The 912954-nt window shown below is 65.3% G+C and carries 815 protein-coding genes, 15 tRNA genes, 1 other RNA gene and 7 pseudogenes (1 of these 838 cut by a window edge); 386 read left to right on the forward strand and 452 right to left on the reverse strand.

Annotated features, from left to right (window positions below):
- A protein-coding gene (locus tag SD196_RS16525) for a PepSY domain-containing protein (RefSeq protein WP_275611410.1) crosses the window boundary here: on the reverse strand, positions 1 to 289 show its 5' portion. The gene continues 20 nt to the left of window position 1, outside the view; the window shows 289 of its 309 coding nt (coding positions 1–289); it begins with the start codon at positions 287 to 289; its stop codon lies off the left edge, out of view.
- Between the two features lie 150 nt (positions 290 to 439).
- Between SD196_RS16525 and SD196_RS16530 the strand changes: the two genes are divergently transcribed.
- Positions 440 to 1522, forward strand: coding sequence for a patatin-like phospholipase family protein (locus tag SD196_RS16530; RefSeq protein ID WP_416310431.1), 1083 nt, complete (start codon positions 440 to 442; stop codon positions 1520 to 1522).
- 34 nt (positions 1523 to 1556) lie between these two features.
- Positions 1557 to 1922, forward strand: a complete 366-nt coding sequence (locus tag SD196_RS16535; protein ID WP_416310432.1) for a DUF5329 domain-containing protein — start codon at positions 1557 to 1559, stop codon at positions 1920 to 1922.
- Positions 1923 to 1940: 18 nt separating this feature from the next.
- On the opposite strand, the gene SD196_RS16540 is transcribed toward SD196_RS16535, so the two are convergent.
- Genes SD196_RS16540 through hmpA form a run of 3 tightly spaced genes read right to left on the reverse strand, consistent with a single transcriptional unit; the run spans position 1941 to position 4608 of the window.
- The gene (locus tag SD196_RS16540; protein ID WP_343573316.1) at positions 1941 to 3131 is read right to left on the reverse strand and encodes an NnrS family protein; all 1191 of its coding nucleotides are present in this window, start codon (positions 3129 to 3131) and stop codon (positions 1941 to 1943) included.
- Complete coding sequence (locus SD196_RS16545) at positions 3118 to 3375, reverse strand: transmembrane sensor/regulator PpyR (RefSeq protein WP_275611407.1); 258 nt, start codon at positions 3373 to 3375, stop codon at positions 3118 to 3120. Before SD196_RS16545 ends, SD196_RS16540 begins: the two co-directional genes overlap by 14 nt.
- A gap of 51 nt (positions 3376 to 3426) precedes the next feature.
- Entirely contained in the window at positions 3427 to 4608 is a 1182-nt protein-coding gene (hmpA, locus tag SD196_RS16550) for an NO-inducible flavohemoprotein (RefSeq protein WP_275611406.1), read from the reverse strand.
- Between the two features lie 170 nt (positions 4609 to 4778).
- Here hmpA and norR point away from each other — a divergent pair, with 170 nt between their 5' ends.
- A complete protein-coding gene (gene norR / locus SD196_RS16555) occupies positions 4779 to 6335 on the forward strand; it encodes a nitric oxide reductase transcriptional regulator NorR (protein WP_416310433.1) in 1557 nt (518 codons plus the stop codon).
- Positions 6336 to 6442: 107 nt separating this feature from the next.
- Positions 6443 to 6799 (forward strand): 6-carboxytetrahydropterin synthase QueD, encoded by a 357-nt coding sequence (queD, locus tag SD196_RS16560; RefSeq protein WP_275611404.1) that lies wholly within the window; start codon positions 6443 to 6445, stop codon positions 6797 to 6799.
- 109 nt (positions 6800 to 6908) lie between these two features.
- On the opposite strand, the gene SD196_RS16565 is transcribed toward queD, so the two are convergent.
- The 3 genes from SD196_RS16565 to SD196_RS16575 all read right to left on the reverse strand — a co-directional run bounded on the left by SD196_RS16565 (position 6909) and on the right by SD196_RS16575 (position 11035).
- The gene (locus SD196_RS16565) at positions 6909 to 8279 is read right to left on the reverse strand and encodes a DUF1329 domain-containing protein (protein ID WP_343573309.1); all 1371 of its coding nucleotides are present in this window, start codon (positions 8277 to 8279) and stop codon (positions 6909 to 6911) included.
- 13 nt (positions 8280 to 8292) lie between these two features.
- Positions 8293 to 10242, reverse strand: coding sequence for a DUF1302 domain-containing protein (locus SD196_RS16570; RefSeq protein ID WP_343573748.1), 1950 nt, complete (start codon positions 10240 to 10242; stop codon positions 8293 to 8295).
- Between the two features lie 319 nt (positions 10243 to 10561).
- Complete coding sequence (locus SD196_RS16575) at positions 10562 to 11035, reverse strand: DUF3859 domain-containing protein (RefSeq protein WP_275611402.1); 474 nt, start codon at positions 11033 to 11035, stop codon at positions 10562 to 10564.
- A 138-nt stretch (positions 11036 to 11173) separates the two neighbouring features.
- Here SD196_RS16575 and SD196_RS16580 point away from each other — a divergent pair, with 138 nt between their 5' ends.
- Both SD196_RS16580 and SD196_RS16585 read left to right on the forward strand, forming a co-directional pair.
- The gene (locus tag SD196_RS16580; protein WP_343573307.1) at positions 11174 to 12040 is read left to right on the forward strand and encodes a pirin family protein; all 867 of its coding nucleotides are present in this window, start codon (positions 11174 to 11176) and stop codon (positions 12038 to 12040) included.
- Positions 12041 to 12184: 144 nt separating this feature from the next.
- Positions 12185 to 13444 (forward strand): sugar MFS transporter, encoded by a 1260-nt coding sequence (locus tag SD196_RS16585; protein ID WP_275611400.1) that lies wholly within the window; start codon positions 12185 to 12187, stop codon positions 13442 to 13444.
- Between the two features lie 170 nt (positions 13445 to 13614).
- On the opposite strand, the gene SD196_RS16590 is transcribed toward SD196_RS16585, so the two are convergent.
- The 5 genes from SD196_RS16590 to SD196_RS16610 form a co-directional block, all read right to left on the reverse strand.
- Positions 13615 to 14346 (reverse strand): dienelactone hydrolase family protein, encoded by a 732-nt coding sequence (locus SD196_RS16590; RefSeq protein ID WP_331318558.1) that lies wholly within the window; start codon positions 14344 to 14346, stop codon positions 13615 to 13617.
- 91 nt (positions 14347 to 14437) lie between these two features.
- Positions 14438 to 16336, reverse strand: a complete 1899-nt coding sequence (gene htpG / locus SD196_RS16595) for a molecular chaperone HtpG (RefSeq protein WP_275611398.1) — start codon at positions 16334 to 16336, stop codon at positions 14438 to 14440.
- 96 nt (positions 16337 to 16432) lie between these two features.
- Positions 16433 to 17680 (reverse strand): MFS transporter, encoded by a 1248-nt coding sequence (locus SD196_RS16600; RefSeq protein WP_343573305.1) that lies wholly within the window; start codon positions 17678 to 17680, stop codon positions 16433 to 16435.
- Positions 17681 to 18127, reverse strand: a complete 447-nt coding sequence (locus SD196_RS16605; protein WP_275611396.1) for a PaaI family thioesterase — start codon at positions 18125 to 18127, stop codon at positions 17681 to 17683.
- Complete coding sequence (locus SD196_RS16610) at positions 18124 to 18600, reverse strand: PaaI family thioesterase (RefSeq protein ID WP_275611395.1); 477 nt, start codon at positions 18598 to 18600, stop codon at positions 18124 to 18126. Before SD196_RS16610 ends, SD196_RS16605 begins: the two co-directional genes overlap by 4 nt.
- Before the next feature lie 160 nt (positions 18601 to 18760).
- Here SD196_RS16610 and SD196_RS16615 point away from each other — a divergent pair, with 160 nt between their 5' ends.
- A complete protein-coding gene (locus SD196_RS16615; RefSeq protein WP_275611394.1) occupies positions 18761 to 18982 on the forward strand; it encodes a hypothetical protein in 222 nt (73 codons plus the stop codon).
- A gap of 207 nt (positions 18983 to 19189) precedes the next feature.
- Here the strand turns inward: SD196_RS16615 and SD196_RS16620 are convergent, their stop codons facing one another.
- The 11 genes from SD196_RS16620 to sdhC form a co-directional block, all read right to left on the reverse strand.
- On the reverse strand, positions 19190 to 19945 hold the full coding sequence (locus SD196_RS16620) for a DUF599 domain-containing protein (RefSeq protein ID WP_275611393.1): 756 nt from the start codon (positions 19943 to 19945) through the stop codon (positions 19190 to 19192).
- Between the two features lie 148 nt (positions 19946 to 20093).
- On the reverse strand, positions 20094 to 21407 hold the full coding sequence (brnQ, locus tag SD196_RS16625) for a branched-chain amino acid transport system II carrier protein (RefSeq protein ID WP_275611392.1): 1314 nt from the start codon (positions 21405 to 21407) through the stop codon (positions 20094 to 20096).
- 485 nt (positions 21408 to 21892) lie between these two features.
- A complete protein-coding gene (gene sucD / locus SD196_RS16630) occupies positions 21893 to 22774 on the reverse strand; it encodes a succinate--CoA ligase subunit alpha (protein WP_207883052.1) in 882 nt (293 codons plus the stop codon).
- On the reverse strand, positions 22774 to 23940 hold the full coding sequence (gene sucC / locus SD196_RS16635; RefSeq protein WP_017518067.1) for an ADP-forming succinate--CoA ligase subunit beta: 1167 nt from the start codon (positions 23938 to 23940) through the stop codon (positions 22774 to 22776). The genes sucD and sucC overlap by 1 nt, the downstream gene beginning before the upstream one ends.
- Before the next feature lie 159 nt (positions 23941 to 24099).
- Positions 24100 to 25536, reverse strand: coding sequence for a dihydrolipoyl dehydrogenase (lpdA, locus tag SD196_RS16640; RefSeq protein ID WP_275611391.1), 1437 nt, complete (start codon positions 25534 to 25536; stop codon positions 24100 to 24102).
- 81 nt (positions 25537 to 25617) lie between these two features.
- Entirely contained in the window at positions 25618 to 26844 is a 1227-nt protein-coding gene (gene odhB / locus SD196_RS16645; RefSeq protein WP_275611390.1) for a 2-oxoglutarate dehydrogenase complex dihydrolipoyllysine-residue succinyltransferase, read from the reverse strand.
- Between the two features lie 42 nt (positions 26845 to 26886).
- A complete protein-coding gene (locus SD196_RS16650) occupies positions 26887 to 29718 on the reverse strand; it encodes a 2-oxoglutarate dehydrogenase E1 component (RefSeq protein ID WP_275611389.1) in 2832 nt (943 codons plus the stop codon).
- Between the two features lie 246 nt (positions 29719 to 29964).
- The gene (locus SD196_RS16655; protein ID WP_343573293.1) at positions 29965 to 30672 is read right to left on the reverse strand and encodes a succinate dehydrogenase iron-sulfur subunit; all 708 of its coding nucleotides are present in this window, start codon (positions 30670 to 30672) and stop codon (positions 29965 to 29967) included.
- A gap of 11 nt (positions 30673 to 30683) precedes the next feature.
- Positions 30684 to 32456 carry a succinate dehydrogenase flavoprotein subunit gene (gene sdhA / locus SD196_RS16660; protein ID WP_275611387.1) on the reverse strand — a complete coding sequence of 591 codons (1773 nt, stop codon included), beginning with the start codon at positions 32454 to 32456 and terminating at the stop codon, positions 30684 to 30686.
- A 3-nt stretch (positions 32457 to 32459) separates the two neighbouring features.
- Complete coding sequence (sdhD, locus tag SD196_RS16665; RefSeq protein ID WP_331318576.1) at positions 32460 to 32828, reverse strand: succinate dehydrogenase, hydrophobic membrane anchor protein; 369 nt, start codon at positions 32826 to 32828, stop codon at positions 32460 to 32462.
- On the reverse strand, positions 32822 to 33208 hold the full coding sequence (gene sdhC / locus SD196_RS16670) for a succinate dehydrogenase, cytochrome b556 subunit (protein WP_416310434.1): 387 nt from the start codon (positions 33206 to 33208) through the stop codon (positions 32822 to 32824). Before sdhC ends, sdhD begins: the two co-directional genes overlap by 7 nt.
- A 352-nt stretch (positions 33209 to 33560) precedes the next feature.
- Between sdhC and gltA the strand changes: the two genes are divergently transcribed.
- Positions 33561 to 34847, forward strand: a complete 1287-nt coding sequence (gene gltA, locus SD196_RS16675; RefSeq protein WP_207883036.1) for a citrate synthase — start codon at positions 33561 to 33563, stop codon at positions 34845 to 34847.
- A 221-nt stretch (positions 34848 to 35068) separates the two neighbouring features.
- Here the strand turns inward: gltA and SD196_RS16680 are convergent, their stop codons facing one another.
- Together SD196_RS16680 and SD196_RS16685 are read right to left on the reverse strand one after the other, a co-directional pair.
- Positions 35069 to 35677, reverse strand: a complete 609-nt coding sequence (locus tag SD196_RS16680) for an START domain-containing protein (RefSeq protein ID WP_275611384.1) — start codon at positions 35675 to 35677, stop codon at positions 35069 to 35071.
- Positions 35678 to 35788: 111 nt separating this feature from the next.
- The gene (locus tag SD196_RS16685; protein WP_275611383.1) at positions 35789 to 36043 is read right to left on the reverse strand and encodes a YkgJ family cysteine cluster protein; all 255 of its coding nucleotides are present in this window, start codon (positions 36041 to 36043) and stop codon (positions 35789 to 35791) included.
- A gap of 174 nt (positions 36044 to 36217) precedes the next feature.
- Here SD196_RS16685 and SD196_RS16690 point away from each other — a divergent pair, with 174 nt between their 5' ends.
- Complete coding sequence (locus SD196_RS16690) at positions 36218 to 36559, forward strand: DMT family protein (RefSeq protein ID WP_275611382.1); 342 nt, start codon at positions 36218 to 36220, stop codon at positions 36557 to 36559.
- Positions 36560 to 36597: 38 nt separating this feature from the next.
- On the opposite strand, the gene SD196_RS16695 is transcribed toward SD196_RS16690, so the two are convergent.
- Positions 36598 to 37476, reverse strand: coding sequence for an NAD(P)-dependent oxidoreductase (locus SD196_RS16695; protein ID WP_275611381.1), 879 nt, complete (start codon positions 37474 to 37476; stop codon positions 36598 to 36600).
- A 103-nt stretch (positions 37477 to 37579) separates the two neighbouring features.
- Here SD196_RS16695 and SD196_RS16700 point away from each other — a divergent pair, with 103 nt between their 5' ends.
- Positions 37580 to 38131: an exonuclease domain-containing protein gene (locus SD196_RS16700; RefSeq protein ID WP_275611380.1), complete on the forward strand. Its 552-nt coding sequence runs from the start codon at positions 37580 to 37582 to the stop codon at positions 38129 to 38131.
- Between the two features lie 111 nt (positions 38132 to 38242).
- The gene (locus tag SD196_RS16705) at positions 38243 to 38524 is read left to right on the forward strand and encodes a pyrimidine/purine nucleoside phosphorylase (protein ID WP_343573289.1); all 282 of its coding nucleotides are present in this window, start codon (positions 38243 to 38245) and stop codon (positions 38522 to 38524) included.
- Between the two features lie 90 nt (positions 38525 to 38614).
- Here the strand turns inward: SD196_RS16705 and SD196_RS16710 are convergent, their stop codons facing one another.
- Positions 38615 to 39031, reverse strand: a complete 417-nt coding sequence (locus tag SD196_RS16710; RefSeq protein ID WP_275611378.1) for a VOC family protein — start codon at positions 39029 to 39031, stop codon at positions 38615 to 38617.
- 17 nt (positions 39032 to 39048) lie between these two features.
- A complete protein-coding gene (locus SD196_RS16715) occupies positions 39049 to 39474 on the reverse strand; it encodes a YciI family protein (RefSeq protein WP_275611377.1) in 426 nt (141 codons plus the stop codon).
- A 385-nt stretch (positions 39475 to 39859) separates the two neighbouring features.
- Between SD196_RS16715 and SD196_RS16720 the strand changes: the two genes are divergently transcribed.
- Positions 39860 to 40327: a YbaK/EbsC family protein gene (locus tag SD196_RS16720; protein ID WP_207883018.1), complete on the forward strand. Its 468-nt coding sequence runs from the start codon at positions 39860 to 39862 to the stop codon at positions 40325 to 40327.
- A gap of 606 nt (positions 40328 to 40933) precedes the next feature.
- On the opposite strand, the gene SD196_RS16725 is transcribed toward SD196_RS16720, so the two are convergent.
- On the reverse strand, positions 40934 to 41128 hold the full coding sequence (locus tag SD196_RS16725) for a hypothetical protein (protein WP_331318586.1): 195 nt from the start codon (positions 41126 to 41128) through the stop codon (positions 40934 to 40936).
- Positions 41129 to 41173: 45 nt separating this feature from the next.
- On the opposite strand from SD196_RS16725, the gene SD196_RS16730 reads away from it, so the two are divergent.
- The 15 genes from SD196_RS16730 to SD196_RS16800 all read left to right on the forward strand — a co-directional run bounded on the left by SD196_RS16730 (position 41174) and on the right by SD196_RS16800 (position 55479).
- Complete coding sequence (locus SD196_RS16730; protein WP_343573282.1) at positions 41174 to 42397, forward strand: SfnB family sulfur acquisition oxidoreductase; 1224 nt, start codon at positions 41174 to 41176, stop codon at positions 42395 to 42397.
- 9 nt (positions 42398 to 42406) lie between these two features.
- Positions 42407 to 43780: an LLM class flavin-dependent oxidoreductase gene (locus SD196_RS16735; protein ID WP_416310435.1), complete on the forward strand. Its 1374-nt coding sequence runs from the start codon at positions 42407 to 42409 to the stop codon at positions 43778 to 43780.
- Positions 43780 to 44445 (forward strand): methionine ABC transporter permease, encoded by a 666-nt coding sequence (locus tag SD196_RS16740; protein ID WP_151186665.1) that lies wholly within the window; start codon positions 43780 to 43782, stop codon positions 44443 to 44445. Before SD196_RS16735 ends, SD196_RS16740 begins: the two co-directional genes overlap by 1 nt.
- Positions 44446 to 44588: 143 nt before the next feature.
- Complete coding sequence (locus SD196_RS16745; protein WP_331318594.1) at positions 44589 to 45359, forward strand: MetQ/NlpA family ABC transporter substrate-binding protein; 771 nt, start codon at positions 44589 to 44591, stop codon at positions 45357 to 45359.
- A 177-nt stretch (positions 45360 to 45536) separates the two neighbouring features.
- A complete protein-coding gene (locus SD196_RS16750) occupies positions 45537 to 46772 on the forward strand; it encodes an SfnB family sulfur acquisition oxidoreductase (RefSeq protein WP_331318596.1) in 1236 nt (411 codons plus the stop codon).
- 9 nt (positions 46773 to 46781) lie between these two features.
- Entirely contained in the window at positions 46782 to 47999 is a 1218-nt protein-coding gene (locus SD196_RS16755) for an SfnB family sulfur acquisition oxidoreductase (protein WP_343573273.1), read from the forward strand.
- A 151-nt stretch (positions 48000 to 48150) separates the two neighbouring features.
- Positions 48151 to 49548 carry an LLM class flavin-dependent oxidoreductase gene (locus SD196_RS16760; RefSeq protein ID WP_343573271.1) on the forward strand — a complete coding sequence of 466 codons (1398 nt, stop codon included), beginning with the start codon at positions 48151 to 48153 and terminating at the stop codon, positions 49546 to 49548.
- A gap of 24 nt (positions 49549 to 49572) precedes the next feature.
- Positions 49573 to 50370, forward strand: a complete 798-nt coding sequence (locus SD196_RS16765) for a MetQ/NlpA family ABC transporter substrate-binding protein (RefSeq protein WP_275611370.1) — start codon at positions 49573 to 49575, stop codon at positions 50368 to 50370.
- Between the two features lie 124 nt (positions 50371 to 50494).
- Positions 50495 to 51556, forward strand: a complete 1062-nt coding sequence (locus tag SD196_RS16770) for a methionine ABC transporter ATP-binding protein (RefSeq protein ID WP_343573267.1) — start codon at positions 50495 to 50497, stop codon at positions 51554 to 51556.
- Positions 51549 to 52193: a methionine ABC transporter permease gene (locus SD196_RS16775; protein ID WP_416310436.1), complete on the forward strand. Its 645-nt coding sequence runs from the start codon at positions 51549 to 51551 to the stop codon at positions 52191 to 52193. Before SD196_RS16770 ends, SD196_RS16775 begins: the two co-directional genes overlap by 8 nt.
- Positions 52194 to 52328: 135 nt before the next feature.
- Complete coding sequence (locus tag SD196_RS16780) at positions 52329 to 52838, forward strand: hypothetical protein (RefSeq protein ID WP_331318607.1); 510 nt, start codon at positions 52329 to 52331, stop codon at positions 52836 to 52838.
- 38 nt (positions 52839 to 52876) lie between these two features.
- The gene (locus SD196_RS16785) at positions 52877 to 53230 is read left to right on the forward strand and encodes a VOC family protein (RefSeq protein ID WP_331318609.1); all 354 of its coding nucleotides are present in this window, start codon (positions 52877 to 52879) and stop codon (positions 53228 to 53230) included.
- Positions 53231 to 53316: 86 nt separating this feature from the next.
- Positions 53317 to 53979 carry a glutathione S-transferase family protein gene (locus SD196_RS16790; protein ID WP_275611365.1) on the forward strand — a complete coding sequence of 221 codons (663 nt, stop codon included), beginning with the start codon at positions 53317 to 53319 and terminating at the stop codon, positions 53977 to 53979.
- Between the two features lie 72 nt (positions 53980 to 54051).
- Positions 54052 to 54564, forward strand: coding sequence for a thioredoxin family protein (locus tag SD196_RS16795; protein ID WP_275611364.1), 513 nt, complete (start codon positions 54052 to 54054; stop codon positions 54562 to 54564).
- Between the two features lie 246 nt (positions 54565 to 54810).
- Positions 54811 to 55479, forward strand: coding sequence for a TIGR04211 family SH3 domain-containing protein (locus SD196_RS16800; protein ID WP_275611363.1), 669 nt, complete (start codon positions 54811 to 54813; stop codon positions 55477 to 55479).
- Positions 55480 to 55492: 13 nt separating this feature from the next.
- On the opposite strand, the gene SD196_RS16805 is transcribed toward SD196_RS16800, so the two are convergent.
- The 3 genes from SD196_RS16805 to SD196_RS16815 form a co-directional block, all read right to left on the reverse strand.
- Positions 55493 to 55882, reverse strand: coding sequence for a VOC family protein (locus SD196_RS16805; protein ID WP_343573262.1), 390 nt, complete (start codon positions 55880 to 55882; stop codon positions 55493 to 55495).
- A gap of 26 nt (positions 55883 to 55908) precedes the next feature.
- Positions 55909 to 58776, reverse strand: coding sequence for a peptidase C1 (locus SD196_RS16810; protein ID WP_416310437.1), 2868 nt, complete (start codon positions 58774 to 58776; stop codon positions 55909 to 55911).
- Positions 58777 to 59010: 234 nt separating this feature from the next.
- Positions 59011 to 59511: a VOC family protein gene (locus tag SD196_RS16815; protein ID WP_331318621.1), complete on the reverse strand. Its 501-nt coding sequence runs from the start codon at positions 59509 to 59511 to the stop codon at positions 59011 to 59013.
- A 259-nt stretch (positions 59512 to 59770) separates the two neighbouring features.
- Here SD196_RS16815 and SD196_RS16820 point away from each other — a divergent pair, with 259 nt between their 5' ends.
- Positions 59771 to 60412, forward strand: a complete 642-nt coding sequence (locus tag SD196_RS16820; RefSeq protein ID WP_416310438.1) for an HD domain-containing protein — start codon at positions 59771 to 59773, stop codon at positions 60410 to 60412.
- Here the strand turns inward: SD196_RS16820 and SD196_RS16825 are convergent.
- A complete protein-coding gene (locus SD196_RS16825) occupies positions 60409 to 61332 on the reverse strand; it encodes a LysR family transcriptional regulator (protein ID WP_343573256.1) in 924 nt (307 codons plus the stop codon). The two genes, SD196_RS16820 and SD196_RS16825, sit on opposite strands and share 4 nt — an antisense overlap.
- 140 nt (positions 61333 to 61472) lie before the next feature.
- Between SD196_RS16825 and SD196_RS16830 the strand changes: the two genes are divergently transcribed.
- The 3 genes from SD196_RS16830 to SD196_RS16840 all read left to right on the forward strand — a co-directional run bounded on the left by SD196_RS16830 (position 61473) and on the right by SD196_RS16840 (position 63828).
- Complete coding sequence (locus SD196_RS16830) at positions 61473 to 62231, forward strand: SDR family NAD(P)-dependent oxidoreductase (RefSeq protein WP_416310439.1); 759 nt, start codon at positions 61473 to 61475, stop codon at positions 62229 to 62231.
- A 114-nt stretch (positions 62232 to 62345) separates the two neighbouring features.
- Entirely contained in the window at positions 62346 to 62873 is a 528-nt protein-coding gene (locus tag SD196_RS16835; protein ID WP_275611356.1) for a cysteine hydrolase family protein, read from the forward strand.
- A gap of 28 nt (positions 62874 to 62901) precedes the next feature.
- A complete protein-coding gene (locus tag SD196_RS16840) occupies positions 62902 to 63828 on the forward strand; it encodes a LysR family transcriptional regulator (RefSeq protein WP_275611355.1) in 927 nt (308 codons plus the stop codon).
- Between the two features lie 8 nt (positions 63829 to 63836).
- On the opposite strand, the gene SD196_RS16845 is transcribed toward SD196_RS16840, so the two are convergent.
- The 6 genes from SD196_RS16845 to SD196_RS16870 form a co-directional block, all read right to left on the reverse strand.
- On the reverse strand, positions 63837 to 65105 hold the full coding sequence (locus tag SD196_RS16845; RefSeq protein ID WP_275611354.1) for an OprD family porin: 1269 nt from the start codon (positions 65103 to 65105) through the stop codon (positions 63837 to 63839).
- A gap of 68 nt (positions 65106 to 65173) precedes the next feature.
- On the reverse strand, positions 65174 to 67012 hold the full coding sequence (locus tag SD196_RS16850; protein ID WP_343573249.1) for an amidohydrolase: 1839 nt from the start codon (positions 67010 to 67012) through the stop codon (positions 65174 to 65176).
- A 19-nt stretch (positions 67013 to 67031) separates the two neighbouring features.
- Entirely contained in the window at positions 67032 to 67586 is a 555-nt protein-coding gene (locus SD196_RS16855) for an antibiotic biosynthesis monooxygenase (RefSeq protein WP_275611352.1), read from the reverse strand.
- Positions 67587 to 67649: 63 nt separating this feature from the next.
- Positions 67650 to 68306 carry a hydrolase gene (locus SD196_RS16860; protein WP_275611351.1) on the reverse strand — a complete coding sequence of 219 codons (657 nt, stop codon included), beginning with the start codon at positions 68304 to 68306 and terminating at the stop codon, positions 67650 to 67652.
- 226 nt (positions 68307 to 68532) lie between these two features.
- Positions 68533 to 69549, reverse strand: coding sequence for an alpha/beta hydrolase (locus tag SD196_RS16865; RefSeq protein WP_343573246.1), 1017 nt, complete (start codon positions 69547 to 69549; stop codon positions 68533 to 68535).
- Positions 69550 to 69900: 351 nt separating this feature from the next.
- The gene (locus SD196_RS16870) at positions 69901 to 70476 is read right to left on the reverse strand and encodes a CGNR zinc finger domain-containing protein (protein WP_275611349.1); all 576 of its coding nucleotides are present in this window, start codon (positions 70474 to 70476) and stop codon (positions 69901 to 69903) included.
- A 198-nt stretch (positions 70477 to 70674) separates the two neighbouring features.
- Here SD196_RS16870 and SD196_RS16875 point away from each other — a divergent pair, with 198 nt between their 5' ends.
- The 3 genes from SD196_RS16875 (at position 70675) to SD196_RS16885 (ending at position 74222) form a co-directional block, all read left to right on the forward strand.
- Positions 70675 to 71562 carry an alpha/beta hydrolase gene (locus SD196_RS16875; protein WP_343573243.1) on the forward strand — a complete coding sequence of 296 codons (888 nt, stop codon included), beginning with the start codon at positions 70675 to 70677 and terminating at the stop codon, positions 71560 to 71562.
- Between the two features lie 117 nt (positions 71563 to 71679).
- Positions 71680 to 73683: a U32 family peptidase gene (locus SD196_RS16880; protein ID WP_343573241.1), complete on the forward strand. Its 2004-nt coding sequence runs from the start codon at positions 71680 to 71682 to the stop codon at positions 73681 to 73683.
- A 137-nt stretch (positions 73684 to 73820) separates the two neighbouring features.
- Positions 73821 to 74222 carry a hypothetical protein gene (locus tag SD196_RS16885; protein ID WP_275611346.1) on the forward strand — a complete coding sequence of 134 codons (402 nt, stop codon included), beginning with the start codon at positions 73821 to 73823 and terminating at the stop codon, positions 74220 to 74222.
- Positions 74223 to 74682: 460 nt separating this feature from the next.
- Here the strand turns inward: SD196_RS16885 and SD196_RS16890 are convergent, their stop codons facing one another.
- On the reverse strand, positions 74683 to 75303 hold the full coding sequence (locus tag SD196_RS16890; RefSeq protein WP_275611933.1) for an FMN-binding negative transcriptional regulator: 621 nt from the start codon (positions 75301 to 75303) through the stop codon (positions 74683 to 74685).
- A 201-nt stretch (positions 75304 to 75504) separates the two neighbouring features.
- Here SD196_RS16890 and SD196_RS16895 point away from each other — a divergent pair, with 201 nt between their 5' ends.
- The 3 genes from SD196_RS16895 to SD196_RS16905 all read left to right on the forward strand — a co-directional run bounded on the left by SD196_RS16895 (position 75505) and on the right by SD196_RS16905 (position 79089).
- A complete protein-coding gene (locus SD196_RS16895; RefSeq protein WP_416310440.1) occupies positions 75505 to 76698 on the forward strand; it encodes a GGDEF domain-containing protein in 1194 nt (397 codons plus the stop codon).
- A 112-nt stretch (positions 76699 to 76810) separates the two neighbouring features.
- Positions 76811 to 78334 carry a diguanylate cyclase gene (locus SD196_RS16900; protein WP_416310441.1) on the forward strand — a complete coding sequence of 508 codons (1524 nt, stop codon included), beginning with the start codon at positions 76811 to 76813 and terminating at the stop codon, positions 78332 to 78334.
- Entirely contained in the window at positions 78331 to 79089 is a 759-nt protein-coding gene (locus tag SD196_RS16905) for an NAD-dependent deacylase (protein WP_331318646.1), read from the forward strand. Before SD196_RS16900 ends, SD196_RS16905 begins: the two co-directional genes overlap by 4 nt.
- 412 nt (positions 79090 to 79501) lie before the next feature.
- On the opposite strand, the gene SD196_RS16910 is transcribed toward SD196_RS16905, so the two are convergent.
- The 4 genes from SD196_RS16910 to SD196_RS16925 are packed head-to-tail and all read right to left on the reverse strand — an operon-like array spanning position 79502 to position 83669.
- Positions 79502 to 80602, reverse strand: a complete 1101-nt coding sequence (locus tag SD196_RS16910; protein WP_416310442.1) for an agmatine deiminase family protein — start codon at positions 80600 to 80602, stop codon at positions 79502 to 79504.
- A 9-nt stretch (positions 80603 to 80611) separates the two neighbouring features.
- Positions 80612 to 81706 (reverse strand): extracellular solute-binding protein, encoded by a 1095-nt coding sequence (locus SD196_RS16915; RefSeq protein WP_370599639.1) that lies wholly within the window; start codon positions 81704 to 81706, stop codon positions 80612 to 80614.
- 2 nt (positions 81707 to 81708) lie between these two features.
- On the reverse strand, positions 81709 to 82617 hold the full coding sequence (gene aguB / locus SD196_RS16920; protein WP_343573233.1) for an N-carbamoylputrescine amidase: 909 nt from the start codon (positions 82615 to 82617) through the stop codon (positions 81709 to 81711).
- Complete coding sequence (locus tag SD196_RS16925; protein WP_416310443.1) at positions 82617 to 83669, reverse strand: agmatine deiminase family protein; 1053 nt, start codon at positions 83667 to 83669, stop codon at positions 82617 to 82619. Before SD196_RS16925 ends, aguB begins: the two co-directional genes overlap by 1 nt.
- A gap of 133 nt (positions 83670 to 83802) precedes the next feature.
- Here SD196_RS16925 and SD196_RS16930 point away from each other — a divergent pair, with 133 nt between their 5' ends.
- The 5 genes from SD196_RS16930 (at position 83803) to SD196_RS16950 (ending at position 87279) form a co-directional block, all read left to right on the forward strand.
- Entirely contained in the window at positions 83803 to 84663 is an 861-nt protein-coding gene (locus tag SD196_RS16930) for a LysR substrate-binding domain-containing protein (RefSeq protein WP_331318651.1), read from the forward strand.
- Between the two features lie 226 nt (positions 84664 to 84889).
- The gene (locus SD196_RS16935; protein WP_331318653.1) at positions 84890 to 85480 is read left to right on the forward strand and encodes a flavodoxin family protein; all 591 of its coding nucleotides are present in this window, start codon (positions 84890 to 84892) and stop codon (positions 85478 to 85480) included.
- A complete protein-coding gene (locus SD196_RS16940) occupies positions 85477 to 85707 on the forward strand; it encodes a DUF2798 domain-containing protein (RefSeq protein ID WP_275611338.1) in 231 nt (76 codons plus the stop codon). Before SD196_RS16935 ends, SD196_RS16940 begins: the two co-directional genes overlap by 4 nt.
- Before the next feature lie 139 nt (positions 85708 to 85846).
- Positions 85847 to 86887 (forward strand): alpha/beta fold hydrolase, encoded by a 1041-nt coding sequence (locus SD196_RS16945; RefSeq protein WP_275611337.1) that lies wholly within the window; start codon positions 85847 to 85849, stop codon positions 86885 to 86887.
- An 80-nt stretch (positions 86888 to 86967) separates the two neighbouring features.
- Positions 86968 to 87279 (forward strand): cupin domain-containing protein, encoded by a 312-nt coding sequence (locus tag SD196_RS16950; protein ID WP_275611336.1) that lies wholly within the window; start codon positions 86968 to 86970, stop codon positions 87277 to 87279.
- A gap of 75 nt (positions 87280 to 87354) precedes the next feature.
- Here the strand turns inward: SD196_RS16950 and SD196_RS16955 are convergent, their stop codons facing one another.
- From SD196_RS16955 to otsB, 4 genes are all read right to left on the reverse strand, one after another.
- Positions 87355 to 87564 (reverse strand): cold-shock protein, encoded by a 210-nt coding sequence (locus tag SD196_RS16955; protein WP_015477564.1) that lies wholly within the window; start codon positions 87562 to 87564, stop codon positions 87355 to 87357.
- Positions 87565 to 88050: 486 nt separating this feature from the next.
- Complete coding sequence (otsA, locus tag SD196_RS16960) at positions 88051 to 89463, reverse strand: alpha,alpha-trehalose-phosphate synthase (UDP-forming) (protein ID WP_275611335.1); 1413 nt, start codon at positions 89461 to 89463, stop codon at positions 88051 to 88053.
- Complete coding sequence (locus SD196_RS16965; RefSeq protein ID WP_331318659.1) at positions 89445 to 91244, reverse strand: glycoside hydrolase family 15 protein; 1800 nt, start codon at positions 91242 to 91244, stop codon at positions 89445 to 89447. Before SD196_RS16965 ends, otsA begins: the two co-directional genes overlap by 19 nt.
- Positions 91241 to 92017, reverse strand: coding sequence for a trehalose-phosphatase (otsB, locus tag SD196_RS16970; protein ID WP_275611333.1), 777 nt, complete (start codon positions 92015 to 92017; stop codon positions 91241 to 91243). The genes SD196_RS16965 and otsB overlap by 4 nt, the downstream gene beginning before the upstream one ends.
- Before the next feature lie 286 nt (positions 92018 to 92303).
- Between otsB and SD196_RS16975 the strand changes: the two genes are divergently transcribed.
- From SD196_RS16975 to SD196_RS16985, 3 genes and pseudogenes are all read left to right on the forward strand, one after another.
- Positions 92304 to 93314 carry an ABC transporter substrate-binding protein gene (locus SD196_RS16975; RefSeq protein WP_275611332.1) on the forward strand — a complete coding sequence of 337 codons (1011 nt, stop codon included), beginning with the start codon at positions 92304 to 92306 and terminating at the stop codon, positions 93312 to 93314.
- 3 nt (positions 93315 to 93317) lie between these two features.
- Positions 93318 to 93446, forward strand: a pseudogene (locus SD196_RS16980) (proline/glycine betaine ABC transporter permease); the annotation flags it as partial.
- A 460-nt stretch (positions 93447 to 93906) separates the two neighbouring features.
- The gene (locus SD196_RS16985) at positions 93907 to 94767 is read left to right on the forward strand and encodes a hypothetical protein (RefSeq protein WP_331318664.1); all 861 of its coding nucleotides are present in this window, start codon (positions 93907 to 93909) and stop codon (positions 94765 to 94767) included.
- Positions 94768 to 94777: 10 nt separating this feature from the next.
- Here the strand turns inward: SD196_RS16985 and SD196_RS16990 are convergent, their stop codons facing one another.
- Positions 94778 to 95692: a LysR family transcriptional regulator gene (locus tag SD196_RS16990; RefSeq protein WP_343573221.1), complete on the reverse strand. Its 915-nt coding sequence runs from the start codon at positions 95690 to 95692 to the stop codon at positions 94778 to 94780.
- Positions 95693 to 95797: 105 nt separating this feature from the next.
- Between SD196_RS16990 and SD196_RS16995 the strand changes: the two genes are divergently transcribed.
- Positions 95798 to 96799 (forward strand): zinc-dependent alcohol dehydrogenase family protein, encoded by a 1002-nt coding sequence (locus SD196_RS16995; protein WP_275611328.1) that lies wholly within the window; start codon positions 95798 to 95800, stop codon positions 96797 to 96799.
- A 250-nt stretch (positions 96800 to 97049) separates the two neighbouring features.
- Here the strand turns inward: SD196_RS16995 and SD196_RS17000 are convergent, their stop codons facing one another.
- On the reverse strand, positions 97050 to 97289 hold the full coding sequence (locus tag SD196_RS17000) for a cytoplasmic protein (RefSeq protein WP_331318665.1): 240 nt from the start codon (positions 97287 to 97289) through the stop codon (positions 97050 to 97052).
- Positions 97290 to 97413: 124 nt separating this feature from the next.
- Here SD196_RS17000 and SD196_RS17005 point away from each other — a divergent pair, with 124 nt between their 5' ends.
- The gene (locus SD196_RS17005; RefSeq protein ID WP_416310444.1) at positions 97414 to 98112 is read left to right on the forward strand and encodes an MOSC domain-containing protein; all 699 of its coding nucleotides are present in this window, start codon (positions 97414 to 97416) and stop codon (positions 98110 to 98112) included.
- Position 98113: 1 nt separating this feature from the next.
- Here the strand turns inward: SD196_RS17005 and SD196_RS17010 are convergent, their stop codons facing one another.
- The gene (locus SD196_RS17010) at positions 98114 to 99064 is read right to left on the reverse strand and encodes a DMT family transporter (protein WP_416310445.1); all 951 of its coding nucleotides are present in this window, start codon (positions 99062 to 99064) and stop codon (positions 98114 to 98116) included.
- Between the two features lie 124 nt (positions 99065 to 99188).
- Here SD196_RS17010 and SD196_RS17015 point away from each other — a divergent pair, with 124 nt between their 5' ends.
- Positions 99189 to 100097: a LysR substrate-binding domain-containing protein gene (locus SD196_RS17015; protein ID WP_416311751.1), complete on the forward strand. Its 909-nt coding sequence runs from the start codon at positions 99189 to 99191 to the stop codon at positions 100095 to 100097.
- On the opposite strand, the gene SD196_RS17020 is transcribed toward SD196_RS17015, so the two are convergent.
- Positions 100089 to 100511, reverse strand: coding sequence for a hypothetical protein (locus SD196_RS17020; RefSeq protein ID WP_275611323.1), 423 nt, complete (start codon positions 100509 to 100511; stop codon positions 100089 to 100091). The two genes, SD196_RS17015 and SD196_RS17020, sit on opposite strands and share 9 nt — an antisense overlap.
- Positions 100512 to 100559: 48 nt before the next feature.
- Positions 100560 to 100952, reverse strand: a complete 393-nt coding sequence (locus SD196_RS17025; RefSeq protein WP_275611322.1) for a DUF6306 domain-containing protein — start codon at positions 100950 to 100952, stop codon at positions 100560 to 100562.
- Positions 100953 to 101326: 374 nt separating this feature from the next.
- Between SD196_RS17025 and ccoN (SD196_RS17030) the strand changes: the two genes are divergently transcribed.
- The 6 genes from ccoN (SD196_RS17030) (at position 101327) to SD196_RS17055 (ending at position 106290) form a co-directional block, all read left to right on the forward strand.
- Positions 101327 to 102760 (forward strand): cytochrome-c oxidase, cbb3-type subunit I, encoded by a 1434-nt coding sequence (gene ccoN / locus SD196_RS17030; RefSeq protein WP_416310446.1) that lies wholly within the window; start codon positions 101327 to 101329, stop codon positions 102758 to 102760.
- A gap of 11 nt (positions 102761 to 102771) precedes the next feature.
- On the forward strand, positions 102772 to 102987 hold the full coding sequence (locus SD196_RS17035) for a hypothetical protein (protein ID WP_416310447.1): 216 nt from the start codon (positions 102772 to 102774) through the stop codon (positions 102985 to 102987).
- Between the two features lie 94 nt (positions 102988 to 103081).
- Complete coding sequence (locus tag SD196_RS17040; RefSeq protein WP_416310448.1) at positions 103082 to 104221, forward strand: CBS domain-containing protein; 1140 nt, start codon at positions 103082 to 103084, stop codon at positions 104219 to 104221.
- 47 nt (positions 104222 to 104268) lie between these two features.
- The gene (locus SD196_RS17045; RefSeq protein ID WP_275611318.1) at positions 104269 to 105129 is read left to right on the forward strand and encodes a LysR family transcriptional regulator; all 861 of its coding nucleotides are present in this window, start codon (positions 104269 to 104271) and stop codon (positions 105127 to 105129) included.
- A gap of 102 nt (positions 105130 to 105231) precedes the next feature.
- On the forward strand, positions 105232 to 105735 hold the full coding sequence (locus SD196_RS17050; protein WP_416310449.1) for a GNAT family N-acetyltransferase: 504 nt from the start codon (positions 105232 to 105234) through the stop codon (positions 105733 to 105735).
- Positions 105736 to 105852: 117 nt separating this feature from the next.
- Entirely contained in the window at positions 105853 to 106290 is a 438-nt protein-coding gene (locus SD196_RS17055; protein ID WP_275611316.1) for a nuclear transport factor 2 family protein, read from the forward strand.
- 25 nt (positions 106291 to 106315) lie between these two features.
- Here SD196_RS17055 and SD196_RS17060 read toward each other — a convergent pair whose 3' ends face one another.
- The gene (locus tag SD196_RS17060) at positions 106316 to 107230 is read right to left on the reverse strand and encodes a LysR family transcriptional regulator (protein ID WP_416310450.1); all 915 of its coding nucleotides are present in this window, start codon (positions 107228 to 107230) and stop codon (positions 106316 to 106318) included.
- A gap of 132 nt (positions 107231 to 107362) precedes the next feature.
- On the opposite strand from SD196_RS17060, the gene SD196_RS17065 reads away from it, so the two are divergent.
- The 3 genes from SD196_RS17065 (at position 107363) to SD196_RS17075 (ending at position 109628) form a co-directional block, all read left to right on the forward strand.
- Positions 107363 to 108097, forward strand: a complete 735-nt coding sequence (locus tag SD196_RS17065; protein ID WP_275611314.1) for an SDR family NAD(P)-dependent oxidoreductase — start codon at positions 107363 to 107365, stop codon at positions 108095 to 108097.
- An 18-nt stretch (positions 108098 to 108115) separates the two neighbouring features.
- Positions 108116 to 108328, forward strand: coding sequence for a tautomerase family protein (locus SD196_RS17070; protein WP_275611313.1), 213 nt, complete (start codon positions 108116 to 108118; stop codon positions 108326 to 108328).
- 106 nt (positions 108329 to 108434) lie between these two features.
- Positions 108435 to 109628, forward strand: a complete 1194-nt coding sequence (locus tag SD196_RS17075; protein ID WP_343573208.1) for an MFS transporter — start codon at positions 108435 to 108437, stop codon at positions 109626 to 109628.
- Here SD196_RS17075 and SD196_RS17080 read toward each other — a convergent pair.
- A complete protein-coding gene (locus SD196_RS17080; RefSeq protein ID WP_416310451.1) occupies positions 109583 to 110059 on the reverse strand; it encodes a helix-turn-helix domain-containing protein in 477 nt (158 codons plus the stop codon). The genes SD196_RS17075 and SD196_RS17080 overlap by 46 nt on opposite strands.
- Before the next feature lie 74 nt (positions 110060 to 110133).
- On the opposite strand from SD196_RS17080, the gene SD196_RS17085 reads away from it, so the two are divergent.
- Positions 110134 to 110643 (forward strand): DUF2938 domain-containing protein, encoded by a 510-nt coding sequence (locus SD196_RS17085; protein ID WP_416310452.1) that lies wholly within the window; start codon positions 110134 to 110136, stop codon positions 110641 to 110643.
- 316 nt (positions 110644 to 110959) lie between these two features.
- Complete coding sequence (locus tag SD196_RS17090) at positions 110960 to 111193, forward strand: hypothetical protein (RefSeq protein WP_275611310.1); 234 nt, start codon at positions 110960 to 110962, stop codon at positions 111191 to 111193.
- A gap of 19 nt (positions 111194 to 111212) precedes the next feature.
- Here SD196_RS17090 and SD196_RS17095 read toward each other — a convergent pair whose 3' ends face one another.
- The 3 genes from SD196_RS17095 to SD196_RS17105 form a co-directional block, all read right to left on the reverse strand.
- On the reverse strand, positions 111213 to 112658 hold the full coding sequence (locus SD196_RS17095; RefSeq protein WP_275611309.1) for a SulP family inorganic anion transporter: 1446 nt from the start codon (positions 112656 to 112658) through the stop codon (positions 111213 to 111215).
- 126 nt (positions 112659 to 112784) lie between these two features.
- Positions 112785 to 113783, reverse strand: coding sequence for an ATP-grasp domain-containing protein (locus SD196_RS17100; protein WP_416310453.1), 999 nt, complete (start codon positions 113781 to 113783; stop codon positions 112785 to 112787).
- 204 nt (positions 113784 to 113987) lie between these two features.
- Positions 113988 to 114554: a TetR/AcrR family transcriptional regulator gene (locus tag SD196_RS17105; protein ID WP_416310454.1), complete on the reverse strand. Its 567-nt coding sequence runs from the start codon at positions 114552 to 114554 to the stop codon at positions 113988 to 113990.
- A 187-nt stretch (positions 114555 to 114741) separates the two neighbouring features.
- On the opposite strand from SD196_RS17105, the gene SD196_RS17110 reads away from it, so the two are divergent.
- From SD196_RS17110 to SD196_RS17120, 3 genes are read left to right on the forward strand one after another with little or no spacing between them, the layout of a single operon-like run.
- A complete protein-coding gene (locus SD196_RS17110; RefSeq protein WP_275611306.1) occupies positions 114742 to 115890 on the forward strand; it encodes a MexC family multidrug efflux RND transporter periplasmic adaptor subunit in 1149 nt (382 codons plus the stop codon).
- 27 nt (positions 115891 to 115917) lie between these two features.
- Complete coding sequence (locus SD196_RS17115; RefSeq protein WP_416310455.1) at positions 115918 to 119049, forward strand: multidrug efflux RND transporter permease subunit; 3132 nt, start codon at positions 115918 to 115920, stop codon at positions 119047 to 119049.
- Positions 119050 to 119054: 5 nt separating this feature from the next.
- Complete coding sequence (locus SD196_RS17120; RefSeq protein WP_416310456.1) at positions 119055 to 120485, forward strand: efflux transporter outer membrane subunit; 1431 nt, start codon at positions 119055 to 119057, stop codon at positions 120483 to 120485.
- Positions 120486 to 120642: 157 nt separating this feature from the next.
- Here SD196_RS17120 and SD196_RS17125 read toward each other — a convergent pair whose 3' ends face one another.
- The 6 genes and pseudogenes from SD196_RS17125 to SD196_RS17150 all read right to left on the reverse strand — a co-directional run bounded on the left by SD196_RS17125 (position 120643) and on the right by SD196_RS17150 (position 129271).
- Complete coding sequence (locus tag SD196_RS17125; RefSeq protein ID WP_275611303.1) at positions 120643 to 120951, reverse strand: NIPSNAP family protein; 309 nt, start codon at positions 120949 to 120951, stop codon at positions 120643 to 120645.
- A 220-nt stretch (positions 120952 to 121171) separates the two neighbouring features.
- Positions 121172 to 121516 carry a cupin domain-containing protein gene (locus tag SD196_RS17130; RefSeq protein ID WP_275611302.1) on the reverse strand — a complete coding sequence of 115 codons (345 nt, stop codon included), beginning with the start codon at positions 121514 to 121516 and terminating at the stop codon, positions 121172 to 121174.
- A gap of 237 nt (positions 121517 to 121753) precedes the next feature.
- Entirely contained in the window at positions 121754 to 126403 is a 4650-nt protein-coding gene (locus SD196_RS17135; protein ID WP_416311752.1) for a YadA-like family protein, read from the reverse strand.
- Between the two features lie 234 nt (positions 126404 to 126637).
- Positions 126638 to 126757, reverse strand: a pseudogene (locus tag SD196_RS17140) (ESPR-type extended signal peptide-containing protein); the annotation flags it as partial.
- Positions 126758 to 127115: 358 nt separating this feature from the next.
- Positions 127116 to 128063 carry a hypothetical protein gene (locus SD196_RS17145; RefSeq protein ID WP_275611300.1) on the reverse strand — a complete coding sequence of 316 codons (948 nt, stop codon included), beginning with the start codon at positions 128061 to 128063 and terminating at the stop codon, positions 127116 to 127118.
- Between the two features lie 158 nt (positions 128064 to 128221).
- Positions 128222 to 129271, reverse strand: a complete 1050-nt coding sequence (locus SD196_RS17150; RefSeq protein ID WP_275611299.1) for an RNA methyltransferase — start codon at positions 129269 to 129271, stop codon at positions 128222 to 128224.
- Positions 129272 to 129393: 122 nt separating this feature from the next.
- Here SD196_RS17150 and ampC point away from each other — a divergent pair, with 122 nt between their 5' ends.
- Positions 129394 to 130539 (forward strand): class C beta-lactamase, encoded by a 1146-nt coding sequence (gene ampC, locus SD196_RS17155; protein ID WP_275611298.1) that lies wholly within the window; start codon positions 129394 to 129396, stop codon positions 130537 to 130539.
- A 2-nt stretch (positions 130540 to 130541) separates the two neighbouring features.
- Here ampC and SD196_RS17160 read toward each other — a convergent pair whose 3' ends face one another.
- Positions 130542 to 131333, reverse strand: a complete 792-nt coding sequence (locus SD196_RS17160) for a helix-turn-helix transcriptional regulator (protein ID WP_275611297.1) — start codon at positions 131331 to 131333, stop codon at positions 130542 to 130544.
- Positions 131334 to 131463: 130 nt separating this feature from the next.
- Here SD196_RS17160 and SD196_RS17165 point away from each other — a divergent pair, with 130 nt between their 5' ends.
- Both SD196_RS17165 and SD196_RS17170 read left to right on the forward strand, forming a co-directional pair.
- Positions 131464 to 132279: a carbon-nitrogen hydrolase family protein gene (locus SD196_RS17165; protein ID WP_416310457.1), complete on the forward strand. Its 816-nt coding sequence runs from the start codon at positions 131464 to 131466 to the stop codon at positions 132277 to 132279.
- 91 nt (positions 132280 to 132370) lie between these two features.
- Entirely contained in the window at positions 132371 to 133480 is a 1110-nt protein-coding gene (locus SD196_RS17170) for a polyamine ABC transporter substrate-binding protein (protein WP_416310458.1), read from the forward strand.
- Between the two features lie 190 nt (positions 133481 to 133670).
- Here SD196_RS17170 and SD196_RS17175 read toward each other — a convergent pair whose 3' ends face one another.
- On the reverse strand, positions 133671 to 134375 hold the full coding sequence (locus SD196_RS17175) for an MgtC/SapB family protein (protein ID WP_275611294.1): 705 nt from the start codon (positions 134373 to 134375) through the stop codon (positions 133671 to 133673).
- Between the two features lie 491 nt (positions 134376 to 134866).
- Here SD196_RS17175 and SD196_RS17180 point away from each other — a divergent pair, with 491 nt between their 5' ends.
- Entirely contained in the window at positions 134867 to 135661 is a 795-nt protein-coding gene (locus tag SD196_RS17180; RefSeq protein ID WP_370599662.1) for an alpha/beta fold hydrolase, read from the forward strand.
- A gap of 502 nt (positions 135662 to 136163) precedes the next feature.
- Here the strand turns inward: SD196_RS17180 and SD196_RS17185 are convergent.
- Complete coding sequence (locus SD196_RS17185) at positions 136164 to 137549, reverse strand: APC family permease (protein WP_275611292.1); 1386 nt, start codon at positions 137547 to 137549, stop codon at positions 136164 to 136166.
- A gap of 484 nt (positions 137550 to 138033) precedes the next feature.
- On the opposite strand from SD196_RS17185, the gene SD196_RS17190 reads away from it, so the two are divergent.
- From SD196_RS17190 to SD196_RS17215, 6 genes are all read left to right on the forward strand, one after another.
- Positions 138034 to 138777: a class I SAM-dependent DNA methyltransferase gene (locus SD196_RS17190; protein ID WP_275611930.1), complete on the forward strand. Its 744-nt coding sequence runs from the start codon at positions 138034 to 138036 to the stop codon at positions 138775 to 138777.
- 148 nt (positions 138778 to 138925) lie between these two features.
- Positions 138926 to 139273, forward strand: coding sequence for a metalloregulator ArsR/SmtB family transcription factor (locus SD196_RS17195; protein WP_370599664.1), 348 nt, complete (start codon positions 138926 to 138928; stop codon positions 139271 to 139273).
- 21 nt (positions 139274 to 139294) lie between these two features.
- Entirely contained in the window at positions 139295 to 140578 is a 1284-nt protein-coding gene (locus tag SD196_RS17200; RefSeq protein ID WP_416310459.1) for an arsenic transporter, read from the forward strand.
- Between the two features lie 28 nt (positions 140579 to 140606).
- The gene (locus SD196_RS17205; protein ID WP_416310460.1) at positions 140607 to 141077 is read left to right on the forward strand and encodes an arsenate reductase ArsC; all 471 of its coding nucleotides are present in this window, start codon (positions 140607 to 140609) and stop codon (positions 141075 to 141077) included.
- Between the two features lie 13 nt (positions 141078 to 141090).
- A complete protein-coding gene (gene arsH, locus SD196_RS17210) occupies positions 141091 to 141792 on the forward strand; it encodes an arsenical resistance protein ArsH (protein WP_416310461.1) in 702 nt (233 codons plus the stop codon).
- A gap of 7 nt (positions 141793 to 141799) precedes the next feature.
- Complete coding sequence (locus tag SD196_RS17215; RefSeq protein ID WP_416310462.1) at positions 141800 to 142345, forward strand: arsinothricin resistance N-acetyltransferase ArsN1 family B; 546 nt, start codon at positions 141800 to 141802, stop codon at positions 142343 to 142345.
- Positions 142346 to 142512: 167 nt separating this feature from the next.
- On the opposite strand, the gene SD196_RS17220 is transcribed toward SD196_RS17215, so the two are convergent.
- Complete coding sequence (locus SD196_RS17220) at positions 142513 to 144096, reverse strand: GMC family oxidoreductase (RefSeq protein WP_370599667.1); 1584 nt, start codon at positions 144094 to 144096, stop codon at positions 142513 to 142515.
- A 119-nt stretch (positions 144097 to 144215) separates the two neighbouring features.
- Between SD196_RS17220 and SD196_RS17225 the strand changes: the two genes are divergently transcribed.
- Positions 144216 to 145250, forward strand: coding sequence for an AraC family transcriptional regulator (locus tag SD196_RS17225; protein ID WP_416310463.1), 1035 nt, complete (start codon positions 144216 to 144218; stop codon positions 145248 to 145250).
- On the opposite strand, the gene SD196_RS17230 is transcribed toward SD196_RS17225, so the two are convergent.
- The 4 genes from SD196_RS17230 to SD196_RS17245 form a co-directional block, all read right to left on the reverse strand.
- Positions 145247 to 147781: a LuxR C-terminal-related transcriptional regulator gene (locus SD196_RS17230; RefSeq protein ID WP_416310464.1), complete on the reverse strand. Its 2535-nt coding sequence runs from the start codon at positions 147779 to 147781 to the stop codon at positions 145247 to 145249. The genes SD196_RS17225 and SD196_RS17230 overlap by 4 nt on opposite strands.
- A gap of 144 nt (positions 147782 to 147925) precedes the next feature.
- Positions 147926 to 149296, reverse strand: a complete 1371-nt coding sequence (locus tag SD196_RS17235) for a DUF1329 domain-containing protein (protein ID WP_331318713.1) — start codon at positions 149294 to 149296, stop codon at positions 147926 to 147928.
- 16 nt (positions 149297 to 149312) lie between these two features.
- Positions 149313 to 151208 (reverse strand): DUF1302 domain-containing protein, encoded by a 1896-nt coding sequence (locus SD196_RS17240; RefSeq protein WP_331318715.1) that lies wholly within the window; start codon positions 151206 to 151208, stop codon positions 149313 to 149315.
- A 356-nt stretch (positions 151209 to 151564) separates the two neighbouring features.
- Positions 151565 to 152335, reverse strand: coding sequence for a GntR family transcriptional regulator (locus SD196_RS17245; protein ID WP_275611281.1), 771 nt, complete (start codon positions 152333 to 152335; stop codon positions 151565 to 151567).
- Positions 152336 to 152492: 157 nt separating this feature from the next.
- Between SD196_RS17245 and SD196_RS17250 the strand changes: the two genes are divergently transcribed.
- From SD196_RS17250 to SD196_RS17285, 8 genes are all read left to right on the forward strand, one after another.
- Positions 152493 to 153992: a class I adenylate-forming enzyme family protein gene (locus SD196_RS17250; protein ID WP_416310465.1), complete on the forward strand. Its 1500-nt coding sequence runs from the start codon at positions 152493 to 152495 to the stop codon at positions 153990 to 153992.
- Positions 153989 to 154771, forward strand: a complete 783-nt coding sequence (locus tag SD196_RS17255; protein WP_416310466.1) for a citryl-CoA lyase — start codon at positions 153989 to 153991, stop codon at positions 154769 to 154771. The genes SD196_RS17250 and SD196_RS17255 overlap by 4 nt, the downstream gene beginning before the upstream one ends.
- Before the next feature lie 78 nt (positions 154772 to 154849).
- Positions 154850 to 155803 carry a glyoxalase gene (locus SD196_RS17260; RefSeq protein WP_416310467.1) on the forward strand — a complete coding sequence of 318 codons (954 nt, stop codon included), beginning with the start codon at positions 154850 to 154852 and terminating at the stop codon, positions 155801 to 155803.
- A gap of 66 nt (positions 155804 to 155869) precedes the next feature.
- On the forward strand, positions 155870 to 156538 hold the full coding sequence (locus SD196_RS17265; protein WP_343573156.1) for a phospholipase: 669 nt from the start codon (positions 155870 to 155872) through the stop codon (positions 156536 to 156538).
- Entirely contained in the window at positions 156535 to 157599 is a 1065-nt protein-coding gene (locus SD196_RS17270) for a maleylacetate reductase (RefSeq protein WP_416310468.1), read from the forward strand. The genes SD196_RS17265 and SD196_RS17270 overlap by 4 nt, the downstream gene beginning before the upstream one ends.
- 14 nt (positions 157600 to 157613) lie before the next feature.
- On the forward strand, positions 157614 to 158315 hold the full coding sequence (locus tag SD196_RS17275) for an NIPSNAP family protein (RefSeq protein WP_416310469.1): 702 nt from the start codon (positions 157614 to 157616) through the stop codon (positions 158313 to 158315).
- A 110-nt stretch (positions 158316 to 158425) separates the two neighbouring features.
- On the forward strand, positions 158426 to 159322 hold the full coding sequence (locus SD196_RS17280; RefSeq protein ID WP_416310470.1) for a transporter: 897 nt from the start codon (positions 158426 to 158428) through the stop codon (positions 159320 to 159322).
- 10 nt (positions 159323 to 159332) lie between these two features.
- Complete coding sequence (locus SD196_RS17285) at positions 159333 to 159878, forward strand: antibiotic biosynthesis monooxygenase (RefSeq protein ID WP_275611273.1); 546 nt, start codon at positions 159333 to 159335, stop codon at positions 159876 to 159878.
- A 428-nt stretch (positions 159879 to 160306) separates the two neighbouring features.
- Here SD196_RS17285 and tssA read toward each other — a convergent pair whose 3' ends face one another.
- Genes tssA through SD196_RS17310 form a run of 5 tightly spaced genes read right to left on the reverse strand, consistent with a single transcriptional unit; the run spans position 160307 to position 167813 of the window.
- Positions 160307 to 161365, reverse strand: a complete 1059-nt coding sequence (gene tssA, locus SD196_RS17290; protein ID WP_343573148.1) for a type VI secretion system protein TssA — start codon at positions 161363 to 161365, stop codon at positions 160307 to 160309.
- On the reverse strand, positions 161362 to 165186 hold the full coding sequence (locus SD196_RS17295) for a type VI secretion system protein (protein WP_416310471.1): 3825 nt from the start codon (positions 165184 to 165186) through the stop codon (positions 161362 to 161364). The genes tssA and SD196_RS17295 overlap by 4 nt, the downstream gene beginning before the upstream one ends.
- Positions 165183 to 165953 (reverse strand): DotU family type IV/VI secretion system protein, encoded by a 771-nt coding sequence (locus tag SD196_RS17300; RefSeq protein WP_343573144.1) that lies wholly within the window; start codon positions 165951 to 165953, stop codon positions 165183 to 165185. Before SD196_RS17300 ends, SD196_RS17295 begins: the two co-directional genes overlap by 4 nt.
- 14 nt (positions 165954 to 165967) lie before the next feature.
- A complete protein-coding gene (gene tssK / locus SD196_RS17305; RefSeq protein WP_343573142.1) occupies positions 165968 to 167302 on the reverse strand; it encodes a type VI secretion system baseplate subunit TssK in 1335 nt (444 codons plus the stop codon).
- Between the two features lie 55 nt (positions 167303 to 167357).
- Positions 167358 to 167813: a type VI secretion protein gene (locus SD196_RS17310; protein ID WP_275611268.1), complete on the reverse strand. Its 456-nt coding sequence runs from the start codon at positions 167811 to 167813 to the stop codon at positions 167358 to 167360.
- Between the two features lie 226 nt (positions 167814 to 168039).
- Here SD196_RS17310 and tssB point away from each other — a divergent pair, with 226 nt between their 5' ends.
- From tssB to SD196_RS17360, 10 genes are all read left to right on the forward strand, one after another.
- Positions 168040 to 168612 carry a type VI secretion system contractile sheath small subunit gene (gene tssB / locus SD196_RS17315; RefSeq protein ID WP_275611267.1) on the forward strand — a complete coding sequence of 191 codons (573 nt, stop codon included), beginning with the start codon at positions 168040 to 168042 and terminating at the stop codon, positions 168610 to 168612.
- Positions 168613 to 168636: 24 nt separating this feature from the next.
- Positions 168637 to 170124: a type VI secretion system contractile sheath large subunit gene (gene tssC / locus SD196_RS17320; RefSeq protein WP_275611266.1), complete on the forward strand. Its 1488-nt coding sequence runs from the start codon at positions 168637 to 168639 to the stop codon at positions 170122 to 170124.
- Between the two features lie 70 nt (positions 170125 to 170194).
- Positions 170195 to 170692: an Hcp family type VI secretion system effector gene (locus SD196_RS17325; RefSeq protein ID WP_275611265.1), complete on the forward strand. Its 498-nt coding sequence runs from the start codon at positions 170195 to 170197 to the stop codon at positions 170690 to 170692.
- A 12-nt stretch (positions 170693 to 170704) separates the two neighbouring features.
- A complete protein-coding gene (tssE, locus tag SD196_RS17330; protein ID WP_275611264.1) occupies positions 170705 to 171133 on the forward strand; it encodes a type VI secretion system baseplate subunit TssE in 429 nt (142 codons plus the stop codon).
- Positions 171117 to 172943, forward strand: coding sequence for a type VI secretion system baseplate subunit TssF (gene tssF / locus SD196_RS17335; RefSeq protein ID WP_331318740.1), 1827 nt, complete (start codon positions 171117 to 171119; stop codon positions 172941 to 172943). The genes tssE and tssF overlap by 17 nt, the downstream gene beginning before the upstream one ends.
- Positions 172907 to 173920: a type VI secretion system baseplate subunit TssG gene (gene tssG, locus SD196_RS17340; RefSeq protein ID WP_331318742.1), complete on the forward strand. Its 1014-nt coding sequence runs from the start codon at positions 172907 to 172909 to the stop codon at positions 173918 to 173920. The genes tssF and tssG overlap by 37 nt, the downstream gene beginning before the upstream one ends.
- A complete protein-coding gene (tssH, locus tag SD196_RS17345) occupies positions 173920 to 176472 on the forward strand; it encodes a type VI secretion system ATPase TssH (protein ID WP_416310472.1) in 2553 nt (850 codons plus the stop codon). The genes tssG and tssH overlap by 1 nt, the downstream gene beginning before the upstream one ends.
- An 11-nt stretch (positions 176473 to 176483) precedes the next feature.
- Complete coding sequence (locus SD196_RS17350; RefSeq protein WP_416310473.1) at positions 176484 to 176978, forward strand: hypothetical protein; 495 nt, start codon at positions 176484 to 176486, stop codon at positions 176976 to 176978.
- 8 nt (positions 176979 to 176986) lie between these two features.
- Positions 176987 to 178993 (forward strand): type VI secretion system tip protein TssI/VgrG, encoded by a 2007-nt coding sequence (tssI, locus tag SD196_RS17355; RefSeq protein ID WP_416310474.1) that lies wholly within the window; start codon positions 176987 to 176989, stop codon positions 178991 to 178993.
- 10 nt (positions 178994 to 179003) lie between these two features.
- Positions 179004 to 179549, forward strand: coding sequence for a toxin-antitoxin system YwqK family antitoxin (locus tag SD196_RS17360; RefSeq protein WP_331318750.1), 546 nt, complete (start codon positions 179004 to 179006; stop codon positions 179547 to 179549).
- Between the two features lie 6 nt (positions 179550 to 179555).
- Here the strand turns inward: SD196_RS17360 and SD196_RS17365 are convergent, their stop codons facing one another.
- Both SD196_RS17365 and SD196_RS17370 read right to left on the reverse strand, forming a co-directional pair.
- Positions 179556 to 179951, reverse strand: coding sequence for a DUF4280 domain-containing protein (locus SD196_RS17365; protein ID WP_275611256.1), 396 nt, complete (start codon positions 179949 to 179951; stop codon positions 179556 to 179558).
- Positions 179952 to 180077: 126 nt separating this feature from the next.
- On the reverse strand, positions 180078 to 180431 hold the full coding sequence (locus SD196_RS17370) for a hypothetical protein (protein WP_416310475.1): 354 nt from the start codon (positions 180429 to 180431) through the stop codon (positions 180078 to 180080).
- A gap of 226 nt (positions 180432 to 180657) precedes the next feature.
- Between SD196_RS17370 and SD196_RS17375 the strand changes: the two genes are divergently transcribed.
- Positions 180658 to 181347, forward strand: coding sequence for a GNAT family N-acetyltransferase (locus tag SD196_RS17375; RefSeq protein WP_416310476.1), 690 nt, complete (start codon positions 180658 to 180660; stop codon positions 181345 to 181347).
- 100 nt (positions 181348 to 181447) lie between these two features.
- Here SD196_RS17375 and copD read toward each other — a convergent pair whose 3' ends face one another.
- From copD to SD196_RS17430, 11 genes are all read right to left on the reverse strand, one after another.
- Positions 181448 to 182386, reverse strand: coding sequence for a copper homeostasis membrane protein CopD (copD, locus tag SD196_RS17380; RefSeq protein ID WP_275611253.1), 939 nt, complete (start codon positions 182384 to 182386; stop codon positions 181448 to 181450).
- Between the two features lie 3 nt (positions 182387 to 182389).
- On the reverse strand, positions 182390 to 182776 hold the full coding sequence (gene copC / locus SD196_RS17385; protein WP_275611252.1) for a copper homeostasis periplasmic binding protein CopC: 387 nt from the start codon (positions 182774 to 182776) through the stop codon (positions 182390 to 182392).
- A 77-nt stretch (positions 182777 to 182853) separates the two neighbouring features.
- Positions 182854 to 183810 (reverse strand): copper resistance protein B, encoded by a 957-nt coding sequence (locus tag SD196_RS17390; RefSeq protein ID WP_416310477.1) that lies wholly within the window; start codon positions 183808 to 183810, stop codon positions 182854 to 182856.
- Between the two features lie 9 nt (positions 183811 to 183819).
- Entirely contained in the window at positions 183820 to 185604 is a 1785-nt protein-coding gene (locus SD196_RS17395; RefSeq protein ID WP_416311753.1) for a copper resistance system multicopper oxidase, read from the reverse strand.
- A gap of 283 nt (positions 185605 to 185887) precedes the next feature.
- Positions 185888 to 186106 carry a plastocyanin/azurin family copper-binding protein gene (locus SD196_RS17400; protein ID WP_343573121.1) on the reverse strand — a complete coding sequence of 73 codons (219 nt, stop codon included), beginning with the start codon at positions 186104 to 186106 and terminating at the stop codon, positions 185888 to 185890.
- A gap of 521 nt (positions 186107 to 186627) precedes the next feature.
- Positions 186628 to 187071 (reverse strand): DUF411 domain-containing protein, encoded by a 444-nt coding sequence (locus tag SD196_RS17405; protein ID WP_275611249.1) that lies wholly within the window; start codon positions 187069 to 187071, stop codon positions 186628 to 186630.
- A gap of 12 nt (positions 187072 to 187083) precedes the next feature.
- On the reverse strand, positions 187084 to 187353 hold the full coding sequence (locus tag SD196_RS17410; RefSeq protein WP_275611248.1) for a heavy-metal-associated domain-containing protein: 270 nt from the start codon (positions 187351 to 187353) through the stop codon (positions 187084 to 187086).
- Positions 187354 to 187459: 106 nt separating this feature from the next.
- Positions 187460 to 189727, reverse strand: coding sequence for a heavy metal translocating P-type ATPase (locus tag SD196_RS17415; protein WP_416310478.1), 2268 nt, complete (start codon positions 189725 to 189727; stop codon positions 187460 to 187462).
- Between the two features lie 81 nt (positions 189728 to 189808).
- Positions 189809 to 190060, reverse strand: a complete 252-nt coding sequence (locus SD196_RS17420) for a DUF2933 domain-containing protein (protein WP_275611246.1) — start codon at positions 190058 to 190060, stop codon at positions 189809 to 189811.
- Between the two features lie 91 nt (positions 190061 to 190151).
- On the reverse strand, positions 190152 to 190589 hold the full coding sequence (locus SD196_RS17425) for a hypothetical protein (RefSeq protein ID WP_331318765.1): 438 nt from the start codon (positions 190587 to 190589) through the stop codon (positions 190152 to 190154).
- Positions 190590 to 190694: 105 nt separating this feature from the next.
- The gene (locus SD196_RS17430) at positions 190695 to 191048 is read right to left on the reverse strand and encodes a hypothetical protein (protein ID WP_416310479.1); all 354 of its coding nucleotides are present in this window, start codon (positions 191046 to 191048) and stop codon (positions 190695 to 190697) included.
- Between the two features lie 409 nt (positions 191049 to 191457).
- Here SD196_RS17430 and SD196_RS17435 point away from each other — a divergent pair, with 409 nt between their 5' ends.
- Both SD196_RS17435 and SD196_RS17440 read left to right on the forward strand, forming a co-directional pair.
- Positions 191458 to 192120: a dihydrofolate reductase family protein gene (locus tag SD196_RS17435; RefSeq protein WP_370599687.1), complete on the forward strand. Its 663-nt coding sequence runs from the start codon at positions 191458 to 191460 to the stop codon at positions 192118 to 192120.
- Between the two features lie 261 nt (positions 192121 to 192381).
- On the forward strand, positions 192382 to 194502 hold the full coding sequence (locus SD196_RS17440; RefSeq protein ID WP_416310480.1) for a TonB-dependent receptor: 2121 nt from the start codon (positions 192382 to 192384) through the stop codon (positions 194500 to 194502).
- A gap of 143 nt (positions 194503 to 194645) precedes the next feature.
- On the opposite strand, the gene SD196_RS17445 is transcribed toward SD196_RS17440, so the two are convergent.
- Both SD196_RS17445 and SD196_RS17450 read right to left on the reverse strand, forming a co-directional pair.
- Positions 194646 to 195254, reverse strand: coding sequence for a glutathione S-transferase (locus SD196_RS17445; RefSeq protein WP_343573109.1), 609 nt, complete (start codon positions 195252 to 195254; stop codon positions 194646 to 194648).
- 3 nt (positions 195255 to 195257) lie between these two features.
- The gene (locus SD196_RS17450; RefSeq protein WP_275611240.1) at positions 195258 to 195623 is read right to left on the reverse strand and encodes a hypothetical protein; all 366 of its coding nucleotides are present in this window, start codon (positions 195621 to 195623) and stop codon (positions 195258 to 195260) included.
- Between the two features lie 107 nt (positions 195624 to 195730).
- Here SD196_RS17450 and SD196_RS17455 point away from each other — a divergent pair, with 107 nt between their 5' ends.
- Both SD196_RS17455 and SD196_RS17460 read left to right on the forward strand, forming a co-directional pair.
- The gene (locus SD196_RS17455) at positions 195731 to 196648 is read left to right on the forward strand and encodes a LysR substrate-binding domain-containing protein (protein WP_275611239.1); all 918 of its coding nucleotides are present in this window, start codon (positions 195731 to 195733) and stop codon (positions 196646 to 196648) included.
- A 650-nt stretch (positions 196649 to 197298) separates the two neighbouring features.
- Entirely contained in the window at positions 197299 to 197592 is a 294-nt protein-coding gene (locus SD196_RS17460; protein WP_343573106.1) for a hypothetical protein, read from the forward strand.
- Positions 197593 to 197709: 117 nt separating this feature from the next.
- On the opposite strand, the gene ycaC is transcribed toward SD196_RS17460, so the two are convergent.
- From ycaC to SD196_RS17475, 3 genes are all read right to left on the reverse strand, one after another.
- Complete coding sequence (gene ycaC, locus SD196_RS17465; RefSeq protein ID WP_275611237.1) at positions 197710 to 198336, reverse strand: isochorismate family cysteine hydrolase YcaC; 627 nt, start codon at positions 198334 to 198336, stop codon at positions 197710 to 197712.
- A 54-nt stretch (positions 198337 to 198390) separates the two neighbouring features.
- Positions 198391 to 199077, reverse strand: a complete 687-nt coding sequence (locus SD196_RS17470) for a hydrolase (protein WP_275611236.1) — start codon at positions 199075 to 199077, stop codon at positions 198391 to 198393.
- 102 nt (positions 199078 to 199179) lie between these two features.
- Positions 199180 to 200046, reverse strand: coding sequence for a pirin family protein (locus SD196_RS17475; protein WP_275611235.1), 867 nt, complete (start codon positions 200044 to 200046; stop codon positions 199180 to 199182).
- Between the two features lie 100 nt (positions 200047 to 200146).
- Between SD196_RS17475 and SD196_RS17480 the strand changes: the two genes are divergently transcribed.
- From SD196_RS17480 to SD196_RS17530, 11 genes are all read left to right on the forward strand, one after another.
- Positions 200147 to 201052 carry a LysR family transcriptional regulator gene (locus tag SD196_RS17480; RefSeq protein ID WP_275611234.1) on the forward strand — a complete coding sequence of 302 codons (906 nt, stop codon included), beginning with the start codon at positions 200147 to 200149 and terminating at the stop codon, positions 201050 to 201052.
- Between the two features lie 79 nt (positions 201053 to 201131).
- Positions 201132 to 201815, forward strand: a complete 684-nt coding sequence (locus SD196_RS17485; RefSeq protein ID WP_275611233.1) for a thermostable hemolysin — start codon at positions 201132 to 201134, stop codon at positions 201813 to 201815.
- Positions 201805 to 203271 carry an AMP-binding protein gene (locus SD196_RS17490; protein WP_275611232.1) on the forward strand — a complete coding sequence of 489 codons (1467 nt, stop codon included), beginning with the start codon at positions 201805 to 201807 and terminating at the stop codon, positions 203269 to 203271. The genes SD196_RS17485 and SD196_RS17490 overlap by 11 nt, the downstream gene beginning before the upstream one ends.
- An 11-nt stretch (positions 203272 to 203282) precedes the next feature.
- A complete protein-coding gene (locus tag SD196_RS17495) occupies positions 203283 to 203969 on the forward strand; it encodes an iron-containing redox enzyme family protein (RefSeq protein ID WP_343573101.1) in 687 nt (228 codons plus the stop codon).
- The gene (locus tag SD196_RS17500; protein ID WP_275611230.1) at positions 203956 to 204756 is read left to right on the forward strand and encodes an SDR family oxidoreductase; all 801 of its coding nucleotides are present in this window, start codon (positions 203956 to 203958) and stop codon (positions 204754 to 204756) included. Before SD196_RS17495 ends, SD196_RS17500 begins: the two co-directional genes overlap by 14 nt.
- Complete coding sequence (locus SD196_RS17505) at positions 204753 to 205397, forward strand: hypothetical protein (protein WP_275611229.1); 645 nt, start codon at positions 204753 to 204755, stop codon at positions 205395 to 205397. The genes SD196_RS17500 and SD196_RS17505 overlap by 4 nt, the downstream gene beginning before the upstream one ends.
- A 2-nt stretch (positions 205398 to 205399) precedes the next feature.
- A complete protein-coding gene (locus SD196_RS17510) occupies positions 205400 to 206056 on the forward strand; it encodes a response regulator (RefSeq protein WP_275611228.1) in 657 nt (218 codons plus the stop codon).
- Positions 206056 to 207435 carry an ATP-binding protein gene (locus SD196_RS17515; protein ID WP_343573098.1) on the forward strand — a complete coding sequence of 460 codons (1380 nt, stop codon included), beginning with the start codon at positions 206056 to 206058 and terminating at the stop codon, positions 207433 to 207435. Before SD196_RS17510 ends, SD196_RS17515 begins: the two co-directional genes overlap by 1 nt.
- Before the next feature lie 116 nt (positions 207436 to 207551).
- Positions 207552 to 207812 carry a hypothetical protein gene (locus SD196_RS17520; RefSeq protein WP_275611226.1) on the forward strand — a complete coding sequence of 87 codons (261 nt, stop codon included), beginning with the start codon at positions 207552 to 207554 and terminating at the stop codon, positions 207810 to 207812.
- Complete coding sequence (locus SD196_RS17525) at positions 207797 to 208174, forward strand: NUDIX hydrolase (protein WP_275611225.1); 378 nt, start codon at positions 207797 to 207799, stop codon at positions 208172 to 208174. The genes SD196_RS17520 and SD196_RS17525 overlap by 16 nt, the downstream gene beginning before the upstream one ends.
- Positions 208175 to 208265: 91 nt before the next feature.
- Positions 208266 to 208838: a hypothetical protein gene (locus SD196_RS17530; RefSeq protein ID WP_275611224.1), complete on the forward strand. Its 573-nt coding sequence runs from the start codon at positions 208266 to 208268 to the stop codon at positions 208836 to 208838.
- A gap of 147 nt (positions 208839 to 208985) precedes the next feature.
- Here the strand turns inward: SD196_RS17530 and SD196_RS17535 are convergent, their stop codons facing one another.
- Positions 208986 to 209585, reverse strand: a complete 600-nt coding sequence (locus SD196_RS17535) for a histidine phosphatase family protein (RefSeq protein ID WP_275611223.1) — start codon at positions 209583 to 209585, stop codon at positions 208986 to 208988.
- A gap of 409 nt (positions 209586 to 209994) precedes the next feature.
- Between SD196_RS17535 and SD196_RS17540 the strand changes: the two genes are divergently transcribed.
- The 3 genes from SD196_RS17540 (at position 209995) to aceF (ending at position 215759) form a co-directional block, all read left to right on the forward strand.
- Entirely contained in the window at positions 209995 to 210966 is a 972-nt protein-coding gene (locus SD196_RS17540; protein WP_275611222.1) for a sensor domain-containing diguanylate cyclase, read from the forward strand.
- A gap of 201 nt (positions 210967 to 211167) precedes the next feature.
- Complete coding sequence (aceE, locus tag SD196_RS17545) at positions 211168 to 213816, forward strand: pyruvate dehydrogenase (acetyl-transferring), homodimeric type (RefSeq protein ID WP_343573094.1); 2649 nt, start codon at positions 211168 to 211170, stop codon at positions 213814 to 213816.
- Positions 213817 to 213827: 11 nt separating this feature from the next.
- Complete coding sequence (gene aceF, locus SD196_RS17550) at positions 213828 to 215759, forward strand: dihydrolipoyllysine-residue acetyltransferase (protein ID WP_416310481.1); 1932 nt, start codon at positions 213828 to 213830, stop codon at positions 215757 to 215759.
- A gap of 415 nt (positions 215760 to 216174) precedes the next feature.
- Here the strand turns inward: aceF and SD196_RS17555 are convergent, their stop codons facing one another.
- The 5 genes from SD196_RS17555 to SD196_RS17575 form a co-directional block, all read right to left on the reverse strand.
- On the reverse strand, positions 216175 to 217038 hold the full coding sequence (locus SD196_RS17555) for an MBL fold metallo-hydrolase (RefSeq protein WP_370599699.1): 864 nt from the start codon (positions 217036 to 217038) through the stop codon (positions 216175 to 216177).
- Positions 217035 to 217469: a DUF6691 family protein gene (locus tag SD196_RS17560; RefSeq protein WP_275611218.1), complete on the reverse strand. Its 435-nt coding sequence runs from the start codon at positions 217467 to 217469 to the stop codon at positions 217035 to 217037. The genes SD196_RS17555 and SD196_RS17560 overlap by 4 nt, the downstream gene beginning before the upstream one ends.
- 3 nt (positions 217470 to 217472) lie before the next feature.
- On the reverse strand, positions 217473 to 217901 hold the full coding sequence (locus SD196_RS17565; RefSeq protein WP_416310482.1) for a YeeE/YedE family protein: 429 nt from the start codon (positions 217899 to 217901) through the stop codon (positions 217473 to 217475).
- Positions 217898 to 218227 carry an ArsR/SmtB family transcription factor gene (locus SD196_RS17570; protein ID WP_275611216.1) on the reverse strand — a complete coding sequence of 110 codons (330 nt, stop codon included), beginning with the start codon at positions 218225 to 218227 and terminating at the stop codon, positions 217898 to 217900. Before SD196_RS17570 ends, SD196_RS17565 begins: the two co-directional genes overlap by 4 nt.
- 76 nt (positions 218228 to 218303) lie before the next feature.
- On the reverse strand, positions 218304 to 218753 hold the full coding sequence (locus SD196_RS17575; protein ID WP_343573086.1) for a GNAT family N-acetyltransferase: 450 nt from the start codon (positions 218751 to 218753) through the stop codon (positions 218304 to 218306).
- Between the two features lie 93 nt (positions 218754 to 218846).
- Between SD196_RS17575 and SD196_RS17580 the strand changes: the two genes are divergently transcribed.
- Together SD196_RS17580 and SD196_RS17585 are read left to right on the forward strand one after the other, a co-directional pair.
- The gene (locus SD196_RS17580; protein ID WP_416310483.1) at positions 218847 to 220430 is read left to right on the forward strand and encodes a RimK family protein; all 1584 of its coding nucleotides are present in this window, start codon (positions 218847 to 218849) and stop codon (positions 220428 to 220430) included.
- 25 nt (positions 220431 to 220455) lie between these two features.
- A complete protein-coding gene (locus SD196_RS17585; protein WP_343573082.1) occupies positions 220456 to 220599 on the forward strand; it encodes a hypothetical protein in 144 nt (47 codons plus the stop codon).
- Here SD196_RS17585 and SD196_RS17590 read toward each other — a convergent pair.
- Positions 220578 to 221681: a WD40/YVTN/BNR-like repeat-containing protein gene (locus SD196_RS17590; protein WP_275611212.1), complete on the reverse strand. Its 1104-nt coding sequence runs from the start codon at positions 221679 to 221681 to the stop codon at positions 220578 to 220580. The two genes, SD196_RS17585 and SD196_RS17590, sit on opposite strands and share 22 nt — an antisense overlap.
- Before the next feature lie 10 nt (positions 221682 to 221691).
- The gene (locus tag SD196_RS17595) at positions 221692 to 221961 is read right to left on the reverse strand and encodes a MoaD/ThiS family protein (RefSeq protein ID WP_275611211.1); all 270 of its coding nucleotides are present in this window, start codon (positions 221959 to 221961) and stop codon (positions 221692 to 221694) included.
- 232 nt (positions 221962 to 222193) lie between these two features.
- On the opposite strand from SD196_RS17595, the gene SD196_RS17600 reads away from it, so the two are divergent.
- From SD196_RS17600 to SD196_RS17635, 8 genes are all read left to right on the forward strand, one after another.
- Positions 222194 to 222382, forward strand: a complete 189-nt coding sequence (locus SD196_RS17600) for a hypothetical protein (RefSeq protein ID WP_017518608.1) — start codon at positions 222194 to 222196, stop codon at positions 222380 to 222382.
- A gap of 171 nt (positions 222383 to 222553) precedes the next feature.
- Complete coding sequence (locus tag SD196_RS17605; RefSeq protein ID WP_275611209.1) at positions 222554 to 223918, forward strand: glutamine synthetase family protein; 1365 nt, start codon at positions 222554 to 222556, stop codon at positions 223916 to 223918.
- Between the two features lie 207 nt (positions 223919 to 224125).
- Positions 224126 to 225439: an NAD(P)/FAD-dependent oxidoreductase gene (locus SD196_RS17610; protein WP_416310484.1), complete on the forward strand. Its 1314-nt coding sequence runs from the start codon at positions 224126 to 224128 to the stop codon at positions 225437 to 225439.
- Positions 225440 to 226054: 615 nt separating this feature from the next.
- Entirely contained in the window at positions 226055 to 226978 is a 924-nt protein-coding gene (locus tag SD196_RS17615; protein ID WP_275611207.1) for a LysR substrate-binding domain-containing protein, read from the forward strand.
- Between the two features lie 137 nt (positions 226979 to 227115).
- Entirely contained in the window at positions 227116 to 228201 is a 1086-nt protein-coding gene (locus tag SD196_RS17620; RefSeq protein ID WP_343573071.1) for an ABC transporter ATP-binding protein, read from the forward strand.
- A gap of 59 nt (positions 228202 to 228260) precedes the next feature.
- Complete coding sequence (locus tag SD196_RS17625; RefSeq protein WP_275611205.1) at positions 228261 to 229376, forward strand: ABC transporter substrate-binding protein; 1116 nt, start codon at positions 228261 to 228263, stop codon at positions 229374 to 229376.
- A 16-nt stretch (positions 229377 to 229392) separates the two neighbouring features.
- Positions 229393 to 230229, forward strand: coding sequence for an ABC transporter permease (locus SD196_RS17630; protein WP_275611204.1), 837 nt, complete (start codon positions 229393 to 229395; stop codon positions 230227 to 230229).
- A 12-nt stretch (positions 230230 to 230241) separates the two neighbouring features.
- Positions 230242 to 231057, forward strand: coding sequence for an ABC transporter permease (locus SD196_RS17635; RefSeq protein WP_275611203.1), 816 nt, complete (start codon positions 230242 to 230244; stop codon positions 231055 to 231057).
- A 209-nt stretch (positions 231058 to 231266) separates the two neighbouring features.
- Here the strand turns inward: SD196_RS17635 and tusA are convergent, their stop codons facing one another.
- On the reverse strand, positions 231267 to 231506 hold the full coding sequence (tusA, locus tag SD196_RS17640; RefSeq protein WP_015477744.1) for a sulfurtransferase TusA: 240 nt from the start codon (positions 231504 to 231506) through the stop codon (positions 231267 to 231269).
- Between the two features lie 157 nt (positions 231507 to 231663).
- Between tusA and SD196_RS17645 the strand changes: the two genes are divergently transcribed.
- Positions 231664 to 233220 (forward strand): alpha/beta hydrolase, encoded by a 1557-nt coding sequence (locus tag SD196_RS17645; RefSeq protein WP_416310485.1) that lies wholly within the window; start codon positions 231664 to 231666, stop codon positions 233218 to 233220.
- Positions 233221 to 233482: 262 nt separating this feature from the next.
- On the opposite strand, the gene SD196_RS17650 is transcribed toward SD196_RS17645, so the two are convergent.
- On the reverse strand, positions 233483 to 234361 hold the full coding sequence (locus SD196_RS17650) for a MaoC family dehydratase (RefSeq protein WP_416310486.1): 879 nt from the start codon (positions 234359 to 234361) through the stop codon (positions 233483 to 233485).
- A gap of 101 nt (positions 234362 to 234462) precedes the next feature.
- Positions 234463 to 235530 (reverse strand): 23S rRNA (cytidine(2498)-2'-O)-methyltransferase RlmM, encoded by a 1068-nt coding sequence (gene rlmM, locus SD196_RS17655; protein WP_275611200.1) that lies wholly within the window; start codon positions 235528 to 235530, stop codon positions 234463 to 234465.
- Positions 235531 to 235845: 315 nt separating this feature from the next.
- Between rlmM and acnA the strand changes: the two genes are divergently transcribed.
- Positions 235846 to 238578 (forward strand): aconitate hydratase AcnA, encoded by a 2733-nt coding sequence (acnA, locus tag SD196_RS17660; RefSeq protein WP_275611199.1) that lies wholly within the window; start codon positions 235846 to 235848, stop codon positions 238576 to 238578.
- A gap of 179 nt (positions 238579 to 238757) precedes the next feature.
- A complete protein-coding gene (locus SD196_RS17665) occupies positions 238758 to 240323 on the forward strand; it encodes a methyl-accepting chemotaxis protein (RefSeq protein WP_416310487.1) in 1566 nt (521 codons plus the stop codon).
- A 123-nt stretch (positions 240324 to 240446) separates the two neighbouring features.
- Here SD196_RS17665 and cprA read toward each other — a convergent pair whose 3' ends face one another.
- Both cprA and SD196_RS17675 read right to left on the reverse strand, forming a co-directional pair.
- Positions 240447 to 241619 carry a cationic peptide resistance protein CprA gene (cprA, locus tag SD196_RS17670; protein ID WP_416310488.1) on the reverse strand — a complete coding sequence of 391 codons (1173 nt, stop codon included), beginning with the start codon at positions 241617 to 241619 and terminating at the stop codon, positions 240447 to 240449.
- Between the two features lie 89 nt (positions 241620 to 241708).
- Positions 241709 to 242407, reverse strand: a complete 699-nt coding sequence (locus tag SD196_RS17675) for an alpha/beta family hydrolase (protein WP_331318829.1) — start codon at positions 242405 to 242407, stop codon at positions 241709 to 241711.
- A gap of 113 nt (positions 242408 to 242520) precedes the next feature.
- On the opposite strand from SD196_RS17675, the gene ccoN (SD196_RS17680) reads away from it, so the two are divergent.
- The 17 genes from ccoN (SD196_RS17680) to SD196_RS17760 all read left to right on the forward strand — a co-directional run bounded on the left by ccoN (SD196_RS17680) (position 242521) and on the right by SD196_RS17760 (position 259168).
- Positions 242521 to 243945 carry a cytochrome-c oxidase, cbb3-type subunit I gene (ccoN, locus tag SD196_RS17680; protein WP_275611195.1) on the forward strand — a complete coding sequence of 475 codons (1425 nt, stop codon included), beginning with the start codon at positions 242521 to 242523 and terminating at the stop codon, positions 243943 to 243945.
- Positions 243946 to 243955: 10 nt separating this feature from the next.
- On the forward strand, positions 243956 to 244564 hold the full coding sequence (ccoO, locus tag SD196_RS17685; RefSeq protein ID WP_015477751.1) for a cytochrome-c oxidase, cbb3-type subunit II: 609 nt from the start codon (positions 243956 to 243958) through the stop codon (positions 244562 to 244564).
- Positions 244565 to 244568: 4 nt separating this feature from the next.
- Positions 244569 to 244760, forward strand: a complete 192-nt coding sequence (locus SD196_RS17690) for a cbb3-type cytochrome oxidase subunit 3 (protein WP_275611194.1) — start codon at positions 244569 to 244571, stop codon at positions 244758 to 244760.
- A complete protein-coding gene (gene ccoP / locus SD196_RS17695; RefSeq protein WP_275611193.1) occupies positions 244757 to 245680 on the forward strand; it encodes a cytochrome-c oxidase, cbb3-type subunit III in 924 nt (307 codons plus the stop codon). Before SD196_RS17690 ends, ccoP (SD196_RS17695) begins: the two co-directional genes overlap by 4 nt.
- Positions 245681 to 246014: 334 nt before the next feature.
- Entirely contained in the window at positions 246015 to 247457 is a 1443-nt protein-coding gene (ccoN, locus tag SD196_RS17700) for a cytochrome-c oxidase, cbb3-type subunit I (protein WP_275611192.1), read from the forward strand.
- Positions 247457 to 248065, forward strand: a complete 609-nt coding sequence (ccoO, locus tag SD196_RS17705; protein ID WP_275611191.1) for a cytochrome-c oxidase, cbb3-type subunit II — start codon at positions 247457 to 247459, stop codon at positions 248063 to 248065. The genes ccoN (SD196_RS17700) and ccoO (SD196_RS17705) overlap by 1 nt, the downstream gene beginning before the upstream one ends.
- A gap of 5 nt (positions 248066 to 248070) precedes the next feature.
- Entirely contained in the window at positions 248071 to 248262 is a 192-nt protein-coding gene (locus SD196_RS17710; protein WP_275611190.1) for a cbb3-type cytochrome oxidase subunit 3, read from the forward strand.
- A complete protein-coding gene (gene ccoP, locus SD196_RS17715; protein WP_275611189.1) occupies positions 248259 to 249224 on the forward strand; it encodes a cytochrome-c oxidase, cbb3-type subunit III in 966 nt (321 codons plus the stop codon). The genes SD196_RS17710 and ccoP (SD196_RS17715) overlap by 4 nt, the downstream gene beginning before the upstream one ends.
- Before the next feature lie 212 nt (positions 249225 to 249436).
- The gene (gene ccoG, locus SD196_RS17720) at positions 249437 to 250852 is read left to right on the forward strand and encodes a cytochrome c oxidase accessory protein CcoG (protein WP_275611188.1); all 1416 of its coding nucleotides are present in this window, start codon (positions 249437 to 249439) and stop codon (positions 250850 to 250852) included.
- A gap of 131 nt (positions 250853 to 250983) precedes the next feature.
- The gene (locus SD196_RS17725; protein WP_275611187.1) at positions 250984 to 251529 is read left to right on the forward strand and encodes a FixH family protein; all 546 of its coding nucleotides are present in this window, start codon (positions 250984 to 250986) and stop codon (positions 251527 to 251529) included.
- Positions 251526 to 254003: a heavy metal translocating P-type ATPase gene (locus tag SD196_RS17730; RefSeq protein ID WP_343573048.1), complete on the forward strand. Its 2478-nt coding sequence runs from the start codon at positions 251526 to 251528 to the stop codon at positions 254001 to 254003. Before SD196_RS17725 ends, SD196_RS17730 begins: the two co-directional genes overlap by 4 nt.
- Position 254004: 1 nt before the next feature.
- A complete protein-coding gene (gene ccoS / locus SD196_RS17735) occupies positions 254005 to 254226 on the forward strand; it encodes a cbb3-type cytochrome oxidase assembly protein CcoS (RefSeq protein WP_275611185.1) in 222 nt (73 codons plus the stop codon).
- Complete coding sequence (locus SD196_RS17740) at positions 254219 to 254944, forward strand: sulfite exporter TauE/SafE family protein (RefSeq protein ID WP_275611184.1); 726 nt, start codon at positions 254219 to 254221, stop codon at positions 254942 to 254944. Before ccoS ends, SD196_RS17740 begins: the two co-directional genes overlap by 8 nt.
- Before the next feature lie 72 nt (positions 254945 to 255016).
- On the forward strand, positions 255017 to 256399 hold the full coding sequence (gene hemN, locus SD196_RS17745) for an oxygen-independent coproporphyrinogen III oxidase (RefSeq protein WP_275611183.1): 1383 nt from the start codon (positions 255017 to 255019) through the stop codon (positions 256397 to 256399).
- Between the two features lie 253 nt (positions 256400 to 256652).
- Positions 256653 to 257387 carry a transcriptional regulator Anr gene (anr, locus tag SD196_RS17750; RefSeq protein ID WP_015477764.1) on the forward strand — a complete coding sequence of 245 codons (735 nt, stop codon included), beginning with the start codon at positions 256653 to 256655 and terminating at the stop codon, positions 257385 to 257387.
- A 115-nt stretch (positions 257388 to 257502) separates the two neighbouring features.
- Positions 257503 to 258051, forward strand: coding sequence for an adenine phosphoribosyltransferase (locus SD196_RS17755; protein ID WP_207886509.1), 549 nt, complete (start codon positions 257503 to 257505; stop codon positions 258049 to 258051).
- A 286-nt stretch (positions 258052 to 258337) separates the two neighbouring features.
- Positions 258338 to 259168 carry a metal-dependent hydrolase gene (locus SD196_RS17760; protein WP_416310489.1) on the forward strand — a complete coding sequence of 277 codons (831 nt, stop codon included), beginning with the start codon at positions 258338 to 258340 and terminating at the stop codon, positions 259166 to 259168.
- Positions 259169 to 259676: 508 nt separating this feature from the next.
- On the opposite strand, the gene SD196_RS17765 is transcribed toward SD196_RS17760, so the two are convergent.
- Entirely contained in the window at positions 259677 to 260072 is a 396-nt protein-coding gene (locus SD196_RS17765; protein ID WP_331318847.1) for a GFA family protein, read from the reverse strand.
- Between the two features lie 33 nt (positions 260073 to 260105).
- The gene (locus SD196_RS17770) at positions 260106 to 260801 is read right to left on the reverse strand and encodes a TetR family transcriptional regulator (protein ID WP_275611180.1); all 696 of its coding nucleotides are present in this window, start codon (positions 260799 to 260801) and stop codon (positions 260106 to 260108) included.
- Positions 260802 to 260878: 77 nt separating this feature from the next.
- Here SD196_RS17770 and SD196_RS17775 point away from each other — a divergent pair.
- Positions 260879 to 262458 (forward strand): annotated as a pseudogene (locus SD196_RS17775) (flavin-containing monooxygenase).
- Positions 262455 to 263345, forward strand: coding sequence for an SDR family NAD(P)-dependent oxidoreductase (locus tag SD196_RS17780; RefSeq protein WP_416310490.1), 891 nt, complete (start codon positions 262455 to 262457; stop codon positions 263343 to 263345). The pseudogene SD196_RS17775 and the gene SD196_RS17780 overlap by 4 nt, the downstream one beginning before the upstream one ends.
- A 72-nt stretch (positions 263346 to 263417) precedes the next feature.
- On the opposite strand, the gene SD196_RS17785 is transcribed toward SD196_RS17780, so the two are convergent.
- Positions 263418 to 264230, reverse strand: coding sequence for a class I SAM-dependent methyltransferase (locus SD196_RS17785; RefSeq protein ID WP_416310491.1), 813 nt, complete (start codon positions 264228 to 264230; stop codon positions 263418 to 263420).
- A gap of 20 nt (positions 264231 to 264250) precedes the next feature.
- Positions 264251 to 264523, reverse strand: coding sequence for a DUF4242 domain-containing protein (locus SD196_RS17790; protein ID WP_275611176.1), 273 nt, complete (start codon positions 264521 to 264523; stop codon positions 264251 to 264253).
- A 181-nt stretch (positions 264524 to 264704) separates the two neighbouring features.
- Here SD196_RS17790 and SD196_RS17795 point away from each other — a divergent pair, with 181 nt between their 5' ends.
- Entirely contained in the window at positions 264705 to 265238 is a 534-nt protein-coding gene (locus tag SD196_RS17795) for an OsmC family protein (RefSeq protein WP_370599711.1), read from the forward strand.
- Positions 265238 to 266206, forward strand: a complete 969-nt coding sequence (locus tag SD196_RS17800; protein WP_275611174.1) for an AraC family transcriptional regulator — start codon at positions 265238 to 265240, stop codon at positions 266204 to 266206. The genes SD196_RS17795 and SD196_RS17800 overlap by 1 nt, the downstream gene beginning before the upstream one ends.
- Positions 266207 to 266256: 50 nt before the next feature.
- On the opposite strand, the gene SD196_RS17805 is transcribed toward SD196_RS17800, so the two are convergent.
- On the reverse strand, positions 266257 to 267405 hold the full coding sequence (locus SD196_RS17805) for an acyl-CoA dehydrogenase family protein (RefSeq protein ID WP_275611173.1): 1149 nt from the start codon (positions 267403 to 267405) through the stop codon (positions 266257 to 266259).
- Between the two features lie 76 nt (positions 267406 to 267481).
- A complete protein-coding gene (gene ftrA, locus SD196_RS17810; RefSeq protein ID WP_416310492.1) occupies positions 267482 to 268450 on the reverse strand; it encodes a transcriptional regulator FtrA in 969 nt (322 codons plus the stop codon).
- Positions 268451 to 268544: 94 nt separating this feature from the next.
- Here ftrA and SD196_RS17815 point away from each other — a divergent pair, with 94 nt between their 5' ends.
- Together SD196_RS17815 and SD196_RS17820 are read left to right on the forward strand one after the other, a co-directional pair.
- Positions 268545 to 268988 carry a rhodanese-like domain-containing protein gene (locus tag SD196_RS17815; RefSeq protein WP_416310493.1) on the forward strand — a complete coding sequence of 148 codons (444 nt, stop codon included), beginning with the start codon at positions 268545 to 268547 and terminating at the stop codon, positions 268986 to 268988.
- Positions 268982 to 269455, forward strand: coding sequence for a GNAT family N-acetyltransferase (locus SD196_RS17820; protein WP_275611170.1), 474 nt, complete (start codon positions 268982 to 268984; stop codon positions 269453 to 269455). Before SD196_RS17815 ends, SD196_RS17820 begins: the two co-directional genes overlap by 7 nt.
- On the opposite strand, the gene recR is transcribed toward SD196_RS17820, so the two are convergent.
- The 3 genes from recR to dnaX form a co-directional block, all read right to left on the reverse strand.
- A complete protein-coding gene (gene recR, locus SD196_RS17825; RefSeq protein ID WP_275611169.1) occupies positions 269452 to 270051 on the reverse strand; it encodes a recombination mediator RecR in 600 nt (199 codons plus the stop codon). The genes SD196_RS17820 and recR overlap by 4 nt on opposite strands.
- A gap of 128 nt (positions 270052 to 270179) precedes the next feature.
- Positions 270180 to 270506 (reverse strand): YbaB/EbfC family nucleoid-associated protein, encoded by a 327-nt coding sequence (locus SD196_RS17830; protein ID WP_009619439.1) that lies wholly within the window; start codon positions 270504 to 270506, stop codon positions 270180 to 270182.
- Between the two features lie 39 nt (positions 270507 to 270545).
- On the reverse strand, positions 270546 to 272711 hold the full coding sequence (gene dnaX / locus SD196_RS17835; RefSeq protein ID WP_416310494.1) for a DNA polymerase III subunit gamma/tau: 2166 nt from the start codon (positions 272709 to 272711) through the stop codon (positions 270546 to 270548).
- A gap of 153 nt (positions 272712 to 272864) precedes the next feature.
- On the opposite strand from dnaX, the gene SD196_RS17840 reads away from it, so the two are divergent.
- Complete coding sequence (locus SD196_RS17840) at positions 272865 to 273587, forward strand: substrate-binding periplasmic protein (RefSeq protein ID WP_275611167.1); 723 nt, start codon at positions 272865 to 272867, stop codon at positions 273585 to 273587.
- A gap of 80 nt (positions 273588 to 273667) precedes the next feature.
- Here SD196_RS17840 and ffs read toward each other — a convergent pair.
- An RNA gene (ffs, locus tag SD196_RS17845) (signal recognition particle sRNA small type) lies at positions 273668 to 273764 on the reverse strand.
- Positions 273765 to 274004: 240 nt separating this feature from the next.
- Between ffs and SD196_RS17850 the strand changes: the two genes are divergently transcribed.
- Positions 274005 to 274373 (forward strand): hypothetical protein, encoded by a 369-nt coding sequence (locus SD196_RS17850; RefSeq protein ID WP_343572984.1) that lies wholly within the window; start codon positions 274005 to 274007, stop codon positions 274371 to 274373.
- A gap of 6 nt (positions 274374 to 274379) precedes the next feature.
- Here SD196_RS17850 and SD196_RS17855 read toward each other — a convergent pair whose 3' ends face one another.
- From SD196_RS17855 to SD196_RS17880, 6 genes are all read right to left on the reverse strand, one after another.
- On the reverse strand, positions 274380 to 274757 hold the full coding sequence (locus SD196_RS17855; protein ID WP_275611165.1) for a hypothetical protein: 378 nt from the start codon (positions 274755 to 274757) through the stop codon (positions 274380 to 274382).
- Positions 274758 to 274812: 55 nt separating this feature from the next.
- A complete protein-coding gene (locus tag SD196_RS17860; RefSeq protein ID WP_416310495.1) occupies positions 274813 to 275091 on the reverse strand; it encodes an HU family DNA-binding protein in 279 nt (92 codons plus the stop codon).
- 53 nt (positions 275092 to 275144) lie between these two features.
- On the reverse strand, positions 275145 to 277538 hold the full coding sequence (ligA, locus tag SD196_RS17865; protein WP_343572981.1) for an NAD-dependent DNA ligase LigA: 2394 nt from the start codon (positions 277536 to 277538) through the stop codon (positions 275145 to 275147).
- A 100-nt stretch (positions 277539 to 277638) separates the two neighbouring features.
- Positions 277639 to 278532 carry a cell division protein ZipA gene (gene zipA / locus SD196_RS17870; protein ID WP_275611163.1) on the reverse strand — a complete coding sequence of 298 codons (894 nt, stop codon included), beginning with the start codon at positions 278530 to 278532 and terminating at the stop codon, positions 277639 to 277641.
- 296 nt (positions 278533 to 278828) lie between these two features.
- Positions 278829 to 282317 (reverse strand): chromosome segregation protein SMC, encoded by a 3489-nt coding sequence (gene smc / locus SD196_RS17875; RefSeq protein WP_416310496.1) that lies wholly within the window; start codon positions 282315 to 282317, stop codon positions 278829 to 278831.
- Positions 282318 to 282335: 18 nt separating this feature from the next.
- Positions 282336 to 282995 (reverse strand): GntR family transcriptional regulator, encoded by a 660-nt coding sequence (locus tag SD196_RS17880; RefSeq protein WP_331318891.1) that lies wholly within the window; start codon positions 282993 to 282995, stop codon positions 282336 to 282338.
- 182 nt (positions 282996 to 283177) lie between these two features.
- On the opposite strand from SD196_RS17880, the gene SD196_RS17885 reads away from it, so the two are divergent.
- The 5 genes from SD196_RS17885 to guaD all read left to right on the forward strand — a co-directional run bounded on the left by SD196_RS17885 (position 283178) and on the right by guaD (position 290985).
- Positions 283178 to 284311 carry an alkane 1-monooxygenase gene (locus tag SD196_RS17885; protein ID WP_343572975.1) on the forward strand — a complete coding sequence of 378 codons (1134 nt, stop codon included), beginning with the start codon at positions 283178 to 283180 and terminating at the stop codon, positions 284309 to 284311.
- 329 nt (positions 284312 to 284640) lie between these two features.
- Complete coding sequence (xdhA, locus tag SD196_RS17890) at positions 284641 to 286104, forward strand: xanthine dehydrogenase small subunit (protein ID WP_416310497.1); 1464 nt, start codon at positions 284641 to 284643, stop codon at positions 286102 to 286104.
- Positions 286097 to 288487, forward strand: a complete 2391-nt coding sequence (gene xdhB, locus SD196_RS17895) for a xanthine dehydrogenase molybdopterin binding subunit (protein WP_343572971.1) — start codon at positions 286097 to 286099, stop codon at positions 288485 to 288487. The genes xdhA and xdhB overlap by 8 nt, the downstream gene beginning before the upstream one ends.
- A gap of 192 nt (positions 288488 to 288679) precedes the next feature.
- Entirely contained in the window at positions 288680 to 289531 is an 852-nt protein-coding gene (gene xdhC, locus SD196_RS17900) for a xanthine dehydrogenase accessory protein XdhC (protein ID WP_343572969.1), read from the forward strand.
- Positions 289532 to 289680: 149 nt separating this feature from the next.
- Positions 289681 to 290985 (forward strand): guanine deaminase, encoded by a 1305-nt coding sequence (gene guaD / locus SD196_RS17905; RefSeq protein ID WP_343572967.1) that lies wholly within the window; start codon positions 289681 to 289683, stop codon positions 290983 to 290985.
- Positions 290986 to 291243: 258 nt separating this feature from the next.
- Here guaD and SD196_RS17910 read toward each other — a convergent pair whose 3' ends face one another.
- Complete coding sequence (locus SD196_RS17910) at positions 291244 to 291666, reverse strand: universal stress protein (RefSeq protein ID WP_331318903.1); 423 nt, start codon at positions 291664 to 291666, stop codon at positions 291244 to 291246.
- Between the two features lie 164 nt (positions 291667 to 291830).
- On the opposite strand from SD196_RS17910, the gene SD196_RS17915 reads away from it, so the two are divergent.
- From SD196_RS17915 to SD196_RS17930, 4 genes are all read left to right on the forward strand, one after another.
- Positions 291831 to 292754 (forward strand): LysR family transcriptional regulator, encoded by a 924-nt coding sequence (locus tag SD196_RS17915; RefSeq protein WP_275611154.1) that lies wholly within the window; start codon positions 291831 to 291833, stop codon positions 292752 to 292754.
- 163 nt (positions 292755 to 292917) lie between these two features.
- Positions 292918 to 294513 (forward strand): MFS transporter, encoded by a 1596-nt coding sequence (locus SD196_RS17920; RefSeq protein WP_343572964.1) that lies wholly within the window; start codon positions 292918 to 292920, stop codon positions 294511 to 294513.
- Between the two features lie 15 nt (positions 294514 to 294528).
- Positions 294529 to 295596 (forward strand): HlyD family secretion protein, encoded by a 1068-nt coding sequence (locus SD196_RS17925; protein ID WP_275611152.1) that lies wholly within the window; start codon positions 294529 to 294531, stop codon positions 295594 to 295596.
- On the forward strand, positions 295593 to 297035 hold the full coding sequence (locus tag SD196_RS17930) for an efflux transporter outer membrane subunit (RefSeq protein WP_331318910.1): 1443 nt from the start codon (positions 295593 to 295595) through the stop codon (positions 297033 to 297035). The genes SD196_RS17925 and SD196_RS17930 overlap by 4 nt, the downstream gene beginning before the upstream one ends.
- An 86-nt stretch (positions 297036 to 297121) precedes the next feature.
- Here the strand turns inward: SD196_RS17930 and SD196_RS17935 are convergent, their stop codons facing one another.
- Entirely contained in the window at positions 297122 to 297898 is a 777-nt protein-coding gene (locus tag SD196_RS17935) for a GntR family transcriptional regulator (protein WP_275611150.1), read from the reverse strand.
- A 399-nt stretch (positions 297899 to 298297) separates the two neighbouring features.
- On the opposite strand from SD196_RS17935, the gene SD196_RS17940 reads away from it, so the two are divergent.
- Positions 298298 to 299644, forward strand: a complete 1347-nt coding sequence (locus SD196_RS17940; RefSeq protein WP_275611149.1) for an NCS2 family permease — start codon at positions 298298 to 298300, stop codon at positions 299642 to 299644.
- A 67-nt stretch (positions 299645 to 299711) separates the two neighbouring features.
- Here SD196_RS17940 and SD196_RS17945 read toward each other — a convergent pair whose 3' ends face one another.
- Together SD196_RS17945 and uraH are read right to left on the reverse strand one after the other, a co-directional pair.
- Positions 299712 to 301505, reverse strand: a complete 1794-nt coding sequence (locus tag SD196_RS17945) for an ATP-binding protein (protein WP_275611148.1) — start codon at positions 301503 to 301505, stop codon at positions 299712 to 299714.
- A 157-nt stretch (positions 301506 to 301662) separates the two neighbouring features.
- Positions 301663 to 302016 (reverse strand): hydroxyisourate hydrolase, encoded by a 354-nt coding sequence (uraH, locus tag SD196_RS17950; protein WP_152224418.1) that lies wholly within the window; start codon positions 302014 to 302016, stop codon positions 301663 to 301665.
- 410 nt (positions 302017 to 302426) lie between these two features.
- Between uraH and puuE the strand changes: the two genes are divergently transcribed.
- The 5 genes from puuE (at position 302427) to SD196_RS17975 (ending at position 307775) form a co-directional block, all read left to right on the forward strand.
- Positions 302427 to 303362 carry an allantoinase PuuE gene (gene puuE, locus SD196_RS17955; RefSeq protein ID WP_275611147.1) on the forward strand — a complete coding sequence of 312 codons (936 nt, stop codon included), beginning with the start codon at positions 302427 to 302429 and terminating at the stop codon, positions 303360 to 303362.
- Positions 303359 to 303874: a 2-oxo-4-hydroxy-4-carboxy-5-ureidoimidazoline decarboxylase gene (gene uraD, locus SD196_RS17960; RefSeq protein WP_416310498.1), complete on the forward strand. Its 516-nt coding sequence runs from the start codon at positions 303359 to 303361 to the stop codon at positions 303872 to 303874. The genes puuE and uraD overlap by 4 nt, the downstream gene beginning before the upstream one ends.
- A gap of 70 nt (positions 303875 to 303944) precedes the next feature.
- On the forward strand, positions 303945 to 304451 hold the full coding sequence (locus tag SD196_RS17965; RefSeq protein WP_275611146.1) for an ureidoglycolate lyase: 507 nt from the start codon (positions 303945 to 303947) through the stop codon (positions 304449 to 304451).
- 52 nt (positions 304452 to 304503) lie between these two features.
- A complete protein-coding gene (locus SD196_RS17970) occupies positions 304504 to 305841 on the forward strand; it encodes a urate hydroxylase PuuD (protein WP_275611145.1) in 1338 nt (445 codons plus the stop codon).
- A gap of 587 nt (positions 305842 to 306428) precedes the next feature.
- On the forward strand, positions 306429 to 307775 hold the full coding sequence (locus SD196_RS17975) for a nucleobase:cation symporter-2 family protein (protein WP_275611144.1): 1347 nt from the start codon (positions 306429 to 306431) through the stop codon (positions 307773 to 307775).
- Positions 307776 to 308082: 307 nt separating this feature from the next.
- On the opposite strand, the gene SD196_RS17980 is transcribed toward SD196_RS17975, so the two are convergent.
- Positions 308083 to 309642, reverse strand: a complete 1560-nt coding sequence (locus tag SD196_RS17980) for a methyl-accepting chemotaxis protein (RefSeq protein WP_416310499.1) — start codon at positions 309640 to 309642, stop codon at positions 308083 to 308085.
- Between the two features lie 267 nt (positions 309643 to 309909).
- Here SD196_RS17980 and dusA point away from each other — a divergent pair, with 267 nt between their 5' ends.
- Together dusA and tal are read left to right on the forward strand one after the other, a co-directional pair.
- On the forward strand, positions 309910 to 310899 hold the full coding sequence (dusA, locus tag SD196_RS17985; RefSeq protein WP_275611928.1) for a tRNA dihydrouridine(20/20a) synthase DusA: 990 nt from the start codon (positions 309910 to 309912) through the stop codon (positions 310897 to 310899).
- Between the two features lie 62 nt (positions 310900 to 310961).
- Positions 310962 to 311882, forward strand: coding sequence for a transaldolase (gene tal, locus SD196_RS17990; RefSeq protein ID WP_275611142.1), 921 nt, complete (start codon positions 310962 to 310964; stop codon positions 311880 to 311882).
- A gap of 62 nt (positions 311883 to 311944) precedes the next feature.
- Here the strand turns inward: tal and rssC are convergent, their stop codons facing one another.
- The 4 genes from rssC to SD196_RS18010 all read right to left on the reverse strand — a co-directional run bounded on the left by rssC (position 311945) and on the right by SD196_RS18010 (position 315386).
- Positions 311945 to 312427 carry an anti-sigma factor antagonist RssC gene (gene rssC, locus SD196_RS17995; RefSeq protein ID WP_207886472.1) on the reverse strand — a complete coding sequence of 161 codons (483 nt, stop codon included), beginning with the start codon at positions 312425 to 312427 and terminating at the stop codon, positions 311945 to 311947.
- Positions 312424 to 313608, reverse strand: coding sequence for a two-component system response regulator RssB (rssB, locus tag SD196_RS18000; RefSeq protein ID WP_275611140.1), 1185 nt, complete (start codon positions 313606 to 313608; stop codon positions 312424 to 312426). The genes rssC and rssB overlap by 4 nt, the downstream gene beginning before the upstream one ends.
- A 184-nt stretch (positions 313609 to 313792) precedes the next feature.
- Positions 313793 to 314497 (reverse strand): VacJ family lipoprotein, encoded by a 705-nt coding sequence (locus SD196_RS18005; RefSeq protein ID WP_275611139.1) that lies wholly within the window; start codon positions 314495 to 314497, stop codon positions 313793 to 313795.
- Positions 314498 to 314669: 172 nt separating this feature from the next.
- Entirely contained in the window at positions 314670 to 315386 is a 717-nt protein-coding gene (locus tag SD196_RS18010) for a UTRA domain-containing protein (protein WP_416310500.1), read from the reverse strand.
- A gap of 112 nt (positions 315387 to 315498) precedes the next feature.
- Here SD196_RS18010 and SD196_RS18015 point away from each other — a divergent pair, with 112 nt between their 5' ends.
- The 3 genes from SD196_RS18015 (at position 315499) to SD196_RS18025 (ending at position 317160) form a co-directional block, all read left to right on the forward strand.
- Positions 315499 to 316242, forward strand: a complete 744-nt coding sequence (locus tag SD196_RS18015; RefSeq protein ID WP_416310501.1) for an HAD family phosphatase — start codon at positions 315499 to 315501, stop codon at positions 316240 to 316242.
- Positions 316239 to 316820, forward strand: a complete 582-nt coding sequence (locus SD196_RS18020) for a phosphonate degradation HD-domain oxygenase (protein WP_275611136.1) — start codon at positions 316239 to 316241, stop codon at positions 316818 to 316820. The genes SD196_RS18015 and SD196_RS18020 overlap by 4 nt, the downstream gene beginning before the upstream one ends.
- A gap of 76 nt (positions 316821 to 316896) precedes the next feature.
- On the forward strand, positions 316897 to 317160 hold the full coding sequence (locus tag SD196_RS18025; RefSeq protein WP_275611135.1) for a DUF4404 family protein: 264 nt from the start codon (positions 316897 to 316899) through the stop codon (positions 317158 to 317160).
- Positions 317161 to 317242: 82 nt separating this feature from the next.
- On the opposite strand, the gene queF is transcribed toward SD196_RS18025, so the two are convergent.
- The 3 genes from queF to SD196_RS18040 all read right to left on the reverse strand — a co-directional run bounded on the left by queF (position 317243) and on the right by SD196_RS18040 (position 319483).
- Positions 317243 to 318073, reverse strand: coding sequence for an NADPH-dependent 7-cyano-7-deazaguanine reductase QueF (gene queF, locus SD196_RS18030; protein WP_370599725.1), 831 nt, complete (start codon positions 318071 to 318073; stop codon positions 317243 to 317245).
- Between the two features lie 558 nt (positions 318074 to 318631).
- Entirely contained in the window at positions 318632 to 319183 is a 552-nt protein-coding gene (locus SD196_RS18035) for a cupredoxin domain-containing protein (protein WP_275611133.1), read from the reverse strand.
- Between the two features lie 171 nt (positions 319184 to 319354).
- Positions 319355 to 319483 carry a hypothetical protein gene (locus SD196_RS18040; RefSeq protein WP_416310502.1) on the reverse strand — a complete coding sequence of 43 codons (129 nt, stop codon included), beginning with the start codon at positions 319481 to 319483 and terminating at the stop codon, positions 319355 to 319357.
- 117 nt (positions 319484 to 319600) lie between these two features.
- Here SD196_RS18040 and SD196_RS18045 point away from each other — a divergent pair, with 117 nt between their 5' ends.
- Together SD196_RS18045 and SD196_RS18050 are read left to right on the forward strand one after the other, a co-directional pair.
- A complete protein-coding gene (locus tag SD196_RS18045; protein WP_275611131.1) occupies positions 319601 to 320284 on the forward strand; it encodes a heavy metal response regulator transcription factor in 684 nt (227 codons plus the stop codon).
- A complete protein-coding gene (locus SD196_RS18050) occupies positions 320278 to 321594 on the forward strand; it encodes a heavy metal sensor histidine kinase (RefSeq protein ID WP_416310503.1) in 1317 nt (438 codons plus the stop codon). The genes SD196_RS18045 and SD196_RS18050 overlap by 7 nt, the downstream gene beginning before the upstream one ends.
- Positions 321595 to 321758: 164 nt before the next feature.
- Here SD196_RS18050 and SD196_RS18055 read toward each other — a convergent pair whose 3' ends face one another.
- The 4 genes from SD196_RS18055 to SD196_RS18070 form a co-directional block, all read right to left on the reverse strand.
- Complete coding sequence (locus SD196_RS18055) at positions 321759 to 322538, reverse strand: ABC transporter permease (RefSeq protein WP_416310504.1); 780 nt, start codon at positions 322536 to 322538, stop codon at positions 321759 to 321761.
- The gene (locus tag SD196_RS18060; protein ID WP_275611128.1) at positions 322535 to 323467 is read right to left on the reverse strand and encodes an ABC transporter ATP-binding protein; all 933 of its coding nucleotides are present in this window, start codon (positions 323465 to 323467) and stop codon (positions 322535 to 322537) included. Before SD196_RS18060 ends, SD196_RS18055 begins: the two co-directional genes overlap by 4 nt.
- 106 nt (positions 323468 to 323573) lie before the next feature.
- Positions 323574 to 324191, reverse strand: a complete 618-nt coding sequence (locus SD196_RS18065) for a glutathione S-transferase (RefSeq protein WP_275611127.1) — start codon at positions 324189 to 324191, stop codon at positions 323574 to 323576.
- 116 nt (positions 324192 to 324307) lie between these two features.
- Positions 324308 to 324979 carry a transglutaminase-like domain-containing protein gene (locus tag SD196_RS18070; protein ID WP_416310505.1) on the reverse strand — a complete coding sequence of 224 codons (672 nt, stop codon included), beginning with the start codon at positions 324977 to 324979 and terminating at the stop codon, positions 324308 to 324310.
- A 234-nt stretch (positions 324980 to 325213) separates the two neighbouring features.
- Here SD196_RS18070 and SD196_RS18075 point away from each other — a divergent pair, with 234 nt between their 5' ends.
- The 5 genes from SD196_RS18075 to SD196_RS18095 all read left to right on the forward strand — a co-directional run bounded on the left by SD196_RS18075 (position 325214) and on the right by SD196_RS18095 (position 341937).
- The gene (locus SD196_RS18075; protein WP_416310506.1) at positions 325214 to 327649 is read left to right on the forward strand and encodes an acyl-CoA dehydrogenase; all 2436 of its coding nucleotides are present in this window, start codon (positions 325214 to 325216) and stop codon (positions 327647 to 327649) included.
- Positions 327650 to 327776: 127 nt separating this feature from the next.
- A complete protein-coding gene (locus tag SD196_RS18080; protein ID WP_331318946.1) occupies positions 327777 to 328196 on the forward strand; it encodes a PA2816 family glutamine-rich protein in 420 nt (139 codons plus the stop codon).
- 56 nt (positions 328197 to 328252) lie between these two features.
- Positions 328253 to 328663 (forward strand): PA2817 family protein, encoded by a 411-nt coding sequence (locus SD196_RS18085; RefSeq protein ID WP_243805006.1) that lies wholly within the window; start codon positions 328253 to 328255, stop codon positions 328661 to 328663.
- A gap of 279 nt (positions 328664 to 328942) precedes the next feature.
- A complete protein-coding gene (locus SD196_RS18090) occupies positions 328943 to 335341 on the forward strand; it encodes a DUF5801 repeats-in-toxin domain-containing protein (protein ID WP_416310507.1) in 6399 nt (2132 codons plus the stop codon).
- Between the two features lie 263 nt (positions 335342 to 335604).
- Positions 335605 to 341937 (forward strand): beta strand repeat-containing protein, encoded by a 6333-nt coding sequence (locus SD196_RS18095; protein WP_416310508.1) that lies wholly within the window; start codon positions 335605 to 335607, stop codon positions 341935 to 341937.
- 118 nt (positions 341938 to 342055) lie between these two features.
- Here SD196_RS18095 and SD196_RS18100 read toward each other — a convergent pair whose 3' ends face one another.
- From SD196_RS18100 to SD196_RS18130, 7 genes are all read right to left on the reverse strand, one after another.
- Positions 342056 to 342811: a response regulator transcription factor gene (locus SD196_RS18100; protein ID WP_275611121.1), complete on the reverse strand. Its 756-nt coding sequence runs from the start codon at positions 342809 to 342811 to the stop codon at positions 342056 to 342058.
- Between the two features lie 588 nt (positions 342812 to 343399).
- Positions 343400 to 344779 carry a TolC family protein gene (locus tag SD196_RS18105; protein WP_275611120.1) on the reverse strand — a complete coding sequence of 460 codons (1380 nt, stop codon included), beginning with the start codon at positions 344777 to 344779 and terminating at the stop codon, positions 343400 to 343402.
- A gap of 2 nt (positions 344780 to 344781) precedes the next feature.
- Positions 344782 to 346095: an HlyD family type I secretion periplasmic adaptor subunit gene (locus SD196_RS18110; protein WP_416310509.1), complete on the reverse strand. Its 1314-nt coding sequence runs from the start codon at positions 346093 to 346095 to the stop codon at positions 344782 to 344784.
- The gene (locus tag SD196_RS18115; protein WP_416310510.1) at positions 346076 to 347911 is read right to left on the reverse strand and encodes a type I secretion system permease/ATPase; all 1836 of its coding nucleotides are present in this window, start codon (positions 347909 to 347911) and stop codon (positions 346076 to 346078) included. The genes SD196_RS18110 and SD196_RS18115 overlap by 20 nt, the downstream gene beginning before the upstream one ends.
- A 262-nt stretch (positions 347912 to 348173) precedes the next feature.
- Positions 348174 to 348249, reverse strand: a tRNA-Gly gene (locus SD196_RS18120).
- 86 nt (positions 348250 to 348335) lie between these two features.
- Positions 348336 to 348411, reverse strand: a tRNA-Gly gene (locus tag SD196_RS18125).
- A gap of 2 nt (positions 348412 to 348413) precedes the next feature.
- A tRNA-Glu gene (locus tag SD196_RS18130) sits at positions 348414 to 348489 on the reverse strand.
- A 216-nt stretch (positions 348490 to 348705) separates the two neighbouring features.
- Between SD196_RS18130 and SD196_RS18135 the strand changes: the two genes are divergently transcribed.
- Together SD196_RS18135 and SD196_RS18140 are read left to right on the forward strand one after the other, a co-directional pair.
- The gene (locus SD196_RS18135; protein WP_275611117.1) at positions 348706 to 349479 is read left to right on the forward strand and encodes a hypothetical protein; all 774 of its coding nucleotides are present in this window, start codon (positions 348706 to 348708) and stop codon (positions 349477 to 349479) included.
- 46 nt (positions 349480 to 349525) lie between these two features.
- Complete coding sequence (locus SD196_RS18140; RefSeq protein WP_416310511.1) at positions 349526 to 350188, forward strand: glutathione S-transferase family protein; 663 nt, start codon at positions 349526 to 349528, stop codon at positions 350186 to 350188.
- Between the two features lie 158 nt (positions 350189 to 350346).
- Here the strand turns inward: SD196_RS18140 and SD196_RS18145 are convergent, their stop codons facing one another.
- Together SD196_RS18145 and SD196_RS18150 are read right to left on the reverse strand one after the other, a co-directional pair.
- Entirely contained in the window at positions 350347 to 350829 is a 483-nt protein-coding gene (locus SD196_RS18145) for a GAF domain-containing protein (RefSeq protein WP_416310512.1), read from the reverse strand.
- Entirely contained in the window at positions 350826 to 351722 is an 897-nt protein-coding gene (locus SD196_RS18150) for an ATP-binding protein (RefSeq protein ID WP_416310513.1), read from the reverse strand. Before SD196_RS18150 ends, SD196_RS18145 begins: the two co-directional genes overlap by 4 nt.
- A gap of 111 nt (positions 351723 to 351833) precedes the next feature.
- Between SD196_RS18150 and SD196_RS18155 the strand changes: the two genes are divergently transcribed.
- Entirely contained in the window at positions 351834 to 354155 is a 2322-nt protein-coding gene (locus SD196_RS18155; RefSeq protein ID WP_275611113.1) for an ATP-binding protein, read from the forward strand.
- A 2-nt stretch (positions 354156 to 354157) separates the two neighbouring features.
- On the opposite strand, the gene SD196_RS18160 is transcribed toward SD196_RS18155, so the two are convergent.
- From SD196_RS18160 to msrB, 3 genes are all read right to left on the reverse strand, one after another.
- Positions 354158 to 354628 (reverse strand): MarR family winged helix-turn-helix transcriptional regulator, encoded by a 471-nt coding sequence (locus tag SD196_RS18160; RefSeq protein WP_275611112.1) that lies wholly within the window; start codon positions 354626 to 354628, stop codon positions 354158 to 354160.
- The gene (locus SD196_RS18165; protein WP_275611111.1) at positions 354628 to 355110 is read right to left on the reverse strand and encodes a glutathione peroxidase; all 483 of its coding nucleotides are present in this window, start codon (positions 355108 to 355110) and stop codon (positions 354628 to 354630) included. Before SD196_RS18165 ends, SD196_RS18160 begins: the two co-directional genes overlap by 1 nt.
- 248 nt (positions 355111 to 355358) lie before the next feature.
- Positions 355359 to 355754: a peptide-methionine (R)-S-oxide reductase MsrB gene (gene msrB, locus SD196_RS18170; protein ID WP_275611110.1), complete on the reverse strand. Its 396-nt coding sequence runs from the start codon at positions 355752 to 355754 to the stop codon at positions 355359 to 355361.
- Positions 355755 to 356045: 291 nt separating this feature from the next.
- Between msrB and SD196_RS18175 the strand changes: the two genes are divergently transcribed.
- The 3 genes from SD196_RS18175 to htpX all read left to right on the forward strand — a co-directional run bounded on the left by SD196_RS18175 (position 356046) and on the right by htpX (position 358764).
- On the forward strand, positions 356046 to 357257 hold the full coding sequence (locus SD196_RS18175; RefSeq protein ID WP_275611109.1) for a pyridoxal phosphate-dependent aminotransferase: 1212 nt from the start codon (positions 356046 to 356048) through the stop codon (positions 357255 to 357257).
- A 28-nt stretch (positions 357258 to 357285) separates the two neighbouring features.
- Positions 357286 to 357738, forward strand: coding sequence for a hypothetical protein (locus SD196_RS18180; protein WP_343572905.1), 453 nt, complete (start codon positions 357286 to 357288; stop codon positions 357736 to 357738).
- 150 nt (positions 357739 to 357888) lie between these two features.
- Entirely contained in the window at positions 357889 to 358764 is an 876-nt protein-coding gene (gene htpX, locus SD196_RS18185; RefSeq protein ID WP_275611107.1) for a protease HtpX, read from the forward strand.
- A 58-nt stretch (positions 358765 to 358822) separates the two neighbouring features.
- On the opposite strand, the gene SD196_RS18190 is transcribed toward htpX, so the two are convergent.
- A complete protein-coding gene (locus tag SD196_RS18190; RefSeq protein ID WP_331318969.1) occupies positions 358823 to 359479 on the reverse strand; it encodes a thiopurine S-methyltransferase in 657 nt (218 codons plus the stop codon).
- A gap of 369 nt (positions 359480 to 359848) precedes the next feature.
- Here SD196_RS18190 and SD196_RS18195 point away from each other — a divergent pair, with 369 nt between their 5' ends.
- Positions 359849 to 360619: a DODA-type extradiol aromatic ring-opening family dioxygenase gene (locus SD196_RS18195; protein ID WP_343572902.1), complete on the forward strand. Its 771-nt coding sequence runs from the start codon at positions 359849 to 359851 to the stop codon at positions 360617 to 360619.
- A 194-nt stretch (positions 360620 to 360813) separates the two neighbouring features.
- On the opposite strand, the pseudogene SD196_RS18200 reads toward SD196_RS18195, so the two are convergent.
- Positions 360814 to 362546, reverse strand: a pseudogene (locus SD196_RS18200) (DEAD/DEAH box helicase).
- 302 nt (positions 362547 to 362848) lie between these two features.
- On the opposite strand from SD196_RS18200, the gene SD196_RS18205 reads away from it, so the two are divergent.
- From SD196_RS18205 to SD196_RS18215, 3 genes are all read left to right on the forward strand, one after another.
- Positions 362849 to 363640, forward strand: a complete 792-nt coding sequence (locus tag SD196_RS18205) for a crotonase/enoyl-CoA hydratase family protein (RefSeq protein WP_275611104.1) — start codon at positions 362849 to 362851, stop codon at positions 363638 to 363640.
- A 253-nt stretch (positions 363641 to 363893) separates the two neighbouring features.
- Positions 363894 to 365387, forward strand: a complete 1494-nt coding sequence (locus SD196_RS18210) for a collagen-like triple helix repeat-containing protein (RefSeq protein ID WP_416310514.1) — start codon at positions 363894 to 363896, stop codon at positions 365385 to 365387.
- An 84-nt stretch (positions 365388 to 365471) separates the two neighbouring features.
- Positions 365472 to 367139 (forward strand): ShlB/FhaC/HecB family hemolysin secretion/activation protein, encoded by a 1668-nt coding sequence (locus SD196_RS18215; RefSeq protein ID WP_416310515.1) that lies wholly within the window; start codon positions 365472 to 365474, stop codon positions 367137 to 367139.
- Positions 367140 to 367154: 15 nt separating this feature from the next.
- On the opposite strand, the gene SD196_RS18220 is transcribed toward SD196_RS18215, so the two are convergent.
- Positions 367155 to 367916: a spermidine synthase gene (locus SD196_RS18220; protein ID WP_275611102.1), complete on the reverse strand. Its 762-nt coding sequence runs from the start codon at positions 367914 to 367916 to the stop codon at positions 367155 to 367157.
- A 193-nt stretch (positions 367917 to 368109) separates the two neighbouring features.
- Between SD196_RS18220 and SD196_RS18225 the strand changes: the two genes are divergently transcribed.
- The 3 genes from SD196_RS18225 (at position 368110) to SD196_RS18235 (ending at position 371759) form a co-directional block, all read left to right on the forward strand.
- Positions 368110 to 369441: a flavin-containing monooxygenase gene (locus SD196_RS18225; protein ID WP_275611101.1), complete on the forward strand. Its 1332-nt coding sequence runs from the start codon at positions 368110 to 368112 to the stop codon at positions 369439 to 369441.
- A gap of 80 nt (positions 369442 to 369521) precedes the next feature.
- Complete coding sequence (locus SD196_RS18230) at positions 369522 to 370868, forward strand: class II 3-deoxy-7-phosphoheptulonate synthase (RefSeq protein WP_275611100.1); 1347 nt, start codon at positions 369522 to 369524, stop codon at positions 370866 to 370868.
- 132 nt (positions 370869 to 371000) lie between these two features.
- Positions 371001 to 371759: a M48 family metalloprotease gene (locus SD196_RS18235; protein ID WP_331318977.1), complete on the forward strand. Its 759-nt coding sequence runs from the start codon at positions 371001 to 371003 to the stop codon at positions 371757 to 371759.
- A 37-nt stretch (positions 371760 to 371796) separates the two neighbouring features.
- Here the strand turns inward: SD196_RS18235 and SD196_RS18240 are convergent, their stop codons facing one another.
- The 3 genes from SD196_RS18240 to SD196_RS18250 all read right to left on the reverse strand — a co-directional run bounded on the left by SD196_RS18240 (position 371797) and on the right by SD196_RS18250 (position 373853).
- A complete protein-coding gene (locus SD196_RS18240; RefSeq protein WP_275611098.1) occupies positions 371797 to 373017 on the reverse strand; it encodes a winged helix-turn-helix domain-containing protein in 1221 nt (406 codons plus the stop codon).
- 61 nt (positions 373018 to 373078) lie between these two features.
- Entirely contained in the window at positions 373079 to 373549 is a 471-nt protein-coding gene (locus SD196_RS18245; RefSeq protein ID WP_275611097.1) for a DUF3291 domain-containing protein, read from the reverse strand.
- Positions 373550 to 373622: 73 nt separating this feature from the next.
- Complete coding sequence (locus SD196_RS18250; protein WP_416310516.1) at positions 373623 to 373853, reverse strand: DUF1127 domain-containing protein; 231 nt, start codon at positions 373851 to 373853, stop codon at positions 373623 to 373625.
- A 97-nt stretch (positions 373854 to 373950) separates the two neighbouring features.
- Between SD196_RS18250 and SD196_RS18255 the strand changes: the two genes are divergently transcribed.
- From SD196_RS18255 to SD196_RS18265, 3 genes are all read left to right on the forward strand, one after another.
- On the forward strand, positions 373951 to 374802 hold the full coding sequence (locus SD196_RS18255) for a LysR family transcriptional regulator (RefSeq protein WP_331318982.1): 852 nt from the start codon (positions 373951 to 373953) through the stop codon (positions 374800 to 374802).
- Between the two features lie 144 nt (positions 374803 to 374946).
- Entirely contained in the window at positions 374947 to 375396 is a 450-nt protein-coding gene (locus SD196_RS18260) for a MarR family winged helix-turn-helix transcriptional regulator (RefSeq protein WP_371229251.1), read from the forward strand.
- A 146-nt stretch (positions 375397 to 375542) separates the two neighbouring features.
- On the forward strand, positions 375543 to 375971 hold the full coding sequence (locus SD196_RS18265; protein ID WP_416310517.1) for an organic hydroperoxide resistance protein: 429 nt from the start codon (positions 375543 to 375545) through the stop codon (positions 375969 to 375971).
- 66 nt (positions 375972 to 376037) lie between these two features.
- Here SD196_RS18265 and efp read toward each other — a convergent pair whose 3' ends face one another.
- Together efp and earP are read right to left on the reverse strand one after the other, a co-directional pair.
- Positions 376038 to 376604: an elongation factor P gene (gene efp, locus SD196_RS18270; RefSeq protein ID WP_254475989.1), complete on the reverse strand. Its 567-nt coding sequence runs from the start codon at positions 376602 to 376604 to the stop codon at positions 376038 to 376040.
- Between the two features lie 42 nt (positions 376605 to 376646).
- Entirely contained in the window at positions 376647 to 377774 is a 1128-nt protein-coding gene (earP, locus tag SD196_RS18275; protein WP_416310518.1) for an elongation factor P maturation arginine rhamnosyltransferase EarP, read from the reverse strand.
- A gap of 153 nt (positions 377775 to 377927) precedes the next feature.
- Here earP and SD196_RS18280 point away from each other — a divergent pair.
- Together SD196_RS18280 and oprI are read left to right on the forward strand one after the other, a co-directional pair.
- A tRNA-Ser gene (locus SD196_RS18280) sits at positions 377928 to 378017 on the forward strand.
- Between the two features lie 401 nt (positions 378018 to 378418).
- A complete protein-coding gene (gene oprI, locus SD196_RS18285) occupies positions 378419 to 378670 on the forward strand; it encodes an outer membrane lipoprotei OprI (RefSeq protein WP_017517003.1) in 252 nt (83 codons plus the stop codon).
- Between the two features lie 114 nt (positions 378671 to 378784).
- Here the strand turns inward: oprI and SD196_RS18290 are convergent, their stop codons facing one another.
- From SD196_RS18290 to SD196_RS18300, 3 genes are all read right to left on the reverse strand, one after another.
- Positions 378785 to 379762 (reverse strand): L,D-transpeptidase family protein, encoded by a 978-nt coding sequence (locus tag SD196_RS18290; RefSeq protein WP_275611091.1) that lies wholly within the window; start codon positions 379760 to 379762, stop codon positions 378785 to 378787.
- A 73-nt stretch (positions 379763 to 379835) separates the two neighbouring features.
- Positions 379836 to 380114, reverse strand: a complete 279-nt coding sequence (locus tag SD196_RS18295) for a hypothetical protein (protein WP_207886418.1) — start codon at positions 380112 to 380114, stop codon at positions 379836 to 379838.
- A 69-nt stretch (positions 380115 to 380183) separates the two neighbouring features.
- Positions 380184 to 380789, reverse strand: a complete 606-nt coding sequence (locus tag SD196_RS18300) for an arylesterase (protein ID WP_275611090.1) — start codon at positions 380787 to 380789, stop codon at positions 380184 to 380186.
- 10 nt (positions 380790 to 380799) lie between these two features.
- On the opposite strand from SD196_RS18300, the gene SD196_RS18305 reads away from it, so the two are divergent.
- Genes SD196_RS18305 through greB form a run of 3 tightly spaced genes read left to right on the forward strand, consistent with a single transcriptional unit; the run spans position 380800 to position 384537 of the window.
- Complete coding sequence (locus SD196_RS18305) at positions 380800 to 381483, forward strand: ABC transporter ATP-binding protein (protein ID WP_275611089.1); 684 nt, start codon at positions 380800 to 380802, stop codon at positions 381481 to 381483.
- Positions 381484 to 381496: 13 nt separating this feature from the next.
- Entirely contained in the window at positions 381497 to 383998 is a 2502-nt protein-coding gene (locus SD196_RS18310; RefSeq protein ID WP_416310519.1) for an ABC transporter permease, read from the forward strand.
- Positions 383999 to 384039: 41 nt separating this feature from the next.
- Positions 384040 to 384537, forward strand: coding sequence for a transcription elongation factor GreB (gene greB / locus SD196_RS18315; protein ID WP_275611087.1), 498 nt, complete (start codon positions 384040 to 384042; stop codon positions 384535 to 384537).
- Between the two features lie 138 nt (positions 384538 to 384675).
- Here the strand turns inward: greB and SD196_RS18320 are convergent, their stop codons facing one another.
- Complete coding sequence (locus SD196_RS18320; RefSeq protein ID WP_331318999.1) at positions 384676 to 384996, reverse strand: hypothetical protein; 321 nt, start codon at positions 384994 to 384996, stop codon at positions 384676 to 384678.
- 193 nt (positions 384997 to 385189) lie between these two features.
- Between SD196_RS18320 and thpR the strand changes: the two genes are divergently transcribed.
- Positions 385190 to 385708, forward strand: coding sequence for an RNA 2',3'-cyclic phosphodiesterase (thpR, locus tag SD196_RS18325; RefSeq protein WP_416310520.1), 519 nt, complete (start codon positions 385190 to 385192; stop codon positions 385706 to 385708).
- Here thpR and SD196_RS18330 read toward each other — a convergent pair.
- Positions 385694 to 386578 (reverse strand): LysR family transcriptional regulator, encoded by an 885-nt coding sequence (locus tag SD196_RS18330; protein ID WP_275611084.1) that lies wholly within the window; start codon positions 386576 to 386578, stop codon positions 385694 to 385696. The two genes, thpR and SD196_RS18330, sit on opposite strands and share 15 nt — an antisense overlap.
- A gap of 93 nt (positions 386579 to 386671) precedes the next feature.
- Between SD196_RS18330 and SD196_RS18335 the strand changes: the two genes are divergently transcribed.
- Positions 386672 to 387700: a YeiH family protein gene (locus tag SD196_RS18335; protein ID WP_275611083.1), complete on the forward strand. Its 1029-nt coding sequence runs from the start codon at positions 386672 to 386674 to the stop codon at positions 387698 to 387700.
- A 66-nt stretch (positions 387701 to 387766) separates the two neighbouring features.
- Here the strand turns inward: SD196_RS18335 and SD196_RS18340 are convergent, their stop codons facing one another.
- Entirely contained in the window at positions 387767 to 388201 is a 435-nt protein-coding gene (locus tag SD196_RS18340; protein ID WP_275611082.1) for a DoxX family protein, read from the reverse strand.
- Between the two features lie 117 nt (positions 388202 to 388318).
- Entirely contained in the window at positions 388319 to 389743 is a 1425-nt protein-coding gene (locus SD196_RS18345; protein WP_275611081.1) for a transglycosylase SLT domain-containing protein, read from the reverse strand.
- A 226-nt stretch (positions 389744 to 389969) separates the two neighbouring features.
- Here SD196_RS18345 and SD196_RS18350 point away from each other — a divergent pair, with 226 nt between their 5' ends.
- The 5 genes from SD196_RS18350 to SD196_RS18370 all read left to right on the forward strand — a co-directional run bounded on the left by SD196_RS18350 (position 389970) and on the right by SD196_RS18370 (position 395014).
- Positions 389970 to 390770, forward strand: coding sequence for a TatD family hydrolase (locus SD196_RS18350; RefSeq protein ID WP_331319006.1), 801 nt, complete (start codon positions 389970 to 389972; stop codon positions 390768 to 390770).
- A 137-nt stretch (positions 390771 to 390907) separates the two neighbouring features.
- Positions 390908 to 392386, forward strand: coding sequence for a methyl-accepting chemotaxis protein (locus SD196_RS18355; RefSeq protein WP_416310521.1), 1479 nt, complete (start codon positions 390908 to 390910; stop codon positions 392384 to 392386).
- Positions 392387 to 392498: 112 nt separating this feature from the next.
- Entirely contained in the window at positions 392499 to 392858 is a 360-nt protein-coding gene (locus tag SD196_RS18360) for an Mpo1-like protein (protein WP_275611078.1), read from the forward strand.
- A gap of 81 nt (positions 392859 to 392939) precedes the next feature.
- Positions 392940 to 393443, forward strand: coding sequence for a molybdopterin-dependent oxidoreductase (locus tag SD196_RS18365; protein ID WP_331319067.1), 504 nt, complete (start codon positions 392940 to 392942; stop codon positions 393441 to 393443).
- Positions 393443 to 395014, forward strand: coding sequence for a GGDEF domain-containing protein (locus tag SD196_RS18370; protein WP_416311754.1), 1572 nt, complete (start codon positions 393443 to 393445; stop codon positions 395012 to 395014). The genes SD196_RS18365 and SD196_RS18370 overlap by 1 nt, the downstream gene beginning before the upstream one ends.
- Here the strand turns inward: SD196_RS18370 and SD196_RS18375 are convergent.
- The 6 genes from SD196_RS18375 to SD196_RS18400 form a co-directional block, all read right to left on the reverse strand.
- A complete protein-coding gene (locus SD196_RS18375) occupies positions 395011 to 395811 on the reverse strand; it encodes an acyl-CoA thioesterase (RefSeq protein ID WP_275611075.1) in 801 nt (266 codons plus the stop codon). The genes SD196_RS18370 and SD196_RS18375 overlap by 4 nt on opposite strands.
- Before the next feature lie 118 nt (positions 395812 to 395929).
- Positions 395930 to 396691, reverse strand: coding sequence for a CHAD domain-containing protein (locus SD196_RS18380; protein WP_331319013.1), 762 nt, complete (start codon positions 396689 to 396691; stop codon positions 395930 to 395932).
- Positions 396692 to 396766: 75 nt separating this feature from the next.
- Positions 396767 to 398758 (reverse strand): DUF3488 and transglutaminase-like domain-containing protein, encoded by a 1992-nt coding sequence (locus tag SD196_RS18385; protein WP_343572868.1) that lies wholly within the window; start codon positions 398756 to 398758, stop codon positions 396767 to 396769.
- Complete coding sequence (locus SD196_RS18390; RefSeq protein WP_343572866.1) at positions 398755 to 399708, reverse strand: DUF58 domain-containing protein; 954 nt, start codon at positions 399706 to 399708, stop codon at positions 398755 to 398757. The genes SD196_RS18385 and SD196_RS18390 overlap by 4 nt, the downstream gene beginning before the upstream one ends.
- Before the next feature lie 9 nt (positions 399709 to 399717).
- Entirely contained in the window at positions 399718 to 400635 is a 918-nt protein-coding gene (locus tag SD196_RS18395; protein ID WP_275611071.1) for an AAA family ATPase, read from the reverse strand.
- A 144-nt stretch (positions 400636 to 400779) separates the two neighbouring features.
- Positions 400780 to 401640 carry a LysR family transcriptional regulator gene (locus SD196_RS18400; RefSeq protein WP_331319018.1) on the reverse strand — a complete coding sequence of 287 codons (861 nt, stop codon included), beginning with the start codon at positions 401638 to 401640 and terminating at the stop codon, positions 400780 to 400782.
- A gap of 147 nt (positions 401641 to 401787) precedes the next feature.
- Here SD196_RS18400 and SD196_RS18405 point away from each other — a divergent pair, with 147 nt between their 5' ends.
- Positions 401788 to 402234, forward strand: coding sequence for a multidrug/biocide efflux PACE transporter (locus SD196_RS18405; protein WP_275611069.1), 447 nt, complete (start codon positions 401788 to 401790; stop codon positions 402232 to 402234).
- A 152-nt stretch (positions 402235 to 402386) separates the two neighbouring features.
- On the opposite strand, the gene pyrF is transcribed toward SD196_RS18405, so the two are convergent.
- Positions 402387 to 403085 (reverse strand): orotidine-5'-phosphate decarboxylase, encoded by a 699-nt coding sequence (pyrF, locus tag SD196_RS18410; protein WP_331319020.1) that lies wholly within the window; start codon positions 403083 to 403085, stop codon positions 402387 to 402389.
- 91 nt (positions 403086 to 403176) lie between these two features.
- Positions 403177 to 403347 (reverse strand): hypothetical protein, encoded by a 171-nt coding sequence (locus SD196_RS18415; protein ID WP_343572861.1) that lies wholly within the window; start codon positions 403345 to 403347, stop codon positions 403177 to 403179.
- A gap of 87 nt (positions 403348 to 403434) precedes the next feature.
- On the opposite strand from SD196_RS18415, the gene SD196_RS18420 reads away from it, so the two are divergent.
- The 3 genes from SD196_RS18420 to SD196_RS18430 all read left to right on the forward strand — a co-directional run bounded on the left by SD196_RS18420 (position 403435) and on the right by SD196_RS18430 (position 405472).
- A complete protein-coding gene (locus SD196_RS18420) occupies positions 403435 to 404358 on the forward strand; it encodes a YeeE/YedE thiosulfate transporter family protein (protein WP_343572859.1) in 924 nt (307 codons plus the stop codon).
- A 78-nt stretch (positions 404359 to 404436) separates the two neighbouring features.
- Positions 404437 to 404607, forward strand: a complete 171-nt coding sequence (locus SD196_RS18425; RefSeq protein ID WP_275611065.1) for a DUF2897 family protein — start codon at positions 404437 to 404439, stop codon at positions 404605 to 404607.
- 100 nt (positions 404608 to 404707) lie between these two features.
- A complete protein-coding gene (locus SD196_RS18430) occupies positions 404708 to 405472 on the forward strand; it encodes a CPBP family intramembrane glutamic endopeptidase (protein WP_275611064.1) in 765 nt (254 codons plus the stop codon).
- 97 nt (positions 405473 to 405569) lie between these two features.
- On the opposite strand, the gene SD196_RS18435 is transcribed toward SD196_RS18430, so the two are convergent.
- Positions 405570 to 406190: a TetR/AcrR family transcriptional regulator gene (locus SD196_RS18435; RefSeq protein ID WP_275611063.1), complete on the reverse strand. Its 621-nt coding sequence runs from the start codon at positions 406188 to 406190 to the stop codon at positions 405570 to 405572.
- A gap of 224 nt (positions 406191 to 406414) precedes the next feature.
- Between SD196_RS18435 and SD196_RS18440 the strand changes: the two genes are divergently transcribed.
- From SD196_RS18440 to SD196_RS18475, 8 genes are all read left to right on the forward strand, one after another.
- Entirely contained in the window at positions 406415 to 408220 is a 1806-nt protein-coding gene (locus SD196_RS18440) for an acyclic terpene utilization AtuA family protein (RefSeq protein WP_416310522.1), read from the forward strand.
- Between the two features lie 166 nt (positions 408221 to 408386).
- Positions 408387 to 409262, forward strand: coding sequence for an SDR family oxidoreductase (locus tag SD196_RS18445; RefSeq protein WP_416310523.1), 876 nt, complete (start codon positions 408387 to 408389; stop codon positions 409260 to 409262).
- 3 nt (positions 409263 to 409265) lie between these two features.
- Entirely contained in the window at positions 409266 to 410882 is a 1617-nt protein-coding gene (gene atuC / locus SD196_RS18450; protein ID WP_275611060.1) for a geranyl-CoA carboxylase subunit beta, read from the forward strand.
- Positions 410883 to 411071: 189 nt separating this feature from the next.
- The gene (atuD, locus tag SD196_RS18455; protein WP_331319034.1) at positions 411072 to 412232 is read left to right on the forward strand and encodes a citronellyl-CoA dehydrogenase; all 1161 of its coding nucleotides are present in this window, start codon (positions 411072 to 411074) and stop codon (positions 412230 to 412232) included.
- Between the two features lie 111 nt (positions 412233 to 412343).
- Positions 412344 to 413141 carry an isohexenylglutaconyl-CoA hydratase gene (gene atuE, locus SD196_RS18460; protein ID WP_275611058.1) on the forward strand — a complete coding sequence of 266 codons (798 nt, stop codon included), beginning with the start codon at positions 412344 to 412346 and terminating at the stop codon, positions 413139 to 413141.
- Between the two features lie 16 nt (positions 413142 to 413157).
- Positions 413158 to 415149: a geranyl-CoA carboxylase subunit apha gene (atuF, locus tag SD196_RS18465; RefSeq protein ID WP_416310524.1), complete on the forward strand. Its 1992-nt coding sequence runs from the start codon at positions 413158 to 413160 to the stop codon at positions 415147 to 415149.
- Between the two features lie 225 nt (positions 415150 to 415374).
- Entirely contained in the window at positions 415375 to 416196 is an 822-nt protein-coding gene (locus SD196_RS18470) for an SDR family oxidoreductase (protein WP_370599756.1), read from the forward strand.
- A gap of 213 nt (positions 416197 to 416409) precedes the next feature.
- Positions 416410 to 418236, forward strand: a complete 1827-nt coding sequence (locus SD196_RS18475) for a long-chain-acyl-CoA synthetase (RefSeq protein WP_416310525.1) — start codon at positions 416410 to 416412, stop codon at positions 418234 to 418236.
- Positions 418237 to 418667: 431 nt separating this feature from the next.
- Here SD196_RS18475 and SD196_RS18480 read toward each other — a convergent pair whose 3' ends face one another.
- The 9 genes from SD196_RS18480 to SD196_RS18520 all read right to left on the reverse strand — a co-directional run bounded on the left by SD196_RS18480 (position 418668) and on the right by SD196_RS18520 (position 427024).
- The gene (locus SD196_RS18480; RefSeq protein WP_416310526.1) at positions 418668 to 419255 is read right to left on the reverse strand and encodes a hypothetical protein; all 588 of its coding nucleotides are present in this window, start codon (positions 419253 to 419255) and stop codon (positions 418668 to 418670) included.
- A gap of 131 nt (positions 419256 to 419386) precedes the next feature.
- Positions 419387 to 420037, reverse strand: a complete 651-nt coding sequence (locus SD196_RS18485; RefSeq protein ID WP_416310527.1) for a hypothetical protein — start codon at positions 420035 to 420037, stop codon at positions 419387 to 419389.
- The gene (locus SD196_RS18490) at positions 420034 to 420624 is read right to left on the reverse strand and encodes an RNA polymerase sigma factor (RefSeq protein ID WP_275611052.1); all 591 of its coding nucleotides are present in this window, start codon (positions 420622 to 420624) and stop codon (positions 420034 to 420036) included. The genes SD196_RS18485 and SD196_RS18490 overlap by 4 nt, the downstream gene beginning before the upstream one ends.
- A 1-nt stretch (position 420625) precedes the next feature.
- Positions 420626 to 422356: a vWA domain-containing protein gene (locus SD196_RS18495; protein ID WP_416310528.1), complete on the reverse strand. Its 1731-nt coding sequence runs from the start codon at positions 422354 to 422356 to the stop codon at positions 420626 to 420628.
- A gap of 310 nt (positions 422357 to 422666) precedes the next feature.
- Complete coding sequence (locus SD196_RS18500) at positions 422667 to 424106, reverse strand: PLP-dependent aminotransferase family protein (RefSeq protein ID WP_275611050.1); 1440 nt, start codon at positions 424104 to 424106, stop codon at positions 422667 to 422669.
- A 116-nt stretch (positions 424107 to 424222) separates the two neighbouring features.
- Positions 424223 to 424858 (reverse strand): LuxR C-terminal-related transcriptional regulator, encoded by a 636-nt coding sequence (locus SD196_RS18505; RefSeq protein ID WP_371229359.1) that lies wholly within the window; start codon positions 424856 to 424858, stop codon positions 424223 to 424225.
- A gap of 156 nt (positions 424859 to 425014) precedes the next feature.
- Positions 425015 to 425827 (reverse strand): OmpA family protein, encoded by an 813-nt coding sequence (locus tag SD196_RS18510; protein WP_275611048.1) that lies wholly within the window; start codon positions 425825 to 425827, stop codon positions 425015 to 425017.
- On the reverse strand, positions 425824 to 426168 hold the full coding sequence (locus SD196_RS18515) for a DUF4398 domain-containing protein (RefSeq protein WP_370601694.1): 345 nt from the start codon (positions 426166 to 426168) through the stop codon (positions 425824 to 425826). Before SD196_RS18515 ends, SD196_RS18510 begins: the two co-directional genes overlap by 4 nt.
- 28 nt (positions 426169 to 426196) lie before the next feature.
- Positions 426197 to 427024 carry a substrate-binding periplasmic protein gene (locus SD196_RS18520; protein WP_371229363.1) on the reverse strand — a complete coding sequence of 276 codons (828 nt, stop codon included), beginning with the start codon at positions 427022 to 427024 and terminating at the stop codon, positions 426197 to 426199.
- A 97-nt stretch (positions 427025 to 427121) separates the two neighbouring features.
- On the opposite strand from SD196_RS18520, the gene SD196_RS18525 reads away from it, so the two are divergent.
- Positions 427122 to 428072, forward strand: coding sequence for an alpha/beta hydrolase (locus tag SD196_RS18525; protein WP_343572830.1), 951 nt, complete (start codon positions 427122 to 427124; stop codon positions 428070 to 428072).
- A gap of 74 nt (positions 428073 to 428146) precedes the next feature.
- Here the strand turns inward: SD196_RS18525 and fabV are convergent, their stop codons facing one another.
- The 3 genes from fabV to SD196_RS18540 all read right to left on the reverse strand — a co-directional run bounded on the left by fabV (position 428147) and on the right by SD196_RS18540 (position 431237).
- The gene (gene fabV, locus SD196_RS18530) at positions 428147 to 429343 is read right to left on the reverse strand and encodes an enoyl-ACP reductase FabV (RefSeq protein ID WP_275611045.1); all 1197 of its coding nucleotides are present in this window, start codon (positions 429341 to 429343) and stop codon (positions 428147 to 428149) included.
- Between the two features lie 215 nt (positions 429344 to 429558).
- Positions 429559 to 430488, reverse strand: a complete 930-nt coding sequence (locus tag SD196_RS18535) for an electron transfer flavoprotein subunit alpha/FixB family protein (protein ID WP_371229369.1) — start codon at positions 430486 to 430488, stop codon at positions 429559 to 429561.
- Complete coding sequence (locus SD196_RS18540) at positions 430488 to 431237, reverse strand: electron transfer flavoprotein subunit beta/FixA family protein (RefSeq protein WP_275611043.1); 750 nt, start codon at positions 431235 to 431237, stop codon at positions 430488 to 430490. Before SD196_RS18540 ends, SD196_RS18535 begins: the two co-directional genes overlap by 1 nt.
- A 346-nt stretch (positions 431238 to 431583) precedes the next feature.
- Between SD196_RS18540 and SD196_RS18545 the strand changes: the two genes are divergently transcribed.
- A complete protein-coding gene (locus SD196_RS18545; protein ID WP_370599764.1) occupies positions 431584 to 433239 on the forward strand; it encodes an electron transfer flavoprotein-ubiquinone oxidoreductase in 1656 nt (551 codons plus the stop codon).
- A gap of 118 nt (positions 433240 to 433357) precedes the next feature.
- Here SD196_RS18545 and SD196_RS18550 read toward each other — a convergent pair whose 3' ends face one another.
- The 5 genes from SD196_RS18550 to SD196_RS18570 form a co-directional block, all read right to left on the reverse strand.
- A complete protein-coding gene (locus SD196_RS18550) occupies positions 433358 to 433936 on the reverse strand; it encodes a DUF1285 domain-containing protein (RefSeq protein ID WP_371229373.1) in 579 nt (192 codons plus the stop codon).
- Positions 433933 to 434544: a DUF4823 domain-containing protein gene (locus SD196_RS18555; RefSeq protein WP_416310529.1), complete on the reverse strand. Its 612-nt coding sequence runs from the start codon at positions 434542 to 434544 to the stop codon at positions 433933 to 433935. Before SD196_RS18555 ends, SD196_RS18550 begins: the two co-directional genes overlap by 4 nt.
- Positions 434545 to 434650: 106 nt before the next feature.
- Entirely contained in the window at positions 434651 to 436111 is a 1461-nt protein-coding gene (locus SD196_RS18560) for an ArnT family glycosyltransferase (RefSeq protein ID WP_416310530.1), read from the reverse strand.
- A gap of 192 nt (positions 436112 to 436303) precedes the next feature.
- Entirely contained in the window at positions 436304 to 437272 is a 969-nt protein-coding gene (locus SD196_RS18565) for a GTP 3',8-cyclase MoaA (protein WP_416310531.1), read from the reverse strand.
- A gap of 93 nt (positions 437273 to 437365) precedes the next feature.
- Complete coding sequence (locus SD196_RS18570; protein WP_152224531.1) at positions 437366 to 438004, reverse strand: TetR/AcrR family transcriptional regulator; 639 nt, start codon at positions 438002 to 438004, stop codon at positions 437366 to 437368.
- 84 nt (positions 438005 to 438088) lie between these two features.
- Between SD196_RS18570 and SD196_RS18575 the strand changes: the two genes are divergently transcribed.
- A complete protein-coding gene (locus tag SD196_RS18575) occupies positions 438089 to 439222 on the forward strand; it encodes an aminotransferase class V-fold PLP-dependent enzyme (RefSeq protein ID WP_343572814.1) in 1134 nt (377 codons plus the stop codon).
- A 263-nt stretch (positions 439223 to 439485) separates the two neighbouring features.
- Here the strand turns inward: SD196_RS18575 and SD196_RS18580 are convergent, their stop codons facing one another.
- From SD196_RS18580 to SD196_RS18640, 13 genes are all read right to left on the reverse strand, one after another.
- A complete protein-coding gene (locus SD196_RS18580) occupies positions 439486 to 440262 on the reverse strand; it encodes a TatD family hydrolase (RefSeq protein WP_343572811.1) in 777 nt (258 codons plus the stop codon).
- Positions 440263 to 440350: 88 nt separating this feature from the next.
- The gene (locus SD196_RS18585) at positions 440351 to 440707 is read right to left on the reverse strand and encodes a PilZ domain-containing protein (protein WP_009621447.1); all 357 of its coding nucleotides are present in this window, start codon (positions 440705 to 440707) and stop codon (positions 440351 to 440353) included.
- Between the two features lie 36 nt (positions 440708 to 440743).
- Complete coding sequence (locus SD196_RS18590; protein WP_275611036.1) at positions 440744 to 441730, reverse strand: DNA polymerase III subunit delta'; 987 nt, start codon at positions 441728 to 441730, stop codon at positions 440744 to 440746.
- On the reverse strand, positions 441723 to 442355 hold the full coding sequence (tmk, locus tag SD196_RS18595; protein WP_416310532.1) for a dTMP kinase: 633 nt from the start codon (positions 442353 to 442355) through the stop codon (positions 441723 to 441725). Before tmk ends, SD196_RS18590 begins: the two co-directional genes overlap by 8 nt.
- A gap of 26 nt (positions 442356 to 442381) precedes the next feature.
- Positions 442382 to 443458 (reverse strand): endolytic transglycosylase MltG, encoded by a 1077-nt coding sequence (mltG, locus tag SD196_RS18600; protein ID WP_275611924.1) that lies wholly within the window; start codon positions 443456 to 443458, stop codon positions 442382 to 442384.
- A 6-nt stretch (positions 443459 to 443464) separates the two neighbouring features.
- On the reverse strand, positions 443465 to 444280 hold the full coding sequence (gene pabC / locus SD196_RS18605) for an aminodeoxychorismate lyase (RefSeq protein WP_370599770.1): 816 nt from the start codon (positions 444278 to 444280) through the stop codon (positions 443465 to 443467).
- Positions 444280 to 445524, reverse strand: a complete 1245-nt coding sequence (fabF, locus tag SD196_RS18610; protein ID WP_343572798.1) for a beta-ketoacyl-ACP synthase II — start codon at positions 445522 to 445524, stop codon at positions 444280 to 444282. Before fabF ends, pabC begins: the two co-directional genes overlap by 1 nt.
- A gap of 118 nt (positions 445525 to 445642) precedes the next feature.
- A complete protein-coding gene (acpP, locus tag SD196_RS18615; RefSeq protein WP_015477931.1) occupies positions 445643 to 445879 on the reverse strand; it encodes an acyl carrier protein in 237 nt (78 codons plus the stop codon).
- A 192-nt stretch (positions 445880 to 446071) separates the two neighbouring features.
- Positions 446072 to 446815: a 3-oxoacyl-ACP reductase FabG gene (gene fabG / locus SD196_RS18620; protein ID WP_152224538.1), complete on the reverse strand. Its 744-nt coding sequence runs from the start codon at positions 446813 to 446815 to the stop codon at positions 446072 to 446074.
- A gap of 13 nt (positions 446816 to 446828) precedes the next feature.
- Entirely contained in the window at positions 446829 to 447767 is a 939-nt protein-coding gene (gene fabD / locus SD196_RS18625; protein WP_331319871.1) for an ACP S-malonyltransferase, read from the reverse strand.
- Between the two features lie 104 nt (positions 447768 to 447871).
- Positions 447872 to 448879, reverse strand: coding sequence for a phosphate acyltransferase PlsX (gene plsX, locus SD196_RS18630; RefSeq protein WP_370599773.1), 1008 nt, complete (start codon positions 448877 to 448879; stop codon positions 447872 to 447874).
- A 3-nt stretch (positions 448880 to 448882) separates the two neighbouring features.
- On the reverse strand, positions 448883 to 449065 hold the full coding sequence (gene rpmF, locus SD196_RS18635) for a 50S ribosomal protein L32 (protein WP_009621425.1): 183 nt from the start codon (positions 449063 to 449065) through the stop codon (positions 448883 to 448885).
- Positions 449066 to 449078: 13 nt separating this feature from the next.
- Positions 449079 to 449609 carry a YceD family protein gene (locus SD196_RS18640; protein ID WP_275611031.1) on the reverse strand — a complete coding sequence of 177 codons (531 nt, stop codon included), beginning with the start codon at positions 449607 to 449609 and terminating at the stop codon, positions 449079 to 449081.
- A gap of 112 nt (positions 449610 to 449721) precedes the next feature.
- Between SD196_RS18640 and SD196_RS18645 the strand changes: the two genes are divergently transcribed.
- On the forward strand, positions 449722 to 450300 hold the full coding sequence (locus SD196_RS18645; protein WP_275611030.1) for a Maf family protein: 579 nt from the start codon (positions 449722 to 449724) through the stop codon (positions 450298 to 450300).
- A 57-nt stretch (positions 450301 to 450357) separates the two neighbouring features.
- Here the strand turns inward: SD196_RS18645 and sppA are convergent, their stop codons facing one another.
- The 3 genes from sppA to rluC are packed head-to-tail and all read right to left on the reverse strand — an operon-like array spanning position 450358 to position 452987.
- On the reverse strand, positions 450358 to 451353 hold the full coding sequence (sppA, locus tag SD196_RS18650; protein WP_416310533.1) for a signal peptide peptidase SppA: 996 nt from the start codon (positions 451351 to 451353) through the stop codon (positions 450358 to 450360).
- Positions 451343 to 452038, reverse strand: coding sequence for an HAD-IA family hydrolase (locus SD196_RS18655; RefSeq protein ID WP_331319872.1), 696 nt, complete (start codon positions 452036 to 452038; stop codon positions 451343 to 451345). Before SD196_RS18655 ends, sppA begins: the two co-directional genes overlap by 11 nt.
- On the reverse strand, positions 452031 to 452987 hold the full coding sequence (gene rluC / locus SD196_RS18660; RefSeq protein ID WP_207884434.1) for a 23S rRNA pseudouridine(955/2504/2580) synthase RluC: 957 nt from the start codon (positions 452985 to 452987) through the stop codon (positions 452031 to 452033). The genes SD196_RS18655 and rluC overlap by 8 nt, the downstream gene beginning before the upstream one ends.
- 577 nt (positions 452988 to 453564) lie before the next feature.
- Here rluC and rne point away from each other — a divergent pair.
- The gene (rne, locus tag SD196_RS18665) at positions 453565 to 456762 is read left to right on the forward strand and encodes a ribonuclease E (RefSeq protein WP_416310534.1); all 3198 of its coding nucleotides are present in this window, start codon (positions 453565 to 453567) and stop codon (positions 456760 to 456762) included.
- Between the two features lie 456 nt (positions 456763 to 457218).
- On the opposite strand, the gene murB is transcribed toward rne, so the two are convergent.
- The 8 genes from murB to SD196_RS18705 form a co-directional block, all read right to left on the reverse strand.
- The gene (gene murB / locus SD196_RS18670) at positions 457219 to 458238 is read right to left on the reverse strand and encodes a UDP-N-acetylmuramate dehydrogenase (protein WP_416310535.1); all 1020 of its coding nucleotides are present in this window, start codon (positions 458236 to 458238) and stop codon (positions 457219 to 457221) included.
- A complete protein-coding gene (locus SD196_RS18675) occupies positions 458235 to 458699 on the reverse strand; it encodes a low molecular weight protein-tyrosine-phosphatase (protein WP_275611025.1) in 465 nt (154 codons plus the stop codon). Before SD196_RS18675 ends, murB begins: the two co-directional genes overlap by 4 nt.
- Positions 458699 to 459463 (reverse strand): 3-deoxy-manno-octulosonate cytidylyltransferase, encoded by a 765-nt coding sequence (gene kdsB, locus SD196_RS18680; RefSeq protein WP_416310536.1) that lies wholly within the window; start codon positions 459461 to 459463, stop codon positions 458699 to 458701. Before kdsB ends, SD196_RS18675 begins: the two co-directional genes overlap by 1 nt.
- A gap of 4 nt (positions 459464 to 459467) precedes the next feature.
- Positions 459468 to 459653: a Trm112 family protein gene (locus SD196_RS18685; protein WP_009621404.1), complete on the reverse strand. Its 186-nt coding sequence runs from the start codon at positions 459651 to 459653 to the stop codon at positions 459468 to 459470.
- 54 nt (positions 459654 to 459707) lie between these two features.
- Positions 459708 to 460706 (reverse strand): tetraacyldisaccharide 4'-kinase, encoded by a 999-nt coding sequence (lpxK, locus tag SD196_RS18690; protein ID WP_416310537.1) that lies wholly within the window; start codon positions 460704 to 460706, stop codon positions 459708 to 459710.
- The gene (locus SD196_RS18695) at positions 460706 to 461155 is read right to left on the reverse strand and encodes an ExbD/TolR family protein (protein WP_275611022.1); all 450 of its coding nucleotides are present in this window, start codon (positions 461153 to 461155) and stop codon (positions 460706 to 460708) included. The genes lpxK and SD196_RS18695 overlap by 1 nt, the downstream gene beginning before the upstream one ends.
- Complete coding sequence (locus SD196_RS18700; RefSeq protein WP_275611021.1) at positions 461152 to 461787, reverse strand: MotA/TolQ/ExbB proton channel family protein; 636 nt, start codon at positions 461785 to 461787, stop codon at positions 461152 to 461154. Before SD196_RS18700 ends, SD196_RS18695 begins: the two co-directional genes overlap by 4 nt.
- Positions 461788 to 461858: 71 nt before the next feature.
- Positions 461859 to 464069, reverse strand: a complete 2211-nt coding sequence (locus SD196_RS18705; RefSeq protein ID WP_416310538.1) for a DNA internalization-related competence protein ComEC/Rec2 — start codon at positions 464067 to 464069, stop codon at positions 461859 to 461861.
- Positions 464070 to 464233: 164 nt separating this feature from the next.
- Between SD196_RS18705 and SD196_RS18710 the strand changes: the two genes are divergently transcribed.
- Positions 464234 to 464764: a DUF2062 domain-containing protein gene (locus SD196_RS18710; RefSeq protein ID WP_275611019.1), complete on the forward strand. Its 531-nt coding sequence runs from the start codon at positions 464234 to 464236 to the stop codon at positions 464762 to 464764.
- A gap of 147 nt (positions 464765 to 464911) precedes the next feature.
- Here SD196_RS18710 and SD196_RS18715 read toward each other — a convergent pair whose 3' ends face one another.
- From SD196_RS18715 to SD196_RS18725, 3 genes are read right to left on the reverse strand one after another with little or no spacing between them, the layout of a single operon-like run.
- On the reverse strand, positions 464912 to 466159 hold the full coding sequence (locus SD196_RS18715; protein ID WP_331319880.1) for a lipoprotein-releasing ABC transporter permease subunit: 1248 nt from the start codon (positions 466157 to 466159) through the stop codon (positions 464912 to 464914).
- Between the two features lie 11 nt (positions 466160 to 466170).
- Positions 466171 to 466869, reverse strand: coding sequence for a lipoprotein-releasing ABC transporter ATP-binding protein LolD (lolD, locus tag SD196_RS18720; RefSeq protein ID WP_275611017.1), 699 nt, complete (start codon positions 466867 to 466869; stop codon positions 466171 to 466173).
- Positions 466862 to 468115 carry a lipoprotein-releasing ABC transporter permease subunit gene (locus SD196_RS18725; RefSeq protein ID WP_275611016.1) on the reverse strand — a complete coding sequence of 418 codons (1254 nt, stop codon included), beginning with the start codon at positions 468113 to 468115 and terminating at the stop codon, positions 466862 to 466864. Before SD196_RS18725 ends, lolD begins: the two co-directional genes overlap by 8 nt.
- Before the next feature lie 124 nt (positions 468116 to 468239).
- Between SD196_RS18725 and SD196_RS18730 the strand changes: the two genes are divergently transcribed.
- From SD196_RS18730 to SD196_RS18740, 3 genes are read left to right on the forward strand one after another with little or no spacing between them, the layout of a single operon-like run.
- On the forward strand, positions 468240 to 468815 hold the full coding sequence (locus SD196_RS18730; protein ID WP_416310539.1) for a PilZ domain-containing protein: 576 nt from the start codon (positions 468240 to 468242) through the stop codon (positions 468813 to 468815).
- Between the two features lie 14 nt (positions 468816 to 468829).
- On the forward strand, positions 468830 to 469138 hold the full coding sequence (locus SD196_RS18735; protein WP_275611014.1) for a phosphodiesterase: 309 nt from the start codon (positions 468830 to 468832) through the stop codon (positions 469136 to 469138).
- Entirely contained in the window at positions 469135 to 469857 is a 723-nt protein-coding gene (locus tag SD196_RS18740; RefSeq protein ID WP_331319881.1) for a glycerophosphodiester phosphodiesterase, read from the forward strand. Before SD196_RS18735 ends, SD196_RS18740 begins: the two co-directional genes overlap by 4 nt.
- A gap of 42 nt (positions 469858 to 469899) precedes the next feature.
- Here the strand turns inward: SD196_RS18740 and sthA are convergent, their stop codons facing one another.
- The 4 genes and pseudogenes from sthA to SD196_RS18760 form a co-directional block, all read right to left on the reverse strand.
- On the reverse strand, positions 469900 to 471294 hold the full coding sequence (sthA, locus tag SD196_RS18745) for a Si-specific NAD(P)(+) transhydrogenase (protein WP_275611012.1): 1395 nt from the start codon (positions 471292 to 471294) through the stop codon (positions 469900 to 469902).
- A gap of 215 nt (positions 471295 to 471509) precedes the next feature.
- The gene (locus SD196_RS18750; RefSeq protein ID WP_416311755.1) at positions 471510 to 472526 is read right to left on the reverse strand and encodes an FAD:protein FMN transferase; all 1017 of its coding nucleotides are present in this window, start codon (positions 472524 to 472526) and stop codon (positions 471510 to 471512) included.
- A gap of 48 nt (positions 472527 to 472574) precedes the next feature.
- A pseudogene (locus SD196_RS18755) lies at positions 472575 to 474045 on the reverse strand (amino acid permease).
- A gap of 107 nt (positions 474046 to 474152) precedes the next feature.
- Positions 474153 to 475616 carry a glyceraldehyde-3-phosphate dehydrogenase gene (locus SD196_RS18760; protein WP_275611010.1) on the reverse strand — a complete coding sequence of 488 codons (1464 nt, stop codon included), beginning with the start codon at positions 475614 to 475616 and terminating at the stop codon, positions 474153 to 474155.
- A gap of 140 nt (positions 475617 to 475756) precedes the next feature.
- Between SD196_RS18760 and mfd the strand changes: the two genes are divergently transcribed.
- From mfd to SD196_RS18775, 3 genes are read left to right on the forward strand one after another with little or no spacing between them, the layout of a single operon-like run.
- Positions 475757 to 479221 (forward strand): transcription-repair coupling factor, encoded by a 3465-nt coding sequence (gene mfd, locus SD196_RS18765; protein ID WP_331319882.1) that lies wholly within the window; start codon positions 475757 to 475759, stop codon positions 479219 to 479221.
- A 12-nt stretch (positions 479222 to 479233) separates the two neighbouring features.
- On the forward strand, positions 479234 to 479893 hold the full coding sequence (locus SD196_RS18770) for a CsiV family protein (protein WP_416310540.1): 660 nt from the start codon (positions 479234 to 479236) through the stop codon (positions 479891 to 479893).
- 20 nt (positions 479894 to 479913) lie between these two features.
- A complete protein-coding gene (locus SD196_RS18775; protein ID WP_416310541.1) occupies positions 479914 to 483195 on the forward strand; it encodes an SNF2-related protein in 3282 nt (1093 codons plus the stop codon).
- 276 nt (positions 483196 to 483471) lie between these two features.
- Here SD196_RS18775 and SD196_RS18780 read toward each other — a convergent pair whose 3' ends face one another.
- The 4 genes from SD196_RS18780 to SD196_RS18795 are packed head-to-tail and all read right to left on the reverse strand — an operon-like array spanning position 483472 to position 486518.
- Complete coding sequence (locus tag SD196_RS18780) at positions 483472 to 484209, reverse strand: S-methyl-5'-thioinosine phosphorylase (RefSeq protein WP_416310542.1); 738 nt, start codon at positions 484207 to 484209, stop codon at positions 483472 to 483474.
- Positions 484210 to 484218: 9 nt separating this feature from the next.
- The gene (gene nagZ / locus SD196_RS18785; protein ID WP_416310543.1) at positions 484219 to 485217 is read right to left on the reverse strand and encodes a beta-N-acetylhexosaminidase; all 999 of its coding nucleotides are present in this window, start codon (positions 485215 to 485217) and stop codon (positions 484219 to 484221) included.
- A 9-nt stretch (positions 485218 to 485226) separates the two neighbouring features.
- On the reverse strand, positions 485227 to 485751 hold the full coding sequence (locus tag SD196_RS18790) for a L,D-transpeptidase family protein (RefSeq protein ID WP_416310544.1): 525 nt from the start codon (positions 485749 to 485751) through the stop codon (positions 485227 to 485229).
- Positions 485752 to 485807: 56 nt separating this feature from the next.
- A complete protein-coding gene (locus tag SD196_RS18795; RefSeq protein ID WP_275611003.1) occupies positions 485808 to 486518 on the reverse strand; it encodes a TetR/AcrR family transcriptional regulator in 711 nt (236 codons plus the stop codon).
- Positions 486519 to 486770: 252 nt separating this feature from the next.
- On the opposite strand from SD196_RS18795, the gene lexA reads away from it, so the two are divergent.
- Both lexA and sulA read left to right on the forward strand, forming a co-directional pair.
- Positions 486771 to 487385: a transcriptional repressor LexA gene (lexA, locus tag SD196_RS18800; protein WP_331319887.1), complete on the forward strand. Its 615-nt coding sequence runs from the start codon at positions 486771 to 486773 to the stop codon at positions 487383 to 487385.
- Positions 487386 to 487398: 13 nt separating this feature from the next.
- The gene (gene sulA, locus SD196_RS18805; RefSeq protein WP_275611001.1) at positions 487399 to 487872 is read left to right on the forward strand and encodes an SOS-induced cell division inhibitor SulA; all 474 of its coding nucleotides are present in this window, start codon (positions 487399 to 487401) and stop codon (positions 487870 to 487872) included.
- A gap of 42 nt (positions 487873 to 487914) precedes the next feature.
- Here the strand turns inward: sulA and SD196_RS18810 are convergent, their stop codons facing one another.
- From SD196_RS18810 to fadB, 6 genes are all read right to left on the reverse strand, one after another.
- Positions 487915 to 488154 carry a hypothetical protein gene (locus SD196_RS18810; RefSeq protein WP_275611000.1) on the reverse strand — a complete coding sequence of 80 codons (240 nt, stop codon included), beginning with the start codon at positions 488152 to 488154 and terminating at the stop codon, positions 487915 to 487917.
- A 113-nt stretch (positions 488155 to 488267) separates the two neighbouring features.
- Positions 488268 to 488789 carry a DUF6586 family protein gene (locus tag SD196_RS18815; protein ID WP_370599787.1) on the reverse strand — a complete coding sequence of 174 codons (522 nt, stop codon included), beginning with the start codon at positions 488787 to 488789 and terminating at the stop codon, positions 488268 to 488270.
- Positions 488790 to 488857: 68 nt separating this feature from the next.
- Positions 488858 to 491464, reverse strand: coding sequence for a type I DNA topoisomerase (gene topA, locus SD196_RS18820; protein WP_343572742.1), 2607 nt, complete (start codon positions 491462 to 491464; stop codon positions 488858 to 488860).
- Positions 491465 to 491556: 92 nt separating this feature from the next.
- On the reverse strand, positions 491557 to 491820 hold the full coding sequence (locus SD196_RS18825; RefSeq protein ID WP_275610997.1) for a DUF1653 domain-containing protein: 264 nt from the start codon (positions 491818 to 491820) through the stop codon (positions 491557 to 491559).
- Positions 491821 to 491967: 147 nt separating this feature from the next.
- Positions 491968 to 493143, reverse strand: coding sequence for an acetyl-CoA C-acyltransferase FadA (gene fadA, locus SD196_RS18830; protein WP_331319889.1), 1176 nt, complete (start codon positions 493141 to 493143; stop codon positions 491968 to 491970).
- A gap of 30 nt (positions 493144 to 493173) precedes the next feature.
- On the reverse strand, positions 493174 to 495321 hold the full coding sequence (fadB, locus tag SD196_RS18835; protein ID WP_343572737.1) for a fatty acid oxidation complex subunit alpha FadB: 2148 nt from the start codon (positions 495319 to 495321) through the stop codon (positions 493174 to 493176).
- A gap of 509 nt (positions 495322 to 495830) precedes the next feature.
- Here fadB and SD196_RS18840 point away from each other — a divergent pair.
- Positions 495831 to 496637 carry a hypothetical protein gene (locus tag SD196_RS18840; protein ID WP_331319891.1) on the forward strand — a complete coding sequence of 269 codons (807 nt, stop codon included), beginning with the start codon at positions 495831 to 495833 and terminating at the stop codon, positions 496635 to 496637.
- 5 nt (positions 496638 to 496642) lie between these two features.
- Here SD196_RS18840 and SD196_RS18845 read toward each other — a convergent pair whose 3' ends face one another.
- Complete coding sequence (locus tag SD196_RS18845; protein WP_207884399.1) at positions 496643 to 497077, reverse strand: hypothetical protein; 435 nt, start codon at positions 497075 to 497077, stop codon at positions 496643 to 496645.
- A gap of 71 nt (positions 497078 to 497148) precedes the next feature.
- Here SD196_RS18845 and SD196_RS18850 point away from each other — a divergent pair, with 71 nt between their 5' ends.
- Positions 497149 to 497589: a universal stress protein gene (locus tag SD196_RS18850; protein ID WP_275610993.1), complete on the forward strand. Its 441-nt coding sequence runs from the start codon at positions 497149 to 497151 to the stop codon at positions 497587 to 497589.
- A 34-nt stretch (positions 497590 to 497623) separates the two neighbouring features.
- Here SD196_RS18850 and SD196_RS18855 read toward each other — a convergent pair whose 3' ends face one another.
- The gene (locus SD196_RS18855; RefSeq protein ID WP_331319892.1) at positions 497624 to 498310 is read right to left on the reverse strand and encodes a DUF6901 family protein; all 687 of its coding nucleotides are present in this window, start codon (positions 498308 to 498310) and stop codon (positions 497624 to 497626) included.
- Between the two features lie 62 nt (positions 498311 to 498372).
- The gene (locus SD196_RS18860) at positions 498373 to 500289 is read right to left on the reverse strand and encodes an ATP-binding cassette domain-containing protein (protein ID WP_275610991.1); all 1917 of its coding nucleotides are present in this window, start codon (positions 500287 to 500289) and stop codon (positions 498373 to 498375) included.
- A 185-nt stretch (positions 500290 to 500474) separates the two neighbouring features.
- On the opposite strand from SD196_RS18860, the gene SD196_RS18865 reads away from it, so the two are divergent.
- Together SD196_RS18865 and SD196_RS18870 are read left to right on the forward strand one after the other, a co-directional pair.
- Positions 500475 to 502400, forward strand: coding sequence for a transglycosylase SLT domain-containing protein (locus SD196_RS18865; RefSeq protein ID WP_416310545.1), 1926 nt, complete (start codon positions 500475 to 500477; stop codon positions 502398 to 502400).
- A 62-nt stretch (positions 502401 to 502462) separates the two neighbouring features.
- Positions 502463 to 502843 carry a lysozyme inhibitor LprI family protein gene (locus SD196_RS18870; RefSeq protein WP_331319894.1) on the forward strand — a complete coding sequence of 127 codons (381 nt, stop codon included), beginning with the start codon at positions 502463 to 502465 and terminating at the stop codon, positions 502841 to 502843.
- 211 nt (positions 502844 to 503054) lie between these two features.
- Here SD196_RS18870 and SD196_RS18875 read toward each other — a convergent pair whose 3' ends face one another.
- The 6 genes from SD196_RS18875 to SD196_RS18900 all read right to left on the reverse strand — a co-directional run bounded on the left by SD196_RS18875 (position 503055) and on the right by SD196_RS18900 (position 511324).
- On the reverse strand, positions 503055 to 503864 hold the full coding sequence (locus SD196_RS18875; protein WP_331319895.1) for an MOSC domain-containing protein: 810 nt from the start codon (positions 503862 to 503864) through the stop codon (positions 503055 to 503057).
- Between the two features lie 667 nt (positions 503865 to 504531).
- Entirely contained in the window at positions 504532 to 505461 is a 930-nt protein-coding gene (locus SD196_RS18880; RefSeq protein ID WP_275610987.1) for a chemotaxis protein CheV, read from the reverse strand.
- 113 nt (positions 505462 to 505574) lie between these two features.
- On the reverse strand, positions 505575 to 506483 hold the full coding sequence (gene yegS / locus SD196_RS18885) for a lipid kinase YegS (RefSeq protein ID WP_275610986.1): 909 nt from the start codon (positions 506481 to 506483) through the stop codon (positions 505575 to 505577).
- Positions 506484 to 506561: 78 nt separating this feature from the next.
- Complete coding sequence (locus SD196_RS18890; RefSeq protein ID WP_416310546.1) at positions 506562 to 508121, reverse strand: FGGY-family carbohydrate kinase; 1560 nt, start codon at positions 508119 to 508121, stop codon at positions 506562 to 506564.
- Positions 508122 to 508140: 19 nt separating this feature from the next.
- On the reverse strand, positions 508141 to 509724 hold the full coding sequence (locus SD196_RS18895; protein ID WP_416310547.1) for a glycerol-3-phosphate dehydrogenase/oxidase: 1584 nt from the start codon (positions 509722 to 509724) through the stop codon (positions 508141 to 508143).
- A gap of 4 nt (positions 509725 to 509728) precedes the next feature.
- Complete coding sequence (locus tag SD196_RS18900; RefSeq protein WP_416310548.1) at positions 509729 to 511324, reverse strand: FAD-binding oxidoreductase; 1596 nt, start codon at positions 511322 to 511324, stop codon at positions 509729 to 509731.
- Positions 511325 to 511480: 156 nt separating this feature from the next.
- On the opposite strand from SD196_RS18900, the gene SD196_RS18905 reads away from it, so the two are divergent.
- Positions 511481 to 512509 carry an AraC family transcriptional regulator gene (locus tag SD196_RS18905; protein ID WP_416310549.1) on the forward strand — a complete coding sequence of 343 codons (1029 nt, stop codon included), beginning with the start codon at positions 511481 to 511483 and terminating at the stop codon, positions 512507 to 512509.
- 543 nt (positions 512510 to 513052) lie between these two features.
- Positions 513053 to 516655, forward strand: coding sequence for a beta strand repeat-containing protein (locus SD196_RS18910; protein ID WP_416310550.1), 3603 nt, complete (start codon positions 513053 to 513055; stop codon positions 516653 to 516655).
- A 135-nt stretch (positions 516656 to 516790) separates the two neighbouring features.
- Here SD196_RS18910 and glp read toward each other — a convergent pair whose 3' ends face one another.
- Positions 516791 to 518005 carry a gephyrin-like molybdotransferase Glp gene (glp, locus tag SD196_RS18915; protein WP_416310551.1) on the reverse strand — a complete coding sequence of 405 codons (1215 nt, stop codon included), beginning with the start codon at positions 518003 to 518005 and terminating at the stop codon, positions 516791 to 516793.
- Positions 518002 to 518541 (reverse strand): molybdenum cofactor biosynthesis protein B, encoded by a 540-nt coding sequence (gene moaB, locus SD196_RS18920; protein ID WP_152224593.1) that lies wholly within the window; start codon positions 518539 to 518541, stop codon positions 518002 to 518004. Before moaB ends, glp begins: the two co-directional genes overlap by 4 nt.
- A 70-nt stretch (positions 518542 to 518611) precedes the next feature.
- Here moaB and mobA point away from each other — a divergent pair, with 70 nt between their 5' ends.
- The 3 genes from mobA (at position 518612) to SD196_RS18935 (ending at position 519734) form a co-directional block, all read left to right on the forward strand.
- Positions 518612 to 519199, forward strand: a complete 588-nt coding sequence (gene mobA / locus SD196_RS18925; RefSeq protein ID WP_275610979.1) for a molybdenum cofactor guanylyltransferase MobA — start codon at positions 518612 to 518614, stop codon at positions 519197 to 519199.
- A gap of 91 nt (positions 519200 to 519290) precedes the next feature.
- Positions 519291 to 519512 carry a YgdI/YgdR family lipoprotein gene (locus SD196_RS18930; protein ID WP_275610978.1) on the forward strand — a complete coding sequence of 74 codons (222 nt, stop codon included), beginning with the start codon at positions 519291 to 519293 and terminating at the stop codon, positions 519510 to 519512.
- A gap of 145 nt (positions 519513 to 519657) precedes the next feature.
- Positions 519658 to 519734 (forward strand) — tRNA-Pro (locus tag SD196_RS18935).
- A gap of 115 nt (positions 519735 to 519849) precedes the next feature.
- On the opposite strand, the gene SD196_RS18940 is transcribed toward SD196_RS18935, so the two are convergent.
- From SD196_RS18940 to SD196_RS18950, 3 genes are read right to left on the reverse strand one after another with little or no spacing between them, the layout of a single operon-like run.
- The gene (locus SD196_RS18940; RefSeq protein WP_331319902.1) at positions 519850 to 520725 is read right to left on the reverse strand and encodes an NAD(P)-dependent oxidoreductase; all 876 of its coding nucleotides are present in this window, start codon (positions 520723 to 520725) and stop codon (positions 519850 to 519852) included.
- Between the two features lie 47 nt (positions 520726 to 520772).
- Positions 520773 to 521012 carry a glutaredoxin family protein gene (locus SD196_RS18945; RefSeq protein ID WP_275610976.1) on the reverse strand — a complete coding sequence of 80 codons (240 nt, stop codon included), beginning with the start codon at positions 521010 to 521012 and terminating at the stop codon, positions 520773 to 520775.
- Positions 521013 to 521028: 16 nt separating this feature from the next.
- On the reverse strand, positions 521029 to 521586 hold the full coding sequence (locus SD196_RS18950) for a TetR/AcrR family transcriptional regulator (RefSeq protein WP_331319903.1): 558 nt from the start codon (positions 521584 to 521586) through the stop codon (positions 521029 to 521031).
- Between the two features lie 144 nt (positions 521587 to 521730).
- Between SD196_RS18950 and SD196_RS18955 the strand changes: the two genes are divergently transcribed.
- The 4 genes from SD196_RS18955 (at position 521731) to SD196_RS18970 (ending at position 525584) form a co-directional block, all read left to right on the forward strand.
- Positions 521731 to 522327: a glutathione S-transferase family protein gene (locus SD196_RS18955; RefSeq protein WP_275610974.1), complete on the forward strand. Its 597-nt coding sequence runs from the start codon at positions 521731 to 521733 to the stop codon at positions 522325 to 522327.
- 17 nt (positions 522328 to 522344) lie between these two features.
- Positions 522345 to 523259 carry a pyridoxamine 5'-phosphate oxidase family protein gene (locus SD196_RS18960; RefSeq protein WP_416310552.1) on the forward strand — a complete coding sequence of 305 codons (915 nt, stop codon included), beginning with the start codon at positions 522345 to 522347 and terminating at the stop codon, positions 523257 to 523259.
- A gap of 14 nt (positions 523260 to 523273) precedes the next feature.
- On the forward strand, positions 523274 to 524197 hold the full coding sequence (locus SD196_RS18965) for an MBL fold metallo-hydrolase (RefSeq protein WP_416310553.1): 924 nt from the start codon (positions 523274 to 523276) through the stop codon (positions 524195 to 524197).
- Between the two features lie 115 nt (positions 524198 to 524312).
- Positions 524313 to 525584, forward strand: coding sequence for an OprD family porin (locus SD196_RS18970; protein WP_275610971.1), 1272 nt, complete (start codon positions 524313 to 524315; stop codon positions 525582 to 525584).
- A 57-nt stretch (positions 525585 to 525641) separates the two neighbouring features.
- Here the strand turns inward: SD196_RS18970 and SD196_RS18975 are convergent, their stop codons facing one another.
- Entirely contained in the window at positions 525642 to 526850 is a 1209-nt protein-coding gene (locus tag SD196_RS18975) for an ammonium transporter (RefSeq protein ID WP_343572704.1), read from the reverse strand.
- A gap of 405 nt (positions 526851 to 527255) precedes the next feature.
- Between SD196_RS18975 and SD196_RS18980 the strand changes: the two genes are divergently transcribed.
- From SD196_RS18980 to SD196_RS19000, 5 genes are all read left to right on the forward strand, one after another.
- Complete coding sequence (locus SD196_RS18980) at positions 527256 to 527573, forward strand: DUF883 family protein (protein WP_275610969.1); 318 nt, start codon at positions 527256 to 527258, stop codon at positions 527571 to 527573.
- Positions 527574 to 527576: 3 nt separating this feature from the next.
- A complete protein-coding gene (locus tag SD196_RS18985) occupies positions 527577 to 527960 on the forward strand; it encodes a phage holin family protein (RefSeq protein ID WP_275610968.1) in 384 nt (127 codons plus the stop codon).
- Positions 527957 to 528277 (forward strand): hypothetical protein, encoded by a 321-nt coding sequence (locus SD196_RS18990; RefSeq protein WP_343572701.1) that lies wholly within the window; start codon positions 527957 to 527959, stop codon positions 528275 to 528277. Before SD196_RS18985 ends, SD196_RS18990 begins: the two co-directional genes overlap by 4 nt.
- 65 nt (positions 528278 to 528342) lie before the next feature.
- Positions 528343 to 529518, forward strand: coding sequence for an EAL domain-containing protein (locus SD196_RS18995; protein ID WP_370599801.1), 1176 nt, complete (start codon positions 528343 to 528345; stop codon positions 529516 to 529518).
- Between the two features lie 70 nt (positions 529519 to 529588).
- Entirely contained in the window at positions 529589 to 530920 is a 1332-nt protein-coding gene (locus SD196_RS19000) for a deoxyguanosinetriphosphate triphosphohydrolase (RefSeq protein WP_343572698.1), read from the forward strand.
- Between the two features lie 3 nt (positions 530921 to 530923).
- Here the strand turns inward: SD196_RS19000 and SD196_RS19005 are convergent, their stop codons facing one another.
- Together SD196_RS19005 and SD196_RS19010 are read right to left on the reverse strand one after the other, a co-directional pair.
- Positions 530924 to 534472 (reverse strand): transporter substrate-binding domain-containing protein, encoded by a 3549-nt coding sequence (locus tag SD196_RS19005; protein WP_343572696.1) that lies wholly within the window; start codon positions 534470 to 534472, stop codon positions 530924 to 530926.
- Between the two features lie 107 nt (positions 534473 to 534579).
- Entirely contained in the window at positions 534580 to 535206 is a 627-nt protein-coding gene (locus tag SD196_RS19010) for a response regulator transcription factor (protein WP_275610963.1), read from the reverse strand.
- 878 nt (positions 535207 to 536084) lie between these two features.
- On the opposite strand from SD196_RS19010, the gene SD196_RS19015 reads away from it, so the two are divergent.
- Positions 536085 to 536477, forward strand: a complete 393-nt coding sequence (locus tag SD196_RS19015) for a response regulator (RefSeq protein ID WP_275610962.1) — start codon at positions 536085 to 536087, stop codon at positions 536475 to 536477.
- A 52-nt stretch (positions 536478 to 536529) separates the two neighbouring features.
- Here the strand turns inward: SD196_RS19015 and SD196_RS19020 are convergent, their stop codons facing one another.
- Positions 536530 to 536874, reverse strand: coding sequence for a YggL family protein (locus tag SD196_RS19020; RefSeq protein ID WP_275610961.1), 345 nt, complete (start codon positions 536872 to 536874; stop codon positions 536530 to 536532).
- Positions 536875 to 537142: 268 nt separating this feature from the next.
- On the opposite strand from SD196_RS19020, the gene dacB reads away from it, so the two are divergent.
- Complete coding sequence (gene dacB, locus SD196_RS19025; RefSeq protein ID WP_275610960.1) at positions 537143 to 538588, forward strand: D-alanyl-D-alanine carboxypeptidase/D-alanyl-D-alanine-endopeptidase; 1446 nt, start codon at positions 537143 to 537145, stop codon at positions 538586 to 538588.
- Between the two features lie 31 nt (positions 538589 to 538619).
- Here dacB and SD196_RS19030 read toward each other — a convergent pair whose 3' ends face one another.
- The gene (locus tag SD196_RS19030; RefSeq protein WP_416310554.1) at positions 538620 to 541034 is read right to left on the reverse strand and encodes a diguanylate cyclase; all 2415 of its coding nucleotides are present in this window, start codon (positions 541032 to 541034) and stop codon (positions 538620 to 538622) included.
- Positions 541035 to 541148: 114 nt separating this feature from the next.
- Positions 541149 to 543332: a bifunctional 23S rRNA (guanine(2069)-N(7))-methyltransferase RlmK/23S rRNA (guanine(2445)-N(2))-methyltransferase RlmL gene (gene rlmKL / locus SD196_RS19035; RefSeq protein WP_416310555.1), complete on the reverse strand. Its 2184-nt coding sequence runs from the start codon at positions 543330 to 543332 to the stop codon at positions 541149 to 541151.
- A 486-nt stretch (positions 543333 to 543818) separates the two neighbouring features.
- Here rlmKL and rmf point away from each other — a divergent pair, with 486 nt between their 5' ends.
- Positions 543819 to 544037: a ribosome modulation factor gene (gene rmf, locus SD196_RS19040; protein ID WP_015478012.1), complete on the forward strand. Its 219-nt coding sequence runs from the start codon at positions 543819 to 543821 to the stop codon at positions 544035 to 544037.
- Between the two features lie 101 nt (positions 544038 to 544138).
- Here rmf and SD196_RS19045 read toward each other — a convergent pair whose 3' ends face one another.
- Positions 544139 to 545164 (reverse strand): quinone-dependent dihydroorotate dehydrogenase, encoded by a 1026-nt coding sequence (locus SD196_RS19045; protein ID WP_275610957.1) that lies wholly within the window; start codon positions 545162 to 545164, stop codon positions 544139 to 544141.
- A 53-nt stretch (positions 545165 to 545217) separates the two neighbouring features.
- A pseudogene (locus SD196_RS19050) lies at positions 545218 to 545440 on the reverse strand (DUF2835 domain-containing protein).
- Positions 545441 to 545588: 148 nt separating this feature from the next.
- On the opposite strand from SD196_RS19050, the gene SD196_RS19055 reads away from it, so the two are divergent.
- Positions 545589 to 546473, forward strand: a complete 885-nt coding sequence (locus tag SD196_RS19055) for a DUF6685 family protein (RefSeq protein WP_343572685.1) — start codon at positions 545589 to 545591, stop codon at positions 546471 to 546473.
- An 8-nt stretch (positions 546474 to 546481) separates the two neighbouring features.
- Here the strand turns inward: SD196_RS19055 and SD196_RS19060 are convergent, their stop codons facing one another.
- On the reverse strand, positions 546482 to 546895 hold the full coding sequence (locus tag SD196_RS19060; protein ID WP_275610954.1) for a hypothetical protein: 414 nt from the start codon (positions 546893 to 546895) through the stop codon (positions 546482 to 546484).
- Positions 546896 to 547018: 123 nt separating this feature from the next.
- Between SD196_RS19060 and SD196_RS19065 the strand changes: the two genes are divergently transcribed.
- Together SD196_RS19065 and SD196_RS19070 are read left to right on the forward strand one after the other, a co-directional pair.
- Positions 547019 to 547228: a DNA-binding protein gene (locus SD196_RS19065; RefSeq protein WP_275610953.1), complete on the forward strand. Its 210-nt coding sequence runs from the start codon at positions 547019 to 547021 to the stop codon at positions 547226 to 547228.
- Positions 547225 to 547494 carry a hypothetical protein gene (locus SD196_RS19070; protein WP_343572682.1) on the forward strand — a complete coding sequence of 90 codons (270 nt, stop codon included), beginning with the start codon at positions 547225 to 547227 and terminating at the stop codon, positions 547492 to 547494. Before SD196_RS19065 ends, SD196_RS19070 begins: the two co-directional genes overlap by 4 nt.
- Here the strand turns inward: SD196_RS19070 and SD196_RS19075 are convergent.
- Complete coding sequence (locus tag SD196_RS19075; protein WP_275610951.1) at positions 547485 to 548015, reverse strand: hypothetical protein; 531 nt, start codon at positions 548013 to 548015, stop codon at positions 547485 to 547487. The genes SD196_RS19070 and SD196_RS19075 overlap by 10 nt on opposite strands.
- Before the next feature lie 200 nt (positions 548016 to 548215).
- Between SD196_RS19075 and SD196_RS19080 the strand changes: the two genes are divergently transcribed.
- Positions 548216 to 548431 (forward strand): hypothetical protein, encoded by a 216-nt coding sequence (locus SD196_RS19080; protein WP_275610950.1) that lies wholly within the window; start codon positions 548216 to 548218, stop codon positions 548429 to 548431.
- 182 nt (positions 548432 to 548613) lie between these two features.
- On the opposite strand, the gene SD196_RS19085 is transcribed toward SD196_RS19080, so the two are convergent.
- Complete coding sequence (locus tag SD196_RS19085; RefSeq protein WP_343572679.1) at positions 548614 to 550554, reverse strand: amidohydrolase; 1941 nt, start codon at positions 550552 to 550554, stop codon at positions 548614 to 548616.
- Positions 550555 to 550624: 70 nt separating this feature from the next.
- On the opposite strand from SD196_RS19085, the gene SD196_RS19090 reads away from it, so the two are divergent.
- Positions 550625 to 551344 (forward strand): TetR/AcrR family transcriptional regulator, encoded by a 720-nt coding sequence (locus SD196_RS19090; RefSeq protein ID WP_331315895.1) that lies wholly within the window; start codon positions 550625 to 550627, stop codon positions 551342 to 551344.
- 322 nt (positions 551345 to 551666) lie between these two features.
- Here the strand turns inward: SD196_RS19090 and SD196_RS19095 are convergent, their stop codons facing one another.
- Positions 551667 to 556529, reverse strand: coding sequence for an NAD-glutamate dehydrogenase (locus SD196_RS19095; RefSeq protein ID WP_331315897.1), 4863 nt, complete (start codon positions 556527 to 556529; stop codon positions 551667 to 551669).
- Between the two features lie 315 nt (positions 556530 to 556844).
- Here SD196_RS19095 and SD196_RS19100 point away from each other — a divergent pair, with 315 nt between their 5' ends.
- From SD196_RS19100 to SD196_RS19135, 8 genes are read left to right on the forward strand one after another with little or no spacing between them, the layout of a single operon-like run.
- Positions 556845 to 557726 carry a DUF1353 domain-containing protein gene (locus SD196_RS19100; protein WP_275610946.1) on the forward strand — a complete coding sequence of 294 codons (882 nt, stop codon included), beginning with the start codon at positions 556845 to 556847 and terminating at the stop codon, positions 557724 to 557726.
- A 47-nt stretch (positions 557727 to 557773) separates the two neighbouring features.
- A complete protein-coding gene (locus tag SD196_RS19105) occupies positions 557774 to 558733 on the forward strand; it encodes an AAA family ATPase (protein WP_275610945.1) in 960 nt (319 codons plus the stop codon).
- 1 nt (position 558734) lies between these two features.
- Entirely contained in the window at positions 558735 to 559679 is a 945-nt protein-coding gene (locus SD196_RS19110) for a DUF58 domain-containing protein (protein WP_275610944.1), read from the forward strand.
- Complete coding sequence (locus tag SD196_RS19115) at positions 559676 to 560173, forward strand: DUF4381 domain-containing protein (protein WP_275610943.1); 498 nt, start codon at positions 559676 to 559678, stop codon at positions 560171 to 560173. Before SD196_RS19110 ends, SD196_RS19115 begins: the two co-directional genes overlap by 4 nt.
- Positions 560166 to 561209 carry a vWA domain-containing protein gene (locus tag SD196_RS19120; RefSeq protein ID WP_275610942.1) on the forward strand — a complete coding sequence of 348 codons (1044 nt, stop codon included), beginning with the start codon at positions 560166 to 560168 and terminating at the stop codon, positions 561207 to 561209. The genes SD196_RS19115 and SD196_RS19120 overlap by 8 nt, the downstream gene beginning before the upstream one ends.
- A complete protein-coding gene (locus SD196_RS19125; RefSeq protein ID WP_416310556.1) occupies positions 561206 to 562969 on the forward strand; it encodes a VWA domain-containing protein in 1764 nt (587 codons plus the stop codon). Before SD196_RS19120 ends, SD196_RS19125 begins: the two co-directional genes overlap by 4 nt.
- Positions 562966 to 564615 (forward strand): BatD family protein, encoded by a 1650-nt coding sequence (locus SD196_RS19130; RefSeq protein WP_343572669.1) that lies wholly within the window; start codon positions 562966 to 562968, stop codon positions 564613 to 564615. Before SD196_RS19125 ends, SD196_RS19130 begins: the two co-directional genes overlap by 4 nt.
- 50 nt (positions 564616 to 564665) lie before the next feature.
- Positions 564666 to 565757 carry a chlorophyllase/cutinase-like alpha/beta fold protein gene (locus SD196_RS19135; RefSeq protein WP_343572667.1) on the forward strand — a complete coding sequence of 364 codons (1092 nt, stop codon included), beginning with the start codon at positions 564666 to 564668 and terminating at the stop codon, positions 565755 to 565757.
- A gap of 98 nt (positions 565758 to 565855) precedes the next feature.
- Here the strand turns inward: SD196_RS19135 and SD196_RS19140 are convergent, their stop codons facing one another.
- Complete coding sequence (locus SD196_RS19140) at positions 565856 to 566272, reverse strand: carboxymuconolactone decarboxylase family protein (RefSeq protein ID WP_343572665.1); 417 nt, start codon at positions 566270 to 566272, stop codon at positions 565856 to 565858.
- A gap of 129 nt (positions 566273 to 566401) precedes the next feature.
- Between SD196_RS19140 and SD196_RS19145 the strand changes: the two genes are divergently transcribed.
- Positions 566402 to 567211: a cyclase family protein gene (locus SD196_RS19145; RefSeq protein WP_343572663.1), complete on the forward strand. Its 810-nt coding sequence runs from the start codon at positions 566402 to 566404 to the stop codon at positions 567209 to 567211.
- A gap of 135 nt (positions 567212 to 567346) precedes the next feature.
- Here SD196_RS19145 and SD196_RS19150 read toward each other — a convergent pair whose 3' ends face one another.
- The 10 genes from SD196_RS19150 to SD196_RS19195 form a co-directional block, all read right to left on the reverse strand.
- A complete protein-coding gene (locus tag SD196_RS19150; RefSeq protein ID WP_275610936.1) occupies positions 567347 to 569728 on the reverse strand; it encodes an efflux RND transporter permease subunit in 2382 nt (793 codons plus the stop codon).
- A 14-nt stretch (positions 569729 to 569742) separates the two neighbouring features.
- A complete protein-coding gene (locus tag SD196_RS19155) occupies positions 569743 to 570825 on the reverse strand; it encodes a WD40/YVTN/BNR-like repeat-containing protein (protein ID WP_275610935.1) in 1083 nt (360 codons plus the stop codon).
- A 274-nt stretch (positions 570826 to 571099) separates the two neighbouring features.
- On the reverse strand, positions 571100 to 572467 hold the full coding sequence (locus tag SD196_RS19160) for a DUF1329 domain-containing protein (RefSeq protein WP_275610934.1): 1368 nt from the start codon (positions 572465 to 572467) through the stop codon (positions 571100 to 571102).
- Between the two features lie 59 nt (positions 572468 to 572526).
- Positions 572527 to 574494, reverse strand: coding sequence for a DUF1302 domain-containing protein (locus SD196_RS19165; protein ID WP_275610933.1), 1968 nt, complete (start codon positions 574492 to 574494; stop codon positions 572527 to 572529).
- A 472-nt stretch (positions 574495 to 574966) separates the two neighbouring features.
- A complete protein-coding gene (gene pepN, locus SD196_RS19170; RefSeq protein WP_416310557.1) occupies positions 574967 to 577624 on the reverse strand; it encodes an aminopeptidase N in 2658 nt (885 codons plus the stop codon).
- A gap of 350 nt (positions 577625 to 577974) precedes the next feature.
- On the reverse strand, positions 577975 to 578802 hold the full coding sequence (locus SD196_RS19175; RefSeq protein ID WP_416310558.1) for a DUF2797 domain-containing protein: 828 nt from the start codon (positions 578800 to 578802) through the stop codon (positions 577975 to 577977).
- A gap of 13 nt (positions 578803 to 578815) precedes the next feature.
- Positions 578816 to 579076, reverse strand: coding sequence for a YeaC family protein (locus tag SD196_RS19180; protein ID WP_275610930.1), 261 nt, complete (start codon positions 579074 to 579076; stop codon positions 578816 to 578818).
- 201 nt (positions 579077 to 579277) lie between these two features.
- Positions 579278 to 580144, reverse strand: coding sequence for a rhomboid family intramembrane serine protease (locus tag SD196_RS19185; RefSeq protein WP_416310559.1), 867 nt, complete (start codon positions 580142 to 580144; stop codon positions 579278 to 579280).
- Positions 580141 to 581121, reverse strand: coding sequence for a metallophosphoesterase (locus SD196_RS19190; protein WP_343572652.1), 981 nt, complete (start codon positions 581119 to 581121; stop codon positions 580141 to 580143). Before SD196_RS19190 ends, SD196_RS19185 begins: the two co-directional genes overlap by 4 nt.
- Positions 581121 to 582008, reverse strand: a complete 888-nt coding sequence (locus SD196_RS19195) for an NAD(+) kinase (protein WP_152224645.1) — start codon at positions 582006 to 582008, stop codon at positions 581121 to 581123. Before SD196_RS19195 ends, SD196_RS19190 begins: the two co-directional genes overlap by 1 nt.
- A gap of 101 nt (positions 582009 to 582109) precedes the next feature.
- Here SD196_RS19195 and SD196_RS19200 point away from each other — a divergent pair, with 101 nt between their 5' ends.
- On the forward strand, positions 582110 to 583054 hold the full coding sequence (locus SD196_RS19200; RefSeq protein WP_275610927.1) for a DUF1853 family protein: 945 nt from the start codon (positions 582110 to 582112) through the stop codon (positions 583052 to 583054).
- On the opposite strand, the gene SD196_RS19205 is transcribed toward SD196_RS19200, so the two are convergent.
- From SD196_RS19205 to SD196_RS19215, 3 genes are all read right to left on the reverse strand, one after another.
- Positions 583042 to 583953, reverse strand: a complete 912-nt coding sequence (locus tag SD196_RS19205; RefSeq protein WP_416311756.1) for a 1-aminocyclopropane-1-carboxylate deaminase/D-cysteine desulfhydrase — start codon at positions 583951 to 583953, stop codon at positions 583042 to 583044. The genes SD196_RS19200 and SD196_RS19205 overlap by 13 nt on opposite strands.
- A gap of 42 nt (positions 583954 to 583995) precedes the next feature.
- Positions 583996 to 585552 carry a chromosome partitioning protein ParA gene (locus SD196_RS19210; protein WP_275610926.1) on the reverse strand — a complete coding sequence of 519 codons (1557 nt, stop codon included), beginning with the start codon at positions 585550 to 585552 and terminating at the stop codon, positions 583996 to 583998.
- A gap of 261 nt (positions 585553 to 585813) precedes the next feature.
- Positions 585814 to 587847 carry an NADPH-dependent 2,4-dienoyl-CoA reductase gene (locus SD196_RS19215; RefSeq protein WP_275610925.1) on the reverse strand — a complete coding sequence of 678 codons (2034 nt, stop codon included), beginning with the start codon at positions 587845 to 587847 and terminating at the stop codon, positions 585814 to 585816.
- A gap of 213 nt (positions 587848 to 588060) precedes the next feature.
- Here SD196_RS19215 and SD196_RS19220 point away from each other — a divergent pair, with 213 nt between their 5' ends.
- Together SD196_RS19220 and SD196_RS19225 are read left to right on the forward strand one after the other, a co-directional pair.
- A complete protein-coding gene (locus SD196_RS19220; protein WP_416310560.1) occupies positions 588061 to 589179 on the forward strand; it encodes a nitrilase-related carbon-nitrogen hydrolase in 1119 nt (372 codons plus the stop codon).
- Positions 589176 to 590213, forward strand: a complete 1038-nt coding sequence (locus SD196_RS19225) for an AraC family transcriptional regulator (RefSeq protein ID WP_331315941.1) — start codon at positions 589176 to 589178, stop codon at positions 590211 to 590213. The genes SD196_RS19220 and SD196_RS19225 overlap by 4 nt, the downstream gene beginning before the upstream one ends.
- Before the next feature lie 252 nt (positions 590214 to 590465).
- Here the strand turns inward: SD196_RS19225 and SD196_RS19230 are convergent.
- From SD196_RS19230 to leuC, 20 genes are all read right to left on the reverse strand, one after another.
- A tRNA-Asp gene (locus tag SD196_RS19230) sits at positions 590466 to 590542 on the reverse strand.
- 97 nt (positions 590543 to 590639) lie between these two features.
- A tRNA-Asp gene (locus SD196_RS19235) sits at positions 590640 to 590716 on the reverse strand.
- Positions 590717 to 590732: 16 nt separating this feature from the next.
- Positions 590733 to 590808: transfer RNA gene (locus SD196_RS19240), tRNA-Val, on the reverse strand.
- Positions 590809 to 591071: 263 nt separating this feature from the next.
- Complete coding sequence (locus SD196_RS19245) at positions 591072 to 591839, reverse strand: SDR family oxidoreductase (protein WP_275610922.1); 768 nt, start codon at positions 591837 to 591839, stop codon at positions 591072 to 591074.
- Positions 591836 to 593047 carry an O-succinylhomoserine sulfhydrylase gene (locus SD196_RS19250; protein ID WP_275610921.1) on the reverse strand — a complete coding sequence of 404 codons (1212 nt, stop codon included), beginning with the start codon at positions 593045 to 593047 and terminating at the stop codon, positions 591836 to 591838. Before SD196_RS19250 ends, SD196_RS19245 begins: the two co-directional genes overlap by 4 nt.
- Positions 593048 to 593059: 12 nt before the next feature.
- Positions 593060 to 594565: an amidophosphoribosyltransferase gene (gene purF, locus SD196_RS19255; RefSeq protein ID WP_416310561.1), complete on the reverse strand. Its 1506-nt coding sequence runs from the start codon at positions 594563 to 594565 to the stop codon at positions 593060 to 593062.
- Positions 594566 to 594670: 105 nt separating this feature from the next.
- A complete protein-coding gene (locus tag SD196_RS19260; RefSeq protein ID WP_207884323.1) occupies positions 594671 to 595213 on the reverse strand; it encodes a CvpA family protein in 543 nt (180 codons plus the stop codon).
- 104 nt (positions 595214 to 595317) lie between these two features.
- On the reverse strand, positions 595318 to 595983 hold the full coding sequence (locus SD196_RS19265; protein ID WP_370599818.1) for an SPOR domain-containing protein: 666 nt from the start codon (positions 595981 to 595983) through the stop codon (positions 595318 to 595320).
- An 18-nt stretch (positions 595984 to 596001) separates the two neighbouring features.
- Complete coding sequence (gene folC, locus SD196_RS19270) at positions 596002 to 597288, reverse strand: bifunctional tetrahydrofolate synthase/dihydrofolate synthase (RefSeq protein ID WP_416310562.1); 1287 nt, start codon at positions 597286 to 597288, stop codon at positions 596002 to 596004.
- Complete coding sequence (gene accD, locus SD196_RS19275) at positions 597285 to 598160, reverse strand: acetyl-CoA carboxylase, carboxyltransferase subunit beta (protein ID WP_275610917.1); 876 nt, start codon at positions 598158 to 598160, stop codon at positions 597285 to 597287. The genes folC and accD overlap by 4 nt, the downstream gene beginning before the upstream one ends.
- A gap of 246 nt (positions 598161 to 598406) precedes the next feature.
- Positions 598407 to 599030: a phosphoribosylanthranilate isomerase gene (locus tag SD196_RS19280; protein WP_416310563.1), complete on the reverse strand. Its 624-nt coding sequence runs from the start codon at positions 599028 to 599030 to the stop codon at positions 598407 to 598409.
- Between the two features lie 57 nt (positions 599031 to 599087).
- A complete protein-coding gene (gene truA, locus SD196_RS19285; RefSeq protein ID WP_343572628.1) occupies positions 599088 to 599945 on the reverse strand; it encodes a tRNA pseudouridine(38-40) synthase TruA in 858 nt (285 codons plus the stop codon).
- A gap of 19 nt (positions 599946 to 599964) precedes the next feature.
- Positions 599965 to 602862: a FimV/HubP family polar landmark protein gene (locus SD196_RS19290; protein ID WP_416310564.1), complete on the reverse strand. Its 2898-nt coding sequence runs from the start codon at positions 602860 to 602862 to the stop codon at positions 599965 to 599967.
- Positions 602863 to 603031: 169 nt separating this feature from the next.
- Positions 603032 to 604039, reverse strand: coding sequence for an aspartate-semialdehyde dehydrogenase (locus SD196_RS19295; RefSeq protein WP_416310565.1), 1008 nt, complete (start codon positions 604037 to 604039; stop codon positions 603032 to 603034).
- A gap of 101 nt (positions 604040 to 604140) precedes the next feature.
- Entirely contained in the window at positions 604141 to 605340 is a 1200-nt protein-coding gene (locus SD196_RS19300; RefSeq protein ID WP_416310566.1) for a FimV family protein, read from the reverse strand.
- A gap of 238 nt (positions 605341 to 605578) precedes the next feature.
- Entirely contained in the window at positions 605579 to 606691 is a 1113-nt protein-coding gene (gene asd / locus SD196_RS19305) for an aspartate-semialdehyde dehydrogenase (RefSeq protein ID WP_275610911.1), read from the reverse strand.
- 80 nt (positions 606692 to 606771) lie between these two features.
- Positions 606772 to 607854: a 3-isopropylmalate dehydrogenase gene (gene leuB, locus SD196_RS19310; RefSeq protein ID WP_275610910.1), complete on the reverse strand. Its 1083-nt coding sequence runs from the start codon at positions 607852 to 607854 to the stop codon at positions 606772 to 606774.
- An 84-nt stretch (positions 607855 to 607938) separates the two neighbouring features.
- Positions 607939 to 608703 (reverse strand): class I SAM-dependent methyltransferase, encoded by a 765-nt coding sequence (locus SD196_RS19315; RefSeq protein ID WP_416310567.1) that lies wholly within the window; start codon positions 608701 to 608703, stop codon positions 607939 to 607941.
- 31 nt (positions 608704 to 608734) lie between these two features.
- On the reverse strand, positions 608735 to 609379 hold the full coding sequence (gene leuD / locus SD196_RS19320) for a 3-isopropylmalate dehydratase small subunit (protein WP_416310568.1): 645 nt from the start codon (positions 609377 to 609379) through the stop codon (positions 608735 to 608737).
- A 12-nt stretch (positions 609380 to 609391) separates the two neighbouring features.
- On the reverse strand, positions 609392 to 610819 hold the full coding sequence (gene leuC, locus SD196_RS19325; RefSeq protein WP_207884310.1) for a 3-isopropylmalate dehydratase large subunit: 1428 nt from the start codon (positions 610817 to 610819) through the stop codon (positions 609392 to 609394).
- 168 nt (positions 610820 to 610987) lie between these two features.
- Between leuC and SD196_RS19330 the strand changes: the two genes are divergently transcribed.
- Together SD196_RS19330 and SD196_RS19335 are read left to right on the forward strand one after the other, a co-directional pair.
- Positions 610988 to 611881 (forward strand): LysR family transcriptional regulator, encoded by an 894-nt coding sequence (locus SD196_RS19330; RefSeq protein ID WP_275610907.1) that lies wholly within the window; start codon positions 610988 to 610990, stop codon positions 611879 to 611881.
- A gap of 109 nt (positions 611882 to 611990) precedes the next feature.
- Entirely contained in the window at positions 611991 to 614867 is a 2877-nt protein-coding gene (locus SD196_RS19335) for an EAL domain-containing protein (RefSeq protein WP_416310569.1), read from the forward strand.
- A gap of 12 nt (positions 614868 to 614879) precedes the next feature.
- On the opposite strand, the gene SD196_RS19340 is transcribed toward SD196_RS19335, so the two are convergent.
- Entirely contained in the window at positions 614880 to 615503 is a 624-nt protein-coding gene (locus SD196_RS19340; protein WP_275610905.1) for a helix-turn-helix domain-containing protein, read from the reverse strand.
- Positions 615504 to 615613: 110 nt separating this feature from the next.
- Between SD196_RS19340 and SD196_RS19345 the strand changes: the two genes are divergently transcribed.
- The 3 genes from SD196_RS19345 to SD196_RS19355 are packed head-to-tail and all read left to right on the forward strand — an operon-like array spanning position 615614 to position 618249.
- Positions 615614 to 616726 (forward strand): NAD(P)/FAD-dependent oxidoreductase, encoded by a 1113-nt coding sequence (locus SD196_RS19345; protein ID WP_416310570.1) that lies wholly within the window; start codon positions 615614 to 615616, stop codon positions 616724 to 616726.
- Between the two features lie 20 nt (positions 616727 to 616746).
- Positions 616747 to 617121 (forward strand): RidA family protein, encoded by a 375-nt coding sequence (locus SD196_RS19350; RefSeq protein ID WP_343572620.1) that lies wholly within the window; start codon positions 616747 to 616749, stop codon positions 617119 to 617121.
- Positions 617122 to 617181: 60 nt separating this feature from the next.
- A complete protein-coding gene (locus SD196_RS19355; RefSeq protein ID WP_275610902.1) occupies positions 617182 to 618249 on the forward strand; it encodes a hypothetical protein in 1068 nt (355 codons plus the stop codon).
- A gap of 84 nt (positions 618250 to 618333) precedes the next feature.
- Here the strand turns inward: SD196_RS19355 and SD196_RS19360 are convergent, their stop codons facing one another.
- Positions 618334 to 618780, reverse strand: coding sequence for an Hsp20 family protein (locus SD196_RS19360; protein ID WP_275610901.1), 447 nt, complete (start codon positions 618778 to 618780; stop codon positions 618334 to 618336).
- 147 nt (positions 618781 to 618927) lie between these two features.
- Between SD196_RS19360 and SD196_RS19365 the strand changes: the two genes are divergently transcribed.
- On the forward strand, positions 618928 to 619674 hold the full coding sequence (locus SD196_RS19365; protein ID WP_370599829.1) for an SDR family oxidoreductase: 747 nt from the start codon (positions 618928 to 618930) through the stop codon (positions 619672 to 619674).
- Between the two features lie 106 nt (positions 619675 to 619780).
- Here the strand turns inward: SD196_RS19365 and SD196_RS19370 are convergent, their stop codons facing one another.
- The 11 genes from SD196_RS19370 to SD196_RS19420 all read right to left on the reverse strand — a co-directional run bounded on the left by SD196_RS19370 (position 619781) and on the right by SD196_RS19420 (position 626852).
- Positions 619781 to 620740, reverse strand: coding sequence for a tRNA dihydrouridine synthase (locus SD196_RS19370; protein WP_416310571.1), 960 nt, complete (start codon positions 620738 to 620740; stop codon positions 619781 to 619783).
- 78 nt (positions 620741 to 620818) lie between these two features.
- Positions 620819 to 621274, reverse strand: coding sequence for an acyl-CoA thioesterase (locus SD196_RS19375; protein ID WP_275610898.1), 456 nt, complete (start codon positions 621272 to 621274; stop codon positions 620819 to 620821).
- Complete coding sequence (locus SD196_RS19380) at positions 621271 to 621921, reverse strand: bifunctional 4-hydroxy-2-oxoglutarate aldolase/2-dehydro-3-deoxy-phosphogluconate aldolase (RefSeq protein ID WP_275610897.1); 651 nt, start codon at positions 621919 to 621921, stop codon at positions 621271 to 621273. The genes SD196_RS19375 and SD196_RS19380 overlap by 4 nt, the downstream gene beginning before the upstream one ends.
- A 168-nt stretch (positions 621922 to 622089) precedes the next feature.
- The gene (locus tag SD196_RS19385; RefSeq protein WP_331315982.1) at positions 622090 to 622929 is read right to left on the reverse strand and encodes an alpha/beta fold hydrolase; all 840 of its coding nucleotides are present in this window, start codon (positions 622927 to 622929) and stop codon (positions 622090 to 622092) included.
- A gap of 13 nt (positions 622930 to 622942) precedes the next feature.
- Positions 622943 to 623482, reverse strand: a complete 540-nt coding sequence (locus SD196_RS19390; protein ID WP_416310572.1) for a TetR/AcrR family transcriptional regulator — start codon at positions 623480 to 623482, stop codon at positions 622943 to 622945.
- A 163-nt stretch (positions 623483 to 623645) separates the two neighbouring features.
- Positions 623646 to 623721, reverse strand: a tRNA-Glu gene (locus SD196_RS19395).
- A 58-nt stretch (positions 623722 to 623779) separates the two neighbouring features.
- Positions 623780 to 623855: transfer RNA gene (locus tag SD196_RS19400), tRNA-Ala, on the reverse strand.
- Positions 623856 to 623898: 43 nt separating this feature from the next.
- A tRNA-Glu gene (locus SD196_RS19405) sits at positions 623899 to 623974 on the reverse strand.
- 68 nt (positions 623975 to 624042) lie between these two features.
- Positions 624043 to 624118, reverse strand: a tRNA-Ala gene (locus tag SD196_RS19410).
- Between the two features lie 279 nt (positions 624119 to 624397).
- The gene (gene gltX, locus SD196_RS19415) at positions 624398 to 625882 is read right to left on the reverse strand and encodes a glutamate--tRNA ligase (RefSeq protein ID WP_416310573.1); all 1485 of its coding nucleotides are present in this window, start codon (positions 625880 to 625882) and stop codon (positions 624398 to 624400) included.
- Positions 625883 to 625931: 49 nt separating this feature from the next.
- Positions 625932 to 626852 carry a LysR family transcriptional regulator gene (locus SD196_RS19420; RefSeq protein ID WP_275610893.1) on the reverse strand — a complete coding sequence of 307 codons (921 nt, stop codon included), beginning with the start codon at positions 626850 to 626852 and terminating at the stop codon, positions 625932 to 625934.
- A gap of 109 nt (positions 626853 to 626961) precedes the next feature.
- On the opposite strand from SD196_RS19420, the gene SD196_RS19425 reads away from it, so the two are divergent.
- Together SD196_RS19425 and SD196_RS19430 are read left to right on the forward strand one after the other, a co-directional pair.
- Positions 626962 to 627996 carry an HlyD family secretion protein gene (locus SD196_RS19425; RefSeq protein WP_416310574.1) on the forward strand — a complete coding sequence of 345 codons (1035 nt, stop codon included), beginning with the start codon at positions 626962 to 626964 and terminating at the stop codon, positions 627994 to 627996.
- A gap of 49 nt (positions 627997 to 628045) precedes the next feature.
- Entirely contained in the window at positions 628046 to 629545 is a 1500-nt protein-coding gene (locus SD196_RS19430; protein ID WP_416311757.1) for an MDR family MFS transporter, read from the forward strand.
- A gap of 134 nt (positions 629546 to 629679) precedes the next feature.
- On the opposite strand, the gene uvrB is transcribed toward SD196_RS19430, so the two are convergent.
- On the reverse strand, positions 629680 to 631695 hold the full coding sequence (gene uvrB, locus SD196_RS19435; protein ID WP_275610891.1) for an excinuclease ABC subunit UvrB: 2016 nt from the start codon (positions 631693 to 631695) through the stop codon (positions 629680 to 629682).
- Between the two features lie 183 nt (positions 631696 to 631878).
- Between uvrB and SD196_RS19440 the strand changes: the two genes are divergently transcribed.
- Together SD196_RS19440 and SD196_RS19445 are read left to right on the forward strand one after the other, a co-directional pair.
- The gene (locus tag SD196_RS19440) at positions 631879 to 633075 is read left to right on the forward strand and encodes an amino acid aminotransferase (protein ID WP_416310575.1); all 1197 of its coding nucleotides are present in this window, start codon (positions 631879 to 631881) and stop codon (positions 633073 to 633075) included.
- 69 nt (positions 633076 to 633144) lie between these two features.
- Positions 633145 to 633220, forward strand: a tRNA-Asn gene (locus SD196_RS19445).
- Between the two features lie 407 nt (positions 633221 to 633627).
- On the opposite strand, the gene SD196_RS19450 is transcribed toward SD196_RS19445, so the two are convergent.
- From SD196_RS19450 to SD196_RS19490, 9 genes are all read right to left on the reverse strand, one after another.
- Positions 633628 to 633975 carry a ComEA family DNA-binding protein gene (locus SD196_RS19450; RefSeq protein ID WP_275610889.1) on the reverse strand — a complete coding sequence of 116 codons (348 nt, stop codon included), beginning with the start codon at positions 633973 to 633975 and terminating at the stop codon, positions 633628 to 633630.
- A gap of 193 nt (positions 633976 to 634168) precedes the next feature.
- Positions 634169 to 636157, reverse strand: coding sequence for a polysaccharide biosynthesis protein (locus SD196_RS19455; RefSeq protein WP_331315994.1), 1989 nt, complete (start codon positions 636155 to 636157; stop codon positions 634169 to 634171).
- 73 nt (positions 636158 to 636230) lie between these two features.
- Positions 636231 to 637256, reverse strand: a complete 1026-nt coding sequence (locus tag SD196_RS19460; RefSeq protein ID WP_331315995.1) for an MraY family glycosyltransferase — start codon at positions 637254 to 637256, stop codon at positions 636231 to 636233.
- The gene (locus tag SD196_RS19465; protein ID WP_416310576.1) at positions 637253 to 638170 is read right to left on the reverse strand and encodes a UDP-glucose 4-epimerase family protein; all 918 of its coding nucleotides are present in this window, start codon (positions 638168 to 638170) and stop codon (positions 637253 to 637255) included. The genes SD196_RS19460 and SD196_RS19465 overlap by 4 nt, the downstream gene beginning before the upstream one ends.
- Before the next feature lie 105 nt (positions 638171 to 638275).
- Positions 638276 to 639301 (reverse strand): hypothetical protein, encoded by a 1026-nt coding sequence (locus tag SD196_RS19470; RefSeq protein ID WP_343572614.1) that lies wholly within the window; start codon positions 639299 to 639301, stop codon positions 638276 to 638278.
- A gap of 118 nt (positions 639302 to 639419) precedes the next feature.
- Entirely contained in the window at positions 639420 to 639725 is a 306-nt protein-coding gene (locus tag SD196_RS19475; protein WP_275610884.1) for a lipopolysaccharide assembly protein LapA domain-containing protein, read from the reverse strand.
- Positions 639726 to 639755: 30 nt separating this feature from the next.
- Positions 639756 to 640040 (reverse strand): integration host factor subunit beta, encoded by a 285-nt coding sequence (gene ihfB, locus SD196_RS19480; protein WP_015478091.1) that lies wholly within the window; start codon positions 640038 to 640040, stop codon positions 639756 to 639758.
- Positions 640041 to 640242: 202 nt separating this feature from the next.
- Entirely contained in the window at positions 640243 to 640842 is a 600-nt protein-coding gene (locus tag SD196_RS19485) for an FMN-dependent NADH-azoreductase (protein ID WP_275610883.1), read from the reverse strand.
- A gap of 150 nt (positions 640843 to 640992) precedes the next feature.
- Positions 640993 to 641307 carry a 3-phosphoglycerate kinase gene (locus tag SD196_RS19490; RefSeq protein WP_275610882.1) on the reverse strand — a complete coding sequence of 105 codons (315 nt, stop codon included), beginning with the start codon at positions 641305 to 641307 and terminating at the stop codon, positions 640993 to 640995.
- Between the two features lie 55 nt (positions 641308 to 641362).
- Between SD196_RS19490 and SD196_RS19495 the strand changes: the two genes are divergently transcribed.
- The 4 genes from SD196_RS19495 (at position 641363) to SD196_RS19510 (ending at position 645613) form a co-directional block, all read left to right on the forward strand.
- Positions 641363 to 642289, forward strand: a complete 927-nt coding sequence (locus SD196_RS19495) for a LysR family transcriptional regulator (RefSeq protein WP_207884256.1) — start codon at positions 641363 to 641365, stop codon at positions 642287 to 642289.
- A 34-nt stretch (positions 642290 to 642323) separates the two neighbouring features.
- Positions 642324 to 643115, forward strand: coding sequence for an alpha/beta fold hydrolase (locus tag SD196_RS19500; RefSeq protein ID WP_275610881.1), 792 nt, complete (start codon positions 642324 to 642326; stop codon positions 643113 to 643115).
- Positions 643116 to 643144: 29 nt separating this feature from the next.
- On the forward strand, positions 643145 to 643705 hold the full coding sequence (locus SD196_RS19505; RefSeq protein ID WP_275611919.1) for a peptidylprolyl isomerase: 561 nt from the start codon (positions 643145 to 643147) through the stop codon (positions 643703 to 643705).
- 75 nt (positions 643706 to 643780) lie between these two features.
- Positions 643781 to 645613, forward strand: a complete 1833-nt coding sequence (locus tag SD196_RS19510; protein ID WP_416310577.1) for an ABC transporter ATP-binding protein — start codon at positions 643781 to 643783, stop codon at positions 645611 to 645613.
- Between the two features lie 180 nt (positions 645614 to 645793).
- On the opposite strand, the gene SD196_RS19515 is transcribed toward SD196_RS19510, so the two are convergent.
- From SD196_RS19515 to zwf, 3 genes are read right to left on the reverse strand one after another with little or no spacing between them, the layout of a single operon-like run.
- Entirely contained in the window at positions 645794 to 646441 is a 648-nt protein-coding gene (locus tag SD196_RS19515) for a bifunctional 4-hydroxy-2-oxoglutarate aldolase/2-dehydro-3-deoxy-phosphogluconate aldolase (protein WP_416310578.1), read from the reverse strand.
- A gap of 17 nt (positions 646442 to 646458) precedes the next feature.
- Complete coding sequence (gene pgl / locus SD196_RS19520) at positions 646459 to 647175, reverse strand: 6-phosphogluconolactonase (protein WP_416310579.1); 717 nt, start codon at positions 647173 to 647175, stop codon at positions 646459 to 646461.
- Entirely contained in the window at positions 647162 to 648631 is a 1470-nt protein-coding gene (gene zwf, locus SD196_RS19525; protein ID WP_416310580.1) for a glucose-6-phosphate dehydrogenase, read from the reverse strand. The genes pgl and zwf overlap by 14 nt, the downstream gene beginning before the upstream one ends.
- Positions 648632 to 648817: 186 nt before the next feature.
- On the opposite strand from zwf, the gene SD196_RS19530 reads away from it, so the two are divergent.
- Positions 648818 to 649675 (forward strand): MurR/RpiR family transcriptional regulator, encoded by an 858-nt coding sequence (locus SD196_RS19530; protein ID WP_275610876.1) that lies wholly within the window; start codon positions 648818 to 648820, stop codon positions 649673 to 649675.
- A 253-nt stretch (positions 649676 to 649928) separates the two neighbouring features.
- Here the strand turns inward: SD196_RS19530 and SD196_RS19535 are convergent, their stop codons facing one another.
- The 11 genes from SD196_RS19535 to edd all read right to left on the reverse strand — a co-directional run bounded on the left by SD196_RS19535 (position 649929) and on the right by edd (position 662814).
- Positions 649929 to 650765 (reverse strand): D-hexose-6-phosphate mutarotase, encoded by an 837-nt coding sequence (locus tag SD196_RS19535; protein ID WP_343572601.1) that lies wholly within the window; start codon positions 650763 to 650765, stop codon positions 649929 to 649931.
- Between the two features lie 177 nt (positions 650766 to 650942).
- The gene (locus SD196_RS19540) at positions 650943 to 652301 is read right to left on the reverse strand and encodes a carbohydrate porin (RefSeq protein ID WP_416310581.1); all 1359 of its coding nucleotides are present in this window, start codon (positions 652299 to 652301) and stop codon (positions 650943 to 650945) included.
- Positions 652302 to 652353: 52 nt separating this feature from the next.
- Positions 652354 to 653514, reverse strand: coding sequence for an ABC transporter ATP-binding protein (locus tag SD196_RS19545; protein WP_416310582.1), 1161 nt, complete (start codon positions 653512 to 653514; stop codon positions 652354 to 652356).
- Between the two features lie 12 nt (positions 653515 to 653526).
- Positions 653527 to 654372, reverse strand: coding sequence for a carbohydrate ABC transporter permease (locus SD196_RS19550; RefSeq protein ID WP_275610872.1), 846 nt, complete (start codon positions 654370 to 654372; stop codon positions 653527 to 653529).
- The gene (locus SD196_RS19555) at positions 654365 to 655291 is read right to left on the reverse strand and encodes a carbohydrate ABC transporter permease (RefSeq protein ID WP_275610871.1); all 927 of its coding nucleotides are present in this window, start codon (positions 655289 to 655291) and stop codon (positions 654365 to 654367) included. The genes SD196_RS19550 and SD196_RS19555 overlap by 8 nt, the downstream gene beginning before the upstream one ends.
- Positions 655292 to 655392: 101 nt before the next feature.
- Complete coding sequence (locus SD196_RS19560; protein ID WP_416310583.1) at positions 655393 to 656655, reverse strand: ABC transporter substrate-binding protein; 1263 nt, start codon at positions 656653 to 656655, stop codon at positions 655393 to 655395.
- A gap of 364 nt (positions 656656 to 657019) precedes the next feature.
- Positions 657020 to 657385 carry an endonuclease domain-containing protein gene (locus SD196_RS19565; RefSeq protein WP_416310584.1) on the reverse strand — a complete coding sequence of 122 codons (366 nt, stop codon included), beginning with the start codon at positions 657383 to 657385 and terminating at the stop codon, positions 657020 to 657022.
- A 263-nt stretch (positions 657386 to 657648) separates the two neighbouring features.
- On the reverse strand, positions 657649 to 659070 hold the full coding sequence (locus tag SD196_RS19570) for an ATP-binding protein (RefSeq protein ID WP_370601697.1): 1422 nt from the start codon (positions 659068 to 659070) through the stop codon (positions 657649 to 657651).
- Positions 659071 to 659089: 19 nt separating this feature from the next.
- Entirely contained in the window at positions 659090 to 659824 is a 735-nt protein-coding gene (locus tag SD196_RS19575; RefSeq protein ID WP_343572597.1) for a response regulator, read from the reverse strand.
- A gap of 43 nt (positions 659825 to 659867) precedes the next feature.
- Positions 659868 to 660866 carry a glucokinase gene (locus SD196_RS19580; protein ID WP_343572595.1) on the reverse strand — a complete coding sequence of 333 codons (999 nt, stop codon included), beginning with the start codon at positions 660864 to 660866 and terminating at the stop codon, positions 659868 to 659870.
- Positions 660867 to 660987: 121 nt separating this feature from the next.
- Complete coding sequence (gene edd, locus SD196_RS19585; protein ID WP_370599841.1) at positions 660988 to 662814, reverse strand: phosphogluconate dehydratase; 1827 nt, start codon at positions 662812 to 662814, stop codon at positions 660988 to 660990.
- Positions 662815 to 662942: 128 nt separating this feature from the next.
- Here edd and gap point away from each other — a divergent pair, with 128 nt between their 5' ends.
- Together gap and SD196_RS19595 are read left to right on the forward strand one after the other, a co-directional pair.
- Positions 662943 to 663947 (forward strand): type I glyceraldehyde-3-phosphate dehydrogenase, encoded by a 1005-nt coding sequence (gene gap, locus SD196_RS19590; protein WP_416310585.1) that lies wholly within the window; start codon positions 662943 to 662945, stop codon positions 663945 to 663947.
- A 286-nt stretch (positions 663948 to 664233) separates the two neighbouring features.
- Complete coding sequence (locus tag SD196_RS19595) at positions 664234 to 665016, forward strand: hypothetical protein (protein ID WP_416310586.1); 783 nt, start codon at positions 664234 to 664236, stop codon at positions 665014 to 665016.
- Positions 665017 to 665084: 68 nt separating this feature from the next.
- Here the strand turns inward: SD196_RS19595 and bglX are convergent, their stop codons facing one another.
- The 7 genes from bglX to SD196_RS19630 form a co-directional block, all read right to left on the reverse strand.
- On the reverse strand, positions 665085 to 667382 hold the full coding sequence (gene bglX / locus SD196_RS19600; RefSeq protein ID WP_416311758.1) for a beta-glucosidase BglX: 2298 nt from the start codon (positions 667380 to 667382) through the stop codon (positions 665085 to 665087).
- 205 nt (positions 667383 to 667587) lie between these two features.
- The gene (gene scpB / locus SD196_RS19605) at positions 667588 to 668619 is read right to left on the reverse strand and encodes an SMC-Scp complex subunit ScpB (RefSeq protein ID WP_275610863.1); all 1032 of its coding nucleotides are present in this window, start codon (positions 668617 to 668619) and stop codon (positions 667588 to 667590) included.
- A gap of 16 nt (positions 668620 to 668635) precedes the next feature.
- A complete protein-coding gene (locus SD196_RS19610; RefSeq protein ID WP_331316032.1) occupies positions 668636 to 669148 on the reverse strand; it encodes an N-acetyltransferase in 513 nt (170 codons plus the stop codon).
- Positions 669126 to 669938: a segregation and condensation protein A gene (locus SD196_RS19615; RefSeq protein WP_275611916.1), complete on the reverse strand. Its 813-nt coding sequence runs from the start codon at positions 669936 to 669938 to the stop codon at positions 669126 to 669128. Before SD196_RS19615 ends, SD196_RS19610 begins: the two co-directional genes overlap by 23 nt.
- Positions 669939 to 670271: 333 nt before the next feature.
- Positions 670272 to 671447, reverse strand: coding sequence for a tryptophan--tRNA ligase (locus tag SD196_RS19620; RefSeq protein WP_275611915.1), 1176 nt, complete (start codon positions 671445 to 671447; stop codon positions 670272 to 670274).
- A 155-nt stretch (positions 671448 to 671602) separates the two neighbouring features.
- Positions 671603 to 672232 (reverse strand): L-threonylcarbamoyladenylate synthase, encoded by a 630-nt coding sequence (locus SD196_RS19625; RefSeq protein ID WP_275610861.1) that lies wholly within the window; start codon positions 672230 to 672232, stop codon positions 671603 to 671605.
- Positions 672229 to 673104, reverse strand: a complete 876-nt coding sequence (locus SD196_RS19630; protein ID WP_275610860.1) for a PHP domain-containing protein — start codon at positions 673102 to 673104, stop codon at positions 672229 to 672231. The genes SD196_RS19625 and SD196_RS19630 overlap by 4 nt, the downstream gene beginning before the upstream one ends.
- 170 nt (positions 673105 to 673274) lie before the next feature.
- On the opposite strand from SD196_RS19630, the gene SD196_RS19635 reads away from it, so the two are divergent.
- From SD196_RS19635 to SD196_RS19665, 7 genes are all read left to right on the forward strand, one after another.
- Positions 673275 to 673868, forward strand: coding sequence for a septation protein A (locus tag SD196_RS19635; RefSeq protein ID WP_275610859.1), 594 nt, complete (start codon positions 673275 to 673277; stop codon positions 673866 to 673868).
- A 1-nt stretch (position 673869) separates the two neighbouring features.
- A complete protein-coding gene (locus tag SD196_RS19640; protein ID WP_169940672.1) occupies positions 673870 to 674169 on the forward strand; it encodes a YciI family protein in 300 nt (99 codons plus the stop codon).
- A gap of 107 nt (positions 674170 to 674276) precedes the next feature.
- Positions 674277 to 674705, forward strand: coding sequence for a translation initiation factor 2 (IF-2, GTPase) (locus SD196_RS19645; protein WP_331316038.1), 429 nt, complete (start codon positions 674277 to 674279; stop codon positions 674703 to 674705).
- A 13-nt stretch (positions 674706 to 674718) separates the two neighbouring features.
- Entirely contained in the window at positions 674719 to 675396 is a 678-nt protein-coding gene (locus SD196_RS19650; RefSeq protein ID WP_275610857.1) for a response regulator transcription factor, read from the forward strand.
- Between the two features lie 170 nt (positions 675397 to 675566).
- The gene (locus SD196_RS19655) at positions 675567 to 676022 is read left to right on the forward strand and encodes a Spy/CpxP family protein refolding chaperone (RefSeq protein ID WP_331316040.1); all 456 of its coding nucleotides are present in this window, start codon (positions 675567 to 675569) and stop codon (positions 676020 to 676022) included.
- A 90-nt stretch (positions 676023 to 676112) separates the two neighbouring features.
- On the forward strand, positions 676113 to 677447 hold the full coding sequence (locus tag SD196_RS19660; RefSeq protein ID WP_331316723.1) for a HAMP domain-containing sensor histidine kinase: 1335 nt from the start codon (positions 676113 to 676115) through the stop codon (positions 677445 to 677447).
- Positions 677448 to 677475: 28 nt separating this feature from the next.
- Positions 677476 to 677949, forward strand: coding sequence for a hypothetical protein (locus tag SD196_RS19665; RefSeq protein WP_371229975.1), 474 nt, complete (start codon positions 677476 to 677478; stop codon positions 677947 to 677949).
- On the opposite strand, the gene SD196_RS19670 is transcribed toward SD196_RS19665, so the two are convergent.
- Positions 677930 to 678490 carry a nitroreductase family protein gene (locus SD196_RS19670; protein ID WP_275610854.1) on the reverse strand — a complete coding sequence of 187 codons (561 nt, stop codon included), beginning with the start codon at positions 678488 to 678490 and terminating at the stop codon, positions 677930 to 677932. The two genes, SD196_RS19665 and SD196_RS19670, sit on opposite strands and share 20 nt — an antisense overlap.
- 333 nt (positions 678491 to 678823) lie before the next feature.
- Positions 678824 to 679195 (reverse strand): YkgJ family cysteine cluster protein, encoded by a 372-nt coding sequence (locus SD196_RS19675; RefSeq protein WP_331316047.1) that lies wholly within the window; start codon positions 679193 to 679195, stop codon positions 678824 to 678826.
- Between the two features lie 154 nt (positions 679196 to 679349).
- Between SD196_RS19675 and SD196_RS19680 the strand changes: the two genes are divergently transcribed.
- Positions 679350 to 680804 (forward strand): TrkH family potassium uptake protein, encoded by a 1455-nt coding sequence (locus SD196_RS19680; protein WP_275611913.1) that lies wholly within the window; start codon positions 679350 to 679352, stop codon positions 680802 to 680804.
- Between the two features lie 208 nt (positions 680805 to 681012).
- On the opposite strand, the gene SD196_RS19685 is transcribed toward SD196_RS19680, so the two are convergent.
- Positions 681013 to 682011, reverse strand: a complete 999-nt coding sequence (locus tag SD196_RS19685) for an AraC family transcriptional regulator (protein WP_416310587.1) — start codon at positions 682009 to 682011, stop codon at positions 681013 to 681015.
- 136 nt (positions 682012 to 682147) lie between these two features.
- On the opposite strand from SD196_RS19685, the gene SD196_RS19690 reads away from it, so the two are divergent.
- Positions 682148 to 682465 carry an Mpo1-like protein gene (locus SD196_RS19690; RefSeq protein ID WP_275610851.1) on the forward strand — a complete coding sequence of 106 codons (318 nt, stop codon included), beginning with the start codon at positions 682148 to 682150 and terminating at the stop codon, positions 682463 to 682465.
- A 12-nt stretch (positions 682466 to 682477) separates the two neighbouring features.
- Here SD196_RS19690 and SD196_RS19695 read toward each other — a convergent pair whose 3' ends face one another.
- Together SD196_RS19695 and SD196_RS19700 are read right to left on the reverse strand one after the other, a co-directional pair.
- Entirely contained in the window at positions 682478 to 683809 is a 1332-nt protein-coding gene (locus SD196_RS19695; RefSeq protein WP_416311759.1) for a glycosyltransferase family 39 protein, read from the reverse strand.
- Positions 683810 to 684054: 245 nt separating this feature from the next.
- The gene (locus SD196_RS19700) at positions 684055 to 688368 is read right to left on the reverse strand and encodes a DEAD/DEAH box helicase (RefSeq protein WP_416310588.1); all 4314 of its coding nucleotides are present in this window, start codon (positions 688366 to 688368) and stop codon (positions 684055 to 684057) included.
- Positions 688369 to 688478: 110 nt separating this feature from the next.
- Between SD196_RS19700 and SD196_RS19705 the strand changes: the two genes are divergently transcribed.
- Positions 688479 to 688853 (forward strand): hypothetical protein, encoded by a 375-nt coding sequence (locus SD196_RS19705; protein WP_275610848.1) that lies wholly within the window; start codon positions 688479 to 688481, stop codon positions 688851 to 688853.
- 848 nt (positions 688854 to 689701) lie between these two features.
- Here SD196_RS19705 and SD196_RS19710 read toward each other — a convergent pair.
- On the reverse strand, positions 689702 to 691264 hold the full coding sequence (locus tag SD196_RS19710) for a sigma-54-dependent transcriptional regulator (protein ID WP_275610847.1): 1563 nt from the start codon (positions 691262 to 691264) through the stop codon (positions 689702 to 689704).
- Between the two features lie 260 nt (positions 691265 to 691524).
- Between SD196_RS19710 and phhA the strand changes: the two genes are divergently transcribed.
- From phhA to SD196_RS19725, 3 genes are all read left to right on the forward strand, one after another.
- Positions 691525 to 692313, forward strand: a complete 789-nt coding sequence (gene phhA / locus SD196_RS19715) for a phenylalanine 4-monooxygenase (RefSeq protein ID WP_343572584.1) — start codon at positions 691525 to 691527, stop codon at positions 692311 to 692313.
- Between the two features lie 111 nt (positions 692314 to 692424).
- On the forward strand, positions 692425 to 692781 hold the full coding sequence (locus SD196_RS19720; RefSeq protein ID WP_207885288.1) for a 4a-hydroxytetrahydrobiopterin dehydratase: 357 nt from the start codon (positions 692425 to 692427) through the stop codon (positions 692779 to 692781).
- Positions 692778 to 693974, forward strand: coding sequence for an amino acid aminotransferase (locus SD196_RS19725; RefSeq protein WP_343572583.1), 1197 nt, complete (start codon positions 692778 to 692780; stop codon positions 693972 to 693974). The genes SD196_RS19720 and SD196_RS19725 overlap by 4 nt, the downstream gene beginning before the upstream one ends.
- Positions 693975 to 694262: 288 nt before the next feature.
- Here the strand turns inward: SD196_RS19725 and SD196_RS19730 are convergent, their stop codons facing one another.
- The gene (locus tag SD196_RS19730) at positions 694263 to 695297 is read right to left on the reverse strand and encodes an AraC family transcriptional regulator (protein ID WP_343572582.1); all 1035 of its coding nucleotides are present in this window, start codon (positions 695295 to 695297) and stop codon (positions 694263 to 694265) included.
- Positions 695298 to 695432: 135 nt separating this feature from the next.
- Between SD196_RS19730 and SD196_RS19735 the strand changes: the two genes are divergently transcribed.
- Together SD196_RS19735 and SD196_RS19740 are read left to right on the forward strand one after the other, a co-directional pair.
- A complete protein-coding gene (locus SD196_RS19735) occupies positions 695433 to 696326 on the forward strand; it encodes a TauD/TfdA family dioxygenase (protein ID WP_343572581.1) in 894 nt (297 codons plus the stop codon).
- Between the two features lie 11 nt (positions 696327 to 696337).
- Positions 696338 to 697120, forward strand: a complete 783-nt coding sequence (locus tag SD196_RS19740; protein ID WP_343572580.1) for a 2-keto-4-pentenoate hydratase — start codon at positions 696338 to 696340, stop codon at positions 697118 to 697120.
- A gap of 128 nt (positions 697121 to 697248) precedes the next feature.
- Here the strand turns inward: SD196_RS19740 and SD196_RS19745 are convergent, their stop codons facing one another.
- Positions 697249 to 698484 carry an NADH:flavin oxidoreductase/NADH oxidase family protein gene (locus SD196_RS19745; RefSeq protein WP_343572579.1) on the reverse strand — a complete coding sequence of 412 codons (1236 nt, stop codon included), beginning with the start codon at positions 698482 to 698484 and terminating at the stop codon, positions 697249 to 697251.
- A gap of 79 nt (positions 698485 to 698563) precedes the next feature.
- On the opposite strand from SD196_RS19745, the gene SD196_RS19750 reads away from it, so the two are divergent.
- On the forward strand, positions 698564 to 698983 hold the full coding sequence (locus SD196_RS19750) for a MerR family transcriptional regulator (protein ID WP_275610840.1): 420 nt from the start codon (positions 698564 to 698566) through the stop codon (positions 698981 to 698983).
- A gap of 130 nt (positions 698984 to 699113) precedes the next feature.
- Here the strand turns inward: SD196_RS19750 and glcC are convergent, their stop codons facing one another.
- Positions 699114 to 699884 carry a transcriptional regulator GlcC gene (gene glcC / locus SD196_RS19755; RefSeq protein ID WP_275610839.1) on the reverse strand — a complete coding sequence of 257 codons (771 nt, stop codon included), beginning with the start codon at positions 699882 to 699884 and terminating at the stop codon, positions 699114 to 699116.
- Positions 699885 to 700121: 237 nt separating this feature from the next.
- Here glcC and glcD point away from each other — a divergent pair, with 237 nt between their 5' ends.
- The 5 genes from glcD to SD196_RS19780 all read left to right on the forward strand — a co-directional run bounded on the left by glcD (position 700122) and on the right by SD196_RS19780 (position 706260).
- Positions 700122 to 701621, forward strand: coding sequence for a glycolate oxidase subunit GlcD (gene glcD / locus SD196_RS19760; protein ID WP_343572578.1), 1500 nt, complete (start codon positions 700122 to 700124; stop codon positions 701619 to 701621).
- Positions 701621 to 702661, forward strand: a complete 1041-nt coding sequence (gene glcE / locus SD196_RS19765; RefSeq protein WP_343572577.1) for a glycolate oxidase subunit GlcE — start codon at positions 701621 to 701623, stop codon at positions 702659 to 702661. The genes glcD and glcE overlap by 1 nt, the downstream gene beginning before the upstream one ends.
- The gene (glcF, locus tag SD196_RS19770) at positions 702661 to 703935 is read left to right on the forward strand and encodes a glycolate oxidase subunit GlcF (RefSeq protein WP_343572576.1); all 1275 of its coding nucleotides are present in this window, start codon (positions 702661 to 702663) and stop codon (positions 703933 to 703935) included. The genes glcE and glcF overlap by 1 nt, the downstream gene beginning before the upstream one ends.
- Positions 703914 to 704312, forward strand: a complete 399-nt coding sequence (locus SD196_RS19775) for a heme-binding protein (protein WP_275610836.1) — start codon at positions 703914 to 703916, stop codon at positions 704310 to 704312. Before glcF ends, SD196_RS19775 begins: the two co-directional genes overlap by 22 nt.
- Before the next feature lie 256 nt (positions 704313 to 704568).
- Positions 704569 to 706260 (forward strand): lactate permease LctP family transporter, encoded by a 1692-nt coding sequence (locus SD196_RS19780; RefSeq protein ID WP_275610835.1) that lies wholly within the window; start codon positions 704569 to 704571, stop codon positions 706258 to 706260.
- Between the two features lie 60 nt (positions 706261 to 706320).
- Here SD196_RS19780 and arfB read toward each other — a convergent pair whose 3' ends face one another.
- A complete protein-coding gene (gene arfB, locus SD196_RS19785; protein ID WP_275610834.1) occupies positions 706321 to 706734 on the reverse strand; it encodes an alternative ribosome rescue aminoacyl-tRNA hydrolase ArfB in 414 nt (137 codons plus the stop codon).
- A gap of 239 nt (positions 706735 to 706973) precedes the next feature.
- Here arfB and SD196_RS19790 point away from each other — a divergent pair, with 239 nt between their 5' ends.
- Entirely contained in the window at positions 706974 to 707894 is a 921-nt protein-coding gene (locus SD196_RS19790) for a nucleoside-binding protein (protein WP_275610833.1), read from the forward strand.
- A gap of 245 nt (positions 707895 to 708139) precedes the next feature.
- Here SD196_RS19790 and SD196_RS19795 read toward each other — a convergent pair whose 3' ends face one another.
- From SD196_RS19795 to hppD, 4 genes are all read right to left on the reverse strand, one after another.
- Positions 708140 to 708517 carry an MliC family protein gene (locus tag SD196_RS19795; RefSeq protein ID WP_370599854.1) on the reverse strand — a complete coding sequence of 126 codons (378 nt, stop codon included), beginning with the start codon at positions 708515 to 708517 and terminating at the stop codon, positions 708140 to 708142.
- A gap of 102 nt (positions 708518 to 708619) precedes the next feature.
- Positions 708620 to 710035, reverse strand: coding sequence for an amino acid permease (locus SD196_RS19800; RefSeq protein WP_343572571.1), 1416 nt, complete (start codon positions 710033 to 710035; stop codon positions 708620 to 708622).
- 100 nt (positions 710036 to 710135) lie between these two features.
- Positions 710136 to 710777, reverse strand: a complete 642-nt coding sequence (maiA, locus tag SD196_RS19805) for a maleylacetoacetate isomerase (protein ID WP_343572569.1) — start codon at positions 710775 to 710777, stop codon at positions 710136 to 710138.
- 48 nt (positions 710778 to 710825) lie between these two features.
- The gene (gene hppD / locus SD196_RS19810) at positions 710826 to 711911 is read right to left on the reverse strand and encodes a 4-hydroxyphenylpyruvate dioxygenase (RefSeq protein WP_343572568.1); all 1086 of its coding nucleotides are present in this window, start codon (positions 711909 to 711911) and stop codon (positions 710826 to 710828) included.
- A gap of 300 nt (positions 711912 to 712211) precedes the next feature.
- Here hppD and SD196_RS19815 point away from each other — a divergent pair, with 300 nt between their 5' ends.
- From SD196_RS19815 to SD196_RS19825, 3 genes are all read left to right on the forward strand, one after another.
- On the forward strand, positions 712212 to 712979 hold the full coding sequence (locus SD196_RS19815; RefSeq protein WP_416310589.1) for an AraC family transcriptional regulator: 768 nt from the start codon (positions 712212 to 712214) through the stop codon (positions 712977 to 712979).
- A 384-nt stretch (positions 712980 to 713363) separates the two neighbouring features.
- On the forward strand, positions 713364 to 713525 hold the full coding sequence (locus SD196_RS19820) for a DUF1427 family protein (protein WP_015476413.1): 162 nt from the start codon (positions 713364 to 713366) through the stop codon (positions 713523 to 713525).
- Between the two features lie 34 nt (positions 713526 to 713559).
- Positions 713560 to 714516: a quinone oxidoreductase family protein gene (locus SD196_RS19825; protein ID WP_275608101.1), complete on the forward strand. Its 957-nt coding sequence runs from the start codon at positions 713560 to 713562 to the stop codon at positions 714514 to 714516.
- 390 nt (positions 714517 to 714906) lie between these two features.
- On the opposite strand, the gene SD196_RS19830 is transcribed toward SD196_RS19825, so the two are convergent.
- The gene (locus SD196_RS19830; RefSeq protein WP_331317063.1) at positions 714907 to 715695 is read right to left on the reverse strand and encodes a TenA family transcriptional regulator; all 789 of its coding nucleotides are present in this window, start codon (positions 715693 to 715695) and stop codon (positions 714907 to 714909) included.
- A gap of 76 nt (positions 715696 to 715771) precedes the next feature.
- Positions 715772 to 718165 carry an EAL domain-containing protein gene (locus SD196_RS19835; RefSeq protein ID WP_416310590.1) on the reverse strand — a complete coding sequence of 798 codons (2394 nt, stop codon included), beginning with the start codon at positions 718163 to 718165 and terminating at the stop codon, positions 715772 to 715774.
- A gap of 403 nt (positions 718166 to 718568) precedes the next feature.
- On the opposite strand from SD196_RS19835, the gene SD196_RS19840 reads away from it, so the two are divergent.
- Both SD196_RS19840 and SD196_RS19845 read left to right on the forward strand, forming a co-directional pair.
- Complete coding sequence (locus SD196_RS19840) at positions 718569 to 719672, forward strand: helix-turn-helix transcriptional regulator (protein WP_275608104.1); 1104 nt, start codon at positions 718569 to 718571, stop codon at positions 719670 to 719672.
- Positions 719673 to 719791: 119 nt separating this feature from the next.
- Positions 719792 to 720679: a class I SAM-dependent methyltransferase gene (locus SD196_RS19845; RefSeq protein WP_275608105.1), complete on the forward strand. Its 888-nt coding sequence runs from the start codon at positions 719792 to 719794 to the stop codon at positions 720677 to 720679.
- Here the strand turns inward: SD196_RS19845 and SD196_RS19850 are convergent, their stop codons facing one another.
- The 5 genes and pseudogenes from SD196_RS19850 to SD196_RS19870 form a co-directional block, all read right to left on the reverse strand.
- Positions 720680 to 722473 carry an ABC transporter ATP-binding protein gene (locus SD196_RS19850; RefSeq protein WP_275608106.1) on the reverse strand — a complete coding sequence of 598 codons (1794 nt, stop codon included), beginning with the start codon at positions 722471 to 722473 and terminating at the stop codon, positions 720680 to 720682.
- On the reverse strand, positions 722466 to 723101 hold the full coding sequence (locus SD196_RS19855) for a DsbA family protein (RefSeq protein WP_343572554.1): 636 nt from the start codon (positions 723099 to 723101) through the stop codon (positions 722466 to 722468). The genes SD196_RS19850 and SD196_RS19855 overlap by 8 nt, the downstream gene beginning before the upstream one ends.
- A gap of 3 nt (positions 723102 to 723104) precedes the next feature.
- On the reverse strand, positions 723105 to 724040 hold the full coding sequence (locus SD196_RS19860) for a rhodanese-related sulfurtransferase (protein ID WP_343572551.1): 936 nt from the start codon (positions 724038 to 724040) through the stop codon (positions 723105 to 723107).
- Between the two features lie 155 nt (positions 724041 to 724195).
- Positions 724196 to 724504, reverse strand: coding sequence for a BolA family protein (locus SD196_RS19865; RefSeq protein ID WP_343572548.1), 309 nt, complete (start codon positions 724502 to 724504; stop codon positions 724196 to 724198).
- A gap of 45 nt (positions 724505 to 724549) precedes the next feature.
- Positions 724550 to 725108, reverse strand: a pseudogene (locus SD196_RS19870) (DUF2059 domain-containing protein).
- 121 nt (positions 725109 to 725229) lie between these two features.
- Between SD196_RS19870 and SD196_RS19875 the strand changes: the two are divergent.
- From SD196_RS19875 to aqpZ, 4 genes are all read left to right on the forward strand, one after another.
- A complete protein-coding gene (locus SD196_RS19875; protein ID WP_343572545.1) occupies positions 725230 to 726243 on the forward strand; it encodes a DUF2804 domain-containing protein in 1014 nt (337 codons plus the stop codon).
- A gap of 90 nt (positions 726244 to 726333) precedes the next feature.
- The gene (locus tag SD196_RS19880; protein WP_331317052.1) at positions 726334 to 727728 is read left to right on the forward strand and encodes a class II fumarate hydratase; all 1395 of its coding nucleotides are present in this window, start codon (positions 726334 to 726336) and stop codon (positions 727726 to 727728) included.
- Positions 727721 to 728344: an NAD(P)H-dependent oxidoreductase gene (locus SD196_RS19885; RefSeq protein WP_331317050.1), complete on the forward strand. Its 624-nt coding sequence runs from the start codon at positions 727721 to 727723 to the stop codon at positions 728342 to 728344. Before SD196_RS19880 ends, SD196_RS19885 begins: the two co-directional genes overlap by 8 nt.
- A 272-nt stretch (positions 728345 to 728616) precedes the next feature.
- A complete protein-coding gene (gene aqpZ, locus SD196_RS19890) occupies positions 728617 to 729294 on the forward strand; it encodes an aquaporin Z (protein ID WP_343572541.1) in 678 nt (225 codons plus the stop codon).
- 274 nt (positions 729295 to 729568) lie between these two features.
- Here aqpZ and SD196_RS19895 read toward each other — a convergent pair whose 3' ends face one another.
- The 12 genes from SD196_RS19895 to SD196_RS19950 all read right to left on the reverse strand — a co-directional run bounded on the left by SD196_RS19895 (position 729569) and on the right by SD196_RS19950 (position 740110).
- Positions 729569 to 730528 carry a DMT family transporter gene (locus tag SD196_RS19895; protein ID WP_331317048.1) on the reverse strand — a complete coding sequence of 320 codons (960 nt, stop codon included), beginning with the start codon at positions 730526 to 730528 and terminating at the stop codon, positions 729569 to 729571.
- Positions 730529 to 730653: 125 nt separating this feature from the next.
- Entirely contained in the window at positions 730654 to 731073 is a 420-nt protein-coding gene (locus SD196_RS19900; RefSeq protein ID WP_275608114.1) for an MAPEG family protein, read from the reverse strand.
- 255 nt (positions 731074 to 731328) lie between these two features.
- Complete coding sequence (locus SD196_RS19905) at positions 731329 to 731544, reverse strand: TOBE domain-containing protein (protein ID WP_275608115.1); 216 nt, start codon at positions 731542 to 731544, stop codon at positions 731329 to 731331.
- 45 nt (positions 731545 to 731589) lie between these two features.
- The gene (ssuB, locus tag SD196_RS19910; protein WP_275608116.1) at positions 731590 to 732417 is read right to left on the reverse strand and encodes an aliphatic sulfonates ABC transporter ATP-binding protein; all 828 of its coding nucleotides are present in this window, start codon (positions 732415 to 732417) and stop codon (positions 731590 to 731592) included.
- Positions 732414 to 733202 (reverse strand): aliphatic sulfonate ABC transporter permease SsuC, encoded by a 789-nt coding sequence (gene ssuC, locus SD196_RS19915; RefSeq protein WP_343572536.1) that lies wholly within the window; start codon positions 733200 to 733202, stop codon positions 732414 to 732416. Before ssuC ends, ssuB begins: the two co-directional genes overlap by 4 nt.
- A gap of 104 nt (positions 733203 to 733306) precedes the next feature.
- The gene (gene ssuD, locus SD196_RS19920) at positions 733307 to 734455 is read right to left on the reverse strand and encodes an FMNH2-dependent alkanesulfonate monooxygenase (RefSeq protein ID WP_275608118.1); all 1149 of its coding nucleotides are present in this window, start codon (positions 734453 to 734455) and stop codon (positions 733307 to 733309) included.
- Between the two features lie 175 nt (positions 734456 to 734630).
- Positions 734631 to 735593 carry a sulfonate ABC transporter substrate-binding protein gene (locus SD196_RS19925; protein ID WP_275608119.1) on the reverse strand — a complete coding sequence of 321 codons (963 nt, stop codon included), beginning with the start codon at positions 735591 to 735593 and terminating at the stop codon, positions 734631 to 734633.
- A gap of 127 nt (positions 735594 to 735720) precedes the next feature.
- Positions 735721 to 736314, reverse strand: coding sequence for an NADPH-dependent FMN reductase (gene ssuE / locus SD196_RS19930; RefSeq protein ID WP_331317040.1), 594 nt, complete (start codon positions 736312 to 736314; stop codon positions 735721 to 735723).
- Positions 736315 to 736602: 288 nt separating this feature from the next.
- Entirely contained in the window at positions 736603 to 737355 is a 753-nt protein-coding gene (locus SD196_RS19935; protein ID WP_331317038.1) for an ABC transporter ATP-binding protein, read from the reverse strand.
- On the reverse strand, positions 737355 to 738176 hold the full coding sequence (locus SD196_RS19940) for an ABC transporter permease (RefSeq protein WP_343572525.1): 822 nt from the start codon (positions 738174 to 738176) through the stop codon (positions 737355 to 737357). Before SD196_RS19940 ends, SD196_RS19935 begins: the two co-directional genes overlap by 1 nt.
- Before the next feature lie 3 nt (positions 738177 to 738179).
- Positions 738180 to 739193, reverse strand: a complete 1014-nt coding sequence (locus SD196_RS19945) for an aliphatic sulfonate ABC transporter substrate-binding protein (RefSeq protein ID WP_331317034.1) — start codon at positions 739191 to 739193, stop codon at positions 738180 to 738182.
- Positions 739194 to 739471: 278 nt separating this feature from the next.
- Complete coding sequence (locus tag SD196_RS19950) at positions 739472 to 740110, reverse strand: peroxiredoxin (protein WP_275608124.1); 639 nt, start codon at positions 740108 to 740110, stop codon at positions 739472 to 739474.
- Positions 740111 to 740330: 220 nt separating this feature from the next.
- On the opposite strand from SD196_RS19950, the gene SD196_RS19955 reads away from it, so the two are divergent.
- Positions 740331 to 740540 (forward strand): DUF6316 family protein, encoded by a 210-nt coding sequence (locus tag SD196_RS19955; RefSeq protein ID WP_343572520.1) that lies wholly within the window; start codon positions 740331 to 740333, stop codon positions 740538 to 740540.
- Positions 740541 to 740819: 279 nt separating this feature from the next.
- On the opposite strand, the gene SD196_RS19960 is transcribed toward SD196_RS19955, so the two are convergent.
- Both SD196_RS19960 and SD196_RS19965 read right to left on the reverse strand, forming a co-directional pair.
- Positions 740820 to 742004 (reverse strand): thiolase family protein, encoded by a 1185-nt coding sequence (locus SD196_RS19960; protein ID WP_343572517.1) that lies wholly within the window; start codon positions 742002 to 742004, stop codon positions 740820 to 740822.
- Between the two features lie 179 nt (positions 742005 to 742183).
- Positions 742184 to 751453, reverse strand: coding sequence for a retention module-containing protein (locus SD196_RS19965; protein WP_416310591.1), 9270 nt, complete (start codon positions 751451 to 751453; stop codon positions 742184 to 742186).
- 549 nt (positions 751454 to 752002) lie between these two features.
- On the opposite strand from SD196_RS19965, the gene SD196_RS19970 reads away from it, so the two are divergent.
- From SD196_RS19970 to SD196_RS19980, 3 genes are all read left to right on the forward strand, one after another.
- Positions 752003 to 753292 (forward strand): TolC family outer membrane protein, encoded by a 1290-nt coding sequence (locus SD196_RS19970; RefSeq protein WP_370599862.1) that lies wholly within the window; start codon positions 752003 to 752005, stop codon positions 753290 to 753292.
- A 162-nt stretch (positions 753293 to 753454) separates the two neighbouring features.
- A complete protein-coding gene (locus SD196_RS19975) occupies positions 753455 to 755617 on the forward strand; it encodes a type I secretion system permease/ATPase (protein ID WP_343573712.1) in 2163 nt (720 codons plus the stop codon).
- 5 nt (positions 755618 to 755622) lie between these two features.
- Complete coding sequence (locus SD196_RS19980; RefSeq protein WP_275608129.1) at positions 755623 to 756975, forward strand: HlyD family type I secretion periplasmic adaptor subunit; 1353 nt, start codon at positions 755623 to 755625, stop codon at positions 756973 to 756975.
- A gap of 192 nt (positions 756976 to 757167) precedes the next feature.
- Here the strand turns inward: SD196_RS19980 and soxR are convergent, their stop codons facing one another.
- Positions 757168 to 757608 (reverse strand): redox-sensitive transcriptional activator SoxR, encoded by a 441-nt coding sequence (gene soxR / locus SD196_RS19985; protein ID WP_370601700.1) that lies wholly within the window; start codon positions 757606 to 757608, stop codon positions 757168 to 757170.
- A 97-nt stretch (positions 757609 to 757705) separates the two neighbouring features.
- Here soxR and SD196_RS19990 point away from each other — a divergent pair, with 97 nt between their 5' ends.
- On the forward strand, positions 757706 to 758050 hold the full coding sequence (locus SD196_RS19990) for an antibiotic biosynthesis monooxygenase (RefSeq protein ID WP_275608131.1): 345 nt from the start codon (positions 757706 to 757708) through the stop codon (positions 758048 to 758050).
- A gap of 256 nt (positions 758051 to 758306) precedes the next feature.
- Here the strand turns inward: SD196_RS19990 and SD196_RS19995 are convergent, their stop codons facing one another.
- From SD196_RS19995 to SD196_RS20010, 4 genes are all read right to left on the reverse strand, one after another.
- Positions 758307 to 758756 (reverse strand): acetyltransferase, encoded by a 450-nt coding sequence (locus tag SD196_RS19995; RefSeq protein ID WP_370599864.1) that lies wholly within the window; start codon positions 758754 to 758756, stop codon positions 758307 to 758309.
- A 177-nt stretch (positions 758757 to 758933) separates the two neighbouring features.
- Positions 758934 to 760544: an ABC-F family ATP-binding cassette domain-containing protein gene (locus SD196_RS20000; protein ID WP_416310592.1), complete on the reverse strand. Its 1611-nt coding sequence runs from the start codon at positions 760542 to 760544 to the stop codon at positions 758934 to 758936.
- Positions 760545 to 760812: 268 nt separating this feature from the next.
- The gene (locus SD196_RS20005; protein WP_416310593.1) at positions 760813 to 761412 is read right to left on the reverse strand and encodes a tRNA-uridine aminocarboxypropyltransferase; all 600 of its coding nucleotides are present in this window, start codon (positions 761410 to 761412) and stop codon (positions 760813 to 760815) included.
- Complete coding sequence (locus tag SD196_RS20010; protein WP_275608135.1) at positions 761409 to 762305, reverse strand: LysR family transcriptional regulator; 897 nt, start codon at positions 762303 to 762305, stop codon at positions 761409 to 761411. Before SD196_RS20010 ends, SD196_RS20005 begins: the two co-directional genes overlap by 4 nt.
- A 287-nt stretch (positions 762306 to 762592) precedes the next feature.
- On the opposite strand from SD196_RS20010, the gene speB reads away from it, so the two are divergent.
- The 6 genes from speB (at position 762593) to SD196_RS20040 (ending at position 769622) form a co-directional block, all read left to right on the forward strand.
- Positions 762593 to 763552, forward strand: coding sequence for an agmatinase (gene speB, locus SD196_RS20015; RefSeq protein ID WP_275608136.1), 960 nt, complete (start codon positions 762593 to 762595; stop codon positions 763550 to 763552).
- Positions 763553 to 763568: 16 nt separating this feature from the next.
- Positions 763569 to 763979, forward strand: coding sequence for a YybH family protein (locus tag SD196_RS20020; protein ID WP_152224816.1), 411 nt, complete (start codon positions 763569 to 763571; stop codon positions 763977 to 763979).
- A gap of 25 nt (positions 763980 to 764004) precedes the next feature.
- Complete coding sequence (locus SD196_RS20025; RefSeq protein ID WP_331317018.1) at positions 764005 to 765519, forward strand: purine-cytosine permease family protein; 1515 nt, start codon at positions 764005 to 764007, stop codon at positions 765517 to 765519.
- A gap of 126 nt (positions 765520 to 765645) precedes the next feature.
- Complete coding sequence (locus SD196_RS20030; RefSeq protein ID WP_275608138.1) at positions 765646 to 767025, forward strand: sodium:solute symporter; 1380 nt, start codon at positions 765646 to 765648, stop codon at positions 767023 to 767025.
- An 86-nt stretch (positions 767026 to 767111) separates the two neighbouring features.
- Positions 767112 to 768713 (forward strand): 5-guanidino-2-oxopentanoate decarboxylase, encoded by a 1602-nt coding sequence (locus SD196_RS20035; protein ID WP_275608139.1) that lies wholly within the window; start codon positions 767112 to 767114, stop codon positions 768711 to 768713.
- Positions 768714 to 768896: 183 nt separating this feature from the next.
- Positions 768897 to 769622: an MBL fold metallo-hydrolase gene (locus SD196_RS20040; protein WP_416310594.1), complete on the forward strand. Its 726-nt coding sequence runs from the start codon at positions 768897 to 768899 to the stop codon at positions 769620 to 769622.
- Between the two features lie 57 nt (positions 769623 to 769679).
- Here the strand turns inward: SD196_RS20040 and SD196_RS20045 are convergent, their stop codons facing one another.
- The 4 genes from SD196_RS20045 to SD196_RS20060 form a co-directional block, all read right to left on the reverse strand.
- Positions 769680 to 769814: a PA1414 family protein gene (locus SD196_RS20045; protein ID WP_275608141.1), complete on the reverse strand. Its 135-nt coding sequence runs from the start codon at positions 769812 to 769814 to the stop codon at positions 769680 to 769682.
- 177 nt (positions 769815 to 769991) lie between these two features.
- A complete protein-coding gene (locus tag SD196_RS20050; RefSeq protein ID WP_331317012.1) occupies positions 769992 to 770915 on the reverse strand; it encodes a DMT family transporter in 924 nt (307 codons plus the stop codon).
- 171 nt (positions 770916 to 771086) lie between these two features.
- Positions 771087 to 772184 (reverse strand): extracellular solute-binding protein, encoded by a 1098-nt coding sequence (locus SD196_RS20055; RefSeq protein ID WP_416310595.1) that lies wholly within the window; start codon positions 772182 to 772184, stop codon positions 771087 to 771089.
- An 84-nt stretch (positions 772185 to 772268) separates the two neighbouring features.
- Positions 772269 to 773309, reverse strand: a complete 1041-nt coding sequence (locus SD196_RS20060) for a histone deacetylase family protein (RefSeq protein ID WP_275608144.1) — start codon at positions 773307 to 773309, stop codon at positions 772269 to 772271.
- Between the two features lie 254 nt (positions 773310 to 773563).
- On the opposite strand from SD196_RS20060, the gene SD196_RS20065 reads away from it, so the two are divergent.
- The 3 genes from SD196_RS20065 (at position 773564) to SD196_RS20075 (ending at position 777213) form a co-directional block, all read left to right on the forward strand.
- Positions 773564 to 775981, forward strand: coding sequence for a DUF3772 domain-containing protein (locus SD196_RS20065; RefSeq protein WP_416310596.1), 2418 nt, complete (start codon positions 773564 to 773566; stop codon positions 775979 to 775981).
- Between the two features lie 178 nt (positions 775982 to 776159).
- The gene (locus SD196_RS20070) at positions 776160 to 776726 is read left to right on the forward strand and encodes a hypothetical protein (protein ID WP_331317006.1); all 567 of its coding nucleotides are present in this window, start codon (positions 776160 to 776162) and stop codon (positions 776724 to 776726) included.
- 91 nt (positions 776727 to 776817) lie between these two features.
- Positions 776818 to 777213, forward strand: a complete 396-nt coding sequence (locus SD196_RS20075; protein WP_343572490.1) for a VOC family protein — start codon at positions 776818 to 776820, stop codon at positions 777211 to 777213.
- Between the two features lie 4 nt (positions 777214 to 777217).
- Here the strand turns inward: SD196_RS20075 and SD196_RS20080 are convergent, their stop codons facing one another.
- From SD196_RS20080 to SD196_RS20095, 4 genes are all read right to left on the reverse strand, one after another.
- Complete coding sequence (locus SD196_RS20080) at positions 777218 to 777430, reverse strand: DUF3079 domain-containing protein (protein ID WP_343572487.1); 213 nt, start codon at positions 777428 to 777430, stop codon at positions 777218 to 777220.
- 132 nt (positions 777431 to 777562) lie between these two features.
- A complete protein-coding gene (locus SD196_RS20085; protein ID WP_275608149.1) occupies positions 777563 to 778582 on the reverse strand; it encodes an AraC family transcriptional regulator in 1020 nt (339 codons plus the stop codon).
- Between the two features lie 210 nt (positions 778583 to 778792).
- Positions 778793 to 779974, reverse strand: coding sequence for a vWA domain-containing protein (locus SD196_RS20090; RefSeq protein WP_416310597.1), 1182 nt, complete (start codon positions 779972 to 779974; stop codon positions 778793 to 778795).
- A gap of 114 nt (positions 779975 to 780088) precedes the next feature.
- On the reverse strand, positions 780089 to 780934 hold the full coding sequence (locus SD196_RS20095; RefSeq protein WP_015476360.1) for an AAA family ATPase: 846 nt from the start codon (positions 780932 to 780934) through the stop codon (positions 780089 to 780091).
- A gap of 298 nt (positions 780935 to 781232) precedes the next feature.
- Here SD196_RS20095 and cysK point away from each other — a divergent pair, with 298 nt between their 5' ends.
- From cysK to SD196_RS20110, 3 genes are all read left to right on the forward strand, one after another.
- Complete coding sequence (gene cysK / locus SD196_RS20100) at positions 781233 to 782207, forward strand: cysteine synthase A (protein WP_331316997.1); 975 nt, start codon at positions 781233 to 781235, stop codon at positions 782205 to 782207.
- Positions 782208 to 782417: 210 nt separating this feature from the next.
- Entirely contained in the window at positions 782418 to 783512 is a 1095-nt protein-coding gene (locus SD196_RS20105) for a polyamine ABC transporter substrate-binding protein (RefSeq protein WP_275608151.1), read from the forward strand.
- Positions 783513 to 783956: 444 nt separating this feature from the next.
- A complete protein-coding gene (locus tag SD196_RS20110; protein WP_331316993.1) occupies positions 783957 to 784862 on the forward strand; it encodes a DMT family transporter in 906 nt (301 codons plus the stop codon).
- Positions 784863 to 784910: 48 nt separating this feature from the next.
- Here the strand turns inward: SD196_RS20110 and SD196_RS20115 are convergent, their stop codons facing one another.
- Positions 784911 to 785816, reverse strand: coding sequence for a DMT family transporter (locus SD196_RS20115; protein ID WP_275608153.1), 906 nt, complete (start codon positions 785814 to 785816; stop codon positions 784911 to 784913).
- Between the two features lie 85 nt (positions 785817 to 785901).
- A complete protein-coding gene (locus SD196_RS20120; protein ID WP_275608154.1) occupies positions 785902 to 786399 on the reverse strand; it encodes a GNAT family N-acetyltransferase in 498 nt (165 codons plus the stop codon).
- Between the two features lie 166 nt (positions 786400 to 786565).
- Between SD196_RS20120 and aceK the strand changes: the two genes are divergently transcribed.
- On the forward strand, positions 786566 to 788302 hold the full coding sequence (aceK, locus tag SD196_RS20125; RefSeq protein ID WP_275608155.1) for a bifunctional isocitrate dehydrogenase kinase/phosphatase: 1737 nt from the start codon (positions 786566 to 786568) through the stop codon (positions 788300 to 788302).
- A gap of 228 nt (positions 788303 to 788530) precedes the next feature.
- Here aceK and SD196_RS20130 read toward each other — a convergent pair whose 3' ends face one another.
- From SD196_RS20130 to SD196_RS20145, 4 genes are all read right to left on the reverse strand, one after another.
- Positions 788531 to 789055 (reverse strand): DUF2937 family protein, encoded by a 525-nt coding sequence (locus tag SD196_RS20130; protein ID WP_275608157.1) that lies wholly within the window; start codon positions 789053 to 789055, stop codon positions 788531 to 788533.
- Positions 789056 to 789167: 112 nt separating this feature from the next.
- Positions 789168 to 789941, reverse strand: coding sequence for a class II glutamine amidotransferase (locus tag SD196_RS20135; protein WP_275608158.1), 774 nt, complete (start codon positions 789939 to 789941; stop codon positions 789168 to 789170).
- 3 nt (positions 789942 to 789944) lie between these two features.
- Positions 789945 to 790391 (reverse strand): HIT family protein, encoded by a 447-nt coding sequence (locus tag SD196_RS20140; RefSeq protein ID WP_275608159.1) that lies wholly within the window; start codon positions 790389 to 790391, stop codon positions 789945 to 789947.
- A 66-nt stretch (positions 790392 to 790457) separates the two neighbouring features.
- Positions 790458 to 790928, reverse strand: a complete 471-nt coding sequence (locus SD196_RS20145; protein ID WP_275608160.1) for an MFS transporter — start codon at positions 790926 to 790928, stop codon at positions 790458 to 790460.
- Positions 790929 to 791029: 101 nt separating this feature from the next.
- Here SD196_RS20145 and SD196_RS20150 point away from each other — a divergent pair, with 101 nt between their 5' ends.
- Complete coding sequence (locus tag SD196_RS20150) at positions 791030 to 793090, forward strand: S9 family peptidase (protein ID WP_275608161.1); 2061 nt, start codon at positions 791030 to 791032, stop codon at positions 793088 to 793090.
- Positions 793091 to 793197: 107 nt separating this feature from the next.
- Here SD196_RS20150 and SD196_RS20155 read toward each other — a convergent pair whose 3' ends face one another.
- Positions 793198 to 793647 carry a YcgN family cysteine cluster protein gene (locus SD196_RS20155; protein WP_416310598.1) on the reverse strand — a complete coding sequence of 150 codons (450 nt, stop codon included), beginning with the start codon at positions 793645 to 793647 and terminating at the stop codon, positions 793198 to 793200.
- Positions 793648 to 793912: 265 nt separating this feature from the next.
- Here SD196_RS20155 and SD196_RS20160 point away from each other — a divergent pair, with 265 nt between their 5' ends.
- The gene (locus tag SD196_RS20160) at positions 793913 to 794506 is read left to right on the forward strand and encodes a nitroreductase family protein (protein ID WP_331316983.1); all 594 of its coding nucleotides are present in this window, start codon (positions 793913 to 793915) and stop codon (positions 794504 to 794506) included.
- A 130-nt stretch (positions 794507 to 794636) separates the two neighbouring features.
- Here the strand turns inward: SD196_RS20160 and SD196_RS20165 are convergent, their stop codons facing one another.
- The 3 genes from SD196_RS20165 to rnd form a co-directional block, all read right to left on the reverse strand.
- Positions 794637 to 795569, reverse strand: coding sequence for a D-2-hydroxyacid dehydrogenase (locus tag SD196_RS20165; RefSeq protein ID WP_275608164.1), 933 nt, complete (start codon positions 795567 to 795569; stop codon positions 794637 to 794639).
- 248 nt (positions 795570 to 795817) lie between these two features.
- Positions 795818 to 796111 carry a YcgL domain-containing protein gene (locus SD196_RS20170; protein WP_275608165.1) on the reverse strand — a complete coding sequence of 98 codons (294 nt, stop codon included), beginning with the start codon at positions 796109 to 796111 and terminating at the stop codon, positions 795818 to 795820.
- 15 nt (positions 796112 to 796126) lie between these two features.
- The gene (gene rnd, locus SD196_RS20175; protein WP_331316978.1) at positions 796127 to 797260 is read right to left on the reverse strand and encodes a ribonuclease D; all 1134 of its coding nucleotides are present in this window, start codon (positions 797258 to 797260) and stop codon (positions 796127 to 796129) included.
- Between the two features lie 139 nt (positions 797261 to 797399).
- Between rnd and SD196_RS20180 the strand changes: the two genes are divergently transcribed.
- Entirely contained in the window at positions 797400 to 798461 is a 1062-nt protein-coding gene (locus SD196_RS20180) for an SMP-30/gluconolactonase/LRE family protein (RefSeq protein ID WP_416310599.1), read from the forward strand.
- Between the two features lie 10 nt (positions 798462 to 798471).
- On the opposite strand, the gene SD196_RS20185 is transcribed toward SD196_RS20180, so the two are convergent.
- The gene (locus SD196_RS20185) at positions 798472 to 799266 is read right to left on the reverse strand and encodes a lysophospholipid acyltransferase family protein (protein ID WP_275608168.1); all 795 of its coding nucleotides are present in this window, start codon (positions 799264 to 799266) and stop codon (positions 798472 to 798474) included.
- Between the two features lie 87 nt (positions 799267 to 799353).
- On the opposite strand from SD196_RS20185, the gene SD196_RS20190 reads away from it, so the two are divergent.
- From SD196_RS20190 to SD196_RS20205, 4 genes are all read left to right on the forward strand, one after another.
- Complete coding sequence (locus SD196_RS20190; RefSeq protein ID WP_331316972.1) at positions 799354 to 800208, forward strand: sulfurtransferase; 855 nt, start codon at positions 799354 to 799356, stop codon at positions 800206 to 800208.
- Positions 800209 to 800321: 113 nt separating this feature from the next.
- The gene (locus tag SD196_RS20195) at positions 800322 to 800975 is read left to right on the forward strand and encodes a tetratricopeptide repeat protein (protein WP_331316970.1); all 654 of its coding nucleotides are present in this window, start codon (positions 800322 to 800324) and stop codon (positions 800973 to 800975) included.
- A 181-nt stretch (positions 800976 to 801156) separates the two neighbouring features.
- Complete coding sequence (locus tag SD196_RS20200; RefSeq protein ID WP_275608171.1) at positions 801157 to 801636, forward strand: hypothetical protein; 480 nt, start codon at positions 801157 to 801159, stop codon at positions 801634 to 801636.
- A gap of 186 nt (positions 801637 to 801822) precedes the next feature.
- Complete coding sequence (locus SD196_RS20205) at positions 801823 to 803100, forward strand: outer membrane protein transport protein (protein WP_275608172.1); 1278 nt, start codon at positions 801823 to 801825, stop codon at positions 803098 to 803100.
- 184 nt (positions 803101 to 803284) lie between these two features.
- Here the strand turns inward: SD196_RS20205 and SD196_RS20210 are convergent, their stop codons facing one another.
- Positions 803285 to 803854: a MarR family winged helix-turn-helix transcriptional regulator gene (locus SD196_RS20210; RefSeq protein ID WP_331316967.1), complete on the reverse strand. Its 570-nt coding sequence runs from the start codon at positions 803852 to 803854 to the stop codon at positions 803285 to 803287.
- Positions 803855 to 803968: 114 nt separating this feature from the next.
- Here SD196_RS20210 and SD196_RS20215 point away from each other — a divergent pair, with 114 nt between their 5' ends.
- Together SD196_RS20215 and SD196_RS20220 are read left to right on the forward strand one after the other, a co-directional pair.
- Complete coding sequence (locus SD196_RS20215; protein WP_343572453.1) at positions 803969 to 804193, forward strand: glutaredoxin family protein; 225 nt, start codon at positions 803969 to 803971, stop codon at positions 804191 to 804193.
- Between the two features lie 16 nt (positions 804194 to 804209).
- Entirely contained in the window at positions 804210 to 804488 is a 279-nt protein-coding gene (locus tag SD196_RS20220; protein WP_416311760.1) for a Rho-binding antiterminator, read from the forward strand.
- A 17-nt stretch (positions 804489 to 804505) separates the two neighbouring features.
- On the opposite strand, the gene SD196_RS20225 is transcribed toward SD196_RS20220, so the two are convergent.
- The gene (locus SD196_RS20225; protein ID WP_275608175.1) at positions 804506 to 805045 is read right to left on the reverse strand and encodes a DUF2058 domain-containing protein; all 540 of its coding nucleotides are present in this window, start codon (positions 805043 to 805045) and stop codon (positions 804506 to 804508) included.
- A gap of 150 nt (positions 805046 to 805195) precedes the next feature.
- Here SD196_RS20225 and SD196_RS20230 point away from each other — a divergent pair, with 150 nt between their 5' ends.
- Positions 805196 to 806128: an aspartyl/asparaginyl beta-hydroxylase domain-containing protein gene (locus tag SD196_RS20230; RefSeq protein ID WP_331316962.1), complete on the forward strand. Its 933-nt coding sequence runs from the start codon at positions 805196 to 805198 to the stop codon at positions 806126 to 806128.
- 138 nt (positions 806129 to 806266) lie between these two features.
- Here the strand turns inward: SD196_RS20230 and mazG are convergent, their stop codons facing one another.
- The 6 genes from mazG to SD196_RS20260 all read right to left on the reverse strand — a co-directional run bounded on the left by mazG (position 806267) and on the right by SD196_RS20260 (position 813847).
- Positions 806267 to 807100 (reverse strand): nucleoside triphosphate pyrophosphohydrolase, encoded by an 834-nt coding sequence (gene mazG, locus SD196_RS20235; RefSeq protein WP_416310600.1) that lies wholly within the window; start codon positions 807098 to 807100, stop codon positions 806267 to 806269.
- Positions 807093 to 809351, reverse strand: a complete 2259-nt coding sequence (relA, locus tag SD196_RS20240) for a GTP diphosphokinase (protein WP_275608178.1) — start codon at positions 809349 to 809351, stop codon at positions 807093 to 807095. The genes mazG and relA overlap by 8 nt, the downstream gene beginning before the upstream one ends.
- Positions 809352 to 809443: 92 nt before the next feature.
- Positions 809444 to 810796 carry a 23S rRNA (uracil(1939)-C(5))-methyltransferase RlmD gene (gene rlmD / locus SD196_RS20245; protein WP_416310601.1) on the reverse strand — a complete coding sequence of 451 codons (1353 nt, stop codon included), beginning with the start codon at positions 810794 to 810796 and terminating at the stop codon, positions 809444 to 809446.
- A gap of 1 nt (position 810797) precedes the next feature.
- A complete protein-coding gene (gene cysM, locus SD196_RS20250; RefSeq protein WP_275608180.1) occupies positions 810798 to 811697 on the reverse strand; it encodes a cysteine synthase CysM in 900 nt (299 codons plus the stop codon).
- A gap of 91 nt (positions 811698 to 811788) precedes the next feature.
- Complete coding sequence (locus tag SD196_RS20255; RefSeq protein WP_416310602.1) at positions 811789 to 813144, reverse strand: histidine kinase sensor domain-containing protein; 1356 nt, start codon at positions 813142 to 813144, stop codon at positions 811789 to 811791.
- Positions 813137 to 813847, reverse strand: a complete 711-nt coding sequence (locus SD196_RS20260) for a response regulator transcription factor (RefSeq protein ID WP_275608182.1) — start codon at positions 813845 to 813847, stop codon at positions 813137 to 813139. The genes SD196_RS20255 and SD196_RS20260 overlap by 8 nt, the downstream gene beginning before the upstream one ends.
- 126 nt (positions 813848 to 813973) lie before the next feature.
- Here SD196_RS20260 and SD196_RS20265 point away from each other — a divergent pair, with 126 nt between their 5' ends.
- The 4 genes from SD196_RS20265 (at position 813974) to SD196_RS20280 (ending at position 818657) form a co-directional block, all read left to right on the forward strand.
- Positions 813974 to 816757 carry a response regulator gene (locus tag SD196_RS20265; RefSeq protein ID WP_275608183.1) on the forward strand — a complete coding sequence of 928 codons (2784 nt, stop codon included), beginning with the start codon at positions 813974 to 813976 and terminating at the stop codon, positions 816755 to 816757.
- A 12-nt stretch (positions 816758 to 816769) separates the two neighbouring features.
- Positions 816770 to 817759, forward strand: a complete 990-nt coding sequence (locus tag SD196_RS20270; RefSeq protein WP_416310603.1) for a 2-hydroxyacid dehydrogenase — start codon at positions 816770 to 816772, stop codon at positions 817757 to 817759.
- A gap of 62 nt (positions 817760 to 817821) precedes the next feature.
- The gene (locus SD196_RS20275; protein WP_416310604.1) at positions 817822 to 818262 is read left to right on the forward strand and encodes a hypothetical protein; all 441 of its coding nucleotides are present in this window, start codon (positions 817822 to 817824) and stop codon (positions 818260 to 818262) included.
- Entirely contained in the window at positions 818259 to 818657 is a 399-nt protein-coding gene (locus tag SD196_RS20280; protein WP_416310605.1) for an META domain-containing protein, read from the forward strand. The genes SD196_RS20275 and SD196_RS20280 overlap by 4 nt, the downstream gene beginning before the upstream one ends.
- A 67-nt stretch (positions 818658 to 818724) precedes the next feature.
- Here the strand turns inward: SD196_RS20280 and dinB are convergent, their stop codons facing one another.
- Positions 818725 to 819723 carry a DNA polymerase IV gene (dinB, locus tag SD196_RS20285; RefSeq protein WP_370601701.1) on the reverse strand — a complete coding sequence of 333 codons (999 nt, stop codon included), beginning with the start codon at positions 819721 to 819723 and terminating at the stop codon, positions 818725 to 818727.
- A gap of 275 nt (positions 819724 to 819998) precedes the next feature.
- Between dinB and SD196_RS20290 the strand changes: the two genes are divergently transcribed.
- The 6 genes from SD196_RS20290 (at position 819999) to SD196_RS20315 (ending at position 827088) form a co-directional block, all read left to right on the forward strand.
- A complete protein-coding gene (locus SD196_RS20290) occupies positions 819999 to 821921 on the forward strand; it encodes a tyrosine-protein phosphatase (protein WP_343572431.1) in 1923 nt (640 codons plus the stop codon).
- A gap of 131 nt (positions 821922 to 822052) precedes the next feature.
- Positions 822053 to 822129: transfer RNA gene (locus SD196_RS20295), tRNA-Met, on the forward strand.
- Positions 822130 to 822246: 117 nt separating this feature from the next.
- A tRNA-Met gene (locus SD196_RS20300) sits at positions 822247 to 822323 on the forward strand.
- A gap of 145 nt (positions 822324 to 822468) precedes the next feature.
- On the forward strand, positions 822469 to 825114 hold the full coding sequence (gene mprF / locus SD196_RS20305; RefSeq protein WP_343572428.1) for a bifunctional lysylphosphatidylglycerol flippase/synthetase MprF: 2646 nt from the start codon (positions 822469 to 822471) through the stop codon (positions 825112 to 825114).
- Position 825115: 1 nt separating this feature from the next.
- Positions 825116 to 826390 carry a virulence factor family protein gene (locus SD196_RS20310; RefSeq protein ID WP_275608189.1) on the forward strand — a complete coding sequence of 425 codons (1275 nt, stop codon included), beginning with the start codon at positions 825116 to 825118 and terminating at the stop codon, positions 826388 to 826390.
- Between the two features lie 134 nt (positions 826391 to 826524).
- A complete protein-coding gene (locus SD196_RS20315; protein ID WP_275608190.1) occupies positions 826525 to 827088 on the forward strand; it encodes a cytochrome b in 564 nt (187 codons plus the stop codon).
- Between the two features lie 431 nt (positions 827089 to 827519).
- Here SD196_RS20315 and SD196_RS20320 read toward each other — a convergent pair whose 3' ends face one another.
- Positions 827520 to 829424, reverse strand: a complete 1905-nt coding sequence (locus SD196_RS20320) for a potassium transporter Kup (RefSeq protein ID WP_275608191.1) — start codon at positions 829422 to 829424, stop codon at positions 827520 to 827522.
- Between the two features lie 243 nt (positions 829425 to 829667).
- Between SD196_RS20320 and rimO the strand changes: the two genes are divergently transcribed.
- From rimO to SD196_RS20335, 3 genes are read left to right on the forward strand one after another with little or no spacing between them, the layout of a single operon-like run.
- A complete protein-coding gene (gene rimO / locus SD196_RS20325; RefSeq protein ID WP_331316936.1) occupies positions 829668 to 830990 on the forward strand; it encodes a 30S ribosomal protein S12 methylthiotransferase RimO in 1323 nt (440 codons plus the stop codon).
- 53 nt (positions 830991 to 831043) lie between these two features.
- Positions 831044 to 831505: a DUF1456 family protein gene (locus SD196_RS20330; RefSeq protein ID WP_275608193.1), complete on the forward strand. Its 462-nt coding sequence runs from the start codon at positions 831044 to 831046 to the stop codon at positions 831503 to 831505.
- Positions 831506 to 831512: 7 nt separating this feature from the next.
- On the forward strand, positions 831513 to 831881 hold the full coding sequence (locus SD196_RS20335; protein ID WP_275608194.1) for a DUF2784 domain-containing protein: 369 nt from the start codon (positions 831513 to 831515) through the stop codon (positions 831879 to 831881).
- Here SD196_RS20335 and SD196_RS20340 read toward each other — a convergent pair.
- Positions 831829 to 833418, reverse strand: a complete 1590-nt coding sequence (locus tag SD196_RS20340; protein WP_416310606.1) for an ArnT family glycosyltransferase — start codon at positions 833416 to 833418, stop codon at positions 831829 to 831831. The genes SD196_RS20335 and SD196_RS20340 overlap by 53 nt on opposite strands.
- 174 nt (positions 833419 to 833592) lie before the next feature.
- On the opposite strand from SD196_RS20340, the gene SD196_RS20345 reads away from it, so the two are divergent.
- Entirely contained in the window at positions 833593 to 834366 is a 774-nt protein-coding gene (locus tag SD196_RS20345; protein WP_343572415.1) for an SDR family oxidoreductase, read from the forward strand.
- A gap of 47 nt (positions 834367 to 834413) precedes the next feature.
- Entirely contained in the window at positions 834414 to 835112 is a 699-nt protein-coding gene (gene tsaA / locus SD196_RS20350; protein WP_343572412.1) for a tRNA (N6-threonylcarbamoyladenosine(37)-N6)-methyltransferase TrmO, read from the forward strand.
- Positions 835113 to 835118: 6 nt separating this feature from the next.
- Here the strand turns inward: tsaA and SD196_RS20355 are convergent, their stop codons facing one another.
- The gene (locus SD196_RS20355; RefSeq protein ID WP_331316927.1) at positions 835119 to 835421 is read right to left on the reverse strand and encodes a putative quinol monooxygenase; all 303 of its coding nucleotides are present in this window, start codon (positions 835419 to 835421) and stop codon (positions 835119 to 835121) included.
- 60 nt (positions 835422 to 835481) lie between these two features.
- On the opposite strand from SD196_RS20355, the gene SD196_RS20360 reads away from it, so the two are divergent.
- Positions 835482 to 835895 (forward strand): VOC family protein, encoded by a 414-nt coding sequence (locus tag SD196_RS20360; RefSeq protein ID WP_275608199.1) that lies wholly within the window; start codon positions 835482 to 835484, stop codon positions 835893 to 835895.
- A 295-nt stretch (positions 835896 to 836190) separates the two neighbouring features.
- Here the strand turns inward: SD196_RS20360 and fpr are convergent, their stop codons facing one another.
- Positions 836191 to 836967 (reverse strand): ferredoxin-NADP reductase, encoded by a 777-nt coding sequence (gene fpr, locus SD196_RS20365; protein ID WP_275608200.1) that lies wholly within the window; start codon positions 836965 to 836967, stop codon positions 836191 to 836193.
- 222 nt (positions 836968 to 837189) lie between these two features.
- On the opposite strand from fpr, the gene SD196_RS20370 reads away from it, so the two are divergent.
- Positions 837190 to 838116, forward strand: a complete 927-nt coding sequence (locus SD196_RS20370; RefSeq protein ID WP_275608201.1) for a LysR family transcriptional regulator — start codon at positions 837190 to 837192, stop codon at positions 838114 to 838116.
- A gap of 157 nt (positions 838117 to 838273) precedes the next feature.
- Here the strand turns inward: SD196_RS20370 and SD196_RS20375 are convergent, their stop codons facing one another.
- Both SD196_RS20375 and erdR read right to left on the reverse strand, forming a co-directional pair.
- Positions 838274 to 838645, reverse strand: a complete 372-nt coding sequence (locus SD196_RS20375) for a diacylglycerol kinase (protein WP_024765290.1) — start codon at positions 838643 to 838645, stop codon at positions 838274 to 838276.
- 86 nt (positions 838646 to 838731) lie between these two features.
- Positions 838732 to 839382: a response regulator transcription factor ErdR gene (gene erdR, locus SD196_RS20380; protein ID WP_275608202.1), complete on the reverse strand. Its 651-nt coding sequence runs from the start codon at positions 839380 to 839382 to the stop codon at positions 838732 to 838734.
- A 263-nt stretch (positions 839383 to 839645) separates the two neighbouring features.
- Here erdR and SD196_RS20385 point away from each other — a divergent pair, with 263 nt between their 5' ends.
- Entirely contained in the window at positions 839646 to 840530 is an 885-nt protein-coding gene (locus SD196_RS20385) for a DMT family transporter (protein ID WP_275608203.1), read from the forward strand.
- A 402-nt stretch (positions 840531 to 840932) separates the two neighbouring features.
- Here the strand turns inward: SD196_RS20385 and SD196_RS20390 are convergent, their stop codons facing one another.
- The gene (locus tag SD196_RS20390; RefSeq protein WP_343572399.1) at positions 840933 to 841658 is read right to left on the reverse strand and encodes a tRNA-uridine aminocarboxypropyltransferase; all 726 of its coding nucleotides are present in this window, start codon (positions 841656 to 841658) and stop codon (positions 840933 to 840935) included.
- A gap of 265 nt (positions 841659 to 841923) precedes the next feature.
- On the opposite strand from SD196_RS20390, the gene SD196_RS20395 reads away from it, so the two are divergent.
- Positions 841924 to 842331, forward strand: coding sequence for a quorum-sensing-regulated virulence factor family protein (locus SD196_RS20395; protein WP_275608205.1), 408 nt, complete (start codon positions 841924 to 841926; stop codon positions 842329 to 842331).
- Positions 842332 to 842343: 12 nt separating this feature from the next.
- Positions 842344 to 842559: a DUF3820 family protein gene (locus tag SD196_RS20400; protein WP_275608206.1), complete on the forward strand. Its 216-nt coding sequence runs from the start codon at positions 842344 to 842346 to the stop codon at positions 842557 to 842559.
- Positions 842560 to 842616: 57 nt separating this feature from the next.
- On the opposite strand, the gene SD196_RS20405 is transcribed toward SD196_RS20400, so the two are convergent.
- Positions 842617 to 845022 (reverse strand): xylulose 5-phosphate 3-epimerase, encoded by a 2406-nt coding sequence (locus SD196_RS20405; RefSeq protein WP_370599886.1) that lies wholly within the window; start codon positions 845020 to 845022, stop codon positions 842617 to 842619.
- A 122-nt stretch (positions 845023 to 845144) separates the two neighbouring features.
- On the opposite strand from SD196_RS20405, the gene SD196_RS20410 reads away from it, so the two are divergent.
- Both SD196_RS20410 and SD196_RS20415 read left to right on the forward strand, forming a co-directional pair.
- Complete coding sequence (locus SD196_RS20410; RefSeq protein WP_275608208.1) at positions 845145 to 846566, forward strand: MBL fold metallo-hydrolase RNA specificity domain-containing protein; 1422 nt, start codon at positions 845145 to 845147, stop codon at positions 846564 to 846566.
- Between the two features lie 163 nt (positions 846567 to 846729).
- Complete coding sequence (locus tag SD196_RS20415; RefSeq protein WP_275608209.1) at positions 846730 to 847803, forward strand: LOG family protein; 1074 nt, start codon at positions 846730 to 846732, stop codon at positions 847801 to 847803.
- Between the two features lie 69 nt (positions 847804 to 847872).
- Here the strand turns inward: SD196_RS20415 and recX are convergent, their stop codons facing one another.
- From recX to SD196_RS20430, 3 genes are all read right to left on the reverse strand, one after another.
- Positions 847873 to 848337: a recombination regulator RecX gene (recX, locus tag SD196_RS20420; RefSeq protein ID WP_275608210.1), complete on the reverse strand. Its 465-nt coding sequence runs from the start codon at positions 848335 to 848337 to the stop codon at positions 847873 to 847875.
- A gap of 5 nt (positions 848338 to 848342) precedes the next feature.
- Positions 848343 to 849398, reverse strand: coding sequence for a recombinase RecA (recA, locus tag SD196_RS20425; protein ID WP_152224972.1), 1056 nt, complete (start codon positions 849396 to 849398; stop codon positions 848343 to 848345).
- 85 nt (positions 849399 to 849483) lie between these two features.
- Complete coding sequence (locus SD196_RS20430; RefSeq protein ID WP_331316909.1) at positions 849484 to 849996, reverse strand: CinA family protein; 513 nt, start codon at positions 849994 to 849996, stop codon at positions 849484 to 849486.
- A gap of 82 nt (positions 849997 to 850078) precedes the next feature.
- Between SD196_RS20430 and mutS the strand changes: the two genes are divergently transcribed.
- Together mutS and fdxA are read left to right on the forward strand one after the other, a co-directional pair.
- Complete coding sequence (mutS, locus tag SD196_RS20435) at positions 850079 to 852652, forward strand: DNA mismatch repair protein MutS (RefSeq protein ID WP_416310607.1); 2574 nt, start codon at positions 850079 to 850081, stop codon at positions 852650 to 852652.
- 66 nt (positions 852653 to 852718) lie between these two features.
- Complete coding sequence (gene fdxA / locus SD196_RS20440) at positions 852719 to 853042, forward strand: ferredoxin FdxA (RefSeq protein WP_207885413.1); 324 nt, start codon at positions 852719 to 852721, stop codon at positions 853040 to 853042.
- A 444-nt stretch (positions 853043 to 853486) separates the two neighbouring features.
- Here the strand turns inward: fdxA and rpoS are convergent, their stop codons facing one another.
- The 8 genes from rpoS to SD196_RS20480 all read right to left on the reverse strand — a co-directional run bounded on the left by rpoS (position 853487) and on the right by SD196_RS20480 (position 860518).
- Positions 853487 to 854491: an RNA polymerase sigma factor RpoS gene (gene rpoS, locus SD196_RS20445; protein WP_416310608.1), complete on the reverse strand. Its 1005-nt coding sequence runs from the start codon at positions 854489 to 854491 to the stop codon at positions 853487 to 853489.
- Positions 854492 to 854586: 95 nt separating this feature from the next.
- Complete coding sequence (locus tag SD196_RS20450; protein ID WP_416310609.1) at positions 854587 to 855441, reverse strand: peptidoglycan DD-metalloendopeptidase family protein; 855 nt, start codon at positions 855439 to 855441, stop codon at positions 854587 to 854589.
- A gap of 70 nt (positions 855442 to 855511) precedes the next feature.
- Positions 855512 to 856147, reverse strand: a complete 636-nt coding sequence (locus SD196_RS20455; protein WP_152224982.1) for a protein-L-isoaspartate(D-aspartate) O-methyltransferase — start codon at positions 856145 to 856147, stop codon at positions 855512 to 855514.
- A 22-nt stretch (positions 856148 to 856169) separates the two neighbouring features.
- Positions 856170 to 856928: a 5'/3'-nucleotidase SurE gene (gene surE, locus SD196_RS20460; protein ID WP_275608214.1), complete on the reverse strand. Its 759-nt coding sequence runs from the start codon at positions 856926 to 856928 to the stop codon at positions 856170 to 856172.
- On the reverse strand, positions 856916 to 857974 hold the full coding sequence (gene truD, locus SD196_RS20465; protein ID WP_275608215.1) for a tRNA pseudouridine(13) synthase TruD: 1059 nt from the start codon (positions 857972 to 857974) through the stop codon (positions 856916 to 856918). Before truD ends, surE begins: the two co-directional genes overlap by 13 nt.
- On the reverse strand, positions 857971 to 858444 hold the full coding sequence (ispF, locus tag SD196_RS20470; protein WP_017521207.1) for a 2-C-methyl-D-erythritol 2,4-cyclodiphosphate synthase: 474 nt from the start codon (positions 858442 to 858444) through the stop codon (positions 857971 to 857973). The genes truD and ispF overlap by 4 nt, the downstream gene beginning before the upstream one ends.
- A gap of 59 nt (positions 858445 to 858503) precedes the next feature.
- Entirely contained in the window at positions 858504 to 859355 is an 852-nt protein-coding gene (fghA, locus tag SD196_RS20475) for an S-formylglutathione hydrolase (RefSeq protein ID WP_275608216.1), read from the reverse strand.
- A 50-nt stretch (positions 859356 to 859405) separates the two neighbouring features.
- The gene (locus SD196_RS20480; protein WP_275608217.1) at positions 859406 to 860518 is read right to left on the reverse strand and encodes an S-(hydroxymethyl)glutathione dehydrogenase/class III alcohol dehydrogenase; all 1113 of its coding nucleotides are present in this window, start codon (positions 860516 to 860518) and stop codon (positions 859406 to 859408) included.
- Positions 860519 to 860739: 221 nt separating this feature from the next.
- Here SD196_RS20480 and SD196_RS20485 point away from each other — a divergent pair, with 221 nt between their 5' ends.
- The 3 genes from SD196_RS20485 (at position 860740) to yedF (ending at position 863142) form a co-directional block, all read left to right on the forward strand.
- On the forward strand, positions 860740 to 861633 hold the full coding sequence (locus tag SD196_RS20485) for a LysR substrate-binding domain-containing protein (RefSeq protein WP_275608218.1): 894 nt from the start codon (positions 860740 to 860742) through the stop codon (positions 861631 to 861633).
- 68 nt (positions 861634 to 861701) lie between these two features.
- Positions 861702 to 862928, forward strand: coding sequence for a selenium metabolism membrane protein YedE/FdhT (gene yedE, locus SD196_RS20490; protein ID WP_275608219.1), 1227 nt, complete (start codon positions 861702 to 861704; stop codon positions 862926 to 862928).
- Positions 862894 to 863142, forward strand: a complete 249-nt coding sequence (yedF, locus tag SD196_RS20495; protein ID WP_275608220.1) for a sulfurtransferase-like selenium metabolism protein YedF — start codon at positions 862894 to 862896, stop codon at positions 863140 to 863142. The genes yedE and yedF overlap by 35 nt, the downstream gene beginning before the upstream one ends.
- A 73-nt stretch (positions 863143 to 863215) precedes the next feature.
- On the opposite strand, the gene ispD is transcribed toward yedF, so the two are convergent.
- The 8 genes from ispD to dnaE all read right to left on the reverse strand — a co-directional run bounded on the left by ispD (position 863216) and on the right by dnaE (position 874237).
- On the reverse strand, positions 863216 to 863914 hold the full coding sequence (ispD, locus tag SD196_RS20500; protein ID WP_275608221.1) for a 2-C-methyl-D-erythritol 4-phosphate cytidylyltransferase: 699 nt from the start codon (positions 863912 to 863914) through the stop codon (positions 863216 to 863218).
- Positions 863911 to 864195, reverse strand: coding sequence for a cell division protein FtsB (gene ftsB / locus SD196_RS20505; protein ID WP_017521200.1), 285 nt, complete (start codon positions 864193 to 864195; stop codon positions 863911 to 863913). The genes ispD and ftsB overlap by 4 nt, the downstream gene beginning before the upstream one ends.
- A 61-nt stretch (positions 864196 to 864256) precedes the next feature.
- Positions 864257 to 865546, reverse strand: coding sequence for a phosphopyruvate hydratase (eno, locus tag SD196_RS20510; protein WP_275608222.1), 1290 nt, complete (start codon positions 865544 to 865546; stop codon positions 864257 to 864259).
- A gap of 48 nt (positions 865547 to 865594) precedes the next feature.
- A complete protein-coding gene (gene kdsA / locus SD196_RS20515) occupies positions 865595 to 866440 on the reverse strand; it encodes a 3-deoxy-8-phosphooctulonate synthase (protein ID WP_275608223.1) in 846 nt (281 codons plus the stop codon).
- Between the two features lie 2 nt (positions 866441 to 866442).
- Positions 866443 to 868071 carry a CTP synthase gene (locus SD196_RS20520; protein ID WP_275608224.1) on the reverse strand — a complete coding sequence of 543 codons (1629 nt, stop codon included), beginning with the start codon at positions 868069 to 868071 and terminating at the stop codon, positions 866443 to 866445.
- Positions 868072 to 868242: 171 nt separating this feature from the next.
- The gene (gene tilS / locus SD196_RS20525) at positions 868243 to 869571 is read right to left on the reverse strand and encodes a tRNA lysidine(34) synthetase TilS (protein WP_370599895.1); all 1329 of its coding nucleotides are present in this window, start codon (positions 869569 to 869571) and stop codon (positions 868243 to 868245) included.
- 69 nt (positions 869572 to 869640) lie between these two features.
- Positions 869641 to 870591 carry an acetyl-CoA carboxylase carboxyl transferase subunit alpha gene (gene accA / locus SD196_RS20530; RefSeq protein ID WP_275608226.1) on the reverse strand — a complete coding sequence of 317 codons (951 nt, stop codon included), beginning with the start codon at positions 870589 to 870591 and terminating at the stop codon, positions 869641 to 869643.
- 115 nt (positions 870592 to 870706) lie between these two features.
- A complete protein-coding gene (dnaE, locus tag SD196_RS20535) occupies positions 870707 to 874237 on the reverse strand; it encodes a DNA polymerase III subunit alpha (protein WP_331316885.1) in 3531 nt (1176 codons plus the stop codon).
- Positions 874238 to 874458: 221 nt separating this feature from the next.
- Here dnaE and SD196_RS20540 point away from each other — a divergent pair, with 221 nt between their 5' ends.
- Entirely contained in the window at positions 874459 to 876534 is a 2076-nt protein-coding gene (locus SD196_RS20540; protein ID WP_416310610.1) for a hypothetical protein, read from the forward strand.
- Here the strand turns inward: SD196_RS20540 and rnhB are convergent.
- The 15 genes from rnhB to rpsB all read right to left on the reverse strand — a co-directional run bounded on the left by rnhB (position 876455) and on the right by rpsB (position 890882).
- The gene (rnhB, locus tag SD196_RS20545) at positions 876455 to 877060 is read right to left on the reverse strand and encodes a ribonuclease HII (protein ID WP_331316881.1); all 606 of its coding nucleotides are present in this window, start codon (positions 877058 to 877060) and stop codon (positions 876455 to 876457) included. The two genes, SD196_RS20540 and rnhB, sit on opposite strands and share 80 nt — an antisense overlap.
- Positions 877060 to 878202, reverse strand: a complete 1143-nt coding sequence (gene lpxB, locus SD196_RS20550) for a lipid-A-disaccharide synthase (RefSeq protein ID WP_331316878.1) — start codon at positions 878200 to 878202, stop codon at positions 877060 to 877062. The genes rnhB and lpxB overlap by 1 nt, the downstream gene beginning before the upstream one ends.
- A gap of 2 nt (positions 878203 to 878204) precedes the next feature.
- Positions 878205 to 878981 (reverse strand): acyl-ACP--UDP-N-acetylglucosamine O-acyltransferase, encoded by a 777-nt coding sequence (gene lpxA / locus SD196_RS20555; RefSeq protein ID WP_275608231.1) that lies wholly within the window; start codon positions 878979 to 878981, stop codon positions 878205 to 878207.
- Positions 878978 to 879418, reverse strand: a complete 441-nt coding sequence (gene fabZ, locus SD196_RS20560) for a 3-hydroxyacyl-ACP dehydratase FabZ (RefSeq protein WP_152225019.1) — start codon at positions 879416 to 879418, stop codon at positions 878978 to 878980. The genes lpxA and fabZ overlap by 4 nt, the downstream gene beginning before the upstream one ends.
- Before the next feature lie 48 nt (positions 879419 to 879466).
- Positions 879467 to 880528: a UDP-3-O-(3-hydroxymyristoyl)glucosamine N-acyltransferase gene (lpxD, locus tag SD196_RS20565; protein WP_275608232.1), complete on the reverse strand. Its 1062-nt coding sequence runs from the start codon at positions 880526 to 880528 to the stop codon at positions 879467 to 879469.
- Positions 880528 to 881031, reverse strand: coding sequence for an OmpH family outer membrane protein (locus SD196_RS20570; protein ID WP_207885435.1), 504 nt, complete (start codon positions 881029 to 881031; stop codon positions 880528 to 880530). The genes lpxD and SD196_RS20570 overlap by 1 nt, the downstream gene beginning before the upstream one ends.
- A 48-nt stretch (positions 881032 to 881079) precedes the next feature.
- A complete protein-coding gene (gene bamA, locus SD196_RS20575) occupies positions 881080 to 883434 on the reverse strand; it encodes an outer membrane protein assembly factor BamA (RefSeq protein WP_275608233.1) in 2355 nt (784 codons plus the stop codon).
- A gap of 73 nt (positions 883435 to 883507) precedes the next feature.
- Positions 883508 to 884860 (reverse strand): sigma E protease regulator RseP, encoded by a 1353-nt coding sequence (gene rseP / locus SD196_RS20580; RefSeq protein ID WP_275608234.1) that lies wholly within the window; start codon positions 884858 to 884860, stop codon positions 883508 to 883510.
- A gap of 16 nt (positions 884861 to 884876) precedes the next feature.
- Complete coding sequence (ispC, locus tag SD196_RS20585; RefSeq protein WP_275608235.1) at positions 884877 to 886067, reverse strand: 1-deoxy-D-xylulose-5-phosphate reductoisomerase; 1191 nt, start codon at positions 886065 to 886067, stop codon at positions 884877 to 884879.
- Positions 886064 to 886879 (reverse strand): phosphatidate cytidylyltransferase, encoded by an 816-nt coding sequence (locus tag SD196_RS20590; RefSeq protein ID WP_275608236.1) that lies wholly within the window; start codon positions 886877 to 886879, stop codon positions 886064 to 886066. Before SD196_RS20590 ends, ispC begins: the two co-directional genes overlap by 4 nt.
- Positions 886873 to 887628: a polyprenyl diphosphate synthase gene (uppS, locus tag SD196_RS20595; RefSeq protein WP_275608237.1), complete on the reverse strand. Its 756-nt coding sequence runs from the start codon at positions 887626 to 887628 to the stop codon at positions 886873 to 886875. The genes SD196_RS20590 and uppS overlap by 7 nt, the downstream gene beginning before the upstream one ends.
- 16 nt (positions 887629 to 887644) lie before the next feature.
- A complete protein-coding gene (gene frr, locus SD196_RS20600) occupies positions 887645 to 888202 on the reverse strand; it encodes a ribosome recycling factor (protein WP_152225035.1) in 558 nt (185 codons plus the stop codon).
- A gap of 1 nt (position 888203) precedes the next feature.
- Positions 888204 to 888941, reverse strand: coding sequence for a UMP kinase (gene pyrH, locus SD196_RS20605; RefSeq protein ID WP_207885442.1), 738 nt, complete (start codon positions 888939 to 888941; stop codon positions 888204 to 888206).
- A gap of 205 nt (positions 888942 to 889146) precedes the next feature.
- Positions 889147 to 890016 (reverse strand): translation elongation factor Ts, encoded by an 870-nt coding sequence (gene tsf / locus SD196_RS20610; RefSeq protein ID WP_275608238.1) that lies wholly within the window; start codon positions 890014 to 890016, stop codon positions 889147 to 889149.
- 125 nt (positions 890017 to 890141) lie between these two features.
- Positions 890142 to 890882: a 30S ribosomal protein S2 gene (rpsB, locus tag SD196_RS20615; protein WP_275608239.1), complete on the reverse strand. Its 741-nt coding sequence runs from the start codon at positions 890880 to 890882 to the stop codon at positions 890142 to 890144.
- A gap of 285 nt (positions 890883 to 891167) precedes the next feature.
- Here rpsB and map point away from each other — a divergent pair, with 285 nt between their 5' ends.
- The 3 genes from map (at position 891168) to dapC (ending at position 896192) form a co-directional block, all read left to right on the forward strand.
- Positions 891168 to 891950, forward strand: a complete 783-nt coding sequence (map, locus tag SD196_RS20620) for a type I methionyl aminopeptidase (protein WP_275608240.1) — start codon at positions 891168 to 891170, stop codon at positions 891948 to 891950.
- 316 nt (positions 891951 to 892266) lie between these two features.
- Positions 892267 to 894966 carry a [protein-PII] uridylyltransferase gene (locus SD196_RS20625; RefSeq protein ID WP_416310611.1) on the forward strand — a complete coding sequence of 900 codons (2700 nt, stop codon included), beginning with the start codon at positions 892267 to 892269 and terminating at the stop codon, positions 894964 to 894966.
- 29 nt (positions 894967 to 894995) lie between these two features.
- Positions 894996 to 896192: a succinyldiaminopimelate transaminase gene (gene dapC, locus SD196_RS20630; RefSeq protein WP_416310612.1), complete on the forward strand. Its 1197-nt coding sequence runs from the start codon at positions 894996 to 894998 to the stop codon at positions 896190 to 896192.
- A gap of 126 nt (positions 896193 to 896318) precedes the next feature.
- On the opposite strand, the gene SD196_RS20635 is transcribed toward dapC, so the two are convergent.
- Entirely contained in the window at positions 896319 to 897980 is a 1662-nt protein-coding gene (locus SD196_RS20635; RefSeq protein ID WP_331316859.1) for a Na+/H+ antiporter, read from the reverse strand.
- A 162-nt stretch (positions 897981 to 898142) separates the two neighbouring features.
- On the opposite strand from SD196_RS20635, the gene SD196_RS20640 reads away from it, so the two are divergent.
- The 5 genes from SD196_RS20640 to SD196_RS20660 all read left to right on the forward strand — a co-directional run bounded on the left by SD196_RS20640 (position 898143) and on the right by SD196_RS20660 (position 901932).
- On the forward strand, positions 898143 to 898502 hold the full coding sequence (locus tag SD196_RS20640) for an ArsC family reductase (protein WP_275608244.1): 360 nt from the start codon (positions 898143 to 898145) through the stop codon (positions 898500 to 898502).
- A gap of 11 nt (positions 898503 to 898513) precedes the next feature.
- A complete protein-coding gene (locus SD196_RS20645; protein WP_275608245.1) occupies positions 898514 to 899140 on the forward strand; it encodes a LysE family translocator in 627 nt (208 codons plus the stop codon).
- A 44-nt stretch (positions 899141 to 899184) separates the two neighbouring features.
- Positions 899185 to 900219 (forward strand): 2,3,4,5-tetrahydropyridine-2,6-dicarboxylate N-succinyltransferase, encoded by a 1035-nt coding sequence (gene dapD, locus SD196_RS20650; protein ID WP_275608246.1) that lies wholly within the window; start codon positions 899185 to 899187, stop codon positions 900217 to 900219.
- Positions 900220 to 900313: 94 nt separating this feature from the next.
- Positions 900314 to 901519, forward strand: a complete 1206-nt coding sequence (locus SD196_RS20655) for an aminotransferase class V-fold PLP-dependent enzyme (RefSeq protein ID WP_275608247.1) — start codon at positions 900314 to 900316, stop codon at positions 901517 to 901519.
- Entirely contained in the window at positions 901516 to 901932 is a 417-nt protein-coding gene (locus tag SD196_RS20660) for a SufE family protein (protein ID WP_275608248.1), read from the forward strand. Before SD196_RS20655 ends, SD196_RS20660 begins: the two co-directional genes overlap by 4 nt.
- Before the next feature lie 257 nt (positions 901933 to 902189).
- On the opposite strand, the gene tcdA is transcribed toward SD196_RS20660, so the two are convergent.
- Positions 902190 to 902996 (reverse strand): tRNA cyclic N6-threonylcarbamoyladenosine(37) synthase TcdA, encoded by an 807-nt coding sequence (gene tcdA / locus SD196_RS20665; RefSeq protein WP_275608249.1) that lies wholly within the window; start codon positions 902994 to 902996, stop codon positions 902190 to 902192.
- A 270-nt stretch (positions 902997 to 903266) separates the two neighbouring features.
- Here tcdA and SD196_RS20670 point away from each other — a divergent pair, with 270 nt between their 5' ends.
- The 5 genes from SD196_RS20670 to SD196_RS20690 all read left to right on the forward strand — a co-directional run bounded on the left by SD196_RS20670 (position 903267) and on the right by SD196_RS20690 (position 908503).
- Positions 903267 to 905864 carry a glycosyltransferase gene (locus tag SD196_RS20670; RefSeq protein ID WP_343572325.1) on the forward strand — a complete coding sequence of 866 codons (2598 nt, stop codon included), beginning with the start codon at positions 903267 to 903269 and terminating at the stop codon, positions 905862 to 905864.
- Positions 905865 to 905951: 87 nt separating this feature from the next.
- Complete coding sequence (gene dapE, locus SD196_RS20675) at positions 905952 to 907109, forward strand: succinyl-diaminopimelate desuccinylase (RefSeq protein ID WP_416310613.1); 1158 nt, start codon at positions 905952 to 905954, stop codon at positions 907107 to 907109.
- The gene (locus tag SD196_RS20680; RefSeq protein WP_275608252.1) at positions 907106 to 907291 is read left to right on the forward strand and encodes a hypothetical protein; all 186 of its coding nucleotides are present in this window, start codon (positions 907106 to 907108) and stop codon (positions 907289 to 907291) included. The genes dapE and SD196_RS20680 overlap by 4 nt, the downstream gene beginning before the upstream one ends.
- Entirely contained in the window at positions 907291 to 908100 is an 810-nt protein-coding gene (locus tag SD196_RS20685; RefSeq protein ID WP_275608253.1) for a putative RNA methyltransferase, read from the forward strand. Before SD196_RS20680 ends, SD196_RS20685 begins: the two co-directional genes overlap by 1 nt.
- 31 nt (positions 908101 to 908131) lie before the next feature.
- Complete coding sequence (locus SD196_RS20690) at positions 908132 to 908503, forward strand: hypothetical protein (RefSeq protein WP_275608254.1); 372 nt, start codon at positions 908132 to 908134, stop codon at positions 908501 to 908503.
- 66 nt (positions 908504 to 908569) lie between these two features.
- Here SD196_RS20690 and SD196_RS20695 read toward each other — a convergent pair whose 3' ends face one another.
- Together SD196_RS20695 and SD196_RS20700 are read right to left on the reverse strand one after the other, a co-directional pair.
- Positions 908570 to 908779, reverse strand: a complete 210-nt coding sequence (locus SD196_RS20695; RefSeq protein WP_015476243.1) for a cold-shock protein — start codon at positions 908777 to 908779, stop codon at positions 908570 to 908572.
- A gap of 463 nt (positions 908780 to 909242) precedes the next feature.
- A complete protein-coding gene (locus SD196_RS20700; protein ID WP_331316846.1) occupies positions 909243 to 909692 on the reverse strand; it encodes a hypothetical protein in 450 nt (149 codons plus the stop codon).
- Between the two features lie 168 nt (positions 909693 to 909860).
- Here SD196_RS20700 and plsB point away from each other — a divergent pair, with 168 nt between their 5' ends.
- Both plsB and SD196_RS20710 read left to right on the forward strand, forming a co-directional pair.
- Positions 909861 to 912371: a glycerol-3-phosphate 1-O-acyltransferase PlsB gene (gene plsB, locus SD196_RS20705; protein ID WP_343572296.1), complete on the forward strand. Its 2511-nt coding sequence runs from the start codon at positions 909861 to 909863 to the stop codon at positions 912369 to 912371.
- A gap of 99 nt (positions 912372 to 912470) precedes the next feature.
- Positions 912471 to 912917, forward strand: coding sequence for a low molecular weight protein-tyrosine-phosphatase (locus SD196_RS20710; protein ID WP_275608257.1), 447 nt, complete (start codon positions 912471 to 912473; stop codon positions 912915 to 912917).
- Positions 912918 to 912954 lie beyond the last annotated feature (37 nt).

Genomic DNA, 912954 nt, shown 5'->3' on the forward strand with positions numbered 1-912954 from the left:
TGATGATTGCACCGCTCACCGCATCGAGTTCGACATCCCATTTCACGCCCTGTGCGTCCTTGAGATCGACCTTGTAGAGGTAGCGGCCATGTTCCAGCTCAAGCTCGCTATCGTACACTGATCCGCCCGGATGCTTGCTCAGGGCAGTCTGGTTGAGGGCTTCGAAATCGCGAATGGTGCCGGCATCGCGCAGGCGCAGTGCCTCGTCCGGACCGATGTCGTGGGCCATCGCCGCGGCAGCCCCAAGCAGCAGCGCAGTGGCGGCAGTCAGAAGAACCAGCGGTTTCATGGGTAACACCTCGTCTGAATTGGCATGTTCCTCAGACTAAGGTGAAGGACTTAATTCAAGCTGAATCGGCAAGGATCATTCACCTGGTGAAGTCTCCTTGCTCCGCGCCTACAGGCTCTATAATCGCCGCCTGCACCCGCGAGGCTCCGCATGACTGCCATCCAGATCAAGACCCCTGCCCTCATCCTCAAGGCCGGCACCCGTGCCCTCAAGCGCATCCGCGAACAGGGCCTCGCCCCGGCCGACGTCGGCATCCTGCCTGGCGCCGCTGGCGGCCCGAAGGCGCTGGGCATCCAGGGCCTGGACCTGGCGCTGTTCGGCGAATGGCTGCCGCGCGCCCCGCGCGAGCGCTCGCTGATCGGCGCCTCCATCGGCTCCTGGCGCTTCGCCAGCGCCTGCCTGCCGGACCCGGCCGAAGGCATCCGCCGCCTTGGCGAGCTCTATACCCAGCAACGCTTCGCCCGTAACGCGAGCATCAGCGACGTCTCGAAAAGCTGCGCGAAGATGCTCGACGACCTGCTCGACGGCCGCGACGCCAGCGTACTCGACAACCCCTGGTACCGCCTCAACGTGGTAGTGGTGAAAAGCCATGGCCGCCTCGCCCAGGACGGCAAGGCCAGCCTCGGTATGGGGCTGGGCGCGGTGATCCGCGACAACCTGGTGGGCCGCCGTCATCTGCACCGGCACTTCGAGCGGCTGATCATCCACGACTCGCGCCGGGCGCCACCGCTGGAGCCGCTGTCGGACTTTCCCTCGCGCTACCTGCACCTGGACCTGGCCAACCTGCGCCACGCCCTGCTCGCTTCCGGATCGATCCCGATGGTGATGGAAGGCGTGCGCGACATTCCCGGCGCCGGCCCCGGCACCTACCGCGACGGCGGTCTGCTCGACTATCACCTCGACCTGCCCTACCTGCCCGAAGGCGTGGTGCTTTATCCGCATTTCACCGACAAGGTGATCCCCGGCTGGTTCGACAAGGGTCTGCCCTGGCGCCGTGGCGACGCCGGCCGCCTGCAGGACGTGCTGCTGCTGGCGCCGTCGAAGGAGTACCTGGCGCGCCTGCCGCACAACAAGCTGCCGGACCGCAAGGACTTCCACCGCTACCTGGGCGACGACGCCGGCCGCGAGCGCTACTGGCACAAGGCGATGGATGAAAGCCGGCGGATGGGCGACGAGTTCCTTGAGCTGGTAGACAGCGGCCGACTGGGTGAACGCCTGCTGCCGCTGACATAATCGGCAGGACCCACCGACTCGACAGGGACTCACCATGCGCCGTCTACCTTCGTTCTTTCTCGCCGCACTCATGCTGGCCTGCACGGGCGCGCACGCCGCCGTCGATGCCAAGGCACAACGGGAAATCACCCAACTGCTGGATTTCGTCGAGCACAGCGACTGCCGCTTCATCCGCAACGGCAGCGAGTACCCGGGCAGCGAGGCCCGCGCGCATCTGCAGAAGAAGCTCGATTACCTGGAAAACAAGGACCTGGTGAGCAGCGCCGAAGACTTCATCGAACGCGCCGCCAGCAAGAGCAGCATGAGCGGCAAGCCCTACCAGGTCCACTGCCCAGGCGGCACGCAGGACACCGCCACCTGGTTGAACACCGAGCTCAAGCGCCTGCGCCAGGGGCAGTGAGTCCCACGGGGAGCCAGATCAACCCGGCTGCCCATCCACCCGCGGCTGCCAGAACATCGGCCCGTAGTGCCAGGCAAACAGCAGGAAGGCCACCACCCAGCAGGCCGCGGCCAGGCTCAGGCCCTGCATGGGCAGCCACAGCACCAGCACGACCCGGCACAGCACGCCCAGGTTCAGCAGCGCAAACGCCCAGGCCATGACCTTCGGCGGCTGCAGCGGACGCCCCGTGTGACCGAGGCTGACACGGGCGATCATCGCCAGGATCAGGCCGCCAACACCCCCGACCGTCAACGCGTGAATCGGCAGGCTGAGGGCAATCGGCGCACCGAAGTTCCATACCGCCATGCCCGCCGGGGCCAGCAGCATCCACAGATAGGCCAGGTGCAGCGACCACAGCAGCGGCACGCCCCAGATGCCCTTGTCCCGCCAGCGCCACAGGCGAATCAGGTGGCCCACGGCGAGCACCGCGAACAACGCGCCCAACAGCGGATGTGGCGCCAGACCGAAGCCAGCCGCCGTCAGCACGGCCACCAGCATCGTGCCGGCCAGCAGCAGATTGTCCAGCCAGGGCCAGGCCGGCACCTGTGCGGTACGGCCCAGGCCACGCTGGGTGAAGAAAGGAATGACGCGTCCGCCGATCAAGCCCATCAGCGCCGCCACCAGCCAGAGCGCTGCCAGCACCCCGCCGCGCTGCCAGTCATCACGGCCGCCCCAGAGGCCCAGCATCACTTGCGCATCAGCCAGCGTGAGCAGCGTCAGCACCGCGATCACCGGGTAGTTGCGCACCTGCTTCACCTGCCACAGGCTGCGCCCGACGAAAAACGCCAGCGCCGGCAGGAAGGCCAGCTCCAGAGGCGTGACCAGCCATAGCGGCGCACCGCCGAGCCAACCCAGCCGCGCCGCCAGCCAGATGGCGGCGAGGATCATCAGCGGGCGTCCGCTGACACCGGGCCGGCCGGTCCAGGTCTGCACGGCGGTCAGCAGAAAGCCGGCGATGATGGCGCTGGCGAAGCCGAAGAGCATTTCATGGCGGTGCCAGGCCAACCAGCCGCCCAGCGGCTCCCAGTCCGGCAGTAGGCCCAGCAGCACCGCCGCCCAGGCCGCGATGCCGACCAGCGCGAACAACGCGCCGCCGAGGAAGAATGGACGAAAACCCAGGCGCCACAGCGCCGGAATGGCCAACAGGGCCTTTCGATCAACCAGCAACACAGCATGCCTCCCAGCCTTCCTTGCGCATCTGATGCTGGGCGATGAGCCGCAACACATAGCCCAGCTTCAGCAATGTAGGACCGAGGATGGTGAGCGCGTGGGACGCGACTATCGCCAGCAGCGACAGCCCGGCATCGATGACATAGGCACCGGTGATACCCACCAGCAACAGCGCAAACCCGCTGCCGAGCAGCGTCGACGAGATCGCCAGGTTCCGTCTGGGGCAAGCGAAAAGACCGTCCATCACACACCTCCTCGGTTGAACCGACCCGCGAACGGGCCGGGTATTTCAGCTTCAGGCCTCCAGCGCGCTGGCCGGGCCGAAGAACTCGTAGTGGGTCTGCTGCTCGGGCACGCCGAGCTCGCGCAGATGACGCTTCACCTGGGCCATGAAGGGCTTGGGCCCGAGGAAATAGGCATCCAGATCGCGATTGGCCGGCAGCCACTGGCCCAGCAGATCGCGGCTGAGGAAGCCCTCGGCGTGCGCCTCGTCCTGCTCCCGCGGCTCGCTGTAGCAGAAGTAATGCAGCAGGTGCGGATGGGCTTCGGACTGCGCCTCGATCCAGTCGCGGAACGCATGCACGCCGCCATGACGGGCGCAGTGGATGAAATGCACCTCGCGCCCGCTGTCCAGGGCCTGCCTGAGCATCGCCAGCGTCGGCGTAATGCCCACGCCAGCGGTGATCAGCACCAACGGCTTGTCGCCATCACGCAGGAAGAAGTCGCCGGCCGGCGGGAACAGCTCGATCTCATCCCCCACCTTCATCTCGTCGTGCAGGTGGTTGGAGACCTTGCCTTCCGCCTCGCGCTTCACGCTGATGCGGTACTCGCGGCCATTGGGCGCATCGGAGAGCGAATAGGTGCGGCGTACTTCCTCGCCGTCCAGCTCCAGGCGCAGGCCGATGTACTGGCCGGGCTGGAAGTCCAGCAGCGCACCATCGTCCGCCGGCTGGAAGTAGAAGGAAGTGATCTCCTCGCTCTCGACCTCCTTGCGGGCGATACGGAAGCGCCGCGCACCACGCCAACCGCCGGGCTGTTCCGCGTTCTGCTGGTACACCGACTCCTCGGCACCGATCAGGATCTCGGCCAGTTGGCCATAGGCGGCGGCCCAGGCATCGATCACCGCCTGGGTGGCGATTTCCTCGCCCAGCACCTCGCGGATTGCCCGCAGCAGGCAGCTGCCGACGATCGGGTAATGCTCCGGCAGGATCTGCAGCGCGGCATGCTTGTTGACGATCTTCGCCACCAGCGGGCCGAGCTGCTCCAATTCGTCGATGTGGCGGGCGTACATCAGGACACCGTTGGCCAGGGCGCGAGGCTGGTCGCCGGACGCCTGGTGCGCCTGGTTGAACAGCGGGCGTACCTCGGGGTATTCGCTCAGCATCATCTTGTAGAAGTGCTGGGTCAGGGCCTCGCCGCCGGTCTCCAGCAGCGGGACGGTGGCCTTGACCAGGGTACGGTGTTCGTTGGACAGCATCGGTATCTCCTCGGGTTGGCCAGGTAGAGAGTGGTCTGCCTGTGCTTTCTGCCAGAGACGTTTCAGAAAACGTGCCAACCCTGCAGCCCAGTATTTCCGGGACCTTTGAGAATTATTGAGTCATAATGACCCATATCGTCACGAGTCATAATGACTCCAATGAGGTCAAAATGACCCGAAACCCCTTGCTGGCCACCCTGCTTCCGCTGGTCGCCGACCTCTCCCGCGAGCTGCCTGACAGCGAACGCTATCGACGCCTGCTGGAGGCGCTGCGCCAATTGCTACCCTGCGATGCCACCGCCCTGCTGCGCCTGGAAGGCGACCAACTGGTGCCGCTGGCAGTCGACGGGCTCAGCCCCGACACCCTCGGCCGCCGCTTCAAGATCAATGAGCACCCGCGCCTGCGCGCCCTCCTCGAACACCCCGGCCCGACCCGCTTCGCCGCCGACTGCGGCCTGCCGGACCCTTACGACGGCCTGGTGGAAGGCCTGCACGGCCACCTGGAGGTGCACGACTGCCTGGGTTGCCCGCTGTTCCTCGACGAGCAGCCCTGGGGTCTGCTGACCCTCGACGCGCTCGACCCGGAGCGTTTCTCCACGGGCGACCTGGACAACCTGGAAGCCTTCGCCAGCCTCGCCGCCGCCACGGTGAAAGCCAGCCAGCGCATGCTCGACCTCGCCCTGCGCGCTGAGCACGAGCAACAGCGTGCCGATGCCTACCAGCGCGCCTCCGGCGACCAGCCGCGGGAGCTGATCGGCCAGAGCAAGGCGCACCAGGCGCTGATGAACGAAATCCAGCTGGTGGCCGGCAGCGACCTGAGCGTGCTGATCACCGGCGAGACCGGCGTGGGCAAGGAACTGGTGGCGCAGTCGATCCACGCCAACTCCCTGCGCCACGAGCAGCCACTGGTCAGCCTGAACTGCGCGGCGCTGCCGGAAACCCTGGTGGAAAGCGAGCTGTTCGGTCACGTACGCGGCGCCTTCTCCGGCGCGGTGGGCGAGCGGCGCGGCAAGTTCGAGCTGGCCGATGGCGGCACCCTGTTCCTCGACGAGGTGGGCGAGCTGCCATTGGCGATCCAGGCCAAGCTGCTGCGCGTGCTGCAGAGCGGACAACTGCAGCGTGTGGGCTCGGACCGCGAACACCACGTCGACGTGCGCCTGATCGCCGCCACCAACCGCGACCTCGCCGAAGAGGTGCGTGCCGGGCGCTTCCGCGCCGACCTCTATCATCGCCTGAGCGTCTACCCCTTGCGGGTGCCGCCATTGCGCGAGCGCAGCAACGACGTGCTGCTGCTGGCCGGCTACTTCCTCGAAGAAAACCGCCCACGCCTGGGACTGCGCAGCCTGCGCCTGACCCGCGAGGCCCAGGCCGCCCTGCTCGACTATGGCTGGCCGGGCAATGTGCGCGAGCTGGAACACCTGATCGGGCGCGCGTCGCTCAAGGCGCTGGCGAACCATCCGCAGCGCTCGCGCATCCTCAGCCTCGGCCTGAACGACCTCGGGCTGGAACAGCAGAAGCAGTCGCCCCCCGGCGATTCCACCATCTCCGACAGCAACCCGGAGGCCAGTCCGGAGGGCGAACTGCGCCCGGCAGTCGATGCCTTCCAGCGGCGCATGATCAACCACAGCCTGGAACGCCATGACGGCAACTGGGCAGCCGTCGCACGCGAGCTGGGACTGGATCGCGCCAACCTCAATCGCCTGGCGAAACGGCTGGCGATCCGGTGAGCCACTGGCCGGAACGTCCGGCCCTGGTTACAGGTTGGTGATAGACTAGGTGCCCATTTTCCGGCCGGCCCGTCTCCGGGCCGGCGATCGTCATAGAGCGCACCACCGTGGAATTGTTCAAAGAGTTCACCTTCGAAGCCGCCCACCGCCTACCCCACGTCCCCGCCGGGCATCAGTGCGGCCGCCTGCATGGCCACTCCTTCCGGGCCGCCATCTACATCGAGGGTGAGGTCGACCCGTACACCGGCTGGATTCGCGACTTCGCCGAGATCAAGCAGATCTTCAAGCCGATCTACGACCAGCTCGACCACAACTACCTGAACGAGATTCCGGGGCTGGAAAACCCCACCAGCGAAAACCTCTGCCGCTGGATCTGGCAACAGCTCAAGCCGTTGCTGCCGGAGCTGTCCAAGGTGCGGGTGCATGAGACCTGCACCAGCGGTTGCGAGTATCGCGGGGACTGAACTGCTGGCACGACGCCGAATGTGTAGGAGCGAGCGCGTTCCGTGCGAGACGCAAAGTCACCCGGCAAAAAGCCAAAGGCCCCTTTCGGGGCCTTTGTCGTTTCTGCTCTCAGCGCGAAGCTTTGCGGCGCAACGCCGAGGGGCTGAAGTTGGAGTCATCCGGGGCCGGCTGGCTGAAGTCGGCGGTGCCGGGTTCTTCGTTGTCCAGCCACTGGATGCTGTAGCGATGGGCCTGGAGGTCGTGGAAGGTATCCAGCGCAGTCCACACCATCGGCTGCTCGTAGAAGCTCTTCAGGTAGGCCTGGGACACGCGCCACAGCTCGCCACGGCCGTCGTACTGGTCCACCACGGCGGCACCCCAGCTGTCCTCGTCGAGGTAGAGGGTACGCCGCGAGTAGATGTGCCGCGCGCCAGGCTTGAGCTTGCCGTCCACCACCCAGACGCGGTGCAGTTCGTAGCGGGTGTACTTGGGATTGATGTGGCCGGGAGTGAGCAGGTCCTTGTACTTCACCTCGGGGCTGGTCACCTGGTAGTTGTTGTAGGGGATGTAGATTTCCTTCTTGCCCACCAGGGTCCAGTCGTAGCGGTCCGGCGCACCGTTGTACATGTCGGTGTCATCGGCGGTACGCAGGCCATCGGAGTCTTCGATGGGGGTGTCGTAGGCGAGGGTCGGCGCCCGACGCACGCGACGCTGGCCGGGGTTGTAGCCCCAGGCCTGGCGCGGTTCCTTGACCTGGTCGAGGGTCTCCTGCACCAGCGCGCCATTACCGGCCAGGCGCGCCGGGGCGGTAGTGAAGGTCATGTAGTAGAACAGCGTGTTGCCGAGCTTGTCGGCGCTGCCCTTGGGGTCGTAGAAGCGGAACAGCGCCTCGTCCTGGGAGGTCACCAGCGAGTAGGCGCCGTTGCGCTGCACGCCGGCCTGGGAGGAACGCCGCACGATGTAGGTGCCGCGATAGCGGGCGATGTGGTTCCACACCGCCTCCACGCCGCTCTGCGGGATGGGGAACGGCACGCCGCCGTAGGCGTCGGAGAAGCCGTTGCCACCTTCCACCAGCTTGGCGCTGGTGGCGTTCTTGAAGATGTTGTCGTAGATCCATTGCGGCGCCGAACCGGTGCGATGGGTCGGATACACCGGCATCTGGAAGCTGTCCGGGTAGGCGTTGAAAAGTGCGATCTGCCCCGCCGTCAGGTTGGCCTTGTACTGGTCCAGATTGGCCTTGGTGATGACGAACTGCGGCTTCTCCCCGGCGAAGGGATCGACATGGTGCGTGCCCGGCCCCTTGTAGCCGGCCGGCGCGGAGGTCAGGCCGCCGGTCCAGGCGGGAATGGTGCCGGCGGCGTTGCCGGCCTTCTCCGCGCCCATCGGAGTGAGACTGCTCTTGAGCTTGGCCGCCTGGTCCGCCGAAACCGCGGCACGCGCATCGGTCACGGCCAGTGCCGCCAGGGTGGCAAGGACGATCAGGGAACTCTTCTTGTACATGGTTCTCTCCGGATCAGAACGAGTATTTCGCCGTGACCGAGACGTTGTCCCGGTCACGCATGGAGTTGCTGGAGCCGGCCCCGTAGTAGCTGGTGTACTGGGTACCGACCTCGAAGGTGTTCAGGTAGCTGGCGTCGATGCCGAGGGTGTAGGCCTTGCGCCCCTCGATGAAGTTGCCGGTGCGGTCGGAGTTGCCACTGAAATCCTCCTGGTAGACGACGTAGGGCGAGAGCTTCACCCCAGCGTAGACATCGTTCCAGCTGCCGGTGAGCAGCAGGGTGTAGCCGTAGCTGTCACGGTCGATCTGCACGTCGTCGTCGGCACCGCCGACGTAGGCCTTGTCCTGGGCGCCGACGAACTTGCGCTCGCTGCCATCCCAGGCGGTGTACTTCAGGCTGCTGCCACGGATGTGCTCGGAGGCCACTTCGGCCACCCCGGTCATGGAGTCGAAGGACAGGTGCGGGCCGAAGTTGTAGATGGTCGACAGCGAGATGTTGTAGGTCTCGGCCCGCTCGTAGTTCTCGAACAGCTCGCCACGGCACAGCTGCTTGCCGGCCACCGGCGCACAGGCCTGGCCGGCGGGGACGTTGGCGTCGAACAGGTTGGTCTGGCCGAGCACGCCCTGAGTCAGCAGGTCGCCGAGCAGGTCGTCGGTGGCGGAGATGCTGATGGGCATGTTCGGCCGGTAGGCGATCTCGCCGGACACCGATGCATCCCCCAGGGTGGTGTTGAAGCTGAAGCCGTACATGCGGATGTCTTCGACGTAGTCGCGGCGCGCCTCGGCGTTGCTGGCCATGTCCAGCGTCGACAGGCCGGGCACCGCCTCGCCCAGGCCCAGCGGGCCGAGCAGCGAGTTCAGGGCGGCGACATCGACCCCCTGGTAGTTGCGCAGGTCGACGGCGATCTGCGGTTCCTTGGAGTGATAGTTGACGAAATAGAAGCCGAACTCGGTCGAGTTCAGCTCTTCGGCGATGTAGCGGAAGGCCACACCGAACTGGCCGTCGTCACGGGCATCGATGTCCTTGCCGACGTTGGCGACCTTGAAGGTGCCAGTGTTCGGGTCGAGGAAGGCATTGGGGCCGTGGGGACCATTGCCCAGCAGGCCAAGGGACGCCACGGTCGGGTAACCGGCCAGCAGCTCCTTGATCAGCGGGTTGTCCTCGGTGGTGTAAGCGGTGTTGCCGCCGTCGCTGAACAGGTCGGTGTCGGAGAAGTAGGTGCCCACCGAGTCCAGGCGGGTTTCCTTCCACTTCCACTGGTAGAAGGTCTCCATCGACAGGTCGTCGGTCAGGCCGAAGTTGAGGCTCAGGGCCTCCGTCGGCACCAGCACCTCCTTGAGCTCCGAGCCCGGCAGGTGGAAACGCGCGGCGTCCACCGGGTTGATGGTGTTGACCCCACCCCGGTAGAACACGCCCTCGCCCCAGTTCAGCACCTGGCGGCCGACACGGGCGGTGAGCGGGTGCTCGGCGATGTCCCAGCTGCCGGACAGGTAGGCGTCAAGCAATTCGGCCTTGCGGCCGGCGATGTGCCGGGTGTCTTCGGTGAAGTGATCGTCCTGGGGATACGACTGGCTGGGCCGCACCACGCCATCGGTGGTGTCGTAGTAGTCGTTGCGCTTGTCCATGATCTGCGTGTCGTAGTACGCGGTGCCACGCATGAACAGGCCGTAGTTCTGGTATTTGGCCGACAGGTCGGAAGTGAGTTTGAACACCTGGGAGACCAGCCCGGTGTCGAAGTTGCGGTTGCCGTCGTCGGCGTTGATGTCCGAGATGTTGCTCTTGTCGCGGCCCTGCACGCGCCACATCGCGCCGTAGGACAGGGTGCTGTCCAGAGAGCCGGTGACCTCGTTGTCGGCGAGCTTGAACTCCAGGGCCTGCGCCGAACCCGCCACCAGCAGCGGCAAGAGTCCCATCACCGCGCCTGCACGCCGGGGCGCCCAGAAAATGGACGAACGTCCCCCCATCTGACTGCTCATAGACAGCATTACCTCCTTGACGGCCAAGATTTATTGCCCGGTCGTTGCAACCGGTGCTGTTCTTATTCGTTTCTCGGCTGCTGATTGCCCGGCTCCTGCCGGACCATCACGCAGTAACTCGCCTGCTGAAGCGCTTGCGGGCGCTCGGGGTACCCCTGTCGATTCTGTCTGCACGCTCAATTTGGCACTATCGTGCAGGCAAAGTAACAAACTGTGTCCCGCCTGCCAATCCGAAGGATGCAATCCGTCTTTTTTCGTACGCAAAGAAAAGCCCGGCCTATAGCCGGGCTTTTTCTTACAGCGTGACTTACTCGACGGTGAAGGTCTTTTCCGCCAACAGGCGATCGCCCTGGAACACCATGAAGCGCCACTGCCCCTGTACCACCTCGTGGTTCTCGGTGAACTGGTAGGCCATCACGTCGGTCGGCGCGCCGACCACCAGTTTCTGCACCACCTCGAACTTGTCGTGGCGTTGGCCATCCGGCGTGACCACGCCGGGAGTGAAATACAGCAGGGTCAGCGGGGCGTCGCCTTCCTGCTTGCCGCTGAGCTGGTAGCGCAGGCCGAACTTGGTGCCCAGCTTGGCCGGTACGCGGGTGGTGGACTCGAGCTGCTCCTGGCTGCTGGTCAGCACGCGCTCGCCCGGCTGGTAATCCTTGTAGTTGCTGACGAAGACGCCGTACTCGACCGGGCCGGTGACACGGACTTCGGCAAAGGCCGAGGACGCGAAGGCGGAAACCAGGGTGAGGGCCAGGGCCGCTGGCAGGCGGGAAATGGACATGTCGCGCTCCTTGTTGGGGACCGCGCGAGGCTATGACATCGGCGTGACAGGCTGATGACAAGCAGAGTGCTGACGCGAATCGGGTCGGGCCGGCAGCGAGCGTCTATCATGCCCAGATCAGACCTGTTGGAAACCTCCATGAGCGACTCCCTGCTGAGCATCCGCCCACGCGCCGAAGACGTCGAAGGCGTTCCCATCCTCCGCCCGCTGCCGTCCGCGCAATGCCGCAGCGTCGGCCCCTTCGTGTTCTTCGACCACATGCTGGAAGCCACCTTCGCCCCCGACCACGGCATGGACATCCGCCAGCACCCGCATATCGGCCTGTCCACCCTCACCTACCTGTTCGAAGGCCAGGTGCAGCACAAGGACAGCCTCGGCTCCGACCAGCTCGTCCTGCCCGGCGACGTCAGCTGGATGACCGCCGGGCGCGGCGTCGCTCACGTCGAACGCACGCCGGAAACGTTGCGCCACAACGGCTCGCGCCTGCACGGGCTGCAAGTGTGGTTGGCGCTACCCCGCGAGCAGGAAGGCTGCGAGCCCAGCTACAGCCACCACCCCGCCGCCAGCCTGCCGGAAAGCGACGCCCTGGGCGTACGCATCCGCATGATCGCAGGCACGGGCTTCTGCCTCGAATCGCCGGTACCGGTGCTTTCACCGACCCTCTATGCCGAGCTGACGCTCAGCGTCGGCGCGACCCTGGCGATTCCCAACGAGCACCCGCAACGCGCGCTGTACCTGATCGAGGGCGAGGCCCTGCTCGACGATGAACCGCTGCCGCTGCACGAACTGCTGGTGCTGCCCGAAGGCGCCACCTTCACCCTCTCCGCCTGCACCGACTGCCGGGCGGTGATCATCGGCGGCGCGCCGCTGGACGGGCCGAGGCGAATGAACTGGAATTTCGTCGCCAGCGACCCGGCGCTGATCGACAGCGCCCGCGCCCGCTGGTCCGCCCGCGACTGGCCGACGGTGCCAGGCGAACGGGAACGCATCGAACTGCCGCGCTGAGCGCAACGAGAAACGGATCAGGAATCCCTCACCCCGCCGTGAAAACAGAGGACGGATGAGGATTCGCGGCACGCTCTGCGTACAGCATCGAGCCCCAGTCCCTTGCCACGGCAAGGCCCACACTTCCGGCCCAAGGAGTCCGCGATGGACCAACCGCACGCCAACCGCCACACCAGCGCCCTGACCGTGCTGACCCTGCTGTTCTTCATGTGGGGCCTGATCACCTCGCTCAACGACATCCTCGTACCGCACCTCAAGGCAGTGTTCACGCTGTCGTACGTGGAAGCCTCGCTGATCCAGTTCTGCTTCTTCGGCGCCTACTTCATCATGTCCTTCCCCTCCGGACGGCTGGTGGAAAAGGTTGGCTACAAGAGCGGGATCATCGTCGGCCTGGCTACCGCCGGGGTCGGCTGTCTGCTGTTCTACCCGGCGGCCAGCGCGCAATCCTATCCGTACTTCCTAGCCGCGCTGTTCATCCTCGCTTCCGGCATCACCCTGCTGCAGGTCGCGGCCAATCCCTACGTGAACGTGCTCGGCCCGGCGGCCACCGCCGCCAGCCGACTCAACCTGACCCAGGCCTTCAACTCCCTCGGCACCACCGTCGGGCCGCTGGTGGGGTCGGTGACCATTCTCGCCATCGGCGCCGGTGCCGCCTCGCAGCTCGGTAGCTCCGCCGCAACCGAGGCGGACACGGTGAAGACGCCCTACCTGGTGCTGGCCGGCCTGCTGTTCGCCATCGCCGTGCTGATCGCCCTGTTCCGCCTGCCGAAGATTCACCACGGCGAGCCCAGCGACGGCGCCGCGGCGGGCCGGCATTCGCTGTTCGCCCATCGCCACCTGATCTTCGGGGTGATCGCGATCTTCGCCTACGTCGGCGCCGAGGTTTCCATCGGCAGCTACCTGGTCAGCCTGATGGGCCAGCCGGACATCGCCGGGCTGCCCGCCGAACAGGCCGGCAAGTACCTGTCGTTCTACTGGGGCGGCGCCATGGTCGGCCGCTTCATCGGCAGCGTGCTGATGCGCGCGATTCCGGCCAACCGCATGCTGGCCTTCAACGCCCTGGTGATCACCCTGCTGATCGCCGTGGCGCTCAGCGTCGGCGGGCACGTGGCGATGTGGTCGCTGATCCTGATCGGACTGTTCAACTCGATCATGTTCCCGACCATCTTCTCCCTCGCCCTGGAGGGCCTGGGCAACCTCACCAGCAAGGGCTCCGGCCTGCTCTGCATGGCCATCGTCGGCGGCGCCGTGATGCCGCTGGTGCAAGCCTTCTTCGCCGACCGCATCGGCCTGCTGCACTCCTTCGCCGTTCCGCTGCTGTGCTACCTGTACATCGTCTGGTTCGGCGCCAAGGGTTACCGCGCCGACGAACGAGCCGCTCAGCGACCAGCCAACGCGCCCTGATCAGGGACCGCTGCGGGACAACAGGATTGTTATTGTTGTAGGAGCGAGCTTTCTCGCGAACAATCTCCGCTGCGAGGCAGGGTTCGCGAGCAAGCTCGCTCCTACGAAGAGCAAATAAAAACGCCGCGCCTCCAATGGGGGCGCGGCGTTTTCGTTCACCGGGGGGGATTTCAGCCGCCGAAGCGCTCATCCAACAGATCGAACATCGCGGCAAACGCGCGGCGTGCCACCTTGGCGTCGTACTGCATCTTGCCCGGGATCTGCGCATGCGGATCGGTGAAGGAATGCGCGGCGCCGCCGTAGCTGGTCAGTGCCCAGTCGACGTTGGCGTCGATCATTTCCCTGGCGAACTCGGTCAGCTGCTCACGGGGCACGAAGGGGTCGACGGCGCCGTCGAGGACCAGCACCGAGCCCTTGATGTTCTTCGCGTCGGCCGGGTTCGGCGTGTCCAGGGTGCCGTGGAAGGACACGGCAGCCGCCAGCGGCGCACCGTCGCGGGCCAGTTCCAGGGCGCAGCAGCCGCCGAAGCAGAAGCCGAAGGTAGCCAGCCGAGTGATGTCCAGCGGAGCCTTGCCGGCCTGCTCCAGCAGGGTGGCGAGGGAAAGCTGCATGCGCTTGCGCAGCAGCGCGCGGTCGTTCTTCAGCGGCATCATGGCGGCGGCCGCCTGCTCCGTACCGTTGGGACGCACATCCTTGCCATACAGATCGGCCACCAACACCACGTAGCCGCGCTCGGCGACCTTGCGGGCGATATCCACGGCACCCTGGCTGACGCCCATCCAGTTCGGCGCCATCAGCAGGCCGGGGCGCGGTGCGTTGCTGGCGGCATCGAATACCAACTGGCCCTCGAAGGACACGCCGTCCTGGCTGTAGGCGACCGGTTGCACGCTGATCTGGCTCATTGGGTAATCCCCTTTTCGCTTGTCGGTTGGGTGGAGCGGATAAAGAAAGCACAAAGCCCGCCGAAGCGGGCTTTGTTTTTCAGGCGGCGACTCAGGCGGAGAGTTCCACCAGCAGCTTGTTCAGACGGCGCACGTAGGCAGCCGGGTCCTTCAGGCTGTCCCCCGCGGCCAGGGCGGCCTGGTCGAAGAGGATGTGGGTCAGCTCGCCAAAACGGTCTTCGTCGGCTTCCGCGTCGAGCTTCTCGATCAGCGGGTGGGCCGGGTTGAATTCGAAGATCGGCTTGGACTCCGGCACCTTCTGGCCGCTGGCCTCGAGGATCTGGCGCATCTGCAGGCCCAGGTCCTGTTCGCCGATGGCGAGGATCGCCGGCGAGTCGGTCAGGCGGTGGGACACGCGCACCTCGGCGACTTCATCGCCCAGCGCGGCTTTGAGGCGCTCGGCCAGACCTTCTTTGGCCTTGGCGATCTCTTCCTGGGCCTTCTTGTCCTCTTCGGAGTCCAGGCTGCCCAGGTCCAGGTCGCCACGGGCGACGTCGACGAACTGCTTGCCGTCGAACTCCGGCAGGTAGCTCATCAGCCACTCGTCGATACGGTCGGTGAGCAGCAGCACTTCGATGCCTTTCTTGCGGAAGACTTCCAGGTGCGGGCTGTTCTTCACCTGGGCGAAGCTTTCGCCGGTGAGGTAGTAGATCTTGTCCTGGCCTTCCTTCAGGCGGCCGATGTAGTCGGCCAGGGAAACACTCTGCTCGCCACTGTCGTCGCTGGTGGAAGAGAAGCGCAGCAGGCCGGCGATCTTGTCCTTGTTGGCGAAGTCTTCGGCCGGGCCTTCCTTCAGCACCTGGCCGAAGTTCTTCCAGAAGCCCTTGTAGGCTTCGGCGTCGTTGCTGGCGAGCTTTTCCAGCATGTCCAGGGAGCGCTTGGTCAGCGCGGATTTCATCGAATCGACGATGGGGCCGGACTGCAGGATTTCTCGGGAGACGTTCAGCGACAGGTCGTTGGAGTCCACCACACCCTTGATGAAGCGCAGGTACAGCGGCAGAAACTGGTCGGCCTGGTCCATGATGAACACGCGCTGCACGTACAGCTTCAGGCCGCGCGGGGCCTCGCGGTGGTACAGGTCGAACGGCGCGCGGGCCGGGACGTACAGCAGCGAGGTGTACTCGAGCTTGCCCTCGACCTTGTTGTGGCTCCAGGTCAGCGGGTTCTCGAAGTCATGGGCGATGTGCTTGTAGAACTCCTGGTATTCCTCGTCCTTCACCTCGGTGCGCGGACGGGTCCACAGGGCGCTGGCACGGTTGACCACTTCCCACTCGGTTTCGGCCGGTGCCTCTTCACCGTGGTGTTCCTTCGGCAGCTCGATGGGCAGCGCGATGTGGTCGGAGTACTTCTTGACGATATTGCGCAGGCGCCAGCCGTCGGCGAACTCGTCTTCGCCGTCCTTCAGGTGCAGGACGATGCGGGTGCCACGGTCGGCTTTCTCGATGGTCGCGACCTCGAACTCGCCCTCGCCCTTGGAGGACCAGTGCACACCTTCGCTGGCCGACGCACCGGCGCGGCGGGTGAACACATCAACCTTATCGGCGACGATGAAGGCGCTGTAGAAGCCCACGCCGAACTGGCCGATCAGGTGGGAATCCTTCTTCTGGTCGCCCGAGAGGTTCTTCAGGAAGTCAGCGGTGCCGGACTTGGCGATGGTACCCAGGTGCGCGATGACTTCCTCGCGGCTCATGCCGATACCGTTGTCTTCGAGGGTGACGGTCTTGGCGTCCTTGTCGAAGCTCACACGGATTTTCAGCTCGGCGCCGCCTTCGAGCAGCTCAGGCTTGGCCAGGGCCTCGAAACGCAGCTTGTCGGCGGCGTCGGAGGCGTTGGAAATCAGCTCGCGAAGGAAGATTTCCTTGTTCGAATACAGGGAATGAATCATCAGGTGAAGCAGCTGCTTCACTTCGGTCTGGAAGCCCAGCGTTTCTTTTTGAGTCTCCACGCTCATTGTTTCTCGCTCCGAGGATGACAAATACCGCGTCATGCGGCCGATGTCAGCGAGATGGGGGCTTCCTGAACGAATTCAAGGGTTTGCCCCGAAGACTCATTGCGCGAGCAATTCGATGCTGACCACTTCGCTGGGGCGCAGGACGTAACTCGCCTCCCCCGCGCCGCTCAGGCTGTGGCGAATGACCAGGCGACCGTCAGCGTCCAGACCGACGAAAACCCCATCGGCTGTGCGCCCCTGTTCGGTCTGGACGCGCATCCGGCGATTGGCGAAGTGCTCCGGCGCGGCCTGCAGGCGCTGCAGTGCAATCAACCCGACCTCCAGCGCAGCCGGTGACTGGCCGGCCGTCGGTTCGACAGGCTGGGGCTCTGGCTGCGCCGGGGCCGGTGCCGGGCTTTCGACCAGGCGCGGATATTTGTCGCCCTTGACACCCCAACCCCGGCCTTCGGTCCTGGCCAGGGTGAGCGACAGCGTCTGTGGCTCGCCACCGGCACTGAAGCTGACGGGCACCTCCAGCACCGACCGCTGGGTGTCCAGCCGGGGCAATCGGGCCAGCTCGATATCGCGTCGGGCGAAGCGCCGTTGCAGGTAGTCGCGCAGCACATAGGCCAGGGTGTCCTGGGAACCGACGCGGGTATCCACCTGCCCGTCGCGGTAGCGCAGGTGATTGGTGTACAGCTCGACCTTTCCACTCAGGGTGGTCTGCATCTGTGCGGGAAGCACCAGGTGGAAGTCGCCGACCATGCGGTTGGGCGCTTCCGGTTGCAGATCCAGGTGCAGGCTGTAGCCCCGCGCGATACGGACAGCCTCGGGCAGGTCCCGGCCGGGAGCCAGCCAGCTGATTTCGACCTCCGGCAAGGTGCCGGAATCGTTGGGTAGTACATCCAGCCGCAGGGGCCCGTCGACTGCTGCAGGCAAATGAATGCGCACTTCGCGGTGCGCGTAGAAGTCCTGCCCTTCCCGCAGGCTCAGCACTCCGTCGATCAGCTCGGCCTGTTCGGGCGCAAACGGCTTGCCATTCAGCTCACCGCGCAACTGGATGGCCAGTTCCGGCTTGGCGACCTGGTCGGACCGCAGCCAATCGAGACGCAGGATGGCCTCCAGGCGCGCGCTGTCGTGGACCGCCAGCAGCGTCAGGCCGACCACCAGCGGGATGCATCCCAGGCCGCCGAGCGCCACGGAACTCCGCGCCTGCCCCCAGTGACGCAGCATGAACACCAGCGCCAACGGCGGCACCAGGCTGGCGAGCCCCCAGAACAGGCTGCGACCGAAGGCCTGCATGACCAGCCAGACGTAGCCAGCGAGGATCAGCAGCAGCCCGAGCAGGATCAGCAGGGTATCCATTCAGGCGCCATCGACCTTGAAGTGGGCCCGTGCGGTAGCAATGGGTTCGGCGCGGGTGGTCTGCCAGGCGGTGATCGCCACGTTGGCCACCCGCCGCCCCTGTCGCCAGACCTGGCATTGCGCGTAGGTATCGCGGAAATGCCCAGCGCGCAGGTAATCGATGGAGAAGTCGATGATCTTGGGCATGTGCGGAAGGCCCATGAACATCAGCAGGTGCAGCAGCGCGGAATGCTCCATGAAGCCGGCAATGACGCCACCGTGCAATGCCGGCAGGGTCGGATTGCCGATGTTGTCGGGGTTGGCCGGCAGGTGGAAGATCGCGTCGTCGCCCAGGCGCAGGCAGCGAATGCCGATGAGCTTGGCATAGGGAATCGACTCGATCAGCCCGTCGCAATTCTTGCTTTCGTGGGCTTCGCGCACCAGTTGCTCGATGCTCGGTTTGCTCATGCGCTGGCCTCCCCGTCGACACTGCGCTTCACGCTGCCGGCGGAAACCGCCTTGCCCATGCGCATGAAGGTGCCGACCACATGGGCGATCGGCTCGGACGGGTCGTCCTGGTAGGCGATGCCACGGGTGAAGATGATGTTCGGGGTGACCCGGTAGCACTCGGCGAAACCGAACACATCCTTGCCGGGCTCGGCCGGGTGCATGTAGTCGATACGCAGGTCCAGGGTCGGGCAGATCTCGAATTGCGGCAGCACGCAGACGGTGGAGATGCCGCAGGTGGTGTCCATCAGCGTGGTGATCGCCCCGCCATGAATGACGCCGGTTTCCGGATTGCCGACGATGGCAGCGCTGTACGGCAGGCGCAACGTCAGGCCGGAAGTATCGGCGGCATGGGCGCTGATGCCGAGCAACTGGCAATGGCGCAACGCCGAAAGAAAGCGCTGGGCGCGCTCAAGAATGGGGTTTTCACTCATGGCGTGGGCGACCGGATGACTGCACGGGCCCGCATCATACCCCGCCCCCTGCCACACCTACAGTGATGAAAACCTACGCTGTAGGAATATTCGTTGAACTTATTCGATGGTCGCTTGCTCAAAGGGCTATCACCAGGAAAGCCGCACATGGAGGCTCCACATGAAAAAAACCCTTCCCCTCGCTCTGATGCTGATCGCCGGTCTGGGTCTTGCCGCCTGCGGCAAGAAAGAAGAGCCGAAAGCGCCGGCAGCGCCCGCCGCTACTGAGCAGCCGGCCACCCCGGCACCGACGACTCCGCCGGCGCCTGAAGCCGCCCCGGCTGCACCGGCAGCCCCGGCTACCGCGCCGCAGGAGCCCGCAGGCGAAGAGCAGAAGCAGTAAGAGCCTGTTCACGATCTCGCGAGCTAGAGCAGAACAAGGCAAAAACAGGCGAGGAAGCGGAGTTTACGAGTTGTAAATGAGCATTCCGAGCCTGTTTTTAACGCAGTTATGCCGACGCGCAGCAGATCGTGAGCTGGCGATAAGCCGCTTCTCGCGTTGTACAGCACAAGGCCCGCATTCGCGGGCCTTGTCGCATCCGGCGTCAGCTCAGGCCGGAATATCGTCGTCGCGCGGGGCGTCTGCCTGAGGTGTCGGCGTGTAGACCATGACATGCAGCACGCGAGAATGGAACTCGCGCTGATACAGCACTCCTACCACTCCGGCGGTCACCAGCATGAAGATCAGCGGGTTGATGAACCAGGCGAGCATCGCCAGGCCGAAGTAGTAGGTACGCAGGCCCTGGTTGAACTGGTGCGCCGCGAGCGACACCACGCGCGCCGCGCGCTCGGCGTACATCTTGCGCTCCTGCTCACCGACGCTGCGCTCCCCCACCATCGGCGCGGAAGCCACCAGCACCGCCGCGAAATTGTATTGCCGCATGCACCAGCTGAAGGTGAAGAAGGCATACACGAACACCACCGCCAGGCAGAGCAGCTTCAGCTCCGACAGCCCGCGAGTCGGCGGCGCCACGAACGGCAGGTCGGCCAGCACCGAGATGGTGCGCTCGGCTGAGCCCAGCAGGGTCAGGATGCCGGCGAGGATGATCAGGGTGCTGGAAGCGAAGAACGACGCGTTGCGCTCCAGGTTGCCGATCACGCTGGCGTCGGCCACCCGGTTGTCGCGCAGCAGCAGGCGGCGCATCCAGTCCTGGCGGTAGAGGTGCAGCACGCTGGCCAGGCAAGCGGTATCGCGGGCCTTGGCCTTGGCATAGCGGGTGTAGCCGATCCAGCAGACGAGGAACCAGAGGATGGCGAACAGGTTCCACAGGTACTGGATATCGAACAGGTCGACGACGTCGGTCATGCTTGTCCTTGCGTGAGGTTTTGAAGGAATACGCGGCGGATAGACGCCAGATATGCGGAGAAAGACACGGTCTGTAATCTTGTAGAAGACCATGCAGGCATGAAAAAGGCCGCCTTGTGGGCGGCCTTTTTCGTTTGCACGGAGGGCGTCAGGCCATCGCTTCCTGGGGCTTGCCCAGCAGACGATCGAGCACTGCCATCGCGGCCAGCATGACTACCGACGGGATCAGCCACGCGAGGCCCTGCTCGGCCAGCGGCAGATGTTCCATCCAGCCCGGCATCCAGGCGTCGAGCTTGGCGCCCTTGAGCGCGTCGATGAGGCCGAAGATGAAGGAGATGACCATGACCGGGGCGACGATGCGCGTCTGCGAGCGCCACAGGCTGGCGCAGAAGCTCAGCGCCACCAGCACGATGCACGGCGGATAGATGGCGGTCAGTACCGGGATCGAGAACTGGATGAGCTTGGTCAGGCCCAGGTTCGACACCAGCAGCGAGAACGCCGCAAGGATGATCACCAGGCTGCGGTACGACAGCGGCAGGATACGGCAGAAGTACTCGGCGCAGGCGCAGGTCAGGCCCACGGCGGTAACCAGGCAGGCCAGCGCGATCAGCACGGCCAGGAAGGTGCTGCCCAGCGAGCCGAAGGTGTGCTGCACGTAGGCGTGCAGGACGGCGGCGCCGTTGCTGGCGCCAGCGGCGATGTCATGGCTGCCCGCGCCCAGGCGGAACAGGCTGATGTACACCAGCGCCAGGCCTACACCGGCGATCAGGCCGGCGATGATCGCGTAGCGGGTGATCAGGCGCGGCGACTGCACGCCACGGGAGCGGATCGCGTTGACGATGACGATGCCGAAGACCAGCGCGCCGAGGGTGTCCATGGTCAGGTAGCCATTGACGAAGCCCTGGGAGAACGCGGCGGCCTGGTAGGCCGGTTCCGCGGTGCCGATGGGGCCGGCCGGCAGCATGAAGGCGGCGATGCCCAGGGCGGCCAAGGCGATGATCTTCAGCGGCGCGAGGAAGCGGCCGACGGTATCGAGCAGCTTGCCCGGATACAGCGAGATCACCAGCACCACCAGGAAGTACACCAGGCTGTAGAGGAACAGCGGCAGAGCGCCCTCCCCGGTCAGCGGCGCCAGGCCTACCTCGAAGGAGACGGTAGCGGTGCGCGGGGTGGCGAACAGCGGTCCGACCGACAGGTAGCAGACAGCCGCCAGCAGCCCGCCGGCGATGCGGCCGATCGGGTGGCTGAGGGTATCCATCGCCCCGCCGACCTTGGCCAGCGCTACGACGGTGATCACCGGCAGGCCAACCGCGGTGATCAGGAAGCCCAGCGCCGCCATCCAGACATGCGGACCGGACTGCAGGCCCACGATCGGCGGGAAGATGATGTTGCCCGCCCCGACGAACAGGGCGAAGGTCATAAAACCAAGTGCCAGGATGTCCTGGCCTTTCAAAACGTTCATGAAGGGAAATACCACAGTGCTGAAACGGTTTCGTGGTCTCCCAGGGCACAACGACCGTACAGACGTGACAAAGCCGCATCGAACGGGATTGGCTGACTCACTTGGGGCGAGCCTGCGCATCCTGTGATGCTGATGTCATTCCGGTACGGAGGATTGTTCTTGGAAGTCCGATAGCAGAGGTTTTCCATGAGCTCGTGGCCCGGTTGCATCCTGCATGCTGGTGACGCGCCATCCATGACGGTCAGGAATCGCCGCCGCTTCCGGGTAGGAGGTGACGGTGAGCGAGCCTTCCCTTGTGGGGAACGCGACGCTTCAGATAGTTGCTAGCCTAACGATCCATTCCGATGAACTGCACTGACGTACGTCAGATAGTCCGCGGAATGAACGGGAGTGTCGCCTGATCGAAACTTTGTGCGATGCAGGCAAAATGACAGAGGCCACCCGAAGGTGGCCCCTGCACAGCTAACGGTCGGTAAGCGAGACGCTTACTTGACCGCCCAGCCGGTCAGCTCGGCCAGGGCCTTGCCGATGTCAGCCAGGGAACGCACGGTTTTCACGCCAGCGTCCTGCAGGGCAGCGAACTTCTCGTCCGCAGTGCCCTTGCCACCGGAGATGATGGCGCCCGCGTGGCCCATGCGCTTGCCGGGCGGTGCGGTAACACCAGCGATATAGGACACCACCGGCTTGGTCACGTTGGCCTTGATGTAGGCAGCCGCTTCTTCTTCAGCCGAACCGCCGATTTCGCCGATCATGACGATGGCTTCGGTTTTCGGGTCTTCCTGGAACAGCTTCAGGATGTCGATGAAGTTGGAGCCCGGGATCGGGTCACCACCGATGCCCACGCAGGTGGACTGGCCGAAGCCGGCGTCGGTGGTCTGCTTCACGGCTTCGTAGGTCAGGGTGCCGGAACGCGACACGATGCCTACCTTGCCCGGCAGGTGGATGTGACCCGGCATGATGCCGATCTTGCACTCGCCGGGAGTGATCACGCCCGGGCAGTTCGGGCCGATCAGGCGCACGCCCAGCTCGTCGCACTTGACCTTGGCTTCCAGCATGTCGATGGTCGGGATGCCTTCGGTGATGCAGACGATCAGCTTGATGCCGCCGAAGGCCGCTTCCAGGATCGAGTCCTTGCAGAACGGAGCCGGAACGTAGATGACCGAGGCGTCGGCGCCGGTGGCTTCTACAGCTTCCTTGACGGTGTTGAACACCGGCAGGCCCAGGTGGGTGGTACCGCCCTTGCCGGGGGTCACGCCGCCAACCATCTTGGTGCCGTAGGCGATGGCTTGTTCGGAGTGGAAGGTACCCTGCGAGCCGGTGAAGCCCTGGCAGATGACTTTGGTGTCTTTATTGATCAGGACGCTCATTACTTACCCTCCGCGGCCTTGACGACTTGCTGGGCAGCGTCGGTCAGGCTGGTCGCCGCGATGATGTTCAGACCGCTCTCGGCCAGGACCTTGGCGCCGAGGTCGGCGTTGTTGCCTTCCAGACGAACGACAACCGGGATTTTCACGCCGACTTCTTTCACGGCGCCGATGATGCCTTCGGCAATCATGTCGCAGCGAACGATGCCGCCGAAGATGTTCACCAGAACGGCAGCGACGTTGCTGTCGGACAGGATGATCTTGAACGCTTCGGTCACGCGCTCTTTGGTCGCACCGCCGCCAACGTCGAGGAAGTTGGCCGGCTTGCCGCCGTGCAGGTTGACGATGTCCATGGTGCCCATGGCCAGGCCAGCGCCGTTGACCATGCAGCCGATGTTGCCTTCCAGCGCGACGTAGTTCAGTTCCCACTTCTGCGCATGGGCTTCACGAGCGTCGTCCTGGGACGGGTCGTGCATGGCGCGCAGCTTGGGCTGACGGTACATGGCGTTGGAGTCGATGTTGATCTTGGCGTCCAGGCAGTGCAGGTTGCCGTCTTTCTTGATCACCAGCGGGTTCACTTCCAGCAGCGCCAGGTCGTAGTCCTGGAACAGCTTGGCCAGGCCAACGAAGATGTGGGTGAACTGCTTGATCTGGTCGCCCTTCAGGCCCAGCTGGAAGGCCAGCTCGCGGCCCTGGAACGGCTGAGCGCCAACCAGCGGATCGATGGTGGCCTTCAGGATCTTCTCAGGGGTCTCGTGCGCAACTTTCTCGATGTCCACGCCACCTTCGGTGGAGGCCATGAAGACGATGCGACGGCTGGAACGGTCGACAACGGCGCCGAGGTACAGCTCCTTGTCGATGTCGGTGCAGGATTCCACCAGGATCTTGCTGACCGGCTGGCCGTTGGCGTCAGTCTGGTAGGTCACCAGACGCTTGCCCAGCCAGTTGGCGGCGAACGCCTTGGCGTCCTCTTTGCTCTTGACCAGCTTCACACCGCCCGCTTTACCGCGGCCACCAGCGTGTACCTGGGCCTTAACGACCCACTCGGTACCACCGATCTTTTCACAGGCTTCTGCGGCCTCTTCGGGTGTGTCGACGGCGAAGCCCTTGGATACGGGCAGGCCGTACTCAGCGAACAGCTGCTTACCCTGATATTCGTGGAGATTCATGCTTGTCTACCGTTTTCGTCTTGGGTATTGCGCATAAGGCGCGGCGCTCGTGGCACCACGCCACCTGTGACCGAGTCCCCTCAGGGGAGAAACGATCCGGCGGAGTGGACGGCAGCCCCTCGCAAAAGACTGCCGCCCTCCCCGCCGTGGTCCCGTTCCTTAGCGCTTCTTGCGGTTGGCGATGTGGATGGCGTGGCCATTCACTGCCAGGGCCGCTTCGTGCAGCGCTTCGGACAGAGTCGGGTGGGAGAAGACCATCATGCCCAGGTCTTCGGCACTGGTGCCGAATTCCATGCCGATCGCGCCCTGCTGAACCAGCTCGGCGGCGCTCGGGCCGATCACGTGGACGCCCAGTACGCGGTCGGTCTTGGCATCGGCGATGACCTTGACCAGGCCGGTGGTATCGTTGGCAGCCATGGCGCGGCCGCTGGCGGCGAACGGGAAGGTGCCGACGTTAACTTCAACGCCTTCGCCCTTGAGCTGCTGCTCGGTCTTGCCGACCCATGCGATTTCCGGGTGGGTGTAGATCACCGACGGAATCAGGTCATAGTTCATCTGAGCCTTGTGGCCGGCGATGCGCTCGGCAACCATCACGCCCTCTTCCGAGGCCTTGTGCGCCAGCATGGCGCCGCGGACCACGTCACCGATGGCGTAGACGCCCGGAACGCTGGTCTTGCAGTGGTCGTCGACGAAGATGAAGCCGCGCTCATCCATGGTCACGCCGCTGTCGGCGGCCAGCAGGTCGGTGGTCACCGGGCGACGGCCCACGGCCACGATCAGCTTGTCGAAGGTTTCCTTCTGCTCGCCGTTGGCGTCGGTGAAGGTTACGGTGACTTGCTTCTTCTTCACTTCCGAACCGGTGACGCGGGCGCCCAGGCGGATGTTCAGACCTTGCTTGGTCAGGACCTTCAGGGCTTCCTTGGCGACCTGCTCGTCGGCGGCCGGGAGGAACTTGTCCAGGGCTTCCAGAACGGTGACTTCAGCACCCAGGCGAGCCCAGACCGAACCCAGTTCCAGACCGATGACGCCGGCGCCGATCACGCCCAGCTTCTTCGGTACGCTCTGGAATTCCAGGGCGCCGGTGGAGTCGACGATGACGTCGTCGGTCAGCGGGGCCGGCGGGATTTCAACCGGCTTGGAGCCCGAAGCGATGATGATGTTCTCGGCTTCCAGGACCTCGACCTTGCCGTCCAGGCCGGTCACTTCGACCTGCTTGTTGGCCAGGACCTTGCCGTGGCCTTCGAAGGAGGTCACGCCGTTGGCCTTGAACAGGGTGGCGATACCGCCGGTCAGGTTCTTAACGATGTTGGCCTTGCGGGCAACCATCGCCGGAACGTCCATCTTCACGCCGCCAGTGGAGATACCGTGGACCTCAAAGCCCTCTTTGGCTTCCTTGTACTTCCAGGAGCTGTCCAGCAGTGCCTTGGACGGAATGCAGCCTACGTTCAGGCAGGTACCGCCGAGGGCAACCTTGCCCTCTTTACCGATGTACTTCTCGATGCAGGCGGTCTTCAGGCCGAGTTGGGCGGCACGGATGGCGGCTACATAACCGCCGGGGCCGGCGCCAATCACAACCACGTCGAATTTCTGGCTCATATCTCAATCCTTATTCCGGTGAAGCGGACGGCCCCTCTCGGGGCCGTCGTGTAGTACGGGGCCGTCGTGTGAATTGACGAATCAGACGTCCAGCAGCAGGCGAGCCGGATCTTCCAGCAGATCCTTCATGGTGACCAGGAAGCTTACCGCTTCCTTGCCGTCGATCATGCGGTGATCGTAGGACAGCGCCAGGTACATCATCGGCAGGATTACCACCTGGCCGTTAACGGCCATCGGGCGCTCCTGGATCTTGTGCATGCCGAGAATGGCGGTCTGCGGCGGGTTGACGATCGGAGTCGACAGCAGGGAACCGAATACGCCACCGTTGGAAATGGTGAAAGTACCACCGGTCATGTCTTCGATGGACAGCTTGCCGTCTTTGGCTTTCTTGCCGAAGGTGGCGATGCCGTTCTCGATCTCGGCCAGGCTCATGAACTCGGCGTTACGCAGTACCGGAACGACCAGACCGCGGTCGCTGGATACGGCGACACCGATGTCCTGGTAGCCGTGGTAGACGATGTCGTTGCCGTCGATCGAGGCGTTGACGCCCGGGAAGCGCTTCAGGGCTTCGGTGGCGGCCTTGACGAAGAAGGACATGAAGCCCAGGCGAACGCCGTTGTGCTTCTTCTCGAACAGGTCCTTGTACTTGTTGCGCAGGTCCATGATCGGCTTCATGTTGACTTCGTTGAAGGTAGTCAGCATGGCCATGGAGGACTGGGCTTCGACCAGACGCTCGGCAACCTTGGCGCGCAGGCGGGTCATCGGCACGCGCTTCTCAACGCGATCGCCAGCGGCGAACACCGGAGCTTCGGCGGCCGGAGCGGCAGCCTTGGCAACCGGCGCAGCAGCCGGGGCATTCTTCTTGGCTTCAACGGCAGCGACGACGTCTTCCTTGGTGACGCGACCGCCCTTGCCGGTGCCGGCCAGGCTGTTCGGGTCGATGCCGTTTTCTTCGGCGAGCTTGCGAGCGGCCGGCGACAGGATGTTGTCGTCAGCGGCAGCAGCCGGGGCAGCGGCGGCCGGGGCGGCAGCCGGAGCTGCGGCAGCAGCCGGAGCGGCAGCGGCGGCACCGCCTTCGCTCAGCTTGCCCAGTAGTTCGTTGGAGAGAACGGTGTCGCCCTCGCCCTTGACGATCTCAGCCAAGACGCCATCAGCCTCGGCGAGCACTTCGATCACGACCTTGTCGGTTTCGATGTCGACGATCAGTTCGTCACGCTTGACGGCCTCACCGACCTTCTTGTGCCAGGTTGCAACGGTGCCGTCGGCAACCGATTCCGGGAAGGTTGGGGCTTTGATTTCGATAGCCATTATGTGTGTTTCCTTAAATTCGGTATCAACTGCGCGTTGGCGTTAAACGGTGAAGGCGTCCTGCAGCAGTTTTTCCTGCTGCTCGGCGTGCATCGAAGCGTAGCCGCAAGCCGGAGCTGCGGAGCCTTCGCGGCCCGCGTATTCCAGGTTGAGACCTTTCTTGTGCGCGGCGATGACACGACGCATGTGGTGCTGCGAGCAGTACCAGGCGCCCTGGTTCATCGGCTCTTCCTGGCACCAGACGATGTGCTTGAGGTTCTTGTACTGCGACAGCACCTCGGCCAGATCGTCTTCCGGGAACGGATAGAGCTGCTCCAGACGCACGATCGCGACGTCCTCGCGGCCTTCCGCACGGCGCTTCTCCAGCAGGTCGTAGTACACCTTGCCGCTGCACAGCACGATGCGGTCGACCTTCTTCGGATCCAGGTTGTCGATCTCGCCGATCACGGTCTGGAACGAGCCGTTGGCCAGATCTTCCAGGGTCGAGATGGCCAGCTTGTGACGCAGCAGCGACTTCGGAGTCATCACGATCAGCGGCTTGCGCAGCGGACGGATCACCTGACGACGCAGCATGTGGTAGACCTGGGCCGGAGTAGTCGGCACGCAGACCTGGATGTTCTGCTCGGCGCACAGTTGCAGGTAACGCTCCAGGCGCGCGGAGGAGTGCTCCGGACCCTGGCCTTCGTAACCGTGCGGCAGCAGCATGGTCAGACCGCAGAGGCGCTGCCACTTGGTCTCGCCGCTGGTGATGAACTGGTCGATCACGACCTGCGCACCGTTGGCGAAGTCACCGAACTGGGCTTCCCAGATCACCAGCGCGTTCGGCGTGGTGGTGGCGTAGCCGTATTCGAAGGCCAGTACGGCTTCTTCCGAGAGGTAGGAGTCGTACAGGCTGACGCGCGGCTGGCCGTCGAACAGGTGAGCCAGCGGAATGTAGACCGAGTCGTCCTTCTGGTTGTGCAGCGCAGCGTGGCGGTGCGAGAAGGTGCCGCGGCCGACATCCTGACCGGTCATGCGCACCGGGTGACCTTCGAACAGCAGGGTGGCGTAGGCCAGGTTCTCGGCGAAGCCCCAGTTGATGGGCATGCCACCGGCAGCCATCTTCGCGCGGTCTTCGTAGATCTTCTGCACCTGACGCTGCATGACGAAGCCGTCCGGAGTTTCCAGCAGCTTGGCGGACAGATCCTGCAGGGTCTTCAGGTCGAAGCGGGTGTCGTGACGCGCGGTCCAGGCATGGCCCACGTACGGACGCCAGTCGACGAAGAGCTCCTTGTTGGGCTCCTTCACCAGGCTCTTCACCACGTGCTGGCCGTTGTCGAGAGCGTCGCGGTATTCGTCGACCTTCTCCTGGGCCTGCGCGGCAGTCTGCACGCCAGCGGCGATCAGCGCGTCGGCGTAGATGTCGCGAGTGGTGCGCTGCTTGGCGATCTGCTGGTACATCAGCGGCTGGGTGCCGCTCGGCTCGTCGGCCTCGTTGTGGCCGCGACGGCGGTAGCAGACCAGGTCGATGACCACGTCACGCTTGAACTGCATGCGGTAGTCGACGGCCAGCTGGGTCACGAACAGGACCGCTTCCGGATCGTCGCCGTTCACATGGAAGATCGGCGCCTGGATCATCTTGGCCACGTCGGTCGCGTACTCGGTGGAACGAGCATCGTCCTGGCGGCTGGTGGTGAAGCCCACCTGGTTGTTGATCACGATGTGGATGGTGCCGCCCGTCTTGTAAGCACGGGTCTGCGACATCTGGAAGGTCTCCATGACCACGCCCTGCCCCGCGAAAGCGGCATCGCCGTGGATGGAGATCGGCACGACCTTGTCGCCACTGCCGTCCTTACGACGATCCTGACGGGCGCGTACCGAGCCCTCGACCACCGGGGAAACGATTTCCAGGTGCGAGGGGTTGAACGCCAGGGCCAGGTGGACTTCGCCACCGGTGGTCATGACGTTGGAGGAGAAGCCCTGGTGGTACTTCACGTCGCCGGAGCCCAGCTCGACCAGCTTCTTGCCTTCGAACTCGTCGAAGAGGTCGCGCGGGTTCTTGCCCAGGGTGTTGACCAGGACGTTCAGACGGCCACGGTGGGCCATGCCGATGACGATTTCCTTGACGCCGTAGGAGCCGGAGCGCTGGATGATCTCGTCGACCATCGGAATCAGGCTCTCGCCGCCTTCCAGGCCGAAACGCTTGGTGCCCGGGTACTTGGTGCCCAGGTACTTCTCCAGGCCTTCGGCAGCGGTCAGGCGCTCCAGCAGGTGGGAACGGGCGTCGGCGGAGTACGCCGGACGGCCACGCACGCTTTCCAGGCGCTGAGCGAACCAGTGGCGCTGCTCGGAATCGACGATGTGCATGAACTCGGCGCCGATGGTGCTGCAGTAGGTCTGCTTCAGCGCATCGACGATTTCACGCAGGGTGGCTTCTTCCTTGCCGATGTAGAGCTCACCGGTACGGAAGGTGGTGTCGAGGTCTGCAGCAGTAAGCCCGTAGTGCTCCAGCGACAGGTCGGCGGGAGCGGTACGCACCCAGAGGCCCAGCGGATCGAGCTTCGCCGCCTGATGGCCGCGCAAACGGTATGCCAGGATCAGGCGCAGGACTTCGACCTGCTTCTTCTCGTGCTCGGTGCTTACGCTGCCAGCGGAAACAGGCGCAGCGCGGCGCTGGTTCTTGGCCAGGAGTACGAAATGATCACGGATGGAGGAATGCGAGACGTCGGGGGCGGGATTGCCGTCGGCGGGGAGCTTCTGGAAGTACGTGCGCCACTCTTCTGGCACAGCGTTCGGGTCGTGCAGGTAGAGCTCGTAGAGCTCTTCGACGTAGGCAGCGTTACCACCGGATAGATGGGCACTGTTCCACATCCGCTGCATTACGCTTTCGTGCATGCTTGGTCACCCTCGGTAAGGGGACTCCACCTGATGAAATCTCTGGCTTGAAGTCATACACAGCGACTTCTAGCCACCGATTCCCGCAGATAGTCCGGGTACCAGCCCGGATGCCCCTGCTGGTCATATATACGTTTTCAAGTCAGGACCCCCGCTTTGTGGGCTTGGGTCCGCAGTACTGCACCGCCGGATTGTTCCGGCGGCGCAGGTGTTGCTCTTGCAGTGACTCGTGGCTTGGGCCGCGAATCAGGTGCCGCTTTGCAGCAGCATGTTACGTACGTGGCCGATTGCCTTGGTCGGGTTCAGACCCTTCGGGCAGACGTTCACGCAGTTCATGATCCCGCGGCAGCGGAATACGCTGAACGGGTCATCCAGCGAAGCCAGACGCTCTTCGGTCTTGGTGTCGCGGCTATCGGCCAGGAAACGATAGGCCTGCAACAGCGCAGCGGGACCGAGGAACTTGTCGGGGTTCCACCAGAAGGACGGGCAGGAGGTCGAGCAGCAGGCGCACAGGATGCACTCGTACAGACCGTCCAGCTTCTCGCGTTGTTCCGGGGTCTGCAGACGCTCGATGGCCGGGGCCGGAGTATCGTTCTGCAGGAACGGCTTCACCTTCTCGTATTGCTTGTAGAAGATGCTCATATCGACGACGAGGTCACGGATCACTGGCAGACCCGGCAGCGGACGCAGCACCAGCTTGCCGCCTTTCAGGCCAGCGGCCGACAGCGGAGTGATGCAGGCCAGACCGTTCTTGCCGTTGATGTTCATGCCGTCGGAACCGCAGACGCCTTCACGGCAGGAGCGACGGTAGGAGAAACCTTCGTCCTGTTCCTTGATCAGCGCCAGCACGTCCAGGACCATCACGTCCTTGCCGTCGGTATTGACCTGGAAGTCCTGCATGTAGGGCGCAGCGTCCTTCTCAGGGTTGTAGCGGTAAACACTCACTTGCAACATGGCGGGCACCCTTAGTAAGTACGAACCTTGGGTTCGAATGCCGGAACAGTCTTCGGCGCGAAGTTGACGGCACGCTTGGCAACGCGCTTCTCACCCGGGAAGTACAGGGTGTGGCACAGCCAGTTCTCGTCATCGCGCTCCTCGAAGTCTTCGCGAGCATGGGCGCCGCGGGACTCTTTGCGATGCTCGGCGGCAATCGCGGTGGCTTCGGCCACTTCGAGGAGGTTCTGCAGTTCCAGCGCTTCGATACGCGCGGTGTTGAAAGCCTGGCTCTTGTCGTTGATCTTGACGTTCGCGATACGCTCACGCAGATCAGCCAGTTGAGCGATGCCCTTCTGCATGTATTCGCCGGTACGGAATACACCGAAGTAGTTCTGCATGCACGATTGCAGCTCGCGCTTGAGCGGGGCGACTTCTTCGCCGCTGGTGCGCTCGTTCACGCCATTCAGGCGCTTGAACGAAGCTTCCAGGTCGCTCTCGGAGGCGCCACGGTGCTCGATACCCTCTTTGAGGGCCTTTTCCAGGTGCAGACCGGTTGCGCGGCCGAAGACCACCAGGTCGAGCAGCGAGTTGCCGCCCAGGCGGTTGGCGCCGTGTACCGATACGCAAGCCACTTCACCGACCGCGAACAGACCTTCGACGATCTGGTCGTTGCCGTTGGCGTCCATGGTCAGGGCCTGGCCATGGATGTTGGTGGCAACGCCGCCCATCATGTAGTGGCAGGTCGGGATAACCGGGATCGGAGCAACGACCGGGTCGACGTGGGCGAAGGTCTTGGACAGTTCGCAGATGCCGGGCAGGCGGCTGTGCAGAACTTCCTCGCCGAGGTGGTCGAGTTTCAGCAGTACGTGGTCCTTGTTCGGGCCCACGCCGTTGCCGGCGATCACTTCCTTGACCATGGAGCGGGCAACCACGTCGCGGCCGGCCAGGTCCTTGGCGTTCGGAGCGTAACGCTCCATGAAGCGCTCGCCATGGGCGTTGATCAGGTAACCACCTTCACCACGGCAGCCTTCGGTGACCAGCACACCGGCGCCGGCGATGCCGGTCGGGTGGAACTGCCACATTTCGATGTCCTGGACCGGTACGCCAGCGCGCAGGGCCATGCCCACGCCGTCGCCGGTGTTGATCAGGGCGTTGGTGGTGGAGGCGTAGATACGGCCGGCACCGCCAGTGGCCAGTACCACGGCCTTGGAGCGGATGTAGACGGTTTCGCCGGTCTCGATGCAGATGGCAATGATGCCGACAACGTGACCGTCCTGGTTCTTCACCAGGTCGACTGCGTACCACTCATTAAGGAAGGAGGTACCGTTCTTCAGGTTGGCCTGATAGAGGGTGTGCAGCAGCGCGTGACCGGTACGGTCAGCGGCGGCGCAGGTACGGGCAGCCTGACCACCCTTGCCGAAGTCCTTGGACTGGCCACCGAACGGACGCTGGTAGATGCGGCCCTGCTCGGTACGGGAGAACGGCAGACCCATGTGTTCCAGTTCGAACACGGCTTCCGGGCCGACGGAGCACATGTATTCGATGGCGTCCTGGTCACCGATGTAGTCGGAGCCCTTGACGGTGTCGTACATGTGCCAGCGCCAATCGTCGTTCGGGTCGGCCGAAGCGATGGCGCAGGTGATGCCGCCCTGGGCGGATACGGTGTGCGAACGGGTCGGGAAGACCTTGGTCACCACGGCAGTCTTGTGGCCGCCCTGGGCCAGTTGCAGCGCGGCACGCATGCCGGCGCCGCCGCCACCAACGATGATGGCGTCGAAGGAAAGAGTACGGTTGCTAGCCATGGATCAGTTACCCCAGAGAATCTGCACACCCCAGACGAAGAATGCGAACATGGCCATGCCGCATACTGCCTGGACGAGGAAACGCACGACGGTCGCGGCTTTGCCGAGGGCCATCGGAGTCAGGTAGTCGGTAGTGATGGTCCACATGCCGACCCACGCGTGCACGCTCAGGGCAACCAGCGTCAACAGGCTGAAGATCTTCATCAGGCTGTGAGAGAACAGACCATGCCACTCCGCGTACGAGATGTTCGGGTGCGCGACGAGGTAGCCCAGCAGGAACAGAACATAAGCCGCGAGAACGACCGCGGAAACGCGTTGAGCCATCCAGTCATAGAGGCCGGAACGCGAGAAGTTAGTGACGTTAGTTACCATACCCAGCCCCCCGCCAGAACGATCAGTACCACTGCAACAGCGAGTACGATTTTCGAACCACGCTTACCGCCTTCCAGCGTTTCACCGACACCCGCGTCCATGACGAGGTGACGAACACCAGCTACCAGGTGGTACAGCAGCGCAGACAGCAGGCCCCAGATCACCAGTTTGGCCAACGGATTGGCCAGACACGCCTTCACCTGCTCGAAGCTTTCTTCCGATGCGAGGGACTTGTCGAGTGCGAACAGCAGCACGGCAATGCCCACGAACAGGATGACGCCAGAGATGCGGTGGAGAATGGACGTGTAAGCGGTGACAGGGAGTTTGATGGTCCTTAGGTCTAGGTTTACAGGTCGTTTGCTATTCACGGCTTTTTTCACACTGAGAGCCCTTTAGGAGCAGGGCTAGTTGTCGGGAGGTGCACTTGTCAGGTACCCATCACCTTCGGGAGTGACAACCACCAATCAAGCAAGGCCGGACGGCCCTTGGCGGCTGGTCGCCGAGTATAGACAGTTAGGCCCCTAATGACAACGGAAAGACCTTCACCTAAGGACTAATTGCCGCACCCCCCTAAAAGGCGTAAACAGGCAATTTTTTTCGCCAAAACAGAGGCTTGGAGGAGCCGATCTCGTCCGATTGTGCAAATTGACATTCGGATTTATCTCTCTATAGTGGTGCGGGCCCTGCGTGGGGGGTCGTACAGATGATTTCAAGCATAAATAGGAGGCCTACATGGCTGACAAAAAAGCGCAGTTGATCATCGAGGGCGCAGCCCCCGTCGAACTGCCTGTCCTCTCCGGCACGCTGGGTCCCGACGTTGTCGATGTTCGCGGCCTGACCTCCACCGGCCACTTCACTTTCGACCCCGGCTTCATGTCCACCGCCTCCTGCGAGTCGAAGATCACCTTCATCGATGGTGATAAAGGTGTCCTGCTGCACCGTGGCTACCCGATCGAGCAGCTCGCCGAGAACTCCGACTACCTGGAAACCTGCTACCTGCTGCTCAAGGGCGAACTGCCCACCGCCGAGCAGAAGGAGCAATTCGTCGGCACCATCAAGAACCACACCATGGTTCATGAGCAGCTGAAGACCTTCTTCAACGGCTTCCGCCGTGATGCGCACCCGATGGCCGTAATGTGCGGCGTGATCGGTGCCCTCTCCGCCTTCTATCACGACTCCCTGGACATCAATAATCCGAAGCACCGGGAAGTCTCGGCACATCGCCTGATCGCCAAGATGCCGACCATCGCCGCCATGGTGTACAAGTACTCCAAGGGCGAGCCGATGATGTATCCGCGCAACGACCTGAACTATGCAGAAAACTTCCTGCATATGATGTTCAACACTCCTTGCGAGACCAAGCCGATCAGCCCTGTGCTGGCCAAGGCCATGGACCGCATCTTCATCCTGCACGCCGACCACGAGCAGAACGCCTCCACCTCCACCGTACGCCTGGCGGGCTCCTCGGGTGCCAACCCGTTCGCCTGTATCGCCTCGGGCATCGCCGCCCTGTGGGGCCCGGCTCACGGCGGTGCGAACGAAGCCGTTCTGCGCATGCTGGACGAGATCGGTGACGTATCGAACATCGAGAAGTTCGTGGCCAAGGCCAAGGACAAGAACGATCCGTTCAAGCTGATGGGCTTCGGCCACCGCGTGTACAAGAACTTCGACCCGCGCGCCAAGGTCATGAAGCAGACCTGCGACGAGGTTCTCCAGGAGCTGGGCATCAACGACCCGCAGCTGGAACTGGCCATGAAGCTGGAAGAAATCGCCCGCCACGACCCCTACTTCGTGGAGCGCAACCTCTACCCGAACGTGGACTTCTACTCCGGCATCATCCTGAAGGCCATCGGTATTCCGACCAGCATGTTCACCGTGATCTTCGCCCTGGCACGTACCGTGGGCTGGATCTCGCATTGGCAGGAAATGCTCTCCGGTCCGTACAAGATTGGCCGTCCGCGCCAGCTGTACACCGGCAGCGCCCAGCGCGACTTCGTGTCCCTCAAGGACCGCAAGTAAGCGCCACGGCGTAAAGAAAAGGCCGCCTTCGGGCGGCCTTTTTATTGCTTTGGCGGGAAACCCCTCCTGTAGGAGCGAGCTTGCTCGCGAACAGGGCTCCCGGCGACACCAGCATCAAGCGGCTCGCGAGCAAGCTCGCTCCTACGAAGAGCCGACCGACATGCTCCTACCGGGAAAGAAAAAGCCGCCCGAGGGCGGCTTTTCGTCTGGGCAAACAGCGCTTACTTCTTCTCGGCAACGCTGCGCAGGCCCTTCAGGGTGTTCATCGGCGCATCGACCACGAAGCTGTTGGCCAGCCAGGACGGAATGCTGCCGCCCGGTTCGGTCTGCACCTGGTAGGTCACCTCGGTCACGCCGGCAGCCTTGGGCACCAGCTTCCACTCGCCGATCAGTTTCGGCACGCGGATTTCACCCTTCTCTTCCGGAATGTAGGTCGGCTCGGCCTTCAGGTGGCGGATCAGGCCACCGTCGGCGGTCTTCTCGGTGGTCGCGTGGATCACCACGTCACGCCCGGTCACCGGCCACGGCATGTCGATCTTCGAGTAGGTCCAGGTGTCAGCGCCCTCGCTCTTGAGCAGACGCATCTCGCCGCAGGCGTGAATCCACTTGCAGGAGCCTTTGACGTCCTCCTGCAGGGCGCTGATGGTTGCCACGTCAGCCTTGATGTCGACGACGCCACGGTAGGCCTTGTACTTGGAGCCCGGCACGCTGCTCAGATAGACCTTGACGCCATCCTCGTCCTTGGCCAGCTGCCAGTCTTCCGCCATCGCGGTCCCGGCCAGCCCCATCACGGCAGTGGCCAGCAGGGTCATACGCAGTACACCACGCATCGTCATACCTCTCTTTATTCTTGGTTTTTCGGGCACGCTCGCCCTCGGAATCCGCGGTCTTGAGCGGAATGGGGCTCAGTATGGCCCCTAAAATCGTGACCTCCAAGTCACTCAGACCGCGGTGATCCGCTCCCATTCGGTGAGGATGCGCAGGGCCTGCTCGTTGCTCTGGCCGCAGGCTTCGGGGTCGGCATCGAATGCCGAGCAGACGGCCGGCCGGCGCGCATCGCCGAACAGCTTGCAGAGATTGCGCTCGTCCAGTTGCACGCAACGCACACCCGCCGGCTTGCCATCGGGCATACCGGGAATGGGCGAGGAAATCGACGGCGCGATGCAACAGGCGCCACAGCCGATACGGCACTGCATTCGGGGACTCTCGAGTCGGACATCCGCCCAGGCAGGACGGGATGGTGAAAATCGGGCGCCGAGGATATAGCCCGCCGCGCTTGCCGCCAAGCTGACCGGATCAGTGGCCCGGACCTTCCTGTCTCACCAAGCATCCATTAGGCTTCGCACACCTCTCAGATGGAGCTCTTCACCATGCCGGTCTGGCTGCAAACCACCTTTCTCCTGGTGCTTTCCAACCTGTTCATGACTTTCGCCTGGTACGGCCATCTGAAGACCCTCAACACCAAGCCGTGGATAGTCGCAGCGCTGGTCAGCTGGGGGATCGCGCTGTTCGAATACCTGTTGCAGGTACCGGCCAATCGCATCGGCTACACAGCACTATCGGTCGGACAACTGAAGATCATGCAGGAAGTGATCACCCTGGCGGTGTTCGTGCCGTTCAGCGTGTACTTCATGCAACAGCCGTTGAAGCTCGATTACCTGTGGGCCGGCCTCTGCCTGCTCGGCGCGGTGTACTTCATCTTCCGCGCCTGAGACCGAACGGGTGCCGCCGCTGGCGGCACCCTCCCCGCTCAGGACTGCGGGCCGTCCTTGAGACGGGTGATCAGGCTGGAGGTATCCCAGCGGCCGCCGCCAGCGGCCTGCACCTCGGCGTAGAACTGGTCCACCAGTGCAGTGACTGGCAACTGGGCGCCGTTGCGGCGCGCCTCGTCGAGCACCATGCCCAGGTCCTTGCGCATCCAGTCCACCGCGAAGCCGAAGTCGAAGCGCCCCTCCAGCATGCTCTGGTGGCGGTTCTCCAGTTGCCAGGACTGCGCCGCGCCCTTGCTGATCACTTCCATGGCAGCCATGCCATCGAGGCCCGCGCTGCGGGCGAAGTGCAGGGCTTCCGAGAGCCCCTGCAGCAAGCCGCCGACACAGATCTGGTTGACCATCTTGGTCAACTGGCCGCTGCCCACGGGCCCCATCAACCGCACCATCCGTGCGTAGGTGGCGATTATCGACTCGGCACGCTTGAAGATCAGCAGATCGCCACCGACCATCACCGTCAGCGCACCGTTCTCAGCCCCCGCCTGGCCTCCGGACACCGGCGCATCGAGGAAGCCCAGCTCGCGCTCCGCCGCCAGCACCGCGAGCTCGCGAGCGACCTGCGCCGACGCGGTGGTGTGATCGATCAGTACCGCGCCCGGCTGCATGCCCGCCAACGCGCCGTCCTCGCCCAGCACCACGCTGCGCAGATCGTCGTCATTGCCCACGCAGCACATCACGAACTCCGCCCATTGCGCCGCCTCGCAGGGCGTCGCCGCCGAGCTGCCGCCGAATTGTTCGACCCAGCGCGCCGCCCGTGACGCCGTACGGTTGTACACGCACACCTCGTGCCCCTCGCGCTGCAGATGGCCCGCCATGGGGTACCCCATCACACCCAGGCCGATGAAAGCGACTTTAGCCATGCCCTACCCCTCGCCATCGAAAGGCGCTGAGCCTAGCACAGCGGTTTGCCGGTCCTGAAAAGCCCTTCCATACTGCGGAGACCTTCATCCGCGAGCATCCACTATGCCCCACTGGCTGGTGATCGACCTGGAAGCCACCACCGAGGAAGGTGGCTGGCCGGTCGAGGAAATGGAGATCATCGAAATCGGCGCAACGCTCGTCGCCGAAGCCGACGGCCGCGAGCTGGATCACTTCCAGCGTTTCGTCCGGCCACAGCGCCGGCCGCTGCTGACCAGCTTCTGCCGCGAACTCACCCACATCAGCCAGGCCAACGTCGATGCGGCAGCGCCCTTGCGCGAGGTCTGGCCACAGTTCGAACGTTGGCTCGCGCAGCACAGCCCGCGCCTGGCCGGCTGGACCAGTTGGGGCGACTACGACCGCCACCAGCTTGAGATCGAATGGCGCAGGCAGAGCCTGGACAGCCACCTCGCCCGCGTGCCACACATCAACCTCAAGCAACGCTTCGCCGAGGCCCGCCAACTGAAACGCCCGGTCGGCTTGAATGCCGCATTGCACCTGGCCGGCCTGCACTTCCAGGGGCAACAGCACCGCGCCCTGGAGGACGCCCGCAACACCGCCCGCCTGCTGCCGCTCGCCCTGCCGGTCACCAGCTGAATCCACGGTTCGCTGCCGACCGCACGGTCCCCTGCTGCGCCTCTAGTGACGCCGCCTGCGCCCTTGGGCATACTGGCCAGCCCTTTTTCACCCCTCTAGCAGGAGAAGCCCATGTTCAAGGTCAACGAGTACTTCGACGGCACCGTCAAATCCATCGCCTTCGACATGACCGCAGGCCCGGCCACCATCGGCGTGATGGCCCCCGGCGAATACGAATTCGGCACCAGCCAGCTGGAGGTGATGCACGTCGTCGCCGGCGGGCTGACCGTCAAGCTGCCGGGCAGCGACAACTGGGAAACCTTCGCCGCCGGCAGCAAGTTCACCGTGCCGGCCAACAGCAAGTTCCAGCTGAAGGTTGCCCAGGACACCGCCTACCTCTGCGAATACCGCTGAGTTCGGCACGTCATGAAAAAACCGGCCCTGATGGCCGGTTTTTTATTGCCCGTAATATCGAGGGCGAGCATGGCCTTGCAGGTGCCTGGATCAGACATCCTTCTCGCAATTGATCAGCCACGGCACCCCGAAGCGATCCTCCAGCGAGCCGAACAGAACGGCCCAGAAGGTCTGTTCCAGCGGCATTGTCACCTTGCCGCCCTTGCTCAGGGCGTCGAAGATGCGCCGGGCCTCGGCCTTGCTATCGACATTGAGGGTGATCGAGCAGCCCTTCACCCCTTCGTATGTCCCGCATTGCGGCGATGCGTCCGAACCCATCAGCACGTGACCGTCCACCTCCAGGCGCACGTGGATGATGCGATTCTTCATTTCCGCCGGCATGTCTTCGCAGCCCGGCGCGTCGGAGAAGCGCATCAGCGCCGGCAGTTTGCCGTTCAGCACTTCGGCGTAATAACGGAAGGCTTCTTCGCAATTGCCGTTAAAGGTGAGGTAGGCATTCATCAACATGGTGGTTTCCTCCGATTTCAGGATTTGCGAGCGATCTGCTCGCGGATACGGTCTTCCTGCTCACGCAGTTCCGGGGTGAATTCGGCGCCGAAGTCCTCCGCCTCGAAAATCTGCCGGATCTCGATCTCCGACGGGCCGTCGAAGGGATTGGGGCAGCGCCTGACCCAGTCGATGCACTCCTGCAGCGAAGCGGTCTGGAAAATCCAGTAACCGGCGATCAGTTCCTTGGTCTCGGCAAAGGGACCGTCGACGACCGTACGCGAGGCACCGTCGAAGCGAACCCGTGCGCCCTTGGAGCTGGGTTGCAGCCCTTCCCCGGCGAGCATCACGCCGGCCTTGGCCAGCTCCTCGTTGTAGGCCCCCATTGCAGCGAGCAGCTCTTCCTTGGGCATCACACCGGCTTCGGATTCGGCGGTGGCCTTGACTATCACCATGAAACGCATGGCTTTTCTCCTCTTTGTATGGGTCATCGTGCGGCCGGGTATTCCCGGTTCCTGACGAGTAGTCGAAGGGCGCGCAGTGAAATCGACATCGGCCCGAAAAAATTTTCGCGGCGTCTCGCAGGATGCCTGAGCATAGGCGGGAATGACCGGAACGCCCGGCCACCAGGAGGCGCGCGACAAAAGGCGAGAACCACCGCACGCGGCGTGTCGCTCCCCCCATTCGTCGGCCCCATGAATGCCACCGAGACAGACCAACCTGCAGAGCCGTGGGCAGCGCAATTGGCGGAGCGTTCACCGAACCCGATGACAGGTCCGCGCCGACGACTGGACAGGCCCCGGTCCGCTCCCTAGATTGGAATGTTTTCCCAGTACAGGAAGCCTGCCCATGAGCCTGGAATCGGTTCGCGCCTTCTTCGCCGAAAAGGCCCCCGACATCGCCATCATCGAGCTGGAAACCAGCACCGCCACCGTCGCCCTGGCCGCCGAGGCCCATGGCGTCGAGCCGGGGCGGATCGCCAAGACCCTGTCCCTGCGGGTTGGCGAACGCACCGTGCTGGTGGTAGCCCGTGGCGATGCGCGGCTGGACAACCGCAAGCTCAAGGAGGCCTTGGGCGGCAAGGCCAAGATGCTCGGCGCCGAGGAAGTGGTGGAGCTGACCGGGCATCCGGTGGGCGGGGTTTGTCCGTTCGGGCTGGCCACGCCGCTGCCCGTGTACTGCGATGTGTCGCTGCAGGCATTCGACGAAGTGCTGCCGGCGGCCGGGGCGGTGCACAGCGCGGTGCGGATCGAGCCGCAGCGCCTGGCAGAGCTGGTGGCGGCGGATTGGGTGGATGTTTGCCAGGAATTGGCCTGATCGTCTTTGACGCCCATGACGTCTGATCTGTAGGAGCAACTGTCTTCTACCGGGTTAATCCCTGCCTGCGCTTCCCCCTCACCCCAGCCCTCTCCCTCAGGGAGAGGGAGCCGTCCGTGCCGGCTGACACTACGGTTTCATCCTGCACCGAACAGTCCCCTCTCCCGCTTGCGGGAGAGGGTTAGGGTGAGGGACCCTTGATCTTGTAGGAGCGGACTCTGTCCGCGATGCTGGTGTTTCTGCGCCGCTTCGGCGTGCACTGAGAGATTTTGTTTCGCCCCCTCGGGCGACCTCCTTTGGCAAACGCCCCAAAGGAGGCAAAGGTCTTGCCCCGGACATCCGGTTTTTCGCTTGGGGCGAAAAATACCCTCGTTGAAGCAAAGTTTCAGGGGCGCGCCGCGAAGAGCCATCCCTGGCCCATCGCAGCTCTCGCGGCATCCATGCCGCTCAACCCCTGAAACTCCGCTTCAACGAGGCCTCCTGAACGGGGCGGTCGGAGTGCATGGACATTTCTCTGGAAATCTTCAGAGCCAAAGCCCAAGCCGGAGATATGGGCTCTTCGTAGGAGCGAGCTTGCTCGCGAACCGCCCAACGCCGACCATTCCCTTAATGGAGCGGGCCATGCTCGCGATCGCGGGCATGGCCCGCTCCTACACCTGCTCCAGCACTGTTGCCCCAGCAACACCCACCCAACACTTTGCTGTCCATCCAGCGCTCCAACTGTTGGACAAAAACACCAACTAATTGATTTATAAGTAATTTAATTTCCGGCACAGCTTGTGCAATGACCTCATCAGACACACCCGAACACCGGGTCGATTCATCTGCCGAGGTCGCTGTACTGCCATGCCCCAACTCCCCGTATCCGCCCACTACGACATCCGCGAACCCAACGCGCACCGGATCGGCTCCGACGCCGAAGCCCTCTCAGTCGCCCACAAGGTCGCCGCGTTCCTGCTCGAAGGCGCCGCCGAGCGCGACCGCAACCGTGAAGTCCCACCGGAAGTCGTCGAGGTCTATTCCAACAGCGGCCTGTGGGGGATCACCGTGCCGCGTGAATTCGGCGGCGCCGAGGTGTCCTACGCCACCCTGGCCGAAGTCATCGCCATCGTTTCCGCCGCGGACCCGTCGCTGGGGCAGATTCCGCAGAACCACTACTGCCTGCTGGAAGACATCCGCCTGCAGGGTAGCGACGAACAGAAGCGCTTCTTCTTCGACCTCGCGCTCAAGGGCAACCGCTTCGCCAACGCGCTGTCGGAAACCGGCGGCAAGAACGTCCAGGACATCCAGACTCGCCTGCGCCATGAGGGCGACAGCGTGGTGATCGACGGCCGCAAGGGCTACTGCACCGGTTCGCTGTATGCCCACTGGATCGGCGTGCTGGGCCTCGACGAGCAGAACAACGCCCAGCTCGCCTTCGTCCCGCGCGGCACGCCGGGCCTTGTTATCGTCGACGACTGGGCCAGCATCGGCCAGCGCACCACCTCCAGCGGTACCGTGCTGGTGGAAGGCCTGCGCGTGCCGGCGTTCAATGTCTTCCCGACGCACCGCTCCTATGACGTGCCGACCCTGGCCGGCCCGTTCGCCCAGATCACCACCGCCGCCATCGACGCAGGCATCGCCCGCGCGGCACTGCGCGACACCATTACCTTCGTCCGTGAGCAGGCGCGCCCGTGGATCGACGCCGGCGTGGAAAAGGCCAGCGAAGACCCGCTGACCATCATCCAGGTCGGTGAGCTGGGCATCCGCATCGAAGCCGCCGACGCCCTGCTGGAACGCGCCGGCAAGGTGATGGACGCCGCCCGCCCGGCGCCCGACGAAGACAACGTCGCTCGCGCCTCGGTCGCCGTGGCCAAGGCCAAGGTACTGACCACCGAAGTCGCCATCGACGCCACCAACAAGCTGTTCGAGCTGGGCGGCACCCGTTCCACCCTCGCCCGCCACGGTTTCGACCGCCACTGGCGCAACGCCCGCGTGCACACCCTGCACGACCCGGTGCGCTGGAAGTACCACCTGGTCGGCAACTGGCTGCTCAACGACAAGCGCCCACCGCGCCACGACTGGAACTGAGGAGGCGCGATGAGCAAGCAGATCCGCCTCAACGCCTTCGCGATGAACTGCGTCGGCCACCTGTCGCCCGGCCTCTGGCGCCACCCGCGCGACCAGCAGGCCGCGCGCTATACCGACATCCACTACTGGATCGAGCTGGCGAAGACCCTCGAAAGGGGCAAGATCGACGGGCTGTTTCTCGCCGATGTGCTGGGCGTGTATGACGTCTACCATGGCAACGCTGACGCGGCGCTGTCCGCCGGCGCACAGGTGCCGGCCAACGACCCGCTGCAGATCGTCCCGGCCATGGCCGCGGCCACCGAGCACCTGGGTTTTGGCATCACCGCTTCGGTGTCCTTCGAGCACCCGTTCCCCTTCGCCCGGCGCATTTCCACGCTGGACCACCTGACCCGTGGCCGCGCCGGCTGGAACATCGTCACCTCCTACCTCAACAGCGGCGCGCGCAACCTGGGGCTGAAGCAGCAGCTCAACCACCAGCAACGCTACGCCCTGGCCGAGGAATACCTGGAGGTCTGCTACAAGCTGTGGGAAGCCAGCTGGGACGACGACGCGGTGGTCGCCGACCGCGCCAGCGGCGTCTACGCCAACCCGCGCAAGGTGCACCCCATCGAACACAAGGGCGAGCACTTCGAAGTGCCTGGCTTCCACCTCAGCCAGCCGTCGCCGCAACGCACCCCGGTGCTCTACCAGGCCGGCGCGTCGAGCCGAGGCAAGGCCTTCGCCGCCGGCAACGCCGAATGTGTGTTCGTCGCCGCGCCGACCAGGCGCATCCTCCGCGACCAGGTGGCCGACCTGCGCCGCCTCGCCGTGGAAGCCGGCCGCCAGCCGGGCGACGTGCTGGTGCTGAACCAGCTCACCGTGATCGTCGCGCCGACCGACGCCGAGGCCCTGGCCAAGCTGGAAGACTATCGCCAGTACAGCGACCGCGAAGGCGCCCTGGCACTGGTTTCCGGCTGGACCGGCATCGACTTCGGCCAGTACGCGCCGGATCAGGTGTTGCGCCACGTACAGAGCGACGCCATCCAGTCCGCGGTGGACGCCTTCAGCGCCGCCGACCCGGAGCGCCAGTGGACCGCCGCGGAGATCGCCGACTACTGCGCCCTGGGTGGCGACGGCCCATTGCTGGTGGGCTCGCCGCAAACCGTGGCGGACCAGTTGCAGGTCTGGGTCGAGGAAACCGACGTCGACGGCTTCAACCTCTCCAGTCTGGTGGCGCCGGAAACCTTCGTCGACATCGTCGACCTGCTGGTGCCCGAGTTGCAGGCACGCGGGCTGTTCAAGCGCGAGTACGAGCAAGGCACCCTGCGCCACAAGCTGTTCGGCCAGGGCGACCGCCTGCGCGCGCCGCACCGTGCGGCGAAGCTTCGCCGGGGTAAACAGTGATGGACGGCTGGTTCCGCAACCTCGACTGGCACGACCTCGCCCAGGCCTGCCTGGACACCCTCGCCATGCTCGGCGGCGCGCTGGCCTTCACCGTGCTGCTGGGCCTGCCGCTGGGCGTGCTGCTGTACCTCACCGGCAAGCGCCAGCTGCATGCCCGCCCCGGCCTGTACCGCGCGCTGTCGGTGGTGGTGAACATGCTGCGCTCGCTGCCGTTCATCATCCTGCTGATCGTGCTGATCCCGGTCACCACGCTGATCACCGGCACCTCGCTGGGCGTCGCCGGCGCCATCCCGCCGCTGGTGGTGGGCTGCACGCCGTTCTTCGCGCGGCTGGTGGAAACCGCCCTGCGCGAAGTCGACCGTGGCCTGGTGGAAGCCACCCAGGCGATGGGCGCCAGCACCTGGCAGATCATCTGGCACACGCTGCTGCCGGAGGCGCGCACCGGGCTGATCGCTGCCGTGACGGTCACCGCCATCGTGCTGGTGGACTACACCGCGATGTCCGGCGTGATCGGCGGCGGCGGCCTGGGCGACCTGGCCATCCGCTTCGGTTACCAGCGCTTCCAGACCGACGTGATGATCATCACCGTCGCCCTGCTGATCCTGCTGGTGCAGGCGCTGCAGATGAGCGGCGACCGCCTCGTCGCGCGCTACACGCGGCGCTGAATTCCCCGCCCACTCCCCGCCCGGGAGCGGCACTTGCGATCCAGCCGCCGGCAGCCGGCCCCGCTGCCAACAAGGCCCCACGTCCACCCCACGACGGCCCACCCACTACTGCAACTTTCTAAACTAGCCACGGAGCAACACCCATGAAAAAGGCCATCGCCATCCTGGCGGCCGTCGTCGCCTTCTCCGCCCAGGCGGGGGAAAAACTCGTGGTCGGCGCCACCCCGGTGCCCCACGCCGAGATCCTCGAATTCGTCAAACCGGAACTGGCCAAGGAAGGCGTCGACCTGGACATCAAGGTCTTCACCGACTTCATCCAGCCCAACCTGCAACTCGCGCAGAAGAACCTCGACGCCAACTACTACCAGTACCGTCCGTTCCTCGATGACTTCAACAAGACCCGCCACACCGACCTGGTGCCGGTGGTGGGCATCCACATCGAGCCCTTCGGCGCCTACTCCACCAAGTACAAGTCCCTCGCCGAGCTGCCCGATGGCGCCAGCGTGGCCATCCCCAACGACCCGGTGAACACCGGCCGCGCCCTGGTGCTGCTGGCCGAGAGCGGCCTGATCAAGCTCAAGGACCCGAGCAATCCGCAGTCCACCCAGCGCGACATCACCGACAACCCCAGGCACCTGAAGATCCGTGAGCTGGAAGGCGCCCTGCTGGCCCGCGCGGTGAAGCAGGTGGACCTGGCCTTCATCTTCGCCAACTACGCGCTGGAAGCCGGCATCGACACCAAGAGCGCGCTGATCGTGGAGAAAGGCAAGGACCTGTATGCCGAGTTCCTCGTCGCACGCCCCGACAACATCCAGGACCCGGGCATCCAGAAGCTGGCCAAGGTGCTGAATTCGCCGGAGGTCCGCCAGTTCATCCTGACCCGCTACAAGGGCGAGATTGCGCCGGCGTTCTGATGCGAGATCGGGCGCGGGGGCGAAGCACCCTCTCCCCCCGCCCTCTCCCTGAAGGGAGAGGGAGCCAAAAGCCCGCCGGCTGATGCATCTGTTTCAACGCACACGGACAGTCCCCTCTCCCTTCAGGGAGAGGGTTAGGGAGAGGGAGTTCCCTGCTCCACAACCACAGGAAACCGCATGACCAACGAATCCGCACCCAAGGACCTTCGTGACCAGGCGCCCCGGCTACTCCCGGCGCGCCGTATCGAGAACGATGCCCAGGCACTCGACGCCGCCCACGAAGTGGCCCGCCTGGCGAAACCCGGCGCCGCTGCCCGCGACCGCGAGCGCGCGCTGCCCTGGCGCGAGCTGGAGCATTTCACCGCCCTCGGCCTGGGCGGCATCAGCATTCCCCGCGAGTACGGCGGCGCGCAGGTCTCCTACGCCACCGTGGCCGAGGTATTCCGCGTGATCTGCGCCGCCGACCCGGCGCTGGGGCAGATTCCGCAGAACCAGTTCGGCCTGCTCAACGTCATCGACAACGTCGCCAGCGAGGCACAGAAGCGCGTGCTGTTCGGCGGTGTGCTCAGCGGTCGGCGCATCGGCAATGCCGGCCCCGAACGCAACACCCGCAACACCCTCGAACTCAAGGCGCGGCTGGTGCGCGATGGCGAACACTTCCGCGTCAGCGGCGAGAAGTTCTATTCCACAGGCGCCCTGTTCGCCCACTGGGTCGCCGTGAAGGCCATCGACGAGCAAGGCCGTGCGGTGATGGGTTTCGTCGAGCGCGGCGTGGAAGGCCTGCGCATCGTCGACGACTGGTCCGGATTCGGCCAGCGCACCACCGCCAGCGGCACCGTGCTGCTGGACAATGTTCCCATCGCCGGCTCGCTGGTGATCCACAACGGCCGTCTGGCCGACGTGCCCAACATCCAGGGCGCGGTGTCGCAACTGATCCAGGCCGCCATCGACGCCGGCATCGCGGCGAACGCCCTGGAAGATGCCATCGATTTCATCCGCACGCGCACCCGGCCCTTCATCGACGCGAACGTCGAGAACGCCAGCGAAGAACATTTCACCCTCTTCGAAATCGGCCGCCTGCAGGTCGAACTGCATGCCGCCGAAGCCCTGCTGGAGCGCGCCGGCCATGTGCTCGACGAAGTCAGCGCACGCCCCATCGACGACGAGTCCGCCGCCCGCGCGTCCATCGCGGTGGCCGAAGCCAAGGTGCTGACCACCGAGATCAGCCTGGCCGCCAGCGAGAAGCTCTTCGAGCTGGCCGGCAGTCGCGCCACCCTCGCCGAATTCAACCTCGACCGCCACTGGCGCAACGCCCGCGTGCACACCCTGCACGACCCGGTGCGCTGGAAGGTCCAGGCGGTCGGCGCCTACCACCTAAACGGCGCCCGCCCGGCGCGTCATTCCTGGATCTGAGGAGCGCCGATGAACAGCCTCGTTTTCACTAACCCAGAGCTGGCCAACCCCGTCCACATCATCCGCAGCGACGACGAAGCCCTGGAAGTCGCCCGCGCCCTGGCCGCCGACTTCCGCGAAGGCGCCATCGCCCGCGACCGTGAACGGCGCCTGCCGTGGGACGAACTGGAGCGTTTCAGCCGCTCCGGCCTTTGGGGCATCAGCGTGCCGCGCGAACATGGCGGCGCGGGCGTTTCCCGCGTCACGGTGGCCCGCGTGATCGCCATCATCTCCGCCGCTGATGGCTCGCTGGGGCAGATTCCGCAGAACCATTTCTACGCCGTCGAACTGCTGCGGGTGAACGGCAGCGAAGCGCAAAAGGCCCGCCTGTTCGCCGAAGTGCTGGCCGGCGTGCGCTTCGGCAACGCCCTGGCGGAAATCGGCACGCGCACCGCCCACGACCGCACCACCCGGCTCACGCGCGAGGACGGCCGCCTGCGTATACACGGCCGCAAGTTCTATTGCACTGGTGCGCTCTACGCGCAGCGCATTCCGACCCTGGTGATCGATGACGATGGCGTGCAGCAACTCGCCTTCATCGCCCACGATGCCCAGGGCGTGGAAGTGATCGATGACTGGTCCGGTTTCGGCCAACGCACCACCGGCAGCGGCAGCGTGGTGTTCGGCGGCGCGCCGGTCGATGAGGACGATGTCGTGCCGTTCCAGAGCGCCTTTGAGCGCCCCACCACGGTCGGCCCCTTCGCGCAGATTCTCCACGCCGCCATCGACGTCGGTATCGCCCGTGGCGCCTACGAGGACGCGCTGGTGTTCCTGCGCGAGAAGGCGCGACCATGGATCGATTCGGGCGTGGACAAGGCCAGCGACGATCCGCTGGCGATCAACGAAGTCGGCCGCCTGGCGATCCGCCTGCACGCCGCCGAAGCGCTGCTGGATCGCTCGGGCCGCGTGCTCGATGCCGCCACTGCCGAGCCGACGGCCGAAAGCGTTGCCGCTGCGTCCATCGCCGTGGCCGAGGCGCGGGCGATCACCACCGAGGTCTCGCTGCTGGCCGGCAGCAAGCTGATCGAACTGGGCGGCAGCCGCGCCAGCCTCGCCGAGCTGGGCCTGGACCGCCACTGGCGCAATGCCCGCGTGCACACCCTGCACGACCCGGCGCGCTGGAAGTACTTCGCGGTGGGCAACTACTACCTCAACGGTAAGCTGCCGCCGCGTCGGGGGACGATCTGATGCTTCGTACCGAACACGCTTGTCGTAGGAGTGCTCTGCCCCGCACCGTGCCGGCTCTTCGTAGGAGCGAGCTCGCTCGCGAACAGCCCAAGCGCCAATCGGTTCGCGAGCAAGCTCGCTCCTACAGGGCATTTGCCAGCAAGGATTTCCCATGAGCCAGAAGCAGATTCTCCTCAACGCCTTCAGCATGAATTGCGTCGGCCACATCAACCACGGCCTGTGGACCCACCCGCGCGACCGCTCGACGGACTTCAACAAGCTCAGCCACTGGACCGACCTCGCTCGCCTGCTGGAAAAGGGCCTGTTCGACGGCCTGTTCCTGGCCGACATCCTCGGCGTCTACGACGTCTACCAGAACGGCATCGAGCTCACCGCCAAGGAGGCCATCCAACTGCCGGTGAACGATCCGCTGATGCTGGTCTCGGCCATGGCCGGCGCCACCCGGCACCTGGGCTTCGGCGTCACCGCCAACCTCACCTACGAGGCGCCCTACCCGTTCGCCCGCCGGCTCTCCACGCTGGATCACCTGAGCGACGGCCGCGTCGGCTGGAACATCGTCACCGGCTACCTGGAAAGCACCGCCCGCGCCATGGGCCAGGAGCGGCAGATCGACCACGACCGCCGCTACGACCGCGCCGATGAATACCTGGAAGTGCTCTACAAGCTCTGGGAAGGCAGCTGGGAAGACGACGCGGTGCTCGCCGACCGCCAGCGCCGCGTCTACGCGCAGCCAGGCAAGGTGCACAAGGTGCGGCACCACGGCGAGTTCTTCGATGTCGAGGGTTACCACCTCAGCCAGCCATCGCCACAGCGCACGCCGTTGCTGTTCCAGGCCGGTGCATCCAATCGCGGGCTGGCCTTCGCCGCCCGCCACGCCGAGTGCGTCTTCGTCTCGGCGCAGACCCGCGAAGCCACCCGCGTGCTGGTGGATCGCATCCGCCAGGCGGCGGTCGACGCCGGCCGCCGCCCGGACGACATCAAGGTGTTCATGGGCATCAACGTCATCGTCGCGCCGACCGAGGCCGAGGCCCGCGACAAGCTCGCCGAGTACCGCCGCTTCGCCAGCGCCGAGGCGGGTCTTGCGCACTTCGCCAGCACCACCGGCATCGACTTCTCGCGCTATGCGCTGGACGAGCCGATCCGCTACGAGAAGACCAACGCCATCGAGTCCGCCACCAAGGCCCTGACCGTCGCCCGCACCGACGCCACGGTGCGCCAGCTGCTGGAGCAGCTCGCCCTCGGCGGACGCTACACCACGCTGGTGGGCGACCCGGTGCAGGTGGCCGATGAGCTGCTGGGTTGGATCAACGAGGCGGGCCTGGACGGGTTCAACCTGACCCGCACCGTGGAGCCGGAAAGCTACGCCGACTTCATCGACCTCGTGGTGCCCGAACTGCAAAGCCGTGGCGCCTACAAGACCGCCTACGCGGACGGCACCCTGCGGGAAAAACTCTTCGGCGCCGGCCGCGCCCGACTGCCCGCGCGGCATGTCGGCGCGAGCTTCCGCGCGCAATCCGCCACTGGAGCGACTCCGGCCCTCTCTCTTTAAGCAAATCAAAAAGGATTCGTTGCCATGCATGCACGCTTCAAGCTTTCCCTCGGCCTTTCGCTGAGCCTCCTCGCCGCCGGCCTCGCCCAGGCCGCCGACACCCTGCGCCTGGGCACCACCGCCGCCTTCGCTCCGCCCCTGGAAGTGGCAGTGAAGGAAGCCGCCCAGCAAGGGTTGAAAGTCGAACTGGTGGAGTTCACCGACTGGAACGCGCCGAACATCACCCTCGACCACGGCGACATCGACGCCAACTACTTCCAGCACACGCCCTTCCTGGAGAACGCCAACCGCGAGGGCGGCCTGCACCTGAAGGCGTTCGCGCCGGGGATCATCAACAACGTCGGCCTGTATTCCACCAAGTTCAAGGCCATCGCCGACCTGCCCGACGGCGCCAAGGTCGCCATCGCCAACGACCCGATCAATGGCGGCCGCGGCCTTCAGCTGCTGCAGAAGGCCGGGCTGCTCAAGCTCAAGGATGGCGTGGGTTACAAGGCGACGCTGGACGACATCGTGGCTAATCCGAAGCACATCCAGATCATCGAGCTGGAAGCCGTGCAGCTGGTACGCGCGCTGGACGATGTCGACCTCGCCCAGGGCTACCCGCACTACATCCGCCTGGCCGGGACCATCGATCCGAACAGCGCGCTGCTGTTCGACGGCATCGAGAACAAGGAATACGTCATCCAGTTCGTCACCCGTGACGACTTCAAGGACCCGGACGGCCGACTGAAGAAGTTCGTCGACCTCTACCAGCACTCGCCGCAGGTGCGCGCCGCGCTGGACAAGGCCCACGGCTCGCTCTACCAGCCGGGCTGGAATTGACCCTGTAGGAGCGAGCTTGCTCGCGAACCAACCACCCGCTGCGGGGCTGTTCGCGAGCAAGCTCGCTCCTACGAAGAGCACGCGTACCGACAGCACCTTTGCACTTACAGAACAGGCCCCCACCATGGTCAGCTTCAACCGCAATCTCGAACTCGCCACCCAGCACATTGCCCTGCGCGGCCTGGGCAAGACCTACGCCGGCCACCACGGCCCGGTGGAGGCACTGAGCGACATCGAACTCTCCGTCCGCCGCGGCGAAGTGTTCGGAATCATCGGCCGCAGCGGCGCCGGCAAGAGCTCGCTGATCCGCACCCTCAATCGCCTGGAACAGCCCAGCGTCGGCCAGGTGCTGATCGACGGCGAGGACATCGGCGCCTTCGATGCCCAGCAACTGGTCGGCCTGCGCCGCCGCGTGGGCATGATCTTCCAGCACTTCAACCTGATGTCGGCCAAGACGGTCGCGCAGAACATCGCCCTGCCCCTGCGGGTGGCCGGCGTACCCAAGGCACGCATCGCCGAGCGGGTGGACGAACTGCTGCAACTGGTCGGCCTGACCGACAAGCGCCACGCCTACCCGGCGCAACTCTCCGGCGGGCAGAAGCAGCGCGTCGGCATCGCCCGCGCGCTGGTGCACCAGCCGGAAATCCTGCTCTGCGACGAAGCCACCTCGGCACTGGACCCGGAGAGCACCCAGGCCATCCTCGCGCTGCTGCGCGACATCAACCGCCGCCTGGGCCTGACCATCGTGCTGATCACCCACGAGATGGCGGTGATCCGCGAAATCTGCGACCGCGTGGTGGTGCTCGAACGCGGGCGCATCGTCGAGCAAGGCGACGTCTGGGAAGTCTTCGGCAACCCGCAGCACGAAGTCAGCCGCACCCTGCTCGGCTCGCTGCAGCAGCACCTGCCGCCGGACCTGCTGGCACGCCTGGAACATCCGTCCGCCGACGAAGTCATCCTCGACCTGCACTACACCGGGGTACGCGAACAGGAGCCCGACCTGCTGGCCATCGCCCAGGCCCTGGGCAGCCGCATCAGCCTGCTGCACGGTGGTATCGAGCGCATCCAGGGCCGCGCCCTCGGCCGCCTGCTGCTGAGCGTCGCCACCCCAGCCAGCAGCGCCCCGCAACTGCTCGAACGTGCCCGCGACGTTGCCGACCGCTTGGAGGTGCTCACCCATGCCTGAACGCCTGCTGCAAGGCCTGCTCGACACCCTGCTGATGATCGGCGCGTCCTCGGCCATCGTGTTCCTGGTGGGCATCCCGCTGGCCCTGGTGCTGGTCACCACTGGCCCCGGCGGGATCTTCCAGGCGCGCCTGGTCAACCGCAGCCTGGGCAGCGTGGTCAACGTACTGCGCTCGATTCCCTTCCTGATCCTGATGGTCGCGCTGATCCCCTTCACCCGGCTGATCGTTGGCACCAGCTACGGCATGTGGGCGGCGGTGGTACCGCTGACCATCGCCGCCACGCCGTTCTTCGCGCGCATCGCCGAAGTCAGCCTGCGCGAAGTCGACCACGGCCTGATCGAAGCCGCGCAAGCGATGGGCTGCCAGCCCCGGCACATCATCTGGAATGTGCTGCTGCCCGAGGCGCGGCCGGGCATCGTCGCCGGCTTCACCATCACCCTGGTGACCATGATCAACTCCTCGGCCATGGCCGGCGCCATCGGTGCCGGCGGCCTGGGCGACCTGGCCTACCGCTACGGCTACCAGCGCTTCGACACCCAGGTGATGCTCACGGTGATCATTTTGCTGGTAGCCCTGGTGACGCTGATCCAGTTCGGTGGCGACCGTCTGGCGCGCTGGCTCAACAAGCGCCTGTGACGTTCGTCGGCTGAGCCGGGCACAGCCCTTCTACCCGGCGGGTTGCGTCTACCCTGACAACACACCCGCCCCTCCGTGCCCCGGCACAGCTCGTGGATGCGTGGCGTCCCTGTGTCCACTGCGGAGGCGTTCGTCATGGCCAATCCCCTTTCCACCCTGGGTATCGTGCATACCGCCATCAGCCTGGTGCCGCTGGTCGCGGGCATCTGGGCCTTCTACCAGGCGGGGCGCATCGATCCGCGCAGCCCGGCCGGGCGCTGCTATGTGTACGGCATGGTCCTCGGCGTACTGACCGCCTTCGGTCTCTCCAGCACCGGCGGATTCAATGCCGGGCACGCCATCGGCATCCTCTGTCTTATCGCCATCGCGGTGGGCAGCTATGCGCAACGGATCAGCGCGCTGGGCGGCCTGGGCGAATACCTGGAAACGGCGGCGATGAGCTTCAGCTTCTTCCTGATGATGATCCCCACGCTCAACGAATCGCTGTCCCGCCTGCCGCCCTCCAACCCCATCGGCCACGGCCCGGACTCGCCGCCGGTGCAGACAGCCGTGATGATCGCCTTGCTGGTCTTTGTCATCGGCGTGCTCTACCAGTTCTACCGCATCCATCGGCGTCGCATGCCACCGGCACGCCCGGCACACTGAGCGTCTATGCTGGCGGACTCCTGCTACGGAGTTTTGTCATGACCGTCCGCCGCATCGTCGCCAATCTCGGCACCGGCAAGCCCGCCGAGGTGGCGCGTTTCTACCGCGAACTCTTCGACCTGGAAATCGTCATGGACCACGGCTGGCTGCTCACCCTCGCCAGCGGCGGCAGCGCCCTGGCGCAGTTGAGCCTGGCCAGCGAGGGCGGCTCCGGCGCGCCGGTGCCGGACCTGTCCATCGAAGTGGACAATCTCGATGAAGTGCATGGCCGTGCACTGGCGGACCGTCACGAGATCGTCTATCCGCTGACCGTCGAACCCTGGGGCGTACGGCGGTTCTTCCTGCGCGATCCGCTGGGGACACTGGTGAACGTGCTGGAGCACTGCGGCTGAGGACTCCGGCTTGCCGCAAGCCCCTTGGGCAACTAGGGTGAAACCACCCCACGAACAGCGCGCAGAACACCTGCAGGCGGCCCCTCATGTCCCTCGTGCTTTTTGGCCATCCGTTTTCCTCGTACACCCAGAAAGTCCTGATCGCCCTCTACGAGAACGACACGCCCTTCGAATTCCGCTGTCTCGGGCAGGACACCCCCGAACACTCGAAGGAATGGCTGCGCCTGTGGCCGTTGGCCAAGTTCCCGGTACTGCTGGACGGTGAGCGCAGCATCGCCGAGTCGAGCATCATCATCGAGTACCTGCAGCTCACCCAGGGCGGCGCGCAGCGCTGGCTGCCCGATGAGCCGATGACGGCCCTGCAGGTGCGCTTCCTCGACCGCTTCTTCGACCTTCACGTGATGAGCCCGGTGCAGCATGCCGTCTCCGGCGCCCTGACCGGCGATGCGGGCAAGCGCCAGGATGGCCTCACGGTCGCCAGCCAACGGCTCGAACTCGCCTACCGCTGGCTGGAAGACCACCTGACCGCCAGCGAACCCTGGGCCAACGGCGACGACTTCACCCTCGCCGATTGCGCGGCCGCGCCGGCCTTGTTCTACGCCGACTGGACCCACCGCATCAGCGATGCCTACCCGGTGTTGCGGGCATACCGCTCACGCCTGCTGGCGCGCCCTTCGTTCGCCCGCGCCGTCGACGAAGCCCGCCCCTACCGCCCGCTGTTCCCGCTCGGCGCGCCGAATCGGGACTGACGGCCGGTGCGGTTGCCCTCCTCCGGCAATTCTGCTGGGATGCCGGTTCCCCCGTTTGCAAGAGAAACACCCATGGCCTCCTACGAGGAACTCTTCTCCATCGGCGAAGGCTTCGATGCCTTCGTCGCCCACGGACTGCCGGACGAGATCGCCGGGGTGCGCAAGGTGCAGGACAGGCTGGCCGCGCCCGAGGCCATCAGCGCCGCCACCCGCCAGCGCCTGCAGGCCGTCTCGCGTCGCTATCACCTGCTGGTGGCCGGGGAAATGTGGTGCCCGGATTGCCAGATCAACGTCACCGTGATGGACTTCCTGCAGCGTGCCCAGCCGCGCATCGACCTGACGGTGATCACCAAGGGCCGCGCCGAGGACGACCTGCGCGAGCGGCTGGCGCTGGAGCGTATCCCGATCCCGGTGGTGGCCGTGCTGGATGAACGCTTCGAGCTGGTCGGCCGCTTCGTCGAGCGCCCGCAGGTGGTGATCGCCGGCGGCGACGCGCTGAAACCGGACTACCGCGCCGGGCAGTACCTGGAAGACACCCTGACCGATCTGCTGGACATCATCGAAGCAGCGGAAGGCCGCGCCTGATCCCCCGCCATCAACCGCCCGGCTGTCCCGCTCGCGGACAGCCGCCCATCCCCCGCGCTGCCCACCAGTGAACTCCTGCCGCCCATCGGCTGTCTGTCAGCTGTCGGCCCACCTGGGCGGGTTGCATGGCATTTCGCCATTTGATGCTGGATCGCGTCATTTCCCGCCCTGTTCATAACAATTTCCGGGCCGGCGATTTCACTCCCGCTCGCCGGGTCTGTTCCTATCGCCACGTGAAGATCAACCATGTCCCTATCTCGCCCGCTCGCTCCCCGTGTTTCCCCCCTCCAGACCCGTGCCCTGGGCGCCTGCCTGCTCGGTGGCCTGCTGGTGGCCACGCTGCCAGCCCGGGCCGAGGAGGCGCCCGGTAACGCCCGCTGGGTGAACGACAGCCTGACCACCTACGTGCGCAGCGGCCCCACCGATGGCTACCGCATCGTCGGCACCCTCGTCTCCGGACAGAAGGTCGAGCTGTTGAGCACCCAGGGCGACTACAGCCAGGTGCGCAGCGAGAGCGGCAGCACGGTGTGGATTCCCAGCCGTGAGCTGCAGGACAAACCCGGCCAGGCCGAGCGCCTGCCGCAACTGGAACAGAAGGTGGCCGAGCTGAGCAGCCAGCTCGACGGCATCAACGACAGCTGGAAGACCCGCGTGCAGGGCATGCAGGAAACCCTGGATGCGCGCAAGAAACTGATCGACGAACTGCAGGCGGCGCGCACCTCGCTGAACAACGAGCTGAGCCAGGCGCGCTCCGACCTGCGTTCGGTACAGGCGCAGCTGGGCGACGAGAACAAGCGCGTACTGATGCACTATATGGCCTATGGCGGCAGCATCGCCGGCGCCGGTCTGCTGGCCGGGCTGATCCTGCCGACCCTGCTGCGCGTGCGCCGCAAGCGTAACGATCAGTGGATCTGAGGCCAGCGGCGCTTCATTCCGCCAGGTGACAGACGCAACACAGCTTGTTGCCGTCCAGGTCGCGCACGTAGGCGCCGTAGTAGGTCGGCGAGTAGTTCGGCCGTAGCCCCGGCCCGCCTTCGTCGGCGCCACCCAGTTCCAGCGCGCGCCGGTGGAAGACATCCACCTGCACACGGGTGCGCGCCTCGAAGGCCACCAGGCTGCCATTGCCGACGCTGGCCGGGCGGCCGTCGATGGGCACGTAGACGCAGAAGGCGATATCGCTGTCCGGATGGGTGAACACCGCCCGCTCCGGGTTGTGGCGGTGCGCCAGCAGGCCGATGCCCAGGGGTTCGAGGATTCGCTGGTAGAACACGATGGCCCGCTGCAGGTCCGCGGTGCCGACGGTGATGTGGCTGAACATCGTGAGTCCTCGTTCCGGTCGCACTGTCAGAAGCCGCGCAGGTCATCCACCGGCATCGCCAACGCGCCGCCGGTTATGCGCGTCAGGGTGCGGGTCAGGATGTCGACGGCGTTGTCGAAGCAGCCATGGGCGGCGGCAATCTCCACCCGTGGGCTGCGGCAGGTAAGCACCTTCGGCTGGTCCAACAGCTGGATCTGCTTGCCCAGCGTAAGCCCCGCGCCGAGCAGCGCCTGCCGCCAGTCGCTCAGCGCCGCGCCGGTAGCGGAGGAGCCATCCCAGCCGCGATAGTTCTGGTCCAGTACATTGGCCAGGCCGAGGATGGGCGTGCGCAGGTCGCCTTCCAGGGCATTGGACACCAGGTACAGCAGCGACTTGCGATAGAACGGCGTGGTGTGGTCGTCACGCTCGATGCGGTCGGAGAGGATGTCCAGGTACAGGTTCTTCATCAGCCGCGCGTGGGGCGCGTAGTGGCGGTTGGCGAACTGCACCGTGCACGCCGGCGCGTAGAGGTGGATCGTGGCGATCCGGTCGTCCACCCCACGCGCGGCCATCACGTCGACCAGCCAGCCAAGGAAGATCGCTCCGGCGGAGTGGCCGATCAGATGGATTTGAAGCTGCTCGCCCCAGGTGCGTTTGAGGTTCTGCAAGGCGCTCACCAGCAGATCGCCGCCGCGCGTGGGCAGGCTGGCGAACTCGGCATTCTCCTTCATCTCGCTCCAGATGGGCCGCGCCAGCGGGCGGCCGACGGTGGTTTCCAGCACCGCGTCGGTGACGTCGGTCAGCGCCTCGCGCACTCCCCCGACCCGTGCCGGCCCGCCGCCCAGGCGGTCGGTGATGATGTCGCCGATGGACTCCAGCACGCCGGTCTTCCAGACCATGAACAACGGGTAGCAACCGTTGCCGATGAAGAAGCGCCCCATGGCGCGGGCGCGGGTTATGGCGGCCTCCTCGCTGTTGAGACCGCCGTGGCAATAGATCACCAGCCGCTTGGTGGTGCCCGGCTGGGCGCGCAGCCACTGGTCCGGCAAGGCGCAGGCCTGGAACAGCAGCGTGCGGGTCAGCTCGTCCTGGGTCAGGTAGCGGCTCACCCGCCCATCGTTGCCGAGCACCACGCTGTGCTCGTAGGCGGTGGCCTCGTCCCACCAGAGCGCCTTGTTCGCCCCCGCCACCGCCGTACCCACTTGGCTGCCCGCAGCCAGTTGGCCGAGCACCACGCCGGGCACGCCCAGCGCCGCCACCCAGGCATCCATGGCATTGGCCAGCCAGTCGGCGTAGCCGAGGATGGCGAAGCCGCCGCTGCCCCAGTCCGGCCCCCAGGAGTTCTGTACGATGAAGCCGTCGGTATTGAAGCCGACCAGGGCGAAGGCATGGCCATCGGTTTGCGATGGGCGTCCCGCGTAGGGAATCCGCTGCAAGCTTTCATGGCTGGGCGCCGCGGCTTTCTTCTTCGCCGAGGCACCAGGGCCAGGCGTACCGGGCAACTGGTTCCAGCCGTCGTGGGTGTAGGCGGAGACGTAGATCGCGCCGACCTCCTGGATGGCCGCCTGCAGGTCGGTGATGGATTGCACGTCGATGCGGTAGTAGACCCCCAGGGTGTTGCGCGTGGCGCGAGCGGCATAGCCGAAGCGCGGCTGAGTGATGCCCTGGGCGGTGTAGGGCCAGTCCTGCTCCAGGCAGACGCCATGGTGGAACCAGCCCTTGAGCGCGCCTCGGCAGCTGGAGCCTTCGTAATCCTCGCCGGCATACTCGTCGTAGCGCCGGGCGAAGTCATAGAGCATGCGCGGGCTGACGGACTCGACCCCACCCTCCGGGTTGCCCGCCTTGGACCAGCGCAGGTAGTTGATTACGCAGGCCAGCCCGAAGCCGGTACAGGCGCCCTCCTGGCCCTGGTCGAGGATCATCCCGGCCCGTGTGTAGTCGGCCAGGTAGCGCGCCACCTGGGTATCGTTGGGGAATCTGTCCGGCAGGCTGGCCGCCGGCGGCAGATAGATGCGGTCGCGCAGGTCCAGCGGGTCCTTGCTGGCGTTGAGGCGCGGCCTGGCGGCGGCCTTGGCCTTGGCTTTGCCCTTGCCGGTAGGTGGCGGAAGAATCCGGGCGGCGATCTCGAACACACTGGCGAAGCGCTCCAGCCCGCCGCTGGTACCGTTCACCCGCTTGCGCGCGGCGAGGAAGTCCCGGGGTTTGCCGACCAGGCCCGGCGGCAGCTTGGCGCGCAACTGCGTCGCGCCCTTGGCGAGGAACAGCGCCAGCAGGGCCGCTGCGACTTCCGGCGCATTGGCAAGGTCGGGCAGATCGATGAGGTCCACGCCGATCGCCGTGCCGTACTTCCGGTAGTCCGCCCGGCCGGTCAGCTGGACGTAGCCACGGCCGCGGAAGGTCGCGCCATCGCCCGGCTGGTCATTGCCCAGGTCCTTGCGCCCGTCGTAGGCACTGAAGGGCGGTCGCCCGGAAGGTGTATTGAGCTGCGAGGGGAACTCCGAGATCGGCATGAAGCCTTCGGTTTCCGCACGTATGATGCCTAGCGCCGTCAGCAGCAACGGACGGTCGGTGAGACCGGCGGCCTCCAGCGCGGCGGCGACGTAGGGCAGGTAGCGGCGGATGTTGGACGGCTTGGTCGCCGGGAACAGCTGCTGCACCTGCACCAGCTGGATATCCAGGCCCTTGAGCGGCAACAGCCCCAGCAGGTTCAGGCAACAGGCGCCGACCACGCCATCGGCGATCACCCCGACGCCAGCCTGCCAATGGCGCACCGCGGCTTCAGTCTGGGCGTCGAACAGATCGCCCTTGGCGAGCCCGGGAAACTGCGCGGCATCGCCGCCCAGTACCTTGGCCAATTGGCGGCGCAGGTCGCCGACCTCGGTGCCCTGATGTCCCTTTACCAACAGCGTCTTCATGATGCCGTCTCCCGCTATCCGTCGATGGAGTTCGCTGCAACACGGCACGTGCTCACCGAATACCCACCGACCGACAACAACGGCCACACCGTTCCACGAGAGCAGCATGCTCCGGAGCCTCTGCCCCGGTTCCCGCAAGGCCGCGCGCGCCTCCCTGGCTGCCTGGCGCCGCGCAACCCCGCCTTGAACTATAGCCTCGCTCCCAGCGCCTCCGGCGGCGCCCGGACGGACGCGTCAGCTGCCCGCGTGGGCACGCTCCAGCGCGGCCATGTCGAGCTTCTTCATGGTGAACACCGCCTGCATGGTGCGCGTGGCCCGTACCGGGTCGGCATCGGCCACCATCTCACCCAGGTGGCGCGGAACGATCTGCCAGGACAGCCCGAAGCGGTCCTTCAGCCAGCCGCACATCTGCGCTTCCACCGGGCCACCCGCGGACAGCTTGTCCCAGTAGTGGTCGATCTCCGCCTGGCTGTCGCAACAGACCATCAGCGAAACCGCCTCGTTGAAGGTGAACACCGGCCCGCCGTTGAGCGCGAGGAAGCCCTGGCCGTCCAGTTCGAAGGCCACCGTCAGCACCGAGCCGGGCTCCTTGCCGTGGTGCTCACGACCCGCCTCGCTGTAGTAGGCGACCTGGCCGATACGGGAGTTGGGGAAGATACCGGTGTAGAACTTCGCGGCCTCCTCGGCCTGGTTGTCGAACCACAGGCAGGGGTTGATGCGCTGCAAGCTGGGCATGGCGATGCTCCTGGTCTTCGCGCGGCCGACAGGGCCGGCGTGTGTAGTGGTCGCTTGGCGATGAGCGAAGTCGACAAGTCTAGGCGCTGCTTCGCCGGATTCCGGACAACCGGTCGAATGGCAGGCGCTGGCAGCAAACGAACGCAGCTTGTCCTGATTCGCCCCCAGCCACCGATTGCCGCTGGGCCGCCGCGGATTTCCAATGAGCACGACACGGCGAGGGCCCCGCCGTCCCCAGCCACAACCCTGGAGATCCACCATGAGCCTCGACCTCGACGGCGTGAACGTCCCCGACAGCGCCCTCGCCCGCGCCATCACCGAAATGGTCCGCGACAACGCCACGCCCCTGCTCTTCCACCACTCCTCGCGCGTCTACTACTGGGGCGCGCTGACCGGCGCGCGCAACGGCCTCGCCTACGACGCCGAACTGCTCTACGCCGGCGCCATGTTCCACGACATGGGCCTGATGCCGCGCTACTGCAGCCAGTGCGAACGCTTCGAAGTGGACGGCGCCGACTGCGCCGCCGAATTCCTGCGCAGCCACGGCATCGGGCAGGACGACATCGATACCGTCTGGACGGCCATCGCCCTGCACACCACGCCGGGCATTCCGCAGCATATGAAGCCGGAGATCGCCCTGGTCACCGCCGGCGTGGAAATGGACGTGCTGGGCATCGCCCACGACCAGTTCCCCGAGGCGCAGCGCGACGCCGTGGTCGCCGCCCACCCGCGCGGCGGGCAGTTCAAGCAGGACATCCTGCAGGCGTTCTACGACGGCATCAAAGACAAGCCGCAGACCACCTTCGGCAACGTCAAGGCCGACGTGCTGGCGATGAAGGACCCGGACTTCGTGCGCGGCAACTTCTGCGACGTGATCCTCGGCTCGGCCTGGGACAGCTAGGCCCGTGCGGACACGGGCGGGCCCAGCACACCGGGCTCGCCCAGCAGTTGCGTCAGCCAGTGCATGAACACCCGCACCCGCTGCGGCAGGTGGCGGTGGGCGTAGAGCAGCGAGATGTCCATGGGCGGCAGCGGCACATCGCGCAGCACCTGCACCAGCCGGCCCGCCTCCAGGTCATCCAGCACGCCATGGATCGGTACCTGGATGATCCCCAGTCCTCCCATGGCTGCGCTTTCGTAGGCCTCGGCGCTATTCACCGAGAGCGCGCCGCCCATCGGCAGGTAACGCGTCTGGCCGTGCTGCAGGTACTCGAAGCCCGAAGGGCGCGAACCCAGCACATTCACGTAATGGATCAGCCGGTGCCCGGCGAGATCGTCCAGGGTTTCCGGCACGCCATGCGCGGCGAGATAGGCGGGGCTGGCGCAAGTGACCTGGGGAAACCGCCCGAGCGTGCGCGCGACCACCGACGGATCGCTCACCGCACCGACGCGCACCACGCAGTCGAAGCCCTCGCGCACCAGATCGACGCGGCGGTCGGTGCAACTCACCTCCAGCTGCAACGCCGGATGCCGCGCGAGGAACTCACCCAGGCGCGGCATCACCAGCTTGCGCGCCATCACCGTCGGCATGTCCACCCGCAGGCGCCCGACCAGCGCCTCGTCCTGCTGTCGGAACAGACCCTGCAACTCGTCCAGCTGGGCCAGCATGTCCTTGCTGCGCTCGTAGAGCACCAGGCCGTCCTGGGTCGCCGTGACCTTGCGCGTGGTGCGTTGCAGCAGCCGCGCGCCGACCAGGGCTTCGAGGGTCTGGATGTGCTCGGACACCGTGGAGCGCGGCAGGCCGAGCTGCTCGCCGGCCTGGGTGAAGCTGGCCAGTTCGGTGACGCGGACGAAGGTGCGCAGCAGCTCGGGACGGATCATGGCGGCAGGTCACTATTGTTCGGGCTATTGTTCGGGCTATTGTTCGGAAGCTCCGACCAGTATTTCCGAAACCAGCAGATTTATCAGCAACAGAACGAACAATAAGCTCTCTCCATCCCCACCCAAACCGGAGCTTCGCCATGACCCGCAAGATCGCCCTCATCACCGGCGCCAGCCGTGGCCTCGGCCGCAACGCCGCCCTGCACCTCGCCGCTGCCGGCGTGGACATCATCGGCACCTATCGCAGCCAGGCCAACGAAGCCCGGGCGGTGGCCGCCGAGATCGAACAACGTGGCGGCCGCGCCCTGATGCTGTCGCTGGACGTGGCCGACAGCGCCAGCTTCGACGCCTTCGTCCAGCAGGTCCGCGACGGCCTGCGCGACACCTTCGGCCGCGACCGCTTCGACTTCCTGCTGAACAACGCCGGCATCGGCATCCACGCGGCCTTCGCCGAGACCACCGAGGCGCAGTTCGATCAGCTGGTGAACATTCAGTTCAAGGGCCCGTTCTTCCTCACCCAGAAGCTGCTGCCGCTGATCGCCGACGGCGGGCGCATCCTCAACGTCTCCACCGGCCTGACCCGCTTCGCCCTGCCCGGCTACGCCGCCTACGCCGCCATGAAGGGCGCGATGGAAGTGCTGACCAAGTACCAGGCCAAGGAACTGGGCGCACGCGGCATCGGCGTGAACATCATCGCCCCGGGCGCCATCGAGACCGACTTCGGCGGCGGCCTGGTGCGCGACAACGCCGAGATCAACCGGCAGATCGCCAGCAACACCGCCCTGGGCCGCGTCGGCCTGCCGGACGACATCGGCGGCGCCATCGCCACGCTGTTCGCCGACGGCAGCCGCTGGATCAACGGCCAGCGCGTCGAAGCCTCGGGCGGCATGTTCCTCTGAACCCATGCGTCGCTCCCGCCTGGCGCGGGAGCGAAGCATTCGCCAGCATTGGCCAGCCCGGCGCAGGCAGCTACCATCCAGCGGTCGTCCCGTTGCCCCTCAAGGATTCCCGCAATGAGCACCGCCCTGCTGATCATCGACGTCCAGTCCGACCTCTGCTCCGGCAGCAACCCCTGCTTCGATATCGACAACGTGCTGCAACGCATCAACGGCATGAGCCGCGCCGCTCGCGACGCCGGGGTGCCGGTGGTATTGATCCAGCACGAAGACAGCGACATGCCCTACCAGAGCGAGGCCTGGCAACTGGAGCCGCGCCTGCTGACCGGCGCCGATGACCTCAGGGTACGCAAGACCACCCCGGACTCCTTCCTGCGCACCGAACTCGCCGACCTGCTGCAAGCGCGCGGCATCGAACACCTGGTGATCTGCGGCTTGCAGAGCGACTACTGCGTCGACACCACCACCCGCCGCGCCCTCGCCCAGGGCTACGCGGTGACCCTGGTGCGCGACGCCCACTCCACGGTGGACAACGCCGTGCTCAGCGCCGCGCAGATCAGCGCCCACCACAATGCCGTGCTGGGCAGCATCAGCAGCTTCGGCCAGCGCGCCAGGGTCGTCCCCGCCGCCGACGTACGCTTCTGATGGCAAGCCGGGATACGAGGAGAGCGCCATGAATTTCGACTGGAACGACATCCCGATCCTGCTCGCCCTGGCCCGCCACGGCAGCCTGAGCGCCGCCGGCCGCGCGCTCGGGGTCGACCCCTCGACCATGAGCCGGCGCCTGGTGGCGGCCGAGTCGGCGTTGCAGACCCGCCTGTTCATCCGCGACAACGCCGGCTACAAGCCCACCGACGCCGGAACGGCCTTCCTCGCCTATGGCGAACGTATCCTCGGCGATGTGCAGAGCATGCTGCTGGAAACCCGCAACGAGGCCAGCGCGATTACCGGCTCGGTGCGCCTGACGGCCATCGACTTCCTGTTCAGCCACTGGCTGGTGCAGCACATGCCGAAGCTGTCGCGCACCTATCCCAACCTGCAGCTGCAACTGGTCCCGGCCAACCGCGCGCTGTCCTTCACCCGCCGCGAGGCCGACTTCGCCCTGCGCATGGCGCGCCCGCAGGAAGACGCCGCGCTGGTGATGCGCAAGGTCGCCGACATCGGCTTCTCGGTGTACGCCGCCACGGCGCTCGCCGAGCTGCCGCCGCAGGACTGGCCGCAGCAACCCTGGCTGGCCTATGGCGAGGAACTCGACGACACCCCGGAAATGCAGTGGCTGCGCCACTTCGCGCCCAACGCCAGCTACGCGTTGCGTGCCAGCAGCGTGACCACCCTCACCCACGCCTGCGAAACCGGCCTGGGCATGGCCCTGCTGCCGTGCATCCTCGGCGAGCGCAACGGCCTGGTGCGCCTCACGGGCCCGGTGGTGGCGCGGGAAATCTGGCTGCTCAGCCACCGCGACGCCGGTCGCATCGGCCGCTTCCAGGCGGTGAGCGACTGGCTACGCGACATCTTCGACCAGGACGCGGCGCAGTTCAGTGGCGAGAACCTGGCCTGCCGCGACATCGGCTGTGCGCCGTTCGAGCCGACCCACCGCTAGGGTTTGAGCTAAAGCACACCCTTGAGCGGGTACTCAATGATCACGTAGAGCCGGTCGATGTCGGCGCCGGGCTGCTCGTCGTTGCCACGGTGACTGACCTGCGACAGGTGCAGCGACAGGTCCTTGGCCGGGCCGGCCTGGACCACGTAGCGCAGGTCGCTGTCGCGCTCCCAATGGCGCCCGCCGTCACCGTACTGCCCGGCATAGGCACCATCGGATGGCGCATGGCTGCCATCGATGCCACTGCCGCGCACATAGCGGGTCATGAAGCTCAGGCCGGGCACGCCGAGCACGCCCAGGTCGAGGTCGTAGCGCGCCTGCCAGGAGTGCTCGCCGGGTCCGTTGAAATCCGCGTACTTGATCGAGTTGGCGAGGTAGATGGAATCGCCGCCGACGAAGTCGAACGGCGTGTCGCCTTCGATCTTCTGGTAGCCCAGCATCACGCTCTGCGCACCCAGGCGATAGCGCGCCGCCAGGCTCCAGGCGGTGGTGTCGATGGCGCCGGCATGGGCCTGCCCTTCATCGCGGGTGCGGTAGAGGTTGCCGTCCAGCCACAGGCCTCCGTCGAGGTAATGCAGGTTCAGGTAGTACTGCCGCCAGGTGTCATCGAGCTGGCCGGCGAACAGCGAGCCGCCATAGTTATCGGACGGGGTGAAATCCGCGCCGGCGAAGCTCACCGCGCTGTCGCGGGTGGTGGCGCCATAGCCGTCGAAATCACCCCGGCCGGTGCTGGCGTCCTGGTTCTTGAAGGCGGTGAAGCGCCCGGCCTGGAAGCGCACGCCGTCCAGCTCGCGGGAGTCGACCAGGGTGCCGGTGGCGTACTCGGGTTGCAGGCGCTTATCGCCGGTATCGAACACCGGCGTCTCCACGGTCATTTCGCCGAACTTCAAGGTGGTCTGCGACAGGTCGAGCTTCAGCGCGCCACCGGCGGAGGAGTAGTCATCGTCCGCGCGCCCGTCGGCGTCCAGGGGCAACAGGCCGGTGCCGGCACGGCCGCGTCCGCTGTCGAGCTTGAGGCCCAGGAAGGCGTGGGCATCGACGCCCAGGCCGATCGTCCCCTGGGTGAAGCCGGACTCCAGGTTGGCGATGAAGCCTTGCGCCCACTCCTGGCGATAGCTCTGCCCGCTCGGCGAAGGCTGGGTTCGGTAGTCGGTCTGCAGGAAATAGTTGCGGCTGAGCAGCGACCAGTTGGCGCCCTCCAGCAGGCCGTCGTGCGGGGCGGCACAGACACCCGCGCCAGCCAGCGCCAGGAACGGCAGGGAAACTGAACGAAGCATGCAGCGGGCCATGAGAGTGGCTCCATCCTGGCGAAAGTAAGCGCGGGCCCTGAGGCCCGCGCGAGTCTTCAGAAGGCGAAGCAGGAACAGCCGAAAGCGCCCCAGAAGCCCTGGAAGTCGCTCACCGGCACGCTCGACTGGCGCGCCCGCTCGTGGCTGTGGCCATGCACGCCACAGGAGCCGGCGCACTGGTGCACGGCCTGTTGCAGCGGCGCCTGCGGGCGCCAGTGCCCCGGCACCTTGGCCACCGGCGACCAGTCCGGCAGCACCGGAATCGCGGTCGGCGCCTGGCGCTCGAAGTCGCCGCTGCCGAACACCACCCGGCCGTCGACCACGGTGAGCACCGACTCGATGACCTTGATCTCCTCTTCCGGCACGCTGAAGTAGTCCGCCGAGAGCACGGCGAGGTCAGCCATCTGGCCCACCTTGATCATGCCCTTCTTGCCCTGCTCGTTGGAGAACCAGGCGCTGCCGTGGGTGTACAGCTCCAGCGCGGTGGCGCGGGACAGGCCCTCGGGGTACAGCTCCATGCCGCCCACAGTCTTGCCGCTGACCATCCAGTACAGCGAGGTCCAGGGGTTGTAGCTGGAAACGCGGGTGGCGTCGGTGCCGGCGCCCACCGGCACGCCCTCGGACAGCATGCGCTTGATCGGTGGCGTGGACTGGGCAGCCTGCTTGCCGTAGCGGTCGACGAAGTATTCGCCCTGGAAGGCCATGCGGTCCTGGATGGCGATGCCGCCGCCCAGGGCCCGGACGCGCTCGATGTTCTTCGGCGAGATGGTTTCGCAATGGTCGAAGAACCAGTGCAGGCCGTTGAACGGCACGTCCAGGTTGACCTTCTCGAACACGTCGAGCATCCGCGAAATGGACTCGTCATAGGTGGCGTGCAGGCGGAACGGCCAGCGCTGTTCGACCAGGTGGCGTACCACCGGCTCCAGGTCCGCCTCCATGTTCGGCGGCAGGTCCGGGCGCGGTTCGAGGAAGTCCTCGAAGTCGGCGGCGGAGAACACCAGCATCTCGCCGGCGCCGTTGTGGCGCAGGAAGTCGCTGCCCTGGCCGTAGGCGACGCTGCTGGTCCAGTTCTTGAAGTCGGCCAGCTCTTCCTTGGGCTTCTGGGTGAACAGGTTGTAGGCGATGCGCACGGTGAGCTGGTCGTCCTTCTCCAGCTGCTGGATCACCTGGTAGTCGTCCGGGTAGTTCTGGAAGCCGCCGCCGGCGTCGATGGCGCTGGTGACGCCCAGGCGGTTCAGCTCGCGCATGAACTGGCGGGTGGAGTTGACCTGGTACTCGAACGGCAGCTTCGGCCCCTTGGCCAGGGTCGAGTAAAGGATCATCGCGTTGGGGCGCGCCACCAGCATCCCGGTGGGTTCGCCGTTGCTGTCGCGGACGATCTCGCCGCCGGGCGGGTTCGGGGTGTCCCTGGTGTAGCCGACCACACGCAGCGCGGCGCGGTTGAGCAGTGCGCGGTCATACAGGTGGAGGACGAACACCGGAGTATCTGGTGCCGCCTGGTTCAATTCCTCGATAGTCGGCATGCGGCGCTCGGCGAACTGGAATTCGTTCCAGCCGCCCACCACCCGTACCCATTGCGGCGAGGGTGTGCGCAGCGCCTGTTCCTTGAGCATGCGCAGGGCGTCGGCCAGGGACGGCACACCCTCCCAGCGCAGCTCCAGGTTGTAGTTCAAACCGCCGCGGATCAGGTGCAGGTGCGAATCGTTGAGGCCGGGAATCACCGTGCGCCCTTTCAGGTCGATGACGCGGGTGGCGCCACCACGCAGGGCCATGGCCTCGGCGTCGGTGCCCACGGCGATGAACTTGCCGTCGGCGATAGCCACGGCGGTGGCGTTGGGTTTCTCGCGGTCGATGGTATGGAAGCGGCCGTTGGTCAGGATCAGGTCGGCATTCATGGAAAAAGTCCTCTTTCGATCAGCGGGCGTTGAGCCAGGCGGAGAACAGGCGCGTGGCCCGTGGCATGAAAACGTAGACCACCAACAGCACGATGGTGATGGTGATCAGCATGTTGGCCGGCACGAAGCCGCCCAGCAGCGGTACCCGGGCGAACAGCGGTTGCCAGAGCTGCGGCACCAGCATTACCAGGGGCAGGATCACCAGGTAGGAGACCGCCGCCTGCTTCCAGCGCGGCGGTTGCCGCTGATCGCTTTCCTGGGGGGTGAACCAGAACTCGTGATCACTGTGCAGTTCCTGCTGGTCGCCGTCGGTCAGAAGCGGCGATGCGCGTTCGATCAGTTCGCGGCGCTGCGCGGAGTCCAGCCAGACCTGCAGCTCGTTGGCGCTGGCGAAGCGCAGTACGGAGGTGAAGGCGTCGCCCTGGCGCATCACGTCCACGCCCAGGTGTCCGGGAAACTCGCTGGCGGCGCGGGTCAGTTCGCGCAGGATGGCTTCGTAGTCCGCGGCACGGCCGGGCTTGGCGCGATGGCGGATGATCAGCGTCACGGACTCTTGGTTGACTGGGGTGTTCATGGGGCTCCCTCCTGAGTGGCCTCCCCCGCCGGCGCGAGGGAGGGCGCATTGCCAAAGGCCGGATCAGTGACCTTCGCTGGCGTTGAACATGGTCTTCGCGTAGATCAGGCCCAGGCCGTAGGCGCCGCCATGCTCGATGGAGGTCTTCACGGTCTGGTCGTAGGTCTCGCCACGGGCCCAGTCGCGTTGCAGTTCGAGCAGGTATTGCAGGGACGTCATGGGGCGGGCGCCGAGCTGGATCATGCGCTGCAGGGCCATCTCGTGAGCCTCGGTGGACACGTCGCCACAGGCGTCGGCGATCACGTACACCTCGAAGCCCTGGTCGATGGCCGAGAGCGCCGGGCCGACGATGCACACCGAGGTCCAGAGGCCGGCGAGGACGATCTTCTGCTTGCCGTGCTTGTTCACCTCGACGGCGATGCGCGGATCTTCCCAGGTGTTCATGCTGGTGCGGTCGATGACGTTGTGCTCGGGGAACACCGACTTGATCTCGTCGAAGATCGGGCCGGAGAAGCTCTTCTCGGCAACGGTGGTGAGGATGGTGGAGACGCCGAATTCCTTCGCCGCCTTGGCCACCAGCGCCGCGTTGTTGCGCAGGGTCACCGCGTCGATGGATTTGGTCGCGAAGGACATCTGCGACTGGTGGTCGATCATGATCAGAGTGTGGTCGGCCGGGTTCAGCAGGGTCTTGCCCGGAGCGGCTTTGGCGATTGCGGTCATGACGTGTTTCCTTCTGCGTTGCGTGAGTGGGGTGGGTCTTGGTATCGATCGGGTCCGGCGGATTCGAGGGTGGTACCGAACCGTGGAGCCATCTTTGCCGATCACCCGAAGGTGCGGAACAGACAGCCTTGCAGGGCTACTTTGCAGTTCTGCAAGACCCTCTCCAGGCTGCGCCACGCCTGGTCTGCGCGGCACCGGAGCGGAGTTGCGGAACGGCCTTGCGGCCCTATTTCAGGTGCACCTTCAGTTCTTCGCCGGCCTGGCGCAGGGCGGCCTGCACGGCGGGGACCTGGCTGACCACGTTGAGCAGCCCGTAGTCGTGGATCATTCCGTTGTAGCGCACCGAGGTGACCGCCACGCCGGCGGCATCGAGCTTGCGGGCATAGGCCTCGCCCTCGTCGCGCAGCACATCGGATTCGGCGGTCTGGACCAGCGCCGGCGGCAGGCCCTTGAGCTGATCCCGGGTGGCCCGCAGGGGCGACGCGTAGATCTCGGCGCGCTGCTTCGGATCGGTGGTGTAGTTGTCCCAGAACCACTGCATCATCGGCTTGGTGAGGAAGTGTCCCTGGGCGAACTGGTTGTAGGAGCCGGTCTCGAAACTGGCATCGGTCACCGGCCACAACAGGGCCTGGAAACGCAGCTTGGGCGTGCCCTTGTCCTTGGCCATCAGCGCGACCACCGCGGCCATGTTGCCGCCGACGCTGTTGCCGGCCACCGCCAGGCGCTTGCCGTCGACGCCGATTTCCTTGCCGTGCTCGGCAACCCATTTCGTCGCGGCGTAAGCCTGGTTGATCGCGGTCGGGTAATGCGCCTCGGGGGACGGCGTGTAGTCGACGTAGACCGCCGCCGCGCCGGAGTTCAGCACCAGGTCGTGGATCAGGCGGGCGTGGGTCGGGTAGTCGCCCAGTACCCAGCCGCCGCCATGGAAGTACATGAAGACCGGCAGCGTGCCCTTGGCATTGGCCGGGCGAACGATGGTCAGCTTGATCGCGCCGACCTCGGTGCTGATGGTCTTCTCGCTGACCTGGGTGCCGGAGAGGTCGACCTTCACCGACTGCTGCGCGCCGGTCAGCACCGCACGGGCGTCTTTCGGCGAGAGGGTTTCCAGTGGTTTGCCGTTGCCGGCTTCCAGCGCCTCGAGGAAGGCCTGGGTGTTGTGTTCGACGGTGGGATTGCCGGCGGCGAAGGCGTTGCCGAGGGTCAGTGCGAGGGCTGCGGCGAGCAGGGTTTTCTGGGTGGTCATGATTCCGTTCCTGAGCAGTGGGAGTGGGTGGTTCCGAAGTGCGAGTGCATCTTCGGCCAGGCTCGGGAAACGCGGAATAGACAGGTTTGCAGGGACGTTTTGCAGTTTTGCAAAGGGGGGTGACAGAGGCTTTTCGCAGGATTGAGGGGGACGCCCAGTCCTTGCTCACGGACCCTCGCCTTACGCCGGCTCGCCCGGCGCAATGCGTTCGCGAGCAAGCTCGCTCCTACAAAGCGGAATGCACCGGGGAACCTCCCCCGGACGACGACACGCCCACATCACTCTCCGTGTGACTACGGCCACCGAGTGACGCAGGGCGCATCGGCGTACAACCACGAACGGTTGTACGCCCTACTCCCCGCGCTGCCGCTTGCGGTGCTCGGCAACCTTATGTCGGTTGCCGCACGCCGCCATGCTGCACCAGCGCCGGCGGTGCGACTTGGTGCGGTCGTAGAACCACAGCACGCAATCGGGATGCTCGCACTTGCGCACCAGGTTGAAGTCCCCTTCCGCCAGCAGGCTGGCGGCCAGTTCCGACAGGGGCGCGAGCAGTTGCTCCGGCGATGCGTGCTCGCCAACCCGTTCCAGGCGCGGCGCGTCGACTCCTTCCCAGACCAGCCGCGGATGGCTGGACGCCTGCAGCAGGAAGTGGTTGAGCGCCGAAGGGTCGCCGCGCAGCCCGCCCTTGCGCTTGAGCACCAATTCGCGCACCGCCTCGCGCAAGGTTCGGGCAGCGTCCAGCAAGGCGCCCTTGGCAAACCGGACGGCGCCATCGCGCCTGAGCGCCATGCGTTCGAGCCAGGCCAGTACGTCGGCGTCGGACTGCCAGAAATCCACCAACTGCCCGTCCACCACCGCCACGGTGTTGATCATGTCCAGCGCGGGGTGATCGGCGATCACGAAGGGTTCGAGGGTCGGTGCGCTCATGGCGGTAGCTCCTGGCGGGAATGCACCCATCGTAACCCTTCATATCCATTTATCAAGTTACATCACATCAGAACGACCGTTCGTCCGCCCGAACATGTAACCAATATAAATATATTTGACAGGTTACAAAGGTGAGTCCAGATTTGCCCTCGAAGTAACCCATAAACAACTCTTAACCAGTTACAGAAGGATCTCGACATGAACGCCATCGCCCACACCGACTCCGCCATCCATTACCGCTTCGCCGATGCCGACGGCGTCCGCGTGTTCTATCGCGAGGCCGGCCAGCCAGGCTCGCCCGTGCTCCTGCTGCTCCACGGCTTCCCCAGTTCCTCGCACCAGTTCCGCAACCTGATTCCGCTGCTGGCCGAGCGCTTACACGTCATCGCCCCCGACCTGCCCGGCTTCGGCTTCACCGAAGTGCCGGCCGAACGCAACTACCGCTACAGCTTCGCCAACCTCGCCACCACTCTCGGCGCCTTCGTCGATGCCCTGGGCCTGGAGCGCTACGCCCTGTATGTCTTCGACTACGGCGCCCCCACCGGCCTGCGCCTGGCGCTGGCGCACCCGGAACGGGTCACCGCGCTGATCTCGCAGAACGGCAATGCCTACCTGGAAGGCCTGGGCGATGTCTGGGCGCCGATCCGCACCTATTGGGCTGATCCATCCGCCGCCAACCGCCAGGTGGTGCACGACGCCCTGCTGACCCGCGAAGGCGTTCGTCTGCACTACGTAGAAGGCGCCTCGGACCCGAGCCTGATCGCCCCTGAGACCTACACCCTCGACGCCCTGCTGATCGAGCGTCCGGGCAACAAGGACATCCAGCTCGACCTGTTCTACGACTACCAGGACAACCTGAAGCTGTACCCCGACTTCCAGGCGTTCTTCCGCGCCACCCAACTGCCGTCGCTGATCATCTGGGGCAAGCACGACCCGATCTTCATCCCGCCGGGCGCCGAAGCCTTCGCCCGCGACAACCCCAACGCGGTGATCGAGTTGCTGGATACTGGCCACTTCGCCCTGGAAACCCACGTCGACCACATCGCCAAGCGCATCCATGAGGTGATCGGCAGCGCCCTGAGCTAGGTGCCCAGCCCTTCAGGCGACCAACCGCCACGCCGCCCGGCACGCCACGGGTGCCGGCGCGGCGTTTGGCCGGTACAATGCGCGATTGCCCGTGCCACGCCTGATAAAGAAGAAACCATGTCCCTGCCCAAACACCATCTGGAACTGCTCAGCCCCGCCCGCGATGTGGCCATCGCCCGCGAGGCCATCCTGCATGGCGCCGATGCCGTCTACATCGGTGGCCCGAGCTTCGGCGCGCGGCACAACGCCTGCAACGAAGTGAGCGATATCGCCCAGCTGGTGGAGTTCGCCCACCGCTACCACGCGCGGGTGTTCACCACGATCAACACCATCCTCCACGACAACGAGCTGGAACCGGCCCGCGCGCTGATCCACCAGCTCTACGACGCCGGTGTCGATGCGCTGATCGTGCAGGACATGGGGATCATGGAGCTGGACATCCCGCCGATCGAGCTGCACGCCAGCACCCAGACCGACATCCGCACCCTGGAGCGGGCGAAATTCCTCGATCGGGCCGGCTTCTCCCAGCTGGTATTGGCCCGTGAGCTGAACTTGCAGGAAATCCGCGCCATCGCGGATGAAACCGACGCGGCCATCGAGTTCTTCATCCACGGCGCGCTGTGCGTGGCCTTCTCCGGCCAGTGCAACATCTCCCACGCCCAGACCGGCCGCAGCGCCAACCGCGGCGACTGCTCCCAGGCCTGCCGCCTGCCCTACACCCTGAAGGACGACCAGGGCCGCGTGGTGGCTTTCGAGAAGCACCTGCTATCGATGAAGGACAACAACCAGAGCGCCAACCTCAGCGCCCTGGTGGACGCCGGCGTACGCTCCTTCAAGATCGAAGGGCGCTACAAGGACATGGGCTACGTGAAGAACATCACCGCCTATTACCGCCAGCGCCTGGACGGCATCCTCGCCGAGCGCCCGGACCTGGCCCGCGCCTCCAGCGGCCGCACCGACCACTTCTTCGTGCCCGATCCGGACAAGACCTTCCACCGCGGCAGCACCGACTACTTCGTCAGCGAGCGCAAGATCGACATCGGCGCCTTCGACTCGCCGACCTTCACCGGCCTGCCGGTGGGCGTGGTGGAGAAAGTCGGCAAGCGCGACCTGATCGTCGCCACCCAGGAGCCGCTGTCCAACGGCGACGGCCTCAACGTGCTGGTCAAGCGCGAAGTGGTCGGCTTCCGCGCCAACATCGCAGAACCCAAGGGCGAATTCGAAGAAGACGGCGAGAAGCGCTACCGCTACCGCGTCGAGCCCAACGAGATGCCGGAAGGCCTGTACCGCCTGCGCCCGAACCATCCGCTGTCGCGCAACCTCGACCACAACTGGCAGCAGGCGCTGCAGAAGACCTCCGCCGAGCGTCGCGTCGGCCTGTCGTGGGTCGCCAAGCTGCGCGAGGAACGCCTGGAACTGACCGCCACCAGCGAGGAAGGCGTCACCGCCAGCGTCGCCCTGGACGGCCCGTTCGGCGTCGCCAACAAGCCGGAACAGGCGCTGGATCAGTTGCACGACCTGCTCGGCCAGCTGGGCACCACCCAGTACCACGCCGACAAGATCGAGCTGGACGCCCCGCAGGCGTTCTTCATCCCCAACTCCCAGCTCAAGGCGTTGCGCCGCGAGGCCATCGAGGCGCTCACCGAAGCCCGCGTGCAGGCCCACCCGCGCGGCGGCCGCAAGGCCGAAACCAACCCGCCGCCGGTGTACCCGGAGTCGCACCTGTCCTTCCTGTACAACGTGTACAACCAGAAGGCCCGCGACTTCTACCACCGCCACGGCGTGCAACTGATCGACGCCGCCTTCGAGGCCCACGAGGAAACCGGCGAAGTGCCAGTGATGATCACCAAGCACTGCCTGCGCTTCTCCTTCAACCTGTGCCCGAAACAAGCCAAGGGCGTCACCGGCGTACGCACCAAGGTGCAGCCGATGCAACTGATCCACGGCGACGAAGTGCTGACCCTGAAGTTCGACTGCAAGCCGTGCGAGATGCACGTGATCGGCAAGATCAAGGGCCACATTCTCGGCTTGCCGACGCCGGGCAGCGACGGCGTGAGCAACATCGTCGGCCAGATCAGCCCGGAAGACCTGCTCAAGACCATTCGCAAGCCGGCGCACTAAGGTTCTTTTGTAGGAGCGAGCTTGCTCGCGAATGCTCTTCGCCGTCGATTCGGTGTTAGGCGGTTCGCGAGCAAGCTCGCTCCTACGAAGAGCAACACCCCTGCGCATTTCCCCGATCCCCCGCTATGATCGGGAACATGACTTCCACGCCTCCGCTCCGCCAGCAATGCCCGCCCGGTGCCTGCGACTGCCACCGCGAGCGGCTGCTGGAGAGTCCCAATGCTGACCTGCGCATCCTGCTGCTGACCCGGCACGAGGAGCAGCGCCTGCTCGAACGCCTGGAAAACCTGAAGGACCTGGCCGACCTGCAGCGCATGCAGCACAAGCTCTTTGAGCAGCTCGGCATCCGCCTGCACATCGCCCCCGGCTTCAACGAAGTGCGCACCATGCGCGGCATCGAATTCGACTTCGACGACCAGCCCGGCCTCTGCCGCAAGACCCGCCAGGCCATCCCCGCCGCGATCCGCCGGAGCATGGAGAAGAACCCGGAAATCGCCTGGCGCCTGCTGGATTCCCACGACCTGTTGGGCGGGCTCTGAATCCAATCCCCAATCCCCTCGCGCCGAACCCACCACGTAGGGCGTACAACCGTTCGCGGTTGTACGCCGATATGCGATGGTCGCCGGTTCGCGAATTGGGGCGAGCTCGAAGCGCCGGGTCACAGGTGCCTGGTCGAAGTCCGTGCCGCCGGAAACCAAGGTCAAACGGCGTATAACGTCGAACGTTATACGCCCTACGTCCCCGGTCAGGCTCTCGTAGGAGCAACTGTCCTGTCCCGGCTGAATCTGTGCCAGGGCTTTCCCCCTCACCCCAGCCCTCTCCCTCAGGGAGAGGGGGCCAGATCGTGCCGGCTGACAGAGTAGTTTCATCCTGCACCGACGGTCCCCTCTCCCCCTGGGAGAGGGTTAGGGTGAGGGCCAACCCGAGCGCAGATGCATCTCGTAGGAGCGGATCTTATCCGCGATCCGACCGCCAGGCCGGCCACAAAAACAGGCAACGCTACTCCTTCGCCGCCCTCATCGCCCCGGCCAGCTCGCCAACGCCGCGCTGCTCCAACTCCCCAGCCGCCCCCAGCCGGTCCCGATCCTCCTTGTTCTGGCTGAGCTTGGACTTGCCGACGATCTCGCTGATCTCCACCTCGATGCCGACGATGTTCGCCAGCATCCCGCTGATGAATTCCGGCGTGGAGTCGCTCATCTTCCACGGCCGCTCCTCGCCCGCCTCATGGGTGCGGGTCAGGCGCCCGACCACGCCGCGCACGAAGCGCTCCTCGTCCATCACCTTCAGCCGGCCGCGCACATGCACCACCTGGTAGTTCCAGGTCGGCACCTGGCGGTGCTCCTCGTGCTTGCTCGGGTACCAGTTGGGCGAGACGTAGGCGTGGTCGCCCCGGAAGATCACCAGCACCTCGTCGCCATCAGCCTCCCGCCATACCGGGTTGTTGCGCGCGACGTGGGCCCGCAGCAGCGGCGTATCACCCGCCAGTTCCAGCTCGAAAGGCAGGTGATTGGCGTCCAGCACGCCGGCATGGCCGGTCACCAGAATGCCCAAAGGATGCTCGCGGATCAGCCGATGCAGCTCGTCAGGTCGGTTTTCCTCAAAGTGCGCGGGTACGTACATGATCGCCTCGAAATCAGGGAATGCCGCCATCATGCCGCTGCATTGGCACCCCATAAAGATCCATTAACAAGCCAGATAACAGATCCAATTCATCCGCACCACCGCCCTTCCCTGCGCGGATGCGCTGGACGGCAGTCGTGCCGCCCCCTACTCTAGCCATTAGCCAGCATTCGCCCAGGACGGCAGACACAGGCTCCCCCGATGACCGTACCCGAGTTTCCCGCCGAGCCTTCCCGGCAGTCCCAGGGCAAGATGCCGCCCAGCCTGCGTGTCGCCTACAAGGCCTATGTGGTCCGGCATTACCGGCGCTTCCTGCTGGCGATCAACTTAATTGCCATGGCGGCCTACGATTCCTACGTGCTGGCCGATGCCCTGCTGATCCCGGACATGGCAAAGGAATCGCTGCTGCTGCGCGCCGGCCTGAGCCTGATCGGCCTGCTCAACATCTTCCTGGTGTTCCGCTTCAGCCGCAGCGTGCTGGCGATGGACCTGCTGATGCCGGTGCACGACATCATTTCCACCGTCGCCTGGTTCGAGCTCCTCAAGCGCAGCGCCTCGCCCGACGTCCCCTTCTTCCTCTATGCCTCGGTGGTCTTCATCCTGCTCGGCAACCTGGGGGTGCGCTATTCGTTCAAGGGCATTGCGCTGATCTCCGCAATCATCTCGGCGATCATCCTCTACAACGTCTGGCTGATCCACGACGGCGCCGCCAAACCAGTGCTGACCTTCACCCTGGTCTACCTGCCGGTGGCGCTGTTCAGCCTGTTCATCAGCTGGACCAATATCCGGGGCGTGCGACAGGCCTTCCTCGCCGACCAGGAAGAACGCCGCCAACGCTCCGAACTGGCCTCGCTCAACCTGCGCCTGCAGGAACTGGCCAGCACCGACGCACTGACCGGTGTCGGCAACCGCCGCGCCCTGGACGCCCAGCTCAAGGCCAGCTGGGAGGGCATGCACGCCCACGGCCGCCCCTTCGCCCTGTTGCTGGTGGATATTGACTACTTCAAGCCCTACAACGACCATTTCGGCCACCAGACCGGCGACCGCTGCCTGTGTCGTGTGGCCGAATCCCTGGTCGGCAGCCTGCGCGGGGGGCGTGCCAGGGTCTATCGTTATGGCGGTGAGGAGTTTGTCGTACTGCTCGAAACCGGCAGCGTCGACGACCTGCGCCGCGTAGCCGAACGCCTGCGCGAGCAGGTGGCCAGCCTGAACATCGAACACCTGCACCGACCCGACGCCCTGCGGCACCTGACCATCAGCCTCGGGGCAGCGATGGCCAATGAGGAGGGCCTGAACCAACCGCTCGACCTGCTCGCGCGATGCGACCAGCGCCTTTACTGCGCCAAGCAGGACGGACGCAACCGCGTGCAACTCGGTAGTCCGCCGACGGACTGACGAAGGTAATCGACCCGACGAACCCGGCCGGCGTCCCTCGATCGGCTGGCAGGCGGACCCTGCACCCAGCGCCGGGTGGCGGACGCCCCCATACCAACTCAACGAGGCCCGTGTGAAGCGCGACATCCGCCTTGCCGTACTTCTGCTGTCGATCATCAGCCTGACCGTGGCGGCGGCCACCGCCTGGGAGCTGTGGGCCGCCCGCGAGCGCACCCTCGCCAAGGCCTACACCCACAACCTGAACCTGACCCAGGCGCTGGACACCTACGTCGAAGGCATCATCACCCAGAGTTCCATGCTGCTCCTGGGCGTCGCCGAGCGCCTGGAAGCCGACGGCACCGGCCCCGCGCAACTGGAGCGCCTGCGCCTATTGGCGCAGCACCAGCAATCCCTGCTCAGCCAACTCGACAGCATCGTCGTCTACGACGCCCACGGCCACTGGCTGATGACCTCCAATGGTCAAATTCCGCCCGACGCCACCAGCTCCGACCGCTCCTTCTTCATTCACCATCGCGACAACCCTTCGACCGACGCCTACATCGGCGAACCGATCCGCAGCCGCTCCACCGGCAAGTGGGTGATCACCGTCAGCCGCCGCTACAACCATCCAGACGGCAGCTTCGCCGGCGTCATCTCCGTCACCCTTGGCGTGGAGAATTTCCTCCAGCTGTTCGGCAAGATCGACATCGGCCGCCACGGCGCCATCGGCGTCACCACCGTCAACGGCCAGGTACTGGTGCGCTACCCGTTCCGCCAGGGCGACATGGGCCGTGTGCTGTCGCACTCGCCGATCTTCAGCGGCTACCTGGACCACGCCCAGGTCGGCACTGCCTCCTTCAACTCCTCGCTGGACGGCATCGAACGCATCTACGCCTTCCGCAAGAACGAGCGCTACCCCCTGGTGACCACCGTCGCCCTGGGCAAGGACGAAGCCCTGGCCTCCTGGCGCGCCGATGCCCTGCGCACGATAGGCATCGCCTTCGGCCTGCTGCTGGTGATCGTGATCATCGGCTGCCTGATGATCCTCGCGATCAAGCGCCGCATCGGCACCGAAGCCCTGCTGGTGGCCGCCCGCGAAGAACTGCTCAAGGCCAACCGCCAGCTCGAAGTGCTGGCCTCCCGCGACCCGCTCACCGGCCTGCAGAACCGCCGCAGCTTCGACGACCGCCTCGCCGCCGAACTGCGCCGTGCCCAGCGCGAGCGGACCCCGCTGGCCCTGCTGCTGATCGACGTCGACTACTTCAAGCGCTTCAACGACACCTACGGCCACCCCGCCGGCGACGACTGTCTGCGCAGCGTCGGCCAACTGCTGGCCGATAACGTAAGGCGCCCCGGCGACCTGACGGCGCGCTACGGCGGCGAAGAGCTCGCGGTGATCCTGCCCAACACCGACAGCGCCGGAGCGCAGGCGGTGGCCGAACAGATCCTGCAAAACCTCTGGCAGAGCAACCTGACCCACGTTGGCAGCCCGCTCGGCCGGGTGACCGCCAGCATCGGCATCGCCGCCCTGCCCGCCGGCGCGGACGCCTCCGTCGCCGACCTGATCAGCGCGGCCGACCAAGCCCTTTACCGGGCCAAGGCCGCTGGCCGCAACCGCCTGGATTGCGCACCCGACCTCCCCGGAGCAGCGCAATGACCTTCGCCCCCGCCCTGCTCGACGCCCTGCGCAACGCCCGCCATGTGGTGGTCTTCACGGGCGCCGGGGTTTCCGCCGAAAGCGGCATCCCTACCTTCCGCGATGCGCTGACCGGTCTCTGGGCACGCTTCGAAGCCTCCCGGCTGGCCACTGCCGAAGCCTTCCGCGCCGACCCGGCGCTGGTCTGGGGCTGGTACCAGTGGCGCCGCAGCCTCGTCCATCGTGCACAACCCAATCCCGCGCACCTGGCCATCGCCGCGCTGGCCGGCAAGGTGCCGCAACTGACCCTGGTGACCCAGAACGTCGACGACCTCCACGAGCGCGCCGGCAGCCCATCGGTCATCCACCTCCATGGCCAGCTCGAACGCCCGCGCTGCTTCACCTGCCAGCGCGAACCGGAAGCGCCGCTGCCGGTCCCCGACGAGCCAGAGGCCGGCCGCCACGTCACTCCGCCGGCCTGTGTCCATTGCGGTGGGCCGCTGCGCCCTGGCGTGGTGTGGTTCGGCGAAAGCCTGCCGATGAATGCCATGAACCACGCGTTCGAAGCCGCGGAGAGTTGCGACCTGCTGATCTCGGTGGGCACTTCCGGCGTGGTCTACCCGGCGGCGGAAATCCCGCAGGCCGCCTGGCGCGCCGGCGCCACCGTGCTGCACATCAACCCCACGCCAGGACCGTCGCACGGCGAACGCGACTTCGCCCTCGCCAGCGCGGCGGGTGTCGTCCTGCCGGCACTGGTAGAAGCAGCGTTCGGCTAGAGCCGGGGCGCTGAATGGAGATCGCGCCTACCGCTTCACGCCGGCGTGCTCTTCGTAGGAGCGACTGTCTGCGTATTCGTAGGGCGTACAACCGTTCGCGGTTGTACGCCGATTCACCAGGATCCTCAGTTGGCACATTGGTTGAGCTCGAAGCGCTCGATACAAGATGTCCCGATTGAAGTTCGTGCAACCGGAAACCCAGGTCAAACGGCGTATAACGTCGAACGTTATACGCCCTACGTTCCAAGCACCTGGGCCAGTCATTGAAGCGGAACGCGGGGCGGCCCTCGCAGGAGCGGACCTTGTCCGCGATCCGCCGGCAAGGCCGGCGCAGGAACAGGTTCGCGAGCAAGCTCGCTCCTACAGGTCCAGGTCAATGCGCACTTCATAGGAGCAAGCCCGCGAACAGGCACTACACCGCCGGCAAATGCGACGTCACACAATGGATGCCACCCCCACCAGCGGCGATAGGGTCGATATCCAGTTGTACGATCTCGCGATCCGGGTACAGCTCGCCGAGCAGCGCATGACAATGCTCATCCGCCGCCGCATCGCCGAACTTCGGCGCGATCACCCCGCCGTTCACCGGTAGGTAGTTGATGTAACCGGCGGCGAAGTCCGGGTTGTCGCGGTTGTACTGACTGGGCTTGGGCCTGGTCGGCGGCGGCAGGCTGTGCAGCTTCAGCGGCCGGCCATCGGCGTCGGTGGCGCCCTTGAGAATGTCCAGGTGGCGACGGGTCACCGCGTAGTCGTAGGACTGCGGGTCGTTGTCCAGGTTGACCACCACCACGCCCGGCTCGACGAAGCGCGCATAGAAGTCCACGTGGGCGTCGGTGATGTCCTTGCCGCGGATGCCCGGCAGCCAGATGATCTTGCGCAGCCCCAGGCGTTGCTTCAGCTCCGCCTCGATGCGCGGACGCGTCCAGCCGGGATTGCGGTTGTCGTTGACCCAGCAGCTCTCGGTGAGGATGGCCGTGCCATGGCCGTCCACCTCGATGCCGCCGCCCTCGCCACACAGCGCGCTGACGATATGCCGCGCTTCCAGCTCCTCGGCCAGGGTCGCCGCCACTTCGCCGTCGCGCTGGGCGTGCTGCTTGCCGCCCCAGCCGTTGAAGTTGAAGTCGGCCAGGGCCAGCCCACCGGCGTCGTTCACCAGGTAGCAGCCGCCGTAGTCACGAACCCAGATGTCATCCAGCGGCATGGCCATGAAATCGACGCCCTCCGCCGCGCACGCGCGCTTCGCCTCGGCCAGCAGCGCCGGCCGGCACAGCACCGTCACCGGCTGGAACTCGGCAATGGCGCGGGCCAGCCGCGCCACCGTGGCGTTCACCGCGGGTGCGAAGTCCTCCCAGACATCGGCACTCGCGGCGTAGGCAACGAACACCCGCTCCTGCTTGCGGTGCTCGTCGGGCATGTACCAGCGCTCCGTGGCCAGGGCGACGCGCCCCAGCCCCAAGCCGAGCCCCGTTGCCAGCGTCATGCCGGCGCCAAGCAGGTTCCTGCGAGTCAACATGTTCTCTCCTTAGCTGCCGGTGCCGGTCTTGAAGCTTGTCCAGGTACGCATCCGCGCACGCATGTCGCGCTGCGGGATGTCCTTGCCGGGGAACAGCCGCGCATAGGCCTTCTCATCAAGATAGATGTCCGGATTGTTGCGCATGCTGGCGTCAACCATCGGCCGCGCCTTGGCGTTGGACGTCGGGTAGCCGGTGGCGTTGCTGATTGCCGCCATCACCTGCGGGCGCATCAGGTAGTTGATCAGTGCGTAGGCGTACTCCGGGTGCGGCGCGTCGACGGGGATCGCCATGGTGTCCATCCACACCGAGGTGCCCTCGCGCGGCACGCGGTACTCGAAGCGCTCCTTCTTGCCGGCCTCGTCGGCGGCGCGCTGCGACTGGATGACATCGCCGCTGTAGCCCAGCGACAGGCACAGGTCGCCATTGACCAGCTGGGTGACCGGCTGCGACTGGAACTTGCGGATGTACGGGCGAATACCGTTGAGCACCGCCAGCGCGTCCGCCAGGTCCTGGGGCTTGCCGCTGCGCGGATCGCGACCAAGGTAGTTGAGCACCACGGCGAGCACCTCGTCCGGCGAGTCGATCAGCGAGATGCCGCAGTCGGCGAAGCGCTTGGCCAGCTCCGGCTTGAACAGCAGGTCGAGGCTGTTCACCGGCGCGTCGGCCATGCGCTGGTCGATCTTGGCGCGGTTGAAGGTCAGGCCGATGCTGCCCCAGGTGTAGGGCACCACGGCATGCCGCGAGTACGGATACTTGGTCTGCAGGCTTTGCAGCCCCGGCTCGATGTCGCCCAGGTGCTCCAGCTTGCTGTCGTCCAGCTTCTGCAGCGCGCCGGCGCGCATCAGCCGCTCAGCCACGGTGTCGCCGGGGAAGACCAGGTCGTAGCCGCTGTGCCCGGCCATCATCTTGGCCTCCAGCGTCTCGCTGCCGTCCATCACGTCGTAGATCACCTTGATCCCGGTTTCCTGGGTAAAGCCGGCCAGGGTATCGGGGGCGAAGTAATCCGCCCAGTTGAACAGGCGCAGGACCTTTTCCTCCGCCGCCGCGGGTTGCAGGGCGCAGGCCAGGGACAGGCCCAGCGCGCCGATCAGCATCGATTTCATGGTCAGACTCCCTGGCCTTGCCAGCGTGAATGAAGGTGCCGGCCGTCGAGGCCGAGCAGCGGGCCGTACATTTCCGGGCGACGGTCGCGGAACACGCCCCAGGTCAGGCGCTCCTCGCGCGCCAGGCCCAGGTCCAGTTCACGCACCAGCACCGCCGCCTCGTTGCGCCCGGCTTCGGCAACCAGCGCACCCTTGTGGTCGGAGATGAAGGACGAGCCGTAGAAGCGCATGCGCAGTCGTTCATCGCTCGGCGCCACTTCCTCGCCGATACGGTTGGCCGCCAGCACCGGCAGCAGGTTGGCGGCGGCGTGGCCGCGCTGGGCGGTCTGCCAGTGGTCGCGGGAATCCAGATGCGCAGCCCCCGGCTCGGAACCGATGGCGGTGGGGAACAGCAGCAGCTCCGCACCTTGCAGCGCCAGGCAGCGCGCCGTCTCGGGGAACCACTGGTCCCAGCAGATGCCCACGCCGATGCGGCCGACGGCGGTATCCCAGACACGGAAACCGGTATCGCCAGGGCTGAAGTACTCCTTCTCCTGGTAGCCGATGGCGTTAGGGATGTGCGTCTTGCGGTACACCCCGAGCAGGCGGCCGTCGGCGTCGGCCACGGTCAGCGAGTTGAAGTAGGCGTTGCCGGCGCGCTCGAACCAGCTCAGCGGCAGCACGACTTCGAGTTCCGCAGCGAGCCTGGCGAAGCGCCGCAGGATCGGGCTGTCCTCGTAGGGCTGGGCCAGCGCCAGGTGGTCGTGGTCCTGCTCGATGCAGAAGTACGGCGTGGCGAACAGCTCAGGCAGCAGGATCAGCCGCGCCCCGGCAGCGGCCGCCTCGCGCACGCGGCGTTCGGCCTCGTCGAGGTTGGCCGGCAGGTCCCAACTGCAGGAGAACTGCAGCACCGCAACGCTCAGCTTGCTCATCACACGCCCTCCAGCGGCCAGGCCGGCTGCTGTTGGGTGATGCAGTGCACCCCACCGCCGCCGTGGGCCAGGTGGTTGATGCGCACCGGCACCACCTCGCGGCCGGGGAAGGCGCGGGCCAGGGTAGCGGCGGCTTCATCGTCGGCGGCGATGCCGTAGGCCGGCATGATCACCGCGCCATTGGCCAGGTAGAAGTTGGTGTAGGAGGCGCAGAAGACTTCCGCTTCCGGGTCCACCGCCGCGCTGGCTTCGAACAGCTCGATCAGCTCGAAGGAACGGCCTTTGGCATCGGTGGCCAGCTCCAGGGCGCGGCGGTTCTCGCGCGCCACCTCGGCGTAGGTGCTGGAGACATCGCGGGTAGCATCCACCAGCAGCACGCCGGGCCGGGCGAAGGCACAGACGCCATCGACGTGGCCGTCGGTCATGTCGCCGGTGACGTACTGCGGGTCGCCCGGCAGCCAGATGGTCTTGGTCACGCCCAGCAGGCGGGCGAAGATTTCCTCCATCTCGCGCTTGCTCACACCGGGGTTGCGGTTGGGGTTGAGCAGCACCGACTCGGTGGTGATCAGCGTGCCCTCGCCATCCACGTGGATCGCCCCGCCCTCGTTGGCCAGCGGCGTGCCGAAGCAGTCCAGCCCCAGGTGATTGAGCACGCGGCGGCCCAGACCCTCGTCCAGGGTGTGCACCGACTTGCCGCCCCAGGCGTTGAAGCGCCAGCTCACCCCGGCCACGCCGTGCTGCGGATGGCAGACGAAGGTCGGCCCGGAATCGCGGCACCAGCTGTCATCGATGGGCAGCGGCACCAGTTCCACGTTCGGCCCGCACAGCTCGGTGGCACGGGCGACGGCGGACGGGTCGACCACCAGCTTCACCGGCTCGAAACGGGCGATGGCATTGGCCACCCGGGCGAAGTCTTCCTGCACCTGCTCCAGGGTCACCCGCCAGCCGCCCTCCCAAAGCGGGCGGTTATGCGGAAACGCCATCCAGGTCGCCGCGTGAGGTACCCATTCGGCAGGCATGCGCCAGCCGTTCTGCATATCGTCGAGATGCATATACAAAGCCTTTGGTTAGGAATTTTTATCGGAAGAAAAGGGTTCAGCGGCGCCTGAAACCATCCTAGGCCTGTGAATACGCGACAACAAACGATAGATTTTGTGTAAATCTGATCAGCAGAACTTATCGATCATGCTCAAACACTGGCCTCCCCTGAACACCCTGCGCGGCTTCGAAGCTGCAGCCCGGCTGGGCAGCTTCCACAAGGCGGCGGAGGAACTGCACCTCACCCAATCCGCCATCAGCCAGCAAATCCGCAGCCTGGAAAGCTTCGTCGAGCAACCGCTGTTCTACCGCTCCGGGCGCAAGGTCGCCCTCACCGACGCCGGCTTCGACCTGCTCAGCACCACCCAGTCGCTGCTGCAACAACTGGCCGTGGGCATCCGTCGCCTGGACCAGTACCGCAAGCCCAACCAGTTGGTGGTCAACACCACCCCGGCCTTCGCCCGCCACTGGCTGGTGCCGCGCCTGGGCGACTTCCACGCGCGCCATCCGCAGATCGACCTGTGGCTGCTGACCACCAGCGAAACTCCGGACATGGCCACCCAGACCATCGACATCGCCGTGCGCGACGACCTCACGGCCCAGGCCGAGTGTCGCTTCCGCGTGCTGCTGGAAGACCGCCTCTACCCCGCCTGCCATCCGCGCCTGCTCGACCAGCCACAGACCGCGCGCACCACCCTGCACGGCGAGCGGGAAATGGACTGGGCGCATTGGCAACTACAGGGCGGCGCCGACATCGGCCAGCGCAGCGCGGGGCTGAACTTCTCCGACCCCGGCTTGCTGCTGGATGCCGCCAGCCAGGGCCTGGGTATCGCGCTGGTCAGCCAGTTGCTGGCGGGCGATGCGCGGAAGAGCGACCTGCTGACGCCGCTGTGCGAGCAGACCGTGCGCGGGCCGAACTGGTCATTGCTGGTGCACCAGCAGAGTGAGCGGACCACGCAGGCCGGGCAGTTCTGCGCGTGGCTGGAGGGGGCGTTGGGGTTGGTTTGAGGTTGAGCGGGTAGATCAAGAGCCCCTCACCCTAACCCTCTCCCAGAGGTAGAGGGTTAGGGTGAGGGCACGCCCCAATCTCAAACGATCAGACCTTTCCCCCACCTCGACGTCCCCCGCAATTCTCCCCTTGACCTCAAGTTCACTTGAACTCGTAGGGTTACACCAAGCCCGCTCCGAGCACCCCGGACGCGCCCTTCCCCTTGCGTGAGCCCACGGAGAAACCATGAAGACCATCGCCATCCTCTACCACAGCGCCAGCGGCCGCACCGAGCGGATCGCCCAGACCATCGCCAGCGGCGCCCGCCTCGTGCCCGGCTGCGAGGTCCACCTGCTCAAGGCCCAGGACCTGATCGAGTGTCCGGACGCCCTGCTCGCCTATCACGGCCTGATCCTCGGCTGCCCCACCTACCTGGGCGGCGTTTCGGCGCCGATGAAGGCCCTGATGGACGCCACCGGCCCGCTCTGGCGCCAGCAGAAACTGCGCGGCCGCCTCGCCGCCGGCTTCACCGTCTCGGCGCTGCCGGCAGGCGACAAGCAGTCCACGCTGATCTCGCTGTTCACCTTCTGCATGCAGCACGGCATGCTCTGGGCCGGTAATCCGATCCTCCCCGAGCAGCACCTGGGCGTGCCCTATGACGAGGCCGCCAACCGCCTCGGCTCCTGGTCCGGGCTGATGGCCCAGGCCGACAAGACCGCCCAGGACTTCGCCCCCGGCGACCTGAAGACCGCTCGCATGTTCGGCCAGCACTTCGCCGAAACCCTCGCCCGCCTGCACCAGCCGCACCTGGAAGCCACGCAGGAGGCCCACGCATGATCGCCCGCCGCTACAGCCCGTTGCTGTTCGCGCTGATCCTGTCCGGCGTGATGACCCTGCTGGTCTCCGGCCTCTCCACCTTCCGTGCCGTCGGCCTTGTTTCCGACCTCAGCCGGCTCTGGCTGGGCGCCTGGCTCACCAGCTGGTGCGTGGCTTTCCCGCTGGTGCTGGTCATCGCCCCGCTGACACGGCGACTGGTGGAGAAGCTGGTTCAGCCCAATCCGTAGGATGGCGTGGAGCGCAGCGATACCCATCATCTCCAGTCGCAACGACAGAGGACGGCACCGGGCGCAGGGACCACTGAATGCGCCCGGTTCCGCCGACTCGCCTACGCTTATCCGGGCCCACTCCAACCCGGGGATAATCATGTCGGAGCACTTCGATAGCAGCCGCCGCCACCTGATGCGCCTGGCTGCCGTAGCACTAGCCGCGTCGCAACTGCCCAACGTGGCGCAAGCCGCCAGCGAACCGAGCAAGACCGTGCCGACGGCAAAGGCCGGCGGACATAGCCAATTCAAGGCGCTCAAACAGATTGACGCCGGCCTGCTCAGCGTCGGCTACGCCGAGGACGGCCCGGCGGACGGGCCAGTGGTCATCCTGCTCCACGGCTGGCCCTACGACATCTACAGCTTCGTCGACGTTGCCCCGGCGCTGGCGGCCCAAGGTTTCCGGGTCATAGTGCCCTGGCTGCGCGGCTACGGCAGCACGCGCTTTCTCTCCGACAAGACCCTGCGCAACGGCCAGCCGGCGGCGGTGGCCAGCGACATCATAGCCCTGATGGACGCTCTGAAGATCGACAAGGCCGTGCTCGCCGGATTCGATTGGGGCGCGCGCACCGCCGACATCATCGCCGCCCTCTGGCCGGAACGCTGCAAGGCACTGGTGGCCGTGAGCGGCTATCTGATCGGCAACCAGCAGGCCGGCAAGCAGCCCTTGCCGCCGGAAGCCGAATTCCTCTGGTGGTACCAGTTCTACTTTGCCACCGAACGCGGCGCGGCCGGCTATGCGAAGAACACCCACGACTTCACCAGGCTCATCTGGAAACAGGCCTCACCGAAGTGGAACTTCGACGACGCCACCTTCGAGCGCAGCGCCAAAGCCTTCGAGAACCCCGACCACGTCGCGATCACCCTGCACAACTACCGCTGGCGCCAGGCCCTGGCCGAAGGTGAGCCGCAATACGACGAGCTGGAACAGAAACTCGCCAAGGCCCCGCCCATCGGCGTGCCCACCATCACCCTGGAAGGTGACGCCAACGGCGCCTTCCACCCGCCACCCAAGGCCTATGCGGCGAAGTTCACCGGCAAGTACGAACACCGGACATTGACTGGAGGGATCGGGCACAACCTGCCGCAGGAGGCACCGGAGGCGTTCGTGAAGGCGGTGCTGGACGTGGCGGCCTGGTAACCGCGAGAGATCGGCTCTGGTGTACCGTCCTGCCGTCCACTCACGTAGCATCGGCAAACAACCGATGGAGCCATGACACCTTGAAAATCATCCGCAGCAAGCGCTTCACGGCGAACCGCCCCTGGGGGGCGCTGGACATCGCCAACATGAACGGAATCACCACCCGCCTGCACTGGACCGACCAGCCGTACAAGTGGCACATCAACGACGGCGAAGAGGTGTTTGCGGTACTCGACGGACAGGTGGAGATGCATTACCGCGACGCGGATGGCGAGCATCGGGTCATGCTGGAGAGCGGGGATATCTTCTACGCCTCGATCGGCACCGAGCATGTGGCCCATCCCCAGGGCGAGGCGCGCATTCTGGTGATCGAAAGCGAAGGCAGCGTCTGACCCGCCCCGACGGAGCCTGTCCGCAGAAATGAAAAAGCCCCGCATTAGCGGGGCTTTTTCTACAAGTGGCGTCGATTAGACGGCGCGAACTTGCTCAGCCTGCGGGCCTTTCTGGCCGGCGGTCACGATGAAGCTGACCTTCTGGCCTTCGTCGAGGGACTTGTAGCCGTTGCCTTCGATTTGACGGAAGTGAACGAATACGTCCGGGCCGCTTTCCGGGGTGATGAAGCCGAAGCCCTTCTCAGCGTTGAACCACTTGACGGTGCCGTTTTGACGATCGGACATGATGTTGTCTCCAGATATAGATTGCTAAAGGCCAGCCGAATACCGACCAACCATGAGCTGAATGCGTAGTGAAGAGGTGCCGAGGAGATGGAACATCGTGTAGACAGAACATCAAGTCGCGGCGCTTTACCGGGCAGGCAGCGCGAGCAGAATACATGGGGCGTAGGGAATTGGTAGTTTTTTTTCACTCCGGCGGGGGTATTTGACGGGCGGTCGAGGGTTCGGAGCGGGGTTCGGACATGGGCGAAGGCCCGGTTTTCGGGCTTTTGCGCCTGTTGGGTGGGTGGATTTTCGATTGTTCTGCTGGAAGATCGAAAGCCAAGCCTGCCCGCTCGGAGAGGGGCTTTCGTAGGAGCGGACCCTGTCCGCGATGCTTTTCGTTTTGTTTGGGTGTTTCTGCGCCGCTTCTGCGCATGAAAACCCAAGCCCGACAACGACAAAGTGCAGTTCGCGAGCAAGCTCGCTCCTACAGGCGCATGCCCCGCCTCAATGACTGAGGTAATGGCTCGACAACCAGTTCAATGCCCTCCCCGGCCTGGTCAGTGCATCGATGAAGCTCGGTCCCCAGAACCTGATGTCATTGGCCTGCAGCACCGCATACATGTCCCGGTGCCGCGCCCGGCGCTCGCTCAGGGGCATGCGCAGGGCGGTGTCGATGGCGTCGGCCAGGGCGTCGCGGTCGTGGGGGTTGATGATCAGCGCGCCACCCAGCTCGGCGGCGGCGCCGGCGAACTGCGAGAGGATCAGCACGCCGGGATCGTCCGGGTCCTGCGCGGCGACGAATTCCTTGGCCACCAGGTTCATGCCATCGCGCAGGGGCGTCACCAGGCCGATGCGGGCGTGGCGCATGACCATGGCGATGTCCTCGCGGCGATGGTTGCGCGCCACGTAGCGCAGCGGCACCCAAGACACGGCGCCAAAGCGCCCGTTGATGTGCCCTACCCGCGCGCTGACGGCGGCGTCGATGTCGGCGTATTCGGGGATGTCCTGGCGGCTGCCGGGCGATATCTGCAGGCAGGTCACGCGGTTGTGCCACTCGGGGTAGCGCTCCAGGAAGCGCTCGTAGCCGTCCAGGCGGTTGACGATGCCCTTGGAGTAGTCGAGGCGGTCCACCCCGACCATCAGCGCGCGGCCGCCCAGGCTTTCGCGCAGGTCGTCGGCGGCCGGGCTCTGCGAGGCCTCCTCGGCCAGTTGGCGGAAACCGGCGGCATCCACGCCCACGGGGAACACGCCGACACGAAAGTGCTGGTCTTCCAGGTGGTAGCGGCGGCCGTCGGGCGTGGCGGCGCCGACTATGCGGGTGAGGTAGCGAGCGAAGTTGCTGGCGTCGTTTTCGGTCTGGAAGCCGATGAGGTTGTATTCGGTGAGCGCACGGATCAGCTCGGCATGGTGCGGGATCGCGGTGAGCAGGTCCGCCGGCGGCATGGGGATGTGCAGGAAGAAGCCGATGCGGTTGGCGTGGCCACGGGCGCGCAGGGCCAGGGCGAGCGGGATGAGGTGGTAGTCGTGCACCCAGAGCACGTCGTCCGGCTCCAGCAGCGGGCTCAGGCGCTCGGCGAAGAATTCGTTGACGCGCCGGTAGCCGCCGAAGTCGGCCTCGCTGAATTCGGCGAGGTCGACGCGGTAGTGCAGGATGGGCCACAGCACGCGGTTGGCGAAGCCGTTGTAGTACTCGTCGAAGTCCTGCGGGTGCAGGTCGGTGAGCATGTAGGTGAGGTTGCCGCGTTCGAGGGTGGTCAGCGGGCCCGGTTCCTCGGCCACCTGCCCACTCCAGCCGAACCAGATGCCTTCGCGATCGCGCATGGCGGCCTCGATCGCGACGGCGAGACCACCAGGCGCGGCTGGGTGGTGTTCATCGGGCACCATGACCCGGTTGGAGATCACCACGAGGCGCGGCATAGGCCTTCCTCCCAGCCGATGGAGAGACGCATGGCTGAGTTGATCAGCCCGGCCATGGAGTAGGTCTGCGGAATGTTGCCCCAGAGTTCGCCGGTGTGCGGATGCAGGTCTTCGGAGAGCAGGCCGTAGCGGTTGCGCGCGGCGATCAGTTCCTCGAACAGCGCACGGGCTTCGTCGCGGCGGCCGATGGCGGCGAGCGCGTCGAGGTACCAGAACTTGACCACCAGGAAAGCCGTTTCCGGCACGCCGAAATCATCCGGCGCGGCATAGCGCAGCAGGTGGCCATTGACGTTGAGTTCGCGGCCGATGCATTCGACGGTGGCGATGAAGCGCGGATCGTCGGCTTCGATGATGCCCAGCTCGTTCATCAGCAGCACGCTGGCATCGAGGTCGTCGTGACCGAAGGCGCCGGTGAAGCATTGCTTCCTTTCGCTCCAGGCCTCGGCGAGGATGCGCTCGCGCAGGCGGGTGGCCTTCGCCATCCAGGCCTCGCCCGCCTCGACCCGGCCCAGGCGTCGGGCGATACGTCCGACGCGGTCGCAGGCGACCCAGCAGAGCAGCGCGGAATGGGTGTGGATGCGCTGCCGTCCACGGTATTCCCAGATACCCGCATCGGGCTCGAAGGCCGCATGCACGGCCTTATCGGCGAGGGACTCGAGCAGCTGCAGCATGCCGTCGCTGCTCGGGCTGGGCAGGCGGTCGTCGACGAAGCTCTGCAGCACCGCGAGCACCACGGAGCCGAACACGTCGTGCTGGTTCTGCTCCACCGCCTGGTTGCCGACGCGCACCGGGGCGTGGCCTGAAAATCCGGCCAGGTTCGGCTCGTCACGCTCGGTGAGGTCCATGTCGGGGATGATCCCGTACAACGGCTTGAGTTCGGCGTCACCGCTGGCCACGGTGGTGATGAAGTCGATGTAGCCCTCCATGGTGCGCGTGGCGCCCAGGCGGTTGAGGGCGAGGATCACGAAGTACGCATCGCGCAGCCAGCAGTAGCGGTAGTCCCAGTTGCGCCGGGAGCCGGGCGCCTCGGGGATGGAGGTGGTGGTGGCGGCAATGATCGCGCCGGTCTCCTCGAAGTTGCACAGCTTGAGGGTGATGGCCGAGCGGATCACCACCTGCTGCCACTCGAAGGAGATGGCAAGACCCCGCACCCAGTCATGCCAGTGGCCCTGGGTGCGCTTGAGGAATTCGCGGACGACGTCGCCGGGGGCGTTGTCCAGCGGCTCGTCCATGCCGATCACCATGCTCACCGGATGGCGCAGGGCAAAGCGGGTTTCGTTGAGCAGGTAGGACAGCGGTGCGTCGGTGGTCAGGCGGATCGGCTCGTCGCCGTCCAGGTAGCGGATGTGGCTGGAGCCCGCCACGCAACGGCGCGGCTTGCCATAGCCGTGAGTCGGGCGCACGCGCAGGGTGACCTTGGGCAGCCCTTCCAGCGGCTCGATCAGCCGGCACAGCTGGGCCGGACGAAACACCCGGCCGTATTGCAGAAAGCGCGGCGCGAAGTCGGTAATGCGCACCGCAGCGCCACTGTCGTCGCGCAGGATGGTGGTGATTATCGCCGTGTTGCGCTGGTACTCGGACGTATGGCTGACCTGGCCGTCGAGCAGCACGTCGGCGAAGCCCTTTTCCTCATCGCCGGCCAGCAGCCGGGAGAACGCCGGGTCGCCATCGAAGTTGGGGTAGCACCACCACACCAGCCGGCCCTTCGGGTTGACCAGGGCGGCCACGCGGCAGTTGCCGATCAGGCCCAGTTCCAGTGCTCCTTCGTGCCGTTCAGTCATCGATCGTTTCCTCCTGCCGCCGTGATGAGTGCAGTACGGACCGCCGCTGCGTCGGCGAAGACGGCACTCGCCCCCGGCAGCGTGCGCCCGACCGAAAGTCCCAGCCCTTGCAGGCTGGGCATCAGGGCCAGGGCGGGTTGGTCGGTGAGGTCGTCGCCCACGAACAGCGGGCGACGACCGGCGAAGGCCGGCGTGGTCATCAGGCGCTCGATGGCGCCAGCCTTGTCGACGCCTTCGGCGACGATTTCATAGACCTGTTTGCCCCCCAGCAGGCATAGGCCCGCGCCTTCCGGCGCGATGAGCAGCGCCTGCAAGGCCACCCGCAGTGCCGGTGCGCTCTCGGGGGCGGCGCGGTAATGCAGGGCGAAGCTGCTGCCCTTGTCTTCGGCCAGTACGCCGGCATGGGCGCAGGCCAGCGCATTGAGCTGCACGCGCACGCAGGCGGGCAGGTCCCTGGTGGTACGGCGCAGCGGGCTGTCGCCGGTTTCGCGCCAGTGGGCGCCGTGACCGCCGCTGGCGGGCAGGCGCAGGGGATGGAAGAGCCGGTCCAGTTCCTCGACCGGGCGGCCACTGATCAGGGCCAGGGCACCGTCGAGACGTCGATGCAGCTCGCTGAGCGCATCGACCAACCCGGGCGGAACGCGCACCGCGTCGGGGGTTTCGGCGATGTCCAGAAGGGTTCCGTCGACATCCAGGAACACGGCGGTCTGCGCGTACTGGCCAAGCCAGAGTTGCAGCAGCGCGGTGGCTGAGACCTCGCTGAGCGGGGCCATGGCCGTGTCGACAGGTCCTCGTTGCGGGGGACGTGACATAAGCCATTTTCTCCGGTTGCAGCTCGTGCCGTTGTGCCTGCGAAGCCACAACGGACGGTTGAAGGAGTCAATGGACCGTAACACGCATGAACCAGGGGGTCGACCGGAAATGGCCCGGACGGTGCATGGCAGAAGGCCGCTTTCACAGCAGGCGGAAGTGCCGAGGCCCCTGCACCCGCCGTGTCGAGGGGGACCATCTACGCTACTAGGCTGACAACCGACTTCTGAGCACGAAAAGGACCCGCACATGCACACGATCACACGCTGGCTGGGCACCGCGCTGCTCGCCCTCGGCCTGCTGGGCCAGGGCGTCACCGCCGAGGAGCGCAAACCGATCCACTTTGGCGAACTGACCTGGGAGAGCGGCAGCCTGATCACCGAGATGCTGCGCCTGCTGGTGGAAAAAGGTTACGGCTACCCCACCGACACCCTGCCGGGCAGCACCGTGAGCCTGGAGGCGGCGCTGGCGCACAACGACATCCAGGTCATCGGCGAGGAATGGGCCGGGCGTAGTCCCGCCTGGGTCAAGGCCGAGGCCGAACACAAGGTTTACGGCCTGGGCGATATCGTGAAGCACGCCGACGAGGGCTGGTGGGTGCCGGACTACGTGGTCCACGGCGACCCCGCGCGGGGCATCGCCGCGCTAGCCCCGGAGCTGCGTTCGGTGAGCGACCTGCCGCGCTACCGCGAGGTGTTCCGCGACGCCGAGTCGCCGGACAAGGGCCGCTTCCTCAACAGCCCCACCGGCTGGACCTCGGAGATCGTCAACTCGCAGAAACTCAAGGCTTACGGCCTGGACAGCAGCTACGTGAACTTCCGCAGCGGCTCGGGCGCGGCGATGGACGCCGAGATCGCCTCGTCGATCCGCCGGGGCAAGCCGGTGCTGTTCTACTACTGGTCGCCGACCCCGCTGATGGGCCGCTACAAGCTGCTGCGCCTGGAAGAGCCGCCGTTCGACGCCGAGGCCTGGAAGACCCTGTCCGACCCCGACAATCCCAATCCGCGCGGCAGCCGCTCGCTGCCGGCGAAGCTGTCGGTGGGCGTCTCCGCGCCCTTCCACCAGCAGTACCCGGAGCTGGTGGCGTTGTTCGAGAAGGTCGACATCCCCATCGACCTGCTCAACGCCGCCCTGGCGAAGATGAGCGAGACGCGCCAGCCCCCACGTGACGCCGCACGGGGCTTCCTCAAGGCCAACCCGCAGGTCTGGCAGGGCTGGCTGCCGGCCGAGCAGCGCGCCAAGGTCGAGGCCGCCCTATGAGTGATGCCGAGCATCATGGCCGGTCTCAACCGGACGGCGATGATGGCGCTGCCGATGGTGGCCTTGATGATCGGCGCGCGTGGGCTGGGTGAGGATGTGCTGGTGGGCATCCAGACGTTGTACGTCGGGCGCGCCTTCTAGGCGGGCCTGTCGCTCGAGCAAGGAGAGATAGGCGTTGACCGAAACCTCGCCGCTGCACGCCGTGTCGCCGAGCCTGGAAAACGTGCTGCGTCTGCGCCTGCTGGGCTGCGGGCTGTCCATCGACGATTTTGGCTGTGGCGACCCGGGCTGACTCGGTGGCCTGCCTGGCCGACTGATGTTGCGCGCAAAAGAAAACGGCTGCTGCCGACATCCTGTCCGCACCAGCCGTTTAGGTTGCCCTCAGCAAAGGACCCACGAACTGTAGGCCATTGCCATCAATTTGCCTTCCCCCTCCTCCCGCATCGGACTTCCGTACGAGCATCGAACCGTTTCCCCCGCTGTGATGGTTCCACTATCCCAAGGCCTTCGACAGTGGCTACCATGCACGCTCGTACCGGCTGGCAGGCAATCTCCAGCCCCCTCCCCACAACAGCGATTCGACCGCCCCTCCATGACCGACTCCGCCCGCCGTCCTGCCCTGCGCCTCGCCCTCTGCGTCACCGCCCTGACTCTCGCCACTGCCGCCGGATTCTTCCTCTGGCAGAGCTTCTACCCGGTCCGGGCTGCCGATGGCTGGAGCGTCGAAGTAGTACAGCGCGAAGTGAAGAAGGCCGCTTCCATCGTGCCCCTGCCCGACGGCGGCCTGTTGGTCAGCCAGGAACTGAAGGACGGTCAGGGCAACATCCTGCGCATCACCCCCAGCGGCGAGCGCAAGGTGGTGATCGACGGCCTGTCCAAACCGGACGGCCTGATCGCCGCCCAGGGCGGCTGGGTGTTCAGCCAGGAAACCGACGACAAGCCCGTGCAAATGCTGCGGGACGGCAAGCTCAGCACGCTGTTCCAGGGCAACTCGGTGCAGGGGCTGTGGGACGACGGCGACTTCCTCTACGCCATCGAGGACCGCCACGACAGCGGCCGACTGCTGCGCTACCGCTGGAGCGACGGCGAACTAAACGTGGTGCGCGACCGCCTCGACGAAGCCGAATCGATCACCCGCTGCAGCGACGGCCGCCTGCTCTACACCCAGAAGAACCAGGGCAAGCTCCGTCAGCTCAGCGATGATGGCAACGACCCGGAAATCCTCAGCGGCCTGAACAAACCCACCTTCGTCATGTGCGATGCACGCGGCATCTGGATCAGCGAAGACTCCACCCACCGCGCGCGCCTGCTGCTGTGGGACGGCAAGGGCGAGCCGCAGACCGTGCTGTCGTTCCTCAAGGCGCCCCAGGCCCTGGTCGCCGACGGCAAGGGCGGCTACCTGCTCGCCGAGGGCGGGCGCAACCGCGTGCTGCGGCTCGCGCCGGCGAAATGACGCAGCCGCCCTACTCCGCAAGCCCCGGCATCACCAGGCCGGGGATTACCTCAACCAGCGCATCGATGGCCAGACGGACTTTGCGCGGCAACTGAGTGGTCTGCAGCCAGGTGGCGTGGACGCCGTAGAGGAAGCCAGGCTGCTGCGGAAGAAGTTCTTCCAGCTCGCCGGCCATAATGGCTTCGCCCACCAGCCAATACGGCAACCACGCCAACCCCATGCCGCGAACCGCAGCATCGGCGATGGCCGCCAGGTCGTCGAAACGCAGCCGCGAGTTCGGCGCAAACTCCACCGGCGCCTGCCCTTCGCAGGGGAACAGCCACGGGTTGATTCGCCCGGAGCGGTGATAGACCAGCAGGTGGTGCTCAGCCAGTTCGGCGATGCCTGCGGGCCTGCCGTATTGCGCCAGGTATGCCGGTGCGGCGCATACCACCATGCGTTGCCGGCCGATACGGCGGGCAATCACCCCGGCCCGTGGCACCGGTTCGCCGGTACGGATGGCCAGGTCGATCTGTTCATCCGCCAGGTCGGTCAGGCGGTCGCTGAAGCGCAGGTCCAGTTCCAGATGCGGATAACGCTGTGCCAGTTCCAGCAGGACCGGCGCTACGCAGCGCCGGCCGAAATGCACCGGCATGGCCACCCGCAGCCGGCCACGCGGCTCGGCCACCTCGCCGGCGGCGAGGATGTCCGCCGCCTCGGCATCGGCGAGCAACGCACGACAGCGCTCGTAGTAAATCCGCCCGGCCTCGGTGAGGCTCTGCCGGCGCGTGCTGCGCTGCAGCAAGCGGACACCCAGGCGCTCTTCGAGAAAGCGCACATGCTTGCCCACCATGGGGGCGGACATTTCCAGGGCATCGGCCGCGGCCGCGAAGGACCCGAGGTCCACCGCGCGAACGAACACCGACATACTGGTCAGACGATCCATTCGTAACTCCTGATTTCGACTCAACATTTCCATAGGCCATTTATCGCCTTTTTTCCATGCCGGATAGTGGCTTTACGTCGAATCACTTTCGTATAGGAGCCTCACATGGAAAAAGTCACCACACGGGCCGTTCGCTTCCACCAGATCGGCGGGCCGGACGTCCTGCGCATCGAACCGCTGGAAATTCGCCAACCCGGCCCGGACGAGGTGAGCATCCGGGTCAAGGCCCTGGGGCTGAACCGTGCCGAGGTGCTGCTGCGCACGGACCGTTACATCGAAAGCCCACGACTGCCCTCCGGCCTCGGCCTGGAGGCCACAGGCATCGTCGAGGCGGTGGGCAGCGAGGTTCACGGCTTCGCTGCAGGGGATGCGGTGAGCGTGCTGCCTCCCACGTCGATGCAGGAGCAGCCAACCCACGCCGAGCACCTGGTAGTACCGCAGTCGCGCCTGGTGAAGAACCCGACGGGGCAGACCTGGAGCGATGCCGCCGCCACCTGGATGCAGTACCTCACCGCCTACGGCGCGCTGGTGCAGGTCGCCGGGTTGCGCGCCGGTGACTTCGTCGTGATCACCGCTGCCTCCAGCAGCGTCGGCCTGGCCGCCATCCAGATTGCCCGGCGCGTTGGCGCGGTGCCGATCGCGGTAACCCGCAGTTCGGCGAAACGCGATGCGCTGCTGCAATCGGGCGCCGCCGAGGTGATCGCCAGCGACGAGGAAGACCTGCGCGCGCGGCTGTTCGAGATCACCGGCAAAGTCGGCGCGCGAGTGGTGTTCGACCCGGTGGGTGGGCCGATCTTCGAGCCGCTGACCGCCGCAATGGCCGAGGGCGGCATGCTCATCGAGTACGGCGGGCTGAGCCCCGAGCCGACGCCCTTCCCGCTGTTCGAGGTGCTGAGCCGCTCGCTGGTGCTGCGCGGCTACCGCGTCTACGAAGTGCTGGAAGACCCGGCGCGCCTGCAGGCGGCCAAGGACTTCATCGTCGAGGGGTTGGCCGACGGCTCGCTGCGGCCGGTCATCGCCCGCCGCTTCGGGTTCGACGAGATCGTTGAGGCCTACCGCTACCTGGAATCGAACCAGCAGTTCGGCAAGGTCGTGGTCACCCTGTAGCCATCGCACACCCCGCTGCGCAGGATGAAGCGGAGCCAGGGTGCCCGTTAACTAGAGGCCCCGCGGCCGTTCCGGTGGGCGGCACGCCGGGCGCATTCGGCGTGCCGCGTCAGCTCAGGGTGGCCAGGTAGCTGAAGGCATCGCGGACGGAGTCCGCTCCTAGGTTGCATGGCTTTTCCTGTAGGAGCGGACTCCGTCCGCGATTCGCCGGCAACGCCGGCGCGTCCAAGGTTCGCGAGCAGGCTCGCTGCTACAAATTCTCCAGAACCATCGGCCGATACAGCGGCTCGCAGGCCAGCAGCTTGATACCGGCCGGAGAGCTTTCCAGCAGACGGCGCTCGCCGTCGGCAACCTGCAACTCAAGAACGAAGCCCTGTCCACCTAGCGCGTCCGCGATGGCACGCACGGCGTCGCGCGCCCAGGGCAGGTCGGAGTCGAAATGGCCGAGCAACTGACCGTGTCGCTGGATGGTGAGGCGGTACTTCTGCATGGGATCTCCTTGGTGGAATCATTGGATGCGACACTTTGTATCGAGTCGATACCTTGGCGAAGGCTACCCATCTGAACGATTTTGTCCAGGTAGTTTTTGATCGATACCATAACCGGGAGCGTCCATGAGCCTGCCCAGTATTTCCCTCGACACCCTCCTCACCGGCCGCGCCGAGCCCTTCACCCGTCCCGGCTCGCGCAGCGCCATCGCCAAGGCGCCGCGCCAGGGTTCGCTGGCGGTCACCAGCCTGGGCCTGGAGAGCGACGAGCAAGGCGACCTGCGCGTGCACGGTGGCGTGGAGAAGGCCATCCACCACTACCCCCGCGAGCACTACGCACAGTGGATCGCCGAGCTGGGCGAACACCCGCTGCTGACGCGCCCTGGCGCCTTTGGCGAGAACTTCAGCACCCACGGCTGGACCGAGGCGGACGTCTGCCTGGGAGACCGGGTCCGCGCCGGCACGGCGCTGCTGGAGGTATCCCAGGGGCGCATGCCGTGCTGGAAGCTCAACGACCGTTTCGAGTTGCCGCAGATGGCCCTGCGGGTGCAGGAATCGGGGCGCACCGGCTGGTACTACCGAGTGCTGGAGGAAGGGGTGATCGCCGCCGGCGCACCTCTCGAACTGGTGGAGCGGCGCCATGGCGATTGGTCGCTGCAACGGCTCTCCGCCGTGCTCTTCGACAAGCGCGTGGACGCCGAAATCCTGCGCGAATGCCTGGAGCTACCGCTGCCGCCGAACTGGCGCCGCACCCTTTCGCGGCGCCTTGAAAACGGCGAGGTGGAAGACTGGAGCCCGCGCCTGGAAGGCACCCCGAAGACCTGATTCAGGATTCGATGGCCCGCGCCGGAGCTTCCGCCGGCGCGCGATGCAGGCCGATGGCCCAGAGCACGCCACCGGTCAGCAGGACGATGGCCAGCGCCTCCACCGGGCTCGGCAGGCGCTGCTGGTGCAGGTAGGCGTAGGCGCAGGCGAACAGCGTCTCGAAGACGATCAACTGGCCACCCAGGCTCATCGGCAGGCGACGGGTCGCGGCGTTCCACAGGCCGTTGGCCACCCAGGAGCCGAACACGGCGAGGAACAGCGACACCCAGAGGAAGGCCATCCAGCGCTCCGTCGCGATGCCGGTGGGCACCGCCTGCGGGGCAATCAGCACGCCCACGCCGGCCAGCACGATGGCCATGACACCGGTGGCCACGCCGATCAGCGTCGACCACTCGTGGCTGTTGAAGTGGCTGGCCTTCAGGTAGCGCGCGTTCGCCGTGGCGTACCAGGACCAGCAGGCCACTCCGCAGAAACCGCAGACGATACCGAGGATGCGCTCGCCCGGCGTGCTCCCGGAGGCCATCAGCGCAGTGGGGTCGAGGTTGATGCAGAGGATGCCCAGGGCCACCAGCGCCAGCGGGAATTTCATCCGCGACAGCGGCAGCGAGTCGTGCTCGGACCGGCTGCAGTAGCTGATCGCCAGCGGCATGATGCCGTTGATCAGCGACGCAGCCGCCACCCCGGCGAATTGCACCGCCGCCGAGAGCAGCGCGAAGTACAGCAGGTTGCCGGCCAGGGACAGGCGCACCAGCATCGACAGGTCCTCGCGGCTGATCCGGCGAAACAGGCCGACGGCGACCGGCAGCGCGATCAGCAGGGAAATGGCGCCGTACAGGGCGAAGCGCACGGAACTGATCAGCAGCGGGTTGAATTCCGGCACGAGCGACGGCGCGAGGATCACCCCGCCCCAGATAGCACCCGCCATGCCTGCATAGACCACCCCGCGCTTCATCACCCTTTACCTCTGTCAGTCGGAAATGCCGCCACGGTAGCGCCTGTGCTAGCGTCTGACCAAGGATAAATCCGCACCGAGACATTCCTGCTGGGAATGTCACAAGCTTTCCCGGAGAACCATCATCAGCCGCTATCTGCGCACCCTGCCGCCCCTGGAAACCCTGATCACCTTCGAGGCTGTCGGCCGCTGCGGCAGCTTCACCCTGGCCGCCACCGAGCTGTTCCTCACCCAGAGCGCGGTGAGCAAGCAGATGCGCGCGCTGGAAGACAGCCTCAAGGTGCCGCTGTTCGAGCGCAAGCCGCGCGGCGTCACCCTCACCGCCGCCGGCGCCGAGCTGCTGGGCACCGTGGACATGCTGCTCGACCGCCTGCAGCACAGCGTGCGGCGCATCCGCAACGTGCACCAGAGCAACGCCGTGTCGGTGCTGGCGACCCACGCGCTGGCGCAGTTCTGGCTGTTCCCCAAGCTGATCGAGTTCAACAAGGCGCACCCGGGTATCGCCGTGCACGTGCATGCGATCAACGAGATGGACGAGGCCAGCCTGGTGGACTTCGACCTCGGCATCCTCTACGGCGCCGGCGACTGGACCACGCTGAACAGCCAGTTCGTGCTGCCGGAGATCGTCTACCCGGTGGCGCGCCCGGACCTCGACGTCTCCGCCATCCGTACGCTGGAGCAACTGGCCGCGGCGCCCCTGGTGCAGCTCGACACCTCGGCCTGGAGCTGCCTGGACTGGCACGACTGGTTCGGCCACTTCGGCAAGGACTACCAGCCAGCGGAGAGCGACCCGGTGTTCAACCAGCTCACCCTCGCCTATCGCGCCGTGCAACAGGGCATGGGCATTGGCCTGGCGTGGAGCTTCATGGCCGACGAGGCGGTGGCCAAGGGCGAGATGCAGCGGGTGACCGACCACGCGTTGGTGACCGAGCGCGGCGAGTACCTGGTGTCGCTGCGGCATCGCCAGCTGTCGCCATCGGCGCAGCTGTTCCATGACTGGCTGCTGGCGTCGGTGGGTGCGGCCTCAGGCTGAGTCGGTCAGGCCGACGAAGCGGAAGCCGCCGCTCGCTTCCTTGCGCCTCTCCAACTCGCGCGCCTCCTCCCGCGTGGCGGTGGTGCGGAAGAGGATGTAGCAACGCTCTTCGAGAAAGGCCCGCCGTCCCGCCTCGCTCTTGAGGTCGTAACCCTCCGCTTTGGCGAAGAACAGGTGCTTGGTGAGGATCGACTGCTTGCTTTCAACATCCCGGGGGTTGCTCCAGTCCCCGCCCGCCTTCAGTACCAGGCGGCTCTGGCGGGAACGGTAGTGCTGGGCCAGGCGCTTGCGCAGGTTCTTGCCGATGCCGACCTTCAGCGCCTGGCCATCCAGGGTATGGATTTCATAGAGGCCGGGCTCGGCGGGCACATGCAGGTCTATCTCGGCGAAGCGAATCCGGGTCATCTCGTCCATGGGCAAGCGTTCCTTGGTCAACGAGGGGCCAGGATACGCCACCGTCGCTCAGGCTTCGCCTTCCTCGTGCAGTCGCAGCACCACCAGCAGTTCCTCGCGCAGCCAGGGCGCCTCGATTTCCGGCAGGCGCTGGCGGATCTGCCGGGCGACCCAGCGCTGGCCGCGTCCGATGAAGTCGAAACGCAGCGCCAGATCGTCGATGGCCATGGCGCTGGCATGGAAGTCGCCGATGCCGCTGTCCGGCTGCGCGCCCAAGCGCTCCAGGCAGGTACGCAGGCGCCGGCAGCTTTCCGCCTCGCCCTGGTGCAGGTGTTCCAGGCGGCGGCGCACGGCGGGCTCGTCGGTCTGCCGCAGGCTGTCGAGCATGACCCGCGCGCCGGCACGCTCGGCGCGCATCAGGGTCTGCAGCCAGTCGATGAGGTCGATGGTGATGGCGGACATGAAAGGTCCCTCGGTGATCGCGAAGGCCCATGCTAGACCGCCCGCAGGCGCGGATTTAAATGAATTGAATTGCACTGACGCAGCACTTTTTCGAATGCATCCGCCGCGTGCGCTACCTCGTCATTTCCGCCGCCACGCACGTCACCCTTGATCCTGAGCAAGGCGCGCCAGAGCGCTTGCGTGGCAGGCGCGGTGGTTGATATCAAAAATACTGCACTTAGGCTGCATTATTATTCGTTTGTTGCATCCATCCCGTCTGTTCAGACTGTTTCGGCTCCCCTGCGGCGAATTGCCTCCCACGACGCTCGCCCGTCCGCCCGTACCCCTTCGGCGGACAGGGAGCCGTCAGTCAACCGAAGTACGACGGAATCCAGATGGACAGCGCGATACCCCTCGATCAAGAAACGACCTACAACTACGACATCGTTCGCCGGTTCACCCTTACCACCCTGGGCTGGGGCATCCTCGGCATGCTCATGGGCGTATTCATCGCCGCCCAGCTGGTATGGCCGCAACTGAGCCTGGACATGCCCTGGACCAGCTTCGGGCGCATCCGGCCGATCCACACCAACCTGGTGATCTTCGCCTTCGGCGGCAGCGCGCTGTTCGCCACTTCCTTCTACGTGGTGCAGCGCACCTGCCGGGTGCGGATCATCTCCGACGGCCTGGCCAACCTGCTGTTCTGGGGCTGGCAGGCGAGCCTGGTGGCGATGGTGGTGAGCTACCCGCTGGGCATCACCACCTCCAAGGAATACGCCGAGATGGAGTGGCCCATCGCCCTCTGGGTCACGGTGCTCTGGCTGGTGTACGCCTACCTGTTCTTCGGCACCATCGCCCGGCGCCAGGTGCGCCACATCTACGTGGGCAACTGGTTCTACGGGGCCTTCATCGTGGTTACCGGGATGGTCCACGTGGTCAATCACCTGGCGGTGCCGGTGACGCTGCTCAAGTCCTACCCGATCTACTCGGGCGCCACCGATGCCATGATCCAGTGGTGGTACGGCCACAGCGTGGTGGGCTTCATCCTCTCGGTGGGCTTCCTCGGCATGATGTACTACTACGTGCCCAAGCAGGCCGAGCGGCCGATCTATTCCTATCGCCTGTCCATCGTGCACTTCTGGGCGATCATCACCCTGTACATCTGGGCCGGTCCGCACCACCTGCACTACACCGCGCTGCCGGACTGGGCGCAATCGCTGGGCATGGTGATGTCGCTGATCCTCCTGGCGCCGAGCTGGGGCGGCATGATCAACGGCATGATGACCCTGTCCGGCGCCTGGCATAAGTTGCGCACCGACCCGATCCTGCGCTTCCTGGTGGTGTCGCTGGCCTTCTACGGCATGTCCACCTTCGAGGGGCCGATGATGGCGATCAAGACGGTGAATTCGCTGTCGCACTACACCGACTGGACCATCGGCCACGTGCATGCAGGCGCCCTGGGGTGGGTGGCGATGATTTCCATCGGCGCGCTCTACCACATGATCCCGAAGCTCTACGGCCGCGAGCAGATGCACAGCATCGGGCTGATAAACGCGCACTTCTGGATGGCCACCATCGGCACCGTGCTGTACATCGCCTCCATGTGGGTCAACGGCATCACCCAGGGCCTGATGTGGCGCGCGGTGAACGAGGACGGCACGCTGACCTACGCCTTCGTCGAAGCCCTGCAGGCCAGCCATCCGGGTTACATCGTGCGGCTGATCGGCGGCGCCACCTTCGCCAGCGGCATGCTGCTGATGGCCTGGAACACCTGGCTGACCGTGCGCGGTGGCAAGCCGGTGCGCCAGGGCACGCCGGCCACGGCCTGAGGAGTACGACGATGCTGCTGACGCTCCTTGGCCTGCTGGCCTGTGCCGTGGCGTGCTGCCGCGCCTGCCGCGCCTGCCGCGGCGAGACTTTCGAGCAGGCCGCGCTGCTGCCCTTCGCCGACGATCCGGAAGCCGCCCGACGCATGACCGCCGCCACCGGCCGGCGCTGCGAGCGGATCGTTGCGCCGCTGCCCGAACCCGGCCCGCTGGATCGCCTGCGGGCCTGAACTTCCCCCCAGGGATGGGGCCTCCCGCGTGCCGTTCGCGGCACCTTGCAGGGCTCTTGCCGCAAGAGCCCGTTTTTTTCCGGACCTTCTTCCAATGCCCGCCCTGACCGGCTGGCGGCAGCGCGCCGCCACGTACCTTCCCGACATCCCCCACACCCGCCCTCATGAATGGCTGCGCGCATCAATCGGCGCCAGCCTGGCCTTCCTGCTCAGCGCCATTACCTGCGGATTGCTGTTCGGCTCCTCGGTGGCGCTGCATTTCGCCGGTCCCTGGGCGGCTTCGGCGATCCTGCTGTTCGCCGTTTCCTCCGGCGCCCTGGCCCAGCCCTGGTCGGTGATCGGCAGCTACCTGTGCGCCTCGCTGATGGCGCTGCTGATCGGCCTGTGGCTGCCCGCCGGGGTGGTCAGCGCCGCCCTGGCGCTGGGCCTGAGCCTGCTGCTGATGTACCCGCTGCGCTGCCTGCACCCGCCGGGCGGCGCACTGGCCTTCTGCATGGTCTTCGCTGCGCCGCTGCCCGGCGAGCCGGCCTGGATGGCGCCGCTGCCGGCCATCAGCGGCGGTCTCGGCCTGGTGCTGCTGGCGGTGCTGTTCAACAACCTCACGCGCATGCCCTACCCGCGTCGGCGCACGATCATCAAGGACGATCACCACACCCAGGACCCGGCACCCGGCGAGCGGGTCGGCATCCAGTCCGCCGACCTCGACCAGGCGCTGGACGAGGTCGGCGCCTTCGTCGACATCACCCGCGACGACCTCGAACGCATCGTCCGCAGCACCGAGCGCCACGCCCTGCGCCGCAGCATGGGCGACACCCGTGCGCGGCAGATGATGTCCCGCGACCTGGTCTGCGCCACGCCGGAAACCCCGGTACACCACGCCCAGCGCCTGCTGGTGAAGCATCACCTGAAGGCACTGCCGATCCTCGACGAGGAGCGCCGGCTGGTGGGCATCGTCAGCCTGATCGACCTGCTCGCCCCCAAGCGCGCGGGGCGCGGGTTCAAGCGACTGCTCGGCAGCCTCGGCCTGCGCCGCGACCGCGTGCTCGGCGAGCTGATGAGCAGCCCGGTGCTGCACGTCGACGCCGACGCCCATGCGGTGGAGCTGATCCCGCTGCTCTCCGACCGCGGCCTGCACTGCCTGCCGGTACTCGAACACGGCGAACTGGTGGGCGTGATCACCCAGACCGACCTGATCGCCGCCCTGCACCGCGACCTGCTCAGCCACCTGGGCTAGCCGCGCTTTCCGCTACACTGGCCGCCTGATTCGCGCAGACCCCGCCCATGGACATCGACCTGACCCGTACCTTCCTGGAAATCGTCCGCCACGGCAGCTTCGTCGCCGCCGCCGAACGCATGCACATCACCCAGACCGCCGTCACCGCGCGGGTACAGAAACTGGAAGCGCACCTCAACTGCACGCTGTTCGTGCGCAACCGCGCCGGCGCCCGCCTGACCCCGGACGGCGAGGCCTTCGTCACCTACGCCAACCAGATCCTGCAGACCTGGGAAGCCGCCCAGCGCGACCTGCCGTTGCCCGAGGGCTACCACAACGTGCTGCACATCGGCGGCGAGGTAAGCCTGTGCAACCCGCTGATGCTGCGCTGGGTCAGCCGCATCCGCCAGGTGATCGGCGACCACGCCGTGCGCGCCGAGATCGGCGACGGCCAGAGCCTGTTGCGCCAGCTGGAGCTGGGCGTGCTGGACGCGGCCCTGGTCTACCACCCGACCTACTGGCCGGGCATGCAGGTGGAGCAGTTGCTGGAGGAAAAGCTGATCCTGGTGCGCGCGCAGAATCCGGAGCCTTACGTCTACATCGACTGGGGCGAAGGCTTCCGCCAACTGCATGACAGCGCCCTGCCGGAGCTGTCCAAGGCGCCGGTGTCGTTCAACCTCGGCCCGCTGGCCCTGCAGTACATCCTGGAGAACGGCGGCTCGGGCTACTTCCGCACGCGGGTGGTGCAGAGCTACCTGGACCGCAAGGTCTTGCGCCGCGTGCCCAAGGCGCCGGAGTTCAGCTACCCGACCTACCTGGTGTATTCCCGCGACCGCGATTCCCAGGCACTGCAGCAGGCGTTCAGCCTGCTGCGCGAGGTGGTGGCACAGGACCCGGACTGGTCGCAGCGCTGGGACCCGATGATCTGACGGACACCCCGCACGGCCGCTGGCAATACCGGCGCATTGCGCGAAAATTACCTGATACCCCTTCTCTGCGGTGCGCCCTGCGCACCGCCCGCGAGCACCGCCATGACCGACCTTCCCATCGAGCTGGTACAGACCGGCCCGGAACACATCGAGCTGATCCGCAACCTCTACCAGTTCTACGCCTACGAGTCCTCGGACTGGGAGCAGGAGGACGTGGAAGTGGACGGCCGTTTCTACATCCACGAGGAACACCTGGCGCGTTACTGGAGCGAGCCGGAATGGAGCGCCAACCTGATCCTCGTCGACGGCTTCATCGCCGGCTTCGTGCTGATCGAGGGCAGCGAACTGCCGGGCATCGACGCGCTGGAACTGGCGGACGTCTTCGTGCTGAAGAAATACCGCCGCAAGGGCGTCGGCCGGACGGTCGCCACCCGGGTACTACTGGACAACCCCGGCCCCTGGCTGGTGCGCTACTACACCGGCGACGAGCTGGCGGCGGCATTCTGGAAAGCGGTGCTGGACGCCCTGCCGCGCCCGGTAAAACACATCGATCCGGGCGACGATCCGCAGCTGGCGAGTTTTTTCATCAATCCCTGGACACACTAAAAACCATCGGGCGGTTGTGCAGCAGGATCAATCTTCTGTCATTTCCGATCATTGAGCCGGTTCCGTGCGCGGTCGTATCGTCCTGTTCAAACGACAAGAGCGATCAGGAGGTATCCCATGTCCGCCCTCAACCTGAATACCCAGGCCGCCGCATCCCTGGAACGCTGGCACCAGATGGTTGCCCGCAAGGACTTCTCCAACCTGCCGGAGCTGCTGGCGCCGAACATCGTGTTCCGCTCGCCCATGGCCCACACGCCCTACCCCGGCGCGCCGGTGGCCGCGACCATCCTCGGCACCGTGCTGCAGGTGTTCGGCGATTTCGTCTATCACCGCCAGCTGGCCACCGCCGATGGCCTGAGCGTGGTCCTGGAGTTCAGCGCCACGGTCAACGGCCGCGACCTCAAGGGCATCGACATGATCCGCTTCGACGAGGCCGGCAAGATCGTCGAGTTCGAGGTGATGATCCGCCCCATGAGCGGCCTGCAGGCCCTCGGCGAGGAAATGGGTCGTCGCCTGGGCGCCTACCTCTCCGCCCAGAAGGCGCCGGCACACTGATCACCACGGCGGCAGCCGGCGCCCACTAGCGCCCCTGCCGCTGCTCCAGCATGAACTCGATGAACGCCCGCACCCGCGACGGCACATGCCGTGCGTGGGGGTAGATCAGCAGGAAGGGGCGCGTGGTGCCGCCGTAATCGCGCAGCACCTCCACCAGTTCGCCGGCCGCCAGCTCCGCCTGCACGGTGAAGCGATAGGCCTGCATCAGCCCGCCGCCGTGCTTCACCAGGGTCGCGGTGGCCAGGTGATCTTCCAGCACCGTGCAGTTGCCCGCGGTTTCCACTTCCACGGCCCGGCCATTGACCCGGAACGACCAGGGCACCCGCCGCCCGGTGCTGGGCAGGTCGTACTGGATGCAGTCATGGCCGGCGAGATCGTCCGGCGTCTGCGGCACGCCGGCGCGCTGCAGATACTCCGGAGTGCCCACCACCACCAGTTCGGCATCTTCCAGACGCCGCGCCACCAGGCTGGAATCCGCCGGCTCGCGGCCACGCACCGCCAGGTCATAGCCTTCGTCGGCGAAGTCGATGTTGCGGTTGCTGACGTGGATGTCCACGGTCACCTGCGGGTAGCGCCGGCGGAACTCTGGCAGCAGCGGCAACAGGCGGTAATGCGCGTAGGGCGTCGGTACGCTGATGCGTAGCCGGCCGGACGGCACGCTCTGGCCGCCGGTGACCTCGCGCTCGGCATCCACCAATTGGCCCAGGGCCTGGCGGCACTGCTCGAAGTAGTTGCGCCCACCTTCGGTCAGGCGCATCTGCCGCGTGGTGCGGACGAACAGGCGCACGCCCAGGCGCTCTTCCAGGCGCGCCACCGAACGGCTTACCGCCGCCGGGGTGATGCCGGCCTCATTGGCCGCAGCGGTGAAGCTGCCGGTTTCCGCGGCGAGGCAGAACAGCTCGATGCTGCCCAGTTGCAGGTCGTCGAAATGGCGAGTCATGGCGCTGACCAATTCATTACATGAGGTATCAATTCAAATGCCATGAGCCTCATTTTTCAAGCATCGTTTACAGCCTAGATTGGCTTCCAAGACGCGGGCACACCGCCCCGCCTCACTTGAGGAGACTCAATCATGAGCAAGACCGTCATCGTCACCGGCGCTTCCAGCGGCCTGGGCTTCGCCATCGCCGAGGCTTACCTGGCACGCGGCTACAACGTGGTGGGCAACGCCCGCAGCCAAGCCCGCCTGCAGGAGGCCGCAAGCAAACTGGGCAACCCGGCCAACTTCCTGCCGGTGGAAGGCGACATCGCCAAACCGGAGACCGCCAGGCGCCTGTTCGCCCAGGCCATCGAGGCCTTCGGCAAGGTGGACATCCTGGTCAACAACGCCGGCATCTTCATCGCCAAACCGGTGACCGAGTACAGCGAGGCGGAGGTCGAGAGCATCGTCGACACCAACCTCAAGGGCTTCTTCTATCCGTCCCAGGCCGCCGCCCGGCACATGGCCGCCAACGGCTCGGGGCACATCGTCACCATCACCGCCGCCATCGCCATGCAGCCCAACGCCAAGGTGCCGGCGCTGCTGCCGGTGCTGATCAAGGGTGGTCTGAACAGCGCGGTGCGCGGCCTGGCCCTGGAGCTGGCGGGGTCCCAGGTGCAGGTCAACGCCGTGGCGCCGGGGATCATCCAGACCCCGATGCATGCCACCGACGAGCAGACCCGCGCCTTCCTCGGCGGCCTGGCGCCCACCGGCCGGATCGGCACGCCACAGGACATCGTCGACGCCGTGCTCTACCTGACCGACTCGACTTTCGTCACCGGTGCCATCCTGAATGTCGACGGTGGTTCCACCACCGGCACCTGGTAAACCCGAGGAGAACCCGAAATGCCCTACGTGAACATCCAGGTCACCGATGAAGGGGTGACCGCCGAAGAACGCCGCCAGCTGATCGAAGGCGTGACCGAACTGCTGGAACGCGTGCTGAGAAAACCGCCGGCGAGCACCTTCGTGGTGATCCAGGAAATCCCCACCGACAGCTGGGGCGTGGGTGGGGAGACGGTCAAGGCGCTGCGGGCGCGGGAAAGGAAACCCGGTTGAAGCTGCGGGCACGCCGGGGGGCCGCCAGGTCCTCCGGCGATTGCCTTGCACCATAAGGGTGCTGCTAGGATCGCGGCATACCGTTTCGCCATCGCAGAGGCAAGGAATGCTCGCCGCGCTCAAGCGTTATCCGCTACAGGTCAATCTGCTGCTCTGCGCCACCTTCCTGCTGACCCTGGCGCGCGGCATCACCCTGCCCTACCTGGTCATCTACCTGTCGACGAACTTCGACCTGCCGGTCGACCGCATCGGCCTGGTCATGGGCGGCTCGCTGTTCGGTGGTGCGCTGCTGAGCCTCTACGGCGGCTACCTGATCGACCGCCTGCCGGGCTTCCGGCTGATCCTCGGCTTCGGCCTGTGCTTCGTCGCCGCCTTCCTCGGCATGCTGCTGACCCGGCAGTTGTGGCTGTTCTTCCTGTTCCTGCTCGGCTTCAACTTCGCCTATTCAGTCACCGACGTGGTGGTCAAGACCGTGTTCGGCCGCCTGCTCGCGGCGGGCGAACAGGGCCGCGCCTTCTCCATCCGCTACACCCTGATCAACCTCGCCTACGCCATCGGCCCCTTCATCGGCGCGGCGCTGGCCCATGTCAGCCAGAAACTGCCTTTCATCGTCTCGGCCGCACTCGGCGCCCTCTTCCTGCTGGCCTTCCTGCGCTACGGCGACCGCGACATGCGCCCGGCCGGGGGCACCGCGCCGCCGTCCTTCCTGGCGGTAATGAGCGTGCTGTCGAAGGACCATCGGCTGATGTACTTCACCCTTGGCGGGGTGTTCACCGCCGTGGTATTCGGCCAGTTCTCCGCGTACCTGTCGCAGTACCTGGTGACCACCGGCAGCGCGGAATACGCCTACCAGGTGATCCAGACGCTGCTGGGGGTCAACGCCGTCTCGGTGATCGCCCTCCAGTACCTGCTGGGCAAGCGCATCGACAACGACCATCTGCAGCGCTGGCTGCTGGTCGGGCTGGGCTTGTTCGTGCTGGGCATCGTCGGCTTCGGCCTGTCACAGAACGTGGTGCACTGGGGGCTGGCGATGGTGGTGTTCACCCTCGGCGAGATCATCGTGATCCCCGCCGAGTACATGTTCATCGACCGCATCGCCCCGCCGCACCTGCGCGGTGTGTATTACGGCACGCAGAACCTGTCGAACCTCGGCGGCGCGGCCGGCCCGGTGCTGGTCGGCTTCGCCCTGAGCCTGTGGGCGCCGCACTGGGTGTTCGTGATGCTCGCCGGCTGCATCGTCAGCGGCGCCTTCTTCTACGTCGCCGGCGCCTCGCTGCCGGGGCCCCGACCACGGGACTGACGGGGCGCCTTGCGCGGCTTCTCCGCCCGCCCGCGCGATGTGGTGCGAATGGCGACGTTCATCAGCCGCTGGAACTTCGGACAGGCCAGGTGATCCGGCGCCGGGCACTCGGCGGCGTGGCGCAAGCTGTCGCGGATGGCGCTGAGCCGACGAATGCTGCGGTCCAGTTCCTCCGCCTTCTCCCGCAACCGCTCGCGATCGATCACCGGCCGCGCGCCGCCGACGAAGATGGCGCCGATCTCCTCCAGGGAAAACCCCGCCTCCCGCCCAAGCGCGATCAGTGACAGGCGCGACAGCACCTCATCGCTGAACACCCGGCGCATGCCGTTGCGGCCGATGGAGCGGATCAGCCCCTTCTCCTCGTAGTAACGCAGGGTCGAAACCGGCAGGCCGGACCAGCGCGCCACCTGGCCGATGTCCATCTCTTTCATGCTTGACCTCAAGTCGACTTGAGTTGGAATGCTGTGTTGATCGGAGTTTCACCATACCCTTTCAGGAGACCTGTATGAACCCGGTCATCACCTTCGTGCTTCACAGTCTGCTCACCGGCATCGTTGCGACCCTCGTTATGGATGGCTGGACGCTGCTGCTCAAGCGCGTCTTCGGCGTCCCCGCGCTGGACTACGCCCTGGTCGGCCGCTGGGTCGGCCACATGCTCCACGGTCGCTTCCGCCATACCGCCATCGGCAAGGCCCCGGCCATCGCCGGTGAACGGGCGCTCGGCTGGCTCGCCCACTACCTGATCGGCATCGGTTTCGCCGGGGCGCTGCTGATACTGACCGGCTCCGACTGGCTGTCCCGGCCCGGTCCGCTGCCGGCGCTGCTGTTCGGCCTGGTCACGGTCGGCCTGCCCTTCCTGGTGATGCAACCCGCGCTGGGCATGGGCATCGCCGCGGCCAAGGCGCCCGATCCACGCAAGGCGCGGATCAAGAGCCTGGGCACGCACCTGGTGTTCGGCATCGGCCTGTATCTGGGCGCGTTGGTCAACGCCGCGCTGATGTCTAGCGCCGGTTGAGGCGCTGTAGCTCAACGGATTGCTCGAAAATCATCGGCGGCCTGAGGCGATAGAGTATCGATAGTGGCATCGTGGCGAGTGGCGAGTGGCGAGTGGCGAGTGGCGTCAACGCGACAGGCCGCTTCTGGCCGGTTCCGCGACAAGGCCCATCGGCAGGACCTCGCGAGAACCCGCCCTTTCATTGACCTGTTAGACCTGCAGCGAAGATCCAGGCCTCGATAATGGCAAGACCGCATGCGGCTGCGGCAACGTCCGTCAGCACATCCAAGCCTCAACCGGGCGGCCTGCCGTGGAAGCGCCGCCTCAGGAGCCCATCATGCCAGGCAACCGAGCCCGCGCCCTGCGAGCCGTACGCTCCGCCTCGTTCAACAATGATGTGGTGGTCGAGCTGCTACGGGAAATCACTCCGCTGATCGATAGCCACGAACTGAGCCGTCGACTGCGCTGCGCAACCCGGCAACTCGAACGCGACGCCCACACCCTGGAAGACGTGTGGGAAGACATGCTCACTAACGGCGCCCGCGTTCCGCAGCGCCCGCATCCTCGCTGACGCCAGCGGGCGCGCCGGTTCACGCGTGCTGTATACCGGCACGCTTGAGCAGTTGCCGGCAGCGCTCCGACAGGTGCACCACGCGCAGCTGCTTGCCGGCCTTGGCATAGCGCTCGCGCAGGGTCTTCAGTGCGGCGATGGCCGAATAGTCGACGAAGCTCAAATGCGCGCAGTCCAGTGTGACCTGCTGCGGATCGCCCGCTGGATCGAACTGGTTGAGGAACGGTGTGGTGGAGGCGAAGAACAGCGTGCCGTGCACGCGATAGAGCCGGCTGCCGTCGACCTCGTCATGCACGTCGGCGTACAGCTCGCGGGCATGCTTCCAGGCAAAGTCCAGGGCGGCGATGACGATGCCGCAGAACACTGCGATCGCCAGGTCAGTGGCCACGGTGATCGCGGTCACCGCGATGATCACCAGCACATCGCTGGTCGGCACCTTGTTCAGGACCCGCAGCGAAGCCCAGGCGAAGGTCTGCTGCGACACCACGAACATCACGCCCACCAGCGCCGCCAGCGGGATGCGCTCGATCAGCGGCGAGAGGAACAGCACGAAGAGCAGGACCATCACCCCGGCCACCACGCCCGACAGCCGGCCCCGGCCGCCTGAGCTGAGGTTGATCACGGTCTGGCCGATCATGGCGCAGCCGCCCATGCCGCCGAACAGCCCGGAGACGATGTTGGCGCCGCCCAGCGCCACGCATTCGCGGTCGGGGAAGCCCCGGCTTTCGGTGATCTCGTCGGTGAGGTTGAGGGTCAGCAGGGTTTCCAGGATGCCGACCATGGCCATGAGGAAGGCGTAGGGTGCGACGATCCGCAGGGTTTCCAGGTTCCACGGGATATCCGGCAGGGCGAACGGCGGCAGGCCGCCGGCGATGTGCGCCATGTCGCCCAGGGTGCGGGTCGGCAGGCCCAGCAGGTAGACCAGCAGCCCGACGCCGAGGATCGCCACCAGCGCCGGCGGCACCGCGCGGGTCAGCTTCGGCAACAGGTAGACCACCGCCATGGTCAGCGCCACCAGCCCCAGCATCAGGTACAACGGGATACCACTGAGCCAGTGCTCACCGTCCTTGAAATGCTCCATTTGCGCCAGCGCGATGACGATGGCCAGGCCGTTGACGAAGCCGAGCATCACCGGATGCGGCACCATCCGCACCAGCTTGCCCAGGCGCAACACGCCGAAGGCGACCATGACCAGGCCGCCCAGCAGCACCGTGGCCAGCAGGTACTGCACGCCGTGCTGCACCACCAAGGCGACTATCACCACCGCCATCGAACCGGCGGCGCCAGAGACCATGCCGGGACGGCCGCCGAACAGCGCGGTCAGAGTGCAGAGGATGAAGGCGCCGTACAGCCCCATCAGCGGGTTGAGGTGGGCGACCAGGGCAAAGGCGATGCACTCGGGCACCAGGGCGAAGGACGTGGTCAGTCCGGCCAGGACATCGGCACGCAGGCGGGCGGGTTTCATGGTTCGACTCGGGGTGGGACTGCGGAAAAGGCCGGCAATGGTACGCAAATGCCCCACGCCCGGCCACTCGCCATGCCCTGCGGTCGCAGGCATCCCCGGCAGCGACTCAGCGAGCGCACTTGCCGATCAGCTCTCCGGACCCCAGGGCCCGACTTCGACGATACGTCGGACAAAGATGCGCGGCTCGGGCATGACGGGCTCGTCGAGGGGCTCTCCCGAGAAACACCGCCAATGGTTGATCACCATGTCGTACCCCGAGAGCTGGCTGAAGGCCACGCCCGCCGAAAACCTGGGGTTGATGTCCATCAGCAGCGGGGTGCCGGCGTGCATCAGGAACTCGACGTTGATGCAACCATTCACATCGAGGGCGCGGGCGACTTCGAGGGCCGCATCGGTCAGCGCTGGATCGTTCAGCATCCTGACGGTCATGCCGGCGCCGTTGGAAGTCCGCATCAGTTCCTGCCTGGCCATGGCCGCCACGCGTCCGCTGGCGCGCTGGCGCACGACGTCCACCACACACACCTCGCCGTCGAGCAGCGGCTGCACGATATAACCACGCTCGTCCAGCTTCCTGCGGAAGTACACAAGATCATGCACATCGTATATCCGCTCCAGCCCTTCGCTGCTCCGGCCACCGCGCGGCTTGGCGATCAACGGGAGGGTCAACCCCGTCGAGGGAAGCGCCTCCAGCCGCCAGGTGGGGATGGTGTGAATAAGCGGATCACTGCAGAACGTTTCGAAGACGCGCCACTTGTCGCGAGCCAGGCGCAGACTTTCCACCGGTGACATGCACAGTGTGATGCCAAGGCGGGAGAACGCCTCGTGGTGCAGGACGAAGGCATCCACCTCGATATCCGTCAGCGGCAGCACATGGGTTATCCCTTCGGATTCACAGAGCGAAAGAATGCGTTCGACATAGGCCTGCGGGTCCCGCGCGGTGGGCACATGGCACACGCTATCGAGCAAGGCCGAGGTGGCCGTCCATTCCTGCGGAACCGTGCTACTGCCCAGGATTCGCATGTGCGAACAGCGGCGCAACGAAGTGATTACCGCTTCTGCGGCGAAGGAACCAATGGCGGTGACGAGGAGCGTCGGGATCGATCCGTGGGGAGGTGACGTTTTCACGTCGAATTCCCGCCGCTGGCGCGTCGGGAAAACAGTGGAGCAGGGACACCCGTTTCCATCTCCAAGGCCTCGCATTGACTCTGCTGCCTTACCGCCGAATCACCCTCCTGGCCCTTTGTCCTGATTGGTTCAGCGTAGACCCTGGATGCATGGGCGACGGACCGGTCAGCGGAACCAGGTCCGGCATCGCCTGGCGGTCCGGCCCTACCCCGCCTGCGCCTGCACCAGCGCACCCTGCAGGAACAGCCGCTCCAGCACACTGGCCGAGCTGGAGCTGGCCGCCCGGCCGTAACGTTCGGCGTCGACCATGCCGTAGAGCATCGAGAGGAAGAGTTCGGTGAACACCGCGGCGGTGATGTCGATGCGGAACACGCCGTTCTGCTGGCCGCGCAGGAAGAAGGCGTCCACGGCGTCGATGTAGTAGCTCCAGCGCTCGGTGGCGGTCTCCACGTCGAGGCTTTCGGTGCGGAACTGGAATATCAGGAAGGCCAGCATGTCGCGATGCTTGAGGTGCTCGGCGATCAGCCGGCGCAGCGCGTCCAGCGACGGGTCCTGCTGCAGCTCGGCAGCCTCGAGGATCTTCCGGATCACCGAATGGCCGTAGCCCTCCAGCATCTGCACCAGGTTGTCGCGGGTGCCGCAGAAGCGGTGCAACGTGGCCTTGCTCACCCCCGCCGATTCCGCCAGCTCCTTCAGTGTCGCCCGTGGGCGATCGACGATGGCCACGGCCAGCGCGTTGAGAAGGCGTTCATCGTGGGCAGTGAGTGTCATTCGTAGCCTCGGAACCGGATGTCGGGTTGTTTCGATGTTGGAAAGTCTCATTGTGCAGAAGAAGACGCTCCTTTTGAAAGGAGATGACACATTTTATACAGTCCAAGATCAAATGAGACAATATTGACTCATTTTAAATTTGAAAGGATCATGCGCACCTTTCCAGTTAGACAGACCCGGGTGAATCATGGGCAGCGTGCGTGCAATAGGGATGATCAGTGCTTTGGTAGCGGCAATGGCGCTGGCCGGCTGCGGACCTTCGGGCGAGCCGGAAGCGGCCGCCGAGGTTGCCCGTCCGGTGGATGTGGTGGCGGTGGTCACCGAACCACTGGTGCTGACCTCGGAACTGCCCGGGCGCATCGAGCCCGTGCGGGTGGCCGAAGTCCGCGCGCGGGTGGCCGGCATCGTGTTGCAGAAGCGCTTTGCGGAAGGCGCCGACGTGAAGGCCGGCGACCTGCTGTTCCAGATCGACCCGGCGCCGCTGAAGGCCGCCGTGTCCCGCGCCGAGGGCGAACTGGCGCGTGCCCAGGCCACGCTGTATGAAGCGCAGGCGCGGGTCAAGCGTTACCAGCCGCTGGTGAAGATCGAAGCGGTCAGCCAGCAGGACTTCGACAGCGCCACCGCCGACATGCGCAGCGCCCAGGCGGCGGTGCGTTCGGCACAGGCGGACCTGGAAACCGCACGGCTGAACCTGGGCTACGCCTCGGTCAAGGCGCCGATTTCCGGCCGCATCGGTCGTGCGCTGGTCACCGAGGGTGCGCTGGTCGGCCAGGGCGAGGCGACGCTGATGGCGCGCATCCAGCAGCTCGACCCGATCTACGCCGACTTCACCCAGCCGGTGGCCGACGCGCTGCGCCTGCGCGAGGCGCTCAAGGGCGGCGACCTGTCCGCCGGCCAGAGCCAGGCGCTGAGCATTCGCGTCGATGGCACCGACTACGAGCGTCAGGGCGAGTTGCTGTTCACCGATATCTCGGTGGACCGTGGCACCGGCCAGGTCTCGCTGCGCGGTAGCTTCGCCAACCCCGATGGTGTGCTGCTGCCGGGCATGTACGTGCGGGTCACCGCGCCCCAGGGCAGCGACGCCAAGGCGATTCTGGTGCCGCAGCGCGCCGTGCAGCGCGCCACCGACGGCAGCGCCCACGTGCTGGTGATCGGCGCCGACAGCCGCGTCGAGACTCGCCAGGTACAGACCGGCGCCATGCAGGGCGCACGCTGGCAGATCAGCCAGGGCCTGGCCAGCGGCGACCAGGTGATCGTCGGTGGCCTCACCGGCCTGCAGCCGGGCAGCAAGGTCGAACCGCGCCAGCCGCAGGAGCAACAGGCAGCCCGCCAGTAAGACCGGGCTCGCCGCGAGGAATATCCCATGTCCAAGTTCTTCATCTTGCGCCCCAACTTCGCGTGGGTGGTGGCGCTGTTCATTTCCCTGGCCGGCCTGCTGGTCATTCCGCTGCTGCCGGTGGCGCAGTACCCCAACGTGGCGCCGCCGCAGATCACAGTCACCGCCACCTACCCCGGCGCCTCCGCACAGGTGCTGGTGGACTCGGTCACCAGCGTGATCGAGGAAGAGCTCAACGGCGCCAAGGGCCTGCTCTACTTCGAATCCACCAGCAACTCCAACGGCACCGCCGAAGTGGTGGTCACCTTCCAGCCCGGCACCAATCCGGAGCTGGCCCAGGTGGACGTGCAGAACCGCCTGAAGAAGGCCGAGGCGCGCATGCCGCAACCGGTGCTCACCCAGGGCCTGGAGGTGGAGCAGACCAGCGCCGGCTTCCTGCTGATCTATGCGCTGAACTACAAGGAAGGTGCCCAGCGCAGCGATACCACCGCCCTGGGCGACTACGCCGCGCGCAACATCAACAACGAGCTGCGCCGCGTCTCCGGCGTCGGCAAGCTGCAGTTCTTCTCGTCCGAAGCGGCCATGCGCGTCTGGGTCGACCCGCAGAAGCTGGTGGGCTACGGCCTCTCCATCGATGACGTGAGCAACGCCATCCGCGGGCAGAACGTGCAGGTGCCGGCCGGCGCCTTCGGCAGCTCGCCGGGCAGCGCGGCCCAGGAAGTGACCGCGACCCTGGCGGTGAAAGGCACCCTGGACGATCCGGCGGAATTCGGCCACATCGTGCTGCGCGCCAATCCCGACGGTTCCACCGTGAAACTGGCGGACGTCGCGCGCCTGGAAGTGGGCAGCGAAAGCTACAACTTCGCCTCGCGCCTGAACGGCAAGCCGGCGGTGGCCGGCGCCATCCAGCTTTCCCCCGGCGCCAACGCACTGCAGACCGCCGCATTGGTGAAGGAGCGCCTGGCCGAGCTGTCGGTGAATTTCCCCGACGACGTCGAGTACTCGGTGCCCTACGACACCTCGCGCTTCGTCGACGTGGCCATCGAGAAGGTGATCCACACCCTGATCGAAGCCATGGTGCTGGTGTTCCTGGTGATGTTCCTGTTCCTGCAGAACGTCCGCTACACCCTGATCCCGGCCATCGTCGTGCCGGTGTGCCTGCTGGGCACGCTGACGATGATGTACCTGCTGGGCTTCTCGGTGAACATGATGACCATGTTCGGCATGGTGCTGGCCATCGGCATCCTGGTGGACGACGCCATCGTGGTGGTGGAGAACGTCGAGCGGATCATGGCCGAGGAAGGCCTCTCTCCCGCCGCCGCCACGGTCAAGGCGATGGGCCAGGTGTCCGGCGCCATCATCGGCATCACCCTGGTGCTGGCGGCGGTGTTCCTGCCGCTGGCGTTCATGGCCGGCTCGGTGGGTGTGATCTACCAGCAGTTCTCGCTGTCGCTGGCGGTGTCGATCCTGTTCTCCGGCTTCCTCGCCCTGACCTTCACCCCGGCGCTGTGCGCGACCCTGCTCAAGCCGGTCCCTGAAGGCCACCACGAGAAGCGCGGCTTCTTCGGCGCCTTCAACCGCGGCTTCGCGCGCCTGACCGCGCGCTACACCCGGCTCAACAGCGCGCTAGTCAAGCGTGCCGGGCGCTACATGCTGGTCTACGCCGGCATCATCGCCGTGCTCGGCTACACCTATGTGCGCCTGCCGGAGTCCTTCGTGCCGGTGGAAGACCAGGGCTACATGATCGTCGACATCCAGCTGCCGCCGGGCGCCACCCGTGCGCGCACCGACCTCACCGGCCAGGAGCTGGAGCGCTACCTGATGTCCCGCGAGGCGGTGGATTCGGTGTTCCTGGTGATGGGCTTCAGCTTCTCCGGCATGGGCGAGAACGCCGCGCTGTCCTTCCCGACCCTGAAGGACTGGTCCGTGCGCAGCGCCGAGCAGTCCGCCGACGCCGAAGCCGCGCTGACCAACGAGCGCTTCGCCGGCCTCAGCGACGGCGCGATCATGGCGGTCACCCCGCCGCCGATCGACGGCCTGGGCAACTCCGGTGGCTTCTCGCTGCGCCTGCAGGACCGCGCCGGCCTCGGCCGCGAGGCGCTGCTGGCGGCCCGCGACCAGTTGCTCGGGCAGGCCAACGGCAACCCGAAGATCCTCTACGCGATGATGGAGGGTCTCGCCGAGGCGCCGCAGCTGCGCCTGGAAATCGACCGCGACAAGGCGCGCACCCTCGGGGTGAGCTTCGAGTCCATCAGCAGCGCGCTGTCCACCGCCTTCGGCTCGTCGGTAATCAACGACTTCGCCAACGCCGGCCGCCAGCAGCGTGTGGTGGTGCAGGCCGAACAGGGCGAACGGATGACCCCGGAAGCCGTGCTCAAGCTCTACGTGCCCAACGCCAGCGGCGAGCTGGTGCCGCTGTCCGCCTTCGTCAGCCCCCATTGGGAAGAAGGCCCGGTGCAACTGGTGCGCTACAACGGCTACCCGACCATCCGCATCGCCGGCGACGCCGCGCCCGGCGTCAGTACCGGTGAAGCCATGGCCGAGATGCAGCGCCTGGTCGCCGAGCTGCCGGCCGGCATCAGCTACGAGTGGACCGGCCTGTCCTACCAGGAGAAGGTCGCCAGCGGCCAGGCGAGCCAGCTGTTCGCCCTCGCCATCCTGGTGGTGTTCCTGCTGCTGGTGGCGCTCTACGAGAGCTGGGCGATCCCACTGTCGGTGATGCTGATCGTACCCATCGGCGCCCTCGGCGCGGTACTCGCCGTGATGGTCGTGGGCCTGCCCAACGACGTGTACTTCAAGGTCGGCCTGATCACCATCATTGGCCTGGCGGCGAAGAACGCGATCCTCATCGTCGAGTTCGCCAAGGAGCTCTGGGAGAAGGGCTACAGCCTGCGCGAGGCCGCCATCGAGGCCGCCCGCCTGCGCTTCCGCCCGATCATCATGACCTCCATGGCATTCATCCTCGGTGTGGTGCCGCTGACCATCGCCAGCGGCGCCGGCGCCGCCAGCCAGCGCGCCATCGGCACCGGGGTGATCGGCGGGATGCTCAGCGCCACGCTGCTGGGGGTGATCTTCGTGCCCATCTGCTTCGTCTGGCTGCTGTCGCTGCTGCGCCGCAAGCCCAAACCTGCCCACCCATCCCTTGAGGCCACGGAGTGACCGCCATGCGCAAACCAGCCTTTACCCCCAGCGCCCTGCTGCTGGCGCTGGCCCCGCTCCTGCTGATAGCCGGCTGCTCGATGGCGCCCACCTATGAGCGCCCCGACGCGCCGGTGGCCGCGAACTGGAGCGGCCCTGCCGCGCAGCCTGGCCGCGCGGCCAGCAACCTGGACTGGCAGACCTTCATCGTCGACAGCGAGCTGCGCGACCTGGTGAACATCGCCCTGAACAACAACCGCTCGCTGCGCCAGACCCTGCTGGACATCGAGCAGGCCCGCGCGCAGTACCGCATCCAGCGTTCCGAGCGAGTGCCAGGGCTGAACGCGGCGGCCAATGGCAACCGCCAGCGGCTGCCGGGTGACCTGTCCAGCAACGGAAGCTCCGGTGTGAGCAGCAGCTACCAGGTCGGCCTGTCGCTGCCCGAGTACGAGCTGGACCTGTTCGGCCGGGTGAAGAGCCTGACCGACGCCGCCCTGGAGCAATACCTCGCCACCGAGGAAGCCGCGCGCAGTGCGCAGATCGCCCTGATCGCCGAAGTCAGCCAGGCCTACCTGAGCTACGACGGCGCCCAGCGTCGCCTGCTGCTGACCGAGCAGACTCTGGCCAGCCGCGAAGACTCCCTCGCGCTGATCGCCCAGCGCCGCTCGGCGGGCGCCGCCACCGCCCTGGACTACCAGGAGGCGCTGGGGCTGGTGGAACAATCCCGCGCCGAACAGGAAAGCAACGCGCGGCAGAAGCAGCAGTCGCTCAATGCCCTGGTGCTGCTGCTCGGCACGCCGGACGCCGCCAGCCGCATCCCGCTGGTGTCGTTGGACAAGCCGATGCTGGTCCAGGACATCGCACCCGGCACGCCATCCGAGCTGATCGAACGGCGCCCGGACATCCGCGCCGCCGAGCACCAGCTCAAGGCGCGCAACGCCGACATCGGCGCGGCGCGGGCGGCGTTCTTCCCGCGCATCAGCCTGACCGGCAGCTTCGGCACCTCCAGCGCGGAAATGTCCGGGCTGTTCGACGGTGGTTCGCGCTCCTGGAACTTCGTGCCAACGCTGTCGCTGCCGATCTTCGATGCCGGCCGCAACAGCGCCAACCTGGACCTGGCCAAGGTACGCAAGGACTCCGCCGTGGCCGCCTACGAAGGCACCATCCAGACCGCCTTCCGCGAAGTGGCCGACGCGCTGGCCGCCACCGACACCCTGCGCCGCGAGGAAATCGCCCGCCGGGCGCTGGCCAACACCACCGAGGAGACGCTGAAGCTGGCCAAGGCACGCTACGAAGGCGGCGTGGACAGCCACCTGCGCTATCTGGACGCGCAGCGCAGCAACTTCATCAACGAGGCGGCCTACATCGAGACCAGCACCCAGCGGCAGATCGCCCTGGTCGACCTGTTCCGCGCCCTCGGCGGTGGCTGGGACGGCAAGCCGGTGGCGCAGCGCTGACCAGGCGCCTTGGCTCCTACGAGATATATCTGCGCACGGGTCGGCCCTCACCCTAATCCTCTCCCAGGGGGAGAGGGCTGGGGTGAGGGGGATGAATAGGCACGGACTCCCCAGAAGAAGACAGTTGCTCCTACAGGTCAGCGCCCTAGGGTGCTGATCAGGCGTCGAACACCGGTCGGAAGAAACTCCGCTCGTAGCTGATGATACAGCGGGTTTCTTCCGCGTACCGGAACGCGGCCTGGCAGTCGGGATCGATCATCGACTGCTGCCGATAGCGTTCGTAGTCGGCCAGGCTCGGGAAGCTGAACATCGCCAGCGCGATATTGCTGGCACCCTCTGACGGCAGGAAATAGCCATGGTGCTTTCCGCCGAACTTCTCCACCAGTCCGATCCATAGCCGGCCGTAGTGTTCGAATTCCTTGAGCTTGTAAGAGTCCAGTACGTAACGCAGGTGGCAGGTAACCATCTCGTTGGCTCGCTTCAGGCTAGTGAATGAGAGCACCACTCTACCGAACGAACCTCGCGCGGCGACAGCGGCAGGGCCGACAGTATCAGTAACTGTCCGCCAATCCTCCGGCCTTTGGCTTCGGCGCAAGATCGGCGGAGAGTTGGTCGATCAGCGAGGAGTCTCAAGAAAACGTCCATGAAAAAGGGAGCCAATCGGCTCCCTTTTTCATGGACCAGTCTCAGGCGAAGACGAAGTACTTGCGCACCGTCTCCACCACTTCCCAGGTGCCCTTCATGCCCGGCTCGATGACGAACACATCGCCGGCCTTCAGGTGGATCGGCTGCTCTCCTTCGGGGGTGATGACGCAGTAGCCGTCGAGGAAGTGGCAGTACTCCCACTTCTCGTAGTTCACCTCGAACTTGCCGGGGGTGCAGATCCAGGTGCCCATGATCTTGCTGCCATCTTTCGAGGCGTAGGCATTCAGGTTGACGGTGTGCGGGTCGCCGCCGATGCGCTTCCACTTGGTGGCGTCCAGCACCGGGGTCGGACAGGTTTCTCGCAGCACGGTAATGAAGTCGGACATCTCAGCTCCGGGTCGATCCAGTGAAGGGCCCGTCACCATAGGTCGGCGAACTCGACGAGAGTTGCCTGGGGCCGACCTGCGGTTGTCCGTCGACGGCCTGCCCCGGCCAGGCAGCACGCCGAAGCTGTGGCGGACCTGTCCGCCTGCAATAAAAAAGCCCCACCGTCGAAACCGACGGCGGGGCCTTGGCGAACGGCTCAGGCCCACCTGCTGACGAGATGGGCGCGCGCCGGGTGATTACCAGTTGTAGCCGACACCCGCTCCAACGGAGAAGGAGTTCTGCGTGTCGACACTACCGCCGATCTTGGCAGTCCACTTGCCGTCGTTGGTGGTGTGCGAGACGCCCATCGACACGGCCGACTGGCCATTGAAGTTGCCGATGCCCACCGACGTGGTGCTGCCACCGTTGACCATCGGTTGCGGCAGGCTGGCGATGGCGATGGCACCCGCGATACCGGCGCTCAGGCGGTCGTCCTGCTCGTGCAGGTCTTTGCGCAGAGCGTTGTAACGCGAATCGGACTGGTTGGCGAAGTCGCTCAGGGCGTCGTTCATCTGACCCAGGTTGACCGCATCGGTACGCTCGGTACCGGCGGCAACGCTGGTAATCTGGCGTTCATTGCCGGCACTGCCCACCGCGACGGAGTTGTCGCGAGTGGCCACCGAGTCGGTACCAATGGCCACCGAGTTCTTGCCCTTGGCGCGAGCGCCATTACCCATCGCAGTGCTGCTGGCGCCCGAGGATTCGGCGCCAGCACCGACCGCCACCGAGTCGGTGCCGGTCGCCTTGGGCTTGCCGCGATGGGAGGTGTCGTTCACCTGCGCCATGCCGTCCGTGCCGTTCTGCAGGTTGGTGACGTTGTTCTCGACGGTGGTCACACGCGTCTTGACCTCGTTGACGTCGCCCACCACGTTGCTGACGCTGCCAGCCAGGCCATCGACCTTACTGTCGGTGTAGGACTTGGATTCCGCCACCGCGCCGTCGAGCTGACGCACGTTGACCGCATCGTTGTCCGCCACGCCGTCGGCCACGTTGCTGATGGTTCGGGTTTCGCCAGTCGCCGCATTACCCACGGAGACGGTACCAACGACATTGTCGTTGTTCGCGCCGGAGTATTTGCCGACATAGGGCGCTTCCGCACCACGCCCGGCATCGCTGGAGTTCTGACCAAGCGCCACGTTGCCGTTGCCGGTCGCCTGCGCGTTGTCACCCAGCGCGACGGAACCACTGCCGCCCGCCTGGGCGCCGCCGCCAATGGCGACCGCATCCGCACCACTGGCCACCGAGTCGGCTTTGCTGGAGCTGGTGTGGAAGTACTTGATGCCACCGCCATTGACGATGTTGGTCACGCTGCCTTCAAGGTTGGTCACACGGCCATCGATGATCGACACCTGGTTGTTGGTGGCGAACAGTTGTGCGCCGGTCACGGCATCGGTGCTGTCCGCGGTCAGGGCGCCAGCCTTGACGTTGGTCAGTTGCACCGGAGTGCCGGCGTTGCCGAAGGTTACCTTGTCATGGGCCGCCGAGTCGTACATCACCGCATCGCCCATCACGCCGCTCATGTTGGTGATGGCGGTGTTGATGGAGTTGATGTCAGTGGTGTTCTGGGTAGTACGGCCATCCAGATTGGTGATCGCATCGCCGACGTTGCTCACCGTGGTGGTCGAACCATCGAGGTTGGTGACGGCGTAGCTCGGTGCCGAGATCGAGCCATCGGGGTTGACGATGGAGCCGCCGCCCATGGCATTGGCTACCGACTGGCTCACGCCGAACAGTTGCCCCCCATTAACCGCGTCCTTGCTGCCGGTGGCCACGGTACCGTCGGCCACATTGATCAGCTTGCGCGCGCCGGCAGTGCCGGCGAAGTCCACTGCCGCACCATCGGTATCCTTGCCCACGGTCAGGTTGGCGCCCGCAGCGGATTGCTGGACCAGGCCGACCGAGCCGTTGTTGATGTTGTTGGTAAGGGTGCTGATATCGGTGGTGTTCTGGCCAACCTGCTGGTTGGTCGCAAACAGCTGCGAGCCGTTGACCGCATCGCTGCTGTCCGCACTCAGGGCGCCAGCCTTGACGTTGGTCAGCTGCACCGGAGTGCCGGCGTTGCCGAAGGTCACCTTGTCGTGTGCCGACGAGTCGTACTTCACCGCATCCGCCAGACTGTCACCCATGTTGGTGATGGAGGTGTTGATGGAGTTGATGTCGGTAGTGTTCTGGGTGGTGCGGCCATCCAGGTTGGTGATCGCATCACCGACGTTGCTCACCGTGGTGGTCGAACCATCGAGGTTGGTCACGGCGTAGCTCGGTGCCGAGATCGAGCCATCGGGGTTGACGATGGAGCCGCCGCCCATGGCATTGGCTACCGACTGGCTCACGCCGAACAGTTGACCCCCATTAACCGCGTCCTTGCTGCCGGTGGCCACGGTACCGTCGGCCACATTGATCAGCTTGCGCGCGCCGGCAGTGCCGGCGAAGTCCACTGCCGCACCATCGGTATCCTTGCCCACGGTCAGATTGGCGCCCGCAGCGGACTGCTGGACCAGGCCGACCGAACCGTTGTTGATGTTGTTGGTAAGGGTGTTGATATCGGTGGTGTTCTGGCCGACCTGCTGGTTGGTCGCAAACAGCTGCGAACCGTTGACTGCATCGCTGCTGTCGGCGCTCAGTTCACCCGCCTTGACGTTGGTCAGCTGCACCGGAGTGCCGGCGTTGCCGAAGGTCACTTTGTCGTGGGCCGCCGAGTCGTAGGTCACCGCATCGGCCATCACGCCGCTCATGTTGCTGACGGTGGTGTTCAGGCTGTTGATGTCAGTGGTGTTCTGAGTGGTACGGCCATCCAGGTTGCTGATCGCATCGCCCACGTTGTTGACGGTGGTGGTCGAGCCATCCAGGTTGGTCACGGCGTAGCTCGGTGCCGAGATCGATCCATCGCTGTTGACGGTAGAGCCGCCGCCCATGGCGTTGGCTACCGACTGGCTGACACCGAGCAGTTGGCCGCCGTTGACCGCGTCCTTGCTGCCGCTGGCCACGGTACCGTCGGCCACATTGATCAGCTTGCGCGCGCCGGTGGTGCCGGCGAAGTCCACCGCCGCGCCGTCGGTGTCCTTGCCCACGGTCAGGTTGGCGCCTGCGCCCGCCTGTTGCACCAGGCCCACGGTACCGTTGTTGATGTTGGTGGTGAGGCTGCTGACGTCGCCTTCGACGTTGGTTACACGGCCGTCGAGGTTATTGATGGAAGTGGTGTTACCCGCGATATCAGCGGTGTTCTGGCCAACCTGCTGGTTGGTCGCGAACAGCTGCGAACCGTTGACCGCATCGCTGCTGTCGGCACTCAGTTCACCCGCCTTGACGTTGGTCAGCTGCACCGGAGTGCCGGCGTTGCCGAAGGTCACCTTGTCGTGGGAGGACGAGTCGTAGGTCACCGCATCGGCCATCACGCCGCTCATGTTGCTGACGGTGGTATTCAAGCTGTTGATGTCGGTGGTGTTCTGGGTGGTGCGGCCATCCAGGTTGCTGATCGCATCGCCCACGTTGTTGACGGTGGTGGTCGAGCCATCCAGGTTGGTCACGGCGTAGCTCGGTGCCGAGATCGAGCCGTCCGGGTTGACGGTAGAACCGCCGCCCATAGCGTTGGCTACCGATTGGCTGACGCCGAACAGCTGGCCGCCGTTGACGGCATCCTTGCTGCCGCTGGCGACAGTGCCGTCGGCCACGTTGAGCAGCTTGCGCGCACCGGCGGTGCCGGCGAAGTCCACCGCCGCGCCATCGGTGTCCTTGCCCACGGTCAGGTTGGCGCCTGCGCCCGCCTGTTGCACCAGGCCCACGGTACCGTTGTTGATGTTGGTGGTGAGGCTGCTGACGTCGCCTTCGACGTTGGTTACACGGCCGTCGAGGTTATTGATGGAAGTGGTGTTGCCCGCGATATCGCTGGTGTTCTGTGCCACCTGCTGGTTGGTCGCGAACAGCTGCGAGCCGTTGACCGCGTCCTTGCTGCCGCTGGCCACGGTACCATCGGCTACATTGAGCAGCTTGCGCGCACCGGCGGTGCCGGCGAAGTCCACCGCTGTACCATCGGTGCTCTTGCCGACGGTCAGGTTGGCGCCCGCGGCAGCCTGCTGGACCAGGCCCACGGTGCCGTTGTTGATGTTGGTGGTGAGATTAGTGAGGTTGGTAGTGTTCTGGGCAGTACGACCATCCAGGTTAGCAAGCGCATCGCCGACGTTACGCACGGTGCTGGTGGAGCCATCAGCATTGGTAACCGTATAGCTGGGAGCGTTGATGGTCCCGTCTGGGTTCACCTGTGCACCGCCACCCAGTGCAGTGGTCACGCCCTTGAGCTGCGATACGTTCACGGCATCTGTATCGGCGGTACCACGAGCCACACTGATGATCTGGCGGGTCGTCGTGGCCGTGCCAGTTCCCCCGCTACCCACCGAGACCGCTCCGGCAGTACTGCCGCCGACACCACTACTGCGGTCCGCAACTGTGCCCTGTCCCAGGGCAACCCCACCGTTGGTGGTAACGCTGCTGCCAGCGCCCAGTGCCGAACCATTCGCGGCATTACTGGTCGCATCGGCGCCCAGCGCGACCTGATTGTTCGCACCAGCGGCGTTCAGTGTGGTGGCACTATAGCCAATAGCAGTAGAACTACCGCCACCCGCGATGGCCGACTGCCCCAATGCGACATCGCCGAGATAAGTTGATTTAGCACCATCACCGATGGCGATGGAGCCACTGGTCGGCGTGGAAGCGACGGATACCGAAGCGTTACGTCCAATAGCGATGGTCCCCGTATCCCCAGCAGAGGCGTTAGGGCCAATCGCTACCGAGTCCACCCCGGCGGCAGACGAATCGGCCAATGTGGAGTTGACATGGAAATAGGTGCTGCCCACGACCGCCTGCAGGTTCGAACCCAGCAGACGGACGCCCTGTACGCTACCGGTGTTGGCACCCGGGCTGCTTATCGAATCCTCGCCAGTGAGAGCAAGAGGATCGCTCTCACTTTCTTCGGCCGGTACGGGTGATGTTGTCTCAGCAAACGCGGACTGGGCAATGCAGGCACCAGTGGCGCCCAATAGGGTGGCAAGTACTAACCCCTTTATCGAACGCGCAGACTTTGTCCGGCCCTTGGCCTGCTCGGATGCAGCCACATAGGTGCCCGTCTTCTCGCACCAGACGCTGCGGTACACAAAGTTCATGAAAAAAATCCCCACTAAATAGTTGATGGCCGCTGTCAACCGAGACATCGCGAGCCTCTGGTGGACGGGTGCGCAGATGCTAAGGAGCGAGGGACTTCAGCGAATTCAGGAGGCTCTGAAGGCTGCGTAGGGCATTTCCTAATTCCGGAAAGCCCTCTCAGCACAAATTTCGAACATTGACGAGGGATGGAAACACGCGGACGCTCTGGCTCCGGCGTACCGGGCACTGCCGACAACGGATAATCGGCAGCGGGGCAAGCGAGCAAACTGCAAGCGTTGTAGGCAGCGGCAAATAGCAGCGAATGAAACGGCGACAGTCCGACTGCCTACCGCCTGACAAGGCGAGCCCGTGCGGACGAGCGTTGGAACGTGAAAAAGCGGGCGGAGCACACCCCGCCCAGGGACATCAATGCGCGGTCTGGGGGCGAGCGGCGCCAGGAGCGATGTAGGTCGCCTGGACCCGATAATCAGTGCCCTGGATCAGGCCACGGCCGAGCCAGAGTTGCCCGTCCTGCTCCAGCGTCATGCCGCCGAAGCTCGCCGCGCTGTAGCGGGCACCCTCGTCGCTATCGAAGCTCAGGTGGTAGGCATCCAGTTGGTTCAGGCGCATCGTCGCGCTGGCGGCCGGCAAATGCTGTTGCACCAGTCGGAGGTAGGACGGCGCCAGGGTGGCGAACAGCCGGCGGGCCTGGTCGCCATACTGCGCCACGCTCAGCCCCGGTTGTTCCGACAGCCGCTGGGCAATATAGGCAAAGATATCCGCATCCGCGCGCGCCTGGGCCATGCGCAACGGCAGCAGGCGATTCAGGGCCTGGGGGTCGAGCTCCCGCTCGTGCTCGGCCCTGGTGACCGCAGGGCTCTCTGCCTCACCCTTCTGCGCATGCTCCTTGGATGTATGCGCCTTGTCATCCGGCGTCGAAGGGGTGGCTGCCTTGGGCTTGGTCACCACATCACGCATCAGCTCCTGGGGATTCACCGGCACCAGCGCGGCACTCGCCTGGTAGGCGGCGCAGGCGGTTGCCTGGGCTGCCCGGTCGCCATTCACCAGCAGGGCCAGGCCATCACCGCCCTGGTGCGGCATCTGGTCCGGAACGAAGCCCATCGAGGTGAGTTGGGCACGGTTCTGTTCAGCGCTCACCTGCCCCGCCGCCAGCAAACAAAGCTGGTTGGCCAGCACCGGAACATGTTTGCCATTGAAGGTCGGCGACAGCGAGCGAACCGCCTCCTTGATGATCGGCAGCGCGGGCGTCGAAACCAGGCCAGTGTGCACGGGGACTTTAGCCGCCTCGCCCTGGCCACAGCCGGTCAGACCAGCCACCGAACAGATCGCCACTACCAGAATTCGGAGTTTCATCATCGCACCTCGACTCAGCCGAAATTCCCGCAGGCAGTGGCCTGCGGCTCCGGCGGAATTCTAGGGAGCGGCGCTAAGCAGCACGGTCGTCGAACTCTTAGGCTGCTGTCAGAAAAATCCTATCCGTCAGGATTGCCCGAGGACGACTCCAGGTGCAGTTATTCGCGGACAGACGTTGCCTTAATGCCGCGAGTGCTGGCGATCAGCGCGCCTGCGCGCGCACGCAGCTGTCCGCAGCCGCCATCCACGTCCTGCCCGGCACTGTTGCGCACCTTTGTCAGCACGCCCCGGCTGTGCAGGTAGCGGACGATCTCATTGATGCGCTCACCGTCCGGGCGCTGGTACTGGTCGCCTTCGAGGCTGTTGAAGGGGATCAGGTTGAGGACGCCGAGCTTGCCCTTTAACAGGCGCAGGATGCCGTCGAGTTCGTCCCGGCCGTCGTTGATGCCCTTGAGCAGCGTCCACTGGTACTGGATGGGATAGCCAACCTGCCGGGCGTAGGTCTCGCCCAACTCCACCAGCTCGTCGGGGCTGAGCTTTGGTGCGCGCGGCAGCAGTTGCTCGCGCAGTTCGGCCTTGCTGGTGTGCAGCGACAGCGCCAGGGCCGGCTTGATGCGCTGCCGGGGCAGGCGCTCGAACACGCGCGGATCGCCCACGGAGGAGAACACCAGGTTCTTGTGGCCGATGCCGCCGTCGGTACCGAGGCGGTCGATGGCTTCGAGCACATTGTCGAGGTTGTGCGCTGGCTCGCCCATGCCCATGAACACCACGCGCTTCACCGGCCGCAGGCGGCGAGCGAGCACCACCTGGACGAGAATCTCCATGGCGCTCAGCTGGCGCAGCAAGCCGCCCTTGCCGGTCATGCAGAACAGGCAGCCCACCGCGCAGCCAACCTGGGTGGACACGCACACGCCACCGCGCGGCAGCAGCACGCTTTCCACCATCTGCCCGTCGCGCAGCTGGACCAGCAGACGCTCGGAGCCGTCCGCGCCGGGATGGCGGGAATGCAGGCGCGCCAGTTGCTCAAGCTCGTCTGCGATGTCCGCCACGCCGCGGCGTACGCTCAGCGGCAGGAAGTCCTCGCTGGCCTGCCGCTTGGTGCCGGCGTCCAGCGCCCTGCCCTGCAGCCAGGCGCGAAGCATCCGGGCGCGGTGCATGGGCAGCGCGCCGAGGTCAGCAAGGCGTTGGTCGAGGTCGGTGAAGTGCATGGGGCGCGCATGCTATCACCCGCGGGGCTCGCGGCGTAGCACAGGCTGTCGCCGCGGCCACTGGAGCGATGGACGCGGCGGTGCTAGGGTCAGCCCTTGCCCATCGCAACAGGATGTTCGCCATGCGCCTGACCGGCCTGCTCGCACTCAGCTGCTCACTCAGCCTCACCGGCATTCCCACGGCCAACGCCTACACGCCGGACTTCGACGCCAGGGTGCAGAAGGCCGCCGAGGCGGTGATGCGCGAGAATGGCATCACGGGGCTGGCGATCGGCGTCACCGATAACGGCGAGCAGCGCTTCTACAACTTCGGCCTGGCCTCCCGGGAGAACCACCAGCCGGTCACCAGCGACACGCTGTTCGAGATCGGTTCGATCAGCAAGACCTTCACCGTGACCCTCGCCGCCTTCGCCCAGGCCGCCGGCAAGCTGTCGCTCAAGGACAGCCCCAGCCGCTACATGCCGGAACTGCGCGGCAGCGCCCTGGACAAGGTCAGCCTGATCAACCTCGCCACCCATACCGCCGGTGGCTTCCCGTTGCAGATTCCCGACACAGTGCAGACGCCGGAGCAGCTCACCCAGTACTACAACGACTGGCAGCCGCAGTACCTTGCCGGCACCCAGCGCACCTACGCCAATCCCAGCATCGCGCTGGTCGGCTTCGCCACTGAACGGGCGCTGGACGTGCCGTACAAGACGGCGATGCAGCGCAACCTGTTCGCCCCGCTGGGCCTCTCCAACACCCATATCGAGGTGCCGGTGACCCGCCAGGGTTACTACGCCCAGGGCTACGACAAGGACGACGCGCCGGTGCGAATCAACCCCGACGTGCTGGCCGACGTGGCCTATGGCGTGCGCACCAGCAGCCGCGACCTGCTGCGCTTCGTGGAAATCCAGCTGGGCCGGGTCAAGCTGGGAGAAAAGCTGCAGGCCGCGCTCGACGCCACCCGCACCGGTTACTACAAGGTCGGCCCGATGACCCAGGATCTGATCTGGGAGCAGTACGCCTACCCACCGAAACTGGCGGAGCTGCAACAGTACAACGGCAGCCAGATGATCCAGGGCAGCCAGCCGGTCACCGCCATCACCCCGCCGCTGCCGCCGCAGCAGAAGGTCTGGGTGAACAAGACCGGCGCCACCGCCGGCTTCGGCGCCTACGTGGCCTTCGTACCGGCCAAGCAGCGCGGCATCGTGCTGCTCGCCAACCGCAACTATCCCAACGAGGCGCGGGTGAAACTCGCCTGGGACATCCTCTCCCGCTTGCAGTGAGCTCAGGCGTCGGACTGGGCCTTGAGGAACAGCGCGAACAGCTCCGGCTGCGACTTGATGTTCAGCTTGGCGTAGATGTGCCGGCGGTGGACCTTCACCGTCTCGGCCGAGATATCCAGCTTGTTCGCCACTTCCTTGTTCGAGCAGCCACCGAGCATCAGGCGGATCACGTCCAGCTCGCGCGCCGTCAGCGGCGTGCCGAGGCGCTCCATCGCAGCCTCCAGGTCGCCCTGCCAGCGCGGCGCCTGGCGCACCGGCTGCTCGGCCATGACGCCTTCGAAGAACAGGCGCTGGCGCATCAGCCCGGCAACCCAGGGGCGGATCAGTTCCAGCAGCGCGATCTGCTCCGCCGTGAAGCGCCGCCTGCTGCCCAGTGACAGGCACAGGGTGCGCGCCTCGTCGAGCTGCACGTTGTACTGCACCTCGTCTTCCTTGACGTTGCGGTCGAAGTACAGGCGGTAGTACTCGGTCTGGCGAAAGCGCTCGGGCGCCACCTCGGACAGGCGGAACAAGCCGCTGCCGGGCCTTTCGCGGTTCGCGACGTAGAACGGGTCGAGCAGGTACAGGCCCTTGATGTAGTCGTGGAACAGCGGATCGGGCGATTCCCCCTCGTAGGGACTCTCGGCGAACAGGTAGGGTCGGCCATCGCTGAACAGCAGCGCCACCCAGTTATCCAGCGGCACGAACTCATCCAGCACCCGCGCCAGCGCAGGCCAGAAGCCGGGCCGGTCGAGCGACTCGATCAACTGCCCTACCGACCGGTTCCAGGCCACATCCGCAAGGCTGAGGTTCATCCGCATACCCCCCCGGGGTTAACTACTCGACGTGATAGGAAATCCTGAAGCGAAACGCATACTTGCATTGCCTCCGGGGCCTTGTCACCCGCCCCGGCGGGACCCACTCGAACAACAACAAGGCCCGACAATGAAACTCGAACTGGTACAGCTGGCAGCCCGTGACGGCGACACCGCCCACAACCTGCAGCGCATCCTCAAGGCCATCGCCACCTGCGCGCCGGACACCGACCTGGTGGTCTTCCACGAATCGCAGATCACCGGCTTCCTCGACGCCGGCAACATCGCCGCCAACGCCGAGTCCCTCGACGGCCCGAGCGTGCGCGCCATCGCCCAGGCCGCCCGCGACCATGAAGTTGCCGTGGTGGTCGGGCTGATCGAGAACGACGGCGGACGCTTCTACAACACCACGCTGTTCATCGCCCCCGAAGGCATCCTGGCGCACTACCGCAAGACCCACCTGTGGATCTCCGAACCCGGTCTGGTGGAGCCCGGCGACCGCTACCTGACCTTCCCGTGGCGCGGCGTGCGCATCGGCCTGCTGATCTGCTACGACACCGAGTTCCCCGAAGCCGCTCGCGCCGTGGCCGAACTGGGCGCCGAGCTGATCCTGGTCACCGACGGCAACATGGAACCCTACGGCCACGTGCATCGCACCTCCATCGCCGCCCGCGCGCAGGAGAACCAGGTGTTCGCCGTGGTGGTGAACCGCGTGGGCAGCGGCGACGACGACCTGGTCTTCGCCGGCGGCAGCGCCGCGTTCGATCCGTTCGGCCACCTGCTGTTCGAGGCCGGGCGCGAGGAATGCCGGCACAGCATCGAGCTGGACTTCACTCGCCTCGCCCCCGCCCGCGAGTTGTACGACTACCACCGGGAGAAACGCTTCCGCCTGCCGGGCGAGCGCATCGAGCACGCCGACGGCCGCCGCGAACTGCTGATTCCCTGAAGCGACCCGCTCTTTACCGGTTGCAACCTGCCCATAACAATTCCAATCAGAACCGCCGGCGCTCCCTGCGGAGGCCGGCCAGGAGCATCCCATGAAAGCCCCTCGTCTACTCGCATCGGCATTGGCGCTGGCCGCCCTGATCGGCACGTCCCTCGGTAGCGCCCGCGCCGCCGACGGCCCTACCGTGCACCTGTACAACTGGTACGACTTCATCGCCCCCGAGACGCCCGGGGAGTTCCAGCAGGAAAGTGGCATCACGCCGGTGCTGGACGTGTTCGACAACGCCGAGGTGATGCAGAGCAAGCTGATGGCCGGACGCACCGGCTACGACGTGGTGGTGATCAGCGGCGACGTGCTGCCCAACCTGATCAAGGCCGGCGTCCTGCAGGAACTGGACCGCTCCAGGCTGCCGAACTGGCCGCACCTGGACCCGGAAGTGCTCGCCACCCTGCAGAAGAACGATCCCGGCAACCGCTATGGCGCGCCCTATCTCTGGGGCACCACTGGCATCGGCTACGACGTCGACAAGGTTCACGAGCTGTTCGGCGACCAGGCGCCGGTCAACACCTGGGACCTGATCTTCAAGGAAGAGAACATCGCCAAGCTCAGCCAGTGCGGCGTGGCCATGCTCGACTCACCGACCGAGATCGTCTCCATCGCCCTGCACTACCTGGGCCTGCCGGCCAACAGCCAGAACCCCGACGACTACCGCAAGGCCGAGGCGCTGCTGCTGAAGATCCGCCCCTACGTGCGCTACTTCGACTCCTCGAAGTTCATCACCGACCTGGCCAACGGCAACACCTGCGCGGTGGTCGGCTGGGAAGGCGGCGTGTTCGATGCGCGGCTCACCGCCGAGCGCGCCGGCAATGGCCGCAAGATCGCCTACAGCATCCCCCGCGAAGGTGCACCGGTGTGGGTGGAAAGCTTCGTGCTGCTCAAGGACGCGCCGCATCCCGAACAGGGCCTGACCTTCATCGACTACATGCTGCGCCCGCAGGTGGTGGCCAAGAGCTCCGACTACGTCGGCTACCCCAACGCCAACCGCGACGCCACGATGCTGGTGAACGCGAAGCTGCGCGACGACCCCGGCGCCTATCCGTCGAAGGAAGTGATGGCCACCCTGTTCCCGCTCGAACCCCTGCCGCTGAAGACGGAGCGAGTCCGCACACGGGTGTGGAGCAAGGTCAAGACCGGGACCTGATGGACTGCGTCATTGTCACTGATGATGGACGAACGCAAGCGCTGATGGCGTGGCGTGAGAGAGCTGAGCTCGGCTGCTGATCACCCCATCCTCGAAGTCCCCTGTAGGCGCGAGCTTGCTCGCGAACCTCCTGGCCTCGGCGCCTGGGCCGTTCGCGAGCAAGCTCGCTCCTACGAAAAGCCGATCGGCCTCAGTCGCTGGCCAGCTCGAACAGTTGCCAGCGCACCGAGCTGACGCCCTTCTCCAGGCTGATGCGGCTGACCATGCGCTCCAGCTGGCCGCTGGCGCCGTGGCCGCCGAGCAACTCGGCGCGCACTTCCAGCCTGGCCGGGTTGGGCTGGTCCTCACTGTGCAGCGACTGCAGGCGCAGTTCGCCGCCGTCCAGGCTGTGCAGCATCAGGCTGCGCACCTGGATCTCGTCCTCGGCGCGGCAGACGATGGCGACACCGTAGCGTTGCTCCGCCTCGTTGGCCGGCAGAACCTCCTGATGGTTCAGGCGCTGAGCGATGTCGCGCAGCAGGATGTTGGCGCACAGCACCACCACGCTGCCCAGCGCGGCCTCCAGCAGCAGCCCCATGCTGCACAGCACGCCGATGGCGGCGGTGCACCAGAGCGTGGCGGCGGTGTTCAGGCCACGCACGTTCAGGCCATCGCGCATGATCACGCCGCCGCCCAGGAAACCGATCCCGGACACCACGTAGGCGGCGATGCGCGGCGCGTCCGCCGACAGGCCCGGCATGGCCTGGGTCATCAGCACGAACAGGCAGGCACCGGTGCTGACCAGGGCGTTGGTACGCAAGCCGGTGAGACGCTGGCGCAGCTGGCGTTCGGCGCCGATCAGGGCGCCCAGGGCGAGTGCCACGGCGACCCGCAGCAGGAAGATTTTCCAATCCATGTTCCACCTCGTATCCGGCGCACGGCCGGTCCATGCGCCGGGCGAGGCCGGCGCGCTATCGGGGATGGATCGCGAAAGATCGAAAGGCCTGGATAGGCCCCGGAGGGGAATGGTGAAACGTCATCCGCCAGGGGATGCGTTTCGCCACTGTCCGCTACGCAGCGAGACAGCAGCAGGGTTCTGCCGGACGGCTCGCTGTTCAGACCTGTCGCAATCGACCAGGGCAAGTGTCCACGGCAGGACTCCCATGCAAGTTGAAAAAAACGACCGGACCCGGTGTGAGCACTATCCGGGACAGCTCCGGTCGCAAGTCCTCATCATCCCCGCATCGCCTTAAGGTTTTCTTAGGAGCCGGCACGCCGGAGCAGAACCGACGCTGGCTTTCGATCCAGTGCTGCATTCGCACGCCCGTCTGAACATCGCTGCGGGCGCCTGGCCGGAATACTATGGCGAACGAAAAGCGCGTCAGCCCCAAACGACAGGAGAGCGTCATGCCGTTGCACGTCAGCACCCGCGAACACTGGATCAGTACCGAAAAGGGCCAGCTCTTCGCCCAGGACTGGACGCCCGACGAAACACGCGGCGAACCGATCCTGCTGTTGCATGACTCCCTGGGCTGCGTGGCGCTGTGGCGGGACTTCCCGGAACAGCTGGCGCGCACCACCGGCCGCCCGGTGATCGCCTACGACCGCCTCGGCTTCGGCCGCTCCGAACGCTACCCCGGTGCCCTGCCCCTGGGCTTCATCGACGACGAGGCACGGGTGAACCTCCCGGCGTTACAGCAGCACTTCGGCTTCGAGCGTTGCGTGGTATTCGGCCACAGCGTCGGCGGCGCCATGGCGGTGGCCTGCGCAGCGCAGCACCCGCAGGCCTGCGCGGCGTTGATCACCGAATCGGCGCAGGCCTTCGTCGAGCACCAGACCCGCGATGGCATCCGCGCGGCCGAACAGGAATTCGCCCAGGAGGGCCAGTTGGAACGCCTGCAGAAGTACCACGGCGAAAAGGCCTTCTGGGTGCTGCGCGCCTGGGTCGATACCTGGCTGTCGAACGACTTCAGCGACTGGAACCTGGATGCCGAACTGGCCCTGGTGAAGTGCCCGATCCTCAGCCTGCACGGCGAGCAGGACGAGTACGGCTCGGCGGCGCACCCCGAGCGCCTCACCTCGGTACCCGGCGTGCCCTCGGTATTGAAACTGCTGCCCGACTGCGGCCATGTCCCGCACCGCCAGCAGCAGGCGGTGGTGCTGGAAGCGGTGGAAGAATTCCTCCGGCGTTTCAGCCACTAGGATCGTCCCATAGAGCCATGCGACTTTGGCCCGCGCAGTGTCGGTCGGGGTCGCGGGCGGACGTCCGAGTGGCCGCTCGACTCGCTCTGTCCCCGATATCCCTGCGTTCAGGGACCCGGATGGAACGAAAAAAGCCCGACACGCGGGTCGGGCTTCAGGGGGTTGGGTTTTAGTAGGTGGCCGGCGCTGGTCTCCGGCTTACAAGGTTTCTGAGGAATCTGGCGGAAGAGATTCAACCTCTCCACTTCACGCGGCGTATGGGACAAATCTTGTTGTTGCCAGCCGTGTACCCCGGGAACGTGCCCCACGTCTCCTTGCTATCCACTTGCGCATCAGTCTGCGTTCTCACCTACTGGATTGAGGGTAGCAAAAGTCCCGGCAAGCGGACCGGGACTTTTTAGACCGATTTCCACCGCTGGCGCGATGGTCAGAATGGAAAGAACTATCCACGACCGGCAGGCCGGAGCAGCACCAGGAACCTCGGTTCTACTCCGGTGAACAATCACTCCGCCATGTGCAGTTCCGGCAGTCGATCGCGGAACAGGCGAGTGGCGCTGAGCAGGCAGATGAAGCCCAGGCACATCCAGCCGAAGCCGATCAGGAAGGTCATGCCGGACAGGCTCGACCACAGCCAGATGGTGCTGAGGAACCCCAGCGCCGGCAACGCACCGTAGTACAGGTAGTAGCGCGTACCGCGCAGCTTCTGGTCGATCAGGTAATGCTTGATCACGGCCAGGTTCACCGCCGAGAACGCAAACAGCGCACCGAAGCTGATCATGCTGGCGACGGTATCCAGGGTAACGAACAGCGCGATCAGCGAGAGCAGGCTGATCAGCATGATCGCGGTGGCGGGAACGCGCTTCTTCGACACCAGTTTGCCGAATACCCGAGGCAGCGCGCCGTCCCGGCCCATGGCGAACAGCACGCGCGATACGCTGGCCTGGGACACCATCGCGGAGGCGAAGCAGCCCGCCACATAGGTGGCAGTGAAGAAGGTCACCAGCCCCTCGCCACCGACGCGACGCATCACGTCCAGCGAAGCGGAGTCGGCGTCAGTCAGCGCCGCCCATTCCGGGAATACCAGCTGGCCGAAATAGGCGGAGACGATGAACAGCAGACCGCCGATCAAGGTCACCAGCATGATGGCTGCGGGAATCTGGCGCTTGGGATTGGGCGTCTCTTCCGCCATGGTCGAGACGGCGTCGAAGCCGAGGAAGGACAAGCACAGGACGGCCGCGCCGGACATCACCAGCGTGAAGCTGAACTGCTCGTCATAGATGGGTTTGAGCAGCGAAACCGGCTCCGTCTGCGCGTTCATGTGGCTCCACGAAAGCGCGATGAACACCACGATGAATACGGCCTGGGCAACGATGAGAATCCAGTTGACCCGGGTGATGGACTCGATGCCGATGAGGTTGAGAAAGGTCACCAGCGCGATGGAGCCCAGGATCCACGCCGCCGCGGGAACCGCCGGGAAATACTCGGACATGTAGATGCCGATCAGCAGGTAGCTCAGCAGCGGCAGGAAGATGTAGTCGAGCAGCAGCGTCCAGCCCGCCATGAAGCCGAAGTAGGCGCCGAAGGTCTTGCGCGTGTAGGTGTAGACCGAGCCGGAATACGGGTGGGCCTGGACCATCCGCCCGTAGCTGTACGCCGTCAGCAGCATGGCAGCCAGGGTGATGACATAGGCGGTGGGCAGGTGGCCCATGGTCATCCGGGTAACCAGGCCATAGGTGGTGAACACCGCCAGCGGCACCATGTAGGCCAGCCCGAAGACTACGAGCGCGGTAATGCCCAGGGATTTGCGGAACGTGCGGGACGACGTCGACTCGCGATGAGGCTGATGGGTCGGGTGAGAGGTATCCATTACGCCTGTTGTTTTTTTCATGGCTGACTCAAGGCACTCCTGCTTCGCACGCCTCAAAGGACGTTGTTATTCGAATGGGGCGCGCATGGTGCGTCAGCTTCCCGCTGAGGAAAATTATTAAAAATATGTTCGAGCCCAATGAAAAAAATGGTCGACATGAGCCCTGCCACCACGCTCGATTCCCCGGCGCTCATACGAACTGCGCGTGCAGTACCCACCCAATCCGGCAAAAAAAAGCCGCCTCCTTGGGCGAGCAAAATCACCTTGTCTGTCGATGAGGCCAGGCAAGGTCAACTTCACAAAAGGAGGCGGCCAGAAGATGGTTGCGGGGCGCATTAAATCTCACGCCGGCTTCCTGCGAAACGAGGATTTTTGTTGCCGCTGAGCAACGAAATTTGTGGGCGTGAACCCTCGCGTCGAACAGCACGAGCAGGGGAACGCAGATTTCATCGAGGAGCGCTCGGCTTGAGGTAACATGTGGCGCCGTCGACCCCTCTGGCCGCCCATGTCCTCCAACGCGCTGTACACCGACCTCTCCGCCTACTACGACCTGATGTGCGCCGACATCGACTACCAGGCGCAGAGCCATTGCGTGCGCCGGCTGCACCAGCTGTTCGGCAACCAGGGGCGCAGGCACCTGGACCTCGCTTGCGGCACCGGCCCACACGTGCGCCACTTCCTCGACTTCGGCTACCGCAGTGCCGGCCTGGACATCAATCAGCCCATGCTGGACATCGCCCAGCAGCGTTGTCCCGAGGCACGTTTCAGTCGGCAGGACATGGCGGACTTCCAGGTGGACGAGCCGCTGGACCTGATCACCTGCTTCCTCTACTCGATCCACTACAACGCAGGGCTTGCGCAGTTGCGGGCGTGCCTGGCCAGCGTGCACGAAGCACTCGCGGACAACGGCGTGTTCTGCTTCAACAGCGTGGACAAGCGGCAGATCGACAACCGCTCGTTCGTGCGCCATAGCGTGGAGCACGAGGGCAGCCACTTCACCTTCGGTTCCGGCTGGTACTACAGCGGCGAAGGCGAGCGGCAGGCGCTGCGCCTGAGCATCGAGAAGACCACCGCGGGCGTGACCCAGGCCTGGCAGGATGAACACGCCATGGTCGCCCTGAGCTTCACCGAACTGCAGGAGCTGCTGCAGCCGAACTTCGAAGTGCAGGTCTTCGAGCATGACTACGAACGGATCACGCCCTGGGGCGGTACGTCCGGGAATGCGTTGTTTGTCTGCGTGAAGCGCTGAGAACCGGCCCGCACCTCTCCTGCTCGTCAGCCATGCTTGCTGCCCGTGAAGGGGCAGAAGCCGGCTGGAGACGAGCACGATTCCAATGTGCTTGCGCCAAACATATGGAAATTCGTATATTCGATTATCCATATGTGAAGGTGAAGCCATGATCACTCCGCCTGAAGTCTTCAAGAGCCTGGCTGACGAGACCCGCGCCCGCGCCACCCTGCTCATCGCCAGCCTGGGCGAACTCTGCGTCTGCGAGCTGATGTGCGCCCTGGACGACAGCCAGCCGAAGATCAGCCGCCACCTGGCGCAACTGCGCAGCAATGGCCTGCTGCTGGATCGACGCCAGGGTCAGTGGGTGTATTACCGCCTCAATCCGGAGCTGCCCGCCTGGGTACACGAGATGCTGCAGGTAACCCTGCAGGCCAACGCGCAATGGTTGGCCGACAACACCCTCCGTCTGCAGAACATGGACGGCCGCCCCGTCCGTGATGCTGCCTGCTGCTGATCCTCTTCGAGCGAATTTCCCATGCTGGTCGCCATTGCTGTCTTCGTTTTCACCCTCATTCTGGTCATCTGGCAACCCAAGGGCCTTGGCGTTGGCTGGAGCGCCACCCTGGGCGCGATCATCGCCCTGGCCGCCGGCGCGGTTTCCCTGCAGGACATCCCGACCGTGTGGGCCATCGTCTGGAACGCCACTGCCACCTTCATCGCGGTCATCATCATCAGCCTGCTGCTGGATGAAGCCGGCTTCTTCGAGTGGGCCGCGCTGCACGTGGCGCGCTGGGCCAACGGCAGCGGCTACCGCTTGTTCGCCTTCTGCGTGTTGCTCGGTGCGGCCGTCTCAGCGCTGTTCGCCAATGATGGTGCAGCGCTGATCCTCACGCCCATCGTCATGTCGATGCTGCTCGCGCTGCGCTTCTCACCCGCCGCGACCCTGGCCTTCGTCATGGCTGCCGGCTTCATCGCCGATACCGCGAGCCTGCCGCTGGTGGTTTCCAATCTCGTGAACATCGTCTCCGCCGACTACTTCGGCCTGGGCTTCGCCGAATACGCCTCGGTGATGGTGCCGGTGAACCTCGCCAGCGTCGCCACCACGCTGCTGGTGCTGTTCCTGTTCTTCCGTCGCGACATCCCACGGCAGTACGCGCTCGATGCGCTGAAGGAGCCGAAAGCGGCCATTCACGATCGCGCGACCTTCATCGTCGGCGGGTGGACGCTGCTGGTGTTGCTGGTCGGCCTGTTTGCGCTGGAACCGCTGGGCATCCCGGTCAGCGCCGTGGCCGCCGTCTGCGCGGCGATTCTCTTTGCCGTCGCCGCTCGCGGCCACCGCATCTCCACCCGCCGCGTGCTTCGCGAGGCTCCCTGGCAGGTGGTGATCTTCTCCCTCGGCATGTACCTGGTGGTGTATGGCCTGAAGAACGCCGGCCTCACGGACTCCCTGACCCAGTTGCTCGATCGCCTCGCCGAGCATGGCCTGTGGAGCGCCGCCATTGGTACGGGCCTGCTGTCGGCGCTGCTGTCCTCGGTGATGAACAACATGCCCAGCGTGCTGGTCGGTGCCCTGTCGATCCAGGCCAGCGGCGCGGAGGGGCTGGTGCGCGAGGCGATGATCTACGCCAACGTGATCGGCTGCGACCTCGGACCGAAGATCACCCCCATCGGCAGCCTCGCCACGCTGCTCTGGCTGCACGTGCTGGATCGCAAGGGCATGCACATTAGCTGGGGCTACTACTTCAAGGTCGGCATCCTCCTGACGTTGCCGGTTCTGCTGATCACCCTCTCGGCCCTGGCACTGCGCCTGAGCCTCTGACGTCCGCCAACAAGCGGAGGAGACCTCCATGCGAGTCCTGTTCATGTGCACGGCCAACAGCTGCCGCAGCATCCTTTCCGAAGCGCTGTTCAACCATCTGGCTCCGGAAGGCTTCGAGGCGATCAGCTCCGGCAGCTTTCCCAAGGGCAAGGTGCTGCCGCGCAGCCTCACCACCCTGGAGCAGGCCGGCATTTCCACCAAGGGCCTGAGCAGCAAGGGCAATGAAGCCTTCGAAGGCAATCCGCCGGATATCGTCATCACCGTCTGCGACAAGGCCGCCGGAGAAGCCTGCCCTGTGTACTTCGGCCCGGCGCTGAAGTCCCACTGGGGACTGGAAGACCCATCCGATGTCGTAGGCGACGAGGCGTCCATCGACGCAGCCTTCCGCGCCACGCTGAGCCGGATCGAGCTGCGCTGCAAAGCCTTCTTCGCACTTCCCTTCGACACCCTGGGCCGCGACGAACTCAAGCGCGAGCTGGATCGCATTGGCGCTCTCTGAGCAGGAGGACCCCATGTCAGAGCAACTGCCCAATCTCGACCTTTCGCTGTTCGACCTGCCGCCGGCGGCAACCCGTACCAGCGAGCACAAACCGCGCATCCTGTTGATGTACGGATCGACCCGCGAGCGCTCCTTCAGCCGTCTGCTGGTGGAAGAAGCCGCGCGCCTGCTCGAGCACTTCGGCGCCGAGACGCGCCTCTTCAATCCATCCGGCCTGCCGCTGCCCGACGACGTGCCCGTGGAGCATCCCAAGGTGCAGGAGCTGCGTGACCTGGTGCAGTGGTCGGAAGGCCAGGTCTGGTGCTCCCCGGAGCGCCACGGCGCCCTTTCCGCTGTCTTCAAGGCGCAGATCGACTGGATTCCCCTGGCACTCGGCGCCGTCCGTCCCACCCAGGGCAAGACCCTGGCGGTGATGCAGGTCTGCGGCGGCTCGCAGTCGTTCAACGTGGTCAACCAGCTGCGCGTGCTCGGCCGCTGGATGCGCATGTTCACCATCCCCAACCAGTCCTCGGTACCCAAGGCCTACCTGGAATTCGACGATGCGGGACGCATGAAGCCGTCGCCGTACTACGATCGAGTGGTCGACGTCATGGAAGAGCTGGTGAAGTTCACCCTGCTGCTGCGTGATCGCCAGGAGTTCCTGGTGGATCGTTATTCGGAGCGCAAGGAAAGCGCCGAACAACTCTCCGCCCGCGTCAATCAACGCTCGATCTGAGGTCTCCATGCCCATCGAAATCAGGGAAGCTCGCCCCGAGGACGCCTCGGCGATCCAGGCCATCTACGCCCCGGTCGTGACCGGCACGGCGATCTCCTTCGAAGAGGTGCCGCCGACCGTCGAAGAGATGCGGCAGAGGATAGTCACGACCCTGCGGACCTATCCGTATCTCGTTGCCGTGCGAGACGGACACCTGGTCGGCTACGCCTACGCGAGCCAGCATCGGGCGCGCGCCGCCTATCGATGGGCAGTGGATGTAACCGTCTACGTCGCGGAGAGCGAGCGCCGCACGGGCGTTGGCCGCAGCCTCTATGCCGAGCTGCTTCCCATCCTCGCCCGGCAAGGATTCAACGCCGCCTATGCCGGCATCGCCCTGCCCAACGCCGGCAGCGTCGGTCTGCACGAGCAGCTGGGCTTCAGGCACATCGGCACCTTCCCGCAGGTTGGCTTCAAGCTGGGCCGCTGGCACGACGTGGGCTACTGGCGCCTGGAGCTCGGTACCCAGAGCAACTCGCCCAGTGAGCCTCGCCTATACGCGGACATCACTGGCTGAACGTTTGCTTTGGGTCGGTAGAGCCGCTCGGAGAATGAGGCCCGCCACGCGCACAACTGCAGGCGAGTCGTCGCCAGGCCACTTCGCCCGCTCCAGTCCCGGCGGATCTGCGCACAGGGCCGATCCTTCACAAGCGATCGGCCACCTCGCCTCAGGGCTCCCCGCGTTTACGCCGCGACGATCCACTCCGCGGCGCGCTCCGCGATCATGATGGAGGGAGCGTTGGTGTTGCCTCCGATCAGCGTGGGCATGATGGAGGCGTCAACGACCCGGAGCCCCTCGATCCCGCGTACGCGCAACTGCTGGTCGACCACCGCCATCTCGTCGCTCCCCATCTTGCAGGTGCCGACCGGGTGGTAGACGGTGTCGGTTCGGTTGCGCAGCAGCTCGATCAATTGCTCGTCGCTGGAAAGATCCCGGCTATAGATGTCCTTCAAGCCGTACCTTGCCAACGGGGCCTGGCCGGCAATGTCCCGCACCATGCGGTAGCCCTTGAGCAAGGTGCTGACGTCGTCGTCGTGGCCGAGGAAGTTCGGGTCGATGCGCGGCGCTGCAAAGGGATCTGCCGACAGCAGGCCAACGCTGCCGATGCTCTTCGGCCGCAGCACGCAGACGTGGCAGCTGAAGCCGTGCCCCCAGTGCAGTTTGCGGCCGTGGTCATCGATCGGCCCGATGACGGCGTGCAGTTGAATATCCGGGCGTGACAGGTCCGCAGAGGTCTTCAGGAACCCTCCGCTTTCGGCGCAGTTGCTCGCGAACGTGCCGGTCTTGTGCCGGACATAGTCGCTGAATGCCTTGCCCATCCGCACCGAGCCTCTGGCGGAGATACCCAGCAAGGACGTGTCGTGGCTCTTGTAGCAGGCGATGATGTCCGGGTGATCCTGGAGGTTCTGCCCTACCCCTGGCAGCTCGTGCTGCAGCGCAATGCCGTGAGGCTTGAGCTCCGCCTCCGCGCCGATGCCCGAGAGCATCAGCAAGTGCGGACTTCCGAAGGCTCCGGCGCTCAGCAGAACTTCCTTGCGGGCCTTGATCTCCAGGCGTTCGCCCTTGACGGAGACCTGCATGCCCACGGCACGCTTGCCTTGCAGCAGGATGCGCTGGGCATGGGCTCCAGTGATGACGGTCAGGTTGCCGCGAAGCTCGCGAATGGGCTTGAGGAACGCGCTGGCAGTGCTCCAGCGGCGGCCGTCGCGGATGGTCACGTCGTAGTGCCCCACCCCTTCCTGCTCGATGCCATTGAAGTCCGGGTTACGCGGGTGGCCTGCCCGCTCGGCTGCGTCCAGGAAGGCGTTGGTGACCGGATGCGCCTCCACGCGGCCGACGTACAGCTCGCCGTCGGCGCCATGAAAGTCGCTCCCGCCACGATGGTTCCCCTCGCTCTTGCGGAAGTAAGGCAACACGTCGTCGTACGACCAGCCGGGGTTTCCGAGGGCCTGCCAGTCATCGTAGTCGCTGCGGTGGCCGCGGATGTAGATCATCCCGTTGATCGAACTGCTGCCCCCCAGGGTCTTTCCGCGCGGCTGGTATCCGGTGCGGCCATTCAGGCCGGGCTGGGGAACGGTCTGCAGCGCCCAGTTGACGTGCCGGGTCGGGAGGATCGCCGCGACACCGATCGGGGTATGGATGAGCGGCGAGGTATCTTCGCCGCCGGATTCCAGCAGACACACCCGCACCGATGGATCGGCACTCAGGCGATTAGCCAGGACGCAGCCGGCCGAGCCGGCGCCAACGATGATGTAGTCGAATTCCATAATTGTTCTTCTCGGGATGCGCGCCGGGCAGACGGACTCAGCGCAGAGGTCTGGAATTCTTCTCCGGCAAGGCGCACATTAATTGATCTTTGACGACTTTATTTTGACTTTTAACGACTGTGACTGCCCTCATCCGTACCACCTCGTTCATTGGTCTGCCGCAACTGGTCGAGCAGTTGGGCGGGGACATCGATCAACTGCTCCGGCGCTTCCAGATCGATCCGCGCGCACTTGAAGACGACGAGGCACGGGTCCCGCTGCGCTCCCTGGTCGATATCCTCGAATGTGCTGCAAACGAGCTGGGCTGCCCCGATCTGGGCCTGCGCATGGCCGAATATCAGGACTTGCAAGTGCTTGGTCCGGTGGCACTGATCGCCCGCAACTCGGCGACGGTCGGCCAGGCGCTGGAAGAGGTTTCCAGGTTCATCGGCTACCACAGCCCTGGCATCGATGTGCAGCTCGAACGCGCCGACCGCGATGCACCGCGGCTCGTGATCGAGATCCGCCTGCCCGGCCCCGCGCGACGGCGGCAGATGCAGGAACTGGCGCTGGGCGTGGGATACAACACCATGAAGCTGCTGTGCGGCAGCCAGTTCGGCGCGCGCTCCGTGCTGCTCACTGGCGCGGGCTCGTTGCCACCGGCGCGATACCGGCGCTACTTCAAGACAGCGGCGTACTTCAGCCAGGAATGCAACGCCCTGGTCCTCAGCGAAGAACAACTCGAAATGCGGGTGCAACAGCAGGATCCACAGTTGCACCGTGTGCTGCTGGACTACCTCCGGCCCTTCGATGCCCAGACTCCGGAGGGCCTGGTGCGCCAGGTGGAGAATCTTGTCCTGCGGACGTTGCCGACCCAGCGCTGCCGCATTGCGCTGATCGCCGAGCAGCTCGGCCTCCACGAGCGGGTACTGCAACGGCGCCTGGCCGAACTGGGAACCGGTTTCGAGGAACTGCTCGAACAGGCTCGGCACTCATGTGCGGAGCGTTATCTTGCCGAGCGCCACATGCCGATGTCCCAGGTGGCGGGCCTGCTGGGGTATAGCGAACAGAGCGTCTTCAATCGCGCCTGCCGCCGCTGGTTCAACGACACGCCGCGCGCTGTGCGCCGCCGGCTACTCGACGGCACCGACGCACCCAGCTCCCCTCGCCGCTAGCGCACCAGCCCCAGCTCCTTGGCCCGGACGATGGCCTGGGTGCGCCGCGTCACGCCCAGCTTGGCGTTGATCTTCTGCGCATGGCTCTTGACCGTGTGCAGCGAGATGAACAATTGCTCGGCGATGTCCTGGTTGGACAGCCCTTGCGCGATCATCTTCAGAACCGACAGCTCGCGCGGGCTGAGCAGCACCGCGCCGGCCTGCTGGTCGTCGGCCCTCAAGGTTTCCTTGCCCCAGCGCACCAGGCCAGGATTGCGGAGGCTGCAGCCATACTCCGCGCTGGCCATGCCGATCTGCCGGGACAGCGCCATGGCGTCGAGCAGCGCTCGCTGCGCGCGGCCCTGCTGGCCTTTGGCGTAGAGCGCCTCCGCCAGACCGAAGCACAGCTCCACGGCCAAGGCGCGACGCTCCTGCCGCTGCGCCTCCCCGAGCATGGCCTCGAAGATTTCGCTGACCTCTTCGCCCGCCGCCAGACGTGCATGGACCAATGCCAGTTGCAGGTGTTGAACCAGTTCGGGATTGCCATAGGGAGGCCGTTTGGGTTCGGCGCCGGAATATTGCAACAGACAGCCCTCCAGCACCGTGCGAGCGCGGTTGGCCTGGCCTTCCTGAATCCACAAGCGGGCGTAGCCAAGCAACAGGAGGCTCTGGTACAGCGGCTCGGTGATATTGCGGAATTGCAGCAGCCGTTCGGCATCGGCCAGGCGCAGATGGGCCCGGGCGGGGACATTGTGCATCGCGTCCAACTCAGCCAGGCCGATGTATCCCCAGGAGGCTGCCGGGTCTTCGCAGTCCAGGCACTCCTGCAGCCCGGCCTCATAGTGTCCACGGGCGTCAGCGTAGTGTCCCAGGCGGGTCAGCAAGGCGCCGAGCCGCAGCCGTGTCCGGCCACTCAGGGGGTTGGCCTCCCCCTTGCCTTCCGCGCTCAGTTCCTGGTGCAACTGCTCGGCCAGGCGCAGCGCTTCCCGGAGCTCGCCACGCATTTCCAGCAGCTGTACCTGTTGCAGGAGCAGCACGGCTTCCAGCACGCGGCTGCCGTGGCGGCGAGCCAGCTTGATGGCATTGCGATGGAACTGCTGCGCGGTCTCAATCCTGCCGTCGACTATCTCCACCTCGATCAGCGCCGTCAGCAGGATGACGTGCTGGGCCCAGGCGGACTCCGGCAAGTGCTCCAGGGCCTCGCGCATGTGCGGCGTCTCGAACTTGCCTCGGTGATATTCGAGCTTGCCGGTCAGGGCCTGGCACTGGGCAAGCAGCTCACGCTGACGCCGCGCCGTCGGCTGTGGCAGGAAGCGTTGCAACTGCGCGGCACACACCTCGGCCTCATCGAGCCTGCCGCTGATGAGCAGCGCCCAGGAGTTGAGAATCAGCAGGCGTGGCGTGCTGGAAATCAGTTCGTCGGGCAGCAGGCTCCGCCAACGCAGTACCCGCGCCATCTGGCTGCCGTGCAGCAGCCGGTCGCGGGTGAAGTGCTGCAACAGACTCGCGGCGATCTCCGGCTGGTCGGCGAGCAGCGCATAGTCGATGGCCTGGCGCACCTGCTCACGTCCGGCGGCCCACTGGCAGGCATGGCGGTACAGCGCGCGCTTGAGGCTCTGCGCGACTTCCGCCGCCAGGATGCTGCCCACGGCGGGCCGCACCCGGTGCAGGCCCTGGTCGCCATCCAGGGTTTCGATGAACACGCCGGCATCCAGCAGTTGCAGCAGCAGTTGCTTGCCTTCGCCGACGCCGAGCACGTGCTCGCACAACGACGCATCGAAGTCCTGCAGGCAGGACAGCTTGCACAGCGCCTGGCGCAACTCGTCCGGAAGCTCGGCGAGGACTTCCTGCTCCAGATAGCGACGCACCAGTGCATTGCCCTGGGCGGCTTCCGGCGGCTGGCCGGGGTCGCGCCCGTGCAGGCGCAGGCGAATGCCGGCGAACCAGCCATCGGTCTGCGACATCAATGACTGCACCGTGGTGAGCGGTACCTCTCCGTAGAGACTGCCCAGCAATTCGCTCAGCTCGGTGGCAGTCATGGCGAGGTCGTCGGCGCCCAGCTCGAAGAGTTCCCCTTCCAGCAGGAGCCGCTCCAGCTTGCAGGCGGGACGGCGGCGGCTCGCGATCCACCAGGACACAGCAGGCGGCGAAGCGCGCAAGAGGAGATCGAGGAGCCGGTCGAGCAGTACGTCCGCCACCCGCGACAGGTCATCGAGCATGATCCACAGTGGGCCTTGCTGCCGCGCCAGGCAGGCAAGCACGGCGCTTGTCTCGCTGCTCTCCAGTCCCAACGCGGTCGCCAGCAGCCTGAGCAGCGCGGGCTCATCCAGCGTCAGCCCCTTCAGGTCGAGCCACAACAGGCGCACGCCCTCGGGACGGGCCAGGGCGCACTCGCGCAGCAGCACGCTCTTGCCGCTACCGGCGGGAGCACAGACCAGCCGCAAACGGCAGGGAGCGAGAAGAAGGGCCTGACTCAGGCGGGGGCGTGGCAGAAAGCCGGAGGGCAACGCGGGAGCGCGGCACGGGTCGGTGTGGAAATTCGCCGTGGGCATGGCGTTACTCGCAGGATTCCGTAAATGCAAAGGCGGCCATGTTACGGCTTGTGTCTGGGGCTGTATCGGGTTTGCCGACGATCTGGCAGAAAAAAGGGCGGCCGACTGGCCGCCCAACACGGAGTTGCTCGGAGAAACAACGGCTCAGCGGACGCCGGTCTGGCGCAGCGCCGCCGGGGTGTAGTCCGCGGCGATGGCCTTGGCGCCGAACACGATGCTCTGTTTCTCTTCGTTCTTCAGGCCCATGACCGAATAGCGGCCGGAGATGATGTCGTAGAGCGCCTCGGCGGTGTAGCCCGGCACCTTTTGGTTGTAGTACTGCTGGGCGTGCCCTTCCCCGACGCGCCACAGCTGGCCGCGGCCATCGTAGTGATCGACTTCCGCCAGTTGCCAGGTGTCCTCGTCGAAGAACATGTGGCGCTTGGCATAGATGTGGCGCTCACCGCTCCTGAGCGTGCCGACCACTTCCCACACGCGGTGCAGCTCGTAGCGGGTCAGGTCCTGGTTGATGTGCCCCGCCTTGATGATGTCGTCGTACTTCAGCGACGGCGAGTCGAGCTTGTAGCTGTTGTAGGGGATATACAGCTCCTTCTTGCCGACCAGTTTCCAGTCGTAACGGTCGGGCGAGCCGTTGTACATGTCGTAGTTGTCGGAGGTGGCCAGGCCGTCGGCCGCGGTTGCCGGGCCGTCGTAGGCGACCTGCGGGGCACGGCGCACACGACGCTGACCGGCGTTGTAGAGCCATGCCTGGCGCGGCTCCTTCACCTGGTCGATGGTTTCGTGCACCAGCAGGACGTTACCCGCCAGGCGCGCTGGCGCTGTTACGCGCTGGATGAAGTAGAAGAGGATGTTGTCGCCCTTGGCCTTGTCGAAGTCCGGCAGGTTCGACGGGTAGGACACCTCGTCCTCGAAGTGAACCATGGAGAACGAGCCGTCGGTCTGCGGCTGTACGCGGGTGATGTAACGGTGGATGTTACCGCCGCGGTAACGCGTCTCGTGGTTCCACACCAGCTCGACACCGGTTTTGGGAATCGGGAAGGCGTAGTAGTGGCTGTCGAAGTTCTGCAGGCCGTTGCCGCCGCCCACCAGTTCGGTGCGCGCCGCGCTGGTCTTGATCGCCGCGTAGATGTCGTCCGGCAGCGCTGCCGTACGGTGCGTCGGATACACCGGAATCCGATAGCTGTCCGGATAGCGCTTGAACATCGCCATCTGGCCATCGGTCAGCTTGGCCTTGTACTGCTCGGCATTGGCCGCGGTGATGATGAACAGCGGTTTCTCGTTGGCGAACGGATCGGCCAGGAAGCCCTTGCCGTCGACTGCGCCGGCATTCACCGGCAGGCCACCGGTCCAGGCCGGAATACTGCCATCGGCGTTGCCCGCCTTTTCCGCGCCCATCGGCGTGAGGGTGCCGCCGAGCTGCGCCACTTCCGCCGCCGGGACTGCGGCCAGCACGCTGCCGGCGAGCAGCGACAAGGCCAGCACGCCGGATTTCAAGCCTATTTTCTGAGTCTGCATTGCATGGTCCTCTGCGTTAGAAATTCACGCCAAAGCTGAGTGCGACGAAGTCCCTGTCGACGGACGTGTTGAAGTCGCCGCCAAAGAAGTCCGTATAGGAAAGGCTGGTGGTGTAGGTGTTGGCGTAGTCGGCATCCAGGCCGAAGCTGATGGCCTTGCTGCCCTCGTTGAACAGCCCGTTGGGACCGTAGCCGTCGACGTCGTGCGACCAACTGATGTTCGGCCGCAGGTTCACCCCGGCGAACACGCTGTTGTAGTCCCAGATCGCGCGGGCGCGATAACCCCAGGACGTGGCGGTGACGTAGCCGTCGTCCACGCAGTTGGACGTCAGGTTGGTGTAGTCGTTGTTGCCGACGGCACCGGAGATGGTGGTCTGGTTGAGCGCACGGCAGGTATTGACCGAGCCCGTGGCGGGCAGCGGGCCGGGGCCATACACCGGGTCGCGACCATAACGGGCGTCGCGGGTCGACTCGAGCCCGCCGACATGCACCACGCCGACCTCTCCCACGAGGGTCAGGCGTTCAGCGCCCATGACCTGGTCGAAGAAGTGCGTCAGGGTCGTCTGGAACTGCGTGATCTCCTTGCGGCGGTAGCCGTGCAGATCGCCGCCCGGAGTGGCCTGCAGCACCGACGCATTGCCATATGCCGCATAAGCCTTCGGGTTGATGTCCGCCAGCGGACCAACGCCGGAAAACAGCAGGTCGGTCGTGTTGAGCTGGACCGGCGCATTGGGTCGGTAGCTGATCTCGCCGCTCCACGCCGTTCCGGTGGGCAGCGTCGTCGAGAAGCTCAGGCCATACAGGTGAATGTCTTCCGGGTACTCCATGAAGTAGCTGGAGTTCCCGGCAACCACCAGGGGCGCGGCGGCGCCGGTTCGTCCCGCCACGTTGTAGACGCTCTGCGAGGGAGCGCTGACGCTGAGGAACGGCGCACGGCTGTGATAGTTGATGAAGTAGGCGCCGAACTCGGTGTTCAGCGGGTCGAACATGTAGCGCAGGGCCATGCCCCACTGGCCGCCGTCCCGCGCGTCGCGGTCCGCCCCACGGTGGACGAGAGTGCCTTCGCCGTTCTGGTCGATATCCATCGTCGTACCAGGCAGCGCGGCATTCACCGCCTTGCCTGCGGCGAGGTTGTTGGTGAGCAGGCGCAGATTGTTGCTGCAGCCATCCGCTACGACATCGACCTGGGAGAAGAAGGTGCCGCAGTTATCGACGACGGTCTGGTCCCACTCCAGTTGGTAGAAGGCCTCGGCGGAAAGACTGTCGGTCAGGCTCTGCGACAGATAGAACATGTTCACCGGGATCAGACCTTCCTTGATCTCGGCTCCGGGGCGCCGGAACGCGGCAACGTCGATCGGGTTGATCGAGTTGATGCTGTTCAGGATGAAGGTGCTCTCCCCCCAGCTGACCACCTGCTTGCCCAGGCGGACCGCTCCCGGTTGGTTGGCGATCGTGTAGTTGTGGTAGATGAACGCGTCCAGCATCTGGGCGCCCGAGGACTTCGCACCTTCCTTGCGTCCACTATCGTCGATGTCCTTGAACGGACGGCTTTCATCCTTGAGTTCGAAGTCATACCAGTACTTGCCGCGCAGGAACACGCCGGTGTCTTCGTACTTGAGTTCGAGATCGTGGATGCCCTTGAAGATCTTCGAGAAGGTTTCGCCCTTCTTGAAGTTGAGGTGGCCGTCATCGGTGGTCTGCGACAGCCCCTTGCCGCCATTGTTGACCCCGATGAGGTCGGGATCGCCACCGCGTAGCGCCCAGCTGGCCCCCACGGAAAGCGAGGAGTCGAACGTCCCTTCGATCTCTCCGATATTGAATGTTGCGGCCTGGGCCTGAGCGACGCAGCCAAATGCGATGGCCAGCGCAAGAGCATTAGGTCTGAATCCGGCGCGCGCTGTTGTTGTTGTCATGCGGCTTTCCCGTGGTTGGTGTTGGCCCGGGAAAACTAATCAGAGCGCGCGAATCGCGTAAGCGACGAAGTAGGGATTCAAAAACTCATACTTAGGTATGAGCGGCAGTTTTTTCAGTGTCGGAACGCCCCGAAACCGGGGCTGACAGACCGGGGGATCGCGGTGATGAACGGAAGCCGCGCGACTACCTCCCGCCATCAACGGCAGTAACGGTAGTTGCGCAACGACGATCCCGATAGGCCGCTAAATCGGGTCTCAGTGTCCTGTTCCGTGAACGCCGAATCCGCGCTTTACCGTGGTAAAAACATCGCAATCGACAACGGATATCGCCAGCGAGCGGCCGGCGCGAATGCCCATCACGGCGCCGCTGAAGACAACTGGAAAGACATCGAATAGCTGAAGCGGCTCGCCGGATGCACCCCGGTGGTCACTTCGATGACCCGGTCGCGAACGAAATAGGTCCGGACGATACGCAACCCCGGCGAACCGTCGGGCACCTGCAGCACGTCCGCTTCCGCGCCCTCAATCAGCACACCCTGGATCTCCTGTTCGACACGGGTGACCTTGATGCCGTAGCGCTCCTCGATCAGCGTGTAGACCGGCACATCCATGGTCGGGCTGATTCCCGGCAGATCGCGATAAGCCGCATCGACATAGATATCGACCAGCGCAATCGGCTCACCCGCGTCATCAGCGCTCAAGCGCGTGCCGCTCAGGTGCAGCCACTGCCCCCCGGCCGCACCGCGCAGGAGCTGGGCGTGCTCGGCCCCGGCCTTGAGGTCCTGACGGCCAGTCAGGCGAAAACGGGTGCCCTGGGCATAACGAACCAGATCGGAAAGGTTGTCCATCGACTGCGTGTAGCGCGACTGCGGACGGCTCGCCACCACGGTGGTCCCCACCCCGGCCTGCCGCGTCACCAGTCCCAGCGCGCAGAGTTTCTGAATCGCCTGGCGCACCGTGTAGCGGCTCAGCCCCCATTTGGCGCACAACTCCGCCTCGGTCGGCAGCAGTTCGCCGACTGCCGGCTGGCCGTTGCGGATGTCCTGCATCAGGGTGCGGGCAAGGTCGAGGTGGCGCGGCGCGGGCGCGCTCAACACGTCGTCGTCGAGGTCGTGCGAGGTCTTCATGGCGTGGTCATGGCCTTTCGGAGGGCAATCGAATGCCTCCGATGATAACGCGGCAAAAGGGCATTGACATGAATATTCGAATGTTCGAACATTTGAACCAACGAAGCCCTTCCGGCTTTCGCCCTGGGATCACCAGCCGCCACCCGCAGGAGCCCGCATGTACCCGATTCACTTTCTCTGGCGCTCGGCCGAGCGTTTCCCTCACCGCACCGCGCTGATCGGCGCAAGCGGCTCGCTGACCTTTCGCGAACTGGCCGATACCGTGCTGGCCCGTGCTTCGGCGCTGACCGCCCTCGATCCGCTGCCCGGCAGCCGGGTCGGCATTGCCGCGGCCAACAGCGTGGACCACCTGCTCGCCCTGCTCGCCGTACTGGCTGCCGGCAAGGTCTGGGTGCCGCTCAACCCGCGCAATGGCGATCCGGAACTGCGCCGTATCGTCGAGTTCGCCGAGCCGAGCCTGGTACTCGCCGACGAAGCGATGGCCGCACGCCTGACCGGCATCCCGGCACGCCTGGAACTGCTCGATGCGCTGCGCCGCAACACCCCCGCGACCATCGAACCCGCCATGGGGCCGCACTCGCGGGCCGGGGTTTCCCTGGAATACGCCCAGGCCATCAAGTTCACCGGAGGCACCACCGGCACGCCCAAGGGCGTCATCCAACCGCTACGGGCCTGGAACACCAACATCGTCACGCAAATCCATGAGCTAGGCCTGACGCCGGACGACCGCTATCTGGTCGCCGCGCCGATCACCCACGGCACCGGCACCTACATGCTGCCGCTGCTCGGCGCCGGCGGTGCGCTGGTCTTCCCCGACGGCAGCGGCCCTGCCGCGCTGCTGGATGCGGCGGCGCAGCACCGGGCAACGATCTTCTTCGCTCCGCCAACGCTGATCCAATCCCTGGCCGAGGAGCAGCGCCACGCACCGCGCAACCTTTCCAGTCTGCGCTACCTCGTCTACGGCGGCGCCCCCATGCGGCCGGAACAGATCTGCGCCGCGCAGGCGGTATTCGGGCCGGTGCTGTGCACCTCATATGGGCAAACCGAAGCACCGCAGATCATCACCTTCATGCCGCCGCAGGAGATGCACGGCGACAACCTCACCTCCATCGGCCGCCCGTCACTGCTGACCCAGGTGGCCATCGTCGATGCCGAGGGCAATCCGCTGCCAGCGGGCGAGGAAGGCGAAATCGCCGTACGTGGCGACCTGGTGATGGGCGGTTACCTCAACGCCGAGGAGGAAACCCGCAAGACCCTGGTGAACGGCTGGCTCCGCACCGGCGACGCCGGGGTGTTCGACGAGCGCGGATTCCTGTTCCTGCGCGACCGCCTGCGCGACGTGATCATCACCGGTGGCTTCAACGTGTATCCCAGCGACGTCGAGGTCGTGCTCTCCTCGCACCCGGCGGTGGCCGACTGCGCGGTGGTGGGCATCGCCGATCCCAAGTGGGGTGAGGCGGTGCACGCAGCGGTCCGCCTGCGCAACGGCATGCAGGCCAGCGCCGAAGAGCTGATCGGCCTGGTCAAGCGCGAACTGGGCTCGGTAAAAACGCCCAAGCACATCCACTTCTTCGACGTGCTGCCGCAGAGCGCCGTTGCCAAGGTACTCAAGCCCGCAGTACGCGAAGCCATCCTGAAAGCGAGCCAGGCATCATGAGCAGCCAGCACCCCCCCACCCCACGCACCCGCCTGTGCAGCCACGGACCGGACGCCATCCACTATCGCGACGCCAACCTGGTCACTGAGCTGATCGGCAAGGCCAGCTTCGTTGAAGTGTTCCTGCGCCAGACCTTCGGCCGGCACCCCAGCGCAGCCGAGCTGACCATTGTCGACGCCGTGCTGGTGACCCTGATGGAGCACGGCCTGACGCCCAGCGTAATCGCCGCACGAATGGTCTACTCGAGCTCCCCGGAAAATCTCCAGGCTGGCGTCGCCGCCGGGCTGCTGGCCGTAGCCAGCCGTTTCGTCGGGACCATGGAGCCGGCCGCCGGGTTGTTGCGCAGGATCGTGGAAGCCGGCGAGCAGGGGGCCGCCGAAGCTCGGCGCATCGCCGCCGAACACCGTGCCCGGCGCGAGCCCGTCCCCGGCTTCGGCCATCACCTGCACCGGCCGGATGACCCGCGTGCCGTGGCGTTGCTCGAACTGGCCGTCCAGGCCGGTACCTTCGGCCAGCATTGCCAGGCGCTAACGCTACTGGCCAGCGCCATCGACGAGGCCGCCGGGCGACACATCACCATCAATGCCACCGGCGCGGTGGCCGCCCTGCTCGGCGACATCGGCGTGCCAGCGGAACTGATGCGCGGCTTCGCCGTGCTCAGCCGCGCCGCCGGGCTGGTCGCACACATCGCCGAAGAGCAGCGCGATCCCTCGGGCCGCTTCATCTGGGACCTGGTCGACCAGGCGATGAGCGCCGCAGAACACCCCACCGATCACTGAGGAAAACCGCCAAGCCCTCGTGTGCAGTACCAACCTGACTTGGCCACCGACAACAATAAAATCATGAGGAACCCCATCATGAACCAGGCAATTCAGCGTCATCACCACATCACCCTGAGCGTGGGTACTGCCCAGCAGGACTATGACTTCCACACCAAGGTCCTGTCCCTCAAGAGCGTCAAGAAGACCCTGATCTACGACGGATCCAAACCCTTCTACCACCTCTACTACGGCAACGACGTCGGCGAGGAAAGCACCCTGCTGACCTGCTTCCCGGTCGCCCACTTCGGCCGCAAGGGCCAGCGCGGCAACGGCCAGATCAACACCATCAGCCTGTCGGTTCCGGTATCCAGCATCGGTTTCTGGGCCAAGCGTCTCGCCGATCACGGCTTCGACGTCCAGCGCAGCGAGCGCTTCGGCGAGCAGGTGCTGAGCTTCGCCCACCCCTGTGGCATTCCCTATGAGCTGATCGGCATCGCCGACGACGACCGCAAGCCCTACTCCAACGGCCAGGTCCCGCCTGAACTGGCGATCCGCGGACTGCACACCATCGTCATCAACGCCCCGGCGATGGAGTCCTCCCAGGAGTTCATGATCGACGCCTGGACTGCCAGCGAAACCGCACGCGACGGCAAGTTCACCCGCTTCCAGTTCGGCGAGGGCGGTTCCGGCCGGTATGTCGACTTCGCCCTGGAGTCCCGCCTTCCGCAGGCCAGTTGGTCCTATGGTGAAGGCACGGTGCACCACTGCGCGTTCCAGGTCGCCGACCACCAGGTGCAGGACAGCGTCAAGCGCCGCCTGGAGGGCCTTGGCTTCACCGACACATCCGAACGCAAGGACCGTGGGTACTTCGAGTCGATCTACGTGCGTACGCCCAGTGGCGCGATGTTCGAAGCCACCGTGTCGAAGCCGGAAGCGTTCCTGATCGACGAGAGCTACGAGAACCTCGGCTCGGAAATCATGATCGCTCCGCAATTCCGCCATCAGCGTGACGAAATCCTCGCCTCGCTGGAATCGCTGAAATACGACTGACGGTCCGACCTGCGGCCGCCGCGCTGGCGGCCATGCCACGGCTGATCGGCAACCCGGAGACGCGCAATGGCACTACCCAACCCTCACCTCGAACCACCCGTCAGGGTCTTTGGCGCCGCACCGCACGAGGCGCGGCTGGCGGTCATCCTCGTGCATGGCCGCGGCCAGTCGGCTGAGCTGATGCAGCAACTGGTCGTCGAGCGCTTCGGCCGCGCCGACCTGACCTGGTTCGCCCCTACCGCGGACAGCGGCAGCTGGTACCCGGAACGCTTCATCGCGCCGCTGGAGGCCAACGAGCCGCGCCTGTCCCAGGCCCTGGAACGCCTCGAACAGCTCTCCGCGCAGTTGGTGGAGCAGGGTTTTCCCTATTCGTCCCAGGTGCTGATGGGCTTCTCCCAGGGCGGCTGCCTGTGCTGCGAGTTCGCCTGGCGCAGCGCTCACCGCTACTGCGCGCTGGTGAGCTTCACCGGCGGCCTGGTCGGCCCGCCCGGCATGCCGCGCGACACCATGCGCCCGGCCCTGCGCGACCTGCCGGTATTGCTGTCGAGCTGGGATGACGACCCGTATGTGCCGCCGGAAAGCGTGCAGGAAAGCGCCGCGCTGCTGCGCGCTGCCGGCGCCGAAGTGCATCTGCATATCGAGCCGGCCTTCGAGCACGGCATTCGTGACACCGAGATCGGCTACGCACGCAACCTGCTGGACGCCGAGCCACTGCATCAGGAAACCAGACCATGAGTATCCAGGCCTTCCTTCATGACGAGCCCGCTTCGCGAGTGATCTTCGGCTGCGGCAGCCGCGAGCAGGTCACCACTGAACTCGAGGCACTCGGCGCTCACCGCGCCCTGGTGCTGACCACCCCGGACCAGACCGCCCTGGGCGATCGTATCGCCGTTCTGCTCGGCGAACGCAGCGCCGGAGTGTATGGCGGCGCAGTGATGCACGTGCCGCTGGACGCCGCCCGCAAGGCCATCGAGGTAGCCCGCGAGATCGGGGCCGATGCCTGCGTGGCGGTGGGTGGCGGCTCCACCATCGGTCTGGCCAAGGCTATCGCCCTGGAGTCGTCGTTGCCGATCCTCGCCCTGCCGACCACCTACGCAGGCTCGGAAATGACCCCGCTGTACGGCATTACCGTCGACGGCGAGAAGAAGACCGGCCGCAACTGGAAGGTCGCTCCGCGCACCGTGATCTACGATCCCGAGCTGAGCGTTGGCCTGCCCCTGGCAATAAGCATCAGCAGCGGCATGAATGCCATCGCCCACGCCGCCGAAGGTCTCTATGCACACAACGCCAGCCCGGTGCACAAGCTGATGGCGGAGGAAGGCATCCGCGCCCTGGCCGCCGCACTGCCGGCACTGCAGCGCGACCCCGGCGACCTCGACGCGCGCGGCGACGCGCTCTACGGCACCTGGCTATGCGGCGCCGTGCTCGGCCGGGTACAGATGGGTCTGCACCACAAGCTCTGCCATGTGCTGGGCGGCAGCTTCAACCTGCCCCACGCCGAGCTGCACACGGTGATCCTGCCCCACTCGCTGGCCTACAACGCCGAGGCTGCGCCACAGGCAATGCAGGCGCTGGCCCGCGCGCTGGGCAGCGCGGACGGCATCGCCGGACTGGTCGCCCTTGGCCGCCAGCTGGAGGCCCCCCGCTCGCTATGCGAGATCGGCATGCCCGCCGATGGTCTGGACCGCGCTGCCGACCTCGCCGTGGCCGCGCCCTACCCCAACCCACGCCCGCTCGACCGCACGGCGCTGCGCGCGCTGCTGCAACGCGCCTTCGACGGCGCCGAACCCCGCTGAATGCAGAGGCTGCCATGCTGATCGAGTACCGTGCCTATACCCTGCACCTGGGTGCCGAGGAGTTGTTCTGGGAGGCCCAACGGGAACGCGGCGAACAGGGCCTGCGACCGATCTTCGAACGGTTGATCGGTGCCTTTGCCACACACAGCGGCCCCACGGACCAGATCGTCAGCCTGTATCGCTACGACAGTTTCGAGGACTGGCACAGCCGGCTCTACGGCATCTATGGGCAGACTCGCCTGCAGCCGTATTTCCGGGTGATCCGTCCGCTGATCGCGCGCCAGGAGAGCAAGTTCCTGCTCCCCGCGCCGCTGCCGGAGCTGACCCCGCACTGGGGCAACGGTCAGGACTGGTTGCCGGCCCTGGGCGCCTTGTTCCGCGCCGACAACCTTGTCGAGCAGACCACCCTGAGCTTCTCCGCCGGCGGTGTGCCTGCCTGCTGGGATGCATTTCGCCAGCACGCCCTCGGCGATGATCCGGTAGCACTGAACGGCGTATTCGCCGCCTTCAGCTCCATCGCCGGCACACTCAACGAGGTGCTGATCTACCGCCGATTTCCCAACCTCTCGGCGCTCATGGAACACCGCCAGCAGCTACGTCACTCCCCCGCGTGGACCAGCTTCCTGCGCAGCCTGGCGCCCCTGACCGTCGCCAGTGACGTGCGCCTGCTGGAGCCATCCCCGGTGGCGGACATGTCGCCGCTGTTCACCCACTGACCCAGCCACCACCGCTGCCGCTGCCGCTGCCGCTGCCACCGTACCGGCCGACGCCGTACGGAGGGACGCGCTCGTCCCGAACATCGACCCACCGCCAGGAGACAACAACAATGAAAACCTGCACCCTCGTTCGTTCCACCCTGCTGCTCGGCACCCTAGGCATTGCGCCTCACGTTCTCGCCACTGAAGGCGGCGGCAGCGTCTATGCGCCGGGCGTCAACGGCTTCGGCTGCTGCGCCCTGCCGCCGCCGGGCACCTACATGATGGTCGATGCCCAGCACTACCGCAGTGACGAACTGAAGGGCAACGATGGGCGCAGCGTGCCGGTCCAGGGCTTCAAGGTACGCGCAGAGGCCGTCGCGCCGCGCTTCATCTGGGTCACCCCACAGGAACTGCTGGGCGGAACGCTGGCGCTGCACACCATCGTTCCGGTGGTGTCGCTGGACGTTTCCGCCGGTGGGCGCTCGCAGCGCAAGACGGGCGTCGGCGACATCGTCTTCGGTCCGGCGATCGGCTGGCACCTGTCACCGAACCTGCACACCGTGGCGGCCATCGACGTCTTCGCGCCAACCGGCGAATACGACAAGAACGACCTGGCCAACATCGGCCGCAACTATTGGGCGACTCACCTGGTCGGCGGCATCTCGTACATCAACGCAACGGGGTTCAACGCCGACGCCAAGGTTATGTACGGCATCAACGCGCGCAACCACGACACCGACTACCGCTCCGGCGACGAATTCATCGTCGACTATGCCGCGGGCTGGGCCTTCGGCAACGGCTGGACGGTGGGTGTGGGCGGCTACTTCTACCAGCAGATCACCGACGACGAAGTAGACGGAGACCGGTACCCCGACAACAAGGGCGCCTCCCGCGCCCTCGGCCCGGCGCTGCGCTACGACAGCGGCCAGGGCTGGTTCCTCACCGCCAAGGGCTACCACGAGACCGGCGTGCGCAACCGCGCCGAAGGCGACGCGCTGTGGCTGCGCGCAGTCTTCCCGCTCTAGGAGCCGGACCATGCATGATGCCGTGACCCTGCTCATCCGCCACCAGGTGGCGCCGCAATACCAGAGCGATTACGAAGCCTGGATCCGCGACATCTCCAACGCCTCCCGCCAGTATCCCGGACATATGGGCGTGGCGATCATTCGCCCACACGGCACGCAGGCCCCCTATTCCCTGGTTCTGCGTTTCGACACCCACGAGCACCTGAGGGACTGGATCGAATCTCCCACCCGCCAGCGATTGCTGGAGCGCGCGCGGCCGTGGCTGCAGTCCATCGAGGAAGGCGAGATCGAGACGGGCCTGGAGTTCTGGTTCACACCCTCTCGACTGGCGCCGCTGCACGCCAGGCCATTCAAGCAGTTCCTGATAACCCTGTCGGCCATCTACCCGCTGACCCAACTGCTGCACTGGATATTGCATCCGTTGCAGAACTGGATCGCTCCGCTGCGGGAACCCTGGCTGTTCGGCCTGCTGGTCGCGGCGGTGCTGGTTTTCCTGATGGTCTATCTCGTGATGCCCAGGTATACGCGGCTAGCCGCAAAGTGGCTGTTCAGTTGACAAGGGGGGCGCAGCTTCGGGCTACTGAATTGTCATGGTGGAAAGTGGTCGGAGATCGTGGCTCGTTTGGGACAACGAACCACGGTCCGCCGCCGCTTGCAAACGGCATCTATCCGTAAGCCCGGACCGCACGCACAGCGGATCCGTCAACGGGATGAGCTGGTAAGGCTTTGCTATGAGTGCGTGCTGGACGCGGGCAAATGGCGCGAGCTGTTGACCAATTTCATGCAGGCATCCGGTCAGCAGCAAGGCGGAATCCTGCATGAATTCGAGCATCCCTCCCGGAGAGATTTCCTTCCTGATTGGCTATCAAGATGCCAACTCGTTTTTACGTGCCTTAAAGGCTGAACGTCCGCTTCAGGTCGGACGCGGACGATCGCCGGAACAACCATCAGTCTGACGCGCTGTCGTTTCCCTTGAGCCGGACGTCAACGCAGCACCCCCAGCATAACCCAGACCCGGCGGGCCTCGGGATCCGCGTGGACGAGTTCGTCCATCAGCGCGCTCAAGGGCATGGCGCCCCACTCCACGGCGCGGCGAATGATGTACGGTACCGGGCTGTGGGGTTCGGTGCGCGCCAGGTACTCCGCAATGGCGGTGAGCTGACGGTAGGCCTCTTCACGGCTCTGCGGAGGACCGCCGGCGGGCATCGGAGCCGGGACTTCTGCCGCGACGGATGCGGGCTCCGCGTGGGTTTCCGACACGGCAACGGGTGCGAACTCTTGTGGTGCCATGGCCTTGCATCCCTGAATGACGTTGACGAAGGCGTCCATGGACGCAGCGAGTTGATGCAGGCTCGGCGCTGCATCGCCGAGTTGGCGATCGCACCAGGCGTCCAGCCGCTGGAGGTGCCCGGCCGCCACTTCCAGCTGGGCCAGGGTGGCAGCCCAGCCGTTCACCGCACCGCTGCGAACCGACTCATCCAGTCGCTTCTGTTCCTGCCGTGCGTTTTCCGCCGCCACCTTGTCGGCCTTGTTGTCGCTGACCTGAACCTGTCTTCGCTGCAGCTCCTGCCAGCCATGCAGGGTGGTCTGCGGCCAGCCGCTGCATAGCGGCACGCGGGTGAGCAACAGTTCGGTGTAGCGGCGGGCCAGCCACGCCACCGGTGCAGCGCGCCACTCCTGATCACCATCGGCGGCCTGCGGGTGCAGTTGCTCGGGGTAGGCATCACAGAGATCGGCCAGCAAGCCGAGTGCGGCAGCGAGGCCGGACGGCCCCTCCATGACGATCCAAGCCTCGCCCAGGTAAGCGGCGATGGTCAGGTCCTTGCTGCGTCGCAGCAACAGCTCTTCGGCCAGAGCCGCCAGCGCTACCCAGTCGGCGCGTTTGGGCTCGGCCTGCCAGACCCCGGTCGGCAGCTGCGTATCTTCCTCGCGACGCAGCTCGCGCAAGCGGTCCATCAAGGGGTCGTAGCGCAGCGATTCGCCGCACGGTGCATCACCCGACAAAGGTTGCAACAGCGCCTGTAGCGCCTGCTCTGAAATCATGGCAACTCCTGGGTGCCGGCAACGGTCGCGACACCCATACCGCTGAAGGGCGTGCGCGGCGCACGTACGGGAAGCGGCTGGACCGACAGCGGCTGCTTGGCGTCCTGGGTCATCAGGGAGACGCGCAGGAACATCCGTGCCTCGGGCTCGTGGCTGTTGGGGGCGCGGATAGGCACCTGCAGCGCCAGCGGGAAGTCGGTGTAGTCGGCGCTGGGCTGGCGTTGCAGGATCAGGTGCGAGCGCAGCATGCGTATCAGCGCCCAGGGGCCAGCGTACTCCCAACCCACTTCCAGGTCGGCCACCGCCATGCTTGCCTGCTGCGGGTCGATGTCCGGCCGCTGCGGGCTGTCCTTGGCCCAGCGCAACAGCACCTTCACCGGCTCGCCGACATTCCAGTGCAGGCGCTGGCCATCGCCACCCGGGAAGCTCAGCGGCCGGTCGGCCGCATAGAGCGTCCAGGCGATGACCTGGTCAGCGCCGCGCTCGGCTTCACGGTCGGTGCGCCAGCGCACGTCGAGATCGACGCCCTGCGCCCCGCCCTTGTCGCGCTGGAACAGCGGGCCCATCCAGGCCCGGGCCAGTTGCAGGCGCTGGAGGAAATCCGCTGCGGCAGCGCGATCCACCGACTGGCTGAGTTTCAGGCCCTCCTGCGCCCGCGCGAGGTTCTGGTCGAGCAGCTCGACCAGGTGCTGCACCCGTGCCGGGTCCGCGTCTTCGGCCTGCAGGCTGTAGGCGAAGGGGAAACGATTGGCCAGATACTGGTTGAAATAGTCGGCAATGGCGGACCAGGCCGCGGCGGCATCCTTCTGCTGCAACTCCAGGCAACGCTGCTGCGCCTGGCTGTGCAAGCCGCGAGTGAACCGCGCCACGTCGCCCTGCCCGGGGACCAGCGCCGAGGTGCGCAGGATATTGGCGCAACTTGCCGCGTCCATTTCCACGAAGTCGCGGGTGACCAACTGGTCCAGCAGCATGGGCGAGCTCGTCGGGTTCTGTGCCTTGTACTTGGTCAGCTCATCGCTGAGGTCGGCGAAGCGCCGCACCTTGTCCTGGTCGGCGAAGCCGAGGTTGCCCCGGTCCCTCAGCCAGGTCAGTGCGGGCGCGTGGTCCTCGCTCAGGGCGAGCATGGTCTCGAACTGCTGGGCCAGGTTGCGCTTGAGATCCTGGGTGTCGGTGGAGCGATAGAGCTGCAGGCCGAAATTGCGCGAGCCGTCCCAGCCGGAGGGCTCCGAACGCACGCGGAACAAGGGCAAGGCGTCGATCGACTTCAGCACGGTGTTGACGTCGGCCAGCGCACCACGGGTGAGGTGGATGTCCAGCGCATTGGCCAGATCATTGCGCTGCAGGGTTTCCAGGGCCTGGCGCACCTGCTCCGCCGGCTCCAGCGGGACGTCGAAGGTGATTTGCGCAGCAGCCCCGTTCGATGGCACGGACTGGGTCAGGCTGCTCCACATGGCGCCGGCCGCGGCGGCGGCGGTACTTTCGGCGAGTGCGTCACGGTATTCGGCCGGTATCCGCGCCTGCTCCTGCTCGCTGTACTTGCGATAGCTGTCGTAGTACGCCAGCGCGGCATTCAGTGCGTGGGCGTCGAGGTTGCCCAGACGCCGCGGGTCGGCATCCTGCGCCTGCTGGCGCAGGGCGGTACCGGCGAAATCCTGGCGCATCAGCGATTCGATGGCGCTGCCCAGTGCCACCACGTGATCCTGCAGGGCCAGGGTTCCGCCGGGTTGCAGTTGCAGCAGGTTGTCGCGGGAGCCGGCGGCGGCAATCCACTGGTCATGGAAGGCACGCTGCAGCTTGCTCGCCTGACTGGTCACCGCCGCTTCCGCAGTGGGTCCGAGCAGGTAGGACTGGCGCACGTCATCCAGCAACGCACGGTAGCCGGGAACTATCTCCTGGGCATTGCCATGGCTCCAGGCGGCGTTGGTCAGGGCCACCATATTGCGTAGGGCATCGATTTGCGCGGCGGTTTCCTCCAGCTCTTCCAGGCTGTTGCCTTGTCGCGCCTTGAGTTCGTTCAGGTGCAGACGCAGGAAGCCGGCCGGGCGTACGAAGTTATCGGAGAGGAAGAACTGGTCGAGCCAGAGGTTCATCAGGTCGTCGAAATTGCGCGCCAGCGGACCATCCCGCGGGCCGGGATCGACCGGCGCCGGAGCCTCCGGAATGCCCTGGCCGAGTACCGATTGCAGGTAGCCGGCGTTGCGTAGCGCGCCCGGTTCGAGCGTCAGGCCGTAAGATTGCTCCCCCAGCTTGGCGATGCTTTCCAGGGGATTTTTCGAGGTGCCGGTGCGTAGCTCGTTGTACCAGCGGTTGCGCTGTTCGAACGCCAGGACACCGCCAGCCAGCTCCCGGGCGGCGACGAAATTGGGCCATTGTTCCGGGCTGTCGCTCTGCACGTTGGCGCGACGCTCGCTGCTGCGGATGGCGCGCAGCCGAACCAGGTCAGCCGCTTGCGCCTGCTGCAGGGGTGCCAGCACTTCGCGCCGGGTCAGGTCCCTGAGCAGTTCGTCCATCTGGCCGTCGAAGCCGGAGAACCAGGAGCTGGGGTACACCAGGGACCGGTAATGCCAGCGCGGCGCCCCCTGCAGCAATGCCCAGTAGGCTTGCAGGCGCAGCCGTGCGCTATCGCCCGGCGCCGCAGAGCTCGCCGCGCCTTCGCCCTGCCCGTGCTGCATGGCCTGGATACGCTGGCCCAGGGCTTGCGCCTCGCGCGAATCCTCGTGCCAGACCCAGAGCATCCCCAGCAGCCAGCAGACCCCGACGACACCGGCGACGGCGCCCAGCAGACGCTGCGAACGCTGGCGCAGGCGCAGCACCCGTGGCACCGCCTGCGCCAGCCCGCGCTCGGCCAGCAGGCGCGATTGCCAGAGGTGCTGGGTGAACAGCAACTGGGCGGGGGCCTCGTCCCGAGCCGAGAGCGACCAATCATCGTCACTGGCCGCCCCCCGGAACGCGCCGCTGAAATACAGACCCCGCAGGCGCGGTGCCTCACCTAGCGCATTGCCCTGGAAGACCGGCTCCAAGCGTTGCCTTAATCCTTCGCGCAGGCTCTCCAGCGTCTGCGGGAAGCGATACAGCTCCTCGCTCAACTGTCCTGTCAGCACGCCGGCTTCGAGAATTGCCGCCTGCAAGGCCTGCAGCACCTGGTCGAAGCCGCGCTCCAGATGTTCGCCCTGCCAGGCCGCATCCGCCTGCAGGGGCGAGGCCCAGCCCAGCGGTCGCTCGCGAACCTCAACCGGCAGCGCAGCACGCAGTTCGGCGAATCCGCCGAGCTCCTCCAAACCGATGACGACCACGTAGACCGGCAGGCTCAGCCCCAGCCGTTGCAGCAGGTCATTGAAACGCCGGCGCAGCTGGATGCTCTCCTGGGCCAGGCTGGCCGGGTCCAGCAGGCGCTCCGCCGGCACGGCCCAGATCACCCCGTCCAGCGGGCGACGTGGGCGCAGCCGCAACAGCAGGCCAAGCAACCGCCGCCAGGGTTGCAGTGACGATGGCGCGCCCTCTTCCGGCAGGAACAGCCCCTGCGGCACCGCCAGCACGGCGCCATCCTGATCGGCCCACCAGCGGCCGAACCAGGCCGGCCGGCCAGCGGGTGTCAGGCTCCAGTCGGTAGCCAGGCGCTCACCCAACAAGGGATCGCCCAGCAGGAGGAACCAGGGCACGTCGTAGCGATCGGCGACGTCCTGGTCCTGCTCCATCTGCCGTACGGTCAGGTAGAACGCGCGAACCGCCTCGCCGCCTTTGCTGCGCAGCCAGAGAAAGCCCCCCGCTGCCAGCAGCACCAGCAGCAGCAAGAGCAGCGCCAGTACCAGCCAGCCGCTCACCCCGCCAGCTCCGAGACAGTGGCCACACAGGCCAGGTCCAGCAGCGGCGTCAGTTCACCGCGAAGGTCGCTCCACAACCCATGCCCGAGGATGATGAGGAGCAAGGCGCCGGCAGCCACCATCAGCATCAGCCGCAAGCCATCGGGCAAGGTGCGGCGCAACGGCAGGCGCAGGCCCTCGGCGCTTGCCGGGCGCGCCAGGGTATCCAGCAGCGCCTGGACTTCGGCGTCGCGCTGCCAGGCATGGGCGAACAGCGCGTGCCGCCATTTCTCATGCAGGGCCTCGCCCTTCGGGCCGCGCAGCCGTCCGTGGAACCCCAGCAGCAGGCATTGCAGGTAAACATTGGCGAGGTCGCGCGCGCCCGGCGCGCGCGTTTCCAGCAAACGGTGGATGGCCTGGGGAACGCGCTCCCCGGCATTGCGCGTGCCGTAAAGGCGGGACTCAAGCGGCCGCTCCTGCCAGGCCGTCTGACCGCTCCAGGGATCGAACAGCAGGCTTTCGTCGAGCAGCGCGACGAAGGCGTAGACCATGCTCTTGACCTGCTCGCCGGCCGCCTCGCCGACGCTACTGAAGGCGCTGCGCCACAGACGGCGAACTACCGCCTGGGCCTCCTCGGAAACCCGCTCGATCACCACGTCCTGCTCGCCGGTCGACTCCCGCAGGTCCTCCCAGCGCTGCCGCCAATCCAGCCAGGCGACCTGGAAGGCCTGGCTCAAGGGGGCTTCGCCGAACGATGGGGGGTAGATCGCCTGATTCCCTTCGGGCATTTCGCTTTCCTGCCTCAGGCGCCGCCGGCGCCGTCCACGATGAACAGCACCACCTGCCATGGACTGCCACCACTGCCGCTACCCTGGGCAGCCGCCCGCAGGCACAGGCGCTGCGCGGGATCGAACCAGTCGCCCTCGGCCTGCACGACGAACAGGTGGGTGTCCTCACCCACGCTGTAAGCGATCTGTTCGGCGCGGCTCATGGGCAGGTGTTCGAGCCCCGACATGCGCTGCCGGCCCAGTATCGCCAGGCTCGCTTCGGAAGCGACGATGCAGCGCGACAACCATTCGTGCGCCTGCTCCTCACCGCAGCCCGGCGGCATGCGCAGGCCGATGACCAGGCGCTGGACCGGCGAACGAAGGTCCGGCAAGGCCAGGCTGAAGTCATTACCCGTGCGCTCGAAGGCCAGGCTGCGGTACCCGGCGCGCACTCGTCCGAGGGTGACTTCCAACCACTCGATCACGGGATTGAAGGTGCGCAGCAGTTCGTTGAAATCGAAGGTCGGGAAGGCCGGCACACCGCCCAGCGGATCAAGCACGCTCCAGCTGCCGGCCATGCCGCACAGCAGACCATGCAACTGCGCCGGGCTCGCCGTGCCGCTGTACAGCGCTGCCTCCAGCTCCGGCAGGCGCGCCCAGAGCGCCGCCAACTGGCGGCGGATTTCCTGGCTGTCCTCGGTATTCTCCGCCTGTTGCGCCTGGCGCAGGCGACCCGCGAGGAACACGCATTTTTCCCGCGCATGGGCGCACAGCGCCACCAGCGCCTGCCCCAGCATCGAGGCTGGAGCGATTCGCGGCGTGGGCGCCACGTAGGGCAGGCAAACGAAGCCGCCGGCGTCCTTGCCGATGCGCAACAGCGGCAGGCACACCGAATCGGCACGTTGCGCCTCGGTCACCAGGCGCAACGCCGGGCGCCAAACGACGATGGGTTCGGGATTTTCGCCGCTGGCCAGATCCGGAACGGCCGGCCCGCTGGAGGATTGCAGGCGCCCCTTGAGCGGCAGAACCTGGCCGCCACGGGCGAGCGGGCTGAGCGCGAGGTATAGGGTGATGCTGGCATCCGGAGAGGCGGCGATGGCGGCCGTGGCATCGATGACCAGGGTATCGCCCTGGCCGAGGCTGACCGGCAAGCCATCGGGCAGGATCGCCTCCAGCGCGAGGACACGCACCACGCCGGTACTCAGGGCGGAAGGGTCCAGCTCCAGGTGTTCGAGCCCCCAGAACCAGGGGTTGGCCGCATGGGCCAGGCGCGCGGACAACACTTCGGCGCGCAGTCCCTGGAGCTGGAAGTGCTGGGGAAGCAGCTGCATCCCTTCGTGCCAACAAACTGCGTCAGGCAGAACTCTCACACCACTCCCCCTTCGACATCCTGGCTTGTCATGGGCCGCCTCGCAGGGCGGTGGTTCAGTGCTCCTCGGCACTCAGCAGGCGCATCTCCCTGCTGTCGAAACGCAGCCATACGCTGGGCTGCTGATCCAGGCGCATGCGATGGGCGCCGGGAGTGTTATAGCCGGCAAAGACCAAAAGTCCAGAAGCCGGCTTGCCGGCCAGGGGGAAGTCCCGGGCCTCCATGAACTGCCCCGGCACCAGCTCCAGGCTCCACACGGAGAGCTGCTTCTGGTAGTCGCGGCGGTACTGTTCACGGTCGCTGAACCACTGCTTTGCGCTCATCGCCGAGAGCAGCTTGAGCAGGTCCGCATCCTGTACCGCGACGAAGTCCACGGCGATGGGCGAATCGCCGTTGGCCTTGCTTGCGACATCGAGGGTCAGACGGTCGACATCGACCTTCGGACCGAACCAGGAACAGCCTCCGAGAACTGCCAGGAGCACAGCACAGAGGCAGGCTTTCGTCGACTTCATGAAACATCCTTGTGAAATGTCTGTCAGAGATTATTTTCCGATTTGCGTTTTTAGCAACCTGATCTAGCGTGCTTGATTAGCTCGTGGACAAACGAGCCAGATGGGATCGCCAAGGACAGGCCTGTATCGCATTTTTCTTTTCCTGTCGCGTGATCCAGCCAAGGAGCGCGACGACAGCGAGCCCCGCTGCGGCGTGCCCGTCTCCTACGCAGTGGAGTTCGCCAGCATGGCAGAAAGCACGCAGCACAAACTGGACCGGGTGCGCCCTCCCCGAGTCCAGATCACCTACGACGTGGAAATCGGTAACGCCATCGAGAAGAAGGAGCTGCCGCTTGTCGTGGGCATCCTCGCCGACCTCTCGGGCAAGCCGGTCACTCCCCTGCCCAAGCTTGGCGAGCGCCGCTTCACCGAGATCGATCGCGACAATTTCAACGACGTGCTCTCATCCATCGGACCGCGCGTGGCGCTGCAGGTCGACAACACCCTGAGCAACGACGGCAGCCGCCTCAACGTCGAGCTGAACTTCAAGCACATCGACGACTTCGACCCGGTGAGTATCGTCAACCAGGTGGTGCCATTGCGCCGACTGTTCGAAGCCCGCCAGCGCCTGCGCGACCTGCTCACCAAGCTCGACGGCAACGATGAGCTGGACCAGTTGCTGCAGGACGTGGTGAGCAACACCGAGGGCCTGCAGGAAATCCGTGCGACCCATCCGGTGACCGCCGACGCCGGCACCGCCAACGACACCGCCCAGGCCGCCGCCGACGAAGGCGAAGCGCCCGCCGAACCACAAGCCTGATCCCGCCGCCAGGAGAGCACAGCAATGGCCAAACCCAGCTCCGCCGCGGCGCAAGGCGCCGAAGGCAGCACCCAGACCCTCGACCTGCTCGATCGCATCATCGCCGACGGCCGCATGGCCCACGACGACAGCCAGCAGGAATACGCCCGCGACATGCTCGCGGAGTTCGCCACCCAGGTCCTCGACGAAGGCATGACCGTCAGCAAGGACACCGTGGCCATGATCAACGAGCGCATCGGTCGCATCGACGAACTGATCAGCGCCCAGCTCAACCAGATCCTGCACCACCCCGAGGTGCAGCAGCTCGAATCCTCCTGGCGCGGTCTGCACCAGTTGGTGCAGAACAGCGAGACCGGCACGCGCCTCAAGCTGCGCCTGCTCAACGTCAGCCAGCAGGACCTGCAGAACGACCTGGAGAAGGCCGTCGAGTTCGACCAAAGCGCACTGTTCAAGAAGATCTACGAAGAGGAGTACGGCACCTTTGGCGGGCACCCCTTCAGCCTGCTGGTGGGCGACTACTCCTTTGGCCGTCACCCGCAGGACATCGCCCTGCTGGAAAAACTCTCCAACGTCGCCGCGGCAGCCCACGCGCCCTTCGTCGCCGCGGCCAGCCCGCGCCTGTTCGACATGGGCAGCTTCACCGAACTGGCGGTGCCCCGCGACCTGAGCAAGGTGTTCGAGAGCCTGGAGCTGATCAAGTGGCGCTCCTTCCGCGAGAGCGAGGATTCCCGCTACGTTTCCCTGGCCCTGCCGCGCTACCTGGTACGCCTGCCGTACGGCCCGGAAACCCTGCCGGTGGAAGGGATGAACTTCATCGAGGACGTGGACGGCACCGACCACGCCAAGTACCTCTGGGGCAACGCCGCGTGGGTCCTGGCCCAGCGCATCACCGAAGCCTTCAGCAAGTACGGCTGGTGCGCGGCGATCCGCGGCAGCGAAGGCGGCGGCGCAGTCGAAGGCCTGCCGGCGCATACCTTCCGCACCCAGGCGGGCGACCTGTCGCTCAAGTGTCCCACCGAAGTGGCGATCACCGACCGCCGCGAGAAAGAGCTCAACGACCTGGGCTTCATCGCCTTGTGCCACAAGAAGAACACCGACCTCGCCGTGTTCTTCGGCGGCCAGTCCACCAACAAGCCGCGCCAGTACAACACCAACGAAGCCAACGCCAACGCGCGGCTCTCGGCGATGCTGCCGTACGTGCTCGCAGCCTCGCGCTTCGCCCACTACCTGAAGGTAATCATGCGCGACAAGGTGGGCAGCTTCATGACCCGCGACAACGTGCAGACCTACCTCAACAACTGGATCGCCGACTACGTGCTGATCAACGACAACGCCCCGCAGGAGATCAAGGCGCAGTACCCACTGCGCGAGGCACGCGTGGATGTCAGCGAGGTTGCCGGCAAGCCCGGAGTCTACCGCGCCACGGTGTTCCTGCGGCCGCACTTCCAGTTGGAAGAGCTGACCGCCTCGATCCGCCTGGTGGCCAGCCTGCCACCGCCGGTCGCCGCCTGACCCAGGGGGCCGCCCTCGCGGGCGGCCCCTTCGACCTCCATTTCTTTTTCATGCAGCGGAGATATCCACCATGGATGCGATACTTCTCGACCTGGGCGACGACATCAAGGGCGACAGCCTGCTGGCCGGCTTCGAAGACAAGATCGAAATCATGTCATACAGCCACAACGTCGCCATGCAGGTGACCAACGACGTCAGCAACTCGGAGCGCACCTCCGGCAAGCCGCACATCGGCGAGTTCACCCTGACCAAGTTCGTCGACACTGCAACCCCGACGCTCAACGAATACTGCTGCGCCGGCAAGGCCATCCCCACCGCGACACTCACCGTCGGCCGCAACGCCGCCGAGGGCGACGGCAAAGTCATGCCCTTCATCACCTACACCCTGAGCAACGTGGTGCTGTCCAACGTCAGCGTCAGCGGCGGCGCGGGTGGCAAGCCGGTGGAGACCGTCTCGCTGAACTTCACCAAGATCAAATGGGAGCTCACTGCGCAGAAGGACGACGGCAGCAAGGAAGGCACCGCCGCCTCGACCTGGGACATGGCCGCCAACAAGCTGGCCAGCTAAGGACACCGGGCCGTGCAAGGCATCGGTCGGCCACCGCTGCTGGACCGCCTCGCCGACGACGGAGAGGCGGAGCCGGTCTTCGACAGCCGCGCACTGGCGGCCTCGGTCGCGCAGGAGCTATCGCGCCTGCTCAACAGCCGCAGCCCGGCCGGCAACGGCGTCGGCATCCTCGCCTACGGCATCGCCGACTGGACGGCCCTGCAGGCCCGCCGCGAAGCCGACCGGCTGCACCTGGCGCGGGAGATCCGCCGCGCGGTGACCCGCTTCGAACCGCGCCTGGGGCTGAGCGAGGTGGTGGTCGACGCCGATCCGCTCCAGCCACAACGCCTGCGCGTCCGCCTGCTCGGCAACCTGCGCCAGGATGCCAGCCGCGCACCGCTGCTGTTCGAACTCATCCCCGTTGGCGGAACACTGGAAGTACGCCATGAGCGACTCGATTGACGCTGAACTGCTGGACTACTACCAGCGCGAGCTGACCTGGCTGCGCCACGCCGGCGCGGGCTTCGCCGCGCGCTATCCCAAGGTGGCGCGGCGGCTGGAACTGGGCCCCGGCGAATGCGGCGACCCCCATGTCGAACGCCTGCTGGAAGGCTTCGCACTGTTGGCCGCGCGCCTGCAGCGCCGCCTGGACGACGACTATGCACAGTTCAGCGATGCCCTGCTGGAACAGCTCTACCCCCTTGCCCTGCGCCCCCTGCCCTCCTGCGCCGTGGTGCGCTTCGAGCCAGACCCGGCCAAGGGCAACCTGAGCGCCGGCTACCGGCTGCCGCGCGGCACCCCGCTGTTCGTCAGCGTGCCGGGCCAGGAGCGCATCGACCTGCCCGAGGAACTGCGTGGCCAGACCCTGCACTGGCGCACCACCGATGAAGTCACGCTGTGGCCGCTGCGCATCGCCGAAGCCGTGCTGCTGGGGGCCGAAGAAGCCCAAGCCGCCACCGGCGCCGCCGGCATCCGCGCCGCCCTGCGTCTGGACCTGCGCTGCCTCGACAAGGGCGGCTGGGCCGCGCTGGCAATCGACAGTCTGCGCATCCATCTGACCGCCAACGCGGTGGCCAACGCCGCGCTGTTCGACCTGCTCGGCGCCCATGCCTGCGGCCTCATGGCCGAAGCCGAAGGCGCCGAGCCGCAGCGACTGGGAGGCTTGCCGCAACTGGTCGGCTTCGATGCCGAACAGGCCCTGCTGCCCGAGGACGACCGCGTCCACCCCGGCTTGCGTCTGCTCGCCGAGTACTTCGCCTTCCCCGACAAATTCGCCTTCTTCGATCTGCCGCTCCACGGGCTGCGCGCCAGCGGCGAGCAGCTGTTTCTCTACATCCTCTTCGACCACCCCGCGTCCACTCGCCTGAACTTGCAGGCCAGCGACCTGGCCTTGGGCTGCGTACCGGCAATCAACCTGTTTCCGCGCACCTCCGAACCACTACGACCAGATGGCACACGCAGCGAGTACCGACTGGTCGCCGATGCCCACCGCGAGAACTCGGTGGAGATCCACAGCATCCGTTCTCTGCGCGCCAGCACCCCGCAAGGTGTGGCGGAGGTCGCGGCTTACCACGGCACCCAGCATCGCCCCGGCGCGCCGGGGCTCTACTGGCACGCGCGCCGGGTCGAAGGCATGACGCCCAACCGACGCGGCAGCGACCTGCTGCTGAGTCTGGTCGACGCCGCTCTGCAACCGCTGGAAGACATGCCGCAATACAGCCTGAGCGCCGAGTTACTGTGCACCAACCGCAGCCTCGCCGAGCGCCTGCCGGCCGGGACCGAACTGTCCTTCGAACGCCCCGGCCCGGTGGCCCGCGCCACCCTGCTGCGCGCGCCGAGCCGGCAATGCCAGCCAGGCCTGGACGGCCCGTCGCGCTGGCAACTGGTCTCGCAACTGACGCTCAACCACCTGTCCCTGGTGGAAGGTCCGCAGGCCCTGGACGCCCTGCGGGAAATCCTCTCGCTGCACGACTTCAGCGAAGACAAGCTCGCCGCCCGCCAGATCGAGGGACTGATTGCGCTGGACTGCGCACGCGTGGTCGACCACGTCGGCAGCGATGCCTGGCGCGGCTGGCGCAACGGCCTGGAGGTTCGCGTGCACCTGGAGCGCCAGGCCTTCGTCGGCGGCAGCGCGGTGCTGTTCAGCGCCGTGCTCGCGCAGTTCTTCTCGTTGTACGCCAACGCCAACCGCTTCGTGCGTACGGTGCTGGTGCAATCGGACCAGGAGACTTGCCGATGGCAACCCCAGGCCGGCCAGCCCATCACTCTCTGAGCCGGCGCCTGCGCGCCGAGCCGCATCGTTTCGAGTGGCTGCAGGCCCTGCTGCTGCTCGAACACGAACAGCCCCAGGCTACGCCCCTGGGACACGGCAGCCGTCCGGACGCGGAAGCGCTGCGCCTGCGCGGCCCGCTGACGCCGGTGTTCGCCCCCAGCCAGATCGACGCCTTGGAAGACGAGGACGGCCGGCCGCTGCTGCGCACCTCCATCTTCGGCCTGGGCGGTGCCGATGGCGCCCTGCCCTACGCCTACCAGGAGTGGCTGCAGCAACGCGCACGGCAGAAGGATCACGCCCCCGCCGAGTTCCTCGACCTGTTCCAGCACCGCCTGCTCAGCCTGCTCTATCGCGTACTGCGCAAGCACCGTCTGGCCGTGGGCTTCCAGGCACCTTCCGCAGCGCCCGTGCGGCGGCCATTGCGCGCCCTGGTCGGCCTGTTGCCGGCGGGCCTTCAGGAACGCGGCCCGCTGCCCGACGCCAGCGTGCTCGCCCGCAGCGCGCACTTCTCCGGCAATCGCCGCTCGCTGGTCGGCTTCGCCGCCATGCTCCGCGAACAGTTCGGCATCCCCGCCCAGTGCGAAGCCTACGCCGGCGCCTGGCGCGAGATTCCCCCGGCCCGGCGCAGCGTGCTGAAGCGCGGCGGCGCCAACCTCGGGCTCGGCCGCGACGCCATCGCCGGCACCCGCGTCTGGGATGAGCATGCCGGCTTCCACCTGCGCCTCGGCCCGCTGGACGAAGCGACCGCCCGACACTTCCTGCCAGACGGCGTCGCCTATCCGCTGCTGACCCATCTCTGCGCGCTGTACTTCGGTCCCGACCTCGACTGCCGGCTGCGCCTGCTGGTGCGCGCCAGCGGACCGCTCGCCCTGGGGCGAGGCAACGCCCCGCGACTGAACTGGAACACCGGCCTGCGCCGCAGCGGCGGTGCCGTGCAACCCATCGACCTGACGCTGCGCCACGCGGAGATGCCCTGATGGACCTCGCCAGCCTGATCGGCCGCCTCAACCCGGAATCCCGCCGCGCCCTGGAGCGCGCCGCGCAGCGCTGCCTGCAACGCACCCACCACTATGTCGAGATCGAGCACCTGCTGCTGGAGCTGCTGGATATCGACGGCGGCGACCTCGCCCGGCTGCTGCCGCGCTTCGGCCTGGAGCGCGACCAACTGGTGGGCGAGATCAACACGGCGCTGGAGCTGTTCCGCATCGGCAGCACGCGCACCCCGGCGCTTTCGCCGCAGACCATCGGCCTGCTGGAGGACGCAGTGGTACAAGCCAGCGTGCTCGGCCAACCGGCGATCCGCTCGGGACTGCTGCTGCTCGCTCTGCTCGACCGCGAGGAACGCCGCGCCCTGCTACTCAACAGCGCATCCTCGCTGCTGCGCATTCCCCACGAAACGCTGCGGGAAAAGCTTCTGGAATGGACCGAAGGCTCCCGCGAACAGCCACCCGGCGCACGCGCTCCGACCAAGGCCGCAGCCGCCAGCGCAGCGGCCCAGGACAGCCTGCTTGACCAATACACCCAGGACCTCACAGCCGACGCCCACGCCGGGCGCATCGACCCCATCGTCGGGCGCGACGGCGAGATCCGCCAGTGCGTGGACATCCTCCTGCGCCGCCGGCAGAACAACCCGATCCTGGTCGGCGCGCCCGGCGTCGGCAAGACCGCCGTAGTGGAAGGCCTCGCCCTGCGCATCGCCGCCGGAGAAGTGCCGCCGCCCCTGCAAGGCGTGATCCTGCGCGTACTCGACCTCGGATTGCTGCAGGCCGGCGCCGGGGTCAAGGGCGAGTTCGAACAACGCCTGAAGGGCGTGATCGATGCGGTGCGCAGCAGCGAGCAGCCGATCATCCTGTTCATCGACGAGGCCCATACCCTGATCGGCGCCGGCGGCGCGGAAGGCGGCAGCGACGCCGCCAACCTGCTCAAGCCGGCCCTGGCCCGTGGCGAGCTGCGCACCCTGGCCGCCACCACCTGGCTGGAATACAAGAAGTACTTCGAGAAGGACCCCGCGCTGGCCCGGCGCTTCCAACTGGTACAGGTGGAAGAACCCGACGAGGCCACCGCCGTGGACATGCTGCGCGGCGTCGCCGCCAAGCTCGAACAGCACCACGGCGTGCAGGTGCTGGACGTGGCCATCCAGGACGCAGTGAAACTCTCACACCGCTACATCTCCGGCCGTCAGCTGCCGGACAAGGCCATCAGCGTGCTGGACACCGCCTGCGCCCGCGTCGCCCTCGCCCAACACGACGTGCCTCCGGCCCTGGAGAACCTGCGCCACCGTGAACTGGCGGTGGAAGAAGAGCTGCAGCGCCTGCGCCGTGAACAAGCCACCGGCCTGGACCACAGCGCACGCATCACCGGCCTGGAGCAGGAGTCAGCCGGCAACCTGGCGACCATCCGCGCCCTGGAAAAACGTTGGGGCGAAGAACGCGAGGCGGTACGCGAACTGCTGCAGTCACGCCGCGAACTGCTGACCCTGAGCGAGAGCGCCGACGCCGCCAAACCCGACGAGGAACTCGACGGCCGCATCGATCATCTGGCCGCCGAACTGGCGCGCCTGGAAGCCGGCCTCGACGCCATCCGCGAAGACGACCCGCTGGTACCCGAACAGGTCGACTCCAAGACCGTGGCCGCGGTGATCGCCGGCTGGACCGGCATCCCGGTGGGCAAGATGCTCGCCGACGAAGCCCATGCCATCCGCACCCTGGCCCAGCGCATGGGCCAGCGCGTAATGGGCCAGGAAGCGGCGCTGGGCACCATCGCCCAGCGCATCCAGGCCTACCGCGCCGGCCTCACCGACCCGGCCAAGCCGGTGGGCGTATTCCTCCTGCTCGGCCCCACCGGCGTGGGCAAGACCGAGACCGCCTACGCCCTGGCCGACGCCCTCTATGGCGGCGAGCGCAACCTCATCAGCATCAACCTTTCCGAGTACCAGGAAGCCCACACCGTCAGCCAACTCAAGGGCGCCCCGCCCGGCTACGTCGGCTACGGCAGCGGTGGCGTACTCACCGAAGCCGTGCGCCGCCGCCCCTACTCGGTGGTGCTGCTGGATGAAATCGAAAAGGCCCACCCGGACGTGCTGGAGGCCTTCTACAACGTCTTCGACAAGGGCGTGATGGAGGACGGCACCGGCCTGGTGGTGGACTTCAAGAACACCGTGATCCTCGCCACCAGCAACGTCGGCGCCGAGCTGCTGCTGGACACCCCGCCCGAACAGATCGCCACGCCCACCTTCGACGACCGCCTGCGCAAGGTGCTGCTACAAGCCTTCCGCGCCGCCTTCCTCGCGCGCATGACCGTAGTGCCCTACCGGCCGCTGGAGGAGGCGACGCTGGAAGGCATCGTCGTCGCCAAGCTGGAAAAGCTGCGTGAGCGCTACAAGGCGGCGACCGGTAAGCAGTTCGATTTCGATCCGGTGATCGTGAAAGCGGTGCTCGCCAAGTGCAGCTCGGCGGGCGCGCGGGATATCGAGAATGTGTTGATGGCGGAAGTCACCGGCAAGTTGGCCAACTGGGTGCTGGAACCCTAGGGGAGGAGAAGATGGACCTTTACAGAGGACTGAACAGCTATGCCGAAGCCGTGGCGATATTGACGCACATGACTGCGGGGGGATTCGCGCCCGTGGCCAATGAAACCCCGGCGGCGCCACCGCAGCAGAGCTGCACGGCACAGAAAGGTACCGAGGGAGAAACCCTGCACTCCCAGGACTCGGCCTGGAACTACTTCATGCTGACCAATCATACGGGGGACAACGCGATAGTCGAGTACACAACCAAAGCTAACAAGGCGAAGGAGTTTTGCCGTCCGATAGTGATCGGCATACAGGTGGCAGATGCCTGGTGCTATTCATTCGCCAACGACGTATTGGAAGGTGGCGTGATGATGTACCGAAGAGCTCCCATACTGCAGATATATGGCCTAGGGATCGGCAAGCCGGCAATGCACGCCAGCCGCTCGCAGAACGACATAGGCTATTTCACTCAACTACAGACGTTGGCTGCCACGGCGCATTTGCAGATTCTCCCTAACCTCTGAGCCGGCCAATGCCCCGCCCCACGGATACCTACACCAGCCTTTCCCTTGTAGCACCGGCGCTTACGGAGCTGTACCCGCAGGCGCTTTCCGGGCAGGAGGTGCTGAGCGAGATGGGCCAGTTCAGCCTGCAGGGTTTCAGCAACAGCCCACTCACACTGTCCGGCTCAGTGGCCGGCCATATGACCACCACACTGCACAACGACGACCAGCAACGCACCCTCGACACCCTCGTCGCCGAAATCCACCAGCTCCCCGCCGACGCCACCGCCGACCGCTATCAGTTGGTGCTGCGCCCCTGGCTCTGGTGGCTAACGCTAGCCAGCAACAACCGCGTCTTCCAGAACCTCGCCACCAGCGACATCGTCACCACGATCTTCAAGGCCCACGGCTTCACCGACTTCAAGCTGTCGCTGACTGGCAGCTACGAACCGCGCGAGTATTGCGTGCAGTACGGCGAAAGCGATTTCGTCTTCGTCTCGCGCCTGCTGGAAGAGGAAGGCATCTTCTGGTTCTTCACCCACGAAGAGGGCAAGCACACGCTGGTGCTGGCGGACAACAACGATGCCTTCCCGCCCATCCCCAACGGGCCCAAGGTGCCGTACCTGGGCCAGGAAATCGGCGTGCGCGAGTTGCACGGCATCCGTTCGGCGCAGTACTGCCTGCAGGCGGTGGCCGGAACCTACAGCGCCACTGACTACGAGTTCACCACCCCCACCACGTCGCTCTATTCCCAGGCGCAGGCGGAGGCCGGGCCGCGTGCGCAGTACGAGCACCCCGGCGGCTACACCGCCAAGGCCCGCGGCGATGCGCTGACCAAGCAGCGCGTGGACGGCCTGCGCAGCCAGGAGAAGCGCCTGATCGGCGAGAGCGACTGCCGCTGGCTGGTGCCGGGGCACTGGTTCACCCTCACCGGGCATGACGACGCCGCGCTGAACATCGACTGGGTGCTCACCTCGGTGACCCACGAGGCCGACCATGAGCACTATCGCAACCGATTCGAGGCCATCCCCAAGGCCACCGCCTACCGCCCTCCCCGCACCACGCCCAAGCCACGCATGCACACCCAGACCGCCAAGGTGGTGGGCAAGGCCGGCGAGGAAATCTGGACCGACCAGTACGGCCGTATCAAGATCCAGTTCCCCTGGGACCTGCAGGGCAAGAACGACGAGGCCTCCTCCTGCTGGGTGCGCGTGGTGCTGCCGTGGAGCGGCAAGGGCTTCGGCATGCAGTTCATCCCGCGCATCGGCCAGGAGGTGATAGTCACCTTCATCGACGGCGACCCGGACCGCCCGCTGGTGACCGGCTGCGTCTACAACGGCGACAACGCCCTGCCCTACGCGCTGCCGGACAACCAGACGCAGTCCGGCATCAAGACCAACTCGTCCAAGGGTGGCGGCGGCTTCAACGAGCTACGTTTCGAGGACAAGAAGGACGCCGAGGAAGTCTTCCTGCAGGCGCAGAAGGACATGAAGGTGAACGTGCTCAACGACAGCACCGCCACCATCGGCCACGACGAGACGCTCACCGTGCAGAACGCCCGCACGCGTACGGTGAAGGAAGGCGACGAGACCGTCACCCTGGAAAAGGGCAAACGCAGCGTGACCATCCAGACCGGCAGCGACACGCTGGACGTGAAGGACACCCGCACGGTGAAGGTCGGCGCCGACCAGACTCACAGCACCGGCGGCAACTACAGCCACCAGGTCAACGGCAACTTCGAGCTGACGGTGGACGGCAACCTCACCATCAAGGTCAGCGGCACCCTCACCCTGCAGAGCGGCGGCAGCCTGACACTCAAGACCGACGCCGATCTCGCCGCCCAGGCCGGCACCTCGGTGACCAGCAAGGCGGGCACGTCCCTGACCAACCAGGCGGGAACTTCCCTGACCAACAAGGCAGGCACCACCCTGACCAACGACGCTGGCGTCAGCCTCACCAACAAGGGCGGCGCGGAGCAGACAGTGGATGGCGGCGGCATGCTGACCATCAAGGGCGGCCTGGTGAAGGTCAACTGAGGACAACGACATGGCCAACAGCGGAACCCTGGACCTCAAACGTGGCGACAGCACCCTGCAAGGCCGTCTGCAGGATGGCGCCCTGGAAGGCCCGCTACGCATCAGCGAGCACGGCCGCCCACAAGCCAGCCTCGACTACCGCGATGGCGAACTGCACGGCACCAGCACGCTCTACCACCCCAACGGGCGCATCAGCGCACAGTTGCCCTACGTCCGTGGGCGGCTGCATGGCGAGGCGCGCTTCTTCGTCGCCGAGGGCTGGTTGCAACGCAAAGTCAGCTACCGCGATGGACTGATGCATGGCGAGGCGTCCAGCTACCTTGCCGACGGCACTCTCGCCGAACAGGCCTTCTATCGCGATGGTGTGCAGGAGGGCCCGTTCCGCCGCTTCCACGGCAATGGTCAGTTGGCCCAGGAAGCGCGATACGCCAAGGGTGTGCCCGTGGAGCAACCACGCGCCTACGCCGAAGACGGTCGACCGCTGGACGAGAACGGCAAGCCGGTCTCGCGACTGCGCTGGTGGCTGGGCAGTCGCGGCGAGCCCAGCGAGGCCTGAGCGGCCTCAGGGAATCAGCATCTGCACCTGGCCGGGCATCAACACCTTGATCACCCCACCCCAGTTGCACATCAACGTTCCATTCGAATCCAGCGCCGGCATGCCGCCCAGCAATACCGTAGGCGGGCCGCCGGGTATCCAGGGCGAGGCCGTGGCCGGCACGCACGGCATGGGCGTCAGCACGCCAAGTGCCGCCGCCGTGGCCGCGGCCACCGTCGGGTTGGCCGGACTGCTGCACAGACCAAAAGGCAGGATGTTCACCAACGGAATGTGATCCTGCAGGTTGGCCGCCGGCATGCCGCTCGACAGTGTTCGGTTGACCGGCAATACGTTGAGCATCGACGGTGCTACGCCGAAGCTGCACTGCAGGGTTGCACCGCTACAAACCTGGGGACAGCCCATGGAATCACCTCGCTCGACGAAGTCCGAGGCCAGCTTTCCCGGCCGCCATACCAAGCGCTCCGAACAGTACCTGACGGCCGAGAGTGGATGCTTGAGCAAGGACGCGTTGCTGGCAGTGATGACCACTCAAACCTTGGCCTCGTCCTTCGCTCCGGCGGCTAGAAGTGCACGCTCCCGGCTCAGGAGTTTCACTATACCGGGGTGACCCGAGATGTATTGATAGAAGTAATACTGCCCCTTGTCGTCATGGAAAATACGGTAAACCTCGGAGACTCTCGTGGAGTGCCCGTGGGACGTCCGCTCGACCAAGACTTTGTAGGAGCCAATCTGGAACTCTTCCAGAACGCTCTGGAAGTCCCGCTTCAAGTCGATCTTCATCTGCTTGCTGGCACGATAGTCTGCCCGCACCGCGAGGTAGATCAGTATCGGTAGAGCAATGATCGTCGCTGCGCAAAGCAACAACAGGAGCATCCCTTTCATGGCGCATCTCCCTGTTACGGGCCTACCGACGATTGAAATCTGTAGCAGTGGGCGCTCAACCAGCTATCCATTCGCCTCACCGCCCCACTATCGTCAAATGTGTGTAGATGGTTTTAAGCAAGGCTGCATAGCGATCTACCGTTAACGTCATACCGGCTGCCCTCGGACGTTACAATGGCACCCGCGCCGATTCCCTCCGATCGGGCACGCCCGGAGCCAGTTTCAGATGTTCACCCTTGTAAACCTCGACACCCCGCCGCCCGAGTCCCTGAAGAGTCAGGTTCTGCAAATGGTGGTGGACTACTTCAGCGACGTCAGCCCGGTGCCGCTGACGCCCAGCAATCCGCTCTATCAGTTGTACCAGTACGTGATCGGCTACGAGGTACATCTGTATCTGCAGGCCATGGACAGCGACGTGGAAAGCACGGCACGGTTGATCCTGGCCCTGGATGATGAGGATCCCTCCCAGGTGCTGGGTTTTGCCCTGTACCTGCCGAGCCAGGACGATGCCGAGGCCTGCACGCTGGCCTATATGGCGGTCAGGGCCAGCCACCGTCGACGCGGGATTGGCCGGGCCCTGGTGCAGCAGATGCTCAAGCATCGTCCCCACGCCGAGTTGGCCTGCGCGGCGAACAAGGTGCCGACCTTTGAGTCGATAGGATTTCAGGTACTGGCAGCGCAGGGGCCGCAGGTGCTGCTGAACACCCGTGATCACCGTTCGGACGGCATGGTGGCGGTGCAGGACCTGGCCCCGATCTACCAATCCAAGGAAGTACGGCAGATCCACGCCTACCTGCTGCAGCAATACGGCAGGAAGGCCATGAGCGAGGCCGAGAAAAAACGCGACCGTCTGCTCGACCAGATGGCCCACCAGGCGCAAGCCTTGGTGAAAGAGCGTTTCCCTACGATTCACTGACGGCCAACTGCCGACGCGATCATCCGGGCATACAGCAGCCGCTCAAGCGATGGTGGTGCCGTGCAAAGGCCTGGCGATCAGGGGCCCAGGCTCTGCCGAATCACTCTGCCGCCATATCCATCTCAGGACTCAATGTGCCAAGCCAGGCAACGATGCTGATAATGGCAACCGCCACCGCAAGTTCCAGGATGATGCTGCGTCGCAGCGCCTTGATGGCAGGCGCATGACGACCCGTTTGCAAGGACCGGTCAAGCAGCGGACTGAGGTGGAAACGATTCGCCGCTGCCAGGATCAGCATTCCCACGAAGAGTGCGATCTTGAGCGCCAGTAACAAGCCGTAGGTGCTTTTCATCACTCCGCTGATTTCCGGGCCAACGATGAGAACGTAGTTGGCGATACCGGTAATGGACAAGCTGATGACGATCAATGCCCCTGCCGACTCGAAACCCGTCAAGGTTCGCGACAGCAAGCGCAGACGCTGCTCCCCATCGAGCCGATTGGAGCGAAGCAGCAGCACGAATGCGATCAATGCTCCGAGCCAGCCACCCGCACCAAGAAGATGTGCGATATCACTGGTGAAGTGGACATAGCGCAAGAGGCCTTCATCCATCGCGCCGTGTCCTGTCCAGGCCAAAGTGGAAAGGGCTGTGGCTCCCAACAGTGAAGACAAGACCAGGCTCAGGGTCGGGGCGCGCCTGCCGAAAATCGCGACCACCGCAATCAGTAGCAGCGCCGCTATTCTGACCATCCAGGTCAGACCTGCATCTGTATCCGTCACGATCATTTGCAGGATGTGGTGATGAAGCTCGAAAAAGCTGGACACTCCACTCATCACCTTCGCCATCTGCAGCATCGCTGCCACAGACAGCAAGGTGCCGATCAAGGCGGCCCATAACAATATCGATTCAAAGTTGAATACAACTCCGCTGACCCGCTCTTGTCCCTTGAGGCTGTATAGCCCGAACAACGCCAGACCAAAAAGCAGAATCAAGTCGATATACAAGGCGAAACGCAGAGCGACAGTTATGGGGTCACCCATGGCTTACTTCACCTTGAAGGTTACAGCGCCAGTAATCGGATGCGTATCAGAGGAAACGGCCCGCCATTGGACCTTATAAGTTCCGGTGGTGAGAGGAGCTGCCGGCGTGATGAGCATCACTTTCGGATCGCTACTGCCTGAGACGGCCGTCTTCACGCCCATGGGCGAGGAATGGGACATGCCCGGCATTTCAGTCATGACGAGCTTGGCGCCGGAGAGCTGAGTCAGCAACGTTTCCGAGAAGTGCAGTTCGATCTTGGCTGGAGCCTCGACGACACTCCCCTCAGCAGGCGAGGAGGAAAGCAGTTTGGGGTGTGCCTGGGCGGCGGCACTCAGCAGCATTCCGGCACCGAGCACCGCCGTGGCGGCAAGCGTTTTCAGGTTTTGCATGCAAGACTCCTCGCGGTTCATACCGCTCTACTTGTTTGTTTATCTTGGAAGGAACGAAGAAGGCTGGAAGCGGCCGGTTAGAACCACATGCGCACGCCGAGGACCAGGCGCGTTTCGCTGGAGTCCTCGCCCTCGTCACTGGCGTAGTCCGCTGTCTTTCCATAGAGATGGTTCCAAGTGACGCCGACGTACGGCGCGAACTCTCGGTAGATCTCATAACGCAGCCGCAGTCCAACCTCCGCATCGGAGATGCCGGACCCGGTGCCACGCTGCGGGTCATTCCGGCCATAGAGGTTCACTTCGGCCGTCGGCTGAAGGATCAGGCGATTGGTCAGGAGGATGTCGTAATCCCCTTCGAGCCTGAGAGCGCTTTGGCCGCCCTCCCCCAGGAACGCAGTTGCCTGGGTTTCGAAGTCATACAGGGCCATCCCCTGGACACCAACGGCTGCCCAGGTTTGTGGCGAGCCAGGTTTGAAGTCCTGCCGCACGCCGCCAACCACGTCCCACCAGGGGCCGATGGAGTGCCCCCACAGGGCCTGCAGCTCGGCACTCTCGGTAACCCCATTGAGTCGCTCCCCTTCGGAGCGCAACCACAGGCGATCAACATTGCCGCCAACCCAGCCGTTGGCCTCCCAACTGAGGGCACTACCTTGATCGGCGTCCTGCCACTCCAACTTATCAATGACGAATAGGGAGTTGAGTGCTTGTCCCATATGGTGGTCCATGCCGCCCTTGTACACAGCGGCACGATCAGCATCGGTCAACACAGGAATTGGCGTGCGGCTTTCCGTTGGTGCAGCCGGTTGCATCCCTTGCATGTCGGAGTAGTCCGCATCCTGCATCTGGGAGTGATCCATGCCCTGCATCTGGGAATGGTCCATGCCCTGCATCTGGGAATGATCCATCCCCTGCATCTGGGAGCCATCCATGCCTTGCATCGGCTCTTCAGCGTGGGCACCAGCCAAAGGAAGCAAACTCACCCCAAGGACTGCGATGCGGGCCAAAACGGAGTGACGGGTCTGTTCGAGGTCCATGCTGTTCTCCTATTCCTGCACTCGCACTTCACGGAACATGCCCAGTTCCATGTGATACATCAGGTGGCAGTGATAGGCCCATCGACCAAGCGCATCAGCCGTCACGCGATAGCTGCGCTTCGACCCCGGCGGCATGTCGATGGTGTGCTTTCTCACCATGAAGTTGCCCTGTTCATCCTCCAAATCACTCCACATGCCATGCAAATGGATGGGGTGCGTCATCATGGTGTCGTTAACCAGGGTGATACGAACACGTTCGCCGTACGTGAGGAGCAGCGGCTTGGCATCGGCGAACTCGATGCCATCGAACGACCAGGAGAACTTCTCCATGTGGCCGGTCAGGTGTAGCTCGATGGTTCGGGATGGGACTCGTCCGTCAGGATCTTCGAACGTGCTCTTGAGGTCGGCATAGGTCAGCACGCGCCGGCCATTGTTACGCAAGCCAATACCTGGATCGTTGAGCTTCGCCGTAGGGGTCATGGTCTGCATGTCGACCAAGGGATTATCGGCCTCGGACGCAGGGTGGGATTGCATCTGCGCACCCATTCCCTGCATCTGGCTGTGCTCCATGCCAGCCATGCTGCCATGGTCCATACCGGTCATATCCATGCCGGCCATGTCGCCGTGGTCCATGCCAGACATATCCATGCCCGCCATGCTTCCATGATCCATTCCGCCCATGCCCATATCGTCCATGGTGATTTGCGGACGGGGATCCAGCGCCGGCACTGGAGCACTGACACCTTCCCTTACGGCCAGGGTGCCCCGGGCGTAGCCCGTACGGTCCATGGACTGGGCAAAAATGGTGTACGCGGCCTGGTCTGTCGGCTCGACAATGACGTCATAGGTTTCAGCAACGGCAATGCGGAACTCTTCAACACTCACTGGCTGGACGGGCTGCCCGTCGGCAGCCACCACTGTCATCTTCAGTCCGGGAATCCGAACATCGAAGTAGGTCATAGCAGAGGCATTGATGAAGCGCAGTCGGACCTTCTCGCCCGGCTTGAAGAGGCCGGTCCAGTTGCTATCAGGAGCGTGACCGTTGACGAGGTAGGTATAGGTATAACCACTTACATCAGCGAGATCGGTAGGGCTCATCTTCATTTCCGCCCACATCTTGCGATCTGCAACGGTCTGCGACCACCCCTTATCGCTTACATCATCAATGAAGTCGCCAACCGTGCGCTTGTGAAAATTATAATAACCAGAGTCTTTCTTCAGTTTCGCAAGGACACGACTGGGATTCTCATCAGACCAATCGCTGAGCATGACGACATAATCACGGTCGCAAGAGAATTTCTCTGGCTCCTTGGGATCGATAATCAAAGGCCCGAAAACGCCAAGCTGCTCCTGGAAACCGGAGTGGCTATGGTACCAGTAGGTACCATGCTGATTGACCTTGAATTTGTATTCGTACATTCCATCGGGCGCGATTCCCTGGAAACTTAAACCTGGCACACCATCCATGTTGGCGGGGAGGATAATTCCGTGCCAATGAATGGAGGTATCTTCCTTCAGGCGGTTACGAACGCGGAGCGTAATCGTGTCACCCTCGCGCCAACGCAAAGTTGGCCCGGGAAGCGATCCATTGATGGTCATTGCCGTACGAACTGCGCCAGTCAGGTTGACTGGAGTTTCACCAATGAACAGATCGAACTCCGTTCCGGCAAGCACTGTCGGTTGCCCCGGACTGGCAAGGGCCCAGACTGGAGTGCGCCACAAACCAAGCCCGCCGAGAATACCTGTCGCCGCAAGGCCCTTAACGAAAGTCCGTCTTGACGTTTTGTTCTGCATTCCGCTACGACCCTGCCAGGAGAGAGTTCTTATGAGCCATTCCGAGCCATTAATGAAATTGACTTCGTTCCGATCCTGATCGATCGGCGACCCAGATGTCGTTGAAAAATTTGCCATATTCAGGCAATCGCGATGATTACATTTCTGTAAGGATGTGATCTTGCCGCTACCAGCCTGGCTTTCCGGGCCGTACAGGGCTGCCGCCATCATCTTGGTCAGCCGCCTGCCGTTGCTGAATCGCTCCCACGAGCCTACGACTCTGGCAAAACAAACAGCACCACTATCACTGGTTTATTTCAATCCGCCCCAACATCCCTTTCTGGTAATGCCCAGGGATACTGCACGCAAACTGCAACCCCGATACTTTTCTAAAAGTCCAAACCAGTTCCCTGGCCTCACCTGATTCAATCAGAACACTGCTGGCATCATTGTGATTCATGCCGGCCATATCATGCTCGACACCACTCACTTTCATGGCCGTGAGATAAGCACTTCTGAACATCTCAACCATTTCCTTCTGATGTTCCAGGTGCGCCGCTGGTTTACACAGATTGAACTCATGAAGAACCAGCCCTTCATTTTTCAATACAGACCTGACGCTTTCGCCACTCGTCACGTCTCAGCGAGACGGTTCAAAATAGAGATCCCCATCTTGATCTCAATCTTCCGATCTACCTTCTCCGGCGCGCCACGACTTCCAAAATCGAAACCCGATCCAAAGCCAAGAAATCAAAAATCAATCTATTGGCATCAACCAGCCAGGGAACATGGGTAAGGCCTTAAGGGGATATGGCCAATCGATGCACTCGCTCTAACAACCATCTCGACCTTAGCGATACCCGCCTTACCCTCGGCTTATGCCCGGATTACTTTTTTGTCAGCGCTGAAGTATGTAATGACCTGATCGACTTCCATCTGGAGTTCACACATCGCATTCGATGCTGTACGAGCCGACGCAAGCGGCGCGTCTCGCTGAACTCAATACCTGCCAGTTGAACGCCATCGACAAGGAAGTCCGCACGATCATTGGGTCGCCGGATAGTCGGCGATAACCTCATCGGTGCCGTCCCGGGTAAGTCCAATGACTTGGTATGCCTGCCGGGCGGAGCCCATTTCCATGCCAGGCGAGCCGGCAGGCATACCGGGAGCCGCGATGCCGAGCAGTTCCGGATGCTTTTCCAGCTCACGGATCTGCGCCACCGGAACGTGCCCTTCGACGAATTTTCCACCGATCACCGCGGTATGGCAGGAGGACAGGCGCGGTGCCACGCCAAGGCGCTGCTTGACCGCACTCATGTTCGGCTCGACGTGGTCGTTCACGCTGAAGCCGTTGGCCTCCAGGTATTTGATCCAGCTCTTGCAGCAACCGCAGTTGGGATCGCGGTAGACATCGATGGTTGTGGCGGCCTGGGCGATGGATGCCATGAACAGCCCGGCCAGGGCGGTCAAGCGAAGTGCCTTGCGCATGATGGTCCCTCCTCAGTGACAGCAGCAGGAGTTGCCGCCGCAGCCGCGCGCCTGGCCACCGACCTGGGCCGGAGCCGATGCTTCGACCTTGGCCGGATAACCGGCGCCCTGCAGCGCGACCAGCACTGCCTGGGCATCGGCGTCACCGCTGACGCGCACCCGGCCCGACTCGAGGTCGACCGATACCTCGGCAACCCCGGCAACCGGCGCCAATGCGGCATTCACGTGGCGGACGCAGGACGCGCAACTCATACCTTCAACTCGCAGATCGATACTTTTCATCGTGATGACTCCTCGGCAGGAAAATCTTTCTGCCCGGAACGCTGACTGAACCGCTCCGAGCCCTGGGACCATCCTCAACCTTGCCATCGTGGCAAGGTCAAGCCCATCAAACCTGTCCCTCGAGCGAGGCCTTGCGCAGACGCAAGGCGTTGAAGACAACCGACGCCGAACTCACGCTCATGGCCAGCGCCGCGACCATCGGCGACAGCAGGTGTCCGGTCAGCGGGTAGAGCAGCCCGGCGGCCAGGGGGATGCCCATGGCGTTGTAGGCGAAGGCGAAGGTGAGGTTCTGGTGCATGTTGCGCACGGTCGCCATGGACAGGTTGCGGGCGCGCAGGATGCCGAGCAGATCGCCCTTGACCAGGGTGACCTGCGCGCTGTTCATCGCCACATCGGTGCCAGTGCCCATGGCAATGCCAACATCGGCGCGCGCCAGCGCGGGCGCGTCGTTGATACCGTCGCCGGCCATCGCCACGCGGCGGCCGGCTTGTTGCAGGTCAGCCACCAGGCGCTCCTTGTCCTGCGGCCTGACCTCGCCATGCACTTCCTCGATGCCCAACTGGCGGGCTACTGCGCGCGCCGTCGTCGGCCCGTCACCCGTGGCCATGATGACCCGCACGCCAACGGCCCGCAGGCGTTCCAAGGCTTGCCGGGAGGTCGGCTTGATCGGGTCGGCCACTGCCAGCAGGCCAACTGCGCTGCCGTCCACTGCCAGGTACATAATGCTCGCCCCTTCACTGCGCCACTGTTCGGCACGCGCCTTCAGGGCTTCGCAGGAGACTCCCGCATCCTCCAGCAGCGCCGTGTTGCCCAATAGCAGGCGACGTCCCTCGACCTGGCCGCGCACACCAATACCCGAGGCGCTTTCGAACTCGTCCGCCGGACTCAATGCCAGCCCCTGGGCCCTGGCCTGCTCGACGATGGCATGCGCCAGAGGATGCTCGCTGCCCTGGTCCAGGCTGGCAGCCAGCCGCAGCACATCGTCGGTGCTGAAGCCGGGAGCCGCCTCAAGCCCCTGAAAGACAGGCCGACCTTCGGTGAGGGTTCCAGTCTTGTCGACGATCAGCGTGTCGATACGGCGCAGGTTCTCGATGGCCGCCGCATCACGGAACAGCACCCCGCTGCCGGCGGCCTTGCCACTGGCCACCATCACCGACATGGGCGTCGCCAGCCCAAGTGCGCAGGGACAGGCAATGATCAGCACCGCCACCGCATTGATCAGGCCGAACACCCAGCCGGGTTGTGGCCCCCAGAGGCCCCAGCCGAACAAGGTCAGGACCGCGATGGCGATGACGACCAGCACGAAGTAACCGGCGATCACGTCGGCCAGACGCTGCATCGGCGCCTTCGAACGTTGCGCCTGCACGACCATCTGCACGATCTGCGCAAGCACGGTCGCCGAGCCGACCTTCTGCGCCTGCATCACCAGGCTGCCGTGGGTGTTCAGGGTGGCGCCGATCAATGCGTCCCCGGCCCGCTTCAGCACCGGAATGGGCTCGCCGGTCAGCATCGACTCGTCGACGGCGCTTTCCCCCTGTTCGACCAAGCCGTCGACCGGAACCTTCTCGCCGGGACGGACACGCAGTCGGTCGCCCGGATGCACGTGGCTCAGCGGGATGTCCTCCTCGCTGCCATCGGAGTTGATACGTCGCGCCGTCCTGGGCGCCAGGCCAAGCAGGGACTTGATCGCCGCCGAGGTCTGCGAGCGCGCCTTGAGTTCGAGCATCTGGCCCAGCAGGGTGAGCGAGATGATGACCGCCGCAGCTTCGAAGTAGACACCGATGCGACCATCCATCATGAAGTTCGCCGGAAAGGCCCCCGGCGCCAGCGTAGCCACGACGCTGTAGAGATAGGCGGCGGAAGTGCCGAGGCCGATCAGCGTCCACATGTTGGGGCTGCGCTGGAGCACCGAGTGCACCCCGCGCACGTAGAACGGCCAGCCCGCCCAGAGCACGACCGGGCTGGCGATCAGCAGTTCGACCCAGTTCTGCGTGGCGCCATGGAACAGGTTCAGGGCATGGCCGCCCATGGCCAGCAGCGTGACGATGACGGTCAACGGCAGCGTCCACCAGAAGCGGCGGGAGAAGTCCCTGAGCTCGGGGTTCTCTTCCTGTTCCAGTTCCGGGAGCACCGGCTCCAGGGTCATGCCGCACTTCGGACAGTTCCCGGGGCCCAGTTGGCGCACTTCAGGGTGCATCGGGCAGGTGTACCAGGTACCGCTTGCAACCGACGGAGCGTCGGCTGCTTCATCGCGCACGACGTCCTCATAGCGTTCCGGCGCTGCCTTGAACGTCGACAGGCACTTTTCGCTGCAGAACCAGTAGGCCTTCCCCGCGTGCTCCAGGTGGTAGGGACTGTCAGTCCTGATCTTCATCCCACAAACCGGATCTTTCACTTCGCCGAGGGCGGCTTTGTTCCCGGGTGATGGCCGTGCATGTTCGTGACCGTGCATGAGTCAGCCTCTTTCGTCGTCCTTGGGGGCGTTGTTCGTTCCACTCCGATGACCGTGACCGCCGTGGTGATGGCCAAACAGGTGCATCAGAGGGCACAGCAACAGGATTGCGTACGGCAACAGCAACGAGATATGCCCGTAGTGCTCACGAGCAAAATAGAACAGGGCAATCACCAGCAACATGCCCAGGACAATGCCCGGCTTGCTGCGCCAGAAGGACCGCAACGGCTGATGGGATGGATGCGAAGTGTTCATGACCATTCTCCAGGGGCAAACGCGGGCTACCTCGCCAGGGCCTGGTGAGAGCCTGCACCTACCAGGCCAGGACTGGGGCCGCGCCGCGCGATTACTGGGCCGGCTGCTCCATGGGGTGCTGCATGGGCATATCCTTCATGCCCGACTGCGGCCCCATCATGTCGGCCTGCTGATCCATCATCTGCATCATCATTCCCATCATCTTCGAGTCCATCATCTTCATGTGCTGGCCCATGCCCTTGCCGGCGCAGCCGTTCTGCATCATGCCAAGGCCTTCCCTCATCGCCTGCATACCGTCACGCATGGCGGCCTGGCGCTCTTCCGGGGTCTTGGCAACAGCGAGGCGGTCATGAATGGCCTGCATCTTCGTCATCTGTTCGGCCATGGCATTTTCCTGCCCCTGGGCCGGCACCGACTTGCTCTCGGCTTTCACCGGGGCCGGGTCTGGATGATGTTCGTCGACAGCCACGGCAAGGAGGGGGCTGCTGATCAGTAGTGCGGCGACAAGCGATTTGAGGGTGATGTGCATGGCGATCTCCAGGTATTTCAACGGGTGAAATGAAGCGGCGCCGCGCCTGGTCTTGCAGGCGCAGCAGGACTGTGCGCCCGGTGAGCCGAGCGCACGGACGGCGAGTCAATCGTTGAAGCGGACGAAACTCAGGCGTGCCGGCGGCCGGGGCGGCGCAGGCCGGTGCATGACGAGTGCGCCGAAGCGCAGGGGGATGACAGCAGGCAGGAAGAGGACGGGACGCGTAAGCAGGAGAACCCAGAAGACCAGGTCAAGCGAAAGGTGGCCCGGCGCCGCATTGAGCGCGGACGCGCTGTCGTCGCAGAACTGCAGACAGCCGCTGGCATGAAGCTGGTGCTCGGGAGCATCCAGGCTGGTCGAAAGGTCGGCATGGGCAAGTGCGGGATCATGCGCTGGGTACGACAGGCAACCATGGCTTGCGGCAACCCCGAACGCCAGCACCCACAGCACCAAGGCCATGCGTAGCAACGCGCGTTGACGGTTCCGGAACCAGATCATCTGCTCAGCCCGTAGCAAAGATAAGCCAGACACTAGCGCCGGCAGCGTAGCGGAACTTGATCCGCATCAAGCAAAGCTGCGGGCTTCGCGACAGTCCGGCGACTCGCTCGGACGTCCATCCCGAGATCGGCAGCCGTTGCCCTCCGACGGCCGCAATCAGCCGCCCGCGTTGGTTGAACCTGGTTTCCGGCCTTTCTCCAGACCGGGCATCGATGCGGACTTACTGCCTTCCCCGGCGTCCGCTACATTGACCGTACCATAGAGACAGCGCGGAGCGGACTCGCCGTGAAAGCGGACGCTTGCACGCGACTCAATCCGTCAGCAGGTCCGAACGCCGGCGTCCCGCCAGGCGGGGAAACGGAGGCAAACGATGACACGGGTTCGCGTTGAAGGCTTCACCCTCTCACTCGACGGATACGGGGCAGGCCCGGATCAGGACATCGACAATCCGCTCGGCATTGGCGGGACTGAGCTGCACCAGTGGCTGGTCCCGACCCGCACGTTCCAGCAGGCCTTGTTCGGCAAGGACGACGGTACGACCGGAGTTGACGATGATTTCGCCGCCCGAGGCTTTCGGAATGTCGGCGCCTGGATTCTCGGGCGGAACATGTTCGGGCCCATTCGCGGGGATTGGCCGGACATGAACTGGAAAGGCTGGTGGGGAGACAACCCGCCGTATCACGTTCCCGTCTTCGTCCTGACCCACCATGCCCGTCCCCCCATCGAACTGGAAGGCGGCACGACCTTCCACTTCATCACAGGCGGCATTCACGAGGCGCTCGACCGTGCACGCGCGGCCGCTGCCGGAAAGGACGTGCGAATCGGTGGTGGGCCGGACACGATCCGGCAGTACCTGCGTGAAGGCCTTATCGATGAACTGCACATTGCGATCTCGCCAGTCCTGCTCGGCCGGGGGGAATCCCTGTTCGAAGGGGTCGATTTGCGAACGCTGGGCTACGAGTGCGTTGAATTCGTAGCCACGGAGAAGGCCACGCACATTGTCCTGCGGCGCCAGGGGCGCACGGACGCCTGACGGCCAGCGATCACACGCAGGACCGCTCCACGCCCAGCGCCCGATTGCAACCCATGGCAGGGCCGAGCCAACCTCGGCCCCGGGCTCGTCCCGCTACATCCTGAATCACCGCCCTCCCCGTTTATCCCTCCCGAAATCACGCACGGCCTGCTGAGTACCCATCGGCACGACCTGCCTCGATTTGCGTCGAGACATTTACAGACGATTCGTATTTGCGAATAATTACTATTTATTCTTCACAAAAACAACGAGTCGTAAATAATGGTAAAAAAGTCTGTCGCCCCAGCATCCCTCTCGATGCTGGGTCTGCTGGTCACTCCCACCGTTCACGCTGAGTCCCAGGACACCCTGGCGCTGCCGGAAACCTCCGTCACCGCCGCTTACGACCAGCAAAGCTACAACCCCGGCGATAGCAAAAGCGCGCTGAAGATCGACGCTCCCCTGCGAGACATCCCCCAGACGGTCAACGTCGTGCCGCAGAGCGTGATCAAGGACCAGGGCGCCCAGTCCATGGAAGACGTGCTGAAGAACGTACCCGGCGTCGGCTTCTCCAATGGCGATGGGCAACGCGACCAGGTCACCATCCGTGGCTTCAGCGCCATCGGCGATATGTACATCGACGGCGTCCGCGACGATGCCCTGTACTTCCGCGACCTTTCCAACATCGAGCGCGTCGAGGTCATCAAGGGCCCCGCCGCCGTGCTCTATGGCCGTGGTTCCTCCGGCGGCCTGATCAACAGCATCTCCAAGACCCCGGGCTTCGCACCCAAGCACGAAGTGGGCATGACCGTCGATTCCGAGGGCAAGCGCCGCACGCAGTTCGACACCGGCTGGGCCGACCAGCAGACCAACCAGGCGTATCGCGTCACGGGCGCCTTCGAGGACAGCGACACCTACCGCGACGATGGCTACATCGACCGCAAGGCCATCGCCCCCTCGGCCTACTTCCGCCTCTCCGACGACCTGGAGCTGAACCTCGGCGCCAGCTACCTGTACGACAAGCGCCTGATCGACTTCGGCATCCCCGCCCTGGGTGACCGCCCGGTGGATGTCGACCGGGACAAGCGCTTCGGCTCCGGCGACCCGGATCAGGACTACGCCCGCAGCGAAGTGTTCTCGCTCACCAGCGCCCTGAACTACCAGATCAACGACAACCTCAGCCTGACCAACACCAGCCGCTTCTACCGCTACGACCTGGACCGCAACAACACCCTGGCCGATACCAGCCCGACCCGCTTCGTCACCTCGCCCGACGGCGAACTGCTGGTGAAGCTCAACCGCGGCAACGTGGCACGCGACGAGTACGGCGTGTTCAACCAGACCGAACTCAAGCAGCACGCGCAACTGGCCGGCATGCAGCACAACCTGCTGTATGGCGTCGAGGTGGGCGTCCAGGACAAGCACCAGCGCGTGTTCAGCCAGAACAACGTGGCGCAGGTTCCGGTGTTCGGCGATGGCCTGGTTCCGGTCCCGGAGCACGCCGCCAACCTGTCGTCCAAGGGCACCAACACCCAGGACACCACCGGCTTCTACGTGCAGGACCTGATCGAGCTGAATGAGCAGTGGAAAGCGCTGCTGGGCGTGCGCTACGACATCTTCGGCCAGGAGTACGACGACGAGCGTGTGCAGAACGTCGACCTCGACCGCACCGACAAGACCTGGAGCCCGCGCGCCGGCCTGGTCTACCAACCGGACCAGATCCAGTCCTACTACGTGTCCGTCAGCCGCAGCTATCAGCCGTCAGGCGAAGTGTTCGCGGTGAGCCCGTCCAACCAGAACCTCGAACCCGAGGAAACCACCAACTACGAGATCGGTACCAAGTGGGACCTGCTGGACAACCGCCTCTCGATCACCGCCGCGATTTTCCGTCTCGAACGCACCAACATGAAGACCGCCGACCCGACCAACCCGAACCTGACCGTGTTGGCCGGCGAGCAACGCACCGACGGCTTCGAGACCACGATCAGCGGGCAGTTGACGGACAAGTGGCAGATCTATGCCGGCTACGCCTACCTCGATGCGGAGATCACCAAGTCCAACAGCAAGACCAACGGCGTACCCAACGAAGGCCAGGTGCCCACCCTCACCCCGCGCAACAGCGCCAACCTCTGGCTGGTGCGTACCCTCACCCCGCAATGGCGTGCCGCTGCGGGCGCCAACTACGTTGACGACCGCTACACGGCGCTGGACAACAACGTGGTGATGCCGAGCTACACCACCTTCGATACCGCCCTCTTCTACAGCGTGCCGCACTGGGACATGGCACTGCGCCTGAAGAACGTTTTCGATCGTGATTACTACGTCTCCGCACACGGCTCGGTGGACCTCATCACCCCCGGTGCGCCACGGACCCTCGAAGCGAGCCTGAACTATCGCTTCTAGGGAAATGCTGGCGATGATCTGAAATAGTCATCGTTGCTATGACATGAATGGCTGCTTCTGGTCGACTTCTGTTGGTCACGGCTGGCAGAGGTCGGCTAGGAGCGGACGTTTAGAGTACGGAAAATAAATCCCCTTTTTCCCTTTCATGCAATCGGATAACGCTTGAACAGATCGGTCTGTTCCAGGCGGGCCGCATGGGCCTTGATGGCCGGAAAATCGCCGGCCTTGACTACGTCGGGCAGCATCGACTGCATGAACGACCAGGCCACTGCACAAGTGACCTCAGCCTGGTCGGGGCGCACACCTTGCGACGGTTGTGCCGCCAATTGCTTGTCCAGTTCAGCGCATGCCGCCAGCAGCTGCCGGGTGACGCGCTCGACCCAGGGCTGATGAAGCTTTTCCGCCGGACGAAGATTGTGTTCATAGACGATCTGGACGGTCTTCTCGCATGCCGCCAACGCCAGGCCCAAAGTACGCAAGGCACTGGCCAATGCCTGCGGTTGGGCCGGCAACAGCTTCCTGTCGGGTGCGCTGAGGGTCTCGAAATAATCGATGATCAGCGTCGAGTCCATCAGTACGGACCCGTCATCGAGCAGCAGGGTCGGTGCCTTGACTACCGGGTTGATCCTGGAAAACTCCTCGAAGGTGCTGAACACCGACAGTGGGTCATGTTCGAACTCGATGCCTAGAAGGTCCAGGGATATGGCCACCCGGCGAACATAAGGTGAATCCAGCATGCCAATGAGCTTCATCCATCACTCTCCTTGATTGATATTGATCTCTAATGCGGTAGTCCGGCGCTTGAACACTTGGGGCAAGGGCCAGGGGAGCGGATACGGTTGGCGCTCGTTCCCTGACTTGGCTGGAGCCAATTGCAGAACTCCTTCGCCGTCAATCAGCGCCAGCCCGGCTGACAGTTTCACGCGCTCGCCGGGGCCGATCGAGAAGTCGACACCATTGGCGCTGATCCAATGCGTGCCGCTCACCACACGCGTGTAGATGTCGCAGGCAAAACGCACCGAGAGCAATTGCGCTCTGGTCAATGAAACCTGCAACCACGGGTGATCGTCATCGTCGGAACCGCCCGTGGTCATTTGCCGTGCTCTCCATACATCGCCCATGGCAGCCATCCTCTTGCCAGTCCAAGACTTTACCGTTCCTTACATTAGTGAGAGCCTTTTCACTTATATATCGATATTTTTTTTCGCTACCGGTAAGAAATACTTACATGTCGAATATTCCTCCAATCACTTGCCTGCGCAGTTTCGAAGCGGTTGCAAGGCTGGGAAGCGTCACCGCCGCCGCCAGGGAACTGCATGTGACCCATTCGGCCATCAGCCAGCAGATCAAGGTGTTGGAGGAGATGATCGGCGTCATCCTGTTCGTCCGTGAGGGACGGGGGCTGCGGGTGAGCGAGGATGGGCGGCTGTATGCCTTGCAGGTCCGTGAATCATTGAGCCGAATCGCCGAAGCCACACAGCTGATCAAGACCCAACCCAAGTCAACGGAACTGGTGGTCGCTGTTCTCCCTTCGTTCGGCTTCAGCTGGCTGTTGCCGCGCTTGCCACGCTTCCAGCAATTGCAGCCGCACATAAGCATCAGGTTGCAGGCCAACCTGACGGTATCGAACCTGAGCCGGGAATCCGTCGATGTCGGAATCCGCATGGGCAAGGGCGACTGGGAGGGGGTGGAAAAACGTCTGTTGTTCCATGACGAGGCGCTGGTGGTTGCCGCTCCGCACTTCAATGGTGGGGAACTGCCGCGAACCCCGGAAGATATCCTCAGCAGCAGGATCATCTTCAACATGGAGTCATGGCGACCGTGGTGCCAGGCCGCAGGGCTGGATATCGACGTCCCACGCATCGGCCTGTGCAGCAATGACTCCAACCTGGTACTTCAAGCCGTGCGCCTGGGCCAGGGCATAGCCCTGGAGCGCCGCAGCCTCGTGCACGACGCGATCCAACGAGGGGAGTTGGTGCAACTCTCCCCGGTGATCGCTCCCTATCCCTACCCGTATTGGCTGGTATTACCCAACCGCGAGCGTTCGGAAACAAAGCAGCGGGTGTTCTCAAGTTGGCTGACGGATGAGGTCGCTGAATACCTGAACACACTGGATAACGGCAGCAAGGAAACGAAGTGCATATGAACCTGCATCTGGACGGCTAGCGCGTGTTCATCACCGGAGGCATCAAGGTTTTGCCCTGGAGCTCGACGTTCCTGCTTCCAGACGGCTGCCTCTGGCCTGCTTCTGCCTGATGCAATTGGCCGCGTTGAATCGGTCGCTGAGCGGTCGCTCCTACAGGTAGGGATTGGCTTGGTGAATGGCCGCTATGAACAGTCGGCAGAATCGTACGCGGGTGAGACCTGTTTCATTCCGTCAGCAATGTCCTGATGTTCCGTCGCAGCTTTCAAGCGAAAGGTCTTACGTTCCTTTAGCCTTGCGGGCCTACAAGCGCCGTCTCTAGCCTCTTGGTCGCCGCAGCAACATCGCGGCCGGGCGTAGGACCCCGAGCAACGAGCAAACGACAGCGATAGCGCCAAAGCCAAAAATGCGGGAGCAGTCCGTCCTGCAAATATGGTGTTCTATGGCGGTCCGTGTAGGGAGGCTTCGGCCTGCCGGTTCTTGCTCCTCTGTTCCGGGTTCCTACCCCTGCACGGACCGCCTCTCCACCCGTAGGACGGTTGACTGGCGGTTCCTCATCCATAGAGGAGCACAGCCAATGCACAACCCCCCTTTTACCCCCGCGCACCTCCCTTCCCCACCGCCAGTCCCTGCCCTCCATCCGGAGGCACACCATGCTTGAACTGGAGCTCGTTCCACTGGCGACACAGCCCGGCGACGGCGTGTTCTTCATCAACGCCCTGGCGCCGCCCCAGCAGCTGCATGAAGCCGCACTACGGCGCCTGACGGCGGTCGAGGACCTGTTGCGGCTGATGGAAGACGACGCTGATCGCGGCCTGATCCACGCCACCGCGCGGCTCGCGTCGGCGCTCGCTCCACTGGTGGTCGAGGCCCGCCAGCTCTATGAACTGGCGCTGGAGCATCCACGGAACAGGCCGGATGGGAAGGTCGATGAACGCAGGCCCTGATCCGGCGATGGCGCACTACGCGATCACCCCGCAGGGCTGACCCGGCGACAGGTCGCACGGAGGGCCGGAGGGAGCTGCCCTTCCGGCCTCCGCACGAGCCTTGCCCTCTGGCGCGCGTTACTTGTTCGCGGTCAGCAGGCTGTAGCTGGTGATCAGGTTGCGGTAATCCGGAATGTGCGCGGAGAACAGCGCGGCCAGGCCTTCGATGTCGTTGCGCCAGTCGCGGTGCAGCTCACAGGCCACGCCGAACCAGGTCATCATCTGCGCGCCGGCGGCTTCCATACGGCGCCAGGCGGCGTCGCGGGTGACTTCGTTGAAGGTGCCCGAAGCATCGGCCACCACGAAGACGTCGAAGCCTTCGGCCAGGGCCGACAGCGCCGGGAAGGCCACGCACACTTCGGTCACTACGCCGGCGATGATCAGTTGCTTCTTGCCGGTGGCCTTGACCGCCTTGACGAAGTCTTCGTTGTCCCAGGCATTGATGTTGCCCGGACGGGCGATGTAGGGCGCGTCGGGGAACAGGTCTTTCAGCTCCGGCACCAGCGGGCCGTTGGGGCCGGTTTCGAAGCTGGTGGTGAGGATGGTCGGCAGCTTGAAATACTTGGCCAGGTCGGCCAGGGCCAGGACGTTGTTCTTGAACTTGTCCGGTTCGATGTCGCGTACCAGCGAGAGCAGACCGGCCTGGTGATCGACCAGCAGTACGGCGGCCTGGGACTTGTCGAGACGGACGTAAGGCTTGCTCATGGCGTTTCCTCGTTTGCAGGTGGAAAGCCCGGCACAGGGCCGGGCTGGGGTGAGTCAGCGTTGCGAGTCCAGTACTTCGTGCTCGGTCACTACCTGCTGCGCCTTGGTGTAGCTTTCGATCAGCAGACGGTAGTGAGGGAAGATTAGGCTATAGGCTTCGGCCCATTGAGCCGCGTCCGGACGATTCCAGGTGCGCTGGATTTCCGAGGCGACCGCGGCGGTGTCCATCGGCACCACGCCGGCCTGTACCACGCGGGCCAGGGTGATTTCCTGGGCCATCTTCGAATAGGTACCGGAGGCGTCGATCACGGCAAATACCCGATAGCCGGCATTGACCGCGGCGATGGCGGGGAACGCCATGCACACGCTGGTGATGGTGCCGGCGATGATCAGGGTCTTCTTGCCGGTCTTCTCCACGGCGGCGACGAACTCGGGGTTGTCCCAGGCATTGATCTCGCCCTTGCGCGCCACGTACTGGGCGTGCGGCGCGGCTTCGTGGATCTCCGGAATCAGCGGGCCGTTGGGGCCCTGCGGCACCGAGGCGGTGGTGATGACTGGGATCTTGGCCAGGGTGGCGATCCGCGCCAGGGTGATGGCGTTGTTGCGCAGCTCGGTCATGGGCATGTCCTTGACCGTCTGGAACAGGCCGCTCTGGTGGTCGATGAGCAGCATGGCGGTGTCGTCGGGATCGATCACCGGACGCTGACCGTTGAAGTTGGCGATCTGAGAGAAGTTGCTCATGGTGGTTCTCCTCGTAAGGGCCGTGTCGGCCCACGCTGACCCACGCACTTCGGCGTGGGAGATGATCCAGACTAGGCACCCGCCAAGTCCGGGATATGACAGTCAGTGACTCAGTTGGCCGAAGCGGCCTTCACGGAAGTCGTCGATGGCTTCGCGGATTTCGCGGTCGCTGTTCATCACGAAGGGGCCATAGCCGACGATCGGCTCGTTCAGCGGTTCGCCGCTGAGCAGCAGGACCAGGGCGTCGCTGTCGGCTTGCAGCAGCAGGCTGTCGCCGCGCCGGTCGAAGAGCGCCAGTTGCCCTTCGCGCAGGCTTTCGCCGCTGCCCAGGCTGAGGTTGCCGCGCAGGACCACCAGGGCGGTGTTGCGCCCCGGGGTGACCCGCAGGTCCAGCGTGTGGCCCGCATTCAGGCGCATGTCCCAGACATCCAGCGGACTGAAGGTGTGGGCCGGCCCTGCCGCGGCGCCGTAGCGGCCGGCAATCACCCGCAGGGTGCCGGCACCGTCGGGCAGCGCGACCTGCGGAATGTCCGCCGCCAGCAACGTCTGGTAGGCCGGCGCGGTGCGCTTGTCGCGCGCCGGCAGGTTCACCCAGAGCTGCGCCATGTGCAGCGTGCCGCCACTGCGGCTGAAGTCCGGCGAGTGGAATTCCTCGTGGAGGATGCCGTCGCCGGCGGTCATCCACTGCACGTCGCCGGGGCCGATGCGCCCGCCGCCGCCACTGGAGTCGCGGTGTTCCAGTTCGCCCTGGTAGACGATGGTCACCGTCTCGAAGCCGCGGTGCGGGTGCTGGCCGACGCCGCGTGGGCTGGTGCTGGGGGTGAAGTCATGGGGCCCCGCGTGGTCCAGCAGCAGGAAGGGGCTCAGGTGCTCGCCCAGGTTGTCGTAGGAGAACAGCGAGCGAACCGGGAAGCCATCGCCGACCCAATGCGGCCGAGGTGCGCTGTAGATACCGAGAATCTGTTTCATGGGGTGCCTCCTGTAGTGCATGGAGACACAATAAATCTGCAACACTGGGACCAGTAGACGGCGATAATTCACCTCAGAGTTCCACCTGGAGAACACTGATATGGAAGACCTCAACGATCTCTATTACTTCGCCCAGGTCGTCGAACACGGCGGCTTCGCCCCCGCCGGGCGCGCCCTGGACCAGCCCAAGTCGAAACTCAGCCGGCGCATCGCCTCGCTGGAGGAACGCCTGGGCGTACGCCTGATCCAGCGCTCCACCCGGCACTTCTCGGTGACCGAGATCGGCCAGGAGTACTACCGCCACTGCCTGGCGATGCTGGTGGAAGCCGAAGGCGCGGCCGAGGTAATCGAACGCCACCGCTCCGAGCCGCAGGGCGTGGTACGGCTGAGCTGCCCCACTGCCCTGCTGAACTTCTGGGTCGGCCCGATGCTGGCGCGCTTCATGGTCGAGCACCCGCTGGTGGCGCTGCACGTGGAGGCGACCAACCGCCATGTGGACCTGATCCAGGAGGGCATCGACGTCGCCTTGCGGGTGCGCTTCCCGCCACTGGAAAGCACTGACCTGGTGATGAAGGTGCTGGGCGAGAGCGGCCAGCGCGTGGTGGGTGCGCCGTCGCTGCGCGAGCGGCTGACGGCGCGGCCGATCCCGGCCGACGTGGCGGCGTTGCCGACGCTGCACTGGGGTTCGGTGCAGCGCGAATACCACTGGCAACTGGACGGCCCCAAGGGCGCCAGCGCCCAGGTGCGCCACCATCCGCGGCTGGTCACCGACGACCTGATGGCGCTGCGTCAGGCCGCCCTGGCCGGGGTCGGCGCGGTGCACCTGCCGGCGGTGGTGGTGTGCGAGGACCTCAACAACGGCAGCCTGGTCAACCTGCTGCCGGACTGGGCGCCGCGCACCGGGGTGGTCCATGCGGTGTTTCCCTCGCGGCGTGGGTTGCTGCCATCGGTGCGAGCACTGCTGGACTTTCTTGCCGAGGAGTTCGCGCGCAGCGACATGGCCTGAGCGGCGCACCTCTTAAGACTGCATTCAGATTCGCGGCAAATACTCCCCCCAACGAATTATCACCATCGTGGGGGGAGTCATGACGCAATCCGAATGGGAGTCGTTGTTTCCGTTCCGCTTCGGCCCGCGCGGCACGCACCTGGCGAGCCTGTGCCTGATCGGCCGGGACGACCCGCAGCGACAAGAGATCGAAGCCTTCGTGCATGAGCGCTTCGACCGCGTCCACCACGCCGACGTGCACCACTATCTGCCCGAGTTGCTCAGCCTGCGCGACCGCCACGGCGCGCTGGTGGCGGTGGCCGGTATTCGTCTGGCACTGGAGGAGCCGCTGTTCCTCGAACGCTACCTGGATGAGCCGCTGGAGGCCCCGGTCTCACGCATTGCCGGTTATGCCGTGCCGCGCCAGGAACTGGTGGAAGTGGGCAACCTCGCCGCCCGCAATGCCGGCAGCGCACGCCTGATCATCGCCGCGGTGACCTGGCTGCTGGCGGCACGCGGGCTACGCTGGGTCGCGTTCACCGGCGCAGCGACACTGATCAACAGTTTCCATCGCCTGGGCCTGGAGCCGACGGTACTGGCGACGGCCGACCCGACGCGGCTGAATGGCGAACTGGCCGACTGGGGCAGCTACTACGACCAACATCCCCAGGTGTTCACCGGCAGCATCCGCTACGGCCATGAGCAGCTCGAGCACAGCGGGGCTTACCAGCGTCTGGGATTCCCAGTGCTGCTCTACCGCGCGAGGCAAGAAGATGCGGCCTGAGCTGGAAGACTTTCTGCACCATCTGCGCCACCACGCTCGTGACCATGGCGAGCGCCTGGCACTGCGGGGCGCGACCCAGCGCTACAGCTACGCGCAGATGCTGGAAGCCGTGGAGCAGCGCGCCGCGCATCTCGCCGCACAACCCAGCGGCGCCTTTGCCCTGGCACTGGACAATGGTCCGGAGGCGCTGATCTGGGACCTGGCCGCGCTGTTCAGCGAACGCCCCTGCCTGATCCTGCCGCCCTTCTTCAGCCCGTCCCAGCGCGCCCATTGCCTGATGCAGAGCCAGGCCAGCCTGGCCCTGGTGGAACCCAGCATGGAGGGCGAGTTGCGCAGCAACGGCTTCAGCCGTGGCGAAACCTTCTGGTACCGCCCGGCTATAGTAGACGCCGGCCTGCCCCTGGGGACGGCGAAGATCACCTACACCTCCGGCAGCACCGGCGCGCCCAAGGGCGTGTGCCTGGATGCCGGCGCCATGCTGCGCGTTGCCCGCGAGCTGGAAGCCGCCAGCCGGCCCGCCGAGCCCAGCCGCTACCTGGCCATCCTGCCGCTGGCGGTGCTGCTGGAAAACCTTGGCCTGTACGCCGCCCTGTGCGCCGGCGCCACGCTGACCCTGCTGCCCAGCGAGCAGATCGGCCTGGCGGGATCGAGCAGCGTGGACTGGAAGCGACTGCTCGGTGCCATCGCTTTGAGCGGTGCGCAAAGCCTGATCCTGGTGCCGCAGTTGCTGCTCGGCCTGGTCACCGCCATCGAGCGCGGCGTGATGCGCGTCGGCCCGCTGAAGTTCGTCGCCGTGGGCGGCGCGCGGGTGGCGCCCTCACTGCTGCAGCGCGCCGCCGCCGTCGGGCTGCCGGTGTTCGAGGGCTACGGACTCTCCGAGTGCGCCTCGGTGGTCTGCCTGAATCGCCCTGGCGCGATGCGTCCGGGCAGCGTAGGCAGGCCCCTGCCCCACGTACAGGTGAAGCTGGCCGACGACGGCGAGGTGCTGGTCAGCGGCTCGGCCCTGCTCGGCTACCTCGGCGAGCCACCGCACCTCGGGCAGTGGTGGCCGACCGGCGATATCGGCCGCTTCGACGACGACGGCTACCTGTACCTCGCCGGCCGCAAGAAGAACCAGTTCATCACCAGTTTCGGCCGTAACGTCAATCCGGAATGGATCGAAGCCGAGCTGACGCAGAACGGCGTGGTGCTCCAGGCCTTCGTCCACGGCGAAGGCCTGCACCAGAACCTGGCGCTGCTCTGGCCGGTGGACCCGTCCTGTACCGACCTGGCACTGGAGCAGGCGGTGCAGCAGTGCAACGAGCTGCTGCCGGACTACGCCCGCGTGCACCGCTGGGCGCGCCTGCCCGAGCCCTTCAGCAGCGCCAGCGGCCTGCTCACCGCCAACGGCCGCCCGCGCCGCGCGGCCATCCTTGAGCGATACCGCGAAACCCTTTCCGAAATGGTCACTGAGTGAGGTAGTGCCCTATGTCCTTCTTCGACACCCTGCAATCAGCCACGGCCCAGGAGCGCGAGGCGTTGTTCAACGTCCCTGTGATCCGCGAGGCGCTGGCCGGAAACGTCAGCCTGGAGGGTTACATCGCCTTCCTGAGCCAGGCCTACCATCATGTCCGCCACACCGTGCCGCTGATGATGTCCTGCGGCGCGCGCCTGCCCTCGCGCCTGGAGTGGCTGCGCGGTGCGGTATGCGAGTACATCGACGAGGAGTACGGCCACGAGCGCTGGATTCTCGATGACATCGCGGCCTGCGGTGGAGATGCGGAAGCGGTACGAACCGGCCGCCCATCGCTGCCCATCGAGCTGATGGTGGCTTTCCTTTATGACCTCATCCAGCGCGGCAACCCGGTGGGGCTGTTCGGCATGGTCAACGTGCTCGAAGGCACCAGCATCGCCCTGGCCACCCAGGCCGCTGGCACTATCGCCCGTAGCCTCGGCCTGCCCCAGGAGGCCTTCAGCTACCTGAGCTCCCATGGCGCGCTGGACCAGGACCACATGCAGACCTACCGCGGCCTGATGAACCGCCTGGAAGACCCGACCGACCAGGAGGCAGTGATCCACGCGTCGAAAGTCGTCTACCGCCTGTATGCCGACATGTTCCGTGGCCTGCCGCGTGCCCCGGCACAGCAGGACGAGGTGCAGCATGCGCCTCTCTGAGTGCCACGTAGTGCTCACCGGCGCCAGCGGTGGCATCGGCCTGCAGCTTGCCGAACAGCTCTGCGCGGCCGGCGCCCAGGTTCTGGCGGTGAGCCGTCACGCCGGGGCGCTGGACGAGCTGATGCAGCGCTACCCGGAACACCTGCGCTGGCAGGCCGCCAACCTGCGCAACGGCACCGATCGCCATGCGCTGCTGGACACCGTGCGGCGCGGCGGCGGCATCAACCTGCTGATCAATGCCGCCGGGGTCAACCAGTTCGCCATGCTCGACCAGCTGGAAGAATCGTGCCTGGACGACATGATCGAGCTGAACATCGCCGCCACCCTGCACCTCACCCGCCTGTTGCTGCCGACGCTGCGCGAGCAGCGCCAGGCACTGGTGGTCAACCTCGGCTCCACCTACGGCTCCATCGGCTATCCGGGCTACGCGGTCTACTGCGCCAGCAAGTTCGCCCTGCGCGGCTTCTCCGAGGCCTTGCGCCGCGAACTGGCGGACACCTCGGTGGACGTGCTCTATGTCGCCCCGCGCGCCACCCGCACCAGCATGAACAGCGCGGCGGCGATGGCGCTCAACGAAGCGCTGAAGGCCAGCACCGACGATCCCCGCGACGTCGCCCGGTCCGTGCTCGCGGCCATCGAAGGAAGGCGCAGCGAGCTGTACCTGGGCTGGCCGGAAAAACTCTTCGTGCGCATCAACGGCATGCTGCCCGGCATCGTCGACCGCGCGCTGCGCAAGCAACTGCCGCTGATCCGCCGCCACAGCCGCCATGAGGAGCAATCCCGATGAAGCACATACTGGCCTTCGCCGCCCTGCTGCTTGCCGCGCCGCTGAGCTGGGCGCTCGACCCCGCCGCAGCCCAGCGCCTGGCGGACATCCAGCAACGCTGGGCGCAGATCCAGTACCGCACGCCGGAAACCCAGCGCGCCGCCGCCTTCGAAAAGCTGGCAGGAGACAGCGAGCGCTTCACCCGGGAGTCGCCGCAGGCCGCCGAAGCCTGGATCTGGAACGGCATCGTCACCAGCAGCTGGGCCGGCGCCACCGGCGGCCTGGGGGCGCTGAGCAAAGTGAAGGACGCCCGCGCCAGCCTGGAAAAAGCCCTGGCGCTGGACCCGAGCGCACTGCAGGGTTCGGCCTACACCAGCCTCGGTGCACTCTATGATCGCGTGCCGGGCTGGCCGATCGGCTTCGGCGATAGCGACAAGGCGGCCGAGATGCTGCTCAAGGCCCTGCAGCTGAACCCGAACGGCATCGACCCCCTGTATTTCTGGGGCGATCACCTGTTCCGCGAAAAACGCTACGGAGAAGCCCGCGCGGCACTGCAGAAAGCCCTGCAGGCACCCGCGCGCCCCGGTCGCGAAGTGGCCGATCAGGGACGACGCGCCGAGATCGATGCTTTACTCAGGGAAATCCAGGCAAAACAGGACTGAGCATGCGTTTGCTGTTGGTGGAGGATGACCAGGCCCTGGGCGAAGGCGTACGCACCGGCCTGCGCCAGGAGGGCTACACCATCGACTGGTTGCAGGATGGCGCCAGCGCGTTGCACGCTTTGCAGACCGAGGAGTTCGACCTGGTGGTGCTCGACCTCGGGCTGCCCAGGCTCGACGGCCTGCAGGTGCTCGGCCGCGTGCGCGCTTCCGGCTCGACGGTCCCGGTGCTCATCCTCACCGCCCGCGACGCCACCGACGACCGCATCGCCGGGCTGGACGCGGGCGCCGACGATTACCTGGTCAAGCCCTTCGACCTCGACGAACTACGGGCCCGCCTGCGCGCGCTGCTGCGCCGCAGCAGCGGCCGGGCACGGGTGCTGATCGAGCACGCCGGGGTCAGCCTCGACCCGTCGACCCAGCAAGTCCACTTCCAGGGCCAGCTTGTGGTGCTCACGCCCAAGGAGTACCAGTTGCTGCACGAGCTGCTGGCGCAACCGGGCAAGGTCTTCACCCGCGACCGCCTGACCCAGTTGCTCTACGGCTGGGATGAAAGCGCCGAAAGCAACACCCTGGAAGTGCACATCTCGCACCTGCGCAAGAAGCTGTTCAGCGGCCTGATCCGCACCGTGCGCGGCATCGGTTATCTGGTGGAAGCCTGATGCGATCGTTGCGCAGCCGCACGCTCTGGCGGGTGACGCTCCTGTTGCTGGTGGGCACCGGCCTGCTGGCGCTGTACAACCACCACGACAGCAGCCACGAGATCGCCGAAATCTACGACGCCCACCTGGCGCAGAACGCCCGCCTGCTGCAGGGCGTGATGAGCATGCCGCTGGCCGGCCCCCAGCGGCAGACGCTGTACCGCTCGTTCAATGAGGCACTCAGCCAGTCCGGTGAGGGAGGCCCCGGCCATCCCTACGAGAACAAACTGGCCTTCGCTGTCTGGAGCGATGACGGCGAGCTGCATGTGCGCTCCCCCAGCGCACCGACCTTCGACACACCGCCGAAGGTGCCAGGCTTCAGCAACGAGACCCGCGACGGCCAGCAATGGCGCGGCTTCGTATTGCCGGTGCAGGCGCAGAAGATGGTGATCTGGGTCGGCGAGCGCTACGACGTGCGCGGCGACCTGGTCGGCCGTATCGTGCGGCATACCCTGATGCCCTACCTGGCCGGCAGCCTGGCGCTGGTGCTGCTGGTCTGGCTGGCCATCGGCCGGGGGCTGGAGCCACTGCAGAACATGGCGCGGGTGATCCGCGCCCGGCACCCCGACTCGCTGGAACCACTGCAACTGGTGCCGCTGCCGCGCGAGCTGGAACCGATGCAGGCAGCCCTCAACCGCCTGCTCAGCCAGGTGGAGTCCCTGCTCCAGCGCGAGCACCGCTTCATCGCCGACGCCGCCCATGAGATGCGCACGCCCCTGGCGGTGCTGCGCCTGCACGCGCAGAACGCCGCCCAGGCGGGCAACGAGCAGGAGCGCCAGCAGGCCCTGGACTTCCTGAGCGATGGGGTCGACCGCCTCAGCCGGGTGGTCAACCAGTTGCTGACCCTGGCGCGCCTAGAGCCGGCGTCCAACCGCAGCCACTGGAAGGTGCTGGATGTACAGGCGCTGGTCACCGACAGCCTCGCCGAGCTGACGCCCTGGATGCTGCGCCAGGAGGTCGAGCCCGACCTCGAGATCGCCAGCGGCGACTACCACACGCGAAGCGATCGCGGCGCACTGGAAGTCGTCCTGCAGAACCTGGTCAGCAACGCGGTGAACTTCTCCCCCGCCGGCGCCAGTGTGCGCATCGCCCTCGAACGCCAGGGCGGCGACCTGCTGCTGACTGTACAGGACAACGGTCCGGGGATCGAAGAGGCCCGGCTGGAGCGGGCCTTCGAACGCTTCTACAGCGAAGGCAACCCCAACGGCGCGGGCCTGGGCCTGTCTATCGTCAGCCGGGCGGTGCAGCGCCTGGGCGGCGAGGTGCAACTAAGCAACCGTCCCGAAGGCGGCCTCCAGGCACGTGTACGCCTCCCCGTACTGGACGATTCCCATCCCTGATCTTCATCCCGAGTCGAGATCATTGTCCTAACTCATTCGGCCTATGGAGATTTTCTCCCGACGTTTTATGCTTACAGAAAAACGCACCCGCGCTCTGCCGGCAAGGAGAAAGGGTCATGGGGAAAACTCTCAAGGAACGTGAAACGGTCCTCTGCCGTCTGAAGAAAAAATCACCTGGACGTTCTAAAGTCAGGATGTCGATGCAGGATGCTTGGAATTTCCCTACAGACGCCGCCGAAAGCCGGCCCTTACCATCCGCGCACTTCATTTCCGCAACTGACTACCCCACCAAGCAATTCTTCATCCATGGCAACGCGTCCGAGGTTTGCAGAGTTACTGGTTTTGCCGCAGAGGTGCCGTCATGGGTAAATCGCTGAAGGAACGCGCAACGGTCATCTGCCGTCTCGACGACAAGATCCTCTTCGTGCGCAAGGCCAAGTCCAAATGGAACCTGCCCGGCGGGCGCATCGAGCGTGATGAACGTCCGGGCCAGGCCGCCCTGCGCGAACTGAACGAGGAAACCGGTCTGCAAGCGGCGCAGCTCAGCTACCTCGCGCCGCTGGAGCTGTACCAGACCCTGCATTACGTGTTCGAGACGCCCATCGACCCGGCCCAGCAACCGGTACCGCTGAACGAAATCGCCGATTGCCGCTGGTTCGGTCCGGAAGAAGTAGAACGCCGCAAGATCAACAAGTCGGTGCGCCGCCTGCTGCGTACCTGCCTGTCCAGGGCGAGCTGAGCTCCGGCAACCAACTGAGGGGTGCAAGGCGCCGGTGCTTCGCGGTATCTTCGCGCCTTCCGAATGCCCTATCTGACAGGATTCTCCGCCCATGCGCCGCGTCACCCTGCTCTGCGCCACCCTTCTGTGCTCCGCCCCTGCCCTGGCCAAGGTCGAGGTACAGCCGGTGCAGCACAACAAGGTCGGACCGGTGCTGGCGGTGCGCATTTCCGAGGACATCGCGCCGGGGGACTACGAGCGTCTGCTCAAGGGCCTGATGGGCAATCCCGGCAAGTTCGCGCGCAAGGTGGCGCTGCTCGACAGCATCGGCGGCAGCGCCGCGGAGTCGATCAAGATGGGGCGCCTGCTGCGCGAGTCCGGCTTCGAGACCCTGGTGCCGACCAACAGCGTGTGCCAGGGCTCGTGCGTCTACCTGCTGGCCGCCGGCAAGCGCAAGACGGTGCGCGGTTACGTCGGCCTGCACCGCCCCTACTACCCCGCCGGCGACTCGTCCCTGGCCAGCGGTGCCTACAACGCCCGCAGCTACCTGCGCGACATGGATATCCCGCTCGTCCTGGCCGACGACATGCAGGAGATCGAACCGCAGAGAATGCGCGTGCTCTCGCCGCAGGAACTGGAGCGCTACAACCTGGGCGGTACGCCCCGCAACCTCAGCGCTCGCTGACGGAAGCTCCCCGACTCCGCTCATGTTGGCCGGCCACTCGCGCAGGCAGACTCAGGCGTTCACGCCCATGGAATGCCGCAGCGCCACGCCCGGCTTGGGCAGATAGAAACGTATTGCGGGTATGCAGGTCCCGGCCGGATCAACGGATCAACGGATCGGCGCGACGGCCGCCCATTGATCGGCGTCCAGGTAGCCGAGCAGCTTGGGTGAGGTGCTGCCATCGCTGATGAGGAACAGCGACGACGCGTAGTCGGGCGTCGCCGGTTCGGCGATGCTGACGGTGGCCTCCAGATCCTCGATGCACTCGCTGTGGGTCACCAGGATCAGGTTGCGGTGGGGGAGCTTGTGTTGCCGGGCATCGTTGAGCATCGAACCCTTGCAACTGGCCAGCCATTCCTGCTGCGCCGGCGCCTGGCCGAACATCGAGGCGGCGGTCTGTTCAGCGCGGATCTTCGGGCTGCTGAGGATGTCGCTGTCGGCAAGGCCGAGCACGCGGAAGTGTTCGCCCAGCTCATGGGCAGCGGCCCCGGCGCGAACGGTAATGCCCTCGGGCGAAGCCAGGCACGGAGAGCTGGAGCGGTCGCAACGCTCGGCGTGGCGCACCAGGACGATCAGGTCGCCCTTGCGCCAGTGCTCGCGCAGCGCGTCGAGGCTGGCCGGGTCATGCGCGATGTTCTCGGCGGCCGGCGGACGGATGAGCCAGAAGCCGCTGATCAGCCCCAGGACGAGCACCACGAGGGGCAGCACCAGCAAGCGCTTTGCGAGGAGTCGTCGCACGTTCCGGGCGAAGAGAGGCATTGAACATTCATTTCCGCTGGCTGGCATACAAGGCTGCGTCCCTGCCCACCCCGGCCATGCCCTGGGGCACACCGAGACCCGGCCCATCCTTGGGGCCTGCACCGCACTGCTCATCGACAGATGTCGGGCCGGGGGGAAACGTAGCGCCGGGCTTGTGAAGAAGGCGTCATGAATTGCTGAAGATGCCGTTACCACCCGCCATGCCGGCCAGAACGGCACGCGGACGCTGATGCGCGAGCGGGCGACCGCCCGTCGGCAAGGCGCGCAAGGAGAGTCGCGCTGTCGCCCGGCGACATGCGGGCGGACACGGGAGTACGGTATAAACAAGGCACTTTGCTATCAGACAGCGCAGATACCCATGCAGTACGACGCCCCTACCGACAGCGCGGTTTACAAGACATTGCTCGAATCGACCCGGGCCATTCCCTGGAAGATCGACTGGAAGACCATGACCTTCGCCTACATCGGCCCGCAGATCGAAGCGCTGCTGGGCTGGAGCCAGTCCAGCTGGGTCAGCGCCAACGACTGGGCCGAGCGCATGCACCCCGAGGACCGCGAGCGGGTCGTGGGCTTCTGCGTGTCGCAGTCGCGCGAAGGCACCGACCACGAGGCCGACTACCGCGCCCTCACCGCCGCTGGCGACTACGTGTGGATTCGCGACGTGGTGCACGTGGTGCGCGACGACAACGGCGAGGTGGATTCGCTGGTCGGCTTCATGTTCGACATCAGCGAGCGCAAGCGAGCCGAGGAACAGCTGATCATGCTCCAGCGCCAGTTGGAGGAATACTCCTACAAGGACGGCCTGACCGGCGTGGCCAACCGGCGCATGTTCGACTCGGTGCTGGAAACCGAATGGGCCAGCGCCCAGCGCAGCGGCCAGCCGCTGTCGCTGATCCTCCTGGATATCGACTACTTCAAGCAGTACAACGACCACTACGGCCACGTCCAGGGCGACGACTGCCTGCGCAGCGTCGGCAAGGCACTGGCCGGCGCGCTGCACCGACCGCGCGACTTCATCGCCCGCTTTGGCGGTGAGGAGTTCGTCCTGGTGCTGCCGGAAACCGATAGCGAGGCGGCCAGCCAGATCGCCGAACGCTGCCGCCGCGTCATCCGCGAGCAGCGCATCGCCCATGAACAATCCCGTGTCGCGCCGTTGCTGACCATCAGCCTCGGCGTCGGTACCGCTGTGCCCCACACGGGCGATCGTCCGCTGGACTTCGTAGCGGCAGTGGACCGGCTGCTCTACCAGGCCAAGCAGGGCGGCCGCAATCGACTGGTGGCGGCGCAATGGGCACGGGGCGAGGATCTGAGGTTGGACGGCACACGCTGATACCCGGCGCTGCGACGTCCTGACTCGACGACCTGCGCCGACAGTCGCGCCCGGGCTGTCTAAGCTCTAACCCACGCGCGCGTGCCGGCGGCAGGCAGCGAAGTTCGTTAGCGGACTTCTGCCTTCGCGCCAACCTGGCGGTGGGACTGGCCCCGGAGCCGGCATAGCGTAGAGCCGACCCCGTAACCAGGACCCCTGACCATGCACGATATCGACCCCGTGGAAACCCAGGAATGGCTGGACGCGCTGGAATCCGTACTGGAAAAGGAAGGTGAAGACCGCGCCCGCTACCTGATGACCCGCCTCGGCGAGCTGGCCAGCCGCACCGGCACCCAACTGCCCTACGCCATCACCACCCCCTATCGCAACACTATCCCGGCCGGGCACGAGGCGCGCATGCCCGGCGACCTGTTCATGGAGCGCCGCATCCGTTCGCTGGTGCGCTGGAATGCCCTGGCCATGGTGATGCGCGCCAACCACAAGGACCCGTCGCTGGGCGGCCACATCTCCACCTTCGCCTCCTCGGCGACCCTCTATGACATCGGCTTCAACTACTTCTTCAACGGTCCCACCGAGGAGCACGCCGGAGACCTGATCTACTTCCAGGGCCACGCCTCACCGGGCATCTACGCCCGCGCCTACATCGAGGGGCTGGTCAGCGACGAGCAACTGGTGAACTTCCGCCAGGAGGTGGACGGCAAGGGCCTCTCCTCCTACCCGCACCCGCGCCTGATGTCGCACTTCTGGCAGTTCCCCACGGTGTCCATGGGACTGGGACCGATCCAGGCGATCTACCAGGCGCGCTTCATGAAGTACCTGGAAAGCCGCGGCTTCATTCCCGCCGGCAAGCAGAAGGTCTGGTGCTTCCTGGGCGACGGCGAAACCGACGAACCCGAATCCCTCGGCGCGATCTCCCTGGCCGGGCGCGAGAAGCTCGACAACCTGATCTTCGTGGTGAACTGCAACCTGCAGCGCCTGGACGGCCCGGTGCGCGGCAACGGCAAGATCATCCAGGAGCTGGAAGGCGTGTTCCGTGGCGCCAACTGGAACGTGATCAAGGTGATCTGGGGCCGCTTCTGGGACCCGTTGTTCGCCAAGGACCACGCCGGCCTGCTGCAGGCGCGGATGGACGAGGCGGTGGACGGCGACTACCAGAACTACAAGGCCAAGGACGGGGCCTACGTCCGCGAGCATTTCTTCGGTGCGCGGCCGGAGCTGCTGGAGATGGTCAAGGACCTCTCCGACGAGGAAATCTGGAAGCTCAACCGGGGCGGCCATGACCCGTACAAGGTCTACGCCGCCTACCACGCGGCGGTGAACCACAAGGGCCAACCCAGTGTGGTGCTGGCCAAGACCATCAAGGGCTACGGCACCGGCACGGGCGAGGCGAAGAACATCGCCCACAACATCCACGAGATCGACGTCGACAGCCTGCGCGCCTTCCGCGACCGCTTCGACATCCCGATCCGCGACGACGACCTGGCCAAGCTGCCCTTCTACCGCCCCGAGGAAGGCAGCGCCGAAGCGCGCTACCTGAAGGAGCGGCGCGCGACCCTCGGCGGCTTCATGCCCCACCGCCACGGCAATAGCCAGCGCATTCCGACACCTCCGCTCGACATCCTCAAGGCCATGCTCGACAGCACCGGCGACCGCGAAATCTCCACCACCATGGCCTTCGTGCGGATCATCTCGCAGCTGGTCAAGGACAAGGAGCTGGGCCCGCGCATCGTGCCCATTATCCCCGACGAGGCGCGCACCTTCGGCATGGAAGGCATGTTCCGCCAGCTCGGCATCTACTCCTCGGTGGGCCAGCTCTACGAACCGGTCGACAAGGAACAGCTGATGTTCTATCGCGAGGACAAGAAGGGCCAGATCCTCGAAGAAGGCATCACCGAGGCCGGCGCCATGTCCTCCTTCATCGCCGCCGGCACCGCCTACAGCAACTACCGCCAGCCGATGCTGCCGTTCTACATCTTCTATTCGATGTTCGGCTTCCAGCGCATCGGCGACCTGGCCTGGGCCGCCGGCGACAGCCTGACCCGCGGCTTCCTGCTCGGCGGCACCGCCGGACGCACCACCCTGAACGGCGAAGGCCTGCAGCACGAAGACGGTCACAGCCACGTGCTGGCCTCGGTGGTCCCCAACTGCCGCACCTACGACCCGACCTACTCCTACGAGCTGGCGGTGATCATCCAGGAAGGCGTGCGGCAGATGATGGAAGAGCAGCAGGACGTCTTCTACTACATCACCGTGATGAACGAGAACTACCCCCACCCGGCGCTGCCCCAAGGCGCCGCGGCCGGGATCATCAAGGGCATGTACCTGCTCGACGAAGACCGCCGGTCGGCCGCTCACCACGTACAGTTGCTCGGTTCCGGGACCATCCTGCGCGAGGTCGAGGCAGCAGCGAAGATCCTGCGCGAGGACTTCGGCATCGGCGCCGACGTCTGGTCGGTGCCCAGCTTCAACGAACTGCGCCGCGACGGCCTGGCGGTGGAACGCTGGAACCGCCTGCATCCGGGCCAGAAGCCCAGGTCCAGCTATGTCGAGGAATGCCTGGGCGGACGCCGGGGGCCGGTGATCGCCTCCACCGACTACATGAAGGTCTACGCCGAGCAGATCCGCCAGTGGGTGCCGAGCAAGGAGTACAAGGTGCTGGGCACCGACGGCTTCGGCCGCAGCGATACCCGCGCCAAGCTCCGCCACTTCTTCGAGGTGGACCGTCACTGGGTGGTGCTGGCCGCCCTGGAAGCCCTGGCCGACCGTGGCGACATCGAACCCAAGGTGGTGGCCGAGGCCATCGCCAGGTTCGGTCTCGATCCCGAGAAACCCAATCCGCTGGACTGCTGAGGAGAGGCACAGTGAGCGAGACTATTCGCGTACCCGACATCGGCAACGGCCAGGGTGAGGTCATCGAACTGCTGGTCAAGGTCGGCGACCGCGTGGAAACCGAACAGAGCCTGCTGACCCTGGAGTCCGACAAGGCCAGCATGGAAATCCCCTGCCCCCGCGCCGGCGTAGTGAAAGCCATCAAGGTGAAGGTCGGCGACACTCTCAAGGAAGGCGATGAAATCCTCGAACTGGAGGCCGAAGGCGGCGCCGCCGAGACCAGGGCCGAGGAACCGGTCAAGCCCGTGGCTGAAGAACCCAAGCCCGCTGCCACAGCGGCGCCGCAACCTGCCCCTTCGGGCGGTGGCGGCGTGGAAACCATCAAGGTGCCGGACATCGGCAACGGCCAAGGCGAGATCATCGAGCTGATGGTCAAGGTCGGCGACCGCATCGAGGCCGACCAGAGCCTGCTGACGCTGGAATCCGACAAGGCCAGCATGGAAATCCCCGCGCCGAAAGCCGGCGTGGTGAAAGCGATCAAGGTGAAGATCGGCGACACCCTCAAGGAAGGCGACGACATCCTCGAACTGGAAACCGAAGGCGGCGCGTCGGCCGCCAGCGCACCACCCGCCTCCGCCCCGGCGCCGGCAGAAAAACCCGCCGCGCCCGCTGCCGCAACGACTCCGGTCTCTGCCAGTGGCGGCGTGGAAACCATCCGAGTGCCGGATATCGGCAATGGCGAAGGCCAGGTCATCGAACTGATGATCAAGGTCGGCGACAGCATCGCCGCCGACCAGAGCCTGCTGACGCTGGAGTCGGACAAAGCCAGCATGGAGATTCCCGCGCCCAGGGCCGGCGTGGTGAAGGCGATCAAGGTGAAGATCGGCGACACCCTCAAGGAAGGCGATGAAATCCTTGAGCTGGAAGTCGCCGGCAGCACCGCGCCAGCCCAGGCTCCAGCACCGAGCGCCGAGAAACCGGCCGCCCCGCGGAAAGCCGAGCCGCCCAAGGCGCCCGACGTTGCCCCGGTCGGAGCCCCCAGCCGCGACGGCGCCAAGGTCCACGCCGGCCCCGCCGTGCGTATGGTCGCCCGCGAGTTCGGCGTCGAACTGGCACAGGTGAAGGGCACCGGCCCGAAAGGCCGCATCCTCAAGGAAGACGTGCAATTGTTCGTCAAGGAACAGTTGCAGCGCAGCAAATCGGCCCCCGCTGGTGCTACCGGCGGCGCGGGCATTCCGCCAATTCCGGAAGTGGACTTCAGCAAGTTTGGCGACGTGGAAGAAGTCGCCATGACCCGCCTGATGCAGGTCGGCGCCGCCAACCTGCACCGCAGCTGGCTGAACGTGCCGCACGTGACCCAGTTCGAGTCGGCCGATATCACCGAAGCGGAAGCCTTCCGCATCGCGCAGAAGGCTGCAGCGGAAAAGGCGGGAACCAAACTGACCATCCTGCCGATCCTGCTGAAAACCTGTGCTCATCTGCTGCGCGAGCTGCCGGACTTCAACAGCTCGCTGGCCCCCAGCGGCAAGGCGCTGATCCGCAAGAAGTACGTGCACATCGGCTTCGCCGTGGACACGCCGGATGGCCTGCTGGTGCCGGTGATCCGCGATGTCGACCGCAAGGGCCTGCTGCAACTGGCCATCGAAGCCGCCGAACTGGCCGAGAAAGCGCGCACCAAGAAGCTCTCCGCCGACGCCATGCAGGGCGCCTGCTTCACCATCTCCAGCCTGGGGCATATCGGCGGCACCGGCTTCACGCCGATCGTCAACGCCCCGGAAGTGGCGATCCTCGGCGTGAGCAAGGCGACCATGCAGCCGGTCTGGGATGGCAAGGCCTTCCAGCCGAGGCTGATGTTGCCCTTGTCGCTGTCCTACGACCACCGGGTGATCAATGGCGCGGCAGCAGCGCGGTTCACCAGACGATTGGGCGAGTTGCTGGCGGATATTCGTAGTTTGCTGCTCTAGCGCTCGTCCCGGCGCTGTTCGCGAGCAAGCTCGCTCCTACACAAGCGGGCCCACCGCGCAACGATGCGCTCGAGAGTAGGCTTTCGTAGGAGCAACTGTCTTGTCCCGGCTGAATCTGTGCCAGGGCTGTCCCCCTCACCCCAGCCCTCTCCCTCAGGGAGAGGGAGCCAGATCGTGCCGGCTGACAGAGTGGTTTCATCCTGCTCCGGACGGTCCCCTCTCCCCCTGGGAGAGGGTTACGGTGAGGGCCGACCCGAGCGCAGATGCATCTCGTAGGAGCGGACCCTGTCCGTGATCGGATTCCCGGCAGCGCCGGACTTGGGCGGTTCGCGAGCACGCTCGCTCCTACAGCAAGCGCATACGACCAGCTCTTCGTAGGACCGAGGGGGACGCCCAGTCCTTGCTCGCGAAGCCGTTACATCCGATCCAGCGGAATCCGCAGATAGCGCACGCCGTTGGCTTCCGCTTCCGGCAAAGCTCCACCGCGCATGTTCACCTGGATCGACGGCCAGATCAGCGCTGGCGCGTGGAGCGTCGCATCGCGCTGCTGGCGCATGCTGACGAAGCTCTCCTCGTCCACGCCGTCATGCACGTGCACGTTGTTCTGGCGCTGCCGTGCGACGGTGGTCTGGTGCTCATGCTCCTCCCGATGCGCCGACAGGTAGTCGTGGCACATGAACAGCCGGGTGTCGGCGGGCAACGCGAACAGCCGCTGGATGGAGCGGTACAACTGGCGCGCATCGCCGCCGGGGAAATCGCAGCGGGCGGTGCCGTAGTCGGGCATGAACAGGGTGTCGCCGACGAAGGCGGCATCGCCGATCCGATAGGTCATGCACGCCGGCGTGTGACCCGGCGTGTGCAGCGCCTCGGCCTCCAGTTCGCCGATGAAGAAGCGTTCGCCATCGCTGAACAGGTGATCGAACTGGCTGCCGTCGCAGGGAAACTCCACGCCCAGGTTGAGCAGCCCGGCGAAGGTGCGCTGTACCTGGGAGGTGTTGGAGCCGATGGCCATCCGGCCGCCCAGTTCGCCCTTGAGCCAGGCCGAGGCGGACAGGTGATCGGCGTGCAGGTGGGTCTCCAGCAGCCAGTCCACCGTCAGGCCCTGTTCGCGCACGTAGTCGCGGATGCTCCGGGCATTGGCGTAGCCGATGCGCCCGGCGGCGGCGTCGTAGTCGAGCACCGGGTCGATGATGGCGCAGCGCCCGGTGCCGGAGTCGGCCACCACATAGCTGTAGGTGGACGTCGCAGGATCGAAGAAAGGTTGGATAGTGGCGCTCATGCGGGTCTCCTCTTCGCGTCACGTTGCCATTCGTAGCCGGCATGCAGCCCCATGCCCACCAGCATGGCCAGGCAGAACAGCGCGCCCTGCCAGTAGCCGGCGGCGAAGGTCACCAGGGCCGGCCCCGGGCAGATGCCGGCGATGCCCCAGCCCACGCCGAACAACAGGCTGCCGCCGACCAGTTGGCCATCCAGGTCGCGACGCCTGGGTAACTGCATGGCACCGCCCAGCAGCGCCCGATCATGCCGCCGCGCCCAGGCGAAGAACGGCAACGCCGTGCCGATGGCGGCGACCATCACCAGCGCCAGCGACGGGTCCCAGTGTCCGGCGAGATCGAGGAAGCCCAGCACCTTCGCCGGGTTTGCCATGCCCGCCAGCAGCAGGCCGATGCCGAACAGCAGTCCGGCCAGAAACGCGACGATCTTGCCCATATTTCAGGCTCCCAGCAGGTGACGCAGGACGAATACGGTGATGAAGCCGGTGGCCATGAAACACAGCGTCGCCACCAGGGAACGGCCGGACAGCCGCGACAGGCCGCAGACGCCGTGCCCGCTGGTGCAGCCGGAACCGAAACGGCTGCCGACCCCGACCAGCAGCCCAGCTAGCAGCAGGGTCGTCCAACCCGCCTCGAAACGGATCTCCGGCAGCGGCCGCAGCACCGCCCACAGCAGGGGCGCCACCAGCATGCCAAGCAGGAACAGCGGCCCCTCGCCGCCCCACGCGGCGCGTTTAAACAGGCCTCCGAGCAGACCGCTGATACCGGCGATGCGCCCGTCGAGCACGGCGAAGAGCCCCGCCGACAGGCCGATCAGCGCGCCTCCGGCCAGGGCGCTCCAGGGTGTGAAGTTGCTCCAGTCGATCACTTCGCGTCCTCCGCGCAGAACAGCCGATAGAGGGTCTCGATCACCGCCAGCGCCTGCTGGCTGGCGATGCGGTAGTAGACCTGCTTGCCCTCGCGACGGGTTTCCACCAGCGCCTCGCGGCGCAGCACCGCCAGTTGTTGCGACAAGGTCGGCTGGGCGATGCCGGTGCAGGCTTCCAGCTCCCCGACGTTCATTTCGCCCTGGGCCAGTTGGCAGAGCAGCATCAGGCGATCCGCATTGGCCAGGGCCTTGAGCAACTGGCAGGCGGATTCGGCGGACTGGTGCAGACGCTGGGCGTCGGCGGGGTCGAGCGTGGTAGCGGTCATGGCAACGATCTACAAATAAACAATCTATATTTTTATAGATTGTTTTACATGCCCTGGCCAGCCCCGCAACGTCCTGTCAGATCAACGGCTTCTCGTAGCGCCAGGCATCGGCGCCATCAGCGTAGTAACCCGCCGTGCGCCCGAAACGCCGATACCCGCGCCGCTCGTAAAGACCGATGGCAACGGCGTTGTCGACCCGTACCTCGAGCCGCAATACTGCGCAGCCACGGCTCGCGGCACGCCGCTCCAGCTGCTCCAGCAACCCGCTGCCCAGGCCCTGCCCGCGCGCCTGCGAGGAAATTGCCAGGGAATACAGACGCGCCACGCTTGAGCCCTGCCGATACAGCAGCAAGGCATAGCCCAGCAGCTCACCCTCTCCGTCGGCGACCACCAGTTCTGCGCTCGCTGCGCCGATCAACCGGCGGAAGCTGCGCACGCTCAGGCGGTCCTGCTCGAACGTGCATTCTTCCAGTTGCCGCAACCTTGGCAAATCGGCCTGTGTGGCAAGGCGATATAACAGCGACATGGACTCTCCGTAAAACTTTCGTAATGAACCGGGACATTTCCAGAAGTTGATGCTTAATAGAGTCACGGCAACTTCCAGACAGGTCCGTTAACAATGTCTTCGCTACACACTAACTTCCAGCAAAAGTTCAATTCAAGTGCCCTCTCGGTCATCGCCGATGCCACTGCAGAGCCGCCTTCAGCACGCAATTCAAGCCAGATACTGATCATCGTCGAGCGCAAGGAAGACTGGGCTTCCTATATTCCCAGCGAAGATATGTTGAGCGCTCGCGAATACCTTGAAGATTCGCATCAGTTCGAACAAGGCAAGCGTATTCAAGTGATCAACTTGTGCCGCAACTATAAATATCTCGGTCATGGTTATTATTGTTCGTTGCTGGCCGAAGCTCGCGGCCATAAAGTGATTCCCTCGGTGCGCACCCTGAGCGAACTGGCGAAGAAATCGCTCTACGGGCTGGCCCTGGACGACCTGGAAAAGTCCCTGGAAAAAGCCCTCGCCCAGCATCCCTGCGCCAGCACCGACGGCTTCACCCTCAGTCTGTACTTCGGCCGTACTGACCTGGAGCCGCTGCAGGAGATCGCCCGCCAGCTGTTCGAGGCCTTCCCCTGCCCCATCCTGCTGGTGGATTTTCGCCGTACCGATGCCTGGCACATCGCGGGCATCCGCGCCGGCGCCCTGCACAAGCTGCGGGGCAGCCAGGAAGACGCCTTCGCCGATGCCCTTGACGGCTTCAGCCGGCGCATCTGGCGCCAACCCAACTCGCGGCGCCTGGCGCGCTATGACATGGCGATCCTGCACAACCCGGCGGAAACCCTGCCGCCGTCCAACGCCCGCGCGCTGGAGAACTTCATCCGCGTCGGCGGCAAGCTGGGCATCGACATCGAGCTGATCGAGAAGAAGGACTACGCCCGCCTGGCCGAGTACGACGCCCTGCTGATCCGCGAGACTACCCACGTCGACGACCACACCTACCGCTTCGCCAAGAAGGCCGAGAGCGAGGGGCTGATCGTGATGGACGATCCCACCTCGATCCTGCGCTGCACCAACAAGGTCTACCTCACCGACCTGCTGCGCAGCCACGGCCTGGGCATGCCGGATACGGAAATCCTCTACAAGGACAGCCCGCAGGAACTGGAGCGCGTCGGGCAGCGCCTGGGCTTTCCGCTGGTGCTGAAGATCCCCGACGGCTGCTTCTCCCGCGGCGTGTACAAGGTGGAGAACGCCCAGCAGCTGCACAGCGTCAGCACGGAACTGTTCGAGCACTCGGTGCTGCTGCTCGCCCAGGAGTTTCTCTACACCGACTACGACTGGCGCATCGGCATCCTCAACCGCAAGCCGATCTATGCCTGCCAATACTTCATGTCGCGCGGGCACTGGCAGATCGTCAATCACAAGGCCGGCGGCGAGGTGATCGGCGAATGCCGCACGCTGCCGGTGCAGGACGCGCCGCGCGCGGTGGTGGAGTTGGCGCAGAAGACCGCCAGCCTGATCGGAGACGGCCTCTACGGGGTGGACCTCAAGGAGGTCGGCGGCGAGGTGGTGGTGATCGAAGTGAACGACAACCCCAACCTCGACGCCGGCATCGAGGACGCCTGCCTCAGGGACGATCTCTACCGCCAGGTGCTGGAAGAGTTCATCCGCCGCCTGGAGCTCAAGCGGCGCGGCCAGGCGCGCTGACTCCGTCGTTCAAGGAGACACACTCATGGAACCCCTGCACATCGGCCTGACCATCCTCATCGCCATCGTGGTGTTCGGCACCGCGATCAACTACTTCGACCACCGCATGAAGCCACGGGAGGTCCGCGAACAGGAGCGGCGCAAAACTCAGCCGAAGCGCACGCAATAGATCGGCGGCAGGTTGGCCGACAGGCACTGCCAATGGTCGCCGCCGTTCTCCGACAGCCACAGGCCGCCGGTGGTGGAACCCATCGCCACACAGGTGCCCTCGTCGTCCACCGCCAGGCCGTGGCGATACACCAGGTCAAAGGCCGGGCCCTGCGGCAGACCGCTGTCCAGCACCTCGAAGCTGGCACCACCATCGCGGGTGCGGGTGACCACGAAGCGGCCGTCCACCGGCACCCGGCAGACATCCTGCACCGCCGGCACGAACCAGGCGGTATCCGGTTGGGTCGGGTGCACCGCCACGGCGAAACCGAAGCTGGAAGGTTCGGCCTGCACGTCGTGCCAGCGCGCGCCACCATCGGTGGAGGTGAAGATGCCATTGTGGTGCTGCACCCACAGGCGGTCCGGTTGTGCCGGGCACTGCACCAGGCGGTGCGGGTCCTGGATGGCGCCGTCCTCGCGCAGCTCCGGCGGCATGTAGTCGGCGTACATGCCCACCGTGGTGTTGCGCCAGCTGGCGCCACCGTCGTCGCTCTGCCAGACGCCGCCGCAGGACACGCCGACCGTCAGGTGCCGGCTATCGCGCGGGTCGACGCTGACCGAATGGATGCCCGGCCAGTCGTAGCCACCGCCGAACCAGCGGGCGCGCTCGGGGCGGTCCCACAATGGGCGGTTCAGCTCCCAGCTGTCGCCGCCATCCGCGCTGCGGAACAGTCCGCCGGGAATGGTCCCGGCCCAGAGCACGCCCGGCTCGCTGGCGCCACCGGTTTCCAGGCACCAGATCTGCTGCAGGGTCCAGGGCGCGGGGGGAGCGTCGCCCTCCTTCGGCGTTGGCAGCGGGTCGGGCTGCGGCGGGTAGACCGGTACGGCGACTTCCTGCCAGTCCTCGCCGGGCCGCTGGCGCCACAGCTTGCAGCCGAAGTGACCGAGGTTGAGCGCGGCATACAGGGTGTCATCGCGGGGGTCGGCCAGCACCACGCTCAGGGGCTCGCCCAGGAACTCGCGACGCGTTTCCTGCCAGCCATTCACGTCACGCTGAAAGGTGAACAACCCCTTGCGGGTCGCCACCAGCAATCGATCATCCATAGCCGCCTCCTCAGCCGCCGCTCAGGGCCTGCACCACATAGACCTCGCTATCCGCCGCCAGCGCATCGCTCAGGCGGGCGCGATCGCGCAGGCGCAGGCCGTCGATGAAGATCGTCAGGTGCCGGCGCAGCCCGCCCTGGTCGTCCAGCAGGTAGCCGCGCAGGGCCGGCGCCTCGGCGAATACCATCTCCAGCGCCGCCTTCAGCGTCGGCGCCGACAGCTCGCGCTCCTCCAGCGCAACGTGGCGCTGGATCGAGGGGGCGAAGACGATACGGCACATGGGCGAGCCCGGTCCTGACGAAAGATGTTCCCAGTGTAGGGGAGGCTCGATTTCCCATCGACGCACGCGACCGGCTGCATTCAATCATCCGTAGCGCCTCTGGATCGGCGCTCCCGGTGCCAGACCCAGGCATTCAGTTTCGATTTTTCAAATCCAAGCATCTTGAAAATCACATTTAATAAACGCATGAGCCTGTGCGAGGCTGATTGCATCGTCAGCCATCCCGCCCAACATGCACCTGCTCGTTTCGCCCGCACCGCTGGATACCGTCGCCGCCCTCAAGGCCGGCAGCGCTACCCGTCTGCCGCGCAAACATGCCCGTTGGCTCGAACTGCAACCGCTGACCCTGCCTCTCGAACTGGCCTTCTGGGCGCTCTGGCACTGCCGCCACGCGCGTCCACCGGATAGCGCCAGCCGCTGACGGGCCACCGCGCCCGGACTCCATCGACGGAACTACGCTCAAGGATGGCCACGCCCTCCTCGAACAAGACGTAGCCCGTTGCATCGCTTGCCTGCCTTTATCCCCGCACACCTGGTGCGGCCCTGGCCTGCAGGTCGTCAGCGCATCCGGCTGGATGCTATCGAGAGCCCCATGAATTTCGCCTCCGTGCAAGAAGCCCAGGATTTCCTGGCCCAGAACCCCGACATCGAAATGGTCGAGCTGTTCATCCTCGACGCCAACGGCGTGCCGCGCGGCAAGCTGCTGCACCGCGAGGAACTGCTCGCCGTGTACCAGTCCGGCCGGCCGCTGCCCAGCACCATCCTCGGCCTCACGATCCATGGCGAGGATGTGGAGGATTCCGGGCTGGTCTGGGACGTCGGCGACATCGACTGCCGCGCCTATCCGCTGGCCGGCAGCCTGGTGCGCCTGCCCTGGCGGCAGATTCCCACGGCGGCGGTGCAGGTCAGCATGCACCCCGAGGAAGGCAAGCCGGCGGACATCGCCGACCCGCGCCACGTGCTGATCCATGTGATCGACGGCCTCAAGGCCGCCGGCTACCACCCGGTGATGGCCTGCGAGTTGGAGTTCTACCTGCTGGACGCCAAGCGCGACGCCAACGGCCGCCCGCAACCGGCGCTGGACGCCGACGGCGGCCGCCCGCGCGCCACCCAGGTCTATGGCCTGCGCGAGCTGGAGCAGATCGAGCCGTTCCTCGCCGACCTCTATGCCGCCTGCAAGGCCCAGGGTATCCCGGCGCGCACGGCGATTTCCGAGTACGCGCCGGGCCAGGTGGAGATCACCCTGGAGCACGGCGACGCCCTCACCGCCATGGACCAGGCCGTGCGCTACAAGCGCCTGGTCAAAGGCGTGGCGCACAAGCACGGCATGCAGGCCTGCTTCATGGCCAAGCCGTTCGACGACCTGGCCGGCACCGGCATGCACATGCATGTTTCCCTGGCCGATGCCGAAGGCAACAACCTGTTCGCCAGCGAAGACCCGGCCGGCACCCCGCTGCTGCGCCAATCCGTGGGCGGCATGCTGAAGAGCCTGCTCGACTCGCTGCTGCTGTTCTGCCCCAACGCCAACTCCTACCGTCGCTTCCAGGCCAACAGCTACGCGCCGCTGGCGCCGACCTGGGGCTGCGACAACCGCACCGTCAGCCTGCGCGTACCGGGCGGCCCGGCGCATACCCGGCATGTGGAGCACCGCATCTGCGGCGCCGATGCGAACCCGTATCTGGCGGCCGCAGCCATTCTCGCCGGCATTCATCGTGGCATCAGCGAGGCCATCGATCCGGGTGCGCCGGTGGAAGGCAACGGCTATGCCCAGGCCAAGGAGCTGCTGCCCACCGACTGGCTCACCTCGCTGCGCGCGCTGGAACGCTCCAGCTGGGCGCGGGATGCGCTGGGGCATGAGTTCCTCGGCGTCTACCTGAAGGTGAAACAGGCCGAGTACCGCCAGTTCATGGGCGAGGTCGGCGAGCAGGATTGGCGCTGGTATCTGACGCAGGCGTGAGGGCTGTGCTGGAAGACTTGAATAGCCCCTCTCCCCCAGCCCTTTCCCTGAAGGGAGAGGGAGTATCCGTGCCGCGATAGCGTCTGCATCACTTGATGCGATAAAGCTGCCGGCAAACGACGACTTAACCTCTCGCTCCGAACAGTCCCCTCTCCCTTCAGGGAGAGGGTTAGGGAGAGGGAAAGGAACAACAAGGAAACACGAAAAATGAACGCCGCACTGAACCCCGCCACTCCCGCCCCGGAGCGCGCAAAGTCCTACTACTCCGCAAGCCTCAACGAAGAGACCAGCTACCCCACGCTGCAAGGCGAGGTGAACGTCGACATCGCCATCATCGGCGGCGGCTTCACCGGCGTCGCCACCGCCGTGGAGCTGGCCGAGCGTGGCTACAAGGTGGCCATCGTCGAGACCAACAAGGTCGGCTGGGGCGCCAGCGGGCGCAACGGCGGGCAGGTCACCGGCAGCCTCTCGGGCGATGCCGCCATGAGCAAGCAGATGCGCCAGTGGCTGGGCGACGACGTCGACGACTTCATCTGGCACCTGCGCTGGCGCGGCCACGAGATCATCAAGAGCCGCGTGGAGAAATACGGCATCCAGTGCGACCTGAAATTCGGCCACCTGCACGCGGCCATGAAGCCCTCGCACATGGACGAACTGAAAGCTTCCTATGAAGAAGCCAAGCGCCGTGGCATGGGCGACGAGATCAGCCTGCTGGACGGCGCCGGCGTGCGTGCGCACCTGGAGTCCGATCTCTACTGCGGCGCCATCAAGAACACCCGCAACATGCACCTGCACCCGCTCAACCTGTGCATCGGCGAGGCCAAGGCCGCCGCCAGCCTGGGCGCGCTGATCTTCGAGCATTCCGAGGTGCTGGACATCATCCACGGCCCACGTCCGGCGGTGGTCACCTCGGGCGGGCGGATCAACGCCGCGCAGGTGATGCTGGCCGGCGACGTCTACCACAAGCTCGAACGCAAGCAGCTCAAGGGCATGATCTTCCCTGCCATGGGCGGCATCGTCACCACCAGGCCGCTGGGCGAACTGGCCAAGCGCATCAACCCGCAGGACCTGGCCGTCTACGACTGCCGCTTCGTGCTCGACTACTACCGCATGACCGGCGACGGCCGCCTGCTGTTCGGCGGCGGCGCCAACTACTCCGGTCGCGACTCCCGCGACATCGCCGGTGAACTGCGCCCGTGCATCGAGCGCACCTTCCCGGCGCTCAAGGGCGTGGACATCGAGTTCCAGTGGAGCTGCGCCATGGGCATCGTGATGAATCGCATCCCGCAGTTGGGCAAGCTGTCGGAGAACGTCTGGTACTGCCAGGGCTACTCCGGCCACGGTGTGGCCACCACCCACATCATGGGCGAGATCATGGCCACGGCGATGACCGGCGACCTGGAGAAGTTCGACACCTTCGCCCAGTGCAAGCACATCCGCGTGCCCATGGGCGACGTGTTCGGCAACCCGATGCTGGCGGCGGGGATGTGGTACTACCAGATGATGGAGAAGTTGCGCTGATTGGCTGATCCCGCTCCTACAGAATGACTCCGCGTGACCCGCTGACGTAGGAGCGGACTCCGTCCGCGATGCTCTTGCTTTTCGTTGGGCAAACAACGCCTGAGGCGTTATCCGCCGCTTACGGGGTTGGGTGTTTCTGCGCCGCTTCGGCGTGTGCTGATAGATTTTGTTTCGCCCCCTCGGGCGACCTACTTTGCCAAACGACGCAAAGTAGGCAAAAGTCTCTGCCCCATCATCCGGCCCCGGCTTCGCCGGGGTTCCCTCGTTACATCGAAGTTTCAGGGGCCCGCCGCGAAGGGCCATCCCTGGCCCATCGCGGCTCTCGCGGCATCCATGCCGCTCAACCCCTGAAACTCCGACTCCACTCGGCCTCCTGAAGGGGCGCCCCGGCGCGCGCGGAAATTTCTCTGGAAGCCCTCAAGAGCTGAAGCCAGAGCGGAAGGGCTCTCGTAGGAGCGGACCTTGTCCGCGAAATCCATCGCGGCGGAATTCATCAAAGCAGACCGGCTCCTGAATATTGCGCCAGCGCGCCACCTCTCCCCCGTACCCGCCCCCACTCGACACCATCGCCCCGCTCAGGGATAAAGGCTGCACTTCGCGTCTATGGAGTGAGCCATGCGTTTCCCCTCGATGACCGCCCTGCGCGTGCTGGACGCCGTCGCCCGCCTGGGCAGCCTGTCGGGCGCTGCCAGCGAGCTGAGCCTGACCCGCAGCGCCGTCAGCCACCAGTTGCACAGCCTGGAAGACTGCCTGGGCATTGCCCTCACCGAACGGGTCGGCCGCGGTATCGCGCTGACCTACCACGGCGAATGCTTCGCCCGTGAAACCCAGCGCGCCCTGGCGATCCTCAACGAGGCGCGGCGCTTCGCCAATGCCGAGGAAGTCTCCGGCCGCCTGTGCGTGAGCTGCACGCCGGGTTTCGCCACCTACTGGCTATGCCACCAGATCGGCAAGTTCCAGCGCGCCCACCCACAGGTGGAGCTGAACCTGGTCTCGCCACGGATTCCCGACGACGTCAGCAACCGCGACGTCGACCTGTTCATCGCCTACGGCGTGGGCGACTGGACGGACCTGCACGTCGACCTGATCGCCACCCTCGACACCTTCCCGGTATGCAGCCCGTCGCTGCTCAATTCCATCGGCGGCCTGGACTCGCCGGAAGACCTCGCCAGCCTGCCCTTCCTGCACATGGTCGACCACTCGGACTGGCTGCTCTGGACAGCGGCGGCCGGGGTAAAGGACCTCAACGTGCGCAACGGCATCGTCTTCTCCGACGCGCACCTGGTGCAGTCGGCGGCCATCGCCGGGCAAGGCGTGGCGATGGGGGATGCGCTGGTCAGCGGCGACGCCATGGCCAAGGGGCAGTTGGTGCGCCTGTTCAACGTCGCCATCGAACCGCCCAACCGCTACTACTTCGTCACCGACCCGGCGAAGTCCGAACGCCCCGACATACGGGCCTTCAAGGCCTGGATGAAGGCCGAACTGCGCATGTCCGAACAGTTCCGCCAGGGCGGTCGCAACGCGCTGATTGGTGAATGATTTCGAACAATAAGGGCGAAAAAACGCGATTGAAGCGGAGAGAGATTTAACAATACTGCATTAAAAAAAGGCCGCCGATTTTTACCCTGACCGTCGGTGGTCGCTTCGAACAAGAACAAGAAATCGAGGTAAGTGCAGTGGAGCGACAGCCCCAACTTCGTGCCATGGGCATCGGCAAGAGCTACGGCAGTTTCAACGCGCTGGACTCAGTGTCCATCGATATCCAGCAAGGCGAGTTCCTCACCCTCCTCGGCCCCTCCGGCTCGGGCAAGACCACCTTCCTGATGATCCTCGCCGGCTTCCAGGACCCGTCCCGCGGCAAGCTGGAAGAAGGCGGCATCGACATCACCAAACGCCCCGCCGAAAAGCGCAACTTCGGCATGGTGTTCCAGGGCTACGCCCTGTTCCCGCACATGACCATCGAGGACAACGTCGCCTTCCCGCTGAAGATTCGCGGCGTGAAACCCGAGGAACGCAACCGCCGCGTGCGCCGCATGCTCGAAGTGGTTGGCCTGGGCGAACACCTGGGCAAGCGCCCCGGCGAACTCTCCGGCGGCCAGCAGCAGCGCGTGGCCATCGCCCGCGCCCTGGTGTTCGAGCCGGACATGCTGCTCCTCGACGAACCCCTCTCCGCCCTGGACAAGAACCTGCGCGAGCAACTGCAGGCGGAACTGCAGCGCATCCACCGCCAGGTCGGCACCACCTTCGTCTTCGTCACCCACGACCAGAACGAAGCCCTCGCCCTGTCCACCCGCATCGCCATCTTCAACCGTGGCCAACTGGCCCAGGTCGACGCACCGGAAACCATCTACAACCAGCCGAACAACCGTTTCGTCGCCGAGTTTCTCGGCAAGATGAACCTGTTCCCGCTGACCCAGGTGGGTCGCGCCGGCGAGCTGGCCTGCGGGCGCTTCGGCGAAGCCGAGCTGCGTGCCGGGTACTCGCCCGCCCTGCAGGCCGCCGCCCCGCTGCTGGCGGTGCGCCCGGAACACATGCAACTGCACAGCGCGCCGCCGACCACCGCCGGTCACAACGTGGTGCAGGCCGTACTCACCGCCAAGACCTACCAGGGCGCCAGCACCGAGCTGGGCCTGGCCACCGCCGCCGAGGGCGCACTGCCCATGAGCCTGGCGGTGCACGCCGACCACCAGGCCTCGCGCCTGGAGCAGGGCTCGAAGGTCTGGCTGAGCTGGCCCATCGAAAAAAGCCTGCTGCTGGCCTGAGAACCACCGAACGCGTTCGTCCCCTCTTCGCCATCCCTATCCGATCGGGAGCTGCATCCATGTTCAATCCGCACCAGCAAGACTGCATCGAAGTCCTCATCGAGAAAGCCCGCCGCGGGCAGATCGACCGCCGCACCTTCCTCAAGGGCATGGGCCTGATGGCCGCCCTGCCACTGGCCCTGCGCAGCGGCGTCAGCTTCGCCGCCGGCGACAAGCCGCTGGTGGTGGTGAACTGGGGCGGTGACGCGATCAAGGCGTTCGGCAAGGCCTGGACCGAAGGCTTCTCCAAGGCCACCGGCATCCCGACCAAGATCGACGGCAGCGGCCCTACCGAAGGCGCCATCCGCACCCAGCTGTCCAGCGGCCGGGTGAGCTGGGACGTGGTCGACGCGGAAAGCTCGGTGCTGCAGATCCTCGGCAAGGAAGGCCTGGTGCAGCCCATCGACTACAACGTCGTCTCCAAGGACAAGGTGCTGCCTGGCTTCGCCTACGAATACGGCATCGCCGACTACATGCTCAGCTACGTGATCGCCTACGACAGCGAGCGCTTCGGCGACAAGGCGCCCAAGACCTGGGCGGACTTCTGGGACGTGAAGACCTTCCCCGGCAAGCGCACCCTCTACAAGTGGATGAACGGCATGCTGGAGGCTGCGCTACTGGCCGACGGCGTTACCCCGGACAAGCTCTACCCGCTGGACGTGCCGCGCGCGCTGAAGAAGATCGAGGAGCTCAAGCCCCATGTTCTGTCCTTCTGGGGCTCGGGCGCGGAAACCCAGCAACTGCTGATCGAGGGCGAAGTGTCCATGGGCGCCATCTGGAACACCCGTGCCCAGGTGATCACCGAGGACAGCGAAGGCCGCATCAAGTGGACCTTCGACAATGCCCTGCTGGGCTGCAGCAACTGGGGCGTGCTCAAGGGCAACCCGGCAGGCACCGAGGCAGCCATGAAGTTCATCGCCTACGCCCAGGACCCGCAGTCCCAGGTCGAGCTGTTCAAGATGTTCGGCAACGGCCCGGCCAACCCTGCCGCCGCCACGCTGATCCCCGAAGACCGCCGTCACCTGAACTGCACCGATCCTGCGAACCTGCCCAAGCAGGTGATGCTCAGCCACGAGTGGTACACCGACCACTACGGGGCGACCCTGGAGCAGTACCTGACGCATATCTCCAAGTAACGCGGAGTGCAGGACCATGGCCGATAACGCCCCCTCGCGGCTGAAGCTGGGCGCGCTGCTGCTGCCACTGCCGGTCGTACTGATCGTGTTCTACGTACTGCCCTTCCTCGGCGTGCTCGGCTGGAGCTTCACCCTGCCGGAACCTGGGATCGAGCAGTACCAGCGGATCATGACCGACCCGGCGATCCACGACGTGCTCTGGCGGACCTTCCGCCTGTGCCTGACGGTCAGCGTGGTATCGCTGGTGATCGCCTACCTGATGGCCTACTGCTGGGTCTACAGCCCGCCGTTCTGGCAGCGCGTGGTGGAAATCTGCGTGTTCATCCCGTTCTGGCTGTCGGTGCTGGTGCGTGCCTTCGGCTGGCTGATCGCCCTGCGGAGCAACGGCCTGCTCAACGGCTGGCTGCAGAACCTGGGCATCATCAGCGAGCCCTTGCAGCTGACACGCAACGAGCTGGGGGTGGTGATCGGCATGGTCCACTTCATGGTGCCCTTCGCCCTGTTCCCACTGGTGTCCACCATGCGCCGCCTCGACCCGCGCGTGCTGCTGGCCGCCCGCGGGCTGGGCGCCGGGCAGCTGCGCACCTTCTGGAGCATCTTCGTGCCGCAGACCATCCCCGGCATCCTCGGCGCCTTCATCATCGTCTTCGTGTTCTGCCTGGGCTTCTTCATCACCCCGGCGATCCTTGGCGGCGGGCAGACGGTGATGGTGGCTGAGTACGTCTACCTGCAGATGTTCCAGACCAGCAACTGGGGCCTGGGCGCGGCACTCTCGGTGGTGCTGCTGATGCTGGTGAGCGGGATGATCTGGGCGCTGTTGCGCATGACCCGGGTCGACAAGCTGGTGGGATAAGGAGCCGCAGTCATGAATTCGCACGAAACCAAGGCCCCGAGCCGCCTGCTGGCAACCATGGCGATGATCTTCATGGTCTTCCCACTGCTGGCGGTGATCCCGGTGTCCTTCACCAGCAAGCGCTTCCTGTCCATGCCCAACGGCAACTGGTCGCTGCGCCACTACCAGGCGCTGCTGGACAGTCCCGAATGGCTCTCGGCGATCAGCCAGAGCCTGATCGTCGCCACCGCCACCTGCATCATCGCGACCGCCCTGGCGGTGAGCTTCAGCCTCGGCATCTGGTACCTGCGTTCGCGCCTGGCGACCCTGCTGATCGGCCTGGTGCTGCTGCCCATGGCGATCCCGCCGATGATCTCGGCGATGGTCCTGTACTTCATGGAGACCAAGGTCAGCCAGTTCGCCCCCGGCCTGGGCTACGACACCCTGTTCGGCCTGACCATCGCCCACATCGTGATGGTGGTGCCCTACGGCGTGGTGACCATGCTGGTGGCGCTCAGCCAACTGGACCGGCGTATCGAACTGGCCGCGCGCAACCTCGGCGCGAGCCTGGGCCAGACCACCTTCATGGTGGTGCTGCCGAACCTCAAGCTGGGCGTGGCGAGTACCGCGCTGCTGTGCTTCGCGCTGAGCTGGGAAGAGATCGCGGTAACCCTGTTCGTCACCAGTACCGAGGTGAACACCCTGCCCCGGCAGATCTGGTCCGGCCTGCGCGACAACATCGACCCGGCGGTGGCGGCCATCTCGGTGGTGCTGATCGGCCTGACCTTCGTCGCGCTGATCGGGCGGATGGTGGCCCAGCGCATCGCGGCGCGGCCGGCGGGAAACTGACCCGACAGACTGTCTGGAACTTCGGCGCGGCTGATTGCCCTCACCCCAGCCCTCTCCCACAGGGAGAGGGAGCAGATCGTGCCGGCTGACACCATGGTTTGCACCTGCACCGACCAGTCCCCTCTCCCTCCGGGAGAGGGTTAGGGTGAGGGGGTTGCATCGCAGAGGAGTATCCCGTTCCTACGCGCCGTCCGACATCGGCGGGGTGATCACTCCGCCTTCTTGCGAATCCAGTACAGGTAGGTCCCCGCCTCTTCCTGCTGCTCCACCAGTTCATGGCCAAGGAAGACGCAGAACTTGGGGATGTCGCGGCGGGTGGAGGGATCGGTGGCGATCACCTTGAGCAGGCCGCCGGCCGGCAGGTCGCGCACCTTGTTGTGCAGCATCATGACCGGCTCGGGGCAGTTCAGGCCGGTAGCGTCGAGAATCGCATCGACAGGCTGGGACATCGCGTAACTCCAGAAAAACCAATGGCGCATTGTCACCCAAAGGGCACCGCGCGGTCACCCCGCGTCCGTCCGGGTCACCGAACCTTGGTTGGGGGTAGGCCGTGCGGGCGCCGGGCATGCTGGTGCATCCGTCCGATCCATCTCGACAGGAGTGTCGATGCGCGCCTTCTTCTGCCTGTGTGCCCTGCTGCTGGCCGGTTGCGCCGCCCGCGACCAGGTTCCCGACTTCAGCGCCAGCGCAGGCAAGGACCTGCCGGCCACCTGGTTCGAGGCCGTCATCACCGCCCGCGACGGCACGAAACTCTCCGCCACGGTCTTCCAGCCGGCGCTGAAGGCCGGCGAAACCGCGCCGCTGATCGTTCACACCCACGGCTGGGGCGGCTGGCGGGTGACCGGTCCGGATGGGTTCTACGGCAAGACCATGATGTCCGGGCGCGCCGCGCTCAAGGCGTGGAAGGCCGGCTACTGGGTGGTCAGCTACGACCAGCGCGGCTGGGGCGGCAGCGACGGGCGCATCGAAATGATGAACCCGCAGTTCGAGGTGCAGGACGCCAGCGCGGTGATCGACTGGTCCGCCACGCACCTGCCGCGCCTGGTGATGGACGGCCCGAACGACCCGCGCGTCGGCATGCTTGGCGAAAGCTACGGCGGCGCGGTGCAACTACTCGCCTCGGCGGAAGACCCGCGCATCGATGCCATCGTGCCCATCGCCACCTGGTACGACCTGGCCGATGCCCTGGCGCCCGACGGCCAACTGAAGATCGGCTGGGGCGGCGTACTGGTCAGCCTGGGCCTGGCCACCGGCTACGACTTGGGCAAGTTCGTCCAGGCCGACTACCTGCACACCGCCGGCGGGCGCATGGCCGAACCGGTACAGGCCGAACTGCACGACCACAGCCTGGCGCGCTACTGCGCCGAGGGCCGCCGCCCCCACGCCGACGCGCTGCTGATTCAGGGCCTGCGCGATACCCTCTTCCCCCTCGACCAGGGTTTGCAGATCCGCCAGTGCCTCAAGCAGGGCCCGGCCGACGTGCGCCTGCTGGGCATGCAGGGCGGGCATATCCTGCCGCCTCCGTTGCAGGCCTGGAGCGGACTGCCGCCGTTCAACAACGAACCGGTGATCCATTGCGGCCCGCGCGCCATCAATCTCTACCAGGGCATCGTCGCCTGGTACGAAGAGAAGCTGCGCGGCCGAGTCGGCGCCGCCGACAGCGTACCGGGCCTGTGCATCAGCCTGGACCTGGACCAGGGAGTGGCATTGAGCGAACTGCCGCCGCCGGGTCCCACCGTGGCGCTGCCGGCCACGGCGATCCGCCCGGCGATTAGCGGCCTGCTGCAGCCTTCGAAATTCATCCCCTTGCAGCGCGTGAACGAAACCAGCGCCCTGCTGGGCGCCGCCGAGGTGCGCCTGGGCCAACCGCTGGCCGACCGCCCTGACGCGCAACTCTTCGCCGCCCTGGCGATCCGCAGCGCCGATGGCCGCACGCGTCGGCTGGATGAGCAGGTGAAACCGCTGGCGAACCAGGGCAACACACGCCTGAACGCCGTCAGCGCAGGCCTGGCGCCCGGGGATGAGATCGGATTGCTGGTGAGCGGCTTCAGCGACCAGTACCTGTTCAACAGCTCCTGGCGGATGTCGCCGGTGGAATTGCGGGGTGAGGTGCGTTTGCCAAGTCTGCTGCCATTGCAACCGCGCGTGGCCGAACACCGCTGAGTTGTCGCCGGCGGCTCCTCTGCCGTGCGCTTCGCGAGCAAGCTCGCTCCTACAAGTGAAGCCCGCGCGTACATGCTCTTCGTAGGAGCGAGCTTGCTCGCGAACAGCCCCCGCGCCAAAGCTCGACGTTATACGCCGATTGGCCTCGATCTCCGGGCACTCCGGATTCGGCCTGGGCGCAAGCGACGAAGCGAGGTGAATCGGCGTACAACCGCGAACGGTTGTACGCCCTACGAAAGGATTTCGGAGCTAATCGGGAAGATCAACGCAACGGCCCGTCCGGCGCCTCGTCCAGCTGCGCCAGCAGCATCGGCTCGCCATCCCCCTCGGCTGGCAGCAGCGCCCACTGTTCCTTCTCGCCCAGCCGGCGGTAGCTCTGCTTCACCTGGCTGCCCAGCGGCAACGGCGCCTTGAAGTGCGCATCCAGGCGCACGTTCTCGGCCAGACGACGGCCCGTCAGGCTGCGCGCCAGGCCCCACATGCCGTGGGCGAAAGGTTTGCCGAAGCCGTAGTGAGAAGCCATCAGGCGCGACAGGTGCAGGGGGTTGAAGTCACCGCTCAGGCCGGCATAGCGCCAGCCGACGATCTTCGGTACGCGCCACTGCACGCCGGCGTGGACCGGTGCGTCCAGGGTGTGCCACTGGGCCCGCTCCGGCAGCGGGTCGGGCTCGGCCCCGGGCTCGAGGAAATCGCCTCGACGCAGGTAGGTGGTGATCGACTGCCAGTAGAGCATGTCGTGGTACCAGGCCTCGGTGAGCACGTCCACTTCCAGCCCCAATGCGCTGCGTCGGCTGGTGAGGATGCGGCAGTCGAACTGCAGCGGTTCGTGCTCATTGAGCAGGCGGTAGCGCTGGATATGACTGCGCAGGTGGATGAGCCCGAGTACCGAGAGCGGCATGCGCGAGCGGCTGAGCAGGCGCAGGTGCAAAGGCAGGCTGATCACCTGCGGATAGAGCAGCGGCACGCCCAGCGCCGGGTCGAGGCCGAAGTGCTGACGATAGGCGCGCAGATGGCGCAGATCGAAATGCAGGGTGCGACTGTCCATCGCCAGGTAGGGAACACGCTCGCCCTGGCCCAGGCCACGGCGCGGCAGCAACATGCGGCTGTAACTGCCCAGCAGGGAGGGCAACTTTCGCTTCACGAAGGTCTCCGGAGGATCTCGCGCCGCACAGCATGGGCCAATGCGGCGCGCCGCGACAAGTCACCAAAGGTCGGGTGGCGCGGCCTGACAGCTCCGGGTCGTCAGCGCTCGCCCTTCTCCAGGCGGCGCAGGTGGCAGGTGACTTCCTCGCGGTCGTGGTAGAGCTGCTTGCAGCCGACCTGCACCTTCAGGCCGCGCTCACGGAAGGACTCGTGCAGACGGTCGAGGATGCGCCGCACCTCGGCATAGCGCTGCTTCATCGGCAGCTTGAGGTTGACGATGGCCTCGCGGCACAGTCCCTCGCCGATCCAGGTCTCCATCATGGCACCGGTGCGCGCGGGCTTCTCGACGATGTCGCAAACCATCCAGTCCATGCGCTGGCGCGGGCGGAACGCGTAGCCGTCGACGCGCTGGTGCTCGACCAGTCCGGAGTACATCAGGTTCTCCGCCATCGGCCCGTTGTCCACGGCGACGACGCGCATCTCGCGGTTCACCAGTTGCCAGGTCCAGCCGCCGGGCGATGCACCCAGGTCCACAGCAAGCATGTCCGGCGCCAGGCGGCGGTCCCAGTCGGCGCGTGGAATGAAGTGGTGCCAGGCTTCCTCCAGCTTGAGGGTCGAACGACTGGGCGCCTCGCGGGGAAATTTCAGGCGCGGGATGCCCATCGGCCACATGGCGCAGTTGCGCGACTCGGCGATGCCGATGAACGCCTCGCGGCCTGAGCGGAAAGTCAGCAGCAGACGCGGCAGGCTCGGATCGTCCACCAGCTTGCCAGCCTTGACCAGGGCGGCGCGCAGGGGCTTCTCGAACTTGCGGCAGAAGGTCGAAAGCTCCTTGCCATCATTGGTGTCGAACACTTCCAACCAGAGGCTGCCGCACGCAGGGAAACCCTCCAGCGCTTCGAGGATCGCGCCGATGCGGTCCTGCTCCGGCAACGCGGTGAAACCGTTTCCGCGCGCCCACTGGCGCGGGAAGATCAGCTCGGAAAAGCGCAGCTGGCGCATCAGGCGCTCCGCGCCGTCGGCCTCGGTGCAGATGAATTCGGCGTAGGCGGTAGCCGGCTTGGCTCGGGCGTAACCCGGGATCTCCAGGCGCGCGGCGTGCTCGGACAGCTCGGCGCAGACCTCGTTTTCGAAGCCCGGACGGCAGTGCAGTAACAGGGTATTCATCGGGGTGTCTCCTCGGCCGCGCACTATAGAGGCTGCCCGCGACGGTTTCATTCAGATTCGCAGGAATATTCCGGTAACGATCTTCACTTAGCAGGAACCCCCAGGCCGGGCGACCGGTCCAGAACAGATGGCAAGACCCCGCACAGCGGTCTAGCTTGAGTGTTCTGGTGCAGCGCCCGCCACCTGGCGAGGCGATCACCCTGCATGGCGAAGATCGATGCCAATCGCAACTTTTCTGCGTTGGATCAGGGTACGTTGCCCGCCCTTCGCCAAGTATCGGCAGCACACTGCCGATCCAAGCCTGAGGAGAATGTCATGCCCGCAGTGGATAGCCTGAACAGCCTGCGCACCCTGGAGGTCGCCGGCAAGACCTATCACTACTACAGCCTGCCCGAAGCGGCGAAAAGCCTGGGAGACCTGGGCAAGCTGCCGATGTCCCTGAAGGTCCTGCTGGAAAACCTGCTGCGCTGGGAAGACGACAACACCGTCACCGGCGACGACCTGAAGGCGCTGGCCGGCTGGCTGAAGACCCGCAGCTCCGACCGCGAGATCCAGTACCGCCCCGCCCGCGTGCTGATGCAGGACTTCACCGGCGTGCCGGCGGTGGTCGACCTGGCTGCCATGCGCGACGCCATGGCCAAGGCCGGCGGCGACCCGCAGAAGATCAACCCGCTCTCCCCCGTCGACCTGGTCATCGACCACTCGGTGATGGTCGACAAGTTCGCCAGCCAGGCCGCCTTCGCCCAGAACGTCGAGATCGAGATGGAGCGCAACGGCGAGCGCTACGCCTTCCTGCGCTGGGGGCAGAACGCCTTCGACAACTTCCGCGTGGTGCCGCCGGGCACCGGCATCTGCCACCAGGTCAACCTGGAGTACCTGGGGCGTACCGTATGGACCAAGGATGAGGACGGCCGCACCTACGCCTTCCCTGACACCCTGGTCGGTACCGACTCGCACACCACCATGATCAATGGCCTGGGCGTACTCGGCTGGGGCGTGGGCGGCATCGAGGCGGAAGCGGCCATGCTCGGCCAGCCGGTGTCGATGCTGATTCCCGAGGTGATCGGCTTCAAGCTCACCGGCAAGCTGAAGGAAGGCATCACCGCCACCGATCTGGTGCTGACGGTCACCCAGATGCTGCGCAAGAAAGGCGTGGTCGGAAAATTCGTCGAATTCTACGGCGACGGCCTGGCCGACCTGCCCCTGGCGGACCGTGCCACCATCGCCAACATGGCCCCGGAATACGGCGCCACCTGCGGCTTCTTCCCGGTGGACGAGATCACCCTGGGCTACCTGCGCCTGTCCGGTCGCCCGGATGATGTCGTCAAGCTGGTGGAGGCCTACTGCAAGGCCCAGGGCCTGTGGCGCGAAAAAGGCCACGAGCCGGTGTTCACCGACAGCCTGCAACTGGACATGGGCGACGTCGAGGCCAGCCTGGCCGGCCCGAAGCGCCCGCAGGACCGCGTCGCACTCGGCCACGTCAGCCAGGCCTTCGACGACTTCCTCGGCCTGCAGATCAAACCGTCCTCCACCGAGGAAGGCCGGCTGCTCAGCGAGGGCGGCGGCGGTGCCGCGGTGGGCGCCTCGACCCCGCCCGGGGAAATCGACTACCAGCAGGACGGCCACACCTACCGGCTGAAGAATGGCGCCGTGGCTATCGCCGCCATCACCTCCTGCACCAACACCTCCAACCCCAGCGTGATGATGGCCGCCGGCCTGCTGGCGAAGAAGGCGCTGGAAAAGGGCCTGCAGCGCAAACCCTGGGTGAAGAGTTCGCTGGCGCCGGGCTCCAAGGTGGTCACCGACTACTTCCGCGCCGCCGGGCTGACCCGCTACCTGGACGAACTGGGCTTCGACCTGGTGGGCTACGGCTGCACCACCTGCATCGGCAACTCCGGCCCGCTGCTGGAACCCATCGAGAAAGCCATCCAGCAGGCCGACCTGACCGTCGCTTCGGTGCTCTCCGGCAACCGCAACTTCGAGGGCCGCGTGCACCCGCTGGTGAAAACCAACTGGCTGGCCTCGCCGCCGCTGGTGGTGGCCTACGCCCTGGCCGGCACCGTGCGCACCGACCTGACCAAGGACCCGCTGGGCACCGGCAAGGACGGCAAGCCGGTCTATCTGAAGGACATCTGGCCGACCCAGCAGGAAATTGCCGAGGCCATTCAGAAAGTGGACACGGCAATGTTCCACAAGGAGTACGCCGAAGTCTTCCAGGGCGATGAGAAATGGCGTGCGATCAAGGTGCCGGACGCCAAGACCTACACCTGGCAGGACGACTCCACCTACATCCAGCACCCGCCCTTCTTCGAGCACATCGCCGAGGCACCGCCGAAGGTCGAGGACATCAAGGGCGCCCGTATCCTCGCGGTATTGGGCGACTCGGTGACCACCGACCACATTTCCCCCGCCGGCAACATCAAGAAGGACAGCCCGGCCGGGCGCTACCTCAGCGAGCACGGCGTGGCCTACGCCGATTTCAACTCCTACGGCTCACGGCGTGGGAACCACGAGGTGATGATGCGCGGCACCTTCGCCAACATCCGCATCAAGAACGAGATGCTCGGCGGCGAGGAAGGCGGCAACACGCTTTACGTTCCCAGCGGTGACAAGCTGGCGATCTACGACGCCGCCATGCGCTACCAGCAGGACGGCACGCCGCTGGTCATCGTGGCCGGCAAGGAATACGGCACCGGCTCCTCCCGCGACTGGGCGGCCAAAGGCACCAACCTGCTGGGTGTGAAAGCGGTGATCGCAGAGAGCTTCGAGCGTATCCACCGCTCCAACCTGGTGGGCATGGGCGTGCTGCCGCTGCAGTTCAAGGACGGCCAGGATCGCAAGACGCTGAAGCTGACCGGCAAGGAGGTTCTTAGCATCAGCGGGCTGTCCGGTGAACTGAAGCCGCACATGAGCATCAAGGTCGGGGTGACCCGCGAGGACGGCAGCCAGGACAGCTTCGAGGTGCTCTGCCGCATCGACACCCAGAACGAGGTCGAGTACTTCAAGGCCGGCGGCATCTTGCACTACGTGCTGCGCAGCCTGATCTGAACCTTCACCGCGGCGGCCCGCAACGGGCCGCCCTCGACTTTCGTAGGATTCCGTGACTGATGGCACCCAGCCATCGTCCAGTGCTGCTCTGACTTTTTTCTGAAACAAGCATCAACTTGCCGGTCCGGCGGCCGATAACCTGACCAAGCGATTCGCTTCTGCTGTGGAATTCTCCTCACATGCGTAACAACCAGCCGATCACCCAGCGTGAACGCACCTTCCCCGCTGACCAACGACTGATCTCCACCACCAATGCGCGCGGCGTGATTACCTACGCCAACGATGCTTTCATCAACATCAGTGGCTTCTCGCGAGAAGAACTGGTCGGCGCGCCGCACAACCTGGTGCGCCATCCGGACGTACCGCCGGCGGTGTTCGAGCACATGTGGACCACCCTGAAGAAGGGCCGCCCGTGGATGGGCATCGTCAAGAACCGCTGCAAGAGCGGCGATCACTATTGGGTCAGTGCCTACGTCACTCCGATCTTCGAACGCAACGAGATCGTCGGCTACGAATCGGTGCGGGTAAAACCCACCGCCGAACAGGTTCGCCGCGCCGAAGCGCTGTACGCGCGGATCAACGCCGGCAAGCCGGCCATCCCGGCCCGCGACCGCTGGCTGCCGGTGCTGCTGGACTGGCTGCCGTTCATCCTGATCGGCCAGATCGCCTTCATGATCGGCGTCTGGCTGGATTCCCACTGGGACTTCCTGCTTGCGGCGCTGCTCTCGATTCCGCTGGGCCTGATCGGTCTGAGCTGGCAACAACGCGGCCTCAAACGCCTGCTGCAACTGGCTGAACAAACCACCTCCGACCCGCTGATCGCGCAGATGTACACCGACAGCCGTGGCGCCCAGGCACGCCTGGAAATGTCCATCCTCAGCCAGGAAGCGCGCCTTAAGACCTGTCTGACCCGACTGCAGGACACCGCCGAATCCCTGACCGACCAGGCCCGCGAAGCCGACACCCTGGCGCATCACAGTTCCGCCGGACTGGATCGCCAGCGCCAGGAGACCGAGCAGGTGGCCACGGCGGTCAACCAGATGGCCGCCACCACCCAGGAAGTGGCCGACAACGTGCAGCGCACTGCCGATGCCACCCGCCAAGCCAACGACCTGACCAGCCAGGGCCGACTGATTGCCGCGGAAACCCGCGAGGCCATGCAGCGCCTGTCCACCTCGGTGGGCGAAACCGGTGAAGCGGTCAGCCAGCTCGCCCGTGACAGCGACGAGATTGGTGGTGTGGTGGACGTGATCAAGGGCATCGCCGACCAGACCAACCTGCTGGCGCTCAACGCCGCCATCGAGGCCGCTCGCGCCGGTGAAATGGGCCGGGGCTTCGCCGTGGTGGCCGACGAGGTCCGCTCGCTGGCCCAACGCACCGCCGAATCCACCGAGCAGATCCACCAATTGATCGCCAACCTGCAGAACACCGCCACCGAGGCCGTGCGCGCCATGGAAGCCGGTCGCCGACAGGCCGACGAAGGAGTGGAGCGCGTGCTGCGCGCCGACAACGCACTGGTAGGCATCAGCGATGCGGTGGCCAACATTACCGAGATGACCACCCAGATCGCCGCCGCAGCGGAAGAGCAGAGCGCGGTGGCTGAAGAGATCAACCGCAACATCAGCACCATCGCCGACCTGGCCGACCAGACCTCCGGCGAAGCCCAACGTACCGCGCAGCTCAGCGAGGAGCTGACCCAGACCGCCCATCGCCAGTATTCGCTGGTGGAGCGGTTCAACCGCTGAGGCTATTGCCGCCCGCGGCGGCAACTGTAGGAGCGAGCTTGCTCGCGAACAGCTCCGCGACGGGGCCGGGTTCGCGAGCAAGCTCGCTCCTACAGCGCATACCCACCCGCAGCACTCAGCCGGCTACTTGAAATCCCACTGCATCTGCGCCGGGATGCTCACTTCCTGCGAGGAGTGCACGCAGACATCCACATAGTCCGTGAAGCGCGGCGGCGCGGCGATACCCTCGTCCAGCAGGCGCTGGTTGTCGAACAGGTAATTGAGGTCGGCGAAGCCGCTGTACAGGCGCAGCGCCCGCAGTACCAGGCGTGGGTTGGCCTTGCCGATGCGGCTCTCGAAGCTGCCGGCCAGCTCGCGCAGGTCCTCGCTGCTCACCTTGCGGTAGCGCTCCCCCACCGGCGCCTCGCCACGGGCGTCGGCATAGGCACGATCGATCTCGCCGAAGGTGCAGGCCGAACCGCGGCCGGCGGAGATGTGGTAGAGGCTGTGGCTCAGCGTCGGTTTGAGCGCCAGGGCCACCAGCGCTTCGGCGCAGTAGTCCACCGGGATCACGTCGATCTGCTCATCCAGGCCGCAGGTGAAGCTCTCCAGCGCGAAGCCCATGCGGAACACCCAGAAGATGCTCCCCGAGGCGCGGCAACCCAGCTCGCGATGGCCAACGACGATGGATGGCCGCGCCACCACCAGCGGCAGTTGCGGCAACTCCTCACGCATGCGCCGTTCGATCTCGGCCTTGGAGGCGGTGTAGTCCACCAGTTGCTCGCCGCTATCGGGGAAGTCCCATGACTCGCGTACCGGCGACTCGCGCTGCGGCCCGCAGCACATGGCGGTGCCCACATGCAGGAAGCGCTTGAGGTTGCGCGACTGGCTGAGCAGCCGGGCGAAAGCGAAGGTGCCTTCGACGTTCACCGGCCAGATGCTCGGGTTCTTCGAGAACGAAGCCACAGCCGCACAGTTGATCACCTGCTCCACGCGCATCAGGCGGGCACGCTCGCCCTGCATCCACGCGGTATCCAGCAAGTCGCCGCAAAGAATCTGGCGGTCCTTCAGAGTGTCCAGCGCACTTTCCGGCACGCAGTGCAGGCGCAGGTTGTCACGCAAGCGCTCCAGGCCTTGCGCGGGCGTCTCGGCGCGGACGAGGAACAGCAGCGCTTCGCCGTGCCCGTCGGCAATCAGGTGAGCGGCGACGGAGCCGCCAAGGAAACCGGTGGCGCCCGTCAGCAGCAGGCTGTGCGCGGCGCCGGGGGAAAATCGGTGGGGTTGGGTGGCAATGCGTTCAGCGTAATCAGGGTTCATGGCAGCCTTCGGCCTGTCCTCTGGAAGCGGGGCGTCGACTGCTGGGAGTCGACGCTGGCGAGGATAGGGGCGCCTGTCTTAAGGGCCGATTAGCGCAATAGAAAAGCTTCGATCCTGGCAGCGGTGCTTTCCAGATGCTGCTCGTGGGTCAGCCCGGAAGCCTTGAGCGGCTTGAGGTCGTGGTCGGCAGCCGCCAGCCAGTGCAGATGGATCGCAGGCGACAATGAATAACCCTCGACCGTTGGGCGATCGCCCAACGCATCACGCTCGCCCTGAACGATCAGGGTCGGCGTCTTCAACTCGGCCAGGTGAGCCACGCGCGGTTTCTCCGGCTTGCCGGCCGCGTAGAAGGGATAGCCGAGGCAGACCAGCGCATCGGCGCCCAACTCGTCCGCCAGCAGGCTGGCCATGCGCCCGCCCATGGACTTGCCGCCGATGGCCAGCTTGCCGGGCACTTCGGCGCGCAGCTGCGCATAAACCTGCCGCCAGCATTCGAGCAACAGCTTCTGCGGGTTCGGCGGCCGCCGCTTCCCATCCTCCCGGCGCATAGCCATATAGGGGAACTCGAAGCGCACCACCGAGATACCCCGTTCGACCAGGCGCGCGGCAATGTCGTCCATGAACGGGCTGTCCATCGGCGCGCCGGCGCCATGGGCGAGGACCAGCGTAGCCGACAGTTCGCTGCATGCCGGGTTCCGCAGCAGCGACAAAGCACCGCAGGCGCCCGCGACAGGGGTCTCTGGCGGCAATTGACCGGAATCAATATTCCGAGAGGGGCCTTTATCCATCCTTCACTCCGCTAATTCCCAATTAGTACCTATCCCAAGGGGGAGGGGCGGCATCTGCCGTAAAAAACCTGCCGGGATGGGCATAGCCCATAACCGTGGATGGAAGCCCATAAATGAGCACAACCAATCAGACCGCTTATAACTATAAGGTGGTCCGCCAGTTCGCCATTATGACAGTGGTCTGGGGGATCGTCGGCATGGCCGTCGGTGTCCTGATCGCCGCGCAACTGGTGTGGCCCGAACTCAACCTCGGCCTACCCTGGACCAGTTTCGGACGCCTGCGTCCGCTGCACACCAACGCCGTGATCTTCGCCTTCGGCGGCTGCGCACTGTTCGCCACCAGCTATTACGCCGTACAGCGCACCTGCCAGACCCGCCTGTTCTCGGACGCCCTCGCCTCCTTCACCTTCTGGGGTTGGCAGCTGGTGATCCTGCTGGCTGCGATCACCCTGCCGCTGGGCTACACCTCCTCCAAGGAGTACGCCGAACTGGAATGGCCGATCGACATCCTGATCACCATCGTCTGGGTCAGCTACGCGATCGTCTTCTTCGGCACCCTGATCAAGCGCAAGACCAAGCACATCTATGTGGGCAACTGGTTCTTCGGCGGCTTCATCCTGACCGTGGCCCTGCTGCACGTGGTCAACAACATGGAGATCCCGGTCAGCCTGACCAAGTCCTACTCGCTGTACTCGGGTGCCACCGACGCGATGATCCAGTGGTGGTACGGCCACAACGCCGTGGGCTTCTTCCTGACCGCCGGCTTCCTGGGAATGATGTACTACTTCGTACCCAAGCAGGCTGAACGTCCGGTCTATTCCTATCGCCTGTCCATCGTGCACTTCTGGGCACTGATCGCCGTGTACATCTGGGCCGGCCCGCACCACCTGCACTACACCGCGCTGCCGGACTGGGCACAGTCGCTGGGCATGGTGATGTCGCTGATCCTGCTGGCGCCGAGCTGGGGCGGCATGATCAACGGCATGATGACCCTCTCCGGCGCCTGGCATAAGCTGCGCACCGATCCGATCCTGCGCTTCCTGGTGGTTTCCCTGGCCTTCTACGGCATGTCCACCTTCGAAGGCCCGATGATGGCCATCAAGACCGTCAACGCCCTCTCCCACTACACCGACTGGACCATCGGCCACGTGCACGCCGGCGCCCTGGGCTGGGTCGCCATGGTTTCCATCGGCTCCCTGTACCACATGATCCCGAAGGTCTTCGGCCGCGAGCAGATGCACAGCGTGGGGCTGATCAACACCCACTTCTGGCTGGCCACCATCGGCACCGTTCTGTACATCGCCTCCATGTGGGTCAACGGCATCACCCAGGGCCTGATGTGGCGCGCGGTCAATGCCGACGGCACCCTCACCTACTCCTTCGTGGAAGCCCTGGCCGCCGGCCACCCGGGCTACATCGTGCGGATGATCGGTGGCGCGGTGTTCCTGATGGGCATGCTGGTCATGGCCTACAACACCTGGCGCACCGTAGCGGCCGCCAAGCCGGCTGAAATGCAAGCCGCGGCACAGATGGCCTGAGGAGACCGACATGAAACACGAAGTACTCGAGAAGAACGTCGGCCTGCTGGCACTGTGCATGGCGGTTGCCGTGAGCATCGGCGGCCTGACCCAGATCGTTCCGCTGTTCTTCCAGGACGTGACCAACACCCCGGTGGAAGGCATGAAGCCCTACACCGCCCTGCAACTGGAAGGCCGTGACGTGTACATCCGCGAAGGTTGCGTGGGCTGCCACTCGCAGATGATCCGCCCGTTCCGCGCCGAAACCGAGCGCTACGGCCACTACTCCGTTGCTGGCGAAAGCGTCTGGGACCACCCGTTCCTGTGGGGCTCCAAGCGTACCGGCCCGGACCTGGCCCGCGTCGGCGGCCGCTACTCGGACGACTGGCACCGCGCGCACCTGTACAACCCGCGCAACGTGGTACCGGAGTCGAAGATGCCCGCCTACCCCTGGCTGGTCGAGAACAAGCTCGATGGCAAGGACACAGCGAAGAAGCTGGAAGTGATGCGCGTCATGGGCGTGCCCTACACGGACGACGACATCGCCGGCGCCAGCGACGCCGTCAAAGGGAAGACCGAAATGGACGCGGTGGTCGCGTACCTGCAGGTCCTCGGCACCTCCATCAAGAACAAGCGGTGACAGCATGGATATCGGGACCATTCGCGGCCTCGGCACCGTCATCGTGATGGTCGCCTTCGTCGGCGTTCTGCTCTGGGCCTACAGCGGCAAGCGCAAGCAGCGTTTCGACGACGACGCGCTGCTGCCTTTCGCGGATGACCCGGTCGCCAAGCGGCACGCTGAGCAAGAGCAAGCTTCTAGGAGCAACAACGCATGACTACCTTCTGGAGTCTGTACGTCACCGTACTAACAGTCGGCTCGCTGATCGCCCTGCTGTGGCTGGTCTTCGCCACCCGCAGCGGCCAATCCGCGAACACCACCGACCAGACCATGGGCCACGCCTTCGACGGCATCGAGGAATACGACAACCCGCTGCCGAAATGGTGGTTCCTGCTGTTCGTCGGCACCATCGTGTTCGCCGCCGGCTACCTGGTGCTCTACCCGGGCCTGGGCAACTGGAAAGGCGTCCTGCCGGGCTACGACGGCGGCTGGACCCAAGACAAGCAATGGGAGCGTGAAGAAGCCCTGGCCAAGGAAAAATATGGCCCGATCTTCGCCAAATACGCTGCGATGCCCGTGGAAGAAGTCGCCAAGGACCCGCAAGCACTGAAGATGGGCGAGCGCCTGTTCGCTACCTACTGCTCCATCTGCCACGGCTCCGACGCAAAGGGTGCGGTCGGCTTCCCGAACCTGACCGACGAAGACTGGCGCTGGGGCGGCGACGCCAAGAGCATCGAGACCACCATCCTCGGCGGTCGTCACGCGGCCATGCCGGCCTGGGGTGACGTGCTGGGCGACAAAGGCGTGCAGGACGTAGCCGCCTTCGTTACCGCCAAACTGGACGGTCGTAAGCTGCCCGAAGGCGTGACCGAAGAGCAGGTCGACAACGGCGGCAAGGTATTCGCCACCAACTGCGTCGCCTGCCATGGCCCGGAAGGCAAGGGCAATGCACTGATGGGTGCCCCGAACCTGACCCACCCGGGCGCCTTCATCTACGGCTCCAGCTATGCGCAACTGCAGCAGACCATCCGCCACGGCCGCCAGGGCCAGATGCCAGCACAGGAGCAGTACCTGGGTAAGGACAAGGTGCATATCCTCGCGGCCTACATCTACAACATCTCAGGTCAAGCGAAGTAAATCCCTCCTCCACTCGCGCCCTTCACCGGGCGCGAGTTTCTTCCCGCCCCTCGCGACGAAGTGTCGCACCCTCCCAATCGCCTTCCTTCACACCCTCAAAGTTCGCGTCTAAGCTGGTTTCCATTCGCAAACCTGCAATATGACTAACCTGACCCACTTCCCAGGTTGGTACGGGCGACTCGAAACGAGCGGCGAACAACGGCCGAAGGCGCTCTGAAGCAGGCATCGAACCGGCCTTGGGCCCAGGCTTGGCGCGTTGCATTGCCTATCTGCTTTCTCCATACTTGCCGCCGTTTTTTTGTCCATAAATACTCAAAAACCGTGGAACCTTAGAATGAGCACAGCAATCAGTCCGACTGCTTATAACTATAAGGTCGTCCGCCAGTTCGCCATCATGACGGTGGTCTGGGGGATACTTGGAATGGGGCTCGGTGTTTACATCGCCTCACAGTTGGTTTGGCCCCAACTGAACCTGGACCTCCCCTGGACCAGTTTCGGGCGCCTGCGTCCGCTGCACACCAACCTGGTGATCTTCGCCTTCGGCGGCTGTGCTCTGTTCGCCACCTCCTACTACGTCGTACAGCGCACCTGTCAGACCCGTCTGGTTTCTGACAGCCTCGCGGCCTTCACCTTCTGGGGTTGGCAAGCGGTGATCGTGCTGGCCGGCATCACCCTGCCGCTGGGCTACACCTCCTCCAAGGAGTACGCCGAGCTGGAATGGCCGATCGACATCCTGCTGGCCGTCGTCTGGGTCACCTACGCCGCGGTGTTCTTCGGCACCGTAATGAAGCGCAAGACCAAGCACATCTATGTGGGCAACTGGTTCTACGGCGCGTTCATCCTGGTGACCGCCATGCTGCACATCGTGAACAGCATGGAAATCCCGGTATCCGCCTTCAAGTCCTACTCGATGTACGCCGGTGCCACCGACGCGATGATCCAGTGGTGGTACGGCCACAACGCCGTGGGCTTCTTCCTGACCACCGGCTTCCTCGGCATGATGTACTACTTCGTTCCGAAGCAGGCCGAGCGTCCGATCTACTCCTACCGCCTGTCCATCGTGCACTTCTGGGCGCTGATCACCCTGTACATCTGGGCCGGTCCGCACCACCTGCACTACACCGCGCTGCCGGACTGGGCGCAGTCTCTGGGTATGGCGATGTCCCTGATCCTGCTGGCACCGAGCTGGGGCGGCATGATCAACGGCATGATGACCCTCTCCGGCGCCTGGCATAAGCTGCGCACCGACCCGATCCTGCGCTTCCTGGTGGTTTCCCTGGCCTTCTACGGCATGTCCACCTTCGAAGGCCCGATGATGGCCATCAAGACCGTCAACTCCCTGTCGCACTACACCGACTGGACCATCGGCCACGTACACGCCGGCGCTCTGGGCTGGGTTGCGATGATCTCCATCGGTTCCCTGTACCACCTGATTCCGAAGGTCTTCGGCCGCGAGCAGATGCACAGCGTTGGCCTGATCAACGCCCACTTCTGGCTGGCCACCATCGGTACCGTGCTGTACATCGCCTCCATGTGGGTCAACGGCATCACCCAGGGTCTGATGTGGCGCGCGGTCAACGCCGACGGCACCCTCACCTACTCCTTCGTGGAAGCCCTGCAGGCCAGCCACCCGGGCTTCATGGTCCGTGCGCTGGGCGGCGCCTTCTTCGCCTCCGGCATGCTGCTGATGGCCTACAACACCTTCCGTACCGTTCGCGGTTTCAAGCAGGCTGACGCCGACGCCGCCGCTCAGATTCCCGCTGTAGGAGCTCACTGATGAAGCACGAAGCAGTCGAGAAGAACATCGGCCTGCTGGCCTTCTTCATGGTCATCGCCGTGAGCGTTGGCGGTCTGACCCAGATCGTCCCGCTGTTCTTCCAGGACGTGACCAACAAGCCGGTGGAAGGCATGAAGCCGCGCACTGCACTTGAGCTCGAAGGCCGCGACATCTACATCCGCGAAGGTTGCGTAGGTTGCCACTCGCAGATGGTCCGTCCGTTCCGCGCCGAAACCGAGCGCTACGGCCACTACTCCGTCGCCGGCGAAAGCGTCTGGGACCACCCGTTCCTGTGGGGCTCCAAGCGTACCGGCCCGGACCTGGCCCGCGTCGGCGGCCGCTACTCGGACGACTGGCACCGCGCGCACCTGTACAACCCGCGCAACGTGGTGCCTGAGTCGAAGATGCCGTCCTACCCGTGGCTGGTCGAGAACAAGCTCGATGGCAAGGACACGGCGAAGAAGATGGAAGTCATGCGCTCCATGGGCGTGCCCTACACCGACGAAGACATCGCCGGTGCACGCGATGCCGTCAAGGGCAAGACCGAGATGGATGCTGTCGTCGCCTACCTGCAAGGCCTCGGCACCATCATCAAGAGCAAACGGTGACAGTGATGGATATCGGGACGATTCGCGGCATCGGCACCGTAGTAGTGATGGTCGCCTTCATTGGCGTACTGCTCTGGGCCTACAGCGGCAAGCGCAAGGGACGCTTCGACGAAGATGCCCTGCTGCCCTTCGCGGACGACCCGGTCGCCAAAAAGCACGTCGAGCAAGAGCAAGCTTCTAGGAGCAACAAAGAATGACAACCTTCTGGAGTCTGTACGTCACCGTACTTACCCTGGGCACCATCTTCGCCCTGGCGTGGCTGCTGTTCGCCACCCGCCGCGGCCAACGCAGCGAAGCCACCGACGAGACCGTCGGCCATGCCTTCGACGGCATCGAGGAGTATGACAACCCGCTGCCGAAGTGGTGGTTCATGCTGTTCGTCGCCACCTTCGTCTTCGCCCTCGCCTACCTCGCCCTGTACCCGGGCCTGGGTAACTGGAAAGGCCTGCTGCCGGGCTACCAGGACAAGAACGAGTTCGCCAACGGTCAGGCCGGCTGGACCGGCGTGCACCAGTGGGAAAAGGAAATGGCCAAGGCCGACGAGAAGTACGGCCCGCTGTACGCCAAGTTCGGCGCCATGCCGATCGAGGACGTGGCCAAGGACGAGCAGGCCCTGAAAATGGGTAACCGCCTGTTCGCTTCCAACTGCTCGGTCTGCCACGGCTCCGACGCCAAGGGCGCCCACGGCTTCCCGAACCTGACCGACGCCGACTGGCGCTGGGGCGGCGAGCCGAAGGACATCGTTGCCACCATCGAAGGCGGTCGCCACGCGGCCATGCCGGCCTGGGGCGAAGTCATCGGCGATGCCGGCGTTCACGACGTAGCTGCTTTCGTCACCACCAAGCTGGACGGCCGCAAGGCTCCCGAAGGCGTGACTGACGAGCAGGTCGCCAACGGTCAGAAGATCTTCCAGACCAACTGCGTGGCTTGCCACGGTCCGGAAGGCAAAGGCACCGCCGCCATGGGCGCGCCGAACCTGACCCACCCGGCCGCGTTCATCTACGGCTCGAGCTTCGCCCAGTTGCAGCAGACCATCCGCTACGGCCGCCAGGGCCAGATGCCGGCTCAGCTGGAACGTCTGGGCAAGGACCAGGTGCACCTGCTGGCCGCCTACGTGTACAGCCTGTCCCATGGTGAAGGTGAGAAGAGCGCCGAATAAGCCTCCCCTCTCCTACTCCAAAGCAACACCCCAGCGGCGCCGGTTCCTACACCGGCGCCGCTCTATTTCTGGGTCCATAATTCATTGCGCGACCAACTGTCGCACCGTTAGCCCCCCCTCCACGCCGTATCATTGTTAGGCGTGCAAGCATATTTCTGACCCTGCTCGGCATGTATCGACAGGGCGCCCTCCCGCTGCCGTGGAATGCACTGATGAGCAAACAGATTCCCGTCCAAGACGTCACTCCGCCCGCCAAGGGCAAGGGTGAGAGCGTCGACCTCTATGCCTCTCGGGAAAAAATCTACACCCGAGCCTTCACCGGATTCTTCCGAAATCTCCGAATGGCTGGAGGTGCCTTCCTCTTCCTCCTCTACTTCGGCACCGTCTGGTTGACCTGGAACGGTCGCCAGGCAGTCCTCTGGGACCTGCCCGAGCGCAAGTTCTACATCTTCGGCGCGACCTTCTGGCCTCAGGACTTCATCCTCCTCTCCGGCCTACTGATCATTGCGGCCTTCGGCCTGTTCTTCATCACGGTATTCGCCGGCCGCGTCTGGTGCGGCTACACGTGCCCGCAGAGCGTGTGGACCTGGATCTTCATGTGGTGCGAAAAAGTCACCGAGGGTGACCGCAACCAGCGCATGAAGCTCGACAAGGCCAACATGAGCAGCAACAAACTGCTGCGCAAGGCCGCCAAGCACAGCCTGTGGCTGCTGATCGGCCTGGTGACCGGCCTGACCTTCGTCGGTTACTTCGCCTCCATCCGCGAACTGCTGCCGGACCTGGTGACCGGCCAGGCCGACGGTTGGGCCTACTTCTGGGTCGGCTTCTTCACCCTCGCCACCTATGGCAATGCCGGCTGGCTGCGCGAGCAGGTATGCATCTACATGTGCCCTTACGCGCGCTTCCAGAGCGTGATGTTCGACAAGGACACCCTGATCGTCTCCTACGACCCGCGCCGCGGCGAGTCGCGCGGCCCGCGCAAGAAGAACATCGACTACAAGGCCCAGGGCCTGGGCGACTGCATCGATTGCACCATGTGCGTACAGGTCTGCCCCACCGGCATCGACATCCGTGACGGCCTGCAGATCGAGTGCATCGGCTGCGCCGCCTGTATCGACGCCTGCGACAGCATCATGGACAAGATGGGCTATCCGCGCGGACTGATCAGCTACACCACCGAGCACAACCTGTCCGGGCAGAAGACCCACCTGGTACGCCCGCGCCTGATCGGCTACGCCATCGCCCTGTGCCTGATGATCGGCCTGCTGATCACCGCCGTGGTCATTCGCCCGCTGGTGGGCTTCGACGTCAGCAAGGACCGCGTGCTCTACCGCGAGAACGCCGAAGGCCGGATCGAGAACGTGTACAGCCTGAAGATCATGAACAAGGATCAGCAGGACCACACCTACGTACTCGGCGCCAAGGGCCTGGACGGCCTGATCCTGGAAGGCAAGAAGGAAATCTCGGTGGCTGCCGGTGATATCGTCAGCATGCCTGTGGAACTCTCCATCGATCCGGAGAAGCTGCCCTCCACCACCAACGAGATCAGCTTCACCATCCAGTCGGTGGACGACCCGTCCATCAACAAGGAATCCTCCAGCCGCTTCATCGGCCCGCGCGTTCGTTGAACCACAGCTGAACGAATTGGCACCCCATGTTGCACATGGGGTGCCAGTACCGACCGAAGCACGTAGAATCCGCCCGCCCCCGCAGCGGACAGACCGCGCCCTCGCGGGCCATTCCAGCGAGAGAAAAGAGAATGCAATCGGCCATGAAAACGCCCGTGGAACCCTGGTACAAGCACCTCTGGCCATGGATCATCATCGGCATGCTGGCCATCTCGGTGTTCCTCAGCCTGATGATGGTCAACATCGCGGTGAACAACCAGGACTCCCTGGTCAGCGACAACTACTACGAGGCCGGCAAGGGCATCAACCGCTCCCTGGACCGCGAGCACCTGGCGCAACAGCTCAAGCTGCAGGCGAAAATCAGCTTCGATGAACTGACCGGCGAAGTCGACCTGCGCCTTTCCGGCGCCAGCCACCCGGACAAGCTCACCCTGAACCTGCTCTCCCCCACCCTGGAAGCCCAGGACAAGCACCTCGACCTGCTGCCCAGCCCGGTCGAGCCCGGCCGCTACACCGGCAGCCTCGATGCCGCCGTCAAGGGCCGTCGCTTCGTCGAGCTGCTCGGCCAGGAAAACGGCCAGGCCTGGCGTCTGTTCGAAGAAGAGAAAGTCGCCCCCGGCGGTTCGTTCGTCCTTGGCGACGAGCCCCTCAAGGGAGACGAAGCCGAGCGCCCATGAGCGCCCCGCTGCCCTGTTACCACTGCGCCCTGCCGGTTCCCGCCGGCAGCCGTTTCACGGCGCAGGTCCTTGGTGAAACCCGCGAATTCTGCTGCCCGGGCTGCCAGGCCGTGGCCGAAGCCATCGTCGCCGGCGGCCTGGAAGGCTACTACCGCCACCGTACCGAGGCGGCGCCCAATCCCGACGTACTGCCCGAGCAACTGAGCGACGAGCTGAAGCTGTTCGATCGTCCCGACGTGCAGCAGCCCTTCGTTCGACACGAAGGCGAGCTGGCGGAAACCACCCTGCTCCTTGAAGGCATCAGCTGTGCCGCCTGCGGCTGGCTGATCGAGAAACACCTCAAGGGCCTGCCCGCCATTGCCGAGGCCGGCCTCAACCTGTCCAACCATCGCCTTCACGTGCGCTGGTCCGACAGCCAGATGCCCCTGAGCGCCCTGCTCGCCGAGCTGCGCAAGATCGGCTACGCCGCCCACCCCTACCAGCCCGACCGCGCCGCCGAGCAACTGCACGAAGAAAACCGCCGCTCCCTGCGCCAGCTGGGCGTCGCCGGCATGCTGTGGTTCCAGGCGATGATGGCAACCATGGCCACCTGGCCGGAATTCAACATCGACCTGAGCCCCGAACTACACGAAATCCTGCGCTGGGTGGCGATGTTCCTCACCACACCGATTGTCTTCTACTCCTGCCAGCCGTTCTTCCGCGGCGCCCTGCGCGACCTGCGCACCCGCCACCTGACCATGGACGTCTCGGTCTCCCTGGCCATCGGCGGCGCTTACCTGGCCGGCATCTGGACCTCCATCACCGGCAGCGGAGACCTGTATTTCGACGCCGTCGGCATGTTCGCCCTGTTCCTGCTCTCCGGCCGCTACCTGGAGCGCCGCGCCCGCGAACGTACCGCTGCCGCCACCGCACAACTGGTCAACCTGCTGCCCGCCTCCTGCCTGCGCCTGGACAAGAACGGACAGAGCACCCGCGTGCTGCTCAGCGAGCTGAACGTCGGCGACCGCGTGCTGGTGCAGCCCGGCGCAGTGATTCCCGCCGACGGCCAGATCCTCGACGGCCAGTCCAGCGTCGACGAATCCCTGCTCACCGGCGAGTACCTGCCGCAACCGCGCCAGACCGGCGACAGCGTCACCGGCGGCACCCTGAACGTGGAAGGTCCGCTGACCGTGCAGATCAGCGCCCTGGGCAACGACAGCCGGCTCTCCGCCATTGTCCGCCTGCTGGAACGCGCCCAGTCGGACAAGCCGCGCCTGGCCGAACTCGCCGACAAGGCCGCGCAATGGTTCCTCATCGCGCTGCTGGTGCTGGCCGCAGTGGTCGGCCTGTTCTGGTGGCAACACGACGCCCCCCGTGCCTTCTGGGTGGTGCTGGCGATGCTGGTGGCGACCTGCCCCTGCGCCCTCTCCCTGGCTACGCCCACCGCGCTCACCGCCGCCACCGGTAGTCTGCACAAGCTCGGCCTGCTACTGACCCGCGGCCATGTGCTGGAAGGCCTGAACCACATCGACACAGTGATCTTCGACAAGACCGGCACCCTCACCGAAGGCCGCCTGACCCTGCGCGCCGTGCGCCCGCTGGGCGACCTCGACAGCGATACCTGCCTGGCCCTGGCGGCGGCGCTGGAGAACCGCTCCGAACACCCCATCGCCCGCGCCTTCGGCCGTGCGCCGCAGCCTGCCGAGATCGTCGAAAGCCATCCGGGCCTGGGACTGGAAGGTCAGGTTGGCGAACGCCGCCTGCGCATTGGCGAACCGTCCTTCGTCTGCGCCCTGAGCCACAGCGCAGCGCCGGCGCACCCACAGGAGCCCGGCCAATGGCTGCTGCTCGGGGATGAGCGCAGCGCGCTGGCGTGGCTGGTGCTGGACGACCGCATCCGCGAAGACGCCTCCGCCCTCCTCGACGCCTGCCGCGCCCGTGGCTGGCGCACCCTGCTGCTCTCCGGCGACAGCTCGCCGATGGTCGGCCGGGTTGCCGCCGAACTGGGCATCGACGACTGCCGGGGCGGCCTGCGCCCCGACGACAAACTGGAAGTCCTGCGCCAGTTGCACCAGGAAGGTCGCCGCGTGCTGATGCTCGGCGACGGCGTGAACGACGTGCCGGTGCTGGCTGCCGCCGACATCAGCGTCGCCATGGGATCCGCAACCGACCTGGCCAAGACCAGCGCCGACGCCGTGCTGCTGTCCAATCGATTGGAAAGCCTGGTGCAGGCCTTCAGCCTGGCGCGCCGCACCCGCCGGGTAATCATCGAGAACCTGGTCTGGGCAGGGTTGTACAATGGGCTCATGCTGCCCTTCGCCGCCCTCGGCTGGATCACGCCCGTGTGGGCGGCGGTGGGCATGTCGATCAGCTCGCTGACCGTGGTGCTCAATGCCCTGCGCCTGACCCGGCTGCCCAAGGCCGTCGACGCCCCCTCAGCGACCACCGCGCGCCCGGCCGTCCTGGAAACGAGCCCGGCGCTGCCACGGAGTTGAAATGCCCGCACTCTACGTCATGATTCCGATCGCCGTACTGATCGTCGGCATCTGTATCTGTATTTTCTTCTGGGCAGTGAACAGCGGCCAGTACGACGACATGGACAGTCCGGCTCACAGCATCCTGTTCGACGACGAAGACCCCAAGCACCAGGCCGGCATCGACGAAGCCGAAGGCGCCGAAGCACCGGGTGAGCAGCCGCAGGACAAGCGCGATGCCTGAGCTGGCGCCCCTGCTGGCGTCGGCACTGATCCTCGGCCTGCTGGGCGGCGGTCACTGCCTGGGCATGTGTGGCGGCCTGATGGGCGCGCTGACCATGGCCATTCCACCGGAGCAACGTGCGCGCCGCCTGCGCCTGCTGCTGGCCTACAACCTCGGACGCATCCTCAGCTACGCCTGCGCGGGGCTGCTGCTCGGTCTCGCCGGCTGGGCCATCGCCCGCACGCCGTTCGCCTCGGCGTTGCGCGTCATCGCCGGGATGCTGCTGATCGCCATGGGCCTGTACCTGGCCGGCTGGTGGAGCGGCCTGACCCGCATCGAAGCGCTCGGACGCGGCCTGTGGAAGCACATCCAGCCCTTCGCCAGCCGCCTGCTGCCGGTCGCCACGGTTCCGCGCGCACTGCTGCTCGGCGCCCTGTGGGGCTGGCTGCCCTGCGGCCTGGTCTACAGCACCCTGCTGTGGGCCACCAGCCAGGGCTCGGCAGTGGACAGCGCGCTGCTGATGCTCGCCTTCGGCCTGGGTACCTGGCCGGTGCTGCTGGCCACGGGCCTGGCGGCGGAGCGCATCACCGCCCTGCTGCGCAAACGCAGCGTGCGCATGACCGGCGGCATCCTGGTCATCCTCTTCGGTCTCTGGACCCTGCCTGGCCCGCACCAGGCATGGATCATGGGCCACGAAATGCACGCCAGCGCCAACCATACGCACCACAAAGCCGCTTGATACAGGTCAACAGGCCATAGTCGGACTCTCCCTAGACTGCGCGGGAAAAGCTCGCCAACCGGGGACCTCGGCATGCTCGACAATATTCGCTGGGACGCAGATCTGATACGCCGCTACGATCTGTCCGGCCCGCGCTACACCTCCTATCCCACAGCCGTGCAGTTCCACGAAGGCGTCGGCCCCTTCGACCTGCTGCACGCGCTGCGCGATAGCCAGAAGGCACAGCGCCCGCTCTCGCTCTACGTGCACATCCCGTTCTGCGCGAACATCTGCTACTACTGCGCCTGCAACAAGGTCATCACCAAGGACCGCGGCCGCAGCGCCCCTTACCTCGCCCGGCTGATCCGCGAGATCGAGATCGTCAGTCGTCACCTGGGCCGGGGGCAACAAGTCGAGCAACTGCACTTCGGCGGCGGTACCCCGACCTTCCTCAGTTCCGGCCAGTTGCGCGAACTGATGAGCCAGTTGCGCACGCACTTCAACCTGCTGGACGACGACTCCGGCGACTACGGCATCGAGATCGACCCGCGCGAAGCCGACTGGTCGACCATGGGCCTGCTCCGCGAACTGGGCTTCAACCGCATCAGCCTCGGCGTGCAGGACTTCAACCTGGAAGTGCAGCAGGCCGTGAACCGCCTGCAGAGCCTCGACGAAACCCGCGCCATCATCGATGCAGCCCGCACCCTGCAGTACCGCTCGATCAACATCGACCTGATCTACGGCCTGCCCAAGCAGAACCCTGAAAGCTTCTCCCACACCGTCGAACAGGTCATCGCCCTGCAACCCAACCGGCTGTCGGTGTTCAACTACGCGCACCTGCCGGAACGCTTCATGCCGCAACGCCGGATCAACGCCGACGACCTGCCCTCCCCCGGCCAGAAGCTGGAAATGCTCCAGCGCACCACCGAGCAACTGGAAGCCGCCGGCTACCGCTACATCGGCATGGACCACTTCGCCCTGCCGGACGACGAGCTATCCATGGCCCAGGAAGACGGCACCCTGCAACGCAACTTCCAGGGCTACACCACCCACGGCCATTGCGACCTGGTCGGGCTCGGCGTCTCGGCCATCAGCCAGATCGGCGACCTCTACAGCCAGAACAGCAGCGACATCGCGGACTACCAGAGTTCCCTGGACCAGAGCCAGCTCGCCACCCGTCGTGGTCTGCACTGCAACAAGGACGACATCATCCGCCGCGCGGTGATCCAGCAGTTGATCTGCCACTTCCAGCTGGACTTCGACGAGATCGAGGAGCTCTACAACATCGATTTCCGCGGCTACTTCAACGAAATCTGGCCGGATCTGGAGCGCTTCGCCACCGACGGCCTGATCAACCTCAGCCCGAGCGGCATCGATGTCAGCGCCTCGGGCCGGCTGCTGGTGCGCAGCCTCTGCATGCTGTTCGACCGCTACCTGCCGACGCAGAACCTGCAACGCTTCTCACGGGTCATCTGACCCGTCCGGCAACGCGACAGACGGCCGAGGCCGACTGTCGCACCCATTGCAACAGGATATGTCGGCCTCTCGAATCCGAGGAAAGCGCCCTGATACGGCCCTTTTCGAACCGTTTCGAACCCTCCCGAACCCCGCTCCACCCCTCGCCTTCCCCGCCGAAACCGGCGATTCAGAGAGGCCGCCAACTGGCGCCCGATCCGCCGTCTGCGGTACCCTTGGTTTTTGTGTGCCTTCCCCACTCAAGGAACTCCCAATGGCCGAAACCATCAAAGTGCGCGCCCTCCCCCAAGCACACTGCAAGGATTGCAGCCTGGCGCCCCTTTGCCTGCCCCTGTCGCTGAACACCAACGACATGGATGCCCTGGATGAAATCGTCAAACGCGGCCGACCGCTGAAGAAAGGCGAATTCCTGTTCCGTCAGGGCGACGCTTTCGGCTCGGTCTTCGCGGTGCGCTCCGGTGCGCTGAAGACGTTCAGCATCACCGACGGTGGTGAAGAGCAGATCACCGGCTTCCACCTGCCCAGCGAGCTGGTCGGCCTGTCCGGCATGGACACCGAGAGCTACCCGGTCTCGGCCCAGGCACTGGAAACCACTTCGGTCTGCGAGATTCCCTTCGAGCGCCTGGACGAACTGTCCGAGCAACTGCCGCAACTGCGCCGCCAGTTGCTGCGGGTGATGAGCCGCGAGATCCGCGACGACCAGCAGATGATGATGCTGCTGTCGAAGAAGACTGCCGACGAGCGCATCGCCACCTTCCTGGTGAACCTCTCCGCGCGCTTCCGCGCCCGTGGTTTCTCGGCCCAGCAGTTCCGCCTGGCCATGTCGCGCAACGAGATCGGCAACTACCTGGGCCTGGCAGTGGAAACCGTCTCCCGCGTTTTCACCCGCTTCCAGCAGAACGGCCTGATCGCCGCCGAAGGCAAGGAAGTGCACATCCTTGATTCCATCGAGCTGTGCGCATTGGCCGGGGGCCAGCTGGAAAGCTGACAGACACGAAAGCTGACCAATTGGTTGACTTTCCGGTCATCGAAAACGGGCTCGCCGACTGGCGGGCCCGTTATACTTTGGCCTCTGCAAAAACCGCATCAGGTGCACAACCAGCATGATCCTCAACCAACTCGACCTGAAGTCCGTCATCCGCGCCGTTCCCGACTTTCCCAAGCCCGGCGTCATGTTCCGTGACATCACCCCGCTGTTCCAGTCGCCGCGAGCCCTGCGCTTCGTCGCCGACAGCTTCATCCAGCGTTATGTCGAGGCCGAATTCACCCACATCGGCGCCATGGATGCGCGCGGCTTCCTGATCGGCTCGATCATCGCCTACGAGCTGAACAAGCCCCTGGTGCTGTTCCGCAAGCGCGGCAAGCTGCCGGCCGACGTGCTCTCCCAGGCCTACGAGACCGAGTACGGCGAGGCCCTGCTGGAAGTCCACGCCGACAGCCTGTGCGAAGGCGACAGCGTGCTGATCTTCGATGACCTGATCGCCACCGGCGGCACCCTGCTGGCCGCCGCGCAACTGGTTCGCCGCATGGGCGCCAGCGTGTTCGAGGCCGCAGCGATCATCGACCTGCCAGAGCTGGGCGGTTCGGCCAAGCTCAACGACGCGCAGATCCCCACCTACAGCCTGACTGCCTTCGCCCTCGACGAGCAGTGACAGACCGCTGTCGGTAAGAAACGGGCGCCTAGGCGCCCGTTTTCGTTTCCACGCCTCCTGCAAACAACTGCCCCATCCAATGGCTGGTCGTGACCGGTTTGGCCTGATCCGACTCGCCAATGACCGGATATGACCTGGCGATTGTCCGACAAGACTTCGAACATGACATCAGCTGATGACACATTCGAAGGTGGCATCACGAACTAACGACAGGGCTTGCCCGGGTCGCCGCCCCTGCCGCGTCGCGCTCCGGAACCCACGCCCGCACAACAAGAAGGAGTTAGTCATGAACGCCAGTACCACGCCAATCCGCGCCAACTTCCCGGTCCGCCGCATGGATTTCACCTTCAGTGAAACGCCTAAATACTGGTGGGACGGGCAGCCCTTCATGACCCACTTCATGAACAACCTGTCCTCGCTGTTCCCCTATGGTGAGAAGTTCTTCGTCGACAGCGTGCGTGCCGTGCGCGAGCGCATCCAGGACCCGCAGCTGCAGAAGGACGTCAGTGCCTTCATCGGCCAGGAAGCCATGCACTCCAAGGAACACGCGGCCTACAACGAGTATGCCGACGAACACGGCATCGACCTGGAAACCCTGGAGCTGCGCATCAAGGTGCTGCTCGAATCGATCAGCAAGGTCACTACCAAGAAGCACCAGCTGGCGATTACCTGCGCCCTGGAGCACTTCACCGCGTCCATGGCCGAGCAGTTGCTCAAGCGCGACGACCTGAGCAGCCAGATGAAGTCGGACAAGATGTACAAGCTGTGGATGTGGCACGCCGTCGAGGAAAACGAGCACAAGGCGGTGGCCTATGACGTCTACCAGCAGGTGTACGGCGGCTACTTCACCCGCACCGCGGTGATGTTGCTGACCACCGTGATCTTCTTCAGCGTCATCGCCGGCTTCCAGATCAACCTGCTGCGCCGTGACGGCCAACTGTTCAACTGGCGCAGCTGGAAGCATGGCCTGGGCGTACTGCTGCACCCGCGCCGCGGCTACTTCGTCAACCTGATCCGCCCCTGGCTGGACTACTTCCGCCCCGGCTTCCACCCCTTCGACCACGACACCAAGGCGCTGGAAACCCGTTGGAAAGAGCAGCTGGATTTCGCTGGCTGATCTTTACGCCGGAATGAAAAACGCCAGGCATTGCCTGGCGTCTTTCATGACGCGACATGGTCTTCGCGGCAACGCTTTTCGTAGGAGCAACTGTCTTCTACCGGGTTAATCCCTGCCTGCGTTTCCCCCTCACCCCAGCCCTCCGAGCCGGCTGACACTATGGTTTCAACCTGCACCGAACAGTCCCCTCTCCCGCTTGCGGGAGAGGGTTAGGGTGAGGGGCCTTTGATCTTGTAAGAGCGGACCTTGTCCGCGAAGTACCCGCCGCCGCTGAAGAACATCGCGGAGAAGCTCCGCTCCTATGAGGTCCTGAGCGGGAGCGTAGGGCGTATAACGTTCGACGTTATACGCCGTTTGACCTTGGTTTCCGGTTGCACGGACTGCGACCGGCTGGCGCTTCGAACTCGGCCAATACACCAGCCGATGACCCTGGTGTATCGGCGTACAACCGCGAACGGTTGTACGCCCTACGAATGCGCAGACAGTTGCTCCTACGACATCAAAATCATCAGCCCTCGGGACGACGCGGCAGATCGTCCACCGTGTCGAACCACGACAGCTGCGACGAACACCAGATATGGCATTGCGGCTTCACCCGCTCCGGCTCGTCCAGGGTCACCGTATTGAGTCCCACTGTGTCGCCATCCCGCACACGAAACTCCAGCGGCGTGCCGCACTTCACGCAGAAGCGCCGCTCGCCCTCCGGGCTTGAGCGCCACATCCCCAGCTCACCGGACAGATACTGGAACCCCGTCAGCGGAATCACCGCCCAAGGCACCGCTGGCGCGGCGTTGGATTTCTGGCAGATGCGGCAGTGGCAGTAGCCGGCTTCCGTTGGCTCCACATCCACCCGATAGCGCACCGCGCCGCAGGCGCAGCCGCCGAACAGAGGCAAAGGCGACATGGCAATCTCCCATCCGGTAACGCGAAAGAAGACTCAGAGCCTAGCCAGCATGCCGAAGGTCTGCAGCACAGCGGCACCGGTGAAGAGCAACAGGATTTGTCGCCCGGCCAATGCGCAGACCTCCTCGCGCCGCTCCGGAGGGCGTTCCAGATAGTCCAGCGATTGCTGGAACAACTGCCGGCTGATCGACCGCGACAACTGGTTCAATTCATCCTCGTCGATCTCCGGCAGCAGGTGGAACTGGCGGATGTCCTCGGCCATGTCCTCGCCGAACTCATCCATCACCCGCGCCAGCGCCGCGCGCAGCACGGGCGACGGGCCGTGCAGCTCACGCACGCCGATGATGAAGGCCTCCGGGTGACTCTCGACGAAATCGAAGAACAGTCGCACGGTTTCCCGCGTCACCCGCAGACCGCGCTCCATATCCAGGCCGAAGGGCACGCTGGCGGCGCCCTCCCCTGGCTGCGCGCGCTCGGCGGCTTCGCGGCGCAGGTCGCGCAGCGGCTGGCGCAGCTGGGTAGCGATGTCACGAATGATCGCCAAACCCAGGTCGTCCACATCGTCGAAATGCCGGTAGAAGGTGTTCGGATTCAACCCCGCTTCCCGCGCCAGCTCCCGCAGCCCCAGGCTGCTCAAGCTGCGCCGGCTCGATGCCAGGCGCAGTGCCGCATCGATCAGCGCCCGCTTGCCCGCCGCTTCCGCCGGCCGTTCTTCCTGTCCGATTTCCATGTGTTTGGCGCTCGGCCCCACCGAAGGTTGGTTGTTCGCGAAGTATACAGATGTCTACATTCACACCACGTAGACAGTTGTATACGCCAGCAATAATCATAACAGGAGCTTGGCAATGGGTACCCAACCAAAGACTGCCCCCAGACACTGCAAAGTCGCCATCATCGGCACCGGGTTTTCCGGGCTGGGCATGGCGATCCGCTTGAAGCAGGAAGGCGAGAACGACTTCCTGCTGTTCGAGAAGGACGCCGGCGTCGGCGGCACCTGGCGGGTCAACAACTACCCGGGCTGCGCCTGCGACGTGCAATCCCACGTCTACTCCTTCTCCTTCGAGCCGAACCCGGACTGGACGCGCATGTTCGCCCGCCAGCCGGAAATCCGCGCCTACCTGGAGAACTGCTGGAAGAAGTACCGCCTCGAAGACAAGACCCTGCTCAATACCGAGATGGCGCGCTTCGAATGGAACGACCAGCAGCAGCTCTGGCACCTGTTCGACGCCGCCGGCAACCACTACACCGCCAAGGCCGTGGTCTCGGGCATGGGCGCCCTGTCGATCCCGTCGATCCCTGCGCTCAAGGGCCTGGAGGACTTCCAGGGCAAGGCCTTCCACTCGCAGCAGTGGGACCACGACTACGACCTCAAGGGCAAGCGCGTCGCGGTGATCGGCACCGGCGCCTCGGCCATCCAGTTCGTTCCGGAAATCCAGCCGCTGGTGGCCAAGCTCGACCTCTACCAGCGCACCGCGCCGTGGATCCTGCCCAAGCCGGACCGCGCCATCAGCGAGAAGGAGCGCGCACGCTTCCGCCACTTCCCGGCCGTGCAGAAACTCTGGCGCGGCGCGCTCTACAGCATGCTCGAAGGCCGCGTGCTGGGCTTCACCTTCGCGCCCTGGGCGATGAAGCTGGTGGGCAAGCTGGCCGAGCGCTTCATCCGCCAGCAGATCAAGGACCCGGACCTGCGCCGCAAGCTCACCCCCGACTACACCATCGGCTGCAAGCGCGTGCTCATGTCGCACAACTACTACCCGGCGCTGGCCGCCTCCAACTCCTCGGTGATCACCGATGGCATCCGCGAGATCAAGTCGAACAGCATCATCACCAGCGACGGCCGCGAGCGGCAGGTGGATGCCATCATCTTCGGCACCGGCTTCACCGCCAACGACCCGATCCCGCGCGGCGTGGTGTTCGGCAAGGACGGCGTCGACCTGCTCGACACCTGGCAGAACGGCCCGGAAGCCTACAAGGGCACCATGACCCGTGGCTTCCCCAACCTGTTCTTCCTGATGGGCCCGAACACCGGTCTGGGCCACAACTCCATGGTCTACATGATCGAATCGCAGATCGCCTATGTGCTCGGCGCCATCAAGCTGATGGACCGCCGCGAGCTGCAGAGCGTCGAGGTGAAGAGCGAAGTCCAGGACCAGTGGAACGCCAAGCTGCAACGCGGACTCAACCACAGCGTGTGGAACACCGGCGGCTGCAAGAGCTGGTACCTGCACCCGGTGAGCGGGCGCAACTGCACCCTGTGGCCGGGCTTCACCTGGCGCTTCCGCGCGCTGACCAGCCAGTTCGACCCGTCTGCCTATCATCTGAAGGCCAAGCCCCTGAGCAGCCCCGTCGTCCAACCGCAACGCCACGCCGAGGAGGTGCCGGCATGAAGAACTTCGAGAACAAGGTTGCCGCCATTACCGGCGCCGGCTCCGGCATCGGCCGCGCCCTGGCCATCGAACTGGCCTCCCGTGGCTGCCATCTGGCGCTGGCGGACGTGAACGCCGCCGGCCTGGAGGAAACCCGCCAGTTGCTCACCTCCAGCGGCGTGCGCGTCTCCATCGACACGGTGAACGTCGCCGACCGCGAGCAGGTGCACGCCTGGGCCGACAAGGCCGCCCGCGAGCACGGCAAGGTCAACCTGGTGTTCAACAACGCCGGCGTCGCCCATGCCGGCACCGTGGAAGCCAGCGACTACGAAGAGTACGAATGGATCACCAACATCAACTTCTGGGGCGTGGTCTACGGCACCAAGGCCTTCCTGCCGCACCTGAAGGCTTCCGGCGACGGCCACGTGGTCAACGTCTCCAGCGTGTTCGGGCTGTTCTCCCAGCCGGGCATGAGTGCCTACAACGCCACCAAGTTCGCGGTGCGCGGCTTCACCGAGTCGCTGCGCCAGGAACTGGACATGGAACGCGGCGGCGTGTCGGCCAGCTGCGTGCATCCGGGCGGGATCAAGACCAACATCGCCAAGACCGTGCGGATGAACGACAGCATGGTCAAGGTCACCGGCCAGAACGCCGAAGCCGCCCGCACCCAGTTCAACGACCAGTTGCTGCGCACCACGCCGCAGAAGGCCGCGCAGGTGATCATCCGTGGTGTGGAGCGTGACTCACGGCGCATCCTGATCGGCCCGGACGCCCACGCCATCGACCTGATGCTGCGCCTGCTGCCGGTCTGGTACCAGAAAGTAGTCACCGGCAGCATGAAGCTGGCCAAGCGCTTCGCCCCCAAGCCCAAGCGCAAGCATGGCGCTGAAGGCGTCGAAGCCAAGTAAGAGTCCCTTTTCCCTCTCGGACCGGCGCCCACCCGCTACCCCTGGGTGGGCGCCGTTTTTTTTTGCGTTGTTTCAGCGGCGGGTCAGCACTACCTCCAGATACTCGCTGGGCACCACCAGCGACGCCGGACCGGCGCGATTGCTCGCCTCCAGCAGCTGCGTCAGGTCGCGCTCCAGCCCTTTCGCCTCGGCTTCCGGCAGGTTGGCAAAGGCCTTGTGCAGCGGGCCGTACCAGTCGCGGAAGACCTCGATGAAATGCGCCGCCGAGCGATAGCGGAAGTTGAAGGTCTGCCGCGAGGCACGCAGCTCGCTGATCGAGTCGCCGAACAGCTCGCGCAGATGCTCCTCACGCCCCCAGGCCGACGGCGGGCGCACGCCGGCAGCCGGCGGAATGTAACCCGCCAGCACCTTGAACAGCTGACCGATGAAGCCTTCCGGCGTCCAGTTGGCCAGGCCAATGCGCCCGCCGGAGCGGCAGACTCGTGCCAGCTCCGCGGCCGCCTTCGGCTGGTCGGGGGTGAACATCACGCCGAAGGTCGAGACGACGGCGTCGAAACTACCCGCGTCGAAGGGCAGCGCCTCGGCATCGGCCTCGCGGAACCCCACGTCCAGATGCTCGGCGCGGGCACGCTCAGCGCCCAGCTCCAGCAGGCGCGGCACATAGTCGGTGGACACGACCCGGCAACCGCGCCGGGCTGCTGCCAGGGTGGCATTACCGTTGCCGGCGGCGACATCCAGCACCCGCTCGTCGCAGAGCAGGTCGCAGGCTTCGGCCAGGCGTTCGCCAACGATCTGCAGGGTCGTGCCGATCACGGCGTAGTCGCCGCTGGCCCAGGTGGCCATCTGGCGTTGTTTCAGGGCATTGAGGTCTACAGCGGTGCTCATCTGTGCATCTCCAGGCGCGCTCATTCGGCGGTGGTCGGATCGATGACGTTGACGACCTGCGATATCCGGTTCGCCGGGAAGCCGCCCAGGCTCGCGTGCTCGCGCACGGTGGCCTCGTCGGGGGCGATGTACAGGCAGTAGATGCGGTCGTCGACCACGTAGCTGTGCAGCCATTGAATCTGCGGTCCCAGCTGATTCAGGACTTTGCAGGACTTCTGTGCGATGGCTTTGAAATCGCGCTCGGACAGGGCTCCAGCGCCGGGGATTTCGCGCTCGATAACGAACTTGGGCATGGCAGTCTCCAGTGAGTAGGAACGGACGGGGACCGCAACCTCCCGCACCTTCATACTGCGCCCGGTACCGGTTGCCGTCCTGCTCCAGCGTCGCCCTTCCCTGCCCGATCGTCCGGCGGTCCGGCGCACCGGCCATATCCCGCCCAGAATTTCTGAAAGCCCCCCGGCGGAGGGACTGTCCATGAGCTCGGAAACCATCCTCGCTGCGCAACAACGACTGGCACGCCTGGTGCGCCAGCGGCCCGCCGTCGCGCAGATCCAGGACGTTCCCGCCACGGCCCTCTGGGAAGGCGCCGGCAGGACACGCACCCTGCATCCGGACGGCAACGCCGTATACACCGACCTGCCCCGGGAGCTGGGCGGCGGCGGCGAGCGGGTCAGCCCAGGCTGGCTGCTGCGAGCGGCACTGGCTTCCTGCGCCGTCACACGCATCGCCATGCTGGCCGCCGAACACGGGATGCAGCCTGAACGACTGGAGGTGGAAGTCACCAGCGACACCGACCTGCATGGCCTGCTCGGGCTGGCGCGCGAGGACGGCCTGCGCGCCGTGACCGGGCCGTTGGAGATCCACCTGCGGGTACGCATCAGCGTTCCGGGAGCCTCGGACGCTGATGTGCGCAAACTGGTCGAACAGGGCATCCACCTTTCGCCCATGGTCGGCGCGCTGGCCGAAGCCGTGCCCGTGCGGCTCGATATCGACAACGGCACCGGCTGATGGACGCGCTCTCGGAGACCCTGCGCGTGGTGCGGCTGGTGGGCGCGATCTTCATCAATGCGCGCTTCACCGCCCCCTGGTGCTACCAGTCGCCCCGCGCCGACTCGGTCGTGGAACTGCTGGAACCCGGCGCCGAGCAGTTGGTGATCTTCCACCTGATCACCGAGGGTGAATGCTTCGTCGAGATGGGCAAGGCCGAACCGGAAAAGCTGGTGGCGGGTGATGCGGTGCTGTTCCCCCAGGGCCATGCCCACCGCATGACGTCGCAGCCCGGCGTGCCACCGGCCAGTGGCGCACGGCTGGACGCGGTGCTGGCACGTCGCCCCCGGCAGCTGGCCTACGGCGGCGGCGGCGCGACGACCCGGCTGGTGTGTGGCTACCTGGCCTGCGACGCGCGCCTGGCACGGCTGCTGCTGGCCGGCCTGCCGGCGTTGGTGAAGGTCAACGTGCGTGGGTCCGCGGCGGGTGCCTGGTTGGAGTCCTCGGTGCGCTACGCCCTGGCCGAGGCGCGCTCTCCCCGCCCCGGCGGCGCCGGTGTGCTGGCCAAGCTGGCGGAAGTGCTGTTCATCGAAGTGCTGCGCCTGTACATGGCGCAGCAAGGTGAAGAGCGCACGGGCTGGCTGGCCGGACTGCACGATCGCATCGTCGGCAGTGCCCTTGGCGAGCTGCACAAATCACCCGCCCACGCCTGGAGCCTGGAAGAACTGGCCCGCTGCGCCGGCACCTCGCGCTCGGTGCTGGCCGAGCGCTTCCAGTGCCTGGTCGGCTGCCCGCCCATGCAGTACCTGACCCAGTGGCGGATGCTCCTGGCCGCCAACCTCCTGCGCGGCAGCAACGCCCCGCTGGCGCGCATCGCCGAGGATGTCGGCTACCAGACGGATACGGCCTTCAGCCGCGCCTTCCGCCGCGAATATGGCTGTCCGCCGGCCGCGTGGCGACGCAGCCAGGCGGCAAGCGCGCGGCTTTAGCTTTCGTAGGAGCGAGCTTGCTCGCTCCTACGAAAAGCGGTCTGTGCTAGTTACAACCCCATCTGCTTGGCGATGATCTCGTTCATGATCTCCCGCGTGCCGCCGCCGATGGAGAGGATGCGGTTGTCGCGGTACAGCCGCTCCACCAGGCTCTCGCGCATGTAGCCCATGCCGCCCAGGGCCTGCACCGCGTCGTAGGTCACCCGGTCGGCGACATCGGTGGCGAAGTTCTTGGCCATGGAGATTTCCTTGATCACACTCTTGCCGGCGGCCATCTTCGCCGCCTGCCGGTAGGTGAACTCGCGGGAGACCTCCACCTGCGTGGCCATCTCCGCCAAGCGATGCTTGAGCACCTGGAACTTGCCGATCGGCTTGCCGAACGCCTCGCGCTCGCGGCACCAGGCCAACGCCTCTTCCAGCGCCAGCTGCGCGGTCATGTTGGCCATGATCGCCAGGGCCAGGCGCTCGCTCTGGAAGTTCGCCATGATGCAGGCAAAGCCCATGTTCTCGGCACCGATCAGGTTCTGCACCGGCACCTTGCAGTCGTCGAAGAACAGTTCGGCGGTGTCGGAAGCCCACCAGCCCATCTTCTTCAGCTTGCGGCTGACGGTGAAACCCGGCGTGCCCTTCTCCACCAGCAGCAGGCTGACGCCACCGAAACCGTCGCCGCCGGTGCGCACCGCCACGGTGTAATAGTCGGCGCGCACGCCGCTGGTGATGAAGGTCTTGCTGCCGCTCACCCGGTAATGATCGCCGTCGCGCACGGCACGGGTCTTCAGGCTGGCCACATCGGAGCCGCCGGACGGCTCGGTGACCGCCAGCGCCATGATCTTCTCGCCGGCCAGCACCTGCGGCGCAATGCGCTCACGCAGCTCCGGGCTGCCCCACTTGATCAGCGGCGGCAGACCGATATCCAGCGAGCCCAGGCCCGCCACCAATCCTCCGGAGCCACAACGCATCAACTCCTCGCTGGCCGCCACCTTGGCGAACAGGTCGCCCTCATGACTGCCGCCCAGGGCTTCGGGGTAGCCGATGCCGAGGATGCCGGCCTCGCCGGCCTTGCGGTACAGCTCACGGGGAAACTCTTCGGCTTCCTCCCAGTCGGCGACATGGGGCAGGATTTCCCGTTCGACGAAGCGCCGCACGCTGTCACGGACCAGGCGGTGACTGTCATCGAAGTAATCGGTGAACACGGACATGGCAAGGCTCCAGGCGACTTGCCTGAAAACTTACCGAGCGCTTGCTTGGTTTACAAGGCGAGACACCCGCCATCGACTAGGGCAGATGCGCCGTCCCGAAGCGCTCGCGATACGCCGAGGGCGCCAGCCCCGCCGCGCCACGGAAGGCATTGCGGAAGCTTTCCACGGTGCCAAAACCGCATTGCTCGGCGATTCGTTCGATACTGTCGGAACTGATCTCCAGCAGCTCGCGGGCGCGGGCCATGCGCTCGTGCTGCAGCCAAGCCTTGGGCGTCATGCCGGTGGCTTCGCTGAAACGCCGCAGGAAGGTGCGTTCGCTCATCGCCACGCGGCTCGCCAGTTCACCTACGGAAATCGAGCGGTCCAATCGCTGCCGGGCCCAGTCCAGCAGCCCAGCGAGATCGTGACGCGGCGCCTTGGCCACGGGCGCGGGAATGAACTGGGCCTGCCCGCCTCCGCGCTGCGGCGACATCACCAGCCGGCGCGCGACGGTGTTGGCGACCTGCGCGCCGAAGTCCCGCGCCACCAGATGCAGGCAGGCGTCGATACCGGCCGCGCTGCCGGCGGAAGTGATCACCCGCCCGGCATCCACGTAGAGCACCTGGGCATCGACCTCGATGGCGGGAAATCGCGAGGCCAACTCCCCGGCATAGCGCCAGTGCGTGGTCGCTCGCAGGCCATCGAGCAGTCCAGTGGCGGCCAGGACAAAGACACCGGAGCAGATCGACAGCAACCGTGCGCCTTCGGCATGCGCCCTTTGCAGCGCCGCGACCAGCTCGGCCGGAGGCGCCTCGGCACGATTGCGCCAGCCGGGAACGATGATGGTGCCGGCCGTCACCATCGCTTCCAGGCCAGCGTCGGCCAGCACCCGCACACCGCCCAGCGCGCGCATCGGCCCCTCGTCCACGGCAACGATGCGTTGGCGGTACCAGGGAAAATCGAACTCCGGACGAGGCAGTCCGAACATCTCCACGGCGATGCCGAATTCGAAGGTGCACAGGCCGTCGTAGGCGAGAACGGCGACGTCCAGGGGGTCACGCTGCATTTGGCGGAAAACTTCCGATCACTGTCCAGACCGCCACTGTAACGGACTTTTGCCCCGCCTTACAGTGGCTCCTGTCTTCCACAGGAGCCTCGCCATGCCCAACCTTGTCAGCCAGATCCCCGCCGCCCTGCCCGCCGATGCCCTCACCCACTTCAGCCGTCGACTGGCCTTCGAGACCGATTGCTCGGACGTGAACGCCGCGTGGCAGGACGGCGACGTCGACTTCGTCCTGCTCGACGTGCGCAACGCCGCCGCCTACGCCCGCGGCCACGTGCCCGGCGCGCTGAACCTGCCAACGCGGGAGATCGACACGCGGCGCATGGCGCAATTTCCGTCTGGCACCCTGTTCGTGGTCTATTGCGCCGGTCCGCACTGCAACGGCGTGCACCGCGCGGCCGCGAAGCTCGCCGCACTGGGTCTGCCGGTGAAGGAGATGATCGGCGGCGTGACCGGCTGGCTGGATGAGGGCCTGCCCCTGGTCGGCGTAGCCGGTGAGCCGCTGCGTCAGGACGGCGAAGGCATCGCCTGCGCATGCTGAAGATCCGTGCGGCAAGACCGGAGGATGTTCCGACCCTGCTCGAACTGATGCGCGAGCTGGCGGCGTTCGAGGGCTATATCGACGAGTTCGCGGTGGACGCCGACGCATTGCGCATCCGGGCTTTCGGGCCGGCAGCGCAATGCCAGGTGTTTGTCGCCGAATCGGACACGCTCCAGGGCTATGCCGTCGCGCTGAGCATTCCTTTCACCTACGACCTGCGCCCGACTGTGCGGCTGAAGGAGCTGTATGTCGTGGAGAATGGACGCAATCGCGGCATCGGCGAGCGGCTCATGCAATGTGTGGCGAGCTGGGCACGGGACCAGGGCGCTGGACGGCTGCTCTGGGACGTCCTGGCCGGCAACGATGCGGCCGGGCGCTTCTACGGCCGCCTGGGCGGCCGGCGCGAAAGGAAATGGATAGCCTACGAAATGGACGCACCGGCGCTGGACTGCCTGGCGCGAACTTAATTACTGATGGGGCGGCGGCCCGCCAGGGCGTGGGCCAGGGTGCCGCCGTCCACCAGTTCCAATTCGCCCCCCAGCGGCACACCGTGGGCGATGCGCGACAGGACCAGGCCGCTGCCACCGAGCAGTTGGGCGATGTAATGGGCGGTCGCCTCGCCTTCCACCGTCGGGTTGGTGGCGAGGATGACTTCGCTGAAGCTGCCGGCCTTGATCCGCGCTTCCAGCTCGGGAATGCCGATGGCTTCCGGGCCGAGGCCGTCCAGCGGCGAAAGATGGCCCTTGAGCACGAAATAGCGCCCGCGATAGCCGGTCTGCTCGACGGCGAACACGTCCAGCGGGCCTTCCACCACGCACAACAGGCTGTCGTCGCGGCGCGGATCGGAACACTGCGGGCAGAATTCATCTTCGGACAACGTGCGGCACTGCTTGCAGTGGCCGACGCCTTCCATCGCCTGGGTCAGCGCCTGGGCCAGGCGCAGGCCGCCGCTGCGGTCACGCTCCAGCAGCTGCAGCGCCATGCGCTGGGCACTCTTCTGCCCCACTCCGGGCAGGGTGCGCAGGGCGTCGATCAGTTGGCGGATCAGCGGGCTGAAGCTCATGGGGCGGTCTCGGGTTTTAGGAGGGTCAGAACGACTGTAGGAGCGAGCTTGCTCGCGAACCCTGCCCAACCGCGAGGGCCGGTAGAGCGTTCGCGAGCAAGCTCGCTCCTACAGGGGAAAAGCCTGGATCAGAAAGGCATCTTGAAGCCGGGCGGGAGCTGCATGCCAGCGGTCATGCCCGCCATCTTTTCCTGGTTGTTCTGCTCGATCTTGCGTACGGCGTCGTTCACCGCGGCGGCGATCAGGTCTTCGAGGATTTCCTTGTCTTCCTGCATCAGGCTGTCATCCAGGGAGACGCGCTTGACGTCGTGGCGACCGGTCATCACCACGCTCACCAAGCCGGCGCCGGATTGACCGGTCACTTCGGCGTTGGCCAGCTCTTCCTGCATCTTCTGCATCTTTTCCTGCATCTGCTGGGCCTGCTTCATCAGGCCGGCCATGCCACCTTTCATCATGTCGAGTTCCTCGATTCGTTCAGTTGTCGGCGCCGGCACTCAAGCCTTCGCCTCCAGGGGTTCGATGGTACCGTCGCGGACGACCGCGGCGAACTGTTGTTTCATCTGCAGCACGTAGGGGTCGGCGGCAATGGACGCCTCGGCCTGGCGCTGACGCTCGGCGCGCTTGCGCGCGGCGGCCTGGGCCGGGGTTTCCTGTTCGGGCTTCTGCAGGGTCACCTGCAGGGTCAGGGTGCGGCCGTGGAACTGGTTCAGCGCATCGTTGAGGCGACGCTGCTGGTTGGGGTTGAACAGCGCGCTCTGCCCCGGGTCCAGGTGCAGGTGCCAATTGTCGCCGTCTACCGCCGCCAGGGTGCAGTTGGCGCCGATGCTGGCGGTCATGCCTGCCAGGCCCAGGCGCGGGAACAGGTCCAGCCATTCGGCGGCAAGACCGGTCGCCGGCATGGCGGCAGGCTCGGGTTCCGGCTCGGAGGCTTCCTGCTGCGCTTCGCTCTCCAGATAGCCATAGGACTCCATGTCGACTTCGTAGTAGTCCTCGGCGGGCGGCGGCTCTTCGTCGCGATCGTCGTCCTCGGCCGGGGCTTCGGCTACGACCGGAGCAGGCGCTTCTACCGGTGCCGGGGCAGACACAGCTACCGCAGGTGCAGGTGCAGCAGGCTCGACTGGCGCGGGAGCGGCGGCAACTGGCGCAGCGGGTTCGTCCCACGGCAGGTCGACCGGCGCTTCGGCAACGGGCGGTTCCGGTTCCACGGCAGGAGCAACAGGCTCGGCCACGGCAGCCACTTCCGGCTGCGGTTCAACCGGGACGGGAGCCGATTCGATCACCGGCGCAGACGCAGCAACGGGCGCAGCTTCCACGACTGGAGCCGGAGCCGGAGCCGGAGCCGGAGCCGGAGCCGGAGCCGGAGCCGGAGCCGGAGCCGGAGCCGTTTGAGGTTGGGACGCTGCAACAGCCGGCGCAACCTCGGCGACCGGGGCTACTGGCGCGGCAACGGGCGGCGGCGCAATGGATGCAACCGGCGCCGCAACGGCGGCGCCGGCCACTGGGTTCGGGTTGGAATCAGCCGTGGCCTTGCTGATCCCCAGGTCCTTTAGTGGCGACCTCGGTGCGCCCTCGGCATCGGCCGGGCGGAAGGCCAGCATGCGCAACAGCACCATCTCGAAGCCGCCACGGGGATCGGGCGCCAACGGCAGGTCGCGGCGGCCGATCAAGCCCATCTGGTAGTAGAACTGCACGTCCTCGGCAGGCAGCGCCTGGGCCAGCGCCAATACGCGGTCACGGTCGCCCTGACCGTTGTCCACCGCCTCGGGCAGCGCCTGGGCGATGGCCACGCGGTGCAGCACGTTGAGCATTTCAGCCAGTACACCACCCCAGTCCGGGCCTTGCTCGGCCAGATGGCGCACTGCTTCGAGCAGCGCGCGGGCGTCGCCCTCCAGCAAGGCATGGAGCACGCCGTAGACCTGGCCGTGGTCCAGGGTTCCGAGCATGGCGCGCACATCGGCGGCCAGCACCTTGCCTTCACCAAAGGCAATCGCCTGGTCGGTGAGGCTCATGGCATCGCGCATGGAGCCGTCGGCCGCGCGACCGAGCAGCCACAGGGCATCTTCCTCGAAGGGCACGTTCTCGGCGCCCAGTACGTGGGTCAGGTGCTCCACCACCCGCTCCGGCGGCATGTTCTTCAGGGAGAACTGCAGGCAGCGCGAGAGAATGGTGACCGGCAGCTTCTGCGGATCGGTGGTGGCGAGCAGGAACTTCACGTGGGGCGGCGGCTCCTCCAGGGTCTTCAACAGGGCGTTGAAGCTGTGGCTGGAGAGCATGTGCACTTCGTCGATCAGGTAAACCTTGTAGCGCCCGCGGGTCGGCGAGTACTGCACATTGTCGAGCAGTTCGCGGGTGTCCTCGACCTTGGTGCGGCTGGCGGCGTCGACTTCGATCAGGTCGACGAAGCGGCCTTCATCGATCTCGCGGCAGACCGAGCACTGGCCACACGGAGTGGAGCTGACGCCCGTCTCGCAATTCAGGCACTTGGCCAGGATGCGGGCGATGGTGGTCTTGCCCACGCCGCGGGTACCGGTGAACAGGTAGGCGTGGTGCAGGCGCTGATTGTCCAGTGCGTTGATCAGGGCCTTGAGCACATGGGTCTGGCCGACCATTTCGCGGAACGAACGCGGACGCCATTTGCGGGCAAGAACCTGATAACTCATTGATATCCATCGCGACAGGTGAGCAGAAGTGGGCTAATCCTAGCGAAGCGGACCGTAAATTGCACCCGATGTCCGCTCTGGCCGTTAGTACATCTTGGCAACCCCTGATCCGTACAGGCATTGTGTCGCCACCACGCCGCCATCGGAGTCTAGATGCGCCTGCTCGCCATCGTCCTGCTGTTCAGCTCTGCCGTCGCCCTTGCCGAGGATCGCCCACTGCGCTTCTCGGTAGTCGACAGTTGGGCGATGCCCCTGGCACGAATCGAAGACGGCAAGCTGACCGGCGGTATTCTCCTCGAACTGTTCACCGAGGTCGCCCGCCAGGTACATCGGCCGCCGGTCTTCCATATCCTGCCCCGCGCCCGCGTAGAGCAGGCGTTGCTCAGCCATACGGTGGACGTACGCTGCTACGTCGCCCCGGCCTGGACCGAGCACGATTTCCACGATTACCGCTGGAGCGTACCGCTGATGGTCCAGCGCGACCTGCTGGTCAGTCGCGCCGGCCTCAAGGGCGACTTGCAGAGCCTTTCCGGCCAGGCCATCGGCACCGTACTCGGCTACCACTACCCGCGCCTGCAGCCGGTACTGGACAGCGGCCGGGCAACCCGCGACGAAGCGCGCAATCAGGAACTGGTACTCAAGAAGCTGCAAATTGGTCGCTACCAGTACGCGATCAGCAGCGAAATCGCCCTGGACTGGTTCAACCGCTCGCTCCCCCAGGACCAGCGTCTGACGCCCGCCAGCATCATCGAGGAAACCCCTCTGTCGTGCCTGGTACTGGACAGCCCGGAAGAGCCCGCCGACGATGTGCTTTCGGCGCTGGCGGCATTGAAGGCTTCTGGAGAGATCGAGCGGATCCTCAGCCACTATCGCTGAGGTGATGCGGCGCGGAGCGAGGGCCTGGGCTCGACGTCCGGAACGGCGGAGCGATTTTCCTGGCCCTGAAATGGAGGCGGCCCCGCCAGCCACACCCCGGCACACGATGTTCCCGCTATGGCTGCTTCCTTCCGGACCTGACCAGGTTAACAGGTAATCGTTGCGGGGGGACCGACAGGGCCACCATCGCGAATCTCGCCAGATCGACGAGCCGCGCCATTGTAGCGGCTTGTTCGCAAGTTACAAGCACTTCAAGCACTTAGGCTCGTCCTTCAAGCAATTCCTGACGCAATTCACGAATCACCGCAATAAGACAGAGAATTGCCCTACATAAACTTCAGAATTCGTGAGCAACACCGAAGCTTGAGGAACGGCACGCCCATCCGAGGCGGCCATTATCGAGCGAGGAATGCCGACATGCCTATTGCCCTGCGATCCACCACCCTCCTGACCACGCTTTTCAGCAGTCAACTCATGGCTGCTGGTGTCGTGGTCCAGTTCACTGGCGCCGTTGTCGAAGACAGCTGCCAGTTCCGGCTGCGGGATGCAACCACCAGCAGCACCCAGGTACAAGTCCGCCGATGCAACCAGACGATGCTCATGCAACTGAACGAGCCACGCGGCGGGCTGCCCAGCAAGCACTATCGGCTGACAGATACCAAAGGGCGCGCGCTGGGGCCGGAGGTCACAGCCACCGGCGGTACCGATAACATCATCCGCGCCATGACGGCAGGCGGCACCGCCGGTGCCGAGCGCAACGTGGTGCTGGTGGCCGAGTACCTGTAACGGGCGTCACTGCGCCTGAATCAGCCCTTCGGGCCGAGGCTGGGTGGAGACTTCCAGGTTCGGCCCGATGAACAGGTCCATCTTGCTGTAGCCCGGACGGGTGCTGAAGGTGGAGTAGCGCTCCGCGCCCTGGTGGAACTGGAAGGCCACGCGGTATTCACCCGAACGCAGCAGGCGCAGCGGGAAGGTGCGCGCCTCGCCCGGCTTGATCTCGCCCGCGAGGGTTTCCTCGCCATTTTCCTTGTAGCTGTAGCTCACCGCCGCCCCACCCTGAGCGTCATAGTGCAGGACGATCTGCGGGCGCTCGGTCCAGGCCACGTAGGCCCCGAACAGCAACACCAGCGCCGCCACGCCGATCAGGCGCTGCTTTCTTGCCTTGTCCATCTCGCTCTCCGCTAGCGGACGACCCGCTCCGCCTGGCGCGGAGCGGGCCTGCCGATCAGTTCAGGCTGTCGACCAGGGCCTTGGCCGGGACCAGGCGAACCGACTTCTTCGCGGCGATCTGGATGGCCTTGCCGGTCTGCGGGTTGCGGCCGGTACGGGCGGCGCGCTCGCTGACCTTGAGCTTGCCGATGCCCGGCAGGGTCAGCTCGCCATCGTTCTCCAGGGCATCCTGGGCGATCTGCGCCAGTTGCTCGAACACACCGCGTACGGCGGCCTGGGTCAGGTCGAGGGATTCGGCGATGTCGCGAACCAGTTGGTCCTTGGTCATGGGCATGGAATAGCTCCTTGATGCATTGATCGTGATTCTTTGATCGGAAGAAAGGCGTGTCAGGCGCCGATGCCGTGGTCGGCCAGCAGCTTGACCAGCTGCTCTTCGTCCATCACGGCGACGCCGAGTTCCTGGGCCTTGGCCAACTTTGAGCCCGCGCCCGGTCCGGCCACCACGCAATGGGTCTTGGCCGAGACCGAACCAGCCACCTTGGCGCCCAGGCTTTCGAGTTTTTCCTTGGCGACGTCGCGGCTCATGGCCTCCAGGGTGCCGGTGAGCACCCAGGTCTGGCCGGCCAACGGCAGACCTTCGACCACCTTGCGCTCGCTGCGCCAGTGCATGCCGAAGTCCAGCAACTGCGCTTCGACGGCCTTGGCGCGCTCGACGCGGGCGGCGTCGGCAAAGTATTCGCGCACGGACTGCTTGGCCTTTTCATTCACGCCCTTGAGCGTACTGAGATCCAGCCAGTCCTGGCTGAGGGCGATCAGCGCGTCGAGGCTGCCGGTCTTGTCGGCCAGCTTCTCGGCGCCGGTGGCGGCAATGAAGGGAATGTTCAGCTTGTCGATGAAGCCGGCCAGGGTCGCACAGGCGGCGAATTCGGCGGAAACCTCGCCCTCCTCCTGCAACTGAACGCCGTGCCCCGGATCGAGCAGCTCGGCGATGACGGTGCGGTTGTGCTCGTCATCGAAGAAGTTGTGGATCTCATAGGCCACTTCCGCGCCTACGTCCGGCAGGTAGGTCAGCACCTCCGGCAACGCCTTCTGCACGCGCGCCAGCGAGCCCAGGGAGCGTGCCAGCAGCTTGGCGGTCTCCTCGCCCACATCGGGGATGCCCAGGGCGAAGATGAAACGCGCCAGGCTCGGCTTGCGACTCTCGGCAATGGAGCCCAGCAGGTTGCGCGTGGAAACTTCGGCGAAGCCTTCCAACTCGATGACCTGTTCATAGGTCAGGGTGTAGAGGTCGGCCGGCGATTTCACCAGGCCCTTGTCTACCAGTTGCTCGACGATCTTGTCGCCGAGGCCGTCGATGTCCATGGCGCGGCGCGAGACGAAGTGGATGATCGCCTGCTTGAGCTGCGCCTGGCAGAACAGCCGGCCGACGCAGCGGTAGATGGCGCCTTCGCTGACCGATTCCTTGCCCTTGCTGCGCTTGACCAGCTGGGTACGCTCGACCTGCGAGCCACACACCGGGCACTCGGTGGGGATCTGCACCTGGCGCGCATCCGCCGGGCGGCGCTCGGTGACCACCTGCATGACCTGCGGGATCACGTCGCCGGCGCGGCGAATGATCACGGTGTCACCGATCATCAGGCCCAAGCGGGCGACTTCGTCCATGTTGTGCAAGGTGGCGTTGGACACGGTCACCCCAGCCACCTGCACGGGCTTCAGGCGCGCCACGGGGGTCACGGCCCCCGTACGTCCGACCTGGAACTCCACGTCGAGCAGTTCGGTGAGCTCTTCGCGGGCCGGGAACTTGTGGGCGATGGCCCAGCGCGGTTCGCGAGCGCGGAAGCCCAGTTCGCGCTGGAAATCGATGCGGTTGACCTTGAACACCACGCCATCGATCTCGTAGGCGAGGCTGTCGCGGCGGGCGCCGATGTCCTCGTAGTAGGCGCGGCAGCCTTCGACGCCCTTGGCCAGCTTCAGCTCGCGACTGATCGGAATGCCCCAGCCTTTCAAGGCTTCGAGGATGCCAATCTGGGTGCCCGGCAGCGTACCGCCTTCGACGCGGCCGAAGCCGTAGCAGCAGAACTCCAGCGGGCGGCTGGCGGTGATCTTCGAATCCAGCTGACGCAGGCTGCCGGCCGCGGCATTACGCGGGTTGGCAAAGGTCTTGCCACCGGCCTCCATCTGCCGCTCGTTGAGCGCCTCGAAGCCAGCCTTGGACATGAAGACTTCGCCACGCACTTCCAGCACCGCCGGCCAGCCCTCGCCCTTGAGGCGCAGCGGCACGTTGCGGATGGTGCGCACGTTGACGCTGATGTCTTCGCCGGTGGTGCCATCGCCACGGGTGGCACCACGGGTGAGCAAACCGTTTTCGTACAACAGGCTGACCGCCAGGCCATCCAGCTTGGGCTCGCAGCTGTATTCCACCTCGGCGCCGCCGCCGAACAGGTCGGAGGACGGCAGCTGGTCGGCCAGGCCTTCGCGCACGCGACGGTCGAAGTCGTTCAGGTCCTGCTCCTCGAAGGCGTTGCCCAGGCTGAGCATCGGCACCTCGTGACGCACCTCGCCGAAGGCCGAAGCCGCTGCCCCGCCGACGCGCTGGGTCGGCGACTCGGGGGTGATCAGCTCGGGATGCTCGGTTTCCAGCGCCTTCAGCTCGCGGAACAGGCGGTCGTACTCGGCATCCGGCACGCTGGGCTCGTCGAGCACGTAGTAGCGATAGTTGTGGTCGTCGAGCTCGCTGCGCAGCTGGGCAATGCGTTCGGCAGCGGTCTGGGAGTCGGTCATGCGGGAATCTCGGGCGGCTGTTTCTTCTTGAGAGGGTGGCGGCTAGAAACGCAAAGCCCCAAGGGTGGCTTGGGGCTTGTGTGGTCGGCGTGCGGAAAGCTTAGCGCTTCTGGGTCAGCGCACGCCGCTCGAAGTCGATGATGCGCTGGCGGTAGTGCTCGATGGTCTGAGCGGTCATCACGCTGCGCTGCTCGTCCTTCAGCTCGCCATTGAGCTCCTGGGCCAGCTTGCGGGCGGCGGCGATCATCACGTCGAACGCCTGCTTGGGATGGCGCGGCCCCGGCAGGCCGAGGAAGAAGCTCACGGCGCGGGTGCTGAACTGGTCGATGTTGTCCAGATCGAAGGTGCCCGGCTTGACCGCGTTGGCCATGGAGAACAGCACTTCGCCGTTGCCGGCCATGCTCTCGTGGCGGTGGAAGATGTCCATCTCGCCGTAGCGCAGGCCGCTTTCCAGGATGTTCTGCAGCAGGGCCGGGCCCTTGAAACCGTTTTCGTCGCGGCTGATGACGTTGATGATCAGCACTTCCTCGACCGGAGCCAGAGGCGCGGAGGAAGCAGCAGCGGCCGGGGCTGCGGCGCGCTCCTTGTCCTTCTTGCGTTCCTTCCTGGGCTTTTCCTTTTCCTGCGGGGCTTCGTCCAGCGGGTTGGGGAAATCTTCCTCGTCCAGCGGGCCGAGCAGGTTCGGCGCCGGGTCGTCCAGGTTCAGGTCGCCCTGGCGCGGCTCACCGCGACGCTTGCCTCGGGAGTCCTTGGCGCTGACCTTGGGCAGGTCTTCCTCGTCAAGCGCCGGCTCGCGATGCTCGACCACGCGGGACGGCCCGAGCAGTTCGGGGTTGCTGTCATCCCCATCGTCAGGCTGGTTGGCGAAGTGGCGATCCAGTTTGAAGCGCAACTTGCCCTTGCCACCCCGCATACGACGCCAGCCGTCGAACAGAATGCCGGCGATCACGATAAGCCCAATGACGATCAGCCATTCGCGCAGACCGATATCCATCTAATCCCGTAGCCCCTGAACAAAAAATGATGATGAAAAAAAGGACATCCTATCCCTTGAAAACGTGGAGCCAACTTCATGTTCTGAATGATGTTTTCCACGCGATACAAAAGTGGGCGTTAAGCTAACACGCTCGCACGCAACTTTACACTGCTTGTGGCGACACTCCGCCTGCTCTTTGCAACTTTTCATAGCCTATCGCGAGTTCGTCCCTGGCGCGATGGCTACCTCAATATAATCAATGCCTTACAAGCGTAGCCCAGTATTCCGAACTAGCCTGGCAAGTTGTATCCGGATCAGGCTTCGGCCAGCGCCACCGCCTCCTCGACATCCACTGCCACCAGTCGCGAACAACCCGGTTCGTGCATCGTCACACCCATCAATTGATCGGCCATCTCCATGGCGATCTTGTTGTGGGTGATATAGATGAACTGCACTTTCTCCGACATCTCCTTCACCAGCCGCGCATAACGGCCGACGTTGGCATCGTCCAGCGGCGCATCGACTTCGTCGAGCATACAGAACGGTGCCGGGTTCAGCTGGAAGATCGCAAACACCAGCGCCAGGGCGGTCAGAGCCTTCTCGCCGCCGGACAGCAGATGGATGGTGCTGTTCTTCTTGCCCGGCGGGCGCGCCATGATCGCCACCCCGGTATCGAGTAGATCCTCGCCGGTAAGTTCCAGATAAGCATGACCACCGCCGAAAACCTTGGGGAACAATGCCTGAAGGCCAGCATTGATCTGGTCGAAGGTTTCCTTGAAGCGGTTGCGGGTTTCCTTGTCGATCTTGCGGATCACGTTTTCCAGGGTGTCCAGCGCTTCCACCAGGTCATCGTTCTGGTCATCCAGGTAGCGCTTGCGCTCGGATTGCTGCTGGTATTCCTCGATCGCCGCGAGGTTGATCGGGCCCAGGCGACCGATGCGCGCGGCCAGCTCTTCCAGGCGGGTTTCCCAGACCTTTTCGGCGGCGTCGTGCGGCAAGGTGCCGAGCACGCCATGCAGGTCGTAGCCGTCTTCGTGGAGCTGCTCCTGCAGCGACTTGCGCCGCACGCTCAGGGCCTGCCATTCCATGCGCTGCTGCTCCAGCTGGCCACGCAGCAGTTGCGACTGCTGCTCGGCCTGGGTGCGGCGCTTCTCCGCATCACGCAGTTGGCGGTCGGCGTCTTCCAGCGCGAGGCGCGCGTGCTTGAGCTCGTCCTCGACGGCCATGCGCCGGTCGAGCAGTTCTTCCAGGCGCATGCGCAGCTCTTCCAGCGGCGCGGCGCCCTCCTCCAGATTGAGGCTGAGCTGCTCGCAGCGCTCGACCAGGCGCACCGCCTGGCTGTCCAGGCGCTCCAGCGCCTGGCGAGTGGATTCGTGCTGGGCGCGCAGGGAACCGACGCGCACCGCTAATTGGTGGGCATGATCCTTGTGCTGGCGGGACTCCTGGCGGATGCGGTCGAGCTTCTCGCGCATGCCGTCGCGCTCGGCCAGCAGGGCTTCGCGGCGCTCAGTGTCGACCGCCATGGCGTCCAGCGCTTCCTGCAGGCTCAGGCGGGCCTCACCCAACTGCTCCTGCTCGATGGCGTGCTGCTCGGCCAGCTCGGCCAGTTCCTCGTCCAGACGGCGACGGCGCAGGGTCAGCTGTTCGACCTTGGCCTGCTGCGCGGACAGCTGCGCCTTCAGCTCGCCCTGGCGGCGGCCTTCGTCCTGCAGACGGCGGCGCACCTGGTCGCGGCCTTCCTCGGACTGACGCTGCTCATCACGCAGGCGCACCAGTTGTTCTTCAACTTCCGCCAGGCGCTGCTCCAGCGTCTCGCGTTCGGCGTACAGGCGCTCCAGCTCCTGGCCGCGCGCCAGCACGCCGCCATCGGCGGACTCGCCACGGCGCACGCGCAGGAAGTTGCGGCCGACCCAGTAGCCATCACGGCTGATCAGGCTTTCGCCATCACCCAGCGAAGCGCGCTGCGCCAGCGCCTGGTCGAGGCTCTCCACCGGGCGCACGCGGCCCAGCCAGTAGCTCAGGTCAACCTTGGTCTCGACCTTTTCCAGCAGGCTGCCGGGACGGGAAACGGCGCCGGCGGCCAGATCAAGCAGGCGCAGCTCGCCCTTTTCCAGCGCGTCGAACGGCAAGCCTTTCACGTCATCCAGCAGCACGCCGTGCAGGTCGGCGCCGAGCACGGTTTCCACCGCCAGCTCCCAGCCCGGCTGCACACGCAGGCCTTCGGCGAGACGCGGACGCTGCTCCAGGCCCTGCTGACGCAGCCATTGCGCGGTGCCATCGCCCGGATCGAGCGCGGCCTGCTGCAACGCCTCCAGCGAGGAGATGCGGCCGTTCAGGCGCTGCAATTCGCCATGCGCCTGGTGCTGCGCGGCGGTGCTTTCCTGCAGGGACTGACGTACGCGCTCCAGGCGCTCGGCCAGCTCCTGCTCTTCGATCTGCAACTCTTCCAGCAGCAGCTCGATGGCGGCGACCTGCTCACCCAGTTCGAGAATCGCGGCATCTTCCGGATCGGCGGCCAATTGCGCGCGCTCGTCGTTCAGACGGCGCTGGCGCTCACCCTGGCGCTCCAGGCTCAGTTCCAGGTGCTGGATGCGCGACTGCTGCACTTCCGCTTCGCGGCGCGGCTCGGCGCTCTGCTGGTTGAAGGCATCCCAGCGCTGCTGCCAATCGTGCATGCGCTGTTCGGCTTCTTCCAGGCCAACGGTCGCCTCTTCGGCGGCGGCGGCGCTGATTTCCTGTTCCGGGGCCAGACGCTCCAGTTCCTCGACCAGCGTGGACAGCAGCGTGCGGTCGTGGCCCAGGTGGGATTCGGTTTCCTGGCGGGACTTTTCAGCCTCGCGCAGGTCGTCCTGCAACTGGCGCAGGCGCTGCTGGCCGTGCTGGATGCTCTGCTCGACACGGGCGATGTCGCCGCCCACGGAGTAGAAGCGGCCCTGGACCTGATTGAAGCTTTCCGACAGCTCGTGATGGCCGTCGCGCAGGCGCTCGATGCTGGCGTCGGCGCTGCGCTGCTCGGCCACCAGGGCCTCGAAGGCCACCTCCTGATCGCCGATCACCCGCTCCTTCTGCCCGACCTGTTCGTTCAGGTCGCGCCAACGCAGGGCGCCGAGCTGAGCCTTGAGCGTACGCTCCTCGGCCTTGAACTCCTGGTACTTCTCCGCCGACTGGGCCTGGCGGTGCAAGCGTTCCAGCTGGCGCTCCAGCTCTTCGCGCAGGTCGGTCAGGCGCGCCAGGTTTTCCTGGGTGCGGCGGATGCGGTTCTCGGTCTCGCGGCGGCGCTCCTTGTACTTGGAGATGCCGGCGGCTTCCTCGATGAAGTTGCGCAGGTCCTCCGGCTTGGCCTCGATCAGCTTGGAGATCATGCCCTGTTCGATGATCGAGTAGCTGCGCGGGCCCAGGCCGGTGCCGAGGAAGATATCCGTGATATCGCGGCGCCGGCACTTGGTGCCGTTGAGGAAGTAGGTGTTCTGGCCGTCGCGGGTGACGCGGCGGCGAATGGAAATCTCGGTGTAGCTGGCGTACTCGCCCAGCAGGGTCTGGTCGGAGTTGTCGAACACCAGTTCGATGGACGCCTGGGTCACCGGCTTGCGGGTGTTGGAGCCATTGAAGATGACGTCGGTCATCGACTCGCCACGGAGGTTCTTCGCCGAACTTTCACCCATTACCCAGCGAACGGCGTCGATGATGTTGGACTTGCCGCAACCGTTGGGGCCGACCACCGCCGCCATGTTGCTCGGGAAACTGACCGTCGTCGGGTCGACGAAGGACTTGAAGCCCGCCAGCTTGATGCACTTGAGCCGCATGCGCCCTCCCCCGGATGCTTATCGTTCGGCCAGCGCGGCCAGGACCAGTTGGCTGTTGCGCCGACTGTAATCGAGCAGCACCTCGCGGATCGCCGCCTCGTCACGTCCGACCACGGCGCGGAGCAATTGCTCGAAGCTGCCGATGAACTGGCTCATTTCGCCTTTGCGGCGCTCCAGGGCCAGATGATAGGTGCGACTGATGGCCGGCAGGAGGTTTTCCACGGTTTCCTGCAGGTAGGGGTTGGCGGCGAACGGGAAGGCGGCGCGCATGATGTCGAAGCTGGATTCGACGAAGGCGTTGATATCGCCGCGTTCGAGGTTGTCGAGCAGGCGCTGCTGGATCGCCAGGAACGGCTGCAGGTCGCCCTCTTCGCGCCAGCGCCGGGCCACGCTGCTGGCAAGCATGATGTACAGCTCGGTGACCAACGAATACAGGCTTTCCACGTGGCTGGCAGAGAGTTCGGAGACCTGCGCCCCCCGGCGCGGCAGGATCACCACCAGATGGCGGCGCTCAAGGATCAGCAGCGCCTCGCGCACCGAGCCACGGCTGACGTTGAGGGTCTGGGTGACCTTCTGTTCCTGGATGCGCTCACGCTCCTTGAGTTCGCCCCGGATGATGCGTTCGGCAAGGTGGTGCGCGATCTGCTCAGCCAGGCTGTCCGGGGCCTTGAACGTCATGGTTGTCCTTAATGGTCGGGGCGCTTTCGAGGGGGTAATGCGGTCGCGAAGTGTAACACAGGGTGTTACCGCGCCATCCCCTACGGCAGGTGGACGACAGAACGAAGGTTGGTGCGTCCGACGGGAAGAACGGGCGCACGATTGTCGGACAATCCTACATAAAGACTGTTCGGGAGTCGCCCATGCTCGCCTTCCTTTCCCCCGCCTGGATGCTGCGCCTGAAAAAGGCCGGTTACTGGATCTGGCTGGTGCCGGTCTTCGGCATCCCCGTCAGCTATTGGTGGTCGTATGGCAGCGACCACCCCAACGCTTGGGCCTGGCTGGTGATCACCGTGGTGTTCGGGGTGATCCCGCTGCTGGACTTCGTGGTCGGCCGCGATCCGGCCAACCCGGACGAGATCGACGACGTGCCGCCCATGGAGCGCGAGGGCTACTACCGTTTCCTCAGCCTGGCGACGGTGCCGCTGCTGCTGGGCATGCTGATCTACGGCGGCTGGGTGCTGGCCACCTATGACGCCTGGAACTGGGTCGGCCAGTTGGGCTGGATTCTCTCGGTGGGCACCGTGATGGGCGCCATCGGCATCACCGTGTCCCACGAGCTGATCCACAAGGACCCGGAGCTTGAGCAGAACGCCGGCGGCCTGCTGCTGGCAGCGGTGTGCTACGCGGGCTTCAAGGTCGAGCATGTGCGCGGGCATCACGTGCATGTCTCCACGCCGGAAGACGCCTCGTCATCGCGCTACGGCCAGAGTCTGTATGCCTTCCTGCCCCATGCCTACAAGCACAACTTCCTCAACGCCTGGAAGCTGGAGAGCGAGCGCTTGAAACGCAAGGGGCTGCCGGCGCTGCACTGGCGCAACGAGCTGATCGGGTGGTACGTGATCAGCGCGCTGTTCCTGGCCGGCTTCAGCGTCGCCTTCGGCTGGATCGGCGCGATCTATTTCATCGGCCAGTCGGTGATGGCCTTCACCCTGCTGGAGATCGTCAACTACGTCGAGCATTACGGTCTGCACCGCCGCCGACTGGAGTCCGGGCGCTACGAGCGGACCACCCATGAGCATTCCTGGAACAGCAACTTCCTGCTGACCAACCTGTTCCTCTTCCACCTGCAGCGGCATTCCGACCACCACGCCAACGCCAAGCGGCGCTACCAGGTACTGCGGCACTTCGACGAAAGCCCGCAACTGCCCAATGGCTATGCCGGGATGATCGTCCTCGCCCTGTTTCCGCCGCTCTGGCGCGCCGTGATGGACCGCCGCGTGCGTGCCTACTACGCCGGCGAGGAATACCAGTTGAGCGCTTCCCAGCAAGCCTGACCCCGCGTTCCACGCCTTGGCGGCAAGCCCTACCCCGGCTTGCCGCCTTTTTTCGTTCTGCCGCCCCTGTAGGAGCGAGCTTGCTCGCGAAGCTCATCGCCCCTCAGAAGAGCCAACAACACACCCTACTGGCACGGTGCAGACCGCTGATTTCGGCGGTTCGCGAGCAAGCTCGCTCCTACAAAAAGCAGCCTCGCTCGCACCGCTTATCAGCTGCGGAAAAACTTTCTGACCATTTGGACAGAATTTTTATTGACTCAAAAGTCAGCTTTTCATAGATTCATGCTCCAGTGCCCTACCAAAAACAAGAACCAGCCTGGAGGCAAGCCTTGATCAGGTTCCTGCTCAACCGCGAGCTGCGCGTCGAAGACCGCCTCGACCCCAATCTCACCGTGCTCAACTACCTGCGCCAGACCCTGGGCAAGACCGGCACCAAGGAGGGCTGCGCCTCCGGTGACTGCGGCGCCTGCACCGTGGTGGTCGGCGAACTGGTCGGCGAGGAAGGCGCCGAGCGCATCCGCTACCGCACCCTCAACTCCTGTCTCACCTTCGTTTCCTCGTTGCACGGCAAGCAGCTGATCAGCGTCGATGACCTCAAGCACCGTGGCGAACTGCACGGCGTGCAGCAGGCCATGGTCGACTGCCACGGCTCGCAGTGCGGCTTCTGCACCCCCGGCTTCGTCATGTCGCTGTTTGCCCTGCAGAAGCACAGCGCAGGCGTTACTGCCGAGGAGCGCAAGGCCGAGGCCCACGAAGCGCTGGCCGGCAACCTGTGCCGCTGCACCGGTTACCGCCCTATCCTCGATGCTGCCGAGCAATCCTGCTGCCAGAAGCAGCCGGACCAGTTCGACGTCGCCGAGGCCGAAATCATCGCCCAGCTCAAAGCCATCGCCCCGAACGAAACCGCCGAGCTCAACAGCGGTGACAAGCGCTGCCTGCTGCCGCTGACCATCGCCGACCTGGCCGACATCTACACCGCCAACCCGCAGGCGCGCCTGCTCGCCGGTGGCACCGACCTGGCCCTGGAAGTCACCCAGTTCCATCGCGAACTGCCGGTGATGATCTACGTCGGCCATGTCGAAGAAATGAAGCGTGTCGAAGTCTTCGACGACCGCATCGAGATCGGCGCCGCGACTCCGCTGACCGACTGCTATGAAGCGCTGTCCCGCGACTACCCGGACTTCGGCGAGCTGCTGCACCGTTTCGCCTCGCTGCAGATCCGCAACCAGGGCACCCTGGGCGGCAACATCGGCAACGCCTCCCCCATCGGCGACTCGCCGCCGCTGCTGATCGCCCTGGGTGCACGCCTGGTGCTGCGCAAGGGCAGCGAGCGCCGCGAGCTGCCGATCGATGAATACTTCATCGACTACAAGGTCACCGCGCGCCAGGAAGGCGAGTTCATCGAGCAGGTGATCATTCCGCGTCCGCAGGCCAACCAGATGTTCCGCGCCTACAAGGTGTCCAAGCGCCTGGACGACGACATCTCCGCCGTCTGCGCCGCGTTCCAGCTCACCGTGGAAGATTGCAAGATCACCGCCGTGCGCACCGGCTTCGGCGGCATGGCTGCCATCCCGAAACGCGCCAAGGCCTGCGAAGCCGCGCTGTTGGGCCAGACCTTCAACAGCGCCACCTTCGAACGTGCGGCGCTTGCGCTGAGCGAAGACTTCACCCCGCTCACCGACTTCCGTGCGAGCAAGGAATACCGCCTGCTCACCGCACAGAACCTGCTGCGCAAGTGCTTCCTGGAACTGGAAGCTCCCCAGGCCGTAACTCGGGTGACCTCTTATGCATAAGCCACAAAAAACCCAGGAAGAACTCGCCGAACTGTTCCGCGCCGACCTGACCACCGGCGTCGGCCGCAGCGTCAAGCACGAGAGCGCGCCCAAGCACGTCAGCGGCGAGGCGATCTACATCGACGACCGCCTGGAATTCCCCAACCAGCTGCACGTCTATGCCCGCATGAGCGACCGCGCCCACGCGCGCATCACCCGGCTGGACGTCAGCCCCTGCTACCAGTTCCCCGGTGTGGCCATCGCCATCACCAAGGACGACGTGCCCGGCCAGCTGGACATCGGCCCGGTGGTCGCGGGTGACCCGCTGCTGGCGGACGGCAAGGTCGAGTACGTCGGCCAGATGGTCATCGCCGTCGCCGCTGACAGCCTGGAAACCGCGCGCAAGGCGGCCATGGCCGCGATCATCGAGTATGAAGACCTGGAGCCGGTGCTCGACGTGGTCGAGGCACTGCGCAAGAAGCACTTCGTGCTCGACAGCCACCAGCACAAGATCGGCGACTCCGAGGCCAAGCTCGCCACCGCGCCGAATCGCATCCAGGGTACCCTGCACATCGGCGGCCAGGAGCACTTCTACCTGGAGACGCAGATTTCCTCGGTGATGCCCACCGAAGACGGCGGCGTGATCGTCTACACCTCGACCCAGAACCCCACCGAAGTGCAGAAGCTCGTCGCCGAAGTGCTGGGCATCTCCTTCAACAAGGTGGTCATCGACATGCGCCGCATGGGCGGAGGCTTCGGCGGCAAGGAAACCCAGGCCGCCGCTCCGGCCTGCCTGTGCGCCGTGATCGCGCGCCTCACCGGCCGCCCGGCGAAGATGCGCCTGCCGCGCACGGAAGACATGCAGATGACCGGCAAGCGCCACCCGTTCTACGTCGAGTACGACGTGGGCTTCGAGGATGACGGCCTGCTGCACGGCATCAACATCGACCTGGCCGGCAACTGCGGTTACTCGCCGGACCTCTCCGGCTCCATCGTCGACCGCGCGATGTTCCACTCCGACAACGCCTACTTCCTCGGCAACGCCACGGTGAACGGTCACCGCTGCAAGACCAACACCGCGTCGAACACCGCCTACCGCGGCTTCGGCGGTCCGCAGGGCATGGTCGCCATCGAGGAGATCATGGACGCCGTCGCGCGCCACCTCGGCAAGGACCCGCTGGAAGTCCGCAAGCGCAACTACTACGGCAAGGACGAGCGCAACGTCACCCATTACTACCAGCAGGTGGAACACAACCTGCTGCAGGAGATGACCGAAGAGCTGGAAGCCAGCGCCGAGTACGCCAAGCGCCGCGCCGAAATCCGTGAGTTCAACGCCAACAGCCCGGTGCTGAAGAAAGGTCTGTCGCTGACCCCGGTGAAATTCGGCATCAGCTTCACCGCCACCTTCCTGAACCAGGCCGGCGCGCTGATCCACATCTACACCGACGGCAGCATCCACCTGAACCACGGCGGCACCGAGATGGGCCAGGGCCTGAACACCAAGGTCGCCCAGGTCGTCGCCGAGGTCTTCCAGGTCGACATCGACCGCGTGCAGATCACCGCGACCAACACCGACAAGGTGCCCAACACCTCGCCGACCGCTGCCTCTTCCGGCGCCGACCTGAACGGCAAGGCCGCACAGAATGCCGCCGAGACCATCAAGCAGCGCCTGGTGGAGTTCGCCGCCAAGCACTGGAAGGTGACCGAGGAAGACATCGAGTTCCGCAACAACCAGGTGCGCGTGCGCGACCTCATCCTGCCGTTCGAGGAGCTGATCCAGCAGGCCTACTTCGGCCAGGTGTCGCTCTCCTCCACCGGCTTCTACCGCACGCCGAAGATCTACTACGACCGCAGCCAGGCCCGCGGCCGGCCGTTCTACTACTTCGCCTACGGCGTGTCCTGCTCGGAAGTGATAGTCGACACCCTCACCGGCGAGTACAAGATGCTGCGCAGCGACATCCTGCATGACGTCGGCGCCTCGCTGAACCCGGCCATCGACATCGGCCAGGTGGAAGGCGGCTTCGTCCAGGGCATGGGCTGGCTGACCATGGAAGAACTGGTGTGGAACGCCAAGGGCAAGCTGATGACCAACGGCCCGGCGAGCTACAAGATCCCGGCCATTGCGGACATGCCCATCGACCTGCGGGTGAAGCTGGTGGAAAACCGCAAGAACCCGGAGCAGACGGTGTTCCATTCCAAGGCCGTCGGCGAGCCGCCGTTCATGCTGGGCATCTCGGTGTTCTGCGCGATCAAGGACGCCGTGGCCAGTCTGGCCGACTACCGCGCCCAACCGCAGATCGACGCCCCGGCCACCCCGGAGCGCGTGCTCTGGGGCGTGGAGCAGATGCGTAAGCTGAAGCTGGCCCAGGCGGAGAAGGCACAGGCTCAGGTCGAGCCGGCGTGATGTAACCATGGGGGGCCGCTGGCACGGGAAGACGTCCCCAATCCCGTCCTCCCCCGGGTCAGCGGCGCCCCACCCTTACCAAGAACCGTAGGGCGCATAAAGCGGAGCGCTTTATCCGCCACCGCCATTTCGGCGGATAACGCCCGAGGCGTTATTCGCCCTACGACCAGCCCAGCTTTGAGGTTCGTAACGATGAACTGGATCAGTGCCCTCGCCGACCTGCAACAGCGCGCCGAAGCCAGCGTGCTGGTGACCATCATCGAAGAGCGCGGCTCCACCCCGCGCAACGCAGGCTCCAAGATGGTCATCAGTGCCGACAAGGCCTACGACACCATCGGCGGCGGCCACCTCGAATTCAAGGCCATGGCCATCGCCCGCGAGATGCTGCAGAACCGCGAGCGCGAGCCGAAGCTCGAGCGCTTCAGCCTCGGCGCCAGCCTCGGCCAGTGCTGCGGCGGCGCCACCGTGCTGCTGTTCGAACCCATGGGCCAGCCCCAGGCGCACATCGCCGTGTTCGGTGCCGGCCACGTCGGCCGTGCCCTGGTGCCGCTGCTCGCCAGCCTGCCGTGCAAGGTGCGCTGGATCGACTCGCGGGAAGCCGAGTTCCCCGATCACATCCCCGAAGGCGTGACCCGCGTGATCAACGAGGACGTCATCGACGAGATCGACGAAATGCCCGCCGGCAGCTACTTCATCGTCATGACCCACAATCACGCGCTGGACCTGGAGCTGACTGCGAAAATCCTCCAGCGCAACGACTTCACCTACTTCGGCCTGATCGGCTCGGACACCAAGCGCGCCAAGTTCGAACACCGTTTGCGCGACCGTGGCTTCGCCGCCGACACCGTGCAACGCATGCGCTGCCCCATGGGCATCAGCGAAGTGAAGGGCAAGCTGCCGGTGGAGATTGCCGTGTCCATCGCCGGCGAAGTCATCGCCACCTACAACGCCACCTTCGGTCAGCAGACCAGCAAAGGCGAGAACACCGTGGCCAAACTGTTACCCACGAGCCGCCGCGCACGCACCGCCGAAAGCGGCACCTGAGTTCCAACCTGCCGGCCTTCGTGATGGGTATCGCTTCGCTCCACCCATCCTACGGGACGCCAGGCCAGTTTTTGTAGGATGGGTGGAGCGCAGCGATACCCATCGAACAGCGTCCAAAGACGCGACATTTTTCGATTTGCGAGAGATTGATGAGTACTCAAGCCAAAGCCTACCGCGCCAGTATCCTGCACAGCGTCGCCGACCCCGCCGAAGTCGGCGTGGAGAAGTCCTACCAGTACTTCGAAGACGGCATCCTGCTGGTGGAAGACGGCAAGGTCGCCCGCCTCGGCCACGCCGCCGAGCTGCTGCCGCAACTGGGCGGTGTGGAAGTGGTCGAGTACCGCGACGCGCTGATCACCCCCGGCTTCATCGACACCCACATCCACTACCCGCAGACCGGCATGATCGCCTCCTACGGCGAGCAGCTGCTGGACTGGCTGAATACCTACACCTTCCCCACCGAGAAGCAGTTCGCCGACCCGGCCCACGCCGCCGACGTCGCCGGCATCTTCCTCAAGGAACTGCTGCGCGCCGGCACCACCACCGCACTGGTGTTCGGCACCGTGCACCCGCAGTCGGTGGACGCGCTGTTCGGCGCCGCCGAAAAGCTCGACCTGCGCCTGATCGCCGGCAAGGTGATGATGGACCGCAACGCGCCGGACTACCTGACCGACACCGCCGAAAGCAGCTACGCCGACAGCAAGGCGCTGATCGAGCGCTGGCACGGCAAGGGCCGCCTGCTCTACGCGGTGACCCCGCGCTTCGCCCCGACCAGCACGCCGGAACAGCTCGACGCCGCTGGCCGCCTGCTCAAGGAGCACCCGGGCGTGTACATGCACACGCACCTGTCGGAAAACCTCAAGGAAATCGAGTGGGTCAAGGAACTGTTCCCGGAGCGCAAGGGCTACCTGGACGTCTACGACCACCACGGCCTGCTCGGCCCGCGTTCGGTCTTCGCCCATGGCGTACACCTGTGCGACGGCGAGTGCCAGCGCCTGTCGGAAACCGGTTCGGCCGTGGCCTTCTGCCCGACGTCCAACCTGTTCCTGGGCAGCGGCCTGTTCGACCTGGCCAAGCTTGAGAAGCACAAGGTGAAAGTTGGCCTGGGCACCGATGTCGGCGCCGGCACCAGCTTCTCCCAGCTGCAATCGCTGAACGAAGCCTACAAGGTGATGCAGCTGCAGGGCATCAAGCTCGACCCGTTCAAGTCGCTGTACCTGGCCACCCTCGGCGGCGCCCGCGCGCTGGAGCTGGAGGACAAGGTCGGCAGCTTCGCCCAGGGCAACGAGGCCGACTTCGTGGTCCTCGACTACAAGGCCACCCCGCTGCTGGATTACCGCCTGCAGCAGGCCAAGACCCTGGAGGAGAAACTCTTCGCACTGGTCATCCTCGGCGACGACCGTACCGTGAAGGAAACCTTCGCGCACGGCCACAACGTGCATCGTCGCGGTTGACCCCTTACGGCTCCGACGCCGGGTCCTCGCTCAGGACCAACCCGGCGCCGGGGCCGCTTTTCTTTCTGTTTCGCCCGCCCTCTCCTGCAGGGACGCCGCCCTCCCAGGCCAGCGCAGGAGCGGACGCTGTCCGCAATTGGTCTGTCGAGCGCTGCGTTGGGCGGGTTCGCGAGCAAGCCCGCTCCTACAGGTTCGTACTGCGCTCTTCGTAGGAGCGAGCTTGCTCGCGAACCGCACGGCACCGGACCAACAGGCGCCCTACTCCCGCACCTCGACCAGTACCGGACACGGCGCCCGCTCGATCACTCGCTGCCCCACCGAAGGATCCAGCAAGCGCTCGATGCGCCCCAGGTGCCGATGGCCGATCACGATCAGGTCGCACTCCTGGCGCTCCGCCTCACGCAGGATCGCCCGGGCCGGATCGCCCGCCACCACCGCCCCCGAAGCCACGCACGGCCGCAATTGCGCCACGGCGTCATCCACCAGCGCCTGGGCCTCATGCTGCTCCTGCTCCGCCGGCGGATACTCCAGCGCGTCCTGACGCGGCATGGCGAAGGCGCGGTCCACGGCGCACACCACGTGCACCGCCGCGCCATTGCAGCGCGCCAGCTCCGCCGCCGTGGCGATGATGCGCGGCGACTGCGCCGCGCCGTCGATGGCCAGCAGAATCCGTTTGAACATGCCTTTCTCCTCGCGAAACGAAATCCGCCACCATTCTTCGGGCCAGGGCAGCGACCGTAAAGACACGCAAAACGTAATGAACCATTGCGCCAAACGCACGCTTGCCCATCGGGCCCGTCACAATGGAACATGAATGGCACCGCGCCAACCTATCCGGAGTCGCCATGGCCCTGCCCGATCTCAACCTGCTGGTCGCCCTCAACATCCTGCTCGATGAAGGCAGCGTGGTCGGCGCCGCGCGGCGCATGCACCTGAGCGCGCCCGCCATGAGCCGCACCCTGGCGCGCATTCGCGAGGCAGTGGGCGACCCGATCATGGTCCGCGCCGGGCGCAACCTGGTGCCGACGCCCCGCGCCCTGCAACTGCGCGACGAGGTCAGCGAGCTGGTGGAACACGCCATGCGCCTGTTCAACGCCAAGGAAAACCTGCGCATGGACCAGCTCGAACGCTGCTTCGTACTGCGCTCCAACAACGTGCTGGTCGGCGGTTTCGCCTCGCGCATGCTGGCGGTGATGAAGGAAGAAGCGCCGCGCTGCAGCCTGCGCATGGCCCCGGAGGCAGACTTCGACGACGAAGCCCTGCGGCAGAACCGCATCGATCTCTACATTGGCGGTACCTCGACCCTGGAACCGGAAATCCGCACGCAGACGCTGTTCACCACCAACTTCGTCGGCCTGGCGCGGCGCGACCACCCGATTTTCGATGATGAGATCACTCAGGAGCGCTTCGCCAGCTTCCCGCAGATCAGCGTGTCACGGCGCGGCCGCGCCGCAGGTCCTATCGACGAGGAACTGGCGAAACTCGGCCTGCGCCGTGAAGTCCGCCTGATCGCGCCGACCTTCCATTCCTCGATCTTCGCCCTGCTGGAGTCCGACCTGGTGCTGCCCATTCCCGAGCATTCGCTGTGGCGTCTGGACCGCCTGGGCTTCGCCCTGCGCCAGTTCGATATTCCGCTGCCACTCAAGTCGGTGGTGATCATCCAGGCCTGGCATCCGCGCTTCGACAACGACCCGGCGCACAGCTGGCTGCGGCAGACGGTGAAGCGCGTGTGCACCGAACTGCGCGAGAGCTCCGGCCTGCTGAGCTGACGGCCCAACAAGTGCATCAGGCGCACTGATTAGCTGCAATCATTTCAATTTTCACAGCTATTGGCCTTCCCTAGACTCGGTGGCAAATACCCGAGTTGATTCCTATGCCTTGCACCTTACCGCTCACCGGCGGCGGCGTCGGCCATCCCCATGGAGGCCGGCCATGACCGCGCTCGCCCCGATTTCCGCGGCCACCCCGCAGCCGGCCACACCATCGGCCGCGCAGCCCGCCAAGCCCGTGGCGCAGCCGTTCAGCCTGCGCATCGTGGTCGGCATGATTGGCGTACTGATCGCGTCGCTCAGCGCCGGCCTCAACGAGAAGGTCACTGACCTGGCCATGACCGATGTGCGCGGCGCGCTGTCCATCGGCCATGACGAAGGTACCTGGCTGCTCGCCCTGTACTCGGCGGCGCAGGTCGCCGCCATGGCCTTCGCGCCCTGGTTCTCGGTCACCGTGTCGCTGCGCCGCTTTACCCTTGGCGCCATCGCCGTGTTCGCCTTGCTGGCGCTGCTCTGCCCGTTCGCGCCGAACGTCGAGACGCTCTACCTGCTGCGCCTGCTGCAAGGCTTCGCCGGCGGCTGCATGCCGCCAATGCTGATGACCGTGGCGCTGCGCTTCCTGCCGCCGGGCATCAAGCTCTACGGCCTGGGCGCCTACGCGCTGACCGCCACTTTTGCGCCCAACCTGGGCATGCCGCTGGCGGCGTTGTGGACCGAGTTCGTCGGCTGGCAATGGGTGTTCTGGCAGGTCATTCCGCTCTGCGCCGTGGCGCTGGCCGCCGTCGCCTGGGGCATTCCGCAGGACCCGCTGCGCCTGGAGCGCTTCCGCCAGTTCGACCACATCGGCCTCGCCCTCGGCCTGCCGGGCGTCCTGATGCTGGTGATCGGCCTGCTGCAGGGCGAGCGCCTGGACTGGTTCGAGTCGGACCTGATCACCCTGCTGGTGATCGGCGGCGCCGGGCTGCTGGTGGCGTTCTTCGTCAACGAATGGACGCACCCGTTGCCATTCTTCCGCCTGGACATCCTCAAACGGCGCAACTTCACCCACTCGCTGATCACCCTGGCCGGCGTTCTGGTGGTGCTAGGTGCCTGCTCCGGCGTGCCGGCGTCGTACCTGGCCTCGGCCCACGGTTATCGCCCGCTGCAATCGGCGCCCATGGCGCTGCTGGTGGCTCTGCCGCAGCTGATCTCGCTGCCGCTGGTGGCGGCACTGTGCAACATCCCGCGGGTGGATTGCCGCTGGGTCCTGGCTATCGGCATCAGCCTGTGCGGGCTTTCTGCCTTCGGCATGAGCCAACTGACCAGCGAGTGGACGCGGGAGAACTTCTACTGGCTCCTGGCACTGCAGATCATCGGCCAGCCGATGGCCGTGGTGCCGCTGCTGATGTCCGCCACCAGCGTCGTCGCGCCCATCGAAGGGCCGTTCGCCTCGGCCTGGTTCAACAGCGTGCGCGCCTTCTCGGCGGTGATGGGCAGCGCCATCGTCTCGTTCCTCATGACCTGGCGCGAGCACTACCACTCCAACCGCCTGGTCGATCACCTGGGCAACGCCTCGCAAGCCCTGGGCCTGCGCCTGGAACAGCTGGGCGGCGCCGAGAACATGGGCCGCCTGGCCAGCCAGGTACGCGGCCAGGCCGGCGTGCTCGCCGCCTCCGACACCCTGCTGGCGATGGCCTGGCTGGCCGCCGCCCTGCTCATCCTGATTCCCCTGATACCGCTGCGGGTCTACCCGCCGCGCCCGGTCATTCCCACTAACTGATTCAAAGGTCTGCCCATGTCGAAACTGAGCTCCCGTCGCGGCAGTCTGGCCTTGGTTGCCGTGCTGCTGTTCGCCCTTGTCGTCTACCTGCTGCTGCGCCTGCTGGGCCCCACCCGCGAACAGAGCACCGACGACGCCTACGTCCACGCCGACTTCACCCTGGTGGCGCCGAAGGTCGCCGGCTTCATCGAGGAGGTGCTGGTGGAGGACAACCAGTCGGTGAAGGCCGGACAGGTCCTGGCACGCATCGACGCCCGCGACTACCGCGCCGCGCTGGCCGCCGCCGAGGCCGATGTGCTGGCCGCCGAGGCGCGCCATCACCACGTCGCCGCCAACCTGGAACGCCAGCAGGCGGTGATCGCCCAGACCGCCGCCCAGGTGCAGGCCGACCAGGCCGCGCTGACCTTCGCTTCGCAGGAACTGAACCGCTACCAGCACCTCGCCAGCCAGGGCGCCGGCACCCTGCAGAACGCTCAGCAGGCACGCTCCCGCGTCGACTCGGCGAAGGCCCTGCTGGACAAGGACAAGGCCGCCGCCCTCGCCGCCCGCAAGCAGCTCGACGTGCTGCTGGCCCAGCAGGCCGAAGCCCTCGGCGCACTGAAGCGTGGCCAGGCCCAGCTGCAACAGGCGCAACTGAACCTCTCCTACACGGAAATCCGCGCGCCCTTCGACGGCATGGTCGGTCGCCGTGCCGTGCGCGTCGGCGCCTACACCACGCCGGGCAATGCGCTGCTGGCGGTGGTACCGCTGCAGGACGCCTACGTGGTCGGCAATTTCCAGGAAACCCAGCTCACCGACGTGCAACCCGGCCAGGCCGTGGAAATCAGCATCGATACCTTCCCCGGCGAGAAGCTGCGCGGCCACGTCGACAGCATCGCCCCGGCCACCGGCCTGAGCTTCGCGCCCATCGCCCCGGACAACGCCACCGGCAACTTCACCAAGATCGTCCAGCGCATCCCAGTGAAGATCGTCCTCGACGCTGACCAGCCGCTGCGCGACAAGCTGCGTGTGGGTATGTCGGTCATCGCGCGTATCGACACTGCCCAGCACGCAGCGAACGAGCAGAAGGTAGCCGTGCAATGATCGCCGCCCGTACACCTCTGTTCCTCGCCTTGCTTGCGCTTGGCGCTTGCAGCGTCGGTCCGGACTTCCAGCGCCCGAAGGATGCCGACGCGGTGAACTGGACCGCTCAGCGTGGCGATGCCCCGAGCCGGACGCTCAACGCTCCGCTGGAAGCCCAGTGGTGGACACTGCTGGGCGACCCACAGCTCAACGACCTGCAACGCCGCGTGGCAGATGCCAACCTCGACCTGCGCGAAGCCGACGCGCGCCTGCAGCAGAGCCGGGCGATCCGCCAGGCGCTGGGCGGCGACGCCGTGCCCAACGTCGGCGCGGACCTGGGCTACCAGCGCAGGCGCAACAGCGAAGTCGGCCTGAACGATCCGTCCGGCAAGGCGGGCAAGGACAGCTTCAACCAGCTCGATGGCGGCTTCGACCTGTCCTGGGAGCTGGACTTCTGGGGCCGCGTGCGCCGCGAACTGGAGGCCGCCGACGCCAACGTGCAGGCCACCGAGGAGAGCCGTCGCGACGTACTGGTCTCGGTGCTCGCCGAGACCGCGCGCAACTACTTGCAACTGCGCGCCGAACAGGACCTGGAAGCCATCATCCGGAGCAACCTGGAGATAGCCCAGCGCAGCCTGGAGCTGACCCGCTTGCGCCGCGCCGATGGTGTCGCCACCGAACTGGATGTCGCCGAAGCCCTGACCCAAGTCGCCAGCATCGAAGCGCGCCTGCCCGACAGCCAGAAGCGCCAGGCACGGCTGATCAACGCCCTGGGCTATCTGCTTGGCGAGGCTCCCGGCGCGCTGCAGGCCGAACTCGCTCAGGCCAAGCCCGTGCCGCAGCCGCCCCGTGGCGTGCCGGTCGGACTGCCCTCGGAGCTGGCCCAGCGCCGCCCGGATATCCGCCGCGCCGAAGCCGCGCTGCACGCCGCCACCGCCAGCATCGGGGTGGCCAAGGCAGACTTCTACCCGCGCATCAGCCTGAACGGCAGCTTCGGCTTCCAGGCACTGCAACTGTCGAATTTCGGCGACTGGAACAGCCGCACCTTCGGCATCGGCCCGAGCCTGTCACTGCCGATCTTCGAAGGCGGCCGGCTGAAGGGCATGCTCGCCCTGCGCGAGGCGCAGCAGCAGGAGTCGGCCATCGCCTATCGCCGCACCGTGCTCAACGCCTGGCGCGAGGTGGACGACGCCCTCACCGACTACGCCGCCGACCAGCGCCGCCTGGCCAGTCTCGATACCGCCGCCGAACACGGCCGCACCGCCCTGGCCAACGCCCGCGAGCAGTACAAGGCCGGCGCCGTGGACTTCCTCAACGTGCTCAGTGCCCAGCGCGAACTGCTGGCTACCGAGGAGCAACAGGTGCGCGGCCGCGAAGCCGTGACGACCACCCTGGTGCTGCTTTACAAATCCCTGGGTGGAGGCTGGCAGCAAACCCCGAATTCCACAGCCTCCCTGTAGGAGCGAGCTTGCTCGCTCCTACAAAAAGCCGTCAGTGCTGAAACGAAAAAGCCCCGCAGATGCGGGGCTTTTTTCCAGTTCGTCGATCAGGCCGCGGAGTCGGCGTCCGCCTTGCTGCGGCGCGGCTTCTTCTTGCCTGCCAGCAGGTGCGAGAACACCGCGTGAAGGTCGCCGGAAGCGCCGTCGACATCCAGGTTCAGCTTGTCATCGATGTGCGCCATGTGGTGCATCATCAGGGTCACGGCCTTTTCCTTGTCGCCCTTCTCGATGGCGTCGAGGATTTCGTTGTGTTCGTCGAAGGAGCAGTGCGAACGGCCGCCGCTTTCGTACTGGGCGATGATCAGCGAGGTCTGCGACACCAGGCTGCGCTGGAAGCTCACCAGAGGCGCGTTCTTCGCCATCTCGGCAAGCTTGAGGTGGAACTCGCCGGAAAGACGGATGCCGGCGCCACGGTCGCCACGGGCGAAGCTGGACTGCTCCTGCTTCACCATGTCGCGCAGCTCGGACAGCGTATCGCTGCTGGCGTTGTCCACGGCCAGCTCGGTGATCGCGCGCTCGACGGTGCGGCGGGCGAAGAGGATCTGCCGGGCCTCGTCGATGCTCGGGCTGGCGACGACGGCGCCACGGTTGGGGCGCAGCAGCACGACCTGCTCATGGGCCAGTCGCGACAGGGCGCGGCGGATGATGGTGCGGCTGACGCCGAAGATTTCACCAAGGGCCTCTTCGCTCAACTTGGTGCCAGGAGCGAGGCGCTGCTCAAGGATCGCGTCGAAGATGTGCGCGTAAACGATTTCATCCTGGGTGCCGCTGCGGCTCTTGCCATTGCGCGGCTGCTTCCTGATCTGTTGCAACTGGTCGGTCATTGGTGTCGAACCCTGATCAGCCGGAGTGGGACCGGCGCGAAATCCGTGGGGGCTGGCGAGGAGCTGGCGTCGGCCAGGTATTGGGCAACAGTGTACACAAAATGGCCACTATCGTGCAGCCATCGCGAGCGAGTAGTGATTGACGCCAATGGCGTGTCGCCCAGCGGATGCATCCGACGTCGTCCTGCGACCATTCCGAGCCTTTTCTTGTAAAAAACTTTCACTCAGGCACTAAACATTATTTGAAGTTTTTGTACACAACTGCATAATCGCGGCGTGACTTCCTGACTCAAGGGTCAACTAATCACACCCTCACAACTCTTTCCGTTAGCGCAAGGGACGCAGGTGAACCAGCCGACGGCAAAGGGACCAACAACAAGAGCGTTGAGGAGTACCGCTGTGGAAAGCACCAAACAAGAACAACAAGCCTTTGCTTCAAGCCCGCCTGCTACCGGCCTGCTGGAACGTCTGTTCAAGCTCAGCCAGCATGGCACGACCGTGAAGACCGAACTCGCCGCGGGCCTCACGACCTTCATCACCATGGCGTACATCATCTTCGTCAACCCCAACATCATGGCCGACGCCGGTATCGACCACGGCGCCGCATTCGTCGCAACGTGCCTTGCCGCGGCGCTGGGCTGCTTCCTGATGGGGCTGTACGCCAACTGGCCGGTAGGCCTGGCGCCGGGCATGGGCCTCAACGCCTTCTTCACCTACACCGTGGTCAAGACCATGAACTACAGCTGGGAGATCGCACTGGGCGCGGTGTTCATCTCCGGCATCGCCTTCATGATCCTGACCTTCTCGCGCATTCGCGAATGGCTGCTCAACAGCATCCCGGTCAGCCTGCGCTTCGCCATGGGCGCCGGTGTGGGCCTGTTCCTCGGGCTGATCGGCCTGAAGACCGCCGGCATCGTGGTCGCCAGCCCTGCCACCCTGGTGCACCTGGGTGACCTGACCAGCCCCGGCCCCCTGCTCGCCGCCATCTGCTTCCTGATGATCGCAGTGCTGGAATACCGCCGCGTATTCGGTGGCATCCTGATCAGCATCCTGACCGTCACCGTGGCCGGCATCGCCCTGGGCATCGTCCAGTTCGGTGGCGTGTTCTCCATGCCGCCGAGCCTGGCGCCGACCTTCATGGCGATGGACATCGCCGGCGCCTTCAACGTAACCATGATCAGCGTGATCCTGGCCTTCCTCTTCGTGCACATGTTCGACACCGCCGGCACCCTGATGGGGGTGGCCCAGCGTGCGCACCTGGTGCGTGAAGATGGCCGTATCGAGAACCTGTCCAAGGCAATGAAGGCCGACAGCACCTCCAGCGCCTTCGGCGCGGTGCTCGGCGTACCGCCGGTCACCAGCTACGTGGAAAGCGCCGCGGGCGTCGCCGCGGGTGGCCGCACCGGCCTGACCGCCGTGGTAGTCGGCGTGCTATTCGTCGCGGCGATGTTCTTCGCTCCGCTGGCCGGCATGATCCCCGCCTACGCCACCGCCGGCGCGCTGATCTACGTCGCCATGCTGATGATGGGCGGCATGGCCCACATCGACTGGAACGAGCACACCGAGACCATCCCGGCCATCGTCACCGTGATCATGATGCCGCTGACCTTCTCGGTCGCCGATGGCATCGCGCTGGGCTTCGTGACCTATGTGGCCATGAAGGTCTTCACCGGCCGCCACAAGGACGTGACCGTCAGCCTCTATGCGCTGTGCGCGATCTTCGTGGCCAAGTTCATCTTCCTGTAAATTCGCTGTCCGTCCAGAACAAAAGGCCCCGGCATTGCCGGGGCCTTTTGCATTTCGGCTGGCGCCGCTACTGGACGACGGCAGGAAATGACAGCTTCACGTTGAACTCCGACCCAACACCCGGCTGGCTTTTCATCCCGATGCTCCCCTCCATGAGCTCCACAAGGCTGCGGCATAGCGCCAGCCCCAGGCCGGTGCCACCGCTGCGCACCCGAAGGTCATCCAGGGGGAAGGAAAAGGGTTCGAACAGATGCTGCTGGTCCTCGGGAGAGATCCCCGGCCCCGTGTCGATCACGTCGACTTCGACGTCGACCATTGCCGCGCCCCGTCCACGCGCGCGCAGGCGCACCAGCACCGAACCCACCTCGGTACGCTTCACCGCATTATCCAGCAGGTTGAAGACGATCTTGCGCAGCCACTGGGGATCGCACCAGACCCGTGTCTGCAGCGCCAGATCGAAGTCGCTTTCAATGCGAACCCCCTTGCTTCGGGCCGTCTCGCCGATGAGCGCCAGTTGCCGTTCAAGCAGGATCCGCACATCGATGTCTTCGGACGCCAGCGGCAAGCGCCGGGACCTGGCGCGGCTGAGCAGCTGCAAGTCATCGAGCAACGCCAGCAGATTGCCGGTGAGCTTCAGGGCCACCGCCAGGGGCTCGTCGCGCCGCGTCGGATCACTCTGGTTCCGCGCCAGTTCCAGCATCGCCATGACATTCTGCAACGGCCCCTGCAACTCGCTGCCCATCCCGGCGAGGTACTGGCTCTTGCCACGACTGATCGCATCGATCCGCGCGTTCGCGCTGCGCAGCTCGCGCACCAGCTCGTCGCGGCCGGTGACATTGATCGAACCGCAGAGGGCGCCAATCAGCGTCCCGTCACTGTCGCGGTAGGGCCTGACCCAATGCTGGTAAACCTCACGCCCCCTCTTCGAGCGGAACTCCACGTCAGCGTCGAATGGCTCACCGCGCGCGATCGCCTCCGTCAATTGCTGGGTCAGCAAAGCCGCTTCATGCGAATTGGCGAACAGCCCCAGCTCCGCCACCGTCTTGCCCACCACATCCTCGAGGCGCAGGCCGAACAGCTCTGCCGTATGGCGGTTGCAGAACAGGATGCGGCCATCGAGCCCCCGGACGGTCATCGGGTGCGGCACGGAGTCGAGCATGCTGCGCAGCAACGCCAGCTCCTTCGTCTGCTCCGGCGTCATGGGCGCCTGCTGCGGCTCGGCATCGGGCTGGTCGCCCTCCACCAGCCCATGGCGGCGCGCGATATCCACCAGCTCGACCAGCGATTTGGCGTGCAGTTTCTGCATCAGGCGGACCTTGTAGGTACTGACCGTCTTGTCGCTGATTGACAGCTGATCGGCGATGGCCACATTGCTGAACCCATTCGCCAGCAGTTGCAGCACGGTCAACTCCCGCACCGACAGGTCCTTGAGCAACTCGCCATGCCCCGCCTCTTCCGCCGCAGCGACACTGCCCAGCGCATGACTGGGGAAATAGCTGTGCCCCTGGGCGATCGCCCGCACCGCTTCGCGCACCGCCTGCGGATTCTCCTGCTTGCTGACGAAACCGGCGGCGCCCGCCGTCAGGCAACGCCCGGCGAAATACTCCGAGTCGCGGGAGGTCAGTACCAGAACCTTCACAGAAGCCCCCTGGGCCACCAATCTCTGAATGACTTCCAGGCCGCCGAGACGCGGAATCGACAGCTCCAGGATCATCAGGTCGGGACGGCAGACGCGCACCTGCTGTAGCGCTTCCGGGCCGTTGTCGGCCTCACCGACCACTTCATGGCGGTCGGCTTCCATCATCAAGCGTAAGGCATGTCGCGTAACCGGCTGTTCGTCGACGATAAGGATTCTGCTCATACCACCCTCGAAATAATGACTGCCTGTTTTTTAGTCCAAATGCACCGCTCCTGCCCGCCATAAACCCAGGAAAGAAAATCGCGGGCAAAAAAAAAGCCCGCAGTGTGGGCGGGCTGAGGAAGACTCCACGAAGAGTCCGGGAAGGTCTTGCAGATAACTAGCTACCGCGATAGGTGGAGTAGCTATAAGGGGAGATCAGCAGCGGCACGTGGTAGTGGTCGGCCTCGGAGGCAATGCCGAAACGCAGTACGACCTGGTCGAGGAACGCCGGCTTCGGCAGCTCGACACCACGGGCGCGGTAATAGTCGCCGGCATTGAACAGCAGCTGGTAGACGCCGGCGCGGAAGTCCTCGCCCTGCAGCAGCGGCTCGTCGCAACGGCCATCGTCATTGGTCACGCGGGTGGCGATCAGTTCCAGCTGCTGGCCTTCGACGCGGTACAGCTCGATCTTGATGCCATGGCCAGGGCAGCCGTGGGCGGAATCCAGTACGTGAGTGGTCAAGCGTCCCATGGGCTTATCGATGTCTCCGGCGCCGCCGGCGGACACCTTCCTCCTCTGTCTTGTTGATTCGAATTCGGTGGGCTGTCGAACGGACAGCCGGCAAGTGCGCTTGCGCGGAATCGAATATACCCAGCCGCACGACCAATTGTATACAAAAAAGTGATCGGTCGTTGCAAAATCAGCCTGAACCGCCCCCAGCACTCGGGTGGCAGAAGCCTCTCAACAGTACCTGTAACCTACGTAAGACGCGGCCGGGCGGGGTCGTTGCGGCAATTCACGCATCTATAGGAAAGAGAAACGACTGTTGTGCAGATTGTATTTACAGATAGCCAAACATTTTGTATACAATGCACGCATCAACGGCAGCGCCCAATCCATCGACTCCGCGCAGACCGCCAACCACAAGAAGGAACACTGCAGTGAGCGCCGACTACCCACGCGACCTGATCGGTTACGGCAACAACATTCCCCACCCCCACTGGCCGAACGATGCCCGCATCGCCCTGTCCTTCGTCCTCAACTACGAGGAAGGCGGCGAGCGTTGCATCCTGCACGGAGACAAGGAGTCCGAAGCCTTCCTCTCCGAGATGGTGGCCGCACAGCCGCTCAAGGGCGAGCGCAACATGTGCATGGAATCGCTGTACGAGTACGGTAGCCGCGCTGGCGTATGGCGCCTGCTGAAGCTGTTCAAGAAATACGACCTGCCGATGACCATCTTCGCCGTCGCCATGGCCGCCCAGCGCCATCCCGAGGCCATCCGCCAGATGGTCGCCGACGGCCACGAGATCTGCAGCCACGGCTACCGCTGGATCGACTACCAGTACATGGACGAGGCACAGGAGCGCGAGCACATGCTCGAAGCCATCCGCATCCTCACCGACCTGACCGGCCAGCGCCCGCAGGGCTGGTACACCGGCCGCCTGGGCCCGAACACCCGTCGCATCGTGCGCGAGGAAGGCGGCTTCCTCTACGACTCCGACACCTACGATGACGACCTGCCCTACTGGGACCCGGCGAGCACCGCCGAGAAGCCGCACCTGGTGATCCCCTACACCCTGGACACCAACGATATGCGCTTCACCCAGGTACAGGGCTTCAACAAGGGCGACGACTTTTTCGAATACCTCAAGGACGCCTTCGACGTGCTCTACGCCGAGGGTGCCGAAGGCGCGCCGAAGATGCTCTCCATCGGCATGCACTGCCGCCTGCTCGGCCGTCCGGCGCGCATGGCCTCGCTGGAGCGCTTCCTGCAGTACGTGAAGGGCCACGAGAAAGTGTGGGTAGCCCGCCGCGTCGACATCGCCAAGCACTGGCACGAGAAACACCCGTTCCAAGCCCAGGAGAACAAGGCATGAGCCGCTTCCAGACCCTGACCCCGGCCAGCCTCGACCGCGCCGCCTTCGTCGCCGCCTTCGCCGACATCTACGAGCACTCGCCGTGGGTTGCCGAGAAGGCCTATGACCTGGGCGTCGACGACAGCCTGAACGACATCGAACTGCTGCAGCAGCGCATGGCCGACATCCTCCTGTCCGCCAGCCACGAGGCGCAGTTGGCGCTGATCAACGCGCACCCGGACCTGGCCGGCAAAGCCGCCATCCGTGGCGAGCTGACCGCCTCCAGCACCGCTGAACAGGCCGGCGCCGGTATCCAGGACTGCACCGCCGAGGAGTTCGCCCGCTTCACCGAACTCAACGGCGCCTACAAGGCCAAGTTCGGCTTTCCCTTCATCAAGGCCGTGAAGGGCAGCAACCGCCACCAGATCCTGGCTGCGTTCGAAGAACGCATCCACAACACGCCGGAGCAGGAATTCCAGACCGCCCTGGCGGAGATCAACAAGATCGCGATGTTCCGCCTGCAGCAACTCTGAGCACGCGGATGTTCATGCCCTCTCCCCTGTGGAGAGGGGTCCATGCGAACAACGAATAAGTAGACCAGCCATGCGTACCCTGAAGATCGAGCCGTTGACCAAGGAAGCCTTCGCACCGTTCGGTGATGTCATCGAAACCGAAGGCAGCGACTTTTTCATGATCAACAACGGCTCCACCCGCCGTTATCACAAGCTCGCCACCGTCGAAACGGCGCAGCCCGATGACAAGGCGATCATCAGCATCTTCAGCGCCGAATCCCTGGAGATGCCGTTGCGCATCCGCATGCTGGAGCGCCATCCGCAGGGCAGCCAGGCGTTCATTCCGCTGCTCGGCAACCCATTTCTGATCGTGGTCGCGCCACTTGGCGATGTACCTGTATCGGGCCTCGTCCGCGCTTTCCTGTCCAACGGCAAGCAGGGCGTCAATTACCACCGCGGCGTCTGGCACCACCCGGTGCTGACGATCGAAAAGCGGGATGACTTCCTGGTGGTCGATCGCAGCGGTTCTGGCAACAACTGCGACGAGCATTTCTTCACCGAGGACGAACAGCTCCTCCTCGACCCCCAACTAAACTAATAAGAGTGGCCCGACTGCCGCGACGGCGGCACCTGGGCAAGAGGTAAAGACAGTGGAAGCACATCTCATCGAATGGGCGAACCTGCTGGTTCGCTGGGTACACATGATCGTCGGCATCGCCTGGATCGGTGCCTCGTTCTATTTCGTCTGGCTGGAGAACAACCTCAATCGCGCCAACCCGCGTGAAGGGCTCTCTGGTGATCTCTGGGCGATCCACGGTGGCGGTATCTACCACCTGGAGAAGTACAAGCTCGCACCGCCGAAAATGCCGGACAACCTGCACTGGTTCAAATGGGAGGCCTACTCCACCTGGTTGTCGGGCGTCTGCCTGCTGACCATCGTGTTCTACCTGAACCCGACCCTGTACCTGATCGCTCCGGGCAGTGATCTGGCCCCGGCCGCCGCCATTGCCATCGGCATCGGCTCGCTGATCGCAGGCTGGTTCATCTACAGCACCCTGTGCGACTCCCCGCTGGGCAAGACCCCTGCCCTGCTCGGCGCCATCCTGTTCGCCCTGATCGTCCTCGCCGCCTACCTGCTCAGCCAGGTGTTCAGCGGCCGCGGCGCGTACCTGCACGTTGGCGCCATCATCGGCACCATCATGGTGGGCAACGTGTTCCGCGTGATCATGCCGGCCCAGCGCGCGCTGGTTAAGGCTATCGAGGAAAACCGCGAGCCCGATCCGGTGCTGCCGGCCAAGGGTCTGCTGCGTTCGCGCCACAACAACTACTTCACCCTGCCGGTGCTGTTCATCATGATCAGCAACCACTTCCCGAGCACCTACGGCAGCCACTACAACTGGCTGATCCTGGCGTGCATCGCGGGTCTGGCGGTGATCGTGCGTCACTACTTCAACACCCGCCACGAAGGCAACGGCATGGCCTGGGCCCTGCCCGCCGGCGCTGTCGGCATGATCGCCCTGGCCTTTGTTACCGGCCCGAACTTCCCCAGCAGCGACAGCGCCACCAGCGCCCAAGCCGCCAAGGTGGAGTACCAGCCGCTGCCGGAAACCGCCATCGGTGGCAAGACCCCGGCCGAGCGCGCCAAGGAAGAAGCCGCGAAACCCGCCACTGCCGAGCAGGCACCCGCCCAGGCTCCGGCTGCGACGCAAGCCTCCACTGGCGGTGACGCGAACTTCGACAAGGTCCACCACGTGATCCAGGAACGCTGCGCTGTCTGCCACTCGGCCAAGCCGACCAGCAACATGTTCAGCACCGCTCCGGCTGGCGTTATGTTCGACACCCCGCAGCAGATCCAGCAGCTCGCCCCGCGCATCCAGGCGCAGGCTGTAGCCTCGCAGGTCATGCCGCTGGGCAACATCACCCAGATGACCCCGGAAGAGCGCAAGCTCGTTGGCGACTGGATCGCCAAGGGTGCCCAGGTTAATTGAGCCTGCGGCACGGCCAGAAAAACCGCACCTTCGGGTGCGGTTTTTTTATGCCCGCAGGAAAGCCAGAAGCCTGACCTGCAGGAGCGAGCTTGCCGGCGAACGGATTCACCGGCAGCTCCCTCACTGGAGCGGTTTGCGAGCAAGCTCGCTCCTACAAGGGCCCTCACAGCGCCGAAATAAAAGATGTAGGGCGCATAACGTTCGACGTTATACGCCACTTGGCCTCGGGTTCGGTTCACTCCGAGCCCCACTCCGAAGCCGGCGGATGGGCCAGGCGAATCGGCGTACAACCGCGAACGGTTGTACGCCCTAAGACACTTCCGAAGCAAAAATGTAGTCCATTCGACGTATGGCTACATTTTTCTACAGGCCAGTACACACGCGGCCTAGAGCCTTCCGACACCGCCAAGACGAAACGTGACCGACGAGTTGTATACAAAAATCGATTGAACCTAATACACATCGCAAGTATAAAGTCCCGCACCGCTTCACCCGCTCGGCCCCGGGGGTGAGATCGGCCAGTACTTCCCGGTTGTCGTGCCCGTCCGGCAACCAGCGACTGACAACAATAAAAACCGAGGTGTTGCATGTCCGTGGTATCTGAGCGCTCCCATACCGGCTCACCTGTCGACCAGCGTTTGCCCTTGCTGCAGCTGCTGCTGGTCGGGTTCCAGCACGTTCTCCTGATGTATGGCGGCGCCGTCGCCGTCCCCCTGATCGTCGGCCAGGCCGCCGGTCTCTCCCGCGAGGAAATCGCCTTCCTGATCAACGCCGACCTGCTGGTCGCCGGCATCGCCACGCTCGTGCAATCGCTGGGCATCGGCCCGGTGGGCATCCGCATGCCGGTGATGATGGGCGCCAGCTTCGCCGCAGTAGGCAGCATGGTGGCCATGGCCGGGATGCCCGGCGTGGGCCTGAACGGCATCTTCGGCGCGACCATCGCTGGTGGCTTCTTCGGCATGCTCATCGCGCCGTTCATGAGCCGCATCGTGCGCTTCTTCCCACCGCTGGTGACCGGCACCGTGATCACCTCCATCGGCATGTGCCTGTTCCCGGTGGCGATCAACTGGGCCGGTGGCGGCGAAGGCGCAGCCAATTTCGGCGCGATCGAGTACCTCGCCCTGTCCTCCTTCGTGCTGGCCGTCATCCTGCTGATCAACCGCTTCCTGCGCGGCTTCTGGGTCAACGTCTCGGTGCTGATCGGCATGCTGTTGGGCTACATCATCGGCGCCAGCATGGGCATGGTCAGCCTGGACGGCATCGAGCAGCGTCCCTGGTTCGACGTGGTCACCCCGCTGCACTTCGGCGTGCCGGAGTTCCACCTGGCTCCGGTGCTGTCCATGTGCCTGGTGGTGGTGATCATCTTCGTCGAGTCCACCGGCATGTTCCTCGCGCTGGGCAAGGTCACCGAGACCGAGATCTGCCCCAACCGCCTGCGCCGTGGCCTGCTGTGCGACGCCAGCGCGTCGTTCTTCGCCGGCTTCATGAACACCTTCACCCACTCGTCGTTCGCCCAGAACATCGGCCTGGTGCAGATGACCGGCGTGCGCAGCCGCTACGTCACCGCTGCCGCCGCGGTGTTCCTGATCATCCTGAGCCTGCTGCCCAAGGCCGCCTTCCTGGTCGCCTCGATTCCGCCGGCGGTACTGGGCGGCGCCGGCATCGCCATGTTCGGCATGGTCGCCGCCAGTGGCATCCGCATCCTCCACGAGGCGGACATCGTCGACCGCCGCAACCAGTTGCTGGTGGCGGTGAGCATCGGCATGGGCATGGTGCCAGTGGTACGTCCGGACTTCTTCGCCGCCCTGCCCCAGTGGATGGAGCCGATCACCCACAGCGGTATCGCCATGACCTCGATCTGGGCAGTGGTGCTGAACATTCTGTTCAACATCCTCGGCGAACATGGCCGGGATGCCCTCTGCGGGCATCACTGAGTCCCTTTCGCGGGCGCTTCCCGGGCGCCCGCTTCTGAAGCCGCGCCCACTCCTGCGCGGCTTTTTTTCGTCTGCGCGGGGACCTCTCTGTTTTGTAGGAGCGAGCTCGCTCGCGAACCGCCTGAACATCGGAGTCATGGGGAAGTACAGTTCGCGAGCAAGCTCGCTCCTACACGGTAAGCAGGCCCCGGGGACTCCACTTCGACCGCTCAGTCGAAACCGAGCCCGGCACCAGCCCCGCCATCAGCCACAGACGGCCCCGTGGAGCGCACCCGCCTTACTGCGCAGCAGATCGCGGACAGGCCGCTCAGGACTCCGGGCGATAACCCAGGCGCAATCCACCCCACTGCCGGCCGCCCACCACGATCGGCACCGACAGGTCATGCATCAGTTCCCCGGTATCGCGACAGTAGGTCTGCAGCAACATCGGCTGGCTGTGACTGCCGCAGCGCAGGCCGGTACGATCGTTGAACAGGCGCTTGCTGCGGCTCTTGAGCATGTCGATCTGGACATCCCCGGTGGGCGGATGATTGAACGCCTGGTTGTGGGTCGGCACGTAGCCTTCGGCGGTGCAGGCAATCGCGAACACCAACCCCTCATGGCGCTGCAGCAGGTTTTCCTGGATGCGCGGCAGGACCTCGTCGGTATAGCGGTCGAAGCGCGTGCGGTACTTCTGCGGATGGGTGCCCGGCACCGGCTGGTAATCGCGGTCGAACAGGTCGCCGAGGCTGATGCGACCGGCATCGAGATCGGACTCGAAACGCGCAGCGATGGCCTGCGCGCCCTCGCGGGCCAGGTCGTAGGCGCGCTGGTGGTAATCGTCCAGGGCAACCTCGGCCAGGCGCTCGCTGACCGTCTCGGCCTGGGTTTCCAGCTGCAGCGCCGCTTCCGCCAGGCGATGAGTCTGCTCGTCACTCACGCGCAGGTCGCCGCGCACCTGCTCGACGGCGGCGAACAGGCTGTCCAGTTGGCTGCGGTTGATCTCAGCCCCCTCGGCGATCTCGGTGATCTGGGTTTCCACGGTGGCGGCCAGGCCGGCGATGTCCTGCAACTGCCGGCCGGTGCCTTCCACCTGGCCGACACCCTGGACCAGGTCGTCGGCCAACTGGCGGATCTGCTCCACCACCTCGCTGGTCTGGCGCTGGATGTCTTCGACCATCTGCCCCACTTCATCGGTCGCCTCGGCGGTGCGCCCGGCCAGCCCGCGCACCTCCTCCGCCACCACCGCGAAGCCGCGCCCGTGCTCGCCGGCACGCGCCGCCTCGATGGCCGCATTGAGCGCCAGCAGGTTGGTCTGGCTGGCGATGGACTGGATCACCTGGGTGACCCGTGCAATCTCTTCGCTGCGCGCATTCAGCGTCTCGATCAGCGCGCGGCTGGCATTGGCGCGCTCACTGAGCTGGTGCATGCAGTCGATGGCAGCCTGCAATTCGCCACGTCCCAGGTCGCTGCCGGCCCGCGCACGGGTTGCGGCGTCCATCGCCTGGCGGGCCAGGTTGGAAGTGGCGCGCTCGGTGTGGATCATGACTTCGGCACTGCCGACGATCTGCTCGGCGGCCACCAACTGGGATTCGAGCTTCTCCACCAGACGCTGCACCGAATAGGACACGCCGGCGGCGGACAAGGCATTGCGGCTGGTCCCCCGCGACAGCTCGCGGGTCAGCTCGGCGACATCCGGCAACACCGCCAGCGCGCTGGCCGGTACAGCGCCCCGCCGGATGAACCACGGCCCCCAGAGCAAGGCTGCAGCCAGCAACAGGCACAGCGACAGCGGCCAGCCGCCCAGCGCTTGCGCGATGAACAACAGCACCAGGCCACAGGTTTGCAGGGAAAGGATGAGGACGATACGCGGACGCGCGGTATCCATGACGGCAGCTCTCTTCTGGCGGGCGCTCGGCCGGGACTCATGGGAACCGGCCGGGAACCCTGATTATTCTTGTCAGGGCCATTAGGCCGTCTACGCCGGCCTGCGGCTATCGTCCCTTAGTAGCACGGAATGCACACACATCGACCGTCTGCCGGTTTCCGTGCGCTCGGCCGGCAAGACCGGTAAAATCTCCGCCCTTTCCGCCGGCGCGAGCGATTTCGCGCCCCCAGCGACTCCCGATCCGACGTACCGATGACCACTGCCACGATGACCGCCCCCGCCCGTCCCGAGCCTTCCCGCCGCTTCAGCGTCGCGCCCATGATGGACTGGACTGACCGTCACTGTCGCTTCTTCCTGCGCCAGCTGTCCAGCCACGCCCTGCTCTACACGGAGATGGTCACCACCGGCGCGCTGCTGCATGGCGACGCCGCACGCTTCCTGCGCCATGACGAGTGCGAGCACCCGCTGGCGCTGCAATTGGGCGGAAGCAATCCGGCAGACCTGGCGGCGGCGGCAAAGCTGGCCGAGGAGGCCGGCTACGACGAGGTCAACCTGAACGTCGGCTGCCCCAGCGACCGCGTGCAGAACAACATGATCGGCGCCTGCCTGATGGGGCATCCGGCACTGGTGGCCGATTGCGTGAAGGCCATGCGCGATGCCGTGTCGATCCCGGTGACGGTCAAGCACCGTATCGGCATCAACGGCCGTGACAGCTATGAAGAACTGTGCGACTTCGTCGGCCAGGTGCGCGACGCCGGCTGCCGCAGCTTCACCGTGCACGCGCGCATCGCCATTCTCGAAGGCCTGTCACCCAAGGAGAACCGCGAGATTCCGCCGCTGCGCTACGACATCGCCGCGCAGGTCAAACGTGACTTCCCCGACCTGGAAATCATCCTCAACGGCGGCATCAAGACCCTGGAGGAATGCCGCGCGCACCTGCAGGTGTTCGACGGCGTCATGCTCGGCCGCGAGGCGTACCACAACCCCTATCTGCTGGCCCAGGTGGATGCCGCGCTGTACGGCTCGGACGTACCGGCGATCAGCCGCGCCGACGCCCTCGCGCGCCTGCGCCCGTATATCGAGCGGCACATCGCCGAAGGCGGCGCGATGCACCACGTGACCCGCCATATCCTCGGCCTGGCCCAGGGTTTCCCCGGCGCGCGGCGCTTCCGCCAGTTGCTTTCGGTGGACGTGCACAAGGCCGCCGATCCCCTGGCATTACTCGACCAGGCGGGCGAACTTCTCAGAGGTCATTGAGTCCCGTTGAGCGGCGCATCGGCCTCGGGTAAGGTCGATGCATCCTCCACGGAAAACTCGCCATGACCTCCAAGCTCGAACAACTCAAGCAATACACCACGGTCGTCGCTGATACCGGCGATTTCGACGCCATTGCCCGCCTGAAGCCGGTGGATGCCACCACCAACCCCTCGCTGCTGCTGAAAGCCGCCGCCCTGCCCCGTTACGCCGAGCACCTGGCCCGCGCCACCGAGGGCGCCCGTGGCGATGCAGGCCTGGCCTGCGACCGCTTTGCCGTTGCCGTGGGCAAGGACATTCTCGGCGTGATTCCGGGGCGCATTTCCACTGAAGTGGACGCCCGCCTGTCCTTCGATACCGAAGCCACCCTGGAGCGCGCCCGCCGCCTGATCGGCCTGTACGACGAGCATGGCGTGGGCCGCGACCGCGTGCTGATCAAGATCGCCTCCACCTGGGAAGGCATCCGCGCCGCCGAACAGCTGGAACGCGAAGGCATCCAGACCAACCTGACCCTGCTGTTCTCCTTCGCCCAGGCCGCCGCCTGCGCCGATGCCGGCGTGTTCCTGATCTCGCCCTTCGTCGGCCGCATCTACGACTGGTACAAGAAGGCCAACGGCCGCGACTACGTCGGCGCCGAAGATCCGGGCGTGCAGTCGGTCTCGCGCATCTACCGCTACTACAAGGCCAACGGTTACGCGACCGTGGTGATGGGCGCCAGCTTCCGCAACCTCGGCCAGATCGAGCAGCTCGCCGGCTGCGACCGCCTGACCATCAGCCCGGACCTGCTGCAACAACTGGCCGACGCCCAGGGCGAACTGCCCCGCGTGCTGCAGCCCGGCGGCGGCGAAGCGCGCCAAGTGCTGGACGAAAGCGCCTTCCGCTGGCAGATGAACGAGGACGCCATGGGCACCGAGAAGCTGGCCGAAGGCATCCGCCTGTTCGCCCGCGACCAGGAAAAGCTCGAAGCGCTGCTCTCCGGCCGTTAAGTCAGGCAGGCGAAAACGCAAACCGGCGCCCCAGGGCGCCGGTTTTCATTCAAGGGCTGAAATCAGTGACGCTCGAGGGCGCTCACCAGATCGTGGAAAGCCTCGCGATTGGACTCGTTGAGCCCCATCAGGATGCGGTGGGCTTCCAGCACCTTGCTGCGCACCACGTCCTCGGACTGGTCCTGCGGCGGCAGATCGGTGAGGCAATCCGTGCACGGAATCGGACGATCGACGATGTTGAACACCTGATCGAAGCCCATCGACTGCAACAGACGAGTGATGTCCGGGTTGGTGGTCACCAGCGTAGGCAACAACCCGACCTTCTGCCGCGACAGAATCGACAACTTGGCCAGGAGGCCCAGCGTAGTGCTGTCGATGCTCTGGGTTTCCGTGAGATCAATGATGATCGCCGAGAAATTCAGCGCAGCGAAGATTTTTTCAATGGTGGCATCCAGCGCCGAACACAGGGTCAGTCGGACTTCGCCCACGAACTTCAGGACAAATGAGCCATCCTGCTCGGCGAACTGGATTTTACCGGTACTCATGCAAGGTTCCTGCTCAACACCAGCAAGGCAATATCATCCGGCATCTCGGACAACTTGGCCAGTCCGAAGACCTGGCGCAGGCCATCCAGCGTTCCGCCGGCGGCGACGACCTGCTCTGGCAGGGCCGTCTCCTTTTCTTTCAGGGTAGCTCCCGGCAGCACATCGAGAATGCCGTCGGAGAACAACGAAAGGCTGAAGGACTTGGGAAGATCCATTACATGATCCTCGTAAGTCGCTTCGTCGAACAGCCCCACCGGCAGGCCACGACCTTCCAGGTAACGGGCGTCGCCGTCGACATAGAGTACCGGCAGCGGCAAGTGGCCGCCGATGCTGTAGGTCAGGCGATCGGTTTCCAGGTCGATCACACCGCCGAGCATGGTCACGTGCTTACCCAGCTTGCAGTTGATCAGGCCACGGTTGATGTGCGCGAGCACATCGGACGGCTTGAACTCCGGCAGCATGCCGTTGCGCCGCGACTCGTAGAGCAGGCGCGTGGTCATGAACTTCAGCAGCACGGTGACGAACGCCGAGGAGGCGCCGTGACCGGACACGTCGGCCAGGTAGAAGCCGATGCGGCGGGAATCGACGCGGAAGTAGTCGACGAAATCACCCGACAGGTACAGCGACGGGATGATCTGGTGGGTAAACGCCAGACCGTCGGACTCCCACGGGGTTTCCGGCAGCATGTTCATCTGCACCTGGCGACCGGCGTTCTGGTCTTCCTGGAGCAGGTTCAGGCTGGCCTGCAACTCGCGGTTGGCGGCTTCGAGCTTCTCGCGGTAGCGGCGGTTTTCCGAGCGCAGGTAGGCACGGTCCAGGGCGCGGCGAACCGAATGCTCCAGGACGGCGAGGTCTTCCAGCGGCTTGATCAGGTAGTCGGCGGCGCCCAGGCGCAGGGCCTCGACCGCATCGCTCATGACGCCGGCACCGGAAAGCACGATGACCGGGGTTTCCACCGCCATCTCGCTGACGCGACGGATCAGCTCCAGGCCGTCCATCTGCGGCATGCGCAGGTCGCAGATCACAAGGTCGGGCAGCTCATGCTCGAATACTTGCAGGCCCTGCTGGCCATTGGTGGCCTGCAGGACGGTGAATCCGCTGTCTTCCAGGTAGGCGGCGAGGCTTTCTCGAACGACGTCGTCGTCATCGATGATCAGCAGCGAGGCACTGGGTTTGTGCATGGGTCATCCAGGCAAACGGCGCCGGAGGTAGTGGTGATGGCGCTCATTCAAGGGAACAACGGCGCGGGTCGGGTGCGACAAGGCGCAGACACTACTCCCATCCGCCCGAGGGTTCAAGCGGACGCCGCCCGCGACCGGGTCTGCCGGACGCGGGGGCCTGTGCCTGCCGGACGGAAGGGCCGGATCAGAAGTCGTCTTCGACCTGGCCGTCCTTGACCTTGAACTCGCGGTTCTGCAGGTAGGCGTTGCGGATGAAGTTGTACTTGTCGCCGCTGATCAGCTTCTCGGACTTCAGCAGGTCGGCACGGGTATCGACGATGTCAACGCCACGCATGGTGTTACGCACCGGCACATTGTCGATGTACGGATAGGGGCCGGTGTAGGCATCCGGAATCAGCGACGGCGCATCGCGCAGGGTGCTCGGGCCCAGCAGCGGCAGCATCACGTAGGGGCCGCTGCCCACGCCGTAATGGCCGAGGGTCTGGCCGAAGTCTTCGTCGTTGCGGCGCAGGCCCATGTGGGTAGCGACGTCAAAGAAGCCGGCGAGGCCAAAGGTGGTGTTGAACAGCAGGCGGCTGGTGTCGACGCCGGCGTCGCGCACTTTCAGCTGCAGCAGGTCGTTGACCAGGTTCTTCACGTCGCCGATGTTGCTGAAGAAGTTGTGCACACCATCCTGGACGAAGTTCGGGGTGACGTACTGGTAACCCTGTGCCAGCGGCTTGAGCGCATAGGTGTCCAGGGTGTCATTGAAAGTGAAGATCGGGCGGTTGATGCTCTCCCACGGATCATCCTCGCTCTCGGCCTGGGCCAGGAAAGGAATCGTCGCCAGGCAAGTAGCAGCGAGCAGGCTGAGGCAGCGTTTCGTCCTTTGGACGCCTAGTGGGCGCATCGGTAATTCTCCAGTGAATGACATTCCGGGCCGACCTGAGCAGGCCCGCTACGCGGGCGGATTATATAGGTCTGCGAGTGTTTTGATGAACAGGAAGCCCCTCGCGGGAGTTCGAAACAGGGCTTCCCGCGAGGGTGATCTGCCACCTCTCAGGGCAAAGCATAGTGCCACTTCAGTCCGGAAAGCGTGCATCGATGACAATTTCCAGCGCATCGGAGCGCCAGAACTCCTGGTCCCATTCCACCAGACGCCCATCTTCGACGTAGCTGCAGCGCTCCACATACAGGCCTGGCGAGCCGGGCGTGAGCTGCAGCGGCACGGCCTGGGGCTCGACCAGAGCCGTGGGATGCATCGCCAGCTCGCAGCGCGACAGCGTCAGCCCCAGGCGTTCGCGCAGAACCTGGGTCAACGACCGGTCCAGCGCCTCGTCGAGCAGACCGGGACACCAGCTGGCGTCGAGCGTGATCTCCTCCAGCATCACCGGGCGCTCATCGACCCAGCGGCGACGGCAGACCCGGAACACCTCGGCGTCATCCGCCAACCCCATCCGCCGAGCCAGCACAGGGCCGGCGGAACAGCGCTCGGCCGACAAGACCTCGGTACGCGGCGTGCGCCCCTGGGCCTGGACGTAATCCATGAACCCCGTGGCGCGCGTCGGGTTGTAGCGAATCCGCGGCGGGGAAACGAACCAGCCACGGCGATTCTCGCGGTACAGCACGCCTTCGGTTTCCAGCTGCTGCAGCGCCTCGCGCAGGGTCACGCGGGTGCAACCGAAACGCTCGGCCAACTCGCGCTCGGGTGGCAGGCGCGGCCCCAGGGCCGACTCGGCGACGTCCCGGGCCAGCTGGTCGCGGATGCGCAGGTAATGGGGAACGGGTTCGACCGGCATGCGGCTGTCTCCAGAAAATGCGCGGCGATTATAACGACAGCGGCGACCACTTCATCGGACCGTCACATTGGCCCGGTAGCCTGGCCTAGACCAATTATCAGAAAACCCCACCATGCCTGCCACTGCCGAGCTCCCGCGCTTCACCTCCCTGCTGTTCGGACTGTCCGGCGATCTGGTGGACTTCGGCGCAAGGACGCTGCCGGTCGCCCTGCAGCGCACCTGTCCCGACTGTCCGCCAGAACGCCTGGCCGACGCCCTCGCCCTGCCACCTCAGGACGCCCTCAACCACGCGCTGGGCCGCAGCGCCGATGTGCAGGAGCGCAGCCGCTTCCAGTCCGCCCTGGACGAAGCCGCCCAGGCCCACTCCGAAGCCACTCCCAGCGCCCTGGATACCTTGCAGGCGCTGAACAAGCAGGGCGTGCCCTGTGCCTGGCTCGACGAACTGCCAAGCGCCACCACGCTGCACCTGGCCACCGCGCTGGACGGACAGTTGGCCGCCGGACTGGACGTCGGCGGCCGCCAATGGCCGGCGCCGGATGCCTGCTGGCAGGCGCTGATGCAGCTGGGCAGCCCGCACCTGGACGGCTGCGTGCTGGTCAGCGGCCAGCCACGGCTGTTGCAGGCGGGCCTGAACGCCGGGCTGTGGACCATCGGCCTGGCCGCCAGCGGTCCGCTGTGCGGCCATGCACCGGGCGACTGGGACGCCCTGACGAACCTGGAGCGCGATCGCCTGCGCGCCCAGGCGACCCTCGGTCTGTACCGCCTCGGTGTGCATTCGGTCATCGATCACCTGGGCGAGCTGGATTCCTGCCTGCAGGACATCGCCAGCCGCCGCCTGAAAGGAGAAAAGCCATGAAGCACGCTCGCCACCGCTTCATCGATGAACTGGCCGAGCGCTTCGCCAGCCACGGCGCGGAGCCCTACGGCGAGGCCATCAGCCAGGCCGAACACGCCCTGCAATGCGCGACCCTGGCCGAACGCGCCGGCTGCGCTGACAGCCTGGTGATCGCCGCCCTGCTCCACGACATCGGCCATCTCTACGAAGACCCGGCCGTGCTGGAAACCCAGGACCTGCGCCACGAAGAGTTCGGCGCCAACCTGCTGCGCGAGCTGCTCCCCGAGTCGGTCTGGCAGCCCGTGCGCCTGCACGTCGCCGCCAAGCGCTACCTGTGCGCGGTGGACCCGGCCTATCACGCCAGCCTGTCCTGGGCCTCGCGGCAGAGCCTGGCGCTGCAGGGCGGCGCCTTCGACGAGCGCGGCGCAACCGCCTTCATCAGCGCGCCCTACGCGCAGGACGCCATCACCCTGCGCCGCCTGGACGACCTGGGCAAGGACCCGTCCATGCGTACCCCGGAGCTGGAACACTTCTTCCCACTGCTCGAACGCCTGCTACGGGTTGATCGGTATCAGGCAGGGGCGCGCGCGGCGAGTTAAGCTCAAAGGCATGGCGATGGACCTTCCTCCACCCGGCAAGGTCCATCATGGGTACGCACCGCAGAAGGACACCACCATGCCGACACAACGCCTCCAGCAAGAACTCCAGGCCCTGCGCGAGCAACTGGAGCGCCAGCCACCGCTGACCGAAGATGACCGCGCCGCGTTACGGGCACTGATCAAGGACATCGAGATGCAGCTGGCCAACGAAGAGGCGCTGGCCGATGAGACCCTGACTGACAGCATCAACCTGGCGGTGGAGCGCTTCGAGGCAAGCCACCCGACCCTGGCCGGCGCCCTGCGCTCGATCATGCAGAGTCTGGCGAACATGGGCATCTGAGCCCTGAATCCCCAGGCCCAGATGTGAAAAACCCGGCGCAGGCCGGGTTTTTCGTATCCGCGTTTTACTGAACCACTGATTTTTACTGGCGAACCAGCCGGCGGTTGTCCGGCTGCACGGCAGCGCTGCTGCGGTAGGGATTGATGTCCAGTCCGCCGCGGCGCACATAGCGCGCATAGACGGTCAGGTGGGCCGGCTGCAACAGGCGCTGCAGGTCGAGGTAAATGCGCTCCACGCACTGCTCGTGGAAGTCCTGATGCTGGCGGAAGGAAACCACGTAGGCCAGCAGGCTCGCGGCGTCCAGCGCCGGGCCGCTGTACTCGACCACCAGAGTGCCCCAGTCCGGCTGGCCGGTGACCGGGCAGTTGGATTTCAGCAGGTGGCTGTAGAGCACTTCGTCGACACGGCGGGTGTCGTCACAGCGCAGCAGCTCCGGGCGCGGATGGTCGTAGCTGTCGACGGCCAGGTCCAGGTCGTCGATGCAGGTTCCTTCGAGCGTCGCCACGCCCTCGCCCGCCACCTCGTCCAGGCTGCGCACGCGCACGCCCACTGGCGCGCCGGCTGCGGCGGACAGGTCCCGCTCCATCACCGCGCGTACGGCTTCAGCACTGTCGAAGGCGGTCTGGTTCAGCGAGTTGAGGTAGAGCTTGAAGGACTTGGACTCGATGATGTTCGGCGATTGCGCAGGAATGGCGAACTCGCCGATGGCCACCACCGGCTTGCCCGAAGCGGTCAGCCAGGACAGCTCGTAGCAGTTCCAGATGTCCACGCCCTGGTACGGCAAGGTTTGCGCGGTCAGGCCCAGCTCGGCCCACTTGGTGGTCCGGGAAATCGGGAACAGCAGTTCCGGCGCGTAGGTGGAGACGTATTCGCTGGATTTGCCCAGGGGCGAGTGTTCGGCGGGATGGTGCATGTGGGGAACCTGCTGGATCGGCAATGCGGGCGGTGACGCGAGGCGGCGAGTGTATACAAATCCGCCTCGCCTTTCAGCAGCCAGCGGACGAGCCGGATGCCGCACCCGTCGGAGCGTTCGATGATTTCCCCCGTAGGAGCGGACTCTGTCCGCGATCAGCTCCGGCACAAGGTCTATCGCGGACGGAGTCCGCTCCTACGAGATGCATCTGCGCTCGGGTTGGCCCTCACCCTGACCCTCTCCCAGGGGGAGAGGGCTGGGGTGAGGGAGAAAGCCCTGGCACAGATTCAGCCGGGACAAGACAGTTGTTCCTACAAGAGCAATGCCCTGCGAGCGCCCCTGAACGAACGCGCCTGGGCGTGCAAGTCCCTGTTCGCGAATGGGTTTGCCGGCGGCTCCAGCGTTGGGGCGGTTCGCGAGCGAGGACCGGGCGCCCCTCGGTCCTATGAAGAGCGGATCAGATCCAGATGTTTGCCCAGGAGCGAAGTCCGTGAGCGGTCGCTGGGAGACCAGTGCGTCAGAAGCCCATCCTCACACAGGCGCACCCGCTCGCCCGCCTCAGGGCTTGACGGTCAGCTTGCCGACCATACCGGCCTGGTAGTGCCCGGGGATGTTGCAGGCGAACTCCAGGCTGGTGGCCTTGCTAAAGGTCCAGGTGAGTTCGGCGGTCTTGCCCGGTTCGACCAGTACGGTGTTGGGGTCATCGTGCTTCATCATCTGGCCCATCGGCATGTTGCCGTGGCCCATTTTGCTGTGGTCCATCTTGCTCATGTCGTGCTGCATGCCGGTGGGCGTGAGCATCCCGGCGTCCATCATCTGCTGCATTTCCTTCTGGTGGGCGGCGTGCATCGCCGCGCTGCCCAGGTTGAATTCATGCAGCAGGCTGCCGGTGTTGTGGATGAGGAAACGCACGGTTTCACCCGTCTTGACCTCGAAGCTGTTCGGCTCGAAGTACATATCTCCCAGCTTGATCTCCACGGTGCGGGTGGCCTGCGCGGCCTTGGCCGGTTTGCCGAAGTCATCGCCATGTCCGGCAGCAGCCAGGACCGGCAGGCTGAAGCTCGCGGCGATGGCCAGGGCGGAAGCACAGAACAGATGACGCAGGGACATATCACAACTCCTCGATTGGGTTTTGTTCATCCTCGCGCTCCGCGCCTGCCGCCTGGCTGTCAGGAAGATTACAGTTCTGTCAGCTTCGTACCCTTCCCACCTGAGGGGGTTATAAAGGCGACGAAAAAAAGCCCGCCAGATGGCGGGCGAGGACCTCACGATGAACAGGTTTCAGCCATCACGTCCGGCTTCGGCGGCACGCTCCTGCATGCGCTGGAAGGTGATGTCCCCTCCATCGGCCAGCGCCGGTGCGACAGGGAACAGCAGAACGGAGAACAGCGTGGCGATGAGCAGGTGCATGGTGGGCCTCCACGAAGAATGTATCGGCAGTCTGCGCGGCCCCGGCTGTCAGTGCGCTGACCCAGTGATTACCCTATCGACAGCTGCGCCGCTGGCGCCTGAATGGATACCCCCGAGATGAAACTCCTGATCGTCGAAGACGAACCCCGCATCGGCCAATACCTGCAACAGGGCCTGAGCGAAGCCGGTTTCGCCGTGGATCTCTGCACGGACGGCGACGACGGCCTGCAACTGGCCCTCTCCGGCGAGCATGACCTGCTGATCCTCGATGTGATGTTGCCCGGCCGCGACGGCTGGCAGATCCTTCAGGCCGTGCGCAAGACCGGCAGCGCGGTGCCGGTGCTGTTCCTCACCGCGCGCGATGCGGTGGAAGACCGCGTGCGCGGCCTGGAGCAAGGCGCCGACGACTACCTGGTGAAACCCTTCGCCTTCGTCGAACTGCTCGCGCGGGTGCGTACCCTGCTGCGTCGGGGCGGTCAGCAGTTGCAGGACACCACTCTGCAACTGGCCGACCTGGAACTGGACCTGCTGCGCCGCCGGGTGCAGCGCGCCGGCAAGCGCATCGACCTGACCGCCAAGGAGTTCGCCCTGCTGGAACTGCTGCTGCGCCGCAGCGGCGAAGTGTTGCCCAAGTCGCTGATCGCCTCCCAGGTATGGGACATGAACTTCGACAGCGACACCAACGTCATCGAAGTCGCCATCCGCCGCCTGCGCGCCAAGGTCGACGACGACTTCCCGCAGCGCCTGATCCACACCGTGCGCGGCATGGGCTACGTGCTGGAAGAACGCGACCCATGCTGAGCGCCCGCCTCTCCCTGGGCGCACGCCTGAGCCTGCTGTTCGCCGCCTGTACCGCCGCCGTCTCGCTGCTGGCCGGTATCGTCTTCAGCCGCGCCAGCGAGGCGCACTTCGTCGAACTGGACCTCCAGGTGATGGCCGGCAAGCTGGCGATCTTCCGCGACACGCTCACGGATGTCGCCAGCCCCGCCCAGTTGCAGCCGCACGTTGCCCAACTGCGCCAGGAACTGGAGCGCCACCCCGACCTGGGCCTGCGCCTTGCCGGCGCCGACGGCCAGGCCTGGTTCGAGCAGATGCCGGCGATGGTCATGCCCGGCAGCACGCCCGCCTTCCGCGAGTTGCAGGCACCGCTGGATGCCCAGTTGCCCAACGGCCCCCAACTGACCCTGGTGCTGGACATCACCCACCACCAGCACTTCCTGCAACGCATGCAACAGCTGATCTGGCTGACCATGAGCCTCTCGGCGCTGGCCACCGCGCTGCTCGGCGCCTGGGCCGCGCGCAGCAGCCTGCGTCCGCTGCGGCGCATGAGCGAGGTCGCGGCGAAGGTCTCGGCGCACTCGCTGACCACCCGCCTGGACGCCGAACAGATGCCCCAGGAACTGCGCGGCCTGGCCGCGGAGCTGAATGCCATGCTGGCGCGCCTGGAGGAGGCCTTCCAGCGCTTGTCGGCGTTTTCCGCCGATATCGCCCATGAGCTGCGCACCCCGCTCACCGGGCTGTTGACCCAGACCCAGGTGGTGCTGTCGCGCTCACGCGGCCTGGAGGATTACCGCGAGGCGCTGCATGGCAACCTGGAGGAGCTGGAGCGGCTGACCGCGATGGTCAACGACATGCTGTTCCTGGCCAAGGCCGACCACGGCCTGCTCACCCCGAACAGCCAGCCGCTGGAGCTGGCCGCTGAAGTGGACGAGCTGCTGGAGTTCTACGGACCGCTGGCGGAGGAAAAGGCGATTCGCCTGGAGCGCAACGGCGAGCTGCGGGTGCAAGGCGACCGCGCCCTGCTGCGCCGCGTGCTGGCCAACCTGCTGGACAACGCGCTGCGCTTCACCGCCGACGGCGGCATTGTGCTCGTGCGGCTGGGGCCGGGGCGCCTGAGCGTGGAAAACCCCGGCCAGGAGATTCCCGCGGAACGCCTGGCGCGGCTGTTCGACCGTTTCTACCGCGCCGACCCGGCCCGCCGCGAGGGCCAGGGCGAGCACGCGGGGTTGGGCCTGGCGATCTGCCGGTCGATCGTGCGGGCTCATGGCGGGGAGATTCGTTGCGAGTCGGCTGATGGCTGGACGCGGTTCGTCATCGAATTCCCGCAGTAGCGCTTTTCGTAGGAGCGAGCTTGCTCGCGAACGGACTCACCGACAGCTCCGGCGTTGGGCGGTTCGCGAGCAAGCTCGCTCCTAAAGAGGGACTCAGCCGCCGCGAAACGCCAGAAAAACAAAAGGCCCCAACCGGGGCCTTTTTCATCAGCGCAACACGGCAGTCACTGCCGCATCCCCCGTCCACTCACCAGCAGGCGCACGCAGAAGAAATACAGCGCCACGGTCGCCACCAGCATGAAGATCACCGCCGTGCCGATGCGGATGTCGGACACACCGAGGATGCCGTAGCGGAAGGCGTTGACCATGTGCAGGATCGGGTTGGCCAGCGACACCGTCTGCCAGAACGGCGGCAGCAGGGTGATCGAGTAGAACACCCCGCCCAGGTAGGTCAGCGGGGTCAGCACGAAGGTCGGGATGATCGAGATGTCGTCGAAGTTGCGCGCGAACACCGCGTTGACGAAGCCGCCCATGGAGAAGATGGTCGCCGTCAGCAGAACCACCAGTACGGTGATGCCGATGTGATGGATCTGCAGGCTGGTGAAGAACAGCGACAACAGGGTGACGATCAGCCCCACCGCCAGTCCGCGCAGCACGCCGCCGGCGACGAAGCCCAGGAGGATGGTGTGCGGCGATACCGGCGACACCAGCAACTCCTCGATGTTGCGCTGGAACTTGCTGCCGAAGAAGCTCGACACCACGTTGCCGTAGGAGTTGGTGATCACCGACATCATGATCAGCCCCGGCACGATGTACTGCATGTAGGTGAAGCCACCCATGTCGCCGATCTGCCGGCCGATCAGGTTGCCGAAGATGACGAAGTACAGAACCATGGTGATCGCTGGCGGCAGCAGGGTCTGCGGCCAGATGCGCAGGAAGCGGCGAACCTCGCGGTAGACGATGGTGTTGAGGGCGACCCAGTTGGCGCGCAGTTCGCTGCTCATACGGCCACCTTCGACAGATTCTTCTCCACCAGCGACACGAACAGCTCCTCCAGGCGATTGCTCTTGTTGCGCAGGCTCAGCACTTCCAGGCCCTGGGCGTTGAGCTGGGCGAACAGGCCGTTGATGCCCATGGACTTGTCCACCTGTACCTCCAGGGTGTGGTCATCCACCAGGCGCACGGGGTAGCCGTCGAGCCTCGGCGCCTCGGTCAACGTCGCCTTCAGGTCGAGGTAGAAGGTCTCCACGTGCAGCTTGTTCAGCAGCTTGCGCATGCTGGTGTTCTCCACGATGGTGCCGTGGTCGATGATCGCGATGTTGCGGCATAGCTGCTCGGCTTCCTCCAGGTAGTGCGTGGTGAGGATGATGCTGATGCCTTCGCCGTTGAGCTCGGTGAGGAAGTTCCACATCGAGCGGCGCAATTCGATGTCCACGCCGGCGGTGGGTTCGTCGAGGATCAAGAGGCGCGGCTCGTGGACCAGCGCGCGGGCGATCATCAGGCGGCGCTTCATGCCGCCGGAGAGCTCGCGGGAGGCGGAATTGCGCTTGTCCCAGAGGCCCAGCTGAGTCAGGTACTTCTCGGCGCGCCCCTTGGCCACGCTCATCGGGATGCCGTAGTAGCCGGCCTGGGTGACGACGATGTCGAACACCTTCTCGAACTGGTTGAAGTTGAATTCCTGGGGCACCACGCCCAGGCAGCGCTTCAAGCCGTACGGGTCCTTGTCCAGGTCATGGCCGAACACGTTGACCGTGCCGCTGGTCTTGTTCACCAGGGTGGAGAGGATGCCGATGGTGGTGGATTTGCCGGCGCCGTTGGGGCCCAGCAGGGCGAAGAAATCGCCTTCGGCAACGTCCAGGTCGATGCCCTTGAGGGCCTGGAAGCCGTTGCCGTAAGTCTTCGTCAGTTGACGGATGGACAGCGCGGAACTCATGGGGATTCCCGTTGCAGGTCTTTGGAATGTGCAGGTCTTTGGAAAAAGGCCTGCTTGATAATGGTCCGCCGCGAGGATTGCAACCTCCGCGACACGCGGCAAAGCCTCAGGTGAGCTCGGTCATCACGGCGTCACGGTAGGCCGGGCGCGCCTTCAGGCGTGCGTACCAGGCCTCCAGATGCGGCTGTGACGGGCGCTCGATGGGCATTTCGAACCAAGCATAGATGAAGCTGCCCAGCGGAATGTCACCGATGCCCAATTGTTCACCGGAGAGGTACGGCTGCTTGGCCAGCGTCTGCTCGGGGATATCCAGCAGGCGCGCGCAGGTGTCGAGGGCGGCCTGGATGGCAGCGGGGTCGCGTTGCTCCGGCGGGGTGCGCAGGGTGCCCCAGAACAGCGTGCGGAAGGGGCCGGCGAGGGTCGAAGTGGTCCAGTCCATCCACTTCTCCGCGCTGGCGCGCTGCTGCAGGTCCTGCGGGTAGAGCGCCGGCGCGTAGCGCGCGGCCAGGTAGCGGACGATGCTGTTGGACTCCCAGAGGATGAAGCCGTCGTCGTCCAGGGTCGGCACCACGCCGTTGGGGTTCAGCGCGCGGTACGGCGCCTCGTTGACCACGCCGAAGGCGCCGCCGGCGTCGATCCGCTCGTAGGCCAGCCCCGCCTCTTCCGCGCACCAGAGCGCCTTGCGCACGTTGGAGGAATTCTTCCGGCCCCAGATCTTGAGCATGCTGCGCCTCTCTTGTTGTCGTCATGCGATGGCGTCGCGCCCGCCGGGCGCGACTTCGGATGACGGCACCCTACCGGCAACGGCGCCAGGAAAAAAGTCGCATGCACTGATGGTGACTATCGATTGCTTTCATGTTGCGCGGCCTCACTGCGCATATCGCCGGCCAGCGGGGTCTCGTTGCCGGCGAACAGGTGCGGGTAACACTGCTGCAGGTAGCCGAAGAAAAACTCCTCGGGCACGTCGGCGAACTGGCCGTGGTCGCGCAGGTATTCCATGTGCCGCTCGCCCTCGCGATTGAACGGGTGGAACACGCTGTCCGTGCGTCCATCGAACTCCAGCGGCAACACGCCGAACGCCTCGCACAGGCCGATATCGAAGGCCGGCGTGGCCTTGACCCAGCGGCCTTCGAGAAAGAGCTCGGTGTAGCCGTGCATGGCGAACACCTCGCTACGCAGCATCTCCAGCAGGCGCGGCGTGGCCAGGTGGTTCTTCACGTCGGCCAGGCCGATCCGCGCGGGAATCCCGCAATGCCGGGCGCAGGCCGCCAGCAGGGTGGCCTTGGGCACGCAGTAGGACTGTCCGGCCTGCAGCGCGTGGCTGCCGCACAGGGTCTGCGGGTCGAGGCTGAACACGTAGGGGTTGTAGCGAATCCGGTCGCGCACCGCGTAGTAGAGCGCTACCGCCTGCTCCAGCGGGGTGCCGCCCTGGCCCCGGTGATTTTCCGCGAACTCGACCACCGCGGGGTGGTCACTATCCACGAAGCGGCTGGGCTTCAAGTATTGCTGCATGGCGCTGTCTCCGCGATCCCTGTCGTTGATGGCGCCGCCAGTCTAACCAGCCGGCGCGCCCGGCAGGCACGGCGATCCGGCCAAGCTGTCCGGCCATGCGGCCAATGGTCATGTTCGGCGGTCTAAGCTTGCGGGGCATAGCGGCAGACGCCCGCCGCCCTGCCCGCGCACCATTCGTCACCAAGCCCGTCGCGGCCGGTTGCCGTCGCGGCGGACTGTCATGGAGGAATCCCCATGCTGCTCATCTGGTTGCTCGTCCTGATTCTCGGCGTCGCCTGGCTCGCGCACCGCCGCACTTCGCCGCTCAAGGCCCTCGGCCTGGTCGCCGTCTACCTCGTGCTGATGAGCCTGTTCAGCCGGGCCCATGGCTGGATGGTGCTGTTCTGGCTGCTCTGGGCGGTGGTGGCGATGACCATCCTCGCAGCCGACCTGCGTCGCGGCCTGTTCACCTCGCGGCTGTTCGCCTGGTTCAAGAAGACCCTGCCGCCAATGTCGGACACCGAGCGCGAAGCCACCGAAGCCGGCACCGTCTGGTGGGACGGCCAACTGTTCAGCGGCCGCCCGGACTGGAACACCCTGCTCGGCTACCCCAGGGCGCAATTGACCGAGGAAGAACAGGCCTTCGTCGACGGCCCCACCGAGCAACTGTGCGCCATGGTCAGCGACCACGACATCGGCCAGCGCATGGACCTGCCGCCCGAAGCCTGGGCCTTCATCAAGGCCCAGGGCTTCTTCGGCCTGATCATTCCGAAGGAATACGGCGGCAAGGGCTTCTCCGCCTTCGCCCACTCGCAGGTGGTGATGAAGCTCGCCAGCCGCAGCGGCGATCTGGCCTCCACCGTGATGGTGCCCAACTCCCTGGGCCCAGCCGAACTGCTGCTGCACTACGGCACCGACGCCCAACGCCAGCGCTACCTGCCACGCCTGGCGACTGGCGAAGAAATCCCCTGCTTCGCCCTCACCAGCCCGCAGGCCGGCTCAGATGCCGGCGGCATGACCGACATCGGCATCGTCTGCAAGGGCCAGTGGAACGGCGAGGAAGTCCTCGGCCTGCGCCTGACCTGGGAGAAGCGCTACATCACCCTAGGCCCGGTGGCCACCCTCCTCGGCCTGGCCTTCAAGTGCCATGACCCGGATCACCTGCTGGGCGAGGAAGAGGACCTGGGCATCACCCTGGCGCTGATCCCCACCGATACCCCCGGCGTCGAGATCGGCCGCCGCCACGTGCCGCTGGGCGCGGCCTTCATGAACGGCCCCAACTCCGGCCAGGACGTGTTCGTGCCGCTGGACGCCATCATCGGCGGCCAGGAGATGATCGGCAAAGGCTGGATGATGCTGATGAACTGTCTGTCGGTGGGCCGCTCCATCTCCCTGCCGGCGGTGGGCACCAGCGTGGCCAAGACCGGCAGCTACGTCAGCGGCCGCTACGCGCGCATCCGCGAGCAGTTCAACGTGCCGCTGGCGGCCTTCGAAGGCATCCAGGAGGCCCTGGCGCGCATCGGCGGCAACGCCTGGATGATGGACAGCGCCCGCATCCTCACCGCCAGCGCAGTGGACCTGGGCGAGAAGCCCTCGGTGCTCTCGGCCATCCTCAAGTACCACCTCACCGAACGCGGCCGCGAGTGCATCGGCCATGCCATGGACATCCATGGCGGCAAGGGCATCATCATGGGGCCGAACAACTACCTGGGGCGCGCCTGGCAGTCCGCGCCGATCTTCATCACCGTCGAGGGTGCCAACATCCTCTCGCGCAACCTGATGATCTTCGGCCAGGGCGCCATCCGCTGCCATCCGTACGTCCTGAAGGAAATGGAACTGGCGCGCCGCGATGACCATGACCAGGCCGAACGCGAGTTCGACCAACTGCTGCTGAGCCACATCGGCTTCGCCGTCGGCAACGCCGCCAGCAGCCTGCTGCTGGGCCTCGGCCTGGGCAGCTTCGACCAGGTGCCGGGGGATCGCGTCAGCCGCCCGTACTACCGCGCGCTCAACCGCCTGGCCGCCGCCTTCGCCCTGCTCGCCGACGTCAGCATGATGCTGCTCGGCGGCGAGCTGAAGCGCCGCGAGCGCCTCTCGGCGCGCCTGGGCGATGCGCTCAGCCATCTCTACCTGGGCTCGGCGGCGCTCAAGCGCTACCACGACCTGGACAACCCGGAACACCTGCAACCGCTGCTGCGCTGGGCGCTGGAGGAAAACCTGTGCAAGGCCGAGGCGGCGCTGGCCGGGCTGATCGACAACTTCCCCAACCGCGCCTTCGCCTGCCTGCTGCGACTGCTGGTGCTGCCGCTGGGCCGCCGCCATCGGGGCCCGGGCGACAAGCTGGACGCCGAGATCGCCGCCATCCTTGGCCGCCCGCTGGAGGACCCGGCGTTGCAGGCAATCCTTGCCGGCGCCTTCCTGCCCAGCGACCCGCAGGACCCGATCGGCAAGCTCGGCGTGGCCTACGAGCGCCTCGCCGAAACGGCGCCCCTGCAGGAAAAACTGCGCCAGGCCCTGCGTGACGGCCGGATCACCCCCACTGCCGGCCAGTCGCCCATCGACGCCGCGCGCGATGCCGGCGTGCTCGACGGTAACGAGGCGGAGGCCTTGCACGAAGCCGAGCGTGCGCGCCGTGCAGTGATCGACGTGGACGACTTCGCGCCGGAGGAACTGGGCGACAAGGCCGGCTGAAGCATCCGGCGATCGTTCAGGGGCGCCTGCGGGCGCCCTGTTCATTTGCGGCTTTACCGACGCACAGCAGTGCCGCCCGCGACCACAGGGTGCAAACTGCACCCATACCCGTCATGGAGAACGCGCCATGCACCGAAGCCTTCCCCTGCTGCTGACGATACTGGTCGCCAGCGCCGCCCAGGCCGATCCCTGGCTCTACCCCAGTCGACCACGGCCGGTAGCGCCGCCCACGCCGGTCATCGACCCCATCCAGCAACAGCAGGACAGCCTGCGCCGGCAAAGCGAGATGCGCCAGAACGAGATGGAGCGTCAACGCCTGCAGTACGAAAGCGAGCGCCTGCAGATACAGCAGGACAACCTCCAGCGCCAGCAGGACAGCCAGCGGCTGCGCGACATGCAGCGCCAGCAGAGCGACCAGATGATCCAGCGGCAGCAGAACGAACTGCAGCAACAGCAATTGCAGCAACAGCAACGCCTGCTCGACCAGCAGCAACAGCGGATCGACAACCGCCTGAGGCAGATTCAGTCGCGACCGCGCCGCCCCTAGGGTGGCAAACCCGATATACTCCGCAGCCGTTTCAACGCTGTCCCAGAGGAAGCACCATGGCCAACGCCTATCTCGACCACCACCTCGCCCTGCTCAACCACCTGCGCATGATCCTCGGCGCCCTGGGCGAAGCCGAGCAGGTGCCGGAAGACAACCACGGCCTGTTCCTCGAACGCTTCGACGAGCTGATGGCCGAGCTGCCGCGCGACCCGGAAGGCGCCCAGTACCTGGGCCAGGACCTGATCAGCCAGGTCTTCCACCGCTACCCGCAGATCGCCCACCTGGTCCCGCGCGACCTGCTGTGGTTCTTCGGCGGCGACTGCCTGCACTTCATGCCCGACGAAGAACTGCAGATGTACCAGCAACTCGACGAGCGCCGCTTCGAAGCCGAAGAGAACGGCGAGCCCTTCGACTGGAACCGCGAAAAGCAGTTGCTCGCCCTGCCGGACGACACGCCCAAGCACTGACGCCGGCCATAAAGGCAAAAAGCCCGCACGATGCGGGCTTTTTCATGGGCGACGATCAGGCGTTTCCGGCCGCCGTGGCCGCCGCGCCCGCTTTAATTCAGAAACGAAATAACCCGCGCATCCCCTGCCAATCCTCCCCTCACAGGTAGTCTGAAACTCCTATCCCGCCTGGGAGTATCCGCCGATGCGAGCCATCCCGACGCTTCCCCATAGTAGTGGCATCTAGCCGTACAGGGCCAACGGCCCGCCCCAACGATGGAAACTGCGCGGGAGAACATCATGACTACCCATAAGAAAAATGCATCGCCCATGAGCGATGTATCTGTCAGCACCGATCAGCAAGACTACGCACCCGGTAGCACGGCCACCATCACGGCCAGCGGCTTCGCAGCCGGCAGCACCATCACGTTCCAGGTACAGCACGTCACGGACGCCGGCCCGGATGGCATCTGGGGCACGCCCGACGACGTGATCGAAATAACCTCCGGCGCGGGACACGATCCGTGGTCCGTGACCGACGGCGGCCCCGGCGACCTCGACGGCGAGGTCAACGGCAGCGTCACCACCTCCTGGTACGTGAACCCCGACGACTCGGCCGGCGCGACCTTCCTGCTCACCGCGGCGTCCGGCGACCTGACGGCGACAGCCTCCTTCACCGACAGTCCGCTCATCGAGACGACCGGTGTGACCGTTACCGTGGACGAAACCACCGGGCTGCAGAACCACACCGCCACACCAACTCCTGCGGGAGACGATGACGACAATGACGCTCTGCTGGCCTTGCCCACGGCCTTCGCTACCCGCTTGACCGCGCTACAGGCCGGTACCGTCACGGGCGAAGCCTTGAGTGGCTATACGGGTGCGGCGGGCAACACCGGCAGCAATGCGTTCACCATCAACGCTGCCGCCGGAGGAACCATCCAGGACGTCAGCTTCACCGATGTCAATGGCGCGGCGCTCGATGGCGTGGACAGCGGACTGCTGACCCTCGACGGCGCCCACATCTATCTCTATACCGATTCGACCGACAACAACGTCCTCCTGGGCCGAGTAGGGGACGCAAACGGCGCGGACGAAAACGGCGCAATCGTGTTCGCGGCCTATATCGAACAAGTCCCACCCACACCGCAGCAGCCCTCGGGCGGCAAGATATGGATCGTTGAGTACCAGCCGCTCCAGCATCCGGACGCCACGGACCCCGACGATGCCCTCGACCTGAGCGACATAGTATTCATCGGAACCAGCCAGGACCTGACCTTCAGCCTGGCCAACGCACCCTCCGGGCAGAACCTGTTCCTGATGTTCACCACAGCCAACCCGCAAACGTTCACCGACGCCAATAACGTCGTGCGTATTTCCGGTCCCACCATCATCGCCACCGGCAAGGACCCCGCCGACCAGTCGGCCGGCCTCAACATAACGACGGGCGACACGATCAATACCAGCCAGGCGGGTGGCCCGACCACCTTCGGCACCAACAACCAGATGATCGTGGAGCAGGAAGGCATCCGCTTCACCTTCGTCACCGGTGCCCGGCAGGATGTGACCATCCCCAACCTGGACCAGAACGAAGCGGACCTGGAATCCAATATCGACTTTACCGCCATGTTCGGCGCGAGGACGGCCAGTTTCGATGTCGTTCAACTGCAAAGCGGCAAGAGTGCGGTCGTGAAGATCAGCGCCTTCAGCACCGCGGCTGAAACGGGCGTGAACTTCATCAACGGCTATGCCGGAGATGCGCCCGTCACCATCAGCAATGTAAAGGTCATCAACATCAGTACCGGCGCCACGGTCACTGACCCAAGCCTTGTCATAAACATCAATGGCGGAGTTGCAACGATCACCGGCGTCCTGGCCGGCTACAGGATCGAATACACCACGAGTCAGGATCACAACCGCGTGCTCATCGAGAACGGCGCGGCCGTCGACGCCAAGGGCAACAACCACGCCGACTTCGATATCGGCGGCTTCAAGTTGCTCCAGGTCTCCACCGCGACCGCGGAAATCGGCTCCAAGATGATCTTCGAGGATGACGGCCCCTCGATCAGTGCCAGCCAGGCCACGGTGCCCACGCTGACCACCGACGATACCGACATCCCGGACACCGCCGGCCCCACCAGCTTTGCCAACCTGTTCACCGCGGCCTTCGGCCAGGACGGCTTCAAGGATGCCGACCACAACCATGTGCAGGACGCGGACGCGATCACCTACGCGCTCGGCGTGAGCGCCTCCGGTGGCGTGGACAGTGGTCTGGTCGACACCCTGTCGGGCGACAAGATCTACCTGTTCCTGGAAAGCGGCTCGGTCGTCGGCCGGGTCGGCACTGCCGGCGGCCTGGCCGATCCGGCCGGGGCCATCGCGCTGACGATCTCGGTCGCCGCCAATACCGGCGCCGTGACCCTGGTTCAGAGCCATTCGGTGGTGCACAACGATCCAACCGATCCGGTTGAAAGCGGTGCCTCCGCCGCCGGTCTGGCAGCGGCCAACCTGGTGACCCTGACCGCCACCGCCACCGACGGCGACGGCGATACCGCCTCGGCAACCCGCAATATCGGCAACGCCTTCAAGTTCGAAGACGACGGTCCGACGATCAGCGGTAACCAGACGGCGGCACCCACGCTGACCACCGACGATACCGACATCCCGGATACCGCCGGCCCCACCAGCTTTGCCGGCCTGTTCGATTCGAACTTCGGCAAGGACGGTTTCAAGGATGCCAACGACAATAACGTCCAGGATGGGGACGCCATAACCTATGCCCTTGGCGTCAGCGCCCCCGGCGGCGTGGACAGCGGCCTGGTGGACACCCTGTCGGGCGACAAGATCTACCTGTTCCTGGAAAGCGGCTCGGTCGTCGGCCGGGTCGGCACTGCCGGCGGCCTGGCCGATCCGGCCGGGGCCATCGCGTTGACGATCTCGGTCGGCGCCAATACCGGCGCCGTGACCCTGGTACAGAGCCACTCGGTGGTACACAACGATCCGACCGACCCGGTTGAGAGCGGCGCCTCCGCGGCAGGTCTCGCGGCAGCCAACCTGGTCACCCTGACCGCCACCATCACCGACGGCGACGGCGACACTGCCTCGGCAACCCGCAATATCGGCAACGCCTTCAAGTTCGAGGACGATGGCCCGTCGATCAGCGGCAACCAGACGGCGGCACCCACGCTGACCACCGATGACACCGACATCCCGGACACCGCAGGCCCGACCAGCTTTGCCGGCCTGTTCAACGCACCGGTCTTCGGCAACGATGGCTTCAAGGACAGCAACGACGATAACGTCCAGGATGCGGACGCGGTCGTCTATACGCTCGGTGTGAGCGCCTCCGGCGGCGTGGACAGCGGCCTGGTGGATACCCTGTCGGGCGACAAGATCTACCTGTTCCTGGAAAGCGGCTCGGTCGTCGGCCGGGTTGGCACCGCCGGCGGTCTGGCCGATCCGCTCGGAGCCACAGCACTCACGATCTCGGTCAACGCCAGTACCGGCGCCGTGACCCTGGTCCAGAGCCACTCGGTGGTACACAACGATCCGACCGATCCGGTTGAGAGCGGCGCGTCCGCGGCTACCCTGGCGGCAGCCAATCTGGTAACCCTGACCGCCACCGTCACCGACGGCGACGGTGACACCGCCTCGGCAACCCGCAACATCGGCGACGCCTTCAAGTTCGAGGATGACGGCCCGTCGATCAGCGCTAACCAGACGGCGGCCCCCACGCTGACCACCGACGATACCGATATCCCGGACACCGCCGGCCCGACCAGCTTTGCCGGCCTGTTCGATTCGAACTTCGGCAAGGATGGCTTCAAGGACACCGACGACAACAACGTCCAGGACGCCAACGCCATCACCTACGCACTGGGCGTCAGCGCCTCCGGCGGCGTGGACAGCGGCCTGGTGGATACCCTGTCGGGCGACAAGATCTTCCTGTTCCTGGAAAGCGGCTCGGTCGTCGGCCGGGTTGGCACTGCTGGCGGCCTGGCCGATGCGGCTGGAGCCATCGCGCTGACGATCTCGGTCGCCGCCAATACCGGCGCCGTGACCCTGGTCCAGAGCCATTCGGTGGTACACAACGACCCGACCGATCCGGTTGAGAGCGGCGCCTCCGCGGCCGGGCTGGCTGCGGCCAACCTGGTCACCCTGACCGCCACCATCACCGACGGCGACGGCGACACTGCCTCGGCAACCCGCAATATCGGCGCCGCCTTCAAGTTCGAAGACGACGGTCCGACGATCAGTGGCAACCAGACGGCAGTACCCCCGATGGTCACCGACGATACCGACATCCCGGATACCGCCGGCCCCACCAGCTTTGCCGGCCTGTTCGACTCGAACTTCGGCAAGGACGGCTTCAAGGATGCCAACGACAATGACGTCCAGGATGGCGATGCAATCACCTACGCACTCGGCGTCAGCGCCACCGGCGGCGTGGACAGTGGCCTGGTCGACACCCTGTCGGGCGACAAGATATTCCTGTTCCTGGAAAGCGGCTCGGTCGTGGGCCGGGTCGGCACTGCCGGCGGCCTGGCCGATGCGGCTGGAGCCATCGCGCTGACGATCTCGGTCGTCGCCAATACCGGCGCCGTGACCCTGGTCCAGAGCCACTCGGTGGTACACAACGATCCAACCGATCCGGTTGAGAGCGGTGCCTCGGCAGCCGGGCTGGCTGCGGCCAACCTGGTCACCCTGACCGCCACCATCACCGATGGCGACGGCGACACCGCCTCGGCAACCCGCAACATCGGCGCCGCCTTCAAGTTCGAGGACGACGGCCCGTCGATCAGCGGCAACCAGACGGCGGCCCCCACGCTGACCACCGACGATACCGATATCCCGGACACCGCCGGCCCGACCAGCTTTGCCGGCCTGTTCGATTCGAACTTCGGCAAGGACGGCTTCAAGGATGCCAACGACGACAACGTCCAGGATGCCGATGCGATCACCTACGCACTGGGCGTGAGCGCCCCCGGCGGCGTGGACAGTGGCCTGGTGGATTCGCTGACAGGCAACAAGATCTTCCTGTTCCTGCAAGGCGGCTCGGTCCTGGGCCGGGTTGGCACTGCCGGCGGTCTTGCTGATGCAGCCGGGGCCATCGCGCTGACGATCTCGGTTGCCGCCAATACCGGCGCCGTGACCCTGGTACAGAGCCACTCGGTGATGCACAACGACCCGACCGACCCGGTTGAGAACGGCGCCTCCGCGGCCACTCTGGCGGCAGCCAACCTGGTGACGCTGACCGCCACCATCACCGATGGCGACGGCGACACCGCCTCGGCAACCCGCAATATCGGTAGCGCCTTCACGTTCGAAGACGACGGCCCGAGTCTGGCGTTCGGCAACCTGGTCGGCACCGGTAGCATCCTCCCGCAGACCGGGTACTGGGACCACTCGTTCGGAACCGACGGAATGGGAACGGCCGGCCTGGATATTTCGTTGACGGGGTTCACCCTGGTCAGACCCGGCGGCGCGACCACCACCGGGAGCGGCACGCTCACCGAGCAGTCGCCATCACCGGACGGCAATGGCGCGTTCCACTTCTCCGGGACCCTGACCGGTGACTTCGACAACAACGCCTCAACAGCCAATACCAGCGTCGACTACACACTGACCGCCTTTGCCGACGGCAGCTACGCGCTGGATCTGGTGCAGGGCTTCAGCTCGACGCTTGTACTCAGCAGTGCCAACGGCTCGCTGGATGCCGGCGGCCCGGACCCGGTACGCACCCTGACGATCGGTACCGAGCAGATCGTCTTCTTCAACGCAGTTCCGACAGCTCCGCAGATCGGTACCCCCCCGAATCCGGATCCGGACCCGGCCTCCATTCTGAGCGGCGTTGGGATCGGGGCGCCTGACCCCACCGAAGCGCAACTGCAGACCAATCCTCTGCCGTCGTACATCGGTACGGGTGCCTTGAACGTCAGCACCTCGGGCATCGGCATCAACAACAACAATCTGGATGGCAATACCACGGCGGGAATCAATACCGGTGACGAGAGCTTCGTCATCAATCCCAAGACCTTGTTGACGGGCATGAAGGTCTACATCGACAACTCGGTGGGCGGCTACGATCCCGCCTCGGAAGAGCTGTACTTCACGATCTACTACGACAATGGCACGACCTCGGGAGCGCCCACCAAAGTGCTGGCCTCTGACCTGCACACGGAAGCCGGGGGGCAGAAGTCCTTCACGGTCAACTGGGACGGCACGCATCTGATTGACGCGGTCCAGCTCACGATGGGCAAGGGCACGGTCAAGATCCCGGTAATCGAGTTCATCAAGCAGACCGAAAACCTGGCCAGCGACGTCCAGCTGTCGTTCAACGCCACGGTGACCGACAAGGATGGTGACACGTCGACCAGTGCCTTTACCGCCAACCTGTTCGCCAACAAGGCTGCCGGCTCGACCTTCGACTACCAGCTGGTAGGCGTGACCGGTGCGCGCGATGCCTTCAACGTCGACCTGTCACGGCCCGAGAACAAGTACCAGGTCACCGGCTTCGATGTGACCGCAGGCCACCACGACGCCATCGTGCTAAATGGCGACCCGGCCTCCACGTTCTCGATCAACAACAACACCAACGACAGCGTCGTGACGGTCAACGAGAGCGGGGGACAGGTCACGACCATCACCGTGGTCGGCGTCGACCTGCTCAATACCGATATCGTGCACGGCGCCGTCTGACCAACGGGCAACTGACTGGATGCGAGGGTGGCGTGGAAACCACCCTCGCTTTCCACCGCCCCAGCCGCTTTGCAATCAACGCTCGCACGCCGCCAGGCGTGGAGAGCGATATCTTCGCTCGCCTTGCAGATAGGCCGAATCTCCCATCCCGCCTGGGAGTATCGGCCTCTGCCCAATCTCCGGCACATCTCCATAGTGGTGGTATGTGGCAGTAAAGGGCCACCGCTCCGGCCTGCCTGATGGGTACTGCCTGGGAGAAAGCCATGACCACCCGCACGAAACACACGTCCCCCACCGTTACCACCGACCAGCAAGACTATGCCCCTGGTAGCACAGCCACCATCACGGCCGACGGCTTCGCCGCCGGCAGCACGGTGATATTCCAGGTGCAACACGCCACGGGCAGCGGCTCCGATGGCATCTGGGGCACCTCAGACGACATGCTCGCAGGCGCTTCTGGCGCGGGACACGACGCCTGGTCCGTGACCGACGGCGGCACCGGTGATCTCGACGGCAAGATCAACGGCAGCATCACCACCTCCTGGTATGTGAATCCCGACGACTCGGCCGGCGCGACATTCCTGCTCACCGCAACTTCCAGCGACGGGGCCGTAGCAACGACCTCCTTCACCGACGACCCGGTCGTCGCGGCGACCGGCGTGACCGTTACCCAGGACGAAACCGCCGGACTGCAGAACGCCACGGCCACGCCAAGCCCCGCGGGCGATGCCGACGATAACGACATCCTGCTGGCCTCCCTGCCCACGGCCTTCTCTGACCGGTTGAGCGCGCTGGGAGCCGGCACCGCCACGGGCGCCGCACTGAGTGGCTACACCGGCGCGGTTGGCGACAACGGCAGCAATGCGTTCACCCTCAATCCACTGCCCGGCGGAAGCATTACCGATGTCCGCTTCACCGATAGCGGTGGCGTGGCGCTCAATGGTCTGGACAGCGGGCTGCTGACCCTCGATGGCACCCACATCCTTCTCTATACGGACTCGGTCAACAACAACGTCCTGATAGGCCGGGCCGGGAGCGCGGCCGGACCGATAGTGTTGGCGGCCTATATCCAGGAAAGCGGAACGCCACCCACGGGCGGCAAGATCTGGACCGTAGAATACCAACCGCTCCAGCACCCGGACGCCACCAACCCCGATGATGCCGTCAACCTGCTGAACAAGGTCTTCATCGGCACCAGCCAGGACCTGTCCTTCAGCCTGGCCAACGCACCCTCCGGGCAGAACCTGTTCCTGATGTTCACCTCGGAGAACCCGACAACCTTTACCGACGCCAGTAACGTCGTGCGGATCTCGAGCCCTACCATCATCGCCACCGGCAAGGACCCCGCGGACCAGTCGTCGGGCGCCAACATCAATACCGGTGACACCATCAATACCAGCCAGGGCGGTGGCCCCACCACCTTCGGCACCAACAACCAGATGATCGTGGAACAGGAAGGCATCCGGTTCTCCTTCGTCACCGGTGCGCGGCAGGACGTGACCGTTCCCAACCTGGACCAGAACGAAGCGGATGTTGAAGCCAACATCGACTTTACCGGCATGCTCGATACGAAAAAGGCCTGCTTCGACATCGTGCAGCTGCAAAGCGGCAAGAGTGCCGTGGTCACGATAAGTGCGTTCAGCACCGCGGTTGAGTCGGGTGTGAACTTCATCAACGGTTATGGCAATGACACAGCGATCGCCATCAACAGTGTGCGTGTCATCAACATCAGCACCGGACAGGTGATCGAGAACTCGGATGGTTCGGTGAATGATCCGACCATCGCCATCAGTTTCAATGCCGGGGTTGCCACCGTTACGGGCGTCAAGGCCGGCTACAAGATCGAGTACACCACGCTGCTGGATCACAACCGCGTACTCGTCCAGAACGGAGCCCCCATCAACGCCACGGGCAATGACCACGCCGACTTCGACGTCGGTGGGTTCAAGCTGCTCCAGGTCGCCACCGCGACCGGCGAAATCGGCTCCAAGATGATCTTTGAAGACGATGGACCATCTGCGACCGGCACTCCCGCGACCGGCACCGTCGACGAAGATGGCCTGCCCAATGGCATACCAGGCGGTGTCGGCGACGTGGCCGGTGAAGCCACCGTCGCCACCGGCAGCGTGAGCGGCATCTTCCAGTCCGGCGCCGATGCGCCGCTGACTTATGCCATGTCCACTGATACCAGCGGCCTGCAGGCACTGAGCTCCGGCGGTACGGCGCTGGTCTACAGCGTTTCGGGCAACACCCTCACTGCCACGGCCGGTGTGGGCGGCGCCACCGTGTTCACCTTCAGCCTGACGACGGCGGGTGCCTACACCTTCACCCTGCTCGGCCCGCTGGATCACCCGGCTGGCAATGACGAGAACGACATCGCCATCAACCTGGGGACGCTGCTGAAAGCCACCGACAAGGATGGCGACACGGTGACCGCCGCGGCAGAAAAACTGGTGATCACCGTCGATGACGACACCCCGACCGCGGCCGGTACCCCGGCGACCGGCACCGTTGACGAAGATGGCCTGCCCAATGGCATACCGGGCGGCGTCGGCGACGTGGCTGGCGAAGCCACGGTCGCCAGCGGCAGCGTGACCGGCATCTTCCAGTCCGGCGCCGATGTGCCGCTGAGCTATGCCATGTCCACTGATACCAGCGGCCTGCAGGCCATGAGTTCCGGCGGCACGGCGCTGGTCTACAGCGTCCTGGGCAACACCCTTACCGCCACGGCCGGTGTGGGTGGCGCCACCGTCTTCACCTTCAGCCTGACCGCAACGGGTGACTACACCTTCACCCTGCTCGGACCGCTGGATCACCCGGCAGGCAATGACGAGAACGACCTCACCATCAATCTCGGCACACTCCTGCAAGCCACCGACAAGGACGGTGATACGGTCACCGCCGCAGCCGAGAAACTGGTGATCACCGTCGATGACGACACCCCGGCCGCGACCGGTACCCCGGCAACCGGCACCGTCGACGAAGACGGCCTGCCCAATGGCATCGCCGGTGGTGTCGGCGACGTGGCCGGCGAAGCCACCGTTGCCAGCGGAAGCGTGACCGGCATATTCCAGTCCGGTGCCGATGTGCCGTTGAGCTATTCGATGTCCACTGACACCAGCGGCTTGCAGGCACTGAGTTCCGGCGGCACGGCGCTGGTCTACAGCGTCCTGGGCAACACCCTTACCGCCACGGCCGGTGTGGGTGGCGCCACCGTCTTCACCTTCAGCCTGACCGCAACGGGTGACTACACATTCACCCTGCTAGGCCCACTGGACCATCCGGCGGGCAATGATGAGAACGACCTCACCATCAACCTCGGCACGCTGTTGCAGGCCACCGACAAGGATGGCGATACGGTGACCGCCGCGGCCGAGAAACTGGTCATCACGGTTGACGACGACACGCCGACCGCGACCGGGTCGCCTGCGACCGGTACCGTCGACGAAGATGGCCTGCCCAATGGCATCGCCGGTGGTGTCGGCGACGTGGCCGGCGAAGCCACCGTGGCCACCGGCAGCGTGAGCGGTATCTTCCAGTCCGGCGCCGATGTGCCGCTAAGCTATGGCTTGTCCAGTGACACCAGTGCCCTCCAGGCACTGAGTTCCGGCGGTACGGCGTTAGTCTACAGCGTCGTGGGTAATACCCTCACCGCCACGGCCGGTGCGGGCGGTGCCACCGTCTTTACCTTCAGCCTCACTGCGACGGGTGATTACACCTTTACGCTGCTCGGCCCGCTGGACCACCCAGCTGGCAATGACGAGAACGACCTCACCATCAACCTCGGCACGCTGTTGCAGGCCACCGACAAGGATGGCGATACGGTCACCGCCGCGGCCGAGAAACTGGTCATCACGGTTGACGACGACACGCCGACCGCAACCGGGACGCCTGCGACCGGCACCGTCGACGAAGACGGCCTGCCCAATGGCATCACCGGTGGCGTCGGTGACGTGGCCGGTGAAGCCACCGTGGCCACCGGCAGCGTGAGCGGCATCTTCCACTCCGGCGCCGATGTGCCGCTGACCTATGGCTTGTCCAGTGACACCAGTGCCCTCCAGGCACTGAGTTCCGGCGGCACCGCCCTGGTCTATGGCGTCTCGGGCAACACCCTCACCGCCACGGCCGGCGTGGGCGGCAACACGGTGTTCACCTTCAGCCTGACCGCAGCGGGGGACTACACCTTCACCCTGCTGGGCCCGCTGGATCACCCGGCTGGCAATGATGAGAACGACATCGCCATCAACCTGGGGACGCTGCTGAAAGCCACTGACAAGGATGGCGACACGGTGACCGCCGCGGCCGAAAAACTGGTGATCACCGTCGATGACGACACCCCGACCGCCAACGGAAGTGCGGCAACCGGCACCGTCGACGAAGATGGCCTGCCCAATGGCATCGCTGGCGGAGTCGGCGACGTCCCCGGCACGGCCACCATCGCCACCGGCAGCGTAACCGGCATCTTCCACTCCGGCGCAGATGTCCCCTTGACCTACTCCCTGGGCACCGACACCAGCGGCTTGCCGGCACTGAACTCCGGCGGGGTGGCGTTGACCTACAGTGTCTCGGGCAACCTGCTCACCGCCTCGGCCGGTGCGGCTACCGTGTTCACCTTCAGCCTGAACGCAACGACAGGCGCCTACACCTTCACCCTGATCAGCCCGTTGGACCACCCGGCCGGTAACAACGAAAACGACATCACCATCAACCTCGGCACGCTGCTCAAAGCCACCGACTTCGACGGTGATACCGTGACGGCCTCGGCGGAGAAACTGGTCATCACGGTTGACGACGACACACCGACTGCCACCGGATCTCCGGTGACCGGCACCGTCGACGAAGACGGCCTGCCGGGCGGCATCCCTGGCGGCATCGGCGACGTGGCTGGCGAGGCCACCGCGGCCAGCGGCAGCGTGACCGGCATATTCCAGTCCGGCGCCGACGTGCCGCTGACCTATGGCTTATCCAGTGACACCAGCGCCCTGCAAGCACTGAGCTCCGGCGGGGTTGCGTTGACCTACAGTGTCTCGGGCAACACCCTGACCGCCAAGGCCGGCGCAGTCGACGTGTTCACGTTGGCCCTTACCGCGGCGGGTGCCTACACCTTCACCCTGCTCGGCCCACTGGATCACCCGACCGGCAACAACGAGAACGACATCAACATCAACCTCGGCACGCTACTGCAAGCCACTGACAAGGATGGCGACACGGTAACCGCAGCGGCCGAAAAACTGGTCATCACCGTCGACGACGACACGCCGACACTGGCCTTTGGCAACCTGATCGGCACCGGCAGCATCCTTCCGCAGACCGGGTACTGGGACAAGGCGTACGGCGCCGATGGACTGGGCGCGGCCGGCCTGGACATTTCGTTGACCGGGTTCACCCTCGTCAGGCCGGACAACACGACCACCACCGGAACCGGTACGCTCGTCGAGCAGTCGCCATCGCCGGACGTCAATGGCGCGTTCCACTTCGCCGGGACCCTGACCGGTGACTTCGACAACAACGCATCAACGGCCAATACCACCGTCGACTACACGCTGACCGCCTTTGCCGACGGCAGCTACACCTTGGACCTGGTGCAGGGCTTCAGCTCGACGCTCGTGCTCAGCAGTGCTGACGGCTCGCTGGATGCCGGTGGCCCGGACCCGGTGCGCACGCTGACCATCGGCACCGAGCATGTCGTCTTCTTCGGCGCCAACCCGTTGGCTCCGCAGACCGGCGCCAACAGCATCCTGACCGGTATCGGGCTCGGGGCGACCGACCCCACCGAAGCGCAACTGCAGACCAACCCCCTGCCGTCATTCATCGGCTCGAGCGCCATGAACGTCAGCACCTCAGGCATCGGCATCGCCAACAACCTCCTGCAGGGCAACGGCACAGCCGGCATCAACGCCGGTGACGAGAGCTTCGTCGTCAACCCCGAGAGCTTGCTGACCGCCGTGAAGGTCTACATCGACAACTCGGTGCAGGGCTACAACCCCGCCACGGAAGAGCTGTACTACACCGCCTACTACGATGACGGCACGACGTCCGGTGCACCGATCAAGGTGCAAGCCGCTGACCTGCACGCGGAGGCCGGCGGACAGACGTCCTTCACCGTGCAGACGGTGGGCACCAAGCTGATCGATGCGGTACAACTCACCATGGGCAAGGGCGAAGTCAAGATCCCAACGATCGAGTTCATCAAGCAGGTCGAAAGCCTGGCCAGCGACGTCAAGCTGTCGTTCGACGCCACAGTGACCGACAAGGACGGAGATACCGCGAGCAGTTCGTTCGCCGCCAACCTGTTCGCCAACGACGGCGCCGGCGCAACCTTCCAGTACACGCTGGCGGGCACCAGCGGTGCGCGTGATGCCTTCAACGTCGATCTGTCACGCATCGAAAATACGTACCAGGTCACCGGTTTCGACGTAGCCGCCGGCCACCGGGACGCGATCGTGCTCAATGGCGACCAGGCCTCCACCTTCACGATCGACAATACCGGCGCCAACAGTGTCGTCGCGGTTCATGAGACGGGCGGACAAACCACGACCATCACCGTGGTCGGGGTCGACCTGCTCAATACCGACATCGTGCACGGCAGCGCCTGATCCATCGAGCGCACATAAAAAAAGCGAGGGTGGCGTGGAAACCACCCTCGCTTTTTTCATGACTGCAGAACGAGATTCGCGCGACGGGAACAACGTTGACCGGCGACAGGGAAGCGTCCTAGGCCCCCCGAAGGAGCTGGGTGTCCTGCCGTGAACCGCGATCCAGCTCCACCCAGGTGGACTCAGGTGACTCCTCGCCATCGGTGAGCCCGTGCTTCAACGCATACATCAGCAAGTCCATGCGATTGATCAGGTTCAGCTTCTGATAAATGCTGCTGAGGTGGTTGTGCACGGTGTGCTCGCTGATGCCCAGGTGCTCGGCGATGCTCATGTACTTGGCGGACGGGTCCTCCACGATGGCGCGAATCAGCTCCCTTTCGCGGACCGTCAGCCGTGCCTGTTTCGGCTGCTCCGGATTGCATTTCAAGTGTACGTGCCCGCTAGCGGCATAGTTCGAAAGCCCGCCAGCCCAGGCCCTGTTCAGCCCGATGTCGCGGTGGTGAACGTTGATGATGGCCTGGACGATCGACTCAGTCGGGTCTTCCGCCAGCACCACGCCACGTGCGCCCGCCTCTATCGCCTGGGCGACGGGGACCGATTCGTACAGCCCCTTGAGCACCAGCAGTTTCATTTCGGCACTGCGGGCAAGCTCCGCGACGACCTCCAGCGGGCTCAGCGCATCCGGAAAGAAGCTGAAGAAGACGACATCGGGACGCAACTGGTCGGCCAGATCCAGTGCGTAGGCATAGGTGCTGGCCTGGCCGCCGACCTCCATCTGCGGCCTTCTGGCATCGATCAGCTCATGAAGGCCCATGAGAACGAGCGGACGACAGTCGATCAGCATCACGCGTATGGTTTTCTTATGGTCAGGCATTTTCTTTCTGACCTCCTGAATGATGAATCATGGCCTCCACCCGCGAACCTTTCTGAATCAGCGATTCGTCCACCCGCCCACCGCGATTGGTGGACAGGTGCGAGCGCCGACAAGCCTTGACGATGCTCGCTCGGGTGTGGACAGCAAGGGGTTGGTGGCTCTGGGGGGGCGTATCCGTCCGCTGCACCGGCGGAGGTTGCGGACGTATCCAGAGGGAGGGGGGTGCCGTCGAGACAACTTAAATGGGAATGGCTACCGCAGGCCCAGGATGTTGTTCTCCCTCGACCGGTCAACTCAGTCTAGGTCAGAGAATTCGCTTTTCACTGACTCAGGCTACACGCGGGCATTCGGCCGAATGCCTCCAAGAGATGAAAAATAGAGCCCAAATATCAATGACTTACGAATGCGTCAAGCGACCGACGGGCGCATTCTCGCACCAAGCGGAACGTCAACTAACCGACGAAAGGCGCGTCAGGGAAGAAAAATGATAATTACGTCAAATTATCGCTGAGACCTACTTCGTCGGGCCATGAGCCGCCAGGCCTGGCCAAATTCGCGAATCGTCTCCGCTGCTGAAACCTGATGGAATCAGGGGCTCATGATGTCCTGGACGGAGCGGCTGGGACTCAGCCAGCCATTCACGCTTTCGACGCTTTCGACCGGCGCTCGTCCCGCCCAGCGATTGAGGGTGAACACATTGCTGAGGAATTCGTATTGCGTCTTGAGCAGGTCACGCCGAGCGCGGAATTCGTTGCGTACCGCGGCCAGCACATCGACGGCGTTGACCATGCCGTAGGTCAGCCCCTTTTCCGCCGCCACCCGGGACAACTGCGCGGAAGACAGGGCCAAACGGCTCGCCTCGATCTTCTCGCCATTCGAATTGGCGGTCAGGTAAGCACTGGTGATCTCCTTGACCACCCGGCGTCGAATCTCTTCCCGTTGCTCCTCGGCGACCACCTGGTCCTGGTACAAGCCACGGACCCGCGCCGAGGTCGACCCGCCGCTGTATATCGGCACCTGAACGCCGACGCCGGCGACATAACTGTCCGTACGCGGCGCCAGGGCGTTGTTGTAGCCCTCGTTGGTCTGTTGCGCGCTCAGGTTCAGGCTCACGGTCGGGTAGTGCCCGCCCTTGCCACTGCGCAACGCCGCTTCCGCGGCTTCGACGCCGCTTTCGCTGGCCTTGAGCGCCGGGTTTTGCGCTATCCCCTCGCGGACCCAGGTTTCCAGGCTCTGTGCCGAAACCTGCATATGCACGTCATCGCGAACCCGGCTGAGCCGTTCCTTGACGGGCCGGCCGACGATCTCCGCCAGCGACTCGCGGCTGATGATGGCCTGGTTGCTGGCTTCCAGTTCCTGCGCCGCGAGCAGGTCCACGCGGGCCTTGAGATCGAGCTGGTCGGTCACCAGTGCTAGCTGCTTTTCGTACAACGCGGTGACCCGGTCCAGGCTTTCCTGCGTGGTCCGGCGCTCCGCCTTCACCAACTCCAGTTCATCCTCGGCCGCCAGGGCCGTGAAGTAACGCCGCGCCAACTCCACGGTGGCCTCCGCCTGGGCGTCCTGGGCCGCGGATTCGGTCTGTTTGGCAAGGCTTTTGAATTTCTTGTAGTTCTCCCACGCGGCCTTGTTGTAGAGGTACTGACGCACCACCAGGCTGTAGCTCTCGGCGTCGTAACTGTCCTGCACCACATCGCTTTCCTGGCGAATCTGGTTCACCCCGGCGTTCAGCGACACCTGCGGCAGCAACGCCCCCAGGGCCTCGCGCTGGTGTTCCTGCCCCGCCTTGGCCTGCGCGAAGGAGGCTAATACCTTCGGGTCCTCCAGACGCGCCTCGCGATACAACTGCATGAGATCGGTGGAAAGCGCCGAAGCACTGACCCCGCTCGAGGTTGCCGCAGCCGATTGCGCCAGGGCGCCGCCCGCCGCCAGCATGAACGCCCCCGCCAACAGAACTGCCGACGTGTCCATGGTCATTCCTCGATCATCGATTGAGCCAGAGCGTTGCGGGCCGGCTGCATCAGGTACTGCAGCAACGTGCGCTGTCCCGTGATGATCAACACGTCCGCCGGCATCCCCGGAACCAACTTGCGCTCACCCAAGGTGCGCACGCCGTGTTCGGTTACCCGGACCCGCGCCAGGTAGTAGGGTGTCCCGCTCTTTTCATTGACCAGGCGGTCCGCCGAGACGCTGGCGACCTCCCCTTCGATCACCGGCGTGGTCGCGGCGTTGAAGGCGCTGAAGCGGATATCGGCGCGCTTGCCGATGGCGATGCGGTCGATATCCACCGGCGGCACCTGGGCCTCGATGATCAGCTCGGAAATCGATGGAACGATGTCCAGCAGCGGCGTCCCCGGGTGCACCACACCGCCCACGGTATGCACCGTCATGCCGATCACCATGCCCGACTCGGGGGCGCGGATGACGATACGGCTGAGCCGGTCCTCCAGGGAGGAGGATTTCTCGCGCAGGTCGTAGATCTTGGTCTGGACCTCGGCCAGTTGCTTGGCGACCTCGGAATTGAAGTCCTTGTCGACCTGCAGAATCTGCAACTGCGTTTCGTTGATCTGCAGGCGCGCCCGGTTGATCGTGGCGCGGTGATCGGCCACCTCGGACTTGAGCATCCCCAGCTTGCGTTCCTGCTCGACCAGGCGCTGCTTGTCGACGAACCCTTGCTTGAGCAGGTCGGACAGTTCGCTGATTTCACCGCTATAGGATTTCTCCAGCTGGAGCTTGGCGTCGATCACCGCTTCCAACCCACCGATCTGCTGGTTCAGCTGACCGATACGCTCGCGCAACACCGCTATCTGCCCTTGCCGCGAACCCTGCCGGGCGTTGAATACCTGGGTCTCGCTCTGGCGTGCCTCCCGGCCCCGCGTGCTGGCCAGATCGGCGATCTCGCCGAAGTCGATGGCCGGCAGCGCGTCACGCTCGGCCTTGAGCCTGGCCTCCATGGCCTTGGCCGCGATCAGCTGGCTGCGGGTCATCTCGTATTCGAAGCGCAGTTGGGCATCATCGAGCACGATCAGCGGATCATCCCGTTTGACGATGTCGCCGTCGTGCACCAGCACTTCCTTGACGATGCCGCCTTCAAGGTGCTGGACCGTCTTGCGGTAGGTCTGAACGGTGACCACCCCCGGCGCGTAAACGGCCCCATCCAGCGGCGCGAAGGCCGCCCAGGTACCGAACAGGCCGAAGGTCACCCCGACGATGGCAAGGCCCAGGCGGCGGATCTTGCGATCCGATATCGGCAGGTCGGCGAAGCTTTCAATTTGACGACTGGGCATCGTGGTCGTCCTTGCCGGTATCGACCGGTGCAATGCTGGCGCCCGCGGGCATGACGCGCTGATGGACCTGCTGAACCTGATGCTGCGCCTGCTGCTGGGCTTGCTGGGCTTGCTGCGCCTGTTGTTGCACCTGCAACTGCTTTGCGTTGAGTTCGGCCAGCACTTGGTCGCGCGCCCCATAGAGCGTGATGATTCCATCGTTCATCAGCATGAGCCGGTCGAGTTGCGAGACGATGTTGGTACGGTGGGTAATGACGAACAGGGTCGCGCCGGTCTGCTTGAGCTGCTGGATGGCCGCGGCCAGAGCGCGGTCGCCGACATCGTCGAGATTGGAGTTGGGCTCATCGAGTACGATCAGCCGCGGGTTGCCATACAGGGCCCGGGCAAGCCCGATGCGCTGGCGCTGCCCTCCCGACAGCATGAGACCCTCGCTGCCGATGACGGTGTCGTAGCCATCGGGCAGCAGCAGGATCATTTCGTGAACCCCCGCCATCCTGGCCGCCTGGATGACCTTCTCGGAATCGACGTCGGCGAAGCGGGCGATGTTCTCGCCAACGCTGCCTTCGAACAGCTCGATGTCCTGGGGCAGGTAGCCGATATGCGGCCCGAGCGCGTGTTTGTCCCAGGTGCTGATGTCCGCGCCATCGAGCCGGACCACCCCATGCTGCGGCGCCCATACCCCCATGAGCGCCCTGACCAGGGTCGACTTGCCGGCGGCGCTGGGGCCGATGATGCCCACCACGCAACCGGCGGGCACGCTGAAACTGATGTTCTTGATGATCGGGGTTTTCGAGCCGGGCGCCGTGACAACCAGATTCTCGACCTGCATATGGCCCTGCGGCGCCGGCAGCGGCATCCGCTCGGGTTGCGCCTGCAGTCTTTCGAGCACACCGTTCAGGCGGCTGTACTGCGAGCGCGCCGAAATGAAGCCCTTCCAACTGCCGATGAGCAGATCGATGGGGGCCAGCGCGCGCCCCAGCAGCACGGCCCCGGCGAACACCATGCCCGCCCCCACCTGATGGTCCACCGCCAGGTAGGCCCCCAGCCCCAGCACCAGGGATTGCACGAGGAGCCGGAAGGTCCGGGAAAGCGTACTGACCATGGCGCCCTTGTCGCTCGCCAGGGACTGCAGCAGCAGAACGTTTCTTTGCCGCTGCCCCCAACGGTCCATCAGGGTTTCCAGCATGCCCATGGACTCGATGACTTCGGCGTTGCGCAAGTTCTTGGTGGTATAGAGCGTCGCCCCGATGTGCTCCTTGTTGGCCTGGGCCAGCGCAGGGGCCGTCAGCTTTTCATTGACGTAGGCGAGCACCAGCAGCAGCAAGGCGCTGGCCGTCGCCACCCAGCCAAACCAGGGATGGAACAGGAACATCACCGCGATATAGATCGGCAGCCAGGGCGCGTCGAAAAAGGCGAACAGGCCACTGCCGGTGAGGAACTGGCGCAAGCCCGTCAAATCATTGAGCGACTGCGCCGAGGCATCCATGCCACCGCTGTCCAGGGCCCGTCTGAAACTGGCCTTGTAGACCTGGCGGCTGAGCAGCACGTCCAGCCGGGTACTGACCCGGACCATGATGCGCGAACGAACCCACTCCAAAGAGCCCAGCGTGATCACCAGCACGGTCATGATCAGCGTCAGCATGGCCAGAGTCGTCAGGCTGCCGCTGGTGATCACCCGCCCATACACCTGGAGCATATAGAAGGTGGGAACGAGCATCAGCGCATTGATGAACAGGCTGAAAAAGCCAACGGAAAGGAAGCTCTCGCGACAGGCTTTCAATGCGCTCTTGAGATTTTCTTCGGGGGTGCTTCGCATGGAAACCTCTGCTCGCGAGAGGCCAACGTTTGTGGAGCTTAGATCACGCTGGAAGACTCCGTACGGCAAATGGCCATTTGCCATGGATCACACGAACGTCCCGCCATCACAGAGCGCTCAAATGACCGCAGGAGCGCCGAAGCCCAGGCGACGAGCGGTAACGAAAAAGCCCGCGTGATGCGGGCTTTTTCATGGGGAATCGCGAATTATTTTTCGGACGCACAAACGAAAACACCGCCCCATAAGGGCGGTGTTTCGATTTTGGAGCGGGAAACGAGACTCGAACTCGCGACCCCGACCTTGGCAAGGTCGTGCTCTACCAACTGAGCTATTCCCGCATCAACTTTTTGCAACCTTCAGCTTTCGCCGAAGGGTAACGCCATTTCATCTTTCGGTTACCGCCGTTGGGCGATAATCGAGAATTTGGAGCGGGAAACGAGACTCGAACTCGCGACCCCGACCTTGGCAAGGTCGTGCTCTACCAACTGAGCTATTCCCGCAATGGCGTCCCCTAGGGGACTCGAACCCCTGTTACCGCCGTGAAAGGGCGGTGTCCTAGGCCACTAGACGAAGGGGACGCGGCCCGGAACTTACAACATCTTTCCGACTTCTTCGCTTTGCGTTTCCGCGTTTCGCGTCGAAGTGGCGCGCATTCTATGGACCCTTTGAGGGGCCGTCAACCCTCAGAAGAAAATATTTTTAAATCAAAGACTTCTGGGTAAAAAGCGAGCAGCTGCTATCAGCGCTAGCACTAAGACATTACACTCGCGAAAAAACCCTCGGGAGCTTTCCAGGTGTCGCCACTCGTCATTACCGTCCTGGTCCTCGTCGGCATCGCCCTGCTGATTGCCATCGGCTACATCAACCATCTGGTCGAGAACCGCAAGCTGGAACAGGCCCGGCAGAAAGCCGACCTGCTCGACCGCTCCCGGCGCTGCGCCGATATCTCCGAGTCCATGCCCGGCCAGTTCATGTCCCCGGCGCTGAAACTGCTGCTCAGCCGTATGGAGCTGAGCCTGGGCGAACGCCTGCTGGCGGTGGACAAGCAGAATACCCAGATAAAGGAGCGCATCGCCGAACTGCGACCGCTCATCGCCCAGGGCGAGTCGATTGCCGTACGCAATGCGCCGCAGGCCATCCTCACCGAAGCCAAGGCCAAGGACGTCCGCTTCCTCTTCGAAGCCCTGCACGCGCAGATTACCCGCAGCGCCCAGGACGGCCTGCTGGCACGCAACGATGCCCAGCAGTGGGTGAAGGAAATCCGCCACCTGCTCGCCCTTCTGCATATCGAGTTCTTCGGCAACCTCGGCCAACAGGCCCTGCAACAGGGTCAACCGGGCCAGGCACGGCTGGCCTTCGAGCGCGGCGTCCAGTATCTGCGCAAGCAGCAGGACGTCGGCCGCTACCAGGCGCAACTGCAACAGCTGGAGAACCAGTTGGCCCGCGCCAACGCAATGGTGCTGGAGAACACCCGGCCCGCCGTCGACGACGACAGCGCGTTGAACGATGGCCTCAAGGCCCTCGACGACGACGATCTGTGGAAGAAGAAGAACCTTTACGACGATTGATGCGTCGAACCTGCATATCCGGCCACCTACGCCCCAGGAGCCCTCCATGAGTCTCGTAGTCTTCGGCGCCCCGCTCTCCCCCTTCGTCCGCAAGGTCCGCCTGTTCTGTGCCGAGAAAGGCCTGGACTACCAGCTGGAGAACGTCAATCCGTTCAACCAGCCCGACTGGTACCGCGAACTCAACCCGCTGCGCCGCGTGCCGGCGATCCGCGACGGCGACTTCACCCTCGCCGACTCCAGCGTCATCTGCCATTACCTGGAAGACCGCGACCCGCAGCGCGCCCCGCTGTGCGGCGAGACTCCGCAGGCCAAGGCGCGCATCCGCTGGCTGGAAAAGTACGCCGACTACGAAGTCGCGCCGCTCGCCACCTTCACCGTGTTCCGCAACCGCCTGCTCAAACCGCTGATGGGCAAGCTGTGCGACGAAGCGGCGGTCAAGGGTGCGATGCAGGAGAAGCTACCGGAGCATTTCGACTACCTGGAAAAATGCCTGGGCGCGAACGATTTCTTCGTCGACAACCGTTTCAGCCTCGCCGACATCGCCATCGCCAGCCAGCTGGTGAACATGCGCCACGGCGGAGAGGAGCTGGACACCCAGCGCTGGCCGGCCCTGGCCGCGCACTTCCAGCGCATCGCCAGCCGCCCCACCCTGGCCGCCATCCTCCAGGGCGAGCAGCAGATCATTGCCAAGATCCTGGCCAAGCGCTGATCGGCCTGCCAGATGAGCAGGTGATGGGCTCCTGTAGGAGCGGATTCATCCGCGATCCGGCCGGCGGGCCGGTAGAAGAGCATCGCGGACAGAGTCCACCCCTACGAACGCTCATGAAAAAGCCCCGCAAATGCGGGGCTTTTTCATGAGGCTGCGAATCAGCAGTCGGTCAGGCGCAGGAAGATCGCCACCAGGCGCTCGATGCCAGCCTGGTCGACTTCATTGAAGCGGCCGACGCTGGGACTGTCCAGGTCCAGCACTCCGATCAGGCGGCCGTCCTTCACCAGCGGCACCACCAACTCGCTGTTGGAGGCACTGTCGCAGGCGATATGGCCGGGGAAAGCATGCACATCCCCGACCCGCTGGGTCTCGCGGGTACGCGCCGCCGCACCGCACACGCCCTTGCTGAAGGAAATGCGCACACAGGCAACCTTGCCCTGGAACGGGCCGAGCACCAGTTCCTCGTTGCGATTGAGGTAGAAGCCAGCCCAGTTCAGGTCCGGCAGTTCGTTGAACAGGAATGCCGAGAACTGTGCGGCATTGGCGATGAAGTCGCGCTCGTCGGCGAACAGCGACTCCGCCTGCGCGGCCAGCAGTTCATAGCCATCCAGGCCGGCACCGGCCTGTTGCAGATCGATCATGGGGTATCTCCTTCCAGCAGTTGGCGGCCCACCCAGTAGCGGGCGAATTGGTAGGCGCAGCGGCCATTGCGATTGCCGCGCCCGAGAGCCCAGCGGATGGCCTCTTTCTCCAGCGCTTCGTCCCAGCTCCAGCGGGTCAGACCGGATTTGCGCGCCAACGCCTCGATCCAGTGGCGGACCACGCTGAGGAAGTGTTCCTGGGTGAAGGGATAGAAAGAGAGCCACAGGCCGAAGCGGTCGGACAGGGCGATCTTGTCCTCCACCGCTTCGTTGGGATGCAGTTCGCCGTCGACCATCTGCCAGTTCTCGTTGTCACTCTGTTTTTCCGAGACCAGATGGCGGCGATTGGAGGTGGCGTACAGCAGCACGTTGTCCGGCGCCTGCTCCAGCGAGCCGTCGAGCACGCTCTTGAGCACGCGGTAGTCGCCCTCGCCGGCATCGAACGAGAGGTCGTCGCAGAACAGCACGAAGCGCTGCGGCAGGCCATGCAACTGCTCGACCACGCGCGGCAGGTCAGCCAGGTGATCGCGTTCGATCTCGATCAGGCGCAGCCCGTCGCCGGCCAGTTCGGCCAGCAACGCGCGCACCAGCGAGGACTTGCCCGTGCCCCGCGCGCCCCACAGCAAGGCGTGGTTGGCGGGCTTGCCGGCGACGAACTGGCGGGTGTTGCGCGCCAACTGGTCGCGCTGCGTGTCGACGCCCAGCAGGTCGTCCAGGCGCAGGTCGAGGCTGACTTCCAGCGGCTGCAGGTAACCGCTGCGCGCATCGCGGTGCCAGCGCGCGGCCAGGCTGCGCTGCCAGTCGACGGGTGCGCGCAATGCCGGCAGCAATGGCTCCAGGCGCGCCAGCACCGACTCGGCGCGCGCGAGAAAATCATTCAGACGAGAATCCATGCGGGTCTCCACGGATCATTCGGGGTTCGGCCACAGGCTATGCCGACAGACGGTTCCGATGGGCTATGCTACGGCGCAGAAAAGCTTTCGCGAGGCGATGCTCCGCACTCCATGGATATTGCGCTCACCCATCGCCTCTCGTTCAAGCAGGCCAGCCTGACCGTGCTGGTGGCCTTCCTGCTGGGGACGCTGCTCAGCCTTATCCAGGTTGGCGTCGATTATGCCAGCCAGGACGCCTCCATCAACCGCGAAGTTCGCGCCCTGCTGGACGTCAGCCACAACCCCGCCGCCCGCATCGCCTACAACATTGACGCCGAACTGGCCCAGGAACTGGTGGTCGGCCTGTTGCGCTCGCCGGCGGTGATCCGCGCCGAGATCATCGACAACGCCGGTACGCCCCTGGCCAGTGCCAACCGGCCGCTCGCGCAGAGCCATCTGCGTGGTCTGAGCGACTTTCTCTTCGGCGAGCAGCGCAGCTACGAAGAGCCGCTGTTCGTCGATCACGCGCCGACCGAGTCGCTCGGCGTGCTGCGCCTGGAGATCGACACCTTCGTGTTCGGCAACGACTTCCTGCGTCGGGCCGGCATGACCTTCATCTCCGGCTTCATCCGCAGCCTGCTGCTGTCACTGATCCTGCTGGTGCTGTTCTACGGGCTGCTGACCAAGCCGCTGGTGAGCCTGATAGACGCCCTCAGCCGTCACGATCCCCGCTCGCCCTCGCGTCTGCGTCTGCCCTGCCCGAGCGGCCATGAGCACGACGAGATCGGTGTGCTGGTGGAGGTCACCAACCGCCAGCTCAATCGCATCTCGGTGGAAATGGAACAGCGGCGCGAAGCCGAGGACCGCCTCACCCAGTACCTGGAAGAACTGGAAAGCATCGTCGCGGCGCGCACCGCCGAGCTGAAGGCCGCGAACGCACGCCTCACCCTGTCCAACCAGGAGCTGGAACAGGCCCGGCAGACCGCGCTGGCCATGGCCCAGGCCCGCGGCAGCTTCCTGGCCAATATGAGCCACGAGATCCGCACCCCTCTCAACGGCCTGCTGGGAATGCTCGGCCTGGCCCTGGACGGCCCGCTGACCACCGAGCAGCGCCAGCAGCTGTCCATCGCCCACGACTCGGGCAAGGTGCTGCTGGAGCTGCTCAACGACGTGCTCGACCTGTCCAAGTTCGAGGCCGGCCAACTGGAGCTGGAGCGAATCCCCTTCGACCTGGGCACCCTGGTGGAAGACACCGCCAGCCTGCTGTCGCAGAATGCCGCGCCCGCCGTGGAGCTCACCTGCCTGATCAGCTCGAAGTTGCCGGCACAACACGCAGGGGACCCGACGCGGGTGCGCCAGGTGGTGAGCAACCTGCTGTCCAATGCCCTGAAGTTCACCCGCCTGGGGCGCGTCGACATCTGCGTCGAGCCCCAAGGCAACGGCGTACGCATCAGCGTGCGCGACACCGGCATCGGCATCGCCCCCGAAGCCCTGCAGAAGATCTTCCAGCCCTTCACCCAGGCCGACGCTGGCATCGCCCGCCAGTACGGCGGCACGGGCCTGGGCCTGGCGCTGACGCGCAAGCTGTGCGAGGCGATGAAGGGCGAACTGGTGGTGAAGTCCGAGCCCGGATTCGGCAGCGAATTCATCGCCACCCTTCCGCTGCCGGCGCTGGAACCCGCCCAGTCGCTGCCCCCGCTGAATGGCCGGCTGATCGTGCAATGCGCCGCCAGCAGCGGCCTGGCGACATTACTGGAACACTGGCTGCCGCACTGGAATGTCGAGTACCAGCGCCTGGACATCGACGCGAGCCTGGCCGGCATGACGCTGGACGCGCTGCTCTCGGATTGCCCGGACTGCCTGATCACCCTGCGCCGGCACGTGGCCAAGCCCGTCCTGCTGGTCACCGCCTACGGCAACTTCCTCGAACAGCCGCTGGCCCAGAGCCTGGCGCCCTTGCGCCAGCTGGCCCGGCCGTTATCGCGGGAAGTGCTGTACCAGGCCCTCAAGCAGGCGTTCGAACATCAACCGCTGCCGGTTCCTTCCGACGCCGGCACCACGCCGGCGGAGCGCTTCTCGGCGCGGGTGCTGCTGGTGGAGGACAACCCAGTCAACCAGTTGGTGGCCAAGGGCTTGCTGCAGAAACTCGGCTGCATCGTGGCCGTCGCCACTAACGGTGAAGAGGCACTGGCACAACTGGGCGATGGCACCTTCGACCTGGTGCTGATGGACTGCAACATGCCCGTGATGGATGGCTACCAGGCCACCCAGGCAATTCGCGAAAGCGGACGCTGGCCGGGCCTGCCGGTCATCGCCCTGACCGCCAACGTCCTGCCGGACGAGCGCGAGCGCTGCCGCGCCGCCGGCATGGACGACTACCTGGCCAAGCCTTTCCACCGCGACGAACTGGCGGCGATCCTGGAGCGCTGGGTGGATCACCGCCCGCGCAGCTGAGTTCAGCCTTCCAGCTTCATCAGCTGCGCCAGCAGCGAATCCAGTTGGTGGCGCAGGCCGTCGGTGACGCTCAGGTCCAGGCCGCTGCGGCACAACAGGTCCTCGCGCAGCGGCAGTACCTTGTCGCGCAGGGCGATACCCGGCAGGGTCAGCCCGAGATGCACTTCCCGCTCGTCATGCCGGGCCCGGCGCCGCTCGACCAGACCCAGTTGCTCCAGGCGCTTGAGCAATGGCGTCAGGGTGCCGGAATCGAGCATCAGCCGCTCTCCCAGCGCCTTCACCGACGGCTGTTCCGGCGGTTCGGCCTGCCATTCCCAGAGCACCAGCATGGCCAGGTACTGCGGATAGGTCAGGCCGAGGGCGTCGAGCATCGGCCGGTAGCCGCGGATCACCGCGCGGGACACGGCATACAGGCGGAAGCACAGCTGGTTGTCCAGCTGCAGCTCCACCGGCAGGGATACAGCGTCTTTCATCACAGCAGCGCTTCGATCTCGGCGGACAGTTGCTCGGGCTTGGTGGTCGGGGCAAAACGCTTGACCACCTTGCCGTCCTTGCCGATCAGGAACTTGGTGAAGTTCCACTTGATGCCCTGGCTGCCCAGCAGCCCCGGCGCGCGCTTCTTCAGTTGCACGTAGAGCGGGTGGGCGTCGGCGCCGTTGACGTCGATCTTCTTGAACAGCGGGAAGCTGACGCCGAAGTTCAGCTCGCAGAACTGGGTAATCTCCCCTTCATTGCCCGGCTCCTGCTTGCCGAACTGGTTGCAGGGGAAGCCGAGCACCACCAGGCCCTTGTCCTTGTACTGTCGCCACAGGGATTCCAGGCCCTTGTACTGCGGGGTAAAGCCGCACTGGCTGGCGGTGTTCACCACCAGCAGCGCCTTGCCGCCGAAATCGGCGAGGGTCTTCTGTTCGCCCTTGATGGTGGTCACGGGAATGTTCAGCAGTGCGTCGCTCATCAGGTGTGGCTCCGGCGGGAAGTGGGAAATTAAAGGATAGTGATCAATTAAATTGCATGCAATTCAATTGATCACTAATCATCTAGCGAATGACCTGCTATCAGATCCGCGCCGATGCCACTTGTAGGAGCGAGCTTGCTCGCGAACGGTCTTTCTGGCGGCAATGGTGCTGGGCGGGTTCGCGAGCAAGCTCGCTCCTACGAAGAGCCCCAAAAAAGAAAAGGCCCGCCGGATGGCGGGCCTTGGGGTCACTCTTTCGGCACCAGTTTCAACGACGCCGAATTGATGCAGTAACGCAGCCCGGTCGGCCGCGGGCCATCGGGGAAGACATGGCCCAGGTGCGCGTCGCACTTGCCGCAGCGCACTTCGATGCGATGCATGCCATGGCTGAAGTCCTCCAGCTCGCGCACCACCTCACCGTTCACCGGCTGGAAGTAGCTCGGCCAGCCGCTGCCCGAATCGTACTTGGCGTCGGAGTCGAACAGCGCCGTGCCGCAGCAAACGCAGTGGTAGATGCCGGGCGTCTTGGTGTCGTGGTATTCGCCGGTGAAGGCACGCTCGGTGCCGCCCAGCCGGCAGATGTGGAACTGCTCGTCGGTGAGTTCGTCGCGCCAGGACTCCAGGGGCTTTTCCAGCTTTTCCATCGATCTGCCTCCATTAATGGAAAAAATGCCCGATGCCTCCTTTTCCGGGAATCGGGCCGCACGTATGATGCGCGTGGTTAACGTCAGGTTCAGAATCTGCCGCACAGAGACATTCTCGCGATAGAAAAGCCTTAAAAACTCTACTTTTTCGAGAAATCCACTGTTTTCCTGTCGATTTTCAGGGTCGACACCAGGGAAAAGCACTTCCGAACCGCTCATTTGACGCCAGTCTGTCACCCGCGTTACAGCCTGCCAAGTTGCTGGCCGCGGACTATTTCGGAATCCCAGATCATGCAGGTCACCAAATCGAACAAGCTCGCCAACGTCTGCTACGACATTCGCGGGCCCGTGCTCAAGCACGCCAAACGCCTGGAAGAGGAAGGCCACCGCATCCTCAAGCTGAACATCGGCAACCCGGCGCCGTTCGGTTTCGAGGCACCGGACGAAATCCTCCAGGACGTGATCCGCAACCTGCCTACCGCCCAGGGCTACAGCGACTCCAAGGGCCTGTTCAGCGCGCGCAAGGCGGTGATGCAGTACTACCAGCAGAAGCAGGTGGAAGGTGTCGGCATCGAGGACATCTACCTGGGCAACGGCGTCTCCGAGCTGATCGTGATGGCCCTGCAGGCACTGCTCAACAACGGTGACGAGGTGCTGATCCCGGCGCCGGACTACCCGCTGTGGACCGCCTCCGTGGCTCTCGCTGGCGGCAAGCCGGTGCACTACCTGTGCGACGAGCAGGCCGGCTGGTTCCCCGACATCGCCGACATGAAGGCCAAGATCACCAGCAACACCAAGGCCCTGGTGCTGATCAACCCGAACAACCCAACCGGCGCGGTGTACTCCCGCGAGGTGCTGCTGGACATCGTCGAACTGGCGCGCCAGCACAACCTGGTGATCTTCTCCGACGAGATCTACGACAAGATCCTCTATGACGAGGCCCAGCACATTTCCACCGCCTCGCTGGCGCCGGACGTGCTCTGCCTGACTTTCAACGGCCTGTCCAAGTCCTACCGCGTGGCCGGCTTCCGCTCCGGCTGGATCGCCATTTCCGGTCCCAAGCACAAGGCGCAGAGCTACATCGAGGGCCTGGATATCCTGGCCAACATGCGCCTGTGCGCCAACGTGCCGAGCCAGCACGCGATCCAGACCGCGCTGGGCGGCTACCAGAGCATCAACGACCTGGTCCTGCCCGGCGGGCGCCTGCTGGAGCAGCGCAACCGCGCCTGGGAACTGCTCAACGATATTCCCGGCGTCAGCTGCGTCAAACCCATGGGTGCGCTTTACGCGTTCCCGCGCATCGATCCGAAGGTCTGCCCGATCCACAACGACGAGAAATTCGTCCTTGATCTGCTGCTTTCCGAGAAGTTGCTCATTGTTCAGGGCACCGCCTTCAACTGGCCCTGGCCGGATCACTTCAGGGTGGTTACCCTGCCCCGTGTCGATGACCTGGAACAGGCCATCGGACGCATCGGCAACTTCCTGAAAAGCTATCGCCAATAAATCATCGCCAGTGAACCCCAGCGCATAAATGGACCTGCAGATCGACGACTTCTACAAGGATGCCGCTTCCGGCCTGCTGACCCTCTACCAGGCCTTCCCGCGCAAGATCGCCCTCTACGTCGAGGATCTGATCGGCCGGGAAGAGCCTGACGAGTTCGGCCTGCCCAGCACTCGCCACCAGAGTTGCCTGGGCGCGCTGCTGTGGCTGGCCGAGGAAGGCTACGTGCGCTTCGACGCAACCATTCGTTACGAAGCATTGGACCAGGCGGTGCTCAGCGAAAAGGCCTTCCTGCGCCTGACCCGCATCGTCCCCCACGCGGTACGCAGCGACGAGAACTTGCCGCCCAGTGTGCGCCGCGACCAGGCCTCGCTGGCCAACCAGCTGCGCGAGGCCCTCGCCAGCCGTCACAGTGAGCGCATCGCACGCTTGACCCGTCTACTCTTCGAGAGTGATCTCGGACGCCCAAGCGACACAGTTTGAAATAGTCCCCGAGTTGAATCGCCTCGGGGGCAACCGTATATACCCCGCATACTATTCAGTGATCCTGGGTCCTGCTGTGCCCGGCGATCCGGAAAGCCGCGCTCCCAAGCGGTTTTCCCCTAATCCAGCCGTGAGGAGAAGCTTTACGCCATGATGCGCATCCTGTTGTTCCTGGCCACCAACCTGGCAGTTCTGGTGATCGCCAGCATCACCCTGAAACTGCTCGGCGTGGACCGATTCACCGGCCAGAATTACGGTAGCCTTCTGATTTTCTGTGCCGTCTTCGGCTTCGCCGGCTCCCTGGTTTCGCTGTTCATCTCCAAGTGGATGGCGAAGATGAGCACCGGCACCGAGATCATCAGCCAGCCGCGCACCCGCCACGAACAGTGGCTGCTGCAGACTGTGGAAGAGCTGTCCCGCGAAGCCGGCATCAAGATGCCGGAAGTGGGCATCTTCCCCGCCTACGAAGCCAACGCCTTCGCCACCGGCTGGAACCGCAACGACGCGCTGGTCGCGGTCAGCCAGGGCCTGCTGGAGCGCTTCTCGCCTGAAGAAGTCAAAGCCGTGCTGGCCCACGAGATCGGCCACGTGGCCAATGGCGACATGGTGACCCTGGCGCTGATCCAGGGCGTGGTGAACACCTTCGTGATGTTCTTCGCGCGCATCTTCGGCAACTTCGTCGACAAGGCCATCCTGAAGAACGAAGACGGCCCGGGCATTGGCTACTTCGTTGCGACCATCTTCGCCGAACTGGTCCTGGGTATCCTCGCCAGCATCATCGTCATGTGGTTCTCGCGCAAACGCGAATACCGCGCCGACGAGGCCGGCGCCCGCCTGGCCAGCAGTGGCGCGATGATTGCCGCCCTGCAACGCCTGCGCGCCGAACAAGGTGTGCCGGTGCAGATGCCCGACTCGCTGCAGGCCTTCGGCATCAACGGCAACCTCAAGCACGGCCTCGCCGGCCTGTTCATGAGCCACCCGCCGCTGGAAGACCGCATCGAAGCCCTGCGCGCCGCCGCTCGCTAAGGCTCGACATGAAACGAAAAAGGGCGACCCTCAGGTCGCCCTTTTTCATGCCGGCGAGTCAGCCGCGACGCAGCGCGAACACCACCTCATCCAGTTGGCTGACGCCGCTCTTGATGAACTTGGGGCTCTCGGCCAGTACGTCGACGCGCTCCAGCTCCTCAACCTGCCAGGTCTGGGCGAAGTGCCGACGCACCTCATCACCCAATACCGCGAACGGCGGGCCGTCCATCTCCGCCTGCGGGTACTCCAGGGTGATCAGCAGTCCGCGCACCTGGTGCGGCAGGATGCGCTGTAGATGAGCCACATAGTCGACACGCATGTCCTCCGGCAGCGCGATCAGCGCCGCACGGTCATACAGGGCGCAACAGTCGGCCACCTGCTCGGCGGTCACGTCGAAGATGTCGCCCTGGAGGATCTCCAGCCGCTCGAAACGGTAACGGCGCAGCGGCCCTTCCTCGGTGATCTCGGGCTCCACGCCCAACCCCGCGAAGAAGTCGACGGCCGCACGCTCGGCCAGCTCGACGCCCAGCACGCGGTAGCCCCATTGCGCCAGCCAGAGCATGTCCAGGCTCTTGCCGCACATCGGCACCAGCACCTGCGACTCCGCGGGAACGCCCAGGGTCGCCCATTGGCGATCCAGGCCAGGATTCACCTTCTGCTGGTGGAAGCCGATCTCATTGCGCGCCCAGCGCGCCTGCCAGAATTCATGTTGCATGAAACACCCGTTCAAACACTGCACGCCGCGAGAAAGCCACCAGCACCGCCCGGCACTGCGCCTCTCGCACTCTCTGTCTTCCGAAGCGACACCCTTCATTCGCACCGGCTCGGGCCGTTATGCGACTGAACACGACATCTGATTCGGAAATTTCCACAAACTCTATCGCATTGGCTGACAGACATCCCTTTAAAGTGCCCTACGACTCCCCTTCCACCTGATCTGTAACTCAGTTGGCATTTCAACTCCGCGCCACCGGCGACCCAGCCGCAACGCATCTCTTAAGCCGATCATTCTGGTCGAAAACCTATACTGGTTTTCGATCTTTACCCGCGTGAACATAGGGCTATTCATGTAGCGAGGTTCACCATGCTCCCTACCCTGTTCATCTCCCACGGTTCCCCCATGCTGGCCCTGGACCCCGGCGCCAGCGACGCCCCGCTCAAGCGCCTGGCTCGCGAGCTGCCCAGGCCAAAGGCGATCCTGGTGGTTTCCGCCCACTGGGAAACCCCGGACCTGCGCGTCACCGCCGCCACTCAGCCGGAGACCTGGCACGACTTCTACGGTTTCCCGGCGGAACTCTACGCCGTGCAATACCCTGCTCCCGGCTCGCCGGAGCTGGCGGCACGCGTCGTCGAGCTGCTGGCGAAGGACGGCCTGCCCGCCACCCTCGACGCCGAACGCCCCCTGGATCACGGCACCTGGGTTCCATTGAGCCTGATGTACCCGCAGGCGGACATTCCGGTGGTGCAACTGTCGCTTCCCAGCCGCCTCGGCCCGCAGACGCAGGACCGCGTCGGCAAGGCACTGCAAGCCCTGCGCGAGGAAGGCATCCTGCTGATCGGTTCGGGCAGCATCACCCACAACCTGGGCGAGCTGGACTGGCGTGCCGGACCGGACGTCATCGAGCCCTGGGCCAAGGCCTTCCGCGACTGGATGGCCGAACGCCTGGCCGCCAACGACGAGACCGCACTGTTCGACTACCGCCGGCAGGCGCCCTGGGCCACGCGCAATCATCCCAGTGATGAACACCTGCTGCCGCTGTACTTCGCCCGCGCCGCCGGTGGCACGCCGATGACGGTGGAGCACGCCGGCTTCACCCTTGGCGCGCTGGGGATGGATATCTACCGCTTCGGCTAAGGGATCGGCTTTTCGTAGGAGCGAGCTTGCTCGCGAACGCTCTCCCGGCAACACCCGTGTTGTGCGGTTCGCGAGCAAGCTCGCTCCTACAAGGGCAAACCTGCAACGCCTCCCTTCGGCAATTTTGGTCGTGATGCCGGAAACGAAAAAGCCCCGCCAAGGCGGGGCTTTTTCATGTGCGAATGACCGAAGGATCAGTCTTCGCGGTAACGACGCAGGCGCAGGGCCTTGCCAGCGACGCGGGTGTCCTTGAGCTTGGTCAGCAGGCGGTCGAGGTTCTCTTCCGGCAGCTCGATCAGGCTGAAGGTCTCGCGGATCTGGATACGGCCGATGGCCTCGCGGGACAGGCCGCCCTCGTTGAGGATAGCGCCCAGCAGGTTCTTCGCCTGCACGCCATCGCGGGCGCCCAGGGCGGTACGGCAGCGGGACTTGCCTTCCGACGGCGGAGCCATCGGACGACGCTCGCCGCTGCGCTCCGGACGGTCGCCGCGCTCGGGGCGATCGCCACGCTCACCGCGCTCGTAACGATCGCTGCGCTCGCGCGGGGCGGCCGGGGTCAGCGGCTGTTCGCGGCGGACCGATTCCAGGTCCAGCGCCTTGCCTTCGGTCAGCTTGGCCAGCAGCACGGCGGCCAGGGTGTCCATGTCGGTACCCAGGCGACGGCACAGCTCGTCACGCACGGCGCCACGGCTGGCGACGGCGTTGGCCAGCAGCGGTTGCAGGCCAGTGGCCAGGCGGTTCAGGCGTGCTTCGAGGACGGTGTCGGCGTCCGGCAGACGAACTTCGCCGACCTTCTGGCCGGTCACACGCTCGATCACCTGCAGCATGCGGCGCTCACGCGGAGTTACCAGCAGCAGGGCGCGGCCTTCGCGACCGGCACGGCCGGTACGGCCGATGCGGTGCACGTAGGATTCCGGATCGTAGGGCATGTCCACGTTCAGTACGTGGGTGATGCGCGCCACGTCGAGGCCGCGGGCGGCGACGTCGGTGGCGATGACGATGTCCAGCGAGCCGTCCTTCAGCGACTCGATCACGCGCTCACGCTGGGCCTGCGGCATGTCGCCGTTCAGCGCGGCGGCGCGGTAGCCCTGGCGCTCGAGCAGCTCGGCGATGTCCAGGGTGGCCTGCTTGGTGCGGACGAAGCCGATCAGCGCGTCGAACTGCTCGACTTCCAGCAGACGCAGGATCGAGGCCGGCTTCTGGTCGGCGTGGACCATCAGGTGCACCTGCTCGATGCGGGCGACGGTCTGGGTCTTGGCGGCGATGCGAACGTGCTTGGGCTCTTTCAGGTGGCGTTCGGCGATGCTGCGGATCGAGGCCGGCAGGGTCGCGGAGAACAGCACGGTCTGGCGGCTGGCCGGCATGGCTTCGAAGATCACTTCGAGGTCGTCCATGAAGCCGAGCTTGAGCATTTCGTCCGCTTCGTCGAGGACCAGGCGCTCGACGGTGGAGAGCAGGTTCTCGTCGCGGCGCAGGTGGTCGCACAGGCGGCCCGGAGTGGCTACCAGGACCTGGGCGCCCTGGCGCAGAGCTTTCAGCTGCGGGCCCATGGGCGCGCCGCCGTACACGGCAACGACGCCAACGCCCGGCATCTGCTTGGAGTAGGTTTCGCACGCGGTAGCGACCTGCAGGGCCAGCTCACGGGTCGGAACCAGTACCAGTACCTGCGGAACGCGGCGCGCCGGGTCGATCTTCGACAGCAGCGGCAGCGCGAAGGCCGCGGTCTTGCCGGTGCCGGTCTGGGCCTGGCCGATCATGTCGTGGCCTTCGAGGATCACCGGGATCGACTGGGCCTGGATCGGCGACGGCTCTTCATAACCGACAGCGGCGATGGCAGCGAGAATACTGGGGTGAATACCGAGCGCGGCGAAGCCGGCGGTTTCCTGGGTCATGGGTTTTGCCTCTAAGTACATCCGCAAAGACCCAATAGCCGAGCTGCGCATGCCCTGTACGACAATGAAGTCACCCAGGCAGCTGGAAGCGGGGATTTGCGAAATGAAGATTGGAAGAATACGTCAAGGAAGTCCGCACAGCGGACGCACGACAGAGCGTGAAAGCACCGAAAAATGCGAGATCCAAAACGGGGCCTTAGCTTGGCCGGCGCGCATCATACCGGAAAATCCTCCGTCATGTGCGTCTTTTCAGACAAGGACCGGCGAACGGTCGCGCCTGGACGAGCCCGGCAAGGCCGGCTATACCGAGCAGGCCCTCCCCCGCCGGATGCCACCGATGAAGCCGAGCAGCACGCCCCGCATCACCCGTGAACGTCATGATCATGTCCTGCTGCTTGGCCTGAACCGGGTCGAAAAGCGCAATGCATTCGACTTGGAAATGCTCAACCAGCTGGTGCTCGCCCTGGGCGAGTACGAACGTGACGATCAACTGCGCTGCGCCCTGGTATTCGCCCACGGCGATCACTTCACCGCCGGGCTCGACCTGGGCGATGTCAGCGAAACCTTCCGCACGGGCTGGCAGTTACCCGACGGCGCGGTAGACCCCTGGGGCACCTTTGGCGGACCACGCCTGACCAAGCCGCTGATGGTCGCGGCCCAGGGCTACTGCTTCACCCTTGGCATCGAATTGATGTTGGCGGCGGACATCAACCTCTGCGCCAGCAACGCGCGCTTCGCCCAGTTGGAAGTGCAGCGCGGCATCTTCCCCTTCGGCGGCGCAACACTGCGACTGCACCAGGTGGCCGGCTGGGGCAACGCCATGCGCTGGCTGCTCACCGGCGACCAATTCGACGCCCACGAGGCCTGCCGCCTGGGGCTGGTGCAGGAAGTCACCGCGCCCGAGGAACTGATGCCTCGCGCGCTGTGGATGGCCCAGCGGGTCGCAGCTCAGGCGCCGCTGGGCATTCGCGCCACCCTGGCGTCAGCCCGCCAATGCCTGGATGAGGGCGAGTTGGCCGCCGCCCGCGAACTGCCGGCAATGGCCAGCCGCCTGTTGTCCAGCGAGGACGCCCAGGAAGGCTTCAGGGCCATGCAGGAAAAACGCGAAGGACGCTTCCGCGGAAAATGAGCGAGCACCGATTCACCCTCGGCCTCGCATAAAAAGCGCTATATCCAAGGTATTAAGAACGCTCGAAATACGGCTATAACTCTAAATATTCACCTTTAAAATCATCAACTTACAATCAACAAAACGACTATATACAAGTTCCAATTACGCGTTCAAAAACAAATCTCTACAACTGACATCGAGCGCAGCGCAGTGACTCGCCGGAAGTACCGCCCGAGCCGCGCTGGATCTAGTCCTTCATGGAGGAACTCGTATGTCAGGCCCGATTCGCGTCTTCGCACTTTCTCTTCTGGTCGTTGCTCTGTCGCTGCAGGGATGCAGCAGTCACGGCGGCGGCAGTCATCATAGCTCCGGCAGCAGCAGCGACGGTGGAGCAGGCACTGGCGACGGCGGTACTGGTGGTACTGACGGAGGCACCGGTGGCACCGGCGGAACCGACGGCGGCACGGGAGGTACGGGCGGTACCGGTGGCACTGACGGCGGCACAGGAGGCACAGGTGGCACGGGCGGTGGTACCGGCGGCACGGGTGGAACTGGCGGCACCGGCGGCGGCACGGGCGGCACCGGCGGTGGCACTGGAGGCACCGGCGGCGGAGACGGCGGTACCGGCGGCGGCACTACTGTCCCCAACCCCGCCACCAGCAACATCCTGAGCGAGACCGGCCAGGTGGTTTCCAGCGTCGGCGGCACCCTCGGCACCGTCGGCGGTGTGGTGCAGAACGTCGACGTCCCATTGCTCGGCAGCGGCGTAACCGACGGTACCGGCGGCGTCATCCAGCAGGTTGCCGCAGGCGTGGATCACGTCGGCGACGGAATCACCGACGGCCTGGGCAACCTGGCCAACAATCCCAATGCCATCGGCACCACCCTGGCCGGCCCAACCAACCTGGTGAGCCACACCGGCGAGGCAGTCAGCAGTCTCGGCGGCACCGTGGCCGCCGTCGGCGACGGCCCGCTGCTGGCCAGCACCCCGCTCAACGGCGTCACCGGCCAACTCGGTGGCGTGGTGGACGGCGTTGGCGGCCAGATCACCATGCTCGGCGACTCCCTCACCGGAGCGGTCACCACCGGCCCGTTGAGTCAGTTGACCACCCAACTCAGCGGCACCACCGCGAACGTGGTGGGCACGGTGGAGAACACCACCAGGACCATCGGGACAACCACCGGCCTGGCGGCACCTGTGAACAACCTGCTGACCACCGTCGGCACGGCTGTGACCCAGACCGGCGATCAGCTCAGCACCCAAAGCCCGGCACTGGCCCCGGTCGGCGGAATCGTCAGCAATACGGGGCAGGTGGTCACCGACGCAGGCGGCCTGGTCAGTGGCAGCACGACGGGCAGCAACCCGGTTGGCGGACTTATCGGCGGCGTCACCAGTACCGTGGGCACTGTCACCGGCTCCCTGGGCGGTACGACTGGCAGCACCAGCCCCGTTGGCGGACTGGTCACCGGCGTCACCAACACCGTGGGCACTGTCACCGGCTCCCTGGGCGGTACGACAGGCACCGGCGGCCTGCTCAGCGGCGTCACCAACACGATCAGCGGCGTGACGGGGACCGGCGGACTGGTAGCGGGCGCCGGGGTCGTCTCGGGCAGCACCACCGATGGCACCGGGGTCGCCGTGGGTGCAGGTGTCGGCACCACCAGCGGCAGCACGACTCAGGGCGGCCTTCTGAATACGGTCGGCAGCACCCTCGGCGGCCTGGGCGCTGGGCTGGGAGTTGGCGTCACGACTCCCCAGCAATAAATCAGTTCTCGCCCATACTGTGGTAGCCAGGAGCCATTCACGGCTCCTGGCCTTTCGCTGAAGTCGGACTCATGGAGGAGCCAGATGCGCAAACTCGCCACCTTGACCCTGCTGTTGGCAACACCCCTCGCCTGGGCCGAGCGCCCGATCCAGCTCCCCGGCTCCGATATCGAACAGACCCTGCCCCGCCCCAACCTCCCCGGCGGCGAACTGCGCCCGACGGCACCCAAGGTCACCGCTCCTGCGCCCGAGGCCGAACAGCCCGGCCAGATCCTGCAGAAACGTATCCAGCTCAAGCGCATCGAGATCGCCGGCGGTGGTCATTACCCATTGAGCACCTGGCGTCCGTTGCTGGAGCCGCTGACCCGGCGGCCGGTCCAGGTCAGCGAACTGGTGGCGGCGGCCAAGGCCATCACCCAGCGTTACCAGAACGACGGTTTCTTCATCTCCTTCGCCTATGTGCCGAACCAGGACTTCCGGGGAGGCGTCGCGCGCATCGTATTGGTCGAAGGCCATATCAGGGATGTACGCAGCAGTGGTGACCTGGGCGCTCACCAGGCCCGCGTGGACCGCTGGATCGCACGCCTGAAGGCCGAGCGGCCGCTGACCCGCGAAAGCTTCGAGCGCTTCAGCGTGCTGATGAGCCGCGTACCGGGCCTGCAACTAACGATGGCGCTCAAACCGCCCACTACCAATGACGGCGGCGCAGTGCTGGAACTGGCTGGCCAGAGCAAGCGCTTCAATACCGGCGCCAACCTGGACTCGCGCCACGGCGAGCAGCGCGGCCTGCTCTCCGCCGAGGTGAAGTCGCTGCTCGGCTGGGGCGAACAACTGCAGTTCAACTACCTCTACCCGCCCGGCGAGGATCACGAGTACTACCGCGCCTGGAACTACAGCCAGTTGCTGGGCGACAACGGCCTGCAACTGACGGCCGGCTACAGCCATTACAACTCCACACCGGACGACCAGCTGCGCCTGGCCAACGGCCTGGTGTTCGCCCGCAAGCGGGAGAACGAACGGGTCAATGCGGGCCTCGGCATTCCACTGGTGCTGCGCCGCGACCTGACCTGGGATGTGAACCTGCGCGGCTACACGGTGAACGACACCAGCCGCTACGACCTGGTGGTGCCGAACATCCCCTACCGCGTCGAGCAGAAGAGCAAGCTGCGCGTCGTCGGCGTGGACACCGTGGTCCAGCAGTTCGCCACCAAGCGCGTGCGCGCCGGGAGCCTGGCGGTCTACCAGGGCCTGAATGGCATGGGTGCGGAGGCCGAGAAACCGATCCGCAAGGACTTCACCCGCGTGCTGGGCTATGGCGCCCAGCAGGATCAGTTCACCGACCGTTGGCAAGGTGTGGTCACGGCCGGCTTCCAGTGGACCGATGACGTGCTGCCCGACTCGGAGCAGGTCACCTACGGCGGCGCGAACTTCGGCCGTGGCTATCCGGACGACCAGGCCACCGGCGACAAGGGCTGGGGCGCGGCCTACGAGGTGAACTACTCCTTCCTGCGCCAGAGCGTGGTGCTCAACCAGATCCAGCCCTACGCGGTAGTGGACACCGCCCGCACCCACTACACCCAGGACGGCCTCCCCGACGCCAAGCTTGGCTCGGCCGCGATCGGCGTGCGCCTGACCAACCGCAAGCACTACCTGGTATCGCTGGAAGTGGCCAAGCCCATCGGTGACCGCGCGCTGGACAACAATGAGCGCAGCCCGCGCCTGAACTTCGCGTTCAGCTACCAGATTCCCTGAGGACGCTTGCCCGGCTCACTGCGCCGGGCACAGCGAGTCGATGTAGCCGCGCAGCGGGTAGCCCAGCTTCGGTTCGAGGCTCGCCACGCGCTTCTTCAAGGCCCGCAGGTTGAGTTCCTGATCCAGCTCGGCGGGCACGAAGACGATCACATTGCCCTCCGGTACCGAACATTCCCAGTAGTGACGATGGAAGCGCCCGCGCAGCAGCGCGGCCCCCAGCGGGCGACCATCGTCGGTGCTCCACTGGTTGATCACCAGCCAGCCGCCGGGACGCAGGCGCTCGCGGCAGGCGCCGAGGAAATCCCAGGCGATATGCGCAGGCGCGGGGCCGGTATCGGTGTAGAGATCGAGGAAGATCAGGTCCGCCGGCTCGCAGCGCTCCAGTTCCTCGACAGCATCGCCGATGCGCAGGTTCAGGCGCGGATCATCGCCCAGCCCCAGGTGCTCGCGAGCCAGCCGGGGAATCGACGGGCGCAGCTCGATGGCCTCCACCTCTTCCAGCGGCAGGTACTTCAGGCAGGCCTGGGTCAGGCTGCCGGCGCCGAAGCCCAGGAACAGCGCGCGGCGCGGACGCGCGTGGCACAGCGCGCCGAGCAGCATGGCCCGCGAATAGTCGTACTCCAGCCAGCTGGGGTCCTGCATCAGCACGCAGCTCTGCTCGACCTCGTCGCCGAATTCCAGGTAACGGAAGTCACCGTTCTCCACCACCCGGATCACGCCGAACGCATCGCGCTCCTCGACGATCAGGCGCTCTTCGACCCGATGCTCCTCGCTCATGCCCACGCCCCCCGGAAGGCGACTGTGACATTGCGATCCGCCAGGATGCACAGACGGCGCGGATTGCCATTGAACTGCGAGGGCTGAAGCACGTGATAATCCTTCAAAAGCAGGCGTGGATCGCCTGAGCAGCAGGAACCGGCTGCCAGGCCCGAAAGCCGCAAGAATAACAGCCCAAGAGGCACAACCGAGCATGTATGCCATTATCGGCGCGGGTCCGGCCGGCCTTGCCGCCGCCCGCCAACTGCAGAAGTACGGCATCCCCTTCACCGGTTTCGAACTCCACGGCGACGTCGGCGGCCTGTGGGACATCGACAATCCCCACAGCACCCTGTACCACTCCGCCCACCTGATTTCCTCCAAGGGCACGACCCAGTTCGACGAATTCCCCATGGACATGGACGTCCCCCCTTATCCGCACCACACCCAGGTGCTGCGCTACTTTCACGCCTACGCACGGCACTACGGCCTGCACGCCCACTACCGTTTCAACACCCGGGTCACCGCCCTGCTCCGCCAGGAGCGCGGCTGGCGGCTGCGATGCGAACGCAACGGCGAAGTGCACGAAGGGCTGTTCGATGGCGTGCTGATCGCCAACGGCACCCTGCACACACCCAACCAGCCGGAGCTGCCCGGCGAATTCACCGGGGAAATCCTCCACGCCAGCCAGTACCGCAGCGCCGACTGCTTCGAAGGCAAGCGCGTGCTGATCGTCGGCTGCGGCAACTCCGCCTGCGACATCGCGGTGGACGCCGTGCACCGCGCGCGCTCCGTGGACCTCTCGGTGCGCCGCGGTTATCACTTCCTGCCCAAGTTCTGCCTGGGCCGGCCGATCGACACCTTCGGCAACCTGGTCCGCCTGCCGCGGCCACTCAAGCAACGGCTGGATGCGGCGCTGCTGCGCCTGCTGATCGGTCGCCCGTCGGACTATGGCCTGCCCAATCCCGACCACCGCCTGTACGAATCGCACCCAGTGGTGAATTCGCTGGTGCTGCACCACCTCGCCCACGGCGACATCCGCGCCCGTCGCGACGTGCGCAGCCTGGAGGGACAGCGCGTGGTATTCAGCGATGGCGAGCGCCAGGAGTACGACCTGATCCTGTTCGCCACCGGCTACCATCTGGATTACGCCTTCATCGACCGCGCGCTGCTCAACTGGCCCCGGGACTGCGCCGCGCCGCAGCTGTACCTCAATGCCTTCCATCCGCAGTACGACGACCTGTTCATGCTCGGCATGCTCGAAGCCTCCGGCCTCGGTTGGCAGGGGCGCGCCGAACAGGCCGAACTGGTCGCCCTGTACATCCGCCAGCTGGCGGCCGGCAACCCGGCGGCCGAGCGCTTCCGCCACTTGAAACGGATGCTCGCCGGGCAGCGCATCGACGGTGGTTACCAGTACCTGCCGCTGGAACGCATGGCCCACTACGTGGACAAGGACAGCTATCGCCGCAGCGTGCGCGAACATATCGCCGAGCTGCGCCGCGACCTGCCGCATACCGCGCCGCTGCAACCGCTGCCCGCGCACTGAGGGCGCACCAGGAACGCGCCGCGCGCGGGGCGAGCTGATACCATGAGGCTTCACCGCCCACAGCCGCGAACGAGCCACCGATGAGCCTGCCCTGGAGTCCCGAGAGCTGGAGAAGCAAGCCGATCCAGCAACAACCCGCCTATCCCGACGCCACGCACCTGGGTGACGTCGAGCGCACCTTGGCCGGCTTCCCGCCGCTGGTGTTCGCCGGTGAAGCCCGCGAGTTGCGCCGGCAGTTCGCCGAAGTCACCGCCGGGCGCGCCTTCCTGCTGCAGGGCGGCGACTGCGCCGAGAGCTTCGCCGAGTTCTCCGCGGCGAAGATCCGCGACACCTTCAAGGTGCTGCTGCAGATGGCCGTGGTGATGACCTTCGCCGCCGGCTGCCCGGTGGTGAAGGTCGGGCGCATGGCCGGGCAGTTCGCCAAACCGCGCTCCTCCGGCGAGGAAACCGTCGACGGCGTGACCCTGCCCGCCTATCGCGGTGACATCGTCAACGGCATTGGCTTCGATGAGAAGAGCCGCGTGCCGGACCCGGAGCGCCTGCTGCAGGCCTATCACCAGTCCACCGCCTCGCTGAACCTGCTGCGCGCCTTCGCCGGCGGCGGCTTCGCCGACCTGCACCAGGTGCACCAGTGGAACCTGGACTTCATCGCCAACTCGGCGCTGTCCGAGCGCTACCAGCAGTTGGCCGACCGCATCGACGAAACCCTCGCCTTCATGCGTGCCTGCGGCCTGGACACCGCGCCACAGCTGCGCGAGACCAGCTTCTTCACCGCCCACGAAGCGCTGCTGCTGAACTACGAGGAAGCCTTCATCCGCCGCGACAGCCTGACCGGCGACTGGTACGACTGCTCGGCGCACATGCTGTGGATCGGCGACCGCACCCGCCAGCTCGATGGCGCCCACGTGGAAATGCTGCGCGGCGTGGGCAACCCGATCGGCGTGAAGGTCGGCCCGAGCATGGACAGCGAGGAGCTGATCCGCCTGATCGACATCCTCAACCCGGACAACGACCCCGGCCGCCTCAACCTCATCGTGCGCATGGGCGCCGACAAGGTCGGCGACGGCCTGCCGCGCCTGATCCAGACCGTACAGCGCGAAGGCAAGCAGGTGCTATGGAGTTCCGACCCCATGCACGGCAACACCATCAAAGCCTCCAGCGGCTACAAGACCCGCGACTTCGCACGCGTGCTCACCGAGGTTCGGCAGTTCTTCGAGGTGCACCAGGCCGAGGGCAGCTATGCCGGCGGCATCCACATCGAAATGACCGGACAGAACGTCACCGAGTGCATCGGCGGCGCCCGTCCGATCACCGAGGCCGGGCTGAGCGATCGCTACCACACCCACTGCGACCCGCGCCTGAATGCCGACCAGTCCCTGGAGCTGGCCTTCCTGATTGCGGAAACCCTGAAGCAAGTGCGTCGCTGAAGCCGACGCAGGCCGGGGAAAAATCCTAAACGCCCTTCCTTGAATTGATCCGCCAGAGGGCGCCTACCTAGAGTGGGCGCCCATTGCGCGCACTGCGCCCCGGATCATCCGTCAATCCAAGGAAGAACCCCCATGTACCTGCACCGCTCCCTCCTCGCCCTGCTCCTCGGCGCCAGCGCCGCGCTCTCCGGCTGCCAGAACATGTCCCCCGACGGCCTCGTGCAGTCGGGCATGATGGCCATGAAGGCCGCCACCCTGAGCGACGCCGAAGTCAAGCAGATCGCCGACGAGTCCTGCGCCCAACTGGACTCCCAGGCACAGATCGCCCCGTCATCCAGCGCCTATGCCAAACGCCTGAACGCCATTGCCAGCGCCCTGGGCAACCAGATCGACGGAACTCCGGTGAACTACAAGGTGTACATGACCAGGGACATCAATGCCTTCGCCATGGCCAACGGTTGCGTGCGCGTCTACAGCGGCCTGATGGACATGATGAACGACAACGAGGTCGAAGGCGTGCTGGGCCACGAACTGGGCCATGTTTCCCTCGGCCACATCAAGAAGGCCACCCAGGCGGCCTACGCCACCGCTGCGGCTCGTACGGCCGCCGCTGCCTCCACCAACAGCACGGTCGCCGCCCTGTCGCAGTCGCAACTCGGCGATATTGGCCAGGCCCTGGTCAAGGCGCAGTTCTCCCAGACCCAGGAGTCCGCCGCCGACGACTTCTCCTACGACCTGCTGAAGCAGCGCGGCATCAAGCTCGATGGCCTGGCCAGCGCCTTCGACAAGCTGGCGAAAATGGACGGCGGCGCAAGCAGCATGTTCAGCGACCACCCAGGTTCGCAGGAGCGTGCCGATCACATCCGCAAACGCATCGCCAACGGCAAGTGACGCACCCGGCGGGCCTCCTTGCGAGGCTCGTCCTCTTTCAGGCCTCCGCCAGCAACGTCTGCAGGCGCACGCCCGACGGCCGCCGGCAGTTCACCTCCACACTCTCCAGCCCCAGCCAGTTGGCCATCTCGCCAAGCTGCTGCGCCAGCGCGATCCAGCCCTCCTCTCCCGGCCCCTTCGCCTCCTCGTGGACGGCGTGTACCACCAGTTTTCCCGCCACGCGGTCGGAACGCAGGTCGACCCGCGCCACCAACTGCTCGTCGAACAGGAACGGCAGCACGTAGTAGCCGTAGACGCGCTTGTGCTGCGGCGTGTAGATCTCCAGGCGATAACGGAAATCGAACAGGCGCTCGGTCCGCGCGCGCTCCCACACCAGCGAATCGAAGGGCGAGAGCAAGGCACTGGCGCGCACCTTGCGCGGGATGACCGCATCGGTCAGGCAGTAGCCCGGCGCCTGCCAACCCTGCACCTGCACTGCCAGCAGGTCGCCCCCTTCCACCAACTCGGCCAGGCGTGCCTTGCTGTCGGCCGGCTCCAGGCGGAAGTAATCCCGCAGGTCCTTCTCGGTGGCGACGCCCAGCGCCTGCGCCGAATGCAGCAGCAGCCGACGCTGCGCCTCGGCTTCCTCAAGATCGGGCTGATCGAGGACAGCGGACGGCAGGACCCGCTCGGGCAGGTCGTAGAGCCGTTCGAAGCCGCGACGTCCGGCCACCGTCACCTCGCCAGCGGCGAACAGCCACTCCAACGCATGCTTCTCGTCGCTCCAGTCCCACCAGGGACCGGCACGCTCCTCGCGGGTATTCAGGCTGCCGGCACCCAGCGCGCCCTGCTCGCGCACGGCATCCAACACGCGCTGGATCACCGATTGCTGCTCCCGGCCGAAGCGCGCCAGTTGCTGATAGATGCCGCGCCCTTCAGAGGCTCGGCGCATACGCCAGCGCATCAGCGGATAGAGCTCCAGCGGCAGGAGCGAGGCTTCGTGGCCCCAGTACTCGAACAGTCGCCGATGCCGCCCGGCACTCCAGGCCGCCTCTTCCAGCAGGGTTGGCGAGTAGTTGCCCAGGCGCGAGAACAGCGGCAGGTAGTGCGAGCGCACCAGCGCGTTCACCGAGTCGATCTGCAGTACACCCAGGCGTTCCAGCAGGCCGCGTACATGGCGGCGCTGCACCTCCCCGCTGGGCCTGCGCAGGGTGAATCCCTGGGCGGCCAGGGCCAGGCGGCGGGCTTGCTTGAGGGACAGCGACTCGACCATCGGCATGGGTGGACTCCAGGGCGGAAAGTGCCCTAGAGCCTAGCGCCAATTGAAGGGGCTGAGTGCATCAGGCCGGCTCGGCAATTCGCTCGGGCATCGGGAATGGCCGGGCAAAGGTGAACACTTCCGGCGACGCGCCTTGCGCCTTCAGCAGCTCCAGCTTATGCCGCGCAATCTGCGCATCGGGCAGCGTTCCAGCTGGCAACCACCATAGCGCCAGGCTCGGCGTCGGCAGCTTCTCCATCCAGTCGCGCTTCTGGCGCAGCACGGCCAGGTGTTCGCCGCCGTAGACGTATTCGCGCAACGCCTCGACCGACTCCCACACCGACAGGTTGACGATGATCAGCGGATCGTCGAAGGCACGAATGGCGGTGGCGTCACCCTCATCGGTCTGCAAACGCCAGACGAACCCGGGACTGGACTCGGCCAGCCGGTTGATGTGGTCCAGCTGATCGACAAAGCCCTTCATCACGGGGTGGTCCAGCGGCGCACGGGCTTTGGCGATATTGACCTGGGCGAGGTGGTAGTTCGAAGGCATGGGGCATTCCCTGGCAAAGTGGTTCATCAGGTACAGCGGCGGGCGGCACGATCTCGCGTGCCGCCCGTACAGCTCAACGTCTCAGGTGATCGATCCAGAACGGACGCTCGATTTCCTCCTGGATATCGGCACGGCTCAGACCGATATCCTTGAGCGCCTCATCGCTCATGCTGGCCAGCACGCGGCGCTGGCGGGCCAGCTCCTGCCACTCCAGCAGCCGCTTCAGGGCACGTTTCCACAGCAGTGCGGCCGGCGCCTTGTGGGCGTGATAGGACATCGATACGAAACCCAGTTGACCTTTCATCGTGAATCCCTCCGTGTGGGCCTGGATGCAGTCTCGCCTCGGGGCTAAGATCAATCCAACGAATCATTCTTATGCATCCCATCTCGGAGATTGATGAATGAGCAGCTTCCCCAGCATCGACAGCGAACTGCTGCGCACCTTCGTCGCCATCGCCGACCATGGCGGCTTCACCCGCGCCGCCGAGGTGGTCAACCGCACCCAGTCGGCGGTGAGCATGCAGATGAAACGCCTGGAAGAGGACGTGCTGGAACGCTCGCTGTTCGAGCGTGATGGACGCCAGGTACGCCTGACGCCGGAGGGCCAGGTATTGCTGGGCTTTGCGCGGCGCATCCTGCGCCTGCAGGGCGAGGTGTTCAACACTTTCCGCCAGCCGCACATGGTCGGTGCGGTGAAGATTGGCACGCCGGACGACTACGTGATGCGCTTCCTGCCGGAGATCCTCTCGCGCTTCGCCGAAGCCTACCCGCTGGTGCAAGTCGAGGTGCACTGCGAGTCCTCGGCGCAGTTGCTGCTGCGCAATGATCTGGACCTGTCCATCGTGACCCGCGAGCCGGGAACCGAAATTGGCCAACTGCTGCGTCAGGAGCCCTTCGTCTGGATGGCTGCCGAGAGTTTCTGTCCGCAGGACCAGCGCCCGCTGCCGCTGGCGATGTTCAACACCGCCTGCTTCTGCCGCGCCTGGGCCTGCAATGCACTGGAGGCCATGGAGATGGATTACCGCATCGCCTACAGCAGCCCGAGCCTGTCGGCACTCTTCGCCGTGGCCAGCGCCGGGCTGGCGGTGACCGCGCAATTGCGCAGCCTGCTCACTGGCAACCTGCGCATCCTGGGTGAGGACGAGGGACTGCCGCAGTTGCCCAATGCCAGCATCGTGCTGCTGCGCGGGACCCACATGACTCCGGTCACGGACAAACTGGCGGAGTACATCGTCGAGGGCTTCCGCGCCTGACGCGGGTTGCGATCGTCTCTACAGCCGAGGGTCCACGCGGCCGCTGTTCAACAAATAGCCATCGCGCTAAATTAATGCGCAATTACCTGTTCATCTCGGACATTCGCCCCGGCATCTGCCAGGGGCGCCGACCAGGAGACTGCGATGGCCCAGCCCGATACGACCTGCGAAGCACTCAAGCTCGACAACCAGCTGTGCTTCGCCCTCTACTCCACCTCCCTGCAGATGACCAAGGTCTACAAGCCGCTGCTGCAGGCACTGGGGCTCACCTACCCGCAATACATCGCCATGCTGGTGCTGTGGGAAGGCGATGGCATCACCGTTGGCGAGATCAGCGCGCGGATGCTCACCGATCCCGGCTCCCTCACCCCGCTGCTCAAGCGCCTGGAAGCCGAGGGCCTGATCACCCGTACCCGCAGCCAGGCCGACGAGCGCGTGGTGCAGTTGCACCTGACCGACAAGGGCCGTGACCTCCGCCGACAGGCGGAGAGCATTCCGGGCTGCATCCTCGCCAGCAGCCGTCTAACGTTGGAAAAGCTCCAACGCCTCCAGCAGGAACTGGTGGAGTTGCGCGAACAGCTGCAAGGCCCGTAATCCGGGCTTATGCCTGAACGCACCGCTCTTTAGTCCGAAATCTTCCGAAAATTATCTTGCGCACCAAATTAAACCGAACTAACTTTCACCCCACGAACTGCTTAGTGCACAAGATATTAACCAGCAAGACAATCGGAGACACCGCCATGCAAACTATCAAAGCCCTCTACACCGCCACCGCTACCGCCACCGGAGGCCGCGACGGCCGCGCCATTTCCTCGGACGGCATCCTCGACGTGAAACTGAGCACCCCGCGCGAACTGGGCGGCCAGGGCGGCGAAGCCACCAACCCGGAACAGCTGTTCGCCGCCGGCTACTCCGCCTGCTTCATCGGCGCCATCAAGTTCGTCGCCAGCCAGAGCAAGAAGCAGATCCCGACGGACGCCTCGATCACCGGCAAGGTCGGCATCGGCCAGATCCCGGGCGGCTTCGGCCTGGAAGTGGAACTGAACATCAACCTGCCGGGCCTGGACCAGGCCGAAGCCGAGGACCTGGTTGCCAAGGCCCACCAGGTCTGCCCCTACTCCAACGCCACCCGCGGAAACATCGACGTACGCCTGAACGTGAGCGTCTGAGAAAGCCAGACGGCAGAAACGAAAAAGCCCGGCATCAGCCGGGCTTTTTCTTGTCTCGGTTCAGGCTCAGGCCTTGACGCGGGACTTGTACTCGCCAGTGCGGGTATCGATTTCGATCGAGTCGCCGATTTCGCAGAACGCGGAAACCTGCAGCTCGGCACCGTTCTTCAGGCGAGCGGTCTTCATCACTTTACCGGAGGTGTCGCCACGGACAGCCGGCTCGGTGTAGACGATTTCGCGAACGATGGTGGTCGGCAGTTCAACGGAGATCACTTTCTCGTTGTAGAACACCGCTTCGCAGACGTCGGTCATACCGTCTTCGATGAAGGTCAGCACGCCTTCCAGATCGTCTTTCTCGATCTCGTACTGGTTGAACTCGGTGTCCATGAAGACATACAGCGGGTCCGCGAAGTAGGAGTAGGTCACTTCCTTACGGTCGAGGATGATCGGCTCCAGCTTGTCGTCGGCCTTGAACACGGTCTCGGTGCCAGCACCGGTCAGCAGGTTCTTCAGCTTCATCTTGACGACCGCGGAGTTACGGCCGGATTTGTTGAACTCGGCCTTCTGGATGACCCAGGGGGCGCCATTGATGTTGGCAACCTGGCCAGCGCGGAACTCTTGTGCGGTTTTCATACGATTATCCGATTGGATTGGAGACAAAAAACAGGGGCCATATCATAGCCAATTTGTATAAAAACACACCAGCCCCGCCGCAAGATCGGTTTGTTCGGTCAGACGCCGCTGCCAATTTCCAATCCAGGCGGACCACTCCGGCAGCCGCTCCTCCAGCCTCCGCCAGGTCTCACCGACCTCGCCGCGCCCATTCCAGGCCAGCCAGAAATCGCTCAGCGCCTGCCGCAGCCCATCCTCCATACCCTCACCGAACAGCGCCAGGAAGGCCTCCAGCTTTTCCAGGTGAACGTCCTCGTCCTGCTGGTAGATGTGCCAGACGAAGGGGCGCCCTGCCCACTGCGCGCGGACGAAGGAGTCTTCGCCACGCACCGCGTTGATGTCGCAACTCCACAGCAACGGGTCGTAGTCCTCCTGGCGGACGAACGGCAGCACCTGCACACGCAGCGCGCCGCGCTCGCAGCCCTGACCTACCCCCAGCGACTGCTGCGCCCAGCGCTGGACGTCGGCCAGCACCCGACCTTCGGGCACCAGCAACAGGGTTGGCGTCACGCCCCCGGCCAGGGAGTCCAGCCAGCCGGCGAGTGCGGGATTTTCATAGGCGAACAGGGAAATGCGCCGCTCCCCATGGCGCACTTGCACGCCGAGGCTTTCAAGGAAACGAACGCTGCTGGCGGGATCGGCCCGGAAGGTGTCCCGACGCCGAATCAGATCGCCCTCGCGCAGCAGTCCGCCGGTGGAGGGTGTGAAGCCGGGGAAATAGAAGTACTTCTGCAGGCCGTTGGGCTGCATCGACGGCAATCCATGGCAGGACTCCACCCAGGGCTCGGCACTGAGGTATTCGAGGTTCAGCCACAACGATGGCTTCGGCCGCCGGGTCATTGCTTCTATATAGGCAGGCGGCATCGAGCAGGCGAAGGCTTCGATCACCACATCCGCCGCGTCGGTGTCCTGCCAGACTTCCGGCCAATGCCGAACGTCCACGCCGGACTGCTGTTGCGATGGCGCCTGCGCGCCGGCCTGGGGACAGATGCGCACGAACGCAGCCAGGTCATCCACCCACAGGCGCACCGCTTGCCCATGTTCGGTCGCCAACTGGCGAGCCAGACGCCAGGTAACGCCGATGTCGCCATAGTTGTCGACTACGCTGCAGAAGATGTCCCAACTCGCCATACGCTTGCGCCCAGCCTCATAGAAGGCGCCAGTGTAGCCGTGATCCGGCCTTTTCTCCTTAAGCCGATGAATCCGTTGAAAAAAACATTTGCGTTTGGGAAAACCTTTGAGTAAAGTGCGCGCCTCGACAGACACAGCGCTGTCGAGAAATCTGGTGAGGTGTCCGAGCGGTTGAAGGAGCACGCCTGGAAAGTGTGTATACGAGAAATCGTATCGAGGGTTCGAATCCCTCCCTCACCGCCAGATCATGAAAGAAGCCCGGCTAAGCAATTAGCCGGGCTTTTTTCGTTATGCGTTAACACTTTCTCCACGTCTTGCAAGTTGCCACTAGTTGGTCAACTGTACGACGCTTAAACAGTTGTTCGAGCATTGTCGACAGTCATCCGACAGTCCGACACCCCATCAGCGGAGAGGGACTACCCTCCCGCCTGACACCCATTGGAAACACTCCTTTGCCAAATTGGACAGTTTTTGCCCAATTCCGCCTCGGGCAACTGCAAATACCGGCCTAACATGAAAAAAAAGTGCCGTACTTGCGTCCGGTCAGTTTACTTACTACAAGTAATGGGTACTATGTAGTCCGGCTAATTTCCCAGTCGTGGGAGATTGCTTTTAATGGAAATGTCCACCTTAAGGGGAACACGATGAACAACGTTCTGAAATTCTCTGCTCTGGCTCTGGCTGCTGTTCTGGCCACCGGTTGCAGCAGCCACTCGAAAGAAACCGAAGCTCGTCTGACTGCTACTGAAGACGCTGCTGCTCGCGCTCAAGCCCGTGCTGACGAAGCCTATCGCAAGGCTGACGAAGCTCTGGCCGCCGCTCAGAAAGCCCAGCAGACCGCTGACGAGGCTAACGAGCGCGCTCTGCGCATGCTGGACAAAGCCAGCCGCAAGTAATAGATCTTCGGATCTGTTAAAAAACCGACCCTTCGGGGTCGGTTTTTTTATGCCCGCAGAAAGCGCGCACAAGAAAAAGCCCGCTCGAAGCGGGCTCTTTCGAAGCAGTACGAGTTACTGCAACTGCATGGCGTCCTGATCGACCGTAGCGGCAACCGGCGCATCCTGCTGCGCTTGCGGCTGGGCAATGGCGACCGGCAGACCATCTTCGGCAGCCACGACTTCACGCACTATGTTCCAGTCCATCTGCATCTGGCTGGCGATGTCTTCGCGCTTGAGCAGCGCATTGATCACCGCAGTGTGCTTGTCGACCACCGACGGATTGCCGTTGTCGTCGATCGGCGCATGGGCTTCGAGATAGATCTTGCCTTCGCTACGACCGAACTTGTACGGCTCGTTGATGATGCGCACCTTGGTGCCCACCGGAATCATCGAGAACAGCTGGGTCACGTCCCAGTTGTACATGCGGAAGCAGCCGTGGCTGGTGCGGGTACCGATACCGAACTTCTTGTTCGAACCGTGGATCAGGTAGCCGTGGAAGCCCAGGCTCATCTTGTACGGACCCAGCGGGTTATCCGGACCTGCCGGAACCACGGCTGGCAACGGGTCGCCATCGGCGGCGTGCTCGGCGCGGATCGAGGCCGGCGGATACCAGGCCGGGTCCTTGGTCTTGGCGATAACAGTAGTGCTGCCAACCGGCGAACCCCAGCCCTCACGACCGATGCCCAGGGCATAGGTGTAGACGACGCCCTTGTCCTTGGGGAAGTAGTACAGGCGGTATTCGGCCAGGTTGATCACCACGCCTTCGCGCGGTCCCGGCGGGAGGATGAAGCGGGTCGGAATGATCACTTCGGTGCCCACGCCCGGCAGCCAGGCATCGACGCCCGGGTTGGCGGCGAGCATCTCGGAGTAGCCGAGGCCATATTTCTCGCCGAGGTCGGCGAAGGTGTCTTCGTACTTGGCCTTGATCACCTGGACCTGACCGACGATATCGTCGCCCGGTGCCGGCAGTGGCAATTCAATGGCGGAAACGGGGGCCGAGAGCAACGCGGCTAAGGACAGCGAGCAGGCGGCAATGACGCGCGACAACATCCGAGAATCCTTGACATGGGCAATGGGCAAAGGGTGATCAGTTTACCACTGCGAACCGCGTCACTGGGAGATATCAGACGAGCCAGGAGGCCCGCGCGCCGCGCTTTTCCTGTTCCAGTTGTTTCAGGCAGGCGCTACACACGCGGCGATCGCGCAGCAGCGGCTTCTCAAGCCCGCGCCAGAGCGGCTGGGCCGGCAGCAGGCTACCGCAGAGCGTGCGGTCGGCCGGCGTTCCCAGCTCCAGTTGGCGTGCGACAAGGTGCACCCGGACCTCGCGGCAGGCGAACAGATCCAGCTGCTCATCGGGTTCGATCAGCTGGTAGGCGAAGTGAGTCCAGGCGGGGCGCGGCATAGGGGCTCCAGAAGGGTGCGCAAACATAGCCGAAAGGCCGTTCGCGGGGAAGCCTTGATACAGCGGAATTCAGAGTAGCGGCTTGAGCGCCGGCCACATATTGTCGAGCAGTTTAGGCTGCGCAGCGATGGCCGGGTGAATTCCGTCCGCCTGCATCATTCCCGGCACCCCGCCGACACCCTCGAGGAAGAATGGCACCAGCGTGATGTTCTGCTCCTGGGCGACCGTCTCGAACACCTTGGAGAAGGCATCGGTATAACGCTGCCCGTAGTTCGGCGGCAGCTTCATGCCCAGCAGCACCACCTTGGCACCCGCCTTCTGCGACTGCTGAACCATACCGCTAAGATTCTGTTGCAATTGTGCCGGCGCCATTCCGCGCAGCCCGTCATTGCCGCCCAACTCGATCACCACCAGCGTAGGCTTCTGCTCCGAAAGCAGCGCCGGCAGGCGCGCAAGGCCTCCCGCACTGGTGTCGCCGCTGATCGATGCATTGACCACCTTGTAGCCGAACCCCTGCTCCTTCAAGCGCTTGTCCAGCAGACTCACCCACCCCTGGCTGGTATCCAGCCCCAAACCGGCGCTGATACTATCGCCGACGACCAACAGCGTCTGCGCCGCGGCCTGCTGCGCAATCAGAAGCAACGCCAGGCAGCCGCCCATTAGCCATGCACGCATCGGATTCTCCATGAGCGAACGCATTCTCACCGCGCGGAACCTTAGCAAGGTTGTTTCCAGCGCGGAAGGCAAGCTGACGATCCTCCACGACCTCTCCCTCGACCTCTCCCGCGGCGACAGCCTGGCCATCGTCGGCAGCTCGGGTTCCGGCAAATCCACTCTCCTGGGCCTGCTCGCCGGGCTCGACCTGCCGTCCGACGGCGACATCGTCCTGCTCGGCCATGCGCTGGGCAGTCTGGACGAGGATCAGCGCGCACGCGTCCGCGCCGCCCATGTCGGCTTCGTATTCCAGTCGTTCCAGTTGCTCGACAGCCTCACCGCCCTGGAGAACGTGATGCTGCCGCTGGAGCTCGATGGCCGCGCGGACGCCCGCCAACGCGGCCGCGAGCTGCTAGAGCGCGTCGGTCTCGGCCAGCGCCTGACCCACTACCCGCGCCAACTCTCCGGTGGCGAGCAACAGCGGGTCGCCATCGCCCGCGCCTTCGCCGCCGAGCCGGACGTACTGTTCGCCGACGAACCCACCGGCAACCTCGACACCCACACCGGCGAGCGGATCAGCGACCTGCTGTTCGAACTCAACCGCGAACGCGGCACCACCCTGGTGCTGGTGACCCACGACGAACGCCTGGCCCACCGCTGCCAGCGCCTGATCCGCCTGGAAAGCGGCCACCTGATCGATCACGTCGAACCCTGACGGACGAGAGCCGATGAAGCCACTGTCGCTGCCGAACCTGTTCCGCCTGTCCCTGCGCCAGCTGTGGCGCGAAGGCCGCACAGGCGAATTGCGGGTACTGTTCTTCGCCCTGCTGATCGCGGTCGCGGCCAGCTCCGCCATCGGTTATTTCAGTGCCCGACTCAACGGCGCCATGCTGGTGCGCGCCGCCGAATTCCTCGGCGCCGACCTGGTGCTCAGCGGCACCCAACCCGCCACCGGCGAACAGATCGACAGCGGCCTCAAGCTCGGCCTGCAGCATGCGCGCAGTGTCGAATTTTCCAGCGTGGTGGCCACCGACCAGGGCATCCAGCTCAGCAGCGTCAAGGCGGTGGGTGACAGCTACCCCTTGCGCGGCGAGCTCAAGAGCGCGCCCGAGCCCCTGCAACCCGAAGTCGAAGGCGGACGGCCGCAGCCGGGGGAAATCTGGGTCGAATCGCGCCTGCTGGCGAGCCTTGAACTGAAGATCGGCGACAGCGTCGACATCGGTCGCAAGCCCCTGCGCATCGCTCGCGTGCTGACCTACGAGCCCGACCGCGCCGGCGACTTCTACAGCCTGACGCCACGGGTACTGATGAACCTGCAGGACCTGGACGCCACCGGCGTCGTCCAGCCCGGCAGCCGCGTGCGCTACCGTGACCTCTGGGGCGGCCCGCCTGAAGCTCTGCAGGCTTATAGAAAGGCAACGCAGGCTGGCCTCGCCGCCAACCAGCAACTGCAGGACGCCCACCACGGCAACCGGCAGATCGGCGACGCCCTCGGCCGCGCCGAACGCTACCTGAACCTCGCCAGCCTCGCCGCCGTGCTGCTCGCCGGCGTCGCCGTGGCGCTCTCGGCCAACCGCTTCGCCACCCGCCGCTTCGACGCCAGCGCCCTGCTGCGCTGCCTCGGCCTGTCGCGCCGGGAAGCCCTGCTTCTATATGGAACGCAATTGCTCGCCCTGGGATTGGTTGCCAGCCTCTGCGGCGCCCTCCTCGGCTGGCTCGCCCAGATGGGTCTGATGCACCTGCTGGGCAACCTGCTTCCGCCGCAGATTCCCGGGGCCGGGTTAGCCCCCGCGCTGGCGGGCATGGCGACCGGCCTGGTCGCGCTCGCCGGCTTCGCCCTGCCGCCGCTGGCCGCCCTCGGCCGCGTGCCGCCGCTGCGGGTACTGCGCAGCGACCTGCTGCCAGTGCCGATGCGCACCTGGATGGCCTATGCCTGCGCGCTGATCGCCCTGGGCCTGATCATGTGGCGCCTGAGCCTGGACCTGAAACTCACCCTCGCCCTGCTCGGCGGCGGCGCTATCGCCGCGGCGATCCTCGGCTTCATCCTGCTGCTCGCCCTGCGCGCCCTGCGCAGCGCGCTGCAAGGCGCCAGCCTGCCCTGGCGCCTCGGTGTCGGCCAACTGCTGCGCTACCCACTGGCGGCCGCCGGCCAGAGCCTGGCCTTCGGCCTGATCCTGCTGGCCATGGCGCTCATCGCGCTGCTGCGCGGCGAGCTGCTGGACACCTGGCATTCGCAGTTGCCGGCGAACGCGCCGAATCACTTCGCGCTGAACATCCTCCCCGCCGAGAAGGACAGCTTCGAACAGCGGGTGAAGCAGCTCTCACCCAACGCCGAAGACCTCTATCCGATGGTGCCCGGCCGCCTGGTGGCGGTGAACGGCCAGCCGGTCCACGCGCTGAACGAAGACGTGCGCAGCGAGCGCGCCCTGCAACGCGACCTCGGGTTGACCTGGTCGGCACGCCTGCCCGCCGGCAACCAGGTCGTCGCCGGCCAGTGGTGGCAGGCTGGCGAAAAGAGCGCATTGCCTGGCGTTTCGGTGGAAGAAAAGCTCGCCAGCAACCTCAGCCTGAAAGTCGGCGACCGCCTGAGCTTCAGCGTCGCAGGCCAGACCCGCGAGGCACAGGTGCGCAGCCTGCGCTCGGTGAAGTGGGATAATTTCCAGCCCAACTTCTTCATGGTCTTCGAGCCCGGCACCCTGACCGACCTGCCGGTGACCTACCTGACCAGCTTCTACCTGCCGGCCAGCCAGGAACGCGACCTGATCCAACTGGCGCGCGCCTTCCCGACTGTCACGCTGCTGCCGGTGGACGCACTGCTCGCGCAGCTGCGCAGCATCCTCGACCAGGTGACGCTGGCGGTGGAGTACGTGCTGGTGTTCGTCCTCGCCGCCGGCTTCGTGGTGCTCTTCGCCGGCCTACAGGCCACCCTCGACGAACGCCTGCGCCAGGGTGCCCTGCTCCGTGCGCTGGGCGCGGAACGCCAATTGCTGATGCGCACCCGGCGCAGCGAGTTCGCCCTGCTCGGCGCGGTCAGCGGGCTGCTGGCGGCGCTGGGCTGCGAACTGATCAGCTACCTGCTCTACCGGCTGGTCTTCGACCTGCCGTGGGGCCCGCATCCCTGGCTGCTCGCGCTGCCCGTACTGGGCGCGCTGCTGGTCGGCGGCGCCGGGCTGCTCGGCACCCGGCGGGCATTGAGCGTGAGCCCGTTGCGCCTGCTGCGCGAAGGCTGATCGGGTAGACTCCCGTCATCATCACCGTCACCTCGGAAGCCATGAGCCGTTATCGCCCTCCCCGCCCTGCCGGTACTCCGCTGATCACCCCCGAAGGCGAAGCGCGCCTGCGCGCCGAACTGCATGAACTGTGGAACGTGCGCCGCCCCCAGGTCACCCAGTCGGTGAGCGAAGCGGCGGCCCAGGGTGATCGCTCGGAGAACGCCGAGTACACCTACGGCAAGAAGATGCTGCGCGAGATCGACAGCCGTGTGCGCTTCCTGCGCAAGCGCCTGGAAAACTGCAAGGTGGTGAGCGAGCGCCCGGCCGACCCGAACAAGGTGTACTTCGGCGCTTGGGTCACGCTGGAAGACGAGGACGGCGAGCAGGCGCGCTATCGCATCGTCGGCCCGGACGAACTCGACCTGCGCAACAACCACATCAGCATCGACTCGCCACTCGCCCGCGCCCTGGTGGGCAAGGAGCTGGACGCCGAGGTGATGGTACGCAGCCCGTCAGGCGAGAAGATGTGGTTCGTAATCGAGATCGAGTATCCCTGATTACAGGCGAGCACTGCCCGTACAGAGGCAGCCCCCGTAGGGCGTACAACCGTTCGCGGTTGTACGCCGATACACCCGGACTCCCAATTGGCGCGACGGTCGAGTTCGAAGCGCTGTGTGGCAAGACTCGAAAAAGGCTCAGAGCGGCTGCGGACGCCGGGTGATCAGCCCCTGGCGGGCGACACGGGTCAGTTCGCGAACGGTGGACTCCAGGTGCTCGGCGCTGGGCGCCTGGACCACGGCGAAGTCAAAGCTGTCGGAAGCAAAACGGGCGATGTCGGCGACAGTTTCGGCGAACTGGATCAGGAAGGTCCGCGAGCCATTCCAGCGCTTGGGCCAGCCATCGAGGTAACGGACGAGGGTGGGCTGGTGATTGCCGCCCAGGAGAATCTTCGGGTTGCGACGTACCAGGCCGGTAGTGATGGGAGCCAGGCGCACGTGCGGGTTGGGACAGGTCATGGTGTCATGTCTCCGCCTCTTGGGTCCTGCTGGACGCGGCGAGAGGCACACCGAAACCAGCGCTTTAGCGGTATTTCGATGTCGGCTTCGCCGCATCCGCGCCCCGCAAGTTGCTACTTAAATCGGCGCTGAGCGGCATCCTAGATAAGGCCCGGCGATACTGTCAAGGCGACTTCAGTCAAGGAATCCCACAATGAGCACACCCCCGCTTCGGCTGTTCTTCGCCCTGCCGTGCCCACCTGCGCTGGCGGAGGCGATCTGCACCTGGCGCGACGGCCTGCACCTGGACGGCCAGAACGTGGCGCAAGCCAACCTGCACCTGACCCTGGCCTTCCTCGGCGCCATCCCCCGTGGCCGCAAGGCGGAGCTGCTGGCCATCGGCGCGAGCCTGCCGCGCCGCGGCTTCACCCTGCAGCTGGACCACCTGGCGCGCTGGAAGAACGGCATCCTGCACCTCGCGCCAATCGTGGTGCCCACTGAACTCCACGAGCTGGTGCAGACCCTGCGCGAAGCGCTGCAGGCCCACGCCTTCGAGGTCGAGCCGCGCCCCTTCCATCCGCACCTCACCCTGGCGCGCCACGCCCACAACCTGCCGGCCGCGCAGCCGTCCTTCGAGCTGCCGGCCCGCTCGATCACCCTGTACAGCTCGGAAAACAGCCCGGCCGGCGCACGCTACCGCCCGCTCGGCGAATGGCCGCTAGACCACGCCTGACTGCGCGTAATCGAGGAAGCGGCGCAGCCCCGCCGTGGGGAACTTGTCGATATGCAGCGCGCGGAAGAAGGTACGGCGCAACGGTCCCAACGGATTGTCCAGTCGCACCAGTTCTCCCCGCGCCAACTCCGCCTGCACCACGCGCTCCGACAGGCAACCGATTCCCACTCCGCGACCGACCAGATGCTTGATCGCCTCGGCATTGCTGATCTCCAGGGGCGCGTTGACGCTGCCCAGGCGCGGCAGTACCTGCTGCTCGAACGTGACGCGGGTGCCTGACCCGGCCTCGCGCAGCACCCAGCGCGCCGCCGCCAGGTCCTTGAGGGTGACCTGACGAGCCAGTGCCAGCGGGTGGTCCGGCGCGGCCACCAGCAACAGCTCATCGGCGGCCCAGGGCGTGAGCTGGATCTGCGGATGCTGGATCGGCGCTTCGATGAACGCGACATCCAGGCGGAACTCGGCCAGCGCTTCGATCACATCGCGACTGTTGGCCACCTGCAGTTGCAGGCGGCTTTCCGGCAGCTCGGCGAGAAAACCGGCCATCACCTGCGGCAGCAGATAGCCGCCAATGCTGCGGCTCGCCCCCAGGCTGAGCTGCACCGGCGCGGACTCGAACAGGTTCTCCAGTTCCTCCCCCTGGGCCAGCAGTGCGCATGCCTTCGGGTAGAACACACGGCCGTTGTCGTTCAGCGCCAGGCGCTTGCCGCTGCGATCGAACAGGCGCGTCCCCAATGCGCGCTCCAGTTCCTGCAACGCCTGGCTCGCCGCTGACTGCGATAGCGCGATGCGCGCGGCCGCCTGGGTGACGTTGCCCAGCTCGGCGATGGCGGTGAAGGTCGCCAACTGGCGAAGGGTGATGCGCGGGCCCATATCGATAAAACCGGTCAACTCAATAAGAACAATCCGTTTTTACACTAAGCATAGGCGCGGCACCATGGTTTCACCTTACACAAGGAGCCATTCATGAACGCCCTTCGCCGCCTGCCCTACTTCCTGCCCGGCGCCCTGCTCTGCCTCGCCATCGCCTTCGGCTCGCGCCAACTGATGGAAATTCCCGCACTGCAACACCTGGGCCTCGGCAGCCTGACCCTGGCCATCCTGATCGGCCTGCTGGCGGGCAATCTCGGATTGGCCCGATTCGGCGGCATCCGTCCCGGCGTCGACCTGTCCCGCCAGCAGCTGCTGCGCCTGGGCGTGGTGCTCTACGGCCTGCGCCTGACCTTCCAGGACATCGCCGCCCTCGGCCCCGCCGCCCTGGTGATCGACGTGCTGATGGTCGCCAGCACCCTGGGCATGGCCTGGTGGATCGGCGAACGCTGGCTGAAGCTACCGCGTGAAAGCGCCCTGCTGATCGGCGCCGGCAGCGCCATCTGCGGCGCCGCGGCGGTCATGGCGAGCAGCCCGGTGCTCAAGGCGCGCGCCGAGCACACCGCCGTCGCGGTGGCCACCGTGGTGCTCTTCGGCACCCTGGCAATGCTGCTGCACCCGCTGATCTACGCGGCCCTGCCGAACCTGTTCGGCAGCGAGCAGGCATTCGGCGTGTTCACCGGTTCGACCATCCATGAAGTTGCCCAGGTGGTCGCCGCCGGGCGCGCCATGGACCCGGCCGCCGCCGATGCCGCGCTGATCAGCAAGATGCTGCGGGTACTGCTGCTGGCCCCGGCGCTGCTGATCCTAGGCCGCGTCGGCTGCGCCGAAGCCGCCGAGCCAGGCCAGCGCCGCAAGCTGCACATCCCCGGCTTCGCCGTGGGCTTTCTGCTGGTCACCGGGTTGCGTTCCCTGGGCTGGGTACCGGAAAGCTGGCTGGCGCCACTGCAACAGCTGGACGACGTGATGCTGGGCATGGCTATGGCCGCCCTGGGCCTGGCCACCCGCCTGGGCGACCTGCGTAAGGAAGGGCCGAAGCCGCTGCTGTTGGGTGCCGGGCTGTTCGTCTTCCTGCTGGTCGGCGGCGGCCTGATCAATGGTGGCGTGCAGTACCTCTTCCACTGATCCGGGTAGACAAAGAAAAAGGGCGGACACCTTGGGTGTCCGCCCTTTTCGTTTTCGCGACCGGTATCAGCTGGACAGCTTGCGGTCCAGGGAGAACGGGCCGGCGCCGCTGATCAGCAGCGCAACGCTGATCATGATCAGGGTGAAGGCGTATTCGAAGCCGTTCGCCTGGATGAAGAAACCGTTGGCCAGGTGCACGCTGAACACGGCAACCAGCATGGCGACGATCAGCGGGATGCTCGCCAGGCGCACCAGCAGGCCCAGAACCAGCGCCAGACCACCGAAGAACTCCGCGCTACCGGCCAGCGTGGCCATCAGATAGCCCGGGGTCACGCCGATGGATTCCAGCCACCCCGCCATGCCCTGCAGACCCGGACCGCCGAAGGCCCCAAAGAGTTTCTGCGAGCCGTGAGCCATGAAGGTCAGGCCGGTGGTGATGCGCAGGACAGCAAGACCAGCGCCAGCATTGGTGGACATGATGGATTTGATCAGCGAGCTCATGGTGATTCCTTGTGCAGGGAAGAGTGGGCTGCAACCGTGGTTGCTTGGGGATCAATATAGCCAATTATTCCGATACAAAAAGCGTAAAATTGCGCTAATTGCTATCGAATTAATTAATCACTTCTTGATCGCTGCCACACTCTCTCGTGGCTCCAGGCCATCACGTTCACGCTGATAAGCAAGATAGTACTTGTTGATGCTGCTGACATAGTTCACTACGCCTATGCCCAGCTGTTCGGCCGCCACCCGCTCGACCTGGAAGAACCACTGGTTGGGGTTGAGCCCCTGGCGCTTGGCTTCCGCGCGCAGGCTCTGGATCCGCTCAGGCCCGGCGTTGTATGCCGCCAGCACGAAGGCCATGCGATCACGCTCGCTGATTCGCGGGCTGGAGAAGAAGCGTTTGCGCAGCATCGCCATGTAGCGGCTGGCGGCCTGCACGTTGTTCTCCTTCTGGTGCACGGTATCCACGCCCACGGAACGCGCTGCCGCCGGGGTGATCTGCATCAGGCCGGTTGCGCCGCCGGAGCCGCGCGCGCTGGCATCGAGGTTGGACTCCTTGAATGCCACCGCCGCCAGCGCAAGCCAGTCGACCTTGTTCTGTTCGCCGTAACGCTGCAAGGTCGGACGCACCGCCTCCAGGCGCTTGCGATCGGTAGCCACCAGCGGATTGCGCACCTGGTAGGCGCGGCGGTACAGGCGCTGGAAGGCGCTGTCCTGGTCTGCTGGCGCGCGGTAGCCCTTGAGGAAGCCGTTGACGCTGGCGCGCAGCATCGGCGCATCACGGCGCACGTACCAGGTCATGCTCTCGGTGTTGTCCAGCACCAGATGCCGGTCGATGCGCAGCTTGGTGAAGACCTTGGCCCAGCGCTCGGCGATGGGCTGCTCGACCACGGTGTAATTGAAGATGCCGGCCTGGACCATCTCCAGCACGTCTTCCACGGCCAGCGAGGAGTCGGTCCACTCCAGCACCATCGGCGCCATCCGCTTTTGTGCCAGGCGCTCGTTGACCCGCTGGATGGCGTCGCCCGCCGCGCTGCCGGCCGGCAGGGTGACGGTGCGGCCGGCAAGTTGCTCCAGGCGCACGAGGCGGCGGTTGCCCTGCTTGGTCACCAGCACCAGCGGCACGTCTTCCTTCCAAGGCAGGCTGGCGCTGACATTCTGTCCATCGCGGGCAAGCAGGACTTCGCCGGGCGCGACCAGGTCGCCCTCGCCGCGCTGCAGCGCGCCGAGCAGTTGATCCTTGGCCTTGGGAATGAATTGAATGGTGAGCGGCTTGCGGCCCTGGGCGGAGTCGTTCAGGTACTGCTCGAAGGCTCGCAGGCGGCGGTATTCGACGCCAATCGGTTCGCCCTTGATCTCACCGGAACTGTTGCGGCTTTGATTGACCAGGACACGGAGGACGCCACCGGAGCGGATGCTGGCGAGGTCATGGCGGCTGCCGCTGTCCTGCTCCCAGTTTTCCGGCTGGGTCGTCAGGCGCGCAGCCGCCGGCAGTGGCATCAAGGCCACCAGGCACAGCATCAGCAGCAACAGTCGCGTCATCCAGCTCTCCAGGGGGTTCGCACACGGCACCGGCCCGATCAGAGCGCGGCGTTGGCCGCAAGTTCCCGGCCGCCGAGGGCGCGCGAGGGTCTCACAGCAGGGGCCGGATGCCAACCCGAAATTCCGGAAGCACTTTCAGAAGTGGCTTCAACTATCTGTTTTTGAACGATTTTCAAGGAAAAACAGAGGTTCTGCTATGCTGCTCGCCCGAACCAAGGGAAGCACCATGCAACTGATCGACATCGGCGTCAACCTCACTCATCCGAGCTTTGCCGTGGAACGTGAAGCGGTACTCGCCCGCGCCATCGAGGCCGGCGTCGTGCAGATGGTGCTCACCGGCACCAGCCTGGGCGACAGCGAACAGGCCCTGGACCTGTGCCGGCAACTGGACGAAAACCAGCGTCTTTTCTGTACCGCGGGCGTCCATCCGCACGAGGCCAGCCACTGGGACAGCGGCAGCGCCAAGGTACTGCGCGGCTTGTTGGCGGAGGACCGGGTACGCGCCGTCGGCGAGTGTGGGCTGGACTTCAACCGCGACTTTTCGCCACGCCCACTGCAGGAAAAGGCCTTCGAGGAACAACTCGCCCTGGCGGTGGAACTGCAACGCCCGGTATTCATCCACGAGCGCGACGCCGCCGAGCGCCTGCTGGCGATCCTCAAGGAGTTCCGCGACCAGCTGCCCGCCGCCGTGGTGCACTGTTTCACCGGCGAGCGCCGCGCGCTCTATAGCTACCTCGACCTGGACCTGCACATAGGCATCACCGGCTGGATCTGCGACGAGCGCCGCGGCACCCATCTGCAGGAACTGGTGAAGGAAATCCCCGCAGGCCGCCTGATGCTGGAAAGCGATGCCCCCTACCTGCTGCCGCGCACGCTGCGGCCCAGGCCCAAGCACGGCCACAACGAGCCGGCCTACCTGCCCGAAGTGCTGGCCTTCGTGGCGCAGCATCGCGGCGAAAGCCCCGAGCAGGTTGCCGCTCACAGCACCGATTGCGCACGGCGATTCTTCAGCTTGCCGCAGGTGTGAAGGCGTTCTCAAGATTGCCGCCCATCGGCCGTTAACACGGGTGTAGAAGGCGGCTTGATCCCCATCAATGGCCAGCCTTCATCCTTTTCATGACAATGGCGGCGCCTTGCCACCATTCGACCGACAAGAAGACAATCATGGCCGCCTGGATCCGCGATATTTCCCTCAAATACAAATTCTGGGCCGTAAACGCGGTCGCTTTCGTCACCACCCTGCTGTTGGTGCTGTTCGCCATGCACCAGGAGCTCGATGCCCGCAACCAGCAGGCGCGCCAGGGCGCCGAAGCCCAGGCCCAGTTGCTCAAGAGCTGGCCGGCGAACACGCCGCTGCCGTCCTCATCCAGCCTCGTCAGCTTTGCCGCCGGCAGTGCGCCGCAGATCGCCGGCATCGACGGCTCCGTCCTCTCCCGCGCCAACGGCTGGGTCGATCTGCAGGGTGTCCAGAGCCGTACCGGCGCGCTGGCCGGCGCCTACGTGCAGGACATCGGCAACGGCCAGCGGGTCGCCATACTGGCGCCGGGCGCTGACTTCTGGACTGTCTTCGAGGATCGCGCCCTGCCCTACGCCGGCGCCGTCCTGATCCTGATGCTCGCGCTGCTGGCCGCCTCGCAACTGCTGATCCGCTTCATCCTCACCCACCTGCTGACCCTGCGCGATGTAATGCTGCACGTGGAAAGGAGCGGCGACCTCTCTGCGCGCGTGCCGCTGGATAGCCGCGATGAGGTCGGGCAGATGGCCACCGCCTTCAATGCCATGCAGGGCGGCTACCAGCGCGTGGTCGGTACCGTCGCCCAGGCTGCCGGGCGTCTCGACGAAGGCGCGCGCAGCCTCGCCAACACCATGGGCCAGGTGCGCCAGGGCATGCTCGGCCAGCAGAGCGAGACCGACCAGGCCGCCACCGCCATCAACGAGATGTCCACCACCGTCCACCACATCGCCCAGCACGCCGCCGATACCCGCGACCAATCGCAGGAGGCCGATCGCCTGGCGGGTAACGGCCAGCAGGTGGTCGGCCGTGTCGGCCAGTCCATCGCCGGGCTGTCCCAGGGCGTGCAGCAGACCGCCGAGATGATCCAGCAGCTGGCCCAGGACAGCCACAAGATCAGCAGCGTGGTCAGCGTGATCCACGGCATCGCCGAGCAGACCAACCTGCTCGCCCTCAACGCCGCCATCGAAGCGGCCCGTGCCGGGGAAATGGGTCGTGGCTTTGCCGTGGTGGCCGACGAAGTACGCAACCTGGCCAAGCGCGTGCAGGACTCCACCGACGAGATCACCCAGATGATCAACGCGCTGCAGTCCGGTACCCGTGACGCCGTGGAGTTCATGCAGGAGAGTTCGATCAAGGCCGATGGCTGCGTCGAGGAAGCCCGCGAAGCCGGGGAAGCCCTGGCCGCCATCGCCGCCGCCGTGGCGCAGATGCGCGAGAGCAATACGCAGATCGCGGTGGCCGCCGAACAACAGAGCCAGGTCGCCGAGGAAATGACCCGCTCCGTGGTGGGTATCCGTGACGTCACCGAGCTCACCGTGCAGCAGACCGTGGACTCGGCCGGCACCAGCCATCAGTTGGCGGACCTCGCCGGCGAACTCAGCCGCGCGATCCGTCAGTTGCGCCTGTAATCCTATCGGGCGCATAGCCTACGCCGATTGGCTGCCCTTCCCAGCCAGGACCTAGACTTCTGTCAGATGCCCGCCGCCTGCGGCGGGCCTGTCTTCGCATAGGAGTCTGTCCATGGCCAAACGTCATCCCAACCTGCTCGCCTGGCAATGGCAGGGCTACGCTGCCAACCACCGCAACGCCACCAACCTGGCGCTGCACATCCTCGCCGTCCCGCTATTCCTACTCGCCGCCGTGATCCTGGTCAGCGGCCTGCTGCGCCTGCACCTCAGCGGAGTCGCCCTGGGAGTGATCGGCATCATCGCCTCGCTGGCGATCCAGGGCCGCGGCCACAAGCTGGAAGAACAACCGCCGGAACCTTTCGCGGACCGCCAGGACGCCATTGGCCGGCTGCTCGCCGAACAGTTCATCACCTTCCCCCGCTTCGTGCTCAGCGGCGCCTGGTGGCGCGCCTGGAAAAATCGCAAGCGCTGACGACGAAGTGGCATTTCGGCCATTCAAGTCATAGGGGTATTCGCCGATATAATCGTCGGGATTACGTCACGAGTGGTCGAGATGTCGGTTTTTCGTCATTTTTTTGGCTTTTTAACCTGCCTGTTTATTGGCAGCCAGGTGGCGGCGAGCCCGTCCATTTCCCGGCCTGTCGAGCGCGACATCCTTTCGCTGGAGATCGCCGGCCGCCCCGAGGCGGCACGGCGCCTGTCCCTGTCGGCACTGGAACGCCTTCCCCAGCGGACCTACGCCGCCATGCTTCCCGCGGAAAAGCGCATCTACCACTGGCAAGGCGTCCCGCTCAGCCAACTGTTCGATGCCGCTCAGTTGGGCGAATCGAAACACCTGCGCATCGATGCCCTGAATGACTACTCCGCGCTGATCCCGCTGAGCGACCTGAGCGCTTACCAGCCGATCCTCGCCTTTCGCCGCGATGACCGGTACATCAGCATCAGCGATCGCGGCCCCTTGTTCATCATCTATCCGCTGGTGAGCCATCCCGAGTTGCGCACCCAGCTCTACTTCAACCGGACCGTCTGGCAAGTCAGCCGCATTACCCTGGAGTGATCGCCTTGCCCCCTCAGCCTCCCGGGCGTCGCTGGCGCCGCCTGACCTTCATCGCTCTCTGCGGCCTGATTGCCGCCCTCACCCTGGCTGCCTGCGCCGCCCTGCTGCTGGTCAATCAGCATGCCCGCCGGCTGGCGCACCCCAATGCCCACAGCGAGCTATGGCAGGCCTATCAGTTGCGCGCCGAGCTGGAGCGCTCGCTGGATACTGCCCAGGCTGTGCTGGAGGATCGTGAAGACAGCGACGCCCTGGCCACCCGCATCGAGGTAATGGTCAGCCTGCTGACGCCACTGCGCACGACCCGGGTATTCCATCACCTCGCCGAGCCGCGTCCGGAAGTCGACGAAACACTGGGGCGGCTCGAGCGGCTCAGCGCGGACTGGGCCCGTCGCGCGCCCTGGGGGCAGCCCGCAGCGGCACGAGCCATCGCGCGGGAAATGCAGGCCCAGCTGCCAGCACTGCTCAAGCCCGCCCACGACCTCGTCGTCGCCACCCACATTGCCCTGACCAACCAGCTCGATGAAGAACGCCAGGACCTGCAGCACGCCTTCACGCTGCTCACCGGGGTACTGCTTGGCCTGGGCCTGTGCTGTCTAGTGCTGACCTGGCGGACGGTCACCAACTCGCGACGCAGGCTGCTGCTCACGCAACGCCTCAACGACCTCAACCAGTCCCTGGAGAAGCGCGTGGAGCAACGCACCCAGGAACTGAGCGAACGCAAGTCACTGCTGCGCTACATCCTCGACACCAGCCCCAGCGACGTGGCGCTGCTCAACGACCATGACGGCCACGCCCATTACGTCAGCCCGGGCCTGCTGCAGCGCACCGGCACGGACGACGAGAGCTTCAACCTCACCCGCCTGTTCGACGACCCCGATGAAGAAAGCCGCTTCCGCCGGGCGCTCGGCCAGTTCGGCCAACTGGATAGCTGGGAAACCCGGCTGGCCGGCAATCCGCCGTACTGGGCGGTAGTCTGGGCGCGGCAACTGAACATCGAGGGGCAGCCCGCCTCACTGGTCTGGAGCTTCGACATCCAGCAGCGCAAGGCAATGGAGCAGGAGCTGCGCCTGCTCGCCAGCACCGACCCACTGACCGGCCTGCAGAACCGCCACGCCTTCGTCAAACGTGGCGTCACCCTGCTCAAGAGCGCACAGCGCTATCGGCGCCAGTGCTCGGCGCTGATGCTCGACATCGATCATTTCAAGCGGATCAACGACACCTACGGCCATGGCTTCGGCGACGCGGTGCTCAAGGCCGTGGCCGGGGAGCTGAGCCAGGGCCTGCGGGAAATCGACCTGCTTGGCCGGCTGGGTGGCGAGGAGTTCGCCGCGATCCTCCCGGAAACCGATCCGCAGCAGGCGCTCCTGGTCGCCGAACGGCTGCGCAATGCCGTGCAGATGCTGTCCTTCACCTGCGAGAACGGCAGCCGTCTGCGCCTGACCCTGAGCATCGGCGTGGCCGAGTGCCTGCCCGGCGAGGTGCGCCTGGAAAGTCTGCTGGCCCGCGCCGATCGCGCGCTCTACCGGGCCAAGGACGCCGGCCGCAATCGCACGGAGCTGGCGTCGAGCTAGCCGAAGATGGTCGCCGTCTGCCGGCTGATCGCCAGCAGACGACCGTCGGGCGCCCAGCAGTGCGCGGCAATGTGCCCGTAGCCATCGCGCGCATGCTCGATGGTCGCCCGGTACTGGCACCAGCCGTCGACCGGCATCTGCGGCTGCGGCTGGATGAACTCGACGGTCCAGGTCAGCGAACTGGACGGCGCCGGGCTCTTCAGGTGCGGCAGCGTTGCCGGCGGCCAGGCGTCGATCAGCGCCAGCAGGTGCGAAACCTCCAGCGACGCATCCGCCACACCGTCACCGCGAAAACGCATCCAGCCGCCCATTTCGACCTCGCGACTGGAGGAGAACGGCATGTGCCCGCGCGCCCAACGCATCGCGATGTGCTGGGTGAACGCCGGCATCAGCTTGCGAATGAACGGCAGCTCCTGGCAGTGCTCCGGCTCGCGGAACCCCGGCGGCGGAAGGTTCTCCACCTCGACGCTGGAACTGCGCGACTCGCCGAAGCTGCCCTGCACCAATGCCACCACCTGGCCGTTCTGTACCGCGCGGCAGAACACCTGGCTCACCGACTTGCCCTCGCGCAGCGCCTCGGCCTCGAAGCTCACCGGCATTTCCACTTCGACCGGGCCGACGAAGGTGATCGCCAGCGAGCGAACCGGCCGCCCCTCCTGGGTCACCGCACGCATGGCCTCGTAAGCCGCCGCGGCCACCAACCCGCCAAAGCTCGCCCGCCCCTGCGCCCAGCTCGTCGGGATGACCACGGAGCGCGGCGCGGCACGTACCGCCTGAAGCATTTCGGTGAAGGTCATGGATCGCTTCCATTCTGGGATTCGGCAGCGATCTTAGGCCGGCAGCCGGCGTGAGAACACCATCCAAAGCGTTGTTCGCTCCGGAGGAAATGGCGCGTCATCAACGTCCTCTATGCTGTCAGCCGAGCGCCTTCTGCAGGGCGTCCAGGCTCTCGTCGGCCTCGCGCTCGGCGAGATCGTGGCGGGCGTTCCAGTGCGGCTGCAGCGGCATCAGGTCCAGCTCCCGCTCACTGCGGATCAGCCACTGTTCATAGTCGTGCCACTCGCCCAGGGCCGTCTGCGCGTCCTTCAGCGGAGCGAGCAGGCGCTGCGGCACCGCCGACTCCTTCGGATAGGCTTCCAGCGAGTAACGCACCCGCTTGATCAGCAGGCGCAGGCGGTGACGGTCGTGCGCCGGGTCCTTCAGGGCCAGGCGCAGCTTCTGCCATTCCTTGCCCAGGCGCTTGCGCACCTTGCCGTGCAAGCCACCCAGCACAGCGTGACGCTCCGCCGTGCGCCACAGCTGTGGCCAGCCGTCCAGGCGCATCAACAGGCGCTCCCACTGGGGGCTCGCCAGCAGCGCGATGTAGCCCGAGAGCAGCGCCGGGCGGCGCAAGGCCGCGGCCCGCTCGTAGCCTTCCGCCTCCAGCACCGGCAACAGCACCTCGAGGTCGCGCAGCGGTCCGCTCAGCCGGCCCACTTCGCCCAGCGACTCTTCCAGCTCATCGATGCCCGGCATGCCGCGCACCGGGTGCAGAAGGCTGCGCAAGCGGCGCACGGCGATGCGCAGATCATGCAGGGCTTCGGGGTCGGAACCAGCGCTCAGGCGGGCGGAGGCGGAGAACAGCGCCACCTCCTGCTCGATCAGATGGGTCACCAGATAGTCGCTGAAGGAGGACACGGCAGGCTCCGCACGGTGGTCTGAGTTATCAGGTTAGTTGGCATGCCGCCGCCAGCAAGTGACCAGCGTCATGCCTCATGGATGCCGCCGCCAGCGCCACGGCAGTTCCCGCCGCAGCCGCGCCAGATGCGCGCGCAATACCGCGGGGTCGGCGGCGGCGCCGCCATAACGCTGCGCCTCGAACGCCTGGCTGTAGGCGCGAATCGTCTCGGCCTGCGCCGGCAGCGCGAGCATGGCGCGGCCGCTGAAATCGCGGTGTCCCTCCCCCGCATCGCGGCGCAGTCCATGGGGCGTGAGCAACTGCTCGAAGCGTTCGAAGCTGCGCAACTGGATATCCCGCTGGCGCCGCCAGGGTTTGAACAGCCACAGCGCCAGAGCCGCAAGCAGCAGCGCACCGCCGCCGACCGTGAGCAGCGCCAGCCAGGGACTGTCGGGCGAGCCGAACCAGCGGCGGAGCAGTTCGCCCTGCTGGTCGCCCTGATAACCCAGCACCCAACGCTGCCAGCCATAGTTGATCTGGTCCCAGCTCAGGCGCAGTTCGTTGAGCAGGCTGAAGCCCCGGTAACGCAGCGGCGAGAACGGATCGCCGGAGAGGAAGCTGCCCTCGCGGCTCATCGCCTGCTCCAGCCCCAGTTCGATACGCTCGGGCGATACCGCTCCAGTGGGGTCGACCCGCGTCCAGCCGCTGCCCGCCTGCCAGTACTCAACCCAGGCATGGGCATCGAACTGGTGCACCAGCAGGTAGTTGCCGGCGGGGTTCAGCTCGCCGCCCTGGTAGCCCGTCACCACCCGCGCGGGAATCCCCGCCGCGCGCAATACGAAGGTCATGGCGCCGGCATAGTGCTCGCAGAAGCCGGCGCGGGTATCGAAAAGGAAGCCGTCGATGCGCTCCGGCCCGGTCGCTGGCGGCTTGAGCGTGTAGGCAAAAGGCTGCTCGCGGAAATGCCGCAACATCGCCTGCGCCAGTTCGCGGGATTGCGGGTAGCGCTCGCGCAGCTCCTGCGCCCAGGCCCGTGCGCGCGGATTGCCTTCGGCCGGGAGGCTCAGGTTGAGGCGCTGGGCGCGGCGGTTGTCGCTGGGTTCGAGCAATGCGCGGGGCCAGGACAGGGCGTTGTAGAGCAGGCTCTGGCGCACCGGGGATCGACGTTCGAGGCGGAAGTCGCTCATCAATTGGGCGTCGCTCGCACCGTTCTCGGCCACATCGAGCACGAACAGCCACGGATGGTCGCTCGGCTCCATCACCACCTGATACTCCAGGGCCTCGCCCTGCCGTTGCCACTGCGGCGCCGGCGCATCGCGGCGCTGGCCGGCCTGGGTCCAGCGCTGGCCGTCGAAGTTCTCCAGGGTCAGCGCGCGCCAATACAGCTGCGAGCGCGGCGGCGGCTCGCCCTTGAAGCTGACGCGGAAGGCCAGCTCGGGGGACTGGCTGAGCTCCACCATGTCCCCTGGCATCATCGAATCGCTCAGGCCGGTGGTGGCTCTGCCGCCCGGCATCGGCAGCGACCACAGCGGCCCCAGGCGCGGGAACAGCATGAACAGCAGGAGCATCAGCGGCAGCGCCTGCAACAGCAGGCCACCGGCCAGGCGCAGAGTCGATCCGGGACGGGCGGCGAAGTTGCTCTGCTGCAGGCCGATCAGCGCCGCCAGCAGCGCGATCACCGGCAGCAGGCTGAAGGCGGCGGCGAGGATGTCGTCCTGGAACAGGTAGCTGGTCACCACCGCGAAGAATCCCAGCAGGATCAACACCCAGGCATCGCGCCGGGTCTTAAGCTCCACCAGCTTGATGATGAACGCGGCGATCAGCAGCACCACGCCGGCGTCCAGTCCGATCAGCGAGCCACGCGAGAACCACACGCCGAGCCCGGCGGCACCGACCAGCGCCAGCTTGGCCAGGCCGCTGGGGTAGTTGGCGCGCATGCGGAACACCTGGACGCGCCAGAACGCGCAGCCCAGCCAGAGGCCGACGATCCACAGCGGCAGGTGCTCCAGGTGCGGGATGATCACCACCGCCTGGGCCACCAGCAGCCAGGTCAGCGCGACCCGGGGAATGGGCTGCGCCGCATTCATGGGCGCTCCCCGAACAGCGCGAGCGCGCGCAGGCAGGCCTCGCGGTGGGCGTCGCCGGTGGCCACCGGCAATTGCACGCCGGGCAGGCGCAGGCCGAACGGCTGCTGGCGCAACGACAGTTGCAGCACCCAATAGCAAAGCCGCGAGAGGCGGCCTTCGATGTCACCACCGAGCAGTGTGAAGTCCAGCCACAGATTGCGCCCGGCCAGCGCGGAGAAGTCCTTCACCAGCAAGCCCTGGCCACGGGAGTAGGCCTTCCAGTGCAGGCGCCGGCGCGAGTCGCCGGACTGGTAGGGGCGCAGCCCCTGGAAGTCATCGACACCCTGGCCGCTGGGGCGCACGCCTTCTTCCTCATCGGCCGCCGCGCCGCTCTCCAGCGGCAGATCGCTGGCGAGCGGGTGCGGATACACCAGGCCCGCCTGGTCCAGGTCGAGCCAGCTCCAGGCCACCAGCAGGCCGAGCGGGAAACGGCTTTCAACCCGCAACCGGCCAGGGCGCAGCCAGCCGCGCCGTTGTGCCGCCACATCCAGCCGCAGCTCCTCGGCACCCTCGGCCGGCACATCGGCAAAATGCAATTGCTCCGCCCTCCAGCCGATGGCGATGGCCTGGCGCGCACGCCCTTCCGCATCCAGCCGAACCCGGAAGCCCACCTGCTCGCCGACGAATACCGGCGTCGCGCCCAACGCGGTCAGGCGCAGGCCACCCAGGTTCCGGTAGGTGTGCAGGATGGCGACGATGAACAGCGACAGCAGCAGGAAGGTCAGCCCGTACGCCAGGCTGTTCTGGTAGTTGATCGCCGTCAGCAGCATCAGCGTCAGCGCAACGCCGAACGCCGCGCCCTGGCGGGTGGGGATGATGAAGATGCGCCGCTGGTTGAGTTGCAGCGACGGCGATGGCGGAATCCGCCGGGCAATCCAGCTCTGCCACAGCGGCCTGACCTTGACCAGCATGGCGAGCCCTCAGAGCGCCGGAACTTCGCGCAGCAACCACTGCACCAGCGCGCCGCCACCGTGGCCAGTGGGGTCGGCCTGATCGCGCAACCGGTGACCGGCCACCGATGGCAGCACCGCCTGCACATCCTCGGGAATCGCATAATCGCGGCCGGCGAGCAGCGCCCAGGCGCGCGCGGCGGCGAGCAGCCCGAGGCTGCCGCGCGGCGACAGGCCGAGGGCGAACGCCGGCTGGCTGCGGGTGGCCTCGACCAGGCGCAGCACGTAATCCACCAGCGCATCGCTGGCGCGCACCTCCAGCACCTCGCCCTGCAACGCCAGCAGCTCCTTCGGGTCGAGCATGGGTTCCAGGCGCGGCAGCAGGTCACGACGCGCTTCGCCCAGCAGCAACGCCTTCTCCGCCGCGCGGCCGGGGTAGCCCAGCGACAGGCGCATGAGGAAGCGGTCCAACTGGGATTCCGGCAGTGCGAAGGTGCCGCCCTGGGTCACCGGGTTCTGCGTGGCAATGACGAAGAACGGCTCGGGCAGCGGACGGGTCGCGCCCTCGATGGTCACCTGGCCCTCCTCCATCGCTTCGAGCAGCGCACTCTGGCTCTTGGGCGTAGCACGGTTGATCTCGTCGGCCAGCACCAGTTCGGCGAAGATCGGCCCCGGATGAAAGACGAACTGCCCGGTGTCCCGGTTGAACACCGAGGTGCCCAGCACATCGCCGGGCAACAGGTCGGAGGTGAACTGGATACGCTGGAAACTCAGCCCCAGCACCCGCGCCAGGGCATGGCTCAAGGTGGTCTTGCCCATGCCGGGCAGGTCTTCGATGAGCAGGTGGCCACGGGCCAACAGACAGGTCAGCGCCAGCCGGACCTGAATCTCCTTGCCGAGCAGAACGTCATCCACTGCCTTCAGGCAATTCTCCAGCTTGGCGCGCATCCTGACCTCTCGCTCTAGGAAAACTCCGATCCTACTGGCACCACGCCAGTCGTCATAGGCCCGGACACATCTCGTCCGCATTCCTGTGAAGCAGTCCGCCTGTGAAGCCGTCCACCTCTGAAGCAGCGCATGCTTCCACTGACCCTAGCGTCCCAGCAGCCGCTCCACCAGCCAACTGGCCGCCGGCCCCGTCGGGCGCTGCCGCGACCAGATCACGTCCACCGCCACCCGGCGCGGCCAGCCGGCGACTTTCAGCTCGTGCATGCGCCCGCCGGCGAAACGTCCCACCATCCAGCTGGGCAATTCGATCCAGCCAAAGCCCAGTACGGCCATATCCAGCAACAGCAGGTAGTTCGGCGCGCTCCAGCAGCGCCCGCCGAGCAGCGGCGCGGCGTCATCCAGGTAGGTGTTCAGGCGCAGCGCCCGGTACGCCAGCAAATCCTCCCGCTCTACCCGTTCGCGGCTGGCTAGCGGATGGTCGCGGCTGACGAACAGTCCGAATTCCGCTTGTTCGTTCAGGGTTGCCGAGCCGATGTCCGGCGGATATTCCCGCTGCGCGGCCAGCAACCCCAGGCTGGCGCGGCCCTGGACGACCAGGTCGAGCACGTCGCTGTGTTCGGCGATCAACCATTCGAATTCCAGGTCCGGGTAGCGTGCGTCGATCTCCGCCAACCGCGCCTCGAACTGCGCCGAGGGGTAGGTATCGGACATGGCCAGCGTCACCCGCGATTCCAGGCCGCCGGCGAGCTGCTGGGCGAGCTGGCCGAGACGGTCGTTGGCCATCAACACCTCTTCCACCCGACCGAGCAGCACGTGGCCAGCCTCGGTCAGCTGCGGCTGGCGGGAACTGCGGTCGAACAGCGTGAGGCCCAGGTCGATCTCCAGGCGAGCGATGGCTTCGCTGACGGTGGACTGGCTCTTGCCCAGCTTGCGCGCGGCGGCGCTGAAGGAACCAAGGCAGGCGGCCTCGGCGAAGGCTTGCAGGGATTCGGGGGAATATTGCATCGGTGGCGCCCTCTTCCATCGGTTTAACCGATGTTATCCAACTTATATCCAGCCGGTCGACCGATGATAATAGCGCCGGACCGACGGAGTCGGCCCTCTCGGCCTCCCCTTATTGAGAGACGAGAGAATCGTTTACTGGAGAATCCCATGAGCCCGAACAAAACCCTTAAAGAGCGGCTGTTCCATGCCGTGCTTTTCGAACTGCTGGCGGTCGCCATCTGCGCGCCGGTCCTGGCCTGGCTGATGGATCGCCCCCTGGGCCACATGGGCGCCATGACCCTGATGTTCTCGGCCATCGCCACCCTGTGGAACATGCTGTTCAACGCCGGCTTCGACCGCGCCCAGCAGCGCATGGGCTTCACCCGCACCCTGCCGGTGCGCGTGCTGCACGCCTCGCTGTTCGAACTGGGGCTGATCTTCCTGCTGGTGCCGCTGGCCGCCTGGTGGCTGTCGGTGAGCCTGCTGGAGGCCTTCATCCTGGATATCGGCCTGATCCTGTTCTTCCTGCCCTACGCCATCGTCTTCAACTGGACCTATGACGTGGTGCGCGAGCGCTGGGTAGGCCGGACGGAAGTGGCACAGGCCAACGGCTGACTGCCGTTGTTGTAGGAGCGAGCTTGCTCGCGAACCGCCCAACACATCAGCCGCCGGGAAATCCGTTCGCGAGCAAGCTCGCTCCTACAGAAAAGAAAGAAGCCCGCATCAAGCGGGCTTTTTCGTGTCTGGCGACTTTACGGAGAAGGCACTCAGGCCAGGCTGGCGACGATGTCTTGCAGCGCCTTGGACGGGTCGGCGGCCTGGCTGATCGGGCGGCCGATCACCAGGTAGTCGGAGCCGTTGTCCAGCGCCTGGCGCGGGGTGAGGATGCGGCGCTGGTCGTCCTGGGCGCTGCCGGCCGGACGGATGCCAGGGGTGACCAGTTGCAGCGACGGATGCGCGGCTTTCAGCGCCGGAGCTTCCTGGGCCGAGCAGACCAGGCCGTCCATGCCGGCCTTCTGCGCCAGGGCGGCCAGGCGCAGCACCTGCTCCTGGGGCTCGACGTCCAGACCGATGCCGGCCAGGTCCTCGCGCTCCATGCTGGTCAGCACGGTCACGCCGATCAGCAGCGGCTTGGGGCCATTGAAGGCTTCGAGGGTTTCACGGCAGGCACTCATCATGCGCAGGCCGCCGGAGCAATGCACGTTGACCATCCACACGCCCATTTCGGCCGCCGCGCGCACGGCCATCGCGGTGGTGTTGGGGATGTCGTGGAATTTCAGGTCGAGGAAGACTTCGAAGCCGCGGCTGTTGAGGGTCTCGACGATACCGGCGGCGCAGCTGGTGAACAGCTCCTTGCCCACCTTCACCCGGCACAGCTTCGGGTCGAGCTGGTCAGCCAGCGCCAGTGCGGCTTCGCGGGTGGGGAAATCCAGGGCGACGATGATCGGAGACTGGCAGGCGGACATGGGCTCTCTCGGAGGTTGCGAAAAAATCGGCGCGTATTGTCGCAGAAACGCGCCGACTTCCGTAGCCCGCCCGGCAGGATTGCTCCGGGTCTCAGGCGCTCAGGCGTTCGCGCAGGCGGCCGAGCATGCTCAGCAGGCCGCCGACCTTCTCCCACTCGCACTCTTCGCGCAGGTACTGCAGCACCTTGTGCGAATCGGCCCAGGTCAGCAGGTCGTAATGGCGGCAGACTGCCCCCTGTGACAGCCGTCTCGGCCAACCCAATTTTCATCGGGGCTTCATTGCGGCGTAACAATGGACCCTGGGCTGCGTCTACTGCCTGGATGGGCGACCTCGATGGGAGTCAATGTGATGCCGATCCTGCTCGCCAGCCTGGCGCTGGCATTGCTCATGGGCTTCGCCATCCAGCGCGGCGGCACCTGCCTGGTCGCTGCCATCGAGGAAGCCTTGCTGCATCGACGCTGGACCCGCTTCGCCGCACTGCTGGAAGCCACGCTGTGGGTCATGGCCGGGCTGATCGCCTTGCGCGCGCTCGGTCTTCTGCCGAACGTCCCCATGGGGTTCGACCTGCACTGGGGAGCCGTCACCGGTGGCGTGCTGCTGGGCGTGGGCGCACTGGTCAACGGCGGGTGCGTGTTCGGCACCGTCGCCCGGCTCGGCTCCGGCCAGTGGGCTTGGTTCGGCACGCCGCTGGGGTTCCTCGGCGGCTGCGTGCTCGCCCGCTATTGGGGTGCGACGGCGGCGGAAATGCCCATGGCCCTGCCCACCTGGCTGCAGAACCTGCCGCCCGCCCTGCCAGCGCTGGTGCTGTTGCCCCTGGCGCTGCGCGGCGGCTGGATAGTTCGCGGCGCATGGCGCACGGGCGTCGCGCCACGCTCCGCGCATCTGGCAACCCTGGTCATCGCATTGTGCTTCCTCGGGCTGTTCTGCGTGGTCGGCGCCTGGAGCTACACCGATGTGCTCGGCGAGCTGGCCAGCGGACGCTTCATGCACCTGGGCGTCCGCGGCCTGCTGCTCCCCGCGCTGTTCGCCGGCGCCCTGCTCGGCGGCTGGCTTGGCGGAAGCTGGCAGCATCGCTGGCCCCGCGCCACGGATCTTGCCCGCTGCCTGACCGGTGGCGCCCTGATGGGCACCGGCGCGAGTCTGGTGCCTGGCGGCAACGACAGCCTGATCCTGTTCGGCATGCCGCTGCTGTGGCCGAACGCCTGGCTGGCCTTCGTCTGCATGTGCCTGAGCATCCTGTTCACGCTCCGGCTGACGCAGTGGATGAAATAAGCCCCAGCCACAAAGACCTGCGCGAACCGCCCCGCCAGCGTATCGTTAGAGGCTACAAACACTGTCGGAGACGGGATCATGCCCTGGTATGCCTGGTTGATCATCGCCCTTGCCCTGGGCTCGATTGTCGGGGCGTTGCTGATGCTGCGCGATACGGCGAAGAAGCTTCCGCTCACTGAGGAGCAACTGCGCCGTATCCATGAACGCAACGCCGAAATGGACGCCAAGGACGCCGAAGACAAACGTTGAATGTTCTGCAAGTGGCTGACCGATCAGCCAAAAATTGACGTCAACGATGGCCAGCAGTAGTGGAAATTGCCTAGACTGCGCCTCCTGGATGGAGGAAAGAATGCTCAGGAAGCTCCTGCCGCTGGCACCCGCCGTGTTGTTGCTCTGCGGATTCGCACTGGGCTATGTCCAGCCGGTAGGGTTGCTGATCGGCGCCATCTACGTCGCCTGGACACTCTACGGCGAGCGTTTCATGCCTCGCCTGCTCTGGTGGCTGCCATGCCTGGTGATCAGCGTCGCGCTGGCCGCGCACCTGTTGCCCGGCACGACCTCATGGACGCTCTGGCCGGTGCGCCAGCTCAGTCCCGATGCCCCTGTCTATGCCCTGCGCCTGTCCTGGGACAAGGCCCTGGTGGGCATCACCCTGCTCGCCTGGTGGCTGCGCCGCACGTCGGATCCGGAGCAAAAGCCCTCGCCGGACTTCGCCGCCATCGCCATCGTCACCACCCTATTCGCCGTGCCGCTGGTAGCCGTGGCCGGCGGGCTGGTGGTGTGGAATCCGAAATGGCCGCCGGGCTTCTGGCTGTGGATGCTGGTCAACGTCTGCGTGATCTCGCTCACCGAGGAGGCCTTCTTCCGTGGCCTGCTGCAAAGCGAACTGGTGCGGCGCTTCGGCGCACTCTTCGGCGTGGCAGCCGCGAGCATTCTCTTCGGCCTGGTGCACTGGCCGATCAACCCGTTGTTCGCGGTGGTCGCGGGCATCGCGGGGCTGGGTTACGGCCTGGCCTTCCACTTCAGCGGCCGCCTGCTGGTGGCGGTGCTGCTGCATGCGGCGGTGAACAGCCTGCACCTGCTGCTGTTCAGCTATCCGTTGCGGATTCTCTGAGCCCGCACCGGACCGCTGTTCGTAGGAGCGAGCTCGCTCGCGAACCAGCCCCGCAGCGGAGTTGGTTCGCGAGCAAGCTCGCTCCCACACCAGGAGCCTATTCGCGCATCACCAGCAACAGCGCCTGCTCGGCCAGCTCATCCAACGTCAGGCTACCGTCGGGACGGAACCAGGTGATGGACCAGGACAGCGCGCCGGTCAGGAAGCGCCGCAGGATGAACGGATCACCCTGGCTGTAGCCCGCCACACGCGCTTCTTCCAGCACTTCCAGCCACATCTGCTCGTAGATGTCGCGCAAGCTGAGGATGTAGGCTTGGCCTTCTTCCGACAGCGAACGCCATTCGTAGACCAGCACCGCCATCGCCTCCCCCGTACCACCAGTGATCGACTGCAATTCGCAGCGGATCAGCGCCAGCAGCCGCTCACGCAGGGTGGTGGCGTCGGCCAGGGCGGCACGCATCAGGGCGGTGTTGTAGAGGATGGTTTCCTCCATCACCGAACGCAGGATCTCATCCTTGCTCTTGAAATGATGGAAGATGCTGCCGGACTGGATACCCACGGCACTGGCCAGGTCGCGCACCGTGGTGCGCTCGTAGCCCTTGCTGCGGAACAGGTGCGCGGCGGTCTGCAGCAGCTTGCCGCGGGCGCTCTCCGGGTCGGTGATCTGCCCGGTCCCGACCAGCTCCAGCATCACTTCGCGGGCTTTGCGGTCATCCACGCTGTCTGTCTCCCCATCCGGCTCATCTGTTCGCGGCGATTCACGGGAACGCCACGCAAGTGCTTGTGTTGTTTGACGAAATGTAAGCCCGCGAAAGCCTACCAAGCAAGCGCTTGGCCATCCAATGGTTGGGCTGCTGGCGACAAGAGACGTCGAATCGACTCTTTTCAACCAAGCGCTTGCTTGGTAATGTCGTTCCATCACCCAACGTCACGGGCAAAACAATGACTAGAACCGTACGTATCGGCTGCGCCTCCGCCTTCTGGGGCGACACCTCGACCGCCGCCGCCCAGCTGGTGCGCGGTGCCCAGATGGATTACCTGGTCTTCGACTACCTGGCCGAGATCACCCTGTCGATCATGGCCGGCGCGCGCCTGAAGAATCCCGAGGCAGGCTACGCCACCGACTTCGTCGAAGTGATGACACCGCTGCTCGGCGACATCGCGGCGAAAAAGATCCGCGTGATCAGCAACGCCGGCGGGGTGAACCCGCAAGCCTGCGCCAGCGCCCTGGCCGCTGCCTGCGAGAAGGCCGGCGTGGCGCTGAAGATCGCCGTCGTACACGGCGACAACCTGCAACCGCGCCTGGGCGAACTGGCCAAGGCCGGCATCCGCGAGATGTTCAGTGACGCCCCGCTGCCGCCGATGTGCGTGTCGGTCAACGCCTACCTCGGCGCGCCCGGCATCGTCGCAGCGCTGAAGGCCGGCGCCGATATCGTCATCACCGGCCGCGTGGTGGATAGCGCGGTGGTCAGCGCCGCCCTCGTCCATGAATTCGGCTGGGCCTGGAACGACTACGACAAGCTGGCCCAGGCCGCACTGGCCGGGCACATCATCGAATGCGGCGCGCAATGCACCGGTGGCAACTTCACCGACTGGGAAAGTGTGCCGGACTACGAGCACATCGGTTTCCCCATCGTCGAGGTACAGGCCGACGGCGACTTCGTGGTGACCAAGCCGCAGAACACCGGCGGGCTGGTAACGCCGCTGTCGGTGGGTGAGCAGATGCTCTACGAGATCGGCGACCCGCGCGCCTACCTGCTGCCCGACGTGGTCTGCGACTTCACCCAGGTCCAGCTCGCCCAGGTCGGCGACAACAGCGTGGCCGTCAGCGGCGCGCGCGGCCTGCCGCCGACCGGGCAATACAAGGTCAGCGCCACCTACCCGGACGGCTTCCGCTGCACCGCCAGTTGCCTGATCGCCGGCATCGACGCGGTGAAGAAGGCCGAACGGGTCAGCCAGGCGATCATCGCCAAGACCGAGGAAATCCTCATGGAACGCGGCTGGGGCCCGTACCGCGAGGTGAGTGTCGAACTGCTCGGCAGCGAAGCCACCTACGGCCCCCACGGGCGCCGGGGCGACAGCCGCGAAATCGTGGTGAAGCTCGCCGTGCGCCACAGCCGCAAGGAGGCGCTGGCACTGTTCTCCCGCGAGATCGCCCAGGCCGCCACCGGCATGGCGCCGGGGCTGACCGGCATCGTCGGCGGACGCCCGACCGTGTACCCGGTGATCCGCCTGTTCTCCTTCCTGATCGACAAGGACGCCTGCGAACTGGCCGTGGAGATCGACGGCCAGCGCCAGCCGGTGTCCCTGCCGCAGATCGATGGTTTCGACCCGGCGACGCTGGGCGACGACTTGCCGGTTGCCGCAGCGAAAGGCCCCGCCCAGGCCAGCGTACCGCTGGTGAAACTGGCCGTGGCGCGCTCCGGCGACAAGGGCAACCACAGCAACATCGGCGTCATGGCGCGCAAGCCCGAATACCTGCCGTGGATCGCCGAGGCGCTGAGCGAAGGCGCGGTGGCCGAGTGGATGCAGCACATGCTGGACGAACAGACTGGCCGCGTCAGCCGCTGGCACCTGCCGGGTACTCACAGCCTCAACTTCCTGCTGGAAAACGCCCTGGGCGGCGGCGGTGTCGCCAGCCTGCGCATCGACCCGCAGGGCAAGGCCTTCGCCCAGCAGTTGCTGGAATTCCCGGTGGCGGTGCCGCAGCACATCGCCGATGAACTGAGCGCTCCACCCTCACCCTAACCCTCTCCCAGAGGGAGAGGGGACTGTCTGGTGCAGGATGAAACCATGGCGTTAGCCGGCACGGACGGCCCCCTCTCCTAGGGGAGAGGGCTGGGGTGAGGGGAAATCGCTGGCACAGGAATTCCTCAAAACGCACAAAGAACGATTGAGCAGGACGAAAACAACAATGAGCTACGACTCGATCTTCAAACCCGGCCTTTTCGCTGGCCAGACCATCATCGTCACCGGCGGCGGCAGCGGTATCGGTCGTTGCACCGCCCATGAGCTGGCAGCCCTCGGCGCCCACGTGGTGCTGGTCGGACGCAAGGCGGAAAAGCTGGAGAAGACCGCCGGCGAAATCATCGAGGACGGCGGCAGCGCCAGCTGGCATAGCTGCGACATCCGCGACGAGGAAGCGGTGAAGGCGCTGGTGGCGCAGGTCATCGCCGAGCGCGGACCGATCCATCACCTGGTCAACAACGCCGGCGGCCAGTACCCCGCGCCGCTGGCGTCGATCAACCTGAAGGGTTTCGAGGCCGTGGTGCGCACCAACCTGGTGGGTGGCTTCCTGATGGCCCGCGAAGTGTTCAACCAGAGCCTGAGCAAGACCGGCGGCAGCATCGTCAACATGCTCGCCGATATGTGGGGCGGCATGCCCGGCATGGGACATTCCGGCGCCGCCCGCGCCGGCATGGAAAACTTCACCAAGACTGCCGCCATCGAGTGGGGCCACGCCGGGGTGCGGGTCAACGCCGTGGCACCGGGCTGGGTCGCTTCCAGCGGCATGGACACCTACGAAGGCGCGTTCAAGGCAGTGATTCCAACCCTGCGCGAGCACGTGCCACTCAAGCGCATCGGCACCGAGTCGGAAGTCGCCGCCGCCATCGTCTTTCTGCTCTCCCCCGGCGCGGCCTTCATCAGCGGCAACACCATTCGCATCGACGGCGCCGCCAGCCAGGGCAGCCGCGCCTTCCCGCTGTCCAAGGCGAAGCCGGGACAAAGTCGCTCCTACAACGGTTTCCACCGCGCCTATCTACCCGATGTCTTGAAGGATCAGGAGTAAGCCATGCCGGTGATCCAGTCGGAAATCGACGCCCAGGGCGAAGACTTCGCCCGCAACCGCGAGGCCATGCTGGCCGCCGTGGCGAGCTTCCGCGAGGTCGAACAGAAGGTGCTGGACAAGGCCGCCGAGGCCAAGCCCAAGTTCGACAAGCGCGGCCAACTGCTGCCGCGCGAGCGCCTGAACTTGCTGCTGGATGCCGGCGCGCCGTTCCTCGAACTCTCCTCGCTGGCCGGCTACAAGCTGCACGACGACAAAGACGGCACCCAGGCCGGCGGCGGCATCATCTCCGGCATCGGCTACATCGCCGGGGTGCGCTGCCTGGTGACCGCCAGCAACAGCGCGATCAAGGGCGGCACCATCTCCCCTACCGGGCTGAAGAAGACCCTGCGCCTGCAGCAGATCGCCTTGGAGAACAAGCTGCCGGTGGTGGCGCTGACCGAAAGCGGCGGCGCCAACCTGAACTACGCGGCGGACATCTTCGTCGAGGGCGCGCGCGGCTTCGCCAACCAGGCGCGCATGTCGGCAGCGGGCATTCCGCAGATCACCGTGGTGCACGGCTCGTCCACCGCGGGCGGCGCGTACCAGCCGGGGCTGTCGGACTACGTGGTGGTGGTGCGCGGCAAGGCCAAGATGTTCCTCGCCGGCCCGCCGCTGCTCAAGGCTGCTACCGGCGAGATCGCCACCGATGAGGAACTGGGTGGCGCCGAGCTGCACGCCCAGGTCGCCGGCACCGCCGAATACCTGGCCGAGAATGACGCCGACGGCGTGCGCCTGGCCCGCGAAATCCTCGCCGCGTTGCCGTGGAATGCGCAGCTGCCGGTGCGCCCGAAGAAGGCATGGGACGCACCGCTGTACCCGGCCGAAGAACTGCTTGGCGTGGTGCCGGCGGACGCGAAGAAGCCCTACGACGTGCGCGAGATCATCGCGCGCATCGCCGACGGTTCGCGCTTCCTCGACTTCAAGAACGAGTTCGACAGCCAGACCGTCTGCGGCCACCTGCACATCGAAGGCCACGCCTGCGGCCTGATCGGCAACAACGGCCCGATCACCCCGCAGGGCGCGGCCAAGGCGGCGCAGTTCATCCAGCTGTGCGAGCAGAGCAACACGCCGATCCTGTTCCTGCACAACACCACCGGCTTCATGGTCGGCACCGAGTCCGAGCGCCTGGGCGTGATCAAGCACGGCTCGAAGATGATCCAGGCCGTGGCCAACGCCACCGTGCCCAAGCTCACCCTGGTCGTGGGCGGTTCCTACGGTGCCGGCAACTACGCCATGTGCGGCCGCGGCCTGGACCCGCGCTTCATCTTCGCCTGGCCCAACAGCCGCACCGCCGTGATGGGCGGCGCCCAGGCCGGCAAGGTATTGCGCATCGTCACCGAGGAAAAGCACGCCAAGGAGGGCAAGGAAGCCGACCCGAAGATGCTCGACATGCTCGAACAGATGACCGCGCAGAAGCTCGACGCCCAGTCCACCGCGCTCTACGGCACCGCGAGCCTGTGGGACGACGGGCTGATCGACCCGCGCGACACCCGCGCGCTGCTTGGCTACCTGCTGGATATCTGCGCGGAGGCGGCCGTACGGCCGCTCAAGGGGAATAGTTTTGGGGTAGCGAGGTTCTGACGGGAGTTCGGGAGTACGGGCCAACGCCCTCTCCCCCCGCCCTCTCCCGCAAGCGGTAGAGGGAGCCAAAGCGACCCGGCATGAAACGGACCGCCCGGCCACTCCGGATAGCCCCCTCTCCCTTCAGGGAGAGGGTTGGGGAGAGGGCCAGCGGCGGTGAACCAGACAAGGCTCAGGAGACCAACAACAATGATCTTCACCCAGGAACACGAAGAACTCCGCCGCACCGTCCGCAACTTCGTCGAGAAGGAGATCAATCCCTACGTCGACGAGTGGGAGAAGGCTGGCCGCTTCCCGATCCACGAAGTCTTCAGGAAGGCCGGGGCGCTGGGCCTGCTGGGCATCTCCAAGCCGGAAAAATTCGGCGGCATGGGCCTGGACTACAGCTACTCGGTGGTGGCTGCCGAGGAGTTCGGCACCATCCATTGCGGCGGCATCCCCATGTCCATCGGCGTGCAGACCGACATGTGCACCCCGGCCCTGGCACGCTTTGGCTCCGACGAGCTGCGCGAGGAGTTCCTGCGTCCGGCCATCGCTGGCGAAATGGTCGGCTGCATCGGCGTCTCCGAAGTGGGTGCCGGTTCCGACGTCGCGGGGCTGAAGACCAGCGCACGCAAGGACGGTGACGACTACATCATCAACGGCAGCAAGATGTGGATCACCAACTCGCCCTCCGCCGACTTCATCTGCCTGCTGGCCAATACCTCCGATGGCAAGCCGCACCTCAACAAGTCGCTGATCATGGTGCCGATGAACAGCAAGGGCATCAGCGTCAGCCCGCACCTGGACAAGCTCGGCATGCGCAGCTCGGAAACCGCCCAGGTGTTCTTCGACGACGTGCGCGTGCCGCAGCGCAACCGCATCGGCGTCGAGGGCTCGGGCTTCATGATGCAGATGCTGCAGTTCCAGGAGGAGCGCCTGTTCGCCGCTGCCAGCGGGATCAAGGGCCTGGAGTACTGCGTCGACACCACCATCGACTACTGCAAGGAGCGCAAGACCTTCGGCCAGGCGCTGATCGATAACCAGGTCATCCACTTCCGCATGGCCGAGCTGATGACCGAGATCGAGAGCCTGCGCGCCCTCACCTACCAGGCCACCGAGCTGTACGTGGCGGGCAGGGACGTCACTCGCCTGGCCTCCATGGCCAAGCTCAAAGTCGGCCGCCTGGCCCGCGAAGTCACCGACGCCTGCCTGCAGTACTGGGGCGGCCAGGGCTTCATGTGGGAGAACCCGATCTCGCGGGCCTACCGCGACACCCGCCTGGTTTCCATCGGCGGCGGCGCGGACGAAATCATGCTGGGCATCATCTGCAAGCTGATGGGCACCCTGCCGGGCAAGAAGAAGGGCTAAGGGCTTTTGCCCTTGTAGGAGCGAGCTTGCTCGCGAACAGCTCTGCAGCGGGGCGGGTTCGCGAGCAAGCTCGCTCCTACAGGGAACATCCGACTCCATGAGGAACCCGGCATGAACGAATTGCCGAACTGCGAAACCCTGCTGCTGGAACCTGAAGGCGGCGTGCTGCATGTCACCCTCAATCGTCCGGACAGCCGCAACGCCATGAGCCTGGCGATGGTCGGCGAACTGCGCGCGGTGCTCGCCGCCGTGCGCGACGACCGTGCCGTGCGCGCCATCGTCCTGCGCGGCGCCGGCGGGCACTTCTGTGCCGGCGGCGACATCAAGGACATGGCCGGTGCCCGCGCCGCCGGTCCCGAGGCTTACGCCGCGCTGAACCGCGCCTTCGGCGGCCTGCTGGAAGAAGCCCAGGCGCAGCCGCAGGTAGTAGTCGCCGTGCTGGAAGGCGCGGTGCTGGGCGGCGGCTTCGGCCTGGCCTGCGTCTCGGACATCGCCATCACGGCGGCCGACGCGCAGTTCGGCCTGCCGGAAACCAGCCTCGGCATCCTGCCGGCGCAGATCGCGCCCTTCGTGGTGAAGCGCATCGGCCTGACCCAGGCGCGCCGCCTGGCGCTTACCGCCGCTCGCTTCGACGGCCGCGAGGCGCTGCGCCTGGGGCTGGTGCATGCCTGCGCGGACAGCGCCGAAAGCCTCGGTGAGCAACTGGCCCAGACGCTCGACCAGGTTCGCCGCTGCGCTCCCGGCGCCAATGCCGCCACCAAGGCGCTGCTGCTGGCCACTGAGACCGAAGCCCTCGGCCCGCTGCTGGACGATGCCGCCCGCCAGTTCGCCGAAGCGGTAACCGGAGCGGAAGGCGCCGAAGGCACCATGGCCTTCGTGCAGAAACGCAAACCGAACTGGGCGCAGTAGCCCCGAGGAAATCTCCATGCCCAGCTTCGACAAGATCCTCATCGCCAACCGCGGCGAAATCGCCTGCCGGGTGATCCGCACCGCCCACGACCTGGGCTACCGCACCGTGGCCGTGTACAGCGAGGCCGATGCCAATGCCCGCCATGTGCAATTGGCCGACGAGGCCGTGTGCATCGGCCCGGCGCCGGTGGGCCAGTCCTACCTGAAGCCCGAGGCCATCCTTGACGCCGCGAAACGCACCGGCGCCGACGCAATCCACCCCGGCTACGGATTCCTCTCGGAGAACGCCGACTTCGCCCGCGCCTGCAACACGGCCGGCATCGTCTTCATCGGCCCCGGCGTGGAAGCCATCCACCTGATGGGCAGCAAACGCCTGTCGAAGATCGCCATGCTCGAAGCCGGCGTGCCCTGCATCCCCGGCTACGAAGGCGCGGAGCAGGACGACGCCACCCTCACCCGCGAGGCGCAGCGCATCGGCTACCCGCTGATGATCAAGGCCAGCGCCGGCGGCGGCGGGCGCGGCATGCGCCTGGTGACCCGCGGCGAAGACCTCGCCGAGCAGTTGCGCACCGCCCGCTCGGAAGCGCAGAACGCCTTCGGCAGTGGCGAGCTGATCCTGGAGAAAGCCGTGGTGCAGCCGCGCCACGTGGAAATCCAGGTGTTCGGCGACAGCCACGGCAATATCGTCTACCTCGGCGAGCGCGACTGCTCGGTGCAGCGCCGCCACCAGAAAGTCATCGAGGAAGCGCCCTGCCCGGTGCTGACCGAGGAACTGCGCGCCGCCATGGGCAGCGCCGCCGTGAAGGCCGCCGCTTCGGTGAACTACCTGGGCGCCGGCACCGTGGAGTTCCTGCTGGATGCCAGCGGCGCCTTCTACTTCCTGGAAATGAACACCCGCCTGCAGGTGGAGCACCCGGTCACCGAACTGGTCACCGGCCAGGACCTGGTGGCCTGGCAGATCCGCGTCGCCGAGGGCCATCCGCTGCCGCTGACCCAGGAGCAGATCCAGCTCAAGGGTCATGCCATCGAGGTACGTCTGTACGCTGAGGACGCCGGCAACGGCTTCCTCCCGCAGACCGGCCAGGTCCTGCGCTGGACACCACCGCAGCTGGACGGCATCCGCATCGACCACGGATTGCGCGAAGGCCAGCCGGTGACGCCGTTCTACGACCCGATGCTGGCCAAGGTCATCGCCTACGGCGCCACCCGCGACGAGGCCCGGCGCAAGCTGGTGCGCGCCGTGGAGGACTGCGTGCTGCTGGGCGTGACCGGCAACCAGCGCTTCCTCGCCAACCTGCTCAGGCACCCGGAGTTCGCCGCCGGCAAGGCCACCACCGCGTTCATCGGCGAGCACTTCGCCAACGACCCGAGCCTCGCACCGCGCCAGCCGCAGCCGCTGGAACTGGCCTGCGCCGCCGCCCTGCTCTACCAGGCTTCGGCCAGTGACCGCGCGCACCAACCGGGGCTCTCCGGCTGGCGCAGCGCCGGCAGCGCGCCGTGGCGATTCGCACTCAAGCAGGGTGAGGAGAAATTCATCGTCGAACTGGAGGTCCGCGAGCATGGCACCCAGCCGGCGTTGCTGGCGCGCATTGGCAACGTTCAGATCGAGCTGCGCCTGCTCGGGGAAGAAAACGGTGATGCCATTATCGAAGCCGACGGCATCCGCCGCCGTCTCCCCTTCCACCGCGATGGTGCACGACTGTGGCTGTATGGCGCGGACGGCAACCTGGAGTTGCTCGACGTCACCCACGAACCCGCCGGCGCAGCCGGCGGTGCCGGCTCGGGCACGGTGAAGGCGCCGATGGATGGCGCCATCGTCGATGTGCTGGTGGCAGAGGGCGCGCGGGTCAGCAAAGGTCAGCTGCTACTGGTGCTGGAAGCGATGAAGATGGAGCACCCGCTCAAGTCCGGCGTCGACGGCGTGATCCGCCGTGTGCAGGTGAGCAAGGGCGAGCAGGTGAAGTCGCGGCAGTTGCTGGTGGAGGTGGAGGCGCTGGAGTCCGCCTGACAGCTTGGTTTCCCTCACCCCAGCCCTCTCCCAGAGGGAGAGGGAGCCGATTGTGCCGGCTGAATGCACGGTTTCGTCCTGCTCCGAACAGTCCCCTCTCCCTCCGGGAGAGGGTTAGGGTGAGGGCAGGCCCAAGCGCACCAGACATCAGGAAGCACATTTCGTAGGAGCGGATTCATCCGCGATTCCGTCCAACAACGACAACAAGAACACGGAGCCCCAACCATGTCCCTCAACGGCAAAACCCTCTTCATCACTGGCGCCAGCCGTGGCATCGGCCGCGAGATCGCCCTGCGCGCCGCGCGCGATGGCGCCAACATCGTCATCGCCGCCAAAAGCGCCGAGCCCCACCCGAAACTGGAAGGCACCATCTTCAGCGTCGCCGGGGAAGTCGAGGCCGCCGGCGGCAAGGCCCTGGCCCTGCAACTGGACGTGCGCGACGAGAACGCCGTGCGCGAAGCCATGGCCCGCGCCGCCGAGCATTTCGGTGGCATCGACGCGGTGGTGAACAACGCTGGCGCCATCAAGCTGGTAGGTGTGGAGCGCCTGGAGCCCAAGCGCTTCGACCTGATGTACCAGATCAACACCCGCGCCGTGATGGTCTGCAGCCAGGCCGCGCTGCCCTACCTGAAGCAGAGCCAGGGCCACATCCTCAGCCTGTCGCCGCCGCTGAACATCGCCAACAAATGGTTCGCCCAGCACGGGCCCTACACCGTCACCAAGTACGGCATGAGCATGCTCACCCTCGGCATGCACGAGGAGTTCAAGCGCTACGGCATCAGCGTCAACGCCCTGTGGCCGAAGACCATGATCGCCACCGCAGCCATCGAGTTCGAGCTGGGCAGCCGCGAAGCCTTCAAGCGCGCGCGCACCCCGGCGATCATGGCCGACGCCGCCTACGCCATCCTCGCAAGCCAGGGCCGCAGCATCAGCGGACGCCTGCTGATCGACGAGGACATCCTGCGCGAACAGGGGCAGACCGACTTCGAGCAATACCGCTTCGATCCAGACGGCGGCAGCCTGGTGCCGGACCTGTTCCTCGACTGAGGATCCGCCATTCGGCGCGCCCCAACGGAAGGCGGATAACCGCACGCGGTTATTCGCCCTGCGGCGCTTGCGCTGTGCCGCTGCTGCCCTCCGCTGGCCCATTTGCCGAACTGCCTGACGCGCCGCGCGTCCGGGTCATAGCCTCGATGCGCAAACACCTCCTAGAGTGATGGGACGCCAGTTCCCGCAGAACAACGACAAAGCGCGAGAGCCATGACCCACGCCGACCTGATCACCCCGACCCGCTTCCTGGCCCACCTGCCCGCCACCCTCGGCCGCGTACCGCGCATGCTGCGCGGGCTCTACTACACCGGTATCCGCAACCGCGAGAAGAACCTCTCCCTGGGCTGGGCCCTGGAGCGCGCCGCGCGCCTGTACCCGGACAGCCCGGCGCTGATCGACGAACGCCGGCGCCTGTCCTATGCCCTCTTCAACGGCTGGGCCAACCGCCTGGCGCGAGCCTTCCAGGCCGAGGGCGTGGGCCATGCCAGCGTGGTGGCGGTGATGCTGGAGAACCGCGCCGAACTGATGGTCGTGCTCGCCGCACTGGCCAAGCTCGGCGCCATCGGCGCGCTGGTCAACACCACCCAGCGCGGCCAGGTGCTCAGCCACAGCCTCAACCTGGTCAAGCCCAGCCACTTCGTGGTCGGCGAGGAGCTGCGCGAAGCTTTCGAGGAGGTCCGCCCGGTGCTCGAGAACAGCGGCGGACGCTGCTACTGGGTGGCCGATGCCGACACCCTGAGCGAACCCAGCCAGCCGCCGGTGGGCTGGCACAACCTGATGCGCATGGCCCAGGAACAGGGTTCGACCAACCTGGCCCAGACCGCCCAGGTGCGCCTGAAGGACGCCTGCTTCTACATCTACACCTCAGGCACCACGGGCCTGCCGAAAGCCTCGATCATGAGCCACGGCAAGTGGATCAAGGCCTACGGCGGCTTCGGCCACTCGGGCCTGGGGCTGAGCACCAGCGACGTGCTCTACCTGACCCTGCCCTGCTACCACAACAACGCCGTGACCGTGTGCTGGAGCGCGGCGCTGGCCGGCGGCGCGGCCATCGCCCTGCGCCGCCGGTTCTCCGCCAGCGCCTTCTGGAAAGACGTGCAGGCCTACCAGGCGACCTGCTTCGGCTACATAGGCGAACTCTGCCGCTACCTGCTCAACCAGCCGGAATGCCCGGAGGAACGCGGCAACAGCCTCACCTGCATGATCGGCAACGGCCTGCGCCCGTCGATCTGGAACGAGTTCAAGGCGCGCTTCGGCATCGAGCGGATCACCGAGTTCTACGCCTCCAGCGAAGGCAACATCGGCTTCACCAACGTGTTCAACTTCGACAATACCGTGGGCTTCTCTCCGGCCACCTACGCCATCGTCCGCTACGACCTGGAGAACGACCAGCCGGTGCGCGGCGCCAAGGGCTTCATGGAAAAGGTCGACAAGGGCGAGGCGGGCCTGCTGATCAGCGAGATCAGCGACAAGTGGCCATTCGACGGTTACACCGACCCGTCCAAGAGCGAGGCGGCGATCTTCCGCGACGTGTTCAAGAAGGGCGACGCCTGGTTCAACACCGGCGACCTGATGCGCGACATCGGCTTCAAGCACACCCAGTTCGTCGATCGCTTGGGCGACACCTTCCGCTGGAAGGGCGAGAACGTCTCGACCACCGAGGTGGAGAACGCCCTGGGCGCCTTCCCGGCTGTCGAGGATGCGGTGGTCTATGGCGTGGAGATACCCGGCACCAACGGCCGCTGCGGCATGGCCGCGCTGCGCCTGCGCGATGGCGCCAGCCTGGACGGCAGGCAACTGGCCGAACACCTGGACCGCGAGCTGCCGGCCTACGCCGTGCCGCTGTTCCTGCGCCTGCTGCAGCAGGTCGAGACCACCGGGACCTTCAAGTACAAGAAGACCGACCTCAAGCGCAGCGGCTACGACCCGCAGCAGGTGAACGAAGCCCTGTTCGTGCGCCTCCCCGGCGAGACCGGCTACCGGGCACTGGATGGTGGCCTGTTCGAGGCGATCCGCCGCGGCGAGCACCGCTTCTGAGCATCCGTAGGGCGTACAACCGTTCGCGGTTGTACGCCGTTATGCCGTGCGCATCGCCAGCGCGATGACCAAGCCCGGAGTCCATTAAGATTGCGGCGCCGCGGCCAAGTTCGGAGCGCCCGGAAACCAAGGCCAAACGGCGTATAACGTCGAACGTTATACGCCCTACGCCACGGCTATCCCGGTGCCGGACGGCTTTTCGTAGGAGCAACTGTCTTCTACCGGGTTAATCCCTGCCTGCGCTTCCCCCTCACCCCAGCCCTCTCCCTCTGGGAGAGGGAGCCGTCCGTGCCGGCTGACACTACGGTTTCATCCTGCACCGAACAGTCCCCTCTCCCGCTTGCGGGAGAGAATTAGGGTGAGGGGCCCTTGATCTTGTAGGAGCGGACTCTGTCCGCGATAAGCATCGAAGCCCTCGCCGAAAGTACAGATCAGTTACGGAACTGGAACTGCAGCTCCGCGCCACGGATATCCGAGTGCCAACTGTCGTCGTCGGTCTCGCGCTCGTTGCGTTCGCGCTGGATCAGCCGTCCGCCGACCTGGAACGGACTCTGCCCCGTCTTCTCCTCGAACATCGGCGGTAACAGCGGCTTGTCTTCCAGCTCCGGCACCGGCTTGTCGGGCTGCAACTGATGCACCAGATCCCTGGGCAGGCGCAGGTCCAGCTTCACAGGCGGCAACGGCTGCTTGACGGCGGGATCGACCGCCGGCTTTTTCGCCGTCCTCGCCCGTGAGTCCACCTTGGTCTCGCGCTTGGCAGGGGTTTTCGCTTCGGGCCTGGTTGCCGCCTCGACGGCCGGCGCCTTGGCTGATGCCACCGGCTCAGCCGCAGCCGGCGCGGCTTCCGACTCGCGCGGCTGCTCGGCAGCCGGCTGCGGCGCAGACGAGGGAGCTGGCGCCGTCACTGCGGCGGGCTGCGCAGGCGGAGTCGGACTCGGGGCCTTGTCCTTGTGCTCCTCGCCACAGGCGGCAAGCAGCAGTGTCAGACAGGCGGCAAGGAGGATTCGGCTGGACGTCATGATCGGGCAGGCGGAAAAAAACGCGCAATGCTGGCGCGAGTCGAACGCTATGGCAAGAGGCCAGTTATCACCAGCTTTTGCCGTTACCCCTTGAGTCTGTCAGAGGCCGCCTTGCGGCGGCCTGTCTTCGGTCAAGGCTTGGCCGGCAGGGCGCGCAGCGCGGCATCGATATCCAGCTTCGGGAACTGCCGTTGCAGGGTCTGGCGCAGCTCGCGAGCCTCATCCTTCCTCCCCTGCTCCTGCAGCACACGCAGACGCAACAGGCTGGCCTGGGGTTCTTCCGAGGCCATGGCATCGGCCATTTGAGCGGTGGGTGCGGCCTCCTCCGCCAGCGCGCCGGACGCCTTCGCCGCAGGCGGCGCCGCATACTGCTGGTTGGCGATGCTACGGGCGACGGACTCGGCCTTGCGCTTGGCTTCCGCCGGCTCGGCGACGGGCGCCGCCGCAGGAGCCATGGCAGGCGCCGGGGCCGGTGGTGCCGCACTCAATAGGGCCGGGGCGACGGGAGCGTCGAAGCGCTGCGGCGCTTCCTCATAGGTGCGCAGGGTCAGGCTCAGGCCGATGCCCAGGGTCGCCAGGCCAGCCACGGCGACACCCCAGCGCTGGCGGCTGCCGGTACCCAGTAGCCAGTGGCGCAGGCGGTCGGAGAAGCCAGGCTTGCGCTCCTGCACGGCAGCCCGGGCGGCGGCCAGGATGCGCGCGTCCAGCTGCGCCGACGGCTGCTCGTCGCTGTGCCGGCGGTAGTGCTCGAGCAATTCCTGCTCGCGCGGATCGCGGTTCATGGGCTCACCTCCTCGGTCGCCGCCGGGTCGGACAGCAACCGGCGCAGTTTCTGCAACGCGTAACGCAGCCGGCTCTTCACCGTCTCGGCCGGGGTGCGCGTCAGCTCGGCAATCTCGTTCAGTTCCAGGTCGCCGTGGGCGCGCAGCAGGAAGACTTCGCGCTGCTCCTCCGGCAGCGCTTCCAGGGCGCCCTGCAGGCGCTGCTGGTCGCGGCTCAGGACCAGTTCGCGCTCGGGGTCCTCGCTCTCGCCGGGCAGCGCATCGCCGTGGAGTTGCTCGTCGAAGCTCTCCTGGCGCCCCTGGTGCCGGCCCTGCTTGCGCCAGTGGTCGATCAGCCGGTTGCGGCCGATCTGGTACAGCCAGGTCTTGAAGCTGGCCGCGCCCGGCTGGCTGTCACTGCGGACCAGGCTCAGCCAGGTTTCCTGGAAGACTTCCTCGGCCTGCGCACTGTCGCCGCACAGGCCGCAGAGGAAGCGGAACAGGCCGAGGCGATGGCGAGCATAGAGCTCGGCGAAGGCCTCGGCGTTGCCTTGTCGATAACGCCGCAGCAGCGCGGCGTCACTGTCGTCCCTGAAGGGTATGTTCACATCACTCGATCCGTGCCTGTTCGGGTACCGGGGTCTGCAGGCTCTGCGCCAGCTCGGCGAGCTGGACGAACTCACCGCGCAGGCCGAAGCGATCCTCGCCGCGCGCGGCGCGAGCCAGTTGCACAGTATCGCCGATGTCGAAGGCACCGGTGTAGCGGCCACCTTCCAACTGCTGGGCGAAGGCCGCCACCGCCGCGGCGAAGCGCAGGTCATCGCTGGCCTGGGCAATGTTCGCGCGTTGCTCGGCGGCGCGGATCGGCCGCTCGATCAACTGGCTGGCACCGCCCTGCGGGCCCTTGTAGCGCACTCGCAGCAGGGCCAGCTCATCCCCCTTGGCAGCGCCCTTCGACGCGTCGTTCTGGTAGCGCAGCGGCTCCAGCCAGCCCTTGCCGCCCGCCGGGACTATCTCGTAGAGCGCGGTGACCGTGTGCCCGGCGCCGATCTCGCCGGCGTCCACCTTGTCGTTGCTGAAGTCTTCACGCTTGAGTGCACGGTTCTCGTAGCCGAGCAGACGGTATTCGCTGACCTGTGCGGGGTTGAATTCCAGCTGGATCTTCACGTCCTTGGCCACCACCGCGAGGGTCGAGCTGAGCTGCTCCACCAGCACCTTGCGCGCCTCGCGCAGGTTGTCGATGTAGGCATAGTTGCCGTCGCCGGCGTCGGCCAGTTGCTCCATGAGCTGCTCGTTGTAGTTGTCCACGCCGTAGCCGAGGGTGGTCAACGAAACGCCGCTGCGGCGCTTTTCGGCGGCCATCTGCTTGAGAGTCTCGAAGTCGCTGATGCCGACGTTGAAGTCGCCGTCGGTGGCCAGCAGGATGCGGTTGATGCCCTTGTCCAGGTAGCCCTTCTGCGCCATCCGGTAGGCCAGTTCGATGCCCGACGCGCCCGCTGTGGCGCCACCGGCCTGGAGCTGCTCGATGGCGTTGCGAATGGTCGCCTTGTCGCGCCCGGAAGTCGGCTCCAGCACCACCCGCGACTCGCCGGCGTAGACCACCAGCGACACCTTGTCCTGGTCGCGCAACTGGTCCACCAGCAGCTTCAGGGTGCTCTTCACCAGCGGCAGGCCCTCGCGGCGGTCCATGGAGCCGGAGACGTCCACCAGGAACACCAGGTTGGCCGGCGGCAGCGCGGCGACGCTGCGGTCCGAGGCCTTGATGCCGACGCGCAGCAGGCGGGTATTCGGGTTCCACGGCGTGGGCGCAAGCTCGGTGGTGATGCCGAAGGGCGATGCGGCATCGCTGGGCAACGCGTAGTCGTAGGGGAAGTAGTTGACCATCTCCTCCAGCCGCACCGCGCCCTTGGGCGGCAGGCGACCTTCGTTGAGGATGCGACGGACGTTGGCGTAGCTGCCGGTATCCACGTCGATGCTGAAGGTGGAGACCGGGTCCTGGGCCACGGCGTGCACCGGGTTGTCCGGCAGGTTCTGGTACTGCTCGCGCGGCACGTCCACGTAGCCGGGCTGCTGCATGTCGGCCATGGGAGCGGGGGCGATGCTCGCGACAGGCGCCTGTGCGACATAGCCGACGGAGCGCTCCAGCTTGGCACTCTCCGCCAGCTGCGGCGGTGGGCTCGCGGGCTTGATGGTGGGCTCGACCTGAATGGCGTCGGCGTTTGCAGCGGCTTTCTGCTTCGGTTCGCCCTCGCGGGAAATACCGCAGCCGGCGACGGCGATCAGCAGACCGATGGCGAAACCCTGGGCGGCAGGGCGAAGGAAGTGAACGGGAAGCGACATGGCGGCAGCCTCGTGGAGGGATTCAACTCCTCAGACGAGGCCGCGCGGGGAAACGGGTTAACGCAGTGTGGAACCGGAGCTTTTCGTAGGAGCGAGCCTGCTCGCGAACAACCCAGCATCGATATGGCCGGGTAACTCTATTCGCGAGCAAGCTCGCTCCTACAGGTACGGGTGCTCACCGGCAGGCCTTGGCATCCTCGCGCTCAGGGCCCGGCCCTGGCATTGGCGGCCGGTCATGGTGTAACGGCGTACAACCGCGAACGGTTGTACGCCCTGCCCCAAGTGGATTAGCGTCCGGTGTAATCAACGATCAGGCTGCGATCAGCCCTTCCTGGCACAGCTGGCAGGCCAGCATGCCGAGAGTCATGATCGCCCGCTCCGCCTCGCGGTCCCACGGGATGCCGCAGGTCAGCCGCAGGCAGTTGTTGAACTGCTCGGTGTTACTGAAGATCAGCCCCGGCGCGATGCTGATGCCCTGCTCCAGCGCGCGCACGTGCAGCTCCTTGGTGTTCACCTTGGCCGGCAGGCTGACCCAGAGGATGAAGCCGCCCTTGGGCCGGGTCATCTGCGTGCCTTCGGGGAAATACTGCTGCACCGCCAGCTGGTAGGCGGTCATGTTCTTGCGGTACTCCTGGCGGATGTAGCGCAGGTGCCGGTCGTAGCCGCCGTTCTCCAGGTAGGCCGCCACTCCCATCTGGGTAACGGTGCACGCCGAATGGGTGGTGAAGGTCTGCAGGCGGCGGATTTCTTCCTGGTAGCGCTCGGTGATGATCCAGCCGATGCGCACGCCGGGGGAAATGGTCTTGGAGAAGCTCGAGCAGTACACCACCCGGCCGTCGCGGTCATGGGCCTTGAGCGCCTTGGTCTGGCCCTGGTCGAACATCAGCTCGCCGTAGATGTCGTCCTCGATCACCCCGATGTTGTGCTCGGCGGTGAGCTTGAGCAGCTGCTTCTGGCGATCTTCCGGGATGGTGCCGCCCAGCGGGTTGCTCAGGCGCGGGGTCAGCACCAGCGCCTTGATCGGCCACTGGTTGGCGGCCAGTTGCAGCGCTTCCAAGCTGATCCCGGTGAGCGGGTCGCTGGGGATCTCGATGACCTTGAGGCCGAGGATGTCGGCCAGCTGCAGCAAGCCATAGTAGCTCGGCGACTCGGTGGCTATCAGATCGCCCGGACGGGTCATCACGCGCAGCGCCATGTGGATCGCGTCCACGCAGCCATGGGTGATGGTCACCTGGGTCGGATCGACCACCACGCCGGCATCGCGCATGCGGATCGCCACCTGGCGGCGTAGCGGTTCGTAGCCGGGGCTGAACATGTAGCTGAAGGCCCGCGGGCTGGAGAAGCGGGTGACCTTGGCCAACTGCTGGTGCAGCGCGCGGACCGGGAGGTAATCCACGTGCGGCACCGCGGCGCCCAGCGGGAACACGCCTTCGCGGCGCGCCTCGGCGAGCACCTGGTTGATGATGCTGCTGCGGGTGACCAGGCCCGGGCGCTCGACCCGGGCGATGTCCGGGGTCGAGGCGGTCAGCGCCGGCGTACGGTGCACGTAGTAGCCGGACTGCGGACGCGCGCGGATCAGCCCTTGGTCTTCGAGGGTGGCATAGGCCTGCAACACCGTGGCGTGGCTGACGTTGAGCTGGGTGCTCAGCTTGCGCACGGACGGCACACGCTCGCCCGGCTGGTAGACACCACGGCGGATGTCTTCGGCCAGTTGCTGGGCGATGCGCTGGTACAGAAGCAGATTGGACATGACGGCCATCCCTCGGTCATTGGACCGAAACAGTAGCTAAAAAGCCGCAACTGTTCCAGAACAGTGACAGGGATTGTGCGCGTTACAGTTACCGCTGACCAGCGCTACATGCCGCGTCAGACTTCGCCGAGCCAGTCCAGTACGCCGAAGGCGACCAGTTGGGCGTCACTGGTCAGGCCGAGCTTCTGCATGGCGTTGCGCTTGTGGGTGCTGATGGTCGAAACGCTGCGGTTGGTGCGCTCGGCGATCTCGCCAACGGTGGCGCCGTGGGCCAGGCGCCGGATGATGTCCATCTCGGTGGGGCTCAGCGGCCGACCGGTGTGACGCGGCTGGCGCAGGGTCGGGTCGATGAAGGTGTCGCCACGACGCACGCGCTGTACTGCATCGGCGAGCACGCCCAGGGCGCTGCGCTTGCAGACATAGCCCAGCGCGCCGCACTTCACCACCGACGCCGCCATCAGCGGTGCGCCGAGCAGCGAGTACACCAGGATCTGCACGCCGGGATAGTGACGGCGCAGCCATTCGATCAGGTGTACGCCATCGCGCCCACGCTCACCCGGCAATGCCATCTCCATGATCAGCAGGTCGGTATCGGTCCTTTCGCTCAATGCGGTCAGCAGACTCTCCGTGTCGCTGACATAGGCGTTCACCTGAGCGTCGCAGTGTTCGGCCAGATAATGTTCCAGCCCCCAGCCAATCATCGGTTGGGCATCCGCCACGATCACGTTCAGGGTCTTTTTTTCGGACAGCATTTACGTCTCTCGCTGGTGACTCCCCAGCATGGGGATTAGTCGCACGGGTTCATTTTCGCCAACGCGACCCTCGAATAATTTCGAGATCCCCATGCAAGAAGCCCCGGAGCGGGGAGCTCCAGGGCTTCATTTGCAACGCCATGTGACCGGGTGTGTTCAGCGCTCGGCGCCCAACTGGCCCTTTTCGTCGGAGAAGACGATCTCGACCCGGCGGTTCTGCGCCCGCCCCAGCGACGAGGCGTTGTCCGATACCGGATAGGCCTCGCCGTAGCCTTGCACCTGGATACGCTTGGCGTCGACGCCCAGGTCGGACAAGGCGTCGGCCACCGACTGCGCGCGGTCCTTGGACAGTTGCAGGTTCTGCTGCCGATCGCCGTCGCTGTCGGTATAGCCCTCGATGCGAATCACCCGCCGCGGGTTGAGCTGGAGGAACTGCACCACCTTGAGCACGGTGCGGTTGGCGGCGGGCTTGAGGTCAGCCTCGCCACTGTCGAACAGCACGTCGCCGAGGGTCAGCACCAGGCCGCGCTCGGTTTCGTTGGTGGCCAGGCTGACCATCTGCTGTTCCAGCCACTTGTTCTGCTCCTGCACGTTGGCCAGGCGCGCCTCGCGCATGGCCAGTTGCAGACGTTCGCGTTCGAGCTGCTGCTTGGCCAGGCGTTCCTGGTTTAGCGTGTAGTTGCTGTGCTCGCGGGCAATCTCGCTGTAACGCTGGCTGAGATAGGAATACTGCAGCACGTCGTCGCTGCTGCCCCAGTAGTTGGACAGACGCTCGGCACGCGCCAGCGATTCGCCGGCGCGGATGACATCCTTGGGCGCGCTGCGCAGCACCGCGGAATCTTCCTTCACGGACTGGAACTGGGTACGCGCCTGCTCCAGGGACTTCTCGCTCAACTGGCTGTTGGCGCAGCCCGCCAGCGCGACCACGGAGCCCAGCGCCACGAAGCGCAACAGTTGCAGTGAAGTCATTGCGCTTCCCCCAACTGTTTACGCAGGCGATTGATGCTCTTGCTCTGCTCGGCCAACTGGTCCGCGCTCTTGCGCGTCAGCTCCTTGGCCTCGGCGAGGCGGGCATCGAGCTCGGCCTGCTCGGCAAGCTGCCGCGCCTTCTTGTTCGACTCCACCGCCAGGGCGCCCTTGGCAGCCTGGTACTTGTCCTCGGCGAGCTTCAGCTCGGCTACGTCATCCGTCGCGCCCACGGCCTTGGCCTGCTCCAGCGCCTGTTCGGTAAGGCGCATCTGCTCGGTGGGTGCCGGGTCGTTCGTTGTGCAACCGGCCAGGGCAAAAAGAGCCAGACCGGCGGCCATCATCCGTCGATTGATCACGAAATCTGTTGTCCTACTGGGTGGGAGTGCTGGCCGGCTGCAACTGCTGCCCCTTCCAGCGGGCCAGGTTGTCCTGCAGCAAGCGCTGCGGGACTCCGGCGGCCGTCAATTCTGTCATTTTTTTCGCCAGTTGTCCGCGCAGCCAGGGGTCGTTGCAAGCGGAGTTGTGCGCCAGTGTCAGGTACAGACCCTCGCTGGAGACCGGCGGTTCCAGCGGCTGCAGGTCATCCACCATGCCGAGGCTGGCGGCCACCGCAAGGCCGGGATAGTGCTCGTAGAGCACGTAATCGGAACGCTTGAGCAGCAGCTTCTGGAAGGCCTGGGTCAGGCTGGGCACCTCCTCCAGAGTCAGTTGCTGCTTGGCGAAGCTGTCGAAATCGGCACCGAAGCTGTTATTCACCAGGGTGCCGCCCTTCAGCCCGCGCAGGTCCTCCCAGTGCGCATAGGGTAAGGTGGCGTCCTTGCGCGTCCAGACCACGCTGTCGGTGGTGAGGAAGGCCGGATGGATGTAATCCATGGTTTCCAACCGTGCGGGAGTCAGGAAGGCCCCGGCGATCAGATCGACGCGCCCCAACCGCGCTTCCTCCTGCGCCCGCGCCCAGGAGCCGGTGTAGATCACCCGGATATCCACGCCAATCGCCTTGCCGATCTGCTCCAGCAGGTCGGCATTGGCGCCGATCAGGCGCTCGGGCTTCATCGGGTCGCGCCACAGGTACGGCGGATATTCCGGGTTGCCGGTGGCGACCAGGCGCTCGCATTTACCTGCGGCGAGGCCGGCCAGAGGCACCGAGAAAGTCGCCAGCAGAAGAGCTGCACGCAGCATCGTGGAGCAATGGAGCATCGTTAATCTCGCTTACCGGAAGTAAGAACGGTCATGCTTAGACCTGCAAAATGCTAGCGTAAAGCACACCATCCCGATTTGGTAATAAGGACTTCTCATGAAGAAAGCCCTTCTGTTCCTCGTCCTGCTGCTCGCCGCCACGGCGGGCGTGTTGTATGCCGTTCCCGCCACGCTGCTGGCCACCGCACAGTTCGCCGAGAGCAGCCGCGCGGGCCTGGGCGAACGCAGCCTGACGGTGGACAATCTCGACATCCACTACTACGAGGGCGGCCCGGACAAGGCCCAGACCATCCTGCTGGTCCACGGTTTCGGCGCCGACAAGAGCAACTGGCTGCGCTTCGCCCGCTTCCTCACCGACCGTTACCAGGTCATCGCCGTCGACCTGCCGGGCTTCGGCGACAGCAGCCGCCCGGAGAACATCAGCTACGACGTCGGCACCCAGGCCGAACGCCTGGCGGACTTCATGCGCGAACTGGGCATCGGCCGCTACCACGTAGTCGGCAACTCCATGGGCGGACACATCGCTGCGCTGCTCGCCGCACGCCACCCGAATAACGTGCTGTCGGCCGGCCTGTTCGACAACGCCGGGGTCATGGCGCCCCGCCAGAGCGAACTGTTCCAGCGCCTGCTCAAGGGCGAGGACAACCCGCTGGTGCTGCGCTCGGTGGACGACTTCCCCGCCCTGCTCGACTTCGTCTTCGTGCAGCGGCCGCCCATGCCCTCTCGGCTGGAGCACTACCTGGCAGAACGTTCGCTGGAGCGCAGCGCCTTCAACAACAAGGTCTTCCAGCAACTGCGCGAGCGTTATATCCCACTGGAGCCGGAACTGCCGAAGATCACCGCCCCCACCCTGCTACTGTGGGGTGACCGCGACCGGGTGCTGGATGTATCCAGCATCGACGTAATGAAACCGCTGCTTAAAAAGCCCAGCGTAGCCATCCTGCGCGATTGCGGCCATGTGCCGATGATCGAACGGCCGGAAGAAACCGCCAGACTGTACCTGGACTTCCTCCAGCAGAGTCAGGCACCGGCCACCGCGGCCAACTGAAGGTTACGGAAAACAGAAACGGCGCCCCAAGGCGCCGTTTCTGTTTGAGCGGGAAGTCCGCGAGGACTTCGACCTCAGAGCTGGATCAGATTGGGAATCTGCACGTCCGGATTGACGTCCTGCTCGTAGTCCACACCCGCGATCTCGAAGCCGAACAGGCGCAGGAACTCGGTCTTGTAGCCGGCAAAGTCGGTCAGTTGGTACAGGTTCTCGTTGGTCACCTTGTCCCACAGGTCCTTCACGGTGTTCTGCACATCCGGCTGCAGTTCCTTGTAGTCGGCGCGCAGGCGGCCGTCGGCGTCCAGGTGCGGTTCGGCGCCGTACAGGCTGTCGCGGAACAGGCCGTCGACCTGCTCGATGCAACCTTCGTGAGTGCCCTTCTCCTTCATCACCTTGAACAGCAGCGACAGGTACAGCGGCATCATCGGGATAGCCGAACTGGCCTGGGTGACCACAGCCTTGAGCACGGAAACGCGGGCGTCACCGCCGGTGGCGGCCAGCTTCTCGCGAATGCCCAGGACCTTCTGGTCCAGGTCCTTCTTGGCGGCGCCGATGGAGCCGTTCCAGTACAGGTCGTGGGTGATCTCTTCGCCCAAGTAGGTGAAGGCGGTGGTTTTCACGCCATCGGCCAGCACACCGGCTTCCTGCAGCGCGTCCATCCACATCTGCCAGTCTTCACCGCCCATCACCGCTACGGTGTTGGCGATTTCCTCGGGCGTCGCCGGCTCCATCACGCTTTCCTTGATCACTTCCTTGTCGGTGTCCAGACCTCGGAAGTTGACGGTCTTGCCGACCGGCTTGAGCACGGAGTTGAAGACCTCGCCGGTCTTCGGATGGGTACGGCGCGGCGCGGCCAGACTGTAGACCACCAGGTCGACCTTGCCCAGGTCCTGCTTGATGGTTTCGATGGTGACCTTCTTCACTTCGTCGGAGAAGGCGTCGCCGTTGATGCTGCGCGCATACAGGCCCTTGGCCTTGGCGAACTTCTCGAAGGCAGCCGAGTTGTACCAGCCGGCGGTGCCCGCCTTGGTTTCGCTGCCCGGACGCTCGAAGAACACGCCCAGGGTGTCGGCGCCGGCGCCGAAGGCGGCGCTGATGCGCGCGGCCAGGCCATAGCCGGTGGAGGAACCGATCACCAGGACCTTCTTCGGACCGTTGGCGATGGGGCCGTGCGCCTCGACGTACTCGATCTGTTCCTTGACGTTGGCTTCACAGCCGGTCGGGTGGGTAGTGACGCAGATGAAGCCACGCACGCGCGGTTTGATGATCATGAAAACCTCGGTAGCCAAGTGTCGATTGAACACATTCAGGAACTGGAGACGTCGCGCATTGTAGATGAGACACCTTCGTCCGGGGACTTATCGGCGAAGATTCGTGACCAATGGGTCATGCGCGCGGCGAATCATCCCTTTCTACAGGGAAATCAAGGACCTGAAATGAAAGAACCCGCCACGTGGGGCGGGTTCCTTCAGCAAGCGGATCGGGCTCAGACGGCCTTTTCCAGCTCCGGTACGGCTTCGAACAGGTCGGCGACCAGACCGTAGTCGGCAACCTGGAAGATCGGCGCCTCTTCGTCCTTGTTGATCGCAACGATCACTTTCGAATCCTTCATGCCCGCCAGGTGCTGGATGGCACCGGAGATGCCCACCGCGATGTACAGCTGCGGTGCAACGATCTTGCCGGTCTGGCCGACCTGCATGTCGTTCGGCACGAAGCCGGCGTCGACCGCGGCGCGGGAAGCACCGACAGCGGCGCCCAGCTTGTCGGCCAGGGCGTAGAGGATCTTGAAGTTGTCGCCATTGCCCATGCCGCGGCCGCCGGAAACGACGATCTTGGCAGCGGTCAGTTCCGGACGGTCGGACTTGGCCAGTTCTTCGCCCACGAAGGCGGACTTGCCGGCGTCAGCCGGGCCGGAAACGGCTTCAACGGCAGCGGAACCACCTTCGGCAGCGGCGGCGTCGAAACCGGTGCCACGTACGGTGATGACCTTCACGGCAGCCGAGGACTGCACGGTAGCGATGGCGTTACCGGCGTAGATCGGGCGCTTGAAGGTGTCGGCGCTGACCACTTCGATGATCTCGGAGATCTGGTCGACGTCCAGCAGGGCGGCGACGCGCGGCAGGAAGTTCTTGCCATTGGTGGTCGCGGCGGCCAGCACGTGGCTGTAGCCCTTACCCAGCTCAGCGATCAGCGGAGCAACGTTCTCCGGCAGTTGGTGAGCATAGGCAGCGTTGTCGGCGACCAGCACCTTGGAAACACCAGCGATCTTGGCAGCGGCTTCGGCCACACCACCGACGTTCTGGCCAGCGACCAGGATGGCGATATCGCCACCGATCTTCTGCGCAGCAGCGACGGTGTTCAGGGTGGCAGCGCCCAGTGCGCCGTTGTTGTGCTCAGCGATTACCAGGATAGCCATCAGATTACTTTCGCCTCGTTCTTCAGTTTCTCGACCAGTTCGGCAACGGACTTGACCTTGATGCCAGCGCTACGGGCAGCCGGAGCTTCGACTTTCACGGTCTTCACGGTGGAAGCGGTGGAAACGCCCAGGGCGTCCGGGGTCACCACGTCCAGCGGCTTCTTCTTCGCCTTCATGATGTTCGGCAGCGACGCATAGCGCGGTTCGTTCAGGCGCAGGTCGGTGGTGACGATCGCCGGCAGGTTCAGGGCAACGGTCTGCAGGCCGCCGTCGATTTCACGGGTGACGTTGACCTTGTCACCAGCCACTTCGACCTTGGACGCAAAGGTGCCCTGGGCGTAGCCGGACAGCGCAGCCAGCATCTGGCCGGTCTGGTTGTTGTCGCTGTCGATGGCCTGCTTGCCGAGGATGACCAGCTGCGGCTGCTCTTTGTCGACAATGGCTTTCAGGGCCTTGGCGACAGCCAGGGAATTCAGTTCGTCGTTGGATTCGACGAGGATGGCGCGATCGGCACCCAGCGCCAGCGCGGTGCGCAGTTGCTCCTGGGCGGCGTTCGGGCCGACGGAGACCGCAACGATCTCGGTGGCGACGCCTTTCTCTTTCAGGCGAACGGCTTCTTCCACGGCGATTTCGCAGAAGGGGTTCATGGACATCTTGACGTTGGCGAGATCGACGCCGGAGTTGTCCGCCTTGACGCGGACCTTGACGTTATAGTCAACCACTCGTTTGACAGCTACAAGAACCTTCATGGATTCCTCGTTATTCTCCGGTGAATAGGAATGTCGCCAGACAGGCCTGGCTGGTAGTGCACGCCATCTGCGACTACATCCAGCGAGACCGCGACCGCAAAACCGCAGGTATCTTGACCGCATCGCCCTGGCGGGTCAATACGCGAAAATACCCCTACATAAGCCGCGGACCCCGATTCTATCAGGGTTACGCGCGATTCAAACAAACGTTTGTATTGCGCTCGATAAGGGGTTTAGATATAGCAACAGGTCTAGCTATAATGCGCCCCGCTCTTACCGGGTGGGGGCACGCCCATCCCAATACCTACAAAATATGCCCAGAGCCTTGATTCAGGAGAGATCGATAGTGGAACGCGAATTTATGGAATTCGACGTCGTCATCGTCGGCGCCGGCCCTGCCGGTCTGTCCGCCGCTTGCCGACTGAAGCAGAAGGCCGCCGACGCCGGTCAGGAAATCAGCGTCTGTGTGGTCGAGAAGGGTTCCGAAGTGGGCGCCCACATCCTCTCCGGCGCCGTGTTCGAGCCCCGCGCGCTGAACGAGCTGTTCCCCAACTGGAAAGAGCTCGAAGCGCCGCTGAACACCCCGGTCAAGCGTGACGACATCTATGTGCTGAAGAGCCCGGAAGCGGCGGCCAAGGTGCCGAACTTCTTCGTGCCCAAGACCATGCACAACGAAGGCAACTACATCATCTCCCTGGGCAACCTGTGCCGCTGGCTGGCCCAGCAGGCCGAAGGCCTGGGCGTCGAGATCTACCCGGGCTTCGCCGCCCAGGAAGCGCTGATCGACGAGAATGGCGTGGTGCGCGGCATCATCACCGGTGATCTGGGCGTCGACCGCGAAGGCAATCCGAAAGAGGGTTACTACACCCCCGGCATGGAACTGCGCGCCAAGTACACCCTGTTCGCCGAAGGCTGCCGTGGCCACATCGGCAAGCAATTGATCAAGAAGTACAAGCTCGACAGCGAAGCCGACGCCCAGCACTACGGCATCGGCATCAAGGAAATCTGGGACATCGACCCGGCCAAGCACGAGCAGGGTCTGGTGGTGCACACCGCCGGCTGGCCGCTGAACGACGAGAACCCGGGTGGCTCCTTCCTCTATCACCTGGAGAACAACCAGGTGGTGGTCGGCCTGATCATCGACCTGTCCTACACCAACCCGCACCTGTCGCCGTTCGACGAGTTCCAGCGTTACAAGCACCACCCGGTGATCAAGCAGTACCTGGAAGGCGGCAAGCGCGTGGCCTACGGCGCTCGCGCCATCTGCAAGGGCGGCCTGAACTCGCTGCCGAAGATGGTATTCCCGGGCGGCGCGCTGATCGGTTGCGACCTGGGCACCCTGAACTTCGCCAAGATCAAGGGCAGCCACACCGCCATGAAGTCCGGCATGCTGGCCGCTGACGCTGTTGCAGAAGCCCTGGCCGCCGGCCGCGAAGGCGGCGACGAGCTGACCAACTACGTCGATGCGTTCAAGGGCAGCTGGCTGTACGACGAGCTGTTCCGCAGCCGCAACTTCGGCGCGGCCATCCACAAGTTCGGCGCCATCGGTGGCGGTGCGTTCAACTTCATCGACCAGAACATCTTCGGCGGCAAGATTCCGTTCACCCTGCACGATACGACTCCGGACTACGCCACCCTGAAAAAGGCCAGCGAAGCGCCGAAGATCGATTACCCCAAGCCGGACGGCAAGATCAGCTTCGACAAGCTGTCCTCGGTATTCCTCTCCAACACCAACCATGAGGAAGACCAGCCGATCCACCTGCGCCTGACCGACCCGAGCGTCCCGGTTGGCAAGAACCTGCCGCTCTACGACGAGCCCGCGCAGCGCTACTGCCCGGCCGGCGTGTACGAAGTGGTGAGCAACGACGACGGCAGCAAGCGCTTCCAGATCAACGCCCAGAACTGCGTACACTGCAAGACCTGCGACATCAAGGACCCGGCCCAGAACATCACCTGGGTGGCACCGGAAGGTACCGGCGGTCCGAACTACCCCAACATGTAATACGTTGGCGGTAATGAAAAAGGCTCCCATTCGGGAGCCTTTTTTTGGCCTCATGCTCATGGCAGCGGGCGTGTAGCAGACTCAAAAAAGAACTACCAGACTCGTTCAGACTATGGAGTCACGGCTGTGGAGCGATGGGGAAGAACTCTCCCGAACTCCATACACCCAGCCATTCCCGCCCCTCGATTTCGCGGCTGACGGCCAGCTCGACCAGTTGATAGAACACGTTGCGATGGATCAGCGCTTCCAGATTCACCCGCACCAGCACGTAGGGCGACGGCTCCTGGGTCTGCGGGTCGAGTTCCACGCGAATCGGATGCGCAGCATCAGCCACCACTTCATCCTCGACGTTGGTGGTGAAGCGCAGCACCTGCTGCTCCCCCTCCCCCTCTACAACCAGGCTGATTGCGACGAACGGCGCGTCGTCGACCGTGATCCCGCACTTCTCCACCGGCGTGACCAGGAAGTAGTCGTCGCCATCGCGGCGGATGATGGTGGAGAACAACCGCACCATCGGCTTGCGTCCGATCGGCGTACCCAGGTAATACCAAGTGCCATCGCGGGCGATGCGCATGTCGATGTCGCCGCAGCAGTCCGGGTTCCACAGGTGCACCGGCGGCAGCCCCTTGCCCTGGGTGGCGGGAATCTGCGCCAGCAGGTTGCCGGCACGCTCCGGATTAGTCAGGGGGTCGGTCATTGGTACTCCTCGTGCGTCCTCACCCCCAGCAGGCTGCGGGCGTACTCTTCCAGCGGCGGCCCGATCAGGTCGTCGGGATTGGCATCATAGAATGTCAAAAAACCGCCACGACTGCGGATAGTGGCACTGTCCACCAGATAGCGGTTGGCGGTTTCGATCAGCATCACCTGGATCACGCTGCGGTCGCGTCCCACGGCGTTGTCGGTATCTTCATACTCTTCGTAGCTGCCGACATTGTCCTCCCCGCGGGCGAAGCGGGTATAGAGCAGATAGTTGGCGCCCACCGCCCGCGCCTCCTGCATCGCCCCCTCAAGCCCCAACGGCCCCTGGGCGCGCCGCACCATCGGGAAATACTCGACGAAGCCCTTGAACGCCTCCTCTGCCACCACGTTCGGCTGCGCATAAGCATGACCGGGCGGCACGAAAGGCCCCTGGGCGATGTAGATGAACGAGTCCGGCTGCAGGCGCCAGTTCCCCGTGCGACGAGTCTGGCTGTGGTCGAGGAAGCCGGCATCACCCGCGTAATAGCCGGTGCGTTCAGCCATGTCGCTGGGCGTCATGCAACCTGCCAGGGCTGCCATGGCGAAGATCGCCAGAAGGGTGCGCATCTCTTGTCTCCACGGCCGGTGTCGAGAAACCGGCACTCGACCGCAGGATGCAGATTCCGCGCCACCCGCAAGCACGGCTACAGCGCTCGCGAGCCCCGGCCGCAGTTCAGCCATGGGTATTTCCCGCTATCGGCTGCTTGGCCGTATCGCCCCCGCTGCCGCAGGCGCCGCCCAGCAGAACGACCTGCAGCTCCTTGCGGCGACTGAGGTACTTCGGAACCGTATCGCTGACGCAATGCGACGCTGGCTGCAGCGCAGCGGGCAATTTTCCGGGTACGAACAGCAGGCCAGCAGCGGTCGAGGTTGCCGAATCAGCCGACAAGCGGGTGACGGGACGCCCTGCGTAATACACCAGGCGCATGTCCGGCACGTCGAGGCTATAGAGCGGCAGAGCGGGATGCGCCGCGGCAATCCGAGTGATTTCCGGCAACGCCTGGTATCGATAAGCGAAGACCGTGCGCTCAAGTACCGTGTAGAAGCCGACAAAGCCGAACAGCAGCAACAGGGGCCCCCACTGCATTGCCTTGCGCCGCCAGCCGCCGAGGCGGGCGAATACCTGCATCCAGTGATAGGCCAGCAGCAATGCAACGCAGGGGTAGGTGGGCAGGAGGTACTTGGCGTGCTTGTCGCTGAACAGGGAGAAAACGATCAGCGGTACGAGAATCGCGCAAAGCGCCAGGATCAGCTGCGGGCTCTGCCTGATCTGCCGCCACAGCTGCCGCGGCCCCGCCAACAGCAACAGCCAGAACGGGAAGAAGTCACCGGCGAGATACAGCAGGTACGCATACCAGGGGTCGCTGCCGCCGCTACCTTTGACCTTCTCGACGATGTCCTGCTGGAAGATCGCCTTCCAGACATCCATGCCCTCCTGCAAGGTCACGGCGGCATACCAGGACGCCCCCAGCGCCAAGGCGATCAGCCAGCCTGGGATGTCGCACAGGTAGGACCGTGCGCGCTCCTGTCGCTGGATCAGGGCGAAGACCAGCACCGGCAAGGTCACCAGCAGCAGGCTGACCGGCCCCTTGGTCAGCAGCGCGCAACCAAGCAGGACATAGCTCAGCAGGCTCCAGCGGCGACGACCATCGATGAACAGGTAGACATAGGCGCTGAGCAGGGACAGGAAGCAGAACGCCGTCAGCGCCATCTCGATTTCCGCCCGCCGGGCGAACTGGCTGAATCCCGCGTTGGCCGCCAGGAAAATGCAAGCGAACAGCCCAAGGCCGCGCCCACCGATGCCGCGCCCCCAATAGAAGGTGCCGGCCAGCGTGGCGAGCGCCAGCAGCGCCGAGGGCAACCGTACGGCCCACTCCGACACGGCGCCCGCCAGGTACACCGGAATCAGTGCCAGCCAATAGAAGAGCGGCGGCTTCGCCAGATACAGATCGCCGTTCATGTGCGGCAGCAGCCAGTCGTTCGCCTGGTACATCTCGCGAACCGTGACCGCCCGCCTCGCCTCATTGACGCTGAGGAAAGCGATATCGCCATTGCCCCACAGACACAGAACCAACAGCAACGCTACAACCACCAGGAACCAGAACCCCTGTTCCAGTTCGATACGTTCCTGCATCAATGCAACCTCCCGCGGTGCGACGGACAAGGACAAAGGATGGGGCGAAGAAACGGCCCGCGATGCGGAGCATCACGGGCCGGGATACGACTCAGGCAAGCGGCGGGCAGGAGCGAATCGGCCGGATGACCGCGCGCCGCCACGAAGCGGCGCCCATTCTGCTCCAGCCGGAGGCCGACGGAAACTCCCGGATCAGCCGCCGATGATCTTCATGACGGTGACGCCGCCGGAGAAGGCGACTTCCTGCTTGTCCGCCAAGGCACGCACCAGCAGGCGCTGGAGCGCCGGCAGGGCCTGGTGACGGGGTTTGTCTAGGAGATCGCCGACGTAATGGCGATTGCTCGACGACAGGCAGCCATGCAGCCAGCCGGTGGACGACAGGCGCAGGCGCGAGCAGGTACGGCAGAACGGCACGCTTTCGTTGGCGATCACGCCGAAGAAGCCCTGTCCCGGCACTTCGTAGCGCAGCGCGGTGGCATCCACGGGCGCGTTGGCCTGGATGTAGGGGTGGCGCGAACCGATCAGCTCCAGCAGCTCCTGCATGCCGATGAACTGCTGGTTGAAGGCGTTCGGGTCCCGAGCCAGGTGCCCCATGCGCATCAGCTCGATGAAGCGCAGCTCGAAGCCATGCCCCAGGCAGTAGTCCAGCAGCGGCAGGACCTGGTCGAGGTTCTGCCCGCGCAGCGGCACCATGTTGAGCTTGATCTTAAGTCCCGCGGCACGAGCCTCGTCGAGCCCCTTGAGCACGGTTGCCAGATCACCGCCTCGGGCGATGCGACGGAAGGCGTCGGCATCCAGGGTATCGAGGGAAACATTGAGACGGCGGATACCGCAATCCAGCAGCAGCGGCAGCTTCTTCGACAGCAACTGGCCGTTGGTGGTGATGGCGATGTCCTGCAGACCGAGGCGGCTGACGCCGTGCAGGAAGGCGTCCAGCTTGGGACTGACCAGCGGCTCGCCGCCAGTCACCCGCAGGCGCTCGATGCCTGCCGCTTCGATCAGGTAGGCGACGCCACGCACCAGGGATTCGGCCGACAGTTCGTCCTGAGCGGCGACCAGACGCTTGCCATCCGGCACGCAGTAGGTGCAGGCGTAGTTGCAGGCGGCGGTCAGGCTGACCCGAAGGTTACGGAAGCGCCTGCCCTGGCGGTCGACGATCATGCTCGGCTCCGGTGGGGATCACCCGTTCAGTATATCCCCACCCTCACCCGCCAACCTGTCGCACGAGCGACGATGGACAGCGCGAATATCGACTCAGGCGGCCGGTGTATCGCCGTCGCGCTTGCGCTTGTTGCCCATGCGCACGCCGATGTCCATGAGGAACTGGAAGAAGCCCTCCTGGTCCTCCAGCACCTCGCGCCAGAACGGCGAGTGGTACAGCGCCACGGCGCCGTGCACCAGCGCCCAGGCCGCGCAGTAGTGGAAGTAGGCCGGCACGTCTTCCAGCTTGCCCGCCGCGATGCGTTCCTTGATCAGCTGGCTCAGGCGCTCGAAGTTGGACTCGCGGATCTTGTGCAGCTCCTCGACCATCTCCGGGACCTGGCTGGTCTTCACCACCTTCTCTTCCAGGCGGTCGAACAGGCGGTAGCGCTGCGGATCGCGCATGCGGAACTCGAAGTAAGCGCGCGACAGGCGCTCCTTGTCCCGCGCCACGTCTTCGGAATGGAACAGCGCCGCCAGGTCGCGCTCATAGTCCAGCATCAGGCGCAGGTAGATCTCCGCCTTGGACTTGAAGTGCTTGTAGATGGTGCCTTTGCCGATACCCACGGCATCGGCGATCATTTCGACCGTGACACTGTCTTCGCCCTGCTCCAGGAACAGCTTGAGGGCGGTGTCGAGGATTTCCTGTTCGCGACGACGGAATTCGCGAACCTTGCGCGGCTCTTTCTGCATAAAAAGACTGTTCGGTCAAAAATAGTCAAAATTCGAAGCCGCGTATTATGCCTATTCAGCGCCAAATTGCACGGATCATCCGACATGATTAGCTTCTCCCACGAATTTCCCCAACAGTCCGGCCTGCACTACCTGAATCACGCAGCTGTAGCGCCCTGGCCCAAGCGTGCGGCTGACGCCGTAGCTGCCTTTGCTCAGGAAAACGTCCTGCTCGGCGCCCGCGACTACCCGCAGTGGCTGACCATCGAGAAGCGCCTGCGCGAGCGCCTGGCACGCCTGCTCAACGCCCAGACCACCGGCGATATCGCACTGGTAAAGAACACCTCCGAGGCGCTGTCGTTCGTCGCCTTCGGGCTGGACTGGCGCGCCGGCGACCAGGTGGTGATCAGCGACCAGGAATTCCCCTCCAACCGGATCGTCTGGGAAGCGCTCAAGCCCAAGGGTGTCGAGGTCGTCCCGGTCAGCCTGAACGGCACCGATCCCGAGGGTGACCTACTTGCCGCCTGCGGCCCGCGCACACGCCTGCTGTCGATCAGCGCGGTGCAGTACGCCAGCGGCCTGCGCATGGACCTGGAGCGCCTCGGCTCCGGCTGTCGCCAGCGCGGCGTGCTGTTCTGCATCGACGCCATCCAGCAGCTCGGCGCCCTGCCCTTCGATGTCCAGGCCTATGACTGTGCCTTCGCCATGGCCGACGGCCACAAGTGGATGCTCGGCCCGGAAGGCCTGGGCGTGTTCTATTGCCGCGCCGCCGAACGGGAACAACTGGCGCTGCAGGAGTACGGCTGGCACATGCTGGAAAACGCCGGCAACTACGATCTGGACCACTGGCAGCCGGCGCGCAGCGCGCGGCGCTTCGAGTGCGGCAGCCCGAACATGCTCGGCGCCGTGGCGCTCGACGCCAGCCTGAGCCTGCTGGAAGAGGTTGGCATGGAGAAGGTCGGCGCCCTGGTTGGGGAGCGTGTGCAGCAGTTGCAGGACGGGCTGGCGCGGATTTCCGGCGCGACGCTGCACAGCCCGCTGAATCCGTCCCGTCGCGCGGGCATCCTGACCTTCAGCCTGGCCGGCTGGGACAATGCCCGACTACTGGAGCGCCTGCGCGCGGAACAGGTGGTGTGCATCCAGCGCGGCGCCGGCATTCGCTTCTCGCCACACTTCTATACGACGGAAAAGGTGATCGAGGAGACCATGGCATTGATCGCCGGAATGGCGCAGGAATGAGCCCAGGTGCTCAGCCCGCTGTGATGTATTCCAAATCCGTTTAAAAAACACCCGGCCCCCTGTGGCAGCCGCGTCATCTTGACCAATACTTACAGATACCGGTGCGCGGCATCTCCCCCCAAGTGCCCCGCCGGTGAAGGTACCGAGGATCGCGTACCTTATTGTTACACTCCTAATGGTCTTGACCCGGATTCATCCCCCAGAACCCGGGTTTTTTTTGCGCGCGATTTCTGTAATCGAACAGCCGTGATCGGCGCCCGGGATCACTTTGCCAGCGGGAACAACCGACGGAAGTTGGCGGTGGTCTGCTCGGCCAGGGTCTCGACGCTCACGCCGCGCAGCACGGCTAGGTACTCGGCCACTTCGCGCACATACTCCGGCAGGTTCGGCTTGCCACGGTGCGGCACCGGGGCGAGGTACGGCGAATCGGTCTCCACCAGCAGGCGGTCCACTGGCACCTGGCGCGCCACCTCACGCAGTTGCTCGGCATTGCGGAAGGTGACAATGCCCGACAGGGAGATGTAGAAGCCGATATCCAGCGCCGCCTTGGCCATCTCCCAGTCCTCGGTAAAGCAGTGCAGCACGCCAGCCTGCGGCAGCGCTGCCTCGCGCAGCAGCGCCAGGGTGTCGGCGCGGGCTTCACGGGTGTGAACGATGACGGGCTTGCCGGTGACCTTCGCCGCTTCCAGATGCAGGCGGAAGGCTTCCTGTTGCAGCTCGGCGGCTTCGGGCTCGTAGTGGTAATCCAGGCCGGTTTCGCCGATGGCCACCACGCGCGGATGATTCAGCTCTCCCAGCAGCCAGTCCAGCGCCGGCGCAACGCCAGGCTCCAGGTCCAGCGGATGCACGCCCACCGAGCAGTGCACGTCGGCGTAGCGGTCGGCCAGGTCCTTCACCGCCTTGGCGTTGTCCGCGCTGACGCCGATGCACAGGAACTGGCTGACGCCGCGCGCACGGGCGGCGTCCAGCGCGGCATCCAGCGAACCGCCGTGGGCGGCAAGATCGAGGCGATCAAGGTGGCAGTGGGAATCGACCAGCATGAAAACACTCTCCGGAAAATGACGAAGCGCCCATTCGGGCGCTTCGTGCTTGCAGCCTGTATAGCCTGCCATTCTCGCATGGCATGAGCTACATGGTATGGGTCGGACGGTCCGACTTCAGCGCGCCGGCCAGGTAGGTCTCGATCTTGTTGCGCGCGGTATTGTCGCCATCGTTGAACTGCACGCCGATACCCGCCGCACGGTTGCCCTGGGCGCCCTTGGGCGTAATCCAGACCACTTTGCCGGCCACCGGGATCTTCTCCGGCTCGTCCATCAGGTTGAGCAGCATGAAGACTTCGTCGCCCAGCTTGTAGGTCTTGTTGGTCGGGATGAACAGACCACCGTTACGGATGAACGGCATGTAGGCGGCATACAATACGGACTTGTCCTTGATCGTCAGGGACAGGATTCCGTTCCGCGGACCCAGATTCGGTGGCAAGCTCATTCAGCTGTCCTGGCAGTTGTATCCAATGGGCGGATTCTAGCCCGGCCCGGGAAGGCTTGCCCACTGTACGAGCAAGGCTTCGAGAAGCAAGGCACGATTGAGGTTGGCTTTGTTCAGGACTTTCTGCCGCTGCGCGAGCAACCACTCCTGGATCGCCAGCACCTTGTGCTGTGCCGACTTCTCGGCGAGGTACTGCACCACCTTGCGCATATCGGTCAGGCCGAGGCCGGCCTCATCGCGCGCCAACTGATAGCGCAGGGTCAGCAAGGCCCAGTCGCAGAACCAGTCGAACAGCAGCGGCAGGGGCAATGCGTTCCAGCTCTCCGCCAGCTGACTGGGGGCGACCTGTTGCTTGAGCAGCCTCTTCACCCCGTCCACCACCAGTGCGCGCTGCTCGCGAACGCCCTGCCCATGCAGGCGCAGCGCGGTGAGCGGCGAACCGCCGGCCAGTACCAGCAACTCGTCCAGGCCTTCCGTCGACTCCTCCGGCAAGGCGCCGGCCAGCCATGCACGGCTCTGCTCCGCATTCGGTTGCGGGCAGGCCTGCTGCACACAGCGGCTCTTGATGGTCGGCAACAGCCGGCTGGGCTGGTGGCTGATGAGCAGCAGCACCGTATCGCCGGAGGGCTCCTCCAGGCTTTTCAGCAGGGCGTTGGCGGCGTTCAGGTTCATCGCTTCGGCGGGTTCCAGCAGCACCACCTTGCGCCCACCCAACTGAGCGGTCTGCACCACGAAATCCACCAGCTCGCGCACCTGGTCGACACGGATGGGCTTCTCCGGTTCTTCCGGCTCCAGCAGGAAGAAATCCGGGTGGGTGCCGGCAGCGAGCAGCTGACAGGCCTTGCACTGACCACAGGCCTTGCCGTTCGTCGGCTTCTGGCAGAGCAGCAAGTGCACCAGCGTCTCGGCCAGCACACGCTTGCCGATTCCGGCCGGGCCATGCAGCAAGTAGGCGTGAGCATGCCGCTCGCGGCCGCTCAGTTGCTGCCAGAGGCCCTGCTGCCAGGGATAGATATCAGCCATGCAGGCGCTCCAGCAGGGTCGGCAGCAGCGCGTCCAGGTTGCGTTGCACCTCGGCCAGCGGCTGGGCGGCATCGACGATGCGGTAGCGCGCAGGCTCGGCCTGGGCGCGAGCCAGGTAGGTGCTGCGCACGGCTTCGAAGAAGGCACGGCCCTCCTGCTCGAAACGGTCGAGCCGGCCACGGGCCGCGGCGCGGGACAGGCCGATTTCCACCGGCAGGTCGAAGACCAGGGTCAGGTCCGGGTGCAGACTGCCCTGGACGAAGCTTTCCAGTTGCGCGATGCGCTCCACCGGCAGGCCGCGGCCGCCGCCCTGGTAGGCGTAGGTAGCGTCGGTGAAACGGTCGCACAGCACCACGGCGCCGCGCGCCAGGGCTGGGTGGATCACCTCGGCGATGTGCTGGGCGCGGGCGGCGAAAACCAGCAGCAGCTCAGTGTCCACCGCCATCTTTTCATCGCTGGGCGCCAGCAGCAGTTCGCGGATGCGTTCAGCCAGCGGGGTGCCGCCGGGTTCTCGGGTCAGCTGGACTTCGATACCGCGCTCGCGCAGGCGCTCGGCCAGGTACTCGCGGTTGGTGCTCTTGCCCGCGCCTTCGGGGCCTTCCAGGGTGATGAACAGGCCGGTCACTCGGCTCTCCTTGATCTCTTGTCGGGCTACTGCGCCGCTGGGGCGTCGCCGGCGGGGGCGTTCGGTGCAAGCACCGGAGCCGGGCTGGAACGGTAATCGGCGCGACGCTTGAGCTGAAATTCCTGAACCGCCTTGTTGTGGTCGTCGAGGTTGTCGGAGAAGGCATGACTGCCATCGCCTCGCGCAACGAAGTACAAACTGTCACCCGGCACCGGATTGAGTGCCGCGTGGATGGCCTCGCGCCCCGGCAGGGCGATGGGCGTCGGCGGCAAACCGGCGATCACGTAGGTGTTGTAGGGGGTCGCCTCGCGCAGGTCGGCGCGGGTGATCTTGCCGGCGTAGCGATCGCCCATGCCATAGATGACGGTCGGGTCGGTCTGCAGCAGCATGTTCTTTTCCAGACGACGCACGAAGACGCCGGCGATTTGCCCGCGCTCCTGCGGTACGCCGGTTTCTTTCTCCACCAGCGAGGCCATGATCAGCGCCTGGTAGGAGTCCTTGTACGGCAAGTCCGACTCGCGCTTGTCCCACTCTTCGGCAAGGATGTTGTCCATGCGCTGGTAGGCTTGCTTCAGCAGGTCGATGTCTCGCGTGCCCCGGACGAAACGGTAGGTATCGGGGAAGAAACGCCCTTCCGGGAAAACACCCGGCTTGCCCAGCTTGGCCATCACCTCTGCATCGCTGAGGCCGACCAGGGTCTGGCTGAGCTTGGGCTGGCGGGAAAGCAGCTCGCGCACCTGGTGGAAGGTCCAGCCTTCGACCAGGGTCAGGCCGTACTGCACCACGTCACCGTCGCGCCACTGGTCGAGCAGTTCGGCAGCGGTCATGCCGGGCTTGAGGCGGTATTCGCCGCTGTGCAGCGCCTCGCCGGAGAGGTTGAAGCGCCAGTACAGGCGCAGCCAGAACCCGCCATGCAGCACGTCCTCGTCCTGCAGTCGGGTCAGCAGTCCGCCCGGCGTCGCCCCGGAAGGCGCGTCGAGCAATCGCTCTTCGGTGAGCTGGAGCGGCTGTTGCAGCGCGCGGTGCTGCTCCCAGGCCGCCAGGCCCAGCACGAGCCCGGCCAGCAGCAGGCCGCCTTCCAGCAGCACCAGCAATTTGCGCATCACGTGTCAGGAATCCAGAAGTTCGCGAAGTTGGCCTTGCAGTTTACGGGTCAGCGGCCCGACCGGCCAAGCACGACCGGCAAAGCCACGCACCGGCCAGATGCCGTAAAGGCTGTTGCAGAGAAAGACCTCGTCGGCCTGCGCCAGTTCGGCGAAGTCGATGTCCCGCACGATGACCGGTAGGCCGATATTGCCGGCGCGCTCGATCACTTCGGCGCGCATTACACCGGCAACGCCGCAGCGGCTGAGCTCGGCGGTGACCAGTTCGCCATTGCGGACCAGAAACAGATTGCTGAACACACCTTCGACGATCCGTCCGGAAACGTCGCGCATCAGGCCCTCGGCAAAGGTCGGGTCATCCCACTCGGCGCGGGCCAGAACCTGCTCCAGGCGATTGAGGTGCTTGAGGCCGGCCAGCAAGGGCTGCTCGGCCAGGCGCGTCGCGCAAGGGAAGAGCTGGACGCCCTCCTCCCAGTGCTTTGCCGGGTAAGCCGGCGCCGGGGAGCCAAGCAGCAGGCGGCGCACCTGGGCGTCCGCCTGCGGCGCGTAGCCGCGCGCGCCTTCGCCACGGGTCAGCATCAGCTTGGCGACGCCATCGCCCAATGCCGTGCTGAAACGCAGCAGTTCGTCTTCGACCCGCTCCAGCGAGACCGGCAGGGCCAGGCGTTGCACACCCTCTTCCAGCCGGGCCATGTGGCGTGCCAGCAGGCGCGGGCGGCCTGCCGACACGCGAATGGTTTCGAACAGGCCATCGCCATAGGCCAATCCGCGATCTCTCACGGACAGGACCTCGGCGCTGCGGCCGTCGACCCAGCTCAGCATCAGCCGTGGAACCGGCGGAACACCAGGGAACCGTTGGTACCGCCGAAGCCGAAGGAGTTCGACAGCGCGACTTCGATCGGACGCTCCTTGGGCTGGTGCGCCACCAGATCCAGGTCACAGCCCTCGTCGGGGTTGTCCAGGTTGATGGTCGGCGGTGCCACCTGGTCGCGCAGGGCGAGCACGCAGAAGATCGCCTCGACCGCACCGGCGGCACCCAGCAGGTGACCGGTCATGGACTTGGTGGAGCTCATCGACAACCAGTAGGCATGCTCGCCGAAGATCGATTTCACCGCGGCGATTTCCGCGATGTCGCCGGCCGGCGTGGAGGTGCCGTGGGCGTTGATGTAATCGACCTGCTCCGGGTTCAGGCCGGCGTCACGCAGGGCCGCCTTCATGCAGCGCGCGGCGCCCGCGCCGTTTTCCGGCGGAGCGGTCATGTGGTAGGCGTCGCCGCTCATGCCGAAGCCCACGACCTCGGCATAGATACGGGCGCCACGGGCCTTGGCATGCTCCAGCTCTTCCAGCACCAGCGCGCCTGCGCCGTCGGAGAGCACGAAGCCATCGCGGTCCTTGTCCCACGGACGACTGGCCTTGGCCGGCTCGTCGTTGCGGGTGGACAGCGCGCGGGCCGCGCCGAAGCCGCCCAGCCCCAGACCGCAGGCAGCCATTTCGGAGCCGCCGGCCACCATCACGTCAGCGTCGCCGTAGGCTATGTTGCGCGCGGCCATGCCGATGTTGTGGGTACCGGTGGTGCAGGCGGTGGTGATGGCGTAGTTGGGACCCTGCAGACCGAGGTTGATCGACAGGAACCCGGAAACCATGTTGATGACCGAGCCGGGCACGAAGAACGGCGAAATGCGCCGCGGGCCCTGCTCGAACAACGAACGGCAGGTGTTTTCGATGTTGGTCAGACCGCCGATGCCCGAACCGATGGCAACGCCGATGCGCTCCCGGTTGGCGTCGGTGACTTCCAGGCCGGAGTCACGCACCGCCTGGTAACTGGCGGCCAAGCCGTACTGGATGAACAGGTCGAGTTTGCGAGCTTCCTTGGCGGACATGTATTGCTCGACGTCGAAACCCTTCACCGAACCGCCGAAGCGGGTGGAAAAGGCGGACAGGTCCATGTGTTCGATCGGGGCAATACCGCTGCGCCCGGCGAGAATGCCTTCCCAACTGCTCGGCACATCCACACCCAGGGGCGACAACATACCCATGCCAGTGATGACTACGCGTCTACGCGACACTGTGACTTCCTCTCATACGTTTCACGGCAATAACGCCGGCAGATGCCGGCGTTAAAGAAAAGCCGCACGCCTTTGCAGGCCGTGCGGCTTCTTTCGTCGGGGAACCGACGACTACGTCTTATGCCTGGTGGGCAACGATGTAGTCGATGGCTTCCTGAACGGTGGTGATCTTTTCGGCTTGCTCGTCGGGGATTTCGGTCTCGAATTCCTCTTCCAGAGCCATCACCAGCTCAACGGTGTCAAGGGAGTCGGCGCCCAGGTCTTCAACGAAGGAAGCGCTGTTGGTGACTTCTTCTTCCTTAACGCCGAGTTGCTCAGCAACGATCTTCTTGACGCGTTCTTCGATGGTGCTCATACCTTGTTTTCACTCCTATGGACAATCCGTACAGCTGGGCTGCGGGTAAGTGTATAGAAAGGGTTTTCTGCATTTCAAGCTGAACGCTGACGCCCCTTCGCGGCTAACCCAGATGCTCTGCCTAATCCCGTCCGCAGTACGTTGGGGATTCTAGACAGCGCATATGACATCGCCGCGAAGCAACACGTCACATCAACTCATGTACATTCCGCCATTCACCGGTACCGTGGCACCCGTAACATAAGCTGCGCCCTCGGAAGCGAGGAATGCTACCACTTTGGCGATCTCTTCTGCTTGCCCCAGTCGACCCAGCGGAATCTGACCGAGCAGCGCTTCACGCTGCGCCTCCGGCAGTTCGCGGGTCATGTCGGTGTCGATGAAGCCAGGAGCAACCGCGTTGACAGTGATAGCACGGGAACCGACTTCGCGCGCCAGGGCACGGGTGAAGCCCTCAAGACCGGCCTTGGCAGCAGCGTAGTTGGTCTGCCCGGCATTGCCCATGGCACCCACCACCGAACCGATGTTGATGATGCGACCCCAACGTGCCTTGGTCATGCCACGCAGGACGGCTTTCGACAGACGGTAGAGGCTGTTGAGGTTGGTGTTGACCACGTCGAACCACTCGTCGTCCTTCATTCGCATCAGCAGGTTATCGCGGGTGATGCCTGCGTTATTGACGACGATAGCCGGAGCACCGGCTTCTTTCTGGATGGCTTCGAGGGTGCTGGTCACGGACTCGTCGTTGGAGACGTCCAGCACCATGCCCGAACCCTGGATGCCATTGGCCTTCAGGTATTCGGAAATCTTCTGCGCGCCGGACTCGCTGGTGGCAGTGCCGATCACGGTGGCACCCATGCGACCCAGTTCCAGGGCGATGGCCTGGCCGATACCACGGCTCGCGCCGGTAACCAGTGCAACCTTACCTTGCAGACTCATGCTTTATCTCCTCTCAGACCAGCGCCGCGCGTGCCGCCCCGAAGGCGTCCGCGGAATCCAGGTTGTGGGTGGTCACGCCCTTGGCGCAACGCTTGTTCAAACCAGCCAGCACCTTGCCCGGGCCGCACTCGACCAGGTCGGTGACGCCCTTCTCGGCCAGCAGTTGGACGCTCTCCACCCAACGAACCGGGCTGTACAGCTGCGCCAGCAGATCGCGCTTGAGCGCGGCCAGATCAGCGGGAACCTGGGCGGTAACGTTCTGCACCAGGGCAATCTGCGGCATCTGCCACTGAATGGCCTCAACGGCATCGGCAAAGCGCTCGGCAGCCGGGCGCATCAGCTCGCAGTGCGACGGCACGCTGACCGGCAGCGCCACGGCGCGCTTGGCACCACGCGCCTTGCAGCCTTCAATGGCGCGCTCCACGGCCTTGGCCGCACCGGCGATCACCACCTGGCCCGGCGCGTTGAAGTTCACAGCGCTGACCACTTCGCCCTGGGCGGCTTCGGTGCAAGCCGCCAGCACATCGGCATCTTCCAGGCCGAGGATGGCCGCCATGCCACCAGTACCGGCCGGAACGGCTTCCTGCATCAGTTGGCCGCGACGCTCAACCAGCTTCACCGCATCGGCAAAGGCCAGGCTGCCGGCGGCGACCAGCGCGGAATATTCACCCAGGCTATGGCCGGCAACGTAGGCCGGCTGCGCGCCACCCTCGGCTTGCCACAGGCGCCACAGGGCGATGGAAGCGGTGAGAATGGCGGGCTGGGTCTTGTCGGTCTGGTTCAGGCGCTCTTCCGGCCCTTCCTGCACCAGGGCCCAGAGGTCATAACCCAGGGCGGCAGAGGCTTCGGCAAAGGTATCGCGCACGATGGCGTGCTGGGTGCCCAGTTCGGCAAGCATGCCGAGGGACTGCGAACCTTGACCGGGGAATACGAAGGCGAGGGATGCGGACATTGCAACAGTTCCCTTTTTTGTCTGTGTCATCAAATGGATATCGCCAGCGGAAGCCTGGCGTATTGAACTGACAGTTGGATGACGGTCTGACGACCGCGGTCACATTAGAGCAGATGTTCCAGCCGGCCATGCAGCCGCTGGGGCAGATTCTCGCGAACTTCGAGCAGCGCACGACGCAAGGCGCTCTGGATGCCCTCCTCTTTCGCGCTGCCGTGGCTCTTCACCACGATGCCCTGCAAACCCAGGAAACTCGCACCATTGTGCTGGGACGGCGTGAGATCGCCACGCAGCCGACGCAGGAACGGCATAGCCATCAGCCCCACCGCCTTGGCCGGCAGGCTGGAGTTGAACAATTCTTCCAGGCGGGCCGCGACCATCGCCGCCAACCCCTCGCTGGACTTGAGCAGGATGTTGCCAACGAAGCCGTCGCACACCACCACATCGGCCAGACCGCGATAGAGGCCATCGCCCTCGATGTAGCCGATGTAATTCACCCCGCGCGCCTGCTGCAACAGACTGGCCGCCAGCTTCACCTGCTGGTTGCCCTTGATGTCCTCGGTACCGACATTCAGCAGCGCCACCCTGGGATTCTGCTTGCCCAGTGTCTCCGCCGCGACAGCACCCATGACGGCGAACTGATAAAGATGCTCGGCACTGCAATCGACGTTCGCCCCCAGATCGAGCAGATGGCAATGACCAGTCTGTGTCGGCACGGCAGTGACCATCGCCGGACGGTCGATACCGGGCAGTGTCTTGAGCAGGTAGCGGGAGAGTGCCATCAGCGCACCGGTATTGCCGGCACTGACGCAGGCATGGGCCTTGCCATCCCGAACCAGTTCGAGGGCAACACGCATGGAGGAGTCGGGCTTGCCGCGCAGAGCCTGGGACGGACGCTCGTCCATCGTGACGACTTCGCTGGCGTGGTGAACGTGAAGACGCTGGCGCTCAACCGGGGACAGGTCGCGCAGGTGTTCTTCGATCAGGGGAGCCTGGCCAACAAGGACCAGTTGAAGAGAGGCGTACTCGGCCAGAAAGGAAATGCAGGCCGGAACAATGCAGTGGGGACCGTAGTCCCCACCCATTGCATCAATCGCGATGATTGGTGCGGACAAGGATTACTCGTCAGAGCCCTTGTCTACGACCTTACGGCCGCGATAGAAACCGTCCGGGGAGACGTGGTGACGCAGGTGAACTTCACCGGTGCTCTTCTCTACGGACAGAGCGTTCGCGTCCAGGGCATCGTGGGAACGACGCATGTCACGAGCGGAACGGGATTTTTTGTTCTGCTGAACAGCCATGATTGATTAACTCCTAAACGTTTGGGTCACGCTTCAACTGCGCCAGTACGCTGAACGGATTGGGCCGCTCTTCGACGTTCTCGCTCGGTTCGGGCGCTGTAGCGTATCCCACCGGCTGCTGGCAATCCTCAGGATCATGGACCGGCACGATGGGCAAGGCGAGCAGCAACTCGTCCTCGGCCAGCGAGGTCAGGTCGATGGGGTCTTCCCCCACTTCCAGCGCATCGTAGCCATTAGGCAGATCATCGATCGACTTGCCTTCCGGGATGATGACGTAATCGTACTCACCACCCACATGGAAGTTGGCCGGCTCGAGACAGCGCTGGCATACCATGCTCACCTCGGCGTCGAGTTCGACGTGCATGACCGCCAGCTTCTGCTCATCACGGAAGAAGGAAAACTTCGCGTGAATCTTGCCATCACTGCTGGTCAGTTGCTCGTTGAGACGTGGCATCTTGGCGATCGGCAGCTCACCTTCGAGGGTGGCGGCGCGCTCTACCAGTTTGCGCGGATCAACGTGAGGTGGTATCGGTCCATTCAACATAAGCGCGCCATTATAGGGATGCACCCGAAGCTGTCAAAGGAAATTAGCCATAAACCGCTGTATGGACAGCCCTTTTCGCTAGAATCGCAGCGACGCTCCAAAGGAATCCTCCATGCTGCCACTGATCCTTGCTTCCAGCTCACCCTACCGCCGCGAATTGTTGCAGCGCCTGCGCCTGCCGTTCGAATGTGCAAGTCCCGACATCGACGAAAGCCCGCTTCCCGGTGAAAACGCCGAGCAACTGGTCCAGCGCCTCGCGGAAAGTAAAGCGCGCACCCTGGCACAGCGCTACCCCGGCCATCTGATCATCGGTTCCGACCAGGCCGCAGTGAACGGCAGCCAGATACTCGGCAAACCCCTCAACATCCATCGAGCCAGCGAACAACTGAAAGCCGCCAGCGGCAAGAGCGTCAGCTTCCTCACCGGACTCTGCCTGCTGAACAGCCAGAGTGGCCGCAGCCAGGTCGATTGCGTGCCCTTTACCGTGCACTTCCGCGACCTCGACGAAGCACGTATCCGCCGCTACCTGGAGGCCGAACAACCCTTCGATTGCGCCGGCAGCTTCAAGGCCGAAGGCCTCGGCGTCAGCCTGTTCCGCTCCACCGAAGGCGAAGACGCCACCAGCCTGATCGGCCTGCCGCTGATCCGCCTGGTGGACATGCTGCTGGCCGAGCAGGTACCCATCCCCTAGCCCCAAAACGCAGAAGGCCCGGCGATTGCCGGGCCTTCCTTTATATAGAGGAAGGAATCAGCGCAGAGCCGGCCCCTGCCAACCCATCCATAGCGCCAGACGCTCGGCAACGCTGGTGCCCAGCTTCTTGGCGAAGCGGTCGAAGGGGGTTTCCTGGACGGTGTAGTCCACCACCTCCTTCTCCTTGATGATCTCCCGCGCCACATAGCTGGTGCTGCCCAGGCCATCGATCAGCCCTAGCTGCAGCGCTTGCTCGCCAGACCAGATCAGACCAGAGAACAACTCAGGATGATCCTTGTCCTTCAGGCGATCGCCACGCCCCTTCTTCACGCTGTCGATAAACTGTTTGTGCGTAGTATCCAGCACCTGCTGCCAGAACGCGGTTTCATCCGGCTTCTGCGGCTGGAACGGATCGAGGAAGGCCTTGTGCTCACCCGAGGTGTAGATGCGGCGATCCACCCCCAGCTTTTCCATGGTGCCGACGAAACCGAAAGTCGCCGCGGTCACGCCAATGGAACCCACCAGACTGGCCTTGTCGGCGTAAATCTGATCGGCGGCGCTGGCGATGTAGTAGGCACCGGAGGCGCCGAGATCACTGATCACGGCATAGACCTTGATATCCGGATGCTCACCACGCAGACGCTTGATTTCATCGTAGATATAGCCGGACTGCACCGGACTGCCGCCCGGGCTATTGATACGCAGGACGATACCCTTGGTGCCAGCATCCTCGAACGCGGAACGCAGCGCACCGACGACATTATCGGCACTGGCCGGCTCGTCATCGGCGATCATGCCCTTCACCTCGATCATCGCCGTGTGACTGGCACTGCGCGAGGCGGACTTGGACAGGCCACCGAACGGACTGAACAGCGCCAGGGCGACGAACAGATAAAGGAAGGTCAGCAGCTTGAAGAAAATACCCCAGCGACGCGAACGGCGCTGCTCCTGAACCCCCGCCAGCACTGCTTTCTCCAGCAGCTTCCAGCCCTTGTCGTCACCTGCCGTGGTTTGCGCAGCCTTGCTATCGTCCGCCTTCCATTCATCCGACATCGTTGCCCACCTTAAGCAGCGGTTTCACCGAGCGCCCGGCCAGCCAGGCGCGCAATTCATTGAAATGTTCCACTTCCAGCGCCGGAGCATACTCTCGCAGAGTCTCCAGCGACTGCGCACCATAGCCCACCGCCACCGAATCCATGCCGGCACGGCGCGCCATTTCCAGATCGAAAGGCGAATCCCCCACCATCAGCGCATCGCGCGCATCCACCCGGCAATGCCGAAGAATTTCATGCAGCATGCGCGGATCGGGCTTGCTCGCCGACTCGTCCGCAGCGCGGGTGATGTCGAAGAAATCGGTCCACCCCTGCCCCGCCAGCACGCGATCCAGGCCACGGCGATTCTTGCCGGTGGCGACCGCCAGTTGGTAACCCGCATGGCGAAATTCGGTCATCGCCTCGGCAACACCAGGGAACAGCGGAGAAGGCTGCACCTCAAGACTCAGATAGTGCTCGCCGTAGTCGCGACGAAAACGCTCCAGCGGCTCGCCCTCTTCCACTTCGGGATAGAGCGTCTGGATCGCCTCGGGCAGACCAAGGCCGATGATGCCCTTGATCGCCTCATCACTGCGCGAAGGCAGACCGGAATTGACTGCCGCGACGCGCATCGACTCGACGATACGGCCGATGGAATCCACCAGCGTGCCATCCCAATCGAAGATCAGCAGGGAATACTCACGCATCCAGGCGCTCCACGGTGCGCTGCCAGACTTCGTCGACCGGCGCCTCCAGCTCCAGCACCGAGCCATCGGGCATCGGCACACGCAGGAATGCGGAATGCAGGAACAGGCGCTTGCCGCCCAGTTCGCGGATCTCGCGGGAGAAGTCTTCGTCGCCGTACTTGGGGTCGCCGGCAATGGAATGACCGGCATGCTTGGCGTGCACACGAATCTGATGGGTGCGACCGGTGATCGGGCGCGCCTCGACCAGGGTGGCGAAATCACCAAAGCGGCGCAACACCTTGAACTCGGTCAGCGCTTCCTTGCCTTCGGGATTCACTTCCACCACGCGCTCGCCGGAGCGCAGGTTGTTCTTCAGCAGCGGCACGGCGATCTGCTTCTTCGCCGCCGGCCAACTGCCCCGCACCAGGGCGTGATAACGCTTGTCCACCACGCGCTCACCGCGCAGGGCGTCGTGCAGATGGCGCAGCATGCTGCGCTTCTTGGCGATCATCAGCAGACCGGAGGTATCACGATCCAGGCGATGCACCAGCTCCAGGTCCTTGCACTCCGGGCGCAGCTGGCGGAACGCCTCGATGACCCCGTAGTTCAGGCCGCTGCCGCCGTGCACGGCGATCCCGGTGGGCTTGTTCACCACGATCAGCGCCTTGTCTTCGAAGACGATGGCGGCTTCCAGGCGCTCCAGCAGCCCCTGCGCCAGCGGCACGGGCTCGTCGCGCTCAGCCAGACGCAGCGGCGGCACGCGCACCACGTCGCCGGCCTGCAGCTTGTACTCGGGCTTGATGCGCCCTTTATTGACCCGCACCTCACCCTTGCGAAGGATGCGGTAGATCAGGGTCTTGGGCACGCCCTTGAGCTGGGTGCGGAGGAAATTGTCGATGCGTTGGCCGGCATACTCCGGCGCGACTTCAAGCAGCTGAACGCCGGAAGTCGGAGGGGCGGGATTTGTCATCCGGACATAATAACAATTTTTCATTCAATTGAAGCACTTAATCATTGCTGCTATATTCGGGAGGCCGCCAAAAGTGGCCAGGCCCGCGGATGATCGCGTAATCGCCGTCCCCAACCGCCTGCAAACACATTGAACGGACACGAGGCAGTCCCCTGAAGCGTTGCAACGGCATGAGCGATTCGCCCGCCGACAGCGCCTCGAAACCCAGGCCTTCAGACATGACCACGGCAGCCAAGGTCGCCGTGATAAAAGCCAACCCCGCTCCCGGATTCTGCGAGCGGCACCCGGCTCTTAGGGAAATGTGCAGGGCGGAGATGCACAACTGTCGGATTGCGTTGCTTTCATGCCTTGAACGTAGACGCCTTCATCGTCCGCATCTGACAGTCGATTCCTCCTCCTGATGAGTGCTTGTTCTTACTCGACAAGCAGGAAACGTAGTCGCGGCACAGCAGATTTCTCCTGCTGCCGCTGGACACGGGAATGGTCCGCCATTCCTGAGTACGTGCCTTAGCACCGACCGTGAGAGTCGTGTGTGCCGATCGCCGTTTCCGGTGGCCCCGGAAACCATTGGTACTACATGAAAAGAATGCTGATCAACGCAACTCAACCCGAAGAGTTGCGTGTAGCGCTGGTAGACGGCCAACGCCTGTTCGACCTGGACATCGAGTCCGGCGCGCGCGAACAGAAAAAGGCCAACATCTATAAAGGGCGCATCACCCGCATCGAACCCAGCCTCGAAGCCGCCTTCGTCGACTTCGGCGCCGAGCGCCACGGCTTCCTCCCCCTCAAAGAAATCTCCCGCGAATACTTCAAGAAGAACCCCGAAGGCCGCATCAATATCAAGGATGTGCTCAGCGAGGGCCAGGAAGTCATCGTCCAGGTCGAGAAAGAGGAGCGCGGCAACAAGGGCGCAGCCCTGACCACCTTCATCAGCCTCGCCGGCCGTTACCTGGTGCTGATGCCGAACAACCCGCGCGCCGGCGGCATCTCCCGCCGCATCGAAGGCGAAGAGCGCAATGAGCTGCGCGAAGCCCTGAACGGCCTGAACGTTCCCGGCGACATGGGCCTGATCGTCCGCACCGCGGGCCTGGGCCGCAGCTCCGAAGAGCTGCAGTGGGACCTGGACTACCTGCTGCAACTGTGGGGCGCCATCAAGGAAGCCTCCGGCGAGCGCAGCGGTCCGTTCCTGATCTACCAGGAAAGCAACGTCATCATCCGCGCCATCCGCGACTACCTGCGCCAGGACATCGGCGAAGTGCTGATCGACAGCATCGACGCCCAGGAAGAAGCCCTGAACTTCATCCGCCAGGTCATGCCGCAGTACGCGAGCAAGGTGAAGCTGTACCAGGACAGCGTTCCGCTGTTCAACCGCTTCCAGATCGAAAGCCAGATCGAAACCGCCTTCCAGCGTGAAGTGAAGCTGCCGTCAGGCGGCTCCATCGTCATCGACCCGACCGAAGCCCTGGTGTCCATCGACATCAACTCGGCGCGCGCCACCAAGGGCGGCGACATCGAGGAAACCGCGCTGCAGACCAACCTGGAAGCAGCCGAAGAGATCGCCCGCCAGCTGCGCCTGCGCGACATCGGCGGCCTGATCGTCATCGACTTCATTGACATGACCCCGGCGAAGAACCAACGCGCCGTGGAAGAGCGCGTGCGCGAAGCCCTGGAAGCCGACCGTGCCCGCGTCCAGGTTGGCCGCATCTCCCGCTTCGGCCTGCTGGAAATGTCCCGCCAGCGCCTGCGCCCGTCCCTGGGCGAGACCAGCGGCATCGTCTGCCCGCGCTGCAACGGCCAAGGCATCATCCGCGACGTCGAGTCCCTGTCGCTGGCGATCCTGCGCCTGATCGAGGAAGAGGCCCTGAAGGACCGCACCGCCGAAGTTCGCGCCCGCGTGCCGTTCCAGGTTGCCGCCTTCCTGCTCAACGAGAAGCGCAACGCCATCACCAAGATCGAGCTGCGCACCCGCGCGCGCATCTTCATCCTGCCGGACGACCATCTGGAAACCCCGCACTTCGAAGTGCAGCGCCTGCGTGACGACAGCCCCGAGCTGCTGGCTGGTCACTCCAGCTACGAGATGGCCCACGTCGAGCACGAGGAAGTCCAGCCGATCAGCTCCACCCGCACCCTGGTCCGCCAGGAAGCCGCGGTGAAGACCGTTTCCCCGCAGACCCCTGCCCCGCAGCAGACTGCCGCCGCAGCCGCACCGGTTGTCGAAGCGCCCAAGCCGATGCCGGAGCCGAGCCTGTTCCAGGGCCTGGTGAAGTCGCTGGTCAGCCTGTTCGCCGGCAGCAAGCCGGAGCAACCGCAACCTGCCGCCGCTGAGAAGCCGGCTGCCGAGCGCAGTGAAGGCCAGGGCGAACGCCGCAATGGCCGTCAGCAGAACCGTCGCCGTGACGGCCGCGAAGGCGGCCGTCGTGATGACGAACGCAAGGAACGTGGCGAGCGTCGCCGCGACGAGCGTGGTGAGCGTGGCGAACGCGCTGAGCGTCCAGCCCGCGAAGAGCGTCAGCCGCGAGAAGAACGTGCTGAACGTCAACCCCGCGAGGAGCGCCAGCCGCGCGAAGAGCGTGCCGAGCGTCAGCCACGCGAGGAACGCCAGCCGCGTGAAGAGCGCGCCGAGCGTCAGCCCCGCGAAGAGCGTCAACCGCGTGAAGAACGCGCTGAGCGCCCTGCCCGCGAGGAACGTCAGCCGCGTGAAGAGCGTGCTGAGCGCCAGCCGCGCGAGGAGCGTCAGCCCCGTGAAGAGCGTGCCGAGCGTCAACCGCGCGAAGAGCGCCAGCCCCGCGAAGAGCGTGGCGAGCGTCCGGCCCGCGAGGAACGTCAACCGCGCGCCGAGCGTCAACCCCGTGAAGAGCGCCAGCCGCGCGAGGAACGTCTGGCCAGCGATGCCGCTGCCCTGGAATCCGAAGAGCTGCTGAACGAGGAACTGCTGGATCAACAGGACGACCAGGAAGGCGCCGATGGCGAGCGTCCCCGTCGCCGCTCCCGTGGCCAGCGCCGCCGCAGCAACCGCCGCGAGCGTCAGCGTGAAGCCGGTGTCGATGGCGTAGAAGGCGCCGAAGACGCCAGCGAGCAGACTGAACAAGCTGCTGGTGAAGCGCCGACCGCTGCTACCGTCGTTGCCGCCGCTGCCACTGCCGCCGTGGTTGCCGAAGTTGCCAGCGAGCAGCAGCCGGCCACCGAGGCGCCGACCGAAGCCGCTCAACCGGTAGAGTCCGTCGTGGTCGAGGCCGTACGTACCGAAAGCGCCCTGGAGCAGACCATCGAGTTCCTGGCCAAGCCCGCCGAGTCCGTCGAGCAGTCTGAAGCCAGCGAAAACGTCGTCGTGGAAGCGGCTCCGGCCGTGGAAGCCCGCGAGGAAGAAGTCGTCCAGGCCGCTGTCGACGCCCAGTCCGAGCCGACCACCGAAGCTCCGGTGGAAGTCCCGGCCGCCGATGCCGGCGTTCCGGCCAACGCCACCGGCCGCGCCTCCAACGACCCGCGCGAGCGTCGTCGCCTGGAACGCCTGGCCCGTGAAGCCGCCGCCGCAGCTGCTGCCGCTCCGCAGGTCGAAGAGGCACCGGCCACCGCTGCCGAGGTCGAAGAGACCGCTGCCGTGGAAGCTGAAGTCGTGGCTGAGCCAGCCGTTGACGTCGCTGCCGAAGCCGATGCGGCGGAAGTGGTGACCGAAGCCCAGTCCGTCGAGCAGACCGAGCAATCGGCTGCCGAGCAGGCTGAAGGTGAAAAAGCCAATGAAGAAGAAGGCAACGTGGTAGAAAAACACCACAGCTGATAGCTTCTCGGCCTGAAAAAGGGGATGCAATTGCATCCCCTTTTTTATTGCCCGGATATCGACGCCCCACCTTCATAGGCGCAACTGTCGCCACGCCTGTAGGGCGTACAACCGTTCGCGGTTGTACGCCGATACGCCATGATCGCCAGTTGACGCCCCAGCCGAGCTCGAAGTGCCCTGCGGCGGGCTTCCAGGTTACAGGCCACGCCGTCGGAGTCCATCGTCAATCGGCGTATAACATCGAGCGTTATACGCCCTACACCCCCTGGTGCATTCGCGGGGAGGTCGCTGCCCGCGATAGCTGGACAGTACGGCGCGATTCGCGGATAAGATCCGCTCCTACGAAAGCCTCATCCGCCAGCGCTCGGGCGGTTCGCGAGCAAACCTGCTCCTACAGGCGCGCATGAAAAAGGGGATGCATCTGCATCCCCTTTCTCATAGAGCTCGGATGATCTCTCAGTAGAGATTGGGCTCCATCTCCAGCTCCACGCCGAAACGCTGCTGGATGTCGTCACGAATACGCTCCGCCAGCGCGTGCAGCTGCGCACCGGTCGCCCCGCCGTAATTGACCAGCACCAGCGCCTGCTGCGCATGCACGCCGCCAGCGCCGTCACGGAAGCCTTTCCAACCCGCCTTGTCGATCAGCCAGCCAGCCGCCAGCTTCACCAGGCCATCACCTTGCGGGTAGGCCACCAGGTCACTGAAGCGCGCACGCAGCTCGTCCGCCTGAGCGACGGGCACCACGGGGTTCTTGAAGAAGCTGCCAGCATTGCCGAGCACGGCCGGGTCGGGCAGCTTTTCGCGGCGGATGGCACAGATCACACGCGACACATCAGCCGGCGTCGGCGCGGTGACACCCTCCTCCGCCAGCCGCTGACGCACCGGACCGTAGTCCAGGTGCAGCTGCGCCGCGCGGTTCAGGGCAAAGCGCACCCGCAGGATCAACCAGCGGCCCGACTCGCGCTTGAAGCGGCTGTCGCGGTAGGCGAAGGCGCAGTCTTCCAGTCCGAACTCGCACAGCTCTCCGCTTTCGCGGTCCAGCGCCGTCAAGCCGGCGAAGACGTTCTTGATCTCGACACCATAGGCACCGATGTTCTGCATGGGCGCGGCGCCCACGGTGCCGGGAATCAGGCTGAGGTTTTCCAGACCGCCGAAGCCCTGCTCGAGGGTCCAGCGCACGAAGTCATCCCAGACCTCGCCGGCTTCCGCCTCGACCACCACACGATCGCCGTCGTCACTGAGGATGCGAATGCCACGGGAAGCCATGCGCAGCACCATCGCCTCGACATCACGGGTCAGCAGCAGGTTGCTGCCGCCACCGATCACCATCAGCGGCAGATCCTTTTCGGCGGCGGCGGCGATACCTTCGCGCACCTCGGCGTCGTCATGGGCCTGGGCGAACCAGCGCGCGGCGACCTCGACGCCAAAGGTGTTGTAGGGCTTGAGGGACAGGTTTTCTTGCAGTTGCAGCGTCACAGGCGCCTCTTCACTTCCATGAGCAGACCGTCGCAGGCCTGCTCCACCAGGTCCAGCACCTGCTCGAAACCGTCGTCACCGCCGTAGTAAGGGTCGGGGACTTCGTCGATTTCCAGGTCAAAGCGGCGCAGGAACAGGTCCAGCTCGGCCGTACCAGTCCCGGCACGCAGACGCTTCAGGTCGCGCAGGTTAGCGTGATCCATGGCGAGGATCAGGTCGTAGCGGGAGAAGTCCGCCGCGCTCACCTGGCGCGCCCGCAGGCTGGACAAGTCATACCCCCGGCGCAGCGCGGCGGCGCGGGTGCGTGCGTCCGGCGCCTTGCCGACATGCCAGTCGCCGGTGCCGGCGGAGTCGATCTCGATGCGATCCTCAAGGCCCGCTTCGCGAACCTTGTGACGGAATACGCCCTCGGCGGTGGGCGAGCGGCAGATATTACCGAGGCAGACGAACAGAACCTTCATCAGCCCCCCAGGATGCGCCGTACGCGCTCCAGGTCTTCCGGGGTATCGACGCCGGCCTGCGGTGCCTCCAGGGCATCAGCCACGTGGATGCGCACGCCATGCCAGAGCGCACGCAGTTGCTCCAGGCACTCGGTATCTTCCAGCCAGCACGGGCCCCAGGCCACGAAGTCGCGCAGGAAACGCGCACGGTAGGCGTAGATACCGATGTGGCGGCGGTACGGCACGTTGGCCGGCAGGGATTCTCGATCCACCGCGAAGGCGTCGCGCGCCCAGGGCAGCGTGGCGCGGCTGAAGGTCAGGGCCAGGCCGTTCTTGTCACTAACCACCTTGACGATGTTCGGGTTGAACAGCGCCGCCGGATCGTGGATTTCCTCGCACAGGGTAGCGATGCCCGCCTCCGGGTGCGCCGCGAGGTTGGCGGCCACCTGGTCGATGATCGACGGCGGCACCAGCGGCTCGTCGCCCTGCACGTTGACTACGATGGCGTCGTCGGCCAGACCCAGCGCGTCCGCCACTTCCGCCAGGCGGTCAGTGCCGGAGTTGTGGTCGGCGCGGGTCAGCACCACTTCGGCACCAAAACCCTGACAGGCATCGAAGATACGCTGATCGTCGGTGGCGACCACCACCTGGGCGGCCGAACTCTTGCCGGCTTGCGCCCAGACGTGCTGGATCATCGGCTTGCCGGCGATGTCCTTCAGCGGCTTGCCGGGCAGGCGGGTGGAGGCGTAGCGGGCGGGGATGACGACGGTGTAGGCCTGGCTCATGGAATCACTTGTCCAGACGTTCGTCGACGTTCAGGGTGCGCGCCTCGCCTTCGAGCATCACCGGGATGCCGTCGCGCACCGGGTAGGCCAGGCCGTCGGCCTTGCAGATCAGCTCGGACTTGTCGTCGGTGAGCTTGAGCGGGCCCTTGCACAGCGGACAGGCGAGGATATCGAGGAGTTTCGGGTCCATGGTGCGTTCCTTGAACAGGTAATGAATGCGCGCGTCGCACGGCGCGACGACGGATCAGCGGGCGACCAGGCGCTCGAGCTGGGCGTCGAACCAGGCGACGAAGGCCGGCGACGGCTGCGCTTCGACGGCGAGGTACCACCAGTCGGGCGCGGCAAAGGACCGGCATTTCACCGCGTCCTTCTCGGTCATGACCAGCGGCAGCGCCGGGGTGAAGCGCAGTTGCTCGGCGGTGTAGGCCGCATGGTCGGGGAAGGGATGCGGAATCGGCCGCCAGTTTAGCGCCTCGAGCGTCTTGAAGAAACGCTGCGGGTTGCCGATCCCGGCCAGGGCGTGGAGCGCTTGCCCTGCGGGGAAATGCTCGACGCCACGGCGTTCGCCATTGGCCAGGTTGACCAGGGCGGAAGGTCGCAGCACGAAGGAGAAGGCTCCGGGTGGATCGGACGGCGCGCCGTTGTGCAGTACGGCGTCCACTTCCCGCAGACGCTCGACCGGCTCGCGCAGCGGCCCGGCGGGCAGGCAGCGGCCATTGCCCAGGCCGCGGGCGGCGTCGATCAGCACCAGCTCCAGGTCACGGGCCAGGCGGTAATGCTGCAGGCCGTCGTCGCAGAGGATCAGGTCCAGCGGCTCTTCGGCCAGCAGCGCACGCACGGCGCTGGAGCGGTCCGGATCGATCATCAGCGGCACACCGCTGCGGCGGACGATCATCAGCGGCTCGTCGCCCGCCTCCGCCGCCGACTGCTCGGCGCGCACGCGCCAGGGCGTCTGTGGCGGCTTGGCGCCATAGCCGCGGCTGACCACGCCGACCTTGAGGCCGCGGGCGCGGCAATGTTCGATCAGCCAGAGGATCATCGGCGTCTTGCCAGTGCCGCCGACGGTGATGTTGCCGACCACGATGATCGGTACCGGGGCGCGGTAGGCCGGCTTGGCGCCGGAGAGGAAGTCTTCCCGGCGGCCACGGGCGACACGCCGGTAGAGCAGTTCGAGGGGCTTGAGCAAGGCAAGGGCCGGGTGGCCCTTGTACCAGGCGTCGAGCAGGCGGTCGGAGAACGCCATCAGGGGGTCTTCTTGTCCGCCTGGGCCTCGATGGTGGTGATGCGCAGGTGGGTGAAGCCCAGTTTGCCTGCGGCATCCATCGCGGTGACCACGGACTGGTAGTTCACCTTGCCGTCGGCGGTGATCACCACCGGCAGGCTGTTGTCGCCGGCGGATTCGCGCTGCATGGCGTTCATCAGGTTCTCCAGGTCGTCGCGGGCCAGGCTCTGGCCGTTCAGGGCGTAGTGGCCCTCGACGCTGATGGCGATTTCCAGCTGCTTGATTTCGGTGGCTTCCGGCGGCGTGCCGCTGACCGCCTCGGGCAGTTCGACCTTGAGTTGCGCCGGCTTGGTGAACGAGGTGCTGACCACGAAGAACAGCAGCAGCACGAAGATCACGTCGATCAGCGACGCCAGGTTGATGAAGACGTCCTCGCGGGCCGCTCCGCCCGCTCTGCGGCGGAACTTCACGCTTTGCCTTCCTCGGCGAAATCGACTTCGCGATCGCCCTGGGTCACTTCCACCAGCTTGATGGCTTCCTGCTCCATGGCGATGACCAGTTCATCGACGCGGCGCAGCAGGTAGCGATGGAAGAACACCGCCGGAATCGCCACGATCAAGCCCGAAGCGGTGGTGATCAGGGCCTTGGAGATACCGCCGGCGAGCATCGGCGCGTTGGCCATGCCGTCACCCATGAAGGCGCTGAAGATCTGGATCATGCCAAACACGGTACCCAGCAGGCCGAGCAGCGGGGCCATGGCGGCGATGGTGCCCAGCGCATTGAGGTAGCGCTCGAGTTCATGGATGACGCGGGATGCGGCTTCCTCAATGCACTCCTTCATGATCTCGCGACCGTGCTTGGAGTTGGCCAGGCCGGCGGCCAGGATTTCACCCAGCGGGGACGACGCACGCAGGTCCTTCAGGGCCTGGCTGTTCATCTTCTTGTCCTTGATCTGCTTCCACACCTGGCCGAGCAGTTGCGGCGGGGCCACGCGGCTCAAGCGCAGGGTCCAGAGACGTTCGGCGATGATCGCCATGGCAGCGACGGAGCTCAGCATGATCGGCAGCATCATCCAGCCGCCAGCTTTGACCAGTTCCCACACAGTGGTGAATCCCCTGAAAAAAAGTGGCGCCACTCTAGCACAGGGGCTGTTACGAGCAGACCGCCCCCGTCTCATTTTTCCTGCCAGAAATGTGCACCTTCCCGCACTCCCCGGAGCTCGCCATGGGCACCGAGCATCAGCGTCAGCGCGCCTTCCTGGGCCGTATCGTGAATCCGGATGCCGAGTGCACGGAAGCGCTCGACGACCGACGGATGGGGATGGCCGTAGGGGTTGTTGGCGCCGCGGGAAATAATCGCGGCGGATGGCGACACCGCCCGTACGAAAGCTGGCCCGGACGAACTGCGGCTACCGTGGTGACCGGCCAGCAGCCAGTCGACTCGGACATCCGGGTGCGCGGCCAGCCAGGCCAGTTCACCGGATTGCGGCAGGTCGCCGGTCAGCAGCAGGCGTTCGCCGTCGGCTTCGATCTGGAGAACGCAGGAGCGATCATTGCTTTCCCGGGCAACATCCCAGGCCCAGCTCTCGAAGTTCACCCCATCGATGACCCAGCGCTGCTTCCGGCAAGGCTGGGCCCCCAACTCGGGAGACAGGCGATCCGGCTCGCCGCTGATCACCTGCGCCGGCCGCAGCGACTTCTTCACCGCCAGGGCGCCACCGGCGTGGTCGTTATCGGCATGGCTGAGCATCAGCAGGTCGAGATGACCGATTCCCAGGCTCCGCAGCGTCGGTACGACGACGCGCTCGCCGATATCGAAGTCGCCATTGCGCGCACCGGTGTCGTAGAGCCAGGCCCGACTGCGGGTACGGATCATCACGGAAAGCCCCTGCCCCACATCCAGTACCCGAACCTCGGCCACACCGGGCGGCGGCAGAGCAATGGACGGCCAGAACACCGGCAGGAACATCACCAACCCGAGCGCGCGCAGCGGCACTCCGGACGGCGCCAGCAGTACCAGCGCGCCCAGCATCGCCAACAGCAGCGCCCAGGCCGGAGCGGCGACCGGCTGCCAGGCAGGCGCCAAGGCGGCCATCCAGCCCAGCAGCTGGAACAACAGCTCCAGCAACCCGCCTGACACCCAGAGCAAAGCCTCGCCCAGCCAGGGAATACCCAACGCCAGGCTGCCCAGCAGAGCCAGGGGCACCACCAGCATTTCCACCCAGGGCACAGCGATCAGGTTGGCGAGCACCCCGGAAACACTCAGCGGCAGGCCGAGCGCAATGGACGCAGGCAGCAACCCGATCGCCATCAGCCACTGCGCGCGCAACCAGGTACGCCAGGCCGTCCAGCGCCCCAGTCGACCGGAAAAGCCGAAAATCAGCAGCGCCACCGCCGCATAGGACAGCCAGAAGCCGGGCAACAGCACCACCAGCGGCTCGGCCAGCAGCACCGCCAGCAAGGCTCCCAGCAGCGGCGTCCACAAACCACTATGGCGGTATCGCAGACGCCACAGCAGGACGATCGAGACCATGATGCAGGCGCGCTGCAGCGGCACCTCGAACCCCGCCATCAGGCTGTAGGCCCAGGCCCCGAGTGCCGCCAGCAGGCAGGCGCAGGGCAGCCAGGGCAGGCGCGGGGGCCAGATGCCGAAGCGCGCCAGCCCGGCGACCAAGGCATAGAGCAGACCGGCCAGCAGGGAAATGTGCGAGCCGGAAATCACCATCAGGTGCAGGGTTCCGGTGTCCTGCAACACCTGCCAGTCCGCCGTGGTCAGACCGGACGCATCCCCCAGCACCAGCGCCGCCAGGGCACCGGATCGGCCATGGGCATCCACCGCCAGCAAGCGCTGCCGCCAGGCTTCACGCCAGGCCGGAGGGCCGCTGGCCGACTGCAATCGCTGCCCGTCCTTCACGCTGCCGGTAGCGCCGATCCGCTGCGCGGTGAGCCAGGCCTCGTAGTCGAAGCCGGCGCCGTTGGCCATACCGTGTGGGCGCTTGAGCTTCACTGCCAGGCGCCAACGCTCGCCGCCTTCCACCGGCGGGCCGCCGAACCAGGACAGACGCAGCGTCCCTGGCACCTGCGCACGAGGGCTGGAGACATCGGCAAGCATGAAGCGCACCGAGGGCCCGGAGCGATCCGGCAGTCCCTCTACCCTGCCCTCCAGCCACAGCGTGCGGCCGTCGAGCGCCACGGCCAGCCGGTCATCCAGCGCCCACTGGGCCGACTGGCAGGCCCAGGCGAACCCCAGCAGGAACAGGCCGATGAGATAGCCGCGAGTGAACAGCAAGGGCAACCCCAGCGCCGCCAGGAGCAACAGAGCCCAAGCGGGCGGAAGCACCGGCAACCCGCGCAGCGCCAACAATCCGAGGGCCAGCGCAAACATCCCTGAACGAGGCAACGGACTCCTCCCTGGAGCCACCGCGCGACCGCTGGTCAGGCCGATCCGCGATCAGGCCGCTGCGGTTACACACGGACATACTTGGCAACGAATGACTGTCACCTAGCTAGGCATAATGGGCCGTCGTCCGTCTGCCAGAGATTTCCTTCATGCCGCGCCGAATCTTCAAGCGCTACATGCCGGACCCGGAAAGCATCAGAAGCCACAAGGGCCTGCGCTTTCTCGGCCCGCTGATCCAGTCCCCCAACCTCTGGCACCTGAATCGTCGCTCCGTGTCCCGCGCCATGGGCATGGGGCTGTTCGCCGCCTTCATCCCGATCCCGCTGCAGATGCTGCTGGCCGCCTCCCTGGCGGTGTGGGTACGGGCCAACCTGCCGATCTCGGTCGGGCTGGTCTGGCTGACCAACCCGATCACCATGCCCCCGGTGTTCTACTGCACCTACAAGATGGGCGCCTGGGTCATGGGTATTCCCGCGCGCACCCTGCCGGATCACCTGACCTGGGAATGGATCAGCGGCGAATTGGCCGCCCTGTGGCAGCCCTTCCTGCTGGGCTCGGTGATCTGCGGCATTCTGGTGGGCATCCTCGGCTACCTGGCCACCGAGGGTTACTGGCGCTGGTGGGTCGGCCGTAGCTGGCGGCGGCGCCAGGCGCTGCGCAATGTCCAGAGCGGACTTTGACGGTTCTTCGTAGGAGCGAGCTTGCTCGCGAACCGCCCGAGGCACCGAGCTGCCGGCGAACTTGTTCGCGAGCAAGCTCGCTCCTACAGGGTGTTCCCTGAAACGAAAAAGCCGCCCCGAGGGGCGGCTTTTTCATGGTCCGATGGATCATTCGTACCGCAGCGATTCCGCCGGCTGGGTCGATGCCGCACGCCAGGCCGGGTACAGCGTGGCCAGGAAGCTCATCGACAGCGCCGCGACGCAGATCAGGACGATATCCAGCACCTGCGGGTCGGACGGCAGGTAGTTGATGAAATAGATGTCCGAGTTGAACACGTGGGTGCCGGCGACACGCTCCAGGGCCGAGACGATGGTGGTCACGTTGTACGCCGCCAGTACGCCGAGCACGCAGCCGGTGACGGTGCCGATCAGGCCGATCACCGTGCCCTGCACCATGAAGATCGCCATGATCTGCTTCGGCGTGGCGCCCAGGGTCCGCAGGATGGCGATGTCCGCACGCTTGTCGGCCACCACCATGATCAGGGTGGCGATGATGTTGAAGGCGGCGACCGCGACGATCAGCAACAGCAGCAGGCCGATCATGGTCTTTTCCATCTTCATCGCGCTGAACAGACTGCCCTGGGTGTGGGTCCAGTCCACCGAGCGGTAGCCGTCACCCAGCTGTTTGGCGATAGCCGCGCCGATGTCCGGCGCCTGGAACAGGTCCTTCAAGGCGATGCGCACGCTCTGCACCTGGCCCGGCTGCCAGCGCATCAGGCTGGCGGCATCGTCCACGTGGATCAGCGCCAGCGAGCTGTCCAGCTCGGCGCCGACCTTGAAGACACCGACGATGTTCAGACGCTGCATGCGCGGGGTAATGCCGCCGGGCGCGGAGCTGGGCTCGGGGACGATCAGCAGCAGGCTGTCACCGACGCTGACGTGGAAGCGCCGCGCGGTGATCTCGCCGATGACCACGCCGAACTCGCCAGCCTTCAGGTCCTCGAAACGGCCCTGGACCATGTGCTGGCCGATGATCGACACCTGGGTTTCCAGGGCCGGATCGACGCCGTCCACCTCGATAGGCTGCATCATGCCCTTGTAGGAAAGCATGCCGTCGACTTCGGTGTAAGGCACCGCGCCAACCACCTGCGGGTTCTTCTTCGCCGCATCGGCTACAGGCTGCCAGTCGTCCAGCGGGCCGCTGACCGGCTGCAGCACGGCGTGGGGAACCATGCCGAGGATGCGCGAGCGCATTTCCTTCTGGAAACCGTTCATCACCGAGAGCACCACGATCATGGCCAGTACGCCCAGGGCGAGGCCGATCATCGAGGTCAGGGAGATGAACGAGATGTAATGGTTGCGTCGCTTGGCCCGGGTGTAGCGGGTGCCGATGAAGACGGACAGGGGTCTGAACATTCCGGGTTCCCTCAGGCGGCGACCAGCCGGCCCTCCTCCAGGCGCAGCACGCGATCCATCTGCTGGGCGAGGTGGGTGTCATGGGTCACCACCAGGAAGGCGGTGCGCAGGGACTGCGACAGCTCCAGCATCAGCTCCTGGATACCGTAGGCGGTGTGCTGGTCGAGGTTGCCGGTAGGCTCGTCGAGCAGCACCAGCTGCGGGGTGTTAACCAGGGCGCGGGCAATGGCGACGCGCTGGCGCTCACCGCCGGACAGCTCGGCCGGCTTGTGGCTCAGGCGGTGCCCCAGACCCACGCGCTCCAGCAGCGCGGTGGCACGCTGGCGCGCCTCGGGGATCGGCGTCTTGCCGATCAGCAGCGGCATGCAGACGTTCTCCAGCGCGGTGAACTCCGGCAGCAGGTGGTGAAACTGATAGACGAAGCCCAGCGCGCGGTTGCGCAGCAGGCCGCGCTGCTTCTCGTTCAGCGCCGACAGTTGCTCGCCGGCCAGCCAGACGCTGCCGCTGCTGGGCGTGTCGAGGCCACCGAGCATGTTCAACAGGGTGCTCTTGCCCGAGCCGGAGCTGCCGACGATGGCGACGCGCTCGCCCGGCAAAAGCTCAAGCTGCACACCGGAAAGGACCTCGACCGACTGCGGGCCTTCCTCATAGCGCTTGCCAAGATCGCGGCAGCTCAGGACGGCCAGGTCGTGGTGGGTCGGCTTACTCATAACGCAAGGCCTCCGCGGGCTGGGTGCGCGCCGCACGCCAGGCCGGATACAGGGTGGCGAAGAAACTCAGGATCAGCGCGGCGCTGCACACCAGGATCACGTCCTCGCTCATCAGCTGCGAGGGCAGGTAATCGATGAAGTAGACGTCCGCGTTGAGGAATTTGTGGCCCAGCAGGCGCTCCAGCAGGGCGATGGCGTCGCTGACGTTGAGCGCCGCGAGGATGCCCAGTACGCCGCCGATCAGGGTGCCGATCACCCCGATCACCGTGCCCTGGACCATGAAGGTCGCCATGATCTGCCCAGGCGTGGCGCCCAGGGTGCGCAGGATGGCAATGTCAGCCTTCTTGTCGGTGACGACCATGACCAGGGTGGAAATGATGTTGAACGCGGCGACGGCGACGATCAGCAGCAGCAACAGGCCGATCATGGATTTCTCCATGCGGATGGCCTGGTACAGGTTGCCGTGGCTGCGGGTCCAGTCGCGGGCGAAGTAGTCGTTGCCCTTGAGGGTGCGGGCAATTTCCCAGGCGGTGCGCGGCGCCTGGAACAGGTCGTCGAGCTTCAGGCGCAGACCTTCCACCTGGCCGTCCTTGAGGCGGCGCATGCGCGCGGCGTCGTCGATGTGAACCATGGCGACGTAGCCGTCCAGCTCCCCGGCGCCGACATGGAAGGTGCCGACCACGGTGAAGCGTTTCATGCGCGGGAACATGCCGGCCGGAGTGACCGAGACTTCCGGGGCGATGAAGGTGACCTTGTCGCCCAGCTTCACGCCGAGGTTCTTCGCCGCCTTGTCGCCGATCAGGATGCCGAACTCACCGGGCTTGAGGCTCGAGAGCGAGCCCTCCTTGAAGAACTGGTCGATGATCGAGACCTTGCTCTCCTCGTTCGGGTCGACCGCGTTGATCAGCACCTTCTGCACCGTGCCGCCGGCGCTCAGCAGGCCCTGCATCTGGATGAAGGGCGCGACTTCCAGCACGTTGGGGTGCTGCTGCTTGATCTGCCCGGCGATGCCTTGCCAGTCGGAGATGGGCTGGTAGGACTCGACGGTGGCGTGGGGCACCATGCCCAGCACGCGGGTGCGCATTTCGTGATCGAAGCCGTTCATGACCGAGAGCACGACGATCATCACCACCACGCCCAGCGCAAGGCCGATCATGGAAGTGAGCGAAATGAAGGAAACGAAGTGGCTGCGGCGTTTGGCGCGGGTGTAGCGCGTTCCGATGTAGACGGAAAGGGGTCTGAACATGTGGGGCCGATTAAGAAGATGAAGAGTGCGTCGGGCGCCGGTTCCTTCTGGCGTTCGACTTCCGTGTGGCGAGGCTCGGCAGGCGGCTTTACACTCAGACCATCACTGCCTCCGTGGGTTCGCCATGTCCACTCCAGACGCGGATGACCGCCGCGAATACTATCGTATTGAAGACACGCTCGCATTGGAATTTCGCCCGCTGCGCGAGGGCGAGATCCAGTCCGGAGAAGTGCTTCAGGATGATTCCGCGCTGTTCAATCTGCTCAGCGACCTGCACCTGACCGACTTCGAGTCGCAGCACCTGCTGCGCCATATCAACGAGCGCGACCGCCCGCTGGCCAGCTACCTGAAGGTGATCAACAAGCGCATCGACCTGATCGCCCAGGCCCTGACCCAGAGCTTGTTGCGCGAGATCGGCCCGGCTCGTCCGGTCACCCTGTCCGAGGGCGGCATCGACTTCCACGACGACCAGCCCGCGCCAGTCGGCCAGGGCCTTGCGCTGAAGATCGTCCTGCTGCCCCAGGGCCTGGGCCTGCTGCTGCGCGCCAAGGTCACCCACTGCCGGCAGGAGCCCGAGGGCGGCTATGAGATCGGCACCGAATTCGAGACACTCAGCGATGCCCAGCGCCAACTGCTGGCCCGCCACATCCTCCAGCGCCAGGCGCTGGAACGTCGCCAGGCCAAGGCTCGCGGCGAATGAACAAAAGGAATTCCATGCGCCACCTGCTCCTGCTGCTCTGCCTTGCCACACCCCTGCCACTGATGGCCGATACGATCGAGATTCCGGTGGGCGACCAGGGTGATCCGCATATCGTCCTGCCCGCCCGCGGCGAGAGCCAGAACGCCGTACTGGAGCGCTTCGGCCTACCGGACGACGAGCACCCGGCGGTGGGCAAGCCGCCGATCACCCGCTGGGACTACCGCGAATTCAGCGTCTATTTCGAGAGCGGCCGCGTCGTCGACGCGGTGCGCCAGCACCACTCCCAATACCTCAAGGACCTTTCCCCCAAGGAGCCCCAGTGACTCTGATCTATGGACATCGCGGCGCCAAAGGCGAAGCACCGGAAAACACCCTGACCAGTTTCCAGCGCTGCCTGGAGCACAACGTGAAGCGCTGCGAGCTGGACCTGCACCTGTCCCGCGACGGTGAACTGATGGTCATCCACGACCCGACGCTCAAGCGCACCACCGGCCGGCGCGGCAAGGTCTCCGAGCAACTGGCGGACGATCTGGTCACCATGGACGCCCGCGAAGGCGGTCCGGGCTGGGTGCGCCCCTGCCCTATTCCGCGCCTGGCGGAGCTGTTCGAGCGCTGTGATTTCGAACACTGGCAACTAGAGGTCAAAAGCGCCTCGAAGGACCGCGCGGGGCGCACGGTGCAAGCAATCCATCACCTGGTCGGCCGCTTTGGCCTGCGTGACCGGATCACCGTGACTTCAAGTTCCCGTACGGTGCTGCGCGCCCTGGAAGAACTGGCGCCAGAGCTGTCCCGCGGACTGGTGGCCGAATACGCCTGGCTCGACCCGTTGAAGGTCGCCGCGCACTATCGCTGCGATCTGCTGGCGCTGAACTGGATGCTGTGCACCCCGGAACGGCTGCTGAAAGCGCAGAAGCAGGGGCTGCATGTGTCTGTATGGACGGTCAACGAGCCGGCCCTGATGCGCCGGCTCGCTGATTTTGGCGTGGATAGCCTGATTACAGACTTTCCCGGCTTGGCCACTGCCACGATCGGGAATCGCTGAGCAGGTTCCCCCCGACCGGCTCAGGCCGCCGGTCAGGGTACTTCAAAAAATCCGGTTCAGGCCGTCGAACGCCGCTACGCGGTAGGCTTCGGCCATGGTCGGATAGTTGAAGGTGGTGTTGACGAAATACTTCAGGGTATTGAGCTCGCCCGGCTGGTTCATGATCGCCTGGCCGATGTGGACGATCTCCGAAGCCTGGTCGCCGAAGCAGTGCACGCCGAGGATTTCCAGGGTCTCGCGGTGGAACAGGATCTTCAGCATGCCCACCGGCTCGTTGGAGATCTGCGCGCGGGCCATGCCCTTGAAGAAGGCCTTGCCCACTTCGTAGGGGATCTTCGCCGCGGTCAGCTCGTGCTCGTTCTTGCCGATGGAGCTGATCTCCGGAATGGTGTAGATGCCGGTCGGCACGTCGTTCACGAAGCGCCAGCCGTCGTGCTCGACGATGTTGCCGGCAGCCGAACGGCCCTGGTCGTAGGCAGCGCTGGCCAGGCTCGGCCAGCCGATCACGTCGCCCGCGGCATAGATGTTCGACACCGAGGTGCGGTAGTTCTCGTCCACCTCGATCTGGCCACGGCTGTTGACCTTGATGCCGATGTTCTCCAGGCCCAGGCGGTCGGTGTTGCCGGTACGGCCGTTGCACCACAGCAGGGCGTCGGCCTTGATCTTCTTGCCCGACTTCAGGTGCAGGATCACCCCGTTGTCCAGACCTTCCACGCGCTCGTATTCCTCGTTGTGACGGATCAGCACGTTGTTGTTGCGCAGGTGGTAGCTCAGCGCATCGGAAATTTCGTCGTCGAGGAAGCTCAGCAACTGGTCGCGGGTGTCGACCAGGTCCACCAGCACGCCCAGGCCGCTGAAGATCGAGGCGTACTCGCAGCCGATCACGCCGGCTCCGTAGATGATCAGGCGGCGCGGGGTATGGCTCAGGGACAGGATGGTGTCGCTGTCATAGACGCGCGGGTGATTGAAGTTGATGTCCGACGGGCGATACGGGCGCGAGCCGGTGGCGATCACGAACTGGTCGGCCACCAGGCGCTCCACGGCGCCGCTGGGGGTCACCACTTCAACGGTGCGCTCGTCGACGAAGCTGGCGGTGCCGTTGAACATGTCGATGCGGTTGCGCGCGTAGTAACCGGTGCGCGAGGCGACCTGCTTGGAGATGACCTTTTCGGCGCTTTTCAGAACGTCCGGGAAGGAAAACCAACGCGGCTCGCCGATCTGGCGGAACATGGGGTTGGTGTTGAACTCGATGATCTGCTTCACCGAGTGACGCAGCGCCTTGGACGGGATGGTGCCCAGGTGCGTGCAGTTGCCGCCGACCACGCGACGGCTGTCCACCACCGCCAGCTTGCGCCCGTACTTGGAGGCGTTCATCGCCGCCCCCTCGCCCGCCGGGCCCGTGCCGAGAATCACCACGTCGTAGTTGTAGACAGCCATGCGTACTCCTTCAGAACAGGCCGGGGCGCCCGCTTGGCGCTCCCGGCAAAGCCCCGGCGCCACATGCGCCGAGGCGGATCGAAATCATTGGCGCAGCTTAGCCCTGCGGCAAAAGGCTGCACATTAGCGGTTGGTCGGCAGGTAGGCGAATTTTGCCGCCACTACATGCCATTACGTCTCCAACCGGGGGCACACCATCATGCCCGGCGAAGCTTTCATTCAGGCGTCGGAAACAACGCTTCGAAGCGCGGCGTTACGCGGGTAACGAACCCCTCGCCCTGGCGCACGATGAAAAAAGCCGCCAGACCGTGCCGCTCGCCAAAGGTATAGCCCTCCTCCGGCCCCAGCACCATCAGCAGGGTCGACAGACCATCAGCGTTCAGGACCTGCGCATCGGCCACCGTGACCGCCGCCAGCGCATGCTTGACCGGCGCGCCGCTACGCGCATCGAAGGTGTGCGAGTAGCGCTGCCCACCTTCCTCGAAATAGTTGCGGTAGTCGCCGGAGGTGGACAGCCCGAAGCCGTCCAGCGCCACCGAGCGCTCCACCTGCCGTTCGCGCTCGCCGTTGGGTACTTCCAGGGCGATGCGCCAGGGCGTGCCGTCCGGCTTGTGGCCCACGGCCTTGAGCTCGCCGGTGACCTCCACCAGGTAATCCGTAAGTCCCAGCTCCGCCAGGCGTGCGCTGACCTTGTCCACCGCATAGCCGGCGACGATGCTGTCGAAGTCCAGCTGCGCATTGACGTCCTTGCACAACTGCTCGCCCTGCAGATGCAGATGCTGGTGGCCGACACGGGCGCGCTCACGCTCCAGATCGGCGGCCGCTGGCACCTGCTCGCTGCGCGACTGCGGGCCGAAGCCCCAGAGGTTCATCAGCGGCTCGATGGTGAGGTCGAAGGCGCCGCCGCTCTGCTGCGAAAGCGCCTCGCCGTAGCGCCAGAGGGCCAGCATGTCTGCCGGCAGTACCATGCAGGCGCCGGCCGGCTGGGCATTGAAGCGCGACACCACGGAATCGTCACGGTAGGTGGAGAACTGCTCGTCGAGGCTCGCCAGGATCGCATCGACCTCGGCCTTGAGCTTCGCAGCATCCGGCGACTGGCCGGTCGGTACGTACTGCACCGTGTAGCTGCTGCCCATGGTCGGGCCACCGAAACGCTCGACGGACTGCCCGCAGCCACTCAAGACAGCTAGAAGCACGATCAGCAAGCTCGCACGGGACAAGGTCTTCTCCATCAGCCGCCAGGCGCGCGGCGCCGGGCATTCTATCGCAAGCACCCCGCGCTACTGTTTCCGCTCCGGCAAAGGTGCATTACCAAAAGAAAACGGGAGCCGAAGCTCCCGTTTCCCAACCGACTCAGGCGTTGGCCTGGGCCGGGGACTTGCGCTTGAACAGGTAGCAGGCCCCCATCAGCACGATCCACACAGGGATCGCGTACACCGACACGTCGATGCCCGGGATCTGCAGCATGATGCCGAGAATGAACACCACGAAGGCCAGGCACAGCCAGTTGCCGAAGGGATACCACAGCGCGCGGAAGAACGGCTGCACGCCCTTGGCCTGCATGGCCTTGCGGAACTTCATGTGGGCCAGGCTGATCATCGCCCAGTTGATCACCAGGGCGGCGACCACCAGGGACATCAGCAGCTCCAGCGCCTGGTGCGGGATCACGTAGTTGACCACCACGCAGGCCAGGGTGATGAAGGCCGAGACGCCGATGGCCAGCAGCGGCACGCCACGGTCATCGACCTTGGCGAAGGCGCGCGGGGCGTCGCCCTGCTCGGCCAGGCCGAAGAGCATGCGGCTGTTGCAGTACACGCAGCTGTTGTAGACCGACAACGCGGCGGTGAGCACCACGAAGTTCAGGATGTTGGCCGCGATATCGCTGCCCAGAAGCGAGAAGACCTTCACGAACGGGCTGCCGCTGTAGGGGTCGCCGGCGCTGCTGATGCTCTGCAGCAGGGCATCCCAGGGGTACAGCGAGAGCAGCACGGCCAGGGCGCCGATGTAGAAGATCAGGATCCGGTAGATGACCTGGTTGATCGCCTTGGGGATCACCTTCTTCGGCTCGGAAGCCTCGGCCGCGGTGATGCCCACCAGCTCAAGGCCACCGAAGGAGAACATGATGATCGCCAGGACCATCACCAGCCCCTTCCAGCCATTGGGGAAGAAGCCGCCGTGGGCCCACAGGTTGCTCACCGAAGCCTGCGGACCACCGGTGCCGCTGACCAGCAGCCAGATGCCGAGCAGGATCATGCCGATGATGGCGACGACCTTGATGATCGCGAACCAGAACTCGGTCTCGCCGAAGGCCTTGACGTTGAACAGGTTGATGGCGTTGATCAGCACGAAGAACACCGCCGCCGTCGCCCAGGTGGGGAAGTCCGGCCACCAGAACTGGATGTACTTGCCGACGGCCGTCAGCTCCGACATGCCCACCAGGATGTACAGCACCCAGTAGTTCCAGCCCGACATGAAGCCGGCGAAACCACCCCAGTACTTGTGCGCGAAATGGCTGAAGGAGCCGGCAACGGGCTCCTCGACGATCATTTCGCCGAGCTGGCGCATGATCAGGAAGGCGATGAAGCCGCCGATGGCGTAGCCGAGGATCATCGACGGCCCGGCCGATTGCAGAACGCCGGCCGAGCCCAGGAACAGGCCGGTACCGATGGCGCCGCCAAGGGCGATCAGCTGGATATGGCGGTTCTTCAGACCGCGCTTCAGCTCGCCTTCATGCAGATGATGTCCATCCATTTGAAGTCTTTCCGGTTGCAGGAGTTGGCAGGTTTTATCGTTGGTATGGGGGTGCCACTAACGAAAAACGGGAGCCCGAGAGCTCCCGTTTCTCTAGTCCGCCTGAATCAGCGCGGGAAAGCCGGCGGGTTCACGCCAGCCATGTCTTCCATCACGCGGACGACCTGGCAGCTGTAGCCGAACTCGTTGTCGTACCACACGTACAGCACGACGCGGTTGTCGTTGCAGATGGTGGCTTCGGCATCGACGACGCCAGCGTGGCGGGAACCGACGAAGTCGGAGGAGACCACTTCCTGGGAGGAGACGAAGTCGATCTGCTTCTGCAGGTCGGAGTGCATGGCCATCTGGCGCAGGTACTCGTTGATCTCTTCGCGGGTAGTGGACTTCTCCAGGTTCAGGTTCAGGATCGCCATGGAGACGTTCGGCGTCGGAACGCGGATCGCGTTGCCGGTCAGCTTGCCCTTCAGAACCGGCAGGGCCTTGGCGGCGGCGGTGGCGGCACCGGTCTCGGTGATCACCATGTTCAGCGGAGCGCTGCGGCCGCGGCGGCTGCCCTTGTGGAAGTTGTCGATCAGGTTCTGGTCGTTGGTGTACGAGTGAACGGTTTCGACGTGGCCGTTGACGATGCCGTACTGGTCGTTCACAGCCTTCAGCACCGGCACGATGGCGTTGGTGGTGCAGGAAGCGGCGGAAACGATCTTGTCGTCAGCGGTGATGTCGCCATGGTTGATGCCATGGACGATGTTCTTCAGCGCACCCTTGCCCGGAGCGGTCAGGATCACGCGGTCGACGCCCGGGCACTTCAGGTGCTGGCCCAGACCGTCGGCATCACGCCACTTGCCGGTGTTGTCGACCAGCAGGGCGTTCTTGATGCCGTACTGGGTGTAGTCGATCGACGCCGGGTCGTTGGAGTAGATCACCTGGATCAGGTTGCCGTTGGCGGTGATGGTGTTGTTTTCTTCATCGATGGTGATGGTGCCATCGAACGGACCATGCACGGAGTCACGACGCAGCAGGCTGGCGCGCTTGACCAGGTCGTTCTCGGCGCCCTTGCGGACGACGATGGCGCGCAGGCGCAGGCCGTCGCCGCCACCGGTCTTCTCGATGAGGATGCGTGCCAGCAGGCGGCCGATGCGGCCGAAGCCGTACAGGACGACGTCGGTGCCTTCGCGGGCGCCGCCGTTCTGCTTGCCGACCACGTCGGCCAGCTCGTCCTTGGTGAACTGCTCGATGCTGCGGCCGTTACCTTCGGCCTTGAACTTGGCAACCATCTTGCCCAGGTCGACGGAGGCGGCGCCCAGCTTGAGCTCGCTCATCGCCTTGAGGATCGGGAAGGTGTCGTGTACCGACAGGCCGCCTTCGGCCAGGCGGTGACGGGCGAAACGGTGCGCTTTGAGAATCGCGATCACCGAACGGTTGATCAGGCCACGGCCGTAGATCGAGGTCACCACGTTGTTGTTACGGTAGAGTTGGCCGATCAGCGGAATCATGGCTTCCGCGAGGGCTTCACGATCGATCCACTCACCGAGACACTGGTCGGGCTTCTGGGTCACGGGCAATACCTTCCACATGTAGGAGAAGAAAAAAGGGGCTACATTATGACGGCGCGAACAATCGCCGGCAATCCGCAGCGGTCGTATGACTGACATCCGTCAATCGGGATAGTTACAATCCGACCGGTCAAATTCTTCGACCGGAGCCACGAACGCCCGTGTCCGTACTGCGCATTCCTACATTGCCGACCAGTGCCGGCAAGCAATCCTGGGGCAACCTGCCGGGCGCCGCCCTGAGCCTTGCCATTGCCGAAGCCTCAGCGTCCGCCAATCGTTTCACCCTGCTCTTGACCGCCGACAGCCAGAGCGCCGAGCGCCTGGAGCAAGAGCTGCGCTTCTTCGCTCCGGACCTGCCGGTGCTGCAGTTGCCGGACTGGGAAACCCTGCCCTACGACGTGTTCTCACCGCACCAGGACATCATTTCCCAGCGCGTCGCCACCCTTTACCAGCTCCCCGAGTTGCGCCGCGGCGTGCTGGTGGTGCCGATCACCACCGCCCTGCACCGCCTGGCGCCGGCCAAGTTCCTGCTCGGCAGCAGCCTGGTGCTGGATGTCGGCCAGAAACTCGACGTCGAGCAGATGCGCAGCCGCTTCGAGGCCGCCGGCTACCGCTACGTCGATACCGTCTATGAACACGGCGAGTTCACCGTACGCGGCGCGCTGATCGACCTGTACCCGATGGGCAGCGAGCTGCCCTACCGCATCGACCTGTTCGACGACGAAATCGAGACCCTGCGCACCTTCGACCCGGAAACCCAGCGCTCCATCGACAAGGTGGAGAGCATCCGCCTGCTGCCGGCCCGCGAGTTCCCGCTGCGCAAGGACGCGGTGACCGGTTTCCGTGGCCGCTTCCGCGAGCGTTTCGACGTCGACTACCGCCGCTGCCCGATCTACCAGGACCTGGCCAGCGGCCTGACACCCGCCGGCATCGAGTACTACATCCCGCTGTTCTTCGAAGATGGCGAGACTTCGACCCTGTTCGACTACCTGCCGCAGGACACCCAGGTGTTCTCCCTGCCGGGCATCGAGACCGCCGCCGAACAGTTCTGGACCGACGTGCGCAGCCGCTACGAGGATCGTCGTTACGACCCGGAGCGCCCGCTGCTGCCGCCGGCTGAAGTGTTCCTGCCGGTGGAAGACTGCTTCGCCCGCCTGAAGAACTGGCCGCGCGTAGTGGTCAGCGCCGAGCCGATCGACTCCGGCGTTGGCCGCGAGCGCTTCCCCGCCGAGCCGCTGCCGGAACTGGCCATCGAAGCGAAAGCCACCGAGCCGCTGGCCCGCCTGCGCCAATTCATCGAGCAGTTCGACGGGCGCATCCTGTTCACCGCCGAATCCGCCGGCCGCCGTGAGGTACTGCTGGAACTGCTGGCGCGGCTGAAGCTGCGCCCGGTGGAGGTCGAGGGCTGGCCGGGCTTCCTGAGCCACAAGGACCGCCTGGCGATCACCATCGCGCCAATGGACGAAGGCCTGCTGCTGGACGCTGACAAGGGCCAGCCGGGCATCGCCCTGATCGCCGAGAGTCCACTTTTCGGCCAGCGCGTCATGCAGCGCCGCCGCCGCGAGAAGACCCGCGACGGCGGCGAGAACGTCATCAAGAACCTCACCGAGCTGCGCGAAGGCGCGCCGGTAGTGCATATCGACCACGGCGTTGGCCGCTACATGGGCCTGATCACCCTGGAGATCGACGGCCAGCACGCCGAATTCCTCGCCCTGGAATACGCCGACGAGGCCAAGCTCTACGTGCCGGTGGCCAGCCTGCACCTGATCGCCCGCTACACCGGCAGCGACGACGCCCTGGCGCCGCTGCACCGGCTGGGCTCGGAAACCTGGCAGAAGGCCAAGCGCAAGGCGGCCGAACAGGTCCGCGACGTCGCCGCCGAGTTGCTCGACATCTATGCCCGCCGCGCCGCTCGCAAGGGCTACGCGTTCAAGGACCCGCAAGCGGACTACGCCACCTTCTCCGCCGGCTTCCCCTTCGAGGAAACCCCGGACCAGCAGACCGCCATCGAAGCGGTGGTTGCCGACATGCTCGCCGACAAGCCGATGGACCGCCTGGTCTGCGGCGACGTGGGCTTCGGCAAGACCGAAGTGGCCATGCGCGCGGCCTTCGTCGCGGTGCACAGCGGCAAGCAGGTCGCCGTGCTGGTACCCACCACCCTCCTCGCTCAGCAGCACTACAACAGCTTCCGCGACCGCTTCGCCGACTGGCCGGTGACGGTCGAGGTGATGAGCCGCTTCAAGTCGGCCAAGGAAGTCGAAGGTGCGGTGGGACAACTGGCCGAAGGCAAGGTGGACATCGTCATCGGCACCCACAAGCTGTTGCAGGACGACGTGAAGTTCAAGAACCTCGGCCTGGTCATCATCGACGAGGAACACCGCTTCGGCGTGCGCCAGAAGGAGCAGCTCAAGGCCCTGCGCAGCGAGGTGGACATCCTCACCCTCACCGCCACGCCGATCCCACGCACGCTGAACATGGCGGTCGCCGGCATGCGCGACCTGTCGATCATCGCCACGCCGCCGGCGCGCCGCCTCTCCGTGCGCACCTTCGTCATGGAAGAACAGAAGTCAGTGATCAAGGAAGCCCTGCTGCGCGAACTGCTGCGCGGCGGCCAGGTGTACTTCCTGCACAACGAAGTGAAAACCATCGAGAAGTGCGCCCGCGACCTGGCCGAGCTGGTCCCGGAGGCGCGCATCGGCATCGGCCATGGGCAGATGCACGAGCGCGAACTGGAACGGGTGATGAGCGACTTCTACCACAAGCGCTTCAACGTGCTGGTGGCCTCGACCATCATCGAGACCGGCATCGACGTGCCCAGCGCCAACACCATCCTCATCGAGCGCGCCGACAAGTTCGGCCTGGCCCAGTTGCACCAGTTGCGCGGCCGCGTTGGCCGCAGCCACCACCAGGCCTACGCCTACCTGCTCACCCCGCCGCGCAAGCAGATGACCCCGGACGCCGAGAAGCGCCTGGAAGCCATCGCCAACGCCCAGGACCTGGGCGCCGGCTTCGTGCTGGCCACCCATGACCTGGAGATCCGCGGCGCCGGCGAACTGCTCGGCGAAGGCCAGAGCGGGCAGATCCAGGCGGTGGGCTTCACCCTCTACATGGAAATGCTCGAACGTGCGGTGAAAGCCATCCGCAAGGGTGAGCAGCCGAACCTGGAACAGCCGCTGGGCGGCGGCCCGGATATCAACCTGCGGGTGCCGGCGCTGATCCCCGAGGACTACCTGCCTGACGTCCACGGTCGCCTGATCCTCTACAAGCGCATCGCCAACGCCCTCGACGAAGACGGCCTGCGCGAGTTGCAGGTGGAAATGATCGACCGCTTCGGCCTGCTGCCGGAGCCGGCAAAGAACCTGATACGCCTGACACTGCTCAAATTGCAGGCGGAAAAGCTCGGCATCGTGAAGGTAGATGCCGGCCCCCAGGGAGGCCGGGTAGAATTCGCCGCCGATACCTGCGTCGACCCGCTGGTGCTGATCAAGATGATCCAGAGCCAGCCCAATCGCTACAAGTTCGAAGGGGCCACCCTCTTCAAGTTCCAGGTGCCCATGGAGCGCCCGGAAGAACGGTTCAACACGCTGGAAGCGCTGCTCGAGCGCCTCACGCCACAGACTCACTAAGGACCCCGTGCAATGCGCCTGTTCCAACCCCTGCTGCTGTCCCTGGCACTGCTCTCGCCGGCGGCCTTCGCCGAGCCCTACCAGGTGGAGCTGATTCTCTTCCAGCAATCCGGCGACGCCGTGTTCGCCAGCCGTCCCGCTCCCGATGACTGGGCCAAGGGCGCGCAGCCGCCGGGCCCGGACAGCTCGCGCCCCACAGCGATGGACGCACAGGTCGCCAAGCTCAAGCAGAACGAAGGCTTCCAGGTCCTGATGCACAAGGCCTGGCGCCAGGAGATCGATGCCAATCCGGTGAAGATCTCCCTGACCGAGGGCCAGAAACAGGACGGCCACTTCCCGGTGGAAGGCACCGTCACCCTCAGCCAGCAGCGCTTCGTGAACACCCAGACCGACTTCTGGATCAACCAGTTCAGCGCCGACGGCCTGCTCGCCGCCAGCCAGCACATGGTCCAGGAAGCCAGCCTGAAGAACAGCGTGCTGACCTACCTCGACCACCCGAGCCTGGGCATGCTGATCAAGGTCAGCCCGCTCAACGCCCGTCCTTCCTCGCCGCCGCCCGGCATGGAAGACGTAGCGCCCACCGGCCCGGACGCGCAGCAGCAGCCGGCTCCCGCCGCCCCGGCCGACGGTGGCTTCGACGCTCCGCCGCCGGCGCAACCCAGCCAGCAATAAGGCCTGAAAAAGGCCGCGCCATGGTCCCGTTCGCCGCGCATCTGCAACGCATCCCCTGGCGCCGCCTCTTCCCGGCGATCACGCTGGTAAGGGGCGAGGCCTATGCCCGGGAAGGTCGGGCGAGCGTCCTGCGCCTCACCGACCGCTCTCTGGAGGGGCTCTGCCAGGGTTCCGGAAATCGCCGCTATCGCCAACGGATCAATCTTTCCAGAAGCGGCGACACCGTCGATTGCCAGTGCGATTGTCCGGTCGGCTTCGACTGCAAGCATTGTGTCGCCCTGTTGCTGCATCTACTGGACGAACAAGCCGCCAGCGCGGATATCACACCCAAGCCCATCGCCAAACCTGCCCAGCCGCCAGCCAGCCGCTTGTCGCGAGAGCTGGAGACCTGGCTGAAACAGGCGCCCGCAGCGCTCAAGGCGCAGCCGGAACCCCGGAAACCCTACGGCGGCCCACTGTATTACCGGCTGAGCAAAGGCGGCCGGATTTTCATTCATACCGCACAGCGCGATGAAAACGGCCATCTGCTGGGCCATCCACGTATCGTATCGATCGCCTTTGCCCTGGGCCGAGGCGTCACCGAGCAGGACCAGCGCATCCTGCTTCGCGCCCTGGGCGTTGCGGGCGTACAGCCGCACCACAATGAAGTGACGTTGCTCGGCCAGGATGGCAGCGAACTGTTGGAGATGATCCTGCGCGGCGGCCAACTGATCCTGGAACTCGAAAACCCTTCCAGCCAACTGCAACTGGGTGCGGAACTGCCCGCCCGGCTCGCCTGGCATCCCCGTGACGATGGACACTTCACCGTCAGTTGGGAGACCGATGCAACCCCAAAACCGCAGCTGCTGACCCAGCTGACACCGCCCTGGTACGTCGATCGACAGCTCTTGCGCGCCGGCCCCCTACGCCACGACCTGCCGGATGCCCTGGCCAGCTACTTGGCAAGCGCGCCGCCAATCCCGCCACACGAGGCCACGCTCTTCAGCCTGCAACTGAAAGCCCTGGCGCCCCAGGCACCGCTACCCGTCGCCAGTCAGGAGCGCCAACTGGAGATCCAGCCCGTGCCGCACCTGCGGCTGAACACCGTGCACGACAGGATCTACGGCGACGAAGATGAGCACCAGGCCTGCCTGGTCTTCGCTTATGGCAAGCACCAGGTCCATGGCCCTGTGCGCAGCGGCCAGCCAATTCGCTATCTGGAAGACGACACCTTCGTCGTCATCGAGCGGCAACCCAAGGCGGAGCAGGTGCTGCGCAAGACACTGCAGAAGCTGGGCCTGAAGAAACTCGACAAGTCCTCCACGCCCTACGAGCTGGAGGACCGCTACGAATGCTACCGGCCCACCGACAACGCGCAGTGGGGACCCATCGTCCAGCAACTACCAAGTCTTCGCGCTCAAGGCTGGGTGATCGAAATCGCCCCGGACTTCCCCTTCGACTTCAGCGAAGTCGAGGACTGGTACGTCCAGATCGAAGAACAGCCCGGCCACGCCTGGTTCGACCTGGAGCTGGGGATCGTGGTCGACGGCCAGCAGGTCAGCTTGCTGCACCCACTCCTGGAGCTGATCCGGAAAAGTCCGCCCGTACTGCGCAACGGTGCTGACGACGCCGAACTCCCCATCCGCCTCGACGCCCGGCGCCAGGCGGATGGCAAGCCGCTGACCGTGAACCTGCCCGTAGCCCGCGTGCGAGCCATGCTCCAGTTGCTGCAAGGACTGCTGCTGAGCAATCTGCAGCGTGACGGTACTCGCCTGCAAATCCCCAACACCGATGCCAGCCTGCTGACCCAGCTCGACAAGCACCCGCTGCGCTGGCAAGGCGGAGAGCACCTGCTGCGCCTCGCCCGGCGCCTGCGGGATTATCACCAGCAACCCTGCGCGGCGCCGGACGGCCTGCAGGCGGAATTGCGTCCCTACCAGTTGCAAGGCCTCGCCTGGATGCAGGCGCTGCGCGAACTGGAGCTGGGCGGAATCCTTGGCGACGACATGGGGCTGGGCAAGACCCTGCAGGTGCTGGCCCACCTTCTCACGGAAAAACGCGCCGGACGCCTGGACCGTCCCGCCCTGGTACTGATGCCCACCAGCCTGGTGGCCAACTGGCAGGACGAAATCGCCCGCTTCGCCCCGGAGCTGCGCGTACTCACCCTGCATGGCAGCGAACGCCACCAGCACTTCGATGACCTCGCGCAATACGACCTGTTGCTCAGCACCTATGCCCTGCTCCCCCGGGACATCGAGGCGCTGTCCGCGCAACCGCTGCATCTGGTGGTGTTCGACGAGGCGCAATACCTGAAGAATGCCAGCAGCAAATCAGCCCAGGCCGCCGCCCGCCTCGATGCCCGGCAACGCCTGTGCCTGACCGGCACGCCACTGGAAAACCACCTTGGCGAACTGTGGTCGCTGTTCAACCTGGTGATGCCGGGCTGGCTGGGCGATGCGCGCCATTTTGCGCGCCTGTACCGCCACCCCATCGAAAAGGCCGGCGACAGCCAGCGCCTGGCGCACCTGAACGCGCGCATCAAGCCCTTCCTGCTGCGCCGCCGCAAGGACCAGGTCGCCACCGAACTGCCGCCCAAGAGCGAGATCACCCACCGGGTGGAGCTCGACGAACGTCAACGCGACCTCTACGAGACCGTGCGCCTGGCCATGGACCGCAAGGTCCGCGAGGAAATACGCCGGAAGGGGCTGGCGAGCAGTCAGATCGTCGTGCTCGACGCCCTGCTCAAGCTGCGCCAGGTCTGCTGCGACCCGCGCCTGTTGCAGCCGGACGTGCCAGCGGCCCATTCGGGCAAGCTGAGTGCCCTGCTGGAGATGCTCGACGAACTCCTCGCCGAAGGACGTCGTGTCCTGCTCTTCTCGCAGTTCACCTCGATGCTCGAACTGATCCAGGCGCAGTTGCAGGCGCGGAACATTTCTTACGCCCTCCTCACCGGCGAGACCCGCGATCGTCGCGCACCGGTGAAGGAGTTTCAGGAAGGCCGCGTACCGCTATTCCTGATCAGCCTGAAGGCTGGCGGCACCGGCCTGAACCTCACCGCCGCCGACACCGTGATCCACTACGACCCCTGGTGGAACCCGGCCGTGGAACAGCAGGCCACCGACCGCGCCTACCGCATCGGTCAGGACAAGCCGGTGTTCGTCTACAAGCTGATCGCCCGCGGCACCCTGGAAGAAAAGATCCAGCAACTGCAGGCACGCAAGGCAGCACTGGCCGCCGGCGTACTGGAAGATGGCAAGAACACCGGCCTGCAATTGCAGGAGAGCGATATCGACGCGCTCTTCGCCCCCTTGCCGAAACCGTAGGGCGTACAACCGTTCGCGGTTGTACGCCGTTACGCCTTGTCCCACCATAGGCGCCTGGGCCGAACTCTGAGTGCTCTGGCAGCAAGGCCAATCGGCGTATAACGTCGAACGTTATACGCCCTACGCCCGGGACACTTCCGTTTCCAGCGAACGCACGAGCGACGCTTCACTATGAACAGTCCCCTCTCCCGCTTGCGGGAGAGGGTTAGGGTGAGGGGCTTTTGATCTCGTAGAAGCGACGGCGGCGTCCAGCCCTTGTCCGCTAAAGCCCGATCGTCAGCTCACCAACACGCGCCCCAGCACCTCACGCACCTTGCCGATGCCTTCGTGCAGCGCCTGCTCGATCTCGGCCATGGTGATGATCCCGCTGGACTTGCCGGCCGCCGGGTTCACCACCAGCGACAGGCAGGCATAGGGCAGTTCCAGCTCGCGGGCCAGCGCGGCTTCAGGCATACCGGTCATGCCGACGATATCGCAACCGTCGCGCTCCAGTTTGGCGATCTCCGCCACGGTTTCCAGGCGCGGCCCCTGGGTCGCCGCATAGACGCCATGGCTGCTGTGCGGATAGCCCAGCGTCTGCAGCGCGGCGATCAGCTTCTGGCGCAGCGGCTCGTCATAGGGATGGCTGAAATCGATGTGGGTGACATGGTCGATATCACCGGCGAAGTAGGTGTGCTCGCGCCCCCAGGTGTAATCGACGATCTGGTGCGGCACGCAGAGATGGCCACTGCCCATGGCCGCATGGATACCGCCCACCGCATTGACCGCCAGCACCGCCTCGGCGCCGGCCTGCTGCAACGCCCAGAGGTTGGCGCGGTAGTTCACCTGATGCGGCGGGAAGCGATGCGGATGGCCGTGGCGAGCCAGGAACAGCACCTCACGGCCGGCGAATTCACCGCGCTGGATGGCTGCCGAGGGCTCGCCGTAGGGGGTATCCAGTGCGGTGGAGTCCTTCAGAGTCAGGCCTTCCAATTGGGTCAGGCCGGTGCCGCCGATGATGGCGTAGACAGTCATGGCAAATCCTTAGTCGATCAATTGTGCGGCGCGCAGTTCGCCGACGGCCTGCTGCCAGCGCGGCAGCTGCTTGTATTCGGTGCCCGGCCAGGCCTTGGCACGCATGCGTTGCAGACGCTGCGGCGCAGTCACCTTCAGGCGCTGCAGGGCGCTCAGGGCGAGTTCGGCGGAAGCGCGGTCGTTGCACACCAGGCCCATGTCGCAGCCAGCGCTCAGCGCGGCCTCGATACGATTGGCGGCGTCGCCCACCACATGGGCACCGGCCATCGACAGGTCGTCGCTGAAGATCACCCCGTCGAAGCCCAGTTCGCCGCGCAGGATCTCCTGCAGCCAGCGACGGGAGAAGCCAGCGGGGTTCGGATCGACCTGCGGGTAGATCACGTGGGCCGGCATCAGGGCATCCAGCTCGCCGGACAGGCGCTGGAACGGCACCAGGTCCACCGCGCGGATCTGCTCCAGCGTGCGCTCGTCTTCCGGGATGCCCACGTGGGAATCCACTTCCGCCCAGCCGTGACCGGGGAAGTGCTTGCCGGTGGCGGCCATGCCGGCGGCGTGCATGCCGCGAATGAAGGCGCCGGCCAGCGCGACCGCGCGCTCCGGGTTGCCCTCGAAGGCGCGGCTGCCGACCACGGCGCTGCGCTGGTGGTCCAGGTCCAGCACCGGGGCAAAGCTCAGGTCCAGCCCTACCGCCAGCACCTCGGTCGCCATCAGCCAGCCGCACTGCTCGGCCAGTCGCTCGGCATTGGCGTTATCAGCAATGGCGCGCATCGCCGGCAGACGCAGGAAACCCTGGCGCAGGCGCTGCACGCGGCCACCCTCCTGGTCCACCGCCAGCAGCAGGTCGGGGCGCACCGCGCGGATGGCCGCCATCAGCTCGCGAACCTGGCGCGGCGATTCGATGTTGCGGGCGAAGATGATCAGCCCACCCACTTCCGGGTGGCGCAGGATCTGGCGGTCCTCGGCGGTGAGCCAGGTACCGCCGATGTCGAGCATCAGGGAGCCTTGCATGTGCATTCCTTAATTAACCTGTGCCGCTTGCCACTGCGGGCAGGCGGCCTCTTCGATACGGACCCGGCAATGGAGGGGAACCCGGGGAAAGAGTTCCAGCAGATCGTCATTGCGCAGGCGGATACAGCCATGGGACAGCGGCACGCCCATGGGCTCACAGTCAGGCGTGCCGTGCAGGTAGATGTAACGGCGGAAGGTATCGACCTCGCCCATCCGGTTACGCCCCGCCTCGCATCCGCTGAGCCAGAGGATGCGCGTAAGAATCCAGTCGCGGCCGGGAAACTCATCGTGCAGCGCCGGGCTCCAGACCTCGCCGGTCCAGCGCCGGCCCTTGAGCACCGCGCCCCTGGGCAGGCCGTCGCCGATACGCGCGCGAACCTGGTGCAGGCCACGCGGCGTGCAACCGGAGCCGCTCCGCTCGCCTGCACCATTGGCCGCCGTGGAGATCGGCAGGCGCACGCGCAGCTGCTCCCCGGCAAAGCCGTAGAGCATCTGATCGGACAGGGAAATATGGAGGAGATCGAGGTCAGCCATGGCTGGCTACTTTAGCCGATCAGGCCTGCACCGCCCAGCGCGATGCCGGGCGTCGTTCAGACCTTGGCTGGTGCGGCGCTCGACTTGTTACGCGGCTTGAGCTGCGCACCCGCCAGCGAAGGATCGCTGACACCGCTGTCGGCGCGCATCCCGGCGGCCAGGAACGGCACCATCAGGCGCATCACCTGCTCGATGGAGGTATTCACGCCGAAGTCGTTCTCGGCCATGGCGCGCAGCGCCTTGATACCGGACATGCTGAATACCGCGGTACCCAGCATGAAGTGCACACGCCAGAACAGCTCCAGCGGCGGCAGACGCGGAGCGGCTTCGTGCACCAACAGCATGTAGCGACGGAATACCTTGCCGTAGACTTCTTCGAGGTATTTGCGCAGGTGGCCCTGGCTCTGACTGAAAGCCAGACCGAGCAGGCGCATGAAGATGGACAGGTCATTGCCGCTGCGCGGCTTCACTGCCATGGCCTGGACGACCAGCAGCTCCAGCAGCTCTTCCAGGGTGGCGCGCGGCGCATCAGGCTTGGCCTGGCGGCGGTCCAGCTCCTTTTCGAGACTCATGCAGAACGGGCCGAGGAAGCGCGAGAAGACCGCCTGGATCAGCGCCTTCTTCGAGCCGAAGTGATAGTTCACCGCCGCGAGGTTCACCCCCGCCTTGCTGGTGATCAGACGCAAAGAAGTCTCAGCGAAGCCTTTCTCCGCGAACAGCTGTTCCGCAGCATCCAGGATGCGTTCGACGGTTTCCGACTGGGCCATGGCTACTCCGCCTGACAAACACTTGTTTGAAACATACGTTTCAGCCTCGCGCATTGTCAAGCAAAGTGCGACCGATTGTTAACAAAAACATGGGCAATGCGACGAGGTGACTTCAATTTCAGCAAGACGCTTGCCAGCCCGCACAGGTTACATCCTCGACCGCTACGCCGACAGCCGTGCGAAATTAGTCATTGCCAGGGCGCCTTCACTGTATATAATTCCAGTCACTGTATAAAAAGCCAGAGTATGGACATGCTGAAGCTGACGCCGCGCCAAGCCGAGATTCTCGCTTTCATCAAACGCTGCCTGGAAGACAACGGCTATCCGCCCACCCGCGCGGAAATCGCCCAGGAGCTCGGCTTCAAATCGCCCAACGCCGCCGAGGAGCATCTCAAAGCCCTCGCCCGTAAAGGCGCGATCGAGATGACCCCGGGTGCCTCCCGCGGCATCCGCATCCCCGGCTTCGAACCCAAGGCCGCCGCCAACGAAGACGAACTGCCGATCATCGGTCGCGTCGCCGCCGGCGCTCCGATCCTCGCCGAGCAGAACGTCGACGACACCTGCCGCATCAACCCCACCTTCTTCAACCCGCCGGCCGACTACCTGCTGCGCGTACGCGGGCAAAGCATGAAGGACGTCGGCATCCTCGACGGCGACCTGCTCGCCGTGCACGTCACCCGCGAAGCGCGCAACGGCCAGATCGTGGTCGCCCGCCTCGGCGAGGAAGTCACGGTAAAGCGCTTCAAGCGCGAAGGCAGCAAGGTCTGGCTGATCGCCGAGAACCCCGAGTTCGCCCCCATCGAAGTCGACCTCAAGGAACAGGAACTGGTCATCGAAGGCTTGAGCGTCGGCGTGATCCGTCGCTGAACAGGAGATATCCATGCAGTACCCGCAGCCGCTGAACCTGCCGCAACTCCCGCTGTTCCAGGAAGCACTCTGGGCGAGCGGTACTGCTCCTTTGCTTCCGGAGCTGATGGAAGACGAACCCGCCGACGACGAGAGCGCCTTCAGCGAGATCGCCCTGCGCGGCCTCCCCGGCCAGTGCCTGACGCTGCTGGCGCCGATGCTCCGCGAGTTGAGCGAGGAAAGCGATTCCCGCTGGCTGACGCTGATCGCCCCGCCCTCCAGCCTGACCCCGGACTGGCTGCGCAAGGCCGGCCTGAACCGCGAGCGCATCCTGCTGCTGCCGGCGCGCGACCAGGCAGCCGCCCAAGCCCTGGCCTGCGAAGCGCTGCGCCTGGGCAACAGTCATACGGTAGTGAGCTGGCTGAATCTCAACGCCAAGGCGCGCACGCAACTGTCCCGCGCCGCCGTTGCCGGTCAAGCGCAGAGTCTGAATATTCGTCTGGGATGAGGGAGAGGCTTCGCCGCGAACGCCGCGAAGCCGGAACGAGCCTTAGTGAAGAACGCGCGGACCTTCGTCGTCCATGCTCATGTCGCCACCTTCGGCGAGACGGCCGGCCATCTGCACGCCGACATTGAACATCGCCTTGGCGATTTCGATGTGCTGACCCTGCAGGAACCCTTTGGCGTCAGCGGAGAATTCCAGGGTCACCAGCGACTCCTCATCATCCGCGCGACGCAGCACGATACGCCCGTCAGGCAGCTCTACGATTTCCAGAAATGAGGTTGGCATAGCGAAGGTTCTCCACAGCAGAACCCGTAGTGTAACAGTCACATTCGCTACACCCTAGCGCAACATTCCGCCAGCCGACCGGACGGTCGCAGCTCTGCGTATCAGAGCACCAATCAGAGCTCGGTCAGCGATGCGCGGAAGCGCAGCACCAGCTCTTTCAGGGATTTGCGCCAGGCTTCGAGCTCTTCGTTGCCCAGTTCGACCGGTGCCTCTTCATCGACATTCACCGCCTGGATCAGCGGCTGGGTCGGATCGACCTTGGCTTTTTTCGGCTCGCTCGGCGGCTGGAACAAGGCGGCGTAGGCAGCCAGCAGGCGACCCAGCCAAGCTTCCGGCGATTGCGCCAGCTCGACCATTTCCGCCAGCTCCGGGCTCGGGGCGGCGGCCAGCACTTCGGCGTTCAGGAGCATCTCGACGCGCGGCGCACCGGCCTGGGGCAAGCGGTAGTAGCCGGCAATCTCATGGGCCACGCCCAGAACCGCACCGTAAAGGTGAAACAGCGCCGCTTCGCGCTCGGCCTGGATACGCGCCTGGGCGTTCATCGCGCGCGCCGCTTCGGCATTGCGCCAGGCTTCCAGGGCGAGGCCGGCGAAGAACAGCTTCTGGTTGGTGCGGGTATAGAGTTCGTTCGCCATGGCCAGGCCCTCCTGCATTACACGTCGGCAGTATAAGCACGCCCCGCCTCAGCGGGGCGCGCCTTCCATCAGCGCTTGTCTTCGACCTTCCACTTGCCGCCGTCGAAGAACGCACGCCAGCCGGTGGGCTTGCCTTCGACCTCGGACTGTACGTACTGCTCCTTGGTCTTGCGGCTGAAGCGGATTACCGCCGGGCGGCCATCCGGGTCTTTCGCCGGAGCGGCGAGCAGGAAGTGGTACTTCGGGTCCAGCTCGTCCTTGTGCGGCACCAGCTCGCTGACCAGCGGAGCGCGGGTCTCGCGGTTCTTCGGGAACTGGCTGGCGGCCAGGAACAGGCCGGAAGCGCCGTCACGCAGCACGTAGATGTCGTCCACCTTCTCGCACTTGAGCTCCGGCATGCGGATGGCGTCCATCTTCGGCGGCGCAGGCTCGCCGTTCTTCAGCAGCTTGCGGGTGTTCTTGCAGGTCGGGTTGGTGCAGCCGAAGAACTTGCCGAAGCGGCCGGTCTTGAGCTGCATCTCGCTGCCGCACTTGTCGCATTCCAGGCTCGGACCTTCGTAGCCCTTGATGCGGTACTGGCCTTCTTCGATTTCGTAGCCGGCGCAATCCGGGTTGTTGCCGCAGATATGCAGCTTGCGCTTCTCGTCGACCAGGTAGGCGTCCATCGCGGTGCTGCAGATCGGGCAGCGGTGCTTGCCACGCAGTACACGGGATTCGGATTCGCCTTCGTCATCCGCGGCGATTTCATCGCCCGGAATCAGGTTGATCGTGGCCTTGCAGCGCTCTTTCGGCGGCAGGCTGTAGCCCGAGCAGCCGAGGAACACGCCGGTGGAGGCGGTACGGATCATCATTGGCCGACCGCACTCACGGCAGGGGATGTCGGTCAGGGTCGGCTGGTTGGCGCGCATGCCGTCGTTGGCGGCTTCGGCCAGGTCGAGCTTCTTGCGGAAGTCGCCATAGAACTCGTCCAGCAGGTGTTTCCAGTCGCGCTCGCCCTGGGCCACGTCATCGAGGTGCTCTTCCATGCCGGCGGTGAAGCCGTAGTCCATCAGGTTGGAGAAGCTCTCGTTGAGGCGGTCGGTGACGATGTCGCCCATCTTTTCCGCGTAGAAGCGGCGGTTGTGGGTGGTGACGTAGCCGCGCTCCTGGATGGTGGAGATGATCGCCGCGTAGGTGGACGGACGGCCGATGCCGCGCTTTTCCAGCTCCTTGACCAGGCTGGCTTCGGAGAAGCGCGCCGGCGGTTTGGTGAAGTGCTGGCTCGGATCGAGCTTGAGCAGCTTCATGGCCTCGCCCTGGTTCATCTCCGGCAGGACATCGTCCTCGCCCGGCTTGCTCTGCTGCGGCAGCACCTTGGTGTAACCGTCAAACTTGAGGATGCGGCCCTTGGCGCGCAGCTCGAAGTCACCGGCGGCGACGCTGACGGTGGTGGACAGGTATTCGGCCGGCGGCATCTGGCAGGCCACGAACTGGCGCCAGATCAGGTCGTACAAGCGCTCGGCATCGCGCTCCATGCCCGACAGCTGGGTCGGACGCAGGTTGACGTCGGAAGGACGAATCGCTTCGTGCGCTTCCTGGGCGCCTTCCTTGCTGGAGTAGAAGTTCGGCTTGGCCGGCAGGTATTTCTTGCCGAACTCGCTGTCGATGAAGCCGCGCACCATGTCGATGGCGTCGGCCGACAGGTTGGTCGAGTCGGTACGCATATAGGTGATGTAGCCCGCCTCGTAGAGACGCTGGGCCATCATCATGGTCTTCTTCACCCCGAAGCCCAGGCGGTTGCTCGCGGCCTGCTGCAGGGTGGAGGTGATGAACGGCGCCGAGGGCTTGCTGGAGGTCGGCTTGTCCTCGCGCTTGGAGACGCTGTAGCTGGACGCCTTGAGCTTCTCCAGGGCGGCCATGGCCTGGGCCTCGTTCAGCGGCTTGAAGGCTTCGCCCTTCTCGCGCACCACTTCGAAGCGGACCTTGTCGTTCTTCGGCGTGCCGAGGTCGGCATGCACTTCCCAGTATTCCTCGGGGACGAAGGCGCGGATCTCGCGCTCGCGCTCCACCACCAGCTTCACGGCGACGGATTGCACGCGGCCAGCGGACAGGCCACGGGCGATCTTGGCCCACAGCAGCGGCGAGACCATGTAGCCCACCACGCGGTCGAGGAAGCGGCGCGCCTGCTGGGCATTCACGCGGTTGATGTCCAGCTCGCCGGGCTGGGAGAAGGCCTCCTGGATGGCCTTCTTGGTGATTTCGTTGAAGACCACGCGCTTGTAGCGCGAGTCGTCGCCGCCGATAGCCTCGCGCAGGTGCCAGGCAATGGCCTCCCCTTCGCGGTCCAAGTCGGTTGCGAGATAGATGGTGTCGGCATCCTTGGCCAGGCGGCGCAGTTCCTCGATCACCTTTTCCTTGCCGGGCAGGATCTCGTACTTGGCCTTCCAGCCGTGCTCCGGGTCGACGCCCATGCGGGTGAAGAGCTGGCGCTTGGCCTTCTCCTTTGGCGACAGGGCCGGTGCCTCGGCAGCGGTCTTGCGTCCTTTGGCCGCAGGCTCCTTCGAAGCGGAAGAGCCGCTGGTGGGCAGGTCGCGGATATGGCCGATGCTCGACTTCACCACGTACTGGTTGCCCAGGTACTTGTTGATGGTCTTGGCCTTGGCCGGTGATTCCACGATGACCAGCGATTTACCCATGGATCGGAAGATTCCTGCGTCGAAAAGATGAATTAATAAGGAGGGAGGCGCTTGGAGCGGCACCGCTATATATAGTGGCGGTCACGCCAAGGTCAAGCTTGGGTTTCGCCGGACGGACCGCTCTGGAGACCCAGCGGATCATTTTCCACGCTGACCAGGGCGAAGCGCGGAACCTTCTCGCCGTTCACTTCCACCGCCTCGGTGAACATGCTCAGCGGACGCACCCAAAGGCCGAACTCACCGTACAACGCCTGGTAGATCACCAGCGCTTCCTCGGTCTCGGAATGCCGTGCCACGCCGAGCACACGGTACTGCTGCCCCTTGTAGTGTCGATACAGTCCGGTCTGCAGTTGCATGGGTCGTCCTCTTGCGGCTGGCAGAAAAAAGGCCGCGATTGTCCACGTTGCCCTCGCCCCCGGCAACTCCCACCGGGCAGGGCTGAAAAACAAAAGCCGGGGCACAAGGCCCCGGCTCGTCCATCTTCGACAGCTTAGACGGGATCGTCAGATGCGTTCGAAGACGGTGGTGATGCCCTGGCCGAGGCCCACGCACATTGTGGACACGCCCAGGGTACCGCCATTCTGCTTCATCACGTTCAGCAGGGTGCCGGAGATACGCGCACCGGAGCAGCCGAACGGGTGACCCAGGGCGATGGCGCCGCCGTGCAGGTTGACCTTCTCTTCCATCTTGTCGAGGAGCTTGAGGTCCTTCAGCACCGGCAGGGCCTGTGCAGCGAAAGCTTCGTTGAGCTCGACGAAGTCGATGTCGTTGATGGTCAGGCCGGCGCGCTTGAGCGCCTTGTTGGTCGACGGAACCGGACCGTAGCCCATGATCGCCGGATCAACACCGGCAACCGCCATGGCGCGAACCACGGCCATCGGCTGGATGCCCAGGTCCTGGGCGCGCTGGGCGCTCATCACGATCATGCAGGAAGCGCCGTCGGTGATCTGCGAGGAAGTACCCGCGGTCACGGTGCCGCCCTTGGGGTTGAACGCCGGCTTCAGGGCAGCCAGGCTTTCCAGGGTGGTGTCCGGACGGATGGTTTCGTCGAAGTCGAAGACCTTCAGGAAGCCGTTCTCGTCGTAGCCTTCCATCGGGATGATTTCGTCTTTGAACTTGCCTTCCTGGGTCGCTTTCCAGGCCAGCTGGTGCGAGCGCACGCCGAACTTGTCCTGCGCCTCACGGGTGATGCCGTGCATCTTGCCCAGCATTTCGGCGGTCAGGCCCATCATGCCGGAGGCCTTGGCGGCGTACAGCGACAGGTGCGGGTTCGGGTCGACGCCGTGCATCATGCCGACGTGGCCCATGTGCTCCACACCGCCGATGACGAAGACGTCACCGTTGCCGGTCTGGATCGCCTGGACAGCGGTGTGCAGGGCGCTCATGGACGAGCCGCACAGACGGCTGACGGTCTGGCCGGCGCTGGTGTGCGGGATCTGGGTCATCAACGACGCCATGCGCGCGATGTTCCAGCCCTGCTCCAGGGTCTGGTTCACGCAGCCCCAGATCACGTCCTCGACTTCCGCCGGGTCGATCTTCGGGTTGCGCTCCAGGAGCTTGCTGATCAGGTGCGCGGACATGGTCTCCGCGCGGGTGTTGCGGTGCATGCCACCCTTCGAACGGCCCATCGGGGTGCGGCCGAAGTCGACAATGACGGCGTCTCTCGGATTCAGGCTCATAAATTCACTCTCGCTCTATTCGTTGCGCACTCAACCGAAGAACTTTTGGCCGTTCTTGGCCATTTCACGCAGCTTCGCGGTCGGGTGGTACAGCGCACCCAGGTCGGCGTACTTGTCGGCCAGGGCGACGAATTCGGCCACACCGATGGAGTCGATGTAACGCAGGGCACCGCCACGGAAGGGAGGGAAGCCGATGCCGTAGATCAGGCCCATGTCGGCCTCGGCAGCGGTCTCGACGATGCCGTCTTCCAGGCAACGCACGGTTTCCAGGCACAGCGGGATCATCATGTAGTTGATGATGTCCTCGTCGGTCAGCTCGCGCTCTTCGACGACGATGGACTTCAGCAGCTCATAAGCCTGCGGATCGGAGACTTTCTTCGGCTTGCCGCGCTTGTCGGTCTCGTAGGCGTAGAAGCCCTTGCCGTTCTTCTGGCCCAGGCGATTGGCTTCGTACATCACGTCGACGGCGGTCTTGCCTTCCACGGCCATGCGGTCCGGGAAGCCTTCAGCCATTACGTCGCGGCCGTGGTGGCCGGTGTCGATGCCGACCACGTCGGACAGGTAGGCCGGGCCCATGGGCCAGCCAAACTTCTCCATGATCTTGTCGATGCGCACGAAGTCCACGCCGAAGCCCAGCAGCTTGGAGAAGCCGCCGAAGTACGGGAACAGCACGCGGTTGACCAGGAAGCCGGGGCAGTCATTCACCACGATGGGGTTCTTGCCCATCTTCTTGGCATAGGCCACGGTGGTGGCGACTGCGACGTCGCTGGACTTCTCGCCACGGATGACTTCGACCAGCGGCATCATGTGCACCGGGTTGAAGAAGTGCATGCCGACGAAGTTCTGCGGACGCTTGAGCGCCTTGGCCAGCAGGTTGATGGAGATGGTGGAGGTGTTGGATGCGAGAACCGCGTCGTCCTTCACCACGCCTTCAACTTCGGCCAGAACGATCTGCTTGACCTTCGGGTTCTCGACCACGGCTTCGACGACGATGTCGACGTTGCCGAAGTCGCCGTAGGACATGGTCGGGCGAATGGCGTTCAGGGCCTCGGCCATCTTCGCCGGGGTCATGCGGCCTTTTTCGACGCGCTTGCCCAGCAGCTTCGAGGCTTCGTTCAGACCCATCTGGATACCCTCTTCGCGGATATCCTTCATCAGGATCGGAGTGCCCTTGGAAGCGGACTGGTAGGCGATACCGCCACCCATGATGCCGGCGCCCAGTACGGCGGCCAGTTTCACGTCCTTGGCGATCTCGTCGTACTGCTTGGCCTTCTTCTTCAGATCCTGGTCGTTGAGGAACAGGCCGATCAGGCTTTCGGCGACCGAGGTCTTGGCCAGTTTCACGAAGCCCTGGGCTTCGATTTCCAGCGCCTTGTCACGGCCGAAGTTGGCGGCCTTCTGGATCGACTTGATGGCTTCGACCGGAGCCGGGTAGTTCGGGCCGGCCTGGCCAGCAACGAAGCCCTTGGCGGTTTCGAAGGCCATCATCTGCTCGATGGCGTTCAGCTTGAGCTTTTCCAGCTTCGGCTGACGGCGGGCCTTGTGGTCCAGCTCGCCGGAGATGGCGCGCTTGACCAGGTCCAGGGCGGCGGCTTGCAGCTGCTCCGGCGCCACGACGGCGTCGACGGCGCCGACTTTCAGCGCGTCTTCAGCCTTGTTTTCCTTGCCCGAGGCGATCCACTCGACCGCGTTGTCGCAGCCGATGATGCGCGGCAGGCGAACGGTGCCGCCGAAGCCCGGGTAGATGCCCAGCTTCACTTCCGGCAGGCCGACCTTGGCGGTGGCGCTCATGACACGGAAGTCGGCAGCCAGGCACATTTCCAGACCGCCGCCCAGGGCGATGCCGTTGATCGCGGCTACGGTCGGAACGTTCAGGTCTTCGAAGTCGCTGAAGATCTTGTTGGCTTCGAGGTTGCCGGCCAGCAGCTCTTCGTCGGGCAGCTTGAAGTTGTCGACGAACTCGGTGATGTCGGCGCCGACGATGAACACGCCCTTGCCGCTGGTCACGATTACGCCCTTGACGGACGCATCGGCCTTGATGGTATCGACTGCTTGGCGCAGTTCATTCAGGGTGAGTCGGTTGAACTTGTTGACGGACTCGCCCTTGAGGTCGAAATTCAGCTCGACGATGCCGCTCTCAAGAGCCTTAACCGTGATGGCTTTACCTTGGTAAATCATCAACTGATCTCCACGCTAGGGAAGCTTGAAATCACACGTCGGACGCCGTGTATCGAGACCGCCCGGCAGTCGCCGAGGATAGTCCCAAAGCTGGCGGCACACCCGCCGACGCGATAGCCGGGGCGTTCTGTCCGAGTCGTCGCACGTGGCAAACGCTCGATTCATACGCCCGTTTGATTTGGGTGCGCCCACCTTCTAGGAAAAGCCGTTGCTTGTCAATCGGCGAGACGCAACAGTCGCAAAGCGGCCGGGACGTCTGGGCCGGAGCATTCAGCAAGTCCACCCTCCTCTATTCACCACGCCTATCGTGACAATTTGCATCTGGCACCTACGTGCCGGAAAACTCGGTATACAACTGTTCAAACGCAGGAGCGCACGTTAGAGTCCGACGGCAATGGCGATCTGCCTGCTGTCGCTGGAGGGAAGGACTCCTCCCGCCGGCCAGCCGGACTGCCTGGAACCTGTGGAACACAACAACAAGAAGCCCATGGCTCCAAGGAGATGGAACGATGACAAGCCGTTCGCTTGTACGTCTGTTGTCTGCGCTCGCGCTCACCGCCCTTCCCCTCTTCGCTGCGGCCGATGCCGCCAGCGACCTGCTCAGCCTCCACCAGATGCGCCTGGCCGCCCAGCGCAGCCTTGGCGATTTCTTCATGTTCAATGCGATGGAAGGCGACCAGAAGTACGCCAGGCTGGTCGAGGCGTCATCACAGAATGCCGGCGAGGCGCTGGGCAAGCTGGGGACCATGCCCGGCAACGAATCCACGAAACTCAAGGCGCAACTGCAGGACCAGTGGAAAGGCTATGCGACCCAACTGCAGACACTGACCGGCGCGCTGGACAAGAGCGGCTATACCGACCTGCAACCGGTGGCCGACCTCGCCACGCAGAATCGCAAGCTGCTGGACACCGCTGACCAGCTCTACGCCAGGATTCAGGATGAAAGCGGCAGCAAGGTCCCGCCGCTGACCCAGCAGACCCGCGAGCAGAGCCTGCTGATGCAGGACATCGCGGTGGACTACGCGTCGCGCAACGCCTCGGTCGGCGCGAGCTTCTTCGGCGGTGGCGAGGAGCGCCCGCTGGATGATCTGGCCAACCGCTTCGCGATCAACCTGGTGAAGCTGCAGCAGGCGCCGCAGACCACGCCGGAGATCGGCAAGGCGCTGCGTTCGGTGGCGATCAAGTGGCACTACATCGAGAAGTCGCTACAGAACTACAACAAGAACAGCGTGCCGTTCCTGATCAACAAGTACTCGGACCGCATCATCGAAGACCTTGAGGCCGTTTCCAGCCTCTACGCCGCGCAGCAGAGCTGATCGCTTCAGGCATGCTGTTTGAGGAAATCGGCGACCCGTTGCAGGTCGCCGCTGTCGCCCCGCTCGCCCCAGTACAGTGCCAGGAACTGAGGCGTTGCCTCGACCATGTAGACATCCTTCGGCAGGCCGGCCAGCGCCTGGGCCAGCTCGCCCGTGGCGCTCGCCTCGCGCCAGCGGTCCAGCCAGACGCCCGGCTCGCTCTGCCAATAGCACCAGACATCACGGTTCCGGCCACGGGCGCGGTGATACTGCGCGCACTGGCGCGGCGGCTGCCGTTCCATCCAGTGCGGCCACTCCTGGCGCGCGATCTGCATGGCCAGCCCCAGGCGCCGTGCCTGCAGGCGCAGGTCCATCTGCCCACGCTGGCCTCGCGAGGGAATCAGCCAGGTCAGCGGGCTGAGCACCAGCGCAATGAGCAGGATCACCATCCAAACGGTCATATCAGGTATACCGGTCAAACATGGCCAATCAGGCCATACTGATACTAACAAGTCCCCCGGAGGAGACGCTCATGCCTTACCAACACATTCTGGTCGCCGTCGACCTTACCGAGGAATGCGATCCGGTGATGAAGCGAGCCGTTGCGCTGGCCAAGGCCAACGACGCCCGGCTCTCGGCGGTGCATGTCGTCGAGCCCATGGCCATGGCCTTCGGCGGTGATGTGCCGATGGACCTGTCGATGCTGCAACAGCAGCAGTTCGACCAGGCCAAGGAGCGCCTGCACCAGTTCACCCTCACCTACTCGGAAATCACCAGCTCCCAATGCCACCTGGTCTACGGCCAGCCGCGTCAGGAAATCCATCGCCTGGCCGATGAGCAGGACTGCGACCTGATCGTGGTCGGCAGCCACGGGCGACACGGCCTCGCCCTGCTGCTGGGCTCCACCGCCAACGACGTGCTGCACGGCGCACCATGCGACGTGCTTGCGGTACGCCTGCAGAAGACCAGCTGAACCACACGGCGGGCCCTTCGGGGCCCGCTTCGCATCAGGCTCCGAGCACGTCTCCGCTCATCAGCAGCGGACGCACCTTCTGCAACTGCGCCTCCAGCGAATAGCTCATGCTCGACGCCATGGAGAAGAAGCTGAGGAAAGCCTTCAGGTTCGAATCGCTCTCGCAGGTTTCGTGAATGCGCTGCCAGAACGCCTGGTTCACCAACTGCAATTGCTGGAACTGCTTCACCAACCCCTTCAGCTCCCAATCCGCATGCCGCCCTTCGCGGAAGTTGAAATACTGCCGCATCAGGTACAGCGACACCGCGCGCAGGATGAACTCCTGGTTGCTGGCGAACGGCAGGTGCTGCTGCGCCATGGGCTTGAGCTTGCTCAGCAGCGGGCAGGCGCTGGTCGCCATGATCACCCCGAGCAGCGCGCGCAGGCCCTCTTCCAGGCCCACGTGCTTGATGTACTCACGCTCGGGCGTACGCACTTGCACCGAGGCCTTCTTGAAGGCCGGCAGGCCGCGGAAATCCTCGATCACCCGGTGCAGGTCCACCGCAGCGGGGCAATGGCTGCATTGCTGCGCACTCAGTGGACAGTTGCTGCACTGGTTGTAGTCCAGGCGCGTCCAGCGTGGAGCCTGGGCGGCGGTCTGCGGGTCGTAACCTCGATCCAGTTCGATGCGGTAGCTGAACTCGTGCTCATCATCCAGGGTGATGCGGTATTCGATTGCCATTCGGCCGTCCCTAACAGTCTTTGATCAGCAATACGCACGGGCACACCGCCGGACCGAACGGATCACTCTTCCAGTTCGGCCCAGCGTTCGATCAGCCGGTCCAGCTCTTCCTGCAGGGAGCTCAGGCGCGCCAGGGCGGCCTGGGTTTCGCCCTGCGGGCGCTGGTAGAAGTCCGGCGATGCGGTTTCTTCCTGCAGTGCAGCCAGTTCCGCCTCCAGGGCGTCGATCTGCCCGGGGATGGCTTCCAGCTCGCGCTGCAGCTTGTAGCTGAGTTTCTTCTTCGGTGCCGCCACCTCAACCGGCGCGCTGGTTGCCGCAGCCGGCTGTGCGGGGGCAGGTTCGGCGGCAGGCTTGTCGGCCTTCTCCTCACCTACACCCAGCAACTTGGGCGAACCGCCCTGGCGCAGCCAATCCTGGTAGCCGCCGACGAATTCGCGGACGCGTCCTTCGCCTTCGAATACCAGGGTGCTGGTCACCACGTTGTCGAGGAAGGCCCGGTCGTGGCTGACCATCAGCACAGTGCCGTCGAAGCTCAGCAGCACCTCTTCCAGCAGTTCCAGGGTTTCCACGTCCAGGTCGTTGGTCGGTTCGTCCAGCACCAGCAGGTTGGCCGGCTTGCTGAACAGCTTCGCCAGCAACAGACGTGCCCGTTCGCCACCGGAGAGCGCCTTCACCGGGGTGCGGGCGCGTTGCGGGGAGAACAGGAAGTCGCCCAGGTAGCTGAGCACGTGACGATTCTGCCCGTTGATGGTGATGAATTCGCGGCCTTCGGAAATGTTGTCGATGACGGTCTTTTCCGGCTCCAGCTGGTGACGCAACTGGTCGAAATAGGCCACTTCCAGTCGGGTACCTTCCTTGATCGAGCCGGAAGTCGGCTGCAGGTCGCCCAGCAGCAGCTTGAGCAGGGTGGTCTTGCCGGTGCCGTTGGCGCCCAGCAGGCCGATGCGGTCGCCGCGCTGCAGCACCACGGAAAAGTCACGCACCAGCGACGGGCCGCCCGGATGGTGGAAACCGACGCCCTCGGCCACGATCACCTGCTTGCCGGACTTCTCCGCCGACTCCAGCTGGAAGCTGGCCTTGCCCTGGCGCTCGCGGCGCTCGGCACGCTCGTTACGCATGGCCTTCAGCGCGCGCACGCGGCCTTCGTTACGGGTACGGCGCGCCTTGATGCCCTGGCGAATCCACACTTCCTCCTGGGCCAGGCGCTTGTCGAACAGCGCGTTGGCGGTCTCTTCGGCCGCCAGTTCCTGCTCCTTATGCACCAGGAAGCTGGCGTAGTCGCCGTTCCAGTCGATCAGGTGGCCGCGGTCCAGTTCGAGGATGCGGGTGGCCACGGCCTGCAGGAAGGCGCGGTCGTGGGTGATGAACAGTACGGCGCCGGGGAAGTCCGCCAGGGCGTTTTCCAGCCAGGCGATGGCGCCGATATCCAGGTGGTTGGTCGGCTCGTCCAGCAGCAGCAGGTCGGGCTCGGCGACCAGCGCCTGGGCCAGCAGCACGCGGCGGCGCCAGCCACCGGAGAGCTCGGCGAGGGTCTTGTCGGCCGGCAGTTGCAGGCGGCTCAGGGTGGTGTCCACCAGTTGGCCGAGGCGCCAGCCGTCACGGGCTTCCAGCTCCTGCTGGACGCGAGCCAGCTTGGCCAGGTCGTCCTCGTTCTCGATGTGCAGGCTCAGGTGGTGGTAGCGCGCCAGCAGCTCGCCGACTTCGGCCAGGCCTTCGGCGACCACGTCATAGACGGTACGGTCGTCGGCGCGCGGCAGTTCCTGGGGCAGTTCGCCGATCTTCAGCGCCGGCGCGCGCCAGATGTCACCGTCGTCGGGCTTCTGCTCGCCCTTGACCAGCTTGAGCATGCTCGACTTGCCGGTGCCGTTGCGGCCGATGACGCAGACCCGCTCACCCCGGGCGATCTGCCAGGACACCTTGTCCAACAAGGGCGTAGTGCCAAAGGCAAGGGACACATCGGTGAACTTCAGCAGGGTCATGGGGCATCTCCACAAGCAGGGCGCGCAGTTTACGGGAAAGCGCGGAAAAGTCAGAGGGTTGCGAGTAATCGTCGATTACCCCTCAGCCACCATGAGCGACGCTTTCACCACCCCGGCGCAACGGCTAAGCTACCGGCAGCGGCGCGAGCCATCGCCCGCCCTCGGATCATCATCACGGAAGTGCCATGCGCGGTCGTCTTTTCACACTGTTGTCCTGTTTCATCCTCAGCCTGTCCGCCCAGACGGCCAACGCAGCGTCCCTGTCCCAGCAGCGCCAGATGTACGACGAGGCGCAAAAAGCCCTCGCCCGCAATGACAGCGGCCCCTATTTCCGCTACCAGTCGGCGCTCGCCGATTATCCGCTGGAACCCTACCTGGCCTACGACGAGCTGACCAACCGCCTGAAAAGCGCCAGCAACGCCGAGATCGAGCGCTTCATCAGCGAGCACGGCGACCTGCCGCAGATCAACTGGCTGAAACTGCGCTGGATGCGCCAACTGGCCGATCGGGGCGACTGGGCCACCTTCGTCACCTATTACGACCCGAAGATGAATTTCACCGAGCTGGATTGCCTCTACGGCCAGTACCAGCTTGGCCACGGTACGAAGGCCGAGGGCTACGCCACCGCCGAGAAGCTCTGGCTGGTGGGCAAGCCGCAGCCCGACGCCTGCGACACCACCTTCGCCATGTGGCAGGCGGACGGCCAGCTCACCGAAGAGAAAGTCTGGAAGCGCCTCAAGCTGGCTGCCGAGGCCCGCAACTATGGTCTGGCCAACGTCCTGTCGAAACGCCTGCCGACCCTTGGCAGCCAAGGCGCGCTGATGGTCAACGTGGCGCAGAATCCCGCACAGGTCAGCCAGACCACTCGCTTCACCTCCCGCGACCATGCCACCGCCGACGTGGTCGGCCTGGGTCTGCGCCGCTTGGCCAAGCAGGACCCGGAAAAGGCCATCGGCCTGCTCGACTACTACAGCTCGGTGCTGCCCTTCTCCAGCGACGAGAAAGTCTCCATCGCCCGCGAGATCGGCCTGAGCCTGGCGCGCAGCTACGATTCGCGCGCCCTGCCGCTGATGGAGAAGTACGACCCGCAGCTGCGCGACAACACCGTCACCGAATGGCGCCTGCGCCTACTGCTGCGCCTGGGTCGCTGGGAAGACGCCTACGAGCTGACCCGTGCGCTGCCGCCGGAATTGGCCGACACCAACCGCTGGAAATACTGGCAGGCGCGCTCGCTGCAACTGGCGCAGCCGCAGAACCAGCAAGCCATCAGCCTGTACCGGCCGGTGGCCGATGAGCGCGACTTCTATGGCTTCCTCGCTGCCGACCGGATCAACGCGCCCTACCACCTGAACAACCGCCCCGTCTCGCCCGACGCCGGCACCCTGCTGCGCGTACGCAACGCCCCGTGCACCCGGCGAGCCCTGGAGTTCTATGCCCGTGGCGAGATCATCAACGCCCGCCGCGAGTGGTACCACGCCGCCCGCCACCTGAGCCACGACGAGCTGCTGGCCCAGGCGAAGATCGCCTACGACATGCAGTGGTACTTCCCGGCGATCCGCGCCATCAGCCAGGCCAAGTACTGGGACGACCTGGACATCCGCTTCCCCATGGCGCATCGCAACACCCTGGTGCGCGAGGCGCGCAACCGTGGCCTGCATTCCAGCTGGGTGTTCGCCATCACCCGCCAGGAAAGCGCCTTCATGTCCGATGCGCGCTCGGGCGTCGGCGCCACTGGCCTGATGCAGCTGATGCCGGGCACCGCCAAGGAAACCGCGAAGCGCTTCGGCATCCCGCTGGCCTCGCCGCAGCAACTGATCCTGCCGGATGTGAACATCCAGCTCGGCGCCGCCTACCTCAGCCAGGTGCACGCCCAGTTCAACGGCAACCGTGTGCTGGCCACCGCCGCCTACAACGCCGGCCCCGGGCGCGTGCGCCAATGGCTGAAGGATGCCCGCCACCTGGCCTTCGACGTCTGGGTAGAAACCATCCCGTTCGACGAGACCCGCACCTACGTGCAGAACGTGCTGTCCTACGCGGTGATCTACGGGCAGAAGCTCAACGCACCGCAGCCCATCGTCGACTGGCACGAGCGCTTCTTCGACGAACTCTGATCCACTCCCCCGCCCGGCACTCGCCGGGCGGTTTTCATCCCCTCAAGGAAAAGGAAATTCCCATGCGTAAAGCCCTACTGTCCGTCACTGCCCTGGCCGCTGGCCTGCTCTGCGCAGGCCACGCCCTGGCGGCCTGCGAGAAGCCGCGCAATGCCTTCGACAGCGTCTACTGCCTGAGCACCGAATACGCTCAGGTCGACCGTGAGCTGAACCAGGAATTCGGCACCCTGCGCAAACTGCTCAACGATGGCCAGAAGGCCGCGCTGAAGAAGAGCCAGCTCGCCTGGATCAAGGACCGCGACGCCCAGTGCAGCTACGAGCGCGACGGCGGTTACTTCGTCAACCTGCAGTGTGCGGTGGACAAGACCCAGGAGCGCCTGGGCGTGCTGCGCGAGCGGGAGCGCGAGTGCCAGAGCACCGGTTGCGTCGAGGCCAAGCTGTAAGACGAGAGCCGTTGGCCACGCCTGACGATGGTGTGGCCAAAGGCGTCGGTCTGACGGCCAGCAGCCGCAAACAGTTGCAGGCTACCTGTAGGAGCGAGCTTGCTCGCGAACAAACCCACCGGCAGCTCTGGTGTTGGGCGGTTCGCGAGCAAGCTCGCTCCTACAAATGATCCCCAGCGCAGGGATTTGGGCGCGGCGACGTGGCCCTGCCCTACTCCAGAACTTCCACTTCCATGCCCACGCGCAGCTCGCCGCTGTTCTGGGCGATCAGGTTCTGGCCGAACAGCGCCTCGCCGTTGACGTTGCGGTACTGGAGCAGCGTCGCCAGTGGCTGGCGGTCCGGGTCGCGCTCGCCGGTGTGCGGGTCGATGGTGGTGAGGATGCAGCGCGCGCAGGGTTTGGCCACCTTGAAGGTGACATCGCCGATGCGGATGCGTTTCCAGCCGTCCTCGGCGAAGGGTTCGGCACCGGCCACCACCAGGTTCGGACGAAAGCGCAGCATCTCCAGCGGGCGACCGACCTTCGCGGAAAGATCGTCCAGGGAGCCCTGGCCGATCAACAGCAGCGGGAATCCATCGGCGAAATGCACCTGCTCGCCCGGCTCGGCGTAGGCGGTATCCACCTGCCGCGCACGTTGCTCGGGCATCTGCACCAGGCGCACCTCACGACCGAGGAAGGTGCTCAGCCACTGGGCAGCGGCATCGCCGGCGTCCGGCACCTGCAGCATGTCGCGCCAGATGATCACGCCGCGCAGGTTGTCGTCGCGGTCCGGCACGCTCACCAGCAGGTCGTCCATGCCCGGCGCGCGCAGGCGCAGGGCGGCGAAACCATCCTGCCAGCGCGCCTCGATGCGACCCATCTGCGGCAGCAGGCGCTGGGTCAGGAATCGGCCATTGGCCGCCTCGACCACCATCCAGCGGCGGTCACCCTCCAGACCCAGCGCGTCCAGGCGAATCGACTGCAAGGGCTCGTTGGCGGTGGATTTGACCGGGTAGCGGTAGAGCTCGCTGAGCGTGAACATCGGTAGCTTCCTTTCAGACGGCGAAAGCGACCTTATACGGGGTGGGACGGACGTCTAGCAATGCCGTCGGTTGCGACGCGCCAACCACGCGGGCGCCGAGACAGGAGTTTGCCGATGGCAACGGATTCATCCGGTAGGGATTTCGCGGACAGGGTTCGCTCCTACGAGATGCATTTGCGCTCGGGTTGGCCCTCACCCTAACCCTCTCCCAGGGGGAGAGGGGACCGTCCGGTGCAGGATGAAACTACTCTGTCAGCCGGCACGATCTGGCTCCCTCTCCCTGAGGGAGAGGGCTGGGGTGAGGGGGAAAGCCCTGGCACAGATTCAGCCGGGACAAGACAGTTGCTCCTACGAGGGCCTGAGCGGGAGCGTAGGGCGTATAACGTTCGACGTTATACGCCGCTTGACCTTGGTTTCTGTTTACACGGACTACGACCGGCTGGCGCTTCGAACTCGGCCAATACGCCAGCCGATGATCCAGGTGTATCGGCGTACAACCGCGAACGGTTGTACGCCCTACGAATGCGCAGACAGTTGCTCCTACGAAAGCCGCGCCCGGTTCGACCTGTAGGAGCGGACCTTGTCCGCGATCCGCCGGCAGGACCGGCGGTCAACCGGGTTCATGAGCAAGGACTGGGCTCCCCTCGCCCCTACAAGAGGCCCGCTGTTAAGCCGGGACTTTCTGCAACCGCCGGCGCACTACCTCCACCAGTTGGTCCGGCTGGAACTTGGAGAGGAAGTCGTCGCAGCCAACCTTCTTCACCATGGCATCGTTGAAGCTGCCCGACAGCGAGGTGTGCAACACCACGTAGAGGTCACGCAGGCGCGGATCGTTGCGGATCTCCGTGGTCAGCCGGTAGCCGTCCATTTCCGGCATCTCGGCGTCGGTGAACACCATCAGCAGCTTCTCTTCCATGTCCTGCCCCTCGTCCGCCCAGCGCTTGAGCTGCTGCAGCGCGCGCAGGCCGTCGGTAGCCACGTGCAGGCGCAGGCCGAGCTGGGTCAGGGTGTCGCGCAACTGCGCAATGGCCACGCTGGAGTCGTCCACCACCAGCACTTCACGGCCGCGGGTGCGTTCGAGCAGTTCGTCATCCAGGCGCTCGGCGGAAACCCGTGTATTCATCGGCACGATCTCGGCCAGCACCTTTTCCACGTCGATGATCTCCACCAGGCGGTCGTCCACCTTGGTGATCGCGGTCAGGTAATGCTGCCGACCGGCGCCACCGGGCGGCGGCTGCACCGCCTCCCAGTTGAGGTTGAGGATGCGCTCCACCCCGCCGACCAGGAAGGCCTGCACCGAACGGTTGTACTCGGTGACGATGATGGTGCTGCTGGCATCGGGCACCAGCGCGCGCATGCCGATGGCGCGGGACAGGTCGATCACCGGCAGGGTCTGCCCGCGCAGGTTGATCACCCCGCAGATCATCGGGTGGCGCTGCGGAATCAGGGTCAGACGCGGCAGTTGCAGGACTTCCTGCACCTTGAACACATTGATCGCGAACTGCTGCCGTCCGGCCAGGCGGAAGACGAGGATCTCCAGGCGGTTCTGCCCCACCAGTTGGGTGCGTGAGTCGACGCTGTCGAGAATACCGGCCATGCCTGCTCCTGCTTCGAAAGGTATCGTGCGAAAAGCTATCGGCCAGTCATCCGGGATCAGGATAATGGCGCAGAGCCATCATGCCCGACTCTCGCGCACGCCACCAGTGCACGTCAGCGGATCGGCAGGGGCGTCGTCAGTAGTGGTGAGTCTTTCGGCAGGTGCATGGCGAGCGCCGCCGGCCGTACCGCGAAGCGCAGGTGCCGCCCCTCCAGCGGCTCGCCATCGAGATTCACGTCGAGCCCTTCGGCCGCGTCCACCTCCAGCCAGGGCAGGCGGGCGCGGACGAACAGCTCCTGGCCGCCCAGCCCGCTGCCGAGCAGGGCGCCCAGCGCGTCGACCATGTCCTGCGGCGCCGGCAGGATGCTGACATCCAGCAGGCCGTCATCCACCCGCGCCTCCGGGCACAACGCATGCCCGCCACCGGCCTGCCGGCCGTTGCCGATGCCCAGGGCGAGAAATTCGCCTTCCCAGTGGAAGCCCGGCCCGCGGAAACGCCCGCGCGCGGCGTGCACTTCGGAGAAGCGCGTCAGACCGGTCAGCAGGTAGGCCGCGCCACCCAGCAGCTTTTTCAGTTCCTCGGGGGTGTTGGCGGTGACCTTGGAGCCGAAGCCGCCGGTGGCCATGTTGAGAAACAGATGGCCGTCCATCTCGCCGAGATCCACTGGGCGCGGCGGAATCTCCAGCAACGCCAGGGCGTCCGCTGGCTCCAGCGGCACGCCGGCGGCCCGGGCGAAATCATTGGCAGTGCCCAGCGGCAGGACCGCCAGGCTGGCCTTGCCGCCCCCCTGGGCGAGCGCCTCGGCCACATCGCGCACCGTGCCATCGCCACCGCCGGCGACGAGGGTCGTATAACCGGCGGCGAGCGCTTCCCCGACCAGCCGCCGGGCATCTCCGCCCTCCCAGGTCACCCGCACATCCAGCACGCGCCCGGCCCGGCGCGTGGCCTGCACCGCATCGCGTACCGCGTCATTGGTCGCCTGTTTGCCGTGCAGGATCAGCATGGCCCTGGGTTGCGTCATGGTCTCTCCTCTCGATTGATCCGGTGACTGTGCCCCAGATTAGCCGACAGGACTTGCGCCAAGCTTAATTCGCCGGGCTCACGCCGGATAACCGGTGATCTCGCGGATGCTCTGGTACAGCGGCTTCAGTTGCTTGTACATGCGCTGGTAGACCTCGCTGTACAGCCGCTCGTAGGTGCGCTGCGCCTCCGGACGCGGCTGGAAGACCTCGCCGACGCGGGTCATGGCGGCGATGGCGCCGGCGAAGTCCGGATAGAGCCCGAGCCCCACCGCGCAGTCGATCGCCGCGCCCAGGCCGGACGCCTCGTAGACATGCGGGCGCTCCGCCGGCAAACCGAAGATGTCGGCGGTGAGCTGCATCGCCGCGTCGCTCTGGGAGCCGCCGCCCGCCACCCGCAGGCGCTCGATGCGGGTGCCGGAGCGCTTCTCGATGCGCTCCTTGCCCTGGCGCAGCGCGTAGGCCAGGCCTTCGAGGATGGCGCGGTAGATGTGCGCGCGGGTGTGCACGTCGCCGAAGCCGATGATCGAGCCCTTGGCCTCCAGCCCCGGCTCGCGGATGCCGGGCGTCCAGTAGGGTTGCAGCATCAGGCCCATGGAGCCGGCGGGCACGCTGTTGACCAGGTCGTCGAACAGCTTCTCCGGCTCGACGCCCAGTTCGGCGGCGCGCTGCATCTCGCGCAGGCCGAATTCGCGCTTGAACCAGCTGACCATCCAGAAACCGCGGTAGATCATCACCTCGGTGTTGAAGTGGTCGGGGATCGCCGCCGGGTACGGTGGGATCAGTGGGATGGTTTCCAGGTAGCGCGAGCGCGTGGTGTTGATGGTCGCCGTGGTGCCGTAGGACAGGCAGGCGATACGCGGATCGATGGCGCCGGCACCGAGCACTTCGCAGGCCTTGTCCGCACCCGCAGCGATCAGCGGCAGCCCCTCGGGAATCCCGGTGTGACGACTGGCCTCGGCGGTGATCTCGCCCAGCCGCTCGCCGGGCTTGAGCAGGTCCGGCAATTTCTCGCGGCGCACCTCCAGCGCTTGCCATTTCCAGTCGCGCGGCGCGGCCCACTGCAGGCGTTTGTAGTCGAACGGCAGGTAGGCCACGCTGGAGGCCACCGAGTCCACGTAACGCCCGCACAGGCGCTGGGTAAGGAAGCCCGAGAGCAGCAGCACCTTGTGGGTGCGTCGCTGGATATCCGGCTGCTGCTGGGCCACCCAGTTGACCTCGGCCTGGGTGCGGAAATAATCCACCGCACCCTGCGCGCCCACCAGCTTGAACAGCCAGCCCCAGGGACCCTTGATCGACTCGCCCAGCTCGGCGCGGCGCTGGTCCAGCCAGATTATCGCCGGGCGCAATGCCCGACCCGCTTCATCGACGTGGATCACCGTGCCGCGCTGGGTGGTCAGGGAAACGCCACGGATACGGCTGCGGTCGATGTCGATGCTGGCCCACAGGCGCCGGCAGGCCTCGCCCAGCTGTTCCCAGTAATACTCCGGGTGTTGTTCGGCCCAGCCGGGGTTGTCGGAGAAATAGGCCTCCAGCTCCACCTTGCCCTTGCCGACCAGATTGCCCTCCAGGTCGAAAAGCAGTGCGCGCACGCTCTGGGTGCCGTTATCGATGGCCAGCAGGTAGTTCTGTTCGCTCAAGGTGCGGTCCTTCTTGTTGTTATCTGGCCACTGGCAGGCTGTAGCTGCGCCGCCAGAGCGCCAGGTAGTCCTGTTCTTCCTGCTTCCAGCGGGCGTCGCTCCAGCCCAGACGTGGCTGGCACAGCGCGCGGATCTTCGGCAGTTCGGCGGCGGCGCCGTCGGCCAGCAACAGGCCGATGCGGGTGCGGCGCAGCAGCAGGTCGTCGAGGTGCAGCACCAGTTCGCCCTCCGCCGCCCAGGCCAGTTCGCCCCAGAGGCAATCGGTGTCGCCGACACGCCCGCTGCCGACTTCCCTCAGCAGCCGTGCCAGCTCCGGCAAGGCACGGCCGTGGCGACCCGCCAGGCGGCGCTGTTGGGTCGGTGTCAGGCCGGGAAGCGCAATGGTTTCGCTCGGGCTGAAGACGTTGTCCCCAGCCGCCTCCAGCGGCCGCTCCAGCATCGGCGCGCAGGCGGCCAGCACCTCCAGCGCCAACAGGCGGAAGGTGGTGAGCTTGCCGCCGGCCAGGGTCACGCAGCCGGGCTCGGACCACAGGGCGTGCTCGCGCTTTTCGTCCGAGGGCTTGAGCGATGGCGCGCCATCGCTGACCACCGGGCGCACGCCGGCCCAGGTGGAGCGCACGTCCTCCGTCGTGATTCGCGCGGAGGGGAACTGCTGGGCGCAAGCGGCCAGCAGGTAGTCCAGTTCTTCGCGACTGATGGCCGCGTCGTCATCCAGGGTGTCACGGTGATCGAGGTCCGTGGTGCCGACCACCGTCGCACCTTCCCAGGGGAAGACGAACACCGGCCGCTTGTCCTCGCCATGCATGAAGCTGAAGGCGTGGGCCACGGGCAGGCGCCAGGCCGGCAGCAGCAGGTGGCTGCCGCGCAGCGGGCGAATATGTTCGCTGCCCTGCTTCTGCCGCAGTGCATCGGCCCAGGCGCCGGTGGCCAGCGCCACGGCGCGGCTGCGGAACCCGAAGCGCTGGCCACTCTCGCGATCCTCGGCGACCAGCCCCTGCACACGGCCATCGCGGCGCTCCAGCTCGACCACCCGCAGGCCGTTCAGCGCTTCGCCGCCATCGGCCCGTGCTTCACCGATTACGCGCATCACCAGCCGCGCGTCATCGGTCACCGCATCCTGGAAGCGGGTACCGCCCAGGAGGCGTTCTTCCTTCAGGCCCGGCGCCAGGTAGCGCAGCTCTTCCAGGCGATAGAACAGGTGATTGCGCCTCCCCGCGAGTGCGTCGTACAGCGACAGCAAAGTGCCGAACACCCGTGGGCCGGGGAAGCCGCCCTGGTAGTGCGGCATGATGAAGCTCAGCGGATCGACCAGCCCCGGCGCCTCGCAGAGCAGGCGCTGGCGTTCGCGCACCGAGGCGCGGGTCAGGCCGAACTGGCCCTTGGCGATGTAGCGCAGGCCGCCGTGGACCATCTTCGACGAGCGGCTGGAGGTGCCCCAGGCGAAGTCGCGCTGCTCGATCAGCAGGCAGCGCCAGCCACGCCGCGCAGCCTCGCGCAGGATGCCGGCACCGCTGATGCCGCCGCCGACCACGATCAGGTCCCAGTCACGGGTTGCCAGTTCCGGCAGCGCCTTTTCGCGCCACCCGGCATTCCAGGCGGACATGTCGTCAGTCCTGCAGCAAGGTGCCGGGGCTCAGCCGGCCGGACGGGTCGAAATGCCCGGCCAGCGCCTTGAGCGCCGCCATGCCCAGCGGGCCCTTCTCCACCGGCAGGTAGGGCGCATGGTCCTTGCCCACACCGTGCTGGTGGCTGATGGTGCCGCGATTCTGCACGATGGCCAGGCTCGCCGCGTGCTTGAGCTTGCGCCAGCGCTCGTGAGTCTCTGCGTAGCTGTTCGCCGGGCGGAAAACGTAAGTGGTGTAGATGCTCGAACCTTCGCCGTAGACGTGGGACAGGTGGGTGAACACGTGCACGCGCTCGCCCTCGGCGGCCAGGCCGTCGCGCAGGCTGGCTTCGATGCGGTTCAGCAGGTTGTCGACGTTGGACCAGTCGGTGGCAGTCTCCAGGGTGTCCACCACATAACCGTTCTCCCACAGCGCCTCGCGCAGGTAGGGGAAGCGGAAGCGGTTCTGCGCCCACTTCTTGCCCAGCAGGGTGCCGGTGAACACGCCGCCAAAGCCCTTGAGCAGGCGCCGCGCGGCGCGCAGCGACGTGGCGTTCTGTGCGCGCTCGCCGGTGACGCCGAAGGTCAGCATGCACTTGCCCTCACCCGCGCCGCGCAGCTTCAGGTAGCGCTCCAGCCAGGCGATCTGCCCCGGATGGCCGGCCAGGGCCAGCTGGGTCTGGGTTTCGACCGCGTTGGACAGGCGCAGCATCGACAACGGCACCCGCGCCTGCACCAGCGTGCGGATGCCTTCCAGCGCCTGCTCCCAGGACGGCAGGAAGACGGCGTAGAAGCGTTCGTCCTCGGCGATACGCGTGACGCGCACCTTCACTGAGGAGAGAATGCCGAAGCGGCCTTCGGAACCCATCACCATCTCGCGCAGATCAGGCCCCGCCGAGGAGGCCGGGAAGGTGGGGATTTCCAGGGTGCCGGCGAAGGTTTCCAGCGAACCACCGGCGAACAGCTGCTCGATGCGCCCGTAGCGCAGCGACTGCTGGCCACTGGAGCGACTGACGACCCAGCCGCCGAGGGTGGACAGTTCCCAGGACTGCGGGAAGTGCCCAAGGGTGTAGCCACGGGCACGCAGTTGGCTTTCCACCTGCGGGCCGTTGGCGCCGGGGCCGAAGGTGGCGATCAGGCTTTGTTCGTCCAGCTCCAGCAGACGATTCATGTGCTCCAGGGAGACAGTGAGCACGGCCTTATCGGATTGTGGCGGGTTGATGTGGCCGGCCACCGAAGTGCCGCCGCCGTAGGGGATCACCAGGCAGTCCCAGAGTTCGGCGAAGCGCAGCAGCTCGCGGATCTGCTCGGCGGTCTGCGGGTAGGCGACGCCATCGGGGAACACGCCGAACTCGCCTTCGCGCATCGCCAGCCAGTCCGGCAGGCTCTGGCCGCGGGCGTGCAGCAGGCGGTCACGGGCCTCGCGCACCACCAACGGGTGCTCGGGCAGGCGCGAGGCCGGCACCTTGGCCAGCACCTGTTCCAGGGTCGCATCCGGCAGCGTCAGGCCGGGCCCGACCAGCTCGGCGAGAAAACCGCGCCCGTTCTCGGGCAGTTCCACTACCGTCGTTTCCTCACCCCAGCCGTTCCAGCGTCGCATGCCCGCTCCTTTTATTCAGGGTCTCTGTTGGCTCTTCAGATTGCTATTTCGGTGCCACTTGATGGCTGCCTATACTAGCCAGCCGCCCTGCGCTGTCACTGTCGGATCAAGACAGGCGCAGTTGCCGATCGAGACACCAGAACAAGAACGAACGCCATGCATTCCCTCGGCTACACCTCCGTCCCCGCACTGCTGAAGTACCTGCGCCACGCCGAATCCCTCGGCATGGACCTGGACGCCGCGCTGCAGGCAGCGGACCTCGAACGCGCGCAACTGAGCGACAACAGCCAGCGCCTGCCCAGCGAGGCCCACGAGCGCCTGCTGCAATACCTCTGCGCGCACTCCGGCGACCCGCTGTTCGGGCTGCACTCGGCGCGTTTCGTACAGCCCGGCTCCTGGAGCGTGCTCGGCTACATCACCATGAACTGCGCCAACCTCGGTGAAGCCATGGGCCGGATCATTCCCTACGAAAAGCTGGTGGGCGATATGGGCACCAGCCAGCTCGAACCGGCCGACGACCACGTGAAGCTGATCTGGAACTGCCGCCACGACGCGGCGTTGATCCGCCGGCACATGGTGGAGAACGTCCTGGCCTCCTGGCTGCTGTACGCCCGCTGGATCGCCGACACCCAGGGTTCACCGAAGGAAGTCTGGTTCCAGCACGCGCAACCCGAAGGCACCGAACTGGCCGAGTACGAGCAGTTGTTCGGCTGCCCGGTGCGCTTCGAGCAATCCTTCAGTGCCCTGCTGGTACCGCTGCCGCTGCTCGCCTACCCGCTGCGCCAGGCCGACGCCAACCTGCTGCGCACCCTGGAAGAACACGCCCTGGCACTGATGGCCGAACTCGACGACGACGAGCCGCTGCCACTGAGGGTGAAGAACGCCCTGCGCCTACTGCTCAAGGACGGCCTGCCACGCAAGGAGCGCGTCGCCGAACGCTTCGAGATGACCGTACGCACCCTGCAGCGCCACCTGCAGCAAGCCGGGACCAGCTACCAGCAGATCCTCGACGAACTGCGCCAGGAACTGGCCGAGCACTACCTGGTGCACAGCGACCTGCCGATCCAGGACATCGCCCAGTACCTGGGCTTCACCGAATCGCGCTCGTTCCACCGCAGCTTCAAGGGTTGGACCGGGCAGACACCCGGTGAATACCGCCAGCAGCAAAAGAAAACGCCGGCCTGAAACCGGCGTTTTTCATTGTTTTCGGTATATCCACACTTCCGCCTGACGCTTGGATATTGACGCTTCTCGCCACCCGTCGGATTCACCCCTGCACTTCGTCAAGTATCCGTCGAATCGACGAGCGCTTTGATGGCATTGAGCTAGCGTCCAACGACAGTACAAATCCGTTTCACGTGTAAAGCCAGAGCAACGTAAAGGTAGGTCGCCAGGTTATTGGGCTCCTGTCTCTTATATCGGTTGCGTCGAGAGCTCCTGCACCTGAGAGGGTTTGGTACCGAGCGGAGAATCAAGAAACCAATGACCTGATGGATGCATGGATGGGAGGTTTCGATGAGCGTTGCCACCGTAAAGTGCGCAGTTTTTCGGGACGACGAAGAATCGACCAGCACTGACATCGGCTATCGCCATGCTTGCCGCACCCCTTGGCGGCTCGAAAGACTCCCCACCTCCGAATCTGCAGGATCCCAACTCAGGGATTGATTGGCCGCGAGCTTGAAACAGAGGTTGTCCGAGGCATTTCAGCTTTGAACTGAGGGAAGGATCATGAGCGAGTCTTATCAGTGGGATTTCGGTTCAGCGGCATCAGGACTGCAATTCAAGGTCGTTTACGATGGCGCCAGCTTCACGGTGACCTGCATATCCGGATATATGGATCTCAATGCGCTCTGGTTCGCGAATGACGACAAGAGCGATGGGACAGTCACCCTGAGCAAGTTCGACAACAGCCTCAACATGAATGGCACTGGCATTACCTGGGATGACTTCTACAGGGTTTCCAGCACGGGACTCGGATCGGCGGGGGTGGACAAGACCAGCTACCTCAGCGGGGGGGAGTCGATGTCGTTCTCGTTGGCAACTCTCGACCTGACGTCAGCGATTCTTTCCTTGCTGGACGATCCGACGAAGCTGACTGTCGGCATCCGAGCCACCAGTACCAGCTCACTCAGCGGCGACGGCAAGTACGTCGACACCAGCGGCACGTTGATCACCAGCGTCAACCACGCGCCGACACTGAACACCGTCAGCAACGCCGACGTGAACGACACGGCGGGCGACGACAACTTCCCTAATGTGACCGGCACCCTGAAGGGCAATGACTCTGACGGCGATACGGTGAGCTTCGATCTGGCGGGCTCATCCCCCACCGACGGAGTCGGCGATAGCGATGGCTTCGACGTGCAGAAGAGCACGGACTACGGCACCTTCTACCTGAATACCACGAGCGGCAAATACAAGTTCGTCGTCAACGACACGGCGGTGGAGGGGCTGAAGACAACCCAGGAGCTGGACTTTGTAGTCAATGCCACCGATGGCGCGGCCGACAGCGCCACCCAGACCATCACCATCAGCCTGAACGGCGTCAATGACACGCCGGAGCTCAGCGCTTCGCTAACCTCCAAGACCTATGTCGACACCTCGACAGACGACGCCCCCTTCGTCAGCGTGACCGGTCAACTGACAACGGTGGATCGCGATGCCGGCGAGACGGCTACCTACGCGATCAACGGAGCGACACCCGGTTCGTTCGATGTCAACGGGCACACCTACCAGCAAAAGCTGGTCGGCAGCTTCGGCACGCTCTATCTGGATACCAGCGGCGCCTATGAATACGTCCCCGACGACGGCGCCATCGAGGGGATCAAGGAAAACACCAGCGAAGCCTTTACGCTCAAGGTGACCGACGGCTCGAATGCGACCGATACCAAGACCCTGACCATCAGCCTGACCGGCACCAACGACAAGCCCGAGCTCAGCGCCAACCTGACCGCCACCACCTATGACGATACGTCGGGCGACGACAGCTTCACTAGCGTGACCGGTCAACTGACGACGGCCGATCGCGATATCGGCGATACGAAGGACTATTCGATCGACAGCGCCGCAGTGAGCACCGATCCGGTCGTTGTCAACGGACACACCTATCAGCAAAACCTGGTCGGCAAGTTCGGCACGCTGTACCTGGATATCAGTGGCAAGTATGAGTACGTCCCCAACGACGCCGCCATCGAAGGACTCAAGACCACTTCCAGCGAAAACTTCACGCTCAAGGTGACCGACGGCTCGGGGGCGACCGATGCCAAAACCCTGACCATCACCGTCAACGGCGTGAACGACAAGCCCGAGCTCAGCGCGTCGCTAACCGCCAAGACCTACGTCGATACATCGGGCGACGACAGCTTCACCAGCGTGACCGGTCAACTGACGACGACGGATCGCGATATCGGCGATACGAAGACCTATTCGATCGACAGCGCCGCTGTGGGCACCAATCCGGTCGTTGTCAACGGACACACCTATCAGCAAAACCTGGTCGGCAAGTTCGGTACGCTGTACCTGGATATCAGTGGCAAGTATGAGTACGTCCCCAACGACAGCGCCATCGAGGGGATCAAGGAGGACACCAGCGAAGCCTTTACGCTCAAGGTGACCGACGGCTCGAATGCGACCGATACCAAGACTCTGACCGTCAGCCTGACCGGCGCCAACGACAAACCCGAGCTCAGCGCCTCGCTAACCGCCAAGACCTACGTCGATACATCGGGCAACGACAGCTTCACTAGCGTGACCGGTCAGTTGACGACGGCCGATCGCGATGTTGGCGATACAAAGGCCTACACGATCGACAGCGCTGCGGTGGCCCCTGGGTCGTTCAATATCAACGGGCACACCTATCAACAAAAACTGGTCGGCGGCTTTGGCACGCTTTACCTGGATATCAATGGCCAGTATGAGTACGTCCCTAACGACGATGCCATCGAAGCATTGGAGGCAAACGCCAGCGAAGGCTTCACACTCCAGGTGACCGACGGCTCGGGTGCAACCGATACCAAGACCCTGACCATCAACCTGACCGGCGCTCAGGACGCGCCCGTGGTGGCGCCGGTGACGGCAGCCTATACCGACACGGCAGCCGACGACACCTTCGCCGACAAAACCGGCACCCTGGCCGTGACCAGCCGCGACGGAGACACCAGCTTCACCTTCGCTCTGGACGGCAGCAGCGCCTCAGCAGTAAACGGCTACGACCTCCAGAACACCAGCAGCGGCTACGGCACCCTGTACCTAAACAGCAGCACCGGTGCGTACAAGTTCATCGCCAACGACACAGCCATCGAGGAGCTGCATTGGGGTACCAATCCAAACCTGGTATACAACGTGACGGCCGCGGCTGACGGCGTAACCTCTGATAGCCAGACCATCACCATCGGCCTTACTGGTGGCAATGATGCGCCGCGTGACCTGGCAATGGCGGCGGTTTCCTTTGGCAACGGCAACGGTATTCCCGGAGTTGGCGATACCGTAGGCATCCTCAGCGTACCTGCAAATGCCGACCCGGACGCTGGTGGTAATTACTCTTATAGTCTTGTCAGTACCAAGGTCGGTGCCCTGGGCGCTGCGAGCCTCACCGAGGTGAATCCGGACACGTTGTTCACTGTCAGCACCGACACCACCAACAACACGGGCGTGCTTAGCCCTAAGGTCGTGCTCGCCAACAGCAGCATCTACGATGTGACAGTCCAGGTCAGCCAGGGCTCAGGGGCCACACTGGCTTCATACAGTGAAACCTTCAGCATCGTCACCGGTACAAATACCGGAACTGAAACACTACCCGGAGGGGGTTACGACTTCAGCTCCGGCGACGACGTCATCTATGGCCGAAACGGCACCGATATCATCCTGGCGGGCTCGGGCAATGACACCGTGTTCGGGCAGAACGGCAATGATGAGATCCATGGAGGCACAGGCGTCGACCTGCTATATGGTGGCAACGGTAATAACAACGAAAACGACTCCTTCGTGTTTGCCTCCGGCGACACCGGCATCACCCTGGCCACCGCGGATACCATTGGCGACTTCAACTCAGCAGAAGACACCATCGTTACGTCGTCGCCACCGAGCAAAGTCACCATCGCCGATGGTACGAATCTCGCCAACTTCGACGCTTTCCTCTTTGCCGCCAATACCGCGCTGGCAAACGGCGCTGCTACCAACAATGCCTATGTGGCCTGGAATGCGGCGAAATCCGGCGACGGCTGGCTGGTCATCGACCATAACGGCAGCGGCTCCGTCGATAACGGCGACAGCCTGATAGTGTTAGTCGGGGTGAATACACAGGGGGAATTCGCGGCGAACGATATCGCCTGACCCATTGCTGATCAGCCGACGGAAGCAAACGGGGCCGCAGTATGCGGCCCCGTTTTTTTCCGGCTGGAAACCGGCGCATCGGAACGCACTAACTTCGCGAGCAAGCTCGCTCCTACAGAGCAGCCTGCGGGTAGATCAATCGAGCAGTTCGGCGAACGGAATGAAGACCAACGCGTCGCCCTCGGCCAGCGTCGTCCCTTCACGCACCTCCGCCAATCCTTCGGCCCAGGCCGCGCTGCGCAGCACGCCGGAGCTCTGGTTGGCATAGGGCACCACGCGACCATTCTCCAGGCGCGCGCGCAGGTACTCGCGGCGGTTGCCCGGTTTGGTCCAGCTGAACCCGGCGGGTACCTGTAAACGCAACGGCTCGACCTTCTGCATGCCGAGGCGGCGCATCAGGTACGGGCGCGCCAGCAGCGCGAAAGTCACCAGGGTCGAGGCCGGATTGCCCGGCAGGCCGATCACCGGCACCTGCTGGTAATGGCCAACGGTCAGCGGTTTGCCCGGCTTGATCGCCAGCTTCCACAGCGCCAGCTCCCCCGCCTCGCGCAGGGCCGCGCCGAGGAAGTCCGCCTCGCCGACGGAAACACCGCCGGTGGAAAGAATCAGGTCCACGTTGGACAAACCGGTCAGCGTGTTGCGGGTCAGTTCGAGATCATCCGGCAGGATGCCCGCATCCACCACCTCGCAGCCAAAGCGTTGCAGCCAGGTACGCAGCAGGTGGCGATTGCTGTTGTAGATCTGCCCGGGCGCCAGCGGCGCACCCGGCTCGACCAGCTCATCACCGGTGGACAGCAGCGCCACACGCGGACGGCGACGCACCTTCAGCTCGGCGTGGCCAAGCGAGGCCGCCAGGCCGATTTCGATCGGCCCCAGGCGCGTGCCGGCGGGCACCACGCAGTCGCCCTTGCGGGTTTCCTGGCCTTGCGGGCGCACGTGCTGCCCCACCTTGAGCGCCTCGAGGAAGCGCACACGGCCGTCGTCCAGCACTTCGACGTTTTCCTGCATTTCGACGCAGTCGGCACCCTCCGGTACCGGCGCGCCGGTGAAGATGCGCGCACAGGTGCCCGGCTGCAGCGGCTCGCCCGCCTGGCCGGCGAAGATCCTCTGGCTCACCGGCAGCGCCTCGCCCTGCCAGTCGGCCAGGCGCAACGCGTAACCGTCCATGGCGCTGTTGGGCCACGGCGGCAGGTCCAGCCCGGCCAGCAGCGGCTCGGCCAGCACACGGCCATCCGCCTCGGCCAAGGGCAAGGTTTCGCTCTCGGTGATCGGGGACTGCTCGGCCAGGGTCAACAGACGCGCCAGGGCGTCCTCGACCGGCAGCAGACCGGGCTTGTCGCAGCAGCTCATCCGCGGCTCTCGCAGGGCGCCGCCTTCTTCAGGTGCGGCACGAAGTTGCACGGGCGATGGCTGGCGTTGAGCTGCTCGCCGAGGATGCCGTCCCAGGCGGTGCGGCAGGCGTTGGTGGAGCCCGGTAGGCAGCAGACCAGGGTGCCGTTGGCGAGGCCCGCCAGCGCACGGGACTGCACGGTGGAGGTGCCGATGTCGGCCACGGAAATCTGCCGGAACAGTTCACCGAAACCGTCCACCACCTTATCCAGCAGGCAGGTCACGGCTTCGGGGGTGCTGTCGCGGCCGGTGAAGCCGGTGCCACCGGTGATCAGTACGACCTGCACTTCATCCTCGGCAATCCAGGTCGCCACCTGGGCGCGGATGCGGTAGAGGTCGTCCTTGAGCAGGACGCGGGCCGCGAGGTTGTGCCCGGCGGCCTTCAGGCGGTCGACGAACAGTTGCCCGGAGGTATCGGTTTCCAGGGTGCGGGTGTCGCTGACGGTGAGGACGGCGATGTTCAGCGGGACGAATGGCTGCTCGGCCTTGTGGCTCATGATGAGGGCCCTTGCTTGTGAGGTTGGAATGCGCGGTGTTATATCACAGGCCCGCCCTGGAGACCCTGACATGCCACACGCCTCGCTGCCGCCCTGTTCCGTGCTGATCCTCGCCGGAGGCCGTGGGCAACGCATGGGTGGGCAGGACAAGGGCCTGCTGCCCTGGCAGGGCCGGCCGCTGGTGAGCTACGCCGCCGCCCTCGCCCGCCCGCTGAGCGACGACCTGATCATCTCCTGCAACCGCAATCCGGATGAGTACGCGCCCTACGCGGACCGTCTGGTGCATGACGACAGCCCCGACTTCCCCGGCCCCCTGGCCGGCATCCGCGCCGGTCTCGCCGTGGCGCGGCACTCGCACCTGCTGGTGCTGCCCTGCGACGCCCCGCTGCTCGATCACGAATTGCTGGTGCAGTTGTTACAGGCCTGCGCCGCATCGCCGAGCAAGGTTCAGATGCTGCGCAGCGGCGAGCAGTGGGAGCCGCTGTTCTGTGTGATTCCCGTCGCCCTGCGGCAGCAGATAGACGAGGCCTGGCAGCGCGGCGACCGCAGCCCGCGCCATGTCTTCTCGCACCTGGGCCTACAGGCCGTGCCCTGCCCCACCGATGACCCACGCCTGGCCAATCTCAATACACCTGAACTGCTCTACAACGCCCGATAGCAACAATATCGAAAAGATTCCGGGAACTTTGGCGGAAAAATCTCTGTCCGAATCGTCGTACATTTTTGTTCGCTCATCAGGAGATTCACCCATGACCAACCGGATGCTTCCCGCCTTCCTGCTCGCTCTGGGCATTGGCGTGCTTGCAGGTTGTTCCACACCGTCCGTCATCACGCTGAACGACGGCCGCGAGATTCAATCGGTCGACAAGCCCAAGTTCGACGATGAGTCCGGCTTCTATGAGTTCGAACAGCTGGATGGCAAAGCCATTCGTGTGAACAAGGATCAAGTGCGGACCGTCAAAGAGCTCTAAGCTTCCTGCACACGAAAACGCCCTGCAGGCCCTGGCCGGTCTGCGGGGCGTTCGTTTTTTTGTGGGGGGCGAAAAAATATTCTGAAATTTTTTTCGCTAACCCCTTGTGCATCAAAAGTTTTTCGGTAGAATGCGCGCCATCAAACGGAGCGTAGCGCAGCTTGGTAGCGCGTCTCGTTCGGGACGAGAAGGTCGCTGGTTCGAATCCAGTCGCTCCGACCAAATCCCGAAAAACCCGCCTAACGGCGGGTTTTTTATTGCCTGCGATTTTTCCTCCCGGGAAGAATTCACAGACGCAAAAAAGCCCGTCCAATGGACGGGCTTTTTCATGGGCGGATCAGAGCTGCCCGGACTTGCGCATCGACACCTGCGACAATGCGCTCCAGTCCCGCTCGCCGTCACCATGGGCGATGGCCTCCAGCAGGTTGTCGCGCAGTACGCTGGCGAACGGCAGCGGCACCCGCTGCGCCTGTCCGGCGGACAGCGCCAGTCCTACATCCTTCAGCCCCAACACCAGGCGGAACCCCGCCGGATCGAAACGCTGCTCGGCGATCTGCGCGCCGTAATTGCGGTACACCGGCGCGTTGAACAGCGTGTTGCCCATGATCTCCAGCAGATCGGCCGGCTCGACACCGAAGCTCTTCACCAGGGCGGCGCTCTCCCCCATCGCCTCGATGGCGCTGGCGATCATGAAATTGCCGGCGATCTTCACTACAGAGGCGCGCAGAGGGTCATCGCCCAGCGGCCAGGTTTTCTGCCCGAGCACATCCAACACCGGCTGCGCTTTCGCGATGGCGGCCGCGGGGCCGGCCACCAGGATGTTGAGCTTGCCGGCGGCGGCCACATCGGTGCGACCAAAGACCGGCGCGGCGATGAATTCCAGGCCCTGCCGACGATGCAACTCAATCAGCTCGCCAACGAAGGCGGTAGACAAGGTCGCCATGCTCAGGTGAATCAACCCGGCCTTCGCCGACGCCAGCGCCCCGCTGTCGATCAGCACGGTGCGGGTGGAGGCGTCGTCGGCCAGCATAGAGATCACCAGCTCGGCATCGAACGCCTCCGCGGGTTCGCGAGCGGCCTGCGCGCCGAGCGCCAGCAGAGGCTCCAATGGCCCCGGCGAACGGTTCCAGGCAACGACCTGGTGGCCTGCATTGATCAGGTTGGTGGCCATGGCAGCGCCCATGCCACCGAGCCCGAGAAATCCGATTTTCATGAGAAGCGCCTCACTGCGGTTGGAGCGGGAGATGGCCGCCGAAGCATTCAGCGGCTGAGGAAGCTGGCGACCTGCTCGGCATCGAAGGGCCAGTTGAGCTCGGCGCCGTTGTCACAACGGCGCAGCACGGGGATGGTCAGACCATAGCGCTCGACCCATTCTTCGCGGTCGGCGATGTCCACCAGTTCGACCAGCAGGCCGTGCTCGACGAAGGGCATCAGCACCGCTTCCGCCACTTCGCACAGATGACAACCCAGGGTGCCGAAGAGCTGGCATTCAGGGGGCATGTTCGACTCCATGTATTCAGACTCCGGCGTGCCGCAACAGCACATCCGCCGCCGCGCGAGCTTCCAGGGCCTGGTTCGCCGGCCCCTGCATGTGCGCCATGACCAGTACGCCTTCCAGCAGGTATTGCAGTTGCCGCGCCAGCGTCTCCGGCTGCGCGACGCCCAGGCGCTCCAGCAAGGTTATGTAGTAGCGCTCGATGAAAGCCTTGTGTTCGGCGGCCTGGCGGTGGATCGGGTGATCGCGGTCGTGGAACTCGCCAGCGGCGTGGATGAAGGCGCAACCGCAGAAGTCCTCCGCGCCGAGCATGTCCTGCAAGGCATCGAAGGTCACCAGGATCGCCGCGCGGGGCTCCATGTGCCGTTCGGCGACATTCATGCGCTCGACCATCCGGGCATGACGCCCTTCCAGCGCCGCCATGATCAGCTCGTCCTTCGACTTGAAGTGCTTGTACAGAGTCATCTTCGCCACGCCGGACTCCGCGAGAATGCGGTCGATACCGGTGGCGTGATAACCCTCACGGTAGAAAAGGTCCTGGGCGGTGCTGAGCAGCAGTTCGCGTTTGCTGGATGCCATGGAATTACCTCCTGACCCGACATTATGCGCGAGCCTTGGGCCTGTGGCGCGACCGACGAGCAATCTTTCCGCTTGAACTATACAGACCTGTCTGTCTATTATCCATTCCCCAGTCCCACAACAATCAACGCAAAGGAATTCGCCATGAAACTGCACGACGTCCCGCTCTCCGGTAATTGCTACAAGGTGCGCCTGTTCCTCGGGCTGATCGGCCAATCGGCTGAACTGGCACCGGTGGACCTGTTCGGTGGCGCGCACAAGCGTCCAGCCTTCCTGGCGATCAATCCGCGCGGTCAGGTGCCGGCACTGGAAGACGGCGAGCTGCGCCTGGGCGACTCCCACGCCATCCTCACCTACCTTGCCCGGCAATACGCCGAGCCGCGCTGGAGCCCGCAGGACGCGGTGACTCAGGGCCGCATCGCCCACTGGATGAGTTTTTCCGCCAATGAAGTCCAGCACGGCCTGGCCACGGCGCGGGTGATCCTGCTGTTCAAGCGCCCCGGCGACCTGTCAGCGGCCCAGGCCAAGGGCCGCCAAGCCCTGGAGTTGCTCGATGTCACCCTCGTCGAGCACCGCTGGCTGGCGCAGACCGACGAACCGACCATCGCCGACATTGCCGTCTATCCCTACGTGACGCTTGCGGAAGACGGTGGTCTGGAGCTTTCCAGCTATCCCTATGTGCAGGACTGGCTCGCCCGCATTCGCGCGCTGCCCGGCTATGTACCGCAACCCCGGCTGTAAGATTCTGGAGGCGAGTGATGGATACCACCTTCCACCCCGGTGAACTGGCGATTCAGGAACGGGCCGGCGTGCGCGAGCAGGTCGCTGACTTCGGCGGCCGGGCGATCCGCAGCTTCATGCCGGACCAGCACCGCGCCTTCTTCGCCCAGCTGCCATGGCTGCTGGTCGGCAGCGTCGATCCCGACGGGCATCCCCAGGCCTCCGTGCTCTGGGGCTCCCCCGGATTCGCCCATTCACCGGAGCCGGAGCGCCTGCGCATCGACGCGCTGGCCGAAGCGGACGACCCGTTGTACGCCAACCTGTACGACGGCGCACTGCTGGGCCTGCTCGGGCTCGAACTGCCGACCCGGCGGCGCAATCGCCTCAACGGCCGTGTGGAAGCCTTGGATAGCGAAGGCTTCAGCGTCCGTACGCTGCAATCCTTCGGCAATTGCCCGAAGTACATCCAGTCGCGCCTCTGGCAGGCCCAGCCCCGCACGCCCGGGCCCAGCCTGAGCGGGGTCGGCCTCGACCCGCGCTGGGTGGAGCTGGCGACCCACAGCGACACCCTGTTCATCACCAGCCTGCATGCCGGCGAGAACGGTGGCGTCGACATCTCCCATCGCGGCGGCCCGCCGGGCTTCCTGCGGCTTGGCGAGGACGGCCTGCTGTGGCTGCCGGACTACGCCGGTAACAACCTGTTCAACACCCTCGGCAACCTGGCGCTGGAGCCGCGCTGCGCCCTGCTGCTGATCGACTTCGATAGCGGCGACCTGCTGCACCTGCAGGCGACCGCGCGCATCCACTGGCCGCAGGACGGCGCGCCTGCCTGGGCACCCGGCGCGCAACGCATGCTCAGCCTGCGCCCCGGGGCCTGGCGGTTGCGGCGCGCACGCCTGCCCCTGGGTTTCTCCGAGTTGCAGTACTCGCCCTTCCTGCCGACCACCGACTAAAAAGGACTTCATCCATGCGCCTGTTCTCCCTGCTGCTGGCTGGGGCGCTCGCCCTCGCCTGCCTGAATGCCACTGCCGCGGACCTGCGCTTCGCGCTGGTCCGCACCTCCGGCATCACCACCCTGGAGGCCTTCACCGTTGCTGGCGGCGACTGGACCCGCCAGGTGCCGACCAACCACACCGCCGTGCTGATCCAGCACCACGCCGCCACCCTGCTGTTCGACACCGGCCTGGGTAGCCAGGCGGACGCACAGTTCAAGCAGGACATGCCCTGGTGGGGCAAACCGTTGTTCCACTATGAAGGGCTGAAACCGGTGCGCGATCAGTTACAGGGCAGCGGCATCCGCATCGACCGCATCCTGTTGTCCCACGCACATTGGGACCATGCCTCCGGGCTGTCGGACTTCCCCGAGGTGCCGGTCTGGGCGCCCTACGAAGAAATCAACTACGCCCATATCGCGCAGCCACCGGCCGTGTTCCCCAGCCAGTTCCGCCACCCGGTGAAATGGGTGCCCTACGCGTTCGAGCCAACACCCTTCATGGGTTTTGACGAGAGCCTGGACCTGTTCGGCGACGGCAGCCTGGTGCTGGTGCCCATGCACGGCCACACGCCCGGCTCGGTCGGTCTGTTCCTAACCCTGGACGATGGTCGACGCTTCTTCTTCAGCGGGGATACCACCTGGCAGCTGTCCGGCTTCACCGGCCCCCACGAGAAGTTCTGGGTCAGCCGCAAACTGGTGGACAACGACCGCGAGCGCACCCTCGCCGAAGTGGCGCGCGTGCACCTGCTGATGCGCTCGCATCCGGAGCTGACCGTCGTCCCCGCTCACGACGCCCGGGTGCAGGACCGCCTCGGCTACTACCCCAACTGGATACAGGCAAACCCGCACCAGTCGCCGTCCGGCGCTTCAATAGCCAGCTCACTAATCAACGACTAAGGTCTAAGAGTCGTCAACATTCCGTAATGATTTAGTAGGTAGGCTGTAACAGTTCGACATGCCGCCCCCATCCGGCATCACCGACCTGCCCAAAGCGCTCGAGGAGACAATAACAATGAGCATGACCCCGATCGCCCGTGCCGTGGCCCTGGCCACGCTGGGTACCAGCGTTACCGTTCCGACCATTGCCCATGCTGACTTCATCAAGGACAGCAAAGCCAGCGTTGAACTGCGCAACTTCTACTTCAACCGCGACTTCCGTCAGTCCAGCCCGCCACCGGCACAGAACAAGGCCGAAGAATGGGCGCAAGGCTTCATCCTCAAGTACGAATCCGGCTTCACCGACGGCACCATCGGCGTCGGTGTCGACGCCCTGGGCACCCTCGGCCTGAAACTCGACTCGTCGCCTGACCGCAGCGGCACCGGCCTGCTGCAGCGTTCAAGCAGCGACCACCGCGCCGAGGACAGCTACGGCGACCTCGGCGTCACCGCCAAGCTGCGCGCCTCCAAGAGCACCCTGAAGGCCGGCACCCTGCTGCCGAAGATGCCGGTGGTGCAGTACAACGACACCCGCCTGCTGCCGCAGACCTTCAGCGGCGCGGCGCTCAACTCGATGGAAATCGACGGTCTGACCGTCGACGCCGGCCGCCTGTACCAGGTGAACCAGCGCGATTCCTCCGACTACGAGGACATGACCATCACCAGTGGCGCCAAGCGCAACATCAAGCTCGGCGATACCACCAAGACCAACGAATTCCTGTTCGGCGGCCTGACCTACAAGTGGACCGACAGCCTCAGCACCAGCTACCACTACGGCGGCCTCGACAACATCTACAAGCAGCACTACCTGGGGCTGCTGCATGTCCTGCCGATCGCCGACAAGCAGTCGCTGAAGTCCGACATCCGCTGGGCCAAGTCCGATGACGACGGCGGCAGCAACGTCGACAACAAGGCACTCAACGCCATGTTCACCTACGCCCTGGGCTATCACGCCTTCGGCCTGGGCTACCAAAAGATGAGCGGCGACACCGGCTTCGCCTACATCAACGGCACCGATCCCTACTTGGTGAACTACATCCAGATCGGCGACTTCGCCATGAAGGACGAGAAATCCTGGCAGGCGCGCTACGACTACAACTTCGCCGGCCTCGGCATCCCTGGCCTGACCTTCATGACCCGCTATGTGAACGGCGACAACATCGACCTGCTCACCAGCGACAAGGAAGGCAAGGAATGGGAGCGCGACACCGACATCGCCTACGTCTTCCAGGACGGCCCGCTGAAGAACCTCGGCCTGAAGTGGCGTAACGCGACCATGCGCACCAACTACACCAACGACTACGACGAAAACCGTCTGATCGTCAGCTACACCATGCCGCTCTGGTAACCCGGCAGCGGAACGAAAAAGCCCGGCACATGCCGGGCTTTTTCCTTGCAGCCTCACTTAGTCCTGGTTGATCGCACCGATCTTGTGGATCGACAGGTCGGCGCCGTAGTACTCCTGCTCCTGGGTCAGACGGATACCCACCACCGTCTTGATCAGGCCGTAGACCAGCAGGCCACCGGCGAACGCCAGCGTCACCCCGACCAGCGTCCCGACCGCCTGGCTGGCCAGGCTCACACCACCGATGCCACCCAGCGCGGACTGGCCGAAGATGCCGCACGCAACGCCACCCCAGGCGCCGCACAGGCCGTGCAACGGCCAGACACCGAGCACATCGTCGATCTTCCAACGCACCTGGGTTGCGGTGAACGCCCAGACGAACAAGGCGCCCGCCACCATACCGGTGGCCAGCGCACCGATCGGGTGCATCAGGTCGGAGCCAGCGCAGACCGCCACCAGCCCGGCCAGCGGACCGTTATGCAGGAAGCCCGGGTCGTTGCGGCCCACCAGCAGCGCGGCCACGGTGCCGCCGACCATCGCCAGCAGCGAATTGACCGCCACCAGCCCGCTGGCACCGACCAGGGTCTGGGCGCTCATCACGTTGAAGCCGAACCAGCCGACGATCAGCACCCAGGACCCGGCCGCCAGGAACGGGATATTCGAAGGTGCAAAGGCCACCAGGCGCCCCTCGCGGTAACGGCCATTGCGCCGTCCCAGCAGCAGCACCGCCGCCAGCGCCAGCCAACCGCCGAACGCGTGCACCACGACGGAGCCGGCGAAATCGTGGAAGGTCGCGCCGAACTCGGCCTTCAACCAGTCCTGGAAACCGAAGTTGGCGTTCCACACCAACCCCTCAAAGAAGGGATAGAGGAAGGCCACGATCAGCGCCGTGGCGCACAACTGCGGACCGAATCGGGCACGCTCGGCGATGCCGCCGGAGATGATCGCGGGAATCGCCGCGGCGAAGGTCAGCAGGAAGAAGAACTTCACCAGGGCATAACCATTCTCCGTCGCCAGACTCGCGGCGGGCTGCAGGAAGTTCACGCCGTAGGCGATCCAGTAGCCGACGAAGAAATAGGCCAGGGTCGAGATGGCGAAGTCCGAGAGAATCTTCGACAGCGCGTTGACCTGGTTCTTCAGGCGCACCGTCCCGACTTCGAGGAACGCGAAACCGGCATGCATGGCCAGGACCATGACCGCGCCCATCAGGATGAACAGCGTATTGGAGCCGTGGACAAGGGTTTCCACGGCGCTATTGAGGTTTTCCATCGCTACAGGCAGCCCCGAAGGTCAAGAAGAAAGCACCAAAACGGCCCGCGACCACCTCTATTCGCACCACCCTGAAGCAGCAGCGCACCAAGCGAGGGCCGACTGCTGCCCCGGATTCGCTCACAGGCGATCGGACCAGCACGGCTGTTTTCTATACTTTCTTTGGTTTTTCAGTGTGTTGAGCGGGCTTTCCCGGCCTTTCATCGCTCCGGAATCGCCCCGCGACGGGGCATTCCGCTCTCCTTGCGCACCAGAGAAATGCAAGCGGCATACCACCCGCCCGGAAAATCAGCGGCTAGGCTTTACCACGCGCCTTTGGCATCGCCGGCGCCCAACTTATGAGAAACTTCCCAGGCCTATGGGGCTCGAAAACCTAAGAACCTCAACCCGATCAAGGAGCATCACATGCCTCGCAAGACCGCAGTGAACGCCGCCAAGGAAGAACTCCTGGCGGAATTCCAGGCCCTCGTCAGCGACACCGAGAAACTCCTGCAGAGCTCCGCCGAGCTGGCCGGCGCCGAAGCCGACCAGATGCGCGACCAGATCAACTCCAGCCTCAAGCGCGCCCGGGAAGCCATCAACTCCACCAAGGACGTTGTCCGCGACCAGAGTAAGGCCGCGGCGGATGCCACCGAGGAATACGTCAACGAGCACCCGTGGCAGGCCGTGGGCATCGCCGCGGGCGTCGGCTTCCTGCTCGGCCTGCTGGTGAGCCGGCGCTGATCCATGAGCGACGGAATGGATGCCGACAAGGCCAACTCCCCTTCCCTGCGGCGCCTGGGCGCCGCATTCCTCGGACTGTTGCACGGGCACGTCGAGCTGCTGGGCATCGAACTGCAGGAACAGAAAGCGCGCACCGTGCAGATCCTGCTGCTGGCGGGGCTCGCCCTGGTGTTCGCGCTGCTCCTGCTGATCGGCCTGTCGACGCTGGTCCTGCTGCTGTTCTGGGACAGCTATCGACTGGAGGCGGCCATCGGCCTCTGCCTCTTCTATATTGCCGGAAGCCTCCTGTGCGCCTGGCGCCTGTACCAACTGCTCAGCGACGAGAGTTCACCCTTCAGTGCGACACTCGACGAACTGGCCCGAGACCGGGAGCGCCTGCTGCCATGAGCGAACTGCCCGAATCCGCACAGCACCTGTCACGGGCGGAATTACGCAAGGCCATCGTACGGTTGCGCCTGGAAATGCAACGCCAGCAGCTCAAGCGCGAGAGCGACCTGCTGCTACGCCCCCTGAAGAGCGCCCGCGACATTGGCCAAAGCCTGCGCGGCAGTACTCCCCTGTGGGCTGGCGCCGGTGGCGCGGCCGCACTGGCGCTACTGCTCGGCAAACGCCGGTGGATTCGCCTGCTGCGCATCGGCATCGCCCTGGCCCCACTGTTGCTGCAACTGTGCAAGCCGCGGAGCGAGACGCCACCGCCGTCCTGAGTGGCCACATTCTTGCAACGTGACAACGACCCGCGCCGCTGGCGCTTGCTGTCACACCACTAAGGATGTGCCCCGTGACCGAAGGACAACCGATCGCCTGCTTCCAACCCTTCATCGACACCGCGACCGGCCTGGTCGCGGGCGTCGAGGCCTTGGGGCGCCTGCGCCAGGACAATGGAGAACTGCTTTCGGTCGGCCCACTGTTCTTCAATCCGCGCGTGAGCTTGAGCGAACTGCGCCGACTCGATCGGCAGATCCGCGATGCGGCCCTGGCGCGTATCCACGAAGCGCCGTCAGACTGGTTCCTCAGCCTGAACATCTCGCCGCGCTGGATCAGCCGCCTGCGTCCGAACCAGCCGCTGCCCAGTCTCAAGCAACTGCAACAGCAAGGGGTCCCGCCCAAGCGCGTGGTCTTCGAGATCACCGAACTGGGCGGCGGCCACCAACGTCTGCCGGAAGTGGTCGCGCGTTACCGCGAAGCCGGCGCGCGCATTGCCATCGACGACTTCGGCGCCGGCTACTCGCAGCTCGACCGCGTGCTGGCGCTGCAACCGGACATCCTCAAGCTCGACATGCGCCTGTTCCAGGCGGCTGCCCGCGGCGGGCCCAGCGGCGACGTGGTGAAGGCCCTGGCGCAGATGGCCGAGAGGACTGGCTGCTGGATCATCGCCGAGGGCGTGGAGACCGAGGAGGAAATGGACTTCGCCCTGGAATGCGGTGCCCGCTACGTACAGGGCTACCTGTTCGCCAGGCCCGAACTGGAATTCCCGGCCAGCAACGCCTTCCGCGAAGCCTTCGCCCAGCACCGCGATCGCTACGTGCGCCGCAAACTACGGGAGCGCGCCAGCCTTATCCAGCTACGCCAGCAGCTAGCCGGACTGATGGACATGTTGCGCCCCTGGGCCGAGAGCGGCGCCATCCTCAGCAGCATCCCCGCGGCGCCAGAATCCTTCACCCGACTGCTGCGCATCTACCAGTGCGACCGCCACGGCACCCAAACCTCGCCAAACCTGGAGTGGAACGGGCTGTTCTGGAAAGAGGACCGGCGCTACCTGGGCCACAACTGGTCCTGGCGTCCATATTTCTACCAACTGCTGGCCGAGGGTTGGGAGGAGCGCCGCCTGATGCTGTCCAACACCTATCGCGACGCCACCACCAACCAGTACTGCATGACCGCCGGACAGTTCATCGACCAGGGTCGACGACTGCTCCTCATCGATATCGACGCCGAGGGTCTGTAGCCCCGTGATTGAGATTGCCGGCGCGAACGGCTAGCGTTGCCGGTAACTCTCCAAGATTGCGGAACCACGAATGGACTGGCACACCCTGCTCCCCCGAGAACGCCTCGGCAAACCGGTACACAGCAGCGCCGAGCTCGGTCGCAGTGCCTTCCACAAGGATCACGACCGCATCATCTTCTCCGGCGCCTTCCGCCGCCTGGGCCGCAAGACCCAGGTGCACCCGGTATCGAGCAACGACCACATCCACACCCGCCTGACCCACTCGCTGGAGGTCGGCTGCGTCGGCCGCTCGCTGGGCATGCGGGTTGGCGAAATCCTCCGCGACCGCCTGCCGGAATGGTGCGACCCGGCCGACATGGGGGTGATCGTGCAGTCCGCCTGCCTGGCCCATGACATCGGCAACCCGCCCTTCGGCCACTCCGGCGAAGACGCGATCCGCCACTGGTTCCAGCAGGCCGCCGGACGCGGCTGGCTGGACGACATGAATGACGAGGAGCGTTCCGACTTCCTGCATTTCGAAGGCAACGCCCAGGGTTTCCGCGTGCTCACCCAGCTGGAATACCACCAGTTCGACGGTGGTACCCGCCTGACCTACGCGACGCTCGGCACCTACCTGAAATACCCCTGGACAGCCCGCCATGCCGACTCGCTGGGCTACAAGAAACACAAGTTCGGCTGTTACCGCAGCGAGCTGCCGCTGCTGGAACAGATCACCCAGAAGCTGGGCATGCCTCAGCTGGAGGCCGAACGCTGGGCGCGCCATCCGCTGGTCTACCTGATGGAGGCGGCGGACGACATCTGCTATGGCCTGATCGACCTTGAAGACGGCCTGGAGATGGAGCTTCTCGACTACGCCGAAGTCGAAGCGCTGCTGCTCGACCTGGTCGACGATGATCTACCGGAAACCTACCGCCAGCTTGGCCCCAACGACTCTCGCCGGCGCAAGCTGGCGATCCTCCGTGGCAAGGCTATCGAGCACCTGACCAATGCCGCGGCGCGAGCCTTCGTCGAGCAGGAGCCGGCGCTGCTGGCTGGCCAGTTGACCGGCGACCTGGTGGAGCACATGCACGGCCCCGCCAAGCGCTGCGTGCAGCGGGCCAAGGCCATGGCGCGGGAAAAGATCTTCCAGGACAAGCGCAAGACGCTCCATGAAATCGGCGCCTACACCACCCTGGAAATTCTGCTCAACTCCTTCTGCGGCGCAGCCCTGGAGCAGCACGGCGGACGAACCCCATCCTTCAAGCACCGGCGAATCCTCGATCTGCTCGGACAGAATGCGCCGGACCCGAGCTGGCCGCTGTATCGCGCCTTCCTGCGTGTCATCGATTTCATCGCCGGCATGACGGACAGCTATGCGACGGAACTGGCGCGGGAAATGACCGGGCGTTCCAGCCCGAGCTGAGGCTTACGCCACCCGCCCGGACCTGGCCAGCTGCTCACTGAGCCCTCGCTGCAGATCGGCCATCGCCGAAACGACCGCCCGCACCTTGGCGCGGATGTCCGATAGGTCCAGATGATCACGGCAAGCTGCCTCCAGCTCGGCGCAGCCTTCCTGCAGGACACGCGCATTCACCAGGCGGGCGGCCCCTTTCATGCGATGCGCCAGGTCACCCAGCTGTTTCCAGTCCTGCGCCTCCAGCAGCGGCGCGACCTGCTCGATGTCGGCGTCATTGCTGCTGTGCAACTCCTCCAGCAGGCGTCGAATCAGGACGGGATTCCCCTCCGTCATCTCCTCCAGCAACTTGAGATCCACGCCCTGCACTACCTCGCACTCGCTGTCGGCCACGATGCTGGGCACGGACTCCAGGCGCCTGCGCAGATTCTCAAGACCGATGGGCTTGAACAGGCAATCGTTCATACCGGCACGGCGACAGTTTTCCACCTCGTCCGGCTGAGCATTGGCCGTGAAGCCGAAAATCACACAAGGCGCCACGTCCATTTCCACCTCCAGCTCACGAATTCTGCGCGCCAGCTCATAGCCATTGAGCACCGGCATGTTGCAGTCCGTAATCACCAGATCGAAATCACCGGGATGCCAGTTCTGCAATGCCTGCGCCCCGTCAGATGCCACGTCCACCTGGTGACCGAGGTGCTCGAGCTGCTGCGTCAGCAGCAGGCGGTTGGCGGCATGATCATCCACCACCAGCACCCGGAGCGACTTGCCTCGTACCCTTGGCTCCGCCTTGGCACCCTTCTGCTCTTCAGGCAACGACTCCAGTACCTGCAACAGCAGGCTCACACTGACCCGCGTGCCACGCCCCAGCTCGCTTTCCAGGCGAACGCTGCCACCCATCATTTCCGCCAGCTTGCGACAGATGGTGAGCCCCAACCCGGTGCCGCCGCGGGAAGCATGGCTGTTCTGCGAGGCCTGGCTGAAAGGCTCGAAGAGCTGGGTCTGATCGTTGGCGGATATCCCGATGCCGCTATCTTCGACCGCGACATTCAGCGCAATGCGTCCCCCCATGAGGCGCTCTCCGCTGACCTGAATCCGCACCTGGCCCTTGTCGGTGAATTTGATGGCATTGCTGACCAGATTCGACAGTATCTGTTTGAAGCGCAGCGGATCGATGAGAACCTCGCAGGCCGCATCAGCTTCTATCTCCACCTTGAGCTCCAGCCCCTTCTGCCGCGCCAGGCCATCGAAGACCCGGGCGATTGACTCGACCAGCTCACGCAGCCGGGCCCGCTCCGGCATCAGGGTCAGACGTCCCGACTCGATCTTGGCAACGTCGAGAATATCGCCGATCAGGGTCAGCAGGGACTTGGCCGAGTCATAGGCGACCTCGACCGGCTCGCGCTCCCACTGTCCCCGGTCAGCGCGAGTCAGCGCCAGTTCCAGCATGCCAATCACCGCGTTCATCGGCGTGCGGATTTCGTGGCTCATGGTGGCCAGGAAGGTGCTCTTGGCGCGGTTGGCCTCTTCGGCCTGGTCCTTGGCAGTCTGCAACTGGTGATGCAGACGCTCGCGCTCGGTGACGTCGAGCCAGCCGCTCACCAATCCCAATACCTCGCCCTTTTCTCCCCGATAGGGCGTCGCCCAGTGGTAAACCTCCAGTTCATTGCCGCGCAACCGGAAAACCCGGTCCGCGGTCAATGCCGTCCCCTGCTCCATGGCTTGCAATAGTTCCTTATGCAGCGCCTGAGCCTCCTCGGCAGGTAGCCAGTCGCAATCGACCAGGCGGCTGCCTTGAGCAGCCTCTCGGGTCATGCCCGTAACCTCGAGGAAGCTGCGATTACAGGTGAGCAGCCGACCCTCCCTGTCCCTGACGGCAACTGGGTGGGGAATTCCGTCGATCATCGCGCGCTTGAATCCGAGCCGATAACTGAGCTCCCTTTCCGACAACTGACGGCGGCGGACCTTCACTTGCAAGCGCCAGTTCCACAGCAGCACCAGGCAGAGCAGGACTATGCTGGCCGAGACCAACTGCACGATCTGGGTTCGGTAGCCATCCCAGACGCTATCGGGATTTTCGGCAGTCGCTGCCCACCGGCTGATGACGTTGGCCATGTCATCTGGAGAGATCGCCAGTATCGCCTTGTTCAGGATGCTCAGCAGCTCCGGGTCCGCCTGAGACACGGCAATGGCGAACTGGCCTGGCTCCCGATCCAGGGACGCAGCCACACGCAGATCATGGTAGTAACGCGAAATCAGGTAATTCGCCGACGTCGACAGATGGATACCCGCATCCACCTTGCCCTCACTGATCATCGACAGGTCATCGACGTTGTTTTCCACTGGCACGAGCTGCGCCTCTGGATGCTGTTCACGCATGAAGCTTTCCAGAATCGACCCCTTGGGCACGGCGACACGCCGCCCGCGAAGATCGGCCAGGGAATGGAACCAATTGGAGTTCTTCCCTATCACGACCACGAAGGATGCCGTCATGTACGGACGGGTGAACGACAGCAACTCCTCCCGATCCAGAGTCGGAGTCAGTGCTCCAATCGCCTTCGCCTTGCGATTCCTGACGTCGTCCACCATTGCCGCAATACCGGTCTCGGGCTGCACGTCGAAGCTGAGTCCCGTCCGCGCATGGATGAGGTCCAGCAGGTCCGCGGTGACCCCCCTGAAATTCTGCTGCGAATCGAAGAAGGAAATCGGTGCCAGCGCTCGATCAACTACCAGCACCGGGTGCGGGTTGCGCTCCATCCAGCGCTGCTCCTGGGGGGTGAGGATCAATCGCCGGTTGACGATGGAGTAGGCACCACCGGGGCTCCAGCGGCGCTGGATGGTGTTGTCGACCTGCTGCGGCGTAGCTGCCAGTGCGTGATTGAGGATTCGCAGCAAGGGTTCGTCGGCGCTTCTGACGGCGAAGCTGAATCCCGCGCCGTTGAAGCTGGCAAAATTGAGCGACTTCAGATTGGCGAGATAACCCTGGCTGATCAGGTATTGCGCGCTGAATGCATCCCCCACGAACAGATCCGCCTGGCCGAACGCCACCGCCTCGAGCGCCTTGCGCACGGACTGGAAAGGCATGATCGTGGCGCTGGGGAAATACTTGGCTATCTCCTCGCCGGAAAAGTAATCGCTGACCACCGAAATCCGCTTGCCAAGCAACTGCTCCCCGCTATCCAAGCGCAACCCCTGGGGCCCGACGACGACCGGCTGATTGGTGAAGTAGGGTTGGGAAAGACTGATCCCGGGGATGTTCGACTCATAGTCGGTAGAACGGCTCAGCAGGTCGATCTCTCCGTGCTGGAGTGCGTCGATCGCGGCATTTCTGTTGGCATATCGGCGCACTTCGACACGAACGTTGAGAGCGTCGGCAAGCACTCCCATGTAATCGGCGGTGACACCTTCGAGGTCGGTGCCACTGGCAGTGATATCGAACGGCGCATAATCGGGCGCAGTCACCCCCAGTACGAGGGTGCGCTTGCCTCGTAGCCATTGCCAGTCAGCCTCATCCAGGGGGACCTTGACCCTCACGTCCAGCGACCGGGCCAGCAGATTCATCGGAGACCAGGAGCTCAACTCCGCTCCCTCGCCCCCCAGGCAACCCAGTAGCAGTGCTGCCACGAGCGCCAAACGAAGGTGCCTACGCCAGTTGAACATCAGCCACCTCAGACCAAGGCGTTACGCTTGGCGAATTCGATCAAATCGACCAGAGAATGGGCATTCAACTTCAGCAGCAGTCGTGTCTTGTAGGTGCTGACCGTCTTGTTGCTGATGAACATCTGCTCGGAGATTTCCTTGTTCGAATAACCATTGGCAAGGTACTGGAGCACAGCCATTTCGCGGTCGGAGAGGCGCTGGATGAGCTCCTGGTCATCCATTTGCCCGCTGTTTTTGCGTGTTTGCCGAATGGCCGTGCTGGGGAAGTAGTTGTACCCCGCCACCACGGCACTGACTGCGCTGATCAGTTCGGCCAGCCCGCCTTGCTTGCAGACGAACCCCGAGGCACCGGCCTGCATGCAGCGCATGGCGAACAGCGATGCGCTCTGCCCGGTCAGCACCAGGATTTTCAGTGGCAGTTCGAAGGCGGAGATGCGGCTGATGACCTCCAGGCCATCCAGGCGGGGGATTCCGATGTCCAGGACAACCAGATCCGGGACAAGGTCCTTGACCAAGGAGAGAGCGTCCACGCCGTTGTCCGTCTCGCCCACGACGACATGGCCTTCTTTTTCCAGCAGTACCCGCATTGCCATGCGGATTACTGGGTGGTCATCGACAATCAGTACCTTGCTCACGGAATCCCTCCGACAGTTTTCATCAAGTGAAATATCTGCCGGTAAGATATCTTCTAAGCTTGTTCTGTCGAGACGAGCTCCCCTCGATATTTATCATCAAAGGGAATTCCTACACAACAAGCGTAGATATCCTACAAAACTCCTAAAACCTTGATCACCGACCCTCCAAAAAATACAACTACCAATCTCTATATCTGACTTCCAGGCAGACCCTTCTGACATCAAACAAGCAAAACACCGGCAGCGCTTTTTCCACAAGAGCTGCACCTTTGACAACAGCACATCCTTAACGACATTCCAAGATGGCCACCCTTCAGTTGATGGTCCTGGAGGATCACCCGATTCCCAGGCAACCCACCATGCCGCCCTGAAAACGCGCGGTTATTGGGATATGCGGACAGCGGCCACTGAGGGGGGCATTGCAGCGGCGGCGCCCCAGAGCAGGTATCGACATCTGTGATGACGGCTTGCCCTTTCTGCAACGGGTCGTACAGGAGAATCTGATCAAATCTTGGAGGCTGATGTGCGAGGAGTCCTCGGAACTGCATCGGGAGATATTGCATCTGGCCGGAACGCACAGAACTCAGACATTAATGAAGGTTGGAAATTCATTACTCCCGCCGACATTAAAAAAATCAAAAACCATAAAAATTCAAGCACAGCATTAATAAACTCACGCCCTCACTGAACCTCCAATAAACCACCCCGCAAGGCCTCACACATCAAAAATTCGAAGCATTCACCCAAACAAATAAAAACACTCGAATATCCTTAGATGCATTAATACACCGAAAATCATTTCGAGTACCGAATACTTTCCGAAACGAACTTTCTGAGCCCGACAAAAGCCCACAAATCTCACCCCCAGGAGATTCGTCATGCAGGACCCCAAACTCGCCATCCTGGTCGTCGAGGATCATCCCTTTCAGTTGATCGCCATGCAGATGCATCTCAACCGGATGGGATTCTTCCGCCTGACACCCGCGCTGGACGCCGAGGAAGCGCGGGAGGCCTGTCAACGGCGCGCAAAGCCCTTCGACCTGCTGCTGTGCGACATCAATCTCCCGGGCACCAACGGCGTGGACCTGCTTGGCGAACTGGCCAGCAGTGGCGGCATACGGCAAGCGATATTGTTCAGTTGCAAGGAGGAAGACGAACTGCAGAAGTTGGAGCAAGACCTAAAAAGCCGCGGCCTTCCCCTCCTCGCCTGCCTGTCCAAGCCCCTGGACCCGCAGACGCTGCTGCAGACCCTGGGCAAGAAAAGCGCATGACGCCCCGGATGCACCGCCACCCTCGGCAGCGCGTGCATCTCGAGGACGCCACCTACGCCTTGGCGTTGATGGGCTGATCCGGATACCAGGCGTCCATCAACGGCCCCGCCGTGTAACCGGCAAGTTCCGGCTGCTGCTTGAGCCAACCGTCGACGATGGCGCGCTGTTCCTCGCTGACCGAGCCGCGATGCGCCAGGCAGATGAAACCGTACTCGTCACAGCCGCCATACACCATGTCGTTGGGCTCCACCGCATCGGCCGCGAAGCGCTCCATGAACGCCGCGATCGCCGTTGCATCCATATCCTCCCTGTATTGGAAGCTCAATTCGAATCCCAACTCCTGGAATTCATCGACACACAACTTCTTGCGCAAACGACGAGAACGATGGGTGGCCATCTGACTATCTCCGGCGGACAAGGCGACAATTCGACCTCATCGTGATTATTCCAACTGCCCGCTGCGATCCGGGCAGACCATCCACAACTTTAACAGTTCCACCGCCCTCGCCCATGACAACTGGCATGTGTTGCCCAGCGCAACACGCAGCGGCTTGCGGCATAATGTCCGCAGCTCCGGGGGAACAAGGAGCGCTTATTCGTATTGTTGCGTTTCATTTTTTCATTTTTTCATGTCAATGCCCGACCACTGGGATGTCACCTTTCCTATGTTCAAATCGCTGCGTGTTATCGCCCTCGCCACACTGTTACCCTTCACCCTGCCGGCCCTGGCCCAGATCAATACCACCCTGCCCGAACGCGTCGAAAAGGCCCTGAAGGCCAGCAAACTGACCAACGATGCGCTGTCGCTGGTGATGATTCCCCTCGAAGGCCCCGGCAACGCCACGTATTTCAATGCCGACGTATCGGTGAACCCGGCGTCGACCATGAAGCTGTTCACCACCTACGCCGCCCTGGAGATGCTCGGCCCCACCTACCAGTGGCAGACCGAGTTCTACACCGACGGCCAGCTCAAGGACGGCGTGCTCAACGGCAACCTTTACCTCAAGGGCGGCGGCGATCCCAAGCTGAACATGGAGAAGCTCTGGCTGCTCATGCGTGACCTGCGCGCCAATGGCGTCAGCAAGGTCACCGGCGACCTGGTGCTGGACCGTAGCTACTTCAACATCCCGCAGTTGCCGGTGTTCAACGACGACGGCGGCGACGACAACAAGCCCTTCCTGGTCGGTCCCGACTCCCTGCTGGTCAATCTCAAGAGCGTGCGTTTAGTGGTGCGTTCCGACGGCGGCAAGGCCAGCGTGCTGATGGACCCGCCACTGGCCAACGTACGCATCGACAACCAGGTCCAGGTGAGCAAGGCTGCGCCCTGCCCGGCCTGGCCGAAGCTGCGCTTCAATCCCGTCACCCAGTTCGATGGCACCTCTCTGGTAGCGACCGGTCAGATTCCCCTGGGCTGCAGCGCGCAGACCTACATGTCGCTGCTCGACCATCCGGGCTACACCGCCGGCGCGGTGCGCGGCATCTGGCAGGAACTGGGCGGCACCATCATGGGCAAGGACCGCGAAGGTAACGTGCCCAAGAGCGCCAAACTGGTCGCCCGCGCCGATTCGCCGGATGTAGTGGAAGTCATTCGCGACATCAACAAGTACAGCAACAACACAATGGCGCGCCAACTGTTCCTCTCCCTGGGCGCGCGTTTCCGCAACGGTGCCGACGCCGATGACGCCCAGGCCGCGCAGCGGGTGATTCGCCAATGGCTGGCGCGCAAGGGCATCACCGCCACTCACCTGGTGATGGAGAACGGCTCCGGCCTGTCGCGCGACGAGCGCGTCAGCGCCCGCGAGATGGCCGCGATGTTGCAAGCCGCCTGGCACAGCCCGTACGCCGCCGAATACATCTCCTCGCTGCCGATCGTGGCGAAGGACGGCACCATGCGCAAACGCCTGCGCGGCACCCCGATGGCCGGAGAGGCGCACGTCAAGACCGGCACCCTGAACACCGTTCGCGCCCTCGCTGGCTTCAGCCGCGACGCCAACGGACGCTCCTGGGTGGTGGTGGCGATCCTCAACAGCAACCGGCCGTGGGGCGCGTCGTCCATCCTCGACCAGGTGCTGCTGGACCTCTACAGCACCACCAAGCGCGCCGGCGACTGATGGACGTGGGCCCCGGCACCTGCCGGGGCCCTCAGTCGTCTGCGCGTTCCAGACGATCCCGTCCCTGCCGCTTCGCCCGGTAAACCGCCCGGTCCACCTTGCACATCAGATCATCGGCCGTTTCGCCGATGCGCCAGCCGGCCACCCCGAAGCTGGCGGTCACCACGCCAACCCCCTCCATGGGCTGGCTGCGCAGCGCCTGCCACAGCGCTTCGGCCAGTTGCATGGCCTGCTCCACCGAACTGCCCGGGCACAGCACCACCAACTCCTCTCCGCCCAGGCGGCAGAATACGTCCGCCTTGCGCAAGCGCTGGGCGACTCGCTGGCACAGCGTGACCAGAACGGTGTCGCCGGCCTCATGGCCGAATCGGTCATTGATGCTCTTGAAGTGATCGACGTCGAACATCACCAGCGACAGCGGCTCGCCACTGCGTGAGCAGCGCGCCATGCTCAGTTCCAGTTGCTCCTTGAAGTACCGTCGGTTGTGCACGCCAGTCAGCGCGTCGGTCACCGAGAGCCGCCGCAACTCCAGCTCCGCTTCCTTGCGCCGGGTAATGTCGGTGGCGATGCCCAGGTAGCCGGTCATCACACCCGACGAATCCCGTACCCCGGTGATGATCAGGTTGATCTTCAACCTCTGGCCGTCGCGACGAACGCACGTCCACTCGTACTCCTCGTGCCCTTCGCCGACCAGCGCGCCGACCACTTCGAACCCTCGGATCTCGCGCCCCAGCACGGTGGACAGGTCATGCGCCCGACGGCGGATCTCCTCCTTGACGAAGATGCTCTCCGGCACCGGCCGACCCAGCACCTCCCGCGCGCTATAGCCGAACAGGCGTTCGGCGCCGACGTTGAAGCTGCGGACGAACCCCCGCAGGTCGGTGGACACTATGGCCACCTGGGTTGCCGCATCAAGCAACCCATGCAGGCGACTGTTGACCTCGCCCAGTTCCAGCTCCACCGCCTTGCGCGAGCTGATGTCGGTCTGCGTACCGATCATGCGGCGCGCAGAACCGTCACTCCCCCGCTCCACTACCTGGCCCCGGTCCAGCACCCACAGCCATCGGCCACTCTTGCAGCGCAAGCGATGCTCGCTCTGGTACAGCGATGTCTCGCCACGCAGGTGCCGCTGAAGCGCCTCGCCACGCGCAGCCTGATCATCCGGATGAATCCGGCGCGCACACTCGTCGGGACTCGCGCCAACCTCCGCATCGCGGAACCCCAGCATGGCCTTCCAGGCGTGGGAGTAGAACACCTTGCCCAGGTCGATATTCCAGTCCCACACGCCGTGGCCGGCGCTGTCCATGGCAAAGTGCAGGCGTGCCTGGTTCTCCTGCAGCTCCAACTGATTCGCGCGCAGCTCAGCAGTACGCTCCTCCACCAGTTGCAGTGCCCTCTGGCGCTGCCCCAGCAGCGCCAGCACATAACCGGCCAGCAACAACGAGGTCAGCAATCCGCCGAGCAGCACCCACAGCTGCGGATGCCCCTCGTTGCGTTGCAGAAAGTCGCGGGAAGGCTCAACGCGGACGAGGTAGTCCCGCCCAGCGAAGTCCAGGTGCCGCTCCATCACCAGTCCGGAATTCTGCGCAGCCCGCACCACGCTGCGGTACATCGGCAAGTCCGGACCCTGCTCGGCGCTATCGCGCAGCGTAATCGCCAGTTGCGCCAGGCTATCCACGTCCATGCCCTGTTCGATCAGCAGGCGGTAGCTGATCGCGGCCACCAGCATGCCCTGCAGGCCGCCAAGGCTTTCCTCCCCAGGACTGGTCACCACACTACCGCGGTAGAAGGGGGCGGCCAGCAGGACGCCGGCCGCGTCCTCCACCGGCGCACCGGGCAGGACGACCGGCATCGACGCGGTCAGTTGCCGTCCGGTGAGCACCCGCTGCGTCAGTTCGCGCCCCGGCAGGGTGGAACTCAGATCGAGCCCAAGCGGCAATTCCTGCAGATACTCTGATGCCCCGTAGAGCACGGGAAAGTAGCGCTCGCGGACCTGCGCGGGCACCGGATGGCTCTGCGAGTCGAGGTCATGAATCAAATAGTCGAGCAGCCCGGAAGCCTGGACCTGCTCTTCGAACGCCGCGCGCGCGCTCTGCTCGACCCTGGGCAGCCAGGCATATCCCAGGGCATCCCCCAGCAAGGGACTGACGAAATGCTCGAACTCCTCGCGCGATACCTTGTTGGAGTTCTCGAAGAAACGCTGGATGGACTCCAGTTCGCTGCGCTGCAACACCAGCCGCTCACGCACCCGATCGACCCGCTCGTTGGCCGCCAGGGCGAACTGTTGTTCCAGCGACGTGCGGGCGTTGCGCCAGACATTCCAGCCCAGCAACCCCGTCAGCAACACCCCCGCAGCGAGTACCAGGCCGGCTGCGCGCAACGCCTTCTTTTGGCGAGCGAATCCCTGAGCGACAGGCAACTGCCCATAGGCCGGCAACTGAGTCATGGGGACTCCCGCGTCAGGGCTGCGGAAAGGGTACCCAGTTCTTATAGCAGATGATGGCAGATTGCCCAGGAGCCACTCGACGCACGGCCTCGGTCGGCCGTGCGCCAGTCGACATCAGCGCACGGTAATGCGCCAGGCGCGGTGGATCTTGCTGTTGCGGGCGAAGTCCTGGTCCAGCGTCTGGGCGCTGATTTCCTCGACCTGATAACGCGCCGCCAGCCCTTCATCCAGCTCGAACTTGCGGAAGTTGTTGGAGAAGTACAGCACCCCACCCTTGGCCAGGCGGGCCATGGCCAGGTCGATCAGTTCGACATGGTCGCGCTGCACGTCGAACACGCCTTCCATGCGTTTGGAGTTGGAGAAGGTAGGCGGGTCGATGAAGACCAGGTCGTACTCGCCGCGATCCTCGCGCAGCCACTCCATCACATCGCTCTGCACCAGGCGCTGCTTGTCGGAGAAGCCATTGAGCGACAGGTTGCGCCGCGCCCAGTCGAGATAGGTCTTGGACAGATCGACGCTGGTGGTGCTGCGCGCATCGCCCTTGGCCGCATGCACGGTGGCCGTGGCGGTGTAGCAGAACAGGTTGAGGAAACGCTTGCCCTGGGCCTCGCGCTGGATACGCAGGCGCATCGGACGGTGGTCGAGGAACAGGCCGGTGTCGAGGTAGTCGGTCAGGTTGACCAGCAGCTTCACGCCGCCTTCTTCCACTTCCATGAAGCGCCCTTCGGCGTTCTGCCGCTCGTACTGCTTCTTGCCGGCCTGACGCTCGCGACGCTTGATCACGATGCGCTCGGTGGGAATCCCCAGGGCCTGCGGCAGTGCGGCCAGCGCATCGAGCAGGCGGGCCTGGGCCTTGGCCGGGTCGATGGACTTGGGCGCGGCGTATTCCTGCACATGAGCCCAGTCCCGGTACAGGTCCACGGCCAGGGCGTACTCGGGCATGTCGGCGTCATACAGGCGGTAGCACTCGATCTTTTCCTTGCGCGCCCACTTGCCCAGTGCCTTGAGGTTCTTCTGCAGGCGGTTGGCGAACATCTGCCCGCCTTCGCTCAGGCGCGCCTGTTCGATCACCGCGGCGCCCTGGGCCGGCGCGGATTCGCTGCGCTCGCCGCGATCGCCGGTCACGAACTGGCGCGGTTCCACGTCGAGCATGATCAGCTTGCACGGCAAGGCGCCGTTGAAGAAGGCGTACTGCTTGTGGCTGCGGATGCCCATGCGCTTGCCCAGTTCCGGCGCACCGGTGAACACCCCGGCGCTCCAGCCCAGGCAACTCTGGCGCAGGCGCTCGCCCAGGTGCTGGTAGAGGTACAGCAGGCTGGCTTCATCGCCCAGGCGCTCGCCGTACGGTGGGTTGCAGATGATCAAGCCCTTCTGGCCCTTGTCCGGACGCGGCTCGAAGGTGGCCAGCTCGCCCTGGTAGATCTTCACCCATTCGGCCAGGCCGGAGCGTTCGATGTTGTTGCGCGCAGGCTGGATCAGGCGCGGGTCGGCCTCGTAGCCGCGAATCCACAACGGCGTCTTCGAAAGACCGGCGTCAGCCCGGCGCTGGGCTTCCTCGATCAGCTTCTTCCAGATCGCCGGAACGTGACCCAGCCAGTTGCTGAAGCCCCAGCGCTCGCGCTTGAGATTCGGTGCGATGTCGGCGGCGATCAGGCCGGCCTCGATCAGGAAGGTGCCGACACCGCACATCGGGTCGGACAGCGCGCCGCCTTCAGCGGCGATCTTCGGCCAGCCGGCGCGGATCAGAACGGCAGCGGCGAGGTTTTCCTTCAAAGGTGCGGCGCCCTGCTGCAGACGGTAGCCGCGCTGGTGCAGGCTGTGGCCGGAGAGGTCCAGCGACAGCACCGCCTGGCCGCGATCCAGGTGCAGGTGCACACGGATGTCCGGATTGACCTTGTCCACCGTCGGGCGCCTGCCGAACTCGGCGCGCAGGTTGTCGACGATGGCGTCCTTCACCTTCAGCGCGCCGAAGTGGGTGTTGTCGATGCCCGAACCCTTGCCGCTGAACTCCACCGCAAGGCTGCCGCCGGCATCCAGGTGGTCGCTCCAGGGCACGGCGCGCACGCCCATGTACAGCTCTTCGGCGTTGTTCACCGGAAAGCGCGACAGCACCAGCAACACCCGATTCGCCAGGCGCGACCACAGGCACAGGCGATAGGCCGTCTCCAGGTCGCCCTGCCCGCGCACCGCCGACACCTGGGCGCGCGCCTCCTCAAGGCCCAGCGCCTGGGCCTCGTCCAGCAACAGGCCATCGAGCCCCTTGGGGCAGGTCAGGAAAAGTTCGTAGTGTTCCGCCATGTCAATCTTCCCGGGCCGCAGCCCTCTCTTTTTTATGAAGCTCCACCAGGGAGCCTCGTCGGCCATTCGCGCGGTTGGTTTTTCCGCGAACAGCAATCGGTGTTCATTTTCGGGGACGGACGTTCAATCCGTCTGCGACCTCGAGTCGCACATAACCGGCCCGCTCGTCGGAATGAGAGAAAGTCGCAATTAGACACACTTTCCCCTTGACCCGATACAACCCCGCGCCCCTGGTGGGTTACGCGATGGTGGCACTTCCCAACCGGGCAAATTCTTATGGCTTGATTCCATAAGAGTTAAGTCTTTATGACAAATTGGTTGTTCACAGCCCCGGAGGCATTGGTTAGAACTCAGCTTAATCCGTTATCGCAATGATGACGGGCGGGGCGTGTCACGCCGGCAATGCGCCCCATTGGCGGAATTTTCCGCCCGGCCTCCCAGGGGGGCCAACGGGACATAACAGTCAACAAGTGAGGGCAACACCCTATGAGAAGACTTAAGCGTGATCCGTTGGAAAGAGCCTTTTTGCGCGGTTATCAGCACGGCATTACTGGAAAATCTCGCGACCTCTGTCCGTTTACTCATCCCACTGCCCGGCAATCCTGGCTCAATGGCTGGCGTGAGGGCCGTGGCGACAACTGGGATGGTTTGACCGGCACCGCCGGTATTCAACGTCTGAACCAGATGCAGCACGCAAACGGCTGAATCTACGAATCACACCGACTTCCCCAAGCCGCCCCATCCGGGCGGAAGGGCGCAAGCCCAAGGGCTCCGATAAGGAGCCCTTTTTAATTCCCCGCTGTTCTTCAGCCCCTTCTGGCCGCGGCGATGGCATCCACCGCCTCGCGGATCAGCGCCGGGCCCTTGTAGATGAAGCCCGAATAGATCTGCACCAGGCTCGCACCGGCCGCGATCTTCTCCGCTGCATGGATGCCTTCGGTGATACCGCCGGCGGCGATGATCGGTAGACGCCCGCCCAGCTCACCGGCCAGCACCTTGACGATGTGGGTGCTCTTCTCGCGCACCGGCGCACCGGACAGGCCACCCGCCTCGTTGCCGAACGGCAGGTTCTCGACGCCTTCGCGACCCAGCGTGGTGTTGGTGGCGATCACCGCGTCCATGCCCGACTCGATCAGTGCGGCGGCAACCATGGCGGTTTCCTCGTCGCTCATGTCCGGGGCGATCTTGATCGCCAGCGGTACGCGGCGGCCATGCTGGACAGCCAGGTCTTCCTGGCGCTGACGCAGGGCTTCGAGCAGTTGCTTGAGCGAATCGCCGAACTGCAGGCTACGCAGGCCGGGCGTATTGGGCGAGCTGACGTTGACCGTCACATAGCTGGCGTGGGCGTAGACCTTGTCCAGGCAGATCAGGTAGTCGTCCACCGCGCGCTCGACCGGCGTGTCGAAGTTCTTGCCGATGTTGATGCCCAGCACGCCACGGTATTTCGCCGCCTTGACCCGCTCAATCAGGTGATCGACGCCATGGTTGTTGAAACCCATGCGGTTGATGATGGCGGTGGCCTGCGGTAGGCGGAACAGGCGCGGCTTTGGGTTGCCTGGCTGCGGGCGCGGGGTGACGGTGCCGATCTCGACGAAGCCAAACCCCAGCTGCGCGAAGCCATCGATAGCATCGCCGTTCTTATCCAGGCCGGCCGCCAGCCCCACCGGGTTGGCGAACTCCAGGCCCATCACCTTCACCGGCAGGCTGGCCGGAGCCTTTGTGACCAGGCCATTGAGGCCGAGACGGCCGCCGGCACCGATCAGGTCGATGGACAATTCGTGGGAAGTTTCCGGGGAAAGCTTGAACAGGAGCTCGCGGGCCAGGCTGTACATGGTCGGGCATCGGTCGGCAAAATGGGGCGTTATTATAGCCGGCCGCACCTCGCTCAGGCGAGGCGACGCAAAGCCAGTAGCCGCCCGGCGTCATCGAACTCCAGTTCGAAGCAGCCCTGTACGCCCGAATGGGTGACGAATAGGGCGCAGATGACGGGCCGGCAGGCTGATCCGGCGGCCCTCGCGACTGGTCACCAGCACGCGATTGGCGTCCCCGCGGTAGACTGCCTGCAGTCTGTCCGCCGGCAGGCAGATGTCCAGCACCACGCAAGCCATGGAGGCTCCCCCGAGTGAAGGGAAGAATTTTGCCACAACGCATGCGCCAAACGGCGCCAGGGTTTTCTATGCTTAGGGCAATTCGCCGTGCATCCTCTCCGGCGCTTCCTGCACTGACCATCCGGCCATCGGGAGTCTTGCGTCGCACATGAGCCAGCCCCCTCGCCACCGCAGCATGACCAGCCGCCTGGCCAGCCTTGCCCAGCGCCTGGGGCTTGGCGGCGCCGATGCGCATAACGTCGCGCAACGCAGCCGCATGCTGTCGCTGCCGTTCAAAGCCATCGAAGCCTGCGCCAGCGGCATCGGCTGGCAGTCCGGAACGCCGCTCCATCGCCTGATCGACCTGCCACGCGGCGCACTGTCGGGACCGGTGCAGGAAGACAAGGCGCGCATCCACGCGGTACTCAAGCGCCTGGTCGGCAGCCATAGTGAGGAACAACCATCTCTCGACCTGCGCACGCTCAACGGCCTGTGCCAGCGAGCCCTGCAGGACAGCCCCCTGGCAACGCTGGAGGAACTGGCGCAGAGCGACAATGGCCGCAAGGTACGGATCATCAGCTACAACGACTTCACTCGGGTGCTCGGCCAGGCGCTGCCCGGTTTCGAGCGCAAGGCCACCTTGCAGCTACGGCGTGCCAGCTGGCATGGCGACCGGCTGTTCTGGGATGACGACAATCACGCCTACGAGATGGCCAGCGCCGTGGTCTATGCCCGGCGGCGCGGACTGGAGATCACCCTGCCGGCGATCATTCAGTGCTTCGAGCTGCGCACAGCGGTGCTGGATGAACTGGATAACGGCTTCCACATGTTGGCGATGCCGGCGCAGGCCTGGAGCGACCCGGCGTTCATGGGCCTGCTGCTGGACACCGGCATGCCTTACGCGCGCTTCGGCCTGTTCAACACGGAAACCCCGGAAAGCCTGCTATTGCCCAAAGACCATCCGCAGTCCGACACCTTTGGCCGGGGCCTGCGGGAAGCGGGCGCACCGGACGTCATCGACTATCTGCGGCGCATCGGCAAGATTGGCCGATAGCCGCCGCACTATGCGTCGGCGTCTTCCTCGTTGATCCGCCGCTCTTCCTCGCACAGGCTGTCCAGCACTTCGCGGTGGCGCGCTTGCCACTCTTCCAGGCTCAGATCGCTGCTGGCAAGCAACTGCGGATGGCGCTGGACCAGATAAACCGCCGCGCGCTGGGCGGAGTCGGCAACCTTCCAGGTCACTTCCGTGGAATCAATTGGCCCCTCGTAGGTGATCCACCGGCTGAAATCCTCGTACTCGCTGCAGACCTTCTGGAAGTCCTCGTCACGCATACGTTGGTTGCCGTACTCGATATTCTCCAGATCTTTCTCTTTCATTCCGACTGTTTCGGAAAATGCGCGGCGCGACAGGCCGGTCAGCGCACGAAGCGCCCGTAGCCTTTCTCCTGCAGTGAACAGGAAACGTTTCTTTACCATGTGTAATCCGCGTCCGAGATTGCAAAACCCAGCTATAAAGTCCTAATAATCGGGATAAATTCCCGCATCAACAGGGGCTCGAACCTGTCGGTTCGAGCGATTCCCGATGGTGCAGGATGCAGCATGAAAGTGGAAGAATCGTTCTCCCCGGACCTCATCGAAGGCAAGTACTACCTGACACCCAAGCGTTTTGCTCAATTGATCGGCATGAGTGACCGGCTGGCCGTAGTGCAGCAATGGATCGACCTCGGCGAGGTGCCGTCACGCATGATCGGCGGTCATCGCCTTGTGGACCTGAGTGCGATGCTCAAGCGCACCGTCCCCCATCGATGAACCTGCCTTTGCTTCCGCGAATCTGCCTGCACGCGGCCGACCTGGCGCGCGGCAGACAGGTATTGCTCGTGTGGGAGGAATGCCAGGCTCTGCGGGAGTTGCAGCGCATCGGTCTGTTGCACATGCAAGCGCCGGAGTTCGATCAGCAGGCAACGCTCTGCACTTGCCGGCATCCCCGGTTGTTCGCCTTTCACTTCTATTACCGCTGGCTGCCGACCCACATCGGCAGCTTTCGTCCGTCAGGCGAGGACTTCGATCATTCCTGAGCGGCTTCCTGCGCAGCCTCGAGCGCCGGCGCTGCGGGAATGCCGATCTCCACGCAGAGCGCCATGACACGCTCGAGGTCTTCGCGATAGACCAGCACGCACTGCAGTTCGTCATCCAGCGGCTCGCTGAAGTCCACCAGTACATAACCGCCCTTCTCGGGATAAAGCGCGCCGAGCTGGGTCTGGATGCGGTTCAGCGCGGCGAGGGGTTCGGCCTTGCGCAGCTGCTTGGCCTGCAGGACGAAGTTGACGCTCGGGTCGAAGGAGGCGCGAATCTCCGTGAACAGTTCCTCAAAGCTGTCGCCCTGGAACAGCACGATTTCCGGCAGGCTGCCCACCACCACCCACTCCCCCAGGGGAATCGGGAAGCTGTCGTCGTAGTTGATTTCCGGGTTGGCCGCGTGGAAGGCCTCCGGGTCGGCATAGGCCTGGGCGGCCTCGTCGGCGATCTGCTCGATCTCCGCCTCGCCCAGGCAGCCCGAGCTGATCAGTGTGAGGAGTTCGACGAGTTGCGCTTTCATGGAGGAGTCCTGAGAAGGGATGAACAGCCGCGAAGGATATCCGCAATCGTTGGAAAACGCCGCAGGAAGGGAACCTTCTGACAGCTCCAGGAGTCGGAAGTCGCCATAACGATACTCACTATCAAACGGGATGATTTCTGCTCGATCCGTGCGATTGCTAGCCTGACATCCGTCCCGAGCCTCCCTGCGTGCATAAAACCATGAACCGTGCCCTCGCCCTCCTCACCCTGGCCGTGCCCCTCTGGCTGGCAGGCTGCAGCAGCCAGCCGGCGCCGCAGCAGCAGCCCTACAGCGATGCCGAAGTGAAATCCTTCGCGCTGAAGATCCTGGGCGCCAGCAACATGTCCGACGATCTCTATGCCAAATACCGCCGTGCGCTGACCGAGCCGCACGACGGCGGGCGTAGCGGCAGCTGAGCAGACGCATCGGTTACGACAGCGAAGGGCCGCTCATTCAGATACGCACGACCTGCGCATAAAAAATCCGATGCCCGTTCAGGCATCGGATTCTGATTTCCCGCAACCAACGCCACGCCAGGGAACCCTTGAACGGCTGGCATCAGCCGCAAGGGCTCATCCCCACTGCGGGAGATGTCGGTCTATTGGCTGTAGACCGTCTTGCCACGAAACACCGTCTGCATGACCTGAGTCTCGGCAATCTTTTCCGGGGTGCCCTGCTGAACCAGATCGAACAGGTTTCGGTCCAGAACGATGAAGTCGGCGGACTTGCCCGGCTCGATCGAACCCATGAGCTTTTCCTGGCGAACAGCGCGAGCACCGTTGATGGTGTAGGCGTCCAGCATCTGTTCCAGCGTGGCGCTCTGCTCAGGGTTGTAGGCCGGCTTGCCGGGGATGGCGCGGGTGATGCCGGCAGCGATGTTCATGAAAGGCCGCGGGTCGCGCGTATCCACCGGAGCATCGCTCCCCGCCACCAGCACGGCGCCAGCCTTGGCGGTATTGCCGACAGGGTAAACGGCATTCCAGGTGTAATTCTTCGGGTTGTAGAGCAGGTCGTTGATGTCCTGGCCTTTCTTGCTCGGTTCGAGGAATGGGGTGATCAGTACGTCGTACTCGGGTTGCTCGTTGATCCAGGCGTAGGTGTAGGTGAGGTAGGTGCCCAACTCGCCCAGACGTTTCTGGTCATCCGGGTGGACCATCTGCAGGTGGGCAATGGTGTGCGGGATGTGGCGGTCGCCATTGCGCTGCCGGGCAGCCTCCAGCGCATCGATCGTCACACGGGTGGCACGGTCGCCTACGCTATGGACATGGATGCTGAAGCCATCGGCATCCAGCGCGGTGGCGTAACTCTTGAAGTCCTCCTCCTTGTAATTGACGATGCCGTTGTTCTTCGTTTCCTCGCTGTCCTGGGTGACGGTGACGGCGCCGGTCTCTTCATCCTGCTTGAGGTGGGGTTTCTGGTAGTGATGCAGCATGCCGGCGTTGGGTGAGAACGGCGGCTTGCTGAAGGGGTCGCCCTCAAGCACACCGTCGGCAAAGATCTTCACCGCATCCGCCTTGATCAGCGGATTGCCGGCAAACTCGGCGCGGACTTCCCGCGCCTTCTTCAGGTGCCCGGCGATATCCACCTTGCCCTTGTAGTCATCGGAGATGAAACAGGTGGCAGCCGTGACGTGCATGTTCAGCAGGTTCTGCTGCTGCATCTTCACCAGTTGCTCGCGGATGAAATCGTTGGCACAGGCATCCTGGATGCTGGTGATGCCGCTTTGCGCCATGACGTTCGCGACCTTCGGCAGGATGGCGCCGTAAATGGCTTCGCCGCGCGGATCACCTACTTCCTGGGCGAACATGTCGAAGCTGCCGACCGGAATCTTTTCCTTGGCCGCATCGCGGACCACCCCGCTGTCCAGGCTGACATAGGGCGCGAGCTCGGCGAACACGCCGCCCTTGCCCAGGCTTTTCGCGTTGAAGCCAACGACCTTGCCGCTGTCGTCCTGCGCCATGCTCAAGGCCTTCGAGTTGTAGGCGCTGGCGTGGCCGTCGACGCCGGAAAGGACGATCGGGTGGCCGTCAGCCACTGCATCCAGCGCCTGGCGGATGGTCTTGTAGGTATCGGTCGGCTCGTTGTTCTCGTAGGGCACCCACTGCTCGATCTTCAGCCAGGCGCCCGGCTCGCTGGCGTAGCGCGGCAGGCACTCCTTCACCTTGCTGGCCAGTTGATCGAGGTTGACGCTCTTGCCTTCGAGGTCGCAGACGTCCAGCGGGACGACACCCATGACGTGAATGTGGTTGTCGTGCAGACCGGGCAGGACCATCTTGCCGCCCAGGTCGACCACGCGATACCCCTGGCTGATGAAGCCCTCCGCGCCTTCCCGGCTACCGGCATAGACGAACTTGTCATTCGACACGGCGATGGCTTCGACCTTCCGGCGCTGGGCATCCTGGGTATAGATCTGACCGTTCAGGTACACCGTGTTGTCAGGGTTGCCGGCGTCCGGGGCTGGCGTCTGGCTGCATCCGGCGAGCCCGGAGAGCAGGACGAGGGAGGACAGCGTCAGGTGTTGTTTTGGTTTGAGCCGCATACATTCTCCAGTTAAATTACAGTAATTACTGTAATTTAAACTTCTACCAGCGTTGCCCCCGGAGCGTCAATTGTTCCGGTTTGACTCTCTCGGGCAGGTCAATGTGAAATGCGCGGCAGTGAAAGATGAGGCTGGGCATTGGATGATTCCGCAAGACTTGAAGATGCGCCGCGAGCCGCGCCAGCAGCGCACCCTGGAAATCGTCAGGAAGATCGAGCAGGCAACGCTGGCGTTACTCAAGGAGGGCGGCATGCCCCTGCTGAACACCAATGCCATTGCCGAGCGCTCCGGCATCGACATCAGCTCGCTCTACCGCTTTTTCCCCAACAAGGAAGCGATCGTGTATCGCCTGGGGCAGCAATGGCTGGACGCTATTCGCGCTCGGGAAAAGGCTATTTTCGAGGGCGGACTGGGCCTGATCGAAACCTGGGACGCGCTGGGTGAAATGATCGATGAGGTCGAGCAGGAGTTCTCCGGCTACGGCGCCCTCTGGCAGGCCATGGATGCGATTCCGGAGCTGTGCGACCTGGAGGCGGAACACGAGGCCTTTCAACTCGACAACATGCGGGTGCTGCTGAGAAAGCATGGTTGCCAGTGGCCGGAGAAGGAGCTGCTGGAATTGCTGCGCTACCTCTATCGCACCTGGGATGTGGTCAAGCAGGGCAGCATCGAACAAGGCGAAGCGCGCGGGCTGATGTGGCGTGCGCATCAGAAGTGGCAGTATCGGCTGCTGCTGTTGGCGGTCAGCACTTCGGGAGCGGCCGAGTTCGAACGCGAACTGCAGGTGTGAAACACGTAGGGCGTACAACCGTTCGCGGTTGTACGCCGTTACACCGTGCGTCCGTCACCGACTCCAGGGCCAGGCCCGGAGCGCCCTGAAATCAAGGCCAAGCGGCGTATAACGTCGAACGTTATACGCCCTACGATTACCCCGGATCGCGGACAGAGTCCGCCCCTACAGGTCGAACCCCGCACGGTTCTCGTAGGAGCGGGGCTTCTCCGCGATGTTTTTGACGATTCCGCACAGCTTCCTTCACGCACGAATCCGCACCCGAAAAAAAGCCCCGCACTAGGCGGGGCTGGAGCATCAAAGGGTCAACGAGCGGTGTGCATCAAGGGATGCACACACCGTGCTGGTTGCTTTGCGCCAGGTCGAGCAGCTCCCGGTTAGCGACGGCGTACATCGCATAGTCGGTGCTGTTGGAGGCACGCAGCTCGGTGAGCATGGTGCGCCAGCGCTCGACCATGGGAGCGTGCTGTGCCAGCCAGAGAAGCACGCGCGCATCGATCTCCGCCGGGCCGTCCTGCATCTGCAGGACCGACACGGTGATCGCCCGCTGCTGCCAGTCCAGATCGTCGCGGAAGGCTTCGCGGGCCAGCGCCTGCCAGTTGTTCTCCACCGGCAGGGAGCTGATCTGCTGCAGGTACCAGGTCAGTTCCAGTTCGCTGCCCAGGGCGAAGTAGGCGCGCGCCACATCGGCCGGGTCGCGGCCGGTGACGTCCGCCGCTTCAATGATCGGCAGCAGGGTGTAGAGGTGGCTGGTACCGGCGACCATACGCGCCAACAGCTCCGGCACGCCGGCGTCGACGTAGCCCTGGTAGCGCGCCTGCCACAGCTCGCGGGTCGGGCCTTCGAGCAGTTCGTTGAGCTTGAGGCCGAGGGCGGCGATGCGCGGGCCGAAGTGCGCCACGTCGCGAGCGGCATCCTGCTCGTTGCGGCGGCTGCGCAGGAACCAGCGGGTCGCGCGGCGGCCCAGACGCATCAGCTCGTCCATCAGGGTCAGCTGCACTTCCGCCGGCACCTGGTAGTCCAGCGCCTCGATCTGGCGGAACCAGTGCGGCAGGTGGAAGACATCACGCACGATCACGTAGGCGCCGGCCACGTTCGCCGGCGTCATGCCGGTGGACTCCTTCAGGCGTTGCACGAAGGTAATGCCCATGTGGTTGATCAGGTCGTTGGCGATCTGCGTGCTGACGATCTCGCGCTTCAGGCGGTGCTTGCGCATGGCCGGGCCGAAGGTATCGACCAGGGTCTGCGGGAAGGCCGTCTCCATGTCGCGGGTCAGGTAGTCGTCGTCCGGTACCAGCGAGCCCAGCAGTTGTTCCTTCAGATCGATCTTGCTGTAGGAAATCAGCACGGACAGTTCGGCACGGGTCAGCCCCTGGCCTGCGGCGATACGCTCGGCGAGGGCATCGTCGGTGGGCAGGAACTCCAGCGCCCGGTCCAGCTTGCCGCGGCCTTCCAGGTCGCTCATCAGCCGCTTGTACTCGGCGATGCGCTCGCGGGCGCGGCGCTCAGCCAGGGACAGCGCCTGGGTCTGCTTGTAGTTGTTGCCCAACACCAGGTCGGACACCTGGTCGGTCATTTCCGCCAACAGCTTGTTGCGCTGCTTGCTGGTCATGTCGCCAGCAGTCACCACCTCGTTGAGCAGGATCTTGATGTTCACCTCGTGGTCGGAGCAGTCCACACCACCGGCGTTATCGATGAAGTCGGTGTTGCAGGCGCCGCCGTTCAGACCGAATTCGACCCGCGCCAGCTGCGTCATGCCGAGGTTGCCGCCCTCGCCCACCACCTTCACCCGCAGGTCGCGGCCGTCTACGCGCAGGCCGTCGTTGGCCTTGTCGCCGACGTCAGCGTGGGTTTCATCACTGGACTTCACATAGGTGCCGATGCCGCCGTTCCACAGCAGGTCCACCGGTGCCTTGAGCAGCGCGTGGATCAGCTCGGTGGGGGTCAGGCGCTCGGCATCGATGTCGAAGCGCGCACGCACTTCCGGGGTCAGGGTGATGCTCTTCGCGCTGCGCAGGAAGATGCCGCCGCCGGCGGAGATCAGCGAGGCGTCGTAGTCCGCCCAGCTGGAGCGCGGCAGGTTGAACAGGCGCTGGCGCTCGGCGAAGCTCGCCGCCGGGTCGGGATTCGGGTCGAGGAAGATGTGCATGTGGTTGAAGGCCGCGACCATCTGCAGCTTGTCCGACATCAGCAGGCCGTTGCCGAACACGTCGCCGGCCATGTCGCCAATGCCGATGACGGTGACGCTGTCCTTCTGCACGTCGATGCCGCGCTCGCGGAAGTGACGCTGCACCGAGACCCAGCCGCCACGGGCGGTGATGCCCATGCCCTTGTGGTCGTAGCCGGCGGAACCGCCGGAGGCGAAGGCGTCGCCCAGCCAGAAGTCGTATTCGGCGGAAATGCCGTTGGCGATGTCGGAGAAGGTTGCGGTGCCCTTGTCGGCCGCCACCACCAGATAGGGGTCGTCGGCATCGTGGCGCACCACGTTGGCCGGCGGCACGACCTTGCCTTCCTTGAGGTTGTCGGTCACGTCCAGCAGGCCGGAGATGAAGATGCGGTAGCAGGCGATGGCCTCGGCCTGGATTTCATCGCGAGTGCCGCCCACCGGCAGGCGACGCGGGATGAAGCCGCCTTTGGCACCCGTTGGCACGATCACCGCGTTCTTCACCTGCTGCGCCTTCACCAGGCCCAGCACTTCGGTGCGGAAGTCCTCCTCGCGGTCGGACCAACGCAGACCGCCACGGGCCACGTCGCCGAAGCGCAGGTGCACGCCTTCCACGCGCGGGCAGTAGACGAAGATCTCGAACTTGGGCGTCGGCCGCGGGATTTCCGGAATCGCCTTGGGATTGAACTTGAAGCTGAAGTAGCCCTTGTTCTGCCCGGCCGCGTCCGGCTGGTAGAAGTTGGTGCGCAGGGTCGCCTTGATCAGGTCGAGGTAGCGCCGCAGGATGCGGTCTTCGTTGAGCACCTGGACATTGTCCAGCGCCGCGAGGATGGCCTGTTCCAGCTTCTGCTGCTTGTCGTCCAGGTCCTCGGCGGTGAGCTTGCGGGCCAGGTAGAAGCGGGTCTTGAACAGGCGCACCAGTTCGCGGGCGATATCCACGTGGGCGTTCAGCGCGCTGGCGATGTAACCCAGGTCGAAGCCCAGGCGGATCTGCTTGAGGTAGCGGGCATAGGCGCGCAGCAGCGCCACGTCACGCCACGGCAGGCCGGCGGTCAGCACCAGGCGGTTGAAGGCGTCGTTCTCGGCATCGCCGTTGACGATGTGGACGAAGGCGTCCTGCAGGGTCTCGTTGAGTTCCTGGATGTTGACGTCCAGGCCTTCGGCGTAGGTGAAGGCGAAGTCGTGGATCCAGTACTCGCGGCCATTGCTGTGGCGCAGGCGATAGGGGAACTCGCCGAGCACGCGCAGGCCGAGGTTCTCCAGGATCGGCAGGACGTCCGACAGCGCCAGCGGCGAATCGGCGTGGTACAGCTTGCAGTGCAGCTGCTGCTCACCCTGGGCCAGCGGCTGGTAGAAGCTCATCACCAGCGGACGCTTGTCCGACAGGCTGGACAGGTGCTGCAGGTCCACCACCGCGAAGTGCGGGGCGAAGCGCTCGCGGTAGCCAGCCGGGAAGCCTTTCGGGAAGTCTTCCAGCAGGTTGTTGCCCTGCCCTTCGCCGAAGTTTTCCAGCACCAGCGCGGCGTAGTCGTCCTGCCAGGAGCGGCAGGCCTGGATGGCTTCCTGCTCCAGCTGCGCGGCGTCGACGTCGATGCGGTTCTTCGGGTCGACGCGCAGGATGAACTGCACGCGGGCCAGGGTGGACTCGGAGAAGAAGGTCCAGAACTCGCAGTCGCTGGCCTTCAGGCGGTCACGCAGGACCTGCTCGATCTTGATCCGCGTCTCGGTGGAATAGATGTCGCGCGGCACGTAGGCCAGGCAGTAGGCGAAGCGGCCATAAGGGTCCTTGCGCAGGAACAGGCGGATCTTGTTGCGTTCCTGGATCTGCACGATGGACATGGCGGTGGCAAACAGTTCGTCCACCGAGGTCTGGAACAGGTCGTCGCGCGGCAGCACTTCCAGCACCTGCGCCAATTCCTTGCCCAGGTGGGCATTGGCGTCGAAACCGGAGCGACGCTCGACTTCGAGCACCTTGCCGCGGATCGACGGGATCTGGGTCACGCTGTCGTTGTAGACCGAGGAGGTGAACAGGCCCATGAAGCGGAACTCGCGCAGCACCTTGCCCTTGGCGTCGATCTCGCGGATCGATACGTAATCCGGGTAGGCCGGGCGATGCACGCGGCTGGGGTGCGAGGCCTTGGCGAAGGACAGCAGCAGCGGCTCGCGCAGGTAGGCCACCGCGTAGTCCTCGATGTGCAGTTCCTGCTGGCTGAGGCCGGTGCGCAACAGCTTGGCTACGCCGAGGAAGGACTTCTCGTCGTAGACCATGCGACCGCCATCGGTCTCGTCGGCGACGGTGAATTCCTCGTAACCGAGGAAGGTGAAGTGGTTGTCCAGCAGCCACTCGAGGAAAGCGCGCACCTCCGCGGTCTCTTCCGCGCGCGCCTTGGACTTGGACTTGCCCAGCCAGGCCAGCAGGTCTTCGGCCTTGGCGCGCATGTCCGGGAAGTCGGCCACCGCCAAGCGAACCTCGCCGAGCACTTCGAGCAGGGATTTCTCCAGGGTCCGCAGTTCACCGATGTGGGAGCAGCGGTCGATCTCCAGGTACATCAGCGATTCCTGATGCACATCCTTGCCATGGGTGCCCTTGGGCAGGATCTCCAGCAACTCGCCCTTGCCGTTGCGGCGCACGCTCAGCACGTTGGTCTGCAGGGTGTGGATGCTGTAGCCACGGCGGTTCAGTTCCATGCGTACCGAATCGACCAGGAACGGCTGGTCCGGATGCAGCACCTGCACGGCGGTGTGGGTGGACTGCCAACCGTGCTTCTCGTAATCGGGGTTGTACACCTGCACCTCGGGCTGGGCCGGGTCGAACCGCTCCAGCATGCGCCAGGTCGACAGGGTGCAACCGACCAGGTCGGACAGCCTGCGCTGGGTCAATTCGTCGAGTGCGATGAAACCGAAGAACTGTTCGGCGAACAGGGCCACTTGTGGCATGCCCTTGTCGTCGACGTGCTGCGCCAGGGCCGTCTGCAGTTGTTGCTGGAAGTCGGCTTTGCTGGCTGCGGTGAAGAACGCCATGGTGTTACTCCGCTGGGCTCGAATTATTGGATTGAGCGTAGTTCGCTTGTGCGTCTTGAGGGGATCACAGATGTATCTGGGCAGTGTGACCCTCGATCGACCGTCCCGACCGGGCGGTCATCGATTCGCCGAGCTTATCGGTAGTGGGCTACCGCTCGCTTACGGGGCTGCGACATATTCGTTCAACGGCTTGCTCCGGGCGGCCCCCGAAACGCCCATTGGGCAATCACCGAAGTATTTGTATGACCGATCCGGAACGGGCGTATCAAATATCAAAGCGCTATCATGCCCCCTCCCCCGCCTGGAACGGATGCCATGCAACGCCGACCTCCCTTGCGCCGCCCACTGCTGCGCCACCTGGACAACCTGGTGGTCACCTCGCTCGGCGTTGCGCTGGTCGCCCTGGCCTGGCTGTTCCTGCCGCTGGCGGTTCGCCCGCTGCTGCTGGGCGCCCTGCCGGTCTATCTCGGCGTACTGCTGCCGCGCTGCATTGGCCGCCGTGAGCGCCTGCGCCGGGTCGCCGCCGCGCGCCAGCGTTCGATCAAGCAATGGGGTTTCTGCAGCCGCGACCGTAGCGGGCCGTGGATCAACTACATCGACTTCCCGCTGGTGCGTGAGGACGCCACCTTCAAGGGCCGCTTCTTCTATAGCGAGTGGCTGGTGGTGCACGACGGCCGCATCATCATCAACCCCGGCCCGGCCAGCGTGGATCTGGACGCCGGCACCGTGAGCTACGACCTCTCCTGCCAGCGCACCTACGCCTGGGACGGCTGTTCGCCCAAGGTACCCTTCTACTGGATCGCCACCTTCGGCACGCCCGACTGGTGGGACCACCTGGAGCCGGTGCAGTACCTGTGCCGCGGCCAGCAGAAGCAGCGCCTGATGTTCTGGCCGGTAGCCCACCATGCGAGCCTGGTGCATGACGCGCTGTACCAGTTCCTCAACGTCGCCCCGGTGACCAAGGCCGAGGCGGATGAACTCTTTCACCGCATGCTGCTCGAAGCCGGCATGCCGCGCCTGGTCGCCTGGGTCTATCGGTTCGCGGTCATCCATGGCGGCGCCCGCGAGATGCGCCGGGTGCGTAACCCGAACAGCGCGCTGCGCTGCCTGACGCCACTGCCCGGCGACCCGAAGTCGCAGGCTGCGCAACCTCAGGTGAGAACCCCGGCGCTCCCCGAGCAACTGCCGATGCAGTAAAGTATGGGCCCCGACAAAGCCCCACCCTCGTCCAGGAACCCCACGCGATGGAACATCGTGAGTCGCTGCTTGCGCTGCGCCAGTACCTCTCCAGCCAGATCCTCGGCCAGGAAAAGCTCATCGAGCGTCTGCTCATTGCCCTGATCGCCGACGGCCATCTTCTGGTGGAAGGTGCACCGGGCCTGGCCAAGACCAAGGCGATCAAGGACCTGGCCGAAGGCCTGGAAGCCGAATTCCACCGCATCCAGTTCACCCCCGACCTGCTCCCGGCGGACATCACCGGCACCGAGATCTATCGCCCGGAGAACGGCACCTTCGTCTTCCAGCAGGGGCCGATCTTCCACCACCTGGTGCTGGCCGACGAAATCAACCGCGCCCCGGCCAAGGTGCAATCGGCACTGCTCGAAGCCATGGCAGAGCGCCAGGTCAGCGTGGGCCGCAGCACCTACGACCTGCCGCCGCTGTTCCTGGTGATGGCGACGCAGAACCCCATCGAGCAGGAGGGCACCTACCCGCTGCCCGAGGCCCAGCTCGACCGCTTCCTGATGCACGTGAAGATCGGCTACCCCGAGGCTTCCGTGGAACGCCGCATCCTCCAGCAGGCCCGCGGCGAAGCGCTGCACGGCGAGACCAGACCCGAGCGCCAGGTGACCCAGGAATCCATCTTCGCCGCCCGCCAGGAAATCCTCGGCCTGTACATGGCCGACGCGGTGGAGGAGTACCTGGTGCAACTGATCATGGCCACCCGCAACCCGGCCAAGTACGACGCCGAACTAGCCGAATGGCTGTCCTACGGCGCCAGCCCGCGCGGCTCCATCGCCCTCGACCGTTGCGCGCGCGCCCACGCCTGGCTGGCTGGCCGCGATTTCGTCAGCCCCGAAGACATCCAGGCGATGCTGTTCGATGTGCTGCGCCACCGCTTGATCCTGTCCTTCGAGGCCGAAGCCGCCGGGATCGACCAGGACCGCGTGGTCCAGCGCATCCTCGACGTGGTCGCCGTCGCCTGACATGCACAACGTCCTGGCGCCCGGCGTGGCCGTCTCGCTCGGCGAGCTGATCGAGATACGCCATCGCCTGCGCGAAGCCCAGCTGTTCTCCACCCCGTCGCGGCGCAGCCCGCTGATCGGCCTGCACCACTCGCGCCTGCGCGGGCGCGGCGTGGACTTCGACCAGGTGCGCGTCTACCAGGCCGGCGACGACGTGCGCACCATCGACTGGCGCGTCACCGCGCGCACCCAGGAGCCGCACACCAAGCTGTTCCACGAAGAGCGCGAGCGCCCGGTGTTCGTCCTCGTCGAGCAGAGCACCCGGCTGTTCTTCGGCTCGGGGCTGTGCCTCAAATCGGTGCTCGCTGCCCGTGCTGCCGCCTTCATCGGCTGGTCCGCGCTGGCGCACAACGATCGCATCGGCGGGCTGGTGTTCACCGACAGCGAATGCCATGAGATCAAACCCCGCCGCAGCAAGCAAAGCCTGTTGCAGTTGCTCAACCTGGTCGTGCGCGCCAACCACGGACTGCTCGCCGGTACTGGCGTCAACCATGGCAGCGATGGCTTCAGCATGGCCCTGCGCCGCGCCCGTGAAGTGCTGCGCCCCGGCAGCCTGATCCTGGTGGTATGCGACGAGCGCGCACTGGGCGACCTGGCTGAGCAGCAACTGGCACTGCTGGCGCGCCACACCGACCTGGTGCTGCTGCCGGTGTCCGATCCGCTCGACCACGCCCTGCCGGCGGCCGGGCTGTTAAGGTTCGCCGAAGGACAGGCACAACTGGAGTTGGACACCCATATCGACGAACAGCGCCTGGCCTACCGTGCCCTGGGTGAGGCCCGCTGCGAGCGCTGGACGCGCCTGGCCCAGCGCCTGGGCGTGCCGCTGCTGCCGCTGTCCACCCAGGAGGAACTGGTGGAACAGTTGCGCAATCTGCTGGAACAGCACCAGCCGGGGTACGCGCCATGAACCCGCTGGACCAGCTGGAACCGCTGATCACACCCGCACCGGTCGCCTGGTGGCCGCCCGCGCCCGGCTGGTGGGTAGTTGCCGCCCTGATTCCGATAGCCCTGTGGGTGCTCTGGCTGACGCGCCAGCACTGGCAGCCACGGCGCAAGCCGAAGGAAGTCGCGGAGGCTCCGCTCGATCCCCTGCGCCAGGCGGCGCTGGAGGAGCTCGCGCGGCTGCCGCGCCCCTATGACCGTGCTCCCGCCGGCCCCTGGCTGCAGGCGCTCAACGGCCTGCTCAAGCGCGTCTCGCGGGCGCGCTGGCCGGACAGCCACAGCCATACCCTGAGCGGCCGCGCCTGGCTGGCCTTCCTCGACAACCGCTGCCCCGCCGCCGGCCTGACCCGCTGGATGATCCTGGTCGAAGGCGGCTACCGCGCCGAATGCCAGCTCGACGACAAGGCCATCAACGGCCTCGCCGCCGCCGTGGAAACCTGGGTGCGCAAGCATGTTTGAGTTCGCCTGGCCCTGGGTCTTCCTGCTCGCGCCCCTGCCCTGGGTGATGCGCTTCATCCTGCCGCCCGCGGACAGCGGCGAGGCCGCGCTCAAGGTCAGCTTCCTCCAGGAACTCGAAGGCCTCGCTGGCCGCCGCGCCCGCGCGCGCCTGCCGGCCTGGCGCCAGCAGGCGCCCTTCGCCCTGCTCTGGCTCTGCCTGCTGATGGCGGCGGCGCGCCCACAGTGGGTCGGCGATCCACTGCCGATTCCCGCCACCGGCCGCGACCTGTTGCTCGCCGTGGACGTCTCCGGCTCCATGGACTACGCCGACATGCGCTGGGAAGACGACGAGATCAGCCGCCTGGAACTGGTGAAGAAGCTCTTTGGCGGCTTCATCGAGGCACGCCGTGGCGACCGCGTCGGCCTGATCCTCTTCGGCACCCGCGCCTACCTGCAGGCGCCGCTGACCTTCGACCGCGACACCGTGCGCGTCTGGCTCGACGAGGCGATGATCGGCATCGCCGGCAAGGACACCGCGCTGGGCGATGCCATCGGTGTGGCGGTCAAACGCCTGCGTCAGCGCCCAGCACAGAGCCGCGTGCTGGTGCTGATCACCGACGGCGCCAACACCGCCGGCGAGATCGATCCGCAGACCGCAGCCCGCCTCGCCGCCGAGGAACAGGTGAAGATCTACACCATCGGCATCGGCGCCGATCCACAGCAGGGCGGCGTGAAAGGCCTGTTCGGCCTGAACCCCGGCCTGGACCTGGACGAACCGACGCTCAAGGCAATCGCCGAAACCACCGGCGGCGAGTATTTCCGCGCCCGCAACGGTGAGGAGCTGCAACGCATCTCTGACAGCCTCGACGCCCTGGAACCGGTGGAGCAGAAACCCACCCAGGCCCGCCCTGCCCTCGCCCTCTACAGTTGGCCGTTGCTGCTGGCCCTGTTGATCAGTGTGACGCTGGTGGTCCGCGAACTCTGGCCGCCGGAGGACTGGCGCTGGCCGGCTCGCCCCGCCTGGCTGGCACGACTGCGCCGGGAGCGGCAGCCATGAGCGCGCTCTGGCCCCACCTGCTGCGCCCCTGGTCGCTGCTCCTGCTGCCGCTGCTCGGCTGGCTGCTGTGGAAACTCTGGCACCGCCAGCGCCGCGCCGGCCGCTGGCAATTGCTGCTGCCGGCGGCCTTCCATCCCTGGATGCTGTCTGGCGGCCACGGCCGTCACGAACGGCGCCCGTGGATATTCCTCGGCCTGGCCTGGCTGCTGGCGGTACTCGCGCTGCTCGGCCCGAGCTGGCAGTACCTGGAACAACCGGCGATGGAGCGCAGCGATCCGCTGGTGGTGGTCCTCGAACTGACCCCTGAGATGCTCGCCACCGACCTGCCGCCCACCCGCCTGGAGCAGGCTCGGCGCAAGGTGCTCGACCTGCTTAGGGCACGCAGCGATGCGCAGACGGCCATCGTCGTCTATGCCGGCAGCGCACACACCCTGGTGCCCCTGTCCAACGACCTGGGCACCGCGCGCAACCTGCTGGACGCGCTCAAGCCGTCGATCATGCCGGCACCGGGCCGCCGCGCCGACCTCGCCATCGAACAGGCGCGCCAGCTGCTGCACCATGGCGCCGAAGGCAAGGGCCATATCCTGCTGATCACCAGCGCCCTGGATGCCCAGGAGCGCCAGGGCATCCGCAAGGCGCTCAAAGGCAAGGGCAAGGACCTGCTGCTGCTCGCCATCGGCACCGCCGGCGGCGCGCCGATCGCCCAGGAAGACGGCACCTTCCTCAAGGACGAGCAAGGCAACATTCTGGTGCCACGGCTGGACGAGAACGCCCTGCGCCAGTTCGCCAGCGACCTCGATGGGCGCTTCCAGCGCCTGCGCCTGGGCAACGCCGACCTGCGCGCCCTGGGCCTGCTGAACAACTCCCAGGGCCTGCAGGTCAGCGAGGAAGACGCCCTCCTGCGCCTGCAACGCTGGGCCGACCAGGGCTACTGGCTGCTCCTGCCCCTGCTGTTGCTCGCCGCCTGCGCCGGTCGCCGGGGCTGGCTGTTCAGCCTGCCGCTGCTCCTGCCCTTGCTGTGGTCGCCGCCGCAGAACGCCAATGCCTTCGAGCTGGCCGACCTCTGGCTGACCCCTGATCAGCAGGGCCAGCGCCTGCTCGATGCCCAAAAGCCAGCCGACGCCGCCGAGCACTTCGAGGACTTCCGCTGGCGGGGCCTGGCCCTCTATGAAGCCGGCGACTACGCCGATGCCGCGCAGGCCTTCGCACTGGGCGACAGCGCCGCCGACCACTACAACCGTGGCAACGCCCTGGCCCGGCAGAACGAACTGGAAGCCGCGATCGACGCCTACGACCAGGCCCTGGAGCGCGCCCCCGACCTGCTCGCCGCACAACGCAACAAGGCACTGCTGGAAGACCTGCTGCGCCAGCGCCAGAAAGCCTCCGGCGAGGAAGAAAGCCAATCATCCCAGCAGCAGAATCCGACCCAGGGTGAGTCCAGCGAACCCCAGCCGGTGCAGCCCAAGGATTCGAAGCCCAAGGAGGAGCAGTCCGAGGAACAGGACTCGCAGCCCACCCCGTCGGCCCAGACACCGGAACAGCGTGATGCCGACAAGCCGGCGGACAGCCAGAGCAACACGCCGCAGGCGACCCACGGTGAAGACGGCGAAACCAACCTGGCGATCACCGGTCCATTGACTGACGAGCGCCGCCAGGCCCTGGAACAATGGTTGCGCCAGATTCCCGACGATCCATCCGAACTGCTGCGCCGCAAGTTCTGGTACCAGCAACAGCAGCAGCGCCAGGAACCCACGCAATGAAAAGGCTGATCTGCCTGACCCTGCTCTGCCTCGCCGCCGTCCGCGCCGAGGCAAGCTTCACCGCCAGCGTCGATCGCACGCGCCTCAATGAAGGTGAAAGCATCGACCTGACGCTGGAGTCCGACGACCCGACCCTGTTCGGCAAGCCGGACCTCAAGCCCCTGGACGAGCAGTTCGTGGTGCTCGGTACCCGCCAGGTCAACCGCCTCACCACCCTGAACGGCAAGACCCAGGCTACCACCCGTTGGATCGTCACCCTGCAGCCGCGTAACGAAGGCACCGTGGTGATTCCGCCGATCAGCCTGGGCGGTAACGCCACCGAGTCGATCAGCCTGCACGTGCTCAAGGCTGAGGAAAGCACCAGCAGCCAGAAGCTCGCCCCGGTGTTCATCGACGCCAGCGTCGACCAGGAGGAGAGCTATGTGCAGGCGCAGGTGATCCTGACCTTGCGCATCTATCACTCGGTGTCGCTGTACGACGACAGCAGCCTCACGCCCCTGCAAATCGCCGATGCGCGCGTTGAACCACTGGGCGAGGCGCGCACCTACGAGAAGGAAATCAACGGCGTGCGCCATGGGGTCATCGAAATTCGCTACGCGATCTTCCCGCAGAAGAGCGGCCCCCTGGAAATCCCTGGCCAGACCTTCAACGCCACCCAGGCCGCCCAGCAGCGCAGCCCCGACGACAACCCCTTCGGCCCGCCGCCGGGCAAGCAGATCCGGGTGATCTCGCCGACCATCCCGCTGCAGATCAAACCCAAGCCCGCCGACTATCCCAAGGACTCCCCCTGGCTGCCGGCCCGCTCGCTGAGCCTGAGCGAAACCTGGAGCCCGCAGCCTGAGCAGGCCCGCGCCGGTGAAGCGCTGACCCGCAACATCATGCTGCGCGTGGAAGGACTCTCCAGCGCCCAGCTGCCGCCGCTGCCGCAAACGCTGCCGGCCGAGCTGCGCCATTACCCCGACCAGCCGCAGCTGGCCAACCAGGGCACCGAACAGGGCGTGATCGGCAGCCGCGAAGAACGCGAGGCGCTGATCGCCGACCATGCCGGCCAGGTGCAATTGCCCCCTGTCGAAGTGGTCTGGTGGAACACCCGGGACAATCGCGTCGAGCGCACCAGCCTGCCAGGGCGTACTCTGGAGGTCGCCGCCAACCCGCAACTGGAAAACCCGGCCGATACGCCCAGCTCTCCCGCTACGGACGCCCTGCTGCAACCCCAGGCGCGCCTGTGGCCATGGCAGTTGGCCTGCGCCATTCTCGCCTTCACCACGCTGCTGGGCTTCGGCCTGTGGTGGCGTGCGCGCCGGCTGCCCGCGGTGATTCGCGCCGCGGTCGCCGGCCCCAGCGCCCGTACCCTGCTCGACGAACTGCGCCGCGCCTGCCAGGCCAACGATCCACATGCCACCCGCCAGGCGCTGGACGCCTGGGCACGCCAGCAACCGGAAACCCTGGCGGACATGGCGGCGCGCTTCGTGCCGCTGTCCGATGCCCTGGACAGCCTCAACGGCGCGCTGTACAGCGACAGCGAAGGCGGCCGCAACTGGCAGGGCGAGGACCTCTGGCGCGCCGTCCGCGGCCTGCCGGGCGCCGATCCGGAAGCCGCGCCCACGACCGAGCCGGGCAGCCTGCCGCCGCTCTACCCGCGCTGACGCAGTGGCGGGGCTATGCTTGCTGACAAGCCCCGCCAAGAGGCGCAGCAATGCCCCGCGTTCGCACTCCGAGACTTCTCCCGGCCCTGGTCACCGGCCTGCTGCTGACCCGTGTCCTGCACGCGGAACCGGCACTGCCGCCGACACAACCGCTGCAGGGGCCCGGCGGCTCGGGCTATAGCCACGCCGACGTGCGCCAATGGCACTTCAACGCCGATGGCAACGAGTACTGGGTCTTCACCCCCGCCCGCCCACAGCCGGAAAGCGCCCCTCTGGTGGTGTTCACCCACGGCTGGAGCGTGATGCAGCCGGACCTGTACCGGGCCTGGATCGAACACATCGTCCGGCGCGGCGCGATCCTCATCTATCCGCGCTACCAGGCCAACCTGAAGACACCGGCGGCGGACTTCCTGCCCAATGCCGCCGACTCGGTGCGCCGTGCCATCGGCGACCTGCAGGCGGGCAAGCTCGGGATGAAACCGGAGCTTGCGCATGTGGCCTACGTCGGCCACTCCGCCGGCGGCCTGATCGCCAGCGGGCTTGCCGCCTCCTGGCAGCGCCTGGGTGTGCCGAAACCGAGTGCGCTGATGGCCGTGGAGCCGGGCAGGAGCAGCGGCTCGCGCTGGCGTCAGGTGTCAATGGAGCCGCTCTCGAAGATTCCCGCCGGCACCTTGCTGCTGGCGGTCTGCGGCAATGAGGATGAGGTCGTTGGCTGCGATGACGCACGCCGCATCTACCAGGAAAGCGCCCAGGTCTCCGAGCGGGACAAGGACCTGCTGCTCCTGCGCAGCGACCGCCACGGCAGCCCGCCGCTGCTGGCCAACCACTCCGCCCCGACCGCGCCACGCTTCGACCCGCGCTATCCACCCAGCGACTCATCCAGCTGGTTGCTCAACCGCGTGCAGGAACGGGTGCGCCAGCGCCTCAAGCAGGGCCAGCCCTCCGCCCATAACGCCCTGGCCACCGATGCAATGGACTGGTACGGCACCTGGAAGCTGTTCGACGCGTTATGCGACGCCGCCTTCTACGGTCAGGACCGCGACTACGCACTGGGCGGCGGCGCAGCGCAATTGTCCATGGGGCGCTGGAGTGACGGAACGCCGGTGAAGGCGATCCAGCGGCTATCGACGACGGCTCCCTGAGAGCCCATCGTCGGCCTGGGTTCGCGAGCAAGCTCGCATCTACAAGTGGGCGCCGGCGTTCCTCCTGTAGGAGCGAGCTTGCTCGCGAACAGCCTCACTCATTGACCACCCGTTTCCATCACCGCCCCCTTGAACACATCGTCCAGCGGCACCTGGTAGCCAATGGCGAGGCGGTTGGTCTCGTTGGCCATGGCCACCACCGCCAGCAGTTCGCCGAGCATCGTATCGTCCATCCCCGCCTTGCGCGCCGCGGCGCCGTGGGAGCCGATGCAGTAGTTGCAGTTGTTGGTGACACTGACGGCGACGTAGATCAACTCCTTCACCAGGGGGTCGAGCTGCCCCGGCCCCATCACCTCCTTGAGGCTTTCCCAGGTGCGCTTGAGGGTCTGCGGATGGTTGGCCAGGGCTTTCCAGAAGTTGTTCACCCAGTCGATCTTGCGGGTCGCCATGATGTCGTCGTAGACGGCGCGGACTTCGGGGCTGGCATCGGCGTATTCGATGAGCTGGAAGGACATTGGCACTCCGGGTTCGTTCGTTTGAATAACAAGGCGGAATAAGAAAAGCAGAATTCGGAATTGGAAGGCGGGACGGGCGCTGGAGAAAGATAAGGCGCGCCAACCCATCCCCGTCAAGGAATCAGACACATGCGCCACCTACCCGCCCTGCTCTGCTCCGCCGCCCTGCTGCCGCTTCTCGCTCAACAGCCCGCCCATGCCGCCCAGCCCGGCTTGTGGGATACCTACGCCAGCCTCAAGCAACACACCTGGGTCGACCTGACCCACGCCTTCGACAACGACACCCCGCACTGGAAAGGCTTCGAGCCCATGGGCCGCAAGACGCTCTATACCGTAGACAAGGACGGCTTCCAGGTGGAGCTCTACAGCCATGTCGGCCAATGGGGTACCCACGTCGATCCGCCGGTGCACTTCCACAAGGGTCTGCGCAGCGTCGATCAATTGGAGGTGAAGGAACAGTTCCTGCCACTGGTGGTGTTCGACATCCACCAGCAGGTAGCGAAGAACCCCGACTATGTGCTGACCCTGGCCGACGTGAAGGCCTGGGAAGCCAAGCACGGCCCGGTGCCCGAGGGCGCCTTCGCCGCGCTGCGCACGGACTGGTCCCAGCGCTGGCCGGACCAGGCGAAGATGCAGAACCAGGATGCCAAGGGCGTGGCGCATTACCCGGGCTGGAGCAAGGAGGCGCTGGTGTACCTCTACGAGACGCGCAAGATCACCGCGTCCGGCCACGAGACCACCGACACCGATCCGGGCATCGCCACCAGCAAGGACGACTATTCGCTGGAGTCCTACATCCTGGGCACCAACCACTACCAGATCGAACTGCTCGCCAACCTCGACCAGGTGCCCGAGGCCGGCGCGCTGGCAGTGGTGAGCTTCCCGAAGATCGCCAAGGGTACCGGCTTCCCGGCACGGGTGTTCGCGATCCTGCCGTGACAGCCCTTGTAGGAGCGAGCTTGCTCGCGAACCCATTCCCGTGACGACGCTGTTCGCGAGCAAGCTCGCTCCTACAAACAGCAAAAAAAACCGCGGCCCTTGGGCCGCGGTTTTCGTTTGTCGCTCGGCTGTCGATCAGTGAACCAGGATCGACGCCTTCTTCTGACGCACCTTCTCCGGGTTGATCAGGAAGCGTGCCAGCGCCGGCAGCAGCCACAGGGCACCGAACATGTTCCACAGGAGCATGAAGGTCAGCATCAGGCCCATGTCGGCCTGGAACTTGATCGCCGAGAAGATCCAGGTGGCGACGCCGATGGCCAGGCACAGACCGGTGAACAGCACCGCTTTACCGGTGGACTTCAGAGTCTCGTAGTAGGCGTCCTGCAAGGACAGGCCCTGGCGCAGGAAGGACTCCAGGCGGGTGTAGATGTAGATGCCGTAGTCCACACCGATACCCACGCCCAGTGCGATCACCGGCAGGGTCGCCACTTTCACGCCGATGCCGAGCATGGCCATCAGCGCGTTGCCCAGCACCGAGGTGAGGATCAGCGGCAACACGATGCACAGGGTCGCGGCGAAGGAGCGGAAGGTGATCAGGCACATCACCGCCACGCAGATGTACACCAGGATCAGGATGGTCAGTTCGGACTGCTTGATCACCTCGTTGGTGGCCGCTTCGATACCGGCGTTACCGGCGGCGAGCTTGAACTTCAGGTCATCCTGATTGTTGGCCTTGGCGAACTCCTGGACCACGCCGACCGCACGGTCGAGGGTCTCGGCCTTGTGATCGTTGAGGAATACCAGCAGGGGCGCCAGCGAGCAGTTGCTGTTGAACAGGCCTTCGGCGCGGCTGATGGAATTGTTCAGCACGTCCTGGTTGCGCGACAGCGACTCCCACTTCAGGTTGCCCTCGTTCATGCCCTTGATCATCTGCTTGGAGACAGTGACCAGGGAAATGGCCGATTGCACGCCCTCGGTGTTTTCCAGGCGCCAGGCGAGCTCGTCGATGGCGGCCATGGTCTTGTGGGTGGAGCAGCCTTCGGCGGCGGACTCCACCATCACCACCAGCACGTCGGAGCTGGTCGAGTAGTTGCGGATGATGAAGTCGTTGTCCAGGTTGTAGCGCGAGTCCGGACGCAGCTCCGGCGCGCCCTGGTCGAGGTCGCCGATCTTCAGGTGATGGCCTTCCCACATGCCGACGGCGAACATCGCCAGGGCGATGACCACGGAAATGGGCGCCACTTTCGGACTGGCGAAGTTGGACAGCGCGCGCCAGAACGGATGGTCGCGTACGGCGTCTTCCTTGCTGCGCTGCACCGCCTTCTTGCTGATGCCGATGTAGGAGATGGCGACCGGCAGCAGGATCAGGTTGGTGAACACGATCACCGCCACGCCGACGGAGGCGCCGATGGCCAGTTCACGGATCACGCCGATGTCGATCACCAGCAGGGTGATGAAACCGACGGCGTCCGCGAGGATGGCGATCATGCCCGGCAGGAACAGTTGGCGGAAGGTACGGCGAGCGGCCAACAGCGGAGTTTCCGCGTCGCTGGACTGCAGGGCGATACCGTTGATCTTCTGCACGCCGTGGGAAATACCGATGGCGAAGATCAGGAACGGCACCAGCATCGAATACGGGTCCAGCCCGAACCCGATGGAGTGCAGCAGGCCGAGCTGCCAGATCACCGCCACCAGGGTGGTGGAGAGTACGGCGATGGTCGAGCGCACGCATTTGGTGAACCACAGCAGCAGCACCAGGGTGATCACGAAGCAGATGCCGAAGAAACCGACCACCAGCAGCAGGCCGTCGATCAGGTCACCGACCTTCTTGGCGAAGCCGGTGATGTGGATTTTCACGTTCGGGTTCTGCAGCTGGTACTTGTCGCGGATCTTTTCTTCCAGCTCATGGGAGAACTGGCGGTAGTCCAGCTTCAGCAGCTTGCCCTGGTCCTTCGGGTCCGGGTAGACCTCCAGCAGCGGCACGTCGACGATGCTCGACTTGAAGTTGTTGGCCACCAGGCGGCCGATCTGGCCGGACTTGAGCACGTTGTTGCGCAGCAGTTCCAGCGCCTTGGGCGAGCCGTCGTAGGTCTGCGGGATCACTTCGCCACCGGCGAAGCCTTCCTCGGTCACCTCGGTCCAGCGCACGCTCGGGCTCCACAGCGACTTCATGCCGGAGCGGTCGACGCCTGGAATGTAGAAGACCTCGTCATGGATCTTCTGCAGCGTCTCCATGTACTCCTTGGTGAAGATGTCGCCGTTCACCGCTTCCACCGAGATACGCACGGTGTTGCCGAGGTTGGCCAGGTCGTTGCGGTGCTCCAGCATGTTCTGGATGAACGGGTGCTGCAGCGGAATCATCTTCTCGAAGCTGGTGGACGGACGCACCTGCGTCGCCTGGTAGCCCAGGAAAATGGTCACCAGCAGGCAGGCGATGATCACGAACGGCCGGTGGGTGAAGATGATGCGTTCCAGGAAAGTCGCCTTGTCCTGTTGATGCTTGCTGATAGCGTTCATGGAGGCTCCCCGGCTCATTGCTGTTCGGTCAGCTCGGCGCCGGTCGCCGAAGCCAAGTGGATGCCGCCCTGGCCGACCAGCACCAGGTTGCCGTTGCCGGCGCCGCTCACGCCCGCCAGGGACAGGCGATCGGGACGGTTGTAGACCTTGAAGCTCTGGCCGTCGTCCTTGCTTTCCAGGACGCTGCCGCCATGCCCGACCACCACCACGGTGCCGTCCGCCAGCAGCGAACCTTCGGAAAGACCGAACTCCAGCTCACCGCCGTTGGCGGTGGGCAGGTTGACCTGCTGCCAGCTGTCGCCGAAATCGGTGGTGCGGAACAGGTGACCGCGCAGACCGTAAACCAGCGCGGTGCCCGCCTGGCGGGTGCCGATGGCGCCGAACAGCGAACCTTCGTACGGGCCTTCGAGTTTCTCCCAGGTCTGGCCCCAGTCCTTGGAGCGGAAGATGCTGCCGGCCTCGCCGACCACCAGCAGGCCGGAATCCTTCACCGCCGCGATGGAGTTGAGGTGGTATTGGTCCTCGTTGTCCATGCGGTCACTGACGTCTTCCCAGTGCTGGCCACCGTCGGTGGTTTCCAGCAGCGCGCCGTAGGCGCCCACGGCCATGCCGTGGTTGTCGTCCTGGAACCAGATGTCCAGCAGCGGCGCTTCGCGCTTGAGGTCTTCGAACTGGCGGGTCCAGGTAGTGCCGCCATCGGTGGTGACGAGGATCTGCGCGTCGTGGCCGACGGCCCAGCCCTTCTTGTCATTGAGGAAGAACACCGAGGTCAGCAACTGGCGGGTCGGCACCTTGGCCTGGGTCCAGCTCTTGCCGGCATCGTCGGAGTAAAGGATATGCCCGTGATCCCCTACCGCCACCAGGCGCTTGCCGGCCTCTGTGACGCCCAGCAGCAGACTGCTGGCGGCCTTGGCCGAAGGGATGGAGCTGGAGTCACTGGCCGCCTCTGTCGCCGCGACGGCGTGCAAGGGAGCGACGGACAGCATCAGCAAGGAAAGTGCGCCGAGCAGGGAAATCGATTTGCGCGACATCGGGAAGGAGCGCGGAGTCTCCGACACGGACTGCTCGCTCGTAGTGCGCCACTGGGGCTCACGCATATGCCTTTACCTCTTTGTTCTTATTGCAGGCGGTATCGAGTGTGGTCGCTATATAGCCAGCGTTTTCCGGGGCTGACAATTAACGGCACGTTATCTTTTGTTAAGCAGCGAACACCTCCCCCAAAAGGATGATTGCACATGGCTATGAACGCTGTAAGGCGCGCCACAGAAGGCTTTCAATGGGGTGTGAGGTAACACTTTGGCTCCGCCACCGGTCGGAGGCCGGCAAGAAAAAGCCCGCCAGAAGGCGGGCTCTTTCAGACGCGGGACGAACTCAGCGAGTGCCGCGGCGACGCAGTGCGGACGGGCTGAAGTAGGAGTCGTCCGGCACGGCCTGGGCGAAGTCGATGGTGGTCGGCTCTTCGTTGTCCAGGTTCTGCACGTGGTAGCGGCGGGCCTGCAGGTCGTGGAAGGTATCCAGGGCGGTCCAGGTGGTGGGCAGTTCGTAGTAGTTCTTCAGGTAGGCCAGCGACACGCGCCACAGCTCGCCACGGCCATCGTACTGGTCGACCTCGGCGGCGCCCCAGCTGTCCTCGTCGAGGAACAGCACGCGCTTGGAATAGATGTGGCGCGCGCCCGGCTTCAGGGTGCCCTCGACGACCCACACGCGATGCAGCTCGTAGCGGGTGTACTTGGGATTGAGGTGGCTCGGGGTCAACAGGTCCTTGTACTTAACGTCCGGGCTGGAGACCTTGTAGTTGTTGTACGGGATGTACATTTCCTTCTTGCCGATCAGCTTCCAGTCGTAGCGGTCCGGCGAGCCGTTGAACATGTCGGTGTCGTCGGCGGTACGCAGGCCGTCGGCGGCGGCGATCGGGGTGTCGTAGGCCAGGTTCGGCGCACGGCGCACACGGCGCTGGCCGGCGTTGTAGCCCCAGGCCTGGCGCGGTTCCTTCACCTGGTCGAGGGTCTCGTGCACCAGCGCGGCGCCGCCGGCCAGGCGAGCCGGGCTCTTGGTGAAGGACAGGTAGTAGAACAGCAGGTTGTTCAGGTCGGCGAAGCTCTTGCCCTGCACGTAGTACTTGAACAGAGCTTCCTGCTGCGAGGTCACCAGGGAGTAGTCGCCGTTGCGCTGCACCGCGACTTCCGAGGCGCGGCGCACGACGAAGGTGCCGCGGTAGCGGGCAATGTGGTTCCACAGTGCTTCCACGCCATTCTGCGGAATCGGGAACGGAATGCCGCCGAAGGCATCGACGAAGCCGTTGCCGCCCTCGGCCAGCTTGGCGCTGGTTGCGTTCTTGAAGGTGTTGTCATACACCCACTGCGGCGCCGAGCCACTGCGGCGGCTGGGGTACACCGGCATCTGGAAGGTGTCCGGGTAGGTGGCGAACAGCGCCAGGGTGCCTGGGGTCAGGTTGGCCTTGTACTGGTCCAGGTTGGCCTTGGTGATGGTGTACAGCGGCTTGTCCGACGCGAACGGATCAATGTGGTGCTGGCCCGGCTTGTAGCCGGCCGGGGCCTGGGTGATGCCACCGGTCCAGGCCGGGATGGTGCCGGCGGCGTTGCCGGCCTTTTCCGCGCCCAGCGGGGTCAGGGACGATTGCAGCTTAGCCGCGTCCTGCGCGGAAACCGCTGCCAGGGCACTGCCGGCGGACAGGGCAAGGGCCACCGCCGCGCCGATCAGGGTACGCATGTTGCGCATGGTGTTTCTCCGTGAGGTTCACCCGCCGGGCGCTTCAGGCACCCGGCGTATGCTTGTCGTTAGAAGGAGTACTTGACGTTGAAACCGACGTTGTCGCGGTCACGTCCGGCGTTGTTCTGCCCTGCTCCGTAGAACTCGGTGTATTGCAGCTCGGCTTCCAGGGCGTTCAGGTAGGTAGCCTTGACGCCCAGGGTGTAGGCCTTGCGGCCTTCGATGAAGTTGCCGGTCTGGTAGGAGTTGCCTTCGAAGTCGTCCTTGTAGACGGCGTACGGCGAGACGTTCACGCCGGCGAACACGTCGTTCCAGGTACCCGAGAGCAACAGGGTGTAGCCGTAGGCGTTCTTGTTCACCTGATCGTCGCGGTCGTAGCCGGAGACGTAGGCGCCGTTGCCGCGGCCGGAGTAGTAGCGGGTGGTGCCATCGTAGGCGGTGTACTGCAGGTCGCTGCCGCGCAGGTGCTCGGAAGCCAGCTCCGCCACGCCCATCAGCGAGTCGAAGGACAGCTGCGGACCGAAGTTGTAGATGGTGCCCAGCGAGGTGTTGAAGGCCTCGACACGCTCGTAGTTGTGGATCTGGTCGGTGATCGCCACGTCACCGCCGCCGATGTTCACGGTCTTCCCGCTGGCCAGCTGCGGCGCCTGGACGAGCAGGTCGCCGAGCAGGTCGTTGGTGGTGGCGATGCCGATCGGCAGGTTCGGGCGGTAGGCCAGTTCACCGAACACCGAAGCGTCGCCCACCGTGGTGTTGAAGCTGAAGCCGTACATGCGGATGTTCTCGACGTACTCGCGACGGGCGTTGACCTGGTTGGCCACGTCCACCGCCGCCGCACCGTTGACCAGCCCCAGCACCTGCCCGGCCATGGCGTTGCCGCTGCCGGCGGCGGCCATCAGTTGGTCATAGGAGGAGAAGCCGCCCAGGCCGGCCAGCTGGTCCATGTCCAGACCGGCGTAGCTGCGGTTCAGGTCGGCGTAGATGGTCGGTTCCTTGGCGTGGTAGTTGACGAAGTAAAAGCCGAACTCGGTGGAGTTCAGTTCTTCGGCAATGTAGTGGAAGGCCACGCCGAACTGGCCGTCGTTCTTGGCATTGATGTCCTTGCCGACGTTGGCGACCTTGAACACGCCGTTGGAGTCCAGGTACTGGGTGCCCTGCAGGCCGCCGACATGGGCCGCCGAGAGCTGCGGATAGAGGCTCTGGAACAGCGGGTTGGCCAGCGCACCAACAGTGGTGTAGGCGGTGTTGCCGCCATCGGCGAACAGGTCGGTTTCGGAGAAGTAGGTGCCGACCGGGTCGAGACGGGTTTCCTTCCAGTTCCACTGGTAGAAGGTGTCCATCGACAGGTTGTCGGTCAGGCCGATGTTGAAGCTCACCGCCTCCACCGGCATCAGCACTTCCTTGAGCTCGGCGCCTGGCAGGCGGAACTTGGCGGCATCCACCGGGTTGGTGGTGTTGACGCCACCGCGGTAGAAGAGGCCCTCGCCCCAGTTGAAGACCTGGCGGCCCAGGCGACCGGTGACCGGATGCTCGGCCACGTCCCAGTTGCCATAGACATAGGCGTCGAGGATTTCCGCACGGCTGCCGGCGGTATCGCGGGTCTCGCTGGTGAAGTGGTCGTTGTTGGGGTAGCTCTGGCTCGGCTGCGGCGGCTGGTTGTGGTCGTAGTAGTCGTTGCGCTTGTCCATGATCTGGGTGTCATAGAACGCCGAGCCGCGCACGAACATGCCGTAGTTCTTGTAGGTCGCTTCCAGGTCGGAAGTGATCTTGTACACCTCGGAAACCAGGCCGGTATCGAAGTTGCGGTTGCCGTCGTTGCCGTTGATGTCGTTGTTGCTCTTGTCCTGCCCCTGCACACGCCACAGGGTGCCGTAGGAGACCGTGGTATCCAGCGAGCCGCTCACCTCGCTGTCGAGGAAGCTGAACTCGACGGCGGCAGCCGGAACCGACATCAGCAGAGGTAGGACACCTGCCAGGGCAAAACCCGCGCGAGCAGGTGCGAAACGCAAGACGCTCTTGCGAACCGGGATTTCCATTAGGACTCACTCCATGGACTGATCATTCTGTAAGGGCGCCGCCACTGCGGGCGGTTCGCCTCGTCAGCCGTTATTCCACGGCCTTGTTGTCGTGCTCCCCAAGGTGCTCGACACGCCCCCGACCCAATGGCCAGGCAAAGGCTAAGCGGGATCGGCCGGTGCAACGCCGATGCCAATTGCTGTAAACGCGCTGAATCTACTTACAAAATTTAAAGATATGGCCCGCTACTTTTTGTGACTGATCATCCACTGATCAACCCCACTGACCGATTGCGCCATCGCCCTCTCGAAATGGCGCGATCCGCCCCTGGAAGGCCCGACGCAGACGGGGCGGCACCCTGGCGCCAATTCACCCCAGCGATAAGGCGACCATCGTTTAATTTCGATAAGTAACAAAAAGGTGTTACCAGCCAATGCTGGTAACACCTTCAGAGAGGCAGGCGGCGCCCCGGACGGAGCGCCGGAGGGAAGATCAGGCGAGGCTCTTGCTGACCACCTCGAAGACATCGCTGGACAGCTCGCCGGACGCCAGGATGCGTTCCAGTTCGGCACGCATCAGCGCCTGCCGCTCGGGCGCGTACTTGCGCCAGCGGGTCAGCGGAGTGAGCAGGCGTGACGCGATCTGCGGGTTCAGCGCATTGAGGGTGATGATCTGGTCGGCGAGGAAGCGATAGCCCGCGCCGTCCGCGCGGTGGAAGTTCACCGCGTTCTGGTTGGCGAAGGCACCGATCAGCGCACGAATCTTGTTCGGGTTCTTCAGGGTGAAGGCCGAATGATTCATCAGCGCCTGCACGCGCTCCAACCCGCCCGGCAGGGTGCAGCCGGCCTGGACGCTGAACCACTGGTCCATCACCAGCGGGTCGTCCTGGAAGTAGTCGGCGAACATCGCCAGCGCCTCGGCCTTCTCGCTTTCGAAGGAAGAGTTGACCAGCACGGCCAGCGCGGTCAGGCGCTCGGTCATGTTGTCACAATCCTTGTACTGCTCCTGGCAGGCGGCGAGCACCTCGGCCTTGCCGCTCTGCATGAGGTAGGACAGCGCGATGTTCTGCAGGCTGCGGCGGGCGATGTGCGAAGCCTCGGCCACATAAGCGGTCTCGCGGGATTGCTTGCGGTTGGCCTGGTAGCGCTCCCACAACTGCTCGTGCAGCGCCGCGCCGATCTGCTGGCGGGCGAACTCGCGGGCGGCGTGGATGGCGTCGACGTCGGCCACCTCGCTGATCTCGGTGAGGTACGCCTCGCTGGGCAGCGAGAGCATCTCGGCGACCATCGCCTGGTCGAGACCGGTATCCAGCAGCAGGGTGCGGAAGGCGGTGATCAGGCGATCATCCAGGACAAGCTTCTCGCCGCGCAGGTGCTGGCCGATCAGCTCCTGCAGGACCTGCACGGACAGTTGCTGGCCAGCTTCCCAGCGGTTGAAGCCATCCTCGTCGTGCTGCATGAGGAACATCAGCTGGTCGCGGTCGTAGGGGAAGCTCAGCTTCACTGGCGCGGAGAAACCACGCAGCAGCGACGGCAGCGGCTTCTCGGCCAGGCCGACGAAGGTGAAGGACTGCTCGGCCTGGTCCACGGTCAGCACGCGGTCGCTGCCGTGAGCATGCTCTTCGCCCTGCAGGCGCAGCGACAAGGCGTTGCCCAGCTTGTCGATCAGGCCCATCTGCACCGGAATGACGAAAGGCTGCTTCTCGCTCTGTCCCGGCGTGGCCGGGCAGCTCTGGCGGAAGGTCAGGGTGTAGGTCTGCGCAGCAGCGTCGAAGCTCTCCTCCACCGCCAGGCGCGGGGTGCCGGACTGGCTGTACCAGCGCTTGAACTGGGTGAGGTCCACGCCGTTGGCGTCTTCCATGGCCTTGACGAAGTCGTCGCAGGTCACGGCCTGGCCGTCATGGCGCTCGAAGTACAGGTCGGTGCCCTTGCGGAAGCCCTCGGCGCCCAGCAGGGTGTGGATCATGCGCACCACTTCCGAACCCTTCTCGTAGACGGTCAGGGTGTAGAAGTTGGAAATCTCGATGAAGGAATCCGGGCGCACCGGGTGCGCCATGGGGCCGGCATCCTCGGCGAACTGGTTGGTGCGCAGGAAGGCCACGTCCTCGACGCGCTTGACCGTGCGCGAGTTCATGTCGGCGGAGAACTCGCTGTCGCGGAACACGGTGAAGCCTTCCTTGAGCGACAGCTGGAACCAGTCGCGGCAGGTCACGCGGTTGCCCGACCAGTTGTGGAAGTATTCGTGGGCGACCACGCCTTCGACGCGCTGGTGCGCGGCGTCGGTGGCGGTCTCGGCCTTGGCCAGCACGCAGCTGGAGTTGAAGATGTTGAGGCCCTTGTTCTCCATGGCGCCCATGTTGAAGTCGTTGACCGCGACGATCATGAAGATGTCCAGGTCGTACTCGCGGCCGTAGACCTTCTCGTCCCAGCGCATCGAGTTCTTCAGGCTGTCCATGGCGTGCTGGACCTTGTCGATGTTCTCCGGCTCGACGTAGATGCGCAGCGTCACGTCGCGCTCGCTCAGGGTGGTGTACTGGTCTTCCACGCACCAGAGGTCACCGGCGACCAAGGCGAACAGGTAGGCCGGCTTCTTGAACGGGTCCTGCCAGGTCGCCCAGTGGCGGCCGCCCTCTTCCGAACCGCTGGCCACCGGGTTGCCGTTGGACAGGAGCACCGGGTACTTGTGCTGCTCGGCCGACAGCGTGGTGGTGAAGCTGCTCATCACGTCCGGACGGTCGAGGTAGTAGGTGATCTTGCGGAAGCCTTCGGCCTCGCACTGGGTGCAGAACATCTTGCCGGACTTGTACAGGCCTTCCAGCGCGGTGTTGCTTTCCGGATGGATGCGCACGGTGCTGTCGACGGTGAAGGTCTTGGCCGTCGGCTGCAGGGTCAGGTGGTTCTCGTCGAGCTGGTACTGACCGGCTTCGAGGGTCTGGTCATCCAGCGCGACCGACAGCAGCTCCAGTTGCTGGCCGTCGAGCACCAGCGGCGGCAGGCCGTCACCGCGCTCCGGGTTGCGGCGCATCACCAGCTGGGCGTGGACCAGGGTGTGGTCCTCGTACAGCTCGAAGGTCAGGTTGGTCTCGTCGATCAGGTACTCGGGCGCCTGATAATCCTTGAGGTAGATGACTTTCGGTTGCTCGGTACGCATGGCTTTTGGCCCCTTGGCAGGCGGCCGGCCCGATAGGCCGGCCGGAGGAATCTGGGTACTGACTCTAGCGAGCCAGAGCGAAGCAGGCGAGTCGGAACCGCATCTATCCCTAGATGCGGCTCCGGGCCGGAAATTCAATGAGCTTTCGATCAGAACCTGTTTACGATCTCGCGAGCTAGAGCGGTAGTAGGCGAAACGACCAACGGGAGTAACAGCCAAAGGCTGGCCCGAAGGGTAAGCGCCAGCGAATAAAAGAGCCCGAAGAGCGGAGTTTACGCGCTGTAAATGAGCATCTGAGGGCGCTTTTCAAACGCCCTACCGCCGACGCGCAGCAGATCGTAAACAGGTTCTCAGGCGCTGATGGCCAGTTGGTACGCGGTGAACTTGCGTACATTGATCACGCCGGTATCGAAGATCAGGTACTGGCCCTTGATACCTTGCAGGGTCCCCTCCACCACCGGCGTCTTCTCCAGGTCGAAGCTGGTGATCTTGGCCGGGTAGGCTTCCACCGGGTACTGAATCTCGATGGGGTCCAGGTCGATCACCGGCTGGATCGCCTGCAGGCCGAAGCGCTGCTGCAGCGCGACAATGCCCTCGGCACAGGTGTCGAACAGTTGCTCGCGGATGGCGACCAGGTCCAGCGGCTCGGCCTCGCCCTTGAGCAGCGCGCGCCAGTTGGTGCGGTCGGTGACCTGGCTGCGCAGCAGGTCCTCGACGAAACCGGACTGCTGGCGGGTGGCCACGCGCATGATCGGCAATGCCTGGCGCGCGCCCTGGTCGATCCAGCGGGTCGGCACCTGGCTGGCGCGGGTGATGCCCACCTTCACGCCCGAGGAGTTGGCCAGGTAGACCACGTGGTCGGTCATGCAGAAGCGCTCGCCCCACTCCGGCTCGCGGCATGAACCGTCTTCGTAGTGGCACTTCTCCGGGCTCATGATGCAGCTGTCGCACTGCGCCAGCTTGGTGAAGCACGGGTAGCAGTAGCCCTGGCTGAAACTCTTCTTGGTCTTGCGTCCGCAGTGGCAGCAGAAGATTTCGCCCAGGTACTCCAGGCGCAGGGTCCTGCCGATCAGCGGGTTTACCGGGACCTCCGCCTCGCCGAGGCGGAAGGCGTATTGCACGGGGCTTTCCAGGCGCGCCGACATCTTGTCCAGGGCGCCGCGTCCAAGCTCTACCATCAGAAAGCAGCCATCAATGCAGGGTATTGGTCGAGAACAGGATGTTCGGGATCGGCTCGGCGTGGGATTCGCATTCCTGCGGGCCCATGTAGCCGGTGCGCTGGTCCTCGGGCAGGTTCTTCATCTCCCAGGCGATCACGGCCTGCAGCGACAGCTCCTTCTGCTCCTGGGACAGCTTGCGGCCATCGGGCCACTTGCCAATTTCCACGGCGAGCTTGAGGCTCTCGTAAAGCTCGGGGGTGATGTTCTGGATCATTTCGGCGAAGGACGACATGGGCCGGCTCCTGCTGGAGAAAAACGAAGCCGGCATTCTACCGGGCCAAAGGCTTTGGCGCACGAACAGAGGTCAGGCGGTAGGTGATTGATTCCGTGTAGGAGCGAGCTTGCTCGCGAACGGACTCGCCGGGCACTGTGGAGCCGGGCGGTTCGCGAGCAAGCTCGCTCCTACAGGTTCCGCCCCAGCGAGGAGGCAGCTTCAATGCCCTGCGCGGCGCGCCAGCAAGCCGCCGATCAGGCCGCTCAGGCAGCCCGCCACCAGCCCGCCCACGTGCGCGCCGTTGGCAATGGAGCCGAAGCCGAGCAGGTCGATCACCCCGGACAGGCATACCAGCAGCCAGATCAGCATCATCGCCACCACGCCCTTGGGCAGCTGGTAGGCCGGGGTCGGCGCCATGCGCTGGAAGATCCAGCAGTGGCCGAGCAGACCGTAGAGCACGCCGGAGAGACCGCCGAACAGGCTCGGCCCGCTGACGCCGTACTGCACGACGTTGGAGACCAGGCCGAAGCTCAGGCTCAGGCCCAGCAGCATCCCGGCGCCCTGGCGGTACTCGATGCGCCGCCCCAGCTCCCAGTACCACATGCCGTTCATCGCCAGGTGCAGCCAGCCGAAGTGGATCAGCATCGGCGTCCACAGCCGCCACCACTGCCCCGCCGCCAGGGTGTCGGTGAGCGGCAGGAACATCACGCGGTCCTCGCCGACCAGGCGGAAATCCTGGAAGGTCAGCCAGCGCAGGGTTTCCGGGTAGGTACCGAGCAGGGTCACGGCGGCGACGGCGCAGGTCACCAGCAGCACCGCCGCGGTCATCCAGCTCAGTTTCAGCTGTTCCAGGAACCCGGGCCCGCCACGCCGGCGCTCGGCCTGCACGCTGAACTGAGGGTCACCCTGGGGATAACGCTCGTACAGCGTGCGCACCTGCTCGGCCAGCTGGGCATTGGGCACCCAGAGCACCTGCTCACCCGATTCCTCGCTGACCCGGAAAGGGACATTCAGGCGCCGCAACAGGTTGACGAACTCGCCCAGGTCGACCGCCGCCGGCAGCCGTATCGCTTCAACCACACTCACGCATCGCCCTCCGGACGCTTCACGTCCACCCACACGAACTTGCTCCGCTCCAGACGTGTCTCGTCGTCCAGCCGATAGGCCGCAAGCTTGCCGTACATCACCGCGCTGTAGTCCAGGCAGGCCAGGTTGGGCCGGATCGGCGCGGGCGTACCGCGCCGCCAGTAGTGACCGACGAACAGCAGCGGCTCGTCGGCGCCATAGGTCAGCAAACGGGACTTCTGCTCGTCGCTCAGGCGCTCGCTGGCCACTTCGTCAGGCAGCGCATCAGGCTGGAACACGATGTCGCCGTAGGTTTCCGGTGCGCGGTCCTCCTCCCAGAACTTGGTGCGGAAGAACGAACGGGTGAAGCCATCGCTGCCGGTCAGGGTCAGGCCATTGGGCAGGCGCATGTCGGTGCCACGCAGCAGGCGGTCACAGGCCTGCTGGGCGAAGCTGCCCGGCTCGGCAGTGGCCTTGAGGAAGGCTTCGTCGATGCGGCCGTCGTGGAACTGCTGGCGCAGCGCGTCGATCACGTCGTGGTCCCAGCAGGCGTGGACCATGCGGAAGCGTCCGGCATCGAGAAACAGCGGCATGGCCTGGAACCAGCCGAGGAAATCGCGCCAGTCCGCCGGATGGCCTTCGAACTGATCCAGGGTTTCCTTGATCAGCCGGGCGTGGCGCGGCGTGTGCTCGCGCACGTACTGCCGGCCGCTGCCGGGCGCCGCCGGGGTCGACCAGCCAAGGGCGTTGAACTCGTGGTTGCCCATGATGCACAGCGCTTCGCCGGCGGCGACCATGTCGTGCACCCGGTGCAGCGCCTCGCGGATGCGCGGCCCACGGTCGATGATGTCGCCCAGGAACAGTGCCTGCCGCCGCGCATGCCGCCAGACACCACCCTGCAGCCGGTAGCCCATGCGCTCCAGCAGGTAATCCAGGGTATTGGCGCAGCCGTGGATGTCGCCGATCAGGTCATAGCCGCGTGAGGGGTCGAGTTCCATCACTCGCTGCTCCCGAGGCGACTGCCCCAGCCCAGCTTGGTCCGGCAGACCTCGTAGTAGTTGTGGTCGATCGGGTGGATCAGGCGCAGCTTCTGCGGCTTCTTGCTCACCGTGACGGTGTCGCCGGGCGCGCAGGTGAAGTGGTTCTGGCCGTCACAGGACACCTGCGGGTAGATCTGCATGTTCGGCGAGACGACGATCTTCAGCTCGCTGTTGCCGTCGACCACGATGGGCCGTCCCGAGAGGGTGTGCGGATACATCGGCACCACGACGATGGCGTCGAGCTTGGGATGCATGATCGGCCCACCGGCGGACAGCGCGTAGGCGGTGGAGCCGGTCGGGGTGGCGACGATCAGGCCGTCGGCCTTCTGGCTGCAGACGAACTGGCCGTCGATGTGCAGCTCGAACTCGATCATCCGCGTGGACTTGCCGGGGTGCAGCACCACGTCGTTCAGCGCATCGCCCTGGCCGATGGACTCGCCATGGCGGCGTACCTGGGCGTCGAGCAGGAAGCGGCTCTCGACGATGTACTGGCCGCCGAGCACTTCGGCGACCTTGGTTTCCAGCTCGTCCGGGCGGATGTCGGTGAGGAAGCCCAGGCTGCCACGGTTGATCCCCAGCACCGGCACCTTGTGCCGCGCCAGGGCGCGCGCCGCGCCGAGCATGCTGCCGTCACCGCCGACCACGATCACCAGGTCGCAGATCTCGCCCATGATTTTCCGTGAACAGGTCTGCAGGCCGTGGCCGGGCAGCACCTCGGAGATGGTGTCCTCGAGGATCACGTGCAGGTGGCGTTCGATGAGGAAGCGCTTCAGCCGACGGATGGTTTCCAGGACCTGGGTGCTGCCCAGGCGGCCGATGATGCCGATGTTGCGAAAGGGTTCCATGGGACTCCGGGCGGCTTTGCGATGCGGGAATGACGGAATTATGGGCGAAACGCCGAAGCAGCGGCAAACCGCAGCGCGAGCTGAGCGGCTAGGCTAGAGGGATGAGCGCTCTGACCCCACTCCTGAACGAACTGCTGACCGAGCTGCGCCAGCCACAAGTCCGCGATCTGGCCTGGACGCTGCTCTCCCCGCCGCTGCTCAATCCGGGCAGCCCAGCCCTGCGCCACCCGCTGACGGCCAGCCGCTGGCTCGCCGAGCCGTCGCGATTGGCCGACTGGCTGCGCGCCCAGGAACACTCGCCCGCACACCTGCTGGAACAGTTGCAGAGCACACCCCACCAGCGCCTCGGCCGCTACTACGAGCGCCTCTGGCAATACGCCCTGGAACAGGCGCCTGACCTGCGCCTGCTGGCCGCCAACCTGCCGGTGCGCGACAACGGCCACACCCTGGGTGAACTGGACCTGCTGCTGGAAGACGACGACGGCCTGCATCACCTGGAACTGGCCATCAAGCTCTACCTCGGCCCCAGCGAGGATGGACCCAACGCCTGGCTCGGTCCCGGCGCCGAAGACCACCTGCTGCGCAAGATCGAGCACTTCTACCAGCACCAGTTGCCGCTCTCGGCGACGCTCGAAGGCATGTGCGTGGTTCGCGAGTTCAGCGAGGCCACGCCCTCGGCCGGGCTCTGGCTCGGCGGCTACCTGTTCTACCCCTGGCCGGCGCGCTGCCCGCCGCCCGCTGGCGCCAGCGAGCATCACCTGCATGGCCGCTGGCTGCACCGCCAGGAATGGCCGCGCTATCAGGAGTTACACCCCGAGGGCTGGCAGGTACTGTCGCGAAAACACTGGCTGGCACCGGCGGCGTACGACGCCGATGAGCGCTGGACCGCCGCGCAGTTTGACGACTGGCTGACGGAGCTGCCGGAGGACGGCTTCCCGCAACTGCTGGTCCGCCTGGCGTTCCAGGACGGGCGCTGGCGCGAACAGGAGCGTCTGTTTCTGGTGGGCGACCGTTGGCCGCGGGTGCACGGCGGCTATTCGCGCTGAGCGGCCAGCGCCAGGAGGCGTTCCTGCATGGCCCGCCGCCCCTGCAGCCCCCCCGTATGCACGGCAACTATGCGACTACCACGCGCGACCCGCCCGGCGGCGACCTCATCGTGCAGCGCCAGCAGCAGCTTGCCGGTGTACATCGGCTCCAGCGGCACGCCGCATTCAGCTTCGCTGTCCAGGATGAAACGCGCCAGCGTCTGGTCGATCCGCGCAAAGCCACCCCGGCTGGCGTCGATCAGGCGGTAGCCGCACGCCTCGACTCCCGCCTGCGCCAATAGCGCGGGCACCTGTTCCTCGACGCCATGCCCCGGCGGTACCGCCAACGCCCCCACCAGCGGATGCGCGCCGCTCTCGCCCAGCACCAGGCCGGCCAGCGTCGTACCGGTGCCGCAGGCGACCCACAGCTGCTGATAATCCCACCAGCCAATGCCCGCCAACTGCTCGCGAATCATCGCCACCAGCGACACGCAGCCCCGCGCACCGGGCAGACCGCCGCCACCCTCGCCCACCGGCAACAATCCGGGATAGCGCTCGCGCCAGGGCATCCAGAAGTCCGGCTCATGGCGCCGGCGATAGCCGCCGTAACCCAGCCAGTGCAATTGCATACCGAGCTGGCGCAGGTCGGCAATCGTGGGGTTGTCCTGCTCTTCGCCGCGCAGCAGCCCGACGGTGCGGAAACCGAAACGGGCGCCGGCTGCGGCCAGGGCGTGAAGGTGATTGGAATGGGCGCCACCCAGGCTCATTACACCATCGAGACCGAGATCGGCGGCCTGCTTCAGATAAGGCGCGAGCTTGAACCACTTGTTGCCGCAGATGAGGGCGTCGACCTGGTCCAGGCGCAGCAACGCCAGCTCGACGCCGGCGCGCTCCAGCCAGTCCAGGTGAACGGGTTGCAGCGGTGCGACGGGGCGCCAGTCAGGGTACTGCAAAGCGTCCGCTTAAGCCGTGGTCACGCTGCGCAGGCGGCCAGCGGTCTTGTGGCGGGCGCAGCAGTTGCTGTCGCCTTCGACGAAACGTCCGGGTGTCTCCACACGGTCGATCGGCAGGGCACAGCGGTCACCGTTGGACAGCCGCCCCTCGCAGGTCGGCTGCTGGTAATGCGCCAGCCACTGGCGGTACTGGTCTTCGGAGACGAAGCACTTGGCGGCGGCGAAGGCCATCGGGTTTTCCTGATAGCGGGTGACATCCCCAAGCGACAGGGTCAGGTGGCCGGCGCCCGGATGATAGACCACGAAAACCACGCCCTGGCCGGCCAGGCGCTCCAGCATCGAGCTGTCCGCCGCCTTGGTAGACTGCAAAGCCAGCTCCTGGCGCAGGTTCTCGACGCTCTGTTGCAGCAGCTCGGCCTGTAGGGCCTGCTCACGCAGTTGCGCGCTCTCCTGCTGTAGCTGCGTGCTTTCCTGGCGTAACTGCTCGATGTCCCGACGCAGTTGATCGAGTTCCCGGCGTTGCTTTTCGGTCTCCTTGCGCAGCTTCTGGTTTTCCTGCTGAAGCTGCTGGCTCTCCTGCTGCAATCGCTGCCCCAGCTCGTTGCGATAGCCCAGTTCCGCGTCGCGGACGGAAACCTGCTGCTGGTATTGAGTCTCCAGTGCGGCGATACGGGCCTTGGCCTCATCTTCGATCTGCTGGCGCAACTGCTCCATCTCGTCGCGGCCGCTCTCCTCGATCTGCCGCAACTGGGCGGTCAGTTCTTCGCGGCCACGCTGGAATCCGCTGACCTGCCCGTCCAGTTCGCGGCGCAGGTCGGCGTTGATGTCTTCTTCGCGCTTGAGCCCTTCTCGCAGCGCCGAAACCTCGGCCTGCAGCACCTTGACCTGCTCCTGCGCACCGAGCTTCAGGCGGTTGAGCTCCTGCTCGTGCTGCTCGCTGATCTGCGACAGGCGGGTCTCGTGCTGGTCGAGCAGTTCGGCGGTCTTCTGCTGGTGCTCCTGGAGCATCTCCCGCGCGAGCTTCTCGGCGGTTTCCCGGGATTCCTCCTCGGAGGGTGCGTACCACTGGTGCTCAGCCGCCATCTGCAGGCGCTGCGGCTCGACGGATGCCGGCTCCTCTTCGACCAGCACCCCCAGGTTGTTGCGCTTCGCCGCAGCGCGGAGCTGCGCCAGGTGATTGCTGTCACCTTCAAGAACGGGGTCCCACAGGTGCATCTGGTGCCAGGACACCGGGCACTGACTGCGGCAGGCCAGACGAATCGGGCCGGCGCCCAAGTCCGGGCCACGGCCAGCGCGCTCGGCCAGGTTGCGCAGGGGCAGGTTCCAACCGCGATCAGCCTCGCCGTTCTCGTCGAAGTCCAGGTAGAAGAAGACTGCCGTCTTGACCAGCAGGCGCGGGTTGATCAGCACATAGGCCAGGCGTACCTGCTGCTCGGCGAGATCCGGCATCTGCACGACGTTGTCGAGCAGCGCCTCGAATTCGGGGTAGAGCATTTCCTTACAAACGCCACGGTCATTGAAGAAGACCACGGCTTCCACCATCTGAGGCTTCTTCTGCATGCTCATCGATTGACCTCTGGGCCTGTGCGGGAGGAAGTCTGGGAAATGATGCCGTAGGAAAGTGGCACCCTGATGGCAGGAATGCCCTGACATCCGGACCAGTCTAGGGGAAATAATGTCGCAGGCAATGTGACTGGGTTGGCACCCGACCTGCCGGTCAGGTTAACCGGGCGAGCGGCGAGATAAATCTGTGATGCAGTTTGTCATTCCGCAAAAAACACAGGCCCCGGAGGAACTTTCCGGGGCCTGTGTTTAGGGACTTACGGCTCAGAGTTCAGCGGCGAGGCGCGAGCCCTGATTGATAGCGCGCTTGGCATCCAGCTCGGCGGCCACGTCGGCGCCACCGATCAGGTGCACGCGCTGCCCAGCGGCCACCAGGCCGTCATGCAGCTCGCGCAGCGGCTCCTGGCCGGCGCAAACGACCACGGTATCCACCGGCAGCACCTGCGGCTCGCCGCCGGCCACGCTGATGTGCAGGCCATCGTCATCGACCTTGAGATATTCGACGCTGTTAAGCATCTGCACCTGCTTGTTCTTCAGTCCGGTACGGTGAATCCAGCCGGTGGTCTTGCCCAGGCCGTCGCCGACCTTGGACTTCTTGCGCTGCAGCAGGAACACCTGGCGCGCCGCCGCATGCGGATGCGGCTTGATGCCGGCGACACCACCACGAGCCTCCAGGCTCTCGTCGATGCCCCACTCCTTCCAGAAGGCGTGGCGATCTAGGCTGGTGGATTCACCGTCGTGAGTGATGTATTCGGAGACGTCGAAGCCGATGCCGCCGGCGCCGATCACCGCCACACGCTGACCCACCGGCTTGCGCTCGAGGATGGCGTCCAGGTAGCTGATCACCTTGGCGTTCTCGATGCCCGGAATGGCCGGGGTACGCGGGGTGATGCCAGTGGCGAGGATGATCTCGTCGAAGCCGCCCTTGGCCAGGTCGTCCACGCTGACACGGGTGTTCAGGCGCAGTTGCACGCCGGTGGTCTCCACCTTGCGCTTGAAGTAGCGCAGGGTCTCGTAGAACTCTTCCTTGCCCGGCACGCGCTTGGCGACGTTGAACTGGCCGCCGATCTCACCGGCGGCGTCGAACAGGGTCACCTCGTGGCCGCGCTCGGCGGCGACGGTGGCGGCGGACAGACCGGCCGGGCCGGCGCCGACCACGGCGATCTTCTTCACGTGTGTAGTCGGGATGTAGTTCAGCTCAGTCTCGTGGCAGGCACGCGGGTTCACCAGACAGCTGGTCAACTTGCCGCCGAAGGTGTGGTCCAGGCACGCCTGGTTGCAGCCGATGCAGGTGTTGATCTCGTCCGCGCGGCCTTCGGCGGCCTTGTTGACGAAGTCCGGGTCGGCGAGGAACGGGCGGGCCATGGACACCATGTCGGCATCCCCTTCGGCCAGCACCTGTTCGGCCACTTCCGGAGTGTTGATGCGGTTGGTGGTGATCAGCGGGATGCCGATCTCGCCGCGCAGTTTGGCGGTGACCTTGGTGAAGGCCGCGCGCGGCACCTTGGTGGCGATGGTCGGGATGCGTGCTTCGTGCCAGCCGATGCCGGTGTTGATGAGGGTGGCGCCGGCCTTCTCGATGGCCTTGGCCAGCAGGACGATCTCGTCCCAGGTGCTGCCGCCTTCCACCAGGTCGAGCATCGACAGGCGATAGATGATGATGAAGTTCGGGCCCACGGCTTCGCGCACGCGGCGGACGATCTCCACCGGCAGGCGCATGCGGTTTTCGTAGCTGCCGCCCCAGCGGTCGGTGCGCTGGTTGGTGTGCGCGACCAGGAACTGGTTGATGAAGTAGCCTTCCGAACCCATGATCTCGACGCCGTCGTAGCCGGCCACCTGGGCCAGGCTGGAGCAGTTGACGAAGTCGGCGATCTGCTTCTCGATGCCCTCTTCATCCAGCTCGCGCGGCTTGAACGGGTTGATCGGCGCCTGGATGGCGCTGGGCGCCACGGACTTGGGGCTGTAGGCGTAACGGCCAGCGTGGAGGATCTGCATGCAGATCTTGCCGCCCGCCTCGTGCACCGCCTGGGTGACGACCTTGTGCTTCTCGGCCTCTTCCGGAGTGCTCAGCTTGGCCGCGCCGGAATACACGCCGCCTTCCTCGTTCGGGCCGATGCCGCCGGTGACCATCAGGCCGACGCCACCACGGGCGCGCTCAGCGAAGTAGGCCGCCATGCGTTCGAAGCCCTGAGGCTTCTCTTCCAGACCGGTGTGCATGGAGCCCATCAGGGTGCGGTTGCGCAGCGTGGTGAAGCCGAGGTCCAGGGGGGCAAGCAGGTGCGGATAAGGGGCGGTCATACGTCCTCCAGCAGTCACGGTGGCGCCGCCCCCTCGGCTCGCGCGTGGAACGGGCGGCACGGGGTGCGGTCGGTATGGGGCAGACTCTAAGGAGCCACCCTGCCCCGCTCAATGATCAAAAGTAACAACTTACTGATCGAAGATGACACAGCGACTTGGCAACGGACGGCCCAACCCCTACCCTGTGCTGCACCTATTGAGTACACGCTCCTCATGCGCAAGCTGATCTTCCTTATCCTGGTGATCCTGTTCGCCGGCTATGCCGGTTGGGCAGAGCGTCGCCCGGTGGGCCACTACCTCTCCGACCTGCGCAGCCAGGTCGCGCTCAACCAGGGTGAACCGTCCGAACGCGGCAACCTGTTGGGCGTGCAGCCGGAACTCTTCACCCAGGACTACCAGAGCGTCGAGCGCCTGCGCCTGAAATTCCACGCCTACCTGGCCAAGGCTCGCGACGAGGGTCTGATCAACCCACGCACCGTGGTGGTCTTCCCCGAGCACATCGGCACCTGGCTGGTGGCAGCCGGCGAGAAGCCCGAGGTCTACCAGACCGAGCACCTGGCCGAAGCCATGGAGTGGATGGTCGCCAGCAACCCGCTGAAAGTGGCGCGTGGCTGGCTCGGCGCCAAGAGCGAGGACCGCATGGCCGACGCCCTGTTCCGCATGAAGGCGGTGGACATGGCCCACGACTACCAGACGCTGTTCGGCGGCCTGGCCCGGGAGTTCGGCGTCACCATCGTCGCCGGCTCCATCGTCCTGCCCAACCCACGGATCGTCGAAGGGCAGATCCGCACCGGCAACGGCCGTCTCTACAACGTCAGCCAGGTCTTTGGCAGCGACGGCCTGCCGCTGGGCAAGCCGCAACGCAAGCTGTTCCCCATCGACGAAGAGAAACGCTTTACCCGCGGCAGCGACGCCGACGACCTGCAAGTCCTGCAGACTCCCGCCGGACGCCTGGGCGTGCTGATCTGCGCCGACAGCTGGTACCCGGCGGGCTACGCCGCGCTGGCGGCGAACACGCCGGACTTCATCGCGGTGCCGGCCTTCCTCACCGGCAATGGCAACTGGAGCAAGCCCTGGAAGGGCTACAACGGCGCCGCCACGCCGACCGACGTCAAGTTCAAGCCCGGCGAGCTGACCGAGGGCGAAGCCTGGGAGCGCCTGGCGCTGGCCGGCCGCATCGGCGCAAGCGGCGCCCGTGCCGGCATCACGGTGTTCCTCCGTGGTCACCTCTGGGACCTGGGCAGCGACGGCCGCAGCCTGGTGGTCAGCGGCGACAGCCACACCCTGGCGCCGGACGGTCCGGGCGCCCGCCTGATCAACCTCTGGCTATGAGCCGTCCGACCATGCGTCTTGGCGATTTGTCCGTGGGCTTCGTCCACAGTCTCGCCGACGCACTGGCGGAAAGCGGCGTCGCACCGCAACCGCTGCTGGAACAATACGGACTGGACGCTGCGCGCCTCGGCGAGCCGGGCGCGCGCCTGTCGATTCCCCGCTACATGCGCCTGGGCCACGCCGCCATCCAGCAGAGCGGCGATCCCGCCCTGGGCCTGCGCATGGGCCAGTTGAGCCGCCCGAGCCAGAGCGGCCTCGCCGGCGTCACCGCGGCGCAGGCGCCCAACGTTCGCGCCGCCGCTCGCGCGCTGATCCGTTTCGAGACGCTGTACGCCCAGAACTACCGCGGCCACAGCAACTTCATCGAGGACACCAGCGGTGCCTGGCTGCGCTTCTATTCCATCAGCCCGTACAACGCCTACAACCGCTTCGTGGTGGATTCGGTGCTGGCCGGCTGGGTGAACATGCTCGGCAGCATCGGCGCACAACCGCTGCGCCCGGAGAAGGTCGAGATCGAGTATCCGGCGCCGGCCTGGGCATCGCGTTTCGAAGAGATGTTCGGCTGTCCGGTGGAATTCGGCGCGGAGCACAACCAGCTACGCCTGGACCAGTCAGCCCTGGGGCGCAGCAACCCGGAGCACTGCCCGAGCACCTGGCGGCAATTGCTGGAAATCTGCGAGAAGGAACTGGAGCAGATGACCCGCACACGCAGCCTGCGCGAGCGCGTCGCCCAGCTGTTGGGGCCGATGCTCAACGGCCGCGAGCCGGACCTGGAGGAAGTCGCCGCGCGCCTGAAGCTGCCGACCTGGACCCTGCGGCGCAAGCTGGCCGAGGAAGGCACGCAGTTCCGCAGCATCCTCAACGACACCCGCCGCGACCTGGCGATGATCTACATCCGCGACACCGACCTCGCCTTCGGCGAAATCGCCTACCTGCTCGGCTTCGCCTCGGCCGAGGCCTTCCAGCGCGCCTTCAAGCGCTGGAGCGGGCAGACGCCTGGGGAATTCCGCCGCGCCCAGCGTCACAGCGCCTGATCACATCTCCGTGGCGTCGTCGGCCGGCTCCGGCAGATCCTGTTCCACAGCGCGCAGTTCCAGCAGTTCTTCCTGATAGTCGTCCATTGGCTTTCTCCTGACCGTTCGATCCGGTTTTAGCAAAGACCACGAGGAAAAAGCTAGACGCGTAAGGTGACCAGACCGTGACAGCTTCTTACAAAGAGATAGCGAGGATTTTTCCGTGCGCAACGAAAAAGCCCTCAGGTATTGCTACCTGAGGGCTTTCGAATATGGCGCAGCGGACGGGACTCGAACCCGCGACCCCCGGCGTGACAGGCCGGTATTCTAACCGACTGAACTACCGCTGCGTGTCGGTTGGACTTGCGTCCGGTACAGCAACCTCCTTGCGCCTGGAGCTGTTCGCTCGACAAGCCGGTTCGGGGTAGGAACCAAGGAGGGGGAAAATGGCGCAGCGGACGGGACTCGAACCCGCGACCCCCGGCGTGACAGGCCGGTATTCTAACCGACTGAACTACCGCTGCGCGTAACTTGCGAGAGTGGTGGGTGATGACGGGATCGAACCGCCGACCCTCTGCTTGTAAGGCAGATGCTCTCCCAGCTGAGCTAATCACCCTTCGTCTCGAAGTGGGGCGCATTCTACAGCCGACGAATCCTAAGTCAATGCCCTGATTGAACTTTTTTTCATTTTCCGCGAAAAAAGTTCGGCGTGCGGTTACCAGCCTCGGTGCGGACCCAGGTTCGCGAGCAAGCGCGCTCCTACAGGGCCAAGGACCGCGTGTGCTCTTGTAGGAGCGAGCTAGCTCGCAAACAGCCCACGCTCGGAGCCACAAAAGAAAAGGGCGGCCTCAGGCCGCCCTCCTCTTCCACGCTCGACACTCAGTCGAGGTAGATCATCTTGCACGTCATGCCGCCATCGATCACCAGTTCCTGCCCGGTGACGAATCCGGCCCCCTCGCCGACCAGCCAGGAAACCGCCGCCGCAACGTCTTCCACCGTCCCGACCCGGCCGACCAGGTGCTGGTCATGGTCCAGCTCGGTCAACGGCTCGGCCTCCCGCACGCGCAGGTCGCGGGCATCGATCCAGCCCGGGGAAATCGCGTTGACGCGAATCTCCGGCCCCAGGCTGCTGGCCAGGGCGTGGGTCAGCGACAGCAGACCGCCCTTGCTCGCCGCATAGGCTTCGGAATTCGGCTCGGACTGGTGCGCCCGGGTCGAGGCGATGTTGACGATGCTGCCGTTGTGCGCGCGCAGGTATGGCGCACAGTGCTTGGCGAGCAGCATCGGGCCGGTGAGATTCACCGCCAAGGCGCGGTTCCACTCGTTCAGGCCCAGGCCTTCAAGGGGGGTGTTGTGCGGCCGGGCGATGGCGGCGTTGCTCACCAGCGCATCGAGACGGCCGTACTGGCCGATCACCTCAGCGACCGCTGCCGCCACCTGCACCTCGTTGGCCACGTCCAGCGCCACGAAACCGGCCCGCTCACCCAGTGCCTGGGCCACTTTCGGCCCGCGCTCGCGGTCGATGTCCGCCAGCACCACTTGCCAGCCTTCGGCGATCAGCCAGGCGCTAACGCCCAGGCCGATGCCACGCGCCGCACCCGTTACCAGGGCGACGCGGCCATTGCCGAAGAGTTCCGTCGCGCTCACAGGGCAGCCAGGCCCCGCGCCAGGTCGGCCGTGATGTCAGCGACATCTTCCAGGCCCACGGCAACGCGGATCAGGTTGTCACGGATACCGGCGTTCTCGCGCTCCTGCGGCGACAGGCGACCATGGGAGGTGGTGGCCGGGTGGGCGATGGTGGTCTTGGTGTCACCCAGGTTGGTGGTGATGGAGATCATCCGGGTGGCATCGATACAGCGCCAGGCCGCAGCCTTGTCGCCCTTCACCTCGAAGCTCACCACCGCACCGAAGCCCTTCTGCTGACGCTTGGCCAGTTCGTGCTGCGGATGGCTGGGCAGACCCGCGTAGTACACGCGCTCCACGCCCGGCTGCTGCTCCAGCCACTCGGCGACCTGCTGGGCCGAAGCGCTGTGGGCCTGCATGCGCACGCGCAGGGTTTCCAGACCCTTGATGAAGATCCAGGCGTTGAACGGGCTCAGGGTCGGGCCGGCGGTACGCAGGAAGCCGACGACGGGCTCCATCTGCGCGCGGCGACCGGCGACCACGCCGCCCATGGTGCGGCCCTGGCCGTCGATGTACTTGGTTGCCGAGTGGATCACCACATCCGCGCCCAGCTTCAGCGGCTGCTGCAGCGCCGGGGTACAGAAGCAGTTGTCCACCGCCAGCAGCGCGCCCTTGGCGTGGGCGATATCGGCCAGGGCGGCGATGTCCACCAGTTCGGCCAGCGGGTTGGACGGCGATTCGACGAAGAACAGCTTGGTGTTCGGCTTGCAGGCCGCTTCCCAGGCCGCAAGATCGCTCAGCGGCGGGTAGTCCACTTCGATGCCGAAGCGCTTGAAGTACTTCTCGAACAGGCTGATGGTCGAACCGAATACGCTGCGCGAGACCAGCACGTGGTCACCGGCGCTGCACAGGCTCATCACCAGGGAAAGGATCGCCGACATGCCGGTGGAGGTGGCCACCGCCTGCTCGGCGCCTTCCAGCGCGGCGATGCGCTCCTCGAAGGTGCGCACCGTGGGATTGGTGTAGCGCGAATAGACGTTGCCCGGCACTTCACCGGCAAAACGCGCGGCCGCATCGGCGGCGCTGCGGAACACGTAGCTGGAAGTAGTGAACAGGCCTTCGCCGTGTTCCGCCTCCGGGGTGCGACGCTGGCCGGCGCGCACCGCGAGGGTGTCGAAGCCGACACCCTCCAGGTCGCTGTCCAGCCGGCCGGCTTCCCATTCCTGAGCCATGCCCTGCTCTCCTTAGTCGTTATAGAGATCGATGATGGCGCTGACGGCGCTGGCCTTGGTCTTGGTCGCGTCGTTGCGCGCCTGCTCGATCTTGTCCAGATAGGCTTCGTCGACGTCACCGGTGACGTATTCACCGTTGAACACGGCGCAGTCGAAGTGTTCGATCTTGATCTTGCCGCCCTCGGTGGATTCGATCAGGTCCTGCAGGTCCTGATAGACCAGCCAGTCGGCGCCGATCAGCTCGCAGACCTCTTCGGTGCTGCGGTTGTGGGCGATCAGCTCGTGGGCGCTCGGCATGTCGATACCGTAGACGTTGGGGTAGCGCACCGCCGGGGCGGCGGAGCAGAAGTAGACGTTCTTCGCGCCGGCCTCGCGGGCCATCTGGATGATCTGCTTGCAGGTGGTGCCGCGGACGATGGAGTCGTCCACCAGCATCACGTTCTTGCCGCGGAATTCCAGCTCGATGGCGTTGAGCTTCTGGCGTACCGACTTCTTGCGCGCGGCCTGGCCGGGCATGATGAAGGTACGGCCGATGTAGCGGTTCTTCACGAAGCCTTCGCGGAACTTCACGCCCAGGCGGTTGGCCAGTTCCAGCGCAGCGGTGCGGCTGGTGTCCGGGATCGGGATGACCACGTCGATGTCGTGGTCCGGGCGCTCGTGCAGGATCTTGTCGGCCAGCTTCTCGCCCATGCGCAGGCGCGCCTTGTAGACCGAGATGCCGTCCATGATGGAGTCCGGACGCGCCAGGTACACGTGCTCGAAGATGCACGGCGCGTACTGCGGGTTGGCCGCGCACTGGCGGGTGAACAGCTTGCCGTCTTCGGTGATGTATACCGCTTCGCCCGGCGCCAGGTCGCGGATCAGGGTGAAGCCGAGGACGTCCAGGGCCACGCTTTCCGAGGCGATCATGTATTCCACGCCGTTCTCGGTGTGGCGCTGGCCGAAGACGATCGGGCGGATCGCATGCGGGTCGCGGAAGCCGACGATGCCGTAGCCGGTGATCATCGCCACCACGGCATAACCGCCGACGCAGCGGGCGTGCACGCCGGCCACGGCGGCGAAGACGTCTTCCTCGGTGGGCTGCAGCTTGTTGCGCACCGCCAGCTCATGGGCGAACACGTTGAGCAGCACTTCCGAGTCGGAGTTGGTGTTCACGTGGCGCAGGTCGGATTCGTAGATTTCCTTGGCCAACTGCTCGACGTTGGTCAGGTTGCCGTTGTGCGCCAGGGTGATGCCGTAGGGCGAATTCACGTAGAACGGCTGCGCCTCGGCGGAGCTGGAGCTGCCCGCGGTGGGGTAGCGCACGTGGCCGATACCGATCTTGCCGACCAGGCGCTGCATATGGCGCTGCTGGAAGACGTCACGGACCAGGCCGTTGTCCTTGCGCAGGTACAGGCGGTCATCCTGACAGGTGACGATCCCCGCAGCGTCCTGGCCACGATGCTGGAGAACGGTGAGCGCGTCATAGAGCGCCTGATTGACGTTCGACTTGCCCACGATACCGACGATGCCACACATGCGACGCAACCCCTAGTTGGTTTCAGGCTAAAACAATCCGTTACTCGGCAGTATCCACCGGACCTGCCGTTACGGCGACGGCTTCCCGTCGCCTCCACCTGCCCCTCACTGGGCCGGCAGCAAAGTACCCGCTCCGGACGGCGGAGCGATGGTAACGCCGGACATCCAGTGCCCGGCAAAAGTCAGAATGGTGTTCTTCGACCAGTCGGCGACGATCAGGAAATGCGGCAGCAGCACAGATTGCTGCCACCATGGGTCCTGTTGCACCGGCGCCAGGCTCAGCAGCCCGACCAGCAGCACCACCAGCAACACGCCACGGGCGCCACCGAAGACCATGCCGAGCACGCGGTCGGTGCCAGACATGCCGGTCACGCGCACCAGCTCGCTGATGAGGAAATTGACGAGTGCGCCCAGCAGCAGCGTAACGACGAAAAGAATGGCGCAGGCAGCAATGACACGCCCGGAGGGCAGCTGGATGTAGGGTGCGAGATGCTCGGCCAGCGCGCCGCCGAACATCCAGGCGACCGCACCGGCTACGATCCAGGTGACCAGCGACAGGGCTTCCTTGACGAAGCCTCGGCTCAAGCTGATCAGGCTGGAAATGACGATGATGCCGATCATCGTCCAATCGACCCAGGTAAATGCCACGTTGCGGCCCAGAAACGGAAAGGCCCCGCATTTTAGCAGAGGCCTTCGATTTAGCGGAGCCCCAGTTTGACATGGGGCTGATTGAGTAAAGCTAACGAACCGGCTCAGCCACGCTCAGGCTGGAAGCGCACCACGAAGCCATTGAGCTTCTGCTGCTTGCCCAACTGGTCGCGCAAGCGATCCGCCTCGGCGCGCTCGACCACCGGACCGACGAATACCCGGTTCATGCCGTCGAAGCTGCGCACGTATGCGTTGTAGCCCTGGCTGCGCAGTTGCTTCTGCAGTTCGTCGGCGCGAGCGCGGTTGGACAGGCTGGCCAGCTGCACCGACCAGCTGACCGGCAGATTGCTGGCATCCAGACGCTGGGCAGGAGCGGGAGCCGGGGCCGGAGCTGGCGCCTTGGGCGCGGCGCTGGCCTGGGTCTGCTGCGGCTGCGGTGCGGGAGCGGCAGGCTTGGGCGCCGGCGCAGCGGGTACCGGCTGCGCGGGAAGGCTGGCGATCGGCGCGGACGGCGCGGGGGCGGTTGGCGCGGGGGCGGCCTCCGGCTGCGCAGCGGTGTCAGCCTCTTCCGCCTGCGGCTCCGGCACCTCGGTGGGCTGCACCTCGACGCTCGGCATGGCCGGCGGCTTGGGCATTACCGGCGCCTCGACCACGACCTGACGCATCTCGTCCTCGCGGGTAAACAGCATCGGCAGGAAGATGATGGCCAGCGCCAACAACACCAGCGCGCCGACAACCCTCTGCTTGAGCCCCTTATCGAGCAAGGCCATGGATCACTCCCCTTTTCCTTATCGAGCAGCCCTGACGAGCCACTCCAGGGCATCCGCCACGCTGTAGAACGAACCGAACACCAGAATCTCGTCGTCCGCCGAAGCCGCATTGCACTGCGCTTCAAGCGCCGCGGCGATATCCGCGTGACGACTGACGCTCGCGCCACGGGCGCGCAACGCAGTTTCCAGCTCTTCCGCCGGCCGACTGCGACCGGTGGGCAGCGGCGCGACGGCCCAATCCTGCACCAAGCCGAGCACGGGTTCCAGTACGCCGTCCAGATCCTTGTCCGCCAGCAGGCCGAAAACGGCACGACGCACACCCTTGGGCGGCGCAGAGCGCAGGCGGCCGGCCAGGTAGTGCGCGGCATGCGGATTGTGCCCCACATCCAGCAGCAGATGGCGCTCTTCACCGCGCCATTGCACGCTGCGACGATCCAGGCGCCCGATGACCCGGGTGCGCTGCAGGGCGGCAGCCAGTTGCTCGGGCTGCCACGGCAGGTCCAGCAGGGCGTAGACCTGCAAGGCCAGTGCCGCGTTCTCCGTCGGCAGATCGAGTGGCGGCAGGTTATGCAGGGTCAGGACTTCCCCGGCGGCATCGCGACCGCGCCAGTGCCAGTCGCCCTCGCCCTCGCCCAGCGCCAGGTCGAAATCACGACCACGCAGCAGCAACGGCGAACCCAGGTTACGCGCTTGTTCCAGCAACGGCGCTGGCGGCTCCAGGTCGCCGCACACGGCGGGATTGCCGGCGCGGAAGATACCGGCCTTCTCGAAGGCCACGCTTTCGCGGGTATCGCCCAGCCAGTCGGCGTGATCGATACCGATGCTGGTAACCACGGCGACGTCGGAATCGATCAGGTTTACCGCATCCAGGCGGCCACCCAGGCCGACTTCCAGCACCACGGCGTCAAGGCCTGCGCGCTCGAACAGCCAGAAGGCCGCGAGGGTGCCCATTTCGAAGTAGGTCAGGGAGATTTCGCCACGGGCCGCCTCGACGGCGGCGAAGGCTTCGCAGAGCGCTTCATCGCGGGCTTCGACGCCCTCGATGAGCACACGCTCGTTGTAGCGCAGCAGGTGCGGCGAGCTGTACACGCCGACGCGCAGGCCCTGCTCGCCAAGCAGGGCGGCGAGGAAGGCGCAGGTGGAGCCCTTGCCGTTGGTGCCGGTGACGGTCACCACGCGGGGCGCGGGGCGCCCCAGCCCAAGCCGGCCGGCTACCTCACGGGAGCGGTCCAGCCCCATGTCGATCGCGGTGGGGTGGAGTTGTTCGAGGTAGCTGAGCCAGTCGGCAAGGGTACGTTGGGTCATCCTGCGAGCGCGGTACTTGGAGTGTGGGTGAACTTGGCGAGCAGCTTGGCGAGCCGCTCGCGCATTTCGGAACGATGAACAATCATGTCGATGGCGCCGTGTTCCAGCAGGAACTCGCTGCGCTGGAAGCCTTCGGGCAGCTTCTCGCGCACGGTCTGCTCGATCACGCGCGGGCCGGCGAAGCCGATCAGGGCGCGCGGCTCACCGACGATCACGTCGCCGAGCATCGCCAGACTGGCGGAAACGCCGCCGTAAACCGGGTCGGTCAGCACGGAGATGAACGGGATGCCTTCTTCGCGCAGGCGGGCCAGCGCGGCGGAGGTCTTGGCCATCTGCATCAGGGAAATCAGCGCTTCCTGCATGCGCGCACCGCCCGAGGCGGAGAAGCAGATCATCGGGCAACGATGCTCCAGCGCATAGTTGGCGGCACGCACGAAGCGCTCGCCGACGATGGAACCCATGGAGCCGCCCATGAAGGAGAACTCGAAGGCACTGGCCACTACCGGCATGCCCATCAGCTTGCCGCTCATGGAGATCAGCGCGTCCTTCTCGCCGGTGTCTTTCTGCGCGGCGGTCAGGCGGTCCTTGTACTTCTTGCTATCGCGGAACTTCAGGCGATCCACCGGTTCCAGCTCGGCACCGAGCTCTTCGCGGCCCTCTTCATCGAGGAAGATGTCCAGGCGGGCACGGGCACCGATGCGCATGTGGTGATCGCACTTCGGGCAGACGTCCAGGGTCTTTTCCAGCTCGGGACGGTACAGCACCGCTTCGCAGGAAGGGCACTTGTGCCACAGGCCTTCCGGAACCGAGCTCTTCTTCGCCTCGGAACGCATGATGGAAGGGATCAGCTTGTCTACCAGCCAGTTGCTCATGCTCTCGTCTCCAGTGCAGGGGCACGGCCTGAAACCATGCGCGTGTCCCTGAGCAAATTCATCGTCGCGGTTCCGGCCTCAAGGCCCCGAACCCCTCGCAAACACAGGCGCCGCCAGAGGCGTCGCCACGAATACACCACTCGATGCGGGTCGCCGGCGATGAACACCAACGATTCCCAGCGCTGCCAGGCAGCGATTGGGTAGTGGACGGCGGCAGTCCGCTCGTCGTCACATGAAGATTCCGCGTCACGCCACCGACCGGCACTGGGCGATGAAATCGCGGATCTTCTGCGCGTCCTTGATGCCCTTGCTGGCCTCGACGCCGCCACTGACGTCCACCGCATAGGGTCGCACCTGGGCGATGGCGTCCGCCACGTTCTCCGGCGTCAGGCCGCCGGCCAGGATCAGGGGGCGCTTCACATCCCTGGGCACCTGCGACCAGTCGAACGCCTGGCCGGTCCCACCGGGCACGCCTTCCACATAGGTATCGAGGAGGAAACCACTGGCCTGTGGATATTTCGCGATCTGCGCCGCCACGTCGTCGCCCGGCTTGACCCGCAGCGCCTTGAGATAGCGCTTGTGCCAGCCCGAGCAGGCTTCGGGCGTCTCGTCGCCATGGAATTGCAGGATGTCCAGCGGCACCGCATCGAGGATCTCCCCCAACTCGCAACGACTGGCATCGACGAACAGGCCGACCGTGCTGACGAAGGGTGGCAGCGCGGCGACGATCGCCCTCGCCTGCTGGATGCTCACCGCGCGCGGGCTCTTGGCGTAGAACACCAGCCCGATCGCGTCGGCACCCGCCTCGGCGGCGGCCAGGGCATCTTCGACTCGGGTAATACCGCAGATTTTGATGCGAACGGCGGACAAGATGCAGCAACCTTCAGGCAAGTGATCGATCGATGTTAGCAAATGCCCCTGGCATCGTCAGCCAAGGATATCGGGCAAACTTGAAAGGAAATGTGGCCCCAGATAACGCTCGGGCAGCTCGAACTCTTCCGGGTACTCCACGCGCACCAGGTACAGCCCGTACGGGTGCGCGGTGACGCCACCGGCGCGGCGGTCGCGCGCCGCCAGCACTTCTCCCGCCCACTCCACCGGGCGCTCACCGGCGCCGATGGTCATCAGCACGCCGGCAAAGTTGCGCACCATGTGATGCAGGAAGGCGTTGGCGCGGATATCCAGCACGATGAAGCGGCCATGCTCGATCACTTCCAGGTGATGCACGGTCTTCACCGGCGACTTGGCCTGGCACTGCACGGCGCGGAACGAAGTGAAGTCGTGGGTGCCAACCAGCGCCCTGGCCGCTTCGCGCATGCGCGAAACGTCCAGCGGGCGATGGTTCCAGGTGACTTCCTCGGACTGGTGCGCCGGGCGAATCGGGTCGTTGTAGATCACATAACGGTAGCGCCGCGCCATGGCGGTGAAGCGCGCATGGAAATGCGCCGGCATCACTTTCGCCCAAGTCACGCTGATGTCGGCCGGCAGGTTGGCATTGCTGCCCATGATCCAGGCCTTCAGCGGGCGATCGACAGCCGTATCGAAATGCACGACCTGTCCGCTGGCATGCACGGCGGCATCGGTGCGCCCGGCGCAGATCACCGAGACCGGCTCGTCGGCCACTCTCGACAGGGCTTTTTCCAGCGCCGCCTGCACGGAGGGCACGCCGTCTTCCTGGCGTTGCCAGCCACGATAACGGGCACCTTTGTATTCGACGCCCAGGGCAATCCTGGAAACGCCAGCGGCAGCCACTTCGGCTGCCGCTTGGGGTATTGCTTCACTCATCTATCTGGAGCCTTCCGGCTCAGGCGATGCGCCCGAGCAGTTCACGCGCTTCCTGCTGCTGATTGTCGTTACCCTCGGCGAGCACTTCGTCGAGGATGTCGCGGGCGCCTTCGGTGTCGCCCATGTCGATGTAGGCACGCGCCAGGTCGAGTTTGGTAGCGGCTTCATCGGCGCCGGAGAGGAAGTCGAACTCGTCATCCTCCTCCGCACTTTCGCCGGCAGCGTCGAGATCATTCGTCGCGAAGCTCGCTTCCGGCTCCAGCTCCGGCGTCGGCGCCTTGGGCTCCTCGACGTCGCCAGCCAGACGATCCAGTTCCGCACTCACCTCGTCGAGCTGGGCGGAGAAGCTGTCGTCAGCCTTGACCGGTTCGTGCTCCTCGCCAGGCAGGGAGAGATCGAAGTCATCCGGCAGGTCGGCCAGGGACTGCGTCACGCCATGATCCTTGTCGAGGGAGAATTCCTGCTCACTGACACCGGACAGCGAGGTGGTGTCATCGTCCAGACCCAACAGGAAGTCCTCTTCCGGGGACGACGGAGCGTCCTTCTCCAGATCGAGGGTAAAGTCTGCCAGGTCATCGGACAGCGATACGTCCGCAGGCTTGGCGGCAGGCTCCGCCCCCAGGTCGAGGTCGAAGGCGAAGTCGTCGTCCGCCTTGGCCGGCTCAGCGGCAGGTGCGTCGAATGCCAGGTCGTCGTCCAGGTCGAAGGTGCTCAGCGACAGGTCGTCGGCCTTGCTCTCGGCCGGCGCCGCAGGCTTGTCGTCTTCCAGCTCGAGATCATCCAGCGCCAGGTCGAAGGCGTCGTCGAGATCCCCCGCCAGAGGAGCCGATTCGGCGGCAGGTTCCGGCTGGGCCGGCGAATCCAGATGCAGGTCATCCAGGCTGAAGCCGCCGAACTCGTCAGCAGCCGCCACGGCGGCGCCCGCCGCACCCACGGCAGTCAGAGCAACCATGCCCGGATAACGAGACTTCAACTGCTCGACCTGGCTGTCGGCGCCGCCCATCTCACGCAGTTCGTTTTCCTGACGGGTGAAGCCATCACGATCACCGATCTCGGCATACACCTCCATCAGCTTGAGACGCAGGTCGGCGCGCTGCGGCTCGTCGTAGATGGCGCCCTGCAGGAGTTCGGCAGCCTGGTTGAAGCGACCGTAGGCAATGTAGATATCCGCCTCGCCCAAGGCATCGCTGGTCTGTGCAGCGACACGCTCGGGCGCCGACGCCGCCGGAGCGGCCACTTCGGCAGCCTGCGGAACGTCGAGGGAGTCCAGATCACCATCACCCAGGTCAAAACCACCGCCCAGGCCATGCTCGTCCGCCTCGGACGCGGCATCCAGTTCCTCGCGCTCCTTGGCGGCCCGACGGCGCGAAATCACCATCAACAGCACCAGCAGCGCCAGCACGGCGCTACCGCCGATAGCGCCCAGCCAGACCGGGTTGGCCAGGACTTCATCGATGAAGCTCTCCGCGACGGGCTCGACAGGAGCCGGTGCGGGAGCCGGAGCCGGTTTCACCTCAGCCGGCTTGGCGGCCTCGGGGGCCGGAGCCGGCGGTGCAGCCGGAGCAGCAGGCGCTGCCGGAGTCTCCGGAGCGGCCGGCGCACTGGCCTCAGGCGCGACGGGCGCCGCCGGCTCGCTCGGTTGAGCGGGTGCAGCGGACGGAGCGGGCTGGGCCGGAGCGGCAGGTTGATCAGGCACTGCAGGCTGAGGAGCGGGAGCAGTAGGAGCAGCAGCGGACGCATCCGCCGCCGGCGCCTGGGCTGCGCCTTGCGGCGCAGTACCGAGCTGGCTCTGCAGCTTCGCCAACTGGGCATCCTTCAGCTCGATGAGCTTCTGCAGCTTGTCCATCTGGCTTTTCAGGTCGCCCATACGACTCTGCAGTTCTTCGTTCTCGCGGCGGGTGGTATCCAGGCTTTCCTGGGTAACGGCGAGCTTCTCGGCAATGGCCTTGCCATCCTTGCTGCCCTTGTCGCCACCCTTGGCCTTGCCGTTTTCGCCGGAGACCAGGCGCAGACTGTCCTTCTCCTCGGCTTGCGAAGGAGCGGCGCCAGCGTTGGCGCGCGGCGTGGCGTCCAGCTGACGGGCACCGCCAGTCGGCAGGCTGCGCCCTTCGCGCCAGGCGGTGTATTGCTGAGTGACTTCGGCGGCCGCGTCAGGCTGCGTGCGGGACTTGATCTGCTCCGCATCCGGCAGGCGCAGCACCTGGCCGCTCTTCAGACGGTTGATGTTGCCGCCGAGAAAGGCGTCGGGATTGAGGTCCTGGATCGCCAGCATGGTCTGCTGGACTGAAACACTGCTGTTCGGACGCGCACGCGCTGCGATTTCCCACAGGGTGTCATTGCGGCCGGTACGGTATTCGTTGCCCTCCAGGCGGCGCGGAGCCGGCGCCGCTGCCGCAGCAGGACGCGGGGACGGCGCAGCGGCCGGACGCGGCGCGACCGGAGCAGGCTGGCGGGAAATCGGTGCCGGCGCGGCCATGGGTGCGCGAGGCGCGGCGGCTGCGGCGGTCTGCGGGGAGTACAGCGGCGGGTCGAGCAGCACGGTGTATTCGCGCAGCAGGCGGCCATTGGGCCAGAGCACCTCGACCAGGAAGTTCAGGTAGGGCTCCTGGACCGGACGATCCGAGGTCACGCGAATGACGCTCTTGCCGTTCGGCTTGATGATCGGGGTGAACTTCAGGCCAGTGAGGAAGTACTGGCGGTCGACGCCCGCCTTGTTGAAGTCTTCCGGCGACGCCAGCTTGGGGATTACCTCGCCCTGGGCAAGATCACGAACTTCGACCAGGTCGATCTCGGCATCCAGCGGCTGGTTCAGGGCTGAACGCAGGTGGATGTCTCCCAACCCCAGTGCATGCGCCATGCCCGTGGTCAATGCCGAAGCAGCCGCGATTGCCTGCACCAGTTTACGAAGCCGGATCATAATTTAATCCCTTGTTTTAATAGCTTTTTCTGGATTAGAACGAAGTCTATTAGGTTGCCGCTGCCCATGATGTCCGCCGTTTTCACGACGGGACCTCTCCCCTGCCAGCGCCAATCCCAGCCAGTATTGCCAAGCTAGAATACTTCTTCAAATATTCGGTAAGTATCTTTTACAGATAGTGTTTTATCAACAATTCGCCCAAGTTCACAGCATTCAGCGCTGCGCCTTTTCGCACATTATCTGACGCAATCCACAAATTCAGTTTGCATGGATTTGTCAGACCAAGACGTAGGCGTCCGACATAAACACTATCCTGCCCCTGTGCATCACCGATGACAGTCGGGTAATCGTCTTCGACCCGTTCGATGCCGGGCGCGTCATCCAGGGCAGCCAGCGCCGCATCCAGCGAAACCGGTGCGGCGGTGGTGATCGACAGCATCAGCGCATCGCCGAAGAACACCGGCGCCATGGCACAGGTGACATCCAGCACACCTTCCAGCCCCGGGAACAGCGCGGAGAGCTCCGCGGCCATGCGTCGCTCCAGGGCCGAATGCCCCTGCTCATCCACTGCGCCAACCTGGGCCAGCATATTGAAGGCGTACTGCCGGTCAACCAGCTTCGGCTCCAGCGGGCGGGCGTTGAGCAGCTCAGCGGTTTGCCGCGCCAGCTCCTGAACCCCCTCGCGCCCCAGGACCGAGGCGGAAAGGCAGGCGGTGACGCTCAGTTGGCGAACTTCCAGCACGTCTCGCAGCGCGGCGAGCACTTCGGCGACTTCCGCCGCCGGCGCGCAGGGCGCGGCGATCCGCACCGGCAGGCTGGGCTGTTCCAGCGCCTCGCCATTGGCCGCCGGCAAGACAACCAGGGATTGCTCGGCCAGCGCCGCCCCACTGAGGTCAATCACGCTGCAACCGGCTGCCAGCGCCTGCGCGGAGCACTCATGGGCGGCATCGGCGGTAGTGGAGAGGAAGGCCAGGCGGACCTTGGCGAAGTCGAAGTCGGACAGCTTGCCGACACGCAGGTTGCGTCCACGGAACGCCACCGACTTGCCGGCGGATTCGCCCGTGGCCAGCAGATACAGGGTGCCTACAGGAAAGTCCCGCTCTTCCAGCAGCTCGACCAGTGCCTCGCCCACAAGTCCGGTGGCGCCTACTACGGCGATGTCGATGGTTTCAGGCATCCAGTGTCTCGCGATATCAGGGAAGTAAACTGCGCTGCACTTTACTTGCCCCCCAACGGCGAGGCAATCGAGTGCCTCGCCACCTATCGCGACAGGATGGGCTACGGATGCGCGACGCCATCCGAGGCTTGAGCGGCAACCACGGCCTCCCCCTGGGCCGGAGCAGGAGCGGCAGCTGGCATTGCTGGCTGGGCAGGCGCCACGGACGCGCCGGCAGGCTTGCCAGCCCGGTCCTGCTCCGCCAGACGAGCGATCAGGGCGGCGATCTGCGCATCCTTCAATTCGACCAGCTTGTTCAGCTTCTCCATCTGGCTCTGCAGGTCGGCGATCCGGCTGCGCATTTCATCGCCTTCGCGACGAGCGCTGTCGAGCCCTTCCTGCAGTACGGCGAGCTGTTCGGCGTCGGCCTTGTCCTTCTGGTTGGCGGCGCGCCCCGATACCAGGCGCAGGTTATCGCGCGTCTCGGCGCTGACCGGCGCCGCTCCCGCTTCGGTCCTTTTCGTCGCGTCCATCTGCCGGGCCTGCGGCAGCGCAGCCTGGCGGAGCGCCTGCCACTCACCATTCTGCGCCTCGATACGCGCCACAGCCTGTGCATGACTCTGTGCCCGCACCTGCTGTTCATCGGGCAGGCGCAGCACCTGCCCCACCTTCAGCCGATTGGCGTTGCCATCGACGAAGGCATCCGGGTTCAGTTGCTGGATCGCCAGCATGGTCTGCATCACCGACACGCTGGACGAGGGGCGATTGCGCGAGGCGATGTCCCACAGCGCATCGTTGCGCTGGATGCGATAGCTGTCCGACGCTGCCGATGCCACTGCCCGCGCCGGCGCAGCCTGGCGAACAGGCGCGGCAGCCGGGCGGGTCGCAATGGCCGCCGGCGGGGTCACCGGTGTGGCGGCGTAGCTCGGCGGGTCGAGCAGCAGCGTGAATTCACGTACCAGGCGTCCCTGCGGCCACACCACCTGCATCACGAAGTTGACGTAAGGCTCCTGGATCGGACGCTGCGAGGTCACGTGGATGACGCCACGGCCGTTCTTGCCGATATCCGAACTGAAACGCAGGCCGGTCACCAACTGGCTGCGGTCGACACCCAGGCGGTCGAAGTCCTGCTGGGAGGCGAGGCTGACCACCACCTCCTCCGCATTCAGGTCGCCCACGCCGCGCAGTTCGATGTTCGCCGACAGGGTCTGCCCAAGGACCGCACGCGATGAAATCTCGCCCAGCTCCAGCGCACCGGCGGTGCCTGGCTGGAAGGCCGAGGCGATGGCCGCCGCCAACAAGAAACCGTGAATTCGAGACATCCTCTCCCCCGCAGCAAGTATCCGATTGGCCGGTGCGAAAGGGCGCACCGAAACCTGGGCTGCGAGGATAGCGAGTGGTTCTCCGCTGCTTTTCCGGGTCCGTCACAGAACACCGCGAAATCAAGGGAGAACACTGCCAACATCCCGGACTTCGAACGTTTTTGTGCGCAAGATCACTTGCCGCAGAAAGCACGACGCCGGCACAAGGCCGGCGTCGTGGGTATTACTCAGAAGCGGATCAACGCTCGAGCAGAATGCGCAGCATGCGACGCAGCGGCTCGGCGGCGCCCCACAGCAGTTGGTCGCCGACGGTGAAGGCGCCCAGGTACTGCGAGCCCATGTTGAGCTTGCGCAGACGACCGACCGGAACGCTCAGGGTGCCGGTGACGGCTGCCGGAGTCAGTTCGCGCATGCTGATGTCGCGCTGATTGGGAACCAGCTTGACCCAGGGGTTGTGCTGGCTGATCAGGCCTTCGATGTCGGCCATCGGCACATCCTTGTTCAGCTTGATGGTCAGCGCCTGGCTGTGGCAGCGCATGGCGCCGATGCGCACGCAGATGCCGTCCACCGGGATCGGGCTCTTGAAGCGGCCGAGGATCTTGTTGGTCTCCGCCTGGCCTTTCCACTCTTCGCGGCTCTGGCCGTTGGGCAGCTCCTTGTCGATCCACGGGATCAGGCTGCCGGCCAGCGGCACACCGAAGTTCTCGGTCGGCATGGCGTCGCTGCGGATGGCCTCGGCGACCTTGCGGTCGATGTCGAGGATGGCGCTGGACGGATTGGCCAGGTCATCGGCGACGGAGGCGTTGATGGCGCCCATCTGCTTGATCAGCTCGCGCATGTTCTGCGCGCCGGCACCGGAGGCCGCCTGGTAGGTCATGGCAGACATCCACTCCACCAGACCGGCTTCGAACAGGCCGCCCAGGGCCATCAGCATCAGGCTGACGGTGCAGTTGCCGCCGATGTAGTTCTTGGTGCCGGCATCCAGCGACTGGTCGATGACCTTGCGGTTTACCGGGTCGAGGACGATGACCGCGTCATCCTGCATGCGCAGGCTGGAGGCGGCGTCGATCCAGTAGCCCTGCCAGCCGGCTTCGCGCAGCTTGGGGAAGACTTCGTTGGTGTAGTCGCCGCCCTGGCAGGTCAGGATGACGTCGAGGGTTTTCAGTTCCTCGATGCTGTAGGCGTCTTTCAGGGGGGCAATGTCCTTGCCAATGGACGGACCTTCGCCACCCACGTTGGAGGTGGTGAAGAACACCGGCTCGATCAGGTCGAAGTCCCGCTCTTCCAGCATCCGCTGCATGAGCACCGAACCGACCATGCCACGCCAACCGATCAGACCTACACGCTTCATCGCTACTACACCTTCATATATTTAGAGGGCCGTCGCTCCCGCATTCCAACAAGGGGCCGGGAGCGAGCGAGCCGGAGAGATTACAGATTCCGCAGCGCGGCGACTACCGCATCGCCCATTTCGCGGGTGCCGACCTTCTTGCAGCCTTCGGACCAGATGTCGCCAGTGCGCAGGCCCTGGTCGAGCACCAGGCTCACGGCCTTCTCGATGGCGTCAGCGGCGGCGCCTTCGTTGAAGGTGTAACGCAGCATCATCGAGACCGAGAGGATGGTCGCCAGCGGGTTGGCAATACCCTGCCCGGCGATATCCGGCGCGGAACCGTGGCACGGTTCGTACATGCCCTTGTTGTTCGAATCCAGCGACGCAGAAGGCAGCATGCCGATGGAGCCGGTGAGCATGGAAGCCTCATCCGACAGGATGTCGCCGAACATGTTGTCGGTGACCATCACGTCGAACTGCTTGGGCGCGCGGACCAGTTGCATGGCGGCGTTGTCGACGTACATGTGCGACAGCTCGACGTCCGGGTAGTCCTTGGCGACTTCCTCGACCACCTCGCGCCACAGCTGGCTGGACGCCAGGACGTTGGCCTTGTCCACCGAGCACAGCTTCTTGCCGCGAACGCGGGCCATGTCGAAGCCGACGCGGGCGATGCGGCGGATTTCGCTTTCGCTGTACGGCAGGGTGTCGTACGCCTGGCGCTCGCCGTTTTCCAGCACGCGCTGCTCGCGGGGCGAACCGAAGTAGATGCCACCGGTCAGCTCGCGGACGATGAGGATATCCAGGCCGGCGACCACTTCCGGCTTCAGGCTGGAAGCGCCAGCCAGTTGCGGATAGAGGATGGCCGGACGCAGGTTGCCGAACAGGCCCAGTTGCGAACGGAGCTTGAGCAGGCCGCGCTCGGGGCGGATGTCACGCTCGATCTTGTCCCACTTCGGGCCGCCCACGGCGCCCAGCAGGATGGCGTCGGACTTGCGCGCGCGCTCCAGGGTCTCGTCGGCCAGCGGCACGCCGTACTTGTCGATGGCGGCGCCGCCCAGGTCGTCGTGGGTCAGTTCGAAGCCCAGCTGGAATTTGTCGCTGGCCAGCTCCAGGACCTTGATCGCCTCGGCCATGATCTCCGGGCCGATACCGTCGCCGGGCAGAACCAGAATCTGTTTGCTCATCTCTTCGCTCTCTTATCTAAAGACGCTTGGCAAATAACGTATCGCCCCGGGAGGCTCGCACCACCCGGAGCGTTCAAGAAATATTCAGCGCTCGGCCCAGAGCACCAGCACGTCGGTGCTAAAGGAGCCCTCGGCGTCGATTTCGAAATACTCGCGCACCTCGTCGCCCACCGAAAGCTGCAGGGCGCGAATGGCCTGGCGCATCACCTCGGGTGTGCGCATGCGCTCGACCCAGGAGGTGAATTCCAGGCGCAGGCGCTGGCGCTTGGCGGCAGTTACCGCAAGACCCGCCTCGCCCACCAGACGCGCCCACTCCGACGGGGAGTAGTCGCGCACGTGGCTGGTATCGCGCAGGACTTCGACAGTCTGCAGATGGGTGTCCAGCAGAGGCAAGCCCGGCGCCGCCACATCGATGAAGCAGGTCACGCCACCCGGCTTGAGCACCCGGCGCACTTCGCGCAGCGCCTGGCCGACATCCCGCCAGTGGTGCGCGGAATAGCGGCTGAAGACGAAATCGAACTCGCCATCCTCGAACGGCAGCTGCTCGGCGGCGCCACGACGGGTGGAGATGTTGCCCAACCCGCGCTCGGCAGCAGCCGAAGCCACTACGTCGAGCATCTGCTGCGACAGGTCGTAGGCCACCACTTCGCCGGCCAGCGGCGCGACGTTGAAGCTCACGTGCCCTGCCCCGCAACCCAGGTCCAGCACACGCGCACCGGTAGTCGCCGACAGTCGCTCGCGCAGCTGGGCAAACTCCTCGCCCTGGGCGTGTACGGCGCTGGTCAGGTAAGCGTTGGCCTGGGCGCCGAACTGGCGCTGGACCACTTGCTCGTGGCGACTCTCGGTCATGGTGCTCTCCTCTCGCGGTGGTGCGACGCCATCAGGCGTCGCGGAACAACCAGGGCTGGCTCTTCTTGTAGCCGGTTTCGAAACTGCGGATGGCGTCGGCGTCCTGCAGGGTCAGGCCGATGTCGTCCAGGCCGTTGAGCAGGCAGTGCTTGCGGAACGCGTCCACTTCGAAGCTGTACTGCTTGCCGTCCGGACGGGTCACGGTCTGCGCGGCGAGGTCGACGGTCAGCTGGTAACCCTCGGTGGCTTCGCACTGGGCGAACAGCTCGTCCATTTCTTCATCTTTCAGGATGATCGGCAGCAGGCCGTTCTTGAAGCTGTTGTTGAAGAAGATGTCGGCGAAGCTCGGCGCGATCACGACGCGGAAGCCGTACTCGTCCAGGGCCCACGGCGCGTGCTCGCGGGAGGAGCCACAACCGAAGTTCTCGCGGGCCAGCAGCACGCTGGCGCCCTGGTAGCGCGGGAAGTTGAGGACGAAGTCCTGGTTCACCGGACGCTTGGAGTTGTCCTGGTTCGGCTGGCCCACGTCGAGGTAGCGCCACTCGTCGAACAGGTTCGGACCGAAGCCGGTACGCTTGATCGACTTGAGGAACTGCTTGGGGATGATCTGGTCGGTGTCGACGTTGGCGCGGTCGAGCGGCGCGACGAGGCCGGTGTGCTGAGTAAAGGCTTTCATTTATAGGTCTCCTCAGGCCTGCATCAATTCACGTACGTCGATGAAACGACCGGTCACGGCAGCCGCGGCGGCCATCGCCGGGCTCACCAGGTGGGTACGACCACCGGCGCCCTGGCGGCCTTCGAAGTTGCGGTTGGAGGTGGAAGCACAATGCTCGCCGCTCTCCAGGCGGTCCGGGTTCATCGCCAGGCACATGGAGCAGCCCGGTTCACGCCACTCGAAGCCGGCTTCGATGAAGATCTTGTCCAGGCCTTCCTGTTCGGCCTGTGCTTTCACCAGGCCCGAGCCCGGCACGACCAACGCCTGCTTGACGGTGGAAGCGACCTTGCGGCCCTTGGCCACGGCAGCGGCGGCGCGCAGGTCTTCGATGCGCGAGTTGGTGCAGGAGCCGATGAACACGCGGTCCAGCTGGATGTCGGTGATCGCCTGGTTGGCGTTCAGGCCCATGTACTTGAGGGCGCGAACGATGGAGTCGCGCTTGACCGGGTCGGCTTCCACGGCCGGGTCCGGCACGTTCTGGTCGACGGCCAGGACCATCTCCGGGGAGGTGCCCCAGCTGACCTGCGGCTTGATGTCCTCGGCACGCAGCTCGACGATGGTGTCGAAGTGCGCGTCGGCGTCGGAGACCAGGTCGCTCCAGGCTTCCACGGCCTTGTCCCAGTCGCTGCCCTGCGGCGCGAACGGACGACCCTTCACGTATTCGATGGTCTTCTCGTCGCAGGCCACCATGCCGACGCGGGCGCCCGCTTCGATGGACATGTTGCAGATGGTCATGCGGCCTTCCATGGACAGGTCGCGGATGGCGCTGCCGGCGAATTCCAGGGCATGGCCGTTGCCGCCCGCGGTACCGATCTTGCCGATCACCGCGAGGACGATGTCCTTGGCGGTCACGCCGAAGGGCAGTTTGCCTTCCACGCGAACCTGCATGTTCTTCATCTTCTTGGCGACCAGGCACTGGGTGGCGAGCACGTGCTCCACCTCGGAGGTGCCGATGCCGTGTGCCAGCGCGCCGAAGGCGCCGTGGGTCGAGGTGTGCGAGTCGCCGCAGACCACGGTCATGCCCGGCAGGGTCGCGCCCTGCTCCGGGCCGACCACGTGAACGATGCCCTGGCGGACGTCGTTCATCTTGAATTCGAGGATGCCGAAGTCATCGCAGTTCTCGTCCAGGGTCATCACCTGGATGCGCGACACTTCGTCGGCGATGGCGTCGATACCGCCCTTGCGCTCGGCCTGGGTGGTCGGCACGTTGTGGTCCGGGGTGGCGATGTTCGCATCGATGCGCCACGGCTTGCGACCGGCCAGACGCAGGCCTTCGAAGGCCTGCGGGGAGGTCACTTCGTGCAGGATGTGGCGGTCGATATAGATGAGCGACGAACCATCGTCACGGCGCTTCACCTCGTGCATTTCCCAGAGCTTGTCGTACAGCGTCTTGCCGGCCATCAGAGAATCCTCATCAGCGTCTTTCTATGCCCCTTGGGCTTGTGGGGATGATGCTATGGAAAGGCGCTGAATAACTCAAATTCATATTTTTTATTCAAAGGATTCCCAGGAGGAATACAGGTGCGTTATAAGAGTCAGGCGCCGTTTCCAGCCCCTCCGGGAGTCGACATGGACCTGACCAGCCTCAACACCTTCCTCGCCATCGCCGAGTCCGGCAGCTTCTCCGAAGCCGGCGAGCGCCTGCACCTGACCCAGCCTGCGGTGAGCAAACGCATCGCCGCCCTGGAGAGCCAGTTGGGTGTGCGCCTGTTCGACCGCGTCGGCCGTGAGGTGACCCTGACCGAGGCGGGCCGAGCCCTGCTACCGCGGGCCTACCAGATCCTCAATGTACTGGACGACACCCGCCGCGCCCTGACCAACCTCAATGGCGAGGTGAGCGGCCGCTTGGTCCTGGCGACCAGCCACCACATCGGCCTGCATCGCCTGCCACCGCTGCTGCGGGCCTTCACCAAGGCGCACCCGCAGGTGGCGCTGGACATCCAGTTCTGCGATTCGGAAGTGGCCTACGAAGAGATTCTGCATGGCCGCGCCGAACTGGCGGTCATCACCCTCGCCCCGGAAACCGCCGAACCGGTGCGCGCCGTGCCGGTGTGGGACGACCCGCTGGATTTCGTCGCCGCCCCCGAGCACCCGCTGTCGGTGCAGGGCCCGGTATTCCTCGCCGACGTGGCGCGGCACCCGGCGGTGTTCCCCGGCGGCAATACCTTCACCCACCACATCGTGCGGCGCATGTTCGAGGCCGAAGGCCTGACGCCGAACATCGGCATGAGCACCAACTATATGGAGACCATCAAGATGATGGTCTCCATCGGCCTGGCCTGGAGCGTACTGCCGCGCACCATGCTCGACGACAGCGTCGTACGCCTGCCGCTGCAGGACATCCAGCTCAGCCGCCAGTTGGGCTACATCCTGCATACCGAGCGCACCCTGTCCAACGCCGCGCGCGCCTTCATGCGCCTGCTCGACGCCCAGGCGGCCGGGCTTGCGCCGGTCGCGGCCTAACCTCTATTGTTCTGACAGAACAAGAAGAACAAGGGGCCCGAATGCCCGTCCGCATGCCATTTCGCCACCGCTTTGTGAGCGGTCCCGGCCTCTTGTCGGGGAGCGCTGCATGAGCCGAAGCGCCTCCTCGTCCCTGCCCGAATCCGAAAGCCAGGATCAGTTCGCCAAGGCCTTTCATACCGGCCCCGACGCCATGGTCATCACTGACCGGAGCAGCGGGCGCTTCCGCGAGATCAACGCCAGCTTCACCGAGCGCTTCGGCTGGAGCCGCGACGAAGCCATCGGCCAGACCTCCCTGCAATTGGGCATCTGGCGCAGCCTGGATGAACGCCAGCGCATGCTCGACACCATCGACGCCGAGCAGCGCATCGACGGCTTCGAAGTCACCCTGCTTACCCGCGCAGGCGAAGAACGCAGCGCCCGCGTCTACGGTTGCCAGATCGAACTGCAAGGCCAGGCCTGCCTGGTCCTGACCATCCGCGACGTGACTCGCCTGCGCGCCCAGGAACAGGCTCTGCGCGATAGCCAGGAGCGCCTGGACCTGGCGCTGGACTCCGCGCAACTGGGCATCTGGGACTGGCACATCCCCTCCGGGATGATCTACGGCTCCACCCGCGCTGCCGTGCTCCATGAGCTGCCGGCGCAAGACTTCCACGGCCACTTCGGCGAATTCTTCGCCTGCGTCGACGAGGCCGATCGCCGGCGCATGCGCCAAGCCTACGCACGCCTGGCCAAGGGACCGGACAACGACTACCAGTTCACCTACCGCGCGCAGCTGCAATCCGGCGAAGTGCGCTACCTGGAGAGCCGCGCCCGGCTCTACCGGAGCACCGACGGCAAGCCTCTGCGCATGGCCGGCACCCTGCTCGACATCACCGAACAGGTGGTGCGCGAGCGCAACCTGGAAGCTTCCGAGGAAAAGTTCGCCAGCCTGTTCCAGGGCAGCCCCGACCCGATCTGCGTGACGCGGGTGCGCGACGGCGAGTTCATCGAGGTCAATCCGAGCTTCTGCAGCACCTTTGGCTGGCGAGCCGAGGAGGCCATCGGTCGCTCTTCCCACCAGATGTCGTTCTGGGCCGATCACCACCAGCGCGAGAGGTTGTTCGAACAACTGATGCGCGACCACTCGCTGCAGAACATCGAGGTGCAGTTCCTTACCCGCGACGGCCGCCCCATCACCTGCATGGTCGCCAGCCGGCTGATCTGGGTCGACCGCCAGCTGTGCATCCTCTCCACCTTCCGCGACGTCACCCGGCGCCTGCAGGCGGAAGAGGAACTCAAGGCCAGCCAGGAGAAATTCTACAAGGCGTTCCACTCCAGCCCCGACGCCATCACCATCACCGAGCGCGACAGCGGCCGCTACATCGAGGTCAACGAAGGCTTCCATCGCCTGACCGGGTATCGCCCGGACGAGGTGATCGGCCAGACCTCCCTGGGCATCAATATCTGGTCCGATCCCAGCGAACGCCAGAACATGATCGCCGCGCTGAAACGCGATGGTTTCGTGCACCACATGGAGATGCTCGGCCGCCATCGCGACGGCACGGTCAAGACGGTGGACGTCTCGGTGGAGCAGATCGACCTGGGCGGCACCGCCTGCCTGCTGCTGACCGCCCGCGACACCAGCGAACTGCGCGAGGCCGAAGCGCGCATCCAGCACCTGGCCTACCACGACGCCCTGACCGACCTGCCCAACCGCGCCCTGCTGATGGATCGCCTCAAGCAGCAGATCGCCCTGCTGCAGCGCCACAACATGCGCGGCGCACTGCTGTTCCTGGATCTCGACCACTTCAAGCACATCAACGACTCGCTGGGGCATTCGGTGGGCGACGCCATCCTGCAGATGGTCACTGCGCGCCTGGAGGCCAGCGTACGCCAGGAAGATACGGTGGCGCGGCTGGGCGGCGACGAGTTCGTGATCCTGCTCACCGGCATCGATGGCAGCCGCCTGGAAACCGCGCGCCGGGTACGCCAGTTGGCCGAGAAACTGCGCGACCTGCTGGCCGAACCCATGCTGCTGGACGGCCACCGCCTGCAGATCACCCCGAGCATCGGCATTGCGCTGATCCCCGACGACGGCGCGACGCCCGAGGACCTGCTCAAGCGCGCCGACATCGCCATGTACCGCGCCAAGGACGCCGGCCGCAATACCGTGCAGCTGTTCCACGCCTCCATGCAGAAAGCCGCCAGCGAGCGCCTGCGCCTGGAGAGTGGCCTGCGCATGGCCATCGCCCGCCGCGAGTTCAGCCTGCATTACCAGCCGCAGGTCGACTCCCGCGGCGCCCGTATTGTCGGCGCCGAAGCGCTGTTGCGCTGGGAGCACCCCACGCAGGGGCCGCAATCGCCGGCCAGCTTCATCCGCGTGCTGGAAGACAGCGGCCTGATCATCGAAGTGGGCCGCTGGGTCATCGAGGAAGCCTGCCGTACCTGCGCACGTCTGCTCGCCGAAGGACGGATCGACCCCGAGGACTTCTGCCTCAGTGTGAACATCAGCCCCCGGCAGTTTCGCCAGAACGATTTCGTCGAGCGCGTCCTCGACAGCCTGCACAAGGCCAAGCTACCGGCCAGCCTGCTGAAGCTGGAGATCACCGAGGGGATCGTGATCCAGCAACTGGAAGACACCATCGCCCGCATGCAGCGCCTGCGCCAGGCCGGGGTGCGCTTCGCCATGGACGACTTCGGCACCGGCTACTCGTCGCTCACCTACTTGAAGCGCCTGCCGGTGGACAGCCTGAAGATCGACCAGAGCTTCGTGCGCGACGCGCCGAACGACAGCAACGACGCCGAGATCGTCCGCGCCATCATCGCCATGGGCCACAGCCTGGGCCTGGAACTGATCGCCGAAGGCGTGGAAACCCCGGAGCAACTCGCCCTGTTGGAAGAACAGGGTTGCCACCTGTACCAGGGCTACCTGTTCAGCCGGCCCGTACCGCTGGAGGCCTTCATCGACCAGTTGCCACGCCGGGACACGCAAAAGGCGCCCTGAGGCGCCTCCCGGTCAGCCGGCCGGGCGCAACTCCGACATCACCACCATCACCTGCGCCTCGTCCGCCTCGCCGTCATTCAGGTAGAGGTGGCCGACGCTGCTGTCGAAGTAGGCCGTCTCGCGCGGGCCGATGCTCACCGACTCGCCCGTTTCGAACTGGATGCGCACGCGCCCGGAAACCACCAGGGCGAACTCCTGGCCGGGGTGACGGACGAAGTCGTCGAACTCCCCCACCTCACGAGCGAAGATACGCGCATACAGCGGGGTCATGCTGCGCTGCGGGAAGTCGCCAGCGATCGGGTAGTACTCGTAACCGCCGGTATCGTAGCCGGCGGCTTCATCGACACGCGTCTTCACGAAGGTTTTCAGCCCGACCTGGGCGCCGACGGACGGTAGCGGGCGGAACAACTGGGCGATATCCACCTGCAGCGCGCGAGCCGCCGCCGCCAGCTTGTCGTAGCTCACCGCGACCTGCGCCAGCTCCATCTTCGACAACGTGGAAAGCGCCACGCCAGACAGGTCGGAGAGCTGCTTCAGGGTCAGTTTCTGCTGCTTGCGCACCGCCCGCAGGCGCGCGCCGACTTCGTTCCGATCCAGCTGCTGAGGCTTGGGCTGGGCTTGGGCGGTTTCGCTCATGAGGCATCTCGAAAGGGAATGCGGAAAGTTTACCGGGCCTTGCCTTTGTCGCAAAAATTCTCATATCTTAGATTTCTCACATAAGAGAAAACCTGCGAAAGGTCCTTGCCGTGAATCCATTCGACATCATCATCATCGGCGCCGGCATCGCTGGCGCATCCCTCGCCTACCGACTGAGCGAAACCCACCGGGTGCTGGTGCTGGAGCGCGAAGAACAGCCCGGCTACCACTCCACCGGACGCTCCGCCGCCATGTTCATGGAGGCTTACGGCACCCCGCAGATCCAGGCGCTGACTCGCGCCAGCCGAGCCTTCTACGAAAACCCACCGGCCGGGTTCAGCGAGCACCCGATCCTTACCCCACGTGGCTGCCTGTATGTCGGCGGTCCCGAGCAGGTCGAACTGCTCAAGCAGGCCGAAGCCACACCCGGGGTTCGGCGCATCAGCACCGAACAGGCGCTGGAATTCCTCCCGTACCTGCGTGCCGACGCCATCGCCGGGGCGCTGTACGAACCCGATGCCCGTGATCTCGACGTCCACGCGCTGCACCAGGGCTACCTGCGTGGCTTGCGCCAGCGCGATGGCGAACTGCGCTGCAACCGCGAGCTGCTGTCGGCCCGGTACGAAGACGGCCTGTGGACGCTGGAGCTCAACCAGGGCGACACCGTACAGGCCAGGCAACTGGTGAACGCCGCCGGCGCCTGGGCCGATCACGTGGCCGAGCGTTGCGGCATCCGCCCGGTCGGCCTGCAGCCCTGCCGCCGCACGGCCTTCACCTTCCCGGTTCCGGAGGGCGTCGACATCAGCCGCTGGCCCACGGTGATCGGTATCGACGAGAGCTTCTACTTCAAGCCCGACGCCGGCCAGCTGCTCGGCTCGCCCGCCAACGCCGACCCGGTACAGGCGCAGGACGTGCAGCCCGAAGAGCTGGACATCGCCCTGGGCGTGCACCACATCGAAGAGCACACCACCCTGACGATCCGCCGTCCGAACCACAGCTGGGCCGGCCTGCGCTCCTTCGTCACCGACGGCGACCTGGTGGTCGGCCGGGACGAGCAGAACCCCGCGTTCTTCTGGCTGGCTGCCCAGGGCGGCTACGGCATCCAGTCGGCCGACGGCGTATCGCGCCTGGCCCACTCGCTGCTGCTCGGCCAGCCGCTTCCCGAATCCCTGCGCCAGGAAGGCGTGGATCCCCTGCGCCTGAGCCCGGCGCGCTTGCGTTGAGTCCTACCGGAGGCACTCCCATGAGCGATATCCAGCGTTATCCCAGCACCCTGCCCTTCCCCTTCTCCCGCGCGGTCAAGGCCGGCGGCTTCCTGTTCCTGTCCGGGCAGATCCCGATGACTGCGGATGGCCAGGTGGTGAAAGGCGACATCCAGACCCAGACCGAAGCGGTGATGACCCGCATCGGCGAGAGCCTGGAAGCCTGCGGCGCGAACTACTCCCAGGTGGTGAAGGCCACCGTGTGGCTGTCGGACATGGCGCATTTCACCGGTTTCAACGAAGTGTACAAGCGCTACTTCGACCAGGGCCTGCCGGTGCGTTCCTGCGTGGCCTCCGCCCTGGCGCTGGGCGTGGACGTCGAAGTGGAAGTCCAGGCCTACGTCGGCGAAGCGTGATCCTTCCTCTGGCCTCGTCACAGGCGGGGCCACCCCCATAACAACAATAGGGTTTCGATCATGAAGACCAGTCTCAAACTCGGTGGTGCCTACATAGGCCTGGTGGTCGGCGTCGGTTTCGCCTCGGGCCAGGAAATCCTCCAGTTCTTCGGCAGCTTCGGCATCATGGGCCTGGCTGGCGCCGTGGTGGCACTGGCGCTGTTCGCCTTCCTGCTGATGAACCTCTACCAGATCGGCAGCCGCCTGCAGACCCAGTCGCACAAGGAGGCCATGGAGTTCATTTGCGGCAAGCCGCTGGGCCGCGTCGTCGACCTGATGCTGACCTTCTTCCTGTTCGGCACCATGGTGGTGATGTTCGCCGGGGCCAACTCCTCCTTCGAGCAGCAACTGGGCATCGGCCACAACATCGGCGGCATCGTGCTTGGCGTGCTGACCATCATCACGGTGTGCCTGGGCCTGAAGCGGGTGATCACCCTGATGAGCCTGATCACCCCGGTGCTGATGATCATCGTGGCGATCATCGCCATCTACGCCCTGACGCACATCCAGAAGCCGCTGGCCGAACTGGAGCAGATCGCCCTGGCCCTGCCGCACCCGGCGCCCAACTGGCTGCTCAGCGCTTTCCTCTACGTTTCCTACAACGTCGCCGCCACTGCGGCCGCCGTGGTGGTGATGGGCAGCAGCGTGGCCAACCTGCGCAAGGCCGGGCTGGGCGGAGTGATCGGCGGCGCCGGTGTCGGCGTGCTGATCCTGGCCATGGCCCTGGTGATGCTGGTGCAGATCGACGTGATCGGCGACAGCGCCATTCCCACCCTGCTGCTGAGCAACCACATCGCCCCGTGGTTCGGCGACGTGATGCTCGCGCTGCTGCTGGTGAAGCTGTACTGCACCACCAGCGGCTTCGCCTACACCCTGGCCGCGCGCTGCGCCGCCTATGGCGTGCCGTTCCGCGTCGCTACGGTGGCCGCGGTGGTACTCGCCTTCATCGGCAGCCAGGTCGGTTTCGTCAAGCTGGTGGGGATCGTCTACCCGATCATGGGCTACCTGGGCTTCGTCCTGATGGTGGCGATCGTCATCGCCTGGTGGCGCAATCGTTCGGCGCCGCTGCCGGAACGGCAGAACGCCTGACCGACGCAGAAACGAAAACGCCCGTCTCTTGCGAGACGGGCGTTTTGCTATGCGGCTACGGCTCGGTCAGTGCCGAGGCGCGACTCAGCCTTCGATGGCCGGGCGCTGGCCGTTGATGGCGATCCGCTTGGGCTTGGCTTCTTCCGGAACGATGCGCACCAGCTCGATGCTCAGCAGGCCGTTCTTCAGCGACGCGCCCTGGACCTCGATGTGGTCGGCCAGGCGGAAGGACAGCTTGAAGGCACGCTGGGCGATGCCCTGGTGCAGGTAGGTGACGCTCTCGGAAGCCTTCTCGCGCTTGCCGCCGTTGACGGTCAGCACGCCGCGCTCCACCTGCAGCTCCAGGTCTTCCTCCTGCAGGCCGGCGGCGGCGATGACGATGCGGTACTGGTCGTCACCATGCTTTTCGACGTTGTAGGGCGGGTAGGAACTGCCGCTTTCACTGCGCAGGGCGGATTCGAACAGATCGTTGAAGCGGTCGAAACCAATGGACTGGCGGAACAGCGGGGCGAGGGAAAGGACGTTGCTCATGGCGAATCTCCTGAAAATTTCAGCAAGGTATGATCTGGAGCCTGTCTTCAGAACTCCGATGCGGGACCCGTCTTCGGCCTCCCGCAGGGACATAGATAGGGATGGCAAAATCGGTTTCAAGCCCCGCCTCGCAAAAAGGATTCGCCCATGCAACCCGTCATGCTCATCACTGGCGCCAGTCGCGGCATCGGTGCCGCCACCGCCCTCCTCGCCGCCGAACGCGGCTTCGCCGTGGCCCTCAATTACCGCCGCGAGCACGAAGCAGCCCAGGCGCTGGTGGAGCGGATCACCGCTGCCGGCGGCACCGCGCAGTCCTTCGCCGCCGACGTATCGAGCGAAGAGGACGTGCTGCGCCTGTTCCGCGACGTGGATGAAGCTTTCGGCCGCCTCGATGTGCTGGTGAACAACGCCGGCATCCTGGAGCGCCAGATGCGCCTGGAAGACATGGACGTGGCACGCCTGCAGCGGGTGTTCGCGGTCAACGTCACCGGCACCTTCCTCTGCTGCCGCGAAGCGGTGAAGCGCATGGCGCACAAGCATGGTGGCCAGGGCGGGAGCATCGTCAACGTCTCGTCCATGGCCTCGCGCCTGGGTTCGCCCAACGAGTACATCGACTACGCGGCGGCCAAGGGTGCGGTGGATAGCCTGACCATCGGCCTCGCGAAGGAAGTGGCTGGCGAAGGCATCCGCGTCAACGCGGTGCGGCCGGGGCTGATCAAGACCGAAATCCACGCCAGCGGCGGTGAGCCGGGGCGTGTCGAACGCCTGCAATCGGCGATTCCCCTGGGACGAGGTGGCGAAGCGGAAGAAGTGGCGCGGGCGATCCTGTTCCTGGCCTCGGACGAGTCCAGCTACAGCACAGGCGGATTCATCGACGTCAGCGGCGGGCGCTGACCGCTTTTTTGTAGGAGCGAGCTTGCTCGCGAACCGCCCAAACGCCGACTTCAGCCGGGTGATCTGTTCGCGAGCAAGCTCGCTCCTACGAATATCAAGAGCCGGATCAGGCCGCTTCTTCGATTTCGACCTGCATCATCCGGTCGATCACTTCGCAGTCATGCTCGCGTCGCACCTGGGCGAACAGCTCCACCGCTTCAGGATAACTACGGGTGAGCATCCCCAGCCACTGCTTCAGGCGCCCCGGCGCATAACGCGGCGCCAGCTTGCACCGCGCCTGGCGCCAGAAGTCGTCGAGCAGCATGCGCACTTCCGACCAAGGCATCGGCACCACGTCGCGACCATCGCGCCAGGCAGCGATCTGCCGTGCAAGGTCCGGCCGCGAGACCAACCCACGCCCCAACATGATGTCCGCCACGCCGCTGATGGAGCGGCAGCGGTGGTAATCCTCCAGGGTCCAGACTTCGCCATTGGCGAACACCGGCACCTTCACCGCATCGGCCACCTTGGCCACCCACTCCCAATGCGCCGGCGGCTTGTAGCCTTCCGCCTTGGTCCGCGCGTGCACCACCACGTGGGCGGAACCGGCATCGGCCAGGGCACGGGCGCAGTCGATGGCGCCGTCCGGGCTGTCGTAGCCCAGGCGCATCTTCGAGGTCACCGGAATGTGCCTGGGAACCGCACGGCGCACCGTCTCGATGATGCTGAACATCAACTCGGGTTCCTTGAGCAACACCGCGCCGCCACGGGAGCGGTTCACCGTCTTGGCCGGGCAGCCGAAGTTCAGGTCGATCACCGGCGCGCCCAGTTCGCAGGCCTGCACAGCGTTCTCCGCCAGGCATTGCGGATCGGAGCCGAGCAGTTGCACGCGCATCGGCACGCCGGCACGGGTGCGGCTGCCGTGTTCCAGTTCCGGGGCGAGCGCGAGGAAGGCCGACGGCGGCAGCAGTCGGTCATTGATGCGGATGAATTCGGTGACGCACCAGTCGATGCCGCCGACGCGGGTCAACACATCGCGGAGGATGTCATCTACCAGCCCTTCCATCGGGGCCAGGGCGATCTGCACGACAGGCGAGCCTCAAGCAAATGCGGGGCCGCGGATTGTAGGGAATGCGCCGCGCCGGGAAAAGCACGACGCGACGGATCACGCGCCGGCAGCCACGGCTTCCGGGGAGAGCACAGCGCGGCCATAACCCTCGATGAACTCTGCCGGCATACGCTTGGGCTTGCCGGTGGACAGCTCGATGCAGACGAAGGTGGTCTGCGCACGCAGCAGGGTCACGGCGTCTTCCGGACGCACCAGCTGGAAGTGACGGGTCATCTTCAGGCGCTGGTCGGACTCGACGATCCAGGTCGCCAGTTGCAGCTGGTCGCCTTCATAGGCGGCCGCCAGGTAGTCAACCTCGTGGCGCACCACGGCCATGGCGCGGTCCAGCCGGCGGTACTCGGCCAGGTCCAGCCCCAGCCGCTGGGAGTGGCGCCAGGCGCAGCGCTCCAGCCAACTGACGTAGACGGCATTGTTGGCATGGCCGAGGCCGTCGATGTCTTCGGCCTTGACCTCGATGTCGATGACGAAGGGATCGGGCAGCTGCCAACTCATGAGGAATGCTCCAGGCTTGCGGCCAGCTCGCGGGCTTCGATGGCCAATTGAGTGATCTGATCCCAGGCGCGGGCGCGCACCAGGCTCGGCGGCGCGATCCAGGTGCCGCCGACGCAGGCGACGTTGGGCAGGCGCAGGACGTTGAGCAGGTTTTCCTGGGTGATGCCGCCGGTCGGGCAGAAGCGGATGCCGGTGAAGGGCTCCTTCAGGCTCTTGAGCATCCGGATCGCCGCATTGCCGTCGGCGGGGAACAGCTTCAGCGAGCGATAGCCGTACTCCAGCGCCACCAGTACCTCCGAAGGCGTCATTACGCCGGGCAGGAACGGCAATTTCGCATCATCGGCGGCAGCTACCAGACGCGGCGTGCAGCCGGGACTGATGGCGAACTGCGCGCCGGCATCGCGGGCCTCCTGGAACTGCTCGGTGTGGATCAGCGTGCCGGCGCCGAGAATCATCTCCGGCAGCTCGCGGCGAATCTCCGCGAGGGCGTCCAGCGCCTGTGGCGTGCGCAGGGTCACTTCGAGCACCCGCACGCCACCGTCATACAGCGCGCGGGCCAGATCACCGGCCAGCGCCACATCGTCGATCACCAATACCGGCATGACCGGGCGCGCCTGCTGCAGCACCCAATCCAGCGAAAGATTCATGCGTTTCCCCCAATCGGCCACCCGCATGCGCAAGACCTCGCGCCCAGGCCGGGGCAGCCGGAAATGCCCGGAAGTCTACGCCAGGCCGCGAAGCCTGACGACCCGCAACGGGCCATCATGAAACGATAACGGCGGCCTGCGGCCGCCGTTATCAGGCTATTGAATGACTCAGGATGCCAGGGCCAGGGCGAGCGGCTCCTCGACGCCCTCCAGCAGCTCCAGCACCGCCTCCGCCAGCGCGGTATCCGCCAGCACGCGGTGGTGCCCGCCGCTCGGCAGCCGCAGCAGCCGGCTACCCGGCCAGGCCTCATGGATGGCGACGGACTCGGCCACCCGCACCTGACGGTCATCCTCGGCGTGCACCACCAGACCGGGCATGCCCAGTTCGTAGCGCGCCACATCCAGCTGTTTCGCCGGAATGCCCGCCTGCCGCTCGACCTGACGGATGAAGCTCGAACGCGCCGCCGGCGACAGACCGACGTAGTTGGCGAAACCACGCAGTACTGTGAGCACCTTGCTCGGCGCGGCAATGGTCACCAGGGTTTCGGTGCGCAGGCCCATCTGGGTCGCCAGCAATGCACTGGCGCCGCCCAGGGAATGGCCGATCACCGCGCGCAGCGGCGGCAGCTCGCTGGCGGCTTCCAGCAGGGCGCGGGCGAACAGCACGACGTTCGCCTCGCTCCCTGGCGAGCGGCCGTGGCCCGGGGCATCGAGAGCGATCACTCCATAACCGGCACCGACCAGCTTCTCGATCAGCGCGGCGAACTGCGTCGGGCGCCCCGCCCAACCGTGCATCAGCAGCACCGCCGGACCTTCGCCCCAACGCAGCGCGGACAGGCCGAAGCGCAGGGTGATGCGTTCGGAGCTGGCCAAAAGCGGCAGCTCCCAGTCACGCGGCGGCAACTCGTTGGGCGTCATGAACAGCTGACGCATGCGCCCCGCCGCCCATTGCGGCGCAACGCGGCCCAGGGTGGCGTTGATTCCACGAACCCAGCTCAGACTGCTCATTTTCCGTACCTCCTCAGATCACCGCTTTCTTCGCGGCACGCAGGACACGATCGGACAGGTCGCCCTTGCCCAGGGCACGGGCCAGCGCCAGTCCGCCAATCATCAGGGCCATATCGCTGAGCACCGCGTCGATTTCCTCCGGACGTTCAGCAAGGCTCGCCACCATCAGTTCCACGTGTTCTTCCAGCGCCTCGCGGAATCCTTCCGGCAGGTGCGCCACTTCGCTCAGGGAACTGGGGATCGGACAGCCTTCGTCTTCGGTGTCGCGGTGCTTGCGCGACAGGTAGAACTGCGCCGCCAGTGCCCGGCGCTCGGCAAAACTGGTTTGCGGATCGAACATCTTCAGGCCAGCCCGGCGCTTGCTCAGCAGTTGGCGGAAGGCCTCCAGCATCAAGGCATCCTTGCTCTCGAAGTGCGCATAGAAGCCGCCCACGGTCAGCCCCGCCGCCGCCATCACCTCGCCCACGCTGGGGTCGACCGGACCGCGCTTGAGCAGCGCGCTGGTGGCGGCGGAAAGAATGCGCTCGCGGGTCTGGGCCTTCTTGTTGCTCATGGCATCGCTCCAAAAATATTATGAGCAGAATATTATTCTCATAATAAAAATCAGCAAGCTGAAAGCGCGACCGCTGGTCGGGAGAAAATTCTTCAGGAGGGAGAAAAACAAAAGGGCCACTGAAATTCTCAGTGGCCCTATAGGCATCGCAGAGCGATAAAAATGGCGTCCCCTAGGGGACTCGAACCCCTGTTACCGCCGTGAAAGGGCGGTGTCCTAGGCCACTAGACGAAGGGGACATATCCTTCGAAGAAACCCGCTGAACCGCGGATTCTGGCTTCATCCCGAATGGGAAATTGGTGGAGCTAGACGGGATCGAACCGTCGACCTCTTGCATGCCATGCAAGCGCTCTCCCAGCTGAGCTATAGCCCCAGATCACTCTGGCTGACGACGCGAACGCATCGTCGCTGGATAGTGGCGTCCCCTAGGGGACTCGAACCCCTGTTACCGCCGTGAAAGGGCGGTGTCCTAGGCCACTAGACGAAGGGGACGCAAAACCTTCGATATAAGTCTTGCCCGGACCAGACAAAACTTACTGGACTTTTTGTCCATAAGAAATTGGTGGAGCTAGACGGGATCGAACCGTCGACCTCTTGCATGCCATGCAAGCGCTCTCCCAGCTGAGCTATAGCCCCAAAGTACCGCTGGATCTACCGTTCCGCTTCGCTCTGTCATTCAGTTCGTCGCTGGAACGGGGCGCATCTTAGGGGCGAGACGAAACCCTGTCAACAAGATTTTTTCAGATTTCTAATTTTTTTCTCCCAAAGAACAATCACTTATGTGACCACCCCGAATCCAGGCCAACGGAATAAGCAGCCCGCCTGCCCTCCTCCAGCCGCGCCAAACGGGCGGCGCAGGCATGAAAAAGGCCGGGCACCTGACGGCGACCGGCCTTCTCCAGTGTAGGAAAGATATTAGGCGCCGATGGCGTCGCGAATCTTTTCCCACTCCTTGGCTTCTTTCTTCGACGCACCGCCCAGCAGTTCCAGGGCCTGGCGCAGACGGTAGCGCGACAGGTCGGCACCGAGGATTTCCATCGCATCGAGCACCGACACCGAGCTGGCCTGGCCGGTGATGGCCGGGAACATCAGCGGCATCACGTCACGCAGCTTGAGACCCAGGTGTTCGGCGACGGCCTGGATGGTCGCAGTGATCCTGTCCTTCTCCCACTGGCGCAGCGCTTCGAGCTTCCACAGCACCAGTTGCAGCACCTGGCGAACCTGGGTGGCGTCGAGCTTCTTGTGCTCGAACAGCTTGGCGTCCAGTTGCACGCCGCCACTGAAGAAGAAGCCGGCCAGCGGGGCGATCTGGCTGAAGTTCTCCACGCGGCCCTGCACGTGCGGGGCGATCTTCATCAGGTACTCGGGGTTGAGCGCCCACTTCTGCACTTCCTTGGCGAAGTCCTCCACCGACAGCTCGCGAATCCACTGGCCGTTCAGCCAGGACAACTTCTCGATGTCGAAGATCGGGCCGCCCAGTGACACGCGGGACAGGTCGAAGTGCTCGATCATCTCCGCCAGGCTGAACTTCTCGCGCTCATCCGGCATGGACCAGCCCATGCGGCCGAGGTAGTTCAGCAGCGCCTGGGGCAGCAGGCCCATGCGCTCGTAGAAGGTGATGGAGGTCGGATTCTTGCGCTTGGACAGCTTGCTCTTGTCCGGGTTGCGCAGCAGCGGCATGTAGCAGAGCACCGGCTGTTCCCAGCCGAAGTACTCGTACAGCTTGATCAGCTTGGGCGCCGAGGGCAGCCACTCTTCGCCACGCAGGACATGGGTGATGCCCATCAGGTGATCGTCGACCACGTTGGCCAGGAAGTAGGTGGGCAGGCCGTCGGCCTTCATCAGCACCTGCATGTCCATGCGGTCCCACGGGATTTCCACGTCGCCACGGAGCATGTCCGGCACCACGCAGACGCCCTCGGTAGGCACCTTCATGCGCACCACGTGGGATTCGCCGGCGGCGATACGCTTGGCCGACTCTTCCCTGGACAGGTGCATGCAGTGACCGTCGTAGCGTGGGGTTTCCTTGCGCGCCTGCTGATCGGCACGCAGCGCGTCGAGGCGCTCGGCGGAGCAGAAGCAGGGGAAGGCATGGCCTTTTTCGACCAGCTCGTCGCTGTACTGCTTATAGATGGCGCCGCGTTCGCTCTGCCGGTACGGGCCGTGCGGACCACCGACGTCCGGGCCCTCGTCCCATTCGATGCCCAGCCAGCGCAGCGCGTCGAAGATCTGCTGTTCCGATTCGCGGGTGGAGCGCAGCTGGTCGGTATCCTCGATACGCAGGATGAACTGGCCGCCGTGCTGACGGGCGAAGCAGAGATTGAACAGCGCGATGTAGGCGGTGCCGACGTGCGGGTCACCGGTGGGAGACGGCGCGATACGGGTGCGGACAGTGGTCATGAAGGCTCTCATGTGAATCGGTGAGGACAGCGCGGGCCAGGACACGCGCTCATGGACGCGATGTTATCAGGCGGGCCGCCCCCGGCTCCAGCCAACGCTCCGCATCAATCGGCAGGTTGGTGATCAGGAAGTCGAGGAAGGCCTTCACCTTCATGGCCTGGAATCGCCGTGACGGGTAGACGGCATACAGCTCGCCAACCGGCAGCTGCACCTGCGGCAGAACGCGCACCAGACTGCCGTTGGCCAACTGTTCGTCAACGATCAGCTCCGGCAACGATGCGATCCCGGCGCCGGCCAGCACCGCTTCGCGGGCGAAGGTGATGTTGTTGCACGACAGCACCCGATGGCAGGGAATGCTCTCGCCGCTCAGCGGCCAGTAGCGCTGGGAATCGGACTGCAGCAGCACGGCGCGATGGCCGGCCAGCTCCTCGACCTGCCGCGGCTGGCCGTGCAAGGCCAGGTACTCCGGGCTGGCACACAGGCAGCGGTTGGTGATCAGCATGCGCCGGGCGATCAGCGTGGAGTCTTCGGGCTGGCCGACCATGATGACGATGTCCACACCCTCCTCCAGCGGATCGACGCTGCGCGACGTGAGCTCGACCTCGGCGGTGATCTGCGGGTAGAGCCGCATGAAATCGCCCAGCACCTTGCCCAGGTACATCTGGCCGAACTCGATGGGCGCGCTGATACGCAACAGCCCTGACGGCGCCTGCTGCAACTGCATCACCGCCTGCTCGGCCTCGGCGAAGTCATGCATGATCTGCCGGCAGCGGTCGTAGTAGGCCTGCCCCACTTCGGTCAGGCGCAGCTTGCGGGTGGTGCGATTGAGCAGCCGTACCCCCAGGCGCTCCTCGAGCAGGACGATGCGCCGGCTCACCGTGGATTTCTGCATGCCCAGGCTCTGCGCGGCCTGGGTAAAACTGTGCAGCTCCACGACGCGGGTGAAGATCAGCGCATCATCCAGCCCCATGATTGTTCCCTATAAGCAACAAAGTTTCCGAAGTGTAGCGGCTACGTGCCGCCACGGAACACTGTTACATTGGCAAACATTTTTCCGTCAACCAAACGCTCGTTTAACTATGCCTGCCCAACTGCAACGTCGCCTGACCGTGTTCCTGACCATCCTCGTGGTGGTCGCCCTCGCCCTCCTGGCGCGCTGGTATTTCATCGGTCGCTTCGTCGAGACGACCGATAACGCCTATGTGCAGGGCGAGATCACCCGTATCGCCAGCCAGCTCGGCGCGCGCATCGACGAAGTGCTGGTACAGGACAACCAGCACGTGGAAAAAGGCCAGCTGCTGGTGAAGCTCGAAGCCGACGATTTCAAGCTCGCCCTGGACCGCGCCAAGGCCACCCTGGCTACCCGTGAGGCAGAGCTGGAGCAGGCCCGCAGCAAGCTCAAGGGGCAGTCGAGCGCCATCGCCGCCAGCGAGGCCGACGTGAATGCCAGCCAGGCCACCCTCGGCCGCGCCGAAGTCGACCTGGGCCGCGCCCAGGCACTGCGCGGCCCCGGGTACGTTTCCGAGGAGCGCGTCACCACCCTCACCGCCGACTCCCGCGTTGCCCGCTCCCAGGTCGCCAAGGCCCAAGCCGACCTGCAGGCCCAGCGTGTCCAGCGCGACACCCTGGGCACCGATGTCCAACGCTTGCAGGCGCAGATCGAGAGCGCCCGCGCCGACGTCGCCCAGGCCGAGCTCAACCTGGCCCGCACCGAAATCCGCGCCCCGGTGAGCGGCCTGGTCGGCCAGCGCAACGCCCGAATCGGCCAGTACGTACAGGTCGGCACCCAGCTGTTGTCGCTGGTGCCGGACGACGGCATCTGGATTCAGGCCAACTTCAAGGAAACCCAGATCGGCAAGATGCGTCCGGGGCAGAAGGCGCGCCTGGTGTTCGACTCCTTCCCCGACACCCCCATCGACGGCGAAGTGCAGAGCCTGTTCGCTGCCTCCGGCGCACAGTTCAGCCTGCTGCCGCCGGACAACGCCACCGGCAACTTCACCAAGGTGGTACAGCGCATCCCGGTCAAGATCACCTTCGCCGACGACAACCCGCTCAAGGGCCTGATCCGCCCGGGTATGTCGGTCGATGCCGAGGTCGAGTTGCGTGTCCGCTGATGCCCTGGTGCGGCCGGTCGGGGAACCGACCCGCCGCGACTGGATCGCCGTGTTCAGCGCCATGCTGGGTGCCTTCATGGCGGTGCTCGACATCCAGATCACCAACTCCTCGCTGAAGGACATCCAGGGCGCGCTGGCCGCCACCCTGGAGGAAGGCTCGTGGATTTCCACCTCCTACCTGGTGGCGGAAATCATCATGATCCCGCTCACCGCCTGGCTGGTACAGCTGCTCTCGGCACGCCGGCTGGCCTGGATGATTTCCACCGGTTTCCTGCTCTCCTCCCTGCTCTGCTCCTTCGCCTGGAACCTGGAGAGCATGATCGTGTTCCGCGCCATGCAGGGGTTCACCGGCGGTGCGCTGATTCCGCTGGCGTTCACCCTGGCGCTGATCAAGCTACCGGAGCACCACCGCCCCAAGGGCATGGCGCTGTTCGCCATCACCGCCACCTTCGCGCCATCCATCGGCCCGACCCTGGGCGGCTGGCTGACGGAGAACTTCGGCTGGGAATACATCTTCTACATCAACATCCCGCCGGGCCTGCTGATGATCGCCGGCCTGCTCTACGGCCTGGAGAAGAAGCCTCCGCACTGGGAACTGCTGAAGAGCACCGACTACGCCGGCATCGTCACCATGGCCATCGGCCTGGGCTGCCTGCAGGTGTTCCTGGAAGAAGGCCACCGCAAAGACTGGCTGGAATCCAACCTGATCGTCAGCCTGGGCAGCATCGCGCTGATCAGCCTGATCCTCTTCGTGATCCTGCAGACCTCGCGACCCAATCCGCTGATCAACCTGGGCATCCTGCGCAACCGCAACTTTGGCCTGTCGAGCATTTCCAGCATTGGCCTGGGGATGGGGCTGTACGGCTCGATCTACGTGCTGCCGCTGTATCTGGCACAGATCCAGGGCTACAACGCGATGCAGATCGGCGAGGTAATCATGTGGATGGGCGTGCCGCAGCTGTTCCTCATTCCGCTGATTCCCAAGCTGATGAAGATCGTCGAGCCGCGCCTGCTGTGCGCCGTGGGCTTCGGCCTGTTCGGCATGGCGAGCTTCTTCTCCGGTGTGCTCAACCCGGACTTCGCCGGCCCGCAGTTCAATCAGATCCAGCTGTTGCGCGCCCTCGGCCAGCCGATGGTAATGGTCACCATCTCGCTGATCGCCACCGTTTACCTGCAGCCGCAGGACGCGGGGTCGGCCTCCAGCCTGTTCAACATCCTGCGCAACCTCGGCGGTGCCATCGGCATCGCCTTGCTGGCCACCCTGCTGGATAGCCGCGCCAAGGTCTACTATGACTACCTGCGCGAAGCGGTGGTGCCGGTGAACGGCGCGGTGGACGAGCGCCTGGCGCAGCTGACCGCGCAACTGGGCACGCAGCAGGCGGCGCTGGGCAAGATCAGCGAGATCGTCCACCAGCAGGCGGCGATCATGGCCTACAACGACGCCTTCCATGCCATCGGCATCGTGCTGGCGGTCAGCATGGTGGCGGTGCTGCTGACTCGTCCGCTGCCGGCGGGCATGGGTGTCGGCGCGGGGGCCGGGGCGCATTGAGCGTCCCCATGCCACACCAATCCTTGTAGGAGCGAGCTTGCTCGCGAACCCCGCTTCACGCCGGAGCCTCAGGGTGCTGTGCGGTTCGCGAGCAAGCTCGCTCCTACGAAAAGCCGCCCAGCCGCCTTCACGACTCAGCCCATCGACACCATGCGGTCGCGCAATTTGCCGATCTCGTCGCGTACCCCGGCCGCGGCCTCGAACTCCAGGTCCCGCGCCAGCTGGTACATGCGCTCTTCCAGCTGCTTGATGCGTTTGGCGATCTCGTCCGGTGTGCGCAGTTCATTCTCGTAGCGCCCACTCTCCTCCGCCACCTTCGCCAGACTGCGGCGCTTGCCCTTGGCACCCGGCACCACGGCGCCTTCGAGGATGTCCTTGATGTCCTTCTTCACGCCCTTGGGCACGATGCCGTGCTTGGCGTTGAACTCAAGTTGCTTGGTACGACGTCGCTCGGTCTCGTTGATCGCCCTCTGCATCGAGCCGGTAATGTTGTCGGCGTAGAGGATCGCCTTGCCATGCAGGTTCCGCGCGGCGCGGCCGATGGTCTGGATCAGCGAGCGTTCGGAACGCAGGAAGCCTTCCTTGTCCGCATCGAGGATCGCCACCAGCGACACCTCGGGCATGTCCAGGCCCTCGCGCAGCAGGTTGATCCCCACCAGCACGTCGAAGGTCCCGGTGCGCAGGTCGCGGATGATCTCCACCCGCTCCACGGTATCGATGTCCGAGTGCAGGTAGCGTACCCGCACATCGTGGTCGCCCAGGTAGTCGGTGAGGTCCTCGGCCATGCGCTTGGTCAGGGTCGTGACCAACACCCGCTGGTCCTCGGCCACGCGCAGGCGGATTTCCGAGAGCAGGTCGTCCACCTGGGTGGTGGCCGGGCGGATTTCCACTTCCGGGTCGACCAGGCCGGTGGGGCGCACCACCTGCTCGATCACCCGGCCGGCGTGCTGATCCTCATAAGGGCCAGGGGTTGCCGAGACGAAGATGGTCTGTGGGCTGATCGCCTCCCATTCCTCGAAGCGCAGCGGCCGGTTGTCCAGTGCCGACGGCAGGCGGAAGCCGTATTCCACCAGGGTTTCCTTGCGCGAACGGTCGCCCTTGTACATGGCGCCGACCTGGGGAACGCTGACGTGGGATTCGTCGATCACCAGCAGGGAGTTGGCCGGCAGGTAATCGTAGAGGGTTGGCGGCGGCTCGCCGGGACCGCGCCCGGAGAGATAGCGCGAGTAGTTCTCGATGCCGTTGCAGTAACCCAGTTCGAGGATCATCTCCAGGTCGAAACGGGTGCGCTGTTCCAGGCGCTGGGCTTCCACCAGCTTGTTGTTGGTGCGCAGGTATTCCAGGCGCACCTTGAGTTCGGCCTTGATCTGCTCCACCGCCTCCAGCAGCGTTTCCCGTGGGGTCACGTAGTGGCTCTTGGGGTAGAAGGTGAAGCGCGGCAGCTTGGTGATCACCTCGCCGGTCAGCGGGTCGAAGGCGGCGATGTTCTCCACCTCGTCGTCGAACAGCTCGACTCGGATGGCTTCCAGGTCCGATTCCGCAGGGAATATGTCGATAACGTCGCCGCGCACGCGGAAAGTGGCGCGAGCGAAGTCCATGTCGTTGCGGGTGTACTGCAGGCTGGTCAGGCGGCGTAGCAGCTCGCGCTGGTCCATCCTGTCGCCGCGATCCAGGTGCAGGACCATCTTCAGGTAGGACGCCGGGTCGCCCAAGCCGTAGATCGACGACACGGTGCAGACGATGATGGCGTCCTCGCGCTCCAGCAGCGCCTTGGTCGCCGACAGGCGCATCTGCTCGATGTGGTCGTTGATGGAGGAGTCCTTCTCGATATAGGTATCGGAGGACGGCACGTAGGCTTCAGGTTGGTAGTAGTCGTAGTAGGAGACGAAGTACTCCACCGCGTTGTTCGGGAAGAAGGTCTTGAACTCGCCGTAGAGCTGCGCGGCCAGGGTCTTGTTCGGCGCCAGGATCATGGTCGGGCGCTGCACCTGGGCGATGACGTTGGCGATGCTGAAGGTCTTGCCGGAACCGGTCACCCCCAGCAGCGTCTGGTGCGACAAGCCCGCTTCCAGTCCTTCCACCATCTGTCGGATGGCTTCTGGTTGATCACCGGCGGGCTTGAAGCGCGAATCCAGCTGGAATAACGACATGGGAACCTCGCATTGGCGTGTGACGCTTCGGTCGCCAAAGCGTCATACCAGTCGAAAAGCATGCGCGATAACTCGCCGCCTGCCATAGAGGGCTATATAATACCGGCCCGTCGACGCAACCCCCAGCGCCGTGAGCGGGGGGTTGCAATTGCACTTCACTCCCGCCTTAGAGCTGCTGCCAAAATGAGTCTGTTCTCCGCTGTCGAAATGGCCCCCCGTGACCCCATCCTGGGCCTGAACGAAGCTTTCAACGCCGATACCCGTCCGGGCAAGATCAACCTGGGCGTTGGCGTGTACTACAACGAGGAAGGTCGCCTCCCGTTGCTGCGTGCCGTCCAGGCCGCGGAGAAGGCCCGCATCGAAGCCCATGCCCCGCGCGGCTACCTGCCGATCGAAGGCATCGCCGCCTACGATTCGGGCGTACAGAAGCTGCTGTTCGGCGCTGACTCCGAGCTGCTGGCCGAAGGCCGTGTAGTGACCACCCAGGCCGTTGGCGGTACCGGCGCGCTGAAGACCGGCGCCGATTTCCTCAAGCGCCTGCTGCCCAACGCCACCGTCGCCATCAGCGACCCGAGCTGGGAAAACCACCGCGCCCTGTTCGAAGCCGCCGGCTTCCCGGTGCAGAACTACCGCTACTACGACGCCAGCACCAACGGCGTTAACCGCGCCGGCCTGCTGGAAGACCTGAACGCGCTGCCGTCGCAGTCCATCGTTGTGCTGCACGCCTGCTGCCACAACCCGACCGGCGTCGACCTGACCATGGACGACTGGAATCAGGTGCTGGACGTGCTCAAGGCCAAGGGCCACGTGCCGTTCCTCGACATTGCCTACCAGGGCTTCGGCGACGGCATCGACGAAGACGCCTCCGCTGTGCGCCTGTTCGCCCAGTCCGGCCTGAACTTCTTCGTCTCCAGCTCCTTCTCCAAGTCGTTCTCGCTGTACGGCGAGCGCGTCGGCGCGCTGTCGGTCGTGACCAACAGCCGCGAGGAATCCGCCCGCGTCCTGTCCCAGGTCAAGCGCGTGATCCGCACCAACTACTCCAACCCGCCGACCCACGGCGCCAGCGTCGTCGCTTCCGTGCTGAACAGCCCGGAACTGCGTGCGGTATGGGAAGAAGAACTGGGCGAAATGCGCACCCGCATCCGCGCCATGCGCGAAGCCATGGTTCAACAACTGGCCGCCCTGGGCGCCAAGCGTGACTTCGGCTTCGTTGCCCAGCAGCGCGGCATGTTCTCCTACTCCGGCCTGACCGCCGAGCAGGTAGAGCGCCTGAAGAACGAGTTCGGCATCTACGCCGTCGGCACCGGCCGCATCTGCGTCGCCGCGCTGAACAACGGCAACCTGGACACCGTGACCCGCGCCATCGTCCAGGTGCTGTAAAAAATTATGGGGAAGTCGTCGGGGCGATGTTGACTTCCCCTTTTTAATCAGTAAGATACGCCCCGTTGTTCCGCGATAGCTCAGTCGGTAGAGCAAATGACTGTTAATCATTGGGTCCCTGGTTCGAGTCCAGGTCGCGGAGCCAAATTCAAAGCCCTCGGCACATGCCGGGGGCTTTTTCTTTGTGCCGCTGGACTCTCTCCAGGGACTACGTCCCAGGTGATTCCCCCTTCGGGGCCGCGCTGAAGCGCGTTCGGCTAGCGCCGTCGAGTCCAGGTCGCGGAGCCAAATTCAAAGCCCTCGGCACATGCCGGGGGCTTTTTCTTTGTGCCGCTGGACTCTCTCCAGGGACTACGTCCCAGGTGATTCCCCCTTCGGGGCCGCGCTGAAGCGCGTTCGGCTGACGCCGTCGAGTCCAGGTCGCGGAGCCAAAATTCAAAGCCCTCGGCACATGCCGAGGGCTTTTTCTTTGGGGTCAGGAAAGTCGATGCCCCTCCCCCGCACCAATAGAAAAGCCGGTCAACGACCGGCTTTCTTCCTTTCTCAGCTCCCTCAGAGCGAAATCCTGTCTCGATTCTTATCCAGGGTACCCTTGCCAATCCCCTTCACTTCCAGGAGCTGATCGATGCTGGTGAACGGACCATTGGCCGTACGGTAATCGACGATCGCCTGGGCCTTGACCTTGCCGATGCCCTTCATCGACTTCTGCAACTCTTCCACGGTCGCGGAGTTGATGTTCACGGTGTCGGCCTGCGCAACCGGCGCCTTGCTGGCGGGGGCGGTGGATTCGACGGCAGGCTTGGCAACGGGCTCAGCCTTGGCAGCGGCACTGGTGGCGCCAGCAAAGGACAAGCAGGCCAGCAGGATAATGCTTGCGGCAGAAAGCAGACTCTTCTTCATGGATCGTTCCTTGACGTATCAGGTTTCGAGGCGGGCGCCATTGCGCCGCCCGGAAAACATATCGCCAGGAATACCCGTGAAAACGCCGGTTTAAAGAGTCGGCAACAGTTTCCGCTGCCGCCGACAGATCGCGAGGAAAGGGCTGACAACGCTCGCAGATGCGGCTCTTCCCGCGTCTGCTAGAAGCCCGCGATCAGGGCTCCATGCGTCGGTGCTGATGGATGAGATCGACGATGTCGCCTTCCGGGCAATAGCCGTTGACCGTCTCGCGCAGCAACTGACGCACCCGCGCATAGTTGCCCTGGTCAACCGCCTTGAGCAGGTCGACCAACACCAGCTTGAAGCCCTCCCAGGGCATCAGCTCCTCGTTGGCCTTCATGATCATGGGGTGCTCGGTAGCGCTGACGTCGTCGCCGATCAGCAGCTCCTCGTACAGCTTCTCGCCCGGCCGCAGCCCGCTGAACTCGATGGAGATATCACCGTGAGGCGTCCGTTCGGAGCGCACACTCAGACCGGACAGGTGAATCATCCGCTCGGCCAGCTCGAGAATCTTCACCGGCTGCCCCATGTCGAGCACGAACACGTCACCGCCACGCCCCATCGAACCCGCCTGGATGACCAACTGGGCAGCCTCGGGAATCGTCATGAAATAACGGGTGATGCCGGGATGAGTGACGGTCACCGGCCCCCCGCGCTTGATCTGCTCGCGGAACAGCGGGATCACCGAACCGGACGAACCCAGCACGTTGCCGAAGCGAACCATGGTGAAGCGGGTCTTGTTGACCTGATGCACGCCGGACTTGTCGCCGAACAGCACCGGCGCCGACTCCTGGCTCAGCGCCTGCAGGATCATCTCCGCCAGCCGCTTGGTGCTGCCCATGACGTTGGTGGGGCGAACCGCCTTGTCGGTGGAGATCAGCACGAAATTCTGAACCCCGGCCTGCACCGCTACCTGGGCCGTATGGAGCGTGCCGAGCACGTTGTTGAGCACGCCCTCGGAAATGTTGTGCTCGACGATCGGCACGTGCTTGTAAGCGGCCGCGTGGTAGACGGTGGCCACCTTCCAGGTCCGCATGACGTCGAGCAGCCGCTCGGGGCTGCGCACGGAGCCCAGGATCGGCACCAACTGGACCGCCAGGGACTCGCGCCTGACGCGCATGTCCAGCTCCTGGTGCACGCGGTAGAGGTTGTATTCGCTGTGCTCGAACAGGACCAGCACCGTCGGCGAGGAGGCCAGGATCTGACGGCAGAGCTCCGAGCCGATGGAGCCGCCCGCGCCCGTCACCATCACCGCCTGGCCGCGGATGCAGTGCTCGAACAGCTCCTTGCGCGGCTCGACCGCATCTCGCCCGAGCAGGTCGGCGATATCCACTTCCTGGATGTCGTCCACCCGCACCCGGCCGTTGGCCAGGTCGATGAAACCAGGAACGCTGCGCACGTGCAGCGGATAAGGCTCCAGCAGCCCCAGGATCTCGCGACGGCGCGCACGCGATGCGGACGGAATCGCCAGCAGCACTTCCTGCGCGCCGGTCTCCTCGATCAGTTGCTGGATATGCTTGGGCTTGTACACGCGAAGGCCGGCGATGATCCGGTTGGCAATCTCGTCGTCGTCGTCGATGAAGGCCACCGGGCGCATGGCCCGTCCCAGGCGCAAGGCGGCGACCAACTGGTTGCCCGCCGAGCCGGCCCCGTACACGACCACCTTTGGCAAACCGTCCTGCTTGTTGAAGAAGGGTACCGCCTGCACGGCGCTGTACCAGTCGCCCATGAAATACTGGCGCATAACCAGGCGCAGTCCGCCGACCATCAGCAGGCTGAGCCACCAGTAATTGAATACCAGGGATCGAGGGACGGCCTCCTCGACCGCACGATTCCAGTAAACCACCAGCGACAACAGCAGCGCCGACAACGTGACCGCCTTCCAGATGGCGATCAGCGCGTCGTTGCCCAGGTAACGCATCACCGCCCGGTACATTCCGAAGCGAATGAACAGCGGGATCGCCACCAATGGCGCTGCGACGAACAGCCAACTGTGCACACGCAGCGGATACATCAGGTCCTCTGTCCCCAGGCGCACGATGAACGCCATCCAGAGCGCGAACCAGACCAGAATGACGTCAGTGGCGACCTGCAAGAGTCGCTTGTACCGTCGCGGAAGCCTTAGCAGGCGTTCTCGAAGCATTTGTGCTTGTCCTTCATCGAGAGCGGGAATAACGCACTCCCCCCGCTACATTGACCACCATTTCCAATGGAGTTCAGCTCACATCCTGATCATCCGGACGACCTGCACCCAGACGAGCTACGACAAGCACCAAAGGAGCATAGGCCGCAATCAGTGCCAACAAACCGGAAACCTGTCCCAGACTGACCAAAACCGCAAGCGGCATCAACCAGCACAGGTTGATGCCGGTAATCGCCAGCGACACTCGCAAGTGACTGCCATAACGCCGCGACGCACGCTGGTAGGCGTGGCTGCGATGCGCTTCATAGACTCGCTCACCGCGAATCAGGCGGTGGAGCAAGGTGTAGCTCGCATCCACCACGAAAACCCCGAGCAGGATCAGCCAACTCCACAGCAAGGGCGGCGATACCCACCCCGCCTGAAGCGCCATTCCCCCCAGAACGACCCCAAGGAAACCGCTGCCGGCATCCCCCATGAAAATACGCGCCGGGGGGAAATTCCATACCAGAAACCCCGCAGTCGCCATGGCCAGGATCAATGGAAGCAATGCCTGCGAACCCGCACCGACCAGCCAGTAGCACAACGCCCCGGCCAGACAGACGCTGATGGCCTCCAGGCTGGCGATGCCATCGATGCCATCCATGAAGTTGTACAGGTTGAGCAACCAGACCAGAAACACCAAGGCTAGCAGATCCCCAGCCACACCCAGGTCCATCGCGCCCCAGGGCATGCTCAGCACCGGCAGGCCACCCACCCAGTACATCAACCATCCGGCCCCGACGAAATGCCCCAACAGGCGCCAACGGGCCGGAATATGCCGATGATCATCCAGAAAGCCGATGACGGCCACCCAGGCGCCGGCAGGCAGCAGTGCCACCAGGCTATGAACCTCGACAGCCCCTAGAACAGCCGCTAGCGCCAGACAGCCGAGGAAACCCGCCACGATGGCGACGCCGCCGCCGCGGGGCGTTGGAATCTGGTGCGAACTACGGGCGTTGGGGATGTCCATAATGCTCCGCGCCAACGCGTAGCGCCGCACCCCCCAGGTCATGCCCCACGACGCCAGGAAAACAGCCGCCAGCAATACCCCCATGCTCATTGACCTCGACACTCCTTGTACCATTGCGCGGTTTCCCGGATAGCCTGTTTCATCGACACCGGAGGCTGCCAGTCCAGAACCTGGCGAGTGGTGGAGATATCCACCTGCAGCGAGCCGAGCAGGCGCTGCACCTGTTGGCTGCGACCGGTGAACAGCCCCAGCGCCCGCAGGACCATGGCCGGCACCGGCAGCAAGCGCGGGCGCACGCCCAGCGCCTCGCTCAGTTCGCGGCAGAGTTGCGCCGTGGACAGGTCCTGCCCGTCGCTGGCCAGGAACACCCGGCCAGCTGCCGCGGGATGACGCGCACACTGCAGCAGCAAGTCGACCAGATTGTCCCGCGCCACCAGGCTACGGCGATTGTCGATGGCCGCGAAAGGCAATGGCAGCCGACGTTGCAGCGCCCCCATCAGACTGGCGAAATTGGCCTTGACGCCGGGCCCGTAGACCAGCGGCGGGCGCACCGCCACCACTTCGAGCCCGGTATCCCCGGCCATTGCGAACAGCATCTGCTCCGCTTCGAGCTTGGACTGCCCGTAAGGGTCCTGCGGGTGCGCGACCGAATCGGAGCGGTACGACTGCCCCGGCTCGGTTTCCTCGCCGTTAACCTTGATGGAACTAACGTAGACGAAGCGCTTCACGCCTGCAGCGACGGCCTGTCGCGCCAGTTGGCGAGTCGCCTCGACGTTCACCGCGCGGAACTCGGCCAGCGGATCGGCGGCGCGCTCGTCCATGACATGCACCCGCGCGGCGGCATGAATTACCACGTCGATACCCTGCACCGCCTCTTCCCAGCACTGGGACGCACTCAGGCCATCGATATGCACACACTCGATACCACCCGGCAGCTCATCCGGCGGCCGCCGTACAGCGATGCGCACATGCACTCCCGATTCCGCGCACAAACGCGCCAGCATGCCTCGGCCGACAAAACCTGTCGCGCCCGTCAGTAAAACATTCAATCCTGTACCTGCAGAACCTGACGCCCACGGGCGTCATCCAGAGTGTCGTGCGAATTCGCGCTAGAGAGGCGAGATGACAGGCCGCAGCGCATTCCAGGCATGGCAGCTCGGGCACTGCCAGTGCAGCTCCCGCCCCGAGAAACCGCAGCGGCTGCAGCGATAGCGCGGCATTGTCCTATACAAGCCGATGATAATTGGAGCAATTTTTTCGATGCCCGAAGGATTGCCGTCCGCTACGTGAAGCCCATCCAGGAATTCGCCAACGCCCTGCCAGGAAGGGCGCTGTTCGACACGCCGCAACAGGCTGTCGCGCCAGTAGGTAGAAGCGCCGTCGTCCTCGGTCTCGGCCAGAACCGCCAGGATCAGCGGCGGTACCTCTTCGGACTCCGCCAGGTTGCGGAGGAACTCGCGAACCTGCGGCACACCCAGGCAATCGTAACGTCGCAACAGCGGCACGATCTCCCCAACGAAAGCCTTGGCGTCCCGCGCCAGCTCGCCCATGGTGGCGACGGCCGCGGGATGATCCTGCCGCCAGAGCTCGCAACCCAGCCGCATCAGCAGTGCCCGCACGCAATGGCGATCCACCCGGCGGGCTTCGCGCAGCAGCTCCTGCATGCCGCTGCGGTCGCCACTGCGCCCCTTCTCCTGGGCCAGCTCGCAGTAGTAATTGGCCAGCGCCGCGACCAGCTCGGGCCGGCTGGGTACCAGCTGGGCCGCCAGCTCGATCGCCCGGGACCAATCTTTCTCCCGCTCGCAGATCAGTCGTTGCTCGTCGAGCGCTTCCAGCGAAATCGGCTCACCCTGCAGATGAACCAGCTCATCCAGCAGTTCCTCGGCACTGCCGAGCAAACCGCCTGCGATGAAGTCCCGCGCCAGTTCGAGGCGAACCTGCGAGGCCAGCGAAACATCCTCGCCAGCGCGGCCGAGAAGGTCCTGGTGAATATGAATGGCTTTTTCGATATCGCCCCGCCGGCGGAACAGATTGCCGACGTGCAGATGGCTTTCCAGCGTCTCCGGGCTCAGCACCAGGCCCTGGGAGAGATTTTCCAGCGCATCGTCGGAGTGGCGCTCCAGCAGGTTGTGCATGCTGTGGATGCGCGAGCGCAGGTCATTGCCTGCGCCGGGAATGGGCTGTGAACGCGAACGCCGCCCCATCCACCAGCCGATGGCCAGGGCGCAGAAGAAGAACAGCGTCGCGAGAACGCTAGGCATGATCCGTCAGCGACTTGTCACGCAGCGCGTCGTTCTCCTTGCGGAAGCGGGTAATTTCAGAGCGCATGCCCGCCATGCGGACGCGCGCCCGGGCGCGGACGGGAATGCTCAGCAGCAGGCCGATCAGCCCGCCGAGGACAAACGCCAGGGACACGAAGACAACCAGCGGCCATTGCGGCGACTGCCAGCCCAGGAAGGTCAGTTGCACAGTCTGGAGGTTTTCCAGGACGAAAACCACGACCACGGCAGCCAGAACGACCAGCGCCAGGATGAACAGGAAACGCTTTACCCGAAGCATGGAAACTCCTTCAAAACGGATACCCCGGGCTCACTCGGGCTCGTTGACGCGGTCGCGCAGCTCCTTGCCGGGCTTGAAGTGCGGAACGAACTTGCCGTCCAGGCGCACGGACTCGCCGGTCTTCGGATTACGGCCGGTGCGCGGGGCGCGATAATGCAACGAGAAACTGCCGAACCCCCGGATTTCGATGCGATCCCCAGTCGCCAGAGCCTGGGACATTTGCTCAAGCATGGTCTTGATCGCCAGCTCCACATCCTTTGCGGAAAGCTGCCCCTGATGGGTGACGATTCTCTCGATCAACTCCGACTTGGTCATGGTTTTCCCTTCTTTTTCAAGCGGCTAGATCAGCTCAAGGTTCTTTTAGCATGCTGATCAGACTTTGAACAGCCCGAAGGGAAAGGATGTGATCGCTCCCCAGCAGGGCCAACCTCGGGAATAAAAAATGGCCGGCCTCCGGGGGAAGGAGGTCGGCCACGGTCGCACCCAGGAGCGGAAGGGTGCGCAAGGGAAAAACGGATCAGGCGACGGCGGCGAGTTGAGCCTTGGCCTTGGACAGACCCTTCTCGGCGAATTCGGCGCCCATGTTCAGGCCTTCGGCGTGGATGAAGGTGACGTCATGGATGCCGACGAAGCCCAGCGCCTGGCGCAGGTAGGGCTCCTGGTGGTCCAGCGCACCACCGGCGTAGACGCCGCCGCGGCTGGTCAGCACGAAGGCGCGCTTGCCGGTCAGCAGGCCCTGCGGGCCGGTCTCGGTGTACTTGAAGGTGACGCCGGCGCGCAGCACATGGTCCAGCCAGGATTTCAGGGTGCTGGGAATGGCAAAGTTGTACATCGGCGCGGCCAGCACCAGCACATCGGCGGACTGCAGCTCGGCGGTCAGCAGATTGGAGCGCTCGAGCGCCGCCCGTTCGATCTCGGATTGCTCTTGCTCAGGCTTCATCCAGCCGCCCAGCAGGTTGGCGTCCAGGTGCGGCACCTGCTCGACGGCCAGGTCGCGCACCTGGATTTCATCCGCCGGGTGTGCGGCCTGCCATTGGGCGATGAATTCGCGGGTCAGCTGACGGGATACGGAACCTTGCTGGCGGGCACTGCTTTCGATAACCAGAACGCGGGACATGGATTCGACCTCCATCGGTCAGTGACTTGTCGATGGAGTGAATCCTAAAGATGGATAACTCGATAAAAAAGCGGAAATAATCGCTGCTAATTATCGAATAAATTGATTTCCAGCTGGACTGCTTCTAGTCTTGGCCCCGTAAGGAAACTATCAGGCCGGCGCACAGGTGAGCTTGATGCGCAGCTTGATGACCGCGCGACTGAAGCTCGAGGTCATGTTGGCCTCCTTGCCCGGCTCCAGAGTGGCCTTGCGCACATGGGGCGTTTCCGGGCCATTGACGAATACCGCGGTGCAGGTCACCGGCTGCTGACCGTTGTTGCGCAACAGGATCGCGCCCATCTGGTCGCCGATGTCCTGGGTGTCATAGCTGATCTCGGTGCCATTGAGCGACTTCTCGACCTCAATGGGATAGGCCAGTGCGGTCAGCGGCAACAGTGCCAGAACGGCACAACAGATTTTTTTCATGGCGGTCTCTTGTTGGTCTTCTGCGGACCGCCAGATTAGACAAGAGGAGGCGAGGATGAAAGCGCCCCGCGTTACCCTGGATCAGTGGAGAACCCTGCAGGCCGTGGTCGATCACGGCGGCTTCGCCCAGGCGGCGGAAGCCATGCACCGTTCGCAGTCGTCGATCAGCTACACCGTGGCGCGCATGCAGGAGCAGCTCGGCGTACCGCTGCTACGCATCGACGGACGCAAGGCGGTGCTCACCGAGGCCGGCGAAGTGCTGCTGCGGCGCTCCCGCCAACTGGTGAAGTCCGCCGGCCAGCTGGAAGAGCTCGCTCACCACATGGAACAGGGCTGGGAGCCGGAGGTCCGCCTGGTCGTGGACGCCGCCTACCCCACCGTGCGCCTGGTCCGCGCCCTCTCCGCCTTCATGCCGCAAAGCCGTGGCTGCCGGGTGCTGCTGCGCGAAGAAGTGCTCTCCGGCGTAGAGGAAGCCCTGGTGCAGGGCCATGCCGACCTGGCCATCAGCGGCCTGAACATCGCCGGCCATCTGGGTGCTGACCTCAGCGTGGTGGATTTCGTCGCCGTCGCCCACCCCGACCACCCGCTGCACCGCCTGCAGCGCGAGGTCACCCACCAGGACCTGGAAACCCAGATGCAGGTGGTGATCCGCGACTCCGGCCGCCTGCAGCCACGCGACGTCGGCTGGCTGGGCGCCGAGCAACGCTGGACGGTAGGCAGCCTGGCTACCGCCGCCACCTTCGTCAGCAACGGCCTGGGCTTCGCCTGGTTGCCGCGGCACATGATCGAGCGCGAGCTCAAGGACGGCGTGCTCAAGCCACTGCCGCTGACCCAGGGCGGCGTACGCGAGAGCCGCTTCTACCTCTACCCGAACAAGGAGAAGCCGCTGGGCCCGGCCACGCAGATTCTCGTCGAACTGCTGACCACCTTCGCCAGCGTCCCACTGGACGCGCACTTCGCCGCCCCCGAGAGCCCGGCCTGAGGCCGGGGCCCAGAGCCAAAGCAAGGAGCCCGTCATGCCCTTCTTCGACCACGCCGGCCACCGCCTGCATTACGAGGAAAGCGGATTCGGCACCCCGGTACTGCTGGTGCACGGCCTTGGCTCCAGCACCCGCGACTGGGAATACCAGGTGCCGGAGCTGGAGAAACGTCACCGGGTGATCGCCCTCGACGTACGCGGCCACGGCCAGTCGGACAAGCCGCGCGAGCGCTACAGCATCGCCGCCTTCGCCGAGGACGTGATCGCCCTGCTCGACCACCTGCACCTGGGCCGCGTGCACCTGGTCGGCATCAGCATGGGCGGCATGATCGGCTTCGAGCTGGCCACCCGCTGGCCGGAGCGCCTGAACAGCCTGACCATCGTCAACAGCGCGCCGGAAGTGAAACCGCGCACCCTGCGCGAATACCTGGAAGTGGCGCGCCGGCTGTTCCTCGCCCACGTGCTGGGCCTGGACACCGTGGGCAAAGCGCTGGGCAAGCTGCTCTTTCCCAAGCCCGAGCAGGCCGACCTGCGCCGCAAGATCCAGCAGCGCTGGCCGCAGAACGACAAACGCGCTTACCTTTCCAGCCTGCACGCCATCATCGGCTGGGGTGTGCAGGAGCGCCTGGCGCGCATAACCTGTCCCACACTGGTGATCAGCGCCGACCGCGACTACACCCCGGTCTCGCTCAAGCAGGCCTACGTCGGGCACCTGCCCAACGCCCGCCTGGTGGTGATCGAGGACTCGCGGCACGCCACGCCGCTGGATCAGCCGGAACGCTTCAACACCACCCTGCTCGACTTCCTCGAGCAGGTCGACCATCCCTAGAACCTAACGGAAACATCCGCCAAATGACTCTGTTCAAACGCTTCCTGCTCGCTGCCTGCTCCCTGGTCCTGGCCGGCTCGGCATTCGCTGCCGACGCCAACAAGCCGCACGTGCTGCTGTCCACCACCTCGGGTGAAATCGAGATCGAGCTGTACGCCGACAAGGCACCGATTTCCGTGAAGAACTACCTGTCCTACGTCGACAGCGGCTTCTACAACGGCACCATCTTCCACCGCGTGATCCCCAACTTCATGATCCAGGGCGGCGGCTTCACCGAGGCCATGAAGGAGAAGGACACCCAGGCGCCGATCAAGAACGAAGCCGACAACGGCCTGCTCAACGAGCGCGGCACCCTGGCCATGGCCCGCACCAGCGCAGTGGACTCGGCCACCAGCCAGTTCTTCATCAACCTGACCGGCAACGACTTCCTCAACCACGGCGCCCGCGACTTCGGCTATGCCGTGTTCGGCAAGGTGGTGCGCGGCATGGGTGTGGTCGACCAGATCGCCCAGGTCCAGACCGGCAACCGCGGCATGTTCCAGGACGTGCCGAAAACCCCGGTCGTCATCCTCTCCGCCAAGCGCCTGTGATGTCCCGCGCACACGCCTGACGGAGGCCATATCCAGCGGGTCCAGGACGGACCCGCTACCAACCTGAGAAGAATCATGCTTTACCGTCGTTTCGAACGTCTGATCGACCCCTTCCGTGACGTCCCCGAGCGCATGCCGCCGTCCGACGTCATCCGCTTCTACGTCTATTACCTGCGCCAGGTCTGGCCAGTGTTCCTCGCCCTGCTCTTCGTCGGCCTGATCGTCGCGCTGATCGAAGTCGCGCTGTTCAGCTACCTGGGGCGCATCGTCGACCTCGCGCAAGGCACCGCCCCCGCCGACTTCTTCTCCCTGCACGGCCGCGAGCTGATCTGGATGGCCGTGGTCGCGCTGATCCTGCGCCCGCTGTTCAACGGCCTGCACGACATGCTGGTGCACCAGAGCATCAACCCCAGCATGACCAACCTGATCCGCTGGCAGAACCACCGCTACGTGCTCAAGCAGAGCCTGGGCTTCTTCCAGAACGACTTCGCCGGGCGCATCGCCCAGCGCATCATGCAGACCGGCAACTCCCTGCGCGACTCCGCCGTGCAGGTGGTGGACGCCATCTGGCACGTGGTCATCTACACCCTCAGCGCCCTGGTGCTGTTCGCCGAGGCCGACTGGCGCCTGATGATCCCGCTGGTACTGTGGGTGATCGGCTACGTCGGCGCGCTGGGCTACTTCGTGCCGCAGGTGAAGCGCCGCTCGGTGGCGGCATCCGATTCGCGCTCGAAACTCATGGGCCGCATCGTCGACGGCTACACCAACATCACCACCCTCAAGCTGTTCGCCCATACCCGCCAGGAGGAAAACTACGCCCGCGAGGCCATCGACGACCAGACTCGCAAGGCCCAGCGCGCCGGACGCGTGGTGACCTCCATGGACGTCACTATCACCATCTTCAACGGCCTGCTGATCGCCGGCACCACAGGCCTGGCCCTGTGGCTGTGGAGCCAGTCGCTGATCTCGGTGGGAGCCATCGCCCTGGCCACCGGCCTGGTCATCCGTATCAACAACATGTCCGGCTGGATCATGTGGGTGGTCGGCGGCATCTTCGAGAACGTGGGCCAGGTGCAGGACGGCATGCAGACCATCGCCCTGCCCCGCCAGGTGGTGGACAAGCCGGAAGCCAGGCCGCTGACGGTGAATCGCGGCGAGGTGCGCTTCGAGCAAGTATCGTTCAGCTACGGCAAGGGCGGCGGCCTGATCGACGGCCTCGACCTGGTGGTGCGCCCCGGCGAGAAGATCGGCCTGGTCGGCCCCTCCGGCGCCGGCAAGTCCACCCTGGTCAACCTGCTGCTGCGCCTGTATGACCTGGAAGCCGGACGCATCCTGATCGACGACCAGGACATCGCCGGTGTGACCCAGGAAAGCCTGCGCGCGCAGATCGGCATGGTCACGCAGGACACTTCGCTGCTGCACCGTTCGATCCGTTCCAACCTGCTCTACGGCCGCCCGGATGCCGGCGAGGACGAATTGCAGGACGCCATCCAGAAGGCCCGCGCCTCAGAATTCATCCCGCAACTGAGCGACGCCGAAGGGCGGCAGGGACTCGACGCCCATGTCGGCGAGCGCGGCGTGAAGCTTTCCGGCGGCCAGCGCCAGCGCATCGCGATCACCCGTGTGCTGCTCAAGGACGCGCCGATCCTGATCCTCGACGAAGCCACCTCGGCGCTGGACTCGGAAGTGGAAGCGGCGATCCAGGAGAGCCTGGAGACCCTGATGCAGGGCAAGACGGTGATCGCCATCGCCCACCGCCTCTCCACTATCGCCCGCATGGACCGCCTGGTGGTGCTGGAACACGGCCGCATCGTCGAGAGCGGCAGCCATGCCGAGCTGCTGGCCCATGGCGGGCTTTACGCGCGGCTTTGGCGGCACCAGACGGGTGGGTTCGTCGGGGTGGATTGATCGTTTGCCCTGAGATGCACCAAAGCATCCGTTATCTGTAGGAGCGAGCTTGCTCGCGAACAGCCCGAGCATCAGAGCCGCCGGGGAAATCCGTTCGCTAGCAAGCTCGCTCCTACGAAGAGCCGCTCGCCCCCATAAAAAAGCCCGGCACAGGGCCGGGCACGTCCAAACCGGGACAGCTCAGTGTGTGTCCAGTAACGCCAGCGCCTCTCGGCTCAAGCGCTCGACCGTAGCCCAGTCGCCACTGTCGATGGCGGCCTTGGGCAGCATCCAGCTGCCGCCCACGCACATCACGTTGGCCAGCCGGTAGTAGTCATTCAGGTTGTCCGGGCCGACGCCGCCCGTGGGGCAGAAACGCACGTCCGGGAACGGCCCGCCGAAAGCCTTGAGCGCATCCACGCCGCCGCACACCTTCGCCGGGAACAGCTTGAAGCGACGCAGGCCGTGGCGGTACGCGGCCATGATTTCCGACGCGGTGGCCACGCCCGGCAGCAGCGGCACCGGACGAGTCACGGCGTACTGCAGCAACTCCTCGGTGCAACCCGGCGTGACGATGAACTTCGCCCCCGCCTCTTCCGCCTGGCGGAAGGTTTCCGGATCGAGCACGGTGCCGGCGCCCACCAGCAGCTCCGGGCGTCGCTCACTCAACTGGCGAATGGCGGTGAGCCCCAGCGAGGTCCGCAAGGTCACTTCCAGAACGGTGATCCCTCCAGCGGCAAGGGCATCCGCCATGGGCAGGATGTCCGCCTCGCGGTCGATGGTGATCACCGGCAGGATGCGCGCACGCTGCGCCAGGGCATCGATCTGCTGGATGTGTTGTTCAGACATTGCGGTAACTCCGTGCCTCAGGGGCACCAATGGATCGAAAGAGGTGCGCGCAGGAACGCGTTGACCGGCATGCGCTGGTCGTCGTTGTCGCTGAGCGCCTGGCTCAGGGTGGCCAGCTTGGCCTCGCCCTGGATGGCCAGCAGTTGCAGCCGCGCCCCCTGCAGCACGGCGCGGGTCAGGGTCAGACGCTGACGAGGCACGCTCGGCGCCCACATCGGCAGGCAGCGGCGCGTGCTCGCCGGGTCGAGCGCTTCGACCAGCCCGGCGCTGCCGGGGAACAGCGAGGCGGTATGGCCGTCGTCGCCCATGCCCAGCACCAGCACATCGATGGGCAGGCTCAGCTCATGCAGGAAACGGTCGGCCTTGTCGGCCGCCTCTTCCAGCGAGGCCGCCGACTGGTACAGGCCGATGAAGTGCGCGCGGGCCGCCGCGCCCTTGAGCAGATGGCGACGCAGCAGGCCGGCATTGCTGTCCGGGTGCGACTCGGGCACCCAGCGCTCGTCGGCCAGGCTGACGGACACCTTCGACCAGTCCAGCTCCGCGCTACTCAGCGCTTCGAGGAAGGCGATCGGACTACGCCCACCGGATACCACCAGCAACGCCCGGCCACGTTCGGCCAGCGCCGCGCGCAACCCGTCGGCCACGGTAGCGGCCAGTCCCTGCGCCTGCTCGGCGACGTTGTTCCAGGTGTTCCAGGCCATGCCTTCAGCCAGTTTCGGTTCAGTGATCGCCATACCAGTCCCTCCCGTCGCGTGCGATCAGGGCAACAGACGCCTGCGGTCCCCAACTGCCCGCCGGGTATGGCTTGGGTTCCTCGCCCAGGCGGCCCCAGCCGGCGATCAGGTGGTCACACCATTTCCAGGCGAACTCCACCTCGTCCTTGCGCACGAACAGGTACTGATTGCCTTGCATGACTTCCAGCAGCAGTCGCTCGTAGGCGTCCGGCGTACGGGCGGTGTGGAAGGTCTCGGAGAAATTCAGTTGCAGCGGGCCGGTGCGCAGCTGCATGCCCTTGCCCAGGCCCTGGTCCTTGGTCATCACCTGCAGGGAAATGCCCTCGTCCGGCTGCAGGCGGATGATCAGGCGGTTGCTGATCAGCGAGCGCTGCTCCGGGGCGAAGATGTAGTGCGGCGGTTCCTTGAAGTGGATGACGATCTGCGACAGCTTCTGCGGCATGCGCTTGCCGGTACGCAGGTAGAACGGCACGCCGGACCAGCGCCAGTTGCGGATATCCACGCGCAGCGCGACGAAGGTCTCGGCGTCGCTGTTGGGGTTGGCGTTTTCCTCGGCGAGGTAGCCGGGCACCGCCTTGCCGTCGATGAAGCCGGCGGTGTACTGGCCGCGCACCACGCGGGTTGCCAGTTGCTCCGGCGCGATGGGTTCGAGCGCGCGCAGCACCTTCACCTTCTCGTCGCGGATGCTGTCGGCGGTCAGGTCCGCCGGCGGGTCCATGGCGATCAGGCAGAGCAGCTGCAGCAGGTGGTTCTGCACCATGTCGCGCAGCTGGCCGGCCTTGTCGAAGTAGCCCCAGCGGCCTTCGATGCCGACCTTCTCGGCCACGGTGATCTCCACGTGGGAGATGTGATTCTGGTTCCACTGGGTCTCGAACAGGCTGTTGGCGAAGCGCAGTGCGATGAGGTTCTGCACCGTCTCCTTACCCAGGTAGTGGTCGATCCGGTAGATGCGGTTTTCCGGGAAGAAGCGCGCCACCGCATCGTTCACCGCGCGGGATGATTCGAGGTCGTGGCCGATGGGCTTCTCCAGGACCACCCGGGTGCGCTCGGCGAGACCGACGGCGGCGAGGTTCTCGCAGATGCCGCCGAATACCGAGGCGGCCGTGGCAAAGTAGGCGACCAGGGTGCGCTCCTCGCCGACCTGTTCGGCCAGCGCCGTGTAGGAGCCGGCGTCGAGGAAGTCCATGTTCAGGTGAGTCAGGCGCGCCTGGAAGCGCGTCCACACCGCCTCGTCCCACTCCTTCGCGGGCACCGCCTGGCGCAGGCGTCGCTCGATGACGGTCAGCGGCGCCTCGCTGGCACCTTCGTCGCGGGCCAGGGTGAGAATACGGGTATCACCGTGCAGCAGGCTCTCGCGGTCGAGCTGATACAGCGCCGGGAGCAGCTTGCGCAGGGCAAGATCACCCAGGGCGCCGAACAGCGCGAGGGTGCAGGGCAGAACGCGGACTTCAGGCATTTGTTGTTACCAACCAAATTTTGAACGATAGTTAGCCTTACACGCCGGCATTAAGACAAATATGTAGTAATTAAACAACATATTTTTGCCGTTTCGCACCGATGTTGGTCGCCTGCCGGCCTGACGTTAGGATAGCGCCGCTGGCCGCCTCTACCCGGCCAACCGTCGATTGCCCAAGGAGCACGGATGAAAAACCTGCTGGAGCAGATCCAGAGCCGTCTGGAAGAGCTGAACAAGGCCGAGCGCAAGGTCGCCGAAGTGATACTGCGCGACCCGCAGCAGGCCACGCGTTTCAGCATCGCCGCGCTGGCCCAGGCCTCCAGCGTCAGCGAGCCGACGGTGAACCGCTTCTGCCGCTCCTTCGGCATGAGCGGCTACCCGGAACTGAAGATCCAGTTGGCCCAGAGCCTGGCCAGCGGGGCGGCCTTCGTCGCCCAGGCGGTGGCCGAGAACGACGGCCCCGAGGCCTACACCCGGAAGATCTTCAGCAGCACCATCGCCTCGCTGGACAGTGCCTACAAAATGCTCGATCCGAAGGTGATCGACCGTGCCGTGGACCTGCTGATCCAGGCCCGGCAGATCCACTTCTTCGGCCTCGGCGCTTCGAGTTCAGTGGCACTGGATGCGCAACACAAGTTCTTCCGCTTCAACCTGGCGGTATCGGCCCACAGCGACGTGCTGATGCAGCGGATGATCGCCTCGGTGGCGCACACCGGCGACCTGTTCGTGGTGATTTCCTATACCGGGCGTACCCGCGAGCTGGTGGAAGTGGCGCACCTGGCGCGGCAGAACGGCGCCTCGGTGCTCGGCCTGACCGCCGCCGACTCCCCGCTGGCCCGCGCCAGCACCCTGAGTCTGGACATCCCGCTGCCGGAAGACACCGACATCTACATGCCGATGACCTCGCGGATCATCCAGCTCACCGTGCTCGACGTACTCGCCACCGGCGTCACCCTGCGCCGCGGCGTGGACTTCCAGCCGCACCTGCGGCGGATCAAGGAGAGCCTGGTGCCAACGCGTTACCAGCTCGATGAGGAAGATTGAGGGAAGCACTGCTTTCGTAGGAGCGGAGCTTCTCCGCAATGCTCTTGTGCAAGGCTGAACGATTCGCGGACAAGGTCCGCCCCTACAAGAGCTGCCGCTGCGAAGTGTCAGGTGCGTAGGGCGTATAACGTTCGACGTTATACGCCGTTTGACCTTGCTCGCCGGGCGCTTCGAATCCGACGCGGGTGCCGAAGACGGGCCGATGTGAATCGGCGTACAACCGCGAACGGTTGTACGCCCTACGCGCGACTGATCAGACCAGCCCGGCGCGCAGGTTCAGCAACATCCGCTCGCCCTGCGCCAGGATCAGCCCGCCCGCGCGATAGCCTGCAGCGCCAATGCACAGGAAGCGATCCGCCTCAGCCGCCGCCACCTGCTCCACCGTGCGACTGCCGGGGTGCCAGATCACGCTGCCGGCGCCGACGTTCTTGTCGATGCGCAGGCGGCGTTGCCAACCGGCATCTTCCAGCACCAGGGAACCCGTGTTGTAGAGCACCTGCTTGACCGCCCCGCGCGGGACCCAGGTGTTGGGCAGGCCGGTGGCCTTGCCGTCCAGCTCCATGCCATGGACCACCGAGCGGCGCAGCGAGCCCACGCGCCAGTATGGCTGCAGGGCGAAGCTGAACAGGCAGTCGCTGTCATCCTCGTGATAGCTGGAAAGCTCGACATCCAGGTCCTGGCCCAGACGCGCCTCCAGGCGCACGTGCCAATCCTCGACGTCCAGTTGCCAGCTGACCACCACCTTGCTGTCGTCGGCCCAGGCATCGAGCATTCGCCACTCGCGCTGGCGCGCCCAACCGTGCTGGGGCCAGTCGGGCTCGACCGGATGGCTGCCGAACCAGGGCCAGCAGACCGGGATGCCGCCACGGATCGGTGCGGTGCTCAGACTCGGCCACTGGCTGGAACACCACAGCAGCGGGCGTGCACCGCGCGGCTGGAAGTGCAGCAATTGCGCGCCCTGGCGGCTGAACACCGCCTGGCACTGCGGGTGATCGATCAGCAGCAGGTCACGACGCTGGAAGCGCACCCAGTCGAAGGGGCGCTTGGCCCGCATGGAATGAAAAAAGCGCTGCAGCGGATGCTCGAGCATTATCCGGATGTCCTGATCCAATCCCTGCCCGGACACTCCGGGGCGTAAAGAGGCTGTAGTTTCACTACATTCGATGAAAAGCGGCGATTCTACTCGCAAAGCCTAGTCACGCGCAGCGCCCGCGCCAATGAAAAAAGGCCCGTCGCACGGACGGGCCAGATTCGCACCAGGAAGCAATCAGAAGCTGGACTGGATCTTCAGGCCCGCCACCACGGCGTTGTTGACCTCGTCAACGCCACCGGGATGCCTGATGTATTGCAGGTTCGGGCGCACGGTGAGCCAATTGGTCACATGCACGCCGTAGTACAGCTCGGCGTTGTACTCGGTTTCCTGGATGGGCTGGTACAGCGGGTTGTCGTAGTCGTCGATGCCGTTGACCTGGTTCACCAGGCGCTGGCGATCCTGTACGTCGTCGTTGACATGGATGCGCGCCACGCCGAAGCCGATGTCGTCCTTGGGCCGCGCATCGAGCGGACCTTTGTAGACCACGCCGAGTTGCTGGTAGTTGTCTACCGTGTTGGTCGCCTCGTCATGCACCGTGAAGTTGGCGAACAGGCTGAGGCCGCGTGAGGCGTCGCCGTCATGCGCGGTGACCTGCTGCTGCGCCACCACCCACCAACCGTGCTTGCTGCTGTGGGACTTGAACGGCTCGCCGGTAAGCGGCTGCGGGTTGCCATTAACGTCCTCGAAGACGTCGTCGGCCTTGGCGGTGCTGTAGTAGTAGCCCAGGCGGTACTCGCCCGGCAGCTGCGCGGCGCCGACCTTGGGCATCCACACCAGCTCCACCGGCAGGATAGTGCCTTCGGTGCCGCTGCCGTTGAGCTTGAAGCCGTTGCCGGTTTCCAGGTTCGACGGGTTCTGGTTGTACGCGCCGATCTGGGCATACCACTGGTCGTTGAAGTTCCACTTCACGCGGGCGGCCCACTGGCTGACCGGCCAGTTGTACCAGATGCCGCCGACCCAGTTGCCCACCTGCGAGCCGCAGAAGGCCAGGTTCTGGAAGTCGCAGGGGAAGCTGTTGAAGTCCTCGCCCTCGCCGAAGCGGCCGACCTTCACGTCCAGCGCGCCGTCAAAGTACTGCTGCTTGATCCACATCTGGGTCAGGCGCCAGGTCTGGCCGCGGCCCCAGACTTCCTGCACGGAGCTGAACTGCCCGGCGCGCGGGTCGCTGATGCGGTCGTTGGAGAGGTTGCGGCCGCTGCGCTCGGTGACGGTGAGCTGGAACTCGGTGGCGTCCCAGCCGAGGATCTTCTGCAGGTCCAGGTGGGTGCCCAAGGCGAACTGGTCGGAATAGCGCGCCGTGGTGTGCTGGTCATAGCCGCCCCCCAGGTTGCTCGCGGCCTCGCCGACGTAGTCGAGCTTGAAGTCGTAGCCCTTCTCCAGCAGCTCGGTGCGCTTGCCGCCCCAGTCGCCCAGGCCCCACTGGGACTCGGAAGAGAAGGCATCGGCGGCATGGGCGACATTGCCCACGCAACCCAGTGCGAGCAGGCAGCCCAGGGTTCGTGCGGCAGGCCGGTTCTTGTTGTTCTTGTGCATCTCCAGCGTCCTCGTTGTCTTGGTTTCTAGCGTAGTTGCAGGCAGGGGTACTTCAGGAGTGCTTCTGGCGGGCCAGCGGCGTCACCTTGTTCGCGCCGTCGCCGCGCGGCTCGGCGCGCAGGCGCTCGCCACTCTGGGCGTCGAACAGCAGCGCACGGACTGGATCGAAGCGCAGCTGCAGGGACGAGCCCGGCTGCGGCGCCTGGTCCGGCGCAAGACGGCAGCAGACCTTGGCGCCATTGAGCGTGACGAAGGCCAGGGTGTCCGGGCCGGTGGGCTCGACCACCTCTACCTCGGCGCGCAGGTCGCTGGGGCCGTTGGCGCCGTCGGTGGCCAGCTGCACCTGTTCCGGACGCACGCCGAGGATCAGATCGCGGCCCTCGACCAGTCCGGCGTCCAGCTGCAGCGGCAGCTCGCAGCGGTCCTGGCCGCTGTCCAGCAGGCCGACCAGCCGGCCGCCCTGCTGCTGCACCTTGAGCGGGATGAAGTTCATCGGCGGCGAACCGATGAAGCTGGCGACGAACAGGTTGGCCGGATCGTTGTAGATCTGCTGCGGCGTACCGAACTGCTGGACGATGCCGTCCTTCATCACCGCCACCTTGTCACCCAGGGTCATGGCCTCGATCTGGTCGTGGGTCACGTACACCGTGGTGGTCTTCAGGCGCTGGTGCATCAGCTTGATCTCGGTGCGCATCTCCACGCGCAGCTTGGCGTCGAGGTTCGACAGCGGCTCGTCGAACAGGTAGATCTTCGGCCGCCGCGCCAGCGCCCGGCCCATGGCCACGCGCTGCTGCTGGCCGCCGGAAAGCTGCGAGGGCTTGCGTTCGAGCAGGTGCTCGATCTGCAGCAGCTTCGAGACGCGCGCTACTTCGGCGTCGATCTCGGCCCTGGGCAGCTTGCGGATCTTCAGGCCGAAGGCGATGTTCTCGCGCACGCTCATGGTCGGGTACAGCGCGTAGGACTGGAACACCATGGCGATATCACGATCCTTCGGGCTCATGCCGCTGATGTCCTGGCCGTCCACCAGGATGGCGCCGCCGGTGACGTTCTCAAGCCCCGCGATGCAGTTCATCAGGGTGGATTTGCCGCAGCCGGAGGGGCCGACCAGGATCAGAAACTCGCCCGAATCGATCGACAGGTTGATCGACTTCAGGGTGTCGGCCAGGCCGCTGCCGTAGGACTTGTGCAGGTTGCGCAGTTCGAGTGTGGACATCTGGGGGTTACCTCAACCTTTGACGGCGCCGGCGGTGAGCCCGCGCACGAAGTACTTGCCGGCCAGTACGTAGACCACCAGCGTGGGCAGCGCCGCGATCATCGCGGCCGCCATGTCGACGTTGTATTCCTTCACCCCGGTGCTGATGTTCACCAGGTTGTTCAGCGCCACGGTGATGGGCTGGGCATCGCCGCTGGCGAACACCACGCCGAACAGGAAGTCATTCCAGATCTGGGTGAACTGCCAGATCAGACAGACCATCACGATGGGCGTGGACATCGGCATCAGGATGCGCAGGAAGATGGTGAAGAACCCCGCGCCGTCCAGCCGCGCGGCCTTCACCAGCGCATCGGGGATCGCCACGAAGTAGTTGCGGAAGAACAGCGTGGTGAACGCCAGGCCATAGATGCAGTGCACCATCACCAGGCCCGCGGTGGTGTTGGCCAGGCCCAGCTTGCCCAGAGTGAAGGACATCGGCAGGAGGATCACCTGGAACGGCAGGAAGCAGCCGAACAGCAGCGCGCCGAAGAACAGCTGCGAGCCGCGGAAGCGCCACATCGACAGCACGTAGCCGTTCATCGCGCCGATGAAGGTGGAGATCAGCACGCCGGGTACGGTGATCTTCACCGAGTTCCAGAAGTAGTCGCCCACCGCGCCCCAGGCTTTCACCCAGCCGATCAGGGTGAACACATCCGGCAGCGCCAGCAGGTTGCTGTTTCGGATGTCTTCCGGGGTCTTGAAACTGGTCAGCAGCATCACCAGCAGCGGGATCACGTACAGCGCCACGGCGCCCCAGAGGGTCGCGTGCACCGCCAGGCGGCTCAGGCTGAACGACGGTTTCAGGGTCGAGTCATGCATGGCGCTTGCCCCGCAGTTCGGAGTACAGGTACGGCACGACGATGGCCAGCACGGCGCCGAGCATCAGCATCGCGCTGGCGGCGCCCAGGCCCATCTGGCCGCGGGTGAAGGTGTGGGCGTACATGAACATCGCCGGCAGGTCGGAGGAGTAGCCGGGGCCGCCAGCAGTCATCGCGGCGACCAGGTCAAAGCTCTTGATGGCGATGTGCGCGAGGATCATCAGGGCGCTGAAGAACACCGGACGCAGGCTCGGCAGCACAATGCGCAGGTAGATGGTCGGCAGGCTCGCGCCGTCCACCTGGGCGGCGCGCACGATGGCCGGATCGACCCCGCGCAGGCCGGCGAGGAACAGCGCCATGACGAAGCCCGAGGCCTGCCACACGGCGGCGATCACCAGGCAATAGACGACCCGATCGGGGTCCACCAGCCAATCGAAGCGAAAGCCCGTCCAACCCCAGTCGCGCAGCAGCTTGTCCAGCCCCAGGCCGGGGTTGAGCAACCACTTCCAGGCCGTGCCGGTGACGATCATCGACAGCGCCATGGGGTAGAGGTAAACGGTGCGAATGAAGCCTTCGCGGCGGATGCGCTGGTCCAGCAGCACGGCGAGGAAGACCCCGAGCACCAGACAAACGCCGATGAACAGGCCGCCGAACAGCAGCAGGTTCTTGCTCGCCACCCACCAGCGGTCGTTGTCCCACAGGCGCAGGTACTGGGTCAGCCCGGCCCAGCTGTAGGCCGGCATGAAGCGCGAATTGGTGAAGGACAGCAGCAGCGTCCAACCGATGTAGCCGTACACGCAGACCAGCACCACGAGCATGCTCGGGGCCAGCACCAGCTTGGGCAGCCAGGCCTGCAGGCCGTCGAGCAGCGAAGCGCGCGGGCGGGCTGCAGGAGTGAAAGTCGGAGATTGGGTCGCCATCTGCTTTCTCGAGGATGAGTGAACCCACCCGGGCTGCGACGGCGGCCCGGAGTCGTTCTATTGGAAGAGAAACCGGCTCCGCTACGGAGCCGGCGAGCGCCTTACTGCGCGGCGGCCTGGATGGCGGCGCCCAGTTGCTGCGCGGCCTTCTGCGGATCGGCGGCGGGGTCGTTGAAGAAGTTGGTGACCACGTCGAAGATCGCGCCCTGCACGTAGCTGGAGGCGGCCATGCTGTGGGCCATGCTCGGCACCAGATTGCCGCTGGCGGAGGCGGCCTTGAAGTCCTTCATCGATTGCTGGGCGCAGGCGTCGAAGGGCGTCATGTCGACGTCCAGGCGCACCGGGATCGAGCCCTTGTTCAGGCTGAAGTCCTTCTGGAAGGCCGGGTCGAGTACCGCGCGCGCCAGGTCTTCCTGGGCCTTGCGGTTCTCGGCGTTGCTGAGCTTGAACATCACCAGGGAATCGATGTTGTAGTCGAAGGCCTTCTGCGTGCCGGGGAACGGCAGGCACTGGTAGTCCTTGCCCGCCACCTTGCCGGCGGCGGTGAACTCGCTCTTGGCCCAGTCGCCCATGATCTGCATGCCGGCCTTGCCGTTGATGACCATGCCGGTGGCAACGTTCCACTCGCGGCCGGCGGCGTCCGCATCGACATAGCCGTGCAGCTTCTTCAGCGCAGCGAAGACATCGGCCATCTGCGCGCCGGTGAGGGTTTCCTTGTCCAGTTCGACGAAGGCCTTGCGGTAGCCTTCCGGGCCCATCTTGCTCAGGACCAGGTTCTCGAACAGCGTGCCGTCCTGCCACGGCTGGCTGCCGTGGGCCAGCGGCGTGAAGCCGGCGGCCTTGAGCTTGTCGGCGGCGGCGAAGAGTTCGTCCAGGGTGGTCGGCGGCGTGGTGCCGGCCTTCCTGAAGACCTCCGGATTGATGTACAGCCAGTTCACCCGGTGCACGTTGACCGGCACGGCCACGTAGTCGCCCTTGTACTTCATGATCTGCGCCACCTGCGGCGGCAGCAGTTGGTCCCACTTGCCTTCGGCGGCGACATCGTCGAGGTCGGCGAGCAGACCGAGCTCACCCCACTCCTGGATGTCCGGCCCCTTGATCTGCGCGGCGGCCGGCGGGTTGCCGGAAACGGCGCGGGTCTTGAGCACGGTCATGGCCGCTTCGCCACCACCGCCGGCGACGGCGAAGTCCTTCCAGGTATGCCCCTTGGCTTCGACGAGTTTCTTCAGGGTTTCGGCGGCGCGCTTCTCGCCGGGGGAAGTCCACCAGTGCAGCACTTCGACTTCACCGGCGTGGGCCAGCATCGGGGATAGACAGAAGGAGGAAAGACAGATGGCGGCCGACAGGCGACGGATCGCATTCATGGGGAGCACCTTGTTCTTGTTATTGGAGGCAAGTCTGCGCTTGCGATGGTCCGAGTCTATCCAAGGCATTCCGGTCTCCGGGTAACGAAGCGATCTTTGATTGTCACGAGGTGGTGACATTTGGGGTCCGTTGGTGGGTTTAGCGTTGGAGGGTGAAGAAGTGCTTTTGGCCGTCTTCTGGGCGTCTGCAGCTCGGCCCCCCCTCTCCCCAGCCCTGGCTGCGCGCCCCGCTCCGAAGGGAGAGGGAGCTGTCCTCTGCGATGCCAAGTGGGCAGCTCTCCTGATGCCGTCGCAGCTTCAAACATCAACGAGGAGGCCGGCTCACGCCGACATTTCGCTTCACGCCGAGCGGCCCCCTCTCCCTTCAGGGAGAGGGTTGGGGAGAGGGCAAGGAGTCCGCATCGATAACCAGGCGTATCGCCTTCAGCACCGAATCCATCTTCAACAGCACATCATGATTCCAGAAGCGCAGTATCGTGAACCCCTTGCTCTTGAGCCATGCGTCTCGTTTCAAGTCTGCATTTGAATCCAGATGCTGCCCACCATCCAGCTCGATGATCAACATCCGTTCGTGACAAACGAAATCGATGATGTAAGCCCCGATGATCTTCTGCCGGCGGAACTTGAGGCCGAGGAAGCGGTGGGCGCGCAGATGGTGCCAGAGGGCTCGCTCGGCTTCGGTCTGGTCATGGCGCAGTTGTTTCGAGAATGGGGTGAGGTGGGAGATCATTGAGCTGGCTCCGGCAGGTGTATGCCTGGAGGCTAGTGCCTCGGCCCACCACCCTCTCCCCAGCCCTCTCCCTGAAGGGAGAGGGAGCTTTCCGAGCTACCTGTAGGCTCCTGCGTTTCAGGTGGCCATGGCTTCAGGCGAGCTCCAGATTGGAGCAGCACGCCGATCCAGTCCCCTCTCCCTTCGGAGCGGGGCGCGTAGCCAGGGTTAGGGAGAGGGCAAAACCTCCCCACACACTCCGAAGTAACCGGCAGAAGCCACCCCTACTCCACCTCCAACCGCGGCAACCTCAACGTCACCCGCAACCCACCCTCCCGGCGATTCTGCAGGCTGACTTCGCCCCCGTGGGTATGCGCGATGTTGCGCGCGATGCCCAACCCGAGGCCGTAGCCCTGCCCCCGTTCAGACAACCGGAAGCGCGGCTCGAAGACTTTCTCCAGGCGCTGCTCCGGAACACCCGGCCCCTGGTCGTCGACATGCAGAACCACCGCATCAGGATCATCCTCGATGCTCAACTGAGCGCGGCCGCCGTATTTGAGGGCGTTATCCAGCAGGTTGCCGATGCAGCGCTTGAGCGCCAGCGGCTTGCCCGGATAGGGCTCGCTCGCGGCGCCGATCACTTCGACCCGGCCATCGGCGAGGTACGGCCCAGCCACGTACTGCAGCAACTGGTTGAGGTCCACCGGCTCGACGTTCTCGTGGATGTCGGTGTCCTTCACGCATTGCAGCGCGCCCTTCACCAGCAGCTCCAGCTCGTCTAGGTCGTGGCTGAACTTGTCCCGCGCCTGCTCGTCGTCCAGCAGCTCGACGCGCAGACGCAGGCGGGTGATGGGCGTGCGCAGGTCGTGGGAGATGCCGCTGAACAACTGGGCACGCTCGTTGACGTAGCGGTCGATGCGCTCGCGCATGGTGTTGAAGGCGCGGGAGACCTCCACCAGTTCGCTCGCTCCGCTCTCCTCCAGCGGCTGGTCCTGGCCGCCCAGGGCGATGTCACGGGCGGCGCGGGCCAGGCGCTTGAGCGGGCGGCTCTGCCAGTGCACCAGCAGGCCGGTGAACAGCAAGAGCAGCAGGCTGGTGAAGACGATGGAGATGATCTGCTGCGGCGGCAGGCTTTCGGGCTCCAGCGTCACGTAGGGCGCGGGCATCAGGCTGGCGATGTACAACCATTCGCTCTCGCCGATGCGGATCTGCGTGACCAGCACCGGCGGGTTCACCGGCTCCAGGGTCAGCGCGTAGTGCGCCCAGGAGCGCGGCAGCTCCTCCAGCTTCAGCTCGCCGTTGAACAGCCGCAGATCGTCCGGGCTGACGAATTCCACCTGCAATTCCACGTCCCTGCCCAGCTTCTGGTGCAGCACGTCCTGCACGATGTCGATCACCGCCTGCTTGTTGGTTGTATCCGGTAGCGGGCGCATCTCCAGCGGGCGTTCATTGAGCGAGACGAAGAAACGCGTGCCGCCCATGCTCCGCAGCTGGTCGAGCACCAGCGGGCGGTAGCCGATGGGCAGCGAGCGAAAGTAGCTGACGCTGGCGGCCATGGAGTAAGCCAGGCTGCGTGAGCTGGTGAGCAGGCCGTCGCGCTGGCTGCTGCGCAGGTGGGAAATCCAGAACAGGCTCGACAGCCCCTGGGCGATCAGCACCGCCAGCAGGGTGAGCAACAGCATGCGGCCGAGCAGCGAGCGCGGCACCAGGGACCAGCGGCGGCGCTCACTCATGGCCGGCGAGGTGCGGGCGAACCTGGGCGGCCAGCAGGTAGCCGCTGCCGCGCACGGTCTGGATCAGCCGCGCCGGTTTCCCGGTGTCGCGCAGGCGCTGGCGCAGACGCGAGACGGCCATGTCGACGATGCGCTCCAGCGGCATCACCTCGCGGCCACGGGTGGCACTGGCGATGGTGTCGCGATCGAGTATCTGCCGGGGGTTGTCGAGGAACAGCTTGAGCAGGGCGAAGTCGGCGCCGCTGAGGAAGTGCTCCTCGCCGTCCTCATGAAACAGCCGGTGGCTGATGGTATCCAGCCGCCAGTCGTCGAAAGCAATGACCTCGCCGCCGCGCGCCTGGGTGTACTGCGCGCGGCGCAGCAGCGCCTTGATCCGTGCCAGCAGCTCACGGGGGCTGAAGGGTTTGCCGAGGTAGTCGTCGGCACCCAGTTCCAGGCCCACCACGCGGTCGGCCTCGTCGGAACTGGCGGTAAGCATGATCACCGGCATGCAGGCGTGACGCTGGTGCGAGCGGATCCAGCGGCACAGGCTGAAGCCGTCCTCGTCGGGCAGCATCACGTCGAGGATCGCCAGGGCGGCGTCCTCGTCGCACAGTGCGCGGCGGAAGCTCTCGCCATCGGCGACGCTGCGCACCTGGAAGCCGGCGCGGCTGAGGTAGGTTTCCAGCAGCTCGCGGATTTCCTGGTCGTCGTCCACCAACAGGATGGATCTGGCAGGCTGGTTCACTTCGGGCGTCCTTTCTTGTTGTTCTAAGGAATGAAGCGGTGACTCAACCTTCGTTGCGCAGGGCCTGTTCCAGGGCGACACCGGCACCGAACAGACCGGGGTGCTCCGCCGTCATGACCCACACCGGCACCGGATCGAGGTACGGCCCGCTGGTCTTGCCGCGGGTGCGAAACGCCTCGGCGAAACCGCTGCGCTGGAAGCGCTCGAGGAAGCGCGGGACGATGCCGCCAGTGATGTACACGCCACCCAGCGCGCCGACCGTCAGTACGGCGTTGCCGGCGACCCGCGCCAGCCAGAGGAAGAAGTGCTCCAGCACTGCATCGGCGTAGGCATCGCCAGCCATGGCGCGCTCGCCGATCTCGGCGGCGGCGGCGCATTTCGGCTCCACGCCATCGAGCTGGCAGCTCATGCGGTAGAGGTTTTCCAGGCCGCTACCGGAGAGCACGCGCTCGGCCGAGACGTGGCCGTATTTTTCGCGCAGCAGCTGCCAGAGGGCGAAATCACGCTCGGAAGTTATCGGCAGGTCGACGTGGCCACCTTCGCAGGGCAGCACGTCCCAGCCGCCGCCCGGCAGCGGCATCAGGCTGCCGACCCCCAGGCCGGTGCCCGGGCCGATGATCAGCTTGGCGCGGCCTTCGAGCGCCTTGCCCGGGCGCACCTGCACCAGGTGTTCCTCCGACAACCGCGAAGCGGCCCAGGCCATGGTGCTGAAGTCGTTTACCAGCAGCAGGTGGCTCAGGCCCAACTCGGCGCGGAACGCATCGCGCTTGATCACCCAGTGGTTGTTGGTGAACTTGAAGTCGGCGGCGCCGACAGGACCTGCGCAGGCCAGGCAGACGTTCTCGATGGCGGACAGCGGCTGGCCGACGCGCTGCAGGTAGTCGCGCACCGCGTCTTCCGGGCGCGGGTAGTCGGCGCAGGCCAGGACCTGTATGGATTCGAGGACTTCACCACGCCACAGGGCGAAGCGGGCATTGGTTCCGCCAATGTCGCCAACCAGGGCGAAACCGTTGGAGGAGGACTGAGCATTGTTGGAGTTCATTGCGGGCTCGGGCCTGGAAGATGGGTGAAAGGATGCGGCGCGGGATCATGCCAGCATAGGACAGCGCCGAAAATGCCCCGTGCGACGAACACGCAGTCCGTCACACGGGAGACCGGTAGGGTCAGCTCGGACCGTTCAGCTCGGCCGTAAAGCTGCAGGCGCCCTGCTCCGCCGGGCTGAAGGCGTTGCGCATGAAGGCGAACAGTTCGCGGCCCATGCCAAGGTTATCGATGGCCGGGGTTTCGACCAGGGGACGGGCTTCCCATTCCGCCGCATCCACCAGCACACGCAGCTCGCCGGTGGTGCCGTCGACGCGCACCACGTCGCCGTCGCGCAGCTTGGCCAGCGGGCCGCCATTGAGCGCCTCCGGGGATACGTGGATCGCCGCCGGCACCTTACCGGAAGCACCGGACATACGCCCATCGGTGACCAGAGCCACCTTGAAGCCACGGTCCTGCAGCACGCCGAGGAACGGCGTGAGCTTGTGCAGCTCGGGCATGCCGTTGGCGCGCGGGCCCTGGAAGCGCACCACGGCGACCAGGTCGCGCTCCAGCTCGCCGGCCTTGAAGGCGGCCGCCAGGCTCGACTGATCGTGGAAGATGCGCACCGGCGCCTCGACGATCTGGTGCTCCAGCGCCACGGCGGACACCTTCATCACGCCACGGCCGAGGTTGCCTTCCATCAGGCGCAGGCCGCCTTCCGGGGAGAACGGCCTGTCGATCGGACGCAGGATGTTCTCGTCCAGGCTGGCTGCCGGACCTTCGCGCCAGACCAGCTTGCCTTCTTCGAGAAAAGGCTCCTGCACGTAGCGGCGCAGGCCCTTGCCGACCACGGTCTGCACGTCTTCATGGAGCAGGCCGCCGTCCAGCAGCTGGCGGATCAGGAAGGACATGCCGCCTGCCGCCTGGAAGTGGTTGATGTCGGCCTGGCCGTTGGGATAGATGCGCGCCAGGGTCGGCACGACTTCGGAAAGGTCGGCCATGTCCTGCCAGGTCAGCTGGATGCCGGCGGCCTGGGCGATGGCCAGCAGGTGCAGGGTGTGGTTGGTCGAGCCGCCGGTGGCCAGCAGCGCCACCACGGAGTTGACCATAGCCTTCTCATCGACGATCTCAGCCATGGGCACGAACTGGCCATTCTCCGGCGTCAGGCGCGCGGCCTGGCGGGCGGCTTCGCGGGTCAGCTCGTCGCGCAGCGGCGTGTTCGGGTTGACGAAGGACGCGCCCGGCAGGTGCAGGCCCATCACTTCCACCAGCAGTTGGTTGGTGTTGGCGGTGCCATAGAAGGTGCAGGTACCCGGCGCGTGGTAGGAGGCCATCTCCGAGGCCAGCAACTCCTCGCGGGTCGCCTTGCCCTCGGCGAACAGCTGGCGCACCGCGGCCTTCTCCTTGTTGGAGATGCCAGTCGGCATCGGGCCGGCCGGCACGAACACCACCGGCAGGTGGCCGAAGCGCAGCGAGCCGATCAGCAGGCCGGGGACGATCTTGTCGCACACGCCCAGGCACAGCGCAGCGTCGAACATATTGTGGGACAGGGCGATGGCGGTGCCCATGGCGATCACGTCGCGGCTGGCCAGGGACAGCTCCATGCCCGGCTCGCCCTGGGTCACGCCGTCGCACATGGCGGGCACGCCGCCGGCGAACTGGCCGACCGAGCCGATCTGCCGCAGGGCGTCCTTGATCAGCTCCGGGAAGCGCTCCAGCGGCTGGTGCGCGGAGAGCATGTCGTTGTAGGCGGAAACGATGGCCACGTTGGCCTGGTTCATCAGCCGCAACGCCTGCTTGTCCGACTCGCCGCAGGCCGCGACACCGTGGGCGAGGTTGCCGCAGGGCAGCGTGCCGCGGTGCGGACCCTTGGTGGCGGCTGCCTTGACCAGGTCGAGGTAGCGCTGGCGGGTTGCCGCGCTGCGGGCCTGGATGCGCTGGGTGACTTCGAGCACACGGGGGTGCATGGCAGCATTCTCCTACAGACTATCAGTTGTTGTTTTTACAACATAATCTTCGAATACAAAGCGTTTACTTTTCTTCGAAGCGGAAATTTAATGTTTTTTACCACAACAAAAGAAAAGAGACGACCTCTATGACTATACGCCTGGCTATCAACGGTTTCGGCCGCATCGGTCGGAACGTTCTCCGTGCACTCTACTCGGGCCCCTATCGCCAGCACCTGCAAGTGGTGGCGATCAATGACCTGGGCGATGCGGCGATCAACGCCCATCTGCTGCAGTACGACAGCGTGCACGGGCGCTTCCCCGGCCAGGTGGAACATGACGCGGAAAGCCTCAGCGTAGAGGGCGACCGCATCGCCGTCACGGCCATCCGCAACCCGGCGGAGCTGCCGTGGAAGGTGCTGGAGGTGGACATCGTGCTGGAATGCACCGGTCTCTTCACCAGCCGCGAGAAGGCCGCCGCGCACCTCGACGCCGGCGTGCGCCAGGTGCTGGTCTCCGCGCCGGGCCAGGGCGTCGACGCCACGGTGGTCTACGGCGTCAACGAACACATCCTGCGGCCGACGCACCGGATCGTCTCCAATGCCTCCTGCACCACCAACTGCCTGGCGCCTGTGGCTCAGGTGCTGCACCACGAACTGGGCATCGAGCATGGGCTGATGACCACCATCCATGCCTACACCAACGACCAGAACCTGTCCGACATCCATCACGACGATCCGTACCGGGCGCGCTCGGCCACCCAGTCAATGATCCCGACCCGCACCGGCGCCGCCGATGCAGTGGGCCTGGTGCTGCCGGAACTGGCCGGCAAGCTGACCGGGCTGGCGGTGCGGGTGCCGGTGATCAATGTGTCGCTGGTGGACCTCACGGTACAGGTCGCCCGCGCTGCCCATGTCGAGGAGGTCAACGCGCTGTTCGAGCGCGCCAGCCAGGGTTCGCCGATCCTCGGCTTCAACCGCCAGCCGCTGGTTTCGGTGGACTTCAACCATGACTCGCGCTCCGCCATCTTCGACGCCAGCCATACGCGGGTGAGCGGCCGGCTGGTGAAGGTAATGGCCTGGTACGACAACGAGTGGGGATTCTCCAACCGCATGCTGGATACAGCGCGGGCAATGTATTTGGCGCAGGGATGAAGAAGGTTCGCGAGCAAGCTCGCTCCTACAGGTAGGGAGCGCAGGCTCTTCGTAGGAGCGAGCTTGCTCGCGAACAACCACTGCACCGCACTATCAATCAGCTTGCAGGATGGGCAGGAATCAGCGCGAAACCCATGCCGCCAGTGCTCGGGATCGATGGGGTTCGTTGCGCTCCACGCCATCCTGCATACGCGTGTCGGATTTCTCATCGCCGCCATCGAAGCCGCCAATCGCACCCAACCCCGCTCTTGCTAGAATCCGCCGTCACTTCTTGCTCGCCGCCTTCATGCTCGCCCTCAAGCTCACCCTGGTGCCATTGTTCCTCCTGCTGGTGTCCCTCTTCGGACGCTGGTGGGGGCCTGCCGTCGCCGGCTGCCTAGCCACCCTGCCCGCCATCACCGGGCCGATCCTTTATCTAATCACCCTTGAGCACGGCCGCGATTTCGGCGCCCAGGCCGCACTGCTGGCGCTGGCGGCGATCTTCGCCTCGGAGGCGTTCAACTTCACCTATGCCTGGATCTGCCGACGCCACCCGTGGCCGCTGGCGCTGGGCGGCGCGATGCTGGCCTGGCTGGTCGCCGCCTGGGGACTGACGCAACTGCCCACCCTGCCCGCCTGGGCCTTGGGTGCTGCGGCGCTGGGCACTCTGACCAGCCAGTTGTTCATGCCGCGAGTGGAACTGCCGCCCACCCTATCCCCCATCGGACGCTTCGAACTGGGCCTGCGCATGCTCGCAGGCGCCGCGCTGACGCTGGCCGTCACCGCCCTCGCCGGCTGGGCCGGGCCAAGCTGGAGCGGCCTGCTGGCAGTGTTCCCACTGCTCTCCATCGTGCTCTGCGTATCGTCGCAGCGCCTGAATGGCTCGGGCTTCGTCATCGCCCTGCTGCGCGGCATGGTCACCGGGCGGCCGGCCTTCGGCGCCTTCTGCCTGTGGCTGGCCTTGCGCCTGCCGGAGACCGGCACCGTGCAGAGCTTCGCCGAAGCGGCACTGCTGTCCGTGCTGGTGCAAGGCGCATTGCGCTGGTTGATCGGGCGCCGGGCCAGGAAGCTGGCGAACCCGGCGACCTGAAAAAGAAAAACGCCACGGCTCGATGAGCCGTGGCGTTTTCGTCTGGAACCAGCGCTTGTGGATAACGCTTAAAGCAGCGTGAAGCTCTGCTCCTTCACGTTATCCGAATCCAGGCCGACGTAGACCTTGAACTCGCCCGGCTCCGATGCGTAGCGCAGCTGGCTGTCGTAGAAGCGCAGGTCTTCCTCGCGAATCGGGAACTGCACCACCTTCGACTCGCCCGGCTGCAGCATGATCTTGCTGAAGCCCTTGAGCTCCTTCACCGGACGGCTGATGGAGGCGGCGACGTCGCGCAGGTAGAGCTGCACCACGGTCTCGCCGGCGACCTTGCCGGTGTTCTTCACCGTCACGCTGGCGGTCAGCTGGTCACCCTTCTTCAGCTTGCTGCCCGACATCTTCACGTCCGAGACGCTGAAGTCGGTGTAGCTCAGGCCGAAACCGAAGGGGTACAGCGGGCCGTTCTGCGAGTCGAAGTAGCGCGAGGTGTACTTGTTCGGGTGCTCGTGGTCGAACGGGCGGCCGGTGTTCAGGTGGTTGTAGTAGATCGGCACCTGGCCCACCGAACGCGGGAAGGTCATGCTCAGCTTGCCCGCCGGGTTGTAGTCGCCGAACAGCACGTCGGCGATGGCGTTGCCACCCTCGGTGCCGCTGAACCAGGTTTCCAGGATGGCGTCGGCGTTCGCGCTTTCCCAGCGCAGGTCCAGCGGGCGGCCGTTCATCAGCACCAGCACCAGCGGCTTGCCGGTGGCCTTGAGGGCCTTGAGCAGCTCGATCTGGCTTTGCGCGATGTGCAGGTTGGTCTTGCTCGATGCCTCGTGGGCCATGCCCTGGGCCTCGCCGACCACGGCCACCACCACGTCGGCCTGCTGCGCCTTGGCCACGGCCTCGTCGATCATTTCCTTCGGGCTGCGGGAGTCGACGCTGACATCCTCGTTGTACTCGTTGAGGTACTTGATGATCTCCTGGTCGTCGGTGACGTTGGCGCCCTTGGCATAGAGCAGCGCAGCCTTGCCGCGGGTCGCCGTGCCCATGCCTTCAAGCACGGTCACCGCCTGGAAGGCCTTGCCGGCGGCGGACCAGCTGCCCATCACGTCGCGCTTGCTGTCGGCCAGCGGGCCGACCAGGGCGATCACGCCGTCACGCTTGAGCGGCAGCACGCCGTTCTGGTTCTTCAGCAGGACCATGCCCTTGCGCGCGATCTCGCGGGCGTCGGCACGGTGCAGGCGCTCCTCGGCGTCGGTATCCACCGGGTCCTTGCCCTGCAGGTAGCGGTACGGGTCCTTGAACAGGCCCATGTCCCACTTGGCGGCCAGCACGTCGCGGCAGGCACGGTCGATCTCGGCCTGGCTGATCAGCCCCGCCTTGAGCAGCTCGGGCATGTGCTTGCCGTAGAGGTCGTCGTTCATGTTCATTTCGACGCCGGCGTTGATCGCCAGACGGGTGGCGTCGCGCTCGTTGGCGGCCACACCGTGCTTGATCAGCTCGCCCACCGCGCCGTGGTCGCTCAGGGTCAGCCCCTTGTAACCCCACTGGCCGCGCAGCAGGTCCTGCAGCAACCATTTGTTGGCGGTGGCGGGCACGCCGTTGATGCTGTTCAGCGAGACCATCACCGCGCCGGCGCCGGCATCGATGGCGGCGCGGTACGGCGGCAGGTAGTCCTGGAACATGCGCTGCGGGCTCATGTCCACGGTGTTGTAATCGCGGCCGCCTTCGCCGGCGCCGTACAGGGCGAAGTGCTTGACCCCGGCCATGATGGTTTCCGGCTGGTCCAGGCCCTTGCCCTGGTAACCCTTGACCACCGCGGCGGCGACCTTGCTGGTCAGCCAGGCGTCTTCGCCGAAGCCTTCGGACACGCGACCCCAACGCGGGTCGCGGGCGATGTCGACGGTGGGCGAATAGGTCAGGTTGAGGCCGTCGGCGCTGGCCTCGATGGCCGAGACGCGGGCACTGCGCTCGATGGACGCCAGATCCCAGCTCGCCGCCAGGCCCAGGCCGATGGGGAACACGGTGCGATGGCCGTGGACCACGTCATAGGCGAAGAACAGCGGGATCTTCAGCCGGCTCTTCATCGCCGCGTCCTGCAGGTCGCGAATGCCCGGACGCACCACGGTATTGAACACCGCGCCGGTGGTGCCGGCGGCGATCTCTTCCAGCAACACCGGCTTGGGATGGTCGGGACCGACGCTGACCAGGCGCAGCTGGCCAATCTTCTCTTCCTGCGTCATGCGTTGCATCAGGCTGTCGATGAAGGCGTCCTTCGACTGGCCGGGCAACGGCACGGCGGGCGCCACGGCAGGAGCCTGGGCTGCGGAAAGCGAAGCGCTGCTCAGGCCCAGCAGGAGGCCGAGCCAGGAGATACGGCTGATTGGTGTTGTTTTCATATGGGTACTCAGCAGCCTGCGCGAAGCGCCGGGCCACTGTGGATTGTTATCGAGGGTCGTCGAAGGGACGGGGATTCCGGCGGCTCCCCCGGGTGTTGCCGCCAGCGCCTTTCGAACGCGGCACATAAGGTCGTCGCGCCGAAGACGGAAGTCAATCACCGAACGGCTGGAAAGCGTCGGGGAAATGCCTTTAATGGTCGCGATTGCGGGCGTTGAACTCCATTTCTTCGCGCATGGCTTCGCGCAGGGCGCGCTCTTCGTCCCACTCTTCTTCAGCCGCGGCAGCCGGGGGCGTGACGGCAGGTTCAGGCTCAGGCGCGGCAGGCTCCACATCCGTGTCTTCCGGCGCCGGGTCTTCCGGTTGAACCTCGGGCAAGCCGAAGACACCGCTGAAATCGGCGTCCACGCCGCTGTCCTCGGCTTCCGCCGGCGGCAGGTCGATGAGGTCGTCGAAATCGGTCTTCAGGCCCTGCTCCATCTCGTCCAGCTCGGCGAGCAGGCTGCGGAAGCTGGTCTCCTCGGGCTTTTCCTCCGGCGGCGCGGGCTCCGGCTCCTCGCCGGCATCGCGCAACGCCTGGTCGGCCAGCGCCTGCAGGGACGGCGGAATGTAGTCTTCGTCGTACTCCTCGGGCCCCGGTAGGCTGACCGTCGGCGCCATGTCTTCGAGGATAGGCTGGGGCTCGGGCTCCATCAGCTTCAGCTCGGCCAACGGCGGCAGCTCTTCCAGGCTCTTCAGGTTGAAGTAGTCGAGGAAAGTCCGGGTGGTGGCGAGCATCGCCGGGCGGCCGGGCACTTCGCGGTAGCCGACGATGCGGATCCACTCACGCTCCATCAGCGTCTTGACGATCTGGGTGTTCACCGCGACGCCGCGGATCTCCTCGATCTCGCCACGGGTGATCGGCTGGCGATAGGCGATCAGCGCCAGGGTCTCCAGCAGGGCGCGGGAATAGCGCTGCGGGCGCTCCTCCCACAGGCGGCCGACCCAGGGGGCGAGCTTCTCGCGCACCTGCAGGCGATAGCCGGTGGCCACCTCCTTCAGTTCGAAGGCCCGGCCCGCGCAGGACAGCGACAGCACCGCCAGCGCATCGCGGAACTGCTGCGGCTCCGGCCGCTCGGCCTCCTCGAATAGCTCGCCGAGGCGCTCCAGCGACAGCGGCTTGCCGGCCGCCAGGAGGATGCCTTCGAGCAGGGTCGCCAGTTCTTTGGGGTCGGACAGGTTCATCGAGTCGCTCAGTGGGTCAGCCGAAACGGGTGAAGGCCGCGTGATAGGCCACTTCGCCACGCACCGCCTGGGCCTGCGGAGTCAGGCGCAGGCATTGGCAGTACGGGGCGGGGATACCGGGGAACACAAGGGTGTCGTCGGCGACGAAGCCGAAGCGCGAATAGTAAGCCGGATCGCCCACCAGCACACAGCCGGCTATGCCTTCGGCGCGCAGGCGCCGCAGGCAGGCTTCGGCGAGCGCGGCGCCGATGCCGGCCTTCTGCCGCGCCGGCAGCACCGCCAGCGGGCCCAGGCCCAGCCAGCCGATGTCTGCGCCATCGATGGTCACCGGCGAGGCGGCCAGGTAGCCGACCACTTCGCCGGCCTCCTCGGCCACCAGCGCCAGGCTGAGCGCGCCTTCCTCGCGCAGGGCCTGCACCAGCAGGTGCTCGGTCTGCCGACTGTGCGGATGGTCGGCGAACGCCGCGCGCAACAGGGCGTCGATGGCGGCGTGGTCGCCAGGTTGTTCAGAGCGAATCTTCAAGGTCATCGAAAGTCGGCTCCGGAGGCACTGCCTCCTCGGGTTCGAAGGCCCCCTCGCCTTCCTCCTGTACGGTTTCCGCGGACGGGGCGCCTTCCGTGGTCTCGGTGCGGGCGCGCACGTGGATCGGCGCGAAGGCGGCGTTCTGCACCAGCTCCACCAGTTGTTCCTTCACCAGTTCGAGCACGGCCATGAAGGTCACCACCACGCCGAGCTTGCCCTCCTCGACGCGGAACAGGCTGATGAAGGGCACGAAGCCCTCGCCCTTCAGGCGCTCCAAAATCTCGCTCATGCGCTCGCGGGTGGAGAGCATCTCACGAGTGACCTGGTGGCTCTCGAACAGATCGGCGCGGCGCAGCACCTCGGCCATGCACAGCATCAGCTCCTGCATGTCGACGTCGGGCAGCAGCTTGCGCGCCCGTGCGTCCGGCGCAGCAACGGCGGGCAGGATGATGTCGCGGCCCAGGCGCGGCAGGGTGTCGAGGTCCTCGGCGGCCTTCTTGAAGCGCTCGTATTCCTGCAGGCGGCGGATCAGCTCGGCGCGCGGGTCTTCCTCTTCCTCCTCGGCCTCTGCCGAGCGCGGCAGCAGCATGCGCGACTTGATCTCGGCGAGCATGGCGGCCATCACCAGGTACTCGGCGGCCAGCTCCAGGCGCACCGACTTCATCAACTCGACGTAGCCCATGTACTGGCGGGTGATTTCCGCCACCGGGATGTCGAGGATGTTGATGTTCTGCTTGCGGATCAGGTAGAGCAGCAGGTCGAGCGGGCCTTCGAAGGCTTCGAGGAAGACTTCCAGGGCGTCCGGCGGGATGTACAGGTCCTGCGGCAGCTCGGTCAGCGCCTCGCCGTAGACCAGCGCCAGCTGCACCGGGGCCCGGTATTCGGTGGCGCTGGAAGGATCGTCCGGCTCGGTCAGGTCACTCATCGGCCACTCGTCAGGCTCTGGGGGATACAGGCGGCATTATCCCTGCTTTTACCCCTCATGGGTGGGGAAATGGCTCAAGGGATGGGCGGTGTCAAATCACGTCGCGCGGCGGTGGGCATTCCTGTAGGAGCGAGCTTGCTCGCGAACCAGGCTCCGCAGCGGGGGCTTGTTCGCGAGCAAGCTCGCTCCTACGAAAAGCGTTTATCAGCGGTAGGACAGCCCCATGGCATGCCGCACTTCCACCAGCGTTTCACGGGCGGTCTCGCGGGCGTGCTCGGCGCCCTCGGCGAGGATGCTGCGCACCAGTTCCGGGTTGTCCTCGTAGTCCAGCGCGCGTTCCTGGATCGGCGCCAGCTCCTGCTGGATCGCCTCGATCAGCGGCCGCTTGCAGTCCAGGCAGCCGATGCCGGCGCTGCGGCAGCCCTCCTGCACCCACTGCCGGCAACCGTCGTCGGAGTAGATCAGGTGCCACTGCCACACCGGGCAAAGGTCCGGATTGCCGGGATCGTTACGGTGCACCCGCGCAGGGTCGGTGGGCATCCGCGCGATCTTTTCCTCCACCTCCGCCGGGCTGTCGCGCAGGGCGATAGTGTTGCCGTGGGACTTGGACATCTTGTGGCCATCCAGCCCCGGCATCTTCGGCGCCTGGCTGACCAGAGTCTGGGGTTCGGGCAACAGCAGCCGGCTGCTGCCTTCGAGGTAGCCCAACAGCCGTTCGCGGTCGCCCAGGGTCAGGCTCTGCTGCTCCTTGAGCAGGGCCTGCGCGGTTTCCAGCGCCTCGGCGTCGCCCTGCTCCTGCCAGGTACGGCGCAGGCTGGAGTAGAGCTTGCCGGTCTTCTTGCCCAGGCGGCCGATGGCGGTCTGCACCCGTTCCTCGAAATCCTCCTCGCCGCCATACAGATGATTGAAGCGGCGGGCGATCTCGCGGCTGAACTCGACGTGGGCGAACTGATCGGAACCCACCGGCACCCAGCCGGCGCGGTAGATCAGGATGTCCGCCGCCTGCAGCAGCGGATAGCCGAGGAAGCCGTAGGTGGAGAGGTCCTTGTGGCTGAGCTTTTCCTGCAATTCCTTGTAGGTCGGCACCCGTTCCAGCCAGGACAGCGGGCAGATCATCGACAGCAGCAGGTGCAACTCGGCGTGCTCGGGCACCTGGGACTGGATGAACATCGTCGCCGCGCTGGGGCTGACGCCCACCGCCAGCCAGTCGATGGCCATGTCGCGCACGTGTTGGCGGATACCTTCGGTTTCGTCGTACTCGGTGGTCAGGGCATGCCAGTCGACGATGGAGAAGAAACATTCATATTCGTGCTGCAGTTTCACCCAGTTCTGCAGCACGCCGTGGTAATGCCCCAGGTGCAGGCGCCCGGTGGGGCGCATGCCGGACAACACGCGGCGCTGGGATTCGACGCTGGCCAAGGATCAACCTCGCGGAGTCAAGAACGAAGTGCGCAGTATAGGTGCCGAGCCAGTTCCCGGACTGCTGCGCGTCGGGTCTGCTGCGTCAGGACAGGCTCAAGTTCAGGAACCGATGCTCAGGCGCTGACCATGAAGGGTTCCGGATCGCCGCAGCCGACGCGCACCACCACCGGGTCCTCGTCGGTCAGCGCGATCACCGTGGACGCCTCGCCGCCGCCGTAGCCGCCATCGATGATCAGGTCAACCTGATGCTCCAGCAGGTCGCGCATCTCGTACGGGTCGTTGAGCGGCTCGGTCTGCCCCGGCAGGATCAGGCTGACGCTCATCAGCGGCTCGCCCAGCTCCTCCAGCAGCGCCAGGGCGATGGGGCAGCTCGGCACGCGCAGGCCGATGGTGCGGCGCTTGGGGTGCAGCAACATGCGCGGCACTTCGCGGGTGGCGTTGAGGATGAACGTATAGGGGCCGGGGGTGTGCGCCTTGAGCAGGCGGAACAGGCCGGTATCGACCTTGGCATAGAGCCCCAGTTCGGAGAGGTCGCGGCAGACCAGGGTGAAGTTGTGCTTATCGTCCAGCCGGCGAATGTGGCGGATGCGCTCCACCGCCGACTTTTCACCGATCCGGCAGCCCAGCGCGTAGGAGGAGTCGGTGGGATAGGCGATCACGCCACCCTGCCGGACGATCTCCACCGCCTGCTTGATCAGGCGCGACTGGGGGTTTTCCGGGTGGACCTGAAAGAACTGGCTCATTGAGTCTCCTTGTTCCCTGGGGCGGTGTCCGCATGGGCGAAACGCGGCCACAGCGGCGGCAGATCATCCGGCACCGCGCGGTACAGGCCCAGTTCGGACCAGTCGCTGGGGCCGTGGAAATCGCTGCCGGCGGTGACCATCAGGCCGAACTCGCGGGCGAGGATGCTGAGCACGCCGACCTGCTCCGCCGGCTGCGGGCCGTTGACCACCTCGATGGCATGGCCACCGGCGGCGATGAAGTCGGCGACCAGCTTGCGCCGCTTGGTGCGCGTGAAATCGTATTGGTAGGGATGCGCCAGGCTGATCCAGGCGCCGGCGGCGCGCAGGGTGCCGACCGCATCGGCAAGGGCCGGCCAGTGCTGCTTGACGTCGCCCAGCTTGCCGGCGCCCAGCCACTTGCGGAAGGCTTCGGCGCGGTCCTTGACGTAGCCCTGGCGCAGCAGGAACTCGGCGAAGTGCGGGCGCGCCGGGGCATTCTCGCTGTCGCCCAGCTCGCGTTGCACTGCCTGCGCGCCCTCGAAGGCGCCGGGCATGCCCTTGGCCTCCAGGCGCCGGCCGATCTCCTCGGCACGGGTCCAGCGAGCACGGTGCAGGTCGTCCAGTGCCTTGACCAGCGATTCGGCGCGCGGATCGAAGCCATAGCCCAGCACGTGGATGGTCGCGCCCCCCCAGGTGCAGGACAGCTCGACCCCGTCGACCAGTTCCATGCCCAACCGACGCGCGGCATCGCGGGCCTCCGGCAGGCCGTCGAGGGTGTCGTGGTCGGTCAGCGCCAGTACACGCACGCCGCGCCCGTGGGCGCGCTCGACCAGGGCCGTCGGGCTGAGGAGTCCGTCGGACGCGGTGCTGTGGCAGTGCAGGTCAACTCGCATGCAGGGCTTCCGTAGGCTGGGGACGGCTTATTTCTGTATAGACGCTTATGTGCGCCCGCTCTCACGGTAACGGGTTGAAACCATGACCGGGCGCAGCGTTGGGCGGATGAGGCTTTCAGTTCACCGGCAGGTTGGTATTATGCCGGCTCTACCAGGCTCTGGCTGCCGTAATGAAGCAATTCATCGATTTCATCCCCCTCATCCTGTTCTTCATCGTCTACAAGCTCGACCCGCGCAACGTCGAACTCGCTGGCCAGAGCTTCTCGGTCGGCGGCATCTACAGCGCCACCGCCGTGCTGATCGCCACCTCCGTGGTGGTCTACGGCGCCCTGCTGATCAAGCAGCGCAAGCTGGACAAGGGACAGTGGGTGACCCTCGCCGCCTGTCTGCTGTTCGGCGGCATGACCCTGGCCTTCCACAGCGAAACCTTCCTCAAGTGGAAGGCACCGGTGGTGAACTGGCTGTTCGCCCTGGCCTTCGCCGGCAGCCACTTCGTCGGCAACCAGCCGCTGATCCAGCGGATCATGGGCCACGCGGTGCACCTCACCGATTCCCTCTGGGCGAAACTGAATATCGCCTGGGTGCTGTTCTTCCTGATCTGCGGCTGTGTCCAGCTGTTCGTCGCCTTCACCTTCCAGAGCATCTGGGTGGACTTCAAGGTGTTCGGCAGCCTGGGCATGACCCTGCTGTTCCTGATCGGCCAGGGCGTGTTCCTGGCCCGCCACATGCACGATGAACCTACCGGCGAAAAACCCAAGGACTGACATGCTCTACGCGATCATTGCCCGTGATATCACCGCTTCCCAAGAACGTCGCCTGGCCACTCGCCCCGCGCACATCGCCCGCCTGGAGCAACTGAAGGAAGAAGGCCGCCTGGTGCTGGCCGGTCCGCACCCGGCGATCGACAGCAACGACCCGGGCGCCGCCGGCTTCACCGGCAGCCTGATCGTCGCCGAGTTCGACTCCCTGGCCGCAGCGCAAGCCTGGGCCGATGCCGACCCCTACCGCGCCGCCGGCGTCTATGCCGAAGTCGTGGTCAAGCCGTTCAAGAAAGTCCTGCCGTAACCGCTCGCCCCGTTGCAGCCCCGCGGCAGGGACGTTCGCGGGGAATAGCAGCCGGACACCGCCGGGATGGCCGTGAACGGCGGTACATCATCGAACAAGGAGTCCCGATGCACCGTCTGCCCCTGCTCGTCTGTCTCGCCCTGCCCCTGGCCGCCCAGGCCGAAGAACCCGCTCCGGAACAGCCATCGGCCGCCGCTGTCGAAGTCATCGACGCGTCGAGCACCGGCGCCCACGGCGACCTCGAACGCCGCCTGGCCGAGAGCGAGCAGCAACGCCAGGCGCTGGCCGCCCAACTGGCCGCGCAATCCGCGGACCGGGACAACAGCCAGGACGAAGCCGTCATCGGTCGTCTGCGTCAGGAGAACCAGCGCCTGAAACTGCAACTGCGCGAAGCCCAGTCGCAACAGCCGCCGCGCCTGCTGACCGAGCAGCAGACCTGGTACGTCAGCGGCGGCGCCACCGCCCTGCTGGCTTTCCTCCTCGGTGCGCTGAGCCGTGGCAGCCGCCGCCGGCATCGCCGCGAATGGATCAACTGAAAGAACCGACTTCATGAGTGAACTGCTGCTGATCGACGACGACCGCGAGCTCTGCGAGCTGCTCGGCACCTGGCTGGTCCAGGAAGGCTTCAGCATCCGCGCCGCCCATGACGGTGCGCAGGCCCGCGCCGCGCTGGCCAGCCGCGCCCCGGACGCGGTGGTACTCGACGTGATGCTGCCCGACGGCAGCGGGCTGGAGCTGCTCAAGCAGCTTCGCGGCGAACATCCGGACCTGCCGGTACTGATGCTCTCCGCCCGCGGCGAACCGCTGGACCGCATCCTCGGCCTGGAACTGGGCGCCGACGACTACCTGGCCAAACCCTGCGACCCCCGTGAACTCACCGCCCGCCTGCGCGCCGTGCTGCGCCGCAGCCACCCGGCGCAGCCCAGCGCACAGCTGGAGCTGGGCGACCTGGCGCTGAACCTAACGCGCGGTGTGGCGAGCATCGGCGAGCAGGAAATCAGCCTCACCCTCTCCGAGAGCCGCATCCTCGAAGCCCTGCTGCGCCAGCCGGGCGAACCGCTGGACAAGCAGGCCCTGGCGCAGCTCGCGCTGGGCCGCAAGCTGACCCTGTACGACCGCAGCCTGGACATGCACGTCAGCAACCTGCGCAAGAAGCTCGGCGGCCACCCCGACGGCCGTCCGCGCATCCTCGCCCTGCGTGGCCGCGGGTATTTCTACGCGCCCTGAAGCGCGCGGGCTGCAAGCCCCGAGCCGCCCTGGCGCGGGCTTTCGTAAAGTTCGGAGAGGCGCTTCACGTAATCTTTACCGAAGCTTTACCTGTGACTGACCGCCCTTGACCTTGCCGACCCTAGACTGGGCCCATCCGGTAACGACCGGTCCCTGAAAGGAGAAACACCATGCGCAAGACCCTGACCGCCCTGCTGATCGCCGCCGCCCTGCCGACCGTCGCACTGGCGGCCACTCCCGCGCCGACCGACGCCCCGCCGCCGGCCCCGTACATGAAAGATCACGACCACGGCATGATGCACGGCGGACGTGGCGGCATGTTCCGCGACCTGAACCTGACCCAGGAGCAGCGCCAGCAGATCGGCAAGCTGATGGGCGATTCCATGAAGAATCGCCACGAGATCACCGAGAAGTACTGGAACAAGCTGCCCGAAGCCGACCGCAAGGCCATGCAGGCCGAGCTCAAGGCCAACCACGACAAGGCTGAATCCGGCATTCGCGGCATCCTGACGCCCGACCAGCAGAAGAAGTTCGACGAGCTGAAGAAACAGCGCGAACAGCGCAAGGCCGAATGGGCGGAGTTCCAGACCTGGAAGGCCCAGAAGGATGGCGCCAAGGCCAACTGATCGCTCCCGCAAGTGCAGGCGCCGGGTTCTCCCGGCGCCTTGCCGTGGGGCCCTGACAACGGATAGACCATGCGGCTGAACAGGAAGACCATGCGCTCACTCTTCTGGCGGATCCTCGCCGCCTTCTGGCTCGCCCTGCTGCTGGTGGCCGGACTGTCGATCCTGCTGGGCCGCGCCCTCAACCAGGACACCTGGGTCATCGCCCGCTACCCCGGCCTGCATGACCTCGCCCGGCAATGGACCCTGCTCTATGAAACCCGTGGCCCGGAAGCCGCCCAGGGGCTGCTGGAAAGCCGCCGGCAGCAATACGAACTCTCGGTGCAGGTGCTCGACGAGAGCGGCCAGCGCCTGGTCAACGGCACCTACCTGCCGCGCCCGCCCCGACCGGGCGGCTCGTTCAACCGGGAAAACCTGCCGCGCTTCCCCTGGCGCCAACTGAGCCAGGAATACGTCAGCCCGCGTACCGACCAGACCTTCCTGTTCATCTACCGCATTCCCCACCCGGCGCTACAGGCCTGGCATCGCGGCAGCCTGCTGTGGCCACTCAGCGCGCTGGGCATCGCCCTGGTGGTGCTGACCGTATTCAGCCTGCTGTTGACGCTCTCCATCACTCGTCCGCTGAACCGCCTGCGCCGCGCCGTGCACGACCTCGGCCAGACCGCCTACCAGCAGGACACCCTGGCGCGCCTGTCACGTCGTGGCGATGAACTGGGCGTACTGGCGCGCGACTTCAACCGCATGGGCGCCCGCCTGCAACGCCTGATCAGCAGCCAGCGCCAGTTGCTGCGGGACGTTTCCCACGAGTTGCGCTCACCGCTGGCGCGGCTGCGCATCGCCCTCGCCCTGGCCGAGCGCGCCACCCCCGAGGAACGCGCCAACATGTGGCCGCGCCTGGAGCAGGAGTGCGATCGCCTGGAGGCCCTGATCGGCGAAATCCTCGCCCTTGCCCGTCTCGATGCCGACCCCGGCCCGGCCAGCCGGATCGCCCTGCTGCCGCTGTTCGAGCGCCTGCGCGACGATGCCCAACTGCTTTACCCGGACCAGCGAATCCAGCTGGATATCGCGCCGGACCTGGCGCTGGACGGCTGGCCCGACATGCTCGAACGCGCCCTCGACAACCTGCTGCGCAATGCCCTGCGCTTCAACCCCGTCGAGCAGCCGCTGGACGTACGGGCCCAGGTCGACGGCGAACGCCTGCACATCAACGTGCGCGACCACGGCCCCGGCGCCAGCGAGGAACACCTGGCGCAGCTGGGCGAACCCTTCTTCCGCGCGCCCAACCAGAGCAGCCCCGGCCACGGCCTGGGCCTGGCCATCGCCCGCCGCGCCATCGAACGCCACGGCGGCCGGCTGCGCCTGGGCAACCATCCCGACGGTGGCTTCCAGGCCAGCATCGACCTGCCCCTGCACCGACCAGCCGCTTGAGCGACGCACCTTTTTCCGGAGAACCCGAATGAGCCTTCCCGCCCTGGCCACCCCGTTCCCGCATGCTCCCGTGCCACCTATCGCGCGGTCATTCGGCGCGCCACCGGACGACCCGCAGAGCCTGGTGCTGGCGGTGGAACTGGCGCGCCTGGCCGAGCAGTGGCGCGCGCGCTGGCCCGGCCTGCGCCTGAACCTGCCGCAGTCGGGCACCTGGCCCCTGGAAAGCTGGCCCGAAGCCCTGCGCGGGGCGCTGGATGCGCTGTTGCAGGCCGCGCTGCAGCGACGGCCGAACGCCGCGCTGGAGCTGACGCTCAGCTCAACGCGGGGGCTGTTGAGAGTGGATCTGCAAGGCCACGACCCGCTGGCGCGGGCCTGGCTGCCGGACGCCCTGCGTCCGGCTCAACGCCTTGCCGCCTGGCAGGGCGGACGCCTGCTGTGGCGCGCCCACGGCAAGGGCTGGAAGATTCGCCTGGGGCTGCCGCTCAGCCCTGCCAGGCGCTGACGAAGGCCGCCGGATCGAGCGGCGCAGGCCGGCGCAGCTCGCCGATCGGCGTGCCCAGGTAGATGAAGCCGACGATGCGCTCGTTGGCCGCCAGGCCCAAACCTTCCCGCACGAACGGATCGAACGCCATGGCGCCGGTGCGCCACATCGCGCCCAGCCCCTGGGCATAGGCAGCCTCGATGATGCCGTAGGCGGCACAGCCGGCAGCCAGCCACTGCTCGATTTCCGGCACCTTCGGGTGCTCCTGCAGGCGCGCCACGGCCACCACCAGGGTCGGCGCGCGCAGCGGCATGGCGCGCGCCTTGTCCAGCGCCTCGGGCGCCGCGTCGGGCTGCTGGGCCTGCAGCGCACGGGCGAACAGATCGCCCAGGCGAGCGCGCGCATCCCCTTCCACGGTCAGGAATCGCCAGGGTCGCAGCTGGCCGTGATCCGGCGCGCGCAGGGCGGCGCGGAACAGGCCGTCCAGCTGTTCGGCGGACGGCGCCGGCTCACCCAGGCGAGCGTGGGATACACGGTTGTGCAACGCGTCGAGAGCCTCCATGGGCTACCTCCAGACAAACTCGAAAGCGCCATTGTAGACGCAAAGGGTTCGCATTTGCCCAGCACTCGCTGCGCCGTCAGAACCTGTTTACGATCTCGCGAGCTAGAGCAGAGCAAGGCGCAACGACCAGCGGGAGTAACAGCCGCAGGCTGGCCCGAAGGGTGAGCGCCAGCGAATCAAACAGGCGAGGACGCGGAGTTTACGCGCTGTAAATGAGCAGTACTCGCTACGCTCGCCCCTCCGGGGCCGCACTGAAGTGCATTAGCCGCAAGCGGCTTCCGAGCCTGTTTTTAACGCAGTTATGCCGACGCGCAGCAGATCGTAAACAGGTTCTCAGGCCACCCGGTCCGGCGAAAGCGTCGGCATCACCGGTGGCGTCAGCGGCGGCAGGCCATAGGCGGCGCGGGCCGCGTCGCAGTTGGGGTTGTGCACGCCATCGGTCCAGGAGGCCTCGAATTCCCGGCAGGTCGAGGAACGCTGTTCGTACATCGTGCAGCGCACGCCGCAACCGACGTCACCGAGCAGGCCGACGCAGCGCACCGGTCGCACCTCGGTGCCGCGCATGGCGACCATGTAGGGGCTGACCTGGACGACCTGCTCATCCGGGACGACGCCACCGGAGGATTGGCACTCGCCAAAATAGAAGGACACACGGAAATGCGCGCAGCAGGCGCCACAATTCAGACACGGATTGTTATTGGACATGGATGCGAATGCACCAGAGAAACCGGCGAGCGCCGGCGGGCTGCGCAAGATTCTATCCATCCCGTTGCGCTTGTGAAGAGGGCAGATTCACTCGGTTTACACTTGCCCGACGGCAGGTAAAATGGCCGGTTCACCGATACCCGAGCGCCGCCGCATGGCCCTGCCGACACTACGTACCCTTGGATTCATCATCGGCATCTTCGTGATCACCCTGGCCGTCGCCATGCTGATCCCTATGGCCACCCTGCTCTACTACGGCCGCGGCAGCGAACTGCACCCCTACATATGGTCGGCGATCATCACCTTCACCTGCGGGCTGGGCATGGTTCTCCCCGGCCGCCCGGAGCAGGTGCACCTGCGCCCGCGGGACATGTACATGCTCACGGTGTCGAGCTGGGTGATCGTCTGCTTCTTCTCCGCCCTGCCCTTCATGTTCGCCCGGCACATCAGCTTCACCGACGCGATCTTCGAGAGCATGTCCGGCATCACCGCCACCGGTTCCACCGTGCTCAGCGGGCTGGACAGCATGTCGCCGGGCCTGCTGATCTGGCGCTCGCTGCTGCACTGGCTGGGCGGCATCGGCTTCATCGGCATGGCGGTGGCGATCCTGCCGATGCTGCGCATCGGCGGCATGCGCCTGTTCCAGACCGAATCCTCGGACCGCTCCGACAAGGTCATGCCGCGCTCGCACATGGTGGCCAAGTACATCGTCGGGGTGTACGTCGGCATCACCATCCTCGGCGCGCTGGCCCTGTGGTGGGCCGGCATGGGCCTGTTCGACGCGGTCAACCACGCCATGTCGGCGATCTCCACCGGCGGCTTTTCCACCTCCGACCAGTCGTTGGCCAAGTGGCACCAGCCGGCGGTGCACTGGGTGGCGGTGGTGATCATGATCCTGGGCAGCATTCCCTTCGTGCTCTACGTGGCCACCCTGCGCGGCCACCGCAAGGCGCTGATCAAGGATCACCAAGTCCATGGCTTCCTCGGCATACTGCTGTTCACCTGGGTGGTGATGGGGACCTGGTATGCGGTGAACTCCGACCTCGCCTGGCAGGATGCCTTCCGCATCGTCGCGGTGAACGTCACCTCGGTGATGACCACCACCGGCTTCGCCCTGGGCGACTACAGCCTGTGGGGCCACTTCTCGATCATGCTGTTCTTCTACCTGGGCTTCATCGGCGGCTGCTCCGGCTCCACTGCCGGCGGCATCAAGATCTTCCGCTTCCAGGTGGCCTTCACCCTACTGCGCGCCAGCCTCTACCAGTTGATCCACCCGCGCGCGGTGATCAAGCAGAGCTACAACGGCCACCGGCTGGACGAAGAAATCGTCCGCTCGATCCTGACCTTCTCGTTCTTCTTCGGCGGTACCGTGGGCGTACTGGCGCTGGGGCTGTCGTTCCTCGGCCTGGACTGGATGACCGCGCTGACCGGCGCCGCCAGCACCGTGGCCGGCGTGGGGCCGGGCATGGGGCCGATCATCGGCCCGTCGGGCAACTTCGCACCGCTGCCGGACGCTGCCAAATGGCTGCTCAGCGCGGGGATGCTGTTCGGTCGCCTGGAGATCATCACCGTGCTGGTGCTGTTCACCCCGGCGTTCTGGCGGCATTGATCGTCCCTGCCACCCAATTTGCAGGATGAATACGCCGTAGGATGGTGTGGAGCGCAGCGATACCCATCATTCCCAGGCGCCGTCTACGCTAGCCCGCTGCGGCAGGCTTCTGTAGGAGCGAGCTTACTCGCGAACGGCTGGGCACCGGCGTCAAGCTGTTCGCGAGCAAGCTCGCTCCTACAAAGAGCCACCGGAGCGTTGCGCCCGCTTACAACCCTTCCCGATACTCCCCCGGCGTCATCCCGAACCAGCGGCGGAACGCCCGGAAGAAATTGCTCGGCTCGGAAAACCCCAGCAGGTAGGCGATCTCCAGTAGCGTCATGCGCGGCGTGGCCAGGTACTGCTGGGCCAGTTCGCGGCGGGTGTCGTCGAGCAGTTGCTGGTAGCTGGTGCCCTCCTCCTGCAAGCGCCGCTGCAAGGTGCGCTCGGACAGGTGCAGTGCCTGCGCCACACTCTCGCGCTTGGGCTCGCCCTGGGGCAGCAGGCGGCACAGCACCTGGCGGGTCTGGTGACTGAAGCGGCTGCTGACGAAACGCGCCAGGTACTCCCCGGCGAAGCGATCGTGAAGGCGCGCCAGTTCCTCGTTGGCGGTGGGCAGCGGCGCGCCCATGTCCTCGTGGGAGAACAGCATGGCGCAGTGCGTCTGGCCGAAAACCAGCGGCGCCTGGAACAGCTCACGGTAGGGCGCAGCATCCCGCGGCGGCTCGCCGGCCAAGTGGACTTCCAGGGGGTTGATCGGGCGTCCGGTGATCCAGCGCAGCATGCTGATCAGGCTGGCCAGCGAGCACTCGGCGCTCTGCCGCGGCACCGGCAGGCGGTCGCCATGCACGGCGATGCTGTACAGGCAGCCCTCGGGCAGGCGGCGGAAGGTCAGGTCGGCGCCCTCGGCAATGATCCGCTGGTAGCGCTCCAGGCGCTCGAAGCCCTCGCCCAGGTTGCGGCTGGACATCAGCGCATAGCCCACCACCGGAAAGGCCGGCGTATGCACACGGGCGATGTTCAGGCCGATGGCCGGGTTGCCGGACAGATCCACCGCGCGGTTCCACAGGCGGCTCATGGCGTCCTGCGGGTAGCGCGCGTCGGGGTTGTCGAGGGCGGCGTAATCCAGCCCCAGCTCGACGAACAATGCACGGCTGTCCAGGCCTTCCAGCTCCAGCGACTGCACGATCCCCCGCACCCAGCTCGACAGGGTTGTACGCTCAGGCATGCTCGATTCTTCTAGTTATGCTGATGACTCGCGCCAGCGGCGCGGCGTAGCGGGATACTAAACTGGCCCCCTATGTCATCCGCAAGTCCGCCGGCCCGCGCCTACACTGGGCCACCACAACAACAGGAGGTGCGCCATGAGCACCCGGACCGCCGATCGATTCCAGAGCTTTGCCGAGTTCTACCCCTACTACCTGCAGGAACACAGCAACCCGACCTGCCGCCGCCTGCACTACGTGGGCAGCCTGCTGGTGCTGTCGCTGCTCGCCTACGCTATCGTCAGCGGGCAGTGGCTGTGGCTGCTGGCCTTGCCGTTTGCCGGCTACGGCTTCGCCTGGGTCGGGCATTTCGTGTTCGAGAAGAACCGTCCGGCCACCTTCAAGTACCCGCTGTGGTCCTTCATGGGCGACTGGGTGATGCTCAAGGATGCTTTCACCGGGCGCATCCGCTTCTGATCCGATAAGCCCTCAGCGCGCGGCGTTGCGCTGTCCCGCGCGCTCGAACAGCATCGCCTGCACTTCCCCGCCGGCATGCTGCGCCACCCGTCGCCAGTTGGCCGGAACATCGGGAATCTCGTTGTCGTTGTAGCGGCTCATCACCAGCCAGACGCGGCCCTCGTCCTGCGGCAGATCGGCCAGGCGATCGACGAAGGAATGCCGCCGGTCGTCGATCAGCGAGCCGAAGCCGTAGAGGGTCGGCCGCCCGGACGAGCCATCCTCCGCCGGCGCGGTATACAGCAGCGGCTGGCTGCCGGTGTGGTTGTAGTAACGGAAGGCCAGGTACCAGAGGATGTCGTCCACTACGATGCGATCGCCGCCGCGATAGTGCGCGTTGACGTAGGCGGCCATGCCGTCGAACTGTTCGTCCGGGTCGGCCTCGTAGAGACGCCCGAGGCCCATGCACTCCAGGCCCAGCAGGGTCACCAGCAGCACCGCGCCCAAGGCTCGGCGCGATGCCAGCAGGCGATCCAGCCCCAGCGCCAGGAGCAGCGGCAGGCCGAGGGCGAAGGCCGTCAGGTAGCGCTCGACGAACACCGACGAAACGAACGACACGCCATACAGGATCAGCAGCGGTACGCCGCAGTAGAGCGCCGCCAGCACCTCGACGCGCAGGCGGCTGCGGTCCCGGCGCAGCACCAGCAACAGTACCGCCACCAGCAACACCGGCACGCCCAGCAGCAACGGCCAGGGCAGCTCGTTGCCATCCGACTGCGCCAGCCACTGCCAGAGCATGGAGGGCACCGACAGCGCGTCCACGGGCGGCTCCCAGCCCACGTCGCCGCCCGCCACCAGGTCGGCCATGTGCCGGGCCAGGTCGAGCATCCCCGGAAGCCAGGGCAGGAACAGCACGGCCACGGCCAGATTGGCCAACCACCAGTCGCGCCGCCGCAGCGGGCTGTCCGGCAGCGAAGCCAGCCAGAGCCAGTGCACCAGCAGCCCGAGCACGCTGAAGTAATGGGTGTAGAACGCCGCCGTCATCAGCAGCGCATACGCCACCAGGTGACGGCGGCGCCCCGTGTCCAACCAGTAGAGCAGCGCCAGGGTCGCCGCCAGCAGCCAGCACCCCAGCAGCGAATACATGCGTACCTCCTGGCTGTAGCGCACCGCCGTGGGCAGCAACGCCAGCAGCAAGGTGGCCAGGAAGGCCGCGCGGCGACTGGCGAGCCGCCAGGCCAGCCAGCCGCCGAGGAACACCGCCAGCGAGCCGAATACCGCGCTCAGCAGGCGCAGCGCCAACACGCCTTCACCCAGCACCTGCACCCACAGGTGCAACAGGAAGAAGTACAACGGCGGATGCACGTCATGGGCGGCGTGATGCCAGAGCGCCGAGGGCGAATAGAGGGCCAGGAGCAGGCTGGAGCTTTCATCGCCCCAGATCGCCGATTCGGTCAGTTCGTGCAGGCGCAGGACAGTGGCAAGCACCAGCAGCGGCAGAAACCACCCTTGGCGCAGCAAGGCGGACAGATTCGGCGGCTCGCGGGACGACATCGCAGTCTCATCGAAAAGAAGTGGGTGTCGCTGAGTGTAAGCCAGCCTTGGTCCTGTTACCGGCGGATCAGCAACTCCCGTGCCCGAGCCTGGTCTTCCGGCGCCAGCTCCGCCAGCAGCTCCACCTCGCCGGCGATCAGGGCACCCACTGGCACACCCTCGTGGTAGAGCACCCGGTTGCCGGCCAACGCCGGCACCTTGCGCCCCGGCAGCAGGGTACCGGAGAGGTTCAGCGGGTCCACCGCCGAAACCACCACACATTCTCCGCCAGCCTCGCGGCGACGCACCTCGCGCAGCAGGCCGACGGCCTCGGGCAGGGCGAACTGCTCGCCGGTGAGCCCGGCGACGAAGCGTCCGCCACGGATTTCCCCTCGCGCCTCCAGGCGGTGATAGACCCGCAGCAGGTCGCGCCACGGCGGCAGCCAGTCGGCCTCGCGGTCGAGCAGGCGCCAGCAGACCACACCGTAGCGGCGCAGCAGGGTCATGGCGACGTGTTCCAGGGTTTCCGCCGGCAACCGTGCGCCCGGATCCAGGGTGGTTCGGCGCAACAACGCCCAGCGTCCGGCGTCGGCCATGCCGAACAGCGGTGTGCGCGAGCGCCGTTGCGGGTGGCGCCGCGCCGCCGGCATCAGCAGCGCACGCAGGCCGGCGAAGCTGTCGGCATTCACCCGCCCGGCCGCCACCAGTTCACCCAGCACGGTTTCCAGCTCGGTACGCAGCAGGTGGCTGTCGCTGGCCAGGTCGTCGAAGAAGGACGCACCGTGCTCCCTGAGCACCTCCAGCACCTTGTTGGCCTTGGCCGACAGCTCGGCCTCCGGCAGCGCCGCGCTCAGCGAGCTCCACAGCGCCATCTGCGCGCGCGGCAGCAGGACGATGGGCGTGCTCTTGAGCGGCCCGCTACGGCCACGCGCCGAGCTGCGGCTGGGCAGGCGCGCCCAGACCAGCCGGCCGGCGCGGCACAGGTCGTCCAGCCAGTTGATGCCATAGTCGGCCACCCGCGCCGGCAGGATGTCGCTCTCCCAGGCGCCGGCGGCGGCCTGGAAGCCCTCCAGCTGGCTGAGCACGCCGGCCAGGGATTCCGCGCCACGCACCCGCGAGCCACTGGAAACCCGCTGCCAGTCGAACAGGAAGCGCATGAAGTCGGCGCGCGGCACCGGCTCGATCTCCCGGCGCAGGCGCTTGACCGTGTAGCGATGGATGCGCGCCAGCAGGTGACGCTCGCACCATTGCTCCTCGCTCACACCCGGCACGAAGCGTCCGCGCAGCACATAGCCCTCGCGCTCCAGGCTGGCCAGGGCGAAGCCTGCATCGCCAGCGGCAATGCCCAGGTCGTCGGCCAACTCGCGCAGCAGACGCGGACCGAAGCCGGTCAGGCGAGCGCGTACCAGTTCGACTTGCGCTTCATCTGCCGCGCACGTCTCGCGCAATGCCGGCGGCAGATCGAGCACAGGCGTCATGGCCACCTGCGGATGCAACGCCTGCCACTGGCTGAGCCGCTCCGCCGCCACCCAAACCTCTCCGACCGGCAAGGACAGACGCGTCGCCCTGCCCGCCGTGGCCAGCGCCTTGAGCAGCTGGGGCCAGCCCTCGTTGGCCTGCGCCTCGCTATCGCGGATGCCACCCAGGCCGGTCAGCGCCTCGTGCATCTCGTCGGCATCGCGGGCTTCCGGCCAGGCTTCGGCGCGCACCGCGGCGATGGCTTCCACATCCAGCGCACCGAGGTCGTCGGCGCTTTCCGGATCGGTCCAGCGGCGGCTCTGTACGGCCTGGGTCCGACGCTCCTCCAGCGGCGCGTCGTCGAGGAAGGCGTAGGGGCTGGCCGACAGCACTTCCGCCGCCAGCGGCGAAGGTGCCGGCAGGTCGCGCGCCAGCAAGGTCACCTCGCCGCGCTCCATGCGCCGCAGCAGGGCCAGCCAGCCTTCGCTGTCCATCGCCTCGTGCAGGCAGTCATCGAGGGTCTGCGCCACCAGCGGGTGATCGGGAATCTCGCGCTCGCCGACGATGTTCTCCAGGCAGGCCACCTGGTCGGGGAATACCGAGGCCAGCAGGTCCTCACTGCGCATGCGTTGCAACTGCGGGGCGACCTTGCGCCCGCCGCTGTAGCGCGGCAACGCCAGCGCCGTGGTGGCGTTCCAGCGCCAGCGCACGCCGAACAGCGGCGCATCGAGCAGCGCCTGGATCAGCACCTGTTCGGCGCTGTTGGAGTGCAGGTAGCGCCAGACTTCCTCCAGCGGGAAGCTGTGGCTGGTGGACAGCGAGAGGATAATGGCGTTTTCGGTGGCGGCAGCCTGCAACTCGAAATTGAAGGTGCGACAGAAGCGCTTGCGCAGCGCCAGGCCCCAGGCGCGATTGAGACGGCTGCCGAAGGGCGAATGGATCACCAGCTGCATGCCGCCGGATTCGTCGAAGAAGCGTTCGAGGATCAGCGTCTTCTGGGTCGGCAGCGCGCCGAGGGCGTGACGGGCACGGGCCAGGTATTCCACCAGTTGGCGTGCGGCGCCTTCGTCCAGCTCCAGCTCGCCTTGCAGCCAGCCGATGGCTCGGGCCAGGGGCTCGGCATCCTTCTCGCCCTGCGCGAGCAACTCGTCCAGCCGGGCGCGAAGGCGCGCGACGCTGAACGACAACTCATCGCTTCGGCCCGGCGCTTCGCCGAGCCAGAAGGGAATGTTCGGCGGCTGGCCCTGGGCATCCTCGACGCGCACCCGGCCCGGCTCGATGCGTAGGATGCGGTAGGAAATATTGCCCAGCTGGAACACGTCGCCAGCCAGGCTTTCCACCGCGAAGTCCTCGTTCACCGTGCCGACGGTCAGGCCCTGGGGCTCCAGCAGCACGGCGTAGTCGCCGGCATCGGGAATGGTGCCGCCGGAGGTCACCGCTGTCAGCTTGGCTCCTCGCCGCCCGCGCAGGCGCTGGTGCACGGCATCGCGATGCAGGTAGGCGCCGCGCTGGCCGATGCGGCTGGTATAGCCCTCGGCCAGGGTGCGCAGCACGGCGTCGAAATGCTCGCGGGTCAGTTCCGCGTAGGGCTGGGCAGCGGTGAACAGCTCGAACAGCGCGTCCTCGCCCCACTCACGGCAGGCCACTTCGGCGACAATCTGCTGCGCCAGCACGTCCAGCGGCGCGCGCGGAATCGTCAGCGCGTCCAGCTCATCGCGGCGCACGCTGTCGAGCAGCGCCACGCACTCGATCAGATCGTCCCGCGAGGCCGGGAACAGCCGTCCCTTGGGCGTGCCGCCAACGCTGTGCCCGGAGCGCCCAACGCGTTGCAGGAAGGCGGCGATGGAACGCGGCGAACCGAGCTGGCAGACCAGTTCGACGTCACCGATATCGATGCCCAGCTCCAGCGAGGCGGTCGCCACCAGCACCCGCAGCTGGCCGGCCTTGAGCCGCCGCTCGGCGCCCAGGCGCAACTCCTTGGACAGGCTGCCGTGGTGCGCCGCGACCCAACCGGCGCCGATGCGCTCGGCCAGGTGCCGGGTGACCCTCTCGGCCTGGCGCCGGGTGTTGACGAACACCAGGGTGGTGCGGTGTTCCGTGGCCAGTTCGGCGAGCCGGTCGTAGACCTTGTCCCAGACGTCATGGGACATCACAGCCTCCAGCGGCGCCGACGGGACTTCCAGGTTCAGGTCGCGCTGGCGGCTGTAACCGATGTCGATGATCCGACAGGCCGCCCGTCGCCCCACCAGGAACGCCGCCACCGCCGAGAGGGGTTTCTGCGTGGCGGACAGGCCGATGCGCACCAGCGGCGCCTCGCACAGCGCCTGCAGACGCTCCAGCGACAGCGCCAGATGGCTGCCACGCTTGCTCGCCGCCAGCGCGTGGATTTCGTCGACGATCACGCTGCGCGCCCCGGCCAGCATGGCGCGGCCGGAGTCGGAGCCGAGCAGCACGTAGAGCGATTCCGGGGTGGTCACCAGGATGTGCGGCACCTGCCGGCGCATCGCCTCGCGCTCGCTGGAGGTGGTGTCGCCGGTACGCACGGCGGTGCGGATGTCCACTTCCGGCAGCCCCATCTCGCCCAGCACGGCGCGGATGCCGGCCAGCGGTTCCTCGAGGTTGATGCGGATGTCGTTGGACAGCGCCTTGAGCGGCGAGACGTAGACCACCGTGGTGCGGTCCGGCAGCGCGCCACCGTTGGCCAGCCCCTCGCGCACCAGCGCATCGATGGCGGCGAGGAAGGCGGTGAGCGTCTTGCCCGAACCGGTGGGCGCGGCCACCAGGGTCGAATCGCCAGCCCGGATCGCCGGCCACGCCAGGACCTGCGCCTGGGTCGGCGCGGCGAAGTGGGCGCGGAACCAGGCGGCCACCGCCGGGTGGAAGGCGGCCAGCGCGTCGTCCCGGCTGCGCGAGGAAAGCGAGGTGGAAGTCATGACCTCAACTATGGTGGCGCGCGATGCCCGTCACAAGGACCGCCGATCGTGGCTCGCCGCCAATCGCGCTTCCCGCTACGCTGCGCAGAACGGCACTCGGACGGACTGACATGAGCGAAAAAGACCGCGACTGGTACTGGCAGCAGGTCAAGCAACAGAACCAGAAGCAAGCTGAGCAGGAAGCGAAATCTCGGCGCAATTGGCGCGTGTGGATCAAGCCGCTGCTCTGGCTGCTCATCCCGCTGCTGCTCATCGCCACGGGTACGGCCCTCTGGCGCGACCCGGCCAGCCAGCTCTGGCTGCAGCAGCGCTGGGTGCTGCTGCAAAGCCGCCTGGGCCTGGCGCCCACGGCGGAGACCGCCGCCCCTGCCCCTTCGCGCTACAGCGACAGCCCGCGCACGCTGGCCCAGTGCATCAAGCCTGGGAATGTGATCGACGATGAAGTGCGGGCGTGTGTGAAGGGGTATCGGCCGAAGACCTGGTGATTCACGACGGCATGGTTTTGTAGGAGCGGACTCCGTCCGCGATGCTCTTTGTAGGGGAAAGTAGCGCCTAAAGTGTTATCCGCCGTCTTGATCGGTGTTTCTGCGTCGCTTCGGTGTGTGTTGGGATATTTTGTTTCGCCCCCTCGGGCGAGTCACTTTCTCAAACGACAGAAAGTAACCAAAGGTCTCGTCCCGACATCCGGGTCTTCGCTTCGCGAAGACTTCCCTCCTTCCGGCATTGCTCCGAGGGTCGGCGTAGAAGGGCCATCCCTGGCCCTCTACACCTCTCGCGGCATCCATGCCGCTAGCCCCTCTGCGCAATACCTCCACTCGGCCTCCTGACGGGACTCTGCGCGCGCCTGCAACTGTGGCTGCTTCGTGCATAGACTGCTTTTCATCCTGCAACCTGAGTGCGGTGATGAGACTTCTCGGACAAGGTCCGCTCCTACGAAAGCATGCGCACCGCTCTGGCTCTGGATTTAAAGACTTCCAGAGAAATATCCGCGCGCACCGGAGCGCCCCTTCAGGAGGCCGAGCGGAATCGGAGTTTCAGGGGTTGAGCGGCATGGATGCCGCGAGAGCCGCGATGGGCCAGGGATGGCCCTTCGCGGCGTGCCCCTGAAACTTCGATGGAGTGAGGGGAGTCTCGCGAAGCGAGACCCGGATGATGGGGCAAGACCTTTTGGTTCCTTTTGTGTCGTTTGACAAAAGGGACTCGCCCGAGGGGGCGAAACAAAATCTCTCAGCGCACGCCGAAGCGGCGCTGGACATCCAAACAAGAAACAAGCATCGCGGACAAAGTCCGCACCTACGGGACTGGGTCCCCCCAACAGAGTCCCAGAAGCGCCCTACGGTTCGTCGCTCTGCCCCAACCCATGCTGCCGCAGCTTGTTGGCAATGGTCGTGTGCGACACCCCCAACCGCTTGCCCAACTGCCGGCTGCTCGGATGCTCACGATAGAGCCGCTCCAGCACCGCCTTCTCGAAGCGCCCGACGATGACGTCCAACCCGCCCTCCAGGGAGAAATCGCCCAACGGGTGTGGCGCACCATAATCCGGCAGGCGGATATGCTCGGGCTTGATGGTGCCGCCCTCGCACAACGAGACCGCCTGGAACAGCACGTTCTCCAGCTGCCGCACATTGCCCGGCCAGTGATAGCGGCCAAGGCGATCCAGCGCCTGCGGGGCGAGCCTGGGCAGTGGGCAGCCGATCTGCCGGCTGGCCTGGTCGAGGAAGTGCTCCACCAGCGGTTCCAGACCGTCGAGGCATTCGCGCAACGGCGGGATGTGCAGCGACAGCACGTTGAGGCGGTGGTAAAGGTCCTGGCGGAATTCGCCCTTGGTGCAGAGCTCGGACAGGTCGACCTGGGTGGCGCAGATCACCCGCACGTCGAGGTACACCTCCTCGTCGCTGCCTACGCGGCGGAAGCAACCGTCCTGCAGGAAGCGCAACAGCTTGGCCTGCAGACGCGGACTCATCTCCCCCACGCCATCGAGGAACAGCGTGCCCCCAGCGGTCAGTTCCAGCAGGCCGAGCTTGCCTTCCGGGCGCGCGCCTTCGAAGGCGCCGGGGCCGTAACCGAACAGCTCGGTCTCGGCCATGGATTCGGGCAGGCCGGCACAGTTCAGCGCCATGAACGGCGACTGCCCGCGCGGGCTGGCCAGGTGGCAGGCGCGAGCCAGCAGCTCCTTGCCGGTGCCGGTCTCGCCTTCGATCAGCAGCGGTGCGTCCAACGGCGCCATGCGGCGCGCCTCGCGCACCACGGCGGCCATCACCCGCGAGCTCTGGAAGATGCTGTCGAAGCCGCGCAGCTCCAGGCGCCGCACGTTGTAGATGCGCTCGCCGACGCGGTCGGCGCGGTGCAGCGTCAGCACGGCGCCGGCCAGCGCTTCGCTTTCGTCATGCTCGGACTGTAGCGGCGCAATGTCGGCCAGGAATACGTCGCCCTTTACCTTCACCCGCAGGCCATTGATGCGCGCCTTGTTGGCCCGCACCAGCTCCGGCAGGTCGAGGTCCTCCACGTAGCGCGACAGCGGAATGCCCGGCACCTCGTCGACGCGTACGCCCAACAACTGCGCGGCCGCCCGGTTGCCCGCCACGATCTGCCCGGCCATGTCGATCGACAGCACCGGGAAATCCAGCGCCGCCAGCAGCGCGTTCAGTTCCAGGTGACGACGCTCGCTGGGCATCAGGCCGACGCGCTTGACGCCGAATACGCCGGGCACCGCTTCGAGCTTGGGCTTGAGCGACTGGAACTGCAGGTTGATGAGGTTCGGGCAGAGCAGGTAGATGGCGTTGCCCTGCTCTCCGCCGACTTCGCCGCGGTTGACGTTGATGCCGTAGTCGACCAGCAGGTTGAGGATGTCGCGCAGGATGCCGACGCGGTTCTGGCAGTGCACTTTGATACGCATGGCGGGCCCGTGATTGTGGTTCTGATGGGCGTTCCGGCGTGGATTTTCACAAGGCAGCCGGAAATTTCCGTCAAGAATATGTGACACCTGGACGCACCTTCAAGCCGTGCTCGGGTGCTTTTACGCCGAAGCGTAATCATTTCTTTACGGAATCATCGGCTATCCGGGACACCAAGGCTCTATCCGGGGGCTGTGCGCCGACATCGACCGCGCTATTTCTTGGTCCATCACAACAACAAGGCCTCGAAGCCGGAGGACCCATGAAGACAACGCAGTACGTGGCCCGCCAACCTGACGAACACGGTTTCATCCATTACCCCGAAGCCGAACACCAGGTCTGGAACACCCTGATCACCCGCCAACTGAAAGTGATCGAGGGCCGCGCTTGTCAGGAATACCTGGACGGCATCGAACAACTCGGCCTACCCCATGACCGCATCCCGCAACTGGGCGAAATCAACCGGGTGCTGCAATCCACCACCGGCTGGCGCGTGGCGCGGGTGCCGGCGCTGATTCCCTTCCAGACCTTCTTCGAACTGCTGGCCAGCCAGCAATTCCCGGTGGCCACCTTCATCCGCACCCCGGAAGAACTGGACTACCTGCAGGAACCGGACATCTTCCACGAGATCTTCGGCCACTGCCCGCTGCTGACCAACCCCTGGTTCGCCGAATTCACCCACACCTACGGCAAGCTCGGCCTGGCCGCCAGCAAGGAAGAGCGCGTGTACCTCGCCCGCCTGTACTGGATGACCATCGAATTCGGCCTGCTCGACACCTCCCAGGGCGTACGCATCTACGGCGGTGGCATCCTCTCCTCGCCGAAAGAGACCGTCTACAGCCTCTCCGACGAGCCCGAGCGCCAGGCGTTCGACCCGCTGGAATGCATGCGCACCCCGTACCGCATCGACATCCTGCAGCCGCTGTACTTCGTCCTGCCGGAGCTCAAGTGCCTGTTCGAACTGGCCCACCAGGACATCATGGCGCTGGTCCGCGAGGCCATGCACCTGGGCCTGCACGCGCCGAAATTTCCGCCCAAGCAAGCCGCCTGATCCGCTGCAAATACCCCCATCTGTGCCTAGGATGAGACGTGCCCGCGAGCCTAAGATGGTCCGCGAGCCCACTCCTATGCCCCCAACAAGGCCCCTATCTAGGAGAACCCCATGACCGCACTCACCCAAGCCCATTGCGAAGCCTGCCGCGCCGACGCCCCGAAGGTCTCCGACGAAGAACTGGCCGTCCTGATCAAGCAGATTCCGGACTGGAACATCGAAGTCCGCGACGGCCACATGGAGCTGGAACGCGTCTTCCTGTTCAAGAACTTCCGCCATGCCCTGGCCTTCACCAACGCCATCGGCGCCATCGCCGAGAAAGAAGGCCACCACCCCGACCTGCTGACCCAGTGGGGCAAGGTCACCGTCACCTGGTGGAGCCATGAGCTCAAGGGCTTGCACCGCAACGACTTCATCATGGCCGCCCGTACCGACGAGGTGGCGCAAACCGCCGAGGGCCGCAAATGAGTCATTTCGCCAAGGTCACCCGCGTGCCGGGCGACCCGATCCTGGGCCTGCTCGACGCCTACCGGGCCGACCCGAACCCGGCGCGGCTCGACCTTGGCGTGGGCGTCTACAAGGACGCCCAGGGCCTGACGCCGATCCCCCGCGCGGTGAAGATCGCCGAGCAGCGCCTGGTGGAAACCGAAACAACCAAGAGCTACGTCGGCGGCCACGGTGACGCGCTGTTCGCCGCCCGCCTGTGCGAGCTGGTGCTGGGCACCGACTCGCGCCTGCTGGCCACCCAGCGCGCCGACGCCACCCAGACCCCGGGCGGCACCGGCGCCCTGCGCCTGGCGGCGGACTTCATCGCCCGCTGCCTGCCGGGCAGGAGCATCTGGCTGAGCGACCCGACCTGGCCGATCCACGAAAGCCTGTTCGCCGCCGCCGGAGTGCGCGTGTCGCATTACCCCTACGTCGATGCCGACAACCGTCTCGACGTGGAAGCCATGCTCAGCGCCCTGGAGCGCGTGCCCCATGGCGACGTGGTGCTGCTGCACGCCTGCTGCCACAACCCCACCGGCTTCGACCTGGCCTACAACGACTGGCAACGCGTGCTGGACGTGGTGCGCCGTCGCGAGCTGTTGCCGTTGCTGGACTTCGCCTACCAGGGCCTGGGCGACGGTCTGGAGGAGGACGCCCGCGCGGTGCGGCTGTTCGCCGACAGCCTGTCGGAAATGCTGATCACCAGTTCCTGCTCGAAGAACTTCGGCCTCTACCGCGAGCGCACCGGCGCGCTGATCGTCTGCGCCGGCAGCGCCGCCAAGCTCACCGACGTGCGCAGCCAACTGGCGCTGATGGCCCGCAACCTCTGGTCCACCCCGCCCGCCCACGGCGCCGAAGTGGTTGCCACCATCCTCGGCGACACGGACCTCAAGGCCCTCTGGCTGGACGAACTGGACGGCATGCGTGCGCGCATCGCCGACCTGCGCCTGGGGCTGGTGGAGGCGCTGCGCCCGCACGGCCTGGCCGAGCGCTTCGCGCACGTCGCCATCCAGCGCGGCATGTTCTCCTACACCGGCCTGACGCCGGAACAGGTGCGCCGCCTGCGCGAAGAGCACAGCGTGTACATGGTCGGCAGCGGCCGCGCCAACATCGCCGGGCTCGACGCCGAACGCCTGGGCGACCTGGCGCTGGCCATTGCCAGCGTCTGTCGCTGATTTATCGTCTCTCCCTGGACCGGCCTTCGGGCCGGTCTTTTTTTGCCGCGCGGAAAGATTCGGGCGATGTCGATCCGGCCTCTGCGGTCGGCGGAGTTTGCAGACGACGGAACCGCAGGATGGGTTGAGACAGGGACCTATAACGTTCGACGTTATGTGCCGATTGACCTTGGCCGTGCCCCACTCGGGTTCGATCCGGGAATCATTGGCCACGCTCAACCACGAGGTTGGCGATGAGACAGGCGTAACGGCGTACAACCGCGAACGGTTGTACGCCCTACACCAAGCTCAACCTTGGAGTAGGGCAAGCGCCGTCTGACGCTTCCAGCGTCCCGGCGACTGCCCCGTCCAGCGCTGGAACGCGCGGGAGAAACTGGCCGCCTCGGCATACCCCAGGCACTGGGCGACTTCGTGCAGGTCCATACGCGACTCCTGCAGCAGGCGCTCCGCGAGCCGCTGCTTGATGCCATCGTTGAGCGCCTGCAGGCTCTGCCCCTCCTCCGCCAGGCGCCGCTGCAAGGTGCGTTCGGACAAGCCCAGCCGCCCGGCCACCTCGGCACCGCCCAACAGACTGGCGGACTCGCGCAGCAGCAGTTGCTGCACCTGGCGCGCAGTCGGTGTGGCGGCAAGGGTCAGCGCCAGTTCGCCGCATAGCTGCTCGCACAACTGCTCACCACTGTCGCGGGCGCTGATGTGCGCTTGCGGCAGCGGCGCGAGCAGATCCTGCATGGCGAACAGCATCGCGTTGCGTGGCGCGGCGAAGCGCGGAACCAGTCCGAACAGATCGCGGAACGGCGTGAGGTCCGTCGGCTCAACGCTCTTCAACTCGATGGCCAAGGGCTGTATCGAGCGCTGCAACAGCTCCCGCGACAATTGCAGGCACCCGGCGATGCCGCGCTCCACCACGAAGGGCCGTGCATCCTCGGGCAGCACCGTATCGCCGTAGACCAGCCAGACGCCACGTGCCTCGGGCTCGCTGCTCACCGGGCAGAGGGTCAGCGCCAGGCTCTGGAAGCGCCCGAAGGTCTCGAACGCCTCCTGCAGGGTGCGGCTGGCGAGCATGGTGAAGCCCAGGTGGCCCAGGGAAGTCAGGTGGTAGCGCTGCCCGGCGACCAGCCCCAGGCCGGGACGGCCGATGTGCTGCAGCACATTGCGGATCACCGCCAGCTCCTGCCAGGCCTGGATGCGTACCGCGCGCGACTGCAGATCCGCCAGCGCGATGGCGCTGCCCACCAGGCAGGCCTCCGGCGCCAGCCCACTGTCGCGGGCGGTATCGAGCAGGTAACGCACCCCGGTGATCTCACGGACCTGACGCCAATCCATCGCAGTCTCCCTGGTTGCACTCGCTGGTGGCTCTCGTTGGCGGAGAAAGTCAATTTTTGGCGCTGATCATCATGGAAGAAAGTGTGCGTGCTGACCATCCTTGAATGGCCGATAACACTCACAAGAGGCTTCCCCATGTTCGAGTTCTTCTACGCCTTGCCGAGCCAGAACCGAGCGGCCGAGTACCGCCATTTCAGCATCTTCCCCGCCACCGGAGCCATCGGCGCGGACGTCAGCGGCATCGATCTGCGGCAACTGGACGAGGACGGCTTCGCCGAGCTGCGCCAGGCCCTGCTGGCGCACAAGGTGCTGTTCATCCGCGGCCAGTCGCTCAGCGTGGAAGACCTCGAAGCCGTGACCCTGCACTTCGGCGAGTTCGGCCGGGAACCCTATGTGGTCGGCATGGACGACCATCCCCACGTGGTACGCGTGGTCAAGGAAGCCAACGAGAAGACGCCGGTGGTATTCGGCGGAGCCTGGCACACCGACTGGTCCTTCCAGGAGCGCCCGCCGGCCTTCACCCTGCTCTACGGCCACGACATCCCACCCTTTGGCGGCGACACCCTCTACGCCAATATGGCGCTGGCCTACGAATGGCTGTCGCCCAAGCTACGCGCGCAACTGGAAACCCTCGACGCCATCCACAGCCCGGAGCGCGCCTACGGCGCCGAGGCCAAGCACAACGACCTGATGGAAAACATGGCGGTGCGCTATGGCAGCCATGACGGCGAAGTGCGCTCCCATCCGCTGGTCACCCGCCATCCGGAAACCGGCAAGAAGATTCTCTTCGTCAATCCCGCCTACACCAGCGGCATCAAGGGCATGCGCCCCGCCGAGTCGCAGCCGCTGCTGGACTACCTGTTCGGCATCGCCACCCAGCCCGCCTTCACCTGCCGCATGCGCTGGACCCAGGGTACCCTGGCGATCTGGGACAACCGCAGCACCTGGCACTACCCGGTGTCGGACTACCACGGCATGCGCCGCGAGATGTACCGCACCACCGTAGTCGGCGACATTCCCTGCCGCTGAGGAGACGCGCCATGAGCACCGACAACCACCACGCCGCCGCCCGCGCCCTGGCCGACGCGCGGGCCAGCCGAACACCCATCGCCGCTCCTGCGGCCGCCTACGCCCTGGCCGGGCTGGACGACGCCTACCGCGTACAGGCACTGGGCATCGACCTGGCGCTGGCCGCCGGCCAACGCCTGGCGGGCGCCAAGGCCGGGCTGATCTCGCCGGTGATGCAGGCCGCGCTGAAGGTCGACGAGCCGGTCTACGGCCGGCTGCTCGCCGACCTGCGCTGCCAGAGCGACGCGCGTATCTCCCGCGAGCGCCTGCTGCAGCCGCGCATCGAAGCGGAAATCGCCCTGCTGGTCGGCCGTGACCTGCCCGAGGGAGAGCCGGACCTGGCCACCCTTCGTGCCTGCCTCGACGGCGCCGTCCCGGCCATCGAGATCAACGACACCGCCGTGGCCAATTGGCAGATCGGCCTGCTCGACTCCATCGCCGACAACCTCTGCGCGGGCCTCTACCTCACCGGCAACCAGCCGGTCGAGCTGGAGAAACTGCAAGGTGCGGCGCTGGCGGTGCAATTGCTGCGCAATGGCGCCCCGGCCTTCCCCCCCACCCAGACGAACATCGCCGCGGTGCTGGACATCGCCCTGTGGCTGGCTCGGCGCATGGCGCGCCTGGGGGCGCCACTGAAGGCCGGCGATGTCCTGCTGTGCGGCGCGCTGGCACCGATGTCGCAGGTCGCGCCGGGGGATGTGTTCGAGCTGGAGATCGAGGGACTGGGGCGGTTGGGTTGCAGCTTCGAGAACTGACGGTTCTCACCAGCACGCTTGCGGTCCTCCATTCCCAGCCTGCTCGCGAACCTCCCCGCGTCGCAGCTACCGGGGAATACAGTTCGCAAGCAAGGGCCAGACGTCCGCCGGCCCTGAAAAAAGCGAACTCACGCTCCCGACTGTCCGGCCATCCAGCGCCGGTACTGGCGGGTGCGTCGTTGCGTGCGCCACTGATCCAGCAGCAACGCGCGCAACGGCGAGGCTTGCGGGTCGGGACGGCGGCTGTCGCCCAGGCGGCGCAACTGCAGCTTCACCAGCGCCATGTAGGCCAGTGCCGCCAGCGGCTTGGAGCGCCAGCGGATCGGCTGCAGCTGCGGTTGTGCGTCGCGCCCGGCGCGCCAGTGTTCGACCAGCCCCGGCTCCAGCGCCAGCGCCGTGCCGATGCCGACCATGTCCAGGCCGCTGTCCAGCACCTGTTCGGCAACCGCCAGGCGGCGGATACCACCGGTGACCATCAGCGGCATCCGCGCGGTATCACGCATCTCGCGGGCGAACTCGAGGAAGTAGGCCTCGCGCGCCAGGGTGCGGCCATCGCGCGCTTCACCCTGCATCGCCGGGGCCTCGTAGCTGCCGCCGGAAAGCTCGACCAGGTCCACCGCCTCGTCGTTCAGCCACTCGATCACCTGGCGGGCGTCATGGGCATCGAAACCGCCGCGCTGGAAGTCCGCCGAATTGAGTTTCACCGCCACGCTGAACGAGGCCGATACCTTGCCCTGCACCGCGCGAACGATCTCCAGCAACAGCCGTGCGCGATTCTCCAGCGCACCGCCCCAGCGGTCTTTGCGACGATTGCTCAACGGCGAAAGGAACTGGCTGAGCAGATAGCCGTGGGCGGCGTGGATCTGCACGCCATTGAAGCCCGCGCGCTCGGCAAGCACCGCGGTGCGGACGAAACGTTCGATCACCTCGGCGATGTCCGCTTCGCTCATTTCCCGGGGCACGGCGAACATCTTGGAGAAACGCCCCATCTCCAGCGGCACCGCCGACGGCGCCCAGGCGCCCTGCCCCAGACTGGCCTGGACCTGGCGGCCAGGATGATTGATCTGCAACCAGAACTGCGCACCTTGCGAACGCCCGATGCGTGCCCACTGGCGGAAGCGCTCCAGTTGCCGTTCGTCCTCCAGCACCACGCCACCGGGACCGGTCATGGCGCGGCGGTCGACCATCACATTGCCGCTGATCAAGAGGCCGGCGCCACCCTCGGCCCAGGCCTGGTACAGGCGCATCAGCTCCGCCGAGGGCGACTGCTCGGCATCGGCGAGATTTTCCTCCATGGCGGCCTTGGCCACGCGGTTGGGAATTTCACTGCCGTTGGGCAGGCGCAGGGGCTGGAAAGGGGACATGGCGCGACTCCGTGGGTTGTGGTGCCGGCGAGGTTAAGTTTAAAGTTCACTTTAATGTCAAGCCCTTCCGGAGCCCTCCATGAAAATCGGTGAACTGGCCAGTCTCAGCGGGCTCGCCCCTTCGCGCATCCGCTTCTACGAAGCCAGCGGGCTGATCGCCCCGGCACGCCGCCTGGCCAACGGCTACCGCGAATACCCGGCGGAAACGCTGGACCTGCTGGAGATCATCCGCAGCGCCCAGCAGACCGGTTTCAGCCTGGAGGAAATCCGCAACCTGCTGCCCCACTCCACCCCCATCGAGAACGGCCACGGCGAACTGGTCGCTGGTCTGCGTCGCAAGGTCGCCGAGATCGAGGCAATGGAGCGGCAACTGCGGGAGAACCGTGAGCGACTGCTGGCGGTGATCGACGGTATCGAGAACAAGCCCGAAGGCTTGGGTTGCGCGGCGAATGCCGAACGGATGATCGCGGAGATGCGCGAACGCAAGGCGCGCCGCTGACGCGGAACCTCTAGGAGCGAGCTTGCTCGCGAACGGCATTACCAGGCCACTCCGGCGCGAAGCGGTTCGCGAGCAAGCTCGCTCCTACAAAAAGACTCCGCACCCTGCGGTTGCGTCTCACGCTCCCCAGTTATTTCCAGCCTTCCAGCCGCAAGGTCGCGCGCACCAGGCGCTGTTCCTCTTGCTCAATCTCCTGCAGGTTGTCCCTCACGCTGTGGATATGTTCGCGGGCGGCGCGTTGGGCCTGTTCGGGCTGACGTTCGCTGATGGCGCGGTACAGCCGCGCGTGCTGACGGTCGATCTGGCGCTTCTGCGGCGGCCGGTTGTAGAGGTTGTTCACCGAGGCGAACACGGTGCTGAGCATCAACTCGTTGAGCGACTGCAAGGTGTGCACCAGCACCGGGTTGTGCGAGGCCTCGCTGATCGCCTGATGGAAGGCATGATCGCGCCGCGCATGTTCGCGCGGGTCCAGCGGCTGCGGTTCGTCGTAGGCGGCGTGCATTTCCTCGAAGCGTCGGCCGATCAGTATCAGGTCGGCCTCGGTGGCGCGCAGCGCAGCCAGGCGCGCGGACTCCCCTTCCAATAGCGCGCGCACTTCGAGCAGGTCGTAGAGGGTGCGCGGCTGCGAGCGGAACAGGTGCATCAGCGGCGACATGTCGTCGACGCCGGTGAGGTCGGCGACGAACGAACCGCGCCCCTGCTCCGTATCGACGATGCCGCGTCCACGCAGTGCGCGTAGCCCTTCACGCAGCGCCGAGCGCGAGCAGCCGAGCTTCTCCACCAGACGCCGTTCCGAGGGCAATGCCTGGCCGACCTTGAGCACGCCGTCGACGATCAGCCGCTCGATCTTCTCCGCCACCTGGTCGGCGACGCGCTGCTTACCCTGTGCATGAGTCGTCATCGGTACGTACCTTGTCGTTACAAACTGGTCGGACCAGCAGGTATTCACCTGCCTCGCTGCCCAGAACCCTAGCTCTCAGTACCGCGGCTTTCCAATGGACGTTCGTGCAAGATCTGGTAGGACCAGTGCAGAAGGCGATGGACGCGGCCTGAGCGTCGGTCGCACTTTCACGGTGCCGTGGCTCCACGCGCCGCTCGCCGGGCGCGAACAACGACAAGACCAGAGCACCGTGAGCCGATGAACATCCTCTATGACGAGCGCGTCGATGGCGCGCTGCCTGCCGTCGACAAGTCCGCCCTGCTGGCCGAGCTGCGCGCCGCCGTGCCGGACCTGGAACTGCTGCACCAATCCGAAGACCTCAAACCCTACGAATGCGACGGCCTCTCCGCCTACCGCACGCTGCCGATGCTGGTAGCGCTGCCCGAGCGCATCGAACAGGTGCAGGCGCTGCTCAGGCTCTGCCACGCGCGCAAGGTGCCGGTGGTGGCGCGCGGCGCGGGCACAGGGCTTTCAGGCGGCGCGCTGCCGCTGGAGAAGGGTATCCTGCTGGTGATGGCGCGCTTCAATCGCATCCTCGAAGTGAACCCGCAGGGCCGCTTCGCCCGCGTGCAGCCGGGCGTGCGCAACCTGGCGATCTCCCAGGCCGCCGCGCCGCACGGCCTGTACTACGCGCCCGACCCGTCCTCGCAGATTGCCTGCTCCATCGGCGGCAACGTCGCGGAGAACGCCGGCGGCGTGCATTGCCTGAAGTACGGCCTGACCGTGCACAACCTGCTGAAGGTGGACATCCTCACCGTCGAAGGCGAGCACCTGTCCCTGGGCAGCGACGCCCTCGACAGCCCCGGCTTCGACCTGCTGGCACTGTTCACCGGCTCCGAAGGCATGCTCGGCATCGTCACCGAAGTCACCGTCAAACTACTGCCCCGCCCGCAGGTGGCGCGGGTACTGCTGGCCAGTTTCGACTCGGTGGAAAAGGCCGGCCGCGCGGTGGCCGACATCATCGCCGCCGGCATCATCCCCGGCGGGCTGGAGATGATGGACAACCTGTCGATCCGCGCCGCCGAGGACTTCATCCACGCCGGCTACCCGGTGGACGCGGCGGCCATCCTGCTGTGCGAGCTGGACGGCGTGGAAGCCGACGTGCAGGACGACTGCGAGCGCGTCGACGGCGTGCTGCGCGCGGCCGGCGCCACCGACGTGCGCCTGGCCTGCGACGAGGCCGAGCGCGTGCGCTTCTGGGCCGGGCGCAAGAATGCCTTCCCGGCGGTGGGGCGCATCTCCCCGGACTACTACTGCATGGACGGCACCATCCCGCGTCGCGAGCTGCCACGCGTGCTGCGCGGCATCGCCGAGCTGTCGGAAGAGTTCGGCCTGCGCGTGGCCAACGTGTTCCATGCCGGGGACGGCAACATGCATCCGCTGATCCTCTTCGACGCCAACCTGCCCGGCGAGCTGGAGCGCGCCGAGGCCATCGGCGGAAAAATCCTCGAACTCTGCGTGGCGGTGGGCGGCAGCATCACCGGCGAGCATGGTGTAGGGCGCGAGAAGATCAACCAGATGTGCGCGCAGTTCAACAGCGACGAGCTGACCCTGTTCCATGCGGTGAAGGCGGCGTTCGACCCCGATCGCCTGCTCAACCCCGGCAAGAACATCCCGACCCTGCACCGCTGCGCGGAATTCGGTGCCATGCACGTGCACCACGGCCAGCTGCCCTTCCCCGACCTGGAGCGCTTCTGATGCCCGATGCCAGCACCGACCTGCTCGCCCAGGTGAACCAGGCGATCAGGACACGCACACCGCTGCGCATTCGCGGCAACGACAGCAAGACCTTCCTCGGCCGCCCGGTGAACGGTGTGGAACTCGACACACGCATCCATAGCGGCATCGTCAGCTACGACCCCACCGAACTGGTGCTCACCGCCCGTGCCGGCACGCCGCTGGCGGAGATCGAAGCGGCGCTGGATGAAGCCGGGCAACTGCTGCCCTGCGAACCGCCGCACTTCAACGGTGCCACCTTCGGCGGCATGGTCGCCGCCGGGCTCTCCGGCCCGCGCCGGCCCTGGTCGGGCTCGGTGCGCGACTACGTGCTCGGCACGCGTGTGATCACCGGTCACGGCAAGCTGCTGCGCTTCGGCGGCGAGGTGATGAAGAACGTCGCCGGCTATGACCTGTCCCGTTTGCTCGCCGGCAGTTTCGGCTGTCTGGGCGTGATCACCGAGGTGTCGATGAAAGTGCTGCCCAAGCCCCGGATGTGCGCCAGCCTGCGTCTGGAGATGGATATTCATCAGGCGCTGGGAGAGCTCGCGGAGTGGGGCGCTCAGCCCATCCCGATCACCGCCGCCTGCCATGACGGCGAAGCGCTGCATCTGCGCCTGGAAGGCGGCGAGGGCTCGGTGTGCTCTGCCCGCCTGCGGCTGGGCGGCGAGGAGATCGACAGCGGCTACTGGCAGGACCTGCGCGAACAGCGCCTGGACTTCTTCGCCGGTCCCGGCACTCTCTGGCGGCTATCCTTGCCCAACGCCACGCCATCGTTTTCCCTGCCGGGCGAACAATTGATCGACTGGGGCGGAGCGCAGCGCTGGCTGAAGTCCGACGCGGACGCCGAACGGATCCGCCACGGCGTCGCCGAAGTCGGCGGCCACGCCATCCGCTGCGCGCCGGGCGACGACAGCTTCCACCCGCTGCCCGCCGCCCTGCTGCGCTACCACCAGAGCCTCAAGCAGCAGTTGGACCCGCAGGGCATCTTCAACCCTGGCCGAATGTACGCGGAGGTCTGATGCAAACCAACCTGAGCGAACAGGCCAGACTCCTGCCCCGCGCCGAGGAAGCCGAGAGCATCCTGCGCTCCTGCGTACACTGCGGCTTCTGCACCGCCACCTGCCCGACCTACCAGTTGCTGGGCGACGAACTGGACGGCCCGCGCGGGCGCATTTATCTGATCAAGCAGGTGCTCGAAGGCCATGAGCCCGGCGCCAGCACCCGCGAGCACCTGGACCGCTGCCTGAGCTGTCGCAACTGCGAAACCACCTGCCCCTCCGGCGTGGATTACCACAACCTGCTGGACATCGGCCGCGCGGTGGTCGAGGAGCAGGTGCCACGCACCTTCGGCGAGCGCGTGCTGCGTCGGAGCCTGCGCGCCGTGGTGCCGAATGCCGCGCTGTTCGGCGCCCTGGCGAAGGTCGGGCGAACCTTCTACCCGCTGTTGCCGGAGAGCCTGCAAAGCAAGCTGCCGCGCCACCCGCACCCGCCGCTGGAGCGTCCGAAACCGCGCCATGCACGGCGCATGCTGATGCTCGAAGGCTGCGTGCAGCCGGCACTCTCCCCCAACACCAATGCCGCCGCGGCGCGGGTGCTGGATCGCCTGGGTATCAGCGTGATCCCGGCGGCGGACGCCGGCTGCTGCGGCGCCGTGGACTATCACCTGAATGCCCAGGAGCAAGGTCTGGCGCGCGCACGCAGGAACATCGACGCCTGGTGGCCGTCCATCGAAGCCGGCGCCGAGGCCATCGTGCAGACGGCCAGCGGTTGCGGCGCCTTCGTCCGCGATTACGGCCATCTGCTGGAGCGCGATGCGCAGTACGCGGCCAAGGCCCGGCGGGTCAGCGAACTGTCCCGCGACCTGTCCGAAGTACTGCGCGCCGAGCCGCTGGAGGAGCTGAACGTGCACGGCGACCGCCGCCTGGCCTTCCATTGCCCCTGCACCCTGCAGCACGCGCTGAAGCTCGGCGGCGCAGTGGAGAGCGTGCTCACCCGCCTGGGCTTCAGTCTCACCGGCGTGCCGGACAGCCACCTGTGCTGCGGCTCCGCCGGCACCTATTCGCTGACCCAGCCGGAGCTGTCCAGACGCCTGCGCGACAACCGCCTGCAGGCGCTGGAGAGCGGCGGCCCGGAGGTCATCGTCACGGCCAACATCGGCTGCCAGACGCACCTGGGCGGCGCCGGCCGCACGCCGGTACGGCACTGGATCGAACTGGTGGAAGAAGCCCTGGCCGACGCACCGCAACCCCACAACCAAGGCGAGGTGGAAACATGCTCAACAAAGCCGTTCTGACCCAGCAGGAAGTTGGCCGCATCCTTGCCGCGGCGCGCGCCGAGGCGCAGCGCAACCACTGGACGGTATCCATCGCGGTGGTCGACGACGGCGGCCATCCGCTGGCGCTGGAGCGCCTCGACGGTTGCGCCCCGGCCAGTGCCTACATCGCCATCGAGAAGGCCCGCAGCGCGGCGCTGGGCCGACGCGAAACCAGGGACTACGAGGACATGGTCAACGGCGGACGCGTGGCTTTCGTCAGCGCACCGCTGCTCACCTCGCTCGAAGGCGGCGTACCGGTGGTGGTGGATGGACAGGTGATTGGCGCGGTGGGTGTTTCCGGGGTGAAGTCCGGCGAAGACGCACAGGTCGCCAGCGTCGGAGCGACGGCGCTTTGAAAGCGCTCACACAACGCTGCCGAGAGGTGGCCACAGACCGGGTGATGGTCGCCGCCGGCCACAAGCGAGCCGGCGGCGACACGCCCCAGTCCTTGCCGGAACTCGCTCTCGAAAGCCCCGCTACGCGCCGCGTTCCGGGGCTTTTTCAATGGCTAGCGCCAGGCTCTCGCGTCCATGCGCCACCTAACCATTCACCACCGCTATCACTCATCCACCGCTGACGCTTTGCCTCCTACAACAACAAGGGACCCTCCCCATGCAAACCTGGCAGCAGCTCTATACCCCGCTTGGCAGCCTCGGGCTGTCGGCCCTGGCGGCCCTCGTGCCGATCATTTTCTTCTTCCTCGCCCTGGCGGTGTTCCGCCTCAAGGGCCATGTCGCCGGGGCCATCACCCTGGCGCTGTCGTTGCTGATCGCCGTGTTCGTCTACCACATGCCGGCGGACAAGGCGCTGGCCTCGGCGGTCTACGGCTTCTTCTACGGGCTCTGGCCGATCGCCTGGATCATCGTGGCGGCGGTGTTCCTCTACAAGCTCACGGTGAAGAGCGGACAGTTCGAGATCATCCGCAGCTCGGTGCTATCGATCACCGTCGACCAGCGCCTGCAGGTGGTGCTGATCGGCTTCTCCTTCGGCGCCTTCCTCGAGGGCGCGGCGGGTTTCGGTGCGCCGGTGGCGATCACCGCGGCACTGCTGGTGGGGCTGGGCTTCAACCCGCTGTATGCAGCCGGCCTGTGTCTGATCGCCAACACCGCGCCGGTGGCCTTTGGCGCGTTGGGCATCCCGATCATCGTCGCCGGGCAGGTTTCGGGCGTGGACGCCTTCAAGATCGGCGCCATGGCCGGACGGCAGTTGCCGATCCTGTCGGTGATCGTGCCCTTCTGGCTGGTGGCGATGATGGACGGCTGGCGCGGCATCCGTGAAACCTGGCCGGCGCTGCTGGTGGCCGGCGGCTCCTTTGCGATCAGCCAGTTCCTCACGTCCAATTTCATCGGTCCGGAGCTGCCGGACATCACCTCCGCACTGCTGAGCATGGTCTGCTTGACGCTGTTCCTGCGCGTGTGGCAACCGGCGAACCTGCGCGAGACGGAGTTCTCGAGTATCAACGCCGACGGCAGCGCGACGCTTGGCGGAGTGGGCGGCGGAGGTGGAGGCCAGCGCGAATCCCAGTACAGCTTCGGGCAGATCTTCAAGGCCTGGTCGCCGTTCCTGATCCTCACGGTGCTGGTGACCATCTGGACCATGAAGCCGTTCAAGGCGCTGTTCCTGCCCGGCGGCGCGCTGGAGAGCTGGGTGGCGGTGATCAAGGTGCCGTACCTCGACCAGTTGGTGCTCAAGGCCGCCCCCATCGTCGCCAACCCGACGCCGATGCCGGCGATCTACAAGTTCGACCTGGTTTCGGCCAGCGGCACGGCGATCTTCCTCGCAGCGCTGATCTCCATGGCCATCCTGCGCATCGGCGTGAAGAGCGGCGCAGCCACCTTCCGCGACACGCTGCTGGAACTGAAGTGGCCGGTGCTGACCATCGGTATGGTGCTGGCCTTCGCCTTCGTCACCAACTACTCGGGCATGTCCACCACCCTGGCGCTGGTGCTGGCCGGGACCGGCGCGGCCTTCCCGTTCTTCTCGCCGTTCCTGGGCTGGCTGGGGGTGTTCCTGACCGGTTCGGATACCTCGTCCAACGCGCTGTTCGGCTCGCTGCAGGCCACCACCGCGCACCAACTCGGGGTCAGCGACACGCTGCTGGTGGCGGCCAATACCACGGGCGGGGTGACCGGCAAGATGATCTCGCCGCAGTCCATCGCCGTGGCCTGCGCGGCCACCGGGATGGTCGGGCGCGAATCGGACCTGTTCCGCTTCACGGTCAAGCACAGCCTGATCTTCGCGGCGTTCATCGGGTTGATCACGCTGGCGCAGGCGTATGTGTTCACAGGGATGCTGGTGCACTGATGGCATTCGGGCACTGGGGGTTCCTACGAAAAGCAAGTGCCCTTAAGCCCTTTCCGCCCCTCAGTAATCGACCTTCCCCCGCCCCGCCTTGATCGCTCCGCGCTTGCTCTTGCCCTCCAGGCGGCGCGTCTTCGAGCCCAGCGTCGGCTTGGTCGGGCGGCGCTTCTTCTCCACCTTGGCGACGCTGCGGATCAGCTCCGCCAGGCGGTTCAGCGCGTCCTCGCGGTTCTGTTCCTGGGTGCGGTATTGCTGGGCCTTGATCACCACCACACCCTCGCTGGTGATGCGCTGGTCGCTCAGGGCGAGCAGGCGCTCCTTGTAGAACTCCGGCAACGACGAGGCGCGGACGTCGAAGCGCAGGTGCACGGCGCTGGACACCTTGTTGACGTTCTGACCGCCAGCACCCTGGGCGCGAATGGCGTTCAGCTCGATCTCGGCGTCGGGGATCTGCACGGCGTTGGAAATCTGCAGCATGGCGAAGGGTCTGGCGGGAAATGTTTGCAGCATATCGCGCCGGGGTGCATCTGTCCCCGGACTATCCAGGCCGCCGCACAAAGCCCATTCCTGACTTTTGGATCAACTTTTGTATACGAAGTTGTGTACAAGTTTTTCTTGCAATGTCGTCAATTCGCCATTAGAACCCTCTCCTGTCACCGGTCGCAGTGCGAACTGCGGCACGCGGGCCCCATAACAAAAACAAGATGAGGTGCAGCATGTTTCCAACCCTGTTGGCGCCGGCGGCCACTGATGCCGCCCGCCTTCAATCGCGATCCAGCCGCCGCCTGAGCAACGGCCGCTGGCTCGCCCTCGGCACCGCGCTGATCGTCTCCCCCTGGGGCGCGGCGCAGGCCGATGATGGTCGTATCTTCGAGTGGACCAGCAACACCCTCGGGTACCGCTACGGCAAGGACTTCACCAACCCGAACAACCCGAACGACATCAGCAAGAACATCTACAGCTTCAGCCACGCGGACGGTTACCGCTACGGCAGCAACTTCTTCCACCTGGATGTGCTGGAGTCCGACAACAACGACCCGCGCAAGGGCACCAACGAGGGCAGCAGCGAGGTCTACGGGGTGTTCCGCAGCCAGTTGTTCGCCTCGCGGGTGTTCGACCTGCCGCAGGGCAAGGGATTGGTGAAGGATCACGCCTTCACCTTCGGCTTCGACGCCAGCCGCAACAACAACCGCGCCTCGGCGAAGAAGCGCGCCCTGGTGTTCGGCCCCACCATCAAGTTCAACAGCCCCGGCGTGCTGGACCTCTCGCTGTTCTACTACCGCGAGAAGAACCACTCGGGCATTCCCAACGTGAAACACCCGGACCACACCTTCGACGCCACCTACATGGTCAACCTGACCTGGCTGCGGCCGTTCCAGCTGGGCGATCACGGGGCGAAGTTCCAGGGCTTCATGAACTACACCGGGGAAAAGGGCGAGGACTACAACGACAACGACACCGCGCCGGAAACCCTGATCCGCACCTCGCTGATGTTCGCCACCCTGCCGGGCACCAAGCGGCAGCCGAACTTCTGGGTCGGCGTGGGCTACGAGTACTGGCACAACAAGTTCGGCGTGGACGGCGGCCGTGGCAGCCGAACCTCGACGCCGACAGTGAACCTGGAGTTCACCTTCTAAGTTGGAGCGTAGGGCGTATATCGCTCCGCGTTATACGCCGCTTGACCTTGGCTACCGCCCGCTCGGGATCGACCTGGGATTCATTGACCAGGCTCGAATACGAAGCTGGCGATGAGACCGGTGTATCGGCGTACAACCGCGAACGGTTGTACGCCCTACGGAGTCACCTCCTGCCCAGGAGTAGCACCCGCCCAAGAAAAAGCCCGGCATCTGCCGGGCTTTTTCTTGGGGTCGTGGGAGAGAACTTAGTTCTCCTTGCAGGCCACGCCATCGGCGGGCTCACCGCCCTTCCAGTCCTTGTACAGGGTGGCGTCCTGGCCCTTGGTCCACCACACGTACTGGCCGGCGGCGTACTTGGCGCCAGAGGCGGAGATGACGTTGGCGAACACCAGGGTCGAGGTGTCGGTCACCGGCACCACGGCCAGGCTGTTGTCGCCCTTGTTCAGGTACTGGACGCCAAACTTGCGGCCATCCTCGCACTTGTACGAGACGCTGCGCGAATCCAGCTTGGCGTCGCCGGGCAGAACCAGCGCGTCGACCTGGGGCGCCTTCTTCTCTTCGCCGCCGCAGGCAACGAGCAGGACCGGCACGGCGGCCGCGAGCAGCCAAAGTGCTTTTTTCATGAGTATCCCTCTGACGAAAAATGGCCCGGTCACTCTAGGAAAGGTCGGACCGCGCGGTCAATCGCGCACGGTCCGTGCCCAACCGGGGATCGGGTCAGCGCGTCAGTCGGCGAGCACCGCGCCACGCTCGCCACGCAGCGCCGGCTGGCGCTTGAGGCGATAGCAGCCATACATCACCAGCAGCCACACCGGGATCGCGTAGACCGACACCTGGATGCCCGGGGTGAGCAGCATGACGCCGAGGATGAACACCACGAAGCCCAGGCACAGCCAGTTGGCCGCCGGATACGCCACGGCGCGGAAGGCGGTGCGCTTGCCCTCGGCATCCATGCGTGCGCGGAACTTCAGGTGCGCCAGGCTGATCATCGCCCAGTTGATCACCAGCGCGGCGACCACCAGGGACATCAGCAGCTCCAGGGCGCGGGCCGGGATCAGGTAGTTCACCAGCACGGCGAAGAAGGTCACCGCGGCCGATACCAGTAGCGAGCGCACCGGCACGCCGCGCTCATCCACCTTGGCCAGCGCGCGCGGCGCATCGCCCTGCTCGGCCAGCCCCACCAGCATGCGGCCGTTGCAGTAGGTGCCGCTGTTGTAGACCGACAGCGCGGCGGTCAGCACCACGAAGTTGAGGACGTGGGCGGCGGTGCTGCTGCCGATCATCGAGAAGATCTGCACGAAGGGGCTGCCGCTGTAGGCGTCGCCGGAGGCATTGAGGGTCTGCAGCAGGCTGTCCCAGGGGGTCAGCGAGAGCAGCACGGTGAGCGCGCCGATGTAGAAGATCAGGATGCGGTAGATCACCTGGTTGATCGCCTTGGGGATCACCGTCTTCGGCCGGTCGGCCTCGGCGGCGGTGAAGCCGAGCATCTCCAGGCCACCGAAGGAGAACATGATGATCGCCATGGCCATCACCAGCCCGCTGATGCCGTTGGGGAAGAAGCCGCCGTGGCTCCACAGGTTGCTCACCGCCGCCTGCTCGCCGCCCGAGCCGCTGGCCAGCAGGTAGCAGCCCAGGACGATCATGCCGACGATGGCGGCGACCTTGATGATGGCGAACCAGAACTCCGCCTCGCCGAAGGCCTTCACGTTGAACAGGTTGATGGCGTTGACCACCACGAAGAACAGCGCGGCCGTGGCCCAGGTCGGCACGTCCGGCCACCAGTAGTGGATGTACTTGCCCACCGCGGTGAGCTCCGACATGCCCACCAGGATGTACAGCACCCAGCAGTTCCAGCCCGAGAGGAAACCGGCGAACCCGCCCCAGTACTTGTGCGCGAAGTGGCTGAAGGAGCCGGCGACGGGCTCCTCGACGATCATCTCGCCGAGCTGGCGCATGATCAGGAAGGCGATGAAGCCGGCGATGGCGTAGCCGAGGATCATCGATGGGCCGGCAGACTTGAGCACCCCGGCCGAGCCAAGGAACAGCCCGGTACCGATGGCGCCGCCGAGGGCGATCAGCTGGATATGGCGATTCTTCAGGCCGCGCTGGAGCTGGCCTGCGTGTTGAGTTTCACGCGTCATGCGTCACCTGTTGTTTTTATCTGTGACGTGAATCGGCCGCCCGGCTCGTGGCTGGGCGGTGCGGGCAAGGCAAGGCTAAAGAGCGGTGGAACGAGGGAGCTTACTGGGCGTCCGGCTGCACCTCCGGGGCGGCCTGCTGGAAGGCTTCGAGGGTCTCGCAGCGCGCGGCGATGGCGAGCAGTCGCGGGCAGCCGGAAAGATCGCAGTCGAAGCGGCGGGCGTTGTACAGCTGGGGAATCAGGCAGGCCTCGAAGTACCCGGGGCGCTCGCCGAGGGACAGCGGGCCGGGCAGCACGTCCAAACCGGCCTCCACTGCGCGCAGGCCGGTCTCGACCCAATGGCGAATCCAGGCATTCTTCGCCTCGTCCGCCACCCCCAGCGGGCCGCTGAGGTACTGCAGCACGCGCAGGTTGTTCAGCGGATGGATGTCGCAGGCGATGTGCAGGGACAGCGCGCGCACCTGGGCGCGTTGCAGCGCATCGCGCGGCAGCAGGCTGGGTTGCGGGTGGGTTTCCTCAAGGTATTCGAGGATGGCCAGGGACTGGGCGATGCGCGCCTCACCGTCCACCAGCAGTGGCACCAGTTCCTGCGGGTTGAGCGCCTTGTAGGTGTCGGCGTGCTGCTGGCCGCCGTCCTTGACCAGGTGCACCGGCACCTGGCGGTAGGCCAGGCCCTTGAGGCCGAGGGCGATACGCACCCGGTAGGCGGCGCTGGAACGCCAGTAGGAATAGAGGGTCAGCATGACGGCTCTCCGGCGCCGACCGCGAAAAGCGGCCGGCGCGAGTGACGGTTACTTGGTCTCGGAGATCACGCCACGGCGAATCTGGTCTTCCTCGATGGATTCGAACAGGGCCTTGAAGTTGCCCTCGCCGAAGCCCTGGTTGCCCTTGCGCTGGATGATTTCGAAGAAGATCGGACCGATCACCGTGTTGGTGAAGATCTGCAGCAGGATGCCGTCGTCGCCCGGTGCGCCGTCGATCAGGATGTTCAGATCGCGCAGGTCCTTCAGCGACTCGCCGTGACCGGGAACGCGGGTGTCGACCTTCTCGTAGTAGGTGTCCGGAGTGGTCATGAAGTCCACGCCGTTGGCGCGCAGCTTGCGCACGGTTTCGTAGATGTCGTTGGTGGACAGGGCGATATGCTGGATGCCTTCGCCGTGGTATTCGCGGATGAATTCCTCGATCTGCGACTTGTCGTCCGCCGACTCGTTGATCGGGATGCGGATCTTGCCGCAGGGTGCGGTCATCGCGCGCGACAGCAGGCCGGTGAGCTTTCCTTCGATGTCGAAGTAGCGGATCTCGCGGAAGTTGGCGATGCGCTCGTAGAAGCCGGACCAGACGTCCATCTGGCCGCGCTTGACGTTGTGGGTCAGGTGATCGATTGCCAGGAGGCCGACGGCGTTGTCGGAGGCCGAGCGGCCTTCGATGAACTCAAAGTCGACGTCATAGATGCTGTGGCTGCCATAGCGGTCCACGAGGTACAGCAGCGAACCGCCGATACCTTCGACGCAGGGGATATTCAGCTCGCCGAAGTTGGCGTGGCTGCCAACCAGCTTGGCGCCCTGGGACTCGACGTAGGCGGCGGCCTGGGCTGCATTCTTCACCCGGAAGGCCATGGCGCAGGCGCTAGGGCCATGCTTCTTGGCGAACTCGTGGACGTGGCCGGTGGGGCTGCCGTTGAGCACGATGTTGATGTCGTTCTGCTGGAACAGGAAGACTTCCTTGGAACGGTGCTTGGCGGTCTCGGTGAAGCCCATGCCGGTGAACAGCTGGCGCAGTTGCTCGATGCCCTGGGCATCGGGGGCGGTGAATTCGACGAACTCGAAGCCGTCGGTACCGATAGGATTGTGCTGCTCGATCTTGGACACGGCGTTCATCCGGCCTCCTCATTGTCGTTATCGGCTGTACGGCGCAGGGCCGTCCAGGCGTCTGGAATGCCTTCATCTCAACCGTCCGCGCCGCTGCGGACAAGCCACCCCGGCACCGCACCGCTCAGCCCGCCCCCGGTTGCGCGGCAAGAAATCCTTACGCCGGGCAAAGCCCCCTGCGGCGGGCTGCCGCATCGTAAAGAATTCCTTACAAGGCGGTGCGCCAGCGTGCCACCGCGTACGGCCCGGCTCGCCAGCGGGAGCGGCCAGCGGCTACCATGCGGCGCATCTCCACCGCCGAATCCCGCCATGGCCCGCGCCGCTCCCCCTGACTTCGACGCCACCAACGCGTCCCTTCGCGCCCTGGCCCGCAGCTACCCGCGCGGCCTGCACATCGAGCCGCACTCCCACGATTGGGGGCAGGTGCTCTACGCGATGTCCGGGGTAATGTGGGTAGAGACCCCACAGGAAGCACTGCTGGTGCCACCCAACCGCGCCGTCTGGCTGCCACCGCAGGTGACCCACGGCATCCGGGTGGTCAGCGAGCTGCAGATGCGCAATATCTACCTGCGCCCCGGCACTGCCGACTCGCTGGGCGAGCAGGTGCAGGCGTTCGAGGTCGGCGGCCTGCTGCGCGAGCTGATCGTGCATCTGGTGGAGCATGAGCGCGAACCGGACACCGACTACTACCAAGCGCTGTCGCAACTGGCCGTGCTGGAGCTGCAGCGCGCCCGCAGCCTGCTGCTGCGCGTGCCGCTGCCGGACGAGTCCGACCGTCGCCTGCTCAATCTCTGCCATGCGGTGATGGCCGAACCGTCCCAGGAAATCCCCTTCGAGCAGCACGCCGCCGACGCCGGCGCCAGCGTGCGTACCCTCGCCCGCCTGTTCCAGCGCAGCCTGGGCATGGGCTTCGCCCAGTGGCGTCGGCAGGTGCAGTTGGCCACCGCCGTGGCCCAGCTCAACGAGGGTCTGCCAGTGAGCCAGATAGCCCATGCCCTGGGCTATCAGCCGGGGAGCTTCAGCGAGATGTTCCGGAGGGAGTTGGGGATGGCGCCTTCGGAGTATTGCGGGAAGTAGTCAATTTGCAGGGGCGCTATCCGCCTTGGTGTTTGGAGCTCCTGCGTCGCTTCGGCGTGTGCTGGGACTTTTTGTTTCCCCCCTCGGGCGACCTCCTTTGGCAAACGCCCAAAAGGGACTCGCCCGAGGGGCGAAACAAAATCTTTCAGCACATGCCGAAGCGGCGCAGAAACGCCGTACGAGACGGCGGATAACGCTACGCGTTATTCGCCCTACAAGAGCATCGCGGACGGAGTCCGCTCCTACGGGAGCCAGTGAGCCAACCCCGTCCATTTCCGCCCCACATCTGTCCGATATTCCGAAGCCGATGACCGGCGCCAGCCGATCCCCCGCCCTAGACTTCACTCATCCCCTTCAACCGCCGAGCCTCGCGCGGAGGACACCATGAGCTACCTGATCTCCCTGGCCATCGGCCTCGCCGTCGGCTTGGCCTACCACTTCCTCGATTTCCGCTCGCCGGCGCCACCGCTGGTGGCGCTGGTCGGCCTGCTGGGCATGCAGATTGGCGAGAACGCCCTGCCGCTGCTCAACCGCTGGCTGCACTGACTCGACCTTCCTCTCACTGTTACGGACTCGTGCCATGAAAGCCCTGCAATTCGACCGTACCGGCGACCTCGCCGCCCTGAGCTTCACCGAACTGCCCGACCCGGTGCCCGCCGCCGACGAGGTACTGGTGGAAGTCCACGCCGCCGGCCTCAACCCCAGCGACGTGAAGAACGTATTGGGCCGCTTCCCCTACACCACCCTGCCGCGTGTGCCGGGCCGCGACTTCGCCGGCACCGTGGTGAAGGGCCCGGCCGAGCTGCTCGGCAAGCCCGTCTGGGGCACCGGCAAGGGCCTGGGCTTCACCCGCAACGGCAGCCATGCGCAGTTGATGAGCGTGCCGGCCGGTGGCGTGGCACTGATGCCCGAGCGCATGAGCTTCGCCCAGGCCGCCAGCTGCGGCGTGCCCTACACCACCGCCTGGGACGCACTGGAGCGCAGCCAGGTGGGCGCCGGCACGCGTCTGCTGGTGATCGGCTCCGGCGCCGTTGGTGCGGCGGCCATCGCCCTGGCCAAGGCCCGTGGCGCCGAGGTCCTGGGCGCGGTGCGCCGCACCGAATCGCAGGCGGAGCTGCAGGCGCAAGGTGTCCGGAACATCCTGCTGGGCTCCGCGGACGCGCTGCCCGCGCAGGTGGAAGAGCACTTCCCCGGCGGCGCCGAGGTGATCTTCGATACCACCGGTTTCTGGCTGCCCGCCGCTGTCGCCGCGCTGGCCACCTTCGGCCGCATCGCCATCATCGCCGCACCGGTGGACGGGCACGTGCACCTGCCGGCCCTGGCACTGTACCGTCGCGGCGGCACGGTGGTCGGGGTCAACTCGCTGCTCTACGGCCCGGAGGCCTGCGCCAGGATGCTGCGCGAGTTCGGCCAATGGTTCGACGACGGCAAGCTGCCGCTGCCCGGCGGCCTGCGCGAGGTGCCACTGAGCGAGGGGGTGCAGCGCTATCGGGAAATTAATGAGGGCAGCAGCGAGAAGATCATTCTGGTGCCTTGAGTGGTCTGGCGCGGTAGTGCAAGAGCCCCCTCCCCCCAACCCTCTGGCCGTCCGCAGGGGCTGGTGAGGCCCGCGCAATCCTGATACTTCGCTCATGGCTTTCGTTCGGCAGGTTCCGGCGGGTACGTGAGGTGACCCAGCGCGCCGATCAGCCCCCTCTCCCTCCGGGAGAGGGTTGGGGTGAGGGCAAAGCCCCTGTGCCGATCCATCCCACTGCCAGCCCCTCTGATCCGGCCCGCCAAAGCCCGGCAATCCTCAAGGCAGCAAGTCCCGGCAGGCAAATCCGATGGTTCGATCCGGCACCGTTCTGGAAATCGACCGTCTGGAAGCGCCAGCTAGATCGACGCCAATAGAGTCGGGGAAATGCCGCGAAGGCCTTCCCCGCCCAACCTACCCCGCCGCCTGTATCGACCGCCGCCGCGAGCCGCTCTGCACCTGCTCCAGCGCCATACAATGGTCGAGGAACATGCGCATGTAGCCATAGCTCTTGCAGATCGACTCGCGCAGGGCCAGGCAACGCGGCACCGAGAGTTGCGGGCCGTAGAGGGTGCAGATGATATCCAGCGCCTCCCACGGATGATCGTCATCGTAGCGGGCGTGAATCCTCAGCCAGCGCATGGCGTCCTTGCGGCAGCCCGCCGGCAGGGTGCGCTCGTAGGTGTCGGTGGAGCACACCAGCGCCGACCACTCGCCGGTAACGCCTTCGATGGCGTAGTTGGTGGCCGCCATGGCCAGCGCCAGCTCATCGCTGGAGCAGGTGTGCCAGCACCAGTGGCTGAGGGCATGCAGTTCGCCCGGTACCAGTTGGGTCTTGAGCTCGGCCAGGGTCACGCCGTAGCTCTCGGCCCAGCGCAGCCAGTAGTCGGCGTGGTTGAGTTCGACGCGGATGTTGCGCATCAGCCAGCGCCTCGCCATGTCCTCACCGGGGCTGCGGCCGAAGCGGGTCTTGAGCAGGTTCTGCGACATGTACAGGGGGAACTGCTCCACCACCGGCCAGCCGCCGATGAGGAAGGCGCGCAGGGTCTGGCGGCTGAGCTGGCCGTCGCGCATGCGCGCATAGAAGGGGTGGCCGACCACCGCCAGGCGACTGCCCTCGCAGTCCTGCACCAGGCGCTGGGCCCAGAGGGGGTAACTGGAAAGCTCCTTGAGCGGCCCACTACGAACAAAGGTTTCGTTCATCCAAGGCTCCGTTGCCGGTCAATCCATGCAAGCACCGGTAAAACTGGCCTCAGATTAACCCTCCGCGCACCCGTCGTCACCGTCCGGAGGTTGTGTTCGCCCCAGCGGTCGCCATTTCCGCCTCGCGCAGGAAGCTGCGGTTGAATGGTTGCGGCCGGGCCAGGCCATAGCCTTGAGCATAGTCGACTCCAATTTCACGCAGGACTTCGAGGATTTCCAGCGATTCGACGAACTCCGCCACCGTGCGCTTGCCCATGACGTGGCCGATCTGATTGATCACCTGGACCATGGCCCGGTCGATGGGGTCGTCGAGCATGTCCTTGATGAAGCTGCCGTCGATCTTCAGGTAGTCCACCGGCAGGTGCTTGAGGTAGACGAAGGAGGACATGCCGGCGCAGAAGTCGTCGAGGGAGAAGCGGTAGCCCAGGGCCTTGAGCTCCTGGATGAAACGCGTGGCGTTGACCAGGTTGGCGATCGCGCTGGTTTCGGTGACCTCGAAGCAGATGCTCGCCGGGGCGATGCCGTAGCGCGGCTGCAGGTCGCGCAGGAAGTCGAGGAAGGTGTCGTCGCCGATGGTCGCCCCGGAGAGGTTGATGGCGCAGGTATGGATCGGCTCGTAGTCCCCTTCCAGCGCGCGGGCGGCCAGGGTTTTGAAGGCGCTCTCGACCACCCAGCGGTCGATGTCCGGCATTAGCCCGTAGCGTTCGGCGGCGGGGATGAAGTTGATCGGCGCCACCAGCCGGCCGCACTCGTCGTTCAGGCGCAGCAGCAGCTCGACATGGGCGCCCGCCTCCGCGTGCGGATCAACCGGGAAGATCGGCTGCGCGTAGAGACAGAAACGCTCCTCGTCCAGCGCCAGGCGAATGCGCTGCACCCACGCCATCTCCCCCACCCGGGTAGACAGCTCGGTATCGTCGGGGCGGAACACCTGGGCGCGGTTGCGGCCCTTCTCCTTGGCCATGTAGCAAGCCATGTCGGCGCAGCGCAGCGCCTCCTCCACGGACACCAGCATCGACGACACATGCACCACGCCGATGCTGACGGTGATGTTGAAGGGGCGGGTCTCCCAGATGAAATGCAGCCCCTGGACGGTCAGGCGGATGCGCTCGCCGATCTGCTCGGCCATTTCCGGCGGGCAGTTCTCCAGGAGAATGCCGAACTCGTCTCCGCCCAGCCGCGCCAATGTGTCGCCGTCGCGCAGGCACTGCTGCAGCACCGAGCACACCTGGCGCAACAGCTCATCGCCGGCGGCGTGGCCGCAGGTGTCGTTGACCAGCTTGAACTGGTCCAGGTCCAGGTACATCAGCGCGTGACGCTCATCCAGATGCACCGAGCTCTCCATCGCCTGCTTAAGGCGGAATTCGAACTCTCGGCGATTGGTCAGGCCGGTCAGCGCATCGTGGGTGGCCTGCCACGACAGGCTGGCCATGTACTGGCGCTCGCGGGTCATGTCGTGCATCACCAGCACCACGCCGACCACCCGCCCGTCGGCGTGGATCGGCGTGCCCACCAGCGTCACCGCCACGCGAGTGCCGTCCAGGCGCTGGATCAGCTTGCTCGACTCGCTGCCGCCGTCCACCTCGCCACGCAGGATCTGCCCCACCAGCGGCAGGCCCTCCTTCTCGTCAGCCTCGTCGAATACCCGCAGCAGCGAACGCAGTGGCAGGCCGACTGCCATGGCGCTGTCCCAGCCGATCAAGCGCTCGGCGGCCGGGTTGAAATAGGCGATGCATTCCTGGGCATCGAGGGTCACCACGCCATCGCCAATCGCCGCCAGGGTGGTCTGGGCCCGTTCCTTTTCGGTGTCCAGCGCGCTTTCGTAGACCCGCTGCTGGCGCACCAGCTTGAGGGTGCGCCAGATTGCCAGGAGGATCAGCGCCAGCCCCGCCAGGCAGTTGACCACCAGCAGCACCCACATCAGCATCCGCGACCCCTTGCCCAGGGCGGCTGAGAAGGCCATCGCTGCTGGCGTCACGCCATCGTTGATGCCCTGGATGCGGCTGTTCCAGTAACTCAGGTCGCCGGGGTTGACGGTGCCGGCGCGGATGCTGCCGTGCATCTCGTCGGCCACTTGCAGGAGCTGGTCGAGGTAGGCGTCACCGACGATCCAGCGTTTCACCGCCTCGTCGAAGAAGCTGTATTCGTGGAAGTAGCGGTACAGCCAGATCAGGCTGTTGACGTCATCCGGGTGATTGCCGCCGTCCAGCGCGCCGCGCCGCGCCTGCTCGATATCCGGCGGGTCCTGGTCGAGGGCCGCGCGGAAAGTGCGGTCGCCCAGCGGAATGGCGATGGCGGCCTGGTAGCGGCGGTAGTCTTCCGGGTCACGGGTCTGGCCATAGCGCTGCAGGTAGTGGATAGCATCCTTCTGCCCCTTGGACCAGAGGCTTTCGCCCCCCACGTAGGCCCGCACGCCGGAAAGAATGTACAGGCTGCCGGCGGCAATCAGCGCCTGCAGCAGTACCACGGCCATGAACGGCCATATCAGCCGGAGTAGCCGGGTTCTTCGACGGTTCGGCACAAGCCCCAAGGCATCCATAATGTGCTTCGACTTCCTTCTTCTTATCCCTGGCAAGCCACACTGGGCGGTTCTGGCTCGCGCCGCCGAAGGGAATTTCTGCATTACTACCCTTTACTCATAGCCGATCACGGAAAATCCTCAAACCGCATTGCAGGGCTCTTGGTCGGCTGACGAAGCGTAATCCTGGCGAAACACTGATAGCACGATGCCTTCTCCGGCCCGCTTCGGCCATTTGTCGGGAACCCCTCGCCCGACCAGCGGCCAGCCATGACACGCCATTCCGGCACCTTGCGCGAATAGCGGCGATGAGCCATACATCAGCCATTCGTGCAATCTGCAAGCCCGGAGAGGCCCCATGCAAAGTCGGGATATGGAGGTGCTTTACGACCAGTTGGTGGGGCTTTCCTATGAATGCGTGCTCGACGAGAGCGCCTGGCTGCCCTTGCTCTCCGGCCTGATCGACGCCACCGGCCGCCAGCAGGGTGCCCTGCTGTTCTGGGACCAGACCCAGGACGGCGCCCTGGCCAGCGAGATCAACCTGTGCGATCCCGGCGCCATCGAGTTGTACAACCGCGACTACTGCAACATCGACCCGTCCAAGGGCTTCATGCTCCACCGCCCCGTGGGCAACTGGTACCACGACCTGGAAGAGTACGGCCCGGAGCGCATTCGCCGTGATCCCTACTATCAGGAATTCCAGTTGCCCAACGACATGCTCAACGTGTCGTGCCTGAAGCTCAACGAACAGGCCAGTGCCGGCATCTACCTGTCGGTGCTGACCAGTGTCGGCGCGCGCTACCCCACCTCGGACGAGCAGGCCCTGCTGAATCGCCTGAGCCAGCACCTGATTCGCGCGGCGCGGATGTTCGAGCGGATCGGCGACATGCGCCAGGAACTGGCCAAGCGCGACCTGCTGCTGGACCAGCACCCCACGCCGCTCTGGCTGCTCGATGGTGACACGCGGGTGCTCTACGCCAACCTGGCCGCGCAGCGACAACTGGGGCAGGCCAAAGCGGCGTTCTACGAAGTCTTCGGTCGCCTGCACTGCCGCCAGCACAATGCCCGCCTGCAAGCGCTGGTGCGCTACGCCGCGCCGCGCCAGGGCAAGGGAAAAGCGGGTTGGCTGCCGCTGAGCGATGGCAGCGCGCTGGAGCTGCTGGTCACTCCGGTGCCGGCCGAGGCCGGCTTCAACCAGAACTTCCAGCGCCCACTGGCCCTGCTCGCCCTGCTCGACCCGCAGCGCCAGAGCCGCCTGCTCAGCGAACTGTTCGGCCTCACCCCGGCCGAGCAGCGCCTGGGTGACCTGCTGGTGCGCGGGCTGTCACCGGAGCAATGCGGCGAGTACCTGGGCACCTCCATCAATACCGTGCGCAGCCAGCTGCGCGCGCTGTTCCGCAAGACCCATACCAGCCGACAGGCCGAACTGGTGAGCCTGCTGGTACGCCTGGGCCAGCGCTGATTCGGCGGGTTCATCATTCATTCAGATGATGGACTGAGGCCCCGAGCCCTCTAACGTGGTGACTGGAGCACCGGCCCGGAAGGGGCCGGCCACGCAATCGGCATCCCAGGTGGACGGCAATGGACAATCGGACCCAGCAAAATCCGGCATCGATCGCACAGGCCATCGAAGAACTCGAACAGCAACTGCGCCGCATCAAGGACAGCAACACCGAACTGCTGGCGCTGGCCATCGGCCAGTCGACGCCCATGGCGCAGTCCCGGGTGCTGCCCTTTCCCCGCCGGCGGGAACGGCCGATGGGTGAAGGCTCCGGCAATGCCGTGCTGATGGACTATCTCTACGGCATCGACAGCGCCCTGCCCTCGCTGCTGCCCGATGGGCCCACCGACGAGCTGTTCCGCTACGCCAGCTCCGCGCCAGCGGCGCGCGCCCTGCGCTCGCGCCGCCAGTTGCTGGCACGGGAGATCGACCGTACCTGCGAGCAGCTCAGCGGCCAGGCGCGCATTCTCTGCGTGGGCTGCGGCCACCTGCGCGAGGCCGACCTTTCAAGGGCCCTGCGCGATGGGTACTTCCGCGAGTTCGTCGCCCTCGACCCTCAGCTACAGACGCTGCAGACCGTGGAATCCTGCTACGCCTCGCAGGGTGTGCGGGCCGTGCAATGCGGCCTCGACGAGCTGCTCTACAGCCGGACCGACCTGCGTCATTTCGATCTGATCTACTGCGCCGGGCTCTATGAGGTCCTCAACGACCAGGACGCCCATGATCTCACCCGCAACCTGTTCGCCCGCCTGCTGCCGGGCGGACGCCTGCTGCTGAGCAACTTCCTGCCGGGCATCCCGGGCATCGCCTACCTGGAAGGACTGCTGGACTGGGAGCCGCACTACCGCAGCGACGCCGAGCTGATCGACCTGTTGCGCGGGATCGCCTACAACGACATCAGCCACACGCGGGTCTTCCACGACCTGGGCAACTGCGTGAGCTTCCTCGAAGTCACCCGCTACGGCTGATCAGTGCTGCTGCAAGTGACCGTACAGGCGGGCATAAAGCCCGCCTTCGGCGATCAGTTGCTGATGGTCGCCGTCTTCGGCGATGCGCCCGCCATCGAACACCAGCACCCGGTCGGCCTGCTTAACCGCTGACAGGCGGTGGGCGATGATCAGTGTGGTGCGCCCTTCGAGGAAACGCCCCAGCGCCTGGTGCAAGGCGTACTCGGTGGCTGCGTCCAGCGCCGAGGTGGCCTCGTCGAGGATCACCACCTTGGGCTCGGCCAGCACCATGCGTGCAATCGCCAGGCGCTGCCGCTGGCCGCCGGAGAGACGCACACCGGAACGGCCTACCACGCTGTCCAGCCCTTGCGGCAGGCTGCGGATGGTATCCGCCAGCTGCGCCACTTCCAGCGCGCGCCAGCAGGCGTCGTCGCTGCGCTCGCGGCCCATGGTCAGGTTGGCGCGCACCGTGTCGTTGAACAGCGCGGGATGCTGCAGCACCACCGCCACGTGCTCGCGCACGCACTCGAGGCCGATCTCCTCCAGCGCCACGCCGCCATAGCGGATGCTGCCGGATTGCGGCTGGTAGAGACCGAGCAGCAGCTGCACCAAAGTGCTCTTGCCACCGCCGCTGGCACCGACGATGGCGACTTTCTCGCCCGCAGCGATGTCCAGGTCCATGCCATCGAGCACCCGCTCGTCGCGGTAGGCGAAGCTCAGGTCGCGCACCTGGATGCCGACGTTGTCCTGCCCGGCGAAGGGATCGCGGCGGTGCGGGTACTGCGGCTCGTCCGCGCGGGCCAGTAGCTCGTTGATGCGGCTCAGCGCACCACCGGCGGCGTAGAAGGCGTATTGCAGGCTCAGCAGCTGTTCCACCGGGCCGATCATGAACCAGAGGTAGCTGAACACCGCCAGCATCTGGCCGATGGACAGGTCGGAGAACAGCACGGTGAGCATCGCCGCGGCGCGGAACAGGTCGATGCCGAACTGGAATAGCAACCCGCTGGCGCGCCCGGCCGCATCGCTCTTCCACTGCGAGGCCACGGCATAGTCCCGCACCTCGCGGGCACGCACGCCAAGGCGGCCGAGGAAGAAGCCCTGGCGGTTGCCGGCGCGCACTTCCTGGATCGCTTCCAGGGTCTCGGTCAGGGCCTGGGTGAAGCGCGAGGTGCTGTCGTTCTCCAGCTTCTTCAGGTGCTTGACGCGCTTGCCCAGCTGCACCGTGGCGAAGATCACCAGCGGGTTGAACAGCAGGATCAGCAGCGCCAGCTTCCAATGCATCCAGATCAGGATGCCAGCGGTACCGCAAAGCGTGAGCAAGGCGACAAGGAAGCGGCTGAGGGTGTCGCCAACGAACTTGTCGAGGGTGTCCAGATCGGTCACCAGGTGCGCGCTGACCGAGCCGCCGCCGAGGGTCTCGTACTCGCTCAGGGCGATGCGCTTCAGGCGTTCGATCAGGCGCAGGCGGATGCGGTACACCACGTCCTTGGACAGCCGCGCGAACAGGCGTGCCTGCAGCACGTTGAAGACCAGCGCGCAGCTGCGCAGCAGCAGGGTCGCCAGCAGCATCAGGCCGATGTAGCCGGCCGGCTTGTGCCAGGCCTGGGGCAGCCACTGGTTCATCACCTGCAGCGCGGCGTCGCCCTTGCCCAGCAGCACTTCGTCCACCAGCAGCGGCAGCAGTAACGGGATGGGCACGCTGCAGGCGGTGGCCAGCACGGCGACGAGGTTGGCGAGGAGCAGGGCTTTGCGATGACGGAAAGCGAGCCGGCGAATCTCCGCCCAGCTCAGGCGGTCAGCGGACAACTCAGGCATGCCGCCCGCGCTCCAGCCAGCGCTCCAGCAATGGCGCGAGTTCGCTCAGAGGCTGGTAGCCGTTGGTCAGCAGGGCCAGCTGGCCATCGCGCTCGGCCAGCAGCGTGGGGAAGCCGGCGATGCCCAGGTCACGGGCCCAGGAGAAGTCGGCGAGGGTCGCCAGGTGATTGTCCTGGCTGTCGAAGGCCTCGGCGAACTCGATGCGCGGCAGGCCCACGCGCTCGGCCAGTTCGGTGAGCACGCTGGCCTGGGTGACATCGCGACCTTCGGCGTAGAAGGCCCGCTGGATCTCGCCGACCAGCGCCCAGGCGCAGTCGTCGTCGAGGCGACGGGCGGTGACCACCGCCCGGCAGGCCGGCTCGGTGTCGTAGACAAAGCCGTCGGGCAGCGCGCCCTCGAAGTGGAACGGCTGGCCGGTGGCGTCATGCACAGCCTGCCAGTGTTCGAGGATGTAGCGCTTGGTGGCCGGTTCCAGGGCCGCGCCCTGGCCGGTGCGCAGCCCGCCCATTACCAGCGCCAGCGGCACGCCGGCGGCGCGCGCCTGCTCGACCAGCTTCTCGGCCACCGGGGCGAAGCCCCAGCACCAGGAGCACATCGGGTCCATCACGTAGAGCAGGCGGCTGGTCATGGATCAGTTCTCCGCGCGGGGGTCACGGCCAATGGGGTGCGGCTGGTTGCGCTCGCGCGCCAGCTCGATCTGCTTCTGCCGCTCGCGGGCGCTGGCACGGGTCTTCTCCGGCAGCGAATCCCAGCAATGCGGGCAGCTGATGCCCGGCGCGTAGTGCTGGGAGGCACGGTCCTCGGCCGAGATCGGGTTGCGGCAGGCATGGCACTGATCGTAGTCGCCTTCGGTGAGGTCGTGGCGCACGGTCACGCGGTTGTCGAAGACGAAGCAGTCGCCGCGCCACAGGGTCTCGGCCTCGGGCACCTCTTCCAGGTACTTGAGGATGCCGCCCTTGAGGTGGAACACCTCTTCGAAGCCTTCGCTGAGCATGTAGCTCGACGCCTTCTCGCAGCGGATGCCACCGGTGCAGAACATGGCGACCTTCTTGTGCTTGGCCGGGTCGTAGTGCTCGCGGATGTAGTCGGGGAATTCGCGGAACGACTTGGTTTTCGGGTCGATGGCGCCCTCGAAGGTGCCGATGGCCACTTCGTAGTCGTTGCGGGTGTCGATCAGCAGCACTTCCGGATCGGAAATCAGCGCGTTCCAGTCCTTGGGTTCGACGTAGGTGCCGACCTTCGAATTCGGGTCCACGCCCGGCACGCCGAGGGTGACGATTTCCTTCTTCAGCTTGACCTTGGTGCGGTAGAAGGGTTGTTCGTCGCAGTAGGACTCCTTGTGGTCCACATCCGCCAGGCGCGGGTCATTGCGCAGCCAGGCCAGCAGGCCGTCGATGCCGGCGCGGGTGCCGGAGACGGTGCCGTTGATACCCTCTTCGGCGAGCAGCAGGGTGCCCTTCACGCCATTGTCCAGCAGGGTCTGCAGCAGGGGTTCGCGCAGGGCGACGTAGTCGGGCAGGGAGACGAACTTGTACAACGCCGCGACGACGATTCGATCGGTGGTCATGCATCACTCCAGTGGTCGCCCGCGTAAAGGGCGGACCGGGTCCTTGAATTACAGCAGCTGAAAATGACAGCGCCGGCAAAAGCCGGCGCTGGGTGTCGCATTCTACCGGAGCGGGACGAAGCCCGCATCCTGCCGCCTATCAGCGCGGCGTGCGGTCAATGCAGGTCATGCTTGCTGCCGCCACGGCAGGTCGGCGATTCCGGCGCCTGTCCCTGCTGCGCCCACTCCTCGGGGGTGTAGGTATGCAGGGCCAGGGCGTGGAACTGCCCCATCAGGTCGCCGAGGGTGGCGTAGACCTTCTGGTGCCGCTTCACCGCGTTCAGCCCGGCGAACACCGGGCTGACGATCACGGCCTTGTAGTGCGTTTCCTGCCCGCGGCTGTGCATGTGGCTCTCGTCGTGCACCTCCAGGTGCTGCGGTTCGAGGGCGCCCAGGGCGGATTGGATACGGTCACGCATGCTCATGTCGGGTCTCGCTGGCAATCAGGCAGTCAATGCAGGTCAGGATGATCAGGGCTTCTTGGCCGGAGCGGCCGGGGCTTTCACGCCCAGTTCCTTGTCCATGTCGGCCATCAGCTTGTTCACCGGCTCCACGGCAGTCTGCAGCTTGGCCTGGGTCAGCTGGGCGGATTCGGCGGTCAGGCGCGGCATCTTCTCCAGCATCTTGCGGCCCACGGGCGACGCGTAGAAGTCGTTGATCTGCTTGAGCTCGGATTCGCTGAAGTTGCTGGTGTAGAGCTTGACCAGTTCAGGCTTGAGCTTGTCCCAGCCTACCGCGCGGTCGAGTTCGGCATTGGCCTTGGCCTGGTAACGCTCCAGCACCGGCTTCTTGCTCTCGGGCGCCTTGGACTCGGCGAAACGCTGGGCGAGCATCTGCTGGACCTGCGCATAGACCGGCACGGTGAGCTTGTCGGCGTGAACCTGCTTGAGGAATTTCTCCGCCTCGGTGTTGGCGTCGGCCAGGGCGATAGAGCTGAAGCCCACCAGTAGAGCTGCGGTGCAGAGAGTACGAAGAGCGGTCATTGGGCGGTCCTTGAGTCTGAAGGTATGTCCCGGTGGGACCCGCCATTCTGCGCCTAAGTTCGGAAAGTGCTCAAGAGACCGCCGAACTGCACGGAAGTGACCCGCATCTCTTGTCGACCTTTCGGCAAACCGGCATGCTGCGTCGCATTGCCACATGGATGTGTCCAATGAATACCTTCACCTACGTGCCGCCCTACGCGAACGCCCCTCCCCTGTGCGACCCGCGCGGCCGCCTGAACGACGCCGCCATCGGCTGGTTTAGCCGGCCGCAGACGGTCTGCAACCTGCCGGGCAACCCCGGACGTCGCAAACGCTGGAACCACTGGTGCATCAACGCACCGGGCTGGATGCTCTCGCTGACCATCGCCGACCTCGATTACCTGGGCTACGGCGCCATCTACTTCCTCGACCTGGAAACCGGCCGCTCGGTGCACCGCACCCAGATCACGCCGCTGGGCCGCGGCTGCGACCTGCCCGACGTGCCGAACCAGAGCCACAGTTTCCAGCACGGCGACCTGTGCCTGAACTTCGTCGAACAGCCTGGCCAGCTGCGCATCACCGCCAGCGCCCCCGACCTCGGCGGCCAGCCGCTGGACCTGGCGCTGGAGGTCAAGCGTCCCGCGCACCTGGAGTCGGTCAACCTGGTCGTGCCGATGGCCGGCCAGTGCTTCCACGCCTGCAGCCGACAAATGGGCCTGCCGGCGCGTGGCAGCCTGCAGCTGGGGCGTCGCGTCTATTCGTGCAGCGCTGGCGAGAGCTTCGCCGCCCTGGACTTCGGCCGTGGCGTATGGCCCTTCCGCACCCACTGGACCCGCGCGGCCTTCGCCGGGCCCGGAGGCATCGCCGGCAACTTCGGCAGCGGCTGGACCGATCACACCCCGCTCAAGGAAAACGCCCTGTGGTTCGGCGGCGAGTTGCAGCGCCTGGAGCACGACGTCGAGATCCACCAGGCGCCCCACGATCCCCTCGCGCCGTGGCGCCTGCGCAGCCCCTGCGAGCGGGTCGACCTCACCTTCACGCCGCGCAAGCTGCACCGTGCCTGCCCACGCCTGGGGCCGCTGTTTGCCGAGACCAGCCAGTGGTTCGGCCACTTCGACGGCTCCCTGCGCAGCCTCGACGGCGAGCACGTCCCGGTGCGCGAAGCCCTCGGCTGGGTCGGCGCCACCCACGCGCGCTGGTGAGATCGCTCTATCACGCTCATTGAGCCGACGCGGAACCCGGAGCGCCGACAACGGCCTAAACTGGCCGAGTCATTCCAGGAGGAACGCATCATGAGCCGCACCGAAACCGACAGCCTCGGCCCCATCGAAGTCCCCGACGATGCCTATTGGGGCGCGCAGACCCAGCGTTCGCTGGAAAACTTCGCCATCGGCGGGCAGCGTATGCCGCTGGCCGTGGTACATGCCCTGGCGCTGGTGAAGAAGGCGGCGGCCCGTGTGAATGCGCAACTGGGCGAACTGCCGGAGAACATCACCAGCCTGATCGAAGAGGCCGCCGACGAGGTTCTCGCCGGTGAGCACGACGATCAGTTCCCACTGGTGGTCTGGCAGACCGGCAGCGGCACCCAGAGCAACATGAACGTCAACGAGGTGATCGCCGGGCGCGCCAACGAGATCGCCGGCAACGGCCGTGGCGGCAAGAAGCCGGTGCACCCCAACGACCACGTGAACCGCGCGCAGAGTTCGAACGACAGCTTCCCCACCGCCATGCACCTCGCCGCCGCGCGTGCCGTGCATGACGACCTGCTGCCGGCCATCGCCGAGCTCAGCGGCGGCCTGGCCCAACAGGCCGCGCGCCATGCCGACCTGGTGAAGACCGGCCGCACCCACCTGATGGACGCAACGCCGGTCACCTTCGGCCAGGAGCTGTCCGCCTTCGTCGCCCAGCTGGACTACGCCGAGCGCGCCATTCGCGCCGCCCTGCCGGCCGTCTACGAGCTGGCCCAGGGCGGCACCGCCGTCGGCACCGGGCTGAATGCGCCGAAGGAGTTCGCCGATGCCATCGCCGCCGAGTTGGCCGACCTCACCGGCCTGCCCTTCGTCTCGGCGCCGAACAAGTTCGCCGCCCTGGCCGGCCACGAGCCGCTGGTGATCCTCTCCGGCGCCCTGAAGGCCCTGGCCACCGCACTGATGAAGATCGCCAACGACCTGCGCCTGCTCGGCTCCGGCCCGCGCGCGGGCTTCGCCGAAGTGAAACTGCCGGCCAACGAGCCGGGTTCCTCGATCATGCCCGGCAAGGTCAACCCGACCCAGTGCGAGGCCCTGTCGATGCTCGCCTGCCAGGTGTTCGGCAACGACGCGACCATCACCTTCGCCGCCAGCCAGGGCCACCTGCAGTTGAACGTGTTCAAGCCGGTGATCATCCACAACCTGCTCGAATCGGTGCGCCTGCTCGCCGACGGCTGCCGCAACTTCAACAGCCACTGCATCGCGGGCATGGAACCGGACGCGGCGAAGATGCGCGAGCACCTGGAACGCGGCCTGATGCTGGTCACCGCGCTGAACCCGCACATCGGCTACGACAAGGCCGCCGAGATCGCCAAGAAGGCCTACGCAGAGGGCAAGACCCTGCGCGAAACGGCCCTGGAGCTGGGTTACCTGACCGACGCCGAGTTCGACCAGTGGGTACGCCCGGAAACCATGCTGGAGGCGGGTCAGAATGGTTGATGCGGCCAAGCATGGCGCCACCCCCATCGAGGGCGACGGCAAGCGCGTGCTGCTGGTGCTCGGCTCGCCCAAGCCCGGCGGCTTCTGCCATGCGGTGGCGGAAGCCTACGCTCAGGGCGCCCGCGCCAAGGGCCATGTGGTGCACACCCTGAAGCTCGGCGAGCTGAACTTCGATCCGGTGCTGCGCGGCGGCTACGAGCAGAGCCAGGCCCTTGAGCCGGACGTGCTGGAGGCGCAACGGCAGATCCACTGGGCGCAGCACCTGGCGTTCATCTATCCGGTCTGGTGGGGCGGCCTGCCAGCGCTGCTGCAGGGCTTCTTCGACCGCGTGCTGCAACCAGGCTTCGCCTTCCGCTACCGCTCGGCCGAATCCCGCGAGTTCGAACCGCTGCTGGGCGGGCGCAGCGCCGACCTGCTGGTGAGCCACGACCAGACCCACTGGCACTACCGCCTGCGCCAAGGGGCCCCGGCGCACCGCCAGATGACCCGCTGCATCCTCGCGCCTTGCGGTATCGAGCTCCACCATCTGGAGGAGTTCAGCCCGATCCGCGGCTCCAGCGAGGAGCAGCGCCAGACCTGGCTGCGCCGGGCGGAGCAACTGGGCACGCAGGTCTGATAGACGTGTAGGAGCGAGCTTACTCGCGAACCGACCGGTGCCAGAGCCGGCGGAAAGCACCGTTCGCGAGCAAGCTCGCTCCTACGAAAGGCACTTGGCGCGGGGCATTGAAGTCCGAGGAGCTCGGCGGAAGACGCTCCCCGCGCAATCTGTTCAGCCTTCAGAACATTCCCCACTACCGCCGGAACCGCCCTACACCGCGCCGATACGCGACTTTCCTAGCATGCGCACTCCCCAATTCCGGGGCTTCTCGACTTGCCTCTGGAGGCAGCATGCTTCGCAAACTTTCCGCCGAAATGATCGGCACCTTCTGGCTGGTATTGGGTGGTTGCGGCAGCGCCATCTTCGCCGCTCACGCCATTGGCGTACTGGGCGTTGCACTGGCCTTTGGCCTGACCGTCGTCACCATGGCCTATGCCATCGGGCCAATTTCCGGTTGCCACCTCAACCCTGCCGTCAGCCTGGGCCTGTGGGCGGGCGGTCGTCTGCGCACCACCGAGCTGGTGCCCTACATCGTCGCCCAGGTGGTCGGCGGCATCCTTGCCGGCGGCATGCTGTACCTGATCGCCAGCGGCAAGGCCGGCTTCGATCCGCTGGCGGGCTTCGCCGCCAACGGCTTCGGCGAAGGCTCGCCCAACGGCTACAGCCTGCAATCGGCGCTGATCATCGAAGTCCTGCTGACGGCGGTGTTCCTGTTCGTGATCATGGGCGCCACCGACAAGCTGGCGCCGTCCGGCTTTGCCCCGCTGGCCATTGGCCTCACCCTGACGCTGATCCACCTGATCAGCATCCCGATCGACAACACCTCGGTGAACCCGGCACGCAGCCTGGGCGTGGCGCTGTTCGCCGCTCCGCTGTTCATGAAGCAGCTGTGGCTGTTCTGGGTCGGCCCGCTGGCCGGCGGCGTGATCGGTGCGCTGGTCTATCGTGCGGTGCGTCCGGCGGCGTAAGCCATCGGGTCGCTGGAAACGAGACGGGCGCCTGAGGACGCCCGTTTTCGTTTGAGGACCAAGTCGCCGTGACATCAGAGGGCCCGGTGCGATTCGCGGACAAGATCCACTCCTGCCGGAGAGCAGATGCATCCATTTTCTGTAGGAGCGAGCTTGCTCGCGAACAGACTTAACCGGCGGCATCGGTGTTGGGCGGTTCGCGAGCAAGCTCGCCCCTACGAAAAGCCATCCCCCTAGACGTAAAGTAGAAGGCCGCCCATTGGGCGGCCTTTGCTCAAGTATCCGCCAGGCGCTGGCGGCGGGCCCGATAGCTGCGCAGCAGCGAGGGTGCCAGGGCGGTCAGCGCCGAGCCGCTGACCACCAGCAACGCGCCGACGTAAGCCAGGCCATTGAGGTTTTCCGGGTGCACGTAGTCGGGCCATAGCGAAGCGGCCAGCGCCACCGAGGCGAAGGTCACCAGCGGCGTGATGGCGAGCGTGGCGCTGACGCGGGAGGCTTCCCAGTGCGCCAGGGCCTCGGCGAAGGCACCGTAGGCCACCAGGGTGTTCAGGCAGCAGGCCAGCAGCAGCCAGCCCTGCAGCGGGCTCAGTTGTAGCGCCTCCAGCGGATGCGCCCAGGGGGTGAGCAGTGCGGCGCACCCCAGGTAGATCACCATCATCACCTGCACCGAGGTCCACTGCGTCAGCAATTGCTTCTGCGCCAGGCCATAGGCAGTCCAGATGAAAGCGGCGAACACCACGATCAACACGCCGGTGGTGTAATTGCCCAACGAACCGAACAGTTCCGCCAGACGCTGGTTGAAGAACATCCCGAAGCCGAGCATCAGCACCGCGAGCCCCAGGCCCTGGCCGACGCTGAAGCTTTCCTTGAACACCAGCAGGCTGCCCAGCAGCAGAAGGATCGGTGCGATCTGGATCACCAGTTGCGTGGTGCCGGGGGTGAGCATGCGCAGACCGATCAGATAGAACACGTAGTTGCCGGTCAGGCCGAGCACGGCCGCCAGCACCAGTCCCGCGCCACGCCGGCCGATGGGGCGCAGCGCCGGCAACTGGCGGGTCAGCGTGAGGTAGACGAGCAGTACGCCGCCGGAGACCACCAGGCGAAACCAGGTCACAGTGACCGGGTCCATGGTCTTCAGGACTTCCTTGAGCTTGATCGGCAGGATGCCCCAGAGCACGGCGGTGATCAGGGCGAGAAACAGGCCGAATTGCCAGCGGCCGGAAGAAACGTGCATGGGAGCCTCGTCGCGTGTGCGGTTCGCCATGCTAAGTCATGGCGGTATCGCACCATAGGAACAGTTGCGACACGCAACTGTTCCGGTCGCTCGGCGTCAACGCCGCGTCGCTCCCAGTCAAGACACTAGATCAGTCCGGACAGGCGCAGCAGCCACCAGATCAGGATCAGCAACTGGACGAAGAACGCGGCAAAGCGAATCCAGACCGCCAGTGCCGAGGTGCTGATCAGGTGCACCACCGATTGCACGATGCGCGCGCCCAGCAGGGTCGGGGCCAACGGATCGGTCACCAGCGTCGCGCCGCTGACCATGGCGTAGAGCAGGACGGCGGCGTACAGCGGGATGTTCTCCACACAGTTGGCGTGGGCCCGCACCAGGCGCTGACCGAAGGCGCCGGGCGTGTTGCTGCCGTCGGCGGCGAAGACGTTGACCTTCATGCGGCCGGACATCACCAGCAGACCACGCTGGTTGACCAGCAGCAGGACCAGCAGCACGGTCCAGGCAACCAGGCCGAGCAGGGTGAAGGCGGAGGGACTCAGGGACATGCGGGACTCCTTTTTTCTTGTTGGTTTGAGAGGAGTCTAAGGGAAATAGAGTAATTGCTCTATCCGACGCAAAGGTGGGAGATTTTCGTAGGATGGGTGGAACATGCGATGCCCATCGGCCTCACCCACCCACAGCATGGGTATCGCTCCGCTCCACCCATCCTACAAAAGCCAAGTGCGCGCCCCGACACACGCCTGCACAAAAGAAAACGGGCAGCCCGTCGCCGGACTGCCCGCCCTCCTCCACCACCGCGCTTACAGCTTGGCGATGGAAACCTCGGTGGATTTGACGAAGGCGATCACTTCGCTACCGATCGCCAGTTCCAGCTCGCGCACGGAACGGGTGGTGATCACCGAGGTGACGATGCCGGCGGCGGTCTGGACGTCGATTTCCGACAGGACCGGGCCTTCGATGATTTCCTTGATGGTGCCTTTGAACTGGTTGCGGACGTTGATGGCTTTGATGGTCATGGCAATGCTCCTTGGGGGAATGTCGTGATACGGATGAACGTTGGATCAAAGCGCCCAGCGCAATTGCGTGGGCAGTGGGGATACGGGTTCCGGCTCGGGCGGCTGCGCCGGCAGCGACAGCACGCGTTCGAGCACTTCGGCTTCCAGCGCGGCCAGGCGTGCCGAACCACGAGCACGCGGCCGGTGCAGTTCGACATTGAGGTCCAGGCCGATCTCGCCGTCTTCGATGAGGATCACCCGGTCGGCGATGGCCACAGCCTCGCTGACGTCGTGGGTGACCAGCAGCACGGTGAAGCCATGCTGCTGCCAGAGGCTCTCGATCAGTTGCTGCATCTCGATGCGGGTCAGGGCATCCAGTGCGCCCAGCGGTTCGTCGAGCAGCAGCAGGCGTGGACGGTGGATCAGTGCGCGGGCCAGGGCCACGCGCTGCTTCTGTCCACCGGACAAGCCGGCCGGCCACTCATTGGCGCGATCGGCCAGGCCGACCGCCTCCAGCGCCTCCAGTGCCTGGCCACGCCAGTCGCCCTTGAGGCCCAGGCCGACGTTGTCGATCACCCGTTTCCAGGGCAGCAGGCGCGAGTCCTGGAACATCAGGCGGGTGCCTTCGCGGGCGCTCTCCAGCGGTGCCGCGCCGGCCAGCAACTGGCCTTCGCTGGCGTTGTCGAGCCCGGCCAGCAGGCGCAGCAAGGTGCTCTTGCCGCAACCGCTGCGGCCGACGATGGCGACGAACTGGCCGGCGGGGATGCGCAGGTCGATGCCCTTGAGCACCTCCCGCTCGCCGAAGCGCTTGACCACACCTTCCACCACCAGCGGGATGCCTTTCTTGAGTTGCTGGGGCAACTGCTTTTGAGACAGAGAATTCACGGCGTTCATGCCCCACCTCCCTTGCTCTGGTATGCCGGGTGCCAGCGCAGCCAGACGCGCTCCAGGCCTCGGGCGGCGAGGTCAGCCAGCTTGCCGAGCACCGCATAGAGCAGGATCGCCAACACCACCACGTCGGTCTGCAGGAATTCGCGGGCGTTCATCGCCAGGTAGCCGATGCCGGAGCTGGCGGAGATGGTCTCGGCGACGATCAGGGTCAGCCACATGAAGCCCAGGGCGAAGCGCACGCCGACCAGGATCGAAGGCAGCGCACCGGGCAGGATCACCTGGCGGAACAGCGCGAAACCGGACAGGCCGTAGCTGCGCGACATCTCCAGCAGGCCCGGATCGATGTTGCGGATGCCGTGGTAGGTGTTGAGGTAGATCGGGAACAGGGTGCCGAGGGCGACCAGGAAGATCTTCGCCGACTCGTCGATGCCGAACCACAGGATCACCAGCGGGATCAGCGCCAGGTGCGGCACGTTGCGGATCATCTGCACCGAACTGTCGAGGAAGCGCTCGCCCCACTTCGACAGGCCGGTGATCAGGCCCAGCACCAGGCCGATGCTGCCGCCGATGAGGAAGCCGACGGCGGCGCGCCAGGTGCTGATCGCCAGGTGCTGCCACAGCTCGCCACTGACCACCAGGTGGTAGCCGGCCTCGGCGACGGCGCTGGGTGCAGGCAGGATGCGGCTGGACAGCCAGCCGGTTTCCACGGCCAGTTGCCAGATCAGCAGCAGGCCCACCGGCAGGGCCCAGGGCGCAAGGCGCTGGGCGAGGTTGTTGGAAATGCTCATCTCATCACTCCGGATTCGTCGTAGGGCGCATGAAGCGGAAGGCTTCATCCGCCGTTCGGGATCGACGGCGGATAACGCTGCGCGTTATGCGCCCTACGGTTTTGTCAGCTTGCCGAAGCGGCCTTGGGCAGGATGTCGTTGGCCACCATCTCGCCGAACGGGCTGACGTAACCGCGCGCCTGCGGTTGCTGGGCCCGGGCGATATCCAGGTGCGGGAAGAGCAGTTCGGCGACCCGGTAGGACTCTTCCAGGTGCGGGTAGCCGGAGAAGATGAAGGTGTCGATCCCCAGGTCCGCGTATTCCTTCACGCGGGCGGCCACGGTCGGGCCGTCGCCGACCAGTGCGGTTCCGGCGCCACCGCGCACCAGGCCGACACCAGCCCAGAGGTTGGGGCTGACTTCCAGCTTGTCCTTGCTACCGCCGTGCAGCGCGGCCATGCGCTGCTGGCCAACGGAGTCGAAGCGCGCCAGGGAGGCCTGGGCGCGGTCGATGGTGTCCTGGTCCAGGTGGGAGATCAGGCGGTCGGCGGCCTTCCAGGCTTCCTCGTTGGTCTCGCGGACGATGACGTGCAGGCGGATGCCGAAGCGCACGCTGCGGCCCTGCTTGGCAGCCTTCTCGCGGACCTGGGCAATCTTCTCGGCGACGGCGGCCGGCGGCTCGCCCCAGGTCAGGTACAGCTCGACCTGCTCGGCGGCGAGGTCCTGGGCGGCATCGGAGGAACCGCCGAAATACAGCGGCGGGCGCGGCTGCTGGATCGGCGGATAGAGCAGCTTGGCGCCCTTCACCTGCAGGTGTTTGCCGTCGTAGTCGACGGTCTCGCCTTCCAGCACGCGGCGCCAGATGCGGGTGAACTCGACGGAGGCTTCGTAACGCTCGGCGTGGCTCAGGTGCAGGCCGTCGCCGGCCAGTTCGTCCGGGTCGCCGCCGGTCACCAGGTTGAACAGCGCGCGTCCGCCGGAAAGCCGGTCAAGGGTGGCGGCCTGGCGCGCGGCCACGGTCGGGGAAATGATGCCCGGGCGCAGGGCGACCAGGAATTTCAGGCGCTGGGTCACCGGGATCAGCGAGGCGGCAACCAGCCAGGAGTCCTCGCAGGAGCGGCCGGTGGGGATCAGCACGCCGCCGAAGCCGAGGCGGTCGGCGGCCTGGGCGACCTGTTGCAGATAGCCGTGGTCCACAGCGCGGGCGCCTTCGGCGGTACCCAGGTAGTGGCCGTCGCCGTGGGTCGGCAGGAACCAGAAGATGTCGAGACTCATCGCAATTACTCCAGATAAGCGCGCCGGCGTGGCGTAGCCGCGCGATGAAGGGGTTCGGGTATTTCGTGTTGCTGCTGTTCTTCGTAGGAGCGAGCTTGCTCGCGAACGGATTCCCCGGCAGTTCTGGAGCTGGGCCGGTTCGCGAGCAAGCACGCTCCTACAAAAGGCGGATCAGTTACTGGGCAGCGACCTTGGCCGGCGCCGTCCACACCACGTCCTTGATGCTCAGCTGCTTGGGGATCAGCTTCAGCTGGGTGAAGGTGTCGGCGATCTTCTGCTGCGCGGCGGTGACTTCCGGGGTGATCGGCTGGGCGCCGTAGCCCTGGCGCTTCACGGCGGTCAGGGTGATGTCGGCGGGCAGGCCGAGCAGCGGTGCGACCTGGTCGGTGACCTGCTGCGGGTTCTGCTGCGACCACTGGCCCACCGAGCGCACTTCGTCGATCAGGGTGGTGATCACCTGCGGGTGGTTATTCGCATAGGGGCGGGTCGCCAGGTAGAACTGGTGGTTATCCACCAAGCCGGTGCCATCCACCAGGGTGCGGGCGGAGAGCTGCTTCTCGGCGGCGGCCTGGTACGGGTCCCAGATCACCCAGGCGTCGACGCTGCCCCGCTCGAAGGCGGCGCGGGCGTCGGCCGGCGGCAGGTACACGGGCTGAATGTCGGTGTATTTCAGGCCGGCTTTCTCCAGGGCGCGCACCAGCAGGTAGTGCACGTTGGAGCCCTTGTTCAGGGCGATCTTCTTGCCCTTGAGCTCGGCGAGGGATTTGATCGGCGAATCCTTGGGCAGCAGGATCGCCTCGCTGGTCGGCGCCGGCGGTTCGTGGGCGACGTAGACCAGGTCGGCGCCTGCGGCCTGGGCAAATACCGGCGGGGTTTCGCCGGTGACGCCGAAGTCGATGCTGCCGACGTTCAGGCCTTCGAGCAGCTGCGGGCCACCGGGGAATTCGGTCCATTGCACCTTGACGCCCTGCTCGGCCAGGCGCTTCTCCAGCGTGCCGCGAGCCTTGAGCAGCACCAGGGTGCCGTACTTCTGGTAGCCGATACGCAGGGTACCGGGTTGTTCTTCAGCCTGGGCGTTATAGGACAGGGCCGCGATCAGCAGGGCCGCCAGTCCACTACGCAAAGTGAGGGTCCGCATGGGAGTGCTCCTTTATCGAGTGTGCTTGCCGGACCTGCGGTCCCGTTGACGGGACGGTGAGGGCCTTTTCGTGTTGTACGAGAGTCGTCGCCTGCCGGGTCGGGGCTTGGCGTTGGTATCTTTGGGATCAGATGCTCCAGCGGGCGTTGATCAGCCGTTCGTTGAGCAGGTTCGGGTCGATGGGTTTGGGGCGGCGCGCCAGGGCGCCATGGAACTGTTCCAGGGCGTCCAGCAGCCGATGTTCCAGGGCCGGGTCGAGCCGTGCCGGCGCACTGCCTTCGGCGTACTGCACCTGGTTGTCCTCGGCGAACACACCATGCAGGGTCTCCTGGGCCTTGAGTGCGGCGAGAACCGGCTTCAGCGCGTAATCCACCGCCAGCATGTGGGCGTTGCTGCCACCGGTGGCCAGGGGAAGCACCACCTTGTGGCTCAACGCCCGCTCCGGCAGCAGGTCGAGCAGGACCTTCAGCGCGCCGGCGATGGACGCCTTGTACACCGGCGTTGCGATCACCAGGCCATCGGCGCGGGCCACCTGTTCGATCAGCTCCACCACTCGCGGGCTGTCGAAGCGCGCGTGCAGCAGGTCCTCGGCCGGGAAGTCGCGCACCCCGTAGGAACGCACTTCGGCGCCACGCTCATGCAACCAGTTCCGCGCGACATCCAGGAGGACGCCGGAACGGGAACGCTGGCTCGGGCTGCCGGCAAGGGTGACTACGTACATTTACGCGATTCCTTATAACGATCAGAGCGATTCAAACCTCGCCCTGCCAACCAATGTGCATAGACCTTAACAGCCCATTGCATATTCCAATAAATGTTATTTATTCATTTAGTTATTCTTTTTTTGTTAGATAGATACACGCCGCCATGCCTGGAACAGGCGCATGACACATCGTTGCAGATGAACACTTGTAGGATGGGTGGAGCGCAGCGATACCCATGTTGCCCGCTACCAGCCCATTCGATGGGTATCGCTGTGCTCCACGCCATCCTACGGGGCGAGGAAGCGTCAGATGACGTGGGACTGGTGCAGCTCGGTCAGCGCTTCGCCGCGCAGGTAGGCCAGCTCCACCGCGCGGCGGTCGCGCGGGCGTTGCAGGGGCACGGGGAATTCGCGGCGCAGGCGGCTCGGGGTGCCGCCCAGCAGCAGGACGCGGTCGCTGAGGTAGAAGGCTTCGTCGAGATCGTGGGTGACCAGCAGGATGCTGATGTCATATTCCACCGCCAGGTCCTGGATCAGGTCCTGCAGGCGGATGCGGGTGAAGGCGTCCACCGCGCTGAAGGGTTCGTCCAGCAGCAGCACCTGCGGGCGGCCATAGAGGCCACGGGCGATGGCCGCGCGCTGGGCCATGCCGCCGGAGAGTTGCTTGGGCAACAGGTCGCCCTTGCCCTCCAGGCCCACGTCTCGGAGCAGGTGAGCGATGCGGTGGTCGTCGGCCAGCCAGCCGTCGGCGAAGCCAATGTTCTGCGCCACCGTAAGCCAGGGCAGCAGGCGCGGCTCCTGGAACACCACGCCGATGCCACCGCCGCCACGGCCGGTGTCGCCATCCGGGCCGAAGCCCAGCAGCGGGTTGCGCTCCAGGGAACCGGCAAACTCGTCGTCCAGCCCGGCGGCAATACGCAGCAAGGTACTTTTCCCACAGCCGCTGGGGCCGAGCAGGCTGACCACTTCGCCCGGTGCCAGGCTCAGGCTGACGTCATCCAGCACGCGCACGCCGGAGAAGCTCTTGCGGATATCGCGCAATTCCAGCAGGGCACTCATCACTGCTCACCATTGCCAAGGAAGGTATCGCGCCAGGCCAGCGCGCGGTGCTCCAGCGCTTTCAGCAGGCTATCGCTGAGCTTGCCGAGCACGGCCAGCACCAGAATGGCGGCGATGACGATGTCCGGCCGCGAGGTTTCCCGGCCGTCGCTGAGCAGATAGCCCAGGCCGCGCGTGGCGGCGATCAGTTCGGCGGCGACCAGGAACATCCAGCTCAGGCTCAGCGCGCCGCGCAGACCGGTGAACAGGCTCGGCAGCGCCGCGGGTAGAAGGATGCGCCGCACCAGCGCGAAGGGCGCCAGGTGATAGAGCCGGCCCAGCTCCACCCACTTGCGGTCGACGTTGCGCACGCCGGCCACCAGCGAGAGGTAGACGGGGAAGAAGGCGCCGAGGGCGATCAGTACGATCTTCGGCGTTTCGTCGATGCCCAGCCAGAGCAGCAGCAAGGGTACCCAGGCAAGGCTGGGGATGGCCCGCAGCGCCTGGAAGGTCGGTTCCAGGTAGGCCTCGGCGCGCTGGCTGAGCCCGACCCAGGTGCCGATCAGCACGGCAGCGGCCGCACCGATGCAGAAGCCGGCGGCGACCCGTGCCAGGCTGGCGGTGACATGCTTCCAGAGCTCGCCCTGGGCCAGTTGCCAGAGCGTCAGCGCGACGCTGCTGGGCGCCGGCATCTGGTGCTCGGCGAGCCAGCCGATACGCACCGCCAGTTCCAGCGCCGCGCACAACAGCAGCGGCACCAGCCAGGCACGCCAGCTCAGCCGCGGCCAGCGCAGTTTGAATGCGCGACGCTGGCGGGCCAGGCGCAGGCTCTGGGTCGGCATGGCTTAGGGCTCCGCCTTGGCGACGGCGGGCTTACCGATCACTTCACCGGCCAGTTGCGGTGCGATCAGTTGATCGACCACGGCGGTGACGTCGGTGCCTGGCCGCACCAGTTGTTCGTCGAGCAGAATCGGCGCGGCGGCCTTGAGCGCGGCAACCTGCTCGGCGCCCGGCAGCGGCTTGCTGAAGTCGGTGCGCGAGAGTTGCAGCTTGGCCACTTCCAGCGGCAGCTTGGCTTCTTCGGCAAGCAGTTTCGCGGTCTCCTCCGGATGCGCCACGGCCCACTGGCGCGCCTCTTCATAGGCGGCGATGACCTGCTTGATCAGCTCCGGCTGCGACCGCTCGAACTTCTCGGTGACGCTGAGCACGCCGTAACTGTTGAAGTCGACGTTGCGGTACAGCAGGCGCGAGCCAGCCTGCAGTTCGCTGGCGGCCATGTGCGGATCGAGACCGGCCCAGGCGTCCACCCTGCCCTGCTCCAGCGCGGCGCGGCCGTCCGGGTGCTGCAGGTGGACGATCTCCACGTCGTTCTTGTCCAGCCCCGCCTGCTGCAGGCTGCGCAGCAGGAACAGGTACGGGTCGGTACCCTTGGTAGCGGCGATCTTCTTGCCCTTGAGGTCGGCGACGGACTTGAGCGGCGAATCCTTCGGTACTACCAGCGCGGTCCATTCCGGGCGGCTGGCGATGTACACGGTCTTCAGCGGGCTGCCATTGGCGCGGCTGAGCACCGCGGCCAGGCCTGCGGTAGACGCGAAGTCGGTGCTGCCGGCATTGAGGTATTCCAGCGAGCGGTTACTGCCCTGACTGAACACCCAGCGCACCTCGGTGCCCTGCGGCTTGAGGGCTTTCTCCAGCCAGCCGAAATGCTTGAGCACGAGGCTGGTGGGCGCGTAGTAGGCGTAGTCCAGCCGCACCTCTTTCGGGGCGTCGGCGGCTTGGGCGGGAGCGTTGTAGGCGCCGATCGGCAGGCTCGCGAGAAGAGCGACGGCCAGGCTGCGGCGCCATGTGGAATGACCCATGGTCGTTCTCCTTGGCGTGGGCTGACGTCTTCTCCCCGTGTGGCGGGCAAGTCAGAGCTGGAAGAAAAAAGCGCGGCGTGGTCCGCGCGTGAAAGCAGAAAAAAATGGGCCGGCGAACCGGCCCTATTACCCTGCTCGAGGTTGAAACTTCGGCACCCGGAGCGCGCGAGCTAAAGCCAGGCAAGGCGCCAGGGGCAGTGAGAGCGGAGTGTGCTACAGCACATGAGCAGCTCGCTGTCGCTGGCAACGCAGACTGGCCGACGCGCAGCCGCTTCGGATCACTTGTTCGGTTGGGGCGTCAGCCGCAGGTATGGCTTGATCGCGCGATAGCCCTTGGGAAACCGTTGCTTGATCTCTTCCTCGTCCTTGAGCGAGGGCACGATCACCACGTCATCGCCGTCCTGCCAGTTGCCCGGCGTGGCGACCTTGTGGTTGTCAGTCAGTTGCAGCGAGTCGATCACCCGCAGGATCTCGTTGAAGTTGCGCCCGGTGCTCGCGGGGTAGGTGATGGTCAGGCGCACCTTCTTGTTCGGATCGATGACGAACAGCGAACGCACCGTCAGGGTGTCGTTGGCGTTCGGGTGGATCAGGTCATACAGCTCGGACACCTTGCGGTCGGCATCGGCGATGATCGGGAAGTTGACCACGGTGTTCTGGGTCTCGTTGATGTCGTCGATCCACTTCACGTGGGAGTCCACCGGGTCGACCGAAAGTGCGATCGCCTTGACGCCGCGCTCGGCGAACTGGTCTTTCAGCTTGGCGGTGAGCCCAAGCTCGGTGGTGCACACCGGGGTGAAGTCGGCCGGGTGGGAGAACAGCACGCCCCAGTTGCTGCCGAGCCATTCGTGGAAGCGAATGCGGCCTTCGCTGGATTCCTGTTCGAAGTCGGGGGCGATGTCGCCAAGTCGCAAGCTCATGGGTCTCTCCTTGTTCATGTTGAGGTCAACTATGCACAAGGTCTTTTCGCATTAAAAAGAATATATTTTGATTTTCTTATAACCAAAACAACAAACCCGAGCCTGTCTGCCAACGCTAGATCCTGAAACGAAACCCTGCCGTTCGTCGCAAGCCTAGTGGCACGCAGGTTGGCTGCATACACTCCTAGGTAATTGATCCTTTTTCACAGGAGGCGACTTCATGGTCGGCCAACGGTCCAACGATGCCCAGGCGGCAACCCACTACCGCAGCGACCGGATCACCTCGGTCAATGGCCAGTATTTCTTCTCCACTCGAGAAGGAACGCTGGAAGGGCCGTACTTCACTCGCTTCGATGCCGAACGCGAGGTTGGGAAGTACATCGATCGCATGAAGCTGGCAGCAGGCCTGTTCGTACGCGCGGCACGCTGATCCGGTACAGCGCAGGGCGTTTGCCGTTGCAAACGTCCAGGCTATTCGTTCAGCCGGAATACGCTGTTCGCGAGCAAGCTCGCTCCTACAGTTCCATACCTGTCCAACCTGTGCCGCTCCAGGTCACGTGGTAGATATCTATTAGCGAGCAGCACTCCGCCAGATATCCTCTCAACCCTGTCAAAATAAAAAGCCCCCGGCATACTTGCCGGGGGCTTTTTTGTCGCTACAGGCCCGCTTGCGTGGAGCGGGCCGGAGGAACGCGGTATCGACGGTGGCTCAACGCACCGCTTCGAACAACCCCGTGGCGCCCATGCCGCCGCCCACGCACATGGTAACGATGCCGTAGCGCAGGTTGCGGCGTTGCAGCTCGCGCACCAGGTGGCCGACCTGGCGCGAGCCGGTCATGCCGAAGGGGTGGCCGATGGAGATGGAGCCGCCATTGACGTTGTACTTCTCGTTGTCGATACCCAGACGGTCGCGGGCATAGAGGCACTGGGAGGCGAAGGCTTCGTTGAGTTCCCACAGGTCGATGTCGGCAACCTTCAGGCCCTTGGCCTTGAGCAGCTTGGGCACCGAGAACACCGGGCCAATGCCCATTTCGTCCGGCTCGCAACCGGCGACGGTGAAGCCGCGGAAGAAGGCCTTGGGCTTGAGACCCAGCTCCAGCGCTTTCTCCAGGCTCATCACCAGGGTCATGGAGGCGCCGTCGGAAAGCTGCGAGGCGTTACCGGCGGTGACCGAGCCGTCCTCGGCGAATACCGGCTTGAGGGAGTTCAGGCCCTCGATCGTGGTGTCCGGGCGGTTGCAGTCATCGCGGTCGACCACGCCGTCGAGCACTTTCTTCTCGCCGCTGGCCTTGTCTTCCACCAGGTACTTCACGTTCATCGGCACGATTTCATCGTTGAACAGGCCCTCGGCCTGGGCGCGGGCGGTGCGCTGCTGGCTCTGCAGGGAGTACAGGTCCTGCTGCTCGCGGGTGACGTTGTAGCGGCGGGCAACGATCTCGGCGGTCTGCCCCATGGGGTAGTAGATGCCGGGGAACTCGTCCTTCAGACGCGGGTTCACGAAATTGTCGAGGTTCTGCTTGCCCATGGTCAGGGTGATGGACTCGACACCGCCGGCCACCAGGATGTCGCTGCATCCCGAAGCCACCTGGTTGGCGGCGATGGCAATGGCCTGCAGGCCCGAAGAGCAGTAGCGGTTGAGGGTCATGCCGGCGACATGGATACCGAGCTTCGACAGCACTGCCGCATTACGGCCGATGTTGTGGCCTTGGGCACCTTCGTTGGAGCCGGCGCCCACCACGCAGTCGTCCACCAGCAGCGGGTCGAGGTCGTTGCGCGCCAGCAGCGCGTCGATGCAATGGGCGACCATGTCGTCCGGGCGGGTCATGTTGAATTTGCCACGGAAGGACTTGGCCAGGCCGGTACGGACGCTGTCGACGATCACCACTTCGCGCATGGGAAACCTCGTTCTGATTGTTCGTTGGGGAGGATGCTGTGGCCCCGAGCATAGACAGCAGTGAGGACGCACCGCGACGATCATTCACCAGCCGTATAGGCGTGCCCCCACCCTCGTTGGGCGGGCACGAACGAAACCGCCGCCCGGAGGCGGCGGTTTCAAGGGTGAAGCAACAGCGGTCAGACGGTGTCGGTCTTGATCGCGTGGTCGCCGAGCAGGCCGTTGAGCACCTGCTGGGTATCGCCCGCCGAGAGCACGCCATTGCCCGCATGGCCGGCGTACTTGGCGGACAGGTCGACGTTGGCCAGGTCGATGGTCTGGGTCACCGGGCCGGTGCCAGTGGGCATGACCCCGATGCTGGTGGTGCCGGAAGTCACCGTAAAGTTCAGGTAGTGCGCCAAGGACGAAGCCGTGGCGGTCTCTCCCTGCAACAGGTCGGTCAGGTTCAGCGTGTCACCTTCGGCGATGTTGAAGTCCTTGATCACATCGTGACCGGTGTCGCCGGCCTTCCACACGAACTCATCCGCACCGGTACCACCGAACATGATGTCGTCGCCGGGGCCACCGATCAGCTTGTCGTTGCCGCCCTGACCGAACATCAGGTCGTTGCCGGTGCCCCCTTCGAGGATGTCATTGCCGCCACGGGGATCGCCGGCGACGTTGAGCTCCTGGGCATGGGCGGCGATGTAGTTGAGCAATTGCCCGGTGGACGGCGCGGTTCCGCCATTGGTTGCGGTCAGGTAGTCCACCAGTCCCTGGAGGCCGGCACCGTTGTGCGTGCCCGCGGCATGGCCTGCCCAGCTCAGGTTGTCGGTGTTGATGGAGTCACCGAAGAGGATGTCGTTACCTGCCCCCCCTACCAGGTGATCATTCCCGACCGGCTGCGCGGCCCCGCCTTTATCCCCCACCAGCACATCGCTGCCATTGCCGCCCACGATATCGCCGCTCTTGTCGGCGTCGGTCGGGTTCGGAATGGTGTGCTGGGTTGTCGAGGAACCGCTGTCGTCGGCATTGCTGCCCACTACCAGCAGGGTTGGGGTGTTCATTTCCAGGCCGAGATTCAGGCTGGCATGGTCACCATCGCCATCAGTGACACCCACGCCGAAGTTGAGCGTCAGGTCCGGCGGCAGCACGGCGCGATCGGCCGACAGGGTCTGGACCCGGTAATCGCCATCGTTGCTGCCCAGTATCACCGTGCTGAAGCCAGTCTCCGCCAGCTGAGCGGCCGAGCCGGTGAGGAAGTGCCCATTGGCCAGCAGGTTCCAGGTCGTCGTGTCGCCCTCGCCAGTACCGGCTGGCGGTACGAAGGTACCAGTGGCCAGTATCGCCCCGGCCGCACTCAGTACACTCCAGCTGAGAGTGTCCCCGGTAGAGAGTTTCTGAACCTTGAAAGTCGCGTTATAGACGGTATCGCTGAAGGCAACGTTGAGCAGCTCACCTTTGTCGATCGTGTTGTTGTCGATCCCCATGCCGTTGGTTGACGGGTTCACCAGGTGACCGGCAGTGGTGGTGAAGGTTGCGCTGAGTCCGGACGACGTCAAGGTGAACGAAGGTGCCGGCCCGCTGGCATTGATCGTGGTCAGGTCGTACCCCACCTCGGCAGTCGGCCGCGAGTTGACCACATCGAAGCTGTAGGTGCCGTTGCTGTTGATCTGGAGCGTGAAGAACGGCTGGTTGTCAGCATCCAGGGCGGTCAGCAGGGAGCCGCCACCCGCCAGGCTGGTGACCACATAGTGCAGGCCGCTGGGCGCCGTGTTGCCGCTCAGGTCGAAGCCGCCGGGACCATCGGCGCCGAAGTTGACGTCCAGGATGCCCTCCAGGTGGAAGCCCTTGGCATCGAAGACGTTCTGGGTGAGCGGCTGGACATTCACCACCGGGCCGTCGTCAAGGAAGGTCAGCTTGCCGCCCAGGTCGAGGTTGATGCTCTTCGCATCGAGATCACCATCGGTCACGGTCGCTGTCAGCGACAGCGCGTTGCTGGCCAGGCTGACCGGGTCGTTCGGGTTACTGGTATCGCCATGCCGCAGCGCCATCTGCTGGTCGAGCGTCAAGCTGCCGGTCGCAGCATCCAGGGTCACGACGAAGGCGGTCGCCCCGCTGGCGTTGCCAACACGCCCTTCAACCTGGGTGTCGCTGACCTTGACCAGGACGATGGCCGTGCCATTGGTGACCGACAGGCCGCTGAGAGCGCCATTGGTGACGGTCAGGCTGTAGCTCAGGCTGCCGCCGTCGGCACCGGTGGCAGCGCTGAAGGCCGTGCTGAAGTTGGCCGTGGCATTGGTGCTGAGATTGGTTTCATCCACCGTGAGTTGGCCGTTGAAGCCAGCCGCCAGGTTGATGCTCGGACCGTCGTCGAGGAAGGTGATCTTGCTGCCCAGGTCGAGGCTGATGCTCTTCGCGTCCAGGTCGCCGTCGGTCACGGTGCCGGTCAGCGAAATCACACCGTTATTCAGGTGCACCGCATCGTTCGGATCGCTGGCATTGCCGTGCTTGAGCGCCATCTGCTGGTCGAGCTTCAGCTCGCCGGTCGCGGCATTGAGCGTCAGGGTGAAGGCGGTTGCCCCACCGATGCCGCCAACCCGGCCGTCGACCTGGGTGGCGCTGACCCGCACCAGCACGATGTCGGTGCCGTTGGTAGTCTGCACCCCGCTGAGGGTGCCGGTGGTCGCCGTCAGGCTGTAGCTCAGGCTGCCGCCGTCGGCGCCAGTCTGGGCGCTGAAGGCCGTGCTGAAGTTCACCGTGGCATCGGTGCCGAGATTGGTCTCATCCACGGTCAGTTGACCGTTGAAGCCGCCTGCCAGGCTGATACTCGGACCGTCGTCGAGGAAGGTGATCTTGCCACCCAGGTCGAGGCTGATGCTCTTCGCATCGAGGTCACCGTCGGTCACCGTGCCGGTCAGCGAAATCACACCGTTATTCAGGTGTATCGCATCGTTCGGATCGCTGGCATTGCCATGCTTGAGCGCCATCTGCTGGTCGAGCTTCAGCTCGCCGGTCGCGGCATTGAGCGTCAGGGTGAAGGCGGTAGCCCCACCGATGCCGCCAACCCGGCCGTCGACCTGGGTGGCGCTGACCCGCACCAGCACGATGTCGGTGCCGTTGGTGGTCTGCACCCCGCTGAGGGTGCCGGTGGTCGCCGTCAGGCTGTAGCTCACACTGCCACCATCGGCGCCGGTCGTGGCGCTGAAAGCCGTGCTGAAGTTGGCCGTGGCGTCGGTAGCAAGCGTGGTCTCATCCACGGTCAGTTGGCCGTTGAAGCCACCCGCCAGGCTGATGCTCGGACCATCGTCGTGGAAGATCAGCTTGTCGCCCAGATCGAGACTGACACTCCGGCTATCGAGGTCGCCATCGGTCACGGTGGCAGTCAGCGAGAGCTTGCCGCCGGCCAGGTGTACGGTGTCATTCGGGTCAGTGGCATCTCCATGCTTGAGCGCCACTTTCTGGTCGAGCGTCAGCTGGCCAGTGGTTGCGTTCAGCGTCACGGTGAAGGCGGTTGCCCCACCGATCGAGCCAACCCGGCCGTCGACCTGCGTGGCGCTGACCCGTACCAGCACGATGTCGGTGCCGTTGGTGGTCTGCACACCGCTGAGATCGCCTGTGTTCGCCGTCAGGCTGTAGCTCACACTGCCGCCGTCATTGCCGGTCGTGGCGCTGAAGGCCGTGCTGAAGTTGGCGGTGGCATCGGTAGCGAGCGTGGTTTCATCGACAACCAGTTCGCCGTTGAAGCCAGCCGCCAGGTTGATGCTCGGGCCATCATCGTAGATGACCAGTTTGCTGCCCAGATCGACCTGGGCGCTGTCCGAGTCACCGTCCTGGTCGGTGATGGTGGCGGTCAGGGTGATCTTCCCGGCGGCCAGGCTCAGCGGTTCGTCCAGGTTGGTCGGGTCCGGATGGTAGAGCGCCAGTCGCTGGTCCAGCTCCAGTGCTCCGTTATCCTCCCGGACGACGAAGGCGATGGCGTTACTGCCCTCGACGCGGCCGACCACGCTGCCGTCCTCGTTGAACAGCAGGACACGGTGGCCCGTGGCACTGTCACGCACGCCGCTGTCGGTACCATTGACGGTGCTGACGGCGTAGGTGATCGAGCCCGCGCCATCGGCGCCGAAGTGGGGACTGAACAGCTGGGATACCAGGCTGGACTCAACGCGAGCGTCGTTGGCCAGGTTGGACTCATCCACGACCAGTCGGATATCGGCCTGGCTGTCCACCTGGATGCTCGGACCATCGTCGTGGAAGACCAGCTTGCTACCGAGATCGAGACTGATGCTCTTCGCATCGAGATCGCCATCGGTCACGGTGGCGGTCAGCGAGAGCTTGCCGCCGGCCAGCTGCACGGTGTCATCCGGATTGCTGGCGTCGCCATGTTTGAGCGCCATCTGCTGGTCGAGCTTCAGCTCGCCGGTAGTCGCATTCAGCGTCAGGGTGAAGGCAGTTGCGCCAGAGGTATTTCCGACCCGCCCTTCGACCTGGGTAGCGCTGACACGGAATAGCACGATATCGGTGCCATTGCTGGTCTGCACACCGCTGAGATCGCCGCTGTTGGCCGTCAGACTGTAGGTGACGCTACCACCATCGGCGCCGGTCGTGGCACTGAAAGCCGTGCTGAAGTTGACCGTGGCATCGGTACCCAGCGAGGTCTCATCCACAACCAACTGGCCGTTGAAGCCGCCCACCAGGCCAATGCTCGGACCATCGTCGTGGAAGGTCAGCTTGTCGCCCAGGTCAAGGTTGACGCTCTTCGCATCGAGATCGCCATCGGTCACGGTAGCGGTCAGCGAGAGCTTGCCGCCGGCCAGGTGCACGGTGTCATTCGGGTCGGTGGCGTCACCGTGCCGGAGGGCCATCTGCTGCACGAGAGTCAGCTCGCCGGTGGTCGCGTTCAGCGTGACAGTGAAGGCGGTTGCCCCGCCGGTGCTGCCCACCCGGCCCTGAACCTCGGTGGCGCTGACACGGTACAGCACGATGTCGGTGCCGTTGGTGGTCTGCACCCCGCTGAGATCGCCGTTGTTGGCGGTCAGGCTATAGGTGACGCTGCCGCCGTCGGCACCAGTCGTGGCGCTGAAGGCGCCGCTGAAGTCGGCCGAGGCATCGGTGCCGAGGAAGGTCTCATCGACGACCAACTCGCCATTGAAGCCGCCCACCAGGCCAATGCTCGGACCATCGTCGTGGAAGGTCAGCTTGTCGCCCAGTTCGAGGTTGACGCTCTTCGCATCGAGATCGCCATCGGTCACGGTAGCCGTCAGCGAGAGCTTGCCGCCGGCCAGGTGCACGGTGTCATTCGGGTCGGTGGCGTCACCGTGCCGGAGGGCCATCTGCTGCACCAGCGTCATCTCGCCGGTGGTCGCGTTCAGCGTCACGGTGAAGGCGGTTGCGCCGCCGGTACTACCCACCCGCCCCTGGACCTCGGTAGCGCTGACACGGTACAGCACGATGTCGGTGCCGTTGGTGGTCTGCAGCCCGCTGAGGTCGCCGCTGTTGGCGGTCAGGCTGTAGGTGACGCTACCGCCGTCGGCACCGGTCGTGGAGCTGAAGGCGCCGCTGAAATCGGCCGTCGCATCGCTGCCAAGGGTGGTTTCATCGACGACCAGCTCGCCATTGAAGCCGCCCACCAGGCTGATGCTCGGACCATCGTCGTGGAAGACCAGTTTGTCGCCCAGGTCGAGGCTGACGTTCCGGCTGTCGAGGTCGCCATCGGTCACGGTGGCGGTCAGCGAGAGCTTGCCGCCGTCCAGGTGCACGGTGTCATCCGGGTTACTGGCATCGCCATGCCGGAGCGCCACCTGCTGCACCAGCGTCATCTCGCCGGTGGCGGCATTCAGCGTCACGGTGAAGGCGGTGGCCCCTCCGGTGCTGCCGACCCGACCCTGGACCTCGGTAGCACTGACCCGCACCAGCACTATATCGGTGCCATTGGTGGTTTGCAGACCGCTGGGGGTACCATCGATGGCATTCAGGCTGTAGGTCACGCTAGCGCCATCGGCACCGGTCGTGGCGCTGAAGGCCGTGCTGAAGTTGACTGTGGCATCGGTGCCGAGCGTGGTTTCATCCACGACCAGTTGGCCGCTGAACTGACCATTCAGGCTGATGCTCGGACCATCGTCGTGGAAGACCAGCTTGTCGCCCAGTTCGAGGTTGACGCTCTTCGCATCGAGATCGCCATCGGTCACGGTGGCGGTCAGCGAGAGCTTGCCAGTATCCAGGTGAACGGTGTCGTCCGGATTGCTGGAGTCGCCATGCTTGAGCGCCATCTGCTGGTCGAGCTTCAGCTCGCCGGTCGCGGCATTGAGCGTCAGGGTGAAGGCGGTTGCCCCACCGATGCCGCCAACCCGGCCGTCGACCTGGGTGGCGCTGACCCGCACCAGCACGATGTCGGTGCCGTTGGTGGTCTGCACCCCGCTGAGGGTGCCGGTGGTCGCCGTCAGGCTGTAGCTCACGCTGCCCCCGTCGGCGCCGGTCTGGCTGCTGAAGGCCGTGCTGAAGTTGGCGGTGGCATCGGTGCCGAGCGTGGTTTCATCCACCACCAGTTGGCCGTTGAATTCGCCGATCAGACCGATGGACGGACCATCATCATGGAAGACCAGCTTGCCCCCCAGGTCGAGGCTGGCGCTTTCGCTGAAGAAGAAACCATCGCTCACCGTGGCGGTCAGCGAGATCTTGCTGCCGGCCAGTTGCACGATGTCGTCCGGATTACTGGCATCGCCATGCCGGAGCGCCATCTGCTGGTCAAGTTTCATGTCGCCCGTGACAGCGTCCAGGGTCAGGGTGAAGGCGATCGGACCACCGGTGCCGCCAACCCGGCCCTGTACTTCGGTGGCACTGACGCGCAGCAGCACGATGTCCGTGCCATCGGTGGTCTGCAGGCCGCTGGAGGTGCCGTTGGTGGCAGTCAGGCTATAGGTCAGGGTGAGGTTGCCGGAGCCACTGGTGGTGCTGAAGGCGCTACTGAAGTTGAGGCTGGCGTCAGCATCCAGGTGGGTTTCATCCACGACCAGTTGGCCGTTGAAGTCGTTCAGGGTAATGGTCGGGTTCTCATGGTGGAAGCTCAGTCGGCCGCCCAGGTCGAGGCTGACGCTCTTGCTGTCGAGGTCGCCGTCGGTGATGGTCGCAGTCAGCGAAAGCTTGCCGCTGCCCAGATGCACGGTGTTGTCCGGATCGTCCGGGCTATGCCGCAGAGCGATCCGCTGATCGAGGGTCAATTCGCCGGTGGTCGCGTTCAGCGTCACGCTGAAGACCGTCAATCCATCAATGCTGCCGACCCGGCCTTCGACCTGAGTGGCACTCACCCGCACCAGTACGATGTCGGTGCCGTTCCCGGTCTGCAGGCCGCTGAGGTCGCCGGTGTTCGCCGTCAGGCTGTAGTTCACGGTGGCGCCGTCGGCGTCGCCTCGGGAGCTGAACGCGCCGCTGAAGTTGGCCGAGGCATCGCTATTGAGCGAGGACTCATCCACCAGCAGATGGCCGTCAAAGCCACCCACCAGATTGATGTCCGGACCGTCGTCACCGAAGATCAGCCGGTTGCCCAGGTCGATCTGGGCGCTGTTGGTGTCGCCATCCCGGTCGGTGATGGTGGCGATCAGGCTGATCTTGCCGGCGTCGAGGTTCAGCACGTCGTGTGGATCGGTCTGCACCGGATGCACCAACGCGCGCTGTTGATCGAGAGTGATCGCGCCGTTACTCAGGGTGACGCTGAAGGCCACCAGATTGGTGCCCTCGACACGGCCGACCACCCCGCCATTGCCATCGTTGAACAGCAGGATACGGTTGCCTGTCTCAGTGTCCTTCAGGCCGCTGTCCGTACCGTCGGCAGTGCCAACCCGATAAGTGACCGAGCCGGCGCCATCTGCGCCGAAGCTCGACTGGAACAGCCCCGCCACATTGTCGAAGGTGGCGTTCTGATTGAGATCGGTCTCATCGACCCTGAGAATCGGCCCGCGCTCCTCGGTCAGCGAGATGCTCGGACCGTCATCGGTGAAGCTGACACGGCCACCCAGATCCAGCGAACTGGTGGACGTAGCGGTATCGCCGTCGCGGTCGGTGACCACCAGGGTCCCCTGCATACGCACCAGGCCCGAATCGAGCACGGCGAGTTGACTGGCGAAGTTGCCTTCGCTGCCCGGCAGCGCATGGTCGATCGCGCTGAACTGGGTCAGGGTGACCACACCGGTGCTGCCGTTCACCGACAGCGAGAAGACGGTGTTCTCCGCAGTGATGCCGGCGGCGCTGGCGGATGTGGAGGCAACGATCACACCTCCCACGTTGTACAGGAAGACAGTGGAACCGCCGCTGGTCAATCCGGAGTTGCTGCCATCGGCGCCGGCCAGCTGGAGGCTGTAGCTCAGCGTGGTACTGCCGGCACCGTCGGCCCCATAGTTGGCGTTGACCTGGAAGGCCGCGCTGAAATCGGCACTGTTGCTATCGGACGCAGCGCCCAGGGTGGCGGCGTCGTGCGTCTGCAATGCACCGTCCACACCGCCGTTGGCGGACAGCGAAGCATTCGGCAAGGCGTCGACGATGCCGACCACCAGGTTGCTGGTGCTGGTGCCCCCGGTGCCGTCAGTGATGGTGTAGGGCACGTTGAGAGTCAGGGTGTCCGGGCCTGAGCCCGGATGATCCACCGGCTGCAGCAGGGTGAGTTCGAAGGCACCAGTGTTGACGTTGGTCAACGTCAAGGTGAACACAGGGTTGCCATTGGCGCTGGCAGTGAGCGTATGGCCGTCGGGGCTCACGCTGTACGTCAGCGGCACGCCGCCGGACGTCAGGTTGGGCAGGCCGGCTGTGCCCCAGGTGAAACCACCTACGCCATTGGTGCCGAAGTCGTAGTTCAGACTGCCGCCCAGCGTCGCGCCGCCGGGTCCGCCCAGAGCATTTTCGCCGATACTGATGGCGCCGGGACCAGAGCTGGCCGCCTCATCGAGTGGCGCGGCAACGCGGTCTTGCGGGAACAGTGGACCCCAGGTGAGCGGGCCGGTGGGGAAGCCGATCTCCGGGCCGACATGCCCGGCAACTTCGGTCAGGAGTACGAAGGAGTGCCCGCCACCCGGTTTGCCATTGGCACCGCCAGCGGTGCCGGCGCTCGGGCCGGCAGCGGTAGCTTCGGCTGCCTTGGTCGGGTCCACACCGGCGGCGATTGCCGCTTGCAGGGCCTTCACGTCAGTGACGTCCTGCTTGCTCGGTGTTGCGGGCTGCTGGGCGACGGCCTGCTGTTGGCCGTCCTGTGCATGGTGAGCGGCAGACTGCAGCTGTGCGGTCATTGGGAGGGAGCTGTCGCGCCCGAGGGTGATTTCGCCGCCGCCGGCTATTTTCAGCACCACCGAGCCATGGGCACCGGTGACCAGCTGTTCACCAACGAATACCTTGTCTCCCTGGCTCAAAGGACGACGCGATCCATCGGCGGCTACCGCAAACACTTCGCCGACCACTTTACTGACGACACCCATCAACGTAGCCATGAGTCCTTCCTCCGCTCCACTGACAACGCCGGGTCCACCGGCATGCAGCTGTCCGAAACAGGCCAAGGCACGCTTGTATTCGGATGTTGCGAAGAAAGTTGCGAAGGTGGCGAAAAGGACTAATGGCGTCTCAGCATCAAAAAGCCAGCGACATTTTTTTGTCACTCTGACGACGCTTTTTCCTGTCCTTCTGCTGTAGTCCCCGCCCTAACTGCTCCAAACCGTACCTGGCTTCTATTGCAAGCACCGTCCTCGCCCATACCCGGGAAATACCGGGGCTTGCAGGCTTAAACAATGTGCTGCTTTTCAGAGGTGTCATAAGATTTTTTCCGAATAAGCCTTGTGAAAAATTCTTCTGAGCTGTCTGGAAAGTTGTTCTTAGCTGTGATGTTACAGGCGTGAAACGCTTGATAAGAGAAAAAAGCCAATAAATTGGCGCACGAAGAGCATCACAGGTAAGAGAACGCTAGGAGCAAAGCCATGCGCAGTCGTAATGCGGCACTATGGAGCGGTGTATTTATGGCAGCGTCATGCGCCCATGGGCAGGCCATGACGCTGACTGAGGCCATACAAAGCACACTGCAATACCACCCGGAAATCAGCCAGAGCGTGAACAGCCGCCTGACCGCGGACGAGGAGCTCAAGTTTGCCAGGGGCGGCTATCTGCCAACCGTCGACCTTCTGCTCGGCTACGGCCGGGAGAACACCGACAGCCCCTCCACCCGCGCCCTCGGCGACCACAATGACGAAACCCTGACCCGCGGCGAGTCCGAGATCCGCCTGCGGCAGATGCTGTTCGACGGCTTCGGCACTCCCAACGAGGTCAAGCGTAACGAGGCCAACGTCAACTCCAAGGCCTTCCGCATCCTAGGCACCTCGGAGAACGCCGCCCTGCGCACCGTCGAGGTCTACCTCGACGTGCTCAAGCGCCGCGAGATGGTGGCCCTGGCGAAGAACAACCTGCAGGCCCACGAACGCATCGGTGACCAGATCCGCCTGCGCAGCGAGCGTGGCGTCGGCAGCACCGCCGACAACGATCAGGCCATCGCCCGTCTGGCCCTGGCGCAGAACAACCTCTACACCGAAGAGGTGAACCTGGCCGACGCCGAAGCCAGCTTCTATAGCGCCACCGGACGGATGCCAGACCAGCTGGAGTCCCCCTCCACCATCAAGGCGGAGGTCCCCCCGGACCTGCTGGAAGCACGGCAGAACATGCTCAGCGACAACCCGCTGCTGAAATCCGCCCAGGCCGACGTGAATGCCGCCGAAGCCCAGTACGAGGCCGCCAAGGCGCCCTTCTACCCGCGCTTCGACGCCGAACTGGCCAAGAGCGCCAACAACAACATCGACGGTGAGGAAGGCCACTACAACCAATGGCAAGCCCAGGTCGTGATGCGCTACAACCTGTTCAACGGCATGCGCGACAAGGCCCACCTGAATGCCACGTCCCACGAAATCAATGAGGCCCAGGATATCCGCAACAACGCCCTGCGCCTGATCAACGAGAACCTCTCGCTGGCCTGGGACGCGATGGAGAACGCCAAGAAGCAGACCCAACCGGCCCGTGAATACGCCGACTACACCCGCAAGGTGCGCGAGGCGTACCAGCAGCAGTTCACCCTCGGCCAGCGCACCCTGCTCGACCTGCTGGACAGCGAGAACGAACTGTTCACCGCCAACCGCCGTTACACCGAGGTCCGCTACACCGAGGAGTTCTCGATGTACCGCGTACTCGCCAGCATGGGCTACCTGCTCAAGTCCCAGCACGTGGTGGCGCCGCACGAATCCGTGGCCATCTCGGATGTGAAGAACGAGGCACGCCTGCCTGATCTGAAATAAGAAAGTCGCACCCGACCGTCCTCCGTACCCCGTGCCATCCGGCCACGGGGTGACGGTCGTAAAGCGATACGACAGAGGGCACGGAACCGTCGTGCGGCGCAGGCCGGGCATCCCGCGGGGGGTGGCCGGCGGTGACCCGGCCCGGGAGGAAGTAGCGTGACCATGATCATCCAGGAGCGCGGCACCCCCGCGCCGGGCGACCCACGCCTGAGCCATGACGACCCCCTGCTCGACGGCCTGCTGATCCTCTGCCGCCTGCACGGCTGCACGGTCAGCCGCAACAGCCTGTCGGCCGGCCTACCCTTGCCCGACCAGCGCCTGTCCGCCAGCCTGCTGCCCCGCGCGGCCGCCCGCGCCGGGCTGCAGGGACGCCTGCTGCGCCGCGAACTCAAGAGCATCTCCAACCTCAATCTGCCGGTGCTGCTGCTGCTCAACGACGGCCGCAGCGCGGTGCTGCGCCAATGGCGCGACGACGGCCAGGCATTGATCCTGCCGTGCGAGACCGAAGGCGGCGAGCAGTCCGTCAGCGCCGACGAACTGGCCGCCCAGTACAGCGGCCAGGCCCTGTTCGCCCGCCCGCGTCACGAACTGGAAGCTGCGCGCAAACCGCTGGTGCCACGGGTGGAAGCCTGGTTCCGCGACACCCTCGGGCTGTCACGCTGGCTCTACACCGACGCGCTGGTGGCCAGCCTGCTGATCAACCTGCTGGGCATGCTGGTACCGCTGTTCGTCATGCAGACTTACGACCGCGTGGTGCCCAACCAGGCGCTCTCGACACTCTGGGTACTGGCCGCCGGCCTTCTGCTGGGAACGCTGTTCGAACTGCTGCTGCGGGTACTGCGCTCCAACCTGCTGGACATGGCCGGCAAGAAGACCGACGTGGTGCTGTCGGCGACCCTGTTCGAACGCATCACCGGCATGTCGATGGTCGCCAAGCCGGAAACCGTCGGCGGCTTCGCCCAGAGCATCCACGACTTCCAGGGCCTGCGCGAATTCCTTACCGCCCTGACCCTGACCAGCCTGATCGACCTGCCCTTCTCCCTCCTGATGATTCTGGTCATCGGCCTGCTCGGTGGCTGGCTCATCGCGATCCCGCTGCTGGCCTTCCCGATCACCATCGTCTTTGCCCTGATCATCCAGAGCCGCCTGCGCGACACGGTACAGAAGAGCCTGACCCTGGGCGCCGAGCGCCAGGCGCTGCTGATCGAAACCCTGGGCGGCCTGGAAACCCTCAAGGCCTGCGGCGCCGAGAGTGAGCGCCAATACCGCTGGGAAAGCACCCACGGCGCCCTCGCCCGCCTGGACAACCACGCCCGCTTCCTCTCCGCGCTGGCCACCAACGGCACCCTGTTCCTGCAGCAGTTCGCCGGCATGGCGATGATCTGCGCCGGGGTCTACAGCATCCTCGACGGCAACCTCAGCGTCGGCGCGCTGGTCGCCAGCTACATGCTCAACAGCCGGGTGCTCGCTCCGCTCGGCCAGATCGCCGGGCTGATCACCCGTTACCAGCAGGCTCGCCTGACCATGACCAGCACCGACGCGCTGATGGCCCTGCCGCAGGAGCGCCAGCCGCGCCAGCGTCCGCTGGAACGGACGCAACTGCACGGTGCCCTGGAAGTCCGCCAGCTCAGCTTCAGCTACCAGGGCCAGAACACCCCGGCGCTGAACCACATCAGCCTGCGCCTGGCCCCCGGCGAGAAGGTCGGCATCATCGGCAAGAGCGGCTCCGGCAAGAGCACCTTCGGCCGGCTGCTGATGGGTTTCTACCAGCCCGACGAAGGACAGATCCTGCTCGACGGCCTGGACCTGCGGCAGATCGATGTCGCCGACCTGCGCCAGCAGATCGGCTACGTCGCCCATGACCTGCCCCTGCTGGCCGGCAGCCTGCGCGACAACCTGACCCTCGGCGCGCGCTACATCAGCGACGCGCGGATGCTGGAAGTGGCCGAGCTGAGCGGAGTCAGCGAGCTGGCCCGGCAGCACCCGCTGGGCTTCGACCGTCCGGTGGGCGAGCGCGGCCAACTGCTCTCCGGAGGCCAGCGCCAGGCCGTGCTGATGGCCCGCGCGCTGCTGCTCGACCCACCGATCCTGCTGCTCGACGAACCCACCAGCGCCATGGACAACAGCAGCGAGGAAATCCTGCGCAAGCGCCTGCACGAAGCCTGCCGCGACAAGACCCTGCTGCTGGTCACCCACCGCACCTCGATGCTCAGCCTGGTCGACCGCCTGCTGGTGCTCGACAGCGGCCGCATCGTCGCCGACGGCCCGAAAGACGCGGTCATCGAAGCATTGCGCAAGGGCCATGTCGGCCCGGCAGCGGGGTAATCGCCATGCAGTTCTCCCAATCGATCCGCGACTACCTGGGCGGCAACGGCGCCCGCGACACCGAGTTCATGCCGGAGGTTCAGGGCACCCTGCTGGAAGACTCGCCCAACGCCACCCGCATCACCCTCTGGGCGGCATTCGCCTTGCTGGTGGTAGCCATCGTCTGGGCCTACTTCGCCAACATCGAGGAAGTGACCAAGGGCGAAGGCAAGGCCATCCCCTCCTCCAAGGTGCAGACCATCCAGAACCTGGAAGGCGGCATCGTCTCGGAGATCTTCGTCCGCGAAGGCCAGGTGGTGGAGAAGAACCAGCCGCTGCTGCGGCTGGACGACACCCGCTTCGCCTCCAACAAGGGCGAGACCGAGGCCGACCGCAACTCCCTGGAAGCCCGCGTGGAACGTTTGAGCGCGGAGGCCGAAGGCCGCGAGCCGGTGTTCACCGATGCATTGAAGAAAGACGCGCCGCAGGTGGTGGAAGACCAGATGGCCCTCTACCAGACCCGCCAGCAGCGGCAGAGCAGCGAGCAGAACATCCTCCAGGAACAGCTGCGGCAGAAGAACCAGGAACTCCAGGAGTTCCGTGCCAAGGTGCAGCAATACCGCTCCAGCCTCGGCCTGGTGCAGCAGGAGATCAACATGTCCGAGCCGCTGGTGAAGAGCGGCGCGGTCTCCCCGGTGGAACTGCTGCGCCTGCGCCGCAGCGCGGTGGAGATCAGCGGCGACCTCAACGCCACCAGCCTGGCCATCCCGCGCGCCGAGGCGGCGGTGAATGAAATCCAGCGCAAGATCGAGGAATCGAAACTGGGCTTTCGCAGCGACGCGCTGAAGGAGCTCAACGAGGTCCGCACCGACTTCAACAAACTCACCGCCACCAGCCGCGCCATCGATGACAAGGTCAACCGCACCCTGGTGGTCTCGCCCATGCGCGGCATCGTCAAGCAGCTCAAGGTCAACACCATCGGCGGCGTGGTGCAACCGGGCAGCGACATGGTGGAAATCGTCCCGCTGGAGGACAACCTGCTGGTGGAGGCGCGGGTGCGCCCGCAGGACATCGCCTTCCTCCACCCCGGCCAGCCGGCGACCGTGAAGTTCACCGCCTACGACTACACCATCTACGGCGGGCTCAAGGCCAAGCTGGAACTGATCAGCGCCGACACCATCACCGACGACAAAGGCAACAGCTTCTATCTGATCCAGGTACGCACCGACAAGAACCACCTGGGCACCGACGCCAAGCCACTGCTGATCATCCCCGGCATGGTGGCGACGGTGGACATCATCACGGGCGAGAAGAGCGTGCTGGATTACATCCTCAAGCCGGTGCTGAAAGCGCGTTGGGAGGCGTTGCGGGAGCGGTGAGTTTGTCCAGGGACTTCAGAGCTGGGGCTTACCCTCTCCCCAGCCCTCTCCCTGAAGGGAGAGGGAGCTATTCGTACCGGCTGGAAGAATGATGCTCCCTCAACCCAAAGCGTCCGGCGAGCTATGGGGAATCACCTCACTCCGAACGGTCCCCTCTCCCTTCAGGGAGAGGGGCTCTTCAGTTCATCCCCCTCACTCCGCCGCCCCCCGCCAATGCGCCCCCGGCCCCTCCTCCGCCAACCGGTCACCCGGATTGCGCAGCGGGCACGCCTCCATCGACAGACATCCGCAACCAATGCAGCCATCGAGCTGATCGCGCAGCAACAGCAGCTTCTCGATCCGCTCGTTCAGATCATCCCGCCAGCGCGCCGATAGCCGCGCCCAGTCCGCCGCCGTCGGGTTGTGCCCGCGAGGCAACGAGGCCAGCGCCTCGGCAATCTCGCCCAGCGGGATGCCAACTCTTTGCGCGACCTTGATCACCGCCACCCGCCGCAGCGTATCGCGCGAATAACGGCGCTGGTTGCCAGCATTGCGCGTGCTGGCGATCAGCCCCTTGGCTTCGTAGAAGTGCAGCGCCGACACGGCCACGCCAGCGCGTTTGGCCAGCTCGCCGACGCTCAGGTCGCGGTGCATCGAACAGGGAGACGATTTCTTCATGGGCTATTGACCTCAACTTAAGTTGAGGTTTTACCCTCGCCTGGCATTCGGTTCAAGACAGGAGCCAAGAACCATGACCCAGCCCAGCCCGATCCACACCTGCGTCGACACCCCGCACTTCGTCCTGCAGATCGAGATTGGCGTGACGCCACAGCAGCGCGCGCACATCGCCGCGAAACTGGGTGATTACCTGGAACACCTGCAGCAGCTGTTCCACCTGCGCCCCGGCTACCTCGCCAGCGAACTGCACGCCGAAGGCGAGCCGCAGCGCCTGGTCGGCCGCCTGCACTGGCGCCGCCGGGAAGACTGGGAAGCCGCCTGGGATTGCCGCAGCACCGCCAGCGACCTGTTCGCCGACAGCCTGCTCAGGCTTGGCGCGCGGAGCATCAGTTTCGGCAGTGGTGACACCGGAGCATGAACGCCACGTAGGGTGTACAACCGTTCGCGGTTGTACACCGATACACCGCTCTCCATCGCCATCGCCGAACCCAGAGTGCGCAGGGACCATAGTCAATCGGCGTATAACGCGGAGCGCTATACGCCCTGCGCCCGCAGGATTCGCGTTTTGTAGGAGCGAGTTTGCTCGCGAACCCGGTGGACGTCAGTGCCGCCGGAGAATCCATTCGCGAGCAAGGACTAATTCGTAGGATGGGTGGAGCGAAGCGATGCCCATCCTACGAGAACAGAGTGTCCGGCAGGCTCATGTGCAGCAGCGGAAACGGCCGCCCTTCACCGTCGGTGGGCGAGCGCCCGGTCTGGACGAAGCCGTAGTGCAGGTAAAACCCCACCGCCTGCGGGTTCTGCTCGTTGACGTCGACGCTCAACGAATCGCGCGACTCACGCACGAAGTCGAGCAACCGGGTACCGATGCCCTGTCCGCGCATCTCGGGGTCGATGAAGAGCATTTCCACATGGCGCTCGTTGAGCCCGATGAAACCCAATGGATGATCGTCGTTATCCACCGCCACCCAGACCTCGACGGCGGGCAGGTACAGGTCGCGGACCTGCGGCAATAGTGCGTCGATATCGGACGCCTGGAGGAAGTGATGAGTAGCGCGCACGGAGCGCAGCCAGATGTCGAGCAGGCGCGGATTGTCCGCGGCGATGCGTTGGCGAATGAGCATGAAATCATCCTGATTCAGCTGATCAAAAAGGAATGGCACGCCAGCGAAAGGCGACCGTTGAAGCGTCGGCAGCATGAATGACCGCTTCGCGAATCAACGCCTGGGCGGTACACGGCAGAGGCAGCCGGGAAGGAAGGGAAGTCGATCCTAGCCAGCCCCGCCCGGCAGGTAAAGCCCTCACTCGCGATGCAAGCGCCAACCGTCGTTCATGCACTCCAGACGCGCCTCCAGCTCCAGCCGGTCCAGGAATGCCTCGTCGTGGGACACCACCAGCAGCGCGCCCCGGTATTGCCGCAGCAGAGTCTCCAGCGCCTCACGGGACGGCAGGTCGAGGTGGTTGTCAGGCTCGTCCAGCAGGAGCAGTTGCGCCGGTTGCTCCGCGTAGATCTCGCAGGCCAATGCCGCCTTCAACCGCTCGCCGCCGCTAAGCAGCCCGCAGGGCTGATCGACCCGCGCCGCCGACAGGCCCAACTGCGCCAGCCGGGTGCGCAACACGGACTGATCCAGCGCCCGGTTGCGCGCCTGCAACTGCTCCAGCACCGAGCGCCTGGGCAAGAGCGCAGCCAGATGCTGGTCCAGGTAGGCGCTGCGTACCTTCAGCTCGCACGAACCGGAAGCGGGGTCCAATTCGCCGGCGATGACCTTGAGCAAGGTCGACTTGCCGCTGCCATTGTTTCCGATCACCGCCACACGGCGCGGTCCCGTCAGTTGCAGATCGAGCGGCGCGGCATTGCCGAACGGCAAGCGCAACGCCTCCAGCGAAAGTACGCCGCGCTGTTCGGGCAGTTCGCAGTCCGGCGCGTTGAGCGTCACTCCATCCTCCTCGCGCAACTGGCCGAACGCCTCTCGCACTTCACGCGCCAACTGCTCGCGACGATCGCCGTGCTGGGTGCTCAGGCGGGCGATGCTGGCCTGGCTGCGCTCCTTCTGCCGATCGACGAGGATCTTTGCCTGGTTGGCTTCGCGCGCATCCTTCCGCCCTTTCGCCTGGCGATGCTCCTGGCGCTCGCGCTGCTCCTGCATGGCCCGTTGCTGGCGGTCGCGCTCCAGCTTGCGACGCTGCAATTCGCGCTGGGCATGGTCCTGTTCCTGCTGGCGGACCTCCCGATAAAAGCCGTAGCCGCCGGCATAGCTGCGCAATCCGGTGGAAGACAGTTCGACGATCCGCGGCAGATCGTCCAGCAGCAGGCGGTCATGGCTGACCAGGATCAGCCCGCCACGCCAGCGCTGCACTTGCTCACATAGCGCTTCACGCCCGGCGCGGTCGAGGTGGTTGCTCGGCTCGTCGAGGATCAGCCAGTCTGCCTCGCTGAGCCAGGCACCGAGCAGCGCCACTCGCGTGCACTCGCCACCGCTCAAGTGTGCGGCCGGCGTGTCGGGCGCCAGGTGCCCGAGCCCGCTGGCGGCCAGCTCAGCCTCCAGGCGCGCATGGATATCCCAGTGACCGTCGAGGCGTTCGAAGTCGGCGGGATCGACGCCGCCCGCCTCGATCCGCGCCAGCGCATCCAGCAGCGGCTGCACCCCGGCGAGGTCCGCCACGCTGCGAAACGCCTGCGGCTCGACGCGCTGCGGCAGGTAGTGCACCAGCCCGGAACTCAGGCAACGCCCGGCACTGGGCTGCAGCTTGCCGGCCATGATCCGCGCCAGCACGGACTTGCCCACGCCATTGCGCCCGACCAGTGCGGTGCGACGGTCGTCGAAGGTTTCGTTGAGATCGCTCAGCAGCGCTTCGCCGCTGGGCAGGTGGAAAAAGACGCCTTGCAGCGCCAGGGTGAAGGGGCTCGTCATATGCCATCCAGATTGATGCCGGAAATCCCCCAGGCGAAACCTGGGACGGAAACGGGCCGTGAAACCACGGCGGCATCAATTGCGCATCGGACGAACACCTCGCGAAGGGGAATGAGGGGCGCAGTATAGCGAGTCGACCGCAGCAAGCGAATCCGCCGGCCGGCCCGGCACATGCTTTTCATAGGAGCGAGCTTGCTCGCGAACCAACCCAGCGCCGGCGTGGCCGGAGGATCTGTTCGCGAGCAAGCTCGCTCCTACAGAAGAACGCTCAGGAGGAAGATCGCGGCCCATGATTGCGCTGGAAGGTCTCCTCCCCCATCGCGGCGATCTGTCCGTCGATCAGGGCCTCGAACGGCCGCAGCAGCTCCGTGTGGGACTGCGGCGCATCCAGCGCGTCGAGGGCATGCACCACCGCCTCGATGGTCGACAGTGCACCTTCGGCCGGCGCCTTGCGCAGGCGGTAGCGGGAGCTCAGCCCGTCCGGCAGTACCACACGGGGCAGCGCCGCCAGGTTGGGGTTGAGATGCAGCAGCTTGCGCGCCTTGCGCCAGGTGCCATCGGGCACTACCAGCAGGCACGGCTTATCCACAGGGCGCGCCGCCAGATCGGCCAACGCGACAGCGGACTCACCGGGGAACAGCAGCCAGGCATCCCAGGCCGACAGGTCGAGACCACTGAAATCCTCGCCTACCAGCAGTTCCGCATTGGCCAGCCCTAGGACTGCCAATCGCGCGGTATTCAGCGCATGGCCGACTTCGCTCGGGTGCTGCAGCAGCAACACGCGGGTGCGGTTGTCCAGGTGCGGGATCAGCGCGCACAGGCAATGCGTCAGCGGGCGCTCGCAGCGCGGACAACGGGCGCGGCTCATGGCGTGTTCGGCTGCGTCCGCAGCAGGTCGCGGAAGTTCTGGATCAGCGGCTCGCGGGAACGGCCACGCCGCAGAATCAGGGAGAACGGCGCCTGGTAGCCGAAGGTCGCCGGCAGCAGCGCGCGCAGCCGGCCCTGCTCCACCCAAGGGTGGGCGTAATGCTCGGGCAGGTAGCCGATGTAGCCGCCGGAGAGAATCAGGATCAGCTGCGCCTCCATACTCTCCACAGTGCCGGCGCTGTGCTTGAAGCCGTGCCGCGCCAGTTCCGCCTGGCTCCAGTAGCCACGGCCGACCATGCGCTGCTGGGTGATCAGTTCAGCGGGAATGCGCCGGCCGTCGAACAGCGGATGACGGTCGCTGCAGTACAGCCAGTGCTGCTCTCTATAGAGCGGCTGGTAGACCAGACCGTTCATCCGGCTGAAGAACGAACCGATGGCCAGGTCCAGGCGGTTGTCCAGCACCGCCAGCTGCAGCTCGTAAGGGCTCTGTACCTGCAGGTGCAGGTGCACCGCCGGGTGCAGGCTGCTGAAGGCGCCGATCACTTCGGCCAGCGGCAGCGCCGGGTCGCTTACCGTGGAGTCCAGAACGCCGAGGTTGAGGGTGCCACGCAGCTCGCCCTTCAGGGTGGCGGCATAGCGCTCGAAGCCTTCCAGTTCGCCGAGGATGCGCAGGGTTTCCTGGTAGAACAGCTCGCCTTTGCTGGTCAGCCCGAATCCCCCGCGGCCGCGGTGGCAGAGCACGATGCCCAGCTGGTTCTCCAGTTGGCTCATGTAGGTGCTGATCGCCGAGGTCGACAGGTTCAGCTCCTGCTGGGCGGCGGCGAAACCCTGGCTGCGCACTACGCAGGCGAAGATTCGCAGCAGCTTGACGTCAGGCAATGCGCTGGCGCTCATGACGACTCCGTAAAACGGCGGCAAAGCCGCTCTAGTTCAGTACTTTCTGCACCAGTGAAACGAACGATAGAAAGCTGCCTATCGATCCGCAGGTCACGCCCCATGCGCCCGGCAAGCAGGCCCCTGCGACGCGGTGGCGCAGTCTAGCGCTCAGGGAAAGTTTAGAAAACTCTGAACTGATTATTTGTAGCCAGAGATTTTTCTCACTACCCAACCTGATGAGAATCCGACCTCAGTATCAACAAGCCTGTTTCCACGAAGACAGCGATCAGCCTGAGGCCCTCCCCATGGACAAGAAACTTCACCAGCCCCTGGGCGGTAACGAAATGCCGCGTTTCGGCGGCATCGCCACCATGATGCGCCTGCCGCACATCCAGTCCCCCGAAGAGCTCAACAAGCTCGACGCCGCCTTCGTCGGCGTGCCGCTGGATATCGGCACCTCCCTGCGCTCCGGCACTCGTTTCGGGCCGCGCGAAATCCGCGCCGAGTCGGTGATGATCCGTCCGTACAACATGGCCACCGGCGCTGCGCCGTTCGACTCGCTGAACATCGCCGACATCGGTGACGTGGCGATCAACACCTTCAACCTGCTGGAAGCCGTGCGCATCATCGAGGAAGCCTACGATGGCATCCTCGACCACGGCATCATCCCGCTGACCCTGGGTGGCGACCACACCATCACCCTGCCGATCCTGCGTGCCATCCACAAGAAGCACGGCAAGGTCGGCCTGGTGCACATCGACGCCCACGCGGACGTCAACGATCACATGTTCGGCGAGAAGATCGCCCACGGCACTACCTTCCGCCGCGCGGTGGAAGAAGGCCTGCTCGACTGCGACCGCGTGGTGCAGATCGGCCTGCGCGCCCAGGGCTATACCGCCGAAGACTTCAACTGGAGCCGCAAGCAGGGCTTCCGCGTGGTGCAGGCCGAAGAGTGCTGGCACAAGTCGCTGGCTCCGCTGATGGCCGAAGTGCGCGAGAAAGTCGGCGGCGGCCCGGTCTACCTGTCCTTCGACATCGATGGCATCGACCCGGCCTGGGCGCCCGGCACCGGCACCCCGGAAATCGGCGGCCTGACCACCATCCAGGCAATGGAAATCGTGCGTGGCTGCCAGGGCCTGGACATCATCGGTTGCGACCTGGTGGAGGTCTCCCCGCCCTACGACACCACCGGCAACACCTCGCTGCTCGGCGCCAACCTGCTGTACGAAATGCTCTGCATCCTCCCGGGCGTAGAGCGCCGCTAAGCGCGCGAGCAAACACATGAATAACGATGCCTGCGTAGCACAGGTGTTGGAGGCTGCCCGCGATCTCGTGGCAGCCTTCGCGCGCACCGACACCGAGGCCTACTTCGCGGCCTTCAGCGAAGACGCCAGCTTCATCTTCCACACCTGGCCGCAGCCGCTGCTGTCGCGCGCGGCATACCGCGAGGTGTGGGAAGGCTGGCTGCGTGACGACGGCTTCGAAGTCCTCGAATGCCAGTCCAGCAATACCTTTGTCAGCCTGCAGGGCGAAGATGTGGCCGTGTTCTGCCACGACGTCGCCACGCGGTTGCGCATCCAGGGAGAGGAGAGCCTGAACCACGAACGGGAGACCATCGTCTTCCGCCGTGATCCGAAACAGGGCCGCTGGCTGGCCACGCACGAGCACCTGTCACCGTCTCCGACGCCATAAAGACAGGGCATCCCGGGAGGAAGTCATGGATAACAAGAACAACGCACACGCCATCACAACGATCGAGACATTCGGGGTCGAACAGATCCCGGATCACGAACGTAACGCTACGCCCACCGATCTGTTCCGCATGATCTTCGGTGGCGCCAACACCTTCGCCACCGCCGTGCTCGGCAGCTTCCCGGTTCTGTTCGGGCTGTCGTTCCAGGCCGGCGTCTGGGCCATCGTCCTCGGCGTGCTGGTCGGTTCGATCATTCTCGCGCCCATGGGCCTGTTCGGCCCGCTCAACGGCACCAACAACGCGGTCTCCTCGGGCGCCCACTTCGGCGTGCACGGGCGGATCGTCGGCTCGTTCCTGTCGCTGCTCACCGCCGTCGCCTTCTTCTCTCTCTCCGTATGGAGTTCGGGCGATGCGCTGATCGGCGGTGCCAAGCGCCTGTTCGCCCTGCCGGAAACCGACCTCACCCTGGGCCTGGCTTACGGCCTGTTCGCCGTGCTGGTGCTGGTCGTGTGCATCTACGGCTTCCGCTTCATGCTGCTGGTCAACAAGATCGCCGTATGGGCCGCCAGCCTGCTGTTCCTGCTCGGCCTGTTCGCCTTCTCCGGCCCCTTCGATGCCAGCTACGCCGGCACCGTGCAGATGGGCAGTGAAGGCTTCTGGGCCGCCTTCATCGGCGCCGCCCTGCTGGCCATGAGCAACCCGGTGTCCTTCGGCGCCTTCCTCGGCGACTGGGCGCGCTACATCCCGCGCGAAACCTCGCAGAAGCGCATCATGCTGGCAGTGATCTGCGCCCAGCTGGCCACCCTGATCCCGTTCCTGTTCGGCCTGGCCACCGCGACCATCGTGGCCGTCAACGCCCCGGACTACATCGCCCAGAACAACTACGTCGGCGGCCTGCTGGCGGTCTCGCCGAGCTGGTTCTTCCTGCCGGTATGCCTGATTGCGGTGATCGGCGGCATGTCCACCGGCACCACCTCGCTGTACGGCACGGGCCTGGACATGTCCAGCGTGTTCCCACGCCTGCTCAACCGCGTACAGGCGACCCTGCTGATCGGCGTGCTGTCCATCGCCTTCATCTTCATCGGCCGCTTCGCCGCCAACCTGGTGCAGAGCGTGTCCACCTTCGCCGTGCTGATCATCACCTGCACCAGCCCCTGGATGGTGATCATGATCCTCGGCCTGGTCATCCGCCGTGGCTTCTACCACGCCGACGACCTGCAGGTGTTCACCCGTGGCCAGCAAGGCGGCGCCTACTGGTTCCACAACGGCTGGAACTGGCGCGGCATGGGCGCATGGATCCCGAGCGCGGCCCTGGGCCTGTGCTTCGTCAACCTGCCGGGTCAGTTCGTAGGCCCCCTGGGCAACCTGGCCGGCGGCATCGACATCAGCCTGCCGGTCACCCTCGGCATGGCCGCCGTGCTCTACGTCGCCCTGCTGCGGACCTTCCCGGAAGCAGCGGGCGTGTATGGCCCCAAAGGCCCGCGCTGGGTCGGCAGCCATGATCGTCCGGTGCTGGACATCAGCGAACCAGCCGCCTGATCGACCGCCAGCCTGAGGCGGAGCAATACCCCTAAGCCCCATCGGACCGACCTCCGTCGGTCCGGTGAATCACCGTACGCCACAAGCGTGCGGCAACAATGACAATGCAAGTGTGAGGAGCCGATCATGGCCTTGGATATATTCGTTGTTCTGATCTATGCCGCCGGCATGTTGATCCTGGGCTGGTACGGCATGCGCCGCGCCAAGACCCATGAGGAATTCCTGGTGGCCGGTCGGAACCTCGGCCCGTCCTTCTACATGGGCACCATGGCGGCAACCGTACTGGGCGGGGCGTCCACCGTGGGCACCGTGCGCCTGGGCTATGTCCATGGCATCTCCGGATTCTGGCTGTGCGCGGCCCTGGGCGCCGGCATCATCGCGCTGAACCTGTTCCTGGCCAAGCCGCTGCTCAAGCTGCGCATCTTCACCGTGACCCAGGTGCTGGAGCGTCGCTACAACCCGATGGCCCGCCAGGCTTCGGCAGTGATCATGTTCGCCTACGCACTGATGATCGGCGTGGTTTCCACCCTGGCCATCGGTACCGTGATGCAGGTGCTGTTCGGTCTGCCGTTCTGGGTCTCCGTCCTGCTGGGCGGCGGCGTGGTCGTGGTGTACTCCACCATCGGCGGCATGTGGTCGCTGACCCTGACCGACATCGTGCAGTTCATCATCAAGACCGTCGGCCTGATGTTCGTGCTGCTGCCGATCTGCCTGTACCGCGTGGGCGGCTGGGATGAGCTGGTGGCCAAGCTGCCGGCCAGCGCCTTCAGCTTCCACACCATCGGCTACGACACCATCATCACCTACTTCCTGATCTACTTCTTCGGCATCCTGATCGGCCAGGACATCTGGCAGCGCGTGTTCACCGCCCGCAACGAGAACGTAGCCAAGTACGCCGGCACCACCGCGGGTGTGTACTGCGTGATCTACGGCCTGGTCGGCGCCCTGATCGGCATGTGCGCCAAGGTGCTGCTGCCTGACCTCGACAACGTCAACAACGCCTTCGCCGCTATCGTCCAGTCCGCCCTGCCGGACGGCATCCGTGGCCTGGTGATCGCCGCCGCCCTGGCCGCCATGATGTCCACCGCCAGCGCCGGCCTGCTGGCCGCTTCCACCACCATCACCGAAGACCTGCTGCCCAAGCTGCGCGGCGGCAAGGAATCGAGCCTGGGCACCAGCCGCCTGTTCACCGCCCTGACCGGTCTGGTGGTACTGGCCATCGCCCTGGTCGTGAATGACGTGATCAGCGCCCTGACCCTGGCCTACAACCTGCTGGTAGGCGGCATGCTGATCCCGCTGATCGGCGCCATCTACTGGAAGCGCGCCACCACCGCCGGCGCCATCACCAGCATGGCCCTGGGCTTCATCACCGCCCTGGTATTCATGCTCAAGGATGGCTTCGACGCCAACACCCCGATCTACTACAGTCTGGCCGTCGGCCTGGTCAGCTTCATCGTCGTCAGCCTGATGTCGCCCCGCCCGGTTGCGGTCGCCGACGCAGCCTGATCGAGCACCACACAAAGAATGGGGCGCGGCGAGTCGATCACCGCGCCCCGTTTCATTTCACGACATCTCCCTGTAAGGAAACTGCCATGACCACCTGCGGCGAATTCCTCGTCAAGCAACTCGAAGCCTGGGGCGTGGACACCGTCTTCGGTATCCCCGGCGTACACACCGTCGAGCTGTACCGTGGCCTGCCCCACAGCGATATCCGCCACATCACCCCGCGCCACGAACAGGGCGCCGGCTTCATGGCCGACGGCTATGCCCGCGTCACCGGCAAGCCGGGCGTGTGCTTCATCATCACCGGCCCGGGCATGACCAACATCCTCACCGCCATGGGCCAGGCCTACGCCGACTCCATCCCCATGCTGGTGATCTCGAGCGTCAACGAGCGCTCGCGCCTGGCCCACGGCAACGGCTACCTGCACGAGCTGCCCAACCAGCGCGCCATGACCGCCGGCGTCACCGCCTTCAGCCACACCCTGATGAGCGTCGAGGAACTGCCGGCCGTACTGGCCCGCGCCTTCGCCGTGTTCGACAGCGAACGTCCGCGCCCGGTGCACATCGAGCTGCCGCTGGACATCATCACCGCCCCGGCCGACCACATGCAGGTGCGCCCGCGCGTGCAACTGGCCCGCCCTGCCCCGGCCCGCTCGCCGCTGCATGAAGCCGCCGCAAAGTTGGCCAAGGCGAAGAACCCACTGTTGCTGCTCGGTGGCGGCTGCGTCGAGGCCCAGGCCGAAGCCCGCGCGCTGGCCATCGCCCTGGATGCGCCGACCGCGCTGACCATCAACGCCAAGGGCCTGCTGCAGCCCGACCACCCGCTGCTGATCGGCAGCAACCAGTCGCTGGTGCCCGTGCGTGAGCTGGCCGAGCAGGCCGACGTGGTCCTGGCCATCGGCACCGAGCTGGGCGAGACCGACTACGACGTGGTGTTCGACGGCAACTTCAAGATCGGCGGCGAGCTGATCCGCATCGACATCGACCCGCAGCAACTGATGCGCAACTACGCGCCGAGCATCGCCATCCACGCCGACGCCCGCACCGCCATGCGCGGCCTGCTGGAACTGCTGCCGGCCCGTGAAGCCGACGCCGGCAGCCCCGGCGCCCAGCGTGCGGCCAAGGTGCGCGCGCAACTGGCCGAAGACTTCAGCGGTTGGGCGCACTACCGCGAGCTGTTCGGCAAGATCCTCGAAGTGCTGCCCGACGCCCGCTTCGTCGGCGACTCGACCCAGACCGTCTACAGCGGCAACCACCTGGTGGAACTGGACGGCGGCCGCCGCTGGTTCAACGCCTCCACCGGCTACGGCACCCTGGGCTACGGCCTGCCGGCCGCCATCGGCGCCAAGCTCGGCGAGCCGGGCCGCCCGGTGATCAGCCTGATGGGCGACGGTGGCCTGCAGTTCACCATGACCGAACTGGCCAGCGCCGTGGAAGCCAAGGTGGGCATCATCGTCCTGCTGTGGAACAACTACGGCTACGGCGAGATCAAGCGCTACATGGAACGCCGCGACATCACCCCGCTGGGCGTGGACATCTACACCCCGGACTTCCTCGCCATCGCCAAGGGCTTCGGCTGCGCCGCCGAGCGCGCCCGCGACCACGCGCACCTGCAGGAACTGCTGCGCAACGCCCCGAGCGATCGCCCGCTGATCGTGGAAGTGATGGAAGCGGCGCCGTTCGCGCCTTAATCCGGACCGGGGCGGGTTAACCACACCCAGCGTAGGGCGTATAACGTTCGACGTTATACGCCGTTTCACCCTGGCCCCAGAGCACTCCGAGCTTGGCCCTGGCGCCAACGAACGGCACGGTGTATCGGCGTACAACCGCGAACGGTTGTACGCCCTACGTTCAGCAGAACAAGGCGCACCACCATGAAAATCGTCACCCGCGACCGCTGGTTCGAAGTCCGCCACTGCTATGACGGCGTCAGCCTGATCCACGAGCCCTACGTCCGCCCCTTCTACCGCTGCAACCTGTGGCACATCCAGGGCCGCGACCGCGACGTGCTGGTGGACAGCGGCTCTGGCCTGGTCAGCCTGCGCGAACAATTGCCCTGGCTCACCGAGCGCCCGCTGCTGGCGGTCGCCAGCCACACCCATTTCGACCACATCGCCGGCCACCATGAGTTCGAGGAACGCCTGGTGCACCCGGCGGAAGCCGACATCCTCGCCAATCCCGACGGCGAGCGCACCCTGGCCACCGCCTTCGTCGGCGACGAGATGTTCGATGCCCACCCGGACTGTCCGCTGTGCTACGCCGAATACCGGGTCAAGGCCGCGCCGGCCACCCGCACCATCGACGAGGGCGACGTGCTCGACCTGGGCGACCGCACGCTGCAAGTGCTGCATACCCCCGGTCATTCGCCGGGCGGCATCAGCCTGTGGGAAGAGAAGACGCAGACGCTGTTCTCCGGCGACATCATCTACGACGGCCCGCTGATCGAGGACGCCTACCACTCCAACCTCGACGACTATGCGAAAAGCCTGGCGCGCCTGCGCGAGCTGCCGGTACGCACCGTGCATGGCGGGCACTTCCCGAGTTTCTCCGGGGAGCGCCTGAAGTCGATGATCGACGACTGGTTCAAGGCCCACGAATAACGGGCAAGAAAAAACCCGCCATCAGGCGGGTTTTTCTTCAGCGGTAGGCAGGCGCGATCAGTAGCGCCGGCGCTGCTCCATCAGGCGACGCTGCTCGTCGCTGCGGATGGGGATGGGTTGCAAACGTGGAGGCTCGATCAGTCCGAGCGTGACAGCCAGTTTCCACGCGATGCCTTGCAGCCAGACTTTCATGGGATGCCTCCTCATTCCAATTCGGGTCGGGCGGCCCGTTACCACCATGGACCGCCCTGGGAAAGAATAGCTCGGCGTCCCACTCTCCGCCCGCGCTACTCATTCCTTGATACAAAGCCTATCGGTTACCGCCGGATCGGCGCCTGACCTGAATCAACAGCGCGACACATCCGCCGCTCATCGACGACGCAGCTTGCTGCGTATCCACTGTTCACTGCTGACCAGGGTGATGCCGGCCAGCACCAGCACCGCACCGCCGACGAAGTTCAGGCTCAGCGGCTCACCCAGGATCAGCACGCCGAAGGCGATGCCGAACATCGGCGTCATGAAGGAGAACACCGACAGATTCGACGCCAGGTAACGGCGCAGCAGCCAGAACCAGCAGAAGTAGCTGAAGAACGACACCACCACGCCCTGGAACAGCACGCTACCCACGCTCATCGCCGTGAAGCTGACCTCGTGGGTCTTGCCCAGCGCCAGCGCGGTGAGCGGCAACAGCAGAGCGGCGGCGAACATCTGGTAGAACAGCGTCAGGCTCGGCGGCGCCTCGGACAGGCGCGTCGTACGCACTGCCACCGTGGTCATGCCCCAGGACAGCCCGGCGAGCACGCCCAGGGCGTCGCCGAGCAGCATGCGGCTGTCCATCCCCGCGAGGTCGAAACCGCCGCCGAAGCACAGCAGGATGCCCCCGAAGCACACCGCGATGCCCAGCCACTGCAGGCGCCGCAGGCGCTCGCTGGGCAGCAGGAAATGCAGGGCCAGCGCGGAGAAGATCGGCGCCGTGTAGAGGAACACCGCCATGTGCGAAGCAGAGGTGTAGACCAGCCCCTGGGCGATGAAGAAGAACTCCGCGGCGCACAGCACCCCGGCCAGCATACCGCCCTTGAGGGTGCCCTGGCGCAAGCCTTCCCAGCCACCGCGCCAGCACATCAGCAACGCCAGCAACACGGCGGCGATCGCGTTGCGCCCGAAGGCCTGCATGATCGGCGCGATGTCCGGCGCGGCCAGCTTCACCGCGACCTGCTGGATGCCCCAGATAACGCACAGGCCGGTCATCGTCTGGATGGCGAACGCATCGGCGTTCTTGCGTTCGGGAATCATGGGCGCCTCCGGGCGGCGGCGCGGTCGACAGTCGGACTGGGCATGGCAAGGCTCGTCAGTGAGAAGGGAACGTCCTGGGAAAATCGGCGGCAATGAACGTCCGCCGATTATTCCAGTTCCAGGCAGCTCACTGCCAATGAAAACCCGCTGTCCAGCCAGCCGCGAACGACATCACTTGCCCGACTTCACCTGGCTCCAGGTACGGGTGCGGATGCGCTCAAGCTTCTGCGGCAGCGGCTCCACCGAGTACAGGCGGGCCTGCACCTCGGCGCTCGGGTAGACATTGGGGTTGTCGCGCAACTCCGCCGAGATCAGCTTGTCCGCTTCCTGGTTGGGGTTGGCGTAGGCCACGTAGTCGGAGATCGGCGCCACCACTTCCGGGCGCAGCAGGTAGTTGAGGAAGGCATGGGCCTGCTCGACGTTCTTCGAGTCCTTCGGAATCGCCAGCACGTCGAACCAGGCCGCCGCGCCTTCCTTGGGAATGCGGTACTCGATCCTGATGCCATTCTTGGCTTCCTTGGCACGGTTGGCCGCCTGCATCGCGCCGCCGGACCAGGCCAGGGCCACGCAGACGTCGCCGTTGGCGAGGTCGGTGACGAACTTCGAGGAGCTGAAATAGGTGATGTTCGGACGCAGTTGCATCAGCAGCGCCTCGGCCTTCTTGTAATCCTCGGGATTACGGCTGTTGGGCGACAGGCCCAGGTAGTGCAGCACCTGCGGGATCACCTCGGTGGGCGAGTCGAGGAAGGCCACGCCACAGGACTTCAGCTTGGCCAGGTTCTCGGGCTTGAACACCAGGTCCCAGGAGTCCACCGGGGCATTGTCGCCGAGCACGGCCTTGACCTTGTCGACGTTGTAGGCGATGCCATTGGTGCCCCACATGTAGGGCATCACGTACTGGTTGCCCGGGTCCTTGCTCTCCAGCACTTTCAGCAGCGCGGGGTTGAGATTCTTCCAGTTCGGCAGCTTGCTCTTGTCCAGCGGCTGGAACACGCCGGCCTTCAGGTAATTGGGCAGGAAGCCATCGCTGGGCACCACCACGTCATAGCCGGAATGGCCGGAGAGCAGCTTGGCCTCCAGCACTTCGTTGCTGTCGTAGACGTCGTACTTCGGCGTAATGCCGGTGTCGGCCTGGAAGCCCTTCAAGGTGTCCGGGCCGATGTAGTCGAACCAGTTGTAGATGCGCACTTCCGGCGCGGCACTGGCGGCGCAGGCAGTGGCGAGGGTGGCCGCGGCGAGCAGGCCGCGCAGCGCGTTATTCTTGTTCATGTCCTTCCCCAGGTGATGCGCCCGCGCAAAGGTTCGCGAGCCAAAATGCAACCGGGCGGACTGTCGTCCGCCCGGTTGTGTCTGTCAACGTGCGTTGGCCTCAAAGCCTTGCAGCACGTTCACCGCGTTGACGCCGATGGCCTCGACCGCGTAACCGCCTTCCATGATGAACAGGGTCGGGATACCCATTGCGGCGATGCGCTCGCCCATGCGCAGGTAGTCCGGGCTGTCCAGCTTGAACTGGGAGATCGGGTCGTCCTTGTAGGTGTCCACGCCCAGGGAGACCACCACCGCGTCCGGCGCGTAGGCGGCGATCTTGCGGCAGGCGTCTTCCAGCGCGGCTGACCAGCCATCCCAGCCAGTGCCGTGGGCGAGCGGGTAGTTGTGGTTGTAGCCTTCGCCGGCGCCTTCGCCGTGCTCGTCGGCGTGGCCGAGGAAGTACGGGTACTCCACCAGCGGGTCGCCATGGATCGAGGCGAACAGCACGTCATTGCGGCGGTAGAAGATGTCCTGAGTGCCGTTGCCGTGGTGGTAGTCCACATCGAGGATGGCCACGCGCTTGGCGCCCTGGTCGAGGAACGCCTGGCTGACGATGGCGGCGTTGTTCAGGAAGCAGTAACCGCCCATGAAGTCGCTACCGGCGTGGTGACCCGGCGGACGGCACAGACCGAAGGCCATGTTGGCACCCTGGCGCATGTGGTCCTGGGCGGTCAGCGCGACCTGCGCCGAGCTGTAGATGGCCTGCCAGGTACCGGCGGTAATCGGCGCCTCGGTGTCGAAGCTGTAATGGCCCAGCTCGCCCATCAGTGCGGTGGGGATCGGACCGTCACGGCGCAGGCGGCGGCCCGGGAAGGTGGTGGAAACCAGGTCGCCGGTGTGGCCTTCGGCCGCCCAGCGGGCCCAGGCGCCCTTGAGGAATTCGACGTAACGGGTGTTGTGGGTGCGCAGGATCGGCTCGAGGCCGAAGTCCTTCGGCGCGATGACTTCGCCGAGGTTCTGCGACTTCACGCGGGCCAGCACGGTGTCCGCGCGGCTGGGCATTTCGAAGCAGGGCTGGAGTTTGCCGTCGACCAGTTCGGACTGGCCGAAGTGCAGGCGGTGATCGTCGCTGTAGACCGTGAGCATGAGAGTAGACCTCGCAGGATTCTTGTTCTCGGGTGGCAGGATTCTGCCCAGCCTGGGCACGGCGCAGAACAGCGTGAGCGGCCAAAAGGGGATCGATATGGCCAGAATTTGTGACCCTTAACTAACCATATCCACCGACAGTTCACCACGAAACCCTCCCCCGGAGCACCCCGCCTCGCTATGCTTCAGGGAATTGCCACGGCGGGAACCGGTCTACCTCCGGTATCACGCCATGACCAGCGGATGGGGGGAAGATGCGCAAAACCATCGCACGGGCATGCTGCCATGCCCTGTTGGCACTGATGTTGTCGCTGGCCGGCGCCACCGCCGCGCTGGCGGGCGAGCCAGGCACGACGACGCCAGCCTCCGCCTTCGAGCTGCCGGACCTCCCCGACGAGGCGAGCCTGGATCAGTTGAGTGAGCGTCTGGAGCTGATTCGCCAGCGCGTTTCCGCCGACAGCGACGACAGCCTGCTGGCCTCCTTGCGCCAGGCCGCGCTGCAGGTCCAGCTACGCGCGGAACAGAGCGCGGGCGACCTCAGCACCCGCTTGGCGCGCACCGGGGATCAGCTCAAGGTACTCGGTCCGGAAGTCGCCGGCGAAGCGGACAACCTCACCCGCCAGCGTAATGACCTGCTGGCGGAACAGAAGCAACTGACCAATCAGGTACAGCGCGTCAACCAGGTGGACAGCGCCGCCCAGGACCTCGCCGCGCAGATCGTCAACCTGCGCCGCAGCCAACTCAACTCACAGATCGCCACGCGCTCCCCGCCCCCCTTCAGCCCGCGTTTCTGGTCCAACCTGATCCGCCCCACCGACGACGACCTGGCGCGTCTGAGCGCCGTCCACGCCCAGGTGGCCGACAGCCTCGCCGAGGCCTGGCAGCCCGGGAACCGCGCGCCCTTCATCGTCTGCCTGATCGCCGCCGCGTTGCTCTGGATACCGGGCCGGCGCCTGCTGGAAGGATTGCTGACCAAGGCGATGATCCGCTGGATTCCCGTCGGCCGCCTGCGGCGCAGCGCCCTGGCCCTGTCGGTGAGCCTGGCGACCATCGTCACCCTGGGTGGCGGCGCAGCGCTGATCCGCGAAGGCCTGGACTGGCACGAACAGCTCGGCGGCAACATGTCCAACCTGGCGGACCAACTGCTGGCTCTGGTGATTTTCTGCACCTTCACCGCGGGCCTTGGCCGTGGCCTGCTGGCGGTGCAGCGTCCGTCCTGGCGCCTGCCCGACCTGCCCGACCCGGTGGCCAAGTCCCTATCGCACTTCCCCTGGCTGATGGCCTGGCTGCTCCTGCTGCTGGGCACCCAGGAGCGCCTGAACAGCGCCAGCGGCGCCAGCCTCGCCCTGACCGCCGCGGTCAACGGCATCACCGCGCTGGCCACTGCGGTGCTGTTCGCCGCTGCGCTGTACGGCTACCGCCGCAGCAGCCGCGAAACAAACTACGAAGCCTCCCCGCTCACCAGCGTGCTGGTGATGGCGATCCTGCTTACGGTGCTGCTGATCCTGCTCGCCCTGTTCAGCGGCTACCTCTCGCTGGCCTACTTCCTTGCCGGCAAGCTGCTCTGGGCCAGCGTGATCTGCGCCAGCGGCTACCTGCTGACCGCCCTGTTCGGCGACCTCTGCGAGGCCCTGCTGTCGCCCAAGCACCCTATCGGCGAGCGCCTGGCGCAGAACCTCGGGGTCAACCCGCAGCACCAGGCGCAATTCACCACGCTGCTGACCGGCACGGGCCGCACCCTGCTGGTGCTGACGACTCTGCTGGTGGCCTTCTCCACTTCCGGCACCAGTCCGGGCGAGCTGCTGCAAGGCCTGGTGCAACTGGTGAAAAGCGGCCAGTCGCTGGGCCGCCTGAACATCGTCCCGCAGGACATCCTGCTGGCCCTGGCGACGCTCGCCGGCGGCCTGTTCGGCCTGCGTCTGCTCAAGCGCTGGCTGGCCGACGAGCTGCTGCCGGAAACCAGCATGGACGTAGGCATGCGCGCCTCCCTGGTGACCCTGGTCGGCTACATCGGCATGGTCATCCTGGTGCTGCTGGTGCTCTCGGCCCTGCGCATCAACCTCACCAGCCTGACCTGGGTGGTCAGCGCCCTGTCGGTGGGCATCGGCTTCGGCCTGCAGGCCATCGTGCAGAACTTCATCTCCGGCCTGATCCTGCTCACCGAGCGCCCGGTGAAGGTCGGCGACTGGGTCAGCCTGACCGGCGGAGTGGAAGGCGATATCCGCCGGATCAACGTGCGCGCCACGGAAATCCAGATGTCCGACCAGTCCACGGTGATCGTTCCCAACTCGCAGTTCATCTCGCAGAACGTGCGCAACGTAACCATGAGCAACGCGCTGGGTGTGGTCAGCATCAGCCTGACGCTGCCGCTGGATACCGACGTGCTGAAAGTCCGCGAGGTGCTGCTGGGCGCCTTCGCCGAGCATGAGTCGATCACCGCCACGCCGGCCACCTCGGTGACCTTCAAGGAACTCGGCGCAACCGGGCTGACCCTGGGGGTGTCGGGCTACGTGAACAGCCCGCGTGCGGTGGCGACCGCACGCAGCGACCTGCTGTTCACCATCCTCGGGCGCCTGCGCGAGCTGGGCATCCCGCTGTCCTCGCCGCAGAGCCTGGTGCTGCAGCAACCTCTGCCGGTCCCGGAGCAGCCGCTGCAGAAGACCGAGGAATGAGGTCGGCGGTCACGTCTGCGCAAGGTCTTCGCACAAGCCCGCGCCTGACCGTCAACAAGCGACGGCGCGCCCCGTGCAACCGGGCGCGCCAGCGCGCACAAATCGTTCATCTACCAGTCATCACTTCGTTACAAACGCTGGCGAAACTCCCTGGCTTTCAACCTGGGGAGGTAAACCGATGTTCAACAACAACCTATACAAAGCCGCATCCATCGCCCTGCTCGTCGCCGGCCTGGGTGCCTGCGCCATGCAGCCGCCGGTCGCCAGCAAGGAAGTCACGCCGAACAATGATGACTGGTACCTGGTGCGCACCGACGAGACCCTCTACCTGTTCGACGACGCCAACGTCTACCGCGACTACCTGGTGACAGGCAAAACCACCTACACCAAGGACGTGGGCGAGAAGGACAAGTTCGGCCAGAACCTGGTCCTGGTCGTACGCGCCGAAGATAAGGACAAGGACGCGAAGAAGATCGCCTCCTACCAGTTCTACAAGCAGAGCCTGCCGCCGGCAGCCGGCTTCTACGGCGAAATCCGCAAGGATGGCGTGATCTACGTGGCCCAGCGCTACGGCGACATGGTCGACATGAACGGTCTGGGCGAGCCGATCTTCCGCCACACCGAGATCGCCAGCGGCCCCAACGGCGAGCGCGTGGTCTACCTGATGCAGAAGGAAGAATCCAAGCCGGTCGCCCTGATCGCCAAGTTCCAGAAGATCTACGGCATCACCCCGGCCAAGGGCTGATCCGACAGCCGCATCCGGCCCGACCAGGGGCCGGATGCAGGCTTTGCAGGGGCCTAGACTCTGCCCATGGGCATCCGTAACGGAGGCGACCATGAGCGTAGAACTGGATCACCTGCTGGTACCCGCCGCCGACAAGCTGGCCGCGGCACGGCAACTCGCGGAACTGCTGGACGCACCCTGGGCGCGCGAAGGCGTCGGCCCGTTCGTGCCGGTATTCGTCAATTCGGGACTGACCCTGGATTTCGACCAGTGGGAAGAACCCTTCCCCCGCCTGCACTTCTGCTTCCGGGTCAGCGACGCGGAATTCGATGCGATCCTCGCGCGTCTGCGCGACGCCGGCATCGCCTGGCGCAGCCGGGTACACGGGCCGGTGGATCATCAGGTCGACACGGAAAACGGCGGACGCATCCTCTACTGGAACGAGCCGGACGGCCACCAGTGGGAAATCCTCACCGTCAGTTATGCCCGCCAGGACGGCGCAGCATGAGGCGCTAGCTGGAAGGCTCCAGCTGCACGGCAATCTTCTCCGGCACCTCGATATTCCAGTCACCGAACTGGTACCAGTCGTCACCGAGCATTTCGGCCGGGTGCATGGTGCGGTCCGCGCCGTTGCCGCAGGCCAGGTTGGTGGACGGGCAATAACGGTCGCAGCCCCAGCAGATGCGCTCGGGGTGCGGTGGATTGAGGGGGAATTTCTTGGCCATGGTCAGACCCTCGGGGTTTCCTTGTGGGGCTCCTGAAGGCTATGCCTGTCGGACTGGCCTACTCCTTGATCTGCGACAAATCCGCACGGATTTCAGGCACAGCCTTTGTGCACGGCTTTTATGCACAGTTTTCTATGCACGGAAGTGGCTCGGCGGCTGGCCGCTCCAGCGCTGGAAGGCGTGGCGCAGACTGGCGGTTTCGCTGAAGCCAAGCTCCTCGGCGATGCGGTAGATCGGCATGTCGCCGTCCTGCAGCAGTTCCTTGGCACGGGCGAAGCGCAGTTCGTCGAGCAGTTGCTGGTAACTGGTCTGCTGTTGCTGCAGGTGGCGGCGCAGGCTGCGCGAGGAGCAGTTGAGCCGGCGCGCCAGCTCTTCCAGGCCCGGCGGCTCCTGCAGGCGTTCGCCGAGGATCGCGCGGACCTTGTCCAGCCAGGCGCGGCGGGCGGCCAGGTCGATGTTCTGGCGGCGGCACTGTTCCAGCATCTCGCGATGGGTCACGGCGTCGGCCAGGGGCAGGCGCATCTCCAGCCAGGAGGCCGGGAAGCCAATGGCGCTGCGTTTGCAGCCGAAGCCCAGTTGGCAGCCGAACAGGGTGGCATAGGCGGCGCGGCGGTCCTCGGGGCCGTCATAGTCGAACTCGGCGCGCACCAGTGGCAGCGGCTGGCCGAGCAGGTCGGCACAGGCCACCTTCAGCGAGCCCAGGCACAGCTCGGTATTGAACGGCCGCATCGATTCGGTTTCGCCATAGCCGGTGGCGCTCAGCCAGGCCATGTCGCCCTCCACTTCCAGCGCCAGGTGGAAGTAGGTGCCCAGCAGCACCGGGTAGCTCAGGCCGATGCGCAGCGCCTCGCCCAGGGTCGGTGCGGAAAGCAGCGCGTAGCCGAGCAGGCCGTAGGCGGTGATCCGCGTGCGCACGCCCAGGCGCAGGCCCAGGGCGGGCTCGCCGGCGAGGTTCTGCACGTTGACGAACACCTGCTGTTCCTGCCACGGGCTGACCAGCCGACGTAGGTCGAGCAGGTCGTCGCCGGTGATGCCGCTGCCTTCCAGGATCGACTCGCGGCTGTGCCCTTCCGACTCCATCAGCGCGACGGTCAGCGAGGTCATGTGCAGGGAGTTGAGCCAGGTCGAGCGGGAGAAGGTCAGCGGATTCATGTCATGCCCAGGGTAGACGCAATGGCGTGCCCGTTGCGTGTTACCGCGACGGGCGCAGCTCAGGGGCAGGCAAGTTACGTGCCGGCCACCCAGCGTGGCCGGATCGATCCCCGTGCAACGGGGTCTTCGACGTACAACGGGGCGCTTGGCGCCCCGACGGAAGGTTACCTTTGCGGACACCGGAACGGTGCATATGCACCGTTTCGGTACTCAACCACGGGAGAGGAAGCGCATGCCCTCTTCCAGGCCGCTCAGGGTCAGCGGGTACATCTGTTCCTTCACCAGCTCGCGGACAAGGCCCGTGGAGGCGGTGTAGTTCCAGGTGTCCTTCGGATACGGGTTGATCCAGATGAGCTTCTTGTACTTCTCCATGAAGCGCTGCATCCAGACGTAGCCGGCCTCCTCGTTCCAGTGCTCAACGCTGCCGCCGGCCTGGGTGATCTCGTAGGGCGCCATGGCGGCGTCGCCGACGAACACCACCTTGTAGTCCGGCCCGTACTTGTGCAGCAGGTCGAAGGTGGCGGTGCGCTCGCTGCTGCGACGCAGATTGTTCTTCCACACCGACTCGTAGATGAAGTTGTGGAAGTAGAAATATTCGAGATGCTTGAACTCGGTCTTGCAGGCCGAGAACAGTTCCTCGCAGACCTTCACGTGGGCATCCATGGAGCCGCCGATATCCAGCAGCAGCAGGAGCTTCACGGTATTGCGGCGCTCGGGACGCATCTGGATGTTGAGCAGGCCGGCATCCTTGGCGGTGTGGTCGATGGTACCGTCGATGTCCAGCTCTTCCGCCGCGCCCTCGCGGGCGAACTTGCGCAGGCGGCGCAGGGCGATCTTGATGTTGCGCGTGCCCAGCTCGACCTGGTCGTCGAGGTTCTTGTACTCGCGCTGGTCCCAGACCTTGGCGGCCTTGCCCTGGCGCTTGCCGGCGTCGCCGACGCGGATGCCCTCGGGGTTGAAACCGCCAGAGCCGAACGGGCTGGTGCCGCCGGTGCCGATCCACTTGTTGCCGCCGGCGTGGCGTTCCTTCTGCTCCTCGAGGCGCTTCTTGAACTCCTCGATGAGCTTGTCCAGGCCGCCGAGGGACTGGATCTGCGCGCGTTCCTCGTCGGTCAGCAGGCGCTCGAATTCCTTGCGCAGCCACTCTTCGGGGATCAGCGCCTTCAAGTGGTCGTCGAGCTTTTCCAGGCCCTTGAAGTAGGCGCCGAAGGCCCGGTCGAACTTATCGAAATGGCGCTCGTCCTTCACCATGATGGTGCGGGCGAGGTAGTAGAACTCGTCCACATCGGCGAACACGACGCGGTGCTTGAGCGCATCGATCAGGTCGAGCAGCTCGCGCACCGACACCGGCACCTTGGCCGCGCGCATTTCGTTGAACAGGTTGAGCAGCATGGCTGCATCCTCTCGTGGAGCATGTGCTCTTCTGTAGGAGCGAGCTTGCTCGCGAACCCGGCGAAGCAAAGAGCTTCGCGAGCAAGCTCGCTCCTACGAGAGCAAATCCGGTAATCAGCGACTGGCGCGGCGGCTCATGAAGGCGAGGCGTTCAAGCAGCTGCACATCCTGCTCGTTCTTCACCAAGGCGCCAGCCAGCGGCGGGATGGCCTTGGTGGGATCGCGCTCGCGCAGCACCGCTTCGCCGATATTGTCGGCCATCAGCAGCTTCAGCCAGTCCACCAGCTCGGAGGTGGAAGGCTTCTTCTTCAGACCCGGCACCTTGCGCACGTCGAAGAAGATGTCCAGCGCCTCGCTGACCAGCGTGCCGCTGATCTTCGGGTAGTGCACATCGACAATCTTCTGCAGGGTTTCGCGGTCGGGGAAGGCGATGTAATGGAAGAAGCAGCGGCGCAGGAAGGCGTCCGGCAGCTCCTTCTCGTTGTTGGAGGTGATGATGATGATCGGGCGCTGCTTGGCCTTGATGGTCTCGTTGGTCTCGTAAACGAAGAACTCCATCTTGTCGAGTTCCTGCAGCAGGTCGTTGGGGAACTCGATGTCGGCCTTGTCGATCTCGTCGATCAGCAGGATCACACGCTCTTCGGCCTCGAAGGCCTCCCAGAGCTTGCCCTTCTTGATGTAGTTGCGCACGTCGTGAACCTTGTCCACGCCCAGCTGCGAGTCGCGCAGGCGGCTGACCGCGTCGTACTCGTACAGGCCCTGGTGGGCCTTGGTGGTGGACTTGATATGCCAGGTGATCAACTTGGCGCCGAAGGACTCCGCCAGCTGCTCGGCCAGCATGGTCTTGCCGGTGCCCGGCTCACCCTTCACCAGCAGCGGACGCTGCAGGGTGATGGCGGCGTTGACCGCCAGCTTGAGGTCGTCGGTGGCGACGTAGGACTGAGTGCCTTCGAACTTCATCGGGAAATCCTCGAACGGTAGCGGCCGGGCCTGGCCCGGGCGGAGAGGTGCGTTTGGGAGACTGCGACTATAACGCGCATGGCGCTCGACTGTGAACGCAGGACGGGCATTCAGTCACTGAATGCCCGGTCACCGCGCGCCCGGCCATTTCTCGCCAGGCGCCGCCTCCCGGAGATCCATTGAGGCCCGTTCCAGCCACCGCGGCGACCGATCTTTCCGCCGGTTCTGCGTCTGGACGCAGAGGCGGGCTGGGAATAGGCTTTCGGGTCTACTCAAGAGCGACAAGGACTCTCTCCCCATGAGCCGCATCTACGCAGACAACGCGCAGTCCATCGGCAACACGCCGCTGGTCCAGATCAATCGCATCGCCCCGCGCGGCGTCACCATTCTGGCCAAGATCGAAGGGCGCAATCCCGGCTACTCGGTGAAGTGCCGGATCGGCGCCAACATGATCTGGGATGCCGAGTCGAGCGGACGCCTCAAGTCGGGCATGACCATCGTCGAGCCGACCTCCGGCAACACCGGTATCGGCCTGGCCTTCGTCGCCGCCGCCCGTGGCTACAAGCTGGTGCTGACCATGCCTTCCTCCATGAGCCTGGAACGTCGCAAGGTGCTCAAGGCCCTTGGCGCCGAACTGGTGCTGACCGAACCGGCCAAGGGCATGAAGGGCGCCATCGCCAAGGCCGAGGAAATCGTCGCCGGCGACCCAGCCCGCTACTTCATGCCGGCGCAGTTCGACAACCCGGCGAACCCGGCGATCCACGAGAAGACCACCGGCCCGGAAATCTGGAACGACACCGATGGCGCGGTGGACGTGCTGGTGGCCGGCGTCGGCACCGGCGGCACCATTACCGGCGTATCGCGCTTCATCAAGAACACCAAGGGTAAGCCGATCCTCGCGGTGGCCGTGGAGCCGGTCAGCTCGCCGGTGATCAGCCAGACCCTGGCCGGTGAAGAAGTCAAACCCAGTCCGCACAAGATCCAGGGCATCGGCGCCGGCTTCGTGCCGAAGAACCTCGACCTGTCGCTGGTGGACCGCGTCGCCACCATCGCCGATGACGACGCCAAGGCCATGGCCCTGCGCCTGATGCAGGAAGAAGGCATCCTCTGCGGCATCTCCAGCGGCGCCGCCATGGCCGCCGCGGTGAAACTGGCCGAGGAGCCGAACATGCAGGGCAAGACCATCGTGGTCATCCTGCCCGACTCGGGCGAGCGCTACCTGTCGAGCATGCTGTTCGACGGCATGTTCGACGAGCAGGACCTGGTCCAGTAAGACGCCTGCGCCCCACTCCGGGGCGGTTTCCCCTGCTCGTTCCGACGCGGTGCGAGCAGGGTCATGCGTGGCTGTCTGCGGACCCGCAAGCAGCCACCGCCCCTCGCCATGTTCCGGCAAAACGGTTAATTCTTGCGCAGCCCGTCACAACTGCCGACCGCACAAAGCGGACGGCGCCGGGCATCCCGCACCGCCGTCAGGAACACAAGAATGAAAATTTCCTCCCCGTTGCTCTCTACCCTCGCGCTTTCCCTCGCCGTGTCCGCAGGCGCCGCCCAGGCCGACACCGTGAAGATCTACAACTGGTCCGAATACATCGCCCCGGAAACCGTGCCGAACTTCACCAAGGAAACCGGCATCCAGGCGACCTATGACGTCTACGACAGCAACGAGACCCTCGACGGCAAGCTGATGACCGGCAAGTCCGGCTACGACGTCGTCTTCCCGTCCAACCACTTCATGGCCAAGCAGATCCAGGCCGGCGCACTGAAGAAGCTGGACAAGAGCCAGCTGCCGAACTGGAAGAACCTCAACCCGGTGCTGATGAAGGCGCTGGAAGTGAACGACCCGGGCAACGAGCACGGCTTCCCCTACCTGTGGGGCACCACCGGCATCGGCTACAACCCGGCGAAGATCAAGGAAGCGCTGGGCGACAACGCACCGATCGACTCCTGGGACATCTTCTTCAAGCCCGAGTACATGGAGAAGCTGGCCAAGTGCGGCGTCGCGGTGCTGGACAACGGTCCGGAGCTGCTGCCGATCACCCTGAACTACCTGGGCCTGCCGCACCACAGCCAGAAGCAGGACGACTACAAGCAGGCCGAGGCAGCGCTGCTCAAGGTGCGTCCGTACATCCGCTACTTCCACTCCTCCAAGTACGTCAGCGACCTGGCCAACGGCGAGATCTGCATGGTGGTCGGCTTCTCCGGCGACATCCTGCAGGCCGCCACCCGCGCCAAGGAAGCCAAGAACGGCGTGGAAATCCAGTACTCCACCCCGAAGGAAGGCTCGCCGCTGTGGTTCGACATGGTCGCCATGCCGGCCGATGCGCCCGACGAGAAGGCCGCCTACGCCTTCATGAACTACCTGCTGCGTCCGGAAGTGATGGCTGGCGTCAGCAACTCGGTGCACTACGCCAACGGCAACCTGGCCGCCGATCCGCTGGTGGACGCGGCGATCAAGGCCGACCCGGCGATCTACCCGCCGCAGGACAAGATGGCCAAGCTGTTCGCCCTCGAATCCATGCCGCAGAAGATCGATCGCTTGCGCACCCGCATCTGGAACACCATCAAGACCGGCAAGTAAGCGTCAGCCTTGCCCCTGCAACGCGCGGCTTCGGCCGCGCGTTGTCGTTTCTGTCGCAGGAGTCGCGCTTTGCCGCACGACTCGCGCAGAACTCGCCAGCGTCGATCCAGACCGCTATAGTCAGCCCACGCAGCGCAGTTGCTGCCCCACTGAACAGGTTTCCATCCATGTCCCGATACCCGTTGCCCGATCCGGCAATCATCGCTGCAGCCTCCCCGGCCCGCGGCGCGGGTATGGGTGCGGCCTGCCCTCCCCCTCCTGTCGTCGCCATCGCGTCGCCTCCGCCTCCCGGCGCGGCCTCTCCGCCGCCCGGCGTGAGCGTCTGACGCCCACGCATCACGCGTATTCCAACACCCGGCTTGCCGCGCTCATCTGACGCGGCGCCCGGTTTGTGGCTGGCCGCCTGAAGGCCGGCCGTGATCTGCCTGACGACAGGTAAATGGCATGATTTCGTTCAATCGTTCGTCCCTGGCCGCCCTGGCCAGCACCTCGCTCTTCGTGCTGCTGTGGAGCAGCGCCGCCATCATCAGCAAATGGGGCCTGGCCCACGCATCCCCGATGGTGTTCCTCATCGCCCGCTTCAGCACCGCGCTGGTGGCGCTGCTGATACTCTCGCCGCTGATCGGCCTGCGTTGGCCGCGCGAACGCAAGCAGGTGCGCCATGCCGTGCTCACTGGCTTGGTAATGCTCGGCATCTACCCGATCTTCTACCTGATGGCGCTGGACCTGCACGTCACCCCCGGGGTCATCGCCACCGTGCTCGGCGTACAGCCGATGCTCACCAGCTTCCTGCTCGAACGCCGACATTCGGCCACCCGCCTGGGCGGCCTCGCACTGGGGCTGATCGGACTGGTGATGGTGGTCTACCAGAGCATCGGGCTGTCGGGCCTGACCTTCGCCGGACTGGCCTGCTCCCTGCTGGCGCTGCTATCGATCACCGGCGGTTCGATCCTGCAGAAGAACATCCGCGAGAACCCACTGGGCACCCTGCCCCTGCAGTACATCGCCGGGCTGACCCTGTGCCTGGCCGTGGCGCCCTTCCAGCCGCTGCATGTGGAGTGGAATGCCGCGTTCATCCTCAGTGCGCTGTGGATGGGGCTGATGGTCTCGGTGCTGGCCACCGTGCTGCTCTACCGGATGATCGCGGCGGGCAACCTGGTGAACGTCACCAGCCTGTTCTACCTGGTGCCGGCGGTCACGGCACTGATGGACTACGGGGTGTTCGGCAACCGCCTGTCCGCCCTGGGCCTGCTGGGGATGGGGCTGATCGTGCTGGGGTTGATGCTGGTGTTCCGCCAGCAGGCGCCAGTGCGGGCCGCAGAGACAACGCAGGCGGTGGATAACGGCTAACCGAGCACGAAAACCGGAGGCGGGGATGACTCCTCGCCTCCGGCTGAATCAACTGGCAGTTTCCACCTTCGGCACCGGCGCCGGCCGCAGCACCAGCCAAAGCGCCACGGCAATCAGCAGCCCACCCTGCAGGTGCGCCCAGGACAGCGACTCGTCCAGCAACAGCGCGCCCCAGAGCACGCCGAACAACGGAATGAGGAAGGTCACCGTCATGGTCTTCAGCGGGCCGATACTGGCCAGCAGGCGGAAATACAGGACATAGGCGAAGGACGTGCAGAGGAAACCCAACCCGGCCAACGCCAGAACCACCTTCGGCTCCAGCAGCGGCGCCAGCGGCATATCCAGGCTGGTGCCGAGGAAGAACGGTAGCAGGCACAGCGTTGCGCCGATCTGGCTGCCCAGGGCGGACACGCCGAAGTCCAGACCACCCTGATCATTGATCCAGCGCTTGGTGATGAACCCGGCAAAGCCGTAGCAGGTGGTCGCCACCAGGCAGGCAGCAGCCCCCCACAGCACGGCGGCGTCCAGCGGCACCGGGCCGGCCCCTGTCAGCACCGCCACGCCCGCAAGGCCAAGCAGCACGCCCAGCGCCTTGGAGCCGGTCAGCGACTCACCGAAGAACAGCGAACCGATCAGAACACCCATCAGCGGCGTGGTGGCATTGAAGATCGCCGAATAGCCCGCCGGCAAGACCCGCGCCGCCAGGCTGTACATCAGCACCGGAATGCCCGAGCTGATCACCCCGATCAGCAGGATGCGCCCGAACTTGCCCCGGAAGTCCCAGCGCGTGCGCAGTACCAGCAGGATCACCACCAGCCCGACGGCGGAGAGAAAGACGCGGAAGAACGCGGTCGGCATCACCCCGATGGCGGGCACCAATTGGCGCATGAACAGGAAGCTGGCACCCCAGATGGCAGCCAGCCCGAGCAGGTTCAAGAGTGCGGCGGGACTCATCGCGAACGGCTCCTTGGCGTGGGAGTCACCAGACTACGCCGCTGGCGGATCGGGTCCACCCGCAGCTGACTTTCAAATCCCATGTTCAGCTCCTGCGCAGGCGCGCCATGCTCAGCACATCGACAAAGGCGCCGTCGCGGAAGGCGTAGTCTCGCAATTCGCCCTCCACCTCGAAGCCGAACTTGCGGTACAGCGCGATGGCCGGCTGGTTGTCGGTGTAGACCGTCAGTTCCACGCGACGCAGGTTCATCCAGTTGTCGGCGACCTCCAGCAGCTCCGCCAGCAGCCGCGTCCCGAGGCCGCGACCCTGCCAGGCGACCGCCACCCCCATGCCGATGGCGCCACAATGGCTGCGGCGCACGCGCGGGGACTGTTCCAGACTGGCGCTACCGACTACTTCGTCCTGGTGCAGCGCCACCAGGGTTACCTGGCGCTCGCTGTCCTGGCTCAGCCGTTTGCGCCACAGCTCCGGCGCCTGGTAAGGCATCTGCAGCACCTGACGGGCCACAGCGGGGTCGTTGTAGAGGGCGGTCAGCCCGTTGATGTGCTGCTCCGTGCAGCGTTCGATGCGGAGGGTGTCCATCGTGGCGGCTCCTTGCCATGGCATCTACCAAAGGCTCTTAATCTAAAGGAACAAGGGCAGCCCAGCATACGCAACTTGCCCCGGGCCGAGCGGTACGAATTCGCCCTTTCGTTCCCCGTTGTGCGTGGCTAAGCTCGCTGCACCAAGACTCCGCAGAGGCGCTCCCATGGCTCAGCACTGGCCGGCGACCGAGATCGCGACCCTGATCCTCGAAGGCTTCGACGACTACCGCGCACGCTTCCACCAGATCACCGACGGAGCGCCTGCGCGCTTCGAGCAGGCGCTCTGGCAGGAGGCGCAGCGGGCCTCGACGGAGCGCATCAACCTGTACGAGGAAAAGGTCGCCGAGACCGTGGAACGCCTGACCCGCACCATGGCCCACATCGACCTGGTGGACGTGGAACGCTGGCCGATCGCCAAGAGCGCCTACATCACCCTGATCGACCCGCGGCTGGACGACGAGCTGGCGGAGACCTGGTTCAACTCGATCTTCTGCGGCCTGTTCAGCCACGACAACATCAGCGACGGCACCATGTTCGTGCACACCACCCGGCCGTCCCTGCGCGCCCACGCCCGCGACCCGCACACCCGCCTGTACCGGCCCGCTGGCCACCTGCGCCATACCCTGGAGCAGATCTTCGACGACTACCGCTTCGCCGTGGACTACGACGACCGCGAGCGCGACCTGGAGCGCATCGACAGCCTGCTGCGTGCCAGCCTGCCGGACTGGGTGTGCAAGGACCCGACGCTCACCGTCGAGCTGATCGGCTCGGTGTTCTACCGCAACAAGGGCGCCTACCTGGTGGGCCGCCTGTTCACCCCGGACGAGCAGTGGCCGCTGGTGTTCCCGCTGGTGCACCACGAAGGGCGCGGCATCCAGTTCGACACGGTGATCACCGACGAAGCGGAAGTCTCGATCATCTTCTCCTTCACCCGTTCCTACTTCATGGTCGATGCGCCGGTGCCGGCCGAGCTGGTGGCCTTCCTCAAGCGCCTGCTGCCGGGCAAGCACATCGCCGAGCTGTACACCTCCATCGGCTTCTACAAGCAGGGCAAGAGCGAGTTCTACCGCGCGCTGATCAACCACCTGGCGACCACCGACGACCTGTTCGTCATGGCCCCCGGCGTGCGCGGCATGGTGATGAGCGTGTTCACCCTGCCGGGCTTCAACGTGGTGTTCAAGATCATCAAGGACAACTTCAACCCGGCCAAGACCGTGGACCACGCCACGGTGATCCAGAAGTACCAGCTGGTGAAGAACCACGACCGCGTCGGCCGCCTGGCCGACACCCAGCAGTTCGCCGACTTCCGCTTCCCGGTGCGCAAGTTCCACCCGGACTGCCTTGCCGAACTGCTGGAGGTGGCGCCCTCCACCGTGGTGCTGGAAGACGACGTGGTGCTGATCCGCCATTGCTGGACCGAGCGCCGCATGACCCCGCTGAACATCTACCTGGAGCACGCCACCGAGGCGCAGGTGGAGGAAGCCCTGAACGACTATGGCCTGGCGATCAAGCAACTGGCGGCGGCGAACATCTTCCCCGGCGACATGCTGCTGAAGAACTTCGGCGTCACCCGCCACGGCCGCGTGGTGTTCTACGACTACGACGAGATCAGCTACCTGACCGAGGTGAACTTCCGCCACATCCCGCCGCCGCGCTACGAGGAGGACGAGATGTCCTCCGAACCCTGGTATTCAGTGGGGCCGATGGACGTATTCCCGGAGGAGTTCCCGCGCTTCCTGTTCGTCGACCTGAAGCAGCGCCGGCTGTTCGCCCGGCTGCACGGTAACCTGTTCGACGCGGATTACTGGAAGGGTTTGCAGGAACAGATTCGCGCGGGGAAAGTAATCGACGTGTTCCCCTATCGCCGGCACGAGTCGCCGGAGGAAGCGCTGGCGCGCTAGCCGCGGCAGGGAAGAGCAAAAGCTTCGCGGATAAGATCCGCTCCTACGAAGAGCGGGCAGCGCGCTTTCCGGCGATTGTAGGAGCGGACCTTGTCCGCGAAATCCATCGCGGAAGAATCCGTCCTCACAGGAAAAACCCTGGGCATTGCGCCTGCGTACCGCCCGCGATTCGCTACAGAGCGGAACCTATCGCGGACGAAGTCCGCTCCTACGACAAGCCCTCAGGCATCAGTTCCAATGCCGGCGCGATGCACGGCGGTTGTCGCCCAGACCGACCAACGCCACCAGCGATGCCATCAGCACCTCGGCGATCCACGCCAGCACCAGGCCACCGGCCAGGCCCCAGCCAATCGCCTCGGGCTCCAGCACCACCTGGTAGCGGTAGTTCGCGTACGTCTCCTGCAGCAGCTCGGCATTCGGCGCCAGCACCATGTGCCAGGCGCGCTGGAACCAGCTGCCCTGCATGGCACGCCACTCGTTATCGAACAACTGGGCGCGGCGCAACAGACGCTCGATGTTGTCGGCATCACGCTGGAATATCGGGTCGGGGCTGCCGCGATAATGCGCCACCAGCGCATTCAGATCGCCCTTGAAGAATTGCCCGGAGGTGTCCTTGAAGCCTTGCAGCGCCTGGGCGGCCTCGATGCGATGGGCGTCGATGCGCTGGGTGTAGTCCTTGATGAAGCCCGGCACCTGTACCGCCACCATCAGGCCCAGCGCGAACAGCACCATGCGAATGTAGCTGCGCAACATCTTCTCCCCCTTCGTTCTTGTCTTATTGGAATCGCCCCCAAGGCGCTGCCGATTGTCGGCGAAGGCGCCCGCCGGGTCCGGGCCTGCGTCGCACGGATGCGCGCAAGTCGCGTCAGATACGTCCCTGGTCGACGATCTCGCCGCGCCACCAGAGCATCCACTCGCCGCCCTGCATCAGGGTCCAGTTCTCGTTGTCGGTCAGCGGCTCGGTGGCGATCACCGTCACCACGTCGTCGGGCGTGGTTTCGGACTGGAAGTCGACGGTCAGGTCGGCATCCTTCAGGCGCGCCGGGCCGAACGGTGCGCGGCGGGTAATCCAGGCCAGCTTGCTGCTGCAGAAGGTGAACAGCCAGTCCCCGTCGCTGAGCAGGCAGTTGAACACGCCCTGTTCACGATAGGACGCGCAGGCGCGGACCAGCGTCGGCAGCAGAACCTCCACCGGCACCGGTTCAGGGAAGGCGCGGCGCACACGGTTGAGCAGGTCGCAGAAGGCCGCCTCGCTGTCGGTGTCGCCCACCGGGCGGTACAGCCCCGGCTCGGGATGGAAATCGGCGAGCTGGCCGTTGTGGGCGAAGGTCCAGTAGCGCCCGCCCATCTCGCGCACGAAGGGGTGCGTATTGGACAGGCAGACCTTGCCGACGTTGGCCTGGCGAATGTGGCCGATCACCGTTTCGCTCTTGATCGGGTAGCGCTGCACCAGGCGCGCCACTTCCGAGTCGATGCTCGCCGACGGATCCTGGAACAGGCGCACCCCGCGTCCTTCGTAGAAAGCAATGCCCCAGCCGTCACGGTGCGGACCGGTGCCGCCGCCGCGCTGCATCAGCCCGGTGAAGCTGAACACGATGTCCGTCGGGACGTTGGCGCTCATACCGAGCAACTCGCACATGAATCAGTTCTCCTCCAACAGTGCCTCGCGCAGCTGATGAAGCTCGCGTTCCAGGCGATTGTGCATCCTGCGCCGCCCCAGCGGCAGGAAACGTGTGAGCAAGCGCAGCACCATGGCCGGCAGATCGTTCAACTCACGCGGAATCAGGTGCAGGTGAAAATGTGGGACATGCTGGTTGGCCGCAGGGCCATCGTTGACCAGCAGGTTGATGCCGATCCGGCCGTAACCGGCCCGGCGCAGTACACGCTGCATGCGATCGGCCAGCGGCATCAGGTTCTGCTGCGCGCCTTCCGAAAGCTGGTGCAGGAAAGTCACGTGCTCCCGTGCCACCACCAGCAGATGCGCGGGCCGCAGCGGGTAGATATCCAGCAGCACGATGAAATGCTCGTCTTCGCAGAGAACGTGGGCCGGCACGCGACCGGCCGCGATGGCGCAGAACACGCAGTCCATGGGAACTCCTCGAAAGGCCGTTCAGTTCATGCTGGACGCGTGTCGGTCAGGACGCAAGGCGCGATTCTACAGGCGCGGCTCGATACGCATGCGGCGGTCGCCGCGCTCGTCGGTGCGGGTATCCACGTCGGGCATCAGCTCCGGCTGCATCAGCTTGCGCAGGGTCGGCTCGTCTTCCGGCGCCGGTGTCTTGCGGCGATTCTTCAGCGCCCGCTCGATGGGCCAGCGAACCAGCACGAACAGCAGGTAAACGCCGAACGCCGCCAGCAGCACCAGCGCAAGGTCCGAGACCGCGCGCCAGGCGTTGTTGCCAACCTTGAACACCACGTCCAGCGCGGTGATGGCGATGGCCGGGGCGTACAGGTTGTTCGCCGGGTCCACCGGGGTCGGGGTGAACAGCAGCACGATGACGATCACCCGCAGGGGTTCGCGCAGCCAGCGCCACATCCAGCCGGTCATCAGGAACCAGACCAGAGTCAGGCCGAGGCCGGCACCCAGATAGGCGCCCCAGGCGATCAGGTAATCGTGTTCGTTCATGCGCGTACGTGCGATAGCGGCAGAGGGGGGCTTATGATAGCCGCTTTTCCCCATGGGTGCGCAGCCGGGCGTCATCCATGCCCGCCACGTAAGGAGTCGCCATGACCGACCGTCAGCCCCCCATCGCCCGCCGCGAGGCCGCCGCCGATCCCTATGCCTGGCTGGAAAACCGCGATGCCGAAGACGTCCTCGACTATCTGAAAGCGGAAAATGCCTACCTTGAGGATCAGCTTCTTCCTCAGACGAAATTGCGCGAAACGCTGTTCCAGGAGATCAAAGGACGCATCCGCGAAACCGACCTGTCGCTGCCCACGCCCTGGGGCCCCTGGCTGTACTACCAGCGCACCACCGCCGGCGACGAGTACCCGCGCCATTACCGCTGTCCGCGTCCGGCCGACGGCTCGCTGACGGTGGATGAAGCCGCCGAGCAACTGCTGCTCGATCCCAACGCCCTGGCCGGCGACGGCTTCCTGTCGGTCGGCGCCTTCAGCATCAGTCCCGATCATTCGAAACTGGCCTACAGCCTGGATACCAGCGGCGACGAGATCTACACCCTCTACGTGAAGGAGTTGGCCGACGGCAGCGTCACCGTCCTGCCCTTCGAGGACTGCGACGGCAGCCTGACCTGGGCCAACGACAACCGCACCCTGTTCTTCGGCGAGCTGGACGACACCCACCGCCCGCACAAGCTGTACCGCCATCGCCTGGGCGAGAGCGGTGCGGAACAGGTCTTCGAGGAGCGCGACGGGCGTTTCTTCCTGCACTGCTACCGCGCCAGCTCCGAGCGCCAGCTGATCCTTCTGCTGGGCAGCAAGACCACCAGCGAAGCCTGGGTACTGGACGCCAACACCCCTGACGGCGACTTCGTCTGCCTGGCACCGCGCGAGGAAGACCACGAGTACTACCCCGACCACGGCCGCCTGAACGGGGAATGGGCCTGGCTGATCCGCAGCAACCAGGAAGGCATCAACTACGCCCTCTATCACGCCAGCGAAGCACAACCGACCCGCGAACACTGGCAGACGCTGATCGCACACCGCGACGAGGTGATGCTCGAAGGCCTCACCCTGAGCGCCAGCGCCCTGACCCTGAGCCTGCGCGAAGGTGGCCTGCCGATCGTCGAGGTGCAGCCGCAGGACCAACCGGCACACCGCGTGCAACTGCCCGACGCCGCCTACAACCTCTACGTGCAGGACAGCCTGGAGTTCGACAGCCCGGTGATCCGCCTGCGCTATGAGGCGCTCAACCGCCCGGCGCAGATTCGCCAGCTGGAGCTTTCCAGCGGCGAACAGAAGGTACTGAAGGAAACCCCGGTGGAAGGCCCGTTCGACGCCGACGCCTACGAGAGCCGCCGTCTCTGGGCCACCGCCGCCGACGGCGTGCAGGTGCCGATCAGCCTCGTCGGCCGCCGCGACGTGCTGGAAAACATCGCCCGCGGCCAGCCCGCGCCGCTCTACCTCTATGGCTACGGCGCCTACGGCGAAAGCCTCGACCCCTGGTTCTCCCACGCCCGCCTGAGCCTGCTGGAGCGCGGTTTCATCTTCGCCATCGCCCATGTGCGCGGCGGCGGCGAGCTGGGCGAAGCCTGGTACCGCGCCGGCAAGCTTGCATACAAACAGAACACCTTCAGCGACTTCATCGCCTGCGCCGAACACCTGCTGGCCCAGGGCTACAGCAGCCCGGCGCAGTTGGCCATCAGCGGCGGCAGCGCCGGCGGCCTGCTGATCGGCGCGGTACTCAACCAGCGCCCGCAGCTGTTCGCCGCCGCCATTGCCGAGGTGCCCTTCGTCGACGTGCTCAACAGCATGCTCAACCCCGACCTGCCGCTGACCGTCACCGAATACGACGAATGGGGCAACCCGGAGGAACCGGAGGTCTACGCCCGTATCCGCGCCTACGCGCCCTACGAGAACGTCAGCGCCCAGGACTATCCCGCGCTGCTGGCGGTGGCCGGCTACAACGACAGCCGCGTGCAGTACTGGGAGGCGGCCAAGTGGGTGGCGAAGCTGCGGGTCAGCAAGACCGACGACAACCTGCTGCTGCTCAAGACCGACCTGGGCGCCGGCCACGGCGGCATGAGCGGCCGCTACCAGGGGTTGAAGGACGTGGCGCTGGAGTACGCCTTCCTGTTCAAGGTGCTGGGCATCGAAGGCAATCGCTGATGCTCTACACCTGCCCGTGCTGCGGCTACTTCAGTTTCGGCGACCCGCCGGGGTCGTCAGGGTCGGCTGGCGTTTCGACATGAGCCGCGCTGCCGCGCTGAGCGAGATCAGCCGGCGCGGAAGATCAGGTGCTCTTCCCAGTCGTCTTCGGCCACAGAGCCCTCGGCAAGCATGCGGCCGGACTGGGAGATACGTTCGTGGTGCACGGCATCGGGGTCGCCACAGACCAGGTGGTGCCACAGCGGCAGGTCCTTGCCCTCGGAGACCAGGCGATAGCCGCAGGTCGGCGGCAGCCACTGGAACTCGTTGGCCTGGGCCGGCGTGAGCTGGATGCAGTCGGGCACCGTGGCATGGCGGTTGGCGTAGTCGGTGCAGCGGCAGGTCTTCAGGTCCAGCAGTTTGCAGGCGATGCGCGTGTAGTAGACGCTGCCGTCGTCCTCGTCTTCCAGCTTCTGCAGGCAGCACAGGCCGCACCCGTCGCACAGCGACTCCCACTCGTCCTGATCGAGCTGGTCGAGGGTCTTGCGTTTCCAGAAGGGTTCGACTTTGGCGGCCATTTTTTGTACAGGGGCTGTTTCACGGGGCGCAAAGTCTAAGCCCGTGGAGCCTCCAGGCCAAGCGCAGGCGACCATTGACCGCGAGGTGCTTGCCAGAGCGCGCCGCGCTGGTTAGTTTGAGCGCGCCACGGGCCCGGTCCGCCTGCTCCCCACCAGAGCCGCGCGACCTGTCAGCTGCCGAGCGCAGCCACGCCGCCCGTTCCCACCGCGATGCCCGGCCGTCCACGGCACCATCGGCATATCCCAAGCAGTCACAGGAGCCACCATGAGCGCCAATCCCCGCGTTGCCGAGCACCCCATCGACCCGCAGTTCATCAATCGCTGGTCGCCCCGCGCCTTCAGCGGCGAAGCCATTCCCGAGGCCACCCTGCTGAGCTTCATCGAAGCGGCACGCTGGGCGCCCTCCTCGTTCAACTCGCAGCCCTGGCGCTTCCTCTACGCGCGCCGCGACACGCCGAACTGGCAGCGCTATCTGAACCTGCTGGGCGAATTCAACCGCGGCTGGGCGCAGAACGCCTCGGCGCTGGTGGTCGTGCTGTCCAAGACCACCTTCGCTCCGCCCGGCTCGACCGAAGAGAAACCGGCGCTCTGGCACAGCTTCGACACCGGCTCGGCCTGGGGCTACCTGGCGCTGCAGGCGAGCCTGGCCGGCTGGCACACCCACGGCATGGCTGGTTTCGACCGCGATCTGGCGCGTAGCGAGCTGAAGGTGCCGGCGGACCATGAAATCCACGCGGTGATCGCCATCGGCAAGCTGGGCGACAAGTCGATCCTCTCCGAGAGCCTGCAGGCCCGCGAAGTGCCCAACGCCCGCCGCCCGCTGGCGGAAATAGTCGCCGAGGGCGATTTCTCGCTCTGAATGCTTTTCGTAGGAGCGAGCTTGCTCGCGAACAGGCACATCACAGTGCCATGCGCTTCGCGAGCAAGCTCGCTCCTACCAGAGCCAAAGAAAAAGGCCCCGAACGGGGCCTTTTTCATGTCCGCGGCGATCAGTAGCCTCGCGTGAAATCCACCTCGCCGCGCATTTCCTGGCCGGCCCAGAATCGCGCGAGATTGTCGCGGAACAGCTCGATCAGCGGCCCCGGCAGCGTCGGCGCGGCAGTGTGGCCGGTCAGCAGCAGGCGAGGCGTGTGCCAGAACGGATGCTGCGGCGGCAGCGGCTCTTCGCGGCAAACATCGATCACCGCCCCGGCGATCTGGTTGGCCTCCAGCGCCGACACCAGATCAGCATCGACCACCGAGGTGCCACGCCCGGCGTTGATGAACAGCGCGGTCGGCTTCATCCGGTTGAACAGCGGCAGGTTGTAGATATCGCGGGTCTGCGGCGTGTCGGGCAACAGGTTCACCACATAGTCGGCAGTCTGCAGCAGGCGCGGCAGGTCTTCCAGCGCGCCCACGCGGCTGAACGGCAGCAGCGACCGCGGATTCTTCGCCACGCCCACCAGCTCCACGCCGAACGGCGCCAGCATGTGCGCCACCGCCTGGCCGATCTCGCCGGTCCCGACGATCAGCACCTGGCGGCCATTGAGCGTGCCCGGCAGGCGGTCATCCCACTGCACGCCAACCTGGCTGGCCAGGCGGCCGAGCATCTGCCGCTCATGGGCGAGCAGATAGGTGAGCAGGTATTCGGTCATGACCTGGCCGAAAATGCCCACGGCGCGGGTCAGCGCGTAGTCCTTGGGCAGGTCGTCCGCCAGCAGCGGGGTGATGCCCGCCCAGCTGGACTGGATCCACACCGGGTGTACGCCCTGGCGCAGCAGCTGCGCGGCAAAATCGGGCTGGGCGAGCCAGACGGGGCACTCGGCGGCGGCTTCGAGGAGTTTGTCCGGCTTGTCGCCGGAAATCACCGTAATCCGCGGTTCCGCCGCCATGATCAGGGCGGCGTAGAGGGCATGGTCACGATCAAGAACGAGAAGGCGCATGACTCAGGCCCTTCGCTTGGATCGGTGGAACGTTTCCGGCTGGCGCATCTGGACTCGCTTTAGGAGAGCTTCCCGTGGAGTTCGGTAGTAGTTCAGGGAAGACAGGCGGCTATAGACACAGCCAGAGACCAAGCGTTCCGCTCCGTTGAACCCTTTTCTCCACGCATAATGCGCTCAAGCCGCGAACTTGCACAGTGCCAGCACTGCGCCCGTCCGCGGCTCGAAGGGTGTTGCGCGCGAGCGAGGGGTCAGAGCGGATCGTTCATCCGCAGCAGCTCCTCGGGCAGGTGCTCGATGTACTCCTCTTCGGCCGGCGGCATCTGCAGGTGGTACCCCTGCTTCTCGATGTTTTCCAGGACCTTGTTGATGTCCTCGCGGGCCAGTTGGCGCTCGGGGCTGAGCACCAGGTCGAAGGTGTGCTGCGGCGGACCGAACGCGGCGATCAGCCCTTCGGGTACACGGGTCAGCGCCTCGCGCTTGTCGACGTACAGGTACATCTCGTTCTTGCGCGGACTCTTGTAGATGGAGCAGATGCGTTTCATGGTGTGTCTTCCGCGTTATTCGTGGGTCTGGACGGCGAGGCTGTCCAGCAGGGCCTGGCCCATCAGCTCACGGCGCCAGCCCTGCAGCGATTCGGGCAGATGGTAGGGGCCGTTCGGCCAACCAGTCTTGAGCAGCGCTTCGAGAACCTTCTTGCGCAGCATCAGCTCGGGGGCCATGTTCAGACGCTCAGCCTCCTTCTGGCCGACTTCGCGCAGTTGCTTGAGCACCGGCGTGACCTCACGCGGCAGCGGTTCGGGCAGTGTCTGCGGGCGATCGGCCTCCGGCAGCTTCGCCGCATGGGCAATCAGCGCGATCAGGGTATCGCCATCCTGGCGCACGGTACGCGGGTGCATGTCATCGATGCGCGCCAGGGCAACCTTGTCGGCGGGCTGGAAGCGCGCCAGCGGCCACAGGGTGTGCTCGCGCAGCACTCGGTTGCGCGGCTGGTTGCGCAGCCGCGCCTGCTCTTCGCGCCAGGCACACAGCTCGCGCAGCACGGCCAGTTGCTGGCGATTGAGCTTCCACGCCAGCTTCACATCGAGGTAGGCCTCCTGCGGGTCGCTGACGCGGGTCTGGTTGGCGGTCAGGTCCGCGCCGTCGGCCAGCAGCCACTGCAGCTTCTCGTCGCTCAGGCGCGGCGCCAGCTTCACGTAGACCTCGGCCAGGTGCTGCACGTCCTCGGCGGCGTAGCGCACCTGCATCTCGGTCAGCGGGCGCTGTAGCCAGTCGGAGCGGGTTTCGTCCTTGGGCAGATCAATTCCGAGGATCTCCAGCACCAGCTTCGAGTAGCCCATCGAGTGAGGCATACCCAGGTAGGCGGCGGCCAGCTGGGTATCGAACAGCGGCTGCGGCAGGCTTCCGGTCAGGCGCAGGAAGACTTCGAGGTCTTCGCCGCAGGCGTGGAACACCTTGACCACGCAGGGTGCCTCCAGAACTTCGGCGAACGGCGACCAGTCGCGGATCAACAGCGGGTCGATCAGCCATACGCCACTGCCATCGCCCACCTGCACCAGGCCGGCGCCGGGGTAGAAGGTATCGACACGCATGAACTCGGTATCGAGCGCGAGGTACGGCAGTTCTTTCCAGTCCTGGCACTTGCGCGCCAGGCTGGCATCGTCGCGAATCCACTGAATATCGAGAGCGGTCACGAACATCTCCTTCGTTTCGGTGCGCGCATTATATAGAGATGCAGGATGTGCGAGCATTCCGCTCGGCTATCGGTCTGTGTCGCGCCCAGTGCAGCGACTAGGCTGAGCCCGCCCCATAACAACAATAAGGCAACTCCCCATGAAGAAGCTTTTCGGGCTGCTCGGCCTGCTGGTCGCCGCCCTGGCCGTCTACCTGGCGCTCACCCCCAGTCCCATCGACCCGTTGGCCTGGACGCCGCCCAAGGCCCCAGCGATGACCGGCGTGATGGAGCCCAACGACACCCTGATGAAGGCCGAACTGATCGCCCAGGGGCAGATCGTCGGGCCGGAAGACACTGCCGTGGACAGCCAGGGGCGCATCTTCGCCGGACTTGCCGATGGCCGTATCGTGCGCATCGGCGCGGATGGCAAGGCGGAAACCTTCGTCGAAACCGGCGGCCGACCGCTGGGCCTGGCATTCGACAAGACCGGCAACCTGATCGTCGCCGACGCCTGGAAGGGTCTGCTGCAGGTCGATCCGCAGGGCAGGATTCGCGTGCTCACCGATTCGGCTGACGGCATTCCCTTCGCCTTTACCGACGATCTGGACATTGCCAGCGATGGACGCATCTATTTCAGCGACGCATCCAGCCGTTTCCACCAGCCGGACTACCTGCTCGACCTGCTCGAAGCCCGTCCCCATGGCCGTCTGCTGCGCTACGACCCGACCAGCGGCAAGACCGAAACGCTGCTCAAGGACCTGTATTTCGCCAACGGCGTGGCGCTGTCGCAGAACGAGGACTTCGTGCTGGTCAACGAAACCTATCGCTACCGCATCACCCGTTATTGGCTCAAAGGCGAGAAGGCCGGGCAGCATGAGGTCTTCATCGACAACCTGCCGGGGCTGCCGGACAACCTCGCAGGCGATCGCAAGGGCACCTTCTGGGTCGCCCTGCCCTCGCCGCGCAAGGCCGACGCCGACCTGATCCAGCAACTGCCCTGGCTCAAGCGCCAGCTGACCAAGCTGCCGCGCGCCTTCCTGCCCAAGCCGGTGCCCTATGGCCTGGTGATCGCGCTGAACGAGAAGGGCGAGATCGTCCGCAGCCTGCACGACACCAGCGGCCAGAACCTACGCATGGTTACCTCAGCCAAGCCGGTGGGCGATACCCTCTACCTCGGCAGCCTGGAGAACGACCGCATCGGCCGGCTGACCTTGCACTGAGGGTTCCGCCTCAGGCCGGCGTCTGCTCCTCGTGGGCAGGCGTCCGGGCGGGCGCGGCGGAAGGCTCCAGCAGCTCCTGCATGCGCCCGCGCACCTCGGCCATCAAGGCATCCACGCCTTCCTCGGAAAACGCGGTGGAGTCGATCGGCGCGCCGACGTGCACTTCCACCGGCATACCGAGGTTCAGCTTCAGGCCACCAGCCGGCAGCAGTTGCTGGATGCCACGGATGGCCACCGGAACGATGATCGCATCGGTCTGCTGCGCCAGACGGAAGCAGCCCTTCTTGAACGGCTGCAGCTTGCCATCCCTGGAGCGCGTGCCCTCGGGCGCGGCCCAGAGCACGATGCCGCTTTCCATCATTTCCCGCGCCTTGGCCAGGTCCGCCATGGCCTGGTGACGGTTGTGCCGGTCGATGGACGGGAACTCCGCCGCACGCATCGCCGCGCCCCAGATCGGCACGGAGAACAGCTCCTTCTTCGCCAGCATGCGGATCGATCCGGGCATGGTCACGAAGATCGCCGGGATGTCGTAGAAGCTGGAGTGGGTGCAGAGGATCATGTAGCGGCGGCCATCGCCGAAGTCCGGCACCTCGCCGTGACGGCTCAGGCGCGCGCCGGTCAGCCTCAGCAGGCTGCCCGACCAGTCGCGGGTGAAGCCGTCGACCTTGCTGCGGCGCAGCCGGCCAATGGCGCCGAGCGCCAGCACACGGACGCTGTAGCCCAGGGTAATCAGAACGGTCGCCAGGCCCACCAGGGCGACGCGCAGCGGGCCGGCCTTGCGCGGCTCCGATTGCAGGTTGTGCATTTTCGCCAATTCCCTACCGACAGTAACTTGTTCGCGATACAAGCCTTATGATGCGCCCAAGCCCCGTCACGACACAGGAATGCGCCCATGACCCATGCCCGCCTGCTCACGCCCGAGCAACTGGCCGCCCGCCTCGATGACCCGAACCTCGTCCTGCTCGACTGTCGCTTCTCCCTCGACGATCCAGCCTACGGGGCGCGCAGCTACCAGGAAAACCACATTCCCGGCGCCCACTTCGCCGACCTGAACAAGGACCTTTCCGCGCCCGTCGTCCCCGGCGTGACCGGCCGCCACCCGCTGCCGGACCCGCAGCAGCTGCTGGAGCGCCTGCGCACCTGGGGACTGAACGCGGAAAGCGAAGTGGTGCTCTACGACGACGGCCCCGGCGCCTTCGCCGCCCGCGCCTGGTGGCTGCTGCTGTGGCTGGGCAAGCGCGAGGGCGTCTACCTGCTCGACGGTGGCCTCGGCGCCTGGCGCGCCGCCGGCCTGCGCCTGACCACCGCCGAGACGCCCGTGCGCCCCGGCGACTTCCAGGGCAAGCCGGACAACAGCCTGCTGATCGACGCCGACGCCCTCGGCAAACGCCTGGGCGAACCCGACCTGCCGCTGGTGGACGCCCGCGGGCTGCCGCGCTTCCGCGGTGAAGTCGAACCTATCGACCCGGTCGCCGGGCACATTCCCGGCGCCCAGTGCGCGGCTTTCACCGACAACCTCGGCAGCGACGGCCGCTTCCTGCGCCCGGAGCACCTGCACCAGCGCTTCGCCAGCCTGTTGCGCGGTCGCCCGGCGCAGGACCTGGTGGCCTATTGCGGCTCCGGCGTCACCGCCTGCCACAACCTGTTCGCCATGAGCCTGGCCGGCTACCCGCTGGGCCGCCTGTACGCCGGCTCCTGGAGTGAATGGATCACCGATGCGAAGCGTCCGGTGGCCAAGGGCGACTGACGAACCATCCCGCAACCAGAACGGAATGCAGGTCACGCCACGTACCTGCGTTCCGATGGATAGGTAACCGGGCATGCGTCAGACTCATGCCCATTTTTCAAAGGAGTGAATCCATGTCCACCCGTCTTCGCCACACCCTGCTCGCCAGCGCGCTGCTGTGCCTGTGGGCCGCTACGCCGGCCCAGGCCGCCACCCTGGAGGCCACGCCCTGCTCGATCACCGACCAGTGGTCCGACCTTTATGGCGACGAACTGGTAGCGGCGGCCAACGCCGGCCACGCCACCGCGCAGTACAGCCTCGGCCTGGAGTACGACGCCGGCAGCGACGAGTTCGAGCAGAACTACGAGCAGGCTGCGTACTGGTACCAGAAGGCCGCGGAACAGGGGCACGCCTGCGCCCAGTACAACCTGGGTAACGCCTATGACAGCGGCGACGGAGTGGAGCAGAGCGCGGAGAAGGCCGTGTACTGGTACCAGAAGGCGGTCGACCAGAACGACAAGGACGCCGAATACAACCTGGCGATCATGTACGAGAACGGCACCGGCGTGACCCGCAGCTACAAGAAGGCTTTCGCGCTGTACAAGAAGTCCGCCGAGCAGGGCGACGTGGATGCCCAGTTCGCCGTGGCCGAGGGCTACGCCAAGGGCCGAGGGGTGGCGAAGAACCCGGCGCAGGCCCGCCTCTGGTACCAGCGCGCCGCCGACCAGGGGCACGAGGAGGCCGAGGAAAAACTCGAAGCGATGCCCGAGCTGCCGTCCAGCATCTAATTTCCGGACGGAATATGGATTATTCCCGCGGCATCAAAACAATTTAAAAACAGGCCTTTACAGCACAATTATCGCACTACACTTCAAATCGAGCGGCTAAGTCCGCTTCCGGCGGGGCCAGGAAAATCACTAGAAGCTGCCAAGTCGCCCCGCCCCGCCGGTCACCGAGGACGAGGATGTCATGGGAATTGCTGCCAACGACCTGTGCCACTACGTAATCCGGCCCACCTTGCTCTATCTGGGGCGGCACAGTGTCGCGGCGGAGGCGCTGCTGCTGGGGGCGGCAGCCTGTCAATCGGCGCTGGGGAGTGCGCTGGGCGACAGCCATGGCCACGGGCTGTACCGCATCGGTGAAAGCCGTCACCAGACCCTCTGGGACTGCTATCTGGCCTGCGACCCGGAGTTGGCTAGCCGGGTTCGCGGGCTGGCCAGTCAGCACGCTTTCCTCGATGCCCCGCATCTGGAACTCACGGTCAACCTGCGCTACAGCACCGCCATCGCCTGGATGATGGTGGAGGCCGAGCGCATCCCCCTGCCCCACGCCGACGATCCCCTGGGCCTGGCCCGGGTCTGGCGTCGGGTTTTCCAGCCCCATGGACGCCTGCACGATTTCGTCGACGCCTGGCACAGCTACGTCGGAAATCTCAGCCAGGTGGCCTGAGCGGAGCCTGAAGTCCTCGAATGACCGATCGGTCAGATTTTTTTGTTCATCGCGACGAACGGCGACGACGCCGATAGAACGCTTGTTTGAGCTATAAAGCCCAAAGTAGAGCGTTTTCCAGGCACTACCCAAGACTTTCGAATCTTGATAGCGTGCGCGCCGATCAACACAGGAGTTGCTCTAACAATGAAAACAACATGGCTCAAGACCACGCTCGCTCTGACCATTAGCGCCGCCTCTGCCCAGGCCCTGGCCAACGGCATCGCCATCAACGAGCAAAGCGCCAGCGGCGCCGGTACCGCCTACGCAGGCCGTGCCTCCTCCGCTCTCGACGCCAGCACCATCTACGGCAACCCGGCCGGCATGTCCAAGCTCAAGCGCACCGAAATCAGTGGCGGTCTCGCCATTGTCGATGCCAAGGACGACATCAGCCAGGCCCACAGCGCCGCCACCGGCACCAACAAGGGCGACTCCGTCCCGCTGGCTGCCGTGCCCTTCGGCTACATTGCCACCCCGCTGGACGACAAGGTCAGCGTCGGCCTGGGCATCTACGTGCCCTACGGCATCATCAACGACTACGAAGGCAGCTTCCAGGGCCGTTACCACGGTTCCTACAGCAAGGTCCAAGTGATCACCGTCCAGCCGACCATCAGCTACAAGTTCAACGACATGGTCTCCGTCGGCTTCGGCCCGACCTTCAACCGTATCGACGGCAAGCTGGAGAACAACCTGGCCACCAAGGGTCTGTTCGGGGCTCCGGATGACACCGAGATCAGCATCAAGGGCGACGACACCGCTGCTGGCTTCAACGTCGGCGTGCTGTTCACCCCGACCGAGATGACCTCCCTGGGCGCGACCTATCACTCCAAGGTCAAGTACGAACTGGAAGGCCACACCACCGTATCCGGCTCCCCGATGGGCCTGTTCGACAAGCGCATGGATGCCAGCCTGGACATCACCCTGCCTGAGTCCGTGGACCTGTCGATCACCCAGAAGCTGGATGACCGCTGGACCGTCTATGGCGGCACCACCTGGACGCGCTGGAGCCGTCTGCAGTCCATCGAGGTGCAGAACGAGAACCCGCCGCTGCCGAACTTCGCCACCATCGGTGAAGACCTCAGCTGGCATGACACCTGGTCGGCCGCCATCGGTACTTCCTACCAGTACAACGACCAGTGGGTGCTGCGTACCGGCTTCGCCTACGACCCGTCGCCGACCACCAACGAGCACCGTAACGTGCGTATCCCGGTGGGCGATCGCAAGATCTTCACCCTGGGTGCCGGCTACTCGCCGAACGCCGACATGACCTTCGACTTCGCCTATGCCTACCTGTGGGAATCCACCGCCGGCGTGAACCAGCCCAACGGCGAGAACCTGGCTGGCGTGGAGCTGCAGCCCGCCTACAGCGCCAAGTACGACAACAGCGCTCATGGCCTGACCGCGCAGATGACCTATCGCTTCTGATAGCACTATCGACGTGGCATGAAAAAGCCGGGCAAATGCCCGGCTTTTTCATAATGGCACCACTGAGATCCGCGTTCGGTGCGAGCAAACTTGCTCGCGCAGCGTTTGACGCTGAATTCGCCGGGAAGTCCTGTTCGCGAGCAAGCTCGCTCCTACAAAAAGCAATGGTGCAGAGTGAGCCGATTCACGCCGCCTGCTCAGGCTCGGCGTGCTCGCGGCAGATCAACTCGCCTTCGCAGGGCTCCAGTCGCTCACCGGTCAGCCCGCAAAGCGAGCCCTTGTCCAACTTCTGGTGGAAACGGCAGGTACGGCACAGGCCGAAGCCCGGCACGTTCTCCTGGCGCTGAATGGTCGCCAGCAGTTCGCGCAGCAGCGTCACCAGCAGTTCGCTACGTTCGCCCAGTGCTTCTTGCGCACGGCTGAGGAAAGCCGGCGGCACCAGCGACTCGATCAGCCCCCGTCCCTCCTCCGTCAGTTCCAGGTGCACGCTGCGCCGATCCTGCGCATCCGGGCGCTTGCGAATCAGCCCCTTGGCCTCCAGCGCCTTCAGCGACTGCGACACCGTCCCCTTGGTCAGGCCAAGGAAGTCCGTAACCGCCAGCGGCGTATTCGAATAACGGTTGCAGCGCGCCAGGTAGTTCAGCGCACTCAGCTGGATCGGCTGCAGGTCGGCCATCAGCGGCTGCTCCCGAGCCCAGGCGCGCATCAGGCTGGCAATGCGTTCGAGGTAGTCGTACAGGGTCGTATCGGTCATGGGCTCATCCTCCCGATAGATAGTATCGATCAAAAACCAGTTTGACAGAAGCCACTCTCCACTTGCAGACTGAAATGGTATCGATTCGATACATAACTACTCAGGAGAAGGGTCATGAGCAAAACCGTCTATTACCACGCCGGTTGCCCCGTCTGCGTCGAAGCCGAACGCACGCTGCTGCCATTGCTGAACCGGGAAGTGGAAGTCGTGCATCTGGGCGAGCAGTCGCCGCGCATCGCCGAAGCCGAGGCCGCCGGGGTCAAGTCGGTGCCCGCCCTGGTGGTCGATGGCCAGGTGCTGCACCTGAACTTCGGCGCCGCCATCGCGGACCTGAAGTAAGGGCATGCCCAGCAGCATGGATACCTACCGGCCGCTGCACTGCGATCTCCACGATTACCTGGAGATCGCCTGCCTCTACCGCTACTGGCTGCGTATCGAGTTGCGTGACGGCCTGGTGTTCGACGCCCAGGCCTTCACCACGCACACGCGGCGAAATACGGATGGAGTGCTGGAGGAGTATCTGGAAGTGCGGGTGGACGACGCCAGCCGGGAGCTCCGGCTGGATCGTCTGCACGCCATCACGCCGCTGGCGGCGCAAGCGCGTTTCGCAAGGGTGGTACTGAATCCGGCCTGAAGTCCGGCCGGGCGACCTCACCACATGAGGTCGTCGGGCACCACGTAGTCCTTGTACGGATCGTCCTCGTCCGGCTCGCCACTGGGCTCGTTGAGTAGCACGATACGGCGTTCGTCGCGCTCCTTGATGCGCAGCGCGGCGTCACGCGGGACGATTTCATAGCGGCCGTCGTAGCTGACGATGGCCAGGCTGCCGCGGCTGAGCTTGTCGCGGATCAGGTCGTTCACCGCAATGCGCTTGACCTTCTTCGCGTCGACGAAGTTGTAGTAGTCCTCGGTATCCAGCTTCGGCAGACGGGTGCCTTCGATCAGTTGTTTGATCTGGGCAGTTCTGGCTTTCTTGTCAGCCTTTTCCTGCTGCTGGCGATTCAGCTCGGCATCGCGGGCCTGCTTCTCGGCCTGAGCCTGCTGGGCCGCCTGACGCTGGCTGTCATCCTTCTCCGCCTGGCCCTTGTGCTCCAGGCGCTGCTGCTTCTGCTTCTGCTTGCCGGCCTGCTTGGCCTGCTTCTCGCTGACCAGCCCGGCTTTCAGCAACTGGTCACGTAACGACATGCTCATTCGATAAGACTCTCGACAGTCCTTGATTGACGCGGGGCAACTTTCCTGATGGCACAAGGCTCTGCGCTCGCGCCCACAGGGGGTATAATCCTCGGGCCTGTGCGTGCGCTGCGCAAGTGCCCAGCTCGATTTCACTCATCCAGGGCCCCCATGATCAAGCTCATCGTTCTCGCGATTCTTGCCATCTTCCTCGTCGCCATCCTCTACGTGCACCTGCGCGGCAAGGTGCGACTGCCCTTCCTGCGCCAGGTCGTGAACCACTCCGCGTGGTTCGCCCCGTACAACTCGCTGATGTACCTGAACTCCAGCGTCCCGTCCAAGCCCTACCTGGACCGCGAGCGCTTCCCCGAGCTCGACAAGCTGCGCGATAACTGGCAGCTGATCCGCGAGGAAGCCGAGAAGCTCTTCGACGAGGGCTACATCCGCGACGCCCTGAACAACAACGAGGCCGGCTTCGGCTCCTTCTTCAAGAAGGGCTGGACCCGCTTCTACCTGACCTGGTACGACGGCCCCCTGCCCTCGGCCCAGCAACTCTGCCCGAAGACCGTGGAACTGGTCAGCAGCATTCCCAACGTCAAGGGCGCGATGTTCACCCGCCTGCCGCCGCGCAGCCACCTGAACAAGCACCGCGATCCCTACGCCGGCTCGCTGCGCTACCACCTGGGCCTGGCCACGCCCAACTCCGACGAATGCCGCATCTTCGTCGACGGCCAGCCCTATGCCTGGCGCGACGGCCACGACGTGATGTTCGACGAGACCTTCGTGCACTGGGTGAAGAACGAAACCGACGAGTCGCGCCTGATCCTCTTCTGCGACATCGAGCGCCCGCTCAAGTCGTCGCTGCTGACCCGCCTCAATCGCCGCGTCAGTGCCTTCCTCGGCCGCGCCACCGCACCGCAGAACGTCGAAGGCGAGCGCGTCGGCGGGATCAACCAGGCCTACTCGGTGCTGATCCGCTTCGGTAATGCCGTGGGCAGTCAGGTGAAGGTGTTCAAGCGCCGTTACCCGAAGGCCTACCGCATTGGCCGACCGATCCTGGCGGTGATCCTGCTGGTGTGGCTGCTGCGCTGGATGTTTGGCTGAGATACCTGTAGGAGCGAGCTTGCTCGCGAACAGAGTTTCCGGCAGCGCCGGCGTCAAGCGGTTCGCGAGCAAGCTCGCTCCTACGAAGAGCCACAAAAAAGCCCCGCAATCGCGGGGCTTTTTCATGGGAGGCAGCGCCTAACCGCAGCTGATCGGATTCTTCTCGTCACGCTTGGCCGCGCCCCAGAGCTCGTCCATCTCTTCCAGGCTGGTGCCTTCGAGGCTGCGGCCTTGATCGCGCAGGGCCGTCTCGATGTAGCGGAAGCGTCGCTCGAACTTGGCGTTGGCCGCACGCAGGGCGGTTTCCGGGTCGACCTTGAGCTTGCGCGCCAGGTTGACCACCACGAACAGCAGGTCGCCCACCTCCTCCGCCTGGGCCTCGGTGTCATTGCCGGCCATGGCTTCGAGCACCTCATCCAGCTCCTCGCAGACCTTGTCCACCACCGGCAGGGCGTCAGCCCAGTCGAAGCCGACCTGGGAAGCGCGCTTCTGCAGCTTGTTGGCGCGGCTCAGCGCCGGCAGCGCGTGGGGCACGTCGTCCAGCAGGGACAGTTGCACCGGCTCGGCCGCCTTGGCGGCGCGCTCCTCGGCCTTGAGCTCTTCCCAGCGCTGCTTGACCGCGGCTTCCTCAAGCTTCGCCGGGTCCGGCTTGCCGTAGAGGTCACCGTCGGGGAATACATGGGGATGGCGGCGGACCAGCTTGCGGGTGATGCCATCGACCACCGCATCGAACTCGAAGCGCCCCTCTTCCCGCGCCAGCTGCGCGTAGTAGACGACCTGGAACAGCAGGTCGCCCAGTTCCTCGCGCAGATGGTCGAAGTCGCCGCGCTCGATGGCATCGGCGACCTCGTAGGCCTCTTCGAGGGTGTAAGGAACGATGGTCGCGTAGCTCTGCTTCAGGTCCCACGGGCAACCGTTCTGCGGGTCGCGCAGACGGGCCATCAGGTGCAGCAGGTCGTCGAGCTTATACATCCTTGCCACCCGCGCGGTCGCGGCGCGCCTCGATGATGTTGGGCAGCTGTGAGACCCGCGCCAGCAGGCGTCCCAGCGCGTCGAGACCGGGGATCTCGATAGTCAGGCGCATCACCGCAGTGTTGTCTTCCTTGTCCGAGCGGGTGTTCACCGCCAGAACGTTGATGCGCTCGTTGAGCAGCACCTGGGAAACGTCACGCAGCAGGCCGGAACGGTCGTAGGCACGGATGACGATGTCCACCGGGTAGGTACTGACCGGCACCGGCCCCCAGCTGACCTGGATGATCCGCTCCGGCTCGCGCCCGGCCAGTTGCAGCGCGGTGGCGCAGTCCTGGCGGTGGATGGTCACGCCGCGGCCGAGGGTGATGTAGCCGACGATCGGGTCGCCCGGCAGCGGCTGGCAGCAGCCGGCCATCTGCGTGAGCAGGTTGCCGACGCCCTGGATCTGGATGTCGCCGCGCTTGCCGTGGCCGATCTTGCTCGGCTTGCGCGGGATCAGTTCGAGCTGCTCGGTGCCGCGCTCCGGCTCCACCAGCTGTTGCGCGTAGCTGACCACATGGGCCAGGCGCAGGTCGCCGGCGCCCAGCGCGGCGAAGAGGTCTTCTCCGGTCTTGTAGTTGGCCTTCTCGGCGAGCTTCTCGAAGTCCACCGGCGGCAGCGCCAGGCGGCCCAGTTCGCGTTCGAGCATGGCCTTGCCGGCGGCGACGTTCTGGTCGCGCGCCTGCAGCTTGAACCAGTGGACGATCTTCGCCCGCGCCCGCGAAGTGGTGACGTAGCCGAGGTTCTGGTTCAGCCAGTCACGGCTCGGCCCGCTCTGCTTGCCGGTGATGATTTCCACCTGCTCGCCGGTCTGCAGGCTGTAGTTGAGCGGCACGATGCGGCCGTTGATCTTGGCGCCACGGCAGTTGTGGCCGACTTCGGTATGTACGCGGTAGGCGAAGTCCAGCGGGGTCGCGCCCTTGGGCAGGTCGATGGCGTGGCCGTCGGGGGTGAAGACGTAGACCCGGTCGGGCTCGATATCCACCCGCAGCTGTTCGGCCAGGCCGCCGATGTCGCCCAGTTCCTCGTGCCACTCGAGCACCTGGCGCAGCCAGGAAATCTTCTCTTCGTAGTGGTTGGAGCTGGCCTTGACGTCGGTGCCCTTGTAGCGCCAGTGCGCGCACACGCCCAGCTCGGCTTCCTCGTGCATGGCGTGGGTGCGGATCTGCACTTCCAGCACCTTGCCCTCGGGGCCGATCACCGCGGTGTGCAGCGAGCGGTAGCCGTTTTCCTTGGGGTTGGCGATGTAGTCGTCGAATTCCTTGGGGATGTGCCGCCACAGGGTGTGCACGATGCCCAGCGCGGTGTAGCAGTCGCGCATTTCCGGCACCAACACACGCACGGCGCGCACATCGTAGATCTGGCTGAAGTCCAGGCCCTTGCGCTGCATCTTCCGCCAGATGGAATAGATGTGCTTGGCACGGCCGGAGAGGTCCGCCTTGATGCCGGTGGCGGCCAGGGCGTCCTTGAGCTGCTGCATCACGGTGGCGATGTACTGCTCGCGATCCAGCCGGCGCTCGTGCAGCAGCTTGGCGATCTGCTTGTACTGGTCGGGTTCCAGGTAGCGGAAGGACAGGTCCTCCAGCTCCCATTTGATATGGCCGATGCCCAGGCGGTGGGCCAGCGGCGCGTAGATGTCGAACACCTCGCGGGCGACGCGGTGGCGTTTTTCCTCGTCGGCGTTCTTCACCGCGCGGATGGCGCAGGTGCGCTCGGCCAGCTTGATCAGCGCGACGCGCACGTCGTCGACCATCGCCACCAACATCTTGCGCAGGTTCTCGATCTGCGCCTGGGTGCCGAGCACCAGCGACTGCCGGGGGTTGAGGCTGGTGCTGATCGCCGCCATGCGCAGCACGCCCTCGATCAGCTTGGCGACCACCGAGCCGAAGCGCTGCTGGACGTCCTCCAGAGTGGTCTTGCCCTCGCGCACGCCACGGTAGATCACCGCGGCGACCAGGGACTCCTGGTCGAGCTTGAGGTCCGCCAGGATCTCGGCGATCTCCAGGCCCGTCTGGAAGCTGGAGGTGCCGTCGGCCCAGGAGTTGTCCGCCTTGCTGGCCGCCTTGTTCTCCACCTCGCGGGCGAATTCGCAGGCTTCCAGCAGGACCTTGCGATCCAGAACCGGGACCAGAGTCTGGACATGGTCCAGCCAGGCCTCGAGGTTGATGCTGCCGTCAGTGTTGACCGGCTGGTGCGCTCTCACCTGTACCATCGTGTCTACCCTTCCCCACGGTGCCCCACGGTGCACCGCTCACAGCGCCGGCCTTTCTTCTTGCTCGGGCCGGTCGGATTGCGCAGGCCGTCCTAGCCTGCCTCGAACAAAGCCATGGCCTCCACATGCGCCGTCTGCGGGAACATGTCGAGGATGCCGGCGCGCTTCAGGCGATAGCCCTGCCGGGCCAGTTCGCCTGCATCGCGCGCCAGGGTCGCCGGGTTGCAGGACACATAAAGTACCCGCTCGGCGCCCAGTGAACGCATCTCCCGTGCCGCCTCGAAGGCTCCGTCGCGCGGAGGGTCGAGCAGCACAGCGGTGAAATCCTCCGCCGCCCAGGGGGCGCCGGCAAGCGGTTTCGAAAGGTCCGCCTGGTGGAACCGAGTATTCGCAAGGCCGTTGGTCCGGGCATTGGCCGCAGCGCGATCGACCATCGCCTGCACGCCCTCCACCCCGACCACTTCGCGCACCTGACGGGCCAGCGGCAGGGCGAAGTTACCCAGGCCGCAGAACAGGTCCAGCACGCGCTCATCGGCCGCCGGCTTCAGCCAGTCCAGCGCCTGGGCGACCATCGCCTCGTTGACCGGTGCGTTCACCTGAACGAAATCGCCGGGACGGTAGGCCAGGGTCAGATCCCAGGTATCGAGCCGGAAGCCGAGGTCGGCGCTCCCGCCATGCGGCGTCGGTTCTCCGTCGCCCTGCAGCCACAATTGCACATCGCGTGCCGAACAGAATTCCAGCAGTCGCGTCAGGTCGCCATCGGACAAAGGTTCGATATGCCGCAGCAGCAACGCACTGGCGGTACCGTGGAACAGCTCGACATGGCCGAGGGCCTGGGGCCTGGCAAAGCCGCGCAGCAGGTCCGGCAGGTCACGGGCCAGGGATTGCAGTTCGGGAACCAGCACCAGGCAGTCGTCGAACGCGACGATGGCCTGGCTGGCGGCCGCGCGGAAGCCGACCTCCAGGCGCTTGGCCTTGACGTCCCAGCGCACCGCGAGACGAGCACGGCGGCGGTAGCCGAATTCCGGCCCCACCAACGGCGCGGCCCACTCCTGCGGGGTCAGGCCGGAGAAACGCTCCAGTTGCTCGGCGAGGGTGCGCTGCTTGAGCGCCAACTGATCGGCGTGAGGCAGGTGCTGCAGGCTGCAGCCACCGCATGTGCCAGCCACCGGGCAGGGAGGATTACGACGATTTTCGGCGGCCGTGAACACGCGCTCGCAGCGCGCTTCGACCACCTTGCTGCGGGCGGAAAGCACGCGGGCTTCCACCGCTTCGCCCGGCAACGCGCCGGCAACGAACCAGGTATGGCCATCCTGATGGGCAATGCCGCGGCCGTCATGGGCCAGGCGCTCGATGTTCAGGCGCTGCTTCTTGCCCACCGGTACCGCGGGGCCCCGCGCTCCGCCGCTGGGCTGGAAACGCAGGCCGGTTCTCTGTTTGGCCATGTCAGTGGGGATCGAACACGCCCGAAGACAGGTAGCGGTCGCCGCGGTCGCAGATGATCGCCACCAGGGTCGCGTTTTCCAGCTCGCGGGACAGGCGCAACATGGCCGCCACAGCACCGCCGGAGGACACGCCGCAGAAAATGCCTTCTTCACGGGCCAGGCGGCGCATCACGTCTTCGGCTTCGCTCTGCTGCATGTCGACCACGCGGTCGACGCGGGTCGAGTCGAAGATCTTCGGCAGGTACTCCTGCGGCCAACGGCGGATGCCGGGGATGGCCGAGCCTTCCATCGGCTGCAGGCCGACGATCTGCACCTTGGGGTTCTGCTCCTTGAGGTAGCGCGACACGCCCATGATGGTGCCCGTAGTGCCCATGGAACTGACGAAATGGGTGATCTCACCGCCGGTTTGCTGCCAGATTTCCGGGCCGGTGGAATCGTAGTGAGCGATCGGGTTGTCGCCATTGGCGAACTGGTCGAGCACCTTGCCCTTGCCTTCGCGCTGCATCTGGTCGGCGAGGTCGCGGGCGCCTTCCATGCCCTGCTCCTTGGTCACCAGGATCAGCTCGGCGCCGTAGGCGGTCATGGCGGCCTTGCGCTCGGCGGTGGAGTTGTCCGGCATGATCAGGATCATGCGGTAACCCTTGATCGCCGCCGCCATCGCCAGGGCGATGCCGGTGTTGCCGGAGGTGGCTTCGATCAGCGTGTCGCCGGGCTTGATATCGCCGCGCAGCTCCGCTCGGGTGATCATCGACAGCGCCGGGCGATCCTTCACTGAACCCGCGGGGTTGTTGCCCTCGAGCTTCACCAGCAGAGTGTTGGAAGTATTCCCGGGCATGCGTTGCAAGCGAACCAGCGGGGTATTGCCGACGCAATCGGCGATAGTCGGATACTGCACGGTCATGGAGGCACTCGGATCTGAAACCAGGCCACCTATGATAACGGCAAACCGCGGCGCGCCATACGAAGTTTCCTAACAAGCCGTGTGCAAATGCTCAGAGGCCGATTGCGGCGGGCAACCGCAGGTGCACGCGCAGCCCCGCCGGCCCGCAATCCGCCCAGAGTTCGCCGCCCTGCATGCGCACCGAACTGCGGGCGATGCTCAGGCCCAGGCCGAAACCTTCGCCACTGCGCGCGGCGGACAAACGGGTGAAGGGCTGGAAGATGCGTTCGAGATCGGCCTCGGGCACGCCGGCGCCGTCATCTTCGAGCCAGAGGTGCCAGCCCTGGCCCTCGCGTCGGCCGCCCAGGCGAACGCAGCCGCTCGGGGGCGAGTGACGGATGGCGTTGCGCAGCAGGTTTTCCAGTGCCCGCGCCAGGCCATTGAGGTGACCACGCACACGACACCCCGCCGGCACCTGATAAAGGAAGCGTTCCGGCGCCCAGCCGGCCTCGAAGCGGGCGTCGTCCACCAGCAGCTCCCAGAGCGATTGCAGGTCGATGTCCTCCCGCTCCAGCTGCGGTCGCTCGGTATCCAGCCAGGCCAGCTCCAGGGTATCGGCGACCAGGCGCTGCATCACCTCCACCTCGCGTTCGACCCGCTGGCGCAGCGTTGCTTCGCTGATCGGACTGTCGCCCGCCACCCGCAGGCGGCTGAGCGGGGTGCGCAGTTCGTGGGACAGGTCGCGCAGCAACTGGCGCTGGAGGCTCACATGGCTGCGCAGGCGCTCCGCCATATGGTCCAGCGCGCGACCCAGTTCACCCAGTTCATCGCGGCGCGCGTTGAGTTCGGGGCCGGCCACCGACCCCAGGTCGTCGGCCTGCAAGGCATTGGCGTGCTCGCGCAGGCGCGCCAGCGGGCGCACCAGGTAGCGGTAGAGCAAGGCGCACAACAGCAGCGCCAGCACCGCCGGCACCAGGCCGTGGGTCAGCGACTGGCGCATGAGCGTGAAACCACTGGGCAGGTAGCGCGCGGGCAGTTGCAGCACCAGGCGACCCGCCGTCGGCTCGCCGGGGAATGGGATGCCGATGTAGGGCAGGTCCATCGAGCGTGAACTCACCGGCCACTCCAGACCTCGCTGGAAGGTCAGGTGGGCGACTTCGTCCCGGCTCAGCGGGACGGCGCCCAGGGCCTGCAAGCGGGCATCGACCACGGTCATCCAACCCTCTTCGCGCTGGCGCATCCCCGCCAGCCAGGCATCGACCCCTACCGCGCCGCCGGAGCGCCAGGCCTGCTCCGCCTCTCGAGCGTAACCACCGAGCACCTCCCGCGCCTCGGCTGACAGGTAATAGCTTTGCCGTTCGACCTGCTTGCCCCAGGACCAGGACAGCCAGATCAGCAACAGGCAGAACGCCACCAGCGCGACCGCCAGCCTCCAGAACAGCGAGTGACGCCCGGGGACCTCAGCCATCGCCGTCACGGAACACGTAGCCCTTGCCCCACACCGTCTGCAACTGGTGGCGCAAGTAGCCGATGCCCTGCAGCTTGCGGCGCAGGTGGCTGACATGCATGTCCAGGGCACGGTCGTGGGGCGTGAAGGCACGATGCAGGACGTGCTGGTAAAGGAAGGCTTTGCTCAGGATCTCGCCCTGGCTGATGAGGAAGGTCTCCAGCAGGCGGAACTCGGTAGCCGTCAGCCCCGCCCAGCGGCCATCGAGGCCGGCGTCGGCCTTGTCACCATCCAGTTGCAGGCCGTCGCTGCTGCCCACCTGCGCCTGCAAGCCGCGCTCCAGCGCCACCCGGCGCAACACCGCATCGACCCGTACGCTCAACTCGGCCAGGCTGAAGGGCTTGGGCAGGTAATCGTCGGCACCCTGGGAGAAACCGGCGATGCGGTCCTGCTCGGCCCCCAGGGCGGACATCAGGATCACCGGCACCGAACGCTCGCGGCGCAGCCTACGCAGGATATCCAGGCCGCCGATACCGGGCAGCAGGATGTCCATCAGCACCAGGTCGTAGTCGCCACCGCGCGCCTCGGCCAGGCCGGTGGCACCATCCTGGCACCAGGTGACGTCAAAACCACGCTCGCTCAGATGGGAGGACAGGTGGGCGCCCAGTGTCGGGTCGTCCTCGATGGTCAGCAAGCGCAGCCCCGAGGAGGAAAATGCGTTCATATCAAATAAGAGTGATTAGCAATTGCGCCCAGTATTCCCGATTCCGCGCAATCTCGGCAAGGCAAAGGCCCCTGCCACAGGTCCGAACCGCTACACTGCCGGGGAAAACCGCACCGGAGGAATCGCGTGTTCAAGGATCTCGGCATCAAGGGACGTGTACTGCTGCTCACCCTGCTGCCCACCAGCCTGCTGGCGCTGGTATTGGGTGGCTATTTCACCTGGGTGCAGCTGTCGGACATGCGCGCCCAGCTGATCGAGCGCGGCCAGTTGATTGCCGAGCAACTGGCGCCGCTTTCCGCCCCGGCGCTGGCGCAGAACAACACCGAGCTGCTGTCGCGCATCGCCACCGAGGCGCTCGACCAGCCTGACGTGCGCGCCGTCACCTTCCTCAATCCCGAGCGGGAACGCCTGGTCCATGCCGGGCCCAGCATCCTCACCCCCATCCCCAGCGGCGATGGCTCGCACCTGAGCATGACCAGCAACCTCGACACCACCCATTTCCTCCTCCCGGTACTGGGCCGGCACCGCAGCCTGTCCGGGGAACTGTATGGCGACAGCGACAAGCTGCTCGGCTGGGTGGAGCTGGAACTGTCGCACCACGGCACCCTGCTGCGCGGCTACCGCAGCCTGTTCACCAGCCTGCTGCTGATCATCACCGGCCTGGTGGTCACCGCCCTCCTCGCCCTGCGCATGAGCCGCGCGATCAACGCGCCACTGGGGCAGATCGCCCAGGGCGTGGCGCAGCTCAAGGAGGGCCGCCTGGAAACCCGCCTGCCGGCGCTGGGCAGCCACGAGCTGGACGAGTTGGCCGGCGGCATCAACCGCATGGCCGAGGCCCTGCAGAGTGCCCAGGAGGAGATGCAGCACAACATCGACCAGGCCACCGAGGACGTGCGGCAGAACCTGGAAACCATCGAGATCCAGAACATCGAACTGGACCTGGCGCGCAAGGAAGCCCTGGAGGCGAGCCGGATCAAGTCCGAGTTCCTCGCCAACATGAGCCATGAGATCCGCACCCCGCTCAACGGCATCCTCGGCTTCACCAACCTGCTGCAGAAAAGCGAGCTGACCTCACGCCAGCAGGACTACCTCGGCACCATCCACAAGTCCGCCGAAAGCCTGCTGGGGATCATCAACGAGATCCTCGACTTCTCGAAGATCGAGGCCGGCAAGCTGGTGCTGGAGAACATCCCCTTCAACCTGCGCGAACTGATCCAGGACACCCTGACCATCCTCGCCCCCGCCGCCCATGAAAAGCAGCTGGAGCTGGTCAGCCTGATCTACCGCGACACCCCGCTGCAACTGGTAGGCGACCCGCAACGCCTGAAGCAGGTGCTGACCAACCTGGTGAGCAACGCCATCAAGTTCACCCACGAAGGCAGCATCGCCGTGCGCGCCATGCTCGAAGATGAGAGCGACGACCGCGCGCAGCTGCGCATCAGCGTGCAGGACACCGGCGTCGGCCTCACCGACGCGGACCTGCGCGCGCTGTTCCAGGCCTTCAGCCAGGCCGACAACTCGCTGTCGCGCCAGGCCGGCGGCACCGGGCTGGGACTGGTCATTTCCAAGCGCCTGATCGAGCAGATGGGCGGCGAGATCGGCGTCGACAGCAGTTCCGGCGAGGGTTCCGAATTCTGGATCAGCCTCAACCTGCCCAAGGCCCGCGATGACGGCGATGACCTGCTGCCGGCATTGGCGGGCGGGCAGCGCGTGGCGCTCTACGAACCCCATGAGCTGACCCGCACCGCCCTGCACCATCAACTGGAAGACTGCGGCCTGGAAGTCAGCGAATTCCCCGACCTGGCGGCGCTGGAGCGGGCGCTGGCGGCCGATCCGCAGGGCAAGCCGGCGATCGGCCTGGCCCTGCTCGGCGTGACTTCCGCCACCCACCCGCCGGAGCTGCTGCGGCAGTCCATCCGCGAACTCGAACAGCACGGCTGCAAGAGCCTGGTACTCTGCCCGACCATCGAGCAGGCGCACTACAACGCGGTGCTGCCCGAATCCCAGGTGCAGAGCAAGCCGGCCTGTACCCGCAAACTGCAACAGGCGCTGAACGAACTGCTCCACCTGCGCCCGACCCGCAAGGAAAAGATCGCCAACGGCGTGCTGGAGCGTGCACCGCACCTGCTCTGCGTCGACGACAACCCGGCCAACCTGCTGCTGGTGAAGACCCTGCTCAGCGACATGGGCGCCCAGGTGGTCGCTGTCGACAGCGGCCTGGCCGCCGTGGAAGCGGTCCAGCGCGAGCGCTTCGACCTGGTCTTCATGGACGTGCAGATGCCCGGCATGGACGGCCGCCAGGCCACCGACGCGATCCGCCAATGGGAAGCCGACCGCGAGGTCAGCCCGGTGCCGATCATCGCCCTCACCGCCCACGCCCTGGCCAACGAGAAGCGCGCCCTGCTGCAAGGCGGCATGGACGACTACCTGACCAAACCCATCGACGAGCGCCAACTGGCCCAGGTGCTACTGAAGTGGACCGGCCTGCACCTGGGCGCGTCCCGCACGGAACCGCACAGCGCCGAGCCGGGCCTGAACGCCCTGAGCGTACTCGACCCCGCCGAGGGCCTGCGCCTGGCCGCCGGCAAGGCGGAACTGGCCGCCGACATGCTCGGCATGTTACTCGCCTCGTTGTCCGCCGACCGCCAGGTGATCCGCCAGGCCCGCGAGCGCAACGACCGCAACACCCTGCTCGAACGCATCCATCGCCTGCACGGTGCCACCCGCTACTGCGGCGTGCCGATGCTGCGCGCCGCCTGCCAGCGCGCGGAAACCCTGCTCAAGCAGAACGACCCGGACGCCCCGGCGGCACTGAACGAACTCGACAAGGCCATGGCCGAACTGGCCAGGGCCACGGAGAACCGCGAGGCCGAGGCCGACAGCACGGCGCTACCGCAAGACACGCACTGAGACCGCAAGACGATGCGCATCATCCTGTTCAGCAACCAGCCCTACGACTACGACAGCTTCGTCGCAGCCAACCGCCACCACGGCTTCGAACTGCACTTCCAGCAGGCGCAGCTGCGCCTGGACACCGTCGCCCTGGCCAGCGGTTTCGACGTGGTCTGCCCCTTCGTCAACGACGACCTGTCGCGACCGGTGCTGGAGCGACTCGCCGCCGGCGGCACCCGGCTGATTGCCCTGCGCTCGGCCGGCTACAACCACGTCGACCTCAAGGCCGCCCACGCCCTGGGGCTGTCCGTGGTACGGGTTCCAGCCTATTCGCCCTACGCCGTGGCCGAACACGCCGTGGGACTGGTCCTGGCGCTCTGCCGGCAACTGCACCGTGCCTACAACCGCACCCGCGACGGCGACTTCTCGCTGCACGGCCTGACCGGCTTCGACCTGCACGGGCGCACCGTCGGCATCATCGGCAGCGGCCAGATCGGCGAAGTCTTCGCCCGCATCATGAGCGGTTTCGGCTGCCACATCCTCGCCTACGATCCTTACCCCAACCGTGCCATCGAGGCCCTGGGCGGGCGCTTCGTCGAACTGGACGAACTGCTCGCCCAGTCCGACATCCTCAGCCTGCACTGCCCGCTCAACGACGCCACCCGGCACCTGATCAACCCGCGCAGCCTGCAGCAGATGAAGCGCGGCGCCATGCTGATCAACACCGGGCGCGGCGCTCTGGTGGACACCCCGGCGCTGATCGAGGCGCTCAAGAGCGGCCAACTCGGCTACCTCGGCCTGGACGTCTATGAAGAAGAAGCCGACATCTTCTTCGCCGACCGCTCCGACCTGCCGCTGCAGGACGACGTCTTGGCGCGCCTGCTGACCTTCCCCAACGTCATCATCACCGCTCACCAAGGGTTCCTGACCCGCGAGGCGCTGGCCGCCATCGCCGAAACCACGCTGGACAACATCGGCGCCTGGCAGGTGGGCAAGCCCGTCAACCTGGTCGATGGTTGATCGGCTGGCGCTCGCATCCGAGCGCCGCGCCGCCTAGAATGCCGCGCTTTCCCGGAGGACCCATGGCCCAGCACGATTTCCGCTACACCCTGCTCAACCCGCAATTCACCCTCAACGAGTGCCGTGCGCTGACTCCGGGCCGCTACCAGGTCACCGGCATCGGCGGCTCGATCCAGGCCGGCGACACCCTGCTGGTCAGCCTCAAGGGCAGCAAGAGCCTGAGCATGAACCTGGAAGTGGAAAAGGTGCGCCACCTGATCAACCCGCCGGGACAGTGGATGGCCGTGGCCAAGGGCCCGGTATTCCGTGAACTGGCGATCCACGAATGGACGGTCAACTGTGACGCTTGCGCAGCTACACTGACCTTCGAATTCGCCGTCGACGCCAGCCTCGGCAAGGCCGCCCAGCAGCCTGCCGCCGAAGCGCGCATCGGCGAGCTGGGTTGGGCGAAGGCCGGCACCCGCCACCTCTGCCCGGATTGCCAGAGCAAGGAGACTGCATGAAAACCCTGTTCGCCGGCGCCTGCGTGGCGCTGGCCGTGGCCGGTTGCGCCAGCAAGCCGGTCCCTGAAACCGATCAGACCTACCGCATCGAATGGATCGGCGAGCGCCCCCTGATCGACTACAGCCACATCACCCTGACCCTCGACGGCAACGGCCGGGCCTATGGCAGCGCCGGCTGCAACCACTGGTTCGCCAGCTACACGCTGGAGGGCGACAAGCTGACCTTCGGCCAGCCCGGCTCCACCCGGAAGATGTGCGCCGAGGCGCTGATGGAGCAGGAAGGACGCTTCCTGCAGATGCTCCACGATGTCCAGCGCTGGGACTTCAGCGACCAGGGCGAACTGCGCCTCTGGCCGGCCTCGGGCCGCGCCATGCGTATGTGGCCTGAAGGCTGAGAAACAGGATGGCCGTTTCGTCGTGGGCCACGTCGAAACGGCAACTATCCCTGGAGCAGGCAGCCCCCTAGAACAGGCTGAGCTGCTCGTGCGCCCCGCGCAGGTCGACCAGACGCACCCCCACGCCAATCAGCCTTACCGCCTTGTTGCCGCGCTGGAAGGCCTGCCCCAGTAGCAGTCGGTAACTGTCCAGGTCCCGCGCAGCGCCGGCCTGCTCCAGAGTCGTCTGGGTGAAGTCATGAAATTTCAGCTTGATGAAAGGCTTGCCCGGCCGGTAGCTGGCGTCCAGGCGGGTCATGCGCCGTTCCAGCTCGCCCAGCAATGACGGCAGTTCCTCCTGGCAGGCGGCAAGGTCAGGCAGGTCCTGATCGAAAGTGTTCTCCACGCTGATCGACTGGCGCCGGCTGTCCACCTGTACCGGACGCTCATCGATCCCCCGCGACAGCCCCCACAGGCGCTCGCCGAAACTGCCGAACTCCTTCGCCAACTGGATTCGCGACCAGTCACGCAGATCCGCGCAGGTGCGGATACCCAGGCGCGCCAGCTTTTCCGCCGTGACCTTGCCCACGCCGTGCAGCTTCTTCACCGGCAATTCGGCGACGAAGCCGTCCACCTCATCCGGCGTCACCACGAACAGACCGTTGGGCTTGCGCCAGTCGCTGGCGATCTTGGCGATGAACTTGTTCGGCGCCACCCCGGCGGAGACTGTGATGTGCAGGGTTTCCCAGACACGCCGGCGAATCTCCTGGGCGATCCGCGTGGCGCTGCCGCCGCAACGCTCGCTATCGCTGACGTCCAGATAGGCCTCGTCCAGCGACAACGGCTCGATCTGCTCGGTGTAGTCGCGGAAGATCGCGTGGATCTCGCGGGAAGTCTCGCGGTACACGTCCATGCGCGGGCGGACGATGGTCAGGTCCGGGCACAGCTTCACCGCCGTGCGCATCGCCATCGCCGAATGCAGGCCATAGGCGCGCGCCTCGTAGTTGCAGGTGGCGACCACCCCGCGCTTGTCCGGCGAACCACCCACGGCCAGCGGCTTACCCACCAGGCTGGGGTCGTCGCGCATTTCGATGGCGGCATAGAAGCAGTCGCAATCGATGTGGATGATCTTTCGTTGCCGTGTCACGGGAAGGTGCCTGCACCGCCAGGGAGTCGCCAGGGAGCGACGACTGAAAACGCCTTCATGGTAATGCAAAAAAACCGCCGCCTCCCGCGCCAAATCCACAGCGAAATCTGACCCTGCAATCAATTTTTCACCAAACTGCCGCCAACCGTTCATCGGAGGCGTCAAGGATGTGGGACCCCCGTCCAAATCCATACAGATAGACATGGAGTCATAACGTGCACGCTTGTTCGCTGCGTTCCGCTTCCTTGCTGGTGCTTCCACTGGCCGTCGCCCTGGCCGCCGCTCCCGCCCAGGCAGAAACCCTGAATACCCCGCGCCTGACCGGCATCGACAACTTCCGCGATGTCGCCGGCACCACCAGCGCCTACAGCACCGCCCATGACGGTGTGATGCGTGGCGGCGTGTTCTACCGCTCCAACGCGCTGACCCCGACCGCATCCGACCTCGCGACCCTCAATGGCCTGGGCATCAGCCATGTCTTCGACCTGCGCACGCCCAGCGAGATCGCCGGCACCCCGGATACGCTGCCCACCGGCGCGGTCTACGAGAACATCAACATCATCGGCTCCAGCACCGTGAACATGTCACTCACCAGCGCGGCGGCCTCGCGGCAGATGATGCAGGACATGAACCGCGCCTTCGTCACCGACGCCGGCCAGCGCGCGCAGTACCGCCACCTGTTCGAGGAACTGGCCGCCGCCGACGATGCGGCGCTGTTCCATTGCACTGCCGGCAAGGACCGCACCGGCTGGACCGCTGCCATGCTGCAATCCATCGCCGGGGTGGATTCGGCGACCATCATGCAGGACTACCTGGCCACCAACACCTACACCGCCGCTCGCACCGCCGCGACCCTGGCGCAACTGAACAAGATGTCACCGGCCTTCGCTGCCATCTACCAGCCGCTGCTGGGCGTGGAGTCCAGCTACCTGCAAGCCGGCCTGGACCAGATCCAGGCCAGCTACGGCTCGGTGCAGAACTACCTGACCCAGGGCCTGGGACTCGACCAGGAAACCCTCTATGTTCTGCGCGGCAAACTGGTGCGTTTCAACAGCCTGCCCGGCCAGGCCGGATTCGCCCGCAACGACGCCGCCGGCGCAGGGCTGCTGGCGGCCCTGCAGGACAGCGACCTGTCCGGCCACTACACCGCCTACAACTATTACCTGCAATCGGCGATCGACGCCGGCACCCTGAGTGGCGTCGAGTCGCGGGTTGGCGGGCAGATCCATGCCGACGCCGGCAGCTACCTGCTGCGCGAGGCCGGGCAGATCGACGACGCCATCGCCCCCTACGCCAGCGGCCGCGATCTGAAGGACGGCGAAACCCGCCTGTGGATGACCGCCCTGGCCAGCTATGTGGGCACCGACAGCCGCGACGGCGTGGCCAGCAGCAACGAACACGCTCAGGGCACCCTGATCGGCGCAACCCATCGCTTCAGCGACAACCTCAGCGCCCGTGCCGGCGCCGGCTACAACTGGGGCTCGCTGGGTAGCGCCGGCGCCGATGCGGACGCCGACCTCGCACTGCTCACCGTTGGCGGCCGCTGGGCGCTGGAGGACCTCAACCAGGGTCTGTACGCCGACCTGCGCCTGGACGCTGGCTGGATCGACTACGACAGCAAGCGAGACCTGGGCAACGGCCTGGGCACCCCCAAGGGCGACAGCAACGGCAGCTTCTTTGCTGCCACCGGCCTGCTCGGCTATCGCCTGCATGCAGGTGGGTTGGACCTAGAGCCTTCGATCGGCCTGCGCAGCGCGCGGGTCAAGCTGGACGACTTCCACGAGAAAGGCAGCGACCTGGCCCTGGACGTCGACGGCACCGACCGCAGCCTGAACAGCGCCCTGCTCGGCCTGGACATCGGTCTGGCCAACCAGAGCCTGGGCGACTGGAACGTGGCACCGGGCGTAAGCCTGGGCTACGAGCACTTCATGAACGACCCGCAGGTCACCAGCAATGCCTCCCTGGCAGGCTTCGAGGTCGAACAGGTCTCGGCCTTCGACAGTAACTACCTGGTCAAGGCAGGGCTGAACCTGAAGGCGACCCGGGGTGACCTGAGCCTTGGTGCCGAGGTGAAGGCGCTCAGTGGCGGCGACAGCCACGGTGTCGCCGGAACGCTCACCGCCGGCATCGCCTTCTGATGTCGTGACAGCCCCGGAAGCCGCCCCACAGCGGCGTCCCGGGGCTGCTGGCAATCGCTAAGCGACTGATAAAAAATCACTTTTTCCAAACTTTCGGTTGACACCCGAGGCTCCATGCGTAGAATGGCGACCGCGGGATGGAGCAGTCTGGTAGCTCGTCGGGCTCATAACCCGAAGGTCGTAGGTTCAAATCCTGCTCCCGCAACCAGACACAAGGAAAAGGCCACTCTTCGGAGTGGCCTTTTTCGTTTGCGCGTGAATTTAAATTATTGATCAAAAACGAAATATTGATTGACAACAGCTTTCATCCCAGTAGAATGGCCGCCGCGGGATGGAGCAGTCTGGTAGCTCGTCGGGCTCATAACCCGAAGGTCGTAGGTTCAAATCCTGCTCCCGCAACCAGACATCAAGAAGAAAGCCACTCTTAGGAGTGGCTTTTTTCGTTGTGCCGAAGAAACTGCTTCAGCAAATCGTCGCCCCCAGGAAGAAATCCTCCCGAGGGACTTGGGAAATCGCGCCACTGCCCCTACTCTGTCGCGCAAATTCGATGAGGTGCCCGATGAGCGCCAACCCTGCCACCCCAGACAGCCCCGCGACCGGCGAGCAGCCGCAGCGCAGCGGGCTTCTGCACTGGATCAACGCCAATCGCCAGCCGATCGGCCTGGGCGTTACCCTGCTGCTGTTCAGCCTCGCGCTGATCGCCTGCTACCACCTGCTGCGCGACATCGACGCCTATTCCCTGCACGACGCCATCCTCGACGTCCCCACTGCATCGCTGGCAGGCGCCTTCGCCGCCACCGTCGCCGGCTTTATCACCCTGCTGGGCTACGAATGGTCCGCCACCCGTTTCGCCGGGGTGAGACTCTCCCCCTCGGCACTGCTGACCGGCGGCTTCTCCGCCTTCGCCATCGGCAATGCCGTGGGGCTGTCGATGCTGTCGGGCGGATCCGTGCGCTACCGCCTGTATGCCCGCCAGGGCCTGGGCGCCGCCGAAGTCGCGCGGATGACCCTGTTCGCCAGCCTGTCCCTGGGCTGCGCGCTGCCGATACTGGCCGCGCTGGCGGCCCTGAGCGACCTGTCCGACGCCTCCCTGGCCCTGCACCTGCCGAGTTGGCTGGTGGCGGTGCTCGCCCTGGGCATCATCGCCTTCTGCATTCTGCTGGTAGTCGGCATCGAGCGCCGGCGCCTGCCGGAACAGCCGTCTCCCGACAGCCATCTGGTGCGCATCGGTCGCCGCACCGTGCGCCTGCCCGGCCTGCGTCTGTCGCTGCTGCAACTGCTGATCACAGCGCTGGATGTCGCCTGCGCCGCCACCGTGCTTTACCTGTTGCTGCCCGAAGCCCCGCCCTTCGGCGCCTTCCTGCTGGTTTACCTGATCGCCCTGGCGGCCGGCGTGCTAAGCCACGTTCCTGGCGGCGTCGGGGTATTCGAGGCCGTGCTGCTGGCAGCCTTCGCCGGCCAGCTGGGCGCCGCGCCACTGGCCGCCGCGCTGCTGCTGTACCGCCTGATCTATGTGGTGCTGCCGCTGATCGTCGCCTGCCTGCTGTTGCTGTTCCTCGAAGCCCGGCGCGTGCTGGTGGCCAAGCAGGCGGTGCGGATCACTTCCGGCTTTGCCGCGCAGATCCTCTCGCTGCTGGTATTCATCTCCGGCATCGTGCTGCTGTTCTCCGGCGCCACGCCTTCCATCGACACCCGCCTGGAGGAGATCGGCTTCCTGGTGCCGCACCGCCTCATCGATGCCTCGCACCTGGCCGCCAGCCTGATCGGTGTGCTCTGCCTGCTGCTCGCCTACGGCCTGCGCCGTCGCCTGTCCGCCGCCTGGGCACTGACCATCGGCCTGCTGGTGGCCGGCGCGGTGCTGTCGCTGCTCAAGGGCTTCGACTGGGAAGAAGCACTGATCCTGAGCTTCACCGCCGCGCTGCTGGTGATCTTCCGCAGCGCCTTCTACCGACGCAGCCGCCTGATGGACCTGCCCTTCTCGCCGCTCTATCTGGGGGCCGCCGCCTGCGTCATCGCCGCGTCCATCTGGCTGCTGCTGTTCGCCTACCAGGACGTGCCCTACGATCAGGAACTCTGGTGGCAATTCGCCCTGGACGCCGACGCTCCGCGCGGCCTGCGCGCCGCCCTGGGCAGCTGCGTGCTGCTGGCCGCACTGGCGCTGTACTGGCTGCTGCGCACCGAACCACCGGCGATCCTCGAACCCAGTCGCGAAGACCTGGATACCGCTGCCGGCATCCTGGCCAGTTCGTCGCAACCGGACGGCGGCCTGGCCCTCTCCGGCGACAAGGCGCTGCTGTTCCACGAAGGCAAAGACGCCTTCCTGATGTACGCCCGCCGCGGCCGCAGCCTGGTGGCGCTGTTCGACCCGGTGGGTCCGGCGCAGTCCCGCGCCGAGCTGATCTGGCAGTTCCGCGACCTCTGCGACCTGCACCACGCGCGCCCGGTGTTCTACCAGGTGCGGGCGGAGAACCTGCCGCTGTACATGGACATCGGCCTGACCGCCCTCAAGCTCGGCGAGGAGGCGCGGGTCGACCTGCGTCGCTTCGACCTGGAGAACAAGGGCAAGGAAATGAAGGACCTGCGCTACACCTGGAACCGAGGTCAGCGCGACGGCCTCAGCCTGGAGTTCCACGAACCGGGCCAGGCGCCGATGGAAGAGCTGCGGGCGATCTCCGACGCCTGGCTGGGCGGCAAGAACGTCCGCGAGAAGGGCTTCTCCCTGGGTCGCTTCACCCCTGAATACCTGAGCTATTTCCGCATCGTGGTGATTCGCCACGAGGGCCGCGCCGTGGCCTTCGCCAACCTGCTGGAAACCGGCAGCAAGGAGCTGGCGAGCATCGACCTGATGCGCATGGTGCCCGACGCACCGAAGCTGACCATGGAATTCCTCATGCTCGGCCTGATCCTGCATTACAAGGAAAGCGGGCACACCCGCTTCAGCCTGGGCATGGTGCCGCTCGCCGGCCTCCAGCCGCGCCGTGGCGCGCCGCTGACCCAGCGCCTGGGCGCCCTGGTCTTCCGCCGGGGCGAGCAGTTCTACAATTTCCAGGGGCTGCGTCGCTTCAAGGACAAGTTCCAGCCCGACTGGGAACCCCGTTACCTGGCCGTGCCCGCCGGACTGGACCCGCTGGTGGCGCTGGCCGATACCGCCGCGCTGATCGCCGGCGGCCTGAGTGGATTGGTGAAACGCTGAAATGCTGAAACGTCGCTGGCGGCATCTGCTCGCCCTGCTCCTCCTGATCATCATCGCGGTCGGCCTGCTGCTGTGGAGCCGCCCCGCTTCCCAGGCCTCCCTGGAACACCGCCAGTTGTCCGACGGCAGCGCCGTCGCCCTGGCCATCCCCGCCAAGCAGCCCACTGCGCGCGTCCTGCTGGCGGTGCAGCCGGACCAGAAACTGGATGACGGCCAGTTGCTGGCCCTGGCCCACGACAGCGGCGCCCGTGTGGTGCAGTTCGTCTTCCCGGACAAGGATTGCGCCGCCCAGCAGCAACGCATCCAGGCCGCCGGCGAGTTGCTGGACGGTCAGCCGACCCTGGTCGCCGGCATCGGCGAGGGTGGCGCCTACGCCTGGCGCTGGCTCGCCGGGCAAAGCGACGACAAGGCCCACGCCCTGTCGGTCGGCTTCTCCCTGGAAAAGCCCGACTGTACCGCCACGCCCCTGCCGCAGAGCGCCGCCCACGGCCACTGGCTGGCCGCCTGGAACGACAACCCGGACGATGCCAGCGCGCGCTTCGCCCGCGGCCTGAAGAACGCCGAAACGGTGATCAGCGACTACGACACCCCACTGCCCAAGGTCCTCGCCGACCAGCTGCGCCACCTGCTGCAAGGTGGCAATGACAATGTGCCGGTAGTCGAAGTCCCTGCTGCCAAACCATCGGAAACCGTCACCCTGTTCTACTCCGGCGATGGAGGCTGGCGCGACCTGGACCGCGACGTCGCGGCGCAGATGGCCGAGCTGGGCTATCCGGTGGTGGGCGTCGATGCCCTGCGCTATTTCTGGGAGCACAAGAGCCCCGAACAGAGCGCCGCCGACCTCGCCGTGCTGATGCAGCACTACCGCCAGAAATGGGGTGCCAAGCACTTCGTGCTGGCCGGCTACTCCTTCGGCGCCGATGTACTGCCGGCGATCTACAACCGCCTGCCGGCCGACGCCAAGAAGGATGTCAGCGCGGTGATCCTGCTGGCCTTCGCCCGCAGCGGCAGCTTCGAGATCGAAGTACAAGGCTGGCTGGGCAAGGCCGGCCAGGAAGCCGCCACCGGCCCGGAAATGGCCCGTCTGCCAGGACCCAAGGTGCTCTGCGTGTACGGCATCGAGGAAAAGGACGAGAGCGGCTGCACCCAACCGCAGTCGGTCGGAGAAAACCTCCAGCTCCCCGGCGGTCACCACTTCGACGAGAACTATCCAGCCCTCGCCAAGCGCCTGGTCGACGCCATCCGCTCCCGCCAGGCAGCCGACAACGAAGGCTGACCCTTATCAAAGGGCCGCTCGATGCGGCCCTTTCTCCATGGACTGGAGCTGCTTCAGGCTGGCTTAAGGCTCTAGACTGACACTGTCAGCCCCGTTGCCAGAGCGGGGCCCGCGAAGCCACACAAGGAAACGTCATGAGCCTGACAAAGAAACCCTCCCGCTACGGAAGCCTGTCCATCGCCATGCACTGGATCATGCTGCTGCTGATCGCGGCGGTGTACGCCAGCATGGAGTTGCGCGGGAACTTCCCCAAGGGCAGCGAAGCCCGCGAGTTTCTCAAGCACTGGCACTTCGTGCTTGGCCTGAGCGTCTTCGCGCTGGTCTGGCTGCGCCTGATCGGCCGCCTCATCTACCCGGCCCCGCCCATTCTCCCCGCTCCGCCGAGCTGGCAGATGAAGCTGGCCAAGCTGATGCACGTGGCACTCTACGGTCTGATGATCGGCCTGCCGCTGGCAGGCTGGGTGATCCTCAGCGCCGCCGACAAGCCCATCCCCTTCTGGGGCCTGGAGCTGCCGCACCTGGTGGACAAGAACCCGGACCTCGCCAAACAGGTCAAGGAATGGCACGAGACCATCGCCGTGCTGGGCTACTGGCTGATCGGCCTGCACGCCCTGGCCGCGCTGTTCCACCACTACATCAGCCGCGACAACACCCTGGTGCGCATGCTGCCGGGCAAGGGTGAAGCGAAGCCAGAGTGAGGCTCCGCTCACCGTAGGGCGTACAACCGTTCGCGGTGGTACGCCGATACGCCAAGCCCCATCGCCAGCGTTGAGGCCAATCCCGGGGCACACTGAGACCAAGGCCAATCGGCGTATAACGCGGAGCGTTATACGCCCTACCCTTCGCCCGCCAAGATCGCTCCTGTTGGCGGATCGCGGACAAGGTCCGCTCCTACAAGATCAAAGGCCCCTCACCCTAACCCTCTCCCGCAAGCGGGAGAGGGGACTGTTCGGTGCAGGATGAAACCATGGCGTCAGCCGGCACGGACGGCTCCCTCTCCCTCTGGGAGAGGGCTGGGGGGAGGGGGAAGCGCAGGCAGGGATTAGCCCGGTAGAAGACAGTTGCTCCTACAAAGACGACCAACAAAAAAGCGCGCCAATCGGCGCGCTTTTTTGTTGGTCACGGGGCCTTAGATTTCCACCTGCGTCCCCAGCTCGATCACCCGGTTCAGCGGCAAATTGAAGTAGCGCAGGTTGCCGTTGGCATTCTTCAGCAGGAAGGCGAACAGCCCCTCGCGCCAGCGCGCCATACCGATCAGCTTGGACGGGATCACCGTCTCGCGGCTGAGGAAGTAGGTGGTGCGCATCGGGCTGAAGTCCAGCTCGTTGAGGTGGCAGAGCTTGAGCGCCAGCGGAATGTCCGGGTCTTCCATGAAGCCGAAGTGCAGCACCACGCGGAAGAAGCCTTCCCCATAGGCGTCCACCTCGAAGCGTCGATCCGGGCTGACCCGCGGACTGTCTTCGTTGACCACGGTGAGCAGCACCACCTGCTCGTGCAGCACCTGGTTATGCAGCAGGTTGTGCAACAGCGCATGGGGTACTGCATCGGAGCGCGCGGTGAGGAAAACGGCGGTGCCCTGCACACGGTGCGGCGGCTGCGAGCGGATGCTGGAGATGAACAGCGGCAGCGGCAGCGAGCCCTCGTCGAGGCGGTCCACCAGCAACTGGCGACCACGCTTCCAGGTGGTCATCAGGATGAACAGGCCGATACCGGCGATCACCGGGAAGGCACCGCCCTGGACCACCTTGGGCAGGTTGGCGGCGAAGAACAGGCTGTCCACCAGCAGCATCATCAGGAAGAACGGAATGGCCAGCCACAGCGGCCACTTCCACAGCAGCCAGATCACCACACCCATCAACAGGGTGGTCATCAGCATGGTACCGGTCACCGCCACGCCGTAGGCCGAGGCCAGGGCAGCGGAGGACTCGAAGCCCAGCACCAACAGCACCACGCCGACCATCAGCGCCCAGTTCACCATACCGATGTAAATCTGCCCCTGCTCATGGCTGGAGGTGTGCTGGATCACCATGCGCGGCACGTAGCCGAGCTGGATGGCCTGGCGGGTCAGGGAGAAGGCGCCGGAAATCACCGCCTGGGAAGCAATCACCGTGGCCAGGGTGGACAGCGCCACCATCGGCAGCAGCGCCCAGCCCGGCGCGGTCAGGTAGAAGGGGTTACGCGCAGCCTCGGCATTGACCAGGATGGTCGCGCCCTGGCCGAAGTAGTTCAGCACCAGGGCCGGCAGTACCAGGGCAAACCAGGCGCGGGCGATCGGCTTGCGGCCGAAGTGGCCCATGTCCGCGTACAGTGCTTCGGCGCCGGTCAGCGCCAGCACGGTGGCGCCCAGGATGGCCACGCCGATGCCGGGGTGGGAGATGAAGAAGTTCAGCGCCCAGACCGGATTCATCGCCTTGAGCACTTCCGGCTGCTGCGACACGCCGTAGATGCCGAGTGCCGCCAGAGCGACGAACCAGGCCACCATCACCGGTCCGAACAGGATGCCGATGCGCGCGGTGCCGTGCTTCTGGATCAGGAACAGCCCGACCAGCACGATCAACGACAGAGGCACCACCCAGTGCTCCAGCCCGTCGAAGGCGATCTCCAGACCCTCAATGGCCGAAAGCACCGAAATCGCCGGGGTGATCATGCTATCGCCGTAGAACAGCGCGGCGCCGATCAGGCCAGCCACCACCACCATCGCCTGCATCCTGCGGCGACCGGTTGCGGCGCGGCGGGCCAGGGCCGACAGCGCCATCACCCCGCCCTCGCCCTGGTTGTCGGCGCGCAGCACGAAGATCACGTACTTGATCGACACCACCCAGATCAGCGACCAGAAGATCAGCGACAACACGCCGAGCACACCATCGTGGTTGGCCTGCACACCATAACCGCCGACGAACACCTCCTTGAGGGTGTACAGCGGGCTGGTGCCGATATCGCCGTAGCAGACGCCCACGGCGCCGACCATCAGGCCGATCGCGGAACTGGAATGGGGCTGTTCATGCTCAACGGTGCCGGCGCTTGCATCGGACATGTAACAAATTTCCTCAGAAAAATTCGGCGCATCCTGCTCCGACCCTTTCGTCGATGCAAGAGCCGGTCGCATTCGATTTGAAAGACTATAGAGCCTGTTGCCCACAATTACCGGCTGGCACGCGCTTGCAGGGACCTGCGACAGCTTGTCCCAGGGAGACTGGTCAAGCGCGCGGGCTGCCGCTAGAATTGCGCACTTTTTGATCAGAGGCGCCACCAGCGCGCCCTTCGAGGTTAGCCGCACATGTCCACCGCCACACCCAAAGTCGGATTCGTCAGCCTGGGTTGCCCCAAAGCCACGGTCGATTCCGAACGCATCCTCACCCAACTGCGCATGGAGGGGTACGAAATCGTCCCCACCTACCAGGACGCAGACGTGGTGGTGGTGAACACCTGCGGCTTCATCGATAGCGCCAAGGCTGAATCCCTCGACGCCATCGGCGAAGCCATCGCCGAGAACGGCAAGGTGATCGTCACCGGTTGCATGGGCGTGGCCGAAGACAGTATCCGCGATGTACACCCCAGCGTGCTGGCCGTCACCGGCCCGCAGCAGTATGAGCAGGTGGTCAATGCCGTCCACGAGGTGATCCCGCCCAAGGCCGAGCACAACCCGCTGATCGACCTGGTGCCGCCGCAGGGCATCAAGCTGACCCCGCGTCACTACGCCTACCTGAAGATTTCCGAAGGCTGCAACCACAGCTGCAGCTTCTGCATCATCCCGTCCATGCGCGGCAAGCTGGTCAGCCGTCCGGTGGGCGACGTGCTCAGCGAAGCCCAGCGCCTGGTCAAGGCCGGCGTCAAAGAGCTGCTGGTCATCTCCCAGGACACCAGCGCTTACGGCGTGGACCTGAAGTACAAGATGGACTTCTGGGACGGCCAGCCGGTGAAGACCCGCATGCTGGAGCTGTGCCAGGCGCTCTCCGCCATGGGCGTGTGGGTGCGCCTGCACTATGTCTACCCGTACCCCAACGTCGACGATGTGATCCCGCTGATGGCCGAGGGCAAGCTACTGCCCTACCTGGACATCCCCTTCCAGCACGCCAGCCCGAAAGTGCTCAAGTCCATGAAGCGCCCCGCCTTCGAGGACAAGACCCTGGCGCGCATCAAGAAGTGGCGCGAGATCTGCCCCGAGCTGACCATCCGCTCCACCTTCATCGTCGGCTTCCCCGGCGAGACCGAGGAAGACTTCCAGTACCTGCTGGACTGGCTGACCGAAGCCCAGCTCGACCGCGTCGGCTGCTTCCAGTACTCCCCGGTAGAAGGCGCCCCGGCCAACGACCTGGGCCTGGACGTGGTGCCCGACGACGTCAAGCAGGACCGTTGGGAGCGCTTCATGGCGCACCAGCAGGCCATCTCCGCCGCCCGCCTGCAGCTGAAGATCGGCAAGGAAATCGACGTGCTGATCGACGAAGTGGACGATGAAGGCGCCGTAGGCCGCTCCTTCGCCGACGCCCCGGAAATCGACGGTGCCGTATACGTCGACACCTTCGACGTGAAGCCGGGCGACAAGGTGCGCGTGCGCATCACCGACGCCGACGAGTACGACCTCTGGGCCGAACTGGTCTGATCCGCAAAAGCCCCGCTGATGCGGGGCTTTTCATTTCTGCTATTGGAAAGCCCATGACCAACAACGACGTACTGCGCAGCCTGCGCTACCTGCTGGACATCCGCGACGCCCAGGTCGCCGAGATCACCGCGCTGGCCGGCTTCAACCTCAGCGCCGAGGATGTCGGTGCCTTCCTCGCCCGCGACGACGAGCCGGACTTCAAGCCGTGCAGCGACCGCGTGCTGGCGCACTTCCTCGACGGCCTGATCGTGCATCGCCGTGGCCGCGACGAATCCCGACCGCTGCCGCCGGTGGAACTGCCGCTGACTAACAACATCACCCTGAAGAAACTGCGCGTGGCCTTCGAGCTGCGCGACGACGACATCCTCGCGATCCTCGACAGCGTGGGCTTCATCGTCACCAAGACGGAACTGGGCGCGCTGTTCCGCAAGCCTGGCCACAACAACTACCGGCCCTGCGGCGACCAACTGCTGCGCAACTTCCTCAAGGGCCTGACCCAGCGCCAGCAGCGCTGAGGCCGTCGTGCTCTACCGCCTCGCCGCCGACGCCGTCGTCCTGCTGCACCTGGGCTTCATCCTCTTCGTGCTGCTCGGCGGCCTGCTGGTGCTGCGCTGGCCGCGCCTGGCCTGGCTACACGTGCCGGCAGCGGCCTGGGGCATGGCGGTGGAACTCCTCCACCTCTATTGCCCACTCACGCCGCTGGAGAACCACTTCCGCGCCCTGGCCGGGGACCACGGTTACAGCGGCGGCTTCATCGAGCATTACCTGATCCCGCTGATCTACCCCGCCGGCCTGACCGAAGCAACCCAGGTCGTCCTCGGCCTCGTGGTACTGGCGATCAATCTGCCGCCTTACCTGCTCCTGCTCCGGCGGCTGCTGCGCTCGTGCTGATCGGGCTCGGCGCTCCAACAGGGAGATAGGCCAGGCTGGCCTCCTTGTTCTTCGCGCGCCCCAGGCGCTGCCCATTGTTGAGTTGCGACTCGATCAGCCGGTGATCCGCCGTGAGCCAGCTCAGAGGCTGCTCTCCTTCATGCGTCACCTGGGAGATGATGAGGGTGCGCGACGGGTCCCAGTCTTCGCCGGTACGCTGGCGCAGCCAGGCGAACAATGCGGCGCTGTCGCCCCGTGGATATCCCGAGCGCTCGAAATGGAGCGGATGAGCCTGGGGCGAGCCGCGCTTTTCCAGGTACATCGGCAGCCGCGCATCGTGATCACCGAGGATCAGCACCCGCCACTGCGACCAGGGCGCAGTCCGCTCCGCCTGGCTGCGCACGTCGCTGGCGAACTCCGGAACCCCGCCGCCGCTATTGCTCCACGGATAGGCCACGCCCAGCACCAGCAGCATCACCACGGCCCCCACGCCGAGGGCGCGCGGCCAGATACGCCCCAGCCCGGCGAGACCGCGCCGATGGCGGGACTCCACCACCCACCAGGCCGCCAGCAACTGGGCGAACGGCACCAACGGCAGCACGTAATAGCTGCGCCGACTGCCGCTGGCGGTGAAGAACGCAAACAGCAGCGCCAGGGCCCAGACCAGCCAGCGCGCATTGGGCTCCAGCTGCTTCCAGTGGCGCCCGGCGTACCACAACCCGGCGATCCACAGCGGCGCCCAGGGCAAGGTGTAGACCGGCAGGTAGATCAGGTAGCTGTAGATCGGCCCCTCATGATCGAAGGGCTGGAAGAAACGCACTACGTTCTCCCGGAATACCAGCGCCAGGCCGCTCTCACCATAGGTGGGCTGGCCATACAAGTGCGAAAGCGCAAAGGGAATCGCGTACACCCCGGCCGACACCACCAGTGCCACCACCAACCGCAGGTTGAAATGGCGACGCCAGCGCCCGACGCTGAACAGGTGCGGCAGCAGCATCAGCACCGGCAGGACGAAGCCGATCAGCCCCTTGCACAGCGAGGTCAGCGTCAGGATCAGACAGAACCCCAGGTAGCGCGAGAAGCGCGTGTCTTCCGGCCCACGCCAGTACCAGGCCAGCGCCGCCAGCACGCCGAACACCGTCAGCATGTCCGCCGTCGCCACCCGCGCCCAGAACAGGAAGTAGAAGGTGGTCGCCATCAGCCAGCCGGCCAGCAGGCCGGTGCCCTTGCGCAGCAAGTGCTCACCCAGCCACCAGACCAGCCAGACGCTGCCCAGCCCGGCGAGCACGCTGCTGGCGCGCAGCGTCCAGTGATTGAGGCCGAACAGGCTGGCGGGCGCTGCGATCAGCCAGTAGGACAACAGCGGCTTGTCGTAGTACGGCGAGCCACTCAGGTAAGGATCGAGATAGTCCCCCGACTGCAGCATCTGCAGCACGATATCCGCCCAGCGTACCTCCGGCCCCCAGACCTCGCGGCCACCCAGGCCGAACACCAGCAGCAAGGTCGAAACGCCCATGAGCAACGCCAACGCCTTGCGCTCTCTGCTCCACCCCTGCATCACCCGGGCCCCCAGCCACTCGAAGATCCGTGGACACTAGGGCAGCAGAAGTTATGCGCCGGTTAAGAAAGCGCAGTGCGGTTGTGATGCGTCGCCATTTCCGTTCTCGATAGTGCTCGGAGGCCCTCGGCGATCCCGCTACGGTGAGGCGAATTTCGCAGCCAGGAGAGGCTCATGCACCGCTATTTTTCCCTCGAAGGCAAGACCGCACTGGTCACCGGCGGTACCCGCGGTATTGGCCGGATGATCGCCCAGGGTCTGCTCGAAGCCGGCGCCAAGGTCATCATCTGCGCCCGCGACGGAGCCGCCTGCACCGAGACCGCTGCCGAGCTGTCGCAGTACGGCGAGTGCATCGGCCTGCCCGCCAACCTCGCCACCGAGGAAGGCGCCCGCGCCCTGGCCAGCGAGCTGAACGAGCGTCTGGATCACCTCGACATCCTGGTGAACAACGCCGGCACCACCTGGGGCGCGCCGCTGGAAAGCTACCCCGCCTCGGGCTGGGAAAAGGTCATGCAACTCAACGTCACCGCCGTGTTCAGTTGCATCCAGCAACTGCTGCCGCTGCTGAAGAAGGCCGGCAGCGCCGAAAGCCCCGCGCGGGTGATCAATATCGGCTCGGTGGCCGGCGTCACGTCCCACGGCGAGAGCGCCTACGCCTATGGCCCGAGCAAGGCCGCGCTGCACCAGCTGTCGCGCATGCTGGCCCGCGAGCTGGTGGGCGACCACATCAACGTCAACGTCATCGCCCCCGGCCGCTTCCCCAGCAAGATGACCCGCCACATCGCCAACGACGAGCAGGCCATGGCCGAGGACACCGCCGTCATCCCCATGCGCCGCTGGGGCCGCGAAGAGGAAATGTCCGCCTTGGCGATCAGCCTGGCGAGCGCCGCCGGGGCCTACATGACCGGCAACATCATCCCCATCGATGGCGGCTTCCACCTCGGATGAACGCCGAATCGGGTACCATGGCGGCCCCTGCAACAGCTTGTGCCGCCATGCCCCACATCGTCTCGCCCATTGGCCACGTCCGCTCCTGCTTCAAGGAGAAGTTCGCCATCCCGCGCCAGCCGCAACTGGCCCCGGCCGCGACCGGCGTGCTGGAGCTGCTGCCGCCGTTCGACACGGGCGACGCGGTGGAAGGCCTGGAGCAGGTCAGCCACGTCTGGCTGCTGTTCCTCTTCCACCAGGCATTGGAAGACAAGCCGCGGCTGAAGGTGCGCCCGCCGCGTCTGGGCGGCAACCAGTCCATGGGCGTGTTCGCCACCCGCGCCACCCACCGCCCCAATGGCATCGGCCAATCGGTGGTGAAGCTGGAGAGAGTCGAGCCCGGCCGCCTCTGGCTGTCCGGCATCGACCTGCTGGACGGTACGCCGGTAATCGACATCAAGCCCTACGTGCCCTACGCGGACATCGTCAGCGATGCCCGCAACGCCATTGCCGACGCGCCGCCCGCGCCCATCGCTGTGCACTGGAGCGACGAGGCCCTGCGCCAGGCCCACGAGCACGGCCTGCGCCTCGGCCAGCCGGTGCGCGAGCTGGTAGAGCAGTGCCTCGCCCAGGACCCACGCCCGGCCTACCAGAAGCCGCCGCCCGAGCGCCGTTACGGCGTGCGCCTGTGGGACCTGGACGTGCACTGGCACTACCCCGCCGACGGCGAAATCCGCGTGATCGATCTCGCCCGCGGCGAAGGCTGACGCCCCTCAGCTCACCGGGTTGAGGGCGATCACGTCGCTCTCGAAGCAGTCCTGTTCGAGGATCAGCGGCTCCACCAGCGGGCGGCTGTCGCGGAAGTGTGCAGTCTGGGTGTGCGCGTCATAGGCCGCGTCGTCGCGGTAGATCTCGTAGAGGTAGATCACGTCCGGATCGACGCGGTCCTGGGACACATCGAACACCAGGCAACCCGGCTCGCTGGCCACCGACGCGGCGGCATTGACCTTGATGGCGGCAAGGAATTCATCGGCGGTTCCGGGCTTTACGCGGGTCTTGATAAAGAGACTGTACACAGGGCGTTCCTTTTGTTTTAAATTTGAAAATAAATTGTATACAAAAAAGGAATCCCGTTCATGTCCGATCTCCCTGCCCGCCCCGGCCGCCTCAACGGCCTGCGTCATCTCGCCCTGCTGGTGCCAAACCTGGAAGAGTGCGAACGCTTCTACGTCGACGTGCTCGGCATGGAAGTCCTCAACCGCGCCAACGAAGACCTGGTCTACCTCACCTGCGGCAACGACAACCTCTCCCTCGGACGCGGCGTTGGCGCGGCCAACGGCCTGCAGACCATGGATCACTACGGCTTCATCGTCGACAGCGTGGAAGAGCTGGAAGCCTGGTACCAGTACTTCAAGGCCCGTGGCGTGACCCTGCTGGACCGCCCCTTCAACCATGGCGACGGCGCACGCAGCTTCCACCTGCTCGACCCGGCGGGGAACAAGGTGCAGCCGCTGTACCACCCGGCGGTTTCCGGGCAACGCCTTCTGTAGGACCGAGGGGGGCGCCTAGCCCTTGCTCGCGAACCCGCAAGGCACGATGTGGTCCGGTTCGCGAGCAAGCTCGCTCCTACGAAAAGCATGCCGTGCCGGCTGGCGCCACAGTTTCCTCCTGCAGCGAACAGTCCCCTCTCCCTCAGGAGCGGGGCGCGCCGCCGGGGTTAGGGTGACGGCAATCCCATGCACCGCTCCTACGAAAAGCCCCCGCCGTCAGCGCTGGAATGCGGGGCATAAAAAAACGCCGCGACCCCAAAGGAATCGCGGCGTTCTTTCGAGCCGACAACGCGGTTTACTTCTCGACGAAGGCGCGCTCGATCAGGTAGTCGCCCGGCTCGCCCATGCGTGGGGAGATCTGCAGGCCGAAGCTGTTCAGCACTTCGCTGGTTTCGTCCAGCATGCTCGGGCTGCCGCAGATCATGGCGCGGTCGTCCTGCGGGTTCATCGGCGGCAGGCCGATGTCGGCGAACAGCTTGCCGCTGCGCATCAGGTCGGTCTGGCGACCCATGCTGTGGAACTCTTCGCGGGTCACCAACGGGCAATAGATCAGCTTCTCTTTCACCATCTCGCCGAAGTACTCGTGCTCCGGCAGGACCTTGGTGATGAAGTCCGCGTAGGCCAGCTCGCTGACCCAACGCACGCCGTGGACCAGGATGACCTTCTCGAACTTCTCGTAGACTTCCGGGTCCTGGATGACCGAGAGGAACGGCGCCATGCCGGTGCCGGTGCTCAGCAGGTACAGGTGCTTGCCGGGTTTGAGGTCGTCCAGCACCAGGGTGCCGGTAGGCTTGCGGCTGACCATCAGCTCGTCGCCTTCCTTCAGGTGCTGCAGACGCGAAGTCAGCGGACCGTCCGGAACCTTGATGCTGAAGAACTCCAGATGCTCTTCGTAGTTCGGGCTGGCAATGCTGTACGCGCGCATCAGCGGACGACCGTTGACTTCCAGACCGATCATCACGAACTGGCCAGTCTTGAAGCGCAGGCCCGGGTTACGGGTGGTCTTGAAGCTGAAGAGGGTGTCGTTCCAGTGGTGCACGCTGAGAACGCGCTCGGTGTACAGGTTGCTCATCAAGGACTCCTAGGAAAATCGTGGCGCACCCCAGCAAATCCCGGACGTAGCGCAATTGCGCGACATTTTATAGGCGGCGACAATATCCGCAAAATAAATTATCTGGATATTGCTAATCCAAAACGCAGATAAGGCCGCGTCATGTCGATGCGAAAGGATACCGTCAGACCTTTCCTAGACCGGGGCGACCGAATGTCGCGCTGCCCTTCTGGAGTCCATCCCATGAAATTCACCCTGCGCCAGCTGGAGGTCTTCGTCGCTGTCGCCCAGCAGGAAAGCGTCTCCCGCGCCGCCGAAGCGCTGTCCATGTCGCAGTCGGCCACCAGCACCGCGCTGGGCGAGCTGGAGCGGCAGTTCGACTGCAAGCTGTTCGACCGCTCCGGCAAGCGCCTGACCCTCAACGCCCTCGGCCGTCAATTGCTGCCCCAGGCGGTGGCCCTGCTCGACCGGGGCAGCGAGATCGAAAACATGCTCAACGGCAAGAGCGCCTTCGGCTCGCTGGACCTGGGCGCCACCCTGACCATCGGCAACTACCTGGCGACCCTGTTGATCGGCCGCTTCATGCAACGCCAGCCGGACTGCCGGGTGCGCCTGCACGTGCACAACACCGCCCACGTGGTGCAGCGCATCGCCCACTATGAGCTGGACCTGGGCCTGATCGAGGGTGACTGCCAGCATCCGGATATCGAGGTGCAGCCGTGGATGAAGGACGAACTGGTGGTGTTCTGCGCGCCGCAGCACCCGCTGGCCCGTGAAGGCCGCGCGGACCTGGAACGACTGATCGAGGAAGCGTGGATTCTGCGTGAACAGGGCTCCGGCACGCGGCTGACCTTCGACCAGGCCATGCGGCACCACGTAGAGCCATTGAACGTGAGGCTGGAGCTGGAGCACACCGAGGCGATCAAGCGCGCGGTGGAGTCGGGGCTGGGGATCGGCTGCATCTCGCGCCTGGCGCTGCGCGACGCCTTCCGCCGCGGCAGCCTGGTGCCGGTGGAAACACCGGACCTGGACCTGCGCCGGCAGTTCTACTTCATCTGGCACCGACAAAAGTACCAGACCGCGACCATGCGCGAGTTCCTCGACCTGTGCCGCAGCGAAACGGCAGGCGTGACGCGCAGCGACGAGATCGTGCTGCCGATGATTCCGTGACGCCCCAAGCCGCATCGGCGCGCGGCCCATCGCGGACGGAGTCCGATCCTACGAAAGGTTCGCCCCACCTGTAGGCGCGAGCTTGCTCGCGAAAGGGAACGCACCGTGCCTTGCAGGTTCGCGAGCAAGCTCGCTCCTACAGGGCACGGCTCTGCATTCAGCCCAGCAGGATTCCCGCCCAGGTCACGGTAATGATGGTCAGCGCCACGAACTGGGCGGCGCTGCCCATGTCCTTGGCGTTCTTCGACAGCGGATGGCGTTCCAGGGAGACCCGGTCCACCACCGCCTCGATGGCGGAGTTCAGCAGTTCGACGATCAGCGCCAGCAGGCACACCGCGATCATCAGCGCGCGCTCGCCACGGGTGACGTCGCAGAAGAACGACAGCGGGATCAGGATGACGTTGATCAGTACCAGTTGGCGGAAGGCAGCCTCACCCTTGAAGGCGGCAGCGAAGCCGGCCAGGGAATAACCGGCGGCGTTGAAGATGCGTTTCAGGCCAGTCTGGCCTTTGAAGGGGGAAGCGGACACGAGCGATTCTCACAGGTAAAAGTCGCGGCACTCTATACCAGTGCGCGTCAAAAAGGGTTCATGCGGTTTGACAGGATGTGACGAGGTCACGCCCCCGGGACCGACTCCATCTGCTGCAGCAACAGCGCCGCCTGGGTGCGGGTACGCACGTTGAGCTTGCGGAAGATCGCGGTGACGTGGGCCTTCACCGTGGCTTCGGAGACGCTCAGCTCGAAGGCGATCTGCTTGTTCAGCAGGCCTTCGCAGACCATGGTCAGCACACGGAACTGCTGCGGAGTGAGACTGGAAAGGCCGGCGCTGGCGGCGCGCACTTCCTCGCTCATCTCGGTCGCCGCATCCACCTGCGGCGGCCACCAGACGTCGCCGTCGAGCACCGCGCGCACGGCCTGCTGCAGGGTGCTCATCTCGCTGGACTTGGGGATGAAACCGCTGGCGCCGAACTCACGGGAACGCTGCACCACCGCGGCATCTTCCTGCGCCGAAACCATCACCACCGGAATCTGCGGGTACTGTCCGCGCAGCAGCACCAGTCCGGAGAAGCCGTAGGCGCCTGGCATGTTCAGGTCCAGCAGCACCAGGTCCCAGTCCGATTTTTCGTTCAGCCTGGCCTCCAGGTCCGCGATACTCGCCGCCTCGGACAGTCTCGCCTCAGGTCCCAGGCCAATGGTCAGGGCCTGGTGCAGAGCACTGCGGAACAGCGGGTGATCGTCAGCGATCAGGATCTCGTAGGAAGCCATGGAAAGTCCTTGAAGGCCGCGCCGAAGCCCCGCCGTGGATAACAGCCAGACTTGCGCAGGAAAGGTCGGAGCCGGATACAGCACTGCTTGTCACATTGTACGCAAAGACAACCCCCGGTGTCCGCCGCGAATACATCGCCACACGGTACTTTCAGTGTGTCCCGAACGCTCTGCCACTGTGCCCGCGGGCAAGCCGTTCCCCTTTCCAAAGCACGGGCGTTACGGCAGAGTTCCGCTTTTTTCCTGCCGTTCGAGAACAACAAATGAAAAGCCACGCGCTGCGCGCCGATATCCTGATGCTGTTTACCGCGATGATCTGGGGAGTCTCCTTCGTCGCGCAACGCCTCGGGATGGACGCCATCGGCCCCTTCCTCTACACCGGCCTGCGCTTCACCCTCGGCGCCGTGGCACTGTTGCCGCTGCTGGCCTGGTCGAGCAAGCGTGGGGCACAGCCCTTCAACCGTGGCCTGCTGCTGGCGGGCCTGGCCATCGGTACCGCACTGACCGTGGGGATCAATCTGCAGCAGGTCGGCCTGCTGTTCACCAGCGTGACCAACTCCGGCTTCATCACCGGCCTGTACGTGATCATCGTGCCGCTGCTGGGCCTGGTGATCGGCCATCGCACCGGCATGGGCACCTGGATTGGCGCGGCGCTGGCGGTGATCGGCATGGCCATGCTGAGCATCGGCCCGGACTTCCACGTCGCCTCCGGTGACTGGCTGCAACTGACCGGCGCCCTCGTCTGGGGAGGCCACGTGCTGCTGGTGGGCCTGTTCGCCAGTCGTTACGACCCGATCCGCCTGGCGTTTCTGCAGTTCGTCACCTGCGCGGTGGTGAGCCTGATCCTGGCGCTGATCTTCGAGGAAATCCGCTGGGACGCCATCGTCCAGGCAGGCCCCGCCCTGATCTATGGCGGCCTGTTCGGCGTCGCCACCGGCTTCACTCTGCAGGTCGTGGCGCAGAAGCACGCCATCGCCTCCCACGCGGCGATCATCCTGTCGCTCGAAGCGGTATTCGCCGCCATCGCCGGCGCCCTGTTCCTCGACGAATCGCTGCACCTGCGCGGCTACCTGGGCTGTGCGCTGATGCTCGCCGGCATGCTGGTGGCGCAACTGTGGCCGAAGAAAGCCGAGGCACAGGCGGCCTGAACCTGTGGGGGCAAGAGCGAACCGGAAGCCCGTAGGGCGTACAACCGTTCGCGGTTGTACGCCGTCAGTTGGCTCGCTGGTTGAGCATAAAGCGCTCGGTGGCAGGCATCCTGGTTGAAGTCCGTACGACCGGAAACCAAGGTCAAACGTCATACGCCTCGGACCAAGCCTGTAGGAGCGAGCTTGCTCGCGAACAGCCCCGCCCCCACAGCATCGCGGACGAAGTCCTACGAGATCAAGAGCCCCTCACCCTAACCCTCTCCCGCAAGCGGGAGAGGGAACCGTTCGACGCAGGATGAAGCCTTAGCGTCAGCCGGCACGATCTGCCCCCTCTCCCTGAGGGAGAGGGTTGGGGTGAGGGGGAAGTGCCGGCACAGACTGTCCAGAAAAAGACAGTTGCTCCTACGAATCCGTTCCCTTGGTAAAAGGCATCAGCGCCTGGTGCGCCGGGCTCTGCTCGTCCAGCGGCTGCTGGCACTTGGAGCCCAGATAGCGCTCGCTGAACACATCCAGGTAGGCGTCCAGCGCATCCCCGGCACGGCGATCGCCGGCCAGCCCCAGGCACAACGCCGCCACCTCCGCGGTGCACAGGTGCTCATCGAACTTGGAGCGGCGCAGACGGTAGCGCGACAGGGCATCAGGGGTGATGCTCAGCACCGGGAAACGATCCAGATAAGGGCTCTTGCGGAACATCTTGCGCGCCTCGTTCCAGGTCGCGTCCAGCAGGATGAACAGCGGGCGCCTGCCCTCCTGCGGCAGCACCTCGGTCACCACCCGCTCCGGCTGGACGAACTCGCCGGGAAACACCACGTAGGGCTGCCACTGCGGATCGTCCAGCAGCGCCACCAGGGCCGGATCGACTTCGATGCGCGACCAGCCGAACGCCCAGGTGTCGGGCACGGTCTCGGCGATCAGCCAGCCGGTGTTACTGGGTTTGAGCGGTTCGGTATCGAACATCACCAGGCACATCGCCGCGTTCGACTCAACCTGAGGACGCAGGCCGCACATGCAGTAGTTCGGCCGCAGGCGGCAGCCGGCGCAGCGCGGCGAACGCGAGCCACGGGCCACGAACGGCTTGACGCAACGGGCCAGGCGTTCGTCGCGAAGACGGGCAACGGCGTGGCTCATCGCTGCGCCACCAGAATGAGAGGAAGGGATCGGAACATCGGTGGCTCGAATAGAACGATGAAGGCGGACCGGCGATTGTACCAGAGCCGTCTCTGCTTCCCGCCCCACGACGACCGGCGAATCCTCCGCCAACGGCCATTTGCCGCCGGCGTGACAAGTGTTTCTCGGCACGGACACGCTTTTCAGGGACAATGGCGGCCTGGAATAACCGGCGAACCTCAATCGGTCCGCACGGTCGAATCGGCACCATTGTCAGGAGATGCCCATGCTGCGCCTCACCGCCCTCGCCCTCTGTCTCGTCCTCCCCGCCGCGCACGCCGCCTCGAAGAAGGACTTCGAACTGTCCCAGATGCTGGACAAGGTCGCCAAGGAAAGCAGCGAGGGTACCCCGCGCGCGATCAACGAGGACATTCTCGACCAGGGCTACACCGTCGAGGGCAACCAACTGATCAACCACCTCAGTGTGCGCGCCAGCCACGCCGAGCGCATGCGCGCCAACCCCGATAGCGTCCGCAGCCAGCTGGGTGACAGCGTCTGCACCAACACCGGCTACCGCCAGCTGCTGGCCAGGGGCGCGATCCTCACCTACAGCTTCACCGAGTACAAGACCAACGCTCCGGTCGCCACCGAGCGCTTCGACGCCGGCAGCTGCAAGATCAAGCTGCAGAAGTAACCTCGCCCCGCCATGCTCGACAAACTGCAGTTGCTGAAGATCGCGCGCACGCCGATGCCCTTCGGCAAGTACCAGGGACGCATGCTGGTAGACCTGCCGGAAGAGTACCTGCTGTGGTTCCATCGCAAGGGCGAATTCCCCAAGGGTGAGCTGGGTCAACTGATGCAGTTGACCCTGGAGCTGAAGATCGACGGCCTCGACGGTCTGCTCAAACCGCTGAAACGCTGAACCCCGCGCAACCGCCCTTCAACGGTTGCGCGCCGCGCCTCAGCGCATCCCGCTCTCTCAACGCAACAGCGCCGGATCGCCCTTGCCCGCCACGGCCGCCGCCTCTTCGGGCGTCAGCAGCGCCGTGCGCGGCACGTCCATCAGGCGCGCGCAGGCAGCCAGCACATTGGCCCAGGAAGCGCGGTTGGCGAACAGCATGCCGGCCTCGTTCAGCGTGCCGCCCTGGTTGCGATAGCCCAGTACCGAGGTTTTCAGCGCGTCCGGCAGGATCGGCCACAGATGACCTCGCGCCACCTCCGGGCGCATGTGCGTCAGCAATACCCGGCGCTCGCAATGATCGGGGAACAACCTGGCGGTCAGCGCCTCGTCGGCCACCGACTGCAGTTCCCAGTTGTCGCGCGGCGCACGGAACCGGCCAGGCTCCTGCAGGTACACCAGCCGATAGGGATAGCCGGCCTCCTCCAGGCGCGATGCGGCGCGGCGCATCTCCGCCAGCTGATAGCTGCCGTTGGCGATCAGCAACAGCGGATCGCTGCCCGGATGCTCCTCCAGCACCAGCGCCCCGTCGCGCGCCAGTTGCTCGGCCTGGGCGCGGCTGAACTCCGAGGGACGCTCGCGCTTGGGAATCACCATGCAGGTCAGTTGCCCACGGCTGCGGTAGATCTCCGGCAACAGCGCCAACGCGCTGTTGTGGTCGGCAGGGAAGACCACCCGCACCATATCGCTCATCTCGCCCAGCAGCGCCTCGCAGAACGTGGTGTCCTGGTGCGATTGCTGGTTCTTGCCGTTCTCCCAGGTGTGCGAGGTCGCCACCAGGGGCCAGCCGAGCCAGCCGGCGGGGCGGCCGGCCTCCTTCTGCTGGCGGGCGAAGATGATCGTCTGGCGCACCGCGCCCAGCATCTTCACGCAGAAGGCTTCATAGCTCGCCACCAGGTTGAGACCACCCTGGTTGGCCAGGCAGGCGGAGACCACCGCCTCCTCGTTGAGCGCAGTGATTACCCGGCCGTCGACCGCCTCCAGTTCGCTCTCCGGCTCGCAGACCCGGTGCTTGAGCGCCTTGAGGACGCCCCCCAGGCGATTGCTCGCCAGTTCGTCCGGATTGCCGACGCGGGCCCGCAGGTCGGGGTTCGCCGCGCACAGGTCCACATAGAAACGATCCAGCGCCGCCATCGGCGAGCAGAAGTCGCTGCGATAATGCAGTTCGGGGATCGACGGTTCGATGGGCCTGCGCACCGCCAGCGGGTTGTCCCGCTCCAGTCCCCGGCCGGCGCGGGAGGTGCTGAACAGCGCACAGGCCTCGGCCAACGCCTGCGGCTCGACCCACAGCGGCGCCACATGCTGGTTGAACAGCTCGCGTGCCTGCGCATCCTCGCTGGGGTTGCCTGGCAGCGGCAGGTTATGCGCGGCATTGCTGCCGGCGCCGTAGAAGCCGAAGCCCTTGACCGTTTCGGCAATGCCGTAGGGAATCGGCAAGGGATAGTGGAGGATGCCACGGGCCATTTCCTCCACCCGGTGTTCCAGCCGCTGCTCCATCTCCCACAAAGCGCAGACGAAGGCCGCCGGGTCGCGTCCGTCGAAGCTGACCGGGTCGAAACCGCAACGGCGCAGGTGCTGCTTGAAGCCTTCCAGTCCTTCGTGGGTGCCAAGGTCCGTGCGCTGCTCGATGCGCCGGCCGTTGGCGATCATCACCGGTAGCGCCGCGCCGCAATCCGCGGCGCGCCACCAGCGGGGAATCCAGTCGCTGCCGCGCTGCTCCTCGGCGGCGCCGTCGGAGAGGAAGGCCACCAGGGTCTCGCCCGGCAGCGGCATGTGCGCATACATCAGTTCGGCGAAACCGAGGTAGCCGCCCTCGGCGATGCCGCCCGCCGTGTGCGGATTGACGTGGCTGCCCAGCGGCGCGGCCACCTTGCCATCCGCCGCCTGGACATAGCTGTAGAAGTCCCGCACCAGCCGATTCAGCCCATCCTCGCCCTGCCCGTAGGCAGCGGCCTGTTCCGGATGCAGATTGCCGGTCAGCACGTTCAGCGCATCGATCGCCGCCACGCAGTGCCCCTGCCCCATCAACCAACCCCGGGTCTTGCCGCTCAGTGCATTGAGCGCGAGGTAGCCTGCATAGGCCGGCACCATGTTCAGCGCGCCGCCGGTGTGCCCCTCGGGTTGCGCCTTGAAGTCCTCAGCCTCGAGCCGCACGCCGTCCAGGCGCACGCGCCGTGCGTAGGTCATGTGCGCCACCAGCCAGAGGCCGGCGCAGGTCAGTTCGTCCAGCGCGCTGAACAGCCGGTAGACGCTGGCCAGGTCCGGCTGCAGGCCGTACTGGACCAATTGATGAGCCATGCGAAAGACCGCCGCCCGGGTCTGCGCGCTATGCTGAAGCGGACCTCGGCCATGCAGCCACTGGGCATATGCCGGTTCGGCGGCCGCGTGGGCGGCAAGTTCTTCCGGACTGGGCAGGATCTGGGACATATCGGCTCTCCTCGGGTATGACAGGAAGTCTAGGTCGCCAGACCGGGGAGGCGCTGACATGTATCAACGCCCCACCCGGCCAATCGGGCAAGGCTGAAAGAAAATTCCGACCAGGAGGCGATATGGCGTTACTCACCTTCATCGGTGCGATCCAGGAAGTCACCGGTTCCTGCTACCTGCTGGAAACCCACGACGGCGTACGCGTGCTGCTCGAGTGCGGCATGCGCCAGGGTCGCAGCCCGAGCAAAGGCACCCGCGACAACGAGGCCAGCAACCGAACGCCCTTCCCGTTCGATCCCAAGGCAATCGACGCAGTGGTGCTGTCCCACGCCCATCTCGACCACAGCGGCCTGCTGCCGCGCCTGGCGAAGGAAGGCTACAAGGGGCCGATCTACGCCACCGAATCCTGCTGCGACCTGCTGGAGCTGATGCTGATGGACTCGGCGCACATCCAGGAAAAGGATGCCGAGTGGGAGAACAAGTGGCGCGCGCGCCTCAATCGGCCGCCGGTGAAGCCGCTGTACACCCTGGAAGACACCTCCCGCGCACTGGACCAGCGCCGGCCCGTCAGCTATGGCAGCACGGTGGATGTGGCGCGAGGCATTCGCGTCACCTTCCACAACGCCGGCCACATCCTCGGCTCGGCCATCGTCGAGATCGAGATCAACGAATTCGGCATGACACGCCGTCTGGTGTTCTCCGGCGACCTGGGCAGCACCTGCTCGCCGCTGATGCGCACGCCGACGCCGCTGACCCGCGCCGACGTGGTGCTGCTGGAGTCCACCTACGGCGACCGCGACCACCGCGACGCGAACGAAACGCTACTGGAGCTGGCCGGCATCCTGGCCCAGGCCCAACGCGACGGCGGCAACGTACTGATCCCGTCCTTCGCCGTCGGCCGCACCCAGGACCTGATCTACTACCTCGGCCGCTTCTACCAGGAAGGCCGCCTGCCGCAGCAGGTGGTCTACCTCGACAGCCCGATGGCCGCCCAGGCCAACCGCATCTACCTGCAGCACATCGGTGAAATCGCCGACGTAGACCGCGAGTACATGCGCGGTACCGGCACGGCGAAGGTGGGCGAGTGGCTGCCGATCCTGCGCACGACCCAGAGCGCCGAGGAGTCCATGGCGCTGAACCGCATCCAGAGCGGCGCGATCATCATCGCCGGCAGCGGCATGTGCACCGGCGGCCGGATCGTCCACCACCTCAAGCACAACCTCTGGCGCGAGGAGTGCCATATCGTCTTCCCCGGCTTCCAGGCCAAGGGCACACTGGGTCGCGCCATCGTCGACGGCGCCGAAACCGTTCGCATTCTGCGCCAGCGCATCGGCGTGAAAGCACAGATCCACACTCTCGGCGGATTCTCCGCCCACGCGGGACAATCGCAATTAATTCAGTGGGTTGGCCACTTCGAGCACAAACCCGAGCTATACCTGATACATGGCGAACGAGAAAAAATGGATGCGCTGCAGAAAGCGCTCCACGAACGCCTGAACTGGAACGCAAACATTCCGGAACCGGGGGACCGGATAGCGATCTGAAGTGGAGGTCTCACGGACTGTCACACCCAGCGTGTCAGACTGCACAGGCCTCCTGCGTTAGACCTGTGCATGACGCACGCACTTTCCGTCCCGGCAACACCTTGCGTGACAGGCCGCGGCGCATGGACAGGCCAACAGGGGTTGATGAACAAGGAGTATCAACATGCCCTATGAGCCCGACGATTACCTCTCCAGACACTTCCAGACCAGCGGCACGGAGCTTGCCCAGAAGATCGAGGAACTGGCCGAACTGGCCGCACCCGGCAACAGCCAGAACCTGCCGCTCTACCGCGAGATGCTCACCACCGTAGCCCGCATGGCCCAGGCCGACCGCAACCGCTGGGACGCCAAGATCATGATGCAGACCCTGCGCGAGATGGAGCATGCCTTCAGCACCCTGGAGCAGTTCAAGCGTCGCCGCAAAGTCACGGTATTCGGCTCGGCCCGCACGCCGGTCGACCACCCCGTCTACGCCCTGGCCCGCGAGCTGGGCGAAACCCTGGCCCGCTATGACCTGATGGTCATCACCGGAGCCGGCGGCGGAATCATGGCCGCGGCCCACGAAGGCGCAGGTCTGGAAAACAGCCTCGGCTTCAACATCACCCTGCCCTTCGAGCAGCACGCCAACCGCACCGTGGACGGCACCAGCAACCTGCTGTCGTTCCACTTCTTCTTCCTGCGCAAGCTGTTCTTCGTCAAGGAGGCGGACGCCCTGGTGCTCTGTCCCGGCGGCTTCGGTACCTTGGACGAGGCACTGGAAGTGCTGACCCTGATCCAGACCGGCAAGAGCCCGCTGGTACCCGTGGTGCTGCTTGACCAGCCCGGTGGGCATTACTGGGATCACGCCCTGGAGTTCATCAAGGAGCAACTCGAGGACAATGGCTACATCCTGCCCAGCGACATGAACCTGATGAAGCTGGTGCACTCGGCCGAAGAAGCGGCGGAGGAGATTGCCCACTTCTACAGCAACTTCCACTCCAGCCGCTGGCTCAAGGACCGCTTCGTGATCCGTCTGAACCATCCGCTGAGCACCCGCGCGCTGGAACTGCTGGAGCAGGAGTTCGGCAGCCTCTGCGTGACCGACGGCTTCCACCAGCAGCCCTACAGCGAATCGGAACTGGATGAACCGGAGTTCTCCCACCTCACCCGCCTGGCCTTCGCCTTCAATGGCCGGGATCAGGGCCGGCTGCGCGAGCTGCTGAACTTCATCAACCAGCCGGAAAACTGGGCGCGCTGATCAATAGGAAATCACGGCCCCGAAACGAACAAGGCACCCTCGCGGGTGCCTTGTTTTCAATCATGAAGCTCAATCGTCCGATCGCCGGCCACTCAGGAGCCGGCTGATGGCTTCCATCGGGTATCCCCGATAGCTCAGGAACCGCCCCTGCTGGGCCCGCTCGCGGGCATCCTGCGGCAGTCGGGCGAACTTGCGACGCCAGACCTCACGCAGGTTTTCACTCCAGTCGACGTCAGACTCGCTCAGGGCACTGTCGATTTCGCCACGGGGCAAGCCGCGTTGCGACAGCTCCTCGCGAATTCGCACCGGGCCGTATCCTGCCCGCGCTCGACTGGCGATGTAGCTTTCCAGATAGCGGCTTTCATTGAGCAACCCCTCCTCGGCCAGACGGTCGAGGGCAGGGTCGATCAGTTCCTGCGCAGCACCGCGTTGCCGCAGCTTGCGCGAGAGCTCCGCCCGGCCATGCTCGCGTCGCGCCAGCAGGTCCATGGCGACCCGCCGCACCGCGACGGGGTTATCGAGCTCGACGGCCATGGCGATCAGTAGTCGGCTTCAGCTTCCGCTTCGGCTTCCGCCGCTGCGAGTTCGGCCTTGGTCGGCGCCGGCTGGTTGGTCAGCAGTTGCTCGCGAATAGCTTTGTCGAGGGTGTTGCAGATCTCGGTGTTGTCTTCCAGGAACTTGGCGGCATTGGCCTTGCCCTGGCCGATCTTGTTGCCCTGGTAGCTGTACCAGGCGCCGGACTTCTCGATCAGGCCCAGCTGCACGCCCAGGTCGATGATCTCGCCGGTACGGTAGATACCGCGGCCGTACATGATCTGGAACTCGGCCTGACGGAAGGGCGGAGCCACCTTGTTCTTCACGACCTTGACGCGGGTTTCACTGCCAACCACCTCGTCGCCTTCCTTCACCGCGCCGGTACGGCGGATGTCCAGGCGAACGGAGGAGTAGAACTTCAGCGCGTTACCGCCGGTGGTGGTTTCCGGGTTACCGAACATCACGCCGATCTTCATACGGATCTGGTTGATGAAGATGACCAGGCAGTTGGCGTTCTTGATGTTGCCGGTGATCTTACGCAGGGCCTGGGACATCAGGCGCGCCTGCAGGCCGACGTGCTGATCGCCCATCTCGCCTTCGATTTCAGCCTTGGGTACCAGGGCCGCCACGGAGTCGACGATGATCACGTCAACGGCGTTGGAGCGCACCAGCATGTCGGTGATTTCCAGGGCCTGTTCGCCGGTGTCCGGTTGGGAAACCAGCAGGTCGTCGACGTTGACGCCCAGCTTGCCGGCGTAGTCCGGGTCCAGCGCGTGTTCGGCGTCGACGAAGGCGCAGGTGGCGCCGGCCTTCTGGGCCTGGGCGATGACGGACAGGGTCAGGGTGGTCTTACCCGAGGATTCCGGACCGTAGATCTCGACGATACGACCCTTCGGCAGGCCGCCGATGCCCAGCGCGATGTCCAGGCCCAGCGAGCCGGTGGAGATAGCGGGGATAGCCTGACGCTCATGGTCGCCCATGCGCATGACCGCGCCTTTGCCGAATTGGCGTTCGATCTGTCCCAGGGCCGCGGCCAGGGCGCGCTTCTTGTTCTCGTCCATTGATGTCCTCGCGAAGTCAGGGGGCCGGACGGCCACGAACAACTGTATAAGTAGCCAGTATTATTCCACAGGGCAAGCCGCTCGCCTACCCCTGGAGCGGATTTTCCCCGTCCGCCAGTCGCAACAGCCCAGCCAGAGCGGTCGCCACGGTCTGCCGCCGCACCGCCTCCCGATCACCGGCATACAGACGGCGTTCGCTGAACACCTGTTCACCTTTCCTCCAGGCCAGCCAGACAGTGCCTACCGGTTTCTCGGCAGAGCCGCCGTCCGGACCAGCAACGCCGCTGACCGCCACGGCGATATCCGCACCGCTGCGCGGCAAAGCACCGGCCACCATGGCCTCCACCACTTCACGACTGACAGCGCCAACCTTCGGGAACAGCTCGGCCGGTACATCCAGCTGGCGGGTTTTCTGCTCATTGGAATAGGTGACGTAGCCCGCCTCGAACCAGGCCGAGCTACCAGGAATGCGCGTGATCGCCTCGGCAATCCCACCGCCGGTGCAGGATTCGGCGGTGGTGACTCGCAGCTTGTTGGCAGCGAGTCGCGCGCCCAGTTGCGCAGAGAGTTCGGTGATCGAGGAATCGGTGAGAGGCACGGTGCGCTCCGGGGTTAAAGAAGGCCAGGCGGATACCGTACACTAGGCGCTTTTGCATGTTGAAGCCGGACAGCCAGAAGCCATGAGTCAAAGCGACCTCTCAGCTCACACTCCCATGATGCAACAGTACTGGAGGCTGAAGAATCAGCACCCGGACCAACTGATGTTCTACCGCATGGGCGACTTCTACGAGCTGTTCTACGAGGACGCCAAGAAGGCCGCCAAGCTGCTGGACATCACCCTGACAGCTCGCGGCCAGTCAGCCGGCAATGCCATCCCCATGGCGGGCATCCCATTCCACTCCGCCGAAGGCTACCTGGCCAAGCTGGTGAAGCTGGGCGAATCGGTGGTGATCTGCGAGCAGATCGGCGACCCGGCGACCAGCAAGGGCCCGGTGGAACGCCAGGTCGTGCGTATCCTCACTCCCGGCACCGTCAGCGATGAAGCCCTGCTGGACGAGCGCCGCGACAACCTGATCGCCGCCGTGCTGGGTGACGAGCGCCTGTTCGGCCTTGCCGTGCTGGACATCACCAGCGGCCGTTTCAACGTCCAGGAAATAAAGGGCTGGGAAACCCTGCTGGCGGAACTGGAACGCATGAACCCCGCCGAACTGCTGATCCCCGACGACTGGCCCCAGGGCCTGCCGGCGGAGAAACGCCGTGGCTCGCGCCGCCGCGCGCCCTGGGATTTCGACCGCGACTCCGCGCACAAGAGCCTGTGCCAGCAGTTCGGCGTGCAGGACCTCAAGGGCTTCGGCTGCCAGGAACTGACCCTGGCCATCGGCGCCGCCGGCTGCCTGCTGGCCTACGCCAAGGAAACCCAGCGCACCGCCCTGCCGCACCTGCGCAGCCTGCGCCATGAGCGCATCGACGATACCGTCATCCTCGACGGCGCCAGCCGCCGCAACCTGGAGCTGGACACCAACCTTGCCGGTGGCCGCGACAACACCCTGCAATCGGTGGTCGACCGTTGCCAGACCGCCATGGGCAGCCGTCTGCTGACCCGCTGGCTGAACCGCCCGCTACGTGACCGCGCTGTCCTCGAAGCTCGCCAGGAGTCCATTGCCTGCCTGCTGGAGCGCTATCGCTTCGAAATCCTCCAGCCACAGCTGAAGGAAATCGGCGACGTCGAGCGCATCCTGGCCCGTATCGGCCTGCGCAACGCCCGCCCGCGCGACCTGGCCCGCCTGCGCGACGCCCTCGCCGCCCTGCCCGAGCTGCAGAACGGCATGACCGAACTGGAAGCACCGCACCTGGGCCAACTGGCCGGCAGCATCCGCACCTATCCGGAGCTGGCCGATCTGCTGGCCCGCGCCGTGATCGAGAATCCGCCGGCAGTGATCCGCGACGGCGGCGTGATCGCCCGTGGCTACGACGCCGAGCTGGACGAGCTGCAGATGCTCAGCGAGAACGCCGGCCAGTACCTGATGGACCTGGAAACCCGGGAAAAGGCCCGCACCGGCCTGCCGAACCTGAAGGTCGGCTACAACCGTATCCACGGCTATTACATCGAGTTGCCCCGCGTGCAGGCCGAACAGGCGCCCGCTGACTACATCCGTCGGCAGACGCTGAAAGGCGCCGAGCGTTTCATCACTCCGGAGCTGAAGGCTTTCGAAGACAAGGCGCTGTCCGCCCAGAGCCGCGCCCTGGCCCGCGAAAAGCAGCTGTATGAAGAGCTGCTGGAACTGCTGATCGCCCAACTGGCACCGCTGCAGGACACTGCCGCCGCCCTGGCCGAACTGGATGTGCTGTCGAACCTCGCCGAACGCGCCCTGAACCTCGACCTGAACCGCCCGCGCTTCGTCGAAGAGTCGGGCATCCTGATCGAGCAGGGTCGCCACCCGGTAGTCGAGCAGGTGCTGGATACACCATTCGTCGCCAACGACCTGAACCTCGACCAGGATACCCGCATGCTGGTGATTACCGGCCCGAACATGGGCGGTAAATCGACCTATATGCGGCAAACGGCGCTGATCGTGCTGCTGGCGCACATTGGTAGCTTCGTCCCGGCGGCCCGTTGCGAACTGTCTTTGGTGGACCGCATCTTCACCCGTATCGGTTCTTCCGACGACCTCGCCGGCGGCCGCTCCACCTTCATGGTGGAGATGAGCGAAACCGCCAACATCCTGCACAACGCGACCGACCGCAGCCTGGTGCTGATGGACGAGGTAGGCCGTGGCACCAGCACCTTCGACGGCCTGTCGCTGGCCTGGTCCGCCGCCGAGCATCTGGCCAAGCTGCGCGCCTTCACGCTGTTTGCCACGCACTATTTCGAGCTGACCGTGCTGCCGGAAAGCGAGCCGGCGGTGGCCAACGTGCACCTCAACGCCACCGAGCACAACGAGCGCATCGTCTTCCTGCACCACGTGCTGCCCGGCCCGGCCAGCCAGAGTTATGGCCTGGCGGTAGCCCAATTGGCCGGCGTGCCGGGTGCGGTAATTCAGCGCGCCCGCGAACATCTGGCCCGCCTGGAAACCACCAGCCTGCCCCACGAAGCCCCGCGCTCGAACGACCCGAAAAGCCCCGCACCGTTGCAAAGCGACCTGTTCGCCAGCCTGCCGCACCCAGTTGTTGAAGAGCTGATGCGCGTCAGCCCCGACGACCTGACACCGCGTCAAGCTCTCGAATTGTTATATGCATGGAAGATGCGAGTCTGACGGACCGTGAAACAAGCTGTTAGAATCGCGCGCGCTTAGCCGCCCGCCTGAGGAGAGAATTAGAAAATGACCTTCGTCGTCACCGACAACTGCATCAAGTGCAAATACACCGACTGCGTGGAAGTCTGCCCGGTCGACTGCTTCTACGAAGGCCCGAACTTCCTGGTCATTCACCCGGATGAGTGCATCGACTGCGCCCTGTGCGAACCGGAGTGCCCGGCCCAGGCGATCTTCTCCGAGGACGAAGTCCCGGATGGCATGCAGGAATTCATCGAGCTGAACAAGGATCTGGCCGACGTCTGGCCGAACATTACCGAGAAGAAGGATTCGCTGCCGGACGCTGAAGAGTGGGACGGCAAGCCGAACAAGTTGCAGCACCTGGAGCGCTGATCTCCATCGCTGGAACAAGAAAGGCCCGCCTCGCGCGGGCCTTTTCATTTCTGCTGCGGCACTTTTCTGCGGGCAAAAAAAGGGGCGGGATAACCCGCCCACTCTTTCTTCCCTAATTCATCATCCTGATGAATCGCCATCCTGCGATGTCCTGACCGGCATCCTTACCGGCCTGCGCCTTTCCGTGTACGCAGGAGTGATATTACTCGGCTCCCGCATCGCAGCAACTGAGGCATTCTGCCCCACGCACCCTCCTCTCACGCTGACGTAGAGCAATAAATTCTTTATAAAACAATAAGATAAAAAACAATGAAGCTTGGGCGAGCAGTATTTCAAGCTGAACGCTCACACGCCGTGTAAGCGAATGCTTACATCGCGGCGCATAAAAAAGCCCGGAATTATCCGGGCTTTTTCGAGGTCGACCGTTGTTACTGAAGCAAGGCGCTACTGGAACAAGGCGTCACTGGAGAGACCATTCTTCTCGAGGATCTCGCGCAGGCGCTTGAGTGCCTCGACCTGGATCTGGCGAACCCGCTCGCGGGTCAGGCCGATTTCCTGCCCAACCTCTTCCAGCGTGCTGCTTTCATGCCCGCGCAGGCCGAAGCGGCGAATCACCACCTCCCGCTGCTTGTCGGTCAGCTCCGACAACCACAGGTCGATGCTCTCGCTGAGATCATCATCCTGCAGCAGCTCGCAGGGATCGGTCGGCCGATCGTCCGTGAGCGTGTCGAGCAGCGTCTTGTCGGAATCCGGGCCCAGCGAGACGTCCACGGAGGTCACTCGCTCGTTGAGGCCGAGCATGCGCTTGACCTCGTCCACCGGCTTCTCGAGCAGGTTGGCGATTTCCTCGGGAGAAGGCTCGTGGTCCAGCTTCTGGGTCAGCTCGCGAGCCGCCCGCAGGTAGACGTTGAGTTCCTTGACCACATGGATCGGCAGGCGAATGGTGCGGGTCTGGTTCATGATGGCCCGTTCGATGGTCTGTCGAATCCACCAGGTCGCATAGGTGGAAAAGCGGAAGCCACGCTCCGGATCGAACTTTTCCACAGCCCGGATCAGCCCGAGGTTGCCCTCTTCGATCGGATCGAGCAGCGAGAGTCCGCGATTGACGTAGCGCCGCGCGATTTTCACCACCAGACGCAGGTTACTCTCGATCATTCTCCGCCGGCCGGCCGGATCGCCCCTCTGCGCCAGACGCGCAAAGTGGACTTCTTCTTCCGGGGTCAGCAGCGGCGAAAAGCCGATTTCATTCAGATACAGCTGCGTAGCGTCGAGCGCCCGCGTGTAGTCGATGTGCTTGTGTTGCTTGAGAGAGGAGAGTGCTGAGGCTTTGGGAGTGACTTGAAGCGATACCTGCTCTTCGGCAAGCGACTCTTCAAAAATGATGCCGGGCTCCAGAAGGAGCACTTCATCATCGACGTCAAACTCCGGCCCTTCTTTTTTAAGTGCCATGTCGTTATCCCTTGCTGAGTTCGACAACAAGCCCAGGTGCGTCCTTATCCTTAGGACACCAGGGCCCGCTCACCCACGCAGGGGAACAGCAAACGTCAACGACTTGGCAGGTATTGCAGAGGATCTACAGGCTTACCCTGGCGGCGAATCTCAAAGTGCAGCTTCACCCGGTCAGTCCCTGTGGAGCCCATCTCGGCAATGTTCTGCCCGACTTTGACCTGTTGCCCTTCCCGCACCAGCAACCTGCGGTTGTGACCGTAGGCGCTTACGTAGGTATCGCTGTGCTTGATGATCACGAGTTCGCCGTAGCCCCGCAAACCACTACCGGCGTACACAACCGTGCCATTGGACGCAGCCAAGACAGGCTGGCCCAATTGTCCGGCTATATCAATCCCTTTATTCAAACTGCCGTTTGATGCAAAACGCCCAATCAGAGTGCCATTAGTCGGCCATATCCAACCGCTCACACCACCGCCCGACGGAGCGGGAGTTGCAGCGCCCGCGCTGGCCTGCGACGAAGGCGCAACGGTCGAGGAGGTCGGTTTACTGGCGCTGGATGCCGTAGGAGTCGATTTATTGACAACCACCGGAGCGACGGGCGCAGTATTTTTGGCGACAGACGGTTGTACCGACGCCGGCCCACCATCGAAGCGGATCGATTGTCCGGGGCGGATGGTATAAGGCGCGTCAATATTGTTGCGTGCGGCCAGGGCTTTCCAGTCCCAGCCGTAGCGGAAGGCAATGGAATACAGGGTGTCACCGCGACGCACCACGTACTGCCCGCTGGTCACCGCCGGCTTGCGCGCAGAGGCGCCGCCGTCGACGACGGTGGTGCCGCTACGTGATGAGGTAGAACAGGCCGCCAGCAGAGAGCAAACGGCAATGGCCAGCACAGCGTGGCCCAGGCCCTTGATCCAGTTCCGTTGTCGCAGGGTCGCTGTCAAGCTCACCCATCCCCCTTATCCATGAATTACGTGCAGCCTGTTGGCCGATAGTGTATCCGCTGCCGCTTGGCTTGTTTCAGCCCAGCGGGCCGTTGAGCAGCGGAACGAAGCGTACGGAGTCCAGCACCTGGCGCTGGAAGCCATCCTCGGTGCGGACGATCAGCAACAGTTGCTGGACCTCGCCACCGCCCACCGGAATCACCAGTCGGCCGCCGGGCGCCAGCTGGTCCAGCAGAGCCTGCGGGACTTCAGCCGCTGCCGCGGTGACGATGATGCCATTGTAGGGAGCAAGGGCAGACCACCCTTCCCAGCCATCGCCCCAACGAAAGACAACATTTCGCAGGTTTAGCTCCGCAAGTCGCTCTTTCGCGCGATCCTGCAGCGCCTGGATGCGCTCGACAGAGAACACCCGCTCGACCAACTGTGACAGCACGGCTGTCTGGTATCCGGAGCCAGTTCCGATCTCCAGCACCTTGTCCAGGGGACCTGCCGCCAGCAGCAGCTCGGTCATCCGCGCCACCATGAAGGGCTGCGAGATGGTCTGGTTGTGCCCGATGGGCAGCGCGGTGTCTTCATAAGCGCGATGCGCCAGCGCCTCGTCGACGAACAGGTGGCGCGGCGTGCGGCGAATCACTTCAAGCACATGGGCGTTGGACAGACCTTCCTCGTACAAGCGCTGGATCAGCCGCTCGCGCGTACGCTGGGAGGTCATGCCAATACCTCGGCGGGACAATTCATTGGCCATGGTCGAGCCCTCCGATCCAATCGCCAAGGATATTGAACGCCTCGCGGAAGGTCCGGTCCATCTGCAGCGGCGTGATGGACACATAGCCTTGCATCACCGCATGGAAATCCGTGCCCTCTCCACCGTCCTCGGCGTCGCCGGCAGCGGCGATCCAGTAGCCTTCCTTGCCGCGCGGGTTGACCACCTTGACCGGAGCGGCAGCGCGGGCACGGTGACCCAGGCGAGTCAGCTGGATGCCCTTGATGCGATCGAGCGGGAGGTTGGGGATGTTCACGTTGAGCACGGTACGCGGCGGCAGGGCGAGCTGCTCATGGGACTCAACCAGCAGACGTGCGAAGTGCATCGCGGTGGGCAGGTTGTCCGTCAGGCGCGAGCACAGTGAAAAGGCGAACGCCGGGCGGGACAGGAAGCGTCCTTCCAGGGCAGCCGCCACGGTGCCGGAATAAAGCACGTCGTCCCCCAGGTTGGCGCCGAGGTTGATGCCCGACACGACCATGTCCGGCAGCTCGTCCAGCAGACCGTTCAGGCCCAGGTGCACGCAGTCGGTCGGCGTACCGTTGAGGCTGATGAAGCCATTGCCGAGGCGATGGGGATGCAGCGGCCGGTCCAGCGTAAGCGAGCTGCTTGCGCCGCTACGATCGGCTTCCGGGGCGATCACGACGCAGTCGGCATGATCGGACAGCGCGTCGTAAAGCGCGGCGATACCGGGTGCAGTGACCCCGTCGTCGTTGGCAATCAATATGCGCATGGGCTTTCCGTCTGCCCTGCCGGCACGAGTTCGATCAGCTCGCGCACGACCACGGTGGCGAAGCAGCCAGCCGGCAGGACGAATTCCAGTTGCAGAATGTCAGGGGCGGGATAATGCCATGCCAAGCTCGGGATGGGGAGGCGCAGAATGCGCCGTTCGTGCGCCAGGTCCGCACCGGCAAGCCACTGGCAAAGCGCCATATCCGCTTGCTGTACGCTGCGCTCGATGTCACCGGGCACGCCGGACGCCGGGGATTCGCCCTCGCCCCACATCGGCCCGGTGGGGTGCAGGTCCAGCACTGCCAGCCGAGGATCGGCACATTCCGCCTCGCCGGCCGGGAAGAAGCTGCGGCTGTCGGTGAAGGCGAGCAGGTCGCCGACCTGCGCCTGGTTCCAGGTGCCATCGGCCACGCGTTGGGCCAGCACCTGGTTGAACAGGTAGCTGCGCGCCGCCGAGAGCAGGCGCGAACGCATGTTGCGCTGCTCGGGCAGCTTGCCGCGCTCGGCGAAGCTTCGGGCATCGAAGACGTTGCCGCCGTCATGGCCGAAGCGTTGGGTGCCGAAGTAGTTGGGTACGCCGATGGCCGCGATGGCCTTAAGGCGCACCTCCAACTGCTCCCGGTCGGCCTGCAGCTCGGTGAGGCGCAGGGTGAAACCGTTGGCCGAATGCGCGCCTCGCTGCAGCTTGCGGCGATGGCGGTTGCGCTCAAGGATGCGCAGGCTGTCGTCTTCAGCGGCGGACAGATCCGGATCGGCCTTGCCCGGCAGGTGCAGGCTGAACCACTGGCGGGTCAGTGCCTGGCGATCCTTGAGGCCGGCGTAGCTGATCATCTTCACCGGCACGCCGGCGGCGCGAGCCAGGCGACGCGCCGCCTCTTCGGTGTTCAGGCCGCGTTTTTCCACCCACAGCCACAGGTGTTCGCCGTCACCCGCCAGCGGAATGTCCAGCACTTCGTCGACCTGGAAGTCCTCGGCCACGGCCTTCAATACACCATGCCCGCAAGGCTCCCCGTGGGCACGCGGCCCCAGCAGCTCCAGTTCGGTCATGCGCGGCTCAGCAGGGCGACAGCGTGTACCGCGATGCCCTCTTCACGGCCGGTGAAGCCTAGTTTCTCGGTAGTGGTCGCCTTGACGTTGACCTGGTCGAGCTCGACCTTCAGGTCCGCGGCGATGGTCTCGCGCATGGCCTGGATGTGCGGTGCCATCTTCGGCGCCTGGGCAATGATGGTGGTGTCGACGTTTTCCACCTTCCAGCCCTTGGCTTCCACCAGCGACAGCACGTGGCGCAGCAACACGCGGCTGTCAGCGCCCTTGAACTGCGGGTCGGTGTCGGGGAAATGCTTGCCGATATCGCCCAGTGCGCAGGCGCCCAGCAGCGCATCGGAAAGGGCATGCAGCAGCACGTCACCGTCGGAATGGGCGATCAGCCCGAACTTGTGGGGAATGCGCACGCCGCCGAGGGTGATGAAGTCGCCCTCGCCAAAGCGATGCACGTCGTAGCCATGTCCGATTCGCATGAAAAAACGCCCTGTTGGAGTCAGGGCGTCGATTCTACCGGATCGCTGGCGTCAGGGTGTCAGCCACAGAGCACCGCAGCGTGGTGGCGCAGGTGATCTTCGATGAAGCTCGCAATGAAGTAGTAGCTGTGGTCGTACCCCGGCTGCAGACGCAGCTCCAGCGGGTGCCCCACGGCCGCCGCCGCATCGCGCAAGGCTTCGGGCTTGAGCTGGACGGCGAGGAAGTCGTCCCGGTCGCCCTGGTCCACCAGGATCGGCAAGCGCTCGCTGGCGCCCGCCAGCAGTTCCACCGCATCCCACTCGCGCCATGCGGCCGGGTCTTCGCCGAGGTAACGGCCCAGCGCCTTCTGCCCCCAGGGGCAATCGCTCGGGTGGGTAATAGGCGCGAAGGCCGATAGCGACAGATAACGGCCCGGATTGCGCAGGGCGCAGATCAACGCGCCGTGGCCACCCATGGAGTGACCGGTGATACCGCGCCGCTGGGAAACCGGGAAATTGGCCTCGACCAGCGCAGGCAACTCCTGCACCACATAGTCGTGCATGCGGTAGTGACGCGCCCAGGGTTCCTGGGTAGCGTTGACGTAGAAGCCGGCACCCAGGCCGAAGTCCCAGGCGCCATCTGGGTCACCCGGCACTTCGGGGCCACGCGGGCTGGTATCCGGCGCTACGATCACCAGGCCCAGCTCAGCGGCCATGCGCTGGGCGCCAGCCTTCTGCATGAAGTTCTCGTCGGTGCAGGTCAGCCCGGACAGCCAGTAAAGCACCGGCAGCCCCGCCTCGGGTTCGGCCTGAGGCGGCAGGTAAACCGCGAAGACCATGTCGCAGCCGAGGGTTTCGGAGCGGTGGCGGTAGCGCTGATGCCAGCCGCCAAAGCTCTTCTGGCTGCTGATCAGTTCGATGGAATCCGTCATGGAGTCCTCCTTTTCCGTGAGGCCGGGGCCGCGAAGCCCCGGCCACTCGATCAGTAATGGATGACGGAGCGGATGCTCTTGCCTTCATGCATCAGGTCGAAGGCCTCGTTGATCTTCTCCAGACCCATGGTGTGGGTGATGAAGGTATCCAGCGGGATTTCGCCCTTCTGCGCCTTCTCCACGTAGCTCGGCAGCTCGGTGCGGCCCTTCACGCCACCGAAGGCGGAACCACGCCACACGCGGCCGGTGACCAGCTGGAACGGACGGGTGCTGATTTCCTGGCCGGCACCGGCCACGCCGATGATGGTGGATTCGCCCCAGCCCTTGTGGCAGCACTCCAGCGCCGCACGCATCAGTTGCACGTTGCCGACGCACTCGAAGGAGTAGTCCACGCCGCCGTCGGTCATTTCGACGATGACGTCCTGGATCGGCTTCTGGTGATCCTTCGGATTGACGAAGTCGGTGGCGCCCAGTTGCTTGGCGATGTCGAACTTGGCCGGGTTGATGTCGACGGCAATGATGCGCGAGGCCTTGGCCATCTTCGCGCCGATGATCGCCGCCAGGCCGATGCCGCCCAGACCGAAGATGGCGACGGTGGCGCCCTCTTCCACCTTGGCGGTGTTCAGCACCGCGCCGATGCCGGTGGTGACGCCGCAGCCGAGCAGGCAGACCTTCTCCAGCGGCGCTTCCTCGGGGATCTTGGCCAGGGAGATTTCCGGCAGCACGGTGTACTCGGAGAAAGTCGAGCAGCCCATGTAGTGATAGATCGGCTCGCCCTTGTAGGAGAAGCGGCTGGTGCCGTCGGGCATCAGGCCCTTGCCCTGGGTGGCGCGCACGGCCTGGCAGAGGTTGGTCTTGCCGGATTTGCAGAATTTGCACTCGCGACATTCAGCGGTGTACAGCGGGATCACATGGTCACCGACCTTCAGCGAGGTCACCCCCTCACCCACCGCCTCGACGATGCCACCGCCTTCGTGGCCGAGGATGCAAGGGAACACACCCTCGGAATCCTGACCGGACAGGGTGTAGGCGTCGGTATGGCAGACACCGGTGGCGACGATGCGTACCAGCACTTCGCCTTTCTTCGGCGGCGCCACATCGACTTCGACGATTTCCAACGGCTGGTTGGGAGCGAAGGCGACGGCGGCACGGGACTTGATCATCTGGAAACTCCTGAACGAAGGAAAACGACAACGCCCGCAGCAGCGCGGGCGGGGTTCGGCAGCGGGGCCGAGGAAACCGGCGACGAGGCAGTGCCACGTCGGAGATTGTCCGGGGCAGTTGGCGAAAAGCGCGCCCCAAAGCCTTAGAAGTGTAGAAAACCCCGTTTCAGGGAATAATCAGGCAATAATCAAAACATTATTGCCATACAGGGATAATCCAGATGCACCGCTGGGAAGGACTGGACGAATTCGTCGCCGTCGCCGAAACCGGCCAATTCACCGCCGCCGCCGAACGCCTGGGCGTGTCGTCGTCCCATGTCAGCCGTCAGGTGGCGCGACTGGAAGAACGCCTGCAGACCCGCCTGCTCTACCGCAATACCCGCAAGGTCACCCTGAGCGAGGCCGGGCAGACCTTCCTGCAACATTGCCGCCGTTTGCAGGATGCCCGCGAGGAAGCGCTGCGCGCGGTCAGCGACCTCTCCGCCGAGCCCAAGGGCCTGCTGCGCATGACCTGCGCGGTGGCCTATGGCGAACGCTTCGTGGTGCCGCTGGTGAACGAGTTCATGGCGCAGTTTCCGCAACTGCGGGTGGAGATCGAGCTGTCCAACCGCCAGCTCGACCTGCTGCACGAAGGTTTCGACCTGGCGATTCGCCTGGGACGCCTGAGCGACTCGCGGCTGGTGGCGACCCGCCTGGCGCCGAGGGTGATGTACCTGTGCGCCACCCCGGAATACCTGGCGCGCCACGGCTCGCCGCAGAGCGTCGCGGAACTGGCGCAGCACAATTGTCTGGTGGGCAGCAGCGACCAGTGGAGCTTCCTCGAGGATGGCCGGGAAACCCAGCACCGGGTGCAGGGCAACTGGCGCTGCAACAGCGGCCAGGCGGTGCTCGATGCGGTGCTGCGCGGCTTCGGCCTGTGCCAGCTGCCGGACTACTACGTACTGGAACATCTGCGCAGCGGCCGCCTGCTGTCCCTGCTGGAAGCACACCAGCCGCCGAATACCGGAGTCTGGGCACTTTATCCACAGCAGCGGCACCTGTCGCCCAAGGTCCGGCAACTGGTGGATCATCTGAAGGACGGTTTGCAGCACCTGCAGCCGTCCCCGTTGCCCTGACGCAAGCACCGAACAGTCGCCTTGGCTAGAATGGGCGGTTTTCCACCCTTCGGTTCAAGGACGACGAGATGTCAGCCCTTTCTTCCTTCCGTGAGCGCTATCTCCTGCGCTTCTGGTCGCCACTGCCGACGCTGATCGCCCTCGGCGTCGCGTCCGCCTATTACTTCGCCATGACCGGCACCTTCTGGGCCGTCACCGGCGAGTTCACCCGCTGGGGCGGCCATGTACTGTCCTGGTTCGGACTCCAGCCACAGGAGTGGAGCTACTTCAAGATCATCGGCCTGCAGGGTACGCCGCTGGATCGCATCGATGGCGTGATGATCATCGGCATGTTCCTCGGCGCTCTGGTCTGCGCGCTCTGGGCCGGCAACGTCAGCCTGCGCTGGCCGACCAGCAAGCGGCGCCTGCTGCAGGGTCTGATCGGCGGGGTGATCGCCGGCTTTGGCGCGCGCCTGGCGATGGGCTGCAACCTGGCGGCCTTCTTCACCGGCATTCCGATGTTCTCGGTGCACGCCTGGGCCTTCATGTTCTCCACCGTGATCGGCGCCTGGTTCGGGGTGAAGATCAGCCTGCTGCCTTTCCTGCGCATTCCGCTGAAAGTCGGCGGCAAGGCCGCGGCACTGCCAAGCGCCGAAGCCCTGGCCCGCCGCGCCAAACTGCAATGGCGCCTTGGACTGGCCGTGCTGGCGATCGCCGCGCTGTTCGCTGCCTGGCGCTTCGAAGTTTCCCTGGTGCTGGGCATGGCCTGCCTGTTCGGCCTGTTGTTCGGTGGCCTGATCGAGCGCGCGCAGATCTGCTTTACCAGCGCCGCCCGCGATCTCTGGACCACCGGTCGCACCCAGGCGGCGCTGGGCATCCTGCTGGGCATGGCGGCCGCCTGCGTCGGCACCTTCGCCGCGATCCACAATGGCCTGCCGCCGAAGATCTTCTGGATGGGCCCGAACGCCGTGATCGGTGGCGTGCTGTTCGGCATCGGCATCGTGCTGGCCGGCGGCTGCGAGACCGGCTGGATGTATCGCTCGATGGAAGGCCAAGTGCACTTCTGGGTGGTCGGCGTCGGCAACGTGATCGGCGGTACGCTGGTCGCGGTGTTCTGGGACCAGTTGGGCACCAGCCTCGCCCTGCCTTATCCCAAGCTCAACCTGCTGCAGGCGTTCGGTCCCGGTGGCGGCTTGCTGGTTACCTTCGCAGGCCTTGCCCTGTGCATGCTGCTGGTGCAGCTCAACGCCCAACGATTTACCCGAAAACGGAAAGTCTCCAATGCCCAAAACCAAGACGCCGACGCTGTCGCTTGATCTGCGCGGCGAACACTGCCCGTACAACGCCATCGCCACCCTGGAAACCCTGGAGACGCTCAAGCCGGGTGATCTGCTGGAGGTGATCACCGACTGTTCGCAGTCGGTGCATGGCATTCCGGAAGACACCCAGCGCCATGGCTACCATTGCCTGGCGGTGGAGCAGCACGGAGCGCTGTTCCGCTTCCTGATCGAGGTCCCGCTGCTGGGCTGAACGGCTCTTTGTAGGAGCGAGCTTGCTCGCGAACGGCATTCACGAGCAAGCTCGCTCCTACAGGGATACGGGATCAGTGCTTGGCGAAGTTACGCTGCAAGCGCTGCAGGTCTTCCGGAGTGGTGACCTTGATGTTGTCCACCCGTCCTTCCACCATGCGCGGCGCATAGCCCGCCCACTCCATGGCCGAGGCTTCGTCGGTGATGGCCGCGTCGGCCACCAGCGCGTCGGCAAGCGCGCGGTGCAGCGCGCCCAGGCGGAACATCTGCGGGGTGTAGGCCTGCCAGACCACGCTACGGTCGATGGTTTCGAGCACGCGGCCGTCGGCGCCGACGCGCTTCAGAGTATCCCGCGCGGGCACGCCGAGCAGGCCACCTACCGCGTCATTGCCCAGCTCATCCAGCAGGCGGTCGAGATCGGTACGCGCCAGGTTCGGTCGGGCGGCGTCATGCACCAGCACCCAATCGTCGGAAGCAGCGCCGAGTTCAGTCAGGCGCAGCAAGCCATTGAGCACGGAATCGGCGCGCTCGCGGCCGCCTTCAGCACGCTGGATCAGCTCATTGGAGGCGCTGGGCAGGGTCGGCCACCAGGGATCGTCAGCGGCCAGGCACACCACCAGGCCCTTGAGCCGGGGATGGCCAAGGAAACAGTCGAGGGTACGTTCGAGAATGCTGCGACCGGCAAGGTCGAGGTATTGCTTGGGGCGGTCGGCGCGCATCCGCGAACCGATGCCAGCGGCCGGGATCACGGCCCAGAAGGCGGGAGTGGTCATTGCGCGAGCTGGTAGAGGGTTTCCTTGTCCTTGACCATGCCGAGCTCGTGGCGGGCACGTTCCTCGACCGTCTCGGTGCCTTTCTTGAGCTCGGCCACTTCGGCCTCGAGGATGCGGTTACGTTCGAGCAGGCGCTCGTTCTCGCCCTGCTGGTCGGCGATCTGCTTTTGCAGGTCGCGCACCTGCGCCAGGCTGCCATCACCTACCCACAGGCGATACTGCAAGCCGGCCAGCGCCAGAATCAGCACGACGAACAGCCAATAAGGGCTACGTAACCTCAAACCATCAGCTCCATATGCAAAGGGGTGGCTCCTGCCACCCCTTCACCGTACCAGACTAGGATCAGCCGCGGAATTCCGCGCGACCACGGTACGGCGCCTTGGCGCCCAGTTGCTCTTCGATGCGCAGCAGCTGGTTGTACTTGGAAACGCGGTCGGAGCGGCACAGGGAGCCAGTCTTGATCTGACCAGCGGCGGTGCCGACGGCCAGGTCAGCGATGGTGCTGTCCTCGGTTTCGCCCGAACGGTGCGAGATCACCGCGGTGAAGCCGGCGGCCTTGGCCATCTGGATGGCTTCCAGGGTCTCGGTCAGCGAGCCGATCTGATTGAACTTGATCAGGATCGAGTTGCCGATCTTCTCTTCGATGCCGCGCTTGAGGATCTTGGTGTTGGTCACGAACAGGTCGTCACCGACCAGTTGCACCTTCTCACCGATCTTGTCGGTCAGGACTTTCCAGCCAGCCCAGTCGGACTCGTCCATGCCGTCTTCGATGGAGATGATCGGGTAGCGCTGGGTCAGGCCGGCCAGGTAGTCGGCGAAACCTTCAGCGCTGAACACCTTGCCTTCACCTTCAAGGTCATACTGGCCGTCCTTGAAGAACTCGGAGGAGGCGCAGTCCAGGGCCAGGGTCACGTCTTCGCCCAGCTTGTAACCAGCGTTGGCGACGGCTTCGGCGATGGCGGCCAGGGCATCTTCGTTGGAAGCCAGGTTCGGCGCGAAGCCACCTTCGTCACCCACGGCGGTGTTCAGGCCACGGGCCTTCAGCACGGCTTTGAGGTGATGGAAGATTTCGGCGCCCATGCGCAGCGCGTCGGCGAAGTTCTTGGCGCCAACCGGCTGAACCATGAACTCCTGGATGTCGACGTTGTTATCGGCGTGCTCGCCGCCGTTGATGATGTTCATCATCGGAACCGGCATGGAGTACTGGCCCGGGGTGCCGTTCAGATCAGCGATGTGCGCGTACAGCGGCACGCCCTTGGCCTGAGCGGCAGCCTTGGCGGCAGCCAGGGACACGGCCAGGATGGCGTTGGCGCCCAGCTTGCCTTTGTTCTCGGTGCCGTCGAGATCGATCATCGCGTGATCCAGACCTTTCTGGTCAGCCGCGTCCTTGCCCAGCAGCAAGTCGCGGATCGGGCCGTTGATGTTGGCCACGGCCTTCAGCACGCCCTTGCCCAGGTAACGGCTCTTGTCGCCATCGCGCAGTTCGAGAGCCTCACGGGAACCGGTGGATGCACCGGACGGGGCGCAGGCGCTGCCGACGATGCCGTTGTCCAGGATCACGTCCGCTTCAACGGTCGGGTTGCCGCGGGAGTCCAGGACCTCACGGCCCTTGATGTCGACGATCTTTGCCATTCTTGATAACACTCCGAAGATAGAGATAAACGGGGCGGCTGGTGAGACTCAGGCGGTCTCGATGGTGGGGAAACTCTTGACCAGGTCGTCCAGCTGCTTGAGCTGGGACAGGAAAGGCTCGAGCTTGTTCAGGCGCAGGGCGCACGGGCCGTCGCATTTCGCGTTCTCAGGGTCCGGGTGGGCCTCCAGGAACAGGCCGGCCAGACCTTGGCTCATGCCGGCCTTGGCCAGGTCGGTGACCTGGGCGCGGCGGCCGCCGGCGGAATCGGCGCGACCGCCCGGCATCTGCAGGGCGTGGGTCACGTCGAAGAACACCGGGTACTCGAACTGCTTCATGATGCCGAAGCCGAGCATATCCACCACCAGGTTGTTGTACCCGAAGGAGGAGCCACGCTCGCAGAGGATCAGCTGGTCGTTACCCGCCTCCTCGCACTTGCGCAGGATGTGCTTCATCTCCTGCGGCGCGAGGAACTGGGCCTTCTTGATGTTGATCACCGCGTTGGTCTTGGCCATGGCCACGACCAGGTCGGTCTGCCGGGACAGGAAGGCCGGCAGTTGGATGATGTCGCAGACCTCGGCCACCGGAGCGGCCTGGTAGGGCTCATGCACATCGGTGATGACCGGTACGTTGAAGGTCTTCTTGATCTCTTCGAAGATCTTCAGCCCCTCTTCCATGCCTGGACCACGGAACGAGGTGATCGAGGAACGGTTGGCCTTGTCGAAGCTGGCCTTGAATACGTAGGGGATGCCCAGTTTCTGGGTAACCGTCACGTACTCTTCGCAGACCTGCATCGCCAGGTCGCGCGACTCCAGCACGTTCATGCCGCCGAACAGCACGAACGGCAGGTCGTTGCCGATCTGGATATCACCGACGCGGATGATCTTCTGGGTCATGCTCAGGCCTTCCCGGCTTGCTTCAGCGCAGCGTTGACGAAGCCGCTGAACAGCGGGTGACCATCACGCGGGGTGGAAGTGAATTCCGGGTGGAACTGGCAGGCAACGAACCACGGATGATCCGGAGCCTCGACCACTTCGACCAGCGCGCCGTCACCGGAGCGGCCGGAAATCTTCAGGCCGGCGGCTTCCAGTTGCGGACGCAGGTTGTTGTTCACTTCGTAACGGTGGCGGTGACGCTCGACGATCACGTCCTTGCCGTAGCAGTCGTGCACCAGAGTGCCGGCCTGCAGCAGGCATTCCTGGGCGCCCAGGCGCATGGTGCCGCCCAGGTCGGAAGCCTCGGTGCGCACTTCGGTGGCGCCGGTGGCGTCCTGCCATTCGGTGATCAGGCCGACGACCGGGTGGCCGCTGGACTTGTCGAACTCGGTGGAGTTGGCATCGGTCCAGCCCAGCACGTTGCGGGCGTACTCGATGACGGCCACCTGCATGCCCAGGCAGATGCCCAGGTACGGAACCTTGTTCTCACGGGCGTACTGCACGGCGGTGATCTTGCCTTCCACGCCGCGCAGGCCGAAGCCGCCCGGAACCAGGATGGCGTCGGCGCCTTCGAGCAGGCTGGTGCCCTGCTGCTCGATGTCTTCGGAGTCGATGTAGCGCAGGTTGACCTTGGTGCGGCTCTGGATGCCGGCGTGGGTCATGGCTTCGATCAGCGACTTGTAGGCGTCGAGCAGTTCCATGTACTTGCCGACCATGGCGATGGTGACTTCACGCTCAGGATTGAGCTTGGCGTCGACCACGCGGTCCCACTCGGACAGGTCGGCCGGGCCGCACTCCAGGCCGAAGCGCTCGACGACGAAGTCATCGACGCCCTGGGCGTGCAGTACGGACGGAATGCGGTAGATGGTGTCGACGTCTTCCAACGAGATGACCGCGCGCTCTTCCACGTTGGTGAAGAGGGCAATCTTGCGGCGGGAGGACACGTCCACCGGATGATCGGAGCGGCAGACCAGGATGTCCGGCTGCAGGCCGATGGAGCGCAGCTCCTTGACCGAGTGCTGGGTCGGCTTGGTCTTGGTTTCGCCGGCGGTGGCGATGTACGGGACCAGCGTCAGGTGCATCAGCATGGCGCGGCGCGAACCGATCTCCACGCGCAGCTGGCGGATGGCCTCGAGGAAGGGTTGCGACTCGATGTCACCCACGGTGCCACCGACTTCCACCAGGGCCACGTCGGCATCGCCGGCGCCCTTGATGATGCGACGCTTGATCTCGTCGGTGATGTGCGGGATCACCTGCACGGTGGCGCCCAGGTAGTCGCCGCGGCGCTCCTTGCGCAGCACGTCCATGTAGACGCGGCCGGTGGTGAAGTTGTTGTTCTGGGTCATCGTGGTGCGCACGAAACGCTCGTAGTGGCCCAGGTCGAGGTCGGTCTCAGCGCCGTCGTGGGTGACGAACACCTCACCGTGCTGGAACGGGCTCATGGTGCCCGGATCGACGTTGATATAGGGGTCCAGCTTGAGCATCGTGATCTTCAAGCCACGCGCTTCCAGAATGGCAGCCAAGGAAGCCGAGGCGATGCCTTTCCCCAATGAAGAAACAACACCACCCGTGACGAAGATGTAGCGCGTCATGAAAAGCCCTGAATGTCAGCGTTTAGGCGGCTCGGCCGCCGGGGAAGCGAAGGTGTCGGGTCTGGGACCCGGCTCACGACTTCGTCGTGAAAATAGCGAACTCCCGCTGATTCCACAGGGGATCGGCAGGAGCGATATAAGACGGGAGCGTAGTCTACCGGAAAGCGGCTATCAGCTCAAACCCGAGTCATTCGTCGGAGGTACCCAGCACAGGGTCCATGACGGGCATTCCTCGGCTCGCAGCTCCGGCAACAGCGCCACTCCCAGCAGTTCGTCGGCTCGCCAGAGCAGCGGCAGGCGGCCACGGAGAAAGGCCGGAATGCCGGCCTCGTTGAGCAGGCGCTTGAGATCGCGGCGGCCACGGCCGGGTAATGCCAGGACCTCCCCGCCCTGCCGGTAACGGACCTCCAGCAGCCCGAGCGGCGGCTCGCCCTCGAAGTGCAACGAGCCATTTCCGGGCAGCGCCAATGATTGAGAAGCATCCACCCAGGGCTGCGCTTGCGGTGCGAAGGCCAGCCAAGCATGCGAGAGCCACCAGAGCCGGCCATTGGCGCGGCGCAGCTCACCGTCGGCGAGGCGCCAGACCGGTTCTGCGTCCGCCCGGGCATCACGCAGATCCCGCCAGCCGGCCCAGTGCGCGCTGTCGGGCAAGCGCGCGAGAGAGGCGAACCAATGGCGCAGGGCATTGCGCTGGCGCGACTCGCTCAGGGAGGACAGCGGCGCGATCGCCAGGGAAGGTAGTGGCATCCCCCGGTAATGCCTCTGTTGGTCCGCCGCTATCAGGTCGGATTGCGCCAACTCCGCCAGCAGATCGTCGGCCTCCGCCAGATGTTCGGCACTGCGGGCGATAGTTTCACTCGCCGCTGGCCAGCGGCGCGCAATAACCGGTAGCACCTGGTTGCGCAGGTAATTGCGGTCGTAATCGTCGCAGGCATTGGAGGGGTCCTCCACCCAGGCCAGACCGTGGCTGCGGGCATAGCGCTCAATCTCGTCGCGGGAGACGCCCAACAGCGGGCGCAGCAGGAGCCCGGCTCCCAGTGGACGGCAGGCAGACATCCCCGCCAGACCGCGCACACCAGAGCCACGGAACAGGCGGAACAGTACGGTCTCCACCTGGTCGTCACGGTGCTGCCCGGTCAGCAGGCACTCCCCTGCTCCCAGCATCGCCGTGAATGCAGCATAGCGAGCCTCCCGAGCGGCCCGCTCCAGACTGGCGCCGTCGTCCACCCGCACATATTCGACGCGCAACGGCACACCCAGCACATCGCAAAACCGCTGACAGTGCTCCGGCCAGGCGTCGGCGACAGCCTGCAGGCCGTGATGGACATGAATGGCAGAAATCGGCGGCAACGGCTCGCGACGAGCGAGTTGTACCAACAGATGCAGGAGAACGGTGGAATCAAGCCCACCAGACAATGCCACGCGCCACGCCGGCGCGCAGCGCCAGGGTGCAAGCGCAGCTAGAAGTCGGTTTTCCAGAGACAAGGAGTCAAGGGACATGGCGCAGGAAGACGGGACGGATGACGAGGCAAGGATACCTCGTCATCCGCGCTGCGCCGAAGGCGTCGATCAGGCGACGCCGTAGCTCATCAGGCGCTCGTAGCGGCGCGCCAGCAGCTCTTCGGTGCTCAGTTGCTTGAGAACATCCAACTGGCCGAGCAGGGCCTTGCGGATCGACTGGGACATCGCGGCCGGGTCGCGGTGGGCGCTGCCCAGCGGCTCGGGGATGATGTTGTCGACGATACCCAGGTCCTTCAGGCGGCTGGCGGTGATGCCCATGGCCTCAGCGGCTTCCGGTGCCTTCTCGGCGGTACGCCAGAGGATCGAGGCGCAACCCTCGGGCGAGATCACCGCGTAGGTGGAGTACTGCAGCATGTTCAACTGGTCGCACACGCCAATAGCCAGTGCGCCGCCGGAACCGCCTTCGCCAATCACGGTGGCGATGATCGGGGTCTTCAGGCGCGCCATGACACGCAGGTTCCAGGCGATAGCCTCGCTCTGGCCGCGCTCTTCGGCATCGATGCCTGGGTAGGCGCCGGGGGTGTCGATGAAGGTCAGGATCGGCATCTTGAAGCGCTCGGCCATTTCCATCAGGCGGCAGGCCTTGCGGTAGCCTTCCGGACGCGGCATGCCGAAGTTGCGGCGTACCTTCTCGCGCACTTCGCGGCCCTTCTGGTGACCGATGATCATCACCGGCTGGTCTTCCAGACGGGCAACGCCACCGACGATAGCCGCGTCATCGGCGAAATGACGGTCGCCGTGCAGCTCTTCGAACTCGGTGAAGATGTGTTCGATGTAATCGAGGGTGTAGGGGCGACGCGGATGACGCGCGAGCTGGGCGATCTGCCAGCTGGACAGGTTACCGAAGATGTTCTCGGTCAGCGCCTTGCTCTTCTCCTGCAGACGGGAGATTTCGTCGGTGATGTTCAGGGCGTTGTCGTTACCGACCAGGCGCAGCTCTTCGATCTTGGCGTGCAGGTCGGCAATGGGCTGTTCGAAATCGAGAAAATTCGGGTTCATGGGCTATCCGTCGTTCTGTTGGCGGCAGGGCCTGGTCCGTTAGGCGCCCTACCTTACGGTATCGGGCGCCAAGGGTCGAGACTGGCGGGCGGGCGGCCTATGGCCACCGACCTCACTAGCGGTAGTTCAGGAAGACGTTGTCGCGGCCGAACTGGTCACGCAACGCTTGAATCAGGTTGTCCGCGGGGTCGATCCGCCACTGTTCGCCGAACTGCAGCAAGGCGCGCGCCTGCTCGCCACTGTAGTCGACAGTGACCGGGCAACTGCCGCGATGACGGGTGCAGAGGTCAGCCAGCCAGCGCAGGCGGTCACCTTTGAGCGCGTCCGCGTGCACTTTCACCCGCAAGCTCTCCGCTAGCGAGGTGCGCGCCTCTTCCAGGCCCATCACGCGCTTGGCGCGCAGGCGCAAGCCACCGGAGAAATCGTCCTGGCTGACTTCGCCTTCGATCACCACCAGCGCATCGGTCTGCAACAGCGCCTGGTTGGCGGCGAAGGCTTCGGCGAACAACGAGGCCTCGATACGCCCGGAGCGGTCGTCCAGGGTCACGAAGCCCATCTTGTCGCCACGCTTGTTCTTCATTACCCGCAGGTTGACGATCAGCCCGGCGACGGTCTGGGTATCGCGCGCGGGCTTGAGCTCGACGATGCGCTGGCGGGCGAAACGCCGCACTTCACCTTCGTACTCGTCGATCGGGTGACCGGTCAGGTACAGGCCGAGGGTGTCCTTCTCGCCCTTCAGGCGCTCCTTGAGGTTGAGCGCCTTGACCTTGCGGTGGTTGGCGTAGACATCGGCCTCGGGCTCGGCGAAGACGCCGCCGAACAGGTCCATGTGGCCGCTGTCGTGGCTGCGTGAGGTCTGCTCGGCGGCCTTCACGGCTTCTTCCATGGACGCCAGCAATACGGCGCGATTGATGTCGACGTGGGCGTGGTAGGCCTTGGGCTCGTCATGGAAGTGCGGACCGAGGCGATCCAGCGCACCGGCACGGATCAACGCTTCCAGGGTGCGTTTGTTGACGCGCTTGAGGTCGATGCGGTCGCAGAAGTCGAACAGGGTCTTGAACGGACCGCCTTCGTTGCGGCACTCGGTGATAGCTTCCACCGGACCTTCGCCGACGCCCTTGATCGCACCCAGGCCGTAGACGATCTGATCATCGTCATCCACGGTGAAGCGGAATTCGGAGTTGTTCACGTCCGGAGCAAGGATGCGCAGCTTCATGTGGCGGCACTCTTCGATGAGCGTCACCACCTTGTCGGTGTTCTGCATATCCGCGGTGAGTACCGCAGCCATGAACGGGGCTTTCCAGTGGGTCTTCAACCAGGCGGTCTGGTACGACACCAGGCCGTAGGCGGCGGAGTGCGACTTGTTGAAGCCGTAGCCGGCGAACTTTTCCACCAGGTCAAAGATGTTGCCCGCGAGGTTCGCGTCGATACCGTTATTCGCGCAGCCCTCGATGAAGCCGCCGCGCTGTTTGGCCATCTCCTCGGGCTTTTTCTTACCCATGGCGCGACGCAGCATGTCCGCGCCGCCGAGGGTGTAGCCCGCCATCACCTGGGCGATCTGCATCACCTGCTCCTGGTACAGGATGATGCCGTAGGTGGGCTTGAGCACCGGTTCGAGGCCAGCGTACTGGTAATCCGGGTGCGGGTAGGAGATTTCCTCGCGGCCGTGCTTACGATTGATGAAGTCGTCCACCATGCCCGACTGCAGCGGACCGGGACGGAACAGCGCCACCAGTGCGATGAGGTCTTCCAGGCAGTCCGGCTTGAGCTTCTTGATCAGCTCCTTCATGCCGCGCGATTCAAGCTGGAAGACCGCAGTGGTTTCCGCCTTCTGCAGCAAGTCGTAGGTTTTCTTGTCGTCCAGCGGGATGCGGTCAATGTCGACCAACTCGGTCTCGCCGGCTTTCTGCTGTTTGCGATGAATGATCTCCATCGCCCACTTGATGATGGTCAAGGTACGCAGGCCGAGGAAGTCGAACTTCACCAGGCCCGCGGCTTCCACATCGTCCTTGTCGAACTGGGTCACCAGGCCCGCGCCCTCTTCGTCACAGGCGATGGGGGCGAAGTCGGTCAGCTTGGTCGGCGCGATCACCACACCACCGGCGTGCTTACCGGTACCGCGGGTTACACCTTCGAGCTTGAGCGCCATGTCCCAGATTTCCTGGGCTTCCTCGTCGGACTTGAGGAAGTCGCGGAGCATCTCTTCCTGCTCGTAGGCCTTTTCCAGGGTCATGCCCACTTCGAAGGGAATCATCTTCGACAGCTTGTCGGCCAGGCCGTAGGACTTGCCCTGCACCCGCGCCACGTCGCGCACCACCGCCTTCGCGGCCATGGAGCCGAAGGTGATGATCTGGCTCACGGCGTTACGGCCGTACGCACCGGCCACGTAGTCGATCACCCGGTCGCGGCCTTCCATGCAGAAGTCGACGTCGAAGTCGGGCATGGAAATACGTTCGGGGTTGAGGAAACGTTCGAACAGCAGGTCATATGCCAGCGGATCGAGGTCGGTGATCTTGAGCACGTAGGCGACCAGCGAGCCGGCGCCCGAACCCCGGCCGGGGCCTACCGGCACGCCGTTGTTCTTGGCCCACTTGATGAAGTCCATCACGATCAGGAAGTAGCCGGGGAAACCCATCTGGATGATGGTGCCTAGCTCGAATTCCAGGCGATCGACGTAGATCTGCCGCTTCTCTTCGTAATTGGGCGTGGTTTCCTTCGGCCAGAGCACCGCTAGGCGCTCCTCCAGGCCCTCGTAGGAGACATGGCGCAGGTACTGGTTGATGTCCATGTCGTCGTAGGGGATCGGGAAGTTGGGCAGGAAGTACTTGCCCAGCTGCACGTCGATGTTGCAGCGCTTGGCGATCTCGACGGAGTTTTCCAGCGCTTCGGGGATATCGCTGAACAGCTCGGCCATTTCCGCCGGGCTCTTCAGATACTGCTGATCGGAATAGTTGCGCGAGCGGCGCGGATCATCCAGCGCACGGCCTTCGCCGATGCACACGCGGGTTTCGTGGGCCTCGAAGTCGTCCTGCTTGATGAAGCGCACGTCGTTGGTCGCCACCAGCGGCGCACCGCTGCGCTCGGCCAGGGCCACGGCGGCGTGCACGTGCTCTTCGTCGTTGACCCGGTTGGTGCGCTGGATATCCAGGTAGAAGCGGTCCGGAAAGACTTCCAGCCACTCGGCCAGCAGCGAGTCCGCCAGGGCGTTGTCGCCTTCCAGCAACGCCATGCCGATCTCGCCTTCCTTCGAGCCGGACAGCGCGATCAGGCCTTCGGCCGCTTCCTTCACCCACTCCCGCTCGATGATGATCTCGCCGTTGCGCTGGCCTTCCTGCCAGCCACGGGAGATCAGCTCGGTCAGGTTGCGGTAGCCCTTGGCGTTCATCGCCAGCAAGGTCAGGCGAGTGAGCGGACCGTCGTCATCGCGGTTCGCCAGCCAGATGTCGGCACCGCAGATCGGCTTGATACCGCCGCCCATGGCCGTCTTGTAGAACTTCACCAGCGAGCACATGTTGCTCAGGTCGGTCACCGCCACCGCCGGCATCCCCGAACCCGCCACCGCCTTGATCAGCGGCTTGACCCGTACCAGGCCGTCGACCAGGGAGAATTCGGTGTGCAGACGCAGGTGAACGAAGGTGGCGGTCATGGTGGTCCTTGGGCAAACGCGAAAAACGGCAAGCCCGGAATTGTACCCACCTCCGGGTTAAAGCTACAGACATCCCGCAGTCGCTGTCGGATAGCTGGCGGATAGACAAACATGACAAACCAGCAGCCGAGATACGGAAATATCGCCAGCAGACTCGGACAGCGTGAAGGGCGACGAACGGCAGAATTCAGCGCCACCTCAAGCCTGCCCAGGAACGCACAATGGCCGCTCCCTCCTTCACGACGCGCGCAGTCCTCTTCTGCTGCACCTGCCTCTACTGGCTAACGCCCGGACATCTGGGCCTTGGCAATATGCCCTTTGCCATGCTGAACGCTCTCAGTATCGTCGCGATCGCATTCTGCGCCTGGCTTTGTTTCAGCCTGCCATGGCGCAACACGCCTCCGACTTACGCTGCATTCCTTCTGATGCTGCCGATACTTCCCGCTCAGATGGAAATCAGCCAAGTCGCACGACAGGGCCTGAGCGCCTGTTACTCCAGTAACGAAACATACAGCGAACCGGCGCAGCGCTCCCTTAATGCGTCCAAATCCCTCTGCGAGCACATCGATCGTCGCATCGCCTTCGCCCCATATGGATTCTCACTTTTTACGGCGAACTTCCCGCTCTACTTCGCCAATGACTACCGTGAACGCCCTTGGAGCGAGCAGCTTCCCTCTGTGGATGACTACCGCTTCAGCGCACACTGGGCCGGATACATAAATGTACCCGGCCCGACGAAGCGCCCCCTGCGAGTCACAAGCGCGGGTGGGACAGCCCACTGGCAGCTCGACGGCGTCGACGCACAGCCTCTGGAGAATGTTTCTCCCGGCCGTCATCGGATCAACCTCAACTTCGCAAGAAATCTCCCCGAAGCACCCGCGCTGTCACTGGAATGGGATCTTGGCGCTGGCTTCAAAGCCGTCCCGCCTACAGCGATGAGCCCCTTCAATGGCACGATGGATCACAGGCCCTGGCGCTGGATCGGATTGTGCAGTTGGCTGATCGCCCTTGGCATACTGATCCTAGGCGCCCGCCCAGCAGCGCCTCGGCCGTCTGGAGTGCTCTGGGTAGGTGGTTTCTACGGACTCTTTGCCCTGGGCTTGCAACTGATCCTCAGCGAAGGACAACGCTTCGGCTATCAGATAATGGTGCCGGGCAACGACTACCTGATGTATGAAACCTTCGCGCGCGACATTTTGAATGGGGACCTGGGTTCGCGAGCCGAAAGCCCCTTTGTCTACTTCAACTTCGGCTACCGCTATCTGCTTGCGTTGCTACACGTCCTTGCCGGGGAGGCTCCTGCAGATGTGGCAATAGTCCAGATGGGGGTTATGGCTGCGCTCATGGTCGCGTGCTGCGCCTGGACACAACGCCTGTTCGGCTGGCTCAGCGCGTTGGCGATGGCGACTGCGATGATCTTCTGCCAGCAACTGCTCCTGCTCGCCGAGCCACTGCTCGACACCACTTGGGGGATCGTGCTGAGTGCGCTTCTGCTCTTCATGCTACTGGATCAGGCACGCTGCCCCACCCTGAGCAAAGCTATTGGCATGGGCCTACTGCTGGGACTCGCAACCCTGATCCGGCCCAACTTCATTCCATTCATCGCCATAGCCTGCATCTGGATGCTTTGGACTGGCGCACAGCTCAGGCCACTACAGCGCTGGGGACTCCCCTTGCTGACCTGCATACTTGCAGTGGCTCTTTTGAGCCTACTCGGCTGGAGAAATCTCTGGATCGCAGGCGAATTCCGCTGGTTGCCAGAGAACGGACCGATCAACCTCTGGTTTGGCAATCACCCGCCTCAATACGACGGCCCGAGCTTCTTCCTGCCCACCTACATCCCACCCGCGCCGGAAATTGCCAAGGAAGTACTGCGTTATGTACTGAGCGACCCAATGGCATTCATTGCTCGAAGCTGGCAAAAGCTGCTCTTCATATTGGGCATCGACACGAGAGTGGAAACAGAGATCAACCTGCGAATCCTGGTGCCCTGGCTGCTTGCCGCCGCAAGCGCTGCCCCGCTCTGGCGTGGCAATTACCCGGCCCAGCGGCGAGAGGTATTGTTGATCGTCCTCTGGATCGCCGCACTCAGCGCACCCTTGACGCTGATATTTCCCTGGGGATACGGCTGGCGACTTTCCTCGCCGACCTTCCTTCCACTCTACCTGCTAGACGGGCTATCAGTGGCGTGGCTCTGCAGTAGGCTGGGAGGGTCGATCAGAAGACTTGCTGCTCCAGCAACTCCCGAACCGGCCCGAAAGAACGCCGATGAATCGGCGTCGGCCCCAGGCGCTTGAGCGCTTCCAGGTGCACCGGAGTCGGATAGCCCTTATGCCCGCCGATGCCGTAGCCGGGGTACAGCGCTTCCATTTCCTGCATCTCGCGGTCACGGCTGACCTTGGCCAGGATCGAGGCGGCGGCGATCGCCGGGACCTTGGCATCACCCTGCACCACCGGGGCGGAGGGCACCTTCAATTTCGGACACCGATTACCGTCGATGAGCGCCAGTTTCGGCGTCACGCTCAGGCCCTCCACCGCGCGCTGCATGGCGAGCATGGTGGCGTGGAGAATGTTCAACTGGTCGATCTCATGCACATCCGCACGGGCGATGCACCAGGCCAATGCCTTCTCGCGGATTTCGTCAAAGAGCTTTTCACGCTTGGCTTCGGTGAGCTTCTTGGAGTCGTTCAGCCCACTGATCGGGCGTGCCGGATCGAGGATGACAGCTGCGGTAACCACGGGGCCGCACAGCGGACCACGGCCGACTTCATCGACACCTGCGACCAGCTCTTCCACCAGGGCGAAATCCAGGCCCATCTGCATCAGTGTTTCTCCACCAGGGCGAGCACCGCTTCGGCGGCCTGCGCGGACGCATCCTGGCGCAGGGCGCGGTGGATGGCGTCGAAGGATTCGGTCTGCACACTGCCGTCATTCAGCAGTGGCAGCAAGGTAGTGGCCAGCGCCTCGGGCGTCGCCGTATCCTGGATCAACTCCGGCACTAGCAGTCGGTTGGCCAGCAGGTTCGGCAGCGAGATGTACGGACTCTTCACCAGCCGCTTGAGAATGCGGTAGGTCATCGGCGCCACCTTGTAGGCGACAACCATCGGCCGCTTGTACAGCAGCGCTTCGAGGGTGGCGGTGCCAGAGGCGATCAGCACCGCGTCGCAGGCAGCGAGGGCTTCATGGGACGCACCGTCGAGCAACTGCACTGGCAGATTACGGCCGGCCAGCATTTCCTCGACCTGTACGCGGCGCTCGGGGCTGGCGCAAGGCAGCACGAAACGCAGGCCCGGACGCTCCTGAAGCAGGCGTTGAGCGGTATCGAGGAACAGCGCGCCGAGCTTACCGACCTCCCCTCCCCGACTACCCGGCAGCAACGCAACGACACTGGCATCCTGCGGCAGGCTCAGGCGCTCGCGCGCGCCAGCACGGTCGGCTTCCAGTGGAATGGTGTTGGCCAGCGGATGGCCGACGAAACGAACCGGCACCGCATGTTCTTCGTAGAAGCGCGCCTCAAAGGGAAACAGCGCGAGCATCAGGTCGCAGGCTTCCTTGATCTTCAGCACGCGCTTCTGCCGCCAGGCCCAGACCGAGGGACTGACATAGTGCACCGTGCGGATGCCCGCGCGGCGCAACTTGAGCTCGATGTTCAGGTTGAAGTCCGGCGCATCGATGCCGATGAACACGTCCGGCTTGGCCGCGATCAGCATCTGGACGAGGTCCTTGCGCCGGCGTAGCAGCTCGCGCAGGCGGCCGAGCACCTCGACCAGGCCCATGACCGCGAGGCGTTCCATCGGAAAATGCGACTGCAGTCCTTCGGCCTGCATGCGCGGACCACCGACACCGATGAACTCGATGTCGGGGTGACGCTGCTTGAGCGCCTGCATCAGGCCGGAGCCAAGGATATCGCCGGACGCCTCGCCCGCGACCAGGGCGACGCGCAGCTTGCGTACGGTCGGCTGCATGGTCAGCGGGTGATGCCGCGGGTGGAGCTCTGGATGGAGTCGCGGAATACCGCTACCTCCGGGAACTGCTCCGAAACCTCGACGAGCTCGGCGAGCGCTTCGTCCACGGTCAGCCCCTGGCGGTAAACCACCTTGTAGGCCCGACGCAGCGCCTGGATGGCTTCGGCGCTGAAACCACGCCGACGCAAGCCTTCGAAGTTCATGCTGCGAGCTTCGGCGGGGTTGCCGAAGACGGTCACATAGGCCGGAACGTCCTTGCCGATCGCACTGCCCATGCCGGAGAAGCTGTGCGCGCCGATGCGGCAGAACTGATGCACCAGGGTGTAACCGGAGAGGATCGCCCAGTCATCCACGTGAACATGGCCAGCCAGCGCCGTGTTGTTCACCAGAATGCAATGGTTGCCGATCACACTGTCATGGCCGATGTGCACGTAGGCCATGAGCAGGTTGTGGTCGCCGATGGTGGTTTCCGAACGATCCTGGATGGTGCCGCGATGGATGGTGACACCCTCGCGGATCACGTTGTGGTCACCGATCACCAGGCGAGTCGGCTCGCCCTTGTACTTCAGGTCGGGAGTGTCCTCGCCGACGCTGGAGAACTGAAAGATGCGATTGTGCTTGCCGATCTTCGTGGGGCCCTTGAGCACCACGTGCGGACCGATCACCGTACCTTCGCCGATCTCCACATCCGGCCCGACGATGGACCAGGGGCCCACCTCTACGTCGTCAGCCAGCTTTGCGCGCGGGTCGATGATGGCGCGAGGATCGATCAAACTCATAGTTTGCGTTCCGCACAGATGATTTCGGCCGAGCATACCGGCTTGTCATCGACGGTGGCGTGGCAATCGAACTTCCAGATGCCGCGCTTGACGCTGATGAACTGGGCATGCAGCTGCAGCTGGTCGCCCGGCAGTACCGGCTGACGGAAGCGCAGCTTGTCGGAGCCGACGAAGTAGTACAGGGTGCCGTCGGCCGGCTTCACGTCGAGCATCTTGAAGCCGAGGATACCGGCCGCCTGGGCCATGGCCTCGATGATCAGCACGCCCGGCATGATCGGGTGCTGCGGGAAATGGCCATTGAAGAACGGCTCGTTGATGCTGACATTCTTGTAGGCGCGAATGCGCTTGCCTTCAATGTCCAGCTCCACCACCCGATCCACCAGCAGGAAGGGGTAGCGATGAGGCAGGTATTCGCGAATCTCGTTGATGTCCATCATGTTCAGGGAAGCCTGTTCAGAAAAGGGAAACGCCAAAAAATGCGCTGATCACGCATCAGATGGAGCGTCTCCACTCGGGGTCACGGCAGCCACGCGCTTTTCCAGCTGCTGCAGACGACGGGCCATGTCATCCAGCTGGCGAATACGCGCGGCGCTCTTCTTCCATTCGCCGGCCGGCTGCATGGCAGTACCGGAGGAATAGGAACCCGGTTCGGTAATCGAACGGGTCACCATAGTCATCCCGGTGACGAAGACGTTGTCGCAGATTTCGATGTGGCCGACCAGGCCGACGCCACCGGCAAGCATGCAATGCTTGCCGATCTTGGCGCTGCCGGAAATCCCGCAGCAGCCCGCCATCGCGGTGTGATCACCGATCTGCACGTTGTGGGCGATCATGATCTGGTTGTCCAGCTTCACGCCATTGCCCACCAGGGTATCGGACAGCGCACCGCGGTCGATCGTGGTATTGGCGCCGATCTCGACGTCATCGCCCACGGTCACGCCGCCAATCTGCGCGATCTTCTGCCAGACGCCCTTCTGGTTGGCGAAGCCGAAGCCCTCGCCCCCCAGCACAGCGCCGGATTGGATCACCACGCGCTTGCCGATGCGCACGTCGTGGTAAAGGGTCACTCTCGGGGCCAGCCAGCCGCCTTCGCCAATCACGCTGCGCGCGCCGACGAAGCAATGGGCACCGATGGTTACGCCGGCGCCAATCTGCGCGCCAGCCTCAATCACCGCGTAGGGACCGATGCTGGCAGTCGGATCGACCTGGGCACCTTCATCGACCACTGCAGTGGGATGGATACCGGCAGGCGCCTTGGGCTTGCGATCGAACTGATGCGAAAGACCGGCATACGCCAGATAGGGGTTGGCCACCACCAGCGCGTTGCCGGTGAAACCTTCGGCATCGGCTGCCGTCAGCAGCACCGCACCCGCCTTGCTCTCAGGCAGGAACTTGCGGTACTGCGGATTGGCCAGGAAGCTCAGTTGGTCCGCGCCAGCTTCCTGGAGGGTTGCCAGGCCGCGAATGACTTGAGCAGGATCGCCGCGCAGCTCGGCATTGAGCTGCGCAGCCAGTTCAGCGAGGGTAAAGGACAGCTCGGTCATCATCAGCGCAGCTGGTTCATGCGCTCGATGACTTGACGGGTGATGTCGTACTGCGGCTTCACGTCCACTACGGCACCACGCTCGACCACAAGGTCATAGCCACCCTTCTTGATGGTTTCCTCGACAGCCTGGTCCAGCTTCGGCTTGAGCTTCTTCAGCATGTCGCGGTCGGCGACAGCCTTGGCTTCGTTCAGCTCCTTGGACTGGAACTGGAAGTCACGGGCCTTCTGCTTGAAGTCGTTCTCGGCCTTTTCACGCTCGGACTGGGACATCTTGCTGCCACCGCTGACCAGCTTGTCCTGCAGCGCCTTGGCGTCGCTTTCCAGCGCCTTGAGCTTGTTCAGCTGGGGGCCGAATTTCTTCTCCGCGTCCACGGCGTACTGCTTGGCCGCATCCGACTCGAGGAGTGCCATCTGATAGTTGAGCACCGCGATCTTCATGTCGGCGAACGCTGGGCTCGCCATAAGGGCAGCGGTGATCAGAACGAACTGGGTCAACTTACGCACAATGCACTCCTGCACAAAGCATGGTTGTCTTTACAACGATACGGCCAATTAGAAGGTCTGCCCCAGGGAGAACTGGAAGATCTGGGTTTCGGCGTTGTCCGGCTTCTTGATCGGGGTCGCCAGGGCGAAGCTCAGCGGGCCCAGCGCGGTGATCCAGGTCAGGCCCACACCGGCGGACATGGCCATGTCATTGAATTTGACGCCGTCGCAACCCTGGGTAGTGGAAGTCGGGCAGTCGGCATCGAACACGTTACCCACGTCCCAGAACACCACGCTGCGCAACTGACGCTGGTCCTTCACGAACGGCAGCGGGAACAGGACTTCGGCGCCGCCGGTGATCAGGATGCTACCACCAAAGGCTTGCGGGTCCTGGTCCGGGTCGTACTCCGTCCCCGGATTGGTGCCCTTGCTAGGCGTACTGCGCGGACCGAGGGTGCTGTCCTTGAAACCACGCACCGAGTTGAAGCCACCCGCGTAGTAGTTCTCGTAGAACGGCAGGCGGTCGGTGGAACCATAGCCATCACCGTAGCCGAGCTCGGTGTGGAAGCGCATGGTGTAGTTCTCGGTGAGCGGAGCGAAGATCTGGCCGCGGTAGTCGAGCTTGTAGAATGACAGGTCGCTGCCCGGAACGGTGGATTCCAGCACCAGGCTCTGCGAGTGGCCACGGTTGGCCAGCACGCCCTTGTTCAGGGTCGACTCGGACCAGCCGATGGACGCCTTGAAGTTGGTGAAGCTGTCGCCTTCCTGCTGGATGAAGTTGAAGATCTCGTCGACGGTGTAGACGCCGGTATCGATCTCGTCCTTCTGCGCGGTCAGGCCGTAGGTCAGACGCGAGGTTTCGCTGATCGGGTAGCCGATGCTGACGCCGGCGCCGTAGCTGTTGACGGAGTAGCTGGAAACGTCAACATCCAGGTCGCTGTAGTCGGTCTTGCGGTAGAAGGCGTTGTAGCCCAGGCTCACGCCGTCGACGGTCCAGTAGGGGTCGACGAAGCCGAAGTTGTAGCGGGTCTGGTAGTCGGACTTGGTCAGGCCGAGGCTGACCTTGTTACCGGTACCCAGGAAGTTGTTCTGGCTGATCGAGCCACCAAGGATAAGACCGGCGCTCTGGGCGAAACCGATACTGGCGGTGATGGAGCCGGACGGTTGCTCTTCAACGCTGTAGTTCACGTCGACCTGGTCGTCGGTGCCGGGCACAGCCGGGGTCTCGACGTTGACTTCCTTGAAGTAGCCCAGGCGCTCCAGGCGCTGCTTGGACTGGTCGATCAGGTAGGTCGAAGCCCAGCCGCCTTCCATCTGGCGCATTTCGCGACGGAGTACTTCGTCCTCGGTCTTGGTGTTGCCACGGAAGTTGATGCGATTGACGTAGGCACGCTTGCCCGGGTCGACCACATAGGTGATCGAGACGGTCTTGTCGTCGTCATGGGGCTCCGGCACGCCGTTGACGTTGGCGAAGGTATAGCCTTCGTTACCCAGACGACGGGTGATCAGGTCGGAGGTAGTGGTCATCACCTTGCGCGAGAAGACCTGGCCTTTCTTCACCAGCAGCAGCTTCTTGATTTCGTCTTCCGGCACTTTCAGGTCGCCGGAGAGCTTCACGTCACGAACGGTGTACTTCTCGCCTTCGTTGACGTTGACGGTGATGTAGACGTGCTTCTTGTCCGGAGTGATGGAAACCTGGGTCGAGGCGATATCCATGTGGATGTAGCCACGGTCCAGGTAGTAGGAACGCAGGCGCTCCAGGTCACCGGAGAGCTTCTCACGGGAATACTTGTCGTCATTCTTGAAGAAGGACAGCCAGTTGGTGGTCTTCAGTTCGAACAGGTCGGTCAGGTCTTCCTCGGAGAAGACAGTATTGCCCACCACGTTGACATGGGCGATGGCCGCCACGGTGCCTTCGTTGATGGTGATCTTCAGGGCGACGCGGTTGCGCGGCTGCGGCACCACCTCGGTCTCGATCTCGGCGGAGTAGCGGCCCTGGGCCACATACTGGCGCTGCAGTTCGTTACGGACGCCTTCGAGGGTCGCACGCTGGAAGATCTCGCCTTCGGCCAGACCGGACTGTTTCAGACCTTTCATCAGGTCTTCGGTGGTGATGGCCTTGTTGCCCTCGATCTCGATGCTGGAGATCGACGGACGCTCGACCACGTTGACGATCAGCACATTGCCATCACGGCTGAGTTGGATGTCCTGGAAGAATCCAGTCTTGAACAAGGACCGGGTCGCCTCGACCAGGCGGCGATCGTCGATCTGCTCGCCGACGTTCAGCGGCAGTGCCGCGAACACGCTGCCGGCCGACACGCGCTGCAGGCCGTTGACCCGGATATCAGAAACAGTGAAGGACTCGGCGTGAACCTGGGCGATCATCAGCGCGGAAAAGGCCGCGGTTAGCAGAAAGCGTTTCATGGAGTCCTTTTATTCCAACTGACAAATAAAGAATCTGCCGCAGGTGGCGGCAGATCCGGAATTCAATGGCGGGTTACAGTCGACTCAGATCGTTGACCAGGGCCAACAACATGACCCCGACCACCAGGCTGATGCCAATTTGCATCCCCCACGCCTGGACCCGCTCCGACAGTGGGCGACCTCGCACCCACTCGACCACGTAGAACAGCAGATGCCCGCCGTCGAGGACGGGAATCGGCAACAGGTTGAGAACCCCCAAACTGATGCTCAGGTAGGCAAGGAAATGCAGAAAATCCCCTACACCCGACTGGGCTGAAGCGCCCGCCACTTTAGCAATGGTTATCGGCCCGCTCAAGTTTTTTACCGAGAGCTGCCCGAGCACCATTTTCTTTAGAGAATCCAGAGTTAGCAGGCTCATCGACCAGGTTCGGGAGAGCGCCTCCCCGACTGCGTCCACCGGTCCGTAGCTGATTTTGCGAAGCATGTCCGCCGGCCACTGACCACCCGAGACACCCGCCCCCAGGTATCCGGCACGGGCCTTGCCCTCGCCTTTCGCCGCCAACGTCAGCGCGATATCCTGTCGCTGGCCGTCACGCTCGATGCCCAGCACGACGCGCGTTTCGGGACGCGCCCGGACCTTGTCCACCACCTGCTGCCAGTCATCCACCGCCTGCCCATCGACGCTCAGCAGACGATCCCCGACCTTGAGCCCGGCCGCCTTGGCCGGCCCCTTCTCATCCAGCTCCGCCAGGACCGGTGCGATGGCCGGACGCCAGGGCTGAATCCCCAACCCGGCGATGGGATCGGGGTTATCAGCGCTCTTCAGCCAGGCCTTGAGCTGCAACTGGTGAATGACCGGAACAGAGGAGCCCGGGTCGAGCACGGAAACGCTCAGTTCGCCGGTTTCGCCGAGACGGCGCACCAGCTGCAGATTGACCCCATTCCAGCCTTCCACAGCCTTGCCGTCGACCGCCACCACTTCCTGCCCCGCGGCCAGGCCACCCAAGGCAGCCGGACTGTCAGCGATGATGGAGCCGATGATGGGCTTGATCTGCTGGCTACCCAACATGGCCAGCACCCAGAAGAACAGGATCGCCAGGAGGAAATTGGCTACGGGCCCAGCGGCGACGATGGCGATGCGCTGGAAGACCGACTTGCGATTGAAGGCCTGGTCGAGCAGTTCCGGCGGGACATCACCCTCGCGCTCGTCGAGCATCTTCACGTAGCCACCCAGCGGAATAGCCGCCACGACGAACTCGGTGCCCTGGCGATCATGCCAGCGCACCAGCGGGGTGCCAAAACCTACGGAAAAACGCAGCACTTTCACGCCACAGCGGCGCGCCACCCAGAAGTGCCCGAACTCGTGGAAGGTAACCAGCACACCCAGTGCGACCACCAGGCCGACGATCATATATAGGGCGCTCATCGCTACCTCCTGGGCGTCAACGCCCGCGTTCCTGCAACCACGCCTGCGCGGCTCCGCGTGCGAGCCGGTCGGCTGCCAGCACCGTTTCGAGGGATTCGACCGGGGCATGCGCCTCGCGGTTCAGCACCTCTTCGATGATAACCGCGATCTCGGTAAAGCGGATGCGCCGCTCAAGGAAGGCCGCCACCGCGACTTCGTTGGCCGCATTGAGCATTGCCGGGACGCTGCCGCCGACTTCAGCCGCTTGTCGGGCCAGGCGCAGGCAAGGGAAACGCTGCTCGTCAGGCGGACAGAAATCCAGCCGGGCAATGGCAAACAGGTCCAGCGGCGAGACACCGGAGTCGATCCGCTGCGGCCAGGCCAGCGCATGAGCAATGGGCGTACGCATGTCCGGGTTGCCGAGCTGCGCAAGCACCGAGCCATCCACATAATCCACCAGGGAATGGATGACGCTCTGCGGATGAATCACCACCTCGACCTTCGAGGGCGGCGCGTCGAACAACCAGCAGGCCTCGATCAGCTCCAGCCCCTTGTTCATCATGCTGGCGGAATCGACGGAAATCTTCCGCCCCATCGACCAGTTGGGATGGGCGCAGGCTTGCTCAGGGGAAACGTCCGACAGCACTTCCAGCGGCGTCTCACGGAACGGACCGCCAGAGGCCGTCAACAGAATCCGACGCACACCGACTTCACCGAGACCGCGCGAGTAGTCCGAGGGCATGCACTGGAAAATCGCATTGTGCTCGCTGTCGATCGGCAACAGCACCGCGCCACTGGCGCGAACGGCATCCATAAACAGGGCGCCGGACATCACCAGCGCCTCCTTGTTGGCCAGCAGCACTCGCTTGCCGGCCTCGACAGCGGCCAGCGTGGGCTTCAGCCCTGCGGCACCGACGATGGCCGCCATGACCGCATCCACCTCGGGATGACTGGCGATCTCACACAGCCCCGCCTCGCCGACGAGCACTCGGGTATCCAGCCCCGCCGCCAGCAACCCGCTTTGCAGATGTCGGGCCTGATCAGCCTCCGGCACAACGGCGAAACGCGGACGATGCTGCAGACAGAGCGCTTCCAGCTCGGCAAGCCGGGAGAAGCCGCTCAGGGCGAAGACACGGTAACGGCCAGGGTGACGCGCGATGACATCGAGGGTGCTGAGACCGATCGATCCCGTCGCTCCCAGCACGCTGATCCACTGCGGACTGCTCACGGCGTCCCCCAACCCACAAGCCACAGCAGCGCGGTGAATACCGGAATCGCCGCTGTCAGGCTGTCGATGCGATCGAGCACGCCACCGTGCCCCGGTAGCAGGTTGCTACTATCCTTCAGGCCCGACTGGCGCTTGAACATACTCTCGGTGAGGTCGCCCACTACCGACAGCGCCACCACGATCGCGGCGCAGGGCAGCGCCAGCAGCAGTTCACGCACCGTCCAGTCGCGATAGATCGCCACGGCGACGGTGATCGCCAGGCTCAGCGCCAGGCCGCCATAGAAACCTTCCCAGCTCTTGCCCGGACTGACCCGTGGCGCCAGCTTGCGCTTGCCAAAGGCCTTGCCGGAGAAATAGGCGCCAATATCAGCGGCCCAGACCAGCACCATCACGGCGACGATCAGCCAGTTGGCCAGCGGCCACTGCTTGAGCAGCACCAGCCCCTGCCAAGCCGGCACCAGGATCAACAGGCCGATCAGCAGGCGCCGCCAGCGGCCACCCCAGCTCGACGCGCTATCGGGGTAGGTCAGCACCATGACGGTCGCCAGCAACCACCAGAGCAGCGCCAGTACCAGCACCGCCCCGGCCAACTGCGGCAGCCAGGACAGGATGAGCATCAGCGCAGCCACTACGGCGGCGTAGCCAAACCGCGCGGACTGCTCGTTGTATCCAGCCAGACGCGCCCATTCCCAGGCGCCGACACTGACCACCAGACCGATGAACAGCGAGAACGCCGCACCATCGAGGAGGAAGAAACCACCCAGCGCGACCGGCAACAGGATCAGCGCCGTGATGATTCGTTGTTTCAACATGTCGGGGGAGCCTCGGCCTCGACCTGCTCGCTGGTCTTGCCGAAGCGACGCTGACGAGATGCGTAGTCGACCAGCGCGGCCTGCATGGCCTCGCGCTTGAAGTCGGGCCAGTAGAGATCGGAGAAATACAGCTCGGCATACGCCAGCTGCCAGAGAAGGAAGTTGCTGATGCGGTGCTCGCCGCCGGTGCGGATGCACAGGTCCGGCAACGGCTGGTCGCCCGTGGACAGACAGCCCTGGATCAGCTCCGGGGTGATCTCGTCCGGCGCCAGGTGACCGGCCTGCACTTCCCGAGCGAGGCGCTGGGCGGCCTGGGTAATGTCCCACTGGCCACCATAGTTGGCCGCCACCTGCAACAGCATGGTGGTGCCATTGGCCGTCAGGCTTTCCGCCTCGCGCATCGCCGTCTGCAACTCAGGGGCAAAACGGCTGCGGTCCCCGATGATGCGCAGGCGGATGCCATTGGCGCTGAGCTTGCGCACCTCACGGCGCAGGGCCATGAGGAACAGCTCCATCAGCGCACCGACCTCATCGGCCGGGCGCTGCCAGTTCTCGCTGGAGAAGGCGAACAGGGTCAATACTTCGACGCCCGCTTCGGCGCAGGTCTTGATCACCGCGCGGACGGCATCCACACCCGCTTTATGCCCGGCGACACCGGGCATCAGGCGCTTTTTCGCCCAGCGGTTGTTGCCGTCCATGATGATTGCCACGTGCCGGGGCACAGGCGTCACCTGCTTGGTCTTTTCCATGACGAGAGCCCGGCCGTCAGACGGCCATCAGATCCGCTTCCTTGGCCTCGAGGGCCTTTTCGATATCGGCGACGAACTTGTCGGTGATCTTCTGGATGTCATCACCGGCGCGACGCTCGTCGTCCTCGCTGATTTCCTTCTCTTTCTGCAGGTCCTTGAGCTGAGCCAGGGCATCGCGGCGGATGTTACGCACGGATACACGAGCCTGCTCGGCCTCGGCGCGAGCCTGCTTGGTGAAGCCCTTGCGGGTTTCTTCGGTCAGGGCCGGCATCGGCACACGGATGGTGGTGCCGGCGGTCGCCGGGTTCAGGCCCAGGTCGGAGGTCATGATGGCCTTCTCGACCGCCTGGATCATGCTCTTGTCGAACACGCTCAGGGCCAGGGTGCGGGAGTCTTCCACGGTGATGTTGGCGACCTGGCGCAGCGGGGTGTCGGAACCGTAGTAGGACACCATGACGCTATCCAGGATGCTCGGGTGAGCACGGCCGGTACGAATCTTGGCGAAGGCATGCCCCAGGGCTTCCAGGGTTTTGCCCATGCGATCCTGAGCTTCCTTCTTGATCTCGTTGATCATCTCAATCCTCCTCGATCAGGGTGCCTTCAGCACCACCTACAACAATATTCAGCAGCGCGCCGGGCTTGTTCATGTTGAACACACGCAGCGGCATTTTCTGGTCCCGGCACAGGCAGATGGCGGTAAGGTCCATCACACCCAGCTTGCGATCGAGCACTTCATCGTACGTCAGACGTTCGAATTTCTCGGCATTCGGGTCCTTGAACGGGTCGGCAGTGTACACGCCGTCCACCTTGGTCGCCTTCAGCACTACGTCAGCATCTATTTCAATGGCGCGCAGGCAGGCGGCGGAGTCAGTGGTGAAGAACGGGTTGCCGGTACCGGCGGAGAAAATCACGACCTCACCGCTGTTCAGATGGCGCATGGCCTTGCGGCGGTCGTAATGATCGGTGACACCCACCATGGAAATGGCCGACATGACGATGGCGGTGATGTTGGAGCGCTCCAGCGCATCACGCATGGCCAGGCCGTTCATCACGGTAGCCAGCATGCCCATGTGGTCGCCGGTAACGCGATCCATGCCGGCCGCGGACAGCGCCGCGCCACGGAACAGGTTGCCACCGCCGATGACCAGGCCGACCTGGACACCGATACCCACAAGCTGGCCGATTTCCAGGGCCATCCGATCGAGCACCTTGGGGTCGATACCGAATTCCTCGGACCCCATCAGGGCTTCGCCGCTCAGTTTTAGAAGAATGCGTTTATAGCGAGGTTGACGAGCGCTCAGCTGCTGAGCCATGACCTATTTCTCCTGCGGCGATTGAATGCTTGGCGCCCACGGCGCCTTGGTGTGGAAGCATGGACCCGCCACGCTTACGACGCCGTTAACCCACCGAGCGGGCCTGCGCCGCGGAAACCGCCCCATTTGGCTTCCCCAGTTTGGCAAAGAGGCCGCGCGCGTTAGCGGGCAGCCTCTTGCGGGGCGACAGTCGTGAGACCGTCTATTACTGCTTGGAAGCGGCTACTTGAGCAGCAACCTCGGCAGCGAAGTCAGCTTCGACTTTCTCGATGCCTTCGCCTACTTCATAACGAATGAAGGAAACGATTTCGGCGCCGGCTTTCTTGGCCAGATCACCGACCTTGACTTCCGGATCCTTGACGAACGCTTGCTCGACCAGGCTGGCTTCGGCCAGGAACTTCGAGATACGGCCTTTGACCATGTTCTCGACGATGTTTTCCGGCTTGCCGGCGATCTTGTCGGCGTTCAGAGCGAGGAAAATTTCCTTCTCTTTGGCAACGGCTTCTTCGGAAACCTGCGACGGATCCAGGAACTGCGGGTTGCTGGCAGCGATGTGCATGGCGATGTCGCGAGCCAAGTCAGCGTTGCCACCCTTCAGGGTGACCAGAACGCCGATGCGATGGCCGTGCAGGTAGGCGCCAACTACGTCACCTTCGGCGCGAGCCAGACGACGGATGTTGACGTTTTCGCCGCACTTGGCGACCAGAGCTTCACGGGCCGGCTCTTGTTCAGCGATCAGCGGAGCGGCGTCGGTCAGCTTCTGGGCAACAGCCTTGTCCAGGCTGGCAGCCACGAAGCCTTTGAAGTCGTCCTGCAGGGCCAGGAAGTCGGTCTGCGAGTTGACTTCGATGATGGTGGCGGATTTGGCGTCATCAGCCACTTTAACGGCGATGGAGCCTTCGGCGGCGATGTTGCCAGCCTTCTTGGCAGCCTTGATGGCGCCGGAAGCGCGCATGTCGTCGATGGCCTTCTCGATATCGCCTTCGGCGGCTACCAGGGCCTTCTTGCACTCCATCATGCCCTGGCCGGTACGCTCACGCAGTTCCTTGACCAGTGCTGCAGTAATTTCTGCCATTTCGAAATCCTCTTGAGTTGCTCTCAAAACCAGATCGCCCGGCTGCCCGGGCGGAATTTACAGGGTGGCAAAAAGGGGGCCTAGCCCCCTTCCTGCGCACCGTAGGACGTCTGGACGTCCTGGAATCAGCCTTCGGCGGACTCGGCCGGCGCTTCTTCTACGAACTCGTCAGCACCGCCAGTGGCGTTCTGCTTACCACGCAGAACGGCTTCGGCCATGGAACCCAGGTACAGCTGAACGGCGCGGATGGCGTCGTCGTTGCCCGGGATAACATAGTCAACGCCTTCCGGGCTGCTGTTGGTATCGACGATGCCGATGACCGGGATGCCCAGCTTGTTGGCTTCGGTGATGGCGATGCGCTCGTGGTCGACGTCGATCACGAACAGAGCGTCCGGCAGGCCGCCCATGTCCTTGATACCACCCAGGCTGCGATCCAGTTTTTCCAGATCACGGGTGCGCATCAGGGCTTCTTTCTTGGTCAGCTTGGCGAAGGTGCCGTCCTGGGACTGGGTTTCCAGCTCGCGCAGGCGCTTGATCGACTGACGGATGGTCTTGTAGTTGGTGAGCATGCCGCCCAGCCAACGGTGGTCGACGTACGGCATGCCGCAACGGGCAGCTTCTTCGCGAACGATCTTGCCGGCGGAACGCTTGGTGCCGACGAACAGGATCTTGTTCTTGCCCTGGGCCAGGCGCTCAACGAAGGTCAGGGCCTCGTTGAACATCGGCAGGGTTTTTTCGAGGTTGATGATGTGGATCTTGTTACGCGCGCCGAAAATGAACTTGCCCATTTTCGGGTTCCAGTAACGGGTCTGGTGGCCGAAGTGCACACCGGCCTTCAGCATATCGCGCATATTGACTTGGGACATGATAGTTCCTCGATAAGTCGGGTTAGGCCTCCATGCATCCCAACGGCCAACCCTCCGAACCAGTCGAAAGGCACCCAGGCCATCGTGTCGATGCATGTGTGGGTTTATGCCTCGAAACGGCCGTAGCCTTCGAAGCGGGGCGCTTTATACCACAACCTCGGCCCCAGCGAAACCCGAACAGATATCCGGCATCCCGTCCCGCCCTTAAAAGGAAGGCCCAAGGTCTGGTAGACTTGCGCATTCATCTCATTATCCGCGCGATCGCAGCGCCTCAAGAGAATTCGCATGACCGTCACCATCAAGACGCCCGAAGACATCGAGAAAATGCGCGTCGCCGGCCGTCTGGCCGCCGAAGTGCTGGAAATGATCGGCGAGCACGTCAAGCCCGGGGTCACCACCGACGAACTGGACCGCATCTGCCACGACTACATCGTCAACGTGCAGAAGGCCATTCCGGCGCCGCTGAACTACAAAGGCTTCCCCAAGTCGATCTGCACCTCGATCAACCACGTGGTGTGCCACGGCATTCCCAACGACAAGCCGCTCAAGGAAGGCGATATCGTCAACCTCGATATCACCGTGATCAAGGACGGCTACCACGGCGACACCAGCAAGATGTTCCTGGTCGGCAAGACCCCGGAATGGGCTGATCGTCTCTGCCAGATCACCCAGGAATGCATGTACAAGGGCATCGCCGTGGTCAAGCCGGGCGCGCGCCTGGGCGACATCGGCGAGGTGATCCAGAAGTACGCCGAGAAGAACGGCTTCTCCGTCGTGCGCGAGTACTGCGGCCATGGCATCGGCAAGGTCTTCCACGAAGAGCCCCAGGTGCTGCACTACGGCCGCGCCGGCACTGGCCTGGAGCTCAAGGAAGGCATGATCTTCACCATCGAGCCGATGATCAACCAGGGCCGCCCGGAAACCCGCCTGCTGGGCGACGGCTGGACCGCCATCACCAAGGACCGCAAGCTGTCCGCGCAGTGGGAGCACACCGTGCTGGTCACCGCCGATGGCTATGAGATCCTGACCCTGCGTAACGACGAAAGCTTCCCGCGCACCCCGGCCTGAATGGCTGTTCAAAATCTTGCGAGCTAGAGCAGAACAAGGCGCAACGACCAACGGGAGTAACAGCCGCAGGCTGGCCCGAAGGGTAAGCGCCAGCGAATCAAACAGGCGAGGACGCGGAGGGTAAATGAGCAGTCCGAGCCTGTTTTTAACGCAGTTATGCCGACGCGCAGCAGATTTTGTGCGGTTTGCAATCTTGCCGACGGCTGGGTAGAACATACAAATCCCGGCCCGGCATGTCCGGACCCGGCGCCACGCGCCAGGCCCGTCGCACATCTTGCCCCTGCCCTCCCTCAATCCCTGAATCAGGAAGGCCGCCATGCCGCAGGTGGACCCCGAGTTGTTCGACCGTGGGCAGTTCCAGGCGGAACTGGCCCTCAAATCCAGCCCTATTGCTGCGTTCAAGAAGGCCATTCGTCAGGCCAACGAGGTACTCGACGGCCGCTTCAACGGCGGCCGCGACATCCGCCGACTGATCGAAGACCGCGCCTGGTTCGTCGACCAGATCCTGCAGCAGGCCTGGAGCCGCTTCAGCTGGGGCGACGCCGCCGATATCGCGCTGGTCGCCGTGGGCGGCTATGGGCGCGGCGAACTGCACCCGCACTCGGACATCGACCTGCTGATCCTGCTCAATAGCGAGGACCAGGAAAGCTTCCGCGAAGCCATCGAAGGCTTCCTCACCCTGCTCTGGGACATCGGCCTGGAAGTCGGCCAGAGCGTGCGCTCGGTGGCCGAATGTGCCGACGAGGCCCGCGCCGACCTGACCGTTGTCACCAACTTGATGGAATGCCGGACCATCTCCGGCCCGGACGCCCTGCGCCAGCGCATGCTCGAGGCCACCAGCGCGAAGCAGATGTGGCCGAGCGGGCAGTTCTACCTGGCCAAGCGCAAGGAACAGATTCACCGCCACACCAAATACAACGACACCGAATACAACCTCGAGCCCAACGTGAAGGGCTCGCCCGGCGGCCTGCGCGACATTCAGACCCTGCTCTGGGTCGCCCGCCGCCATTTCGGCAGCCTCAACCTGCACGCCCTGGTGCGCGAAGGCTTCCTGGTGGAAAGCGAATGCAGCGTGCTCGCCTCCAGCCAGGAATTCCTCTGGAAGGTCCGCTACGCCCTGCACATGCTCGCCGGCCGCGCCGAGGACCGCCTGCTGTTCGACCACCAGCGGCGCATTGCCGGGATGCTCGGCTATGAAGGCAACGACGCCAAACTGGCGGTCGAACGCTTCATGCAGAAGTACTACCGCGTAGTGATGGCGGTTTCCGAGCTGAACGACCTGATCATGCAGCACTTCGAGGAAGTGATCCTGCGCGCCGGCGAGAACGGCCAGATCCAGCCGCTCAACAGCCGCTTCCAACTACGCGACGGCTACCTGGAAGTCACCCACGCCAACGTCTTCAAGCGCACGCCCTTCGCCCTGCTGGAAATCTTCGTGCTACTGGCCCAGCATCCGGAGATCAAGGGCGTGCGCGCCGACACCATCCGCCTGCTGCGCGACAGCCGGCACCTGATCGACGACGACTTCCGCCACGACATCCGCAACACCAGCCTGTTCATCGAACTGTTCAAGTGCAAGGAAGGCATCCACCGCAACCTGCGGCGGATGAACCGCTACGGCATCCTTGGCCGCTACCTGCCGGAGTTCGGCCTGATCGTCGGGCAGATGCAGCACGACCTGTTCCACATCTATACGGTGGACGCCCACACCCTCAACCTGATCAAGCACCTGCGCAAGCTGCGCCGCCCGGACATGGCGGAGAAGTACCCGCTGGCCAGCAAGATCATGGAACGCCTGCCCAAGCCCGAGCTGATCTACATTGCCGGCCTCTACCACGACATCGCCAAGGGTCGCGGCGGCGACCACTCGGAACTGGGTGCGGTGGATGCCGAACACTTCTGCCAGCGCCACCAGCTGCCGCCGTGGGACACCAGCCTGGTGTCCTGGCTGGTGCAGAACCACCTGATCATGTCCACCACGGCCCAGCGCAAGGACCTGTCGGACCCGCAGGTGATCTACGACTTCGCCCAGCTGATGGGCAACCAGACGTACCTGGACTACCTCTACGTGCTCACCGTGGCCGACATCAACGCCACCAACCCGACGCTGTGGAACTCCTGGCGCGCCAGCCTGCTGCGCCAGCTCTACACCGAGACCAAGCGCGCGCTGCGCCGCGGCCTGGAGAACCCGGTGGACCGCGAGGAGCAGATTCGCCAGACGCAGAGCGCGGCGATCGACATCCTGGTACGCGGCGGCATCGACCAGGACGACGCCGAGCAGCTCTGGAGCCAGCTGGGCGACGACTACTTCCTGCGCCACACCGCCGCCGATGTGGCCTGGCATACCGAGGCCATCCTCCAGCACCCGGACGACGGCACACCGCTGGTGCTGATCAAGGAAACCGCCCAGCGCGAGTTCGAGGGCGGCACCCAGATCTTCATCTACGCCGCCGACCAGCACGACTTCTTCGCGGTGACCGTGGCGGCGATGGACCAGCTCAACCTGAACATTCAGGATGCGCGGATCATCACCTCCACCAGCCTGTTCACCCTCGACACCTACATTGTGCTCGACGCCGATGGCGGCTCGATTGGCGACAATCCCGCCCGTGTCGCGGAAATTCGCGAAGGCCTGGTCTATGCACTGAAGGACCCGGACGAATACCCGACCATCATCCAGCGCCGAGTACCGCGCCAGCTCAAGCACTTTGCCTTCGCCCCGCAGGTGACCATATCCACCGACGCCGCCCGCCAGGTCAGCGTGCTGGAAGTCATCGCGCCGGACCGCCCCGGTCTGCTGGCGCGCATCGGCGGTCTGTTCCTCGACTTCGACCTGTCGGTGCAGAACGCAAAGATCGCCACCCTGGGCGAACGCGTGGAAGACGTGTTCTTCGTCACCGATGCGAATAACCAGCCGCTTTCCGACCCCGAGCTGTGCAAGCGCATCCAGACCGCCCTGGTCGACATCCTCTCCGACGGCGGCCAGCAGACCATGCCGGTGCGCATCAGCATTTAGTCAGCATTTAGAAAGAAAGAGCCTTGCCCATGAATCCTGCCCTCGACTCGCTCCAGCCCTACCCCTTCGAGAAGCTCCGCGCCCTGCTGGCCGGTGCCCAGCCGCCGGCGGATCTCAAGCCGATCGCGCTGTCCATCGGCGAACCCAAGCACCGCTCGCCGGACTTCGTCGCCAAGGCCTTGGCCGAGAGCCTCGACCAGTTGGCCGTCTACCCGACCACCCTGGGCATCCCCGCCCTGCGCGAAGCCATCGCCGCCTGGTGCGAGCGCCGCTTCAAGGTGCCGGCCGGCTGGCTGGACGCCGCGCGCCATGTGCTGCCGGTGAACGGCACCCGTGAAGCGCTGTTCGCCTTCACCCAGACCGTGGTTGACCGCAACGCCAAGGGCCTGGTGATCAGCCCGAACCCGTTCTACCAGATCTACGAAGGCGCAGCCCTGCTCGCCGGCGCCGAACCGCACTACCTGCCCTGCCGGGAAGCCAATGGCTTCAACCCGGACTTCGACGCCGTGCCGGCCGAGGTCTGGGCACGCTGCCAGATTCTCTTCCTCTGCTCGCCGGGCAATCCCACTGGCGCGCTGGTGCCGTTGGAAACCCTGAAGAAGCTGATCGCCCTGGCCGACGAGCACGACTTCGTGATCGCCGCCGACGAGTGCTACAGCGAGCTGTACTTCGACGAACAGAACCCGCCGGCCGGCCTGCTGACCGCCTGTGCCGAACTCGGCCGCTCGGACTTCAAGCGCTGCGTGGTGTTCCACAGCCTGTCCAAGCGTTCGAACCTGCCGGGCCTGCGCTCGGGCTTCGTTGCTGGCGACGCCGAAGTGCTGAAGAAATTCCTGCTGTACCGCACCTACCATGGCTGCGCCATGCCGGTGCAGACCCAGCTCGCCAGCGTCGCCGCCTGGAAGGATGAGGACCACGTGCGGGCCAACCGCGACATGTACCGCGAGAAGTTCGATGCCGTGCTGGACATCCTCACCGGCGTGCTCGACGTGCAGCGCCCGGACGGCAGCTTCTACCTGTGGGCGAAGACGCCGATCGCCGACACCGAGTTCTGCCGTGGCCTGTTCGATGCGCAGCACGTCACCGTTGTGCCGGGTTCGTACCTGTCCCGCGAAGTGAACGGCGAGAACCCCGGCGCCAACCGTGTGCGCATGGCACTGGTGGCTCCGCTGGCGGAATGCATGGAAGCGGCCGAGCGCATCAAGCGCTACGTGCAAGGCCTCTGATCGCAGGGCGTACAACCGTTTGCGGCTGTACGCCGACTCACCGCGATCCTCTGCCGGCTCCGAGGCCAAATTCGGAGCGCACTGCAACCCAGGTCAAACGGTGTATAACGCGGAGCGTTATACGCCCTACACCCAGCGCCCTGCCTTGCTGGTCACCCAGGCCTCCTGGTTATCCAACTCCCCCAGTACCCCGCGCAGGATTTCGTCGTCGATCTCGTGCTCCCGGCGCATCCGGTACAGCTCCAGACGCTGGGCTCTCAGCGCCTTGATGCGCAGCGCCTGATCGGCCAGCTCCAGGGCACGGGCGCGCTCGCGGGCTTCCAGGCTGTCCGGGGCCGGATCCAGCTCGTGTCGGTACTCGGCCATGAGCTTCGCCTTCACCTCCGCAAGCCGCGCTGTCTCTTCGGCGTCGGTGCTTTCCTTGACCGGCAACTCGTCGTTTTCCAGCATGTGGATCGCCGCCGCGGCGGTCTTGCGCCACACCTGCTGCACTTCCAGCTCACGCCGGTCATTGCTCGCCGCAGGCAGTCCGCGCAGCAGGATCGGCAGGCCGATGGTCGCCGCCAGCAGTGAAATCAGGATCACCCCGGCGGCAATGAAAATGATCAGGTCACGCTGCGGAAACGGCGAACCGTCCCCCAGCAGCAAGGGCACCGAGAGCACCCCCGCCAGGGTTACCGCCCCGCGCACCCCGCCCAGTGCGGAAATCGCCGACAGGCGCAAGGTCGGCTCACCCGGCCGCCCGCCCAGTTCGACACCCCACCAGCGTTCGAAACGCACCGAAACCTTCCAGTAGCACCAGACCCAGGCGAAACGCAGCACCAGCAACGCCGCGAAGACCGCCAGCACATAGAACAGCAGCAGCGACGAGCGCCAGAGCATGTCGTCGGAGTGGTGCGCCACCGACTTGAGGATGTCGGGCAACTGCAGGCCGAGCAGAAGGAACACGACGCCGTTGAAGGCGAATTCCAGCATCGACCACACGCTGCGGTTGAGCAGCCGGGTGTTGGTCTGCCGTGGCAGCAGATCGACCCAGCTCTGCATCATGCCGGCCGCTACCGCGGCAAGGATGCCGGAGACGCCCACCTCCTCGGCGACCATGTAGGAAGCGAACGGCAACAGCAGCATCAGCACCACATGGGTCGCAGGATCATCCCAGCCACGGCGGATCATCCAGCCGCGGATGCGCCCCAGCAGCCAGCTCAGCAGCACCCCGCAGGCCAGGCCGCCCAACGCCACCAACAGGAACGACAGGCTGGCGTCCATCAGCGAGAAGGTTCCCGTCATTGCCGCGGCGATGGCGAACTTGAAGGCCACCAGACCCGAGGCGTCATTCATCAGCGCCTCGCCCTGGAGGACATGCATCAGGCGTCTGGGCAGGCGATTCTGGGCGATGGCCGAAACCGCCAGCGCGTCGGTGGGCGACAGCACCGCCGCCAGGGCGAAGGCCGCGGCCCAGGGAATCTCCGGGATCAGCAGATGGATGAAGGCGCCACCGACCACCACCGTGATCAACACCAGGGCGAACGCCAGGGCCAGGATCGGCCCGCGCATCTTCCAGAACTCGCCCTTGGGCATGCGCCAGCCGTCGACGAACAGCAGCGGCGGGATGAACAGGAACATGAAGAGCTCGGGGTCCAGTGCCACGTGCAGCCCCAGGCTCGGCCAGGCCAGCGCTGCGCCGGCGGCGATCTGGATCAATGGCAACGGCAGCGGGATCAGCTGCGCGGCGAGCCGCGTCCCCCCTACGGTCAACAGCAGGATCAGCACGGTGTAAACGGTTTGCATCGACGAACTCCCGGCACAGCGCTCCATTGAACCATCGGCGTAGCGGCGGATCAGCCACCGGATCGACAACAGACTGTTGCACACCACCGGATTCCCACCGGCATCCCCCAAGGCATCGGGAAATGGCATAATCCCGCGCCTGAAGAAAAGCATGAAAAGGAGATGCGCCCCGTGAGTCAGCGGACGCTGTACGGCATCAAGGCCTGCGACACCATGAAGAAAGCCCGCACCTGGCTGGACGAGCATGGCGTCGACTACGCCTTTCACGACTACAAGACTAGCGGAATAGACCGCGCGCACCTGGAGCAATGGTGCGGCGAGCACGGCTGGGAAACCATCCTGAACCGCGCCGGCACCACCTTCCGCAAGCTCGACGACGTGCAGAAAGCCAATCTCGACCAAGCCAAGGCGATCGACCTGATGCTCGCCCAGCCGTCGATGATCAAGCGCCCGGTGCTCGACCTGGGCGGCCGCACCCTGGTCGGCTTCAAGCCCGACAACTACGCCGCTGCGCTGGCCTGAGTCGTCCCACCATGAGCATCGCCTGGGCCCTGTTCCTCCCCGCCTGCTTCGCCCTGAACCTGGCGCCGGGACCGAACAACCTGCTGTCACTGAACAACGCCGCCCGTTTCGGCCTGCTGCGCGCGACGCTGGCGGGCAGCGGGCGCCTGCTGGCATTCGCCGGCATGCTGGCCCTGGCCGCCTCCGGCCTGGCATTGGTGCTGCAGGCTTCGGCCTGGCTGTTCCTGGTGATCAAGGTAGTAGGCGCCACCTACCTGCTGTGGCTGGCTATCCAGCTCTGGCGCGCACCGACCGCCGACCTCGGCATCGACGGCGCGCCGACGCCCGCCAGCAGCCTCTGGCGCCTGACGCGCCAGGAATTCTGGGTCGCCGCCGGCAATCCCAAGGCAATCCTGATCTTCACCGCCTTCCTGCCGCAGTTCGTCGATCCGAACCAGGCCGTGGGCGCCCAGTTCGCCCAGCTTGGCGCAGCCTTCCTGCTCCTGGAATGGCTGGCCATCGCCCTTTACGGGCTCGCCGGGGTCCACCTCGGCAAGCTGCTCGCCGGCGCTCGCGCCCGGCGCCTGTTCAACCGTGGTTGTGCCGCGCTGCTGGGCAGCGCCGGGCTGGGCCTGCTGCTCAGCCGCCGTCCGGCCTGACCTGTTACTTTCTTCGAGATTTTCTTTTTTAAGGAAGCACCCACATGTCGAAATCCCTGTTCAGCCTGGCCTTCGGTGTCGGCACCCAGAACCGCCAGGGCAACTGGCTGGAAGTCTTCTACGCGCAGCCGCTGCTCAAGCCCAACGCCGAACTGGTCGCCGCGATCACCCCGCTGCTGGCCTACGAGGGCGGCAACCAGGCGATCGCCTTCAGCGCCCACCAGGCCTACCAACTGGCCGACGCCCTGAAGGGCATCGACAACGCCCAGGCCGCCCTGCTCAACCGCCTGGCCGAAAGCCAGAAGCCGCTGGTCGCCACCCTGCTGGCCGAAGACGCCGCCCCCAGCTCCACCCCGGAGGCGTACCTCAAGCTGCACCTGCTGTCCCACCGCCTGGTCAAGCCGCACGGCCTGAACCTGACCGGCATCTTCCCGCTGCTGCCGAACGTGGCCTGGACCAACCAGGGCGCCATCGACCTGACCGAACTGGCAGAGCTGCAGCTCGAAGCGCGCCTGAAGGGCAAGCTGCTGGACGTCTTCTCCGTCGACAAATTCCCGAAGATGACCGACTACGTGGTCCCGGCCGGCGTGCGCATCGCCGACACCGCCCGCGTACGCCTGGGCGCCTACATCGGTGAAGGCACCACCGTGATGCACGAAGGCTTCGTCAACTTCAACGCCGGCACCGAAGGCCCGGGCATGATCGAAGGCCGCGTCTCCGCTGGCGTGTTCGTCGGCAAGGGCTCGGACCTGGGCGGCGGCTGCTCCACCATGGGCACCCTGTCGGGCGGCGGCAACATCGTCATCAGCGTCGGCGAAGGCTGCCTGATCGGCGCCAACGCTGGCATCGGCATCCCGCTGGGCGACCGCAACATCGTCGAAGCCGGCCTGTACGTCACCGCCGGCACCAAGATCGCCGTGCTGGACGACCAGAACAACCTGGTGAAAGTGGTCAAGGGCCGCGACCTGGCTGGCCAGCCGGACCTGCTGTTCCGCCGCAACTCCCAGACCGGCGCGGTCGAGTGCAAGACCAACAAGACCGCGATCGAACTGAACGAAGCGCTGCACGCGCACAACTAAGCTTGTGCACCCCGCTCGCGCGGGGTTCGCACTAAGCTTGAAAAACGGGGGCTGCGGCCCCCGTTTTCCATTTTCCGCAACCGGCCACACGCCCATGTCCATTCCCTCGCCCTGGCGCTCCGACTTCCCGGCCCTCGCCGCCTTCGAGGCCGAAGGCCAGACCTACCTCGACAGCGCCGCCACCGCCCAGAAGCCCCAGGCCATGATCGATGCCCTGGCCGGCTACTACGCCAGCGGCGCCGCCAACGTGCACCGCGCCCAGCACCTGCCCGGCGAACGCGCCACCCGCGCCTTCGAGGCCACCCGCACCCTGGCGGCCAACTGGCTGAACGGCGGCAGCCCGGCGCAGATCATCTTCACCGGCGGCGCCACCGAAGCGCTGAACCTGCTGGCCTATGGCCTGGAAAGCCAGTTCCAGGTCGGCGACGAGATCGTGATCAGCGCCCTGGAGCACCATGCCAACCTGCTGCCCTGGCAACAACTGGCGCTCAGGCGCGGGCTGAAACTGGTAGTCCTGCCGCTGGATCGCAGCGGGCGCATCGACCTGGAGCGTGCCGCGAGCCTGATAGGTCCGCGCACGCGACTGCTCGCCGTCAGCCAGCTGTCCAACGTGCTCGGCACCTGGCAACCGCTGCCGGAACTGCTGCAGATGGCTCGGCAGCACGGTGCGATGACCGTAGTCGACGGCGCACAGGGCGTGGTCCACGGCCGGCACAACCTGTCCGCGCTGGGCTGCGACTACTACGTCTGCTCCAGCCACAAGCTCTACGGCCCGGAAGGTCTCGGCCTGCTCTGGGGCCGCGCGGAAGCCCTGGAGCGCCTGGCCCACTGGCAGTTCGGCGGCGAGATGGTGCGCGTGGCGGACTACTTCGATGCGCAGTTCCACAGCGCCCCGATCGGCTTCGAGGCCGGAACCCCACCCATCGGCTCCGTGATCGCCCTCGGCGCCACGCTTGAATGGCTGACCCGCCAGGACAGCGCCGAAGCCAGTGCCCACGAAGACTTCCTCCATGCCCGCCTGCTGGCCGGCCTGCGCGCCCGCGACGGCGTGCGCGTGCTGGGCGAACCGGACGTGGCGCTGGCCAGCTTCGTGGTCGAGGGCGTGCACGTTGCCGACCTCGGCCACCTGCTCACCGAACAGGGCATCGCCGTACGCGCGGGGCACCACTGTGCCATGCCATTGATGAAGACCCTCGACGTCGCCGGCGCCCTACGCGTCTCCCTCGGCCTGTACAACGACGGCGCCGATCTGGAGCGCTTCTTCCACGCCCTGGACAGTGCCCTGGAGCTGCTGCGATGAGCCTGCCCGCCGCCGCTAACGAAGCGCTGCAGGCCTTCACCGCGCAGCAGGGTTGGGACCAGCGCGCACGCCTGCTGATGCAATGGGGCGAACGCCTGGAGCCACTAAGCGACGCCGAACGCAGCGACGAACACCGCGTACATGGCTGCGAGAGCAATGTCTGGCTGGTCGCCGACCCGCGCGGCGGCCTCTGGCACTTCCGCGCCTATAGCGATGCGCGGCTGCTGCGTGGGCTGCTGGCGTTGCTGCTGGTGCGGGTGGAAGGTCTGCCGGCCGATGAGCTGGCCAACATCGACCTCCCGGACTGGTTCAATCAGCTCGGCCTCGGTCGGCAACTGTCGCCATCGCGCAGCAATGGGTTGAATGCAGTTCTGAAGCGCATGCAGGAGTTGATCGAGGCATCGGGCGTATAACGTCCGACCTTATACGCCGCTTGAACTTGCCCCCCGACCGCTCGGATTCCAACCTGGAAACCTGCCGCGGAGCACTTCGAACTCCATCGGGACTCCAGCCGGCAACCGCGGTGTAACGGCGTACAACCGCGAACGGTTGTACGCCCTACGCCTCCGAAGCCAGCGCTTTTCGTAGGAGCGAGCTTGCTCGCGAATTGGACTACCCGGCGGCAATAGCGTTAAGCGGTTCGCGAGCAAGCTCGCTCCTACAAGAGCATTCAGCCCGCAGTGCGCTCCGACGGCCGCCGCGCCCCGGCCACGATCTTGTCCACCGCCCGTGCCGCCGCGACCATGCCGAAGGTCGCGGTGACCATCATCACCGCGCCGAAGCCGCCGGCGCAGTCCAGCTTCACCCCTTCGCCGACGAAGCTCTTGGACTGGCACACGGTGCCGTCCGGCTTGGGGTAGCGCAGTTGCTCGGTGGAGAACACGCATTGCACGCTGTAATGGCGGCCCGGAGTGCGCGAGAAGTTGTAGTCGCGACGCAGCATGGAGCGGACCTTGGCGGCCAGCGGGTCATTGAAGGTCTTGTTGAGGTCGGCGACCTGGATCTGTGTCGGATCGACCTGCCCGCCTGCGCCGCCGGTGGTGATGATCTGCAGCTTGCGGCGCTTGCACCAGGCGATCAGCGCGGCCTTGGCGGCGACGCTGTCGATGCAGTCGATCACGCAGTCCAGCTCAGGGGTGATGTAGTCCGCCATGGTCTCGCGGGTGACGAAATCAGCAACGGCATGCACGACGATGCCCGGATTGATCGCCTTCAGACGCTCAGCCATCACCTCGACCTTGGCTTTGCCCACGGCGCCCTGCAACGCATGGATCTGGCGATTGGTGTTGGTGACGCAGACGTCGTCGAGGTCGAACAGCGAAATCTCACCTACCCCGCTGCGCGCCAGCGCCTCGGCCGCCCAGGAGCCGACGCCACCAATCCCGACCACCGCCACATGGCTGGCCGCCAGCCGTTCCAGGCCCTCGCGGCCGTACAGCCGTGCGATACCGCCGAAACGCTGTTCATCCAGTTCCATTCACCACACCTCGCATCGAAACGGCCGGCATTCTATAGGGTCTGTTGCCGTTTTGGCGCCACCCTCAGCCAGCATGCAACAAAGCTGATTTTTGGCAGTCTCATACACGCGCCTACAGCCCATTCTAAACTGTCGGAAGCCAGCGTCCGACGCCCTGCTGCGGCGGACCGCCGGCAACCTGTACAGCACCTGGAGTGCGGGGTAGGATGCGCCCCGACCGGACGCCGTTCCGGCCCCTCCCCGTTCCACCCTTTGGAACCCGATCGCACCATGCCTGCACGCAAGTTCGGCCTCAACCTGGTGGTCTTCGTCGCCCTCGCGGCGCTCTTCACCGGCTTCTGGGCCCTGTACAACCGTCCCGTCAGCGTTCCCGACTGGCCGGAGAGCATTTCCGGATTCTCCTTCTCGCCCTTCCGCCTGAACCAGAATCCGCAGAAGAACCAGTTCCCCAGCGACGACGAGATCCGTTCTGACCTGGAACTGGTATCGAAGCAGACCGACAACATCCGCACCTACTCGGTGAAGGGCTCGCTGGCCGACATCCCGCGCCTGGCCGAGGAGGTCGGCATGCGCGTCAGCCTGGGGATCTGGATCGGCCCGGACGAAGCCGAGAACGAGGCCGAGATCGAACGCGGCATCGAGATCGCCAACAACTCGCGCAGTGTGGTGCGGGTGATCGTCGGCAACGAAGCGCTGTTCCGCCGCGAGGTCACGGTCGAGCAACTGACCGGCTACCTGGACCGCGTGCGCAAGGCGGTGAAGGTGCCCGTCACCACCGCCGAGCAGTGGCACATCTACGAGAAGTACCCGGAGATGGCCAAGCACGTCGACCTGATCGCCGCCCACGTGCTGCCCTACTGGGAATTCACCCCGATGGACAACTCGGTGCAGTTCGTCCTCGACCGCGCCCGCGAACTGCGCGCCAAGTTCCCGCGCAAGCCGCTGCTGCTGGCCGAAGTCGGCTGGCCGAGCAACGGCCGCATGCGCGGCGGCGCCGACGCCACCCAGGCGGACCAGGCCATCTACCTGCGCCGGCTGACCAACGCGCTGAACAAGAAGGGCTACAACTACTTCGTCGTCGAAGCCTTCGACCAGCCGTGGAAGGTCGGTGACGAAGGCTCGGTAGGCGCCTACTGGGGCGTCTACAACGCCCAGCGCCAGCCGAAGTTCAACTTCGACGGGCCGGTAGTGAACATCCCGCAGTGGCGCGCCCTGGCGGTGGCCTCGGTGGTGATGGCGCTGCTCGCCCTGACCCTGCTGATGATCGACGGCAGCGCCCTGCGCCAGCGCGGCCGCACCTTCCTCACCGTAGTCGCCTTCGCCGGCGGCTCGGTGCTGGTGTGGATCGCCTACGACTACAGCCAGCAATACAGCACCTGGTTCAGCATGACCGTTGGTGGCCTGCTGGGTATCGGCGCGCTGGGCGTGTTCATCGTGCTGCTCACCGAGGCCCATGAACTGGCCGAGACCGTCTGGGTGCGCAAGCGCCGCCGGCCGTTCGACCCGGTGCTGACCGACACCAGCTATCGCCCCAAGGTGTCGGTACATGTGCCCTGCTACAACGAACCGCCGGAGATGCTGAAGAAGACCCTGGATGCCCTGGCCAAGCTCGATTACCCGGACTACGAAGTCCTGATCATCGACAACAACACCAAGGACCCGGCCGTCTGGGAGCCCGTGCGCGACTACTGCGAAGTGCTCGGCCCGCGCTTCCGCTTCTTCCATGTTGCGCCGCTGGCCGGCTTCAAGGGCGGCGCGCTGAACTACATCCTGCCGCACACCGCGCCGGACGCCGAAGTGGTCGCGGTGATCGACGCCGACTACTGCGTCGAACCGAACTGGCTCAAGCAGATGGTGCCGCACTTCAGTGATCCCAAGATCGCCGTGGTGCAATCGCCGCAGGACTACCGCGACGGCGAGGAGAACGTCTTCAAGAAGCTCTGCTACGCCGAGTACAAGGGCTTCTTCCACATCGGCATGGTCACCCGCAACGACCGTGACGCGATCATCCAGCACGGCACCATGACCATGATCCGCCGCACCGTGATGGACGAGCTGAAGTGGGCCGACTGGACCATCTGCGAGGACGCCGAGCTGGGCCTACGGGTGTTCGAGAAAGGCTATTCGGCCGCCTACTCGCACCAGAGCTTCGGCAAGGGCCTGATGCCGGACACCTTCATCGACTACAAGAAACAGCGCTTCCGCTGGGCCTACGGCGCCATCCAGATCATGAAGGGCCACGCCCGCGCCCTGTTCCAGGGCAAGGACAGCAAGCTCACCCTCGGCCAGCGCTACCACTTCATCGCCGGTTGGCTGCCGTGGATCGCCGATGGCATGAACATCTTCTTCACCGTCGGTGCGCTGCTCTGGTCCTCGGCGATGATCATCGTGCCCAAGCGGGTCGACCCGCCGCTGCTGATCTTCGCCATCCCGCCGCTGGCGCTGTTCTTCTTCAAGTTCGGCAAGATCATGTTCCTCTACCGCCGCGCCGTGGGCGTGAACCTGCTGCGTTCGTTCCAGGCGGCCGTGGCGGGCCTGGCGCTATCGCACACCATCGCCAAGGCGGTGCTCTACGGGGCGTTCACCAAGACCATCCCGTTCTTCCGCACGCCGAAGATGGCCTCCAACCACGGCATCCTCGTGGCACTCGCCGAGGCGCGTGAGGAGGTGTTCATCATGCTGCTGCTGTGGGGCGCCGCGCTGGGCATCGTGCTGGTGCAGGGCGTGCCGAGCCGGGACATGATGTTCTGGGTGGCCATGCTCCTGGTGCAGTCCCTGCCCTACCTGGCAGCCCTGGTGATGGCGCTGCTGTCCTCGGCGCCGGGTCCGCAGGAGGCGCCGGCAGCGGATGCCGCACAGGCGAGCTGAGGCACCACTTGTCTACTCCCAAGAACGCCGGCCAATCGCCGGCGTTTTTGATTTAAGATGGGCGCCTTTTTCCGTTCCACCCCCAGGATGCCCTCAATGTCCCTCTCGCCGACACTGGCCCTCGCCTGCGAGCTGATTCGCCGTCCCTCCGTCACGCCGGTCGATGCCGACTGCCAGCAGCTGATGATGCAGCGCCTGGGCGCCTGCGGTTTCGCCCTGGAACCCATGCGCATCGAAGAGGTGGATAACTTCTGGGCCCTGCGCCAGGGCCGCGACGGCGTCAATGGCCCGGTGCTGTGCTTCGCCGGCCATACCGACGTGGTCCCCACCGGCCCCGAGCAGGCCTGGCAGCACCAGCCCTTCGACGCGCTGATCGACGCCGACGGCATGCTCTGCGGCCGTGGCGCGGCAGACATGAAAGGCAGCCTGGCGTCGATGATCATCGCCACCGAACGCTTCGTCGCCGACTACCCGGACCATCGCGGCAGCATCGCCTACCTGATCACCAGCGACGAGGAAGGCCCGGCCCATCACGGCACCAAGGCCGTGGTCGAGCGCCTGAAGGCACGCAACGAGCGCCTGGACTGGTGCATCGTCGGCGAGCCGTCCAGCACCACCCTTGTGGGTGACATCGTCAAGAACGGCCGCCGTGGATCGCTGGGCGCCACCCTCACCGTGCGCGGCAAGCAGGGCCACGTGGCCTACCCGCACCTGGCGAAGAACCCGATCCACCTCGCCGCCCCGGCCCTGGCGGAACTCGCCGCCGAACACTGGGACAACGGCAACGACTACTTCCCGCCGACCAGCTTCCAGATCTCCAACATCAATGGCGGCACCGGCGCCACCAACGTGATCCCGGGCGAGCTGAAGGTGATCTTCAACTTCCGCTTCTCCACCGAATCCACCGTGGAAGGCCTGCAGCAGCGCGTCGCCGCCATCCTCGACAAGCACGGCTTGGACTGGCACATCGACTGGGCACTGTCCGGCCTGCCGTTCCTCACCCAACCGGGTGAGCTGCTCGATGGCGTGGCCGCCGCGATCCTCACCGTCACCGGCCGCGAAACCACCCCGTCCACCTCCGGCGGCACCTCCGACGGGCGCTTCATCGCCACCATGGGTACCCAGGTGGTCGAGCTCGGCCCAGTGAACGCCACCATCCACCAGGTGGACGAACGCGTACTGGCCAGCGACCTCGATGTCCTGACCGAAATCTACTATCAGACCCTGGTGCGACTGCTGGCATGAGTGGAACCAACAAGAACTTCTGCCTCGGCGCCACCCGCCCCGACACCCCGCCGCCGGCCCCGGCCGCCGAGCGCCGCTACGCCCTGCGCGTCTACCAGATCGCCCAGCGCCGCCGTTCGCTGCCGACCGTGCTGCGCAACGACCTGCCGCAGCCGCTGGGGCCGACCCAGGGGAAGAAGTGATGCTGATCTGCCCGCTGTGCCGCGAGGCGCTGACTGAGGTCGACAACGGAGTCGCCTGCCCGGCCGGGCATCGTTTCGACCGCGCTCGCCAGGGTTACCTGAACCTGCTGCCGGTGCAGCACAAGAAGAGCCTCGATCCGGGCGACAACGCCGCCATGGTCGAGGCGCGCCGCTACTTCCTCGGTGCCGGCCACTACGCGCCGCTGGCTCGCCGCCTGGCCGAGCTGGCCGCCGAGCGCAACCCCGGCCGTTGGCTGGATATCGGTTGCGGCGAGGGCTATTACACCGCGCAACTGGGCGAAGCCCTGCCCCAGGCCGACGGCTACGCGCTGGATATCTCCCGCGAGGCAGTGAAACGCGCTTGTAAACGCGCCCCGCAGCTGACCTGGATGGTCGCCAGCATGGCCCGCGTGCCGCTGGCCGATGCATCCTGCCAACTGCTGGCCAGCGTGTTCAGCCCCATCGACTGGAAGGAAGCCACGCGCCTGCTTACTCCCGGCGGCGGCGTGCTGCGCCTGGGCCCGGCCCGCGATCACCTGCTGGAGCTGCGCCAGCGCCTGTACGACGAAGTGCGCGAGTACGTCGAGGACAAGCACCTCGCCGATCTGCCCGAAGAACTCAAGCCTGCGCACACCGAACAACTGAGCTTCAAGCTGCCACTGGAAACCCGCGAAGCCCGCGAGCACCTGCTGGCGATGACGCCCCACGGCTGGCGGGTCAACGCCGAGCGACGCGAGCGCATCCTGGCCGAGCCCTTCGAGGTGACGGTCGCGGTACGCTACGATTGGCTTGAACGCCAAGAACCCTGACACCGGCCTGAAACCGGCTTACGAGGACGCCATGCGCCAACCGGATATCGAGATCTACATCAAGGATGCCGACCAGGCCGCCGTCGCCGCCTGGCTGGAAAAGGCACTTGGCCCCTGCTCCGAATGGCGCGCCCAGGGCGAGACCTTCAAGTGCAGCGCCGGTAGCATTCCGGTGACCTGGCTGCCCAAGGCCGTGGGCAAGTGGAACAGCCTGTTCCTGGACAGCGATGCCACGCCGTGGGACGACGATGTCGCCTGCGCCCGCGACGCCTGTGCAGCACTGGAAGTCGAAGTGCGCTGCGCACCGGGCAGCTGGAGCGAGGATCAGGGCGAGGAAGACGCGGACCGCTGGCTGAAGGTGACCGCCGCGGGCGTCGAAGAGATTACCTGGCGCACGGGCTGATACCGGCACCGGCAAGGCTTTAAAAACAAAGGCCCGTCCATTGGACGGGCCTTTGTTTTCGGGGGCTCAGACCTTGGCGACGTCTTCCGCCTGGAGGCCTTTCTGACCCTGGATCACCGAGAACTCCACTTTCTGGCCTTCGACCAGGGAGCGGTGACCATCGCCACGAATGGCACGGTAGTGAACGAAAACGTCCGGACCGCTATCGCGTTGAATGAATCCATAACCTTTGGCGTCATTGAACCACTTGACGGTTCCGACCTCACGATCAGCCATTACCACACTCTCCAACTTGCCTATTATTTTTGGGTGGCCCCCGAAATGAGGACTTCAACGGTTCGTCCGACTGAACGTTTTCCTCATCATCCGACCCGGCTCAAGGCGCGTTGGAAGGTAATTCGAATAACGCCCGAAGGCGACCGCGATCCCGAGTATATAAATCAAAAGTTACAGCTGAAAAGCACTTTTTCATCAACTCCGCGAGCCTATGACCAAACAGGCCAAAGTGCCATTTTACGGGGCTTGCAGGGCCATTTTGGTGCTCGTTACCCTGCGTAACGAAAGTGTTTCGAACTTGGACTTCATCACAACTTTGCACGATGGTTCCGGGCGTTTTCGCAACACCCGGAACCTCTTTTCCGATCAGGGCTTGCACTTCTGCAAGTCAGCCGTACGCCTTGCCAGAATCTCCGCTGCAGCGAAACCCTCATCCAGCTGACCTGCCGGCAGCCGCGAGATTTCACTGGCTGACCTGGTAACCCCGCCCCTGCATGCAACTGCCGTAGGCCGAACTCTGTGTGGCCTGCTGGTTGCGACGATCCTGGCGGCGCTCCTGGCGCTGGCGCGAGGCCCCCACCACGGCCCCGGCGGCAGCGACTTCGCCTGCACGGTTCTGCCGGTACTGCTGCTTGGCGTCGTCGCTGGCCCGGTCGTAGATCTCATCGTGCTGTTGACCGCGTACTTCGGCGCCGACCGCGCCAGCCGCCGCGCCCCTTGCCGCGCCGCGCACCCTCCCGCCGACGTGCGGGGAGCTGGAACCGCTCGCGGCGTTGGCGGCAACGCCGTTGCAGTAATCCATGTCCTGCTGCATCTGCTGGCTACTCTGGCCATTGAGCGGCACCACCGACTGAGCCCCCGCCGGCGTCACACAGACCAGCGCCAACAGGCATCCAAAAGTCACTTTACGCATCGCTCCACCTCCATCGAATGGAACCCTGATCAAGCAGGATAGTCCCTGCCAACGCAGCGTTCGCTGCCGCCAGGCGGGCGACCGCGGCTTTGCCGCCCGCCCCCTGATCCGGCAAACTAACGCCCCTGAGCAATCGCTCGTTTTATTTCTGCCAGCCATAGGGCCTGTATGCCTCGTTACCCGTTCCGCCGCTTCGGTTTTGGTGCCCTGCGCCGCCTGCTCTACCTCTGGGTGCGCTCGGAAACCATCAACCAGTCGGCCTTCAGCCTGAAGATCGACCGCAGCAAACCGGTCCTCTACGTCTTGCAGCAGCCCTCGGTCAGCGACCTGGCGGTAGTCGACACCGAGTGCCGCAAGGCCGGCCTGCCGCGCCCGGTGATGCCGGTCGCGGTGGGCGAGTCCATCGAGCCCGCGGCCTTCTTCTACCTGACCCCGGAACCCGACTGGCTCGGCCGCCAGGACAAGCGCGGCGCGCCGCCGGCGCTGGTGCGCATGCTCGGCGCCATTGGCCAGAACGGCATCGACGACGCGCAGATCGTCCCCGTCAGCGTGTTCTGGGGACAATCGCCGGATAGCGAAAAGAGCGCCTGGAAGTTGCTTTTCGCCGACAACTGGGCGGTGACCGGCCGCCTGCGCAAGCTGGCGCGCATCCTGATCCTCGGCCGCAAGACCCGTGTGCAGTTCTCCGCGCCCATCCACCTGCGCGAACTGGTAGAGCAGGACAAGGGCCACGCCCGTACGCTGCGCATGGTGCAGCGCATCCTACGGGTGCACTTCCGCAACCAGAAGACCGCGGTGATCGGCCCTGACCTCTCCCACCGCCGCACCCTGGTCAAGGGCCTGCTGCGTGCGCCGCTGGTGCGCCAGGCGATCCAGGAAGAGTGCGAGACCCAGAAGATTTCCCAGGAGAAGGCCGAGGCCACCGCGCTGCGCTACGCCAACGAGATCGCCGCCGACGTCTCCTACCCGGTGATCCGCTTCCTCGAAGTGACCCTGACCTGGTTCTGGAACAAGCTCTACGAGGGTGTGAAGGTCAATCACATCGAGCGCGTGCAGGACGTTGCCCAGGGCCATGAGATCGTCTACGTGCCCTGCCACCGCAGCCACATCGACTACCTGCTGCTGTCCTACCTGCTGTTCCGCAACGGCCTGACCCCGCCGCACATCGCCGCCGGCATCAACCTCAACATGCCCATCGTCGGCTCGATCCTGCGCCGTGGCGGCGCCTTCTTCATGCGCCGCAGCTTCAAGGGCAACCAGCTGTACACCGCGGTGTTCAACGAATACCTGCATACCCTGTTCAGCCGCGGTTTCTCCACCGAGTACTTCGTCGAAGGCGGCCGCTCGCGCACTGGGCGCATGCTGCATCCGCGCACCGGCATGCTGGCGATCACCCTGCGCAGCTTCCTGCGCGACTCGCGCCGGCCGATCGTCTTCGTCCCCGTGTACATCGGCTACGAGCGTGTGCTCGAAGGCCGCACCTACCTGGGCGAGCTGCGCGGGGCGGCGAAGAAGAAGGAATCGATCTTCGACATCTTCAAGGTCATCGGCGCGCTGAAGCAGCGCTTCGGCCAGGTCTGGGTGAACTTCGGCGAACCGATCCACCTCGACCGCTTCCTCGACCAGCAGCAGCCGGACTGGCGCAAGCAGGACCTGGGCCCGGAGTTCCGCCCGGCCTGGCTGTCGGAAACCACCCACCACCTGGCCCGCGACGTCGCCCGCCACCTCAACGACGCCGCCGCGATCAACCCGGTGAACCTGGTCGCCCTGGCCCTGCTCTCCACCACCCGCCTGGCGCTGGACGAAACCGCCCTGGCGCGGGTGATCGACCTCTATCTCGGACTACTGCGCAAGGTACCCTACTCGCCGAGCGCAACCTTGCCCGAGGGCGACGGGCAGCAGCAGATCGAGTACGTGAAGAGCATGAACCTGCTCAGCGAGCAGAAGGACGCCCTGGGCCGCATCTGCTACCTGGACGAGCAGAACGCGGTGCTGATGACCTACTACCGCAACAACGTGCTGCACATCTTCGCCCTGCCGGCGCTGATCGCCAGCTTCTTCCAGAACAGCGGACGGATCAGCCGCGAGCAGTTGCTGCGCTACACCCGCGCGCTCTACCCCTACCTGCAGGCCGAACTGTTCATCCGCTGGAACCTGGACGAACTGGACGCCGTGGTCGACCAGTGGCTGCAAGCGCTGGTCGCCAGCGAACTGCTCAAGCAGGAGAACGACACCTTCATCCGCCCGGCGCCCAGCTCGCGCCAGTACGTGCTGCTGACCCTGCTGGCCCGCGCCATCGCCCAGACCCTGCAGCGCTTCTACATGGCCATCTCCCTGGTGCTCAACGCCGGGCAGAAGCAGCTCACTGCCGAGGAACTGGAAAATCTCTGCACCGTCATGGCCCAGCGCCTGTCGATCCTGCATGGCCTTAACGCGCCGGAGTTCTTCGACAAGAGCCTGTTCCGCCACTTCATCCAGACCCTGCTGGACGAAGACGTGCTGCGCCAGGACGAACACGGCAAGCTGAGCTTCCACGAGCTGCTCGGCGAGCTGGCCGAAGGCGCGGCCAAACGGGTGCTGCCGGCTGAAATCCGCCTGTCGATCCGCCAGGTCGCGCTGGAGCGGCCCAGCCAGGAAGAGCCCGCCGCCGACGAGCAGCCACCTGCCACCCAGGCCTAGCGCGCCCGTCGGCGCACCGCGCTGCCAGCTTGACGCCCCCTGCCGCGGTCGATAGTTTTTTTGACACATCACCTATCGACCGCAGCCAGGGACGCTTCCGTGTTCAACAGGATTCTGTTCGTCTGCGTCGGCAACATCTGCCGCAGCCCCACCGCCGAACACCTGCTTCGCGAGTCCCTGCCAGGCAGCGGCATCGCCGTAGCCTCGGCCGGGCTTTCCGCCTTGATCGGCCACCCCATGGACAGCACGGCGCTGGCGATCCTCAGCGGTCACGGCCATCGTCCGGCTCCCCACCGCGCCCGCCAACTGAACCGCGAACTCATCCACGAAGCCAACCTGGTGCTGGTCATGGAACACAGCCAGATCCGGGACGTCATCCGCCTGTCGCCCGAAGCGCGGGGCAAGACATTCCTGCTCGGCAAATGGCTGCACAACCTGGAAATCCCCGACCCCTATCGCCAAGGCCCGGAAGCCTTCGAGCACAGCTATGGCCTGATCGAGCGCGCGGTGGAAAGCTGGGCAAATCGGCTGCCAAATCGACAATAATTTGACGAACAACAGAACTATCGTCAGATTTTTTACT

It is taken from the genome of Pseudomonas macauensis, assembly GCF_047902425.1.
Taxonomy (GTDB): domain Bacteria; phylum Pseudomonadota; class Gammaproteobacteria; order Pseudomonadales; family Pseudomonadaceae; genus Pseudomonas.

Excerpts from the sequence above, each read along its gene's own strand:
- SD196_RS16530 (WP_416310431.1), top strand. The coding sequence starts at position 440 with ATGACTGCCATCCAGATCAAGACCCCTGCCCTCATCCTCAAGGCCGGC.
- SD196_RS16535 (WP_416310432.1), top strand. The coding sequence starts at position 1,557 with ATGCGCCGTCTACCTTCGTTCTTTCTCGCCGCACTCATGCTGGCCTGC.
- SD196_RS16545 (WP_275611407.1), bottom strand. The coding sequence starts at position 3,375 with ATGGACGGTCTTTTCGCTTGCCCCAGACGGAACCTGGCGATCTCGTCG.
- hmpA (WP_275611406.1), bottom strand. The coding sequence starts at position 4,608 with ATGCTGTCCAACGAACACCGTACCCTGGTCAAGGCCACCGTCCCGCTG.
- norR (WP_416310433.1), top strand. The coding sequence starts at position 4,779 with ATGACCCGAAACCCCTTGCTGGCCACCCTGCTTCCGCTGGTCGCCGAC.
- SD196_RS16565 (WP_343573309.1), bottom strand. The coding sequence starts at position 8,279 with ATGTACAAGAAGAGTTCCCTGATCGTCCTTGCCACCCTGGCGGCACTG.
- SD196_RS16570 (WP_343573748.1), bottom strand. The coding sequence starts at position 10,242 with ATGGGGGGACGTTCGTCCATTTTCTGGGCGCCCCGGCGTGCAGGCGCG.
- SD196_RS16575 (WP_275611402.1), bottom strand. The coding sequence starts at position 11,035 with ATGTCCATTTCCCGCCTGCCAGCGGCCCTGGCCCTCACCCTGGTTTCC.
- SD196_RS16580 (WP_343573307.1), top strand. The coding sequence starts at position 11,174 with ATGAGCGACTCCCTGCTGAGCATCCGCCCACGCGCCGAAGACGTCGAA.
- SD196_RS16585 (WP_275611400.1), top strand. The coding sequence starts at position 12,185 with ATGGACCAACCGCACGCCAACCGCCACACCAGCGCCCTGACCGTGCTG.
- SD196_RS16590 (WP_331318558.1), bottom strand. The coding sequence starts at position 14,346 with ATGAGCCAGATCAGCGTGCAACCGGTCGCCTACAGCCAGGACGGCGTG.
- htpG (WP_275611398.1), bottom strand. The coding sequence starts at position 16,336 with ATGAGCGTGGAGACTCAAAAAGAAACGCTGGGCTTCCAGACCGAAGTG.
- SD196_RS16600 (WP_343573305.1), bottom strand. The coding sequence starts at position 17,680 with ATGGATACCCTGCTGATCCTGCTCGGGCTGCTGCTGATCCTCGCTGGC.
- SD196_RS16605 (WP_275611396.1), bottom strand. The coding sequence starts at position 18,127 with ATGAGCAAACCGAGCATCGAGCAACTGGTGCGCGAAGCCCACGAAAGC.
- SD196_RS16610 (WP_275611395.1), bottom strand. The coding sequence starts at position 18,600 with ATGAGTGAAAACCCCATTCTTGAGCGCGCCCAGCGCTTTCTTTCGGCG.
- SD196_RS16615 (WP_275611394.1), top strand. The coding sequence starts at position 18,761 with ATGAAAAAAACCCTTCCCCTCGCTCTGATGCTGATCGCCGGTCTGGGT.
- SD196_RS16620 (WP_275611393.1), bottom strand. The coding sequence starts at position 19,945 with ATGACCGACGTCGTCGACCTGTTCGATATCCAGTACCTGTGGAACCTG.
- brnQ (WP_275611392.1), bottom strand. The coding sequence starts at position 21,407 with ATGAACGTTTTGAAAGGCCAGGACATCCTGGCACTTGGTTTTATGACC.
- sucD (WP_207883052.1), bottom strand. The coding sequence starts at position 22,774 with ATGAGCGTCCTGATCAATAAAGACACCAAAGTCATCTGCCAGGGCTTC.
- sucC (WP_017518067.1), bottom strand. The coding sequence starts at position 23,940 with ATGAATCTCCACGAATATCAGGGTAAGCAGCTGTTCGCTGAGTACGGC.
- lpdA (WP_275611391.1), bottom strand. The coding sequence starts at position 25,536 with ATGAGCCAGAAATTCGACGTGGTTGTGATTGGCGCCGGCCCCGGCGGT.
- odhB (WP_275611390.1), bottom strand. The coding sequence starts at position 26,844 with ATGGCTATCGAAATCAAAGCCCCAACCTTCCCGGAATCGGTTGCCGAC.
- SD196_RS16650 (WP_275611389.1), bottom strand. The coding sequence starts at position 29,718 with ATGCACGAAAGCGTAATGCAGCGGATGTGGAACAGTGCCCATCTATCC.
- SD196_RS16655 (WP_343573293.1), bottom strand. The coding sequence starts at position 30,672 with ATGTTGCAAGTGAGTGTTTACCGCTACAACCCTGAGAAGGACGCTGCG.
- sdhA (WP_275611387.1), bottom strand. The coding sequence starts at position 32,456 with ATGGCTAGCAACCGTACTCTTTCCTTCGACGCCATCATCGTTGGTGGC.
- sdhD (WP_331318576.1), bottom strand. The coding sequence starts at position 32,828 with ATGGTAACTAACGTCACTAACTTCTCGCGTTCCGGCCTCTATGACTGG.
- gltA (WP_207883036.1), top strand. The coding sequence starts at position 33,561 with ATGGCTGACAAAAAAGCGCAGTTGATCATCGAGGGCGCAGCCCCCGTC.
- SD196_RS16680 (WP_275611384.1), bottom strand. The coding sequence starts at position 35,677 with ATGCGTGGTGTACTGCGTATGACCCTGCTGGCCACTGCCGTGATGGGG.
- SD196_RS16685 (WP_275611383.1), bottom strand. The coding sequence starts at position 36,043 with ATGCAGTGCCGTATCGGCTGTGGCGCCTGTTGCATCGCGCCGTCGATT.
- SD196_RS16690 (WP_275611382.1), top strand. The coding sequence starts at position 36,218 with ATGCCGGTCTGGCTGCAAACCACCTTTCTCCTGGTGCTTTCCAACCTG.
- SD196_RS16695 (WP_275611381.1), bottom strand. The coding sequence starts at position 37,476 with ATGGCTAAAGTCGCTTTCATCGGCCTGGGTGTGATGGGGTACCCCATG.
- SD196_RS16700 (WP_275611380.1), top strand. The coding sequence starts at position 37,580 with ATGCCCCACTGGCTGGTGATCGACCTGGAAGCCACCACCGAGGAAGGT.
- SD196_RS16705 (WP_343573289.1), top strand. The coding sequence starts at position 38,243 with ATGTTCAAGGTCAACGAGTACTTCGACGGCACCGTCAAATCCATCGCC.
- SD196_RS16710 (WP_275611378.1), bottom strand. The coding sequence starts at position 39,031 with ATGTTGATGAATGCCTACCTCACCTTTAACGGCAATTGCGAAGAAGCC.
- SD196_RS16715 (WP_275611377.1), bottom strand. The coding sequence starts at position 39,474 with ATGCGTTTCATGGTGATAGTCAAGGCCACCGCCGAATCCGAAGCCGGT.
- SD196_RS16720 (WP_207883018.1), top strand. The coding sequence starts at position 39,860 with ATGAGCCTGGAATCGGTTCGCGCCTTCTTCGCCGAAAAGGCCCCCGAC.
- SD196_RS16730 (WP_343573282.1), top strand. The coding sequence starts at position 41,174 with ATGCCCCAACTCCCCGTATCCGCCCACTACGACATCCGCGAACCCAAC.
- SD196_RS16735 (WP_416310435.1), top strand. The coding sequence starts at position 42,407 with ATGAGCAAGCAGATCCGCCTCAACGCCTTCGCGATGAACTGCGTCGGC.
- SD196_RS16740 (WP_151186665.1), top strand. The coding sequence starts at position 43,780 with ATGGACGGCTGGTTCCGCAACCTCGACTGGCACGACCTCGCCCAGGCC.
- SD196_RS16745 (WP_331318594.1), top strand. The coding sequence starts at position 44,589 with ATGAAAAAGGCCATCGCCATCCTGGCGGCCGTCGTCGCCTTCTCCGCC.
- SD196_RS16750 (WP_331318596.1), top strand. The coding sequence starts at position 45,537 with ATGACCAACGAATCCGCACCCAAGGACCTTCGTGACCAGGCGCCCCGG.
- SD196_RS16755 (WP_343573273.1), top strand. The coding sequence starts at position 46,782 with ATGAACAGCCTCGTTTTCACTAACCCAGAGCTGGCCAACCCCGTCCAC.
- SD196_RS16760 (WP_343573271.1), top strand. The coding sequence starts at position 48,151 with ATGAGCCAGAAGCAGATTCTCCTCAACGCCTTCAGCATGAATTGCGTC.
- SD196_RS16765 (WP_275611370.1), top strand. The coding sequence starts at position 49,573 with ATGCATGCACGCTTCAAGCTTTCCCTCGGCCTTTCGCTGAGCCTCCTC.
- SD196_RS16770 (WP_343573267.1), top strand. The coding sequence starts at position 50,495 with ATGGTCAGCTTCAACCGCAATCTCGAACTCGCCACCCAGCACATTGCC.
- SD196_RS16775 (WP_416310436.1), top strand. The coding sequence starts at position 51,549 with ATGCCTGAACGCCTGCTGCAAGGCCTGCTCGACACCCTGCTGATGATC.
- SD196_RS16780 (WP_331318607.1), top strand. The coding sequence starts at position 52,329 with ATGGCCAATCCCCTTTCCACCCTGGGTATCGTGCATACCGCCATCAGC.
- SD196_RS16785 (WP_331318609.1), top strand. The coding sequence starts at position 52,877 with ATGACCGTCCGCCGCATCGTCGCCAATCTCGGCACCGGCAAGCCCGCC.
- SD196_RS16790 (WP_275611365.1), top strand. The coding sequence starts at position 53,317 with ATGTCCCTCGTGCTTTTTGGCCATCCGTTTTCCTCGTACACCCAGAAA.
- SD196_RS16795 (WP_275611364.1), top strand. The coding sequence starts at position 54,052 with ATGGCCTCCTACGAGGAACTCTTCTCCATCGGCGAAGGCTTCGATGCC.
- SD196_RS16800 (WP_275611363.1), top strand. The coding sequence starts at position 54,811 with ATGTCCCTATCTCGCCCGCTCGCTCCCCGTGTTTCCCCCCTCCAGACC.
- SD196_RS16805 (WP_343573262.1), bottom strand. The coding sequence starts at position 55,882 with ATGTTCAGCCACATCACCGTCGGCACCGCGGACCTGCAGCGGGCCATC.
- SD196_RS16810 (WP_416310437.1), bottom strand. The coding sequence starts at position 58,776 with ATGAAGACGCTGTTGGTAAAGGGACATCAGGGCACCGAGGTCGGCGAC.
- SD196_RS16815 (WP_331318621.1), bottom strand. The coding sequence starts at position 59,511 with ATGCCCAGCTTGCAGCGCATCAACCCCTGCCTGTGGTTCGACAACCAG.
- SD196_RS16820 (WP_416310438.1), top strand. The coding sequence starts at position 59,771 with ATGAGCCTCGACCTCGACGGCGTGAACGTCCCCGACAGCGCCCTCGCC.
- SD196_RS16825 (WP_343573256.1), bottom strand. The coding sequence starts at position 61,332 with ATGATCCGTCCCGAGCTGCTGCGCACCTTCGTCCGCGTCACCGAACTG.
- SD196_RS16830 (WP_416310439.1), top strand. The coding sequence starts at position 61,473 with ATGACCCGCAAGATCGCCCTCATCACCGGCGCCAGCCGTGGCCTCGGC.
- SD196_RS16835 (WP_275611356.1), top strand. The coding sequence starts at position 62,346 with ATGAGCACCGCCCTGCTGATCATCGACGTCCAGTCCGACCTCTGCTCC.
- SD196_RS16840 (WP_275611355.1), top strand. The coding sequence starts at position 62,902 with ATGAATTTCGACTGGAACGACATCCCGATCCTGCTCGCCCTGGCCCGC.
- SD196_RS16845 (WP_275611354.1), bottom strand. The coding sequence starts at position 65,105 with ATGCTTCGTTCAGTTTCCCTGCCGTTCCTGGCGCTGGCTGGCGCGGGT.
- SD196_RS16850 (WP_343573249.1), bottom strand. The coding sequence starts at position 67,012 with ATGAATGCCGACCTGATCCTGACCAACGGCCGCTTCCATACCATCGAC.
- SD196_RS16855 (WP_275611352.1), bottom strand. The coding sequence starts at position 67,586 with ATGAACACCCCAGTCAACCAAGAGTCCGTGACGCTGATCATCCGCCAT.
- SD196_RS16860 (WP_275611351.1), bottom strand. The coding sequence starts at position 68,306 with ATGACCGCAATCGCCAAAGCCGCTCCGGGCAAGACCCTGCTGAACCCG.
- SD196_RS16865 (WP_343573246.1), bottom strand. The coding sequence starts at position 69,549 with ATGACCACCCAGAAAACCCTGCTCGCCGCAGCCCTCGCACTGACCCTC.
- SD196_RS16870 (WP_275611349.1), bottom strand. The coding sequence starts at position 70,476 with ATGAGCGCACCGACCCTCGAACCCTTCGTGATCGCCGATCACCCCGCG.
- SD196_RS16875 (WP_343573243.1), top strand. The coding sequence starts at position 70,675 with ATGAACGCCATCGCCCACACCGACTCCGCCATCCATTACCGCTTCGCC.
- SD196_RS16880 (WP_343573241.1), top strand. The coding sequence starts at position 71,680 with ATGTCCCTGCCCAAACACCATCTGGAACTGCTCAGCCCCGCCCGCGAT.
- SD196_RS16885 (WP_275611346.1), top strand. The coding sequence starts at position 73,821 with ATGACTTCCACGCCTCCGCTCCGCCAGCAATGCCCGCCCGGTGCCTGC.
- SD196_RS16890 (WP_275611933.1), bottom strand. The coding sequence starts at position 75,303 with ATGTACGTACCCGCGCACTTTGAGGAAAACCGACCTGACGAGCTGCAT.
- SD196_RS16895 (WP_416310440.1), top strand. The coding sequence starts at position 75,505 with ATGACCGTACCCGAGTTTCCCGCCGAGCCTTCCCGGCAGTCCCAGGGC.
- SD196_RS16905 (WP_331318646.1), top strand. The coding sequence starts at position 78,331 with ATGACCTTCGCCCCCGCCCTGCTCGACGCCCTGCGCAACGCCCGCCAT.
- SD196_RS16910 (WP_416310442.1), bottom strand. The coding sequence starts at position 80,602 with ATGTTGACTCGCAGGAACCTGCTTGGCGCCGGCATGACGCTGGCAACG.
- SD196_RS16915 (WP_370599639.1), bottom strand. The coding sequence starts at position 81,706 with ATGAAATCGATGCTGATCGGCGCGCTGGGCCTGTCCCTGGCCTGCGCC.
- aguB (WP_343573233.1), bottom strand. The coding sequence starts at position 82,617 with ATGAGCAAGCTGAGCGTTGCGGTGCTGCAGTTCTCCTGCAGTTGGGAC.
- SD196_RS16925 (WP_416310443.1), bottom strand. The coding sequence starts at position 83,669 with ATGCATCTCGACGATATGCAGAACGGCTGGCGCATGCCTGCCGAATGG.
- SD196_RS16930 (WP_331318651.1), top strand. The coding sequence starts at position 83,803 with ATGCTCAAACACTGGCCTCCCCTGAACACCCTGCGCGGCTTCGAAGCT.
- SD196_RS16935 (WP_331318653.1), top strand. The coding sequence starts at position 84,890 with ATGAAGACCATCGCCATCCTCTACCACAGCGCCAGCGGCCGCACCGAG.
- SD196_RS16940 (WP_275611338.1), top strand. The coding sequence starts at position 85,477 with ATGATCGCCCGCCGCTACAGCCCGTTGCTGTTCGCGCTGATCCTGTCC.
- SD196_RS16945 (WP_275611337.1), top strand. The coding sequence starts at position 85,847 with ATGTCGGAGCACTTCGATAGCAGCCGCCGCCACCTGATGCGCCTGGCT.
- SD196_RS16955 (WP_015477564.1), bottom strand. The coding sequence starts at position 87,564 with ATGTCCGATCGTCAAAACGGCACCGTCAAGTGGTTCAACGCTGAGAAG.
- otsA (WP_275611335.1), bottom strand. The coding sequence starts at position 89,463 with ATGCCGCGCCTCGTGGTGATCTCCAACCGGGTCATGGTGCCCGATGAA.
- SD196_RS16965 (WP_331318659.1), bottom strand. The coding sequence starts at position 91,244 with ATGACTGAACGGCACGAAGGAGCACTGGAACTGGGCCTGATCGGCAAC.
- otsB (WP_275611333.1), bottom strand. The coding sequence starts at position 92,017 with ATGGCCCCGCTCAGCGAGGTCTCAGCCACCGCGCTGCTGCAACTCTGG.
- SD196_RS16975 (WP_275611332.1), top strand. The coding sequence starts at position 92,304 with ATGCACACGATCACACGCTGGCTGGGCACCGCGCTGCTCGCCCTCGGC.
- SD196_RS16985 (WP_331318664.1), top strand. The coding sequence starts at position 93,907 with ATGACCGACTCCGCCCGCCGTCCTGCCCTGCGCCTCGCCCTCTGCGTC.
- SD196_RS16990 (WP_343573221.1), bottom strand. The coding sequence starts at position 95,692 with ATGGATCGTCTGACCAGTATGTCGGTGTTCGTTCGCGCGGTGGACCTC.
- SD196_RS16995 (WP_275611328.1), top strand. The coding sequence starts at position 95,798 with ATGGAAAAAGTCACCACACGGGCCGTTCGCTTCCACCAGATCGGCGGG.
- SD196_RS17000 (WP_331318665.1), bottom strand. The coding sequence starts at position 97,289 with ATGCAGAAGTACCGCCTCACCATCCAGCGACACGGTCAGTTGCTCGGC.
- SD196_RS17005 (WP_416310444.1), top strand. The coding sequence starts at position 97,414 with ATGAGCCTGCCCAGTATTTCCCTCGACACCCTCCTCACCGGCCGCGCC.
- SD196_RS17010 (WP_416310445.1), bottom strand. The coding sequence starts at position 99,064 with ATGAAGCGCGGGGTGGTCTATGCAGGCATGGCGGGTGCTATCTGGGGC.
- SD196_RS17020 (WP_275611323.1), bottom strand. The coding sequence starts at position 100,511 with ATGGACGAGATGACCCGGATTCGCTTCGCCGAGATAGACCTGCATGTG.
- SD196_RS17025 (WP_275611322.1), bottom strand. The coding sequence starts at position 100,952 with ATGTCCGCCATCACCATCGACCTCATCGACTGGCTGCAGACCCTGATG.
- ccoN (WP_416310446.1), top strand. The coding sequence starts at position 101,327 with ATGGACAGCGCGATACCCCTCGATCAAGAAACGACCTACAACTACGAC.
- SD196_RS17035 (WP_416310447.1), top strand. The coding sequence starts at position 102,772 with ATGCTGCTGACGCTCCTTGGCCTGCTGGCCTGTGCCGTGGCGTGCTGC.
- SD196_RS17040 (WP_416310448.1), top strand. The coding sequence starts at position 103,082 with ATGCCCGCCCTGACCGGCTGGCGGCAGCGCGCCGCCACGTACCTTCCC.
- SD196_RS17045 (WP_275611318.1), top strand. The coding sequence starts at position 104,269 with ATGGACATCGACCTGACCCGTACCTTCCTGGAAATCGTCCGCCACGGC.
- SD196_RS17050 (WP_416310449.1), top strand. The coding sequence starts at position 105,232 with ATGACCGACCTTCCCATCGAGCTGGTACAGACCGGCCCGGAACACATC.
- SD196_RS17055 (WP_275611316.1), top strand. The coding sequence starts at position 105,853 with ATGTCCGCCCTCAACCTGAATACCCAGGCCGCCGCATCCCTGGAACGC.
- SD196_RS17060 (WP_416310450.1), bottom strand. The coding sequence starts at position 107,230 with ATGACTCGCCATTTCGACGACCTGCAACTGGGCAGCATCGAGCTGTTC.
- SD196_RS17065 (WP_275611314.1), top strand. The coding sequence starts at position 107,363 with ATGAGCAAGACCGTCATCGTCACCGGCGCTTCCAGCGGCCTGGGCTTC.
- SD196_RS17070 (WP_275611313.1), top strand. The coding sequence starts at position 108,116 with ATGCCCTACGTGAACATCCAGGTCACCGATGAAGGGGTGACCGCCGAA.
- SD196_RS17075 (WP_343573208.1), top strand. The coding sequence starts at position 108,435 with ATGCTCGCCGCGCTCAAGCGTTATCCGCTACAGGTCAATCTGCTGCTC.
- SD196_RS17080 (WP_416310451.1), bottom strand. The coding sequence starts at position 110,059 with ATGAAAGAGATGGACATCGGCCAGGTGGCGCGCTGGTCCGGCCTGCCG.
- SD196_RS17085 (WP_416310452.1), top strand. The coding sequence starts at position 110,134 with ATGAACCCGGTCATCACCTTCGTGCTTCACAGTCTGCTCACCGGCATC.
- SD196_RS17090 (WP_275611310.1), top strand. The coding sequence starts at position 110,960 with ATGCCAGGCAACCGAGCCCGCGCCCTGCGAGCCGTACGCTCCGCCTCG.
- SD196_RS17095 (WP_275611309.1), bottom strand. The coding sequence starts at position 112,658 with ATGAAACCCGCCCGCCTGCGTGCCGATGTCCTGGCCGGACTGACCACG.
- SD196_RS17105 (WP_416310454.1), bottom strand. The coding sequence starts at position 114,554 with ATGACACTCACTGCCCACGATGAACGCCTTCTCAACGCGCTGGCCGTG.
- SD196_RS17110 (WP_275611306.1), top strand. The coding sequence starts at position 114,742 with ATGGGCAGCGTGCGTGCAATAGGGATGATCAGTGCTTTGGTAGCGGCA.
- SD196_RS17115 (WP_416310455.1), top strand. The coding sequence starts at position 115,918 with ATGTCCAAGTTCTTCATCTTGCGCCCCAACTTCGCGTGGGTGGTGGCG.
- SD196_RS17120 (WP_416310456.1), top strand. The coding sequence starts at position 119,055 with ATGCGCAAACCAGCCTTTACCCCCAGCGCCCTGCTGCTGGCGCTGGCC.
- SD196_RS17125 (WP_275611303.1), bottom strand. The coding sequence starts at position 120,951 with ATGGTTACCTGCCACCTGCGTTACGTACTGGACTCTTACAAGCTCAAG.
- SD196_RS17130 (WP_275611302.1), bottom strand. The coding sequence starts at position 121,516 with ATGTCCGACTTCATTACCGTGCTGCGAGAAACCTGTCCGACCCCGGTG.
- SD196_RS17145 (WP_275611300.1), bottom strand. The coding sequence starts at position 128,063 with ATGAAACTCCGAATTCTGGTAGTGGCGATCTGTTCGGTGGCTGGTCTG.
- SD196_RS17150 (WP_275611299.1), bottom strand. The coding sequence starts at position 129,271 with ATGCACTTCACCGACCTCGACCAACGCCTTGCTGACCTCGGCGCGCTG.
- ampC (WP_275611298.1), top strand. The coding sequence starts at position 129,394 with ATGCGCCTGACCGGCCTGCTCGCACTCAGCTGCTCACTCAGCCTCACC.
- SD196_RS17160 (WP_275611297.1), bottom strand. The coding sequence starts at position 131,333 with ATGAACCTCAGCCTTGCGGATGTGGCCTGGAACCGGTCGGTAGGGCAG.
- SD196_RS17165 (WP_416310457.1), top strand. The coding sequence starts at position 131,464 with ATGAAACTCGAACTGGTACAGCTGGCAGCCCGTGACGGCGACACCGCC.
- SD196_RS17170 (WP_416310458.1), top strand. The coding sequence starts at position 132,371 with ATGAAAGCCCCTCGTCTACTCGCATCGGCATTGGCGCTGGCCGCCCTG.
- SD196_RS17175 (WP_275611294.1), bottom strand. The coding sequence starts at position 134,375 with ATGGATTGGAAAATCTTCCTGCTGCGGGTCGCCGTGGCACTCGCCCTG.
- SD196_RS17180 (WP_370599662.1), top strand. The coding sequence starts at position 134,867 with ATGCCGTTGCACGTCAGCACCCGCGAACACTGGATCAGTACCGAAAAG.
- SD196_RS17185 (WP_275611292.1), bottom strand. The coding sequence starts at position 137,549 with ATGAAAAAAACAACAGGCGTAATGGATACCTCTCACCCGACCCATCAG.
- SD196_RS17190 (WP_275611930.1), top strand. The coding sequence starts at position 138,034 with ATGTCCTCCAACGCGCTGTACACCGACCTCTCCGCCTACTACGACCTG.
- SD196_RS17195 (WP_370599664.1), top strand. The coding sequence starts at position 138,926 with ATGATCACTCCGCCTGAAGTCTTCAAGAGCCTGGCTGACGAGACCCGC.
- SD196_RS17200 (WP_416310459.1), top strand. The coding sequence starts at position 139,295 with ATGCTGGTCGCCATTGCTGTCTTCGTTTTCACCCTCATTCTGGTCATC.
- SD196_RS17205 (WP_416310460.1), top strand. The coding sequence starts at position 140,607 with ATGCGAGTCCTGTTCATGTGCACGGCCAACAGCTGCCGCAGCATCCTT.
- arsH (WP_416310461.1), top strand. The coding sequence starts at position 141,091 with ATGTCAGAGCAACTGCCCAATCTCGACCTTTCGCTGTTCGACCTGCCG.
- SD196_RS17215 (WP_416310462.1), top strand. The coding sequence starts at position 141,800 with ATGCCCATCGAAATCAGGGAAGCTCGCCCCGAGGACGCCTCGGCGATC.
- SD196_RS17220 (WP_370599667.1), bottom strand. The coding sequence starts at position 144,096 with ATGGAATTCGACTACATCATCGTTGGCGCCGGCTCGGCCGGCTGCGTC.
- SD196_RS17230 (WP_416310464.1), bottom strand. The coding sequence starts at position 147,781 with ATGCCCACGGCGAATTTCCACACCGACCCGTGCCGCGCTCCCGCGTTG.
- SD196_RS17235 (WP_331318713.1), bottom strand. The coding sequence starts at position 149,296 with ATGCAGACTCAGAAAATAGGCTTGAAATCCGGCGTGCTGGCCTTGTCG.
- SD196_RS17240 (WP_331318715.1), bottom strand. The coding sequence starts at position 151,208 with ATGACAACAACAACAGCGCGCGCCGGATTCAGACCTAATGCTCTTGCG.
- SD196_RS17245 (WP_275611281.1), bottom strand. The coding sequence starts at position 152,335 with ATGAAGACCTCGCACGACCTCGACGACGACGTGTTGAGCGCGCCCGCG.
- SD196_RS17250 (WP_416310465.1), top strand. The coding sequence starts at position 152,493 with ATGTACCCGATTCACTTTCTCTGGCGCTCGGCCGAGCGTTTCCCTCAC.
- SD196_RS17255 (WP_416310466.1), top strand. The coding sequence starts at position 153,989 with ATGAGCAGCCAGCACCCCCCCACCCCACGCACCCGCCTGTGCAGCCAC.
- SD196_RS17260 (WP_416310467.1), top strand. The coding sequence starts at position 154,850 with ATGAACCAGGCAATTCAGCGTCATCACCACATCACCCTGAGCGTGGGT.
- SD196_RS17265 (WP_343573156.1), top strand. The coding sequence starts at position 155,870 with ATGGCACTACCCAACCCTCACCTCGAACCACCCGTCAGGGTCTTTGGC.
- SD196_RS17270 (WP_416310468.1), top strand. The coding sequence starts at position 156,535 with ATGAGTATCCAGGCCTTCCTTCATGACGAGCCCGCTTCGCGAGTGATC.
- SD196_RS17275 (WP_416310469.1), top strand. The coding sequence starts at position 157,614 with ATGCTGATCGAGTACCGTGCCTATACCCTGCACCTGGGTGCCGAGGAG.
- SD196_RS17280 (WP_416310470.1), top strand. The coding sequence starts at position 158,426 with ATGAAAACCTGCACCCTCGTTCGTTCCACCCTGCTGCTCGGCACCCTA.
- SD196_RS17285 (WP_275611273.1), top strand. The coding sequence starts at position 159,333 with ATGCATGATGCCGTGACCCTGCTCATCCGCCACCAGGTGGCGCCGCAA.
- tssA (WP_343573148.1), bottom strand. The coding sequence starts at position 161,365 with ATGATTTCAGAGCAGGCGCTACAGGCGCTGTTGCAACCTTTGTCGGGT.
- SD196_RS17300 (WP_343573144.1), bottom strand. The coding sequence starts at position 165,953 with ATGCCCGAAGGGAATCAGGCGATCTACCCCCCATCGTTCGGCGAAGCC.
- SD196_RS17310 (WP_275611268.1), bottom strand. The coding sequence starts at position 167,813 with ATGAAGTCGACGAAAGCCTGCCTCTGTGCTGTGCTCCTGGCAGTTCTC.
- tssB (WP_275611267.1), top strand. The coding sequence starts at position 168,040 with ATGGCAGAAAGCACGCAGCACAAACTGGACCGGGTGCGCCCTCCCCGA.
- tssC (WP_275611266.1), top strand. The coding sequence starts at position 168,637 with ATGGCCAAACCCAGCTCCGCCGCGGCGCAAGGCGCCGAAGGCAGCACC.
- SD196_RS17325 (WP_275611265.1), top strand. The coding sequence starts at position 170,195 with ATGGATGCGATACTTCTCGACCTGGGCGACGACATCAAGGGCGACAGC.
- tssF (WP_331318740.1), top strand. The coding sequence starts at position 171,117 with ATGAGCGACTCGATTGACGCTGAACTGCTGGACTACTACCAGCGCGAG.
- tssG (WP_331318742.1), top strand. The coding sequence starts at position 172,907 with ATGGCAACCCCAGGCCGGCCAGCCCATCACTCTCTGAGCCGGCGCCTG.
- tssH (WP_416310472.1), top strand. The coding sequence starts at position 173,920 with ATGGACCTCGCCAGCCTGATCGGCCGCCTCAACCCGGAATCCCGCCGC.
- SD196_RS17350 (WP_416310473.1), top strand. The coding sequence starts at position 176,484 with ATGGACCTTTACAGAGGACTGAACAGCTATGCCGAAGCCGTGGCGATA.
- tssI (WP_416310474.1), top strand. The coding sequence starts at position 176,987 with ATGCCCCGCCCCACGGATACCTACACCAGCCTTTCCCTTGTAGCACCG.
- SD196_RS17360 (WP_331318750.1), top strand. The coding sequence starts at position 179,004 with ATGGCCAACAGCGGAACCCTGGACCTCAAACGTGGCGACAGCACCCTG.
- SD196_RS17365 (WP_275611256.1), bottom strand. The coding sequence starts at position 179,951 with ATGGGCTGTCCCCAGGTTTGTAGCGGTGCAACCCTGCAGTGCAGCTTC.
- SD196_RS17370 (WP_416310475.1), bottom strand. The coding sequence starts at position 180,431 with ATGAAAGGGATGCTCCTGTTGTTGCTTTGCGCAGCGACGATCATTGCT.
- SD196_RS17375 (WP_416310476.1), top strand. The coding sequence starts at position 180,658 with ATGTTCACCCTTGTAAACCTCGACACCCCGCCGCCCGAGTCCCTGAAG.
- copD (WP_275611253.1), bottom strand. The coding sequence starts at position 182,386 with ATGGGTGACCCCATAACTGTCGCTCTGCGTTTCGCCTTGTATATCGAC.
- copC (WP_275611252.1), bottom strand. The coding sequence starts at position 182,776 with ATGCAAAACCTGAAAACGCTTGCCGCCACGGCGGTGCTCGGTGCCGGA.
- SD196_RS17390 (WP_416310477.1), bottom strand. The coding sequence starts at position 183,810 with ATGGACCTCGAACAGACCCGTCACTCCGTTTTGGCCCGCATCGCAGTC.
- SD196_RS17395 (WP_416311753.1), bottom strand. The coding sequence starts at position 185,604 with ATGCAGAACAAAACGTCAAGACGGACTTTCGTTAAGGGCCTTGCGGCG.
- SD196_RS17400 (WP_343573121.1), bottom strand. The coding sequence starts at position 186,106 with ATGTTCAGAAGTGCTTATCTCACGGCCATGAAAGTGAGTGGTGTCGAG.
- SD196_RS17405 (WP_275611249.1), bottom strand. The coding sequence starts at position 187,071 with ATGCGCAAGGCACTTCGCTTGACCGCCCTGGCCGGGCTGTTCATGGCA.
- SD196_RS17410 (WP_275611248.1), bottom strand. The coding sequence starts at position 187,353 with ATGAAAAGTATCGATCTGCGAGTTGAAGGTATGAGTTGCGCGTCCTGC.
- SD196_RS17415 (WP_416310478.1), bottom strand. The coding sequence starts at position 189,727 with ATGAAGATCAGGACTGACAGTCCCTACCACCTGGAGCACGCGGGGAAG.
- SD196_RS17420 (WP_275611246.1), bottom strand. The coding sequence starts at position 190,060 with ATGAACACTTCGCATCCATCCCATCAGCCGTTGCGGTCCTTCTGGCGC.
- SD196_RS17425 (WP_331318765.1), bottom strand. The coding sequence starts at position 190,589 with ATGCACATCACCCTCAAATCGCTTGTCGCCGCACTACTGATCAGCAGC.
- SD196_RS17430 (WP_416310479.1), bottom strand. The coding sequence starts at position 191,048 with ATGGCCTTGGTGCTGTGGGTGCTGGCGTTCGGGGTTGCCGCAAGCCAT.
- SD196_RS17435 (WP_370599687.1), top strand. The coding sequence starts at position 191,458 with ATGACACGGGTTCGCGTTGAAGGCTTCACCCTCTCACTCGACGGATAC.
- SD196_RS17440 (WP_416310480.1), top strand. The coding sequence starts at position 192,382 with ATGGTAAAAAAGTCTGTCGCCCCAGCATCCCTCTCGATGCTGGGTCTG.
- SD196_RS17445 (WP_343573109.1), bottom strand. The coding sequence starts at position 195,254 with ATGAAGCTCATTGGCATGCTGGATTCACCTTATGTTCGCCGGGTGGCC.
- SD196_RS17450 (WP_275611240.1), bottom strand. The coding sequence starts at position 195,623 with ATGGGCGATGTATGGAGAGCACGGCAAATGACCACGGGCGGTTCCGAC.
- SD196_RS17455 (WP_275611239.1), top strand. The coding sequence starts at position 195,731 with ATGTCGAATATTCCTCCAATCACTTGCCTGCGCAGTTTCGAAGCGGTT.
- SD196_RS17460 (WP_343573106.1), top strand. The coding sequence starts at position 197,299 with ATGCTTGAACTGGAGCTCGTTCCACTGGCGACACAGCCCGGCGACGGC.
- ycaC (WP_275611237.1), bottom strand. The coding sequence starts at position 198,336 with ATGAGCAAGCCTTACGTCCGTCTCGACAAGTCCCAGGCCGCCGTACTG.
- SD196_RS17470 (WP_275611236.1), bottom strand. The coding sequence starts at position 199,077 with ATGAGCAACTTCTCTCAGATCGCCAACTTCAACGGTCAGCGTCCGGTG.
- SD196_RS17475 (WP_275611235.1), bottom strand. The coding sequence starts at position 200,046 with ATGAAACAGATTCTCGGTATCTACAGCGCACCTCGGCCGCATTGGGTC.
- SD196_RS17480 (WP_275611234.1), top strand. The coding sequence starts at position 200,147 with ATGGAAGACCTCAACGATCTCTATTACTTCGCCCAGGTCGTCGAACAC.
- SD196_RS17485 (WP_275611233.1), top strand. The coding sequence starts at position 201,132 with ATGACGCAATCCGAATGGGAGTCGTTGTTTCCGTTCCGCTTCGGCCCG.
- SD196_RS17490 (WP_275611232.1), top strand. The coding sequence starts at position 201,805 with ATGCGGCCTGAGCTGGAAGACTTTCTGCACCATCTGCGCCACCACGCT.
- SD196_RS17495 (WP_343573101.1), top strand. The coding sequence starts at position 203,283 with ATGTCCTTCTTCGACACCCTGCAATCAGCCACGGCCCAGGAGCGCGAG.
- SD196_RS17500 (WP_275611230.1), top strand. The coding sequence starts at position 203,956 with ATGCGCCTCTCTGAGTGCCACGTAGTGCTCACCGGCGCCAGCGGTGGC.
- SD196_RS17505 (WP_275611229.1), top strand. The coding sequence starts at position 204,753 with ATGAAGCACATACTGGCCTTCGCCGCCCTGCTGCTTGCCGCGCCGCTG.
- SD196_RS17510 (WP_275611228.1), top strand. The coding sequence starts at position 205,400 with ATGCGTTTGCTGTTGGTGGAGGATGACCAGGCCCTGGGCGAAGGCGTA.
- SD196_RS17515 (WP_343573098.1), top strand. The coding sequence starts at position 206,056 with ATGCGATCGTTGCGCAGCCGCACGCTCTGGCGGGTGACGCTCCTGTTG.
- SD196_RS17520 (WP_275611226.1), top strand. The coding sequence starts at position 207,552 with ATGGGGAAAACTCTCAAGGAACGTGAAACGGTCCTCTGCCGTCTGAAG.
- SD196_RS17525 (WP_275611225.1), top strand. The coding sequence starts at position 207,797 with ATGGGTAAATCGCTGAAGGAACGCGCAACGGTCATCTGCCGTCTCGAC.
- SD196_RS17530 (WP_275611224.1), top strand. The coding sequence starts at position 208,266 with ATGCGCCGCGTCACCCTGCTCTGCGCCACCCTTCTGTGCTCCGCCCCT.
- SD196_RS17540 (WP_275611222.1), top strand. The coding sequence starts at position 209,995 with ATGCAGTACGACGCCCCTACCGACAGCGCGGTTTACAAGACATTGCTC.
- aceE (WP_343573094.1), top strand. The coding sequence starts at position 211,168 with ATGCACGATATCGACCCCGTGGAAACCCAGGAATGGCTGGACGCGCTG.
- SD196_RS17555 (WP_370599699.1), bottom strand. The coding sequence starts at position 217,038 with ATGAGCGCCACTATCCAACCTTTCTTCGATCCTGCGACGTCCACCTAC.
- SD196_RS17560 (WP_275611218.1), bottom strand. The coding sequence starts at position 217,469 with ATGGGCAAGATCGTCGCGTTTCTGGCCGGACTGCTGTTCGGCATCGGC.
- SD196_RS17570 (WP_275611216.1), bottom strand. The coding sequence starts at position 218,227 with ATGACCGCTACCACGCTCGACCCCGCCGACGCCCAGCGTCTGCACCAG.
- SD196_RS17575 (WP_343573086.1), bottom strand. The coding sequence starts at position 218,753 with ATGTCGCTGTTATATCGCCTTGCCACACAGGCCGATTTGCCAAGGTTG.
- SD196_RS17580 (WP_416310483.1), top strand. The coding sequence starts at position 218,847 with ATGTCTTCGCTACACACTAACTTCCAGCAAAAGTTCAATTCAAGTGCC.
- SD196_RS17585 (WP_343573082.1), top strand. The coding sequence starts at position 220,456 with ATGGAACCCCTGCACATCGGCCTGACCATCCTCATCGCCATCGTGGTG.
- SD196_RS17590 (WP_275611212.1), bottom strand. The coding sequence starts at position 221,681 with ATGGATGATCGATTGCTGGTGGCGACCCGCAAGGGGTTGTTCACCTTT.
- SD196_RS17595 (WP_275611211.1), bottom strand. The coding sequence starts at position 221,961 with ATGTGCCGTATCGTCTTCGCCCCCTCGATCCAGCGCCACGTTGCGCTG.
- SD196_RS17600 (WP_017518608.1), top strand. The coding sequence starts at position 222,194 with ATGCACCTGCTCGTTTCGCCCGCACCGCTGGATACCGTCGCCGCCCTC.
- SD196_RS17605 (WP_275611209.1), top strand. The coding sequence starts at position 222,554 with ATGAATTTCGCCTCCGTGCAAGAAGCCCAGGATTTCCTGGCCCAGAAC.
- SD196_RS17610 (WP_416310484.1), top strand. The coding sequence starts at position 224,126 with ATGAACGCCGCACTGAACCCCGCCACTCCCGCCCCGGAGCGCGCAAAG.
- SD196_RS17615 (WP_275611207.1), top strand. The coding sequence starts at position 226,055 with ATGCGTTTCCCCTCGATGACCGCCCTGCGCGTGCTGGACGCCGTCGCC.
- SD196_RS17625 (WP_275611205.1), top strand. The coding sequence starts at position 228,261 with ATGTTCAATCCGCACCAGCAAGACTGCATCGAAGTCCTCATCGAGAAA.
- SD196_RS17630 (WP_275611204.1), top strand. The coding sequence starts at position 229,393 with ATGGCCGATAACGCCCCCTCGCGGCTGAAGCTGGGCGCGCTGCTGCTG.
- SD196_RS17635 (WP_275611203.1), top strand. The coding sequence starts at position 230,242 with ATGAATTCGCACGAAACCAAGGCCCCGAGCCGCCTGCTGGCAACCATG.
- tusA (WP_015477744.1), bottom strand. The coding sequence starts at position 231,506 with ATGTCCCAGCCTGTCGATGCGATTCTCGACGCTACCGGCCTGAACTGC.
- SD196_RS17645 (WP_416310485.1), top strand. The coding sequence starts at position 231,664 with ATGCGCGCCTTCTTCTGCCTGTGTGCCCTGCTGCTGGCCGGTTGCGCC.
- rlmM (WP_275611200.1), bottom strand. The coding sequence starts at position 235,530 with ATGAATACCCTGTTACTGCACTGCCGTCCGGGCTTCGAAAACGAGGTC.
- acnA (WP_275611199.1), top strand. The coding sequence starts at position 235,846 with ATGCCCGCAGTGGATAGCCTGAACAGCCTGCGCACCCTGGAGGTCGCC.
- SD196_RS17665 (WP_416310487.1), top strand. The coding sequence starts at position 238,758 with ATGCGTAACAACCAGCCGATCACCCAGCGTGAACGCACCTTCCCCGCT.
- cprA (WP_416310488.1), bottom strand. The coding sequence starts at position 241,619 with ATGAACCCTGATTACGCTGAACGCATTGCCACCCAACCCCACCGATTT.
- SD196_RS17675 (WP_331318829.1), bottom strand. The coding sequence starts at position 242,407 with ATGGATAAAGGCCCCTCTCGGAATATTGATTCCGGTCAATTGCCGCCA.
- ccoN (WP_275611195.1), top strand. The coding sequence starts at position 242,521 with ATGAGCACAACCAATCAGACCGCTTATAACTATAAGGTGGTCCGCCAG.
- ccoO (WP_015477751.1), top strand. The coding sequence starts at position 243,956 with ATGAAACACGAAGTACTCGAGAAGAACGTCGGCCTGCTGGCACTGTGC.
- SD196_RS17690 (WP_275611194.1), top strand. The coding sequence starts at position 244,569 with ATGGATATCGGGACCATTCGCGGCCTCGGCACCGTCATCGTGATGGTC.
- ccoP (WP_275611193.1), top strand. The coding sequence starts at position 244,757 with ATGACTACCTTCTGGAGTCTGTACGTCACCGTACTAACAGTCGGCTCG.
- ccoN (WP_275611192.1), top strand. The coding sequence starts at position 246,015 with ATGAGCACAGCAATCAGTCCGACTGCTTATAACTATAAGGTCGTCCGC.
- ccoO (WP_275611191.1), top strand. The coding sequence starts at position 247,457 with ATGAAGCACGAAGCAGTCGAGAAGAACATCGGCCTGCTGGCCTTCTTC.
- SD196_RS17710 (WP_275611190.1), top strand. The coding sequence starts at position 248,071 with ATGGATATCGGGACGATTCGCGGCATCGGCACCGTAGTAGTGATGGTC.
- ccoP (WP_275611189.1), top strand. The coding sequence starts at position 248,259 with ATGACAACCTTCTGGAGTCTGTACGTCACCGTACTTACCCTGGGCACC.
- ccoG (WP_275611188.1), top strand. The coding sequence starts at position 249,437 with ATGAGCAAACAGATTCCCGTCCAAGACGTCACTCCGCCCGCCAAGGGC.
- SD196_RS17725 (WP_275611187.1), top strand. The coding sequence starts at position 250,984 with ATGCAATCGGCCATGAAAACGCCCGTGGAACCCTGGTACAAGCACCTC.
- SD196_RS17730 (WP_343573048.1), top strand. The coding sequence starts at position 251,526 with ATGAGCGCCCCGCTGCCCTGTTACCACTGCGCCCTGCCGGTTCCCGCC.
- ccoS (WP_275611185.1), top strand. The coding sequence starts at position 254,005 with ATGCCCGCACTCTACGTCATGATTCCGATCGCCGTACTGATCGTCGGC.
- SD196_RS17740 (WP_275611184.1), top strand. The coding sequence starts at position 254,219 with ATGCCTGAGCTGGCGCCCCTGCTGGCGTCGGCACTGATCCTCGGCCTG.
- hemN (WP_275611183.1), top strand. The coding sequence starts at position 255,017 with ATGCTCGACAATATTCGCTGGGACGCAGATCTGATACGCCGCTACGAT.
- anr (WP_015477764.1), top strand. The coding sequence starts at position 256,653 with ATGGCCGAAACCATCAAAGTGCGCGCCCTCCCCCAAGCACACTGCAAG.
- SD196_RS17755 (WP_207886509.1), top strand. The coding sequence starts at position 257,503 with ATGATCCTCAACCAACTCGACCTGAAGTCCGTCATCCGCGCCGTTCCC.
- SD196_RS17760 (WP_416310489.1), top strand. The coding sequence starts at position 258,338 with ATGAACGCCAGTACCACGCCAATCCGCGCCAACTTCCCGGTCCGCCGC.
- SD196_RS17765 (WP_331318847.1), bottom strand. The coding sequence starts at position 260,072 with ATGTCGCCTTTGCCTCTGTTCGGCGGCTGCGCCTGCGGCGCGGTGCGC.
- SD196_RS17770 (WP_275611180.1), bottom strand. The coding sequence starts at position 260,801 with ATGGAAATCGGACAGGAAGAACGGCCGGCGGAAGCGGCGGGCAAGCGG.
- SD196_RS17780 (WP_416310490.1), top strand. The coding sequence starts at position 262,455 with ATGAAGAACTTCGAGAACAAGGTTGCCGCCATTACCGGCGCCGGCTCC.
- SD196_RS17785 (WP_416310491.1), bottom strand. The coding sequence starts at position 264,230 with ATGAGCACCGCTGTAGACCTCAATGCCCTGAAACAACGCCAGATGGCC.
- SD196_RS17790 (WP_275611176.1), bottom strand. The coding sequence starts at position 264,523 with ATGCCCAAGTTCGTTATCGAGCGCGAAATCCCCGGCGCTGGAGCCCTG.
- SD196_RS17795 (WP_370599711.1), top strand. The coding sequence starts at position 264,705 with ATGAGCTCGGAAACCATCCTCGCTGCGCAACAACGACTGGCACGCCTG.
- SD196_RS17800 (WP_275611174.1), top strand. The coding sequence starts at position 265,238 with ATGGACGCGCTCTCGGAGACCCTGCGCGTGGTGCGGCTGGTGGGCGCG.
- SD196_RS17805 (WP_275611173.1), bottom strand. The coding sequence starts at position 267,405 with ATGTCCGTGTTCACCGATTACTTCGATGACAGTCACCGCCTGGTCCGT.
- ftrA (WP_416310492.1), bottom strand. The coding sequence starts at position 268,450 with ATGCAGCGTGACCCCCTGGACGTCGCCGTTCTCGCCTACGACGGCCTG.
- SD196_RS17815 (WP_416310493.1), top strand. The coding sequence starts at position 268,545 with ATGCCCAACCTTGTCAGCCAGATCCCCGCCGCCCTGCCCGCCGATGCC.
- SD196_RS17820 (WP_275611170.1), top strand. The coding sequence starts at position 268,982 with ATGCTGAAGATCCGTGCGGCAAGACCGGAGGATGTTCCGACCCTGCTC.
- recR (WP_275611169.1), bottom strand. The coding sequence starts at position 270,051 with ATGAGCTTCAGCCCGCTGATCCGCCAACTGATCGACGCCCTGCGCACC.
- SD196_RS17830 (WP_009619439.1), bottom strand. The coding sequence starts at position 270,506 with ATGATGAAAGGTGGCATGGCCGGCCTGATGAAGCAGGCCCAGCAGATG.
- dnaX (WP_416310494.1), bottom strand. The coding sequence starts at position 272,711 with ATGAGTTATCAGGTTCTTGCCCGCAAATGGCGTCCGCGTTCGTTCCGC.
- SD196_RS17840 (WP_275611167.1), top strand. The coding sequence starts at position 272,865 with ATGCGCCTGCTCGCCATCGTCCTGCTGTTCAGCTCTGCCGTCGCCCTT.
- SD196_RS17850 (WP_343572984.1), top strand. The coding sequence starts at position 274,005 with ATGCCTATTGCCCTGCGATCCACCACCCTCCTGACCACGCTTTTCAGC.
- SD196_RS17855 (WP_275611165.1), bottom strand. The coding sequence starts at position 274,757 with ATGGACAAGGCAAGAAAGCAGCGCCTGATCGGCGTGGCGGCGCTGGTG.
- SD196_RS17860 (WP_416310495.1), bottom strand. The coding sequence starts at position 275,091 with ATGCCCATGACCAAGGACCAACTGGTTCGCGACATCGCCGAATCCCTC.
- ligA (WP_343572981.1), bottom strand. The coding sequence starts at position 277,538 with ATGACCGACTCCCAGACCGCTGCCGAACGCATTGCCCAGCTGCGCAGC.
- zipA (WP_275611163.1), bottom strand. The coding sequence starts at position 278,532 with ATGGATATCGGTCTGCGCGAATGGCTGATCGTCATTGGGCTTATCGTG.
- smc (WP_416310496.1), bottom strand. The coding sequence starts at position 282,317 with ATGCGGCTCAAGTGCATCAAGCTGGCGGGCTTCAAGTCCTTCGTCGAC.
- SD196_RS17880 (WP_331318891.1), bottom strand. The coding sequence starts at position 282,995 with ATGACGTTCAAGGCCCCGGACAGCCTGGCTGAGCAGATCGCGCACCAC.
- SD196_RS17885 (WP_343572975.1), top strand. The coding sequence starts at position 283,178 with ATGCTCGCCTTCCTTTCCCCCGCCTGGATGCTGCGCCTGAAAAAGGCC.
- xdhB (WP_343572971.1), top strand. The coding sequence starts at position 286,097 with ATGCATAAGCCACAAAAAACCCAGGAAGAACTCGCCGAACTGTTCCGC.
- xdhC (WP_343572969.1), top strand. The coding sequence starts at position 288,680 with ATGAACTGGATCAGTGCCCTCGCCGACCTGCAACAGCGCGCCGAAGCC.
- guaD (WP_343572967.1), top strand. The coding sequence starts at position 289,681 with ATGAGTACTCAAGCCAAAGCCTACCGCGCCAGTATCCTGCACAGCGTC.
- SD196_RS17910 (WP_331318903.1), bottom strand. The coding sequence starts at position 291,666 with ATGTTCAAACGGATTCTGCTGGCCATCGACGGCGCGGCGCAGTCGCCG.
- SD196_RS17915 (WP_275611154.1), top strand. The coding sequence starts at position 291,831 with ATGGCCCTGCCCGATCTCAACCTGCTGGTCGCCCTCAACATCCTGCTC.
- SD196_RS17920 (WP_343572964.1), top strand. The coding sequence starts at position 292,918 with ATGACCGCGCTCGCCCCGATTTCCGCGGCCACCCCGCAGCCGGCCACA.
- SD196_RS17925 (WP_275611152.1), top strand. The coding sequence starts at position 294,529 with ATGTCGAAACTGAGCTCCCGTCGCGGCAGTCTGGCCTTGGTTGCCGTG.
- SD196_RS17930 (WP_331318910.1), top strand. The coding sequence starts at position 295,593 with ATGATCGCCGCCCGTACACCTCTGTTCCTCGCCTTGCTTGCGCTTGGC.
- SD196_RS17935 (WP_275611150.1), bottom strand. The coding sequence starts at position 297,898 with ATGACCGACCAGTTGCAACAGATCAGGAAGCAGCCGCGCAATGGCAAG.
- SD196_RS17945 (WP_275611148.1), bottom strand. The coding sequence starts at position 301,505 with ATGAGCAGAATCCTTATCGTCGACGAACAGCCGGTTACGCGACATGCC.
- uraH (WP_152224418.1), bottom strand. The coding sequence starts at position 302,016 with ATGGGACGCTTGACCACTCACGTACTGGATTCCGCCCACGGCTGCCCT.
- uraD (WP_416310498.1), top strand. The coding sequence starts at position 303,359 with ATGAGCCGCTTCCAGACCCTGACCCCGGCCAGCCTCGACCGCGCCGCC.
- SD196_RS17965 (WP_275611146.1), top strand. The coding sequence starts at position 303,945 with ATGCGTACCCTGAAGATCGAGCCGTTGACCAAGGAAGCCTTCGCACCG.
- SD196_RS17975 (WP_275611144.1), top strand. The coding sequence starts at position 306,429 with ATGTCCGTGGTATCTGAGCGCTCCCATACCGGCTCACCTGTCGACCAG.
- SD196_RS17980 (WP_416310499.1), bottom strand. The coding sequence starts at position 309,642 with ATGGATACCGCGCGTCCGCGTATCGTCCTCATCCTTTCCCTGCAAACC.
- dusA (WP_275611928.1), top strand. The coding sequence starts at position 309,910 with ATGACCGCCCCCGCCCGTCCCGAGCCTTCCCGCCGCTTCAGCGTCGCG.
- tal (WP_275611142.1), top strand. The coding sequence starts at position 310,962 with ATGACCTCCAAGCTCGAACAACTCAAGCAATACACCACGGTCGTCGCT.
- rssC (WP_207886472.1), bottom strand. The coding sequence starts at position 312,427 with ATGAGTACCGGTAAAATCCAGTTCGCCGAGCAGGATGGCTCATTTGTC.
- rssB (WP_275611140.1), bottom strand. The coding sequence starts at position 313,608 with ATGCACAAACCCAGTGCCTCGCTGCTGATCATCGATGACGACGACGTC.
- SD196_RS18005 (WP_275611139.1), bottom strand. The coding sequence starts at position 314,497 with ATGCGCCCACTAGGCGTCCAAAGGACGAAACGCTGCCTCAGCCTGCTC.
- SD196_RS18010 (WP_416310500.1), bottom strand. The coding sequence starts at position 315,386 with ATGCCGGTCGAACCCGTTCCCCATTACCTGCGCATCCGCGACCAGCTG.
- SD196_RS18015 (WP_416310501.1), top strand. The coding sequence starts at position 315,499 with ATGCCTGCCACTGCCGAGCTCCCGCGCTTCACCTCCCTGCTGTTCGGA.
- SD196_RS18020 (WP_275611136.1), top strand. The coding sequence starts at position 316,239 with ATGAAGCACGCTCGCCACCGCTTCATCGATGAACTGGCCGAGCGCTTC.
- SD196_RS18025 (WP_275611135.1), top strand. The coding sequence starts at position 316,897 with ATGCCGACACAACGCCTCCAGCAAGAACTCCAGGCCCTGCGCGAGCAA.
- queF (WP_370599725.1), bottom strand. The coding sequence starts at position 318,073 with ATGCACCATCCCGCCGAACACTCGCCCCTGGGCAAATCCAGCGAATAC.
- SD196_RS18035 (WP_275611133.1), bottom strand. The coding sequence starts at position 319,183 with ATGTCCCTGCGTCATCTGTTCTGTGCTTCCGCCCTGGCCATCGCCGCG.
- SD196_RS18040 (WP_416310502.1), bottom strand. The coding sequence starts at position 319,483 with ATGCACCTGCTCATCGCCACGCTGTTCTCCGTTCTGCTGTTCCCTGTC.
- SD196_RS18045 (WP_275611131.1), top strand. The coding sequence starts at position 319,601 with ATGAAACTCCTGATCGTCGAAGACGAACCCCGCATCGGCCAATACCTG.
- SD196_RS18050 (WP_416310503.1), top strand. The coding sequence starts at position 320,278 with ATGCTGAGCGCCCGCCTCTCCCTGGGCGCACGCCTGAGCCTGCTGTTC.
- SD196_RS18055 (WP_416310504.1), bottom strand. The coding sequence starts at position 322,538 with ATGAGCAGCGAACTGCGCGCCAACTGGGTCGCCCTCAACACCATCGTC.
- SD196_RS18060 (WP_275611128.1), bottom strand. The coding sequence starts at position 323,467 with ATGAGTTCCGCGCTGTCCATCCGTCAACTGACGAAGACTTACGGCAAC.
- SD196_RS18065 (WP_275611127.1), bottom strand. The coding sequence starts at position 324,191 with ATGCTCAAGATCTGGGGCCGGAAGAATTCCTCCAACGTGCGCAAGGCG.
- SD196_RS18070 (WP_416310505.1), bottom strand. The coding sequence starts at position 324,979 with ATGCAGCAATACTTGAAGCCCAGCCGCTTCGTGGATAGTGACCACCCC.
- SD196_RS18075 (WP_416310506.1), top strand. The coding sequence starts at position 325,214 with ATGCTGCTCATCTGGTTGCTCGTCCTGATTCTCGGCGTCGCCTGGCTC.
- SD196_RS18080 (WP_331318946.1), top strand. The coding sequence starts at position 327,777 with ATGCACCGAAGCCTTCCCCTGCTGCTGACGATACTGGTCGCCAGCGCC.
- SD196_RS18085 (WP_243805006.1), top strand. The coding sequence starts at position 328,253 with ATGGCCAACGCCTATCTCGACCACCACCTCGCCCTGCTCAACCACCTG.
- SD196_RS18090 (WP_416310507.1), top strand. The coding sequence starts at position 328,943 with ATGACTACCCATAAGAAAAATGCATCGCCCATGAGCGATGTATCTGTC.
- SD196_RS18095 (WP_416310508.1), top strand. The coding sequence starts at position 335,605 with ATGACCACCCGCACGAAACACACGTCCCCCACCGTTACCACCGACCAG.
- SD196_RS18100 (WP_275611121.1), bottom strand. The coding sequence starts at position 342,811 with ATGCCTGACCATAAGAAAACCATACGCGTGATGCTGATCGACTGTCGT.
- SD196_RS18105 (WP_275611120.1), bottom strand. The coding sequence starts at position 344,779 with ATGGACACGTCGGCAGTTCTGTTGGCGGGGGCGTTCATGCTGGCGGCG.
- SD196_RS18110 (WP_416310509.1), bottom strand. The coding sequence starts at position 346,095 with ATGCCCAGTCGTCAAATTGAAAGCTTCGCCGACCTGCCGATATCGGAT.
- SD196_RS18115 (WP_416310510.1), bottom strand. The coding sequence starts at position 347,911 with ATGCGAAGCACCCCCGAAGAAAATCTCAAGAGCGCATTGAAAGCCTGT.
- SD196_RS18140 (WP_416310511.1), top strand. The coding sequence starts at position 349,526 with ATGAGTCTCGTAGTCTTCGGCGCCCCGCTCTCCCCCTTCGTCCGCAAG.
- SD196_RS18145 (WP_416310512.1), bottom strand. The coding sequence starts at position 350,829 with ATGATCGATCTGCAACAGGCCGGTGCCGGCCTGGATGGCTATGAACTG.
- SD196_RS18150 (WP_416310513.1), bottom strand. The coding sequence starts at position 351,722 with ATGGATTCTCGTCTGAATGATTTTCTCGCGCGCGCCGAGTCGGTGCTG.
- SD196_RS18155 (WP_275611113.1), top strand. The coding sequence starts at position 351,834 with ATGGATATTGCGCTCACCCATCGCCTCTCGTTCAAGCAGGCCAGCCTG.
- SD196_RS18160 (WP_275611112.1), bottom strand. The coding sequence starts at position 354,628 with ATGAAAGACGCTGTATCCCTGCCGGTGGAGCTGCAGCTGGACAACCAG.
- SD196_RS18165 (WP_275611111.1), bottom strand. The coding sequence starts at position 355,110 with ATGAGCGACGCACTGCTGAACATTCCCGTGACCACCATCAAGGGCGAA.
- msrB (WP_275611110.1), bottom strand. The coding sequence starts at position 355,754 with ATGGAAAAGCTGGAAAAGCCCCTGGAGTCCTGGCGCGACGAACTCACC.
- SD196_RS18175 (WP_275611109.1), top strand. The coding sequence starts at position 356,046 with ATGCAGGTCACCAAATCGAACAAGCTCGCCAACGTCTGCTACGACATT.
- SD196_RS18180 (WP_343572905.1), top strand. The coding sequence starts at position 357,286 with ATGGACCTGCAGATCGACGACTTCTACAAGGATGCCGCTTCCGGCCTG.
- htpX (WP_275611107.1), top strand. The coding sequence starts at position 357,889 with ATGATGCGCATCCTGTTGTTCCTGGCCACCAACCTGGCAGTTCTGGTG.
- SD196_RS18190 (WP_331318969.1), bottom strand. The coding sequence starts at position 359,479 with ATGCAACATGAATTCTGGCAGGCGCGCTGGGCGCGCAATGAGATCGGC.
- SD196_RS18195 (WP_343572902.1), top strand. The coding sequence starts at position 359,849 with ATGCTCCCTACCCTGTTCATCTCCCACGGTTCCCCCATGCTGGCCCTG.
- SD196_RS18205 (WP_275611104.1), top strand. The coding sequence starts at position 362,849 with ATGAAGCCGAGCAGCACGCCCCGCATCACCCGTGAACGTCATGATCAT.
- SD196_RS18210 (WP_416310514.1), top strand. The coding sequence starts at position 363,894 with ATGTCAGGCCCGATTCGCGTCTTCGCACTTTCTCTTCTGGTCGTTGCT.
- SD196_RS18215 (WP_416310515.1), top strand. The coding sequence starts at position 365,472 with ATGCGCAAACTCGCCACCTTGACCCTGCTGTTGGCAACACCCCTCGCC.
- SD196_RS18220 (WP_275611102.1), bottom strand. The coding sequence starts at position 367,916 with ATGAGCGAGGAGCATCGGGTCGAAGAGCGCCTGATCGTCGAGGAGCGC.
- SD196_RS18225 (WP_275611101.1), top strand. The coding sequence starts at position 368,110 with ATGTATGCCATTATCGGCGCGGGTCCGGCCGGCCTTGCCGCCGCCCGC.
- SD196_RS18230 (WP_275611100.1), top strand. The coding sequence starts at position 369,522 with ATGAGCCTGCCCTGGAGTCCCGAGAGCTGGAGAAGCAAGCCGATCCAG.
- SD196_RS18235 (WP_331318977.1), top strand. The coding sequence starts at position 371,001 with ATGTACCTGCACCGCTCCCTCCTCGCCCTGCTCCTCGGCGCCAGCGCC.
- SD196_RS18240 (WP_275611098.1), bottom strand. The coding sequence starts at position 373,017 with ATGCCGATGGTCGAGTCGCTGTCCCTCAAGCAAGCCCGCCGCCTGGCC.
- SD196_RS18245 (WP_275611097.1), bottom strand. The coding sequence starts at position 373,549 with ATGCCTTCGAACTACCACCTCGCCCAGGTCAATATCGCCAAAGCCCGT.
- SD196_RS18250 (WP_416310516.1), bottom strand. The coding sequence starts at position 373,853 with ATGAAAGGTCAACTGGGTTTCGTATCGATGTCCTATCACGCCCACAAG.
- SD196_RS18255 (WP_331318982.1), top strand. The coding sequence starts at position 373,951 with ATGAGCAGCTTCCCCAGCATCGACAGCGAACTGCTGCGCACCTTCGTC.
- SD196_RS18260 (WP_371229251.1), top strand. The coding sequence starts at position 374,947 with ATGGCCCAGCCCGATACGACCTGCGAAGCACTCAAGCTCGACAACCAG.
- SD196_RS18265 (WP_416310517.1), top strand. The coding sequence starts at position 375,543 with ATGCAAACTATCAAAGCCCTCTACACCGCCACCGCTACCGCCACCGGA.
- efp (WP_254475989.1), bottom strand. The coding sequence starts at position 376,604 with ATGAAAACCGCACAAGAGTTCCGCGCTGGCCAGGTTGCCAACATCAAT.
- earP (WP_416310518.1), bottom strand. The coding sequence starts at position 377,774 with ATGGCGAGTTGGGACATCTTCTGCAGCGTAGTCGACAACTATGGCGAC.
- oprI (WP_017517003.1), top strand. The coding sequence starts at position 378,419 with ATGAACAACGTTCTGAAATTCTCTGCTCTGGCTCTGGCTGCTGTTCTG.
- SD196_RS18290 (WP_275611091.1), bottom strand. The coding sequence starts at position 379,762 with ATGTTGTCGCGCGTCATTGCCGCCTGCTCGCTGTCCTTAGCCGCGTTG.
- SD196_RS18295 (WP_207886418.1), bottom strand. The coding sequence starts at position 380,114 with ATGCCGCGCCCCGCCTGGACTCACTTCGCCTACCAGCTGATCGAACCC.
- SD196_RS18300 (WP_275611090.1), bottom strand. The coding sequence starts at position 380,789 with ATGCGTGCATGGCTAATGGGCGGCTGCCTGGCGTTGCTTCTGATTGCG.
- SD196_RS18305 (WP_275611089.1), top strand. The coding sequence starts at position 380,800 with ATGAGCGAACGCATTCTCACCGCGCGGAACCTTAGCAAGGTTGTTTCC.
- SD196_RS18310 (WP_416310519.1), top strand. The coding sequence starts at position 381,497 with ATGAAGCCACTGTCGCTGCCGAACCTGTTCCGCCTGTCCCTGCGCCAG.
- greB (WP_275611087.1), top strand. The coding sequence starts at position 384,040 with ATGAGCCGTTATCGCCCTCCCCGCCCTGCCGGTACTCCGCTGATCACC.
- SD196_RS18320 (WP_331318999.1), bottom strand. The coding sequence starts at position 384,996 with ATGACCTGTCCCAACCCGCACGTGCGCCTGGCTCCCATCACTACCGGC.
- thpR (WP_416310520.1), top strand. The coding sequence starts at position 385,190 with ATGAGCACACCCCCGCTTCGGCTGTTCTTCGCCCTGCCGTGCCCACCT.
- SD196_RS18330 (WP_275611084.1), bottom strand. The coding sequence starts at position 386,578 with ATGGGCCCGCGCATCACCCTTCGCCAGTTGGCGACCTTCACCGCCATC.
- SD196_RS18335 (WP_275611083.1), top strand. The coding sequence starts at position 386,672 with ATGAACGCCCTTCGCCGCCTGCCCTACTTCCTGCCCGGCGCCCTGCTC.
- SD196_RS18340 (WP_275611082.1), bottom strand. The coding sequence starts at position 388,201 with ATGAGCTCGCTGATCAAATCCATCATGTCCACCAATGCTGGCGCTGGT.
- SD196_RS18345 (WP_275611081.1), bottom strand. The coding sequence starts at position 389,743 with ATGACGCGACTGTTGCTGCTGATGCTGTGCCTGGTGGCCTTGATGCCA.
- SD196_RS18350 (WP_331319006.1), top strand. The coding sequence starts at position 389,970 with ATGCAACTGATCGACATCGGCGTCAACCTCACTCATCCGAGCTTTGCC.
- SD196_RS18355 (WP_416310521.1), top strand. The coding sequence starts at position 390,908 with ATGGCCGCCTGGATCCGCGATATTTCCCTCAAATACAAATTCTGGGCC.
- SD196_RS18360 (WP_275611078.1), top strand. The coding sequence starts at position 392,499 with ATGGCCAAACGTCATCCCAACCTGCTCGCCTGGCAATGGCAGGGCTAC.
- SD196_RS18365 (WP_331319067.1), top strand. The coding sequence starts at position 392,940 with ATGTCGGTTTTTCGTCATTTTTTTGGCTTTTTAACCTGCCTGTTTATT.
- SD196_RS18375 (WP_275611075.1), bottom strand. The coding sequence starts at position 395,811 with ATGACCTTCACCGAAATGCTTCAGGCGGTACGTGCCGCGCCGCGCTCC.
- SD196_RS18385 (WP_343572868.1), bottom strand. The coding sequence starts at position 398,758 with ATGAATGCGGCGCAGCCCATTCCCCGGGTCGCGCTGACCTGGCTGCTG.
- SD196_RS18390 (WP_343572866.1), bottom strand. The coding sequence starts at position 399,708 with ATGCTGGTCAAGGTCAGGCCGCTGTGGCAGAGCTGGATTGCCCGGCGG.
- SD196_RS18395 (WP_275611071.1), bottom strand. The coding sequence starts at position 400,635 with ATGCGCGCCAAGCTGGAGAATTGCCTGAAGGCAGTGGATGACGTTCTG.
- SD196_RS18400 (WP_331319018.1), bottom strand. The coding sequence starts at position 401,640 with ATGCAATATTCCCCCGAATCCCTGCAAGCCTTCGCCGAGGCCGCCTGC.
- SD196_RS18405 (WP_275611069.1), top strand. The coding sequence starts at position 401,788 with ATGAGCCCGAACAAAACCCTTAAAGAGCGGCTGTTCCATGCCGTGCTT.
- pyrF (WP_331319020.1), bottom strand. The coding sequence starts at position 403,085 with ATGTCCGCCTGCCAGTCTCCGATCATCGTCGCCCTGGATTTCCCCACC.
- SD196_RS18420 (WP_343572859.1), top strand. The coding sequence starts at position 403,435 with ATGCCGATCCTGCTCGCCAGCCTGGCGCTGGCATTGCTCATGGGCTTC.
- SD196_RS18425 (WP_275611065.1), top strand. The coding sequence starts at position 404,437 with ATGCCCTGGTATGCCTGGTTGATCATCGCCCTTGCCCTGGGCTCGATT.
- SD196_RS18430 (WP_275611064.1), top strand. The coding sequence starts at position 404,708 with ATGCTCAGGAAGCTCCTGCCGCTGGCACCCGCCGTGTTGTTGCTCTGC.
- SD196_RS18440 (WP_416310522.1), top strand. The coding sequence starts at position 406,415 with ATGACTAGAACCGTACGTATCGGCTGCGCCTCCGCCTTCTGGGGCGAC.
- SD196_RS18445 (WP_416310523.1), top strand. The coding sequence starts at position 408,387 with ATGAGCTACGACTCGATCTTCAAACCCGGCCTTTTCGCTGGCCAGACC.
- atuC (WP_275611060.1), top strand. The coding sequence starts at position 409,266 with ATGCCGGTGATCCAGTCGGAAATCGACGCCCAGGGCGAAGACTTCGCC.
- atuD (WP_331319034.1), top strand. The coding sequence starts at position 411,072 with ATGATCTTCACCCAGGAACACGAAGAACTCCGCCGCACCGTCCGCAAC.
- atuE (WP_275611058.1), top strand. The coding sequence starts at position 412,344 with ATGAACGAATTGCCGAACTGCGAAACCCTGCTGCTGGAACCTGAAGGC.
- atuF (WP_416310524.1), top strand. The coding sequence starts at position 413,158 with ATGCCCAGCTTCGACAAGATCCTCATCGCCAACCGCGGCGAAATCGCC.
- SD196_RS18470 (WP_370599756.1), top strand. The coding sequence starts at position 415,375 with ATGTCCCTCAACGGCAAAACCCTCTTCATCACTGGCGCCAGCCGTGGC.
- SD196_RS18475 (WP_416310525.1), top strand. The coding sequence starts at position 416,410 with ATGACCCACGCCGACCTGATCACCCCGACCCGCTTCCTGGCCCACCTG.
- SD196_RS18480 (WP_416310526.1), bottom strand. The coding sequence starts at position 419,255 with ATGACGTCCAGCCGAATCCTCCTTGCCGCCTGTCTGACACTGCTGCTT.
- SD196_RS18485 (WP_416310527.1), bottom strand. The coding sequence starts at position 420,037 with ATGAACCGCGATCCGCGCGAGCAGGAATTGCTCGAGCACTACCGCCGG.
- SD196_RS18495 (WP_416310528.1), bottom strand. The coding sequence starts at position 422,356 with ATGTCGCTTCCCGTTCACTTCCTTCGCCCTGCCGCCCAGGGTTTCGCC.
- SD196_RS18500 (WP_275611050.1), bottom strand. The coding sequence starts at position 424,106 with ATGTCCAATCTGCTTCTGTACCAGCGCATCGCCCAGCAACTGGCCGAA.
- SD196_RS18505 (WP_371229359.1), bottom strand. The coding sequence starts at position 424,858 with ATGCTGTCCGAAAAAAAGACCCTGAACGTGATCGTGGCGGATGCCCAA.
- SD196_RS18510 (WP_275611048.1), bottom strand. The coding sequence starts at position 425,827 with ATGACTTCACTGCAACTGTTGCGCTTCGTGGCGCTGGGCTCCGTGGTC.
- SD196_RS18515 (WP_370601694.1), bottom strand. The coding sequence starts at position 426,168 with ATGATGGCCGCCGGTCTGGCTCTTTTTGCCCTGGCCGGTTGCACAACG.
- SD196_RS18520 (WP_371229363.1), bottom strand. The coding sequence starts at position 427,024 with ATGCTCCATTGCTCCACGATGCTGCGTGCAGCTCTTCTGCTGGCGACT.
- SD196_RS18525 (WP_343572830.1), top strand. The coding sequence starts at position 427,122 with ATGAAGAAAGCCCTTCTGTTCCTCGTCCTGCTGCTCGCCGCCACGGCG.
- fabV (WP_275611045.1), bottom strand. The coding sequence starts at position 429,343 with ATGATCATCAAACCGCGCGTGCGTGGCTTCATCTGCGTCACTACCCAC.
- SD196_RS18535 (WP_371229369.1), bottom strand. The coding sequence starts at position 430,488 with ATGGCTATCCTGGTAATCGCTGAGCACAACAACGGCGCACTGGGCGCT.
- SD196_RS18540 (WP_275611043.1), bottom strand. The coding sequence starts at position 431,237 with ATGAAGGTTCTTGTAGCTGTCAAACGAGTGGTTGACTATAACGTCAAG.
- SD196_RS18550 (WP_371229373.1), bottom strand. The coding sequence starts at position 433,936 with ATGACCGACCCCCTGACTAATCCGGAGCGTGCCGGCAACCTGCTGGCG.
- SD196_RS18555 (WP_416310529.1), bottom strand. The coding sequence starts at position 434,544 with ATGCGCACCCTTCTGGCGATCTTCGCCATGGCAGCCCTGGCAGGTTGC.
- SD196_RS18560 (WP_416310530.1), bottom strand. The coding sequence starts at position 436,111 with ATGCAGGAACGTATCGAACTGGAACAGGGGTTCTGGTTCCTGGTGGTT.
- SD196_RS18565 (WP_416310531.1), bottom strand. The coding sequence starts at position 437,272 with ATGATCGTCGACCGCCAGGGCAGGCGCTTCCGTAACCTTCGGGTCAGC.
- SD196_RS18570 (WP_152224531.1), bottom strand. The coding sequence starts at position 438,004 with ATGCAGAAAGAGCCGCGCAAGGTTCGCGAATTCCGTCGTCGCGAACAG.
- SD196_RS18575 (WP_343572814.1), top strand. The coding sequence starts at position 438,089 with ATGATTAGCTTCTCCCACGAATTTCCCCAACAGTCCGGCCTGCACTAC.
- SD196_RS18580 (WP_343572811.1), bottom strand. The coding sequence starts at position 440,262 with ATGCTGGTCGATTCCCACTGCCACCTTGATCGCCTCGATCTTGCCGCC.
- SD196_RS18585 (WP_009621447.1), bottom strand. The coding sequence starts at position 440,707 with ATGAGCTTGCCACCGAATCTGGGTCCGCGGAACGGAATCCTGTCCCTG.
- SD196_RS18590 (WP_275611036.1), bottom strand. The coding sequence starts at position 441,730 with ATGGCTGATATCTATCCCTGGCAGCAGGGCCTCTGGCAGCAACTGAGC.
- mltG (WP_275611924.1), bottom strand. The coding sequence starts at position 443,458 with ATGCGCAAATTGCTGGTGCTGCTGGAAGGCGGCCTGCTGCTGGCCGGG.
- pabC (WP_370599770.1), bottom strand. The coding sequence starts at position 444,280 with ATGCTGAGCTGGGTCGACGGCCGCAGCGCCGAGGTCCTGTCCGTGAGA.
- acpP (WP_015477931.1), bottom strand. The coding sequence starts at position 445,879 with ATGAGCACCATCGAAGAACGCGTCAAGAAGATCGTTGCTGAGCAACTC.
- fabG (WP_152224538.1), bottom strand. The coding sequence starts at position 446,815 with ATGAGTCTGCAAGGTAAGGTTGCACTGGTTACCGGCGCGAGCCGTGGT.
- fabD (WP_331319871.1), bottom strand. The coding sequence starts at position 447,767 with ATGTCCGCATCCCTCGCCTTCGTATTCCCCGGTCAAGGTTCGCAGTCC.
- rpmF (WP_009621425.1), bottom strand. The coding sequence starts at position 449,065 with ATGGCTGTTCAGCAGAACAAAAAATCCCGTTCCGCTCGTGACATGCGT.
- SD196_RS18640 (WP_275611031.1), bottom strand. The coding sequence starts at position 449,609 with ATGTTGAATGGACCGATACCACCTCACGTTGATCCGCGCAAACTGGTA.
- SD196_RS18645 (WP_275611030.1), top strand. The coding sequence starts at position 449,722 with ATGCTGCCACTGATCCTTGCTTCCAGCTCACCCTACCGCCGCGAATTG.
- sppA (WP_416310533.1), bottom strand. The coding sequence starts at position 451,353 with ATGTCGGATGAATGGAAGGCGGACGATAGCAAGGCTGCGCAAACCACG.
- SD196_RS18655 (WP_331319872.1), bottom strand. The coding sequence starts at position 452,038 with ATGCGTGAGTATTCCCTGCTGATCTTCGATTGGGATGGCACGCTGGTG.
- rluC (WP_207884434.1), bottom strand. The coding sequence starts at position 452,987 with ATGACAAATCCCGCCCCTCCGACTTCCGGCGTTCAGCTGCTTGAAGTC.
- rne (WP_416310534.1), top strand. The coding sequence starts at position 453,565 with ATGAAAAGAATGCTGATCAACGCAACTCAACCCGAAGAGTTGCGTGTA.
- SD196_RS18675 (WP_275611025.1), bottom strand. The coding sequence starts at position 458,699 with ATGAAGGTTCTGTTCGTCTGCCTCGGTAATATCTGCCGCTCGCCCACC.
- kdsB (WP_416310536.1), bottom strand. The coding sequence starts at position 459,463 with ATGAGCCAGGCCTACACCGTCGTCATCCCCGCCCGCTACGCCTCCACC.
- SD196_RS18685 (WP_009621404.1), bottom strand. The coding sequence starts at position 459,653 with ATGGACCCGAAACTCCTCGATATCCTCGCCTGTCCGCTGTGCAAGGGC.
- lpxK (WP_416310537.1), bottom strand. The coding sequence starts at position 460,706 with ATGGCGTTCTCCGACCGCCTGCTCGACGCCTGGTACAAGGGCCACCCG.
- SD196_RS18705 (WP_416310538.1), bottom strand. The coding sequence starts at position 464,069 with ATGTTTGCGCTGGCCCTCGGATTGTTGGCGCTGCGCGGGTTGCCGGTG.
- SD196_RS18710 (WP_275611019.1), top strand. The coding sequence starts at position 464,234 with ATGCCGCGCCGAATCTTCAAGCGCTACATGCCGGACCCGGAAAGCATC.
- SD196_RS18715 (WP_331319880.1), bottom strand. The coding sequence starts at position 466,159 with ATGTTCAGACCCCTGTCCGTCTTCATCGGCACCCGCTACACCCGGGCC.
- lolD (WP_275611017.1), bottom strand. The coding sequence starts at position 466,869 with ATGAGTAAGCCGACCCACCACGACCTGGCCGTCCTGAGCTGCCGCGAT.
- SD196_RS18725 (WP_275611016.1), bottom strand. The coding sequence starts at position 468,115 with ATGTTCAGACCCCTTTCCGTCTACATCGGAACGCGCTACACCCGCGCC.
- SD196_RS18730 (WP_416310539.1), top strand. The coding sequence starts at position 468,240 with ATGTCCACTCCAGACGCGGATGACCGCCGCGAATACTATCGTATTGAA.
- SD196_RS18735 (WP_275611014.1), top strand. The coding sequence starts at position 468,830 with ATGCGCCACCTGCTCCTGCTGCTCTGCCTTGCCACACCCCTGCCACTG.
- sthA (WP_275611012.1), bottom strand. The coding sequence starts at position 471,294 with ATGGCTGTCTACAACTACGACGTGGTGATTCTCGGCACGGGCCCGGCG.
- SD196_RS18750 (WP_416311755.1), bottom strand. The coding sequence starts at position 472,526 with ATGGAGAAGACCTTGTCCCGTGCGAGCTTGCTGATCGTGCTTCTAGCT.
- SD196_RS18760 (WP_275611010.1), bottom strand. The coding sequence starts at position 475,616 with ATGTGGAAGGTATTGCCCGTGACCCAGAAGCCCGACCAGTGTCTCGGT.
- SD196_RS18770 (WP_416310540.1), top strand. The coding sequence starts at position 479,234 with ATGCGCCTGTTCCAACCCCTGCTGCTGTCCCTGGCACTGCTCTCGCCG.
- SD196_RS18775 (WP_416310541.1), top strand. The coding sequence starts at position 479,914 with ATGGTCCCGTTCGCCGCGCATCTGCAACGCATCCCCTGGCGCCGCCTC.
- SD196_RS18780 (WP_416310542.1), bottom strand. The coding sequence starts at position 484,209 with ATGACTGTCTACGCCATCATCGGCGGCACCGGCCTGACCCAATTGGAA.
- nagZ (WP_416310543.1), bottom strand. The coding sequence starts at position 485,217 with ATGCAAGGCTCCCTGATGCTCGACATCGGCGGTACCTGGCTCACCGCC.
- SD196_RS18790 (WP_416310544.1), bottom strand. The coding sequence starts at position 485,751 with ATGGCTGACCTCGATCTCCTCCATATTTCCCTGTCCGATCAGATGCTC.
- SD196_RS18795 (WP_275611003.1), bottom strand. The coding sequence starts at position 486,518 with ATGGCCCAGTCGGAAACCGTCGAACGCATCCTGGATGCTGCGGAACAG.
- lexA (WP_331319887.1), top strand. The coding sequence starts at position 486,771 with ATGCTGAAGCTGACGCCGCGCCAAGCCGAGATTCTCGCTTTCATCAAA.
- sulA (WP_275611001.1), top strand. The coding sequence starts at position 487,399 with ATGCAGTACCCGCAGCCGCTGAACCTGCCGCAACTCCCGCTGTTCCAG.
- SD196_RS18810 (WP_275611000.1), bottom strand. The coding sequence starts at position 488,154 with ATGCCAACCTCATTTCTGGAAATCGTAGAGCTGCCTGACGGGCGTATC.
- SD196_RS18815 (WP_370599787.1), bottom strand. The coding sequence starts at position 488,789 with ATGGCGAACGAACTCTATACCCGCACCAACCAGAAGCTGTTCTTCGCC.
- topA (WP_343572742.1), bottom strand. The coding sequence starts at position 491,464 with ATGGGTAAATCGCTGGTCATCGTGGAATCACCGGCCAAGGCCAAGACC.
- SD196_RS18825 (WP_275610997.1), bottom strand. The coding sequence starts at position 491,820 with ATGCAACTGCAGACCGGACTGTATCGACACTACAAGGGGCAGCAGTAC.
- fadA (WP_331319889.1), bottom strand. The coding sequence starts at position 493,143 with ATGAGCCTGAATCCGAGAGACGCCGTCATTGTCGACTTCGGCCGCACC.
- fadB (WP_343572737.1), bottom strand. The coding sequence starts at position 495,321 with ATGATTTACCAAGGTAAAGCCATCACGGTTAAGGCTCTTGAGAGCGGC.
- SD196_RS18840 (WP_331319891.1), top strand. The coding sequence starts at position 495,831 with ATGACAAGCCGTTCGCTTGTACGTCTGTTGTCTGCGCTCGCGCTCACC.
- SD196_RS18845 (WP_207884399.1), bottom strand. The coding sequence starts at position 497,077 with ATGACCGTTTGGATGGTGATCCTGCTCATTGCGCTGGTGCTCAGCCCG.
- SD196_RS18850 (WP_275610993.1), top strand. The coding sequence starts at position 497,149 with ATGCCTTACCAACACATTCTGGTCGCCGTCGACCTTACCGAGGAATGC.
- SD196_RS18855 (WP_331319892.1), bottom strand. The coding sequence starts at position 498,310 with ATGGCAATCGAATACCGCATCACCCTGGATGATGAGCACGAGTTCAGC.
- SD196_RS18860 (WP_275610991.1), bottom strand. The coding sequence starts at position 500,289 with ATGACCCTGCTGAAGTTCACCGATGTGTCCCTTGCCTTTGGCACTACG.
- SD196_RS18865 (WP_416310545.1), top strand. The coding sequence starts at position 500,475 with ATGCGCGGTCGTCTTTTCACACTGTTGTCCTGTTTCATCCTCAGCCTG.
- SD196_RS18870 (WP_331319894.1), top strand. The coding sequence starts at position 502,463 with ATGCGTAAAGCCCTACTGTCCGTCACTGCCCTGGCCGCTGGCCTGCTC.
- SD196_RS18875 (WP_331319895.1), bottom strand. The coding sequence starts at position 503,864 with ATGTTCACGCTCAGCGAGCTCTACCGCTACCCGGTCAAATCCACCGCC.
- SD196_RS18880 (WP_275610987.1), bottom strand. The coding sequence starts at position 505,461 with ATGGCCGGTATTCTCGACAGCGTCGACTCACGCACCCAACTGGTGGGG.
- yegS (WP_275610986.1), bottom strand. The coding sequence starts at position 506,483 with ATGACGCAACCCAGGGCCATGCTGATCCTGCACGGCAAACAGGCGACC.
- SD196_RS18895 (WP_416310547.1), bottom strand. The coding sequence starts at position 509,724 with ATGTCCGCCTGGAATGCCGGGTGGCGCGAAAAGGCGCTGCCGGAACTG.
- SD196_RS18900 (WP_416310548.1), bottom strand. The coding sequence starts at position 511,324 with ATGCGACGCTGGAACGGCTGGGGTGAGGAAACGACGGTAGTGGAACTG.
- SD196_RS18905 (WP_416310549.1), top strand. The coding sequence starts at position 511,481 with ATGCATTCCCTCGGCTACACCTCCGTCCCCGCACTGCTGAAGTACCTG.
- SD196_RS18910 (WP_416310550.1), top strand. The coding sequence starts at position 513,053 with ATGAGCGAGTCTTATCAGTGGGATTTCGGTTCAGCGGCATCAGGACTG.
- glp (WP_416310551.1), bottom strand. The coding sequence starts at position 518,005 with ATGAGCTGCTGCGACAAGCCCGGTCTGCTGCCGGTCGAGGACGCCCTG.
- moaB (WP_152224593.1), bottom strand. The coding sequence starts at position 518,541 with ATGAGCCACAAGGCCGAGCAGCCATTCGTCCCGCTGAACATCGCCGTC.
- mobA (WP_275610979.1), top strand. The coding sequence starts at position 518,612 with ATGCCACACGCCTCGCTGCCGCCCTGTTCCGTGCTGATCCTCGCCGGA.
- SD196_RS18930 (WP_275610978.1), top strand. The coding sequence starts at position 519,291 with ATGACCAACCGGATGCTTCCCGCCTTCCTGCTCGCTCTGGGCATTGGC.
- SD196_RS18940 (WP_331319902.1), bottom strand. The coding sequence starts at position 520,725 with ATGAAAATCGGATTTCTCGGGCTCGGTGGCATGGGCGCTGCCATGGCC.
- SD196_RS18945 (WP_275610976.1), bottom strand. The coding sequence starts at position 521,012 with ATGCCCCCTGAATGCCAGCTCTTCGGCACCCTGGGTTGTCATCTGTGC.
- SD196_RS18950 (WP_331319903.1), bottom strand. The coding sequence starts at position 521,586 with ATGGCATCCAGCAAACGCGAACTGCTGCTCAGCACCGCCCAGGACCTT.
- SD196_RS18955 (WP_275610974.1), top strand. The coding sequence starts at position 521,731 with ATGAAACTGCACGACGTCCCGCTCTCCGGTAATTGCTACAAGGTGCGC.
- SD196_RS18960 (WP_416310552.1), top strand. The coding sequence starts at position 522,345 with ATGGATACCACCTTCCACCCCGGTGAACTGGCGATTCAGGAACGGGCC.
- SD196_RS18965 (WP_416310553.1), top strand. The coding sequence starts at position 523,274 with ATGCGCCTGTTCTCCCTGCTGCTGGCTGGGGCGCTCGCCCTCGCCTGC.
- SD196_RS18970 (WP_275610971.1), top strand. The coding sequence starts at position 524,313 with ATGAGCATGACCCCGATCGCCCGTGCCGTGGCCCTGGCCACGCTGGGT.
- SD196_RS18975 (WP_343572704.1), bottom strand. The coding sequence starts at position 526,850 with ATGGAAAACCTCAATAGCGCCGTGGAAACCCTTGTCCACGGCTCCAAT.
- SD196_RS18980 (WP_275610969.1), top strand. The coding sequence starts at position 527,256 with ATGCCTCGCAAGACCGCAGTGAACGCCGCCAAGGAAGAACTCCTGGCG.
- SD196_RS18985 (WP_275610968.1), top strand. The coding sequence starts at position 527,577 with ATGAGCGACGGAATGGATGCCGACAAGGCCAACTCCCCTTCCCTGCGG.
- SD196_RS18990 (WP_343572701.1), top strand. The coding sequence starts at position 527,957 with ATGAGCGAACTGCCCGAATCCGCACAGCACCTGTCACGGGCGGAATTA.
- SD196_RS18995 (WP_370599801.1), top strand. The coding sequence starts at position 528,343 with ATGTGCCCCGTGACCGAAGGACAACCGATCGCCTGCTTCCAACCCTTC.
- SD196_RS19000 (WP_343572698.1), top strand. The coding sequence starts at position 529,589 with ATGGACTGGCACACCCTGCTCCCCCGAGAACGCCTCGGCAAACCGGTA.
- SD196_RS19005 (WP_343572696.1), bottom strand. The coding sequence starts at position 534,472 with ATGAATCTGCTGGCCCGGTCGCTGGACGTGAGGGTCAAGGTCCCCCTG.
- SD196_RS19015 (WP_275610962.1), top strand. The coding sequence starts at position 536,085 with ATGCAGGACCCCAAACTCGCCATCCTGGTCGTCGAGGATCATCCCTTT.
- SD196_RS19020 (WP_275610961.1), bottom strand. The coding sequence starts at position 536,874 with ATGGCCACCCATCGTTCTCGTCGTTTGCGCAAGAAGTTGTGTGTCGAT.
- dacB (WP_275610960.1), top strand. The coding sequence starts at position 537,143 with ATGTTCAAATCGCTGCGTGTTATCGCCCTCGCCACACTGTTACCCTTC.
- SD196_RS19030 (WP_416310554.1), bottom strand. The coding sequence starts at position 541,034 with ATGACTCAGTTGCCGGCCTATGGGCAGTTGCCTGTCGCTCAGGGATTC.
- rlmKL (WP_416310555.1), bottom strand. The coding sequence starts at position 543,332 with ATGGCGGAACACTACGAACTTTTCCTGACCTGCCCCAAGGGGCTCGAT.
- rmf (WP_015478012.1), top strand. The coding sequence starts at position 543,819 with ATGAGAAGACTTAAGCGTGATCCGTTGGAAAGAGCCTTTTTGCGCGGT.
- SD196_RS19045 (WP_275610957.1), bottom strand. The coding sequence starts at position 545,164 with ATGTACAGCCTGGCCCGCGAGCTCCTGTTCAAGCTTTCCCCGGAAACT.
- SD196_RS19055 (WP_343572685.1), top strand. The coding sequence starts at position 545,589 with ATGAGCCAGCCCCCTCGCCACCGCAGCATGACCAGCCGCCTGGCCAGC.
- SD196_RS19060 (WP_275610954.1), bottom strand. The coding sequence starts at position 546,895 with ATGGTAAAGAAACGTTTCCTGTTCACTGCAGGAGAAAGGCTACGGGCG.
- SD196_RS19065 (WP_275610953.1), top strand. The coding sequence starts at position 547,019 with ATGAAAGTGGAAGAATCGTTCTCCCCGGACCTCATCGAAGGCAAGTAC.
- SD196_RS19070 (WP_343572682.1), top strand. The coding sequence starts at position 547,225 with ATGAACCTGCCTTTGCTTCCGCGAATCTGCCTGCACGCGGCCGACCTG.
- SD196_RS19075 (WP_275610951.1), bottom strand. The coding sequence starts at position 548,015 with ATGAAAGCGCAACTCGTCGAACTCCTCACACTGATCAGCTCGGGCTGC.
- SD196_RS19080 (WP_275610950.1), top strand. The coding sequence starts at position 548,216 with ATGAACCGTGCCCTCGCCCTCCTCACCCTGGCCGTGCCCCTCTGGCTG.
- SD196_RS19085 (WP_343572679.1), bottom strand. The coding sequence starts at position 550,554 with ATGCGGCTCAAACCAAAACAACACCTGACGCTGTCCTCCCTCGTCCTG.
- SD196_RS19095 (WP_331315897.1), bottom strand. The coding sequence starts at position 556,529 with ATGGCGTTCTTCACCGCAGCCAGCAAAGCCGACTTCCAGCAACAACTG.
- SD196_RS19100 (WP_275610946.1), top strand. The coding sequence starts at position 556,845 with ATGCAACGCCGACCTCCCTTGCGCCGCCCACTGCTGCGCCACCTGGAC.
- SD196_RS19105 (WP_275610945.1), top strand. The coding sequence starts at position 557,774 with ATGGAACATCGTGAGTCGCTGCTTGCGCTGCGCCAGTACCTCTCCAGC.
- SD196_RS19110 (WP_275610944.1), top strand. The coding sequence starts at position 558,735 with ATGCACAACGTCCTGGCGCCCGGCGTGGCCGTCTCGCTCGGCGAGCTG.
- SD196_RS19115 (WP_275610943.1), top strand. The coding sequence starts at position 559,676 with ATGAACCCGCTGGACCAGCTGGAACCGCTGATCACACCCGCACCGGTC.
- SD196_RS19120 (WP_275610942.1), top strand. The coding sequence starts at position 560,166 with ATGTTTGAGTTCGCCTGGCCCTGGGTCTTCCTGCTCGCGCCCCTGCCC.
- SD196_RS19125 (WP_416310556.1), top strand. The coding sequence starts at position 561,206 with ATGAGCGCGCTCTGGCCCCACCTGCTGCGCCCCTGGTCGCTGCTCCTG.
- SD196_RS19130 (WP_343572669.1), top strand. The coding sequence starts at position 562,966 with ATGAAAAGGCTGATCTGCCTGACCCTGCTCTGCCTCGCCGCCGTCCGC.
- SD196_RS19135 (WP_343572667.1), top strand. The coding sequence starts at position 564,666 with ATGCCCCGCGTTCGCACTCCGAGACTTCTCCCGGCCCTGGTCACCGGC.
- SD196_RS19140 (WP_343572665.1), bottom strand. The coding sequence starts at position 566,272 with ATGTCCTTCCAGCTCATCGAATACGCCGATGCCAGCCCCGAAGTCCGC.
- SD196_RS19145 (WP_343572663.1), top strand. The coding sequence starts at position 566,402 with ATGCGCCACCTACCCGCCCTGCTCTGCTCCGCCGCCCTGCTGCCGCTT.
- SD196_RS19150 (WP_275610936.1), bottom strand. The coding sequence starts at position 569,728 with ATGAACGCTATCAGCAAGCATCAACAGGACAAGGCGACTTTCCTGGAA.
- SD196_RS19155 (WP_275610935.1), bottom strand. The coding sequence starts at position 570,825 with ATGCGTGAGCCCCAGTGGCGCACTACGAGCGAGCAGTCCGTGTCGGAG.
- SD196_RS19160 (WP_275610934.1), bottom strand. The coding sequence starts at position 572,467 with ATGCGCAACATGCGTACCCTGATCGGCGCGGCGGTGGCCCTTGCCCTG.
- SD196_RS19165 (WP_275610933.1), bottom strand. The coding sequence starts at position 574,494 with ATGGAAATCCCGGTTCGCAAGAGCGTCTTGCGTTTCGCACCTGCTCGC.
- pepN (WP_416310557.1), bottom strand. The coding sequence starts at position 577,624 with ATGCGTACCGAGCAACCGAAAGTCATCTACCTCAAGGATTATCAGGCG.
- SD196_RS19175 (WP_416310558.1), bottom strand. The coding sequence starts at position 578,802 with ATGGTAGAGCTTGGACGCGGCGCCCTGGACAAGATGTCGGCGCGCCTG.
- SD196_RS19180 (WP_275610930.1), bottom strand. The coding sequence starts at position 579,076 with ATGTCGTCCTTCGCCGAAATGATCCAGAACATCACCCCCGAGCTTTAC.
- SD196_RS19190 (WP_343572652.1), bottom strand. The coding sequence starts at position 581,121 with ATGGAACTCGACCCCTCACGCGGCTATGACCTGATCGGCGACATCCAC.
- SD196_RS19195 (WP_152224645.1), bottom strand. The coding sequence starts at position 582,008 with ATGGAACCCTTTCGCAACATCGGCATCATCGGCCGCCTGGGCAGCACC.
- SD196_RS19200 (WP_275610927.1), top strand. The coding sequence starts at position 582,110 with ATGAGCGCTCTGACCCCACTCCTGAACGAACTGCTGACCGAGCTGCGC.
- SD196_RS19210 (WP_275610926.1), bottom strand. The coding sequence starts at position 585,552 with ATGAGCATGCAGAAGAAGCCTCAGATGGTGGAAGCCGTGGTCTTCTTC.
- SD196_RS19215 (WP_275610925.1), bottom strand. The coding sequence starts at position 587,847 with ATGACCGCCCCTTATCCGCACCTGCTTGCCCCCCTGGACCTCGGCTTC.
- SD196_RS19220 (WP_416310560.1), top strand. The coding sequence starts at position 588,061 with ATGCGCAAGCTGATCTTCCTTATCCTGGTGATCCTGTTCGCCGGCTAT.
- SD196_RS19225 (WP_331315941.1), top strand. The coding sequence starts at position 589,176 with ATGAGCCGTCCGACCATGCGTCTTGGCGATTTGTCCGTGGGCTTCGTC.
- SD196_RS19250 (WP_275610921.1), bottom strand. The coding sequence starts at position 593,047 with ATGGCTCAGGAATGGGAAGCCGGCCGGCTGGACAGCGACCTGGAGGGT.
- purF (WP_416310561.1), bottom strand. The coding sequence starts at position 594,565 with ATGTGTGGCATCGTCGGTATCGTGGGCAAGTCGAACGTCAATCAGGCG.
- SD196_RS19265 (WP_370599818.1), bottom strand. The coding sequence starts at position 595,983 with ATGGCCTTGCTCGATAAGGGGCTCAAGCAGAGGGTTGTCGGCGCGCTG.
- folC (WP_416310562.1), bottom strand. The coding sequence starts at position 597,288 with ATGACCCAACGTACCCTTGCCGACTGGCTCAGCTACCTCGAACAACTC.
- accD (WP_275610917.1), bottom strand. The coding sequence starts at position 598,160 with ATGAGCAACTGGCTGGTAGACAAGCTGATCCCTTCCATCATGCGTTCC.
- truA (WP_343572628.1), bottom strand. The coding sequence starts at position 599,945 with ATGAGTGAAGCAATACCCCAAGCGGCAGCCGAAGTGGCTGCCGCTGGC.
- SD196_RS19290 (WP_416310564.1), bottom strand. The coding sequence starts at position 602,862 with ATGATCCGGCTTCGTAAACTGGTGCAGGCAATCGCGGCTGCTTCGGCA.
- SD196_RS19295 (WP_416310565.1), bottom strand. The coding sequence starts at position 604,039 with ATGCCTGAAACCATCGACATCGCCGTAGTAGGCGCCACCGGACTTGTG.
- SD196_RS19300 (WP_416310566.1), bottom strand. The coding sequence starts at position 605,340 with ATGTCTCGAATTCACGGTTTCTTGTTGGCGGCGGCCATCGCCTCGGCC.
- asd (WP_275610911.1), bottom strand. The coding sequence starts at position 606,691 with ATGAAGCGTGTAGGTCTGATCGGTTGGCGTGGCATGGTCGGTTCGGTG.
- leuB (WP_275610910.1), bottom strand. The coding sequence starts at position 607,854 with ATGAGCAAACAGATTCTGGTTCTGCCCGGCGACGGTATCGGCCCGGAG.
- SD196_RS19315 (WP_416310567.1), bottom strand. The coding sequence starts at position 608,703 with ATGACCGAGAGTCGCCACGAGCAAGTGGTCCAGCGCCAGTTCGGCGCC.
- leuD (WP_416310568.1), bottom strand. The coding sequence starts at position 609,379 with ATGAAAGCCTTTACTCAGCACACCGGCCTCGTCGCGCCGCTCGACCGC.
- leuC (WP_207884310.1), bottom strand. The coding sequence starts at position 610,819 with ATGGCCGGCAAGACGCTGTACGACAAGCTCTGGGAAATGCACGAGGTG.
- SD196_RS19330 (WP_275610907.1), top strand. The coding sequence starts at position 610,988 with ATGGACCTGACCAGCCTCAACACCTTCCTCGCCATCGCCGAGTCCGGC.
- SD196_RS19335 (WP_416310569.1), top strand. The coding sequence starts at position 611,991 with ATGAGCCGAAGCGCCTCCTCGTCCCTGCCCGAATCCGAAAGCCAGGAT.
- SD196_RS19340 (WP_275610905.1), bottom strand. The coding sequence starts at position 615,503 with ATGAGCGAAACCGCCCAAGCCCAGCCCAAGCCTCAGCAGCTGGATCGG.
- SD196_RS19350 (WP_343572620.1), top strand. The coding sequence starts at position 616,747 with ATGAGCGATATCCAGCGTTATCCCAGCACCCTGCCCTTCCCCTTCTCC.
- SD196_RS19355 (WP_275610902.1), top strand. The coding sequence starts at position 617,182 with ATGAAGACCAGTCTCAAACTCGGTGGTGCCTACATAGGCCTGGTGGTC.
- SD196_RS19360 (WP_275610901.1), bottom strand. The coding sequence starts at position 618,780 with ATGAGCAACGTCCTTTCCCTCGCCCCGCTGTTCCGCCAGTCCATTGGT.
- SD196_RS19365 (WP_370599829.1), top strand. The coding sequence starts at position 618,928 with ATGCAACCCGTCATGCTCATCACTGGCGCCAGTCGCGGCATCGGTGCC.
- SD196_RS19375 (WP_275610898.1), bottom strand. The coding sequence starts at position 621,274 with ATGAGTTGGCAGCTGCCCGATCCCTTCGTCATCGACATCGAGGTCAAG.
- SD196_RS19380 (WP_275610897.1), bottom strand. The coding sequence starts at position 621,921 with ATGAATCTTTCGCTGGATTGGGTGCTGCAGCAGGCGCGCCCGGTCATG.
- SD196_RS19385 (WP_331315982.1), bottom strand. The coding sequence starts at position 622,929 with ATGAGCAGTCTGAGCTGGGTTCGTGGAATCAACGCCACCCTGGGCCGC.
- SD196_RS19390 (WP_416310572.1), bottom strand. The coding sequence starts at position 623,482 with ATGAGCAACAAGAAGGCCCAGACCCGCGAGCGCATTCTTTCCGCCGCC.
- gltX (WP_416310573.1), bottom strand. The coding sequence starts at position 625,882 with ATGACCACTGTCCGCACCCGTATCGCGCCGTCTCCCACCGGTGACCCG.
- SD196_RS19420 (WP_275610893.1), bottom strand. The coding sequence starts at position 626,852 with ATGGGGCTGGATGATGCGCTGATCTTCACCCGCGTCGTGGAGCTGCAC.
- SD196_RS19425 (WP_416310574.1), top strand. The coding sequence starts at position 626,962 with ATGCCTGCCCAACTGCAACGTCGCCTGACCGTGTTCCTGACCATCCTC.
- uvrB (WP_275610891.1), bottom strand. The coding sequence starts at position 631,695 with ATGTCGTTATTCCAGCTGGATTCGCGCTTCAAGCCCGCCGGTGATCAA.
- SD196_RS19440 (WP_416310575.1), top strand. The coding sequence starts at position 631,879 with ATGAGTCTGTTCTCCGCTGTCGAAATGGCCCCCCGTGACCCCATCCTG.
- SD196_RS19450 (WP_275610889.1), bottom strand. The coding sequence starts at position 633,975 with ATGAAGAAGAGTCTGCTTTCTGCCGCAAGCATTATCCTGCTGGCCTGC.
- SD196_RS19455 (WP_331315994.1), bottom strand. The coding sequence starts at position 636,157 with ATGCTTCGAGAACGCCTGCTAAGGCTTCCGCGACGGTACAAGCGACTC.
- SD196_RS19460 (WP_331315995.1), bottom strand. The coding sequence starts at position 637,256 with ATGAGCATGGGGGTATTGCTGGCGGCTGTTTTCCTGGCGTCGTGGGGC.
- SD196_RS19465 (WP_416310576.1), bottom strand. The coding sequence starts at position 638,170 with ATGCTGGCGCGTTTGTGCGCGGAATCGGGAGTGCATGTGCGCATCGCT.
- SD196_RS19470 (WP_343572614.1), bottom strand. The coding sequence starts at position 639,301 with ATGCACAACCTGCTGGAGCGCCACTCCGACGATGCGCTGGAAAATCTC.
- SD196_RS19475 (WP_275610884.1), bottom strand. The coding sequence starts at position 639,725 with ATGCTTCGGGTAAAGCGTTTCCTGTTCATCCTGGCGCTGGTCGTTCTG.
- ihfB (WP_015478091.1), bottom strand. The coding sequence starts at position 640,040 with ATGACCAAGTCGGAGTTGATCGAGAGAATCGTCACCCATCAGGGGCAG.
- SD196_RS19485 (WP_275610883.1), bottom strand. The coding sequence starts at position 640,842 with ATGTCCCGCGTTCTGGTTATCGAAAGCAGTGCCCGCCAGCAAGGTTCC.
- SD196_RS19490 (WP_275610882.1), bottom strand. The coding sequence starts at position 641,307 with ATGAAAAAAATCTGTTGTGCCGTTCTGGCACTGTTGCCGCTGACCGCA.
- SD196_RS19495 (WP_207884256.1), top strand. The coding sequence starts at position 641,363 with ATGAAAGCGCCCCGCGTTACCCTGGATCAGTGGAGAACCCTGCAGGCC.
- SD196_RS19500 (WP_275610881.1), top strand. The coding sequence starts at position 642,324 with ATGCCCTTCTTCGACCACGCCGGCCACCGCCTGCATTACGAGGAAAGC.
- SD196_RS19510 (WP_416310577.1), top strand. The coding sequence starts at position 643,781 with ATGCTTTACCGTCGTTTCGAACGTCTGATCGACCCCTTCCGTGACGTC.
- SD196_RS19515 (WP_416310578.1), bottom strand. The coding sequence starts at position 646,441 with ATGTCTGAACAACACATCCAGCAGATCGATGCCCTGGCGCAGCGTGCG.
- pgl (WP_416310579.1), bottom strand. The coding sequence starts at position 647,175 with ATGGCGATCACTGAACCGAAACTGGCTGAAGGCATGGCCTGGAACACC.
- zwf (WP_416310580.1), bottom strand. The coding sequence starts at position 648,631 with ATGCCTGAAGTCCGCGTTCTGCCCTGCACCCTCGCGCTGTTCGGCGCC.
- SD196_RS19530 (WP_275610876.1), top strand. The coding sequence starts at position 648,818 with ATGAAAAACCTGCTGGAGCAGATCCAGAGCCGTCTGGAAGAGCTGAAC.
- SD196_RS19535 (WP_343572601.1), bottom strand. The coding sequence starts at position 650,765 with ATGCTCGAGCATCCGCTGCAGCGCTTTTTTCATTCCATGCGGGCCAAG.
- SD196_RS19540 (WP_416310581.1), bottom strand. The coding sequence starts at position 652,301 with ATGCACAAGAACAACAAGAACCGGCCTGCCGCACGAACCCTGGGCTGC.
- SD196_RS19545 (WP_416310582.1), bottom strand. The coding sequence starts at position 653,514 with ATGTCCACACTCGAACTGCGCAACCTGCACAAGTCCTACGGCAGCGGC.
- SD196_RS19550 (WP_275610872.1), bottom strand. The coding sequence starts at position 654,372 with ATGCATGACTCGACCCTGAAACCGTCGTTCAGCCTGAGCCGCCTGGCG.
- SD196_RS19555 (WP_275610871.1), bottom strand. The coding sequence starts at position 655,291 with ATGGCGACCCAATCTCCGACTTTCACTCCTGCAGCCCGCCCGCGCGCT.
- SD196_RS19560 (WP_416310583.1), bottom strand. The coding sequence starts at position 656,655 with ATGAATGCGATCCGTCGCCTGTCGGCCGCCATCTGTCTTTCCTCCTTC.
- SD196_RS19565 (WP_416310584.1), bottom strand. The coding sequence starts at position 657,385 with ATGATCTCCCACCTCACCCCATTCTCGAAACAACTGCGCCATGACCAG.
- SD196_RS19580 (WP_343572595.1), bottom strand. The coding sequence starts at position 660,866 with ATGAACTCCAACAATGCTCAGTCCTCCTCCAACGGTTTCGCCCTGGTT.
- edd (WP_370599841.1), bottom strand. The coding sequence starts at position 662,814 with ATGCACCCCCGTGTGCTCGAAGTCACCCAGCGCATCCAGGCCCGCAGC.
- gap (WP_416310585.1), top strand. The coding sequence starts at position 662,943 with ATGACTATACGCCTGGCTATCAACGGTTTCGGCCGCATCGGTCGGAAC.
- SD196_RS19595 (WP_416310586.1), top strand. The coding sequence starts at position 664,234 with ATGCTCGCCCTCAAGCTCACCCTGGTGCCATTGTTCCTCCTGCTGGTG.
- scpB (WP_275610863.1), bottom strand. The coding sequence starts at position 668,619 with ATGAACCTGTCCGACCCCAAAGAACTGGCGACCCTGCTCGAAGGCATC.
- SD196_RS19610 (WP_331316032.1), bottom strand. The coding sequence starts at position 669,148 with ATGACCTTGAAGATTCGCTCTGAACAACCTGGCGACCACGCCGCCATC.
- SD196_RS19620 (WP_275611915.1), bottom strand. The coding sequence starts at position 671,447 with ATGCGCCCCACCGGGCGCCTGCACCTGGGGCATTACCACGGCGTGCTG.
- SD196_RS19625 (WP_275610861.1), bottom strand. The coding sequence starts at position 672,232 with ATGAGCCAGTTCTTTCAGGTCCACCCGGAAAACCCCCAGTCGCGCCTG.
- SD196_RS19630 (WP_275610860.1), bottom strand. The coding sequence starts at position 673,104 with ATGCGAGTTGACCTGCACTGCCACAGCACCGCGTCCGACGGACTCCTC.
- SD196_RS19635 (WP_275610859.1), top strand. The coding sequence starts at position 673,275 with ATGAAGCAATTCATCGATTTCATCCCCCTCATCCTGTTCTTCATCGTC.
- SD196_RS19640 (WP_169940672.1), top strand. The coding sequence starts at position 673,870 with ATGCTCTACGCGATCATTGCCCGTGATATCACCGCTTCCCAAGAACGT.
- SD196_RS19645 (WP_331316038.1), top strand. The coding sequence starts at position 674,277 with ATGCACCGTCTGCCCCTGCTCGTCTGTCTCGCCCTGCCCCTGGCCGCC.
- SD196_RS19650 (WP_275610857.1), top strand. The coding sequence starts at position 674,719 with ATGAGTGAACTGCTGCTGATCGACGACGACCGCGAGCTCTGCGAGCTG.
- SD196_RS19655 (WP_331316040.1), top strand. The coding sequence starts at position 675,567 with ATGCGCAAGACCCTGACCGCCCTGCTGATCGCCGCCGCCCTGCCGACC.
- SD196_RS19660 (WP_331316723.1), top strand. The coding sequence starts at position 676,113 with ATGCGCTCACTCTTCTGGCGGATCCTCGCCGCCTTCTGGCTCGCCCTG.
- SD196_RS19665 (WP_371229975.1), top strand. The coding sequence starts at position 677,476 with ATGAGCCTTCCCGCCCTGGCCACCCCGTTCCCGCATGCTCCCGTGCCA.
- SD196_RS19670 (WP_275610854.1), bottom strand. The coding sequence starts at position 678,490 with ATGGAGGCTCTCGACGCGTTGCACAACCGTGTATCCCACGCTCGCCTG.
- SD196_RS19675 (WP_331316047.1), bottom strand. The coding sequence starts at position 679,195 with ATGTCCAATAACAATCCGTGTCTGAATTGTGGCGCCTGCTGCGCGCAT.
- SD196_RS19680 (WP_275611913.1), top strand. The coding sequence starts at position 679,350 with ATGGCCCTGCCGACACTACGTACCCTTGGATTCATCATCGGCATCTTC.
- SD196_RS19685 (WP_416310587.1), bottom strand. The coding sequence starts at position 682,011 with ATGCCTGAGCGTACAACCCTGTCGAGCTGGGTGCGGGGGATCGTGCAG.
- SD196_RS19690 (WP_275610851.1), top strand. The coding sequence starts at position 682,148 with ATGAGCACCCGGACCGCCGATCGATTCCAGAGCTTTGCCGAGTTCTAC.
- SD196_RS19700 (WP_416310588.1), bottom strand. The coding sequence starts at position 688,368 with ATGACTTCCACCTCGCTTTCCTCGCGCAGCCGGGACGACGCGCTGGCC.
- SD196_RS19705 (WP_275610848.1), top strand. The coding sequence starts at position 688,479 with ATGAGCGAAAAAGACCGCGACTGGTACTGGCAGCAGGTCAAGCAACAG.
- SD196_RS19710 (WP_275610847.1), bottom strand. The coding sequence starts at position 691,264 with ATGCGTATCAAAGTGCACTGCCAGAACCGCGTCGGCATCCTGCGCGAC.
- phhA (WP_343572584.1), top strand. The coding sequence starts at position 691,525 with ATGAAGACAACGCAGTACGTGGCCCGCCAACCTGACGAACACGGTTTC.
- SD196_RS19720 (WP_207885288.1), top strand. The coding sequence starts at position 692,425 with ATGACCGCACTCACCCAAGCCCATTGCGAAGCCTGCCGCGCCGACGCC.
- SD196_RS19725 (WP_343572583.1), top strand. The coding sequence starts at position 692,778 with ATGAGTCATTTCGCCAAGGTCACCCGCGTGCCGGGCGACCCGATCCTG.
- SD196_RS19730 (WP_343572582.1), bottom strand. The coding sequence starts at position 695,297 with ATGGATTGGCGTCAGGTCCGTGAGATCACCGGGGTGCGTTACCTGCTC.
- SD196_RS19735 (WP_343572581.1), top strand. The coding sequence starts at position 695,433 with ATGTTCGAGTTCTTCTACGCCTTGCCGAGCCAGAACCGAGCGGCCGAG.
- SD196_RS19740 (WP_343572580.1), top strand. The coding sequence starts at position 696,338 with ATGAGCACCGACAACCACCACGCCGCCGCCCGCGCCCTGGCCGACGCG.
- SD196_RS19745 (WP_343572579.1), bottom strand. The coding sequence starts at position 698,484 with ATGTCCCCTTTCCAGCCCCTGCGCCTGCCCAACGGCAGTGAAATTCCC.
- SD196_RS19750 (WP_275610840.1), top strand. The coding sequence starts at position 698,564 with ATGAAAATCGGTGAACTGGCCAGTCTCAGCGGGCTCGCCCCTTCGCGC.
- glcC (WP_275610839.1), bottom strand. The coding sequence starts at position 699,884 with ATGACGACTCATGCACAGGGTAAGCAGCGCGTCGCCGACCAGGTGGCG.
- glcD (WP_343572578.1), top strand. The coding sequence starts at position 700,122 with ATGAACATCCTCTATGACGAGCGCGTCGATGGCGCGCTGCCTGCCGTC.
- glcE (WP_343572577.1), top strand. The coding sequence starts at position 701,621 with ATGCCCGATGCCAGCACCGACCTGCTCGCCCAGGTGAACCAGGCGATC.
- glcF (WP_343572576.1), top strand. The coding sequence starts at position 702,661 with ATGCAAACCAACCTGAGCGAACAGGCCAGACTCCTGCCCCGCGCCGAG.
- SD196_RS19775 (WP_275610836.1), top strand. The coding sequence starts at position 703,914 with ATGCTCAACAAAGCCGTTCTGACCCAGCAGGAAGTTGGCCGCATCCTT.
- SD196_RS19780 (WP_275610835.1), top strand. The coding sequence starts at position 704,569 with ATGCAAACCTGGCAGCAGCTCTATACCCCGCTTGGCAGCCTCGGGCTG.
- arfB (WP_275610834.1), bottom strand. The coding sequence starts at position 706,734 with ATGCTGCAGATTTCCAACGCCGTGCAGATCCCCGACGCCGAGATCGAG.
- SD196_RS19790 (WP_275610833.1), top strand. The coding sequence starts at position 706,974 with ATGTTTCCAACCCTGTTGGCGCCGGCGGCCACTGATGCCGCCCGCCTT.
- SD196_RS19795 (WP_370599854.1), bottom strand. The coding sequence starts at position 708,517 with ATGAAAAAAGCACTTTGGCTGCTCGCGGCCGCCGTGCCGGTCCTGCTC.
- SD196_RS19800 (WP_343572571.1), bottom strand. The coding sequence starts at position 710,035 with ATGACGCGTGAAACTCAACACGCAGGCCAGCTCCAGCGCGGCCTGAAG.
- maiA (WP_343572569.1), bottom strand. The coding sequence starts at position 710,777 with ATGCTGACCCTCTATTCCTACTGGCGTTCCAGCGCCGCCTACCGGGTG.
- hppD (WP_343572568.1), bottom strand. The coding sequence starts at position 711,911 with ATGAACGCCGTGTCCAAGATCGAGCAGCACAATCCTATCGGTACCGAC.
- SD196_RS19815 (WP_416310589.1), top strand. The coding sequence starts at position 712,212 with ATGGCCCGCGCCGCTCCCCCTGACTTCGACGCCACCAACGCGTCCCTT.
- SD196_RS19820 (WP_015476413.1), top strand. The coding sequence starts at position 713,364 with ATGAGCTACCTGATCTCCCTGGCCATCGGCCTCGCCGTCGGCTTGGCC.
- SD196_RS19825 (WP_275608101.1), top strand. The coding sequence starts at position 713,560 with ATGAAAGCCCTGCAATTCGACCGTACCGGCGACCTCGCCGCCCTGAGC.
- SD196_RS19830 (WP_331317063.1), bottom strand. The coding sequence starts at position 715,695 with ATGAACGAAACCTTTGTTCGTAGTGGGCCGCTCAAGGAGCTTTCCAGT.
- SD196_RS19835 (WP_416310590.1), bottom strand. The coding sequence starts at position 718,165 with ATGGCCGTGGTACTGCTGCAGGCGCTGATTGCCGCCGGCAGCCTGTAC.
- SD196_RS19840 (WP_275608104.1), top strand. The coding sequence starts at position 718,569 with ATGCAAAGTCGGGATATGGAGGTGCTTTACGACCAGTTGGTGGGGCTT.
- SD196_RS19845 (WP_275608105.1), top strand. The coding sequence starts at position 719,792 with ATGGACAATCGGACCCAGCAAAATCCGGCATCGATCGCACAGGCCATC.
- SD196_RS19850 (WP_275608106.1), bottom strand. The coding sequence starts at position 722,473 with ATGCCTGAGTTGTCCGCTGACCGCCTGAGCTGGGCGGAGATTCGCCGG.
- SD196_RS19855 (WP_343572554.1), bottom strand. The coding sequence starts at position 723,101 with ATGACCAGCCGCCTGCTCTACGTGATGGACCCGATGTGCTCCTGGTGC.
- SD196_RS19860 (WP_343572551.1), bottom strand. The coding sequence starts at position 724,040 with ATGACCACCGATCGAATCGTCGTCGCGGCGTTGTACAAGTTCGTCTCC.
- SD196_RS19865 (WP_343572548.1), bottom strand. The coding sequence starts at position 724,504 with ATGAGCATGCGTGACCGTATCCAATCCGCCCTGGGCGCCCTCGAACCG.
- SD196_RS19875 (WP_343572545.1), top strand. The coding sequence starts at position 725,230 with ATGAATACCTTCACCTACGTGCCGCCCTACGCGAACGCCCCTCCCCTG.
- SD196_RS19880 (WP_331317052.1), top strand. The coding sequence starts at position 726,334 with ATGAGCCGCACCGAAACCGACAGCCTCGGCCCCATCGAAGTCCCCGAC.
- SD196_RS19885 (WP_331317050.1), top strand. The coding sequence starts at position 727,721 with ATGGTTGATGCGGCCAAGCATGGCGCCACCCCCATCGAGGGCGACGGC.
- aqpZ (WP_343572541.1), top strand. The coding sequence starts at position 728,617 with ATGCTTCGCAAACTTTCCGCCGAAATGATCGGCACCTTCTGGCTGGTA.
- SD196_RS19895 (WP_331317048.1), bottom strand. The coding sequence starts at position 730,528 with ATGCACGTTTCTTCCGGCCGCTGGCAATTCGGCCTGTTTCTCGCCCTG.
- SD196_RS19900 (WP_275608114.1), bottom strand. The coding sequence starts at position 731,073 with ATGTCCCTGAGTCCCTCCGCCTTCACCCTGCTCGGCCTGGTTGCCTGG.
- SD196_RS19905 (WP_275608115.1), bottom strand. The coding sequence starts at position 731,544 with ATGACCATCAAAGCCATCAACGTCCGCAACCAGTTCAAAGGCACCATC.
- ssuB (WP_275608116.1), bottom strand. The coding sequence starts at position 732,417 with ATGAACGCCGTGAATTCTCTGTCTCAAAAGCAGTTGCCCCAGCAACTC.
- ssuC (WP_343572536.1), bottom strand. The coding sequence starts at position 733,202 with ATGAGCATTTCCAACAACCTCGCCCAGCGCCTTGCGCCCTGGGCCCTG.
- ssuD (WP_275608118.1), bottom strand. The coding sequence starts at position 734,455 with ATGAGTCTCGACATCTTCTGGTTCCTGCCGACCCACGGCGACGGCCAC.
- SD196_RS19925 (WP_275608119.1), bottom strand. The coding sequence starts at position 735,593 with ATGCGGACCCTCACTTTGCGTAGTGGACTGGCGGCCCTGCTGATCGCG.
- ssuE (WP_331317040.1), bottom strand. The coding sequence starts at position 736,314 with ATGTACGTAGTCACCCTTGCCGGCAGCCCGAGCCAGCGTTCCCGTTCC.
- SD196_RS19935 (WP_331317038.1), bottom strand. The coding sequence starts at position 737,355 with ATGAGTGCCCTGCTGGAATTGCGCGATATCCGCAAGAGCTTCTCCGGC.
- SD196_RS19940 (WP_343572525.1), bottom strand. The coding sequence starts at position 738,176 with ATGCCGACCCAGAGCCTGCGCCTGGCCCGCCAGCGTCGCGCATTCAAA.
- SD196_RS19945 (WP_331317034.1), bottom strand. The coding sequence starts at position 739,193 with ATGGGTCATTCCACATGGCGCCGCAGCCTGGCCGTCGCTCTTCTCGCG.
- SD196_RS19950 (WP_275608124.1), bottom strand. The coding sequence starts at position 740,110 with ATGAGCTTGCGACTTGGCGACATCGCCCCCGACTTCGAACAGGAATCC.
- SD196_RS19955 (WP_343572520.1), top strand. The coding sequence starts at position 740,331 with ATGGTCGGCCAACGGTCCAACGATGCCCAGGCGGCAACCCACTACCGC.
- SD196_RS19960 (WP_343572517.1), bottom strand. The coding sequence starts at position 742,004 with ATGCGCGAAGTGGTGATCGTCGACAGCGTCCGTACCGGCCTGGCCAAG.
- SD196_RS19965 (WP_416310591.1), bottom strand. The coding sequence starts at position 751,453 with ATGGCTACGTTGATGGGTGTCGTCAGTAAAGTGGTCGGCGAAGTGTTT.
- SD196_RS19970 (WP_370599862.1), top strand. The coding sequence starts at position 752,003 with ATGACGCTGACTGAGGCCATACAAAGCACACTGCAATACCACCCGGAA.
- SD196_RS19975 (WP_343573712.1), top strand. The coding sequence starts at position 753,455 with ATGATCATCCAGGAGCGCGGCACCCCCGCGCCGGGCGACCCACGCCTG.
- SD196_RS19980 (WP_275608129.1), top strand. The coding sequence starts at position 755,623 with ATGCAGTTCTCCCAATCGATCCGCGACTACCTGGGCGGCAACGGCGCC.
- soxR (WP_370601700.1), bottom strand. The coding sequence starts at position 757,608 with ATGCACCGCGACCTGAGCGTCGGCGAGCTGGCCAAACGCGCTGGCGTG.
- SD196_RS19990 (WP_275608131.1), top strand. The coding sequence starts at position 757,706 with ATGACCCAGCCCAGCCCGATCCACACCTGCGTCGACACCCCGCACTTC.
- SD196_RS19995 (WP_370599864.1), bottom strand. The coding sequence starts at position 758,756 with ATGCTCATTCGCCAACGCATCGCCGCGGACAATCCGCGCCTGCTCGAC.
- SD196_RS20000 (WP_416310592.1), bottom strand. The coding sequence starts at position 760,544 with ATGACGAGCCCCTTCACCCTGGCGCTGCAAGGCGTCTTTTTCCACCTG.
- SD196_RS20005 (WP_416310593.1), bottom strand. The coding sequence starts at position 761,412 with ATGAGCCGCGCCCGTTGTCCGCGCTGCGAGCGCCCGCTGACGCATTGC.
- SD196_RS20010 (WP_275608135.1), bottom strand. The coding sequence starts at position 762,305 with ATGAGCGCCAGCGCATTGCCTGACGTCAAGCTGCTGCGAATCTTCGCC.
- speB (WP_275608136.1), top strand. The coding sequence starts at position 762,593 with ATGGACAAGAAACTTCACCAGCCCCTGGGCGGTAACGAAATGCCGCGT.
- SD196_RS20020 (WP_152224816.1), top strand. The coding sequence starts at position 763,569 with ATGAATAACGATGCCTGCGTAGCACAGGTGTTGGAGGCTGCCCGCGAT.
- SD196_RS20025 (WP_331317018.1), top strand. The coding sequence starts at position 764,005 with ATGGATAACAAGAACAACGCACACGCCATCACAACGATCGAGACATTC.
- SD196_RS20030 (WP_275608138.1), top strand. The coding sequence starts at position 765,646 with ATGGCCTTGGATATATTCGTTGTTCTGATCTATGCCGCCGGCATGTTG.
- SD196_RS20035 (WP_275608139.1), top strand. The coding sequence starts at position 767,112 with ATGACCACCTGCGGCGAATTCCTCGTCAAGCAACTCGAAGCCTGGGGC.
- SD196_RS20040 (WP_416310594.1), top strand. The coding sequence starts at position 768,897 with ATGAAAATCGTCACCCGCGACCGCTGGTTCGAAGTCCGCCACTGCTAT.
- SD196_RS20045 (WP_275608141.1), bottom strand. The coding sequence starts at position 769,814 with ATGAAAGTCTGGCTGCAAGGCATCGCGTGGAAACTGGCTGTCACGCTC.
- SD196_RS20050 (WP_331317012.1), bottom strand. The coding sequence starts at position 770,915 with ATGATTCCCGAACGCAAGAACGCCGATGCGTTCGCCATCCAGACGATG.
- SD196_RS20055 (WP_416310595.1), bottom strand. The coding sequence starts at position 772,184 with ATGAACAAGAATAACGCGCTGCGCGGCCTGCTCGCCGCGGCCACCCTC.
- SD196_RS20060 (WP_275608144.1), bottom strand. The coding sequence starts at position 773,309 with ATGCTCACGGTCTACAGCGACGATCACCGCCTGCACTTCGGCCAGTCC.
- SD196_RS20065 (WP_416310596.1), top strand. The coding sequence starts at position 773,564 with ATGCGCAAAACCATCGCACGGGCATGCTGCCATGCCCTGTTGGCACTG.
- SD196_RS20070 (WP_331317006.1), top strand. The coding sequence starts at position 776,160 with ATGTTCAACAACAACCTATACAAAGCCGCATCCATCGCCCTGCTCGTC.
- SD196_RS20075 (WP_343572490.1), top strand. The coding sequence starts at position 776,818 with ATGAGCGTAGAACTGGATCACCTGCTGGTACCCGCCGCCGACAAGCTG.
- SD196_RS20080 (WP_343572487.1), bottom strand. The coding sequence starts at position 777,430 with ATGGCCAAGAAATTCCCCCTCAATCCACCGCACCCCGAGCGCATCTGC.
- SD196_RS20085 (WP_275608149.1), bottom strand. The coding sequence starts at position 778,582 with ATGAATCCGCTGACCTTCTCCCGCTCGACCTGGCTCAACTCCCTGCAC.
- SD196_RS20090 (WP_416310597.1), bottom strand. The coding sequence starts at position 779,974 with ATGCTGCTCAACCTGTTCAACGAAATGCGCGCGGCCAAGGTGCCGGTG.
- SD196_RS20095 (WP_015476360.1), bottom strand. The coding sequence starts at position 780,934 with ATGAAGTTCGAAGGCACTCAGTCCTACGTCGCCACCGACGACCTCAAG.
- cysK (WP_331316997.1), top strand. The coding sequence starts at position 781,233 with ATGAGCCGCATCTACGCAGACAACGCGCAGTCCATCGGCAACACGCCG.
- SD196_RS20105 (WP_275608151.1), top strand. The coding sequence starts at position 782,418 with ATGAAAATTTCCTCCCCGTTGCTCTCTACCCTCGCGCTTTCCCTCGCC.
- SD196_RS20110 (WP_331316993.1), top strand. The coding sequence starts at position 783,957 with ATGATTTCGTTCAATCGTTCGTCCCTGGCCGCCCTGGCCAGCACCTCG.
- SD196_RS20115 (WP_275608153.1), bottom strand. The coding sequence starts at position 785,816 with ATGAGTCCCGCCGCACTCTTGAACCTGCTCGGGCTGGCTGCCATCTGG.
- SD196_RS20120 (WP_275608154.1), bottom strand. The coding sequence starts at position 786,399 with ATGGACACCCTCCGCATCGAACGCTGCACGGAGCAGCACATCAACGGG.
- aceK (WP_275608155.1), top strand. The coding sequence starts at position 786,566 with ATGGCTCAGCACTGGCCGGCGACCGAGATCGCGACCCTGATCCTCGAA.
- SD196_RS20130 (WP_275608157.1), bottom strand. The coding sequence starts at position 789,055 with ATGTTGCGCAGCTACATTCGCATGGTGCTGTTCGCGCTGGGCCTGATG.
- SD196_RS20135 (WP_275608158.1), bottom strand. The coding sequence starts at position 789,941 with ATGTGCGAGTTGCTCGGTATGAGCGCCAACGTCCCGACGGACATCGTG.
- SD196_RS20140 (WP_275608159.1), bottom strand. The coding sequence starts at position 790,391 with ATGGACTGCGTGTTCTGCGCCATCGCGGCCGGTCGCGTGCCGGCCCAC.
- SD196_RS20145 (WP_275608160.1), bottom strand. The coding sequence starts at position 790,928 with ATGAACGAACACGATTACCTGATCGCCTGGGGCGCCTATCTGGGTGCC.
- SD196_RS20150 (WP_275608161.1), top strand. The coding sequence starts at position 791,030 with ATGACCGACCGTCAGCCCCCCATCGCCCGCCGCGAGGCCGCCGCCGAT.
- SD196_RS20155 (WP_416310598.1), bottom strand. The coding sequence starts at position 793,647 with ATGGCCGCCAAAGTCGAACCCTTCTGGAAACGCAAGACCCTCGACCAG.
- SD196_RS20160 (WP_331316983.1), top strand. The coding sequence starts at position 793,913 with ATGAGCGCCAATCCCCGCGTTGCCGAGCACCCCATCGACCCGCAGTTC.
- SD196_RS20165 (WP_275608164.1), bottom strand. The coding sequence starts at position 795,569 with ATGCGCCTTCTCGTTCTTGATCGTGACCATGCCCTCTACGCCGCCCTG.
- SD196_RS20170 (WP_275608165.1), bottom strand. The coding sequence starts at position 796,111 with ATGAAACGCATCTGCTCCATCTACAAGAGTCCGCGCAAGAACGAGATG.
- SD196_RS20180 (WP_416310599.1), top strand. The coding sequence starts at position 797,400 with ATGAAGAAGCTTTTCGGGCTGCTCGGCCTGCTGGTCGCCGCCCTGGCC.
- SD196_RS20185 (WP_275608168.1), bottom strand. The coding sequence starts at position 799,266 with ATGCACAACCTGCAATCGGAGCCGCGCAAGGCCGGCCCGCTGCGCGTC.
- SD196_RS20190 (WP_331316972.1), top strand. The coding sequence starts at position 799,354 with ATGACCCATGCCCGCCTGCTCACGCCCGAGCAACTGGCCGCCCGCCTC.
- SD196_RS20195 (WP_331316970.1), top strand. The coding sequence starts at position 800,322 with ATGTCCACCCGTCTTCGCCACACCCTGCTCGCCAGCGCGCTGCTGTGC.
- SD196_RS20200 (WP_275608171.1), top strand. The coding sequence starts at position 801,157 with ATGGGAATTGCTGCCAACGACCTGTGCCACTACGTAATCCGGCCCACC.
- SD196_RS20205 (WP_275608172.1), top strand. The coding sequence starts at position 801,823 with ATGAAAACAACATGGCTCAAGACCACGCTCGCTCTGACCATTAGCGCC.
- SD196_RS20210 (WP_331316967.1), bottom strand. The coding sequence starts at position 803,854 with ATGACCGATACGACCCTGTACGACTACCTCGAACGCATTGCCAGCCTG.
- SD196_RS20215 (WP_343572453.1), top strand. The coding sequence starts at position 803,969 with ATGAGCAAAACCGTCTATTACCACGCCGGTTGCCCCGTCTGCGTCGAA.
- SD196_RS20220 (WP_416311760.1), top strand. The coding sequence starts at position 804,210 with ATGGATACCTACCGGCCGCTGCACTGCGATCTCCACGATTACCTGGAG.
- SD196_RS20225 (WP_275608175.1), bottom strand. The coding sequence starts at position 805,045 with ATGAGCATGTCGTTACGTGACCAGTTGCTGAAAGCCGGGCTGGTCAGC.
- SD196_RS20230 (WP_331316962.1), top strand. The coding sequence starts at position 805,196 with ATGATCAAGCTCATCGTTCTCGCGATTCTTGCCATCTTCCTCGTCGCC.
- mazG (WP_416310600.1), bottom strand. The coding sequence starts at position 807,100 with ATGTATAAGCTCGACGACCTGCTGCACCTGATGGCCCGTCTGCGCGAC.
- relA (WP_275608178.1), bottom strand. The coding sequence starts at position 809,351 with ATGGTACAGGTGAGAGCGCACCAGCCGGTCAACACTGACGGCAGCATC.
- rlmD (WP_416310601.1), bottom strand. The coding sequence starts at position 810,796 with ATGGCCAAACAGAGAACCGGCCTGCGTTTCCAGCCCAGCGGCGGAGCG.
- cysM (WP_275608180.1), bottom strand. The coding sequence starts at position 811,697 with ATGACCGTGCAGTATCCGACTATCGCCGATTGCGTCGGCAATACCCCG.
- SD196_RS20255 (WP_416310602.1), bottom strand. The coding sequence starts at position 813,144 with ATGGCTGAGGTCCCCGGGCGTCACTCGCTGTTCTGGAGGCTGGCGGTC.
- SD196_RS20260 (WP_275608182.1), bottom strand. The coding sequence starts at position 813,847 with ATGAACGCATTTTCCTCCTCGGGGCTGCGCTTGCTGACCATCGAGGAC.
- SD196_RS20270 (WP_416310603.1), top strand. The coding sequence starts at position 816,770 with ATGCGCATCATCCTGTTCAGCAACCAGCCCTACGACTACGACAGCTTC.
- SD196_RS20275 (WP_416310604.1), top strand. The coding sequence starts at position 817,822 with ATGGCCCAGCACGATTTCCGCTACACCCTGCTCAACCCGCAATTCACC.
- SD196_RS20280 (WP_416310605.1), top strand. The coding sequence starts at position 818,259 with ATGAAAACCCTGTTCGCCGGCGCCTGCGTGGCGCTGGCCGTGGCCGGT.
- dinB (WP_370601701.1), bottom strand. The coding sequence starts at position 819,723 with ATGCGCGACGACCCCAGCCTGGTGGGTAAGCCGCTGGCCGTGGGTGGT.
- mprF (WP_343572428.1), top strand. The coding sequence starts at position 822,469 with ATGAGGTGCCCGATGAGCGCCAACCCTGCCACCCCAGACAGCCCCGCG.
- SD196_RS20310 (WP_275608189.1), top strand. The coding sequence starts at position 825,116 with ATGCTGAAACGTCGCTGGCGGCATCTGCTCGCCCTGCTCCTCCTGATC.
- SD196_RS20315 (WP_275608190.1), top strand. The coding sequence starts at position 826,525 with ATGAGCCTGACAAAGAAACCCTCCCGCTACGGAAGCCTGTCCATCGCC.
- SD196_RS20320 (WP_275608191.1), bottom strand. The coding sequence starts at position 829,424 with ATGTCCGATGCAAGCGCCGGCACCGTTGAGCATGAACAGCCCCATTCC.
- rimO (WP_331316936.1), top strand. The coding sequence starts at position 829,668 with ATGTCCACCGCCACACCCAAAGTCGGATTCGTCAGCCTGGGTTGCCCC.
- SD196_RS20330 (WP_275608193.1), top strand. The coding sequence starts at position 831,044 with ATGACCAACAACGACGTACTGCGCAGCCTGCGCTACCTGCTGGACATC.
- SD196_RS20340 (WP_416310606.1), bottom strand. The coding sequence starts at position 833,418 with ATGCAGGGGTGGAGCAGAGAGCGCAAGGCGTTGGCGTTGCTCATGGGC.
- SD196_RS20345 (WP_343572415.1), top strand. The coding sequence starts at position 833,593 with ATGCACCGCTATTTTTCCCTCGAAGGCAAGACCGCACTGGTCACCGGC.
- tsaA (WP_343572412.1), top strand. The coding sequence starts at position 834,414 with ATGCCCCACATCGTCTCGCCCATTGGCCACGTCCGCTCCTGCTTCAAG.
- SD196_RS20360 (WP_275608199.1), top strand. The coding sequence starts at position 835,482 with ATGTCCGATCTCCCTGCCCGCCCCGGCCGCCTCAACGGCCTGCGTCAT.
- fpr (WP_275608200.1), bottom strand. The coding sequence starts at position 836,967 with ATGAGCAACCTGTACACCGAGCGCGTTCTCAGCGTGCACCACTGGAAC.
- SD196_RS20370 (WP_275608201.1), top strand. The coding sequence starts at position 837,190 with ATGAAATTCACCCTGCGCCAGCTGGAGGTCTTCGTCGCTGTCGCCCAG.
- erdR (WP_275608202.1), bottom strand. The coding sequence starts at position 839,382 with ATGGCTTCCTACGAGATCCTGATCGCTGACGATCACCCGCTGTTCCGC.
- SD196_RS20385 (WP_275608203.1), top strand. The coding sequence starts at position 839,646 with ATGAAAAGCCACGCGCTGCGCGCCGATATCCTGATGCTGTTTACCGCG.
- SD196_RS20390 (WP_343572399.1), bottom strand. The coding sequence starts at position 841,658 with ATGAGCCACGCCGTTGCCCGTCTTCGCGACGAACGCCTGGCCCGTTGC.
- SD196_RS20395 (WP_275608205.1), top strand. The coding sequence starts at position 841,924 with ATGCTGCGCCTCACCGCCCTCGCCCTCTGTCTCGTCCTCCCCGCCGCG.
- SD196_RS20400 (WP_275608206.1), top strand. The coding sequence starts at position 842,344 with ATGCTCGACAAACTGCAGTTGCTGAAGATCGCGCGCACGCCGATGCCC.
- SD196_RS20405 (WP_370599886.1), bottom strand. The coding sequence starts at position 845,022 with ATGTCCCAGATCCTGCCCAGTCCGGAAGAACTTGCCGCCCACGCGGCC.
- SD196_RS20410 (WP_275608208.1), top strand. The coding sequence starts at position 845,145 with ATGGCGTTACTCACCTTCATCGGTGCGATCCAGGAAGTCACCGGTTCC.
- SD196_RS20415 (WP_275608209.1), top strand. The coding sequence starts at position 846,730 with ATGCCCTATGAGCCCGACGATTACCTCTCCAGACACTTCCAGACCAGC.
- recX (WP_275608210.1), bottom strand. The coding sequence starts at position 848,337 with ATGGCCGTCGAGCTCGATAACCCCGTCGCGGTGCGGCGGGTCGCCATG.
- recA (WP_152224972.1), bottom strand. The coding sequence starts at position 849,398 with ATGGACGAGAACAAGAAGCGCGCCCTGGCCGCGGCCCTGGGACAGATC.
- mutS (WP_416310607.1), top strand. The coding sequence starts at position 850,079 with ATGAGTCAAAGCGACCTCTCAGCTCACACTCCCATGATGCAACAGTAC.
- fdxA (WP_207885413.1), top strand. The coding sequence starts at position 852,719 with ATGACCTTCGTCGTCACCGACAACTGCATCAAGTGCAAATACACCGAC.
- rpoS (WP_416310608.1), bottom strand. The coding sequence starts at position 854,491 with ATGGCACTTAAAAAAGAAGGGCCGGAGTTTGACGTCGATGATGAAGTG.
- SD196_RS20455 (WP_152224982.1), bottom strand. The coding sequence starts at position 856,147 with ATGACCTCCCAGCGTACGCGCGAGCGGCTGATCCAGCGCTTGTACGAG.
- surE (WP_275608214.1), bottom strand. The coding sequence starts at position 856,928 with ATGCGCATATTGATTGCCAACGACGACGGGGTCACTGCACCCGGTATC.
- truD (WP_275608215.1), bottom strand. The coding sequence starts at position 857,974 with ATGACCGAACTGGAGCTGCTGGGGCCGCGTGCCCACGGGGAGCCTTGC.
- ispF (WP_017521207.1), bottom strand. The coding sequence starts at position 858,444 with ATGCGAATCGGACATGGCTACGACGTGCATCGCTTTGGCGAGGGCGAC.
- fghA (WP_275608216.1), bottom strand. The coding sequence starts at position 859,355 with ATGACGGATTCCATCGAACTGATCAGCAGCCAGAAGAGCTTTGGCGGC.
- SD196_RS20480 (WP_275608217.1), bottom strand. The coding sequence starts at position 860,518 with ATGATCAAGTCCCGTGCCGCCGTCGCCTTCGCTCCCAACCAGCCGTTG.
- SD196_RS20485 (WP_275608218.1), top strand. The coding sequence starts at position 860,740 with ATGCACCGCTGGGAAGGACTGGACGAATTCGTCGCCGTCGCCGAAACC.
- yedE (WP_275608219.1), top strand. The coding sequence starts at position 861,702 with ATGTCAGCCCTTTCTTCCTTCCGTGAGCGCTATCTCCTGCGCTTCTGG.
- yedF (WP_275608220.1), top strand. The coding sequence starts at position 862,894 with ATGCCCAAAACCAAGACGCCGACGCTGTCGCTTGATCTGCGCGGCGAA.
- ispD (WP_275608221.1), bottom strand. The coding sequence starts at position 863,914 with ATGACCACTCCCGCCTTCTGGGCCGTGATCCCGGCCGCTGGCATCGGT.
- eno (WP_275608222.1), bottom strand. The coding sequence starts at position 865,546 with ATGGCAAAGATCGTCGACATCAAGGGCCGTGAGGTCCTGGACTCCCGC.
- kdsA (WP_275608223.1), bottom strand. The coding sequence starts at position 866,440 with ATGACCCAGAAGATCATCCGCGTCGGTGATATCCAGATCGGCAACGAC.
- SD196_RS20520 (WP_275608224.1), bottom strand. The coding sequence starts at position 868,071 with ATGACGCGCTACATCTTCGTCACGGGTGGTGTTGTTTCTTCATTGGGG.
- tilS (WP_370599895.1), bottom strand. The coding sequence starts at position 869,571 with ATGTCCCTTGACTCCTTGTCTCTGGAAAACCGACTTCTAGCTGCGCTT.
- accA (WP_275608226.1), bottom strand. The coding sequence starts at position 870,591 with ATGAACCCGAATTTTCTCGATTTCGAACAGCCCATTGCCGACCTGCAC.
- dnaE (WP_331316885.1), bottom strand. The coding sequence starts at position 874,237 with ATGACCGCCACCTTCGTTCACCTGCGTCTGCACACCGAATTCTCCCTG.
- SD196_RS20540 (WP_416310610.1), top strand. The coding sequence starts at position 874,459 with ATGGCCGCTCCCTCCTTCACGACGCGCGCAGTCCTCTTCTGCTGCACC.
- rnhB (WP_331316881.1), bottom strand. The coding sequence starts at position 877,060 with ATGCAGATGGGCCTGGATTTCGCCCTGGTGGAAGAGCTGGTCGCAGGT.
- lpxB (WP_331316878.1), bottom strand. The coding sequence starts at position 878,202 with ATGCAGCCGACCGTACGCAAGCTGCGCGTCGCCCTGGTCGCGGGCGAG.
- lpxA (WP_275608231.1), bottom strand. The coding sequence starts at position 878,981 with ATGAGTTTGATCGATCCTCGCGCCATCATCGACCCGCGCGCAAAGCTG.
- fabZ (WP_152225019.1), bottom strand. The coding sequence starts at position 879,418 with ATGATGGACATCAACGAGATTCGCGAATACCTGCCTCATCGCTACCCC.
- lpxD (WP_275608232.1), bottom strand. The coding sequence starts at position 880,528 with ATGATGACCGAGCTGTCCTTTACCCTCGCTGAACTGGCTGCGCAGCTC.
- bamA (WP_275608233.1), bottom strand. The coding sequence starts at position 883,434 with ATGAAACGCTTTCTGCTAACCGCGGCCTTTTCCGCGCTGATGATCGCC.
- rseP (WP_275608234.1), bottom strand. The coding sequence starts at position 884,860 with ATGAGCGCCCTATATATGATCGTCGGCCTGGTGGTCGCACTGGGTGTG.
- SD196_RS20590 (WP_275608236.1), bottom strand. The coding sequence starts at position 886,879 with ATGTTGAAACAACGAATCATCACGGCGCTGATCCTGTTGCCGGTCGCG.
- uppS (WP_275608237.1), bottom strand. The coding sequence starts at position 887,628 with ATGGAAAAGACCAAGCAGGTGACGCCTGTGCCCCGGCACGTGGCAATC.
- frr (WP_152225035.1), bottom strand. The coding sequence starts at position 888,202 with ATGATCAACGAGATCAAGAAGGAAGCTCAGGATCGCATGGGCAAAACC.
- pyrH (WP_207885442.1), bottom strand. The coding sequence starts at position 888,941 with ATGGCTCAGCAGCTGAGCGCTCGTCAACCTCGCTATAAACGCATTCTT.
- tsf (WP_275608238.1), bottom strand. The coding sequence starts at position 890,016 with ATGGCAGAAATTACTGCAGCACTGGTCAAGGAACTGCGTGAGCGTACC.
- rpsB (WP_275608239.1), bottom strand. The coding sequence starts at position 890,882 with ATGTCCCAAGTCAATATGCGCGATATGCTGAAGGCCGGTGTGCACTTC.
- map (WP_275608240.1), top strand. The coding sequence starts at position 891,168 with ATGACCGTCACCATCAAGACGCCCGAAGACATCGAGAAAATGCGCGTC.
- SD196_RS20625 (WP_416310611.1), top strand. The coding sequence starts at position 892,267 with ATGCCGCAGGTGGACCCCGAGTTGTTCGACCGTGGGCAGTTCCAGGCG.
- dapC (WP_416310612.1), top strand. The coding sequence starts at position 894,996 with ATGAATCCTGCCCTCGACTCGCTCCAGCCCTACCCCTTCGAGAAGCTC.
- SD196_RS20635 (WP_331316859.1), bottom strand. The coding sequence starts at position 897,980 with ATGCAAACCGTTTACACCGTGCTGATCCTGCTGTTGACCGTAGGGGGG.
- SD196_RS20640 (WP_275608244.1), top strand. The coding sequence starts at position 898,143 with ATGCGCCCCGTGAGTCAGCGGACGCTGTACGGCATCAAGGCCTGCGAC.
- SD196_RS20645 (WP_275608245.1), top strand. The coding sequence starts at position 898,514 with ATGAGCATCGCCTGGGCCCTGTTCCTCCCCGCCTGCTTCGCCCTGAAC.
- dapD (WP_275608246.1), top strand. The coding sequence starts at position 899,185 with ATGTCGAAATCCCTGTTCAGCCTGGCCTTCGGTGTCGGCACCCAGAAC.
- SD196_RS20655 (WP_275608247.1), top strand. The coding sequence starts at position 900,314 with ATGTCCATTCCCTCGCCCTGGCGCTCCGACTTCCCGGCCCTCGCCGCC.
- SD196_RS20660 (WP_275608248.1), top strand. The coding sequence starts at position 901,516 with ATGAGCCTGCCCGCCGCCGCTAACGAAGCGCTGCAGGCCTTCACCGCG.
- tcdA (WP_275608249.1), bottom strand. The coding sequence starts at position 902,996 with ATGGAACTGGATGAACAGCGTTTCGGCGGTATCGCACGGCTGTACGGC.
- SD196_RS20670 (WP_343572325.1), top strand. The coding sequence starts at position 903,267 with ATGCCTGCACGCAAGTTCGGCCTCAACCTGGTGGTCTTCGTCGCCCTC.
- dapE (WP_416310613.1), top strand. The coding sequence starts at position 905,952 with ATGCCCTCAATGTCCCTCTCGCCGACACTGGCCCTCGCCTGCGAGCTG.
- SD196_RS20680 (WP_275608252.1), top strand. The coding sequence starts at position 907,106 with ATGAGTGGAACCAACAAGAACTTCTGCCTCGGCGCCACCCGCCCCGAC.
- SD196_RS20685 (WP_275608253.1), top strand. The coding sequence starts at position 907,291 with ATGCTGATCTGCCCGCTGTGCCGCGAGGCGCTGACTGAGGTCGACAAC.
- SD196_RS20690 (WP_275608254.1), top strand. The coding sequence starts at position 908,132 with ATGCGCCAACCGGATATCGAGATCTACATCAAGGATGCCGACCAGGCC.
- SD196_RS20695 (WP_015476243.1), bottom strand. The coding sequence starts at position 908,779 with ATGGCTGATCGTGAGGTCGGAACCGTCAAGTGGTTCAATGACGCCAAA.
- SD196_RS20700 (WP_331316846.1), bottom strand. The coding sequence starts at position 909,692 with ATGCGTAAAGTGACTTTTGGATGCCTGTTGGCGCTGGTCTGTGTGACG.
- plsB (WP_343572296.1), top strand. The coding sequence starts at position 909,861 with ATGCCTCGTTACCCGTTCCGCCGCTTCGGTTTTGGTGCCCTGCGCCGC.